The 922,746-nt window shown below is 70.8% G+C and carries 779 protein-coding genes, 1 tRNA gene and 37 pseudogenes (2 of these 817 cut by a window edge); 411 read left to right on the top strand and 406 right to left on the bottom strand.

The features are described from left to right. The 32 genes from OHU34_RS43145 to OHU34_RS42990 all read right to left on the bottom strand — a co-directional run. Positions 1 to 1,383, bottom strand: the 5' portion of a protein-coding gene (locus tag OHU34_RS43145) for an FAD/NAD(P)-binding domain-containing protein (RefSeq protein WP_142270697.1). It extends 567 nt beyond the left edge of the window; only the first 1,383 of its 1,950 coding nucleotides appear in the window; the start codon lies at positions 1,381 to 1,383; its stop codon lies off the left edge, out of view. 289 nt (positions 1,384 to 1,672) lie between these two features. Further along, positions 1,673 to 2,650 (bottom strand): 3-oxoacyl-ACP synthase III family protein, encoded by a 978-nt coding sequence (locus tag OHU34_RS43140; RefSeq protein WP_142270698.1) that lies wholly within the window; start codon positions 2,648 to 2,650, stop codon positions 1,673 to 1,675. A 133-nt stretch (positions 2,651 to 2,783) separates the two neighbouring features. After that, positions 2,784 to 3,959 (bottom strand): hydroxymethylglutaryl-CoA synthase, encoded by a 1,176-nt coding sequence (locus OHU34_RS43135; protein ID WP_142270699.1) that lies wholly within the window; start codon positions 3,957 to 3,959, stop codon positions 2,784 to 2,786. 3 nt (positions 3,960 to 3,962) lie between these two features. Then, a complete protein-coding gene (locus tag OHU34_RS43130; protein WP_142270700.1) occupies positions 3,963 to 5,024 on the bottom strand; it encodes a hydroxymethylglutaryl-CoA reductase in 1,062 nt (353 codons plus the stop codon). Beyond that, positions 5,021 to 6,112: a type 2 isopentenyl-diphosphate Delta-isomerase gene (fni, locus tag OHU34_RS43125; RefSeq protein WP_142270701.1), complete on the bottom strand. Its 1,092-nt coding sequence runs from the start codon at positions 6,110 to 6,112 to the stop codon at positions 5,021 to 5,023. The genes OHU34_RS43130 and fni overlap by 4 nt, the downstream gene beginning before the upstream one ends. Next, entirely contained in the window at positions 6,109 to 7,233 is a 1,125-nt protein-coding gene (locus OHU34_RS43120; RefSeq protein WP_142270702.1) for a phosphomevalonate kinase, read from the bottom strand. The genes fni and OHU34_RS43120 overlap by 4 nt, the downstream gene beginning before the upstream one ends. Continuing rightward, the gene (gene mvaD, locus OHU34_RS43115) at positions 7,230 to 8,285 is read right to left on the bottom strand and encodes a diphosphomevalonate decarboxylase (protein ID WP_142270703.1); all 1,056 of its coding nucleotides are present in this window, start codon (positions 8,283 to 8,285) and stop codon (positions 7,230 to 7,232) included. Before mvaD ends, OHU34_RS43120 begins: the two co-directional genes overlap by 4 nt. After that, positions 8,275 to 9,255, bottom strand: a complete 981-nt coding sequence (gene mvk / locus OHU34_RS43110; RefSeq protein WP_235034842.1) for a mevalonate kinase — start codon at positions 9,253 to 9,255, stop codon at positions 8,275 to 8,277. The genes mvaD and mvk overlap by 11 nt, the downstream gene beginning before the upstream one ends. A 138-nt stretch (positions 9,256 to 9,393) precedes the next feature. Continuing rightward, the gene (locus tag OHU34_RS43105; protein ID WP_142270705.1) at positions 9,394 to 10,596 is read right to left on the bottom strand and encodes an acyltransferase; all 1,203 of its coding nucleotides are present in this window, start codon (positions 10,594 to 10,596) and stop codon (positions 9,394 to 9,396) included. A gap of 720 nt (positions 10,597 to 11,316) precedes the next feature. Continuing rightward, positions 11,317 to 12,840 carry a DHA2 family efflux MFS transporter permease subunit gene (locus OHU34_RS43100; RefSeq protein WP_235034843.1) on the bottom strand — a complete coding sequence of 508 codons (1,524 nt, stop codon included), beginning with the start codon at positions 12,838 to 12,840 and terminating at the stop codon, positions 11,317 to 11,319. A 481-nt stretch (positions 12,841 to 13,321) separates the two neighbouring features. Beyond that, the gene (locus OHU34_RS43095; protein WP_142270707.1) at positions 13,322 to 13,810 is read right to left on the bottom strand and encodes a hypothetical protein; all 489 of its coding nucleotides are present in this window, start codon (positions 13,808 to 13,810) and stop codon (positions 13,322 to 13,324) included. 206 nt (positions 13,811 to 14,016) lie between these two features. Further along, complete coding sequence (locus tag OHU34_RS43090) at positions 14,017 to 14,931, bottom strand: aromatic prenyltransferase (protein WP_142270708.1); 915 nt, start codon at positions 14,929 to 14,931, stop codon at positions 14,017 to 14,019. Between the two features lie 160 nt (positions 14,932 to 15,091). Beyond that, a complete protein-coding gene (metF, locus tag OHU34_RS43085) occupies positions 15,092 to 15,955 on the bottom strand; it encodes a methylenetetrahydrofolate reductase [NAD(P)H] (RefSeq protein ID WP_405764035.1) in 864 nt (287 codons plus the stop codon). A 215-nt stretch (positions 15,956 to 16,170) separates the two neighbouring features. After that, entirely contained in the window at positions 16,171 to 17,151 is a 981-nt protein-coding gene (locus OHU34_RS43080) for a carbohydrate kinase family protein (RefSeq protein WP_142270710.1), read from the bottom strand. A gap of 158 nt (positions 17,152 to 17,309) precedes the next feature. Continuing rightward, positions 17,310 to 18,536: a methionine adenosyltransferase gene (gene metK / locus OHU34_RS43075; protein WP_142270711.1), complete on the bottom strand. Its 1,227-nt coding sequence runs from the start codon at positions 18,534 to 18,536 to the stop codon at positions 17,310 to 17,312. A gap of 72 nt (positions 18,537 to 18,608) precedes the next feature. Continuing rightward, positions 18,609 to 18,857, bottom strand: a complete 249-nt coding sequence (locus OHU34_RS43070; RefSeq protein WP_142270712.1) for an acyl carrier protein — start codon at positions 18,855 to 18,857, stop codon at positions 18,609 to 18,611. Positions 18,858 to 18,888: 31 nt separating this feature from the next. Then, a complete protein-coding gene (locus OHU34_RS43065) occupies positions 18,889 to 19,902 on the bottom strand; it encodes a beta-ketoacyl-ACP synthase III (protein ID WP_142270713.1) in 1,014 nt (337 codons plus the stop codon). Beyond that, positions 19,899 to 20,906 carry an AvrD family protein gene (locus OHU34_RS43060; RefSeq protein ID WP_142270714.1) on the bottom strand — a complete coding sequence of 336 codons (1,008 nt, stop codon included), beginning with the start codon at positions 20,904 to 20,906 and terminating at the stop codon, positions 19,899 to 19,901. Before OHU34_RS43060 ends, OHU34_RS43065 begins: the two co-directional genes overlap by 4 nt. Before the next feature lie 61 nt (positions 20,907 to 20,967). Further along, positions 20,968 to 21,378 carry a nuclear transport factor 2 family protein gene (locus OHU34_RS43055; protein WP_142270715.1) on the bottom strand — a complete coding sequence of 137 codons (411 nt, stop codon included), beginning with the start codon at positions 21,376 to 21,378 and terminating at the stop codon, positions 20,968 to 20,970. Positions 21,379 to 21,401: 23 nt separating this feature from the next. Further along, positions 21,402 to 21,998, bottom strand: coding sequence for a flavodoxin family protein (locus tag OHU34_RS43050; RefSeq protein ID WP_142270716.1), 597 nt, complete (start codon positions 21,996 to 21,998; stop codon positions 21,402 to 21,404). Between the two features lie 25 nt (positions 21,999 to 22,023). Continuing rightward, positions 22,024 to 22,734 carry an AAA family ATPase gene (locus OHU34_RS43045; RefSeq protein ID WP_235034844.1) on the bottom strand — a complete coding sequence of 237 codons (711 nt, stop codon included), beginning with the start codon at positions 22,732 to 22,734 and terminating at the stop codon, positions 22,024 to 22,026. Between the two features lie 92 nt (positions 22,735 to 22,826). Next, positions 22,827 to 23,900, bottom strand: coding sequence for a methyltransferase (locus OHU34_RS43040; RefSeq protein ID WP_235034845.1), 1,074 nt, complete (start codon positions 23,898 to 23,900; stop codon positions 22,827 to 22,829). A 59-nt stretch (positions 23,901 to 23,959) separates the two neighbouring features. Further along, positions 23,960 to 25,546, bottom strand: coding sequence for a class I adenylate-forming enzyme family protein (locus OHU34_RS43035; RefSeq protein WP_142270718.1), 1,587 nt, complete (start codon positions 25,544 to 25,546; stop codon positions 23,960 to 23,962). Positions 25,547 to 26,123: 577 nt separating this feature from the next. Continuing rightward, the gene (gene wrbA / locus OHU34_RS43030) at positions 26,124 to 26,738 is read right to left on the bottom strand and encodes an NAD(P)H:quinone oxidoreductase (RefSeq protein ID WP_200840146.1); all 615 of its coding nucleotides are present in this window, start codon (positions 26,736 to 26,738) and stop codon (positions 26,124 to 26,126) included. A gap of 37 nt (positions 26,739 to 26,775) precedes the next feature. Next, positions 26,776 to 27,678 carry an aromatic prenyltransferase gene (locus tag OHU34_RS43025; protein WP_142270720.1) on the bottom strand — a complete coding sequence of 301 codons (903 nt, stop codon included), beginning with the start codon at positions 27,676 to 27,678 and terminating at the stop codon, positions 26,776 to 26,778. Positions 27,679 to 27,799: 121 nt separating this feature from the next. Further along, positions 27,800 to 28,795, bottom strand: a complete 996-nt coding sequence (locus OHU34_RS43020; protein ID WP_142270721.1) for a class I SAM-dependent methyltransferase — start codon at positions 28,793 to 28,795, stop codon at positions 27,800 to 27,802. After that, positions 28,792 to 29,949 (bottom strand): DegT/DnrJ/EryC1/StrS aminotransferase family protein, encoded by a 1,158-nt coding sequence (locus OHU34_RS43015; RefSeq protein ID WP_142270722.1) that lies wholly within the window; start codon positions 29,947 to 29,949, stop codon positions 28,792 to 28,794. The genes OHU34_RS43020 and OHU34_RS43015 overlap by 4 nt, the downstream gene beginning before the upstream one ends. A 16-nt stretch (positions 29,950 to 29,965) precedes the next feature. Then, on the bottom strand, positions 29,966 to 30,532 hold the full coding sequence (locus tag OHU34_RS43010; protein WP_142270723.1) for a cupin domain-containing protein: 567 nt from the start codon (positions 30,530 to 30,532) through the stop codon (positions 29,966 to 29,968). A gap of 36 nt (positions 30,533 to 30,568) precedes the next feature. Continuing rightward, positions 30,569 to 31,588 carry a type III polyketide synthase gene (locus tag OHU34_RS43005; protein WP_160160091.1) on the bottom strand — a complete coding sequence of 340 codons (1,020 nt, stop codon included), beginning with the start codon at positions 31,586 to 31,588 and terminating at the stop codon, positions 30,569 to 30,571. Positions 31,589 to 32,473: 885 nt separating this feature from the next. After that, positions 32,474 to 33,898 carry a condensation domain-containing protein gene (locus tag OHU34_RS43000; protein WP_142270725.1) on the bottom strand — a complete coding sequence of 475 codons (1,425 nt, stop codon included), beginning with the start codon at positions 33,896 to 33,898 and terminating at the stop codon, positions 32,474 to 32,476. Between the two features lie 402 nt (positions 33,899 to 34,300). Beyond that, positions 34,301 to 35,293 (bottom strand): BTAD domain-containing putative transcriptional regulator, encoded by a 993-nt coding sequence (locus OHU34_RS42995; protein WP_142270726.1) that lies wholly within the window; start codon positions 35,291 to 35,293, stop codon positions 34,301 to 34,303. A gap of 532 nt (positions 35,294 to 35,825) precedes the next feature. Continuing rightward, positions 35,826 to 36,659, bottom strand: a complete 834-nt coding sequence (locus tag OHU34_RS42990; protein WP_142270749.1) for an AfsR/SARP family transcriptional regulator — start codon at positions 36,657 to 36,659, stop codon at positions 35,826 to 35,828. Between the two features lie 681 nt (positions 36,660 to 37,340). Between OHU34_RS42990 and OHU34_RS42985 the strand changes: the two genes are divergently transcribed. Further along, a complete protein-coding gene (locus OHU34_RS42985; protein ID WP_142270727.1) occupies positions 37,341 to 38,819 on the top strand; it encodes an FAD-dependent monooxygenase in 1,479 nt (492 codons plus the stop codon). A gap of 885 nt (positions 38,820 to 39,704) precedes the next feature. On the opposite strand, the gene OHU34_RS42980 is transcribed toward OHU34_RS42985, so the two are convergent. Then, positions 39,705 to 40,175, bottom strand: a complete 471-nt coding sequence (locus OHU34_RS42980) for a carboxymuconolactone decarboxylase family protein (protein WP_327488668.1) — start codon at positions 40,173 to 40,175, stop codon at positions 39,705 to 39,707. Positions 40,176 to 40,700: 525 nt separating this feature from the next. Between OHU34_RS42980 and OHU34_RS42975 the strand changes: the two genes are divergently transcribed. Next, positions 40,701 to 41,699 (top strand): ScbA/BarX family gamma-butyrolactone biosynthesis protein, encoded by a 999-nt coding sequence (locus OHU34_RS42975; RefSeq protein ID WP_142270728.1) that lies wholly within the window; start codon positions 40,701 to 40,703, stop codon positions 41,697 to 41,699. 12 nt (positions 41,700 to 41,711) lie between these two features. Here OHU34_RS42975 and OHU34_RS42970 read toward each other — a convergent pair whose 3' ends face one another. Together OHU34_RS42970 and OHU34_RS42965 are read right to left on the bottom strand one after the other, a co-directional pair. Continuing rightward, the gene (locus OHU34_RS42970) at positions 41,712 to 42,926 is read right to left on the bottom strand and encodes an RNA-guided endonuclease InsQ/TnpB family protein (protein ID WP_405764042.1); all 1,215 of its coding nucleotides are present in this window, start codon (positions 42,924 to 42,926) and stop codon (positions 41,712 to 41,714) included. A gap of 273 nt (positions 42,927 to 43,199) precedes the next feature. Beyond that, the gene (locus OHU34_RS42965; protein ID WP_405764044.1) at positions 43,200 to 44,162 is read right to left on the bottom strand and encodes an NAD(P)H-binding protein; all 963 of its coding nucleotides are present in this window, start codon (positions 44,160 to 44,162) and stop codon (positions 43,200 to 43,202) included. Between the two features lie 225 nt (positions 44,163 to 44,387). Here OHU34_RS42965 and OHU34_RS42960 point away from each other — a divergent pair, with 225 nt between their 5' ends. Next, positions 44,388 to 45,056, top strand: a complete 669-nt coding sequence (locus OHU34_RS42960; protein WP_037736916.1) for a ScbR family autoregulator-binding transcription factor — start codon at positions 44,388 to 44,390, stop codon at positions 45,054 to 45,056. Positions 45,057 to 45,537: 481 nt separating this feature from the next. On the opposite strand, the gene OHU34_RS42955 is transcribed toward OHU34_RS42960, so the two are convergent. Beyond that, on the bottom strand, positions 45,538 to 47,094 hold the full coding sequence (locus OHU34_RS42955; protein ID WP_405772084.1) for an FAD-dependent monooxygenase: 1,557 nt from the start codon (positions 47,092 to 47,094) through the stop codon (positions 45,538 to 45,540). A gap of 41 nt (positions 47,095 to 47,135) precedes the next feature. Then, on the bottom strand, positions 47,136 to 47,663 hold the full coding sequence (locus tag OHU34_RS42950; RefSeq protein ID WP_405772551.1) for an FAD-dependent monooxygenase: 528 nt from the start codon (positions 47,661 to 47,663) through the stop codon (positions 47,136 to 47,138). Between the two features lie 215 nt (positions 47,664 to 47,878). Here OHU34_RS42950 and OHU34_RS42945 point away from each other — a divergent pair, with 215 nt between their 5' ends. Beyond that, entirely contained in the window at positions 47,879 to 48,148 is a 270-nt protein-coding gene (locus OHU34_RS42945; RefSeq protein ID WP_405772082.1) for a hypothetical protein, read from the top strand. A gap of 28 nt (positions 48,149 to 48,176) precedes the next feature. On the opposite strand, the gene OHU34_RS42940 is transcribed toward OHU34_RS42945, so the two are convergent. From OHU34_RS42940 to OHU34_RS42925, 4 genes are all read right to left on the bottom strand, one after another. After that, on the bottom strand, positions 48,177 to 49,187 hold the full coding sequence (locus OHU34_RS42940) for a hypothetical protein (RefSeq protein ID WP_405772079.1): 1,011 nt from the start codon (positions 49,185 to 49,187) through the stop codon (positions 48,177 to 48,179). 43 nt (positions 49,188 to 49,230) lie between these two features. Next, on the bottom strand, positions 49,231 to 49,668 hold the full coding sequence (locus OHU34_RS42935; protein WP_405772077.1) for a hypothetical protein: 438 nt from the start codon (positions 49,666 to 49,668) through the stop codon (positions 49,231 to 49,233). A gap of 799 nt (positions 49,669 to 50,467) precedes the next feature. Then, a complete protein-coding gene (locus tag OHU34_RS42930; RefSeq protein WP_405772074.1) occupies positions 50,468 to 51,142 on the bottom strand; it encodes a hypothetical protein in 675 nt (224 codons plus the stop codon). Between the two features lie 45 nt (positions 51,143 to 51,187). Next, on the bottom strand, positions 51,188 to 51,973 hold the full coding sequence (locus tag OHU34_RS42925; RefSeq protein ID WP_405772072.1) for a DUF2637 domain-containing protein: 786 nt from the start codon (positions 51,971 to 51,973) through the stop codon (positions 51,188 to 51,190). A 723-nt stretch (positions 51,974 to 52,696) separates the two neighbouring features. On the opposite strand from OHU34_RS42925, the pseudogene OHU34_RS42920 reads away from it, so the two are divergent. Together OHU34_RS42920 and OHU34_RS42915 are read left to right on the top strand one after the other, a co-directional pair. Beyond that, positions 52,697 to 53,236: pseudogene (locus tag OHU34_RS42920) on the top strand (transposase); the annotation flags it as partial. Between the two features lie 192 nt (positions 53,237 to 53,428). Next, positions 53,429 to 54,307: a hypothetical protein gene (locus OHU34_RS42915; protein WP_405772070.1), complete on the top strand. Its 879-nt coding sequence runs from the start codon at positions 53,429 to 53,431 to the stop codon at positions 54,305 to 54,307. A gap of 522 nt (positions 54,308 to 54,829) precedes the next feature. Here OHU34_RS42915 and OHU34_RS42910 read toward each other — a convergent pair. Beyond that, positions 54,830 to 55,234 (bottom strand): type II toxin-antitoxin system PemK/MazF family toxin, encoded by a 405-nt coding sequence (locus tag OHU34_RS42910; RefSeq protein ID WP_405772068.1) that lies wholly within the window; start codon positions 55,232 to 55,234, stop codon positions 54,830 to 54,832. 166 nt (positions 55,235 to 55,400) lie between these two features. On the opposite strand from OHU34_RS42910, the pseudogene OHU34_RS42905 reads away from it, so the two are divergent. Continuing rightward, a pseudogene (locus tag OHU34_RS42905) lies at positions 55,401 to 55,853 on the top strand (IS701 family transposase); the annotation flags it as partial. Positions 55,854 to 55,899: 46 nt separating this feature from the next. On the opposite strand, the gene OHU34_RS42900 reads toward OHU34_RS42905, so the two are convergent. From OHU34_RS42900 to OHU34_RS42875, 6 genes are all read right to left on the bottom strand, one after another. Beyond that, on the bottom strand, positions 55,900 to 56,145 hold the full coding sequence (locus tag OHU34_RS42900; protein ID WP_405772066.1) for a DUF2283 domain-containing protein: 246 nt from the start codon (positions 56,143 to 56,145) through the stop codon (positions 55,900 to 55,902). A gap of 69 nt (positions 56,146 to 56,214) precedes the next feature. Next, positions 56,215 to 56,979: a transposase family protein gene (locus OHU34_RS42895; RefSeq protein ID WP_405772063.1), complete on the bottom strand. Its 765-nt coding sequence runs from the start codon at positions 56,977 to 56,979 to the stop codon at positions 56,215 to 56,217. A gap of 127 nt (positions 56,980 to 57,106) precedes the next feature. Then, a protein-coding gene (locus OHU34_RS42890) for an IS5 family transposase (RefSeq protein WP_405772060.1) occupies positions 57,107 to 57,924 on the bottom strand; the annotation gives its coding sequence in 2 pieces (ribosomal slippage) (positions 57,107 to 57,573 and positions 57,573 to 57,924; 819 coding nt in all). Positions 57,925 to 58,043: 119 nt separating this feature from the next. Further along, entirely contained in the window at positions 58,044 to 58,859 is an 816-nt protein-coding gene (locus tag OHU34_RS42885; RefSeq protein ID WP_405772058.1) for an IS5 family transposase, read from the bottom strand. 59 nt (positions 58,860 to 58,918) lie between these two features. Further along, positions 58,919 to 59,392, bottom strand: coding sequence for a hypothetical protein (locus OHU34_RS42880; RefSeq protein WP_405772056.1), 474 nt, complete (start codon positions 59,390 to 59,392; stop codon positions 58,919 to 58,921). A 479-nt stretch (positions 59,393 to 59,871) separates the two neighbouring features. Beyond that, a complete protein-coding gene (locus OHU34_RS42875; RefSeq protein WP_405772054.1) occupies positions 59,872 to 60,732 on the bottom strand; it encodes an SDR family oxidoreductase in 861 nt (286 codons plus the stop codon). A 90-nt stretch (positions 60,733 to 60,822) separates the two neighbouring features. On the opposite strand from OHU34_RS42875, the gene OHU34_RS42870 reads away from it, so the two are divergent. The 3 genes from OHU34_RS42870 to tpg all read left to right on the top strand — a co-directional run bounded on the left by OHU34_RS42870 (position 60,823) and on the right by tpg (position 64,493). Continuing rightward, positions 60,823 to 61,551, top strand: a complete 729-nt coding sequence (locus OHU34_RS42870) for a TetR/AcrR family transcriptional regulator (RefSeq protein WP_054238266.1) — start codon at positions 60,823 to 60,825, stop codon at positions 61,549 to 61,551. Positions 61,552 to 61,726: 175 nt separating this feature from the next. Further along, complete coding sequence (gene tap / locus OHU34_RS42865; RefSeq protein ID WP_405772051.1) at positions 61,727 to 63,844, top strand: telomere-associated protein Tap; 2,118 nt, start codon at positions 61,727 to 61,729, stop codon at positions 63,842 to 63,844. A gap of 91 nt (positions 63,845 to 63,935) precedes the next feature. Continuing rightward, on the top strand, positions 63,936 to 64,493 hold the full coding sequence (gene tpg / locus OHU34_RS42860) for a telomere-protecting terminal protein Tpg (protein ID WP_405772048.1): 558 nt from the start codon (positions 63,936 to 63,938) through the stop codon (positions 64,491 to 64,493). A 192-nt stretch (positions 64,494 to 64,685) separates the two neighbouring features. Here the strand turns inward: tpg and OHU34_RS42855 are convergent, their stop codons facing one another. Both OHU34_RS42855 and OHU34_RS42850 read right to left on the bottom strand, forming a co-directional pair. Continuing rightward, positions 64,686 to 64,970 (bottom strand): hypothetical protein, encoded by a 285-nt coding sequence (locus OHU34_RS42855; protein WP_405772046.1) that lies wholly within the window; start codon positions 64,968 to 64,970, stop codon positions 64,686 to 64,688. Positions 64,971 to 65,294: 324 nt separating this feature from the next. Then, the gene (locus OHU34_RS42850) at positions 65,295 to 65,501 is read right to left on the bottom strand and encodes a hypothetical protein (protein WP_405772043.1); all 207 of its coding nucleotides are present in this window, start codon (positions 65,499 to 65,501) and stop codon (positions 65,295 to 65,297) included. A gap of 128 nt (positions 65,502 to 65,629) precedes the next feature. Here OHU34_RS42850 and OHU34_RS42845 point away from each other — a divergent pair, with 128 nt between their 5' ends. After that, positions 65,630 to 66,880, top strand: a complete 1,251-nt coding sequence (locus OHU34_RS42845) for an IS701 family transposase (RefSeq protein ID WP_405772108.1) — start codon at positions 65,630 to 65,632, stop codon at positions 66,878 to 66,880. 126 nt (positions 66,881 to 67,006) lie between these two features. On the opposite strand, the gene OHU34_RS42840 is transcribed toward OHU34_RS42845, so the two are convergent. The 3 genes from OHU34_RS42840 to OHU34_RS42830 form a co-directional block, all read right to left on the bottom strand. Further along, positions 67,007 to 67,645: an IS630 family transposase gene (locus OHU34_RS42840; protein ID WP_142270182.1), complete on the bottom strand. Its 639-nt coding sequence runs from the start codon at positions 67,643 to 67,645 to the stop codon at positions 67,007 to 67,009. After that, positions 67,531 to 68,085: a helix-turn-helix domain-containing protein gene (locus OHU34_RS42835; protein ID WP_235034776.1), complete on the bottom strand. Its 555-nt coding sequence runs from the start codon at positions 68,083 to 68,085 to the stop codon at positions 67,531 to 67,533. Before OHU34_RS42835 ends, OHU34_RS42840 begins: the two co-directional genes overlap by 115 nt. A 361-nt stretch (positions 68,086 to 68,446) precedes the next feature. Continuing rightward, positions 68,447 to 68,977, bottom strand: a complete 531-nt coding sequence (locus OHU34_RS42830; protein ID WP_405772041.1) for a hypothetical protein — start codon at positions 68,975 to 68,977, stop codon at positions 68,447 to 68,449. A 292-nt stretch (positions 68,978 to 69,269) separates the two neighbouring features. On the opposite strand from OHU34_RS42830, the gene OHU34_RS42825 reads away from it, so the two are divergent. The 3 genes and pseudogenes from OHU34_RS42825 to OHU34_RS42815 form a co-directional block, all read left to right on the top strand. Beyond that, positions 69,270 to 69,818, top strand: coding sequence for a DUF4262 domain-containing protein (locus tag OHU34_RS42825; protein ID WP_405772038.1), 549 nt, complete (start codon positions 69,270 to 69,272; stop codon positions 69,816 to 69,818). Between the two features lie 237 nt (positions 69,819 to 70,055). Next, positions 70,056 to 70,454 carry a hypothetical protein gene (locus OHU34_RS42820; RefSeq protein ID WP_142270817.1) on the top strand — a complete coding sequence of 133 codons (399 nt, stop codon included), beginning with the start codon at positions 70,056 to 70,058 and terminating at the stop codon, positions 70,452 to 70,454. Positions 70,455 to 70,926: 472 nt separating this feature from the next. After that, positions 70,927 to 71,223: pseudogene (locus tag OHU34_RS42815) on the top strand (replication-relaxation family protein); the annotation flags it as partial. On the opposite strand, the gene OHU34_RS42810 reads toward OHU34_RS42815, so the two are convergent. Further along, entirely contained in the window at positions 71,160 to 71,330 is a 171-nt protein-coding gene (locus tag OHU34_RS42810; protein ID WP_405772549.1) for a hypothetical protein, read from the bottom strand. The pseudogene OHU34_RS42815 and the gene OHU34_RS42810 sit on opposite strands and share 64 nt — an antisense overlap. Positions 71,331 to 72,508: 1,178 nt before the next feature. On the opposite strand from OHU34_RS42810, the gene OHU34_RS42805 reads away from it, so the two are divergent. The 7 genes from OHU34_RS42805 (at position 72,509) to OHU34_RS42775 (ending at position 78,859) form a co-directional block, all read left to right on the top strand. After that, positions 72,509 to 73,744, top strand: a complete 1,236-nt coding sequence (locus OHU34_RS42805; RefSeq protein ID WP_142270818.1) for a sodium:proton antiporter — start codon at positions 72,509 to 72,511, stop codon at positions 73,742 to 73,744. Continuing rightward, complete coding sequence (locus OHU34_RS42800; RefSeq protein ID WP_142270819.1) at positions 73,731 to 74,192, top strand: CBS domain-containing protein; 462 nt, start codon at positions 73,731 to 73,733, stop codon at positions 74,190 to 74,192. The genes OHU34_RS42805 and OHU34_RS42800 overlap by 14 nt, the downstream gene beginning before the upstream one ends. Further along, positions 74,189 to 75,487 carry an SLC13 family permease gene (locus OHU34_RS42795; protein WP_142270820.1) on the top strand — a complete coding sequence of 433 codons (1,299 nt, stop codon included), beginning with the start codon at positions 74,189 to 74,191 and terminating at the stop codon, positions 75,485 to 75,487. Before OHU34_RS42800 ends, OHU34_RS42795 begins: the two co-directional genes overlap by 4 nt. Positions 75,488 to 75,643: 156 nt before the next feature. Then, positions 75,644 to 76,159: a hypothetical protein gene (locus tag OHU34_RS42790; RefSeq protein ID WP_405772034.1), complete on the top strand. Its 516-nt coding sequence runs from the start codon at positions 75,644 to 75,646 to the stop codon at positions 76,157 to 76,159. A 78-nt stretch (positions 76,160 to 76,237) separates the two neighbouring features. Then, positions 76,238 to 77,671, top strand: coding sequence for a flotillin family protein (locus OHU34_RS42785; protein WP_405772031.1), 1,434 nt, complete (start codon positions 76,238 to 76,240; stop codon positions 77,669 to 77,671). Between the two features lie 257 nt (positions 77,672 to 77,928). Beyond that, positions 77,929 to 78,165: a hypothetical protein gene (locus OHU34_RS42780; protein ID WP_142270823.1), complete on the top strand. Its 237-nt coding sequence runs from the start codon at positions 77,929 to 77,931 to the stop codon at positions 78,163 to 78,165. Between the two features lie 193 nt (positions 78,166 to 78,358). Continuing rightward, positions 78,359 to 78,859 carry a CBS domain-containing protein gene (locus OHU34_RS42775; protein WP_142270824.1) on the top strand — a complete coding sequence of 167 codons (501 nt, stop codon included), beginning with the start codon at positions 78,359 to 78,361 and terminating at the stop codon, positions 78,857 to 78,859. Between the two features lie 87 nt (positions 78,860 to 78,946). Here the strand turns inward: OHU34_RS42775 and OHU34_RS42770 are convergent. Then, a pseudogene (locus OHU34_RS42770) lies at positions 78,947 to 79,815 on the bottom strand (IS5 family transposase). Between the two features lie 323 nt (positions 79,816 to 80,138). On the opposite strand from OHU34_RS42770, the gene OHU34_RS42765 reads away from it, so the two are divergent. After that, the gene (locus OHU34_RS42765) at positions 80,139 to 80,549 is read left to right on the top strand and encodes a RidA family protein (protein ID WP_230195861.1); all 411 of its coding nucleotides are present in this window, start codon (positions 80,139 to 80,141) and stop codon (positions 80,547 to 80,549) included. A gap of 576 nt (positions 80,550 to 81,125) precedes the next feature. Here the strand turns inward: OHU34_RS42765 and OHU34_RS42760 are convergent. Together OHU34_RS42760 and OHU34_RS42755 are read right to left on the bottom strand one after the other, a co-directional pair. After that, the gene (locus OHU34_RS42760) at positions 81,126 to 81,440 is read right to left on the bottom strand and encodes a hypothetical protein (RefSeq protein ID WP_405772027.1); all 315 of its coding nucleotides are present in this window, start codon (positions 81,438 to 81,440) and stop codon (positions 81,126 to 81,128) included. 138 nt (positions 81,441 to 81,578) lie between these two features. Continuing rightward, complete coding sequence (locus OHU34_RS42755) at positions 81,579 to 82,142, bottom strand: SRPBCC domain-containing protein (RefSeq protein ID WP_405772024.1); 564 nt, start codon at positions 82,140 to 82,142, stop codon at positions 81,579 to 81,581. Positions 82,143 to 82,146: 4 nt separating this feature from the next. On the opposite strand from OHU34_RS42755, the gene OHU34_RS42750 reads away from it, so the two are divergent. After that, positions 82,147 to 83,082: a LysR family transcriptional regulator gene (locus tag OHU34_RS42750; RefSeq protein ID WP_405772021.1), complete on the top strand. Its 936-nt coding sequence runs from the start codon at positions 82,147 to 82,149 to the stop codon at positions 83,080 to 83,082. Positions 83,083 to 83,839: 757 nt separating this feature from the next. Next, entirely contained in the window at positions 83,840 to 83,962 is a 123-nt protein-coding gene (locus tag OHU34_RS42745; RefSeq protein ID WP_405772018.1) for a hypothetical protein, read from the top strand. 220 nt (positions 83,963 to 84,182) lie between these two features. Here the strand turns inward: OHU34_RS42745 and OHU34_RS42740 are convergent, their stop codons facing one another. From OHU34_RS42740 to OHU34_RS42725, 4 genes are all read right to left on the bottom strand, one after another. After that, a complete protein-coding gene (locus OHU34_RS42740) occupies positions 84,183 to 85,577 on the bottom strand; it encodes an MDR family MFS transporter (protein ID WP_405772015.1) in 1,395 nt (464 codons plus the stop codon). A 74-nt stretch (positions 85,578 to 85,651) separates the two neighbouring features. Continuing rightward, entirely contained in the window at positions 85,652 to 86,584 is a 933-nt protein-coding gene (locus OHU34_RS42735) for an aldo/keto reductase (protein WP_405772012.1), read from the bottom strand. 63 nt (positions 86,585 to 86,647) lie between these two features. Beyond that, the gene (locus OHU34_RS42730) at positions 86,648 to 87,220 is read right to left on the bottom strand and encodes a carboxymuconolactone decarboxylase family protein (protein WP_405772009.1); all 573 of its coding nucleotides are present in this window, start codon (positions 87,218 to 87,220) and stop codon (positions 86,648 to 86,650) included. A gap of 321 nt (positions 87,221 to 87,541) precedes the next feature. Beyond that, complete coding sequence (locus tag OHU34_RS42725) at positions 87,542 to 88,366, bottom strand: alpha/beta hydrolase (protein ID WP_405772006.1); 825 nt, start codon at positions 88,364 to 88,366, stop codon at positions 87,542 to 87,544. Positions 88,367 to 88,568: 202 nt separating this feature from the next. On the opposite strand from OHU34_RS42725, the gene OHU34_RS42720 reads away from it, so the two are divergent. The 7 genes from OHU34_RS42720 (at position 88,569) to OHU34_RS42690 (ending at position 97,550) form a co-directional block, all read left to right on the top strand. Continuing rightward, positions 88,569 to 89,372: an IclR family transcriptional regulator gene (locus OHU34_RS42720; protein ID WP_405772003.1), complete on the top strand. Its 804-nt coding sequence runs from the start codon at positions 88,569 to 88,571 to the stop codon at positions 89,370 to 89,372. A gap of 677 nt (positions 89,373 to 90,049) precedes the next feature. Next, complete coding sequence (locus OHU34_RS42715; protein ID WP_405772000.1) at positions 90,050 to 91,669, top strand: ABC transporter substrate-binding protein; 1,620 nt, start codon at positions 90,050 to 90,052, stop codon at positions 91,667 to 91,669. Between the two features lie 66 nt (positions 91,670 to 91,735). Then, positions 91,736 to 92,674, top strand: a complete 939-nt coding sequence (locus OHU34_RS42710; protein ID WP_405771997.1) for an ABC transporter permease — start codon at positions 91,736 to 91,738, stop codon at positions 92,672 to 92,674. After that, positions 92,671 to 94,662, top strand: coding sequence for a dipeptide/oligopeptide/nickel ABC transporter permease/ATP-binding protein (locus tag OHU34_RS42705; protein WP_405771995.1), 1,992 nt, complete (start codon positions 92,671 to 92,673; stop codon positions 94,660 to 94,662). The genes OHU34_RS42710 and OHU34_RS42705 overlap by 4 nt, the downstream gene beginning before the upstream one ends. Then, positions 94,655 to 95,710: an oligopeptide/dipeptide ABC transporter ATP-binding protein gene (locus OHU34_RS42700; RefSeq protein WP_405771992.1), complete on the top strand. Its 1,056-nt coding sequence runs from the start codon at positions 94,655 to 94,657 to the stop codon at positions 95,708 to 95,710. Before OHU34_RS42705 ends, OHU34_RS42700 begins: the two co-directional genes overlap by 8 nt. Positions 95,711 to 95,763: 53 nt before the next feature. Continuing rightward, a complete protein-coding gene (locus OHU34_RS42695; protein ID WP_405771991.1) occupies positions 95,764 to 97,242 on the top strand; it encodes an aldehyde dehydrogenase family protein in 1,479 nt (492 codons plus the stop codon). Next, the gene (locus OHU34_RS42690) at positions 97,218 to 97,550 is read left to right on the top strand and encodes a beta-propeller fold lactonase family protein (protein WP_405771988.1); all 333 of its coding nucleotides are present in this window, start codon (positions 97,218 to 97,220) and stop codon (positions 97,548 to 97,550) included. Before OHU34_RS42695 ends, OHU34_RS42690 begins: the two co-directional genes overlap by 25 nt. Here the strand turns inward: OHU34_RS42690 and OHU34_RS42685 are convergent. Next, complete coding sequence (locus tag OHU34_RS42685; RefSeq protein ID WP_405771985.1) at positions 97,538 to 97,852, bottom strand: hypothetical protein; 315 nt, start codon at positions 97,850 to 97,852, stop codon at positions 97,538 to 97,540. The two genes, OHU34_RS42690 and OHU34_RS42685, sit on opposite strands and share 13 nt — an antisense overlap. A gap of 21 nt (positions 97,853 to 97,873) precedes the next feature. Here OHU34_RS42685 and OHU34_RS42680 point away from each other — a divergent pair, with 21 nt between their 5' ends. Continuing rightward, positions 97,874 to 98,581, top strand: coding sequence for a dienelactone hydrolase family protein (locus OHU34_RS42680; protein WP_405771984.1), 708 nt, complete (start codon positions 97,874 to 97,876; stop codon positions 98,579 to 98,581). Positions 98,582 to 98,654: 73 nt separating this feature from the next. Here the strand turns inward: OHU34_RS42680 and OHU34_RS42675 are convergent, their stop codons facing one another. The 7 genes from OHU34_RS42675 to OHU34_RS42645 all read right to left on the bottom strand — a co-directional run bounded on the left by OHU34_RS42675 (position 98,655) and on the right by OHU34_RS42645 (position 105,850). Further along, positions 98,655 to 99,290, bottom strand: coding sequence for an MBL fold metallo-hydrolase (locus OHU34_RS42675; protein ID WP_405771982.1), 636 nt, complete (start codon positions 99,288 to 99,290; stop codon positions 98,655 to 98,657). A 143-nt stretch (positions 99,291 to 99,433) separates the two neighbouring features. Beyond that, a complete protein-coding gene (locus OHU34_RS42670) occupies positions 99,434 to 99,826 on the bottom strand; it encodes a nuclear transport factor 2 family protein (RefSeq protein ID WP_405771978.1) in 393 nt (130 codons plus the stop codon). Positions 99,827 to 99,839: 13 nt separating this feature from the next. Next, positions 99,840 to 100,820, bottom strand: a complete 981-nt coding sequence (locus OHU34_RS42665) for a hypothetical protein (protein WP_405771976.1) — start codon at positions 100,818 to 100,820, stop codon at positions 99,840 to 99,842. A gap of 44 nt (positions 100,821 to 100,864) precedes the next feature. Then, positions 100,865 to 102,334 carry an aldehyde dehydrogenase family protein gene (locus OHU34_RS42660; protein WP_405771973.1) on the bottom strand — a complete coding sequence of 490 codons (1,470 nt, stop codon included), beginning with the start codon at positions 102,332 to 102,334 and terminating at the stop codon, positions 100,865 to 100,867. A gap of 118 nt (positions 102,335 to 102,452) precedes the next feature. Beyond that, positions 102,453 to 103,415: a helix-turn-helix domain-containing protein gene (locus OHU34_RS42655; RefSeq protein WP_405771970.1), complete on the bottom strand. Its 963-nt coding sequence runs from the start codon at positions 103,413 to 103,415 to the stop codon at positions 102,453 to 102,455. A gap of 778 nt (positions 103,416 to 104,193) precedes the next feature. Continuing rightward, complete coding sequence (locus OHU34_RS42650) at positions 104,194 to 104,313, bottom strand: hypothetical protein (protein ID WP_405772547.1); 120 nt, start codon at positions 104,311 to 104,313, stop codon at positions 104,194 to 104,196. Between the two features lie 241 nt (positions 104,314 to 104,554). After that, positions 104,555 to 105,850: a DUF1479 domain-containing protein gene (locus OHU34_RS42645; protein WP_405771967.1), complete on the bottom strand. Its 1,296-nt coding sequence runs from the start codon at positions 105,848 to 105,850 to the stop codon at positions 104,555 to 104,557. An 85-nt stretch (positions 105,851 to 105,935) separates the two neighbouring features. Here OHU34_RS42645 and OHU34_RS42640 point away from each other — a divergent pair, with 85 nt between their 5' ends. Together OHU34_RS42640 and OHU34_RS42635 are read left to right on the top strand one after the other, a co-directional pair. Continuing rightward, positions 105,936 to 107,078 (top strand): ROK family protein, encoded by a 1,143-nt coding sequence (locus OHU34_RS42640; RefSeq protein WP_405771964.1) that lies wholly within the window; start codon positions 105,936 to 105,938, stop codon positions 107,076 to 107,078. Between the two features lie 40 nt (positions 107,079 to 107,118). Beyond that, positions 107,119 to 107,956, top strand: a pseudogene (locus OHU34_RS42635) (Cof-type HAD-IIB family hydrolase). On the opposite strand, the gene OHU34_RS42630 reads toward OHU34_RS42635, so the two are convergent. Further along, the gene (locus tag OHU34_RS42630) at positions 107,890 to 108,525 is read right to left on the bottom strand and encodes an ROK family protein (protein WP_405771960.1); all 636 of its coding nucleotides are present in this window, start codon (positions 108,523 to 108,525) and stop codon (positions 107,890 to 107,892) included. The pseudogene OHU34_RS42635 and the gene OHU34_RS42630 overlap by 67 nt on opposite strands. 141 nt (positions 108,526 to 108,666) lie before the next feature. Beyond that, complete coding sequence (locus tag OHU34_RS42625; protein WP_405771958.1) at positions 108,667 to 110,280, bottom strand: subtype B tannase; 1,614 nt, start codon at positions 110,278 to 110,280, stop codon at positions 108,667 to 108,669. Positions 110,281 to 110,855: 575 nt separating this feature from the next. On the opposite strand from OHU34_RS42625, the gene OHU34_RS42620 reads away from it, so the two are divergent. Continuing rightward, positions 110,856 to 112,568 carry a DUF4157 domain-containing protein gene (locus OHU34_RS42620; protein ID WP_405771955.1) on the top strand — a complete coding sequence of 571 codons (1,713 nt, stop codon included), beginning with the start codon at positions 110,856 to 110,858 and terminating at the stop codon, positions 112,566 to 112,568. Positions 112,569 to 113,751: 1,183 nt separating this feature from the next. On the opposite strand, the gene OHU34_RS42615 is transcribed toward OHU34_RS42620, so the two are convergent. Together OHU34_RS42615 and OHU34_RS42610 are read right to left on the bottom strand one after the other, a co-directional pair. Beyond that, the gene (locus OHU34_RS42615; RefSeq protein ID WP_405771952.1) at positions 113,752 to 114,543 is read right to left on the bottom strand and encodes an alpha/beta fold hydrolase; all 792 of its coding nucleotides are present in this window, start codon (positions 114,541 to 114,543) and stop codon (positions 113,752 to 113,754) included. Positions 114,544 to 114,696: 153 nt separating this feature from the next. After that, positions 114,697 to 116,871: an MMPL family transporter gene (locus OHU34_RS42610; protein ID WP_405771949.1), complete on the bottom strand. Its 2,175-nt coding sequence runs from the start codon at positions 116,869 to 116,871 to the stop codon at positions 114,697 to 114,699. A gap of 408 nt (positions 116,872 to 117,279) precedes the next feature. Between OHU34_RS42610 and OHU34_RS42605 the strand changes: the two genes are divergently transcribed. Both OHU34_RS42605 and OHU34_RS42600 read left to right on the top strand, forming a co-directional pair. Further along, complete coding sequence (locus OHU34_RS42605) at positions 117,280 to 118,647, top strand: DUF1254 domain-containing protein (RefSeq protein WP_405771946.1); 1,368 nt, start codon at positions 117,280 to 117,282, stop codon at positions 118,645 to 118,647. A 77-nt stretch (positions 118,648 to 118,724) separates the two neighbouring features. After that, the gene (locus OHU34_RS42600; protein ID WP_405771943.1) at positions 118,725 to 119,834 is read left to right on the top strand and encodes an MBL fold metallo-hydrolase; all 1,110 of its coding nucleotides are present in this window, start codon (positions 118,725 to 118,727) and stop codon (positions 119,832 to 119,834) included. A gap of 18 nt (positions 119,835 to 119,852) precedes the next feature. Here OHU34_RS42600 and OHU34_RS42595 read toward each other — a convergent pair whose 3' ends face one another. Continuing rightward, positions 119,853 to 120,578, bottom strand: coding sequence for a GntR family transcriptional regulator (locus tag OHU34_RS42595; protein ID WP_405771940.1), 726 nt, complete (start codon positions 120,576 to 120,578; stop codon positions 119,853 to 119,855). Positions 120,579 to 120,697: 119 nt separating this feature from the next. Between OHU34_RS42595 and OHU34_RS42590 the strand changes: the two genes are divergently transcribed. The 5 genes and pseudogenes from OHU34_RS42590 (at position 120,698) to OHU34_RS42570 (ending at position 127,567) form a co-directional block, all read left to right on the top strand. Next, on the top strand, positions 120,698 to 121,555 hold the full coding sequence (locus tag OHU34_RS42590; protein ID WP_405771937.1) for a fumarylacetoacetate hydrolase family protein: 858 nt from the start codon (positions 120,698 to 120,700) through the stop codon (positions 121,553 to 121,555). A gap of 46 nt (positions 121,556 to 121,601) precedes the next feature. Next, positions 121,602 to 122,561, top strand: a complete 960-nt coding sequence (locus OHU34_RS42585) for a VOC family protein (RefSeq protein WP_405771935.1) — start codon at positions 121,602 to 121,604, stop codon at positions 122,559 to 122,561. A gap of 9 nt (positions 122,562 to 122,570) precedes the next feature. After that, on the top strand, positions 122,571 to 124,217 hold the full coding sequence (locus OHU34_RS42580; RefSeq protein ID WP_405771932.1) for a bifunctional 3-(3-hydroxy-phenyl)propionate/3-hydroxycinnamic acid hydroxylase: 1,647 nt from the start codon (positions 122,571 to 122,573) through the stop codon (positions 124,215 to 124,217). Then, positions 124,214 to 126,196, top strand: a complete 1,983-nt coding sequence (locus OHU34_RS42575) for an acetoacetate--CoA ligase (protein WP_405771929.1) — start codon at positions 124,214 to 124,216, stop codon at positions 126,194 to 126,196. Before OHU34_RS42580 ends, OHU34_RS42575 begins: the two co-directional genes overlap by 4 nt. Positions 126,197 to 126,493: 297 nt before the next feature. Continuing rightward, a pseudogene (locus OHU34_RS42570) lies at positions 126,494 to 127,567 on the top strand (IS256 family transposase). A gap of 140 nt (positions 127,568 to 127,707) precedes the next feature. On the opposite strand, the gene OHU34_RS42565 reads toward OHU34_RS42570, so the two are convergent. Next, complete coding sequence (locus OHU34_RS42565; protein WP_405771926.1) at positions 127,708 to 128,391, bottom strand: TetR/AcrR family transcriptional regulator; 684 nt, start codon at positions 128,389 to 128,391, stop codon at positions 127,708 to 127,710. A 160-nt stretch (positions 128,392 to 128,551) separates the two neighbouring features. Here OHU34_RS42565 and OHU34_RS42560 point away from each other — a divergent pair, with 160 nt between their 5' ends. Further along, the gene (locus OHU34_RS42560) at positions 128,552 to 129,907 is read left to right on the top strand and encodes a serine hydrolase domain-containing protein (protein ID WP_405771924.1); all 1,356 of its coding nucleotides are present in this window, start codon (positions 128,552 to 128,554) and stop codon (positions 129,905 to 129,907) included. A 487-nt stretch (positions 129,908 to 130,394) separates the two neighbouring features. On the opposite strand, the gene OHU34_RS42555 is transcribed toward OHU34_RS42560, so the two are convergent. From OHU34_RS42555 to OHU34_RS42540, 4 genes and pseudogenes are all read right to left on the bottom strand, one after another. Next, entirely contained in the window at positions 130,395 to 132,005 is a 1,611-nt protein-coding gene (locus tag OHU34_RS42555) for a carboxylesterase/lipase family protein (RefSeq protein ID WP_405771922.1), read from the bottom strand. Between the two features lie 194 nt (positions 132,006 to 132,199). Further along, complete coding sequence (locus tag OHU34_RS42550; protein ID WP_405771919.1) at positions 132,200 to 133,444, bottom strand: MFS transporter; 1,245 nt, start codon at positions 133,442 to 133,444, stop codon at positions 132,200 to 132,202. A 978-nt stretch (positions 133,445 to 134,422) separates the two neighbouring features. Then, positions 134,423 to 134,638, bottom strand: a pseudogene (locus OHU34_RS42545) (zinc ribbon domain-containing protein); the annotation flags it as partial. A gap of 502 nt (positions 134,639 to 135,140) precedes the next feature. Then, on the bottom strand, positions 135,141 to 135,890 hold the full coding sequence (locus OHU34_RS42540) for an LmeA family phospholipid-binding protein (protein ID WP_405771916.1): 750 nt from the start codon (positions 135,888 to 135,890) through the stop codon (positions 135,141 to 135,143). A 458-nt stretch (positions 135,891 to 136,348) separates the two neighbouring features. On the opposite strand from OHU34_RS42540, the gene OHU34_RS42535 reads away from it, so the two are divergent. Beyond that, positions 136,349 to 136,816, top strand: coding sequence for a hypothetical protein (locus OHU34_RS42535; RefSeq protein WP_405771913.1), 468 nt, complete (start codon positions 136,349 to 136,351; stop codon positions 136,814 to 136,816). 501 nt (positions 136,817 to 137,317) lie between these two features. On the opposite strand, the pseudogene OHU34_RS42530 reads toward OHU34_RS42535, so the two are convergent. Both OHU34_RS42530 and OHU34_RS42525 read right to left on the bottom strand, forming a co-directional pair. Next, positions 137,318 to 137,608 (bottom strand): annotated as a pseudogene (locus tag OHU34_RS42530) (ATP-binding protein); the annotation flags it as partial. 234 nt (positions 137,609 to 137,842) lie between these two features. Then, a complete protein-coding gene (locus tag OHU34_RS42525) occupies positions 137,843 to 139,303 on the bottom strand; it encodes an amidohydrolase family protein (RefSeq protein WP_405771910.1) in 1,461 nt (486 codons plus the stop codon). A gap of 161 nt (positions 139,304 to 139,464) precedes the next feature. Between OHU34_RS42525 and OHU34_RS42520 the strand changes: the two genes are divergently transcribed. Then, positions 139,465 to 140,280, top strand: a complete 816-nt coding sequence (locus OHU34_RS42520) for an IclR family transcriptional regulator (RefSeq protein WP_405771907.1) — start codon at positions 139,465 to 139,467, stop codon at positions 140,278 to 140,280. Between the two features lie 164 nt (positions 140,281 to 140,444). On the opposite strand, the gene OHU34_RS42515 is transcribed toward OHU34_RS42520, so the two are convergent. The 5 genes from OHU34_RS42515 to OHU34_RS42495 all read right to left on the bottom strand — a co-directional run bounded on the left by OHU34_RS42515 (position 140,445) and on the right by OHU34_RS42495 (position 144,876). After that, positions 140,445 to 140,975: a GNAT family N-acetyltransferase gene (locus OHU34_RS42515; RefSeq protein WP_405771905.1), complete on the bottom strand. Its 531-nt coding sequence runs from the start codon at positions 140,973 to 140,975 to the stop codon at positions 140,445 to 140,447. Positions 140,976 to 141,219: 244 nt separating this feature from the next. Then, on the bottom strand, positions 141,220 to 141,834 hold the full coding sequence (locus OHU34_RS42510) for a TetR/AcrR family transcriptional regulator (RefSeq protein WP_405771902.1): 615 nt from the start codon (positions 141,832 to 141,834) through the stop codon (positions 141,220 to 141,222). Between the two features lie 308 nt (positions 141,835 to 142,142). Continuing rightward, a complete protein-coding gene (locus OHU34_RS42505; protein ID WP_405771899.1) occupies positions 142,143 to 142,850 on the bottom strand; it encodes an alpha/beta hydrolase fold domain-containing protein in 708 nt (235 codons plus the stop codon). 209 nt (positions 142,851 to 143,059) lie between these two features. Beyond that, entirely contained in the window at positions 143,060 to 144,127 is a 1,068-nt protein-coding gene (locus OHU34_RS42500; RefSeq protein WP_405771897.1) for an alpha/beta hydrolase, read from the bottom strand. A gap of 101 nt (positions 144,128 to 144,228) precedes the next feature. Then, positions 144,229 to 144,876, bottom strand: coding sequence for a TetR/AcrR family transcriptional regulator (locus OHU34_RS42495; RefSeq protein ID WP_405771894.1), 648 nt, complete (start codon positions 144,874 to 144,876; stop codon positions 144,229 to 144,231). A 224-nt stretch (positions 144,877 to 145,100) separates the two neighbouring features. Here OHU34_RS42495 and OHU34_RS42490 point away from each other — a divergent pair, with 224 nt between their 5' ends. From OHU34_RS42490 to OHU34_RS42475, 4 genes are all read left to right on the top strand, one after another. Next, positions 145,101 to 145,766 carry a class II aldolase/adducin family protein gene (locus OHU34_RS42490; RefSeq protein WP_405771891.1) on the top strand — a complete coding sequence of 222 codons (666 nt, stop codon included), beginning with the start codon at positions 145,101 to 145,103 and terminating at the stop codon, positions 145,764 to 145,766. After that, positions 145,763 to 146,716 carry a carbohydrate kinase family protein gene (locus OHU34_RS42485; protein ID WP_405771889.1) on the top strand — a complete coding sequence of 318 codons (954 nt, stop codon included), beginning with the start codon at positions 145,763 to 145,765 and terminating at the stop codon, positions 146,714 to 146,716. Before OHU34_RS42490 ends, OHU34_RS42485 begins: the two co-directional genes overlap by 4 nt. Before the next feature lie 81 nt (positions 146,717 to 146,797). After that, a complete protein-coding gene (locus tag OHU34_RS42480; protein ID WP_405771886.1) occupies positions 146,798 to 148,144 on the top strand; it encodes a flavin monoamine oxidase family protein in 1,347 nt (448 codons plus the stop codon). A gap of 1 nt (position 148,145) precedes the next feature. Beyond that, a complete protein-coding gene (locus tag OHU34_RS42475; protein WP_405771884.1) occupies positions 148,146 to 148,640 on the top strand; it encodes an SRPBCC family protein in 495 nt (164 codons plus the stop codon). Between the two features lie 30 nt (positions 148,641 to 148,670). Here OHU34_RS42475 and OHU34_RS42470 read toward each other — a convergent pair whose 3' ends face one another. From OHU34_RS42470 to OHU34_RS42455, 4 genes are all read right to left on the bottom strand, one after another. Then, entirely contained in the window at positions 148,671 to 149,876 is a 1,206-nt protein-coding gene (locus tag OHU34_RS42470; RefSeq protein ID WP_405771881.1) for an acyl-CoA dehydrogenase family protein, read from the bottom strand. A gap of 210 nt (positions 149,877 to 150,086) precedes the next feature. Continuing rightward, entirely contained in the window at positions 150,087 to 150,305 is a 219-nt protein-coding gene (locus tag OHU34_RS42465) for a hypothetical protein (protein WP_405771879.1), read from the bottom strand. Positions 150,306 to 150,882: 577 nt separating this feature from the next. Then, positions 150,883 to 151,446 carry a flavin reductase family protein gene (locus tag OHU34_RS42460; RefSeq protein WP_405771876.1) on the bottom strand — a complete coding sequence of 188 codons (564 nt, stop codon included), beginning with the start codon at positions 151,444 to 151,446 and terminating at the stop codon, positions 150,883 to 150,885. 183 nt (positions 151,447 to 151,629) lie between these two features. Then, positions 151,630 to 153,117: a PucR family transcriptional regulator gene (locus tag OHU34_RS42455; protein WP_405771873.1), complete on the bottom strand. Its 1,488-nt coding sequence runs from the start codon at positions 153,115 to 153,117 to the stop codon at positions 151,630 to 151,632. Positions 153,118 to 153,764: 647 nt separating this feature from the next. Here OHU34_RS42455 and OHU34_RS42450 point away from each other — a divergent pair. After that, complete coding sequence (locus tag OHU34_RS42450; protein WP_405771870.1) at positions 153,765 to 154,721, top strand: amidohydrolase family protein; 957 nt, start codon at positions 153,765 to 153,767, stop codon at positions 154,719 to 154,721. Between the two features lie 56 nt (positions 154,722 to 154,777). Here the strand turns inward: OHU34_RS42450 and OHU34_RS42445 are convergent. Next, positions 154,778 to 155,404, bottom strand: a pseudogene (locus OHU34_RS42445) (IS5 family transposase); the annotation flags it as partial. Between OHU34_RS42445 and OHU34_RS42440 the strand changes: the two are divergent. Then, positions 155,398 to 156,021 (top strand): barstar family protein, encoded by a 624-nt coding sequence (locus OHU34_RS42440; RefSeq protein ID WP_405771867.1) that lies wholly within the window; start codon positions 155,398 to 155,400, stop codon positions 156,019 to 156,021. The pseudogene OHU34_RS42445 and the gene OHU34_RS42440 overlap by 7 nt on opposite strands. Positions 156,022 to 156,086: 65 nt before the next feature. Here the strand turns inward: OHU34_RS42440 and OHU34_RS42435 are convergent, their stop codons facing one another. Beyond that, the gene (locus OHU34_RS42435; protein ID WP_405771865.1) at positions 156,087 to 156,971 is read right to left on the bottom strand and encodes a 3-hydroxybutyryl-CoA dehydrogenase; all 885 of its coding nucleotides are present in this window, start codon (positions 156,969 to 156,971) and stop codon (positions 156,087 to 156,089) included. Continuing rightward, positions 156,968 to 158,140, bottom strand: coding sequence for an acyl-CoA dehydrogenase family protein (locus OHU34_RS42430; protein WP_405771862.1), 1,173 nt, complete (start codon positions 158,138 to 158,140; stop codon positions 156,968 to 156,970). The genes OHU34_RS42435 and OHU34_RS42430 overlap by 4 nt, the downstream gene beginning before the upstream one ends. 79 nt (positions 158,141 to 158,219) lie before the next feature. On the opposite strand from OHU34_RS42430, the gene OHU34_RS42425 reads away from it, so the two are divergent. From OHU34_RS42425 to OHU34_RS42415, 3 genes are all read left to right on the top strand, one after another. Beyond that, entirely contained in the window at positions 158,220 to 158,939 is a 720-nt protein-coding gene (locus OHU34_RS42425) for a TetR family transcriptional regulator (RefSeq protein WP_405772545.1), read from the top strand. Positions 158,940 to 159,056: 117 nt separating this feature from the next. Then, positions 159,057 to 160,280 carry an MBL fold metallo-hydrolase gene (locus tag OHU34_RS42420; protein WP_405771859.1) on the top strand — a complete coding sequence of 408 codons (1,224 nt, stop codon included), beginning with the start codon at positions 159,057 to 159,059 and terminating at the stop codon, positions 160,278 to 160,280. Positions 160,281 to 160,646: 366 nt separating this feature from the next. Further along, positions 160,647 to 161,294 (top strand): alpha/beta hydrolase, encoded by a 648-nt coding sequence (locus OHU34_RS42415; RefSeq protein ID WP_405771856.1) that lies wholly within the window; start codon positions 160,647 to 160,649, stop codon positions 161,292 to 161,294. A gap of 17 nt (positions 161,295 to 161,311) precedes the next feature. Here the strand turns inward: OHU34_RS42415 and OHU34_RS42410 are convergent, their stop codons facing one another. Then, positions 161,312 to 161,953: a nuclear transport factor 2 family protein gene (locus tag OHU34_RS42410; RefSeq protein WP_405771853.1), complete on the bottom strand. Its 642-nt coding sequence runs from the start codon at positions 161,951 to 161,953 to the stop codon at positions 161,312 to 161,314. A gap of 463 nt (positions 161,954 to 162,416) precedes the next feature. Further along, a complete protein-coding gene (locus tag OHU34_RS42405; RefSeq protein ID WP_405771850.1) occupies positions 162,417 to 162,854 on the bottom strand; it encodes an Lrp/AsnC family transcriptional regulator in 438 nt (145 codons plus the stop codon). Between the two features lie 377 nt (positions 162,855 to 163,231). On the opposite strand from OHU34_RS42405, the pseudogene OHU34_RS42400 reads away from it, so the two are divergent. Then, positions 163,232 to 163,805 (top strand): annotated as a pseudogene (locus OHU34_RS42400) (leucine zipper domain-containing protein); the annotation flags it as partial. 54 nt (positions 163,806 to 163,859) lie between these two features. On the opposite strand, the gene OHU34_RS42395 reads toward OHU34_RS42400, so the two are convergent. The 3 genes and pseudogenes from OHU34_RS42395 to OHU34_RS42385 all read right to left on the bottom strand — a co-directional run bounded on the left by OHU34_RS42395 (position 163,860) and on the right by OHU34_RS42385 (position 166,883). Then, on the bottom strand, positions 163,860 to 164,558 hold the full coding sequence (locus tag OHU34_RS42395; protein WP_405771847.1) for a hypothetical protein: 699 nt from the start codon (positions 164,556 to 164,558) through the stop codon (positions 163,860 to 163,862). Between the two features lie 521 nt (positions 164,559 to 165,079). Next, positions 165,080 to 165,834: pseudogene (locus OHU34_RS42390) on the bottom strand (IS5 family transposase). Between the two features lie 305 nt (positions 165,835 to 166,139). Continuing rightward, positions 166,140 to 166,883, bottom strand: coding sequence for a nuclear transport factor 2 family protein (locus OHU34_RS42385; RefSeq protein ID WP_405771844.1), 744 nt, complete (start codon positions 166,881 to 166,883; stop codon positions 166,140 to 166,142). A gap of 313 nt (positions 166,884 to 167,196) precedes the next feature. Here OHU34_RS42385 and OHU34_RS42380 point away from each other — a divergent pair. Continuing rightward, positions 167,197 to 167,322 (top strand): annotated as a pseudogene (locus OHU34_RS42380) (fic family toxin-antitoxin system, toxin component); the annotation flags it as partial. Positions 167,323 to 167,391: 69 nt separating this feature from the next. Here OHU34_RS42380 and OHU34_RS42375 read toward each other — a convergent pair. From OHU34_RS42375 to OHU34_RS42360, 4 genes are all read right to left on the bottom strand, one after another. After that, on the bottom strand, positions 167,392 to 167,844 hold the full coding sequence (locus OHU34_RS42375) for a hypothetical protein (RefSeq protein ID WP_405771841.1): 453 nt from the start codon (positions 167,842 to 167,844) through the stop codon (positions 167,392 to 167,394). Between the two features lie 139 nt (positions 167,845 to 167,983). After that, a complete protein-coding gene (locus OHU34_RS42370; protein ID WP_405771838.1) occupies positions 167,984 to 168,187 on the bottom strand; it encodes a hypothetical protein in 204 nt (67 codons plus the stop codon). A 107-nt stretch (positions 168,188 to 168,294) separates the two neighbouring features. Beyond that, entirely contained in the window at positions 168,295 to 168,987 is a 693-nt protein-coding gene (locus OHU34_RS42365) for a GntR family transcriptional regulator (RefSeq protein WP_405771835.1), read from the bottom strand. 351 nt (positions 168,988 to 169,338) lie between these two features. Then, positions 169,339 to 170,511, bottom strand: coding sequence for a lactonase family protein (locus OHU34_RS42360; RefSeq protein ID WP_405771832.1), 1,173 nt, complete (start codon positions 170,509 to 170,511; stop codon positions 169,339 to 169,341). An 887-nt stretch (positions 170,512 to 171,398) separates the two neighbouring features. On the opposite strand from OHU34_RS42360, the gene OHU34_RS42355 reads away from it, so the two are divergent. From OHU34_RS42355 to OHU34_RS42235, 25 genes and pseudogenes are all read left to right on the top strand, one after another. Continuing rightward, positions 171,399 to 172,193, top strand: a complete 795-nt coding sequence (locus tag OHU34_RS42355; RefSeq protein WP_054244507.1) for an ABC transporter ATP-binding protein — start codon at positions 171,399 to 171,401, stop codon at positions 172,191 to 172,193. Between the two features lie 175 nt (positions 172,194 to 172,368). Further along, positions 172,369 to 173,007: an SRPBCC domain-containing protein gene (locus tag OHU34_RS42350; RefSeq protein WP_405771828.1), complete on the top strand. Its 639-nt coding sequence runs from the start codon at positions 172,369 to 172,371 to the stop codon at positions 173,005 to 173,007. Beyond that, complete coding sequence (locus tag OHU34_RS42345; protein WP_405771825.1) at positions 173,004 to 173,864, top strand: HpcH/HpaI aldolase/citrate lyase family protein; 861 nt, start codon at positions 173,004 to 173,006, stop codon at positions 173,862 to 173,864. The genes OHU34_RS42350 and OHU34_RS42345 overlap by 4 nt, the downstream gene beginning before the upstream one ends. A 62-nt stretch (positions 173,865 to 173,926) precedes the next feature. Next, on the top strand, positions 173,927 to 174,997 hold the full coding sequence (locus tag OHU34_RS42340; protein WP_405771822.1) for an amidohydrolase family protein: 1,071 nt from the start codon (positions 173,927 to 173,929) through the stop codon (positions 174,995 to 174,997). Next, entirely contained in the window at positions 174,994 to 176,646 is a 1,653-nt protein-coding gene (locus tag OHU34_RS42335) for a thiamine pyrophosphate-binding protein (RefSeq protein WP_405771819.1), read from the top strand. The genes OHU34_RS42340 and OHU34_RS42335 overlap by 4 nt, the downstream gene beginning before the upstream one ends. Before the next feature lie 5 nt (positions 176,647 to 176,651). Beyond that, entirely contained in the window at positions 176,652 to 177,563 is a 912-nt protein-coding gene (locus OHU34_RS42330; protein WP_405771816.1) for a hypothetical protein, read from the top strand. Positions 177,564 to 177,630: 67 nt separating this feature from the next. Further along, the gene (locus OHU34_RS42325) at positions 177,631 to 178,809 is read left to right on the top strand and encodes a DUF3500 domain-containing protein (protein ID WP_405771813.1); all 1,179 of its coding nucleotides are present in this window, start codon (positions 177,631 to 177,633) and stop codon (positions 178,807 to 178,809) included. Positions 178,810 to 178,842: 33 nt separating this feature from the next. Then, on the top strand, positions 178,843 to 179,721 hold the full coding sequence (locus OHU34_RS42320) for a hypothetical protein (protein ID WP_405771810.1): 879 nt from the start codon (positions 178,843 to 178,845) through the stop codon (positions 179,719 to 179,721). Between the two features lie 50 nt (positions 179,722 to 179,771). Further along, complete coding sequence (locus tag OHU34_RS42315; RefSeq protein ID WP_405771807.1) at positions 179,772 to 180,755, top strand: 4,5-dihydroxyphthalate decarboxylase; 984 nt, start codon at positions 179,772 to 179,774, stop codon at positions 180,753 to 180,755. Positions 180,756 to 180,838: 83 nt separating this feature from the next. Continuing rightward, positions 180,839 to 181,693 carry an amidohydrolase family protein gene (locus OHU34_RS42310; RefSeq protein ID WP_405771804.1) on the top strand — a complete coding sequence of 285 codons (855 nt, stop codon included), beginning with the start codon at positions 180,839 to 180,841 and terminating at the stop codon, positions 181,691 to 181,693. A 97-nt stretch (positions 181,694 to 181,790) separates the two neighbouring features. Then, the gene (locus OHU34_RS42305) at positions 181,791 to 182,495 is read left to right on the top strand and encodes a GntR family transcriptional regulator (RefSeq protein ID WP_405771801.1); all 705 of its coding nucleotides are present in this window, start codon (positions 181,791 to 181,793) and stop codon (positions 182,493 to 182,495) included. A gap of 49 nt (positions 182,496 to 182,544) precedes the next feature. Then, entirely contained in the window at positions 182,545 to 184,137 is a 1,593-nt protein-coding gene (locus OHU34_RS42300) for a carboxylesterase/lipase family protein (RefSeq protein ID WP_405771798.1), read from the top strand. A 13-nt stretch (positions 184,138 to 184,150) separates the two neighbouring features. Continuing rightward, positions 184,151 to 185,245: an ABC transporter substrate-binding protein gene (locus OHU34_RS42295; protein ID WP_405771795.1), complete on the top strand. Its 1,095-nt coding sequence runs from the start codon at positions 184,151 to 184,153 to the stop codon at positions 185,243 to 185,245. A gap of 44 nt (positions 185,246 to 185,289) precedes the next feature. Then, on the top strand, positions 185,290 to 186,153 hold the full coding sequence (locus OHU34_RS42290; protein WP_405771792.1) for an ABC transporter permease: 864 nt from the start codon (positions 185,290 to 185,292) through the stop codon (positions 186,151 to 186,153). Between the two features lie 209 nt (positions 186,154 to 186,362). Next, complete coding sequence (locus OHU34_RS42285) at positions 186,363 to 187,637, top strand: MFS transporter (protein ID WP_405771789.1); 1,275 nt, start codon at positions 186,363 to 186,365, stop codon at positions 187,635 to 187,637. A 258-nt stretch (positions 187,638 to 187,895) separates the two neighbouring features. Then, positions 187,896 to 189,260, top strand: coding sequence for an alpha/beta hydrolase-fold protein (locus OHU34_RS42280; protein WP_405771786.1), 1,365 nt, complete (start codon positions 187,896 to 187,898; stop codon positions 189,258 to 189,260). A gap of 64 nt (positions 189,261 to 189,324) precedes the next feature. Continuing rightward, on the top strand, positions 189,325 to 191,040 hold the full coding sequence (locus OHU34_RS42275) for a carboxylesterase/lipase family protein (protein WP_405771783.1): 1,716 nt from the start codon (positions 189,325 to 189,327) through the stop codon (positions 191,038 to 191,040). 495 nt (positions 191,041 to 191,535) lie between these two features. Next, positions 191,536 to 191,880: pseudogene (locus OHU34_RS42270) on the top strand (DEAD/DEAH box helicase family protein); the annotation flags it as partial. A 207-nt stretch (positions 191,881 to 192,087) separates the two neighbouring features. Beyond that, a complete protein-coding gene (locus OHU34_RS42265) occupies positions 192,088 to 193,599 on the top strand; it encodes a pyridoxal phosphate-dependent decarboxylase family protein (protein WP_405771780.1) in 1,512 nt (503 codons plus the stop codon). Positions 193,600 to 194,561: 962 nt separating this feature from the next. Then, positions 194,562 to 195,614: a 3-keto-5-aminohexanoate cleavage protein gene (locus OHU34_RS42260; protein WP_405771777.1), complete on the top strand. Its 1,053-nt coding sequence runs from the start codon at positions 194,562 to 194,564 to the stop codon at positions 195,612 to 195,614. 194 nt (positions 195,615 to 195,808) lie between these two features. Continuing rightward, positions 195,809 to 196,783: a quinone oxidoreductase gene (locus OHU34_RS42255; protein WP_230195856.1), complete on the top strand. Its 975-nt coding sequence runs from the start codon at positions 195,809 to 195,811 to the stop codon at positions 196,781 to 196,783. A 60-nt stretch (positions 196,784 to 196,843) separates the two neighbouring features. Next, a complete protein-coding gene (locus OHU34_RS42250) occupies positions 196,844 to 197,758 on the top strand; it encodes a TauD/TfdA dioxygenase family protein (protein ID WP_405771773.1) in 915 nt (304 codons plus the stop codon). A gap of 32 nt (positions 197,759 to 197,790) precedes the next feature. Continuing rightward, positions 197,791 to 199,209 carry an MFS transporter gene (locus tag OHU34_RS42245; RefSeq protein WP_405771770.1) on the top strand — a complete coding sequence of 473 codons (1,419 nt, stop codon included), beginning with the start codon at positions 197,791 to 197,793 and terminating at the stop codon, positions 199,207 to 199,209. Beyond that, complete coding sequence (locus tag OHU34_RS42240; protein ID WP_405771767.1) at positions 199,206 to 199,790, top strand: RBBP9/YdeN family alpha/beta hydrolase; 585 nt, start codon at positions 199,206 to 199,208, stop codon at positions 199,788 to 199,790. The genes OHU34_RS42245 and OHU34_RS42240 overlap by 4 nt, the downstream gene beginning before the upstream one ends. Positions 199,791 to 199,827: 37 nt before the next feature. Then, complete coding sequence (locus tag OHU34_RS42235; protein ID WP_405771764.1) at positions 199,828 to 201,828, top strand: acetoacetate--CoA ligase; 2,001 nt, start codon at positions 199,828 to 199,830, stop codon at positions 201,826 to 201,828. A 940-nt stretch (positions 201,829 to 202,768) separates the two neighbouring features. On the opposite strand, the gene OHU34_RS42230 is transcribed toward OHU34_RS42235, so the two are convergent. The 3 genes and pseudogenes from OHU34_RS42230 to OHU34_RS42220 all read right to left on the bottom strand — a co-directional run. Next, positions 202,769 to 203,863 (bottom strand): YeiH family protein, encoded by a 1,095-nt coding sequence (locus OHU34_RS42230; protein ID WP_405771762.1) that lies wholly within the window; start codon positions 203,861 to 203,863, stop codon positions 202,769 to 202,771. Further along, a complete protein-coding gene (locus OHU34_RS42225; RefSeq protein WP_405772543.1) occupies positions 203,860 to 205,389 on the bottom strand; it encodes a long-chain-fatty-acid--CoA ligase in 1,530 nt (509 codons plus the stop codon). Before OHU34_RS42225 ends, OHU34_RS42230 begins: the two co-directional genes overlap by 4 nt. A gap of 198 nt (positions 205,390 to 205,587) precedes the next feature. Next, positions 205,588 to 206,337: pseudogene (locus OHU34_RS42220) on the bottom strand (TauD/TfdA family dioxygenase); the annotation flags it as partial. 381 nt (positions 206,338 to 206,718) lie between these two features. Here OHU34_RS42220 and OHU34_RS42215 point away from each other — a divergent pair. From OHU34_RS42215 to OHU34_RS42160, 12 genes are all read left to right on the top strand, one after another. Continuing rightward, entirely contained in the window at positions 206,719 to 207,840 is a 1,122-nt protein-coding gene (locus OHU34_RS42215) for an AraC family transcriptional regulator (protein ID WP_230195848.1), read from the top strand. Positions 207,841 to 208,386: 546 nt separating this feature from the next. Beyond that, entirely contained in the window at positions 208,387 to 209,238 is an 852-nt protein-coding gene (locus OHU34_RS42210) for a slipin family protein (RefSeq protein ID WP_142268246.1), read from the top strand. Positions 209,239 to 209,723: 485 nt separating this feature from the next. After that, positions 209,724 to 210,980 (top strand): ATP-grasp domain-containing protein, encoded by a 1,257-nt coding sequence (locus tag OHU34_RS42205; RefSeq protein WP_405771758.1) that lies wholly within the window; start codon positions 209,724 to 209,726, stop codon positions 210,978 to 210,980. Beyond that, on the top strand, positions 210,977 to 211,849 hold the full coding sequence (locus tag OHU34_RS42200) for a Rossmann-like domain-containing protein (protein ID WP_405771755.1): 873 nt from the start codon (positions 210,977 to 210,979) through the stop codon (positions 211,847 to 211,849). The genes OHU34_RS42205 and OHU34_RS42200 overlap by 4 nt, the downstream gene beginning before the upstream one ends. After that, positions 211,846 to 212,934, top strand: a complete 1,089-nt coding sequence (locus OHU34_RS42195) for a PLP-dependent cysteine synthase family protein (RefSeq protein ID WP_230195846.1) — start codon at positions 211,846 to 211,848, stop codon at positions 212,932 to 212,934. The genes OHU34_RS42200 and OHU34_RS42195 overlap by 4 nt, the downstream gene beginning before the upstream one ends. Continuing rightward, positions 212,931 to 213,989 carry a dipeptide epimerase gene (locus OHU34_RS42190; protein WP_405771752.1) on the top strand — a complete coding sequence of 353 codons (1,059 nt, stop codon included), beginning with the start codon at positions 212,931 to 212,933 and terminating at the stop codon, positions 213,987 to 213,989. Before OHU34_RS42195 ends, OHU34_RS42190 begins: the two co-directional genes overlap by 4 nt. Continuing rightward, on the top strand, positions 213,973 to 215,235 hold the full coding sequence (locus OHU34_RS42185; RefSeq protein WP_405771749.1) for an MFS transporter: 1,263 nt from the start codon (positions 213,973 to 213,975) through the stop codon (positions 215,233 to 215,235). The genes OHU34_RS42190 and OHU34_RS42185 overlap by 17 nt, the downstream gene beginning before the upstream one ends. Positions 215,236 to 215,248: 13 nt before the next feature. Next, positions 215,249 to 216,052 (top strand): bifunctional 2-polyprenyl-6-hydroxyphenol methylase/3-demethylubiquinol 3-O-methyltransferase UbiG, encoded by an 804-nt coding sequence (locus OHU34_RS42180; protein ID WP_142268252.1) that lies wholly within the window; start codon positions 215,249 to 215,251, stop codon positions 216,050 to 216,052. A 35-nt stretch (positions 216,053 to 216,087) separates the two neighbouring features. Further along, positions 216,088 to 217,674: an ABC transporter substrate-binding protein gene (locus OHU34_RS42175; protein ID WP_142268253.1), complete on the top strand. Its 1,587-nt coding sequence runs from the start codon at positions 216,088 to 216,090 to the stop codon at positions 217,672 to 217,674. Further along, positions 217,671 to 218,624: an ABC transporter permease gene (locus tag OHU34_RS42170; RefSeq protein ID WP_405771745.1), complete on the top strand. Its 954-nt coding sequence runs from the start codon at positions 217,671 to 217,673 to the stop codon at positions 218,622 to 218,624. Before OHU34_RS42175 ends, OHU34_RS42170 begins: the two co-directional genes overlap by 4 nt. A gap of 32 nt (positions 218,625 to 218,656) precedes the next feature. Next, positions 218,657 to 219,499: an ABC transporter permease gene (locus tag OHU34_RS42165; RefSeq protein ID WP_405771742.1), complete on the top strand. Its 843-nt coding sequence runs from the start codon at positions 218,657 to 218,659 to the stop codon at positions 219,497 to 219,499. Beyond that, positions 219,496 to 221,106 (top strand): ABC transporter ATP-binding protein, encoded by a 1,611-nt coding sequence (locus OHU34_RS42160; RefSeq protein WP_405771739.1) that lies wholly within the window; start codon positions 219,496 to 219,498, stop codon positions 221,104 to 221,106. Before OHU34_RS42165 ends, OHU34_RS42160 begins: the two co-directional genes overlap by 4 nt. 12 nt (positions 221,107 to 221,118) lie before the next feature. Here OHU34_RS42160 and OHU34_RS42155 read toward each other — a convergent pair whose 3' ends face one another. Next, positions 221,119 to 224,481, bottom strand: a complete 3,363-nt coding sequence (locus OHU34_RS42155) for a discoidin domain-containing protein (RefSeq protein WP_405771736.1) — start codon at positions 224,479 to 224,481, stop codon at positions 221,119 to 221,121. 566 nt (positions 224,482 to 225,047) lie between these two features. After that, entirely contained in the window at positions 225,048 to 225,488 is a 441-nt protein-coding gene (locus OHU34_RS42150) for a VOC family protein (RefSeq protein ID WP_142268256.1), read from the bottom strand. Between the two features lie 599 nt (positions 225,489 to 226,087). Between OHU34_RS42150 and OHU34_RS42145 the strand changes: the two genes are divergently transcribed. Both OHU34_RS42145 and OHU34_RS42140 read left to right on the top strand, forming a co-directional pair. Then, entirely contained in the window at positions 226,088 to 226,579 is a 492-nt protein-coding gene (locus OHU34_RS42145; RefSeq protein ID WP_142268257.1) for a DUF2975 domain-containing protein, read from the top strand. Next, positions 226,579 to 226,800 (top strand): helix-turn-helix transcriptional regulator, encoded by a 222-nt coding sequence (locus OHU34_RS42140; protein ID WP_142268258.1) that lies wholly within the window; start codon positions 226,579 to 226,581, stop codon positions 226,798 to 226,800. The genes OHU34_RS42145 and OHU34_RS42140 overlap by 1 nt, the downstream gene beginning before the upstream one ends. Positions 226,801 to 227,025: 225 nt before the next feature. Here OHU34_RS42140 and OHU34_RS42135 read toward each other — a convergent pair whose 3' ends face one another. Beyond that, positions 227,026 to 227,646 (bottom strand): hypothetical protein, encoded by a 621-nt coding sequence (locus OHU34_RS42135; RefSeq protein WP_142268259.1) that lies wholly within the window; start codon positions 227,644 to 227,646, stop codon positions 227,026 to 227,028. Between the two features lie 655 nt (positions 227,647 to 228,301). Between OHU34_RS42135 and OHU34_RS42130 the strand changes: the two genes are divergently transcribed. Beyond that, entirely contained in the window at positions 228,302 to 228,787 is a 486-nt protein-coding gene (locus OHU34_RS42130) for a hypothetical protein (RefSeq protein ID WP_142268261.1), read from the top strand. 179 nt (positions 228,788 to 228,966) lie between these two features. On the opposite strand, the gene OHU34_RS42125 is transcribed toward OHU34_RS42130, so the two are convergent. The 3 genes from OHU34_RS42125 to OHU34_RS42115 all read right to left on the bottom strand — a co-directional run bounded on the left by OHU34_RS42125 (position 228,967) and on the right by OHU34_RS42115 (position 231,975). Continuing rightward, on the bottom strand, positions 228,967 to 229,305 hold the full coding sequence (locus OHU34_RS42125; protein WP_405771731.1) for a YciI family protein: 339 nt from the start codon (positions 229,303 to 229,305) through the stop codon (positions 228,967 to 228,969). Positions 229,306 to 229,559: 254 nt separating this feature from the next. Next, positions 229,560 to 229,952, bottom strand: a complete 393-nt coding sequence (locus OHU34_RS42120) for a hypothetical protein (RefSeq protein ID WP_230195838.1) — start codon at positions 229,950 to 229,952, stop codon at positions 229,560 to 229,562. Positions 229,953 to 230,055: 103 nt separating this feature from the next. Further along, positions 230,056 to 231,975 (bottom strand): ABC transporter ATP-binding protein, encoded by a 1,920-nt coding sequence (locus tag OHU34_RS42115; RefSeq protein WP_405771727.1) that lies wholly within the window; start codon positions 231,973 to 231,975, stop codon positions 230,056 to 230,058. A gap of 171 nt (positions 231,976 to 232,146) precedes the next feature. On the opposite strand from OHU34_RS42115, the pseudogene OHU34_RS42110 reads away from it, so the two are divergent. After that, a pseudogene (locus OHU34_RS42110) lies at positions 232,147 to 232,943 on the top strand (histidine phosphatase family protein). A 75-nt stretch (positions 232,944 to 233,018) separates the two neighbouring features. On the opposite strand, the gene OHU34_RS42105 reads toward OHU34_RS42110, so the two are convergent. Together OHU34_RS42105 and OHU34_RS42100 are read right to left on the bottom strand one after the other, a co-directional pair. Next, complete coding sequence (locus OHU34_RS42105) at positions 233,019 to 233,321, bottom strand: putative quinol monooxygenase (protein ID WP_142268266.1); 303 nt, start codon at positions 233,319 to 233,321, stop codon at positions 233,019 to 233,021. Between the two features lie 169 nt (positions 233,322 to 233,490). Next, on the bottom strand, positions 233,491 to 234,453 hold the full coding sequence (locus tag OHU34_RS42100) for a carbohydrate kinase (RefSeq protein ID WP_405771724.1): 963 nt from the start codon (positions 234,451 to 234,453) through the stop codon (positions 233,491 to 233,493). Between the two features lie 245 nt (positions 234,454 to 234,698). On the opposite strand from OHU34_RS42100, the gene OHU34_RS42095 reads away from it, so the two are divergent. The 5 genes and pseudogenes from OHU34_RS42095 to OHU34_RS42075 all read left to right on the top strand — a co-directional run. Then, positions 234,699 to 235,709 carry a sugar ABC transporter substrate-binding protein gene (locus OHU34_RS42095; RefSeq protein WP_020130864.1) on the top strand — a complete coding sequence of 337 codons (1,011 nt, stop codon included), beginning with the start codon at positions 234,699 to 234,701 and terminating at the stop codon, positions 235,707 to 235,709. 154 nt (positions 235,710 to 235,863) lie between these two features. Further along, entirely contained in the window at positions 235,864 to 236,859 is a 996-nt protein-coding gene (locus OHU34_RS42090; RefSeq protein WP_142268268.1) for an ABC transporter permease, read from the top strand. Next, positions 236,856 to 237,692 carry an ATP-binding cassette domain-containing protein gene (locus tag OHU34_RS42085; RefSeq protein WP_142268269.1) on the top strand — a complete coding sequence of 279 codons (837 nt, stop codon included), beginning with the start codon at positions 236,856 to 236,858 and terminating at the stop codon, positions 237,690 to 237,692. The genes OHU34_RS42090 and OHU34_RS42085 overlap by 4 nt, the downstream gene beginning before the upstream one ends. Before the next feature lie 76 nt (positions 237,693 to 237,768). Further along, positions 237,769 to 238,800 carry a LacI family DNA-binding transcriptional regulator gene (locus OHU34_RS42080; RefSeq protein WP_142268270.1) on the top strand — a complete coding sequence of 344 codons (1,032 nt, stop codon included), beginning with the start codon at positions 237,769 to 237,771 and terminating at the stop codon, positions 238,798 to 238,800. 254 nt (positions 238,801 to 239,054) lie between these two features. Beyond that, a pseudogene (locus OHU34_RS42075) lies at positions 239,055 to 239,297 on the top strand (IS5/IS1182 family transposase); the annotation flags it as partial. A gap of 30 nt (positions 239,298 to 239,327) precedes the next feature. Here OHU34_RS42075 and OHU34_RS42070 read toward each other — a convergent pair. The 5 genes and pseudogenes from OHU34_RS42070 to OHU34_RS42050 all read right to left on the bottom strand — a co-directional run bounded on the left by OHU34_RS42070 (position 239,328) and on the right by OHU34_RS42050 (position 241,925). After that, entirely contained in the window at positions 239,328 to 239,459 is a 132-nt protein-coding gene (locus tag OHU34_RS42070) for a hypothetical protein (protein ID WP_405771718.1), read from the bottom strand. A gap of 29 nt (positions 239,460 to 239,488) precedes the next feature. After that, positions 239,489 to 239,806, bottom strand: a complete 318-nt coding sequence (locus tag OHU34_RS42065; RefSeq protein ID WP_230195836.1) for a tyrosinase family protein — start codon at positions 239,804 to 239,806, stop codon at positions 239,489 to 239,491. A gap of 470 nt (positions 239,807 to 240,276) precedes the next feature. Continuing rightward, the gene (locus tag OHU34_RS42060; RefSeq protein ID WP_230195835.1) at positions 240,277 to 241,236 is read right to left on the bottom strand and encodes a 5'-nucleotidase; all 960 of its coding nucleotides are present in this window, start codon (positions 241,234 to 241,236) and stop codon (positions 240,277 to 240,279) included. Positions 241,237 to 241,293: 57 nt separating this feature from the next. Next, positions 241,294 to 241,425 (bottom strand): annotated as a pseudogene (locus OHU34_RS42055) (transcriptional regulator); the annotation flags it as partial. Beyond that, on the bottom strand, positions 241,368 to 241,925 hold the full coding sequence (locus OHU34_RS42050) for an aldo/keto reductase (RefSeq protein ID WP_405771713.1): 558 nt from the start codon (positions 241,923 to 241,925) through the stop codon (positions 241,368 to 241,370). The gene OHU34_RS42050 and the pseudogene OHU34_RS42055, both read right to left, overlap by 58 nt. Before the next feature lie 308 nt (positions 241,926 to 242,233). On the opposite strand from OHU34_RS42050, the gene OHU34_RS42045 reads away from it, so the two are divergent. The 3 genes from OHU34_RS42045 to OHU34_RS42035 all read left to right on the top strand — a co-directional run bounded on the left by OHU34_RS42045 (position 242,234) and on the right by OHU34_RS42035 (position 245,914). Continuing rightward, on the top strand, positions 242,234 to 243,415 hold the full coding sequence (locus OHU34_RS42045; RefSeq protein ID WP_142268273.1) for an FAD-dependent monooxygenase: 1,182 nt from the start codon (positions 242,234 to 242,236) through the stop codon (positions 243,413 to 243,415). Beyond that, positions 243,415 to 245,016 (top strand): hypothetical protein, encoded by a 1,602-nt coding sequence (locus OHU34_RS42040; protein WP_200839989.1) that lies wholly within the window; start codon positions 243,415 to 243,417, stop codon positions 245,014 to 245,016. Before OHU34_RS42045 ends, OHU34_RS42040 begins: the two co-directional genes overlap by 1 nt. A gap of 61 nt (positions 245,017 to 245,077) precedes the next feature. Continuing rightward, positions 245,078 to 245,914: a hypothetical protein gene (locus tag OHU34_RS42035; RefSeq protein ID WP_405771709.1), complete on the top strand. Its 837-nt coding sequence runs from the start codon at positions 245,078 to 245,080 to the stop codon at positions 245,912 to 245,914. 99 nt (positions 245,915 to 246,013) lie between these two features. On the opposite strand, the gene OHU34_RS42030 is transcribed toward OHU34_RS42035, so the two are convergent. Further along, on the bottom strand, positions 246,014 to 246,811 hold the full coding sequence (locus OHU34_RS42030) for a class I SAM-dependent methyltransferase (protein WP_405771706.1): 798 nt from the start codon (positions 246,809 to 246,811) through the stop codon (positions 246,014 to 246,016). Positions 246,812 to 247,065: 254 nt separating this feature from the next. On the opposite strand from OHU34_RS42030, the gene OHU34_RS42025 reads away from it, so the two are divergent. Further along, positions 247,066 to 248,064, top strand: coding sequence for an RNA polymerase subunit sigma-70 (locus tag OHU34_RS42025; RefSeq protein ID WP_405771703.1), 999 nt, complete (start codon positions 247,066 to 247,068; stop codon positions 248,062 to 248,064). 279 nt (positions 248,065 to 248,343) lie between these two features. On the opposite strand, the gene OHU34_RS42020 is transcribed toward OHU34_RS42025, so the two are convergent. From OHU34_RS42020 to OHU34_RS41990, 7 genes and pseudogenes are all read right to left on the bottom strand, one after another. Then, positions 248,344 to 248,529 carry a hypothetical protein gene (locus OHU34_RS42020; protein WP_235034661.1) on the bottom strand — a complete coding sequence of 62 codons (186 nt, stop codon included), beginning with the start codon at positions 248,527 to 248,529 and terminating at the stop codon, positions 248,344 to 248,346. Between the two features lie 418 nt (positions 248,530 to 248,947). Beyond that, entirely contained in the window at positions 248,948 to 249,070 is a 123-nt protein-coding gene (gene ykgO / locus OHU34_RS42015) for a type B 50S ribosomal protein L36 (protein WP_020132570.1), read from the bottom strand. 35 nt (positions 249,071 to 249,105) lie between these two features. Continuing rightward, positions 249,106 to 249,366 carry a type B 50S ribosomal protein L31 gene (locus OHU34_RS42010; protein ID WP_142268278.1) on the bottom strand — a complete coding sequence of 87 codons (261 nt, stop codon included), beginning with the start codon at positions 249,364 to 249,366 and terminating at the stop codon, positions 249,106 to 249,108. Positions 249,367 to 249,419: 53 nt separating this feature from the next. Continuing rightward, positions 249,420 to 249,585: pseudogene (gene rpmG, locus OHU34_RS42005) on the bottom strand (50S ribosomal protein L33). A 424-nt stretch (positions 249,586 to 250,009) separates the two neighbouring features. Then, the gene (locus OHU34_RS42000; protein WP_405771698.1) at positions 250,010 to 250,276 is read right to left on the bottom strand and encodes a hypothetical protein; all 267 of its coding nucleotides are present in this window, start codon (positions 250,274 to 250,276) and stop codon (positions 250,010 to 250,012) included. A 353-nt stretch (positions 250,277 to 250,629) separates the two neighbouring features. After that, on the bottom strand, positions 250,630 to 251,463 hold the full coding sequence (locus OHU34_RS41995) for a PIG-L family deacetylase (protein ID WP_230195829.1): 834 nt from the start codon (positions 251,461 to 251,463) through the stop codon (positions 250,630 to 250,632). A 487-nt stretch (positions 251,464 to 251,950) separates the two neighbouring features. Beyond that, positions 251,951 to 252,514, bottom strand: a complete 564-nt coding sequence (locus OHU34_RS41990) for a hypothetical protein (protein WP_405771695.1) — start codon at positions 252,512 to 252,514, stop codon at positions 251,951 to 251,953. Positions 252,515 to 253,015: 501 nt separating this feature from the next. On the opposite strand from OHU34_RS41990, the gene OHU34_RS41985 reads away from it, so the two are divergent. Then, positions 253,016 to 254,071 carry a GDSL-type esterase/lipase family protein gene (locus OHU34_RS41985; RefSeq protein ID WP_405771692.1) on the top strand — a complete coding sequence of 352 codons (1,056 nt, stop codon included), beginning with the start codon at positions 253,016 to 253,018 and terminating at the stop codon, positions 254,069 to 254,071. A gap of 109 nt (positions 254,072 to 254,180) precedes the next feature. Here the strand turns inward: OHU34_RS41985 and OHU34_RS41980 are convergent, their stop codons facing one another. Together OHU34_RS41980 and OHU34_RS41975 are read right to left on the bottom strand one after the other, a co-directional pair. After that, positions 254,181 to 254,411, bottom strand: coding sequence for a hypothetical protein (locus tag OHU34_RS41980; protein WP_142268283.1), 231 nt, complete (start codon positions 254,409 to 254,411; stop codon positions 254,181 to 254,183). A gap of 216 nt (positions 254,412 to 254,627) precedes the next feature. Further along, positions 254,628 to 255,329: an AraC family transcriptional regulator gene (locus tag OHU34_RS41975; protein WP_405771689.1), complete on the bottom strand. Its 702-nt coding sequence runs from the start codon at positions 255,327 to 255,329 to the stop codon at positions 254,628 to 254,630. A gap of 298 nt (positions 255,330 to 255,627) precedes the next feature. Here OHU34_RS41975 and OHU34_RS41970 point away from each other — a divergent pair, with 298 nt between their 5' ends. Beyond that, entirely contained in the window at positions 255,628 to 256,311 is a 684-nt protein-coding gene (locus OHU34_RS41970; RefSeq protein WP_142268284.1) for an alpha/beta fold hydrolase, read from the top strand. Between the two features lie 24 nt (positions 256,312 to 256,335). On the opposite strand, the gene OHU34_RS41965 is transcribed toward OHU34_RS41970, so the two are convergent. From OHU34_RS41965 to OHU34_RS41955, 3 genes are all read right to left on the bottom strand, one after another. Then, positions 256,336 to 257,271, bottom strand: a complete 936-nt coding sequence (locus OHU34_RS41965) for an SDR family oxidoreductase (RefSeq protein ID WP_142268285.1) — start codon at positions 257,269 to 257,271, stop codon at positions 256,336 to 256,338. A gap of 386 nt (positions 257,272 to 257,657) precedes the next feature. Continuing rightward, entirely contained in the window at positions 257,658 to 257,783 is a 126-nt protein-coding gene (locus tag OHU34_RS41960; protein WP_405771684.1) for a hypothetical protein, read from the bottom strand. After that, positions 257,780 to 258,832: a ThiF family adenylyltransferase gene (locus tag OHU34_RS41955; protein WP_405771681.1), complete on the bottom strand. Its 1,053-nt coding sequence runs from the start codon at positions 258,830 to 258,832 to the stop codon at positions 257,780 to 257,782. Before OHU34_RS41955 ends, OHU34_RS41960 begins: the two co-directional genes overlap by 4 nt. Positions 258,833 to 259,224: 392 nt before the next feature. Between OHU34_RS41955 and OHU34_RS41950 the strand changes: the two genes are divergently transcribed. Continuing rightward, a complete protein-coding gene (locus tag OHU34_RS41950) occupies positions 259,225 to 259,974 on the top strand; it encodes an SDR family NAD(P)-dependent oxidoreductase (RefSeq protein ID WP_405771678.1) in 750 nt (249 codons plus the stop codon). 110 nt (positions 259,975 to 260,084) lie between these two features. Here the strand turns inward: OHU34_RS41950 and OHU34_RS41945 are convergent, their stop codons facing one another. Continuing rightward, positions 260,085 to 261,290, bottom strand: coding sequence for an FAD-dependent oxidoreductase (locus OHU34_RS41945; protein WP_405771675.1), 1,206 nt, complete (start codon positions 261,288 to 261,290; stop codon positions 260,085 to 260,087). Between the two features lie 1,127 nt (positions 261,291 to 262,417). On the opposite strand from OHU34_RS41945, the gene OHU34_RS41940 reads away from it, so the two are divergent. Beyond that, positions 262,418 to 266,158, top strand: a complete 3,741-nt coding sequence (locus tag OHU34_RS41940; RefSeq protein WP_405771672.1) for a family 78 glycoside hydrolase catalytic domain — start codon at positions 262,418 to 262,420, stop codon at positions 266,156 to 266,158. 65 nt (positions 266,159 to 266,223) lie between these two features. Here the strand turns inward: OHU34_RS41940 and OHU34_RS41935 are convergent, their stop codons facing one another. The 3 genes from OHU34_RS41935 to OHU34_RS41925 all read right to left on the bottom strand — a co-directional run bounded on the left by OHU34_RS41935 (position 266,224) and on the right by OHU34_RS41925 (position 267,346). Further along, on the bottom strand, positions 266,224 to 266,898 hold the full coding sequence (locus OHU34_RS41935; RefSeq protein ID WP_405771669.1) for a DUF4232 domain-containing protein: 675 nt from the start codon (positions 266,896 to 266,898) through the stop codon (positions 266,224 to 266,226). Between the two features lie 89 nt (positions 266,899 to 266,987). Next, on the bottom strand, positions 266,988 to 267,158 hold the full coding sequence (locus OHU34_RS41930) for a hypothetical protein (RefSeq protein WP_160160033.1): 171 nt from the start codon (positions 267,156 to 267,158) through the stop codon (positions 266,988 to 266,990). After that, positions 267,155 to 267,346 (bottom strand): hypothetical protein, encoded by a 192-nt coding sequence (locus tag OHU34_RS41925; RefSeq protein WP_142268290.1) that lies wholly within the window; start codon positions 267,344 to 267,346, stop codon positions 267,155 to 267,157. The genes OHU34_RS41930 and OHU34_RS41925 overlap by 4 nt, the downstream gene beginning before the upstream one ends. Positions 267,347 to 267,543: 197 nt before the next feature. Here OHU34_RS41925 and OHU34_RS41920 point away from each other — a divergent pair, with 197 nt between their 5' ends. After that, positions 267,544 to 269,841 (top strand): ATP-binding protein, encoded by a 2,298-nt coding sequence (locus OHU34_RS41920; RefSeq protein WP_405771665.1) that lies wholly within the window; start codon positions 267,544 to 267,546, stop codon positions 269,839 to 269,841. A gap of 135 nt (positions 269,842 to 269,976) precedes the next feature. On the opposite strand, the gene OHU34_RS41915 is transcribed toward OHU34_RS41920, so the two are convergent. From OHU34_RS41915 to OHU34_RS41880, 8 genes and pseudogenes are all read right to left on the bottom strand, one after another. Then, entirely contained in the window at positions 269,977 to 271,080 is a 1,104-nt protein-coding gene (locus OHU34_RS41915) for a HAMP domain-containing sensor histidine kinase (protein ID WP_142268292.1), read from the bottom strand. After that, complete coding sequence (locus OHU34_RS41910; protein WP_142268293.1) at positions 271,073 to 271,807, bottom strand: response regulator transcription factor; 735 nt, start codon at positions 271,805 to 271,807, stop codon at positions 271,073 to 271,075. The genes OHU34_RS41915 and OHU34_RS41910 overlap by 8 nt, the downstream gene beginning before the upstream one ends. Positions 271,808 to 271,875: 68 nt before the next feature. Beyond that, positions 271,876 to 272,580 carry a VanZ family protein gene (locus OHU34_RS41905; RefSeq protein WP_230195820.1) on the bottom strand — a complete coding sequence of 235 codons (705 nt, stop codon included), beginning with the start codon at positions 272,578 to 272,580 and terminating at the stop codon, positions 271,876 to 271,878. Positions 272,581 to 272,823: 243 nt separating this feature from the next. Next, positions 272,824 to 273,075 (bottom strand): annotated as a pseudogene (locus OHU34_RS41900) (MFS transporter); the annotation flags it as partial. A gap of 59 nt (positions 273,076 to 273,134) precedes the next feature. Next, positions 273,135 to 276,380: a family 78 glycoside hydrolase catalytic domain gene (locus OHU34_RS41895; RefSeq protein WP_405771660.1), complete on the bottom strand. Its 3,246-nt coding sequence runs from the start codon at positions 276,378 to 276,380 to the stop codon at positions 273,135 to 273,137. A gap of 56 nt (positions 276,381 to 276,436) precedes the next feature. Further along, positions 276,437 to 279,862: a glycosylhydrolase-like jelly roll fold domain-containing protein gene (locus OHU34_RS41890; protein ID WP_405771657.1), complete on the bottom strand. Its 3,426-nt coding sequence runs from the start codon at positions 279,860 to 279,862 to the stop codon at positions 276,437 to 276,439. 105 nt (positions 279,863 to 279,967) lie between these two features. Then, positions 279,968 to 282,541, bottom strand: a complete 2,574-nt coding sequence (locus tag OHU34_RS41885; protein WP_405771654.1) for a beta-L-arabinofuranosidase domain-containing protein — start codon at positions 282,539 to 282,541, stop codon at positions 279,968 to 279,970. Between the two features lie 430 nt (positions 282,542 to 282,971). Then, a complete protein-coding gene (locus tag OHU34_RS41880; protein WP_230195915.1) occupies positions 282,972 to 283,748 on the bottom strand; it encodes a DUF4097 family beta strand repeat-containing protein in 777 nt (258 codons plus the stop codon). Between the two features lie 111 nt (positions 283,749 to 283,859). On the opposite strand from OHU34_RS41880, the gene OHU34_RS41875 reads away from it, so the two are divergent. Further along, a complete protein-coding gene (locus OHU34_RS41875; protein WP_405771652.1) occupies positions 283,860 to 284,237 on the top strand; it encodes a nuclear transport factor 2 family protein in 378 nt (125 codons plus the stop codon). Positions 284,238 to 284,438: 201 nt separating this feature from the next. Here the strand turns inward: OHU34_RS41875 and OHU34_RS41870 are convergent, their stop codons facing one another. Further along, positions 284,439 to 286,991 carry a discoidin domain-containing protein gene (locus tag OHU34_RS41870; protein WP_405771650.1) on the bottom strand — a complete coding sequence of 851 codons (2,553 nt, stop codon included), beginning with the start codon at positions 286,989 to 286,991 and terminating at the stop codon, positions 284,439 to 284,441. Positions 286,992 to 287,394: 403 nt separating this feature from the next. On the opposite strand from OHU34_RS41870, the gene OHU34_RS41865 reads away from it, so the two are divergent. From OHU34_RS41865 to OHU34_RS41840, 6 genes are all read left to right on the top strand, one after another. Further along, entirely contained in the window at positions 287,395 to 288,138 is a 744-nt protein-coding gene (locus tag OHU34_RS41865) for a VOC family protein (RefSeq protein WP_142268300.1), read from the top strand. Between the two features lie 343 nt (positions 288,139 to 288,481). Then, positions 288,482 to 290,200, top strand: a complete 1,719-nt coding sequence (locus OHU34_RS41860; RefSeq protein WP_405771647.1) for a PHP domain-containing protein — start codon at positions 288,482 to 288,484, stop codon at positions 290,198 to 290,200. After that, positions 290,182 to 290,739, top strand: coding sequence for a hypothetical protein (locus OHU34_RS41855; protein ID WP_405771644.1), 558 nt, complete (start codon positions 290,182 to 290,184; stop codon positions 290,737 to 290,739). The genes OHU34_RS41860 and OHU34_RS41855 overlap by 19 nt, the downstream gene beginning before the upstream one ends. Before the next feature lie 456 nt (positions 290,740 to 291,195). After that, the gene (locus OHU34_RS41850) at positions 291,196 to 292,710 is read left to right on the top strand and encodes an FAD-dependent monooxygenase (RefSeq protein WP_405771641.1); all 1,515 of its coding nucleotides are present in this window, start codon (positions 291,196 to 291,198) and stop codon (positions 292,708 to 292,710) included. Between the two features lie 126 nt (positions 292,711 to 292,836). Beyond that, complete coding sequence (locus OHU34_RS41845; protein WP_405771638.1) at positions 292,837 to 294,015, top strand: alpha/beta hydrolase; 1,179 nt, start codon at positions 292,837 to 292,839, stop codon at positions 294,013 to 294,015. Between the two features lie 11 nt (positions 294,016 to 294,026). Continuing rightward, on the top strand, positions 294,027 to 294,833 hold the full coding sequence (locus OHU34_RS41840; RefSeq protein WP_405771635.1) for an amidohydrolase family protein: 807 nt from the start codon (positions 294,027 to 294,029) through the stop codon (positions 294,831 to 294,833). Positions 294,834 to 294,857: 24 nt separating this feature from the next. Here the strand turns inward: OHU34_RS41840 and OHU34_RS41835 are convergent, their stop codons facing one another. Together OHU34_RS41835 and OHU34_RS41830 are read right to left on the bottom strand one after the other, a co-directional pair. Next, positions 294,858 to 295,502 (bottom strand): TetR/AcrR family transcriptional regulator, encoded by a 645-nt coding sequence (locus OHU34_RS41835; RefSeq protein ID WP_200839991.1) that lies wholly within the window; start codon positions 295,500 to 295,502, stop codon positions 294,858 to 294,860. Positions 295,503 to 295,720: 218 nt separating this feature from the next. After that, positions 295,721 to 296,146, bottom strand: coding sequence for a MarR family winged helix-turn-helix transcriptional regulator (locus tag OHU34_RS41830; RefSeq protein WP_142268306.1), 426 nt, complete (start codon positions 296,144 to 296,146; stop codon positions 295,721 to 295,723). A gap of 147 nt (positions 296,147 to 296,293) precedes the next feature. Between OHU34_RS41830 and OHU34_RS41825 the strand changes: the two genes are divergently transcribed. Next, positions 296,294 to 296,938: an MBL fold metallo-hydrolase gene (locus OHU34_RS41825; protein WP_230196417.1), complete on the top strand. Its 645-nt coding sequence runs from the start codon at positions 296,294 to 296,296 to the stop codon at positions 296,936 to 296,938. A 98-nt stretch (positions 296,939 to 297,036) separates the two neighbouring features. On the opposite strand, the gene OHU34_RS41820 is transcribed toward OHU34_RS41825, so the two are convergent. From OHU34_RS41820 to OHU34_RS41810, 3 genes are all read right to left on the bottom strand, one after another. Then, positions 297,037 to 298,026 carry an aldo/keto reductase gene (locus OHU34_RS41820; protein WP_405771630.1) on the bottom strand — a complete coding sequence of 330 codons (990 nt, stop codon included), beginning with the start codon at positions 298,024 to 298,026 and terminating at the stop codon, positions 297,037 to 297,039. Between the two features lie 282 nt (positions 298,027 to 298,308). After that, complete coding sequence (locus OHU34_RS41815; RefSeq protein WP_405771627.1) at positions 298,309 to 301,278, bottom strand: glycoside hydrolase family 2 TIM barrel-domain containing protein; 2,970 nt, start codon at positions 301,276 to 301,278, stop codon at positions 298,309 to 298,311. A 279-nt stretch (positions 301,279 to 301,557) separates the two neighbouring features. Next, positions 301,558 to 302,562: a LacI family DNA-binding transcriptional regulator gene (locus OHU34_RS41810; protein WP_142268310.1), complete on the bottom strand. Its 1,005-nt coding sequence runs from the start codon at positions 302,560 to 302,562 to the stop codon at positions 301,558 to 301,560. A gap of 55 nt (positions 302,563 to 302,617) precedes the next feature. Here OHU34_RS41810 and OHU34_RS41805 point away from each other — a divergent pair, with 55 nt between their 5' ends. Beyond that, positions 302,618 to 302,944: a hypothetical protein gene (locus OHU34_RS41805; RefSeq protein WP_142268311.1), complete on the top strand. Its 327-nt coding sequence runs from the start codon at positions 302,618 to 302,620 to the stop codon at positions 302,942 to 302,944. A 45-nt stretch (positions 302,945 to 302,989) separates the two neighbouring features. Here OHU34_RS41805 and OHU34_RS41800 read toward each other — a convergent pair whose 3' ends face one another. Together OHU34_RS41800 and OHU34_RS41795 are read right to left on the bottom strand one after the other, a co-directional pair. After that, positions 302,990 to 306,886 (bottom strand): WD40 repeat domain-containing protein, encoded by a 3,897-nt coding sequence (locus OHU34_RS41800; RefSeq protein WP_405771624.1) that lies wholly within the window; start codon positions 306,884 to 306,886, stop codon positions 302,990 to 302,992. Between the two features lie 288 nt (positions 306,887 to 307,174). Next, positions 307,175 to 307,543: a hypothetical protein gene (locus tag OHU34_RS41795; RefSeq protein ID WP_020132033.1), complete on the bottom strand. Its 369-nt coding sequence runs from the start codon at positions 307,541 to 307,543 to the stop codon at positions 307,175 to 307,177. Positions 307,544 to 308,141: 598 nt separating this feature from the next. Here OHU34_RS41795 and OHU34_RS41790 point away from each other — a divergent pair. Further along, the gene (locus tag OHU34_RS41790) at positions 308,142 to 308,297 is read left to right on the top strand and encodes a hypothetical protein (RefSeq protein WP_160160036.1); all 156 of its coding nucleotides are present in this window, start codon (positions 308,142 to 308,144) and stop codon (positions 308,295 to 308,297) included. Between the two features lie 8 nt (positions 308,298 to 308,305). Here OHU34_RS41790 and OHU34_RS41785 read toward each other — a convergent pair whose 3' ends face one another. Further along, positions 308,306 to 309,607, bottom strand: a complete 1,302-nt coding sequence (locus OHU34_RS41785) for an oxygenase MpaB family protein (RefSeq protein WP_230196129.1) — start codon at positions 309,605 to 309,607, stop codon at positions 308,306 to 308,308. A 140-nt stretch (positions 309,608 to 309,747) separates the two neighbouring features. Between OHU34_RS41785 and OHU34_RS41780 the strand changes: the two genes are divergently transcribed. Further along, positions 309,748 to 310,311, top strand: coding sequence for a TetR/AcrR family transcriptional regulator (locus OHU34_RS41780; RefSeq protein ID WP_142268314.1), 564 nt, complete (start codon positions 309,748 to 309,750; stop codon positions 310,309 to 310,311). Between the two features lie 243 nt (positions 310,312 to 310,554). Next, the gene (locus OHU34_RS41775; protein WP_142268315.1) at positions 310,555 to 311,034 is read left to right on the top strand and encodes a hypothetical protein; all 480 of its coding nucleotides are present in this window, start codon (positions 310,555 to 310,557) and stop codon (positions 311,032 to 311,034) included. A 78-nt stretch (positions 311,035 to 311,112) separates the two neighbouring features. On the opposite strand, the gene OHU34_RS41770 is transcribed toward OHU34_RS41775, so the two are convergent. From OHU34_RS41770 to OHU34_RS41755, 4 genes are all read right to left on the bottom strand, one after another. Continuing rightward, positions 311,113 to 311,445, bottom strand: coding sequence for a putative quinol monooxygenase (locus tag OHU34_RS41770; RefSeq protein ID WP_142269829.1), 333 nt, complete (start codon positions 311,443 to 311,445; stop codon positions 311,113 to 311,115). A 260-nt stretch (positions 311,446 to 311,705) separates the two neighbouring features. Next, entirely contained in the window at positions 311,706 to 313,226 is a 1,521-nt protein-coding gene (locus OHU34_RS41765; RefSeq protein WP_142268316.1) for a catalase, read from the bottom strand. A 277-nt stretch (positions 313,227 to 313,503) separates the two neighbouring features. Further along, positions 313,504 to 313,665, bottom strand: a complete 162-nt coding sequence (locus OHU34_RS41760) for a hypothetical protein (protein WP_020132040.1) — start codon at positions 313,663 to 313,665, stop codon at positions 313,504 to 313,506. Positions 313,666 to 314,356: 691 nt separating this feature from the next. Next, positions 314,357 to 315,124: a hypothetical protein gene (locus tag OHU34_RS41755; RefSeq protein WP_230196127.1), complete on the bottom strand. Its 768-nt coding sequence runs from the start codon at positions 315,122 to 315,124 to the stop codon at positions 314,357 to 314,359. A 181-nt stretch (positions 315,125 to 315,305) separates the two neighbouring features. Here OHU34_RS41755 and OHU34_RS41750 point away from each other — a divergent pair, with 181 nt between their 5' ends. The 4 genes from OHU34_RS41750 (at position 315,306) to OHU34_RS41735 (ending at position 316,609) form a co-directional block, all read left to right on the top strand. Continuing rightward, positions 315,306 to 315,512 carry a hypothetical protein gene (locus tag OHU34_RS41750; protein WP_142268318.1) on the top strand — a complete coding sequence of 69 codons (207 nt, stop codon included), beginning with the start codon at positions 315,306 to 315,308 and terminating at the stop codon, positions 315,510 to 315,512. Then, a complete protein-coding gene (locus OHU34_RS41745) occupies positions 315,509 to 315,892 on the top strand; it encodes a hypothetical protein (protein ID WP_142268319.1) in 384 nt (127 codons plus the stop codon). The genes OHU34_RS41750 and OHU34_RS41745 overlap by 4 nt, the downstream gene beginning before the upstream one ends. A 205-nt stretch (positions 315,893 to 316,097) precedes the next feature. Further along, positions 316,098 to 316,262: a CsbD family protein gene (locus OHU34_RS41740; protein WP_405771618.1), complete on the top strand. Its 165-nt coding sequence runs from the start codon at positions 316,098 to 316,100 to the stop codon at positions 316,260 to 316,262. After that, positions 316,262 to 316,609 carry a hypothetical protein gene (locus tag OHU34_RS41735; RefSeq protein ID WP_142268320.1) on the top strand — a complete coding sequence of 116 codons (348 nt, stop codon included), beginning with the start codon at positions 316,262 to 316,264 and terminating at the stop codon, positions 316,607 to 316,609. Before OHU34_RS41740 ends, OHU34_RS41735 begins: the two co-directional genes overlap by 1 nt. 122 nt (positions 316,610 to 316,731) lie before the next feature. Here OHU34_RS41735 and OHU34_RS41730 read toward each other — a convergent pair whose 3' ends face one another. Continuing rightward, entirely contained in the window at positions 316,732 to 317,430 is a 699-nt protein-coding gene (locus tag OHU34_RS41730) for a tectonin domain-containing protein (protein WP_142268321.1), read from the bottom strand. Positions 317,431 to 317,793: 363 nt separating this feature from the next. On the opposite strand from OHU34_RS41730, the gene OHU34_RS41725 reads away from it, so the two are divergent. After that, on the top strand, positions 317,794 to 318,114 hold the full coding sequence (locus OHU34_RS41725; protein ID WP_230196125.1) for a WhiB family transcriptional regulator: 321 nt from the start codon (positions 317,794 to 317,796) through the stop codon (positions 318,112 to 318,114). Positions 318,115 to 318,120: 6 nt separating this feature from the next. Here the strand turns inward: OHU34_RS41725 and OHU34_RS41720 are convergent. Next, positions 318,121 to 318,410, bottom strand: a pseudogene (locus OHU34_RS41720) (hypothetical protein); the annotation flags it as partial. A gap of 460 nt (positions 318,411 to 318,870) precedes the next feature. On the opposite strand from OHU34_RS41720, the gene OHU34_RS41715 reads away from it, so the two are divergent. From OHU34_RS41715 to OHU34_RS41705, 3 genes are all read left to right on the top strand, one after another. Beyond that, complete coding sequence (locus tag OHU34_RS41715; protein ID WP_405771615.1) at positions 318,871 to 319,557, top strand: hypothetical protein; 687 nt, start codon at positions 318,871 to 318,873, stop codon at positions 319,555 to 319,557. Between the two features lie 206 nt (positions 319,558 to 319,763). Continuing rightward, positions 319,764 to 319,994: a hypothetical protein gene (locus OHU34_RS41710; protein WP_142268324.1), complete on the top strand. Its 231-nt coding sequence runs from the start codon at positions 319,764 to 319,766 to the stop codon at positions 319,992 to 319,994. A gap of 106 nt (positions 319,995 to 320,100) precedes the next feature. After that, positions 320,101 to 320,697 (top strand): HDIG domain-containing metalloprotein, encoded by a 597-nt coding sequence (locus tag OHU34_RS41705; RefSeq protein ID WP_142268325.1) that lies wholly within the window; start codon positions 320,101 to 320,103, stop codon positions 320,695 to 320,697. A gap of 102 nt (positions 320,698 to 320,799) precedes the next feature. Here the strand turns inward: OHU34_RS41705 and OHU34_RS41700 are convergent, their stop codons facing one another. Continuing rightward, positions 320,800 to 321,348 (bottom strand): DUF1062 domain-containing protein, encoded by a 549-nt coding sequence (locus OHU34_RS41700; protein ID WP_405771611.1) that lies wholly within the window; start codon positions 321,346 to 321,348, stop codon positions 320,800 to 320,802. 319 nt (positions 321,349 to 321,667) lie between these two features. On the opposite strand from OHU34_RS41700, the gene OHU34_RS41695 reads away from it, so the two are divergent. Continuing rightward, positions 321,668 to 322,579 (top strand): phosphotransferase family protein, encoded by a 912-nt coding sequence (locus OHU34_RS41695; protein ID WP_405772541.1) that lies wholly within the window; start codon positions 321,668 to 321,670, stop codon positions 322,577 to 322,579. 313 nt (positions 322,580 to 322,892) lie between these two features. After that, positions 322,893 to 323,357 carry an ATP-binding protein gene (locus OHU34_RS41690; protein WP_142268328.1) on the top strand — a complete coding sequence of 155 codons (465 nt, stop codon included), beginning with the start codon at positions 322,893 to 322,895 and terminating at the stop codon, positions 323,355 to 323,357. Between the two features lie 51 nt (positions 323,358 to 323,408). Here the strand turns inward: OHU34_RS41690 and OHU34_RS41685 are convergent, their stop codons facing one another. Continuing rightward, entirely contained in the window at positions 323,409 to 324,254 is an 846-nt protein-coding gene (locus OHU34_RS41685) for an RNA polymerase sigma factor SigF (protein ID WP_405771608.1), read from the bottom strand. 192 nt (positions 324,255 to 324,446) lie between these two features. Here OHU34_RS41685 and OHU34_RS41680 point away from each other — a divergent pair, with 192 nt between their 5' ends. Beyond that, positions 324,447 to 326,165 carry a SpoIIE family protein phosphatase gene (locus OHU34_RS41680; RefSeq protein ID WP_405771606.1) on the top strand — a complete coding sequence of 573 codons (1,719 nt, stop codon included), beginning with the start codon at positions 324,447 to 324,449 and terminating at the stop codon, positions 326,163 to 326,165. An 89-nt stretch (positions 326,166 to 326,254) separates the two neighbouring features. Here the strand turns inward: OHU34_RS41680 and OHU34_RS41675 are convergent, their stop codons facing one another. Continuing rightward, complete coding sequence (locus OHU34_RS41675) at positions 326,255 to 327,328, bottom strand: alkene reductase (RefSeq protein ID WP_405771603.1); 1,074 nt, start codon at positions 327,326 to 327,328, stop codon at positions 326,255 to 326,257. A gap of 116 nt (positions 327,329 to 327,444) precedes the next feature. Between OHU34_RS41675 and OHU34_RS41670 the strand changes: the two genes are divergently transcribed. Next, positions 327,445 to 327,822 (top strand): MerR family transcriptional regulator, encoded by a 378-nt coding sequence (locus OHU34_RS41670; protein WP_142269831.1) that lies wholly within the window; start codon positions 327,445 to 327,447, stop codon positions 327,820 to 327,822. Between the two features lie 44 nt (positions 327,823 to 327,866). Here the strand turns inward: OHU34_RS41670 and OHU34_RS41665 are convergent, their stop codons facing one another. Then, on the bottom strand, positions 327,867 to 329,060 hold the full coding sequence (locus OHU34_RS41665; protein WP_405771600.1) for a PP2C family protein-serine/threonine phosphatase: 1,194 nt from the start codon (positions 329,058 to 329,060) through the stop codon (positions 327,867 to 327,869). Between the two features lie 140 nt (positions 329,061 to 329,200). Continuing rightward, positions 329,201 to 329,800, bottom strand: coding sequence for a TetR/AcrR family transcriptional regulator (locus OHU34_RS41660; RefSeq protein WP_230196121.1), 600 nt, complete (start codon positions 329,798 to 329,800; stop codon positions 329,201 to 329,203). Between the two features lie 248 nt (positions 329,801 to 330,048). On the opposite strand from OHU34_RS41660, the gene OHU34_RS41655 reads away from it, so the two are divergent. The 4 genes from OHU34_RS41655 to OHU34_RS41640 are packed head-to-tail and all read left to right on the top strand — an operon-like array spanning position 330,049 to position 334,853. Then, positions 330,049 to 330,627 (top strand): (2Fe-2S)-binding protein, encoded by a 579-nt coding sequence (locus OHU34_RS41655; protein ID WP_142268334.1) that lies wholly within the window; start codon positions 330,049 to 330,051, stop codon positions 330,625 to 330,627. Continuing rightward, positions 330,624 to 331,616 carry an FAD binding domain-containing protein gene (locus OHU34_RS41650; protein WP_405771597.1) on the top strand — a complete coding sequence of 331 codons (993 nt, stop codon included), beginning with the start codon at positions 330,624 to 330,626 and terminating at the stop codon, positions 331,614 to 331,616. Before OHU34_RS41655 ends, OHU34_RS41650 begins: the two co-directional genes overlap by 4 nt. Beyond that, a complete protein-coding gene (locus OHU34_RS41645) occupies positions 331,613 to 333,739 on the top strand; it encodes a xanthine dehydrogenase family protein molybdopterin-binding subunit (protein WP_405771594.1) in 2,127 nt (708 codons plus the stop codon). The genes OHU34_RS41650 and OHU34_RS41645 overlap by 4 nt, the downstream gene beginning before the upstream one ends. Further along, the gene (locus tag OHU34_RS41640) at positions 333,732 to 334,853 is read left to right on the top strand and encodes an XdhC/CoxI family protein (protein WP_142268337.1); all 1,122 of its coding nucleotides are present in this window, start codon (positions 333,732 to 333,734) and stop codon (positions 334,851 to 334,853) included. Before OHU34_RS41645 ends, OHU34_RS41640 begins: the two co-directional genes overlap by 8 nt. Positions 334,854 to 334,957: 104 nt before the next feature. Here OHU34_RS41640 and OHU34_RS41635 read toward each other — a convergent pair whose 3' ends face one another. Beyond that, positions 334,958 to 335,308 (bottom strand): helix-turn-helix domain-containing protein, encoded by a 351-nt coding sequence (locus OHU34_RS41635; RefSeq protein WP_142268338.1) that lies wholly within the window; start codon positions 335,306 to 335,308, stop codon positions 334,958 to 334,960. A 96-nt stretch (positions 335,309 to 335,404) separates the two neighbouring features. Between OHU34_RS41635 and OHU34_RS41630 the strand changes: the two genes are divergently transcribed. Then, a complete protein-coding gene (locus OHU34_RS41630; RefSeq protein ID WP_230196118.1) occupies positions 335,405 to 336,286 on the top strand; it encodes an NAD(P)-dependent oxidoreductase in 882 nt (293 codons plus the stop codon). A gap of 136 nt (positions 336,287 to 336,422) precedes the next feature. Here OHU34_RS41630 and OHU34_RS41625 read toward each other — a convergent pair whose 3' ends face one another. Continuing rightward, on the bottom strand, positions 336,423 to 337,373 hold the full coding sequence (locus tag OHU34_RS41625) for an NADP-dependent oxidoreductase (protein WP_142268340.1): 951 nt from the start codon (positions 337,371 to 337,373) through the stop codon (positions 336,423 to 336,425). Between the two features lie 132 nt (positions 337,374 to 337,505). On the opposite strand from OHU34_RS41625, the gene OHU34_RS41620 reads away from it, so the two are divergent. Then, a complete protein-coding gene (locus OHU34_RS41620; RefSeq protein ID WP_405771589.1) occupies positions 337,506 to 338,369 on the top strand; it encodes a helix-turn-helix transcriptional regulator in 864 nt (287 codons plus the stop codon). Between the two features lie 45 nt (positions 338,370 to 338,414). Here OHU34_RS41620 and OHU34_RS41615 read toward each other — a convergent pair whose 3' ends face one another. Genes OHU34_RS41615 through OHU34_RS41605 form a run of 3 tightly spaced genes read right to left on the bottom strand, consistent with a single transcriptional unit; the run spans position 338,415 to position 341,503 of the window. After that, complete coding sequence (locus OHU34_RS41615) at positions 338,415 to 339,407, bottom strand: TAXI family TRAP transporter solute-binding subunit (RefSeq protein ID WP_405771586.1); 993 nt, start codon at positions 339,405 to 339,407, stop codon at positions 338,415 to 338,417. Continuing rightward, the gene (locus OHU34_RS41610) at positions 339,404 to 340,816 is read right to left on the bottom strand and encodes a sensor histidine kinase (protein WP_405771585.1); all 1,413 of its coding nucleotides are present in this window, start codon (positions 340,814 to 340,816) and stop codon (positions 339,404 to 339,406) included. Before OHU34_RS41610 ends, OHU34_RS41615 begins: the two co-directional genes overlap by 4 nt. Positions 340,817 to 340,828: 12 nt before the next feature. Further along, the gene (locus OHU34_RS41605; RefSeq protein WP_142268343.1) at positions 340,829 to 341,503 is read right to left on the bottom strand and encodes a response regulator transcription factor; all 675 of its coding nucleotides are present in this window, start codon (positions 341,501 to 341,503) and stop codon (positions 340,829 to 340,831) included. 177 nt (positions 341,504 to 341,680) lie between these two features. Between OHU34_RS41605 and OHU34_RS41600 the strand changes: the two genes are divergently transcribed. From OHU34_RS41600 to OHU34_RS41590, 3 genes are read left to right on the top strand one after another with little or no spacing between them, the layout of a single operon-like run. Then, the gene (locus OHU34_RS41600; protein WP_230196116.1) at positions 341,681 to 342,709 is read left to right on the top strand and encodes an amidohydrolase family protein; all 1,029 of its coding nucleotides are present in this window, start codon (positions 341,681 to 341,683) and stop codon (positions 342,707 to 342,709) included. Positions 342,710 to 342,714: 5 nt separating this feature from the next. Then, entirely contained in the window at positions 342,715 to 343,635 is a 921-nt protein-coding gene (locus OHU34_RS41595) for an amidohydrolase family protein (RefSeq protein WP_142268345.1), read from the top strand. Positions 343,636 to 343,694: 59 nt separating this feature from the next. Next, a complete protein-coding gene (locus tag OHU34_RS41590; protein WP_142268346.1) occupies positions 343,695 to 345,053 on the top strand; it encodes an MFS transporter in 1,359 nt (452 codons plus the stop codon). Between the two features lie 54 nt (positions 345,054 to 345,107). Here OHU34_RS41590 and OHU34_RS41585 read toward each other — a convergent pair whose 3' ends face one another. The 3 genes from OHU34_RS41585 to OHU34_RS41575 form a co-directional block, all read right to left on the bottom strand. Further along, positions 345,108 to 345,476: a low affinity iron permease family protein gene (locus tag OHU34_RS41585; protein WP_142268347.1), complete on the bottom strand. Its 369-nt coding sequence runs from the start codon at positions 345,474 to 345,476 to the stop codon at positions 345,108 to 345,110. 17 nt (positions 345,477 to 345,493) lie between these two features. Beyond that, positions 345,494 to 345,916: a hypothetical protein gene (locus OHU34_RS41580; protein ID WP_020132075.1), complete on the bottom strand. Its 423-nt coding sequence runs from the start codon at positions 345,914 to 345,916 to the stop codon at positions 345,494 to 345,496. A 121-nt stretch (positions 345,917 to 346,037) separates the two neighbouring features. After that, the gene (locus OHU34_RS41575) at positions 346,038 to 346,889 is read right to left on the bottom strand and encodes an RNA polymerase sigma factor SigF (protein ID WP_142268348.1); all 852 of its coding nucleotides are present in this window, start codon (positions 346,887 to 346,889) and stop codon (positions 346,038 to 346,040) included. A 198-nt stretch (positions 346,890 to 347,087) separates the two neighbouring features. Between OHU34_RS41575 and OHU34_RS41570 the strand changes: the two are divergent. Then, positions 347,088 to 347,201: pseudogene (locus OHU34_RS41570) on the top strand (dihydrofolate reductase); the annotation flags it as partial. A 311-nt stretch (positions 347,202 to 347,512) separates the two neighbouring features. Here the strand turns inward: OHU34_RS41570 and OHU34_RS41565 are convergent. From OHU34_RS41565 to OHU34_RS41550, 4 genes are all read right to left on the bottom strand, one after another. After that, positions 347,513 to 347,914, bottom strand: coding sequence for a gas vesicle structural protein GvpA (locus OHU34_RS41565; protein WP_142268349.1), 402 nt, complete (start codon positions 347,912 to 347,914; stop codon positions 347,513 to 347,515). 148 nt (positions 347,915 to 348,062) lie between these two features. Further along, positions 348,063 to 348,533: a hypothetical protein gene (locus OHU34_RS41560; RefSeq protein WP_230196113.1), complete on the bottom strand. Its 471-nt coding sequence runs from the start codon at positions 348,531 to 348,533 to the stop codon at positions 348,063 to 348,065. Positions 348,534 to 348,736: 203 nt separating this feature from the next. After that, positions 348,737 to 349,570, bottom strand: a complete 834-nt coding sequence (locus OHU34_RS41555) for a DUF4436 family protein (protein WP_142269834.1) — start codon at positions 349,568 to 349,570, stop codon at positions 348,737 to 348,739. Positions 349,571 to 349,632: 62 nt separating this feature from the next. Beyond that, entirely contained in the window at positions 349,633 to 349,875 is a 243-nt protein-coding gene (locus tag OHU34_RS41550) for a hypothetical protein (RefSeq protein ID WP_405771578.1), read from the bottom strand. Between the two features lie 539 nt (positions 349,876 to 350,414). On the opposite strand from OHU34_RS41550, the gene OHU34_RS41545 reads away from it, so the two are divergent. Both OHU34_RS41545 and OHU34_RS41540 read left to right on the top strand, forming a co-directional pair. After that, entirely contained in the window at positions 350,415 to 352,046 is a 1,632-nt protein-coding gene (locus tag OHU34_RS41545) for an alpha/beta hydrolase (protein ID WP_230196111.1), read from the top strand. Positions 352,047 to 352,060: 14 nt separating this feature from the next. After that, positions 352,061 to 353,686, top strand: coding sequence for an alpha/beta fold hydrolase (locus OHU34_RS41540; RefSeq protein ID WP_405771575.1), 1,626 nt, complete (start codon positions 352,061 to 352,063; stop codon positions 353,684 to 353,686). A gap of 361 nt (positions 353,687 to 354,047) precedes the next feature. Here OHU34_RS41540 and OHU34_RS41535 read toward each other — a convergent pair whose 3' ends face one another. Then, positions 354,048 to 354,824 carry an alpha/beta fold hydrolase gene (locus OHU34_RS41535; RefSeq protein ID WP_230196109.1) on the bottom strand — a complete coding sequence of 259 codons (777 nt, stop codon included), beginning with the start codon at positions 354,822 to 354,824 and terminating at the stop codon, positions 354,048 to 354,050. A gap of 111 nt (positions 354,825 to 354,935) precedes the next feature. Between OHU34_RS41535 and OHU34_RS41530 the strand changes: the two genes are divergently transcribed. Next, complete coding sequence (locus OHU34_RS41530; protein ID WP_405772538.1) at positions 354,936 to 355,763, top strand: helix-turn-helix domain-containing protein; 828 nt, start codon at positions 354,936 to 354,938, stop codon at positions 355,761 to 355,763. Between the two features lie 249 nt (positions 355,764 to 356,012). Here the strand turns inward: OHU34_RS41530 and OHU34_RS41525 are convergent, their stop codons facing one another. The 10 genes and pseudogenes from OHU34_RS41525 to OHU34_RS41480 form a co-directional block, all read right to left on the bottom strand. After that, entirely contained in the window at positions 356,013 to 356,660 is a 648-nt protein-coding gene (locus OHU34_RS41525; protein ID WP_142268354.1) for a dihydrofolate reductase family protein, read from the bottom strand. A 743-nt stretch (positions 356,661 to 357,403) separates the two neighbouring features. Beyond that, entirely contained in the window at positions 357,404 to 357,751 is a 348-nt protein-coding gene (locus OHU34_RS41520; protein ID WP_142268355.1) for an alpha-amylase, read from the bottom strand. A gap of 401 nt (positions 357,752 to 358,152) precedes the next feature. After that, the gene (gene pulA, locus OHU34_RS41515) at positions 358,153 to 363,459 is read right to left on the bottom strand and encodes a pullulanase-type alpha-1,6-glucosidase (protein WP_405771570.1); all 5,307 of its coding nucleotides are present in this window, start codon (positions 363,457 to 363,459) and stop codon (positions 358,153 to 358,155) included. 203 nt (positions 363,460 to 363,662) lie between these two features. Continuing rightward, positions 363,663 to 366,767: pseudogene (locus OHU34_RS41510) on the bottom strand (alpha-amylase family glycosyl hydrolase); the annotation flags it as partial. Between the two features lie 166 nt (positions 366,768 to 366,933). Then, on the bottom strand, positions 366,934 to 368,643 hold the full coding sequence (locus tag OHU34_RS41505; RefSeq protein ID WP_405771568.1) for a carbohydrate-binding module family 20 domain-containing protein: 1,710 nt from the start codon (positions 368,641 to 368,643) through the stop codon (positions 366,934 to 366,936). Positions 368,644 to 369,049: 406 nt separating this feature from the next. Continuing rightward, on the bottom strand, positions 369,050 to 370,108 hold the full coding sequence (locus OHU34_RS41500) for a LacI family DNA-binding transcriptional regulator (protein ID WP_142268359.1): 1,059 nt from the start codon (positions 370,106 to 370,108) through the stop codon (positions 369,050 to 369,052). After that, positions 370,096 to 371,781, bottom strand: coding sequence for a glycoside hydrolase family 13 protein (locus OHU34_RS41495; protein ID WP_405771565.1), 1,686 nt, complete (start codon positions 371,779 to 371,781; stop codon positions 370,096 to 370,098). The genes OHU34_RS41500 and OHU34_RS41495 overlap by 13 nt, the downstream gene beginning before the upstream one ends. A 28-nt stretch (positions 371,782 to 371,809) precedes the next feature. After that, positions 371,810 to 372,649 (bottom strand): sugar ABC transporter permease, encoded by an 840-nt coding sequence (locus tag OHU34_RS41490; protein WP_230196141.1) that lies wholly within the window; start codon positions 372,647 to 372,649, stop codon positions 371,810 to 371,812. A 47-nt stretch (positions 372,650 to 372,696) separates the two neighbouring features. Continuing rightward, positions 372,697 to 373,713 (bottom strand): carbohydrate ABC transporter permease, encoded by a 1,017-nt coding sequence (locus tag OHU34_RS41485; protein ID WP_230196105.1) that lies wholly within the window; start codon positions 373,711 to 373,713, stop codon positions 372,697 to 372,699. 23 nt (positions 373,714 to 373,736) lie between these two features. Beyond that, the gene (locus tag OHU34_RS41480) at positions 373,737 to 375,008 is read right to left on the bottom strand and encodes an extracellular solute-binding protein (protein ID WP_142268362.1); all 1,272 of its coding nucleotides are present in this window, start codon (positions 375,006 to 375,008) and stop codon (positions 373,737 to 373,739) included. A 276-nt stretch (positions 375,009 to 375,284) separates the two neighbouring features. Here OHU34_RS41480 and OHU34_RS41475 point away from each other — a divergent pair, with 276 nt between their 5' ends. Beyond that, positions 375,285 to 376,322, top strand: coding sequence for a LacI family DNA-binding transcriptional regulator (locus OHU34_RS41475; protein ID WP_405771560.1), 1,038 nt, complete (start codon positions 375,285 to 375,287; stop codon positions 376,320 to 376,322). An 81-nt stretch (positions 376,323 to 376,403) separates the two neighbouring features. Here the strand turns inward: OHU34_RS41475 and rfbB are convergent, their stop codons facing one another. Both rfbB and OHU34_RS41465 read right to left on the bottom strand, forming a co-directional pair. Then, positions 376,404 to 377,381: a dTDP-glucose 4,6-dehydratase gene (gene rfbB, locus OHU34_RS41470; RefSeq protein WP_405771558.1), complete on the bottom strand. Its 978-nt coding sequence runs from the start codon at positions 377,379 to 377,381 to the stop codon at positions 376,404 to 376,406. Next, complete coding sequence (locus OHU34_RS41465; RefSeq protein WP_405771556.1) at positions 377,378 to 378,445, bottom strand: glucose-1-phosphate thymidylyltransferase; 1,068 nt, start codon at positions 378,443 to 378,445, stop codon at positions 377,378 to 377,380. The genes rfbB and OHU34_RS41465 overlap by 4 nt, the downstream gene beginning before the upstream one ends. A 262-nt stretch (positions 378,446 to 378,707) precedes the next feature. On the opposite strand from OHU34_RS41465, the gene OHU34_RS41460 reads away from it, so the two are divergent. The 17 genes from OHU34_RS41460 (at position 378,708) to OHU34_RS41380 (ending at position 400,413) form a co-directional block, all read left to right on the top strand. Then, entirely contained in the window at positions 378,708 to 380,000 is a 1,293-nt protein-coding gene (locus OHU34_RS41460; protein WP_142268366.1) for an aspartate aminotransferase family protein, read from the top strand. Continuing rightward, positions 379,997 to 381,028: an ATP-binding cassette domain-containing protein gene (locus tag OHU34_RS41455; protein ID WP_142268367.1), complete on the top strand. Its 1,032-nt coding sequence runs from the start codon at positions 379,997 to 379,999 to the stop codon at positions 381,026 to 381,028. Before OHU34_RS41460 ends, OHU34_RS41455 begins: the two co-directional genes overlap by 4 nt. Then, positions 381,025 to 381,834 carry an ABC-2 family transporter protein gene (locus OHU34_RS41450; protein ID WP_230196102.1) on the top strand — a complete coding sequence of 270 codons (810 nt, stop codon included), beginning with the start codon at positions 381,025 to 381,027 and terminating at the stop codon, positions 381,832 to 381,834. The genes OHU34_RS41455 and OHU34_RS41450 overlap by 4 nt, the downstream gene beginning before the upstream one ends. After that, on the top strand, positions 381,831 to 382,631 hold the full coding sequence (locus OHU34_RS41445) for an ABC transporter permease (RefSeq protein ID WP_142268368.1): 801 nt from the start codon (positions 381,831 to 381,833) through the stop codon (positions 382,629 to 382,631). Before OHU34_RS41450 ends, OHU34_RS41445 begins: the two co-directional genes overlap by 4 nt. A 9-nt stretch (positions 382,632 to 382,640) precedes the next feature. Then, the gene (locus tag OHU34_RS41440; RefSeq protein WP_405771550.1) at positions 382,641 to 384,104 is read left to right on the top strand and encodes a phosphotransferase; all 1,464 of its coding nucleotides are present in this window, start codon (positions 382,641 to 382,643) and stop codon (positions 384,102 to 384,104) included. Between the two features lie 2 nt (positions 384,105 to 384,106). Then, on the top strand, positions 384,107 to 386,200 hold the full coding sequence (locus OHU34_RS41435) for a glycosyltransferase (RefSeq protein ID WP_405771547.1): 2,094 nt from the start codon (positions 384,107 to 384,109) through the stop codon (positions 386,198 to 386,200). Further along, positions 386,193 to 387,326, top strand: a complete 1,134-nt coding sequence (locus tag OHU34_RS41430; RefSeq protein ID WP_405771544.1) for a sugar phosphate nucleotidyltransferase — start codon at positions 386,193 to 386,195, stop codon at positions 387,324 to 387,326. The genes OHU34_RS41435 and OHU34_RS41430 overlap by 8 nt, the downstream gene beginning before the upstream one ends. Beyond that, the gene (locus OHU34_RS41425; RefSeq protein ID WP_405771541.1) at positions 387,323 to 388,252 is read left to right on the top strand and encodes a PfkB family carbohydrate kinase; all 930 of its coding nucleotides are present in this window, start codon (positions 387,323 to 387,325) and stop codon (positions 388,250 to 388,252) included. Before OHU34_RS41430 ends, OHU34_RS41425 begins: the two co-directional genes overlap by 4 nt. Next, positions 388,249 to 391,542: an HAD-IIB family hydrolase gene (locus OHU34_RS41420; RefSeq protein ID WP_405771538.1), complete on the top strand. Its 3,294-nt coding sequence runs from the start codon at positions 388,249 to 388,251 to the stop codon at positions 391,540 to 391,542. Before OHU34_RS41425 ends, OHU34_RS41420 begins: the two co-directional genes overlap by 4 nt. Then, positions 391,539 to 393,641, top strand: a complete 2,103-nt coding sequence (gene malQ / locus OHU34_RS41415; protein WP_142268373.1) for a 4-alpha-glucanotransferase — start codon at positions 391,539 to 391,541, stop codon at positions 393,639 to 393,641. The genes OHU34_RS41420 and malQ overlap by 4 nt, the downstream gene beginning before the upstream one ends. Positions 393,642 to 393,645: 4 nt before the next feature. Next, positions 393,646 to 394,779 (top strand): sedoheptulose 7-phosphate cyclase, encoded by a 1,134-nt coding sequence (locus OHU34_RS41410; RefSeq protein ID WP_230196098.1) that lies wholly within the window; start codon positions 393,646 to 393,648, stop codon positions 394,777 to 394,779. Further along, positions 394,776 to 395,150 carry a cupin domain-containing protein gene (locus tag OHU34_RS41405; RefSeq protein WP_142268375.1) on the top strand — a complete coding sequence of 125 codons (375 nt, stop codon included), beginning with the start codon at positions 394,776 to 394,778 and terminating at the stop codon, positions 395,148 to 395,150. The genes OHU34_RS41410 and OHU34_RS41405 overlap by 4 nt, the downstream gene beginning before the upstream one ends. Continuing rightward, positions 395,131 to 396,249 (top strand): ROK family protein, encoded by a 1,119-nt coding sequence (locus OHU34_RS41400; protein WP_230196097.1) that lies wholly within the window; start codon positions 395,131 to 395,133, stop codon positions 396,247 to 396,249. Before OHU34_RS41405 ends, OHU34_RS41400 begins: the two co-directional genes overlap by 20 nt. Beyond that, positions 396,246 to 397,172: an SDR family oxidoreductase gene (locus tag OHU34_RS41395; protein ID WP_405771533.1), complete on the top strand. Its 927-nt coding sequence runs from the start codon at positions 396,246 to 396,248 to the stop codon at positions 397,170 to 397,172. Before OHU34_RS41400 ends, OHU34_RS41395 begins: the two co-directional genes overlap by 4 nt. A gap of 158 nt (positions 397,173 to 397,330) precedes the next feature. Further along, the gene (locus OHU34_RS41390) at positions 397,331 to 398,833 is read left to right on the top strand and encodes a GMC family oxidoreductase (RefSeq protein ID WP_405771530.1); all 1,503 of its coding nucleotides are present in this window, start codon (positions 397,331 to 397,333) and stop codon (positions 398,831 to 398,833) included. An 82-nt stretch (positions 398,834 to 398,915) separates the two neighbouring features. Then, entirely contained in the window at positions 398,916 to 399,860 is a 945-nt protein-coding gene (locus tag OHU34_RS41385) for an aldo/keto reductase family oxidoreductase (RefSeq protein WP_405771527.1), read from the top strand. Positions 399,861 to 400,188: 328 nt separating this feature from the next. Further along, entirely contained in the window at positions 400,189 to 400,413 is a 225-nt protein-coding gene (locus OHU34_RS41380) for a hypothetical protein (protein ID WP_405771524.1), read from the top strand. Between the two features lie 229 nt (positions 400,414 to 400,642). Here OHU34_RS41380 and OHU34_RS41375 read toward each other — a convergent pair whose 3' ends face one another. Together OHU34_RS41375 and OHU34_RS41370 are read right to left on the bottom strand one after the other, a co-directional pair. Next, positions 400,643 to 400,924, bottom strand: coding sequence for a hypothetical protein (locus tag OHU34_RS41375; RefSeq protein ID WP_230196093.1), 282 nt, complete (start codon positions 400,922 to 400,924; stop codon positions 400,643 to 400,645). A 14-nt stretch (positions 400,925 to 400,938) separates the two neighbouring features. After that, complete coding sequence (locus tag OHU34_RS41370) at positions 400,939 to 401,541, bottom strand: ABATE domain-containing protein (RefSeq protein WP_200839993.1); 603 nt, start codon at positions 401,539 to 401,541, stop codon at positions 400,939 to 400,941. Positions 401,542 to 401,623: 82 nt separating this feature from the next. On the opposite strand from OHU34_RS41370, the gene OHU34_RS41365 reads away from it, so the two are divergent. Continuing rightward, positions 401,624 to 402,418: an MBL fold metallo-hydrolase gene (locus tag OHU34_RS41365; RefSeq protein ID WP_405771520.1), complete on the top strand. Its 795-nt coding sequence runs from the start codon at positions 401,624 to 401,626 to the stop codon at positions 402,416 to 402,418. Positions 402,419 to 402,542: 124 nt separating this feature from the next. Next, positions 402,543 to 402,872 (top strand): STAS domain-containing protein, encoded by a 330-nt coding sequence (locus OHU34_RS41360; RefSeq protein WP_405771517.1) that lies wholly within the window; start codon positions 402,543 to 402,545, stop codon positions 402,870 to 402,872. Between the two features lie 5 nt (positions 402,873 to 402,877). Here OHU34_RS41360 and OHU34_RS41355 read toward each other — a convergent pair whose 3' ends face one another. Both OHU34_RS41355 and OHU34_RS41350 read right to left on the bottom strand, forming a co-directional pair. Then, positions 402,878 to 403,114 (bottom strand): ANTAR domain-containing protein, encoded by a 237-nt coding sequence (locus OHU34_RS41355; RefSeq protein WP_230196090.1) that lies wholly within the window; start codon positions 403,112 to 403,114, stop codon positions 402,878 to 402,880. 313 nt (positions 403,115 to 403,427) lie between these two features. Continuing rightward, on the bottom strand, positions 403,428 to 403,670 hold the full coding sequence (locus OHU34_RS41350) for a DUF6411 family protein (protein ID WP_405771513.1): 243 nt from the start codon (positions 403,668 to 403,670) through the stop codon (positions 403,428 to 403,430). 367 nt (positions 403,671 to 404,037) lie between these two features. Between OHU34_RS41350 and OHU34_RS41345 the strand changes: the two genes are divergently transcribed. After that, positions 404,038 to 404,769, top strand: coding sequence for a transposase family protein (locus OHU34_RS41345; protein ID WP_405771510.1), 732 nt, complete (start codon positions 404,038 to 404,040; stop codon positions 404,767 to 404,769). Between the two features lie 77 nt (positions 404,770 to 404,846). On the opposite strand, the gene OHU34_RS41340 is transcribed toward OHU34_RS41345, so the two are convergent. Further along, positions 404,847 to 405,215 carry a VOC family protein gene (locus tag OHU34_RS41340; protein ID WP_142268382.1) on the bottom strand — a complete coding sequence of 123 codons (369 nt, stop codon included), beginning with the start codon at positions 405,213 to 405,215 and terminating at the stop codon, positions 404,847 to 404,849. Positions 405,216 to 406,215: 1,000 nt separating this feature from the next. Here OHU34_RS41340 and OHU34_RS41335 point away from each other — a divergent pair. The 8 genes from OHU34_RS41335 to OHU34_RS41300 all read left to right on the top strand — a co-directional run bounded on the left by OHU34_RS41335 (position 406,216) and on the right by OHU34_RS41300 (position 414,046). Beyond that, on the top strand, positions 406,216 to 406,419 hold the full coding sequence (locus OHU34_RS41335) for a cold-shock protein (protein WP_023586116.1): 204 nt from the start codon (positions 406,216 to 406,218) through the stop codon (positions 406,417 to 406,419). Positions 406,420 to 406,763: 344 nt separating this feature from the next. Beyond that, complete coding sequence (locus OHU34_RS41330) at positions 406,764 to 408,248, top strand: DEAD/DEAH box helicase (RefSeq protein ID WP_405771507.1); 1,485 nt, start codon at positions 406,764 to 406,766, stop codon at positions 408,246 to 408,248. A 46-nt stretch (positions 408,249 to 408,294) separates the two neighbouring features. Beyond that, a complete protein-coding gene (locus tag OHU34_RS41325; RefSeq protein ID WP_142268385.1) occupies positions 408,295 to 408,699 on the top strand; it encodes a CBS domain-containing protein in 405 nt (134 codons plus the stop codon). A 53-nt stretch (positions 408,700 to 408,752) separates the two neighbouring features. Then, on the top strand, positions 408,753 to 409,061 hold the full coding sequence (locus tag OHU34_RS41320) for an SCO5918 family protein (protein ID WP_142268386.1): 309 nt from the start codon (positions 408,753 to 408,755) through the stop codon (positions 409,059 to 409,061). A 1,450-nt stretch (positions 409,062 to 410,511) separates the two neighbouring features. Continuing rightward, on the top strand, positions 410,512 to 410,832 hold the full coding sequence (locus OHU34_RS41315; protein WP_405771503.1) for a hypothetical protein: 321 nt from the start codon (positions 410,512 to 410,514) through the stop codon (positions 410,830 to 410,832). 23 nt (positions 410,833 to 410,855) lie between these two features. Further along, complete coding sequence (locus OHU34_RS41310; protein ID WP_405771500.1) at positions 410,856 to 412,199, top strand: NAD(P)/FAD-dependent oxidoreductase; 1,344 nt, start codon at positions 410,856 to 410,858, stop codon at positions 412,197 to 412,199. Positions 412,200 to 412,358: 159 nt separating this feature from the next. Continuing rightward, the gene (locus OHU34_RS41305; protein ID WP_142268389.1) at positions 412,359 to 413,711 is read left to right on the top strand and encodes a cation:proton antiporter; all 1,353 of its coding nucleotides are present in this window, start codon (positions 412,359 to 412,361) and stop codon (positions 413,709 to 413,711) included. A 212-nt stretch (positions 413,712 to 413,923) separates the two neighbouring features. Next, positions 413,924 to 414,046, top strand: a complete 123-nt coding sequence (locus OHU34_RS41300) for a hypothetical protein (RefSeq protein WP_268827202.1) — start codon at positions 413,924 to 413,926, stop codon at positions 414,044 to 414,046. A gap of 275 nt (positions 414,047 to 414,321) precedes the next feature. Here the strand turns inward: OHU34_RS41300 and OHU34_RS41295 are convergent, their stop codons facing one another. The 4 genes from OHU34_RS41295 to OHU34_RS41280 form a co-directional block, all read right to left on the bottom strand. After that, complete coding sequence (locus OHU34_RS41295; protein WP_405771496.1) at positions 414,322 to 415,062, bottom strand: SDR family NAD(P)-dependent oxidoreductase; 741 nt, start codon at positions 415,060 to 415,062, stop codon at positions 414,322 to 414,324. A gap of 224 nt (positions 415,063 to 415,286) precedes the next feature. Further along, the gene (locus OHU34_RS41290; RefSeq protein WP_142268391.1) at positions 415,287 to 415,991 is read right to left on the bottom strand and encodes a Clp protease N-terminal domain-containing protein; all 705 of its coding nucleotides are present in this window, start codon (positions 415,989 to 415,991) and stop codon (positions 415,287 to 415,289) included. A 187-nt stretch (positions 415,992 to 416,178) separates the two neighbouring features. After that, positions 416,179 to 417,381 carry a cytochrome P450 gene (locus OHU34_RS41285; protein WP_405771492.1) on the bottom strand — a complete coding sequence of 401 codons (1,203 nt, stop codon included), beginning with the start codon at positions 417,379 to 417,381 and terminating at the stop codon, positions 416,179 to 416,181. Beyond that, complete coding sequence (locus OHU34_RS41280; RefSeq protein ID WP_405771489.1) at positions 417,378 to 418,055, bottom strand: TcmI family type II polyketide cyclase; 678 nt, start codon at positions 418,053 to 418,055, stop codon at positions 417,378 to 417,380. The genes OHU34_RS41285 and OHU34_RS41280 overlap by 4 nt, the downstream gene beginning before the upstream one ends. 254 nt (positions 418,056 to 418,309) lie before the next feature. Here OHU34_RS41280 and OHU34_RS41275 point away from each other — a divergent pair, with 254 nt between their 5' ends. Both OHU34_RS41275 and OHU34_RS41270 read left to right on the top strand, forming a co-directional pair. Further along, complete coding sequence (locus OHU34_RS41275; protein WP_142268394.1) at positions 418,310 to 419,257, top strand: aromatase/cyclase; 948 nt, start codon at positions 418,310 to 418,312, stop codon at positions 419,255 to 419,257. 51 nt (positions 419,258 to 419,308) lie between these two features. After that, positions 419,309 to 420,313 (top strand): methyltransferase, encoded by a 1,005-nt coding sequence (locus tag OHU34_RS41270; RefSeq protein ID WP_142268395.1) that lies wholly within the window; start codon positions 419,309 to 419,311, stop codon positions 420,311 to 420,313. A 42-nt stretch (positions 420,314 to 420,355) separates the two neighbouring features. Here OHU34_RS41270 and OHU34_RS41265 read toward each other — a convergent pair whose 3' ends face one another. Beyond that, positions 420,356 to 421,003 carry a TetR/AcrR family transcriptional regulator gene (locus OHU34_RS41265; protein WP_142268396.1) on the bottom strand — a complete coding sequence of 216 codons (648 nt, stop codon included), beginning with the start codon at positions 421,001 to 421,003 and terminating at the stop codon, positions 420,356 to 420,358. Positions 421,004 to 421,164: 161 nt separating this feature from the next. On the opposite strand from OHU34_RS41265, the gene OHU34_RS41260 reads away from it, so the two are divergent. From OHU34_RS41260 to OHU34_RS41240, 5 genes are all read left to right on the top strand, one after another. Further along, positions 421,165 to 421,323 carry a hypothetical protein gene (locus tag OHU34_RS41260; RefSeq protein ID WP_405771484.1) on the top strand — a complete coding sequence of 53 codons (159 nt, stop codon included), beginning with the start codon at positions 421,165 to 421,167 and terminating at the stop codon, positions 421,321 to 421,323. 64 nt (positions 421,324 to 421,387) lie between these two features. After that, positions 421,388 to 422,833 carry an FAD-dependent monooxygenase gene (locus tag OHU34_RS41255; RefSeq protein WP_405771481.1) on the top strand — a complete coding sequence of 482 codons (1,446 nt, stop codon included), beginning with the start codon at positions 421,388 to 421,390 and terminating at the stop codon, positions 422,831 to 422,833. Positions 422,834 to 423,020: 187 nt separating this feature from the next. Continuing rightward, positions 423,021 to 424,241 (top strand): cytochrome P450, encoded by a 1,221-nt coding sequence (locus OHU34_RS41250; RefSeq protein ID WP_200839994.1) that lies wholly within the window; start codon positions 423,021 to 423,023, stop codon positions 424,239 to 424,241. Between the two features lie 51 nt (positions 424,242 to 424,292). Then, positions 424,293 to 425,552: a beta-ketoacyl synthase gene (locus OHU34_RS41245; RefSeq protein ID WP_142268398.1), complete on the top strand. Its 1,260-nt coding sequence runs from the start codon at positions 424,293 to 424,295 to the stop codon at positions 425,550 to 425,552. Positions 425,553 to 425,584: 32 nt separating this feature from the next. Continuing rightward, positions 425,585 to 426,802, top strand: a complete 1,218-nt coding sequence (locus tag OHU34_RS41240) for a ketosynthase chain-length factor (protein ID WP_142269842.1) — start codon at positions 425,585 to 425,587, stop codon at positions 426,800 to 426,802. A gap of 690 nt (positions 426,803 to 427,492) precedes the next feature. Here the strand turns inward: OHU34_RS41240 and OHU34_RS41235 are convergent. Then, positions 427,493 to 428,500, bottom strand: a complete 1,008-nt coding sequence (locus OHU34_RS41235) for a ketoacyl-ACP synthase III family protein (protein WP_142268399.1) — start codon at positions 428,498 to 428,500, stop codon at positions 427,493 to 427,495. Between the two features lie 175 nt (positions 428,501 to 428,675). On the opposite strand from OHU34_RS41235, the gene OHU34_RS41230 reads away from it, so the two are divergent. The 4 genes from OHU34_RS41230 (at position 428,676) to OHU34_RS41215 (ending at position 432,016) form a co-directional block, all read left to right on the top strand. After that, on the top strand, positions 428,676 to 428,939 hold the full coding sequence (locus tag OHU34_RS41230; protein ID WP_142268400.1) for a phosphopantetheine-binding protein: 264 nt from the start codon (positions 428,676 to 428,678) through the stop codon (positions 428,937 to 428,939). A gap of 69 nt (positions 428,940 to 429,008) precedes the next feature. Further along, on the top strand, positions 429,009 to 429,818 hold the full coding sequence (locus OHU34_RS41225) for a class I SAM-dependent methyltransferase (protein ID WP_142268401.1): 810 nt from the start codon (positions 429,009 to 429,011) through the stop codon (positions 429,816 to 429,818). Positions 429,819 to 430,529: 711 nt separating this feature from the next. Next, positions 430,530 to 431,153: a response regulator transcription factor gene (locus OHU34_RS41220; protein ID WP_235034670.1), complete on the top strand. Its 624-nt coding sequence runs from the start codon at positions 430,530 to 430,532 to the stop codon at positions 431,151 to 431,153. Between the two features lie 107 nt (positions 431,154 to 431,260). Next, on the top strand, positions 431,261 to 432,016 hold the full coding sequence (locus OHU34_RS41215; protein WP_142268402.1) for an SDR family oxidoreductase: 756 nt from the start codon (positions 431,261 to 431,263) through the stop codon (positions 432,014 to 432,016). A gap of 68 nt (positions 432,017 to 432,084) precedes the next feature. On the opposite strand, the gene OHU34_RS41210 is transcribed toward OHU34_RS41215, so the two are convergent. Continuing rightward, positions 432,085 to 432,879 (bottom strand): AfsR/SARP family transcriptional regulator, encoded by a 795-nt coding sequence (locus OHU34_RS41210; protein WP_142268403.1) that lies wholly within the window; start codon positions 432,877 to 432,879, stop codon positions 432,085 to 432,087. A gap of 214 nt (positions 432,880 to 433,093) precedes the next feature. On the opposite strand from OHU34_RS41210, the gene OHU34_RS41205 reads away from it, so the two are divergent. Beyond that, complete coding sequence (locus tag OHU34_RS41205) at positions 433,094 to 446,890, top strand: SDR family NAD(P)-dependent oxidoreductase (protein ID WP_405771474.1); 13,797 nt, start codon at positions 433,094 to 433,096, stop codon at positions 446,888 to 446,890. A gap of 80 nt (positions 446,891 to 446,970) precedes the next feature. Beyond that, positions 446,971 to 448,167, top strand: a complete 1,197-nt coding sequence (gene fabV / locus OHU34_RS41200; RefSeq protein WP_142268404.1) for an enoyl-[acyl-carrier-protein] reductase FabV — start codon at positions 446,971 to 446,973, stop codon at positions 448,165 to 448,167. A gap of 89 nt (positions 448,168 to 448,256) precedes the next feature. On the opposite strand, the gene OHU34_RS41195 is transcribed toward fabV, so the two are convergent. The 3 genes from OHU34_RS41195 to OHU34_RS41185 are packed head-to-tail and all read right to left on the bottom strand — an operon-like array spanning position 448,257 to position 452,427. Next, a complete protein-coding gene (locus tag OHU34_RS41195) occupies positions 448,257 to 450,176 on the bottom strand; it encodes an ABC transporter ATP-binding protein (protein ID WP_405771470.1) in 1,920 nt (639 codons plus the stop codon). Then, positions 450,173 to 451,966, bottom strand: coding sequence for an ABC transporter ATP-binding protein (locus OHU34_RS41190; RefSeq protein ID WP_142268405.1), 1,794 nt, complete (start codon positions 451,964 to 451,966; stop codon positions 450,173 to 450,175). Before OHU34_RS41190 ends, OHU34_RS41195 begins: the two co-directional genes overlap by 4 nt. Then, positions 451,963 to 452,427 (bottom strand): MarR family winged helix-turn-helix transcriptional regulator, encoded by a 465-nt coding sequence (locus OHU34_RS41185; RefSeq protein WP_142268406.1) that lies wholly within the window; start codon positions 452,425 to 452,427, stop codon positions 451,963 to 451,965. Before OHU34_RS41185 ends, OHU34_RS41190 begins: the two co-directional genes overlap by 4 nt. A 359-nt stretch (positions 452,428 to 452,786) precedes the next feature. On the opposite strand from OHU34_RS41185, the gene OHU34_RS41180 reads away from it, so the two are divergent. After that, the gene (locus OHU34_RS41180) at positions 452,787 to 453,269 is read left to right on the top strand and encodes an enolase C-terminal domain-like protein (protein WP_405771466.1); all 483 of its coding nucleotides are present in this window, start codon (positions 452,787 to 452,789) and stop codon (positions 453,267 to 453,269) included. Here OHU34_RS41180 and OHU34_RS41175 read toward each other — a convergent pair. From OHU34_RS41175 to OHU34_RS41155, 5 genes are all read right to left on the bottom strand, one after another. Beyond that, entirely contained in the window at positions 453,247 to 454,092 is an 846-nt protein-coding gene (locus OHU34_RS41175; protein ID WP_142268407.1) for a carbohydrate ABC transporter permease, read from the bottom strand. The genes OHU34_RS41180 and OHU34_RS41175 overlap by 23 nt on opposite strands. Beyond that, on the bottom strand, positions 454,089 to 455,447 hold the full coding sequence (locus OHU34_RS41170) for an ABC transporter permease subunit (protein WP_142268408.1): 1,359 nt from the start codon (positions 455,445 to 455,447) through the stop codon (positions 454,089 to 454,091). The genes OHU34_RS41175 and OHU34_RS41170 overlap by 4 nt, the downstream gene beginning before the upstream one ends. A gap of 6 nt (positions 455,448 to 455,453) precedes the next feature. Continuing rightward, complete coding sequence (locus tag OHU34_RS41165) at positions 455,454 to 456,782, bottom strand: ABC transporter substrate-binding protein (protein ID WP_142268409.1); 1,329 nt, start codon at positions 456,780 to 456,782, stop codon at positions 455,454 to 455,456. A 55-nt stretch (positions 456,783 to 456,837) separates the two neighbouring features. Then, on the bottom strand, positions 456,838 to 458,532 hold the full coding sequence (locus OHU34_RS41160; protein ID WP_405771461.1) for a glycoside hydrolase family 13 protein: 1,695 nt from the start codon (positions 458,530 to 458,532) through the stop codon (positions 456,838 to 456,840). A 167-nt stretch (positions 458,533 to 458,699) separates the two neighbouring features. Then, entirely contained in the window at positions 458,700 to 459,968 is a 1,269-nt protein-coding gene (locus tag OHU34_RS41155) for an ABC transporter substrate-binding protein (RefSeq protein WP_405771458.1), read from the bottom strand. A 124-nt stretch (positions 459,969 to 460,092) separates the two neighbouring features. Here OHU34_RS41155 and OHU34_RS41150 point away from each other — a divergent pair, with 124 nt between their 5' ends. Beyond that, positions 460,093 to 460,608: a PadR family transcriptional regulator gene (locus OHU34_RS41150; protein WP_054237748.1), complete on the top strand. Its 516-nt coding sequence runs from the start codon at positions 460,093 to 460,095 to the stop codon at positions 460,606 to 460,608. Positions 460,609 to 460,657: 49 nt separating this feature from the next. Here the strand turns inward: OHU34_RS41150 and OHU34_RS41145 are convergent, their stop codons facing one another. Continuing rightward, positions 460,658 to 461,860 (bottom strand): RNA-guided endonuclease InsQ/TnpB family protein, encoded by a 1,203-nt coding sequence (locus tag OHU34_RS41145; RefSeq protein WP_405771455.1) that lies wholly within the window; start codon positions 461,858 to 461,860, stop codon positions 460,658 to 460,660. A gap of 29 nt (positions 461,861 to 461,889) precedes the next feature. Here OHU34_RS41145 and OHU34_RS41140 point away from each other — a divergent pair, with 29 nt between their 5' ends. The 3 genes from OHU34_RS41140 to OHU34_RS41130 all read left to right on the top strand — a co-directional run bounded on the left by OHU34_RS41140 (position 461,890) and on the right by OHU34_RS41130 (position 465,192). Next, positions 461,890 to 462,051, top strand: a complete 162-nt coding sequence (locus tag OHU34_RS41140; protein WP_142268412.1) for an Arc family DNA-binding protein — start codon at positions 461,890 to 461,892, stop codon at positions 462,049 to 462,051. Positions 462,052 to 462,144: 93 nt separating this feature from the next. Next, a complete protein-coding gene (locus OHU34_RS41135) occupies positions 462,145 to 462,894 on the top strand; it encodes an ABC transporter ATP-binding protein (protein WP_142268413.1) in 750 nt (249 codons plus the stop codon). Positions 462,895 to 462,897: 3 nt separating this feature from the next. Further along, complete coding sequence (locus OHU34_RS41130; protein WP_405771451.1) at positions 462,898 to 465,192, top strand: ABC transporter permease; 2,295 nt, start codon at positions 462,898 to 462,900, stop codon at positions 465,190 to 465,192. Positions 465,193 to 465,311: 119 nt separating this feature from the next. Here the strand turns inward: OHU34_RS41130 and OHU34_RS41125 are convergent, their stop codons facing one another. Together OHU34_RS41125 and OHU34_RS41120 are read right to left on the bottom strand one after the other, a co-directional pair. Next, positions 465,312 to 466,082 carry a class I SAM-dependent methyltransferase gene (locus OHU34_RS41125; RefSeq protein WP_405771448.1) on the bottom strand — a complete coding sequence of 257 codons (771 nt, stop codon included), beginning with the start codon at positions 466,080 to 466,082 and terminating at the stop codon, positions 465,312 to 465,314. Between the two features lie 107 nt (positions 466,083 to 466,189). Beyond that, positions 466,190 to 467,050 (bottom strand): alpha/beta fold hydrolase, encoded by an 861-nt coding sequence (locus OHU34_RS41120; RefSeq protein WP_142268416.1) that lies wholly within the window; start codon positions 467,048 to 467,050, stop codon positions 466,190 to 466,192. Positions 467,051 to 467,360: 310 nt separating this feature from the next. Here OHU34_RS41120 and OHU34_RS41115 point away from each other — a divergent pair, with 310 nt between their 5' ends. Both OHU34_RS41115 and OHU34_RS41110 read left to right on the top strand, forming a co-directional pair. Further along, positions 467,361 to 467,681: a hypothetical protein gene (locus OHU34_RS41115; RefSeq protein WP_142269847.1), complete on the top strand. Its 321-nt coding sequence runs from the start codon at positions 467,361 to 467,363 to the stop codon at positions 467,679 to 467,681. Between the two features lie 181 nt (positions 467,682 to 467,862). Beyond that, positions 467,863 to 468,372, top strand: a complete 510-nt coding sequence (locus OHU34_RS41110) for an SRPBCC family protein (protein ID WP_142268417.1) — start codon at positions 467,863 to 467,865, stop codon at positions 468,370 to 468,372. A 53-nt stretch (positions 468,373 to 468,425) separates the two neighbouring features. Here OHU34_RS41110 and OHU34_RS41105 read toward each other — a convergent pair whose 3' ends face one another. Together OHU34_RS41105 and OHU34_RS41100 are read right to left on the bottom strand one after the other, a co-directional pair. After that, complete coding sequence (locus OHU34_RS41105; RefSeq protein ID WP_405771444.1) at positions 468,426 to 469,319, bottom strand: oxygenase MpaB family protein; 894 nt, start codon at positions 469,317 to 469,319, stop codon at positions 468,426 to 468,428. A 1-nt stretch (position 469,320) separates the two neighbouring features. Beyond that, positions 469,321 to 470,178, bottom strand: coding sequence for an oxygenase MpaB family protein (locus OHU34_RS41100; protein ID WP_405772535.1), 858 nt, complete (start codon positions 470,176 to 470,178; stop codon positions 469,321 to 469,323). Positions 470,179 to 470,454: 276 nt separating this feature from the next. On the opposite strand from OHU34_RS41100, the gene OHU34_RS41095 reads away from it, so the two are divergent. Beyond that, positions 470,455 to 471,045, top strand: coding sequence for a DUF6230 family protein (locus OHU34_RS41095; RefSeq protein ID WP_405771441.1), 591 nt, complete (start codon positions 470,455 to 470,457; stop codon positions 471,043 to 471,045). A 44-nt stretch (positions 471,046 to 471,089) separates the two neighbouring features. Continuing rightward, positions 471,090 to 471,983: an oxygenase MpaB family protein gene (locus OHU34_RS41090; protein ID WP_405771439.1), complete on the top strand. Its 894-nt coding sequence runs from the start codon at positions 471,090 to 471,092 to the stop codon at positions 471,981 to 471,983. 192 nt (positions 471,984 to 472,175) lie between these two features. Here the strand turns inward: OHU34_RS41090 and OHU34_RS41085 are convergent. Continuing rightward, a pseudogene (locus OHU34_RS41085) lies at positions 472,176 to 472,475 on the bottom strand (helix-turn-helix domain-containing protein); the annotation flags it as partial. Between the two features lie 151 nt (positions 472,476 to 472,626). On the opposite strand from OHU34_RS41085, the gene OHU34_RS41080 reads away from it, so the two are divergent. Next, positions 472,627 to 474,312: an aldehyde dehydrogenase family protein gene (locus tag OHU34_RS41080; protein WP_405771436.1), complete on the top strand. Its 1,686-nt coding sequence runs from the start codon at positions 472,627 to 472,629 to the stop codon at positions 474,310 to 474,312. Between the two features lie 11 nt (positions 474,313 to 474,323). Here the strand turns inward: OHU34_RS41080 and OHU34_RS41075 are convergent, their stop codons facing one another. After that, positions 474,324 to 474,950: a TetR/AcrR family transcriptional regulator gene (locus tag OHU34_RS41075; RefSeq protein ID WP_020127353.1), complete on the bottom strand. Its 627-nt coding sequence runs from the start codon at positions 474,948 to 474,950 to the stop codon at positions 474,324 to 474,326. A 130-nt stretch (positions 474,951 to 475,080) separates the two neighbouring features. On the opposite strand from OHU34_RS41075, the gene OHU34_RS41070 reads away from it, so the two are divergent. Next, on the top strand, positions 475,081 to 476,220 hold the full coding sequence (locus OHU34_RS41070; RefSeq protein WP_230196074.1) for an acyl-CoA dehydrogenase family protein: 1,140 nt from the start codon (positions 475,081 to 475,083) through the stop codon (positions 476,218 to 476,220). A 377-nt stretch (positions 476,221 to 476,597) separates the two neighbouring features. Further along, complete coding sequence (locus OHU34_RS41065; protein ID WP_405771434.1) at positions 476,598 to 476,936, top strand: hypothetical protein; 339 nt, start codon at positions 476,598 to 476,600, stop codon at positions 476,934 to 476,936. On the opposite strand, the gene OHU34_RS41060 is transcribed toward OHU34_RS41065, so the two are convergent. Next, on the bottom strand, positions 476,905 to 477,123 hold the full coding sequence (locus OHU34_RS41060; protein WP_405771431.1) for a hypothetical protein: 219 nt from the start codon (positions 477,121 to 477,123) through the stop codon (positions 476,905 to 476,907). The genes OHU34_RS41065 and OHU34_RS41060 overlap by 32 nt on opposite strands. Positions 477,124 to 477,187: 64 nt before the next feature. Then, a complete protein-coding gene (locus OHU34_RS41055) occupies positions 477,188 to 477,514 on the bottom strand; it encodes a zinc-binding dehydrogenase (RefSeq protein ID WP_405771428.1) in 327 nt (108 codons plus the stop codon). 302 nt (positions 477,515 to 477,816) lie between these two features. On the opposite strand from OHU34_RS41055, the gene OHU34_RS41050 reads away from it, so the two are divergent. Continuing rightward, on the top strand, positions 477,817 to 477,948 hold the full coding sequence (locus tag OHU34_RS41050) for a hypothetical protein (RefSeq protein WP_268827203.1): 132 nt from the start codon (positions 477,817 to 477,819) through the stop codon (positions 477,946 to 477,948). 507 nt (positions 477,949 to 478,455) lie between these two features. Here OHU34_RS41050 and OHU34_RS41045 read toward each other — a convergent pair. Beyond that, entirely contained in the window at positions 478,456 to 481,362 is a 2,907-nt protein-coding gene (locus OHU34_RS41045) for a BTAD domain-containing putative transcriptional regulator (protein ID WP_142268421.1), read from the bottom strand. A 90-nt stretch (positions 481,363 to 481,452) separates the two neighbouring features. Continuing rightward, positions 481,453 to 482,322 (bottom strand): hypothetical protein, encoded by an 870-nt coding sequence (locus tag OHU34_RS41040; protein WP_405771423.1) that lies wholly within the window; start codon positions 482,320 to 482,322, stop codon positions 481,453 to 481,455. Between the two features lie 469 nt (positions 482,323 to 482,791). Here OHU34_RS41040 and OHU34_RS41035 point away from each other — a divergent pair, with 469 nt between their 5' ends. Then, entirely contained in the window at positions 482,792 to 483,715 is a 924-nt protein-coding gene (locus tag OHU34_RS41035; protein WP_142268423.1) for a hypothetical protein, read from the top strand. Positions 483,716 to 483,847: 132 nt separating this feature from the next. On the opposite strand, the gene OHU34_RS41030 is transcribed toward OHU34_RS41035, so the two are convergent. The 9 genes from OHU34_RS41030 to OHU34_RS40990 all read right to left on the bottom strand — a co-directional run bounded on the left by OHU34_RS41030 (position 483,848) and on the right by OHU34_RS40990 (position 492,699). Continuing rightward, a complete protein-coding gene (locus tag OHU34_RS41030; protein WP_142268424.1) occupies positions 483,848 to 484,420 on the bottom strand; it encodes a DUF4913 domain-containing protein in 573 nt (190 codons plus the stop codon). Beyond that, complete coding sequence (locus tag OHU34_RS41025; RefSeq protein ID WP_142268425.1) at positions 484,404 to 486,170, bottom strand: type IV secretory system conjugative DNA transfer family protein; 1,767 nt, start codon at positions 486,168 to 486,170, stop codon at positions 484,404 to 484,406. The genes OHU34_RS41030 and OHU34_RS41025 overlap by 17 nt, the downstream gene beginning before the upstream one ends. Then, the gene (locus tag OHU34_RS41020; protein ID WP_405771418.1) at positions 486,167 to 487,681 is read right to left on the bottom strand and encodes an ATP/GTP-binding protein; all 1,515 of its coding nucleotides are present in this window, start codon (positions 487,679 to 487,681) and stop codon (positions 486,167 to 486,169) included. Before OHU34_RS41020 ends, OHU34_RS41025 begins: the two co-directional genes overlap by 4 nt. Next, a complete protein-coding gene (locus OHU34_RS41015; protein ID WP_142268426.1) occupies positions 487,678 to 489,171 on the bottom strand; it encodes an SCO6880 family protein in 1,494 nt (497 codons plus the stop codon). Before OHU34_RS41015 ends, OHU34_RS41020 begins: the two co-directional genes overlap by 4 nt. Positions 489,172 to 489,347: 176 nt before the next feature. Then, positions 489,348 to 490,439: a hypothetical protein gene (locus OHU34_RS41010; RefSeq protein ID WP_405771415.1), complete on the bottom strand. Its 1,092-nt coding sequence runs from the start codon at positions 490,437 to 490,439 to the stop codon at positions 489,348 to 489,350. A gap of 1 nt (position 490,440) precedes the next feature. Then, a complete protein-coding gene (locus tag OHU34_RS41005; RefSeq protein WP_235034677.1) occupies positions 490,441 to 491,382 on the bottom strand; it encodes a hypothetical protein in 942 nt (313 codons plus the stop codon). Positions 491,383 to 491,401: 19 nt separating this feature from the next. Beyond that, positions 491,402 to 491,668, bottom strand: coding sequence for a hypothetical protein (locus tag OHU34_RS41000; protein WP_142268428.1), 267 nt, complete (start codon positions 491,666 to 491,668; stop codon positions 491,402 to 491,404). A gap of 65 nt (positions 491,669 to 491,733) precedes the next feature. Continuing rightward, positions 491,734 to 492,009, bottom strand: a complete 276-nt coding sequence (locus OHU34_RS40995) for a hypothetical protein (protein WP_142268429.1) — start codon at positions 492,007 to 492,009, stop codon at positions 491,734 to 491,736. A 75-nt stretch (positions 492,010 to 492,084) separates the two neighbouring features. Continuing rightward, on the bottom strand, positions 492,085 to 492,699 hold the full coding sequence (locus OHU34_RS40990; RefSeq protein WP_405771411.1) for a DUF6668 family protein: 615 nt from the start codon (positions 492,697 to 492,699) through the stop codon (positions 492,085 to 492,087). A 630-nt stretch (positions 492,700 to 493,329) separates the two neighbouring features. Here OHU34_RS40990 and OHU34_RS40985 point away from each other — a divergent pair. From OHU34_RS40985 to OHU34_RS40950, 8 genes are all read left to right on the top strand, one after another. After that, positions 493,330 to 494,067 carry a lytic transglycosylase domain-containing protein gene (locus OHU34_RS40985; RefSeq protein ID WP_142268430.1) on the top strand — a complete coding sequence of 246 codons (738 nt, stop codon included), beginning with the start codon at positions 493,330 to 493,332 and terminating at the stop codon, positions 494,065 to 494,067. Positions 494,068 to 494,072: 5 nt separating this feature from the next. After that, the gene (locus OHU34_RS40980; protein ID WP_405771408.1) at positions 494,073 to 495,215 is read left to right on the top strand and encodes a hypothetical protein; all 1,143 of its coding nucleotides are present in this window, start codon (positions 494,073 to 494,075) and stop codon (positions 495,213 to 495,215) included. Positions 495,216 to 495,318: 103 nt separating this feature from the next. Then, a complete protein-coding gene (locus tag OHU34_RS40975) occupies positions 495,319 to 496,098 on the top strand; it encodes a hypothetical protein (protein WP_142268432.1) in 780 nt (259 codons plus the stop codon). A 22-nt stretch (positions 496,099 to 496,120) separates the two neighbouring features. After that, positions 496,121 to 497,173, top strand: coding sequence for a M23 family metallopeptidase (locus OHU34_RS40970; RefSeq protein ID WP_235034678.1), 1,053 nt, complete (start codon positions 496,121 to 496,123; stop codon positions 497,171 to 497,173). A gap of 245 nt (positions 497,174 to 497,418) precedes the next feature. After that, positions 497,419 to 498,414, top strand: coding sequence for a hypothetical protein (locus tag OHU34_RS40965; RefSeq protein WP_405771405.1), 996 nt, complete (start codon positions 497,419 to 497,421; stop codon positions 498,412 to 498,414). Between the two features lie 205 nt (positions 498,415 to 498,619). Beyond that, complete coding sequence (locus OHU34_RS40960; RefSeq protein ID WP_405771402.1) at positions 498,620 to 499,639, top strand: trypsin-like serine peptidase; 1,020 nt, start codon at positions 498,620 to 498,622, stop codon at positions 499,637 to 499,639. A 99-nt stretch (positions 499,640 to 499,738) separates the two neighbouring features. After that, the gene (locus tag OHU34_RS40955; protein WP_405771399.1) at positions 499,739 to 499,987 is read left to right on the top strand and encodes a BTAD domain-containing putative transcriptional regulator; all 249 of its coding nucleotides are present in this window, start codon (positions 499,739 to 499,741) and stop codon (positions 499,985 to 499,987) included. Between the two features lie 421 nt (positions 499,988 to 500,408). Then, a complete protein-coding gene (locus OHU34_RS40950; protein WP_142268435.1) occupies positions 500,409 to 501,755 on the top strand; it encodes a hypothetical protein in 1,347 nt (448 codons plus the stop codon). Positions 501,756 to 501,872: 117 nt separating this feature from the next. Here OHU34_RS40950 and OHU34_RS40945 read toward each other — a convergent pair whose 3' ends face one another. Then, positions 501,873 to 502,445: a hypothetical protein gene (locus OHU34_RS40945; protein WP_405771396.1), complete on the bottom strand. Its 573-nt coding sequence runs from the start codon at positions 502,443 to 502,445 to the stop codon at positions 501,873 to 501,875. A gap of 1,518 nt (positions 502,446 to 503,963) precedes the next feature. Here OHU34_RS40945 and OHU34_RS40940 point away from each other — a divergent pair. Further along, positions 503,964 to 504,479 carry a hypothetical protein gene (locus tag OHU34_RS40940; RefSeq protein WP_405771394.1) on the top strand — a complete coding sequence of 172 codons (516 nt, stop codon included), beginning with the start codon at positions 503,964 to 503,966 and terminating at the stop codon, positions 504,477 to 504,479. 94 nt (positions 504,480 to 504,573) lie between these two features. On the opposite strand, the pseudogene OHU34_RS40935 reads toward OHU34_RS40940, so the two are convergent. Beyond that, positions 504,574 to 504,729: pseudogene (locus OHU34_RS40935) on the bottom strand (peptidase E); the annotation flags it as partial. Between the two features lie 1,376 nt (positions 504,730 to 506,105). Between OHU34_RS40935 and OHU34_RS40930 the strand changes: the two are divergent. Both OHU34_RS40930 and OHU34_RS40925 read left to right on the top strand, forming a co-directional pair. Beyond that, entirely contained in the window at positions 506,106 to 506,714 is a 609-nt protein-coding gene (locus OHU34_RS40930; RefSeq protein WP_405771392.1) for a sigma-70 family RNA polymerase sigma factor, read from the top strand. Between the two features lie 41 nt (positions 506,715 to 506,755). Beyond that, positions 506,756 to 507,049 carry a hypothetical protein gene (locus tag OHU34_RS40925; RefSeq protein WP_142268437.1) on the top strand — a complete coding sequence of 98 codons (294 nt, stop codon included), beginning with the start codon at positions 506,756 to 506,758 and terminating at the stop codon, positions 507,047 to 507,049. A 94-nt stretch (positions 507,050 to 507,143) separates the two neighbouring features. On the opposite strand, the gene OHU34_RS40920 is transcribed toward OHU34_RS40925, so the two are convergent. Beyond that, positions 507,144 to 507,845: an anti-sigma factor gene (locus OHU34_RS40920; protein WP_142268438.1), complete on the bottom strand. Its 702-nt coding sequence runs from the start codon at positions 507,843 to 507,845 to the stop codon at positions 507,144 to 507,146. Continuing rightward, positions 507,842 to 508,402 (bottom strand): sigma-70 family RNA polymerase sigma factor, encoded by a 561-nt coding sequence (locus OHU34_RS40915; protein ID WP_142268439.1) that lies wholly within the window; start codon positions 508,400 to 508,402, stop codon positions 507,842 to 507,844. The genes OHU34_RS40920 and OHU34_RS40915 overlap by 4 nt, the downstream gene beginning before the upstream one ends. A gap of 595 nt (positions 508,403 to 508,997) precedes the next feature. Between OHU34_RS40915 and OHU34_RS40910 the strand changes: the two genes are divergently transcribed. Further along, positions 508,998 to 510,212, top strand: coding sequence for a peptidoglycan recognition family protein (locus OHU34_RS40910; RefSeq protein ID WP_405771387.1), 1,215 nt, complete (start codon positions 508,998 to 509,000; stop codon positions 510,210 to 510,212). A 411-nt stretch (positions 510,213 to 510,623) separates the two neighbouring features. Then, the gene (locus OHU34_RS40905; protein ID WP_235034681.1) at positions 510,624 to 511,202 is read left to right on the top strand and encodes a sigma-70 family RNA polymerase sigma factor; all 579 of its coding nucleotides are present in this window, start codon (positions 510,624 to 510,626) and stop codon (positions 511,200 to 511,202) included. On the opposite strand, the gene OHU34_RS40900 is transcribed toward OHU34_RS40905, so the two are convergent. Next, complete coding sequence (locus OHU34_RS40900; RefSeq protein ID WP_142268441.1) at positions 511,147 to 512,352, bottom strand: DUF418 domain-containing protein; 1,206 nt, start codon at positions 512,350 to 512,352, stop codon at positions 511,147 to 511,149. The genes OHU34_RS40905 and OHU34_RS40900 overlap by 56 nt on opposite strands. A 251-nt stretch (positions 512,353 to 512,603) precedes the next feature. Then, positions 512,604 to 515,540, bottom strand: a complete 2,937-nt coding sequence (locus tag OHU34_RS40895; RefSeq protein ID WP_405771382.1) for an AfsR/SARP family transcriptional regulator — start codon at positions 515,538 to 515,540, stop codon at positions 512,604 to 512,606. 518 nt (positions 515,541 to 516,058) lie between these two features. On the opposite strand from OHU34_RS40895, the gene OHU34_RS40890 reads away from it, so the two are divergent. Both OHU34_RS40890 and OHU34_RS40885 read left to right on the top strand, forming a co-directional pair. Continuing rightward, complete coding sequence (locus OHU34_RS40890) at positions 516,059 to 517,132, top strand: dihydrodipicolinate reductase (RefSeq protein WP_142268443.1); 1,074 nt, start codon at positions 516,059 to 516,061, stop codon at positions 517,130 to 517,132. A 91-nt stretch (positions 517,133 to 517,223) separates the two neighbouring features. Next, positions 517,224 to 517,703: a carboxymuconolactone decarboxylase family protein gene (locus tag OHU34_RS40885; protein WP_142268444.1), complete on the top strand. Its 480-nt coding sequence runs from the start codon at positions 517,224 to 517,226 to the stop codon at positions 517,701 to 517,703. An 82-nt stretch (positions 517,704 to 517,785) separates the two neighbouring features. Here the strand turns inward: OHU34_RS40885 and OHU34_RS40880 are convergent, their stop codons facing one another. Beyond that, the gene (locus OHU34_RS40880; RefSeq protein WP_405771379.1) at positions 517,786 to 519,429 is read right to left on the bottom strand and encodes a GMC oxidoreductase; all 1,644 of its coding nucleotides are present in this window, start codon (positions 519,427 to 519,429) and stop codon (positions 517,786 to 517,788) included. Positions 519,430 to 520,042: 613 nt separating this feature from the next. On the opposite strand from OHU34_RS40880, the pseudogene OHU34_RS40875 reads away from it, so the two are divergent. Then, a pseudogene (locus tag OHU34_RS40875) lies at positions 520,043 to 520,228 on the top strand (hypothetical protein); the annotation flags it as partial. A 181-nt stretch (positions 520,229 to 520,409) separates the two neighbouring features. Here the strand turns inward: OHU34_RS40875 and OHU34_RS40870 are convergent. The 4 genes from OHU34_RS40870 to OHU34_RS40855 all read right to left on the bottom strand — a co-directional run bounded on the left by OHU34_RS40870 (position 520,410) and on the right by OHU34_RS40855 (position 523,740). Then, a complete protein-coding gene (locus OHU34_RS40870) occupies positions 520,410 to 520,994 on the bottom strand; it encodes a DinB family protein (protein WP_405771377.1) in 585 nt (194 codons plus the stop codon). A gap of 431 nt (positions 520,995 to 521,425) precedes the next feature. After that, on the bottom strand, positions 521,426 to 522,094 hold the full coding sequence (locus OHU34_RS40865; protein WP_142268447.1) for a Type 1 glutamine amidotransferase-like domain-containing protein: 669 nt from the start codon (positions 522,092 to 522,094) through the stop codon (positions 521,426 to 521,428). Positions 522,095 to 522,229: 135 nt separating this feature from the next. Continuing rightward, the gene (locus OHU34_RS40860; protein ID WP_142268448.1) at positions 522,230 to 522,913 is read right to left on the bottom strand and encodes a S1 family peptidase; all 684 of its coding nucleotides are present in this window, start codon (positions 522,911 to 522,913) and stop codon (positions 522,230 to 522,232) included. Positions 522,914 to 523,203: 290 nt separating this feature from the next. Then, positions 523,204 to 523,740, bottom strand: coding sequence for a DUF4241 domain-containing protein (locus tag OHU34_RS40855; protein WP_405771372.1), 537 nt, complete (start codon positions 523,738 to 523,740; stop codon positions 523,204 to 523,206). Positions 523,741 to 524,888: 1,148 nt separating this feature from the next. Here OHU34_RS40855 and OHU34_RS40850 point away from each other — a divergent pair. Continuing rightward, positions 524,889 to 525,722, top strand: a complete 834-nt coding sequence (locus OHU34_RS40850; protein ID WP_405771370.1) for an SAM-dependent methyltransferase — start codon at positions 524,889 to 524,891, stop codon at positions 525,720 to 525,722. 255 nt (positions 525,723 to 525,977) lie between these two features. Here the strand turns inward: OHU34_RS40850 and OHU34_RS40845 are convergent, their stop codons facing one another. Beyond that, positions 525,978 to 526,295, bottom strand: a complete 318-nt coding sequence (locus tag OHU34_RS40845; protein WP_142268451.1) for a UBP-type zinc finger domain-containing protein — start codon at positions 526,293 to 526,295, stop codon at positions 525,978 to 525,980. A gap of 294 nt (positions 526,296 to 526,589) precedes the next feature. Further along, positions 526,590 to 526,766 (bottom strand): annotated as a pseudogene (locus tag OHU34_RS40840) (alpha/beta hydrolase); the annotation flags it as partial. Positions 526,767 to 526,773: 7 nt separating this feature from the next. Here OHU34_RS40840 and OHU34_RS40835 point away from each other — a divergent pair. Further along, a pseudogene (locus OHU34_RS40835) lies at positions 526,774 to 526,974 on the top strand (BTAD domain-containing putative transcriptional regulator); the annotation flags it as partial. A 122-nt stretch (positions 526,975 to 527,096) separates the two neighbouring features. Continuing rightward, a complete protein-coding gene (locus tag OHU34_RS40830) occupies positions 527,097 to 527,525 on the top strand; it encodes a hypothetical protein (RefSeq protein ID WP_230196065.1) in 429 nt (142 codons plus the stop codon). Here the strand turns inward: OHU34_RS40830 and OHU34_RS40825 are convergent. The 5 genes and pseudogenes from OHU34_RS40825 to OHU34_RS40805 form a co-directional block, all read right to left on the bottom strand. Next, positions 527,513 to 529,345, bottom strand: a complete 1,833-nt coding sequence (locus tag OHU34_RS40825; RefSeq protein ID WP_405771366.1) for an AMP-dependent synthetase/ligase — start codon at positions 529,343 to 529,345, stop codon at positions 527,513 to 527,515. The genes OHU34_RS40830 and OHU34_RS40825 overlap by 13 nt on opposite strands. 116 nt (positions 529,346 to 529,461) lie before the next feature. Then, positions 529,462 to 530,415: pseudogene (locus OHU34_RS40820) on the bottom strand (acetyl-CoA C-acyltransferase); the annotation flags it as partial. Positions 530,416 to 530,503: 88 nt separating this feature from the next. Further along, positions 530,504 to 531,646, bottom strand: a complete 1,143-nt coding sequence (locus OHU34_RS40815; protein ID WP_142268453.1) for an acyl-CoA dehydrogenase family protein — start codon at positions 531,644 to 531,646, stop codon at positions 530,504 to 530,506. A gap of 28 nt (positions 531,647 to 531,674) precedes the next feature. Then, entirely contained in the window at positions 531,675 to 532,700 is a 1,026-nt protein-coding gene (locus OHU34_RS40810) for an LLM class F420-dependent oxidoreductase (RefSeq protein ID WP_405771362.1), read from the bottom strand. Next, positions 532,700 to 533,908, bottom strand: coding sequence for a CaiB/BaiF CoA transferase family protein (locus OHU34_RS40805; RefSeq protein ID WP_405772534.1), 1,209 nt, complete (start codon positions 533,906 to 533,908; stop codon positions 532,700 to 532,702). Before OHU34_RS40805 ends, OHU34_RS40810 begins: the two co-directional genes overlap by 1 nt. Before the next feature lie 284 nt (positions 533,909 to 534,192). Here OHU34_RS40805 and OHU34_RS40800 point away from each other — a divergent pair, with 284 nt between their 5' ends. Then, positions 534,193 to 534,861 carry a TetR/AcrR family transcriptional regulator gene (locus OHU34_RS40800; RefSeq protein WP_142268455.1) on the top strand — a complete coding sequence of 223 codons (669 nt, stop codon included), beginning with the start codon at positions 534,193 to 534,195 and terminating at the stop codon, positions 534,859 to 534,861. Here the strand turns inward: OHU34_RS40800 and OHU34_RS40795 are convergent. The 5 genes from OHU34_RS40795 to OHU34_RS40775 all read right to left on the bottom strand — a co-directional run bounded on the left by OHU34_RS40795 (position 534,848) and on the right by OHU34_RS40775 (position 540,671). Next, positions 534,848 to 535,837, bottom strand: a complete 990-nt coding sequence (locus OHU34_RS40795) for an NAD(P)-dependent alcohol dehydrogenase (RefSeq protein ID WP_230196061.1) — start codon at positions 535,835 to 535,837, stop codon at positions 534,848 to 534,850. The two genes, OHU34_RS40800 and OHU34_RS40795, sit on opposite strands and share 14 nt — an antisense overlap. A 160-nt stretch (positions 535,838 to 535,997) precedes the next feature. After that, on the bottom strand, positions 535,998 to 536,702 hold the full coding sequence (locus OHU34_RS40790) for a TetR/AcrR family transcriptional regulator C-terminal domain-containing protein (RefSeq protein WP_142268457.1): 705 nt from the start codon (positions 536,700 to 536,702) through the stop codon (positions 535,998 to 536,000). Between the two features lie 24 nt (positions 536,703 to 536,726). Further along, complete coding sequence (locus OHU34_RS40785) at positions 536,727 to 537,542, bottom strand: DUF427 domain-containing protein (protein ID WP_142268458.1); 816 nt, start codon at positions 537,540 to 537,542, stop codon at positions 536,727 to 536,729. A 75-nt stretch (positions 537,543 to 537,617) separates the two neighbouring features. Continuing rightward, the gene (locus OHU34_RS40780) at positions 537,618 to 539,123 is read right to left on the bottom strand and encodes a glycoside hydrolase family 43 protein (protein ID WP_405771358.1); all 1,506 of its coding nucleotides are present in this window, start codon (positions 539,121 to 539,123) and stop codon (positions 537,618 to 537,620) included. A gap of 69 nt (positions 539,124 to 539,192) precedes the next feature. Continuing rightward, complete coding sequence (locus OHU34_RS40775; RefSeq protein WP_142268460.1) at positions 539,193 to 540,671, bottom strand: MFS transporter; 1,479 nt, start codon at positions 540,669 to 540,671, stop codon at positions 539,193 to 539,195. A 247-nt stretch (positions 540,672 to 540,918) separates the two neighbouring features. Between OHU34_RS40775 and OHU34_RS40770 the strand changes: the two genes are divergently transcribed. The 5 genes from OHU34_RS40770 (at position 540,919) to OHU34_RS40750 (ending at position 546,849) form a co-directional block, all read left to right on the top strand. After that, on the top strand, positions 540,919 to 541,542 hold the full coding sequence (locus OHU34_RS40770) for a TetR/AcrR family transcriptional regulator (RefSeq protein ID WP_142268461.1): 624 nt from the start codon (positions 540,919 to 540,921) through the stop codon (positions 541,540 to 541,542). A gap of 201 nt (positions 541,543 to 541,743) precedes the next feature. After that, entirely contained in the window at positions 541,744 to 544,059 is a 2,316-nt protein-coding gene (locus OHU34_RS40765) for a family 78 glycoside hydrolase catalytic domain (RefSeq protein ID WP_405771354.1), read from the top strand. Further along, positions 544,056 to 545,939 (top strand): glycoside hydrolase family 3 protein, encoded by a 1,884-nt coding sequence (locus OHU34_RS40760; protein WP_235034685.1) that lies wholly within the window; start codon positions 544,056 to 544,058, stop codon positions 545,937 to 545,939. Before OHU34_RS40765 ends, OHU34_RS40760 begins: the two co-directional genes overlap by 4 nt. A 179-nt stretch (positions 545,940 to 546,118) precedes the next feature. After that, positions 546,119 to 546,556, top strand: coding sequence for an ATP-binding protein (locus tag OHU34_RS40755; RefSeq protein ID WP_142268463.1), 438 nt, complete (start codon positions 546,119 to 546,121; stop codon positions 546,554 to 546,556). A gap of 29 nt (positions 546,557 to 546,585) precedes the next feature. Beyond that, positions 546,586 to 546,849 (top strand): DUF3253 domain-containing protein, encoded by a 264-nt coding sequence (locus OHU34_RS40750; RefSeq protein WP_142268464.1) that lies wholly within the window; start codon positions 546,586 to 546,588, stop codon positions 546,847 to 546,849. A 60-nt stretch (positions 546,850 to 546,909) separates the two neighbouring features. On the opposite strand, the gene OHU34_RS40745 is transcribed toward OHU34_RS40750, so the two are convergent. Continuing rightward, positions 546,910 to 548,478, bottom strand: coding sequence for an acyl-CoA carboxylase subunit beta (locus tag OHU34_RS40745; protein WP_142268465.1), 1,569 nt, complete (start codon positions 548,476 to 548,478; stop codon positions 546,910 to 546,912). A gap of 395 nt (positions 548,479 to 548,873) precedes the next feature. On the opposite strand from OHU34_RS40745, the gene OHU34_RS40740 reads away from it, so the two are divergent. After that, positions 548,874 to 549,401, top strand: coding sequence for a SigE family RNA polymerase sigma factor (locus OHU34_RS40740; protein ID WP_142268466.1), 528 nt, complete (start codon positions 548,874 to 548,876; stop codon positions 549,399 to 549,401). A 123-nt stretch (positions 549,402 to 549,524) separates the two neighbouring features. Further along, positions 549,525 to 550,724, top strand: coding sequence for a hypothetical protein (locus tag OHU34_RS40735; protein ID WP_405771349.1), 1,200 nt, complete (start codon positions 549,525 to 549,527; stop codon positions 550,722 to 550,724). Between the two features lie 61 nt (positions 550,725 to 550,785). On the opposite strand, the gene OHU34_RS40730 is transcribed toward OHU34_RS40735, so the two are convergent. Continuing rightward, positions 550,786 to 551,238 (bottom strand): nuclear transport factor 2 family protein, encoded by a 453-nt coding sequence (locus OHU34_RS40730; RefSeq protein ID WP_142268468.1) that lies wholly within the window; start codon positions 551,236 to 551,238, stop codon positions 550,786 to 550,788. 90 nt (positions 551,239 to 551,328) lie between these two features. Between OHU34_RS40730 and OHU34_RS40725 the strand changes: the two genes are divergently transcribed. Continuing rightward, positions 551,329 to 551,769 (top strand): MarR family winged helix-turn-helix transcriptional regulator, encoded by a 441-nt coding sequence (locus OHU34_RS40725; RefSeq protein ID WP_142268469.1) that lies wholly within the window; start codon positions 551,329 to 551,331, stop codon positions 551,767 to 551,769. A gap of 26 nt (positions 551,770 to 551,795) precedes the next feature. Here the strand turns inward: OHU34_RS40725 and OHU34_RS40720 are convergent, their stop codons facing one another. Both OHU34_RS40720 and OHU34_RS40715 read right to left on the bottom strand, forming a co-directional pair. Beyond that, on the bottom strand, positions 551,796 to 552,200 hold the full coding sequence (locus OHU34_RS40720) for an amphi-Trp domain-containing protein (RefSeq protein ID WP_405771344.1): 405 nt from the start codon (positions 552,198 to 552,200) through the stop codon (positions 551,796 to 551,798). A 93-nt stretch (positions 552,201 to 552,293) separates the two neighbouring features. Beyond that, positions 552,294 to 552,785 carry a flavin reductase family protein gene (locus tag OHU34_RS40715; RefSeq protein WP_142268471.1) on the bottom strand — a complete coding sequence of 164 codons (492 nt, stop codon included), beginning with the start codon at positions 552,783 to 552,785 and terminating at the stop codon, positions 552,294 to 552,296. Positions 552,786 to 553,124: 339 nt separating this feature from the next. On the opposite strand from OHU34_RS40715, the gene OHU34_RS40710 reads away from it, so the two are divergent. After that, entirely contained in the window at positions 553,125 to 554,648 is a 1,524-nt protein-coding gene (locus OHU34_RS40710) for a hypothetical protein (protein WP_405771341.1), read from the top strand. Between the two features lie 150 nt (positions 554,649 to 554,798). Further along, positions 554,799 to 555,593 (top strand): maleylpyruvate isomerase family mycothiol-dependent enzyme, encoded by a 795-nt coding sequence (locus OHU34_RS40705; RefSeq protein ID WP_405771339.1) that lies wholly within the window; start codon positions 554,799 to 554,801, stop codon positions 555,591 to 555,593. Between the two features lie 46 nt (positions 555,594 to 555,639). Here OHU34_RS40705 and OHU34_RS40700 read toward each other — a convergent pair whose 3' ends face one another. Next, the gene (locus OHU34_RS40700; protein ID WP_405771336.1) at positions 555,640 to 556,779 is read right to left on the bottom strand and encodes a hypothetical protein; all 1,140 of its coding nucleotides are present in this window, start codon (positions 556,777 to 556,779) and stop codon (positions 555,640 to 555,642) included. 133 nt (positions 556,780 to 556,912) lie between these two features. Further along, complete coding sequence (locus tag OHU34_RS40695) at positions 556,913 to 558,403, bottom strand: SulP family inorganic anion transporter (protein ID WP_142269857.1); 1,491 nt, start codon at positions 558,401 to 558,403, stop codon at positions 556,913 to 556,915. Positions 558,404 to 558,921: 518 nt separating this feature from the next. Here OHU34_RS40695 and OHU34_RS40690 point away from each other — a divergent pair. The 4 genes from OHU34_RS40690 (at position 558,922) to OHU34_RS40675 (ending at position 562,655) form a co-directional block, all read left to right on the top strand. Continuing rightward, the gene (locus OHU34_RS40690; RefSeq protein ID WP_200840071.1) at positions 558,922 to 559,341 is read left to right on the top strand and encodes a MerR family transcriptional regulator; all 420 of its coding nucleotides are present in this window, start codon (positions 558,922 to 558,924) and stop codon (positions 559,339 to 559,341) included. Between the two features lie 208 nt (positions 559,342 to 559,549). Continuing rightward, positions 559,550 to 561,172 (top strand): PP2C family protein-serine/threonine phosphatase, encoded by a 1,623-nt coding sequence (locus OHU34_RS40685; RefSeq protein WP_405771333.1) that lies wholly within the window; start codon positions 559,550 to 559,552, stop codon positions 561,170 to 561,172. After that, positions 561,172 to 562,266: a B12-binding domain-containing protein gene (locus OHU34_RS40680; protein ID WP_405771330.1), complete on the top strand. Its 1,095-nt coding sequence runs from the start codon at positions 561,172 to 561,174 to the stop codon at positions 562,264 to 562,266. The genes OHU34_RS40685 and OHU34_RS40680 overlap by 1 nt, the downstream gene beginning before the upstream one ends. Beyond that, on the top strand, positions 562,263 to 562,655 hold the full coding sequence (locus tag OHU34_RS40675) for an STAS domain-containing protein (RefSeq protein WP_142268478.1): 393 nt from the start codon (positions 562,263 to 562,265) through the stop codon (positions 562,653 to 562,655). The genes OHU34_RS40680 and OHU34_RS40675 overlap by 4 nt, the downstream gene beginning before the upstream one ends. 44 nt (positions 562,656 to 562,699) lie before the next feature. Here the strand turns inward: OHU34_RS40675 and OHU34_RS40670 are convergent, their stop codons facing one another. From OHU34_RS40670 to OHU34_RS40660, 3 genes are all read right to left on the bottom strand, one after another. After that, positions 562,700 to 563,047, bottom strand: a complete 348-nt coding sequence (locus OHU34_RS40670; RefSeq protein ID WP_230196047.1) for a PRC-barrel domain containing protein — start codon at positions 563,045 to 563,047, stop codon at positions 562,700 to 562,702. 87 nt (positions 563,048 to 563,134) lie between these two features. Beyond that, complete coding sequence (locus OHU34_RS40665) at positions 563,135 to 564,202, bottom strand: dipeptidase (protein ID WP_142268479.1); 1,068 nt, start codon at positions 564,200 to 564,202, stop codon at positions 563,135 to 563,137. After that, a complete protein-coding gene (locus OHU34_RS40660; protein ID WP_405772532.1) occupies positions 564,199 to 565,530 on the bottom strand; it encodes an amidohydrolase family protein in 1,332 nt (443 codons plus the stop codon). The genes OHU34_RS40665 and OHU34_RS40660 overlap by 4 nt, the downstream gene beginning before the upstream one ends. Before the next feature lie 129 nt (positions 565,531 to 565,659). Between OHU34_RS40660 and OHU34_RS40655 the strand changes: the two genes are divergently transcribed. The 6 genes from OHU34_RS40655 to OHU34_RS40630 all read left to right on the top strand — a co-directional run bounded on the left by OHU34_RS40655 (position 565,660) and on the right by OHU34_RS40630 (position 571,329). Further along, positions 565,660 to 566,430, top strand: a complete 771-nt coding sequence (locus OHU34_RS40655) for an IclR family transcriptional regulator (RefSeq protein ID WP_235034686.1) — start codon at positions 565,660 to 565,662, stop codon at positions 566,428 to 566,430. Then, complete coding sequence (locus OHU34_RS40650; protein WP_142268480.1) at positions 566,427 to 567,368, top strand: ornithine cyclodeaminase family protein; 942 nt, start codon at positions 566,427 to 566,429, stop codon at positions 567,366 to 567,368. The genes OHU34_RS40655 and OHU34_RS40650 overlap by 4 nt, the downstream gene beginning before the upstream one ends. A gap of 290 nt (positions 567,369 to 567,658) precedes the next feature. Beyond that, positions 567,659 to 568,129 carry a DUF485 domain-containing protein gene (locus OHU34_RS40645; RefSeq protein ID WP_405771324.1) on the top strand — a complete coding sequence of 157 codons (471 nt, stop codon included), beginning with the start codon at positions 567,659 to 567,661 and terminating at the stop codon, positions 568,127 to 568,129. Next, a complete protein-coding gene (locus OHU34_RS40640; RefSeq protein WP_142268482.1) occupies positions 568,126 to 569,736 on the top strand; it encodes a cation acetate symporter in 1,611 nt (536 codons plus the stop codon). The genes OHU34_RS40645 and OHU34_RS40640 overlap by 4 nt, the downstream gene beginning before the upstream one ends. A gap of 597 nt (positions 569,737 to 570,333) precedes the next feature. Further along, positions 570,334 to 570,480, top strand: a complete 147-nt coding sequence (locus OHU34_RS40635; protein WP_405771322.1) for a hypothetical protein — start codon at positions 570,334 to 570,336, stop codon at positions 570,478 to 570,480. Positions 570,481 to 570,567: 87 nt separating this feature from the next. Further along, positions 570,568 to 571,329: a DUF4239 domain-containing protein gene (locus tag OHU34_RS40630; RefSeq protein WP_142268484.1), complete on the top strand. Its 762-nt coding sequence runs from the start codon at positions 570,568 to 570,570 to the stop codon at positions 571,327 to 571,329. A gap of 18 nt (positions 571,330 to 571,347) precedes the next feature. On the opposite strand, the gene OHU34_RS40625 is transcribed toward OHU34_RS40630, so the two are convergent. Together OHU34_RS40625 and OHU34_RS40620 are read right to left on the bottom strand one after the other, a co-directional pair. Further along, a complete protein-coding gene (locus OHU34_RS40625) occupies positions 571,348 to 571,662 on the bottom strand; it encodes a hypothetical protein (RefSeq protein WP_405771318.1) in 315 nt (104 codons plus the stop codon). Between the two features lie 69 nt (positions 571,663 to 571,731). Beyond that, on the bottom strand, positions 571,732 to 572,373 hold the full coding sequence (locus OHU34_RS40620; protein WP_230196041.1) for a nucleotidyltransferase domain-containing protein: 642 nt from the start codon (positions 572,371 to 572,373) through the stop codon (positions 571,732 to 571,734). Positions 572,374 to 572,480: 107 nt separating this feature from the next. On the opposite strand from OHU34_RS40620, the gene OHU34_RS40615 reads away from it, so the two are divergent. After that, entirely contained in the window at positions 572,481 to 573,005 is a 525-nt protein-coding gene (locus OHU34_RS40615; protein ID WP_405771315.1) for a cupin domain-containing protein, read from the top strand. A 4-nt stretch (positions 573,006 to 573,009) separates the two neighbouring features. Further along, the gene (locus OHU34_RS40610) at positions 573,010 to 573,351 is read left to right on the top strand and encodes a hypothetical protein (protein ID WP_405771312.1); all 342 of its coding nucleotides are present in this window, start codon (positions 573,010 to 573,012) and stop codon (positions 573,349 to 573,351) included. A gap of 66 nt (positions 573,352 to 573,417) precedes the next feature. Here OHU34_RS40610 and OHU34_RS40605 read toward each other — a convergent pair. Then, positions 573,418 to 573,491, bottom strand: a tRNA-Met gene (locus OHU34_RS40605). 53 nt (positions 573,492 to 573,544) lie between these two features. Further along, positions 573,545 to 573,748 carry a cold-shock protein gene (locus OHU34_RS40600; RefSeq protein ID WP_009192932.1) on the bottom strand — a complete coding sequence of 68 codons (204 nt, stop codon included), beginning with the start codon at positions 573,746 to 573,748 and terminating at the stop codon, positions 573,545 to 573,547. A 312-nt stretch (positions 573,749 to 574,060) separates the two neighbouring features. Here OHU34_RS40600 and OHU34_RS40595 point away from each other — a divergent pair, with 312 nt between their 5' ends. The 6 genes and pseudogenes from OHU34_RS40595 to OHU34_RS40570 all read left to right on the top strand — a co-directional run bounded on the left by OHU34_RS40595 (position 574,061) and on the right by OHU34_RS40570 (position 579,610). Beyond that, the gene (locus OHU34_RS40595; RefSeq protein ID WP_230196039.1) at positions 574,061 to 574,357 is read left to right on the top strand and encodes a hypothetical protein; all 297 of its coding nucleotides are present in this window, start codon (positions 574,061 to 574,063) and stop codon (positions 574,355 to 574,357) included. A 210-nt stretch (positions 574,358 to 574,567) separates the two neighbouring features. Continuing rightward, entirely contained in the window at positions 574,568 to 576,151 is a 1,584-nt protein-coding gene (locus tag OHU34_RS40590; RefSeq protein WP_405771309.1) for an FMN-binding glutamate synthase family protein, read from the top strand. 12 nt (positions 576,152 to 576,163) lie between these two features. Then, positions 576,164 to 577,927 (top strand): thiamine pyrophosphate-dependent enzyme, encoded by a 1,764-nt coding sequence (locus OHU34_RS40585; protein WP_405771306.1) that lies wholly within the window; start codon positions 576,164 to 576,166, stop codon positions 577,925 to 577,927. 144 nt (positions 577,928 to 578,071) lie between these two features. Beyond that, positions 578,072 to 578,584 carry a carboxymuconolactone decarboxylase family protein gene (locus OHU34_RS40580; RefSeq protein ID WP_142268490.1) on the top strand — a complete coding sequence of 171 codons (513 nt, stop codon included), beginning with the start codon at positions 578,072 to 578,074 and terminating at the stop codon, positions 578,582 to 578,584. Positions 578,585 to 578,783: 199 nt separating this feature from the next. Next, positions 578,784 to 578,975: pseudogene (locus OHU34_RS40575) on the top strand (FMN reductase (NADPH)); the annotation flags it as partial. Between the two features lie 182 nt (positions 578,976 to 579,157). Continuing rightward, the gene (locus OHU34_RS40570; RefSeq protein WP_405771302.1) at positions 579,158 to 579,610 is read left to right on the top strand and encodes an iron chaperone; all 453 of its coding nucleotides are present in this window, start codon (positions 579,158 to 579,160) and stop codon (positions 579,608 to 579,610) included. A gap of 28 nt (positions 579,611 to 579,638) precedes the next feature. Here the strand turns inward: OHU34_RS40570 and OHU34_RS40565 are convergent, their stop codons facing one another. Next, positions 579,639 to 582,431 carry an ATP-binding protein gene (locus OHU34_RS40565; protein ID WP_405771299.1) on the bottom strand — a complete coding sequence of 931 codons (2,793 nt, stop codon included), beginning with the start codon at positions 582,429 to 582,431 and terminating at the stop codon, positions 579,639 to 579,641. A 172-nt stretch (positions 582,432 to 582,603) separates the two neighbouring features. On the opposite strand from OHU34_RS40565, the gene OHU34_RS40560 reads away from it, so the two are divergent. Together OHU34_RS40560 and OHU34_RS40555 are read left to right on the top strand one after the other, a co-directional pair. Further along, a complete protein-coding gene (locus OHU34_RS40560) occupies positions 582,604 to 583,056 on the top strand; it encodes a pyridoxamine 5'-phosphate oxidase family protein (protein ID WP_142268493.1) in 453 nt (150 codons plus the stop codon). Between the two features lie 156 nt (positions 583,057 to 583,212). Next, on the top strand, positions 583,213 to 584,469 hold the full coding sequence (locus tag OHU34_RS40555; RefSeq protein ID WP_405772530.1) for an NAD(P)/FAD-dependent oxidoreductase: 1,257 nt from the start codon (positions 583,213 to 583,215) through the stop codon (positions 584,467 to 584,469). Positions 584,470 to 584,497: 28 nt separating this feature from the next. Here the strand turns inward: OHU34_RS40555 and OHU34_RS40550 are convergent, their stop codons facing one another. Further along, positions 584,498 to 585,400, bottom strand: a complete 903-nt coding sequence (locus OHU34_RS40550; RefSeq protein ID WP_142268494.1) for an NAD-dependent protein deacetylase — start codon at positions 585,398 to 585,400, stop codon at positions 584,498 to 584,500. A gap of 316 nt (positions 585,401 to 585,716) precedes the next feature. On the opposite strand from OHU34_RS40550, the gene proP reads away from it, so the two are divergent. The 3 genes from proP to OHU34_RS40535 all read left to right on the top strand — a co-directional run bounded on the left by proP (position 585,717) and on the right by OHU34_RS40535 (position 588,991). Next, positions 585,717 to 587,093, top strand: coding sequence for a glycine betaine/L-proline transporter ProP (gene proP, locus OHU34_RS40545; protein ID WP_142268495.1), 1,377 nt, complete (start codon positions 585,717 to 585,719; stop codon positions 587,091 to 587,093). A 273-nt stretch (positions 587,094 to 587,366) separates the two neighbouring features. Next, positions 587,367 to 587,645, top strand: coding sequence for a GlsB/YeaQ/YmgE family stress response membrane protein (locus OHU34_RS40540; RefSeq protein WP_405771295.1), 279 nt, complete (start codon positions 587,367 to 587,369; stop codon positions 587,643 to 587,645). Positions 587,646 to 587,890: 245 nt separating this feature from the next. Beyond that, positions 587,891 to 588,991 (top strand): AI-2E family transporter, encoded by a 1,101-nt coding sequence (locus tag OHU34_RS40535; protein WP_405771292.1) that lies wholly within the window; start codon positions 587,891 to 587,893, stop codon positions 588,989 to 588,991. 137 nt (positions 588,992 to 589,128) lie between these two features. Here the strand turns inward: OHU34_RS40535 and OHU34_RS40530 are convergent, their stop codons facing one another. From OHU34_RS40530 to OHU34_RS40515, 4 genes are all read right to left on the bottom strand, one after another. Next, complete coding sequence (locus OHU34_RS40530) at positions 589,129 to 589,629, bottom strand: hemerythrin domain-containing protein (protein ID WP_142268497.1); 501 nt, start codon at positions 589,627 to 589,629, stop codon at positions 589,129 to 589,131. Between the two features lie 121 nt (positions 589,630 to 589,750). Next, entirely contained in the window at positions 589,751 to 590,944 is a 1,194-nt protein-coding gene (locus tag OHU34_RS40525; RefSeq protein WP_142268498.1) for an acyl-CoA dehydrogenase family protein, read from the bottom strand. A gap of 72 nt (positions 590,945 to 591,016) precedes the next feature. Next, complete coding sequence (locus OHU34_RS40520; RefSeq protein ID WP_230196034.1) at positions 591,017 to 591,634, bottom strand: hypothetical protein; 618 nt, start codon at positions 591,632 to 591,634, stop codon at positions 591,017 to 591,019. A 251-nt stretch (positions 591,635 to 591,885) separates the two neighbouring features. Next, entirely contained in the window at positions 591,886 to 592,674 is a 789-nt protein-coding gene (locus OHU34_RS40515; RefSeq protein WP_142268500.1) for an alpha/beta fold hydrolase, read from the bottom strand. Positions 592,675 to 592,801: 127 nt separating this feature from the next. Here OHU34_RS40515 and OHU34_RS40510 point away from each other — a divergent pair, with 127 nt between their 5' ends. The 4 genes and pseudogenes from OHU34_RS40510 to OHU34_RS40495 form a co-directional block, all read left to right on the top strand. After that, positions 592,802 to 594,046 carry an LmeA family phospholipid-binding protein gene (locus tag OHU34_RS40510; protein WP_405771287.1) on the top strand — a complete coding sequence of 415 codons (1,245 nt, stop codon included), beginning with the start codon at positions 592,802 to 592,804 and terminating at the stop codon, positions 594,044 to 594,046. Between the two features lie 341 nt (positions 594,047 to 594,387). Continuing rightward, positions 594,388 to 595,854, top strand: coding sequence for an MFS transporter (locus OHU34_RS40505; RefSeq protein ID WP_230196135.1), 1,467 nt, complete (start codon positions 594,388 to 594,390; stop codon positions 595,852 to 595,854). Positions 595,855 to 595,923: 69 nt separating this feature from the next. Further along, positions 595,924 to 596,237: pseudogene (locus tag OHU34_RS40500) on the top strand (transposase family protein); the annotation flags it as partial. A 183-nt stretch (positions 596,238 to 596,420) separates the two neighbouring features. Then, a pseudogene (locus OHU34_RS40495) lies at positions 596,421 to 596,936 on the top strand (ATP-binding cassette domain-containing protein); the annotation flags it as partial. Between the two features lie 212 nt (positions 596,937 to 597,148). Here the strand turns inward: OHU34_RS40495 and OHU34_RS40490 are convergent. The 6 genes and pseudogenes from OHU34_RS40490 to OHU34_RS40465 form a co-directional block, all read right to left on the bottom strand. Further along, positions 597,149 to 597,541 (bottom strand): hypothetical protein, encoded by a 393-nt coding sequence (locus OHU34_RS40490; RefSeq protein ID WP_142268502.1) that lies wholly within the window; start codon positions 597,539 to 597,541, stop codon positions 597,149 to 597,151. A gap of 14 nt (positions 597,542 to 597,555) precedes the next feature. Beyond that, positions 597,556 to 598,503 (bottom strand): FHA domain-containing protein, encoded by a 948-nt coding sequence (locus tag OHU34_RS40485; RefSeq protein WP_405771283.1) that lies wholly within the window; start codon positions 598,501 to 598,503, stop codon positions 597,556 to 597,558. A gap of 71 nt (positions 598,504 to 598,574) precedes the next feature. Further along, complete coding sequence (locus OHU34_RS40480) at positions 598,575 to 599,114, bottom strand: DUF6308 family protein (RefSeq protein WP_405772528.1); 540 nt, start codon at positions 599,112 to 599,114, stop codon at positions 598,575 to 598,577. A 163-nt stretch (positions 599,115 to 599,277) separates the two neighbouring features. Further along, a pseudogene (locus tag OHU34_RS40475) lies at positions 599,278 to 600,452 on the bottom strand (lipase). Between the two features lie 211 nt (positions 600,453 to 600,663). Beyond that, on the bottom strand, positions 600,664 to 601,524 hold the full coding sequence (locus tag OHU34_RS40470; protein WP_142268505.1) for an oxygenase MpaB family protein: 861 nt from the start codon (positions 601,522 to 601,524) through the stop codon (positions 600,664 to 600,666). An 84-nt stretch (positions 601,525 to 601,608) separates the two neighbouring features. Next, complete coding sequence (locus OHU34_RS40465) at positions 601,609 to 602,178, bottom strand: hypothetical protein (protein WP_405771280.1); 570 nt, start codon at positions 602,176 to 602,178, stop codon at positions 601,609 to 601,611. A 62-nt stretch (positions 602,179 to 602,240) separates the two neighbouring features. Here OHU34_RS40465 and OHU34_RS40460 point away from each other — a divergent pair, with 62 nt between their 5' ends. The 3 genes from OHU34_RS40460 (at position 602,241) to OHU34_RS40450 (ending at position 606,113) form a co-directional block, all read left to right on the top strand. Then, positions 602,241 to 602,768, top strand: coding sequence for an AAA family ATPase (locus OHU34_RS40460; protein WP_230196030.1), 528 nt, complete (start codon positions 602,241 to 602,243; stop codon positions 602,766 to 602,768). A 160-nt stretch (positions 602,769 to 602,928) separates the two neighbouring features. Continuing rightward, positions 602,929 to 605,091, top strand: a complete 2,163-nt coding sequence (locus OHU34_RS40455; protein ID WP_405771277.1) for an FG-GAP-like repeat-containing protein — start codon at positions 602,929 to 602,931, stop codon at positions 605,089 to 605,091. 341 nt (positions 605,092 to 605,432) lie between these two features. After that, the gene (locus OHU34_RS40450) at positions 605,433 to 606,113 is read left to right on the top strand and encodes a pyridoxamine 5'-phosphate oxidase family protein (protein ID WP_142268509.1); all 681 of its coding nucleotides are present in this window, start codon (positions 605,433 to 605,435) and stop codon (positions 606,111 to 606,113) included. Between the two features lie 89 nt (positions 606,114 to 606,202). Here OHU34_RS40450 and OHU34_RS40445 read toward each other — a convergent pair whose 3' ends face one another. Then, entirely contained in the window at positions 606,203 to 606,649 is a 447-nt protein-coding gene (locus OHU34_RS40445) for a hypothetical protein (protein WP_405771273.1), read from the bottom strand. A 483-nt stretch (positions 606,650 to 607,132) separates the two neighbouring features. Here OHU34_RS40445 and OHU34_RS40440 point away from each other — a divergent pair, with 483 nt between their 5' ends. Then, positions 607,133 to 607,957 carry a class I SAM-dependent methyltransferase gene (locus OHU34_RS40440; RefSeq protein WP_142268511.1) on the top strand — a complete coding sequence of 275 codons (825 nt, stop codon included), beginning with the start codon at positions 607,133 to 607,135 and terminating at the stop codon, positions 607,955 to 607,957. Positions 607,958 to 608,046: 89 nt separating this feature from the next. On the opposite strand, the gene OHU34_RS40435 is transcribed toward OHU34_RS40440, so the two are convergent. Continuing rightward, on the bottom strand, positions 608,047 to 608,211 hold the full coding sequence (locus OHU34_RS40435; protein ID WP_230196027.1) for a hypothetical protein: 165 nt from the start codon (positions 608,209 to 608,211) through the stop codon (positions 608,047 to 608,049). Between the two features lie 156 nt (positions 608,212 to 608,367). After that, positions 608,368 to 608,721, bottom strand: a complete 354-nt coding sequence (locus OHU34_RS40430) for a VOC family protein (RefSeq protein ID WP_405771269.1) — start codon at positions 608,719 to 608,721, stop codon at positions 608,368 to 608,370. 406 nt (positions 608,722 to 609,127) lie between these two features. Between OHU34_RS40430 and OHU34_RS40425 the strand changes: the two genes are divergently transcribed. The 3 genes from OHU34_RS40425 to def all read left to right on the top strand — a co-directional run bounded on the left by OHU34_RS40425 (position 609,128) and on the right by def (position 614,442). Then, a complete protein-coding gene (locus OHU34_RS40425) occupies positions 609,128 to 610,012 on the top strand; it encodes a 5'-methylthioadenosine/S-adenosylhomocysteine nucleosidase (protein ID WP_405771267.1) in 885 nt (294 codons plus the stop codon). A 350-nt stretch (positions 610,013 to 610,362) separates the two neighbouring features. Then, positions 610,363 to 613,635, top strand: a complete 3,273-nt coding sequence (locus OHU34_RS40420; RefSeq protein ID WP_405771264.1) for an NACHT domain-containing protein — start codon at positions 610,363 to 610,365, stop codon at positions 613,633 to 613,635. A 6-nt stretch (positions 613,636 to 613,641) separates the two neighbouring features. After that, complete coding sequence (gene def / locus OHU34_RS40415; protein WP_405771261.1) at positions 613,642 to 614,442, top strand: peptide deformylase; 801 nt, start codon at positions 613,642 to 613,644, stop codon at positions 614,440 to 614,442. 65 nt (positions 614,443 to 614,507) lie between these two features. Here the strand turns inward: def and OHU34_RS40410 are convergent, their stop codons facing one another. Then, positions 614,508 to 615,173, bottom strand: a complete 666-nt coding sequence (locus tag OHU34_RS40410; RefSeq protein ID WP_142268516.1) for a DUF4097 family beta strand repeat-containing protein — start codon at positions 615,171 to 615,173, stop codon at positions 614,508 to 614,510. Between the two features lie 222 nt (positions 615,174 to 615,395). Here OHU34_RS40410 and OHU34_RS40405 point away from each other — a divergent pair, with 222 nt between their 5' ends. Beyond that, positions 615,396 to 616,112 carry a helix-turn-helix domain-containing protein gene (locus tag OHU34_RS40405; RefSeq protein ID WP_142268517.1) on the top strand — a complete coding sequence of 239 codons (717 nt, stop codon included), beginning with the start codon at positions 615,396 to 615,398 and terminating at the stop codon, positions 616,110 to 616,112. Positions 616,113 to 616,130: 18 nt separating this feature from the next. Here OHU34_RS40405 and OHU34_RS40400 read toward each other — a convergent pair whose 3' ends face one another. From OHU34_RS40400 to OHU34_RS40390, 3 genes are all read right to left on the bottom strand, one after another. After that, on the bottom strand, positions 616,131 to 618,323 hold the full coding sequence (locus OHU34_RS40400; RefSeq protein ID WP_230194961.1) for a prolyl oligopeptidase family serine peptidase: 2,193 nt from the start codon (positions 618,321 to 618,323) through the stop codon (positions 616,131 to 616,133). Continuing rightward, on the bottom strand, positions 618,296 to 620,080 hold the full coding sequence (locus OHU34_RS40395; RefSeq protein WP_405771256.1) for an N-acetylglutaminylglutamine amidotransferase: 1,785 nt from the start codon (positions 620,078 to 620,080) through the stop codon (positions 618,296 to 618,298). Before OHU34_RS40395 ends, OHU34_RS40400 begins: the two co-directional genes overlap by 28 nt. Before the next feature lie 98 nt (positions 620,081 to 620,178). Further along, a complete protein-coding gene (locus OHU34_RS40390) occupies positions 620,179 to 621,366 on the bottom strand; it encodes a glutamate--cysteine ligase (RefSeq protein WP_405771253.1) in 1,188 nt (395 codons plus the stop codon). Between the two features lie 280 nt (positions 621,367 to 621,646). Between OHU34_RS40390 and OHU34_RS40385 the strand changes: the two genes are divergently transcribed. From OHU34_RS40385 to OHU34_RS40375, 3 genes are all read left to right on the top strand, one after another. Next, positions 621,647 to 623,407, top strand: a complete 1,761-nt coding sequence (locus OHU34_RS40385) for an ABC-F family ATP-binding cassette domain-containing protein (protein WP_142268520.1) — start codon at positions 621,647 to 621,649, stop codon at positions 623,405 to 623,407. A gap of 206 nt (positions 623,408 to 623,613) precedes the next feature. Continuing rightward, positions 623,614 to 625,764 (top strand): DUF4139 domain-containing protein, encoded by a 2,151-nt coding sequence (locus tag OHU34_RS40380; protein ID WP_405771250.1) that lies wholly within the window; start codon positions 623,614 to 623,616, stop codon positions 625,762 to 625,764. 8 nt (positions 625,765 to 625,772) lie between these two features. Beyond that, positions 625,773 to 627,332 carry a mucoidy inhibitor MuiA family protein gene (locus tag OHU34_RS40375; RefSeq protein WP_405771247.1) on the top strand — a complete coding sequence of 520 codons (1,560 nt, stop codon included), beginning with the start codon at positions 625,773 to 625,775 and terminating at the stop codon, positions 627,330 to 627,332. A 318-nt stretch (positions 627,333 to 627,650) separates the two neighbouring features. Here OHU34_RS40375 and lexA read toward each other — a convergent pair whose 3' ends face one another. The 3 genes from lexA to OHU34_RS40360 form a co-directional block, all read right to left on the bottom strand. Further along, entirely contained in the window at positions 627,651 to 628,322 is a 672-nt protein-coding gene (gene lexA / locus OHU34_RS40370; RefSeq protein ID WP_142268523.1) for a transcriptional repressor LexA, read from the bottom strand. A 176-nt stretch (positions 628,323 to 628,498) separates the two neighbouring features. Beyond that, positions 628,499 to 628,669: a hypothetical protein gene (locus tag OHU34_RS40365; RefSeq protein ID WP_405771244.1), complete on the bottom strand. Its 171-nt coding sequence runs from the start codon at positions 628,667 to 628,669 to the stop codon at positions 628,499 to 628,501. A 48-nt stretch (positions 628,670 to 628,717) separates the two neighbouring features. Then, the gene (locus tag OHU34_RS40360) at positions 628,718 to 629,071 is read right to left on the bottom strand and encodes a helix-turn-helix transcriptional regulator (protein WP_020127220.1); all 354 of its coding nucleotides are present in this window, start codon (positions 629,069 to 629,071) and stop codon (positions 628,718 to 628,720) included. A gap of 138 nt (positions 629,072 to 629,209) precedes the next feature. Between OHU34_RS40360 and OHU34_RS40355 the strand changes: the two genes are divergently transcribed. Next, positions 629,210 to 630,187 carry a zinc-binding dehydrogenase gene (locus tag OHU34_RS40355; protein ID WP_142268524.1) on the top strand — a complete coding sequence of 326 codons (978 nt, stop codon included), beginning with the start codon at positions 629,210 to 629,212 and terminating at the stop codon, positions 630,185 to 630,187. A 336-nt stretch (positions 630,188 to 630,523) separates the two neighbouring features. Further along, on the top strand, positions 630,524 to 632,344 hold the full coding sequence (locus OHU34_RS40350) for a serine/threonine-protein kinase (RefSeq protein WP_405771241.1): 1,821 nt from the start codon (positions 630,524 to 630,526) through the stop codon (positions 632,342 to 632,344). Between the two features lie 72 nt (positions 632,345 to 632,416). On the opposite strand, the gene OHU34_RS40345 is transcribed toward OHU34_RS40350, so the two are convergent. Then, entirely contained in the window at positions 632,417 to 632,839 is a 423-nt protein-coding gene (locus OHU34_RS40345; protein WP_142268526.1) for a VOC family protein, read from the bottom strand. A 91-nt stretch (positions 632,840 to 632,930) separates the two neighbouring features. Between OHU34_RS40345 and OHU34_RS40340 the strand changes: the two genes are divergently transcribed. Together OHU34_RS40340 and OHU34_RS40335 are read left to right on the top strand one after the other, a co-directional pair. Continuing rightward, positions 632,931 to 633,929 carry a YafY family protein gene (locus OHU34_RS40340; RefSeq protein ID WP_142268527.1) on the top strand — a complete coding sequence of 333 codons (999 nt, stop codon included), beginning with the start codon at positions 632,931 to 632,933 and terminating at the stop codon, positions 633,927 to 633,929. 76 nt (positions 633,930 to 634,005) lie between these two features. Continuing rightward, complete coding sequence (locus OHU34_RS40335; RefSeq protein WP_142268528.1) at positions 634,006 to 635,181, top strand: spore photoproduct lyase family protein; 1,176 nt, start codon at positions 634,006 to 634,008, stop codon at positions 635,179 to 635,181. A gap of 112 nt (positions 635,182 to 635,293) precedes the next feature. On the opposite strand, the gene OHU34_RS40330 is transcribed toward OHU34_RS40335, so the two are convergent. Beyond that, entirely contained in the window at positions 635,294 to 636,001 is a 708-nt protein-coding gene (locus OHU34_RS40330; protein ID WP_142268529.1) for a TetR/AcrR family transcriptional regulator, read from the bottom strand. Between the two features lie 152 nt (positions 636,002 to 636,153). On the opposite strand from OHU34_RS40330, the gene OHU34_RS40325 reads away from it, so the two are divergent. Then, a complete protein-coding gene (locus OHU34_RS40325; protein WP_235034688.1) occupies positions 636,154 to 637,695 on the top strand; it encodes an APC family permease in 1,542 nt (513 codons plus the stop codon). Positions 637,696 to 637,766: 71 nt separating this feature from the next. Further along, on the top strand, positions 637,767 to 639,434 hold the full coding sequence (locus OHU34_RS40320; protein WP_405771235.1) for an amidohydrolase: 1,668 nt from the start codon (positions 637,767 to 637,769) through the stop codon (positions 639,432 to 639,434). A 32-nt stretch (positions 639,435 to 639,466) separates the two neighbouring features. Here OHU34_RS40320 and OHU34_RS40315 read toward each other — a convergent pair whose 3' ends face one another. The 9 genes from OHU34_RS40315 to OHU34_RS40275 form a co-directional block, all read right to left on the bottom strand. Next, positions 639,467 to 640,069 carry a sarcosine oxidase subunit gamma gene (locus tag OHU34_RS40315; protein ID WP_142268531.1) on the bottom strand — a complete coding sequence of 201 codons (603 nt, stop codon included), beginning with the start codon at positions 640,067 to 640,069 and terminating at the stop codon, positions 639,467 to 639,469. Continuing rightward, positions 640,062 to 643,430 carry a sarcosine oxidase subunit delta family protein gene (locus tag OHU34_RS40310; protein ID WP_405771232.1) on the bottom strand — a complete coding sequence of 1,123 codons (3,369 nt, stop codon included), beginning with the start codon at positions 643,428 to 643,430 and terminating at the stop codon, positions 640,062 to 640,064. Before OHU34_RS40310 ends, OHU34_RS40315 begins: the two co-directional genes overlap by 8 nt. Before the next feature lie 11 nt (positions 643,431 to 643,441). Next, on the bottom strand, positions 643,442 to 644,674 hold the full coding sequence (locus OHU34_RS40305; RefSeq protein ID WP_142268533.1) for a sarcosine oxidase subunit beta family protein: 1,233 nt from the start codon (positions 644,672 to 644,674) through the stop codon (positions 643,442 to 643,444). Continuing rightward, the gene (locus OHU34_RS40300) at positions 644,671 to 644,853 is read right to left on the bottom strand and encodes a hypothetical protein (RefSeq protein WP_142268534.1); all 183 of its coding nucleotides are present in this window, start codon (positions 644,851 to 644,853) and stop codon (positions 644,671 to 644,673) included. The genes OHU34_RS40305 and OHU34_RS40300 overlap by 4 nt, the downstream gene beginning before the upstream one ends. A 122-nt stretch (positions 644,854 to 644,975) precedes the next feature. After that, complete coding sequence (locus tag OHU34_RS40295) at positions 644,976 to 647,414, bottom strand: FAD-dependent oxidoreductase (protein ID WP_230194022.1); 2,439 nt, start codon at positions 647,412 to 647,414, stop codon at positions 644,976 to 644,978. A gap of 207 nt (positions 647,415 to 647,621) precedes the next feature. Next, the gene (locus OHU34_RS40290) at positions 647,622 to 648,599 is read right to left on the bottom strand and encodes an ABC transporter substrate-binding protein (RefSeq protein ID WP_142268536.1); all 978 of its coding nucleotides are present in this window, start codon (positions 648,597 to 648,599) and stop codon (positions 647,622 to 647,624) included. A gap of 11 nt (positions 648,600 to 648,610) precedes the next feature. Beyond that, a complete protein-coding gene (locus tag OHU34_RS40285) occupies positions 648,611 to 650,584 on the bottom strand; it encodes a proline/glycine betaine ABC transporter permease (protein ID WP_142268537.1) in 1,974 nt (657 codons plus the stop codon). Then, on the bottom strand, positions 650,584 to 651,672 hold the full coding sequence (locus OHU34_RS40280; protein WP_142268538.1) for a glycine betaine/L-proline ABC transporter ATP-binding protein: 1,089 nt from the start codon (positions 651,670 to 651,672) through the stop codon (positions 650,584 to 650,586). Before OHU34_RS40280 ends, OHU34_RS40285 begins: the two co-directional genes overlap by 1 nt. 20 nt (positions 651,673 to 651,692) lie before the next feature. Then, positions 651,693 to 653,162: an aldehyde dehydrogenase family protein gene (locus OHU34_RS40275; protein WP_142268539.1), complete on the bottom strand. Its 1,470-nt coding sequence runs from the start codon at positions 653,160 to 653,162 to the stop codon at positions 651,693 to 651,695. Between the two features lie 219 nt (positions 653,163 to 653,381). Here OHU34_RS40275 and purU point away from each other — a divergent pair, with 219 nt between their 5' ends. Beyond that, positions 653,382 to 654,263, top strand: coding sequence for a formyltetrahydrofolate deformylase (gene purU / locus OHU34_RS40270; protein ID WP_230194024.1), 882 nt, complete (start codon positions 653,382 to 653,384; stop codon positions 654,261 to 654,263). Positions 654,264 to 654,348: 85 nt separating this feature from the next. Here purU and OHU34_RS40265 read toward each other — a convergent pair whose 3' ends face one another. Next, positions 654,349 to 655,185 carry a 5,10-methylenetetrahydrofolate reductase gene (locus OHU34_RS40265; RefSeq protein ID WP_405771223.1) on the bottom strand — a complete coding sequence of 279 codons (837 nt, stop codon included), beginning with the start codon at positions 655,183 to 655,185 and terminating at the stop codon, positions 654,349 to 654,351. Positions 655,186 to 655,188: 3 nt separating this feature from the next. Further along, the gene (gene betA, locus OHU34_RS40260) at positions 655,189 to 656,856 is read right to left on the bottom strand and encodes a choline dehydrogenase (RefSeq protein WP_405771220.1); all 1,668 of its coding nucleotides are present in this window, start codon (positions 656,854 to 656,856) and stop codon (positions 655,189 to 655,191) included. Positions 656,857 to 657,058: 202 nt separating this feature from the next. Here betA and OHU34_RS40255 point away from each other — a divergent pair, with 202 nt between their 5' ends. After that, positions 657,059 to 657,805, top strand: coding sequence for an IclR family transcriptional regulator (locus OHU34_RS40255; RefSeq protein ID WP_142269866.1), 747 nt, complete (start codon positions 657,059 to 657,061; stop codon positions 657,803 to 657,805). Here the strand turns inward: OHU34_RS40255 and OHU34_RS40250 are convergent. From OHU34_RS40250 to OHU34_RS40230, 5 genes are all read right to left on the bottom strand, one after another. Further along, the gene (locus OHU34_RS40250; RefSeq protein ID WP_142268543.1) at positions 657,793 to 658,944 is read right to left on the bottom strand and encodes an aromatic ring-hydroxylating dioxygenase subunit alpha; all 1,152 of its coding nucleotides are present in this window, start codon (positions 658,942 to 658,944) and stop codon (positions 657,793 to 657,795) included. The genes OHU34_RS40255 and OHU34_RS40250 overlap by 13 nt on opposite strands. A gap of 130 nt (positions 658,945 to 659,074) precedes the next feature. Continuing rightward, the gene (locus OHU34_RS40245) at positions 659,075 to 660,238 is read right to left on the bottom strand and encodes an NAD(P)/FAD-dependent oxidoreductase (protein ID WP_142268544.1); all 1,164 of its coding nucleotides are present in this window, start codon (positions 660,236 to 660,238) and stop codon (positions 659,075 to 659,077) included. Continuing rightward, the gene (locus tag OHU34_RS40240; protein WP_405771217.1) at positions 660,235 to 660,597 is read right to left on the bottom strand and encodes a bifunctional 3-phenylpropionate/cinnamic acid dioxygenase ferredoxin subunit; all 363 of its coding nucleotides are present in this window, start codon (positions 660,595 to 660,597) and stop codon (positions 660,235 to 660,237) included. Before OHU34_RS40240 ends, OHU34_RS40245 begins: the two co-directional genes overlap by 4 nt. 251 nt (positions 660,598 to 660,848) lie before the next feature. Further along, a complete protein-coding gene (locus OHU34_RS40235) occupies positions 660,849 to 661,481 on the bottom strand; it encodes an MBL fold metallo-hydrolase (protein ID WP_142268546.1) in 633 nt (210 codons plus the stop codon). Beyond that, positions 661,481 to 662,569, bottom strand: a complete 1,089-nt coding sequence (locus tag OHU34_RS40230) for an S-(hydroxymethyl)mycothiol dehydrogenase (protein WP_230194026.1) — start codon at positions 662,567 to 662,569, stop codon at positions 661,481 to 661,483. The genes OHU34_RS40235 and OHU34_RS40230 overlap by 1 nt, the downstream gene beginning before the upstream one ends. Before the next feature lie 1,028 nt (positions 662,570 to 663,597). Between OHU34_RS40230 and OHU34_RS40225 the strand changes: the two genes are divergently transcribed. Beyond that, a complete protein-coding gene (locus OHU34_RS40225; protein WP_142269867.1) occupies positions 663,598 to 664,029 on the top strand; it encodes a BlaI/MecI/CopY family transcriptional regulator in 432 nt (143 codons plus the stop codon). 163 nt (positions 664,030 to 664,192) lie between these two features. Here OHU34_RS40225 and OHU34_RS40220 read toward each other — a convergent pair whose 3' ends face one another. Beyond that, the gene (locus OHU34_RS40220; protein WP_142268548.1) at positions 664,193 to 664,828 is read right to left on the bottom strand and encodes a ScbR family autoregulator-binding transcription factor; all 636 of its coding nucleotides are present in this window, start codon (positions 664,826 to 664,828) and stop codon (positions 664,193 to 664,195) included. Between the two features lie 182 nt (positions 664,829 to 665,010). Further along, positions 665,011 to 665,397 (bottom strand): annotated as a pseudogene (locus tag OHU34_RS40215) (SDR family oxidoreductase); the annotation flags it as partial. 180 nt (positions 665,398 to 665,577) lie between these two features. Here OHU34_RS40215 and OHU34_RS40210 point away from each other — a divergent pair. Next, positions 665,578 to 666,498, top strand: a complete 921-nt coding sequence (locus OHU34_RS40210) for an SGNH/GDSL hydrolase family protein (RefSeq protein WP_200840001.1) — start codon at positions 665,578 to 665,580, stop codon at positions 666,496 to 666,498. Positions 666,499 to 666,601: 103 nt separating this feature from the next. Here OHU34_RS40210 and OHU34_RS40205 read toward each other — a convergent pair whose 3' ends face one another. After that, entirely contained in the window at positions 666,602 to 666,919 is a 318-nt protein-coding gene (locus OHU34_RS40205; protein ID WP_142268549.1) for a hypothetical protein, read from the bottom strand. Positions 666,920 to 667,152: 233 nt separating this feature from the next. On the opposite strand from OHU34_RS40205, the gene OHU34_RS40200 reads away from it, so the two are divergent. Next, positions 667,153 to 669,267, top strand: coding sequence for an FUSC family protein (locus OHU34_RS40200; RefSeq protein ID WP_405771211.1), 2,115 nt, complete (start codon positions 667,153 to 667,155; stop codon positions 669,265 to 669,267). Here the strand turns inward: OHU34_RS40200 and OHU34_RS40195 are convergent. Then, a complete protein-coding gene (locus OHU34_RS40195) occupies positions 669,264 to 670,586 on the bottom strand; it encodes a cytochrome P450 (protein ID WP_405771209.1) in 1,323 nt (440 codons plus the stop codon). The two genes, OHU34_RS40200 and OHU34_RS40195, sit on opposite strands and share 4 nt — an antisense overlap. Before the next feature lie 200 nt (positions 670,587 to 670,786). Here OHU34_RS40195 and OHU34_RS40190 point away from each other — a divergent pair, with 200 nt between their 5' ends. The 3 genes from OHU34_RS40190 (at position 670,787) to OHU34_RS40180 (ending at position 672,620) form a co-directional block, all read left to right on the top strand. Next, entirely contained in the window at positions 670,787 to 671,203 is a 417-nt protein-coding gene (locus OHU34_RS40190) for a DUF6153 family protein (RefSeq protein ID WP_405771206.1), read from the top strand. A gap of 91 nt (positions 671,204 to 671,294) precedes the next feature. Continuing rightward, positions 671,295 to 671,945 (top strand): DUF305 domain-containing protein, encoded by a 651-nt coding sequence (locus tag OHU34_RS40185; protein WP_142268553.1) that lies wholly within the window; start codon positions 671,295 to 671,297, stop codon positions 671,943 to 671,945. Positions 671,946 to 672,083: 138 nt separating this feature from the next. Beyond that, the gene (locus tag OHU34_RS40180; protein ID WP_405771202.1) at positions 672,084 to 672,620 is read left to right on the top strand and encodes a GNAT family N-acetyltransferase; all 537 of its coding nucleotides are present in this window, start codon (positions 672,084 to 672,086) and stop codon (positions 672,618 to 672,620) included. Positions 672,621 to 672,624: 4 nt separating this feature from the next. On the opposite strand, the gene OHU34_RS40175 is transcribed toward OHU34_RS40180, so the two are convergent. Together OHU34_RS40175 and OHU34_RS40170 are read right to left on the bottom strand one after the other, a co-directional pair. Then, positions 672,625 to 673,419 (bottom strand): class I SAM-dependent methyltransferase, encoded by a 795-nt coding sequence (locus OHU34_RS40175; protein ID WP_405772525.1) that lies wholly within the window; start codon positions 673,417 to 673,419, stop codon positions 672,625 to 672,627. Between the two features lie 89 nt (positions 673,420 to 673,508). After that, a complete protein-coding gene (locus OHU34_RS40170; protein WP_230194032.1) occupies positions 673,509 to 674,207 on the bottom strand; it encodes an SDR family NAD(P)-dependent oxidoreductase in 699 nt (232 codons plus the stop codon). Positions 674,208 to 674,304: 97 nt separating this feature from the next. Between OHU34_RS40170 and OHU34_RS40165 the strand changes: the two genes are divergently transcribed. Further along, entirely contained in the window at positions 674,305 to 675,186 is an 882-nt protein-coding gene (locus tag OHU34_RS40165) for a helix-turn-helix transcriptional regulator (protein ID WP_405771199.1), read from the top strand. Between the two features lie 153 nt (positions 675,187 to 675,339). On the opposite strand, the gene gap is transcribed toward OHU34_RS40165, so the two are convergent. The 3 genes from gap to OHU34_RS40150 all read right to left on the bottom strand — a co-directional run bounded on the left by gap (position 675,340) and on the right by OHU34_RS40150 (position 677,959). Next, a complete protein-coding gene (gene gap, locus OHU34_RS40160; protein WP_405771196.1) occupies positions 675,340 to 676,338 on the bottom strand; it encodes a type I glyceraldehyde-3-phosphate dehydrogenase in 999 nt (332 codons plus the stop codon). 150 nt (positions 676,339 to 676,488) lie between these two features. Next, positions 676,489 to 677,448: a GlxA family transcriptional regulator gene (locus tag OHU34_RS40155; protein WP_054245230.1), complete on the bottom strand. Its 960-nt coding sequence runs from the start codon at positions 677,446 to 677,448 to the stop codon at positions 676,489 to 676,491. Positions 677,449 to 677,566: 118 nt separating this feature from the next. Further along, entirely contained in the window at positions 677,567 to 677,959 is a 393-nt protein-coding gene (locus OHU34_RS40150; protein WP_142268557.1) for a hypothetical protein, read from the bottom strand. A 253-nt stretch (positions 677,960 to 678,212) separates the two neighbouring features. Between OHU34_RS40150 and OHU34_RS40145 the strand changes: the two genes are divergently transcribed. Beyond that, positions 678,213 to 680,036: a glycoside hydrolase family 15 protein gene (locus OHU34_RS40145; protein ID WP_142268558.1), complete on the top strand. Its 1,824-nt coding sequence runs from the start codon at positions 678,213 to 678,215 to the stop codon at positions 680,034 to 680,036. Positions 680,037 to 680,159: 123 nt separating this feature from the next. On the opposite strand, the gene OHU34_RS40140 is transcribed toward OHU34_RS40145, so the two are convergent. Beyond that, on the bottom strand, positions 680,160 to 680,471 hold the full coding sequence (locus OHU34_RS40140; protein ID WP_405771192.1) for a hypothetical protein: 312 nt from the start codon (positions 680,469 to 680,471) through the stop codon (positions 680,160 to 680,162). Between the two features lie 19 nt (positions 680,472 to 680,490). Further along, positions 680,491 to 680,802 (bottom strand): hypothetical protein, encoded by a 312-nt coding sequence (locus tag OHU34_RS40135; RefSeq protein WP_230193565.1) that lies wholly within the window; start codon positions 680,800 to 680,802, stop codon positions 680,491 to 680,493. Positions 680,803 to 680,914: 112 nt separating this feature from the next. On the opposite strand from OHU34_RS40135, the gene OHU34_RS40130 reads away from it, so the two are divergent. Together OHU34_RS40130 and OHU34_RS40125 are read left to right on the top strand one after the other, a co-directional pair. Beyond that, positions 680,915 to 682,096, top strand: a complete 1,182-nt coding sequence (locus OHU34_RS40130) for a S1 family peptidase (RefSeq protein WP_230193566.1) — start codon at positions 680,915 to 680,917, stop codon at positions 682,094 to 682,096. 219 nt (positions 682,097 to 682,315) lie between these two features. Continuing rightward, complete coding sequence (locus OHU34_RS40125; RefSeq protein WP_405771189.1) at positions 682,316 to 687,520, top strand: hypothetical protein; 5,205 nt, start codon at positions 682,316 to 682,318, stop codon at positions 687,518 to 687,520. Between the two features lie 21 nt (positions 687,521 to 687,541). Here the strand turns inward: OHU34_RS40125 and OHU34_RS40120 are convergent, their stop codons facing one another. After that, positions 687,542 to 689,188 (bottom strand): sigma-70 family RNA polymerase sigma factor, encoded by a 1,647-nt coding sequence (locus OHU34_RS40120; RefSeq protein ID WP_142268561.1) that lies wholly within the window; start codon positions 689,186 to 689,188, stop codon positions 687,542 to 687,544. Positions 689,189 to 689,504: 316 nt separating this feature from the next. Here OHU34_RS40120 and OHU34_RS40115 point away from each other — a divergent pair, with 316 nt between their 5' ends. Continuing rightward, entirely contained in the window at positions 689,505 to 689,909 is a 405-nt protein-coding gene (locus tag OHU34_RS40115) for a hypothetical protein (RefSeq protein WP_142268562.1), read from the top strand. Positions 689,910 to 690,532: 623 nt separating this feature from the next. After that, entirely contained in the window at positions 690,533 to 691,732 is a 1,200-nt protein-coding gene (locus OHU34_RS40110) for an MFS transporter (protein ID WP_142268563.1), read from the top strand. Positions 691,733 to 692,120: 388 nt separating this feature from the next. Here OHU34_RS40110 and OHU34_RS40105 read toward each other — a convergent pair whose 3' ends face one another. Together OHU34_RS40105 and OHU34_RS40100 are read right to left on the bottom strand one after the other, a co-directional pair. Further along, positions 692,121 to 693,740, bottom strand: a complete 1,620-nt coding sequence (locus tag OHU34_RS40105) for an MFS transporter (protein WP_405772523.1) — start codon at positions 693,738 to 693,740, stop codon at positions 692,121 to 692,123. A gap of 167 nt (positions 693,741 to 693,907) precedes the next feature. Then, positions 693,908 to 694,324: a hypothetical protein gene (locus tag OHU34_RS40100; RefSeq protein ID WP_230193569.1), complete on the bottom strand. Its 417-nt coding sequence runs from the start codon at positions 694,322 to 694,324 to the stop codon at positions 693,908 to 693,910. A 167-nt stretch (positions 694,325 to 694,491) separates the two neighbouring features. Between OHU34_RS40100 and OHU34_RS40095 the strand changes: the two genes are divergently transcribed. From OHU34_RS40095 to OHU34_RS40085, 3 genes are all read left to right on the top strand, one after another. After that, a complete protein-coding gene (locus OHU34_RS40095; RefSeq protein WP_405771184.1) occupies positions 694,492 to 695,430 on the top strand; it encodes a hypothetical protein in 939 nt (312 codons plus the stop codon). 125 nt (positions 695,431 to 695,555) lie between these two features. Beyond that, the gene (locus OHU34_RS40090) at positions 695,556 to 697,034 is read left to right on the top strand and encodes a glutamate-cysteine ligase family protein (protein WP_142268564.1); all 1,479 of its coding nucleotides are present in this window, start codon (positions 695,556 to 695,558) and stop codon (positions 697,032 to 697,034) included. A 95-nt stretch (positions 697,035 to 697,129) separates the two neighbouring features. Continuing rightward, on the top strand, positions 697,130 to 697,627 hold the full coding sequence (locus OHU34_RS40085; RefSeq protein ID WP_142268565.1) for a peptidylprolyl isomerase: 498 nt from the start codon (positions 697,130 to 697,132) through the stop codon (positions 697,625 to 697,627). Between the two features lie 100 nt (positions 697,628 to 697,727). On the opposite strand, the gene OHU34_RS40080 is transcribed toward OHU34_RS40085, so the two are convergent. Together OHU34_RS40080 and OHU34_RS40075 are read right to left on the bottom strand one after the other, a co-directional pair. Further along, on the bottom strand, positions 697,728 to 699,026 hold the full coding sequence (locus OHU34_RS40080; RefSeq protein ID WP_230193621.1) for a cytochrome P450: 1,299 nt from the start codon (positions 699,024 to 699,026) through the stop codon (positions 697,728 to 697,730). Between the two features lie 20 nt (positions 699,027 to 699,046). Beyond that, positions 699,047 to 700,411 carry a glutamine synthetase family protein gene (locus tag OHU34_RS40075; protein ID WP_142268567.1) on the bottom strand — a complete coding sequence of 455 codons (1,365 nt, stop codon included), beginning with the start codon at positions 700,409 to 700,411 and terminating at the stop codon, positions 699,047 to 699,049. 233 nt (positions 700,412 to 700,644) lie between these two features. Between OHU34_RS40075 and OHU34_RS40070 the strand changes: the two genes are divergently transcribed. The 8 genes from OHU34_RS40070 (at position 700,645) to OHU34_RS40035 (ending at position 708,684) form a co-directional block, all read left to right on the top strand. Beyond that, the gene (locus OHU34_RS40070; RefSeq protein ID WP_020127162.1) at positions 700,645 to 700,839 is read left to right on the top strand and encodes a ferredoxin; all 195 of its coding nucleotides are present in this window, start codon (positions 700,645 to 700,647) and stop codon (positions 700,837 to 700,839) included. Beyond that, positions 700,836 to 702,053 carry an NAD(P)/FAD-dependent oxidoreductase gene (locus tag OHU34_RS40065; RefSeq protein ID WP_405771178.1) on the top strand — a complete coding sequence of 406 codons (1,218 nt, stop codon included), beginning with the start codon at positions 700,836 to 700,838 and terminating at the stop codon, positions 702,051 to 702,053. Before OHU34_RS40070 ends, OHU34_RS40065 begins: the two co-directional genes overlap by 4 nt. Before the next feature lie 13 nt (positions 702,054 to 702,066). Next, positions 702,067 to 702,879, top strand: coding sequence for an acetoacetate decarboxylase family protein (locus OHU34_RS40060; RefSeq protein WP_405771176.1), 813 nt, complete (start codon positions 702,067 to 702,069; stop codon positions 702,877 to 702,879). Between the two features lie 120 nt (positions 702,880 to 702,999). Continuing rightward, on the top strand, positions 703,000 to 704,460 hold the full coding sequence (locus OHU34_RS40055) for an aldehyde dehydrogenase (RefSeq protein WP_142268570.1): 1,461 nt from the start codon (positions 703,000 to 703,002) through the stop codon (positions 704,458 to 704,460). Further along, on the top strand, positions 704,453 to 705,388 hold the full coding sequence (locus tag OHU34_RS40050; RefSeq protein WP_230193625.1) for a 3,4-dihydroxyphenylacetate 2,3-dioxygenase: 936 nt from the start codon (positions 704,453 to 704,455) through the stop codon (positions 705,386 to 705,388). The genes OHU34_RS40055 and OHU34_RS40050 overlap by 8 nt, the downstream gene beginning before the upstream one ends. A gap of 11 nt (positions 705,389 to 705,399) precedes the next feature. Then, positions 705,400 to 706,254, top strand: a complete 855-nt coding sequence (locus OHU34_RS40045) for a fumarylacetoacetate hydrolase family protein (protein ID WP_142268572.1) — start codon at positions 705,400 to 705,402, stop codon at positions 706,252 to 706,254. A 68-nt stretch (positions 706,255 to 706,322) separates the two neighbouring features. Then, on the top strand, positions 706,323 to 706,973 hold the full coding sequence (locus OHU34_RS40040; RefSeq protein ID WP_230193626.1) for a TetR/AcrR family transcriptional regulator: 651 nt from the start codon (positions 706,323 to 706,325) through the stop codon (positions 706,971 to 706,973). A 253-nt stretch (positions 706,974 to 707,226) separates the two neighbouring features. Then, positions 707,227 to 708,684 carry an APC family permease gene (locus tag OHU34_RS40035; protein ID WP_405771171.1) on the top strand — a complete coding sequence of 486 codons (1,458 nt, stop codon included), beginning with the start codon at positions 707,227 to 707,229 and terminating at the stop codon, positions 708,682 to 708,684. 209 nt (positions 708,685 to 708,893) lie between these two features. Here OHU34_RS40035 and OHU34_RS40030 read toward each other — a convergent pair whose 3' ends face one another. Next, positions 708,894 to 709,625, bottom strand: a complete 732-nt coding sequence (locus tag OHU34_RS40030; RefSeq protein ID WP_405771169.1) for a flavodoxin family protein — start codon at positions 709,623 to 709,625, stop codon at positions 708,894 to 708,896. A 145-nt stretch (positions 709,626 to 709,770) separates the two neighbouring features. Between OHU34_RS40030 and OHU34_RS40025 the strand changes: the two genes are divergently transcribed. Beyond that, positions 709,771 to 710,772 carry an NAD(P)-dependent oxidoreductase gene (locus tag OHU34_RS40025; RefSeq protein ID WP_142268575.1) on the top strand — a complete coding sequence of 334 codons (1,002 nt, stop codon included), beginning with the start codon at positions 709,771 to 709,773 and terminating at the stop codon, positions 710,770 to 710,772. 54 nt (positions 710,773 to 710,826) lie between these two features. Here OHU34_RS40025 and OHU34_RS40020 read toward each other — a convergent pair whose 3' ends face one another. After that, positions 710,827 to 711,936 (bottom strand): sensor histidine kinase KdpD, encoded by a 1,110-nt coding sequence (locus OHU34_RS40020; RefSeq protein WP_230193627.1) that lies wholly within the window; start codon positions 711,934 to 711,936, stop codon positions 710,827 to 710,829. A gap of 2 nt (positions 711,937 to 711,938) precedes the next feature. Next, complete coding sequence (locus OHU34_RS40015; protein WP_405771166.1) at positions 711,939 to 712,742, bottom strand: response regulator; 804 nt, start codon at positions 712,740 to 712,742, stop codon at positions 711,939 to 711,941. 122 nt (positions 712,743 to 712,864) lie between these two features. Between OHU34_RS40015 and OHU34_RS40010 the strand changes: the two genes are divergently transcribed. The 3 genes from OHU34_RS40010 to OHU34_RS40000 are packed head-to-tail and all read left to right on the top strand — an operon-like array spanning position 712,865 to position 714,983. Continuing rightward, the gene (locus tag OHU34_RS40010; RefSeq protein ID WP_142268578.1) at positions 712,865 to 713,554 is read left to right on the top strand and encodes a glycosyltransferase family 2 protein; all 690 of its coding nucleotides are present in this window, start codon (positions 712,865 to 712,867) and stop codon (positions 713,552 to 713,554) included. Next, on the top strand, positions 713,551 to 714,168 hold the full coding sequence (locus tag OHU34_RS40005; RefSeq protein ID WP_142268579.1) for a DUF2064 domain-containing protein: 618 nt from the start codon (positions 713,551 to 713,553) through the stop codon (positions 714,166 to 714,168). The genes OHU34_RS40010 and OHU34_RS40005 overlap by 4 nt, the downstream gene beginning before the upstream one ends. Beyond that, positions 714,165 to 714,983: a bifunctional 2-polyprenyl-6-hydroxyphenol methylase/3-demethylubiquinol 3-O-methyltransferase UbiG gene (locus tag OHU34_RS40000; RefSeq protein WP_230193629.1), complete on the top strand. Its 819-nt coding sequence runs from the start codon at positions 714,165 to 714,167 to the stop codon at positions 714,981 to 714,983. The genes OHU34_RS40005 and OHU34_RS40000 overlap by 4 nt, the downstream gene beginning before the upstream one ends. A gap of 319 nt (positions 714,984 to 715,302) precedes the next feature. On the opposite strand, the gene OHU34_RS39995 is transcribed toward OHU34_RS40000, so the two are convergent. Beyond that, positions 715,303 to 716,571 (bottom strand): molybdopterin-dependent oxidoreductase, encoded by a 1,269-nt coding sequence (locus OHU34_RS39995; RefSeq protein WP_230193630.1) that lies wholly within the window; start codon positions 716,569 to 716,571, stop codon positions 715,303 to 715,305. Positions 716,572 to 716,735: 164 nt separating this feature from the next. Between OHU34_RS39995 and OHU34_RS39990 the strand changes: the two genes are divergently transcribed. Next, positions 716,736 to 718,112, top strand: a complete 1,377-nt coding sequence (locus OHU34_RS39990; protein WP_405772522.1) for a hypothetical protein — start codon at positions 716,736 to 716,738, stop codon at positions 718,110 to 718,112. A gap of 68 nt (positions 718,113 to 718,180) precedes the next feature. On the opposite strand, the pseudogene OHU34_RS39985 reads toward OHU34_RS39990, so the two are convergent. Continuing rightward, a pseudogene (locus OHU34_RS39985) lies at positions 718,181 to 718,460 on the bottom strand (LLM class flavin-dependent oxidoreductase); the annotation flags it as partial. Positions 718,461 to 718,732: 272 nt separating this feature from the next. On the opposite strand from OHU34_RS39985, the gene OHU34_RS39980 reads away from it, so the two are divergent. The 3 genes from OHU34_RS39980 (at position 718,733) to OHU34_RS39970 (ending at position 722,370) form a co-directional block, all read left to right on the top strand. Then, positions 718,733 to 719,305, top strand: coding sequence for a hypothetical protein (locus OHU34_RS39980; protein WP_142268581.1), 573 nt, complete (start codon positions 718,733 to 718,735; stop codon positions 719,303 to 719,305). A 174-nt stretch (positions 719,306 to 719,479) separates the two neighbouring features. Next, positions 719,480 to 721,405 (top strand): glycoside hydrolase family 5 protein, encoded by a 1,926-nt coding sequence (locus tag OHU34_RS39975; RefSeq protein ID WP_405771161.1) that lies wholly within the window; start codon positions 719,480 to 719,482, stop codon positions 721,403 to 721,405. A 188-nt stretch (positions 721,406 to 721,593) separates the two neighbouring features. Further along, positions 721,594 to 722,370: a polysaccharide deacetylase family protein gene (locus OHU34_RS39970; RefSeq protein ID WP_142268583.1), complete on the top strand. Its 777-nt coding sequence runs from the start codon at positions 721,594 to 721,596 to the stop codon at positions 722,368 to 722,370. Between the two features lie 8 nt (positions 722,371 to 722,378). Here the strand turns inward: OHU34_RS39970 and OHU34_RS39965 are convergent, their stop codons facing one another. The 3 genes from OHU34_RS39965 to OHU34_RS39955 all read right to left on the bottom strand — a co-directional run bounded on the left by OHU34_RS39965 (position 722,379) and on the right by OHU34_RS39955 (position 727,847). Continuing rightward, positions 722,379 to 723,419: a YihY/virulence factor BrkB family protein gene (locus OHU34_RS39965; RefSeq protein WP_142268584.1), complete on the bottom strand. Its 1,041-nt coding sequence runs from the start codon at positions 723,417 to 723,419 to the stop codon at positions 722,379 to 722,381. A 107-nt stretch (positions 723,420 to 723,526) separates the two neighbouring features. Then, positions 723,527 to 724,651 (bottom strand): abortive phage infection protein, encoded by a 1,125-nt coding sequence (locus OHU34_RS39960; protein WP_405771158.1) that lies wholly within the window; start codon positions 724,649 to 724,651, stop codon positions 723,527 to 723,529. A gap of 154 nt (positions 724,652 to 724,805) precedes the next feature. Next, positions 724,806 to 727,847, bottom strand: coding sequence for a glycosyl hydrolase (locus OHU34_RS39955; RefSeq protein ID WP_405771155.1), 3,042 nt, complete (start codon positions 727,845 to 727,847; stop codon positions 724,806 to 724,808). Between the two features lie 731 nt (positions 727,848 to 728,578). On the opposite strand from OHU34_RS39955, the gene OHU34_RS39950 reads away from it, so the two are divergent. The 5 genes from OHU34_RS39950 to OHU34_RS39930 are packed head-to-tail and all read left to right on the top strand — an operon-like array spanning position 728,579 to position 732,750. Then, entirely contained in the window at positions 728,579 to 729,139 is a 561-nt protein-coding gene (locus tag OHU34_RS39950) for an RNA polymerase sigma factor (RefSeq protein WP_142268587.1), read from the top strand. Continuing rightward, complete coding sequence (locus OHU34_RS39945; RefSeq protein WP_230193634.1) at positions 729,136 to 729,954, top strand: zf-HC2 domain-containing protein; 819 nt, start codon at positions 729,136 to 729,138, stop codon at positions 729,952 to 729,954. The genes OHU34_RS39950 and OHU34_RS39945 overlap by 4 nt, the downstream gene beginning before the upstream one ends. Next, complete coding sequence (locus OHU34_RS39940) at positions 729,951 to 730,784, top strand: ABC transporter ATP-binding protein (RefSeq protein ID WP_142268589.1); 834 nt, start codon at positions 729,951 to 729,953, stop codon at positions 730,782 to 730,784. The genes OHU34_RS39945 and OHU34_RS39940 overlap by 4 nt, the downstream gene beginning before the upstream one ends. Next, complete coding sequence (locus tag OHU34_RS39935; RefSeq protein ID WP_405771152.1) at positions 730,781 to 732,178, top strand: hypothetical protein; 1,398 nt, start codon at positions 730,781 to 730,783, stop codon at positions 732,176 to 732,178. Before OHU34_RS39940 ends, OHU34_RS39935 begins: the two co-directional genes overlap by 4 nt. Beyond that, the gene (locus tag OHU34_RS39930) at positions 732,175 to 732,750 is read left to right on the top strand and encodes a hypothetical protein (protein ID WP_405771149.1); all 576 of its coding nucleotides are present in this window, start codon (positions 732,175 to 732,177) and stop codon (positions 732,748 to 732,750) included. Before OHU34_RS39935 ends, OHU34_RS39930 begins: the two co-directional genes overlap by 4 nt. A gap of 263 nt (positions 732,751 to 733,013) precedes the next feature. Here the strand turns inward: OHU34_RS39930 and OHU34_RS39925 are convergent, their stop codons facing one another. From OHU34_RS39925 to OHU34_RS39900, 6 genes are all read right to left on the bottom strand, one after another. Continuing rightward, positions 733,014 to 733,706 (bottom strand): 2-phosphosulfolactate phosphatase, encoded by a 693-nt coding sequence (locus OHU34_RS39925; RefSeq protein ID WP_308285798.1) that lies wholly within the window; start codon positions 733,704 to 733,706, stop codon positions 733,014 to 733,016. 224 nt (positions 733,707 to 733,930) lie between these two features. Then, positions 733,931 to 734,377, bottom strand: a complete 447-nt coding sequence (locus tag OHU34_RS39920) for a hypothetical protein (RefSeq protein ID WP_142268593.1) — start codon at positions 734,375 to 734,377, stop codon at positions 733,931 to 733,933. A gap of 11 nt (positions 734,378 to 734,388) precedes the next feature. Beyond that, positions 734,389 to 735,279 carry a DUF1932 domain-containing protein gene (locus OHU34_RS39915; protein WP_405771145.1) on the bottom strand — a complete coding sequence of 297 codons (891 nt, stop codon included), beginning with the start codon at positions 735,277 to 735,279 and terminating at the stop codon, positions 734,389 to 734,391. A 76-nt stretch (positions 735,280 to 735,355) separates the two neighbouring features. Further along, positions 735,356 to 736,906, bottom strand: coding sequence for an MFS transporter (locus OHU34_RS39910; protein WP_372481663.1), 1,551 nt, complete (start codon positions 736,904 to 736,906; stop codon positions 735,356 to 735,358). A 368-nt stretch (positions 736,907 to 737,274) separates the two neighbouring features. After that, complete coding sequence (locus OHU34_RS39905; protein ID WP_405772520.1) at positions 737,275 to 738,279, bottom strand: helix-turn-helix domain-containing protein; 1,005 nt, start codon at positions 738,277 to 738,279, stop codon at positions 737,275 to 737,277. A 49-nt stretch (positions 738,280 to 738,328) separates the two neighbouring features. Then, a complete protein-coding gene (locus tag OHU34_RS39900) occupies positions 738,329 to 738,976 on the bottom strand; it encodes a hypothetical protein (protein WP_142268595.1) in 648 nt (215 codons plus the stop codon). Positions 738,977 to 739,318: 342 nt separating this feature from the next. Between OHU34_RS39900 and OHU34_RS39895 the strand changes: the two genes are divergently transcribed. Beyond that, on the top strand, positions 739,319 to 740,644 hold the full coding sequence (locus tag OHU34_RS39895; protein ID WP_230193638.1) for an alpha/beta fold hydrolase: 1,326 nt from the start codon (positions 739,319 to 739,321) through the stop codon (positions 740,642 to 740,644). Positions 740,645 to 740,825: 181 nt separating this feature from the next. Here OHU34_RS39895 and OHU34_RS39890 read toward each other — a convergent pair whose 3' ends face one another. Then, positions 740,826 to 741,269 carry an ATP-binding protein gene (locus tag OHU34_RS39890; RefSeq protein ID WP_405771141.1) on the bottom strand — a complete coding sequence of 148 codons (444 nt, stop codon included), beginning with the start codon at positions 741,267 to 741,269 and terminating at the stop codon, positions 740,826 to 740,828. A gap of 421 nt (positions 741,270 to 741,690) precedes the next feature. Between OHU34_RS39890 and OHU34_RS39885 the strand changes: the two genes are divergently transcribed. From OHU34_RS39885 to OHU34_RS39875, 3 genes are all read left to right on the top strand, one after another. Continuing rightward, positions 741,691 to 742,338 carry an RNA polymerase sigma factor gene (locus OHU34_RS39885; protein ID WP_142268597.1) on the top strand — a complete coding sequence of 216 codons (648 nt, stop codon included), beginning with the start codon at positions 741,691 to 741,693 and terminating at the stop codon, positions 742,336 to 742,338. Continuing rightward, positions 742,335 to 742,952 (top strand): hypothetical protein, encoded by a 618-nt coding sequence (locus OHU34_RS39880; RefSeq protein WP_142268598.1) that lies wholly within the window; start codon positions 742,335 to 742,337, stop codon positions 742,950 to 742,952. Before OHU34_RS39885 ends, OHU34_RS39880 begins: the two co-directional genes overlap by 4 nt. A gap of 150 nt (positions 742,953 to 743,102) precedes the next feature. Continuing rightward, positions 743,103 to 744,290: an acyltransferase family protein gene (locus OHU34_RS39875; protein WP_405772518.1), complete on the top strand. Its 1,188-nt coding sequence runs from the start codon at positions 743,103 to 743,105 to the stop codon at positions 744,288 to 744,290. Here OHU34_RS39875 and OHU34_RS39870 read toward each other — a convergent pair. Next, a complete protein-coding gene (locus OHU34_RS39870) occupies positions 744,275 to 745,111 on the bottom strand; it encodes a chitosanase (protein ID WP_142268599.1) in 837 nt (278 codons plus the stop codon). The two genes, OHU34_RS39875 and OHU34_RS39870, sit on opposite strands and share 16 nt — an antisense overlap. A gap of 166 nt (positions 745,112 to 745,277) precedes the next feature. Further along, entirely contained in the window at positions 745,278 to 745,610 is a 333-nt protein-coding gene (locus OHU34_RS39865; RefSeq protein ID WP_142268600.1) for a hypothetical protein, read from the bottom strand. 203 nt (positions 745,611 to 745,813) lie between these two features. On the opposite strand from OHU34_RS39865, the gene OHU34_RS39860 reads away from it, so the two are divergent. Beyond that, positions 745,814 to 748,801: a carbohydrate binding domain-containing protein gene (locus OHU34_RS39860; protein WP_405771136.1), complete on the top strand. Its 2,988-nt coding sequence runs from the start codon at positions 745,814 to 745,816 to the stop codon at positions 748,799 to 748,801. Positions 748,802 to 748,825: 24 nt separating this feature from the next. Here the strand turns inward: OHU34_RS39860 and OHU34_RS39855 are convergent, their stop codons facing one another. Further along, positions 748,826 to 749,098, bottom strand: a complete 273-nt coding sequence (locus OHU34_RS39855) for a hypothetical protein (protein ID WP_200840006.1) — start codon at positions 749,096 to 749,098, stop codon at positions 748,826 to 748,828. Between the two features lie 154 nt (positions 749,099 to 749,252). Between OHU34_RS39855 and OHU34_RS39850 the strand changes: the two genes are divergently transcribed. Further along, complete coding sequence (locus OHU34_RS39850) at positions 749,253 to 749,993, top strand: hypothetical protein (RefSeq protein ID WP_405771133.1); 741 nt, start codon at positions 749,253 to 749,255, stop codon at positions 749,991 to 749,993. A gap of 14 nt (positions 749,994 to 750,007) precedes the next feature. Here the strand turns inward: OHU34_RS39850 and OHU34_RS39845 are convergent, their stop codons facing one another. The 5 genes from OHU34_RS39845 to OHU34_RS39825 all read right to left on the bottom strand — a co-directional run bounded on the left by OHU34_RS39845 (position 750,008) and on the right by OHU34_RS39825 (position 756,080). Then, the gene (locus OHU34_RS39845) at positions 750,008 to 751,267 is read right to left on the bottom strand and encodes a cation:proton antiporter (RefSeq protein WP_405771131.1); all 1,260 of its coding nucleotides are present in this window, start codon (positions 751,265 to 751,267) and stop codon (positions 750,008 to 750,010) included. A gap of 253 nt (positions 751,268 to 751,520) precedes the next feature. Continuing rightward, positions 751,521 to 751,892 (bottom strand): hypothetical protein, encoded by a 372-nt coding sequence (locus OHU34_RS39840; RefSeq protein ID WP_405771129.1) that lies wholly within the window; start codon positions 751,890 to 751,892, stop codon positions 751,521 to 751,523. A gap of 188 nt (positions 751,893 to 752,080) precedes the next feature. Beyond that, complete coding sequence (locus OHU34_RS39835; protein ID WP_405771126.1) at positions 752,081 to 753,691, bottom strand: cation acetate symporter; 1,611 nt, start codon at positions 753,689 to 753,691, stop codon at positions 752,081 to 752,083. Positions 753,692 to 754,056: 365 nt separating this feature from the next. Further along, a complete protein-coding gene (locus tag OHU34_RS39830; protein WP_142268604.1) occupies positions 754,057 to 754,290 on the bottom strand; it encodes a hypothetical protein in 234 nt (77 codons plus the stop codon). Between the two features lie 266 nt (positions 754,291 to 754,556). Beyond that, positions 754,557 to 756,080: an alpha/beta hydrolase domain-containing protein gene (locus OHU34_RS39825; RefSeq protein ID WP_405771123.1), complete on the bottom strand. Its 1,524-nt coding sequence runs from the start codon at positions 756,078 to 756,080 to the stop codon at positions 754,557 to 754,559. 644 nt (positions 756,081 to 756,724) lie between these two features. Between OHU34_RS39825 and OHU34_RS39820 the strand changes: the two genes are divergently transcribed. Beyond that, positions 756,725 to 757,219, top strand: coding sequence for a potassium channel family protein (locus tag OHU34_RS39820; RefSeq protein ID WP_405771120.1), 495 nt, complete (start codon positions 756,725 to 756,727; stop codon positions 757,217 to 757,219). 172 nt (positions 757,220 to 757,391) lie between these two features. Beyond that, positions 757,392 to 758,741: a chloride channel protein gene (locus OHU34_RS39815; protein WP_142268607.1), complete on the top strand. Its 1,350-nt coding sequence runs from the start codon at positions 757,392 to 757,394 to the stop codon at positions 758,739 to 758,741. Positions 758,742 to 759,097: 356 nt separating this feature from the next. Here OHU34_RS39815 and OHU34_RS39810 read toward each other — a convergent pair whose 3' ends face one another. Continuing rightward, positions 759,098 to 759,517, bottom strand: coding sequence for an SHOCT domain-containing protein (locus tag OHU34_RS39810; RefSeq protein WP_142268608.1), 420 nt, complete (start codon positions 759,515 to 759,517; stop codon positions 759,098 to 759,100). Positions 759,518 to 759,628: 111 nt separating this feature from the next. Further along, the gene (locus tag OHU34_RS39805) at positions 759,629 to 759,757 is read right to left on the bottom strand and encodes a hypothetical protein (protein WP_268267453.1); all 129 of its coding nucleotides are present in this window, start codon (positions 759,755 to 759,757) and stop codon (positions 759,629 to 759,631) included. An 809-nt stretch (positions 759,758 to 760,566) separates the two neighbouring features. Between OHU34_RS39805 and OHU34_RS39800 the strand changes: the two genes are divergently transcribed. Both OHU34_RS39800 and OHU34_RS39795 read left to right on the top strand, forming a co-directional pair. Further along, positions 760,567 to 761,850 carry a cation:proton antiporter gene (locus OHU34_RS39800; RefSeq protein WP_405771115.1) on the top strand — a complete coding sequence of 428 codons (1,284 nt, stop codon included), beginning with the start codon at positions 760,567 to 760,569 and terminating at the stop codon, positions 761,848 to 761,850. Positions 761,851 to 761,998: 148 nt separating this feature from the next. Further along, positions 761,999 to 763,237 (top strand): PP2C family protein-serine/threonine phosphatase, encoded by a 1,239-nt coding sequence (locus OHU34_RS39795; RefSeq protein WP_405771112.1) that lies wholly within the window; start codon positions 761,999 to 762,001, stop codon positions 763,235 to 763,237. A gap of 258 nt (positions 763,238 to 763,495) precedes the next feature. On the opposite strand, the gene OHU34_RS39790 is transcribed toward OHU34_RS39795, so the two are convergent. From OHU34_RS39790 to OHU34_RS39765, 6 genes and pseudogenes are all read right to left on the bottom strand, one after another. Continuing rightward, positions 763,496 to 763,969, bottom strand: coding sequence for a DUF5994 family protein (locus OHU34_RS39790; protein ID WP_230193651.1), 474 nt, complete (start codon positions 763,967 to 763,969; stop codon positions 763,496 to 763,498). 880 nt (positions 763,970 to 764,849) lie between these two features. Then, complete coding sequence (locus OHU34_RS39785) at positions 764,850 to 766,289, bottom strand: protein kinase domain-containing protein (RefSeq protein WP_405771108.1); 1,440 nt, start codon at positions 766,287 to 766,289, stop codon at positions 764,850 to 764,852. Between the two features lie 300 nt (positions 766,290 to 766,589). Continuing rightward, positions 766,590 to 766,833 (bottom strand): annotated as a pseudogene (locus OHU34_RS39780) (DUF4235 domain-containing protein). 118 nt (positions 766,834 to 766,951) lie between these two features. Next, on the bottom strand, positions 766,952 to 767,095 hold the full coding sequence (locus OHU34_RS39775; protein WP_230193653.1) for a hypothetical protein: 144 nt from the start codon (positions 767,093 to 767,095) through the stop codon (positions 766,952 to 766,954). Positions 767,096 to 767,351: 256 nt separating this feature from the next. Then, a pseudogene (locus tag OHU34_RS39770) lies at positions 767,352 to 767,813 on the bottom strand (DUF6766 family protein); the annotation flags it as partial. Between the two features lie 53 nt (positions 767,814 to 767,866). Continuing rightward, positions 767,867 to 768,289: a hypothetical protein gene (locus OHU34_RS39765; protein ID WP_405771098.1), complete on the bottom strand. Its 423-nt coding sequence runs from the start codon at positions 768,287 to 768,289 to the stop codon at positions 767,867 to 767,869. A gap of 325 nt (positions 768,290 to 768,614) precedes the next feature. On the opposite strand from OHU34_RS39765, the gene OHU34_RS39760 reads away from it, so the two are divergent. Both OHU34_RS39760 and OHU34_RS39755 read left to right on the top strand, forming a co-directional pair. Beyond that, on the top strand, positions 768,615 to 768,941 hold the full coding sequence (locus tag OHU34_RS39760) for a plasmid stabilization protein (protein ID WP_142268611.1): 327 nt from the start codon (positions 768,615 to 768,617) through the stop codon (positions 768,939 to 768,941). Between the two features lie 55 nt (positions 768,942 to 768,996). Next, on the top strand, positions 768,997 to 769,953 hold the full coding sequence (locus tag OHU34_RS39755) for an LLM class F420-dependent oxidoreductase (RefSeq protein WP_142268612.1): 957 nt from the start codon (positions 768,997 to 768,999) through the stop codon (positions 769,951 to 769,953). A gap of 116 nt (positions 769,954 to 770,069) precedes the next feature. Here the strand turns inward: OHU34_RS39755 and OHU34_RS39750 are convergent, their stop codons facing one another. The 4 genes from OHU34_RS39750 to OHU34_RS39735 form a co-directional block, all read right to left on the bottom strand. Continuing rightward, positions 770,070 to 770,285 carry a hypothetical protein gene (locus OHU34_RS39750; protein WP_405771095.1) on the bottom strand — a complete coding sequence of 72 codons (216 nt, stop codon included), beginning with the start codon at positions 770,283 to 770,285 and terminating at the stop codon, positions 770,070 to 770,072. 53 nt (positions 770,286 to 770,338) lie between these two features. Next, positions 770,339 to 770,794 (bottom strand): hypothetical protein, encoded by a 456-nt coding sequence (locus tag OHU34_RS39745; RefSeq protein ID WP_405771093.1) that lies wholly within the window; start codon positions 770,792 to 770,794, stop codon positions 770,339 to 770,341. Next, complete coding sequence (locus tag OHU34_RS39740; RefSeq protein WP_405771091.1) at positions 770,791 to 773,262, bottom strand: molybdopterin oxidoreductase family protein; 2,472 nt, start codon at positions 773,260 to 773,262, stop codon at positions 770,791 to 770,793. Before OHU34_RS39740 ends, OHU34_RS39745 begins: the two co-directional genes overlap by 4 nt. 212 nt (positions 773,263 to 773,474) lie before the next feature. Next, on the bottom strand, positions 773,475 to 773,597 hold the full coding sequence (locus OHU34_RS39735; protein WP_268267455.1) for a hypothetical protein: 123 nt from the start codon (positions 773,595 to 773,597) through the stop codon (positions 773,475 to 773,477). Positions 773,598 to 773,885: 288 nt separating this feature from the next. Between OHU34_RS39735 and OHU34_RS39730 the strand changes: the two genes are divergently transcribed. Beyond that, positions 773,886 to 774,647 (top strand): ZIP family metal transporter, encoded by a 762-nt coding sequence (locus OHU34_RS39730; RefSeq protein WP_142268615.1) that lies wholly within the window; start codon positions 773,886 to 773,888, stop codon positions 774,645 to 774,647. Between the two features lie 149 nt (positions 774,648 to 774,796). On the opposite strand, the gene OHU34_RS39725 is transcribed toward OHU34_RS39730, so the two are convergent. Next, entirely contained in the window at positions 774,797 to 775,636 is an 840-nt protein-coding gene (locus OHU34_RS39725; protein ID WP_142269884.1) for an endonuclease/exonuclease/phosphatase family protein, read from the bottom strand. 134 nt (positions 775,637 to 775,770) lie between these two features. On the opposite strand from OHU34_RS39725, the gene OHU34_RS39720 reads away from it, so the two are divergent. Both OHU34_RS39720 and OHU34_RS39715 read left to right on the top strand, forming a co-directional pair. Continuing rightward, positions 775,771 to 776,451 carry a class I SAM-dependent methyltransferase gene (locus tag OHU34_RS39720; protein WP_405771088.1) on the top strand — a complete coding sequence of 227 codons (681 nt, stop codon included), beginning with the start codon at positions 775,771 to 775,773 and terminating at the stop codon, positions 776,449 to 776,451. 220 nt (positions 776,452 to 776,671) lie between these two features. Then, the gene (locus OHU34_RS39715) at positions 776,672 to 777,121 is read left to right on the top strand and encodes a hypothetical protein (RefSeq protein ID WP_020127108.1); all 450 of its coding nucleotides are present in this window, start codon (positions 776,672 to 776,674) and stop codon (positions 777,119 to 777,121) included. Positions 777,122 to 777,379: 258 nt separating this feature from the next. Here OHU34_RS39715 and OHU34_RS39710 read toward each other — a convergent pair whose 3' ends face one another. After that, positions 777,380 to 777,973 carry an MBL fold metallo-hydrolase gene (locus OHU34_RS39710; RefSeq protein WP_142268617.1) on the bottom strand — a complete coding sequence of 198 codons (594 nt, stop codon included), beginning with the start codon at positions 777,971 to 777,973 and terminating at the stop codon, positions 777,380 to 777,382. Positions 777,974 to 778,103: 130 nt separating this feature from the next. Here OHU34_RS39710 and OHU34_RS39705 point away from each other — a divergent pair, with 130 nt between their 5' ends. Together OHU34_RS39705 and OHU34_RS39700 are read left to right on the top strand one after the other, a co-directional pair. Then, positions 778,104 to 779,012 (top strand): GlxA family transcriptional regulator, encoded by a 909-nt coding sequence (locus tag OHU34_RS39705; protein ID WP_405772516.1) that lies wholly within the window; start codon positions 778,104 to 778,106, stop codon positions 779,010 to 779,012. Positions 779,013 to 779,410: 398 nt separating this feature from the next. Further along, positions 779,411 to 779,935, top strand: coding sequence for a hypothetical protein (locus tag OHU34_RS39700; protein ID WP_405771085.1), 525 nt, complete (start codon positions 779,411 to 779,413; stop codon positions 779,933 to 779,935). Between the two features lie 182 nt (positions 779,936 to 780,117). Here the strand turns inward: OHU34_RS39700 and OHU34_RS39695 are convergent, their stop codons facing one another. Further along, the gene (locus OHU34_RS39695) at positions 780,118 to 782,388 is read right to left on the bottom strand and encodes a M4 family metallopeptidase (protein WP_230193659.1); all 2,271 of its coding nucleotides are present in this window, start codon (positions 782,386 to 782,388) and stop codon (positions 780,118 to 780,120) included. 437 nt (positions 782,389 to 782,825) lie between these two features. On the opposite strand from OHU34_RS39695, the gene OHU34_RS39690 reads away from it, so the two are divergent. The 3 genes from OHU34_RS39690 to OHU34_RS39680 all read left to right on the top strand — a co-directional run bounded on the left by OHU34_RS39690 (position 782,826) and on the right by OHU34_RS39680 (position 786,009). Next, on the top strand, positions 782,826 to 784,766 hold the full coding sequence (locus OHU34_RS39690) for a CASTOR/POLLUX-related putative ion channel (RefSeq protein WP_142268621.1): 1,941 nt from the start codon (positions 782,826 to 782,828) through the stop codon (positions 784,764 to 784,766). 142 nt (positions 784,767 to 784,908) lie between these two features. Next, positions 784,909 to 785,376 (top strand): hypothetical protein, encoded by a 468-nt coding sequence (locus tag OHU34_RS39685; protein WP_142268622.1) that lies wholly within the window; start codon positions 784,909 to 784,911, stop codon positions 785,374 to 785,376. A 75-nt stretch (positions 785,377 to 785,451) separates the two neighbouring features. Then, complete coding sequence (locus tag OHU34_RS39680; RefSeq protein WP_142268623.1) at positions 785,452 to 786,009, top strand: precorrin-3B C(17)-methyltransferase; 558 nt, start codon at positions 785,452 to 785,454, stop codon at positions 786,007 to 786,009. 21 nt (positions 786,010 to 786,030) lie between these two features. On the opposite strand, the gene OHU34_RS39675 is transcribed toward OHU34_RS39680, so the two are convergent. From OHU34_RS39675 to OHU34_RS39650, 6 genes are all read right to left on the bottom strand, one after another. Next, positions 786,031 to 786,483, bottom strand: a complete 453-nt coding sequence (locus OHU34_RS39675) for a flavodoxin family protein (protein ID WP_142268624.1) — start codon at positions 786,481 to 786,483, stop codon at positions 786,031 to 786,033. 103 nt (positions 786,484 to 786,586) lie between these two features. Beyond that, on the bottom strand, positions 786,587 to 788,509 hold the full coding sequence (locus OHU34_RS39670; protein ID WP_230193661.1) for a DUF2264 domain-containing protein: 1,923 nt from the start codon (positions 788,507 to 788,509) through the stop codon (positions 786,587 to 786,589). 14 nt (positions 788,510 to 788,523) lie between these two features. Next, entirely contained in the window at positions 788,524 to 789,588 is a 1,065-nt protein-coding gene (locus OHU34_RS39665; protein WP_142268626.1) for a LacI family DNA-binding transcriptional regulator, read from the bottom strand. 49 nt (positions 789,589 to 789,637) lie between these two features. Further along, a complete protein-coding gene (locus OHU34_RS39660; protein WP_405771079.1) occupies positions 789,638 to 791,011 on the bottom strand; it encodes an extracellular solute-binding protein in 1,374 nt (457 codons plus the stop codon). 373 nt (positions 791,012 to 791,384) lie between these two features. Continuing rightward, positions 791,385 to 792,272, bottom strand: a complete 888-nt coding sequence (locus tag OHU34_RS39655) for a carbohydrate ABC transporter permease (protein ID WP_142268628.1) — start codon at positions 792,270 to 792,272, stop codon at positions 791,385 to 791,387. Beyond that, the gene (locus OHU34_RS39650; RefSeq protein ID WP_142268629.1) at positions 792,269 to 793,123 is read right to left on the bottom strand and encodes a sugar ABC transporter permease; all 855 of its coding nucleotides are present in this window, start codon (positions 793,121 to 793,123) and stop codon (positions 792,269 to 792,271) included. The genes OHU34_RS39655 and OHU34_RS39650 overlap by 4 nt, the downstream gene beginning before the upstream one ends. Before the next feature lie 324 nt (positions 793,124 to 793,447). On the opposite strand from OHU34_RS39650, the gene OHU34_RS39645 reads away from it, so the two are divergent. The 11 genes from OHU34_RS39645 to OHU34_RS39595 all read left to right on the top strand — a co-directional run bounded on the left by OHU34_RS39645 (position 793,448) and on the right by OHU34_RS39595 (position 803,262). Further along, positions 793,448 to 794,023: a hypothetical protein gene (locus OHU34_RS39645; RefSeq protein ID WP_405771074.1), complete on the top strand. Its 576-nt coding sequence runs from the start codon at positions 793,448 to 793,450 to the stop codon at positions 794,021 to 794,023. 258 nt (positions 794,024 to 794,281) lie between these two features. Then, positions 794,282 to 794,656: a hypothetical protein gene (locus OHU34_RS39640; RefSeq protein WP_142268630.1), complete on the top strand. Its 375-nt coding sequence runs from the start codon at positions 794,282 to 794,284 to the stop codon at positions 794,654 to 794,656. A 207-nt stretch (positions 794,657 to 794,863) separates the two neighbouring features. Beyond that, positions 794,864 to 795,232, top strand: coding sequence for a helix-turn-helix transcriptional regulator (locus OHU34_RS39635; protein WP_020127091.1), 369 nt, complete (start codon positions 794,864 to 794,866; stop codon positions 795,230 to 795,232). A gap of 146 nt (positions 795,233 to 795,378) precedes the next feature. Then, positions 795,379 to 796,692: a DUF3500 domain-containing protein gene (locus OHU34_RS39630; RefSeq protein ID WP_405771072.1), complete on the top strand. Its 1,314-nt coding sequence runs from the start codon at positions 795,379 to 795,381 to the stop codon at positions 796,690 to 796,692. Between the two features lie 160 nt (positions 796,693 to 796,852). After that, the gene (locus OHU34_RS39625; protein WP_142268631.1) at positions 796,853 to 797,320 is read left to right on the top strand and encodes a hypothetical protein; all 468 of its coding nucleotides are present in this window, start codon (positions 796,853 to 796,855) and stop codon (positions 797,318 to 797,320) included. 674 nt (positions 797,321 to 797,994) lie between these two features. Then, entirely contained in the window at positions 797,995 to 799,425 is a 1,431-nt protein-coding gene (locus OHU34_RS39620; protein ID WP_405771068.1) for an ATP-binding protein, read from the top strand. After that, positions 799,422 to 799,844 (top strand): roadblock/LC7 domain-containing protein, encoded by a 423-nt coding sequence (locus tag OHU34_RS39615; protein ID WP_142268632.1) that lies wholly within the window; start codon positions 799,422 to 799,424, stop codon positions 799,842 to 799,844. The genes OHU34_RS39620 and OHU34_RS39615 overlap by 4 nt, the downstream gene beginning before the upstream one ends. Beyond that, a complete protein-coding gene (locus OHU34_RS39610) occupies positions 799,841 to 800,206 on the top strand; it encodes a DUF742 domain-containing protein (protein ID WP_020127084.1) in 366 nt (121 codons plus the stop codon). The genes OHU34_RS39615 and OHU34_RS39610 overlap by 4 nt, the downstream gene beginning before the upstream one ends. After that, complete coding sequence (locus tag OHU34_RS39605; protein WP_142268633.1) at positions 800,175 to 800,801, top strand: ATP/GTP-binding protein; 627 nt, start codon at positions 800,175 to 800,177, stop codon at positions 800,799 to 800,801. The genes OHU34_RS39610 and OHU34_RS39605 overlap by 32 nt, the downstream gene beginning before the upstream one ends. Further along, positions 800,798 to 802,042, top strand: coding sequence for a cytochrome P450 (locus OHU34_RS39600; RefSeq protein ID WP_020127082.1), 1,245 nt, complete (start codon positions 800,798 to 800,800; stop codon positions 802,040 to 802,042). The genes OHU34_RS39605 and OHU34_RS39600 overlap by 4 nt, the downstream gene beginning before the upstream one ends. Next, positions 802,039 to 803,262 (top strand): cytochrome P450, encoded by a 1,224-nt coding sequence (locus tag OHU34_RS39595; protein WP_142268634.1) that lies wholly within the window; start codon positions 802,039 to 802,041, stop codon positions 803,260 to 803,262. The genes OHU34_RS39600 and OHU34_RS39595 overlap by 4 nt, the downstream gene beginning before the upstream one ends. A 115-nt stretch (positions 803,263 to 803,377) precedes the next feature. Here OHU34_RS39595 and OHU34_RS39590 read toward each other — a convergent pair whose 3' ends face one another. Next, positions 803,378 to 804,913: a CdaR family transcriptional regulator gene (locus OHU34_RS39590; protein ID WP_142269888.1), complete on the bottom strand. Its 1,536-nt coding sequence runs from the start codon at positions 804,911 to 804,913 to the stop codon at positions 803,378 to 803,380. 183 nt (positions 804,914 to 805,096) lie between these two features. On the opposite strand from OHU34_RS39590, the gene OHU34_RS39585 reads away from it, so the two are divergent. The 3 genes from OHU34_RS39585 to OHU34_RS39575 all read left to right on the top strand — a co-directional run bounded on the left by OHU34_RS39585 (position 805,097) and on the right by OHU34_RS39575 (position 807,990). After that, on the top strand, positions 805,097 to 805,717 hold the full coding sequence (locus OHU34_RS39585) for an L-threonylcarbamoyladenylate synthase (RefSeq protein WP_200840008.1): 621 nt from the start codon (positions 805,097 to 805,099) through the stop codon (positions 805,715 to 805,717). A gap of 135 nt (positions 805,718 to 805,852) precedes the next feature. Further along, on the top strand, positions 805,853 to 806,608 hold the full coding sequence (locus OHU34_RS39580; protein ID WP_405771062.1) for a dienelactone hydrolase family protein: 756 nt from the start codon (positions 805,853 to 805,855) through the stop codon (positions 806,606 to 806,608). Positions 806,609 to 806,799: 191 nt separating this feature from the next. Continuing rightward, positions 806,800 to 807,990 (top strand): glycoside hydrolase family 64 protein, encoded by a 1,191-nt coding sequence (locus tag OHU34_RS39575; RefSeq protein WP_142268636.1) that lies wholly within the window; start codon positions 806,800 to 806,802, stop codon positions 807,988 to 807,990. Between the two features lie 99 nt (positions 807,991 to 808,089). Here the strand turns inward: OHU34_RS39575 and OHU34_RS39570 are convergent, their stop codons facing one another. Beyond that, on the bottom strand, positions 808,090 to 810,492 hold the full coding sequence (locus OHU34_RS39570) for a M4 family metallopeptidase (RefSeq protein ID WP_230193670.1): 2,403 nt from the start codon (positions 810,490 to 810,492) through the stop codon (positions 808,090 to 808,092). Positions 810,493 to 810,854: 362 nt separating this feature from the next. On the opposite strand from OHU34_RS39570, the gene OHU34_RS39565 reads away from it, so the two are divergent. From OHU34_RS39565 to OHU34_RS39550, 4 genes are all read left to right on the top strand, one after another. Next, positions 810,855 to 811,703 carry a class I SAM-dependent methyltransferase gene (locus OHU34_RS39565; RefSeq protein WP_405772513.1) on the top strand — a complete coding sequence of 283 codons (849 nt, stop codon included), beginning with the start codon at positions 810,855 to 810,857 and terminating at the stop codon, positions 811,701 to 811,703. A 138-nt stretch (positions 811,704 to 811,841) separates the two neighbouring features. Beyond that, on the top strand, positions 811,842 to 812,669 hold the full coding sequence (locus OHU34_RS39560; protein WP_142268638.1) for an MHYT domain-containing protein: 828 nt from the start codon (positions 811,842 to 811,844) through the stop codon (positions 812,667 to 812,669). A 513-nt stretch (positions 812,670 to 813,182) separates the two neighbouring features. Continuing rightward, positions 813,183 to 814,688, top strand: coding sequence for a metallophosphoesterase (locus OHU34_RS39555; RefSeq protein WP_142268639.1), 1,506 nt, complete (start codon positions 813,183 to 813,185; stop codon positions 814,686 to 814,688). A 92-nt stretch (positions 814,689 to 814,780) separates the two neighbouring features. After that, positions 814,781 to 815,815, top strand: a complete 1,035-nt coding sequence (locus OHU34_RS39550) for an LLM class flavin-dependent oxidoreductase (protein WP_405771057.1) — start codon at positions 814,781 to 814,783, stop codon at positions 815,813 to 815,815. A 6-nt stretch (positions 815,816 to 815,821) separates the two neighbouring features. On the opposite strand, the gene OHU34_RS39545 is transcribed toward OHU34_RS39550, so the two are convergent. After that, positions 815,822 to 816,817, bottom strand: a complete 996-nt coding sequence (locus OHU34_RS39545) for a TauD/TfdA family dioxygenase (RefSeq protein WP_142268641.1) — start codon at positions 816,815 to 816,817, stop codon at positions 815,822 to 815,824. A gap of 203 nt (positions 816,818 to 817,020) precedes the next feature. Between OHU34_RS39545 and OHU34_RS39540 the strand changes: the two genes are divergently transcribed. Further along, complete coding sequence (locus tag OHU34_RS39540; RefSeq protein ID WP_142268642.1) at positions 817,021 to 817,851, top strand: aldo/keto reductase; 831 nt, start codon at positions 817,021 to 817,023, stop codon at positions 817,849 to 817,851. Between the two features lie 25 nt (positions 817,852 to 817,876). Here OHU34_RS39540 and OHU34_RS39535 read toward each other — a convergent pair whose 3' ends face one another. The 3 genes from OHU34_RS39535 to OHU34_RS39525 all read right to left on the bottom strand — a co-directional run bounded on the left by OHU34_RS39535 (position 817,877) and on the right by OHU34_RS39525 (position 821,196). Continuing rightward, on the bottom strand, positions 817,877 to 820,222 hold the full coding sequence (locus OHU34_RS39535) for a SpoIIE family protein phosphatase (RefSeq protein ID WP_405771053.1): 2,346 nt from the start codon (positions 820,220 to 820,222) through the stop codon (positions 817,877 to 817,879). A 117-nt stretch (positions 820,223 to 820,339) separates the two neighbouring features. Then, a complete protein-coding gene (locus OHU34_RS39530) occupies positions 820,340 to 820,807 on the bottom strand; it encodes a peroxiredoxin (RefSeq protein ID WP_405771050.1) in 468 nt (155 codons plus the stop codon). Continuing rightward, positions 820,804 to 821,196: a hypothetical protein gene (locus OHU34_RS39525; RefSeq protein WP_142268645.1), complete on the bottom strand. Its 393-nt coding sequence runs from the start codon at positions 821,194 to 821,196 to the stop codon at positions 820,804 to 820,806. The genes OHU34_RS39530 and OHU34_RS39525 overlap by 4 nt, the downstream gene beginning before the upstream one ends. A gap of 150 nt (positions 821,197 to 821,346) precedes the next feature. Between OHU34_RS39525 and OHU34_RS39520 the strand changes: the two genes are divergently transcribed. Next, positions 821,347 to 821,619 carry a hypothetical protein gene (locus tag OHU34_RS39520; protein WP_405771047.1) on the top strand — a complete coding sequence of 91 codons (273 nt, stop codon included), beginning with the start codon at positions 821,347 to 821,349 and terminating at the stop codon, positions 821,617 to 821,619. Here the strand turns inward: OHU34_RS39520 and OHU34_RS39515 are convergent. Continuing rightward, entirely contained in the window at positions 821,616 to 822,374 is a 759-nt protein-coding gene (locus tag OHU34_RS39515; protein ID WP_405771045.1) for an AraC family transcriptional regulator, read from the bottom strand. The genes OHU34_RS39520 and OHU34_RS39515 overlap by 4 nt on opposite strands. Before the next feature lie 81 nt (positions 822,375 to 822,455). Between OHU34_RS39515 and OHU34_RS39510 the strand changes: the two genes are divergently transcribed. Beyond that, positions 822,456 to 823,628 (top strand): MFS transporter, encoded by a 1,173-nt coding sequence (locus tag OHU34_RS39510; RefSeq protein ID WP_405772511.1) that lies wholly within the window; start codon positions 822,456 to 822,458, stop codon positions 823,626 to 823,628. A 3-nt stretch (positions 823,629 to 823,631) separates the two neighbouring features. Here the strand turns inward: OHU34_RS39510 and OHU34_RS39505 are convergent, their stop codons facing one another. Further along, positions 823,632 to 824,150, bottom strand: a complete 519-nt coding sequence (locus OHU34_RS39505; RefSeq protein ID WP_142268647.1) for a MarR family winged helix-turn-helix transcriptional regulator — start codon at positions 824,148 to 824,150, stop codon at positions 823,632 to 823,634. An 880-nt stretch (positions 824,151 to 825,030) separates the two neighbouring features. Here OHU34_RS39505 and OHU34_RS39500 point away from each other — a divergent pair. The 8 genes and pseudogenes from OHU34_RS39500 (at position 825,031) to hemC (ending at position 832,190) form a co-directional block, all read left to right on the top strand. Continuing rightward, positions 825,031 to 826,071: a zinc-binding dehydrogenase gene (locus tag OHU34_RS39500; RefSeq protein ID WP_142268648.1), complete on the top strand. Its 1,041-nt coding sequence runs from the start codon at positions 825,031 to 825,033 to the stop codon at positions 826,069 to 826,071. Between the two features lie 134 nt (positions 826,072 to 826,205). Further along, on the top strand, positions 826,206 to 827,357 hold the full coding sequence (locus OHU34_RS39495; protein WP_405771041.1) for a histidine kinase: 1,152 nt from the start codon (positions 826,206 to 826,208) through the stop codon (positions 827,355 to 827,357). Between the two features lie 277 nt (positions 827,358 to 827,634). Further along, a pseudogene (locus OHU34_RS39490) lies at positions 827,635 to 828,068 on the top strand (LuxR C-terminal-related transcriptional regulator); the annotation flags it as partial. A gap of 85 nt (positions 828,069 to 828,153) precedes the next feature. Further along, positions 828,154 to 829,134: an ATP-dependent DNA ligase gene (locus tag OHU34_RS39485; RefSeq protein ID WP_405771038.1), complete on the top strand. Its 981-nt coding sequence runs from the start codon at positions 828,154 to 828,156 to the stop codon at positions 829,132 to 829,134. Between the two features lie 153 nt (positions 829,135 to 829,287). Then, a complete protein-coding gene (locus OHU34_RS39480) occupies positions 829,288 to 830,064 on the top strand; it encodes an NPP1 family protein (protein ID WP_142268651.1) in 777 nt (258 codons plus the stop codon). An 80-nt stretch (positions 830,065 to 830,144) separates the two neighbouring features. Then, positions 830,145 to 830,663 (top strand): hypothetical protein, encoded by a 519-nt coding sequence (locus tag OHU34_RS39475; RefSeq protein WP_230193678.1) that lies wholly within the window; start codon positions 830,145 to 830,147, stop codon positions 830,661 to 830,663. Further along, positions 830,660 to 831,127 (top strand): GNAT family N-acetyltransferase, encoded by a 468-nt coding sequence (locus OHU34_RS39470; protein WP_142268653.1) that lies wholly within the window; start codon positions 830,660 to 830,662, stop codon positions 831,125 to 831,127. Before OHU34_RS39475 ends, OHU34_RS39470 begins: the two co-directional genes overlap by 4 nt. Positions 831,128 to 831,254: 127 nt before the next feature. Next, positions 831,255 to 832,190 (top strand): hydroxymethylbilane synthase, encoded by a 936-nt coding sequence (hemC, locus tag OHU34_RS39465; RefSeq protein WP_142268654.1) that lies wholly within the window; start codon positions 831,255 to 831,257, stop codon positions 832,188 to 832,190. A 34-nt stretch (positions 832,191 to 832,224) separates the two neighbouring features. On the opposite strand, the gene OHU34_RS39460 is transcribed toward hemC, so the two are convergent. The 4 genes from OHU34_RS39460 to OHU34_RS39445 all read right to left on the bottom strand — a co-directional run bounded on the left by OHU34_RS39460 (position 832,225) and on the right by OHU34_RS39445 (position 835,076). Next, positions 832,225 to 832,746 (bottom strand): hypothetical protein, encoded by a 522-nt coding sequence (locus OHU34_RS39460; protein WP_142268655.1) that lies wholly within the window; start codon positions 832,744 to 832,746, stop codon positions 832,225 to 832,227. Between the two features lie 191 nt (positions 832,747 to 832,937). Next, complete coding sequence (locus OHU34_RS39455) at positions 832,938 to 833,798, bottom strand: ABC transporter permease (protein WP_142268656.1); 861 nt, start codon at positions 833,796 to 833,798, stop codon at positions 832,938 to 832,940. Continuing rightward, positions 833,758 to 834,609, bottom strand: a complete 852-nt coding sequence (locus tag OHU34_RS39450) for an ABC transporter ATP-binding protein (RefSeq protein WP_405771033.1) — start codon at positions 834,607 to 834,609, stop codon at positions 833,758 to 833,760. The genes OHU34_RS39455 and OHU34_RS39450 overlap by 41 nt, the downstream gene beginning before the upstream one ends. After that, complete coding sequence (locus OHU34_RS39445; RefSeq protein WP_405771030.1) at positions 834,606 to 835,076, bottom strand: MarR family winged helix-turn-helix transcriptional regulator; 471 nt, start codon at positions 835,074 to 835,076, stop codon at positions 834,606 to 834,608. The genes OHU34_RS39450 and OHU34_RS39445 overlap by 4 nt, the downstream gene beginning before the upstream one ends. A gap of 289 nt (positions 835,077 to 835,365) precedes the next feature. Here OHU34_RS39445 and OHU34_RS39440 point away from each other — a divergent pair, with 289 nt between their 5' ends. Together OHU34_RS39440 and OHU34_RS39435 are read left to right on the top strand one after the other, a co-directional pair. Further along, positions 835,366 to 836,157 (top strand): SigB/SigF/SigG family RNA polymerase sigma factor, encoded by a 792-nt coding sequence (locus OHU34_RS39440; RefSeq protein WP_142268659.1) that lies wholly within the window; start codon positions 835,366 to 835,368, stop codon positions 836,155 to 836,157. 256 nt (positions 836,158 to 836,413) lie between these two features. Next, positions 836,414 to 837,217, top strand: a complete 804-nt coding sequence (locus tag OHU34_RS39435; protein WP_028806373.1) for a VOC family protein — start codon at positions 836,414 to 836,416, stop codon at positions 837,215 to 837,217. Between the two features lie 11 nt (positions 837,218 to 837,228). On the opposite strand, the gene glgX is transcribed toward OHU34_RS39435, so the two are convergent. Both glgX and OHU34_RS39425 read right to left on the bottom strand, forming a co-directional pair. Continuing rightward, entirely contained in the window at positions 837,229 to 839,364 is a 2,136-nt protein-coding gene (glgX, locus tag OHU34_RS39430; protein ID WP_405772509.1) for a glycogen debranching protein GlgX, read from the bottom strand. A gap of 53 nt (positions 839,365 to 839,417) precedes the next feature. Further along, a complete protein-coding gene (locus OHU34_RS39425; protein WP_142268660.1) occupies positions 839,418 to 839,936 on the bottom strand; it encodes a pep a2 in 519 nt (172 codons plus the stop codon). Between the two features lie 298 nt (positions 839,937 to 840,234). Between OHU34_RS39425 and OHU34_RS39420 the strand changes: the two genes are divergently transcribed. The 8 genes from OHU34_RS39420 (at position 840,235) to OHU34_RS39385 (ending at position 851,895) form a co-directional block, all read left to right on the top strand. Beyond that, positions 840,235 to 840,534 (top strand): DUF5133 domain-containing protein, encoded by a 300-nt coding sequence (locus OHU34_RS39420; protein WP_142268661.1) that lies wholly within the window; start codon positions 840,235 to 840,237, stop codon positions 840,532 to 840,534. 75 nt (positions 840,535 to 840,609) lie between these two features. Beyond that, positions 840,610 to 842,565, top strand: a complete 1,956-nt coding sequence (locus OHU34_RS39415; protein WP_405771026.1) for an alpha-1,4-glucan--maltose-1-phosphate maltosyltransferase — start codon at positions 840,610 to 840,612, stop codon at positions 842,563 to 842,565. A 32-nt stretch (positions 842,566 to 842,597) separates the two neighbouring features. Next, on the top strand, positions 842,598 to 844,334 hold the full coding sequence (gene treS / locus OHU34_RS39410) for a maltose alpha-D-glucosyltransferase (RefSeq protein ID WP_142268663.1): 1,737 nt from the start codon (positions 842,598 to 842,600) through the stop codon (positions 844,332 to 844,334). 28 nt (positions 844,335 to 844,362) lie between these two features. Next, a complete protein-coding gene (locus OHU34_RS39405) occupies positions 844,363 to 845,724 on the top strand; it encodes a maltokinase N-terminal cap-like domain-containing protein (RefSeq protein WP_142268664.1) in 1,362 nt (453 codons plus the stop codon). Positions 845,725 to 845,729: 5 nt separating this feature from the next. Beyond that, positions 845,730 to 847,934 (top strand): 1,4-alpha-glucan branching enzyme, encoded by a 2,205-nt coding sequence (gene glgB / locus OHU34_RS39400; protein ID WP_230193692.1) that lies wholly within the window; start codon positions 845,730 to 845,732, stop codon positions 847,932 to 847,934. Between the two features lie 57 nt (positions 847,935 to 847,991). Then, positions 847,992 to 849,080 carry a glutamate--cysteine ligase gene (locus OHU34_RS39395; RefSeq protein WP_142268666.1) on the top strand — a complete coding sequence of 363 codons (1,089 nt, stop codon included), beginning with the start codon at positions 847,992 to 847,994 and terminating at the stop codon, positions 849,078 to 849,080. Between the two features lie 269 nt (positions 849,081 to 849,349). Then, entirely contained in the window at positions 849,350 to 851,254 is a 1,905-nt protein-coding gene (locus OHU34_RS39390) for a long-chain fatty acid--CoA ligase (protein WP_142268667.1), read from the top strand. Positions 851,255 to 851,448: 194 nt separating this feature from the next. Continuing rightward, positions 851,449 to 851,895, top strand: a complete 447-nt coding sequence (locus OHU34_RS39385; RefSeq protein WP_405771022.1) for an ATP-binding protein — start codon at positions 851,449 to 851,451, stop codon at positions 851,893 to 851,895. 93 nt (positions 851,896 to 851,988) lie between these two features. Here OHU34_RS39385 and OHU34_RS39380 read toward each other — a convergent pair whose 3' ends face one another. Both OHU34_RS39380 and OHU34_RS39375 read right to left on the bottom strand, forming a co-directional pair. Then, entirely contained in the window at positions 851,989 to 852,447 is a 459-nt protein-coding gene (locus tag OHU34_RS39380; protein ID WP_230193694.1) for an ATP-binding protein, read from the bottom strand. Continuing rightward, the gene (locus OHU34_RS39375) at positions 852,444 to 852,815 is read right to left on the bottom strand and encodes a PRC-barrel domain containing protein (RefSeq protein ID WP_405771020.1); all 372 of its coding nucleotides are present in this window, start codon (positions 852,813 to 852,815) and stop codon (positions 852,444 to 852,446) included. Before OHU34_RS39375 ends, OHU34_RS39380 begins: the two co-directional genes overlap by 4 nt. Positions 852,816 to 853,015: 200 nt before the next feature. Here OHU34_RS39375 and OHU34_RS39370 point away from each other — a divergent pair, with 200 nt between their 5' ends. The 4 genes from OHU34_RS39370 to OHU34_RS39355 all read left to right on the top strand — a co-directional run bounded on the left by OHU34_RS39370 (position 853,016) and on the right by OHU34_RS39355 (position 861,593). Next, entirely contained in the window at positions 853,016 to 853,897 is an 882-nt protein-coding gene (locus OHU34_RS39370; protein WP_372481665.1) for an RNA polymerase sigma factor SigF, read from the top strand. A gap of 300 nt (positions 853,898 to 854,197) precedes the next feature. Beyond that, positions 854,198 to 858,472, top strand: a complete 4,275-nt coding sequence (locus OHU34_RS39365) for a HAMP domain-containing protein (RefSeq protein ID WP_142268670.1) — start codon at positions 854,198 to 854,200, stop codon at positions 858,470 to 858,472. Between the two features lie 54 nt (positions 858,473 to 858,526). After that, positions 858,527 to 860,977, top strand: coding sequence for a SpoIIE family protein phosphatase (locus tag OHU34_RS39360; protein ID WP_142268671.1), 2,451 nt, complete (start codon positions 858,527 to 858,529; stop codon positions 860,975 to 860,977). 226 nt (positions 860,978 to 861,203) lie between these two features. Next, the gene (locus OHU34_RS39355) at positions 861,204 to 861,593 is read left to right on the top strand and encodes an STAS domain-containing protein (RefSeq protein WP_142268672.1); all 390 of its coding nucleotides are present in this window, start codon (positions 861,204 to 861,206) and stop codon (positions 861,591 to 861,593) included. A 176-nt stretch (positions 861,594 to 861,769) separates the two neighbouring features. Here the strand turns inward: OHU34_RS39355 and OHU34_RS39350 are convergent, their stop codons facing one another. After that, a complete protein-coding gene (locus OHU34_RS39350; RefSeq protein WP_200840009.1) occupies positions 861,770 to 862,243 on the bottom strand; it encodes a MarR family winged helix-turn-helix transcriptional regulator in 474 nt (157 codons plus the stop codon). Between the two features lie 96 nt (positions 862,244 to 862,339). Here OHU34_RS39350 and OHU34_RS39345 point away from each other — a divergent pair, with 96 nt between their 5' ends. From OHU34_RS39345 to OHU34_RS39320, 6 genes are all read left to right on the top strand, one after another. After that, positions 862,340 to 863,518 (top strand): PP2C family protein-serine/threonine phosphatase, encoded by a 1,179-nt coding sequence (locus OHU34_RS39345; RefSeq protein WP_405771014.1) that lies wholly within the window; start codon positions 862,340 to 862,342, stop codon positions 863,516 to 863,518. Positions 863,519 to 863,596: 78 nt separating this feature from the next. Further along, entirely contained in the window at positions 863,597 to 864,496 is a 900-nt protein-coding gene (locus tag OHU34_RS39340; protein WP_142268674.1) for an STAS domain-containing protein, read from the top strand. Beyond that, a complete protein-coding gene (locus OHU34_RS39335; RefSeq protein ID WP_142268675.1) occupies positions 864,493 to 864,900 on the top strand; it encodes an STAS domain-containing protein in 408 nt (135 codons plus the stop codon). Before OHU34_RS39340 ends, OHU34_RS39335 begins: the two co-directional genes overlap by 4 nt. Further along, positions 864,897 to 865,343, top strand: a complete 447-nt coding sequence (locus OHU34_RS39330; protein ID WP_142268676.1) for an anti-sigma regulatory factor — start codon at positions 864,897 to 864,899, stop codon at positions 865,341 to 865,343. The genes OHU34_RS39335 and OHU34_RS39330 overlap by 4 nt, the downstream gene beginning before the upstream one ends. Beyond that, positions 865,340 to 866,446: an ATP-binding SpoIIE family protein phosphatase gene (locus OHU34_RS39325; RefSeq protein ID WP_142268677.1), complete on the top strand. Its 1,107-nt coding sequence runs from the start codon at positions 865,340 to 865,342 to the stop codon at positions 866,444 to 866,446. Before OHU34_RS39330 ends, OHU34_RS39325 begins: the two co-directional genes overlap by 4 nt. After that, the gene (locus OHU34_RS39320) at positions 866,443 to 868,176 is read left to right on the top strand and encodes a PP2C family protein-serine/threonine phosphatase (RefSeq protein WP_405771010.1); all 1,734 of its coding nucleotides are present in this window, start codon (positions 866,443 to 866,445) and stop codon (positions 868,174 to 868,176) included. Before OHU34_RS39325 ends, OHU34_RS39320 begins: the two co-directional genes overlap by 4 nt. Positions 868,177 to 868,183: 7 nt before the next feature. Here OHU34_RS39320 and OHU34_RS39315 read toward each other — a convergent pair whose 3' ends face one another. Further along, positions 868,184 to 868,675, bottom strand: coding sequence for a MarR family winged helix-turn-helix transcriptional regulator (locus OHU34_RS39315; protein ID WP_142268679.1), 492 nt, complete (start codon positions 868,673 to 868,675; stop codon positions 868,184 to 868,186). 234 nt (positions 868,676 to 868,909) lie between these two features. On the opposite strand from OHU34_RS39315, the gene OHU34_RS39310 reads away from it, so the two are divergent. Both OHU34_RS39310 and OHU34_RS39305 read left to right on the top strand, forming a co-directional pair. Next, positions 868,910 to 870,286 (top strand): NAD(P)/FAD-dependent oxidoreductase, encoded by a 1,377-nt coding sequence (locus tag OHU34_RS39310; RefSeq protein WP_142268680.1) that lies wholly within the window; start codon positions 868,910 to 868,912, stop codon positions 870,284 to 870,286. A gap of 29 nt (positions 870,287 to 870,315) precedes the next feature. Then, positions 870,316 to 872,562: an FUSC family protein gene (locus OHU34_RS39305; RefSeq protein ID WP_230193701.1), complete on the top strand. Its 2,247-nt coding sequence runs from the start codon at positions 870,316 to 870,318 to the stop codon at positions 872,560 to 872,562. A gap of 18 nt (positions 872,563 to 872,580) precedes the next feature. Here the strand turns inward: OHU34_RS39305 and OHU34_RS39300 are convergent, their stop codons facing one another. The 5 genes from OHU34_RS39300 to OHU34_RS39280 form a co-directional block, all read right to left on the bottom strand. Then, positions 872,581 to 873,012, bottom strand: a complete 432-nt coding sequence (locus tag OHU34_RS39300; protein WP_020126252.1) for a hypothetical protein — start codon at positions 873,010 to 873,012, stop codon at positions 872,581 to 872,583. Positions 873,013 to 873,040: 28 nt separating this feature from the next. Next, on the bottom strand, positions 873,041 to 873,877 hold the full coding sequence (locus tag OHU34_RS39295; protein ID WP_142268682.1) for a DUF1206 domain-containing protein: 837 nt from the start codon (positions 873,875 to 873,877) through the stop codon (positions 873,041 to 873,043). Positions 873,878 to 874,021: 144 nt separating this feature from the next. Further along, positions 874,022 to 874,276 (bottom strand): DUF5133 domain-containing protein, encoded by a 255-nt coding sequence (locus tag OHU34_RS39290; protein ID WP_020126250.1) that lies wholly within the window; start codon positions 874,274 to 874,276, stop codon positions 874,022 to 874,024. A gap of 43 nt (positions 874,277 to 874,319) precedes the next feature. Next, positions 874,320 to 875,138: a SigB/SigF/SigG family RNA polymerase sigma factor gene (locus OHU34_RS39285; protein ID WP_142268683.1), complete on the bottom strand. Its 819-nt coding sequence runs from the start codon at positions 875,136 to 875,138 to the stop codon at positions 874,320 to 874,322. A gap of 211 nt (positions 875,139 to 875,349) precedes the next feature. Further along, a complete protein-coding gene (locus tag OHU34_RS39280) occupies positions 875,350 to 875,793 on the bottom strand; it encodes an ATP-binding protein (RefSeq protein WP_405771003.1) in 444 nt (147 codons plus the stop codon). Positions 875,794 to 875,985: 192 nt separating this feature from the next. On the opposite strand from OHU34_RS39280, the gene OHU34_RS39275 reads away from it, so the two are divergent. The 3 genes from OHU34_RS39275 to OHU34_RS39265 all read left to right on the top strand — a co-directional run bounded on the left by OHU34_RS39275 (position 875,986) and on the right by OHU34_RS39265 (position 878,479). Then, positions 875,986 to 876,216: a hypothetical protein gene (locus tag OHU34_RS39275; RefSeq protein ID WP_142268685.1), complete on the top strand. Its 231-nt coding sequence runs from the start codon at positions 875,986 to 875,988 to the stop codon at positions 876,214 to 876,216. A 51-nt stretch (positions 876,217 to 876,267) separates the two neighbouring features. Further along, positions 876,268 to 877,767, top strand: coding sequence for an aminotransferase class I/II-fold pyridoxal phosphate-dependent enzyme (locus OHU34_RS39270; protein ID WP_405771000.1), 1,500 nt, complete (start codon positions 876,268 to 876,270; stop codon positions 877,765 to 877,767). 256 nt (positions 877,768 to 878,023) lie between these two features. Further along, a complete protein-coding gene (locus OHU34_RS39265) occupies positions 878,024 to 878,479 on the top strand; it encodes a cyclic nucleotide-binding domain-containing protein (RefSeq protein ID WP_230193703.1) in 456 nt (151 codons plus the stop codon). Between the two features lie 14 nt (positions 878,480 to 878,493). On the opposite strand, the gene OHU34_RS39260 is transcribed toward OHU34_RS39265, so the two are convergent. Both OHU34_RS39260 and OHU34_RS39255 read right to left on the bottom strand, forming a co-directional pair. After that, positions 878,494 to 879,798, bottom strand: a complete 1,305-nt coding sequence (locus tag OHU34_RS39260; protein WP_230193704.1) for an MFS transporter — start codon at positions 879,796 to 879,798, stop codon at positions 878,494 to 878,496. A gap of 125 nt (positions 879,799 to 879,923) precedes the next feature. Further along, positions 879,924 to 880,538: a LysE/ArgO family amino acid transporter gene (locus tag OHU34_RS39255; protein ID WP_405770996.1), complete on the bottom strand. Its 615-nt coding sequence runs from the start codon at positions 880,536 to 880,538 to the stop codon at positions 879,924 to 879,926. Between the two features lie 77 nt (positions 880,539 to 880,615). Between OHU34_RS39255 and OHU34_RS39250 the strand changes: the two genes are divergently transcribed. Then, on the top strand, positions 880,616 to 881,518 hold the full coding sequence (locus OHU34_RS39250; protein WP_230193705.1) for a LysR family transcriptional regulator ArgP: 903 nt from the start codon (positions 880,616 to 880,618) through the stop codon (positions 881,516 to 881,518). On the opposite strand, the gene OHU34_RS39245 is transcribed toward OHU34_RS39250, so the two are convergent. Continuing rightward, positions 881,508 to 882,215: a TetR/AcrR family transcriptional regulator gene (locus tag OHU34_RS39245; protein WP_142268691.1), complete on the bottom strand. Its 708-nt coding sequence runs from the start codon at positions 882,213 to 882,215 to the stop codon at positions 881,508 to 881,510. The genes OHU34_RS39250 and OHU34_RS39245 overlap by 11 nt on opposite strands. A 207-nt stretch (positions 882,216 to 882,422) precedes the next feature. Between OHU34_RS39245 and OHU34_RS39240 the strand changes: the two genes are divergently transcribed. Beyond that, positions 882,423 to 883,640, top strand: coding sequence for a saccharopine dehydrogenase family protein (locus OHU34_RS39240; RefSeq protein WP_142268692.1), 1,218 nt, complete (start codon positions 882,423 to 882,425; stop codon positions 883,638 to 883,640). 35 nt (positions 883,641 to 883,675) lie between these two features. Here the strand turns inward: OHU34_RS39240 and OHU34_RS39235 are convergent, their stop codons facing one another. After that, complete coding sequence (locus OHU34_RS39235; protein ID WP_405770991.1) at positions 883,676 to 884,638, bottom strand: RNA-guided endonuclease InsQ/TnpB family protein; 963 nt, start codon at positions 884,636 to 884,638, stop codon at positions 883,676 to 883,678. 269 nt (positions 884,639 to 884,907) lie between these two features. Between OHU34_RS39235 and OHU34_RS39230 the strand changes: the two genes are divergently transcribed. Then, positions 884,908 to 885,159, top strand: coding sequence for a WhiB family transcriptional regulator (locus OHU34_RS39230; protein WP_142268694.1), 252 nt, complete (start codon positions 884,908 to 884,910; stop codon positions 885,157 to 885,159). 175 nt (positions 885,160 to 885,334) lie between these two features. Here OHU34_RS39230 and OHU34_RS39225 read toward each other — a convergent pair whose 3' ends face one another. Genes OHU34_RS39225 through OHU34_RS39210 form a run of 4 tightly spaced genes read right to left on the bottom strand, consistent with a single transcriptional unit; the run spans position 885,335 to position 890,165 of the window. Beyond that, positions 885,335 to 887,224 (bottom strand): cell wall metabolism sensor histidine kinase WalK, encoded by a 1,890-nt coding sequence (locus OHU34_RS39225; RefSeq protein WP_230193708.1) that lies wholly within the window; start codon positions 887,222 to 887,224, stop codon positions 885,335 to 885,337. Continuing rightward, a complete protein-coding gene (locus OHU34_RS39220) occupies positions 887,221 to 887,919 on the bottom strand; it encodes a response regulator transcription factor (RefSeq protein ID WP_020126238.1) in 699 nt (232 codons plus the stop codon). The genes OHU34_RS39225 and OHU34_RS39220 overlap by 4 nt, the downstream gene beginning before the upstream one ends. A 17-nt stretch (positions 887,920 to 887,936) precedes the next feature. Further along, the gene (locus OHU34_RS39215; protein ID WP_405770986.1) at positions 887,937 to 888,689 is read right to left on the bottom strand and encodes a hypothetical protein; all 753 of its coding nucleotides are present in this window, start codon (positions 888,687 to 888,689) and stop codon (positions 887,937 to 887,939) included. Positions 888,690 to 888,746: 57 nt separating this feature from the next. Continuing rightward, positions 888,747 to 890,165, bottom strand: a complete 1,419-nt coding sequence (locus OHU34_RS39210; RefSeq protein ID WP_142268697.1) for a M1 family metallopeptidase — start codon at positions 890,163 to 890,165, stop codon at positions 888,747 to 888,749. Positions 890,166 to 890,326: 161 nt separating this feature from the next. Here OHU34_RS39210 and OHU34_RS39205 point away from each other — a divergent pair, with 161 nt between their 5' ends. Beyond that, positions 890,327 to 890,686, top strand: coding sequence for a DUF488 domain-containing protein (locus tag OHU34_RS39205; RefSeq protein WP_142268698.1), 360 nt, complete (start codon positions 890,327 to 890,329; stop codon positions 890,684 to 890,686). A 118-nt stretch (positions 890,687 to 890,804) separates the two neighbouring features. Here OHU34_RS39205 and OHU34_RS39200 read toward each other — a convergent pair whose 3' ends face one another. Continuing rightward, on the bottom strand, positions 890,805 to 892,478 hold the full coding sequence (locus OHU34_RS39200; RefSeq protein ID WP_230193711.1) for an FAD-binding dehydrogenase: 1,674 nt from the start codon (positions 892,476 to 892,478) through the stop codon (positions 890,805 to 890,807). 28 nt (positions 892,479 to 892,506) lie between these two features. Continuing rightward, positions 892,507 to 893,160, bottom strand: a complete 654-nt coding sequence (locus OHU34_RS39195; RefSeq protein ID WP_405770982.1) for a TetR/AcrR family transcriptional regulator — start codon at positions 893,158 to 893,160, stop codon at positions 892,507 to 892,509. Positions 893,161 to 893,300: 140 nt separating this feature from the next. On the opposite strand from OHU34_RS39195, the gene OHU34_RS39190 reads away from it, so the two are divergent. Beyond that, complete coding sequence (locus OHU34_RS39190; protein WP_405770979.1) at positions 893,301 to 893,930, top strand: alpha-ketoglutarate-dependent dioxygenase AlkB; 630 nt, start codon at positions 893,301 to 893,303, stop codon at positions 893,928 to 893,930. Positions 893,931 to 893,954: 24 nt separating this feature from the next. Here OHU34_RS39190 and OHU34_RS39185 read toward each other — a convergent pair whose 3' ends face one another. After that, complete coding sequence (locus OHU34_RS39185; RefSeq protein ID WP_405770976.1) at positions 893,955 to 894,356, bottom strand: hypothetical protein; 402 nt, start codon at positions 894,354 to 894,356, stop codon at positions 893,955 to 893,957. A gap of 84 nt (positions 894,357 to 894,440) precedes the next feature. Between OHU34_RS39185 and OHU34_RS39180 the strand changes: the two genes are divergently transcribed. Beyond that, the gene (locus tag OHU34_RS39180; protein WP_142268702.1) at positions 894,441 to 895,190 is read left to right on the top strand and encodes an MBL fold metallo-hydrolase; all 750 of its coding nucleotides are present in this window, start codon (positions 894,441 to 894,443) and stop codon (positions 895,188 to 895,190) included. Between the two features lie 9 nt (positions 895,191 to 895,199). Then, positions 895,200 to 896,435 carry a DUF4032 domain-containing protein gene (locus OHU34_RS39175; protein WP_142268703.1) on the top strand — a complete coding sequence of 412 codons (1,236 nt, stop codon included), beginning with the start codon at positions 895,200 to 895,202 and terminating at the stop codon, positions 896,433 to 896,435. 29 nt (positions 896,436 to 896,464) lie between these two features. Here OHU34_RS39175 and OHU34_RS39170 read toward each other — a convergent pair whose 3' ends face one another. Beyond that, positions 896,465 to 897,337, bottom strand: a complete 873-nt coding sequence (locus OHU34_RS39170; RefSeq protein WP_405770974.1) for a universal stress protein — start codon at positions 897,335 to 897,337, stop codon at positions 896,465 to 896,467. A gap of 61 nt (positions 897,338 to 897,398) precedes the next feature. Here OHU34_RS39170 and OHU34_RS39165 point away from each other — a divergent pair, with 61 nt between their 5' ends. The 9 genes from OHU34_RS39165 (at position 897,399) to OHU34_RS39125 (ending at position 910,537) form a co-directional block, all read left to right on the top strand. After that, a complete protein-coding gene (locus OHU34_RS39165) occupies positions 897,399 to 897,755 on the top strand; it encodes a VOC family protein (protein WP_142268705.1) in 357 nt (118 codons plus the stop codon). Positions 897,756 to 897,901: 146 nt separating this feature from the next. Next, on the top strand, positions 897,902 to 899,578 hold the full coding sequence (locus OHU34_RS39160) for an FAD-dependent oxidoreductase (protein ID WP_142268706.1): 1,677 nt from the start codon (positions 897,902 to 897,904) through the stop codon (positions 899,576 to 899,578). After that, positions 899,575 to 901,050 carry an ATP-binding protein gene (locus OHU34_RS39155; protein ID WP_142268707.1) on the top strand — a complete coding sequence of 492 codons (1,476 nt, stop codon included), beginning with the start codon at positions 899,575 to 899,577 and terminating at the stop codon, positions 901,048 to 901,050. Before OHU34_RS39160 ends, OHU34_RS39155 begins: the two co-directional genes overlap by 4 nt. Then, positions 901,047 to 901,400, top strand: a complete 354-nt coding sequence (locus OHU34_RS39150; RefSeq protein ID WP_230193717.1) for a UBP-type zinc finger domain-containing protein — start codon at positions 901,047 to 901,049, stop codon at positions 901,398 to 901,400. Before OHU34_RS39155 ends, OHU34_RS39150 begins: the two co-directional genes overlap by 4 nt. Before the next feature lie 134 nt (positions 901,401 to 901,534). After that, positions 901,535 to 904,522, top strand: a complete 2,988-nt coding sequence (locus OHU34_RS39145) for an ATP-binding protein (RefSeq protein ID WP_405770971.1) — start codon at positions 901,535 to 901,537, stop codon at positions 904,520 to 904,522. Between the two features lie 140 nt (positions 904,523 to 904,662). After that, on the top strand, positions 904,663 to 906,129 hold the full coding sequence (locus tag OHU34_RS39140) for a CAP domain-containing protein (RefSeq protein ID WP_405770968.1): 1,467 nt from the start codon (positions 904,663 to 904,665) through the stop codon (positions 906,127 to 906,129). 148 nt (positions 906,130 to 906,277) lie between these two features. Next, positions 906,278 to 907,483 (top strand): tetratricopeptide repeat protein, encoded by a 1,206-nt coding sequence (locus tag OHU34_RS39135; RefSeq protein ID WP_405770966.1) that lies wholly within the window; start codon positions 906,278 to 906,280, stop codon positions 907,481 to 907,483. Then, a complete protein-coding gene (locus tag OHU34_RS39130) occupies positions 907,480 to 908,535 on the top strand; it encodes a polyprenyl synthetase family protein (RefSeq protein ID WP_142268712.1) in 1,056 nt (351 codons plus the stop codon). The genes OHU34_RS39135 and OHU34_RS39130 overlap by 4 nt, the downstream gene beginning before the upstream one ends. Before the next feature lie 364 nt (positions 908,536 to 908,899). Continuing rightward, a complete protein-coding gene (locus OHU34_RS39125; protein ID WP_142268713.1) occupies positions 908,900 to 910,537 on the top strand; it encodes a protein kinase domain-containing protein in 1,638 nt (545 codons plus the stop codon). Here OHU34_RS39125 and OHU34_RS39120 read toward each other — a convergent pair. Beyond that, positions 910,526 to 911,992: a serine hydrolase domain-containing protein gene (locus OHU34_RS39120; RefSeq protein ID WP_405770962.1), complete on the bottom strand. Its 1,467-nt coding sequence runs from the start codon at positions 911,990 to 911,992 to the stop codon at positions 910,526 to 910,528. The genes OHU34_RS39125 and OHU34_RS39120 overlap by 12 nt on opposite strands. Before the next feature lie 94 nt (positions 911,993 to 912,086). Here OHU34_RS39120 and OHU34_RS39115 point away from each other — a divergent pair, with 94 nt between their 5' ends. Together OHU34_RS39115 and OHU34_RS39110 are read left to right on the top strand one after the other, a co-directional pair. Next, positions 912,087 to 913,058 (top strand): LLM class F420-dependent oxidoreductase, encoded by a 972-nt coding sequence (locus tag OHU34_RS39115; protein WP_142268715.1) that lies wholly within the window; start codon positions 912,087 to 912,089, stop codon positions 913,056 to 913,058. Between the two features lie 120 nt (positions 913,059 to 913,178). Then, the gene (locus OHU34_RS39110; RefSeq protein ID WP_142268716.1) at positions 913,179 to 914,231 is read left to right on the top strand and encodes a hypothetical protein; all 1,053 of its coding nucleotides are present in this window, start codon (positions 913,179 to 913,181) and stop codon (positions 914,229 to 914,231) included. A gap of 24 nt (positions 914,232 to 914,255) precedes the next feature. Here the strand turns inward: OHU34_RS39110 and OHU34_RS39105 are convergent, their stop codons facing one another. The 3 genes from OHU34_RS39105 to OHU34_RS39095 form a co-directional block, all read right to left on the bottom strand. Next, positions 914,256 to 914,681, bottom strand: a complete 426-nt coding sequence (locus tag OHU34_RS39105; protein WP_142269895.1) for a DUF6328 family protein — start codon at positions 914,679 to 914,681, stop codon at positions 914,256 to 914,258. A 165-nt stretch (positions 914,682 to 914,846) separates the two neighbouring features. After that, positions 914,847 to 915,830: an aldo/keto reductase gene (locus OHU34_RS39100; protein WP_230193725.1), complete on the bottom strand. Its 984-nt coding sequence runs from the start codon at positions 915,828 to 915,830 to the stop codon at positions 914,847 to 914,849. A 94-nt stretch (positions 915,831 to 915,924) separates the two neighbouring features. Further along, positions 915,925 to 917,160: a PP2C family protein-serine/threonine phosphatase gene (locus OHU34_RS39095; RefSeq protein ID WP_142268718.1), complete on the bottom strand. Its 1,236-nt coding sequence runs from the start codon at positions 917,158 to 917,160 to the stop codon at positions 915,925 to 915,927. An 889-nt stretch (positions 917,161 to 918,049) separates the two neighbouring features. Here OHU34_RS39095 and OHU34_RS39090 point away from each other — a divergent pair. Continuing rightward, entirely contained in the window at positions 918,050 to 918,418 is a 369-nt protein-coding gene (locus OHU34_RS39090; RefSeq protein ID WP_142268719.1) for an STAS domain-containing protein, read from the top strand. 139 nt (positions 918,419 to 918,557) lie between these two features. Here OHU34_RS39090 and OHU34_RS39085 read toward each other — a convergent pair whose 3' ends face one another. From OHU34_RS39085 to OHU34_RS39075, 3 genes are all read right to left on the bottom strand, one after another. Then, positions 918,558 to 919,163, bottom strand: coding sequence for a TetR family transcriptional regulator (locus OHU34_RS39085; protein ID WP_405770957.1), 606 nt, complete (start codon positions 919,161 to 919,163; stop codon positions 918,558 to 918,560). Beyond that, complete coding sequence (locus OHU34_RS39080; RefSeq protein ID WP_405770954.1) at positions 919,160 to 920,644, bottom strand: MFS transporter; 1,485 nt, start codon at positions 920,642 to 920,644, stop codon at positions 919,160 to 919,162. Before OHU34_RS39080 ends, OHU34_RS39085 begins: the two co-directional genes overlap by 4 nt. Positions 920,645 to 920,753: 109 nt before the next feature. After that, positions 920,754 to 921,971, bottom strand: coding sequence for an FAD-dependent monooxygenase (locus OHU34_RS39075; protein ID WP_405770952.1), 1,218 nt, complete (start codon positions 921,969 to 921,971; stop codon positions 920,754 to 920,756). 350 nt (positions 921,972 to 922,321) lie between these two features. Between OHU34_RS39075 and OHU34_RS39070 the strand changes: the two genes are divergently transcribed. Both OHU34_RS39070 and OHU34_RS39065 read left to right on the top strand, forming a co-directional pair. Beyond that, positions 922,322 to 922,690: an apotyrosinase chaperone MelC1 gene (locus OHU34_RS39070; protein WP_142268723.1), complete on the top strand. Its 369-nt coding sequence runs from the start codon at positions 922,322 to 922,324 to the stop codon at positions 922,688 to 922,690. A gap of 42 nt (positions 922,691 to 922,732) precedes the next feature. Then, positions 922,733 to 922,746: the 5' end (the start) of a tyrosinase MelC2 gene (locus tag OHU34_RS39065; protein ID WP_142268724.1), read on the top strand. It continues 811 nt past the right edge of the window; 14 of the gene's 825 nt are visible here — the first part of the coding sequence; it begins with the start codon at positions 922,733 to 922,735; its stop codon lies beyond the right edge, outside the window.

Below are 922,746 nucleotides of genomic sequence, written 5' to 3'. Positions count from 1 at the left end.
CAGGTCGGTGCGGTAGGAGTCGCCGTGCAGGCCGCCGTGGTCGACGGCCAGGCGGATCTCGTTGCGCAGGTCCCGCAGGACGTCGAGGGCCGCCTTGCGCGGGCCGCTGACGTTGCCGGACTTAGCTTCCGCGGCGTCCTGGCGCAGGTAGTCCAGGAGCCAGCCGGTGAAGTCCCGCGGGCCGGTGAACTCCCGGTTGCGGTAGGGCTTGGCGAGCAGTTCCCAGTCCCAGCGGTCCTTGTCGCCGATGCCGTACGCGTCGAGGACGGCGTCGGTGTGCCGCTGTCCCCAGCCGGCTCCCAGGTAGTCGGCCTGGAACCGCTGCGCGTGGGAGGTGTCTCCGCGTGACCTGAGCAGCGTTGCGTAGTAGACGGCTTCGACCTCGCGGGAGATCAGCGGCCACAGGTCGGCCTTGAAGTCGGCTCCGGAGCCGGCGTGGGTACGGCGCAGCCGGGTGATGCGTTCGACGGTGAGCAGGAGCGGCTCGTGGCGGCCGTGGGGGCCCTTCTCGTTCTCACCCCGGGCCTGGTAGGGGATGCCGCGCCGGGAGCCGGCGTGGATCAGGGGTTCCTGTCCGGAGGCGTGGTAGGTGAGCCGGCCGCCGACCTGGGTGAAGGAGCCGCCGCGGCCGACGGTGAGCTGGGCGAGGTAGTCGAAGAAGTTCAGTCCGAGTCCGCGCAGCAGCACCTTCGTGCCGGGGGCCAGGACGTCCAGGTCGACGTCGGCGGGGTTGGCCGGGGGGATGTGGCGCAGTCCTTGCCGGCGTACCTGGGAGAGCAGTTCCTGTTCGGCGGTGTCCGGGCGGGCCGGCAGATGTCCCTGGCACAGGATCACGGCGTCGAGATCCTCCAGGAGGGTTCCGTCGGCGAGCGTTACCCGCTGGTGCGGGCCGCCGGGGACGTCGTCCAGGGCCACGGCGCGGCAGCGGTGGGCGGTGACGCTGAGGCCGGCGGGCGCACCGTCGACGATGCGCCGGTAGGCCCAGCGCAGGTAGTGGCCGTAGAAGGCGCGGGTGGGGTAGGTGTCGGGGCCTAGGGCGCGGGCTTCTTGGAGGACGTGTGCCGGGTGGCCGTCGCCCGTCGTGTTCTCGGTGAGTGCCACGGCCCATTCGTGCAGGCTCGGTCCGGGTTCCAGCGGGCCGCGCAGGTCGACGCTGGCGTCGGTGAACACCGATATCTGTCCGGCGACGGTGTTCATGAGCAGGTGAGGGGACTGGTCCGTGCGCCATACCCGGCCGGGTCCCGGCGGGTAGGGGTCGACCACGTGGACGTGGACGGTGCTGTCCGGGGGCGCCGAACGGGCGTTGGCGGCCAGCCGCTCGAGCACGCAGAGCCCGCGCGGTCCGGCACCTATCACGCACACCGTTCGATGTTCCGCTGTCATGTCTACCGTTTCTGCCGATGTCGGGCAACAGAGCCAGGGCCGTACCCGGCGGGCCGCCGCGTGCGCGCCGCTGTCGCGGTGCGGGGCGGCGGTGCCGCCCCTTGTTCTGCCCGGGTCACGGGGGGGGCGGTGTGGTGAGGAGCGTGCGGGCGGTGCTGCTCGCTCCCGCGCCCGGCGGTCCTGCAAGGCCCTCGGCCGGGCGGACGCCCGGGCCTGTTCTGTCACGACGCGCGCGCGGGCGCGCCCCCCGCGCACAGTGCGGGGGGTGTGGCGGAGGTCAGGGCTCCTCTCACCACTCGACCAGTGCGAACCCCGCCGCCATGCCGCCGCCGAAGCCGGCCAGGAGGATCAGATCGCCCTGGCGGAAGGCGCCCGCGCGGGCGGCCTCGTCCAGGGTGATCGGGATGGAGGCGGCTCCCGTGTTGCCGTAGCGGTCCAGGGTCAGGTGCATGGTGGCGTTGGGAAGGGCGAGGCCGGCGAAGACTGTGCCGAGCATGACGCCGTTGGCCTGGTGCGGGATGAAGTGGCTGATGTCGTCGGGGACGACACCGGCCTCGTGCAGGAACTGTTTGGTCAGCTGCGGCACGCGGTCCTCGACGAAGCGGCGCACCGCGCGGCCGTCCATCGTGAAGTAGTGCAGGCCCGCTTCGAGGGCGGCCGGGTCGCAGGGCAGCCGGCTGCCGCCCGCGGGCACCTGGATCAGATCCGCCAGTTCGCCGTAGGTGTGCAGCTGGAGGTGGCGGATGCAGGCGCCTTGGCCGTCCGCGCCCAGGACCATGGCGCCGGCGCCGTCGCCGAACAGCACGACAGTCCTGCGGTCGAGCGGGTTGAGGATGCGCGAGTACAGGTCCGCGCCGATGACCAGTGCGTAGCCGCCCCGGCGGGCGAGCACGCTCTCGACCGCGGAGAGCGCGAACACCTCGCCGGAGCACACGGCGTTGACGTCGAACGCCGCCGCGCCGGCCGCGCCGAGGCTGTGCTGGACGTAGGCGGCTGTGGGCGGCTGCGGCCGGTCCGGGGTGGAGGTGGCGACCACGATCGCCGACAGCTGGTCGGCGGTGATGCCGGCCGATGCCAGCGCGGCCCGTCCCGCGGCCGTGGCCAGGTCCGAGGTGGCCTGGCCGGGGGCGGCCCAGCGGCGCTGGCGGATCTCGGTCTTGCGGATGATCCAGGGGTCGTCGACCCCTGCTGCCGCACTGACTTCGTCGTTGGAGACGACTCGGTCCGGCACATAGGCGCCCGTTCCCAGGATCCCGATGTCGGTCATGCTCCTGTCCTCTTTTCAAAGGGGACTTCCGTTGGCTGGGGAAAAGGGCCGTCAGGTGGGCGGCCGCGGCTCGTCCGCGGGAGGGGGACGGCCGTGGCCGGCTGCCCGGCCGCGGGCGGGAGTGACGGCGGTGCTAGCGCCGTTCGTAGATGCGCTTGTGGCCGCGCAGCGCCGCCAGCCGGAAGGGGCCGGCGGTCTGTGCCGGGGTGGGGTGGTCGCCGCCGTCGGTGGGGAAGGACCACTCGTGCAGTTCGCGGTAGGCGGCGTAGTCGAGCGGCCGGCGTGCCTCGATCGCCTCGCGGTGCGCCTCGGTGCGCAGGTGTGCGCGGTAGCCGGGCACGACGGTGCCGGCAAAGAACTCGGCGACGCTGCCGGAGCCGTAGCTGAGGAAGCCGACGGGCCGGCCGCTCAGGTCGTCCGCGTGGTCGAGCAGCGCGGTGAGTGCGAGGTAGACCGATGCGGTGTAGCTGTTGCCGACGACCCTGTTGCAGGCTGTGGTCTGGCCGATGGCGCGTTTGATGTCGCTGTCGTCGGTGTCGTAGCCGCAGGTGTTCAGCAGGTGGCGGTGTGCCTTGTGGGCCATCTTCGTGAACGGCTGGTGGTAGCAGAACGCGCTGAACTCCTCGAGTGCGCGGCCGCCCTGTTCCTGGTAGTCCTTCCAGGTCCCTTCGACCGCCTGGAGATAGGCGGTGATGGACTCCTGTCCGTCGACGAGTGCGGCATCGCGGTAGTTGGGCCGCCAGAAGTCCATGACGTCGGCGGTGAACAGGCCCGAGGGTTCCTCGATGCGCACCAGCGCGGGGTCGGCGGTGACGAGCATGGCCACGGCGGCGGCGCCCTGGGTGGCCTCGCCGGGGCTGTCGAGTTCGTACTTGGAGATGTCGCTGGCGATGACCAGGACGCGTTGTGCGGGGTCGCGGTGGACGAGGCCGATGGCGAACTGGAGGGCCGCCGTCGCTCCGTAGCAGGCCTGCTTCAGTTCGACGACCCTAGTGGCCGACGGCAGCCCGAGCAGGGAGTGCACGTACACGCCCGCCGACTTCGCCTGGTCGATCGAGGACTCCGTCGCGAAGACGAGTGTGCGGATCTGGTCGGCGCCGTGCCGGGAGATGATGGGCGCGGCGGCGGCGGCGCCCATGGTCACGATGTCCTCGTCGGCGCCGGCCACGCTCATCGACTGCTGGCCGATGCCCGCATGGTATTTGCCGATGTCGGTGCCGTTGTGTTCGGCGAGCGCGGTGTGCGGCAGGACGAACCCGGTGGTCGCGAACGACAGATCGTGAATGCCTATGGCGGAATCGCTGGCCATGCCCTAAACACCAACCTTTGCGGTCTTGTTGTCGCGTTCCAGCTGGACGTGTGCGCGCATGAGTTCGCCCGGGTTCGTCTGGGCCGCGAGGAGGGAGAGTTCGCCGCACAGCACGGTCGCCGCGGCGATGACGGCGAGGCGGCGGGCGTTCTCCCCGGGGGCGCGGTCGGCCCGGCAGCCGAGCCGGGCGAGGTTGGTGTCCACGAAGGCGAGGCCCTTGCCGTTGCCGACGGTGCCGACGATCAGGTTGGGCAGGGTGCAGGCGAAGTAGAGGTCGCCGTCGCGGTCCTCGGCCAGGACGACGCCCTGGGATCCTTCGACGATGTTGGCGGCGTCCTGGCCGGTCGCCAGGTAGAACCCGAGGAGCATGTTGGCGAAGTGGGCGTTGGCCGAGCGGATTCCGCCGGCGAGGAGGGTGCCGAGCAGGTTCTTGCGGATGTTCAGCTCGGTGATCCTGGCGGCCGTGGTGTGCAGGACGCGTTCGACCACGTCGCGCGGCACGAGCAGTTCGGTGACGACGTTCTTGCCGCGGCCGAGGATGCCGTTGATCGCGGTCGCTTTCTTGTCCGTGCAGTAGTTCCCGGAGATCGATCCGTAGGAGATGCCCGGGATCGTCTCGAGCAGGTGGCCGAGCAGGAGGTCGGAGGCGAGGGTGGCCATGTTGTGGCCGGAGGCGTCGCCGGTGGAGAACTCGAAGCGGATGAACAGCAGGTTGGCGTTGATCTCGTGGCGGATGCCGATCAGTTCGGCGAACCTGCTGGAGGTACGCACCAGTTCGCGCAGTTCGCCGAAGCGGGCGTCGATGGTGCGTGCGGCGGTGAGGGCGGTCTGTGCGTCGGTGGCTTCGACGAGGACCGAGCGGGTCATCCGCTCGTCGACGAGGGTGGCGACGATGCCCTGTTCGGCCAGCATGGAGACCTTCGCGCCGCGGCCCACGGAGGGCCACAGCGGCGATTCGTAGGTGGCCAGCGGGACCTGGGTCTCGGTGGTGGCGACGTTTCCTGAGATGCGTACGGGTCCCACCCAGCGCATAGGGACTCCGGCGATCGCGTGCGCCTCGGTCATCGTGTGCTTCCCGTCATCTCGTGGAGGGCGGCCGGGCTGCTGGAGCGCCGGGCCAGCGGCCGGGTGTCGATGCCCCGGTCGGCGCAGAAGGCTCGCAGGTCGCCGTGGAGGAGCAGGTCGCAGCGCGTGAGGTCGGCCGGGGTGCGTGCGCCGAGCATCGTCTGGAGCGCGGCAAGTTGGTCGAGCCAGGTGGCGAGCTGCGCGATCAGCGCGGACACGCCGCCGTCAAGGAGGGTACGCAGGAATCCGCCGGAGGCTCCGACGCCGCTGGCGCCGAGCGCCAGGGCGCGGGCGACGTCGAGCGGGTTGCGCACGCCGCCGGAGGCGAGGACGGGCAGGCCGCAGTCCTGGGCGTCCAGGAGGCAGGCGGCGGTGGACTGGCCCCAGCCGTGGAGGTAGGCGTAGTCGGCGAGTTCGCGCCGGCCGTTCTCGATGCGGGCGAAGTCCGTGCCGCCGCGGCCGCCGAGGTCGGCCACCCGCACGCCGAGGTCCTTCAACGTGGCCACCGTCTCCCGGCTCAGCCCGAATCCGACCTCCTTGACGATCACGGGAACCTCGACGGCGGCGGCGATCTTCTCGATCTGCCCGGGCCAGGAGGCGAAGGAGCGGTCGCCTTCGGGCATCACCGTCTCCTGCACGGTGTTGACGTGGATCTGGAGGGCGTCGGCCCGCAGCAGGTCGACGGCACGCTGGGCGTTGTCGGTGGAGGCCGTGGCGTTGATGTTGGCGATGACGAACCCGTCGGGGTTCTGTTCGCGCAGCACGCTGAAGGTGCCGGCGCAGGAGGGGTCCTTGAAGTAGGCGCTCATGGATCCCGACGCGATGGGCACGCCGGTCTCGCGGGCGGCGGTGGCCAGGTCCCGGTTGATGAGGCCGGTGTTCTCGCTGCCGCCGGTCATCGCGTTGATGTAGAGCGGCACCGGCCAGGAGACACCGGCGAAGGTCGTGGCCAGGGAGACGTCCGGCCGGTCGGTGCCGGCCAGGGCGTGGTGGACGAACGACACCTCGTCGAACTGGTTGTGTCCGCTGTGCTCGCGCTGCTGGTCGGCGGCGAGCCGGACGTGGTCGTCCTTGCGTTGTGCGATCATTCCTCGTTCCCTTCCACGGCGGGACGGACCGGCAGGGGCAGCACCCCGGCCGTGGCCCACCGTTCCCGCACTTGATCGATGTCCCGCGGGGTCTCGGCGTCCAGCAGTGCGATGCCGCAGTCGCCGCCGCCGGCCCCGGAGGGCTTGGCCGCGCCGCCGGCGGCTTCGGCGGCGTCGCACAGCGCTGTCAGGGGGGGCGTGAAGATGCCCAGGCCGACCTCGTCGTCCAGGCGGGCCAGCTCGCGGCGGGCCCGCCGGATCTGTTCCAGCAGGCTTTGACGGTCTCCTTGTTCGAGTGCGGCGGCGCAGGCGTGCACGCAGTCGGTGGTGGTCTCGACGAACGTGCGGTGGGAGGCGCTGCCGCGCCAGGTCCGCCGGTCCAGGTCGCGGACGAGAGCGGCGGTGGAGGCGGGGGTCCCGGTCCAGCCGACCTCCAGCGACAGGCCCGCGGGCGCCGGCAGCCGGCGCGCCGCGAAGTGCGGCCAGGGTGCGCGCAGGGCCTCCTGGACGCCGTGGCGGCGGGCCAGGTCGCGTACGGCGGCCCGGTCGGGTGCCTGGTAGGCGATCCAGCCGCCCCAGGTGCTGGCGGCGAGGTCGCCTCCGGAGGCGCGGGGGTCGATCTCGGCGGTGGCGAGCAGGGCCAGCTTGAAGCGGTCCTCGGGCGGGAGTCGCAGGCCGCAGAAGGCCGCGACGGCCGCGACGGCCGCGACGGTCACCGCGCCGCTGGAGCCCAGCCCGTATTTGGTGCCGTTGTCGTGCAGGGCGCTGTCGACGCGGAGGCTGAATCCCGGTACGGGCAGGCCGTGTTCGGCCAGCAGCCGGGCCACCGTCTCGGTCGCCGCGACCACGTGGGCCAGGCCGGCGGGCGCGCCGGGCCCGTCGTGCGTGCCGAGCCGGGCGCCGTGCCATCTCAGGCGTACCGCTCGCGGGCCGAGGTCGGAGGTGAACTCGACGCCGGTGCCAGGAAGTTCGCTGACGGTGACGGTGACGTAGCGGTCGACCGCGACCAGGATCGCCGGGTTGCCGGGGTCGACGACCGCGTACTCGCCCGCGACGAACAGCTTGCCCGGCGCGCGCCGGACGACCGTCCCCCCGGCTCCCCGGGTCCCTCCCGGGGTCATGGTGTGTCCTCGGGCAGCAGGCGGGCGCCCGGGCCCGGCCCGGCGACGAGGACCGGGCCGCCCGGGGCGGCGCCGCGCAGTGTGTCGGCCACCCGGTCGGCGTCCGCGCGGTGGCAGAGCACCTTGACGTTGGGTCCGGCGTCCATGGTCGCGTAGGCGCTGACGCCGTCGCGCCGCAGCTGGAGCACGCTGTCCAGGACGGTGAGCGTGGCCGGCGCCAGGTAGCGCACCGCCGGGCGCGCGGCCAGCATCGTCGCGTGCATGCCGAGCGCGTTGCGTTCCGCGATCTCCCCCACCGCGTCGAGGTCGGCCCGTGCCAGCGCCGCGCGCATCTCGCTCAGGTCGTCCCTGCTGGAGAGCGCCCACGGTTCGTACAGCGGGGAGGTGTCGACGGTGCGCCGCATGGCCTCACGGCTGGAGACGGCCTTGGGGCCCGCGTTGACGACGGCGATGACCAGGGCGGGGTCGAGGCCGGCGGCGGGCACCGGTTCGGCGTAGGAGTCGAGGTCGGCCTGGGCCGGGGTGGCGGCGGGCGGGCCGGCGTGCCACAGCGCGAAGCCCGCGAAGACCGACCGGGAGGCCGAGCCCGATCCGCGCCGGGCCAGCCGCGAGTGCGCGGTGGCGTCCAGGTCCAGGCCGTACGCGGCGGCGGCGGCGACGGCCAGGGCGGCGAAGCCGCTCGCGGAGGATGCAAGGCCCGCCCCGGTGGGGACGGTGTTGTGGCTGTCCACGACGGCCCGCAGCGGGCGGCCGGCCCGGGCCCGTACCAGGTCGAGGAAGGCGACTACGCGGCGCAGTGCCTCGCCTTCGGCGGGTGCCCCGCCGAGTGTGACGCGGTCGTGGTCCGCGTTGGGGGCGAGGCGGACGCGGGTGGTCGTGGGAAGGATGTCCAGGGTCATCGACAGGCTGTCGACCCGGGGCAGGACCAGCTGCTCGTCGCGTTTGCCCCAGTACTTGACGAGGGCGATGTTGGGATGCGCGACGGCGGTGGCGTCTTCCCGGCCGGCCCTGCGGGGCGGCGGGACGGTCGGGGTGCGGTGTTCAGCGCGCATGGTCGGCAAGCCCTCTCAGCGGTACGGCCCAGGTCTGTACGGCGCCGGCTTCGTGCAGGTGCCGGGTGACCTCTCTTGCCTGTACCGGCTGGGTCAGGGCGATCACGCAGCCGCCCAGGCCACCTCCGGTGATCTTGGCTCCGAGGCTGCCCGCCGTGAGCGCGGCCTCGACCAGGGCGTCGATCCTGTTGGTGCTGAGGCCGGCCGCGCGCAGCATGTCGTGGTAGTCGGTCAGCCGGGCGCCCAGTCGCTCGGGCCGGCCGTCGGCGAGGGCGTGTCTGGCCTCGTCGGTCAGCTGCGAGGCGCGGCGTACGAAACGCTCCTGCGCGCCGGGGTGCTGCTGGAATCCCTCGCGCAGCAGCTCGACGGCGTCCTTGGTCCTGCCCACGTCGCCGCTGTCGGCGATGATGAACAAGCCGTCGCAGCCGATGCTGAGTTCTTCGCTCCGGCCCGCCTGGAACAGCAGCGGGGCCAGCGCGCCGACGGCGCGCGCGTCGACGCCGCTGGAGCGGCCGTGGGCCACGTTCTCGGCCGTCTGCACCAGGTCGTAGGCGGCGGCCTCGCTCAGTTCGCGGCCGAAGAGGTCGGCGAGGGCGAAGACGACCGCGCGGGCGCAGGCCGCGCTGGAGCCCAGGCCCCGGCCGTGCGGGATAGCGCCGTCGACGATCACGTCGAGGTGGGGGCTGCCGGCCACGTCCATGGCCGCCTTGAACTCGGTGGTCAGCCGGCGCAGGCTGTCGGAGGCCTGGGTCATCATCGGCCGCGAAGGGGAGCCGGTCATCGTGAAGGAGACATCGCCGGAATCGTCGCCGGTGTGGGAGGACCAGCCGGCGGTCGCCGTGACGGTGAGCTGCGGTACCGGCAGCGCGAGCGCCGGGGCTCCGTACACGACCGCGTGTTCTCCCAGCAGAATGGCCTTGGCGTGGGCGCGGCCGATGCCGACCGAGCGAGCCCGGTGGTCTTCTGACACCCCCTCCGCTGAGGTCGGTAGGGTCAACGCGCTCAGCTCCCCTGGTCGGTTCTGCATGGAGATCGCGGTATCCAGTTCTGGGAAGGAGGGCGCCGCGGTGTGCCGGTGCCCGGGGTGCGCCGGCGCGCCGGGCGCGGTTCAGACGGATCCGCCGGCCGGCACGGATTCGGTGCTGCGGGGTGCGACCGGCGCGGGCCGCTTCCTGCTGCGGCTCCAGCGGCGCATCACCGGCTGTTCCACCAGGCTGAACAGCAGCCATGCGGCCAGCAGGTTCGCCGCGAACAGCACGCTCAGCATGCCCAGGGCCGGCAGGGTGTCGTAGGTGCGGGCGCCGAACACCTCGGGCCGGCCGTAGAAGATCACCAGGCCCTGGACGAGGTAGAAGGCGAAGGAGACGCTGCCCAACCAGACCATGGTCCGGCTGCTGAGCCAGCCTCTGCTGCCCCGCAGGTCCGAGGTGGCCGCGGCGCAGATGATCATGCCGACCGGGACGATCGTGGCGAGGCTGAAGTTGTAGGGGCTCGGGACGGCGAGCGCGACCCAGTATCCGCCGGCGAAGAGGGCCGCCGAGGGCAGCAGGCCGATCCGCGGCCACAGGTCCGCGGCGACGATGCGCGCCAGGATCATTCCCAGCACGAACTCGAACAGGCGCGGTGGCGGGAACCCGTAGCTGAACCACAGCTGGTTCGTCGTCAGGCCGTATCCCGGCACCGGGACACCGCCGGGGATGAACCGCGTCACCAGCGTCACGCCCGCCACGCCGGCGACCATCGCGGCGGCCCACAGCCACAGCCTGCGCTGCGCGATGCGCCGCACCAGGACGATGAACAGGGGGAACAGCGCGTAGAAGAGCACTTCCGAACACAGCGACCAGGCCGGGAGGTTGACGCTGGACACGGTCTCGGGCCGGTTGCTGAAGTTGTGCACCAGCAGGAGGTTCGGCAGCCAGGCGTGCACCGGGCTGGAGGAGGCGAACAGCCACATCGCCAGCGCCCAGGTGACGATGTGGTTGGGGTAGATCTTCAGTACCCGGCGCCGCCAGAACCCCGTGACCGGGTCTCCCTGGGTCGCCGACCAGGTCAGGACGAAGCCGCTGAGGACGAAGAAGAAGGACACCCCGATGGGGCCGGCGAACTGGAAGAAGTCGGCCAGCGCCTTGGCGATGTCCTGGTCGTTGAAGAAGCTGATCGGGGCGGTCGGCCGCAGGGGGCCCGCGAGCAGCGTGGCGTGGGTGAGGAACACGAGCATGGCGGCCAGGAACCTGAGGCCGGTGAGCGAGGGGAGTGATTGCCTGCGCTGTGGTGGGCCGCTGACGGTCGATGCGGCTGTTCGGTCTGCCATCGGCGTACTGCCTTTCGGTGGAAGAGGCGCCTGCTGAGCGGTCGGCGTGCGGCGCGTTCGCGGGGAGGGCGCCGCACGGCCGGTGGTGTCGGGCGGGCAGGCGCCGGGCGGGGACGTGCGCGGTGCGGCCTGGGCACGGGTGCGCGCCCGCCGCGGTGAACTCCGCCTCCGCGCATGCCTGTCGCACGCGCGAAGGGGGGCGGGGGCATGGCATGACGGGCGGGCGGTGCCCGATGGGGGCCGGGTGACCTAATACGGGTGCGGGTGCGGCGGCCGCGGGTCGCGCGGCGGGGGCGCGGCACGAGCCGGGCCGGCCCCGCACGGCTGCTCAGAGTGCCACGGCACTCCCCCGGGGCCCGCAGCACGAAAACGCGCAGCACGGCGTGCGGGAAAGGGAGGGGAGGACATCCGGTGCGGTACGGGCAGGGACTCGGTCTCGCCTGCGGCAACCGGCCGGTACGGCGCTCAGCCCACCGGTGTGGGGCGTTCTCCAGGCAGGGCTGACGTACCGGAATAGTGACACGGGCCGTAGCTCCGCGCCAAGGGCCCCTGAAAGTGACGCGGGTCACTGCCCCGCGGTGGTGCGGCGGGCGGGTGCGGCGCGGACGCGGGGCCACGCCGCCCGGCGTGGCCCCGCGTCCGCGGCGCGGCGGTGCGAGGGGTGCTGCGCGCACCGCCGCGGCGGTGCGGCGGGGTGGTGCGCCCCGGCCCGCGCGCGGTTCACCTGCCGGCTCCGGTGGCGGTGGGCTCCTCGGCCTGCGCCTGGCCGGTGGCCGCTTCGGCGGCTTCGGCGATCGGGTCGCGCATCTCGGTGTTCACCTTCTCCAGCAGCGCGAGGATGAACAGGGCTCCGGCGGCCAAGACGCCGGAGCCGATGCGGAACGCCAGCGCGTATCCGTCGGTCTGCGCGACCTGCGGGAGTGTTCCGTCCTCGATGTGGTCGCTGGCGTAGCGGAAGGCGAAGGGGACCAGGGTGGCCAGGCCGAGCGCCGCGCCGACCTGCTGCATGGCGGTCTGGACGCCGGAGGCCAGACCGGAGTCCTGGCCGGTGACCTCGTGCAGTGCTCCGTTGATCAGGGCCGGGTAGGCGAGGCCGTTGCAGAAGCCGAACAGGAGCAGCCCGGGCATGAACCCGCCGACGAAGGAGGCGTCGGGGGCGAGGCCGGCGGCGGCGACGAACAGGGCCACGGCGCCGCCGAGGAACGCGGTGGCCATCACCGCCTTCACTCCGACGCGGGGCATCAGCACGGTGGCCACGCCCGCGCCGGCGAGCGCCGTGACGGTCAGCGGGATGTAGGCCAGGCCGGTCTTCATCGGGGAGTAGTCGTGCACCTGCTGGACGTACAGGGTGAACAGGAACATGTAGGTGAAGAACGCGGCGAAGATGGCTACGGTCACGACGTTGGTCGTCACCCGGGTGCGGTTGCCGAAGAACCGCAGAGGGATCATCGGGTCCTCAGTGCGTGCCTCCCACACGACCATGAGGACCAGCAGGGCGATCCCGCCCAGCAGCGGCAGCAGCACGCGTGCGGAGCCCCACGGATGGTCGGCGGCCTGCAACAGCCCGTACACCACCGCGGCCAGGCCGGTGGTGGCGGTGACGGCCCCGACCGTGTCGAGCCGGCGGCCGTCGCGGGCCACCGGCTTCTCCGACATCACGCGGCCCACCATGATCAGCGCGGCCACTGCGATGGGGACGTTGATGAAGAAGATCCACCGCCAGCTCACCAGGTCGGTCACGGCTCCGCCGACGACCGAGCCGACCGATCCGGCCACCGCCGACAGGCCGCCCCAGATGCCCAGGGCCCGCATCCGTTCCTTGCGTTCGGTGAACAGCACGGGGATCAGGCCGAGTGCCGCCGGGCCGGCCAGCGCCTCGCCCAGGCCCTGCACGAAGCGGCTGGTGACCAGCATCCAGGATTCGGTGGCGGCGCCGCAGACGGCCGACGACACGCCGAACACCAGCACGCCGACCATGAACATCCGCCGGCGGCCGAACATGTCGGCCAGCCGCCCGCCCAGCAGCAGGAACCCGCCGGCCACCAGCACGTAGGCGTTGACCACCCAGGCCAGTCCCTTGTGGGAGAAGCCCAGGTCGCTCTGGATGTCGGGGAGGGCGACGTTCACCACGGTGATGTCCATGACGAGCATGAACTGCATGGCCGCCAGCACGGTCAGCGCCAGCCAACGCCGGGGGTCGGCACTGGCGGGAGCGACGGCCCCGCCATGCGATTCTTTGCCCACGGTAGTCACTGCCTTGCGTCTCCTCGGATGATCAGCGGCCGCGAATACAGGGGGCCGCCGGGTGGACGTTGCCGACCGCCGTGCCGGTGCGCGCGCCGTACGGGGTCTGTACTACGACGACGCGGCACCCCGGAATGTGAGGCCCGCACCGCTCTCATGGCCGCGGCGCCGCCCGGGACGGCCGCCCGGGATCCGTTCGCGAGGGCCTTTTCGCGCTGCGCGCGGGCGGCGCGGGGCGGGGCGGGGTCCGGGACCGGCAGGCCGGGCCGGCGGTCCACCCCGCCGGCCCGGCACCTGAGACGTGCTGCGAAAGGGCCCGTGCCGGGAGCATCCGCGGTGCACGGCCGGGGTGTTGCGGGTCGGGCGGGTGAGGGGGAGGGCGTTCTCCGGGCTGCGGGCCGGGCCGTCCGGGCGGCTGCCGCGGACGGGCGGGCGGTGGACGCGGGGGCGGGGAGAGGGGCGCCGGGCCCGGTGCCGCCTCCTAGCCGACCAGGTAGCGCTGGATCGTGGGGGCGAAGACGTCGACGATGTCGTCCGCCGTCGCCGACGCGACCGGCTCGAGTTCCACGAGGTAGCGCAGGACGACCAGGCCCCACACCTGGGCCTGGGCCGCGTTGATGTTCAGCGCCGGCACCTTGAGGAGTTCCGCGACCTGGTTGATGTCCAGCGCCTGCGGCACCCCAAGCGCCTTGCCCAGCTGGCTGAAGATCGGGGAGGACGGGGAGGCCATGAAGTCGCGCATCCGGGCCGCACCCGCCTCGCTGGTCAGCGCGGCGAGCAGGCCCTCGAGCAGCCGCGGCCTGACCTGGGGGTCCTCCCACTGCGCCAGGGAGGCCCGCAGGAGTTCCTCGGCCATCCGCTCGCGCTGCCCGGTCAGTGACGCCGCCCCGGCCTGCGCGAGTGCGCCCCCCAGGGCGCTCAGGGCGGTCGACTCCGCGTCGGTCGCGGTGGTTTCGGTGGTTTCGGACACTGTTCCCTCCGGTGTCATGGCGACAGGGGCTCGCGTGCACAGACCGATGTCCGGGCGGGCGGCCGCCGGTCGGGTCGGGATGTAGAACATCAGCCTCGCCCCCCCGCTCGCCGCCTGCCCGACCCTCGCTCGACCGGCACTCCTGCGCCGGTGGCGGCGGCCGGGCGTGCGGGACGGGCCCGCGGGAGTTCAACCGCGGCCGGTGCTCACACCGGCTGCCCGGTGAGCTGTTGCAGCAGCCGGCGCATCAGGGGCGAGAGCCGACAGTACGGCCCCAGGTTCAGGTACTGGCCCTCGGCGGTCCATTTGACGGCCGCGATGACGATGGGCGGACCGGCGTACGTGCGCCGGGAGCCGTTCACGAACTTGTCGACCTCCGGCTCGACGGGGACCGGGAGGTGTGAGGGGTCCCAGCCGCGCACCGGCGCAGGGGCGTAGCAGATCCGCTCGATCCGGGAGGAGTCCCAGCCGAGGGTGACATAGACGCGGAAGGACTTCTGGGCGAACTCCAGCATCTTGCCGCTCGGTTCCGGCAGGCCGAGCTCGCGGTGCAGTTCCAGGATGTTGCGCGCGGTGCGGAATTCCTCGGGAAGGTGGGCGAAGTAGAGGTTGACCGTCTTGCGCTGGTAGTCGATCCCCGTCATCGCCACCTCGGTGAGGTGGTGGCGGGCGAAGAGGCCGGTGTTGTCGGCCAGCGCCGGCGGCATGGAGGGCAGGTCCGCGAGCTGCGCCAGCCCCAGCAGGTCGAAGGGGAAGTGCGCGTAGATCTTGCTGAAGCCGCTGACGACTCCGCAGTCGATGAGGTGCTCGGTGACCGGGACCTTGGCCTGGATGTCCGCGAGCAGGGTGCCGACGGGGTGGTCGGTGTCGGTGACGAAGCCGTTCGCCACGGCGACGGCGTAGGGGTCGACGGTCCCGGAAGGCACCGTGATGGTGTAGTCGAGGTCGGCGGGCGGGTGCTCGACGGTCGACACGCTGAGCACGATCCCGGCCTGCGGGAGAGCCTTCTCGTACGCGCTCAGGACCGGCCAGACCGTCTCGCGCGAGCAGGTGATGCCCGCCAGCCGGGACGATTCCTCGATGGCCGCGTACACGTCTTCGGCCACAGTGGCTTCGGACATTTCATCCTCCAAGTGCCCAGGGTTGCTGTCTTGCAGCGGAAACTCCCGCGGATGGCGGGGTCTGTCGAGGGGGTGCGGTGCCGGCGGGAGGGGTCCTTGCCGGCCTTGTCGTGCGCGACGCCCCTGGCGGAGCGGGGCGGTGGCGTCGCCGGTGTCGGGCTCAGCAGGACTGGAGGATCCTCGCGCTCGTCGAACGCAGCACGTCGCGGTGGATGTCCAGGGCCGCCGTGGACTTGTTGAGGGTGATGTAGTGCAGGCCGGGGGCGCCTTCGGCGAGCAGGCGTTCGGCCATGGCGGTGGCGTACTCGACGCCGATGCGGTGGCCGTCCGCCGGGTTCTCGCGGGCCGCGTGCAGGCGGGCGGCGAGGGCCTCGGGGAAGGAGGCGTCGCAGAGTTCGGCGAAGCGGGCGATCTGGCGGTGGTCGGTGGCCGGCATGATCTCCGGGATGATCGGGATGTCACAGCCGGCCGCCGCGACCCGGTCGCGCAGCCGCAGATAGTCCTCCACGTGGAAGAACATCTGGGTGATGGCGTAGTCGGCGCCCGCCCTGCACTTGGCGACGAAGTGTCGGATGTCGGAGTCCCAGTCGCGCGAGCGGGGGTGGCGCTCGGGGAACGCGGCCACACCGATCCTGAAGTCGCCCAGCGAGCGGACCAGTTCGACCAGCTCACTGGCGTAGGCGAAGCCCTGCGGGTGTGCCGTCCAGGCGCCCTTGGGATCGCCGGGCGGGTCGCCGCGCAGGACCAGGACGTCGCGGATGCCGGCGTCGGCGTACCGGCCGATGATGTGGCGCAGTTCGGCGACCGGGTGGCCGACGGCGGTCAGATGGGCGACGGGGCGCAGGGTCGTCTCGGCGGCGATGCGCCGGGTGACGGCGACCGTGCGATCCCGGGAGGAGCCGCCGGCGCCGTAGGTCACGGACACGAAGTCCGGGCGCAGCGGCTCGATCCGGCGGATCGCCTTCCACAGCGTGCCCTCCCCGGCACCCGTCTTCGGCGGGAAGAACTCGAAGGAGAACGTCACCGCGGGCCGCCCTGCGCCGCCGGAACGGCCCGCCGGCGGGACCGCCGGACGCGGGGCTGACAGCCGAGGACCCAGCGGATGCGGGACTGCCGGATGCGGCACGTGCCGTGGGGCGGGGGCCGGTTCCCGCACCCCGGTGCCCGCCGTGCCCGTGGTGCCTGCCGCGGCTGTGGTGGCTGCCGGGCCGGCGGCGGGGCGGCGGGGCTGGCCGGGGGTCATGACACGTCTGCCAGGCGGGGTTCGGCGGCGCGGGCCGCGTCATCGCCGTAGGTCCGGCCGATGCGGTCGGTCAGGTCGGCGGCGAGGAGTTTGTACTCCTGGGTGCCGACCGATTCCAGCACGGTGGTGGCCAGGGCGCATCCGAGCCGGGCGGCCTGCTCGTGCGGCCACTGCCAGGCCAGTGCGGCGAGGAAGCCGGCCCGGAAGGCGTCGCCCGCTCCGGTGGGGTCGGCGATCTTCTGCGCGGGCACGGCCGGTATGTGCAGGCGGGGGGCGCCGGCGCGGGCCAGGCTCACCCCGTCGGCGCCCAGCGTGGTGATCCAGGTACCGGCCCGCTGGAGGATGTCCTCCTCGCTCCAGCCGGTGCGCTCCTTCAGCAGGGCGGCCTCGTAGGCGTTGGTGAACAGCCAGGTCGCTCCCTCGACCAGCCGGCGGGCCTGTGCGCGGTCCAGGCGGGCCAGTTGCTGGGAGGGGTCGGCGGCGACGGGGATGCCGAGGCGGTGGGCGGTGGCGGTGTGCCGCAGCATGGCCGCGGGGTCGTCGGCGCCGACCAGGACGAGCTCCAGACCGGTGCGGCGGGCGGTGTCGGCAAGGTCGATGTCCGCGGCCTCGGCCATGGCGCCGGCGTAGAAGGTGGCGATCTGGTTCTGGTCGGCGTCGGTGGTGCACACGAAGCGCGCGGTGTGCAGGGTGTCGCTGACCCGGACCGCGGAGGTGTCGACTCCGGCGGCCCGCAGCCAGGCGCCGTACTCGGCGAAGTCCGTGCCCGCCGCGCCGACCAGGAGCGGGCCGCAGCCCAGCAGGCCGAGGCCGAAGGCGATGTTGGCGGCGACACCGCCGCGGCGCACCTCCAGCCGGTCGGCGAGAAAGGACAGGGAGACCCGCTCGAGCTGTCCTTCTATCAGCTGTTCGGTGAAGCGTCCGGGGAACACCATCAGATGGTCGGTCGCGATCGATCCAGTCACGGCGATACGCACGGCAGGTGCTCCTTGGGCCTGTGGGCGGGACGTTTCCGGCCGGCGTCCGGGGCGGCGAGCAGGCCGGCGGGCGAGGAAAGCGGAGAGCGGTGGGACGGGGTGCCACCGCTCCCCGCCGGTCCGGGCGCCGGGGTGTTCCCGGGGCGCCGGTCCTGCGGTCAGCTCGCGGCGACCGCCGCGCGCAGGGCGTCGGCGCGGTCGGTGCGCTCCCAGGTGAAGTCGGCCAGTTCGCGGCCGAAGTGGCCGTAGGCGGCGGTCTGGGCGTAGACCGGGCGCAGCAGGTCGAGGTCGCGGATGATCGCGGCGGGGCGCAGGTCGAAGACGGCGACGATGGCGTCCTCGATCTTCTCGGCGGCGACCGTGCTGGTGCCGAAGGTCTCCACGAACAGGCCGACCGGTTCGGCCTTGCCGATCGCGTAGGCGACCTGGACCTCGCAGCGGGCGGCGAGGCCGGCAGCGACGACGTTCTTGGCGACCCAGCGCATCGCGTAGGCGGCGCTGCGGTCGACCTTGGAGGGGTCCTTGCCGGAGAAGGCGCCGCCGCCGTGGCGGGCCATGCCGCCGTAGGTGTCGATGATGATCTTGCGGCCAGTGAGGCCGGCGTCGCCCATGGGGCCGCCGATCTCGAAGCGGCCGGTGGGGTTGACCAGGAGGCGGTGGCCGTCGGTGTCGAGTTTGATGCCGTCGTCGGCGAGCCCGGCCAGGACGGGTTCGACGACGTGGGTGCGGATGTCGGGGGTGAGGAGGGCGTCGAGGTCGATGTCGGCGGCGTGCTGGGAGGAGACCACGACGGTGTCCAGGCGGACCGGGCGGCTGCCGTCGTACTCGACGGTGACCTGGGTCTTGCCGTCCGGACGCAGGTAGGGGACGGTGCCGTCCTTGCGGACCTGGGTCAGGCGGCGGGCGAGGCGGTGGGCCAGCTCGATCGGCAGCGGCATCAGGGTGGGGGTCTCGTCGCTGGCGTAGCCGAACATCAGGCCCTGGTCGCCGGCGCCCTGCCGGTCCAGGTCGTCCTCGTCGTGTCCGGTGCGGCCGGTGTCCTGGCGTACTTCGTAGGCGGTGTCGACGCCCTGGGCGATGTCGGGCGACTGGGCGCCGATGGACACCGAGACGCCGCAGGAGGCGCCGTCGAAGCCCTTGGCGGAGGAGTCGTAGCCGATGTCGAGGATCTTCTGGCGGACCAGGGTGGCGATGTCGGCGTAGGCGGAGGTCGTCACCTCGCCGGCGATGTGCACCTGGCCGGTGGTGATCAGGGTTTCGACCGCGACGCGGGAGGCGGGGTCCTGGCGCAGCAGTGCGTCCAGGACGGTGTCGCTGATCTGGTCGGCGATCTTGTCGGGGTGTCCCTCGGTCACGGATTCCGAGGTGAACAGGCGGCGGGACATGACGACTCCAGGAGACGGGGGGTGGTGGACTCACGCCGGTGGCGGGCATGAGCGGCCGTGCGGGGCGCCGGATCAGGTGTGCGCGCCTTTGGCCGACAGCAGGCCGGCCACGCCGGCCGCCGTGCCGGCGGTGGCCAGTTCGTCCGCGGCCACGTCGATGTCGTACTGCTTCGCCAGGATGACCGCGAATTCGATCAGGACCAGGGAATCCAGGTCGAGACTCTCGAAATGGGTGTCGGCCGTCGTTTCGGCGGGGACGTCGAAGTGTGTCTTCAGAACGTCGAGTACGGGCTCGGGCTGGATGCCGGTCCGTATCGTCATGGGATGTCCTTTCCAGGCGTCGTGGGGGGTGTCAGGCGGGGGTGAGCGGTGGCCAGGTCAGGGCGATGGAGCCCCAGGCCAGGCCGGCGCCGAAGGCGGTCAGCAGCAGCCGGTCGTGGGGCCGGAACCGGTCGCGGGCGGCGGCGTCGGCCAGGGCGAGCGGGATGGAGGCGGCCGCGGTGTTGCCCGCTTCTTCGATGTGGGAGACCACGCGCTGTCGGTCCACGCCCAGTTGCTGCGCCAGGCTGTGCAGGATGCGCAGGTTCGCCTGGTGGCCGACCACATGGTCGATCTGGCCGATGTCCCAGCCCGCTTTGTCCAGGACCGCGGCCGAGGAGCGTTCCATCCCGTGGACGGCCCGGACGAAGATCTCCTTGCCGCGCATGTGGATGTAGTGGCCGTCCGGCTGCGGTTCGCGGCCGGTGGCGCGCTGGCGGGAGCCGCCGTCCGGGATGGTGGCCAGGTCCCTGCCGGTGCCGTCGGCGCCCAGGTCGACGGCCAGGACGGCGCCGGCCTCGTCGGTGGTTCCGGCGCGCAGGAGGACGGAGCCGGCGCCGTCGCCGAAGATGACCGCGGTGCCGCGGTCGGCGGGGTTGAGGACGGTGGAGAAGACCTCGGCTCCGATGACGAGGACACGTTCGGCGTGCCCGGCGACGAGCGCGGCGCTCGCGGTGGCGAGGGCGTAGACGAAGCCCGAGCATCCGGCCGCGATGTCGAAGGCGGCGGCGGGGCCGAGGCCGAGGCGGGCCGCAACGTCCGGTGCGGTGGCGGGCAGCGGGTGGTCGGGGGTCGAGGTGGCCACGATCACCATGTCGACGGTGTCCGCCGCGCCCAGGCGGGCCGACTTCAGTGCCCGGTGGCCGGCCTCGACGGCGAGGTCGCCGGTGCTCACTCCGGGGTCGGCGACGTGCCGCCGGCGGATGCCGGTCCGTCTGCGGATCCATTCGTCGCTGGTGTCGATCCGGGCGGAGAGTTCTTCGTTGGTGAGCGTGCGGGGCGGCAGATAGCCGCCCAGTCCCGTCAGTACGGCGGCGCGGGCGGTCATCGGCCGCTCCTTCCCGGGGAGGCGGCGGACAGGGAGGGCTGGGGCAGCAGGTGGCCGACGCCGGCCCGGGCCTGGACGCCGTGCAGGCTGCCGACCACCTCGGCCGTGCGCCAGGTGCCGACCGGGGAGGGCAGCAGCATGGTCTGCTCCAGGGCGGCGCTCACCTCGTCGGCGGGTCGCGGCAGGGCGGGGCCGGCGGTGACGCGGGTGCGCCGCATCCACAGGTTGTTGCTGTGGGCGCGGTCGATGCCGTCCAGCGTGTACAGCAGGACCTGGCCGAGCTGGAGGGCGGCGACGAAGGCGTCGATCATGGTGGCCGGGGCGTCCGGCGGGACGGCGTGTGCGGGGTCGCGGGCCAGTGTGACGCGGGCGGTGGCCCGCAGGTCGTCCTGGTCGTCCGTGCTGACGCGGACCCCGGTGAGCAGTTGCCGGCGGGCGTGGTGGGAGATGCCGTACGGCGTGTGGTTCCAGGGGCCGGCCAGTTCCCGTGCGCCGGCGTAGACGCGGTCGGTGCGGGCCAGGGTGCGGCCGGGGCTGTGCCGGGCGTGCACCCTGGCCGTCAGTGAGCCGATCCGGCAGTCGAGGGTGGTCGCCCATTCCTCGCCGGCGCGCTGCGCGGCCACGAGGCGGCCGCTGACCGGGACCGCCTCCAGGTGGTCCTCGTCGGGGCGGGCGCCGGCTTTCAGGTCGACGCGCTGCACGGTGAAGCGGGCGTCGGGGGTGAGCCCGAGGGTGTGGGCCGCGTACAGGCCGGTGAGCTGGGCGCCGAAGAGCATGGCGTCGATGGTGCTCAGATGGGGTTGGGGGCTCTGTTCTCCTTTGCGCGACCACAGGCCCGGTATGGCGATGCGGGCGGTGGCTTGGATCCCTCCGACGCCTTCGTCTCCCGGCGATACGGTGAGATCGTTCAGGGAGCGCTCGACCCGCTTGAAACCCTCGCCGAGGAACCGGCTGTCTCGCGGGCCGAGGAAGTCGTCTATGGAGGCTAGTTCCAGGGATGGCACAGGCGCTCCTTGTCTCGACGAAGAGCCGCTGTCCGCCCCGCCGTTCAGTGCGGGGGGGTGGTCATCGGGCGAAGGCTTCGGCGATGGCGTAGCTGTCTTCGTACATGTGGTACCGGGTGATCCGTTCGTTCTCGACGCGCAGGTGCAGGGCGTAGCTGTTGGTGAAGCTCTTGCGGGTGGCCAGGACCTCGAAGACGGACTCGGCCGTCACCACTGCGTCGGGGCCGTCGACGAGGCGCGCGGTGAGGGTGAAGCTCTGTGGTCCGGTCAGCACCTTGGGGAAGATCTGGAAGAAGTCGGAGATCTCCGCCTTGGTGGTGCGGGTGCCGGTCCACGGCACGTGGGGGCTTCCCTGGACGCGGAAGTCCACGTGGTCGGCGAACAGTTCCAGCAGGCCCGGCAGGTCGCCGGCCCCGAACTTCTCGAAGAACGCGTCCAGGACCGCTCCGGTGGACCGCTGCGGTGTCGTCATGTCGCCCTCTCGGTGCTTGTCCGCTATCGGTGGGTCAGTGCCGCGCGTCCGGCGAGGAATGCCGCGGTCTGCTCGGCGACGCGCCGGCCCAGGTGTTCGGCCGTGGCGATGTCCGCTTTGTGCACGGCGTCGGGGGGCAGGTCTCCGGGCAGGGTCCCGGCGGCGCCGTTGAAGTACCCGAGCCGGTTCAGGTCGTTCTCGCTCTCGTGGCTGAGGTGCCAGCCCGGGAGTAGGCCGAGGCTGACCCAGATCATTCCGTGCTGGGCGCCCAGGGTCGCGAAGTAGCCGAGGCTGGAGTCCTTGTCGCCCGCCTTGCAGGCGCTGAGGGTGAAGCCCGAGCCGAGTTTGTCCTTCCAGGCCTGGCGTGCCCAGCGCTTGTTGGTCGATTCGGCGAAGGCGTGGAACTTGCCCGACGCCGACCCCATGTAAGTGGGTGCGCCGAACACGATCGCGTCGGCCGTGTCGAGGCTCTCCCATTTGGCGTCGTCCATGGCGTCGACGCTCACCATGGTCATCTCGGCGCCCGCGGCCTGCGCGCCGGCCCGTACGGCCTGCGCCAGCACCTCGGTGTGGCCTCTGCCGGAGTGGTAGGCGACGGCGATTTGGGGTGGCTGGTGCATCGGTGTTCTCCTCGGGGCAGGGGGTTCACGCCCGGCCGGAAATCCGCTCGGTCTCCATGCGGAAGTCCTGCCGGCCGTACTCCTGGCGGGCCAGTTCGATGGCTTCGGCGGTGCTCATGACCGGCGTCAGGCCGAAGATCCCCGCGGTGGTCTCCAAGCGCTGCGCCATGGTGCCGCCGACCACGTGGTAGGGGATCCGCAGTTCCTCCAGCGTGGCCAGCAGCATCGTGTCGATGGTCGCGCGGAACTGGTTGTTCATCGGCCGGTGGCCGTCCGCGGCGATCGGCAGTTCGTGGCGCAGGTGGACGTAGGCGTCGTAGGTGCTTTTGACGTGCTGTTTGAACGCCTGTCCGTACTGCTCGACGACCTGCGCGAAGAAGGCCATCTCCTGGGGGTCCTGTGCCGCGGGGGGTTCCTGGCCGTCCGCGGTGGCGTTCGGGTTCATGCCGTATTTGACCCGGGCCGCCCCGTACAGCCATTCCTGGAGGGAGGAGCCGTCGGAGATGAAGTTGTCCCCCAGCAGTGCTTCCTGCACGGCGCGGCCGGTGTGCCGGCGCAGGGTGAGCTGGAGGAACTGGGGCGGTGTCACCTCCGCGAGTTTCAGGCCGGGCAGGGCCTCGGGCATGATGCCCCGGATCGTCCGGGCCAGGCTGCGCGGGACGCCGGTGTAGTGCGACAAGGCCATCACCGTGGAGGTCTTGCCCGAGGAGTAGGTGCCGGATACGGATATCTTCACGAGTGCTCCAGTGGTGACGGGTCCTCGGGCGGCGGTCCGGACCGGGTCCGGGCCGCCGTGCTCGCCGGGCGAGGGGGTGGCGGTCCGGCCGGTCAGGCGACCTTCGTCGCGGACAGGATGGCCTGGACGGGGATGACGTCCGGCGGGATCTCGGAGGCGTCCTTGGTGACGGCCTTGGTCACCTTGAACCCGCATTCCTCCAGCCAGCTCTGGTAGACCGACAGTTGCTGCGGGCCGCCCTGGCCCATGGCGCAGCCGATGAAGAAGGCCGGGAAGAAGTCGACGTTGTAGTTGTCGGTGTCGGTGATGTCCTCCGGGTACACCGGCACCATGATGTTGACCTGGCCGCCGACCTCCAGGGACGCGTTGACCCCCTTGAGGATCCTGAAGACGTCGTCCTTGTCGAACATGTCCAGGAAGTGCTTGATCAGGACGATGTCGAAGCCCTCGGGGACTCCGTCGAAGACGTCGCCGCCGATGAACGAGCAGTGCTCGGCCACCTGGTGGGTCCTGAAGTTCTCCAGGGCCTCGTTCTCCTTCTCCGGCAGGTCGAAGGTGGTGACGTGCAGGCCGGGCGAGGCCTTGTGCCGGTAGGTGTGGATCGCGCCGAGCCCGGTGTTGCCGGCGAGGTCGAGTACCTTCGACCCGGCCGGGATGTCGACGTTGGCGAAGAACCAGGGGTCGATGTGGGCGGTGACGGTGTTCATCAGGTTCGCCCAGGCGTCCCGCAGGTCTGTGTGGTCGGCGACCGCGCCGTACAGGGTGCCCTCGTCCACCCCGTAGAGCTCCTTGAGTCCGACGATGGTGCCGGAGCGGGTGCTCTCGGTGAGGTAGAACAGCTGGCGCAGCGCCACCACTTTGATCATGTTCATGTAGGCGAGGGCGCGTCGCAGGTCGTTCTCGGCGACGCCGGCGAGGGCGTCGAGGCGGTAGGTGCCCCGGTCCTCGTCGAGGGCGACGAAGCCCTCCTTGACCAGCAGGTGCAGGAGCTGCTGCACGGCGTCGGGCTTGGCGCCGACGGTGTCGCCCAGTTCGGCGGCGGTCAGGCCGGGCGTGTCCCGCAGCGCGCCGACGATCCCCAGCTCGAAGCAGGACAGCACGGTCATGAACCGCGAGGGGCCCACCATGTATTCACGCAGTCGTGCGAGGGTGGCTTCCGGTGTCATTGCACTCGTCTCTTTCGCGTTGGTTGTCTGCACCGCGGGGGCGGTCTGCCGGGCGGGGGTCATGTCAGGTTCTCGAGCCGGTCCTGGAGCCGGCTGGCCAGTGCGAGCCGCTGCACCTTCAGCGTGGCGGTGCGCGGCAGTTCGTCCTGCGGGATCTGGATCGGGTCGGCCAGCTGGGGGAAGGCGGCGACGGCCGCGCGCCAGCGGTCGCGGTCCAGGGGCCGGTCGTCATGGGTGCAGATCACCGGGACCGGCTCGGCGTTGGGGCCCTGGATCACGACGAGTTCGCTCAGTTCGTCGAGCCGGCCCAGGACGAGGTCCTCGACCTCGAGGGAGCTGCGCACCCCGGCGATCATGTCGACCTCGCGGTCGAGCATGTGCAGGCAGCCGAACCTGGTGCGGTAGCCGACGTCGCCGGTGCGCCACCAGTCGCCGTCGCGGTTGGTGTCATAGCGCTCCTGCTCGGCGAAGTAGGTCTTGGCCAGGCCGGGCCAAGCGACCTCGATGAAGCCGGGGTTCTTCTCGGAGGGCGCTGCGCCGTCCCGGCTGACGACCCGCACCTTCGCCGCGCCCCACGGCATCTGCCAGCCGACGCAGCGCCCGTCGACCTTGTGGGCGGAGCCGCGGAAGTAGGCGCGGCCGACGGCGGGCCCGACCTCGCTCTGCCCGTAGATCTGGAAGAACAGGGCACCGCGCCGCTCGGAGGACTTCAGCAGCCGGCTCATCGTGCGGGGGTGGATGGCGTCGAAGGTGCTGCTGAAGTACTTCACCGAGGCGAAGGGCCTGCGGGTGTCCTCGGTCAGGCCCTCCCAGTCCATCAGCGAGTTGGGCAGTGCCTCGATGAGTCCGGGCCGGTGGGTGAGGAACAGGTCGGCGACGGTGGCGGGGTCCGACTCGTTCATGAGCAGCACCGGCATCTCCCGCAGGAGGGCCAGGGCCATCGCCGCGACCATCCGGGAGTGCACGAAGGAGATGTGGATCGCGGCCGTCTCCTTCTTGCGCATCAGGGACAGCAGCTGCCACTGCGGTTTGAGGCGGATGCCCTGGGTGCGGGGGGTGTGCACGACCAGCTTGGGCAGTCCGGTGGTGCCGGAGGTGTGGGTGATCACGGCAGCCTCGTCGATCGGCCGCACCACCGGCTTGACCCGCGGCGCTCCGGCGAACTCGCCCAGCGACCGCGCCCCGGGCCGCGCGCCGCCGACGGTGAGCACCCGCCGGGTCAGCTCCGCCAGCGGGATCTCGGCCAGCGCGTCCAGCTTGTGCCCGTCGGTGAGCAGGCTGGGCCGCTCGACCCGCTCGATCAGGGCCCCGACCGTCGCAGGGTCCAGGCCGGGCGACAGCATCACGGGCACCGCGCCGATCCGGGACGCGGCACAGGCCAGCATCCACACATCGGCGTTGGCCCGCTTGTGGAGCACGATGTGCTCGTCGGGGCGCACCCCGGCCGCCCACAGACGGGCCGCCAGGTCGTCCACCAGGTCGGCGAGCCGGGAGACCGTCAGGTGGCGGCCCGCCTCGGGCAGGACGTCCAGATCATGGTCGAGGGTGATCGGTGTCGACCCGTTGACGGCCGCGGCCAACGCCGGCAGCAGGCCGATGTGAAGGCCGCGCTTCTGTATCGATTGATAGGCCACAGAGCCCTTCATCGGGACTGTCTCCTTTGCGGTGGGCGATGGACATGCGGACTGCCCCCGGCTCGGCGCGCGCGGCACCGGCCCGTATGGCAACGCCCGTACGGCGGGCGCGGCACGGCCGGGGTGCCCGGCGGCCCGGCGCGGCGGGTCGCCGGGTCCGCGGCAGCGGCGATGACGCGGGCCCGGGAGCCGGGGGTGGCGGATCCGGGAACCGGCAGGGGTGAAGCGGGACCGGGCCCTCGGGCGGTGACGGCGGGCGGCCGGCGTTCACCGCGCTCGCCCGCGCTCTCGTGACGGCACCCGGGGAGGGACCGGTGACCGGCACCGCCACGCCCGCGGGGGCCCGGGTGCGGGCCGGGTGTCGAGTGCTGCGGGTGGGGCCGGTCCCGGCCTGGCAGGGGTTTTCGGGGGTGCCGGCGGCCCTCGCGGTGCCGGCCCAGCCGCGGGCGGTCCGTTCGCGCCGGGGCCGGGGCCCTTGTCGCGGTGCCGGGGTGCGGCGCGGCCCGGGGCGCCGGGCCGGGCCCGTTCCCGGAAGGCCCGGGCGCGGGCGGCCGGGCCTGCTGCGGGCCGGTGCTGCGGTGGCCGCGGGTCAGGAGGCCGCGCGGCCGGCCTTGAGCGCCGCCGCGGTGTCAACGACGCGCCGGGCCTGGTGACGGGCGGCCTGAAGCACCTCGTCGCCGGGCGCGCCGGCCCCGGCCACATGGGAGGTGCCGTAGGGGTTGCCCGTGCGGAACTGGACCGGGTCGGTGTAGCCGGGCGGCACGATGATGCCTCCCCAGTGGTAGAAGGTGTTGCTCAGCGCCAGCAGGGTGGATTCCTGGCCGCCGTGGGCGGTGCCGCTGGCGGTGAAGGCCGAGCACACCTTGCCGGCGAGCCTGCCCTGCTGCCACAGGGGGCCGGCGGTGTCGATGAACGCCTTGAGCTGGCTGGCCGCGTTGCCGAAGCGGGTGGGGGTGCCGAACAGCACCGCGTCCGCCCAGCCCAGGTCGTCGAGGGTGGCCTCGGCGACGTCGGCGCTGTCGCGCAGGTGCTGGGCCCAGGCGGGGTTGGCCTCGACCGCCTGCGGCGGGGCCAGTTCGCGGACCTTGCGCAGGCGCACGTCGGCGCCGGCCTTCTGCGCGCCCTCGGCGACGGCCTGCGCCAGGGCGTGCACGGTTCCGGTGGAGCTGTAGTAGATGACGGCGACGTTGACGGGTTCCACAATCGTTTCCTTCTCTCGGCTGTCCGCCGGGCGGGGGCCGTCAGCGGTGGTCGGACACCAGCAGGATGTTCTCGACCCGGGGCTGCCACCGGTAGTACGACTGGAGCTTGTGGTACTCACCCTTGGGCGACGATGTGATCGCGTAGACGAACTGGCGGTCGTCGGTGCTGTAGGGCGCGTTCTTCACGAAGTGCTCAATCTTCGGCTCGATGCGCACCGGCAGGGTCGTGGGGTCCGGTGTCATGGCCGCGATGGTGATCCGCTCGACCTTCGGCGATTCCCAGCTCAGGGTGGCGTAGATGCCGAAGGCCCGCGTGCCGAGCCGCAGGAGCCGCTCGCTGGGTTCGGCCAGGCCCGCGTCGCGCAGGATGGAGGTGATTCCCTCGGCCCGGAAGACGTCGGCGGGTGCCGCGCCGAAGTACAGGTTCAGTGACCGGTTGGGGTAGTCGATGCCGACCAGGCTCACCCGGTCGGCCAGTGCGTAGCGGGTGAAGAAGTCGAGGTTGGCGGCCACGCTGTCGGGCAGCGAGGGCAGTTCGGCCAGCCGGGACAGCGATTGCAGGTCGTCGGTCGGGAAGAACGACCAGGTCTTCTTGAAGCCGCCGACGACGCCGAAGTCGATGCCGCTGCTCTGGACGGGGAACGCGCGGTGCAGTTCTTCCAGCAGGTTCCCGACGGGGTGGGCCGTCTTGGGGGTCAGGCCGTTCGACAGGGCGGCCGCGTAGGGGTCGAGGTCCTTGGGGAGCATGGTGAAGCGGCAGTCGAAGTCTCCTGCGTTGCGCTCCCCCGTCGCCACTCTGAAGGCCACGACGGCCTGGGCGAGGGTGTCTCCGTACGCGGTCAGGATCGGCCAGACCGTCTCTCGCGAGCAGGTGACGCCCGCCAGCCGGGACGATTCCTCGATGACGGCGTAGAGACCTTCCAGCTCGGTGTTTTCCGACATACATCCCCACATTCGGTTACGGGCACGGTGTGCATCGGGGCGCGCGGTGAGGCGTTCAGGATCTGAGCGCGTGGCTCGCGGGCCGTGGCGGTCCTGGCGGGTGGGCAGAGCCGGCTCGCTGTTACCGGGCGACGACCAGGGTGGCGGGCGGCGCGGAGTGGAACGAGACGTCCGTGAAGCCGGCCTTGATGAGCCAGTCGCGGTAGTCGGCCTGCCGCCAGGTGCCTCCCTGCTTGCTCTTGAGGAGCATCTCCGAGGCGAAGATCAGCGGGAAGGCGGGGCCGCCGCGGTCGTCGTCGACGACGTAGTCGCAGACCACCAGGGCGCCGCCGGGCCGCAGGGCCTGCCGCAGCCGGGCGAAGACCGCGATGTTGTCCTCGGGGCTTTCCTGGTGGGCGATGTGGGAGTAGAGCGCGATGTCGTAGGCGGCGGTGCCGAAGTCGGTGGTGTGGAAGTCGCCGTCGATGCAGGTGAACCGGTCGGCCACGCCGCGTTCGGCCAGCAGCCGGCGGGCGATGGCGTTGATCGGTTCCCAGTCGAGCTGGGTCGAGCGGGCGGCCGGGTTGGCCTGGAGCCAGACGCCCGAGTAGATGCCCGATCCTCCGCCCACGTCGAGGATGGAGATCTCGCCGGCCCCGGCGAGCCCGAGCACCTCGGCGGCGACGGTGGCGGCGGGCACCGACTGGGCGGCGATGGCCGGGACGACCTCTTCCCAGTGCGGGTTGTCGGCCACCTCGGTGGCCGGGTCGCTGACCGGTCCCCCGGCGCGGACCACGTCGGCCAGGTGGACCAGGCTGCCCATGTGCTTCAGCTTGAGCTGGGCGAAGCTGCTCAGCGAGGCGGGTTTGCCCTCGACGAGGTAGGCGGACGCCTCGGGGGTGTTGCGGTAGCGGCCCGCGTGCAGTTCGACCAGGCCCACACCGACGAGCCCGTCGAGGAGGGTCTGCGCGCCCCGTTCGGAGATGTCGGCGCGGGCGGCCAGCAGGGCGGCCGTGTCAGCGCCGTCGTCGAGGTGGGTGAAGAGCGAGTGGGCGGCCGCGGCGCCCAGGACGCCGGTGGCCCAGTATCCGTTGATGAGCCGCAGGACGCTGTCCGGTGTCGGCTGGTTGTCGGTCATGCTGCCCCTCCTGGAGCCCGGGTGGCCGTCGCGTGGGTGCGCACGGCGCTGCGCAGGGCGCGGACGACCTGTTCAACCTGGTCCGCGCCGAGTTCCGCGTGCATGGGTATGGCGAGGTTGCGGCGGAAGAGGTCCGCCGAGACGGGGCAGGTCTGCTTCGACTCGAAGACGGGCTGCACGTGGGTGGCCCAGGTGCCGTGTCCGCAGCCGATGCCCTGGGCGCGCAGTTCGGCGGCGACCGCCGCGCGGTCCACGCGCGCGTCCAGGGTGACCATGTAGGACTGCCAGGCATGGGTACGGTCCTCGGGCACGTGGGGCACCGTCAGCAGGTCTTCGCCGACGAGGAGTTCGCCGTAGCGGGCGGCGACGGCGGCGCGGCGGTCGAGGAGTTCGCCGATCCGGCCCAGCTGGACCTGGAGGATCGCGGCGGCGATGTCGGAGAGTTTGAAGTTGTAGCCGATCTCGGTGAATTCGGGGATGGGCAGGCCGACGACGTTCGCGATGTCGAAGATGCTGCCGATGCCGAAGGAGGAGCGCAGCCGGGCGTCGGCGGCGATCTTCGGGTCGGCGGCGAGCAGGGCGCCGCCCTCGCCGCTGGTGGCGCCCTTGCGGCCGTGGAAGGACAGGCAGCCCACCTCGGCGAGGGCGCCGGCCTCGCGGCCCTGGTAGGTGGCACCGACCGCGCAGGCGGCGTCCTCGACGAGGAACAGGCCGTGGCGGTCGGCGATCTGCTGGAGCGGCGCGTAGTCGGCGGGCAGGCCGACGGTGTCGACGGCGATCACGCCGACGGTGCGGGCGGTGACCAGGTCGGCGACCGCCTGCGGGTCGACGGTGCCGGTGTCGGGGCGGACGTCGGCGAAGACGGGGACCGCGTCGAGGTAGCGCACGGCGTGGGCGGGGGCGGGGAAGGTGTAGTCGGCGACGATCACCTCGTCGCCGGGCTTGACGCCGAGGGCGAGCAGCGACAGGTGCAGTGCGGCGCCGCAGTTGCTGACCGCGACGGCGTCGGCGACGCCGTACTTGTCGGCGAGCTGGGCTTCCAGGGCCTTGCCCCGGGGGCCCTGGCCGGCCGGCCAGCCGGAGGCGAACACCTCGGCGACGGCGGCCAGTTCCTGTTCTCCCAGGCTGGCGTGGACCAGGGGGATCGATTCCATCGTCTGTCGTCTCCCGTCAGGCGCCGGGCCCGGCGGCCGGCAGCGTGGAAGGTGCGGGTGCGGCTGCGGGGGGTGTGTAGCGCAGCGGGGTGATCTGGCTGACGTCGTAGCGTTTGCGCATCTCCTCGACGGCGGCGGGGTCCACCGAGGTGCCGCGGGACCAGATCTCGGCGATCTCCTCGAAGTAGAGCTCGTGGTCGGGTGAGGGGTAGCTCTGGAAGAGCATCCGGGCGGGTTTGTCCGTGGCGTTACGGAAGGCGTGCGGGGTGCCGGGGGGCACGAACATGCAGGCGCCCTCACCGGCGCGCACGACGCGGTCGCCGCCGGGGGACTCCCAGTCGTGCCAGGTGTCCTGGCTGCGCCGGGCCGGTTCGAAGGCCAGCAGGTCCAGTTCGCCCTCCAGGACGTAGAAGAACTCCTGGGAGTGGCTGTGCACGTGCGCCCCGACGTCGAATCCGGGCGGCACGACCACCTCGAAGATCGATATGGAGGAGCCCTGGGCCTCGGTGGCCTTGAAGGTGACTTCCTGCGCCGGGGTGATCAGCTTGCGCCCCGTGCCCGGGGGGAGGATGAGGTCGGTCATACGCTTCGCTTCCTTCAACGGTGCGTGCCGGGGAGGTCAGCCGATGCTGCGCGGGCTGTCGCCGTCGGCCCAGGTGCCCAGTGCCATCTCGGCGGTGATGCCGGGGCCGAATCCCGCGATCAGACCGGTCGCGCCGGGAGCGGGGGTGTCCTCCTCGAACAGCCGGCGGGCGGCTTCGAGTACGACGGCGCTGGCGATGTTGCCGTACTCGCTCAGGGTCGACCAGCTGTGGCGGAACACGTCGCGGTCGACTTCGAGGAACTTGGCGAGGTCGTCGAGGATGCGCGGTCCGCCGGCGTGGATGATGTAGAAGTCGAGCTTGCCGGCGTCCCAGCTGTGGTCCTTGGCCAGCTCGCGCAGGACCGGGGCGAGGGGTTCCATCGTGCCGGGCACTCGGCGGTCCAGCTGGAAGTGGAAGCCGGTGTCGCGCACCGCGTAGGAGATCCAGTCCTCGGTGTTGGGGATGAGGTAGGAGGCGTTGCGTTCCAGTTCGATGCCTGTGCCGCCCAGGCCCCGTACGACGGCGGCGGCGACCGCGTCGCCGAACAGGCCGTCGGACAGCAGGGATCCGATGTCGTCGGCGGTGGGCTGGTAGCACAGCGAGCACAGTTCGCAGGAGACGATCAGGACGTTGCTGCCGGGGTGGGCCAGGCAGAAGTCGTGGGCGCGGTTGATGGCCGCTCCGCCGGCCGCGCAGCCGAGCTGGGAGATGGGGATCTGCCGGGTGTCGAAACGCAGGCCCATCTTGTTGATCAGCCAGGCCGTCAGCGACGGCATCAGGAAGCCGGTGCACGAGACGTAGATGATGGCGTCGATGTCACGGGCGGTCAGTTCGGCGTTGGCCAGGGCCTGTTCGATGACCTCGGGGCAGCGCTTCTTCGACTCGAGCTCGTAGATGCGGTTGCGTTCTTCGAAGCCGGGGTGGTGCAGGGTCTGCTCGATGGGCTGGACGATGTGCCGCTTCTTCACGCCCGTGTTGCGGATCAGGCGCAGTGCCAAGGGCAGCTGCGGCTTGCCGACATGCGCCTTTTCGGCAAACTCCAGAGTCTCTTCCATTGTGATGACATGTTCCGGCGCGCTCATCGCCGGTTTGCATAGCCTCGGCATATCTGGAATCCACTTCTTTCGGAGTCTCGGCAGCAGGGGCAGGAGGACGTTGAGCTGGGCCCCGGCCCGTCAGCCGGCGGGTGGCCGCCGACGGGTCGGGCGGTACGCCCGCGGTGTCCCCTCCGGTCGAGGGGGGCGGGCCGTCGCGTCACGCCGCGGGTGCGCCGGGCCCACGGGGCCCAGCGACAAGGACGCTCCTTCCAGGGCCCCGTCAGGGCGGACAGCAGGCGGCCGCTGCCGCGGGCCGGCCGGGCACACGGCAGGCGGGCGGGCCGCAGACGGCAGGCAGCGGCGGACCGGTGTGCCGTGCGCGGCTCGCCGCCGGGGCCGTCCGCGGATGCGGGATGAGCAGTCGGCCGCCGGACAGGTGTGGGGGCGTTGTTGGAGGGCGTGCGCGGCAGGGGGCGGCCGGCGGACGGTGTCCGCACCGGCGGGGGCGGACACCCGGCCGCGGGAGGCTACCGCCCCGCACGGCCCGGTCGTGCGGAAGGAGGCGCCGCCCGCCGGGGATGCCGCCGGCGGCCGCGGGCCGGGAAGAAGTTCGCCCCGCATGTACGGGCGGGGCGGAGAGGACGCCCGACTCCCGGCCGTGCGACTGTTTTCGGGCAGGAAAGGCGTGCGGAAATCGTGACACGGGGTGAAGCCCCCACGCCAGGAACATCGCCAGTGACGCGGGTCACATGTCAGAGGGACTTTCCGCCGCCGGACACGGCGAAACGCCCCGCCCGGTGCCCGGGGACGCAGCGCCCCGGGCAGGAGCACGGCGTCCCCGGCCCGGGTGCGGTGACTCCCGCCGGGGCGGGTGCGCGGGCGGTGGTCCGTACGCGGGGTCCGTCAGTGCCCGGCGCCAGGGCGGTCCGGGGCGGCCCGGGGCAGTTCGTCCCCGCCGAGCAGTTCCAGCACCTCGGCGACGGTCTCGGCGCCGTCGAAGGCGGACAGACGGCGCAGCAGCCGGGCGCACTGGCCGGCCAGCAGGGCCGCGTCGGCGTCGCGGATACGGGCCCGGTCGTGGACGACGGTGAGAAGCCGTGAGCCGTCGGCGCCGTCCCGCACGAGCAGGGCGAGGGGCAGCAGGGAGTGCGAGCCGCGGGCGTGGCAGTGCCCGTAGCGGATGCCGGCGTCGGCGAGCCGGGCTTGCAGGGCGGGCAGCGGGCGCGGGGCGGGTTCCAGGCAGACCAGGCTCTCCAGGGGGCGGTCCGGGCGGCCGGTCCACTCCTGGATCTGCCCGGCGCACACCCATTCGTAGGCCGCCATGTCCAGCGCCCGGTCGCGCAGGGCCGCCAGCAGCGCGCCGACCGGCTGGCCGGCCTCGACCTGGACGGTCATCGGCAGGCAGCCGCGCATCGGTCCCACCAGCCGCTCGGCGCAGTCCAGGGGGATGCCGCGCCCGGAGACGGTGACGCCGAAGCCCACCGGGACGGGTCCGCTCGCCTGCGCCGCGCGGTACAGCAGCAGTGCCCACGCGGCGTGCAGCACGCTGGAGTCCGGCAGGCCCCGGCCGGCCGCCCACCGGTGCAGCCGGGCCGCCTCGGCGGTGGACAGCCGGGCCTCGGCGCGGCCGTGGCCGTGCTGGCGGGTGGGCGGGCCGGGCAGCGCGGGCAGCACGGCGGGCGGGTCCGCGGGCAGGGCCCGGCGGAAGAAGTCCCGTGCCGCGGTGGCGTCCTGGCACTCCAGCCAGTGCGTCCAGTCGCGGACGTCGGGGCGGCGTTCACCGCCGGGCAGCACGCCGCCTCCGAGGTAGGCGCGACTGAACTCGTTCCGCAGGACGGACACGCTCAGGGCGTCCAGCAGCCCGTCGTGGAAGGTGAGCAGGACCCGGGTGACGCCGGGGGCGCCGGTGTCGACGAGGGTGACGCGCAGGGGGCCGGGGCGGCTCAGGTCGAAGCCGTGCAGCCGGTCCTGCTCCAGCAGTTCGTTCCAGTCGACGGTGCCCGCGCGGTGGCGTACGACCTCGGCGCGTGCGTGCAGGTGGAAGACGAGGCGGGGCTGGGGGGCGCATTCGAAGGCGGCACGGAGAATCGTTTCTCTGTCCATGACGGACTGCCAGGCAGCCGTGAACCGCTCGGTGTCCAGCGGCCCGTACCAGCGCCACCAGGCCTGTTCCACGTGCCGGCCGGTGTGCCGGTTCACGACGGAGTCCAGCAGCGCCTCGCAGCGGTGCCGGGCCGCGGGCACGGGCGGCCGTGCCGTGCGGGCGGGCGCTGTGGGGCGGCGGTCGGTACGGATCCACGCACGGCGCCGGCGGCTCGACCTCGCCATGTCTCGTTCTCCTCGCAGTCACTGCCGCGCCCGGGCCGGGACCGCAGGTCACAGGATTCCCGGAAAGCGGCATACCCGGGTGTGGCACTCCCGGGCGCATCATGCAGGACTCCCCCGTCACCGCCCTGACGGAACGGCGACACGGCTCGAGAACCCCTCGCGAACGCCTGGGGGACGGCTGGAGCCGGACGGCTCCCGCCAGGGCGAGGGGAGGGCGTCCGGCGGGCGGACAGGCGGGGTGCAGGGAGGCGCGGCGTGGGACGGGCCCGGATCCGGGAGGGGCGCGGAGGCAGGACGGGCCCGGAGGCGGCGGCGCGGGGTAGGGGCGCGGGACGGGCGCGGGGGGAGGCCTGCCCGCAGCGCCGCGCGTCCGGCCGGCCGGGCCGGTGCCGTGGTGAAGGGTCAGGGCAGGCCGGACGTCTCGCGCTGCGTGAGGCGTTCGAGGCGGCCGAGCAGGTCCTGCTGCTCCCGGGCGAGCCGCTCGACGCGCCGGCGCAGCCAGGCGACCTCCTCCCGCAGCAGCGTCATGTCGCTGTCGTCGTCCGGGGCGCGGCCCGGCACGCCGTCGGCGGGGCCGGTCGCCGGCTCCGGCCGCACCGGCAGGTCGGCGCCGGTGCTGCCGGCGGTGTCGGGGCCGGGATGGTGCAGGATGGCCTGCATCCGGTGGTGCAGTGCGGGTCCCGGCTGGATGCCCAGGTCGTGGACGAGCGTGCGGCGCGCCCGTTCGTAGGTGAGCAGTGCCTCCGCCTGTCGGCCGCACCCTTGCAGCGCACTCATCAGCAGCTCGTAGAACCGCTCGCGCAGCGGGTGGGCGATCGTCAGTTCCTCCAGCTCGCCGGTGATCTCGCGTCCGCGCCCCGTGCGCAGGCACGCGTCGTACAGGGCTTCCAGGGCGACGAGTCTGCTCTCCTCCAGCAGGGCGGCTTCCGCCGAGCAGATGGCGCCGCGGCCGCTGCCCTGCAGGGCCGGGCCCCGCCACAGGACGAGGGCCTCGCGCAGCAGGCGGGCCGAGCGGGCGGGGTCGGCGGCGAGCAGCACACGGCCTTCGGCGGCCAGGCGGGTGAAGCGGCGCGCGTCGGTGTCGGTGCCGCCCAGCCGCAGGACGTATCCGGTGGGGCGGGTCACCAGCCCCTCCTGGCCCCGCGTGTCCGGGCCGGGCGCGGGGGCCGGCAGCAGCCGGCGCAGCCGGGCCACATGGGCGTGCAGGGCGTTGGCCGCGTTCGCCGGCGGGTGCTCGCCCCACAGCTCGTCGACGAGGCGGTCACAGGGCACGACCTGGCCGGCCTTGGCCACCAGCGCGCCGAGCAGGGCGCGTTGCTTGGCGCCCACGGGCACGACCCTCTGGCCGGTGCGGTCGTCGCAGACCTGCACGGAACCCAGAATCCCAAACTCCATGCCGTCCTCGCACCGCAACGTCCGACGAGATTCCCGGCAGGGTAGTCGGCGCGCCGGGCGAATACAGGAGCGGACGGCGGACGGCGGGCCCCGCGTGGACCGTTCCTCCAGGAAGCCTCGACTCCGGCTGCCCGTCGGCCGGTTGGGCCAGCCCCCCAGCCGCGCCGGGCGGGGTGTGGCGGGGCTTCATCGCCGTAACGCGTGGCGCATGGCACGTGCGTGGCGTGTGCACGGCGTGTGGCACATGGCCGGGGCGTGCGTGACGCGTGGCCGGGGGCGTGCCGGTGCCGCCGCGGCGGGCGGCCGCGTTCCCGCGCGCGCCGGGCTCGTGCGGGGTGTTCCCGGCAGCGGCGCCACGCGCCGGGTGCCGGACTGCCGCCCGCACGGTCCGGGCCGGCGCCCGGCAGCCGCGCCACGCGGTGTACGGGAGGCGGTGCCGTGTGCGGCGGGTGTGCGGTGCCGGGCGTGCGGCCGCGGGTGGGTCCCGGTGCCCGGCCGGGCCGGGCGGGGCCCGGGCCGGCCGTGGCGCGGGTCAGTGGGAGCGGGTGACCAGCCAGCGCTCCGGGGTCTCCGCCGCCCCCGCCGGCGCGGGGTTCTCGGCCCGTGCCATGAGGATCGAACGTTGCAGACGGCTGAGTGCCGCCGACGGCTCCAGGCCCAGTTCGGACACCAGCGTCGCCCGCAGCCGCTGATAGACGTCCAGCGCCTCGCTGCGCCGGCCCGAGCGGTGCAGCGCCAGCATGAACTGGCCGTGCACGCTCTCGTGCATCCGGTACTGATTGACCATCACCGTCAGTTCCGGCAGCAGTTCACGATGGCGGCCCAGCCGCAGATCCGCCTCGATCCGCTGGTCCAGCGCGCACAGCCGCGCCTCCTCCAGCCGCCGCCCCTCCATCTCGGTGCGCGCGCCGGCCTGCACGTCCGCCAGCGCGGACCCGCGGAACAGCGACAGCGCCTCCGCCAGCAACCGCGCCCCGGCCCGGTAGTCCTCACCGTCCATCGCCCGGTACCCTGCACCCGCGCGCCGTTCGAACTCCCGGAAGTCCACCCGGCCCGACCGGGTCACCAGCCGGTACCCGCCGGGCACCGTCACCAGAACGTCCTTGGCGGAACACCGTTCGTCCCCGCCGCGGGCCAGCGCCGCCCCGATCAGCTCGCGCAGCTGCAAGACATACGTTTGCAGCGTCGTGCGCGCGCTGCGCGGCGGAAGCACACCCCACAACTCCTCGACCAGGGCCGACACCGGGACCACCTGATCGGCGTTCAGAGCCAGTAGCGCCAGGACCTGTCTCGGTTTGGGCGCCGTCGGCACGACCGACACCCCGTTCTCCTGCACCGACAATGCACCCAGTACTTCGATGTCCACGGTCTCCCCCATGAGTCCAGGCCCGCACCGCCGTCCGCGGCCGGCTCACAACCCGCCACCCGAAGACCCGGTGCTCTGCATGCCACTCGAACCCCCAGATAAGAAAACAGCACAGTCGGTTTGTCAATGCGATATGACTGCCGCCCCCCTGTGGCGACGCTATCCAGCCAGCCGCATATCAAACGGGCGTTCGCCCCACCTTGCCCCCGCCAGGAGAAACCGCAGGGTGAGGCTCTAGTTCCGCTTGTGCGGTGCACTCAGCAGCGAAAACAAGGCGCCACCGGAAGTCCAAAACGGTGCGGCTGGAAACATGCGTTTTCCATCCCGCCCGGGATCCGCTGCGCAGGCCTGCCGTGCGCGCCGGCAGGTCGGATCCGGCTCGCACGCGCCAGGGCACGGCCCCGCCCCAGGCGCGATATACGGGGCCGTGCCCGCCGCGCCCGTCTCCAGGGGGACTGGAGCCCTTTTCGAGCCCCGGGGCGGATCATGGGGCAGGGTGTGGCGGGACCGCGGCCGCCGCAGGCCTTCTTCCCCGGCCCGGTCCCGGGCGCCCGTGTCCGCCACACCGCGGCCCGCCCCGTCTCCCGGGGGGAGACAACCCCCGCTGCCGGCCATCCGAAGACGACATCCGACCAACTGACGTGACAACGCCGTGCCGCTGCGCACGAGGAGAGGACTCACATGGACAGGAAGCTCGACGCGGACGTCATCGTCGTCGGAGGCGGTCCCACCGGTCTGATGCTGGCCGGGGAACTGCGCCTGGGCGGGGCGGGCGTCATCGTCGCCGAGGCCCTGGAGCAGCCCACCGGCCAGTCACGGGCCCTGGGCTTCACCACCCGGGCGCTGGAGTCGTTCGACCAGCGCGGTCTCGTGCCGCGCTTCGGCGGCCTGGAGACCAGCCCGATGGGGCACTTCGGCGGGATCCCCTTCGACTACACCGTCCTTGAGGACGCCGACTTCGGGGCCCGCGGCATCCCGCAGTCCCAGACCGAGGCGGTGCTGGAGGAGTGGGCCCGCGAGCTGGGCGCCGACATCCGCCGTGGCCTGGAGTTCCTCGCCCTGGAACAGGACGCGGACGGTGTCACCGTCACCGTGGCCACCCCCTCCGGCGAACAGCACCGGCTGCGCGGGGCGTTCCTGGTGGGCGCCGACGGCGCCCGCAGCGCGGTGCGCGGGGCCGCCGGGATCGACTTCCCCGGCACCACGGGCAGCCAGCTGATGCACCTGGCCGACGTGGCCGGCTCCGGGGTGCGCCCGCGCCCGTTCGGCGAGCGGCTGCCGGGCGGCCTGGTGCAGGTCTTCCCGATGGCCGAGGGGGTGGCCCGCATCATCCTGTCCGAGTACGGCGCGCAGCTGGACGCCCACGGCGGGGCCCCCGGGTTCCCCGAGGTCGCCGCCGCGTGGCAGCGGGTGACCGGCGAGGACATCTCGGGCGGCGAAGCCCTGTGGGTCAGCTCCTTCACCGACGCCACCCGCCAGGCCGCCCGCTACCGGCAGGGACGGGTCCTGCTCGCCGGGGACGCCGCACACATCCACCTGCCGGTGGGCGGCCAGGGCATGAGCACCGGCGTGCAGGACGCGGTCAACCTGGGCTGGAAACTCGCCGCCACCGTCCGCGGCACCGCGCCCGGCGACCTGCTGGACACCTACCACGGCGAACGCCACGCGGTGGGCGCCCGGCTGCTGGCCAACACCCGCGCCCAGGGAATGGCCATCTTCGGCGGCGAGGAGTCCCAGGCCCTGCGCGACCTGTATGCCGAACTCCTCGCCCTGGAAGAGGTCCAGCGGCATCTGGCGGGCGCGGTCAGCCACATCGACATCCGCTACGACCTCGGCGAGGACGCCCACCCCCTCGCCGGCCGCCGGCTCGCGCCGCGCACCCTGGACACCGCGGACGGCCCCGTACGCACCCCCGAACTGCTGCACCCCGCACTCGGTGTCCTGCTCGACCTGGGCGACACACCCGCCCTGCGGGCGGCCGCGGCCGGCTGGAAGGACCGGGTCGCCTCCGTCACCGGCACCCCGGCCGCCCCCGAGACCTTCGGCGGGACCGCGGCACTGCTGGTGCGCCCCGACGGCTACATCGCCTGGGCCGGCGACGACCCGGACACCCTCACCGCGGCCCTGCACCGCTGGTTCGGCTCCCCCGACCCCGCCTGACCCAGCCCCGCCACCCCGGCCGGCCCGGCACCCGCACCCCTCTCCCCCGGCACCCGCACCACCACCGCACCCGCCACCGGGCCCCGGCCCGGCCGACGAGTCCCGGCCCGGCGGCCGTCACCGCCAGCGCCGGGACCCTCCCGCCCGGCCCTCGGCCCCCCGGCTCCCGGCTCCCGGCCGCGGCCGGGCATCCGCCGCCGGTGACGGCCGCCCGCCACCGGACGCGCCGCGCACACGGGCACCCCGCACCCCCCGGAGCGCCGCGACCGCCGGGGGGCCGCGACCGCCGGGGGGGGCCGCCTGCCTGCCCGGAGCGCACGGCACAGGCGCGGTTGCGCGCTGCATGCCGGCCAGGGGCAGCGGGCGCCGGCCGGGACGGCGTCCGCCCACCAGAGCCCGGCGGGCGGGCTGCACCAGGCTGCCGGAAGCGGGACCTCTCCGGGGTGCCCCGCGCCCGGGAGGGATCGCCTGCCCGCCCGCAACGCACGTCGCAACAAGCCCAGTTGAGCACCGCGTGCCGCCCCGGGACGGCGCGTGCCGAACGGAGCCCGGAACGAGCGGGCTGCGCCCGGGTGCCGGGGACGGGAGCTCTCGCCCTCCCCCGGCACCCGGAGCGGCGAAGTACGCGCCGCGGGCCCTGCGGACAAAGTGCCCGGCCCCGGGACGCCCCCACGCCGCCGGTGCGCGCAGCGCGCCGCACCGGCCCCGGCGCGGGCCGGGTGGCACCCCTGCCCCCTGCCCGGGCGCAGGACGCCGTCCAGGGCGCAGACTGCCGTCCAGAGCCAGGGCGCCGCCCGGGGTTCAGGGCGCCGTCCAGGGGCGCCGTCCAGGGCGGGGCACCGTCCGGGGCCGGGCCGGGCCGGGGGAGGGGCGGGCAGGCGGGTCTCAGGTCCACTGTTCGTCCGGTTCCACGCCAGGTACCGGTTTGCCGACGAGGGCGAACGCCCCCCAAAAACCGGCCTGTCCGATGACGAGGACCAGGGTGGCGATCGCCTTGTCGTCGTAGTGCCGGGCGACTTCCGTGTACAGCTCGTCCGAGACGCGCTCGCCCCAGGTGCTCGGCTGGAGCACGGCCTCCGCCAGTTCCAGCGCGGCCCGCTCGGCGTCGGTGTAATAAGGGGCGTCCCACCAGGTGGCCACGGCCGCGATCCGCTCGGGCGACTCCCCCGCCTCGCGCAGCGCGGCCGCGTCGCGCAGCGCCGTACAGGTGTTGCCGATGAGCTGGCCGGTACGCAGGCGGACCAGGCCGATCGTGGCCTGCGGCACCGAGCCGTTCGCACCGGCCCGGCGCAACGCGCCTGCCACCTCGGCCAGTTCGGGGACGAGGGTGACAGGGTTGGGCATCCGTGATCCCACGGTTTCCTCCTCGGGGCGGAGCGTGATCCGCTCATCGGTGTGTCCTTGAGCTGTCCTCACCTCCCTGACGAATCACGGCCCCCTTTGTGACCACCCGGGGCGAAATACCTCACCCGGAATACGGAATCCTGAACTCCCCGCCACGGGCGGGAGAGTTCGGGACGCGGGCCGGTGTCCAACGTCCCCTCCCTTTTCCTTCCCCCCCGGGCCGGCCCGGGTGCGAGACTCGAGAACGGCTTAGGAGTCGCTCGAGTTGCCGGACACAGCAGCCCGCCCGGCCGTCGGCGGCCGGGCCGCGCGGGCAGGGGAACACAGCTTGCAAGACCCGCAGCTGACAGACTCTCGCGGCCAGGCAGATGATCACTTGAAAATCCGGGAACACGCCACTCCATTTATCGTGCGAGCGGAGCTGCGCCTTCCCGGTGGAAAGTAAACCGGCTGGTATGTATCTTCGGGTTTCCGAGGGGGATGCCCCCTGGGACATTTCACGGCCGAGGCGGCTCAGGGGGAGCTATGTCTGCGAGCGTGTTCCGCATACACCGCGCCATATCCGGCGCAGCACACACACAGGTCGGCGTGGCCGTGCCGGCCGGGGCCGGTGAGGGGCTTGCGCCGCCGTCCCTGACCACCACCGTGCCCAAGGAGTTCGTCCACCGCGCCAGTGTCGCCGAGGTCCTGCTCACCGACTGGGCGCGGGTGGAGGAGTCCCGCTTCACCGTCGCCGCCCAGTGGCCCCGCGGGCACAGCTTCTTCGTCGCCGTGGACGGCTGCCACGATCCGCTGATCGCCGCCGAGACGATCCGGCAGACCGGGATCCTGCTGGCACACGCCGAGTTCGGCGTGCCGCTGGGCCATCACCTGCTGGTGGAGGACCTGGACGTACAGGTGCGGCCCGCGCACGTCCAGGTCGGCCTGGCCCCGGCCTCGCTCGACATCGACGTGCGCTGCTCGCAGATCAGACGGCGCCGCGGCGGCGCCCTGAACGGCTGCCGCATCGAAGTGGACATCTACCGCGAGGGCCGCCTCGCCGCGACCGGCGGCGGCTCGTTCACCTGCGTCGCCCCGGCCGTCTACGCGCGGCTGCGCGCCGGCCGGACGGCGGACGGCCGCCACCGCACCCCCGCCCTGAACGCCGCACTGCCCCCGCACCGCGTCGGCCGGACATCACCGGCGGACGTCGTCCTGTCCCCCTCCCCCGCCGGCCCGCCCGGCCACTGGCAGCTGCGGGCCGACACCCGCCACCCCGTGCTCTTCGACCACCCCGTCGACCACGTGCCCGGCATGGTCCTCCTCGAAGCCGCCCGCCAGGCCACCGCCGCCACCCTGGGACGCGCCTGCCTGCCGCTCGCCCTCACCAGCGAGTTCCTGCGCTACGTCGAACTCGACACACCCTGCACCATCGAGGCGCACCGCACCGCACCCCCGCGCCCCGACCGCGAGGAGAGCGTCCAGGTCAGCGCCCACCAGGACGGAACAACCGTGTTCCGCTCCACCGTGACCGTGACTCCTCCCCCTCGTGAATGAGGGGGCTTCTCGCTATGCCGGGTTGGCGTGGTGACGGGCCAGCCCGGCCCGTAGAACGTTGGTGGCTGCCACGGTGTCGGCGTGTGCGGTGTGGCCGCAGGCGACGCAGTGGAACTCTTCCCGGGTGGGCCGGTTCTCCGCTGCGATGTGCCCGCATTGGGGGCAGGTGCGGGAGGTGTTGCGGGGGTTAACGGCGATCACTTCCCGTCCGGCGCTTTCAGCCTTGGCGTGCAGGATCGTCAGGAACACCCCCCGACCGGCATCGTTGATCGACTGGTTCAGCCCGGCCTTCGCCGCTGCCCCGTCGGGCAGGAAGCCGCCCGGCATCTCGGGGTCCGGCTTCGATGCGGGGGCCCGGCTCATGTCGCGGATCTTGAGGTCTTCGTGCGCGATGACGTCGTGTGCGCGGACCAGGCCCAGGGCGGTCTTGTGGGCGTGGTCGAGACGCTGGCGCCGTACCTTGCCGTGGAGCCGGGCAACCTTGTCCACGGCCCGCTGGTGGTTGGCGGTGCGGTCCCTGGCCCTGCGGCGCGGAAACCGGGCGAGGCCCTGCTGCGCAGCTTTCAGCCTCGCGGCGGCCTTGCGGTCGTGGCGCGGGTCGGGTACGAAGGTGCCGTCCGAGTCGGCGAGGAAGCTGGCGATGCCCAGATCGATGCCGACCACGCTGCCCGTCTCGGGCAGCGGCTCGGGCCGGCCCTGTTCGACGGTGAGCACGACGAACCACCGCCGGCCCTCCCGCTTGACGGACACCGTCTTGACCCGGCCGGCCACCGGCCGGTGCCGGTTGACCCTGACGTGCCCGACGCCCTGGAAGCGGACACGGGCGACCGGGTGGTGCGGGGTGGAGTCCCAGCGGCAGCCGTCCCCGTCCCTGGGGAAGTCCACCGTGTCGAACCAGTTCACCCCCCGAAAACGCGGACAGCCGGGCACCTCACCGGCCTTGGCCCGGCGGAAGAACGCGGCGAACGCCTTGTCCAGACGGCGCAGCGTGGCCTGCTGCGAGGAGAACGACCAGCGGCCCTGACGCTCCGGGTCGAAGGCCCGGATGTCCTTGAGCTGCGCCGACTGGCCGCCGTACTTGACGCTGGTCTTCGACGTGTGCCGCCAGGCGTCGCGGCGTTCCTGCAACGCGCCGTTGCAGAGCGGGCAGTGATCGGCCAGCATCGCCGCGAGCGCACCTTGCTGGCCCGTGGTGGGCCGCATGAGGAACTTGTACGCACGGATCATCCAGCCCACCCCCCTTCACTCAATGTGTGATCAACCTAGCGGTGGCCACTGACACCGCAGTGAACTCCGGCGCTTCGCGCCTCCGGGCCGACCATGCGTTTCCCTCCCCGGCTGAAGCCGGAGATACCCACGCAAGATCACGGATGGCGCCCCCCCTGAAACACCCCCGCCGGCCCCGGCCGCGCACGGCGTGCCGGACACGCCGGCGCCATGCCGCGCCCCGCCCGCCCCGGCCGCCGCCGGCACCGTGCCACACCCCGCCGGCGGCGGCCGTCACCGCCCCTGAGACCGCACGGGACCACCCTCCCCCGGCACCGCAGGTCCAGCGGGCGCGGCAGGCCCACCGGGCGGGGCGGGTGCCGCAGCCGCGGCAGGCCCCGCGGGCGGGGCGGGCGGGGCGAAGGCCTCGAGATGGTCCGCGGCCCACTGCGCGAAGGAACGCGCCCGGCGGCCCGTCACCTCACGGACGGTGTCCTCCACCCGGGCCTTGGCACCCGCCCGCTGACGCCCGGCACTCTCCAGCAGCGCCTCGGCGACCGGCTGCGGATAACGTCGCGCCCAGGCGGCACGGGCCTGATCCGGACTCAGTTCCACAAACCGCAAAGGAACCCCCAGCAGCCGCCCGAGCACCTCGCTCTGCCCGACCGCGGTGACCGCCTGCGGCCCGGTCAGGGTGTAGGCGCGCCCGGCGTGCCCCTCCTCGGTCAGGACCCGCACCGCCACCTCCGCCACGTCACGGGGATCCACACAGGCATGGGGCGAGGTCCCGTAAAGCGCGCGCACGGTGCGCTCGCCGCGCACGGAGGCCGCCCAGGCCAGGGAGTTCGACATGAACGCGCGCGGACGCAGCAACGTCCACTCCAGGCCGCAGCCGCGCACCTCCTCCTCCGCCGCCCGCTGCCAGCAGGTGATCACATCGCCCGCCCCCGGATCCAGGACCGCCGCCGCGGACAGTTTCACCACCCGCCGCACCCCGGCCCGCCGCGCCGCGGCCACGAACGCCGCATCGTCACCGCCCCCGACCCGGGTCGTCACCAGGAACGCGGTCCCCACCCCCGCCAGCGCCCGGGCCAGCGAACCGGGATCCTCATGGTCACCCGCCACCGTCTGCGCCCCCGCCGGCGCACCCGTGACCCTCCCCGGATCCCTCGCCATGATCCGCACCCGCACACCCGCCGGAAGCCGGCGCACCACTTCCCCGCCCACCGTCCCGGTGGCACCCGTCACCAGAATCACCCCCGCCACCTTGCCCCCGCAGCCCGGACCGCCCCCGCAGCCCGCCGCGCCTGTGCCCCGTCGTCGTGCACGCCCGTCCCTCCCCGCTCCCGCCGCGCCCTGCGCACGGTTCCATTGAATCCAGTACATCCAGGGGTGCTGTGCGAAACACACCCCCTGTAATGTACGAACTGGACGGTTTTTTTACTGGGTCTCCGGGCTCACCGACGACAAGGAGGCCGGGCATTGGTGAAGCAGGACCGGGCGATCCGCACCCGGCAGACGATCCTCACGGCAGCGGCCAAGGTCTTCGAGGAACGCGGCTACCAGGCCGCCACGATCAGCGAGATCCTCCTCACCGCCGGCGTCACCAAAGGCGCCCTGTACTTCCACTTCCCCTCCAAGGAAGACCTCGCCGAAGGCGTGATCCACGAACAGGACCACGACCTGCCCATCCCGCTGCGCGCCTGCAAGGTCCAGCAACTCGTCGACACCGTCGTCCTGCACGCCTACCGCCTGCGCACCGACCCCCTGGTCAGAGCCGGCGTCCGCCTCGCACTCGACCAGCAGGCCCAGGGACTGGACCGCAGCGGCCCCTTCCTGCGCTGGAGCGACGTCGGCATCGCCCTGCTCCAACAAGCCCAGGCCCAGGGCGAACTGATGCCCCACATCATCCCCGCCGAGACCGCCGACGTCCTGGTAGGAGCATTCGCCGGCGTCCAGGCCATGTCCCAGGCCATGTCCGCCTACCAAGACCTCCCCCACCGCGTCACCGCCCTGCTCCGCCACGTCCTGCCCAGCGTCGTCGTACCCTCCGTACTCGCCGCCGTCGACATCACCGAAGCCCGCGGAGCCCTCGTCCACACCGAACTCGAAAACCTCCGCACCCACCCCCACCCCACCCCCGTCAGCTGACCCCACCCACACCCCGCCCCACCACAAACCCACCCACCCAACACCACGCCGGCCACCCTCGCGTTCCCGGACCGCCCGCCGGACACCCATACCCCCGGACACCACACCTCCCGACTGCGCGCCGGCCACCACCGCGTTCCCCGACGCCGTCTCTGCACACTGCCCCCCCACACACACATCCCCGGCCCCCACGCCGACTGCCACGCCCCCGGACCGCCCACCGGCCGCCATACCCCCGGACACCACGCTGGCCCGCCCGCCAGCCGCCGCGCCCCCGGACGCCATGCCCCGGGATGCCCCACCTCCGGGCCGCACACCAGCCGCCGTGTCCCCGGACACCATGCCCCCGGACCGCACGCCGGCCGCCATACCCCCGGGCTGCACGCCAGCCACGTGCCCCCGGACACCATGCTCCTGACCGCGCGCCAGCCGCCGCGCCCCCGGACACCTTGCCCCCGGATGCCGGGTCTCCGGGCTGCGCTCAGTGCCCCGCGGCATCCCCGGACGCCGTGTCCCCGGACTGTGCACCGGACGCCACGTCCCCCGAGGCCACACCTCCGGCCCCCGCCCCGGACGCCACGTCCCCGGCCTGCGGCCCGACCACCACGCCTCCCGCCCCCACGCCCGACGCCGTACCCCCGGCCCGCCCGCCGGACACCACGCCCCCCGAGGACACGTCCCCCGAGATCACCCCGCCGGGCCGCACACCGGCCACCGTGTCCCCGGCTGCCGCATCCACCGACGCCGCATCCACTGACGCCGCATCACCGGACACCGCACCGGACACCAGATCCCCGGACTGCGCGGACACCAGATCCCCGGACTGCGCGGGCGCCGCGTCCCCGGACTGCGGCCAGGGCGCCCGGGCGCCGGGACCGAAGTACGCCCGCAGAGCGTCCTCCAGCTCACCGCCCCCCGCCGCCCACCCCGCATACCCGTCCGGACGCACCAGCAGCGCCTCACAGTCCACCTCCGCCACCGCAGCCGCCCGCACCACCCGCACCAGCCCCGCCCACGGCCGCGCCTGCCGCGCGAAACGCCCGGCCCCCTCACCGAACAGCAGCAGCAACGGCCGCCCCGCACCCAGCAGCCGCGTCAACTCCACCCGCCCCTCCCCCGTACACAGCACCACATTGGGCACGAAACGCCCCTCCCACGGCGACGCACCCGCCCCACGCGCCGGCAGCACCGTGTCCTGACCACTGACCATCGCCGCCAGCACCGAACCCTCCGACCCCCCACCCGCCAACAACTCACCGAACAGCGCACGCAACGGATCAAGCCCCGGATCCGGCCGCATCAACACCAACTGAGCCCGCGTGTGATCGATCACCCGCTGCGCAGCAGGCCGCCGCTCCGCACCATAAGTGTCCAGCAGACCCACACCCGCCCTGCCACGCACCTCCAACGCCAGCTTCCACCCCAGCCCCAGCGCATCCAGCAGCCCCGTACTCAACCCCTGCCCCCCGATCGGGAAATGCACATGCGCCGCATCCCCCGCCAACACGATCCGCCCCCGCCGATACGACGACACCAACCGCGAGAAATCACTGAACCGGCTCAGCCACCGCCCCCCGCCCACCGCCACATCACGCCCCACGATGAACGACACCTCCCGCCGCAACTCCTCCACACCCAACGGCGCATGCCGGTCCGCCACCACACCCGAACAATTCAACGTCCGCACCCGCATCACACCCCCACCCACATCCCGCACCAAAATCCAGCCCCGCTCCGTACGATGCCACCCCTCCCCCAGCACATCCCCCCGCTCCAACCACACATCCCCCGCCATCGCCGACACCGACGCCGGATACACCCGCGAACCAAAACCCCCCAACCCACGCACCACACTGCGCGCACCATCCGCCCCCACCACAAACCCCCCCTCGAAAACCACCTCCCCACACGGCCCCACCGCCTCCACCCGCACCCCACCAGCCCCCTGCGACACCCCACACACCCGAAACCCCCGCCACACCCGCACCCCCAAACCCCTCGCCCGCTCCTCCAACAACCCCTCCAACTCCCCCTGCACACACTTCACCACCGCCCCCGGCTCCCCCACCGGCACCCCAATCACCAACCCCCCCAACCCCCCAAAATGAAAAACACTCCCCCCACACCCACACCCCCACCCGAACCCCCACCCAACCCCGACCCCGAACCCCCACCCAACCCCGACCCCGAACCCCCACCCGGACCCGACCCCGAACCCCCACCCGGACCCGACCCCGAACCCCCACCCGGACCCGACCCCGAACCCACACCCACACCCGGACCCCCAGCCGGACCCCCAACCCCAACCGGACCTACACCCACACCCGACCCCGGACCCGACCCCACACCCGGCCCCGACCCCGCACGCACACCCGGACCCGACCCCGCACGCACACCCGGACCCGACCCCGCACGCACACCCGGACCCGCACCCTCCACCACACCGAGATACCCACGCCGCGCCAACACCTGCACCGTCCGCGCATGCAACGTCGTCGCCTTCGGCCGCCCACTCACCCCACCCCGCACCTCCACCACCACCACATCCACCCCGAACCCCGCCAACTCACACGCCACCAACAACCCCACCGGCCCCCCACCCACCACCACCACCTCAGCACCCACCACCCCCACCACCAACCCCCCCACCACACCGGAAAACCCGGAAGCCCACACCAACAACCCAAAAATATACCGGCCAGACGGTTCCCCACCACACCCCACCACCAACCACCCCCAACCCAACAACACCCCACCCCCACAGCCCGAACCGCCCTATGGGGGTCTGAGCAGTCTGAGCATCGCCGAAAGCGATGTCGTCCATGGACGGCGCTACGCGCCCTGGTGCTGGCTCGGCGGACGTGGGCGCCGGTGCTCGTGAAGCGGGCACTGCCAATTCCGATTTGGGATTCCTCAGCGAGGAGCTGATCGCGTCCACGCTGCGGATGGAGGAACAACTCCACGTCGACGCCTGGTTGGTGAGAAACCCGATCACGCTCCTTGTCCTCTTCTCCCCATTCGCCACCGCCGCGGCCACCCTGGTCCCCATCGGCGGCCGACAAAGGCGGGTGTACGCGTATGCCGCCGGATGAGAGACCCGCCGTCCTGTGGCCTGGTCGGTCATTCCCGCTGGGGTTCCGAGCCTCCGAAGTCCGGGCTGGTGTAGTCCGGGCTGGTGAAGCTCGGACGCGAGCCTCCCGGGAGGCCGTCGTCGGGGCTACTGAAGCCGGGACGGTCATAGCCGATGTGGGGGATGCGGCCGGTCCGGTCCGGCCGGGCGGATTCGGAGCGCAGTGCCGCAGCCGCGCCGGGCTCGGCGAGCGCCTCCCGCAGGAACGGCAGGATGCCGCGCTCCAGCAGCGCCTCACGCCACGCATCCTTGGCCCGTGCCACCTCCTCGATCAGCGGGTCACCGGGGTCGGTGCCCGATGAGGTGGACGCCTCGCGCAGGGCGGTGGCGATCAGTCGGATCACTCCGCCAAGGCTCACCAGGATCATGGTCACGCCCAGGACGAGCCCTGGGAGGATCAGCCGGTCGGCCGCGACGGGTGCCGCGCCGAGCCACTTCAGTCCGTATCCCGTCACCAGCAGGAGCAGGCCGAGCGTGCCGAGGAAGAGGGACGTCGTGATGGCGAGGACGGCAGCTCTGCCCGGCTCCCGTGCGCTCCTCGCCGGGGCCGGCCCGCGGCTGCGCGCAGGGGGACGCGGGCGCGAGCCCAAGACAACGGCGGCCAGCCGCAGCCGGAGAGGCAGTCGGCGGAATCCGGTCCTGTCCGGCTGCCTGCCCGCCCGGTGCTCGACGCCCAGGACGCCGGCAAGCACACGCCGACCGAATCCCGCGGTGCGGCGTGGCGGGCCAGCGGCGACATGTCGGCGCGGGATCGCCACCGGGGCGGCGGGATCGCGCAGTTCGTTGCGGACTTTCACGTAGTGCTGGTACTCGGCCGCGGCGGACGCCGTGATGAGTGCGGTGGCGTTGAGCGCCATGGTGCGCAGTTGTTCGGGGTTGAGCCGCTGTCCGACTGCGGCCAGTTCCGGGTGGTGTGGGGCCAAGCGCAGCGCCTCGTCGAGGATCCGCTCGTACTCCTGGCGATCCTCGCTGTTCAGGTGCTGCGGAACGCTGTTCACCATGGTTCCACCACCAGCCGGCATGGGGGCTGCAAGGGGGGCCGGGTCACGACGCCTCCTCGATCCGGGGGTCGGTGGCCGAGGGTTGCCCGGGCAGCGGGAGCGTCTCTGTCGTCCGGTTGCCAGGCGATTGCGCGGCGCCCAGAACAGCATCGCTCACCGACTGCGCCTGGCCCAGCTGGGTGAGCAGCAGCGGCGCCGACATCCCGACGACCAGAGCGGCGTACGCCCCGCTGATCTGGCCGGTCGTGCCGAAGAGGACAGCGGCGCCGGCCCCCAGGGCGCTGTGTACGACGGCCGCCACGGAGTCGGCGACGGGATCCACGTAGTCCTGGAAGACTGGCACCTCGGCGTCCGGGCCAACGGCCCCCTGCCGGTGCTCGCGGCGGGCCGCGTGCCACTGCGAGAACCCGACGTAGGCGTCCAGGAGCCCGCGTAAGAGACCGCCGGACGCCCCCAGCAAGATCAGCGTTCCAACGTCCATGGTCCCCCCCCCGGCTTCCGGACACCGCACGAGCGTAGGGCCCGGCGCATTCCTGGGGGAAGGAGGGGGCGCGGACGCTTGCGAGACCGCCAACGGTCGAGGATCGCTCGTCTTTCTCCCGACGCACGAACCCGCAGACCGGGGAGATGAGGGCGGCTCACGCGCCGACGACGGCTGATGTGCTGGTGCAGGTCGACGAGCGGCTGAGGGGGCCTCGCGGTCAGCATGTTCGTGCCACACCCCCGAGGCGCATTGCGCCTGGGCGTCCGTGGAGCCTCGCCGGGCCCGCAGTCGCCGACTGGATCGATGAGTAGCGCGCCATCGCGATCGGAGGAGGACGGGCGTGAGCACTCCCAACACCCGCACAGACGTCGTGATCCGGCACCTACGATCCCGGCCAGGTCTCACCGCTGGTGGACACTCGTGCCGCGTCGTACGGTCACGGGTTTCACAAGAATTCGTCAATCCAGCCAATTCGTTCGAAATTCATGGCCGATGCGGGACGTCTGTTGGCCGATGGGTCGACGCACGGCCGCGACTCCCAAAGGGCTTCAACCGCACACTCACCCTCTCGGTGCGCACGGTCGACAACCACCTCCACCGCGCCCACATCAAGCCCGGCGTCACGAACCGCCGCGAACTGGCCCGGACGCTGAGGCAGGAGCCCCTCTCCGCGCGTCCGCAGAGCTGAGTAACGGCTACTCAAGCTGTGCGCCGCCGCAGGCGGCACTCTCGTTCGTGGACACAGCGACCACGACTTTCGGGAGACACGGGGATGGAAAAGCGAATGACCGACCAGTCAAGACCGGAAGAGAAGGGAACGAAGGACGCGGAGAGGGCGGACCGCGGCCGTCGCGGGCGAAGGATCGTGGGAGGTGCCGCACTGGCGTCGGCTCTTGCCGCCACCGCGCCACTGGCTTCGCCCGGCGTTGCCCAGGCCGCGCCCGCTGCCGCGCCGACGATCGTCGCCCAGCGCGTCGTCGCCGTCGCCCAGGCCGACACAAAATTGGGTGAGGCCGGTGTCGGCGTTGTCGGGGGCGTTGAGGAAGCCGCGATTGTCGAGCCAGCCGGCGGTGGTGCCGCGGGTTCCGCCGTAGGGGGTGAACTGGCGGCAGGTGAGTGTCTGGGCGGTGTTGTCCAGGTACAGGCTGCTGGTGCCGTGGGGGTCGCTGATCTGGAACCTGTAGTTGGTGCCGGTTCCGATGCGTACGACGGTGCCGCCACCGGCCAGGGGGAGGTGGCGGACGCCGGTGGTGGTGCCGGTGAGGATGAGCTGTTCGCCGGGCAGGTTGAGGGTTGCGCTGGTGGGGTCAGTTCGGAGCCGGACGCTGCCGACAGCGTCGTAGATGTAGCCGGGGGTTCCGCTCCGGCCTTGTCGGCATGGTCGCGGGCGGTCACATCTGTCCGGCCTGCACGGCGGCCGACTGGGCCGATAACGGACCCGCCCGGGTGAGCGGCGTGGCCAGTGCGCCAAGCGTTCAGCTGCCGTACGACCGTCGCCTCACTCCCGTCGCCGCGGCTACGGCCGGTGGCGGCGCGTGGCCTGTCGTGGTGGCAGGGTCAGCGTGATTTGCCGGACAAGCTGCTGGAAGCATGCGAGGGATGCCACGGCAGGCAAGGCAGCTCCAGCGATTCCGGTGATGCTCATATCCGCCTGTGCCACACACAGCATTACCGCGACGGAGGAAAAGGACAGAACGATGAACCATGAGTGCACAGCTCGGCGTTGATGCAGGGCAGCGCGCAGGATCGAGAGCGAGGCCGCCATCCAAGGGCCGTATACGAGAAGAGGCCACGACGGGGCCTTGCCGACGCCCGTTCCGGAAGTGATGCTCTGCAACGGCCTGTAGGCCACCACGCCTCCGAAGACGCTGACCATCGCCACGATGACGGTGACGAGGGCGACGAGGGCGAAGCTGCCGGCCTGCAACCACTTGAGCCGGGCTTTTCGGACCTGCATCTTGCGATGCCCAGACGGGGGGCGTCGGGCGGGCGGGGGCTGAGCCAGACCCTCCAGCGGGCCGGTGAAGTCGACGCCGACTGGGTGCTCGCTGCGAGGTGGCGGCACCCTGGCGGGCTGCTCCGCAGGAACAGCTTCCTGCAGGAGATAGGCAAGTTCCTCGACCGGGTCCCAGCCCGTGTCGGCCGCAGCCGGCGGAACCCCTGTGTGGACGCCGTCGTGAGGAGCCCCGTTCCAGTCGGCTCCCGTCCCGTGGGAATGCGCGTCGAAGTAGTACTCCCGATACTCACGCTGCACAAACGAAGGATTCACAGAGTCGCGATTCATGTCATTCTTCACCGTCACACACCGTTCTCGTGACGGCCAGAGCACTCCTCACTGGCCACCGAGAATTGAGTTCCTCCTGAATTGCCTCCAGCAGCCCGCGGAAATCGCGCAGCAGCGGCTCGGTAATCCGATGTTCGACCCACATGCCGTCTCCGACAGCAGTACCGGGCGCCGCAAGCAATGCGCATCTCTCACCAGACGGCCGGGCAGGGGTCACAGGTAGATTTTCCGTCCCCGCGTTGCGCCTCCCATTGCGTTGAGGGAGGCCAGGGGGCGTCGTATTCGTCACATCTCGCTAACGCCGCTCCTTCTCCTCCAGAAGCGCGGCAAAGCGAGTGATCGCGACCCCGGTATGGGTGAACCTTCCTTGATCAAGTCACTTTATTAGCCCAGCGGTTTCCCCTCGGACTCGCCAGAGCGGAAAGGATTCTCCGGCATCAATCCCAAGGTCAGACCGGATGCGACAGTCCACCGACCTGACCATCATGAGCGCCGTTTCGGAAGCCACCGATCCCTGCCCCCTGGGCAGCGCCTCCAGGATCCGTACGTCGGTCCTGCGCCGGTCTCGAAGTCTTCCCGCCGCTGCTGCGCCATGACCTCCTGAATCTCAGGGGGCCGCTCCCGTAGCCGCTGCCGGTACCCCTCGGGAAGGTGAGGGAAATGCTTCAAGAACAGGTTCGGAAAGGCTGGTGATATCCGACATCTCACCCTTGTTGCCGGGGTACTGAACTCTTCGAGGACGAAGCTGGTCGATCGATGACGCCGCCGCGCGCGAGGAGCTGGGGACGCAGGGGCTCGACGCCGGTGGTCCGCGGCCGGGGCTCGGGCCGGGTGTCCATAGCCGGGATGACCTGCTACAAGCCGGGGAAGCGGTCCCGGATGTTCTACTCGGTCCGCAAGTACCGGGGCCGCAAAGGCGAGCCGAAGGGCATCGGCTGGCGCGACATGCGCGACCTGCTGGTCAGAGCGCACATCCAGCTCGGCGGCCCGATTGTGCTGGTCTGGGACAACCTACGCATGCACTTGGTCGAAACGATGCGCCGATTCATCGCCGACCACGCGGACTGGCTCACTGTCTTCCAACTTCCGAGTTACTCGCCGGACTTGAACCCGCAAGAGGGCATCTGGTCGCTGGTCAAGCGCGACATCGGCCGCAACCTCGCCGCAGCCGACCTCGGCCAGATCACCCGCGCCGTCAAGCGCAGACCCAAGCAGATCCAGTACCGTCCGGACATGGTCGACGGCTGCCTGACCGGCACCGGCCTGAGCATGGACGACTGACCAACATCACGCATTCGGAGTCAGCACCGCCCACCGCATAGCCGTGGGAACATGATCACTGCACCACTCCGAGGGGCATGGCCACGACCCCGACCCCCGGCCTGTCGGCACGCCTCCACTCTCTGGACACCGGAGCCTCGAAGCCGCCGAAAACGGATGGCCGACGGCCTCACGCCCGGTCATCCTGACCCAATGGGAGACAGAGCCAACGTCATCGTGGTCCGCGAGAACGGCACACATGAGCTGTACCGGACCGGCTGGGCGGTCGAAATCGACCTCGACCTGCTGGAAGGGCCGACACCGGTTCTCGCCATGCTTCCCGGACTCCGCCAGGACGGCTGGTGGTTGGACGACACCATGGCCCAGGGCGGGATACTGCTCGACCTCGGCCGGAAGGTGCTCCTGTTCTTCGCCTGGGAAGGGCCCAGCACTGAGCTCCGTCACCGCGCGGCCATGTTCGAGCTGATCCGAGCCGCGTGGCCGGGCTGGAAGGTCCGCTGGCTGTACGACGGCTCGGCCGAATTGCGTGAGTACGTCGGGCTGAACCCGGAGTACGTCCGCTGCCGCAATTCGGACCCCTCTTTGGCCCCGCTCCTCGGCCCCGGCGACGAGGACTTGGCCGGGCCCGACCCAGGCGGTGTGGTGATCACGGTCAGCACCGGCCGCTGCCACGTCGCCTCTGACGCCTTCGACCACCCTGTCCGCGAGGGCGCCGCCCTGCTCGACCGCCTGGCAAACGCCCCCGGGCACGGAGCCTGCCACTTGCACGTCAACGCCGGCATCCACCTCGACCCGGAACGCCGCCGTCTGGGCTGGTGGTCCCTCTACTCCTCGCCACAGGCATACCAGGTACCAGAGTTGTGGCCAGGCTGGGCGGTGGAGTTCTGGCAGGACGACTGGGAACGGCACGCCAGAGCCAGCGACCGCTTCTCTCCAGCGGCGTTCGACGCCGGAGAGGAAGCCAGAGCCGCGGTGCTCGCCGAGGCCGGGGAGCGCCGGGCTATCCGGGCCCGCAACCGCGCCCAGGTCACCCGTCTACGGACCGCACCGGCTCGATCCCAGGCGGGATGACGGCAACCGGGCTGATCATGGACGACTGGCCGACATCACGCATTCAAGCTCAGTAGTTGGCCAGTCGATGCCTCGCGCCTGTGCGCCTGCCACCGGGTCGCTGACAGATCGCCCCGCCTCGCCCATCCCTGCGGCCCCCCGACCGAGCTCTCCCCGACCGAAGGCGACCCGGGACGAGGGTGCAGCCGAATCGCAGGTCGTGCCGACGGCGCCAGCTCGGGAAGGACCGCGGTCACGTCCACGGGCCTCGGCGGAGTAGTACGTACGACCATGCCGGTGATCCTGTCACCAGCCACCGACAACCCCTGGCCGCCTCAACCAGCCTCGGTGGCATCGGTGTTCAGCTGGTCAAGTCCAACGCATGCAGCCTCGGCCACAGCGACAGCAAGCCTGCCCAGTACTCCAGCTGTAGATCGTGATCTCGATGGTGAGGGGCGCCGAGGAGACAGATGGTCAGTGTCGATCATCAGGACGAGATCGACCACGCCACCGAGGGTGTCCGTTCCTTCTCCGCCTACCCGACTACTCAAGTCCACCGAGACGGAGGGCGTCCCTTAATGCGCTGAGCTTCTCAGTCGTCGCCGGGGTCCGCTCGTTCGCCTGTCCAGCGAGTCGGAGGGCATCCTCAATCTCGTTGAGTTTCGCGTAGGGCAGGGCGCCCGCCCGCTCGATCAGGTCGTCCCGGGACACGGTGGTCAGCCACGTGCAAGGGGTAAAGCCCGGACATGGGAACGCGAACCGCAGCACGCCTTCAAAGGGCAGTCCTTCCATGGCGCCTACTGCCACTTCGACGCCCAGACCGCTCATGTCGACGCCCGCCGGAGCCACGACCTGCATCACCCGGATCCCGGACGCGTCGCCTTCCGACAGCAGTACGACCGGCCGCCGCTCGTCGAACTCGACCCACCAGACTTCGCCACGTTGCACATGTCCTCCTGACACAGGACCGCATGCGGACGCTGCGCGACCCTGACGCGCTGTGGAAACGGGTGCGGCCACGTTGATCATCGGTGTGTGAAGACAAACGATCACGCGGTGGTCGCAGATCACAGCGTAGACCCTGCCCCGCTGGCAGGAGGCGTTCGATGGCCTGATGAGCCGGATAGCCGGGCGGTTCGCGCGGGTCGAACCCCGCCTCCGGGCCAAGCGCTTGGTGTTGGGCCTGCTGTCGGATCTGCCGCGCAAGAACTGCTGGACGATCGCAGAGTGGGCCGGGGAGGCCACCCCGCACGGCATGCAGCATCTGCTGTGCAGGGCCGCCTGGGATGCCGAGGCCGTCCGCGACGACGTACGCGAATACGTCGTCGAGCACCTCCACGACGAGGCCGCAGTGCTGGTCGTCGACGAGACCGGCGACGTGAAGAAGGCACACGCACCGTCGGGGTCCAGCGCCAATACACCGGCACCGCCGGGCGGATCGAGAACTCCCAGGTCGCCGTCTACCTCGTCTACGCCGGCGAGCGAAGGCACGCGGCGGTGGACCGAGAGCTTGTACATCCCGCGCTCTTGGACCTGCGATCCGGACCGCTGCCAGGCCGCGGGGCTTACTGAGCCTTTTCCACCTGTTCGCCGCGAGCGTGGTGCTCGGCTGGTCATGCACCTTCGGTGTCAAGTCGCTCCGCGGACTGGAGCAGGTACTCGGGCAGTATCGAACTGGCCGCCAATACCTCGATGCCGATGAGGCGGCCCTGCTCGTCGAAGTCGAGGTTGATCATGCCGTCGACGTCCACTGGATCGCAGGGATACATGCGCGCGGACGTCACGCGGGCCTGCGGGTCGGTGAGGTATACGTACGCTGCGTTGACGGTCTTGTCGTAGGTGACTCTGACGTCTGTCACGGTGAGCGGTCTCCCTTGCTGTCGTTGATGGTGGCGCTGTACTTGTCCATGCATCCGGCCGCAGCGATCTCAGGCTGCCGTGGTGAGGTGCAAGGCCAGGACGGCCTTGACGATGTCGGTGATGCGGGTGGTGCTGCAACGGAGTTTGCGCAGGAGCCGCCAGCTCTTCAGGGTGGCGTTGGCCTGTTCTCTGACGGCTCGGATCCTGGCGTGGGAGGAGTTCACCGCTTGCTTCCCGGCTGGGAGCATGCTCCAGCGGCCCCGGTAAGGCACCCGGACCGTCCCCCGGGCTCCCTGATATCCCTTGTCGGCCCACGTCCGGATGCCGGCTTGGGTGAGCGCTTCGATGATGCCGTGGATGCGTGCGGCCTTGATGTCATGGACGGCACCTGGCAGGGCAGGTGATGCCCAGAGCAGGCGTCCAAACGCGTCGGCGATGACCTGGACGTTCATGCCGTGGCGCTTGTGCTTGCCGGAGTAGTAGGGGCGGTCGGCGGCAATGCGGTCGATGTGCAGCAGGGTGCCGTCCAGAATCACAAATGCCTTGTTGGCGGCGACAGTCATTGCCTGCTGGAGGGTGGGGGCGAGGGCGGCCAGGACCTCAACCGCCTCGACGATGTACCGGTAGACGGTGGCCAGCCCGATCCCGAATCCGGCCGCGAGCTGGGCGTATGTGTGCCCGCAGCGCAGATCGGCCAGCGCGAGCAGAGCCTGTCGGTCCGCGGTCAGGCGGCGCCAGCGCGTGCCGCGCTCACGACGCCGGGCTCTCAGCAGGTCGGCCAGGTACCGCAGGGTCGAGTTGGACAGATCGATCCCCGATGGATAGACAAGCACATGAAGCTCCGGGCGGACAGGTTGATCTTGGTTGACAACCCATCTACCAGGAGCTTCACCTTTTCCTCAACGCTTCCCTCAGCCAACCGACGTGCTATGCAACCAGGTTGGAAAAGCCTCACTGTCCCTAACAAAGCCGTTGGACGTGGCGGTGGGTGATCAGGCAGACGGCGAGTCCGAGGAAGGCTTCGTGGATGTCGTCGCGTCGTTCCCAGCGGATGCGCAGGCGGCGGAAGCCGTGGAGCCAGGCGATCGTGCGCTCGACGACGTAGCGGAAGATGCCCAGGCCGGTGCCGTGAGGCTCGCCTCTCTTCGCGATCACGAGGCGGATCCCTCGCTGCCAGAGCAGGCGACGGTACTTGTCGTGGTCGTAACCGCGGTTGGCCAGCAGCGCGTCGGGGCGTCGGCGCGGTCTGCCGGCCCGGCCCGCGACGGCCGGAATCTTGTCCAGCAGCGGCTCGAGTTGGGTGACGTCGTTGCGGTTTCCGCCGGTCAGCGACACCGCGAGCGGGATGCCCTGCCCGTCGACGATGAGGTGGTGCTTGCTGCCCGGACGTGCGCGGTCGACCGGGCTGGGTCCGCTTTTGGGCCCCGCCGGGCCGCGCGGACATGCGAGGAGTCGATCACCGCCCTCGACCAATCCAGCCGGTCCTTCGACCGCAAATTCTCCAGCAGCAGCACATGCAGCTGATCCCAGACGCCGGCCTCGTTCCAGGCAGCCAGGCGCCGCCAACAGGTCATCCCCGAGCCGAAGCCCAGCTCCTGGGGCAGGTACTCCCACTGGATGCCGGTATGCAGGACGAACAGGATCCCGCACAGCGCCTGGCGGTCCGGCACCCGAGGTCTGCCCTCGACCAGCTTCCGCGCCGGCTCGGGCAGCAACGGCTCGATGAGTGACCAGAGTTCATCCGACACGATCCACGGTCGCGACTGGCGTTTCCCCACGACCAGACCAACGAGCAGACAAGCCAACAGTCACATGATCAACAGCTTTTGTTAGAGCCAGTTAGAGAGCATCTGATCAGTGTTCACGCTGATGTGTGTGGGATGTCCGTTTCGATTCGTCAGGTTGGTACGGATTCTCCGGTCAGTTCGCGGGACATTTTGTTAGCCATCGCCCAGTGGATCATCGCTCTCGACCTCTGCGGGAGGGCTTCGTAGTCACGCGCCAGGCGGCGGTGCTGCATCAGCCAGCCGAAGGTCCGCTCGATCACCCACCGTTTCGGCAGCGGCTCGAACCCCTTGGTCCGCGGTCGCTGCATCACCTCGACGTCGATGCCCAACCGTGCGCCGTGGTTGAAGGTGCTGTTCTGGTAACCGCCGTCGGCCCAGAGCTTGCTGACGCTGGGATGTGCCGCGGCCAGGTCGTCGAGCAGGAGCTTGCCGCCGGCGGTGTCGTGCACGTTCGCAGCGGTGACCAGGACGGCCAGCACCAGACCCAGCGTGTCCGTGATCAGGTGCCGCTTGCGCCCTTTGATCTTCTTGCCGGCGTCGATGCCCTGACTGGTCTCGGCGACGTTTGCCGAGGTCTTCACGCTCTGCGCGTCGACCACGGCTGCCGTGGGCTCCGCCCGGCGGCCATGTAATCGGCGGGTCTTGTCGCGCAACAGGTCGTGGACCTGCTGGGTGGTGCCGTCGGCTTCCCACTTCGCGTAGTAGTCATAGACGGACTTGTACGGCGGGAAGTCGCGCGGCAGGTACTCCCACGGGATGCCGGTGCGGTTGACGTAGAGGATCGCGTTGACGATCTCCCGCAGGTCGTGCACCCGGGCTGCCGTTCCGGGTCCGGTCCGTCTCCCCCGCCAAGCGGTGAAGACCGGTTCGATCAAGGCCCAGCGGGCGTCGGACACGTCACTGCGGTACGGACGACGAACACTCACGCTTCATCCAACGACCACTAACGCCGCTAGTCACAAAACCATCCCAGAACACCAACTACCTAGATCAGATGCCCTCTTAGTGGCGCCCCTGCTGTTTGCCTGCGGCGAGGAAGCAGGTTCAGACTGGCGAGCCGGTCTTGCGGGATGCGTGCGGACGTTGCGAATTCGTCGGCTGCAGCACCTTCGGAGATGAGGGTCTGTCGATCGGCGGCCAGTGCCCGGAGGCTATCGCGTAGCCGATCGCACTCCCGTCGGAGGTGTGCCATGCGTTGCTCGTATCCAGTGTCGCCGGGCTGCAGTTCTGATGGGGATGTCACTGCGGCGGCCAGTGCCTCCAGCATGGCGTCGCAATCCGGTGGCGCTTCGGCGGGGACGAATCCCAGAGTGTGTGCTTCCCGCCAGAGCGCTTCGGTGGTTGCTTCCGCTACGCCGGTTACGGCGAGTGCCTTGTCGTAGTTGGCTTCGGCATCTACGAGCTGCAATTTGGCGGTGGCCAGCTGGGTAGATTTCCATGTCCGTGCGGCCAGCGGCACCGGTTCGTACCGGAGACCCCATTCAGCTGGAACGGGATCTGGCAGCGGGCGCACATGAGCGATGACGGCATGCCGAACCCACACTGGCCTGCGGGATAGCCACTCGGATGCGGCTCGGCGAACGTGGGCTACGGCCCCTGCTCGGTCTCGATCTTCGACACGGAGAAGGTCTCCTACGATGCGCAGAAGCTGGACGAGGCCGCGGAGGAACTCGCCTCGACGACCGTGGCGTGACCGCCATCGACTCGCCAGACTGATCGTGCTTTGCGAGAGGGCGCCTGCCGTGCATGGCCAGGCGCCCTCCCGGCTTCAAGGAGTGTGTGTGCCCGTCACCGTAACCTTCCGTTGCCTGCAACCTTGGGCACTGCCTCCGCACGAGTACCAGGTCGACCGGTCTGCCGCTCAAGCGTCCGGCAAGGTGTACCGCGCGACGCTTCGTGCCCGGATCCCGCCGCGGCGGCGGGTGCGCGCCGCCATGTCTATGCGGCCCAGGTGTGCTCCAGCACGGTGCGGAAGGTGGCGGGCTCCCGTCCGATCAGCTCGGCCAGGGTCGGGTCGACGGCGGTGAACTCGCCGTTGCGTGCCGCCGCGAAGATGCTCAGCATCAGGTCGGCGATCGGGGCGGGGGCGCCGTGCGCCAGGGCCTGTTCGCGGAAGGCGTCGTCGGGGAGGACGGTGCGGGTGAAGGGCCGCCCAGTGGCCTTGGCCGCTGTCTCGGCGACGGCGTCGAAGTCCAGCGCCGCCGGGCCGGTGAGCGGCGGGGTGGGCCCCTCGAAGCGGCCCTCGTCGGTGAGGATCGCCGCGGTGGCCTCGGCGAGATCGTCGTGGCCGGTCCAGGCGACGGGGCCGTCGGCGGGCAAGGCGATGTCGCCGGTGCGGCGGGCGGACTCCAGGAACTGCAGGGCGCTGGCGGCGTAGAAGCCGTTGCGCAACGCGGTCCAGGGCAGGCCGGTGGCGCGCAGCAGGTCCTCGGTCCGGGCGTGGTCACGGCATGCCTGGAAGCGGGAGTCATGGGCGGCGCCCATCTGGCTGGTGTACAGGATGCGGCCGGCTCCGGCCTTCACGGCGGCGTCGATCGCGGCACGGTGGCCGGTGACGCACTCCTCGCCCGTGCGGTCGAGGGAGACGAGCAGCAGCTGTTCGGCGCCCTCGAAGGCGTGGAGGAGCGAGGCGGGGTCGTCGAAGTTGCCGCGCCGGACGCGGACGCCGCGCTCGGCGAGGTCCCGGGCCTTGCGCGGGTCGCGGACACTGACGCCGACGCGGTCGGCGGGAAGACGCTCCAGGAGGCGGTCGACGGTGCGGCGGCCAAGCTTTCCGGTGGCTCCGGTCACGATGATCATGAGGATCTCCCAGCAAATGGTTCCAGTGGAATCAGTTGCACGATAACACTGGAACTAACGGTGGAAGCAAACCCCGGATATCATCGATACATGCCGATCCGCGACACCCCCGACAGCCCCCGCCACCGCATCATCGAGGCGGCCGTCGAGCTGCTGGAGAACGGCGGCCCCGACGCGCTGAGCACCCGCGCGGTGGCCGCCGCGGCCGGGATGCAGCCACCGGCCATCTACCGCCATTTCGGCGACAAGGAAGGGCTGCTGCAGGCAGTCGCCGAGCACGGCTACGCGCAGTTCCTGGAGAGCAAGCACGCGCAGCTCGACCTCACGCCCGAGGATCCGGTGGAAGAGCTGCGCCGCGGCTGGGACATGGTGGTGGAGTTCGGAGTCTCGCGCCCCGAACTGTTCGCCCTGATGAACCGGGCCACCGGCTCGGGGACGGACGCGGCACACCGCGCGGGCCTGGAGATCCTCCGCGGCCGGGTGCGCCGGCTGGCGGCCTCGGGATGGCTGCGCGTCGACGAGGACCTGGCCGCCCAGATCATCCAGGCCACCGGCCAGGGCGGGGTCACCACATGGCACGCCACCCCCGCGGAACGCCGCAACCCGGCGCTGCTGACCATCCTTCGCGAGTCCATGGTCGCCGCCGTCACCCGTGCCGAACCGACGGTCCCCGCCGCGGAGTCCGGCCCCGCGCCGGCGGCCCGCGCGCTGCGCGCCGCCCTTCCCGACGACGCCGACGTGCTGAGCGAGGCCGAACAGCGCCTGCTGCGCGAGTGGCTCACCCGCCTGGCGGCAGACTACGGCACGCCGCAGGCCTGAACCTCCGCGCCACCACCGGAGCGACACGCGACAGCGGCATGACATCCATCCAATTTCGGGGACTGCCACGAAGGCAAGAAATCGCAACACTCGGACTGGAAGAAGCGCGCAAGGGCTAAACAATGGGATAAGTTTCTAGTTAATCTAGATTCCGGTCTTGAGTGAAGGTGCGGCCATGGCATCTGAGGAAGAGCTGTTCGCGTCCGTCGACGCTCTGCTGAACGAGGAGCCGCACCTGCCGCCTCCGGCGGAGCGTGCCCGGTTGCGTGAGGCCGCCGGCATCACCCAGGCCCGCCTGGCCACCGCGCTGAAGACGACGACCCAGTCGGTGAAGAACTGGGAGAACGGCCGCAGCGAGCCGAAGTCGCCGCGTCTGGATGCCTACCAGCGGCTGCTGAACGGATGGGCGGCGAAGTACCCCGCCGCCGGTGCAGCCCCGGCAGCCCCGGCGGTCTCGGTTGCCGCAACGGCGCCGGCGCCGGTTGAAGCGGCCGCGTCCGGGGTGGACCCCGCAAACGCCCCGCAGGCTCCCGCCGTTCCAGCCGCGGCGCCGTCGCGCCCCGCCACCACCCGGCCGGCCCCGGCATCGCGGCGTCCGGCGGCGAAGAAGGCGGCGCAGCCCGCTGCCGACCCGCGCTTCCCGCACGGCCCCCTCGCGGTCCTGGACGGTGACGGCAGCGCGTACGGCGTCGACGGGATCGTGCTGGACTGCCCGGCGGCCAGCGTGGTGGAGTTGGTGGAGTGGACGCTGCACAAGTCCGGCCTCGGCGCGGCGCGCCTGCACCGCAACGGCAAGGACTCCGATCCGCTGATCGTCCTCACCGCTGCGGCCGCCGTGAAACTCGGCCTCCCCGAGCGCCTGCAGGGCCACGAGCAGCGCCGTTCTCTGCGGCTGCCGGAGGATCATCCGGTGGTCAAGCAGGTGGTGAAGGCGAAGTGGCGGCTCACCCAGCGCGGGTTCGGGCCGTGGGCACGGATCTACCGCAAGGCGCACGGCACCCAGCGGCAGTGTGTGCAGTTGGCGATCTTGTCCTGGGACGCCCTCGACGAGCGGTCCTGGCCCGGCGTTGCGGAGATGGAGCCGGGCGACATCGCCCGCGTCCTCGGCATCTATGCCCAGCGGGTCATCACCCCGCGAGGGTCCACGGCCGTCTCTGGGCTGGAGCTGATGACGGCGCTGCGCCCGCCCACGCGGGCCATGCGGGACGAAGCGAGCGGGAACTGGGTGCCCGGCCACAATCCCGGCTCGCTGGGGACAGAGCCGATGGACCCGGCGCCGCCGGAGGCCACCCCCGAGCACCCCGTCGTCGTCGACAGCGGCTGGAGTGGTGGGTTCCTGAACGAGGAGGCGTACCAGTGGGTGCGCGACGTCAGCCTGCTGACGGATGAGGAGTGCACTCTGCCGTATGCGGTCGGCCTGGACCTGAACACGGCGTTCCTCGCGGCCGCGGCCCGCCTGGTCGTCGGTCTGTCCGGCCCCGACCACTTTCGCGCCCCTGCGTTCAACCCGAAGATTCCCGGTTCCTGGCTGGTCGATCTGTCGCACGTCGAGGTGGACCCGCGTCTGCCGTCGCCGTTCACGCCGGACGGCACGCGGCCGACGGGTCCGGCCTGGTATCAGACGCACACCGTCGCCTACGCCCAGGAAGTCGGCTACAACGTCGCTCCGCTGGAGGCGTACCTGCGCCGTGAGACCGGCGCGTACCTGGACCCGTGGCACGACCGGCTCAAGGAGGCGTACGTCGATACCCTCGCCGACCTCGGCGTCACCAAGGAGCTGGACGACCACCACTTCCTCGCCGCGATGGAGCGGCACAAGGACGCCGACCCGGCGATGGCGGCCGTCCTGGCCGCGATCAAGGCCACCGTCAAGGGCGGCATCGGCAAGCTCCGCGAACGCCCGCAGGGCAAGAAGTACAAGGAGGGCGAGCGGTGGCCGGCCCTCCAGCGACCGACCTGGCGCCCCGACATCCGCGCCGCCGTCATTTCCAAGGCCCGCATCAACATGCACCGCAAGCTCACCAACATGGCCAGGATGACGGGCCTGTACCCGCTCGCCGTGCTGTCCGACTGCGTCGTCTACCCCTCCCCCGGCGCGAGCCCGCTCGACTTTCTGCCGTACGCCGCGTCCGGCAAGCCCCAGCCCGGCGGCTTCCGCCTCGGACCCACCCCGGGCCTGGCCAAGCTCGAGGGCGTCCAGCCGATGCTGTGGGCGGTCGACCTCATGGAACAGGGCTACAACCCCGCCCGCCACATCAAGGGCGGCGACGCCGTCCTCGACGAAGGCGAGTAGGCCAGTGCCCGACACCGGCCCGACGCACAAGACCTGGACCCCGCTGGCCGACACGGGCGGCCAGGACCCCACCGTCGAGAAGGGCTGAGCCGTGGCAGAGGTCGAGGACGCCATCGAGCGGGCCGACCGGGAGAGCTTCACCCGCCAGCCGCCCAAGACACTCCAGGCGCGCATCAACTTCCTGATGAAGCAGCTCAAGACGACCAAAGCCGTTGCCCAGGAGATCGGCGTCAGCCAGCGGTCGGTGGAGCGCTACCGCAAGGGCGAACGCAGGCACCCGCCCCGGGCCATCGCCGAACGGATCGACGCGGCCGTACGGCAGCGCTGGCAGCCCCAGGTCCGCAGACGCCGCCGGAAGCAGGCCGCCACCAGCACGGGCATTACGGTGGAGACGAAGGCCAGGTTCGGCTACACCGCACCCGTCGGTACGACCGACGACGGGCGCTTCCGACGGCTCACCGTCCACCTCCCCCCGGCCTACGCACAGCGCCTGTTCAACGCCCGTGACGCCGGAGCCAGCGACCAGCAGATGCGCCAGATCATCGCCGAAGGCTTCAAGGAGATCTACTTCCAAGACGGCGGAACCCGCGCCACAGGACTCTCCGACGTCGAGATCAACGACATCGACTACCTCGACCTCGACTACTGACCCCCGCCCAGCCGGGTCGCGGCGCCCAGCGACTGAGCGCGTGAGTTGGCGAGTGGAGCGGGCGGCGTCGACGGCTCTGGGGGAGCTGGAATGACTCAGCCGCGCCCTGGACTGGACACACCCCACCGGCGACCTCAAAGCAAGCTCTGGAGGGCAGGGGCTTCCTGCGCCGCCCGCATCCGGCGACGGCGCCTACGCGGTGCGAGGCTCCAGCCAGGCCGCCTGTGTGCAGTCTCCGAAGGGCGTCGGTGACTCGATGACCGAGCCCGCGATCTGCGACACCGGCCGGGCCGCCGTCCACCGACAACCCATCGGCGGGAGCAGCGACATCGCGGCGGGATACCGGACGGAATTCCCTCCCACCTCGCCCAGCAGCGCCCACACCGTACGCTCGGAGACACCCACCGTCTCGGCGACCGCACGCACATGCCGCGTGGCCAGCTCCCCCGCCTGCTGCCGCTCCAGCAGACGACGCACCACCAACCCCCTGGGCAGCACAGGCCCACGGCCGGCCCTTACCTCTTGGTCCACCCCCCGATCACACCGACCGGGCCCACCTCACCGCAAGAACTCTCGAACCTGAGACAGCATCAGCTGCCATGCGATAAAGCCCCACGACAGCGATCCCACCCATCGATCTCTCATCTCATGACAGCGGACCACCCACCCGCAAACACCCACTGACTAGCCCCGTAACACCAACCCTGGACCAGCAGGACCGACTCTCACCAACACCGACGCGAAGCCGAGAGATCGCAGCCGGCCGGGCGGGCCTTCTGCCCGGCCCACAGTTGTGTGGTCTCAGCGGCGGGTCGTGTAGATGTGCAGGATGTCGCCTATGGGCTCTTCCGTGCCGTCGGGATTCTTCCGGATGCCGGGGGCCGTGTTGAAGCGCAGCGTGGGCCCGCGCTTGGTGAGCTGAACCCTGTCGAGTGCTGTGGGCCGGTCCGGGTGGCCGACGACGACCTGTTCGCAGGTGTCCGCGAGGTTCTGGTTGCAGCTGATCACTCAGCTGAGCTTGACCTCTTCGGCGGATGTTCCTTGGCCGGGCATTAGTAGGGCTTGGTCAGCTTCACTCGTGGGTGGCGTGTCCGCTGGTCCGTGAGGGTCGTTGAGGTGGTGTGACACCTGAGGAGATGGCCGGGGTCCGGGAGGACCTGGAGGCGTTCGCGGCGGAGTTGTTCGACGGGTTCTTCCGTGCGGATCAGCGGCGGTGGGGGCAGGCGTATGTGCGCGGATTGCTTTTGGACGGGCGGCGCAAGTCGGTGGAGCCGATGGCGGCCCGACTGGGTGAGGACGGTAACCGTCAGGCGCTGGCGCACTTCATCACCTCCAGCCCGTGGGATCCGGCGCATGTGCGGGCCCGGCTGGCCTGGCGGATGCACGAGGCGATCGGGGCGGAGGCATTGATCGTCGACGACACCGGCTTCTTGAAGGACGGGGACGCCTCGGCGTGTGTGTCGCGGCAGTACACCGGCACCGCGGGCAAGGTCACCAAATGCCAGGTGGGGGTGTCGCTGCACCTGGCCCGGGATCATGCCTCGGCGGCGGTGAACTGGCGGCTGTTCATGCCCGCGTCCTGGGATCCGGTCTCTGCGGAAGCGGATGCGGACAAGGTCGCCCGCCGCAGTCGCTGCGGCATCCCCGACCGGGTGGGCCACGTCGAGAAGTGGCAGCTGGCCCTGGACATGATCGACGAGACCCGCTCGTGGGGCATCGACATCCCCCTGGTCGTCGCGGACGCCGGATACGGGGACGCCGCCGCCTTCCGCCACGGTCTGGAAGAACGCGACCTGCCCTATGCGGTGGGCATTTCCTCCCGCCACACCGCCCATCCGGCCGACGCCCGGCCGGTCCAGCCCGCCTATGCGGGCACCGGCCGGCCACCGCGAATGCAGTATCCCGAGCCTGCACAGACCGTGAAAGACCTGGTCGTCGCGGCCGGGAGGACGGCCGCGAGGCCGGTGTCCTGGCGAGAAGGCTCCCGCCCGGGCAGAGGAATCAGCGGCGTCAAACGCATGCACTCGCGGTTCGTGGCTCTGCGCATCCGCCCGGCCGGACGCGGCGTCCGCCAGGCCGCCGACGGTCCTGAACTGCCCGAACGCTGGCTGCTGGCCGAATGGCCGGCCACCGAACCCGAACCCGTGCAGTTCTGGCTCTCCAGCCTGCCCTCCGGCATGCCGCTGGCGACCCTGGTCCGGCTGGTCAAGCTCCGCTGGCGCATCGAACACGACTACCGCGAGATGAAACAGGCCCTGGGCCTGGCCCACTTCGAAGGCCGCACCTGGGGCGGCTGGCACCACCACGTCACCCTCGTCTCGGCCGCCCACGCCTTCTGCACCCTGCAACGACTGGCACGAGACCCAAAAGACGCGGCGCAGGTCTGAGCCTCTACCAAGTCGTCCGAGAACTCCAGACACTTCTCGCCGCCTGGGCTGGCGCCTGCCCCACCTGCCACCGCGACATACCCACACCGATACGGACCTGACCAAGCCCTACTAGTGCTGGATTCCTCATTGGATGTACACATACCGGCGCCGAAATAGGCGAGTGGGTGGTGCCGGTCTGCCCCATACCCAGGGCTGGGCTCGGGTGTTGAGCTGGGATGTTGCGAGGAGGGTGGCGTGTTCGATCTCGGCTGGTCTCGCGAAGGACTGGCCTGCGAGGGCGGCCTTGCGGAAGATGCGCCACCAGCCCTCCTGGAGGTTGAGCCAGCAGGCGCCGACGGGGATGAAGACGTGCCGGATTCTGGGGTGGTCCTCCAGCCAGGTCCGAGTGGAAAGGCTGTTGTGCGAGGACAGGTTGTCGGTGACGACGTAGATGTCCCCGGTGGGATTGGCTGCCTCGACCATCTGAAGAAACTGCTGGTAGTAGGCACTGTTGCGGGATGGTGCGGTCATGGTGATCTCGTGTCCGTCCCGTACTCGCAGTGCGCCGTAGACCCAGGTCTTCTCTGGTCCGCGACCGTAATCGACTTCGGACTTGATGCGGTGGCCGTCCGGCGACCAGCCCGGCGCCGGGGGGAACGTGCGGGGGATCACCGGTCCAAGCTCGTCGGCGCAGACGACCGTCGCGCCCTCGGGCGGGCAGGTGTAGAGCTCGATGATCCTGGTCCTTTTCCCTCGAAGTCCGCGTCTCTCGAGCGGGTCCATGACCGGGTGCGGCGCCAGCGCACCCCCTCGGCCAGCAGGATCCGTCGGACCTGACTGCGGCCGACCCCAATGCCCAGCCTCCTGGCCTCGGCGGCCAGCGCGTCCAGGGTCCACTCCGGCGGTCCGGACTCATCCTCCGCAGCCAGCTCGCCGTCGGCCTGCACAGTCAGCCGGCCCGGCGCCGGCTGCTTGACCAGGCCGATGATCCTGGAGCGTTCCGACTCGGTGATCCGCCGCTTGCGGCCCTGCCCGCCCAGATCCTCCAGCCCGTCCAGACCCAAGCGGTTGAAGCGGTGCAACCAGCGGCGGACCGTCTTGGGACTGCACCCCAACTCGTCCGCGATGGCCGGCACCCGCGGCCCGGCCCAGCTCAACTCGACCATCCGCGCCCGCAGCACCAGATCACGCGGCGCCTTACGCGCTCGCGACAGCCGACGCACGGCCCGTTGCTCGTTCTCGTCACGGCTCGGCCGTGCCCGTAACACCACCGTCCAGCACCCGCCCCGAGTACTCGACTTACCCCGCCACCAGGACTTGTACCCAGGGAATGAGGAATCCAGCACTAGTCCCGTACGAAATCACGCGGTGCGGTCGGCTGGTGAACAGCACGTTGAGCACACGCTCGATCTACGGCGACACACAAGTACCGGCCGCCGTTCCCACGGCTCCTCCCGCCCGGCGATACGGTCCTGGACCTCGAGGGCCTGTGGCTGGTGGGATCCCTGGTACTCCAGGCGTAGATGGTGATCTCGCAGTGTCAGCCACTACCGCGGTCGTGCCGCCGCTCCCAGTGCTCGATCCTCAGGGCCCATAGACGAGATCCGTACCGCCGCTGGCCTCAATCGGCCAGGACAGCGAACCGCTGCCGAACGGCCAGCCCGTGGTAGCCACCTGCACCCAGCCACCCGACTCATCGGTTCCCGCGTGCCACCACCACCAGCTGCGATCGTCACCCATCCCTTCCTCGGTCGGGTCGAAGTAGTACAGCCATCCCGAGAGCGTCCACGGCCCCTGATCGACAGCCGCCCTCTGCTCCGGCGTCATCGCCCGCCACTGCCGCAGCCATGCCTCGGCGTCGAAGGCCTCACCAGGCTCCGGCTCCGGGTGTTCGGGCGCGCACCGCTGGATGAACCACGCCGGCAGCAGCTGCGGCCAGCGCTCAAAAGCAGGCCAGTCAGCCACCCGCTCGACCACGCCCGCCAACACCGCACGCGCATGGGAGATGACCCCAGCCGGATCCTCGGCGGTGAACCGGACACGCACGAGGAACGGACGCAGCTGATCGTCCTCAGCTCCCGGCTCGGATCGAAGGCGCTGCAGCTCGCCCATCATGATTCCCACGGTGCCGAAGTGTGCACCAGTACCGGCCTGACCGCACCTCAATACAACCAGAACCCAGGGACCACGATCGGTACGGCTGGGCACCTGCTTTTCGTCGGTAGTGGAAGGCGCGGACGCAGGGTTGATGCCGTCGTCGCCAGCGCAGCGCGCAGAGCAGCAAGCCGCTGCTGGCTGATCACCGAGGTGGGGCCGTTCGCTGGTGCCGGCCCTCCAGCTCCAGCCAAGGTTGCCAAAGGCGAACCCCGGCTGCCCGACTCAAACGCTCACCTCGTAGCCTCCGCGCATGACTGATGATCCGTTCCAGTGCCGCTGCGTCCTCTGCCATGACTACGGTGACCGAGACGAAGCGGACCGCATGGATCTGACGATCATCGAGAATGTGCAGCAGCACGGATGGCACGTCGTGATGGTTCCCGAGGACGAGAGCGGTCCTGGGTTCGCCTACACGATCGGTCTGTCGCACACTCACGGCGCACCTGAACTCGCCATGTTCGGGCTCGATGTCCACGCCATGCACCGCATGCTCAACAGGCTCGGAGCGAAGTCCGCCGCGGGTGCTGTACTGGCTGGCGGCCAGAAGCATACTGACGTTGGCGACGGTCACCAAGTCGCGCTCAGACAGGTCGATCTCCGCTGGTACCGGACCTTCTTCGGGCGTGCCATCGGGTTCTACCGACGGCCTCCTTTTCCTGTGTTGCAAGTTGCGTGGCCCGACGTGGGTGACCGCTTTCACTGGGAACAGCAGGCTGAAGCGAAGCATCGGGAGTCGCAGCCTCAGCTATGGCTGCCACCGAGTGAGCACCCTGTCGGGGTCTGGACGACCGAGCTCTGACGTAGGACGTACCGACCAGCGACGGACCAAGACCGTCGCAAGGAGCTACTTGGTTCTGTTCACGGCCTCGCGCTCGCCTGTCGGACCGGGGCCCGCATGGTGAGAGTCTTTGGCTTCACGGAAAGTGAGCCAGAACCCGAGAACGGGAGGTATCTCGTGGTCACTCTGTGGGCCGTGCAGAGGTAGGTGTCGGCCGGACCACGAGCCGGCTTCGGCGCGCCCCATAGGGTGGTCTTGATGTTCGACCATTTGGAGATACGGGTGTTGCCGCCGGGACCCCGGTTCGCTGCCCAGTTGCGGTTCTGGGTCAACGGCGAGGACGTGATCGAGGGGGCGCTCTACGAGGGCGGCCGTGGGCCGTTCGCGGCAGACGTGCTACCTGCTGCCCGGCCCAGCCTCCTGCGGGCGACCAGCGAGGCACGCCGTCTGGAACTGGGGGAACCGGAGTGCACGGGCGGTTGCTGCGGTTTCCTGTCCGTCGTAGTGCAACGGTTCGGGGACATCGTGCAGTGGTCGGACTGGGACGTCCCGCCCACCCCCGCCTCCCCGCCGCCGGAGTTCCACTTCGACGCCAGCCAGTACGACGCCGAAGTGGCTCGCACTGAGGCAGACCGGTGGTGGCAGGTCCACACGTAGCCCAGCACGGCGCCACTGCCCTGGCTGCGGGCTCTCACCGTCGCCGAGTCCTTGGCCAAGGGGGAACGCCCCCAGCCGACCCGGTGCTGTCGAAACTCGTGACCATTCGGACCAAGCCGCAGTGGCCAACCGTCTCCCGAACCGACGCCGAAGTGCTGTGCGTTCTCGTGCACAGTGCCAGATACTGAAGCAAGATCCTCGCAATCGAACATCGAGGTAACCGTCCGCGACCGCTCCCCAATATCTGTGCCAGAACCCGGAACTCGTGAACAGATCCACGCGCGGGAGTGCCGACGGGCGGGTACTGCTGTGGGTGGGGTGTCGGCCCGGACGGGGGCGGTGTTGTCGCACCGTGACCGTGGTCGGGCTCGGGTGGTTGGAGGTGTGGTCGGGGCCGGCTGGTGCGCTCGGTCGTACACGCGGTGCCGCATCAGGGCGCTACCACACCGTGTGGGTGCGGGAGTTGCAGACGATGACGATGGCAAGAACGCGGGCGGATGTGGATGCCGGCGGCGGGGACCGGCTGGCGTTGGCGGTGCTGGTGCGGTACCGGATGGCGACCACCGAGCAGATGCATCTGATCACCGCCCCGCGGATGCGGGTCGAGCAGACCAGACGGCAGCTGGCCAAGATCCGCGCCGAGGGCCTGGTCGACCGGATCGCCCTGCCGCCGACGGGGCGTAGCCGGGTGTGGTTCGCCACCGGCTACGGGGGGCGGGTGGCTGCGGAGTGGCCGGAGCTGCGCGGCCGGCGCCCGCCGAAGCTTGTGTCGGATCCGGTCGCCGCGCGGCTGCGGGTGAGCCACACGCTGACCGTCACGGATACGAGGCCCTCGTCCAGCGTCAGCAGGCGCAACCGCTCGGTGTCGTGCTCCATGGGCGCGAAGTCGATCTCATCGAGGTCAAGGTGTTCGCAGCCGTCCGTGATCAGGGCAACGTCACAGACCGTCGGCAGCACGGCAGGACAACGCCTGCGGCCCGAGCCGGCCGTGGGTATGGCCCACCCATTCCCGGGCTGTGTCCTCGGCCTCCATTGGTGGGCCTGGTTCAGCGCCCAGATCGCCCAGACGAACACGGCCAGCGACAGCACAACGGCCGTCGTGCCGAGTGCGACTCCCGCCCTCGCCCGAGAGGGAGTCGCCTCCTCCTGGTCCCGCGCCCTGCGCAGCGCGTCGCCATCGGAGGCGGCATGCTGGGCGTCGGACCGGTCATGGCCGGACGGGCCCTTCCGCCCGGCCGGCTACGGCGGGCGTGTTCCGGGTGGCTCCACCCGAAGGACGGCACCGACGACCGGGGCCATCGCGTCCGTGAACATCCACGGCAGGTGCTACACCTCCTGCCCCTGCCGGGTCACGTGTGTACCCCGATCCGCAGGAGCTGCGCCAACAAGTCGGCGCGGCGCAGCAGCGGTTCGACCACTTCTTGCGTGACGTGTACGCGTTCCCCCTCGGGCCGCAGGCTCCCGGGAGGGTACTCACCGTGCCTGTGGGAGCGCGCTGGGAAGCTGTCTGAATCGTCACGGCGTGCAGCCATCCCACGTGCCTCCTCGCAGAACGGACCTGTGGAACTCACCCGCCGGCCACGTCGCGGAGCTGAGCGCCTGTCCTGCGGTTGCTGTCCTCTACTGCTGGGACATCTGATGCCCGTAGAGAAGACAGCTGATCCTTCCCGGGGGTTGCGCTGTCCCGCCGATGCGTCTCCGGTGACGACCCCGCCAAGCTGCTGCTCGTGTTCCTCGGGCTGACCGGGGTCAGCGCCGGGCTCGCCCAGAAGCTGAACGTGTCCACTGGGCCGCGCTGCACCATCCCGAACGACCGGGCACGGCCGGTCCTGCGTCAGACGGCATCGCCCGCGAGCTGCGGTCGGAGCGGAGCATGGCACATGGGCGGGCCGAGACGGTTTCCTTTCCGGAACCCGGCAGTTACCGGCAGGTCAGAGTGCGTACCGGCGACCTGTCAGTGCCGTGTAAAGAACGTGTAGGGTTCCCAGCGGTGTGCCGGGAAGCCTGGTCGGCGATGTGAGGACAACTCTCTTCGTTGATCGGGGGTTCAGGTCATGGTGCTCGTCGTGGTCTTCGGGCTGGCATTGCTCATCGCGGTGCTGCTGTCAGGTCTGGCCGCCCGGACCGTACTGTCCACCTCGTTTCTCTTCCTGGTCGGCGGCGCGCTGGTCAGCGACGGTTTCCTGGGGCTGATCCACATCACGCCGGACAGCGAGATCGTGTCCGTGACCGCTGATCTGGCTCTGTTCGCGGTGCTGTTCACCGATGGCATGCACGTCTCCTTTCCCAAGCTGCGCGCCCACTGGCGCAACCCAGCGCGCGCCCTCGGGCTCGGCATGCCGCTCGCCTTCGTCGGTATGGCGCTGATCACGCATTACCTGGTGGGCCTGGATTGGACGACCTCGTTCCTCGTCGGTGCCGTGCTGGCGCCGACCGACCCGGTGTTCGCCTCGGCGATCGTGGGGCGCAAGGAGGTCCCGGCAAAGCTGCGGCAGTTGCTGAACGTGGAGAGCGGCATCAACGACGGGCTCGCTCTGCCGGTCGTGCTCATCTTGATCGCCGCGGCCGGGCCCACCTCCGGGCACGCAGAGGCGTCGCTGGGGAAGATCGCGCTCGAGCTGGTCCTCGGGCTGGCGTTCGGTGTCGTCCTGCCGTTCGTGGTGATCGAGCTCGTCCGGTTCCGGCTGCTGGGCGCCGAGCCCAAACTGCAGCCGCTGCTGCCGCTGGCGATCGGCGTGATCCTGTACGCGGCCTGCCACCTGACGCACGCCAACCCCTACCTCGCCGCATTTTCGGCGGGTGCGGTGCTCACCGCGCGGTCCCTGGAGGCGAAGGAGTCGTTCGAGCCGCTTGGCGAGGCGCTGGCGGAGCTGGCCAAATTCGCGGCGCTGCTGGTGTTCGGTGCGCTGCTGACGCCTCAGTTGTTCGGGGACCTGTCCTTGGGCGGCTACGTCGCTGTGGTCCTGGCCATCGTGCTGATCCGCCCGGCCTCTCTGCTGCTCTCCCTGCTCGGCACCCGGTTCGACCGGCGGGAGAAGCTCGTCGCCGCGTGGTTCGGGCCGAAGGGCTTCGCGTCGGTGGTGTACGGGCTGCTGGTGCTGCAGGCCGGGATCCCGCAGGGCGAGGAGGCGTTCACCCTCATCGCCGTGTGCATCGCCTTCTCGATCATCGCGCACAGCTCGACCGACGTACCGATCGCCCGCATGTTCGACGTGGAGGACCTCGTCGGTGTGCCCGACGGCGACGAAGCACCCCGTCCCGCCAAGGAGGCCGGCCGTGTGGGCGCATGAACTCGCCGAGCCCTACCCGTACGTCTCCACCGACGCCCTCGCCAGCGACGCGGCCCGGCTGCCGGCCGAGCACAAGCTGCCCGCGCGGCTGGTCGTCGACCGGGACGACCAGCCGTACGCCGTCGTGTGCGGATCGCAGCCCGTCGGGCGGCACGTGCCCGGGTACGCCCTGCAGGATCCGCTGCCCGCGGCCGGCTGCGACGACGACCGCGACCTGGTCTACGTGCGGGACACGCTTGCCGGTCTCACGGTCGCGGAATGGCTGCCGTGCCGCAATTTCCGGCCGCCGACGGTCGGTCCCGACGCCAGCGGCATGCACATCGCGGCTCTCATGGTTCGCACGCACACCCCGCTGGTCACTGTCGTCGAGCGCGATGGCGACCAGGCCTGGCTGGTCGGCGCGGTGACGGCCGCCCGGCTGATGGAACGACTCATCGGAGGAACGTGAACGGCTGGCAGAGTTGGGCGGCGATCGTCGTCTTCGTCGCGACGTACGGCCTGATCATCAGCGAGAAGATCCACCGCGTGGGCGCCGCCCTCGGCGGCGCCGCGCTGATGCTCGCGATCGGCGCGACCGACGACAAATCCGCCTTCTTCTCCGAGCACTCCGGCGTCGACTGGAACGTCATCTTCCTGCTCATGGGCATGATGATGATCGTCGGCGTACTGAAGAAGACCGGCCTGTTCGAGTACCTGGCCATCTGGGCGGTCAAGCGGGCACAGGCCAGACCCTTCCGCGTGATGGTCATGCTCATCGTGATCACGGCGATGGCCTCGGCGCTGCTCGACAACGTCACCACGGTTCTGCTCATCGCCCCGGTCACCCTGCTGGTCTGCGAGCGTCTGGCCCTGCCCGCCGCCCCGTTCCTGATCGCCGAGGTGTTCGCATCCAACATCGGCGGCATCGCGACCCTGGTCGGCGACCCTCCCAACATCATCATCGCCAGCCGGGCCGGCCTGACCTTCAACGACTTCCTCGTCCACCTTGCCCCGCTGGCCGCAGTCCTCGTCGTCGTGCTCATCGCCCTGTGCCGCTTCCTGTTCCGTAGGTCCTTCGTCTACGACGAGGCGCACGCCGAGGAGGTCATGGCCCTTCAGGAGGGTGAGGCCATCAAGGACCCCCGGCTGCTCGTCCAGGGGCTCGTGGTGCTCGCCTTGGTCGTCGTCGGCTTCGTGCTCCACCCGGTGCTGCACTACGAGCCCAGCGTCGTCGCCCTGCTGGGCGCGGGCCTGCTCATCGCGGTGTCCGCAGTGGAGACCGGTGAGGTGCTGGGCGAGGTCGAATGGCCCACCCTCGCGTTCTTCGCCGGGCTGTTCATCATGATCGGCGGTCTGATCGAGACCGGCGTCATCGGCGAGGTCTCCAAGGCGCTCGCGGACGCCATCGGGGACAACGAACTCGGCGGCTCGATGCTGCTGCTCGGCGCGTCGGCCGTGCTGTCGGGCATCGTGGACAACATCCCCTACGTCGCGACAATGGCGCCGATCACCAGCGACCTGGTGCAGTCGATGGGCGGTTCGGGCGATCACGTCATGTGGTGGGCCCTGGCCATCGGTGCGGACCTGGGCGGCAACGCCACCGCAATCGGCGCGAGCGCCAACGTGGTCGTGCTCGGCATCGCCGAACGCAACCGGCAGCCCATTTCCTTCTGGCAGTTCACCAAGTACGGCCTGGTCGTCACCGCCGTCACCGTGGCGCTGTCGGCGGGGTACGTGTGGCTGCGCTACTTCGCCCTCGCCTGACTTTGGAGGGAGACGCACGGCATGCTCCTGCGCGGACGTGCACGGCAGGCATTAAGAGCCTGTAAAGACTGCCGGAGCCCGGCAATGACCGCAGCCGTCGGCGCGTGGGACCATCCTCGTGGCGTGGCGCGAACGACCAGGGGGAGATGAGGTTCCGTGGCTTTCTTTCTGGGTCTCGGCATTGCGGGTCTGGTCCTGCTGGTGCTCGCGCTCGTCTTCGACGGTCTCCTCGAGGGGCTCTTCGACGGCATCGGGGTGCTCGAGGGGCTGTTCGACGGGCTGCTGTCACTTCCGGTGATCGCCGGGTTCGTCTCGATGCTCGGTTTCGGCGGGGCGATCGTGCTCGGCGCCACGGACCTCGGAGCGGGAGCCGCGGCCGTGGTGGGGGCGGGCGCGGGAGTCGGGGCGGGCTGGCTGACCTGGCGCCTGAGCCGGGCTCTGATGCGGGACGAGCCCAGCACGAGCCCGCGCGGCACGGACCTGGTGGGCACCTCCGGCTCCGTGGTCACACCGATCCCGGTCGGCGGCTACGGCGAGGTGCTGGTGTATCTGGCGGGCCAGCCGGTGAAGTACGCCGCGAGAAGCGCCGGCCCCGTCGAGCTCGGTACCGAGGTGTGGGTCGAGGAAGCCCTGTCGGCCACCTCCCTGGCAGTACGCCCGGTCGGCTGCTGAGTCTTCGTCCGTTGATTGTTGTTGTTCATTCGTTCCGCCCCGCATACAGGGGACGGGATTTCCAAGAGGGGCATTGTCATGAGTCCTGTTCTCGTCGCGATCGTTGGAGTCGTCGTACTCCTCGTCCTGCTGGCTCTGGTCGTGGTCACGCGCTACAAGGTGGCCGGACCGAGTGAGGCGTTCATCGTCACGGGGCGGCGCGGCAAGAAGGCGACCGATCCGGAAACCGGCCGGGTCTTCACCGACAACAGCGGGCAGAAGGTCGTGGTCGGCGGCGGTGTGTTCGTCGTGCCGTTCGTGCAGCAGAAGTTCACCCTCGACCTGTCCTCTCGGCACATCCCGGTGGCGGTGCGCGGCGCGGTCACCCTGCGTGGCGTCAAGGCGCACCTCGAAGGCGTCGCCATCGTCAAGGTCGGCGGCAGCGAGGACTCCATCCGGGCCGCTGCCCAGCGATTCCTGATGCAGCAGGACGGCATCGTCGGGTTCACCCAGGAGGTGCTCTCAGGCGCGCTGCGTGCCATCGTCGGCCGGATGTCGGTGGAGGACATCATCCGCGACCGGGCCGCATTCGCGGGTCAGGTCGCCGAGGAGGCCGAGGCGAGTCTGTCCGGGCAGGGCCTGGTGCTGGACGCCTTCCAGATCCAGGACATCAGCACCGAAGGCTCCTACCTGGAGGACCTCGGCCGCCCGGAGGCCGCGCGTGCCAAGCAGGAGGCGGACATCGCCGAGGCCGTCGCCCGGCGCGCGGCCGAACAGGCCCGCCTGAAGGCCGAGGAGGAAATCGCGATCGCGCAGCGGACGTTCGCGCTGAAGCAGGCCGAGATCAAGGCCGAGACGGACGAGGCCGCCGCCCGGGCCGCCGCCGCGGGACCACTGGCCGAGGCCGCCCGCCGCCAGGAGGTGCTCGCCGAGCAGGAGAAGGTCGCCGAACGGCAGGCCGCGCTGACCGACCGCGAACTGGACACCAAGGTCCGCAAGCCCGCTGACGCCGCCCGCTACCAGGCCGAGCAGGAAGCCGAGGCCCGCCGGATCGCCCTGGTCAAGCAGGCCGAGGCAGATGCCCAGCGGTCGAGGCTAACCGGTGAGGGCGAGAAGGCACACCGCGCGGCCCTCGCCGACGCCGTCCGTATCGAGGGCGAGGCCGAAGCCGCCGCGATCGGCGCGAAGGGCGCCGCCGAGGCCGAGGCGATGCAGAAGAAGGCGGATGCGTTCGCCCAGTACGGCGACGCGGCCATACTCCAGATGCTCGTCGAGGTCCTGCCCCAGGTCGTCGCCAAGGCATCCGAGCCGCTCAGCGCCATCGACAAGATGACGGTGATATCGACGGACGGCGCGAGCCAGCTGTCGCGGACCGTCGCCGACAACGTCGCCCAGGGGATGGAACTCCTCAGCTCCACCACTGGAGTCGACCTTTCCGAGCTGCTCAAGAACATCACCCAGCGGGCGGGCAGTGCGCAGCCTGCGACCACGGCTCCCGCCGACGCCAACGGAAGGATCGAGGTCACCGGCTGACGTCGGCGCCCGGTGGGGCAATGCGCCCGGACGGTTCTCGAAACCGTCCGGGCGCCCCCTGCGAGTCGGCACTCGTTGTGGGCAGCGGCGCATGTCGTGCGGCCGCTGGGCGGCTTCCCGAATTTGGAGTGTGAGTCGTGTTTCCGTGGCTTTGGCTGATCGGTTGGTCGGCATTCGCTCTCCCTCTGGCGATCGCCTCGTTGCGGGGCTGGGCGCCCGCGCGAGTCCGGCGTCGTACGAGCCCGTGGAGCATCCGCGTGCGAGGAGTGGCCCTGCTGGTGATCTGGATCGGCGGGCTGGTGGGCCCTCTGCTGCGGTGGAGCGGCCTGGACACCGAAGACGCCACATTCTTCGGCGCGATGACGGAGGTCGGCGTGCTGATGTTCGCCGCCGGACTCATCGGCGGATCACAACTCAGCGAACAGTTCTACCGGCGGGCCGTGCGCGCGCAGGCAGACGGGCAGGCGTCTGGCAGCGGCAAGCGCCCGTGGTGACCCGGTTCCGCCCGGCAGTGGGGACCAGAGCCTCGGCAGCCCGCAACCACTCGGACCACGGTCGGTCACCGAGGTGGCGTGATGCGCGATCAAACCGGGCCGCTGCGTACGTGCCGCGTCGATGGCCTGGCCCGCGCTGCGAAACCGTACGACGCTGAGCACAGGAACATTTCCAGTGGAAGAGGAGCCCGCCGTGCGCGCTCGTGACCTGGCGGTCGAATACGAAACAGTGAGCGTCGACAGCGACGCCATGGACGCAGCCCGGCTGATGGCCGAGCACAAACTGCCGGGCCTGCTGGTACTGGACGAGCGGGGTGAGCCGAAGGCGATCCTTCCCGCCTCCCAGATGATCAAAGTGCTGGTGCCCGCCTACGTCATCGAGGACCCGAACCTCGCCGCCGTCGTCGACGAGAAGCACGCCGACCGGCTCTGCCAGGCACTGGCCGGCCGCCGTGTCGGGGACTGCCTGTCCGATAAGGCGGCACCGCCGCCGATCGCCGACCCCGACGACACCGCGCTGGAGGTGGCCGCACTGATGGCACAGGTACACAGCCCGCTGGTAGCGGTCACCGAAAAGGTCAAAGCCGGGCCGGGCGGCCGAGAACACGGCGGTACTCGACTCCTGGGCGTGATCACGGCCTCGCACCTCCTGCACGAACTGCTGGGCGCCGCAGGGACGATGCGCAGTAGGTGACCGCGCCGCGAGACTCGCGCGCGCCAGCCACTGAAAAATGGGACGGAGGTTAAAGAACAAGCTGAGAGGCTGTTTTCTCCCGTTGTTTCATCCCGTGATGCGGGCTTGGTCCGGTGTTGTCGGGTCGCGCCGGGAGATGCTGCTCTCACCTGTGAGACGGCGGGCCATGAGGTCGGTCATGGCGAGGTGGATCATGGCTTCCGGGCGTTCGGGGAGGGTTTCGTGGTCGCGGGCGAGCCGGCGGTGGAGCATGAGCCAGCCGTAGGTTCGCTCGACCGTCCAGCGTTTTGGGATCGGTGTGAAACCCCTAGCCCCAGGGGTGCGTTGGACGATTTCGCGGTCGATGCCGTGGGTGGCTGCGTGCTCGAGGAAGTGTTTGCGGTAGCCGCCGTCGACCCGGATCCTTCGGACGGTGGGATGGGCGGCCGCTGCCTGGTCGAGGAGGGTCTGGCCTGCGGCGGAGTCCTGGACGCTGGCCGCGGCGACCAGGACGGCAAGCAGAAGGCCAAGGGTGTCGGTGATGATGCTCCGCTTCCGCCCGACGATCTTCTTTCCGGCGTCGATGCCCTGGCTTGAGACGTGCACGCTCGTGGAGGTCTTGAGGCTCTGCGCATCGATCACACAGGCCGATGGCTCGGCCTCCCGGCCTTCCTGTTGCCGTAGAGCCGTCTGAGCAGGCCGTTGAGCTGCGCGAATACCCCTTCCTGCTGCCACTTGGCGAAGTAGCTGCATACCGTGTTCCAGTGCGGAAAATCGTGCGGCAGGTAGCGCCACTGCACGCCCGTGCGGTCCACATGGAGGATCGCGTTCATGATCTCGCGCAAGTCATGCTCAGGCGGCCGGCCGAAGTCCAGGGCCCGGCCGCGGCGCTCGAAGCGCCAGGCAGCCAGGACCGGCTCAATCAGCTCCCACCGGGCATCGGACAGATCACTCGGATACGCACGTCGTTCCGTCATGACCTGGGCATACCGCCGACGGGGGCGTGCGTCCAGGCGTGCGTATGCCCTGTCGAAGCACGGAACAGACCCGGGCATCGTGGAGCGAGACAGGCGCAAGCAAACCACCGCCCCATCCGTCACACCCCCAGCCCCACCATGCAGAACCGTCGCCCCTGCCTCACCCGCCGCACAGTGACAGGCAGAAGAAGCCAATCCTGAACACCACACTCAAGATGAAAACGACCTCTGAGCTTGTTCTTTACCCCTCGCGCCGCGTCGGACGGCCGCGCGGTGGGGCAAAATTCGGTGCGTGTCGGGGGCAGACTGGTCAGACTCGCGTCATGACAGCGAAGATCAGCCGCATCAACCCCGATCAGTTGCATGGGACGCCGGGGTACCACCACATCACCGTGGTGGAGACCGGCCGAACGGCATATCTGGCGGGGCAGTGCCCCCTTGACCAGGGCGGCTCTCTCGTCGGCCCGGGCTCCCTCGAGGTGCAAGTCGATCAGGTCGTCGTGAACGCACTTGCTGCCCTTGCGGCGGTCAATGCTCAACCACAGCACGTGGTGCGTTCGGTGATCTACGTCCGAAGCGATGACAGGGAGGACCTGGGCCTCGTCTGGCACCGGCTTGCCGCTTCCGCTCTTGGACCGGCCTTCACGTCCGCCAGCACGCTCTTGGGGGTTGCGCAGTTGGGCTTCGCAGGACAGTTGGTCGAGGTGGACCTCACCGTCGCGCTGCCCGACTGAGCGGCCCCCACGCCTCGAACGGCGTCTCGAACTGCTTCGCCGTCGATGCGCTGCTGGATACGGCGGGGTCCCGGCTTATCCCGCCCTGCGGGCCTCCCTCGAACAGGGCACGGCAGGGGCCGCCTGACCCCGGCGTAGGCGAGCAGGTCGTGCCCGATCGCTGAAAAGCGGACCGCCCAGCGCACCGGACGGCCTTCCCACGCCGACAGTTCCGCACGCGTCTCCCGGCCGGCCGTCTCCACCAGCCCCTCCCCCGCCAGAGCACGCGCACTGCGCTGCGGCGACGGGGCCGCCGTGTCCAGTACCCAGCCGTGTTCGGCCTCTTTCGCGGCCGCCCAGACTGCCCTGAGCGCCTCGAGCGTCCGGTCACTTCTGATGGTGAGGTAGCTCGGGGAGAAGGCTCTCTGCCGTCCAGTTACCGCTGCTGGTCACAGCCCGAGGCTATAGCCCAGAGCCAGCCGGTCCCAGCACCGGCATTCACGTGCGCTCTCGTCCCGGTCATCGACGGCAACCCCCGTACGCACACGGTGCGGCGCCGCCGGCGACTCCGAACGCTGCAGATTGGCTCTGCCCGGCTCACCGCTGCCGGTGACTCCTGCTGCTGGCCGGGTACCTGTTGGCGTACCACCAGCTTTCGATGTCCCCCAGGCCGGACAAGTCCGGCTCCAGCAGGCCATGGTCCACCACCACCTTGGCCCCCTCGGGCAGCAGCCCCACCTCGATGCTCCCCGCGTCCGATCCACAGCGGAACCCTTTCAGGACTTCCAGCGCTTCTGCCTGGCTGCGGCAGATCGGGAGGTGAACCGCGAAGACGCGAGGACTGCCCCCGTGGTGTGCCCCGGCGCGGATCAACAGGCAGATCGCCTCCTCGAAGCACTCCAGGCCACCCACTGTGATCCGGTAACAGGGGCCGACCTCCCCTGTGTGATCGCCGTTGCACGCGGATTCGCTGACGTGAGGGCGGCAGGTTTCGCACTGGTAGCGGCCCCATGATCCCTGTGCCCAGGACACCGACGATTCGCGTGCTGGTCATCGAGCCGCCTTCCCGGACGCGGCACTCACGAGGCCGTCCAGCCATGCCTGGTGGCCGTTGAGCATCGGGTTCGGCCGCTCCCCGGCAAGCGCCGCGGCGGGCCGGCCGATCTGCGTCTCCTGGGTCAGAATCCGCACCCGGCCGCCCGACAGGTCCTCCACGAGCCAGGCGTGGAGCACATCCAGGCGCTCCTCGGGCGCGCCGTCCTGCTTCGCGGTCCACGACAGACGTCCGGGCGCGCCCTGGGCGGGGTCCTGGAACTCGACGACGCGGGCGTCCAGAGGCGGAAAGCCGAAGGTGCCGAAGCTGAAGGCGATGTCCTTCTTCAGCTCGGGGCCGTCGACATGAGGGAAGGAGATGTCGGCGACGTTGTCGTAGTACGACTCCCAGGTCGAGGTGTCCACAAGGTAGCGCCACACCTGGGCGGCGGTCAGACCCTGGACGATCACCTCGTTGGAGACGAAGTTGTCACCGGTGCCGGGCAGGTAGCCCAACGAGCCGTCGTCCGGGACCGAGAAGCCCATCTCGGCCGCGGCACCCATTCCTGCGACCACCCCCACAGGGGTGAGGATCGCCCCGCACGCGGACCTCAACCTGCTCCGTACCTTTCTGGCCGTCTACCGTGCCGGTTCGTTCACCGCGGCGGCTCCCCTGCTCGGCCTGTCCCAGCCAACCGTCACCGCCCAGATCCGCACACTGGAGCAGCAGAGCGGGTACCAGCTGTTCACCCGGCTCCCGCGCGGGGTCGAACCCACTCCCCGCGCCCACGAACTCGCCGCCCGGTCCGCGGCGCCCCTCGACTCCCTGACCTCCCTGGAGAGCGGCCCCCTCACCGGCCGAGCCTCCCCCGTCCACCTCGCCGGCCCCTCCGAGCTGCTGTGCACCCGCGTATTGCCCGCACTCGCCCCGCTGGTTGCCGAGGGGTTGCAGCTCCGCGTCAGCACCGGTCTGACCGAACCGCTCGTGGAAGAGCTCCGGGCCGGCCGGCACGACCTGGTGATCGCCACCCGGCGACCCAGGGGCCGTGCCCTGTCATCCGTGCCCCTCACCGACGAGGAGTACGTCCTCGTGGCAGCCCCCCGCTGGCAGGCACAGGTCGAAGCCGCCCCGGCCGCCGACGACCTCTGCGGAGCACTCAAGGACATCCCGCTGGTCACCTACGCGGAGGACCTGCCCATCGTCCGCCGGTACTGGCGGCTCGTCCTCGGCAGACAGCTCACCGCGCAGGCCGCCGTCACCGTGCCCAACCTGTACGCCGTCGTCTCCGCGGTCGCCGCCGGCTCCGGCTACAGCGTCCTGCCCCGCTCCCTGTGCCAGGACCACCTCGCCGCCGGCACCCTGACCCTCCTCCACGACCCGGACGAGCGCGGGCCGACGGGAACGGGCTCGCGAGGAGACGGTGACGGGCAGCACGGGGCACTGATCAGCAACGATGAGGTGGCCGGGTTCGTCGCCGAGTCGGCTGGTCGGCTGCGTGGGCGGTGGCCGACGCCGATCTGACCCGGCCGGTACAGGCGGTGCGGGAGCTGCGGCGCGCGTCGAGGAGCTAGCATTCGTCGCGCTTCGGGTGGTGCCGTGGCTGTGGGGGCTGCCTCCGACGGAGCTGCTGTACTACCCGCTGTACGCGGCCGCGTGGAACTGGGTGTGCCCTTCTGCCCCCAGGTCGGACACACCGGCCTGCTCCAGCCCTCGGAGACCGGAACCCCATCCCCTACATCGACCAAGCGGCGCTGGACTTCCCCGAACCGACCATCGTCTGCAGGCACCGGCTATCCGTGGACGACGGAGATGATCGTGGTCGCGGACCAACACGAGAACGTCCACATCGACGCCAGCGCGTACACCACCCGCCGCTACCCGGCGGAACTCGTGCAGTAGCTGCGCGGCCGAGGCACCGCAGCCGCAGGAGTTGCAGCATCGCCTGGAGGCAGCGGTGCCGGCATGGCGCACCCCCGCATGGACAGCGGTCGTCGGGGTAGACGGGCGCGTGTTGTGGGAGGGGCCGCCAACGCCTGGGGAGGTCGACGCGGCCCTTTCCCGCTCCTCTGATCGTGGCTCTGGCTGCAGAGGCATCCGGCGAGCCGGTTCTCGGCATCAGCTCGGTCGCGGATCGCCTGTTTGGGCCGATGCCGGGCTTCGCGTGGCTGACACGGGCGTCACTCGCGGCGAATTCACGGCACGAATACACCCTCCTCCTCTCAGCCCCGGGGTGAGGGCGCGCTGCGCTCATCCTTCGACGCCGGTGGAGGTGTGGGGGGTGCCGACAGACGGCGACTGGCTCTACGACAAGAACGGCAAGAAGATCACGGAGAACTTCGGCAAGCTCCTGACCCAGCACGGGATTACGCACACAAGGTCCTGCCCGGCGTCGACCACATGATCACCGAGGCGATCGCCGCCGGAACCCTCGCCTATCCGTCGGACTTCTGGGAGGAGGCCTTGGCGAAGTTCAGGTAGAAGCGCCTCAGGAGACCGTCAGCGATGCGTTTCCGCTCACGGCCTCCGCCGCGTGGCGCAGAGGTCGGTTGACGCGCTCCTTGCGACCTGGCCACATCGACTCCGCCCCCGACCATCGGCGCGAGGTACACGCGCGGAAGGCTTCACAAGCCCGCTGCCCGGCCCGGCGCGGTGGGCTCTGCATGGCGGGAGGGCAAGTCGGAGGCGTCGTACGCCTCCCGGATTCGCCGGTCGCTGACGCGGAGGGCGAAGAGGGAGGCGCACAGGCACAGGGTGGCCAGGGTGATAAAGGCGATGAGGTAGGCGTAGATGCCGTCGCCACCGAGGGATGCAGCCAGGGTCCCTGCCAGGGCTACTCCGCAGGCGCCGGCGGTCTGCCGCTGCATGTTGAGGAGGGTGGTGGCGTCGGCCGTACGAGAGGCCGGAATCGTGACGAAGGCTGCGTTCTGGGCGCTGGCGAAGAGCAGCCCGACCGATGTCCCGAGCAGGTACATCGACGGGTAGAGCGCCAGTGGCCGAGGAGCGACTGTGAGGATCGCCAGGAGGACAATGATCAGTGCCGCTCCGGCGCCGCCCACGACCATCAGGCACCGGGGCCCGACCCGATCGTGGAGACGGGGCACGATCTGGGAGGCGGTGAGCATTCCGAGTGCTTCCGGGAAGGTGGCCAGGCCCGAGTGGAGGGCGTCGTAGCCGAGGCTGCTCTGCAGGAACTGCGGGTACAGGTACAGGACACCCATGAAGGCTGCCCCGGTCGGCAGCAGGACCAGCTGGGTGGTGCGGAAGAGCTGGTCCTTGACCACCCGCAGAGCGATCATGGGATGCCTGGCGTGCAGTTCCCACGGAATCAGCGCGGTGAGGAACACGCTGCCGCCCACCAGCGGCCCCAGGGTCCCCATGCTTGCCCAGCCCCGGCCCGGGGCCCCCGTGAGGGCGTACAGGACCGCGGCGAGCCCCGCGCCGGCGAGGACGAACCCGGGCAGGTCGAAACGGGGCGTACGTGGGCCTGGGAAGTCGGGCAGCGCGCCCAGCCCGAAGAGCAGGGCGAGAGCGCCGACGGGCAGGTTGACCAGGAATACCCAGTGCCAGGAGGCGGTGTCCACCAGCCAGCCGCCCATGACCGGTCCGAGGGCGGGGGCCACGGCGGTCGGCAGCATGGCGTACTGCTGCGCGCGCAGCCGCTCGGCCACAGGGAAGGCTCGTAGCATCATCGTCATCCCGACCGGGGTGAGCAGACCACCGCCGACGCCCTGCAGGACGCGGTACGCGGTGAGCGCTTCGAGCGAGTCGGCGGTGGCGCACAGCCCTGAGGCCACGGTGAACAGCAGCAGGGCGGTCAGTGCGGTGCGCCGGGTGCCGAAGCGGTTGCCGAGCCAGCCGGAGACGGGGATGAAGACCGCGAGGGCCACCAGGTAGCCGACGTTGACGGAGCTCAGGCCAGAAGGGTTTACGCCGAAGTCGCGGCCGATGGCCGGCAGGGCCACGTTGACGATCGTGGTGTCCATGATCGCCATGAAGTTCGCTGCGACGAACACCACGCAGACGGCGACCTTCGCGGAGACCCGGGGGCCGAATCGCGGGGAGGAGCTGGGGCCTGGGGGGTTCTCGGAATTCACCGGCCGTCCCGGAGCCAGCGGACCTGCTCCTCGGTCAGCGTGAGGCGGCGGGCCTGGAGCGAGCTGTCGATCTGGGCGGTCGTCCTCGGTCCGATGGACGGCCACACGCCGGGGTGGTGCAGGGTCCAGGCCAGGGCCACGGTTTCGGGCCGGGCGCCGAGTTGCCTTGCGAGTTCCACGCAGCGAAGCCGTCGGGTGCGGTTGTCCTCGGTGTCGTAGGGATCGGGTTTCCCGTTGTGTGCTTTCGGTTCGGTGCGTGCGAAGTGGCCGCGGGCCTGCGAGGACCATCCGATCAGGGCCAGCCGGTGGCGGCGGACGACATCGAGTACGGCGCTGTCGGCGTGCAGGCTGCCTTCCAGCAGCGCCGGGTCGGGTTCGGCGAGGCTGAACTGGTAGCTGGCGACGGGGGTGTGGCCGCTGTCGCCGAGTCGGGCGGCGAGCGCCGCCAGCCGCTCGGCGCGCCAGTTGGAGACGCCGACTCGGCGGGCGTGTCCGGCCTCGACGAGGCTCAGGAGGGTGTCCGCGAGTTCGGCGACGGACCGGCTGGGATCGTCGCAGTGGTAGAGGAGGATGTCGATGGCCTCGACGCCGAGGTTGTCCAGCGCGGACCGCACGTGCGCGAACACGGTGTCCCGGCTCAATTGGATGTTCCCGCCGGTCGTGTCATGGCCGACCTTGGTGGCAACTCCGAGTGTGCCGGGGTTCTTGCGCAGCCAGTCGCCGACCGCCGACTCGGCCTTTCCACCGGCGTAGCTGTGCGACGTCTCGACGAGGAGCCCGCCGGCGCCGGCGAAGTGAGCGAGCCGTTCGGCGGTGGTCTCGGCGGGCTCCGCTCCGAAGGGGCCTCCGAGGACGAATCGGTGCGCGGCGGTCTCCAAGCCGTTCTCGTCGAGGAGTCCGTCGAGCAGTTGCAGGGGGGAATGCGGCATCGGGCCACACCCTTTCGATGTCGTACGAGCGTCGTGACGTCCGGGTCATTTGCGGGGGCGGTATCAGTCGTCCGCGGGAACCCGTCGGAAGCCGTCGACGTCGGCGAAGGGCCGGGGCAGGTGCGGCCGGAGCGGGATGTGGAAGGTGTTGAGCATCATCGCGGACATGCTGAAGCTGCCGATGCAGCCGATCAGATCCAGCACGCCTTCTTCGCCGAACAGCTCGATGGCCTTGGCGTAGGTGGCGTCCGTGACGAAGTGGTCGTAGAGCATCTCGTGGGCGAACGCATGGAAGACGCGCTCGTCCTCAGCCTTGAAGTCGGGGTCCTCGCCGCGGGCGAGGCGCTCCAGGCACTCGGCGGGGACGCCCTCCTCGACCGCTTGCTGGATATGGGCGTTCCAGGCGGCCTGGCTGTCGAAGTGGCGGCCGCAGATCAGCACGCTCAACTCGCGCAGCCGCTGCGGGAACCGGGACTCGTTCCGGCAGTACCGGCCGAGGTTCTCGACCCAGTGGGCAAGTTCCATGTTGCGCGCCCAGGCGAGGAAGGGCGGAGGCGGTTCGACCCCGGGGCCGACGATGGTTTCGAGGAGCTCGGTCTGTTCGGGGCTCAGGCTGTTGATCGGGTCCAAGCGCATGGTTGCGCTGCCTTTCGGGAGTGGTGGGATCACCGAGTCGATGTCTGCTCCTGCGAGGGACGGCGGAGTCCGTCTGAGAGGCCCGCGCCCGGGGCAGGCCGTCCTTGGCCACCGGCCGCGCGGCACGGGCGGGCGGCCCCGCGGTCGGGGACGGACCAAAGGGGAGGCGCCTCTGGGCGCGGGCGGTCGGCGACGGTGGGCCGAGGGCAGTGGCCCGTCGGCCGGCCGGGGGGCGGGGCGGCATGGTGACTCAGGTGCGGGGAACATCCCGTACGAGGTGTTCAACCCGCTGGAGTGGGGGAAGGGCGTGGCCGCGGTGCGTCAGGCGGTGCGCCACCAGGCGTAGTACTTGTCGCCGTAACCGTCCATGATGTCCGGGTACTCGTGGTCGGCGTCCGGGAACTCGAAGAAGTCGTGGTCGACTTCGAGGTCGGTGAAGCGGGCGTCCAGGTCACGGATGGTCGGCGCCAAGCGTGTGTCGAGCCGGCCGGACAGCAGGCGGACCTGGCTGGTGCGGCGCAGTTCCGGGGCGTTGGCCAGGACGAGGCTCCAGGGGTGGCAGAGGTCGTAGTACTCCTGGTCGCCGAAATAGGTGTTGTTGACCCGGTCCTCGGGCTCGTCCTTGAGGTCGCGCAGGATCGCGGGCGCGACCGCCGACACCTTCCCGAAGATCTTCGGGTACTTCAGGCCGAGGTGCAGGGCTCCGAAGCCACCCATCGAGAAGCCCTCCACGGTGCGGGAGGCGGCTTCGGGAATCGTCCGGTAGGTGTCGTCCATGTACTGGACCAGGTCGAAGGCGGTGATCTGGGCCAGTGGCCGGGCGCCGTCCCTGGAGTCGACGTACCAGCCGATCGGCAGGATCTGCGGGACGACGACGATGGTGGGCGGCATCGCCTCGCCGCGGATGGCCTTGTCGATCCGCGCAACCATTTCGGAACCCTGACGGGCATTGCCGAACCCGCCGTGCAACCAGTAAATGACAGGGAACCGCCGTTCCGGGTCGGTCTCGTACTGGGGCGGAAGGTAGAGCTGGTAGCTGCCCTGGGCTTCCGTGCTGCCGCGCGAGGGCTGTGGGTAGAGACCGAAGGTGGTGAGCTCCTGGTCCTCGCGGACCTCGTCGATCCACTGCTGTTCGATCTCTGCCATCTGCTCGAGCGTTGTGCGTACCTTGTGAACCTTCTCGGCCACGGGGGTTTTCCTCTCAAGGTGGGTTGTCGTGGTACTGACCGGGGTTTCTCCGAGGCAGGTGCGGCAGCCCTCCGACCCACCACCCGGTGTTCCATTACGTAGAATGATGTATTCTCTAGTGGAACGCTCATCAGTGAAACGCTGCGATGGGAGCCTGTCAATGGCCGGGATCGAAACTTCCGAGGACTCACAGACTGGCGACCGCAGAGGACGCAGTTCGCTCGCCGGCAACGCCACCGACAAGGCCCTCAACCTGTTGGAGGCCGCCGCAGCGCCCGGATACCCGCATCGGCTGGGCGATGTCGCGGCGAGCGCCGGGGTGCCGAAGGCCAGCGCGCACCGCATCCTCCAGAACCTGGTCGCGACCGGATTCCTGGCCTCCGACGGCTCCGGCAGCTACGGCCCCGGCCCGCGGATCCGCGCGCTCGCTGCCCGGATCACCCAGGGCTGCGAGGAGGACCAGGTGATGCGCGCCGAGCTGGAGGTACTTGGCCGGCGCATCGGGCACACGGTGCAGGTCGGTGTGCGCACCGGCGACGCGATCACCCTGCTGGTCAAGGTGTCGGGCCCGAACCCGGTGCAGGACTCCTCCCGGGTGGGCATGCAACTGCCCCTGCACACCACCGCGATCGGCAAGTGCGTCCTCGCCGGCCTCGACGACGAACAACTCGACTCCTTGGTGGGACGATTGGGCCTGCCGCCCCGCACGGAGAACTCCCTCACCGACCTCACCGAACTGCGTGCGGCACTCGCCACCGTGCGGGAGCAGGGTTTCGCACTGGATGACGAGGAGAACGAACTCGGCGTACGCTGCCTCGCCGTGCCGATCCGCGATACCAAAGGCTCGGTCATCGGCGCGGTCAACGTCTCGACGATCGCCTTCCTGGAAACACGCGAGGCCCTCCTGAACTGGGTCGGCTTCGCACGTACAACAGCGGATGCACTGCACGGCCTGCTGGGCTGAGCCCCGATGGACCCAGCTCGCACGAGCCTCGTCACTCGCCGGAAAGATCCAACCCCGTCTCCTGCTCGCATGGAACGGCTGAGGCCCCGCCGACCGGTCTGTCACTCCCGATTCAGGCGGGCGCGCCGATGACGCCCGCATATACGCGAGCCGCCCCATGCACAACATCATGATCTGCACGCTTATCTTGCGTGTCCGTCGCCCAATTTGCCCTGCACGGATGCTGGACAGCAGGGCACCGTTTCAGCAGGGTTACACCACTGGGCCGATCGCGTCTCGTCCGTTCTGCCGGAAGAGACGCCCACGCCCCGGTTCACCGGCCAGCCCCCGGTAGACCGGCACCATCTCAGAGCCTGATCCTCGCGAGCTGCGGGAGCACCTCCGGTTCGTCGCCGCTCATCCCTGAAGACCGTCGGTCTCGCACGGCCCGTCTTCGGCCGTCACCGCACCGCGGTCCCCCCGGCGACGTACCCGACCTCTCACCTTCTGGCCTTCCGCCGGCCGGCTCGCACCCCTTCCGTGAACACGCGCAGGTGGCTCCCCTTCCGGGCACCACCCGAGCCCTGCGATCACCATCGCCAGCGCCCGACGCGTGCAGATGCTCCTCATCACCCTCAGCTGCCCGCCCTTACGGTCTCCGCCACTGCGGCGGACCTCCCGTGGCGCAAGGAGAAGACATGCACCCTCTCGACTCCGCTTCCCGCCTGCCCAGTCCGAGAGCACAGGCCGTCCGCTTCACCCGCGGTGGACTCGTGGGCCTGTCCGCCGGGCTCGCTCTCACGCTGACCGCCTGCGGCGGCGGCACGAATACGGCCAGCGGTGCCCAGGCCACCGGCAAGGCCGTGCCGGGCGACACCCTGACAGTCGCCGAGCAGCAGGCTCCGCCGTCGATGAACCCCGGCAGTCTCGACCTCGGCTTCGTCGATTTCACGATGCTGTCGTACGAGTCGCTGTTCTACCTCTCCCCCGAGGGCACGGTGGAGCCTGCGCTGGCGAAGTCCTGGAAGTACGTCGGCACGGGCAATACAGAACTGTCTGTCACTCTGCGCTCCGGGGTGAAGTTCGCCGACGGCAGCGCGGTGACCGCCGAGTCGGTCAAGGCCTCGCTGGAATACGCGAAGAAGGCTCAGGGCAACCAGGCGCACTACCTGACGGACGCCACGATCACGGCCACCGGCCCTCTGGCCCTGACCATCAAGCTCGCCAAGGCCAATCCAATCCTGCCCACCCTGCTGACCCAGTCCTACGGCATCGGCCAGATCATCAGCCCCAAGGGCCTGGCCGCCGCGTCGAACCTGACGCCGACCAAGACCAGCCAGGGCGCCGGCCCCTACACCTATGAGCCCTCGGGCAGCGTGGCCGGCGACCACTACACGTACACCGCCAACCCGAACTACTACGACAAGTCCAAGCAGCACTACAAGAAGATCGTGATCCGGATCGTGCAGAACGGCCAGACCGCGGTCAACGCCATGAAGACCGGCCAGATCGACGTCTACAAGGGCGACTACACCTCCGCGGCCTCGGCCGAGAGCGCCGGCATGTCGACCGTCGGTCTACCGGTGATCCTCCAGGGGCTGAGCCTCATCGACCGCGCGGGCGAGGTGTCCAAGCCGCTCGGTGACGTCCGGGTCCGGCAGGCGATCAACTACGCCATCGACCGGGAGGCGGTCACCAAAGCGCTCCTCGGCGATCAGGGCACGCCCACCGTGCAGACCGTGATCAAGGGCGGGGACGGCTACTCGGAAGAACTCGCGGACTACTACACCTACAACCCGACGAAGGCCAAGGAGCTGCTCAAGGAGGCCGGGTACGCCAACGGCTTCGAGCTTCCCGTCCTCGCGGCCACGTTCGTCGGTTTCGACACCATGGCCCAGGCGATCGCCGGCCAGCTGTCCAAGGTCGGCATCAAAGTGAAGGTCAACGCGGTCACCAGCATCACCTCCTTCGTCGACAACCAGACCAACAAGAAGTACCCGGCCGTCTCGGGAGGCTTCACCGAGGAGCCGATGTACCTGGAGGGCCTGGACCTGTTCATGCCCGGCTCCAAGGTCTTCAACGGCTTCGGCAGCACCTCGCCGGAACTGACCAAGCTCTTCGACGAGGCGGCCGCCGCCGACACGGCCGAGCGGGCCGAGCTCGACCAGCAGATGCAGGAGTACCTGGTGAAGAACGCCTGGTTCGCCCCGGTCGCCTTCACCCCGGTCAACTACTACGTCCGTCCCGGCATCGGCGGGGTCAAGGTCAGCGCGGGCGCGCCCTTCGCGAGCCCGCTGGCCTTCTACGCCACCAAGTAAGCGCTCCGGGCGGCCCCCGTACCTGAACGACGGGGGCCGCCCGGCCCAAGAAAGGAGTGAGGTGAGATGCACAGGATCCTCTTCCGCTGGCTGCTCGGTGCGATCCCGGTGGTGTTCGGCGTCAGCGTCCTCACGTTCGTCCTGACCAGCCTGGTGCCGGGCGATCCGGGTCGCACCATCCTGGGCGCGAACGCCAGTCCCGCCCAGGTCGCGGCGCTCGACAAGCAGCTCGGCCTCGACCACTCGCTGCCGGTCCGCTACTGGGACTGGCTGATCGGTGCCCTGCACGGCAACCTCGGTGACTCGATCACCTCGGGGGTACCGGTGAGCGACCAGCTCACCTCCCGCCTCAGCGTCACGCTCTCGTTGATCGGCGGCGCCATCCTGGTGGCCGCCGTGACGGGTGTGGTCCTCGGCGTCCTCAGCGCTCTGAAGGGCGGCTGGCTCGGGCGTGCGGTGGACGGCGTCTCACTGGTCGGGCTCGCCGTGCCGAACTTCTGGTTCGGCCTGGTGCTGATGACCGCCTTCGCGGTACAGCTGCCGGTCTTCCCCGTCTCGGGGTACGTACCGTTCACCGAGTCGCCCGTTCAGTGGTTCCAGTCGCTGGTGCTGCCGGTGCTAACCCTGGGGGTTCCGGCCACGGCACCAGTGGCAAAGCAGACCCGCGACGGCGTACTCACCCAGCTCGACCGCGAGTACGTCCGTGTGCTGCGGGCGCGCGGCATCCCGGAGCGGTCGGTGATCTTCCGGCACGTGCTGCGCAACGCGGCCGCCCCGATCGTTACCGTGCTGGGCGTGGTCGTGGTGACCCTGTTCGGCGGCACCGTGCTCGCCGAAACCCTCTTCGTCATGCCCGGCCTCGGCGGGCTCGCCGTCACCGCCGCGCAGACCCAGGACATCCCGATGGTCCAGGGCGTCGCCCTCGTCTTCACAGTCACCGTGATGCTGATCAACCTGCTGATCGAAGTGGTGTACACGATGCTCAACCCGAAGGTGCGGACATGAAGACCCCGACTATCGCCCGCGGGACGGCGCCCGAGAGCGGACGGGAAGGCCAGCGGCGAGGAGCCGGGCAGCCCGGCTTTTCCGCCCGTCTGCTGCGCAAGCCGGCCGCGGCCGTCTCCGCTGGCTACCTCCTCCTCATCGTCCTGGTCACCGTCCTCGCGGGCCCGCTCGCTCCCTACGACCCCGACGAGCAGGACCTCGCCGCCGCACTCCAAGGCCCCAGCGGCGCCCACCTGCTGGGCACCGGCGAACTGGGCCGGGACGTGCTCAGCCGGTTGATGCACGGCGGCCAGCTCACCCTCCTCGGCGTACTGATCACCCTGGCGGTCTATCTCGCGCTCGGCGTGCCGGCCGGAATGATCGCCGGTTACATGGGCGGCTGGTTCGACCGGGTCGTCCTCAAGACCGCCGACCTGATCTCCGCCGTCCCCGTCATCATCGTCCTGCTGGTGGTCCTCACGGTCTTCACGAACAACGAGAGCGCCGCCATGGCCGCCAACGGCCTGCTCGGGGCGCCCCTGCTCGCCCGGGTGGTCCGCTCGGCCACGCTCGGTGTCAAGGAAGAGCTGTACGTCCGGGCAGCCGTCGCGGGCGGCATCCGCGACCGGGTCATCATCCGCCGGCACGTCCTGCCCCGCGTGACCGGTGCCGTCCTGGTCCAGGCGTCCGTGTTCGGCGCCTACGCCGTCCTCCTGGAGACCGGACTCGGCTTCCTCGGCCTGGGCACCACCGAGGCCAGCTGGGGCAGCATGATCGCCGAGGCATCCAAGAACATCGGCACCGATCCGTGGCTCCTCGTACCGTCCGGCTTCATGATCATCAGCTTCATTCTGGCGCTCGGCCTGCTCAGCGACGGCCTGCGCGACACGCTCGCCGAACGGGGCTCGCCCCCGGCCGGCAAGCCGCCGTCCCGCCGCATGGGGCGGCCCCGGGGAGCCTCGCCCGAGACGGTGCGCGCCAAGGAGCCGGCCACACCGCGGGTGACCGAGGAACCCGACGCCGACGCTCTGCTGTCGGTACGCGGTCTGACGGTGTCCCTGCGCATCGAGGGCACGCCCACCGAGGTCATCCGGGACGTGTCGTTCGACCTGCGCGCCGGCGAAGTGCTGGGCATCGTCGGCGAGACCGGCTGCGGCAAGACCATCACCGCCACCTCCCTCCTCGGCATGCTGCCCGCAGGCGGCAAGGTCACCTCCGGCACCATCCACTTCGAGGGCGCCGACCTCGCCCAGGCGGACGCGGCAACGCTGCGCACGGTGCGCGGACGCCGTATCGGCTGGATATCCCAGGACCCCATCTCCAGCCTCGACCCGTCGTTCACCGCGGGCGCCCAGGTCTCGGAGGCCGTGCGCCTGCACACCGGCTGCTCCCGCAGGCAGGCCCGGGAGCGCGCGCTGGAGCTCTTTGAGAAGGTACGGCTGCCCGACCCCGCCCGGGTGGCCGGCAGCTACCCCCACCAGTTGTCCGGCGGTATGGCCCAACGCGTCGGTATCGCGGCCGCGCTGGCGGGCGACCCTGCTCTGGTGATCGCCGACGAGCCCACCACCGCGCTCGACGTGACCGTGCAGGCCGAGATCCTCGACCTGTTGCGCGAACTCCAGGCGGTCGGCACCGCCGTCGTCCTCATCACCCACGACTGGGGCGTGCTGGCCGACCTGTGCGACCGCGCCGTGGTGATGTACGCCGGCGAGGTCGTCGAGGAGGCGGAGGTCACCGCGCTGGTGACTACTCCGGCCCACCCCTACACGGCCGGACTGCTCGGCTCCGACCCGCACCACGCCCTGCCGGGCGAGCCGCTGCCCGCCGTCGAGGGCGCGGTACCGCCCCCGACCCAGTGGCCCGTCGGCTGCCACTTCCAGAACCGCTGCCCGCGGGTGACCGACGCCTGCAAGGAGAAACCCGTCGTGATCTCTCATCTGGTCGAACTGGAACGGTCGATGCGGTGCATCCGCCCGCTCGAGCGGATCGGAGGAGGAGTCCATGACTGAACAGGGGCGGAACACCGCGTTGCGGCCGGACACGGACACCGCGCTCCTCCGGGTGCGTGGACTCGACGTCACCTACCGCCGTTCCCGGCTGCGCGGCGGTGACGTCAACGCCGTACGCGGCGTGGACCTGAGTGTCGGGCGCGGCGAGACCGTCGGCCTGGTCGGCGAATCCGGCTCCGGCAAATCGACCATCGGCTCCGCGGTGCTGGGGCTGGTGCCGGCGACCGGCGGCTCCGTCGAGTTCGACGGGGCCGACATCACGCACAGCTCCCGCACGGACCGCCGGCTGCTGGCCCGCCGTATACAGGTGGTCTTCCAGGACCCGTACGGCTCCATGAACCCCGCCCACACGGTGGGCGACACGCTCGCCGAGGCCCTGCGGTACAACCTGGGCCTGCCCGCGGACGAGATCAGGGAGCGAGTCCTGCGTGCCCTGGACGACGTCGGACTGCCGCCCGGCGCCGCCCACCGCTACCCGGCGGCCTTCTCCGGCGGACAGCGCCAACGCATCGCCATCGCACGAGCGCTGGTGATGGATCCCGACTTCATCGTGTGCGACGAAGCGGTCAGCGCCCTCGACCTGTCGGTCCAGGCTCAGGTGCTGAACCTGCTGGCGCGGCTCAAGAGCACACGCGGACTGAGCTACCTGTTCATCTCCCACGATCTGGCCGTGGTGCGCTACCTCAGCGACACGATCGTCGTCCTCTACGCCGGCCGCGTCGTCGAGCGAGGCCCGGCGTCACTGGTCGCCGGCAGCCCCGCCCACCCCTACACCCGCGCGCTGCTCGCCGCGGCACCGGTCCCCGACCCCGTCGCCCAGCGCCGCCGCCAGGCCGAGCGACGCCTGGCGGGCACGGCCGCCACCGCTGCGCGACGAATCAGTGAGGGCTGCGCCTTCGCTCCCCGCTGCCCGTTCGCCCAGGAGACCTGCTGGTCCGCCCAGCCGGAACTCGTGGAGCACGACGGGGTCGCCGTCGCCTGCCACCGCCGGGACGACATCGCGGCGGGCACAGCCCTGCCCGACCAGGCCACGGCCAAAACCGCCTGACCAACCGGCAGGCCTCGCCCCGCCAGTCCCCTGCCCCACGCACAAGGAGCACGATGACCACCACCGCCCCCGCCCCGCCCAACATCACCGCACTGCTGCCCGACGCCACCCACCTGATCTCTGGTGAGTGGGTGCCCGCCCGGTCCAAGGCAACGATCGGCGTCGTCAATCCCGCCACGGGCGCCCTGCTGGCCCGTGTCCCGCGCGGCACCGCCGAGGACATCGACGACGCCGTGCGGTCGGCCGAGGAGGCCCTGCCCGCCTGGCGCGACACCAGCCCCGCAGTGCGCGGTGAACTCCTCTACCGTTGGGCCGGGTTGGTACGCGAGCACGACGACGACATCAACCGACTGGAGGCGATGGAGGTCGGCCGCCCTGTCGGCCCCTCCCCTATCGCCGCACGCCTCACCTACCTCGCCGGCAAGGCCGACAAGCTCTTCGGCGACACCCTGCCCACCCGCTCCCCGGACGTCCTCGGCCTGACCCTGCGCGAGCCCTACGGCGTCATCGGCGCGATCATCCCCTGGAACGCGCCCGGCCCCATGACCGTGTTCAACACCGCGGCCCCGATCGCCGCCGGCAACACCGTCGTCCTCAAGCCCGCCGAGGACGCCCCGCTCACCGCCCTGTACCTGGCCCGGCTCGCGTTGGAGGCGGGCATACCGCCTGGCGTCCTCAACGTCGTCACCGGATATGGATCCGAGGCCGGCGCCGCCCTGCCCGCGCACCCCGGCATCCGCAAGATGAGCTTCACCGGATCGCCCGCCACCGGCACCGCCGTGATGGAGGCCTGCGCCCGCAACCTGATCCCGCTCCAGCTCGAACTCGGCGGCAAGTCCCCGCAGATCGTGCTGCCGGACGCCGACCTCACCAAGGCCGTACCGGCGATCGTACGCAGCATCGTGATGAACAGCGGCCAGGTGTGCGCCGCGGGCTCCCGGGTCCTGGTCCACTCCTCCCTCCATGACCGACTCGTCTCCGAAATCGCCGACGCCTTCCGTGCCGTTCGGGTCGGCCTGTGGGACCAGCCCGTCGACATGGGCCCGCTCATCAACGCCCGGCAGGAGAAGCGGGTGCTGGAATACCTGACCATCGGCCGGGAAGAGGGCGCCGAATTGGTCGTCGGCGGCAGGAAGTTGACCGGTGCGCCCTACGACGACGGGTACTTCGTCGAGCCGACCCTCTTCGACCGCGTCACCCCCGGCATGCGCATCGCACAGGAGGAGATCTTCGGCCCGGTGCTGTCGGTGCTGACCTTCGAGGACGAGAAGGAGGCCATGGCCATCGCCAACGGCACCCGCTACGGCCTCACCGCCACCGTATGGACGCAGGATGTCGGCCGCGCGGTGCGGCTGGCCCGCCGGATCCAAGCCGGACAGGTGGCCGTCAACACCCTCGGCGACGGCGGGCCCGCCGGGGCGATCGGGGCGCCCTTCGGCGGCTACAAGCACAGCGGATTCGGCCGCTCCATGGGACCGGACTACCTGGAGGACTGGACCCAGGTGAAGTGCGTCGTCATCAACGCCGCCTGAGCCCCGGACCGCCGGTCGGCCCGCGCCCGTCTGCGACGCGGCGCGGGCCCCGGCTCCTGGCCGACGCCGTCTTCCCTCACACAGCCGAACAGCGCACCGGCAAGCTCCGCACCGTCCAGTCGCTGTCGCTTGAGTGCAAGTGGCCCCGAGACTGCGCGATCTCGCCCGACGGGCGGTGGCTGGTCGTGTCCTGCCTCTACAGCGACGAGCTCATCACCCTCGAGATCGGCCACGACGGCCGACTCCGCGACACGGGCATCCGCACCCCGCAGACCACCGCGGCCAACGTCACCTTCTACCAAGGCTGAGTGATGATCATGTCGAGTTTCTCGCGGCGCGGGCCGCTCACCAGATTGTCGGCGGCGCTGGTGCTGGCGGCCAGCTTACTCGTGGGCGAGACCGCCGTGACCGGCGGGCAGAGCTTCGCGGCCACGCAGACTGCCGCCGCTGCCACCGCCGATGCCACCTCCTGTCCGTCGGTCACCGGCACCGTGTCGTCCACTCCGACTGCGGCTTGGCTGGCACAGCAGGCTTCCCAGTCCTTCGCCACCGAGAGGCTGGCCGCGTCACCGCGCGCGTCCCGCTGCGCTGGGTACGCCTGCGCTTCCACGGCCAGACCATGAGAGCGTGGGTGGACTATCCCGTCGGCAGGAAGAACGCGCCGGTGGTACTCGTCCTGCACGAGGTGTTCAAACTGACCGACTCCACGCGGAACACCGCCGACCAGATCGCCGCGATGGGCTACAGAGCCATCACGCCGGACATGATCTCGGGCCTCGGCCCCCAAGGCGACGGCGACTCCCGCACCCTGACGGGCAGTGGCGGGCAGGCTTCCGACCTGGTCACAGCCGTCCCGGACAACGAGGTCAGCGCTCGTATCGGCGCGTGGGTGAAGTATGCCCAGCACCTGCCCCGATCCACCGGGCAGACCGACATCGTCGGCCTCTCCTGGGGCGGAGGCGCGGCGTTCCGCTACGCCGCGACCGGCACCAGGACGGTCGACTCGGTATTCGCGTTCTACGACATCGGCCCGCCCGCGGTGACGCAGGGCTGCCACCGCACTGAAGGGCTGACCGACTACCCGGTCGACAGGATCACTGTTCCGGTCCACGGCTTCTACGGCGAGACCGACACCCGGGTGATCACGAGTCTGCCGGCCACCACGGGGGCGATGTCTGCCGCCGACAAGTACTACGAACCGGTCGTCTACGCCGGCGCGGATCACGCCTTCATGCGGCTGGGGGCGAACCCTGCCGACACGAACCCCGCGAACGCCGCCGCGGAACAGGCCAGTCTGAAGCGCCTGAAGAAGCAGATCCGGCAGTCCTTCGCCCGGTGAGACCTGGCCGTGAAGCGGGAGTGCGTGTGGTCCCGGCTGCACGCCTCCCCCACCTACCGAGCGGCACTGAGACTCACAGAACCGTGCACTCCCCCACTGCGAGCCGGAGGTGCTCCGCGCCGACGAGGGCGGCGAGCGTGCTGTCGTAGATCGGGCGGGCGAGGTCGGTGACGAGGGCGTCGTGGATGTCGAAGGCGCGCCCGGGCCCGACTTCGCGGATGTAGCCGATGACCTCGGAGATCTTGCTCCAGGGGGGCATGACGGGGAGCATCAGCGTCTCGACGGCGCGGTCGGGGACGGTGAGGGCATCACCGGGGTGGAAGACCTTGCCGCCGTCGATGAGGTAGCCGACGTTGGTCATGGGCGGGATGTCGGGGTGGATCTGCTCGTGCCACTCGCCGTGGACCTCGACGTCGAAGCCGGCTGCGGTGAAGGTGTCGCCGTGGCCGACGGTGTGCACCCGGCCCGGGAAGGCCGCGGAGACCTGCTCGGCGACCGACTTGAGGGTCCAGATCTCGGCGGCCGGGTTGGCCTCCAGGGCAGCCCGCAGCCGCTCCTCGTCGAAGTGGTCCGGGTGTTCGTGCGTGACAAGGATCGCGTCTGCGCCGCTTGCGGCGTCCGCCTCGCTGAAGACCCCGGGGTCTAGGACGAGGCTCTGCCCGTCCTTCTCCAGGTGGACACAGGCGTGCGACTTCTTCATGACCTTCATTGGGTGACCTTCACGAGCTCGTTCTGCCTCCGGGGGAGGCAGGGGTTCATTTCGAGGTCCGGCTGCGGGCGGGCAGGCGCAACGGCGGTTGCACTCGCGCGCAGGGCATGGTTTTCGAGGGCAGGAGGCCGGGCGTACGGCGGTCAGGTGGGCGGTGCGGGCGGCCACCAGGCGAGCCGGAAGGCCGCGATGCGGTCACTACGCAGGTCATAGGAGGCGAAGAAGCGCACAGTGACCTCCTGACCGGCGACGAGCGGGGTGAGGAAGTGGTCCGGGACGCCCCGCTCGGCGCGCAGCACGATGTCCAGCTCGGCGAGGATGTGCTCCTCGGACTGCAGCACCATCCGCGGCTTGAGCTCCTCGGGGATCCCTGCGTGCCCGCGGCTGAGGAAGCCGACTACCTCGTCCCGGCCGTTCAGCGTGCCGAGCGGCATGGTGATCGTGATGTCCCTGGTGTAGTACTGCTGCGCGGTGGCCGCGTCGTCGCCCTGGTTGTACGTCTTGATGTAGCCGTCGTAGTCCATCGGGTCTCCCACTCGGCTGTGGTGGTCAGGATGCTGTGCGGTCGGTGTGCGGGACGGGGCACAGCCCGCCGCCCGAGGTGCCCTCTTCGCTCAGCTCCGCGGCGGCTACGCCGTGCGCCGCCAGTCGTTCGGCCTTGCGCTTCTCCATCAGCGCCGCCCGCTCTCGGAAGTACTTCTCCGACGCCCCCTCGCGCGGGTCGGGCAGGAACTTCTGCAGCCGCATCTGTGTCTTCAGCAGCAAACGGGCCGACGCGGCGAGGCTGCGGTTGGGGTCGGGCAGATGGTGCAGCCGGCGGATGGGCTCCGGCACGGTGGTGAGGACCATCGCCCGGCCGAAGGGCCACAGCCGCTTGGGGAAGTTGCGCTCGACGAAGCCCTGGATGATGCCCTCGGAGACGATCAGGCCGTTCTCGCTGTGCTCGTAGGGCTGCGACTCATAGTCCTCGACGAACGCGAGCATGGCGTCGAAGTCCTCGGGGAAGCCGGTCACCGGGCCGTGCTCGCCGACGAAGAGCGCGGACATGTCCCGCATCCAGTGGTGGAACGCGATCTTCAGGTGGTCGGGCATGCCGGGCAGGCCCAGCAGCTTCTGCAGTCGGTGGTTGAACACCCCGAGCTGGCAAAGGGTGAAGACGAAGTCCTCGTTGTAGGAGAAGTTGCCCGGCAGCTGGCGGGCGATGCCCAGATGCATCCGGTTCAGCCGGGCGACGGACTCCTTCACCACGTCGCTCGACGGGCCGTTGGCGAACCAGGTCCAGAAGAACTCGTAACCGTCCTCGGCGCGTTTGTCCCGCCGGGAGACGATCTTTCCGGTGTGGGCGAGGGTCTCCGACCCGCGGGGATGGACGATGTTGTGGATGGTGCTGGCCGAAACGACCAGGTCGAGGACGGTGGCGTTGAGCTGGTAGTCGCCCATCAGCCGGATGATCTGCTCGTACTCGGTCTCCGGGTCCAGCTCGCGCATGGCCCGGTCGACCCACTTGTATCCGCGCTTCGTCTTTGGCACGAGGACTCCTTTGTCGTGAGGTGAACCGGATCGAGGGGAGGCGGTCAGAACGGGTAGTCCGGCAGATCCCCGCGCACGGTGACCCACTGCTGCTCGGTGAAGGCGTCGAGGTTGGCCGCTGCGCCACCGTGCCGGGAACCGGTCCCGGAGTCGCCGACCCCGCCGAACGGGGCGGTGGCCTCGTCGTTCACGGTCTGGTCGTTGATGTGCACCAGCCCGGACGGGATGCGTCCGGCGACTTCGAGACCCTGCATGACGTCGCGGGTCAGGATGCCGAGCGAGAGCCCGTACGCGGAGTCCGCGGCCAGCCGGACGGCCTCGTCGAGATCGGCGAAGGGCACCACGGGCGCGACGGGGCCGAAGATCTCCTCGGCGCAGGCCCGGGAGGTCACCGGGACGTCGGCAAGCACGGTCGGGCGGTAGAAGAGTCCCTCGTAGGTTCCGCCGGCCGCGATGCGCGCGCCCGCGTCGACGGTGTCCCGCACGATGGCGTCGATTCCGGCGAGCTGGTGCCGGTCGATGATCGGGCCGACCGCGACGTCTCCGCCTGCGGGGTCGCCGACCGTCAGCGCGTCCGCGTGCCGGGCCAGCGCGGCGGCGTACTCGTCCGCGATCCGGGCGTCGACCAGGTGCCGGCCGCTGGCCATGCAGATCTGCCCGGCGTGGTTGAACGAGCCGTACGCGCCGACCGCGGCGGCCTTCTCGATGTCGACGCCGGCACACACGATCAGCGCCGAGTTGCCGCCGAGTTCCAGGTGCACTCTCTTGAGCCGGGTGGCCGCCGCGACGGCGACGGCCCGGCCGGCCCGGGTGGAGCCGGTGAACGCGATGACCGGGACCTGTGGATCGTCGACCAGGGCGGCCCCGACCTCGGCGCCTCCGGGCAGCACGTGCAGCAGCCCGTCGGGCAGCCCGGCCTCTTCGAAGATCCGGGCGAACACGACGCCGCCGGACACGGCGGTCCGCGGATCCGGCTTGAGGAGCACCGCGTTGCCCAGCGCGAGCGCCGGAGCGACGGCGCGCATCGCCAGGATGAGCGGGGCGTTGAAGGGGGCGATGACCCCAACGACGCCGACCGGCACGCGGCGGGCAAAGGACAGCCGCTGCTGTGCGGAGCGCAGCAGCTCACCGTAAGGCGCCGAGGCGAGGGCGGCGGCCTCGTGGCACTCATCGGCACCACCGACGAGGGTCTGGAAGGTGGCGAAAAGACGGATGGCGCCGGACTCGCGAACGAGCCAGGTCTCGATCTCCTCCTGGTGCCGCTCGAACAGGGCCGCGGCGCGGCGCAGGACCGCGGCGCGGTCGGTGTGCGGTCGGGCGGCCCACTCCCGTTGGGCCTGCGCCGCGTGCTCCGCGGCCTTCGCGACGTCCGCGGGCGTCGCCGATCCGACCCGGTCCAGGAGGGTGCCGGTGGCGGGTTCGGTCACGGCGATGTCCTCGCCGCTCCCGCGCACCCAGCCGCCCGAGAAAATCCGTCCGGACCACTGCGGGTCCGCCAGCAGCTCAGTCTGCACGCGCGTGCCTCCTCGTCGAGGGTGCGCGCTGGTGGCGCGCGACCTGCCGACAAGTGTCCGAACTGCGGCGACGAAGGTCTTGTCCGCACGCGACGCGCGGCTTGTCGGTCAGCGACAGTCAGCTCGCGTCGGCGTTCGAAGAAGCGCCCAGGCTCTGTCGGCGGTATTCGCGGGGTGCGACGCCGAACGCGGCATGGAAGCGCCTGCTGAATCCGGCGGGGTCGGTCATCCCGTACCGGCCGGCGATGTCGGTGATCGTCTCCCCGGCGCGCGCGGGATCGGCGAGCGCCGCCCGGGCGGCGGCCAGCCTGCGCGAGCGGATCACGGCGGTCAGCGTCTGGCCGGACTCCTCGAAAGCGCGCTGCAACTGCCGGACGGACACATGGAGGGCGCCGGCGACGGTGACCGGTCCGAGGTCCGGGTCGCCGAGATGGCGCTCGACGTAGTGCAGGGCGCTGTGACGCAGCCCGGTCACCCGGTCCGGCTGCGGAAGCTGCTCCACCAGAGCCGTCAGCGACGCACCGAGCAGATGGACCAGCGCGTCGGCGACCCGCTCCTCCTGCCGCCGGGTGAGCACGTCCAGCCCGTCGACCAACGGCTCCAGCATGCCCACGGTCGCCGCCGCCGCCGGATCGGACGCGGCGATACGGGTGGCCGACACGGCGGAGACACGCTCGGGGCTCAGGCCGAGCAGACCGGCCGGCAGGGACACCGTGGTCGTCCGGGTGTCCTCGGAGAACAGGGCCGTGCATGCACAGGCAGGGTCGATCAGGGCTAGGTCACCGGGCATCAGGTGCGCCTCCCGACCGCTCTGGCGCAGCGTCGTGGTCCCGGCGAGGGCGACGATCACGGTCACCGGCTCGGCCGCGCGGCCGCGCAAGGGCTGGGAGCGCAACACGGAGGCAGCCATGGCCGCGCGCGCGACCCGGAGCCGGTCGAGTTCACCGACCGTGATCCGACCGCACACGTCCGGCCGCAACGGGGTGAACCGGAGGGGGGCGTAAAGATCACAGAGGACGTCCTGCCAACGCGCCGACCGGTCGGCCGTGGGCCACTCCTCCGCATCGATCACAGTGACCATTCCGACCTCCTCTGCGGCGACGTCGCCGGACAGCACCGATCCTGCCAGGCGACAGGCTCGTCGCGCTGCGCCGGGTGCTCGGATGTGAACTCCGGCTTCCCGAGGCAGGAGGCCGCGTGCGGGGACCGTCGGCCCTCAGCAAGCCGCTCCGGCATGGTGAGGCCGGAGCGTCCTCGTCCGGCGCAATTTTCCGGTACGCCTCCGGCAGCAGTCCGAACGACATCACGGGGTGCCAGCCCGGAAAATGCTCGGATCGCTTAACTGGCTCTAACATCAAGGAGCCCGGCAGGGTAGGGGGATGGACGTGCCATCACTCGATCCTCTCAGGGAATCGAGCCCCCATCAGACCCGGAGCGGTTCGTTGCCACGGAACTTGGGGTGTTGATCATGCGCCTTGCCGTCTTGTTCGTCGGCGGCCAAAGCGGCCCGTGACCCTGTCACTTGCTTTACACCTGGAGGGATCGAAAACGGGCACAGGCGGTACGCAGCAGGCGATTACGCACCGCGTTGTGGTCTGCGCGATGCCCCGACCACAGGCCTGACCACCGCAGGTCACAGCGTTATGCAGAGCCAAGAGGCCAGCTCACCGAAACCCGCCTCGGAACCTGACGAGGAGCTGATGCGTGCTCTGTATCGGGAGCATGCCGGACAGACCCAGACCCAGCTCCCCCTCGCAAAGCTTCAGCTGCGCCCGTCGCGGACCAGTGCCCCGCGCTCCTCCAGGTTCGCCAGGTGACAGGCCACCGACGCCGGGTTGCGCAGTCCGATCTCCCGGTCCTCAAGGTTGGCCAGGTATATAGACCACCGACGCGGGGCTGCGCAGGCCGAGCTCCCGCGCCAGCTCGCGCACCGAGAGCGCCTCACCCCGGTCCCGGATGGAGTGGGGGATCGCGCGCAGGATCTCTTCCTCATTTGGAAAGGCTCAACGCGTCCTGTGAGTCCCTCTCGGGCGTGAACTGGAGCATGAGATATGTCTGGCGCGGCTCCCTGGCATCGGAGCCAGGGAGTCGCTTGGCCCTGATACCCACCCTCGGTGGACGGATCGGATCAGTGGCGAATAGGGGGCACGCCTACACCGTGCGCTGGGTGCCCCCGCGTCGTCGCTACTGAGCATGCTGCCAATCGGCCTCCTCGGAGGCTCAGTTCAGGTCGAGGCCCCGTCGGCCGGTCTCGTTGAGCTGGTCGGGGGTGAATCGGCCGTTCCAGGAGCGCTCGTAGTGTTCTTCGGGGAAGTCGCTGGGGCTGCAGCCGGTGGTGAACGCCTCCCGGACGTTGGCCGCGTACTTCTCGTTGCGGGGGCACCACGGGGCGGCCGGGATGTACATGACGTTGCCCCAGCCCTGCTGGTTCTCGACGGGTGCGACGCTGTGGATCATGTCGCAGTGCCACCAGACGGAGTCGCCGGCCTTGACGTCGGGGATCGGGGTCAGGGCGCGGTAGAGGGTCGGGTGCCAGCGCTTGGTGACGGGGAAGACCTGGTTGGGCCGTACGCCGCACATGGAGTCCTCGGGCACGTCCGACAGGAGGGGGCGCAGCAGGAGGTACGCCATGACCTCTGGGATCGGAATGGTGTGCAGGACTCCCTGGTCGGCGTCCATGTCGGACAGGGCGGTCCAGCCCTGGAAGGTGCGGAAGGCGGAGCACATGGTGGAGCCGGGGTACTGCGGTCCGTCGGTACGGTGCGCGGCGTCCCAGGGGTCGTACTGCTCGACGTTGCCGCTGAAGAGGTGGCGGAAAGCCTTCTGGTACTCCTGGGTCATCCAGAGGTCCAGAGTGCCGGGATCGCAGTGGGTTCCCAGGCCGGAGGAGTCGGTGCCCGGCGGGCGGCGCCTGATGCGGTCGGGGTAGAGGGCGTCGCGGTCGGGGTCGAACCACTGGGTGCCGTCGTCGTCGGTGTGCTTCCAGAATGAGTTGAGGAAGGATTGGACGGTGGCCATCCGGTCGGACTGGCGGGCCTGCATCTGGGCTTGTGACCAGTAGATGGGGTAGATCTCGGGCTTGGAGCCGACGCTGCCGAAGAAGTCGTCGCCGGGTCCGGTGTAGGTCTCGAAGAACTTGTTGCGCTCGACGTAGTCGACGATGTCCTGGTCCCAGGCGCGGGCCTGCTCGTGCGGGAAAAGCCCTCGCACGACGAGGCAGCCGCGCTTCTTGAGCTTGGCCATCTGGGCCGGCGTGACGGTGCCGGCGGCGATGGCGTCGTAGTCCAGGACGGGCCAGACCTCCTCGCCGCGCTCGCGGTCGGCCTCGATCTCCGCGATGCGTGCCTCGATGCGCTGCTCGGCGGCGGCGAATACCTGCTCCACGGTGCGGCCGCTGGCTTCGATGCGGGCACGCAGGGCGGGCTTGATCTCACGGATGGCCGCGGCGAGGTCTTCGGGTGTCTCGCCCCAGTGCGGCAGTGAGGGCACGGGACGCTGCTCGGCGGTGAGCGTCATCTCAGCTCCTTTAGTGAGGACTCCTAACTTGAACGCGGTAGGCACGCACGCATATTTAGGCAAGAGTCCTTACTAGAATGCTCGTATGAACGCGCCAAAACCGTCCCTGGAGCTGCTGCGGGGCCTGACGGACGAGAACGTGCTGCGCGCCCTGATGGCCCACGACCGTCTCACCCGGGCGGAGATCGCCACCAGGACCGGCATCTCCAAGCCCACCATCTCCGAAAGCGTCCAACGCCTTGAGCAGGCAGAACTCGTCGTCGACACCGGCGAGCGCACCACCGGGCGCGGCCGGGTCGGCTCCTACTACGCCCTGGCCCCTCACCTGGGGACCGCCCTGGTCGCGAGCATCACCCCGCACGGCGTCATCGCCGAGGCCGTGGATGCTCGCGGGCGCACCCATGGGCAGGTGCGCACGGCGCTGGAGGCCGACGCGGGACAGGAAGTGGCCGCCGAAGCCCTGGCCGCGGCGGCCGTACAGCTGTGCGGCAAGGCCGGCGGCCGGTTGCGTCTCGCGGTCGTGAGCGCCGCCGACCCCGTCGATAGGGCGACCGGCCGGCTGGTGCACCTGCCGGACGCTCCGTTCCTGGTGGGTGAGCTCGATCCACCCGCCGTCCTGGCGGAGATGGTGACCGGTCCGGTACTGGTGGACAACGACGTCAACTGGGCCGCCCGCGCGGAGTACGAGCACGGCTGCGCACAAGGGGTGGACGACCTCGTCTACCTCCACCTCGGCGAAGGACTGGGCTGCGCCGTGGTCAGCGACGGCATCGTGCGCCGCGGCCATCGCGGGCTCGTCGGGGAGATCGCACACCTGTACACGGCGGGGCCGGACGGACAGGTCATGGCGTTCACCGAAGTGTTCGCCGCGCTCGACCTGCGCCGGGCCTCCTCCACCGCCATCGACGTGCCGAAACTGCTGGAGATCCTGGAAGACACCGACGCTGACGCCACGCGGGTCCACGCCGCGCTCGCACGCGCCATCGGCGGTGTCCTGTCCGCCGCCCTCTCCCTCGCGGACCCCCAGACAGTTGTCGTCGGCGGAACCTGGGGCGCCCACCCCCGCATGATCACTGCGATCGAGGAGCACTTCACACGCTCACCACGGTCCGTTCCCGTCAGTGCAGCCTTCCTGCCGCTGCCCGAGCTGACCGGGGCGCGCGCACGCGCCGTCGACGAACTCGGTTCCCTGATCGTCCGCGCCGCCCACCCCACCACGACGTGGTGACTGCCCTCAGCCCGTTTCCGCACCGGACACCAGGAATGTGATGAGCACGCGACCCACCCCCGCTTCTCTCCCCGGCCCTCCCGACATCCGGCTCGTCGTCAGCGACATGGACGGCACCCTGCTGGAGGCCGAGGGACGTGTCCCGCAGGGACTGTGGCCGCTGCTGGCCGATCTGCGCCGCCGGGGAATCGTCTTCAGCCCTGCCAGCGGACGTCAGTACGCCGCGCTGGCCCACCTGTTCGCGGGCGCGGACGACGGCATGGTCCACATCGCGGAGAACGGCGCATTCGTCGTCCGCGACCGCATCGAGGTCTCCTCGGATCCACTGGACCCCGTTGTCTCCGCCCGCCTGGTCAAGTCCATCCGGCAGCTGGCCGACAAGGGCGTGGACGCGGGTGTCGTCGTGTGCGGCAAGCGCGCGGCCTACACGGAGCGCGGAGACCAGGCCTTCCTCGCCGAAGTCGCCCGGTACTACAACACGCACCCTGGTCGACGATGCCACCGCGGTGAACGACGAGATCATCAAGGTCGCGGTGTTCGACTTCGGGCCGGCCGAGCGCACCACGGCGCCCGCCCTGGCATCCTTCGCCGACACCCACCGGGTGGTCGTCTCCAGCGAACACTGGATCGACGTGATGAACCGCAGCGCGGACAAAGGGGCAGCCGTCCGCCGCCTTCAGGAGCACCTGGGCATCAGTGCGGCCCAGACGATGGTGTTCGGGGACTACCTGAACGACCTCGGCATGCTCGACGCAGCCCAGTGGTCGTACGCGACGGCCAACGCCCATCCCGACGTGATCCGCCGCGCGCGTCACCTGGCGCCGACGAACAGCGACGACGGCGTCGTCCGCACTGTCAGGAGCATCCTGGACATCTGACTGAGATAGCCGATCTCACCGGCTACACCGCGTGCCCCCTGGATGAGTTGATCGCCGAGGATCAGGCCCATGCCCATGCCGGCCCCGATGAAGACGTAGGCGAAGCTGTCGGCCTCGCGTGCGGCTCCGTGCCAGCGCTCGGCCACGGCGGCGAGGTTGACGTCGTTCTCGACCAGCAGCGGGGCGCCGGTCAGGCCGGCCAGTGCCTCCTGGGGCTGGAAGACACCTTGCGGGTAGGGGGTGTCTTCCAGTGGGATCACCGCGGAGGTCCTGGGATCGACGGGATGCGCGACGGAGACGCCGATGGCCAGTAGCTCGCCCTGGCCGACGGTGCCCTCGCCGATCGTCTTGGTGATCAGGGCGCGCAACTGCCGGGCGATGTGGTCCGGGTCGCGTGGCCGGTTGGGCTGATGGGTGCCCTCCAGGAACGGGCGGCCGAACAGGTCGGTGGCGCACAGCCTGATCTCGCTGGGGTGCAGGTCGACGGTGATCACGAAACCCGCGTCGGCTGCCACCTGGTAATAGGTGCCCACCCTGCCTTGCCTTCCGCGCTGTTCCCCGGCGGGCATGGAGCAGCTTCATCCCTTCGAGCCGGCGTACCGACTCCGAGACCGTGGTCTTGACCCGTGGCCCTGGTGACCCGACCACCAGGAATGACGGACTGCCCCGGCCGCCCCGGCCCGCCTGGACGGGGCGGTCGGGCGGTCGGCCTATCCCTTGTGCCGGGAGGCGAGGGGGTTGCCGGCTTCGTTGACGATGTCAGCGATCCAGGCCATGGCCTCGGGTACGTCGTAGTTGCCGGCGTGCGGCTGGTTCCAGGCGAGCTGATAGTCCAGGTCCTTCACCTGCTTGTCCGCAGCGAGCGCCCGGTCGAGGTTGAGCGATACGGTGAACGCGGTATCCCGGTCACGGGTCCCGTTGCGGACGTACCAGTTCGGGGCGGTGTCGGCGCTGGTGCCGACGAAGTCCATCGGATTGATCAGGTGGACCTGGTCGTCGACGGTGGTGGTCTTCTTCGCGGTGTACTGCTTCCAGGTCAGCCCGGTGTCGTCCAGGCCGCTGCCGTCACCTGCGACGTCGTTGTGGTTCCAGCTGTACTCGGTGTAGTTCATGTACTTCTGAGTCGGCGGGCCGAAGAGGTCGGTCTCGGTTCCACTGGTGGTGTTCCCGTTGACGCCCACGGCGTCGAAGGCGGGGGTCGTCTTGAGCGTGGCCTGGGTGGCGACGAAGACGAGGTAGTTCGCCATGTCGACCGAGCGCACCTCGTGGGTGGCGGTGTCGACGTCGATCCAGTTGTTGACGTAGGACTTGGTACTGGGCGGGCCCCCGGGGCCGCCGGAGGTGATCTCGAAAGTGCCGCCCAGCGGCGGGATCGCGTGGGCGGGGTCGGCCTTCAGGTAGATCTCTGCGGAGCGGACGACCTCCTTCTTGACGGTGTCGAGCAGGGTGGCCGCGGTGAGCCGGGAGCCGTCGGGGTTGCGCAGCCCGAGGCTGTTCTCGTAGGCCGCGAACTGTGCTGCGATCGCGGCGGCGTCCTCGGGCGAGGGGTTCGAGCCGATGGCGTTGCGCGTGCCGAGGGCGTTGTACAGCCACTCGTAGGCCGCATCGGCGTTGCCGAGATCGGTGATCGGGCAGTACGCGTTGACGGCGAAGACGTCGTCGCGCAGGGTGCTGCGGCCTCTGGCGTCGATGCCGGCGGCACCGATCGCGGCGAGGTACGGCGTGTACTCGGCGCTGTTGCCGGAGGCGCCCAGGATCGACACCAGTGCGCCGCCGCCACTGGTGCCGTTGATGACGATCCGCTCCGCGCTGCCGGGCATCGCGGCGTCGTTGAGACGCAGGTAGCGCACCGCGGCCTTGGCGTCGACCACCGCTGCGGGGGCCTTGCCGGGCGCCGTACCGTCGGCGCCGACCAGGCCTCGGCTGCGGTTGGCTACGTCGACGAAGACGTAGCCCGCCTTCAGGGCTGCCCCGACGTTGCTTGTCGAGCTGTTGTAAGAAGTACCGGAGGTGACACTCGCCCGTATGTAACTAGCTTTCCAGCCACTGTTGTTGACAGCGAAGTAGACCGGCGTCTGCTGGTTGCCGAAGGCGCTCTCAGGGACGAACACGTTCATGCTCTGGTAGCCGCAGACGGTGTTGGGAATCGTGGTGCTGCCACTGCCGGGGCCGCCGGGCTGCTGGGCTGCCGCGGCGACGGGGTTGGCGACGTAGCAGATCTCCTTGTACCAGCGCACATTCATCGGCTGGCCATCGACCTGGACGGTGATCGTTGTGTAGGCGGCCGAGTCGAAGTCCAGCGCGGCGTCCTGGACGTCCGCCATGTGAGCGTGGCTGACGGAAGGGCCCGCCACCGCGACGGAGGTCGGCACCGCAACCGCCGCGAGAGCGAGGGAACCCGCGAGCGCCACACCTCTCAGGAGGCGGCCGCGGTTCACGGAGCGTCCCGCGGCCGCACCCGCGGGGTGAGTGATTGCGTCACGTCCGAAAGACACAGAGAGCCTCCGCATGGGTCTCCCCCTTCATCGAGCACCGAGTGCTTCATAAAGGCCCCGGGGTCGAGGCGTGACGCACGCTACAAGATTGTTAACAATATGCCCAGCAATCTCGCGGACATTTTTCGGACCCCGCCAGGAACTACGGGGTGCGCAGCTCTCCGCTCAACCGAGATGAACCTGACTCATGGACAGCGCGGCAAAGATTATGGCTGCGCTGCCAAACGTCACGGCTGCCAAATTCTGCTATGTTCTGTCAGTCCTGCCACTTAAGTGGCAGGACTGACACAGAGGGCCGGGTTCAAGCCCCGCGCGATATCCGATCGCGCGGCCGAGTCCGCCCCGTCGCCCCAAGCGCACTGCTCGCGGAGGGCCCCAAAGCCGCGCATCAGGAAGGCGTCACCGTGCACAGCAGAGACAACGTCAAGGCGGGGACCGAAGCCGGGCGCCCTGCACGCCCCGCCACCCCGCAGCGGACCGTACCGGGCATCCTTGCTCTGCAACGCGCTGCGGGCAACGCCGCTGTGCTGCGAGCCCTCCAGCAGGCCGGGCACCCCTGGACCCGGCACCAGCACACCGTCGGCTGCGGCCACAGCGCAGCCGAGTCGGCCGTCGGACCCGCTCCGATGCAGCGCTCGACCGTGCACGACGTGCTCCGCACCCCGGGCGAGCCCCTGGACCAGGCGACGCGTACGGACATGGAGTCCCGGCTCGGCGCCGACTTCTCCGACGTCCGCGTGCACAGCGATGACGCCGCTCGCACGTCCGCCGCCGAAGTCGGTGCCCGCGCCTACACCTCGGCCCACCACGTTGTGCTCGGCGAGGGCGGGGGTGACAAGCACACCCTCGCCCACGAACTCACCCACGTCATCCAGCAGCGCAAGGGCCCGGTCTCCGGCACCGACAACGGCGGCGGGCTGTCGGTCTCGGACCCCTCCGACCGATACGAACGCGAGGCTGAGGCGAACGCCACTCGCGCCATGCAGCGGTCGGTCGGCACGACGGCACAGTCCCCCGCGCACACCTCCGTGCCGGACGCCGCCGGACATACCAGGTCCCCCGCACAGACGCCCGTCCAGCGCTACGAAGTGGTGCAACCGGGCAGCGAGAGCTACCCCAAGATGCGCATCAAGCCCAAGGGCAGCAAGAACGCCACCGACGGGACCGGGGACGCGGACTTCTTCGTCAGCCAGGAGGCCGAAAACGGCAGCTACTTCGCCGACCCTGCCACGAGTACCAAGGATCTCCAGGCGAAGGTCGTCTACAACGGAAGCGTGCCGCTGCGCGTCTCGGACCGGGCGGATCTGGCGATCGAGGACACGGCTGAGCCGAAGTGCTTCTTCGCCACCGACGCGCACATCGAGGCGGCCAACAAGAGGTTGAAGGGGCGGGTCCGCCTCGTTGCCACCAGTCGCTACCTGAAGATCGCCAGGGCCGGCAAGTCCGAGGTCACCCTCCACCAGGTCATCCCCTCGGTGCCGGACAAGAAGCAGCAGGGCACGGACGTCAGGACGCCCCAGCGGTGCAACGAGATGGCCGAGTTCGTCAGCGGGGCCAAGGGGGCGAGCATCCAGGGCATCCAGGAGTGGGAGGACACCCTGGTGGCGATCCTCGATCGGGTAGAGAAGTCGAGCCGGCACGCCAAGGCGCAGAAGGACGCGAAGAAGAAGGCGGGCAAGGGCGACGTCGCCGCCTTCACGAAATGGTCCCATGAGCTGAGCGGCACCTACCAGCAGTACCTAGCGGAGTATCCAAACGAGATCAAGAAGGCACTGAAGAAGCTCGACGTCAACGAATACCTGACGCCGAAGCTCGGCATCCCGATCACGACCGTCGCCTACGGAACCGCCGAGCAGGAGGAGCACCGCAAGGCCTACGGCGACGACTATTTCTCTTACCACTTCGCGACGCCCGTCGCTGTCAGTGGCAGCGACTACATCACTATGGAGAACTACGCCCGGCGTGACGGGAGCGTCGGCAACCGGACCGCCTCCAGCGGCGACCCGCTCTACTTCTTCTGCATGTACGGGACCCAGCGCAGGAGTCAGACTTGGCATTCCCAGCAGGCCGGCACCGGGAACTTCCTCGGGGCGATCCTCTCGGTCCGTATCGGCTGAGCGCTCGGGGCCGGGCGCGAAGCCGCCAGGACCGTTGGCGTCTCCCCGGTCGGCAACGGGCTGGCTCCGAGCAGGCAGTCGTCGCGATGGGCCACAGCTACGCCAGCGGCTATGCCTGTACACGTCGGTGCCGCTGTCCCAGGTCACGCCGTCGACCCCGACCTTGCGCTGGGCTGGGCGCCTGCCGGAGATTACGCAGACCGCCTACAGCTCGCTCACCATCGGCCTGGGCCTGAAGCCCCGTCAGTCTGTGTTGATCCGCGGCGGTAACTCCTCGGTGGGCAACCGCTGCTCTGGCCGCAGAGCGCGGCGCCACGGTGCTGTCCACCATCCGGCGGGCCGACCGCCTTGTTCTGTTGAAGGATTTCGGTGCTGACCGCTCACTGCTCGACACGGGTGAGGTCCCGTCCGCGGTGCGCGGGCCCTACACGGGCGGCGTCGCCGCCACCTTCGATCTCGTCGGTACCCTGCCCGACACCCTGCGCCCTGTGCGCGTGCACGGCACGGCCTGCTACGGCGGCAGTCTCTCCAACCAGTGGTCGCTGCGGGGCTCCTCCCCGAACGAGTACTTGCCGGAGGGTTTTGCGCCTGATGGGTTGATTCGGCGCCGCCGCCGACCTGCCACAGAAAGCCTTCCAGGAGACCCGGGACGCGGTCGCGGCGGGCCAGCTCGCCTGTCCCGTGAACCGCGTCTGCGACGGTCTGGAGTAGATACCGCAGGCCCATGACGATATGGACCACGACGGCGCCACCGGCAAGCTCGTCGTCCGCGTCCGGCACTTAAGGGTCTTAAGCGTGTTGAAGGTAGTCCCAGCCACGTGACACCGCCCACCTCCCGGCCATCGGGCCGGACGCGTCAGCGCGCGCAACCCTGCAGGTCGTCGCTCCATGAGCACTCCGCAGCCGGTGCCCGCGTCCTCTCGCGAGCGGTGCTGCGCAGTCCGTTGGCCAGCCATGGCGTAACCGCGTAGACGGGAGGCGGATTTGATCAGAGGGCTGCTCGCTGCCCGACAACTTATTCGTGGTGCGGAATTGCGCTTCCGTCCCGGCCGATCTACCCGGTGCGGGCAGTTCCGACGGTTGCACCGATGACGGCGGCCCTGTCGACGTCACCGTCGCCAAGGTCGTCGAGTGGCTCAGCGGCCGTGTGTTCGCCGCCGTGGGCTCGCCCGCTGCGGACGCGTCAGCGGTCGGCGAGGAACCGTGTCACGGCGGGCAGGGCTGTGGGGTCCTGTAGGAAGAAGAGGTGCCCTCCCTCGAAGACGCGGAAGACGGTGTCGGGTATCTGCTCGGCTATGGCTGCGCCCCTGGCCGCCGGTGCGATGACGTCCTGTGCGCCTGAGGCGACGAGTGTGGGGCAGGTGACGCGCGGGAGACGGTCGAAGACGTCGTGTCCGGCGCGTGCCCTCAGTTGCCAGGCGGCGCCCGTCGTCTGCTCGGGTCGCCGGAACGGCATCAGTTGCGGCGGCACTTCGCCGGGCCCGGGTTTCGTGCGGTTCGCGGCCTGTGCGCGCGGGACGGGCAACTCGTCCAGGGGTGTGGGCGATCCGTGGCGCTGGCCCTCCCCCGGGTCGGCCGAGGCATGCAGGGGAAAGGAAGACCCGCCGGCGCCGCCCGACGAGGTGCACAGCAGCGCGAGCCGTTCGACCCGCCGGGGCGCCGTCACGGCCAGTTCCTGGGCGACCATCCCCCCGAAGCTCACTCCCAGCAGCCGGAAGCGCTGCCAGCCGAGGTGGTCGGTCACCGCCAGGGCATCCGAGGCGAGTTCGGCCATGGCGTAGGGCTCCCGGGGCATGCTCGTGAGGCCGATTCCGCGCTGGTCGAACGCGGCCACCTCGAAGTCCTCGACGAGCCGCTCGATCAGAGGTCGCGCGTCGTCAAGGGTGACTCCTGAACCGTTGAGGAACAGTAGCGCCGGTCCCGAACCGATCCGCACGTAGCGGAAGTCCAGTTCCTTCAGGCGCACGGTTGGCATGATCAGGGTCCCTGTCGTCTCGTGAAGGGGAAGCGTCGCTGAATGTGATCCTCAGCGCCCACGGGCTCTCTGGAAGGCGAGGCGAGCTGCCCAGTGCCGGGGCTCGCGGGGTGCGCGTCCGCAGGTCCGGCCCGGTGACGGCCCGACCGCGGTTCACACGGAGAAGTGGGGCAGGCGGCGCTCCAGCCAGGCAGGGAGCCACCAGTTGGAGCGGCCGAACAGGAACATGAGGGACGGTACGAGTACGAGGCGGACGACGGTGGCGTCGAGGATGACACTGACGGCCAGGCCCAGGGCGAGCATCTTGACGACGACGGTCGGCGATCCGGTGAAGGAGAGGAACACGGCCGTCATGATGAGCGCCGCGCAGGTGATGACGCGGCCGGTGAGCGACAGCCCCCTGCCGACGGCCTGTTCATTGTCGTGGCCGGCGTGCCATTCCTCGGAGATACGGGAGAGCAGGAAGATCTCGTAGTCCATGCTGAGGCCAAAGACGATGGCGAACATCATCATCGGCACATAGGACTCGATCGGCACCGGCTCGCTCATCCCGAGCAGGTGCTCGCCCCAGCCCCACTGGAAGACGGCCACGAGGATTCCGTACGAGGCGCCCGTGGTCAGCAGGTTGAGGACGACCGCCTTGAGGGGGATGACCAGGCTCCGGAAGACAGCCATGAGCAGCAGGAACGCGCAGACCAGCACGATGCCGATGATGACGGGGAGGCGTTCGGTGACCGTGTCGCGGAATTCGAGCTGGCCGGCGGTACTGCCGGTCAGATAGGCGGTCGCCCCGGTGTTCTTCAGAGCGTCGGCCAGGGTGTGGTCGGTGAGCGTCTCGAACAGGGCGCCTGTCTCGGCTGCCTGGGGGCCGGTCGTGGGCGTGACCGTGGTGATGAGCAGCTTGCCGTCCTTGGTCGGCTGAGGCGGGGTGACCCTGGCGATGCCGTCGGTCTTCTCCACGGTGCCGGTCAGCTCGTCCGCGATCTTGTCGGCAGGCTGCGTCGCGCCGTCGAGGTCGACGACGACGGTGAAGGGGCCGTTGGCGCCGGGACCGAACCCGTTGCCTTGGGCGTCCGAGATCCAGTCGTAGGCACGGCGCGTGGTACTGCCCAGTTGGTCGGCGCCGTCGTCGATGTGGCCCAGGCGCATGGAGAACAGCGGGATCGCGCACATCACGATCAGGGCCAGACCCGCCGTCAGGAAAATCCGCGGACGGCGGGCGACCAGACGTGCGTAGCGGTGCCAGCCGTCGTCGTCGCCGGCCGTCTCGGCGACGGGACGGCGGCGGATCTTGAGGCGGTCGATGCGGCGCCCGACGAGCCCGAGCGCGGCCGGGACAAGTGTCAGGGCCGCCAGCGCTGTGATCAGCACCGCAGTGGTGGCGGCCAGGCCGAGGCGTCCGATCATGCTCAGGCCGCAGGCGTACAGGCTCAGCAGAGCGACGGCGACGGTGACGGCTGCCACGATGACGGCTTTGCCGCTTCCGGCGATGGTGCGCCCGACGGCGTCGTCGGTGTCATGTCCGTCGATGAGGTCCTGGCGGAAGCGGGTGGTCAGGAACAGGGCGTAGTCGATGCCCACGCCGAGGCCGATCATGATGGCCAAGGTGGGCGCCGACGTCGCGAACGTGAGGGCGCCGGCCACGATTCCGACGACGCCCATGCCGACGCCTACGCTGATCAGCGCGGTGACCAGGGGCATCAGGGCGGCGGCGACACTGCCGAAGGCCAGCAGCAGTACCACCAGCGCCGTGACGATGCCGATCGCCTCACTGGCCGCGTCATTGGCGGGCTGGCGGGCGATGTCGTGCAAGTCGCCGCCGTAGCCGATCTGGATGTCGGCGTCCCGGGCGGGGGCGGTCGCCTCATCGAGTCGGTCGACGTAGCCGTGGCCGAGCGTCTTGATGTCCTCGTCGAAGGACACCGTGGCATAGGCGGTGGTGCCTTCGGTGCTGGTCACGGGCTTCGAGACAGCAGTGATATGGGGCAGGTCCGCGAGCCGGGCCAGCGCCTTGTCGAGCCCGTCGGAGTGGCCCGCCACCGTGCCGGAGCCGACGTGGAAGACGACCTTGCCGTTCGGGTCGGCCAGCGCCGGATCGGATGCATTCAGCAGGTCGGCGCCGGTCTGTGTCTGACTGCCGGGCAGGCTGACCTCATCGCTGTACGTGGCCCCGACCGCCTTGTTCCCCAGCAGGGCGGCGGCCACCACGAGCAGCCAGACGGCGATCACCCATCCGGGATGCCGGGCGCAGAAGGCACCGCTGCGATGCAGCAGAGTCGGGCGGGTACCGGGCGGCGAAGGAGCCGGAGCGGTGGCGGGAGAGTGCACGTCGTCTCCAGGAGCGAGGTCGGACCCCGCAGAAGTGGCAGGGATGACACAACATAACCTAGAATCTGTCACCACTGCCATTTGGCACAGGTGCCAGTAGGTGTCGCTCGCCGAGCCGCCTGCCCGGACGGGACACGAGGCTCGGCCGAGCCGCCCGTCGTCGACCGACCGCTACGCAGGAAAGAGGGCCATTTGCATGGACGACGGAGCACGAACGGAGCGCCACGCCGCAGCCCCATCTCACCCAGGGGAACAAGCCGCGGCCGAAACCGATTCGCCGTCCTCGCTTCGACGCCAGCGCCGGCCGCGGTCCCGGCGCCCTTCGCCTTCCCCGAGCCGCGGACGCACTCGCGTGGGCGACCTGTCCATCAGCACGAAAACGCCACGCCCCTTCGCCCAGGAGACACGATGCAGCCCACGAACTCCGGCCCCCTGCCCGCCGATCCCGCGCTGGACAGAGTCGGCAGGATCATCGACATCGCATTGCAGGCATATGTGTACGGCTATCCGCTCGTGGCGCTGCGGCGGACCCGCAGCCTACTCACCTCGAAGGATGTCGCCATCGGAGCCCCGGTCAACACGTTCCTGCACGTCGAACGCCTGATGACGCCGCGCAGCCGGGAGGTTGTCAAGCCCAACAACGACACGCTCTACTCCTCCGCGTTCCTCGATCTGCGTGAGGGCCCGCTCCTGCTCACAGTGCCCGACACACAAGAGCGCTACTACAGCCTCACGCTCTTCGACGCGTACACCAACGCCTTCGCCTACGTGGGACGGCGCACCACCGGCACCCAGGCCGGCCAGTACGTCATCACGGGCCCCCACCACCACGGTCCGCTTCCCGAGCTGCCGCTCCTGGCCAGCCCCAACGACTCGGTGTGGCTCCTCGGCCGCACGCTCGTCGACGGCCCCCACGACCTCAAGGCCGCCTGCGACACGATCCGCCGCTACACGCTCACCACCGTCCACGGCGCGCCCCCGCCCTCCGCCCACCACCACGGGCCGGTGTTCTCCCCGCAGCACCTCGGAGGCAGCGGCATCGAATTCTTCGACGAGATGTGTGCCGCGCTCGAGCTCGATCCTCCGCCGGCCGCCGACCGGTCCATCCTCGACCTCATCGCGCAAGTGGGAGTCGGACCGGGGCGGTCACCATCTCGGGAGGTGGCCGATCCCGTGGTGCGCGCGGCCCTCGACACGGTAGGGGTGAGCGGTGACGCGCTGCTGAACACGCCGCCGGGCGCGGCCACCCGCGACCGAAAGGGCATATCGCAGCACGACGGCTGGTCCTACTACCTCAGTACCGGCAGTTACGACCGGCGCTACCTGGTCCGCGCCGGGGTCGCCCTGCAGGGCATCGGAGCCGTCCACCCCAACGAGGCTCTGTACATCGGCGCTCGCGCGGACGCACAGGGCCGCCCGCTCGACGGCAGGCGGCGCTACCTGCTGCGCTTCGAGCCGGGCCGGCTGCCGCCCGTCGACGCCTTCTGGTCGGTGACCGCCTACGACCAGGAGCAGTACCTCATGGACAACCCGCTGGAGCGCTACTCCGTCGGCGACCGAACACCTCAGTTGGCGTACGGCGATGACGGTTCCCTGGAGCTGTACATCCAGCACGACGAACCAGTGCAGGGCCCGTCGAACTGGCTGCCTGTCGGGCCGGACCGTTTCGAACTCACCGTCCGCTGCTACCAGCCCCGCTCCCCGCTCCTGGACGGCCGTTACACCTTGCCGCCGCTCGTAGCCGGCGACGAATGTCCTCCCCCGTTGGTCGCATAAAGATCGTCATCGGGACACGAATTCCCACGTCCTGTGCCTTGTCTCAGGATCGCCTCCCTCCCCCGCAAGGAGTCTGCATGCCGAACAGCCGTCGCCATCTTCTGAAGTCCGCTACCGCACTGGCCGGAGCGGGCACTCTCTCCCCGATCCTTACGCCCATCGCGTCCGCCTCCGCGCAGACGTACGCGAAGGCGGGCGCCGTCCCGCCCCACGGCGCGCACCTCGTCCTCCTGGGCACCGCTGCGGGTCCCGTTCCCATGGCCGGCCGCCGTGGCATCGCCAGCGCCCTGGTCGTGGACGGCCGCGTCTATCTGGTGGACATGGGGCACGGGGCGTTCGATCAGTTCCAGTCGGCCGGGCTGGACATCGGCGCCGTCGAGACGGTCTTCGTCACGCATATGCACTCCGACCACCTGGCCGACCTGTACACCTTGCTGTGGCTGCGGTTCGGCGGTATCGATCCGCTCGCCCGCCCTCTGACGATGTACGGCCCTGGGCCTGCGGGGGCTCTTCCCGAGCCGTCCTCCGGCCAATCGGTCGCCACTGTGGCACCCGATAGGCCCACCCCCGGCCTGTCGGACTACATCGACAGCTCCATAGCCGCCACCGCCTACGACATCAACCTGCGGATGCGCGACGAGGGCTGGCCGGACATCCGCACTTTCGTGGACGTGCGCGAGATCACCGTGCCCGATGTCGGCGCCTCGCCCACCGGGGCCATGGCGCCTGCCATGTCTCCCTTCCAGGTCTGGTCCGACGATCACGTGCGGGTCACCGCGATCCTGGTGGATCACCCGCCGGTGTTCCCCTCTTTCGCCTTCCGGTTCGACACCGACTACGGTTCGGTCGTCTTCAGCGGCGACACGACGATCACCGCCAACATGGTGACCCTGGCCCGGGACGCCGACATCCTGGTGCACGAGGCCATCGACATGCAGGCGGTGCAGCAAGCCGGGAACCTCACGCCGGAGCAGCTGCAGCACCACGAGAACAGCCATGCGGATGTCACCCGGATCGGCAGCGAGGTCGCCCAGCCGGCGAACGTGCGCACTCTGGTGCTGTCCCACCTGGCTCCGGGAACGAAGGCCGTTCCCGACGCGAGCTGGAAGGCGAAGGCCGGCAAGGGCTTCAAGGGCAGGGTGGTGGTAGGCAACGACCTTCAGGTGCTGCCCGTCACCCGACGCTGACGCGCACGGCCCGGCAGCCTACGCCGGGATCCCTGGGGCCCCGGACTCCGTCGGATCGGAGTCGAATCGCCCGGCCTCGGAATCGCTTCCCTCGGCGACGGCGCGCAGCCCTTCGGCGGTGCGGTCGATGTGCCGTGCCAGGAGATCGGCGCCGCGGTCGGAGTCCCGGTCGACCGCGGCCCTCAGGAGAGCCTCGTGCTCGCGGACCACGTCCCGCCCATAGTCGTGCCCTACGGGGTGGGCCCAGTGCCGGTAGATGGCGGCCGCGTCCCTGAGGCCCATCGCCACGGAGAGGAGCTGGTCGTTTCCGCAGCCGTCGAGCAAAGCCTGATGAAACTGCTCGTGCACGTCGAACCACTCGCCGTTGAGGCGGCCATCGACCGTAATCGGGGTGGCGGCCAGGTGGTGGTGCGCTGCGACCGCTTGCGCCTCCCACCTGATGGTGCCCCGGCGTACAGACAGGCGGAACACCGCCGGTTCGATCTCGGTCCGGGCCTCTGTCAGCTCGTTTAGATGTTTCAAGGAGAGGGTCATGACGCTGAAGCCCTGCTGGGGTGTGGCGACGACCAGCCCCTGCCCGGACAGCCGGGTGAGCGCTTCGCGGACCACGGACTGACTCACCGAGAACCGTCGCGCCAGTTCCACCAGCCTCAGCCGCTGCCCCGGTAGCAGGGCTCCCTGGAAGATCTCTTCCCGCAGCTGCACGTAGACCGCGCCTGCTCGTGTCACCTTCTCCACCGTCATAGTGGCAGAGCGTAGCAGCGCTGACGCCATACGACTTAAATATCGTTAATCTATTGCCTTCTCGCTAACGCGCGTGAACACTGGGTTTCAAGTGCCGATAACGATCCAAGGAGATGTGCATGCGCTTGGCGAACATCAACGGTCGCCTGGCCCTCCGCGCAGGCGACGGCTTCATCGACGTCGCCTCGGCGAGTGGCGGGCGGTTCGGTCCCGACCCCCAGTCCGTGTACCCCCGCTGGCCGGAGTTCTCGGCCTGGGCGCGGGACGAGGCGCAGGTCCAGGACGGGCTGGAGGTCACCGAGCCGAGCTCCGACGCCGTGTGGGGACCGCCCGTGCCCAGCCCCCGGCAGATCTTCGCCATCGGCCTGAACTACCGCGACCATGCGCGGGAGTCCGGCATAGACGTGCCCGAAGAACCCCCCGTCTTCACCAAGTTCCCGACCTCGCTGACCGGGCATCAGCAGGACGTCGTGCTCCCTGAGGGGTCTGTGGACTGGGAGGCGGAACTGGTGGTGGTGATAGGCCGTACCTGCCACCGCGCAACCCGGGAGACCGCCTGGCAGCACGTGGCCGGGCTGACCGTGGGCCAGGACCTCTCCGAACGACGGCTCCAGCTGACCGGCCCGGTCCCCCAGTTCTCCCTCGGCAAGTCCTACCCGGGATTCGCGCCGGTCGGCCCCGAGCTCGTCACGCTCGAGGAGTTCGACGACCCCGACGACCTGGAGCTTGGCTGCAAGCTGCTGGACGGCGAGGTACTGCAGAAGGGCCGCACGTCGAACATGGTCTTCGACGTGCCCGAACTGATCGTCCGCCTCTCGGCCGTCTGCCCCCTCCTTCCCGGTGACCTGATCTTCACCGGCACTCCGGCCGGGGTCGGCGCCGGGCGCACTCCTCAGCGCTTCCTGGCGCCGGGCGACGTCCTGGTCAGCTGGATCGAGGGGATAGGCACTCTGACCAACCGGATGGTGTCCGCCTGAACAGCCTCGCTCCTGACCGACCCTTCACACGAGGAGACCTGGTTCCATGCCGCTGCATCGCCTGACCCACATCGTCATGGGCGTCCCGAACGTCACGCAGACCGCCCAGTACTACACGGAGTTCGGTCTGACACCAACGGCCGAGTCGACGGACCGCTACCCCGCCGCCGCGCATCACGGCTTCGCCACCGTCGACGGGGGCGAGCAGCTGCGCATCGTGCAGACGCCGCGGCGCAGGCTGGTCGAACTCGGCATCGGGGTCGACGACCCGGACGACCTGGACCGTGTCGCCTCCACGCTCGCCGCTTTGGACGTCCCCGTGGAACGGACGCCGTCCGGACTGACCGCCGTCGACCGCGGCACAGAGGTACTGGTCCGCGTCGAAGTCGCTCCGCGCTACCAGCAGACCCCCCTGCCGGAGATCGCTTACAACGCGCCGGGAACCACCCCTCGCCTGCAGGAGCGCGCTCCGGGAATCCTGCGCCCGGGCCCCGTCCGGCCACGCAAGCTCGGTCACGTCGTACTCGGGTCCACGGACCAGGAATCCTCGCAGCGCTTCTTCCAGCAGGGCATCGGCTTCAAGATCAGTGACACCGTTGCCGGCCTCGCCTCCTTCATGCGCTGCTCCACGGACCACCACAACGTCCTGGTGCAGCAGGCTCCGGTGGCCTTCCTCCACCACACCTCGTGGCAGGTGGACGACGTGGACGAGATCGGGCGCGGTGCCACAGCCATGCTGGAGGCCGACCCCGATCGGCACACCTGGGGACTGGGCCGTCACTTCATCGGATCCAACTTCTTCTGGTACCTCAAGGATCCGGCCGGCAACTTCTCGGAGTACTACTCCGACATCGACTGCATCGTCGACGACGCCCTGTGGAAGCCCGGCGTCTGGGAGGGCGCCAAGTCCCTCTACGCCTGGGGCCCGCCGCCGCCCCCGTCCTTCCTCGCCCCCGAAGACCTCGCCGGACTCATGACCGGGGCCCACGCCCCTGGTGCACAGTAGGAGCACAGCATGCCTCTCGACAATGACGCCGAGGCCAGTGACGTCCTGGTCGTCGGGGCCGGTCCCGTGGGACTGGCCTGCGCGCTCTATCTCGCCCGCCGTGGATGGACGGTCACCGTCCTCGAACGGTGGCCCGCCCCGTACAGCAGGCCCCGGGCCGTCCACTTCGACGACGAGGTCGCGCGGCTGCTCGCGGACGCCGGCATCGGCGAGGACATCGCGCGCCTGACGGAACCGGCCGACACCTACGAGTGGCGCAACGCCGCCGGTCAGACACTGCTGGCCTTCGACTGGTCGGGCCTCGGGCCATCGGGCTGGCCCGTCGCGTCGATGATGTACCAGCCCGATCTTGAAGAGACCCTCGCCGCTGCGGCGGAGAACCTCCCGGGCGTCGCGCTGGTGCGAGGACACACGGCGGTGGCGCTGGAGGAGCACACCGAGGCCGTCGTCGTGACGGCACACGACCAGCACGGTCTCGAACGTCGCTTCCAGGCCTCCTATGTGATCGGCTGCGACGGGGCCAACAGCTTCGTCCGCGAACGCATGGGGACCGACACCACAGATCTCGGATTCTTCTACGACTGGCTCATCATCGACGTGCTCCCGCACGGGGAACACGAGTGGAACCCGGTCAATCTCCAGATCTGCGACCCGCTCCGCCCTACGACCGTCGTCTCCGGCGGCCCGGGACGACGCCGCTGGGAGTTCATGCGCATGCCCGGCGAGACCGTCGAGGAGCTCAACACCGAAGAACGGGCCTGGGAGTTCCTGCGGCCCTGGGGCCTGACCGCCGACAACTCGACTCTGGAACGGCACGCCGTCTACACCTTCCAGGCCCAGTGGGCCGACGTGTGGCGTTCCGGCCGGCTGATCATCGCCGGGGACGCGGCCCACCTGATGCCCCCGTTCGCCGGGCAGGGCATGTGCTCCGGCATCCGCGACGCGGCCAACCTGAGCTGGAAGCTCGACCTGGTCCTCCGCTCGGCCGCCAGTCCCGCCCTGCTCGACTCCTATGGCCTGGAGCGCGCCGCGCACGTCCAGCACGCGATCGGGATGTCGGTCGAGCTGGGCAAGGTCATCTGCGTCACGGACCAGGATGCGGCTGCGCTCCGCGACGCCTCGATGATCGAGAAGGGCGCCGACCCCGAGCGCATTCTGCCTCCCCTTCCCCCGCCGACCCTGATCGACGGTGTCATCGCGCGCGGTACCCACAGGCTTCAGCAGCGCTCCGCGGGCCGGCTCAGCATGCAGGGCAGGGTCAGCCGTCGCACTGTCACGGGGCTGCTCGACGACGTCGTGGGCCGGGGCTTCCTCGTCGCGTCGACGACCGATCCCAGGGAGGCGCTGACCGCGGAGCATCTGGCCTTCCTCGATCGCATCGGCGCCCATCTCGTGCGCATCGTCCCGGCCGGGCAGGAGAAGGAAGCGATCGACGTCACCGACGTCGATGACGTCTATCTGCCGCATTTTGCGTCGGCGGGACACATCGGTGCCGTCGTGCGCCCGGACCACTATGTGTTCGGTACGGCGTCCACGCCTGGAGATCTGGCGCACCTCGTCGACGAACTCGCCCGCATGCTGGGCACGGACGACTGCGCCCCTTACAAAAGCCGGAAGCCGGGTCTCGCGGCAGCCGCTGCGGACGGTGACGCATGAGGCGGACCGACGCGCCGAGCGCTCCGTCCCCCACCTGGACGCCGGACCCCGCCCGGACCGCAGCCTCGAGGATCGCGGACTTCGCCGGCTTCGTGACAAAGCGCACGGGCGTGGACCACTCCGACTACGCGGCTCTGTGGCAGTGGTCGGTCACCGATGTGCCGGGCTTCTGGTCCGCGGTGTGGGACTACTTCCGCATCAGCTCGGACGCTCCGTACGAGGAGGTCCTGGACGACACGCCGATGCCCGGGACCCGCTGGTTCCCTGGGGCCCGGGTCAACTACGCCGAGCACGCCCTGCGCGCTGATCTCCCGGGCGAGGCGATCATCTCCGTGAACGAGGACGGAAGCGAGACCCGCACCAGCTGGAGCGAACTGCGCCGTCAGGTCGGCTCGGTGGCGAACTGGCTGCGCGAGCGGGGCGTCACCGCGGGCGATCGCGTCGTCGGCTACTTGCCCAACACCACACATGCAGTGGTCGCCTTCCTGGCGACCGTGAGCATCGGCGCGGTCTGGTCGGCCTGCGGCCAGGACTATGCCGCCTCTGGCGCCGCTGCGCGCTTCACCCAGCTCGAGCCCGTGGTGCTGTTCGCAGCCGACGGCTACCGGTGGAATGGCAAGCTACACGATCGTCAAGACGAGACGGACCGGCTGCGTGCGGCCCTGCCCTCGCTACGGCACGTCGTCACCGTCCCCCTGCTGGGCCTCGCGCAGAAGACGGACGAGGCGGTCGCCTGGGCGGATGTGAGCGGAAGCGACAGTGAACTGGAGTTCGAGCGCATGCCGTTCGATTCCCCGCTGTGGGTCTTGTTCTCCTCGGGAACGACCGGGGTACCCAAGGGCATCGTCCACGGGCACGGCGGTGTCCTGCTCGAACATCACAAACTGCTGGGGCTGCACCTGGACCTACGGCCGGGCGAGCGGTTCTTTTGGTACACGACCACCAACTGGATGATGTGGAACATCGTCGTCTCCGCGTTGCTGATGGGCGGCACGGTCGTGCTGTACGACGGAAGCCCCACGTACCCGGATCCGGGCCGACTGTGGAAGCTGGCCGCCGAGCACCGGGCGGTCCTGCTGGGTGTGAGCCCTGGGTATCTGCACGGCTCCGCTCGCGCGGGGCTCGAGCCCGGACGGGACCATGACCTGTCGTCGCTGAAGGTGCTCGGCTCGACGGGAGCACCGCTGACGGCACAGCCCTACGAATGGGTGCGTGAGAACGTGGGCTCCCACGTCCAGGTTGCCTCCGTCACGGGCGGCACCGATGTGGTGAGCGCGTTCGCCGGCAGCGCGCCGACGACGCCGGTGTGGGCGGGAGAGATCTCCGCGCCCGCGCTGGGCGCGGCCGTGGACTCCTGGGACGCCGAGGGACGCTCCGTCGTGGGCGAGGTCGGCGAGCTCGTCGTCACCCGCCCCATGCCGTCCATGCCCCTGTACTTCTGGAACGACCCGGACGGGGCGCGTTACCGCGAGGCCTACTTCGACATGTATCCCGGCGTGTGGCGGCACGGTGACTGGGTGACCCGCACGCCCCACGGCAGCATGATCGTCTCAGGCCGTTCGGACGCGACGTTGAACCGTCATGGTGTACGGCTGGGCAGCTCCGACGTCTACGCTGCCATCGATTCGCTGCCCGGCATCCAGGAGGCCCTGGTCGTGGGCGCGGAGCTGCCCGACGGCGACTACTGGATGCCCTTGTTCATCGTCCTCGAGGAGGGCGCCGAACTGGACGACGCCCTGAAGAGGCTGATCACGGAAGCGGTGAAGACCCGGGCGTCGCCCCGGCACGTACCCGACACGGTGATCGCCGTGCCGTCTCTCCCCCACACTCGGACGGGCAAGAAGATGGAAGTGCCGGTCAAACGCGTCCTGCAAGGGGCTGCTGCCGAGGATGTCGCCAACCGACAGGCTGTGGACGACTTCGACGCCCTCGCCTACTTCAGCCGCTTCAGCCCCTACCGGCAAAGCGCCGAGGGATGAGCGGGATCACGGCCCGGCCGCCGACTGAAGTCGCCTCCTCACTTCGCGAGTCCAGGTAGGACGTCGCGCTAGGAACGACGGGGCTCCGGTGCGGAACGGCCCCCGCAGCCAGTTGCGGGGGCCGTTCCGCACCGCTTCGTCTTGCCTCGGTGTACCGGTGCGGAGCGCCTGTCGAGCAATGCTCAAGACCTGTGGATCAGCCCCGGGAGGGCATGCGGAGGGCGTACCTTCCCGAGTGATCCTGTGATGGTCACCGAGTAGGCCCACGTTCGCAGCGTGGGTTGGGAAGGCACGCCCGTGCTCAGCGTAGTGAGTGCCGACGGTTCCACCGAGTCCGGCTCCCTGATCGGCGAGATCGTGCGCGAGGGCGCCCGGCGGATGCTCGCCGCCGCGCTGAAGGCCGAAGTCAACCAGTACATAGCCGAGTTGGCCGCCGAGCGCGACGAGCGCGGACACCGCCTCGTGGTCCGCAACGGCCGCCACCGGCCCCGCACCATGACCACCGCCGCCGGCCCCATCGAGGTCGCCGCGCCCCGGGCGAACGACCGCCGCGCCGACGAGGCCACCGTCGAGCGCAAGCGGTTCTCCTCCAAGATCCTCGCCCCGTGGTGCCGCAAGTCCCCGAAGGTGAGCGAGGTGCTGCCGCTGCTCTACCTGCACGGACTGCCCTCGGGGGACTTCGTGCCCGCGCTGGAGCAGTTCCTCGGCTCGGCGGCCGGGCTGTCGCCGGCGACCGTGACCCGGCTGACGAAGCAGTGGCAAGACGACCACGCTGCCTTCCAGCAGCGCGACCTCGCCGAGTCCGACTACGTGTACGTGTGGGCCGACGGCGTCCACCCGAAGGTCCGGCTCGGCCAGGCCCACTCCTGCGTGCTGGTACTGCTCGGGGTCCGCCTCGACGGCACCAAGGAGCTGATCGCCCTCGCGGAAGGGCTGCGGGAGTCCACCGAGTCGTGGGCCGACCTGCTGCGCGACTGCCGCCGCCGCGGCATGCGCGACCCCGAACTCGTCGTCGGCGACGGTGCGATGGGCCTGTGGAAGGCGCTGCGGGAGGTGTTCCCGGCAGCCCGCCACCAGCGGTGCTGGGTCCACAAGGCCAGAAACGTCACGAATGCGCTGCCGAAGTCCACCCGGCGCGACGAAGGCGATGCAGGAGATCTACAACGCCGAGGACCGCGCCCACGCCGCGAAGGCCATCGAGGCGTTCGCGCGCACCTTCGGCGCGCAGTGGCCCAAGGGCGTCGCGAACTGGTCGAGTCCGCCCAGGCCCGCTGGCGCGCGATCACCGGGGCCCAGCTCGTCGCCCTCGTCCGCGCGGGAGCGAGGTTCGAGAACGGCGTCCTGATCGAGCATCAGAACCAAGCCGCATGAGACCCTACGACGCCCGCAGGAAGAGCCGGCGCCCAGTCCGCTGTGCTGCGGCACCCGGGCCATAGGGCCACTGCCCTCTGCCGCGGCCTCGCCGTTGAACCCGTGGGCCGAGCGCCCCTTGCTCGAAAATCGCGTGATGGTCACCGAGTAGGCCCGCGTTGCAGCGCCTCCAGCCCATCGAGGATGGCCTGAAGGCCGATTTGGAAAGTGTTGTCGGGCGCCGCGCCGTAGTCGGCGCTGTGGGTGTCGAGGCGGGCGCGCAGCCGAGGGAATTGTGCGGCGATCTCGCGAGCCTCGGCCTGGGCTTCGCCGATGGCCTGTTCGGCGTCGCCGCTGCCTTCGCGCCGCAGTTTACGGGTGAGTGAGGCTGTCGCGGCTGGGCCGAGGGCGTTGCCGAGGACGAAGTTGAAAACGGCGGCCGCGGCCTGGTCGGCTGCGGGGCCGGCGAATCCCGCGGCTTCGTAGATGGCGAGGAGGTGGTCGTCGTGGCGGGCCTTGCCGGGGCCGAACATGAGGAGGGAACCGAAGGACTGCAGCAGCCACGGGTGGCAGGTGAGCATTGCGTACAGGTCGCTGGCCATGATGGTGGCCGCCGCGCGCCAGCCGACCCCGTCAGGGTCGGGCAGCGCGATTTCGTGCCACAGCTGGTCGCCGGCGAGAGCGATGAGGTTGTCCTTGCTGCCCACGTGCCAGTAGACCGCAGTGGCCGCCGAGCCCAGCCGCTGGCCCAGTGCCCGCATGCTCAGGCCCTCCAGCCCTTCGGTGTCCAGCAGGGTGATGGCGGCAGTGAGGATCTGTTCGCGGGTCAGTGTGTTGCGGGGCATGGATTCACGATAGCCCTCGGCTTGCACACCGTTCAAGAAACCACTTGTACAGTGTTCAAGTCGTTCGCTAGCCTCCCCTTGAACACAGTGCAAGTCGCCACGACGCCCGATGGGCAGTTTGGCGCCGTGCGTGAACCACACCGATCGAGGGGGAATCGAGATGTCACACGATGCGCTGGCGGAGTTCGTCGAGGAGAAGGCCAAGGAGCTTGGCATCCCGGGTGCAGCGGTGGGAGTCCGGGTGGACGGACGGGAGCTGACCGTCTGCCACGGCGTGACGAGCATCGACAACCCGCTGCCCGTCGACCGGGACACACTCTTCCTGCTGGGCTCGGTCACCAAGACGTACACGGCGACCGCGATCATGTGCCTGGTCGAACAGGGGCGGGTCGAACTGGAGGCGCCAGTGCGCCGCTACGTTCCCGAACTCCGGCTCCCCGATGAGGACGCGGCCGCGCAGATCACCATCCTGAACCTGCTCAACCACACCGCCGGGCTGGACACCCGGATGGTCTTCGACAGCGGAGACGGAGACGACGCACTGGCCCGCGAGGTGACCAACATGGCCGAGATGGCGATGATCGGCCCAGTCGGCGGCCGCGCCTCCTACAGCCAGCTCGGCTACAACCTGCTCGGCCGGGTCGTCGAGAACATCACCGGCGAGACCTACGAGGCCGCTGTCGCCTCACTCGTCCTGGAACAGGCCGGCATGACCGACAGCGTCTTCACCGCCGGACAGGCCATCACCCGCCGGTTCGCCGTGGGCCACAACCTCAGCGAAGGGGCGCTCAAGGCCGCCCGGACTTGGAAGGACACGCGCGGCAACAACCCGGGCGGCGGCCTGGCGTCCTCGGTCTCCGACCAGTTGCGCTGGGCCCGGTTCCACCTCGGCGGCGGTGACCTGGCGCGACGAATGCAGGAGCCGACGGTAGAGCTGCACGGCTCCACGCTCGGCGACGCCATCGGCCTCGGCTGGTTCCTGCGCGACGTGGACGGCGTACGCACCGTCGGGCACGGCGGATCGACCAACGGCCAGTTCGCCAACCTGCTGCTGGTCCCGGAGCGGGACTTCGCCGTCGTGGCGGCATCCAACGCCGGGCCCGACAACGGCCTGGAGTTCAACCAGGCCGTGCTCCGCTGGGCGCTCGAACACTACCTCGGCGTAGTCGAGCGCGACCCCGACCCGCTCCCGTACGACCCGCAGCGCGCCCAGGAGATCACCGGGCACTACGAGAACGAATTCATGACGCTGATTATCGACACCGACGGCGACACGATGACGGTCGAATGCCGGATCAAGCCGGAGATCCGCACGGCGGCCGACAGGGAACTGCCGGCGGATCTGCCGCCGGCCAGCCTCGGACTGCTCCCCGGGAGCGGCGACGAGTACATCGTCACCGGCGGCGGCCTGATCGGCCAGCGCGGTTTCCTCACCCGCGATGCCGACGGCGCCATCATCGGGGCCGACATGGCCGGACGATTCTTCAACCGGGTCTCCTCGACACCCTCCGAGTGACACCTTGGGAACCCCCGGAGACCACCGCAGGCGAGGCTGGCACAGCTTCGCCCAGGTCCACAACATTTGACAATTACTCCCTGTCCCGAGGGGGCCAACCGCGCTCAACGAGAGCGCGCTCGCCACGATGAGGTTCGTACGGCAGACGGCCAGGACCACACGATGCGTGCCGGCCCCGGAGCTGCGCGTTCGTAACGGGCGGGGGCGGCAGAACCGCTGCTCAGTCCACAGGGTTCGGCTCCGAACTCGTGCTGGCAGTGACGTTGTTGGCCGACTATCCGACTCCGACGAAGAACGCGGCGGCGCGCTCACCGCTGGTGAAGCCTTCCCCTGCGAACTTCGTGGAGTCAACGACGCGGAAGGCGTGCCTGCCGGCCGCCTCATCCCCCACCGAGCGTTCGCTGCCGCCTGTTATTCACACATGATTTTGCGGGATGGGGGCCGCGCCCCGTGGGTTTCCGCCCATGGGATGCGGCCCGAGCCGCTATCAGAAGTACGCGCGCCAGGTGTCCGGGAACCTGCCGTCCTTGCGGAAGGAGGCCAGGAACTGGAGGCGGTACGCATCAGGATCGGCGACCGAGGTGGGCGTGCCCGCGAGCTCCTGCAGCCGTGAACCCGGACCCTGATAACGCGACCAAGCGGGAAGCCCCATGGTCGAGGGGTTCCCGGTTCGGGCGAACGCCGTCCAGTAGCCCATGACCGTATCGGAGAACGCGCGGTCGGTGTCACTGGGTTGCGGGGACAGTGGGGTGGACGGCTGGGAGTCGAGGTTGCCGAACACGAAGGGCAGATCGGCTGTGTGCCCCGCGTGCGGGGAGTAGGGCGAGGTGTAGGTGAACTTGTAGCCGTACACCGGTTGTCCGCTGGTCCTCTGGTGCAGGCACAGCAACTCCCAGGTCTGCTCGGTGATCATCATGTCGCCGGCGAGTTGCTTCGCGGAAGTGTTCGTCCGGCTGATGGTTCCCGAGGGGTATCGCTGTTTGAACGCGTCCATGCCAGCGGGGCCGAAGACCTGAGCGGCTGAAGCATCGAATACGGGCGGCGGGATGTGCGGCAGGGTGTTGCCGTCGAACACGGGATAGTCCTCCTCGGCCATGTAACCGGCGAGCAGGGGGACGTGTTGCTGGCGCCCTTCGGCGAACAACCGCGCTGGTGCGTCAGGGAGTACCGAACCGTCAATGCTGGGCTGGAACGCGCCGCTGTCGGGATGTGTGGTGGCCGCGTTCACCACGCTGGCCGGAACGGCTCGCAAGGCGGCCAGGTTCGGCGCGAACAGCGTGGCGGACAGGGCATCTCCCCTTTCCATCGCCATGGCGTGGGTGTCGATGGACCCGTAGACGCTGTCCCAGAAGGCGCCGCTCTGCGCGATCGCCCGGTGGAAGAGGCCGCTCGTGCTGGGTGAGGCCATCAGCATGCCGACGGCGTGGGCGCCTGCGGACTCGCCGAAGACAGTCACGCGGTCCGGGTCACCGCCGAATGCGCCGATGTTCGACTTGACCCAGCGCAGCGCGGCGATCTGGTCCTGAAGCCCCAGGTCGCCCGACGGTCCGGACTCGGCGTCGAGATCGTGGCGGGCCAGGAAACCGAACGCGCCGAGGCGGTAGTTGAGCGTGACGACGACGACCCCGTGGGAAGCCAGGCGCGAGCCGTCGTACAGCGGCTCTGAGCCCGACCCGAACTGGAATCCTCCACCGTGCAGCCACACCATCACGGCCTTGGGCCGCACGTCGCCGGTCGGCGCCCAGACGTTGAGGGTCAAGCAATCCTCGCTCATCCCGGACAGCGGCGTGCTGGGGGTGGCGATTCCGAAGCAGGTGTGCCCGGGTTCGGTGGCGTCGCGCACGCCGGTCCAGGTCGTCGTCGGCTGGGGCGGGCGCCAGCGCAACAACCCCACCGGCGGAGCGGCGTACGGGATTCCCTTGTAGGAGGCGACGCCGGAGTTGTCGGGAGCGTTGCCCCGGACGGCTCCGGAGGTGGTGGTGACGATCTCGGGCAGCGCGGCCTCAGCCACCGCTGGCGGCAAGAAGCCGATCAGTGAGGCCAGCACTGCCGCAAGGGCGCATACTGTGCGGCGCAAGGCTGTGCGGGTGTGGGGCATGAGCCGGAACTCCTCCGTGCTGACTGTTGGTGGTGGGGACCGCGTTGGAGTTGGAAGGCGGCTGCCGGCATGACTCGGGGAACTCCTGAGGGAATGGGCTTCCGCGCACCGGGCTCGAGCGAGCGGTGCGCGGAAGTGACCGACAGGGGTGCCGCCGGCGCGTCGGATGCCTTCCGGCAGGTGGAGGCCGAGGCTCAGGCCGCGGCGGTTACCTTTGTGTCTGCCGCGTCGGGGTCGCTGACTTGATTGGGGGTGAAGAGGGCTGTGATCACTGCCCCCAGGGCGGCGAAGGCGGCGAAGGTGGCGAAGCTGACGAAGGCGGGCCGTCCGATGAGGAAGCCCCCGATCAGCGGCCCGCTGATCCCGGCGATGCGTCCGATGCCGCTGACCAGGCCCACGGCGCCTGCGCGTTGGGCGGAGGGGAAACAGGTCGCTGTGAATCCGTAGATGACGGGCTGGACACCCACGCCGGCCCCGGCAACGAAAAGGAACACGTACAGCGCGTAAAGCGGGGGGTGCGCCGCCAGGCCGAGAATGGCGGCGGCGGTGATCAGGAGGCCGGACACGGCCGCCCTGCGAGGGCCAACGCGATCGGCGGTCCATGCGCCGCCGGAGGCCCCCGCCAGGCCTCCGAAAGAATAGACCAGCATGAACAGCAGGGCCGAGCCCAGCGAGTAGCCGCTCGTGCGCATGATCTCCGGCAGCCATGTCAGCAGTCCGAGGGCGACGATCTGGCAGCAGGCCGTGATGAGAGTGAACACCGCCAGCAGACGCCATCCTCCCTGGCTCATCAACTGGACGAGTTGAGGCCGGGCGTCACTGTTGACCGGTGCGGCCGGAGGTGATGCGGGCGCCCATCTGCCGAGCCTCGCAGCCGCCACGGGCAGGACGGTAACCAGTGGAATGACGCCGCCCAGGAAGAAGACGCCTCTCCATCCCCAGTTGTCGAGGAACGCCAAGGCACTCAGCGTCGCGAGGATCCCGCCCACGGGCAATCCCGACAGCGCCACACCGTTCAGAAAGTGTCGGCGAGCGTGCGGCGCGGCTGACACCGTCAGCGTCACTGCCGTGGGCACCACTCCTCCCAGGCCCAGGCCCGCGATGAACCGGGCGACGCCCAGCACGGTGGGGGACGGTGCGAACGCACACGCGATCATGGCGAGAGAGAACCAGGTGACGCTGACCATGAACATGCGGCGTACGCCGAGACGGTCGGCCAGCACTCCGGCCGTGACCGCTCCGAAGCACATGCCGAGCACCGTCGCGCTGGCGATCGCACCGACCTGGGACGGTGTCAGGGCCCAGTCTGAGTAGTGCAGGAGAGCAGGTGCCGCGGCGCCGTAGATGGCGAGGTCGTATCCGTCGGAAGCAATCGCGGCGCAAGCCAGAGCCGCCACGCCGACGTGACCGGGCATGCGTCTTTTGAAGATCATGGACATCCTTGCTGAGGTTGGTCGCACACAGATATTCCGGTTCCTGCGGGTGCCGCCGAATCCGCCTGAGCTCGGCGGTGAACGGCCTCGGAGGAGGCATGAACAGTCGCGCCGTCCGAACACCCGTCTCCTACGCCGGGTTGTCAGGGGCGGACCGGAGTGGTCACGAGCGTGCTGTGGTGGCACATCGGTGCCGCCGTGGTCCCGCACGCGGGGTTCGCGGCCGCGGGCCTCAGATACAGAAGGGTCCGAGACCTTCTTCTCGTTCGCTCGCACGCGGCATGCGGGGTGGTCATGGGTGTGAGCGCGCTTGTCGTTCACCGGCCGGGGCCGGGTGGGTCGGCCCTCCTGGGCGCTCGTGGATCCGTGGCCAGCCCGTCCTGTTCAGACGGGAAGGGTTGATTTCGAGCCAGTTAAAGGGACGTCACCAGCTGGTTGCCATGGGTTGTACAACCAGCGCCCGTGCCTCGTGTTGGGCTCCGGGGGCATGGACGCGGCCCCGTCGGAACGCATGCCCGCTGACGGATCACGACGTACGACGCGAGTGGGATCAAGCCGGAACGGGCGTCGCTGCGCTCCTCGCCGGACGTCTGCGATGTCTTGGGAACGGGGCCCTGCACGCCGTAGTGCAGCTCGGACCGCAGGGTGAGGGGGGGCGATCCAGCCGGCCGAAGACCACGGGCTGGCGCGGTCGTCATGGCACCGGGCAGGAGCGCCGGCCCGCTGCGGGGGGCCTCGCACGGATCCATCAGCCGCGCAGAACGCATCAGCCGAGCCACAGCAGCAGCAGGAACATCTGGATCGGCAGGATGTGGGGAGCACCGGCAGTCCAGCCTCATGACAACTTCGCTTCGTGCGCAGTGCACCATGATGGATGACGGTTTGGCTGCTCCAGCCTGCGGGCAATCGGGTCGCCCCTGCGGCAGACGGCGTGTCAGGACGAGGTGAATGTGTTGACTCCCCCCTCCTGAAGGATGGGGATTCCTAGCTCACTTCGCCTGGCACCCAGCAGGTGGCAGGGCTTGCAGGATCAGCACCAGCCGGGTCGAGACCAGCCCGGACGAGCATCACACGGGCGGAGTTCTTGTCCCTGGAGGACACCGCTCCGCATGCGGTGCACGTATACGTTCGTTCGGAAAGGGGCAGTGCGTGCTTGGCTCTCGCTCCGCAGTGCGCGCAGTCCATGGTGGTGACGGGCGGCCGCCTCGGTGAGGTCCTCACCCACCGTTCCGCGGACCTGGATGCTCCAGGAAGGATCGGGCATGTGGGGGGGGGCGGCGGCTTCCGCCAACGCCGAGACGCGGTCCACGCGGCGGTCGCGCCGGCGTCGAGCAGGCGGTTGAGCGACGCCAGGGCCGTGCCGGTCACGGACAGCACCGTGTCGCCGCCGCCTGGCCGTCAGTGGCCTCCCGGGACGGCGTCGGCAATGTCATGGCGGTGAGCCAGTTGCGAGCGGCGGCGTGGATTCCTCCTGCGTCAGCGGTATTGGCCATGCGAGGCGCCCTGTTCGTCGCTCGTCGCGAGCCCGTGCGACGGGCGGCGCGATGTGCGCCGTGCGTTCTCGGACGGCGCTGAGGGCATCGCGTGGGCCCTCTCCGAGTGTGCGGCGTTCTCCGTCCCCTGGGAACGCCGTCCGCCTCGTGGGGTCGCCGGGCCGGCCGGATGGGCCGACGTGCGGCCCACCCTCTTCGAGGGCGCACGCTCAGGCCGTCTCGCTGTCGGACGCGCACGACGCGGCGTCACCCGCCCCGCCGTCCGCCGCGGCCAAGTCCTTGGGCGACAGGCTGAATTCAAGGGTGAGTCCGTCAGCGGCTGGATGGGCGCCCGTGAGTCGCGCTCCTGCGGGCAGCTTGTCGATGTTGATCGTCCGTGGCTCGAGTTTGTCCTTGATCGCGGAGCCGCCGGGGAGCGAAGACAACGCGCTGACGGGCAACTCTCGCCCGAGGAGAGTGACGACCGTGGGAGTCGTGGTCACCGCGTGCGAGGTGGTCGACAAGTCCACCAGGACCGTGAAGGGCATTCCCAGGTCACCGGCAGTTCCGGTGAGGGTGAGGTGAGTTCCGTCAGACCCCAGCCGCATTGTGCCCGCGTCACCGTCGAGCCGCTTGCCGAGCTGCGTATAGGAAACGGTCGCCGAGGCCGTGCCGCTGGTGATCCCGCCGCTGGCGGACACCCCGTACAAGGAGGCGCGCACCGCCATGTCGAAGTCATCGCGATGCACGCGTCCCGCGCTGATGTGCACGGTGCCGATGCCGCCCGTGGCGGCTTTGAGTCCGGCGAAGGCATCGCCCAGCTCGGCGCTGATGTCGGAGGCGTCGCCGAGGCGACATGCGGCCACTTCTGCGATCTTGTCTTCGACCCTGCGTTCGACGTAGAGATCGACGCCGGTCAGCGCCAGCACCAGGGAAGCCGCAGCAGACACAGCGATGAGGGCTCGGCGGCGTTTGTTCATGGTGTGTCGACTCCGATGGGGGCGAGATGTCGAAGGCCTGCGGCAGCGGACCTTCCGGTGCGAACGGCGTCCTTGCCCTCCGGCGGGCTCAGGTCCGGTTCCCAGGAATGGCGGGCCCCGTCACCGTGGTCACAGCCTCACCCCTATCTGTCTGAACTGTCAATTGTCATAACTGCCACTAGATGACATACGGTGTCCGGGCGGCCGACACCGCAACGGCGAGCGTGCCCGCGCCGTCTGGGCTGTCGGCCCATACCGCGTCGTCGACTCTGGGCTGGAGGCTCCTGGTGTGCGCCGCCCTACGAGCTTTACTCAGACAAACGACAACTTCTGTTCCAGACGGCAGAGATCCGGTGCACCGCAGGAGGGCGCGGGCCGGGGCGACCAGCTCGGCGAGGACGCCTGTACGTCGCGCCGCCCTGCTCTGCCCTTTCCCCTCCCCGATGATCGGACAGCCAATGCGCAAAGCCATCGAGCCGCACACCGCCGCAGTCGCTCTTCCCCCGGCGTCCGCGTCTTCCAGCAGCCGGCCGCGGCAGGTCGTCGTGCCCTATGCAGTTCTCGGCGTGCTCATGGGCGGGCTCTGGGCCGTCAACCACGGGGCCTCCCTGTGGGAGCACACCGAACGTCTCCTGTTGGTCGCCCTCATCGTCCCGCCGCTGCTGGAGCGGTTGCGCATGCGCAGGCGACGCCGCCTCGGGCTGGAAGGCGAGCCTCGGGTCTCTCTGCTGCGCCTGACTCTGCTGAAGGTGGGCGTCGTCGCCCTAGCCCTGGCGGCGACGTGGCTGCTGCGGGGCCACGTGGCGGGAGCCGACTACTGGACGGCTGCGGGCATGGCCGTCCTCGTCGCGGTGGTGGGACCTGTACTGCACCCGAGCATGATCGTCAGGGAGAGTCGGTCGCCACGCCACGCCACCCCCGGGTGATCAAGGGCGGCGCATCACCCGGTTGAGGGCGCCGACGCGCCCGCTCTCTGAGCGGCGGGTGTCAGTGCGCTGCGCCCAGGTAGCGTGCGATGGTTCGGGCCGCGGTGCGTACGGCCGCAATATAAAGGCCGGAGCGGAGTCGGCACTGAACACGACGACGGAGTGGCTTCGTAGGTGAAGGTTGACGCCACCTGTAGGTCAGTTCCGACTCCCCCGGTGCCTGAGGGACCCGATTTTGTAGGTGCGAACTGACTCCACCTGGCGGGCCCGCTGCGACGGATTGAGCCCGTGCCGGGGCAGAGCCTGTTTCTGCCGCACGGCCCACATATGCGGACACCTCGATGAAGGGGGCCTCCGAGACAGCTGACCCAGCCTGACGGGGAACGATCACACACCTCACGGGAAACGACCTGCAAAGCTCCGGGACGTCCCTGATCAGAGGCACTCGTGAACACCCGGGCGTGCGCGTCAACGCCTCGCCCGCCGGGCAAAAGGGCGCCGACGGGCGATGGTCTTGGCCAGCAGCCTCTCGTCGGCCGCCTCCACCAGCTCGTTGACGAGCTTGGTGGCCAGCACGTATGTCACCCGGTACTCGTGCATCGCCGCCCCGGTGCCCAGCGCGATGAGCAGGTGCGACTTGCCGGTTCCGCTGTCGCCGATCAGGCACAGCGGCAAGCCCTTCTTGACCCAGTCGCACTTGGCGAGGGTGTGGATGGCGGCCGGGTCGATAATCGGGTCGGCGTCGAAGTCGAACTGCCGGATCGATTTCTCGCGCGGAAAGCCTGCCGCTCTGCTGAGCACCCCGTCCCCCGCCACGACTCGCTCGGGGCCGGTGGGGCGGCCGCCAGGTGCGTCCACGGACTTCGCTTTGCTGAAGTGACCCGGAGGACGGAGGGGCAGAAATTCTGCCGGCCGCATCGGGAACGGATCACCTTAACTGTCCGTTCGACGGGACCGGACGCCGCGATCGAGGGGACCGTCGGCACGAAGGATGTGGCAGGAGCGGGGCAGTGGCAGTGCGTGCCGTCAGGCCTCCGTCGCCGCACGTTCCTTCAGTGCGGTCAGGTCGGCCGAGGAGTAGTGCCGACCGGCCCGGACCACCCCGGCGATGCGGTGCAAGTTCTGCACACTCTCCAGCGGATCGGCGTCGAGGAGCACCAGGTCCGCATTCCTCCCCGGCGCGACCGTTCCCATGGTGGCGGTCCTCCCCAGGAATTCGGCGGCGCGCAAGGTGGCCATCTGCAGAACTCGCAGGGGAGATACCCCCGCGCTGCCCAACTCGTCGAACTCTTGGTGCAGAGACCGCCCCGGCACCACCCACGCGGCACCCGAACAGTCGCTGCCTGCGAGCATGGGCACGCCGGCCTCGTCGAAAATCCCGGTGAGGCGCAGCTGCTGCTCGTACAGGGTCCTGAACGTCGCCCGCGTCTCCGCAGGGAACTCACTGAACTTGGCAGCCGCCTTCTTCCAGCCCTTGACCGTGCCGGGGTCCATGAGGCGCAGGGCGGGATCCTCGGCGAAGTCCGGGTCGTCGCAGAGCTGCTGCGTCTTCACCCGGATCAGCGTCGGGACCTGCCAGGTGCCGTCCGCGACGAACCGCTCGGCCAGCTTCCGGGCCAGGTCTTCGTCGAAGCTGTCAGCTGCACGACGCAGGCGCTTGACCTCGTCGGGGTTGCTGCGGTTGATGGGGTTGACGACCAGCTTCTTCACCACACGGCCCATGATCTGTTCCATGAACGGCAGTTTGAAGGGCGGCACCTTGATCGCCGCGCGTCCGCCGGCGCCCTGCTCGACATGAGTCCTTTCCGTGGAACAGCATGCAAACAAGCCCACGCCCGGGCCGAGATGCTCGATGGACTTCATTCCGAGGCGCGAAGCCTTGAGAACATCGATACCCGCCGGCAGGTGTCCCACGATGGGCAGTCCGAGCCTCAGCGCTTCCGCCTGTGCCGCGAAGAACACGTCGGGCGTCACCATCGCGACCTTGATGAAGTCGGCGCCGGCGTCATACTGCTCGCGGACCGTGGCCACCGCCTGTTCCTCGGTGGCCGCGTTCAGGGGAGTGATCAGCAACGGCCCTGGGGTGGCGAGCAGGGCCGGGCCGCTCTCGGGAAGGCCGAGTGCACCGTCAGCCCGATCGCGCAGCAGCTTGATCGATCCCGACATCTGCCGGAACCCGGTGACGCCATGGGCCAGCAGGAGCTTGAGGTCACGCGTCTGATGCCGCAGGGACTGGCCGAGCGGGTGGCCGTGCATGTCGTTGTATCCGGGTACGGCGTACAGGCCGCGCGCGTCGATGGTTTGCAGCCCTTGGATGCCTTTGACGTCGATGTTGAGGCCGACCTCGGTGATGTTGCCGCCGCGCACGAGTACGTCGGTTTCTCGGGTCAGCGTGCCGTCGCGTGTGTCCACGACTGTGGCCGAACGCAGCAGCACCGGCTGGTGGTGCTGCGTCTGTCGACTGGAAGCCTGAGAAGGCGTGGTCATGGGTAATCGCTCCTGCCTCAGTGGTCGGCGCGCCGGCCACGGCCATGGCTCGCTGCTGGGGCCAGGCCCTGTAGGGCTTGTGTTGCGCTTCTTCTCGCCACACGCTAGAGAAGGACCCATAGACTGGCATCCTTCGTACCGCTGAATGGAACGGTGATCGTGTGACGCTGCCAGGCCGCGAAGCGGCTGCTGGGCAGACCGCGCCGGGGCATGGGGGCAAGCCGGCAGTGGGCGAGGCAGTGATCGACCGGGCCTTCCGACTGCTGAACTCGTTCGACTCGGAACACCGCGTGTTGTCCCTGGCAGACCTCGCCAGGCGCACGGGTATCCCGCGCAGCAGCACGCTCCGCCTGGCTCGCAAACTCACCGAGGCCGGGGCCCTCGAGCGCCTGGATGACGGCGACTTCGTCATCGGCCTCAGACTGTTGGAAGTCGCTTCGCTCGCACCACGCGGCCACGGTTTGCGCGCGGTGGCGATGCCGTACATGGAGGACCTCTTCCACGTCACCCAGCAGCATGTGCTGCTGGCGGTGCGCGATGGCGACGACGCCCTGCTGGTAGAACGTCTGTCCGCCCATGGCGCGACACCGGTCCGCTTTCGGGTGGGCGGTCGCATGCCTCTCTCGGCGACCGGCGTAGGCCTGGTGCTGCTCGCGCACGCGCCGGCGGAGGCTCAGGAAAGGGCGCTGCGCGGCTTCGCGCCCAAGGATGAGATGAACCTGATGGAGTGGGACTCGGCGGCCGAACTACGTCGCACGCTGGCGGAGGTGCGCAGGGGCGGATTCGCCGTGGAGAGGGAGACCGGCGGGACGCTGAGTACCGTGGCGGCCCCCGTGCGCAACGCGGATGGTGTGGTGGCGGCGTTGTCCGTGGTCATGCCCAGCTCTGAGCTGGCTCCCGGCACCTATGTGACCGCTGTGCGTACCAGTGCCCGGGCCATCTCCCGGCAGCTCGGGGCGGGCACCCGGACGTCGTGATCCACGGGTTTCGCGGCGCTGAGGGGAGGGCGGCGGGCAAGCGGCGCAGCGTCTCTCATGGCGAGGTTCCGGTCCCAGCCACGCCGATCACAGGGATCTGAGAATGCGCTGCGGTCAAAGGCGTAGACACCGGCGGACGTCGCCTGGGCCCGTATCCCTGCCGCTCATCGTTCGTCGTTGGCCGTGTCGGCGGCCGCGAGGTCCGCGGGCAGTAGCCCGGCCAGCCACGCGTCGCGGTGGAAGCCCCGCTGATCGATCCGGCTGCGCAGCACGCCCTCGAAGCGGAAGCCCAGCCGTGTCGCGAGCTTCGTCGAGTCGTCGTTTCCGGTGATCGCCAACCATTCGACGCGGCTTGCCACCAGGTAGCCGAAGGCCCAGCGCAACGCGGCGCGGAGGGCTTCCGCGGCATAGCCGTTCCCCCGGTGCTCCGCCGCCACCCAGCACCCAATCTCGCAAACGCCCACTCCCCTCACCGACAGTCCGACCGCACCCACCAGGTGTGCGCCCTGCCGGGTGAAGGCGCCAAACATGTACATCCGGTCTTCCCGCCAGCCGTCCGGGTACGCCGCCTCCACGAAGAACACAGCATGCTCCCGATGGAACGGCACAGGTGTCAGCGTCCAGCGCGCAATCTCGTCGTCCTGGAGGGCGGCCGTCAGCGCGTCGACGTCCGCGATGGCGAAAGGGCGCAGCACGAGACGGGAAGTAGACAGAGTTCGAGCCCGCATGACGGCCTCCCGACCGGTTGCTGAGCAGGTGTCAATTGTGTGCCGGTGATCCTGTCCGGAGTGGCAACGGACCCTCAACCCGCATGGGGTAGCGACCGGCACATGCCCGCAGCGGGCGGGCATGGGAACCTGCGCAGAGCGAGCCCGGCTGTCGCCCACAAGGCCGCTCGAGCGCGCCATGCAGCCCGGGCAGCGGGCCGGTCACGCTTGTTCAGAGTGAGTTGAAGTCGCCCAGAATGCCGAAGGCTTTGGGCAGCAAACTCTCCGGCTCGACCGCCAAGCCCGCCTCGCGGCGGTTGCGCAGCGTGCGCAGCACCGCTCGAGCGGCCGAGAGGGCGCAGTTGGCGATCACCGCCGCCCGCAGGTCAGCGTCTGGGGTGTCCGGTGGGAGACGTTCCTGGACGAGTTCGGTCAGCCGCTCCTCGAACTCGGCGACCTGGCGGGACAGGCCCGCGCGAGCCTGCTCGCGCACCTCGCCGAGAGGGTGGGCCAGCGCGGTCAGGCTGCTCACAGCGAAGTAGGACACCGCGTCACCGAGCGCGGCACAGGTCGCCTCAAGAGGGCCCTCGGTCGTGGGCCGTGCCCGGAAAGCGTCTTCGATCTGGGCGAACAGTTCGATGCTGTCCGGCAGGAGCAGCGCTTCCTTGCTGTCGAAGTACCGGAAGAAAGTGCGTTGGGACACGTTGGCGGCGGCCGCGATGTCGGCCACCGTCGTCTGTGTGAAGCCGCGGTCAGCGAAGAGCCCGGCCGCAGACTCCCGTAGAGCACGTCGCGTCTGGTCCTTCTTGCGTTCCCGCAGTCCGGGCTCGGCCGGCTTCGTCACCATTTTGCCACCTTCATTTGCACGACCTGGCTGCCAATTGTCATGACTGCCATTATGACCCAGTTTCTCTTCTCCGGGTGCCGGGTCCGGTGGCGTGGACGCCCGGCATGACGCCGACGGCGGCCTGCGCTCGTCCTCACCTGCGTCGGCTGCGAGCGGAAGATGTGTTTCCTGCCGGGAGCGCGGTAACGCAGTTCCGCCGTACTCATGGCGGAGCTGCGCATGCCTCCTCGCCCGAAGCCGGCAGTGGACAGCCCTGGCCGCCTTGCCGGCTCGGGCCTGCGCACGTGACGGCGAACGCCTGTGCGGCGTCAGGCGCTGCTCACGATGCGCTTGGTGAGCAGACGGCGCGCGACGCGGGACTCGGGAAGGAAGGTTCCCGCGACGAACACGTGGAATGCCCCGGGGAACTCGTACAGCGCCACGTCCGTCCCCTTCGCCCGCGCCTTGACCGCGAACGCCCGGCAGTCCGGCAGGAGGAGGTCGTGGGTGCCCACGAACACGGTGGTCGGGCAGAGGTTCGCGGGGTCCGCATAGAGAGGGCTGACCGCCGGATCCCTCGGGTCGCATCCGTTCGCCCAGAGCAGGCCGCCATGGCGCAGGCCGGGCAGTGAGAGCGTCGGGTCGAACCTTTGGATCGCCGCGATCGCGGGGTTGGAGAGGGTGATGTCGAGCCACGGCGCGAAGAGCACGAGGTGGCGTGGCCCTGGAAGTCGCTCGTCGCGTAGGCGCTGGGCGAGGGCCAGGGCGAGGCCTCCTCCGGCCGAGTCGCCGCCCAGCACGGGAGCGGCTGGCGCATTGCGTGCGACGGCCTGGTGCACGGCGGTCAGGCGGGTAAGGGCGTCGGTCGCGTCGCTCTCCGGGGCCAGGGCATACATGGGGACGGTGACGGTCCATGAATTCTCGTGGGCCAGAGCCGCGATGAGCCGCCAGTGGTGTGTGATGATCGGATTCGTGTATCCACCGCCGTGAAGGTAGATGAACGGCGTGGTAGCGCTCTTCGCGCGCTTCGGCGACACGACCGCTACGAGTAGTCCTGCGATCGTTGTCCAGGTGATGTGGCATGACGCTCGCACGGACCGGGGTGGGGCGGCTGGCCCTTTCGCTCGGGCGCGCTGCCGGTGCCGTTCGGTGAGAACGACGTCGCTCAGCGTCCGTTTTAGCCCGTTTCTGCGGAGCAGGGCGCTGACCATCCGCATGGCCGTCGATGGCCTTGAGGGAGGGGTATTCATGAGCGGCCGGCCAGTGCGGTGAGCCCGCTGCGGAGTGCGTCGGCTGCTTCAAGCAGGGCTCCACGACCGGTATGGCCAACCCCTGTGGCGTTGATGATGCCGTGGACGAGTCCGCTGTGTCGGCGCAGGGTGACGGGGATCCCGGCCTCCTCGAGCTGTCGTGCGTACGCTTCGCCCTCGTCGCGCAGCGGGTCGAAGCCGGCGACAGCAATATAGGCCGGCGGCAGTCCGGCGAGGGTGTCGGCGAGCAGGGGGGAGGCACGGGGATCGAGTGCGTCGGTGGGGTCGGGCAGGTAGTGGCCGCGGTACCAGTCCATCTGTGCCTCTGTCAGGAAGAAGCCGTGGGAGAACAGCCGGTAGGAAGGGCGCTTGGCGGACAGGTCGGTCACCGGGAAGAACATCAGCTGGAACGCGGGTGAGGGGCCCGGTTCGGCGTGGGTGACCTGCGCAACGACTGCGGCCAGGTTGCCGCCGGCGCTTTCTCCGCCGACACCGATCGCGTGGGCATCGACGCCCAGGGACTCGGCGTTGCGAGCGGCGTGACGGAAGGCTGCCACGGCGTCCTCGACGCTGGCGGGGAACGGGTTCTCGGGAGCGAGCCGGTAGTCGATCGAAAGGACGGACAGTCCGGCGTGGACGGCGAGGAAGCGGCAGGCGGAGTCGGCGGATTCCAGATCGCCGAGGACCCAGCCGCCCCCGTGGTAGTAGACCAGCAGGGCCGAAGGCCCGTCGAGGCCGGAGGGGCGGTAGAGCCGGGCGGCCAGCGGTCCGGCCGGTCCCGGCACGCTCAGGTCGCGCACCCTGGCGACCGGGAGCCGGTCACCGAAGATCCAGGCTTCGGCACTGATCTGGGCGCGCCCCTGGGACAGGGGAAGCTGTTCGAAGGTCCGGGCTGTCGTCAGGCGCAGCAGTCTGAGTGCGACCTGGATCTCGGGGTGCAGTTCCTGCCCGTCGATACGGGTGGGCCGTCCGCCCAGGGCCCGCTGCACCCGGGGCGGCAGCGCACCGACCGCCCGCATCACGCCTCGTGCCACCTTGTCCTGGAGCGGTCTGTGTGTAGCCATGGGGGCTCCCAGCCAGCCGTGGAGCACCTGCCGGCCTCATGAAGGGTCGGCAGGTCGGACAGGGCAGGACACTACAAATAGTCTGTACATGCGTCCAGACTTTAGGGATGCGATTTCCGAGAAGGGGTCTGGGACAACTCAGCACCGGCGGCATCCATCACGGTGAACGCGCGATGGAGGGCCCGGAGCGCCTCCCTCAGGGAACGGCGGTCGGCCTCACCGCGGGGCCAGGCACGCCGATGCAGGGCGAACCCGTCCAGCATCGCAACCACCATCGGAGCCCGTTCGGCGGCGAGGGGCGTGCCGACCGCACGGAGCGCAGCCTCGGCGCCTCGCTCGACGGCCGCCATGATCTGGTGCGCCGGGGCCTGGAGCTGCGGCCGGCGAGCACACTCGAGGTAGATCTCGAACTGAGCCGCCACATCCGTCTGCGGTCCGCTCAGCATCAGCTCGACGAAGCGGTCGATGGACGCTTCCGGGCCTACGTCGGCCTCAGCGATCTCCCTGATCAGCGCGTCCACGCGAGTCGTGAAGCGATCGGCGACGATCCGCAGAGCCTCCTCGATCAGCTCGTCCAGGGACGAAAAAAAGTAGCTGGTGGTCGACGGGGGCATTCCGGCCCGCGCGGCGATCGACCGGTGCGTGGCGCCCTTCACGCCACTCTCGGCGATGACCTCGATGGCAGCCTCCAGCAGTTCGGCGCGGCGGGCGGCGCCACTGGCCCGGTGTGTCGCAGGTCGAATCGGCATGCGGGAAATTCTACCGAAGTAAGTCTGGACATGCGTCCAGACTTGTAGGAGCCTCTGGACAAACGCCCAGACATCTGTTTCACCCGCTCTGAGAGGGCAATACCGGCCGGGCCCGGCACGACGAACCCCGTCCCCGTCCTCAGATCCCACGGACAACAGCAGGAGCGCCTCAGCATGATCGCGATCAGCCACGCCGAAATCGGCGCAGCCGCCGGGACACCTCGGTGAACGACCACAGGGACATACGGGAGCGGGTCGCACACGCCTGCCGCGAGCTGGCGGCCCGTGGGCTGGTCATCGCGGAGGCCGGGAACGTCAGTGTCCGGGTGCGCTCGGATGTGGTGGTCACCGCGACCGGCGCCCGGTTCGGCGGGTTGAGCGCCGAACAGGTGGTCGTCGTCGACCTCGAAGGCAACCGGATCTACGGCGGCCTTGAGCCGACCTCGGAGCTGAGCCTTCATCTGGGGATCTACCGGCGCTTCGGCACCTCCGCGGTCGTGCACACGCACGCTCCGATGGCGACGGCGGTCGGTCTCGTCGTCGACGAACTGCCCTGCGTGCACTACTACATGCTCAAGCTGGGAGGCGCCCTGCGCGTAGCCCCGTACTCCACCTGGGGCACACGCGAACTGGCCGCCGACGTGCTCACCGCCCTGGACGGCAAGTCGGCCGCGCTGATGGCCAACCACGGCGCGGTCACCCACGCGCACTCCCTGGACGTGGCCGTCGAACAGGCGCTGCTCCTGGAGTGGGCGTGCACCCTCTACCGGTGCGCGGCATCGATGGGTACACCACGCACCCTCGACAGCGGGCAGCAGCGTGCCGTCATCGAGGCCGCGCTGGCGCGTATGAACCCAGACCCGACTGACGCCTTTGGAGAGACGTCATGACCACGGCCCCCGAGATGACCGTGATCGCACTGGGCGCGTGCGTCCTGGACACCCTCGTCAGTCCGGTCGAGCACATCCCCGAGGGCCAGGGCGGACAGCTCGTCGACCGCATCAAGGTGACAGCGGCCGGCCCCGCAGGTGGAACCGCCCTCGTTCTCGCCGAGCTCGGTGCCACCGTGCGTGGCGCGGGAGCGATCGGCGCCGACCCGCTCGGCGACCACCTACTGGCGCTGCTCGCCCGCGACGGCGTGGACACCTCTCTGCTGCTGCGCCGCAACGACGCGCAGACTTCGGCCAGCGTGGTGCCGGTCAGACCGGACGGCTCCCATCCGGCCTTCCACGTCATCGGGACGAACGCGGGCTACGGTCCGGACGACGCTCCGTGGGAGGCGATCGCCGCCGCGACCCATTTGCACTTCGGTGCACCGGAGCTCATGGGCGGCTCCGCTGCCGCGAAGATTCTCTCCTTCGCACGCGATCACGGAGTAACGACCTCCGTGGACTGTCTCGTTCCCGGCGAGCCGTCATGGCTGGACTGGATCGCGAACTGTCTGCCGTTCATCGACCACCTGCTGCCCAACGACGATCAGGTCCTCGGCTGGACGGGTGCCAGCAACCTGGTGGCCGGGTGCCGCGCGCTCCTCGACCGCGGCGCCGGATGTGTCGCCGCGACCGCCGGGGCGGCCGGCGCGGTTGTCGTCGCCACTGACGGTGAGCACTCCGTCCCCGCCTTCGCTGCCGACGTCGTCGACACCACCGGCTGCGGCGACTCCTTCTCTGCTGGCTTCCTGCGCGGTCTGTCCCTCGGGCAGGAACCGGCCGAGGCAGCTGTGCTGGGCTGTGCCACCGCGGCCCGGGTCGTCGCCGGACTGGGTACGGACCACGGCGACTTCGACCTCGCCTCCGTGCAGGCCTTCGCCGCCGCTGCGCCGACTCTGAGCGAGGGATGAACGATGCCGTCCTCGACTGAGGCTCCTTTTCCCGAGACATCCCCTTCCCCGGCGTCTTCCTGTCACCGCACCGACGTAGTCGTGGTCGGCGCGGGGCTGGCCGGGCTGACCGCCGCACGCAGGCTGGTCGCCGCCGGGCACAGCGTCGTCGTCCTCGAAGCGCGTGACCGCGTCGGCGGGCGCACCCTCAACCACGACCTCGGCGACGGGCAGGTCGTCGAGGCGGGGGGCCAGTTCGTCGGACCGACGCAGGACCATGTGCTCGCTCTCGCAGACGAACTCGGCATCGACACGTTCCCCGCTTACGACGAGGGCGCCTCCGTGTACGTGCACGCGGGGCGCGCGACGCGCTATTCGGGCGACATTCCCCCGGACCTGCTCGCCCTGCCGGACATCGGCGTCACCACCGCCCGGCTCGCCCGCATGTCCCGGCAGATCCCGCTGCACGCACCGTGGGAAGCCAAGCACGCCCGCCGCTGGGACTCGCTCACCCTCGACAGTTGGATCCGCAGCACCACACTGGGCCGGGGCGGGCTCGACCTGCTGAACGCCTTCCTCGGCTCCGCATACGGCGCCACCGCCGCCGAAGCCTCCCTCCTGTTCAGCCTCCACTACATAGCCGGCATGGGCTCCGAGGGACATCCCGGCACACTCGACCGCGGTATCGGTACCAGGAACGGCGCCCAGGAACGCCGGTTCGTGGGAGGCTCGCAGCGCCTGTCTACCACGATGGCGGAACAACTCGACGGTCGTGTCGTTCTCGGCTGCCCCGTGCGCGCTGTCGAGCAGGAGGCCCGCACCGTCACCGTACGGACCGACACCGCGGCGTGGACGTGCCGCCGGGTCGTCGTCGCGCTGCCTCCCGCGCTCGCCGCCCGGATCCGCTGGTCCCCGCTGCTGCCGCCGGAGCAGGATGCGCTGTTCGGCCGACTGGCCTTCGGGCAGTTGATGAAGTGCGAGGCCGTGTACGACGAACCGTTCTGGCGTGCCGACGGTCTGTCCGGCCAGGGTGTCTTCCGTGCCGGTTCGACGGTGTGCTCCACGTTCGACAACTCGCCGCCCAGTGGCAGCCCCGGCGTCCTGATGGGTTTCCTGGGCGGCAGGCAGTGGCGTGCCTGGGCGCACCGGCCCGCGCACGAGCGGCGCGGCGCTGTGCTGCGCGCCTTCGCCCAGGTGGTGGGCGCCGGCGCACTGCGCCCTCGCAGCTACTTCGAGCAGGACTGGACCGCTGAGGAGTGGACCCGCGGGGGTCCTACCGCGGTCGCCGCCCCCGGTGTGCTCACCGAGTTGGGCGTCTGGCGGGACAGGCCGTTCGGCCGTGTCCACTGGGCCGGCGCCGAACGTGCCGACTACTGGAACGGCTACATGGACGGGGCCGTGCGTTCCGGCCAGGACACCGCAGAAGCCGTCATCGAACAGGAAGACTGACATGGCCACCGACATGACCGAGATCACCGAACGCGCCGTACTCGCCGTACCCCTCGCACGGGTCTGGGACGTCGTTTCCGCCACGAGTCGCTACGGTGAGTGGGTCGACGGCGTGCTGGAGGTCACCGCCCATCACGGCACCGCGGAGGTGGGCCGGACCTACTGCGAACGCAACCGCACCCTCGGGCCGCTGACCACTCGTTCCACTTGGACGGTCAGGGCGATAGACCCTCTGCGGCGGCGCGTCGACACCGCGACCGGATTCGACCCGATGCGCGATCTGACCAACATTTTCGAATTTCGGCAGCTGACCTTCGACGACGGTGCCGAAGGCGTCGAGATGACCTACACGGTCCGCTATCGGGCCGGCCTCGGCATCGTCGGGCTCCTCGTCGACCGGCTCCGGCAGCCCGGTCTGCGACGGGCCTTCCAGACATCGATGCGCAATCTGGAGGAGCTCATCGTGGCCGAAGGAACACCCGCCGACGCCGGGTAACCAGCGGCGGCGGGCAGAGCAGCGCGTCCGTCAGATCAGCGGTGTGACCTGCTCTTCGATGCCCAGCAGGGCTCGCCCGTACAGTTCGTTGGCGATCGCCGGATTGATCACGGCGTGCCGGCTGCCCGTCTCCTGGTCGCGCCAGATGCGCTGGAGCGGGGACGCCTCCGCGAAGCTGCCGGCCCCCTGGATGTTCAGCAGCAGGTCCAGTGCCTCGCGCGACCTGCGTGCCACATAGCCGGTGTCCATGCGTACCCGGGCCCGGATCGCGAAGGGCATGTACTCGCTCTTCGCGGCCCAGGTGTCGATGTCGTCCGCAGCCCGCAGCATGTGCAGTCGCGCGGTGTCGATCAGCTGTGCGGCCTCGGCGAACTGGATCTGTGTCGACGGTGCCTCGACGGCCCGCTCGTAGAAGGTGTAGGAGATGCCCTTGCCCTTGGCCAGAGAGACGCCGACGACGTCCTTGCCGGCCTGGGCGAGGCCTGTCTGCGGGCCGGCCAGCACCAGGCTGAGCACCGGCACGAACGCCGACCTGTACAGCGTCTCGTCCTCGTGCTCGGTTCCGTAGGCGCCCTGCACGGCCTGGGTAACCGACATGATCCGGTGCGACGGCACGAAGATCTCGTCGGCCACCAGCGTGTTGCTGCCGGTGCCGCGCATCCCGGCCACGTACCAGGTGTCCTCGATGCTCAGGTCGCTCATCGGGACGAGTGCCATGCCTTGGTCGGTCTGGTTTCCCGAGTCGTCCATGAGCGGCACTCCCACTGTCGCCCACTGCGAGTGCAGGCTGCCGGAGGCGAAGCCCCAGCGGCCGCTCACCATGTGACCGCCCACCACTGGGCGGCTCGTCGCGCTGGGAGCCAGAACGCCGCACACACGCGCGTGCGGATCGTCGCCCCAGACCTCCTGCTGGGCCTGCTCCGGATAGAGCCCGACGAGCCAGTTGCACACGTTGATCAGCGTGACGACCCACGCGGTCGACCCGCAGCCGCGTGCCAGTTCCGAGGTGACTTCGAGAAAGGTGCGGAAGTCGGTCTCCAGACCGCCCAGACGCCGCGGAACGGTCAGGCGGAACAGCCCGGCGTCGGTGAGGGCTTGGATGTTCTCCTCCGCCACCTTCCGGTCCGTCTCGGTGCGCGCCGCGTTCGACTGGAGCAGCGGAACCAGCGCTGAGGCACTCTGCTGCGGGGTCTGGGCGAGCGTTTCCGCCGTTGAAGTGGCACTTGCGGTCGTCATGGCAATCTCCTGCGGCTCATGGGGAGCGCACCTCGTCTTAGAAGGCGCCGTTGCCGTGGATTTCACGCTTCCGCGGCCTCGGTTGTCTTGGTCCGGGAACGCAACGTCGGAGCGTGGTCTTGGGCTTTCGCAAAGCTTCTCGACGCAATTGATGTGCTCGCAGCCCAAATCCCGCGATCTCCCTCGCACCAACCGTCAGTCGGCTGCGGGCTACCACAAAGCCGGCGTGCGCAGGATCGTGGTCGAGGAGTGCGCCGCGATCTCGGCTCCGCGGCGGTGACGCACAGCGTCCTCGCTGACGGCGTCGGCGGTGGCCGCGCGGACCGCTGCCGAGGGCACGGGGCAGCTGTCCAGCGGATAGGTGAAGTAGTGGATTCCCTCTCCGCCGTGCGGTGAGGTGAACGGGACCGCGATTTCCCAATAGGCCATGGTCAGGACCTCCTCAGGGCAGATACGTCGGTGAGTTCGCGAACGGTTCGCCGCGGCGCTGTTCGCGCTCCGGGACGGTGCCTCCTGCGACGGGCAGACGGTGGATTCGGCCGGGCAGCCGACCGGTCGTCGTCCTTCGTGTGTCTGACGCTATGCGGATGTGTCATCTACTGGCACCTGGCATGCCAGTCAGCGGCATGGAGAGATATCCATGAGGACCGTAGCTGCCGGCAGGCGACAGGTTGCCTGCTCGGCGAGCGCGAGGCGTGGGACGACGCCGCTCCGCTTCACCCCGTTCCCGTACTCGGGGAAGGGTTTCCGCTGCGCTGGGCGGGGCGCCGAGAGCCGACGCGGTGCGGCGCGGCGAAGTCTGTCCGCCGCCCCGGCAATTCCGACGAGATCGCCTGCCCATCCCACCGGCTGCGGCCAGCGGGGCGCGCACGTACTCACCGCGGCGCGATCGGTAGATGTGGGGCGGCAAGCGCACTGTTCCGACGACGACCAAATTCATAAGCCCACGTCCTTCGGTCTGCCGGGTTCGGCAGCTATCCGACCCGGGCCACCGGCCCTGGTGTGGTCAGCCGGTCCACCAGTCGAAGGGAAGAACGGAGGCGTCGCGGGTACGAGTCTGTTCCAGACGCAGCAGCCGGCCGCGGCAGAACACGAGGGGCCCGCTGCAGTCATCCGCGGCAAGACGGTGCACCCGGCCCATGACGGCAATGTGGTCTCCCGCCGGGAAACTCGCTTCCACCGTGCATTCGATCCAGGCGAGCGCCCCGTCAAGGCGCGGCGGTCCGTCGGCGGCAGAGTCCCACGACCCCGACGCGAACCTGTCGGCCGTGCGGCCGGCGAACGCCGCGCACACATGGCCCTGATCCTGGGCCAGGACGTTCACGCAGAACTCGCCGGCGCTCACGATGGCCGCGGCGCTTGCGGAGTGCTGCCCGCTGTAGAAGACCACCAGCGGCGGTTCCAGGGATACGGAAGCAAGACTTCCGACAGTGACTCCCACCGGGCCCTCGGGAGTCGTTGCAGTCACGACGCTCACGGCTGTCGGCACATGGCCCAGCACGTGACGGAACCGTTGGGCTTCGACGGGCGGCAGCTGCCGGTGGGGTGACGTGGTCAGGGATACGGGCACAGCGGGCTCCTGGTGCGGTGGTACCGGATCATCCATGCGGACACCGACCCTGCGGGACGGGTGCGCGTGGTCTGCAAGTGGAACAGCACTCGAGCTCGGGTGACTTGCGCCGGCCGCGCAAGCGCCGGGCTTTCGCTTGAGCCGCGAGCCCAGCAGTTTGGTGAAGGAGCCGAGGTGGCGCTGTCAGGGGCGGGCGACCGTGCGTTGCCCCGGACTGTCGGTGTGCTCCAGCACCGCGGCTCCCAGTACATGGGCCGCCTCCAGTGCCGTCATGACCTGCAACAGTCGACTGGATAGATCATGTCCGATCAGTTCCTGGGCACGCTTGACGCGGTAGGTGACTGTGTTGCGGGCAACGTGCAGGCGCGCGGCGGCCGTGGCGAGGCTTCTCTCGCAGCACAGGTACTGCCGCAAGGTACTTCGCAGTTGCTCGCCATGAGGACTGTGCACGGCGAGTGCTCCCAGCTCGTCCTGGACGAAACGCCGTGCCGCGTTCAGATCGCTGCACAGCAAAGCCGTCACATCGATGTCCCGGTAGTGGACCGCTGCCCCGTCCTCCGGTGGGTTCATCCGCAGGAGACGTGCGACGTGCTCGGCCTCCCGATGCGTTTGGCGGAAACCCTCGAGCCCGTCCCGAGCAGATCCGCACGCGATGTGTATCCCCGCCGGAGGCACCCACCGGGCGTCCTCGGCGGGGCGAGGGCACTCGGCGGTGGTGATTCCCCATCCCCACAGACCCGTTCGTCCGACCGGTATGAGCAGATGCGGATGACAGCCGTGGCCGGCGAGGAAGTCCGAGGCGGCCTGCTGGAGATCGGTCGCGGGCAGTCCGAGGTGGGAGTCGCACCAGGCGACGATCCCGAGATGACGCGCTGCCAGCCGGTAGCCGAGAACCCGGGTGACGGCCTCCTCCTGGACCGGGTCACCTTTGATGATCACGCGCACGGCCTCCTCCCGCGCCGCCGCGCCGCTGGTGACCCAGCGGTCGTGTTCAGCGAGGTACTCGTCGGTCATGCGCGAGGAGAACTCGTCGATGAAGGCGAACAGCACGTCCGAAATGCGCCGGACCTCTTCGGCCTGCTCGTCGGCAGGGATGAGTTCTCGGCTCGCCTCCATCACCGAGCGTGCCAGAAGCGCGTGTCCCATGCGGATCCCCCGCAGGACACTGCCCAACCCGACCCTCCGGCGGGCGAACTCCCTGCCTCCGAGGAGCGCCTCGTCGGAGATCGCCACGCTCGGACTCGCCTGCGCCAGCATCATCAGGGCATGCAGCACCGCGGACTCGGTACCCATCCGGAGCGTCTCGAAGGGATCGGGGCCGCCGCCGAGTTCGGGAACCTCGGCGGTGATGGTGCGAGCCAGTTCCCGGCCCAGGTCGATGGCCCATGCGACCGTCCGTGAACCCAGCCTTTCGGTCGCCACTGCAAGAGTCCGCTCCGAACTGGCGGGCGCACAAACCGACCCGGCGTCGGGCGGGGAGAGCTGGTAGAGCCACTGGGCCTGATTGCTGTCGCTCGGAGTCCTCATACCGGAGTCCCTAGACCTATTGCTGTGCGCGTGCGTCGACCGCTCACGGCAGTCCGACGTGTTCCAGAGAGCCCAGCATAAACGCCACAGACCTAGAATATCGATATTGGATTGAAATTGCGTTTTCAGTGGGGCAGACTCCATCCAAGGCCCGGCCCTCACGGCGACGCACACGGAGCCGCACACTCCGTGGCGGGCACTGAGGGGTGCCCCGCGTTCGCCACGGCCATCGCACCGGGCCCCGGCGGTGTGCGGCGCTCCTCGCTGCGGGGCGCCGCACACCGCTCTCGAGGGCGAGCCCCTCCCGCCGGGCGGGAGGGGCACTGCCGCCTCCGAATTGGGCGAGCCTCGCGCCGGCGGGTGAGCGACACACAGGTCGACCAGCACTGGGTCCCGACCGCTCCGTGAACTGGCCGTGCCTCGAGACCACCGTCAGCAGCCGCCATCCCCGTCAATGGGACTGCCCACGCAGGCGTCATTGTCGTCGCGTCCGCCGTTCACCATGAGCCGGTTGCCCCTGGTGGCCGCCCCTCGCTCACCCTGCCGGAACCCGTCGGTGTCCCGCATGCCGCGCAGACGTGCCTCGCCCGGCCCCACGAAAAAGTGAGGGGCTCGTCGAGGATCCACAGCAGGAGGGCTACACGGGCGTGTCAGCTTTGGCCGCAGCCTCAAGCGCATCGTCCTCCGAACGAGCGACCTCCTGTGTGCCACTCATTGGAACGAATGGCACAGAAGAGTGGAACGGTCACTAGGGTCCTGGGCGACGCGTACCCAAAGCATGATGAGGATGAATGACGGCCTTGATCGATGTCCACGCCCACTTCGTCACCGACAGGTACATCGCAGAGGCCCAGGCAGCCGGACACGTACGACCCGACGGGATGCCCAGCTGGCCCAAGTGGAGCCCTGAAGCGCATCTGATGCTCATGGACCGGTGTCGCATCGGCAGATCGATGCTCTCGGTCTCCTCTCCCGGCACCCACTTCGGCGACACCGACGCCGCGCGGACTCTGACGCGAGCGGTAAACGAGTACGCCACCGAAGTCCGTCTGCAATATCCCGAGCGCTTCGGCCACTTCGCCTCCCTGCCCCTGCCTGACGTCCAAGGGGCCGTGGAGGAAGCCGCTTACGCACTGGACGAACTCGGTGCGGACGGTCTGACTGTGGAGACCAACGCGCACGGTGTCTACCTGGGCGACCCCCTCTTCGATCCCGTGTGGAAGGTTCTCGACGCCCGCCAGGCCGTGGTGTTCGTCCACCCCACGTCGCCGCCGCACGCCGTGGACGTGGCACTCGGCCGCCCCCGGCCGTTGATGGAATTCCTCTTCGACTCCGCGCGGGGCGCCTGCGACCTGGTGCTGAACGGCGTCCTGACCCGGTTTCCCGGAATCCGATGGATCTTCAGCCACTCCGGCGGCGTGCTGCCCCTGCTCGCCGATCGGATTCAGCTTTTCACCGACCTGCTCCCCCAGATGGTTCGATCAGGCGACGGCACACCGTCCGTTTCGGTGCGCGACCAACTGGCCGGTCTCTGGTTCGACATCGCGGGAACCCCGTTTCCGCGCCAGGTACCGGCGCTGGTCGAGATGGTGGGGAACCGGCAGCTGCTGTACGGAAGCGACTTCTGCTTCACCCCGCATCAGGCCGTGGTCTCCCAGGTGGCTTCGATCGATGCGGCGGTGCAGCCGGCCGGGGAGACCTGGCGTGCGCTGACAACACGCAACGCCGAACGCTTGCTGGGACATTGAGGCCCAGTCAGCCGCTCGTCCTCCGGCCATTTACCTTCTCACGCCGTCCCACTGCTAGGCATGACGGCCCGGCTCCCTCTTCTGCGCAGATGCTCGCGGATCGCACGCAAAGAGTAGGCCTTGTCGGCCAAGACCGCGGCGGGCCGAACTCGAGGCCGGCCACGTGGTCTCGGAACACGGATCGCGGCCATGATCTGCTCGAAGGCAGGTGCGTCCCCCCGCCTGTCCGGCGGAGAGTACGAAGGCCGGCGGTCGGCAGTTGCCGTCGGCAGCCAAGTGAACCTTGGTGGTGAGTCCTCCGCGGGAACGCCCCAGAGCATGGTCAGCAGGCTCCCTGACCTGCGCCCCATTGCTGCGGGCTCCGGCGGCGTGCTGATGTGCCCGAACGATGGTGGAGTCGACGGCAACGACCCATTCCAGGTTCTTCTCGGCGTCCGCCTGGGCCAGCAGAGCCATGAACACCCGCTCCCAGGTGCCGTCGATCGCCCACTTCCGCAGACGGTTGCACGCGCCCTTCCATGAGCCGAACTCGCTGGGGAGGGCTTCCCAGGGCGAGCCTGTGCGGTACTTCCAGGCGATTGCATTGATCACTTCTCGGTGATCACGCCATCGGCCGCCTCTCCGCGGCGTCCGGTCCGGCAAGAGTGATTCGAGCTGGCCCACTGCGCGTCAGTCAATGACACAGCAGAGCAGCGAGCAGGGAATATCCACGATCCGGCTTCGGGAAGTGCGTGCGAAGATCTCTGGCGTGACCACCCCAAGCCTTTCGCAGCCCACATCGCCCTGGGTCGTCTTCACGGCCGAGACGGACCCGTGGGTATCCGCCGAAGCGGCTGCGCTCCTGGAACGGGGCGGCCTCGTCTTCCGGCTGAATGCCCGAGACCTGATCGAACCTGCCTCGCTGTTTCGTACCTTCGCGCGAGAGCTCTCGTTTCCTGGGGACTTCGGCTACAACTGGGACGCCCTCGTCGACTGCCTGCACGACTGGCACGGTCCCGGGCACGGAAGGAACGACGTCGCGATCTTGATCGACGACGCCGACGCACTACTCAGGGCTGACTTCCTTGGGTTGTTCGTCTCGGTGCTCTGCCAGGCGGCTTGGAAGGCGAACCTCCAGCTCGACGGTGACGGCGTTCCCCACGGGGACTGGCCGCCGTTCGCCCTGCACTTCGTACTCCTGCTGGAGCACACCCCACCGGCCGACTTCACAGAAGCCATTTCGAAGGGCAGGTGGGTGGATGTCAAGCTCACAGACGAACGGCTGACCGCCACTCTGAACAGTGCCTACTGGACCGGCTAGCCGGTCATCGCATCCCCGGACCGGCACCCGGACCATGGCCAGCAACATGATCCCAAAGAGACGGCCTAGCGGTCGCCGTACGTGTAGAACCCCCGGCCGCTTTTGCGGCCCAGCTGCCCGGCCTGGACCATGCGGGACAGCAGGGGTGGCGGCGCGTACAGCGGTTCCTTGAACTCGGCATACAGAGACTCGGCGACGGACAAGGTGGTGTCGAGCCCGATGTGGTCGGCCAGGGCTAGGGGCCCCATCGGATGACCGCACCCCCGTACCATGCCCTGATCAATGTCCTGGGCCCGAGCGAAGCCAGATTCGAACATGCGCACGGCAGCGAGCAGGTACGGGATGAGAAGTGAGTTGACGACGAAGCCGGCTCGGTCCTGAGAAACGATCACGTGTCGGCCGAGCGTCGTCTCGGCGAAGGAGCGGACACGCTCCCAGGCCGCATCCGTGGTGGCCAGCGAGGGAATCAGCTCCACCAAGTCGAGCATGGGCACCGGGTTGAAGAAGTGCAGGCCGACCACCTGGCCAGGACGGGTAGTGGCTGCGCCCAGCTGCATGACAGGTATGGAGGAGGTGTTAGAAGCGAACAGCGCATCGGGACGCCGCATCACCTGGTCCAGCTCGGCGAAGAGACGGGTCTTGAGTTCCTCGTCCTCGGGCACGGCCTCGATCGCAAGGTGGCAATCGGCGAAGTCCTCCAGATCGGTGGAGAATCGGAGGCTCCGCAGTGCCGCATCCCGCTCCTGCGACGACACCTTGCCACGTACCACGCCGCGCTCCAGAGAGCGCTCGATCCTGGTCCGGCCGGCTTCCAGTGCCGCATCGCTCACCTCGAACACCACCGTGTCGAGGCCTTTGCGGGCACAGATCTCGGCAATGCCCGATCCCATAAGTCCGCACCCCACCACACCGACCTTCTCGACGGCCGGAGCCGCGGTCACCGCCGTCATCGCACCCCACCCCGGGACGCGAGCACACTGCGTGCCATGACGATGCGCTGGACCTGGTTCGTGCCCTCGTAGATCTGGGTGATCTTCGCGTCGCGCATCATCCGCTCCACCGGGTAGTCCCGGGTGTAGCCGTAGCCGCCGAGGAGCTGGACCGCGTCCGTGGTGACCTCCATCGCCACGTCCGAGGCGAAGCACTTCGCGGCCGCGCCCTGGAAGGTGAGGTCGGCGTCCAGCCGCTCGGACTTGGCCGCCGCCGCGTACGTCAGCTGACGTGCGGCCTCGATCTTCATGGCCATGTCGGCGAGCATGAACTGGATGCCCTGGAAGTCGGCGATCGCCTTGCCGAACTGCTTGCGCTCCTGGACGTAGCCCTTGGCGTAGTCGAAGGCGCCCTGGGCGACGCCCAGCGCCTGCGCGGCGATCGTGATGCGGGTGTGGTCCAGGGTCTTCATCGCGGTCAGGAAGCCCGTGCCCTCCTCGCCGATCATGCGGTCGGCCGGGATCCGGACGTTGTCGAAATAGACCTCGCGGGTCGGGGAGCCCTTGATGCCCAGCTTCTTCTCCGGGGCGCCGAAGGAGACACCCGGGTCGGACTTCTCCACGACGAAGGCCGAAATGCCCTTCGAGCGCTTCGTGGGGTCCGTCACGGCCATCACCGTGTAGTACTCGGAGACGCCGGCGTTGGTGATCCAGCGCTTCACGCCGTTCAGGATCCAGTGGTCGCCGTCCCGGACCGCCTTGGTCTTCATACCGGCCGCGTCCGAGCCCGCGTCCGGCTCGGAGAGGGCGTACGAGAACATCGCGTCGCCCTTGGCGAGCGGCGTCAGGTACTTCTTCTTCAGGTCCTCGGAGCCCGAGAGGATGACCGGCAGCGAGCCCAGCTTGTTCACCGCGGGGATGAGGGAGGAGGACACGCAGGCCCGTGCCACCTCCTCGATCACGATCACCGTGGCGAGGGCGTCCGCGCCCGCGCCGCCGTACGACTCGGGGACATGCACCGCGTGCAGGTCGCTCGCCACCAGCGCGTCCAGCGCCTCCTGCGGGAAGCGGGCCTCCTCGTCCACCGCGGCGGCGTACGGCGCGATCTTCGCCTCGGACAGCGAGCGGATGGCGTCGCGGAGCATGTCGTGCTCCTCGGACGGGCGGTACAGGTCGAAGTCAGCCCTCATACGTCCTCCATGGATGGCACTCAGTACCCTCATTATGCACACCGAGTGCCATGCGATCGAAGGCCTGTACGTTCGGCTCATGAGCGAAAAGCGCGAGGACGCACCTACGGACGGCGATGCCGAGACCGAAGAAGCGAAGGATGCGGAGAAGTCATCCATCAGGGATCTCCTGGTGTCGGCCGCGTTCGACCTGTTCACCGAGTCCGGCTACGAGAACACGACCGTGGACGACATCGTCCGCCGCGCAGGCGTGGGAAGGCGGTCATTCTTCCGGTACTTCCCCACCAAGGAGGCGGTCGTCTTCCCGGATCACGACCGCGCCCTCGACGAACTGGTTGCGTACATGGAGGAAGGACCACGCGACGCCGACCCGGTGGGCCGCGCGTGCGACGCCGCCCTGCTCGTCATGCGCATGTATGCGGAGAACGCGGACTTCTCCGCGCGGCGCTACGCACTGACCCGCAGCGTCCCGGCCCTGAGACGGCACGAGACCACCGTGGTGCGCAGCTACGAACGAGCGCTCGCGGCCTATCTGGAACGCCGGTTCGCCACCCTGCCAGACGGCGGCCTGCGCGCGCACGTGATCGCCGCCGGCATCGTAGCCGCGCACAATTACGGACTGCGAGCCTGGCTGCGCTCCGGAGCGCAAGGGGACGCCACACCCAGCGTCGGGCAGGCCCTGGACCTGGTGCGTCGCAACTGGGCCGACTCCGGGGAGTCCGTCGTCGTGGTGGCGCGGTCCAGTGCTCCGATGTGGCAGGTCATGCAGCGACTCGAGACGGCGCTGAAAGACAGGTAGGGACAGAGATGGCACTCAGACTCGAATATTAGGGTACTGAGTGCCATTTCCTCGGAACCCGGGGTCGCGAGATCCGGACTCTGCTCCTGCTGCTGTTTCACTCAGCGGAACACCCCTATGCCCGAGGTTCGGTCTCCCTCTTTGCTGGTGACGGCCTTCCGCGAACGCCCAGCCGTCGGGGACAACCTGTACGGATCGGCCGGCGTGCGGGAGTGCCGTCCCCATCGCGCTCCGGCTTCCGACACCTCGTCAGAGAGGCGGCGGACCGGTGGCCGATCACCGTACGAGGAAAGGGCACCACCCGTGACAGAAGAGACTGCAGGGGACGCCGGCACCCGCTCGGCCCTCGGTCGCCGGGCGATGCTGGCCGGAGCCGTGGGAACCACACTCGCGGCTGTCGCCACGAGCGCCGTTCGCTCGTCCAGCGCTGCCGCCAGCACCCCCACCCAGCCGGCATCGGCGACGGCCGCGTCCCGGCGTCGCAAGTACGCCATGACTTGGGCGACGCTCGGCACCCAAGCAGGCCCCGTAAGCGGAGGCGCACACCGAGCCCAGCCCGCCAACCTCTTGCACGGTTCGGGTCAGGCACTTCTGGTGGACGCCGGTGACGGCACCGTCGACCAACTCGCCAAAGCCGGCGTCGACCTGGGCACCGTGGGCACGGTCATCCTCTCCCACCTGCACATCGACCACACGGGAGGCCTCTGGGGCCTCATCGGCCGCCGCTATCAGGCCCAGGTTCCCGGTGAACTCGTCGTCTACGGCCCGCCCGGCACCAAAGAAACCGTGGACGGCATTCTGGCGGGGCAGGGGCCGCTGCACAACATCGTGCAGCGGCCGACAGCTCAGGCTTTCGGGGTCAGGGCCGTCGACATCGTCGACGGTTCCGTCGTCACCGTGGGGGACGTGCAGGTCACTGCCGCGCAGAACAGTCACTACAAGCTCGAGAGCGACACGCACAGCCAGTCGCTGTCCTACCGGTTCGAGACCCCGGACCGCGCCATCGTGTATACGGGTGACACCGGGCCGAGCGCCAACGTGGAGAAGCTAGCGGCGGGCGCCGACCTGCTGGTGAGCGAGATCACGGACCCCGACGACCCGTCGGTCACAGCCCTGCTCGCGCAGTTCCCGGAAGAGGTGCGCCAGCGGCTCCTGCGGCACTTCACCGAGGAGCATCTGACAGCTGAGAACGTGGGCCTGCTGGCCAGCAGGGCCGCCGTGAAGGCGCTCACGCTCACCCATATCGGCGTCAGCGACAACCGTATCGGCAAGGCTCGATCCGCCATCGCCAAAAACTACGATGGGCCGACGAAGTTCTCCGTCGATCTGGACACCTTCTGAGACCCGCGCCGGCCCTGCGGCCGGCGCGGTGCCGCCCGCGGCGGAAGCCCGCCGGTCTCCCGGCCAAGAGGCTTCGGCCGTACCTGTGGACTGAACGACCGCTGTGGATCATCGAGGGCCAACGGAGCCCAGGCCTCATGTGATCCCCGCGTTCCGCCTCGGCGGAACCGGTTGCGGCCAAGGGCCACGAACGCATCACCTGCGACTCGGCCACAGGAACGGTGGACGAAAGGAAACATTTTGATCAACCGCCGTCAGTTCTCCGCACTGAGTGCGTTCGCCACGGCAGCCTCACTCATGACCGTTCCCGCCGCCCGGGCCGCGACGCGAAAGAGTACCGCGACCGGGGCGAGCAACGTAGTTCTCGTGCACGGTGCTTACGCCGACGGCTCGTCCTGGTCGAAGGTCGTGCCGCTGCTACAGGAGGCCAGATTGCGGGTGACCTCGGTGCAGAACCCGCTCACGTCGCTCGCAGACGACGCCGAGGCGGTCCGCTTCGCACTGTCCCGGCAGGACGGCCCCACGGTCTTGGTCGCCCACTCCTACGGAGGGGCGGTCATCTCCGAGGTCGGGCTCGCGGAGAACGTGACCGGTCTCGTGTACGTCGCCGCGCGAGCTCCCGAGGCCGGGGAGGACTACGCCGCGCTCTCCGCCGCTTACCCCACGCCGCCCGTCACATCCGGCGTCGTCAGCTCAGGAGGATTCAAGTGGCTGAGCCAGGACGCCTTCTTACAGGACTTCGCCAATGGAGTGCCCCGTAAGGAGGTACTCACCCTGTATGCCGCACAGGGTCTGCTGTCGACCGCCGCACCGACCACGACCACGGCCGCCTGGCGGGAGAAGCCCTCCTGGTACGCCGTCTCCCGAAGCGACCGCACCATCGACCCCGGCCTGCAACGGTTCATGGCCCAGCGCATGAAAGCTACGACCGTCGAAGTCGAGGCCGGCCGCCTGTCCCTGGTCACGCACCCCCGCCAGATAGCCCGGATCGTCCTCGCGGCCACTGCTGCCTGAGGCGTCACGCCGGTCGGTCACTGATCGCAGGTTGCCCCGGCCTGTTCTTCTTGCACCTCGTGGTAATTAGGGCGGGACAAACGCAGCCAGCCGCGGGCGTCCCGGTAGAGCTGGGCAACCTCGTCCGGGCGGTCGTCGCCGTAGAGGTCGTCCGCGATGCCGTAGCCCCGGTGCTGCAGCACATAGGTCAGAAAACGATAGGGAGTTCGGTACTTCCTGACCTCATTCGTATCCAGGCGGATCTCCGTGCCGGGAACTGCCGGGGTGAGGGAGTCCCGTTCGTACACGGGGTCGACGGAGACTATCTTCCAGTCGCCGTCGATCTTCGCCGCGCGGTAGAGGACCCGGGTGCAGGACGCGAGGACGACCTCCACGCCGTCCAGCTCCGTGGCCACCTCGATCACTGCGGGCAGTTCCACGATCGCACGCTCGCCGTAGACGTCGACGACCGGCGGCCCGAGGCGGTGGACGGCGCGGTCTCCGCGGTCTGCCATGCGCTCCGACTGGTTCACGAACTCGGGGCCGCTGCCCCGGAACCAGCTGATCCGCACCACGGAGTCCGGTGTGTAGCACTGCCGCATCGCGTCCCACCATCCACGGTCGCGCCCCTGCCGCTCGTGCAGCACGAGCTGGGCCACGGCTGTCACATCCTGCGTCATCGAATAATCACTCACCTGATAGTCGGTAGGTCGTCCGGAACTCCCGCGGGCGCATCTGGTGCCCCGGCAGGCCCGGCCGGGCGCAGAGACTGCCGACAGGTGGCCACGAGACGCCTCAACGGCGCGCCGAAGCCAGCTGTTTGAGGTCGGACAGGTAGTCCTGGAGCAGCACCGGCCACCGTGGGCCTCCGGCGACATAGCGCTTTCACGCCCGTCTGGTGTGGCCGGGCGGGCCCCCGTCACGCTAGGTCTGGTCACAGGTCGGTGTCACGTCCCGTACCGCTGATTGGAATGCCCCGATCGCACCGGCACCGGTCATGCGCGAAATGGCCTTCGGTGGCTGACGGCATCCGTGAGTTGTCCGTTGTTCGCGTCAACGGTCTCGCAGCAGGATTCCGTCGCGAGGAGGAGGCCTGGGCCGGGTGCGTTCGCCGAGGACGATCGACGAACTCCTGCACAGCGCTCAGCGGGGGCGGACGGCCCAGTAGCGCTTCAGGACATCGAGTTGGACGGAACACTCGACCGCGGCAACGTCACGGATCTCTCCCAGATCATCCACCAGGAAGAGCCCAAGTTGCTGCTCGTCGCGGAACACTCCTCCGTACGTGATGATGGCCTCGCCTCCGGTGAGCGCGAGGAAGCGTGTGGCCGGGTGGTCGACCAGGACACTTGTGAGCTGGCCCACGGCATGCGGGGGACAGCGAATGCTGAGCACCACCTCGACGTCATAGCCGAGCCGCTGAGGCTCCACCTCGACCCGCGGGCGCAGCAGCCCGGAGGCGAACATTGCGGTGGCGGTACGGCGAGCCCGGGATTCGGTGATGTCCAGCGCACGCGCGATAGCCGCGAAGGCAAGGCGTGCATCAGTGCGCAGCAGGCTTGCGATGTCCCGCCCAAGCACAGGGCGAGGGATGGGTTCGCAGCGATGTTGAACGCGGCTTCCACCTTGAGCACTGGGTGTACGACCGCGAGCGCATTGACGGATTCGACTACGACATCGGAGCGGTCCTCATCCGGACCGCTGACGCTACGGACGAGTCTGAGCTGATCAGTGTGCTCAACGCGTGGGACCCTGGCCCGGCTGCAGCTCTAACCGACGGCCCTAAGGGGCGGGCCGTTAGGTTAACCGGCCCCAAGGTCCGCCACATCAACAGCGGGACACGCTGTCCACCTCTCGCCAACACGGCCTGGACGGCAGGACTGGCGGCGCGGATCGCCCCGCCCCTGGCCTCGGTCTCGGTCTCCGTCTCCGTCAGAATTCCGCAGAGGTACAAGCAGGTGTCCCACCCCGATGCGCGGTTGACCGTCCATGGCAGACGCCTCCTCGTCGAACGAGTCCGCGCGGGCAGGCCCGTCGCGCACGTCGCCGACGAAATGGGCATCTCCCGCACCACCGACCACAAATGGGTTCGCCGCCGGCGAGCCGAAGGCGGCGCGGGGTTGTATGACCGCTCCAGCCGGCCTCTGACCACACCGCACCGCACCTCTGCCGAGGTCGAGAGCCGCATCTGCGAGCTGCGGCGCGACGCAAGCTCGGCCCCGCACGCATCGAACCGATCCTGGCCATGCCCGCCTCCATCGTGTCCTGACCCGCCGCCAGCTGAACCGGCTGCGCTGGATGGACCGGCCGACGGGCCAGCTCATTCGTCGCTGCGAACGCGAGCATCCCGGCGAACTGGTCCACGTCGACATCAAGAGGCTTGGCAACATCCCCGACGGAGGCGGCCATCGGATCATGCCCCGCCAGCGAGCCGCAAACAATCGGCAGGCAACAACCGACGCCCGCAAGGACGGCAGTCCCGTGATCGGATACTGCTTCGCCCACACCGCAGTCGACGATCACTCCCGACCGTAGAGCGAGGTCCTGACCGACGAACGCTATGGAAGCCAAGCGCCGCGGCTGCTGTCAGGGATTCAGCTTGCCCCCCGGGGCGTCCAGCACGAGGTGCAGTCCGTTCCGCGCGACCGCTACTGCCTGAATCCGCAGACCGAGAGTCGCTGCGGGACCGTCGCCCTCGCCGCTCATCAGCTTGCCCAGGCCGAGCAGATTGCCAGCGCCGGCCTGCACGCCGTCCGCCGGCTTGAAGACCACCTGCCCGGAGGTGCGGTCCAGTTGCGGCTCCAGCGTCACCATTTTCGTGCCCCCGCCTACCGCTAGCGTGATGGTCCCCTCGAAGCTGTTCATCTTCACGGACGTCACCCCCATGCCCGGCGCTTCTTTGCTGAGGGCTTCGACGAGATCGTCTGCGCCCACGACGGCCAGGCCGTGGACACGATCGAAGCTCGGCGACGTTCCCATTCGAAGTCCGAATATCTCCATTTGAAGCGGCACGTCGGCAAAAGGCCCCAGCGTCGCATGGTCTGTCAGAATGTCCACTCTTGGCACCTCATGTCCTGCCAGAGCGGTCAGGCCCCAGCCGCCACGCAGATAGACCGTGGAACCAGAGCCCGCCACGACCGACTCACTTCGGATCTGGTCCTTGACGATCTTGCGCGCTGCCAGCTCGGCCGCTGCGGTCAGCAGTGCCAGCAGCACTACGACGACCATCAGGGTCAGTACCGGATGGGCAACGACGGCTGTTCTCATCTTGTCGCGTCTGCTCACGAAAAATCTCCTCGGGTTTTGCCGGCGGCGCGTGACAAGCCCTGCCGGCGATGATGACGACGGGAGCGCGCCGCGCCGGAACGAGCCCGTTACTCCGCCAACGCGGCCCGGATGGGTCGCGTCAGTGGCGACCGCTCAGCTGAAGTTGCCGTTCGCCGCCGGTTCACAGCCAGATGTCGGCGAGGTCCCGGCGGCTGCTCATGGACGAGCACGGCGGTCTCACGGAGTGAACAGGGTGATGCACTGCGTGGCGATGGGCCGAGGGTCCACTGATCGCGGCGCCGTTTGGTCTACGGGCTCAAATGCGGCCCTGTCCCGCCGTTCGGCTGTTCTCACCTGCCGCCCTGACGCGATGCGACACGTGGATACTTCAGCAGGTCCGTCCCAGAGCAACGGCTGGCAGGCGGGTCCGCCATCATCACGAACACAACTCACCGGTCCCGCGCGTATGCCCTGATCGCATCACCGCTCGCGACGCACTAACTGTCCCTGACAAAGCCGTCGGACGTGGCGGTGGGTGATCAGGCAGACGCGAGTCCGAGGAAGGCCTCGTGGATGTCGTCGCGTCGTTCCCAGCGGATGCGCAGGCGGCGGAAGCCGTGCAGCCAGGCGATCGTGCGCTCGACGACGTAGCGGAAGACGCCCAGGCCAGTGCCGTGCGGCTCGCCTCGCTTCGCGATCACGGGACGGATCCCGCGCTGCCAGAGCAGGCGGCGGTACTTGTCGTGGTCGTAGCCGCGGTCGGCCAGCAGCGCGTCCGGCCGCCGGCGCGGTCTGCCGGCCCGGCCCGCGACGGCCGGGATCTTGTCGAGCAGCGGCTCGAGTTGGGTGACGTCGTTGCGGTTTCCGCCGGTCAGCGGCACCGCGAGGGGGATGCCCTGGGCGTCGACGATGAGGTGGTGTTTGCTGCCCGGACGTGCGTGGTCGACCGGGCTGGGTCCGCTTTTGGGCCCCGCCGGGCCGCGCGGACATGCGAGGAGTCGATCACCGCCCTCGACCAGTCCAGCTGGTCCTTCGACCGCAGCTTCTCCAGCAGCAGCACATGCAGCTGGTCCCAGACGCCGGCCTCGTTCCAGGCAGCCAGGCGCCGCCAGCAGGTCATTCCCGAGCCGAAGCCCAGCTCCTGGGGCAGGTACTCCCACTGGATGCCGGTATGCAGGACGAAGAGGATCCCGCACAGGGCCTGGCGGTCCGGTACTCGGGGTCTGCCCTCGACCTGCTTCGGCGCCGGCTCGGGCAGCAACGGCTCAATGAGTGACCAGAGTTCATCCGACACGATCCACGGTCGCGACTGGCGTTTCCCCACGACCAGACCAACGAGCAGACAAGCCGACAGTCACGTGATCAACAGCTTTTGTTGGAGCCAGTAAGACAGGAAGTGCAGGACATGCTGGGCTCTGGATGATCCGCCCCTCCCCCGCCCAGCCGATCACCGAGCTGATGTGGTCGGCGAGACGGGATGGGCAGAGCGGACTTTCGAAAGCTCACGACATCGCTGGGTCTGCAACCGTCCCGCCTGTACTTGGCGCGGGTGAACTACCAAGGCACTCTGCGGCACTGGCGCCCTGCGGGGTGCTGCGGTCAGCGGCCCTCGGCGAGCCAGGCATTGTTTGCTTCGTACAGGTCCTTCATCGTCTCGGGCCGGTCGACACCGGGAAGGTCGTTGCGCACTGCGGCAGCGCCACGTGTGTCCTCGACCCAGTAGGACAGTGCCGAGTAGGACGGCCGATAGCCGGCCAGCCGGTCGGGTTCGAGACGGAAAGTGTCGCCGGGATTCACCGGTGCCAGAGAGTCGAATTGGTAGATCGTCCTCAGCTCGCTGATGCGCCAGCCTGCGCTGCGCTTCTCCAGCCGTTCCACTATGCGGCTGTAGGCCGTCAGGCACACAATCTGCCCGGCCACTTCGACCCGTCCGGCGATGATCATTCCGGTGTCTGCGGTGGCGCGCCTGCCGTTGACATGAACCAATACGGGGCTGAGGACGTGACAGCTACGTGCGCCAGCCTCGAAGCTCTGCCGGGAGAGGCGAGCGAACTCGGGTCCGGTCGTCCGAATCCAGGAGATGTCGACGAGCGAGTCGGGATGGAACTGGTCGGCCATGACATCCCACTTCGCCATGTCGCGTGCCCACCGTTCGGTGAGCACGACGGTCTCGACCTCCTTCTGAACGGCCAAGTCCTGCAAGTGGAGCCCCGAGCTGGAAGGGGGCGTCGCGGCGGAGGCAGGGGCGGCGGCCAGAAGGCCGGTGCCTGCTATGCCGACACCTCCCGCAATGACTGCTCGGCGCATGAGGTCGGGAGTGATCTTGTCGTTGTTGTCCGACACAATGTCTCCTATGGGTGATGGTCCAAGTGACGTCGGCGAGAGCTATTGATGTCATTCTTTCGACATCACCGCATTGGGTCGGGAGCCCAAGCTCTTTGGGCGATACTGAGTTTCCGGCCAAAACGGCGAATATGTTGAGCCGAGGCAAGTTCCAGCTCGGCCCGGGCTCCGTCGACAAGCTCGGTGCGCGACCGATCCCAGTGCCGAACAGCGCGGCTCGGTCTTGAGAGGCAGCAGGAGCGGGCCACGCCACGTGACGCAGAGCGAACCGCTCCAGCCTCTTGAGGTGCCATTCCTTCTGTAAGCCGCACAACTGTTGCCCAATGATCCGCAGGTTGACGACTACGGCCCGCTTCACGCGGCCGTCGCCCGGGTCAACGCTCGGGCTATGGGTCGTGACGTCTACGGCTCTGCGCATCTTCGAGGTGCCGCGCCACTGATTGCTCCCTCGGCACTCCTGCGGTTCTTGGCGAATGGTCGAGCTGCCATCCGTTCAGAGCCAGGGCTGCTAGGGGAGAGCCTGGAGGAAGCCGACCGGGAGAATTTCCTGGCCGAACATCAGCAGATCTTCGACGAGGCAGAGCGGGCAAGGTGACATCACACCACCGAAGGGGGCGGGCAGGAACAGGGTGTATTGGCGGGCGACCCGGCAAGCCGCCCACCGCGTGCAGCTCGTCGGGGCCGGCGCCCCGGCAGATCTGCTTGTGTACGGATGGTGCGGGCACCCTTCCAGGAGCGGCCTTCTCGGCCGCTCGCCGACCGGCTTCGGGTGCCGCCGGCCGACGGGCTGGCGGAACGGGTCCGCACGGCCCGACGCGACCCCGCGGCGAACCGGCATGTCCTGCACCTCTCGCCGGAGCAGATGGAGTGCGTGGCGGGCGAAGCTGTTGGCGTCAAGTGCGGAGCGCGACATCCGGTGCAGCCAGAACGCGTGCGCTACGGCCAGGCGCAACTCCGTCATCTGCGATGGGTTCAGCTCGACCCGCTGAAGACCGGGGGCCGCAAGCGTCCTCGGCGGGCTGGGGACGCATGCGGCTGTAGAGGATGAGGTCATGTCCGGCTGCCGTCAGCCGGGCCGCCCAGCGGACGGCCCGGCCTTCTCACGCCGACAGCGCTGCGCGGTCTTCACGGTCTGCGAACTCGGTCAGACCGCGTTCGGCGAGGTTGAACACACGCTGCTTGACGGGACGCAGATCCCAGTCCAGCGCCCAGCCGTGCTCGGCCGCCCGCTCCCGGTCGGTCACACCAACGCACCATCCCCCCAGCCACGTCCAGGCCACCTTCTTCATCGACGTCCTGTCCATCGCGTTCATCTTCATCGGCCGTTACGCGCTCGACCTTTGCAGTCCATCGCCACGGCCCGACACCACACCGTCGGTGCGGCGGCGCGCGCTGCTGAATATCGCACTGCTCAGTCGGCGCCCTCCCGAGTCGATCGCAGCAGTAGAGCCCTTCGGGCGGCGCCGACGTGGTGGCGCATCGCGGCGACGGCCGCGTCGGGGTTGCGGGTGAGTACGGCCAGGAAGATGGCTTGGTGTTCCTCAAGCGATCCGGTCCGCGGATGCGGCGCGCTGAGGTCGCGGTACTGCCTCATGACGAGGGGATAGAGCAGTGTGTCGTAGGCACGGGCCAGGGTCTGCTGGTGAGCGGCGCGTTTGACCTGTTGGTGGAACGTCCGGTTGCCCTGGGAATAGCCCGCTTGGTCACCGCTCGCCTGGCAGTCCGCCATGAACTGCAGCGTACGGCGCAGTTCCTCGATCTCCTCGTCCGTCGCACGTTCGGCGGCCTTGCCTGCCAGGGCGGATTCGAGTGTCTCTCGCGCCTCCAGGATGTCCAGGGCTTCCTCGACCGTGAAATCCCTGGTGCGCACACCCCGATTGACTTCGCTGGTGACGTAACCCTCCTGGGTCAGCTGCACCAGTACGGACCGCATCGTGCTGCGCGAGACGCCGAACCTCTGGGTCAGGTCCGCTTCGGTGAGCCGGGTGCCCGGCGCGAAGCTTCCCGACTGCAGGAGTGAACGCAGGCCCTCGTAAGCCTGACTGTGCCGCGTCGACGGACCCTTCTCGGCGTCGGCCGTGTCGTCGTGCTGCTCCGAGTTCACATGATCACCTGTGGCTAGGGGGAATGGCTGCCGTGTATCGAGCAGTATGGCTGGCAACCGAGGCGTCGCCTTGCTCAGGACGCCTCACACACGACGCGACGGGTGAGAGGTGTACCGATTCGACGCCGATCACGCGAGGGGGGCGCCCCCGATCCCACGATGGTCGCCCGGCGACGGCGGCGCGACGCAGGCACTCAGGGACGATTCCACCGACACCGGTCTTCCGAGCTGATCGTCCGCCGCGCGTGGGGTCAGGCAAGCAGCGTGCGCGTCGTCGCCCTCACCAGTAGGGCGACGGCCGTGTTCGCGGGTCAGGACGGTCGGCACCGCCGCCCGGCGGTGACCCGGCCGTCACGAAGGGACGGCGCCGTGTCCTTCCTGTCGGGTACGGAAGGCGATGCAGTCGGGATAGGGCACGGCAACGGAGGCACCGGTATCCGTCAGACGCCCGGAAGCCCGATCGACCGAGAAGAGGCTCACGCTTCCGCTCGCCTCGTTCGCGACGAACAGCCACCGTCCTCCAGGGTGCAGAGCGAAACTCCATGGCGTGACACCGGCGCAGGGGATGCGCTGGGTCTCGGTGAGCAGACCGGTCGCGGGGTCCGCGGAGAAGACGACCAGGGCGTTCTCGCCGCGGTTGGACGTGTACAGATACCGGCCGTCGCGGCTAACGGCAAGCTCGGCGGCGCTCGTGGTCCCAGTGTGGTCAGCGGCGTTGGTCGACAGGACCTGACGTGGCGTCAACTCACCCTGTCCCGCGTCCCACCGCAACACCTGTAGGTCTGCGGTGAGTTCGTTCAGCAGGTAGAGCGTCCGTCCGTTCGGATGGAAAGCCAGCCGCCGCGGGCCCGAGCCAGGTGCGGTCGCGTAGGAACCGGGCCCGTCGGGTGCGCCGGCCGACATCCGTTGGGTGGCCGGGTCGTAGTCGTAGACGAACACCCGGTCCGCGCCGAAGTCCGCGACCAACGCGTGCCTGCGGCTCGGGTCGACGACCACGCAGTGGGGGTGCGGACCCGTCTGGCGCGGGCTGGGGCCGGACCCGACGTCCTGGACGACCGAGGCGACAGTACGCAGGCCGCCGTTCGGGCCGAGCGGAACAGTCGCCGCCGAGCCGGCCGCGAAGTCGGCGACCAGCAATGCGTCCGCATTCCTGGTCAATCCGATGTACGAGAGCCCGCCGCTGCCTGTCGGGACCGTCTCGACCGTGATCTCGTCGAGTTGCCGCAGCGCCCCCGACGCATCGTCGATCCGGAAGACGCGGATGTATCCGCCCTGTTCGCCGCCTGCGACGTAGAGGATCGGGCGGGTGGGATGCGTGGCGACCCAGTTCGAGCTGACACGGGCCACGGATCCCAGTGAGGTCATGGTCCCGCGGCCGGGGTCGAACCGCACCGCATACACGTGACCCTGCCCCCAGGTGCCGATGTAGAGCAGGTCGCTCGGCCGATCCGGTACTGCGACGGCCGGGGTGCCGGCGAGCAGGGGGGTGGCCGCCGCGGCCGACATCGTCACGGCTGTCAGCACGGTTCTCCGGGAGGGCCGCGAGGGAGTGGGTCCGCCGTCCCGCGCGGTACGCGGTTGCGGCTGGGGCCGGGGAGAATCGTTCATCGAGCGACGCCTTCCTCATGAGCGGGATGCGGGCGTTCCAGCCCTTGCATCGTGCCGACTACGCGGAGCCGAGGTTCTCAAGTTGTCCGACAATGCTTCCCCGGAACGTAACCTGCGGCGCCCGTCGCGACAAGAAGTGCGCACGAGAAACCTGCTTCAAAGGGTCCAGACACCCAGGCACACGCAGAGGTTGCCTGACAATCCTCACCTCTAGCGCGTACCTACGGTTTGTTCGCCCCGGCTGTTCCGAGTGTGCCGCCGCTCCGATCGGCCATCCGGCCCGACGGAATCCGCCCGGAGACCCCCGGCGGAAAGGTCTGGGCCGGCGGCCCGTTCCGGCAGCCCGGCCCGGCGACGCGAAGCCCCGCCGTCCCGCGCCACCACGGCGTCGATCCACGCCCGGCGGCGTGACCAAGGTGACGGACCGGGCGAGGCCAGGTAGACGGTGGCGCGTGGGCTTCGGGCCACCCTCAGCACCGGTCACGGTGAGGCGTCGGCGCTTCAGTTGTCCAACAATGGTGAAGTAGGAGCGCCGCCGTCGATGAGAAAGGGATGTTCTTCTGCAGGATTCTTGTCCGTCTGGGTCGGTGGTGTTACGTTCGCATCAAAGCTTGTCGGACAATCTCGTAGATTCACGGTGTCGCCGAGACTGCCTCGCCGCAAGGATCCGGCCGACCCCGGCGCTCCTTCCGAGGCATCGCGCACCCCACTGTCACCAGTCCACGTCACACCAACGCCCCTACCGGCACGAGCGCGCGGCCCCCGCTTCGTCTCTTCGCGGTGAGGGAGCCGAGGAGACAGCCATGTCGACCAGCCAGCGCACCTTCCACACGGAGGCACTCCGTCTCGACGACGTCACCCTGCAGTTCCCCGGCACTCATCGACCGGCGATCGAAGACGTGTCCTTCAAGGTCGACCGCGGCAAGGTCGTCGCCGTGATCGGGCCCAGCGGGTGCGGAAAGAGCACCATCCTCAACCTGGCCGCCGGACTGCTCACCCCGACCCGGGGCGAGGTCCACTACGCCGGCGAGCGCGTCACCACCGTCAACTCCGATGCCGCGTACGTCACTCAGCACTCGCACCTGCTTCCCTGGCTGAGCGTCAAGGCCAACATCGGCCTGGCGCTCAAGTTCCGCAAGGTCGCCAAGGACGAACGCGAGGAGCGCGTCGCCCACTGGGTCAGGCTCGTCGGCCTGACCGGCTTCGAGAACCACTATCCGCGGGAGTTGTCCGGCGGTATGCAAAAGCGCTGCGCCATCGCGCGCGCGCTGATCTACGACCCGTCCATCGTGCTGATGGACGAGCCGTTCGGACCGCTGGACGCCATCACGCGGCTTGAGCTCCAGCAGGAACTGCTCAACATCTGGCGCGAGCAGAACGGGACCCTCATCTTCGTCACGCATGATCTCAACGAGGCCATCTACCTGGCCGACGAGGTCGTGGTCATGTCGAAGGGCCCCGGTACGGTCCGCCGTGTCATCCCGGTCCCCTTCGAGCGTCCGCGCCAGATCGGCGCGCTCGTCGAGTCCCCCGAGTTCTCGGAGCTCTACAACGACCTCTGGGGTCTCTTCGCCGCCGAACGCAAGCCCGCCGCGTAGCGCGGCCGAGCGACCGCCGTGGAGGCTCCCCGTCGCTCATGTGGGCCGGTGCCGTAACACCAACGGTCGTTCCGCTCCAGCCGCCGAAACGTCAAACCGTCATGCCGTCATGCCGTCATGCCGTCCCACAGGTTCCCCGTGACGTCGTGTCCGCCGCCCAGTAAGGTTCACAGTTTTGATATCGATCAAGGAAGAGATCCTCGTACCCAGTCCGCCCCGACGTGTCTGGGAGGTCATCTCGGACCCCTCGGCCGTCGTGTCGTGCATCGGCGGCGCAGAGCTCGGGGCGTCGCACGACGACGGGTCCTTCGACGGAACCCTGGCCGTCAGATTCGGCGGTCTGCGGGTCAAGTTCGCCGCCAGGATCGCCCTGGACCTGGACGAACCCGCATGTGAGGGCCGTCTGACGGCGCGGGGCGCGGACGGGCAGGGCGCCACCCGCTTCAGCGCCGGCGCCACCTTCCGGGTCGCCGAGGGGGAGACCCCCGGCAGCTCACGGGTCTCCTGCGACGGCGAGATCAAACTCAACGGCAAGCTCGCCAAGTTGATCGAGTCGGGCGCGGGGATGGTGGTCTCCCGGATGACGAAGGAATTCACCGACGAACTGGTCAAAGCGTGCGCGGCGCCCGCCGAGCCCACCACGGCGGCACCCGCCGGTACGGACACGGCCGCACCCCGCCCCACCGGCCTGCTCGCCCGCCTGCGCGCGTGGTGGGCGGGGCGGTGGCCCGGGCGCCGGGGACAGTCGCCGCGAACGGCGTCGCCCTCGGTGAACAAGTCCGATGAAGCACTCGGTCAGGGGGGCCGGCGATGACAACGTCCAGGTTGAACAAGGTCATCGGCGCCCTGGACGCGGGCCACCACGTCTTCGCGACCTTCTCGGCGGCCGATCCCGCGTCCGCGACCGAGCTGAGCAACTCGGCCTACGACGCCGTGGTGTTCGAGATGGAGCACAAGCCCTGGGACATCAACGCCCTCAAGGACAGCTTCCAGTACCTGCTGAGCCGACGTCAGATCTTCGAATCGGACAGCCTCGCCCCGGCCGTCACCCCACTGGTCCGCATCCCCGCCAACGGAGCGGAGAAGGCGCAGTGGCACGCCAAGCAGGCACTCGACCTCGGCGCGTTCGGGATCATCTGGCCACACATCTCCACGGTGGAGGAGGCCCGTAACGCAGTCGCCGCCTGCCGATACCCGCGGCTGCCCGACGCACCGCGCTACGAGCCCGCCGGTCTGCGGGGGGACGGCCCGCACGCGGCGACGCGCTATTGGGGCATCTCGAACATCGAGTACTACGCGAGGGCCGATGTGTGGCCGCTCGCGCCGGACGGGGAGATCCTCGTCGGCTTGATGATCGAGGACCAGCTCGGCATCAGGAACCTGCCCGACATCCTCGACCAGGTCCCGGGGATTGGGCTGATCCTCATCGGCGAGGGCGACATGAGCCAGGAACTGGGCTTCCCTCGCCAATACGAGCATCCACGGGTGCTGGAGTGCAAGCGCCGGATCCTCGACGTCTGCGGGGAGCGCGGGGTCGCCGTCGGCCACCCCCATGTCACGGCCGGAAACGTCAAGCAGGTGCTCGACGACGGATACCGCTTCCTGATGTCGGCGCCGGTGCGCACCTACCCAGGCCTGGACAAGGCCCGCGAGCTGACCGGCCGCGACTGACCGCACACAGCTGACCCGCGCGCACCCCACGACACCACGTCTACGCAAGTCTCGGAGTATTCATGATCATCGACTGCCATGGTCACTTCACCACGGCGCCCCCGGCGCTGGGCAAGTGGCGGGAGAAGCAGATCCAGGCGTTCGAGGAGTCGGGCGCCCGCATCTCGCCCGACGAACTGCACATCAGCGACGACGAGATCCGCAGCGCCATCGACAACGGGCAGCTGAAGCTGCAGATCGAGCGGGGCACCGACCTCACGGTCTTCTCCCCGGGTGCGGGCAAGATGGCCCACCACTACGGCGACGAGCACACCAGCCTCGACTGGTCTCGCGTCAGCAACGACCTGATCGCTCGGGTGTGCGGCCTCTTCCCCGAGCGGTTCGTGGGCGTGTGCCAGCTCCCGCAATCGCCGGGCGTCGCCCTCGCCGCCTCGGTAGCCAACTCGGTGGCCGAACTGGAGCGCTGCGTCGAGGAGTTGGGGTTCGTCGGCTGTCTGCTGAACCCGGACCCGTCGGACGGGTACTACCAGGCTCCGCCGCTCACCGACCGGGTCTACTACCCGCTGTACGAGAAGATGGTCGAGCTCGACGTCCCCGCGATGGTCCATGTCGCGATGTCGAGGAACCCGGCGTTGCAGGGGACCTGCGCCCACTACCTCGCCGGAGACACCGCGGCATTCATGCAGCTGTGCGAGTCGGACCTGTTCAAGGACTTCCCGACGCTGCGGCTGATCCTGCCGCACGGCGGCGGCGCCGTCCCGTACCACTGGGGCCGCTACCGCGGCATGATGCAGGACCGCGGCCGGCCGCCGCTGGAGGAGTCGGTCCTGCGCAACGTCTACTTCGACACCTGCGTGTACCACAAGCGCGGCATGGAACTGCTGCTGGACATCATCCCCGCCCGCAACGTGCTGTTCGCCTCGGAGATGATCGGCGCCGTCCGCAGCGTGGACCCGGAGACCGGACGTCGGTTCGACGACACCAAGTACACCCTCGACTCCATCGACAGCCTGAGCGACGCCGACCGGCAGGCGGTCTACGGCGACAACGCGCTGCGGGTCTTCTCCCGGCTCGACGGTGTCCTCAAGGCACGGACGACGACCGTGGCGAACGCGAAGGAGTACCAGCGGTGAAGGTCTACGAAGCACTCGCCGAGGCGTTCGTCCGGGAGGGCACCAGCGATGTCTTCGGCATGATGGGCGACGCCAACATGCACTGGATGGCCGCCCTCGCCGACCGCGGGGTGCACCTGTACGAGGTGCGGCACGAGGGCTCGGGTCTCGGGATGGCGGACGGCTGGGCCCGTGGTGCCGGGCGGCCCGGCGTGATCACCACGACCAGCGGTCCCGGTGTCTCGCAGCTGGCCACCTCGATGATCGTGGCGAGCCGGGCGGGTACTCCCCTGGTCGCCTTCTGCGGTGAGACCCCGCTCGGTGACGAGGGTGCTACCCAGTACCTGGACCAGCGCCGCTTCGCCGCGGCGATCGAGTGCGAGTTCATCCACGTCACCCGGCCCGAGAACGCCCAGGAGGCCGTACGGCAGGCGTTCTACCTAGCCCGCACCGAGTCCAAACCGGTCATGATCAGCGCACCCTTCGACGTGCAGGTGGCCGAACTCGACGACTACGAGGAATACCTCCCCTCCACGACCCTGATCCGCACATCACGGCTGCTCCCGGACCCGGTCGATGTCGAGGCGGCGTGCGACCTGGTCCAGAACGCCAAGCGCGTGGTGATCATCGCGGGGCGCGGCGCACGCAAGGCAGACTCGGGCGAGCAGATCCTGGCCCTCCAGGAACAGACCGGCGCCCTGCTCGCCACCACGCTCCAGGCGAAGAACTGGCTGTGCAACCGTAGCGACTTCCACGTCGGTCTCTCGGGCCTGTTCGGCGACAAGACGTCGATGGAACTGCTCCAGGAGGCCGACTGTGTCATCGCGGTGGGCGCCAGCCTGAACCACTACACCATCGAGAGCGGCTACCTCTATCCCGAGGCCAAGTACATCCAGATCGACACCGCCCCGCACCTGGTGATGGGCAACGGCAGGACAGCGGACAGCTACCTGCAGGCCGACGCGGTCAGCGCCGTCACCGAACTGACCCGGGCCCTCAAAGAGCGGCCCGTCCGGCTGGAGGGCTATCACACCGACGCCGTCCGGCAGCACCTGACGGCCCGGTTCCAGCCGCCGGCGCAGTACATGCGCGAGCCCGGACGGCTCGACCCGCGCGAGGCGATCTGGATCCTCGACCACGAACTCCCGGGCGAGATGGGGCTGGTGCTGGGCAGCGGACACCAGACCGACTTCGGCACCATGCTCTTCCAACGCTCCCGTGACGTGCTCTCCAACTACGGCATGTTCGGCGCCATCGGCCAGGCCCCGCTGATCGCCCTCGGCCAGCTGATCGCGCAGGGCAACCGGCCCGGTTTCGTGGTGGAGGGCGACGCCAGCTTCCTCATGCACCTGTCCGAGTTCGAGACAGCGTGCCGCTACGACGTCCCGCTGCTGGTCGTCGTGATGAACGACCAGGGCCTGGGCGCCGAGTACCACAAGGCGAAGGCGAAGGGCCTCGACCCGGAGCTGGCAACCATCTCCACGCCCGAACTGGGCACGGTAGCCAAGGCGTTGGGCGGCGGCGGCGCCACAGTCCGCACCCCGCAGGAACTGCGGGACGCCCTGGCGGAGTACGTGCGCGCCCCTCGTCCGACCGTCATCGACGTCCGCATCACCCGTGAGGTGCTGAGCACCCCGTACCGGCGCATCCAGTACGGCGAGGACGTGTGAGCCGCATGAGCGAGAACCGAACCGCGTCACCGCTGACCGTCCTGCTGGGCAACTACCCGCACACCCGGCCGCTGAAGGACGGAACGGTTCCGGCGGCCGGTGTGGACTGCCGCTACCCGGAATCCTCCCCGCTGCCCCCTGCTTTCGCCCGCATGGTCCGTGACCTGGCCTACGACATCTGCGAGATGCCGATGGCCACCTACCTCCAGGCCCGCGACGCCGGCATCCCGCTGACACTGCTGCCGGTGGTGCTGGTGGGAAGCACCCACCACCGCTCCCTGACCCGGCTGCCCGAGGGCCCGGAGCTCGGTCCCGAGGACCTCGTGGGCCGACGCGTGGGGGTCCGCGCGTACGGACAGACCACCGGTCTGTGGGTGCGCGGCTGGCTGCGGGAGGAGTACGGGGTCAAGTCCTCCGACATCACCTGGGTGACCACCGAGGACGTCCATGTCGCCCAGTACGTCAACCCCCCGTATGTGCAGCGTTCGGCGGCCGAGAGGGTCGTGGACCTGCTGCGCTCCCGCGATGTCAGTGCTGCGGCGCTCGGCCCGAAGGCGATCGGCGGCCAGGGAGCGGGACTGGTCCCGCTCGTGACGGACGCGGAGGACGCCGGGAAGGCGTGGATCGAGCGGCACGGCACGATCCCGGCGAACCACCTGCTGGTGGTGCGCGACGACGTCCTGCGCGACCGCCCCGACGCCGTGCTCGCGGTCTACCTGGCCCTGAAGCAGGCGATCGCCGACAGCGCGGACCGGCGCGACGACTCACCCGCGGGCCGCGCGGTCGCGGCGGGGTGGAGCACCTCGCTGACCGCCTGCCTGGAGATCGCCGGACGGTACGCCCTGGAGCAGGACCTCATCAGGGAGCCGGTGGACGTCGCGGCGATCGAGCACGAGACGGCCTTCCTCGGCACATGAGGAGGCCGGCGGCAACGGTGCGCCGCCCGGCGGCGCACCCGACCAGGGCATCGAGAGAGGAGCAGCGGTGAAAGAGCCGGTAGGGCTGCGCAAACGGGGCAACCCGCCCACGCGCAAACCGGAGACATGGACACCCGACCTGCTCGACAAGGTCGCCTGGCGGGTGAAGGCGGCGAACGAGCCCTTCCAGGGAGTGGCCACGTCCGAGGGCATCCGGCCGGGACTGTTCCCGCTGCGCGCCACCGGCGCGGATGTCCTCAGGGTGTACCGGGCGGCGGAGGACTACCTGGCTGGCCTGACGGAGAAGCAGCTCGCCGAGGGCCGGTTCCCGATGGACGACGTGAGCTGGCGCCACTGGAACAACGGCGCCCGGTACTTCCTGCGCCACGGCATGCTGCTGGAGGACTTCGACGACGCTGGGCGCGAGCGGGCCCTGGCCGTCGTCCGGGAAAGCCTCAGCGCGGACGGCTACCGCCAGATGGTTGACCTGATGCGCTTGAACCTCACCATCGGCGAGCTGAGCGACAACACAGACGGCCTCAATGAGTGGTTGTACTGGTTCTCCCTCTACGGCGAGCCGGAGAACGGCGGCCCGTGGGGCTGGCAGCTCGACGGCCACCACGTCAACATCAACTGCGTCTTCGTCGGGGACCAGATGGTCCTCACCCCCTCCTTCCTCGGCGCCGAGCCGGTGATCGCCGGGTCCGGAAAGTACGCCGGGACCGTGGCCTTCCGGGGCGAGGAGGCCCTCGGACACGAACTGTTCACCCAGCTCGACCGCCGGCAGCGGGAACAGGCCGTCATCGCGGACGTGATGCCGGCGGAGCTGTTCGTCGGGGCCTTCCGGGACAACTACCAACTGGACTACTGGGGACTGCGGCTGAGCGAGCTGGGGCCCGGCCAACGGAACACGGCACTGCGCCTGCTGGGGCTCTACGTGAACCGGGCCAGCGACCAGCACGCCCGGGTGCGCATGGAGGAGGTGCGCGCCCACGAGGGCGACACCCACTTCGCCTGGATCGGCGACCCCGACGGCACCTTCTACTACCGCTTCCACAGCCCGGTGATCCTCGTCGAGTTCGAGCACATGCCCGGTGTGCTCTTCGACAACGACTACCACTCGCGCCGGCACATCCACACCGTCGTCCGTACCGCCAACGGCAACGACTTCGGTGTCGACCTGCTGCGTCAGCACCACGAACGACACCACCGACCCCGTCAGGCGCACCCCGACCGGCAGGCCTGACACGCCCCGGTTCCCAGACAAGAGGAGAGAGACATGAAGTTGGTGCTCGGCCGTGACGACCTCGCGGCAGCCGCGCTGTCGGCGGCCCGCCAAGCGGGTGCGGAGCCGGAACGGGCCGACATCAAGCCGGTGCACAAGGCATCACGCGGTTTCGTGAACACGTCGGACGTGGACCTGTGCGAACTGGCCATCGTGACCGTGCTGCAGGCCGTCGCCCACGGCAAACCGGTGTTGCTGCTGCCCCTCACCACCCTCGGACGCCACCAGCACCAGACCCTGGTGACCCTCGGCCGGCTGTCGGTCGCCGACGTGGAGGGACGCAGCGTCGGGGTCCGCGCCTGGAGCCAGACCACCGGCGTGTGGGTCCGCGGCTTCCTCACCGAGCAGTACGGCATCGACCTGCGCAAGGCGGACTGGACGACCTACGAGGGCCATCACGTCGAGGGCGCCGAGGACCCGTCCTGGGTGAAGCGGGCACCGGAGGGCACCAAACTGCCGGCCGACTTCCTGGCCGGCCGCGTCGACTTCGGGATCATGGGCAACGAACTGCCCTCCGACGACCGTATCCGCACCGCCATCGACGACGCCCACGACGTCGCCGAACAGTGGTCGAAGGACCAGGGGTTCATCCCGGTCAACCACGTCGTCGGCGTGTCCGAGGCAGCCGCTGCGGAGCACGGCGCCGCCATCCTCGCCGCGTACGACGCGATGCGGTCGGTGCTCACCGCCAAGGAGGAAGGCGGCCCGGTCTGCCTGCACCCCGTGGGCTTCGCAGGCCTGCGCGCCGCGTTCACCAAGGCCGCCGCCTACGCGTTGGAGCAGGACGTGATCCCACGGGCGGTGCACTACGACGAACTCGTCGAGCGGACCTGCGCGGCACTCGGCGTGGCGCCGTCCCGGCTCGGCGGCTGAAGTCCGCGGCAGGGACACACACCCTCACCACACAAGTAAGAGGACAAAGCATGGACAAGCTCACCGTGGTTCTCGGCGACTACCCGCATGCGCAGCCACTGCTGGACGGCGACGTGGCCATCGACGGGTATCTGGTCGAACCGGTCGAGGTCACACCGGTCATCGGCGCCTACCGGAGGATGATCCGCGACTTGGAGTTCGACGTCTGCGAACTGGCGCCGGTGTCCTATCTGATGGCACGCCAGGAAGGCATCGCGCTGACCGCGGTCCCGGTGTTCCTCAACCGGCGCTTCCACCATGGCGACGTGCAGTGCGCCGCCCACTCGGACATCCGCGTGCCGCGGGACCTGGAAGGACGCCGGGTCGGCGTGCGCGCCTACTCGGTGAGCACCGGCGTGTGGGTGCGCGGTGTGCTGCGTGAGGAGTACGGCGTCGACGTCGACAGGATCACCTGGGTGGTCGACGACGACGACCACGTCGCGGGCCGTGTCCCCGCCAACGTCGAACGGGTCACCGACGGCCGCTCGCTGGGCGACCTGCTGCGCGCCGGGGAGATCGACGCCGCCCTCACCGGCAACGCCGGGACCGGACGGGCGGGCGCGCCCCGGGCCGGCTGGACGGCGGCGGCCGAAGCGGAGGCGGGGAGCGACGACAGCCCATATCCGCTCTTCCCCGAGGCCGGAACGCTCGCCGTGGACCACTACCTGCGCACCGGCGTCTATCCGCTGCACTCGCTGGTCGCAGTGCGCTCCGAACTCGTGGAACGCGACCCGCACCTGGCGACCAGGCTGTACGCGGCGTTCGCCGACGGCAAACGCCGACACCTCGCCGCCCGGCCCGCCTGGTCGGCGGTGCCCCGGCTGGCCCGCCAGGGACAGCAGATCGGCGGCGACCCGGTCCCCTACGGCATCGAGGCCAACGCACCCAGCCTGAACGCGATGGTGCGGTTCGCCAAGGAGCAGGGACTGCTCGACCCGGAGTCCCCCGCCGAACTGCCCTCGCTGTTCGCCGCGGGCGACTACCCGGACGCCTGAGCCGGCCCGAACGGCCCACACCGAGGACGACGCCTGAAGCGGCCCGGACCGCACACACCGAAGAACAAGGGAGCACACCCGACGTGGACATCGTCGACGCACACTGCCACATCATCTCCGAGGACCTGACCCGCTACCCCAAGGCGCCGATCGGCGGGAAGCAGTCGGAGTGGGCCGCCACCCGGCCCGTGACCGCCGAGGGCCTGGTCAGCCGCATGGACGACACCGGCATAGCCCAGGCCGTCCTGGTACAGGCCACCACGAACTACGGTTACGACAACTCCTACGTCCTCGACAGCAGCCGGCGCCGGCCGGAGCGCTTCGTCGCCGTCGGCACCGTCGATCCGCTTCGCCCGGACGCCGCCGCCTCCCTCAAGGCCGCGGTCGGCGACGGCGGCCTGGCAGGCGTCCGGCTGTTCACCAGCGGCAGCACCGTCCCCACCCAGGGCGAGTGGTTCGTCGCCCCGGAGACCTTCCCCTTCTGGGAGCAGGCCGCGGAACTGGACCTGCCGGTCTGCCTCCAGATGCGCCTGGGACCGGCCACCGGGCGACTGGTGGAGCTGCTGGAGCGGTTCCCGGACGTGACGGTGCTGCTCGACCACATCGGCTACCCCGACATCGCCGCCTCGCCTGCACGGGCTGGCGCCGAGGTCGCGGAGCTCGGCGTGCACCCGGGCCTGCACCTCAAGCTGACACACCGCAACCTGGAGCGGCTGCGGGACGCCGGGGACCGGGCGGGTGACTTCCTCGGGCCGGTGATCGAGGCGTTCGGCGCGCGGCGGATCTCCTGGGGGTCGAACCTGCCGGCGGCCGAGCAGTCCCTGCCCGAACTCCGCGCCCTGGCAGAGGACGTCCTCGCCGGGCTGCCGGAGCAGGACCGTCAGGAGATCTTCGCGGGTACTGCCCGGCGACTGTATCCGGGGCTCGCCCGCGCCTGACCGTCCGAACGCAGTTCCCCGCCGTTGTCAGGGCCCGGCCGCACCGGCCGTCCTCCCGCCGGCGGTTGTCCTCTCCGAGCAGAGCTACAGGGTGATCATGGTGGATTCCAACGGCTTCGACGACGACGCGGGCCGGGCGTTGCTGACCCGTCAGAGCCAGGCCTACGAAGGGCTGCGCGCGCTGCTGCTCTCGGGCAGCGTCGAACCGGGCACTCGGCTCACCGAGGCCGACCTGACCCGGATGTTCAACGTGTCGCGCAGCACCATGCGGGCGGTCCTGGTCCGGCTGACCCAGGAGGGCTACGTCACCAGTGAGGTCAACCGCGGGGTGCGCACCCGCAGCTTCTCGGTCCAGGAGGCCGCGGACATCCTGGAGGCCCGCGAGACGCTGGAATCCGCCCTGGCGGGCAAGGCCGCCGAGCGGGCCACCGAGGAGGAGATCCGCGAACTGCGCACCACGCTGGACGTGATGGAGGACTGCAAGTCCCGCGGGGACGCCACGGGGTACTCCCGGGGCAACCGGCGCTTCCACCAGCAGGTGAAGGAGGCCGCGCACCAGCAGACCCTGGCGCGGGCGTACGACACCCTGCTGTACCCCCTGGTGATGCGCCAGTACCGCAACCTGACCGCCCCGCATCCGCGCACCGGATCGCTGGAGGAGCACCAGGCCATCCTGCTGGCCATCGTCACCCGCAACCCCCCGGCGGCCGTCGCGGCCATGCTCCACCACGTTGCCTCCGCCCGCCGTGCGCTGCTGCTGCAGGCACACCGGGAGCACATCGCCTCGGCAGTGGACGCCTGAGCATGCCGTCCGCCTCCCCGTGCTCCGGCGAAGACCAGGAAGAGAGACCATGCACCAGCCAGTGAAGACCGAAGCGGGACTGGTCGGTGGCATACCGGGACGGGACCGGTCGGTGACCGTCTTCCGTGGCATCCCCTACGCGGCGCCTCCGGTCGGCAGCCTCCGCTGGAGGCCGCCGCAGCCCCCGGTGCCCAGGAGCGGGGTGCACGAGGCCGTCAGGTTCGGGCCCATGTGCCCCCAGGTGCCGGGGCCCGAACTGAACGGCGACGACCTGCCGATGAGCGAGGACTGTCTGCGCCTCAACGTCTGGACCGGAACGAGCCCCTCGGACGGACACCTGCGTCCGGTGCTCGTGTGGATCCACGGCGGCGGCTTCCGGGTCGGTACGGGCGCCAGTCCCCGCTACGACGGTGAGGCCATGGCCCGCAAGGGCGTGGTGGTGGTCACCTTCAACTACCGCCTGGGCGCCTTCGGTTTCCTGGCGACACCCGAGCTGAGCGCGGAGTCCGGCCACCACGCCTCCGGCAACTACGGTCTGCTCGACCAGATCGCGGTGCTGAGGTGGGTCCGGCGCAACATCGTCCACTTCGGCGGCGATCCCGGCCGGATCACGATCGCGGGGCAGTCGGCCGGTGCCGGATCGGTGAATTTCCTCAGCATGTCCCCGCTGGCCGAGGGGCTCTTCCACCGGGCGGTCGCGCAGAGCCACGCTCGCCACTCCCGCGACCCCGACCTGCGGTATCTGGGTACGTCCTACCGCACCCTGGCCGACGCCGAGGCCGCCGGCGCCCGTTACGCAACGGAGCGCGGGGCACGGACCCTGGCCCAGTTGAGGTCGCTGCCCTGGCAGAAACTGGTGGAGGGGGACGCCACCGCGGTCGACAGCGCCGTCGAGACGGGCGGCCCGGCCAAGCCACCGTCGTTCCGTCCGGTGGTCGACGGATGGGTGCTGCCGGCGGGCTACGACGAGACGTACGCCAAGGGACTGCAGAACGACGTCTGGTACCTGGCCGGGAACAACCTCGACGAGAGCGGCGCGGTGCCCTCGAGCGCCTTCGCGGAGTACCGGGCGCTCGGAAGGAAGTCATGGAGACCGGGTGCGCCCCCGGTCCACCTGACAAGGAAGGGCTATGTCGACGCCGCCCGGCTCAAGTTCGGGGCGATGGCCGACGAATTCCTCCGGCTTTACCCAGCCGGTACGGACGACGAAGCGGCGCACTCCCACTGCGCCGCGGTGCGCGACAACGCCAGGATCTCCACCTGGCTGTGGGCGAAGGACTGGGCCGCGCACGCGGACCGGCCGGTGTACACGTACTTCTGGACCTACGCCGCCTCGGCCGGGCAGAGCGCCCGTCGTGCCGCGCACGGTTCCGAGATCGACTTCGTTTGGGGCAACCTCCACCCCGATCACCCCGAGTGGACCGACGAGGACCGCGACGTCGCGAAGACGATGGGCGGCTACTGGGCCAACTTCGCGGCCACCGGCAACCCCAACGGACCGGGCCTGCCGCACTGGCCTGCGTGGACACCCGACACCCCGGCCGTCATGGAGGTAGGGGCGGGCTTCGGCCCGATCCCGCTGGCGGATCCGCCCCGGCTCGACTTCTGGAAACGCTTCTTCCCTACTCAGCACCCTTGGTGACAGGAGAACGCTCATGACCCACGACAACCCGACCACACCCGCGGCCGGCAGAGGAATCCGACTGCGGCCCGGCGGGAGCCGCCGCCTTCTTGCCGGCGCCTCGGCCGCGGTCCTCGCCCCAGCACTACTCACCGCCTGCGGCGGCGACTCCGGCACCACCACGACCTCGGACGGCCTGATCCAGGTCACGGTCGGTGGCGGCGGCAGCATCTTCGACACCCCGCTGCAGGTGGCCGACGCCAACGGCTACTTCCGCAAGCAGGGCCTGAAGATCAAGTTCGTGACACTGACCGCGGCCACCGGACCCTCGGCACTCCAGTCGGGTTCGGTGCAGTTCTACGACAGCAGCCCCACCGCGTTCGTGTCCGCCCTCGCCAAGGGCCTTCCGCAGCTCGCGGTCTCCACCGACGGTCTGGGCAACCCGCTCGGTCTCGTCGTCAGCAAGAAATTCGCAAGTGCCCACAACCTGACCGCGAAGAGTCCCGCCGAGCAGGTGGCCAAGGCGCTGTCGGGGTCGACCGGCGGTGCCAGCTCGGCCAACACCAAGGCCGAGGCCGGCATCTTCCTCGACAAGTACGGCGTCGACCCCGACAAGAAGGTGAGGTGGGTGTCGCTGCCGAGTCCGGCCGCGGACAAGGCCGCCATCAACAGCGGCCAGATCGACTGGTTCGTCACCTCGGAACCGATCCCGCTGCAGATCCAGGACGACGGCGACGGTGTCGTGGTCGCCGACCCGTTCAAGGTTCCCGAGTGGGCTGCCGAAGACGCCGGCTACGGACAGCTCGTGGTCACACAGAAGAGCTACGCCACCGCCCACCCCGACGTCGTCAAGAAGTTCGCCGCGGCGATTCAGCAGGCGACGGCCTACATGGACACGCACCTCAAGGACAGCAACGACCAGACGGTGCTGAAGGCGGCGCAGAAGTCGCTCGAGGGCGTACCCGACGGTGTCGTGCAAGCCAGCCTCCAGCAGGTCGACTGGCCCACCAGCGGCTCGATGAACGCCGCTGGCTGGAAGAAGACCATGGCCTTCCTCGGCGGCCTGGGAACGCTTCCCGCGGGCGCCGAGGTCACCACCGACAACTGGACAAACAAGTACCTGCCGTGAGGCGACCGGGCATGCCGCACCGGCGAAACTGAAAGGAGCAGACGATGGCGACTGCTACCAGCAGTGCAGAAAGCAAGACCGAGGTGAAAACGACCCGGACCGCGAGCGTCGGGAACAGTGCGTGGCGGGGTACCGCGCTGGTGGTGGTCCTACGCATCGCGGTCATCGCCCTGGCTCTCGTCCTGTGGCAGCTGATGAGTGGGCCAGTGCTGCCGGAGTACGCCGTCAGCAAGCCGACCGACGTGTCGCACGCCCTGTGGAGGCTGCTCGGCTCGTCGACCGGCTGGACCGACATCAGGACGACGGCCTTCGAGATCGTGGCCGGTTTCGGAATCGGTGTGGCGATCGGCACCGTCATGGGCCTGGTGCTGGGCTCGGTACCACTCGCCGGCCGCGTGTTCGAGCCGCTCATCGCGGCCGTCAACGGCATTCCCAAGATCGCTCTCGCGCCGCTCTTCCTGCTGTTCTTCGGCATCGGCCCCATGTCGAAGATCACTATCGCGGCCGCGGGTGTGTCCTTCGTGGTCTTCTACAACATCTATCTGGGCCTACGGCTGAGGGAACGCGAACTCGTGGAGATCGTCCAGGTGATGGGCGGACGCCGGCACCACGTGCTCAGTTACGTCACGCTTCCCACGCTGGCCGCACCGTTCTTCGCGGCGCTGAAGACGGGCGGGCCGCTGGCGATCCTCGGCGTCATCGGCGGTGAGTTCATCGCCTCCACCGACGGCATCGGCCACGAACTGTTCACGGCGGCCACGAACCTCGACGCACCGACCGAGTTCGCGGGCCTGATCATCCTGGTGGCGATGACGCTCATCCTCAACGGGATTCTCACCGGGCTGGACACCCTGGCCCTCAAGCGTCTCGGCCTGGGGGACCGGCGGACGAGGGGCAGGGGCAACTGAGCCGAGCGGTGGCGTGCCACGACCTGGCCGGAACCGGGACCGACGAGTTCCCGGTCCTGGCGGTCGCCGGACTGCCCAGCCGGCCCCGAACCCCGTACTGACCGCACCTACAGACCGGAACGCCCAGCCGGTTCGAGACGGATCCTCATGACACAGTCGCGGCCGACCGGCGCCCTGCCTCCCATGCCCGCAGTGGGGCGGGTGCGCCGATGACCGCCCGCCGTAACGGGCCGTGCCTCGGGGAACGCCACACGTCCCCGCACGATGGCACCGCTCACCTCAGCAGCTTCGCGTCGCTGCGGATACGCAACTACCGGCTGTTCACGCTCGGACAGGCCACGTCCGTGGTCGGCAACTGGATGCAGAACATCGCCGTCGGCTGGCTGACCCTGCAACTGACACACAGCGGGACGATGCTCGGCATCGTGACCGGGGCCCGGTACCTGCCCGTCCTGCTGCTCGGTGTCTGGGGCGGACTGGTCGTGGACCGCCACGACACCCGTACGCTCCTTACGGTCACTCAGGTCTGTTTCGCCCTCCAGGCCGCACTGCTCACCATCCTGAGCTGGGCTCACCTGACGACCTTGCCGTTGGTCGTCCTGCTCATGCTCATGATCGGTTTCACCAACGTATTCGACAACCCCGCCCGGCAGAGCCTGATCAGCGAACTCGTCGACCGCGATCACCTGGCCAACGCGATCGCCATCAACTCCACCTTCATCAACACCGCCAAGCTCGTCGGACCAGGCCTTGCGGGCATCGTCATCGCGGCACTCGGCGTGACCCCCTGTTTCGCGCTGGACACCGTCTCGTTCCTGGCGGTCATCGTCAGCCTGCTCATGCTGCGGACGGAGGAGATGCATCCGGCGGAGCGCGAGGTGCGCGCCAAGGGCCAGATCCGCGCCGCCGTCGCCTACGTCTGCCGCACACCCGAGCTGCGGTACCCCATGGTCATGGTGTACGTGACCGGCATCCTCACCTGGGAGTTCCCCGTCAGTCTGCCGCTGCTGACCACGTCGGCCTTCCACCTCGGCCCCACCGGCTACGGTGCAGCGATGGCCGTGATGAGCGCCGGCGCGGTCCTGGGCGGCTTCGTCGCGCTACGCCGCCGTCGGCTCAGCACACGCTCCCTGTCGGTGTCGGCGGTGATCTGGGGAGCACTGACCTCCGCCGCTGCCCTGGCGCCGACGCGGGCGGTGGCGCTGTCCGCCCTGGTGTTCGTCGGCTCGGCCTCCATCACGTTCAACTCCTCGGCCAAGACCCTGATGCAGCTGGGAGCGGCACCGCAGATGCGTGGACGGGTGCTGTCGATCTGGTCGATCGGCTGGCTGGGTGGCACGGTCGTCGGCGCGCCCGCCGTGGGAGCCGTCGGCGCGTCCTGGGGAGCGCGCGGCGCACTCCTCGTCGGCGGTCTCGCCGCCACGAGCATCGGCTTGATCGTCCTGGCGTTGTCGACGGCCGACCGGTCCGTTCCGCGCCGATGAGACCGCCTAGCGACTCCGACGCGGCATGAAAATTGTCTGACAGAAACTTCCAGAAGGAGGTGGCGTCACGCTATGCACACAAGAAACTTGCCAGGAAGAACCGCAGTTGATGGAAGTTCGGAGGCCCAACCTCCCCAGATTGTTGGGCAATGCAGGTCAATTGATCTTGAGGGTTTTTGTCGCGCATATTGCCCGCAATCTTGTCGCGCGTTACGTTCTCGGCGCCCGCGTCCCGTCAGCCCCCGGGAGCTCACCGTCATGTTCCGCCATGCCCAGCACCGGAAGGCACCGGCGCTCCGTACCGCGATCACCGTGGCCCTCGCCCTCCTCCTCACCGCGGGTGGCAGTGCCGCCCAGGCGGACAGGGGATCAGGCAGCGCCCCTTCCCTCGCCCCGCAAGTGCTCCGCACCGGCTCCGGTTCCACCGGATTCCGGGTCACCTTCCGCTTTCGGGACACCGACGCCACCCACGTGCAGATCAAGGGCGAGTGGTCCTTCGGCAACCCCTACGATCTCACCGCCCTCACCACCGACGACGGCAGCGCGCTGGAAACCCCCGGAACGCCGCCCACAAGCTGGCGTGCGGGAGACATCCCGCTGCCGTACCCCAACTCCCCGGCCGCAAACTGGCCCGTCGCCGACATGAAGAAGGGCCGCGACGGGGTGTGGAGCTACACCACTGCACTGCCGGCCGGTCTCTTCACCTACTCCTTCTACGTCGACTGCGCCGACCCCACCCAAGCCACCTGCACCCCGGTGTCCGACCCGGCGAACCCGCCCTGGAACGAGACGAACGGCAAGGTCTCCGGCACCGTCGAACGCACCAGCCAGGTGTACGTACCCTCCGATCCGTCGTCCGGGACCGTCGACTACGCCTGGCAGGGACCGAGCCGCAGGGGGCAACAGGGCAGGCTGGCCCACGTCACCTATCCGGCCACGACCTCCCTCACTCCGCCCGGCGAGAACTACCTCTCGGTCTACACTCCGCCGGACTACGACCCCGGTCGCGCGAAGCCCTACCCCACGCTCTACCTCTTCAGCGGCGACGCCACCGAAATGGACTGGAGTACCCAGGGCGGCGCGGGCCACATCCTCGACAACCTTATCGCCACCGGTCAGATCCCCCCGATGGTCGTCGTCATGCCCAACACAGGCGGCTTCCCCGACGCCACCGGCTACGCCTCCTTCGACGAGAACCTCACCGACACGCTCATCCCGTACGTGGAGTCTCACTACCACGTCTCGGCCGCGGCCTTCAGCCGTGCCACCGCCGGTCTCGGCTACGGTGCCTCCCTCACCAACTCGCTCCTCTTCGGACACACCGCCGAGTTCGGCTCCTACGGCGTCTTCAGCCCCGGACGGCGTGGCGCCTACACGCTGCCCGCCGCCTCGGCCCTCACGGACGCCCAGATCGATGCGCTCGGCCAGGCGCGCGTCTACGTCGGCGGCGGATGGCAGGACCCCAGCCACGACTATCACGCCGGTGAGGTCGCCCTCCTGACCGGCGTCGGCGTCCCGGCCACACCGGGTTTCGTCAACGGCGGCCACAACTGGTTCACGTGGCGGCTCAACCTCAGAGACTTCCTCACGCATACCGCGTTCTTTCCGCCCGTGGCGGGCTGAGACCGAGCCGCCGCCCGCCCCCGCGGCACCGCACAACCCTTCACCGAGTGATCCGGAGTTTCGTATGAACGTGCCAGAGAACAGCCGACCCCCCGTGCCGCAGCCGGAGTTGCGCCGCCGTGACTTCCTTGGCCGCACCGCGGGCGTCGCCGCGGGAGCGGTGCTCCTGGACACCCTGGGGGCGCCGGCCTCGTCCGCGGCCCAGCCGCTCGCGAGCCGGCCGGTTCGGACCGAGTCCGGGCTGGTCTCCGGTGTGCCCGCCGCGGTGTCCGGCGTCACCGTCTTCAAGGGGATCCCCTACGCGGCGAGCACCGCCGGGAAGAACCGGTGGCGCCCGCCGCAGCCGGTGCCGTCATGGAAAGGCGTCCGCAAGGCCGACACGTTCGGTGACGCACCCCCGCAGGCGTCGACCACGCTCACCATGAGCGAGGACTGCCTCAACCTCAACATCTGGACCTCCGCCAGGAGCGCCGGGGACCGGCGCCCGGTCTACGTATGGCTCTACGGCGGCGGGTTCTCCGCCGGAACCGGCTCCGACCCGAGCTTCGACGGTTCCGTCCTGGCGGGCAAGGGCATCGTCGTGGTCACCATCAACTACCGCCTCGGCGCCCTGGGGTTCCTCGCCACACCCGAACTGAGCGCCGAGTCCCAGCACGGCGTGTCCGGCAACTACGGGCTGCTCGACCAGATCGCGGCCCTGAAGTGGGTACGCCACAACATCGCCGCGTTCGGAGGCGATCCGGGCGAGGTCACCGTGGGCGGCCAGTCCGCGGGCGCCGGCTCGACGGACATGCTCTCGATGTCCCCGCTGGCCACCGGCCTGTTCAAGCGCTCCGTCGCCGAGAGCCAGGTGCGCTACCCGAGCGACCCGGAGCTGCGCTACCTCGGAGTCTCGCTCCGAGAGATGGACACCGCCCTCCAGCAGGGTCCCGCGTACGGCGCGACGAAGGGCGCGGCCACCCTGGCTGAACTGCGTGCCCTGACCTGGCAGGACTTCACCGACGGGGCCTCCCTCAAGGACGAGACCGTCGACACCAAGTCCGTCGCCAAGCCGCCGCTGTTCCGGCCCGTTGTCGACGGCTGGGTACTGCCCGCCGGCTACATGACCACCTACGAGGACCGCACGCAGAACGACGTCTGGTACTTGGCCGGCAACAACCTCGACGAAAGCGGCGCCGTACCCGAGACCGCCTTCGACTACTGGCGTGCCACGCCCTACCCGGACCGTCCCGGCGCGCCGCCCGTCCACGTCACCCTGGACGACTACGTCAGCGCCGCGCGGCAGAAGTTCGGCACGATGGCCGATGAGTTCCTCGCCCTCTACCCCGCCACCACGGACGGCGAGGCGGCCCTCGCCAGCAACGACGCGATCCGCGACAATTCGCGCGTCTCGACGTACCTGTGGGGCAAGGTGTGGGCCAAGGGCGCCGACAGGCCGGTGTACACCTACTTCTGGACACACCGCCCGCCCGGCCCCGACCACGACATCCGGGGCGCCTACCACGGCTCCGAGATCGTCTACTTCTTCGGCAACCTCAACCCGGCCACTCAGGGCTGGACCGACCAGGACCACGAGATCGCCGACACCATGTCCTCGTACCTCGCGAACTACATCACCACCGGCGACCCGAACGGGCACGGTCTGCCCAGGTGGCCCGCTTACAGCCCGTCCTCGCCCACGGTGATGGAAGTCGGCGAGAGTTACGGACCGATGCGCGTGGCACCCCCCGCGAAGGTCGACTTCTGGAAGCGGTACTTCGCCACACAGGACTCCTGGTAGCCAACGGAAGCGGCCCGCCCCCGGCGCCTGGCACCGGGGGCACCAGGCACCGCGGGCCCCCGGGCAAGGGATGCCGACGAGATCGACGACCGACGAAGTGGATGTCACGCGCGGCGCGCGGCCGACGGCCGGTCGGTGAAAGTCGGCGGGGCGCGGTTCCGGCCTTTCACCAGCGAGGCCCAGGGCAAGAGGATCAACGAGCCTCTGGAGGAGACGGGGTTCTGTACGAGCTGACCTGTCCGATATGCCAGTCCCTCACCCAGTGCAGGAAATCGCCCCCGACTGATCGGGCGGGCGGTCGGCATGGGGTGCGGCGCAGCCATGTCTGCCGGACCACTGCACCCAGCGGGTTAAAGGACAAGCGCAGACGCGGCCGAACGCGACGCCCAAGCCGGTGTGGCTGGACGGGGTCCGGGGCCGGGAGGTTCACGAGGGGACCGCACTGGCGCGGCTGAACGACGCCTGGCCGTACGACACGCGAGACGAGGACGAGCGGTGACCGGGATCCAGCTGCGCGACCACCAGGTCGAGGTCGTGGCCGCCGTCGTGCGGGGCCTGGACATCCTGTCCGGAGGGATCCCGGCGAACGGACTGCGCGGGCAGGTGCACGCCGCGTGCGGGACGGGAAAGACCGTCATCGCCGCGGCGGCGGCCAAGCGGATCGCGCCCAAGGGACGCGTCCTGGTGCTGGTGCTGGTGCCGACGCTGGAGCTGCTGACCCAGGCCGTGCGGGCGTGGCGTGCGGCCGGCCACAACGGCCCGGCGGTGGCGGTGTGCTCGTTCCATGACGACTCGAAACTGTGGACCCTGAAGGTCCGGTGCACCACCGACCCCATCCAGCCCATCAGGTGACAGTGCGTGATCGGCGTCGGGCTCGCCCGGGCGCTGGGTCGCGGAACTTCGAGCCTCTCGGTCGGCCTCCGGTTCGGCGGGCGCCGGAATCGGGGCGGCGGGTAGGGCTGAGCTGAGACCGTTACCGGTGCGGGTGGCAGTCGTTCTGGATCATGGCCGTCCGGCCGACTTCCTGAGCGAAAGTGCGACCATCCGATGTCGACACCGTCGAAGACCAGCCGCCCGCCTCGTCTGCCCTCAGACCAGTTGGAGTCCGGTGGCGGCGTCGGCCCGCTGGCCGTGCACCCGAAGGTGTTCCGTGACGAGCTGGCGGCCGCCGCCGAGTGGGTCGCCGGCTACCTCGGGCAGGTCACGGAGCGTCCGGTGGCCCGGCCCATCCCGTCGGCGCACCGGCAGGACCTGGCGGCCGGAGTGCTGCCGCAGGGGGGCCAGGACCTCGGAGCCCTGCTGGAGTTCGTTGACCGGGCGATCGCCCCGTACCCGACCGGCAACGGCCATCCCGCCTTCTTCGCCTGGATCAACTCACCGCCGGCCCCGGCCGGGGTGATCGCCGAACTGCTGGCCACCGCGATCAACGCGACCTGTGGCATGGGCGAGCACGCCCTGATGGATCTCGAACGAGGAGTGGTGCGCGAGCTGGCCTCGCTGGCGGGCATGGCAGCGACCACCGGCGGGGTGCTGACCAGCGGCGGCTCGATGGCCAACCTGCTCTGCCTGGGCGCCGCCCGCACCTGGTTCCTGCGCTGCCACGACGCCACCGACGGCCCCGCCTACGACCAGGCCCACGCCCGCCTGACCGCCTACCACAGCGACCAGGCCCACATGTCGGTCGCCAAGGCCGCCGCCGTGATCGGCCTGCCGCCATGGCGGCTGCGCACGGTGCCCACCACCTCGGACCAGCGCATGGATGTCGGGGCCCTGCAGGCGATGGTCGAAGCCGACCGTGCCCGTGGCCTGCTGCCGTTCTGCGTCGTGTCCAACCTCGGCAGCACCGCCGGCGGAGCCGTCGACCCGATCGAGGCGATCACCCGGGTGTGCCGCGGCCAGGGCATGTGGCACCACGGCGACGGCGCCTGGGGCGGGCTCGGCGCCCTCGTGCCCGAACTGGCCCCGCTCTACCGGGGTGTGGCCGACCTCGACTCGCTGACGGTCGACCCGCACAAGACCCTGTCGGTACCGGTCGGCTGCGGCGCGGCCCTGGTCACCGACCCCGCCCGGTTGCGCGACGCGTTCGCTTTCCGCGCCTCCTACCTCGACGGCGACCAGGACTGGCCCTGGATGTCCGACTACACCATCGAGCTCACCCGCCCCGGCACCCGCGCCCTGACCCTGTGGGCCACCCTGCGCCAGCTCGGCCGTTCCGGAGTGACCGATCTCCTCCAGCACTACCAGGACCTCGCCGAATACCTGCGCCGTCGCGTCCAGCAGCACCCCGCCATGGAGCTGTGCAACGAGGGCCCGCTGCCCGTGGTGTGCTTCCGTCTGGCTCACGGCCCCGGCACAGGCCTCCCGGACGCGCGAGCGGACCTCCACACGGCGGTGGCCGCACGCGTCCAGGCTCGTGGCCACGCCTATCTCGCCACCGTCTGCCACGACGGTGAAGCCGTCCTGCGCGCCTGCGTCTGCAACTACCTCACCACCACCGCCGACGTGGACACCCTCCTCCAAGAGGTCCAGTCAGCCATCGACCACCTCCGGACCACCTGACCCGCCGGCACCCCCTCGAAGCCCAGCGACACTCGGCGGGCAAAGCGGCCTGCCCGGTCCGTTCGACATCTGGACCGAGCAGGACGAACTTGCCGAGCACTACCAGCGCCCTCGCCAGGAATTCCGCTGGTCGCAGACCTACGATCCGGCCGACGTCGAGGCGGTGTTCGGGGCCCGGTAGTACCGCTGGCTACCACGCACGGGCCATGGGGGCCCGACGACCGGCCGCATCCAGCGCAGTCGCCGGCCGGAGCCACCTCCACGTCGATGCTCAGGCCGGGGCGCACGCCGACGGCGAGAGCCCCGTCCACTACCGCCGCCGCGACGAGCACGGCGACCGGGACGCCGCCGCCCAGCGCAACCTCTTCAACCGCACGGTCGGAAACATGTTCCACCGCCTCCATCGACGCGATCTGTCCGATGAGAACACCGCCTCTCCCACCACCCTGGCCGCTACGGCTCGACGGCTTGGGATCGTGAGGTGTCTTCCTCGACCTCGCCGCCTGCCTGGTCACCCACCGCCACGCGCGGAGGCTTCGTCAGGACCACTAACACGTCGGTACGACGCGGCCGGCTCCGCCGAGGTGAACCGACTCGTCCGGTGGAAACTCTCTTCCCGCCATGCCCGGGCCGCCTCCCGCACGCCGGTCGCCACCGAAAGGGGTCCGCTGTCCGGTGACCCCTGTCCGGTGTCCCCAAATGACAAGTCCCGCGTCTCCTTCAGTCAAGCAGTGCAGGCCTGTCCAGCTCTACCGTGACACCACCGCAGAGACGCGGGCGGCCACCGGAAGGGGCACACCACTCCCCCGTGCACATCCCCTTCGCACGGGCCGGTCACAACCGGCTCACCAGGCCCGCGTCCTCGGCCCCGCATCGACCCCTCGCCCCGGTTCGCTGCCCGCGCGCACCTCGCGCAGGTCGCCCGCGACGTGGGTGACCACCGATCCGACAGGAGACGGACCGTGCACTTCCACGACGACTCACTCTTCCCCGAGAACCAGGAAAAGCTGGTGATCCAGGCCGCTCCCTACGGGCCGGAATGGCTGCCCGGTGACGCCGACGACCTTCCTCTCACGATGGACGAGCACGTACAGGCGGCCGTCGACTGCTACAACGCCGGCGCGACCGTACTGCACATCCACGTGCGCGAGCTCGACGGCAAGGGCTCCAAGCGGATGTCCATGTTCAACGAGCTGCTGGGACGGCTGCGCGAAGCCGTGCCGGACATGGTCCTCCAGATCGGCGGTTCGATCTCGTTCGCCCCCGAGGACGAGGGCAGCGAGGCCAAGTGGCTCAGCTACGACACCCGTCACCTGCTGGCTGACCTCACACCGGCGCCGGACCAGGTGACGATCGCGATCAACACCAGCCAGATGAACATCGTCGAGATCATGACCGACGACGACCTCGAGGGCACCTCGATCGCCAAGCCGGAGTACTACAAGGCCTATCGCGACATGGTCGTCGAGGCCGGCCCGGACTTCTACCTGGAGCACCTGAAGCGCCTGCACGCCGGCCGCATCCAGCCGCACTTCCAGCTCGCCACGCCGGCCCAGTTGGAGACCGTGGAGCGGCTGATCCGGTCCGGCGTCTACACCGGTCCGCTCATCCTCAACTACGTGGCCATCGGCGGCGGCTTCGCAGGCCGCCACCCCGCGGACCTGATCGAGTTCGTCCGCCGCACTCCGGACGGCGCCGTCCTCACCATCGAGAGCTCCATGCGGGCCGTCGCGCCGATGAACGCGATCGGCATCGCGCTCGGCGTCCATGTGCGCGTGGGCAACGAGGACAACCTGTGGCGACGCAAGGGCGAGCGCATGACCACCGTCGAGCAGGTCGAGCAGATGGTCCAGATCTCCGAGGCACTGGGCCGTGACATCGCCACCGGCGCCGAGGCCAAGAAGATCTACCGGCTCGGGGAGTGCTACGCGGACGCCGATGAGACCCTGGCCCGGCTCGGCATGGTGCCGAACCGCCGTCCCGGACAGCGCGGTTTCATGCTCCGCGACGTCTGATCTCGTCCGTTCGCCTCCGGGCACGCCACCACCGCGCTGGACCACCGCGCGGCGCTCCGCTCGGCGCGCGCGGCCCGAGGGGCCGCCGGAGCAATCCACTGACTCCGGCGGCTCCCTCCTCCCATTCCACTCCCCGCGGCCGCCGTGCCCCCGCACACCCGGCAGGCGTCCGCGACGAACAACGGAGCACTCCCGTGGCACACGCCGTTCGCTTTCAGGAAACCGGCGGTCCCGACGTCCTGAACTGGGAAGAGGTCGTCGTCGGCGACCCCGGCCCGGGCGAGGTGCGGATCCGGCACGCGGCGGTCGGACTCAACTTCGCCGACACCTACTTCCGTACCGGCCTGTACCCGGCGCCGCTGCCCGCCGGGCTGGGCGTCGAGGCCGCCGGTGTGGTGGAGGCCGTGGGCGAGGGGGTGACCCACGTCGCCGAGGGCGACCGGGTGACGTACACCGGCAGCCCGCTGGGCGCGTACAGCACGGAGCGGGTGATGCCTGCCGACTCCCTGATCAGGCTGCCGGACGCGATCGGCTTCGAGACGGCCGCCGCGATGACCATGCGCGGCCTCACCTCCGCCTACCTGCTGCGCAGGATCCACCCCCTGAAGGCCGGCGATACGATCCTGCTGACCGCGGCGGCGGGCGGTGTCGGTCTCATCCTCTGCCAGTGGGCGAAGCTGCTGGGGCTGACCGTGATCGGCACGGTCTCCACCGAGGCCAAGGGCGAGCTGGCCCGCGCCCACGGCTGCGACCACGTCGTCCACTACCGGCGCGAGGACGTCGCCGCGCGGGTGCGCGAGCTGACCGGCGGGGCCGGGGTGCCGGTGGTCTTCGACAGCGTCGGCGCCACGACGTTCGCCGGCTCCCTCGCCTCGCTGCGGCGGCGCGGCCTGCTGGTGTGCTTCGGCACGGCCTCCGGGCCGGTGCCGCCGATCGACGCCATGCAACTGGCGCTCAAGGGATCGCTGTTCGTGACCCGGCCCGCGCTCGCCGACTACATCGCGGACCCCGCCGAACGGGCCGAGCTGGCAGGCGAGCTCTTCGGCCACGTCGCCTCCGGACGGATCACCGTCGAGGTCAACCAGCGCTTCGCGCTGGAGGACGCCGCCTGGGCGCACCGCGACCTGGAGGCGGGGCGGACCACGGGGTCGTCCGTCTTCGTCCTCTGAACACGCCTTTCCGGCAGATCGCCTGACTGCCGTTCACGTTCCTGACCAGGAGGAAGCCCCGTGGAAAAGACCCTCGCCCCGGTGGAGAACGCACCCGCGACGGTGCGCGCCCACTCCCTCGGCTCGATCAAGGTCGAGCCGCTGACCTGCACCATCGGCGCCGAACTCGGCGGCGTGCGCCTCGGCGACGCCGCACGCGACGAGGACCTGTTCGCCGAGATCAAGGCCCTGCTCCTCCAGTACAAGGTCCTGTTCCTGCGCAACCAGGACATCACCCGCGCCGAACACGTCGCGTTCGCCGAGCGGTTCGGCGCGCTCGAGGACCACCCGGTGGCCGGCAGCGACCCCGACCACCCCGGCCTGGTCCGCATCTACAAGGACCTCGACTCCCCCGCCGAGCACTACGAGAACGCCCTCCACACCGACGGGACCTGGCGTGAGGCGCCCGCCATGGGGGCCGTGCTGCGCTGCGTGGAGTCGCCCCTGGTCGGCGGGGACACCATCTGGGTCAACATGGTCGAGGCGTACCGCCGGCTGCCGGACCACGTCAAGACCCAGATCCAGGGCCTGCGCGCCCGGCACAGCATCGAGGCATCCTTCGGCGCCGTCATGCCGCAGGAGAAGCGCCACGAGCTGAAGGCCCGCTTCCCGGACGCGGAGCACCCGGTGGTGCGCACCCACCCCGAGACCGGGGAGCAGATCCTCTTCGTCAACAGCTTCACCACGCACTTCGTCAACTTCCACACGCCCGGGAACGTCCGCTTCGGGCAGGACTACGCCCCCGGCGCGCACCTGCTGCTCAACTACCTGCTCAGCCAGGCGGCGGTCCCGGAGTACCAGGTGCGCTGGCGCTGGCAGCCGAACAGCGTGGCCATCTGGGACAACCGCTCCACCCAGCACTACGCCGTCCAGGACTACTGGCCCGCCGTCCGCAAGATGGAGCGCGCCGGGATCACGGGCGACAGACCGTTCTGACCTTTTCTTCAGAAGCTCTCGAGGTGATGACAATGGCGTTCCCCACCACTGAGCAGTCCCCGCCGGAGACGGCGTCCCCGTCCGTCTGGCCGGTGTCCCGGCGTTATGCCTGGGTCGTTTTCGCACTGAGTTTCGGCCTGCTGCTGTCCGACTACATGTCACGGCAGGTCCTCAACGCCGTCTTTCCCATGCTGAAGGCCGAATGGCTGCTGTCCGACGCCGAGCTGGGCTCGCTCAGCGGGGTCGTGGCGCTGGCGGTCGGCGTGCTGGCCTTCCCGTTGTCCCTACTGGCGGACCGCTGGGGCAGGGTGCGGAGCCTGCTGATCGCCGCCGCCGTGTGGAGCCTGGCGACGCTGGGGTGCGCGGTGTCCGCGGGCTATGGCGAGATGATGACCGGCCGGATCTTCGTCGGCATCGGTGAGGCGGCCTACGGCAGCGTCGGGATCGCGGTGGTCCTGAGCGTCTTCCCGCCCGTGCTGAGGGCCACGCTCTCCGGCGCCTTCATCGCGGGCGGCGCCTTCGGCTCCGTCCTCGGCGTCGCGATCGGCGGCGCGGTGGCCGAGGCGTTCGGCTGGCGCTGGGCGTTCGGTGTGATGGGCGTCTTCGGGCTGGTGCTCGCCGCGTGCTACGGCGTCGTGGTCACCGAGAAGCGGCTGCGGCCGCGGGCGGAGGCGGACGCGGACGCGGACACGAGGAACGCGGCGGGCGCCGGTGCGGCCACCGGTGCCCGGCCGGAGGCGGGCACCGTCGAGGACGCGGCCACCGCCCCGCGCGAGCATCTGCGAGCCCTCCTGCCGCGGTTGTTCTCCTCCGCCTCGGTGATCGGCGCGTACGTCGGCAGCGGGCTCCAGCTGTTCATCGCGGGCTCCCTCATCGCCTGGCTGCCCAGCTACTTCGACCGCTACTACCACCTGCCCACGGCTCAGGCCGGCGCCGCCGCCGGGGTTTTCGCCCTGGTCATCGGTGTGGGGATGATCGGCGGCGGGATCGTCTCGGACCGGATCAGCAAAGCGCGGCCGGTCAGGAAGTGGTCTGTCGCGATCGTCTGCAGCCTCGGCTCGCTGGTCCTGCTGCTGACCGCCTTCCGCCTCCCCACCGGCTCGCTCCAGATCATGACGCTGGCGGCGGGAGCGGTGCTGTCGGCCGGCACGGCCGGCCCGGCCGCCGCCATGGTGGCGAACCTGACCCCGGCGTCTATCGCCGCCACGGCGTTCGCCACCCTCACCCTGGCGAACAGCCTGCTCGGCCTGGCTCCTGGCCCCGCGGTCACGGGCATGCTCGCCGACCGGACGAGCCTGCTCGACGCACTCCGGCTCGTCCCGCTCGTCGCGCTCGGCGCCACCGTGGCCTTCGTGGTCGGCCGGCACCACTACGAGCGGGATCTGCTCCGCATCACCGAACTGTCCGGGCCTGCCGGGCCGGAGAGGACGCGAACGGAGGTGTCCTCATGACCCGCACCGCAACCCCGGCGATCGTGATCGTCCCGGGCCTGCGCGACCACGTGGACGGGCACTGGCAGACCCTGCTCGCCGGCCGGCTGGCCGAGGCGGGCCGCACCGTCCGCACGGTGCCGCCGCTGACACATGACGGACTCAGCCGCAAGGCCCGCGTGGCCGTGCTGGACGAGGTGGTCTCGCGGCTCGCGGGGCCCGTCGTCCTGGTCGCCCACAGCGCCGGCGTGATCACCACCGTGCACTGGGCCCAGGAGTATCGGGCCGACGTCCGGGGTGCGCTGCTGGTCACCCCGCCGGACTTCGACGCTCCGCTGCCGGAGGGCTACCCCGCTCCCGACGTGCTGGCCGGGAACGGCTGGACGCCGGTCCCCCGGTCGGCGCTGCCCTTCCCCAGCATCGTCGCGGCCAGTTCCGACGACCCGCTGGGCGGCCTGGACCGCGTCCGTGCGCTGGCCCTGGCCTGGAAGAGCGGGTTCGTGGAGCTGGGAGCCGTGGGGCACCTCAACCCCGCCTCCGGCTACGGCCCGTGGCCGGAGGCGGAGGAACTGCTCCGCGAACTCGACCCCGATCACGGCTGAGACACCGCCCCGGCCGGCGGCTCCCGGAAAGGCATCGATGAGCACCGACACCAACACCGACACCGATCTCCTCTGGTCGCCCGGTCGCCGTGAGACGCGGGACTCCAACGTCGCGTCCTTCCTGCGGTGGCTCGGCACCCACCGGGAGTTGCACTTCCGCGACTACGCCGAGCTCTGGCGGTGGAGTTCCACCGACCTGCCCGGCTTCTGGTCCGCCGTATGGGAGTTCTACGGCCTGGACGCCGTGTCCGGCTATGACGAGGTGTTGGCGGACGCCTCCATGCCGGGCGCCAGGTGGTTCACCGGCGCCCGGCTGAACTTCGCCGAACGGTGCTTCGCGCACGCCACCCCCGACCGCCCGGCCTTGGTCTTCGTGGACGAGGACGGGACCCCGGTGGAGACCTCCTGGGAGGAGTTGCGCCGACAGGTCGCGGACGTCGCCGCCGCGCTGCGCCGGATGGGCGTGGGGCCCGGCGACTGCGTGGCGGGCTGGCTTCCCGACCTGCCGCAGACCGTCGTCGCGCTGCTGGCCACGGCCTCCCTCGGCGCGGTGTGGACGGTGTGCTCCCCTGACTTCGGCACGCCCAGCGTCCTCGCCCGGCTGCGGCAGGCACGTCCGGCCGTCCTGGTGGCGGCGGACGGCTACCGCTACGGCGGCAAGCGGTACGACAAACGCCCGGTGGTCGCCGAGCTCGTCGAGGGGCTGCCCTCCCTACGACACGTACTCGCGGTCGGCCACCTCTTCCCCGCGCCGGACGAGCCGTGGGCGCCGCGGACCGACGTACGGCAGCATTCCTGGTCCGCGCTGCCGGCTGCGGAGGAGCCGCTGGAGTTCGCCGACGTGCCCTTCGACCACCCCCTGTGGATCCTGTGGTCGTCGGGGACCACCGGGGTGCCCAAGGGGATCGTTCAGGGCCACGGCGGCATCGTCGTGGAACTGCTGAAGGCCCTCGGCCTGGGCGCCGACCTGCGCGCCGAGGACCGCTATCTGTTCGTCACGTCCACCAGCTGGATGGTGTGGAACTTCCTGGTCGGCGGGCTGCTGCACGGCAGCACCGTCGTCCTCTACGACGGCAGCCCCACGTTCCCCGATGTCCACGGCGCCTGGCGGGTCGCCGAGCGGACCGGAGCCACGATGGTCGGGGTGGGGGCCGCCTACCTCGCCGCCGGGGAAAAGGCGGGCGGGAACCCAGCGGCCGGACTCGGTCTCGGGGCACTGCGCTCGATCCTCCAGACCGGCTCGTCGCTGCCGCCGGGCACCTGGCGCTGGGTCCACGACCGGCTCGCGCCCGGTGTCTGGCTCCAGTCGGTCTGCGGCGGGACCGACGTGTGCTCCGTCCTGGCGGGCGGCTCCCCGCTGCTGCCCGTGCGGGTGGGCCGTATCCAGTGCCCCGCGCTCGGCGTCGCGCTGGCCGCCTGGGATCCCGAGGGGCGGCCGCTGACCGGGGAGCAGGGCGAACTGGTGCTGACCTCGCCCCTGCCGTCCATGCCGCTCCACTTCGTCGGCGACCCCGACGGGGCTCGCTATTGGGACAGCTACTTCGACATGTATCCGGGTGTCTGGCGGCACGGCGACTGGGTCACCGTCCATCACGACCTGTCGGTCGTCGTCTCCGGCCGGTCGGACTCCACGCTCAACCGTATGGGCGTGCGCATGGGCTCCGCCGACCTCTACACGGTCGTCGAACAGTTCCCCGAGATCGCGGACAGCCTCGTCGTCGGTGTGGAACTCCCGGACGGCGGCTACTTCATGCCCCTGTTCGTGGTCCCGGCCCAGGGGACCGATCTGGACGACGCGGTGTGCGAGCGCATCGCGGCCGCCGTCCGGCGCCGGCTGTCCCCCCGCCACGTGCCCGACGTCATCCTGCCGATCGCCGCGGTGCCCCGCACCCTGACCGGGAAGAAGCTGGAGGTGCCCGTCAAGCGCATCCTCCAGGGCGCCCGCGTCGACGAGGTGAGCAGCGCGGGCGCCGTCACCCATCCCGAGATGCTGGGCTGGTTCGCGGAGTTCGCGGGCCGTTCCGCGACGGAGAGGTGAGCCGCGCCCTCGCGCGGACAGAGAAGACGCCGCGGCCCATCCCCATGGGCCGCGGCGTCTTCGTGGGCGCCGGGTGGTGACCAGGAGGTGCGCTCGGGCTTGGCACCCGGCGGGACCCGTGGATCCCCGTGGTGCCGACGGAGTCGTCCGTGATGGCGGGGGGACACACGCTCCGGTCCGCGGCGATGCGCATCACATGCTGTTCCGTGGGCATGACGGCGTGCCGGGCGTCCCCATCGGAATCTCCCCAGTCCTGCCGGACTTCTCGCGACCCCACCGGTCCGACACCGAGTTCCCTCTCGACGGCGGCCGGTTCCCCTGGGCGCAGGGGAACGCGCCGGTCATGCCGATGAAGCAGTAGGCGCGGTCAGCTCACCGGAGTCGCCCCCGGCCCAGGCGTGGTGGTCGACGATGCGGTCCGGGCCGAAGTACTGAGGTCCCCGACCCGTGCGGTCGGTGTCCGCTGCCGGGCGGGTAAGTCCGGGCGAGGGGCGTCGGTCTCCTGTGTCAGACGGATCCGGCCGTGGGCGAGGGTCCGGCCCGGGATGGGTCTGGCGACGAACACCCCCTGCCGGTACGCCAGTTCGGTGCCGCTTGCCAGTCCATGCTCCGCCGTTGCCGGAGGCCGAGGGTGTCGGCCGCCTCCTCCGGCCCGGCGTCCCGCGGCGCGAGCGATGACGTCCTGTAACCGAAGGACATGATCCCTCCCGCCGTGATGCCCCGGGGTCGACGCGGGGATCATCGCAGACGGCCCCGACAAGGGCGGCGCACGCCGGTCGTCCTTGATGCCGCCCGGGGGCTGACGCGCGGGCGGCGGGCCGGGGAGGACGGCGTCTCGCGGCCTCCGTCACGACCGGGCCGCCGGCACCCCGAAGACCCGGCCCTCTCGGTGGGGGCGCGGGCCGGGGTGCCGGCGGCCGGATCCGTCTCGGCGGGGGCGTTACGACAGGCCGCCGCCGAAGGCGTACTGGAGGGCCAGGCTGGAGGAGGAGACGACCACCCACAGGCAGGCGCCCAGCAGCAGGGGGCGGGGGCCGGTGCGGCGCAGGGCCGTGAGGTCGGTGGACAGGCCGACGGCGGACAGCGCGACGGTGATGAGGAAGACGGAGAGCTCCTTGAGGCCCGGGTGTGCCGTGGCCGGGACGAGACCGGCGCTGTTCGCCGCGGCCGCCAGCAGGAAGGCCACGAGGAACCAGGGCACCAGCCCGGCCGGCCGCACCGGTGCGGAGGGGGCGGAGCGGGCGCGGCGTCCGGCCAGGAGCGCCAGGCCCAGACAGACCGGGATGATCATCAGGGTGCGGGTCAGCTTGACGACCACCGCGTCGTCGACCGCGCCGGGGCCGTAGGCGGTGGCGACGGCCACCACGGACGACATGTCGTTGACCGCGGTCCCGGCGAACAGGCCGAAGACCTGGGGATCCATGCCGATGAGGTGGCCGACCAGGGGGAAGACGACCACCGCGGCGATGTTGAAGAGGAAGATCGTCGAGATGGCGTAGGCGACCTGTGCGCTCGCGGCGCCGATGACCGGGGTGACCGCGGCGATCGCCGACGCGCCGCAGATACCGGTGCCTGCCCCGATGAGGGTGCGCAGATCGCCGCCGACGCCGAGCCGACGTCCGATGACACGGGCGGCGAGCAGACAGGCGGCCAGGGAGCCGATCATGACCGGGAGGGAGCCGGCGCCCACGTGGAGGACCTGGGTGAGCGACAGTTGTGCGCCGAGCAGGGCGACCCCGGTCTGGAGGACGGGTTTGCCGGCCAGGCGCATCCCGGGCGTGAGGCGGGGGGCCGGACGGCGGACGGCGGCGACCAGGACGCCGAGGACCACGGCGGTCACCGGACCGCCGAGGACGGGGAGCCGTTCGCCCACCGCCATGGCCACCACCGCGAGGACCAGGGCCACGGCCAGCCCCGGTATCCAGGACCCGCGCATCGGCCGGACGGCGGCCGCCGGGGCGGGGGCGGAGTCGCCCGGCCGGGGGCCGCGGTCCGGGGTGGAAAGGGGCTCCCGGGCGTCCGGCTCCTTCCTCATGAGTCCGAGTCCCGTCCGCCGGTGTGCTCCGTGGCCTCCTGTTGCGCGACGACGATCTCGCGCTTGAGGATCTTGCCGGTGGGGCCCTTGGGGAGCGCGTCGGTGAAGGTGACGATCCGCGGATACTTGTAGGCGGCCACCCGTTCCCTGACGAAGTGCCGGATCTCCTCGGCGGTGGCCTCCGCCCCGTCCCGGAGGGCCACCACGGCCGCGATCTCCTCGCCGTGGACTTCGTGCGGCACACCGACCACGGCGGCCTCGACGACGGCCGGGTGCTCGTAGAGGACCTCCTCGATCTCGCGCGGGTAGACGTTGTAACCGCCGCGGATGACGAGGTCCTTCTTGCGGTCGACGATGAAGTAGTAGCCGTCCTCGTCGACGCGGGCGAGGTCGCCGGTGTGGAACCAGCCGTCGCGGACGGCCTCCGCGGTCGCCTCGATGCGGTTGCGGTAGCCCTTCATCACGTTCTCGCCGCGGATCGCGATCTCCCCCACCTCGCCGGGGCCCACGTCGGTGCCGTCGTCCGCGACGAGCCGGGCCGCGACCCCGCGGATGGGCACCCCGATCGAGCCGGCCTTGCGGGGGCGGTCCGGGGGGTTGAACACGGCGACCGGCGCGGTCTCCGAGAGCCCGTAACCCTCCAGCACCGTGACGCCGAATTCCCGTTCGAAGCCGTGCAACACCTCCACCGGCAGGGAGGCGCCGCCGGACACGGCGAGGCTGAGCCGGGACAGGTCGTGGTCCTCCGGCACCCCGGCGTTGAGCAGGGCCGTGTACATCGTGGGGACGCCTAGGAAGACGGTGACCCGGTCCCGGTGCAGGATCCGCAGCGCCGCGGCCGGCTCGAACCGCGGCAGCAGGGTCAGGGTGGCGCCGGCGACGACGGCGGCGTTGAGGGCGCAGGTCTGCCCGAAGGCGTGGAACAGCGGCAGGCCGCCGAACAGAACGTCGTCCGGCCCGATCCGGATCAGCGTCTCCACCGTCGTGACCGCGTTGGTCGACAGGTTGCGGTGGGTGAGCTCGGCGCCCTTCGGGGTGCCCGTCGTCCCGGAGGTGTAGAGGATGACGGCGGTGTCGCCGTCCGCCCGCCCGACGACCTCGGCCATGGGATCGGCCGCCCGGGTCAGGGCGGCGAACTCCACGTCGGTGACCAGGCACTCCACCCCGGTCTCGGCTGCGGCCTTCGCCACCTCCGCCGCGAAGAGGGGGGCCGTCAGCACGATCCGGGAGCCGGAGTCCTCCAGGGCGTGGGCCACTTCACGGCACTTGAGCAGCGGGTTCATCGGGACGACGACACCGCCGGCCCGCAGGATGCCGTAGTAGGCGACCGGGAAGAGGGTGACGTTGGGCATGACCAGCGCGACGCGATCGCCAGGCCGGACACCCCGCTCCCGCAGGAGGGCGGCGACGCGTGCGGCCTCGTCGTCCAGCTGGGCGTAGGTGAGGGCCGTGTCGTCCTGGCGTACGGCGATCCGGTCGCCGTGAGCTCTGGCCGATTCCGCCAGGGCTGCCGCGAGGTTGTTCATTCGTCGTCCGTTCCGTCGGGGCCTGAGGGGTGGTTGTGAGGGCGGCAGGAGCCGCCGGTGTCGCCGGAGCCGGGGATCGTGACCAGGTCGCGGGGGGGCGATCCCGCCGCGGCCGGAGCCGTCCGCGGCGTGCGGGAGGTCACCCCAGAAGTGCGGAGGGAGGTCGCGTCCCTGGCGCTGGGTCAGCCAGAGCCGCAGCAGGTGGCGCTTGCGTTCGGGCTCGGCGAAGTCCTCGTACTGCGTGCGGGAGTGCAGGACCGCGTAGTTGTTGACCAGCAGCAGGTCGCCGGGCTCGAGGTCGAGGTCCAGGCGGTGCCGGGGGGAGCGTGCCGCCTCGTCGACGAGGTCGAACAGTTCCACGTCGGCCCGCTCCAGGCGCGGGACCCCAAGGATGCGCTGGGCTGACTCGAGGCAGCGGCGGTGATAGCGCATGCTGAGCTTTCCCCGGTGCCAGGTGGCGAGGGGGGCCGCGTGGTAGGGGCGCTCGCCGGGGGCGTGTTCACCCCGGCGGTCGAGGTAGTGGGTGCGGTACAGCCGCTTGACGAGGTCGGGGCGGCGCGCCAGGACGGCGTTGTGGACCGCGCCGGCACTTACGAGGGAAGTACGCGCGCCGGCGCGGGGCGGAGCCAGGCACAGGAGCCCGAGCACGTCGGACCCGTCGGTGTGGAAGGGCAGCGCCGCTCTCGTCTGATAGCCGCGCGTGGACGGGTCGGCCAGGGTGCGTCCGGTGTCACGGACGTGACCGAGCATGTGACCGGCCGCGTTCTGCGACACCGGGACGCCCAGGTGCTGCCCCAGCCCCCAGAACAGGGTGCTCGCCGCCGCCCGGCTGTACCGCTCGACGGGGATACGTCTGACCAGGACGAACCCCCGGCCGTTCTCCAGCACGTCGACGACGCGTTCCAGCACGCCGGCCAGGGTCGGCAGCGGGAAGTCGGCGGGGCCCACCTTCAGCAGCGGTACACCGCGCTCGCGGACCGCGCGCAGGGCGGACTCGAGCTCCTCGATCTGCTCGGGCGACAGCCGCAGGACCCACTCCTCAGGGTCGGCCAGGTCCGCCCCGCTCCAGACGGCCGGACCCGTGCAGGGCCGGCGCAGCACCTCGATCGCGTTCGTGTCCACCGCGGACACACCTCTCCCCTTCGAGCGTCTGATGGATTCCGATGGAGCGGTACGGATGTCCTTGCGTCCCCCAGCTGTCTCGGCGCCGGATTCCGGGGGGTTCACTCCATCGCGAGTGGTGCCACAGTAGGGCAGCCCGCGTCGTGTCGCTTGACGTGGCGTGACGTCTGGCTTATCAATCAGGGACACACCCCGGGGAGTGCGCCCATGATGAAGCCCCTCGTCCGCAACGCCGCCCTGAGCGGCTACGTGGAGCTGAGCCAGTCGCTCGGCATCGATCCGCGAGCCCTGATGAAGCGGGTCGGCCTGGACCCCGCCGGCCTTGCTGTCCAGGACCGGTGGATCTCCGGCGTGGCCGTGATCCAGTTGCTCGAGCTGTCGGCGGCGGCCGCTCGCCGGGAGGATTTCGGCCTGCTCCTCGCCGAGCGACGTCGCTTCTCCAGCCTGGGGCCCATCAGCCTGGTCATTCGCGAGGAGCCGGACGTCCGCAGCGCGCTCGAGCTCCTCATCCGGCACGAGCACATGTACAACGAGCTGCTGCACAGCAGGCTGTCCGAGGTGAACGGCCTGGCCACGCTCAAGGTGAGCCTGGAGCCGGGGGAGACGGCGGCGTCCCGCCAGTCCGTGGAGCTGGCCGTGGGCGCCTTCCACCAGGTGCTGCGCACGTTCCTCGGCGCGCGCTGGCAGGCACTGTCCGTGTGCCTTACGCACGGTGCGCCGAAGGATCCCGGGAGCCACCAGCGCGTCTTCGGTCCCGTGGTGGAATTCGACGGCGAGTTCGACGGGATCGTCTTCTACGCCAGCGACCTCCGCGCCCCCAACCCCCTGGGGGATCCGATGCTGCGGACCTACGCACGGCAGTTCTTCGACGCCATCGCGACCTCGCGGGACACGACGGTGCTGGACCGGGTGCGGGACCTGATCGAGGTCCTTCTTCCGACCGGCCGGTGTTCCATCGAGCAGGTCGCCGGCAGTCTGGGGGTCGACCGTCGGACCGTGCACCGGCACCTGGCGGCGTCGGGCGAGACGTTCTCCTCCGTCCTCAACGCGACGCGCACCCACCTGGCGGAACAGCTCGTGCCCAACCCGAAGCGTTCGCTGACGGAGATCTCCGGCCTGCTCGGGTTCTCCGCGCCGAGCGCCTTCTCCCGCTGGTTCCGTGAGCAGTTCGGCTGCAGCGCGCGGGAGTGGCGCACCCGACGTGCCGAACGGAGCCGGAGGAACGGTGACCCCGGAGGAGCGCCGGAAGGGGCACCCGGGTACGGAAATCCGTCCCACCCCGGACAGCCGCGGGGCCCAGAAGCGGACCCGGCCAGACTGGCGCCGTAGGCGCACCTCGTCGTCTCTTTGCCGTTCCACATCGCCTTGCCGGTGCGTCCGTAGCACCCGTCGGGCCGGTCTTCGGCGGGCAGGTCGCCCTTGGACGTCGCCACCGAGGCCACCGTTGCCCGCCTCAGCCTGCGGGTCACCGACGACGGCCGCGGCATCGACCCTGCCCGGACCCGTCGCAGCGGACCGGCCAACCTCCACGCTCGCGCCGCTGAACCCTCGCTCCCAGCCGCCCCGGCGGCACCACCCCGGAGTGGACCGTTCCCCTCCCCGCCGGCAACCGCTGAGCCTCCCCGAACGGCCCGCGGCACACCGGGGCCGTTCGGCCCAAGCGCCGACCGCGCCCGACGAGGGATGCTGGACGTACGGCGGGTCCGCGGCCGCTACCGCAACCCGCGCCCCCGCCCGAAGTGACAGCGCGGCTCTCACGGCGGCCCGAGCACATGGAAAGCGTGCCGGCCCCCCGCGGCTCACGCACCGCCGCTCCACCCCCGTCCCCGGGACCTCGCGCGGCAACGACGTGGTCCTCCTCCTGAGGAGCAGCACATGGGAGTCCTGATCTTCGTTCTGGTCGTCGTCGCGGTTCTTGTCGCCGTGGTGCTCGCGATGGCCGTGAAAATCGTCAAGCAGTACGAGCAGGGAGTGCTGTTCCGATTCGGCCGCCTGGTGGGCACCCGGGATCCAGGGCTGCGGTTCATCATCCCGTTCGTCGACGTCCTGCACCGGGTGTCGCTGCGGATCGTCACCATGCCCATCCAGTCCCAGGGCATCATCACCCGGGACAACGTGAGCGTGGACGTGTCGGCGGTCGCCTATTTCCGGGTGGTCGACGCGGTGAAGTCGGTCATCGCGGTCGAGAACGTGAACGCGGCGATCAACCAGATCGCCCAGACCACCCTGCGCAAGGTCGTCGGGCAGCACACCCTGGACGAGACGCTCTCCGAGACCGACCGCATCAACCTCGACATCCGCGAAATCCTCGACGTCGCCACCGTCGAATGGGGCGTGGAGGTCACCCTGGTCGAGCTCAAGGACATCCAACTGCCCGACAGCATGAAGCGGGCGATGGCCCGCCAGGCCGAGGCCGAGCGGGAGAAGCGAGCGAAGATCATCAACGCGCAGGGCGAGTCCCTGGCCGCCGCCGCGCTCGGCGAAGCCTCCGACACGATGATGGCCCACCCGCTGGCCCTCCAGCTGCGCAACCTGCAGAGCCTGGTGGAGATCGCCGTGGACAAGAACAGCACGGTCGTCTTCCCCGCACCGCTCATGAGCACCATCGGCGAACTCGGCGCCTTCCTGGCCCGGGAGACGGCAGCGGCCGCCCCCCAGGCGCTGCCCACCGACCTCACCAAGACGATCCCCGCCCCCACACCGAACGGCGTGCCCGAGACCGTGTGACCGTCGTAGTCGCAGAGGGCCGCCCGGCCACGCATCACGGCCGGGCGGCCCCTCTGCGACCTTCGGCCCTTGGTCGCACGAACGCGCCGAACGATTGAGAATCGCGTACTCCGCGACCACGGCCATGGCCGTCGAGGCAGAAAACAGGACCCAAGGACGCCCCCACCTGCCAGCAACGCCGTCCCCGTTCCGGACGGCGAGGCGAAGGCGCGTCGCGGCCACGGTCCCGCGTCGCCCGCTCGGCCGGCTCGAGTCCGCGACGGACGAGCGCCCGGACGCCCCTGTGTACACGAAGCGAGCGGCCGCCGAATCGGACACGCCCCTCCCCAGCAAAGCCATGTCTTCCGACGAACCGCATCGACATGGGACTGGTAAATGAAAATGATTATCGCTAGCGTGTTCCTGCGTGGAGCCCGGCCCCCTTTCCGCATGAGGGTTCTCCGGGCTGCCCTGACGTTCGAACTGCTGGCACGTAAAGGGGAGTTGTGGCTCATCTGCTGATGGTCGAAAGCTGGGTCGGGTCGATGAGCAGACTGCTGCCACGGGCGATCCGGGAGGGCGGGCACGAGTTCACGTTCCTCACCCGCGACCTGCACCACTACCTCCGCTCCGCGACCGAGGGGGTGGCACACCCGCTGCTCGGCGCCCGCAACGTGATCACCTCGGACACCAACGACGCCGACGTCCTGCTGCCGGAGATCGAGCGGCTGCACGAGGTGCTGCGCTTCGACGGCGTGATCACCTCCTGCGACTACTACCTGCCGACCGCGGCGCGTCTCGCCGGGCATCTGGGTCTGCCGGGCTCGTCCCCGGAGGCGGTCGAGAGCGCCTGCCGCAAGGACGCCACCCGCCGTGTCCTCGCCGACGCGGGGGTCCCCGGGCCGCGCTTCGCCGTGCACGAGGAATGGGCCGACATCGTGCGCGCGGCACGGGAGATCGGCTACCCGCTGGTCGTCAAGCCGGTCGACCTGTGCGCGGGCATGTACGTGCGGCGGGTGGACGACGAAGAGCAACTCGCCTCAGCCGTACGGGTGCTGTCGGACTTTCCGGTCAACGCCCGCGGGCAGAGGCGGGAGCCCGCCGTCCTGCTGGAGGAGTTGATGGACGGTCCCGAAGTGAGCGTCGAGACGGTATCGCACGCGGGCGCTGTCCACGTGGTGGGCGTGACCGACAAGAGCGTCGCCGGCGCGCCCGCGTTCATCGAGACCGGGCACATGTTCCCGGCCGCCCTGCCGGCGGCCGATGCCCAGGCCGCAGAGCGGACCACCCTAGCCGCGCTCAAGGCGCTCGGGCTGGTGGACGGTGTGGTGGCGCACACCGAGATCAAGCTGACCTCGGCCGGTCCGCGCGTGGTCGAGGTCAACCCGCGGCCCGCCGGAAACCGCATCACCGAGCTGGTCCGCCATGTGACCGGAATCGACCTGTCCGCGGCCTTCGTGGAGGTGTCCCTCGGGCGCGAACCCGACCTGCGGCGCAGCGCCACAGGGCTGTGCAGCGCGGCCATCGGCTTCCTCGTGCCTCAGAGGTCGGGCACGCTCGAGTCGCTGGACGGTGGCGAACTGCGGGGTGCACCAGGTGTGCTGGAGGTGCGGCTCGCCGAGCCCGGTACGCAGGTGGAGGCGGCGGGCAGCAACAACGAGTACCTCGGGCACGTCATGACGGGTGACGCCGAGGGGCTGGGTGCCCGCGACCACGTCGAGGTCCTGCTCGGTGAGCTGCGGTCCGGGTTGGTGGTCCGATGACCGCCACTTCGGGCACAGCCGGCACGGCGACGGTCGAGACGTACGAGACGTGCGACTCGTACAACGAGCTCGTAGCGCGCGTACGCGCCGGTGTGCTGGGTCCGGATCCGGCGACGCAGCGGATCGCCGTGGCCTTCACCACGCGGCAGGCCGTACGGCACGACGGGCGCGGCACCGGCTATCGCAACGAGGTTCTCGGCCTGCGTCTGGGCAGGGCCGTCGGCTCGTGCGCGGTCGAGCCCGGGGCCCTGCCCGACCGCGCGGTCGAGGAGTGTGTGGGCGCGAGTGTGGCCCGGCTGCTGGAGCATCCGCTGCCGGCGGTGCGCGTGGCCGCGCTGGACGCCTATCTGATGCACGTCACTCCCCACACTCCGCGGAACGGGGCGCGGGCCGTCCCGCTGCCCGCCGGGACGTCGCTGGAGAAGTCCCTGGCCCGGGCGAAGACCGTCGTCGCGCTCCTCGACCTACCGGCAGAGGCAACCGTGCTGGTGGTGGGTGTCGTCAACTCCCTTCTGGAGGAGCTGCGTTCACGCGGCCTGAGCTATGTGCCCTGTGACCTCAAGGGCGGGCTGACCGAGTGGGACGAGACGGTCACCACCGACGCCCTCGCCGCGGCCGGGCGCTGCGACGCCCTGCTGGTGTCCGGGATGACGCTGGGCAACGACACATTCGAGCCGCTGCGGCAGCACGCGCTGGCTCATGGCAAGCAGCTGGTGATGTTCGCCCAGACCGGCAGCGCCGTACTGCCCCGATTTCTCGGCCACGGGGTGAGCGCGGTGTGCGCCGAGCCGTACCCCTTCTTCTGGCTCGACGGCGGTCCCGGCACCGTCCACCGGTACGGCGGCCCCCGTCCGGAGGCCGGTCGATGACCACGACGGCAGTGCGTCCCCTCGCCCGACCGGAACTCCTCGCCCTGCTCGGCCGCACGCCCCTGGTCCGCATCACGGCCGACGTGCCCGGCCCGCACCCAGGCTTCTGGGCCAAACTCGAAGGGCTCGCGGCGGGCGGGATGAAGGCGCGGGCAGCAGTGTCGATGCTGCTGGGCGCCCGCGAGCGCGGCGAACTGCGGCCCGGCGCACCGGTGGTGGAGTCCACCTCGGGCACGCTCGGCATCGGGCTGGCCTTCGCGGGCCAGGCACTCGGCCACCCCGTCGTGCTGGTCGGCGACAGCGAACTGGAACCGGCCATGCGGCAGTTGCTGCGTGCCCACGGCGTGCGGCTGGAGATCGTGGACCGCCCGGCGCCCCGGGGCGGCTGGCAGGCGGCGCGGCTGGGCCGGCTGCGGGAACTGCTCGCCGGGCTGCCCGGCGCGTACTGGCCGGACCAGTACAACAACCCGGACAACAGCGTCGGCTACGCCTCCTTGGCCGCCGAACTCGTCGACGGGCTCGACCACCTGGACATCCTGGTGTGCAGTGTGGGCACCGGCGGCCACAGCGCGGGGATCATCGGCCCACTGCGACGGCGCTGGCCCGCGCTGCGGTTGATCGGTGTCGACTCGACCGGCTCCACCATCTTCGGTCAGCCCGCACGACCGAGGCTGATGCGCGGCCTGGGCAGCAGCATCCACCCGCGCAATGTCGCCTACGACGCCTTCGACGAGGTCCACTGGGTCGGCCCGGCCGAGGCCGTGGACAGCTGCCGCCGCCTGGCGCGCGGCAGCTTCGTCAGCGGCGGCTGGAGCACGGGCGCCGTCGCCCGCGTCGCCGCCTGGGCAGCCCGGGTCCACCCGGGCACGGTGGTCGCCACCGTCTTTCCTGACGGCCCGCACCGCTATCTCGGCACCGTCTACGACGACGACTTCGCCGCGGTCCACGGCCTCGATCCCGCCACGGCGGCCACCCGCCCGGTCGAGATCCTGCACCCCCGCGCGGCCGAGGCCACGGGCTGGGTGCGCTGCACCCGTGTCACCGACCCGCTGAAGGCCGTAACCGATCCGGAAGGGACCCCGTGAAGGCCGGCCTGCGCACCCTGCGCCTCGAACTCACCGAACCGCTGCGCATCTCCCGCTCCGTCATGACCGCGCGCGACGCCGTGTGGCTGACCGTCGAACACGACGGCGTCACCGGCCATGGCGAGGCCGTCACCAGCGTCTACTACAGGCTCGACGCTGAAGCGTTGGAACGGTTCCTCACCGCCGTCGGTGCGGATCTCGCCCGCTTCCCCGACCCGGAGAGCGCCCTGGAGGCGCTACGGGTGGGCGAGTTGGCCGGTGAGGACGCTCCCCCGGCCGTGACCGCAGGCGTCGAGGCTGCGCTGCTCGACCTCGTCGGCAAGCGTGCGGGCAGCCCCGTCCACCGGCTGCTCGGTGTCACCGCACCTCCGGTCGCGGCCACCGCCCGCACCATCGGCATCACCTCCCTCGCCCACGCGGCCGCGCAGGCGCGCTGTCTGTCGGCGGGTGGCTTCGAAGTCATCAAGGTCAAAGCGGGAACTCCCGACCCGCAGGACGACGTGGAGCGCGTCCGCGTCATCCGCGACGCGGCGCCGCGGGCCCGGCTCCTGCTCGACCCCAACGGCGCCTGGACGGTGGCGCAGGCCGAGGCGCTGCTGCACCGATTCGCCGACCTCGGCGTCGAGGCCGTTGAGCAGCCCGTCGCGCCCGGCGACCCGGCAGCGCTGGGCGCGCTGGCCGCGCGCTCGCCGCTGCCCGTCATCGCCGACGAGGACGCCGTCGACCTGGAGGACGTGCGCCGCCTGGCGGGCCGCGTCCAGGGCGTCAACGTCAAGCTCGCCAAGTGCGGCGGGGTGCACGCGGCCCTGCGTATCGCCGAGTTGATCGCGGGCAGTGGCACGGAGCTGATGCTGGGCTGCCTGACCGCCAGCAGTCTCGGCCTCGCGCCCGCGGTCCACCTCGCCGACCGGGCCCGCTGGGCCGACCTGGACGGGCACCTGCTGCTCGCCCACGACCCGTGGACCGGGATCGGCGGCGAGGACGGCGTCGTACGCGCAAGTGACCTTCCCGGCCTGGGAGTTCAGGAGGTGTGGCCGAATGAGGGCGTGGCGTGAGATGAGGCGTTTCCCGCTCGCGGTACAGCTCCTGCTGGTCAACCAGCTCGGTGTCAACATCGGCTTCTACCTCCTCATCCCCTACCTCGCCATGCATCTCACCGACCACCTGGGCATGTCGGCGGCCGTGGTGGGCATCGTGCTCGGCGTTCGCAACCTCAGCCAGCAGGGTCTGTTCATCATCGGCGGCTCCGCCTCCGACCGGCTCGGCGCACGCGGCGTGATCATCGCCGGCTGCGCCCTGCGCACCGCCGGGTTCGCCCTGTTCGCGCTCGGCGACGACCTGGCCGTGCTGCTCGCCGCGTCCGTCCTCAGCGGGCTCGCCGGGGCATTGTTCAACCCCGCCGTACGCACCTACATCGCGCAGGAGGCTGCCGAGCGCAAGGCCGAGGCGTTCGCCCTGTTCAACGTGTTCGCCACTACCGGCGCCCTGATCGGCCCCCTGCTGGGCAGCGCGCTGCTGCTCGTGGACTTCCGCACGTCCGCACTCACCGCCGCCGGGATCTTCGCCGCGCTCACCGTCGCGCAAGCCCTCGTGCTGCCCGTCCGGAAAGTCGAGCCGAGCAGGGGCACGGTCCTCGCGGACTGGCGCGAGGTGCTGGGCAACAGGGCCTTCCTCGCCTTCGCGCTCGCCATGGTCGGCATGTTCACCCTGGAGAACCAGCTGTACCTGCTCCTGCCCGACGGAGCCCGGCAGGCCACCGGCTGGGACGGCGCCGCCGGACTCGTCTTCCTCGTGGGCACCGTCGCCAACCTGACACTGCAACTGCGCATCACCCGCGCCCTCAAGGAGCGGGGGGACCGCGCGCGCTGGATCGCGACGGGCCTGGGGCTGATGGCGCTGGCGTTCCTGCCGCCCGCGATGACGGCCGTCGGATCCGGCGGCCCGGACGGCACTGCCGAGGCGGTGCTGCACGCCCTGCCCGTCCTGGTCGGTGCCCTGCTGCTCTACCTCGGGGTGATGGTCGCCCAGCCGTTCGTGATGGAGCTCGTTCCCGGTTTCGGCCGGTCGGAGCTGACCGGCACCTACTTCGGCATCTTCTACGTGTTCTCCGGCATCGCCGCCGCCGTCGGCAACGCCGTCGTCGGCTGGGCCATGGACACCGGGGAGCGGGGCGACGCCGGCTGGCTGCCATGGACGTGCTGTGCCCTGTTCGGGCTCGTCTCCGCGCTGGGCGTGGCCTGGCTGCACCGGCTCGGGTCGCTGCCGAGCCCGTCGAAGCCCGCCGTTCCCGCACCTGCCTGAGGAGGGACTCGGCATGACCTCTACGACGTTTCCGCACAACCTGCTCACCGACAACCCCGAGCTGTACGAGGCCCGCTTCCCCGACCCCGACCGGCTGGCCGGACGCTGGACGCAGGACCGCCTCGGGCGGCATGGGGCAGGACCGCGCGTGCTCGACATGGGCTGCGGCACCGGACGCGACGCCGCCCACCTCCACAGCGCCGGCCGCGACGTGACCGGTGCCGACCTGTCCGAGTCGATGCTCGCCCACGCGCGCACCCACCACCCCGGGCCCGAATACGTCCGTGCCGACCTGTGCGGCTTCGACCTGGGCCGGGGCGCGTTCGACGCCGTCGTGTGCCTGGACAGCGCTCTGCTGTACTGCCACACCAACGAGCAGCTCCACGCCTTCCTCTCCTCCTGCCGCCGCGCCCTGGCTCCCCGCGGTCTCCTGGTGGCGGAGATGCGCAACGGCGCCTACTTTCTCGGCCGTACCGACCTGCTGGACACGCCCACCGTCGATTCCTTCACCTGGCAGGGCATCGTCCACCGGTCCACCACCACACTCACCGTGGACCGTACGGCCCAGCTCCTGCGCCGCAGGCGCGTGTGGACCACCGACGACGGGTCGGCACCGGTCGAGCAGGGTTCCGCGTGGCGGCTGCTGTTCCCACAGGAACTGCGTCACCTGCTGGCCGCACACGGCTTCGAGGTGCTCGAACTCCACGACGGCCCCGGCCCGCGCACCGAGCCGCCGTGGCCGCAAGGCCGGCCGCCCGGCGACACCACGGATGCGGACCGGCTGCATGTCGTCGCGCGCCTCACCGACTCCCACTGACTCCTCTTCGTCCCCACCACACCCAAAGGAATCCCATGCACGACGAGCGCTTCCCCGGCCCGCATCGCCGCGGCTTCCTCGCCGCCGCCACGGGCGCCGCCTCACTCGGCGCGCTCGTTCTCACCGGGTGCGGCTCCGGCTCCGCGAAAGACACCGACCGTGAGGGCGACGGCAAGCCCACGAGGGGCGGACGGCTGCGCGCTGCGTTCGCCGGAGGAGGCGCCGGTGAGACCCTCGACCCGCACCTGGCCAACCTCTTCGCCGACGCCGCCCGCGCCAAGGCGCTGTACGACAAGCTCGCCGACTTCGGCGCCGACCTGTCCGCCCGGCCCCGCCTCGCCGAGAACTGGGAGGCGAACAGGACCCTGGACCGCTGGCAGGTGACCCTGCGCAAGGCGACCTTCCACGACGGAAGGCCGGTCACCGCCGCCGACGTCCTCTACAGCTACCGTCGCATCGCCGACCCCGAGCAGGCGTTCCGCGCCAGGGCGTCTCTGGAGCCCATCGACCTCGACGCCAGCCGAGCGACCGGCGAGCGCGGCATCGAGTTCGTCCTCAAGCGGCCCACCGCCGAATTCCCCAACGTCCTGGCCGCGTTCGGCGCATACGTCGTCCCGGAGAACTCCGGGGAGTCAGGCGGCTTCGACAAGAAGCCGATCGGCTCCGGCCCCTTCCGGTTCGTCTCCTTCACCCCCGGCCGCTCGGCCGTCTTCCGCCGCTACGACGACTATTGGGAGGGCGCCCCGCACCTCGACGAGCTCGAGTTCGTCGTCGCCAACGAGGAGTCCGCCCGCGTCAACGCACTCCTCGGCGGACAGGTCGAATACGCCCACGAACTCAACCCCACCACCGCGCGCGCCCACGAAGGCAAGGGACAGATCGCGATCGTGCGGCTCCCTGGCAGCGCCATGCAGGGCTTCGCGATGAAGACCGACCGGGCTCCCTTCGACGACCAGCGAGTACGCGAGGCGTTCTTCCTCATAGCCGACCGCAAGGAACTCGTCGACGGCGCCCTGTCCGGCGCGGGTGTGATCGGCAACGACCTGTTCGGCAAGGGCTACGAGTACTACGCCGACGGCCTCCCCCAGCGCGGACAGGACCTCGGCAGGGCCCGCGCCCTGCTCAAGCAGGCCGGTGCCGAGAACCTGAAGGTCACCCTGGACACTTCGGCCGTCGCCGCCGGCTTCATCGAAGCCGCCAGCATCTTCCGCGACCAGGCAAAGAAGGCGGGCGTCACCATCGACGTCAAGATGGGCAGCAAGGACTCCTACTGGGCCGACATCCTCGACAACGGCACCCTGTGCTGCTATCGCTCCGGAGCCATGCCCGTCGAGGCCCACATCTCCCAGCGCCTGCTCAGCGCCTCCACCACCAACGCCACCAAGTGGAAGCACAAGGACTTCGACGCCCTCTACCAGCAGGCCCAGTCCACCCGCGACAAGACCGAACGCGCGGCCGTCTACGAGCGGATGCAGCGCCGCCTGTACACCGAGGGCGGGTTCCTCATCTGGGGCTTCGCCGACTGGATCCTCGGCACGGCCCGAAGGGTGAAGGGAGTTTCGGCCAAGGCTCCCGCCAACACGCTCGACTGGGCCCGCTTCGACAAGGTCTGGCTCGCGTGAGCGGATTGCGTTCCTTCGCCGCCCGGCGGCTGCTCCTCGGCGCCCTGCAGACCATGGCCGTAGTGCTGCTGGTCTTCGCGCTCACCGAGGCCCTGCCGGGTGACGCCGCCGTCGCCCTGGCCGGCGACCAGCCCGACCCGGCTCGCATCGCTGCCCTCCGTGAGGCCATGCACCTCGACCGGCCCGCCTACGAGCGGCTCACCGACTGGGTGACGGGCCTGCTCCACGGCGACCTCGGCACCTCCCTGACGTCCGGCCGCCCGGTCGGCCAGTACATCTCCGACGGTTTCGGCCCCACCCTGCTGCTGGCCACGCTCACCGCGGCCCTGCTCGTCCCGACCGGCTTCGGCCTCGGCGTGCTCGCCGCCCGTCGTGAAGGCCGCCTCGCCGACCGGTTGATCAGCTCGGTCACGCTCGCCGTGTACGCGGTGCCCGAGTTCGCCCTCGGGATCCTGCTGGTGAGCGTGTTCGCTCTGCAGCTGCGCTGGCTGCCGCCCACCGCAGTCGGCTACGGCACCGACCTGCCGGGCCATCCGGCCGCGCTCGTCCTGCCCGTGCTCGTCCTGCTGGCCCGCCCGGTCTGCTCCCTGTCCCGCCTGGTGCGGGCCGGCATGATCGATGCGCTCGCCTCCCCCTACGTGGCCCAGGCCCGCCGCTACGGTGTCTCCGGCACCCGTATCCGCTACACCCACGCTCTTCCCGGCGCCCTCGCCCCCGCGGCCCAGCATCTCGCCCGCACCATCGACTGGCTGCTGTGCGGCGTCATCGTCGTGGAGGCGCTCTACGTGATCCCGGGACTCGGCACCGTCCTGCTCAACGCCGTCGCCGAACGCGACGTGCCGGTGGTCCAGGGGCTCGCCGTGGTGTTCGGCATGCTGACCGTCGTACTGAATCTGGGCGCGGATCTCGTCGCCCGCCGTCTGGCCCCTCGGGCGGGTGTGGTCGCGTGAGGAAGTTGCGGACGGCCCGCTTTGCCCTCGGCATGACGATTGTCGCCCTCCCCCTCGCGCTCGCCCTGCTGGGCCCGCTGTTCGCGGGCGGACCAGGGCCGCGGGCGGCGTCCTTCACCCTCGGCGCCGACCACTGGCTCGGCACCGACTTCGTGGGCCGTGACGTATGGCGTCAGGTACTGCGCGGCGGCAGGCCGGTGGTGCTGACCGCCCTCGCCGCCACCGCCCTGTCGTATCTCGTCGCGCTTCCCGTCGGCCTGCTCGCAGCGCTCACCCGTCGCCGCCTGCTGGAGGAGCTGCTGATGCGGCCCCTGGACGTCCTGCTCGCCGTCCCGTCGCTGCTGCTGATCCTGCTGGCCGCCACCGTGCTCTCCCCCGGCCCCGTCGGTCTGGCCCTGCTGGTAGCACTGGTGAACGTGCCGGACGCGGCCAGGCTCGTGCGCGCCGCCGCCGCGGAGGCCGCCGCCCGGCCCGCGGTCGAGGCGCTGCGCATGCAGGGCGAGACCTGGTGGCGCACGGCCGTCGGCTACGTCGGCCGCTCCATGCTGCGCACCCTGGCCGCCGACACCGGAACCCGGCTGACCGGCGTGCTGTACCTCGTGGCCACGGCCGCCTTCCTCGGTGCCGGGGTCGCCCCGGATGCCGCCGACTGGGCGGTCATGGTCGACCGCAACCGCATCGGCCTCTTCGTCCAGCCATGGGCCGTGGTCGTCCCCGCCCTGCTGATCATCGCCCTGACGACGGGCACCAACCTCCTCTTCGACGCCGCGCTCGTGGACGCCCGCCCAAGCGACCGGGGCCGGGGCCGGGGCACGACGCTCCTGGACGCGACCAGGACCACCAACAGCCCGGCAGGGAGTGAAGCACGCCCGTGAACCACGCAGACGACACGACAGAGCAGGTCGACAGTCCCGCCGGCCTCGGTCACACCACGGAGGAGCCCGTGGCCGAGCTCCGGAACCTGCACGTCGAGGTCGGCGGCAGGGCGATCGTCCACGGAGTGAGCCTCAAGGCCCTCCCCGGCAAGGTCACCGCCCTGATCGGCACATCCGGCAGCGGCAAGACCACGACCGGTCTCGCCCTCCTCGGCGAGTACCCACCCGGCGCCCGCGTCACCGGCGACGTACGCCTGGCGGCCGACGGACCGGTCGGCTACATCCCCCAGCACCCGGCCGCCGCCCTCAACCCCGCCCGCCGCGTCACCGCCCTCCTGACGGACATCGCCCGTGCCCAGGTACGCCACCTGCCCCGTGCCAAGCGCCGGTCGGCGGCCCGCGAACGCGTCCTGCGCGCCCTCGCCCAAGCCCAGTTCCCGAACGCCGAAACCTTGGTGCGCCGCTACCCGCACCAGCTCTCCGGTGGCCAGCAACAACGCGTGGTCCTCGCCCAGGCCCTGCTGCTGGGCACCCGGGTCGTCGTCGCCGACGAGCCCACCACCGGTCAGGACGCCCTGACCAAGGCCCGGGTCGTCGAACAGTTGGCGGCCGTCGCGGCACGTGGCATCGCCGTCGTGCTGCTCAGCCACGACCTGGACGTCGTACGGTCACTCGCCGACGAGGTGATCCTCATGCGGGCGGGCCAGGTCGTGGAGTCGGGCCCGGCCCAGCGTCTGCTGCTCGCACCCCGGCACGAATGGACCCGCGAACTGCTGACCAGTCAAACGCAGTTCACGCAATCGGAAGGCTCGACCGGCACCGGCCGCACCGTCCTGAGCGTCCGCGACCTGACCGCCCGTCACCGCGACGGCACCCGTGGCACGACCGAGGTACTGCGGCTGGCCGAACTCGACCTGTGCGCGGGCGAAAGCCTGGCCGTCCTCGGCCGCTCCGGAAGCGGCAAGACCACCCTCGCCCGCTGCCTGGCCGGACTCCACCGCGAACACGACGGAGAGATCCTCCTCGACGGCACACCGCTGCCCCGCAGCCTGCGTGACCGCAGCCGCGCCCAACTGGCGTCCGTGCAGTACGTCTTCCAGGACGCGCGTGCCGCCTTCGACGAACACCGCCCCGTGCTGCACCAGGTCGCCCGCACCGCGATACGGCTGCGCGGCACCGCGTCCGCCCCCGCGACACGGGAGGCCCTGGCCACGCTGAGCGGCCTCGGCCTGCCGGAGGACCTGGTCCGCCGACGCCCCGGACAGCTCTCCGGCGGCGAACTCCAGCGCGCGGCCCTCGCCCGCGCCCTGCTGGCCCGGCCCCGCGTCCTCCTCTGCGACGAGATCACCTCCGGTCTCGACCCGATCACCCGCCGGGACATCCTCGGCATCCTCACCGCCCTGCTCCGCGACCGCGACGACCTGTCCCTGGTCCTGATCACCCATGACCTGAACACCGCGGCCCTGGCCCACCGCATCGCCGTACTGGACGCCGGCGAAATCATCGAACAAGGCCCGGCACAGCGAGTCCTCACCGCGCCGAGCCACCCGTTCACCGTGTCACTCACGGAAACAACGACACGACTGGGGGCGGGAACGCGCATCTGACCGTCGCCCGCCCTACTTGATGCCGATCTCGGCCAGTTGCAGGCGGAACTTGGTGGACTCGTCGGAAGCCGGAGTGCCGAGTCCGGTTGCCGTCACACGCAGGTAGCGGCCGGTGGTGGAGGTGAGGTTGTAGGTCTGGGGGGTTCCGCTCGGATTGGACTGTCCGGTGACGGTGCGGGCGGTGGTGTAGGTGCTGGATCCGTCGGGGCGCGTCTGGATCGTGAAGTCGACGGGGAAGTTCGCCGAGCCGCCGCCGGCTCCGCCGATGTCGGTGCGCGGGTGAAGGGTGACGGAGCCGATGGACCGGTCGGCGCCGAGGTCGACCTCGATCCACACGGGTGTGGCGCTGACGTCGGCGGAGGGGAAGTCGATGCTGGTGAAGCCCTTGGCGCCGGTGACGCTGGTGGTGGTCCCCTCGATGATCCGGGTCTTGCCCCAGTCACTGTTTTCGAGCGTGCAGTTGGCCGTGACAGTCGTCGCGGCGGTCGGGACGGTGAGTTCGGCGAGTTGCAGGCGGAACTTGGTGGACTCGTCGGTCGCCGGGGCACCGAGTTTGGTGGCCTGAAGGCGGACGTGGCGGGCGGTGGTGGTCTTGAAGCCGTACGTCTGGACCTGTCCGCCGGGGTTCGCCTGCCCCGTGACGGTGCGGGCTGTGGTGTAGGTGCTGGATCCGTCGGGGCGCGTCTGGATGGTGAAGTCGACGGGGAACCCCGCGGTCCCGCCTCCGGCCGCCGGTGTGTCGGTGCGGGGGAAGAGCCGTACGGCGTCGAGGTCGGTGTCGGCGCCGAGGTCGATCTCCACCCACACGGGGTTCGCTGCGACGTCGGCGGAGGTGAACTCGTTGCTGGTGTACCCCCGGGCACCGGACACGCCGGTGAGCCTGCCGTCGGTGAGCCGGCTCCGGCCCCAGTTGCTGTTCTCCAGGCTGTTGTTGCTGGTCACCGGTCGGCTCAGGGCCAGGTCGTCGAGGCGGCCGGTGCCCGTCGCCGTAAACGTCCAGGTGCCTGGCTGGACCTTGAAGTAGATGTACGAGGAGTCCTTGCCGTCATGGCTGAGACCGTTGACGCTGCCCGTCGAGGAGCCTCCGGTGAAGACGGTCGTGCCGTTCGCCTTGACGACGGGCTGGAGGCCGCCGTAGGTGGGTACACCCACCCGGGCGGTCGTCCCGTCCGGCGAGGTGAGCGTCAAGGTCACCTGGGTTCCGTCGCGTGTGATGCCCACGCGGATGTCACCCTCGACGGTCGGCGCCACGGCGTTGATCTTCGTGAGGGTGCCGGTCTGGGGTACCACCTCGTAGGTCTCCCATCCCGCCTTGGTGGGGCGGACGCCTGCGGCATAGGCGGACAGGGCGTACAGCGGTCCGCCGTTCCACGCGTGGTTGTCGGTACCTTCCGACTTGACCCAGACCTCCCACAGGGTGTGGCAGGCGGGGTCGGTGACCTGGGCGGCGAAGCGGTTGCGCATCCGCTCCTCGGCGACCGTGGCCGCACCCATGAGGTACAGCGCCTCCAGGACGTAGAACTCCATGTAGGGGCTGGCGTTGAGGTGGGCGCGCAGCACGTCGGTGATCGCCGGGTAGTGGCCGGCGGCGGCCAGGCCCGCGACGACGGCGAGGGCGTTGGCCCGGTCGTCGGTGTCGCCGGTGTAGCCGGGAGAGCGGTACTCGTTCTTCGTGGAGTTCCACAGCAGGGCGTCGAAGTTGGCCTTGATGCTGGTGCGCCGGGCCTGCCATCCGGCGACGTCGTCGGTATTGCCGCTGAGGTCGGCGAGTTTGGCCGCGGTGTCCAGGGCCAAGTAGTACCAGCAGTTGTCCAGGACGCGGGTGTCGATGTTGCTGCCCCAGTCCTGCCAGTCCCAGTCACCGGCGCGGTGGACCACCAGACCGTCGCTGCCCAGGCTCCACAGGTCCAGATACTTCTTCACCGCCGGGTAGGCGCCGGTGACCGTGCTCGTGTCGCCGGTGTAGAGGTGGAACGTCCAGAACGACCACACCGAGGCGAGCATCTGATGGGGCAGCTCGGCGGTCCAGATGGTCGAGGGCATCGGGGAGTAGAGCGCCCCGCTGTCCTTCTGCCAGGCCGCCAGCTGGGAAATGGCCTTCTTGCCGAGGGCGTGGGAGTTGGTGTCGAAGGTGTAGAAGCCTTCCTTCAGCTGGTTGACGACGTCGCCCCACCACTGGGCGCGTTCGCGGGTGGGGCAGTCCATGTAGTTGTCCCGCATGTTGACGTACATGGTGCGGGCGGCCTTGGTCCACACGGTGTCGAAGAAGGGGTCGCTGCTGGTGAACGACCCGGCGAAGTCGGTGTCGTAGCCGCTCTCCCGGTACTTGAGGTCCACGATCGTCACGCCCGCCGGGATGGTGTAGCGCACGGCGGTGCCGCTCATCCAGCCCAGAGCCTCGAACTCCTGGACCCCGCCGGCGCAGACGTAGGTGGCGCGGACGTTGAAGATGGTGGTCTGGTCGATACCGACCAGACCGCGGCCGTCGTCGTAGTGGTCGGTCTGGATACCGATCACCGCGCCTGCCGGAGCGTCGACCTTCAGGTACGGCGTGACCTGGATGTCGGACGGCAGGGTGGCCGAGACCGCCGTGGAGCCCTGGCCGGCGCTCGGGAGCGAGGCGTCGTTGGTGTAGGTCTTGAGGCCGGAGTAGCGGAACTGCGGAATCGGCCGCTCGACGAGGCCGTTCCAGGGGGCGGCTCCGGCCGCGCCGAAGTCCGTGGGGGCGCTCCAGGCGCTGTCGTCGAAGCCGGGTGACTGCCAGTCGGCCATGGCGGCGGCGTTGCGGGCATCGTAGTAGACGTTCGATTCCGGAAGCCGGAAGTTGACCTGGGTGCCACTGGTGTTGTTCGAGTATCCCGGGTGGACCGTGTGCTTCCACCCGGTGTCGCTGACCAGTCGGGTGACCGTGGATCCGGTCGTGATGTCGGACTGGAACAGCAGACCACCCTTGCCGCTGCTGCTGTGCGAGAAGCCCTGCTTGCCGAAGTACCGCACCAGCAGTGCCACCGTGTTGGTGCCACTGGTCAGGTACGGGGCCAGGTCGATCTCGTCGTAGTAGGTGTCCGTACGGTTCGGACCGCGCTTGAGGCCGCCTTCGAAGACCACGAGTGTGCCGTTGACCCACAACCAGTACTTGGAGTCGGCCGCGATCCGGGTGACGGCCGTCGAGGGTGCGGAACCCAAGGTGAACGATCTACGGAAGGCCACCCACTGGTTCGCCGAACTGGACGGCGCCCAGACCCACTTGGCGGTCCACGAGACCGCCGCCGACGCCGTCGGCGCCGACCCGGGCAGGATCAGGGAACCCAGGGTGGGCGCCAGGGCCACAGCTATGGCCGAGCGCAGGGCGGACCGGCGCGTTACGTCGTGCATCGCGGGCTCCAACTGTCGATGTGGGGAGAGGGCGGCAAACGCGCCGGCAAGCCGGAGTCGAGCGGAACGGGATGATCGGTTCCCGAGGTTTGAAACGTTTCATTCACGTGTTTGCAGGCGAGATCTTCGTCCTGTGCGTGGCGCCGTGTCAATGGTCGTGCAGTCGGCGTTCTCACGAACGTCCGGAGCACGGAGGGAAGTCTGCGCAGTTCAGGAGAACGGGGCACAAATGGAGCAGGCGGCGGCGCAGCGCCGTGACGTTGCGGGGCAGAGGTGCGACGAGTGCGGCGAGTGTCGCTTGTTCGATCTTCCTGCCACGCGGATCCGAGTGCTTGCCACGCGGACCCGAGTGCTTGCCACGTGGATCCGAGTGTCCGTCCCGGCCCGTCCCGGCCGTCTGACCGAGCGCCGCAGTCGGCCGGTCCGAGCGTTGCACCGGCCGGCGCGAGCGACCGGACAAGAGGCCGGTTCCCCACGGCGCGTACATGATCACGGTCATTCCGGTCAGGCAGACCGGGGCACCGCCTCGATGATCTCGTTCGGCTGCATGGTTCGGTTCCTGCTTCTCAGCGCAGTTGCTCGGCCAGTCCGACGATGATGCCCTCCGGGCCGCGGAGGTAGCAGAGCAGATAGCTGTCCTCGAACCGGGCGATCTCGCCGACGAGTTCGGCGCCGTGAGGGCGCAGGCGGGCAACGGTGTCCTCGATGTCGTCGACGGCGAACATGACGCGGTGCGTGCCCAGAACGTTGTGCGGCCGGTTGCGCGGACCGTCGCTGATCGCCGCGGGGCTGCGGTACTTCGCCAGCTCGAGCCGGCTGTGACCGTCCGGGGTCCGGACCATCGCGATGTCACAGTGCACCCCGTCGAGTCCGGTGCACCGGTCGGCGACGAGACCCTCGACCTCCGCCCGGCCCTCCAGCTCCATACCGAGTTCCACGAAGAACGCGATGGCGGCATCCAGGTCCTCGACGACGATGCCGACATTGTCCATCCGCTGAATCGCCATGCTGGATTCTCCTTCTTCCTCGTGCGGCCGGTGGTGGCCGCTGATGTCCCTGGGACGGAGCCGGTGGCACGTTCTCGACATCCTCAGACCGCCGAACTCCGAAAAATCCGAATCGCAGCTCAGCACCGGTACAGCAGGCCCGCGCGCCAGGCGCCACCACCCAGGGTGAGCGCAGCGCAGGGGGCGCTCCCATGAAGAGGATCAGCCGCAGCGTGCCCTCCCCGCTGCCCATGCTTCCTCGACGATTCACAGTGCGCACATGTGAACATTGCGCCTCCCCAATTGATCCACGGCACCGGTCACCCCCGCGGGTGGCGTTCCCCGTGCCACTCCCCTCGCCGCACCCGTCCGGGCCGGCGCAAGCCGACCGCGGCGCCGACATGACTGCGTGGCTCCCAGGACCCGGCCGGCGGCCGCGCGGCTGCCCGGCGTCACCGGCCCGGATGGGGGCCGGTGGTGCGGGAGGAAGGCCGGCTCGCTCTCCCGCGCCCTGGCCGAACAGCTCGCCCCGACCCGCGCCGCCCCTCCTCCATCACATCCCTTGCCCGACCTGTCGAATCTCGATAGATTCCCATCGCGATTCGATAGAAGGATGGATCATGGGAATGCTGACCGTGCGTGCACTGCGCGCCCTGCTCGTGGTGGTGCTCGCCGGCACCGTGTTCGTACAGGTGTTGATGGTGTGGACATTGGTCAGCGGGAACGACCAGGAGGACGGGTCGCTCCCGCTGACCGCGCTGCGCGTGATCACGATCCTGGGCATGGTGTCGGCCCAGGTCGCCCTGGTCTGCGTATGGCGGCTGGTGACCATGGTGCGACGCCGAACCGTGTTCTCCGACGCCGCCTTCCGGTACGTGGACGGCGTGATCGGCGCGATCGTGACGGCTGCCCTCGTATGGTTCGCGGTCACGGCAGTCAATGCTCCGGGCCAGCGGGACGACCCGGGCGTCACCGTCATCATGGGCGGGGTCGGCCTGGCCATCCTGGGGGTGGCACTCATCGTGCTCGTGCTACGGATGCTGCTCGCCCAGGCCGTCGCACGCGACGCCGAAGCGGCGCAGATGCAGGCCGAGTTGGACGAGGTGATCTGATGCCGATCGCCGTCGACATCGACGTGATGCTGGCCAAGCGGAAGATGTCCGTGGGCGAGCTGGCGGACCGCGTAGGGATCACTCCCGCGAACCTGGCGGTACTCAAGAACGGCCGCGCCAAGGCGGTGCGCTTCGCGACGCTCGCCGCGCTCTGCGAGGTGCTCGAGTGCCAGCCCGGCGACCTGCTGCGCTGGGAGGCCGAGGACGCCGCAGCCGACTGACGCGCCCTTCCAAAATCATGGAGTTCTCGACGCGCCGTGGTCCTGGTGGAGGACCGCACCTGCTGACGCATCGCCGACCCCGCCTGCCTCGGACAGACTCCGCGGGCATCACGGGGCCGCGCACGCGTAGAGCACAGCCCTGCGCGAGGTGAGGCCCCGCCGCGACGGGGATGGCCCAGCGGGGCCCGGGGGCAGCCTGCTACCGGAACGCGGCAGGCGGACGGATCAGTAGTTGGCGTTGGCGAGGATCTCGCCGTTTCTGTCGTAGACGGTCACCAGCCCGTTGTCGGACTCGTAGCACGACGTGAACGCGGAGGCGATCAGCTTGCCCTCGCCCTGGTGCGGTCCCATCAGCCCGCCGGTGAAGTCGGTGAACACCTCGGGAGCATCCAGGATGTTGTTCCGCTTGTCGGCGCCGGTGACCTTCGTGACGTGCTTGATCGCAGCCTGCTCGGTGGGCGTGCCGGACTTGGCCACGCAGGCCTGGAATTCCTCGGCCTGCGTCTTGGTCGACCCGGCCCGGTCTTCCTCCCCGGCGGGCTCTTCCTTCGCAGCCTCGCCCTTGGCGTCGTCGGTCGTCGACCTGCCGGTGGCCGCCACAGCCTTGTCCTTGTTGCTGTCGTCCGTGGACTCGCCGCCGCTCGTCGCTGCTCCGATGATGCCGATCACGACGAACAGGCCGATGATGCCGGCACAGCCGAGCCCGATGATCTTACCGGCGCTGGGCTTCTTGGGCGGGAGCGGCTGGAAGGGCGGGCCGGCGTATCCCGGAGGAGTCTGGGGGCCACCCCACCCGGGCTGTTGCTGGTTGGGCTGGTGCGGCTGCTGCGGGTATTGCTGGCTCATGTGGCCCCCTGAGATGGATATGACTTACGGGTGTGTTACTAGCGAAAGAGCTGCCTGGTTGCGCCGAACCCGCAAAGATCACCCGATCGTGGCGAACTGGGCTCCCGTCGGGGTGATTTCGGTGGGCCCCCGGGGCCGACCTGCTATATGCGCGTGACAGGGGCGGCGATCGCACATGACTCAGGCGAAGTTCTGTGAACTCCGTTCGTGCTTCCTCCGGGGTCTTCCTGCCGTTGAAGAGATCGTGGACGAGACCGCCCCGCGTGCTGCTCGTCGTCGGCGCCTTCGGTGCGTCGCGCAGGCCACTCACGAGCCGGCTGATCTCGGCGAAGGCTTCGGGGTCGCTCACGGGGGCGTCCCTTCCTCGGCCGGGCAGGAGTGGCAGAACCTCCTGGCCCGCTTCGAGCGGCGGCAGATCGCCCTGGGGGCGTCTGCGCGCGTGGAAGCCGAGGAACAGGCCGGCTCGACGGGGTCGCTGCGACCGAGGCCGGCCTCGCCGTCGCAGCGCAGAAGCTCGCCGTCATGCGCGAACTCACGGCCCGACACTCCGTCGTCCACCTCGACATGCCCGATCCCCGTGACGTCGTCGCGCGCATCGGCTCCGATCGGGGAAACGGGGATGCGAAGCAGCGGCCCTGAGGCCTACAACGAGGGGATGACAATCTTCTTCTGTTCCAAGTGCGGCAGTGCGATCACGCCGGAGCTGGCCGAGCTTGCCGTCGTCCCTGACTTCTCCAACGACGAGCGCGACCGGGACAAGGAGACACGCCGGGCACCTTCCACCGTTCCGCGGGGCCGCTACGCGATCGATCCCGAGCCCTGGGGACCTCCCTACGTCGCGCAGGACGATCAGGAGGACCCGAAGCCGGCTCAGTCGCGGGGACTTGTGGTCTGCAGGCAAGGAGACTACGTCGTCTCGGCGGGCAGCCGACAGACGGTGCTGGTGCACCCCGACGACGCCGAAGGCCTTCAGCCACTACCCAACTGGGAGAACAGCAGCGGGTGTTGCGGACCGACGGGCGACGAGGGGCTCAACCGGGCCTGCCCCTGCGGTGCTCCGGTCGCGACCCTCGCCGCTGATTGCTGGACGCCCTACGAACTCCACCTCGATCCCGTCCGGACCTACGCGTTCTCCCAGTAGGACCGCGAAGCGCACGTCTCGCCACGGACACCCTGGCCGGACCAGTGTCGGTGTCCGTCAGGCCATGCCGCCCCCAGGATCGCCCACAGGCACGCAGGCACGCAGACACGCAGCTTGCCGAACCCGCTAGGCACAAACGACTTCCGGCCCGGGCCCCAGCCGGGCCAGGTCCTCTTCGATCAGACGGCCGAGTCGGGCATGATCTCCCGGACCTCTTGCGCGCAGCGGCACGCGGCAGCGATTTTGGCAGCCCACTCCAGCGCATCCGCACGTGAGGGCACATCGATGATCGAAAACCCGCCGAGGACCGCCTTGGTCTCCGGGTACGGGCCGTCGGCGACGGTCCCGTCGGTGGCCACGACGCTCGCCTGCTGCCTTTCCAGCCCGCCACCGAAGACCCACACACCGGCGACCTGAGCCTCCCGCACCACCTCGTGCGAAGCCTCGGCCACCTCGAGCAACTCCTCCTCGGGAAAGGTCATCGCGCCGTCATCGAACGAGATCAGGTACCGCGTCATGCATGGCTCCCTCGGCCGTCGGCCTCCTTCGGCGGCCTCTCACGATACGGGGAACGCCTCCCTCCAGGACCGACACTCGCCCAGCCTCCGCAGCAGGGCGCGGCGCTGCAAGAGAACCACCCACCGGCCCAGGACGTCGGTCGGGAGCGTCCGGCCGACGCCGGACTGGAGCGTTCGTGACAGGCGTTCCGGGTACGGCGGAGGACATGATCGCCCATACGCTCTCCGCAGCCTCTCCGACACCGAGGAGGCGGTCAGTTGAAGGCATCGGTCATGCAGTCCGCGCGGCAGTCGGCGGCCTCGAAGCGCTGACGGAGGGCGGCAGCCGCCTCGTCGCGCTCCACGAGGACGTGCCCATAGTGTTGGCACGCCACCCGGGTCACGTCCCCGACCGTGACGATGGCCGGTTCGCCGCGTGCCGCCCGGCGGCGCGCTTCGGCGATCGCCATGTCCGCAGAGCGCAGCAGGTTTCTGGAGCGGTCCCGGACTGCGGCCGCCTGGGTCCGTTTCATCGAGAGGGGGCGCAGGACGCGCCCCTTCCAGATGGAGCCGGCGGCGACGAGGACGCAACCGAGCGCGATGAACACGAGGCCGCCGGGGTCATGAGGCATCTGCCCAGTCTTCACCACGCGCGTAGTGGTCGTCATGCCCGCGCGGGCGGCCGGATGACAGCGACCTCGTGATCGACTCAGTCGGGCTTCCCTTCCTCCTGGCAGCGTCGGCGCCCGAGGACGTCCGCGAGCGGATCGGTCACGTGGAACCGGTGCTCGTACGAGCGTGCGACGACGTCCTGGGGTCCCCGTCCGGCGCCGGGTCGGCCGGTCCGGGCAGCCCGCTGGAACCGGCTCCTGGAATCGGACATCCGGGGGCCGAGTCGGTGCTCTCGCCGAGGAACCCGCCCGACTGGTGCTGCCACAGCTTGGCGTAGGCACCGTTCGATGTGAGCAGCTCCTCGTGGGTGCCCTGCTCGACGACGCTTCCCCGATCGAGGACGACGAGACGGTCCATACCGGCGACGGTGCTCAGACGGTGGGCGACCACGAGGGCCGTACGTCCGTCCATCAACCGCCACAGGGCGTCCTGGACGAGGAGTTCGCTCTCCGAGTCCAGCGCGCTGGTGGCCTCGTCGAGCAGCAGGATCGGGGCGTCGCGCAGGATGGCCCTGGCGAGGGCGACGCGCTGACGCTGCCCGCCCGAGAGTTTCACCCCCCGCTCCCCCACCAGAGTGCCGAAGCCGTCGGGGAGTTGGTCGACGAATTCCGTGACGTGCGCGGCCGCGGCCGCGGCGTGGATCTCCTTGTCGGTGGCTCCGGGCCGGGCGAAAGCGATGTTGTCCCGCAGGCTGCGGTGGAACATGGCGGGTTCCTGCGGTACGTAGGCGATGAGCGAGCGCAGGTCGTCCTGACGCAACCCGCTGATGTCCTGACCACCGATCAGGATGCGTCCGTCGCCGATGTCCGACATGCGCAACAGAAGCCGGGTGAGTGTGGTCTTTCCTCCGCCGGACCTGCCGACCAGACCGATCCGTGCGCCTGCGGGCACGTCGAGGTCGAGTGCCCGGAAAATCGGCTTCGCGCCCGTGTGGGCGAAGGTCACCGCCTCGAAGCGGATGCCTGTGTCCCGCGGTGCGAGTGGCTCGGGTTCCGCCGGGTCGAGCACGGTGGGCGGATCCAGCAACAGCTCCGTGAACTGCGCGGCCTCGGTCATCGAGCTTTCCAGACGCCGATAGATCTGGTTGAACTCGAACATGATCTGGGTGGCGTTGGAGTAGTAGGTGAAAGCGACGACGACCTCCTCCACCCCCTGGCCCGGGCCACCGAAGGCGATGGCGACCAACAGGCCCAGCACGTTGGTCAGTACGGACATGGGGGCGATCAGGGTGTCGACGCGCAGATTGCCGTAGTCCCACGACCGCAGCGTCAGGCGTCGGGAATCCGCGACACGGCTGCGGTGTTCGTCGGCCTCCCGCCGCTCGGCCGCGAACGCCCGGATGGTCTCCATGTTCATGAGGCTGTCGGCGACGTGCCCCGAGACCCGGGCGAACGCCGCCTCACGGTCGTTGACGAGCCTCTGCCGACGACGGATCAGAGGGGTCGCGGCCAGCACCGTCAGCGCGATCATCACCAGGAGGCCGGCGACGAGCATCGGTTCGTAGCTCCACAGCACCACGGCACCGAACACCAGGGGGACGAGACTGCCCACGATCCGGTACGTCACCGTGTCCACGAAGTCCTCGAAGCGCTTGCCGAAGCTCAGCACCCGTTTGGTCAGCGAGCCGGCGAAGTTGTCATGGAAGAATGCCGCGTCCTTGGCGAGAAGTTCCTCCATGCCGCTGACGTACAGGTGTTCCATGCCGAGGGCGTCCACGCGGTTCAGGCAGTGCTGCCCCACACGCCACACGGCCTCGGCGAACAGCAGCGTCACGCCGAAGCCCAGCACGTACGGCAGCGCCGAGCTGAGGGTGAGACCGTCGTCGTCGGCGGCCTGGCCTGCCAGTTTGGCGATCAGTAGGGGGGCGACGTAGCGGGTGCCGATGTTGCCCACGGCGGGCAGCAGCAGCGCGGGCAGGGCCAGCCGTCGTAGTCTCAGCAGTTCCCGACCGTAGCGGCGCAGCGCCAGAACGACCGCGCTCCTGCCCGGCGTCGGCCCTTGCGTTTCTGTTGTCCCCATCACACTCCCGGTGGTTCGGAAGTCGGAAGTGTCCCGTTCGGGGCGGTCCTCAGTCCAGGCATTTACCGCGGACCGGCGAGAACCGGACATCACTGTGCGCAGCGGGCGCGTCCTTCGCCCTGGTCGGTGCGGCCGCATGCCGTGACCATGAGGGAGTCGACGGGAGGCCACATGTCTGCACTGCACCGTGATGCTCCGGGTGGACCCGAGTCAGCGCCGCCGGCCGCTGTGCCGGGCCAGGACGACCGGCACAGCGGAGGCCTGCCGCCGCCGTCCGCGGTGGCCGGGCTGTGGGCTGTTCGGCACGGGCAGAGCACGGCCAACGTCGCCTTTGCCGAGGCCGAACGGACCGGCTCGGCCGATCTGCCGGTCGTGGGACGCGACAGCGACGTACCGCTGTCCGCGCTGGGACGGGCCCAGGCCCGCACGCTGGCCGGCTGGCTCGCCGGTCACGCTCCCGGCACCGGGCCGGACCTGGTGGTCTGCTCCCCCTACGCGCGGGCCCGGCAGACCTGGGACGCGATGGCCGGACCGGCGTCGGATGTGCCGGTGCTGGTCGACGAGCGGCTTCGCGACCGCGAGATGGGCGTCTTCGAGCTGCACCCACCCACCGCGCTGGAGGCCCGGGCGCCCGCCGAAGCCGCGCGTCGGGCCCTGCTGGGCGAGTGGTCGTATCGCCCGCCGGGCGGCGAGGCGCTCGCCGACGTCGCCCTGCGCGTACGGGACCTCACGACCGAGCTGGCCGGGGCCGCCGCCGGGCGCCGCGTCCTGCTCGTCGCCACGACGCGGTCGTCATCGCCCTGCGCTACGTACTGGCCGGTCTCGGCGCACCCGTCCCCCACGACCTGCCGCCGGTCCCCAACGCCTCCGTCACCCACTGGCGAGGCGACGGACACCACCTGCGGCTCGCGCACTGGGGCCGGACCGCCCACCTCAGCGATCTCCCCCTTCCGGAAGGCATCGCATGAGCGATCAGCTGCCCCCCGACCGGCCGCGTGCGCAAGGAGATCACGCCCTGGCGGTCAGCCACTGCCGACGGCTCGCTACGGGTTCGTGGTCAGCGGATCGAGGAACGTGAGTACGGAGGCGTCCTCTTCGATCAGTGGGACGAGAGCGGCGTTGAAAGGGCCACCGTACGGGGCGTTCAGGTGTGCTTGGAAGGCGTCCTCGTCCCGGTACACCTCGAAGATCCAGAAGGCGCGCGGGCTGGTTGCCTTGGTGTAGACGTCGAAGGCGATGTTGCCCGCTTCTTGGCGCACCTTCAGAGCGTAGTCCCCGATCATGCGGGCGACCTCGGCCTCAGCTCCCTCGCGGGCGGTGAACTCGGCGAGCAGGGTCTTCTTCATGGTCTCGTGTCCTTGTCTGTCGTGGGCGGAACGGCGGTGTCATGGGTGGAGCCGCGTGCTACCGGAGGTGCTGTTGAAGTCGACGGGGCCGGGAGGCGGTGGGGTACTCGCGCGCACCGGGCCATGGGGGCGTGGGACGGCATCGCCAAGGCTCCAGTTGTTGTACCCGTCAGGCGCCCTCGGCGGGCTCGAGCTGCGCCAGCTCGCTCTGCCAGGGCGGGTTGGGACCGGCGACCGAGCAGGTCAGGGCCGCCACCCGGGTGGCGAACCGGCAGGCTTCGGCGACATCGTCTGGTCGGAGATCGGGCAGTCGGCCACCGAGAAGCCCGCGTGTGCCGAGGTGGTGCAGCAGGCCGGCGGTGAAGGAGTCCCCCGCCCCGACCGTGTCGACGACCCGTGTAGCCACCGCGGGCACCCGTAGCCGTGCGCCGTCGAGCGAGGCGAGAACGCCCTCGGCGCCCAGCGTGATCACGACCAGTCGCACCCCCGCGGCGTGCCAGATGTCGCACGCCTGCTCGGGCGGGGTGCCGGGCAGGAGGAGTTCGAGGTCGTCCTCGCTCAACCGCAGGATGTCGGCAAGAGCGCACCAGTGCGCCAGCCGGGCGCGATAGGCGTCGGGGTGCACCAGCAGCGGCCGAACGTTGGGATCGATGCTGATGGTGGCCCGAAGAGCCGCCGCCGCCAGGAATTCCTCCACCGCCGCGCCACCGGGCTCACGGACCAGCGCCAGCGACCCGGTGTGCACACAGGCCGTTTCGGACAGGTCCACCCTTGCCAGTTCGCCGGTGGTCCACTGCCAGTCGGCCGTGTCCTGTGCGTGGAACGAGAACGCTGCTTGTCCCGTCGCATCCAGCTCCGCCACGGCCAGCGTGCTGGGCTCGGAGGCGGCGACGGCGTACGACAGGTCCACTCCGGACGCCTCCAGGCGGGCCCGGAACAGACGGCCGAACACGTCGCCTGACAACCGCGCGAGGAACGGGACCGGGGTGCCGAGCCGGGCCAGCGAAACCGCCGTATTCGCAGGCCCGCCGCCGGGCAACACCCGCAGGGCGAGTTCGTCCGGGGCGTTTGCGGGTTCTGCGAAGGCGTCCGCGACGCACTCCCCCAGGACGGTGATCTGACGCGGGCTCATGAGCTGCTCTTCTCTTCGAATGCCGGGTCGGAATCGGGCACGTCTCGGGCAGCCGCGGAACAGCTGCGGGCGACCGGTAGGCGCGAGCGTTGCCGATTTGTGACGAGTGGAAGGCATTGACGTTGCCGGGATCCGGAGTCCATCATCCTCGCCAGGCAGTGTCAACGATGACATACGTCAACGATGACACCCCGGGCGGCACGCTCCACAACTCCGTGCCGCCCGCTATCCCACAGGAGTCGATCATGTCTCGCACCACTCGCCTGTCCTCCTCTCTCCTCAGAATCGCCGCGGTCACGGGCGTCGCGGCGCTCACCATGACGGCCTGCGGGTCCGGTTCGGGCTCGTCGAGCTCCGACTCGGGCAGCGTCAAGGTCGGTCTGATCACCAAGACCGACACCAACCCGTTCTTCGTGAAGATGAAGGAGGGCGCGGAGAAGGCCGCCAAGGAGAACGGTGCCCAACTGTCCACCGCAGCGGGCAAGTTCGACGGGGACAACGCCGGGCAGGTCACGGCCATCGAGAACATGGTGGCCGCCGGCGTGAAGGGCATCCTGATCACCCCGAGCGACTCCAAGGCGATCGTGCCCGCGATCCAGAAGGCCCGCGCCAAGGGTGTCCTGGTCATCGCCCTGGACACCCCGACCGAGCCGGAAAGCGCGGTCGACGCCCTCTTCGCCACCGACAACCTCAAAGCCGGCGAGCTGATCGGCGAGTACGCCAAGGCCGCCATGAAGGGCAAGACGGCGAAGATAGCCGCCCTCGACCTGGCGCCGGGCGTCTCCGTCGGCGTCCAGCGGCACGATGGCTTCCTCAAGGGCTTCGGCGCCACCGACAAGGACGTCGTGTGCGCCCAGGACACCGGCGGCGACCAGGCCAAGGGCCAGACCGCGATGGAGAACTGCCTCCAGAAGTCGCCCGACATCAACGTCGTCTACACCATCAACGAACCGGCGGCCCTGGGCGCGTACACCGCGCTGAAGGCCAAGGGCCGGGAGAAGGACGTCCTGATCGTCTCCGTCGACGGCGGCTGCACCGGCACCCAGGCGGTCAAGGACGGCAAGATCGCCGCGACTTCGCAGCAGTACCCCCTGAAGATGGCCGCCGAGGGCGTCAAGGCCGTCGTGACGTACGCCAAGGACGACAAGAAGGCGTCCGGTTACACCGACACCGGCGTCACCCTGATCACCGACAAGGCGCAGGACGGCGTCACGTCGAAGGACACCGGCTACGGCCTGGAGAACTGCTGGGGCTGAGCCCCCACTGGACCGTACGACACCGCCACTCCCCGCAGCGGGGCGGTCGTCCCGCCTCCCCGACCAGGGATGGCCGCCCCCCTCTTGTCCCGACGGCGGGGGCCTGTGCCCCCGTCCTCCTACAAGGACATCTGTCTTCCGACAAGGACTTCGCATGACTGCGACGACAACGCCGTACGCCGAGCTCAAAGCGCCGACCACGGCACGCAGACTGCTCACGGCGCCGACCACCGGCCCGTTGGTCGCCCTCCTCCTGGCCTGCGCCTTCTTCTCCCTTTCGACCGACCAGTTCCTCACCGGCGGGAACTTCTCGCTGATCGTGCAGCAGGTCATGGTCGTCGGCACCCTCGCCATCGGACAGACCCTGATCATCCTCACGGCGGGCATCGACCTGTCGTGCGGGGCCGTGATGGCGTTCGGCAGCATCGTGATCGCCAAGATGGCGGCCGAGGGCTCCGTCCCACCGCTGGTCGCGATCGCGCTGGGCCTGGCCGTCTGCGGCGGCTTCGGGCTGCTCAACGGATTGCTGGTGCAGAAGATCCCGCTGCCGCCGTTCATCGTGACCCTCGGCATGCTCAACGTGGCGTTCGCGCTGACCCACATCTACTCCGAGGAGCAGACGGTCACCAGCCTGCCTGGCTCGCTGACCGCCCTCGGGGAGACCTTCCCCCTGGGCCACACCGACATCACCTACGGCTCTCTGGTCACCATCGCCCTGTTCCTGCTCCTCGCCTACGCGCTGAGCAGCACCGGCTGGGGCCGGCACGTCTACGCCCTGGGCAACAGCGCCGAGGCCGCCCGGCTGAACGGCATTCGCACCTCACGCCTCACCATCGGCATCTACACCGTGGCCGGCCTGCTGTACGGCGTCGCCGCCCTGCTGCTCATCTCCCGCACCGGAGTCGGTGACCCGCAGGCCGGGCAGACCGACAACCTCGACAGCATCACCGCCGTGGTCCTCGGCGGCACCAGCCTCTTCGGTGGCCGCGGTTCAGTCCTGGGCACTTTCATCGGCGTCCTCATCGTCGGTGTGTTCCGCAACGGGCTCCAGCTGATGGGCGTCGCGTCCATCTACCAGACCCTGATCACCGGCGTTCTGGTGATCCTCGCGGTGACCGTCGACCAGATCTCCCGGAGGAAGGCACGATGACTGCCACCCCTGCCCCCACGCCTGTTCTGCAGGCCCGCGGTCTGGTCAAGCGGTACGGCCAGGTCACCGCCATCGACGGCGCCGACTTCGACCTGCTGCCCGGCGAGGTCCTCGCCGTCATCGGCGACAACGGCGCCGGCAAGACCAGCCTCATCAAAGCCCTCACCGGCGCGGTTGTCCCCGACGCGGGCGAGATACGGCTCAACGGCGAGCCCATCACCTTCTCCGGTCCCCAGAGCTCCCGCGCCCACGGCATCGAGACGGTGTACCAGGACCTCGCCGTGGCCGCATCCATGGACATCGCCTCGAACATGTTCCTGGGACGGGAGCTGCGCCGCCCCGGCGTCCTCGGCAGCGTCTTCCGCATGCTGGACAAGAAGCGCATGCGCCAGGAGGCGGCCGAGCACATGGCCGACCTGAAGATCGGCCTGCGTTCGCTGACCCAGTCGGTGGAGACCCTCTCCGGCGGACAGCGGCAGGCCGTCGCGGTCGCCCGGTCCGTCGCCTGGGCCAGCAGCGTCGTCGTCATGGACGAACCCACCGCCGCCCTGGGCGTCAAGGAGTCCGGCCAGGTTCTCGACCTCATCCGCCGAGTCCGGGACAAGGGCATGCCCGTCGTTCTGATCAGTCACAACATGCCCCACGTCTTCGAGATAGCCGACCGGATCCACGTCCACCGCCTCGGCAGGCGCGCCGCCGTGATCAAGCCCTCCGACTACTCCATGGCCGAGGTCGTCGCCATCATGACCGGCGCTCTCACCGTCGACGCGGCCGGGGATACTGTCGTAGCGGATTCGGAGGCCGCGAAGGCCGCCGGAGTCCAGGCCACCTGACAGCACAACCCCGCTCTCACATCTTCCGGCCGAGGCCGCGGCCGGAACCGAGAGCCCTCAGGAGACGGTTTCCTCCATGGCAGCGAACCGCCGCCCTACCCTCGCCGATGTCGCCCGAGAAGTCGGCGTCAGCGCCAAGACGGTCTCCCGAGTCCTCAACGAGGACGGGCCCGCCTCCGCGCAGACCAGGCAACAGGTACTGGCCGCAGTGGCCAAGCTCGGCTTTCAGCCGAACCTCATGGCCCGCAATATCCGCGTCGGCGGACCTGACACCACCATCGGCCTGGTCATTCCCGACCTCGCCAACCCCTTCTTCGGAGCCGTGGCCCGCGCCATCGAAGACACCGTCCGCGAGCGCGGGCTGACCCTGCTCATGGGCTCCTCCGCCGACGACCCCGAGCGCGAACGCGCCCTGACGGACAAGTTCCTCGCCCGCCGCGTCAGCATCCTGATCGTCGTTCCGTCCGTCGGCGCCGAGCACACGCATCTCAAGTCCCACCGCACGGCGGGACTGCCCGTGATCTTCCTCGACCGACCCGGAGTCGGTCTTGCCACGGACAGCATCGTCAGCTCCAACCGGACCGGCGCCCACGACGGCGTCGCGCACCTCGTCGCCCACGGACACCGGCGCATCGGCTTCGTCGGCGACCTGCCCCCGAAGCTGTACACCCGGCGCGAGCGTCTGGCCGGTTACCGCTCGGCGCTGGAGGAGGCCGGCATCCCATACGACCGCTCCCTCGTCGCCAACGCCCACGACCAGCAGGGCGCCGAGGCCGCGACCGCCCAACTCCTCGGCCTGTTCGATCCCCCCACCGCGCTGTTCGCCGGCAACAACATCATGGCGCTGGGCGTAGTGGCCGAACTGGCCCGCAGCAAGCGCAAGCACGTGGCCGTCGTCGCCTTCGACGACGTATCGCTGGCCGAGGCACTCGAACCGGCCCTGACCGTCGTCGCCCAGGACCCGGAGGAGTTGGGCAGGACCGCCGCGACAACCGCCCTGACCCGACTCGACGGCGACCGCTCTCGCGCCCGCACCATCACCGTTCCGACCCGCCTGATCCTCCGGGGCTCAGGCGAGCAACCCGCGTCGGCCGCTCAGGAGGGGTGACCGGCTCGCCTTGGTCAGAGCCCCGGCGGACGGAGGCCTGACAGCCACAGGCCCCCCGTGTGTAGCGCCACCCCATGACCGACGAGATCACGGCCAGGGCAGGCAGAGAGTTCTACACGTTCGACCGGGGGTTTCCCGCAACTGTGGTTGAGGACGCGGCCACAGCCCTGTCAGGGACTCGGGTTCGTCCACAGATGCCGCTCCCTCTCGACTGACCTCCGCCACCGGCGACTTGACGAGGGATGATCCTTGCCGTGGCTGGTGTGATTACGTCGTCTGAGCCTGAGCCGTCTTGGATGGCCCCGTTCACCGGGCTGAGCCCGCGACAGTTCGGCAAGGTGATCATCGCGTTGAGACGCGAGGGTGCGAACCCCGCCCGCAAAGGCCGACCGTGGAGTCTGCCGCTGGAGGACCGGGTTCTGCTGGTTACTGCGAACTGGCGGACCAACCTGACGTTGCCGCAACCGGCACCGCTGTTCGGGGTGTTCAAGTCGGCCCAAGGCCTGCTCCGGCGACCCGCCGCCCGGTCAGGCGGGCAGTACGTCGTAGGTGTAGTACTCGCGCCGGTCCAGCATGGTGCTGATGATGGTCAAGAAGCCGGGGTGGTCCAGCGCGTCGTTGATCCGCTCACCCTTGTAGGGATGGTCCGGGGCCGTCATGTCAGGGGCGTAGACCCGGTTGTAGCGCGTCAGCCAGCTCTCCCGGATGCGGGTCCACGTTGCGGTGGCAGAAAGAACACCGGATCGTTGGGGGAGCTCGCGGGGGACATGTCCCCGCCGACCCACGAGTGGACCTGGTTGTGCAGCCAGGGTCGCGCGTTGCCGGGGTCCGGGTTGGGGGTCCAGCCCTCGAGGCGGCCGCGGAAGCCGTCCGAGCCGATGCTGTAGTCGACGACGTCGTACCTGTCCCCCGGCTTCGGGTCGGGGCCGGGGGGACCGAAGGCGAGGGCGTTCCTTACGTCCGTGCCGGAGGGCAGCAGCTCCCAGCCGGATCCGAACTGCCGCATCAGGCCTCGGCCCTGGCCGTCGTTGGGCTGGGAGGGTTTTCCGTCCCAGGTGCTCTCGATGCGGACGGTGAAGCTGTTCGGCCGCGTCGGCCAGATGGCCCGCGAGGACCTCGGGCAAGGCCGTGTGGGCGAGTTCTTCCGGGATGGCTGATGTCATGGCAGGACTCCCTGATGACGATGGTGCGCAGGGGTCGGGGAAGTGGGGTGAAGGCCGTCGGCGGGAACACGGCGGCACATTGGACGAACTGGCCCGGCTGCGCCGGGCTGCCCGCTCCCGCCTACCACCATCCACGCCACGGCCCCGGCTGTCCGTTCGGCTGGACAGACAGGGAGGCGTCTTGACCTCTGGTTCCTGAACACGGGTCATGCCGCTTCGGCCGGCGAAGTTGATGTGGTTCGGGCATCGGCGAGTCCACGTGTGAACCGCAAGAGCCTGCGCGCCGTTGAGGTGCTGGCCAAGGCCGCAAGGCTCATCCGTGCGCTTCGTCGGGCGCCGAACAGTCCGGTTCGTTCAGCTTCCCGAAAGGGATGTGCACGCTGGGCGTGCTGCGGGCGGTGCCGGTCAGGTGGCCGACCTGATCGTCGAAGAAGATGTGAGGCCTGAGAACCTCCATGATCGTGCTCTTGTCTATGCCACCGAGGAAGAAGGCGTCGTTGACGGTGATGCCCCAGTTCTTCAGGCTGCGCACCGGTCGTTCGTGAGCGGGTGCGTCGCGGGCGGTGACGAGGGAGACGTGGACGCGAATCTTGTAGTCGGCGTCTACTGCTCGTTGTTCTTCCTCGCGCCGCTGGAGCCGGTTGACGCCTGCCAGGAAGTCGCGCAGCGGTCCCGGGTCGTGCGGGGTGGCGGCGTTCGTCGTCTCATGGAAACGGAAGCCCTCGATGCCGCCGACCTGGTAGACCTGTTCCGAGGCGTCGTCGGCGAGGACTCCGTCGAAGTCGAAGGCGATCCGCAGATCCTGGTCATCGTCCTCGTCGGCCACCGCCGGGCCGAGTACACGGCCGGCGGGCAGCCCGAGCGCTACGGCCTCGCGGACATCGTCCTCGTTCGCAGACAGGAACAGGGACATGTTCAGAGCGGGCATGAAGCGGTAGGGCGAGCGACCCTGCATGAAGATGGCCCGGCTGATCGGCAAGCCGTAGGACTGAATGGACCGCATGACCCGCAGTCCGGTGTCGGGATCGTTGCGGGACAGGATGATGACCTCCACCAGAGGGTCATCGGGTGAGAGATCGTTCAGGGACAGCAGTCTGCGGATGAAGGGAAAGGCAACTCCTTTGTCCAGCGTGTCGTCCAGGTGCTCCTCCTGGTAAGCGCGGTAGGTCTCCTCTCCCTGATCGCGGAATACGGCATCTGCCTCCGCCAGGTCGAACAGCGCACTGGAGGCGATACCGACGACCAGGCGGTTCTTGAGTTCGTAGACGGCCACGGCGTCCTTTCCCGCACTGATGCGCACACACGCCTCCATCAGGGTAGGTCACCGCGCGTCGGTGCTGATGGAAGCCAGCTGCGCGACCCCCTCGCGCCGCAGCCCGGGCACTCGGCGTGGTCCGCTGGTGGTCAGTCCGACCTGCTCCGGGGTGATCCTGGCTCGTCGGCTTGCGAGGAAGTCCCGGATGTCAGTGCGGTGTTCGGGGCCGGGGTCCCTGCGATCGGCGCCATGGGCGGATCGCCGCCCGGAAGAACTCGGCGACGCGACAGCAGGGCGGCCCGGGCTGTCGGTCGGCCCGGGGCCGCTTCGCCGGGCATACATACGCCTGCGGGGCTTCCCCTGGCCCCGGACAGATGCGGTTGAGGCGTTCGATGGACTCGCCGTCCAGGTGCACGGACAGTGCGCCGAGGTTGGATCGTAGTCGTTCGCCGGTCGTCGCTCCGGTGACTGTGGTGGAGACGGCAGGGTTGTGCAGTACTGGGGATCAGTCCGATCCCGAGGTGGCGCAGTGCGGGGACGAGTTCGAGTTCCACGGCTCGCACGGCCAGGTTGAACAGGATCTGTTCGGAGGTCGGGCCCATGAAGTGCCCTGCCGTGGCGGCTGATTGAGCCAGGGCAACGCCCCAGCCGACGAAGTTGCTGCTGCCGATGTAACTGATCTTGCCATCGCCTACGAGCTGCTCCATCGTGACGCGACGGTCCTGACGCCGTTCTTCCGCCGCCGAGCGCATAAGGGGATGGACGCACAGGTCGCGGGAGATCAGGATTGCTCGCTGACCGTGGAGCCGGCTCCCGCCGGCCGGCGCCTTACGACGGCGCGGCGGAGGGCATCCGGGCCGCCGACGGCCGGCACATTGACAGGCATCTGTCGGCATGTTGCCATGAGGCGCTGCTCAGGCGGGCCTGCGCCGCGTCGTATGCCGCTCGGGCTCGGGCACCGGACTGACCACCACTTGACCGGGGGCGGCGCCCTCCGAACCCAGAGCGAGGACCAATGCCCCAGCGCGCCGCGACCATCGTCGGCGGCGGGATCGGCGGGCTCGCGGCGGCCGTCGCCCTGCATCGCCGCGGTTGGCGCGTCGAGGTGCTGGAACGTGCCCCGGAGTTCACCGAGATCGGCGCCGGCATCTCCCTGTGGCCGAACGCGCTGCACGCGCTCGATGCACTCGGCCTGGGCGACACCGTCCGGGCACTCGGCGCCGTCGAAGCCGTGGGCGGCGTACGCGACCGCCAGGGCCGCTGGCTGTCCCGCACGAAGAACGCGGAGCTGGTGCGCCGCTTCGGCCACCCCTTGGTGGTCCTGCACCGCGCAGACCTGTTGCGGGCGCTCGCCCACGCGCTGCCCGCCGACAGCCTGCGGCCGGGCGGTGAGGTGTCCGCGGTCCGCGACGGTGGACCCTGCTTGGTCGTCGATCACGGTAGGGGCGAGTCCCGGCCCGACCTCGTGGTCGGCGCCGACGGGCTGCGCAGTGCAGTCCGCCGTGCCCTGTGGCCCGAGGCGGCCGGACCCCGGTACGCCGGTTACACAGGCTGGCGCATGGTCACCGTGCCTCTCGCCGAGCCGCCCTCGCAGGGCGCCGTGACCTGGGGCCGCGGGGCGCGGTTCGGCTACACGGCACTGCTCGGCGGGCGAATGTACTGCTTCGCGACGGCCTCGCTGCCGGCGGGAGCGTCCTCCGGCTCATCCGAGTACGCCGAACTGCTGCGCCGGTTCGGGTCCTGGCCGGACCCCGTCCCCGACCTTCTGGCTGCCACGCCCGTGGACGCGGTGCTCCGGCACGACCTGTACGAGCTGCCGCCGCTGTCCTCCTTCGTCCGCGGCCGAGTCGCGCTGCTGGGCGACGCGGCCCATGCCATGACCCCCAACCTGGGCCAAGGCGCATGCCAGGCGCTGGAGGATGCGCTCACCCTCGCACACTGCCTCGACAGCATCCCGGACGTGGCCGCCGCGCTCCGCTCGTACGACCTGTTGCGCCGCCCGCGGACCCAGGCCATCACGCGCCGTTCCGCCCGGCTGGGCTCGATCGGCCAGCTGTCGTGGCCGCCCGCAGTGGTGCTGCGCGACACGGCCGCCCGGCTGGCACCGACGCGGGCGACGCTGCGTTCCATGACGCCTGTGCTCGGCTGGACCCCGCCCGGTGACCCGGTGCCCACGACGAAGAGCGAGAGCCCCTGATGCCGGACTGGACGTATCACCCGCTGCGCGGCATCGCCGCCGGCGTCCTCGGCCGACGCCGTTCGCAGCGAACCGCGCTGCGCCTGCTGGCCTCGATCGGCTCGCGTCCCGCCGGCGCGCGGATGATCGCCCGGGGATTCGCTCGCCGCCATCCGCCCGAGGGCCTCGCCGGCGAGGTCGCCGGCGTGCCCGTGGACGTCCGCCTCGGCATATCCGTCCCGCCCGCGCTCGCCCTCGACGCGGTACGCGCCCTGCCCCCGCTCGGAGCTGCTGTCGTCGAGGTGGCGCCCGTCTCCGCGGCCGACGCCGAGACGGTGCGCGAGGCGGCTGCCGGCCGCTCGGTCCCACTGGTGGTCGGCACCTGCGACCCGGCGGCCGCGGCCGCCCTCAAGCCTCACGTAGACGGGTTCACCAGCAGCGACGACCCGCACGTGGTCCATGTGTCCGACCCGTCGGTCACCGCCGCAGCCACCGTGCTCCAGGAGCCGGGCGCCGTCGTACTCGCCCGGCCCGGCGTGCTCGTCGCGGCCGGACCCGGCTGGTTCCAACGGGTCACCGAGGCAGCCACGCCCACCACGCCCGCTCCGGTACTGCGGGACGTCGGATGCGATCCCCGCCGATGGCCCGTCTGGTGGTGGGCGCTCCTCGTCGGCCTCGGCATGACGGGCGCCGGACTCGGCGCCGCAGCCATCACGCTCGGACCGGTGCTGCTCTGGTACGACCGCGACTACCTCGCCATGACGCTGCACGACATGCACGGCGCCAACCACCACCTCGTGCACTTCCTCCAGCACGACCGGATCACCATGGCCGGCACGATGGTGGCGATCGGCGCCCTCTACACCGGCCTCGCCGTGGGAGGGATCAGACGCGGCTGGCCCTGGGCCCGGGAGGTGTATCTGCTCTCGGGGGCGATCGGCTTCCCCACCTTGTTCTACTTCTTGGCCACCGGCTTCGTGGAACCCCTGCACACGGCCACCACCCTCGTACTGTTTCCGATGTTCGTGGCCGCCGTCCGTCGGACCCCGCACACACCCCGGTGGCACCTGGCGCCCGAAGGTCCGGAGCCGGAGCGCCGAAGGGCGCTGGCCGGCCAGTTGCTGCTGATCGTCACGGGAGCGGGTCTGTTCGTCGGCGGGGCGGTGATCTCGGTGGTCGGTCTGACCGGCGTCTTCGTACCGACCGACCTGGCCTTCCTGGGCACCAGTACGCAGACGCTGGAGACCGTGAACCCCCGGCTCGTGCCGTTCATCGCCCACGACCGGGCGGGGTTCGGCGGTGCCCTGATGGCCGCCGCAGTGGCCATCACCTTGCTCAGCGCGTGGGGCTGGCGGCGGGGCGAGGCCTGGGTGTTCTGGACCCTGGCCGCCGCGGCGGCCTCCGGTTTCCTGCCGGCTGTCGTGGTGCACGGCGCGATCCACTACACCGACTTCCTGCACCTCGCGCCGGTCTACTTCGGCATCGCCATGACCGGCACCGGTCTGCTGCTCGCGCGTCCGTACCTGTGCGCCAAGGCCAGGCCGGCTGCTCTGGCCTGCTTGAGTCCGCCGGCCCTGTCTGCGCCGAAGACTCGCAGCTGCGCACGCGACGAACTGTCGTAGGAGGGGGCACCGACCATCGAGAGGATGTGCGACAGGGGTGCGACCAGAAAGGCTCGACCGCATGGCTGAACATGCCGCCAGGCACCCGATCGGCGCTGCCGTCCTGTTCCTGATCGCGTTCGGCACGGCGGCAGGGCCGGTGTGGGCACAACCCCAGCAGTCGGTGGAGCTTCTGACCACCTCGCGCGCCGATCCATCCACGGTGCCCGTCAAGAACGGCACCCGGGGGAAGACTGACGGACCACTGCCCACCGGCCACCCGAGCCGAGGGCCTCAACGACCCGACACCACCCGCGTGTCGGCGACCACCGCGGTCCATGGCGCCGACTTGGCGCGGGTCGGCACAGCCCGCACCATCGATGTGTCCCGGTCGACGCCTGCCGACTACATACCCGTCACCGAAACGGTGAGGGGCAGGGTGGGGGACACCGTCGTGGTCCGGCTCGGTGTGACGAACCTGGGCCCCGGTGCCGCAGACGGCGAAGCCGGATCCTTCGCGGTCGTACCGCCGCCCGGAACCACCGTCACGTCCATTCCCTGGGAAGGGGACGACGACGATCGGAGATACGCCTGCCGGCCGCCACAGGACAAGGACAACTACTTCTTCCTGTGCGACTTCTCGCCATCGGCCGGATCCTCGGTCACCATCGGCTTCCACATCCGCATCGACAAGCGGATCCCCGGCGCCGAGGGCTCCATCACCGTGTACGGTCCGAACGACCCCGTGCCCGGCAACGACCGCGACACGATCTCCGTCGACGCCGCATCCGCGCCGCTGTGGCGGTGGCAGAATCCGCTCTGGCACTGGCACCACTGGCCGCCGGCGGCAGCGACGCTGGCCATCGTGACACTGGCGGGCAGATGGTTCGTCAGGCGGCGAAGGCAAGACCAGGCCTGAAGTGTGCAGACAGCGCGGAACGACAATTGGGTCATCTCTTCGATTTTTCTCGCCAAACGGCACGTTCCGGGACCGCGCGCTGTAACCGGAAGGGTGAGGCTACGGAGCTTGGTCGGCCTGAAGGACGAAGAACAGAAAGCACAGGAAGCGCGGCTTGGCCGCGACGACTTCGGGGAACAGCTCACGGGCGGCTGGATCAGGCTCCGGCTCGCTGATGACCGTTATCCGGAAGCCTGCTGCGGTGAAGGCCTCGATCATCGCGTGCAGCGGCCTGTGCCAGAGGCTCATCAGGGCGGTCTGACCGCCCATGGTCCACTCTTCGGTCCAGTTGGTGGTGTCGAAATACTTGTACTCGGCCTCGCGGCCGGCCTGGCGGTGCATGAGGTGGACGGCAAAGGGATGGTCGACGGACGCGATCAGCCGTCCGCCGGGCTTGAGTGTGCGTCGCAGCTCGGCCAGCGCCGGTCCCCAGTCCTCCAGGTAGTGCAGCACCAGGGACGCGACGACGTCGTCGAACGTGTCGTCAGGGTAGGGAAGCGGACTGCCCAGATCGGCCACCTGCAGGTCCGCACCCTCACCGAGCCGCCGCCGGGCCAGCTCCAGCATTCCGGTGCTCGCGTCGAAGCCGCTCACGCTGGCTCCACGGTCGCGCAGCGCCGCGAACAGGGGACCGGAGCCGCAGCCGGCGTCGAGGATCCGCCGGCCGGTCACGTCTCCGGCGAGGGCCAGCATCGCAGGCCGCTCGTAGTAGGCATTGATGAGGTTGGTTTCGTTTTCGGCCGTGTACGCCTCGGCGAAGCCGTTGTAGTCGTTGGTCTTCGGCGGATCGGCGGTCACCGCCGACGGCGAGGTGAGCCGGGTGGAGTTCGCAGGCTCTTGGTGGTCGTCAGAAATCATGGTGCGGGAGACGTGTGCTGCATCAGTTCGGTTCCTGGCCGCTCCCGACCGTCCTCGTCTCCTTGAAGATCCAACGAATTTTCAGTCAAGCGTCACGACCACCGTGGTGTTCTGTCGGCCACGGGAACAGGCACCCAGCCTCTTGGCGAGCGAGGTGCAGGCGGGGCCGCCATGCGATCGACCATGGTGATGAGTTTTCGCGCCCGCGGCCGTCACACCTACGACGGGATACGACGAGGCGGAAGGGTGACGTGATGAATGCGGACACGCGGCTGGAGGAGCTGGGCGTGAGCGGTCTGGGCGAGATCGACGAGTCGGCGTTCTCGGGGCTGGCCGAGCGGCACCGGCGGGAGCTGCACGTGCACTGCTACCGGATGCTCGGGTCGTTCGAGGACGCCGAGGACACCGTGCAGGAAACGTTCCTCCGTGCCTGGCGTCGGCGGGAGACCTTCGAGGGGCGGTCGACGTTCCGGGCCTGGCTGTACCGGATCGCCACCAACGCCTGCCTGGACCTGCTCGCCAAGTGCCGCCCGGAACCCGCGACCGGCGGCGAGGTGCTGTGGCTGCAGCCCTACCCGGACCGGCTGCTCGACGAGCTGCCCGCGGGCGACGCGGACGGGCCGGAGATCGTCGCCGTCGCACGGGAGACGATCGAGCTGGCGTACCTGGTCGCAGTCCAGCACCTCGCGCCGCGCCCGCGGGCCGTGCTGATCCTGCGGGACGTACTCGGCTGGCCGGCGAGGGATGTCGCGGAGTTCCTCGGGGACTCCGTCAACTCCGTGAACAGCGCGTTGCAGCGGGCCCGGGCCGGCCTGCGGGAGCGCCTGCCCGCCGAGCGGCAGGACTGGACCGGCGGCGAACAGGACGCCGGGACCCGCGAGCTGGTGCGCCGCTATACCGACGCCAGCGTGGCCACGGACGTCGGGACGCTCGCCGCGTTGCTGCGGGACGACGTCCGCTGCTCGATGCCGCCCACACCGGGCTTGTACGTCGGCCGCGAGGCGGTGGTGAACGACTGGATCGAGAGCGGCTTCGAGGGCATGAAGGGTTTGCGCACCGTCCTCACCTCCGTGAACAGGCAGCCCGCCGTCGCTTTCTACCTCTGGCGGAAGCGGGAGGGCGCGTACCTGCCGCTGACGATCGACGTCCTGCGTGTCGTCGGCGGGGCGATCACCGAGATCGTCACGTTCCACGACGACCGGTTCCCGCGGCTCGGGCTGCCGGAGCGCCTGCCGGCGGACGGCACGGAGTAGTCGACGGGCGCCACCGCCACCTCGGCCGCCGTCTACTGCTGCAAGAACGCCGGCTCCTCGGCCGGATACTGCGACGACTACACCCTGCTCAAGCTCTCCTGACCACGGCCGGTGGCTCAGGGGAATGGTTCAGCAAAGGTGGGCGGGTCGGTCGAACCGACCCGCCCACCGGGCCCTCGCCCGGCCAGCTCACCGACAACGTCGACATCGTCGACTTCCTGATCGTCACCCTCCTGCGCACCAGCGAGCCCCACGCCTACCAGTTGCCGTCCGCCTCGCTCAGGAAACCGGCTCGGGAACTTCGCCAGGTCTGACCTGCACGATCACCACACGGGTGCAGCCCACGGCTCTCAGTTCGGTGCGGCGGTGTTTGGCGGACCGCTTGTCGTACCTTCCCGCGGACGCCTGCGGGGTGCCGTCCGGGTCGGTCCAAAGGAGACTGTAGTTCTGCATCGCGCTCGTCATAGAGCTCATCGTTTCCCCGCCCCCGGCAGCCGTAAGCACGCGCGAGCCGCCCGCGGACCATCACGCGGCCACCGAGGGATGTGGAGGCACGCCGACAGGCCGGTGGGCAGGCAGGCAGGGCCGTGTTCTGCCCGGCTGAACCCGCGCGGCCGCCGCCGGCCGGCCGCGCGTCGACGGCGGAAACGGGTACGGCTCCGGGCCGGCAGGCGAGCCGGCCCGGAGCCGTAGACGAAAGAGCGTGGTCGTGAAGGGCGGTCGCCTTCGCGGCGAAAGGCTCTGCGGGGCTTCAGCCGGACGATCGTCCCCGCAGGCAATAGGTGAGGCCCGGGGACACTGTCCCCTTCACGACCACGTCCTGCACAACACAGCCGACCGGGCCGGCATTCCCGTCCCCTTCATCGGCCGGGCGGGCGCGCTGTCAGCCTTGGCGGGCCTTGAAGCGGGGGTTCTTCTTGTTGACGACGAAGACCACGCCCCGGCGGCGGACCACCTGGGCCCCCGGTCTCGATTTCAGCGAACGCAGCGACTTACGTACCTTCATGGTCTGCTTCCTCCTGTTCGGACGACGGCCCGCCGTCAGGGCCGGGCCGTGGCTGCGCGGCCGTAGCGGCGCTCGAACCTCTCCACCCGCCCGGCGGTGTCCACGACCCTCGAGGTCCCGGTGTAGAACGGGTGACTCGCCGATGAGACGTCGACATCGATCAGCGGATACGTGTTGCCGTCCTCCCACTCGATCGTCCGGGCCGAGGCCGCTGTGGAGCGGGTGAGGAAGAGGGCGTTCGCGGCGCGGTCACGAAAGGCGACCAGCCGGGATTCGGGATGAATGCGGGACCTCATGGGGTTTCCTTCCTTGTGGCTGTATGGCTGCCTGCCCGAGGCGGAAGCGCGGTTCAGCGTTCCTCGCGGAAGGCGATGCGCTGCCCGGCGAGCGGGGCGTACTTGCGGCAGAGCGAGCCGGCCGGCGGCGTTGCCGCGGTTCTAGCGCGTCACGTAGGTGACGCCGGTCCCGGCCGTCGACTTCGGCGTGACGACGGAACGCATGCTGTTGCGCGCCATGAGGTCCTCCTCTCACCCACACCCCGGATCGACCGGAGCATGTCATGTTCATGTGGTGGAACAACCACTCCGGCCACCTCATTCCCGACCCGCTCGCACCCTCAGGACGCTCACCACGTCGAGCACCGGCAAGCTGCGCTTGTGCATGCGTTGGGATGGGGTCGCCCTCGCGCGGGATGCGGGCGAGGCCGACGAGCTCATGACGGGTGCCGGGCGAGGACGGCGATGGCCGTCAGCAGAAGGATCGATCCGAGGACTCAACGCGCCGATCAGCGCGATCCCGGTGCCGGTGCCGGTGCCGGTGCCGGTGCCGGTGGGCAGTGGATCGCGGAGCAGCGAGGGTGCTATGAGGCTGGGCAGTCCGACCGGTCAGCGCGCCCGGCGCGCCTTCCTTCCGGTAGCCCGCGGTGCGGGTCTACGCCGCTCAGCTTTCGAACACACCCAGCCACTCCCCCACGGTGAGCGCCGCAGAGGCTGCCACCAGCAGGAAGACGCCGATGCCGCCAGGTATATGTGTTGCCCAGGGAATCGCTTGCGGCAAGCCGCCAGACGCCTCACGCCTGCGCGCCATCCGAAAGCGCCAGAGGAGCAGGGCCACGCCCAACAGGCAGAGGATCGCGCCCCCGAGCTGCATCGACTTCAGGCTCCGGTGAAGGAGGGCAAGAAGCGCGGTTGAGATCAGCAGCCCCATGGCCACTCCTTCCCTCGTATCCGATTGCACCTCCCGCGTAGGGCCTCTGACTGTTTCGCCTGGTCAGGGGCCGTTCGGAGGCGGTGGGGGCGGGGTGTGCTCGGGTGCGGCCGCACGCAACCGCCCAGGCCGGCGCCGCAGGCCCGACCACAGCAGGTCGCGGACGCGGATGCTTCGACGGCGGGAGGGCCACCGACCGCCAAGGTCGGCAACCGCCCCGTCGTCCTGAAAAGTGTGCCCTGCTCGCAGCGTGGTCCGATGTCAGCCGCCGCTGCGCAGCCCCGCGCAGCGCGCTGCGTGGCAGCGTCGGCCAAGGTGATTCCTCGGCTTTCCCGGCATGGCGGACAGCCGGATCAGCGCAGTCCGGCGAAGAGATCGTTCTCAGGTACGGCCGCGCCGGTGGCGTCCTGGACACGTACGAAGGTCTCCATGCCCATCAACTCGCCGAACCTCTCCTTGCCCATCTTGAGGAAGAAGATGTTCTCGCCCTGACTGGCGTGCGCGGCCAGCGCGTCGAACTTCTGACCGCTGAACGCGGTGGTGTCCACCCACGTGCTGATCTCGTCGTCGGGCAGTCCGATCTCGGCCATCGCGGCGGCCTCGGCAGGATCCGGCTCCGGCATGTCCTCATGAAACTCGCGCATGATCTCGCCGAACCGCTGCATCCCCGAGCGGGGCATCGTGGTCCAGTACACCTTCGGTGCCAGCGCGGTCATCTCCAGCGCCGCCATCGTGATGCGGTGGGCCTGGATGTGGTCGGGGTGCCCGTAGAAGCCGTTCTCGTCGTAAGTGACGACCACATCAGGTCGGTAGTGCCGCATGAGTTCCGCGAGTCGGGCCGCGCCTTCCTCCACGGGGGTCTGCCAGAAGGAGTCGGGGGCGTCGTTGCTCGGCCAGCCCATCATCCCGGAGTCGGCATAGTCCAGCATCTCCAGATCGCTGACCTTCAGGACGTCACAACTCGCCTCAAGTTCCTGACGGCGCATCAAGGCGACGGCCGCCGAATCGTGCCCGGGATCCCCCGGCTTGACACCTCCCGGTCCGTCACCGCAACCGCCGTCGGTACACGTCACGAGAACCGTGCGGATGCCTTCCGCCGCGTACCGGGCGAGGACCCCACCGGTTCCGGTGGCCTCGTCGTCCGGGTGGGCGTGTACTGCCATGAGCGTCAAAGGCCGGTCAGTCATAAACAGTCCTCCTGCAGAAATACGTCTTGGTCCGGGTGCGCGGCGGGCGTACCGCGATCCCGGGCCCGGATCCTCTGGGGGCGACGGCCTTGCGGATCGCCGTGGCCGGCCCCCGCCCCATCGGCGCCGGTCCCTCGTCGATGCAACCGTGCAGACCGGACCGCCTGTTCCCGCCGCGGCCGAGCGGCTGCCCGGCCCGGTCGGGCTGCAGAGGAGTACCCGTCCGTCCCCGGCCGTGAGGACCGTGGCCTTGACAGCGTTCTGCTTGTTCTTCGCGAACTCGGGTATCGCCCGGTCCAGGTACGTACCCGGCCTCCGCGCTCGCGGCGCGGACGGGCTTGAAGAGACGCGCGATCTCGTCCTGGCGGGCTGCGCTGCGGAAGGGAATTCCGCAGCGGACGGGCCCATTCACCATGAGGTGAACGGGCCCTTTCGCGTGCTGCGCATGCTCATACGCGGGTTGCGTGTTCACGCGGCACCCGCGTGATTACAGGGCCGCCTTCTTTGCGCCGGAGAACGCGGCGAACGCGCCGATGGCGAGGAACAGGAAGGTCATCGCGTCGGCCGTCTCGCTCCAGCCCTCGGTCAGCAGGTCGAAGTGCTCGGTGAACAGCGAGGTCGCGGAGACGTCGAGCTCGTCGGCACCGATCATCGCGATGCCGATGAGCTGGCCGAGGTAGACCGCGCCCAGCGACAGCACGGCGCTCACCACGGGCAGGACCGGGTTGGTGCCACCGATCTTGCCGGCCGCAAAGCCGATGAGGAAGCCGACGCCGACGGCCGCGTAGCCGATCTCGTACTCGGTCGCGCCGACGATCGCGCCGTAGACACCAGCGGTCACCAGAGCCACGACGACGGCGACGACCAGGCCCAGGGCGAGGTTGTTGCGGGTCGGCGCGGCCGCGGGCGTGAACGGGGCCGAGTCCGGAGCAAACGGGGCGGCACCGGGCTGCTGGGCATACGGATTGCCGTCGGTGGGCTGCGGGGTGCCGGCGGCGGGCTGCTGGGCGAACGGGTTGCCGTCGGACGGCGGCGGAGCTGACTGGGTCATGACAGGATCCCCCCATGGGACTGATGCGGCGCGTGGTGTGGTGTGTGCGCACGAGTGTGCGACAGGACGCCGAAGACTAGCAGGCGCGGCGACCCTCTTCACCAGGGATTTCGCGGGGCATTCCGGATGGGGGTCGGCCGGCGTGCCCGCGCCGGAGGGTGCGGGTGGCCGCCATCCGTCAGAGCCGTGAACCGCCCTCCCTGGAGGCCGTGTTCAGGCCTGACGCATCGCCTGCGGCTCCCTCCGGCACTCGGGCCCGGCGGAAGGCATCCGTGCGTTGCCCGTCGACAAGGACCGCAGCCCGCGCCGGGCCGGGGAGGCCCCGGAGGCCGAGGGGTGGCGCGCCCCTCGAACCGCGAGGGCCCCAGTCCGGCCCGTCCGGGATATTGACGTGTCAGCGACAACGGTGGCTTGATGAAGACACGTAGCAATGGGAGCGCTCCCATGCACGCGTACCGCACTCCCGCTCCCACTCCCGCCCCACTTCGGGAAGGACACCCCGTGCGCAGCAGATGCCATCCCCTCTTCGCCACCTTTCTGGCCGCCCTGCTCGTCTTCGCCGCCGGCTTCGGCCTGGCCGGCGCCCCATCCGCCGCGGCCGCGGCCGCGACCCCGGTACGGATCATGCCGCTCGGCGACTCGATCACCGGCTCCCCGGGCTGCTGGCGCTCCCTCCTCTGGAACCAGCTGCAGAACGCCGGCTACACCGACATCGACTTCGTCGGCACACTGAGCGCCCAGAGCTGCGCCCTCACGCACGACGCCGACAACGAAGGCCACGGGGGCTTCCAGGCCACCGCGACAGCCGACCAGAACCTGCTGCCCGGATGGCTGGCGGCCACCCTGCCGGACATCGTTGTCATGCATTTCGGCACAAACGACGTCTGGAGCAGCATCGCGCCGGACACCATCCTCGCCGCGTACACCAAGCTGGTCGGTCAGATGCGGGCCGCCAACCCGGCGATGAAGGTGCTGGTCGCCCAGATCATCCCGATCAATCCGAGCAGCTGCGCCGAGTGTGCCGCCCGTACAGTGGCCTTCAACCAGCGCATTCCGGCCTGGGCCGATGGCATCACCACCGCGCAGTCGCCGGTAACCGTCGTCGACCAGTGGACGGGCTTCGACACGGCCACGGACACCTACGACGGCGTCCACCCCAACGCCTCAGGCGACGCCAAGATGGCGGCCCGCTGGTACCCGGCGCTGTCGGCCCTGCTCACCCCGGGTGACCCTGGGGACCCCGGGGACCCCGGGAGCGGTGGCTGCTCGGTCGCTTTCCGGGCGGTGTCGGTGTGGCAGGGCGGCTACCAGGGTGAAGTGACGGTCACCAACAGCTCGTCCACGGCGGCGATCTCCTCCTGGACGGTGACCCTCGCCCTCCCGACGGGCAGTCAGCTCACCCAGGTCTGGAACGGCACGCTGACCGGGACGACAGTGCGCAACGCCGGGTGGAACGGCACGGTGACGGCGGGGGCGAGCACCACCTTCGGGTTCCTCGCGAGTACGCCGGCTGCGGCGGGCACGCCTTCGGTGACCGCCACGTGTTCGGCGTCCTGAGACCGTCCGGTGGGCAGCGGGATGTTCTCGGCGCATGACCGCAACGGTGGCCACCGCCCTGCCCCGGACCGCCACCCGCGCCCGGTCACGCTGACGAAAGCACCGTGTCTCAGGGGAACACGGGCGTCACCACTGGTTCGCAGTCGGCACCGCAGCCGGAATCAGTCCACAGCGCCAGGCCGACCACCAGGAAGAGCACGGCGAGGACCAACACATAGAGGAGGCGCCAGGGCAGTTCCAGCGCGTCGGGGCCCCAGAGCAGCGATCTGCCGACGATCAGCATGAGGACGGCGACGGGCAGGAGCAGTCCTCCCAGAACACCCAGCAGTGCCGAAACCACAGACAGCCTCCCTCGATGAACGCGGCGAGCGACCGGAACCGAGCACAGCAACACCACTGCGACATCAAAGATGTCGCCTGTGCCGGCAGCGCGGTTCCCGGAACTCACAGCTGGGGCCCGGTGGATCAGCGGAACCTGCCCCCGCAACCACCGGCCCCAGCCACACCGCACTACCTCACACAGCCGGCGTCGTTCGAGTGAGGGTGCGACGACGAGTCATTTCGAGGAGCCAACAACCGTCGGGAGTTGGGATGCGCGGGTGGTGGTCCGGCGACTGGTTCGGTAGCGGCCCGGGGTCGTTCCGATGATGTCGGTGAACGCTGCGATGAAGCTGCTGGGGTTGGCCCAGCCGCAGGCGTAGGCGGTTCGGGTGGTGTCGTGGCCGTCGGCGAGGAGCACGAGGGCGTGGTGGATGCGCAGCTGCGTGCGCCATTCGTAGAAGGTCATGCCGAGTTCGTCGCGAAACAGTCGGCTGAGGGTGCGGGTGCTGGCCCCGATCGTCTTCCCGAGTTCGGTCAGTGTGGCGTTGTCCGCCGGCTTCTCGTACAGCAGCCGGGCAATGGCTTGCAGTCGGTCGTCCCGTGGCTCCGGCAGGTGCAGTGGCTGTTCGTGCGCTTCGCGGAGTTCGTCGACGAGGACTCGAACGAGACGCGAGCGCGCGGAGCGGCTGTGGTCGGGTGCGGCGTCGTCGTAGTTGCGGGGGCCGGTCAGGGCGAGCAGGACCTCGCGGGCGAGGTCGGAGGCCAGGAACACGGCGGGACGGTCCGGTATGAGCCGGGCGAAGGACGGCGCGAGAAAGACGATCCGCATATCGGTGTCGCCGTGAGCACGGTGGTGGTGCGTGAACCCGGCGGGCGTCCAGGCGACCCGGTTGGCGGGAACGATCGACGTGCCGCGCTCGGTGTGAACTGTCAGCACGCCACTGGCCGCGTACACCAGGTGTCCCCGGGCGTGGGACTGTACTGCGCTTGTTTCGCCCGATGGCCAGAGGTGGCGTCCGCCGGACGGCCACACATGTGACGTCACACCGGCGATCCGGGCAGGTTGGCGGCGAACAGGCATCAGTTGGCATTCTATCGGCAGCCGGCCACGCCCTCGTCTGGTGACACTGCTCCAGGCGGAGTGGTCTTGAGTCGCGCAGAGCGCCCGACCGATCCACCTGTCATCGAGGCAGCGTGCCTCGGTATCGCGGCTTGAACAGAAGAGGGAGAAACCCATGGCGACGTTCGTCCTCGTGCCCGGCGGCTGGCACGGCTCCTGGTCGTTCGAGGCGGTGGCTCCGCTGCTGGAGCGTGCCGGTCATGCCGTTCACGCCCTGACCCTGACCGGTCTGCGGCCGGACGACGACCACGTGACGGTCGCGACCGCCAACCTCGACACGCACGCCGACGACGTTCTGCGGCTCCTCGATCGCGCCCACATCACCAGCGCGACGCTGGTCGGCCACAGCTACGGCGGGATGGTGATCGCCGCCGCCGCCGATCGCGCTGACGGCCGGATCCCACGACTGGTGCACCTCGACGCCTACGTACCGCGCGATGGCGAGTCGTGCTGGTCCTCGACGACCGAGCGCTACCGGGAAGCGTTCGCTGCCGGCGCTGCGACCACCGGCTACGCCGTCCGACCGCCGGACGGCGGCGATCCCCGCCGCCGTCCCCATCCCCTCGCCTCGTTCTTGCAGACGATCCGGCTCACCGGCAGGCTCGCCCAGGTCCCCCGTCGGGAGTTCGTCTACTGCTCGGGATGGGAGGACCGGACGCCGTTCGCTGAACTCCGCACCCGACTCCAAGCCGATCCCGAGTGGCTGGTCCACGACCTCCCCACCGGCCACGACGCCATGCGTGAGGCCCCTGAGGCGGTCGCTGCACTCCTGCTCGGCGAGGACATCGCGGATGAGTAGTTGTCGAGCCGACGGGTGGAGTGACTACTCGAACGGAGGGGGGCGGGTGGATGCTCGGTGGGCGTCCCAGTCGGCGCGGCCGCCGACGCCCAGGACGCCGACGTCACCGGCCAGCTCCGTCGGCGACAGCCGCCGCAGCTCACGCCGTGCGAGGTGGGTGACGATCGTCGGGAAGGCGGGTCTCAACGGCTGGCACCAGCGTAGCCACGGGGGTGCGTAGATGTGACGGGCGCGGCGGGTGATGCCGGTGGTCAGCCAGTCGGCCACCTGGTCGGGGCTGTGTACGCGCTGTGCGAAGCGGGGCTGGTTGCGGCGCAGGGCCTGCAGGACGGGGTGGTCGCTGATGCCGGTGACCATGTCGGTTCCGGTCCAGTGAAGGTAGGCGATGCCGACCGCGATGCCGTCGGATTCCACCTCGCCGCGCAGGGCCAACGCGAACGACTCCGCACCCGCTTTGGAGGCGCAGTAGGCGCTCATCATCGGGGCGGAGCCGAAAGCGGCGGTGGAGGCGATCTGGAGGAAGTAGCCGCGGGTGTCGGTGAGATGGGGCAGGAACGACCTGGCGGTGTTGGCGGATCCGGTGAGGTTGACGTCGACGACCCGCTGCCAGAGGTCGGCCGGGGTGTGGGCGAAGGGGCCGCCGGTGGCGATGCCTGCGTTGGCCACGACCACGCTCGCCCGGCCCAGCGTTCCGCTGACCTGCCTGGCCGCCCGGTCCAGGGCTGCGGAATCGGTGACGTCGGCTTCGACGCAGACGCTCCGGGTGGGCAGGGAGGCGGCCGCCCGGCGGAGCGATTCCTCCTCACGCCCGACCAGCGCCACGAGCATCCCGGCGCTGGAAAGTCGTCGCGCGAGGGCTTCACCGACCCCACGAGCGGCACCGGTGACGACCGCGACCCGCCCGCTCAGCGGCGATTCGTGCCTACCGTGGCGCCGACCGGCACCGGGAGTCTCGCGCATCGGCCCTCGTTCCCTCCATGCCACCGAACAGCCACCGAACCTCCGCCTGCCTCCGCCTGCCTCCGACGACGACAGTCCTACCGGTGTACCCGGCGGAACCTCCGGTACGGGTCTACGGGTCTTCTGACCCGTACAGCCTCATTCCTGCACGATGCGGCGACGGCCGCCACACGTGTGTGGCAGCGTGGGCCGAGTTCTCGTTCCGGCCGGGGCGGGCGAGCCCGCCGACTGCGCGAGCGGCTCGCGGGGTCGGAGACCGTCTCGTCCTGCCGGAGCCACGCCCCTCCTGCCACGTCGCGTGCAGAAGGGGCGAGCCGGGTCCCGCCCGGTCGCCACGATGCCGGGGTGGCCGTCCGGCCCTCCGGGCCGTGCTTCGTGGGCGGTCGTCAGGCCGGGAGCAGCGCGTCCCCGTCGAGGATGTGCCGTTCGACGGCGCCGGCCTGCGGAATCCATTTCGCGCGCATCTCCCGCAGCCACAGGTGTTCGCCGTGGAGTTCGGGCAGGTGGGTCACGAAACGGCTCCCATGCCGACCAGGTCCGGGACGGCACCGATCAGCTCTTCGAGGTCGACGTAGTAGCGGCCCGACGCCACCGGGCGGCCCAGCAGGATGCGCCGCGCGGTGTCGGTGACCAGGGCGCCGCCGAGCATCACACCACTGGCCAATTGCGGCCAGCTGGACAGGGTGCGGCCGATCCGGCCGAGCGCATCGGTCATGGCGGGGCTGAGGCGGCTCTCGTCACAGACCTGGAGCAGGTACGCCATGGCGCCCGCCGGGTCGAGACCGCGCACGTCCCGCGCGGTCAGATCCCCACCGCGGCCGTGGAAGAGGGGCCGGTCCGGCTCCTCGTCGAAGCGCTCGACGTCCAGCAGCCCCCGGTCGTTGGCATCCATGAGGACGGGAACACGACGGGCACGGGCATGCTCGCGCGCGGCGACCTTGACCCAAGAGGTGTCGCACTCCTCGATCAGCAGGTCGAGGGGGTGCTCAGCGTCCCCGAAGAAGGCTTCGACACTTTCCTCGGTGATTCCCTCACTCCACAGTTCGACGTCGAGGTAGGGGTCGATCTCGTACATCTGACGTGCGCACAGAACCGTCTTGGGGACCCCAAGATCGTGGACGCCGGCTCGCAGACGGTTCAGGTTGCTCAGCCCGAGCCTGTCGAAGTCCGCGAGGCGGAACGATCCGCCTACGCCTTCCCTGACGCAGGTGAGCGCCGCGCTGTTGCCCACGGGCAGGCCGATCACGCCGATGCGGCAGCCGAGCAGCCGCTCCTGCTCGGCGCTGGTGATCTTGTCGCGGTTCCGGTCGGTGCGCACGCGCCGGAACTCCCGCTCCGCGAGCACCCGGACCAGCCGTCCCGACCAGGGGTACCAGACCCAGGTGCCGAAGTACCGCCGGTCGGCGCCTGCGCACAGTTCGTCGACGGCGGCGGCCGGTTGTCCGTCGGTCAAGGGATCTCCGGGCCTGAGGCAGCGCACCAGTTCGACGAGCTGATCGTCGATGCGGTCGTGCACCTCGCGTACGTCCGCCAGAAGCGAGCAGGTCGAGGAGGCGCGCACGGTCGACTTCCTCCTGCGGTCGATAGAGGACGGGCCGAACTGCGCCCGCGTGGTGGGCTCGTGGCATGAAGTCCGACTGTGTACGGCCTGGGGAGGGAATGTCAGCATTGATCACGATCATGGAAGATAGCAGCCCGCGATCTTGGAAAAGCGGGTGCGCGGGGGCGCGCAAACTCGAATTCATGCACGGCCGTTCACCACCGACACACCGCCGTTCGATTCAAGGCCCCACTCGCGCGATCGATCGGCGCCGATCCCCCGAGCCTGGGCACCGCTGCCCGACGCACCACCTCTTGACGAGTCGTCATGCACTCCGTAGCGTCGCGCGTGCCCGTACACGGACATGACTCCGATTCACATCCGAAGACGATGACGCGGTGGGAAGGACGGCCATGCTGCAGCGCCGTGTTGTGGTGTCAGGAGGCGGTACCGGCATCGGCCTGGCGACCGCGCACAGGTTCGCCGCCGACGGGGACCGTGTCGTCCTGCTCGGCCGGCGCGAGGACGTGCTGCGCAAGGCCGCCGAGGAGTTGAACGACGCCCACGGCGAGTCGACGGCCGGCTGGTACGCGGCCGACCTCTCGGACCCCGAACAGGTAGGCGGGGCAGTCGGGTTCATCACCGAGGACGAGACGCCTCTCGGGGTTCTGGTCGCCAATGCCGGCGGCAACGTCGCTCCTTCGCGCGACGGCTCGCTCGCCGCGATCGCCGACAGCTACCGCCGCAACTTCGACGCCAACGTCCTGACCGCCGTTCTCCTTACCGAAGCTCTGCTCCCCCACATGCGCCGACCCGGGGGTCGCATCATCCAGCTCTCCTCGATCGCCTCCTTGCGCGGTGCCGGCTCCTACGGCGGCTCGAAGGGCTGGATCAACAGCTACACGTACGACCTCGCCCAGCGGCTCGGCCCCGAAGGCATCACCGCGAACGCGGTCGCCCCCGGATTCGTCGCCGACACCGAGTTCTTCGGAGACCGCGCCACACCGGACTTCGTCGCCTCCCGGGTCGCCCAGTCCCTGACGGGCCGCGCCGGCCTGCCGTCGGAGATCGCCGCCGCCGTCCACTACGTGGCGTCGCCCGAGGCCGCGTACATGACGGGGCAACTGCTGCACATCAACGGGGGCGCGGCACTGGGGCGATGAAGCGCGTCCGGCGTCGTACTGCCGAGGCATGTCAGGCAAGTGGCCGGTTTGGCGTGCGGGGGCGGCGAACTCGGACGGTGCCCTTCGGCACCGCCCGAGCAATGCGGTGACTATTCGGGCAGGGGCAGGTGCCCGATCACTTTCTGGCCGACGAACGCGGACATGCGCAGGGCGTGGTAGGCGTAGTCGCGCATGGCCTGCTCGTATCCGGCGACGCCGTCGAGGAGCGGCCTGTCGTCGGCAGCGACGGCGAGCAGTTGATCGCCCAGGGCGTGTGCGTCGCGCAGTGCGGTGTTGGCTCCGATGCCCAGGGCGGGGCTCATGGCGTGAACGGCGTCGCCCATGACGGTGATGTGGGACGGTTCCCAGGCGTCGACGGGCACGCAGCTGCGGCACTTGAGGGCTTGCACGGTGACGGTGTCCCACAGGCGGACGGTGTCGACCAGGGCCGGGTGCCAGCCGGCGACGCGCTGCAGGGCGTGCGCCTTGAGCTCGTCGGGGCCGGTGGTGAACAGTTCGTCGTCGGGGAGCATCAGGTCGGGCAGGGAGTTGAAGATGCTCAGCGCATAATCGGCGGTGGCCTCGCGCCGGAAGCCCGGGTCCTGCTCGGCGATCAGCGGTGATGCGGGGTCGGTGCGCTCCAGCGGGCCGAGGGTCAACCCGGTGAAGTCGGCGTCGTAGGCCAGCGAGAAGGCGTTGAACAGCTCTGCTGGCAGGGTGGCCTTCGCCTCGTCGGTGAGATGGATCTTCGCAGCGATGTGACGGGAGCCTAGGTCGGCCACCTGGACCTGAGGCAGGCGCTGTGCGCGGACCGCCGAGTTGATGCCGTCCGCGGCGATGAGCACGTCGGCCTCGACCGTGGCACCGCCCTCCAGCAGCACGGTGACCGACGAGTCGAGGTGGGTGCGGTAGCCGGTGACCTTGGCACCGAAGTGCACGGCCTTCTCCAGGCCGAGGTAGAGGATGCGGCGCAGAGTCGAGCGGCACACCACCAGGTGCTCGGGGATGTCGGCGGGCACGCCGGTGCCCTCGGTGGCCGACCTGTCCCGGCCGGGGCGGAGGTTGAGCTGCTCGTCGAAGAGGAGCATGTCCTCGCTCGGCATGCCGCAGGTCGCCAGGAACAGCTCCCACAGTCGAGGCTCCAGCGCCGCGTGCAGCGCGGAGGTCCCGGTGGAGTTGATGTGGATCCGGTACCCGGCCTCGCGTGCCGCGATATCGGCGTCGCGTTCGTAGACGGCCACGTCCAGGCCGTTCCGGTTCAGGTAGTGGGCCAGCGTCAGCCCGGCGAGCCCGCCGCCGGCGATGACAATGCGCATTTCAGACACAGTACTCCCAGTGCAGAGTTCTTCTCTTACTCGGAGCACACCAGGACTCCCCCAAAGGGGAGGACGTTGACGCAGAACGGAAAACCGGTGACCTGCGGTCCGGACTACCAACCGGAGAGCAATTTCGTGTGCCGTAAAAGCGTACACCGACGGTCGACCACCAGGGACGGATCAACCACACAATGTGCGGGAGTTCACTTTTCTGCGCCCTTGCGGAAAACTTCGTCCAATTACTCCATAAAGCCTTGACGCATCACGAGACACCTGGTCAGCCAAACATGACTTGCCCAGTGAGAGAATACGTGCTCGCATTCCCACCGGCCGCGCGGCGCCATGGATGGTCACCCTTGTCGGACTTCGGCGCGCTCGCACCGCATGAGCCGAGCTTCTTGCGGTTGCGGATCCGGCCCCTCTCCTCAGGGAGGATGCCGCCGGATGCCGCGTCTGCATATGTAGGCCCGGTTCCGGCCGGGGCCGTACGTCCTGACGGCACGCACCCTGTCCGGCCGATACGCGGGCGGCCAGGACACCGGACATGGCGCGCGGACGGCCGCCGGCACCGGTTCGGGCCACTGCGACGAGTCGGCACACCGACCGACGGCGACGAACGGCGTGAAGAGCCTCCGCTGCTGCTCGACGCCAGGTGCAGCTTGGTGGTCAACCCGCCGGCCGGGCGGCCGAGTCGTGATCGTCGGGGTTCGGCGAAGTCACACCGGAAGTTCCTCCTGAGGCTCCCCCGTCATGCGCGGCGGCAGTATGCCGCCAGGTCCGCGCCACTCGCACCACGGTCCCGGCAGACGCCCCGAGGGCGGCCCCTTCGGGCTTCTGCGGTGCGCTGACGTCCCATCGAAGTCAGGACGCGCCGCCACCCGGTGAGGGTGCGACCGCAAGCGAAGGACTCGGCGGATCTATTGACGTCACTCGTCAACTCTCGTAGTTTTCCATCGCCTTGGCAGTTTGAAACGATTCAATCCCACTGTCGAGGCTCGCTGTGTGCTGCCGTCGAACCGGTCATCGTCCACCCACCACAGGCTGCGCCCGGACCGGGAGCCGCCGTCCGAGCCCACCGCTCAGCCCGGCCGTCCTGCTTCGCCTGACCCGCGTGAAGGAGTACTCCGTTGGCAAGCCAGACCACTCCCCCCACCCCCGACTCGCCCGCGCACCCCGAACAACCCCCGTTCAGCCGACGCCACTTCCTCGGCACGGCGTCGGCGCTCGCCGCGGGTGTCATCGCGACGGGAGCCGCCGGCCGCGCACAGGCGGCCACCGGCACACCGCGCGCCGAGCCCGTCGAGCTGTCCCGGGCCCATTGGATCTGGTACCCGGAAGACAATCCCGGCACCGACGCCCCCACCGGACACCGCTACTTCCGTACCGCTTTCACCGTCGCGGAGGGCGAGGTGACCGACGCACAGCTCGTCGTCACCGGTGACGACACCGTCGATGTGTGGCTCAACGGAACGCCTCTGGCCGGCTCGCCCAGAGTCGCCCGTTCCTGGCGCAACGCGCTGTACGTGGATCTGCGGTCGGCCGTGACCACGGGGAGCAACACCATCGCGCTGGCAAGCCGCAACCAGGGCGGCTCGGCCGGGGTCATCGGACGGCTGCGCGTCGTGACCGCCGGTGGCACCACCGATGTCGTCACCGACGGGAGCTGGGTCGCTGGCAAGGCCGTGTCCTCGGGATGGGAACAGCCCGGCTCCGGTGTCGAAGGCTGGCCGGCCGCCCGCGATCTCGGCGCCTACGGAGCGGCACCCTGGTACGCCGAGGTCGCCGCCCCCGATCTCGCCGCGCCTTCACCGCTGAGCGTGGACGCCTGCACCGTGGAGCGTCGCGCCAGCCCGCTGGGCGTGGACGCAGCGCACCCGCGCTTCGGCTGGGTCCTCGACTCGACGGAGCAGCAGCAGCGCCAGGGCGGCTACCGGATCCAGGTCTCGTCCACGGCCCGGGGCTCCGGCGACCTGTGGGACAGCGGCCGGGTCCCGTCCGACCGGCAGATCGACATCGCCTACGCAGGCAAGCCCCTGAGGAGCCTGACCCGCTACTTCTGGCGGATGCGTGTCTGGGACGTCCAGGGCCGGGCGTCCTCGTGGAGCAAGCCGCAGTGGTTCGAGACCGGGCTGCTGTCGGCCGCGGACGAGTGGTCCGCCGCGTTCATCGGGCGGCCGCCGGGCCCTGATCTGTCCGGGGCCACCTGGATCTGGTACCCGGAGGGCGATCCCGCGGCCGGCGTACCCGCCGCGACTCGTTTCTTCCGGCGCACCTTCGGCTTGACCGATGTCCCCGCCGTCGCGACCCTGATCGTGACCGGGGACGACACCGCGGACGTCTGGGTCAACGGGGCTCCGGTGAGCACCTCAAGACGAGTGACCGACTCGTGGAAGAGCGCCGCACTGGTCGATGTCACCGCGCACCTTCGCAGCGGCGACAACACGATCGCGGTCGCGAGCCGGAACACGAGCCAGTCCCCGGCCGGCGTCATCGCCAAACTCCTGGTGCCCGACGGCCCGACCGTGGTGACAGACGGATCGTGGAAGGCGCACCAGGACGCGCCGTCAGGATGGGAAGACCCCGGATACGACGACGGGGACTGGCCCGCGGCACGCGCGGTCGCCTCGTACGGCGGCGGCCCATGGGGGTCCGGCGTCCGGGTCGTCGGGCCGGCCCCGCTCCTGCGCAAGAGCTTCACCGTGCGTGGGCGAGTCGCCTCGGCACGGCTGCTGACCACCGCGCTCGGTCTGCACGAGACCCGGCTCAACGGTGCGAAGGTCGGCGACGGCGTGCTGGCCCCCGGGTGGACCGACTACACCAAGCGCGTGCAGTACAAGGTGTTCGACGTCACCGCGCACGTCCGGCGGGGAGCGAACGCGCTCGGCGCATGGCTCGGCAACGGCTGGTTCTCCGGCAGTCTGGGCTTCGCCGGCAACCAGCGCTACGGCACTCAGCCGTTCTACGCGGCGCAGCTGCTCATCACCTTCACCGACGGGTCCACGCAACTGGTGACGACGGACAGCAGCTGGAAGACCGGCACAGGCGCCATCACGGCGGACGATCTGTACCACGGCGAAACCTACGACGCGCGTCTGCACACCGAAGGCTGGGACTCGGCCGGTTTCGACGACCGCGACTGGGCGGCCGTGGTCGTGCACGCCGGGCCCACTCCCCCGCTGGTCGCCCAGGTCGACAACGGTGTCACCGTCCAGCACGAGTTCCGCTCCGTGTCGATCACCCAGCCACGGCCAGGGGTGTGGATCTTCGACCTGGGGCAGAACTTCACCGGCTGGAACCGCATCGCGGTCCGTGGCGACGCCGGCACCACGGTCACCGTCCGGCACGGGGAGGTCCTCAACCCCGACGGCACGCTCTACACCACGAACCTGCGCGCCGCGCAGGCCACCGACTGTTTCACCCTCGCCGGCACCGGGAGCGTCGAGACGTACGAGCCCCGGTTCACCGTCCACGGCTACCGTTACGTCGAACTCAGCGGGCTGCCTTCCGATTTCCGGCCAGGCGACACCACCGTCGTCGGCCGCGCGGTATGGACCGACGCCGGGCAGCCGGGCACGTTCAGCACCTCCGACACGCTGATCAACAAGCTGCAGCACAACATCGTGTGGGGCGAGCGCAGCAACATGCTCTCGATCCCGACCGACTGCCCCCAGCGGGACGAACGCCTCGGCTGGACAGGAGACATCGCCGCCTTCTGTGCGACGTCCGCCTTCAATCTCGACACGCACGCTCTCCTGACCAAGTTCGTCGACGACCTGACGGACGCCCAGCAGGCCAACGGCGCCTTCACCGACGTCGCGCCCGCGGTCATCGCCGGTTCCGGCACTGCCGGATGGGGTGACGCGGGAACGATCATTCCCTTCACGCTGTGGCAGCGCTTCGGTGACCTCACCGTCGTCGACAAGCACTTCACGGCCATGACCAAGTGGGTCGACTACCTGCGCGACACCTCCGGCAGCGACCTGATACGCGATCAGCAGACCTTCGGCGACTGGCTGAACGTCGACGACAACACGGCTCAGGACCTCATCTGCACGGCCTACTTCGCCTGGTCGGCACGTCTGGTGTCCCGTATGGCGGCCGCCACCGGCCGCAGCGCGCAGGCCACCGCCTACGGACAGCTCGCCGACCGGGTGGCGGCGGCCTTCCGCACCCGATTCGTCACGGACGACGGCACCGTCCGTGACAACACCCAGACCGGTTACGTGCTGGCGCTGGCCTTCGAGTTGCTGCCCTCCTCGCTGGTCCGGCCGGCCGCGGACAAGCTCGCCGCCAAGGTCGCGGCGACGGACGGTCACCTCAGCGTCGGCTTCCTCGGCGTGGAGAACCTGCTGCCCGTACTGGCCGACCACGGTCATGTCGAGACGGCCTACCGGATACTGCTGCAGCGCGGCTTCCCGGGCTGGGGCTACATGATCGACCAGGGCGCCACCACGATCTGGGAACGCTGGGACGGCATCCGTCCCGACGGCTCGTTCAACGACCCGGGCATGAATTCCTTCAACCACTACGGGCTCGGCTCGGTCGGCGACTTCCTCTATCGCCAGGTCGGCGGACTCGGCCCCGCCGGCCCCGGCTACGCCTCTCTGCGCATCGCGCCGCGGCCCGGCGGCGGCCTGACCTCCGCCGTCAGCACGTACGCCACTCCCTACGGCAGCGCGTCAAGCAGCTGGTCGGTCTCCGGCAACCGGCTGAAACTTCACGTCACCGTCCCCGTCAGCACGTTCGCCACCGTCACCGTGCCCACCCCACGGCCGGAATCGGTCGTCGCCCCGGCCCAGGCCGTCCCGGCAGGCCCGGCGAACTACCACCTGCCGGCCGGGCACTACACCTTCACCGCGGCTGCCTGACCACCGCCGGCATGCGGGGACGGCGGAACAGCGCCGTCCCCGCGCATCCGGCGCGCAACGGACCGTCAGAAGTCGTCCGCGCCGTTGCGGAGTTCGGGTGTCCAGTAGCCGGTGAGCGCCTTGGCGGGGTCGACGGCGACACCACCGCTGCCGGGTGCGGTGACGGCGATGACGGTCGAGTCGCCGTCGAGCACGACGGAGAACGCCGAGACGGGCTCGTTGTCCTCGTCGGTGCCGCCGTCCGACAGCTTCACCAGCGCGTAGGCCGGCTCGCCCGCCCGAAGGACGACCGGTGTGCTCGGCTTGCTCTTGGCCACGGCCGGGACGTCCTGCTTGTGGCTCTCCAGGAACTGGATGTGCGGAAAGCCCGTCAGCCGGCAGGAGTGGCCCGAGGTGTTCTTCGCCGTCAGGACGAGGTGGGTGTAGGGCGGGCCGTCCTGGGTGGCGGCGGTGATGCCGACGTCCCCCGCGGCGCAGACCGGGGTCGTGGCGGAGGCCGTGTCGGAGTCGCCTCCGCCGGCGTTGCCCGTGGATCCCTCGGCGGTGGAGCCGTTCGATTCGGCCGAGCCGGCCGGGGCCGTGGTGCCGGTCGCCTGTCCCTGAGTCGCTTCGGCCGTGGCGGAGGCGGTCTGCGCGGCGGAGTCGGTGTCCGTGCCGTCCTGGCATCCGGTGAGGGAAAGCGCGAGGACGGCCGCGCCCGCGGTGGCGAGCAGGGTGGAGCGGTGACGCAGTGCGTTCATGGAGAGGGTTCCCTGTGAGTGGTGCGGGGCCGCGGCGGGCTGCCGTCGGCCGATGTCGGGGCGATCGGGGCGCGGTGGTCGCGCGGTCGTCAGTTGCCCATGCCCGGGCGGTAGTCCGACGGGAGCGTGTGGACGAACTCGCGGGGGTCGTCGTGCGCGGCCTCCAGCGACTCGGGGACGCTGTGGTAGCCGAGTGCGTACAGGTTCCGGCCGGGGTCCCAGGTGTTGTAGGCGTACGTCGCGTTGCGCTTGGTCTTCATGTCCGACGCGTGCCCAGGCCGATCGCGTCGTCGTCCTGGTGCGGCGAGTAGAAGATGGCCGGCTCGGCGGCGGCCGAGGCCGCCGGAGCCCGCACGGACTGGTGGACGACGGCTGCGGCGGTCAACGCCCCCGCTGCCAGAACGCTCCGCCTGGATACGGCGAAGGTCGGGCCGTCGATGCTGTTCATCAGATGTTCCCCGTTTGACGGTCGGCGGTCCGCGCGACAGCGGACCTCACGGGCGGGAGGAGGTCAGCCCCTCGCCTGCCGCCAGTCGATCACCTCCCCGGCCTGCGGCCCAGGCGGTTTCACCGGCAGAACTGTCATCGGCCATACTTCTGCCGGGGCTCGCATCCGGACGGGTCCGGTGATCGGGGACATCGACTGTGTGGAGTGGCGCACCCGCCACGGGGGACTTCGGGCAGCAGGTGCGCGCACTGCGCGTGCACGCCGGACTCAGCCAGGAGGCACTGGCCCATGCCGGCGGCGTGAGCGTGCGCGCGTTGGCGGACATGGAACGCGGGCGAACCCGTGGACCGCAGCGTCGCACCGTGCAGGCACTGGCCGAAGCGCTGGGACTGGACGATGCCGCCGCCGGGCGACTGGAGCGGGCCGCCGCCCTGGGCCGTCCTCGGACGGCACCCGCGCCGGCCGTGCACACCGCCTTGGCGTTGCCGCGCGACCTCCACGACTTCACGGCCCGCGGTCCGGCCCTTGCCCGCCTGGAGGACCTGGCGGAACGCGCCGACCCCGCCCGTGCGGCGGTGAACCTGGTCACGGGCCAGCCGGGGCTGGGCAAGACCGCGTTCGCGGTACGCGCCGCGCACCGACTCGCACCGCGCTTCCCGGACGGTCGGTACGCCCTCGACCTGCACGGCATGGATCCCGAGCCGACCACACCACGCGACGCACTCGCCCGGTTGCTGCGGGCGCTGGGAGTCTCACCCGCCGCGATACCGGCCGACACGGACGACCGGTCCGGGCTGTGGCGGTCCATGGTCGGCGACCGGCGCGTCCTCCTGCTGCTGGACAACGCGGCCCACGAAGACCAGATCCGCCCCCTGCTGCCCGGCGACGGCCCGTCGTTGACGATCGTCACCAGCAGGAACTCCCTGGCCGGCCTGGAGTCGGTGCACCGCACCGATCTGGCCCTCCTGCGGCGCGAGGAAGCGGTCCAGCTCCTGACCCGCATCATCGGCCCGGAACGGATCCAGGCGGAGACCCAGGCCGCCCGTGACCTGGCCGACCTGTGCGGACACCTGCCTCTGGCCGTCCGGATCGCCGGTCAGCGGCTCCGGAGCAGACCGCACGAGCGCCTCGACAAGCTCGTCGCCCGGCTCGCCGCCGAGGGGCGTCGACTGGATGGTCTCCAGGCCGGGAACCTGCGGATACGCGCCGCCTTCGCCCTGTCGTACCGACAACTGCGCCCGGCGGCACGGACGTTTCTGCGCCGCGCCTCGCTAGCCGCCGGTCCCGACTTCAGCCCCGCGACGGTGGCCCTCCTGGCCGACCTGCCGTACGCCGACGCGGCGGCCTGTGCGGAGGAGTTGACCGACGCCGGCCTGCTGCAGAGCGACCCCGCCGCGGAGCGCTACCGGTTCCACGATCTGCTCAAGCTGTACGCCGCCGAGCAGACGGAAGCCGAGGACGATCCGCGGGAGCGAGAGGCGGCCCTGGACCGGGCGGCCCGGTGGATGCTGCGCCGGGCCACCGCCGCCGCCCTCCGTTTCGACGTCGAACACCACCAGGACGCCCCGCACGGCGATCCCGATCCCAGCGGAGCGCCCCTCGACCGGGAAGAGGCCCGGGCCTGGCTGGAGAACGAACGCCACCAATGGCTCGCCGCACTGCGCCGGGCCCACGACACCGGGCACCACCGGCAGGTCCTGGACACGGCGGAGGCGATGCACTGGTTCTCGGACCTCAACCAGCACTGGGAACTGTGGGCGGAGGTGTTCCGGCGCTCCGCCGACGCGGCCCGCGCCCTGGGCGACACACGGGAAGAGGCCGTCCACCTCAACTACCTCGCCTGGGCCTACAACCTCTGTCTCCACGACCCGCACGCCGCCCTGACGACCGCCGACGCCGCGCTCGTCGCGGCCCGTGCCGGCCAGGACGAACTCCAGGTGGGCTGGGCGCTCGGCTATGGCGCCGGAGCCCTGCACCGGCTGGGCCGGGCGGACGAAGCGCACGCGCGCTTGCGTGAGGCCGCCCGCTGCCTGGGCGCGCAGTGCTCCCCGCAGGCCCGGCTGGCCGAGCTCACCGTCCTGAACACGCTCGGTGCCCACCTGCGTCAGGCCGGCCGGACGGGCGAGGCCCTGGACCTCCACCGCCGCTGCGCGGACATCTGCGACGGCGGGATCCCGGGCATGCCCGACGGACTGATCGCGATGTACCACGCCGTCGCCCACCAGCAGATCGGCAACGACCTGGCCGCCATGGGCCGCCGGCACGAAGCCGAACCTCCGCTCCGCCGCGCCCTCGCATACTTCGAGAACGCGCAGATGCCCGCCTGGGCCGAGCCGGCCCGCCTCGACCTGGGCCGCGTCCTCAGCGCACTGCGTCATCCGGAGGCCCGTCAGACGCTGCTCGCCGCCCGGGACGCCCTCGCCGCGCTGAGGAGCCCGCTGCAGGGCGACGCCGCCACCGCACTGGCCCTCGACGAACTGACCACGGGCTCCTGACGCACGTGGCTTCGCCCGAGGTCGCGTACATGACGGGGCAACTGCTGCACATCAACGGGAGTGCGGCCCCGGGGCGGTGAAGCGCGCTCCACGCCGAGCGGGGCGGCCGTCCGGGGTCCGCTCGGGAACGATCGCCTACGGCGTGCCGGGGAGCCGGACCGTGACGAGGAGACCTCCGGTGGGGAGGGGGACGAGGTCGAGGGTCCCGTCGTGGGCGCGGACGATGCTGTGCACGATGGCCAGGCCGAGGCCGACGCCGGCGTGCTCGTCGGTGCGTACGCGTTCCGTTCCGCGCCGGAAGGGTTCGGTGAGGGTCGATATCCGTTCCGGTGGGAGCCGACGGCCCGTGTTCTCGACCCGCAGCACGCTCGTGTCGCCGTGTGCCCCGGTGCGGACCGTCACGGTGCCGTCGGCGGGGAGGTTGTGGACGATGGCGTTCTGGACGAGGTTCGTCACCATCCGCAGCAGGAGCTCCGCGGAGCCGCTGGTCCGGGCCGCCCCGCCGGTGACGTCGAGGGTGATCCGGCGCTGTTCGGCGAGGGGAAGCAGCGTCTCGGCGGCCTCTTCGGTGAGGAGGGAGAGGTCGACGCTCTCGCGGGTGAAGTTTCCGCGGTCGCCGCGGCCGAGCAGCAGAAGGGCCTCGGTGAGGTCGATCGCCCGCGCATTGACGGCGTACAGGCGTTCGATGAGTTCGCCCCGGTCCCGCGTGGGGTCCTTGCGGGCGACGTCGAGGAGGGTCCGCGAGATGGCCAGCGGGGTGCGCAGTTCGTGGGAGGCGTTCGCGGCGAACCTCTGCTGCTCGGCGACGTGGGACTCGAGTTGGTCGAGCATCGAGTCGAACGCGTCGGAGAGCTCACGGAACTCGTCCTGGCGGCCCTTCATGCGGATCCGGTGGGACAGCGATCCCTTCCCGGCCATCCGTGCCGCGTCGGTGATCCGGGTGAGCGGTGCGAGCATCCGGCCGGCGAGGATCCATCCCCCAAGGAGGCCGAACACGAGGAGGAAGGTCAGCGCCGTGGCCGCCGCGGGGGCGAAGCCGCGCAGGAGGTCGGAGCGGTTGGGCCCGACGATGATCACGGCGCCGAACTTCTCCTGGAGGGATCCGGGGTCGTCGGCCGGTAGCCAGCGCAGCACGAATACCCACATGACGGCCAGCAGGAGAGTGCCGGCGACGAAGAGGAATCCGGCGTAGCTGAGGGTCAGTTTCAGCCGGGCGCTGTGCCCTGGGCGTCTATGCATCAGTGCCGCCGGAGCCGGTGGCGTTCATGCCGGATGCGCCGACCCCGCCGGGGTCGGCGATGTTCGTACCGGTGTCGATCCGGTAGCCGACGCCGGGCACCGTGGCGATGATCCAGGGTTCGCCGAGCCGTTTGCGCAGTGCGGAGACGGTGATGCGCACGGCGTTGGTGAGGGGGTCGGCGTTCTCGTCCCAGGCCCGTTCCAGCAGCTCTTCGGCGCTGACGACCCCGCCCTCGGCGGCCACGAGGACTTCGAGGACGGCGAACTGCTTACGGGTGAGCGCGACGTAGCGTCCGTCGCGGAAGACCTCCCGGCGGAAGGGGTCGAGCCGGAGGCCCGCGATCTCGCGGACCGGGGGCCGGGCATGCGCGCGTCTGCGGTCGAGCGCCCTCAGTCGCAGGACGAGCTCGCGCAACTCGAACGGTTTGGTGAGGTAGTCGTCCGCGCCCAGCCCGAAGCCGGAAGCCTTGTCGTCGATCCGGTCGGCGGCGGTGAGCATGAGGATCGGGATGCCGCTGCCGGAGGCGACGATGCGCCGGGCGACCTCGTCGCCGGAGGGGCCGGGGATGTCGCGGTCGAGGACCGCGAGGTCGTAGGAGTTGACGCTGAGCAGTTCCAGGGCGGAGTCGCCGTCGCCGGCGATGTCGGCGGCGATCGCCTCCAGCCGCAGACCGTCACGGACGGCTTCGGCCAGGTAGGGCTCGTCCTCCACGATCAGTACGCGCATGTCCGCAGCCTAAGCAGCACTGCATATCGCCGACGTATGCGGACACGTGTGTCCACCGGGCACGCGACTCAGCCGGCCGGTGCCGGCGCGGGGCGGGGCCGGTCCGACGGCGCTTCCGCCGTGGTGCGCCACCAGCGGCGCGAGGCCAGGCCGGCCAGCACTGCGCCGGTGGCGTTGACCAGTACGTCGTCCACGGAGGACACCCGGTCGAGCCGCAGGACGTACTGCGCGGTCTCGACCAGGGCCGAGCAGCCCGCCCCGAGGGCCAGGATCCGCGGCAGGGACGCCACCGCCGCGAACCGCATCGGGGCGAAGAACCCCAGCGACGCGAAGACCAGCAGGTTGCCGGCGATTCCGAGGGGCCCCATCGTGGCCAGGTCCCGCAGCGGTACCAGGCTCACCCGGGCGGGGGCGGTGTCGGCCTCGCCGCCCGGCATCATGGTCAGCCACAGGAACGGCACCGTCCCGTGGACCATGCCCACCTCCGCCAACGACGTCCGCCAAGCCCACGTGACGCCCGCGGCACGCCGACGGAGCGCCAGAGCCCAGACCACCAGCACGGCCAGCGGCAGCGCGACCAGCGTCATGAGCACCACGCCGTTGAAGGTGTCGAAGCAGCCGTGCCACCGCCCGGCTCTGCACATCGGAGCGGACATCATGAGCGGCCGCCGCACGACGAACAGGGCGCTCGCCAGGCCGAGGGCCGCCAGGCCGAGAAGCACGATCCGGCGCGTGCGGCGGGGCGATGCTGACAGGGAGGCGTTGTGATTCACGCCCCCCATTGGAGACGGACGCCCGTTGCGGCGGCGTATGCGGTTTTCGATACGCCCGCGATACGCGGAATCACCGACACCTTGCCGGCTCGCGCCCGTTCCTTGATGCGCCGCGTTGAGGAGCAGCGGTGTCAGGTGGTCCGGCCGCCGGTCGCGGGGAGCGTGTGACGGCCTCCAGGGTCAGAGCGCGGTCGTGGGGTTCCCGGGCGAGGGCGCGGTGGCCGAGCCTGATTGCCTGCGCCCTCAGCGCCGCCGAGGCTGCAGCACCCCGGCGAGGAGTACGACGAGCGCCCCGGCCAGGGGGACCACCAGCAGGCCCGCCCGTAGGTCGGCGCTGTCGGCGACCAGCCCGACCACGGGTGGCGAGAGCAGGAAGCCGAGACGCATGAGCCAGGAGACGAACCTCAGGCCCGAGCCGGGCTTCAGGCCGGGCAACGCGTCGGCTTCGTGCATCGCGGCGGGTACCAGGGTCGCGACACCGACACGGCCCACCGCGGCCGAGTGGGGCGCCTGGTCCCGGTGACTCGGCCGCGGTGGGCCTGGCGGGCCGAGGGCTACAGCGTCGAGCCGAAGCGCCAGTGCCCCGAACCGACCGCGTACACGACCTCGGTGGCCGTGACGCGCACCGGGCGCGCGCCTTCGGGGGCGGTGGCGTGGCCGTCACCGGTGGGAATGTGGATCTCCGCCGTGCTGCCGGCCGGCACCTCCACCGTCAGGCGGAAGCGGTCGTCCGTGCGGGCCCAGTCGGTGCGGGCGAGACCGTACGGGGTGCGGTACGAGCCGGACGCCGAGGTCAGGTCGCCCTCGACGGCCGGGTCGATGAGCAGTTCCGCGTAGCCCACCGATCCGGGCGTCTGCGCGATGCCGGCGATCCTGCTGGTGAACCAGGAGTCGATGGCTCCGAGCATGAAGTGGTTCTGCGACTGGCCGGGGCCGCCGTCCCAGGACTCGCCGAGCGTGGTGTTGCCGGCGGCCACCTGGTAGCCGTAGCTGGGGCTGGTGGTCCGGGTCGCGATGCGCTGGACGACGTCGTCGCGGCCGGCCTCGGAGAGGACCCGGAAGGCGGCGGGCAGGGAGATCTCCCCCAGCAGCAGGTGGAATCCCGCGGTCTCGACGGCTGCGGTGAAGTGGGCCAGCAGGCGGTCCTTCTGTCCTTCCGGGTAGGCGCCCATGTCGAGGGCGAGGGCCTCCGCCCCCTGGCCGCCGCCCGCGAAGGTGCCGGTCGCCGCGTCGTAGTACCTGGCCGCCAGGGCCCGGGCGGCGGCGTCGGCCTGCGTCCGGTAGTCCGCCGCCACCGCGTTGTCGCCGAGGACGGTGGAGATCCGGGCGAGGGCGTCCACGACACGCCAGTAGCCGTACGTCCCGGACACGGCGCGCGGGAAGGTGCGGTCCGGGGTGAACCAGTCGCCGAGGCCGTAGTCGAGGATGCCGTCGGCCACCTGGGTCCGGAGGAAGGCCGCGTACTGGCGCATGCGCGGGTAGTAGGTGCGCAGGGTGTCGGTGTCGCCGTACGTGGTGTAGAGCTGCCAGGGCACCAGGACGAAGGCGCCGCCCCAGTTGGAGTCGTTGCGGTACGCGCCCGGCAGACTCGTGTACTCGGGAACGGTGCTCGGGATCAGTCCCTCGGCGGTCTGCGCGTCCGCCATGTCCCGGACGATCTTGCGCAGGTGGGCCTGCATGTCGTAGTTGGCGGCCAGTGCGGGGAAGACCAGCTGGTCCTGTTCGAGCCAGCCCAGCTTCTCCCGGCTCGGGCAGTCGGTGAGGACGCTCATCATGTTGCCCTCGACGGCCCGGCGGATCAGGCCGTGGATGCCGTTGATCAGCGGGTCGGAGCTGGTGAAGGTGCCCGCCGAGGCGTTGTCGGTACGCAGCACCCTGCCGCGCACGGTGACCTTCGCCCCGTCGGGCAGGCCCCTCAACTCCAGGTAGCGGAAGCCGTGGTAGCTGAACCTCGGATGCCAGGTGGCACTGCGCGTGTCGCGGGTGGTGTAGCTGTCCCACAGGGGGCCGCCGACGTTGCTGATGGACTGGAAGGCGTGACCGTCCTTGAGGCTCTCGGCCGGGTGGACGCGGACCTCCGTGCCGGCGGGGGCGCTGACGGTGATCTCCGGCCAGCCGGCGATGTTGCGGCCCAGATCGAAGACACGGCTCCCCGCGGCTCCGGCGACCTCCTTGCCGTTGAGGGTCTGCACGACCCGGATCGGTTCGGTCTCACGGGCGCTGAGCGCGGCGGGCGCGTCCGTGGTGCCCGGGGCGGCGACGGTGACTGCCCGGTCCCAGGAGCGGTGGTCGCCCCGGGGCTCGTCCCAGTGCGGTAGCTCGCGGCGGGCGTCGTAGTCCTCGCCGCCGTACCAGTTGCTGGAAGTGGTGGGGCCGAGCGTGGTGCGCCAGTCGTCGCCGCTCGTCACGGTGCGGACGCTGCCGTCGGCGAGGGTGACCTCCAACTGCGCGACGAGCTTGGGATCGCTGATGTTGCCGTACAGCTTGCGGTAGCGGTCAGCGGTGCTGACGACGTTGGACATGCCGTTGCCCAGCGCCACGCCGAGGGTGTTGGCGCCCGCTCGCAGCCGGTCGGTGACGTCGTAGGTGGCGTACTGGACGCGCTCGCGGTAGTCGGTGTTGGCCGGCTCCAGCACGGCGTCGCCCACCGGCTCGCCGTTGAGGGTGGCGTCGTAGATGCCCAGGCCTGCGATGTACAGGCGGGCGTTGCGCACGCCGCGCGGCAGCGTGAAGTCGTCGGCGAGCAGCGGCAGTCCGGCCGGAAGGTACGGCTTCGGTGGCTGCTGGCCGGTGACCGCGGAGAGCCGGGTGTACGGTCCGGGCGCGGCGTCGGCCGTGGACAGGGCGTAGTCGACGGGGAAGTTCGGGACGCGGCCTTCGGCGGTGAGGACGTCCGCGCGCGGATAGAGCGCCACCTGGTCGAAGGTCTTGGCCGACTTGAGGTCGAGGGTGAGGGTGACGGGGGTGGCCGAGGTGTCGGCGGAGGTGTGGGCCGCGCTGGAGTAGCCGGCGGCGGTCTGCAGGGCGCTGTTGGGCAGGCCGTCCACGGCGAGGGCGGGCTCGTAGGTCTTGCGGATGGTGGTCGTCTCGGAGGCGGTGACCGCGGCGCCCTTGGCGAGCCCCGTCGTGGCGGTCCCCGAGTCCCGTACGTCGATCTCGCCGAGCTGGAGCCGCCAGGTGCGGGCGTCGACGCTCTCCTTGAGAGGCAGGCCGAGGCGGGTCACGTCGAGCCGGAGGTAACGGGCGGTGGTGCGGGGCAGTTCGACGACGACCGGCTCGATCTGCCGTTCGCCGAGCCGCCAGTCGGGATGGGTGATCCAGTCGGCGTTCCAGTCGGACTCCCGGGTCAGCCCGGTCTCGAAGACGGCGGGGTCGCTCCAGCCGGAGTCGCGGCCGGCCCCGGACCAGAGCATGACGCGCCAGTGGACGCGGGTGCGGGAGCCGAGCGCGTGGCCCGCGTAGGCCGTCTCCGGTACGGCGGAGGAGACCTTCCCGGAGTCCCACAGGTCGGCCCGGCCGGACCGCAGGCGCTCGGCCGAGGTGGCCGCCTGGATGCGGTAGGCGCTCTGCAGGACGCTCGCGGTGCGGGCCGTGGTCTGCCAGCTGAGCACCGGCGTGATGTCGTCGATGCCGAGCGCCTCGTCGAGGTACTGAGTGCGCAGGTGCCCCGGGGTGAGGGTGCCGGCGGTCGCGGCGGAGGCCGCGACGGTGCCCGAGACGGCGGTGACGAAGGCGGTCACCGCGGCGGGCAGCAGGAGGGCCAGGCGCCGCCGTCCGGCGCGGGATCTGGATCTGGGCATGAAGGTCCTTCGGGGTGTGGTCCTGCGGGGAGTGGTTCCTTCTGCTGGGGGGCGCGTCACACGCGGTCGAGGACGGCGGTCACGCGGCGCCGGAAGCGCAGGCTCACCGGGCCGAGCAGCCCGGAGGGCAGTGGCTTGTTGCGTTCGTTCGAGAGGGTGTTGGAGACGCGTACGGCGAGGCGGTTGTCTCCGGGGACGAGCAGGCCGGTGACGTCCGTGACGAACGGCGCCCACAGCAGCGGGTCGAGTTCCCGGCCGTTGACCGTCACCCCGGCCACGTCCCGCACGTCGCCGAGGTCGAGCAGCACGCGCCGGCCGTCGAGGACGGCCCGGTCCACGTCGATCCGCGTGGTGTAGGTGCCGCTGCCGGAGAACAGCGGGGCGGTGGCGGTCCAGCTGCCGAGTGGGCCGGTGACCGGGGTGTCGCCGTCGCGATCCAGGGTGAGCGTCCAGTCACCGGTGAGAGGGACGGGGGTGAGCGGGTCGTCGACGCGGACCGTGGCCCGGTAGGTGCGGCCGGAGTCGGTACCGGTGAGCCGATGGATGCCGGGCTCCGACACCTCGACCGTGGCCCGTAGTTCGCGGCCGTGCCGCTCGACGGAGAGGACGTCCGCGGAGGCTTCCGTGAGGTGGGGCGGGGTCGTGGCGTTGCGGCGCACGACGACGATCCGGGTCTCGTACGCCTGGAAGGTCAGCGGTATGTGCAGGCCGCGCCTGCTCGTCCGGTGGACGGGCGCCGGTGTGGTCCCACCGGTCGCCGGGTCCCACAGCTCCGGGACGCCCTCGGCGGCCAGGACCGCGGTGGTCGCGACGGCCGTGGCGCTCTCGTTGTTGAAGAGGAAGGCGGTGTCGTCTCCCCGGGTGACGCGCAGGGCACGGATCGCCTCCCGGGCGGGTTCCAGGACGGCGACCGCCGCGCCGGCGTCCTGCGCGGCCGCGCCCAGGGCGGTCACGTCGGCGACGCGCACCGCGTGTCCCCCTCCGAGGGTGCGGCTGCCGGGGACACCGTCGCCGAACAGGTCGTCGAGGGCGCGGGTCAGGGAGCGGTCGTTGCCGTCGGCCTCGTCGACGGGCAGCGTGCCCACGGCGACGACGGTGCCCCCGGCCCGGACGAAGTCGGTCAGGGCGCGGACGGTGACCGTGTCCAGGGTCGGGACGACCGGCAGCACGACGAGGTCGTAGCGGGCGTCTCCGACGGCGAGGCGGCCGGACCGCACGCGGGCGTGGGCCAGCAGGTCCGGGTCGTCGGTGAGGGCGCCCTCGTGCAGGAGGTCGAAGTCGACCTGGGCGCGCTCCAGCGCGTAGGCGGCGTCGGCGAGGGCGCCGTCGATCGCGCCCTGCCGGTCGGTGCCGGACCACTGTTCGGCGGCCCGCTGCGGCTGGAGGATCGCCGTACGGGCGGCGGACCTGCCGCGGCCGGCCTCCATGACCCGGCCGATCCACTCGGCGAGCGGTCGCATGGACCACCACCAGGGTGCGCGGGGGCCGAAGGGCGGCGGGAAGTAGACGACCGCCTCGTCGGTCCACAGCGCGTGCAGGACGGTGAGGTTGACCCCGCGGGCGGCCTGCGCCCCGACGGTCGCGTGCACGAAGCCGGGCGTGACCTGCCAGCCCATGTTGCCGAACATCTCCATCAGGGCGCGTTCCCGGCCCATCTGGTGGGCGACCGAGACGGGGTTGCGCGGCAGCATGGTCTGCTGCCCGGCCACGTACTCGGCGGTGATGATGTCGCCGCCGGGGACCTGGGCCCACTGGTTGACCTTGTGCAGGTCGCCGGTGGTGGGGATGCGCTTGGTGGGGGCGGCCTCGTCGTAGAGCGGGTTGGTGATCAGAGCGACGTCCCGCTCCTCGCACCAGCGGGCCTGGGCGCGGAAGTACTGGGCGAACCGGTTGGAGACGGCCTGCCAGTAGCGGCCGCGCGCGATCCGGCCGGTGCGGCCGAGGTCGTCGAAGGCGGCGGCGTAGGCGACGCCGGGCTCGACGTCCACCGCGCGCAGCGCCTTGTCGAGCGTCGGCGACCAGGGCAGCCGCTTGAAGTGGGCCTCGGCGGAGGCGAAGAACGGCTCGTCGTCCCAGAAGCCGGGGACGACGGTGCCGAAGTACCGGCGGAAGCGGCGGTGGTACTCGCCGGGGACGATGTCGAGGAAGAGCCGTACGGGCTCGTCGTCGAGCAGGTCCACGTAACTGCGGCTGTAGCCCTGGGTGTCGTCGATCAGCGGCACGCCGCCGAACAGGTCGATCTGCCAACGCCCCTCGGGGACCTGCCAGCTGCCGTCCTTCCCGAGCCGTGCCGTCAGGTCGACCACTTCGGACCCGTCGGTGGAGCCGGCCGGGCGGGCCGCGGCGGCGACGGCCGTGACGCCGAGGGACTCCCGCTCGGGGAAGTCGGCCGCGGCGGCCGCGCCGTCGAACGTCGTCGAGTACAGCGTGGTGCCGTCGTCCGCGGTGACGGCGAGGCTGTCCCACAGGCCGCGTTCGTCACCGACCGCACGCACGCCGACGCTCCCCGAGGGGTGGTGCTCGTCGGTCACGGAGCCCTTGTCGCGGCCGTCGAGGGTGACCGAGACGGTGGCACCGCGGACGGTGACGGCGAGGGTGTGGTACTTGGTCTTGTTGAAGCCGTCGGTCCGGGTGCTGCGCAGCAGTTGCACGGGGTCGGCGTCCCGGGTCAGTCGCTGCACGGTGACGACACCGGTCTGGTCGAAGGCGACCGCGTAGCCGTCCAGCGCGTCGGCGGAGGCCCGTACGACGAGCCCGGCGGCGGTGTGGTCCGCCTTGGCGCTCGCGGTGACGGTCAGGTCGCTCCACCGCTCCCCGCCGCGCAGCACGGTGGCCCCGCCGAGGACCGCTGCGTCGGCGACCAGGTGTCCGGCCTCTACGCCCACGCCGGTGCTGCGCCGCAGGTCGGCGCGGGCCGGGCCCTGGACCACCGTGGTGGAACGCCACAGGGCCTTGAGCCGGAGGTCCGGGCGGGGCCGGTAGGTGCGGGAGCCGACCGTGCCGCCCTTGACGATGTACTCGCCGGCCCGGCCGCTCGGGAAGTGGTCGTCGTTGAAAAGCCACACGCGCATTCCGGTGCGTTCCGCGGTGCGCAGCACGTGCTCGACGATGTCGAACCAGTCCTCGGTGAAGAAGACGGGTCGCATGGCATCGTTGTCGAAGGAGAAGAGGATCACCTCGTACATGCCCTTGTCCCGCAGGTCGGCCAGCTGCCGGTCGACGAGTTCCGCGGTGACGGGGCCGTTCCAGTACCAGTAGACGGTGGGGCGGCTGTCCTTGGGCGGGTCGGTGAAGCGCCGGGTGGTGAAGGCGGCGGGGGCGGTGCCGGGGGCCGTGTCCCGGGGCGCGGCGGAGGCGGCCGGTACGGCGAGGCCGAGACCGGGCAGGCCCGTGGCGACGGCGGTGCCGATGCTCGCGGCCGCGACGAATCCACGTCTGGACAGCGGGACTTCGGGGGTCTGGCCGGGGGTGATGTCGGACATGCGGGAGCTCCTGCGAAGTGCGGCGCGCGGCCGTGAGGGGCCGGAAGAGGAAGGTGTGGGTGCTGCGGGTGCTGCGGGTTCTGCGGGTGCGAAGCGGTGAGGTGCTCAGCCGGTCGCCAGCCGCGCCACTTCGGACGCGGTGAGGGCCCGGTTGTGCACCCGCAGATCGCGCACGGCACCGTGCAGGTACGGGTGGGTGCTGTTCTGTGAGCGCCCGAGAAAGCTGCGGGTCGTCCTGCCGAGCAGCAGCGGGCTCGCGGCCATGGCCGGGTTGCGGCCCGCCTCGGCGCCGTCCAGGTAGAGCACTGCGGTGCCGCCGCCCAGGGTGAGCGCGAGGTGCGCCCAACGGCCCAGGGGCAGGGGGCCGGTGGCGTCGACGAAGTCCTCCCGCTCCATGCCGGCGATCTTCAGCGCGGCCCGGGCGCGCCCCGCACCGGTGGTGGCCGCCAGGAAGAGATAGGTGTCCTTGTGATAGCCGAAGTCGAAGACGCGGGCCGAGGCGGCGAGGGTGTCGACCCGGACCCGGACGCTGATCGTCACCTCGTCCAGTCCGCTCAGCAGGCCCGCGGGCAGGACGACATGACCACCGCTGCCGTTGAGGGACACGGCCGGCCCGGTGCCGTCGTCCTCCCAGATGGCGCCCGGGGACGGCGTCGCGCCGGAAAAGCTGCCGGTGCGGTCGGCGGCGGTGCCCGTCCCCTCGTCGAACGGATAGTGGGCGACGTCCCGGGCGCGGCCCCGGCGCGGGGTCACCGCCCAGTAGACGTTGTAGCGCTGGTGGTGCACCTCGTGGAACGGCCGCAGTGCCACGGTCCGGTCGTCCGTGATCGCGATGAACCGGGTGGAGGTGCCGGTGACGGGGCGCAGCGACTGCGGGCGGATCGTCGGGACCGTGGCGAGTTCGGTGTCGCCGTACTCGCCCGCCAGCACCAGAGGGCCGTACGACAGCGAGGTCACCTGAGGGTTGTCGGGTGCCGGGGTCCACACGACCCGGCGCGGAAGGGTCAGTTCGACCGTGTCCCCGGCGCGCCAGGAGCGTTCCACCGTGGCGTACGAACCGGGGTGGACCCGCGTGGTGAACGGGTGTCCGTTGACCTTCAGCGCGGCGGCGTGTCCGGTGTCTGCCACCCAGGCGGGGATCCGGATCCGCAGCGCGAAGCGCCCCCGCCCCGCGGTGACGGTGAGCAGTGTCTGCCCCTCCGACGGGTACCGCGTCTGCTGACGGATCGTCACTCCACCCTGCCGCCAGCGGACTTCGGAGGGAATGAACAGATTGACGTAGAGCGACGGCGACCGGTGGTCACGGGAGCGGAAGTAGACCGAGTCGGCGAACTTGGTGTGGGTCTCCAGGCCGGTGCCGTGGTCGCAGGAGAAGTTGTCGTAGTCGCCGCTGTAACTGCCCGGGGCCGAGCCGAGTCCACCCTTGGGTTCGCGCCGGGAGCCGGCCCACAGACCGGTGTAGTACGTGACGAACCCGTGCGCCGAGTCGGGGTCCTGCTCCGCCAGCATCTGGTTGTAGAGGGTCCACTCGTAGTGGTCCATGTACTCCGCGCGGTCGGGGCGGTGCAGGAACAGATGTCGCCCCAGTTTCAGCATGTTGTAGCTGTTGCAGTTCTCGCAGGTGACCTCGGAGAGCCTGCTGACGATCTCGTCGGGCGGCCCGAAGAGTTCCTGGTTGGAGTTGCCGCCGATGGCGTACGAGTGGTGGCGTACGACGGTCGTCCAGAAGGTGTCCGCGATGTCCAGGTAGCGGGACTCCCCCGTGGCCTCGTAGGACGGCACCGTTCCGACGATCTTGGCGATCTCGGTGTTGGCGTGGCGGCCCGCGAGCTCGTCACGGCCGGCGGCGAGCGGGGCGTACAGTTCCTCGTGGTCGAACCGCCGGGCGATGCGCAGGTGGGCAGGGTCACCCGTCACCTGGTACAACCGCGTCAGCACGTCGTTCATACCGCCGAACTCGACCTTCAGCAGGTTCTGCATCCGCTCGTAGGACAGCGGCGCGGTGCGGGCCTCGGCCCACGCGGCCATCCCCCGCAGCACCTCCAGGGCTTCGCGGTTGCCGCTCAGCCGGTACTGGTCGAGCAGACCCGCCATGATCTTGTGCAGGGTGTAGTAGGGCGCCCAGGGCTTCCCGCCCGCCTCCAGCCGGTCGAAGACCGACTCGGGGAACGCCGAGAGGTAGCCGGGCGTGAAGCCGGCGGACGGGGCCGCCCACTGGCACTCGGCGAGCGCGGCGACGAGAGCCCTGCCCTTGTCAGCGTACGCGGAGTCACCGGTGGCGGAGTGCGCCTGGGCCAGGCCGCTGAGCAGATGGCCCGTGGTGTGGCCACGGAGCTGGACGTCGGGAGCCTCCCAGCCGCCGCAGGGCTCGGCCGTGGAGGGCAGGCCGACGGTCCTGCGGAAGGTGTGCAGGAGCCGGTCGGCGTCCACGAAGAGCAGGTAGGCGCAGGTGCGACGCATGTTGGCGAGGAAGGGGCTCTCCAGGAGCCGGACCTCGGACAGGTCGAAAGCGGCGAGGGCGGGGTCGGCACCGACCCCGCCCGCGGTTTCGACCGGGCGGGGTGCCGCATCGGCGGCGCGGGCCGCCGTGGTGGGGCCAACCGCCGTGACGGCCACCGCGGTCGTGGCGGTGAGCATCTGACGGCGGGACGGGCCGGCGGTGTCGCGTGGTGCGGGCAACGTGCGGGACTCCCTTCAGCAGGACGCGGAAGCACGAGACAGACAGCCGCGACTCCGCACCGACGGGCGAAGCGCTGCGCTGCGCTGAATTGAATCGTTCTACTGTGCAGGCGCAGACGCTAAGCTCGACCCTGGCAAGCGTCAAGACTTCTCACAGGGATTGCTCGAGGACGCACGTGGGGAGATTCTCAACTCCCAGTTCAAAGCCATGATGTGACGTACAGCGGAAGGTCTCCCCTTCACGCCGCATCACGGGTCCAGCTTGAGTCAGCGTATTGAAACGTTCAATTGGACTGGATCGCGAGCGGATTGAGGAGCGGCATGCGGGACGTGCCCGCGTCGGGCTCACGCGCCCTCGCGGGGCGCGCCACGACATCGGCGTTTGCGTCTGCGTCTGCGTCTGTGAGGGGATCGGCGGAGGCCGCCGGACTCAGTCTCGGCGCACGCCGACGTCACCGTTGACCGTCGTCAGGGTCATCGCCGGACCCTGGCGGTCGTCGCTCGTGGGCACGCCCACCGTGGCCCGGCCGTTGTCCGTACCGGCCGTGACCAGATAGGCGGGGGCGTCGTGCGGAACGGTGACGGCGACCGAGCCGTTGGTGGTGGCGGCGGTGACACCCGACGGCGCGGTGGCGCACGCGAGGATCACGTCACCGTTGGTGGTCGCCGCGTGCAGCCGGCCCGCGTCGAGTGCCGTCGCGCGCACCGAGCCGTTGCGGGTGGCCAGCCGTACCGGTGCGTCGTCCTTCCCGGAACGCGTCACCGTCACATCGCCGTTGACGGTCGTGACGTCGAGCGCCGCGGCGAGTCCCGCCACGTCGACGCCCGCGTTACGGGCACTGACCGTGACACTCACGCCGTCCGGGACCTTCACGTAGGGCGTTCGGGGACACGCTTCCTCGCCCCGCTCCCGCTCTCCCTCCCGGTCCGTGCAGGACAGGTCCAGGGTCCAGGTGTCGTCGTCGTGCGACCATTCGCCGTCTGCGCGATCGTCGACGGTGATACGACGGCCGTCGGCGGGGCGCAGCACCAGCCCGTTCTCGGTGGTGATGACGAGGTGGGTCCCGGATCCCGCGAGGGCGGGCGGTCCCGCCGCGGCCGGTCCACCGGCTCCCTCGTGTTCCTGGTCACCGCATGACACGGCGAAGGGGAGGACCGTCAGTACAACGGTCCCAAGCAGCACGCGCCTTGCCGGCTTCGCCTTCATGCCCGTTCGGGTGCCCCGAGTCGCCGCGGTCATGACCGCGGCACACCGCCCGCCTCGCATGTGCGACCTGTAGGGTCGGCGCACATGGCAGCAGAGTCACCGACACGGACTGTGCAACGTTTGTTCCCGCTGCTGGCGAAGGGGAGGAGTGCGGAGGCGGCGGCGCTGTTCGCCGACTCGGTGTCGTTCTCCATCCCGCATCCGCCGGGCATCCCCTGGGTGCCGGAGGTCGACTCGGCGCAGGGCATGCGGACGTTCTTCGAGCTGCTTCAGACGCATGTGCAGGCCAAGGAGTTCGACCTCCGCCAGATCATCGCCGAGGGCGACGAAGTGGTGCTCGTCGGACGCATGGTCTCCGAGGTCAGGAGGACGGGCCGGGACATCGACACCGCCTTCGCCCTGCACGCCACGGTCCGGGACGGGCTGATCACCCGCTACCACCTCTACGAGGACACCTACGCCGTCGCCAAGGCCTACTTCGACGACTGATCGCCCCCCGGGAGCTCGCTCAGCTTGCTTCGAGAGCCTCCCACCCACCTCGAACGTCTCCTGACGGCGGTCACCCCAGCGCCGGAACCGTCACGCGTTGCTGCGAGCCGACCGCGGCGCCCCGTCAGCCCGCTGCCGGGGCCCCTGACTCATGGCCCCGGCAGCGGGTTCAACGGTGCGACGCGCCGTACCTCCCGTGGATCAGGGGAACGAGGTCACCTTCGACGGCACGGTGTCCGTCCCCGAGGTCGGGGCGCCGGTGTCGTTGATGACATGGGCGTACTGGCCCTTGCCTCCCAGGGAGATCACCTGGAGGTTGTGCATCTTGACGCCCGTCTTGACCGGGACCTGGAAGCCGTGTCGCTGCACGATCGAGGGATCGGAGGTGTAGTTGCAGTAGCTGCCCAGACCCCAGGCCTCGTGCACGGCCACCGTGTCGGCGACCTTGTAGGCCGCCCATCCGACGATGCCGTCGTGCGTGATGGCGGCGGCGTTGGGGGCGTCGTAGGCCTTCTCGTTCTGGAAGAAGATCGTGCGCCCTCTCTCGCCGTTCCATACGACGTCGTACTTGTTGAAGTGCTCCACGAACAGGCCGGTGGCCAGGACGTCGTCGCCGTTGACCCGTAGTCCGTAGTCGGCACGGTTGGTTTCCCAGCCGACGCCTTCGCCGTGGTCGGCACGCCAGATCCAGGTGTGGTCGATGACGACGTCGTCGCTGTTGACCACGACGGAGTCGGTCGCCAGGCCGGGGCCCGCGCCGCCGATGCGGATGAAGACGTCCTGCATGGTGGTCGGGTTGGCGGAGTGGTCCGCGGCGGCTCCGGCCGGGCCGATCTGCAGCAGGGTGTCGGACCGGGTGGCGCCGGCGTCGATGAGGAATCCGGCCAGCCGGACGCCGTCGACGTCCGCGACGTGCAGGGCGTCGACACCCCCGTCGGGCACGATCGTCGCCAGGCCCAGCCCGAGCACCACGGTGTCGGCGCGGGTGACGTTGATCGTCTGGTCGAGGTGGTAGACGCCGGGTGTGAACAGCAGGTTCAGGCCTTGGGCCAGTGCGGTGTTGATGGTGGCGGCCGTCGCGCCGGGTTTGACGACGTAGAACTGGCCGAGCGGGAGCGAGGTGCCGGCGTTCGCGGGCCAGGACACGCCGCGTGCGTTGGTGCGCTTGGCGGGGACGAAGACCTTGTAGTCGTTGCCGTCGAGGTACAGGAACGGCTTCTCGCGGGAGATCGGGGTGGTGTCCAGCGTGGTGTAGGGGCCGGTGTCGAAGTTGGTCGCCGGGGCGCCCTGGACGCCGGTGAACGTCATGTTCCACACGCCGTTGGTCCAGCCGCCCACGGAGCTGTCCCGGGTGTACCACTGCTGCTGGGAGTAGGGGCCGACCGTGCCGTCGATCTTGGAGTCGGCGATGTAGCCGCCGGAGGCCCATCCGTAGCCGTTGGGGGCGAGGTTGAGGCCGCCCTTGACGTGGATGCGGCGGAACGGCGCGGCCTGGGCGACGGCCCAGCGGTCCGTGCCGTTCGACGGTGTGATCGCCAGGTTCTCCGCCGAACGCCAGAAGTTCTGCGTGGCGTTGCCGTTGAACCAGCCCGCGTCCACGGTGATGTCGCCGTTGATCTGGGTGTCGTCGGGGTTCAGCCCGAGGCCTGAGATGGAGGTGTAGAAGCCGAGTTGGGCGTTGATGCCGTTGTAGGTTCCCGGCTTGAGCAGGAACTGGTAGCGGCCGGAGCCGAACTGGGCGGTCTCCTGCTGGGCGAACACCTGGTCGAACCTCTGCTGGAGGTTGGGTGTGGAGGGGTCGACGACGATCACGTTCGGGCCGAGGTCGCCGCCGCCCTGGACCGGGCCCCCGGTGCCGCCGGACGTGGTGCGGACGGCGAACTCCCAGAGCGAGTAGCCGTAGACCGTCCCGCGGACCGTTCCGAGAACGCGGACGTGGCGGCCCGTTCCGCTGACGTCGTAGGAGGCACGACCGCCGGTCGCGCCGGTGACGGTCTTGAGGGTGTTCCAGTTCTGGCCGTCGGCGGAGGTCTGGATCTGGAAGTCCTTGCCGTACGCGGCTTCCCAGTTCAGGTCGATCCCGCAGATGTCCTGGGACGAGCCCAGGTCGACGCTCAGCCACTGCGGGTCCGAGGCCTGGCTGGACCAGCGGGTGGAGTCGTTGCCGTCGAACGCGGCGGACGCGGGGGTGCCGGCGTTCTCCGTCGAGGACGCCGAAGCGGTCTTGCCCTGCGCCGAGTTGACCGTGGAGCAGTCACCGGGCTGAGGCGTTCCACCGGTGGCGCCGAACACCTGGAACTCCCAGACGGAGTAGCCCCATTGTGTCGCCCGGTGGACGCCCTGCAGACGTACGTACTGGCCTTGGCCGGAGACCGCGAGCGTGTCGGTGCCGCCGTCTCCGCCGGTGACCGTGCGCAGGTCGGTCCAGGTGCTGCCGTCGGACGAGGACTGGATCTTGTAGTCCTTGCCGTAGGCCGCCTCCCAGTTGACGACGACCTGGCTGATCGTGGCGCCGGTTCCGAGGTCGACCTGCAGCCACTGGTCGTCGGTGGCCGCCGAGGACCATCGGGTGCCGGTGTCGCCGTCGACCGCGTAGGGCGCGGGCGTGCCCGCGTTCTCGTTCGAGGATGCCGTTGCCGTTCTGCCCTGGGACAGGTTGGCGTCGGCGGCCACAGCCACTGGTGGCTGGATGGTGGGCAGGGTGATCAGCGCTGCCGTGGCGGCGAGCGCGACACCCAGGGATCTGAGTCTCATGAAGGTCCCTGCGGGTGCGTCGGGAAAAGGACACGAGAGCGCGGCAGCAGCCGCGGCGGTACGCCAAGGTCACTGCTGCGACGCTTAGTTCACGTCTTGATTTAACTGATGAGTTCTCAGTCTCGGCAAGCCTTCGAAAGTTGAAATCTTTCCGGACCTTCTTTCGCCGCATCCCTTGACATGTTGACGACATGCCCGCGTGGCGGGACTGTCGGATCGCGGATCGGCCTCCGGGCGACGGCCCGCCTGCCCGTCCGGGTCGAGGTGTTGGTGGCGGGGTCGGCCCGTGGGCGAGGGCGGTCGCCGATCGCGCCAGCGTGGCAGCAGCAGTGGCAGTGGCAGCAGGGGATGGCGACCGTGCCTGCGCAGGTCGTTCGCGGCTCGGGCGCATAGGATCGCGGACATGGCGCTGCGACCTGTTCAGGTGAACATCAAGGCTGTTGACGGCTCGGCGGTCGGCCGGTTCTGGGCGGAGGCGCTCGGCTGGAGCGCCTACAGCCCTGGACTCACCACCTACGTCGGACCCGCCGACGGTCTCGTCTGGCCGGACCCGGTCGCCCTCGGCATCGACGTCGTTCCCGTCCCGGAACCCAAGACGACGACGAAGAACCGTGTGCACCTCGATCTCGCCACCACCTCCCCGGCCCATCAGGCGGAGTTGGTCGCGCGCCTGAAGGAACTCGGTGCGACGCCCGTCCACGTGGGCCAGGGCGACGTGCCGTGGACGGTCCTCGCCGACCCGGAGGGCAACGAGTTCTGCGTGCTGGAGCCCCGGGAGATCTACCGGGACACCGGGCCGATCGCCACCGTGGTGGTCGACTGCGTAGATCCGCGGGCCATGGCCCGGTTCTGGGGCGAGGCGACGGACTGGACCGTGCACGACGTGACCGACGATCATGCGTCGTTGCGCTCCGCCAGCGGTGCCGGCGGCCCGTATCTCGAATTTCTCCGCACTCCCGACGTGAAGACCGTGCCGGACCGCGTCCATCTCGACCTGCTGCCGTACCCCGGTGACGACAAAGCGGCGGAGGTGGACCGGCTGCGGGCCCTCGGAGCCACCGACCTCGACCTCGGCCAGGGCGATGTCCCGTGGACGTGCCTGACCGACCCGGAGGGCCACGAGTTCTGCGTCCTCGCCCCGTCCTGACGCGGAGCCTTGATGCCTTGACGACACCCCGCCGTCGGCCACACCCACCGTCAGCCGTGCCGGAACCACGTGTCGCGGGCTGGGCTGGAAGCCGGTTCCCGGCGGGGCGCACGTACTGGAGTCGCCGCTGCGGCTCGCGCCCGCGCCGGTCTCGTCCTTCGACCAACCGATTCCTGACCCGGCTTTTCGATCACTGCGGGACTGGCCTCAGCCGCCGTGTCCGGGTCGGCCGCCGCTCACCCTGTGGTCGTTCACCGTTCATACTTTGCCCTCATCCTCCTCACGCGGCACACGCGCGCCGCGCAAGGCCGCCGCAGAAGGCAGCGGCAATCGGGAGGGCAGCATGGGACACGCGCACGGCCATCACCACCACGGCCACGAGCACCACCACGACCACGAGGCCGCCCCCGCGCTGCCCGCCGCCTTCGATGCCTCCGTGCCCGACCAGGCACTCAGCCCCGAACAGCGGTCCCGCCGTTCGCTGCTGCGCCGCGCCGGACTGCTCGGCGCCGGGCTGGCCGCCGGAAGCGTGCTCGGCCAGACGACGGGAGCGACTCCGGCCGCCGCCACACCGGCAGCCTCCGCCGGCGGCGGCCGACGCTCCACGGGCTTCCTCTGGCTGGCCGGCGACCACCACATCCACACCCAGTACAGCAGCGACGGCAAGTACCGCGTCGTCGACCAGGTCCGGCAGGGCGCCAGGCACGGTATGGACTGGCTGGTCATCACCGACCACGGCAGCACCACGCACGCCAGGATCGGCGTGGAGAAGGTCAACCCGGACATCAAGGAGGCCCGGACCGCGCACGAGGACACTCTCGTCTTCCAGGGCCTGGAGTGGAACATCCCGGGCGCGGAACACGGCACCGTCTTCGTCCACCCTGGACAGAACGAGGTCTCGGTCCTGAAGCAGTTCGAAACCGACTACGACGGCAGCGTCAAGAACGCCTCCGACTCGACACCCGCCAACGAGGCCCTCGCCGTCGCCGGTCTGGCTTTCCTCGGCGAGCAGGTCCGACGCCGGAAGGTCAAGGACGCGCTGATGCTCGCCAACCACCCGGCGCGGCGCGGTGTCGACTCCCCGCACGAGATCCGCGCCTGGCGCGACGCGACGCCCACGAGCCACCAGATCGCCGTCGGCTTCGAGGGCGCCCCCGGCCACCAGGCCGCGGGCCTGCCGGCCCCGCTCGGCCCGGCCCGCGCTCGGGGTATCTACGACAACAGCCCGAGCGCCAACTCCTTTGCCGGGTACCCCTTGGAGAGCTACCGGACCTGGGGTGGCTTCGACTGGATGACGGCCACCGTCGGCGGCCTGTGGGACAGCCTGATCGCCGAGGGCAAGCCCTGGTGGATCACCGCCAACTCCGACTCCCACCAGGTCTACGCCGACACCGCCGTGCGCGGCCCCGGCGGCGACTTCGACGCCGACGGCCGCTACCAGGACCCGGTCTACGGCGGCCGGATCGACATCTCCCAGGGCGACTACTGGCCCGGCCAGTACAGCCGTACCCACGTCGGCTCGGACGGCTTCTCCTACGCCGCCGTCATGGACGGCATCCGCGCCGGGCGCATCTGGGTCGACCACGGACAGCTGCTCAGCGGGCTCGACGTGCGGGTCGCCGGCGGCAGCCGCTGGGCCACCCTCGGCGGCGCCCTGCACGTGAAGAAGGGCACGAAGGTGACGCTGACGGTCGACGTGGCGCTCGCCGGGGGCGCCAACTGGGCGGGTTTCGAACCCAAGTTGGCACGTGTGGACGTCATCCAGGGCGATGTCACGGGACCGGTTTCCGACAAGGACACGTTCACCGCGCCGACCGCGAAGGTCGTCCGCACCTACGAGGTGAACAAGGCGAGCGGGACGGTACGGCTCACCTACGACCTGGGACGCGTGGACCGACCGGTGTACGTCCGGCTGCGCGGCTCGGACGGCAACCGCAGCGCCGTCGGCGCCATGGGTGCGGCCGTCGACCCGGCCGGCCCGGCGATCGATGTCGTCGGCGACGCCGACCCGTGGGCCGACCTGTGGTTCTACACCAACCCGGTGTGGGTACTGCCGTCGTGACACCGCCCGTCCGCACGCCGTACGGCTTCACCCCGTACGTCCTCACGGTGGACGCCGGTCTGCGCGATCTGCGCGCCGCCGACCACCTGCTCCGCACGTTCGCGGCCGAACTCCCCCTCACCGTAGGGGGGTTCGGCTGCACCCACCTCGTGCGGGGCGAGCGGCCGCGCGTCGTCGTCTCCCTCGCGCCGGAGTCGGGCGAGGAACCGGACGACGTGCGCGCGCGTCTGGTGGCCATGGGGTACGAGGCGACCGAGGGCGCCCCGGACGCCGTGGGCCGCGCGGTGCTGTACCGCGGAGTGGACGTGCTGCGCGGCACGCTGTCGGTCGAGGAGGTGCTGTCCGTGTCCGCGATCGACCGCGTCGCGGTACTGGGGACGACTGGTCAACCCGACCCTGCCACGCGGCTGGTGACGCACAGTCATGTGCGTCCGCTGTGGCAGAGCGGTGAACTGGTGCTCACCGCGATGCCCGCAGCGGGCGGCGCCCTGGTCCCGTTCGAGGTTCCCGACCCGACGCCCTGCTGCGCGGACCACTGAGTTTTCGGCGCCGCCCGCGGCGCGCCGGCACGGCCGGTACAGGGCGTCCAGCCCACCGCCGACGACCGTGCGCGGCGCCGGGCCCGTGGTACCGGACCGTTCCGCAGGCGTGCCTACGGCAGACGCGCTCTCTCTCCGCAGCGGCCGGCCCAAGAGCGGCCGGCCCGGACACCACCCCCCGGCCCGACCTCGGCCCGACCTCGGCCCAGGCCCCGCCTGCGCCTCCGCCAGGCTTGCCGCACATCCCATAAACGGCTACGGTGTAACCAAAATGAATCGGCTACAACGTATCCGATTACTGGGGGACGGCGGGAGGCAACTCGACGCCGGCCGGAAAGCGCTTCGTCCCGTCGGCTGCCACGCGCCGTCGACGCGGACGCGGGTCCAGTCCGCGGACCTCCGCAGCCCGGGGTGGGCGCCGCCCTTCGTGCAGAGAATCGATTGAGGTCGATCACCATGACAGAGATCCACGACATCGACGTCGACATCGACGTCCTCATCGCCGGGGCCGGTCCGACCGGCTCAACCCTGGCGGCCGACCTGTCGCGGCGCGGCCTTCGCGTCCGGGTCGTCGACAAGGCGCCGCACGCCTTCGAGGGCTCCCGCGCCAAGGGGATCCAGCCCCGTACCCAGGAAGTGTTCGAGGACCTCGGCGTGCTGAACGAGGCGTTGGCGGAGGGCGGTCCGTACCCCCTCGCGGGGCTCCACGTCGGGCCGGTCACCGCGCCGTGGAAAATGCAGCAGCGGAGCAAGCCGACCCCGGACGTGCCCTACCCGAACATCCTGCTGCTGCCGCAGCACCGTACCGACGCCATCCTGCACCGCCTGCTCGACCGGCTCGGACTGGCCGTCGAGTACGGCGTCGCGCTGGAGGGCTTCGCACACGACGCCGAAGGCGTCACCTCGACGCTCTCCACCGGCGAGCTGGTGCGTAGCAAGTACCTCGTCGGCGCCGACGGCGGCGCGAGCGCCGTGCGGGCGGCTACCGGTCTCGGCTTCGTCGGAGACACCGACGACTCCGACAAGACCCTCATCATCGACGGCACGATCGACGGCCTGTCCCGCGACAGATGGCACATGTGGCCCCGCGCGTCCGCGGGAGCCTGTCCGCTGCCGCACTCCGACCAGTTCCAGCTGATGATCCGGCTGAAGCCGGGCGACACCCCGAACCTCGACCACGGCGCCCTGGCCGACCGGTTCCACGCGCTCACCGGTCTCAAGCTCCGCGACATCACCTGGGTCTCGGTGTTCCGGCCCAACGTCCGACTCGTCGAGCACTACCGTCAGGGGCGGGTCTTCCTCGCGGGCGACGCCGCCCATGTGCACACCCCGGCCGGCGCACAGGGCCTCAACACCGGTGTGCAGGACGCCTACAACCTGGGTTGGAAGCTCGCTCAAGCGATCGCGGGCGCGCCGGACAGCCTGCTCGACAGCTACGAGGCCGAACGGCTCCCCATCGCCGCGGGCGTCCTCGGCAAGTCCAGCGAGCTCTATCAGAGCCTCGGCAAGCACAGCGTCGCCGGTCTGAAGCGCGGAGACGAAGAGCGCCAGCTCGGGCTCACCTACCGGGGCGGTCCGCTCGCGCCCGCCGACGCTCCGGCCACCGAGACCCTGCACGTGGGCGACCGCGCGCCCGACGCGCCGTGCACCGCACCCGGCACCCGACGCCTCTTCGACCTCTACCGAGGGCCGCACTTCACCCTGCTGGCCTTCGGCCCCGGGGCCACCAAGGCCCTGCCCGACCTGACCTGGCCGACGGAGGGTGCCGCACTGCGCCGCTACGCGGTCCGCAGCGGGCGCGGAATCGACGGCGACCGCATCACCGACGACACCGGTCGGCTGACCAGCATCTACGGCGTCGCCGGAGACGCACTGATCCTCGTCCGGCCTGACGGATACATCGGCAGCATCATCACGACCGACTGGACGGCCTCCTTCGCCACGGCGGCCGAGGCATTCATCCCGAAGTGACCAGGACCGTCGCCCCCCGACACCGCTGAGCGGGGGCAACGCCGGCACACCGCACGCCGCCGCAGCTCGCTTTGCAGCCCCCTGGCGTACCGCTTCGCGCCAGGCCGATCAGGAGGGGTTTCAGGAATGTCAGCACCGCAGGAGGTCATCGAGGGCCGCTCGGCTCCGGTCGTGAACCTCACGTTCGTCGGCAGCCGCGCGGAGACGGAGGAGTCCGTGTCGAGGCTCTCGGCCGAATCGCAGGCGGCGTTGCGCCAGTTCTCCTGGGCGCGCATGACCGGCTACGGCGTCGATCACGCGGATGCCGTCGAGCTGCGTGCCCGTGTGGTCGAGGGGCAGGGCTGGCGCTCGGCCGCGACGGAGCTGGCGGACGCCTGTTCGCGCCGCGTCGAGGACGCCAGGGGGGCCGGTGGAAGACCCACGCGGATCGCGTACCTGCGCCGTGCGTCCGCCCTGCTGCGCATGAGCCAGATGATGATGCTGTCGGACACAGCCGAACGCCGGGCGATCTTCGCGCGAGCCGCGGAACTGTACGCGCGGGCCGTCGAACCGAGCGGTGACCGTGAGCGCGTCACGATCGACACCGACTGCGGTCCCCTGGCGGGATGGCTCGTCCTCGCGGACGGCACCGCGGTCGGATCCGCCGTCGTCATCGGGGGCGTCGAGGGCTGGGCCATGGATTTCGACAGCGTCGGCGAGGCGCTCGCGGCGCGCGGGGTCGACGCGCTGCTGCTCGACGGTCCGGGGCAGGGCGAGACGAGGCTCACGCACGAGCACTACCTCACCGCTCGCTGGCGCGACGCGTACGGACGAGCCGTCGGCTTCCTCGACGAGCGCTCGCCGGGCCGCCCGATCGGCTTCATCGGCAACAGCATGGGCGGCAGTGTCGCCATGGCCGTCGCGGCGCAGGACACCCGGATCCGGGCGTGTGTCGACAACGGAGGGATCCACGCTCCATGGCTCGTGCCGCCGACCATGGGGACCTTCTTCTCGAAGATGGTCGCCGCCTGCGGAACCGAGGACGCGGCCCGCGCGGTGGACGTCTGGAAGACCGTCACCCCGCTCGCCGGCGGGCCCAACGCCGGCTATCCGCTGCTGGTCGTACAGGGCGGCGAGGACCCCATGGTCTCGATGGACCTCGCTCGGATCCTTCTCCGGGGTGCGCCCACGGACGACAAACGGATGGTCGTCTTCTCCGACGGCAACCACTGCGTCTACAACCACAAGCACGACCGTGACGCGCTCATCGCCGACTGGACGGCCGCGCGCCTGAGCGGCCTGCCGAGCCCCGACATCTCGAACTGAGAGGCAGTCCCGTGCGGATCATCGACGCACAGATCCATCTCTGGGCCGGCGACAGCGCGCCCCCGCACCACTGGCGCGCGCCGTACACCGTCGAAGCGGCCTTGCGCGACATGGACCTGGCAGGCGTGGACCGGGCGATCAACTGTCCCGCGACCTGGGACGCGGCCTCGAACGACTATGCGGTGGAGGCGGCCGAACAGCACCCCGACCGGTTCGCGACCCTCGGCTGGTTCCCCCTCGACCGGGACGCCGACGAGTCCCTCGTCGACACCTGGCTGGAGAGGCCCGGCATGCTGGGTCTGCGCTTTCTGCTGGTAGGGCCCGAGCTCGAGAGCCGCCTGGCGTCCGGCGGACTCGACTGGCTCTGGGCGGCCGCCGACCGGCGCGGGATCGCCGTAGGTGTGTGGGTGATGCCCGCGCACCTGTCCTGCGTCGGCGACATCGCCGCGCGGTACCCGAACATGCGCCTGATGATCGACCACCTCGCGACCAACCCCTTCGAGACGCTGCCCGACGCGGCCGCGCACCTCGACGCCCTCCTCGCCCTCGCGCGGCACCCCAACGTCGGGGTCAAGGCGACGGGCGTGCCGGGCCTGGCGACGGACGCGTATCCGTACGCGAGCACCCATGCCGTCCTGCGGCAGGTCTACGACGCGTACGGCGCCGAGCGGATGTTCTGGGGCACCGACATCACGCGTCTGCGCTGCTCCTGGCACGCGGCCGTGACCATGTTCACCGAGGAACTGCCCTGGCTGAGAGGCCGCGACCTTGAGCTGGTCATGGGCCGCGCCGTAGCCGAATGGACCGGCTGGCACTGAACGGCGGGTCGGTCGACGAGGTCGTCAGCCTCGCTCCTGCGACAGGCCGAGTCCGGCCTTCTCCAGCCCGTCGAGCAGCAGGTCCAGCCCGAACCGGAACTCGTCGTGCAGCGCGACGGAGGTCAACTCGTCGGCCGCGGCCGTCGTGGCCGGAAACGTCGCCGGGTCGAGCGAGTGGTAGTAGTCCCGCAGGTGCACCTGGTCCTCGGGGCGTGGCGTCCCGGGGCCGTGCTGCTGGATGGCGAAACCGATCACGTAGTGGCCGATCGCCGTATAGGCACGGGCGGCCAGGTCGACCGGGAACCCGTGACTCAGGAACAGTGCGATGAGCCGTTCCCTGCCCCGCAGGGCGTTGGGGCCGACGGGCACCTGGGCCGCCAGCAGGGACACCGCGTTGGGGTGCCGGCACAGGGTGCCATAGAGAGCGTCCGCCGCAACGGCCACCGCTTGCCGCCAGGACAGGCCGTCGAGCTTCTCGGGCGGGACGCGGACTTCGCCCAGAATTCTGTCGGCGACGAGAGCGAGGAGTTCGTCCTTGCCGTTGAAGTGCCGGTAGAGCGTCGCCGTACCCGAGTTCAGGGTGTCGGCGAGCATGCGCAGGGTCAGCGCCTGGATCCCGACTTCATCGATGAGCCTCAGGGCCGTCTCGACGATCAGCCCGGCGTCCATCGGGGGACGACCTCGCCGATGTTCAGGGGCAGGCGTACGGCTCGCCCACCAGACAGGGCTTCCCGGAACCGGCAGGGCCTCCGACGACATGAAGCGGTCACCTCTCGGCCGGATCGACTGGGGACACGGATCCACCACAGGAATTTCGGACTTAGCGTATCCGTTTTCGATGACGGCACGACGGAAGGCCGGTCCGATCCGCAGGAGCCGGACTTGGCCTACTTGGCTTTCAGGCGTGCGGTCAGGCGTGACAGCAGGGGCACCGCCGCGGCCAGCGTCTCGCGCTCGTCGGAGTTCAGGACGTCGTTGATCGCGGTGCCGAGCCAGTCCGCTCGGCGTCGGCGCTCCTCCGCCAGGCGGTCACGTCCCGCGGGCGTGAGGTGGAGCAAGAGTTTGCGGCCGTCGCTGGGGTGCGCCTCGGCACGCACAAAGCCCTCACCGAGGAGTTCCTTGACCGCTTTGGCGGCCGACTGGTGGGTGACTCCCCGCTGTTGGGCTACGTCGGCGGTGGTCATCGGGCCGCTGCGGTCCAGGTAGCCCAGGACGGCGGCCTCGCCGGGAGGCATGGTGTCGGCGGCGCGCACGGTACGCACGAGCTGTCCGATGGTCTGGCGAAGCTCTTCGGCCAGCTGGTTGTCGTCCATGGCGCCAGCCTACTCACACTGACCAACCAGGCTGTACAGCTCGGGTGCCTTGTTTCACGCCGGATCGAGTCGCTCCCCTCGAACATTATCTACAGCCCAGGTGTACAGTTTAATTGCAGGAAGTCGTTCGTACCGGAAGGACCCGCGGTGAAGCTCACCAAGCACGCCCACGCCTGCGTCACGCTCGAGAAGGACGGCACTCGGCTGGTCATCGACCCCGGCACCTTCACCCCGGACGCGGCAGAGGCCGTCTCCCGGGCGGATGCCGTACTGATCACTCACGAACACTTCGACCACTTCGACGAGAAGCTCGTCGCCGCCGCGCTCGACGCACAGCCCGAGCTACAGGTGTACGGCACCGCCGCCGTGGCGACCGCCCTGGGCGGCCGGAACAGCCGCGTCCACGCCGTCGCCGCGGGCGACACCCTCACCGTCGGCTCCCTCACCGCCACCGTCCACGGCCACCGCCACGCGCTGATCCACGCCGACATCCCGTGCCCCGACAACGTCGGCTACCTCTTCGACGACGGAGCCCTCTACCACCCCGGCGACGCCTACTTCGTACCCGACGCTCCCGTGCGCACCCTCCTGCTGCCGACCAGCGGCCCGTGGACCAAGCTCGGCGAAGCCGCCGAGTTCGTCCGCGCCGTCAAGCCCGAGCGCATCATCCAGATCCACGAACTCATGCTCAGCGACCTCGGCCGGCAGTCCACCGCCCACCTCCTGGGCGAGAACGGCCTGACCGGCACCCCGATCAACCGCCTCGACCCCGGCACCACCGTGCAGTTGTAGAACGCCGGACTCCAGGGAGCGGGCATGCGGTCGGCGGCTTCGACGGTGCCGACAGAACGGTCAGCTGCTGCGGACGCCCGCTCCCCTCCCCCTCCCGGCTAGCGGTCGACGGCTCGCATCCCCGCCTCGTCGTACCGTTCGCCCGCCGCCTCGGGCAGCTCCGCATCGATGCGCGCCAGGTCCTCCTTGGTCAGCGCGATGTCCACCGCGCCGGCGTTCTGCTCCAGGTAGGTACGACGCTTGGTGCCCGGGATCGGCACCAGGTCCTCGCCCTGCGCCAGCACCCAGGCGATGGCCAGCTGGGCCGGGGTCACGTCCTTCTCGGCGGCGATCTCCTTCACCTTTGCCGCCAGCCGCAGGTTCGCCGCCAGGTTGGCGTCCTGGAAGCGCGGGTTCTCCCGACGCCAGTCGTTCGCGTCCAGCTCGTCCGGCGAGGTGAACCGCCCGGCGAGGAAACCGCGGCCGAGCGGCGAGTACGGCACGAAGCCGATGCCCAGCTCACGGCAGGCGGGCAGCACCTCGGCCTCCACGTCCCGTGACCACAGCGAGTACTCGCTCTGCACCGCGGTGATCGGATGCACGGCGTGGGCGCGCCGGATGGTCTCCGCGCTCGCCTCGCTCAGGCCGATGTACCGCACCTTGCCCTCGTCGACCAGCTCGCCCAGCGCGCCGACCGTCTCCTCGATGGGTACGTTCGGGTCGACCCGGTGCTGGTAGTACAGGTCGATGTGGCTGGTCCCCAGCCGCTCCAGGGAGCCGTGGACCGAGCTGCGGACGTGCTCGGCCGAGCCGTCCTGCGGGCCGACCGTGCTGATGTCGCCGGGTACGGCGTTGTCCATCCGGTAGTTGAACTTCGTCGCGATCACGTACTCCTCGCGATGCCCCCGGATCGCCTCGCCGAGGAGCGACTCGTTGGTGAGCGGGCCGTACATCTGCGCGGTGTCGAGGAAGTTCACCCCGAGGTCGAGGGCGTGCCGGATGGTCGCGATCCCCTCCGCCTGATCGGTGGATCCGTAGAAGGCGGACATCCCCATGCATCCCAGGCCGATGGCCGATACCTGGAGGTCCCGCAGACTGCGCTTCTGCATGCCGTGTCCCAGCCTTTCCCTGCGCACTCGTTCGTCGTTCGTCGTCCGGACCGCACGGAGGCCCTCCATCCGTCCAGCGACTCCAGCCGCCCGGCATCCCGTGAGGGGCCCCGGAAGGGACGGGCTTCGTGCTCCGTGCTGTCTGCGACGTTACGACCTGGAGCGCACTCCAGCGCAAGCCGACGTACCAGGCGAACCAGCGGGCGGTCGTTGCACGAGGGGTGACGTGCCAGGGCCTGCGCCGCACGGAGATCCTCGTGCGGCGCAGGCCGTAGTGGCGGATCAGGTGATGCGCAGCCTGATCGTGCGGGATTCCGGGCGGAGGGCGTACTCGGGCCACACGTCCGGGCCACACGCGCGCGAACCGAGCCCGTGTTGGGCGGCGTCGACGATCAGGTGGCTCGTCGTCGAGGTCGGCAGTTCGAACGGATGTGCCGCTCGGGCGATCTCCTGAGGGGTGTGCCGGCTGAGGGTGAACCCGGGTCGGCGACCGCGTGTGTCGGGGAGCGCCTCGATGCGCAGCACTTCGGTCTCGGCGCTCGTCAGCGTCAACCGGCGCAGGGCGGAGCGGTGTCCGGTTTCCTGGGGACGGGCGTAGTCGACGGCCAGGTCGCGGACCGTGGCGGAGAAGCGGCCCGTGCGTGCCGCCCGCAGGCTGTCGGGGTAGGACTCGAGCGGGCCGAGGCCGAACCACTCGGCGCCGTCTACGGGAGCGTCCCCGTCGGGCAGGTCGAAACGGATCCCGATCCTCGGCCACACCGTGTGCCACCCGCGCGACGGCTCGACCTCCACCCGCAGCTCCAACTCGTCGCCCTCCAGCGACCAGACGGACTCGACCATCACCCACGATCCCGAGTTCGCCGCGGAGACCTTGTCGACCGTGCGCAGGGCCCCGGTGGCGCGCTCCAGCGACACCCGGCGCGTGGTCAGCCGGTCGAGGCCGTCGCGCCGCCACAGCTCGGCGTTGGACACCCCGTCGATGTTCGCGTCGCTCTCCGCGACATCGCCCCACGCGCCTTCGTCGTTGTCGGTCGGCGCACGGAACAGTTCCAGCCGCGGGCCCGTCACCTCGCGGCCGCCGAGGCGCGCGAGGGATCCGTCGACGAACTCGGCGCGGCCCAGCGTCAGCGTTCCGTCACCGGGCTTCCAACCGGTCCGGGCGCGCGCGGCCCGCACGGGGCGGTGAAGCGACCGGTCCAGTTGGGCGGTCGCGACCACGTGCCCTGCGGCCGCCCACGCGGTTCCGGCCGCCAGCACCGCCTCGACGGTGAGCCAGGTCTCGGCGTCCGGTGCCACCGGGATCCTCGGCAGCGAGACCCGGCCCGAGTCTCCCGCCACGACGGCCGGGACCTTCAGGTACCCGGAGTCGACGGGCGTGCCGTCGTGCTCGACACGCCAGCGAAAGCGCAGGTCGGACGTGTCCGCGGTGTGCCGCAGATTGGCGATCGTCACCTTGTCGGCGTCGAAGGTGAAGCGGATCGGCTGGACGACGGCCTTGAACTCGTGCAGGCTCGGCGTCGGGACGTCGTCGCTCAGCAGCATGCCGTCCATGACGAAGTTCCCGTCGTGCACGACCTCCCCGAAGTCGCCGCCGTACGCGTGGTACGGCGTCCCGTCCGCGGTGGTGGTCGAGATGCCGTGGTCGCGCCACTCCCAGACGAAGCCGCCGTGCAGCCGCGGGTACCGGTGGACCAGCGCCTCGTACTGGTCGAACGCCCCCGGCCCGTTGCCCATCGCGTGGGCGTACTCGCACAGCAGGAACGGCTTGGTGCGCTGCCGGGCGCCCTGGGCGGGAGTGCAGCCCAGCAGCGGGAAGCGGGATCCGTCGGTGCCGATCTGCTCGGTCTCCGGCACCGAGGCGTACATGCGCGAGTAGACGTCGGTGTACTCGCCGGTGTAGTCGCCCTCGTAGTGCACGGGGCGTTCGGCGTCGCGGGCGTGGACCCACGCCGACATGGCGGCGAGGTTGCTGCCGCTGCCCGCCTCGTTGCCGAGCGACCAGATCACGATGCTGGGGTGGTTCTTGTCGCGTTCGACGGTGCGCTCGATACGGTCGAGGTACGCCGCGCGCCAGGTCGGGTCGTCGCTGGGATTGCCGACCCAGTTCAGTTTCTCGAAGCCGTGCGTCTCGAGGTCGCATTCGAGGACGACCCAGAATCCGAATTCGTCGGCGAGGTCGAGCAGGCGCGGGTGCGGTGGGTAGTGGCTGGTGCGGATGGCGTTCACGTTGAACCGCTTCATGCGGGCGAGATCCTCGCGGGCGTGCTCCTCGTCGAAGACACGGCCGCGCAGCGGATGGGTCTCGTGGCGGTTCACGCCGTGGAACACGACGCGACGGCCGTTGACGAGGAACCGGTCGCCGCGGATCTCGACCGTGCGGAAGCCCGCCCGCAGGGTGACGGTCTCGGCGGCGGTCGACACGGTCACGTCGTACAGGCGCGGCCGCTCGGCCGACCAGGGTTCCACGTCGGCGATGTCGAAGGGGGTCACCTCGGCCGGGTCGGACCAGGTGCGCTCGATGCCGAGTTCGGGGATGCGCAGGGTGACCGGGTAGGCCGTCGGCTCGGCGGTGATCTCCACGTCGACCCGGCCGTGCCCGTCGGCGAACCCGGTCCGCAGCCAGACGTCCTCCAGGCCGCCGACCGGGCGGGCGATCAGGGTGACGTCGCGGAAGATTCCCGGCAGCCACCACTGGTCCTGGTCCTCGACGTAACTGGCCGCCGACCACTGGTACACCCGTACGGCGACGACGTTGTCGCCCGGGCGGACCGCGGACGTCACGTCGAATTCGTGCGCGAGCCTGCTGCCGCTCGCGCTGCCGATCTCCGCCCCGTTCACCCAGACCCGGAAGAGCGACTCGACACCGTCGAACCGCAGCACGACACGCTCGGCGTCCGCCCAGTCGGCGGGCAGGTCGAAGTGGCGGCGGTGGTCGCCGGTGGGGTTCTCGTCCGGGACGTGCGGTGGGTCGATGGGGAACGGGAACTGGACGTTCGTGTAGATCGGACGGCCGTGGGCGCCGTCGCCTTCGAGCACCCAGTGGGAGGGTACGGGCAGGTCTTCCCAGCTCCGGTCGTCGAAGTCCTCGGCCGCGAAGTCCTCCGCCACGGACGCCGTGGGTGACAGCCGGAACCGCCAGGGCCCGTTCAGCGAGCGGGTGGGCGCGTCCGAGTGCAGCCACGAGCGCGCCGGGCGGAGCGCACCACGGCCCGGCACGGTGTCCGAAACACGGGGGGAGAACTCGGAGAGCAAGGGGTCACGACTCCTTCTGGGTGACGAACGGGATCCGGGGCCGGCAGAGATCACCTACGGGCGGGCGACCGGCCTGCCGTGCGGCTTCCCACTCTCCCGTGAGCGCTCCCGTGAACGTTCACGGGAGCGCTCACGGGACCGCCTTCCGGATTCCTGCTGATGAATCTCGATGGGTGGGGGTGGAATGTTCGGAAGTCTGCGCTCGGGCGCGGAGTCATGTCAAGACATTCGGGGCGGACGGCCGTCCGTGACGTCAGGCCATGACGTCAGGCCATGACGTCAGGCCGATCCGCTCAGGTGCAGCTCCGCGTGGACGACCAGGTCGTCTGCCTCCGACGTGCCCAGCCCCGACAGCAGTCGGGCGAGTTGCTCGATGGCGAGCGCTCCGAGCTGTCGCGTGTCGAGGGCGACGCTGGACAGCGGGGGTTCGACGAGTGCTCCGAGCTGGAGGCCGTCGAAGCCGATCACCGCCAGATCCCGCGGGACGCTGCGGCCGAGCCTGCGTGCCTCACGGAGTGCGCCGACGGCGATGATGTCGTTGAAGGTGAAGACCGCGGTGACCTCGGGACGAGCGGCGAGCAGGGTTCTGAGCGCCGCCCCTCCCCCGTCGGCCGTCTGGTCGGCGTCGACCACCAGGTGGGTGTCGATCCCGTGCTCCCGCGCCGCGGCCGTGAACCAGTCGTGCCGGATGCTGGGCTCGGCGCGGGTCCGGTGGTCCAGCATGCCGATCCGGGTGTGTCCCTCCGCGACCAGATGCGCGACCGCGGCACGGACGCCCTGCTCGCCGTCGATCCGGATCGAGCTGAACCGCGTGCTGCGGCCCTCACGGCCGATGAGCACCACCGGCATGCCCCGGGTGTACGACTCCAGCTCGCTCTCGGAGCAGCTGAAGTAGCCGATCACCGCGTCCACCTGCGAGGTGATGACCTGGAGTGTGCCGCGTTCCTCGTCCGCCCGGTCCGCCGTGGCGTATACGACCACGTGCCAGCCCCGGGATCTGGCCGCCTCCAGGGCCCCGGCGGCGACCTCGGTGAAGAACGGGTTGAGCAGGTCGGGGATGACCAGCCCGATGGTCATGGTGTCCTGGCGGACCAGCCCCCGGGCGAATCGGCTCGGGCGGTAGCCGAGCGCGCGCGCCGCGTCGAGCACGCGCTGCTTGGTGTCGCCGTCGATCTCACCCTTGTCGTTGAGCGCCCGAGATACGGTCTGTCGGGACACTCCGGCGGACCTGGCGACGTCGTTGATCGTGATCTTCCGGGGCTCGGCCCCCGGTGTCGACACCATCGCCCACCTCCTTCTTCTCTGCTCGCGAACGCCGGTGCGTGCGCAGAGCCTGAGTATGCACGGGCCGAGGGGCCCCACGAAGCCGGGTCTGCCCGCGCGCGTGCCGTCGTACGCGGGCGCCTCCTTCGCCCTGGAGACGACCCGGCGATCCGCCGTCAACCCCTCGCTGAGCAGGGGGGCTTACACGATCATGCACACCTCGGCGGGCGTGTGGACGTACAACCGCGCCGGTGTGGCCAATGGGCGCTGCCTGCCCCTGGGGCCGCTGCCCGGCGGCGGGGTGCTGCCGGCCGGCACCTACCGTCTCGACCTCCAGAAGCTGGACTCGCCGCTGAGGTCGATCAGCGCCTCCTGGTTCAACGTGGTGGTAGGCGTCTCCTGAGCCGTCGCCTTCTCCTGGCGGGTGCGTCGGCCGCTGTGGTCGCGGTCAGCGGTGCGAGCACGCCGAAGCACCCGCCCCGGACAGCCGCAGCCGGCAGATCGCGGCGAACCGGGCCGGCACGCCCAGGTTCCACAGCCGTACGGTCCCGTCGTTGCTGCTGCTGGCCACCGTCCGCCCATCAGGGGAGAACACGGTGCCCCACACCGCGTTCGTGTGCCCGGTCAGCGCGGCCCAGGGCCGCCGCGCCGCCACGTCCCACAGCCGCACCGTACGGTCACTGCCGCTGCTGGCCAGCAAGCGGCCGTCGGGGGAGAACGCGATACCGCGCACCGACCCGGTGTGCCCCCGCAACACCGCCGTGGGACGGTGCCGGCGGACGTCCCACAGGCGTACGGTCCCGTCGTTGCCGCTGCTCGCCAGTGTCCGGCCGTCCGGGCCGAACGCCACTCCCCGCACCGCACCCGTGTGCCCGGTGAGCGTGGCCCGCGGCCCGCGGCCCGCCACGTCCCACAGCCGTACGGTCAGATCGTCACCCGCGCTCGCGAGGGTGCGGCCGTCGGGGCTGAAGGTGACGTCGTTGACGAAGTCCGTGTGGCCGGTGAGCGTGGCCAGCGGGCGGCGGGTGGCGACGTCCCACAGCCGCACCGTACGGTCGGCACCCGCCGACGCCAGCCGTGCGCCGTCCGGGGCGAACGCCACCGAGAACACGTCCCCGTGATGCCCGGTGAGCGTGCCGAGGAGGCGGCGGGTGGCGACGTCCCACAGCCGGACCGTGCCGTCGGAACCGCCCGAGGCCAGGGTGCGCCCGTCGGGGGCGAACGCCACCGAGAACACGGCCGAGCGATGCCCTCGCAGGGTCGTGACGGGCCGGTGCCGCGCCACGTCCCACAGCCGCACCGTGTGATCGGTGTCGGCGGTCGCCAGCAGTTTCCCGTCGGGGCTGTAGGCGGACTGCCAGATCTCGGTGTACGGGCGGGCCGTCAGTACCGGCCCGCCCAGGTCCCACAGCACCACCGACTGGTCGAACCCGGCAGTGGCGAGCATGGTCCCGTCGGCGTTCACGGCCACGCCCATCGTGTAGTCGGTGTGGCCGGTGAGCGTCAGCGTCTGCATCCCGCTGTGCACGTCCCACAGACGGGTCGTGCCGTCGCCTCCCGCGCTGACGACCGTGGCGCCGTCCGGGGTGTAGGCGACGGCGTTGACGTCGTCGCTGTGCCCGCTCAGGACCGAGATCGTCCGGTGCCGTGCCAGGTCCCACAGCCGTACGGTGCGGTCCGCTCCCCCGCTGGCCAGGCTCCGTCCGTCCGGCGCGAACGCCACGCCGTACACCTCGTCACTGTGCCCTTCCAGCACGCCCGCGGGCCGATCGCGCACCGTGTCCCACAGCCGGACGGTCCGGTCGGCGCCGGCCGACGCGAGCGTCCGGCCGTCCGGGGCGTACGCCAGCGCGTCGACCTGCCCGACATGACCGGTGAAGGACGCGACGCGGCGCCCCCGGTCCGTGTCCCACACCTGGACCGTGCCGTCGCGCGCCGCGACGGCCAGAGTGCGGCCCCGGGGGTCGAAGGCCACGGCCCGGGCGCCCACGGTGCCGGCCGGCAACACCACCTTCGTGCGATGGTCGGCCGCGCCCCACAGCTGCACCGGCGCGTCCGTGGCACCGGCCGCGAGCGTACGTCCGTCGGGGCTGAAGGCGACCGACCGCACCCGCCCGGACATCGTGAACGTGGCGGTCGTGCGGCGGTCCGCGAGTCGTCGCAGGGTCACCGTGCCGTCCGAACTGGCCGTCGCGAGCGTGCGCCCGTCGGGCGCGAACGCCACCGAGTTGACCGGCCCGCGATGCCCACCGAGCCGGGCCGAGAAGGGTTGCGCCTGGGTGCTCAGCAGGGCGCCGCGCGCCTCGGGCGTCTCCTGGGAGCGGTAGGCCTCCCCGGCGAGCCGCATCGAAGCCTCGGGCTGACCGGCGGCCAGCGAGACGGACTGCGCGGCGAGTGCCCGGGAACGGGCGACCCGCTCCTGCTGCAGCGCGTCCGAGCGCTGCCGGTACGCCAGCGCTCCGGCGACCACGGCGAGGGCCAGCAGCACGACCAGCGTTGCCAGCGTGCCCTGCCGGCGCCGGACCTGCCGCCGGGCCTGCCGCTGCCGGTCGGCCTCCTCGGCCCGGCTCGCGCGCAGGAACGCCTCCTCCTGCGCGCTGAGCCGGCTCCGGCCGTCCAGTTCCTCGGCCCACGCCCGGACGGTGTCCAGCCGGGTGCCCCGGTAGAGGGCGGACGGATCGCCGCCCTCGCGCTCCCACTCCTCGGCGGCGTGCGCGAGTTGCTGGTGGATCAGCAGCCCGTGCCGGTCGGCGTCGATCCAGCCGCGCAGCCGGGGCCAGGCGTGCAGCAGCGCCTCGTGGGCGATCTCGACCGTGGCGCGGTCGGCGGTGATCAGACGCGCCCGCACGAAGGCGTCCAGGGCGGCCGTGGCGCCGTCCGTGTCGGCGAGCCGCTCCATCAGCGCGGCCCGGCTCATCCGGCACCGGGCCGGTCCGGTGCCGTCGGCCACATGGACCAGGCGCACCAGGATCCTGCGGATCGTCTGCTGCTCGGCCGGGTACAGGCCCGCGAACACGTCCTCGGCGGTCCGTGCGACCGCCCCCCGGATCCCGCCGGTGCGCTCGTACCCCGCGACGGTCAGGGTGGCGCCCTCGCGCCGCTGCCAGGTGGTCAGCAGCGCGTGGGAGATCAGCGGCAGCGCACCGGAGGGAGTGACGTCCGGCAGGGCGCGCCCGACGTCCGATCCGTCGCCGTGCGCCCCTCCCGACCCGTCGCCGGGCAGCGCACCCCGTTCACTGCCGGGCAGCCCTGCCGGTTCGTCCCGCAGGCCGGCGTCGCGCAGCAACAGGGGGACGAGACCCGGCTCCAGGGCGAGTCCGGCGAGCTCGGCGGGGCGGGTGATCGCCTCCCGCAGCCCGGTGACGGACATCGGGGGCAGCACGAACAGCCCGTCGGTGAACACCGTTGCCAGTTCGGGGAGTTCGACACACCTGCCGGACAGGTCGGCCCGTACGCCCAGGACCACCACGGCCGGGTCACGACCGGGGACGTCCGCCGGATCCGATGGGCGACGGGACGTCGACACGGCGCACAGCACCCGGACGAAAGCGCGTCGTTCGTCCTCGTCGGAGCAGAGCGTGAACAGCTCCTCGAACTGGTCGACGAGGAGTACCGGACGCACCGGCGGTGGCCGTCTGCCCCCGTCGTCGCAGGCGCTGTCGTCCACCGTGCGCCGCACCGCCTCCAGCAGGATCTCGGGCCGGTCCCGCAACTGCCGTACGGTGACGCCGAGATCGCCGTCCAGCGCTTTCGCGAAGCCTGTCAGCAGCTCCTCCAGCGGGTGCGCGGTGGGCGTGAAAGCCACCACCGGCCACCGCTCGGCGCCCGGCATGGGGAAGCCGCCGGGGTTTCGGAAGGCCGGTACGAGACCGGCGTTGAACAGGGACGACTTGCCGGCACCCGAAGGGGCGACGACCATCAGGGGTCCGCCGCCGATCCGTTCGAAGACCCGCTCGACCAGGGCGGCGGTGGCCCGCTCGCGGCCGAAGAACCATCCCGCGTCCTGCGCGGTGAACGCCGACAGTCCCCGGTAGGGACAGACGGCGTCGAAGTCCGTCCGCCCGGGCACGACGCCGTCACCCTGCCCAGCCCGCGCGTCGCCCGCGTTCTGCGCGTTCCCGGAGGTCGCCGGGGCCGCCGGGTTGGCCGGGTTCGCCGTTCCCTCGGATTTCGCCGTGTCGTCAGCTTCCTCGGCGTTCTCCGGGCTCTTCGTCAGCAGTCGCAGCAGCCCGCCCTCGGCCCGCAGGATCTGGTCGCACCGCCGCGCAACGTCGACGGTGGCGCGCTTCGCGCCCGTCTCGATCTTGCTGAGGTAGCCCTTGCTGTAGTGCGTCTGCCGAGCCATGTCGGCCAGCGAGAGCCCGCGCTGTCGGCGGAGTCGTCTCAGCTGCGCGGGAAAGTCCGGAACGGTTCCGTCGGACGGTGGCGGTTCACATCGGTCGCCGGTGTGCTGCTGCTCCCCCACCACATCCCCCGGGTGTCGCGCATGAGCCGTGAAACGGCCGACATCCAGAGTACTGCGGCAATATGACGGCCGATCAAGGCTTTCACCGGCGTGGCGCGAGAGTATGGCGGAAAAACGGACGTCCGGAACCGCGCACGCGATTCCGGACGTTCCCCCGTGCGGAAGGCCTTACGGCCGGTTCAGTTTGATCGAGTTGACCGGCGTGAGGTCGGCCCACACACCCCTCGGCGGATTCCCGATCGTGTAGTTGCAGTTCGTGCCGCCGTAGTTCAGGCACAGTTCCGCCGAGGCGCCACCGGTCTGGTTGTTGAGGACCCAGTGCCAGCCGACCTGGTTGCTCAGGTTGTGGGCGCCGTAGCTCCAGTAGATGTTGCTCGGGCTCTGGGCGGGGTCCTGGTTCTGCGGGTAGATACAGACGGCACCGGACGGGCAGCCGGCCCAGTCGGCCGCGGGCTTGGCCTCGGCCGTGCCGGTCAGCGCCACCAGCGCCGTGGCGGCGGTGGCCAGTGCGACGGCCCCACTGAACAACTTGCGCATGTTTCCCCCTTGCGGTCGTCCTGCCTGGTCGCAGGTCGTGCTCGGTCTCTCGGCATCAGACTGGCCGCAGGGTCCCGGGAGGTCGACGGGTTTCCTGTTTCCCCTCATCACGGCAAGCCGGGAAACCGGCGGTGAGCAGCGCGGTCTCCAGGCAGGAGGCAACCCCGGAAAGCGCAGTCACCGCGATGGCCACCCTCAGGCGAAAATTGAATATCATTCGAAAACGGCCCGCGATGACCGGCCCGTCACAATCTGCTGCGCTCAGAAAACGTTCACCGGCGAATTGCGTCGGCCGATCGGGATGACGACCCGAAGCTCGAGATTTCGAATCCCCATGAGGACGATCCGGTACGGGACACCGCCCGTGTCGCGGATGGGGGGCGGTCGCGGACGGGCTCGAGCCCGATGCCGATCCACCGGGCTCGGGAGCAGGCCCGTGGGGGCAGAGCCCGGCATCGAAGGCAGGTGAAGACTGCCGGAGACAGGCAATGCCACTGCCGCCCCGGACCCGGGTCATGGCACTCATCAGCGCGGTGACGCGGAGAAGAGGCGGTGGGGGCGGACGGGCCGGTTTCTGGGTCTCGGCATCGGGGGCATCGTGCTCCTCGCGCTGTCCCTCGTCCTGGACGGCGTGCTCGAAGGCCTCTCCGACGGCGTCGGCGGGCTGGACGGTCTCGGGAACGGGCTGCTGTCACTGCCGGTCGTTGCCGGACAGTCCTGGAGCCTCGCCGACGGCGTCGGTATCGCTCCGTGAGGTCTCCGTCAGCGCGACGGTCCTGCCGACGGCCCGACCCCGAGTGCCCCCACATCGGGGGCATGTTCACCGAAGTAGCGCCGCAGGTTCCGTCGGATGAACCGGTCTCCGCTGCGCAGCAGGTAGGCGCGGCCCGCCGCAGTGCGACCGAGGACGTGGTAGCGCAGGAGGTTGACGGCCAGCAGGGGCGGCACGGCCCAGGGCAGGACGACAGGCAGGTCCAGGTCCCGCACGCCGCGGCGGCCGAGAAAGTACCGCAGCATGCTCAGCAGCCGCGCTCGGGCGTAGGCGCGGCGCACACGGGCGAAGTGGGCGAAGTGCAAGGCGGTCTGGGCCTCCACGAGCGCGTTGGCGAGGGCCGGGCCGACCGGGCCGCCGTAGCACTGGGTGAGTAACAGGTGGTAGTTGAAACGATGTTGGACCCGTTCGTGATCGCAGAGCCAATCCTCGTTCACGCCCAGCAGATGGCCGACGTACTTCCACAGATGCATGAGTGCGCGAGACTCGGCACGGGTGACGCGTACGCCGAGCAGTCGTACGCCGAGCAGCTGGACGGCGTTGAACAGGCCTAGGGTCGCGGCCAGATCGGACTGGTTGACCGGCAGCCCCCAGCGCTCGGTGTCCCATTGCCCGCTGCGCTCCGCCTGATGGTTGACCAGCGCGTGCATGAGACGGACGTGCACGGTGAGGCGAAAGCCCGGACCGGAGCGGCGCATCGCGTGGTGCCCGGTGACCGCGGTGGCCCAATGCTGGGTCTCGGCGATCCTGCGCAGGGCCGAACCGCCGGTGAGGCCACCGGTCTCGACCAGCAGACGAGGCGGTCCGTCGAACCGGTAGGAGCCGATCAACGCCAACTGGAGCATCACGTCGGCGGAGTTGCGGCCGAACCTGCGGGCCACCCGGCCACCCTCGTCGACCAGATCGAAGTCGACCCAGTCCGGCACCGGGTCCACTGCGGCGAAGAATTCCCGCAGAGCCGCGGGAGGGTTCGCCAACGCGTCGATACCGTCGGCGAGCGCAGTGCGGAACTGCCTCATGGTCACCCGGTCCGGATGCGCCGTGTCGGTGATCCGCAGGGCGCCCGCCAGGGCCGCTCCGAGTTCGTCGCGCGTCGTCAACCGCTCGCCGATGGCCGCCAACAACGCCGGATCGACCTTGCCTCGGCGTCCCAGCAACAGCCGCAGCGGTCTGCCCAGACGACGGTTGAGGCCCTCGGTCGCACGAAAGCGCCGCGGATACGGAGAGGGGGGCGTCGTCACGTCACTCGGCCCGACGGGGGTATCACGCTGCTGCGGCTCGTGTGCGACCATGAGTCGATGCTGACTGCCTGTCGTACTCGCGTTCAATTCGTCTGCTGAAGCGCATGTCATCGCCTCGCCGAAACGCGCGTGGCAGCACTGCCGCTCGCGTTTCACCGCGCAGGAGGCCGAGCCAGGAGCGGTCCCGGGCGATGGTGGAACGCATCCTGGACGCGGGTCGGCAGGTCCTGGCCGAGTACGGCTACGAGGGCGCGTCGACCAGTCGGATCGCGACGACGGCGGGGATCAGCCCCGGCTCGCTGTACCAGTACTTCCCCCACAAGGACGCCATCGTCTCGGCGGTTCTGGAACGCTACAGCGACACACTCGTCTCCAGCGTCACCACCCGCATGTCCGGCCACTTCGAGCAGCCGGCGCCCGTGATCGTCCGGGCTACCCTGGCAGCACTGTTGGAGGGACTCGACGTCGAGCCGCCGTTGCTTCGCGCCGCGGTCGAGCACGGCCCGCGGCTTGACGACGGCCGCGCCCTGAGGGCCTTCGAACAGCGCATCGGCGAGCTGGTCCGCGCCTATCTGACGACACAGCGCGGGGGGCTGCGCCCGGACGCACCCCTCGACACGGCGGTGTGGATGCTGGTGCGCACCGTCGAGCACCTGACCGTTCGTTACCTGCTCGACCGGCCTCTCATACCCAGGGAACAGTTCCTCGAGGAACTCACCCGGCTCGCTCTCAACTACCTCAGGCCGGCACCGTGACGCCGCCCTTGGCCGGAAGGCCGGCCACGCCGTCCAGCAGGGCCGTCCACCACCGTCGCGCCACTGTTCGTCTCTGAAAACACGCGCAACATAAGACAAAATATCTGACAAGATGTTTATTGATGAGATACCACTAATCCACACCGAAAAGGGCATTTCCCGGTACCTTCACGATGAATGCACCTGCCGTTCCGCCCGACGGACATGTCGGGTCCCGGCAGGCCTGCGTACAGGGGAGGAAAAATGTCCATTCAGTGGCAAGACAACGGCTACACCTTCTACGGCAAGGAATCCCTGCCGCACACGGCGCGCATGCAGGACCCGGGCTCCATGGAGTGCTGGGCCTTCTGTCTCGGCGCGGTGGCCGGGCTGCCCTGGAGCACGGTGGCCACCCACACCGCACTTGGCGATCTCACCCACGGCCAGAACACCGCCAACACCAACCTGCTGGTCGAGCGCCTCAACCAACTGCCCGGCGGGCCGACGCTGCGCCTGCCCGCGCGCTGGTACTCCCCCGACTGGGACGGCAACAAGCTCCGTCAGATGTTCCCCGCGGCCGTCGCCATCGACCACCACTTCGTGGTTGCCCTGGCCATCGGGAAAGCGCTTGGCCAGCCCGACGCGGTCCGCTACTGGGACCCCGCGGACGCCCAGATCCACACCGTGACCGTCGACCAGTTCAGGCAGAACTTCAACCCCGAGTTCAGCGTCACCCGGATCTGACCGACCGCGCCGGACGGATCGCCATCACCACATCCGGTCCGGCGCCCCGGTTGTCGCCGGGGCGCCGGACCGGATGCGTCAGCGGTCGTCCTGTACCGCCATCTCCCCGAGCAGGGACCAGCCGTTCTGCGGGACGGTCACGTTCACGATCCTGGGGGTCTCGGCGAGGTACGACGGCAGCTCGGCGCAGGCCGCGGCGAAATGCTCGGAGGAGACGTGCGCCGAACCGGCCTCGTCGTCGCGGAACGCCTCGGTCAGCACGTACTCGGCAGGGTCGTCGACGCTGCGCGACCAGTCGAACCAGAGACACCCGGGCTCGTCGCGCGTCGCGAGGGTGAAACCTCGGGTGATGTCGGGCCAGTCGTCCGCGTGCTGGGGAAGGACGCGGAACCGGGCGGTGATGAAGATCATGAGCTTTCCTGGTGTGTCGTGGACTGCCCTCGGGGTGGCGGCACCCCCCGCCGGGCCGTCGGCGGCCTCGTCGGGAACCGACCATGCCACGTCCGCGCACCCGGCCCTCGCCGACGAGCCGGTGTGCGCACGACGCTCGACGGCGGCGGACTTCGCGTCGGCGGAGGCGTCGCCTTCCCGGCGCGAAGCCTGCGTGCCGCCGAGCGTCGGCGGTGTGCTCGTCCGAGGGCTCGGGCGCGGCCCAGCGGTGCCGAGTGAACTCACGCCTTGTGCTGCATGGCCCGTCGTGCGGGATTGCCCTGTTCGGCGGCCTTGGGATCCTTCTCGTCGGCCTTGGCTCGCACACCGTCCGCGATGCGCTTGCCGATGGATTCGTCGATGTTCGACCAGTACTCGAAGGCACGTTCGAGGACAGGCTCGGTGACACCGTTGAGGAGATGTCCTACGACGTTGTCGACCAGGCGGTCGCGGGCGTCGTCGTCGAGGACCTCGCGCACCATGGTGCCGGGCTGACCCCAGTCGTCGTCCTGCGGGTGGGAGACATAGGCGCTACGGGTGATCTCGCCGTCGGCCTCCCAGCTGGGCGGGCTGCCGTAGTGGGCGGTATCGGCCTCGGGGCCGCCCTTGGAGTTCGGCGCGTAGACCGGATCGGTCGTCTTGCGGTAGGCCATCGCCCCGTCCTTCGAATACGTGTGGACGTCGACGACGGGTGCGTTCACTGGAAGCTGCTGGTAGTTGGCACCGATGCGGTAGCGGTGCGCGTCCGCGTACGAGAACAGGCGGGCCAGGAGCATCCGGTCCGGGCTCGGTCCGATGCCGGGGACCAGGTTGTTGGGCTGGAAGGCCGCCTGCTCGATCTCGGCGTGGTTGTCGGTGGGATTGCGGTCGAGCGTCATGCGGCCGACCGGAATGAGCGGGTAGTCGCCGTGCGGCCACACCTTGGTGAGATCGAAGGGGTTGAATCGATACCCCGCCGCGTCCCCGTACGGCATCACCTGCACATGCAGGGTCCAGCTGGGGAAGTCACCGTCCCGGATGTGCTCGAAGAGATCACGCGTGTGGTAGTCCGTGTCCACCGCGGCCATCTGATCGGCCTCGTGCTGGGTGAAGCACTCGACACCCTGATCGGTCTTGAAGTGGTATTTCACCCAGAACCGCTCGCCCTCGGCGTTGATCCACATATAGGTGTGGGAGGTGTAGCCGTTCATGTGGCGCCAGGTCCGCGGGATGCCGCGGTCTCCCATCAGCCAGGTGACCTGGTGGGCGGACTCCGGGGAGAGGGTCCAGAAGTCCCACTGCATGTCGTGGTCGCGCAGGTTGTTGTCGGCGCGGCGCTTCTGCGAGCGGATGAAGTGCTGGAACTTCATCGGGTCCTTCACGAAGAACACCGGCGTGTTGTTGCCGACCATGTCGTAGTTGCCTTCGCTGGTGTAGAACTTCACCGCGAAGCCGCGCGGGTCGCGCCAGGTGTCCGGGCTGCCGCGCTCGCCGGCCACGGTCGAGAAGCGGGTGACCAGTTCGGTACGGGTACCCGGCTGGAACACGGCTGCCTTGGTGTACGCGCTGACGTCGTGCGTCACCTCGAAGTGACCGAAGGCCCCGCTTCCCTTGGCGTGTGGCTGGCGCTCGGGGATCCGCTCCCGGTTGAACTGCGCCATCTGCTCGATCAGATAGGCGTCCTGCAACAGGATCGGTCCCCCGGGACCCACGGTGAGCGAGTGTTCGTCGCTCTCCGCCGGGGCGCCCGAGTCGGTCGTGGTGGCGGGTCGGATCTCCGTCATGCGTCTGCCTTTCGTCTCGCGGCTGCGACGAGCGGGATGGTCCGGCGCTGACGCCGGATGTCCGCCCAGCGCGGTGGGCGGGGCACTCCCTGCCCCGGCTCGGGCCGCACGGACACGCTCGAATCGTCCTCAGCGGATCCTGGTGGCGCCGTTCGCTCTCCGTCAGCCGCGTGACCCGCAGCGGCCGCGGTAAACGTCCCCGCGGCGAGGAGAGCCGCCGGGGTGCGGTTCCCGGCCCGGCCGCCCGCCGGCAGGGAGTGCCCGGAGAGTGAAGCGATCACTGCCAGATCAGGCACCAGTACTGGCCGTACGTACCGATACCGATGCGGCCGGCTTGCGGCACCAGATTCGGGTCGGGGTCGCCCAGGGCCGACATCGAGCACGCCGGGTCACCCACCGTCCCCGAGGTGGCCATGCGCTGTGCAGCGGCCTGAGCCACGGAAGACGTGTACCAAATCGTCGCTGCCGTCGGGCTGCTTTCGGCCGTCGGTGGCCGGGCGGGCACCGGGGTCGAAGGCGGTACGGACACGGTCGGTGGTGGCGTCGGCGTTGTCGTTGCTGTTGCTGTTGCTGTTGGTCGCGGCTGTGTCATCGCAGTGAGCAATGGCCGTGGTGACCGTGCGGGCGTCTCGGACCGTGCCGGCGCCGATGTGTTCATCGGCACGGCCGAAGACCGCGAGGGGGAAGGGGTGCGGCCGCCTGTCCCCTGGCCGCTGGGACGCGTGGGGTGCCCGGTCGTCGCCGTGGAGGGGGCGGCCCGGGTTTCCGTGGGGCTGGGACGCGCCGTGCTGGAGGTTTGCGGCTCGGCCGTCAGGGACGGCAGTGGGTCGAGCGTGGGCAGGGACAGGTCGCTCGAGACCGACGGCGTCGGCCGAGGGCTACCGCCGTCCGACGCCGTCAGCCCCCAGATCCCCAGGCCACCCGCCACAAGGACGGCTGCCCCACCCACGATCCACGGCGCCCTGCGTGGTGGACTTCGGTGGCGGCTCATGCATCCCACTGTCAGCCAGCCCGCAGGTGTTCTCAAGCGGTGGGCGCCGCGCCGACGGCCCGACGTGCCTTCCTCGGCAGCCGTGCCGTGCGGGCACGTCATGCCGAAGCACGGTCCGTCCCACGGCTACCGCCCCATGTCACCCGGAGGTCGGGGCGCTGTCCGTTACGTCGGTGGTGCGCAGCAGGCGCAGGAACGCCTTCACGCCCGCGATGATGTCCTGATTGTCGGTGAGACGGTTCACCGTGGACTCGAACTCCCGCCCCAGCGCGGCCATTCTGCGGTCCACCTCCTCGGCCCGCTCGTACGTGCTCATGGCCAGCGCGTCCACCGTGCGGCGCAGTTCGGCGAGGGCCTTGTACTGCTCCTCCGCCTTCTCCTCCAGGGCCCGCGTCCCGGCCTCGGCGCGGTCCACCCGGGCCCGCACCTCGACGACGTCGTCCCGCGGGTACGTGACGTCCTTCAGGAGCGTGCCCAGACGCCGCCGGAGCTGGCCGAAGTACGCGCCGGCCGGCCGGAAGAAGGTGCTCAGCAGGAAGAACGCCGCGAACCAGTAGCCCGTGAACTCACCCGTCGCCCAGGTCACGGAGAGGACGACCGCCACCGTCAGGACATGACCCGCGACCGCCGTCCGGAGCATCGTGCGGGCGATCCGAGCGGCCTCGGCATCCCGGGCCTGGGAGACCTCGATGCCCTTCTCGCGGCTCACCAAGATCTCGGCGAGCACCGCGTGCGCACGGAAGTAGAGGTTCCAGGGCAGCGTGAGCAGGAGCATCAGCCACAGCAGGCTCAGCACGCCCGCCCCGACGGCGAGCACCACCGCGGGCGGTGCACCTGCCACGTACGCGAAGACCAACGCCGCAGCCGCCGCGACAACGGCCGCCACCGCCCCCAGGAACCTGCCCATGCCCCGCCTCCCGTTCGTACGTTCCATTCGTACGTTCCGCACAACCAGCCCATCGTCCCCGCCCCGATACGGGTCGGCATGAGTAGCCGTACTCAGTGCGGGGTGCTGCGCGGCCGGTGCCGCCTTGACCTGCTCGCCAGTCGGGTACCGCATGCGGTACCAATGGCGGTACCGTGAAACCATGCCTGCACTCAATGTGGAATTCAGCGAAGAAGAGATGGCACGGCTGCGCGAGCGGGCCGCTCTGACGGGCCGGAGTCTGAAGCAGCACGTACACGATGTGACGGTGGAGGAAGCAGACCGGATCTCTTTCGTCGAAGGCGCCGTCGCCGAAGCCGCCCGGATCCTGCCCGGCGTCGCCGCCCGCTTCCCTGAGGGACAGCGGTGAGCCCGATCATCCGCGTCGACGTCGGCTGGGTCCTGCAGATCCAGTCGGCGATCTCCCCGCTCAACGTGCCCATCGCGGACTGGGGCACTCTGGCGATCATGGCCGACCGGCACAAGTTCGAGCGGGAGCGTGGCGTCCTCTACTACGAGGAGATCGGCTCCCGGGCCGCGACCTTCCTGCACACCGCGCTGCTGTTGCGCCCCTTCACGGACTACAACCTGGTGATCGGCTGGGCCTGCACCAGCCAGTACATGCACGTCTCCGGTCAGCCCCTCCAGGCCAAGGACGACGAACTGTACGAGCTCGCTCGGGCGGTCCGCGCGCAGGAAGCCGACCTGCGCACCATCGCGCAGCGCCTGGAGTCCTGGCGTACCGGGTGAGGCGCTGGGAACGAACGAAGTGGAGGGGCTCCTCGGCTCGGTGCGAAGAGCACGGCCGGGGTCATGCGCTGCGGCCCGGATCGTACGGTCACCACGTTGACACCCGCCCGCGCCGGACGTTGACTGGCAGCACGGCACAGGGTCAGGCCACTACGAAACACAGGTGATGCGTTCCGCCCGGCCGATGAGAGACACGGCGCAGACGATGAAGGACAGGACCATCGAAGGCTTGGGCCAGGTCACCCCCGAACAGCGACTTCGACCGCAGCCGCAGCCGCAGTCGGGCAGGATCCTCCTGGTCGCCGGGAGTCCGAAGCAGGCCGTCGAGAAGACCAAGAGCGCCTTCGGGCGGAACGGAAGCGGCATCTGATGATGTACGACCAAACACGCGCCCAGCAGCCCGCGGGGCAAACCGGGAGCACCGCCGAGCGCCGCACCCCGGGCCCGGAGCCGCTGCTCCCGTTGGGCGATCGGGACAAGATCGCCCTGCGCCTCGGGCACGCCCTCAACACCTTCACCGACACCCCGCGCGAGTCACTGCAGGAGGCGGAGAGCGCCTACGACGAAGCCGCCGCCCAACTCGTCGACGCCCTCGCGGAACGGCGGCGTACCCTGCGTGCCGCCTGGGAGGACCAGGACTCCGCAACCGCGTCCGACGAACTCCGGCACGCGCTGAGGCAGTACCGGGAGATCACCCGACGACTGCTCCAGCTCTAGCACCTGCCCGATGCTCTCGTGCGGTTGCTCGTCCGTGCCCTTGAGCCGGGCGAGCGGTGTGCGGATCGGTGTGCGGGTCCTGGTCACGGTGGACCGGGACCCGCACCCCCTTGCTCACGAGGTCAGCTCGGCTGGTCCCCGGTGTAGCGGTAGATGCCGCCGGCCGAGTTGACGACCCAGACGGTGCCGTCGGCGGCAGCACCGACATCGACCGCGGCGCCGGGGATGCCGGTCCAGGGATTGGCGTCGTGGCCGGTGTAGCGGTAGATCTGGTCGGAGGAGTTCACGCCCCATACGTTGGTCCGGGAGCCGACGGAGATGCGCGACAGGCCTCCCGAGACCGGGACCCAGTCGGTGGAGCCCTGGTCTCCGGTGTAACGGAAGATCCCACCCGCGGAGTTGACGTGCCACACCGTCCCGTCCGCGGCCACACCGATGTCCACCGCACGCCCCGGGATACCGACCCACGGGTTCGCGTCGTGCCCGGTGTACCGATAGATCTGGCCCAGCGAGTTGACGCCCCACACGTGGGTCCGCGACCCCACCGAGATGCGGGCTAACCCGCCGCTGACGCCGACCCAGTCGGTGGAGCCCTGGTCCCCGGTGTAACGGAAGATCCCACCCGCGGAGTTGACGTGCCACACCGTCCCGTCCGCGGCCACACCGATGTCCACCGCACGCCCCGGGATACCGACCCACGGGTTCGCGTCGTGCCCGGTGTACCGATAGATCTGCCCCGAGGAGTTCACCCCCCACACATGGGTCCGCGACCCCACCGAGATCGTCGTCAGACCACCGGAGATCTGCTTCCAGTCAGCCATGCCTGTGCCCCTTTCACGTCGCACGTCGCACGTTGCATCCGGTACATGCGGTGCGACCAGGACACCCAAACGGCGCTATATGCCGTTTGAACGCCTGAAACATCCAGAAATCGATGTTTGGTGTCACCCCACCCCCCGCGAGCACGGCAACCGGAAAGTCCGTGCCGACAACCGAAAGGCCGGAAACGCCGTAACCCACATGGAGGCACCACGTACGTGCCCGGGGTTCGGATCGCCCCGTCGATCCCCTACCGCAAATAAGACATAGAGTTATAAGATTCTCGGAACCTCTGCCGGATCCGCGGCACACTCGTGCGCCGCGGCCGACCAGCCCTGCCCTCAGGCAGCCTTGAGAGGTGCACCATGACCGCCTCATGTTGCGAACACCCGGCAACTTCCGACTGGCGCGATCAAGCTGCGTGCGTCGGGGAGGATCCCGAGATCTTCTTCCCGCTCTCGGACCTCGTGGCCCCTGGCACAGAAGCCTCACTGGCCCGAGCGGTATGCCACCGCTGCGCAGTACTCAACGCCTGCCGCGACTGGGCGATCGAGCACGGCGAAGACGACGGGATCTGGGGCGCCACAACGGCTGCCCAGCGCCGCAGCATACGACGAGCAGCGAGGGAGCCGACTCCCCCACTCGGGTGCCACGTTGACGAGGCGGGGCAGTCGTCGCGTCATTGAGCCTCTTCAGCCTTTCCCGCTCCAGGCGGTGGTGGAGGGGTGGGCGTGCGCGGCTTGAAGGCGGCGTGCGGCGCCTCGGACCGCGGCCGTGCGCGGAGCGAGGACGGGCTGGACCGGAGCGTGCAGCCGGTCGGTGAGGCGGTAGGCGTGTCGGGCCGCAGCGCGCCCCTTCCGGCGAGGAGGGCGCCCCGCCGGAGGGCGTCGAGCGTCTGTGAGGTGCGGTCCTGCTCCGGCATGGCGGTCACCATGCCGGCGACGGCAGCAGTGATCTGCGCAGGTGGGGTGAGGCTGTCCAGCTATTGCCCGCCGATGTGGGGCAGCAGCGGGAGAAACATGAACACCGACCACCCCCGTTTCCAGCGGCGCAGTCACGCTGATATCACCTGCCTCCTGCTGTCCGTGGTACTCAGCGAACGCAACACGATGTCCACACCGCGATCCGGTGGGAGTACCTGCCGCAGGCGCTTGGATCCGGCTCGGGGCGCTTGACGCGACGGCGGCGACTGCGGGGCGGAACCCGGAACCAGGCCGGGCTCCGGCAGGGACTGCACGAGGTCCCGCCGGTCGAAGCGAACGCCGCCACTCAGCCGGACAGGTCCCGCTGAGTGGCCGGTTCCGCCCACGTCAGGACGAGGGCCGTGGGAGACGACATAACAAATTGGCCAGGGCGCAACTGCCGACGGCTGAAACTCGTCCCTTCCTCCCGAGCCGCCTGGGCTCACGAAGATCTCGAACAAGCAAGATGGGGGACGAACCATGAACCACCCGCCGAGGAAGAGCCGTCGCAGACCGGGCGCCGTCCGAGCGGTCGTGCTGGGCGTGTGCGCCGCGGGCGCGCTGAGTCTCACAGGCTGCTCCGGGGACGGCGGCACGGCGGGCGCCGGCAGTGAGGCGAAACCGAGCGCGACGACGGCGATCGGCACCGGCGCCACCAAGACGGGGGCGGACGCCGACACTACGGGCAAGACGCCCGGCACGGCGGCTTCCACGGGCGCAGGCAGCGGGGTCAAGGCCCCCAGTGTCGTTCCGGTTGCCTCCAAGCCCCCGGCTCCCACGGCGACAAAGTCGGCGGGCGCCGAAGGCGATGCCGACGACTGTGACCACAAGATGCCCATCTCCCCCGACGAGATCGCGGTCTACCGCTACACGCCGGAGGGAGGATCTCTCAGCTTGATCGTCAAGTACGGCAACTGGGGGTGCGGTTCACCCGACTCGGACGGCGCACCGTTCGAGACAGTCGGCGAGGAGACCTACATCCCGATGGATCAGGCCGCCTATGTCACCGTGACCAACCCCATCGTGGAGAGCACCGAGAACCAGCCCATCGGCGTCCAGGAGTTCCTCGACTGGCTCGAGGCACACCCGAACTCCGGGCTGGTCTTCACCTACCACCTCGACAGCAGCGGGGCCATCGACCGCCTCGACGAGGTCTTCACCCCCTGACAGGCGTTCGTCAGGTCTGTCTCGATGGCTCGATGGCTCGATGGCTCGATGGCTCGATGGCTCGATGGTGTGGCCGCACAGTACGGACGGCGCACTGGCCGGGCCTCAACTGGCTTCATTGCCGGTCGGGTTGACCTGCGCACTACCCTTCGCCCGTCCACTCCTGTTGACTTGTCCGCCCGCTGGACCACCGCATCGGAGGCCGCGTGCTGATTCTGTTGGTGTTCGTGCTCGGCTGGGTCGTGTTGCTCACGGGAGGCGTCGGCCTGTCGACATTGCAGGGGCCGCCTCGGGCGGCCCTGCGGTGGTGGGTCCTCTACGTGTGCGTGCTCGGCGCGGCCATCGCCGCCCTGGTCCTGGCGTGGCGAGGCCTGGACGCGCACTGCGGGGCCCACCCATCAAGCCGACAATGCCCGCCTTACCCCTTCGGGGAATGACGCGCACTCCCCCGTCACAGAGTGTCCGCCGTCGCGTTGTCGGCGGCCACGACGTCGACGACGACCAACCCGGTCTCCATCGCTCGTAGTTCGGTACGCTGCCGCAGTGATCCTTCCGACGGTCGATGAGGTGCGCGCGCTGCACGAGCGGTACGCGCCCTCGCGCGAGGCCCTGGACCTCGTCTTCACCCACTGTGAAATCGTCAGCGGCATCGCCGAACAGCTTGTGGCACAGACAGACCTCTCCGTCGACGCCGACCTCGTCCGTGTCGGCGCCCTGCTCCACGACATCGGCGTCTACCGGCTGTACGACCGGGCCGGTCGGATCGATCACCGCAACTACATCCGCCATGGTGTCCTCGGTCACGAGATCCTCCACGAGGAGGGATTCCCGGAGCGCCTGCGCCGCTTCTGCTCCTGTCACACGGGAGTTGGCCTCACCCGGCACGACGTCCGCAATCAGGGGCTCGGCATACCCGAGGCCGACTACCTGGCCGAGACCGTCGAAGAGCAACTGGTGATGTACGCGGACAAGTTCCACAGCAAGACGAATCCCCCTACGTTCCTCACCGCCGACACCTACGCCACGCGCGTGGAGAAGTTCGGCGTGGACAAGGTCCAGGCATTCGGCCTGCTGCGGGCCCGGTTCGGCGAACCCGACCTGACCTCGGCCAGGGTGCGATACGGCCACGCGCAGGTCTGACGCCGGCGGCGACCCTGCGACGGCGACCGCGCGGGCGCTCGCGAACGGCAGGCCGGGGGCCTGTCCGGCAGTTCCGCCGGACAGGCCCCCGGTCGAGGGGGCTCAGCGCTTGAGCGTGAAGGTGAAGTCGCCGGAGAGCCTGCCGCTCAGCCGGACTGCCGAAACGAGTCTCCCCTCCGTGATCAGCCTCTCGACCTCGGCCCTCGACAGACCGCAGCCTTCAGCGATGAGTCGCACCGGCCGGACAGGGATCCGAGCCGCGAAGCGGACCGAGACGTCGATCACCTCGCTGTCCAGGTGATCCGATCCGCCGGTGTCGAGACGCCATGCGTCGTCCCAGTCGAGGGCGATGCGATTACGGCGCCGCACGACCGGGTCCTGGAGCAACTCGGCTGCCAGGCCGTGGTCGTTGTCATGCAGCCGGTCCAGCAGCTCAGGACGTACGGAGCGCACGTTCATCCGCTCCAGAACCGTGAGCTTTGCCGTGTCCCCGCAGGCGGTGCAGAGCGCGAGGAGCCAGGCATCGAGGAGTTTGTGGTGTGCGTTGACGCGAAATTTGCCGTTTGCCCGGAAGCGATCGGACGCGCACGCGTGGCAGCGGCGGAGAACGGTCGGCAGGCAGGTGGGCGTGACCACCCAGCTATTGAGCACAGAAGTACACCGGTTTCAGTGAGAAGTCCGCAGCAAGAAGCAGCGCGGCGCACATGCGCGACGCGCGACAAATCAGCACTCGGGAGGTCTCACACGGTGTACAACGGCACGTCCTTGCCTGGGCGACTTGGTTCGGCAGCACGGTAGCGGCGCACAGCGGCGCTGCTCCACCGGTTTTCGAACGGCGCCTCACCACCAGGCCCTGTCCGGCAGATCACCTCCGACAAAGCTTTTGCGTGGGCCGCCGCACGGATGATGGGGTGGCTCGGTGACCAACCGCAGTGAGGCCGGGGCCGTCCGACCGCTGGCCCTGGCTTGGGTGGGCCGACATCTGGACGTCGGCGAACGGATCGTCAGAACCGAGGCGCTGCACGGTGGCATCACCGCAGAGATGCGGCGGCTCACCGTCGGGACGCGGGACGGAGGCACCCGCGATCTGGTGCTGCGGACTTTCGTCGACCCGTTCTTCGTGGAGAACGCCGAGGAACTGCTGAACCGCGAGGCCGACGTCCTCGCCCTGCTCGCGGGGACCGCTCTACCGGCTCCCGAGCCGGTCGCGGTCGATCCGACCGCCGCGCAGTGCGAGTACCCGTCGCTCTTGATGACACATCTGACGGGCCGGACGGTTCTGGACGACGAGGGACTGGAGACGCGCGTCCCCCTGCTGGCGCGTCAGCTCGTGGCGATCCACGCGTTGCGGCCCGCCGAGCGGCCCCAGGTGTACGAGGCATGGACGACGGCCGACGCCATCGTCCCTCCGGAGGGGGCCGACGCGGCGGCATGGGCGGCGGCGACCGACGTGATCCGCCGGCCTGCGCCGCCCTATGAGGGGCGGTTCCTGCACCGGGACTTCCACCCCGGCAATGTGCTGTTCGACGTGGCGCCCCCAAGCCCGGCAGGTCCCCGGATCACCGGGGTCGTCGACTGGGTGCAGACCTCCTGGGGCCCGGCGGACCTCGATGTGGCGCACTGCTCCACCAACCTCGCGCTGCTGCACGGCCCGGCGTGGGGTCTGCGGTTCGCTGCGGCGTACGAGGAGGCCGGCGGGGTGCTGGCCGCGGCCGCGAGCGAGCGGTTGTACTGGCGGCTGCTCGACGGGCTGGCGTTCGCGGCGGGCCTGCAATGGGTGACACGGCCGTGGCGGGAGGCCGGGAGGGCGGAGCTGACGACACGGGCCGCGGAAGAGAGACTGGACGCCTACGTCACCGCCCTGCTGCACACGCTGGGCTGAGCCGAGGCGGAATGAGGCGCGGGCACGGTAGCGAGCGCCGAAGTCGGCCACGACGTCCCGCAGCGAGGTAGGTCACGCACGCAGCCGGCCGAGTGCGGTCCGGCGAGGTCCAGGGCCGCCCGGTCACCCTGCGGGACTGTCCCAGGTCTCCTTCTGCGGCCCGCCCGGGTACTTCACGGGCGCCCGCCCCGTCCCCCGCGTCCGTCACCGAGGGCAGGAATGCCCCTTGAGCGAGGCGACAGTGGGTACCCGGATTTATGCGACAACGACAACCTGTGACGAACGACGAGGAACGACCCACGGAAAGAGTTCTATGGTCACCGCGCTTGAGAACCGGGCATCGGATGAACAGGAACCCGCGGCGCCCCTGCGATACAGCGCCGCCTGGGAGACGGAAGACGTATCGATCGCTGAAGCCCGAGCAGCCGTACGTACCCTGCTGGCCGACGCCGGCCACCATCCTGACGAGCGGCCGAGCCAGGACGCCCAGCTCGTCGTCAGTGAGCTGGTCGCCAATGCGCTGCGCCACGCACCCGGTCCGGGCGACCTGGCGCTGGAGGTGTCGCCCGATGCCGCCCTGCTGCGCATCACCGTGCGTGACAGCTCCCCGCGCCCGCTCGAACTGCGCGCGCACGACGCCCGCCGCGTCGGCGGGCACGGCCTGTATCTGGTCACCCGGCTGTGCGACCAGTTGCACACCATCGCCCTGGAAACCGGCAAGCAGATCGTCGCCCATCTCCGCCTGCGCCCGCCCGTCGGGCAGAGCATGCCCGCCTGAGTGGTCGCGGGCCGAGGCGGGTGGTGTACCCGCCTCGCTCACGGCCCTGTTTCAGTGAGTAGTGAGCATGCCTTCGCGCAGCCGGGCGATAGTGCGTGACAGCAGTCGGGAGACATGCATCTGCGAGACGCCCAGGTGTTCCCCGATCTGGGCCTGGGTGAGTTCCTCCACGAACCGCATGTGGATGATCTGCCGGTCCCGCTCGCCGAGCTCGGCGAGCAGCGGGGCCAGGGCGTGGAAGTCCTCCACCAGCTCCAGGGCCCGGTCCTCATCGCCGATGAAGTCCTGCAGCGCCGCTTCGCCGTCCTCGCTGCCGCTGATGGCGGCATCCAGGGAGGAGGAGTTGTAGCCGTTCGCTGCGAGACGCGCCTCGCACACCTCTTCCTCGGGAAGGCTCATGAGCTCCGACAGCTCCTTCACCGTCGGGGTACGGCCGAGACGGCTGCGCAGCTCCTCCGTGGCGCGGGCGAGCTGGACGCGGGCTTCCTGGAGCCGGCGGGGGACGTGCACGGCCCAGGTGGTGTCGCGGAAGAACCGCTTGATCTCACCCACGATGTAGGGGATGGCGAAGGAGGTGAACTCCGCCTCCCGGGACAGGTCGAAGCGGTCGATCGCCTTGATCAGGCCGATCATGCCGACCTGGACGATGTCCTCCATCTCCTCCGGCCCCCGGCTGCGGAAGCGGCCGGCCGCGAAGCGGACGAGCGACATGTTCATCTCGATCAGCGTGTTGCGCGCGTACTGGTGCTCCGGCGTGCCTTCCTCCAGCACCGCAAGCCGGTCGAAGAACAGCCGGGACAACTCGCGGGCGTCCCTCGGCGCGACGCGAGAGGGTTCGGCGACCTCCGGCAACTCGCGCGCCTGCGTGTCCGTGGCCGTCACCCTCGTGAGTTCCATGACCTGCCCCTCCCGGTATCGAAGCCCGTCGCCTCCGCCGGCTGGACGCAACCGGCACCGCCGCGCGAATACCCCCTCATTGTGCACCTATGCCGGCGCTCACCCGGAGGGTGGGATTCATCGGTACGGGGCAGTCGGAACAAGCGGATACGTCGAACGGACGTGCTGTTCGCCGACTGAGGAGATCAGGGCATGGCAGGACCGGATCACACGCAGAGCCCCGCGAGACGGCTCCTGACTGCGCCTGCCGCCGCGGTCGCCGAGGTGCTGGAAGCCATCGGGACCGGGGCCTACGTCGTCGACGAGCAGGGCCGCATCCTCGCCGTCAACTCCCGCACCGAACGGTTCCTGGACCGGCCCGCCGGGGATCTCCTCGGCCATGACGCGCACGACCTGCTGCACCGGGACGCCCACGGCCAGCCCTTGCCGAGGACCCGGTGCCGTATGCGGCAGGCTTTCCACGCCGGGTGCACCGCTCAGGCCGAGGAGGACTACTTCGCGCACGCAGACGGCACCGTGCGGCCCGTCTCGTGGCTGATCACCCCGTTCGATCTCGGTGAGTGCGAGCGCGCCACGCTCGTCCTCTTCCATGGCGGGCAACCGCACGAGACCGACGCACGGCCGGGGCAGGCGGCCACCCTGCTGCCGGACCTCGAACGGCTCGCGCTCCTGGCCGCGACCACCACCCAGCTCACCTCGACCCTCGATGTCGACGAGGCGCTGCGGCGGCTGGTGACTCTGGTGGTGCCCCGGCTGGCGGACTGGGTCGTCATCGACCTGATCACCGAACGTGACGAGGTGTGGCGCACTGTCGTCGTCGAGGCGGACGGTGATGCCCTGGTGCCGCACGAGGAACTTCAGGGACCGATGCCGCCGGTCCCCGAGGAATCCCCGATGCCCTTGTCCAGGGCCTTGCGCGGAGTCGCCTCGACGCTGGCCGGCCCGCAGACCTACCAGGGGCCGCCGGATTCCGGCATCGCGGTCGAACAGCGCCGCCTGTTCGACGCCACCGGAGTGCACTCCGCGGCCATCGCGCCCATCCGCAGCACCCGCGCCGTCCTCGGCGCCCTGACCCTGGGCCGTGCCGGGCAGGCGGGGGACTTCAAGACCGCAGACCTTCCGCTGATCGAGGACATCGCCCGGCGCGCCGGCCTCGCTCTGGACAACGCGCGCCTCTACCAGCGCCAGCGCAAGGTCGCCGAGACCATGCAGAACCATCTGCTGCCGCAGATGCCGCGCGTGTCCGGGTTGCAGATGGCGGTCCGCTACCTGCCCGCGCCCGACGCCTCGCAGGTGGGGGGCGACTGGTACGACGCCTTCTCCCTGTCCGACGGCGCCACCGCGCTGGCCATCGGCGATGTCGTCGGACACGACCTGGAGGCGGCGGCCGGCATGGCCCAGGTGCGCAACATGCTCCGCGCCTACGCCTGGGCCCTGCCGGAGCCCCCCAGCCGGATCGTCGAACGCCTCGACGAGGCGGTCATGCACATCACCGACGTCACCATGGCCACCATGATCCTCGCCCGGGTCGAACAGGCCGACGAAGGCCGGTGGAAACTGTCCTGGAGCAACGCCGGCCACCCTCCGCCCCTGCTGATCAGCCATGACGGCCTGGCCGACTACCTCACCGGCGGCCACGGCATCCTCCTGGGCACCGGAGCCGGCGAGCCACGCACCGACGGCACCGCGTTGCTGCCGCCGGGATCGACCCTCCTGCTGTACACCGACGGTCTGATCGAGGAACCCGGCCACACCCTCGACGAGGGCCTGCACCGACTGCGCCGGCACGCCGCCGCCCTCGCCCACCGCCCGCTGGACTCCTTCACCGACCGGCTGTTGCGCCGGGTCCGCCCGGCCGCCAACGACGACGACGTCGCCCTGCTCGCCCTGCGGGTGCCCACCCGGCCGTGACCCGCACGCTCCGGTCGCCGGCCTCCCTGCTTGTCCCGCCGACGCCCGTGCCGGTTCCGCTCGTTGCCTGCCGCTCGCGGTCGAGCCGGTCAGGCCGCGTACTGGTGGGCCGGATAGGTCAGGTAGCCGTTGTCGCCGCCCTGGTAGTACGTGCTCTCGTCGACGGGGGCGATCGGGAGCCCGCCGCGCAGCCGCTCGACCAGGTCGGGGTTGGCGATGAAGGCACGGCCGAAGCTGATGAGGTCGGCCCCCAGGGCCAGCCAGTGGTCGGCGTCGTCCCGGCCGGTCTGCTTGGGGCCCATGGGGACCACGGGGTTGATGACGAGGGTTCCCGGCCACGCCCGGCGCAGGGTGAGGAGCACCTCTTCGTCGGTGGTGGCTTCGAGGTGCACGTACGCCACTTCCAGGCGGGCCAGTTCGGCCAGCAGTGCGGTGTACAGCTCGGGTACATCGCTCTCCTCCACGCCCCAGAACGTTCCGCCGGGTGAGAGCCGGATGCCGGTCCTGGCCGCGCCGACGGCCTCGACGGTGGCGGTGGCGGCCTCGACGGCGAACCTGATCCGGTTGGCGATCGAGCCCGCGTAGTGGTCGTTGCGCAGGTTGGCGTTGGACGAGAGGAACTGCGAGATCAGGTAGCCGTTGGCGCCGTGCAGTTCCACGCCGTCGAAACCCGCGTCGATGGCGCGTCGGGCGGCCTGGGCGTAGGACCGGGCGTGTTCGGGCACTTCGGCGGTGGCCAGGGCCCGGGGCATCGGGGCGGTCCGGGGCCCGGTGGGGGTGAACACGTCGCCGACGGCGGGGACGGCCGAGGGCCCGACCGGCTGCATGCCGGTGGTGTCGGGGTGCGAGACCCGGCCCCCGTGCATGAGCTGGGCGAAGATCCGTCCGCCGTTGGTGTGGACCGCCTCGGTCGCGGGCCGCCAAGCGGCGACCTGCTCATCGGTGTGCAGTCCCGGTGTTCCCGGGTTGGACTGCCCGATCGCGCTCGGCTGCACGCCTTCGCTGACGATCAGTCCGGCGGTGGCCCGCTGGGCGTAGTAGGCCGCCATCGACGGCGTGGGCAGTCCGCCGGCGGCGGCCCGGACCCGGGTCATCGGGGCCATGACCACCCGGTTGGGCAGGGTCAGGTCGCCGAGCCGGTAGCCGGTGAAAAGGGTCGTCATGTCAGGCTCCTTGGTGGTCCGCGGCGCCCGGTTGCCGGGCACGACGGCTACGCTAAAACCTCACATTGACGTCAGAGGCAAGCTGTTGTGACGTGAGACACAGCCGGGGGGACTTCATGCGGATCGGGGAGCTCGCGTCACGGGCCGAAGTGAGCGTGCGGTCCGTGCGCTACTACGAGGAGCAGGGGCTGCTCACCAGCACCCGCAGCGCCAGCGGGCAGCGGCACTACACGGAGAACGAGGTCGAGCGGGTCGCGTTCATCCAAGCGCTGTACGCCGCTGGCCTGTCGAGTCGCACCATCGCCGAGTTGCTGCCCTGCGTCGACGCGCCCAGCGAGGCGAACTCCGACTCCGCGCTGGAGCGGATGGCGCTGGAACGCGACCGGCTCTCCGCCCACATCGCCGACCTCGTGCGGACCCGGGACGCACTCGACGGGCTGATGACCTCGGCCCGGGCGCACCGGGAACAGCTGGGGACGGCGGCGGCCGGCTGACCGGTGAACCCCGGGCCGCCGAACCTCACTCGGGCTGCTGCGCCTCATCGCCGCGGGGCGGGTCTGGACTCGTCAGGTCGGCGGCGATTTCCGTGCCAGTCCAGTATGAGGACCGTGGCGTCGTCCTTGAGGTTGCCGCGGCAGGCGTCGAGTACCGCGGCGGTCAGGCTCCGGACCGCTTCACGCGGGTGCAGCGCGCGGGTGTCGTGGATGACCGAAGACAGGTCGACGGCCGCTGCATCGCGGTCCTGCATTCCGTCGGTCAGCAGGACCAGCCGGTCTCCGGGCCGCAGTTGCAGTTCCTGTACGCGGTAGGCGGTGGGCGCCACCACTCCGAAGGGCAGGTTGACGGCCAGCCTGACCTCTTCGACGATGCCGTCGCGCAGCCGCAGCGGCCGGGGGTGGCCGGCGTTGACCAGTTCGCACAGGCCTGTTTCGAGGTCGACGCACAGCAACTGCCCGGTGGCCAGGCCACGGCCGTGGCTGAGCAGGGCCTCGTGGGCGTGGCGGGCCTGCTTGAGGGCGTCGCAGCCGCTGCGGCGGGCCCGGCGCAGTGCGCCGACCAGCAGGGTGGCCAGCAGGGCCGAGTTCGTGTCGTGGCCCATGGCGTCGGTGATGGACAGGTGCAGGGTGTCGCGGTCCAGGGTGTAGTCGTAGGTGTCGCCACCGATGTCGTCGGCCGGGACCAGCCCGGCGGCGAGGGTGAACTCGTCCGCCTCGCAGCAGGGAGCCGAGGGAAGCAGCTGGTGCTGGATCTCCGCGGCCAGGCTGGTCTCGGTGGTGCGCCGGCCCAGGTGGTATAGGTCGGTGAAGCGGCGGTCCGTGACGATGATGTAGGCCAGCGCGTGTGCCGCATCGCGGACCTGCCGCAGCACCGTGTCGTCGGCGGACTGGAGGGTGACCTCCAGGACGCCGATGCAGTCGCCGCGGTTGGTGACCGGCGTGATGACGCGCCGTCCGCCCTGGCCGTCCGGCTCCACATGCTGACGCTGGCTGCGCAGAACGCTGTCGTACACGCTGCCGTGCAGGTCGATCGGCTCGGCATCGTCCGCGACCTCACCGCCGGCCGCGACGAGCCGTACCAGTCGCTGACCGATGAGGTCGACGAACAGGAAGGACACCCGCTCCGCGCCGAACCGCTTCTGCAGGTCGTGCGCCACGACGTCGACGGACTCACCGGGCGCTGCCGCCTCCGCAGCGGCCAGCAATTCGCCCAGTTCCAGATCTCCACCCTCCACGACAACCTCCTATCGGTTGTCGCATCTTCTTCCCCGACTCTCCGCAACATCACCCAATTTCCTCGTCCTGCCTGGTCAGGACGGCGAGTCAAGGCGGAAGTCCCCCTGCCGGACGATCCGTTCTCCCGCCGGCGCCCGGGTCAGGACGGGTGAGCCTGGCCGCCGGCCCCGGGCGCCCCGGCGCGCAGCCCGTCCATGACGAGGTCGAGGAGCCGGGCGGCGCGCGGGCGCCAGTCGTCCGTGGGTGCCAGCTGCCACAGGCCGCCGATGGCGAGGATCAGGTCGTCAGGGGTCATGCCCGGCCGGATGGCGCCCACCGCGTCGTTGGCGCGCAGGAGGAGTTCGGCCGCGTCGGTGACGGGGGTGTGCGTCGGCTTCTCGGGGCCGCCCGGCGTGCTGGTGGCCAGGCGGATCGCGTCGGCGAGGCCGGCCTTGGTCATGGCGAACTCGGCCAGTCGGTCCATCCAGGCGCGCAGAGCCTGTTCCGGCGGCAGCTGTTCGAGCAGCCGGGCCGCGCTGTCGGCGACCTGGCGTATCTCGTGGCGGTAGATCTCCAGGACGAGGGCCTCGCGGTGGGGGAAGTTGCGGTAGAAGGTGCCCTGTCCGACACCCGCCTTCTTGGCGATCGCGCTGAGCGGGGCGTCGGGGCACAGCGTCAGCTCGGCGAGCGCGACCTCGAGAATGCGCTCACGGTTGCGTTGTGCGTCCGAGCGCAGGGGCGCGTCCTTCTTGTGCTGCACTCGACTCTCCTCGGGGGTGCGCGGCCGAACCCCACCCTTGCTAAGCGGACAACTGTCCGTTACGTTTGCCGGTAGCGGACGATTGTCCGGTTGGGTTCAACCATAGCCCCGGCCTGGTCCGCGCGGGAGTCCGCGGCCACCGTCAGCGCCGTCCCGTGCACCCACGCCCGCCCCCGAACGACGTACCTCGGCAGTCGCCAGGCACCGCGGCCGCCGCCTCTGGTTCCGGAAGCGTGAAAGAAGCTCTCATGGCCTTACCGACGTCCAGCGTCATCACCCTGCACATCAACGGCGAGCGGCACACGCTGCCCGTCGACCACCGCACCACCCTGCTCGACGCACTCCGCGAGCGACTCGACCTCACCGGCACCAAGAAGGGCTGCGACCAGGGGCAGTGCGGAGCCTGCACCGTTCTCGTCGACGGCCGCAGGACCGTGGCCTGCCTCCAGCTCGCGGTCGCCGCCGAGGGGCGTGAGGTCACCACCATCGAGGGCGTGGCGGACGGCGACCGGCTGCACCCGGTACAGCAGGCCTTCCTCGATCTCGACGGCTACCAGTGCGGCTACTGCACACCGGGCCAGATCTGTTCGGCGATCGGTGTGCTCGCGGAACACGCCGCCGGATGGCCGAGCGCCGCCTCGGCCGACGTACGGCCCGCGGCCGGACCACCACCCCTGACCCCGGACGAGATCCGTGAGCGCATGAGCGGCAACCTGTGCCGCTGCGCCGCGTACCCCTCGATCGTCGAGGCCGTCACCAGGGCCGCGGAAGCCGGGCCCGCGGCGCGCACGAATGCCGGACCGGAATCGAAGGAGCCTGCGGCATGAGGGAGTTCGGCTATCGGAAGGCCTCCGACGTGGCGGGCGCCGTCGCGCTGCTCGACTCCGATCCGGACGCGCGCTACCTCGCCGGCGGCACCAACCTGGTCGACCTGATGAAGTCCGGGGTCGAACGTCCCGGACGACTGGTCGACGTACGCGGCTTGCCGCTGGACCGCGTCGAGCCGACCCCGGCCGGCGGCCTGCGCATCGGCGCGACCGTCACCAACAGCGACCTCGCCGCCCATCCCCTGGTCCGCACCCGCTACCCCGTACTGGCGCAGGCGGTGCTCGCCGGTGCCTCCGGCCAGCTGCGCAACATGGCCACCGTCGGCGGAAATCTGCTTCAGCGCACCCGCTGCGCCTACTTCGCCGACATCACCGGAGCCTGCAACAAGCGGGCTCCCGGCAGCGGCTGTCCGGCCGTCAGGGGCGAGAACCGCAACCACGCCGTACTCGGCGCTTCCGCGCACTGCGTGGCCGTGCACCCGTCGGACATGGCCGTCGCGCTGGCCGCCCTCGACGGCATGGTGCACTACGAGACCGCCCAGGGACCGGGCGAACTGCCGCTGGGCTGGTTCTATCTCCCGGTCGCCGAAACCCCGCACCGCGAGACGGCCCTGCCGCCGGGCGCGCTGATCACCGGCGTCACCCTGCCACCGGCTCCGGTCGCCGCCCGTTCCCGCTACCGGAAGGTGCGCGAGCGCGCGTCCTACGCGTTCGCCGTCGGCTCGGTCGCCGCCGCGCTCGACGTCCGCGACGGTGTCGTGCGCGAGGTGCGCCTGGCGTTCGGCGCGGTCGCCTCCCGGCCCTGGCGGGCCCGCGCCGCCGAGCGGATCCTGACCGGGGCGCCCGCCGACGCCGAGTCGTTCGCGGCCGCCGCGGACGCCGAACTCGCGGCGGCCCGGCCCCTGTCGCACAACGGATTCAAGGTGACCCTGATACGCAACCTGACCGTGGCCATGCTGAGCGAACTCGCCGAGGAGGCCGCCCGATGACGACGACCGAGGCGCCCCTCGCCCGCCTCCGTGCCGTGGGCACCGGTCACGTCCGTGTGGAGGGGCGGGACAAGGTCACCGGTGCGGCCCGGTACGCGGGCGAGATCCCCTTCACCGAACTCGCCTACGGCTGGCTGGTGTTGTCCACCGTGGCCCGCGGCCGGATCCGGGACGTCGAGGCGGACGCCGTCCTCGCGATGCCCGGCGTCCTCGCCGTGCTGGACCATCGCAACGCCACGCCGCTGAAGACGGACTACGTCGGCCTGCTGGGCACGGTCCCGGACCCGACGTGCGCGGTCTTCCAGAACGACCATGTGCCGCACCTGGGCTGGCCGGTTGCACTGGTGGTCGCCGAGACGTCCGAGCAGGCGCGCGAGGCCGCCGAGGCCCTGGTCGTCCACTACGAACAGACGCCGCACGACGTCGGGTTCACCGGCGACCATCGCGACGCCCACCCGTCCGACGGCCATATGCCCGCCGTGACGGACAAGGGTGACCTGGAGGCCGAACTCACCGCGTCCGCCGTCGTCGTGGACGCCACTTACACCACTCCGGAAGAACACCATCACCCCATGGAGCCCCACGCGGCCACCGCCCGCTGGGAGGCCGACCGGCTCGAGGTGGTGGACTCCAACCAAGGTGCCACCTGGGTCGTCGCGGAACTGGCGAACCTCTTCTCGCTCGATCCCGCGTCGGTGCGGGTGCGTTCGGAGCACGTCGGCGGTGGCTTCGGCAGCAAGGGCGTGCGCGCCCACCAGGTCGCCGCCGTGATGGCGTCCAGGATGATCGGGCGTCCGGTGCGCGTCGTACTGACCCGGCGTCAGATGTTCACGCTGGCCGGCCACCGCAGTCCCACGATCCAGCGGGTCAGGCTCGGGGCGGACGCCGACGGACGGCTGCGCGCCCTGGACCACCGCTCGCTCAGCCGCACCTCCACCGTGCACGAGTTCGTCGAGCCGAGCGCCGGCGTGGCCCGGGTGATGTACGACGCCGACGCCCACCACACGGAGAACCGGGTCGTACCGCTCGACGTCCCGAGCCCCACCTGGATGCGCGCCCCAGGCGAGGCCCCGGGGTCCTTCGCGCTGGAGGCAGCGCTCGACGAACTCGCCCACGAGTGCGGCATCGACCCGATCGAGCTCCGTCTGCGCAACGAACCGGACCGGGGCCCGGTCTCCGGTCTCCCCTTCGCCGGCCGCAATCTGCGCGCCTGTTTCGAGGAAGGCGCCCGCCGCTTCGGCTGGGACCGGCGCGACCCGCGGCCCGGGGTGCGGCGCGAGGGGCGCTGGCTGCTCGGCACCGGCACCGCGGCGGCTTCCTTCGGCGCCGGCGCCGCACCGTCCACGGCCTCGATCACCGCCGAGGCGGACGGCCGTTTCACCGTACGGATCGCGGCGGCGGACATCGGCACCGGCGCACGGACCGCCCTCACCCTGGTCGCCGCGGACGCCCTGGACGTTCCGCCGGACCGCGTGCACGTACGCCTCGGCGACAGCGCGTTCGGGTTCGCGATGATCGCGGGCGGTTCCATGGGCACCCGGTCCTGGTCCTGGGCCGTCATGGCCGCCGCGGGCGAACTGCGCGACCGGCTCGTGCCGGGCGCGGCGATCCCGGCCGAGGGCATCACCGTGCGCTCCGACACCACCGCGGCGATCGGCGCCCTCGCGCAGAAGGAACGGCACTCGTTCGGCGCGCAGTTCGCCGAGGTCGCCGTCGACACCGCCACGGGCGAGGTCCGGGTGCGGCACATGCTGGGCGTGTTCGCGGCGGGGCGCATCGTCAATCCCCTCACCGCGCGTGGCCAGTTCACCGGCGGCATGATCTGGGGCATCTCCATGGCCCTGCACGAGGAAGCCGCACGTGACGCGGCCTCCGGCGGTCCCGTCGGAGCGGATCTCGCGGGCTACCACGTGGCGACACACGCCGACGTCTCGCGGGTCGAGGCACACTGGGTGGCGGACGACGACCCCGACGACCCGGTCGGCATCAAGGGCATCGGTGAGATCGGCATCGTCGGCGCGGCCGCCGCCGTCTCCAACGCCGTGTGGCACGCGACCGGCGTACGCCACCGCAGCCTGCCCATCCGCCCCGACCGGGTCCTGGCGGGCGGCCGCGATGCTTGACCTCGCACCGCAGCTGGGCGACTGGCTGGCCGAGGGCCGCAAGGCCGCCGTCGCGACCGTCGTGTCCGTCGGCGGCAGCGCCCCACGCGGTCCGGGCGCCGCCCTCGCCGTCGACGGGGAGGGCACCGTCATCGGGTCGGTGTCCGGCGGCTGCGTGGAGGCGTCGGTCTACGACCTGTGCGCCCGGGCGCTGGAGACCGGCGACAGCGTGCTCGAACGCTTCGGCTACAGCGACGAGGACGCCTTCGCCGTGGGACTCACGTGCGGCGGGGTCCTTGACATCCTGGTCACCCCGGTCACGACGGAGGGTCCGGTCGGTGCGCTGCTGCGCCGCGCCCTGGACACGTCGGCGCGCGGCGAACCCGTCGCGCTCGTCAGGGTCGTCCGCGGTCCCGGGGCGCTTCTCGGCGCCGCGTTGCTCGTGCGCGCCGACGGCTCCCGCGAGGGCGGGTTCGGCGGGCACGAGGACCTCGACCGCACCGCCACGGCACACGCCCTGGCCGCGCTCGACACGGGCCGCACCGCCACGGTCGAGCTGTCGCAGGACGGATCACACTGCCCCGGCGGGCTCACCCTGCTCGTCGAGACGAGCGTGCCGCCGCCCCGGATGATCGTGTTCGGTGCCGTCGACTTCGCGGCGGCCCTGGTCCGGGCCGGCAAGTTCCTCGGCTATCACGTCACCGTGTGCGACGCCCGGCCCGTCTTCACCACGCCGGAGCGTTTCCCCGAGGCCGACGAGGTCGTCGTGGACTGGCCGCACCGCTATCTGCGGGGCACCCGGACGGACGGGCGCACCGTGGTGTGCGTGCTCACCCACGACGCCAAGTTCGACGTCCCGCTGCTGGAGGTCGCGCTGCGGTTGCCGGTGTCGTTCGTGGGTGCGATGGGTTCCCACCGCACCCACGCCGACCGGGACCGGCGGCTGCGCGACATCGGCCTGCGAGAGCACGAGTTGGCGCGGCTGAGGTCGCCCATCGGCCTGGACCTCGGAGGGCGTACACCGGAGGAGACCGCCCTGTCGATCACGGCGGAGATCGTCGCCGCCCGCCGGGGCGGGACGGGCCTGCCGCTGACCGGTTCGGACAGACCGATCCACCAACGCCACTCCGCCTGAGGCCCGACGGCGCGGTGCGCGCGGCACGCGAGCGGCCCGCCCCCGGACACAACCCCGAGGGCGGGCGCCTGTGTTGTCGGGTCCCACCGCTTCCACCGGAGCGCTCATCCCGACCGCCGAACGGCCGGCCGCTCCCTTCCCCAGGCGGCCAGCGGCCGGAGTGCGTCGTTGAGGCGCGTGCCGTCCTCGGTCAGCGAGTACTCGACCCGGGGCGGCACCTCGTCGTAGGAGACGCGGCGCACGACACCGTCCGCTTCCATCTCGCGCAGGTGGGAGGCCAGCACCTTCTCGGTGATCCCCGGAAGCAGTCGACGCAGCTCGCCGAAGCGTCGGAAGGGGTGCTCGTGGAGCGCCCAGAGGAGCAGCACCTTCCACTTGCCGCCGATCACCTCCATCGCGGTGTCGATCCCGCAGGCGTGTCCGTCCGGTGCGCCCGGCCGGTTCAGCGTCGTCATGCCCCACCCCTCTGACGTGCTCGCTCACCCCAGGGTAACCACCCACTCCCAAGTACGTACTTGATCACGCCAGAGCCTGCGACCAGCCTGATCGGCATGACACGGAACACTGTTGAGAAGAGCGCCGTCACGCTGCTGGGTCTCGGCGCGATGGGGGCCGCACTGGCCCGTACCTGGCTCGCCGCCGGTCTCCCGCTCACCGTCTGGAACCGCAATCCGCACCGCTCCGCGGCGCTCGCCGCCGAGGGTGCGAGGGTCGCGGACAGCGCCGCCGAGGCGGTCGCGGCGAGCACCCTGGTCGTCGTCTGTCTGCTGGACGACGCCTCCGTCGACGAGGTGTTGGCCGGCATTGACCTGGCCGACAGGGACCTGGTCAACCTGACCACCAGCACCCCTGCGCAGGCCCGTGCCCGCGCCGAGTGGGCTCGCGAGCGCGGCGCCCGATACCTGGACGGCGGGATCATGGCCGTCCCACCGATGATCGGTGTCCGGGAAGCCGGGGGCTACGTCTTCTACAGCGGCTCGCGGGAGCTGTTCGAGCGGCACCAGGAGACCTTGGGAGTCCCGGCCGGCACCACCTACGTCGGCGAGGACGCGGGCTTCGCGGCCCTGCACGACGTGGCCCTGCTCAGCGCCATGTACGGGATGTTCGCCGGGTCCGCGCACGCCTTCGCCCTGATCCGCCAGGAGGACATCGATCCGGCGTCGCTCGCCCCGCTGCTCGCCGACTGGCTCGTCGCGATGGCCCCGGCGGTCCACCGGACCGCCGACCGTCTGCGGAGCGGCGACTACACCAAAGATGTCGCCTCCCCGCTCGCCATGCAGGTGGCCGGCACCTCGACCCTGTTGAGCACCGCCGAGCAGCAGGGTGTCAGCCCTGAACTGCTCAGCCCCTACTTCGCCCTGATGCGCCGCCGCCTGGGCGAGGGCAGCGGCGAGGAGGACCTGACGGGCGTGATCGACCTGCTGGTGCGCTGATCGGCAGCACCCCGACACAGCGGCGACCGTGCCGGTGACCGGCTGGTGACCGTTCCTCGACGAGCAGCGCCGGTCCGTGTGTCGGTCCGCCCCGGACGAAGCCAGGCACTCGCGGGCACTCGCGAGGACCACGGAGCTACGCGGACACCGCGATCACGTGCTTGCCCACGGCTCCGCCGCGTTCGAATGCCGTGTGGGCCGCGGCGATGTCCGCGAGTGGGTACACGCTGTCGACCACCGGGCGCAGCGCACCCGAGGCGACATGCCCGGTCAGATCGCGCAGCACGGCGCTGTCGGGATTGGCGCTGAAGGTGCGGATGCGGCGGGAGCCGTGCACGCTCGACGCGGCGATCGCGGCCAGGGCGCCGGCCGACAGTCCGACGGTCACCATCCGGCCGCCCTTGGCCAACCGACCTCGGTAGCAGTGCAGTTCCGAGCCGACGGTGTCGACGATGACGTCGAACGGTCCGATCCGGTCCGAGGTGGTGGAACCGTAGTCGAGGACTTCGTCGGCACCGAGGCCGGTGAGCAGTTGGGCGTGGCGGTCGCGGGCCAGCGCGGTGACGTGGCCGCCCATCGCGTGGGCCAGTTGCACGGCGGCTGTGCCGACACCGCCCGCCGCGCCCCGCACGAGGACCCGTTCGCCGCCCGCGAGGCGCACGCTGTCGCGCAGTGCGATCAGCGCCGTGACACCCGCCACGACGAGGGAGGTCGCGTCGACCGGCGAGAGGCCCGCGGGGGCGGGCGCGATCCGGTCGGCGGGGACCACGACGTACTCGGCCGCCCCCGCGGTGGTGTGCCGCTGCCGGGGATGCACCATGCCCCACACCCGGTCCCCGACCCGGTGGCTCTCGACATCGGCGCCGGTCTCCACGACGACGCCCGCGAAGTCCAGCCCCGCGCCGATCGGGAAGCGGCGCCCCGACACCATCTTCAACTCCCCGGCGCGGACGATCACGTCGTGTCCGTTCACGCTGGACGCCTCGACCGACACCAGGACCTCGCCGGCACCGGGGGCGGGGCGGTCGACGTCGTTGACGCGCAGGACGTCCGGTGCGCCGTAACCAGTGATCTGAGCGGCCTTCATGTCGCTGTTCCTTCCATGGTCGTCCGATGTGGAACCGATACTGGTCCCCGCTCGCGGCATCACGGTCGTCCGCCCTTTCCTGGGACCGGCAGACCCACCCTTGCCGGCGGTGCCCGAGGCATACTGGGCGCCGTGACCGACGACCCCCTGGCGCCGACCGACGAGCCCCGCCGCGAACTCGCCGCGTTCCTGCGGACTCGCCGGACCCGGCTGCGGCCGGAGGACGTCGGCCTCGAACCCGGCCCGAGGCGGCGTGTCGCCGGGCTGCGACGGGAGGAACTGGCCCTGCTGGCGGGGGTGAGTTCGGACTACTACCAGCGGATGGAGCAGGGACGCGACGTGCGCCCCTCCGAACAGGTCCTGGACGCCCTCGCGCGCGCCCTGAACTTCTCCGCCGAGGAGTCCCGGCACCTGCACAGCCTCGCCGCCGCCGCGCGCACCCCGACCCGCGCCCCGCGCCGGTACGAACCGGAGCAAGTACCGGACACCACACGGCGGTTGCTGCGTACGATGCCCTCGCCCGCACTGGTCGTGGGCCGCTACCTGGACGTACTGGCCTGGAGCCGGCCGGCCGGCGTCCTGCTGGGCGAGTTCACCCGACTCCCGGTTGCGGAGCGGAACTTGTTGTCGCTCCTGCTGCACCCGGAAGCCGACCGGACCTGCCCGGAGCGGGCCGCCACCGTCGCCGAGCTGACCGCGATGCTGCGCGCCCAGGTCGCCGCCGATCCGGGGCATCCGCGCGCCGCGGAGCTGGTCGGCGAACTCGCGGTGCGCAGCGACGAGTTCGCGACGCTGTGGGCCCGCCACGACGTGGGGGAGACGACGCGCGGCCGGATGCGCGTGCACCATCCCCTGGTCGGAGAGCTGAACCTGGACTGGGACGCCTACCCGTTGCCGGGCGCTCCCGGCCCGATGCTGATCGTGTACACCGCCGTCGAGGGCGGCCCCGACGCCGAGCGGCTCCAACTGCTCGCCGGCCTGCTCGACCCCCGCTGACCCGAGGCACGTCGGGCGACCGTCACGGGCGGCCTGCGAGGTGGCTCAGCCGTGCAGCGAGCGGTACGCCGCGACCGCGCCGGGGTGCAGTGCGATGCCGCCCGTACCGATCAGGCTGCCGACGTCGAGGAACTGGGTCCCGACGGCGTTGCCGGGCACGAGGGCGCTCGCCCGCAGGGCCAGCAGGCGGGTCAGCGCGTCCGCGACGCCGCGGGGAAGATCGGGGCGGCACACCAGCAGGTTGGACACTCCGATGGTGCCGACCCCGCCCGCCGACCGGTACGCGCCCTGTGGCAGGGACACCTCCTCCAGGCCCGACCCGGCCAGGCCGTCGCGGCCGCCCAGCCGGGGCAGCAGACCGGCCAGCGGCAGGAACCGCAGGCCGACGCGGTCGTCGAGGTCGGACAGGGTGGGCAACGGTACGCCGCCCGCGACGAGCAGCGCGTCGACCGAGCCCGTACGCACCGCGTCCGCCGCGTCGGCCAGCGGGAGATGGCTGACGGGCACGTCGGTGCCGGGGGAAAGCCCCGCGGCGTGCAGGATCCGTTCGCCGAGTACGGCCGCGCCCGATCCGGTGGCGCCGAGCGAGACGGTGTGTCCCGCCAGGTCGGACACCGCGCGTACGGGCGAGTCGGCGCGGACGACGAATTGGAGGTAGGTCTCGTACACCCTGCCGAGCGCGCGCAGGGGCACGGGGTGCGGGAACAGGTCGGTGCCCTGGGCCGCCAGCGCGGTGTCGGTGAGGACGAGTGCGACGTCGGCGCGGTGGTCGCGGAGCAGTTCGATGTTGGTGACGCTGCCCGCGGTGGTACGGACGCGGCAGGTCAGACGGGGATACGCGGCTTCGAGCTCTGCGGCCAGGAGGCGGCCGAAAGCCGCGTAGAACGCGGTGGGCTCGCCGGTCGCGACGCGCAGGACACCGCTCGGGCCGGGCAGCTGCCGGGAGGCGTCGGCCGTGAGCGCGCCGCCGAGGACGGCGACGGCGGCCGTGCCGAGAGCGGCATGGAGAAGGGCGCGGCGGTCGACGGAACGGGTCACGGGGCACCTCCGTCGCCCGGCGCGCGCGGTACGACCGCCCTGGCCCGCAGCCCCCGCGGTCGCGCGGGTTCCAGGTCCAGTCGGCCGCCCCGCCCCGCCAGCAGCTGTTCGGCGATGGCCAGGCCCAGTCCCGTACCCGTCGTGCCGCCGTGCCGTTGCCGGCCCGAACGCCAGAACCGCGTGGTGGCCAGCGCGAGCTCCTCCGCGCCCAGGCCGGGTCCGTCGTCGGTCACCGTGAGGACCGCGAGCGTGCCTTCGGTGGCGCAGCGCAGCGAGATCTCGGCGCCCGGGCCCGCGTACTTGATGGCGTTGTCCACGAGGATGTCGGTGATCTGGGCGAGCTCGCGGTCCGTGCATGCGGCCGTGACCCGGGCCGGAGCGGCCCGGAGCGTGAGGCGGGCTCCGGCGCGGTGGGCGACCGGCTCCCACAGGCGGTGCTGGGCGGCCGCCACGGCCGTGAGGTCGCAGTGGGCGTCCGAGCCGTCGGTCACCGTCAGTTCCCCGGCCCGGTGTTCCGCGGCGGCGAGCGCGAGCATGTCGTCGAGGAGGGTTTCCAGGCGGTCGAGCTCGGTGGTGACCCCGGTGTAGGTGCGGTCCGCCGACGTGGGCAGGTGGGTGTTCAGGGCGTCGACGCGGAGCCGCAGCGCCGCCATGGGGTTGCGCATCTGGTGGGACGTGTCGGCGACGAGCCTGCGCTGCTGTTCCAGGGCCGCCGTGACCGTACGCGCCATGCGGTTGAAGCCGATCGCGAGTCGGCGCAGTTCGGGCGGGCCGCCGGCCCGGGTCTGTTCGGGCGGGAGTCCCGCGGCGAGCCGGCCGACGGCACGGTCGAGGCGGCTCAGCGGGCTGACCACCCAGCTCGTCGCGGCCCGGGCGAGGACCGTGCAGGCGATGGCGACCAGAGCGGCGCCCGCGAGGACGGCGGCCCAGCGCCGGGTGATGTCCTGCGCCGCCGTCCCGACCGAGGCCCGCAGCACGACGGCCCCGGAGACCCTGGTCCCGGTGCCCGCGGGCTCGGCGAACATCCGCGAGCCACGCGACCAGGGGCGCAGCGCCCCCGTGGGGTGCGCGGTCTGGTTGCGCAGCGCCGCGTCGAGCAGCCGCGCGACGTCGGGGTCGGCGGCGTGCATGCCGCCGGTCTGGACGACGGGGTTGCGGCGCGTGTCGGTGACGACGAGCGGTTCGCCGTACAGCTGTGTGTAGCGTCGCGCCTCGGCGGCGACGGCCGAGGTGTCGCCGGTCGAAGCGGCCTGGTCCATGAGGGAGGCGAAGCGGTCGAGGTCGGCGCTGCGGGCGAGGACCAGCTGCTGGGTGCGGTCGGACGCGGTGAACAGCAGCAGCGGTACGGCGAACGCGGCCACCGCGATCACGACGAACAGCAGGAGTGCGGCCTGGACCCGGGTGCGCACGCGTGGTTCCCCTCAGTCCTCGTTCCCGAGGTCCCCGAAGCGGTAGCCGAAGCCCCGGATCGTGGTGAGCAGCTCGGGGCGGCGCAGCTTGGCGCGCAACTGGGTGAGGTGGACGTCGAGGGACCGGGAGACGGCGTGGCGGGCGTCGCCCCACACCTCGTCCAGGAGCTGCTCGCGGCTGACGGCCGTACCCGCACGCCCGGCCAGCACGGCGAGGATGTCGAACTCCTTGGTGGTCAGTTCGATCTCCGCCCCGGCGACCCGGACCCGGCGCGCGTCGAGATCCACCTCGACGTCACCCGCACGGGCCGTCCGTACGAAGGAGGCACTCTTCGCCGCGTTTCGCCTGGTGACGGCGTCGATCCGGGCGAGCAGCTCGGCGAGTCGGACCGGCTTGACGAGGTAGTCGTCGGCTCCGAGCCGCAGTCCGCGCACGACCGAGCGCTCGTCGCCGCGGGCGGTGAGCACCACCACCGACATGTCGCTCACCGCGCGCAGGGCGCGCAACACGTCCAGGCCGTCGGTGTCGGGCAGGCCCAGATCGAGAAGCAGCAGGTCGGAGCTGCGGTGGTAGGTCAGCACCTCCCTGCCGTACCGGACCCGCCGAGTGACATGGCCATGGTCGTACAGGACCTCCACGAGCGCCGCGGCCACGCCGTCGTCGTCCTCGGCCAGCAGGATCTGCACCCTGACCACCTCCTTTCGGCCACTCCCGGCCACTGCCTCCAGCCGAATGTAAACCACACCGACCGCGCACCGGCCGGAGTGTTAAGGGGAGGTTAGTTCTGTGCTCGGTCCTCTCGTCCGCCGGTGCGGGACGGAGCCAGGCTGCACGGCACCCAGCAGCCTGAGAAGGACGCCGTAATGATCATCGACTGTCACGGTCACTACACGACCGCCCCGCCGGCCCTGGAGGTATGGCGCAACCGGCAGATCGCCTCCCTCACCGACCCGTCGGCCGCCGCCCCGGCCCGCGCGGACCTGCGTATCGACGACGACGAGCTGCGCGAGACCATCGAGCCGAACCAGTTGCGGCTGATGGACGAACGCGGCATCGACCTGACGGTCTTCTCGCCCCGCGCGTCGTTCATGGCGCACCACGTCGGCGACTTCGAGACCTCCGCCGCCTGGGCGGCTCTCTGCAACGAACTCTGCTTCCGGGTGAGCCGGTTGTATCCCGAACGCTTCGTGCCCGCCGCGATGCTTCCGCAGTCCCCCGGCGTCGACCCCGCGACCTGCCTCCCGGAACTCACCCGCTGCGTCGAGGAGTACGGCGCCGTCGCACTCAACCTGAACCCCGACCCCTCGGGCGGTCACTGGACCGCGCCGCCCCTCACCGACCGCTCGTGGTACCCCGTCTACGAGAAGATGGTGGAGTACGACATACCGGCGATGGTCCACGTCAGCACGAGCGTCAACCCCGCCTTCCACACCACCGGCGCGCACTATCTGAACGCCGACACCACGGCGTTCATGCAGCTCGTCCAGGGTGACCTGTTCGCCGACTTCCCCACCCTGCGCTTCGTCATCCCCCACGGCGGCGGTGCCGTCCCCTACCACTGGGGCCGCTTCCGGGGCCTGGCGATGGCGCTCGGGAAGCCTCCACTGGAGGAACACGTCCTGGGCAACGTCTACTTCGACACCTGCGTCTACCACCAGCCCGGCTCGGACCTCCTCTACGACGTCGTCCCGGCCCGCAACATCCTCTTCGCCTCGGAGATGATCGGGGCCGTCCGCGACATCGACCCGTGCACCGGCCACCACTTCGACGACACCGGTCGCTACGCGGAGGCGGCCGAGCTGCCCGCGGACGACCTCGCGGCGATCCAGGAGCACAACGCCCGCTCTGTGTACCCGCGCCTGGACGCGCTGCTGAAGCGCCAGGGGCGGTGAGGCACATGAGCACCCCCTCCCCCAAGACCCCCGGCTGGCTGGACTGGTACCGCAACCCGTCCACACCGGCCTTCCGGCTGCCGCCGGGGACCGTCGACACGCACTGTCACGTCTTCGGCCCGCAGGCCGACTTCCCCTTCGCGCCGGAGCGGAAGTACACACCCTGCGACGGCGGCAAGGAGGATCTGTTCGCGCTACGCGACCACCTGGGCGTCGACCGCAACGTCATCGTGCAGGCCACCTGCCACGGCGCGGACAACAGCGCCATGGTCGACGCCGTCCGAGCCGCGGGCGGCAGGGCGCGCGGCATCGCGACGGTCCGCCCGGACATCAGCGAGGGCGAGCTGCTCGAACTCGACGCGGCGGGCGTGCGCGGAGTGCGGTTCAACTTCGTACGGCGACTGGTGGACACCTCGCCCGAGGACGACCTGCACACCATCGCCAAGAAGGTCGCCCCGCTGGGCTGGCACGTCGTCCTCTACTTCGAGAGTGCCGACCTGCCCGAACTGGAGGGCTTCTTCGCGTCGTTGCCCGTCCCGCTGGTGGTGGACCACATGGGACGGCCGGACGTGACCCAGCCCGTGGACGGGCCGCAGTTCACCCGGTTCCTGCGCTTCGTCGACGACAACGACGTCTGGGTGAAGGTGAGTTGTCCCGAACGCCTCAGCGTGACGGGGCCCGCCGCCCTGGACGGCGAACGGCACGCCTACACCGACGTCGTCCCCTTCGGCCGCCGCGTCGTCGAGGAGTTCCCCGATCGGGTGCTGTGGGGCACCGACTGGCCGCACCCCAACCTCACCGGCCACATGCCCGACGACGGACTCCTCGTCGATCACGTGTCGCGGGTGGCGGTCACCGCGGAGCAGCGGCACCAGCTCCTCGTCGCCAACCCGATGGGCCTCTACTGGCCCGGCGAGCACGTCTGACGTCCCCGGACTCCCCTGTATCCCCCGTGCATTTCCACCCACTTCGACAAGGGCCGCTCATGCAACACGCCAACGCGCTGAACCGGCTGGACAGGCTTCCGGTCTCCCGGTTCCACAAAGTCACCCTCCTCGCCGTCGCCTTCGCCTACTTCTTCGAGTTCGCGGACATCAACAGCTTCGCCACCACCGCACCGAAACTGATCAAGCTGTGGGGCCTGACCGTCGACCAGGTCGCCTACGTCACCTCGCTCTCGTTCGTCGGCATGTTCCTCGGGGCGATCGTCGCCGGGTCCATCTCCGACCGCTGGGGCCGCAAACGCGCACTGCTGTGGACGACGCTGTTCTTCGGCATCTCCTCGTTCGCGGCGGTCTTCTCCTGGGACCTCGTGTCCCTGGGTGTGTTCCGCGTCCTGACCTCGGCGGGACTGTCCGCGATGACGGTCGTGGGGGTCGTCTACGTCAACGAGATGTACCCGTCGGCGATCCGCGGCAAGTACCAGGCGTACGCCATCGTCATCGGCATCTGCGGAACACCCGTCACCAACCTCATCGCCAGCGCCGTCGTCCCGCTCAACGACTGGTCGTGGCGGCTGGTCTACCTCTGGGGCTCGCTGGGCATCCTGCTCGTGCTGTTCACCCGGCACCTGAAGGAATCACCCCGCTGGCTGGAGAGCAGGGGAGAGCACGCCAAGGCGGACGCGGTGCTCCGGGAGATCGAGGAGAGCGTCGCGGCGGAGAAGGGCCCCCTTCCCGCGCCCGCGCCGCCGGTCGACGAGACACCGTCGACGAAGGCGCCCCTGCGGCTGCTCCTGCAGAAGAAGTACCTGTTCCCGACGCTCCTGCTCACGGTGCTGTGGACGACGCAGACCATCGGCTTCTTCGGCTACTCCAGCTGGGCGCCCACCCTGCTGGCCAAGGAGGGCTTCAGCGTCGAGAGGTCCGTCTTCTACGTGGCCCTCACCACGGTCGGCGCACCGCTCGGCTGCTATCTGGCCTCCCTGGTCACCGACCGCTTCGAGCGCAAGTGGTGCCTCGTCGCCTTCGGCACGGTGATCGCGGCATGCGGTCTGCTGTACGGGCTCACCTTCAACCCGGTCCTCATCATCGTGTTCGGATTCCTGGTGAACCTCTTCGAGCGCGGCTACACCGCCCTCGCCTACGCCTACTCCCCCGAGCTCTTCGACACCCGCAGCCGCTCCCTGGGAACGAGCGTCTCCTACGGCCTGGGCCGGCTGTCGAACGCCGCCGGTCCGCTGATCGTCGCGGCGCTCTACAACGGCCACGGCTATCAGAGCGTCTTCTACTTCATCGCCGGCACCTGGCTGCTCGGCGCGATAGCCCTGGCCGCCTTCGGCACCCGCACACGATCGGCCCGCATCGCCCAGGCAGAGCGGCAACGCGTGAGCCTCCCCGCCTGAGGCGGCCCGGGGCAGGGCAGCGCGGGGCCGCGCGGCGCGCCCTCGGAACACTGCTCAGGTCTGCTTCTCCATCCTGATGGCCTGGCGGAGTTCCTCGCTCGCCGCTCCCGGTTCCCGCCGCTGGATCTCCAGCAACGCGGCGGCGATGGCGTCGAGCTTGCGCTGGATGGCGTGCTCGGCTCGCCGTTCGGAATTCTTGAGCAGTGCCAGGAGCAGCAGCGAGACGGCGGACATCGTCTCGCCCACCAACAACAGCCACGGCGTGGGCAGCTTCAGCGCGTGCGCGGTGATCGCGGCGGCGACCAGGACGAGGCACACGCCGAAGAAGGCGGGAGAACTGGTGAAGTTCGAGGCGTGTTCGGCCAGGCGCGTGAACCGTCCCGGCCGGTCCCCGTCCCGGTGCGCGGGGTGCCGTGGTGCCATCAGGTCACCGGCGGTCTTCACGAGGCCGGCCGGTCGGCCGGAGCCCCCAGGGCCCAGCCGGAGACATCGCCCAGCCGGCCACGCCACAGCGGAGCGGTGGCGGTCCCGGGCACGGACAGGAACGTGACGTCGACGAGGTGGATGAACCCGTGCAGCCCGTCCCCCGCTCCCGGCTCCGCATCGGCCTCCTTCAGAGCGGACCGGACGGTGTGCGCCAGGTGTGCCATGTGGTCGGCCGCGTCTTCCGCTCCGGTGGCCGTCGACACCACGTGCTCCCACCGGTCGGCCCACGTACGGGACCCCACCAGGTTCCCCGCGACGATTCCACCGGGCGTGGTCAGGCAGATCTTGAGGGCCGCCTCGGGCTGCGCGTCGACCAGCCGCAGCAGGATCTCCAGATGTGCGTCGATCGGCGGGAGCGCGGCACCGCTTTCGCTCACCACAGGTCCTCTCTGGTACATGCCCGGGGCCGGGTGGGTTGCCGCGCCCCGGGCCACGGGTGTCGGGCCAGGGCTCGGGTGTCGGGCGTCGGGCGTCGGGCGTCGGGTCTCGGGCTTCGGTTCAGTGGGTGGTGAGCATGCCCGCGCGCAGGCGCTTCAGGGTGCCGGAGAGCAGGCGCGACACGTGCATCTGCGAGCAGCCGAGCCGTTCGCCGATCTGCGCCTGGGTCAGCTCCTCGACGAAGCGCCAGTGGAGGATGTGCCGTTCACGCTCGTCGAGTTGGGCGAGCAGGGGCGCCAGCGTGTGGAAGTCCTCCACCAGTTCCATGGCCGCGTCGTCGGACCCGATGAAGTCCGCCAGTGCCGTCTCGCCGTCGGGGCCGCCGCCGATGGTGGCGTCAAGGGAGGCGGAGTTGTAGCCGTTGGACGCGAGCCGGGCCTCGATGACCTCCTCCTCGGTCAGGTCCATCAGGTCCGCCAGCTCCCTGACCGTGGGGGTCCGGCCCATACGGCTCTGGAGCTCCTCGGTGGCCTTCGCCAGCTGCACGCGTGCCTCCTGCAGGCGGCGCGGCACGTGCACGGACCAGGAGGTGTCCCGGAAGAAGCGCTTGATCTCACCCACGATGTAAGGGATGGCGAAGGAGGTGAACTCCACCTCACGGGATATCTCGAACCGGTCGATGGCCTTGATCAGCCCGATGACGCCGACCTGGACGATGTCCTCCATCCCGTCCGCGCCGCCCCGGTTGCGGAACCGTCCGGCCGCGAAGCGGACCAGGGACATGTTCATCTCGATCAGGGTGTTGCGCGCGTACTGGTACTCGGGCGTGCCTTCCTCGAGCACCGCCAGCTTCGCGAAGAACAACTTCGACAGGCTGCGGGCGTCCTTGGGCGCCATCTTGCCCGGTTCGGGGACCACAGGCAGTGCCGCTGTCGTCTGCTCCTCGGCCGCTCGCGCGATCGTCGTCGTCATCTGAGATCTCCCCACCCTGCCGGTGCCCTGCGTTCGAGCTGATGTCGCCGCGTCTACCCCCTCATCCGCAGAGCATGCACATGCCCGACAGAAGTGCCCGGTCGAGCGGGCGGGAACTCGCCGTCCGGCCGGGTCCGGGGCGCCGCCGGCCGGTACCTCGGAGACAGGAGATCGCGAGCTCCGGCCGATGCAGGTCCGGTGGTCGACGGTCCGGACGGCTGGAACGACGAGTCCGGCTACGGCGCCGGTGAGGTCGGCAGGCCGGCGCTCGTCGTCGTGACGAGCTCGCCGCCGAAGTCGGTCCGGCTCACCGCGCGAACTGACCGGTCGACACCCGCACTGTGCATCCCGGCCCACCACCCGCTCGGGCCGCAGTCCCGCGGCGATCACCGAGTCCATCGCCCGCCGCGAAGCCCACCCCGCGCGCCGGCATCGGCGATCTGCCGACGCTGTTCCTCACCGGGTTCCCCCGTCACCCGGACGAGCACCTGGAATGGAGTGGGGCCGACTGCCTCACCGACCTCCGACAGCGCACGCCGTGCGGCCGAATCGACGTTCTCCCACAAAGGACAACGCAGCCCCGTGATCGCCGCGATGCTCACCACCGGTTCGCGCGCTGGGCCTCAATCGGTCTGCGTTCTGCGCGCGGACCGTGTCCCCTGGCGCCTCTGGCCCTCGTCACGGGCCTGCTGATAGGCGCTGAAGATCGTCTCCGCGGCGCCGGACAGCGCACCCTTGGTCTTGCCACGGGCGCCGGACTCGGTGATCTTCTCCGTGAGTTCCATGAGCCCGGCCGGCTTGCGTGGTCCCGACTCCAGGTCAAGCCGGTTGCACGCCTCGGCGAAGCGCAGGTAGGTGTCGACGCTGGCGACGACGATGCGTATGTCGATCTTGAGGATTTCGATGCCGACCACCGACACGCGCACGAAGGCGTCGATCACCAGTCCTCGGTCGAGAATGAGCTCGAGGACGTCGTAGAGGCCGCTGGAACCGCCCCCGCCGCCCTGCTGCGTCGCCACGGTCATGACGGCAAACCCCCTTGCCCTGATGCGTCTGCGTGGTCTCGTCGGCGCTGTTCCTCGGTGCGGTGCGGACTACCTGTGCAAGTTGCCGCACATGCCGCGGCCAAACGCATGTACGAGTCCTCGGTGAGACGGGCCTGACGGCGACCGCTCAGGCGCCTGCGGGGGCGACGACGCCGGGCCGGCCGTGGGAGCAGTTCCCTGCCACGGCCGCCCTGGGGATGCGCATCCGGCGCAGCAGATCGCGAGTGAGGCGGGTGTCGAGTGTGGTGCGCCAGGTGACGTCGGGGTGCCGCGAGCGCAGGTGCGACAGTGCCCTGGTGCCCAGCCCGCAGTCGCGGAACGGTTCGTCCAGGACGACACCGGTGATCACGCCCTCGGCGCACTCGTCGCACGCTCGATAGGTGACCCGTCCGACCACCTTGCGGATGTGCACCAGGAGCAGACACTCCTCGCCCGCGCCGCCCTCCGGGGAGGACGAGGGCAGCAGCTCGACGGCACGATAGGCGAGCAGCCTGCGGTGCCACCGACCCCCTCGCCGTCCGGTGCGCCGGTGCCTTCCCTCGGCCCGCCGTGGTGAGGCACCGTCCCGTGTTCCAGGTCGGCCGTGCGCGTCGCTCATGGCATACGTCTGGTTTCCCTGCATTCCATCGCGTGTGCCCGATACCGCGGACCCCATGTCACCACACCGTGAACGCATCGCGGTTGCCGACCGCCCGGGGTGAGGTGTTGTTCGAGTGGTGCGAGGCGCCGCTGTGCTCGGACGGGCCGTTGCGGACGCTCGTCGACCTGGCGCTCGCCGGCCGGCCCCGTGCGGCGGAGCCATTACATGGGCGGCGCGTCCTGGTGGAGGGCCTTGTCGACGCCGGTGATGACCACGGTGATCAGGCAGAGGGCGATGACGGTCTCGGCCCACAGGAAGGCGAACCAGTCCAGCACGCAGCCGATCGGGGGCGTGCCGGGGGCGGTGTTACGGAACGCGGCCAGGGCGAACAGGGTGGCGGCCATCCAGGCGAGGGCGGGCCAGACAAGGCCCTCACTGCGGGTCGTCAGGTACCAGGCCGCGATGAGCACGGACACCGCCAGCGCCCACATCACCACCATCATGAAGACCGCGAAGGCGAGCAGGCTGCCCGATCGCGCCAGCCCCAGCGCCACCACGGCCTCCTGCCGGGAGGGCACCGGCTGCACGGAGATCGAGAAGAGCGTGTCGTTGTTGGAGAACAGCATCCGTACCGGCACCTGCTTGCCGCCCAGCTGTGCCCGGAACGCGATGTCGGTCTCGTAGGTGTCGAACGGGTAGTCACTGATCGATCCGCCGGTGAGCGCAACCTGCACGTCTCGCGTCGAGAGCCGCTCATGCGCCGCGAACTCCAGGTCGCTGAGGGTCGCCCCCGAGGTCTGGATGCTGAGATCGGCCACCGGGGCCGCCCCGTCCGCCTCGCCGAGGCTCCCGCGCGGGGCCACCCAGACCCGCAGGACCAGCTCTCTGCCCGCGGCGTCGACACTCTGGACGACGGCCTCCACGTCCACCCGGTCGGCGGCCGAGGAACCGACGGTGTACACCGTGTCGACCGCCCGCCGCTCGGTGAACTGCAGCCACGAGCCGACGGCCACCGCCACCACGATCAGGAACGCGATGGGGATGAGCACCGGCAGGAGGGACCCTCCGGAGCGTCGTGGGCGAGGCGGGTCGGCAGGTGCCGGACGGCCCTGACGCATCACTTGGTCCGGATGCCCGGCAGTCGGTCTGCCGCACGGAAGTCGTCCGGTGGGTCCGCGTTGCACCCGGCAAGGAGGACTCCGGCCCCGAAGCGCCCTTCTTCGCTGCCACGCGGGCGCAGAACGTCGACTGCCGGGGACACCGTCACGCGCAGATACGGCGGGGCGAAGAACTCCCGCTGGATGAAGGTGCGGAACGGCTTACCGGTCACCCTCTCGACGACATGGGCCAGTACGACCACAGCCGACGCACCCTCAGCGACACACAACGAAGCCATCCGACTCACGGACACCACCCGCTTTCGCCGCCGGGAACGAGATCGGCTCAGTGCCATCGCGGACTGCGGAGGGTTGAGGCCGTCAAGTCCGCTGCGGGTGTGCCGTGATGCGGCGCCGGCCGATACCGGGCGGCCGGGTTGCCAGAAGGATCGGACCCAGTGGCGGACCGCACGTAGGCCACGCTACGGGGTGGTCCGAGTACGTGCATGCGGACGACGTGGCGGCAACGAAGCGCGCGCCGCCTGCCTCGGGCATACGGCCCAGCGACCACCGCCGGAGCAGGGGGGCTCCCCGCCCCCGCCGACCGGGTGACCGGGTGACCAGGTGACCGGGGACAGCCCCCGGTCCGAGGCGGGGCTGCTCCAAGTGGAGGCGACGAGTGGTGCGAGCCCCGGCCCGATCGCAGGCTGACGTAGCGCCCTGCCCGGCCGTGCGGCGGGGCGCAGCCATGCCAACCGTCCCCCGGCCGGAGCGGCCAGGGACGTCAGAGAGACGAGATCACATGGCGGAACACGACATCGGTCCCGGGGCCCTGGCCTCCCTTTCCGGGGCCGGGACACCCGTACGGAGCCGGGCTCGACACACCCGTCCACGACTCGGCCGCAGGACACGTACGAAGGCGGCGCTCCTCGCCGCGTGTCTGGGTGTCCTCGGTGCGGTCGGGACGGCGCCGAGCAGCGCCCGGTCGACGCCTGCCGGCGGGCCGCGGCCCGAACATCCGGCGCGATTCGTACCGGGCCCCTGCCCGCAGACGCCCGACCCGGTTCCCGGGCGGTGCGGCTTCCTGGAGGTCCCCGAGAACCGCGAGCGCCCCACGAGGCGGACCATCCGGCTGGCCGTCGCCATCATCCCGGCAGCGTCGAAGAAGCGGGCCGCCGACCCCGTGGTGTTCATGGAGGGCGGTCCCGGCGGAGACGCGTTCGGAGCCATCCCCTTCCTGATCGACTCCGACGTGAACCGCGACCGCGATCTGATCGTCGTGGCCCAGCGCGGCGCCCTCCACTCACAGCCGAACCTCGCCTGCCCGGAGATGGACCGGTTCAACGCGACCGCCGTCGGCCTGCCCTACGACGCGCCGTCCACCGGACGAGGGCTGGTACGCGCGGCGAAGGCGTGCCGGGACCGTCTGACGGCCGAGGGCAACGACCTCACGGCCTACAACACCACCGAGAACGCCGCGGACTTCGCCGCCCTCCGCAAGGCCCTGGGCATCAAGAAGTGGAACGTCTACGGCTACTCCTACGGCACCGACCTGGGCCTCACCTACCTGCGCCGGCACCCCCAGGGCATCCGCTCGCTGGCGATCGACTCGGTCGTACCGCCACAGATCGTGAGCCTGCCGTGGGCCTGGGACAGCGCCCAGGAGGGGATCAACGCGATCTTCGCGGCGTGTGAGGCCCAGCCCGCCTGCAAGTCCCGCTACCCGCACCTCTCCCGCACGCTCACGCAGCAGGTCCGGCGGCTGGAGGCGAACCCCCTGACGCTGACCGTGCCGCCGCCCGGTGGCGGAACCCCGGTGAAGGTCGTCCTCGACGGGGGCACGCTGGTGAACCTGCTGGTCACCAACGGCCGACTGGTACCGTCCGTCGACGTCCCCGCGGCGCTCTACGAACTCGCCGCCGGCAATCCGGAGCGCCTCGCGCGGGCCCAGGCCGCCGGCGCGACGCCCGCCATCGGCGAGTTCGCCCACGGGCTGACGCACTCGGTGGCCTGTGCCGAGTGGGTCCCGGGCTTCTCGAAGCGCGACGTGCTGAAGGCGGGCCGCCGGGCCTTCCCCGGATGGCCGGACTCGGTGCTGGCCCACGCACCGCAACTGCCCTTCGAACACGACCTGTGCCGTGTCTGGAACGTCCCGGACCGCACCGCGGTCCAGCGCGTGGCCACCCGCAGCAAGGTGCCCGCGCTCATCATCACCGGAACCTTCGACGCGAAGACCGGGGCCAGCTGGGGGCCGTTCACCGGCCGCACGCTCCCCCGCTCGACCGCGGTGGTGATTCCCGGGATCACCCACTGGGTGGTGCCGCAGAACCCCTGCGCCGCGTCGGTGCTGCTCTCCTTCCTGGCGCGGCCGACCGCGCCCGACACCGGCTGCGTGCCGGGAGTCCGACCCAAACCGTTCACCATCGTCCCCTGACCGGAGTACGCACGATGTCCACTGGTACGACCCCCAGCCGGCGTCCCGCTCGGCGGCTCCCGGCAACGCTGGCCGGCGCCACGGCCGGCGCCCTCGTCGTCGGCCTCGCCGCGATGCCCGCACACGCCGGGTCCGGCACAGCCGACCCGATCGGCACGGCCGCCCGTACGGTGGGCGATGCCCACTTCGAACCGGGCCCCTGCCCCAGGACCGCGGACCCGATCCCCGATCTCGCGCGCGCCCGCTGCGGCACCCTCACCGTGCCCGAGAAGCGTTCCCAGGCCAAGGGGCCCAAAGAACCCCAGGGATACGGGGGCCACCACGGACGCACGATCACCCTCGCCGTCGCGATCATGCCCGCGGAGCGCAGCCGTCCGGCGCCCGATCCGATCGTGTGGCTCGCCGGAGGCCCCGGCGACGACGCGGTCTCCGAGATCCCGATGGCGCTCGCCGGCCACCTGAACCGCGATCGCGACGTGATCTTCATGTCCCAGCGTGGCACCTACTCGGCCGACCCGGAACTCACCTGCCCGAACATCGACCGGTTCAACGCCCGCGCCCTCGGCCTCGTGTCCAACGCGCCGTCCACCGGGCGCCTGCACGTCGAGGCGACCCGGGCCTGCCGCGACCGCGTGGACGCCCAGGGCGCCGACAGCAGCGCCTACAACGACATCGAGAGCTCGGCGGACTACGACGCCCTGCGCAAGACGCTGGGTGTCAAGAAATGGAACGTCTTCGGGATCTCCTACGGCACCCACCTGGCGCTCAACTACATGCGCCTGCACCCGAAGGGCATCCGCTCGGTCGGCATCGACGGCGTCCTGCCGCCGTCCATCGCCGGCGGGGCCGTGACCTGGAAGGCCGCCCGAGAGGGTTTCGACGGCCTGTTCAAGGCCTGCGAGAAGCAGCCCGCCTGCAACACCCGCTACCCGCGGCTGAAGGCCACCTTCCTCCGCCTCGTCAGTGAGCTGGAGGCCAAGCCGATCACCACCACCGTCACGGTCCCGGTCCACCCGGAGCCGGTGAAGGTCGTGCTGGACGGGGCCAACCTGGTCGCGTGGCTGACCTCGGCCACCCACGTGGCCGCCGGGGTGCCGCGCTCCATCGACGAACTGGCCCACGGCAACCCACAGCGGATCGCCGAGCAGCTCGCGGGCGGCAAGTACAGCCCGCAGGCCATCGGAAGGGTCGCCCACGGGCTGGTCTACGGCGTCTTCTGCAGCCAGTGGACCCCGTACGAGAGCCGGGCCGACATCATCCGGGGCGGACGCCGCGCGTTCCCGACGTTCCCCCGATCGATGCTGGCGAACGCCCCGCAACTCGCCTGGCTCCACGACGACTGCCGTGCCTGGGACGTACCCCCGGCGCCCCCGTCGGTCCGGGACGTGACCCGCAGCGACATCCCGACCCTCGCCCTGTCCGGCGGGTTCGACGCCCAGACGGCGCCGAGCAATGGGGCGTACGTCGCCCGTACGCTGAGTCGCTCCACCGCCGTCACGGTCCCCTACGTCGCGCACGTGGTGTTCGCCGACTCGCGGTGCGCGCAGACGATCACCACGTCGTTCTTCGCCCGTCCTACCGCGCCGGACACCGGCTGCCTCGCGGGACTCCAGCCACCGCAGTTCGAGATCGCACCGTAAGGCGCTGGCCGGCCACCGCCTCCACGGTGCCGGAACCGACGGGGCCCGCATCCTCCGACGTGGTGGATGCAGGCCCCGGTCGTGCAGGCCTGTAGTCCGACAACACCATGCCGGTGTGACTGCTGCTGTCGGTGAGGGTGCCACGCCCTGACACCGGCTCGCGTCGGGCGGGAGGGGGCAGGTCGGCCCATGCGATGCTCCGGCCGTCACGGCTGGACGGCGGACCGGCCGCTGACGGATCCCGCCGCCGACGCCCTTGAGGATGTGCCGGGTGCGCAGCAACGCGGGAGGGTCGGCCTTGGCCTCGTGGTGTCGGGCGGGTGATCGGGGGCACAGCCCGTCGCCGGGCCTACGGGGACGGTCAGGCTGCCGGCGCGAAGGCCGTGATGGCGTCGACGAGGTCGGCCGGGGCTTCCAGCGGGATCAGGTGACCGGTGTGCGGAACCACCACGAAGTCGACTTGGGAGAGGTAGGGCACCAGATTGTCGCGGAGCACGTCGACGGGCTCGACCTGATCGTTCTCCCCGGCCACCACGAGAGCGGGAACGCTGACCACGCGCGTCTGCTCGGTGATGTCCTGCGCGATGCCGCGCAGCGGCCACTCGGTGCGGGCGGCTTCGTTCACGGTCCGCGAATCGGTCACGATCCGCGCCTTGACCGGAGCGGACAGCTCGGTCGCGGTGAGGATGTGATCCCGTGCCCCGGCTACGGACTCGGCGGAGTCGTAGGCGTGCGACAGGGCTTCCTGGTACTCGGGGGTGATCTGTGCGGCGGGCTTCGCCGGGCCGGAGCCGACGAGGACGATGCCGCGCAGGCCGGCGGGCCGGGTGGCCGCGACCAGCTGTGCGACCTTGCCCCCCATCGAATGGCCCACCAGGACGTAGTCGGTGACCCCTGCATCGGCGAGCACGGCCAGCGTGTCGTCGGCGAGCTGACCGAGCGTGTAGGGGCCGGGCAGAGCGCTCGACCGGCTCCACCCGCGGAAGTCGACCGCGAGCACGTCACGGCCCGCCAGGCGGTCGACGACCAGGTCCCACGTGCGGGCGGAACCACCCCAGTAGTGCAGGAACACCAGGGTCGGCCCGGTACCCGGCCGGTGGTCGTAAACGGGCAGAAGCGTCTGCTGCGTCGTGTTCATGATGGCTCTTCCGGTCGGTGTTCTGAGTGATTGCCCCGTGTATTCATTGAAACTTCCGCTCCCGGACGGGGCATCGGCGTGACTGGTCGCCCGATGGTGAAAACTGGACACATGAGCGTGATCCGGCAGATGACCTACCGACCCGGGGGACACCGCGCCGCCTCGGTCGAGACGATGACGTTCAGCCGCCTTCGCGAGCTGAACGACGGCGGCACGCAGCGCGCCGACTTCCATGTCCTCGCCATCGTCGACGCCGGATATGGCTCGGTCACGGTGGATTTCCTCCACCACCCGCTCAAGAAACGGTCCGCGGTGTGGGTTCCTCCCGGCGCCGTGCACCGGTGGGACGACATCGCCGATGTGGCAGGGCACCTCATGCTGTTCGTGCCGACAGCACCGGTCACGAACGCCACCCGGGAACTCGTCGCATCCCCGGACCCGGCCGCGCACTGGAGCATTCCCGACGCCGACTGGCTGTTCGTCGACACGGCGCGCAACCATCTCCTCCTCGAGACATCCGCCCCACCCGGGCAGTTCCCGACGGAGCTGCCCGAAATCCTGCTTTCCGCGCTCATCGCCCGGCTGCGCCCACCGCACGCCGAAGCACGGTTCACACATCCGGTGTTCCGGTTGTTCCGCTCAAGCGTCGAAGCGCACTTCCGTAACCACCACGACGCCGGCTACTACGCCCGTGCTCTGGGATATGCGCCCCGCACCCTCTCCCGAGCGGTGCAGCAGGCCACAGGCCGCACCGCGAAGGCGTACATCGTCGACAGGATCGTCCTCGAAGCCAAAAGACTCCTCGCGCACGACCGCCTCACCGCGGCCCGCTGCGCCGCCACGCTCGGCTTTCCCGACGCATCCAACTTCTCGGCGTTCTTCCACAAGGCGACGGGCATGCGCCCGGGCGCATGGCAGGCGACGGTAGCCATCGAGTGAGGAGGGGCAGCCACAGGGGACGCGGCCCTACGGCCCGTTCACGTCGGCACGACGGGGCGGCGCCGCCCGCACGGCCACCACAACCTCGCCGCGCGCACACCACGCCGCCCCGTCCTCGCCAGCTGATCCGAACGGCAGGCTTGCCGGCTGCTGGCGTCTCTGAGCGCGCAGGACCCCTCCACCCACGCCGTCAGTCTTCGCCGGGAAAGCCCACGTCGGCCGTATGGAGGGTCCCGGTCACCTCTTGTGTCATCTGCGCCAGAAGAGGTGGTGCGTCACACCGCTCGGGCTCGGCACGACCTCCATGTGGAACCGGTCCAGCAGTTGGTCGGGCGAGTCCCACAGGCGTAGCCCGGATCCGAGTTTCACCGGTGCGACGGCCACATGGAGGGTGTCGACAAGGTCGGCGTCGAGGAACTCCCGGATGGTGCTCACGCCGCCGCCGAGCCGGACGTCCATACCCTGCGCGGCTTTTTGCGCCTGCGCGAGGACGGTGGCGGGGTCGCCGTCCACGAAATGGAATGTGGTGTCGCCGAGCGTGAAGGACGGTCGCTTGTGGTGGGTCAGGACGAACACCGGCGTGTGGAAGGGCGGCTCGTCACCCCACCAGCCGCGCCATTCGTGGTCGTGCCACGGGCCGCGCTGGGGTCCGAACTTGTTGCGGCCCATGATCTCGGCGCCGATGTTGTGGCTGAAGTCCCGGGTGAAATAGTCGTCCAGGCCCCGGCTTCCTCCGGGCTCGGTGCGGTTGGGCCAGCTCGCCGTGGCGCCGGCCCAGGCGAAGAGCTTTCCCGGATCGATGTGGTGGCCGAAAGGCCGCTCCAGGCTCTGGTCCTCGCCGGCGGCGACACCATCGCTGGAGATCGTGAAGTTCTGCACTCGCAGCAGCTGATCCATGAGTTCCCTCATCAGGTCCTGTCGCATCCCCATAGGGCGATGCGTCCTACACCAGGATGTCGAACGGGACGGGGCTGGATCGACAGCGGCACCCACGCATTTTCCACAGTGTGCCCCGCCCGAGCCTTGCCGGGGGTCGTCGGCCCGCTGGTGTCGCGCGTGCGGCCAGTACGGGGATCCGGGAGGCAGTCGCCGCGGCGTCGAGGTCGACGGCGCAGGCCTGAACCGCATCACCCGCATCCGGCACGCCGCCGCCCCTCCCCCCGCCGCCGGACCCCTCGGCGCCGACACACCAGCCGGCCGAACCTCCCACTCCCCCCTCCATGACGCCTGTTCTGTGACACCCGGCAGCCGCCCACCACTCGGTTGGCGGACCCCCGGTGGATCCCCTTGCTGAGCGCTGCTGTCCCACTGCGACGGCGGGGCCCACCGCGCCTCCCGGCTCCCCCCGGGAGAGCACGCGGCTGCCCAGGGGCAACTGGTGCAGGCCTCGGGCGCCCCTCGTAGGCTCGAACTGCTCAGGGCCTGCCACGGAGGTCTGCGATGCCCCGAACCATCTGGTCCGGCACCATCAGCTTCGGCCCGGTCACTTCTCTGAACCAGTCCCACCCGGTGGGCGCCGACGCCCGGAGGACAACGGCCGAGCTGCTGAACGCCCGGCAGGCGCTGCGCAAGGCAGGGCAGTGCGGGCCCCGACCGGCGGAGCGCCCGACGGCGGCGGTGACGCCTCTTGAGCGGTGCCGTCAGACGCCGCCATCGGCCTCGCACAGCGCCGTGCCCAGAACCTCGTTGCCCCGGGTGCCGTAGCCCGGGAAAGTGAGCCTGTCGCCGGGAAACGCCACACGGCAGGGGACCTCGGTCCCGTCGCGGTACACGACCGTCACGGTGTAGGCGCTGGAGCAGCCGTTGGTGACGAAGGTATACCGCCAGTCGGCAGTGAAGCCCACGCACTCGGGTGCGCCGACTTGGCCCTCCACGCCCTCCAGGGACGCGGCGTCGGTCGCCGCTGCCGGCGTTGCCAGGGACAAAACCACCGCGGAGGTCAAGAAAGTTGAACGCAGAAACCGCATCATCGCACTGCTTCCCTTCATTTGATGAACGGACGCCTCCAGCGTACGAGGACCCGAGAGAGCATGAAAGACTTTGCGGCAAGTTTCAGAGTTTTGCGGTTCCTCTTTCAATGACCGGCGACTGACGCCTCACCGCCTGAAAGAGCAGGTCAGGACACGACGTTGACGATCCGTCACCTTCCTGCCGTTCGCCGCTGGGAGAGTGGCCGGCCGACACGAACGCCGCTGCCCGTCGAGAAGATGGCAGGACTTACACCTGTCACCGTGCCCGGAGCCGTCGAAAGACGAACCCGTTCCCTCAGCGAGCGAAGCGGCCGCGACGAGGCCGAAAGGCATCCGTCCCCGGTGTGCCCGGACGCCGTCCCCGCACATGAACGTGCCCGTGCCGGGCGACCGGCACGGGCACGTCGTCCATCGTTCTGTCAGCGCTTGAAGACCGCCACCGAACGCCCCGGCACCTCGAAGACGCCTGTGTTCTTGGTGTAGGTGGCCGTCCTGACCACGCGGTCGGCACCGCGGGCCTGCACCGGATGCAGCCGGTAGTCGCTTCCGGCCGACCCCGGCACTCGTTGGGTCTGGCGCTCGGCGGTGGCGTTGAAGACGACGACCAGGTCGCCGAGTCGCATCGTGATCACCCCTGGTGTCTCGTCACGACCGGACAGCGGGAAGGACAACGCCTCCTGTACCTGCTCGGCCGTGGTCAGTGCGAACGACTTCTCCGTCGTCCGGATCCGCAGCAGGTCGCGATAGGCGGCGGAAGCTCCCTCGATCTCCTTGCACCCCGGTGCAGGTGCCGACCTGAGCAACGGCCTCGCATACGGCCATTTGGCCTCGTTGGCCGCCGCGACCGGCAGACCCCGGCCGAACCCGTTGCCGTCCCGGCAGTCCCAGTGGACGGAGTTGAACCAGTCCCCGCTGTTGAAGGAGTCCCGGTCCAGTGACTTCGAGCGAAGAAGGTCGGAGCCGGCCTGGGAGAGCGCGGGACCCTGCGAGAGCGCCGCGGTCGCCATCGCGAGCACCTGCGTCCGGGCGCGGTCGGACACGGACGTGTCCGACGGCAGTTTGTAGGCGAGCGCGTCGTACAGGGTCTCGTTGTCATGGGCATCGGCGTAGGCGACGGCGTCTCCGGGCGCCTTCGCATAGCCGGCGGGGCTGCCGTTGTAGTCGACTTCGGCGCCGGTGACCTCCTTGCCGCCGGTGTCGGTGAAGCGGTAGCCACCGAGGTTGCCCGACAGACCGACCTTGATGAGGTCCTGGTAGTGCAGCAGCCGGGCCTTCTGCTCGGCCGACGTGCCGTTGGCGTCGGAGGAGTTGGGATCGGTGTACAGACCGCTCGCGAAGCCCTGCACTCCCGGGTCCTCGTCGAACGGCGAGCCGCCGCGCACGGCGTCACGGGCGCGGTCGGAGAAGGTCGCGACACCCGTCCCGGCCATGTTCCGCTGGGTGGCCTGCACGAACCGGGCGTCGTCGGCGACCTCGCCGAAGTTCCAGCCCTCGCCGTACAGGATGATCTTCTTGCCCTCGACACCGTCCTTCTTGAGGGTCAGCGCGTCCAGCGCCTTCCGGACCGCGAGGATGTTGGCCTTCGGGTGGTGGCCCATCAGGTCGAAGCGGAAGCCGTCGACCTTGTACTCCTTCGCCCAGGTGACGACCGAGTCGACGACGAGCTTGCCCATCATGGCGTTCTCGGTCGCGGTGTTCGCGCAGCAGGTCGAGTCGGCGATGCTGCCGTCGGCGAGCAGTCGGTGGTAGTAGCCCGGCACCACCTTGTCGAGGACCGAGGCGTCCGCCTGGCCACCCGCGACGGTGTGGTTGTAGACGACGTCCATGACCACTCGCAGGCCGTCCTCGTTCAGCGCCTTCACCATCTTCCGGAACTCGACGGTGCGCCGTGTCCCGTCCGGGTCACTCGCGTAGGACCCCTCGGGAACGGTGAAGTGGTACGGGTCGTAGCCCCAGTTGTAGGCGTCCTTCGCGGCGCTCTTCGCCACGCACGCCTGCTGCTCGGCGGAGTCCGCCGCGTAGGAGGCAAGGTCGCATCCGGGCGTCGCCCGGTCGGCGGCCTTCTCCGGCACGGTCGAGAAGTCGAAGACCGGCAGCAGGTGCACGTAGGAGGTACCGGCCTCGGCCAGCGCGCGCAAATGCCGGCTTCCCGCCGAGTTCTTCTCGGTGAAGGCGGCGTACGTGCCCCGCTCGGCCGCCGGGACGGTCGAGTCCTCGGCGGAGTAGTCCCGCACGTGCAGTTCCTGTATCTGCGCGTCCTTCAGCGGAACGGCTTCCGGTTTGTCCAGCGTGGACCACCCCTTGGGTGCCAGGGACTTGTCGTCCAGATCGACGACGAGACTGCGGGCGGAGTCGGCGGTCAGCGCCACCGAGTACGGGTCGGTGACCTTGTTGGTGACGACCTTGCGGACCGAGGGGGCCCACACCGTGACGGCGTACCGGTACGGCTTGCCGGTCCAGTCACGGGAACCGGTCACCGACCAGACCCCCGTGTCGTCGTCCCGGCGCATGGGGACGCGCTTGCCGTCCAGGTCGAGGGAGACGTTCCGCGCCGTGGGAGCCCAGACGGACAGAGTGGGCCTGCCCCGGTCGAAGACGGGCCCGAGGTCGGCGTTCCGCGCCGTGCCGTAGAGGTCGTCCAGCACACCGGGGATCTGGACTCCCGTCGCCGCGAGCAGTGCCCCGTTGGCGGCACGTTGGGTGGCGATGACCTGGCCACGCAGCGCGGTGCGGATCCGGTCACGGTCACGCGGGTCGACCGTGAAGGCCGGGTAGTCCTTGAGATGCGGATACGTGCTCTTCTGCGCGTCGCTGAGGGCCGTCGGCGTCAGCCGGAGCCAGTGACCCTCGTGGGACAGGGCGCCGTCCTCGACGGTGATGTCACCGTCGGGCGCGTAGACGAGCTGCTGGCTGGTGGCGTCGGTGGCCTTCACCTTCCACACCACCGTGTCCGAGTCGATCCACTGGGCCTGCGAGGTGCCGAGGTCCAGGTCGGGGGCGGCGCCCACGGTCGGCAGCAGGTAGTCGCTGTCGCCACCGATGAGCCAGACGTCCTTGCCGTAGGTGGCGAAATCCAGGGACCGGTCGCCGGCGATGTCCTTCTCGTCGCCCTTGTGGACGATGTAGCTGAGGGACGTCGCGCCGTCGGCGAGGGGCACCTCGAAGGTCGCTCCGAAGGCGTCCTCGGCGACCGGCCGCAACGGCTTGGACCAGTCCGTCGGGTTCGCGGCGCCGGTCCAGGTGTGCAGGCCCCAGCCGTCGTAGTCACCGTCGGCGCGGTGGTAGTGGATGACGGCCTTCTTCTCGTCCTGCGGTGGATACGCGCCCTCGGGTGCCGTCACCGCCTGCCCGTCCTCGCCCTGCTCGATCCAGACCTCACCCGTCTTCGCCGTCTCGACCGTGCGCTGCGGGCCGTCCGCGGTGCCGTCCTTCTCGACGGTGTACGTCACGTCGGCGGCCCCGTCGTCGAGCTTCACCCAGGCGAAGGCCCCGTAGGCGTCGCGACCGGTGAAGTCCGCAGTACCCGCCGACGACTTGAGCTGCCAGCCGTCGTAGTCGCCGTCCGTCCGCTTGTAGTGCACGACGGCGTAGTCACGGTCCACCGCGCTCGGCTCGGGTTCGGCAGGCGGTTGTCCCGCGGTGGTCGTGGCGGTACTGCTCGCGGTGTGTCCGGCGCTGTCGACCACGACGGCCTTGTAGCGCAGCGCCGTCCCGGCCTGCACCGTGTCGGACAGGTGCTGGGTCACCTTGTAGGGGGCGTGGTCGGCCGAACCCAGCGTCTTCCAGGCCCCGTTGCCGACCTGCGCGGCGAAGACGACCCGGTTCAGCTGTCCGCCGTCCACGTTCGCGGAGATCTCCACGTCACCGGTCGATCCGACGGCCGGCGCCTGCACCGACACCGAGGGCTTGGAGGCCGGGGACGCCAGCGGCTTCGCCGCCTTCAGCACCACCGCGGACAACGCCGGGACCTCCACGGTCACCTTCTTGTCGGCTCCGCTGGTGACACGCGCCGACGATCCGTACAGGCCCCGGAAGTCCATCCCCGCCGAATACGTCGCGACCTCGACCGTGCGGGCCTGGTCGGCGTTGTTCACGGCGACGACGTACTCCACCTTCTGCTTCGGGTCCGTGCGGGAGAACGCGTACACGCCCTGCCCGTCGTCCGCGTACCGCTCCTCCTGCACACCGTCACGCAGCGCCGGATGCCGCATCGTCAGCTTCGACAACGCGGCGATCGCCTTGTACAGCGGGTGCGTCGGGTCGTACGCGTCCGACGCGTGGGTACGGTCCGTGCCGATCTCGTCGTCGTCCAGGTAGTCCGCCACCTTGGAGGCGAACATCGTCTGCCGGGCGCCCTTGTCGCCGCCCGGGCCGGTGAAGCCCTGCTCGTCGCCCGCGTAGATCACCGGGTTGCCGCGGGAAAGGAACATCAGCTCGTGCGCGAGCCGGTCACGGCGCAGCAGCTCGGCGTCGGACGCGTCAGGGTTGTCCTGGCTGATGAAACTCCCGATGCGGCCCATGTCGTGGTTGCCGAGGAAGGTCACCTCCTCGTACGCGTTGGCCTTGTCGGTGGTGTAGCGGTAGTCCTGGGCGAGGACGTCGGAGAGCGCGTCGGCCGGCTTGTCCTGGGAGGCGTAGCCGCGGATCGCGTTCTGCAGCGGGAAGTCGAGCGTGGCGTCCAGTCGGCCCTGGGTCACATAGGGCGCCGTGACCGACGGGTCGGAGGAGAGGGTCTCGCCGAAGACGAAGAAGTCCTCGCGCCCCTTCTTGGCGGCGTAGGCGTCGATCGCCGTGGCCCACCGGGTCCAGAACGCCATGTCGACGTTGCGGACCGTGTCGACGCGGAAGCCGTCCACGTCGAAGTCCCTGACCCACTTCTGGTAGATCTTCTCCAGGCCCTCGACGACCTCGGGCCGTTCCGTCCACAGGTCGTCGAGACCGGTGTGGTCGCCGTAGAGGCCGCTTTCGCCGACGAAGGTCGAGTCGCCCCGGTTGTGGTACATGGTCGGGTCGTTCAGCCAGGCCGGGACCTTGGCCTCGCCCTCGTTCACCACGGGCGTGTACGGGAAGCTGTCCTCGTCGACCTTCCGCATGCCGGTGGTGTCGTCGAAGGGGCGGCCTTCGGTGTCGAGGTAGGGGTAGGCGCCCTTGGTGCGGTAGGCGTATTTCTTCTCGGTGTTGGTGACGGTGTCGGCGGTGTGGTTGGTGATGACGTCGAAGAAGACCTTCATGCCCTTGCCGTGGGCCTTGTCGATCAGCTCCGCGAGCTCGGCGTTGGTGCCGAAGTGCGGGTCGACCTGGGTGAAGTCGGTGATCCAGTATCCGTGGTATCCGGCGGACTCCCCGCCGCCCTGCACCGGCTTGTTCTTGAAGATCGGCGCCATCCAGATGGCGGTGGTGCCGAGCCCCTTGATGTAGTCGAGCTTCTTGATCAGGCCTTTCAGGTCGCCGCCCTGGTAGAAACCCTTGTCCGTCGGGTCGAAGCCCGTCGTGGTCCGGTCTCCGGTGAGGCCTCCGCGATCGTTGGCCGTCGAACCGTTGGCGAACCGGTCGGGCAGCAGGAAGTAGGACTGCTCTCGGGTGAGGTCGTTTCGGGCCGGCTCGGCGGCCAGCCGGGCGTCGGACGGCGGCGCGGGCGGGCGGGAGCCCGCGGACGCCGACTGTGCCGTGGTCAGCGTCGTGGCCAGCAGGGCGACCGCGACAGCCGCGGCGGTACGGCCGGTCATGCGGCGTGCCACGGGGGTTCGACCCGTCAGTGCCGTGCGGTCGCGGTTCACTGCCGCCACGCGGTCGTCGCCCGTCACGGTGTCCGTGCCGGGCGTGAGCCGTGGAACGATTCCGCGGTTCCGGACCTGTCGGCCTCTTCTGCTTCTTCGGTCTGGGGACGAACCGGTCACTGGGTGGATCCTTCCGGTCGGGTGACTTCGATGCGCACGCCGGTGGCGCCCAGCAGAGCGCCGCTGTCCGCCCGTTGGGTGGCGATCAGCCGGCCTTCGAGTGCCTGGCCGACGCGATCGCGGTCCCGCGGGTCGATACGGAACGCCGAGCTACGCGCGTACTGCGGGTACCTGGCCTTCTGGTCCTGGGTCAGCTCGCTCGGTACGAGCCGCAGCCACCGGCCCTCGTCGGACAGTGCGCCGTTCTCGATCGTGAGGTCGCCCTCGGTCACGTACACGAGTTGCTGGCTGGCGACACCGGTACCCTCACCGGCCCATACGACGGTGTCGTCGCCGATCCAGGTGGCCTCCGACCGTCCGAGGTCGAGGCCGAAGGCGCCGCCGGGAGAGGGCGTCAGGTAGGTGGAGTCTCCGGCTACGCGCCAGACCTCGTGCCCGTACAGGGAGAAGTCGAGGGCCTCGTCGACGGGGACGTCCTTCTCCTCCTTCTTGTGCAGGATGTAGCTGAGCGAGACGGCCTTGTCCTTCAGCGGCACTTCGAAGACCAGCCCGTAGGAATCCCTGCGCACCGGCGGGATGGGGTCGTTCCACTCCGGCGGGTTCGCGGAGCCCGTCCAGGTGTGCAGGCCCCAGCCGTCGTAGTCGCCGTCGGGCCGGTGGTAGTGCAGGACGGCCTTGGCCGTGTCCTGGGGCGGATAGGCGTCCTCGGGCCGCGCGTCGCGGACCGCCGCGCTGTTCTGCTCGGTCCACACCTCGCTCGTCGCGGCGAAGTCGAAGGCGCGCTCGGGGCCGTCGGCGGCTCCGTCCTTCTCGACGGTGAAGCCGATGGTGCGGGCGCCGGTGCCGGGTGTGGTCCAGGCGAAAGCTCCGTAGGCGTCGCGGCCCGCGAAGGGGGCCGTCGTGCCGTCGGCGGTCCGCAGCATCAGACCGTCGTAGTCGCCGTCCGCACGCCGATGATGGACGACCGCGTAGTGCCGCTTCGCCGTCGGTTTCCCGGGGGCGGGGCGCTGTCCGGCGGTGGTCGTGGCGGTGGCGCCCGCGGTGCGTCCGGAGCTGTCGACGACGACCGCCTTGTAGCGCAGCGCCGTCCCGGCCTGCACCGTGCCGGGCAGGTGCTGGGTCACCTTGTAGGGGGCGTGGTCGGCCGAACCCAGCGTCTTCCAGGGCCCGTTGCCGACCTGAGCGGCGAACACCACCCGGTTCAACTGCCCGCCCTCCACTGCCGCGGAGATCTCCACGTCACCGGTCGCACCGGCGGCCGGCGGCCGCACCGACACGGACGGCTCGGCGGCGGGGGGCGACAGCGGCTTCGCCGCCTTCAGCACCACCGCGGACAGCGGCGGGACCTCCACCGTCACCTTCCTGTCCCCACCGCTGGTCACCCGCGCCGACGACCCGTACACACCGCGGAAGTCCATGCCCGCCGAATACGTCGGCACCTGTACGCTCCGCGCCTTGTCCGCGTTGTTGACCGCGACGACGTACTCCACCTTCCGCTTCAAGTCCGTGCGCGAGAACGCGTACACGCCCTGCCCGTCGTCCGCGTACCGCTCCTCCTGCACACCGTCACGCAGCGCCGGATGCCGCATCGTCAGCTTCGACAACGCGGCGATCGCCTTGTACAGCGGGTGCGTCGGGTCGTACGCGTCCGACGCGTGGGTACGGTCCGTGCCGATCTCGTCGTCGTCCAGGTAGTCCGCCACCTTGGAGGCGAACATCGTCTGCCGGGCGTCCACATCACCTGACGGACCGGTGAAGCCCTGCTCGTCCCCGGCGTAGATCACCGGGTTGCCCCGGGGCAGGAACATCAGCTCGTGCGCGAACCGGTCACGGCGCAGCAGCTCGGCGTCGGACGCGTCAGGGTTGTCCTGGCTGATGAAACTCCCGATGCGGCCCATGTCATGACTGCCGAGGAAGGTCACCTCGCCGTACGCGTCGGCCTTGTCGGTGGTGTAGCGGTAGTCCTGGGCCAGAACGTGGGCCAGGTCGCTCGTGGGGCCGCCGCGGGAGGCGTAGTTGCGGACCACGGCCTGGAGGGGGAAGTCGAGGGTGGAGTCGAGCCGGCCCTCGGTCAGATAGGGGGCCATGACGACCGGATCGGCGGAGAACGCCTCGGCGAAGATGAAGAAATCGGGTTTCCCCTGCCTGGCCGCGTAGGCGTCCAGCGCCGTCGCCCACTGTGTCCAGAAGGCCATGTTGACGTTCTTCGCCGTGTCGACGCGGAAGCCGTCCACGTCGAAGTCCCTGACCCAGGTCTCGTAGATCCGCTGCATGCCCTCGACGACCTCGGGCCGCTCGGTCCACAGGTCGTCGTTGCCGATGAAGTCGCCGTACAGAGCGCTCTCGCCGGCGAAGGTGGAGTCGCCCCGGTTGTGGTACATGGCCGGGTCATTGAGCCACGCGGGGACCTTGGTGTCGTGCTCGCCGGTGCGGTTCAGCGGTGTGTACGGGGAGCTGTCCCGGTCGGTCTCGCCCATGGCGGTGGAGTCGTCGAAGGGACGGCCCTCGGTGTCGAGGTAGGGATAGGCGCCCTTGGAGCGGTAGCCGTACTCCTTCTCCGCGTAGTCGATCGTGTCGGCGGTGTGGTTGGTGATGACGTCGAAGAAGACCTTCATGCCCTTGGCGTGAGCCTTGTCGATCAGTTCCGCCAGGTCGGCGTTGGTGCCGAAGTGCGGGTCGACCTGGGTGAAGTCGGTGATGGCGTAGCCGTGGTAGCTGGCGGACTCCTTGCCGCCCGTGGTCTGCACCGGTTTGTTCTTGAAGACGGGGGCCATCCAGATCGCGGTGGTGCCCAGGCCCTTGATGTAGTCGAGTTTCCGGGTCAGTCCCCTGAGGTCACCGCCTTGGTAGAAGTACTTGTCGGTCGGGTCGTGGCCGGTCTGCGAGCGGCTGCCGGCGAGTCCGCCCTCGTCGTTGGCGGTGGAGCCGTTGGCGAAACGGTCCGGCAGCAGCAGGTAGAACTGCTCGCGGGACGGTGCGGGCCGCGCCGGTGTGCGGGCGAGCGCTGTGTCGGACGGCGGCCGTGGAGCCGCGGCGTCCGCGGGCGGGGTGGTGGACGGCAGGGCCGACAGCAGCGACAGGAACAGTGCGACGGCCGAAGCCTGGGCGGTTCTGCGCCGGGACGGTAAACCGGTCATGGGGCGTTTCTCCTCACCGGTCGAACGGGACGATCCGCCTTGGGTGCGACAGCGCCGGCGCGGGCAAGGCGGGCCGCCCGGTTCGCCGTCGGACGGCGAACCGGGCGGTCCTTCGGTCGGCGAGACGGAGCGACGGTCCGGCGCGAGCGCGCCGGACGTCTCTGGCTCAGCTGCGCCAGGTGTCGCTCAACGTTGTCTTGCCGCTGGACGGGACGGTGGCGGTGCGGTTGCTTCCGCTCTCCCAGGTGACGTTGCCGGAGGCGTCCTTGCGGAGGTACTTGTACTCGAAGGAGGTGCCGGCCGGGAGGGCGACGTCGAGCTTCCAGGCGGGGTAGGCCGCCGGGTCGAGCTTGAGCGCGTCGGCGGGCTTCCAGCTGCCGAGCGCGGAGTTGTTGCCAGTGACGTAGATGTTCTCGCCCCAGGCCGTGGTGGCGTTGACGCCGAACGAGGCACCGGTGGTGACGTCGGGGTCCTCGCCGGGGTTCTCACCCGAGTCGGTGCAGCTCGTGGCTCCGGTGTGCAGGGCGAGTGCCGTGTTGGCGCCGAGGGTCGCGGTGAACTGCCCGGAGCTGTTCACCGTGACGGACTTGTCGCTCTGGACGTCGCAGTAGGTGCCGTCGGGCAGCGACGTCTGGAAGGTGCTGGACAGTGACGAGGACTCGTGGTTGATCGCCACGTAGGCCTTGTTGCCGCGGCCGAAGGCGATGGCGTTGCTGCCGTTGTCCCACCAGTTGGTCACGGCCGCGCTGCCCGCGGTGTTGCGGAACTTGACCATGCTCGCGATCTCACGCCAGGCGTGCTGGCACTTCCACCCGCCGGTGTAACAGGCGTCGACCTGGCCGTTGTTGGGGCCGCCGGCGTCCTTGTCGCTGAACTCGTAGCCGGAATGGACGTCCGGCGAGCCGTAGGGCCACGCCAGGCTGAAGACTTCGGCGAGCGTGTAGTTCGCGCCGTCCTTGTAGCTCAGCGTCGAGCCGTTGCGCTCGGTGTCGTGGTTGGCGACGAAGGTGGCGGCCTTGCTGCCGGCGACGTACCCCCAGGCCTCGCCGAAGTTCTTCAGGTACGCGAGCTTCTCGCCGGAGAAGATGCGCTTCAGGTCCCTGCCGTAGGCGAACTCCTGGACGTCGCCGACACCGGTGTACTCGCTCGGCTGCACGGCCTCGCCGGAGGCTCCGATGGTCTCCATCTTCATGTAGACGTTCGGGTTGCTGAGGCGGCTCTTGATGTTGGCGAGGTCGTCGGCCGCGATGTGCTTGGCCGCGTCGACGCGGAAACCGTCCGTACCGAGGGACAGCAGGTCGTTCAGGTACCCGGCGATGGTCTTGCGGACGTACTCCTCGCCGGTGTCCAGGTCGGGCAGGCTCGCCAACTCGCAGTGCTGGACGTTCCAGCGGTCCGCGTAGTTGTTGATGTCCGTCTTGCAGTCGTCCATGTCGGACGCCGAGTACGTGCCGGGGTAGTCGTACTTGCTGTAGCTCGAGCCCCCGGTGCCCGTGCCCGCGCTGTTGGCCATGTGGTTGATCACCGTGTCGGCCACGACCTTGACGCCGGCGGCGTGGCAGGTGTCGATCATGTTCTTGTAGGCGGTGCGGTCGCCCAGTTTCGTGGCGATCTTGTAGCTGACGGGCTGATAGGCGGTCCACCACTGGGAGCCCGGGGCGTGCTCGTTCGGCGGGGAGACCTGGACGTACCCATAGCCGTCCGGCCCGAGTTCGTCCGTGCAGGCTTTCGCCACCGAGGCGAAGTTCCACTCGAACATCACGGCGGTGACGTCCTTGTCGCCGGGCGGGTCCGCCTGCGCGGTCGCGGGCGCCGTGACGACCACAGCGGCTCCCGCCACGAGGGCGAGTGCAGCGGTCACGGTCTTCTTGACCATCGTTCCTCCTGATCCACCTGATGCGGATGAGAGGCCTCACGCAGCAACGCGCCGTGCTCGACAGGCCTTTGAGAGTTCTTGCTGAAACGAAGCAGCAAGCACTTGCGGTCGAGACCGTACGAGCCTCTGGTTCATCGGTCAACCCTCCTGTCGAGACGCCCTGGTTTTTCCGTCTCAGACGTCAAACACACTGTCTGGAGCAGTAGTTGAACGACTGGAAGCTCTTTCGTAAGCGTTTCAGAGGTGTTACGTTCAATCACCGTCCGGTCCGGCGGATCGGAGACCCGCACGGGTCCACGCGCCCGGCCCGCCGGACTGGATCTCCAACCGAGGCTCCGCAGCCTTCACGCCGCCCCGCTGCCCCGACCAGGGCCGGCTGCGGAGCCTCTCCCCCGTACCCGGGCGGTCATCCCTGCCGCCGAGCCGTGGAACCGCGGACGACCAGCTCCGGCTGGAAGACGAACTCCGCGCGCTGCACCGGACTTCCTCCGATCTCCTCCAGCAGCGCGCCCACCGCGGCGGTCGCCATCGCCTGTACCGGCTGACGCACGGTGGTGAGCGGGGGATCCGTGAACGCGATCAACGGTGAGTCGTCGAAACCGATGACCGAGACGTCACGCGGGACCTCCAGGCCGCGCTCGCGCACCGCGCGGATCACCCCGAGGGCCATCAGATCACTGCCGCAGACGATGCCCGTACACCCTCTGTCCAGCAGCGCCGCTCCGGCCGCGTGGCCTCCCTCGACCGTGAACAGGGTGCGCTCCACACTCTGCTCGGCCTCGTCCGGCGGTGTCCCGCAGAGCGAGTGCACGGCCGGGGCGAACTCCTCGGTCTTCCGCCGTGACGGCACGAATCGGGTGGGCCCGACGGCGAGCCCGACCCGCTCATGGCCCAGATCGGCCAGATGACGCACCGCCATCCGCACAGCTGACCGGTCGTCGGACGAGACGAAGCACGCCTTGATGTGCTCGTTGTAGCCGTTCACCAGGACGAACGGCACGCGGCGCGAGGCCAGCTTGTGATATCTGGCGGGGTCGGCCGTCGTATCCGCGTGCAGCCCGGACAGGAAGACGATGCCCGTGACGCCACGGTCCTCCAACTGCTCCACCAGTTCGTCCTCGGTGGATCCGCCGGGCATCTGCGTACACAGCACGGGCGTGTACCCGTGCCCGGCCAGCACCTGCTCGATGACCTGGGCGAACGCGGGGAAGATCGGGTTCGTCAGCTCCGGGATGACCAGCCCGACCAGGCCGGCGCTGCGCTGGTTCAGGCGTACGGGCCGGTCGTAGCCGAGCACGTCGAGTGCGGCCACCACCCGCCGCCGGGTGGCGGGGGCCACGCCGGGTTTCCCGTTGAGCACCCGGCTCGCCGTGGCCTCGCTGACCCCGGCCTGGGCGGCGATGTCGGTGAGCCGCGGGGCGCTGCTCTCGGCGCCCCGCGCCAAGAAGAGGGTCACACCGCCCACCAGACGGTGGTCTCCGCGGGAAGCTCGGCCGCCTCGCCCGGGGGCAGCGACCCGCCGCTGCTGAGCAGCGGCCGCCCGGGAACGGTCCACCGCACCGGTGCGCCGGTCAGGTTGACGGCGCAGACCAGTTCACCGTGCGCCCGTCCGTCACCGGGGCCCCGCGCGGTGCGCCGGAAGGCGAGCACACCGTCCGGGGCCTGAAGCCACTCGACACGGTCGCCGGCGCCGAGCGCGGGGTGCTCCCGGCGCAGTGCCAGCGCACTGCGGTAGAGCTCCAGTGTCGACTCGGGATCCCCCGACTGGGCCTCGACCGACAGGTCCCGCCAGCTGTCAGGCTGCGGCAGCCAGCTCGGCCCTCCCGCGACGGGGCCGAAGCCGTACGGCGCCTCGGTGCCCTCCCACGGGATCGGCACCCGGCATCCGTCGCGCAGTCCGTCCTGTCCGTTGTCACGGAAGAACGAGGGGTCCTGTCGCACTTCGTCCGGCAGATCGGTCACCTCCGGCAGGCCGAGCTCCTCGCCCTGGTAGAGGTAGGCGGACCCGGGCAGGGCCAGCATCAGCAGCGCTGCCGCGCGAGCCCGACGCAACCCCTGCTCGGGGCCGTCCGCGGCGAGTCGCGTGGCATGCCGGACGACGTCGTGGTTGGACAGCACCCAGGTGCTGGGCGCGCCGACCGGACGCATGGCGTCGAGACACTCGTCGACGGCCCGGCGCAGCGCGTCGGCGTCCCAGCCGGCGCCCAGGTAGTGGAAGTTGAACGCCTGGTGCAGCTCGTCGGCCCGCAGGTAGTTCGCCGTGCGTTGCGCACTCGGCGTCCACGCCTCGGCGACGCCGATGCGCTCGCCCGGGTACTCGTCGAGGATGCCGCGCCACGAGCGGTAGATCTCGTGCACACCGTCCTGGTCGAAGAAGGGCAGCGCCTGGGTGCCCAGCAGGTGCAGCTGACCGGCTCGGCCCATGTCGGGCAGTCCGGCGGCTTTGACCAGCCCGTGGGCGACATCGATCCGGAAGCCGTCGATGCCCATGTCGAGCCAGTACCGCAGCACGGACCGGAACTCGTCCCGCACGGCGGGGCTCTCCCAGTTGAAGTCGGGCTGCTGGGGCGCGAAGAGGTGGAGATACCACTCCCCCGGTGAGCCGTCCGGGTTCTCGGTGCGCGTCCAGGCGGGGCCGCCGAAGATGGACTCCCAGTCGTTGGGAGGGTCCTGCCCGGCGGGACCGCGTCCCGGCCTGAAGTGGAAGCGGTCGCGCAGCGGGGACCCGGGGCCCTCGCGCAGAGCGCGCTGGAACCAGTCGTGCTGGTCCGAGCAGTGGTTGGGGACCACGTCGACGATCACGCGCAGTCCCAGGCCGTGCGCCTCGCGGATCAGTTCGTCCGCGTCGAGCAGCGTGCCGAACACGGGGTCGACGGCCCGGTAGTCGGCGACGTCGTAGCCGCCGTCGGCCTGGGGTGAGGCGTAGAAGGGGCTGAGCCAGACGGCGTCGACGCCCAGGTCCCGCAGATACGGCAGCCGGGAGCGGATGCCCTGGAGGTCGCCGACGCCGTCGCCGTCGCTGTCGGCGAAGCTGCGCGGGTAGACCTGGTAGATCACGGCGTCCCGCCACCAGCCCGGCCGCTCGGCCGGGCTCGAGGGTTCGGTTTCGGTGCTGGGTTCAGCGAGGTACTGGGTCATGTCTTCCCTGCCTGCAGTGGGGGGACGGTCAGGACTTGGTGGCGCCCGCGGTCAGACCCGAGACGAGGTGTCGCTGGACGAGCCCGAAGACGATCGCGGCGGGGACCGCGATGATCACGGCGGCCGCGGTCAGCGAACCCCAGTCACTCGTGTACTGGTTGACGAACGTCTGGAGGCCACCGGCGAGCGTGAGGTTCTCCTCGCCGGTCATGAAGGCGGAGGCGTAGGCCACTTCGGCCCAGCCGGTGATGAAGGTGTAGAAGGCGGTGACGGCGAGCCCCGGCTTGGCCAGGGGCAGCACCAGGCGCCAGAACGTCCCGAACGGGTTGAGTCCGTCGACGCGGCCGGCTTCGTCGATCTCGACCGGGATGCCGTCGAAGTACCCCTTCATCATCCAGGCGCAGAACGGCACCGCGACGGTGAGATAGGTGACGACGAGTCCGCCCGGCTGGTTGAGCAGCCCGAGGTCGGCGAGCAGGTTGTAGAGCGGCACGATGAGCACCGCGACCGGGAACATCTGGGTGAGCAGGAGCATCCACATGAGGGCGCGCATGCCGGGGAAGCGGAAGCGGCTCACCGCGTATCCGGTGGTGGCGGAGATGAAGACGCCGATCACCGTGGTCAGGCCGACGACGATCAGTGAGTTCTGCAGCCAGGACAGGAAGTCCGTGTCGCTCACCACGTGGCGGTAGTTGCCGAGCGTGAAGTCCTTCACCAGAGAGGTGTCGAACGCGTCCGTCTTGGGCTTGAAGGAGGTGACCAGCAGCCACAGCGGCGGGAAGACGGCGACCACGGAGGCGGTCAGCAGCGTCAGATGCAGTCCGAGGGAGGCCAGCGGGCCGCGGTCGCCACGCTTGCGCGAGGACACCGTGGACCGGGTGCCGGCGGGTTCGGACGGGCGGGTTCTCGTGTCGGTCACCAGGTGTCTCCCTGCGTGCGCAGCGAGCGGCGGTAGGCCGTCGCGAAGAGTGCGAGGAGCAGCAGGATCAGCACGCCCCAGGCGGCGGACGCCGCGTAGTCCCGAGGGCTGATGACGAAGGACATGCGGTAGGCGTACGTCACCAGGATCTCGGTGGCGTCTCCCGGGCCGCCCCGGGTGAGCAGGAAGATGACCGGGAACATGTTGAAGGTCCAGATGGCGCTGAGCAGGACGACCGTGCTCGACACGGACCGCAGGCCGGGCACCGTGATGTGGCGGAAACGCTGCCAGGGGCTCGCCCCGTCCATCTCGGCCGCCTCGTAGAGCTCACCCGGGATGGACTGCAGGCCGCCGAGGAGGGCGATGAGCATGAACGGCACGCCCAGCCAGACGTTCACGGTGATGACGGAGACCTTGGCCCAGGTCGGGTCGTTCAGCCAGGAGATCTGCTCGATACCGCCGTCGGCGAGCAGTTTGTTGAACAGGCCGCTGCGTTCGTTGAACAGCAGGCGCCAGGTGAAGACGGAGATGAACGCCGGCACCGCCCAGGGCAGGATCAGTGCCGTGCGGTACAGGGAGCGGCCTTTGAAGGTGCGGTTGAGCATGACGGCCAGCACCAGGCCGAGGGTGAAGGACAGCGCGACGCAGCTGACGGTCCACACCATCGTCCAGCCCAGCCGGTCCCAGAAGACACCGTCCTGGAGGATCGCCTTGTAGTTGGCGAGACCGACGTAGTCGTAGGTGGCGGGGATGTGGTTGACGCCGATGGTGCGCTCGACGTTCGCCTCGTCGGCGTCCGTGAAGGACAGCCAGACGCCGCGTGCCAGGGGGTATCCGATGATCACGCCGATCACGGCCACCACGGGGGCGACCATGCTCCAGGCGTACCAGTGAGTGGTCAGGGCTCTGCGCAGCCGCCCCGAGGGCCTCTTGTGGTCAGTGCGGCGGCCTCGGTCGCGGGCGCTCGGTGCGCCTGCGGCCCTCGGCGCCGACTGGCTGGTCTCGACAGCCATGGGTCGGTCAGCCCTCCCGCGGCCTACTTGTAGTCCTCGAGCAGCTTGCGGTAGGCGTCGCCGGTGTTCGCGGCCGCCTTGTCCGGGTCGGTCTTGCCGGACAGCACGTTGGCCATCTGGAGGCGGATCGGTTCGAAGAGGGCGTTGCCCTGGGCGATCCACGGGCGTTCGACGGCCTTGTCGACGGCGGGCTTGAAGAACTTCACCATCTGGTTGTCCGCCACCGCCGGGACCTTGTAGACGGAGGCGCGGGTGGGGAGCAGGCTCAGCTTCTCGGTGGTCTGCTGCTGCACCGTGGCGGAGCTCATGTACTTCACGAAGGCGTAGGAGGCGTTGAGGTTCTTCGAGCCCGCGTACACCGAGAGGTTCCATCCGCCCTGGGGCGAACCCTGCCGGGCACTGCCGGCCGGAACGGGTGCGACTCCCAGGTTGTCGGGGTTCTTGAACTGGGCGCCCGCCCGTACGTCCTCGATGGCCCACGGGCCGTTGAGCATCATGGCGACCTTGCCCGACTTGAAGGCGTTCTCCATGTTGTTCCAGCCGTCGGAGGCGTCCGTGATGGCCGCCTTGCTGTCCACCAGGTCCTTGAGGACCTGGTAGGCCTTCGTCCCGGCCTCGTCGTCGACCGTGACGGTCTTGTTCTTCTCGTCGACCAGGTCGCCGCCCTCGCCGTACAGATAGGGCAGGAACCAGTACGGGTCGTCGCCGCGCAGGTAGAGCCCGGTCGCACCGGTCGTCGCGGTGATCTTCGCGGCGGCCTTCTTCAACTCGGCGATGGACGCCGGTGCCGGGACGCCGGCCTTCTTCAGTAACTGCTTGTTGTAGAAGAGCGCCAGGGTGTCGATCACCTGCGGCACCGCGTAGGTCTTCCCCTCGTACCTGGTGCTGGCCGCGGCCTGCGGGAGGTAGTCCGCCTCGTCGTCGAGGGCCGCCGTGCCGTCGAGCGGGGCGAGGTAGCCGATGCTGGCAAAGTCCGCGACCCAGGCCACCTCCGTGCGCATCACGTCCGGGGCGCCGGAGTTGCCGCCGGCCGCGTTCTTGAACTTGGCGTTCGCTTCGCCGAAGGGGACGCTGACGTATTTGACGTCGACCTTCGGGTGTTCCTTCTCGAAGCCTTCGGCGAGGGCCTGGTAGGTCGCCTTCTCGGCCTCGTTGGAGGTGTCCCAGAAGGTGACGGTTCCCGAGAGCTCCTTGTCACCGTCGGCGCCGTTCCCGCCGTCGTCACCCCCTCCGCACGCCGAGGTCGTGAGGGCCAGGGTCGCGATCAGCGCGGTGGCCGCAATGCCACGCCGCATGTGAACTCCTATGAGTGGTCCCGGAATTGGGCGGAGGCGTCGACGCCTCACGCGAACCGCTCCTGTGCGGCGCCGGGGTTGCCAGGAACGTAACAGGATCGAAAAGACACCGAAAGTACTTGCTGGATTTTGCAGCAAGCAGTTTCAGCCATTGTGCGGCGGCCTTCCGAGCCCTCCGTCCGGCGGGCGAGTGCAGACGTCAGGTCGCGGTGGCCGTGCCTCCCCCGCACCGGGCGCCCTGGGCACACCGAAGGCCGGCGGGTACAGTGCACTGCCATGACCGCGCGGCTTGCCCACATCGCAGCCCAGGCGGGCGTCAGCAAGGCCACGGTCAGTCGCGTGCTCAACGGCGCGCGCGGCGTGGCTTCGGGCACCCGGGATTCGGTCCTCGCCGCTCTCGACGCACTCGGCTACGAGCATCCGCTGCGGCAGCGGCGCGCGGAACTGGTCGGCCTGATCACCCCGGAGCTGGACAACCCCATCTTCCCCGCGCTGGCCCAGGTGATGGGCCAGGCATTGACGCGTCAGGGGTACACACCCGTGCTGGCCACGCAGACGCCGGGGGGATCGACCGAGGACGAACTCACGGAGATGCTCGTGAGCCGCGGGGTGGCCGGCATCATCTTCGTCTCCGGACTGCACGCGGACACCACCGCAGACACCGGCCGCTACGACCGGCTGCACGAACGGGGCGTGCCCTTCGTGCTCGTCAACGGGTTCTCCCCCCGGATCGAGGCCACCTTCGTCTCCCCCGACGACCGGGCCGCCATGCGGCTGGCCGTGGCACACCTGGCGGAACTGGGTCACACCCGCATCGGTCTCGCGCTGGGGCCTACGCGGTTCGTGCCGGTGCAGCGCAAGATCGAGGGGTTCCGGGCCGCCCTGCGCGAGCAACTGGGACCGGCGGAGGAGGAGTGCCAGGAACTCGTCCAGCACTCGCTCTTCACCCTGGAGGGCGGTCAGGCCGCGGCGGCCGCGCTGATCGGCAAGGGGTGCACGGCCGTCATCTGCGCCAGTGACATGATGGCGCTGGGGGCCGTGCGGGCGGCGCGGCAGCAGGGGCTGGACGTACCCGGCGACATCTCCGTCATCGGTTTCGACGACTCTCCTCTCATCGCCTTCACCGATCCTCCCCTGACCACCGTCCGGCAGCCCGCCAAGGCGATGGGGCAGGTCGCCGTGGACGCGCTGCTGGAGGAGATCGCCGGTACGCCGCCGCCTCGCGCGGAGTTCGTCTTCATGCCGGAACTGGTGGTCCGGGGCTCTACCTCCGCCGGGCCGCGGAGCGAGCAGCGCTCGCCGGACCTGCGCTGAGCCGCCCGAGCCGTCCGGACCGGGTGACCGGTGGCCCGCCGATCGCCTGGCGCTCTCCCGGCGTCCCTGGGTGAGCTCGCCTCACGTGGACGCGAACAGCGGTCCCCACCAGTCCGCATGACGCTTGTACCACTCCACGGTGTCGGCCAGCGCGGTCGCGAAGTCGGCCCGGGGCCGGTATCCGAGCTCGGCCGTGATCTTGGTGTGGTCCACCGCGTAACGCCGGTCGTGGCCCTTGCGGTTCGGGACGTGCGCGATCCGGTCCGGGCCGGCGCCGCACAACTCGAGCAGCCGGTGCGTCAGTTCGAGGTTGGGCAGCGAGGTGCCGCCCCCGATGTTGTAGATCTCCCCCGGTCTGCCCGACCTGCGGACGAGTTCGACGGCGCGGACGTGGTCGTCGACGTGCAGCCAGTCGCGCACGTGCCGTCCGTCGCCGTAGAGCGGGACGTCGTCGCCGGAGAGGAGACAGGCCAGGAAGCGCGGGATCAGCTTCTCGGGATGCTGGCGGGGGCCGAAGTTGTTCGAGCAGCGGGTCACCCGCACGTCCAGGCCGTGGGTGTGGTGGTGGGCCAGCGCGATGAGGTCGGAGGCCGCTTTCGACGCCGCGTACGGCGAGGTCGGGCGCAGCGGGTCGCCCTCCCTGGCGGCGCCGTGCGACAGGGAGCCGTACACCTCGTCGGTCGAGACATGGACGAAGGTGCGCACGTCGTGGCGGAGGGCCGCGTCGAGCAGCACCTGGGTGCCCAGCACGTTGGTGCGGGTGAAGGCGCCGCCGTCGGCTATGGAGCGGTCGACGTGCGACTCGGCCGCGAAGTGCACGATCTGGTCGTGCTGCGCGGCCAGGGCGTTCACCAGTGACGCGTCGCACACGTCGCCCTGTACGAAGGTGAGGTCGGCGTGGTCGCGCACGGCGTCGATACGGCTGAGACTGCCGGCATAGGTGAGCCTGTCGAGGACGGTCACCGCCGTGCCTCCGGACGCTTCGGGCGCCAGCAGGTGGCGGACATAGGCGGAGCCGATGAAGCCCGCTCCGCCGGTGACGAGGATCCGAGCGTTCATGAGGTGAGATACACCTTGCTGTAGTCGCCGATCACGAGTTGGTGAGCCCGCGGCAGACGGGGTGCCGGGCGCACGACGGCGCTGCGGCCGATGAGGGAGGACTCGATCCGCGACACCCCCTCCACCTGGGCTCCGCGTAACAGGACGGAGTGTTCGATGGCGCTGTCCTCCACCCGGCAGTCCTCCCCTATGGAGGTGTACGGGCCGACGCTGGAGTTGCTGACGACGGCGCCCGCGCCGATGACCACGGGCCCCACGACGCGCGAACCGCGCACGATCGCGCCCTCGGCCACCCTCACCCGGCCGACCAGTGTGCTGTGCGCATCGACCTTGCCCTCGACGAGGCCTTCCACTCCGTCCAGGACGTGGTGGTTCACCTCCAGGAGGTCGTCGACGCTGCCGGTGTCGCGCCAGGGGCGGGTGGTGGTGTCGGCCCGCACGCGCAGCCCGTGCTCGATCATCCACTGCACGGCATGGGTGAGCTCCAGTTCACCGCGCGCGGACGGGGTGATGGCCCGTACCGCCTCGTGCACGGCCGGGCTGAAGGCGTACACGCCGATGAGGGCGAGTGCGCTGCGGGGGCTGTCGGGCTTCTCCTCCAGGCGCAGCACGTTCCCTTCGGCGTCGATCTCGGCGACACCGAAGGCGGACGGATCGGCGACCGGGGTGAGCAGCAGGCGTGCCGCCGCGGGGTCCGCCACCGTACGGCGGACGAAGTCGGTGACCCCCTGCTGGAGGTAGTTGTCCCCCAGATAGAGCAGGAAGTCGTCGTCGCCCAGGAAGTCGCGGGCGACGCGCACCGCGTGCGCGAGACCCAGGGGGCGGTTCTGCCGGAGGTACTCGATGCGTAAACCGAACGCGTCGCCGTCGCCGGTCAGTTCACGGATCTCCCGGCCGTACTCGCCGACCACGACGCCGACCTCGCGGATACCGGCCGCGGCGAGGGACTCCAGGGCGTAGAACAGCACGGGCTTGTTGGCAATGGGAAGGAGCTGCTTGGCGCCGGTGTGGGTGAACGGCCTGAGTCTGCTGCCCGTGCCACCTGCCAGGACCAGGGCTTTCACCGAGACCTCCGGGTGGGCGGGCAGATCTGGGGGCGTGTTCTCACAGGTCCCTCCTCGAGCGAGAGGCGTGGTGTCGCCGTCAGCGCTTCGACTCAACCAGAGCGCGACGACTCACCGCAATAGTTTTCTGAAAGCATCAGCAATGTCTTGCAGGGCTCTGCCTTCAAGTGTTTGACTCAACGCCGAACCGCCAACAGCGGTGCGCCGCACAGCAGTTCCGCGCGGCGGTCTTGTGCGTTCGGCCCGACGAGCAGGGGCAGCGATGACAGGCTTACGGCAGACAGAGCACCTGGCACGAGAGGCACGGCACCTGGCCCCGGGCGCTTCCGAGGAAGCCGTCCACGGGCGACGGGTGTTCACCGAGGGACGCGGCCCCGTCCTCACCGACCTCGACGGCAACCAGTACCTCGACTTCGCCGCCGGCACCCTCACCCAGTCCCTCGGTCACGGGCACCCTGAGGTCGTCGAGGCGCTCACCGCTCAGGCGCGCCGCCTGTGGAACGTGCACGACAGCGCCACGCCGGACCGCGCCGAACTCCTCGAACTGCTGGCCAGACTCCTGCCCGAACAGCTCGACACCTACGCGTTCTTCTCCACCGGTGCCGAGGTCGTCGAGGCCGCCCTGCGGGTCGTGCAGGCGACCGCACCGCCCGGCCGCAACAGGATCGGCGCCCTGCGTCACGGCTTCCACGGGAAGACCATGGGCGCCCGGATGCTCGTGCACTGGGACGTCGGCCACCAGGCCTTCAGCGGCAACAGCGTGCTGGGGTACAGCCCCTACTGCTACCGCTGCCCCCTGGAGCTGGAGTACCCCTCGTGCGACGTTCGCTGCGCGACGCTGGTGCGCAGACACATCGCCGAGAAGCCCAACGTCTCCGCGCTGGTCTTCGAGCCCGTCCTCGGCGCGGCCGGGGTGATCGTGCCGCCGCCGGGCTACTGGGAGCGCGTCGCGGAAGCCTGCCACGACAACGGTGTCCTGCTCGTCGCGGACGAGGTCCTCACCGGCGGCGGCCGCACGGGCGCCTTCCTTGCCAGTGAACTCTTCGGCATAGAGCCGGACTTGGCGATGCTCTCGAAAGGCACCGCGAGCGGATTCCCCTTCGCGGTGCTCGCCGGCCGCGGCGAGCTGCTGCGCCGCCCCGAGGCGGCCACCACAGGCGCGTACGCCTCGACGTACGCGAGCAACCCGCTGGGGATCGCCGCCGCCCGTGCCACGCTCGAAGTCGTCGAACGCGACCGGCTGATCGAACGCGTCCGCGTCCTCGGCGAGATCATGGAGGACCGCCTCGGCGGCCTGCGGTCCCGCTTCCCGCAGCTGGGCCAGGTCCGCGGCATCGGACTGCTGTGGGGTCTGGAGTTCGTCACGGACCCCGCCGACCGCACCCCTGCGCCCGACGTGGCCCGCGCCGTCTACACGACCGCCCTCGACCTCGGGCTGCGCACCTCCCTCGGGGGACACATCCTGCGCCTGGCACCGCCGTTCACCATCGAGGAGGCACTGCTCGACGAGGGCTTACGCCTGCTGGCACAGGCAGTCGAACGGGTGGTCGCGTGATCGTGGCGGAACATCTCGTCAAGGAGTTCCGGCTGGCCGAGCGCAAACCCGGCCTGCTGGGCAGCCTCTCCACCCTCCTCAGCCGCGAGTACCGCGTCGTGCGCGCCGTCGACGACGTCTCCTTCGAGATACCGGCCGGCGCCAAGACCGCCTACATCGGCGCCAACGGCGCCGGGAAGTCGACCACCATCAAGATGCTGACCGGCATCATGACCCCCACCTCCGGCCGCTGCCTGGTGGGCGGGCTGGAGCCGTACCGGCACCGGCAGCGCAACGCCCGCACCATCGGCGTCGTCTTCGGCCAGCGCAGCCAGCTGTGGTGGGATCTGTCGGTCCCCGACTCCTTCCGCATCCTGCGCCGCATCTACGACATCCCCGAACCGGTCTACCGGCGCAATCTCGCGCTCTACGACGACCTCCTCGACATCGGCGCGCTGGGTTCCACGCCGGTGCGCCAACTGAGCCTCGGGCAGCGCATGCGCGCGGAGATCGCGGCCAGCCTGCTGCACGACCCGGCGGTGCTGTTCTGGGACGAGCCGACGATCGGCCTCGACATGGTGCTCAAGGACGCGGTACGCCAACTGGTCAACCGCGCCCACCGGGAACTGGGCACGACGGTGGTGCTCACCAGCCACGACATCGCCGACATCGCCGCGATCTGCGACAGCGCCCTGGTCGTCGACCACGGACGGGTCGTCCACCAGGGGACCTTGCAGGACCTGCTGCGCACCGCCGACCACCGTTCGGTCGTCTTCGACCACCGGGACGGCACCACGGCGGCGACGGCCCGGGAACACATCGAGGTCGGCCTGCCCGGCGTGCGCGTCACACCGGAGGACGGAGGCCGCGTCCGCGTCGACTACCCCACCGGCCGCTACACCTCCCGCGAGGTCCTCGCCTTCCTCCTGGACCGCTTCGACCTCGCCGACTGGTACGCCCCCGAACCCGGCCTCGAGGACGTGCTCCGCGAGATCTACGCCGGATCCCGCGCCGCAGGACCCGCGCTCGCACCCGAGAGCACTCCGTGATCGCCCGCACGCGTCGCTACGTGCCGTTCGCCACCAGCGGCCTGCAGTCGCTGCTCCAGTACCGCTCCATGTTCGTGATGACGGCGATGACCGCGGCCGCCGGCGCCGCCGTGACCGTCTTCCTGTGGCGCGCCGTGTACGCGGGCACCCCCGGCCGCGGACCGGGCGGCTTCACGGTGGCCGACATCACGACCTACCTGCTGGTGGGACAGATCCTCCAGGTGCTGCACACCAACCGGGTGGACGACGAGGTCGCCGCCGAGGTGTACCGCGGCGACGTCGCGGTCATGCTCGTGCGCCCCGTGAGCTATCCCGTGATGCGGTTCTTCGCCTGCCTGCCGGTGGTGGCGGCCAACGCCGTCCTCGTCGGACTGCCTGTCCTCGGCCTGTTCGCGCTGCTCGTCCCGCTCAGCGCGCCCCGCCCGGCCGATCTGCTGCTGTTCACCGTTTCCACCGCGCTCTCGGTGCTGCTGGCGTTCTGCGTGAACCTGCTGACCGGGATGACCGGCTTCCTCACCACCAACACCTGGGGCGTGCGGATGGTCAAGCAGAGCGTCGTCGCCTTCTTCGCCGGACAACTCGTGCCGCTCGCGCTGATGCCGGGCCCGCTGGCGGCGCTGGCGCGGGCGCTCCCCTTCCGCGGAATGGTCGACGGCCCGCTGACCCTGCTCCTGGGCCGGTACGACGGCTGGCCGGGCGCCCTCGGGCTGCTCGCCCAGCAGGCGGCCTGGGCGGCCGGGCTGTCGCTGCTGTGCGCCGCGCTCTGGCGCGCGGCCCTCGGACGTCTGGAGGTGCTCGGCGGATGACACGCACGATGGTGCGGTACCTGCGGCTCTCCTGGTTCCTCGGCGGGGTCGGCCTGCACCGGCTGGCCGCCTACCGCACGGACTTCGTGCTCGGCGCGGGCGCGTTCCTGGTCCGGGTCGGCGTACAGACGGCGGTCGTCGGCCTCGTCTTCCGGCAGGTACCCGTCGTGGGCGGCTGGTCGTACCACGAGGTGCTGTTCCTGCTGGGCTTCTCCCTGCTGCCTCGTGGGCTCGACCACCTCTTCACCGACCAGTTGTGGGAACTGGGTCGCAAACTCGTCCAGCGCGGCGAGTTCTACCGCTACCTCGTCAGGCCGGTCGACCCGCTGTTCTCGCTGCTGTCGGAGCGCTTCTTCCATCCCGACGGGCTCGGCGAACTCATCGTCGGAGCCGTGCTTGTGGGCTACGCGGGACATGAACTCGGTCTGTCCCTGACCGCGTTGCAGTGGGTCCTCGCGCCGCTCCTGGTGCTGTGCGGCGCCCTCGTGCACACCTCGGTGAAACTGCTTTTCGCCTCGCTGTCCTTCTGGACCGTGACGAGCATGCCGGCGATGTACGCGGCCAGTCAGGTGTCGGAGTTCTCCGCCTACCCGCTGGACATCTACCACCCGTCGCTGAAGGCCCTGCTCACCTGGGTGCTGCCCTTCGCCTTCACCGCCTATGTGCCCAGCGTCTACCTGCTGAGCGGCGACCGGGGCCTGCTCGGCTGGCTGCCCGTGGTGACCGCAGGCGCCCTGGCGCTCGCCCTGGCCGTATGGCGCCGCGGCGTCAACCGATACGAGATGACCGGAAGTTGAGTCGCCATGATGCGAGATGACGATCTCGGCCCGCTGCTGCGCGCGGCCCCCTGGATGTCCGAGGACGGCCGGCGGGCCGAGCGCTTCGAGCGTGTCGACCACGCGGAACTCGGCGCCGCACAGCTGCTGGTGGTGGCCGCCGTCGGCGGGCCGGCAGCGGGACAGCGCTGGTTCGTCCCGGTCCGCCGCGGCTCCGAAGGGACCGCTGTCGAAGAGGCGCACGGCAGTGCGGAGTTCGACGCCGCCGCGCTGAACGCCGTCTGCACCGACGGCAGGCTGCGCACGTCCCGCGGCGGTTGGGTGCGTTTCCGCGGCACCGGGCTCACGGCGCGCTCGGTGCGCCCGCTGCCGTTCGAGCGTGGCTGGTCCTCCAACGCCCTGTCCCTGCTCGAGAACGACGGCAGGGCCTACGTCCACAAGACCTACCGGCGGCTGGACGAGGCCGCCCGCGAGCCGGAGCTCCTGCGGCTGATGAACCGCACCGGCCGGACCCCCGGCTGGGCCGGCGACTACGCCTACGTCGATCCCGCCGACGGCGTCCACCGCACGCTGGGCGTGTTCTACGAGTACGCGCCGGGCGACGGCATCGACCTGCCGCTGAGGCAGAGCATGCGGTCGCTGTGGCCGAAGGTGACCGGCGCTCAGGATTCCGGCGACCTCATAGCCGCCGTGGAGGCGCATCTGCGCCCGCTGGCGCGCAACCTGCGCGACGCCGGGCGGTTCCTGGCCGGTTTCCACCGGGACCTGGACGCCAGGCTCGGCGGACATCCCGGACCGCCCTATCCGGTGCGCGAGGTGCTGGCGCGCGGCGTCGACCGGACGGCCGCCCTGGCCTCGGCGCAGATCGCCCTGCCCGAGGCGCCCCGCACCGCCGCCTTCGCGGCCCTGCGGCAGGAGGCCTCCGTGCTGGGCGCCGCCTTCGACGCCGCCCCGGGGGGATTCCCCTCCGGGCCGTGCCACGGCGACCTGCACCTGTCCCACCTGCTGTGCCGGCCGCGGGACGACGGAGGCTGGTCGATGAACGTCATCGACATGTCCACCCCCGCCCTCGGACCGGGCGAAGCGGGCTGGGCCGCGCAGTCACCGGTGCAGGACCTGGTGGCCGTCCAGCGCGCACTGGAGTACTTCACCGCCGACGAAGCGGCGTTCGAGAGCGGGCAGCGCCTGGGCATCGACTCCCTCGAGACGATGCGGGGCGCGCTGGACGGCGCCGAGGACTGGCCCGCCGGGCCGCGCGCCGAGCTGCGGCGGGTGTTCCGCGCCGCCGACATCTGGCGGGCGCAGGTCCTGCGGCTGCTCCTGGGGCGGACCGCGGACGGCCCCCTTCGCCGCCTGCTGTACCTGGGCCGGCTGCTGCACGAACTCGCCTACAACATCGACCACGCCCGCCCGTACCACGCCGCGATCGACCTGCGCCATGCCCTCGCCCTCGGCGCCCGCACCCCGGCCCCGACTCTTCCCGCAAGGACGTGACCGTGACAGAGCCCCGTATGCACATCATCGAGACCTACTTCGAATGCTGCGGCTTCGACCACACCTTCCTGCAGGGCGGCACCTCGGTGTACCTGTGGAACCTGTCCCGGGCGTTCGCCGCCCGCGGCCACCGGGTCTCCATCGTCACTCCCGCGCACGGCAGGCTCGACGACCTGCGGGGCAGGTACGAGGTGGAGGACCTCGACTACGCGGACGAGTACGTCCTGCCCCTGGTGCTCGACCCCGACGTGTGGCAGGGCTTCCCCGCCGAGGTCAGGCTGCCGCTGCGCACCACCGCGCACCGCATCCGCCTCGACGGAGTGGACCTGTACTTCCTCTCCAACGACTACCTCGACCGGCTTCCGGACACCTTCTACCCGCCCTACTCCGCCAAGGGCCAGGACCTCGTCTTCTTCAAGCCGCTGGTCTTCCAGGCGGACAGCGTGCGCTTCCTGCGCCACTGGTTCGGCGAGGAGAAGGCGCTCGTCCACGCCCACGAGCCGTACTACCACTACCTGCTGCCGGCCGCGCTGCGCGCCGACCCGCTGAAACTCGTCGTCAGCACGGTGCAGAGCAACATGCCGATCGCGAAGAAGGTGTACGCGCCCGAGGTACGCCGACTGCTCGATCTGCTGGGCGCCACGGCCGACCTCCCGCCGGACGGTCCGTCTGCCGGGCCGGAACTCGAAGCGGTGCGGCAGTACCAGCAACTCACCCATCTGCACTACGAGTACCCGCCGGACCACGTCGCCCTGTACCAGCTGATCCTCGAGAACGCCGATCTGATCGACTTCCTCTCGCCCGGCCAGCTCGACTTCTACGCCTCGTTCCGGGACACCCCCTTCGAAGCGCTCTTCGCGCACCTGCCCCTGGCCCGCGCCGTGCGGGAGAACGCGCACAAGATGTTCGTCGGCGGCTGCGCCATCTCCGACCAGTGGCTCGCCTGGGATCCGCGGGAGGTCGACCGGGCGAAGGTGCTCGGCGGGCTCGGGCTGGACCCCGCGCTTCCCACCTTCTTCCACAACGCCCGCTACGCCCTGCACCACAAGGGCCAGCTGGAACTGATGCGCGCCGTCGACCGGGTACTGAGCGACGGCCTCGCCGCGAACTTCGTCGTGCGCTGCATCTCCGGCGCCCCGCTGGATGACCCGTACTTCCGCGAGGTCGCCCGACGGCACCCGGGGCGGCTGCACCTGGAGTCGGACCGGGTGGACGAGCGACGGGTGTTCGAGTACGCGGCGTCCGCCGACTTCTGCCTCTTCCCCTCCAAGTTCGAGATGGACACCTTCCTCATCGCCCAGGGCGAGGCGATGGTCTGCGGAGCCGTCCCCATCGCCACGGCGCAGGAGGGCATGGCGCACTTCCTGCACGCCCGGCCCGAGCCGGACAGCACCGGTCTGGCCGTCAACCGCTCCTTCGCCGAGGACGACCCGCTGCTCACCGCCGCCCTCGCCGCACGCATCCATGAGGCGGTGGCCCTGCGGACCGAGGACCCGGTCCGCTACCAGCTGCTGTCGGCGCGCGCGGAGGCCGTCGCCCGGCGGTTCACCTGGGAGCACTGCGCGGAACTGCACCTGGCCGCCTTCAGCCGCCTGTGGCGGGGCGAGCCGGCCGAGCCCGCCGCCGAACGGGCCCTGCGGCACGGCTGGTTCGATCTGTTGAAGGACGACGAGATCACCGCGGAGGCGGCACTCGTCCACGGCGACCTGGCGGCGTACGCGCGGCACGCCCCCGTCGACGCCTCGGTGGCGCGCCGGTTCTTCGGGACCGCGTGGGAACGCGCCGACTTCACGACCTGTGAGCGCGTACTGGACCGCTTCCCCGACGCCGTGACCGCCGAGGAGGCACGCAGGCTCCGTGGACGGTGCTCGGTCACCGACGAGGGCAAGCTGGTGTACCGGCTGCCGCACGCCGAGCGCGTGGAGCTGGTGACCCCCGCCCCGCGCGAGACGGCGGTCCGCGCGCTGCCCGAGGTACGGGAGCTGCGCCGCACCGGACCCGGTGAGTTCGAGGGGCCACCACCGGCGGCGAAGGCCCGCCTGCTGCTCACGCTGGTCTCCGGGCGGGTCACCTGGGACGAGGCCCGTCATGGCTGAACGGGGAGGGGTGCGCGCGGTGCTGCTCGCGGGCGGCGAGGGACGGCGCATGGGCCCGCTGGGCACGGGACGCCTGAAGCCGCTCGTGCCCTACGGCGGCGCCTGCCGACTGATCGACTTCAGCCTCGCCAACGCGCGCGCCTCGGGACTGGAAGAGGTGCTGCTGCTGTCCCAGTACGAGGAACGGCTGCTGATGGACGACCTGCACCAGGTGTGGAACCGCGACCCGGGCTTCCGGGTCCACTTCGGGCCGTACGACGAGGCCTACCGGGGCGCGGGGGACGCGCTTCCGCGCGAGCTGCCCGAACGCACCTGGCCGGCCGAACGGGGCACCGCGGACGCGCTGATCCGCAAGGCGGGGCACGTCTTCGGCGGCGGACCCGAACAGGTGCTCGTCCTGCACGCCGACCACGTCTACCGCTTCGACCACGGCCCGCTGGTCGAGGCCCACCGCGCCTCCGGTGCCGCTCTGACCATCGCCTACCAGCGGATCGAGCGGCGCTGGGTCCATCTGTTCGGCATGGTCCGCTTCGATCGTGCCGGCCGGCTCACGGAGTTCGTGGAAAAGCCCGCCGAGCCGACCAGTGACCTGGTGTTCGCCGCCTTCTGCGTCTTCGACGCGGCGGTGCTGCACCGGTATCTGGAGAAGCTCGACGGCACCGACTGGCAGCACGACATCAGCCGGGACGTCATCCCCGCGATGCTGGCGGCAGGCGAGCACATCCGCGGTCACCGGGTCGACGGGCACTGGGAGGACATCGGCACCGTCGAGCGCTATCACCGCGCGCATCTGCTGCTCGCCTCGGCGGGCCCCCGGGCCGGACTCCCCGTCGAACGGATGCCGAGGACCCTCCGGCCCGAGGTGGACCGCGGCTGGGTGGCCGACTCCCACGGCGTGGTCGCCTCGGTGGTCCCGGCAGACCTCGTCAACCGCGGCCGGGTGGAGCACAGCGTGCTGTTCCCCGGTGCACGCGTCGGGGCGGGCGCCCGGGTCAGGCGCAGCGTGCTGCTGCCCGGCGCGACGGTCGGCCCCGGCCAGGACATCGACTCGGCGGTGGTCCTGGAGAACGGACAGGTGCAGCGGGTCGAGGACGCCGCGGCCGTCATGGAAGGAACCCGTACATGAGCCTGCCCCCCTACGACGTGCTGGTGGTCGGCGGCGCCGGTGTGGACACCGTCGTCCGCGTCGAGAGACTGGAGGTCCCGCCTGGTGATTCGCTGCACGTGCCGCCCGTGTACGACTACGTGGCGCACACCGGCAACGGCGTGGCGCTCGGCTGGCACGCGCTCGGCCTCACCACCAAGTTCATCGACTTCCTCGGCGACGACCCGCAGGGCCACGCGGTGCTCGCCGCGTACGCCGAGCGGGGCCTCGACTTCAGCCACGAGGTGTCCCCGCACGGCACGCCGCGCGGCGTCAACCTGGTCGACGCGCAGGGCCGCCGCTTCTCCTTCTACGACTCCCGGCACCCGGAGGACCTGCGGCTGCCCCGCGCCTTCTACCTGCCGCACCTGGAGCGGGCTCGGCACGTGCACCTCTCCATCGTGGGGCACAACCGCGACCTGTACGAGGACATCCACCGGCTCGGGGTGAGCAGTTCCACCGACCTGCACGACTGGGACGGCGTCAACCCCCACCACCGCGTCTACGCCCTCGCCTCCGACTACGTCTTCATGAGCGCCGTGGCCGTCCGCGAACGGCTGGACCAGGTGCTGCACGGCATCGTCGAGGAGGGCCGGGCCCGTCTCGTCGTGGCCACGGACGGCGCGAACGGCTGTCACCTGCTGCTGCGGGGCGAAGCTGAGGCGCGCCACTTCCCGGCGGTGCGGCCAGAGCGGCCGGTCGTCGACAGCAACGGCGCCGGCGACGCCTTCGTCACCGCCTTCCTCCACGCCCACCTGGCGGGACGGCCGGTGGAGGAGAGCGTCCTGGCCGGTTCGGTCGCCGGGGCGTTCGCCTGCGCGAGCGCCGGCACCCACACCGAGTTCATCGACCTGCCCGGTCTGCGCGCCGCATGCGCCCGCGCGCAGACCGGCGGAGTGAGGGAGTGACCCAGGTGCACATCATCGCCTTCTCCTTCGAGTGCGGCGGCTTCGACAGCCGTCTCATGCGCGGCGGCCTCTCCCCCCTCGTGTGGAACCTCGCTCGCCAGTACGCGTCACGCGGCCACCGCGTCTCCTTGATCACGCCCGCGCACGGTCATCTGGAGCTGCTGCGGGAGCGGTTCGACATACAGGAACTCGACTACCGCGACGAGCACACGGTGCCGCTGGTATTGGACCCCAAGGTGTGGCCGGACCAGCCCGCCGGGACCGGCCTCGTCCTCGACACCCGTGCCCATCTGCTGCGGCTGGAGGGTGTGGACGTGTACCTGCTCTCCGATTCCCACCTGGACCTGCTGCCGGACCGGCTCTATCCGCCGCCGGCCACCGAGGGGCGGGACCTGGCTCACTTCAAGCCACTGGTCTTCCAGGTGGACGGCCTGCGGTTCCTGAAGCGGTATCTGTCGGACGGGCCCGCGGTCGTGCACGGCTTCGAGCCGGCCTACCACTACCTGCTGCCCGCGGTCCTCGCCGACGACGACCGTTACCGGACGGTGAGCACGATCGCCGCGAACGCCCCCATCACCCAGAAGGTGTACCGGCCGCAGGTCGAGAGGCTGCTGGAGCTGTTCGAGGCGAGCGGTCCGGATCTCGACGCCCTGGACGGGCCCCCGCCCGCCGAGGACTCCCCCGCCGCCGCCATGGCCCGAGCGCTGGCCGGCACCCGGATGCACGTCGAGTACGGCCCGGACTACGTGGGCGTGTTCCCGCTGATCGCCGCCGACGCGGACCTGGTCGACTTCGTCTCCCCCGGTCAGCTCGACCACTACGTCACCTGGGAGGGCACACCGCTCGGGGCCCTCTTCGAGTCGCTGCCGGTGGCCCGGGGGCTGCGCGAGCGTCCCGACCGGCTGCTGGCCGGCGGATGCGGCATCGCGGACAGCTGGCTGGCCCGTGACCCGGAGTCGGTGGACCGGGCCGCGGTGCGCCGGTCACTGGGTCTGACGGTGTCCGGCCCGGTCTTCTACCACGCGGCCCGCTACGCGGTGCACCACAAGGGGCAGCTGGAGCTGATGCGGGCCGTGGAGGAGGTGCTGGCCGGCGACCCGGAACTCGGTTTCGTGATCCGCTGCTCGACCGGAGGCGGCGACGGTCCGGCCGCTGTCGCCAACGCCGCGTTCCAGCGGCTCGCCGACCGGCATCCGGGCCAGGTCTGCCTGGACTGGCGGCTCGCCGACGAGGAGGCCCTGTTCGAGGAGGCCGCGAGCGCCGACTTCTGCGTCTTCCCCTCCAAGTTCGAACTGGACGGCTTCCTCATCGCCCAGGCCGAGGCCATGGCCTGCGGTGCGGTACCGGTCGCCACGGCCCAGCGGGTCACCTCCCACTTCGGGCACCAGCGTCCCCTCGACGCCCCGGACGCGACCGGGTTCTCGCTGCCGGGTTCCTTCCGCGACGACGACCCGGAGCTGGCCCGTGCTCTCGCGGAGCGAATACGTCACGCCGTGACGGTCTTCCGTACGGCGCCGGACACCTACGCCCGACTGTCGGACAACGCCCGTCGGTTGAGCCGCTCGTTCACCTGGGGGCACGCCGCCGACCTGCGCCTGGCCGCCTACGAACGGCTCCTGCGCGGCGAGCCCGCACCGACCTCGGTGGGCGAACTGGTGGCGCGGGGCTGGCTGGACGCGCTGCCGCCCACCGCCTTCGCCGAGCACCGTGACCTGATCGTCCGGGCGGCGACGGAACGCGGTGACGCCGACGCCCTCGCCCGCGCTCTCGGGTGCGGCGCCGACGAGTTGGGCGCGGACACCTGGGACCGGCTCTTCGCGTCGGCCTTCGACAGGGCGGACTTCGCCCGCTGCGCCGAACTGGCCCTGCGGGCGGACCGGCCGGACCTGCGGGCCCGGTTGGCGGCCCGGTTCCGGCTCAGCAGCGGTCCGGACGGCGTCTGGCGGGTGCGATACGCCCACCCGGGGGCCTCCCGGGTAGAGCTCGTGGTCGAGGTGACCCCGTCGGCGTCCGGCGCCGGGCAGGCCGAAGCCATGGTGGCCTGCCGCGACGAAGCCACTGTGCCCGGCCCCGGAAGGACCGCTGCGGCCGACCTGGTGGGGGTCGGCCCGGAACGGGCCACGCTTGCCGCACCCAGGTCGGCCGCCCGGTCCGCTGACACCGCGGCCGCCACCGCCGTCGCGAGCGGCGACGCCACGGAGCACGGCACACCGGCTGCGGGCCACCGGCGTCCGGGCACGGTGGACCGGCCGGCCGGCCCGACACCGCGCGCCGCGCTGGAGTCCGTCGCCGAGACCCTCGCCTCGGACGAACCGGCGCCCTCGGCCGGCGGAACCGTCCTGCGGCCGCTGACGCCCGACAGCGAAGACGACGGCGTGTTCGCCGGGACGCTGGACGGGCCGCCCCTCGGCAGCCACGCCGTGGCCATGGTGACCCTGCGCTCCGGCCGGGTGGTCTGGGACGCGGTGCCGGTTCGCATGCCCGCGTTCCGTCTGGTGGCAACCGACCTGGACGGCACCTTGCTGCGCAGCGACCTCACCGTGTCGGCGCGCACCCGGCGGGCTCTGGACCTGGTCGCCGCCTCCGGCGCGCACCACCTGGTGGTCACCGGACGTCCGGCGGTGGCCTGCAAGGACCTTCTGGAGAAACTCGGCTACCGGGGGCTGGCGGTGTGCGGACAGGGCGCGCAGTTGTACGACGCCGGGACCGATCGTCTGCTGTCCTCGCTGTCCCTGGACCGCGACCTCGCCCGCAGTGTCGTCGAGCGGGTCGAGGCGGAGCTCGGCCGGGTCGAACTGGGCGTCGTCACCTCGCCGCCGGAGAGCCGTTTCAAGGTCACCCCGGGCTTCGGGGAGCGGGTCCGACACGGCTGGGACGTGACGACCGACCGGGACCTGCTGTGGGTCTCGCCCATCGACAAGCTGATCCTGCACCACCCGGACGTCGACGAGGACCGGCTGGCCGCGGTCACCCGGCGGCTCACGGGCGGCGAGGTGGCCGTCGTGCACTCCGTCAAGGGAATGGTGGAGGTCCTGCCCGAGGGCACGGACAAGGGCTCCGGCGTGGCCCGTGCCGCCGAACTGCTGGGATTCACCGGCGCCGACGCCGTCGCCTTCGGCGACATGCCCAACGACGTCCCGCTGCTGGCGTGGGCCGCCCATGGCGTGGCGGTGGCGGGCGCTCACCACGAACTGCGGGCCATGGCCGACGAGATCGCCCCCGGCAACGACGAGGACGGGGTCGCCGCCGTCCTCGAACGCCTCTTCGCACCGGTGGAGGTCCACGGATGAGCCGGCGCACCGCACCCGACGCGTCCCTGCGGGAACTTGCGCGCGCACACGGCGTGAGTACCGAGTACGTCACCGACCGGGGGCGCCGCGTCACCGTCGCAGCGGACACCCTGGTCGCGGTTCTGGCCTCGTGCGGCGTGGACGCGAGTACCCCGGGCGCCGCCCGCCGGGCACTCGCCGCCCGGGGCGCGACGGACGCGGACAGGCTGCTGCCGACCTGCGTCGTCGCCCGCGCGGGATCGGCCGTGGGGCTGCGGCTGCCGTCGGGCGCCGAGGCCCGTGTGGAACTGGAGGGCGGCGGCGCGTGCGCACTCTCCACGCCGCTGCCTCCCGGTGCGCACGTCGTGCACGTGAGCGCCGGTGAGCGGCGGGCGTCCGCGGCCCTGTTGTCGGTGCCCGACCGTGTCCCGGCGCCCGAGCGACGCGGCTGGGGCTACCTGATCCAGCTGTACTCGGTCCTCTCCCGCAGGTCCTGGGGCATGGGAGACCTGGCCGACCTCGCGGAACTGGCCTCCTGGTCCGGTCATGAACTCGGCGCCGATTTCGTTCAGTTGGGCCCGTTGCACGCGGTGGAGCCGGGGCCCCTGCCCGATCCCTCTCCGTACCGGCCGAGTTCGCGGCGCTTCGCCGACCCGATGCACGTCCGGGTGGAGGAGGTACCGGAGTACCGCTACCTGGACCGTGAGGCCCGCCGGGCGGTGGACTCCTGCGCCGCACGGGCCCGGGAGCTCAACGAGGGTGTACTGCGCGGCGGGACGCCGATCGACCGGGAGACGGTTCGCGACCTCAAACACGAGGCCCTGCGCCGCCTGTACGAGGTCACGCCCACACCGGGCCGCCGAGCGGCACTGGAGGCGTTCGTCGACCGGGAGGGCGAGGACCTGACGGACTTCGCCACCTGGTGTGCGCTGGCCGCTGTGCACGGCGGCGCCTGGCGGTCCTGGCCCGACGGGCTGCGCGATCCCAGGTCGCCGCGGGTGGCCGCGGCACGCGAGGAACTGGCGGACGCCGTGGCGTTCCACCGCTGGCTGGCGTGGATCACCGACGAGCAGCTCGCCACGGCACAACGGGCGGCGACGGACGCGGGCATGGCCATCGGGCTGGTGCACGATCTCGCGGTGGGCGTAGCCCCCGAGGGCGCCGACGCCTGGGCACTCCAGCACTGCCTGGCCGACCGGATGAGCGTCGGGGCTCCCCCGGACGACTTCAATCCCCTCGGACAGGACTGGGGACAGCCGCCTTGGCGGCCCGACGCGCTGGCCGCCGAGGGCTACCGACCGCTGGCCGCGTTGCTGCGCGCCGGCATGCGGCACGCCGGCGCCCTGCGGGTCGACCACGTCATGGGCCTCTTCCGGCTGTGGTGGGTGCCCGAGGGCCGGCCGCCGTCCGAGGGAACCTACGTCCGCTACGACGCCGAGGCCATGCTCGGCGTGCTGCTGCTGGAGGCACACCGGGCCGGCGTGGCGGTGATCGGCGAGGACCTCGGCACGGTGGAGAGCGGTGTACGCGAGGAGCTGACCGCGCGCGGCGTGCTCGGTACCTCGGTGCAGCGCTTCGAGTACCTGGGCGGTTCCGAGGGAAGGCACGGTCCGCTGCCGGCGGACCGGTGGCGCACCAACTGCCTCGCCACGCTGACCACCCACGATCTGCCGACGACCGCGGCCTGGCTGAGCGGCGAACACGTCGATCTGCGGGCCCGGCTGGGACTGCTGACCCGTCCGGAGCCGGAGGAGAAAGCTCAGGCGGCAGCCGAACGGGACGCCTGGCTGGAGGAGTTGCGTCGGCTGGACCTGCTGCCGGACGCCGGCGGCGAGGTCGTCGCCCTGCACCGGTTCCTGGCTCGCACGCCGTCGACACTGCTCGGCGTGTGGCTGCCGGACGCGACGGGCGACCGCAGACCGCAGAACCTGCCCGGCACCGCGCAGGTGTACCCCAACTGGCGGCTGCCGGTGGCGGACCGGAACGGCCGTCCGGTGCCGCTGGAGGAACTACCAGGCCACCCCGACGTACAGGCCATCGCCCGCGTGTTCCAAAACAGTGAACCGCACGGAACGAAGACCGAGGAGACAGATGTCAGGCCAGGCTCTTGCCCGAGCTGAAGGAGTGCGTGAGGACTCCGGAGGCTTCGACCTGCTGGCACCGGACGGCACGCGGTACCGCGTGGACGTCACCGACGGCGTGTTCGACCCGTACAACCCGCTCCTGGCCGGCTATGTGGACGGACGCCGTGTGGTGGCCTTCATCGGCCCGACGGTGGACCGCATCTACGGTGATCTGCTGCGCTCCTACCTCGACGCCCGCCTGGAGCGGGGCAGTTGGAGCGTGCACACCATCGTCGGCGGTGAACGGAACAAGACACTGGCGTCGGCGGAAGAGGTCTGTGCCGTCGCCAAGGCGGCCGGTCTGGACCGCCACGGGGTGATGCTCGCCGTGGGCGGCGGGATCGTCGCCGACATCGTGGGCTTCGCCGCCTCGATGTACGCCCGCGGAGTCAGCTACATCAAGGTCAACACCACCCTGGTGGGGCAGGTGGACGTGGGGGTCGGGGTCAAGACCGGCGTCAACGCCCTCAACACGAAGAACATGTTCGGGGCCTATCACCCGGCGCACGCCTCGCTCAACGACCCGGGCCTGCTGGCCACTCTGCCGGCCCGGGAGATCCGCTGCGGCCTGGCGGAGATCGTCAAGATGGCCGCGATCCTCGACGCGGATCTCTTCAGGACGCTGGAGAAGCATCCCGACGCGTTCCTGCGCTCCTCGTACGGCGAGGTGGAGACCTATGTCCTGCGCACCTCCATGCGGCTGATGATGGAGGAGCTCTGCCCCAACCTGCGCGAACATGAACTCGCCCGGCTCGTCGACTTCGGACACACCTTCAGCCCGCTGATCGAGACGGCGGGCGGTCACCGTCTCGAACACGGCGAGGCGGTCGCCGTGGACATGGCGCTGTCGGCCCACCTGGCCAGGCTGCTCGGGCTCGTCGACGCGGAGAGCTGCGAGCGCCTCGTGACCTTGCTGCGCCGCATCGGCCTTCCGGTCTTCGACCCCGCCACCTGCACACCGGAGCTGATGACACAGGCGCTCGAAGCGTCCTGGCAGCGGCGGGGACGCAAACTGCACCTCGTGGTGCCGACCGGCATCGGCAAGGCGGACTTCGTGGAGCGGTTGGAGGACGTGCCCGCCGACGTGCTGCGGGACGCTCTGGAGGCACTGGCGCACGCGGGCGGCACGCCGTGAGCGCCGACGACGTGGTGAACCTCGACCGACTGCTGCGGGGCAAGGAGCACGACCACGGCGGGCTGGGCACGATCCTCGCCCACCGGGTGTTCTCCCGCCCCGAGGGCGGCCCGGGAGCGGAGTTCATCGACATCGCCGTGCTGCCGCCCGGTACCTCCATAGGGCGGCACCGGCACGGCCGGGACCGTGAGACGTACATCGTGCTCAGCGGCAGCGGCCTGATGCACCGGGACGGTGCGGAGTTCCGGGTCGCCGCCGGGGACGTCGTCGTCAACCGTCCGCACGGCGAGCACGGCCTCGTCAACGACTCGGCCGCCGATCTGTGGCTTCTGGTCTTCGAGGAGGAGCTCCGTGACCATCCCGCAGTCTGACCGCCTCGCCGCCGTACCCGTCCCGGGCGGCACCCCTGCGGGCGACGCGAACAGCTCCGCGCACCACGGGTACCCGGAAGACCCGGACGGCGTCTTCACCGTGCTCGACGTGGGGGGCACGACGCTGCGGACCGGGAGCTACGACCCGGCCGCGGCGGCCGTGCACCGCGTACGCCGGGTGCCGGTGGAGGGCATGGCCCGCCATCCGCGGGATCCGGTGGCCGTCCTGCAGCGGCGCGTGGTGGACCAGATCGTCCACGAGGTGGCCCGACACACCGCGGGTGCGTCGCCGCGCGCCGTCGGGGTGGCCTTCGCCGGACCGATCTCGGCCGGCGGTCTCGTCCTGGCGGCTCCCACGGTGTGGGGGCGGCGCGGTGACCCCCTGCCGCTGGGACAGCTCCTGACGGAGCGGGTCGGGGCACCGGTCGTGGTCGTCAACGACCTCACCGCCGCGGCCTGGCGCTACGCGGCGACGGAGACCGAGCCGTTCTGCCTGATCACCGTCAGCTCCGGCATAGGCAACAAGGTCTTCCGGGGCGGCGAGGTCCTGCTGGACGCGGACGGGCACGGGGGTGAACTCGGCCACTGGGTGTGCGACCCCTCCCCGGAGGCGGCGCTGTGCGACTGCGGTGCGCGTGGCCATCTCGGCGCCATCGCCTCCGGGCGGGGCGTGCTGGCCGCGGTCCGCCGCGCGGCGGACACCGATCCGGCCGGCTTCGCCGCTTCCCTGCTGGCCGCGTTGTGCGACGGCCGAGCTCCCGGCATCGACAATCCGGCGATCGCGACCGCGGTGCGGCAGGGCGACACGTTCACCACGGAGGTGCTGCGCGGCACCGTCACCCGCCTCGCGCAGGCGATCGGCGCCGTCTTCACCTCGATCGGGGTGTGCCGGTACGTCGTGATGGGCGGCTTCGCCCTGGCGGTCGGTGAACGCTACCGGGAACTGCTGGTCGGCGAGTTGGTGCGACTGGGCTGCTTCGGGCTGGACGCGGACGCGGTCGACGGCATGGTGTCGCTCGGACGGCCGGACGACGACCACGGTCTGATCGGCGTGGGCAGACTGCTCGCCGACCGGATGTCCCGGGCGGGCACGCGATGAGCGCCGGGACCACGCTCGTCGTGGGCAGCGGATTCGTCGGAACGGGCGTCGCACGCCGACTGGCAGCGGCGGGCGAATCCGTCACCGTCGCCTCGCGCCGCCGTCCGGCGGCACATCTCCCGGTCGGCGAAGGCGTTCGGTGGCACGCCCTGGACGCCACCGATCCGGTGGCGTGCAAGCGGCTCGTGACCCGGCTGAGGCCTCAGCGCGTCGTCCTCGTGCACGGACCGTCCGACGTCACCTGGTGCGAGGAACATCCCGAGCAGGCCCTGCGGGCGCACACCGCGGCAGCCGCCAACCTCTCCTCCGCGGCCGGGGCCGCGAGACTGCTGATGATCTCCACCGACAACGTCTTCGACGGGTCCCGCCCCGACAACACGGAGGATTGCCCGGTCGCCCCGGCCAACGCCTACGGCCGCGCGAAGCTGCGCGCGGAGGAGACCGTCCTCGGCGGGGGCGCGGACGCGGTGGTGCTGCGGGTCAGCCTCGTCTATGGCCACGAGCCGACGGACTCCGCCAAGTGGCTCAACTTCTTCGCTGTGTGCGCACACCGCATGCTGCGCGGCGAACCCGTCGCCGTGCCGGAGGACCAGTGGACGACACCGGTGCTGGTGGACGATGTCGCGGAGGTGACGGCGGCCGTTCTGTACGCCGGGACGCCTCTTCCGCCGGTCCTGCATCTGGGCGGCCCCGACCGGGTGAGCCGCGCCGCGTGGGCCTCCGTCGTCGCCGAGACGCTGGGAGCCCCGCCGCACCTGGTCGTTCCGACGTCGCGGGCCGGCACCCGGTACGCCTCCCGCCCGGAGAACACGTGCCTGGCCAGCTCGCTGCTCGGCCGGCTGCCGGCCACCAAGGCGATCGCCGTCCGGGGGGTTCGCGAGGGTGCCCGGAGCCTGGCGGCCGCCTTCACGACCGCGGGCTGAACCATTCGCCGGGTGCCGCGTGCGACCCGCACGCCGGGAGCCCCGCCCGGACCGCGTGTGGCCGCGTGTGGCGCGCCACAGCTTGGCCGCGGGTGCGGCCCCCTAGCCCGGTCCGTCCGACGACCGCCGCTCGGCGGTGAGATCTGTGGAGCGTACGTATGACAGGTACAGGAGCGGTGACCGGCTATGACGTCGTCGTCCTCGGCGGAGGCGTGGCGGGGTGCGTGCTGGCCGCCCGACTGAGTGAGGACCCGGGCCGGTCGGTCTGTCTGGTCGAGGCCGGGCCGGACTACGGACAGCGCGACCACTGGCCGGAGAAGGTGCTGGACTCGCGCAGTCTGCCGCGCGACGACGTGTGGGAGCGGCATGCCGCCGTACATCGCGTCCGGGCCCGGATCCTCGGCGGTTCCTCATGTGTCAACGGCTGCTGGAACACCTGGGGCGCGCTGTCGGACCACGCCGAGTGGGAGCGAGCCGGGGGCGACCGGTGGTCGGCCGAGGCGATGGAGCCGTTCCGCCTGGCCGCGGTCGAGCAGATGGGGCTACGGCCCGTCCCGGAGAACGAGTTCTCCGTCTGGAGCAGCGGAGCGCTCGAGGCGGCGCGCGAGCTCGGCTACCAGGAGGTCGACATGGGAACGTCGGGCGGGCCCGGTTACGGCACTCCCCTCATCAACTCCTTCGACGGCCTGCGCTGGAACGCGGTGTTCGGCTATCTCGACCCGGCGCGGGCGCGCCCCAACCTGACGATCCTCGACCGGGCCCTCGTCGACCGGATGGACGTCGGCGGCGGCCGGGTGCGGGCCGTCGAGATCGACCGGGACGGTGAGCGAATCACCCTGTCCGCCGACGACTACGTCGTCGCGTGCGGGACCTACGGGTCACCCGCCGTGCTCATGCGCAGCGGCATCGGCCCAGCCGTCCACCTGCGGGAACACGGCATCCGGCCGGTGGTCGACCTGCCCGGTGTGGGCGCCAACCTGTCGGACCAACCAGGGGTGTTCGTGCCGCTGACGCCGACCGGGGAACTCGACGAGGCGCTGGCCGGCAAGGAGGCGAAGGGCGACCTGTACGTCAGCCGCATGCTGGTGCGGGCCGCCGGCGACCGCTGCCCGGACGGCTCCTGGGACCTGCACCTCCTGCCCGTCGCGGGTCCCCCGCTCTTCGGCAGCCTGCCGCCGGGCCGGTACGAGGCGGGCATCTCGTCCTTCCTGATGAAACCCGCTTCCCGTGGCCGGGTCGCACTGCGCTCGGCCGATCCCGCCGAACCCCTCGACATCGCCCCCGGCTTCTTCTCGGATCCGGAGGGCCACGACCTCGCCGTCGTCCGGTGGGGGCTGGGCCTCGTCGAGGAGATGGCCTCAACCGCCGCGCTCGGGAAGCTGGTCCAGCCGCTCGGCAGTCGTCCCGCGCACCTCGCGAACGAGGAGATCAAGGCCCGCGCGGGCACCTACTGGCACCCGGTGGGGACCTGCGCCATGGGACCCCCGGACGATCCGTCCGCCGTGGTGGACGGCACGGGCCGGGTCCACGGACTGTGCAACCTGAGGGTTGCCGACGCCTCCGTGCTGCCGACGGTGCCGGCGGCCAACACCCAGCTGCCGGTCCTCGCCGCCGCCGAACTCCTGGCCGACGCGGCGAGGGCCGAGACGGCGCTGAGCTGAGACGGCGGACGGCCGCGAGGAATCCAGAAGATCACCCGCGGCGCCACGGCACGGGTCTGACGGCACGAGAGGAAGCGAGAGCATGACCCCGCACACCGACATCCGTGATGTCCGCCTGCTGTACGGCTGCATGGGACTGGGAGGGGGCTGGGACCGGCAGCCGTGGACGGCCGCGGACGTCACCCACGCGGAAGCCGCCGTCCAGGCCGCGCTCGACGCCGGGTTCACGGCGTTCGATCACGCCGACATCTACCGTCACGGCAAGTCCGAGTCGGTCTTCGGCGAGGTCCTGGCCCGGGCCTCCGGGCTGCGCGATCGCATCGTCCTGCAGACCAAGTGCGGCATCGCGCTGCCGGACGGCGACCGTGCGGGCTCCTACGACCTGCGGGGGCGCACGATCCTGCGGCGGGTCGAGCAGAGCCTGACGCGGCTGCGTACCGACTTCATCGACGTCCTGCTCCTTCACCGGCCCGACCCGCTGGCCCGCCCGCAGGAGATCGCGGAGGCGCTCCGTACGCTGCACGAGCAGGGGCTGGTGCGGCAGTTCGGGGTGTCCAACATGAGCGCCGCGCAGATCGCCCTGCTGCGGAAGAGCGTGGATGTGCCCCTCGTGGTCGACCAGCTGGAGATGAGCCTGGCCCGCCGCGACTGGGTGGAGTCGGGTGTCCTGCTCAACACCCCGGCCTGGGCGGGCGGCGGGTTCCCGCACGGGACCGTCGAGTACTGCGTGGCCCATGACATCCAGGTGCAGGCTTGGGGGCCCCTCGCGCAAGGGCGCTTCACCGGTGGGGCGGACACACCGGCCGCCCGGCTCATCGCGGACCTGGCGGCGCGCAAGGGAACGACACCGGAGACCGTTCTGCTGTGGTGGCTCCAGCGCCATCCCGCGGGGATCGCTCCGGTCGTCGGTACCACGCGGCCCGAGCGCATCCTGGCCTGCCGCGACGCCGTGCACGGCACTCCCGCTCTCACCCATGAGGAGTGGTACGGGCTGTGGACAGCCGCGCGGGGCGCACCCCTTCCCTGAAGACCGTTTCCAGCGCGGCCAGTTGGCCGGTTGCGCCGAGTGTGGGGAGTGGCCGGTGAGGACGAATCGTTCCGGACGGTCTGTGGGAGGTGGCGAGGCCCTTGGTGCCGCCGGCGCGGGTTCGTCCGCGAGGAGATGGGGTGGCGAGCATCGATGATGACGCGGTCTTCGCCGCTCGGGGGCAGGAGCGCCGGCATGAGTCGAGGAGCAGCAGGGCACTCGCGAACAGCGCGCCGGTGATGGCGATCGAGGAGGTCTTGTCGGCGCGGCGCTGTGCGAGTGGCGCGAGTGGCTGGAGAGCCTCGTCGGGTGGTTCGACGCGTACCCGTTGAACCGGGCCGAGGTCGAGGGCCAGCGGATCTTGTGGGAGCGCGCCGCCCGAAACCTGACCCTGCAGGTCGTCGACCGCACCGGCCGTGACGACGGCCGGCACCGACATTGCCGTCAAGCGCTCACCTGGTTCCTCGGCCGCTGGGGCGTCGCTCCCGACCTTGCACAGGAGCTGGTCGACGAGGCGGATCGGCGGGCGGTTCGCGAGCTGGACCGGCCCTGAAGTGGTTGGCGCGTCCCGCGGCTCATCGGCCTGGAAGGTGACGCGACGCAGCAGGCCAACCCCGACCGCCGTAACGCGGAAGCCCACAAGATGTGCTGCCATCATCTCGCTTCTGCGCAGTGCTCGCCGCCGTCAGGACGAGATGGTGCCACGCGCCGTCGGTGACTGTGCTCTGCGGTGCCCGCCGGGGTTGAGGCAGGGAGTTGCACGGTGCCGCCGCCGCTGAGTTTCACGGCCCGGTCGTCGCCCGCAGCGAACACACCGCTCTGGTCGGGCTGCGAGGCGGTGCCGGTGTCCGGGCGGAAGGTGGCGTTCCTGCCGGGGCCGCCGACCTCGCTGCCCAGCACGGTGCCTTCGTCATCTCGCCGAGGCGCCAGTAGGCGGCCGGGGCCTCGGCGAGTGCGACGCCGTCGTACTGGTCGCCGCGCCCGGCGACCCGTCTGCGGCGGGCCTGGATGTGCTGGTTGGGGGCGTCCGTCTGGCCCGCTGCCACCGGGACGTACTTCCCCACGCCCGAGGGCGTCGTCAGTCCGTCGCGGTGCGGCGGGCGTAGGCGCGGGCGGCGCGGGCGCGGTCGCCGCAGCGAGTGGAGCACCACTGGCGGCGGCCGTGCTTGAGCAGGAAGCGGTTGCAGGGCGGGGAGGCGCAGGCGGTCAGGCGGGCGGCGTCGGGAGAGGTGAGCAGGTCGGCGGCGTCGGCGGCGATGACCGCCAGGGCGTGCTCGACGATCGCGGTGGTGGGATGGGGTGTGGCGCGGTAGGGCCCGGTCTTCCCGTCCCACAGCAGCAGGGACATGGTGGGGACGCGGGTCATCGCGTCGTTGACCGCCGTGAGGGCTGCAGGCAGGGCGGGCAGGGCGGCGACGCGAGAGGCCAGGAGCGACCTGACCTGTTCGCGCAATGAGCGCAGCTGCGCCGCGCACATCTCCGCCAGGCCGGCGTCGGCCGGGGCGAGGTCGCGCCGCGCCAGCCACTGCTCGGCCTGCGCCGGGGTGCCCAGGAGGTCGGCCCTGTGCCCGCCGGGCAGTGCGACGGCACTGTTGGCCAGGGCCAGGGCGGGGTGCTCATCCTCGCCTGGTGCCGACGGCAGGGCGGCTTCTTCCATCACGAACTCTTCCATGGTTCTCATGGTACGGGTTGCGTCCATCCGTGAGATGCACCTACAGTCGACTCACGGTTAACACGCAATCTATCCGTGAGGAACTCGTTTCGTGTCTTCCCCTACCCTGCAGACCGCCCCGTTTCCCGTCCGCGTCTTCGGCGGCCCGACCGCCCTCTTCGAATACGGCGGCCTGCGCTTTCTCACCGACCCGACCTTCGACGGCCCCGGCGAACACCAGGCCCCGGCCGCCGTGCTGATCAAGACGGCGGCTGCCGACGGCAACCCGGCCGATCTCGGCCGCGTCGACGTGGTCCTGCTTTCCCACGACGAGCACGCCGACAACCTCGACACCTCCGGCCGGGCCCTGCTCGCCGACGTCCCGCTGACGCTCTCCACCCCCGGCGGTGGAGAGCGTCTCGGGGAGGCGGCCACCGGCCTCGCCGACTGGCAGTCGGTCGAGCTCGAGCGCCGGGACGGCGGGCCCGGCACGGTCACCGTGACCGGCGTGCCCGCCGTCCACGGCCCCGGCCCGCGCGAGGAGGTCGAGCCGATCACCGGCCAGGTCGTCGGGTTCGTCCTGACCGGCGAGGGCCTGCCCACCGTCTACGTCAGCGGCGACAATGCCTCGCTCGACGCGGTCAGGGACATCGCCGAGCGCTTCGCCCCGGTCGACACGGCCCTCCTCTTCGCCGGAGCGCCCCGCTTCACCGAAGTCTTCGACGGCAAGGTGCTCGTCCTGGACAGCGCCCAGGCCGCGCAGGCCGCGCAGATCCTCGACGCCGGCCGCGTGGTCCCCGTCCACTACGACAGCTGGGCCCACTTCACCGAGGGCCGCGACGAGCTCGTCGCCGCCTTCGCCGCCGCCGGTCTCACCGACCGCGTCGACTTCGGCGTACGCGGCTGACCCCACGCACGCTCGGCACATAGACCGGACACGGCTGGGCGCCGACCGACACAGACCCTCCCCGGCTGTCGGCCGGCGCCCGGCGCCTCCCTCACCTCCCGCACCGCCGAAGGACCGCACGACCATGACCAACCCGATCCGCGGCACCCGCCACGGCTCCGCCCCCGCCCCGCTGTCCGTACTGGACTCCGCCATGACCGGAACCGGCCAGACCGCCGCCGAGGCGCTGGCCGGCAGCATCGAACTCGTCCGGCTCGCCGGCCGGCGCGGCTTCACCCTCATGGACTCCAGCGGCATCAACGTCTTCATCCTCGCCCACCAGTCCGTCAGTGCCACCGGGGGCTGGCTGCGTCTCGCCGCCGCGCAGAAACCCGTCCTGCACGTCCTGCAACCGGTCGGCATCGACGCCTTCGTCACCTGCCACCCCACCCTGGAGCAGACCGTCGAACCCTGACCGCTCTACCGGGGCCGGCCCGGTGCACCGTCCTGACCGGGGCGGCGCTGCACGGCCTGGCACAGCTCACGCTCCACCGGCTCCGGCAGTGACTGCCCCAGTGCCCGGTCGACCACCATCTCGGCGACCGCGTGCAGCTTGATGCTGGTGTGCTGGGAGACCTCACGCAGCACCTCGAACCCCGCGGCCGGCGCAGTCCGGTGGAGCGCGATGAGGACCCCGAGGGCCTGGTCGACCGTCACGTGGGGAGCCGACCGCTTGCCGCAGTTGGGCGTTCTCCCGCTCTCGGCAGGCCATCGTGGCGTTGCGCGTGCCGTCGGGCAGGTGCCGCGGGACGCGGGAGGTCGTCATGACTGGTCTTCATACGGGCGCGAACATTTCCGGTACGCCCGCCCCAGACCGCAGCGGCGAGACACGCCCAGCGCGGTAAGAAGATCACACCCCAACGGACGAAGCGGCGCGCCAACCCGAAACGGGTGCGCCGCCGACATGTCATGCCGACAGGTCATCACCGGGCCGTCACCTGCTGCGGTCGGAACACGCAGCCACTGACCGTCAGAACGGCAGGCGTCGACGCGCACGGCGACCGGCGGAACCGCTGCGGCCCACGGCCCGCGAACTGGATTGGAAGGGCTTGCTCAGCAGGCGCCCCAGCAGACCGGGGGCCTTGGAACCTGCCTGGGACCCCAGGCCCAGGGTGCGCTGGGCGCCGTTCTGGGGGTGCCGGCTCAGTCGCGGGACGACGAAAGCGAGTATCGCGAGAACTACACAGAAGGCGATCACACCGACGATCATCATGGGGAAACTCCTGGGCGGTCTAGAAGGTTCACTGCGTGCCACAACACGAACATTGCTTTCTTGATGCCGACCGACTGCCCGTTTCGGCGCGGGACACTCCAGGGGAAGACACAGCCATGGCGCCCCGCGAGCCCGGAGCGCGATGTCGACGGTCCGCGTCCGACTGGTGTCCGACCTGGCCACCGTCGTCGCCGGGGGTCAACGAGTTGCTCCGGCCGCGGTACAGCGCCGCAGAGGTAGCCGGGCACCTGGAAGAGAGGTTCGCCGCGCTCACGGATGCCGGAGGCCCACGTGGTGACATTTGTCTGGCACCCGTAAGGAGGACGACTTACGACCTTTCCCGGCACTGTCACCCTCGTCGCCGACGGTGTGCCGGCACGTCCCGGCCGGTGCCGATTCAAGGGCCAGACGGAGCAGGACCGCTGACAGCGGATCCGCTACCCGGACCCGCGGGATCCGGAGTGGCCGCTGGACCCTGTCTTCGCCGAACAGGCTCGCCGTGCCCTTGCCCTGCCCTTCGAACTGCACCCCCAGTGGCAGGACGCGTGGCTTCCCGGATGACGTCAACGCCTCTCCGGCAGGGTCAGAAGGGCGCCCGACGCGCCCGGCCCGGCGGGGCGGCGAGGTCGTCCTGATCGACGGCACCCTCATCCCCACCCAGCGCCGCACCGGAGAGGCGAACCGCCCGAACCACGCCGGCAGGCATCGCCGCCACGGCTTGCACGTGATCGCGATGACCGACGAGCGGGGCCGTCCGGTGTGGATATCGGCCGCCCGGCCCGGCCGCGCGCACGACATCACCGCCGCCCGCCGCGACCAGATCCTGGCCCACCTGCGTGCTGCCGGCCTCGGCGCGCCGGCTGACCTGGGCTTCCTCGGCCTGGACGACGACGGGGACGATCCCGTGGTTGTCACCGGCTCCAAGAACACCCGCCGCCCGCAGGCTCGCATCCGCCGAGAAGGAGGCCAACCGGGTTCTGGCCGCCGGACGCGTCCCCTCGAACGCGGCTTCGCCCACCTGAAGAACTGGCGGATCCTCACCAAGCTCCGTACTGACCCGCCCGCGCCACCCACCTGTTTCGCGCGCTGCTCGTCCTGACGAACATCGAGGCCACTACCGACAATTGATCTCTACCGCAGGTAGCCCACGATCAGTACAAGCACCGCGGAACAGCGTCACCGGGCCGGGATGGGCTGAGTGAGGTTCAGCGGGTTGCCGTCGGGGTCTCGGATGTGGGCGACGCGCTGTCCCCACGGCATGTCGTTGGGGCCGCTGCTGACCGAGCCGCCCAGCGCCTCCACCCGGCCGAGCGTCTCGGCGACATCGTCGACACCGATGCTGAGCAGGATCCGCGACACCGCTCCGGCCGGCGCACTGTCCTTGGCCACCAGCCCAAGGTCCGTGTCACCGATGCACAAGCCGAGGTAGAAGGCCGGGCCTTCCGCCGGCACCCGAAAGATCTCCTCCGCGCCGAACAATTTCGTGTAGAAGCCGAGCAGAACGTCCTGGTCGGCAGTAATGATCACTGGCTGGATGGTGGACATGGCACTCCTGTCGAGAACGGTCGTGTCGCTGGGCAGACCGTTCGAGGACGGTGAACTCATCGGCAAACCGCCCCGCCAGTCGATCTACAACACAGACTGCCGCCCACGACTGGCACGAGCACCCCGAAACGGCGTCACACCACCCCGCTGACCAGCCACTTCAAGATGGCGCAGCTTCCCTGATCGGACGCCGAGGCGGGGCGGTCGGTGGCGAGGCAGGTGATCGATGCGATCGCCCGGACGTTTCGGACCGGGTCCCAGTGGGTGAACCTGTCGGCAGAGTATGGCTCGTGGATCACAGGCGCTTCGAGGACGCGGGAGGCACACCCGGCTCCGGGTCACCAGACGTGCCGAAGAACTGGGCGCCCCAGACGACCAACTTGTTTCGCAGACGGGCGAACTCGCTGGCCAGGTCCCAGACATCCTCACTGGAAACCATGGCGATCTCAGGACGGCTGAGCCCCTTCGTCTCTTTGACGGTTCACCATCTATCGACCTCGTCGTCGTACACCCATTAGGCGGTTCGGACTACTGGACTGCGCCGCACTGGCCGGCCTGACCAACGCGATGGCCACGACTACCTGTCGGCAGGGTGTCTGCATGGCGAGCACGCCTACTGCCGGTCGATGCCGGGCCGCAGGAGCAGAAGCGCCCCGGGCGGCGTGGACGTGGACGTGGAGAAGATCGGGAACGGAGGCAGTGTCGGGCACGCCGAGGAATAGATATCTGTTCCCGTGAGGTGAGAGTTTCACGGACCCTGCGGTGAGAGTTTTTGCCGCGATAAAACGACTGGCATGATGTAACGTGCGCAGGCTGTTCCGGCATGCTACTGTCGATCTCAGTTGCAGTTGTGGTTCCCAAAACTTCAAGTGCCCTCACTCGGATTCTGCGAGTGGGAGCGCTTTTGTATTTCCGGTCATTTCCGGGCGGGGTAATCATCGCGGCGACACGGTTTTCGCGCAGTGCGGATTCCGATGTACTGCCCCAAAGGAGATATGACATGGCTGCTGGCACCGTGAAGTGGTTCAACGCGGAAAAGGGCTTCGGCTTCATCGAGCAGGACGGTGGCGGCGCTGACGTGTTCGCCCACTACTCGAACATCGCCGCGCAGGGCTTCCGGGAGCTGCTCGAAGGTCAGAAGGTGACCTTCGACATCGCGCAGGGCCAGAAGGGCCCGACGGCCGAGAACATCGTTCCGGCCTGACGCTGACGCATCATCTGTAGCTGGGGCCCGCATCCCTCGGGGTGCGGGCCCCAGCTGCCCGCATTTCCCGCAGCGGTTTCACCTGCGGGACGGCTCGGAGGAATCCGCAGTCTCACCACGCGTTGCTCCTCCTTCAGAGATGCAGGCTCATCCTCAGGAGCTGCACCGCAGCCGACGCCCGGATCATACGTCCCCGTCGCGTCACTCGTTTCAGCACCTCTGCCACCGGATATTCCCGTCGGCCAGATCTGCTTTCTTTTGCCACCGGTTCATACTTGTAATTCTCCATGCCGCTCATCGCTGCGGGAATTCCTTGATATGTGCCACATCGAGGAAGGTTCCGCATGAACCGCACACGCACGAACGACCGCCCCGTCCGCGCCCGTAACGGAAGTGCCGACGCCGGAAGGGGCGACAACCGCTTCAGCTCGCGGGCACCGCGCCGTTCAGGCGGGCCCACCGGTTACGGCCGCCGGCCCGCCGCGGTGCAGGGTGAGTTCGCGCTCCCCGAAACGATCACCCCCGCGCTGCCCCCCGTTGAGAGCTTCGCCGATCTCGCCATGCCTGAACCCCTGCTGGCCGAACTCGGCAAGCAGGGTGTGGCCGCGCCGTTCCCGATCCAGGGAGCGACGCTGCCGAACTCCCTGGCGGGACGTGACGTCCTGGGCCGCGGGCGCACCGGTTCCGGCAAGACCCTCGCCTTCGGCCTCGCTCTGCTCGCCCGCACCGCCGGACAGCGTGCGGAGCCCCGCCAGCCGCTGGGATTGATCCTCGTACCGACGCGTGAGCTGGCGCAGCAGGTGACCGACGCGCTCACGCCGTACGCCCGTTCCGTCAAGCTGCGGGTGGCCACGGTGGTGGGCGGGATGTCGATCGGCCGGCAGGCCGGCGCGCTGCGCGGTGGGGCCGAGGTCGTCGTCGCGACGCCCGGACGGCTCAAGGACCTCATCGACCGTGGCGACTGCCGGCTGAACCACGTGGGCATCACGGTGTTGGACGAGGCCGACCAGATGGCTGACATGGGTTTCATGCCGCAGGTCACCGCGCTACTCGACCAGGTGCGCCCGGAGGGGCAGCGGATGCTGTTCTCCGCCACCCTGGACCGTAACGTCGACCTGCTGGTGCGCCGCTATCTGACCGACCCCGTCGTGCATTCCGTCGACCCGTCGGCCGGCGCGGTCACGACGATGGAGCACCACGTCCTGCACGTTCACGGCGCCGACAAGCACGCCGCCACGACCGAGATCGCCGCCCGAAACGGCCGCGTGATCATGTTCCTGGACACCAAGCACGCCGTCGATCGGCTGACCCAGGACCTGCTCAACAGCGGGGTACGGGCTGCCGCGCTGCACGGTGGCAAGTCGCAGCCGCAGCGCACCCGCACGCTGGGGCAGTTCAAGACGGGTCACATCACCGTGCTGGTGGCGACCAATGTCGCGGCGCGCGGCATCCACGTGGACAACCTCGACCTGGTCGTCAACGTCGATCCGCCGACCGACCACAAGGACTACCTCCACCGCGGTGGCCGTACCGCCCGCGCAGGGGAGTCCGGCAGTGTCGTCACCCTCGTCACACCGAACCAGCGCCGTGGCATGGTCCGGCTCATGTCGGACGCCGGGATCCGGCCGCAGACCACCCAGGTCCGCTCGGGTGACGAGGCCCTGAGCCGGATCACCGGTGCCCAAGCCCCGTCCGGCATCCCGGTCGTCATTACCGCACCGGTGGTCGAGCGCCCCAAGCGCAGCTCCACCTCGCGCGGCCGGCGCCGCCCCGCTTCGGCGAGCCGGCGCGCCCCCGTGCGCCAGTCCGTCCTCGGCGCGGCGGCCTAGAACCTTCGTGATCAGGAAGCTGGCCCATCTCTGCAGGAGGCACCTTTTGACGCTGGTTCAGATGCAGCCCTGCTCGCAGCCGGCCGACCCCGTGCACAGGACGGTGGCGGAGGTCATGGACGCGGCCGGCCCGCAGGTCTGTGACGACATGAGCGTCGAAGTGGCGCTGGCCGTCATGGCCGCCGCCCACACGGGCCGCCTGGTCGTCTGCGACCTGGACGGCCAGTGCACGGGCCTGGTTACCCGGACCGAACTCGCTGCCGTCCGCGACAGCTCGGACTACACGGACCGTGTCCGCCTGCGCGACATCCTCGGCGATCACGGCTCGTTCACCTCACCCGTGACCACAATGGCCGAAGCTGAGCACGCGATGCGCACCCGTCGGCTCGGTGTCCTGCCGGTGGTCGACGAGCAAGGCAGCGCCGTGGGCATCCTCGCCCTCTCCCGCTGAAACGTCTCACCCCTGGTCGGACCGTTCTCCCCTTCATCCCCCTGTGAGGTCACATGCGCTGCGTCATCGCCCGCTTCCCCTTCGAGCTCACCAAGGACGGCGTGCTGGAGTCGATGAAGGGCATCAAGCCCGAATCGGTCACCGGCGAATCCGTGACCATCGGCCGTCGTCACTATCCCGTCAAGCAGGTCGGCCAGGTCATCACCCGCCAGGACCGCCGTGACTTCAGCTCCGCCGAGGTTCTCCGGGCCATGGCTCAGCTCGGCTTCACCTGCCGCGCCCTTCCCAGGGCCGCACCTGTGGGCATCCTCGGCTCGCTGCAGCACGCCTCCGCGATGCTCGGCGCCCCTGTCACCGTCTGACCGGGTAAGCAGGCGCGAGCTGACGCATGACCAGCAGTGTGGGCCCGACCGTTACGCCGGTCGGGCCCACACTGCGTGCACAACGGGTTCCCGTCGCCGTCGCTCAGTGAGCTTCTTCGAGTTGGTCCCCCATCAGGTGACGTTCCACGAGGCGCAACGAGCGATGCATCCGATCAACAGCTCCCGTCCGGAGGCCTGATCGACGGCTGGGGGCACGTGCTGCAACAAAGTTCACCTCTGTGCGCTTCCATGCGCCCGCGCAGATCGGACACGGATGCAAGACAGTGGTGCTGGGCACTCGCAGGGGTGACGCCGATGGCGGCCGGGGGCGACCATGGCGACATGGCCGGCATGCACGTGGGGACTACCAGGGGCCGTGCTAGTGGAGATGCGCGGTCTGTGGATCGCGCTCCATCCGTTTCGGGCCCCGAAACGGCCCTGACGCGATGGCAGAAGCCGCGCTCAGTTGGCGGGCTATGCCATCGCGGTGGCCTGCCGGTTCGGTATGGCGGCCGGGCCCCTCCGGCAGCCCGCACCCCGTGCACGGCGCCGACTGCCGCCCCCTCACAGCCGCCTCCTCCCGCTCACGGCGCCGCGCCACGGCCGCGCCGTTCCTCGACCACGACGGCCGCTCGATCGTGTCGGACCTGGGCTCGGTCTGCTTGCATCACGATGTGCCGACGCAGCCGCTGCTCCGAGACGGCTCACAGCTCGGCACCCTCATTTGCACTGTGCGCGATGTGACGTAAGAGCGGCGTCCTGTACATCAAGGCCCTGGAGCAGCACGTGAGTTCCACACCTCCTCCCACGCAACCGCAGCCGCAGCCGCCGTCGCCGAGTCGGCGCGGTCGGGCCCGATCCTGAGGCAGCGCACCGCCATCATCTTCCTGGAGGCGGGCTTCATCGGAGAGATGATCGGCTCCTTGACATTCCTCAGCAGCGCATCGGCCACCGGCTCTGTGCTCGCCGCACTGCTCAGCGCGGGAGGCAGTGTTCCCGTTCTGCTCACTCTCATCGGCTGACTTCGCCGCGGACTGCGACCGCGTGGCCCCGGCGGGCCGCGCGGGCCGGCCGGAACGCCAAGTGCGCGAGGCTGGCCCCGCGTGACAGACACGCGGGCGGTCCACTGTCTGTACGGCGGATGCTCCGGTTGACGGCGGATGCTCCGGTTGCCGACGGCTGTTCAGGTACTGGCGGAAGCGCAAAGCCGACCACGCCCTGAGTACCAGTCTGGTGGCGTCGCTTTATGTGACCCTCTGCTGTTCAACGCGGTCGACCACTACACGTGGCACCGTGTCGCGATCCGGCTCCGCCGGGAAACACGGCAGCCGGCTCGGAGAAACGGTACGACGCAAACGTCGTCACCGCGTCCCGGGTCGACCGCACAAGGACAGCCGCGCTCGACCCGATCCCGATCGGCTCCCGACGACGGGACCGCAAGGTGAGATCCATGAGCGACACCAGCGCGGACATCCTGCCGAGCCACCCTCTGCGGCGCTCGCGTCCTGATGCGATCCCGGACGACTGTCGGCCGCTTCAGGCGTGGAGCATCGGGCATGGACGTGCAGGTCGGGGACGCCCTGATCCGAGCGGTGACGGCGTGGCGCTCCCGCTGGTGCTCGCGAACCGAGACAGCAGCGTGTGCCCGCACGCTGACGAGATGCGCCTGGTGCGCGACGGCCCGGCACATCGCCATCGGCCGCGGGCCGCTTTTGCGGCTGGCTCACCGCTCATCGCCATGCACCTGGAGATCGTCCACCTGACGCTCTAGGCAGGCTCCCCCTGCGGCTCGCCGTGGACGAGAAGGGCCTTGAGTCACACCACTCGCCGCAGGAAATCGGCTTGGCGGAGCTGTCGCCGTCCATCGAGAAAGGGTTTCGCATGTCCGACATCCGGGATTACGACGTCGTGGTGGTCGGTGGCGGGCCGGCGGGTTCGACCACCGCCGCCCTGCTGGCCAAGAACGGCCGGAACGTCATGCTGCTGGAGCGGGAGAAGTTTCCCCGCTATCACATCGGCGAGTCGATGATCACCGGGGTGATCCCGGCGATGGAGGAGCTCGGCGTGACCGACGAGCTGGACAAGCGCTTCCAGCCGAAGTACGGGATCAGCCTGGTGTGGGGCCTCGACTCGGAGCCGTGGCGTGCCTCGTTCGATCAGACAGGCCGGTACGACCACTCGTGGCACGTGGTCCGCAGCGAGTTCGACGAGTTGTTGCTGAACACCGCGCGAGGATTCGGCGTGCATGTCGAGGAGCAGGCCCACGTCACCGCGGTGCTTTCCGACGAGAACGGCACGGTCACCGGTGTGACGTACCGCCGGGGTGGCGAGACGTATCACGTCACCTCCCGTTTCGTCGTGGACGCGTCTGGTCAGGCCCGGGCCATCTCGCGAAAGCTGACCGAAGTGTCCTGGCAGGAGGACCTGCGTAACGTCGCCATATGGAACTACTTCACGCCGTACGTTCCGCTTTCCGACGGCCGACAGGGCGGCGACATCCTGGTGGAGTCGGTCAAGACCGGAGGTTGGATCTGGGGCATTCCGGTGGCCGGGGACAAGCTGAGTCTGGGCCACGTGCTCCCAGCCACACTGGTGGCAGAGGCCGCAGCCCAGGGCCTTTCGCACCAGGGGCTCTTCGACCGAGCGGTGGAGAACAGCGAGGTCGCCAAGACCATGATCGCCAACGGCGCTCCGGTCGACAAACTGCGCACCGCCCGTGACTGGTCGCACGTGTGCATGAGTTTTCACGGTCCGGGTTGGCTGTCGGTGGGCGACGCTGCCGGATTCATCGACCCACTCTTTTCGCAGGGCGTGTGGCTGGGCACCTCGGGTGCTTGGATGGCCGCCCGCGCCCTGGAGGCCGCGCTGAAGAACCCGGCCGACACCGAGCGTGCACTGGACCGATACGAACTGGTCTACCGCGTGCTGTACGACGAGTTCCTGTCGTTCATCCGGTTCTTCTACGACCCGAACAAGCTTCGCGAGATCTACTTGGAGCGGGCGCAGCAGGACGTCTGGCATCCGGACGGCAACCTGAAGGTCGGCTTCATCACGCTGATCTCCGGCATCAAGGCTCTCCCGAACATCACCGGCTTCGACCCGCTCGGCACCGACCTCCCCAAGACCGTCCGGATGTGAGTCCTCGGCGCTCGGCCACGGGCCGGCCCGGCGACGGCGACCGCCAGGTGCGCCCGCGCGGCCGAGCATGACCGGAGTGATCGGGAACCATCGGGAGATTCCCGCCGTGCAAGGACCGCCGATCGTGCTGCGTCAGCCGATCTGATCGGGAGACACGCCTTGACCACTCAACAGATCTCAGCCATGTTGTTTGCCCTGGCCATCATCTCGCTGTTCTCCTTCGCGGCCGGGGCGCTCGCCCGCCGCTTCGGGCAACCGTCGGTCATCGGCGAGGTGCTCCTCGGGGTCCTGGTCGGCCCTACGCTCTTTCACGGCGTCATCTCGAACGCCATCTTCCCGACGGACATCCTGCCCTTCCTCACCGCCTTGGCGAACGTCGGCGTGGCCCTGTTCATGTTCACCGTCGGGGCGGATCTGGATGCGGGTGTGTTGCGTGGACGCAAGATGGTGGCCGGCACCGTCGCTTCCGGCTCGATCGTTCTTCCGTTCGGGCTGGGCTGCGCGCTGGCCAGCTATCTCGTCGCCGACCACCAGACCGGCAACAAGACGGGGTTCGTCCTCTTCATGGGTGCCGCCATGTCGGTGACAGCCTTCCCTGTCCTGGCCCGCATCCTCACCGATCGGGGCATGAGCCGCACCTGGCTCGGCAACGTCGCACTGGCCTGCGCGGCCATCGATGACGTCCTGGCCTGGAGTCTGCTCGCCGTCGTGGTGGTGATCTGCGGGGCGAGCACCGGATCCCAATGGCTACTGCTGCTCTTCATTCCCTATCTTCTGCTCATGTTCACCGTGGTGCGGCCCGTCCTCCGGCGTCTGATGGCGGAGCGCCGTGTCCTCGGCTCCCCGCCGCCGGCACTGGTCATCACGCTGGTGGGCCTCCTGCTCTCGGCCGCCTTTACGGAATGGATCGGGCTGCACTTCATCTTCGGGGCGTTTCTCTTCGGCGCGGTCATGCCGCGGGGCGCGACGCAGAAGCTGCGGACGACCACCACCGCCGAAGGCGTTACCGAGGGCATCGCAGACAAGATCTCCTACCTGAACGGCATTTTGCTGCTCCCGATCTTCTTCATCGTGGCGGGGCTCAAGGTGGACCTGTCGGGCATGAGTGGCAACGACCTTCTCGATCTCGCCCTTATCCTGGCCGCTGCGGTCGGTGGCAAATTCCTCGGTGCCTTCATCACAGCCCGCCTCAGCGGCATCGCCCGCCGCCCAGCGACCGCGCTGTCTCTCCTCTTGAACACCCGCGGGCTGACCGAACTCATCATCCTGACGGTCGGCCTGCAACTCGGCATCCTGGACGGACAGCTCTACTCGTCCATGGTGGTGATGGCCCTCGTGACGACGGCGATGGCGGGACCACTCCTCCAGTTGCTCTATCCGGTGCACGCCGCGGGGACCGAGGGCGAGATCGGGCAGGACGGTGCACCGGTTGCTCCCGCGTCGCCTGAGCGAGAAAAGACCGAGGACTCGGCTGAGCGCGCTTCCAGAAGTTCCGCGCGCAACAGGAGTTGAGACCGTCTGGGCCGCACCAGTAGCTGGGGCGGCCACAGACCAGTCGCCGCACGCTGTATCGGCGGGTGCGGCTGGTGCCCGTGTGGCGGCGCCCGAAGCCAGTCGCCTCCGGTGATCCGGCCCGGGCTGCGGTGGTGGCCGCGATCGCCGAACGGCTGCGCAGTGCACGGTGACGGTGGTGTTCCGCACGCCGGCTGCTGCCGACCGGGGCGGTGGCATGGGCCGCCGACGAGACCCACCTGCGCCTACTGCCGCACGTCCGCTCCAGTTGGACGCTGCACCTGTGGTACGGCACCCTCTACAGCCCGCACGACAGCCCCATCGAACGCGTCTGAGCCGCACTCCTGCCCAACAGCAGGCACCTCGCCGTGCGGCCTACGCTGCGGGCGAAGGTGCTCGCTGTGACGTCGACCGCGCAGTGCGGCCGACGCCTTGGCGGGCATCGCCCGATGTCAGCGACGCCACGGCCGGTTCAACGGGCCTCGTCGTCGCCAAGAAGTGAAACCCAGGCACCGCAACCCCTCGCGCGCAACCGCGACACCCACTCGCCTCGAGCCCTACGAACGGGGCTCACTTTCAGGTCGAAGCACAATCCATCTCGTCACGAGGGTCACGAGATCGACATCCCGCCGTCGATGCACAGCACCTGCCCGGTCATGTAGTCGGCGTCCAGCAGCAGTTCGATGCCGCGGGCCACCTCGCCGGGCGTGCCCATGCGTCCGAAGGCGGTACGGGCCACGAGCGCTGCGCTGATCTGGGCCGGCACCTGCTCGGTAAGCGTGGAGGCCATGAGCCCGGGTGACAGCGCGTTGACCGTCACCTTGTACCGCCCGCATTCCAGGGCCAGGCTCCTCGTCATCCCCATCACGCCGGCCTTGGCCGCCGAGTACGCCGTCTGGCCCCGGCTGCCGATGAGACCGGCGGGTGAGACGACGTTGATGATGCGCCCCCAGCGGGCCCGCACCATGTCCGGGAGCACCGCGCGGCAGGTGTGGAAGGTGCCGATCAGATTGACGTTGATGGTCTGTGTCCAGTCGTCGACGGACTGGGTGGCCATGAGTCCGTCGCGGCGGATCGCCCCCGCGTTGACGAGCACGCTGATGTCGCCCAGTTCGGCGCGCACCCGGTCCACCATGGACCGGGTGGCAGCCCAGTCGGCGACGTCGGCCTGCACGACGACACTGGACTCGCTGAGTTCGGCCGCGACCTTACGGGCCCGATCCTCACCGGTGGTGCAGTGCAAGGCCAGCCGGTAGCCACGGTGGTCGAGAACGCGTGCCACGGCGGCGCCGAGCGCCCCCGAGGCGCCGGTGACGAGGGCGACGGGGCCGTCGGTGCCCGGCGACGCCATCAGACCCGCGCTCCCGGCGTCTGGCGCCGGTCGTCCGCGTTCCGCTCCGGGGCAACGCACTCGACAGTCATAGCAACTCTCCCAATTTGCGGGGTACGGGAAGGCCGTGACTCGACTCGGTCCGTGAGGCCGGGCCGACATCGAACGGGGGGGCACCGCGAACCTCCTGGCGCGGCGTAGGACTTCACCTCGTCCACCTCGTCAGGAGGTTCTGCGCGGCTCCGCTACCGGCTGACGAGCGGTTCCCCGTCGGCGTCCGTGACGAACCGTTCGGCCGTCTCCGCGTCGACCTCGAGCGAGTGCAGCAGCCCGGCGCCGTTCTCCTCCTCCAGCAGTCCCAGCAGAACGTGGCCGGTGCCGACACCATCGTCTTCGAGCAGCAGAGCCGCCCGGAACGTCAGTTCGAGCGCCTTCTTCGCGCGGGCACCATACGGAATCATCACCGGATTGGCGTCGCTGCGCGCCGGCAGGGCCGCCACTGCCATGTCTCGCGCCCGGTCGAGGTCGACACTCTGTGCCCGCAGCGCGGCGACCGCGGTGGCCTCGGCGCCGAGCAGGCCCAGGACGAGATGCGCGGGCGTGATCTCTGCGTTGCCTGCCTGCTTGGCCTCGTTCATGGCCGCGACGATCGCATTGTGTGCGGGCTGGGTGAGCTTGTCGAAAGCGGGCCTCGGGGCGGCGGTCGGCTTGCCGACGAACCGCTTCTGCACAGCTTGCTTGGTGACGCCCATCCTGCGGCCGATGTCGGTCCAGGACGCCCCGGAGTGACGCGCCCTGTCGACGAAGTGACCGATGAGGTGGTCGGCGACCTCTCCGATGCGGTCGGCCATCGTCACGGCTTCGGTCAGTTGGTCGAGGGCGTCAGTGTTGCTCTCGGTAATCGCCGTGATCAGGTCGTCGAGCCTGACTGGTGGAGTAGTCTGAGTCATATCGTCAACCTTAGGTTGTCGATCCATGGGTCGTCAAGCAAGGGTTGACGGTCCGCCGCCTTCGCCACGCCCGAATCGCTCGATCCTGCCGTCGCGGTCGGCATGAGGCGGCACCGCCCGGTCCACATCGAACACCTGCCCAAGGCTGCCGCGCCCGCCGCCGTGGCGCGGACGACGGCCGGCACACCTACCAGGTAACCGGCATTTCGGCCGGCCCGAACGCCTGGATCGAGTGGTATTTGTAGGTCAGCTCCGTCTCGGGGACGGCCAGCCTGAGCGCGGGAGCCCGCTCGAACAGTGTCGTGTAGACGATCTTCAGTAGTTCCGGTACCAAGCGATCCGCCGGGCATCGGTGCGGCCCATGACCGAACGCCATGTGCCTGGGGGCCTTTTCCCGCTGGAGATTGAGCTCATTGGGAAAAGGGCACGTCGCCGGGTCGCGGTTGACGGGCATCGTCGGCACTGTCATGCCATCACCGGCCTTGACCAACGTGTCACCGATCCGCACGTCTTCCATAGCCAGCCGCATGGGGGTTCCGTCGGTGATGGAGAAGTACCGGAGCATCTCCTCCACCGCGATGGTCAGCCGGTCGGGCTGGGCGAGCAGCACCGCCCGCTCCTCCGGACGGTTCAGCAGAGTGAGCACGCCCAGCGAGATCATCGTGCCCGAGGTGATGTGAGTGCCCTGGGCGTTCGACATCATCAGGGGCGCCAACTTGAACCAGTCGACCTCGCCGTGCTCTTCGCGTTCGTGCAGGATCAGGTGGCTCATGAAGTCGTCGCCGAGGTTATCGGCCTTCTCTTTCAGGACTTCTACTGCGTGGCCGTTCAGAACTGCGGCCGCCGCCTTCTCCTCTTCCTCCTCCTTGGAGAGCATCAGGGCCCAGACGTTGTCACGTATCTTCTGCAATTCGGCCGCAGGAACGCCGATGAACATCTCCTGCAACAGCCAGCCGATCGGGTACGACAGTTCCGTCACCAGGTCGACCGGTTTCTCCGACAGACTCAGCATCGCGTCGATCTGCTCGTTCACGGCGACCTGCAGGCGTGGCAGCAGTCTGGCCAGCGCTGCCGGGGTGAACTCCTGCATGACCAATTTCTTCCGCGCCATGTGTTCCGGGCCGTCCAGGTTGATCATGAACGGGGCGCAGTACTTGATTTTGTCCATCCCGGTCGGTGTCAACCTGGGAAATGCGTCGTTGGTCTTGTCCGAGCTGAACCGCGGGTCGGAGAGTACGAACCGGGCATACTCGGGCCGCACCACCATCCATGCCAACTTGCCGGTGGGTAGTGTCACGCGGCCTATGCCGCGCTCCCGCAGCGTTTCGTACTCGGCCGGCAGCACGCCGGGCTGCTGTCGCCGAATGGGGAAGGTCGGTAGCTCGGTCATGCTGACACCTCTGCAGCCCAGTGATAGAAACGGGTGGCCAGCGAATGGCCGTCCGGGTCGTACGGCGGAATGATTTGTGTCAGGTCGTCGACAAGCTGGAGGAAGCGGGGGTCGCCGTCCGCCCATACCTTGCTGATCGACTTGCTGGGGTCGGCGTCGGCGAAGTCCTGGATGTGCAGGTAGATTCCACGCCAGAGATAGATCTGGCGGCGCAGCGTACCCATGCTCTGCGGGATATCGGTCGCATCCGATTCCGCGAACAGCCGCGACGTCTCGGGGATGTGCTCCTGCCGCTGGGTGTTCACGATCACCGCGCTGTACGTCTGCTCCAGGTTCTCCAGCCGTTCGGCCGGCCACAGGTAGAAACGCTCGGCCGCCGGCTGGTCGATCGGGCCGTCCCAGCCCTCCGCTGCGGTGTACTCGCCGAAGTAGGCCGCGAGGCGTTCGTTCAGATGTATGCACCGGGGGTCGGTGGTCGTCATCCGGTAAGCCTCGGCCGCGTCCGCGACGTCCCAGTCCTGCATGTGCACGTAGAGATCGCTGTAGTTGAAGACCTGCCTGCGGCGCAGCTGGGGTAGCTGGGACGCAGCCTCGCCGTCGAACTCCCGAAGGATCTTCGTGACATCCGCGATGTCAGCACTGTCGAACGTGCCGACGGTGACCGTACTCGGCATATGCCTCTCCTTACGGTTGGCGGTCGGGAACTGTGCCGCGCCACGGACGGAGCTCGCGGGGTTTGGTTCGGGGCCGCACCCCGAGGCTGCGCTCTCCCCTTCGACGTCGGATCGACGACGAATAGATGACCGGCCGACGCCGTGGGCGACCACATGTGGCGGACTCGACGGGTCCTCGAATCGAGGTCGAACGAGGACGGACATGGTCGACTTCGATGGTTCGGAGCACTACGACGCTTGTGAGGTGTCTGGTTGTGTCGAGTACGCAGCAGAAAGTTGATCACAGCGTAGACGTCGACGCCGACTACGAGACGGTGTTCGACCTGGTTGCGGATGTCGCGCGCTGGCCACAGTTCCGCTTGTCCTCCGTGCACGCGGAAGTTCTGCACAGCAACGAGAAAGGCGACCTGGTCCAGCACTGGTCGCTGGTCGGTGACTCTGCCGTCCGCACTTGGCGAACCGTCCGCCGCACCGACCGACCGGGACACCGCATCACCTTCGCGGACCTGGACGTCGATCCGCCGGCCACCAAGATCCGCGCCGAATGGGTGTTCACCGAACTGGCACCTCACCGGACCCGGATCGAGTTGAGCCACGTCATCGAGGCGCCGAGTGACGCCGACGCCGACCTCGGCCCACTACTGGACAGGATCGACCTGGAAAGCAAGGAACAGCTCGACACGCTGCGCGACACGGCGGAACGACGTGCCGAACTGGACGACCTCGTCGTGTCCTTCACCGACTCGCTGTTCGTCGCGGGTTCGATCGAGGACGCCTACGACTATCTCTACCGGGCGGACCTGTGGCCCGAGCGCATACCGCACGTGGTGGGACTCGCCTTGACCGAGGACGTGTCGAACATCCAGTTCTTCGACATGGACACCCAAGGCCCCGACGGCAGTACGCACTCCGTCCGTTCGGTGCGGATCTGCCTGCCGTCCAACCTGATCGTCTACAAGCAGATCTCATTGCCCCCGATGTTGGACGCGCACACCGGCCACTGGCGGTTCACCGAGACGCGGGAAGGCGTCATTGCCGAGTCCCGGCACACCAGCACGATCAAGCGCTCAGCGCTGTCACTGCTCGGCGGCGCGTCAACGATCGATGAGGCGCGCCGGTTTCTGCGGCGTTTGCTGAGTGGTCACAGCATGATCAACCTTCGCCTTGCCAAGACATTCGCGGAGGAGCGCGCCGGCTTCTGAGCCGGGCACGCATCGTCGGGCGAACAGGAAATCGTCGAGTCAGGAGGAGCTATGGCCGAGGTGAAGACCGCCAGGGGCGGGGGAATATGGGCAGCTGCCGATCTGCTGACGCCGATGGCCATTCGAGTGGCTGCGACGTTGCGGTTGGCCGACCACATCGCCGCGGGCACCCGGACGACCGAAGCGCTGGCCGAGGCTGTGCACGCCGACCAGGACGTACTGGGACGGCTGATGGACCATTTGGTGATCGCCGGGGTGTTGTCGAGCACGGGGGCCGCCGAATACGACCTGACGGCCATGGGGCGCTACCTGTGTGACGGGGAGCCCGAAGGAATGCGATCGGTGCTCGACATCGAGGGTGCCATCGGGCACGCCGAGCTGAGCCTCGTCCATCTGTTGCACACGGTTCGCACGGGCGAGTCGGCGTTCCCGCAGCAGTACGGCCTGTCGTTCTGGGACGACCTGTCTGCCAACGACGAGCGTGCCGAGTCGTTCGACGCGTTGATGGGCGCTCGGCTGAAGGCACACGCATCCGCCGTGGCCGAGGCATATCCCTGGGGAAGACTGCGTCACATCGTCGATGTCGGCGGTGGCGACGGCAGCATGCTGATCGCCATCCTCCAGACCCACGACGATCTGCGGGGGACGGTCGTCGACCTGTCCGGCCCTGTGCGTCGCGCCGGAAAGGCGATTGCCGCGGCCGGTCTCGACCACCGGGCCGGCGCCGTGGTCGGCAGCTTCTTCGACGAGCTCCCGGCCGGAGCGGACGCCTATCTGCTGTCGAGCATCCTGCACAACTGGGACGACGCGGCGGCCGCTCGCATCATGCGGCGCTGCGCTGACGCGGCGTCGACGACGGGACGTGTGCTCGTCGTCGACTACTTCACGGACCAGAGCGTCATGACCGAAGGTGACCTCCGCATGCTCTGTTACTTCGGAGGCAGGCAGCACACCCTGGAGCAGCTCGGCGAACTGGCCGGATCCACCGGCTTCGAGGTCACCTCGATCATGCCGGCCGGTCGTCTGTCCGTCGTCGAACTGCGCGCGTCCCACTGAGGGAAGGGCACTCACGTCGAAGGCGATCTGATGTCGGTGCGGCTACTCGACCGGGCGCGGCCCGTCGTTCTCGGTGTTCGCCAGGAACCGGGCCTCGATTCCATCCAGGATGGTCGTCAGGCCGTTCTGGAACCGTTCGTCACCGTCGCCGATCTCGGACGCCCGGATCATCCTGCTCAGATACGGAAACTCACCGGTCGCGAGCATGGACATCAAATACGGCTGCATGTGCCGCCGCCAGGTATCACGATCGACGCCGGACCGCTGAGCCACCGCCCGCTCGGTCAGCTCGGCCTGCACGATACCGCTGACCCAGGAGTGAATCAGGTCGAGTACGGCCAGTGTTTCCTCCATGTCGAGATCGCAGCCGGCAAGCAGGGCGAGATCGCGTTCCATGCCACGCAGGAAGTTGGGGCCCATGACCGGGCGGGTGCTGAGCAGCGGAGCGAGCCAGGGGTGCCGCAGAAAGATCTGCCTGCGGCGGCGTGCCAAGGTCGTCAGGTCGGCGCGGACATCGCCGGTCGGCTCCTGCTGCTCGAAGCCGGTCGCCTGGTCGATCATCACCGCGTACAGGTCTTCCTTGGTGGGCAGGTACCGGTACAGGGTCATCGCGGCGGTGCCCAGTCTCTTGGCGATGTTCCGCACCGACGCGGCTTCGATGCCTTCGGCGTCCGCGATCTCGATCGCCACCTCGGCAATCTCCTCGCGACTGTGCTGCGGAGCCGGACCTCGCGTGGATTTCTCCGCTCGCATCCAGATGATGGGTTTCGGTTTCGGCACGACAACCATCGTACGCGCGTAGACCTTCCGGTCGCGTACGCCGCCCGCAGTGGGATGTGGTGCCGACCGTCATGCAGACCGTGGGCGAACTCGACGCGTCCGGCGCCGTGATCGGCGATATCGATATGCGCGGGCCGAGCCTCGATGACGTCTTCCTGCCGCAGATCGGATCGAACAAGGGAGGACGACGATGGACGGACCAACGATGCTGGACGAACTTGCACAAGTGACGGACCTGAACGGCCACGGTGCACGCGCGACGGGACTGCCGTTCCCGGTTTCGGAGGGACAGTCATGCGGGTGGTGATCACCGGGGGCGGCACCGTCGGGCTGTGCACCGCCGTCTTGCTTGCCCGCCACGGGGTTTCGGTCCAGGTGCTGGAACGCAGGGAGCAGGTCAACGACCACCCGAGGGCGTTCGGCATCACCGACAGGTCGGCGGAGATCCTGCGCGAAGCCGGCATCGAGATCGAGACGGAGGACCGCGCCAGGGGCTTGATGACGGGGTCGAGCTTGGCCGAACTGAGCACCGTCACCTCCAGGTTCGAACCACCGGAGATCGGTCCGGCCAAGCTGGGCAGCTGCCCGCAGGACCGGGTCGACCGGGCCGCGCTGGCACGGCTGCGGGAGCTGGGCGGCAAGGTGGACTTCGACAGTGAGGTGGTCGCGGTCGCTGACGGCATCGTCACGACAGCGGATGGCAGGACCGTTACCGGGGATTACGTGATCGCCGCCGACGGCGGTCGCAGCAGGACCCGGGAACTCCTCGGCATCAGCGTGACCGGCCCGGGACGAATTGGCACCAACCACATGCTCAACGTGTTGTTCCGCGCCGAACTGCCGACCCCGCCCTTGTCCATGACGTTCCTGCGCAACGACCGGGTGTCCGGGACCCTGCTGAAGGTCGACGCGGAGCGCTGGGTCTTCCACATACCGAACGGCGATCCCGACGCACCCACCGAGCAGATCCAGCAGAAGATCAGGGACGCCACCGGGGTCACCGACATCGAGCCGGAGATCATCAGCCTGTTGCCCTGGGCGCCGAGGGCACTGGTGGCCGACAGGTTCAGGCAGGGAAACGTCTTCCTCGTCGGCGACGCGGCACACGTGGTGCCGCCGGTCGGCGGTCAAGGACTGAACATGGGCATCGCTGACGCCCACAACCTGGCGTGGAAACTGGTCACTGGTGGTGACGCCCTGCTCGACACCTACGAGGTTGAGCGCCGGGCGGTCGCGCTGTTCACCATGGAACAGATCGTGATCCGCACCCACAACCGTGAACTGCACTGGGACCACGATCCGAGCCGGGCCGCCGACCGCGCGGCCGTCGGCATGGCGGGCATCATGATCCCCGTGATCGGGTACCGGTACGAATCGCGCGCGGTGGTCGACCCGGAACCGTTGTCGGACATGGAAAATCTCAGGCTGGATGGCGCACCGGGGAGCCGCCTGCCGCATCGGTGGCTTCCGGATGGACGGTCCACCGTAGACCTTGTGGATGGCTTCACGCTGATCACCGGGACCGCGGCCGGCCACTGGCTGGATGCCGCGCGGGAGCTGGGGATCACGGCCCACGCAGTCGAGGGGTGGGCCGAGGCCGCCAACATCAAGGAGGACGGCGCTGTGCTCGTCCGTCCCGACGGCTTCGTCGGCTTCCGTGCGGTCACCACGCAAGATGCCGTGGCGAACAGCGAACAGCGGCTGCGGGACGCTCTCGACCGGATCCTGTGCCGCCGGTAGCAGAGTCGACGGCTGTGGCCGGATAGCGAAAGCGGTCGCCGCGAGCCCCTCGGTCGAACCGGACACGAACTCGCCTCGAACCGGTGGCGCGAAGATCAGCGCAGCGTCTTCGCCCGATACGTCGCGGAGAGAACGAACGTCGCCGCAGCGGCGGGTATCGAGATGCTTACCAAAGCAGAGGAGGCGAATGGTGGACTTCGGCGACGATCCCTATCCCGAGTACGCGTGCCTGCGTGAGCAGGAGCCGGTCCGGCACGTCCTGGAGGGCGAAGGCCTTTACGGAGTGCTGGTGACCCGGTACGAGGACGTGCGTATGTTGCTGTCCGATCCCAGGATGAGCAAGGACCCACGCACCGCACCGGCCGACTGGCAGGAAGCGGGCAAGGGACGGCCGCTGGAGGATCGGACCGGGCTCGGGACGCATCTGCTGACCACCGACGGGCCCGAACACACGCGGCTGCGCCGACTGGTCTCGACCGCCTTCACCGCCCGCCGGATCGAGGGCCTCCGTGGCCAGGTGCAACAGATCACGGACGGACTTCTGGACGAGATCGTGCCGAGGGGCCGTGTCGACCTGGTCACGGAGTTCGCGTTCCCGCTGGCGATCACGGTGATCTGTGAGCTGCTGGGAGTGCCGACGGCGGACCAGGGGGTGTTCCTCCGCTGGACAAAGGATTTCCGTCGGTGGACGAACAAGACTGCTGCCGACCCCACCGGCGGAGAGGACGCGCGGCCGGTCGGACTGCGCGACCTCCTCGGATATCTGACCGAGCTGGTCGCGAAGCGCCGACACGAGCCGGCCGACGGTCTGGTCGACGCCCTGATCGCGGCCCGGGATGCCGACGACAGGCTGAATGAGACAGAACTGCTGTCCATGCTGTCCTTGCTGTTGGTCGGGGGCTTCGAGACGACAGTCAATCTGATCGGGAACGGCATCCTCACCCTGCTGCGCCACCCCGACCAACTCGCGCTGCTGCGGGAGCGACCGGATCTGCTGGACTCGGCTCTGGAGGAGATGATCCGCTACGACGGATCGTTCGAGACGGCGACGTGGCGCTTCCCGCTGGAACCCATCGAGATCGCCGGAACCCGCATCGAAAAGGGTTATCCGGTGCTCCTGTCGCTGGCGTCGGCCAACAGGGATCCGGCGAGGTTCACGGCGCCGGACCAATTCGACGTAGGCCGCGCCGAGAACGGACACGTGGGGTTCGGACGTGGTGCGCACTTCTGCCTCGGTGCTCCGCTGGCCAGGCTGGAGACCCGGATCGCGTTCGAAGCGCTGCTGCGCAGGTTGCCCGGTCTCACCCTGGCCGTACCGATTGAGCAGTTGCGATGGATGCGGAGCCTCACGATCCGCGGCTTGGAAGCACTGCCGGTCACGTTCGATGCGTGCCCTCGACATCAGTGAAGGGAATCACATGCCAAACGCTGTGTTCATGGAGCAAACGGTGAGGTCACGATGAAACGCCGGGTAGTCATCACCGGCATCGGCGTGCGCGCCCCGGGTGGTAGAAACGCCAAGGAGTTCTGGGAGCTGATCTCGTCCGGCACCTCCGCCATCCGCACCATCACGTTGTTCGACGCGTCGGGGTTCCGCTCCCGGATCGCGGGCGAGTGCGACTTCGATCCGGTGGCCGAGGGCCTCTCCGCGCAGGAGATCCGGCGGTTGGACCGGGGTGCGCAGCTCGCCGTCGCGGCGGCCAGAGAAGCGGTCACGGACGCCAACCTCGACGTGGACAAGATCGACCCCCATCGCACCGGGACCAGCGTCGGCAGCGCCATCGGTGGCACGATGAGCGTGGCCCAGGAGTACGGGGTTCTCTCCGACAACGGCCGCAAGTGGCTCCTCGACCACGAGTACGCGGTGCCACACATGTACAACTACCTCATCCCGACGTCCTTGGCTGCCGAGGTGGCCTGGGAGGTCGGTGCGGAAGGGCCCGTGGCGCTGGTGTCCACGGGGTGCACCGCGGGCATCGAGTCGGTTTCCCACGCGGCGCAGCTCATTCGCGAAGGCTCCGCCGACGTCATGCTGGCCGGCGCCTCGGAGGCGCCCATTTCGCCGATCTGCGTCGCTTCCTTCGACGCGGTCAAGGCGACGACGCCTCGCAACGACCAGCCGGCCAGCGCGTCCCGCCCGTTCGACCGCACCCGGAACGGGTTCGTGCTCGCCGAAGGCAGCGCGATGCTGGTGCTGGAGGAGCTGAACCACGCCAGGAAGCGTGGCGCGCACGTCTATGCGGAGATCGGCGGGTGGGACGTGCGCGCGAACGCGTTCCACATGACAGGACTCCGGGCCGAGGGTCCCGAATTGGCGAAGGCCATCGAGGTGGCGTTGCGGATGGCCGAGCGCACGCCCGAGCAGGTGGACTACGTGAACGCGCATGGCTCCAGCACCGACCAGAACGACAGGCACGAGACCGACGCGTTCAAGCGGAGTCTCGGCGAGCACGCGTACCGGACGCCGGTGAGTTCGATCAAGTCCATGATCGGCCACTCGCTGGGCTCGGTCGGCTCGGTCGAGATCGCGGCGTGCGCGCTGGCCATCGAATCCGGGGTGATTCCGCCGACGGCCAACCTGCATGAACCCGACCCCGAGCTGGACCTCGACTACGTGCCGCTGGCAGCGCGGCCCGCGAATCTGCGCACGGTACTCAAAGTCGGCAGCGGGTTCGGCGGTTTCCAGAGCGCCATGGTGCTGACCAAAGGGGAACACTGATGGCTACTGCAGTCGCAGGCCGTGATCACCGTATGCCGTCGAGGCTCCGTCGCGCGGTGATCACCGGCATCGGCGTAGTCGCGCCGAACGGGTTGGACACCGACGAGTATTGGGACGCCGTCCTGCACGGGCGAGGTGGCATCGACCGGATCACCCGGTTCGATCCGGCACAGTATCCGGTCAAGCTGGCGGGTGAGGTGCCCGACTACGACGTCCGCCGGCGCATCCCCGGCCGGCTGGTGCCGCAGACCGATCAGGCCACCCGGTTGGCGTTGATCGCGATGGACGCCGCGGTCAGCGACTCCGAACTCGAACTGGCCGCCATACCAGGTGATCAGGTCGGGGTCGTCACCGGCATGTCCGTCGGCGGGCTCGAGTACAGCCAGCGCGAGTTGGAGAAACTCTGGCGCTTCGGCGGCGATCATGTGAGTGCATACCTGTCGTTTTCCTGGTTCTACGCGGTGAACACGGGGCAGATCTCGATCCGGCACGGGGTGTACGGTCCCGGCGGGGTCCTGACCGGACAGACGAGCGGGCTGGATGCGATCGCGCACGCCCGCAGGTACGTGGCCGAGGGTTTGCCGGTGGTGATGTGCGGTGCCGTGGACAGCGCGATGTGCCCGCTCGGATGGGTGATCGAGTTGGCCGCCGGCCGGATGAGCACCGTGGCCGACCCGACGCGGGCTTACCTGCCGTTCGATACCGCCGCGTCCGGCTACCTGCTCGGTGAGGGCGGCGCGATGCTCACTGTCGAGGACGCCGAACACGCACGCGATCGAGGGGTTCGGCCATACGGCGAGGTCGCCGGGTACGCCACGACCTTCGACCCGCGGCCCGGTTCGAAACGGGAGCCCGGGTTGCGCCGAGCGATCGAGTCCGCACTTTCGGATGCCGGCGTGACGCCGGGCGAAGTGGACGTGGTGTTCGCGGACGCGGCCGGCATCGCCGAGCTTGACCGCGCCGAAGCCGCTGCCATCACCCACGTGTTCGGTCCGCGGGCAGTTCCGGTGACCGCACCCAAAACGATGACCGGCCGGCTTTATGCCGGTGGCCCGGCGCTCGACGTGGCCACCGTGTCGTTGAGCATGCGGCACGGCGTCATCCCACCCACTGTCAACGTGACCGACCCGGTCCGGTCCGATCAGCTTGACCTGGTATGCGGTCAGCCGAGGGAAACAACCGTGTCCACCGCGTTGATGCTGTCTCGCGGCGAAGGCGTCAACTCCGCGATGGTGCTGACGGCGATGTAGTCGGTACCTGGTCGTGTCTGCATGAAGTGACCGCGGATGTCGGTCGGCCCTGCCCGCACCCGGTGCGGTCAGGGTGTTGGTATGCGTGGCCGGTGACCGCAGGGGTTGGGTGCGGTGGGAGGCGAGATCCACGCCGACTCGGGCGGGATCTACGGCTCACCGTCGAGCGCGGAGTGGAGACGATCCTCGCCCTACCACGTGTCCGGAGCCCTTCTTGGTCCTTCGTCTCCACAGGGCCATCTCCATGGAGTCCAAGCGGAGTTCGGTGCGCATGTGATGCGCGACCTGCCAGCCTACGATCATCCGCGACATACGTGCCGCCCCCCTCCCGCAGCCGGCGGGCGGACCTCGGCCGCCTCCTACGGGCGGAGTACGTCGACGGCGACAAGATCCGGCATCCGGCAGGCGGGATCGACCCCGAGACCGCGTTCTCGCAGGTGGTCGATCACCTGCTCGGCCTCGTCCGAGGACGGTCGATCTCCTGGGCCAAAAGCGCCGAGGCGGCTTCGAGGATCTCGTTCGCCCGCCTCAACTCCGTTACTTCCTTGCGGAGTTGTACACGGCCGGATGGTAGGTGGTAATCACGCACTCGATCGGCAAGTGCGGTCACAACTCGCATCCGCGGTCACTTCAGGAAGACAAAGCCTGGTACCTGTACCGCGCGGGCGGTACAGGTACCAGCAGGTGCGTTCACGGCGTGCCGATGATCTCCAAGATGCCGACCGTCCAGGTGAATCCGGCGCCGACGCCGGCCAGTACGCACGTCTGACCGGGCTGCAGGGCGCCTTCGGAGACGAGGTGGGCCAGCCCGCCGAACTGGTCGCCTGCACCAAGGTGCCCGACCTGCCTGCCCCACGACCAGGTGGAGCGCTGCGGGTCGATGCCGAACGGGTCGAAGAACTGTGCCCGCATCCGGGTACGGCCCAGGTTCGGCAACACGTACCAGTCGACGTCGCTGAGTTTCACGTCCGCTTGGGCGCAGGCCCGGTCGAACGCCTCCCGTTGCCCGGCTTCGATGCGGCGGAGCAAGGTCTCCAGGCCCAGGTCGCGCAGGAAGTCGGCGTTCAGGTTCAAGTCGATCGGCGATCCCTCGGCCAGCGGTGCGTCGCTGAACCTGTCACCCCGGCTACCTCGCTCCAATTCCGGAGCGGACACCGTGGCAAGGCCGCGGATCCTGGCGAATCCGGTGCGGGTGGACAACACCACGGCGGTGGCGCCGTCGCCGAAGGGGGAACTGGGGTCGCTACGCCACCGATCGAAGCCGGGTAGGCAGAATCTGTCGGCCGTGGTGACCAACGCGGTCGGCCGATCATGTGCGATCAAGTAGCCTGCCGCGAGCTCCAAGGCCACCATGCCGCCGTTGGACATCTGGCGGACCTCGATGGCTGGACACGCGCCCACGCCGGAGAACCGTTGGATGTACGACGCCGACGGCCATATGTCGTGACCTTGGTGGTACGCGCAGGCATGTAGCAGCAGGTGGAGATCCTCCGGTTTGGTCTTGGAGCGTTCGAGCGCGGAGCGTGCGGCCAGCACCGCCATTTCCGGCGCCGACTTCTCCGCCGAGACACAGACCGACTCTATGCCGGTGTTCCAGACTCGCGCTCGGTCTGCGAGGCCAGCTCGTTCCGCCTCGTCGAGTGTCATGCGCTCGGGCAGCCATGAACTCGCGCCGGCGACGTAGAGTTCGCGGTTCATCGGCGTCTCCCACAGGTTGACTCAGGGGCTCGCATCTGGTCAGCGTCGCCATGTCTGATGGAGGACCGTTCGAGGCTTGGGCCAGGCATTGTCGTCGTCGATTGGGACTCGAACGAATGTTTAGAGGACCCGGCGATGTTGGGCTCCAGGACGAGCGGAAAGGGCGTACCAATCAATGGCGACTTTTACTCTGGCGGACCTGGTGGAATATGTCCGGCGGGCGGCGGGCGAGGACGATGAGTTCGACCTGGACGGTGATATCGGCGAGACCACGTTCGTCAATCTCGGCTACGACTCGATCGCGATGGTGGAGGTAGTGGTCCTGGTCGAGCGGGAGCTCGGGGTCAAGCTGCCGGGGGAAGGAACGGGCAAGGACTCGACACCGAAGGAGTTCGTCGAATTGGTCAACGAGTTGCTACCCGCATCTATCCAACCGTAGGTCCGGCCCGAAGGCTCGGCAGTCGAGAAATGCGGGAATTTCGGCCCGCGCGAACGACAGGAGACGCCCATGTACAACACAGCCCACAAGCAACGCTTCGACAACGAAGCGCCGGCGGCGACCGAGCAACTGAGCCTCCTCGCCCAGATCCTCAACCGGGAGACTTTCAGCACCCTGGCCGAGGAGGTGGGTGTCGGTCACGGCTGGCGCAGCTGGGACGTGGGTACCGGGGACGGCTCGGTCGCTCGCTGGCTGGCCGCCCGGGGAGGGGTGACCGGGCACGTGGTGGCCAGTGACCTCAAGCCGCATCACGTGCCCGACCACCCACGGATCGAGGCAATTCGCCATGACCTCACCAGTGACCCCTGGCCGGAGCCGAAGTTCGACCTGATTCACGCCCGGCTGTTGTTGATGCACCTGGGCGACAGGGACACCATCGCGGTGAAGCTGGCCGCACACCTGCGTCCGGGTGGTGCGCTGGTGATCGCGGACTGGTCCTGCCCCTGCACCTCCGAGAGCCTGATCAAATCGCCGGTGGACGAGTACACGGCGCGCATCTTCGCCGAATACCATCGCGGCGTACACAAACTCGGCGAGCAGACGGGTATGGATCTGGCCTGGGCGTCGCGCACCCCGGATGTGCTGTCCGCCGCCGGCTACCGGGACATCACAACGCGGGACTATCAGGCGCCGGGGCAGGGCGGAGCGCCGACCGCGACGCTCGCTCGGCTGCACACCTTCATGCTGGAGCCCTTCCTCCTGAGTCAAACCAACCTGACCGAGGCAGACCTCGCTGTCATCCGGGAGACGCTTCTCGATCCGGAATTCGAGATGGACACCAACCACCTGTACACGACCGTCGTTCGGATACCGAAGTGAGTTGACCGCAACGCGGACCTCATGCCGCGCTGGTTGCGAGGCGACAGGCCGTGTTCACCGGGGGTGCGGATGCCGTGGTGCAGCATCAGGCCGACACCGGTGTTCTTGGTCGGAACTTTACTTCCCTTTGGTGAGGGCCTGACATTGGCGCGGCATCGCCCGAATTACCCGAATAGAGCCGCCTGGGAAACCTGAGGTTTGGGTGATTTGCGTATTTGCTCGCGCCTCTGGGGTGCTGTAGCCTCGGAAAAGGAGTGGCGCGATCCACATCGCGTACAGCAGAATCCTGGCGACAATACCGTAGGCGAGTGTTCAGCGGGGTTTCTTGGGGGCAAAGTGGAAGGTTCTGCGGCTCGAGAATTAGCAGAAAGGCTTCGGCCGGCGGATACCGTCCGCAAGGACGGGTTAGGTAAACGTCACCGGAGCGTGCGCGACTTCCGGCACGACCCTGCCCAAAAACCCCGGCGGACCTACTTCAATCAGGAGAGTCCCAGGCCGACCACCAATTTCGTGGTAACCGGCGGTATTGCGAGAGGTTGCCCAGCCTCTGCGATGACGAATCGCAACGAATTATCATCCGGCCCGGCGCAAATCCGGCTGCTCTACAGAGAGTTACCCGTGGACGGTTCTGCGAGGATTGCACCGCTGTAGGAATCGTCGTCCACGGGGGAACGGATGATTTCAAAGGGCTGCAACGGTCAGTTGCGCATAGTGCTGATCGACGACCACGCGTTGCTGCGCGAGGTGATGCGCGAGTCGCTTGAGCTGGAACCGGACATGACCGTGGTCGGCGACGCCGCCAGCGGCGCATCCGGCATTGATCCTTGCCAGCACGAACAACCCGATGTCGTGCTGCTCGACTCGGATATTCGCGGCGAGTCGGTCACCGCGACAGTGCAAGCCATCCGCGCCGTATCGCCGAGGGCCAGAATCCTGATCGTCAGCATGGTCGACGATCCGGTGCTGTTGCGCCAGTTACTCGACTGCGGCGTCCGCGGCTACCTGATCAAGTCGGTGAGCCGGACCGACGTGGTGTCCAGCATCCGCGCAGTATGCGCCGACGACAGCCGCATCGTGCTGCACGTGTCCGCCGAGGCGTTGACACATATCGCCGCGGCGGCGGACTACCCGGAGACGCTCACCAAACGCGAGCTGGAAATTCTGACCTTGGTGAGCATGGCGATGAGCAATCGGCAGATCTCCCGACGGCTGGCTATCGCCGAGGGCACCGTGAAACGCCATCTGGGGACCATCTTCAGCAAGCTGGGCGCCCGCACGAGGCTGGACGCGGTGAGCAAGGCCATCGCCAGCGGCATCATTCGCCCCGCCGGGTGAGACCTCCAGTGGGTCCTCGCCGGCCAACGAGCTTTCGGCCACGTCGGCCAGACCATTCTGCCCGCAGACACCGACACATGACGAAACCGCAAAGGGGCCCATAAACCATGGCAAGCTTAGTAGGTAAGACCGCGCTCGTGACCGGCGGCCGGACCGGCATCGGCTTCGGCATCGCCGCTGTGCTGGTCGAGCGGGGCGCGAAGGTGGTGATCACCGCGCGCAGCGAGGACAAGCTGCGCGAGGCCGCCGCCGAACTCGGCGAAGATCAGGTCCTCGCCGTTGCCGGTGACGCCACTGATCCCGAGCATCAGCAGACCGCGGTGGCGGCCGCGGTAGACCGGTTCGGGTCGCTCGATCTGCTGGTGAACAACGTCGGCGGTGCGGTGAGGGCGGGGGCAAGGGGCCGTTTGGTCGAGACCGACTTGGCGGCGTACCGGCGCACCATCGAGCTCAACCTGATGACCGCGTTGACCTGGGCCCAGGCGGCCTGGCGCGGCTGGCTCGGCGAGCATGGCGGCGCCATCGTCAACATCTCCTCGATCGGCAGCAAGCTCGCTGTTCCCGACGGCAGCGCTTATGGGACAGCCAAGGCTGCGCTCAACCACTTCACCCAGCAAATGGCCATGGAGCTCGCGCCCGCGGTACGGGTGAACGGTGTTGCGTCCGGTACCGTGCTCACCGAATTCACCAAGGTGAACATCGAGGGCAGAGAAGACAAGGTAGTCGGCTCCATTCCGCTGAAGCGGCTCGGCGAACCCGCTGATGTCGGTGCCGCCGTCGCGTTCCTGCTCTCGGATGAAGCGTCCTGGATCACCGGGCACACCCTCGTCGTCGACGGCGGCCGGCTACTCAACAACCGATAGGTTCCGGGCGGCCGGACCCCATCTACGGATTCGGCCGCCTCGCCCCAACTGTCGGCTACGGAACTGCTTCAGCTCCCTACACCCGGAGCGAGCCACTCCGACCAGCAATCGCGCCCGGCAAGGACCTCCTGGTGCAACTCCTTCAGCACTTCGGTCGGTTCGAGCCCGAGTTCGGTCGACAGCGTCTTGCGCAGGTTCTGATATGCCTGCAGCGATTCGTGCCGTCGGCCGATGCTGGCCAGCGCCTTGATGAGTTGCGCGTGGTACCACTCGTTGAGCGGGTTGGTCAGCAGCATGGCCTTCAGCTCTCCGACGAGCTCCCGGTGTCTGCCAAGCATCGCGTCGGCTTGTATCCGCAGTTCCAAGGTATGTGCGCGCTGCTCCTGGAGATGGACGACGTGTGCTTCGATGGCCGGGCCGGCCGTCACATCGGCGAGTGCCGGTCCCGACCAGAGGTCGAGTGCCTGCCGAAGCAGTCGCGCCGCCGCAGCCGGATCACCGGCGGCGAGCGCGGTGCGCCCCTGTCTGGCCAACTGATGAAACGCTTCCAGGTCGAGCTGGCCCGGGTTCATCCGGAGTATGTAGCCGGTGCCGCAGGTGGCGAGCATCCGTTCGATGGTGTCGGCGGGCACCCACGGTTCGAACTGACGCCGCAGCTGGTAGATGTAGGTCTGCGCGGTGGGGACGGCGCTCTTCGGCGGCTTGTCACCCCACAGTTCGTCGATGATCGCGTCGAGCGTCACGATGCTGTTCGTGCACAGGAGCAGCTGTCCCAGCACCCGCCGCACCATCGGCGCGGTCGGCGTGCAGTCACCGAGATCGTTGGTGACGCTGAGACAGCCGAGTACCTGGAATCGCAACACGAGTGAATCCCTCCACCTGATGATCGTTGGACCGGGGCCTCGATCGAGACTCTGCCGGTCCCTTTGGCCGGCTTGCAATGCTGCGAGGCGAAGGTCCAACACCGGTGACCATGTCGGGGCGCCTCAACTACAACCTTCGTCTCATTGCCCGTGGCCGAAGTTTGCGTCCGGCGGTGCCGGCCCGTTCCTGAGAGCAGAGTGAGGACCCGCTGCCATGTCGAAGAACTCCGTGATATCGAGTGATGGCGACGACGTCGCGGTGGTCGGTCTGTCGTGCCGCTTTCCCAGCGCGAACTCGCCCGAGGCGTACTGGGACCTGCTCTCGGCCGGTCAGGAGGCCGTCGGCGAGGTTCCTGCCGACCGTGCCGCGCACGTCGGTCGGCGCGTTGGCCGGGCCGGACTGATCGACGGGGTCGAGGACTTCGACGCGGGCTTCTTCGGGGTGTCGCCTCGCGAGGCCGCGGCGATGGATCCGCGACAGCGTCTGTTGCTGGAACTGGCATGGGAAGCCCTGGAACGCGCGGGAATCGAGCCGTCGGCGGTGCGTGGCCACCGCGTTGGAGTCTTCGTCGGCGCGATGGGGGACGACTACGCCACGCTGGTGCACGACCAAGGTGAGGGGGTGGTCGACAGTTTCACCTTGTCCGCGCTTCAGCGCGGCATCCTCGCGAATCGGATCTCGTTCTTTCTGGGGCTGACCGGCCCGAGTGCGGTGGTGGACTCGGCGCAGTCCTCGGCTCTGGTCGCCATGTACCAGGCGTACGAGAGCGTACGTCGCGGTGAGTCGGCGTGGGCGTTGGCGGGTGGGGTGAACCTGATCCTGTCGCCGGAGTCGACGGCGACCGCGAGCGAGTTCGGTGCCTTGTCGCCGGACGGCCGGTGCTACACATTCGACGCACGCGCCAACGGGTACGTGCGCGGCGAGGGCGCCGGCCTGGCGGTCCTCATGCGGCTGGCGGACGCCAGAGCCCACGGCCACGACGTGCTGTGTGTGATCCGCGGCGGCGCCGTGAACAACGACGGCGGAGGCGAGCAGCTGACCCGGCCGAGCCAGTCGGGGCAGGAGCAGGTACTGCGACTGGCCCTGTCCGGCGCCGGGCTGGATCCCGCCGAGGTGGGATATGTGGAGCTGCACGGCACCGGCACACCGGTCGGAGACCGGGCGGAGTCGGCGGCGCTGGGCGCGGTCTTCGCCGACCGGGACCGGCCGCTCGTGGTGGGGTCGGCGAAGACCAACGTGGGGCATTTGGAGGGGGCGGCTGGGGTCGCCGGTTTCATCAAGGCAGCGCTGGCGGTCCATCGTGGTCAGGTGCCCGCGAGTGTGAACTTCGCCGCTCCGCCGGAGGACATCCCCCTGACCGAGCTGGGCATCGAGGTCGCCACCGAGCTGCGCGAGTGGCCGGGCGACGGACCGCGGGTGGCCGGCGTGTCGTCGTTCGGGATGGGCGGGACGAACTGCCATCTGGTGCTTGCGCAGGCCCCGGATCCGTGGCCGGTCGAGGAAAGCCGCCCCGAGCACGGGGGCACGATCCCCTGGCAGGTGTCCGGCGGCACCGCGGCTGCATTGCGCGCCCAGGCCGACCGGCTGGCCGGTCTTGTCGCCGCAGCGGACCACCCGGGTGCGCTCGACATCGGATTCTCGCTGGCAACCACCCGCGCCACGTTCGGGCACCGCGCCGTCGTGATCGGCGCCGATACGGCCGAGTTGCTCGACGGCCTGACTGCGCTCGCGGCGAACCGGCCCGCGTCGAACGTCGTGTCCGGTCTGGTCGCCGAGGGCGGTACGGCGTTCATGTTCACCGGGCAGGGCGCGCAGCGAACGGGAATGGGCCGGGACCTGTATGCCGAGTTCCCGGTGTTCGCCGAGTCCTTCGACGCGGTGTGCGAGGAACTGGATCCGTTGCTGGGCGGCGGGTTGCGGGAGATCATGTGGTCCGATGCGGACCTGCTCGGCCAGACCCGGTACACGCAGGCGTCGTTGTTCGCACTGGAGACGGCGTTGTTCCGGCTGGTGGAGTCATTCGGAGTACGTCCGGATTACCTGATCGGTCATTCGATCGGTGAGGTCACCGCGGCGCATGTCGCCGGGGTGTTGTCGCTACCGGACGCCTGCACGCTCGTCGCGGCCCGCGGACGGCTGATGCAGGCGGCGCCGTCCGGTGGGGCGATGGTGGCGATCAACGCGGACGAGGGCGACGTGCGGGCGCTGCTGCCCGATTCCGGGGTGAGCATCGCCGCCGTCAACGGCCCCGACTCGATCGTGATCTCAGGCGAGACCGACGAGGTACTCGCGCTGGCGGAATCCTTCCGTGCCAGGGGGGTGAAGACCAAGCGGCTGAACGTCAGCCATGCCTTCCACTCCCACCAACTCGACCCGATCCTGGACGAGTTCGCCGACGCCATCGGCGGTCTGGCCTTTCACGCCCCTCGGATTCCGATCGTCTCGAACCTCACGGGGCACCTTGCCGACACCGGCGAGCTGGCCGACCCTGGCTATTGGAGAGCCCACATCCGCGGTACCGTCCGCTTCGCCGACGGCATCCGCACCCTGCGCGACGCAGGCGTTTCCCGATACCTCGAACTCGGCCCCGACCCCGTACTCGCCGGCATGGCCCGGGAGACCCTCGCCGAGCACACGTCGGCGGCGGTGTCCACGCTGCGGAACGGGCAGGCTGAGGTCCGTACGCTGCTGAGGACGCTCGGAATCATGCACGTCACAGGTGCGGTCGTGGACTGGACGCCGTTGCTGAACGGCGGTCGCAGGGCCGCGTTGCCCACGTACGCCTTTCAGCGCCGCCGGCACTGGATCGGCGAAGCGCACGAGGCCGGACTCACTGCGGAGCCGGCACCCGGCCACGACCATGATGGCGTGCTCGACTTGGTGCTCGGGCATCTCGCAGCTGTCCTGGGATACGACGGGGTCGACATCACGACGTCCTTCAAGGACCTCGGGCTGACCTCTTTGACCGCGGTCGAGCTGACCGACGGGCTTTCCCGTGAACTGGGGCTCGTCCTGTCCGGAGCGCTGGTGTTCGACCACCCCACGCCCGACCGGCTCGCGACGTACCTCCATGCGGAACTCACAGGGCGCAGTGCCGGGGCGAGCATCCAGGGACCTGACGACCGGATCGCCGACGAGCCGGTTGCCGTCGTCGGTATGGGTTGCCGGTTTCCCGGTGGTGTCCGGTCGCCGGGTGATCTGTGGGACCTGACCCTGTCGGGGCGTGACGCCATATCGGAACTGCCGCGGGACCGGGGCTGGGATCTGGACAACCTGTTCGACGCGGACCCGTCGACCTCCGGCCGGACATACGCCCGGCATGGGGGGTTCCTCGATGACGTTGCGGGGTTCGATGCCGGGTTCTTCGGGATCTCGCCGCGGGAGGCGTTGGCGATGGATCCCCAGCAGCGGTTGTTGCTGGAAACGGTGTGGGAGTCGTTGGAGGAGGCGGGGATCGAGCCGGGTTCGTTGCGCGGCAGCGACACGGGGGTGTTCATCGGAGCCATGGCCGGTGATTACGGTCCGCGGCTGGACACTCCGCACGGCGGGGTCGACGGATACCTGCTCACCGGTTCCAGCGGAAGCGTGGCGTCGGGTCGGGTGGCGTATTTCCTTGGCCTGGAGGGGCCGGCGGTGACGGTGGACACCGCGTGCTCCTCGTCGCTGGTCGCGTTGCATCAGGCTGCTCATGCGGTGCGCAGTGGTGAATGCTCTCTGGCGCTCGCGGGTGGCGTGACGGTGATGTCCTCGCCGGGGATATTGGTGGAATTCTCCCGGCAGCGCGGGCTGTCCGTCGACGGGCGGTGCAAGGCGTTCGGGGCATCGGCCGACGGCACCGGCTGGGGTGAGGGAGCGGGGGTGGTGGTCCTCGAGCGTTTGTCGGTGGCGCGCGCGAACGGGCATCGGGTGCTGGCATTGCTGCGGGGTTCGGCGGTGAATCAGGACGGTGCGTCGAACGGGTTGACTGCCCCGAACGGTCCGTCGCAGCAGCGGGTGATCCGCCAGGCGCTGGCCAATGCCGGGCTCACGGGTGCGGATGTCGATGTCGTCGAGGGACACGGCACGGGCACCAGGCTCGGGGATCCCATCGAAGCGCAGGCGTTGCTGGCCACGTACGGGAAAGAGCATGCGCCGGATCAGCCGTTGTGGCTGGGATCGCTGAAGTCGAACATCGGTCACACCATGGCCGCGGCCGGCGTCGGTGGAGTCATCAAGATGGTGGAAGCGCTGCGCCACGATGTGCTGCCGCCCACTCTGCATGCCGACGAGCCCACCCCGCACGTGGACTGGAGTGGTGGGGGAATCCGGCTGCTCACCGAGGCGCACGAGTGGCCTTCGATAAACCGGCCGCGTCGGGCGGGGGTCTCCTCGTTCGGTATCAGCGGCACGAATGCTCATGTGATTCTGGAACAGGCACCACAGGCACCACACGCAGAGCAGGTTGGAACACGGCAGTCGCCCTCTCCGGGGTCTCCTGCGGATGGTCCGGTGGGGTGGGTGTTGTCGGCGCGGACCGCGGAGGCGTTGCGGACCTATGCGGGGCGGATCGCCGCGGCTGCTGATTCTGATCTGTCCGTGGTGGATGTTGCCGCGACGCTGGCGGCGCGTACGGCGTTCGAGCATCGCGCTGTTGTGGTCGGCGCCACCCGCGAGCAGTTGTGCGCAGGGTTGACTGCCGTTGCCGAGGGCCTCCCTTCGGATGATGTGGTGACCGGAATCGCCGGGGCGGGTAAAGCGGTCCTGGTGTTTCCCGGGCAAGGATCGCAGTGGGATGCGATGGCCCGTGATCTGTATGCGACGGCTCCGGTGTTCCGCGATCGTCTGGATGAATGCGCCCATGCCATATCCGCCTACGTCGACTGGGATCTGCACCAGGTTCTGCTGACCGATGAGGGTGCGGGACTGCTGGCGCGCGTGGATGTGGTGCAGCCGGCACTGTTCGCGGTGATGGTGTCCCTGGCCGCACTGTGGGAATCCCACGGTCTTCGTCCGGGTGCGGTCGTAGGGCATTCACAAGGGGAGATCGCCGCGGCGTGCGTCGCCGGGGCATTGACGCTGGAGGACGCCGCCCGCGTCGTCACATTACGCAGTCAAGCCATTGCCACCCTGGCCGGACAGGGCGGCATGGTTTCCATCGCACTCCCGGTCGACCAGGTGCGAACCCGACTCGATCAATGGCACGGTGAACTTACCGTCGCCGCGATCAACGGGCCCAGGGCCACCGTGGTCTCCGGAGGTGCGCAAGCTCTCGATGAGTTGCAGGCCGTCTTCGACACCCACAGAATCCGCACGCGGCGCATCCCCGTCGATTACGCATCGCATTCCCCACACGTCGAGGAGATACGCGACCGGATTATGGACCTGCTGGCGCCGATCAACCCCCGGCCCAGCGATATCCACTTCTATTCCACGGTCACCGCGGAACGAATCGACACCACCGCACTCGACGCCGGTTACTGGTTCCGCAATCTTCGCAGCCCCGTCGAGTTCGAGGCCACCACACGGCTGCTGCTGACAGACGGCTACGACACCTTCATCGAATCCAGCCCCCACCCCGTCCTGGTCACCGGCATACAGGAAACACTCGACACCACGGACACGCCCGCCAGGAACTTCGGGACATTGCGCCGGGACAACGGTGACCTGACCGGCTTCCTGCTCGCCACCGCACACGCCTTCACAGCCGGTGCCACCACCGCACACCACCACGACGGCCACCACAACGGCCACCACGTGACACTGCCCGGCTATCCCTTCCAACAAGACCGCTACTGGCTCAAACCCGGCACCAGCCGAAGTGACGTCAGCAGCGCCGGACTCACCACGTCCGACCATCCACTGCTCGGCGCAGTCATCGAGGGCGCAACCAACACGACCTTCACCGGCCGGATCTCCCTGACCACCCATCCATGGCTGGCCGACCACAAAGTCGCCGGCAACACCGTCCTCCCCGGCGCCGCCTTCATCGAACTGGCCCTGTACGCGGCCGACCAGGTCGGCTGCGGCGGCATACGTGAACTGACCGTGCAGTCACCGCTTCTCCTGCCGGAACACGGTGCCCTACGGCTCCGGGTGGAGGTCGGTGAGCCCACCGGTGGTGATGGCGCCCGGCCGATCCGTGTCGACGCCCGCCCGGACACCAACACCGACACAACCTGGACATGCCACGCCACCGGCATCCTCGACACCAACACACCCTCCGCCGACTGGGACCTCACCACCTGGCCCCCCACCGGCGCACAACCCCTCGACCTCTCCTACGACACCCTCGCCACCCACGGATACCACTACGGCCCCACATTCCAAGGCCTCCAGAAAATGTGGCACCACAACGACCACATCTACGCCGAAATCACACTCCCCACCGACCCCGACACCTACAACCTCCACCCCGCACTACTCGACGCCACACTCCACGCCGCCCTGCTGGGTCAGGTCGTACCCGACGACGGCAGGGTGCTGCTGCCCTATACCTGGGAAGGCGTGACGATGCACGCGTCCGCCGCATCCGCGCTACGGGTATCGGTGACACCTGTGGGGAACAACGCGCTGCGGCTGCGAGCGGCGGACGGTGCCGGCTTGCCGGTCGTCGAGGTGGGGTCTCTGGCCATGCTCCCGGCCGAGGTCACCGACCTCGGTGCCCAGACCGTGAACCGCGACTCCCTGCTGCGCCTGGAATGGGTACCCGCGCCATCGGCGCCCACAGTGCCGCCCGCCCGGATCTCGCTGGTCGGCGAAGATTCGTTCGGCCTGCGCTCGGCGACAGGAACCGTTGACTGGCAAGAGTTCACCGAACTGTCCGGGGTACCCGACGACGCGCACGACGTGGTCGCGTGCATCGCGGGTAACCATGCGCAGGAGATTCCCGGAGCCGCCCGCACAGTGCTGTACGGCGCGCTCGATCTGGTCCAGGCGTGGCTGTCCGACGACCGGTTCGCGGACGCACGGTTGGTCGTGGTGACCCGGCACGCGGTGATGTCCGCAGACCGTGAGCCCGCCCCGGATCTCACCACCGCACCCGTCTGGGGGCTGCTCCGCTCCGCGCAGACCGAGAACCCCGGCCGACTCGTCCTGATCGATGTCGACGCCGATGATCGTTCGCTCGCCGCGCTGCCGTCCGTATTGGCCGGCGACGTCGACCAATGTGCGTTGCGTGGTGGGCAAGTCCTGGTGCCGAGACTGTCCAAGGCGAGTTCCAAGAACCGGCTACGGATACCGGAAGGCGTGCCGTGGCGGTTGAACGTGGCGGACAGGGGCCGGCCGGAGTCGCTGTCGCTGGTGCCGTGCGCAGAGGCCGACGTGCCGCTGCGGCCGGAGCAGATTCGGGTCGCGGTGCGCGCGTGCGGGCTGAATCTCCGTGACGTGCAGATCGCGCTCGGCGACACGAACATGGGCGAGGGGGCCGGTGCGGTCCTTGAAGTCGGCTCGGACGTGACCAGGGTACGACCCGGTGACCGGGTGCTGGGAATGCTGTCCGGGGCCTTCGCGCCCACGGCGACGGCCGACCACCGGTGGGTGACGCACATCCCGCCGAACCTGACGTTCGAGCAGGCCGCCGCGATCCCCCTCGACATCGGAAGTGCCTCCGAAGCAGCCGTGGCACTGGACGACCCGGACCGATACCAGTCGATGATCGCCGAGGTCACTTCGCTGTTTGCGTCGGGCGCTCTTCGCCCGGCGCCGATCCGTGCCTGGGACATCCGCGAGGCACCCGAGGCGCTCCGCTTCCTCAGCCGGGGCGGGAACACCGGCCAGAACGTCCTGACCATGCCGCCGTCATGGGACACCAACGGCACCGTGTTGATCACCGGCGGTAGCGGAACACTCGGCAGGCTGATCGCCGCCCACCTGGTCGCGAAGCACGGGGTGCGGAACCTCGTACTGGTCTCCCGGCATGGAGCGGACGCTCCTGGAGTCGGGGACCTGGTCGCCGAGCTGTCCGGGCTGGGCGCCGAGGTGTCGGTCTCCGCATGCGATGTCGCCGACCGGGTCGCGCTTTCCGCGTTGATCGCGCAGATCCCGGCCGGCCGGCCACTCACCGGTGTGGTTCACGCGGCGGGGATCCTGGAGGACGGGCTGATCTCGGGGATGACGCCGGGAAAGCTCGACGCGGTACTGCGGCCGAAGCTGGACGCGGCGTGGAATCTGCACGACCTGACCCGGGACCTCGGGCTTTCCGCGTTCGTGCTGTTCTCCTCGATCATGGGCACGATCGGCAACGCGGGCCAGGGAAACTACGCCGCCGCGAACACCTTCCTCGATGCGCTCGCCCAGCACCGCCGCGCCACCGGATTGCCGGCGACCTCGCTCGCGTGGGGCTTCTGGGGCGAGCGCAGCGAACTGACCGGCGACCTGGACAACGCGGACATCGCTCGGATAGCACGCACTGGGCTGAAACCGCTGCCGTCGAACGAAGGTGTCGCGCTGTTCGACGCGGCGTTCGCCGCCGGTGAGGTCACCGCGGCACCGGCAGCGCTCGATCTGGACCGGCTGCGCGTGCGGGCAAAGGAGACGGGACTGCCCGAGGTGTTCCGTGGGCTGGTCCGGGTCCGACGCGCGGCCACCACGGTCACGGCGCTCGGCTCGACGCTCACCGACCGGCTGGCCGGCCGCCCGGCCGAGGAGGTCGCCCGCGAGCTGCTCGATCTGGTGCGCTCCCACACCGCCACCGTGCTCGGCCATGCCGGTGTCGGCTCCGTGCAACCGGACGTCACGTTCAGGGAACTCGGCGTCGACTCGTTGTCCGGGATGGAGCTCCGGAACCGGCTGAACGACGTCACCGGACTGCGGTTGCCGTCCACCGTGGTGTTCGACCACCCGACCCCGTCCGCACTGGTCATCCTCCTGCGCGAGGAGCTGCTGGGCGAGATCGTCCACGTCGCCACTCCTGCGGCACCCGTCTCGGCGGGGAACGACGACCTGGTCGCGGTCGTCGGTATGGGTTGCCGGTTTCCCGGTGGTGTCCGGTCGCCGGGTGATCTGTGGGACCTGACGCTGTCGGGCCGGGATGTCATTGGCGGGCTGCCGCGGGACCGGGGCTGGGATCTGGACAACCTGTTCGACGCGGACCCAAGGCGCACAGGCAAGAGCTATGTCAACAAGGGCTACTTCCTCGATGACGTTGCGGGGTTCGACGCCGGGTTCTTCGGGATCTCGCCGCGGGAGGCGTTGGCGATGGATCCCCAGCAGCGGTTGTTGCTGGAAACGGTGTGGGAGTCGTTGGAGGAGGCGGGGATCGAGCCGGGTTCGTTGCGCGGCAGCGACACGGGGGTGTTCATCGGAGCCATGGCCGGTGATTACGGTCCGCGGCTGGACACTCCGCACGGCGGGGTCGACGGATACCTGCTCACCGGTTCCAGCGGAAGCGTCGTGTCCGGTCGGGTGGCGTATTTCCTTGGCCTGGAGGGGCCGGCGGTGACGGTGGACACCGCGTGCTCCTCGTCGCTGGTCGCGTTGCATCAGGCTGCTCATGCGGTGCGCAGTGGTGAGTGCACTCTGGCCCTGGCGGGTGGCGTGACGGTGATGTCCTCGCCGGGGATATTGGTGGAATTCTCCCGGCAGCGCGGGCTGTCCGTCGACGGGCGGTGCAAGGCGTTCGGGGCATCGGCCGACGGCACCGGCTGGGGTGAGGGAGCGGGGGTGGTGGTCCTCGAGCGTTTGTCGGTGGCGCGCGCGAACGGGCATCGGGTGCTGGCATTGCTGCGGGGTTCGGCGGTGAATCAGGACGGTGCGTCGAACGGGTTGACTGCCCCGAACGGTCCGTCGCAGCAGCGGGTGATCCGCCAGGCGCTGGCCAATGCCGGGCTCACGGGTGCGGATGTCGATGTCGTCGAGGGACACGGCACGGGCACCAGGCTCGGGGATCCCATCGAAGCGCAGGCGTTGCTGGCCACGTACGGCAAGGAGCATGCGCCGGATCAGCCGTTGTGGCTGGGATCGCTGAAATCGAACATCGGTCACACCATGGCCGCGGCCGGCGTCGGTGGAGTCATCAAGATGGTGGAAGCGCTGCGCCACGATGTGCTGCCGCCCACTCTGCATGCCGACGAGCCCACCCCGCACGTGGACTGGAGTGGTGGGGGAATCCGGCTGCTCACCGAGGTACGCGAGTGGCCTTCGATAAACCGGCCGCGTCGGGCGGGGGTCTCCTCGTTCGGTATCAGCGGCACGAATGCTCATGTGATTCTGGAACAGGCACCACAGGCACCACACGCAGAGCAGGTTGGAACACGGCAGTCGCCCTCTCCGGGGTCTCCTGCGGATGGTCCGGTGGGGTGGGTGTTGTCGGCGCGGACCGCGGAGGCGTTGCGAACCTATGCGGGGCGGATCGCCGCGGCTGCTGATTCTGATCTGTCCGTGGTGGATGTTGCCGCGACGCTGGCGGCGCGTACGGCATTCGAGCATCGCGCGGTCGTGGTCGGCGCCACCCGCGAGCAGTTGTGCGCAGGGTTGACTGCCGTTGCCGAGGGCCTCCCTTCGGATGATGTGGTGACCGGAATCGCCGGGGCGGGTAAAGCGGTCCTGGTGTTTCCCGGGCAAGGATCGCAGTGGGATGCGATGGCCCGTGATCTGTATGCGACGGCTCCGGTGTTCCGCGATCGTCTGGATGAATGCGCCCATGCCATATCCGCCTACGTCGACTGGGATCTGCACCAGGTTCTGCTGACCGATGAGGGTGCGGGACTGCTGGCGCGCGTGGATGTGGTGCAGCCGGCACTGTTCGCGGTGATGGTGTCCCTGGCCGCACTGTGGGAATCCCACGGTCTTCGTCCGGGTGCGGTCGTAGGGCATTCACAAGGGGAGATCGCCGCGGCGTGCGTCGCCGGGGCATTGTCGCTGGAGGACGCCGCCCGCGTCGTCACATTACGCAGTCAAGCCATTGCCGCCCTGGCCGGACAGGGCGGCATGGTTTCCATCGCACTCCCGGTCGACCAGGTGCGAAGCCGTTTGAAGCAGTGGGATGGCGATATCGATATCGCCGTGATCAACGGCCCCGCGTCCACCGTGGTCTCTGGCAGCGCCCAGGCCCTGGACGAACTTCAGGCCGTCTTCGAAACCCACAGCATCCGCACGCGGCGCATCCCCGTCGATTACGCATCGCATTCCCCACACGTCGAGCAGATTCGCGACCGGATTATGGACCTGCTGAAGCCGATCCGCCCTCAATCCAGTCATATTCCTTTCTATTCCACGGTCACCGCGGAACGAATCGACACCACCGCACTCGACGCCGGTTACTGGTTCCGCAATCTTCGCAGCCCCGTCGAGTTCGAGGCCACCACACGGCTGCTACTGACAGACGGCTACGACACCTTCATCGAATCCAGCCCCCACCCCGTCCTGGTCACCGGCATACAGGAAACACTCGACACCACGGACACGCCCGCCAGGAACTTCGGGACATTGCGCCGGGACAACGGTGACCTGACCGGCTTCCTGCTCGCCACCGCACACGCCTTCACAGCCGGTGCCACCACCGCACACCACCACGACGGCCACCACGTGACACTGCCCGGCTATCCCTTCCAACAAGACCGCTACTGGCTCAAACCCGGCACCAGCCGAAGTGACGTCAGCAGCGCCGGACTCACCACGTCCGACCATCCACTGCTCGGCGCAGTCATCGAGGGCGCAACCAACACGACCTTCACCGGCCGGATCTCCCTGACCACCCATCCATGGCTGGCCGACCACAAAGTCGCCGGCAACACCGTCCTCCCCGGCGCCGCCTTCATCGAACTGGCCCTGTACGCGGCCGACCAGGTCGGCTGCGGAACCATCCGCGAACTGACCGTGCACACACCCCTCCTGCTCCCCGAACACGGCGTCTTGCGACTTCGCGTGGAGGTCGGCGAGCCTGCCGGGGTCGAGGATGCCGGTGGTGATGGCGCCCGGCCGATCCGTGTCGACGCCCGCCCGGACACCAACACCGACACAACCTGGACATGCCACGCCACCGGCATCCTCGACACCAACACACCCTCCGCCGACTGGGACCTCACCACCTGGCCCCCCACCGGCGCACAACCCCTCGACCTCTCCTACGACACCCTCGCCACCCACGGATACCACTACGGCCCCACATTCCAAGGCCTCCAGAAAATGTGGCACCACAACGACCACATCTACGCCGAAATCACACTCCCCACCGACCCCGACACCTACAACCTCCACCCCGCACTACTCGACGCCACACTCCACGCCGCTTGCGGCGACGGCCCCGGGCTGGCGACGACCTGGCGCGGCGTCGCCGTACACGGCATCGGCGCGACCGTCCTGCGCGGGCGGATCGGCCCGAACCGCGCCGGGTCGGTGTCGATCTTGCTGGCCGACGACGTGGGCGACCCGGTCGCCGAGGTCAGTGGAGTCAGCGTTACCCCGATCACTGCGCGGCAGTTGCAGGCTGCGAAAGCCGCGCAACTTCACGCGCTGTACCGAGAGGAGTGGGTCGACCACTACGACGGTAAGTCCTTGCCGCGCAAGGCGAACTGGGCAGTCGTAGGCGCGGACACGCTACTCGCCGGGGCGGGATTGACGGCCGCGGGTGTGCACACCAGGACGTACCCGGAACTCGGTGCCTTGGCCGAAGCCGACGAGGCGATGCCGGACTACCTGGTTCTCACCGTGGCGGCGGGCGGGGAGGTTGCCGCCACCGCGCGGGAGACGTTGCACCGGTTGCAGGCCCTCCTGGCGACCGAAGCGCTCGCCTCTGCGACCGCGGTGTTCCTGACCACATCGGCGGTCTCGGCGTTCAGTGATGCCGCCATCGACCTCGCAGGCGCCGCAGTCTCCGGGCTGCTCCGGTCCGCACAGGCGGAGAACCCCGGCAGGTTCGTGCTCGTCGACATGGACGCCCACCAGGAGTCGTGGCGGGTACTGCCGAGGGCCGTGATGCTCGGCGAGCCGCACCTGGCTCTGCGCGAGGGAAAGATCAGGGTACCGCGGCTCGCACCGGTCAAGCCGGCCAGTGACCCGGAGCAGTTCGACAAGTCCGAGGGCACGATACTGGTTACGGGCGGAACCACGGCGATGGGCGAACGACTGGCGCGGTACCTGGCCTCCGGGCCCGGCGCGCACCATGTCGTGCTCACCGGCGCCGAGTCTCCCTCACTGGACGCCACCGTCACCACCACGGAATGCGACCCGGGAAACCCCGCGGCGCTGCGCGAGCTGATCGACGGTCTCTCCGCGGAGCATCCGCTGAGCATGATCGTCCACATACCGGAGGCGCTGCCGAACGACCAGACGGCCTCGCTGACACCGGATTCGCTCGCCGAGGCGGTGCGCGCGAGGGTCACGGCCGCGGAGATTCTCGAACGGGAAGCCGGGGCCGCCACCCTCGTCCTGTGCTCGTCGTTCGCAGGGACCGTGGGCGGCCACGGAACCGCCGTCGACGCCGCGTCGGCGGCCGCACTGGATGCGCTCGCCCGACGACGCCGGGCAAACGGCGCTCCGGCGGTGTCGCTGGCCTGGGGGCCCTGGGCGCTGGGCGACGAACCGTCCAGCACCGGGATCGCGGGAGTCGGCGTACTGGGGACGTCAGAGGCCGTCGCGCTGTTCGATGCTGCCTGTCTCGCAAGCGAGCCCGTGATGATCCCGGCCAGACTGGATCTGGCCGAGCTGGCCAGGCAGGCCAGAACCGGCAAGGCGCTACCGCCGGTGTTCAGATCACTGGTCAAGACCACCGGTAAACGCGCCGTGAGCCGAGGTGCTGTCTCGACGACGTCGCTACGTCAACGGTTCGCGGCGACGGTGGAAGCCGACCAGGACGAAATGCTGTCCGACCTGGTCTGCACGCATATTTCGGCCGTACTCGGGCTCGAGTCGGCGGATGTCGTGCAGCCGAACCAGATCTTCAGCGAGCTCGGGTTCGATTCGCTGTCCATGCTGACCCTGCGAAACCGCCTGAAGTCGGCGACCGGTCTGCACCTGGATTCTTCGTCGGTGTCGCACTACTCGACACCGAGCGCCCTGGCCCAGCACCTCAAGCAGACACTGCTCGAAACCTGATGCGGCGGGAACGTCAACACCCGAGGAGATGAGGATGGGACCCCTGGCAGGTCGTGCTGGACATCTGATCGGAGGTGCCGGTGTCCGAACGAGTCGTTAGCCCGACGGGACATGGATATCTGCTGCTCGAATCGCATCCGGCCGGATGCTTTCGCAGCGTTGCGCGGATGCGGGCCGAGGTGCGGGCGTCCGAGAAGCCTTCGCAGCGACGGCCCACGGCACTGGTGATCGGCTCGAGCGGGGGCTATGGCCTGGCGATCACCATCGCGGGGCTGGTGCGGTACGGCATCGACGGCGTGGGCATCAGCTTCGAGCGGCCGGCCGGGCGCCGCAGCGCGACGGCCGGGTGGTATCGCACCATCGCCACCGAGGCGATCGCCCGCGAGTCCGGGGCGGACTTCTCGTTCCGCAACGCCGACGCGTTCGCAGACACCACCAAGACCGAGACGCTGGACCTGCTGGCCAAACGCTTCGGCGGCGTGGACTACCTGATCTACAGCGTGGCCGCGCCCCGGCGCACCGATCCCCGGAGCGGCATCACCCACCAGTCGGTGATCAAGCCGCTCCGCGCGCCGTACACCGCCTGGAACCTGGAGTTCGCCGACGATGGCGCCGCGTCCCTGCGCGAGGCCGTCCTGGCGCCGGCAACCACGGCCGAGACCGCCGCGACAGTGCGCGTCATGGGCGGCGAGGACTGGTCCCGCTGGATCACCGCGCTCGCCGATCGCGGCTTGCTGCGCGACGGCTTCCGCACGGTCGCCCTCACCTACATCGGCTCGCCCTTGACCTCGGCGATCTATCGCAAGGGCACGATCGGCGCGGCCAAGATGGACCTGGAGACCACCGCGAACGCCCTGAGCAGGCGGTTGGCCGCGGTGGGCGGCCGCGCTTACACCTCGGTGAACGGGGCCGCGATCAGCCAGGCGTTGACCGGCACCCCCGGCATCCCGCTCTATGCCAGCCTGCTCCACGGCGTCCTGGGCGACCGCTTCCCGTCCCCCGTCGAGCAGTCGGTCCGGCTGTGGGACCAGCTCACCGCGGACCGGCCCGACCTGGACGAGTCCGGCCGCATCCGCCTCGACCGCTGGGAACTGTCCGAGCCGGTCCAGGCCGCCGTGACCGAACGCTGGCGGTCGATCACCCCCGAGACGCTCACCGAGCTGGCCGACATCCCGTGGTTCCGCAGCCAGTTCCACGCCCTGTACGGCTTCGGCGTTCCCGGCGTCGGGTACGACACCCCGATCGAGACCGACCTGCCCTGGCCGAACCCGAGTTGATTCCCCCGGACGTTCCTGACCGGTAGGAGTACGGGCCAAGAGGCTCGCGAGTCCCGCTCCACGTCCGGGAGCGGGACTCGCGAGGTTCGTCAGTGGACCTCGGCGGCTTCGCTGGTCCAGGTCGCGTACATCTGGCTGTACTTGCCCTCGGCGGCGACGAGTTGGTCGTGCGAACCGACCTCGACGATCCGGCCCTCGTCGACGACGACGATGCGGTCGGCCTTCATGGCGGTGGAGAGCCGGTGCGCGATCAGGATCGCGGTGCGACCCTCCAGCAGCACGTCCAGGGCATCCTCGATCTTGGCCTCGGACTGGAGGTCCAAATTGGACGTGGCCTCGTCGAGGACCAGCACCCGGGGCTGCGCCAGGAAAGCCCTGGCCAGGGCGATCAGCTGCCGTTCACCGGAGGACAGGGACTGGCCCCGCTCCTGGACGACGGTGTCGAGACCGTCGGGCAGCCGCTCGACCACGTCCACCAGACCGACCGCCCGCAGCGCCTCCCAGACCTGCTCGTCGTTGACGTCCGGCGCGGCGAAGCGGATGTTGTCCCGAAGCGGCCCGGCGAACAGGAAGGGCTCCTGCGGCACGACGCCGATCTGCCTGCGAAGGGACTCGATCCGCACATCCCTCAGGTCGCGCCCGTCGATGAGGATCCGGCCGGAGGACGGGTCGTAGAACCGGGTGACCAGCTTGGCGAGGGTGGACTTGCCGGCACCCGTCGGACCGACGAACGCGACGGTCTCGCCGGCCCGGATGCCCAGCGCCACCTCGGAGATCACCGGCCGGTCGGGAAGATAGCCGAACGTCACGTCGTCGAAGGTGATTTCACCTTCGACCCGAGGCAGGTCGACGGCTCCGGGCTGTTCCTCGACCTCTGGCCGGATACTCAGCAGCTCCTTCAGCTTCACCACCGACGACTGCCCCTGCTGGTACGTGTTGTACAGCTGCACCAGCTGCTGGATCGGCTGGAAGAAGGCGCCCAGGTAGAGCAGGAACGCCACCAGCTCGCCGATCGTCAGGTCCCCGTCGGTGACCATGCCGGCGCCGATGGCCAGCAGCGCGACCTGTCCGGCGACGCCGACAACCTGCGTGCTGGGCGTGTAGATCGAGTTGATCCGGCCGGTCTGCACGCTGGCGTCGTAGTACCTGCCGGTGACCTGCCGGTGGTGTTCGGTGTTGCGCTGCTGCCGGTTGTGCGCGGTGACGATGCGAACACCCTGCAGGCTCTCGGAAAGGTCGGCGACCACGTCGGCGGTGGTGTCCCGCACCCGCAGGTAACCCTTGCCGGACGCCCGACGGAACCACAGGGACAGCCCGGTCAGGATGGGCACCACGAGCACGATGGTGATGAGCGCCAGCCACACGTCGTAGGTGAACAGAATCACCGTGACAATGACCATGGTCAGGCCCTGGACGGCGAACTGCGCCAGGCCCTCCTGCAGCAGTGCCTGAAGGTTCTCGATGTCGCTGGTCATCCGGGTCATGATCACGCCGGCCTTCTCGCCGGTGTAGAAGTTCATCGACAGCCGCTGCAATTGGGTGAAGACCCGGACCCGCAGGTCGTTCATCACCGACGCGGCGATACGCCCAGTCGACTTGACCCGCGCGGCCTGTGCGAGACCGGTGACCACCAGACTGACCAGGTACAGGCCCGCGACCAGCGCCAACGTGCCGTTGTCTTTCCCCATGATGCCGTCGTCGATGCCGATCTGGGTCAGCTTCGGACCCGCCTGCAACATCAGCGCCTCGACGCCCACGAACACGCCGGCCATCAGCGCCATCGGCCAGTACGGGCGGATCAGCCGCCGCAGATTCAGCTTGGCGCCGTCGGGATCGGGCCGGGAGTGCTCGAAGACGACCTCGGACTCGGCATGTTCCAGCTCGGCCTCGAGCAACTTGTCGACGTTCGCCCGCATCTCCGGCGGAACGCCGGCGAACGGGTGAGCCGACGCGGTTGCCCGGCCGCCGCCATTGAACGCCGCGCCGCCACCACCTCCGGGAACGGTCATCGCGCCACACCTCCCAGTTCCTCGCTGCGCTCGTCCGCTTGGGCGAGCACTTCCGCGTACAGCGGAGTGGTTGCCAGCAGTTCCGTGTGTGTGCCGTCGGCGACGATCCGCCCACCGTCCAGCAGCACCACGCGGTCGGCCAGGCTGATCGTGGACGGCCGGTGCGCGATGATCAACGTCGTCCGGCCGGCGAACAGGGTCCGCAGACCCGCGTGGATCTCCTGCTCCACCTGGACGTCGATGGCGCTGGTGGCGTCGTCGAGTACCAGCACGGGCGGATTCACCAGCAGGGTCCGGGCGATCGCGATGCGCTGCCGTTGCCCGCCGGACAGCGTGTAGCCCCGTTCGCCGATGACGGTGTCGTAACCGTCGGACAGCTCGGTGATGAATCCGTGCGCCCCGGCCAGCCGGGCCACGCGCTCGATGTCGGTGATGTCCGCGTCCGGCCGCCCGTAGGCGATGTTGTCGCGGACCGACGCCGAGAACAGGAACGGCTCGTCCAGCACGATGCCGACGGTGTCACGCAGGCTGTGCAGGGTCAGATCCCGCACGTCGTGCCCGTCCACGGTGACGGCACCGTCGCGCACGTCGTAGAACCGCGGCAGCAATCTGGCCACGGTGGACTTTCCGACACCGGTGCGGCCGACCAGCGCCACCGTCTCGCCGCTGCGCACGCTCAGCGAGAACCCGCGCAGCACGTCAGGGCCGTCGCCGTAGCCGAAGGTGACGTCATCGAACTCGACGTCGCCGCGCGCCCCGGTGATCTCCAGCGCCTGGGGGACGTCCACGATCTCCGGCTTCTCGTCGAGAATCTCGTACAGCCGCTTGGCCGCGGCCGACGACCGCTGTCCCAACGTGATCAGGTTGCCGATCACCTGGAACGGCACCTGGAGCATCAGCAGATACGCGTTGAAGGCCAGGATCGCGCCGACGCCCAGACTCCCCTGAATGACGAGGTAGCCGCCGTACAGCAGCACGATCGCCATGCCGACGCGGGGCAGGTTCTGCACCGCGGGCGTATACCGTGCGCGCAGATCCGCGTCCTTCACATTGGCCCAGCGGACGTTTGCCGCGGCCTTCTGAAGCAGAGAAAGCTGACTCCGTTCGGCCGCGAACGACTTGACCACGCGCACGCCGTTGATGTTCTCGTCCACCACTGTCGCGACCTCGGCCAGCCGGGCCTGGATCAGCCACGACACCGGAAACAAGGAGCGCTGCATGCGTCGGCTGGTCACGTACAACAGTGGCATCGGCAGCATGGCCAGGATGGCCAGCGGCACGTCGATCGCCAGCATGTACCCGAACGCCACCAGCGACATGCTGCACTGCACCAGCAGGTACGGCGCGAACGCCAGATACATCTGCACCGCGCGGATGTCGGAGTTGGCGCGGGAGAGCAACTGCCCTGTCTGCACCCGGTCGTAGAACGGGAACGACATGGTGGCCAGGTGCCCGTACGTGATGTTGCGCAGGTCGTACTCGATCTTGGCCGCGGTGCGGAACAGTAACTGCCGGGACAGGAAGCCGACGACCAGCATGCCCACCGTCAGCCCGACCAGCCACCACAGGTAGTGCGACAACGGCACCCTGTTCGACACGATCGAGTTGTCCACCGCGTCCTGGATCAGCGTCGGTACCTGGACGGCCACCAGCAGGCTGATCCCGGACGCCGCCAGCGCCGTGCCGAACATCCACCGATGCGCCCGGACCAGCGGCCAGGCTCGCCATAGCCAGGAACGGCTCGCATCGGGGTCGATGGCCGCGCTCGGCGGCGGATACGCCTCGCTCACCTGGGTTTCCCCCTCTCTGCGCCCTCGTGGGCGATCCACTCGTCTTGCTTTTCGCTCTTCATCGCCTCGTGCCACAGCGACAGCGCGGCCATCGCCCGCTCGGCCTGCTCCTCGTCGAGGGACGAGGCCACCTCGGCCAGCTTCCGGCTGATCTCCTGGTCGGCCGTGGTCAGCAGATGCCGGCCGGAGCTGGTGACCACGAGCGTGGCCTTGCGCCGGTCGTCCGGATCCGGCTCACGCCGCACGTACTTGCCGGCCACCAGGCCGTCCACGACCGTGGTGACGGTCGCCGGCGTCACGGACAACATCCACGCCACTCGCGATGCCGTCGGCGGATCCGCCCTCGTCAGCACGGACAGCATCCGGTACTGCGGCAGCGTCAACTCCACGCGCAGCAAGGCGTGTTCGACGATCTTCGCCAGGGCGGCCACGACCACGCCCGGCTCGACTGTTTCGGGCATCACAAATTTAGGCTATCAAACTTCGTACAGTGTCCGCAGTACCGGTCGGTGAGCGGCAGCAGCCTCGGCTGCCGGACAAAGATCAACGAGCCAGTCAGTCGACGGGTCCTGGTTCAGGAGAGTGCGGCCGTCGCCCTGCCGGCGTGGGGCAAAGATGAGGCCCCCCGAGATGCGTGGCACCGCAGCGACTCACGGAGATCCGCAGGAAGAGGGAACCCCAAGCGTGACGCGGCTGCTTGAACGGACTGCCACGCAGCCGGGGGCCTGACAGGGTCTGTGCCTGCGCGAGGCCGGGTTCCGCGCGATGAAGATCCGCATCGACAGGGAACAGGGGCGACGAAGGGGAAGGGATCGCCGCGGTGCGCGCCGTACGCGAGGAACTGGGCGTACGCATCGCCGCCGGCGGGATGCACCACTCCCCCACCGAACTGCTGCGCCACCTCGAAGGGGACGCCCTCGACATCTGGCAAATGGACGTGGTGCTCGCGATCGGGATGCACCACGCCCGCACCCTCGCCAAACTGGCCCAGCTGAAGCACCGCTTACGCGTCCTGCGTTCGCCGGGCGGCCCGACCGCGCGCCGGGCCGCCATGAGGTGGGAGCGGAGCCACGCGGCGTCCTCCCCGGGAATGAGAAGATCCGTCGCCCGCCGTCGTCGTCCGCCCACGACGACGAACCGTCCGTCGGGGGTGTGCTCCGGTCGCGCGTCAGGGGTCACGGCACGAGTGTGCCGCCGGGCGGCCGCATCGGGGAGCATCTCCGCCCCGTGGCTCCACCCGTCCCCCGTCCGGGTGGAGCCACGGGGCGCCGGCACCGGGCCTACTTCACGGACCCCGCCATGACCCCCTGAACGAAGTGCCGCTGGAAGGCGAAGAACACGGCCACCGGGACGATCAGGGACAGGAACGCGCCCGGCGCCAGCACGTCGATGTTGCTGCCGAACTGCCGTATCTGCGACTGGAGTTCCACGGTCAGCGGCTGGGACGAGCTGTCGGCGAACAGCAACGCCACCAGCATGTCGTTCCACACCCACAGGAACTGGAAGATGGCCAGGCTCGCCAGGGCGGGCCGTCCCACCGGCAGCACGAGCCGGGTGAAGATGCGCCACTCGTTGCCCCCGTCCATGCGGGCCGCCTCCAGCATCTCCCGCGGTATCTCGGCGAAGTAGTTCCGCAGCAGGAAGATCGCGAACGGCAGTCCGTAGGAGACGTGGAAGAGGACGACGCCGGGAATCGTGCCGAACAGGCCCAGCTGGCCGAAGAGTTTGGCCACCGGCAGCAGGCCGATCTGCACGGGCACCACCAGCAGCGCGACCACGAGCAGGAAGAGGGCGTCACGGCCGGGGAACTCCAGCCAGGCGAAGGCGTACCCCGCCAGCGCGGCGATCGCCACCACCAAAAGCGTCGTCGGCACCGAGATCAGTACGGTGTTCCAGAACGCCTGCGTCATCCCGGCGTTGCCCAGCAACGACGTGTAGTTGTCGAAGGACAGCTGGCCCGGACTGGTGATCGCCGTCCACCAACCGCCCTTGGCCGTGTCCTGCGCCGACCGCAGGGACGACACGAGCAGTCCGGCGAGCGGCGTGAGCCAGAGCAGTCCGATGACCACGAGGACGGCCTGCACCAGGCTGTTGCCGAGCCCGCGCCGAAGCGCACTGAGGTTCATCGCTGACTCCCTCGGAAACGACGGACGTTGAAGACCATGGCGGGGATCACCAGCAGCAGGAGCAGCACGCCGAGGGCGCTGCCCAGTCCTTGGTCGTTGCCGCCGCCGAAGGACACCAGCCACATCTGGGTGGCCAGCACGGTGGCGTCCTCCTGCACCGGGCCGGGCGCGATGATGTAGACGAGGTCGAACACCTTCATCACGTTGATGACGAGGGTCACGAAGACCACCGTGAGCACGGGCGCCAGCAGCGGCACGGTGATCCGGCGGAACACCTGCCACTCGTTGGCGCCGTCCATCCGCGCGGCCTCGAGCGAATCACGCGGCAGCGTGGACAGGCCCGCGCCGATCAGCACCATCGCGAAGCCGGTCCAGATCCACAGGTAGGCGCCGATGATCGCCGGGGTGACCAGTGCCGGGCCGAGCCAGGACACGCCGTCGTAGGGCTGGGCGAAGTTCGAGCCGGGGAGGGTGACGGTGTACGAGCCTGTCTCCAGGCCGGGGAAGCGGAAGGAGCCGTCGGCCGCGGTGGTGGTGCTCGCGACGGTCTTGCCGTCGCGCACCGCCTCGACCTCCATCTTCGGCAGCCCGCTCTCCCGGCGGTCCACCGCACCCTGCTTCCCTCCCCCGCCGGGGGTGAAGTCCAGGTAGACCACTCCGCGCAGTTCGTCGGGTCCCGCTGGGCGGGCGGCCGCCCGGTAGGCCGGTTCCGCGCCGGCCGGGAGCTCCTTGGGTGCGACGCCGACCAGGCCGAGCGCGACCGTGTCGCCGGGCGAAACGCTCGTGCCGGTGCGGTACGAGCCGTCGGCGCCCCGGGTCAGGCCCTCGCCGTCACGGGCGCGGGCGGTCGGATAGGAGGCGGTGTCCTGGAAGGCGTCGTGGACGCCGACGGCCGCCGCGTTCAGGACGCCCTTGTCGGGATCCTCGTCGTAGGCGAGCCGGAAGATGATGCCCGCGGCCAGGAAGGAGACGGCCATGGGCATGAAGAGCAGCAGCTTGAAGGCCGTGGCCCAGCGGATCTTCTCTACGAGCACGGCGAGGATCAGGCCCAGGCCGGTCAGCAGGGTCGGCGCCACGACCACCCAGATCGCGGTGTTGCGTACGGCCTTGAGGGTGGCCGGGTCGCGGAACATCTCGGTGTAGTTGTCGCCGCCCACGAACCGGGTCCCGGAAGCGTCGAAGAAGCTTCGGCCGACCGAGAACAGCACGGGGTAGACGACGAGGGCGCCGAGCAGGAGCAGCGCGGGGAGAACGAAGAGCAGGGCGACGGTCCTGCCCCGCCGCCGGGCCCGCCGCTTGCGGGCGACGGTCGCGGCAGCGGGTGGCGCGACCGTCTTCGTGAGCGTGGCGGTCATCGCCGGTCAGCCCTTGTAGGCCTTGGCCGCGGCGGTTTCCAGCTGCGCCGCGGTGGCCTTCGGGTCGGACGGGTCGCGCAGGAAGTCCTGGAGGATCTTCCACTCGCCTGCGCCCTTCGTCCCGCCGAACGCGGCCGGGGCCTGGTCGGACATGTCGAAGCGGACGGAGTCCCCGGCCGCGATGAGCGACCTGGCGGTGGTGCGGGTGACGTCGTCGCCGTAGGAGGCGAGGTCGAGCTTCTTGTTCGGGGAGAGGAAGCCGCCCGTCTCGGCCCAGACCGCGGCTGCCTCCGGGGTGGCCAGGTACTCCAGCAGCGCCATGCCGGCCTTGGTGTTCTTGCCGTCCTTGAGGACGACGGCCGCGTCGCCGCCGCTGACCACGGGTGCCTCGCCCCCGCCGACCGGCGGGAACGCGAAGAAGTTGGCGTCCTCGCCGATCTTCCGGCCGAACTGGTCCTTGGCGACGCCTGCGACGAAGTCGCCCTCGTAGACCATGCCCGCCTCGGGCTCGGGCCCGAAGACCTTCTCGACGGAGCCCGGGAAGTCGGTGTTGAGAGCGCCCTTCTGGCCGCCCGCGAGGAGCTGCTTGTCCTGGAAGAGCTTGCCGAGCGTGGTGAGGGCGTCGACCACGCTCTGGTCGGTCCACTTCAGTTCGTGGGCGGCGAGGGCGTCGTACTTCTCGGGTCCGGCCTGGGAGAGGTAGACGTTCTCGAACCAGTCGGTGAGCGTCCAGCCGTCCTGGCCCGCGACGGAGAAGGCGGCGAGGCCCGAGTCGGAGACGGTCCGCCCGGCCTTCAGCATCTCGTCGTAGGTCTTCGGGGGCTGGACGCCGGCCTGGTCGAGGGCGGCGGGGCTGTACCAGACGGTCGACTTGTGGGCTGCCTTGAAGTAGAGGCCGTAGAGGGTGCCCTTGACGCTGCCGTAGTCCTTCCAGACCTTCGCGTAGTTGGCGGCGACGGACTTCTGGGTGGTCGACGACAGCGGCTTGAGCCAGCCGTTGCCGGCGAACTGCTGGAGCACGCCGACCTGCGGGACCATCACGACGTCGGGGGCGTTGCCGCCTTCGATCTTGCTGCCGACGACGGTGGAGACGTTGTCGCCGGTGGACACGAACTGGGTCTTGGCGCCGGTCTTCTCGGTGAACGCGTCCAGCACCTTCTGGAAGTTCTTCTGCTCGGCACCGGACCAGACGCCGGCCACGGTGACCGTCTGGCCGCCCAGTGCCTTGTCGCCGCCGCCCGCGGAGACGGGGTCGCCGCTTCCGCAGGCGGTCGCGCCGAGTGCCAGGACGAGAGCGGTGCAGCCGCTGAGCAGGGTGGTACGTCGTCGCATCATCGTTGATGTCCGTTCGTGGAAGGGGAGTTGACGGAGGATGGAGCGGTGGTCGTGCTCAGGAGTCGGTGTCGTCACCGATCCACCAGGCGGCTGTGGAGCCGGGGAGCACCCCGGCCCGGCAGGGGCCGCTGGACAGCAGGGGGATGCCGGAAACGGGCGCCGGGGCGGGCGCCGTACCGAAGTTGACGGCGCAGACCAGCCCGTCGCCGCGGGCGAAGGCGAGGACGCCGGGCTGGGTGTCGAGCCAGCGCAGCGTGCCCTCGCCCAGCTGGGGCAAGGTGGCGCGCAGCTGGAGGCCGTCGCGGTAGAGATGCCAGAAGGAGCGGGTGTCGGCGAGGGCGCGATCGGTGGCGTACTCGGCGAAGTAGTCGGGCTGCGGCAGCCAGGGTTTGGTGGCGTCGACGCCGGAGGTGAAGCCGAACGGTGAGGCCTGCCCGGACCACGGCAGCGGTACCCGGCAGCCGTCGCGGATACGGGCCCGACTGCCGGTACGGCGGAAGATCGGGTCGGTGAGCACGTCGTCGGGCAGGTCGACGACCTCGGGCAGGCCCAGCTCCTCGCCCTGGTAGATGTACGCGGCACCGGGCAGCGCCAGCAACAGCAGGGCGGCGGCGCGGGCGCGGGCGGCCCCGAGGCCGCTGCCCTCCACGGCCGGCTCGCCGTAGCGGGTGACCGTGCGGACCTGATCGTGGTTGTTGAGGACCCAGGTGACGGTCGACCCCGTTCCGGCGATGTCCTGCATGGCCTCGGTGATGACCTTGCGGAAGGCGTCGGCGTCCCAGGAGGCGCTCAGCAGGTCGAAGAAGAAGGCCTGGTGCAGTTCGTCGGGGCGGACGTACAGCGCGTGCTCGCGGGCGGTCGGGACCGAGACCTCGCCGACCAGGAGCCGTTCGCGGCCGTCGTGTGCCGTGTACTCCTCGCACACCGCCCGCCAGCGCCGCCACACGTCGTGCACCTCGGGCTGGTTCCAGGCGAGCGGGTTGACGGAGTCGCGGGTGCGGGCGTCGGCCTCGGGATCCGGTGAGTCGGGCAGCTCGGGGTGCTTGAAGAGGCCGGCGGCGACATCGATGCGGAAGCCGTCGACGCCCCGGTCCAGCCAGAACCGCAGTGCCCGGTCGAAGTACGCGCCGACCTCGGGGTCGCGCCAGTTCCAGTCGGGCTGTTCGGGCGTGAACATGTGCAGGTACCACTGGCCCGGGCGGCCGTCCGCCTCGGTCACCCGGCTCCAGGCCGGGCCGCCGAACATGGCGTGCCAGTTGTTGGGCGGCTCGGCGCCGTCCGCTCCCCGCCCGTCGGCGAAGTGGAACCGGGCCCGGGCGGGACCGCCCGGCGCCGAGGCCAGCGCCTCGCGGAACCAGGGGTGCTCGCTGGAGCAGTGGTTGGGGACGATGTCGAGCAGCACCTTGACGCCCAGCCGCCGGGCGGCAGCCACCAGCCGGTCGAACTCGGCGAGGTCGCCGAAGAGCGGGTCGACGTCGCAGTAGTCGGCGACGTCGTAGCCGTGGTCGGCCTGCGGGGAGGGGTAGAAGGGGCTCAGCCAGATCCCGTCGACACCCAGCTTCTTGAGGTACGGCAGTCCGGCACGGACTCCGGCGAGATCGCCGACGCCGTCGCCGGTGCTGTCCAGGAAGCTGCGGACGTACACCTGGTAGATCACTGCCTCACGCCACCAGTGGTGCGTGTCGATGCGCGTGTCGATGTGCTGGGAGCTCACCCGTTGGCCTGTCTGTGCGGGCTGACTGTTATGCATGCATGTTATGTAGGCGTTTCACGGAGGTGTCAACGAACAGGCAGCAGTCATCTCGCGAGCATGGGTGACATAAGCGCCTCTACCTGGGCAAATCGCACCCGGTTGATACGTCGGCGTTACCTAACATGTAAGTAGGGCCAGGAAGGGTCGGTCTCGGCTGAGGGACGTCAGCCGCGGCGGGAGATGTCCGCCAGCTCCCGGGCCAGCCGACGTACCGCCGCCTCGGGCGTCGAGTGCCCGGACATCGCGTCGTGCACGACCGCCTGCACCACCATGCTGACCTGGTCGTAGCGCGGACTCTTGGGCCGCGGCGCGGCCGTCAGGACACTCGCGCGCAGGGTCGGCAGGTACGGGAACCGGCGCACCAGTTCCGGGTCCTTGTACAGATCCGCGCGTACGGGCGGCAGCGCGCCCCGGGTGAGCACCTGCCGCTGGACGCCCTCGCTGGTGAGGTACGCGATCAGGCGCGCGGCGGTGTCGGGGTGCTCGGCGTGGGTGTTGACGGCCAGGTTGGAGCCGCCGAGCACGCTGGTGCCGGGCCCGTCGCGCCCCGGCAACGGGACGGCGCCGACCTTGCCGGCGAGCGCGGAGCCCGCGGCGGAGGCGCTGACGTACGCGTAGGGCCAGTTGCGCAGGAAGAGGAGGTGTCCGTCCTGGAAGGCCTGGCGGGACTCCTCCTCCGTGTAGGTCAGGGCCTCCTTCGGCACCCAACCGTCACGGACCCCGCGGGCGAGGAACCCGATGCCCTCGCGGGCGGCCGAGTCGACGGTGACGCGGTCGCCCTCGTCGCCGAGGATCGTGCCGCCCGCCGAGTACACGGCCTCGGCCGCGTTGACGGTGAGGCCCTCGTAGGGCAGGAACTGCCCCGCGTAGCCGTCGAGTCCGTGCCGGGGCGCGATGGTCTTCGCCGCCCGCTCCAGTTCGGCCCAGGTGCGGGGCGGCGGGACGCCCTCCTCGGCGAGGACGTCCTTGCGGTAGAGGAGCAGCCCGGCGTTGGTGACGTAGGGGACGGCGTACAGCCGGCCGTCGTACGTCGCCGTGTCCACGACCGGCCGGAGGAAGGTGCCCAGCGGGAAACGGTCGCGCGGCAGCGGGCGGATCCAGCCGGCGGCGGCGAACTCCGAGGTCCAGGCGACGTCGATGTTGAGGACGTCGAACCGGCTGCGGGTGCCGCCGCGCAGATCCGTGATCATCTGGGCGCGCGACTCGTCCGCCGAGTCCGGCAGTTCGACGAGGGTGACCTTCTCGCCGGGATGGGCCCGGTTCCAGCCCTGGAGCAGCGGGCCGAGATAGCCGGTGAGGTCGCCGGCGGTGGCGAGGGTGAGCGGTCCGCGACCCTCCGGCCCGCCGGCCGCCCGGGCGCCGGACGCGCCGTAACCGGCCAGGACGACGGCGAGAACGAGGAGGCCCCTACCGGCGGCACGTATCCACCGCATAGGTTCCTCCCAGTACACCGGCGCCGGGCACCCTCGCCCGGAGTCAGAGGCTATGTATACCCGTTAGGTATGGGCGATACTAGGGCCTGGAACACAATACGAGGCTGCGAGGAGGACAGCACGAGTGCGCCTGCCCCTCCTGGCCCTGCTGGCGCGCGGCCCGGCCCACGGCTACGAGCTCAAGCAGGACCTTGAGCGACTGTTGGGCGCCGCGTACCCTCAGCCGAACATCGGCCAGATCTACGTGACTCTGAGCCGCCTCGAGAAGACGGGGCTGATCGAGGGCGAGGAGGTCGAGCAGTCGAGTCGGCCCAACAAGAAGATCTACCACCTCACGGACGCCGGCCAGGAAGCGCTGCGCGTCTGGTACGAGGAGACGGCGGACGAGCCGCGGTTGCGTGACGAGTTCTTCATGAAGCTCGCGCTCGCCCCGCAGACCGGTCTCGCCGACCAGATCGCCCTGATCAACAAGCAACGACGCCACTACCTGAACACCATGCGTACCCTGTCGAAGCTCGTCACGGGCGAGAACCGCGACAACCGGACGGCCCGGCTGCTCATCGAGGGCGCCATGCTGCACCTGCAGGCCGACCTCGACTGGTTGGAGCGCTGCCAGGAAGAACTGGAGGAGCCGGATTGACCCCTCCCCCTCCGGCAGAGGGGGATTCCTAGCTCACTTCGCCTTCCACCTAGCAGGTGGCGGGGCTTACAAGATCAACACTAGCCGGGTTGAGACCAGCCCGGACGATCATCACACGGGCGGAGTTCTTGTCCCTCGGGGAGACGGCTCCGCACGCGGTACACGTATACGTTCGTTCGGAGAGGGGCAGTGCGTGCTTGGTTCTCGCTCCGCAGCGTGCGCAGTCCATGGTGGTGTGAACGGGGTCGACCAGATGCACCGTACGTCCGTGCTTGCGGGCCATCTCGAGCAGCGCGTTCTTGGTGGCGCCGATGGCGGCATCCGCCGCCTTGCGGGCCATAGTGGAACTGGCGAGGAATTTCGGGCGGAAGTCCTCCACTGTCAGGGCGTCGTGGTCACGAACCACGGCCTTGGCCCACTTGCGGCCGGTGTCCTGACGCTGTCGGGCCATCTTCTTGGAGACCTTTGCCGCCGCGCTACGGGCCTTTCGATAGCCACGTGTGTCAGGCCTATTCTTCGGCGTTCGGCGGCGGGCCATCATCTTCTGATAGCGAGCCAGCTTCGCTGCGGCGGTCTTGCCGTGCTGCGGGTGGGGCAGGTCATGGGCGGCGCTGGTGGTGGTAGCGGTCTCCTTCACACCCCAGTCGATGCCAATCGCGCGTCCCGTGGCGGGCAGCGGGTCGGTGCTGATCTCCACGACGAACGAGGCATACCAGTGGCCCAGGCTGTCCCGGTGCACGCGCACCGAAGTCGGGTCGGCGGGCAGGTCGCGGGACCACACTACGGTCAGGGCGATGTTGCCGGCCAAGTGCAGGCGGCCGTCCTTGAGGCGGAAGCCGCGCCGCGTGTAGTTCATCGAGGGCAGCGCCTCGCGCTTGCGCTTGATGCGGGGCATCCCGGCGCGCTGTCGCATCGGCAGTTTGGCCTTGAGGTCTTTGAGTGCCTTAGCGCGGGACCTCGCGAAGTCCCGGATCATCTGCTGCTGCGGCACCGAGCTGCCCTGGCGCAGCCACTCCATCGCGCCACGGGCGTCAGTCAGCAGCTTGTCCAGCCACGCCGGACCGCACGTCACCTTCTCGGCGCCATTCCTGTTCAGGCTGTGAACCTTGCGGGACATTGCCACGCACTCGTTCCACACCCAGCGGCAGCGCGCCCACTCGGCATCCAGGCTGGCAAGCGCGGTGGCCGACACTCGAAGCCGGTAGGTGTACCGGGCGTGCCCGGTCCCTCCCGCACCATCTGGTGTCGCCATGGTGTCACCGTACCACTACGCTGCGTGGCATGGATCGTGAAGAAACCCGGATCACTCTCCGGCTGCCCGCCGACCTCCACGCCTGGCTCACGGCACAGGCCAAAGCCAACCGGCGATCACTCAACTCCGAGATCATCCACCGCGTCGAGGGCGATTACCGCGCCTCCGCAGCGCCCGCCGAAACACCCTGACGGCGATTCGCCCTTCCCTTTCCCTTCCCTGCTCCGCAGGAGTCCGATCACTCCCCGGTCTGAAAGCCCCTGGGGCATCCACGGAGGACTTCGGTGAACGACACCCCCACTCCTGCGCTGCGGGCCGAGGGCCTCGTGAAGACCCACCACGGGGAGGGAGCACCGGCCCATGCCGTACGGGGGGTCGACCTGTGCGTACGGCAGGGCGAGTTCGTGGCCGTCACCGGTCCGTCCGGCGCCGGGAAGTCGACGCTGCTGCATCTGCTCGGTGGCCTCCAGCGGCCGGACAGCGGCAGCATCTGGCTGGACGGCGTGTGTACGGACGGCTACAGCGAGGCCCAGTGGGCCGTGGCCCGCCGGCGCCGGATCGGCGTCGTGTTCCAGTTCTTCAACCTGGTCTCCAACCTGTCCGTCGCCGACAACGTCGAGCTGCCCGCGCTGCTGGCCGGGGTCTCCCCCAAGCGGGCCCGCGCGGAGCGGGACGAGCTGCTGGCCGAGCTCGGTATGAGGGGCAAGGAGCGGAGCATGCCCGGTGAGCTGTCCGGCGGCGAACAGCAGCGGGTGGCGCTGGCCCGGGCCCTGGTGAACCATCCGCCCCTGCTGCTCGCGGACGAGCCCGCGGGCAGCCTGGACAGCAAGGGCACCCGAGAGGTGACCCGGCTGCTGTCCCGGTTCCACCAGCGCGGCCAGACCATCCTCCTGGTCACCCATGACGCGCGCATGGCGAGCACCGCGGACCGGGTGATCAGCTTCTTCGACGGGCGGATCGCCGACGACGCGACGCTCGACGGCACGCCGTCTCCCCGCAAGGGGATATCCGCGGTGCTGGAACTGAAGGACTGAACCATGCGAGCCACGCTGCGCTGGGCGCACTCGGACCTGCGGACGCATCGCGGTGAAGCGCTGTTCCTGGTGCTCGCCACCGTCGGCGTCGTCACCTCCCTGCTGCTGGCGGCGGCGCTCTTCGGGTACGCGACGAACCCCTGGGAACGTGTCTTCACCCAGTCCCGTGGCGCCCACGTGTCGATCCACACCGGTCCCTCGGCCGACACGGCCAGGCTCGCCGGGCTGGCCGGCGTCGAGTCCGTCGCCGGCCCCTACCCCACCGCTTCCACCACGGTCGCCTCCCGCGGCGCCCGCGCCTCGGTCGAGCTGCGTGGCACCACCGAGCGACCCGCGGTCGGACGGCCCCTGCTCGTCTCCGGCCGTTGGCTCGACCCGGGGAGGCCCGACGGTGTGGTGCTGGAGAGCAGTCTCGCCCGGGCGCTGCTGGCCGAGCCAGGAGATGTACTCACCCTGCCGGGCGGTGCCGCGACGCTGACCGTCCTCGGCGTCGCCGACAGCCCCGAACCGCGCTACCGCCAGGGTGAGCAGCCGGGACTGGCCTGGGCGCTGCCGTCCACCGTGCCGCGCACGGGCACCGACCGCGGTCAGGTGATCGGGCTGCGTCTGACGGATCCCGGGGACACCGACTACGCCGTCCAGCGCGCCGTCACCGTGCTCGGCGCCGGCGCCGTGCGCGAGGTCGCCACCTGGCAGCAGGCGCGAGCCGAGGCGCAGGGCGACGACCGGCTGCTCGGCCAGATACTCGGCCTGTTCGGTCTCGGCGCGCTCGTCGCCGCCGGACTCGCCGTGCACGGGGCCATCGGCACCCGCATCCGAGGGCATCTGAGGGACATCTCGATCCTCAAGGCGATCGGTTTCACACCGGGCCAGGTCATGCGGGTGTTCCTGCTCCAGCATCTCGCCTACGCGCTGCTCGGCGCCGTGGCCGCGGCGGGGCTCACCCAGGCGCTGGGCAGCCGGCTGCCGGGGCGGCTGGGGGACGCGGTCGGGGTGTGGCAGGGGCTGCCGGGGCACGCGGCGACCCTGGTCGTGGTGCCGGTGGGAGTGGTGCTCTTCATCGGCGCGACCACCGGACTCGCGGCCTGGCGGGCGGGGCGGGTGCCGCCGGTTCCGGTGCCGCGGACCGCAGGCCCGGCCGGGGGGCGGCTGTCGGGTGTGGCGCGTCGCGCGCTCGGCCTGCGGCTGCCGCCCGCGCTGGTCCTCGGCTGGCACAAGGCGTTCACGCGTCGCCCGCGTTCACTGGCCACGATCGTCCGCCTCGCGCTGCCGCTGACGCTGATCGTGGTGGCGATGAGCGCGTGGACGACCATCGACCGCTTCCACCGCACACCGCAGGAGATGGGACTGGCGGCCGCGCTCACCGTCCGCGCCGACGACGGCCTGAGCGACGCCGCGACCCGGGAGCTGCTGGCCCGGCGTCCCGAGGTCGCCGCCGCCTATCCGGGCGTCGAGGTGGCGGCCCTGGTGCCGGGCCAGACGGCGACGATCGCCCTGCGCGGTCTCGGCACCCGCACGGATCCGTACCCCTACACGCTGGCCGAGGGCCGCCCCGCGCACGGTTCCGACGAGGCGGTGGCCGGGCAGGGGCTGCTGGACCTGCTGGACGTCCGGGTCGGCGACTGGGTGCGCATGACGGTGAGCGGCCGGCCCCAGATCCTGCACATCGTGGGCCGCAGCATCGAGCCGGAGAACGCCGGCCGGGTCATCTCCACGTCGCTCGACACCCTCCGGGAGAACGACGCCGAACTCCGGCCGACGCTGTACCAGGTCCGGCTGCGGGACGGCGCGGATCCGCACCGTGTCGCCGCCGAGCTGAGCACCGCGGCCGGGCGTGGGCAGTTGGACGTGCACACCGTGACGAACCCGGCCGACGGTCTGTCGCCCCTGCGCAGTGTCGTCGTCGGTCTGCTCGGTGTCCTGGCGCTCATCGGGCTCGTCGATCTGCTGACCAGCATCGGCGGTGCGCTGCGCGAGAGCGAACGGGATCTGCTCGCCTTCAAGGCGATCGGCCTGTCCCCGCGGCAGATCACCGCGATCACCGTCACGGCCACGGGGTGCACCGTAGGGGCCGCGGTCGCCGTGGCCATGGCGGTGGGTCTGCCCCTCGCCTCCTGGTTGATCGACGCCCAGGGCCGGTCGAGCGGCATCGGAGCCGGAATCGCACAGGCTCCGTCCCCCGTCGCACTGACCGCGTTCGGTGCGACGGCGTTGCTGGGCGCCGTGGCACTCGCCGCGCTGCCGGCGACCCGCGCCTCCCGGCGCCGCCTCGCGGACACGATGAGCGCGGTGGCGTAGCCCGCGGAGGACACCGGGGAACGCGGGCGGGGACCAAAGCCTGTCCGGCGGATCATGCTCGGACCGGGCCGGCGTTGGCCGTAGGGTCTTCCGCGCCCGTGCGACCGTCCGGGCAGGTGTCAGTGACGGCGGCGAGCCGTGACGATCCAGGCACGCGAGTCGAAGTACACGCCACCGTCGGTGTTGTGGGCGTCGAGGGTGGTGCGTAGCCGGGCGCGTGCTTGCTCGGTCGCCGCGTCGTCGAGGTCGGCCAGCAGGTCTTTGACTTCCCACAGGCGGAGCACGGCATCGAAGGCGGTGGCGTTGTCGGGGCCGTAGTAGACGGGCTCGCGCACGTCGGTGAAGTCGACTTCCGCGAAGCCGGCCGCCGTCAGGATGCCTTCCGTGACGGTCGGGTCGGCGAGTGAGAAGGGGTTGGGTCCACGGGGCGCGGGTGATGCGTGGGTGAGGCTCCGGCGGATCGCGGTGGCCCACTCGTTGCGGTCGCGCTCCTGCCAGACCAGCAGCACCAGGCGCGCCGCGGGGCGCAGAGCCCGCCCGATGTTGGTGAACGCGGTGACCGGGTCGGCGAAGAACATCGTTCCGAACCTGCTGATACAGAGGTCGAAGCGCTCCGGTGGAAAGGGGTGGACCTGCGCGTCCGCCTCCTGGAAGGTGACGTTGGCCAGTCCCTGGTCGTCACTGAGTCGGCGGGCCCGTTCGAGCATGGGCGCGGAGAGATCGACGCCCAGCGCGCTTCCGTCGACGGCGGCGCGGGCGGCCTCGCGCGTGGACTGGCCGGTGCCGCAGCCGATGTCGAGCACACGGTCGTGAGAGCCGACGCGGGCGGCGGCGCGGAAGACTTCGTTGTGCAGGCGCAATTCCGCGTCGTAGTCGAACAGGTCGGACATCACCGTCACCGGATCCTCTCGATACTGATGTCGGCCGGGCCGTCGCGCGGTACGCCTCGCACCTGGTCCGGCGACACCGTTTCCGGCGCGGGCGCAGCGGTTCGACGCTACCGTGGTCGGCCGCCTCCCGTGTGCCGGAGCAGAGTCGGGACGAACACGTCCCACAGCGGCTTCGGCAGGTCGTGCCCGGCGCCTTCCAGGATCAGCAGCGTCGCGCCGGGAATCGCGTCGCGCAGCGCGTGTCCGTGTGGAAGCGGGAAAACCGGGTCGTGGTCGCCGTGCACCACCAGGGTCGGTGCCTTGAGGGCGGCGAAATCGCGGGACGACCCGTCGAAGCTCATCGCGTAGTGGTTGACGAGGGTGGACGCGATGTCGTGTGTGCGGGCCACGTCCCGCTCGACCAGCGCGCGCACGGCCGTCTCGTCGAAATAGGGCGAGCCGCCCGAGCACGCCTTGGCCGAGGCGACGACGAAGTCCACCACCGCGACGGAATCGGCGGGGTCCGGGTCGGCGGGGATGCCGTCGGCGAGTTCGTCCGACGGGGGCGGTAGCCCGTCCTCGCCCGTGGAGGTGGAGACGAACGTCAGTGACTCCACCCGGTCGGGGTGGTCCACCCCGACGATGAGCCCGAGTCCGCCGGACATGGACCGGCAGACGACATGTGCGCGCTCGATGCGCAGGGCGTCCAGGATGCCGAGCGCGTCTCCGGCCAGGTCGGTGAACGTATAGCCCGGCCGCCCCGGCGGGTAGCTGGTGGATCTGCCGGTGTCCCGGTTGTCGTAGCGGATCACGAACCGGTCGCCACGCGCGATCCGTTCGCACAGCTCGGTCTCCCACCACAGCATCGAGGCGGTCGCACCGTCGATGAGCAGGATCGCCGGGTCCGCGGGGTTTCCGAAGGTCTCGAAGCACAGGTCGACATCGTCGATCTCGACGAGCCGCTCGCCGTGCGAGGGGTGATCGGTCATGAACGCCACGCTAGAGCAAGCAGTCCATTGCGTCGGGTGCGCGCAGTCGACGGTGAGCCAGCAGATCGCGGCTTTGGAGAAAGCCGTCGGCGGTGCCGTGTTCGACCTGCCGGGCGGGCCCAGGCCGGTGCGGATCACCCCACTCGGCAGGGGGGTACTGGCACCCGGACGCGATCTGCCGAAGGCGCAGGCGATGGCAGCAGCCGTGGACGGTGCCCTCGCCCATATCGCGTTGTGGCTCCAGGGACCCCGCCATAAGGTCACCGACATGTCTCTACGTCTTCGTATGCGTCAAGCACTGCCGGAAGCGATGCGCGCCCGCGACAAGGCCGCGGTGAGCGCCCTGCGCACGACACTCGCCGCGCTGGACAACGCCGAGGCGGTGCCCCTCGGCGAAGCCGAGCTCCGTGGCTCGGCCCTGGAGCAGTCGCCGGTCGGAGCCGGCGCCACCGAGGCGGCGCGGTGTGAACTGAGCGAGCAGGGTGTGCTGGCCGTGGTGCGCGCCGAAGCCGACGAACGTCTCGCGGCCGCAGCGCAGTTGACGGCTCCCGCGCACGCCGACCGAGCCACGCTGCTCCGCGCGGAGGCCGCCGTGCTGCTCCGCTTCCTGGAGGCTCCCGACCGCGCGTGACTCCCCCGTACGACGCCCCCGTCCGGCGTGGATCGCCGCACCGTCCGTTCCGCTGCGAAGGGTCCTGCTCGATGAAGGGCTCATGCGTGCGGCGAGGGGTGCCGCCCGGCAGCGGCACCGGTGCGTTCCACCCTCTTGCTACTGGCGAGTAAGCTGCGCGTTCCCGGAGATTGGAGTCGTCGTGGCCCGCAGGTTCACCGTGTCCGACAGCATCGTGATACAGGTCCCGCCGGAGGCCGCCTACGAGGCGGTCAGCCGGCCCGCGCAGATGGGGCGGTGGAGTCCGGAGAACCTCGGGGCCACCGTGCCGGCACCGGAGTCGTCGGCCTCGCTGGGGACCACGTTCGAGGGCCGGAACAAGCGGGGGGCGTTCCGCTGGGTCACGCGGTGCACGGTGACGGCGGCGGACTCCGGACGCCGCTTCGCGTTCCGGGTGCACGCGATCGGGCTGAACCGGCCGCGGCTGCGAGGCCCGATCGCCACCTGGGAGTACCGCTTCGAGCCCGAAGGCGGCGCCACCCGCGTCACGGAGACCTGGACGGACGACCGGCGGGCCTGGCCGTCCGTCGTCGCCAATGCCTTCGACCGGGTCGCCACCGGCGGCCGGACGTTCGCCGACTTCCAGACGGACAACATCGCCAGGACGCTGCGCAACCTGAAGCGGGAGCTCGAAGCGCAGTCCCCTTCCTGATCCCGCCGACCCGGCCCGGGCCGTCCCAGGACGGCGCGAAGGGGGCGCCGGGATCAGGCGCGGGCGGCGCGCCGGGCCGCGCGGGCCACGGGCAGGTAGTGCAGGCGTTCCGGCAGCAGCGGGACGACCGTACGGACGACGAAGCCCAGACGGCGCATCCTGCGCTCGTCCCGCGCCGTCCACGTCACCCCCAGACGGTCACGGACGACGGGCGGCAGCAGACCGGTCGTGACGAACACGTGGAGCCGGGCCAGGGGCGGGTGGAACAGGGGCCAGAGTCTGCGCACCAGGGCGCCCGAGCCGTCGGGCGGGGGAACCGGCCGCCGCGGGTCGAGCAGTTCACGTACGACCACCGTGTTCTCCAGCTCGTCCCGGACCATCCGCTCGAAGTACGGCCAGTACTCCTCGGCCGTGGCCGGCATGTCCCGCCGTCCGATGCCGAGGATGTCGCCGAGCCGGAGCAGTTCGTCGTACAGCCGGCGTTCCTCGCCCTCGTCGAGCGGACGGGACAGGTACCGGGCGGACGACAGGAAGGCCGGGTAGGCGGTGGCGTGCACCCAGGCGTAGTGGGCGGGGGTGAGCGCGTGGTACGGGCGGCCGCGGGTGTCGGTTCCGCCGATGCTCTTGTGCACCGAGCGCAGCCTGCGACCCTCCTCGATCGCCCGCTCACCCCCGTAGATCCACAGCTGGAGGGATTCGAGGGAGCGGCGCGCCCGGCCCCAGGGGTCGGTGCGGAACACGGAGTGCTCGTCGACGCCTGCTCCGACCGCCGGGTGGGCGACCTGGAGCACGACGGCGGCCGGCAGGGACAGCAGCAGACGTACGTCACCGGCGATGTCCCAGAGGATCGTTCCCGGGCCGAACGGCTCCGGGCCGAGGCGGGCGCCGGGGTCGCCTCGTCGGGGTCGGGCGGCGGCGGTCGTGGGGTGTTCCGGGCGGGCGTTCACGTCAGCACGCTCCCAGGGGCCGCCGGGTGGCGGGGTCGGTGCCCGGCCGGTGGGTGGCCCAGTAGGCGATGGCGAGGGAGACGGCGATCCTCAACGGCGGCAGCACGAGGGCCATCAGGAGCCGCACGACGCGGGCGAAGCGGCGCAGGGCGCGTTCCTGCCGGGGGCTCCAGGTCAGGTGCAGCCGCTCGCGCAGGACGGGGGGCAGGGTACCCACGGTGACCAGCAGGGCGTAGTGGGCGGCGAGCCGGGCGAAGGGCGACCAGAGCGGACCGGGCAGTCGGCGGAACGGCTTGGCGGGGCGGGCGAGTTCGTCGAGGACGTCCTGGACCGACTGGTTGAACTCCAGCCGGTGGGTGACCATCTCGTCGTAGTAGTCGATGAACGCGGGCCAGTCCGGCGGAAGGTGATGCTCCTTCAGGCCCCATACGCGGCCCACGTCCCGCATCCCGCGGTAGTACTCGTCCAGTTCGCCGTCCGACATGCCCTTGCCGAACAGGCGAAGCGCGTCCACGGGGCCCTTGACCAGGGTCGCGTGCACCCAGTGGTACGCCTCGGGGTTGAGGGCGTGGTAGCGGCGGCCCTGCGCGTCGGTGCCCTTCATCGCGGTGTGTACGTGGAGGAGGCGGCGCGCCTCGGCGGTGGCCGCCTCCTGACCGCCGTAGACGACCGTGGTGAGCGAGAGCAGGGTGCGGATCAGGCGGGGCCAGGGCTCGGCGCGGAAGTTGCTGTGGTCGGCGACACCTGCCCCGACCACGGGGTGCGAGACCTGGAGAAGCAGCAGCTGGGGTGCCATCAACGTGGCGCGGGCGTCGCCGAAGCAGCGCCAGACGACCCCTCCCCTGCGCGGCGCCCGGATCTGCGCGGGTATCGCAACTACCTCTGGGTTCAGTTGAGTTGATCGGTCTGACGTGTGCGGTACGCCGGTCATGACGCCTCCGTTTCTCCGTCGCGTCCGGAGTATTGACGCGCCCCGTGAAACAAGTCAATAGTTTTTGTATCTTCGACTCTCGACGCCACGCCGACGCGAGATCCCGGCATGCGCCCCTAAAGGTAAGGAAAACACCATGAGGGACAGATATGCACATACCGGAACGCGGACGAGGGCCGGACGCACTGGCGGCGCAGCGCCCTGATGTTCGTTCCCTGCACCCTGGCAGTGGGCGCACTGGGCATCGCGCTCGCGGAAGGGGCGATCGCCGCCTCGTTCGCCGTGTCCGGCACGGCGTTCAAGGTGTCCGCCTCGGAGGTCACCGCGCAGGGGGTGTCGCCCTTCCCCTCCTCCATCGGCGGCTCGGCCGACGACGCCAAGCCGGTCCTGCTCGCGGCCGTCAAGGACGGCACCGTCTCCGACGTGTGCGTCTCGCATCTCGGGACGGCGGGCGGCGGGCGGCTCAAGGCGCTGTGGGTACACGCGGACCGGCTCGTCGCGGACGACTACACCTTCCGCCCGGAGACGCCCGGCCAGGTGCAGACGATCGACGTGGACCTCGACATCCCCCAGGTCGACATCTACGTCACCCAGCTCTCCGGCTCCCTCACCATCCCCGTCATCGACGTCGCCACCCCGCGCATCTGCATCGGCGCCGACGTCGTACCGGCCAACCTGCCGATCGCCGTGCAGCTGCCCGAGCTGTCGGTCACCGCCGTGGAGGCCGGCCAGGTACTGGTCGACGCCGAGACCGTCCACTTCTCCGACCTGAGCGCGCACAGCCACACCCGATAGCCCGATAGCCCGATAGCCCGATAGCCCGATAGGAGGCATCACCCATGGGCCGCTACAGCCGGCTCGAACGGATCCGCCGGATGGATCCCCGACGCGACCACGAGGAGATCTTCCGGTGGATCACCCGGTACGAGTTCCCCTGGGACTACATGCAGGGCGTGTCCGTCGCCTTCCTGCGCGACCACGGCGTACCCCGCATATCCCAACTCCTGGACCGCACACAGGAGTTCGAACGCGCGGGACAGAAACGGTACGACGACACGGTACTGGTCGCGTACGAGATGGTCCGCCACGGGATGGACTCGCCGCACGGGCGGGCCACCGCCCGACACCTCAACCGCATCCACGGCCGCTACCGGATAGCGAACGAGGACTACCTCTACGTCCTGGCGACCACCGTGGTCGGTCCGAAGCGGTGGATCGACCGGTACGGCTGGCGACCGCTGTGCCCGCAGGAGACCGAGAGTCTGGCCCTGGTGGGCCGGCGCATGGGCGAGATGATGGGGATCACCGGGCTCCCCGCCGACTACGCCGGCTTCGAACAGCTCCACGACACCTACGAGAAAGAGATGTTCGCGTACGACCCCGCCAACCGGCGCGTCGCCGCGGCCACCCTGCGGATCATCACCGACTGGTACCCCCGGCCGCTGCGACCGCTCGTGGCCCGCCTCGCCCTGGCCGTCCTGGACGAACCGCTGCTGACCGCGCTCGGCTTCCGCCCGCAACCGCCCCCGTTGCGCACGGCGGCCCACCTCCTCCTGCGGGCCCGTGCCCTGCTGACTCGTCTTCTGCCCGCCCGGCCCGGCTGGTGGCCGAGCCGCCCGAAACCCCGCAGCTACCCCTTCGGCTGGACGCTCGACGACCTCGGCCCGCACTGGGCCCACCACAGGCCGCCTGCCCCGCTCGCCGACGAGAACCCACCGATGGAGCACCGTTGACCTCCTCCTCGTGAACGAGGGGGGGTTCCTACGGCTCGCGCCATAGGGATTTCTGCTGCACAGCCGACTGCCCGCCCGGAGGTCTCCGTGAGGTCTTGCACCGGCTCCACAGACAGATACCGCCAGCCCAGCGGTCAGAAGGTTCTTCGCCGCGTTCACATCCCGGTCGTGGGTCACCCCGCAGCCGTCGCAGATCCGGACACGGACCTTGAGCGGCAGCTCCTCTGCGAGGGCGCCACATGCGGAGCACAGTTTGGAGGAGGGAAAGAACCGGTCTACCGCGATCACTTCCCGCCCGAACCACGCGGTCAGCCAGGCCGAGGTCCGGTGGTAGCCGACGCGTTCCTGCCGCGCCCACGCCTCGGAGCGAGCGGCGAGTGCCAGGTTGTAGACCTTCCGCACACACCCGAACGTGCGCGCCAGGTCAGCCGCCTGCGCATCCGTCGGATAGAAGCGGTACTTGAACGCCCGCTTCGCGGGACCTGTGGGCACGCTCACAAATTGGCCGCGCGAAACGCAGGAACCAAAACCACAGGTCACAGCGCCGGATCCTCTCGACGGCGAATTCCAGCCCCCTGCCCTCTTCCGCAGGGGCCCGAATCCTCCCCTGCCTGAAGGCAGGGGTATCTCCGGAGGTTTTCCGATGACACACACAGCTGAGAGCGCCGACCGGCCCGCCGGGCACACCGAACCGGGCTTCACCGACACCGCCGGACAGCCGGATCCCGCCACCACCGGTCCCGCCGGGCACACCGAACCCGCCGCCAACGATGCCTCCGGACCCACAGAACCCGGTTCCACCACCGCGGACGGCGCGCGGGCAGGTTCGGTCGAGCGGTGCACTCCCCCGCCGGACAGCTTCACCTCCCGCTCCCCCGTCACCGGCGAGATCCTTGCCGCGTACCCGGTGCACGGGCCGCTGGACGTCGACCGTGCCGTGCGGCGGGCGCGGGCGGCCGGGGCCCGTTGGGCTGCCCTGTCCGCAGGCGAGCGGCGCGGACATCTGCTGCGCTGGAAGCGGGAGTTGGCGTCGGCCCTGGACACCGTGGCGGGGACCGTCGCGGCGGAGACCGGCAAACCCCGGCAGGACGCCGAACTGGAACTGCTGCTCACCTTGGAGCACCTGTCCTGGGCGGCCCGCAACGCCGGGCGCGTGCTGCGCCGGCGCCGGGTGCGCTCCGGGGCCGTGGCGATGCATCAGGCGGCGACCGTGGCGCGTCGACCGCTCGGCGTCGTCGGGGTGATCGGCCCCTGGAACTACCCCGTGTACACGCCGATGGGGTCCATCGGCTACGCCCTGGCGGCCGGCAACGCCGTGGTCTTCAAGCCCTCCGAGTACACGCCCGGCACGGGAGTGCTGCTCGCCGAGCTGTTCGACGTGGCCGTGCCCGAGTACGCCGGGCTGTTCAGCGTCGTCACCGGGGCCGCGGCGACCGGCGGGGCGCTGGCCCGCTCCGGAGTCGACAAAGTCGCCTTCACCGGCTCCCCGACGACCGCGCGCAAGGTGATGGCGGTGTGCGCCGAGTCGCTCACGCCGTTCCTCGCGGAGTGCGGCGGCAAGGACGCGGTCATCGTGACGGCGGGTGCTGATCTGGATGCCGCGGCCGACGCGATCGTGTGGGGTGCGATGGGCAACGCCGGGCAGACCTGCGCGGGCGTCGAACGCGTCTACGCCGTACGGCAGGTGCACGCGGAGCTGTGCGAGAAGGTGGTGGAGCGGGCCCGGGGTCTGCGGCCGGGTGCCGGTCCGGACGCGGCCTACGGTCCGATGACGATGCCGGACCAGACGGCGGTGGTGCGGCGGCATGTGCGCGATGCGCTGGCGGCGGGGGCGGGCGCGGCGCTCGGCGGCGCGGATTCGGCGCCTGCGGCCGGTGCCTTCGTGGAGCCGGTGGTCCTGGTCGATGTGCCGGAGGACTCGCCTGCCATGACCGAGGAGACCTTCGGGCCGACGGTCGCGGTGAACGCCGTGGCGGACGAGGAGGAGGCGGTTCGGCGCGCGAACGCCTCCCGCTACGCGCTGGGCGCCGCGGTGTTCGGCGGCAGCGGTCGCGCCGGTGCCGCGCTGGCCTCCCGGCTGCGCGCGGGCGCGGTCTCCGTCGACTCGGTGCTGGGCTTCGCCGCCGTCCCGGCCCTGCCGTTCGGCGGGTCCGGAGACTCCGGTTTCGGCCGGATCCACGGCGCGGACGGACTGCGGGCCTTCACCGCCCCGCAGTCGGTGACCGTCCGGCGCTTCGCTCCGCCGGTCGATCTGACGTCGTTCACGACCCCGGCCGCGACGAAGGCCAGGGCCGTCGCGCTCATGCGGTGGCTGCACTCCCGGCGCTGACCGCGCGCACGTCAGGCGTCGAGCAGCGGCGCGAGGTATCTGCGGGCGAAGGCGCGGGCCTGTTCCTCGTCGTCCAGTTCGATGCAGCCGGCCGGGTTGAGGAGGAAGGAGACCGCGACGCGCACCATCAGCTCCGCCACCGGCCGGGGATCGGTCTCCGGGCGGCCCTCGGTGTGCTGGGCGCGTCGCAGATGGGCGGTCAGATAGTCGGTGGTGGCGGCGAGGGAGGCGCCGCCCTGGACGGTGAAGTAAGGGAGAACCACTTCGGGTTCGAGCTTCAGCAGTCCGCCGAAGAGCGGATGGGCCCTGGTGTGCCGCAGGGCGACCACGAAGCCCTCCACCACCCGGTCCTCCATCGTCGGCAGCGAGGCGACGGCGGAGTCCAGCTTCTGGAAGAAGCGGCTGCCCTCGCGCAGCAGGCACGCCTCGACCAGTCCGTCCTTGCTCTGGAAGCGGCGGTACACCGTGACGCGCGAGACGCCGGCCCGTTTGGCGACGTCCTCGACCGAGGAGCGGCGCAGGCCGAAGGTCGTGAACTGCTCCAGGGCGGCGTCGAGGATCTGCCGCGCCAGCTTTTCCTCTGTTTCCGGCCGGGCGATGGCCCGGGCCAGCAGGGAGTCGTTCGCAGATGTCTTCATGGTGCCTTTCACGGTACCCGCACTCCCCTCCATGGAGACACTGAAACACCTGCCATATATTTGTATCTCACCCTGTGCCCCACCACGCCATTTGTCCCACCACACCCTTCCCCTTGTGTTCGGAGGACCCATGGGCAGTCGCCTCACCCCGCAGCAGTCCGACTTCGCCGCCGCCGTACGTGAATTCGCCCAGCGCGAGTGCGGAAGTCCCGTGCAGCGCGACGCGCTCACCCAGGGCGGCAGGGAACCCCACAACCCCAAGATCTACGCCATGCTCGCCGACCTCGGCTGGCTCGGCGTATGCCTGCCCGAGGAGTACGGCGGCGAAGGCGGCGGCCTCGCCGACGCCTGTGTCTTCCTGGAGGAGACCTCCTACGGGCTGGTGCCCGCCGGCGGCTTCGTCACCACCGTGATCACCGCCAAGGTCTACGAGCGTTTCGGCACCGAGGAGCAGCGCCGTACGGTGCTCGGCGGCGCCGCGCGGGGCCGTGTGCTGTCCGTCGCGATGTCGGAGCCCGGCGCCGGTTCCGATGTGGCCGCCCTGCGCTGCCGCGCCGAGCGGCGGCCCGACGGGAGCTGGCTCGTCGAGGGTCAGAAGACCTGGATCTCGAACGCCCATGTCGCCGAGAGCATGCTGCTGGTGGCACGGACGGGTGGGGACCGGCACGAGGGGCTCACGATGTTCCATGTCCCCATGAACACGCCGGGAGTGGAGGTCCGGGGCATCGAGACCATGGGCGGCCGCGAGGTCAACGACGTGTTCCTCACCGGCGTACGGCTGCCCGCGGACGCGGTCGTCGGTGAAGTCGGTTCCGGCTGGCGCCAGTTGATGGCGGGGCTGAACCACGAGCGGCTCTTCCTGGCGGCCAACATGCTGGGCCTGGCCCGCCGCGCCTTCGACGACGCGGTCGCCTACGTGCGCGAGCGCGAGCAGTTCGGCCGGCCCGTCGGCTCCTTCCAGGCGCTGCGGCACCGCGTGGCGGACCTCGCCACGGAGATCGAGTGTGCCCGGCTGCTGGTGCGTGAGGTGGCGTCTGACTGCGACGCCCGGCCGGACCGGCTCTTCCCGCGCGAGGCGTCGATGGCCAAGCTCAAGGCCACCGAGACGGCCAAGCGCGTCGCGCTGGAGTGCATGCAGATGATGGGCGGCTACGGCTATGCCACCGAGTACGGCATGGAACGCCATCTGCGCGCCGCCGTCGTCTCCACCGTCTACGGGGGCACCAGCGAGATCCAGCGCGACATCATCGGCAAGAGCTACGGTCTCTGAGTCCGCCCGGCCCCGGACGCCCAGAGCCCGCCGGCCGCCTCTGCCCTTCCCCGGCCGGGGCGCGTCCTCACCGATGCGTCCCGGGCCGGGCCGAAGTATCGGATGAGCGACTTGCGACTTGCGACTTGCAGGCGATGGTTGGCTGCCTCTGGGCGGCAAGTCCCGCGTCCGTCGACGCCTAAGGTTGTGCGGGCGGGCGATACCGACCGCGAAGCAGCGGTTCACAGGCCGGGCCGGCCCCTTCACCCCCTTGCTCGCACCCCTTGGTCACACGAACGAGAGGTAAGTCCCCTGCACGGAGTGCCGTTGACCGAGAGGTCGTCGAGGCCGTGCTCCGCGATCCTGGAGCAAGCGCGCTGCCACATCTGCTGCCGCACGTGAACGTGCCCTGGGTGGAGGGCGGCGAGGCCAGACCGATGCCTGAGGAGGTACTCGCGAGGGCCGTGTTCCCGTCGGGGCGCCCGTTGCCACCGAGCCTGCGCTCCTTGCTGGCGTACGACACCAGCCTGCTGGAGCGGTACGGGTGGTTCACCCCGGACGGCTGGTTCGCGCCACGGTCGATCGACCAGGTGGTCGGGGACGAGATGGGCGACTTCTGGGCAGAGCCGTTCGCGTGGCTGTCCGGGCGCTTCCCGGAGTGCTTCGTCCTGCCCGGTGGGTCGGACTCACGACGGATCCTGGCCGTCACCGCAGCTGGGTGTAGCGGCCGTGGGTGAGCATCCGCCGTGCGGCGGCGACGTCCTCGGCGCACAGCGGGGGTGCCTGCCCGGCCCAGGCCTGTGTCTGTCCCGCCAGGGCCACGGCAGGGCACTCCCCGCACCCCGCCGGCCCGGAGGGGCGGGTGGTGTCGGCGGACTCGGCCAGTTCCGGCGCGGCGAAGATGCGGGGGGGGGTGGCGGTCATGTAGAGGCGGCGTTCCGCAGCACGGGGCGCCGGCCAACCCGGACTGCGCCGGCTGCGCAACCCGTTACGGGTGCAGGACGATTTTCCCCTGTGCGTGCCCGGTCTCGCTCTGAGCCATGGCCTTGGCAGCGTCTGCCAGCGGAAGGTCGGCCGCGATCACGATCCTCAGCTTGCCGTCGATCGCCGTCCGGGCTGCCTCGGCGAGGATTCGATCGCCATCGGTGGCCATGGCCGTCGACAGCGGGATGGCCAGACTGGTACCGGTCGGGTCGGCGATCGTGATGATGCGCTCGGCGCCGCGCAGCTCGATGGAGTCGGGCAGAGCTCCCTGACCGGCGATGTCGTAGACCGCGTCGACGCCTTGCGGCGCGATTTCACGAACCCGGCTCACCAGGCCGTCGCCGTAAGCAAGGGGGTGGCGCCGAGGGAACGCAGATACTCGTGGTTGGCGGCGGAGGCGGTGCCAATGACTGTCGCTCCCTGGGCGACACCCGCAGCAGGCGCCGCACGATCGTGCAGCAGCAGAGCCGGGGCATCGATGACGCACAGATCTCCGCGGCTCTGGGCATGGCGCCGGACCGGATCCATCGGGACCGGTACGCAGCCGTCAGCGAGTTGCGCAGCGAGCCGGGCACTCATCCGGGATGAGCACCGCACGAAGACACAACGCGCGGAGAAGGGCAGGTGACGGTTGTGCGCCGCTTCACTGAGGGCAGCGGCATCCGCCCGGCACCGGCGCTGCCGGCCGAGCTGCTGACACTCATGGACAAGCTCGCCGGGCCCCCGACGTCTGGGATCGTCCCGACGGCGACCTCGGCCCACTGAGCGACCTGTACGAGCTGGCCATCCGGGCGCGTTGTTCCGGCTCGCTCTGGTCGCGCTTCGCTCCGGTAGAGACTGAAGGACGACGCCTGGATTCTCGTCGCCGAGCCGCTCGACGCGGGCATGGTGACGCCCAGCGGCTTCTCACCGCGTCCGCAGGCCGCGCCGCCCTTCCCCCGCTGCCAGCGCCCCACAGATCGAGGACACTTCGTTCTTCGAAGAGGTGCATCTCCTGCTCGGAGTTGCTCCACACCTTCTCCAGCCGGCCCCACCCGGCACGTCGCCAGCTCCCGGTCAACGGCCCGACAGAACCCGCTCGCCCTGTCGTACGTAGTTGGTTGTTGGATGACCGCGTGCAGGGGTGAGTTGCCTGCCGGGCTACCCCGTCACGGAGGGCAGCAACCACGGGGCATCCTCTCTCTCCGGCCGTGCACGGCCGGGAGGGCCACTGGCCGTGGCCTGGCCGTCGGCATGCGACTGCCGGGCCACGGCACAGTCTGCGTCCGATGTCTATCGCCTCCGCTCCGGGTTCAGTCTGGTGCGCAGGGATGCGGCGTCGGGGTGGCCCAGGTCGTCCATGATGGTCAGGGCCTCGGTCCAGGCGGCGTGGGCCGCGGCCGGAGCTCCGGCGCTCAGGTGGGTGTCACCGAGGTGGGTGAGGGCGCTGGCGACGAACCAGGGAAGGTCGCCCTGCCGCCGGTAGAGGGCGAGGGCCTTGTGGAAGGCGGTGACGGCTTCGTCGTGCTGGCCTAGATGGTGGTGGGCATAGCCGACGCTGTCCCAGGTGTGTGCCGCGTTGATGTCGTCGCCGAGCTCGAGGCAGAGGGCGAGAGCCTGTCGGCAGTGGTCGAGTGCCTGTCGATAGCGGCCGAGCAGGACATGGCCCCAGCCGACGGCGTTGAGTGCGGAAGCGATCGCCGTCCGGCTGCGGCGGTCGTCCGCGCCCCGGCCTTCACTGGCGCGGAAGAGCGCGAGGGACTGTTCCGCGGCGGCGAGCGAGCTCTCCAGGTCCCCGTTCTGCTCGAGCGACCAGGCCAGCGTCCGGTGGCTCTCGGCCGCGGCTCTGATGTCGCCGGCCGCGGTGGAGAGGTCGATCGCCCGCCGGGCCTCGGCCGCGGCCCGGCCGAAGAGTCCCCGGCCCGCCAGGGCCAGGCCGAGACCGCGGTGGGCGTACGCCTCGGCGATCCCGTCGCCCAGGCGGCGCGCGGAGGTCAGGGCAGAACTCTGCATGGCCTCTTCTTCCTGCCAGAGACCGCGCAGGTGCAGATGGTTGGCGAAGGCCCAGGCGAGTTGCCAGGCGTGGGTGTCGAAGCGGTGGGCGGTGGCCTGCTCGACGGCCGCGATCAGTACCGCCTGTTCGGCGGTGCACCAGGCCGTCGCCTTCCCCGCGTCCTCACCGAACTCCTCGGGCCGTACTCCCCGCGCTGTCGGTTCGAGGGGGATGAGTGCGCGGGCCCGGTTGGTGAGCGCGGCTGCCCGGTGGGCGGTGTGGAGGTAGTGGTCGAGGACGCGGTGGCGGGCGGCCCGGGTGCGTTCGGGGGTTTCGAGGGTGCGGGCGAGTTCGCCGGCGTAGGTGCGGAGCAGGTCGTGGGAGGCGTAGCGGCCGGGCGCCGTTTCGTCGAGGAGATGGGTCTGGAGGAGTTCGGTGAGCAGACGCCGGGTGTGAGGGAGGGCGTGGCCGGCGAGGCTGGCGGCGGCGACCGCGGTGGTGTCGGGGCCGGGGTGGACGGCGAGGAGGCGGAACAGCCGTGCGGCGTCGGGGGTGAGGGCACGGTAGGACCAGGAGAAGACGGCGCGTACGTCGGCGGCGCTGTCGCCGTGGCCCTGAAAGGCGTCCAGGTCCGCAGCGCTCTCACGGAGTTCGGCCGCGAGGGCGGTCAGGGTGAGGGCGGGGCGGGTCGCGGCGCGGGCTGCAATGACGGCGAGGGCAAGCGGCAGGCGTGCGCAGTGGGTGACGATCTCGTCGACGGCGTCCGGTTCGGCTTCCACGCGGACTGCTCCTAGGCGTCGGGCGAGCAGGGCGTGGGCTTCGGCGAGGGTGAGTACATCGAGGTTGAGGGGGTGGGCGCCGTCGACGGCGACGAGGCCGGGGAGCCGGTCGCGGCTTGTGACGATGGCCAGGCAGCCGGGTGCTCCGGGCAGCAGCGGCCGGACCTGTGCGGCGTCGCGGGCGTTGTCCAGCAGCACGAGCACCTGCCGTCCGGACAGGAGAGTGCGGTAGGCGGCGGCCAGTGCGTCGAGGTCCTGGGGCAGGCCGCGCAGGTCGGCTCCCAGGGACGCCAGCAGGGTGCGCAGCGCGTGCTCGGGTGCGACGGGAAGGCCGACCGGGTCGAAGCCGCGGAGGTTCAGATAGAGCTGCCCGTCGGGGAATCGGGTGGCGATCCGGCGTGCCCAGTGCACGGCGAAAGCGGTCTTGCCGACGCCCGCCATGCCGGCTATCGCGCTGACCACCACGGTGCCGTTCGCCGACTGCGCCTCCGCCTCGCGGAGTTCCTCAGCCCGTCCCACAAACACGGTTAGTGCGGGCGGGAGTTGGGACGGTACGGGTGGGGAGGAGACGCGTGGTGCCGGAGTGGGGGTGGGCGCGGGCCGGGCCTCGGCCGGGGGTTCTGCCGGAGCGGTAGCGGGGCTTGGGTGGACGGGAGATCGTGGCGTGAGGAGGGCGGAGTCGGCTCGCAGGAGGCGCTGGTACAGGTCCTGCAGGGCCGGGCCGGGGTCCACGCCGAGTTCGTCCGCGAGTAGGCGCTGGGCCTCACGGTAGGTGTCGAGGGCCGCCGCCTGCCGTCCCGAGCGGCAGTAGGCCAGCATCAGCAGGGCGCGGAACCGCTCGTCCAGCGGGTGGCCGTCCACCAGCTCGGTCAGTTCCGCGGTGGCCTCCGCCGTGGCGCCGAGGCCGAGTTCGGCGGTGAGGCGGGTCGCCTGGGCGGTCAGACGTAGTTCGGTCAGGCGACGGCGCTGATGTTGCGCGTACTCGCCCCGGAGGCCGGCCAGCGCGGTGCCGTGCCAGAGGTTCGAAGCCTCTCGCAGGTGTTTCACCGCGCCCGCGCCGTCTCCCTGACCGCGTGCCTTCTCGGCCCGGGCGCACAGGTCCCGGAAGTCGCGCAGGTCCGACGCGACGGGTGCACGCAGGCGGTAGCCGTCTCCGGCGGAGCGGATGATGGAGCTGGCGGCGTCGGCGGTCGGGTGCAACGCCTTTCGGAGGCGGTGGACGTAGGTGCGCAGAACGCCGGGCGCCGACGCCGGTGGCTCGGCTCCCCATACGGCGTCGGCCAGCCTGGTAGCCGGCACCTGTGCACCTTCCGCCAGCAACAACGCGACCAGTACGAGGCGTTGCTGAGGCGGGCCGAGTTCGACTTCTGCCTCGTCGCGCCATGCCCTGACCGGGCCCAGCACCGAGAACCGCCACCGCCGTTCCATCCCGACGTCCTTCCCGCGATCGGTCTGAAGTCTCGCAGAGCGGGGCGGGTGGACGGACCGCCAGGTGGGCCGGGCCGGGGAGGACGGTGGTCAGCGTCTGCCCGACCCGCGTGGGTCGGAGGTCCGCTGATGCGGGTGGGCCGGTCGGGCCGGCGTTGGCGGGCGGAGCGGGGCGGGCGTCGCCGGGGCGGCCGAGGGTGAGGTGCTTCTCACCGCCGCTGCCGCCGCCGTCCTCGCCCGGGGGTCCGTCGCCGCCGGTGGGGTGCGTCGCCGGCTTTCCAGCTGCTGTCCGAGCTGACGCACGCTCATTTTTCCGCCCGTGTAGCGCCGGTCTGCCTCCGCCTTCGATTCGCGCATGGCGTGCAGCGCGCTCTGCAGGTACTGACTCTGCCGCGTCACTTCGGCGGTCAGGGCATGGACGCACGAATTGACGACATCTCTTTGCACCGCCACCTCCAACCAGGCCTCCACTTCCTGGACGTTCTTCAGAACGCCGTCCCGGATCGATTCCAGGGTGTGCGCGCAGGACGCCAGAGAATTCGAGTAGGCGACCTTGTCCTCGCCTCTCCGGTCACCGAAGGAATGACTCACGCTGGGTCTGGAGAGCAGATCGATCCGCTCCCCGGCAGCCGTCTTGATCTCCTCCTTGCATTCCGTGAGAATGTGCCGGAACTCCCTGTGTGCGGCGGCGAACCCCTGGTGTGCCACGTACTTCTCAACGACTTCGCGCGAGGTCGTGTAATGCTGTGACGCCGATTTGTCCGTGCGGGACCATCCCGTCCACCCGGCATGGCTGCTGCTCTTCTCTCGGTTCGTCCGCTCGTACAGCCCCGCGGCCACCTGCCAGAGATCCTCTTGCCGAATGACATATTTCGTCGCGAACAGATCGGGCAGTTCGGGTGTGTGGGCTCTGCGTCGGTACGCGTGGATGGCGTCGACGACTTCTTCGATGGGGTCCATCTCCCCCTCCTTTCCTCCCGGTGAATCTTCCGGGGAAGCGTTCTCCCGCGGGCCGCCGGTGGTCCCCTGCCATCCAGTGCTACGGCTCGGGCGCCCGTCCGGTTCACGGGTTCGCGTCCCCCCGGGATCCGGCCCGAGCCGCTCTGCCCAGATCGAGCCGGAAGAACGTGAACCCGATCGGGCCCTCGGCCGTCGTTGAGATGACAGAACTCGACGTCACGGAATTCGGTGGTGAGCAAGACTCATGCATAGCTCCAGCAGCAGTTCGTACGGTCCCGGATCCCTGGAACGCAACCAGGACCTGCAGGATGTAGCACCATATCCCGAGGGCACGACTGCGGTCGTGGCCCGGATCTACCTCAACGAAAGCACCACCTCGTCCTACCGTTCTCCCGTTTACACCAGCAGCACTTCAGCGGGATCCGACAGCCGGTACGCGTGGGCAGGCCACAACGACCAAGAAATACAGATGTCAAAAAACGACGCAGAGGTGAAAGCCCTGGACTGGGCCTACAAGCAACTCACTCAGAGGGGCGCGACCGGCCTTCCGTACAAGGCCATCGTGACCCTTGTGGGGAACACGGGCACCTGCAACGGATGCAAGGTGAGGCAGCAGGCTCTCGTCAATGATCTGACCACCCTCGGGATCAAGACGTCCGTGCGGCCCAACTATCTCTACTGGGGCCCGGCGAGCCCCGGTCGTGGCGGCCGGACGACGTACGGATACATCGGCGCCGTACCCAGAATCAGCGCTGCCGGTGCGGCGCTTCACCCCGGTTCGCCGACAAACCAGTATCAATCATACGATCACGTAAGCGGTGGGGGTATCGGGTACGCAAGTCCGCAGAACGCCATACGCGCCGCGGCCTTGAGGACGAGCGTCCCCGGCCGTACAGACCCGGATACCCCGCAGGTCACGCCGTCACCGCCGAGCTCCTCTCCCACCCTCGAGCAGGCCCTGAGGCAGGCTGTTCTGGAGAAGCAGCGGGCACAGAATGCGGTAAGCAGTTGTGCAATGAGCAGGGAAAGCGCGGCCAGGGAACTGGAGAGGGCAAAAACAGATCGACTTGAATCCTACAGAAGAATCCATGACAGGCTTTCAAGGACCATCAACCCCATGAACCACCCTCTCTCGCAAGCGCAAAGCAGCGATTTGAAGAGGAGGGCCATGCTGGAGAACGCGACATTCGACCCCCCGGTGACGGCAGCGCAGCAGAAGGTGGAAAATGCCGAAAGCGGCTTGGCCGCGGCTCAGACTGCGCTGACGACGGCGCAGAGGAAGGTGGAGGCGCTGGAGGCGCAGCAGTCGGCAGCCGCGTCGAGGCCGGCCGTCTCACACACCGCCAGTACGAGCACCGGCGTGTCCCGCTCCCTTGGAGGCAACCGCTTCTGAGCGGCCGTGCCGTTCACTGTGAGGATCCGCCGCCGAGCGAATGAGAGGGGACGGAGCCCGAAGAAGGGCTCCGTCCCCTCTCAGCTGCCCGTGACGGCATGCGGTGTGCGGGATCGCCCGGGCCCGGGCGCGTCATCCGGGCGGGATCGCCGTCCGAGGCTCCTCGACCGGGGGCGGTTCCTTCGGCCGGTGCTGGCCCGGCTTGCAGCCCGCGAAGAGGCCCGAGGGATCGCGCAGGTTGTTCATCGTCGGCGTGAGGAAGTCCCGGTGCCACATGGCGGGGCCGGTCAGCGGCGAGCGGCTCCCCGTGAGGTCCTGCCAGGCCATCCAGAGGCCGTAGAGCTGTGCGACGGCCTCCGTGTGCTCGTACCAGCGTGGGCACCAGGGGGCGGTGGAGGAGATCTCACGGCCGTAGACCGGCACCAGCAGTCCGTGCACCCATATCGCTAGGTCAGCGACTGCCCCGACGAAGTCCTCCCCCGCCTTGTAGAGGATGAACGGCGGATCGTCCGAAGAGACGGGATCCGGCGGGCGTTGCGCGGGCTCCCCGGGCGGCGGTTCCGCGGCTGCTGGGGCGGCCGGCTCGGTGGGAGGGGGACCCTCGTCGGCGGCCGCCGCGCCGCGTATCCATCCGTCCACGGCCGGCTTTTCCGTACCCGTCGGATCCGCTCCCGGCAGGGCTGTGCCCTCAGCGCTCGGTGCCATGTCCCTCACCTGTCCACTTCTGTGCGGCACGTCGGGTGATGGCATCCGCCTCGGCCGCGGCGGCGGCGGAGACGGCCGTCGCGCCGGGCTCCTTGAACCAGGGGCGGAGCCGGATCATGGCGGGCTTGACCCCGGTGGCCAACAGCAGCGCGGTGCCCTTGGGCAGGGCGCGGATGCGGTCGGGCGGGAGGATCGGGTCGAGGCGGTACGAGGTGGAGTGGGAGGTGCCGTCCTTGCTGCGGGAGACGCTCACGGTGGCCACCTCGTGCTGGCCCACCAGCTTGGAGACTTTGTCGACGAAGTCGGCGTCGTCCAGGCCCGCGCCGAGAAGTTTGATGGTCGCGGCGCTCCAGAGCGCGTCCATTCCCGCCTCGCCCCAGACACGGCTGCCCTGGCGGTAGCTCTGGAGCAGTGTCACGACGTTGATGCCGCGGGATCCCAGGTGGCTGTAGAGGTCGGGGAGATCGGAGATGCGGCAGACGTTGGCGGCCTCGTCGAGGACGGCGGTCATGGGCGGGTCGAGGCGTCCGCCCATACGTTCGGCGGCCATCACCCCGGCGCGCATGGTGCCGTCGGCGATCCCGGCGACGACTCCGGCCGCTGAGCCTCCGCCGTCCTTGGACAGGAGGTAGAGGGTATCGCGGGTGAGGACGTGGTCGTGGGGGCGGAACTCGGGCAGGTCGGGCTGCGGGGTGACCCAGGCGACGATCTCGGGGTCGAGCAGACACGACACGCACTGGCGGGCGGTCTCGTAGATGCCGTCGCGGGTCTCGACCGCGCCGCGGACCGTGCCCTGGAGCTGTTCGGCGAAGGCGTGCATGCCCATGTCGCGCAGCAGGTCGATCGGGGTGCGGTCGGCCGGGTCGGCGAGCCAGGCGAGCAGGTCGGTGACCTGGCGTTTTCCGCCGGCGGCAGCGTGGAAGAGCGCGGTGAGGGTGTTCTGCGCGGCGGAGATCCAGAAGTCCTTCTTCGAGGAGTCGTCGTTGACGGAGGCCACGAAGTGTCCGGCGAGACGGCGGGCGCCCTCGATGGTGGCGCAGTCGGCAAGCATGTCCCACCACATCTCGCGGGGGACGTGCGCAATACCCTGCGGGTCGAAGGTCCAGACCCGGCCGACCTCGGTACGGGCGGCGCGGGTGACGGCGTAGACGTCGGACTTGTTGGAGGTCAACAGGACGGCCCCGCGGGCCCGCAGGACGCGCGGGATGGCGATGCCGGTGGACTTGCCCGCGCGCGGTGCCATGAGGTCGAGTTCGACGTCCTCGAAGGAGGAGCGCAGTTCGGGGCCGTCGGGCGACAGGTCGCCGAGGAGGTTGCCGGTGTCGTCGGCGTGGAGTTCTCTGATTCCCTTGAGGGAGGGGCGCAGATCGCGGGCGCGGGCGGCGATGCCCTCGGGGGCGAGCGCGGCGAGTTCACGGACACCGGCCAGTCCGGAAGTGGGACGCCGGTGTCCCCGTACGAAGGTGAGCAGTGCGACGGCGACGGCGACGACCGCGGCGAACGCCACCGCGATGCCGCCGTACACGGCAGCCGGCGGGGCACCGGGCCACGCCTTCTCCGGTCCGTGGGCGGCGAGTTCGGCGAAGGTGGACGCGGCGAAGGGCGGCGGGCTCCAGCCCGCGCCGCTCAGCGCCGCCGCCGTCGTAGCGCCGAGCCAGACGGTGGTGGAGAGCAGCAGAACCACAGTCGCGACGGTGACGATCGCCCAGGGGGCGAGTTCGTTGCCCGTGGGCCGGGGGCGGCCGCTCACGCGGTGCGCCCGGGGTCGGCGGGGCGGGGCGGTTCTCCGGCGGCCCAGCGGCTGTTGGTGTCGTGCAGGTCGCGTTCGGTCTGGGTGATGGCGACCTTGATGGGAATGCCGGGCCGGCCGCCGACCTTTATGAGGAACCGGCCGCGCCCGGGAGGTTCCTCGTGGCCGCCGGTGACGGCCCAGCCGGGCGGGGAGGACCAGGAGGAGACAAGGTCGATCTCGCGCTCCGACAGCCCTACGACGCGCCCGAGTTCCTCCATCTCGGTGCGGGGCAGCCCGGCGCAGACGACCATGCCGGCGCGTTCGACGAAGCCGCGTGCCTTGGCCCGGTCGGACTCGCTGCCGAGGGCCTCGGCGTCCTTGAGGGTGTGCGTGATCTTGGCGTCGCCGAGGCCGAGGGAGCGGTTGAGGCGGGTCAGGGCGTCGATGCGGTCGACGATGCCGGAGGCGGCGCGCAGCGGGCGCCAGAGTTCGTCGAGGACGGTGAAGTACCAGCGGCGGGGGGCCAGTCCGGAATCGGCGAGGGCGTGCGCGGCGGCGACCGTGCCGAGGCCGTCGGACCAGGCGGCGAGCATGGCGGCGGCGGTGAGCTGGGTGTCGGACTCGCCGATGCGGGAGATGTCGATGCACACGGCGGGCGCGGCGGGGTCGATGCGGGTGGAGGTCGGCGAGGAGAAGGTGCCGCCGAGCGGGCCGTCGAGGATGCCGAGCAGGGAGCGGTGCAGGGGGTCGACCGCGTCGCGGTATCGGTGGTCGTCGCCACGGTCCAGGGTGACGGCGCGGACCCGGTCGGGTCCCTGCTGGAGGACGGCGAGCAGGTCGGGCAGCAGCGGTGCGCGGCCGGTCGGCGTTCGTTCCCTCAGATGATGCAACGCCGCGGCGAGGACCGACTGTTCGTGGTCGTCCATGGGGCGGCTACGGACGACGGAGATCAGCGCGGCGACCATGTTGAGGACGCGGCCCTGCGCCTCGGCGGCCAGGCTCTGCCCGGCCGTTCCGCCGAGGCGGGCGGCGGCGGCACCCATCGCGCCGGGGTCGAGGATGTTGATGCCGCCGACTCCGCGCCCGATGGAGATGACCTGTCCGCCGAGCGCGCGCACGGTGTCGGCGTAGTCGGGCTTGAGGTCGCCGAGGACCAAGGGCACGACTCCCGTGGCGGCGAGGCCGATCAGCATGCGGTTGACGAGGGTGGACTTGCCCAGGCCCGGCATCCCGAGCATGAACAGGGAGGGGTTTGAGATGTAACGGGCGCGGGTGAACCAGGAGATGGGGTCGCCGCACACGGTGGCGCCGGTGTCCAGGTGCTGGCCGAGGGGCACTCCCGTCATCGGGGAGCCCGATCCGGCGGCGAACGGCCAGAGTCCGCAGGCCTGTACGGTCGTCGCGCGCCACATGGTGGGCGGGTCAAGGTGGCCGATCTCGCCGCCGCCGGGGCCGGGCCAGCCGCGCGCGCCCGGCAGACGCGGCGGCGGCCCCTTGGGGGTTGCGGACCGGGAACCGGTGCTGCTCACAGTGCCTCCTGGAGTGCCTGCGGAACGAGGGTGTGCTCCCAGGGCAGTACGCCGACGGGGAGGGTGCAGGTGAAGGCCGCGGCCTGCATACGGTCGGCCGGGCGCAGCGAGAGCCGGGCGGCGGCCTGGAGGTTGCGCACGGTGACGGCGGCGTCGGCGAGCTGAGCCTGGGTGTCCACCGTGACGGTGACCATGAGGGAGAACTCCACGAGCCCGGCGCCGGCGGCCTCCTCGGCGGCGGTCTGCTCGGCGGCGCGCATCTCGGAGGCGGCGCGGGCCTGGACCATGCCCTTGCCGGAGGTGGCCATGAACTGGGCGGCGCGGCGGTCGGCCTCGACGATCCTGGCCGAGGTCGCCGGGTCGATGGGCCGGTAGAGCAGGGCGACCCGCTTGCGGCGGGTGTTCGGGGCGGCTTCCAGGAGGCCGCGCAGCACGCTGGAGCGCACGGTGCCGCGCGGCGCCAGGGTCAGCAACCAGGTGCGGGAGATCCCGGAGTCGTGCTGGTAGGAGTTGACCGTCTCCACGGCGGCGGCGGGGCCGGCGTCCTCCCAGACCAGTCCGGTCGCGCCGTGGCGGGCACGGGCGTCGAGGACGTCACCGGCGATGTCGGGGTCGTAGGCGACACGGACCACCTCGGAGATGCGCTCGGCCGACAGCGGCGCCGCCGATCCCCCTCCCGCGCCGACGAGCCCGCTGAGCAGACCAGGGATGCGCATGGCCAACTCGGTCACGATCTCTGACTGTTGGCGTTTCTGGCCGGGGAGGACGCCGTAGGTGAGGGCGATGTAGGTGTTCATCTCGGAGGAGGCGGAGGGGTAGCGTTCGACGACCTCGCGCATCACTGCCTGGGCGGCGGCGGGCGCGTCCGCCTTGATCCTGGGCAGCACCTCGTTGGCCAGTCGGGTGCCGGAGTCGGGTGCGGTCTCCACCACCACGCAGGCGCCGCGGAGTTGGGGCTCCTGGGAGAGCCGCGCCAGCCACTGCCCCCAGGCGGCGACCCATACGTCGGTCTGGTCGGGGTCGACGAGCGAGCCGCCGTCGGGTTCGCAGCCGAGCACGATGGTGTACGTGTTGCGCCCCGGGTGGTGCAGGACGCCGAAGGGACGGTCGTAGGCGTCGCGTCCTTCGCTCATGGTCAGGCGGCTGAGCAGTCCGGGCGGGCCGAACCGTCCGCCGGGGCGGGTCGACAGGGGGCCGCTGGCGTAGAGATGGGCGCCCTTGGAACGGCGCCGCAGCCATCCGACGCGCAGGCCGAGCAACTGGTAGAGGTTGCGGCCGTCCTGGGTGCGCACCATGAGCGGCACGATCACTGAGGCGAGCGGGAAGAGGACGAACAGGGCCGCCACGAGGGAGACCAGGGAGACGAGCAGGGTGAGCACCAGCCCGCCGAACACCGCGAACGTGCCGAGCAGCCCGAGCGGGCCGAGTCCGGGGCGTCGGGGGCGGCGCCAGTTCCCGTAGGTGGGATGGACGACCGTATCCGTCGACATGGGGGTTCCTGGGGTGATGAGTTGGTGGGTCGTGAGGGGCTGAAGGAGTGGGCCGCGCATCCCCATGGATCGTGGGGATCGGCGGTGCGGGCAGTGTGGGCCGCGAGAGCGCGACTACGGCGGCGTCGTGGGCCGTGCCTGCGGCAGTGCCCGCGCCCGCGCGCACCCGTGTCCCGTCACCGGTTGTGTCCTCGGTCGCCGTCGGCGCCGTCGACCGCTCCGGCGGCCACCCGGCCCACGAACCGGCCCGCGGTCATCGCGGCTGCTGCTGCGGTGCCCACCGGTCCGGCCGCGGCGGCGGCGCGCGCTTGGCCGGGTCCGGCCGCACCGGACGGTCCCGCGGAACCGGGCATCCCGCCGGACCCGCCGGAGGAACCGGTCCCGCCGCCGATGGACTTGGCGCCCGAGGCGAGCGAGCCGACAGCGGCACCCGTACTGCCCGGGGCGCCGCTGCCGAGCGCGGCCGTGGCCGGCACGATCAGTTTGAGCAGGGCGGGCAGGGCGAGTGCGGAGAGCAGCAGGACCCCGATGCCGGCGATCTTCTCGTGGATGCGGCTGTCGCCCTCACCGTCGTTGGACAGCATCGCGGCTCCGGCGAAGATGACGAGTCCGGCGGCGGGCTTGTAGAGCAGCCAGGCCACCATCCAGCCGATGTGCTTGCGCCACCAGCCGCCGCCCCAGTTCGTCATGGACGCGGCGGCGGCGACCGGCAGGGTGCCGAGCAGGATGATCATGACGCCGAGCCGGACGTAGAGCAGGACGGTCTGCACGATCGCGGCGATCAGCAGGAGGAACGCGAGGACCAGCAGCAGCACGGCGGGGATGCCGTCGCCTCCGCTGCATCCGATGGTGGTGAGCTGCTGCTGGGCGCCGGTGGCGAAGAGGTGGTCGGCGTACCGGTCGGAGAGGCTCGCCAGGGCGGTGACGACGGCGGTCGCGCCGCCGGCCACGAGGATCACGCGGAGCAGCCCCTTGAGTGCCGCCGTCCCCGCCTCGCCGCGCCGCTCCAGCGCCATTCGCGCGGCGGCGAAGAGCAGCGATCCGACGGCGGTGTAGACGACTAGCCACTGGGTCTGCTGGTTGACCTTGTTCGCCGTGCCGTCGGAGACCAGGGTGGGGATGCCGGTGGTGAGGTCGCCGAAGACCGCGATGGCACCGGCGAGGACCTTGTTGGCGATGACCTCAAGGATGGTGCCGATGGGGTCGCCGAGGAAGTCGAAGAAGCCCTTGATGACGTCGCCGGGGCCGCTTCCCGTTTCGCAGGCCATGTCACACCTTCCAGAGGACGAAGCCGTCGGTGCCGCTCGCCGAGGAGAGTTCGGTGTGCAGTCCGCCGTCGTTGGCGGGCCGGATCTTCCAGTCACCACCGCTCCAGAGCAGCCGGACCGAGGTGCTGAAATAGGGCCCGTCCGGGCTCTTGATCAGCACGTCGACCGTGGCGGCGGCGGGGCTGTACTCGGCGAGCAGGAATCCGGCGTAGGTGCCGTTCCTTCGGGTCTTGAGGCGCGCGTCGGAGAAGGACCCTCGCTGCGAGACGAACAGGTCGCGCCCGAACCCGGCCACCACTTGGTCCCGGGTCACTGCACGCCAGTCGGGCGAGGTCATCTGGGCGGGGATGACGTGGGCCGCCAGGACCGCGCCCATCGGGGTGCGGGCGAAGCACCACAGCACAGGACCGGTCTCCTGGGTGGGACCGGCGGCGGCCGAGACGGGTACGCGCGTGCCGCCGACGGTTCGCCAGCGCAGATCGGCGGGCGGCGCCTCGGGGGCGGCGCGGTCGCCGTCGCCGTCGCCGGTGGTGCAGCCCGCGGGGCGGCCCGTGGTGTCCGAGGCTGTCTTGGTCAACGGGCCTGCCGCGGAAGCGGTTTCGAGCAAGGGCGGGGGATCGCCCCGGGTGACGACAGCGAGGAGCGAGAGGGCGAGGGCCGCCGCGAGGAAGCCGGCGGCCAGCAGCCAGCCCCGCTGTCTCCAGAAAGGAAGCGCGAACGGGTCCTCGCCGTGCTGCCGGGAAGGGGCGGGGAGGGAGATGGCGGGGGCGGCCGGGGGGCCGACATCCGTCTCGGCGGTCGAGGGGCCGCCATGCGCTTCGGCGGCCGAGGCTCCGCTGCGGTCCTCCGGCACCTCGCCGGGGACGGCCGGGACCCCGTCGGGGACGGCTGAGGCTCCCCCGTCGTCGGCTGAGGCTCCCCCGTGTTCGGCTGAGGTAGACATGGGGTGTTCTCCCTCCGGTTCAGTTGAAGACGAACTGGACGAGGGGGCCGGCGGTGGCCACCAGGACACAGCCGCCCAGCACCATGCCGAGTCGGCTCATGTGCTCCGAACTCTCGCCGCGCTTCACGGAGATGGCCATCATCGCGCCCGTCACCAGCACGCCGGCCACTCCGGCCGCGGTGCCCGCCCAGGCGGCGATGCCCAGCACGAGGTCGATCTTCTCGGTGAGGGCTTCGGGGGCCTGGCGCTGGGGGTCGGGGACGGCGGCGGCAAGGAACGTGAGCATGACGAATCTCCTGATGGGCGGTGAGAGGTGCCGAATGACGTATGACTTGGGCCTGGGGCCCGTTTTCACAGCCCCAGGGGGCCGAGGAACTGCACGATCGGTCCGGCGGTCGTGGCGAGCACGCACCCGGCGATCACGAAGAACAGGCCCCGCATGTACGAGGCGCCCTCTCCGGGTTCACCGCGGCGCAGCTGGAGGGCCATGAGGATGCCGGTGACGAGGACGCCGGCGACACCGGCGGCGGAGGCGCACCAGGCGAGGACACCGAGGACGAAGTCCGCGTCGGCGCCGGGGTCGAAGGTGGCGGCGAGGAGCTCGTGGGCGGCGGTGGCACGGGGCATGATCCGTCCTTGGGTAAGGGTCGGAGGTGACGGGACCGGGTGTTCGAACCCGGCCGGGGTCGGGTCGCGTCCGCCCTAGCGGCGGGCGGAGGTCTCGGGGATGGCGGCGGCCTCGGGACGAGGCGGGACGAGTGCCGCAAGGTCCACGACGGACCGCGGCGCCTTGGGGGCGGGCTTGCCCACCCGCCACTGGGGGATCCAGGGCACGCTGAAGGTGCGTACGGCGGCGCGCAGAACCCGGACACGACGCCACAGTTCGGGCGGGAGGCGGCCGGGCGCGTCGGCCACCAGGACGAGTGCCACCAGCCGTACGCCGGCGGGGTGCCGGCCCATGCGCAGTGAGTCCAGCGCCTTGGACGCGGCCTGGAGGCCGGCCAGATGGGTCCGGGCCAGCAGCAGGATGTCGCCGGGATCACCCTGATCGACCTCTGGCCAGGCGTGGCCGACGTCCGTCCCGCCGAGCGCCGCCGCGAACGTGGTCGCGCCCGCGCCCCCGTGCGCGCCGACCCAACTGATGCCGACGGCGGGCGCGGGCGGGGCCTTGAATACGGGGGGCGGGGCCTGCCGGAGCGACGGCGGCAGGGCCAGGACGGCGGTGGGCGAGCCCTCCTGCAGCGGGGCGGGCGTGGCCTCCTGGATCGGGTGGGCCGGGGCTTCCAGGATCGAGGCTGCCGGACCGGGCCGTTCCACGGGAACAGCGGTGGGGACGGAGACGGGGCCAAGTGCAGGGCCGGTGATGACGGGATTCGGTGCGGTCCGCTCGAACGGCCTTGACGTGAGATCGAGTTGACGATCCGTCACGGGTCCGCGGACCCAGGAGTCCGCCGGGGGGTTCACGGCCGAGGCGCTCATCGGGTTCCTCTTCCTTCTTCCGCGCGGGGGTGTTTCCGGGCACGCCGGACACCGGGTCGGCGACGGCGGTTCGGGGAGCCCGAGGACCTGTGCAGACGTACCGGCGTCCCGCCCGTGGCGGGCGGGGACGCCGGGATCCGGGTTCCGTCGTCCGGCAGACGTTCGATCCGTGGTGCCGGGCCGCCGAAGGTGTCCGGAGGAGGGTGGTTCGCCTCCGTGTGCTCCCTACGACAGCCACCTACGGACGGAAGCCCGCCGACAGTTCACTCCCGGATCCGATTGATCGAAATTGAACTGCATCGACGGTCCCGGCCGTTGCCGAGCACGAACAGATCCGCACCCCGCCCCCGAGCACGGGAAGCGTGCCGGATCCGGCCGGATGAGGCCACCCAGATACGGCCGTCGGGAGAGGTGGCAGCGGTGAGCGGGAACGCGGGCGATTCCGGAGGGGGGACCGGTTCCGAGGGCATGGGGACAGCCGTGAAGGCCGGTGCGGCGGTGGGCGGCCTGGGGTGTCTGATGTCCCCCGTCGCCATGGCCGTGGCGATCTCCTCCGTGTTCGTGATCGGCGGCTTCGGAGTACTGTTCGCGCCGCTGATCGCGCTGATCCTCTTCTTCACCGGCGGAGGCGACGGGGGCGGCGGTGCCGGCAAGGCGCCCGACCCCGACCGGATCTCCGAGATCGTCCAGGGCGACGGAAGCGGCGAGTTCGACCCGAAGTCGGTGCCTGAGGGCATGGCCGACCCCATCGCCGAGGCGGGCGCGCTCTGCCCCGACATCGGTCCGGTCGTGATCGCCGCCCAGATCGACCAGGAATCCGGCTTCCAGAGCAACAGGACCGGCCCGGGGGGCGAGCAGGGTGTGTCGCAACTGCCGCCCGACGTGTTCACCCGGCTCGGCGAGGACGACGACGACAACGGCGAGACCTCCGCGCTCGACTCGGCCGACTCGATCCTGGCCCAGGGCCGCTTCATGTGTGAACTTGCCGACCAGATAAGGCCGTTGGTGAGTGCGGAACCACTGAGCGACCTGGTGAGCCTGACCCTGGCGGCCTACGACGCCGGGCCGGACGCCGTGCGCGAGGCCGGCCGCGTCCCCCGGACCAACGCCTCCCAGCAGTACGTCCTGGCGATCCGGGCCAAGTTCGCGATCTACGAGGGCGCGGTGCCCGCGTCCCCGCCCGCCCAAGACACCGAAGGACAGTGAGAATCATGTTCCAACTGGAACAGCGTGGCGTGAAGAACGCGCAGACCGAGCTCGGCCCCGCCGCCGGTGCCGGTGCCGAGCGGGGCGACGACTCCGGAGGCAGGCCGTGCCCCGTCTTCATCTCCGCCGACGGCACCGTGGCGGTCAACGGCGAGATCATCGCCTCTGCGGCCTCCGGCGACGCCGCGCAGACCGCCGTACTCGACCATCTGCACCAGCGAGCACTGGCCCTGGCGACACCGGTCGAGGCGTCGGTCCTGGACCAGCAACGGCGCATCGTGCTGCGCATCCGGGTACGGGAGGACGGCGCGAGCGAGCTGCTCGAGGACCCGCTCCCCCTGGACCTGGCCGACCCGTCGCCCGTGCCGGGCCCAGCACCGGCACATCCGGGGCCCACGGCCTCGCCGGTGACTCCGACTCCCCCGGCGGTCTCGGCTCCCCCGGCGGCCCCGGCCCCCTCTGCCGTGCCGTCGGCGCCGGAGGTGCCCGGTTCGGGGGCTGCGCCAAGCGCGGGGGCTGGCGCGGGGGCGAGGGAAGGGGAAGGAAGAGGCTCGAGGAGCGGGCCGTACCGGGATTACGACACCGCCATACTGACCGCGCTCAGAACGCCCACTCACCGTCCTCCGGCCCAGGCCGTTCAGGCGCCGAACCCGTCTCCGCATCCATCACCCGGGCCGGTCGCGGTGCCCGAGGAGCTCGTCGCCGGGGTGACTCTGGTCTGCGAGACCGTCACCAGCGGTGAGCTGGCGCTGGCCAAGATCCAGGCGTCCGCGCTGGAACGGCAGGCGGCCCACCGCTTCGGGCCGGAACACCTCTACACGCTGGAGGCCCGCGCCCTCGAAGCGTATGTGGCCCATCTGACGGGCGATCACGCCGCGGCAACCACGCTCGCGCTCCAGGTGGCCGAGCTACGGCACCGGCAGGGCGACCTCCGGGCCCGCGAGGACATCGACCGTGCCGTCGCCTTCTGGGAGTTGCTGTCCTCCCCGTACACCGCGGTACCGCTCGGCCGGCGGCTGCTGCCGCTCTGGAACCGGATCAGCGGGGCCGACGGCACCGAGCGCTACGCGGCTGCCGGGCGACGCCTGTCGCTGCTGGCCCAGGTGACTCCGCCCGAATTCGCGGCGGCGCTGAGAAACATCTATTGAACCGCCCGTCGACTATTCACGTTGTGAGCGATGAAGCCTTCGCCGATTCATCCGAAGTGACTTCATCCAGGAATTCGAACTCGACATACTTGAGGAAAACAAAATGACCCAGGTCCGATTGGCAGCGTACACGGCGGCCCTCCTGGCGGCTTCCTTCGGCCTCATGGCTTGCGGATCGGAGAATTCCGATCAGGACACCGACAAGTCCTCGGAGAAGTCCGATCTGACGGCGCTCAGCGGCGAGCAGCGCAAGATTTCGGAGCAGCCGATTCCCCTTCCGGTCTTCGATGACAATCCGAACCCGCAGGGCGAGTTCAAGGTCGAGGTCTGCACGCACACCGGCTTCAAGGAATGCGAGAGCAAGTCAATAGGCATCACCGCGCTCGGTTCGGACAACGACAGCATCAGCTCGATCAAGAACCCCAACAACTTCAGCATGACGTTCTACGCCGACGACGACTTCACCGGCGCCTCCATCACGCTCAAGCCGCATGAGTCGATCGACAACCTCAGCACCCCGCAGTCTCCGATCGAGATGAACGACAAGATCAGTTCGTGGCAGCCGCAGGTGGCGGGACGCGCGGCGGAGCGGGCCGTGATCAGCGTCTGCACGGAGCCGGAACTCCGCGGTGAGTGCGAAGACCTTTCCGTCTCCAAGTCGGAGATCAAACTCAACGACAAGATCAGCTCGATCCAGAACCTCAGCGATCTCGACCTCGTGTTCTACGCCGACAAGAACTTCCGGGGCGCGGCCATCAAGATGCCCTCGCGGACGTATCTGCCGAATCTGAACCCGGAAGGTCCGAACAACGGGATCGACGAGAAGATCTCCTCCTGGCAGCCCGAGGCGAGCGACAACGTCGCACCGCAGTATCCGAACTGAGCCGCGGCTTCCGGAGATTCCCGTGGAATACTTCAAACAGCCGATCCGGCCCGATCTCGTCCCCGAAACGGCGTCCGATGCCGCCCTCGGGCACGGCAGCGACGAAGAGCCGGGCCCCGACCCGGACCAGGATTTCCTCGCCGACGCGGAGTTCGGTGAAACGAGCGGCTCACGCTTTCGGGCACGCTTCGGTGTATCACGGGCCACGCGGGCTCCGAGCAGCCCCTTCTCCTCCCATGTGCCGCGACTGTCCCGTCCCCCTCTCCATCGCCGGCTCGGACTCGACAACAAAGCCCTGGCGGTGCTGGCCGTAGCGTTTCTCCTGGTCGCCGGCTCGGTCGCGGCGTTCGCACTGTCGGGCGGGGATCGGGCCGTCGCCGGCGACGTGCCTCCGCCGTCGACCGTCACCACGTTCCCCGCGTTTCCGACCGCGAGTGTGATGCCGCCGGCGGACGCCGAGGAGCAGCCCGACGGAGGAGTGATCCTGGCTCCGGAGCTGACAGGGGACAAGGACACGGGCGAGGACCCGGGCGACGACCCGGACGCGGAGTCGGTCGCGGCACCACCGGAGGAGGAAGAGGGCACGGAGCAGCCGGACGTGGCGACCCCCGGGCCCTTACCGGGCGAGCAGCGGCGCCAGGGCGCGGGTTCGGGGACGGGCCGGGCGGCCGGTACGGCGTCCGCACCGGTCCAGGGGTATGTGATCACCGCCGCCTATGCGCAGGCGGGGACCTGGTCCACGGGTCATCACACCGGTGTCGATCTGGCGGTACCGGTCGGCACTCCGGTGGTGGCGGTGCGGGCGGGGGCGGTGCTGATGTCGGCCACCGACGCCGGCTACGGCCACTACCTACTGATCCGGCACTCCGAGCACGAGTACAGCCTGTACGCCCATCTCTCGCGGCTGGAGGTGGAGCGCGGGACGACCGTCGCCGCCGGGCAGCAGATCGGGCTGTCCGGAGCCACCGGCAATGTGACCGGACCTCATCTCCACTTCGAAGTTCGGACCGAACCGGTCTTCGGCTCCGACGTCGACCCGGTCGCCTATCTGGCGAGCTTCGGCATACACCTCTGACCGTCCCCCACTCGCCACCGCCTCCTCACCCCGTCGCGCCGTGTTCCCCCACTGCCCAGCAGTGGGGTGACACAGCGCGGCGGGGCACACGTGTTTGCCACGCGGACGGAAGCGAATACGGCCGATCACGTTTGCATAACGCACACCGTTTCTTAGAACTCCCCACGAGCCCGCAGCCGTGTTGCGGATGTCAACCGATCTGGAGCGACCAGAACGGCATCACCACCTTCTTACGGGGGTCTCCCATGCATCGCACTCGCATCGCCACTGTCGCGGCTACCGTCATGACCGGTGCTCTTCTTCTCACCGCTTGCGGCGGTGGGGACGAAAAGGACGCGCTGGATTCGGAAACGACGATCCCGGCGGACGAGGTCAGTTTCAAGGACGGCACGGCAGAGCAGAACAAGGCCGATCTGAGCACCGGCGATTTCGCCGCGAACGCGGCCCCCGCCAAGCAGTCCCAGCAGTCCAGCCCGGTCACTCGCAACTGGGTCCAGCTTTCGGCCGCCGCCGCGGGCGATCTGGATCCCGTGGTGACGAACGCCGCCGGTTTCGTGCTCTACCGGTTCGACAAGGACGAGCCGTCGAAGTCCAACTGCTTCGACGCGTGCGAGAAGACCTGGCCGCCGTATCTCGTCAAGCCGGGCGGCAAGGTCTTCATCGACGGCATCAAGAAGGAGGACGTCGGCTTCATCAGGCGGGGCAAGGGCTTCCAGCTGACCCTGGGCAAGGCGCCGCTGTACCTGTTCAGCAAGGACCTGGCGCCCGGTGACACCAACGGCCAGGGCGTGGGCGGCACCTGGTTCGGTGTGACACCCGATGGCCAGCGGGCCGGCGAGGGCGGCGGAGATGTGGCCGAGCCCGAGATCGAGGAGTCGGGGAACGGCGGTGGCACCGGCGGTAGCGGCTCGGCCGGGGGCGGAACGAAGAGCACGGAGCTGGTCGAACGCTCCACGGACGGTCTCTACAAGTTCGTCGACGACCCCAACGACTCCGAGAGCGCCGCCGGCACCGTCTCCGGGCGAGGCTGCAAGAACGTATCCCTGGGCGGCGCCATCTCCGCGATCAGCCCGGACGACGACAAGTCGGTCGGCAAGCCGATCAAGCTGTGGGACGGCCCCGACTGCACCGGCAAGTCCCTCCTGCTGGAGCGTGGCGTGTCCGCGAACCTCGCCGCGCAGAACTTCGACAACAAGACCCGCTCCGTCTTCATCGGTGAGTTCGCCTCCAGCACCCGGTAACCACCCGAAAACCGCCTCCCCGCGGGCGCTTCCCACACAGCAGGCCACCTCTGTCGAGATTCCCTCCCCACGACAGAGGTGGCCGCGCCCGGTCGGGCAGAGGCGGAGATCACCGGCTCATGGCCGATGGGCGGCTTTACGACACACGAAAGGGCTGCGACCAGTGAGGGCGGACGAGATGAATCGGCGGAAAGGCGGAGGACGTATGCCGTGCGGAATCCTGCTGGGTGTGACGGCCGCCCTGCTGCTCACGGTGTCCGGCTGCCAGAGCCCGCCGGATTCGGCGTCGGGGCCGGCATCGGACGTGGTCGGGGAATTCACCGAACCGGAGCCCTGGTCGTCGTCGGACATGTCCGAGGCGGCCCCTTACGACATGGCGATGCCGGACGGGACCGAAATCGACTCGCGCGTCTCCGACCCGGAGCCGAAAGCGGTTCCCGCGCGGCCGGAGAAGGCGCCCTACGTCGAGAACGCGGCCGTACTGGGAAAGGTGTTCTTCGACACCCCCGAAGGCCCCCGCGTCTGTTCCGGGACCGCGGTCTCGGATCCCCAGGACCCCGGCGCGTCGAGCCTGGTGTGGACCGCGGGCCACTGTGTGCACACCGGCCGCACCGGCGTCTGGTACCGCAACATCGTGTTCGTTCCGTCGTACAACAACGAGGCGCTGTCCGGAGTGAGCGCCACCGCCACGGATACCCGGGAGATCTCTCCGCTGGGTGTCTGGTGGGCCGACCGGGCGGGTGTCTCCACCGGATGGGCGCGCGAGGGCGAGGAGGTCGGCGGGGCGGGCGCGGCCTTCGACTACGCGGTCCTGCACGTCCGCCGCTCGGGAGATCCGTCGGCGTCCCTGGAGGAGGCGATCGGGTACGCGATCCCCGTCGCGTTCGACGCGCCGGCCATCACCGGGATACCCGTCCTCAAGATCTGGGGTTACCCGGCGGAGGCGCCCTTCGACGGCAACCTGCTGTTCTCGTGCCAGGACCGGCCCGGCAGACTGTCCATCGCCACCGACGATCCCACCCTCTACCGGATCGGCTGCACGATGAACGGCGGCGCGTCGGGAGGTGGTTGGTTCATGGCACGAGACGACGGTGTGCTGGAGCTGGTCAGCAACACCTCGGTCGGCCCGAACGACGCCCAGTGGCTCGCGGGGCCGCGACTGGGCGCCGAGGGGCGGGAGTTGCTCGGCACCATCGGCGCGGGCGCGGAGGCCGGGGCGGGCTGAACCGCTCTCCCGGGTGTGCGCTCACCGGAACCGTCCCTCACGGCGAGCACCTGCGCGAGGCACTCGGCCTGTGGCAGGGATCCGCCGTGTCGGGGGTCCGTGGCGCCTACGCCGACGCCCGGCGGCACGGCCTGGACGATCAGCCTGTCCGCCGAACTGCTGCTCATGCGAGCCGAGATCGAGCTTGGCTCCCACACCCTGGCGGTCGGCAGGCTCAGCGGCCTGGTGGGCAAGCATCCGCTCGATGAGCGTTTGCGGGAGATGCTGATGCTCGCCCTCTACCGGTCGGGACGTCAGGCCGCCGTCCTCGCCACCTACCGGGATCCGGGAACCGACCCGCCTCGCTGAACTCGGCGACATCTGCCTGCACTTGGGCCGTCGAGAAGACGCGGCACGCGTGTGACGTGAGGCGGTGGGGATCCTCGACACGCTGGGCCATGCAAGGCGGTGCTCATCCGGAGCAAGGTCCAAGAGGTGACCGCGAACAGCTTCTGACCTGCACGGTGTCGCGACGGCAGTGATGAGCGGCCGGCGGGAGCGAGTCCCGTATGCCAGGCGAGACTCGTATGCCGGGCGAGACTCGTCGACTGTGGTGAACGTCGAGGGCCATGCAACCGTCGTACCGGGAAATGGGTAGTCGACGCGAACAGGCCTGCCGACCATGACAACCGCAAGCGAACGAGATGACACCTACGGTTTCCGGAACGGAGACGACGGACGAGCGGTCCGGGAGTTCGTCGCCGCTCCGAAGGAGTTCCTGCGGAGCAACGTGGTGCTGCTGCGCATGGCGGACGGTATGCGCGCCAGGAGTCCCGAGGCGACCAGGAGTGTGGACCATGCGGCCTTTCTGCGCTGGATGGACAAGCAGGACCGGCACTGGTTCACCCTGACACCGCATTCGGCACCCCAATCGGCGCCGGGGAGCAGGCCCGAAAGCACGGCTTACGTACTGACACCGGCGGTGGAGAAGTACGCCGAGGCCTTCCCTTCCGACCCGGCTCTGGTAACCCTGCTCCAGGGGCGTTCCCTGCCCCCGGTCGGCCCCTCCGAGCATTACATCCAGGCGCACTACATCCCCTATCTGCAGGGAAGCTCTGCGAACCCGAAACAGAACGTGGGCCATACCGTCGTACCCATGGTGTCGTCGGCGGATTTCCGCAGCGACTTCGTCTTCACGGCCGCGATGAACGGATGCGCCCTCGCCGTCACCAAGGAGGACGGACGGGACGACTTCACCGCGTGGCATTACCAGTCCCCTTCGTCGAACCGGGCGGCGGCGGAGCGATTCCGGTCGGAGGCGATGCCGGTCGACTGGTTCGGGGACGGCGAGTACCAGAGCCTGGGACTGAATGCGATCCCCGAGTCGACCAACCTGCTCTGGCGTGGAGGACAGGGCTGGGAGTTCATCAGCCAGGAGAACCATGCAGGCTTCGAGAACTACGACGACGTCCGAACCCGTTCGACGACAAGCCGCCCGGTCCGATTCGAACCGGGTGAGGAGTGGCGGTACGTGGCGCGACACTACCTGCGCACGGTGGAGGACCGTCTGGACAAGCTCCGACGAGTGGAGAGGGACTACGTCGGCCGGCTGAGCTCGAGCAGACCCGACCTACTCCGCACGTCCTCTTTCTCCATGCTGAGACTGCAGGCGGAGCTCGATGTGAAATCACTGCAAGGGGTGGGCGACGCGCGGCACTTGGCGAGAACGGCCGCGCGCATCCGGCACGATCACGAAGGCACCCTTCGCGTCATGGCCGACTTCGACGCCCAGCAGGTCGCGGCAGAGAAGAACACGCCCGCGGCTCCCTGGTTCCGAAGGAAGGGCACCACGGAAAGGGAACAATCCCTGCGCGCGAAGATAGGGAACTTCGTGACCGACTTGAGCGATGAAGCGTGGATCGCAGGACTGACTCGCGAGGCGCACACCCTCGCAAGCCGCCCGGCTCCCCCGTCCCGTCCGTCGGCTCGGCCCGCGGCGGCGCAGAGCATCGCCGAAGCGGCCCGCCTCCACGCCCACGGCACCGGACCCGCCCCCACGACACCGCAACCCCAGCTCACGGCCCCCTGGGCAGACAGCGCCGCCGCGACCAGGAAGACCCGAACCGCGGGATCGTAGGCTGCCGACGCGGTAAGGGGCCGCAAGCCACTCGGTCCCGGTGGTGGACGGCTTCTCGCCGCCCACCACCGGGACCGGTCACGCGCACCACGCCTTGTGAGCGCCTGGCAACATCGGCTACCTGGCGCGCCCGCCGGCCTGGGCGGCGGGCGCGACGTAAGCAGAGCCCCCGGCCGCTGCACCCGCGGAACCGGGACCGGGACCGTAACGCCCGTTGCCGTTCAGCGCATGATGCGCGGCAGGTGCCAGGAGCTTCTGGATCTGACTTTGGATTTCTTGGATACTGTTCACCTGAGCCGCCATTTGCTCCTCCCTCAGTCGATTGTTCTGAATCGTCGCCGCAGAGGCATTGATTGCCCGCCCAGTAAACTGCCTGTTGGCATTGGGAATATTCCTCACATTGGCCCCGTTGTTGACCGAGCCGGTGACGGTGTCGAGGGCCGCCATTTCAACCCACCCCTGCTGGTTCAGCTGGGCGGCAATATTTGCCACCTCAGTCGCTCGCTGCGCATTGTTCGGTATGCCCATGTGGGTCGCAAGGCGTTCCGCAAGTACAGCAGAGGGAGCCACGTGAGTCCGATGCGCCTGGACGGCATGAGCCAGACGAACAGCCCAGACATTCAAGGGGTTGTTGGCCTGCTGCTGATTCTGGGCATACTCCTGCTGGATCGCATACAGGTCTCCCTGCAATTCAGCAAGGCTCCTGGGAGGGTTTCCATTTCGATACATGATGTCCTTCTCTCCTGTCCGTGGAACCGTAGGCGATACTCGCGCCGCAAAGAGCTGTGCGGCTATCAGGGCCCGCCTGACTCGACGACGGTTCGGAAACTCCGAACGAAGTCCAATGCCGGGCTTGGCTGCGCCTTGGTTCGATGAGTTCGAATCTTGACCGACGTAAGCAGTAACGCGCACCGCGCTTTCCGGGTTCAACGTTGCGCCGATTTTTTCCAGATCCCCTGCCGCTCCCTCCTCGCATGAACCCCGGGCGCCGGTTCCGCGTAGTAGCAGTGATCGCGACGGCTTCCGCGCCCGCGCGGCAAGGAGAGAGGGGGCTCAGCCCATGTACGGGAATTCCTGGGACTACGGCTACCCCTACGGGGTTCCCGCCCAGCCGGATCCGCGGACCCTAGATCAGATCCAGCAGGATCTGGCGCTGCGCCATCAGGCCGTTGTCCAGCGCCGGCAGGACAGGACCGATGGCGGCCCCGCCGCCGGCCCCCATTCCGCCGAAGGCCCCTGCCGTGCGATACCCGGTGCCCGCTCCCGCCTGGCTCGCCGCCGCGCCCCTCGTCCCCTACGCCGCATCGCATCCGTCTGGAGAGCCTGCAACCGCAGCGCGCGAAGCGGGTGCTGCAGCCCATCGAACCGCAGCGCAGGATGGCGCGGGATGTCCATCCGCCGCTTTCCGCGGACGAGACGAGATTCGCGTCCCATCGCACGGCGGGCGGCGGGCGGCGGGCGGCGGGCGGCGGGCGGCGGGCGGCGGCCGATTCGTCGAGTGGCGCCGGGGTGATCAGTACATATCGATCCGGCCTCCACTTCCTCCCGGCCCCGCTACCGGCTCTGGCGGGCGGAGGCGTGGACGGGTCGGCGGTCGGAGGGAAGAGCCCGAGTGCCGTCCCGGAAAACCTGGTTGAACTGGATCACATGGCGGAACGTAGCCACCCGTGAGGGCGCTCGACAATACCGACCAAGAATCCCTCAATTTCGCCGAAGCCCGCAGCGAAACGCATTCATCGACGGAGGACCGAGATGCCAGATTCCCCTCACCCCGACAGTGACGCCACGAACGGCCGGCGAACTTACGCGGCGCCCTATCCGGAACTGGAGCGGGTTTGGATGAGCGGGTTCCACTACTGGCCCACACCCGAGGAGAAGCGCGCGGTCGTGGACGATCCTGCTCTCCATCGTGTGGACTCTCCGGCCGCGTTGTCGGAAGTACCCCACCTCGAGGCGCCTCCCCAAGCCGGGCCCTCGCCCGTGCCCACGCCCAACGCCGTGTTCCACTCGGGCAGCCGGTTCCACGAGGAATTCGACTCCCCGGCCCGCGCCGCCCCGGCCCCGTCGTACCCGGCACCAGCACCAGCACCAGCACCAGCACCAGCACCAGCACCCACGGTCACGGCCACCGCGCTCCCGCAACCGGCTCGCGGCAGTGCGTCCGCCGCCGCCGGGCGCCTGCTCGATCTGGCGAAGCGCGGATGGCGGATGGCGAAGACCCTCGTGAGCGATGTCGTGCAGTTCACCCGCGAGAATCCGCATGTGGTGGTGGGCGCGTTGATCGGCGCGGTCGCCGGTGCCTCCGTCGGCGGCTTCGCGGGGCTCGTGGTCGGCGCGGGGCTGGGCGCCGCGGCCGGTGCCGGGGCGCGCGTCTACCTGGAGCGGTCCGCGGAAAAACGCGCGGCCCAGAGTCCCGCGCAGAGCCACGCCCAGGCGACGAGGGACCGGGCAAGCGTCACTCCGGCTCCCCTTCGGGACACGAACCCGGTACGGACACAGTCGGTGGTGATGGACCGGGCCCGGTCACAGCAGCTCGACAGTCCCGTCCGTTCCGCGATTTCCCAGGTGGGACCGGCGACGAGCGCGCAGGTGGCGTCCTCCGCCGCACTGCGCGCCAACGGCACGGATCGGGTCGCCCCCTCCGCCGTCGACGCCTCGCGGGACTCGGCCACCCGGCCTGCCACGACCCCGGCCCAAGGCCAGGGGCGCCGTAGAAGCACGTGACCGGGAGCGCCGAGCTCCCCATGTCAGGGCACGGACAGCCCGGGGCTCGTAGCGCGGCTCAGCTGCACGCCGGTCACCAGGGTCACGACCTCGGTCACGGATGGAAGCGCCACCGGCCTTCGGAAAGGACATCCACCTTGCCGTCCCTGACGCGGACGGCCGTCTCGTGGTCGGTGAAGTAGATCGGCAAGTCCGCCCGCGCGGCGATGCGGTCGGCCCGGGCTTCGTCCCGCTCGGGGAAGTCCGGCGCGCAACGAACCCGGGATCCGTCGGACCTGTGATGGCTCTGGATCGTCATCGCCCTCCGCTCGGACGACGACGCGCTCCAGGCAGCGGCCTGATCCGTTCGTCCCGGGCGGAGGGCGTGATGGTTCGCAGGGCTGGAAGCGGGCTACTGGCCCGGGCAGGTTCCATGGCGCTGGTTCGGTGCGGGCGCCCGGTATACGCCGCCGTAGGCCCCGCCCGGTGAGGGAACTCCCGGGTGGGGAAAGTGCGGTTGGGGAACACCCGAGTGCGGGGCACGGCCACCTGCGGGCAGGTGGGCCCCGTACCCATGCCCATGACTCACCGGGGGATGCAAGGCCGCGGTGGCGGGATGCCAGGCGGCGGGTGCGGCAGCGGCGCCCGGGGCACCGTAGGCCGCGTAGGCCACGCCGGAGGGGCGCGGGTGTACCCCCGCCGCATAGGCCACGCTGGAGGGGTGAACCCCCGGAGCCGACCGCGCGGGTACGAAGGCCGGGAGCGAGCCGCCGTAGGGCGCGTAGTGGCTGAGAGGGAGGTAGCCCGGGGGGCACTGCGGATGGACCGGCGCAGCAGGCCGCGCCTGCGGGTGAGCCGGCGCAGCAGGCCGCACCTGCGAATGGACCGGCGGAACAGGCGGGGGTGCCTGGGGCCGTGGGGCGGCCAGTTGCGGAATGTGATCGGCCAACTTGTCGGGCTGGGCGAACTCCGTGTCCCCCAGGGTCAGGTACTGGCTGTACCGCGAATCGTGCAGGCGCTCCAGGTCGACAGCCGTCGGGTACGACGCGGCAGGGCTCTTGACACCGAAACAGACGTCACGCCCACGGTCCAGACCGATGCGATAGTGAGCGGCGTACCGCTTGTAGCCGTCCGCTTCCGCCCTCTCTGCCGGTGACGGTGGATTCTGCGCGTAGTACTCGGCCATCAGGATCCTCTCGCGGTGCACGCCGATGACCGAGTCGAGCGTCTTCTCCGCAAGCTGCTTGGCCTCCCCCAGGAAGCGGGAGGTCGTTGCGAAGTCGATGAGGGCAGCCTCTGAGATAACCGCGGCCACTCTGCTGTCGGGAACGTCCTTACCTCCCTTCTCGACCACATAGTCATAGAATTTGGCGAGGCTCGCCACGATTTTTGCTCTTTCCTCAGAATGCATGAGGGACCGTCTCTCCGAGTTTCATCCAGCCTATTTACCACTCGGTTCTACGGTGGTACTCCGCTCAGGGTTCATCCCGTCACGAATATTTTGGCATCGGCCTCGCCGGGACGCCGGGACCACGTTCTTCCTCGCGCACAGCACGGGGCGTGCACGATCCATAGACACATCGTCAACGGGACGTATACAGGCGGCTGGTTGCCTTGATCGGGCAATGGCACCGGCGAACTCGGCGGGTGCCGACGTTCCGCACCAGAGACCCGATTACGATGAATACGCCTCACACGGCCCTCGAAAACCCCGCCCTCTGCGCCGGCCTGCTGAACGCCCTCATGGCCGAGCACTCCCCCGCCGTCATCGCCTACGCGGAGAGGATTCTCCGGGACCGGCATCTGGCGGAGGACATCGCCCAGGAAGCGTTCATCCGGGCCTGGCCGCACACGGAGCGGCTCTGTTCCACTGCTGGCTCCATCCGCGGCTGGCTGCTGACGGTGACCCGTAACCTGATCATCGACCGGTCACGCAGTTCCATGGCGCGCAACGAGGTGGTCGGGGCGGGCGAAATGCTCGGGGCGGACCATCGGGAGACGACGCTGCCGGATCACGCCGAATCCGTCGCCACCTCCCTGCAGACCCTCGCGCTCCTGCACGGCCTCTCCCCCGAACACCGGGAAGTCGTGCTGCATCTCTATGTCCTTGAGCACAGTGTGCGGGAAACGGCCGATCTGATCGGCATACCGGTCGGTACCGTGAAATCCCGGCACCATTACGCGCTCAATGCCCTCAGATCGAGACTCGCCGACGAGGTGAGTACGGCAGTGCGAAAAAGGTGCGCACCACGATGACTCGAATCGCCTCCGAAACCGTCGGTTCTCATATGTACCGCATGCAATGGACTGAACTTGTGGAACTGCTGCTCCGCCGCCGCGTGGCCGTCTTTCGGGAAAACCGCCTCACCGGCGCCGCCTCGGTGCACGACTGGCGGCGGGCCCGGGCCGCCGCCGAGGCCGCGGTCCGACACGCGGTGCGGAGCCGCGAACGCGTCGTCCTGGTCTCGGATGTGCTGCGACAGGCCGAGGAGCAGTTCATGCTCCGTCGGTCGACGCAGATGGCCTCGCTCGTTCTCAGGGAGCGGATCGCCGCGCACCGCGGGCTGATGACCGACGCCACGGACCGCTGAGCGGCCCCCTCCGACCGGCGAACCGACCGCGGCCTGGCCCCGAAAGCACGGGCCAGGCCGAGCCTGCGTTCCTGAGTCAGAGTCACCCCTGCGCTCAGACCGCCACCTCGACGTACCGTTTCCCCTGGTCGTTCTCCACGGTCACGGATTTCACCTGGTCCATGGGCACGGCCGCGGAGCCGGAGAGGTCCAGGCCGTCGCCCTGCGCCGTCTGTTGCTGGTCTCCGACCACCCAGCTGCCCGCGATCTCGCGCTCGCCCGACGTCGACAGGACGACCAGCCGGCACTTCTCACCGGGCCGGAGTCCGCCGACCGTCGCATCGACCCGGACCCAGCCCGTGGCCGGTGTCAGGCTCACCTTCATCGTCGCCCGGGTCGCCGAGTCCGTCGCGGAACCCGTCCACACCTCGCCCTCGGCGGACCGGGAGGCGAGAGTGTCGGGGGCAGTGTGCGCCTGGCCCGCGACATACCCGCCGCCGAGCAGCACTCCGGCCAGCGCGGCAGCGGCGAGACCGACTACGACGCCCCTGCGCCACCGGCTCACGGCCTCCTCCTCACGCGCCTGCCGCAGCGTGCGCCGGAGCAGCAGCTCGCCGTCCTCCGGCGGGCCTTCGAGGAAGAACTCGGGCGGCACCTCGCCGAGTTCGGCCTCCAGTGCCCTCAGATCAGCCAGCTCCACTCGGCATACCTCGCACGCCTCGATCTGTTCCTCAAGCCGGGATCGCTCGTCGGCGTCGAGGAGGCCCAGCGCGTGGGCGCCGAGGAGTCCGTCATGGGAGTGCTCCTGCGTGGTCACACTGCCACCTTTCGAAGCTGAACGTCACTGCCGGGCCTGCCCACATACACCTTGCGGAGAGCCTTCAGCGCATGATGCGCACGGGACTTGACGGTACCTTCGGGGATACCGAGTCGTACCGCGGCCTCGGCGGCGCTGCGCCCGTGATAGTAGACCTCCATCAACACGTTTCTCTGGTCGGGCTTGAGTTGGGCGAGGGCCTCCATCAGGACGACCGACTCGACGACGTTCTCCGCGTGGTCCTGCTGGACCGGCACCGTCGCCAGGCTCTCCCCCACCTCCGTCGGACGGGCGGCCTTCGCCCGGTAGCGGTCCGCCACGAGGTTGCGCGTCACCGTGATCAGCCAGCCCCGCAGCGACCCCTGGGGATCGGATACCACCTCGGGGTGACGCCACGCACGGATCAGCGTCTCCTGGACCACGTCCTCCGCGATCAGCCGGTCACCCGTCAGGCGTGTCGCGTACGCCAGCAGGGCTTTGCCGTGCTCCGCGTAGAGAGCCCTGATGACCGCTTCGTGACTTGTGGCTTTTGTGGCACGCGGCCGCAGAATCGCCATTCACTGTCTCCCATGTGTCCCCGCTGGTTTGGTAGACACATCGAGCTGTCCGGCCCTCGGGTTCAACGGATGCCCGTGACATGGATCACTCGCCAACTCCCTTATCTGGTAGGGCATTTCCATCCTGCCGTGGCGGACCCGGACGACACACGCGGCCGTCGTCGGCTGCCACGGACCGACTACCGACGCCGACGCCGATGCCGATGCCGAGGGTGAAGACGAGGGCTGACGGCCGTCGCCGACGGCCGGTGACAGCGCCGTGGCCCGCTCCGGTCGGTGAAGAGCGGAGTCGGGCCACGGCCTTCCCGTCCGGGCACGGGGCCGGGACGGGGCCGGATGCCGAGAGGCGCGCGCCACCGTCCGTTGCGGGGGTCCGGGCAGTGGTTCGCCTCGGGGAACCCGGCATCCACGCGTTACTACGGCGACCAGGGCGACGGCAGTTCGACTTCTGACGGAGCTGGCCGGAACCCAATCATCTGGCTCGATCCCGGTCACCGTCGTTCGCCTCGCTCCGCCCTCCGCCGAAAAGGAGTGAACTCACTTTCCGCACTGCGCCGTAGGTGTCGGTACAAGGCAGCCGATCTTGACGGAGCGCATGGTGAACAACACGTATCCCCGACCCAGGACCCAGGCGGAGCGCGGGCTTCCCGCGTCACGCCGGCGCTTCCTCGCGGCCCTGGGGACCGCCACCGCCGGGGTGCCGTTGCTCGCGGCGTGCGGGACGGATGCGGGCGGACCGGCGGCCTCGGACCACCGGGGCTCGATGGGCGACGCGCTGCCCCGGGTCCGCGTTTCGCAGGAGGCGTCTCCGGGGCACGAGGTGAAGCGGACCTCCTTCCCGATCACCGCCGTGGGCCTCACCTGGACGGGCTCCCCGCGCGGGGTACGGCTGCGGCTGTTCGACCGGAGCGGCAAGCCTGGCGCCTGGCAGAACGTCACCGCCGGATGCCCTTGCGGCAAGGACACCGAGACCCTGCGCGCGAAGTCGACGACACCGCCGAACCGGGCGCTCGTACCCGCCCACGGCAGCTACGGCTACCAGCTCGACGTCGACGCCGGGGTGAAGGTCATCGAGGCGATCGCCATCGACGCCGGACACCTCGGGCGCAAGCGGCGGACCGCCCCCTCGGGCACACCGTCGAAGAGCGCCCCGGCCACGACACCCGGCGCTTCCGGGTCCGCCGTCGCCTTCCCGCCGCCCGGTCTGGTGCTCCGCGCGGACTGGGGCGCCGACGAGGCGAAGCGTCTGACCGCGGACGGGCGCGAGTCGTCGCCCACCCGCTTCACCCGGGTTCAGGCGATCACCGTCCACCACACCGCCACGCCCGTGGACGACCCCGATCCCGCCGCCACCGTACGCGCGATCTACGAGCAGCACGCCGTCTCCAACGACTGGGGCGACATCGGCTACAACTTCCTGATCGACCGTCAGGGAGTGATCTACGAGGGCCGGTACAGCGGTACGGACGGGATACCCGCGCACAACGCGGACGGCGAGGTCGTCACCGGGTTCCACACCTTCGGCTTCAACCCCGGGAACATCGGCATCGCCCTGCTGGGGGACTTGGGCAAGCAGAAGCCGTCGTCCCGGATGCGTGACTCCCTGGTCCGGCTGACGGCGTCCCTCGCCGCGCGGCACGAGCTGGACCCGCTGGCCGGTGTCACCTACCTCAGCCCCACCAGCGGCAAGACCACCGACGGCCCCGCCCTCGGCGGCCACCGGGACTGGACGTCCACCGAATGCCCCGGCTCGGCCGCGTATCTGGATCTCCCGGACGTGCGTGAACGGGCGGCCCAGCTCACCCGCTGACCGCACCCCCGCCTGCACGTTCCGGCATCCGTGCCACGCGGGCCGGACCGACCGGACGCGACCCGGTCCGCCCCGGACCCCCGTCCGCACACGGCGTGACGCGGCCTGCGGACCCCGTCGAGCCTCACCACCGCCCGCGCACGCGCCCGCCGCCACGACCCCGCCGCCCCGTCGTACGTCACCGGCGCCACACGGCAGGCGGCCGTCTCCACCCTCTCGCCCGCCCCTTCCCGGACCGGCGCCCCTGCCTTCCCCCTGCCTTCCCCCTGCCTCCCTCTCCCCCTCCCTCCCCCGCCGATGCCCGTGGGTCGCGTCACGCGTCACCCGCCGCACGGGTGCGGGCGCGGGCCGGCGGGGAGCGCCGTCGCGCGCCGAAGCGCCGCCCGATCCGGGACACCCCCAGGAGTGCTCATGAGTTGGACGTTCATGGGGTCCGACGGACCGGTCCGGCCGGACGCCGAGGAGTGCCGTGCCGACCACCGCACCCAGGTCCTCGCCCTGCACGCGTATGTGAGCCGCCTGCTGCGGGGCGATCCCGTCCGGGCCGAGGACATCGTGCAGGAGACGCTGCTGCGCTGCTGGCGCACCTACACCAGCATCGGGGACAGCGCGCTGCGGCCCTGGATGTTCCGGGTGGCGCGCAATCTCGTCATCGACAACTACCGCAGTATGAAGACCCGCCCCCAGGAGGTCGACGGGGAGGGATGGCGGGAGTACGGCGCGGCCGAAGCCGAAGGGAGCCTCGAAGAGGGCGTGTTGACGGCGATGGTGGTACGCGAGGCCCTGGCCACGCTGTCCCCGGCCCACCGGCAGGCCCTGTTCGAGGTGTACTACCGCGGCCGCACCCTGGAAGAGGCAGCCCAAGATCTCGGCATCCCCAAGGGCACCCTCAAATCCCGTCTGCACTACGGCCTTTCGGCTCTGCAGAGGTCCCTCACACACCTGTACGCCGACGGGCCTGCCGGGACGCCGCCGGACGGCCGCCGGTGACACGGCGCAGCAGCGCCTCCGCGGGACCGTGGCGGACGTACGCCAAAGGGCCCGCGCTGAGAGCCAGTTGAGCTACCCACAGGGCCACGCAGCCGCAGGCCAGCGCGGCCGGGCCGACGGTGCCGTAGCGGGCAAGGCCGTAGCCCGTGAAGACGAAGGCCAGGACAGCGGACTGGAGAAGGTAGTGCGACAGGGACATACGGCCGGCTGGTGCCAGCGCCGCGGCGATCCCCGGGCCGGACCTGCCGCGCAGCAGCGACACCAGCGCGGTCGCGTAGGCGGCGCTGAGCACGGGCGCGGTGAGGACGTCGACCGCCTGGCCTAGGTAGTAGTAGCGCGCGTCGAAAGGGGGGTGACCGCACATCGCCGTCAGGACTGCGCCCGGCAGGCCGATCAGAAGGCCGACGGCGAGCAGGCGCCCGCGTGCGGCGGACGCGGCGGCGAGGCGCGCGGGATCCAACCACCCTCGCCGGCCCGCGGCGAGGCCGGTCAGCATCGCGGCGAGGAGATGCGGGCCGTACAGGAGCGCGCCGGTGAACGCCTCTCGGTAGGCGGCGAGGTTGGCGTGCACGACCGTGCGGGGACCACCCCGGTACCACGCGCTCTGGCGCGCCTCCAGCGCCCGTTCGGAGACCTGCCCGGCGTCCTCCAGACCCAGGGCCACCACGCCGACGACGAGGAAGACCGCGGTGAGGAGGACGGCCAGGACCCCGGCCGTCCACAGCAGGACCCGCGGGTCCAGCCCCCGCAGCGCGTAGAGAAGCAGGCCGAGAACGGCGTAGGTCATGAGGATGTCGCCGGGGTAGAGCAGGACGGCGTGGGCGAGACCCAGCAGGAACAGTCCCAAGAGGCGGCGGGCGTGACGGCGGGCGAAGGGCACTTCGTCGCGTGCCGCCGCTGCCTCCTGGAAGACGAAGCTGTAGCCGAACAGGAACGCGAAGAGCAGATAGAACTTGGTCGTGAACAGGGCCGTGACCAGCCAGGCGGCCATGCGGTCCCACGGTGCGGCGGCTCCCGGCGTCAGGGTCCACGCTCCCGCGAGCACCGGGGCATTGACCATGCAGATGCCGAGCAGGGCGAAGCCCCGCAGCGCGTCGATCTGGACGAGCCGGGGCACCCTCGCGAGCGGAACTCCCCTACCGGGCGTCATGGGCATACTTCCTCAGGCACGGGGAGGGGAGGCACCGGTCACCCGGTGGGCGGCGGGCGCGTCGTCGGGGTCGCTCGACGACGGAAGGCCCACTCGCCACCGTGTGCTCCTCACGGCAACCACCTACGGCTGCGGCCCCTCGCCCGGTTCACTCCCGGACCTGGTGTTCGGGCCGCGGAGGAAGGAAGGCGCTCGGGCGGCAGGAGTCAGGCGGTGTCCCCCGCCCGGCCGTTACCGCCCGCGGGCGAACTTCACTCCTCCTGCCCCTTCCCCTCCGGCGAGTTGTTGGCCCACTCACCCGCGGGCGAGTTCCCGTCTTCCCGGCCCGGTTCGTCGAGGCGGCGCAGGGCGGCGCGGACGGACTCGGCGTCGGCGTGTTCGAGCAGGTCGAAGATCTCCAGCGCCTCGGTCCAGGCGTCCCTGGCATCGTCCGGGCGGCCCGCGCTCAGGTAAGTCTGGGCCAGCCGGTCGAGAGTGCCGGCGACGAACCACGGAAGATCCTGGTGACCGCGGTACAGCTTCAGCGCGCTGTGGTAAGCGGCGGCAGCCTCGTCGTATTCGCCGAGCCGGTGGTGGACGTGGCCGACGCTGTCCCAGGTGTGCGCGCCGTGGATGTTCTCCCCGAGGTCCAGCCACATGTCCAGCGCCTGTCGGCACTGGTCGAGCGCCTCGCGGTGCCGGCCGAGGCGTGACAGACACCAGCCGACCGAGTTGAACACCGCGGCCACGGCGGTCCTGGCCCGCACGCTGCCCGGGTCACGGCGCTCCTCGGCCTGGTAGAGCAGCAGCCCCTGCCGCGAGGCGTCGAGGGCCGCTTCCAGGTCCCCCTGCTGATCGGCCACCCAGGCGAGGGTGATGTAGCACTCGGGGCGCCGCTTCCCCCCGTCCACCCGGTCGAACAGCGCGATGGCCCGTTCGATCCGATCCCGCGCCTCGTCGTGGCGTCCCAGCCCGCCGAGGGCGACGCCGAGGCCGTGCAGCGCGTCGGCCTCCGCGGCCCGGTCGCCCAGTCGCCGTGCGGCGCCCAGGGCGGCGCCGCGCAGGGCCCGGAGGTCCTGCCATCGGCCGCGTTCGTGCACATGGTTGGACAGGGACCAGGCGAGCTGCCACGTGTGGAGATCGAAGCTGTGATGGGCGGCGGCCTCAACGGCCGCGGTCAGCACCAGGAACTCGGCGCCGACCCACCCCTTGGCCCGGACGGCGTCGGCGCCGAACTCCTCGACGAGCACGCCCTCGGCCGCGGGCTCCAGGTCGATGAGCCGTCGGGTGGGGGTGACCAGCGCGACGGCCCGGTGGGCGGAGTGCAGATAGTGGTCGAACATCCGCCGGCGAGCCGCGTGCATATCCTCGGGCAACTCCTGGGCGTCGGCCAGCTCGGTGGCGTAGGCGCGAAGGAGGTCGTGGGAGGCATACCGGCCGGGTGCCGTCTCGGTCACGAGGTGCGCCTGGGCGAGTTCGGAGAACAGTTGGCGGGTGTGCGGGAGGCTGAGACCGGCGAGGCCCGCGGCGGCGGGCAGGGCGGCGTCGGGGCCCGGGTGCAGGGCGAGCAGCCGGAAGAGGCGGGCCGCGTCGGGGGTGAGCGCGTGGTAGGACCAGGAGAACACGGCCCGTACGTCGGCTGCCGCGTCGCCGTTACCGAAGGCCGTCAACCCGCCCGCGTGGTCGCGTAGTTCGTCGGCCAGCACGGTCAGCGAGAAGGCGGACCGCAGGGCCGCGCGCGCAGCGGTGACGGCGAGGGCCAGCGGCAGCCGGGCGCACAGGGCGATGATCGCGTCGACCGCTTCCGGCTCCGCCGCGACCCGCGCGGCTCCCAGCCGCCGGGCCAGCAGCGCGCGGGCCTCGGACAGGGAGAGCACGTCGAGGTGGACCGGCAGGGCGCCGTCGACGGCGACCAGCCCGGACAGCTGGTCGCGGCTCGTGACGATGACGAGGGACTCGGGCGCCCCCGGCAGGAGGGGGCGGACCTGGGCGGCGTCGCGGGCGTTGTCCAGCAGCACGAGGACGCGCCGGCCGGCGAGGAGGGTGCGGTAGCGGGCCGCCAGCGCGTCGGCGCCCTGGGGCAGCGCCCGCGGATCGGCGCCCAGGGACTCCATCAGGCTGCGCAGCGCGTGCTCGGGGGTGACGGGCAGGGCAGCGGGGTCGAAGCCGCGCAGGTTCAGATAGAGCTGCCCGTCGGGGAAACGGGGGATCGCCTGCCGTGCCCAGTGCACCGCGAACGCGGTCTTGCCGACGCCCGCCATACCGGCGACGGCGCTGACCACCGCGGTACCACCGCGGGACAGCTCCTCCATCTGCGCCAGTTGCAGTTCCCGCCCGACGAACACCGCAAGTCCGGACGGAAGTTGGGCAGGTGGAGCGAGGCCCGGCTCGGGGACTGCGGGTGCGGGCGCGGCCCGGACCGGGGTGGGGCGGGGCGGCGGCGCGAGGAGTCCGGGGTCGGCGCGCAGGATCCGCTGGTACAGCGTCTGCAGGGCCGGCCCCGGGTCGACGCCCAGGTCCTCCAAGAGCAACTTCTGTGCCTCGCGGTAGCTTTCGAGCGCCGCGGCCTGTCGGCCCGACCGGTACAGGGCCAGCATCAGCAGCTCTCTGAACCGTTCGTCCAGGGGGTGCTCGTCGACCAGCCCGGTGAGGTCCGCCACCGCCTCCGTGTGAGAGCCGAGGTCCAGCCGGGCCGCGACACGGACCGCTTCCGCGGACAGCCGCAGTTCTCCGAGCCGCTGCCGCTGACCGCTCGCGTACTCGCCCCGGATCCCGGCCAGCGCGGTCCCCTGCCACAGCCGCAATGCGTCGTCCGAGTGCCGTACGGTGCCTTTGGCGTCGCCCGCCTGGCGCGCCCGCTCGGCCCGGGCGAGCAGTTCACGGAACGCCGTGAGATCCATGCTTCCTGCGGACGTGGGCAGTTGATAGCCGTCGCCGACGGAGCGGATCACAGGGCCGGTGGTGTCGCCGTCGGGTTCGAGGGCCCTGCGCAGCCGGTGGACGTACGTCCGCATGACGTTGAGCGCGGTGGCCGGGGGCCGGGTCCCCCAGATCGCGTCGACGAGTTCGGCGGTGCGTACCTGCGCGCCCTCGGCGAGGAGAAGGGCGGCGAGCACCGCCCGCTGCTGAGGCGTGCCGAGTTCGGCCTCCTCGGATCCGCGCCAGGCCCTGACGGGGCCCAGCACACTAAATTTCAGCTGACTTTCCAACCGGCTTACTCCTCGGGTACTCCACGTACCGCATCACAGAGGCGGGGGACTGGGGACTGGGGATCTCAGCGATCGGGTTCTGGGGTCTGGGTTCTGGGGCTTGAGGCCTGCTGCATGGATTCTGGTGCCGACGCCTCGGGCAGGAGGCAGGAGGCAGGTGACTGGGAAATGGATTCTCGCGCCTGCCGCCTGATACCTGGTGCCGGGTTCCTGGTCGGGAGCTTCGCGACGTATGGGACCTGTCGCGGCGGTGGACGAGCGCCGCAGCGTTCCAGGAGGCCCGGGCAGGAGGCCAAGGGACAGGAGGCCAGGCGAGGCAGGCGGCCAGGGATCTGGTCGGTACGCCGGAAGCTCAAACAAACCGCGTCCAGCAGCGCCGTCCAGGAGGTGCGGCCGCTCTCCAGTGCGGCCACGACCGAATACGGCCAGCCTGGCTTTCGTTCATGGTCACGAAGCACGCCGTGGAGGTCGGTGCAAGGGTATGGAAACTGACGACTCGTCAGATTACGCTCCTGCGTATGATTTCCACGGTGGTCTGGGGCACCGGCAACGTCGGCCGTGCGGCGATCCGCGCGGTCGAGGCGCATCCGGCGCTCGATCTCGCGGCCGTACTCGTTCACAACCCCGAGAAGGTCGGGCGCGACGCGGGTGACCTCGGCGGCCTCGGTCGAGGCCTGGGCATCTCGGCGACCGACGACATCGACGCCGTGCTGGGCGAGGGCCCCCGGGCGGTGGTGTACGCGGCATCGGGCGACATCCGGCCCGACGAGGCGCTGGCCGACATCGGCGCCGCGATCCGGGCGGGTGCCGTGGTCGTCACGCCGGCGCTGTACCCGCTCTACGACCAGCGCAACGCCCCACCCGAGTTCCGGGACCCGGTGCTCGCCGCCATAGCCGACGGCGGAGGTTCGCTGTTCGTGTCCGGCGTCGACCCGGGCTGGGGCAATGACGTACTGCCCCTGCTGATGAGCGGCCTGGGCACGGTCGTCGACGGAGTCCGCTGCCAGGAGATCTTCGACTACTCCACGTACGAGCAGGAGGAGTCGGTCAGGTATCTGGTCGGGATGGGCCAGCCGATGGACTACGAGCCGCTGATGCTCGCCCCGTCGATCCCGACCATGGTGTGGGGCGGGCAGATTCGGCTGATGGCCAGGGCCCTCGGTGTCGAACTCGACGAGATCCGCGAGACCTTGCAGCGCCGCGCGCTCGACGCGACGGTGAGCACCCGGACCATGGGCGAGTTCGACGCAGGCACCCAGGGCGCCGTGCGGTTCGAGGTGCAGGGCTTCGTGAAGGGGGAACCCCGCCTCGTCATCGAGCACATCACCCGGATCCACCCGTCCTGCGCCCCGGATTGGCCGTCACCGCCCAACGGCGACGGGGCGCACCGAGTGATCATCGAGGGCCGTCCTCGCATCGTGGTCACCGTCGAGGCGACCGACGAGGGCGAGAACCGGTCCGCGGGCGGGAACGCCACCGCGGTCGGCCGACTGGTCGGCGCGATCGACTGGCTCGTGGATGCGGAGCCGGGACTGTACGACGCGCTCGACGTCCCGCTGCGGCCGGCGGCAGGAAGGCTGGGCGGGAAGTGACGCCGACGCCCCCTTCCACATCCCTCCGACACCACCAGGACGCGCCTCCTGTCGCCGGCCGGGACCAGGGGCGTACACGAAGGAGTCCCTGATGAACGTCGACATCCCCGAAGGCAAGAACCCGATCGAGTACGTGTGGGGCGACATGGTCCCCGGCATCGGGCTCGCCGCAGCGAACTTCTCGCTGTCCGTCTACGCCCATACGACCCTGGGACTCCGCGAGTTCGAGGCGGCGCGGCTCCGGATCGCGCAGATCAACGGCTGTCTCTTCTGCCTCGACTGGCGGACCGAGCGGGACGAGCAGAAGGTCGAGGAGGAGTTCGCCGACGCGGTGACCGAGTGGCGCACGACCGACGCCTTCGACGAGCGCACCCGCCTGGCCGCCGAGTACGCGGAGCGGTACGCCCTGGATCACCACGGCCTCGACGACGAGTTCTGGGACCGGATGACCGCGCACTACAGCCAGACCGAGATCGTGGAGCTGACCATGAGCCTCGGCTCGTGGCTGGCGTTCGGGCGGCTCAACCGTGTGCTGGGACTCGACGCCGTGTGTGTACTGCCGGGGCACTGAACTGGGCCGGGGCCGTCCGGCGAGTCCGGGCGGCCCTGGTTTCGTTCCTTTCTGGCTCCCCTCTCACCTGCTCGGGTAACCGCTACAGGTCCGCGGCGGTGATCGCTTCTATGTTTCGTTCGGCGAGTGCCGTGATGGTGACGAACGGATTGACGCTGGTGTTGCCCGGGACGAGGGCGCCGTCGATGACGTACAGGCCCGGATGTCCGTGCAGGCGGCCGTAGTTGTCCGTCGCCTTGTTGAGCACGGCACCGCCGAGGGGGTGGTATGTGAGGTGGTCGCCCCAGATCTTGTAGGCGCCGAAGAGGTCGGTGCGGTAGATCGTCCCTTCCTTGGCGTTGATCTTGTCGAAGATCGTCTTGGCCATGTCGATGGACGGTTGCTTCCAGGCGGTCTGCCAGTTGAGGTCGACCGTTCCCGTCGCCGCGTTCCACGAGAACTGGGCGCGGTTGGGGTTCTTGGTGATCGAGAGGTAGAACGAGGCAAAGGTCTCGATGCCGGTGGGCAGTGGGGCCACCTCGGCGAACGCGCCGCCCGCGGCCCAGTTGTCGATGCCGGAGCACGGGATGGACGACTGCAGGGCGCCGGTGGGGTCCCACAGGTGGTTGGCTCGGCCGCACATCACATTGCCGTTGTCGCCCCAGCCCTTGCCCACCTCGCTGTTGAGGCCCGGCAGCGCGCCGGTCGCCTTGAGCTTGACCAGGAGCTTGCTGGTACCGACGCTGCCGGCCGCGAAGAACACCCGGTCAGCGGTGACGGTCTTGGTCGCGGTGGTGTTGCCGCTGGTGTCGAGGCGGTCGATGACGACCGTGTAGCCGCCTGCCGTTGCCGGGGCGACCGAAGTGACCTTGTGCAGGGGGGAGATGGAGACCCGTCCGGTCGCCTTCGCCAGGGCGAGGTAGGTCTTCTGCAGGGATTTCTTGCCATAGTTGTTGCCATAGAGGATCTCGCCCGCGAGCGCGGACTTGGGTACGGTCCCGGCGGCCTCCTGCTTCATGTAGTCCCAGTCGTACACGTCGGGCACGAAGACGAACGGGAAGCCCGAACGCTGGGCGTGCTTACGGCCGACCCGCGCGTACTGGTAGCAGTCGGCGGTCTCGAACCACGTCGGGTCGACCGTGGCGACGCCGAGACCCGCGTTGGCGCGCGGGTAGTAGACGGAGTACATCTCGTCGGCGTCGACCGACGGCAGGACGGCGCCGAAGTTCTCCCGCTTGGGAGTGACCGCCATACCGCCGTTGACCAGTGAGCCGCCGCCGACGCCCCGGCCCTGGTAGACGATGATGCCGCCCATCTCCTCGGCGTCCAGGATTCCGGTGTAGCGGGGGACGTCCTTGTCGATGGGGAAGCCGAGGAAGTTGCTGAGCGGCTGCTTCGTCCTGGTGCGCAGCCAGAAGGACCGGTAGTCGGGGCTCGTCGTGTTGGCGAAGATCTTGCCGTCCGACCCGGGAGTGTCCCAGGCCATGCCCATCTCGATCATGTGGACGTCGACGCCTGCCTGGGCCAGTCGCAGAGCGGCCACGGAGCCGCCGTAGCCGGTGCCGATCACGAGGGCGGGCACGTGCGCGCCCGGTTCGATCACCGCGGATGCGGCTGCGGTGGCGGCATGGGCCGGGACCACATGCCCGGCGAGTGCGGCCGACCCCAGAAGGGAACCAGTTCCACTGATGAATCTTCGACGGGATACGCCTCTCAGGCGCCTCCCACGTGGGGAATCGTCGTTCATGCGCGGCTCCTCACTCTCCATAGAGTGAAACGGGTTCTACTGGCACCCTCACGAGAAGTCACGCCATACCCTGAGGTAACTTTCAAAAGATCACATATTGGGCATCCCGCGCACGGCCCGTCCCCGGACTTCGCCGCCAGGGCGCGGCTCACACTTGTTCGCGAACTGGCGTGAGACGTCAGCTCCCTCTGCCCGACGCGCCCGGCCGTCGCGGCCGTCGCACAGCACTGCTGTGCCCGTAGGACCCGGTGGACGGCTCGGCTGGTCGACCTAACACATCTGCAGCTCAGCTGCGGCGGCAGCGGGCAGCGACCGCGCGATCCGCTGTCGGGCGACTTCGGGACTGTCGTCAGCGTCGACAGTGCCCTGCGCGAGTCCGTCGACCCCCTCGTGCTCCGTTTCTCCCGTATGCGCCAGCAGCAAATTCCCGGGAGCACCGCGTACAGAGCAGAGGCTCGCGCAGACCCCTCTGCGGCGTCCGCGCCGTGCTTCGGGGCCCCTGCTCGGCCTTCCCATCCGGTGTCTCATCGGGTCCCCTGTGGCCCTGCGCGCTGCGAAGCCGACCGCTCTCATCCGACCGGAACCGCGCCTCTCGACAGCCATGCGACGCATACCGTCGCTCATGCTGCGCGACCTGGAGACGGGCACCGACGAGATCGTCTCGGACCAGCCCGCCACGGCCGGGACCGACGCGGTCAGCGCCGGCGGGCGCGACGTGGTCCTCCATTCCACGGCCGACAACATCGCGCCCGACGACACCAACGGCAAGTCGGACGTCTTCATCCGCCGCTTCCACTGATCGCCCGGCCGCCGGCGCCCTGCGCCCGCTGAGCGACGCGGACGTGCTCGCGCTGGACGAGGACGACGAAGGTGCGGACTCAACGCCCGCACCGGGCGAAGCGGGCATATCAGGTGGCCGGGTGCTCGGAAATCGCAAGCGTCGGTAGGGCAGCTGATGCCAGGCTGCCCGGTATGTCCGGCTAAGCCTTGATTGATGCGGTCGACCTGGCGGCCTGCTCGATCTTCGCGCGGTAGGCCGCACGGGCTTCCTCGTCGATCTGCCGCTCGTTTTCGGCGCGCACCCCGGTCCGGCCGTCGAGGCCCTCGCGCAGGATGTCGGCGTGCCCGGCATGCCGGATGGACTCGCCGAGCACATGGACCATGACAGCGAACAGGTTCGTGTTGGGACAGGGCTCCGGCCACCACGGCACGTGGCCGGGGGCGTCGAGGGGGAGCTCGTCGATCGTCGCGTCCGAGTGCCCCCACGTGCGCCGGTAGAACCCGATGATCTGATCGCGGGTCTCGTCCTCGGTCGCCCACTGATCGCTGCCGTCGTGGTCCTGCCACCGGGACAGCGGTTCCGGGGAAGGGCGGTCGAAGACCTCGCCGAAGTACCTGGCCTCGATGGTGGCCACGTGCTTGACCAGACCGAGAAGGTTGGTCCCGGTCGCTGTCAAAGGTCTGCGCGCGTCGTATTCGGACAGGCCGTCGAGTTTCCAGAGCAGCGCCTCGCGGTCCCGCCGCAGTCTCCCGTGCAGGTTGTCCTTCGCGAACTCATCGATCATGTGGCATGAACCTTCCATGGGCTGTTCATGGTCTCAAGATCCCGTACGTGGTCCGCAACGGCCGGCAGAGCCGAGGCTTGGCGAACCTCCTCGGAGAGCGCGCACGGCACGGGGCTTGACGGGTGAGGTCCGATGCCGTGTCATCATGAAAGGGGACAACGACGGCGGGTGACGCGATGGTGACAGCAGGACACGACGGGCCCGGTGCCGAGTCCGCACGCGACAATGCGAGCCCACAGCCCAGCGCTCCGAAACCCCCGCGCGAGCACGGCAGTTGGGCTGCGGACAACGTACCTTTGATCATCCTGGCTCTCATCGTCCTGGTGCTGGGCATCGCGGGCTTGGCGTCGAACGACAGCGTCACCTGCCCCGGCGGAGCCACTGGCTGCGGCAGTCCCTGAAACGCGCCCCAGCGGTTGCCCAGGACGAGGTCACGGCTGGAATCGCCACCGGCCTTCAGAAACGACATCCACGTTGCCGTCCCTGACGCGAACGGCCGTCTCGTCGTCGATGAAGTAGATCGGGAAGTCCGCCCGCGCAGCGATGCGATCAGCCCAGGCGTCGTCCCGCTCGGGGAAATCCGGCGAGTACAGGTGGGGCTTGAGATACCAGTCGAAGAGGCCGAACGGCGGCTCCACGGTCGTCGCGCCGAGCACGTGGAGGTCCGCGGTGTCCCCGATGACGTCGGCGGACTGTCCGGTGAGGTTACGGCTGAAGATCATCGATCCGGCGCTGACCCCCACGTAGACCCGTCCCTCCAGCGCTTTCAGGAAGCCGTCGGCCAGGCCGTTGCCGGTGATGCTGCGCGCGAGGTGGTAGTGGCTGCCGCCCTCGACATGGATGACGTCGGCGTGGAGCAGCCGGTCGAGCACCATCTGGCGGGGCAGGCCGTTCAGTTCCAGGACGTCGAACTCCCGCCAGCCGAGGCCGTGCAGCCGGTTCATGTCCTCGACGACCCATCCGTGGTCCCCGGGCTCGGCGACCGATGCCGTGGGAACGAACACGACGTTCGCCGATCCGAACGGCTTTCCCAGCATGTCCCGCAGCCCGTCCCGCAGGGTCTCGTTGCGCAGGCCACTCGCCGTCAGCAGAAGGTTCATCGGGCGAGCCAAGCACGGCTGCCGGGCGCGCGCAACGAACCAAGGATCCACCCGAACCGCCATGGCACAGCCGCACCAGGAGCAGGCACTGACGGCTCACCGGATCAGGTCGGTGGGTGGGGAACGGAGGGATCGTCAGTACAGAGTCAGGCCGAAGACCGAGAGGACCTCCGCGACGGGCTGGTAGTAGGTGACGCCACCGGACGCGCAGTTGCCCGAGGAGCCCACCGCGAACCCGAGGGCGATCGACCCCGAGTAGGCCGGCGCCCCGGTGTCGCCCGGTTCCGAGCACGCGGTGGAGCGGAACAGACCGTGGACCGTGCCGTCGGCGTGGTTGACCGTGGCGTTGACCGCGGTCACCCTCCCGCAGTGGACGCCGCTGGTCCGTCCGACGTGGCAGACGGACTGCCCGATCGCCGGGTTCGCGGCCCCGGTCACGTCCTGGTAGACGCCCCCGCCCAGCGCGATGTCACCGGGTAGGACCAGCGCGCTCGTGGTGTAGCGGACCACGCCGTAGTCGTCGATCGGGTAGGAGGCGCCCGCGGTGACGCCGACCGGCAGGGTGTGGGCCGCGTCCGCGTACCAGGTGGTGGTGTAGGTGCCGGAACAGTGGCCGGCCATCACGGCGTAGCGGTTGGTCCCGCTCACCGCGTTGAAGCCGACGACACACTGGGCGCCGGTGGCCGCGTACAGCAGGGTGCCCCCGCGGATCGTGGGCACCTGGACGGCTGTGGCGCCCGTACCGGTGCCGAACAGCAGGGCGACCACCGCTGTCACCACCGTGGTGAACCTCGTCAGGCGGGTGTGCGGACGTCTCACGGCCCCTCCAGGGGAGTCGGTCGTCTCGTACCGGGCAGTGCCTCCATCCTGCGGGAGGCGGCGCCCCGGCGACAGACGCGGTCCGGCCGTACCGCCGTCCGCACCGGCCGCCCGCACCGCCGTCCGGTCCGAACCGACCGCTTTCATCGAGCAGGAGCCGATCAGCACGGGGGCTCACCACCGGGCCGGGCCGCCGAGGACAAGATGCCAAGCGCACCGTTCTCAGTGGAGCGTCGACCTGCTGTTCGGCCACTGCCACACCAATCGGCTCCAGCCGCCGGCCAGTCCCGTCAGTTCCGCCGGCGGCTCCGGAGCTCTTGCTTGAACTCCACGATGTCGGCGATCTGGGCATCGATGAACTCGATGGTGGAACCGGGACTTGTGAAGGGGGCGTCCCGGCGGTCCTCCACGCGAGGGGCGAAGGGTGACAGGCAGGTGGCAGAGCGCTCCGTCGGCGGCAGGGTGTCAGCGTCGTGGAGAACGAGCATGTCGGCGACGAGGCAGGTGACCGCGCCATCGGCGTCGCGGCCGATCCACACGGGGTAGCTTCCGTCCCCGCGCCCGCTTGGGTATGCGATCAGGTTGGCACCGCTCACTGGGTCGGAGACGGTGCACGAGTGCGAGTCGGGCCCCCAGGGCGATCCCTCCATCTGCTGCTGTTCGAAGAGCTTCGGGAGCGTGTCGCGGGCTGAGGCATCCAGGAAACACGCCGTGGCGGTATCGACCCCGAACCCGTAGAACTCCCCGTCGCCCAGGAGCCGGGCGTCCTGCCCGGGCCGTAGTGCGAGCTCCCAGCTGGCGGCCGGCTTGTCGAGGACCCGCAGCATGGCCGCCGGGGTCTCTCCCCCCCCGGTCCTCTCCCTCCCAGCGCATGGTCGAGATCAACACGCTGTAGTCACCGGGCGGCACTGTGACGGTGAAGGGCAGATCGTCGTCGATGGTGCAGGGATCCCCGGCGACGACCGAGCCGGTCGGAAGGTGGAGCATGCCCGCCCGAGCGGGCTCCGCGATCACCGCGACCCTCTCGTCACCGCATGTCAGGCGTGTTCCGGGTAGGAAGAGTTCTTCGAGGTGACCCGGCTGCAGCGGGACGGGCGCGGACCAGGAGACGTCGGCACCGGGAACAGAACCGTCCGCAGGAGGCGGCGCCGGCACCAGAGTGAGCGGGCCGGCCAGCCCCAGCACCCGCGCGTCGGCGTACGCCGTCCATGCGCCGAACTCGGCCTTGGCCACCGCTTGGTGCTCAGCCGGGACCTTCGCGCCGATGTGCAACGATCCGCCGGCGTCGAGAACCCGGAAGGCCCGTCCGTCCGGCCTGAGCGTCAAAGTGAATCGCCAGCCCCGCGCAGGGAACTCGGGCTCGGTGTCGGAGGCGAGGCGCCACTGCTCGTACCGCCGAAGGCGGAGTCGGCCCGCCTCCAACTGGCGGTACTCGTACTCCTGGGTCCGCCGCGCCTGGGCGTCGAAGAGGAACAGTCCGAGGTAGCCGTGGCGCCAGTCGATCTGGAACAGGGCCTTCGGTTCGCCCCGGAACGAGAGCAGGGCCGCGTACGGTTCGGCCGATTCATCACGGCGACGGGCCTCGTCCTCCGCTATGGCAGTGCCGGCCGCCCGCCTGACCGGGTCCCAACCCTCGCAGTACGTCACGTCCACGATGTCCACACTGTCAGCTGCCACGCCCACCCCTACCGCGCCTCACGCGATCTTCCTGATCACTCCGGGCGCCACGGTAGCGACCGGTACCGACAGCGAACGGCGAGGGAACCCGTTTCCTGGGCAGGGGCGGTGCGGCAGCCGCTCCTCATGGTGCGCGGCAGTACCGGAGGAGCGTCGTCACCGGGACTCCTCACCGGCGAGCCCCTCTTGGCGTGAGGGCCCGACGGAGTCGGGATTCTTCGGGTTGAACGCCCTCGCGCCGCTCCAGCCTGCTGGAAGGCCCCAAAACAAGGGTGCGCAGGCGACGTTGCGGGGAAGAATGGTCGCCATGACGTACGAAGGCTCCTCCATCGATCCGGCCAAACCCAGCATCGCCCGCGTCTACGACTATCTGCTCGGCGGCAAGGACAACTACGCCGTGGACCGAGAGATCGGTGACGTGTTCAAGCGCGACCTGCCCGGTTCGGTGGCCATCGCCTTCGCCAATCGCGCGGCCCTGACCCGGGCGGTCAGGGAGATCGCGACGACCACCGGCATCCGGCAGTTCATCGACCTGGGCAGTGGCCTGCCGACCGCGGACAACGTCCACCAGGTCGCCCAGCGGCACGCTCCCGAGTCGCGGGTCGTCTACGTCGACATCGATCTCCAAGCGTTGGCCCACGGCCGCGCACTGCTGGAGAACAACGACCGGACCCGCGTCGTCGCGGCCGATGTGCGCGATCCGGAAGGCATCCGCACTCACCCCGACACCCTCGAGATCATCGACTTCACTCGTCCCGTCGCGGTCATCCTCAGTGCCATCCTCCACCACGTCAACGATGACGAGGACCCGGCCGGCATCGTCCGCTACTGGCGCGACCACGTCCCCGCCGGAAGCCACTTCTTCGTCAGCCACTTCCGCTCCGGCGACAACCCGGAGACCGCGCAGGCCGAGAAGGTCCTCCAGCAGACGTTCGGCCGCGGCCGGTGGCGCACCGACGTGGAGATCGCCTCCCTGCTGGACGGCCTGGAGATCCTCGACCCCGGGATCGTCCCCGCGTCCCTGTGGCGTCCCGACGACACCGCCAGCCCGTGGGACAGCGGCGAACGACGAGAGCTCACGGTCTGGGAACGCCTCATCGCCGCCGGACTGGCACTGAAAGCCCAGACGTGATCCCCGAACGGCGATCGTCGGGCGGTTGTGCCTCTGGCCTCCGGATCGCCGGGGTGGCGAACCGCTTCGGCATCGACGCCGGGGAGTGAGCGGGGCTCCGCGGCCCCGGCCCCGGCCCCACCGGGGAAGGGGGCGGGCACCCGGTGGGTCTCGCACGGCAGTGGCGGTTCGACGCCGTCGCGCCCCGTGCGCCGCTCGCCTTGCCGCGCCCGTCGACCGGGGGCGTTCGTGTTCGGCCACCCAGGCAAGGGATGCTCAGCCGTCGTCACGCGGCTGGAGGTACACCTCATCGACAAAGCACCAGGCCCACTCGTCGCCGTCCTCGGTGGAGCGCATCAGCGGGTGTCCGCTGGACTCGAAGTGAGCGGTGGCATGGCCGTGGCGCGAGCTGTCGCAACAGCCCACGTGGCCGCAGGTGAGACACACCCGCAGGGCGACCCAGTCGTGACCGAGAGCCGCGCACTGCCTGCATGTGTCGCTCTGCGGTGCGTGCTCCGGTTCAGGTGTTTCGATGTGTGCGCATCCGCGCCCCTCAGGCCGGCCACCATCGGGACGCGGGGTCCACCCGACCATCAAGTCTCCTCCTTCGCCGACTTTCGCTCACTGCTGCCACTGGCTGCCGCTGCCAACACTTCGACCGCTCCCCGGCTGTCGGATGCGAGACGCTCGAGAAAGTGTGGGCGACGGGGTGACGACGTCGGCTCGTGGCCCGAGCCCGAGCAGCCGAGGCCGAGGAGGGCGGGCCGGGCGCGCTCGAGGTCGCTGCGGTGGCCTTCGCCGACGGCGGTGACAACATCTCCGCTCCCTGCCTCCCTCCTCCGTCCGGACTCCGGAGGCGGGAGGAGGGGCGGCGTCGGCGGGTCCGGCTCAGCGGTCGGCGAGCGTCCGGATCTCGTCGGCGATCAGCTTGGGGTCTTCCTCTGCCATGAAGTGGCCGCAGGACACCGTGCGGTGCCGCAGATCGCCGGCCCAGGCGCCCCGCAGGCCCTGGGCGTGGTGGCCGAGCGCGGCGCCCCAGTCCTGCTGGAGGACGGTCACCGGGCGTGGGCCGGTGCTGGCCGACTTCCCCGCCGCCGTGTGGGCTGCCGCCGAACAGGCCCGGCTGGAGGCACTCCGCCTCGACGCGGTCGAGCGGCGCGCCGACGCCCTGCTGGCAACGGGTGCCGCCCGCGAGGCCGTCGCCGATCTGCGCGCCCATGCAGCCGCCCACCCCGGCCGGGAGGACGGTTGGGTCCTGCTGGCCACCGCGCTCGACCGTGCCGGACGGCGCGGTGAGGCTCTGGAGACCCTGAGCCGTGCCCGCGCCGCCCTCGGAGCAGGCGGTGAGTACGGTCCCGGTACGCACAGGTCCTGGCGGAGACCGCTGACTGCGGTATGCCCGGCCTCACCCGGGGCGCGGCCGCGCTGGTCGCGCTGGTTCCGGTCATGCGGGGTGACGCCCTGCCCGACCCCGACGACTTCGCCCGTCTGGACACCGGCCCCTACCGGCCGTGGCTCGACCCCCTGCTGCTGGCCGCGTCCGGCGCCGTGGAACGGGCCCGGCAGGCGCTCACGGCCGTACCCCGGCCTCCGCACGACCTCCCGCAGGAGGCGCTGTGGTGCGTACTCGCCCGCACCGTGGCAGCCGTCGGGCACCGGCCGGTCCTGCGCCGGGCCCGCGGCGAACTCTCCGCCGCCGTCGGAGAGTTCGCCGGCGCCGGAAGCGGCCTGGTCTCGTTCGGGCCGGTCGAACACCACGTCAGGGAAGCCGAAAGAGCCCTCGGAGAGTCCCGCGGTCACGGCACTGGCGGTCAGTCGCCGTAGAGGCCGGACAGTTCGGTGGCGTACTTGTCCCGGACGACCCGGCGGCGCAGTTTCAGCGACGGGGTCAGTTCGCCGGTCGCCGGTCCCCATTCCTGAGCCAACAGCCGGTACCGCTTGACCTGTTCGGTGCGGTTGAGGCGGCTGTTGGCGGCGGCCACGGCCCGGTCGACCTCCTCGATGACGGCGGGATGCGCGGCCAGCGCCGCGAGGTCCGCGCCGTTCTCCAGGCCGTGCGAGGCGGCCCAGGCGGGCGCCGCCTCGGGGTCGAGCACCAGCAGCGCGACGAGGTAGGAGCGGTGGTCGCCGTGCACCATCGCCTGGCCGATCAGCGGGTGTTCCTTCAGGGCGTTCTCCACGAGGGCCGGGGAGACGTTCTTGCCCGTCGACGTGATGATCATCTCCTTCTTCCGGTCCGTGACCCAGACGAAGCCGTCCTCGTCCACCCGGCCGATGTCGCCCGTGTGCAGCCACCCCTCCTCGTCGAGCGCGGGGCCGACCGTGCCGTCCGGCCGCAGATAGCCGGCGAAGACGGAGGAGCCGCGCACCTGGAGCTCGCCGTCCGCGGCGGTGCGCACCCGCACGCTCGACACCGGGCGGCCCACCGAGCCCAGCCGGAATCCGGTGCGGGGGCTGTTGGCCGTCGTCACGCCCGCCGTCTCGGTCAGGCCCCACGCGTCCATGACGACGATGCCGAAGCCGGCCCAGAACCGCACCACGTCCAGCGGCATCGGCGCGGACGCGCTGGCGGCCCAGGCGACCCGGTCGAGGCCGCCCGCGGCCAACAGGGGCAACAGCACCGTCTCGCGACACCGTGCGTACGCGTTCGCGAGCGCGGCGGGCGGCTCCTCGCCGCGCTCCTGGAAGCCGACGTGCTCGCGGGCCACCTCCGCGGCCTCCTCCACGGCCTTGCGCCGCTCCTCGGGCAGCGGGGTCAGTCCGGCGCGGACCGCCGCGGCCAGCTTCTCCCAGACCCTCGGCACACCGAAGAACTGCCGGGGCCGCAGCTCGCGCACCGCTTCGGCCACGGTGGCCGGATCGGCGCAGAGATGGACGTGCGAGGCACGGTGGCAGGGCAGGTAGATGCCGAGCATCCGCTCCGCGATATGGGCGAACGGCAGATAGCAGATGTGCTCGACGTGCGGCGGCAGATCCACCACTTCGTCGAGCGCGACGGCGTTGGCGAGCACCTGCTCATGGGTGAGGACCACGCCCTTGGGCTCACCGGTGGTCCCGGAGGTGTAGACGACGGTCAGCGCGTCCCCGGGGCGGGCCGTGTCCAGCGCCTTGCCGAAGCCCTCCGGGACCGGCTCGCGGGTCAGCGCCGTGTAGGGCAGGTGGTGGCCCTCCTCGCCGTCCTCCACCACCACGAGCCGTCCGAGCGGCGTGGCGTCGTCGTCGAGCAGAGGCGCCCATACGGCGGCCTGGGCGGCGCCCTCCACCATCGCCAGCGCCGCCCGGCAGTTGCGCGCGATGTGGGTGATCTGTTCGGGCGCGGCGGTGCCGTAGACGCTGACCGGCACGGCGCCGAGGCGCACCAGCGCGAGGTCGGACAGCCAGTGCTCGGGACGGTTGGCCATCATCAGCAGGACGTGGTCGCCGCGGCCCACGCCGAGCGCCGCGAGACCGGCGGCGAGTTCCGTGGTGCGGTCCCGGACCTCCGCCCAGGTGAGCGTGGACCACGCGGCGCCGTCCGGGGTCCGCCAGGACAGGGCGGGCAGGTCCGGGTGGAGGCGGGCGTTGCGTTCCAGGAGCTGGGGCAGCGTGGACGGCGCCGCCGGTTCTCCTTGTGGGTCCCCGTCGGTGCGCGGGGCAGATGTCATGACGGCCTCCTGGCGTGCTGGACGGATCGGATCGGATCGGAGTCAGATCGAGTCGGGTGTGGTGTGGGGAGTGGGCGGGGGGTGGTCAGCGGTCGGCGAAGGTCTCGCCGCGCTCTCAGGCCGGCCCTGTCGAGTGCCTTGCGGGAGGCCGGGGCGGGCCCGGTCAGCATGATCGTCGGGTCGGCTCCGGAGACGGCGGCGGACACGATCCGGGCTCGCGGGGTCAGTCCGTGCCGTCGGCCGGCCTCGGCGGAGCCGACGACGGTGAGCGCCGCTCCGTCCACGATGCCGGAGGAGTTGCCCGCGTGGTGGACGTGGTCGACGCGTTCGATCCAGTGGTACTTCTGGAGGGCGACCGCGTCGAATCCGCCGAGTCCACCGGCGGCCGCGAAGGACGGCTGGAGCGCGGCGAGGGAGTCCGTGGTCGTGCCTGGCCTGAGGTGTTCGTCCCGGTCGAGGACCAGCAGTCCGTCGCGGTCCCGCACGGGGACGACGGAGCGGGCGAAGCGGCCTTCCTTCCATGCCCGGGCGGCCCGCTCCTGGGACTCGGCCGCGTAGGCGTCGACGTCCCGGCGGCCGAACCCCTCGAGCGTGGCGATCAGGTCGGCGCCGATGCCCTGCGGGACGAACCCCGTGTCGTGGTTGGTCAGGGGGTCGAGTGCCCAGGCGCCGCCGGCGCTGCCCATGGGTGTGCGGGACATGGACTCCACCCCGCCGGCCAGGACCAGGTCCTCCCAGCCGGAACGCACCTTGGCGGCGGCGAGGTTGACGGCTTCCAGACCGGAGGCACAGAAGCGGTTCTCCTGGACGCCGGCGACGGTGTCGGGAAGCCCGGCGGCCATCACCGCGGTCCTGGCGATGTCGGCGCCCTGGTCGCCGACCGGGCTGACGACGCCGAGGACGATGTCGTCGATGCCGTCCGGGTCCAGGCCGGGGAACCGGCGGCGCACCTCGTCGATGAGTCCGACGACCAGGTCGACGGGCTTGGTGCCGTGCAGCGCGCCGCCGGGCTTGCCCCGGCCGCGGGGGGTGCGGATCGCCTCGTACACATACGCTTCGCTGATCGTCACAGGGAACCTTCCGGTCGGGTGGAGGGAGTCGACGGAGGGAGTCGACGGGGACACGGGAGCGCCGGGTGCGAAGGGGAAGGCGGGGCGGTCAGGCCAGCAGCGCGCGGCCGATGATCTCCTTCATGATCTCGGTGGTCCCGCCGTAGATCGTCTGGACCCGGCTGTCGAGGAACGCCCTGGCAACCTGGTACTCCGTCATGTAGCCGTAGCCGCCGTGCAGTTGGAGGCAGCGGTCGACGACCCGCTTCTGGAGTTCGGTCGCCCACCACTTGGCCATCGAAGCGTGTACGGCGTCGAGCCGGCCCGCACCGTGCTCGGTGACGCAGCGGTCGACGAAGGTCCGGGTGACGGCGCACTCGGTGGCCATCTCGGCGATCTCGAAGCGGATGTGCTGGAGCCGGGCCAGAGGGCGGCCGAACGCCTCGCGCTGCTTCACATACGCGCGGGTGAGTTCCAGGACGTGTTCGGCCGCGGCCGCCGCGCCCACGGCGATGGCGAGCCGTTCCTGGGCGAGGTTGGCCATCAGGGCGGCGAAGGCCTGGTTCTCCCCGCCCAGCAGGTTCTCCTTGGGCACCCGCACGTCGTCGAAGAACAACTCGGCGGTGTCCTGGGCCTTCTGGCCGATCTTGTCGAGGTTGCGGCCCCGCTCGAACCCCTTCATGCCGCGTTCGACGACGAGCAGGCTCTGCCCGGAGCTGCCGCCCTCGGGGGTGGTGCGGGCCACGACGACGACCAGGTCGGCGAGGATGCCGTTGGAGATGAACGTCTTGGCGCCGTTGAGAAGGTAGTGGTCACCCCGGTCGGTGGCGGTGGTGCGGATGCTCTGCAGGTCGGAGCCCGCTCCGGGTTCGGTCATGGCGATGGCAGTGACGGTCTCGCCGGAGGTGAATCCGGGCAGCCAACGCCGCTTCTGCTCGTCGGTGGCGAGCCGGGTGAGATAGGGGCCGACGATGTCGTTGTGCAGGCTGAGCGCCACGCCGGACGCTCCCGCCCGCGCGAACTCCTCGATCAGGACGGCGCTGTAGCGGAAGTCGTCGGTTCCTCCGCCGCCGTACTCCTGCGGTACCGCGAGGCCCAGCAGGCCCTGGCGGCCCGCCGCGCGCCAGACGTCACGGCTGACGACTCCGTCCCGCTCCCAACGGTCGTGGTGCGGCAGGACCTCCTTGGCGAGGAAGGTGCGGACGGTTTCGCGGAACGCCTCGTGCTCCGCCGTGTACAGGTCTCGTTCCATGGTCGCCTCCGGGTCGGGGAATCGTCGTTCAGAGCCAGTTCCTGACGAGCTCGACGAGGCGGGCCGGATCGCGTCCGACGGGAGTGACGTTGAGCATCGTGACGCCCGCCTCCCGGAACGCCTCGACCCGTTCGCGCACATAGCCCTCGGGGCCCGCCAGACAGACCAGTTCGCACAGTTCGGCGGGGACCGCGGCCTCCGCCTCGCGCCTGCGGCCCGCCAGGAAGTGCTCCTGGACGGCGGCGGCCTCGGCCAAGTAGCCGTAGGAACAGACCAGGTCGTAGTAGAAGTTGCGGCCCGGAGCGCCCATGCCCCCGACGTACAGGGCGATGACGGGACGCATCAGGTCGCGGACCCCCTCGGCGTCGTCCCCGACCGCCAGCAGCCCGTCGGCGACGACGGACAGCGGGCCGAGTTCCGGGGCGCGCCGCGCCGCGCCCTCGGCCAGCGGGCCGCCCCAGACCTTCGCCGCGTGTTCGGGCACATAGAGGAACGGCAGCCATCCGTCGGCGAGTTCGGCGGTCATCCGGACGTTCGCGGGTCCGAGCGCGGCCACGTACACCGGGATGGTGTCGCGCACCGGGCGGGTCAGCAGCTTCAGCGGTTTGCCGAGCGTGCCGCCCTTCTCGGGCGGCAGGGGCAGGTCGGTGATGCCGTGGTGCTCGATCACCTCGCGCCGCCAGATGCGGCGGGCGAGCCCGATCGTCTCGCGGGTGCGGCCGAGCGGCCGGTCGTAGCGGCGCCCGTGCCATCCCTCCACCACCTGAGGGCCGGAGGCGCCGATGCCGAGCAGGGCGCGGCCACCGGTCAGGGCGTCGAGTCCGGCCGCGGTCTGCGCGATCAGCGCGGGGGTGCGGGAGTACACGTTGAGCACGGCGGAGCCGATGCGCAGGCGATCGGTGCGGGCGGCCAGATATCCCATGATCGTCGGGGAGTCGAAGCCGTAGGCCTCGGCGACCCAGATCGCGTCGAGTCCGGCCGCCTCCAGCGCGGCCGCCTCGTCGGCGGCGGCGCGGGGGTCACCGGCGTACCGCAAGGGGGTGGAGAGTTCCATCAGCGTCCGTCCTCGGATTGGACGGCGGGCCGCGGGGAGCCGGTCAGTTCCGGGACGCGCCAGTCCCGGGCCACCTCGTCGTGGTGTGCTCCGGGGCGGGCCGGCGGCAGCCGCAGCGCGCCGGGGGTCGCGGAGAAACGGGGCGCCAGGCCGGGCTGGACCATGCCGTGTTCCTCGGTGAAGGTGCCGCGGGCCCTGAGGTGCGGGTGGCGGGCGGCCTCCCGCAGGGAGAGCACCGGGGCGACGCAGGCGTCCGTGCCTTCGAAGACGGCGGTCCAGGCAGCGCGTCCGGCGGATCCGAAGCGCGCCGCGAAGGCGGCCCGCAGTTCCGGCCACCGGCGCGGGTCGGCGCGGTCCGGCAGGTCCTCGGCGTCGAGGCCGAGGAGGCGGACGAACTCGGCGTAGAACGCGGGCTCCAGCGCGCCGACCGCCATCCAGCCGCCGTCGGCCGTCTCGTAGACGGCGTAGTAGGGGCACCCGCCGTCCAGCAGGTTGTGGCCCCGGGCGTCCTGCCACGCACCCGACGCGAGCATGCCCTGGACGAGGGCGGTGAGGTGGGCGGTGCCGTCGACGATCGCCGCGTCCACCACCTGCCCCTCCCCCGTCGTCCGGGCGGTCAGCAGGGCGGCGAGCGCTCCGGCGACGAGGTAGAGCGAGCCGCCCGCGTAGTCGCCGAGCAGGTTGCCGGGGATCACGGGCGGGCCTTCGGTGGCGCCGATCATGCCGAGTGCGCCCACCGTGGCGATGTAGCCGATGTCGTGCCCGGCCCGGGGCGCCAGCGGACCGTCCTGGCCCCAGCCCGTCATCCGGCCGTACACCAGGGCCGGGTTGACGGCCAGGCACTCCCGCGGGCCCACTCCCAGCCGCTCGGCCACTCCCGGTCGGAAGCCCTCGATCAGGATGTCGGCGCGCGCCGCCAACGCCCTTACGGCGCCGGGCCCGTCGTCCGACTTCAGGTCGACCAGGACGGATCGCTTGTTGCGGTTGGTGACGTCGAAGGCCGCGTCGACGCCGAGGACCGGCGTGCCCGGCCGGTCGACGCGGACGACGTCGGCGCCCAGATCGCCGAGCAGCATCGCGGCGAACGGCGCGGGCCCGATCCCCGCCAGTTCCACCACCCGTACGCCGGTCAGCGGTCCGGCCCGGCGGCTCGCCGGTGCCGCCTGCCGCACGGTCCTCGCGTCCCCATGCGTCGTGGTGTCCCTCATCGCGCTCATCAGCCCTCCGAACTCCGGTCTACTTAACGCTCGCTAAGAAGGTAGAGAGGGGCGGGCGGCCGGTCAATGGTCGTAACACCAGTTGCCCCGAGGGCAGTTGAGCCCTTGAATTCCACCCATTCAGCCTGAAAGACCACGCGTCATAAAGGCACTCGCCGACGAAACCCGCTGTGGGTCTCGGAGTTACTGAGCGGACATTAAGCGGCACGAGGGGCGCCTTCAGGCGCCCGGGGACGTACGATGTCGCTCGTCGGCACCGCACCGGAGGAGCATCCTTGAGCACGCAGCCCCGCCAGGAGACCGCCGCCGCGCCCCACTGGCGCACCTACGCGCCACTGGACCTGCACCCGATCCTCGTGCACGCCATGGAAGCCTTCAACGAGCACGGCTACCACGGCACTTCGGTACGGGACATCGCCGGCCGGGTCGGAGTCACCGTTCCCGCGCTCTACTACCACTACGCCAACAAGCAGGCACTGCTGGCCACCCTGCTGGAGACGTCCATCAAGGACGTGCTCGACCGCTGCAGGGCCGCCGCCGCGGAGGCCGGCGACGAGCCGCTCCCCCGCTTCCGTGCCATGGTCGAGTCCATCGTGCTGTACATGGCCAACCGCAAGGGACTGGCCTTCCTGGACACCGAGATACGCAGTCTCGAACCGGCGAACCGGGCCCGGTACGTGGCCCTGCGGGACTACCTCGAGCACATGCTGCTCGACACCGTGCGGGCGGGCATCGCCCAGGGGGTGTTCACCACGCCCATCCCGGCCGACGCGGTCCGGGCCGTCCTGATCATGTGTCAGGGGGTGGCCAACTGGTACCGGGCCGACGGCCCTCTCGGCGCGGCGGAGATCGCCGAGCGGCACGTCCTTCTCTGCCTCGGCACGGTGGGCTGCGCGGAGGCCGCCGGACCGCGCCCGTTCCGACTTCCCGTCACGCCACCGTGATCACGGCCTTGCCGTGCGCGTGCCCCCGCTCCACATACCGCATGCCCTCGGCCGCGTCGGCCAGCGGGTAGGTCCGGTCGATCACCGGGGTGAGGCTGCCCGCCTCGATGAGCGCGGTGACGGCGAGCAGGTCCTCCCGGGCCGGTCCGGCCGGGGTCGACGGGAGGATCGTCCGGAGCTGCTGGCGGACGAACCCGTTGACCGCGATCACCCGGAGCATGGAACCCACCGCCCCGAACACCCGGCCTGGCGAGCCGCCGCCGTTGGCCACGAGCGTGCCTGTCGGGGTGAGGACCTGACGCAGCCGGCTCAGCGGGCGGTTGCCGACGTTGTCCAGGATCACGTCGTAGCGCTCACCTCCTTCCGTGAAGTCTTCCCGGGTGTGGTCGACGACGTGCGCGGCGCCGAGCGAGCGCACCAGATCGACATGGGAAGTGCTGCACACCCCGGTGACCTCGGCATCCAGGGCCACCGCGATCTGCACGGCGAACGTCCCGACGCCACCGGCGGCTCCGTTGACCAGCACCCGCTGCCCGGCCCGCACCCGGCCCACGGTCCGGATACCGCGCAGGGCGGTCACCGCCGCCATCGGCACCGCCGCGGCCTGCTCGAAGGTCAGGCCCGCGGGCTTGGGGACCAGGAGATCCGCGGTGGTGCGCGCGTACTCGGCGAAGGAGCCGTGACAGAAGCCCAGTACCTCGTCGCCCGGCCGGAGGCCTCGTACACCGGCGCCGACCGACTCGACCTGTCCGGCGACGTCGATGCCGGCCACCCGGCACTTCGGCCGCGTCAGCCCCACGCCTCCCATCAGCCGCGCCACGTAGGGATCGCCGCGCAGCATGTGCCAGTCGTAGGGGTTCAGCGCGGCGGCTCGCACCCGTACCGACACCTGGCCGGCCGAGACCTCGGGCCGGTCGGTGTCCACCAGCTCAAGGATGTCCGGCGGTCCGAACCTCTCCTGCACGATCGCCTTCATCGAGTTGCCCCCTCTTTCGTGGCGTCGATGGCCGACGAGCCCCCGACAGATGCCTTCCGGCATGACGGGTGTACGCCGTACACCTCTGTCGGGCACGGTAGGTGTACGGCGTACACCCGTCAAGGGGGACAGTAGGTAGGAAGGGAGGGAGGGAGGGAGGTCAGGCCGTGCTCAGGAGCCGTTCGAGGCCGTCCAGTGTCAGGTCCAGAGCGAACTCGAACTCGAACTGGTCGTCGCAGCCCGCGCCGACGACGGACTCCGGGTCGTGGGCGACCGCCATGGCCAGTTCGGTGATGTGCGGGTAGCGCGCGGCCATCTCCTCGGGCGGCATCGCGTCCGGGTCCGGCTCACGGCCGTCGGCACTGTCCTCGAACAGCTCCTGGGAGAAGCCCAGGAGACGACTGCCCATGACGTGCATCGCGTGATGGACCAGGCGGATCGAGAAACCTCCGGCCCGGAAGATCCCGATCATCGAGTCCAGGTACGCCATCACCGCCGGGGTGGGAGTGGCCCGCGCCTTCGTCCGCGACTCGATGACCGCGGGCGCCCACGGGTGGCGCAACAGCATGCGGCGGGCCGACAGCACCCGCCGGCGCACGGTGGTCTTCCAGTCGGTGTCGTCGGCCGGTGGGTCGATCTCGTCCATGAGGACGTCGATCATGCCGTCCAGCAACTCGTTCTTGTTCGCCACGTGCTTGTACAGCGCCATCGGCACGACGCCGAGCGCCTGGGCGATGTTGCGCATGCTGAGCGCGTCGACTCCGCCCTCGTCGGCCAGCGCGACGGCGGCACTCAGCACCCGTCCCCTGCTCAGCGGTGGGCGGGACTGCGCGGCGACGACCGCCTTCGTCGTTATCTCCACCATCTCCTCTGCCGTTCGACGACGCCTTCAGGGCGCCGGGCGGGACAACAGCGTATGCGTGAAGGGAGTGACGGGGCGTTCGAGGCGCTCGCCGTCCACGGTGATGTCGACCGCCTCGTTGTAGAAGGCGAGCAGTTCACCGATGGCGGCCACGGCGGGCACCGGCGTGGGGTAGCTCCACACGATGTCGGGCGGGACGTCCGCCTCGCCGGTCCAGGACCAGTACCTGGCGGTGCCCTTGTAAGGGCAGCCGGTGCGGTGGTCGGTGGGGCTGAACAGGTCGAGGCGGACGTCCTCGCGGGGGATGTAGTAGCGGGTGGGCAGGCCGGTCTCGAAGAGGAGGACCGGGCGGCGGGTGTCGGCGACGACCGTGCCGTCGATCTCGACCCGGACGTGCCGGCTGCCGGGCAGGGCGTCGACACGTTTGTGCGGGTCGCGGGGGTGGATGAAGATCTCCTCCTCTTCCTCGTACCAGTGGTCGAGTCCCCTGCCCGTGCGCCGGAACCACTCGAACGCGACGTGACCGGCCAGGTCCTGTGCGGGGAAGGTCCAGGCCGCGTTCTCCAGCAGCTCGCCGGCCACCTCGAGGTCGTAGAAGACCCGCGATCCCGTGTGCGTGCCGATCGGCGGGTTCTTCGCCGGCCGCAGCAGGTCCTCGCGGACCTCCTCGCGCGGGAAGGCGTACAAGGGCACCGGCACGCCGGGCTCCCACACGAGGACCGGATGCCGGCTGTCGACGACGGTGAACTCGCCCTTGCGGCCCCGGACCCAGCGCGGGCTGGGCTCCCAGAGGAGACCTTCAGGGGTGGTGCGTACGGAGTCGGCGGTGCCGAGCCTGGTCATGTCCGTTTCCTCCCTCGTCGAACCCTCCCCCGAACGCTCCGCTCGTCCTCCGCGTTCCCCGAACGGGCGCCGCTCTCACCGTCCGTCCAGTGCCTCCGGGTCGTCGGCGCCGCTGTAGGTGAACGACCGGAACAGCACCTCGCCCTCGGAGCAGGTGAGACCGACGGTCCGGCCCGTCATGCCCGCGGCGACCTCGGTCGAGAGGTACCGGCCGTCGACGCGGCCGAGTTCCCGGAATCCCTCCGTGCCGTGGAGGCCGGCGACGATTTCGTCGGGACCCATGTCGGTGCCGAAGGGTGTGGCGGCGCTGTGCGGTACGACGCGCAGTTCGAGGGTCGTCCCGCCGGTGGCGGCGGCCCCGGTGACGGCGGCTTCGCCCAGCATCGCGTGCGCCGCGCCGATCCGGGCGACGGCACGCACACGGCCGTCCGTCACTTCGACGCGTACGGCGTGACGGGCGTCGATCCGCAACTCCAGTCCTCCGGATCCGCCGGCTCCCCCGCCCCGCCCGTCGGTGACCACCGTCGCCCGCGCCCGCAGGTAGAGGTGCTCCTGGCGGCGGCCCACGAAGGCAGGTCCGCCCGTCGCGGTCAGTCGTCGGCCGTGGTCCGTCGCCTTGAGCACGTCGGCGGGGAACGCGCCGGGCGCCACCCAGGACTGCGGCAGGTGCTGCCCCGTTTCCGTCAGGTGCTCGGTGAAGGCCGGTGCGGCGTCCGGCTGGATCGGCTCGGCCGGGCCGGGCCAGCCCTCGCTCCAGCGCACCTCGCAGGCGAAGGTCTCCCGGCCGAGTACGTGCCACTCGGGGCTGCTGCCGCGCGGCCGTACACCCAGGTAGACCATCGCCCAGGTACCGTCGGGGCGCCGCACGAGGTCCGCGTGACCGGTGCTCTGGACGGGGGCGTCGCTGCCGCGCGCGGTGAGGATCGGATTCCCGGGGCACGCCTCGAAGGGGCCGGACGGGGAAGGTCCCCGGGCGATGGTGACGGCGTGACCGCGTTCGGTGCCGCCCTCGGCGATGAGCAGGTACCAGAACGCGCCGATGCGGTACAGGTGCGGCCCCTCGGGGAACTTGCCGCCCGTCCCCTGCCACAGCCGCCGTCGCTCGGTGAGCAGGGCGCCGGTCCGCGGATCCAGCACGGCCTGCACGATCCCCTCGCCGAAGCGGGTCCAGGTCAGCAGGCAGGCGCCGTCGTCGTCCCAGGCGAGGTCGGGGTCGATCCCCAGCGCGTCGGGGATCCACACCGGGTCCGACCAGGGGCCGGCCGCGTCTTCGGCGGTGACCAGGAACATCCTCGGCTCGCCCACCAGGAGGGTGCTGATCATCCAGAAGCGGCCGTCATGATGGCGAAGGGTCGGCGCCAGGATGCCTCCCGAGGCCGACACCCCCTCCAGCGGCAACTGCGCCGGCCGGTCGAGCGCGTGGCCGAGGTGTTCCCAGGTGCGCAGGTCGGTCGACCGGTGGATCGGCACGCCCGGCGCGTATTCGAAGCTGGAGTTGGCGAGGTAGTACGTGTCTCCCACCCGGCAGACGCTGGGGTCGGGATGGAATCCGGGGAGGACCGGGCGGACGGGCAGCTGCACGGCGTGACTTTCTGGTGGTCGGGAGCGGGCGGGGGGGAAGGGTGGGGCAGGGGTGGGCGTCCGGCCCGCTCAGACGGCCACCGTGTCCCCCGCGTCCTCGTTCTCGGGATCACGCAGCGGCGGGATGAACAGGGAGAGCGCCAAGGCCAGGAGCGTGACGAGGGCGCCGAGCCAGAAGACCCAGGCGTAGCCGGCGTCCTGGTAGAAGGCGGTGCCGTCGACCACGGTGCTGTGGGCGCTGAGGAGGGCGTACGCGCCGGCGGTGACGATGGCGCCGAACAGGCTGATCAGCATGTTGAGCATGCCGCTGCCCAGTCCCTGTTCGTCACGGGAGACGACGCCGACCACGAGCACCGGCGCTCCCGCCACCACGACACCGGCGCCGATGTTGGCGACGCAGGACGTCAGGGAGAGTTCCAGCTCGTTGCCGTGGAAGAAGCCGACGAGCGCGTAGCCGACGGCCATCACCGTCAGGCCGGCGATCCAGACCTTGCGCGGGTCCAGGCTGCGCAGGAAGCGGCTGACGAGGACGCCGGTCCCGAACATCACCAGGTTCCAGCTCACGCTGACCACGGCGTTGTGCTGCGCCGTCCATCCCAGTCCGGCCGAGACGCCGGGGATGTGCGGGAAGAGGGCGAGCAGAATGGCCAGTCCCGGCATCGTGAACGCGACGGTCTGGGCGAGGCCGCCGGCCGTGAGCGCCAGGGCCACGGGGCGCCGGCGCAGAACCTTCAGGTCGAGGATGGGGTGGGCGCTGGCCCGCTCGACGAACAGGAACGCGATCAGGGCGGCAGCGCCGGCACCGAGCCAGCCGAGCGTGCGGACGTCCGTCCAGCCCCAGCTCTGGCCCTGTCCGACGGCGTAGATCACGGCGGTGAGACCGCCGCCGAGGACCAGTCCGCCCGTCCAGTCGAAACCCGGGTCGAAGGCGTGCCGCGGTGTCTCCGGCACCACCAGGGCGACCAGCAGGAACGCGACGGCGGTGGCCGCGGCGAGGAACCACAGGGCGCCGCGGTAGCCCCAGTGGTCGACGAGCCATCCCGCGAGGAAGGGGGTGCCGAGGGCGACCAGTCCGACGCTGCTGCCGATCATGCCGCTGGCCGACTTGACCAGCCGACGCGGGAAGATGTCGCGCACCGCGGCGAAGGAGAGCGCGCCGAACGGGCCGTAGAAGCCGGCGATCGCGCGGCCGACCAGCACCAGCCAGAAGTCTCCGGCCAGAGCGGCGAGCGCCTCGCCGCCGGCACCCAGCGCCATCATGGCGAGCATGACGCGCTTCCTGCCGTACAGGTCGCCCAGCTTGATGGCGAACGGCGTCAGCAGGGTGGTCACCAGGGTGAGCGTGAGGCCGAACCACGCCACCTGGGTGGTGTGGAAGCTCTGCGCGACGCTCGCGGTGGCGTTGGCGCCGAGGATTCCGCCGGCGGCCAGCAGCTGGGTGGGCCAGGCGAGCGCGATCAGCACCGCGACCAGGCGGAGGTTCCAGCCTCCGCCGGGCTTGGCGGGCGGCGCGATGTCGAGTGAGGGGCTTGGCGACGTCGGTGTCATGCCAGCCCTCCTTTCACGGAGGTGCCGAAGGGAGTGAGAGGAGCTGTGGGGGGCGCGGAGGATCGAACCCGCCGTGACACGTCGCTCACCGGGAGGTGACAGCGTGGCAATCCGTCGTCGCGTGACGTCGATGATGACCCGAACACCTAGTGCTTACTAGGTGTTCGCAGGGTGACCCATGTCACACGCACATCGGGCGCTTCCCGCCCGCCACGGACGCCTCACGGCGCCCCGGTACCGTTCTTCCATGGCGACACCCAGGGGACCGCGCGGCGGCTACACGGCAGGCCGGGCGCGGCGCACCCAGATCCTCGAGGCGGCCCTGCTGCGCTTCGGGCAGGACGGCTACCGCAAGACCTCCCTGGCCCGTATCGCCCGGGACGCCGAGATCACCGACGCCGGGCTGCTCCACCACTTCCGCGACAAGCAGCAGCTGCTGCTGGCCGTGGTCGAGCACTGGCACGACCGCATGGACACCCGGTGGCAGCGCGTGTCGGAGTCCGTGCGGGACGCGTTCCGCTGCCACGTGGAGGACACCGCCGAGACGCTCACCATGCCGGGCATGGTGGAGCTCGCCGTCGTGGTCTCCGCCGAGGCGACCGCGCCGGACCATCCGGCCCACGACTTCTTCGCGCACTGGCAGGAGAAGGGCGTGAAGGAGCTCGCGGAGCGACTGCGCGCGGGAAGCCACAACGGCGAACTCCTGCCCGACCTGGACCACGACGGCATCGCGCGCGAATGCGCCGCCGTCGACGCCGGACTGCGGCAGCAGTGGCTCGCCTCCGGCCGCTCCTTCGACCTCATCCCGGTGATGCACGCCCACCTGGACCGGCTGATGCGTTCCATCTCCGCCGACGGCCAGGGGCTGTAGGCCGACTCGGGCAGGGCGAGCCGGACGGCCTCCACGGCGCCTTGCTTGTCATGCACATGTCGCTTCAGGTCACGTGATTCACGTCATACAGGCCAACACCTAGCGGTCACTAGGTATTGGCGCGCATGATCGAGCCTGCTCATCTCCGTCCCCCGGGACCCCCGCACCCGACACCACCGCCCACGGCGCCGAGGACTCGACATGCCCCACCCCTGGACCGCCCGCGTCATCTCCCCCTCCCGACCGGCACAGCCGCCCGCCACCGCGGCCCGGCCGGCCGCTCTGTTGCGCGGCGAGTTCACCGTGCGGGCAGCGGTCAGAGCGGCCCGGCTCTCCGTCACCGCGCTCGGCGTGTACGAGCTGGAACTCAACGGCACCGTGGTGGGCGACCACGTCCTCGCCCCCGGCTGGACGAGCTACCGGCACCGCCACCGGTACCAGGTCTTCGACGTGACGGACCTGCTGCGCGAGGGGGCCAACGCCTGGGGGGCGCACCTGGCGGACGGCTGGTACCGGGGGCTGCTCGGCTTCAACGGCGGCACCCGGAACATCTATGGCGAGAACACCGGCCTGCTCGCCGAGCTGCGGATCGAGTACGCCGACGGCACCACCCACACCGTCACCACGGGCGGGGACTGGCGCTGGAGCGCCGGGCCCGTGACCGCGGCGGGTCTGTACGAGGGCGAGGAGTACGACGCGCGCCGCGAGCAGGCCGGGTGGAGCGAGCCCGGCTTCGACGCCTCGGACTGGGCGCCGGTGCGACTCCTGCCGTTCGACACCTCCACGCTCTTCGAGGCCGACAGCCCGCCGGTGCGCCGTATCGAGTCCGTTGCCCCTATCGCCGTCACCACCTCCCCCACCGGCCGCACCCTCGTCGACTTCGGCCAGAACCTGGTCGGACGGCTGCGCATCCGCGTCCGGGGCGAGGCGGGCCGAACCGTCACCCTGCGGCACGCGGAGGTCCTGGAGGACGGCGAGCTGTGCACCCGTCCGCTGCGGCACGCCAGTGCCACCGACCGTTACACCCTGCGCGGCGACCCGGACGGCGAGGTGTGGGAACCCCGCTTCACCTTCCACGGCTTCCGCTACGCCGAGATCGACGCCTGGCCCGGGGAGCCCGCCCCGGCCGACGTGAGCGCCGTCGTCCTGCACAGCGACCTGCGCCCCACCGGCTGGTTCTCCTGCTCCGATGCCTCGCTGAACCGGCTGCACGAGAACGTGGTGTGGGGGATGCGCGGCAACTTCCTCGACGTCCCCACCGACTGCCCGCAGCGCGACGAGCGGCTCGGCTGGACCGGTGACGTGCAGGTCTTCGCCCCCACCGCTGCCTTCCTCTACGACGTCCGCGCTTTCCTGCGCTCCTGGCTGTGCGATCTGGCCGCCGACCAGCGCGACGACGAGCGGGGCGTCCCGCCGGTGTTCAGCCCCGCCGTCCCGGTGATCACCCCCGTCCCTATCCCGCCGGGCAATCCGCCGATGGCCGGGTGGTGCGACGCCGCCGTGATCGTCCCCTGGGTGCTGTACGAGCGCTACGGCGACACCGGCGTGCTGCGCGCCCAGTACGCCTCCATGCGCGGCTGGGTCGACGCGGTCGACCGCCTCGCCGGGGACGGCCGGATCTGGGGCGAGGGCTTCCAGTTCGGCGACTGGCTGGACCCGGCCGCACCGGCCGACGACCCCGGACGGTCGACGACCTCCTCAAGCCTCGTCGCCACCGCGTACTTCGCCCACTCGGCCCGGCTGCTGGCCCGTACGGCCCACGTGCTGGCGGAGCGGGACGACGCCGAGCACTACGGCGCCCTGGCCGACTCGGTCCGCGGGGCCTTCCGGCACCGTTTCCATGCCGGGGGCGGGCGGCTGGTGGAGGAGACCCAGACCGCGTACGCCCTCGCCCTGTGCTTCCGACTGCTGGAGAACGACGCCGAACGCACCGAGGCCGGACGCCGGCTGGCGGACCTCGTGGCGTCGGGAGACCACCGCATCGGCACCGGGTTCCTCGGCACCCCGCTGGTGTGCGACGCGCTGACCGACACCGGACACGTGGACACCGCCTTCGGGCTGCTGACGCAGCGCTCCGCCCCCTCCTGGCTGTACCAGGTGGACATGGGCGCCACGACCGTCTGGGAGCGCTGGGACAGCATGCTTCCCGACGGCGGCGTCAATCCCGGCGAGATGACCTCCTTCAACCACTACGCCCTCGGAGCGGTCGCCGACTGGATGCACCGCACCGTCGCCGGTCTGGCGCCCGCCGAACCCGGCTACCGCCGACTCCTGGTCCGTCCCCGCCCGGGCGGCGGCCTCACCTGGGCCCGCGCCGCGCACGAGACTCCGTACGGCCGGGCCGAGACCGCCTGGCGTGTCGAGGGCGACCTGCTTCTGCTCGACCTCCTCGTGCCCCCGGACACCTCCGCCCTCGTCGACCTGCCGGGCGCCGAACCCGTGACCGCGGGACCCGGACGGCACACCTTCCACACCCCGCTTCCGCAGCAACAGCACCGGCTGCAGCCACAGACGTGACGCACGGCCGCACGGGTACGGAGACCGCCGTCCGCGCGGCCGCCCTCGCGCGGCGCCTCGCCGACACTTCGCCGGCCGCCGACCCCGGCCCCGCCCCCTACTCCCCCACCCGCGAACCCCCACCCATGGAGCACGCAGTGACCCACCCGTACCAGGACCCTCAGAACAGCGTCGCCGAGCGCGTGGCCGACCTGCTGGCGCGCATGAAGGTCGAGGAGAAGGCCGGACTGCTCTTCCACCACGTCATCGGCATCGGCGACCGGCCCGCACCCGCCGGGCGCACCGCCGAGGAGATGATGTCCGAGAGCCTGATGTCCCACTTCAACCTGCTCGGAGCCGGCAGTCCGCGCCAGATGGCCGACCTGCACAACCATGTCCAGCAGCTGGCCGCCGACACCCGCCTCGGTATTCCGGTCACCCTCTCCACCGACCCCCGCCATGCCTTCACCGACAACCCGGGCACCGCGATGCTGGCCGGCCCCTTCTCCCAGTGGCCGGAGTCGCTGGGCCTCGCGGCCGTCGGCGACACCGAACTCGTACGGCGGTACGCGGACACCGTGCGCCGCGAGTACCTGGCCGTCGGTCTGCGGGTCGCCCTGCACCCGCAGATCGACCTGGCGACCGAGCCCCGCTGGGCGCGCGGCTCGGGCACGTTCGGCGAGGACGCCGGCCTGACGTCACGACTCGTCGCCGCCTACATCGAGGGACTGAGCGGACCGGGCGACGGCCTCGGCGCCGACAGCGTCGCCGCGATGGTCAAGCACTTCCCCGGCGGCGGACCACAGCAGGACGGCGAGGACCCGCACTTCCCCTACGGCAAGGAGCAGATCTACCCCGGCGGCTTCTTCGACTACCACCTCTTGCCCTTCGAGGCCGCCATCGCCGCGGGCGCCACCCAGGTCATGCCGTACTACGGCATGCCCGTCGGCACCGAGCACGAAGAGGTCGGCTTCGGCTTCAACCGCGGCATCATCACCGGTCTGCTGCGCGAGAAGCTGGGCTTCGACGGCATCGTCTGCACCGACTGGGGCCTGGTCACCGACCAGTTGGTCATGGGCGAGCCGCACCTGGCGCGGGCCTGGGGTGTGGAGGACCTCTCCCCCTCCGAGCGACTGCTGAAGATCCTGCACGCGGGCGCCGACCAGGTCGGCGGCGAGTCCTGCCCCGAACTGATCGTGGACCTGGTCCGCACGGGTCGGCTCGAGGAGTCGCGGCTCGACGCCTCCGTGGTCCGGCTGCTCGGCGAGAAGTTCCGTCTGGGCCTGTTCGACGACCGGCGCTATGTCGATCCCGACGCCGCCGAGGAGATCGTCGGCCACGCCGACTTCCACGCCGCCGGCGAGATCGCCCAGCGCCGCTCGGCCACCCTGCTCAAGAGCGGGCCGCTGCCCCTGTCCGGCAGGCCCCGTCTCTACGTCGAGGGCGTCGATCCGACGACGGCCGCCGAGTACGCCGACCTGGTCGCCGACCCCGCCGACGCCGACCTCGCGGTGCTGCGCCTGACCACGCCGTACGAACCCCGACCCGGACTGTTCGAGTCCTTCTTCCACGCCGGCCGGCTCGACTTCCCCGAGGAGCGCCTCAAGGAGATCCTCCGCCTGCTCGACGCCGTGCCCACCGTCGTGGCGATCCACCTGGAACGCCCGGCCGTCATCCCCGAGATCGCCGACCGCTCGGCGGCACTCCTCGCCGTGTACGGCACCGGCGACCGCGCCCTGTTCGACCTCCTGTTCGGCCGGGCCGTACCGGAGGGCTCGCTGCCCTTCCAACTCCCCCGTTCCATGGCCGAGGTCGAGGCCGGACACCCCGACGTGCCCCAGGAGAGCGCCGACCCGCTCTACCCCTTCGGCCACGGCCTGCGCTACCCGGCCGGGGCCTGACGTCTTCGCCATCGGCCGCCGACGGGATCCGAGCAGCGCTGAACGGATCCGCCGGGTTGCCGGGGCACAACGCCCCGGCATCACGCCCGTGCCCGCCCGTGCCCGGCCCTGCGTCCGGCTTGGACCTGGTGTTTCTGGGCACACGGGACGGACCCGGCTGGTCGGCCCAAGGAGAGAGCATGGCGAAGGACTCACCGTTGAAGGCTGTCGGATGGGCGCGCTCGCTCCCGGTGAGCAGTGGGGTGAAGGTCGCCAGGGAGTGGACGCGCGCGCATGTGGCCACGCTCGGCTGGACGCGGACGGCACCGGATCTGGTGGATTCGATCCTGCTGGCGGTGTCCGAGCTGGTCACCAACGCCCACGTGCATGCCCGTAGCGCGGCGCAGCTGATCCTCACCTGGGACGAGGAGTGCCTGCACGTCACCGTGCATGACGACTCGCCTCGGCTGCCCGAGCCGCGCGATCCGGGCACCAGCGCCCCCGGCGGGCGTGGTCTGCTGCTGATCGATGCCCTCGCCGACAAGTGGGAGGCCTATCCCTGCCCCCGCGGCAAGAGCGTCACCGCCTGCTTTCAAGCACCCCCGTGCGCCGCGCCCGGAGCGCCCGGCTCGGAATGAGAGGCCGTCACCGAGAGGAGGCCCGCCCCATGACATCCGACGAGGGCGAGCGGCTCGAACGCGCCATCCTCGACCTCCTGGGGCGGCGGCGGCCGGACGCGTCGGTCTGCCCGTCCGAGGTCGCCCGGTCGGTGCACCACGGTTCGGGCGACGGGTGGCGGCGGCTGATGGAGCCCACGCGTGCCGCGGCCGGGCGGCTGTCCCGGGCGGGTCTGGTGGAGATCACTCAGGGCGGAGAGCCCGTCGACCCGACGTCGGCCCGTGGTCCGATCAGGATCCGCCGGACACGCTGACGGGGTCCGCGAGCGGCACGGGTGGCCGGCGCGCCGAACCGGTCGCCGCGACCGCGGCCGTCACTGCGGGGGGTTGCCGTGCTTGCGCGAGGGCAGGTCGGCGTGTTTCGTGCGCAGCATCGCCAGCGCGCGGATCAGCGTCTCACGGGTGCCGGCGGGGTCGATCACGTCGTCCACCAGACCGCGTTCGGCCGCGTAGTAGGGGTGCATCAGCTCCGCCCGGTACTCCTTGACCATCCGCTCCCGCATCGCCTCGGGCTCGTCCGCCTCCGCGATCTGCCGCCGGAAGATGACGTTCGCGGCACCCTCGGCGCCCATCACCGCGATCTCGTTCGTCGGCCAGGCATAGGTGACGTCCGCGCCGATGGACTGCGAGTCCATGACGATGTAGGCGCCCCCGTACGCCTTGCGCAGAATCAAGGAAATGCGCGGCACGGTCGCATTGCAGTACGCGTACAGCAGCTTCGCGCCGTGCCGGATGACTCCGCCGTGCTCCTGGTCGACCCCCGGCAGAAACCCCGGAACGTCCACCAACGTCACCAGCGGGATGTTGAAGGCGTCACACATCTGAACGAACCTGGCGCCCTTCTCGCTCGCCTCGATGTCCAGGACACCCGCCAGGACCCGGGGCTGACTCGCCACGATTCCCACGACCTCGCCGTCCAGCCGAGCCAGCGCACACACGAGGTTGCGGGCCCAGCTCTCGTGGATCTCCAGGAACTCCCCGTCGTCCACGAGGTGACCGATCACCTCGGTCATGTCGTAGGGCTGGCTGCCGTCCGCCGGTACAAGACCCACCAGCTCCTCCGACCGCCGCCCCGGTGGATCCGTCACCGGCCACCGCGGCGCGCACTCGCGGTTGTTCTGCGGCAGCAACGACAGCAGATACCGCACCTCCGCGATGCACGTCTCCTCGTCGTCGTAGGCGAAATGGCACACCCCCGACGTCTCCGCGTGCACGTCCGCCCCGCCCAGACCGTCGCGCGTGACCTCCTCGCCCGTCACCGTCCGCACCACGTCCGGCCCCGTCAGGAACATCTGGGACGTCCCCCGCACCATGAAGACGAAATCGGTCAGCGCCGGGCTGTAGGCGGCGCCTCCCGCGCACGGCCCCAGCACCACCGATATCTGTGGGATGACCCCCGACGCCCGCACATTGCGACGGAAGATTCCGCCGTAACCCGCCAGCGCGACCACACCCTCCTGGATACGCGCACCCGCACCGTCGTTCAACGACACCAGCGGCGCCCCCGCCGCCAGAGCCATGTCCATCACCTTGTGGATCTTCTCCGCGTGCGCCTCGCCCAAGGCACCCCCGAACACACGGAAATCATGCGCGTACACGAAGACCTGCCGGCCCTCGACCGTGCCCCACCCCGTCACCACACCATCCGTGTACGGGCGCCGCGCCTCCAACCCGAACCCGCTCGCCCGATGCCGCCGCAACAACCCCACCTCGACGAAGGACCCTTCGTCCAGCAACAGGCCGACCCGGTCCCGCGCCGACGGTCTCCTGCCGCCACCCGCCCCACCGCTCGGCCCGGCCACCGCCTCCGCACGCACCTCCAGCAACTCCGCCACTGCCACACGGCTACCAGGAACGTTGGAAAACTCATCTACACCGCTCACGGCATATCCCTCCGTCGTAACGAACCCAGCACGCCCGAAACCCCCACCACGACGAACCGCCCACGCGGTTCACACGGCAGGGGTGACAACGCCAGGCCTACCGAGGGCTGCGCGGCCGGCGGCAGCCGGAACTCCCGCTCAGGCCGGGCAGGAACGCCATCACCGCATCCCGAGCGACCTCGCTCCCCATGTCCCCACCCCTTACGGCCGTCGGCGCTCGTGCTGTCCCCCACCGTCCAGCACCCCGCTCGAAACCAAACGGGGCCTCGCTCGAAACCCACTCGCCCCTCCCCGCGCGCACCTCGCCGGACGCTCGCCGAACTCATCTGAAACATTTGCCCCGGCCCACCGCGTCGGTGAGGTGTAGGCCAACGGAAAGGCACCGAGGGGTGGGAATGAGAAGGTCCCGGACATCGTCCCGGACAGATGAGTTCATGGAGTTCGCCACCGGACGCGCCGGGCATCTGCTGCGCTCCGCATGCCTGCTCACCAGTGGAGACATTCACCTCGCCGAGGATCTGGTGCAGGAGACGCTCAGCCGGATGTACACCCTTGGCGGTCGGATGTCCCGGATCGACAACCCTGCGGCGTACGCCCAGACGGTTCTCGTCCGTACCTTCCTGACCCACCGTCGGCGGTACTCCGCGGCCGAGCGCCCGCTGGCGGACCTGCCGGACGCCCCGCCGACCCGGAGCACGGACGACCCGGCTCTGCGGCTCGCGCTGCTTCAGGCCTTGCGGGAACTGCCGCCCAAGGACCGGGCGGTGGTGGTGCTGCGCTACTGGGAGGACCGCAGCGTGGAGGACACCGCCGACGCGATGAACGTGAGTGCCGCGGCCGTACGCACCCGCTCGACCCGGGCGCTGGCGAAACTCCGCGAACGGCTCGGGGGCAGCCTCGCCGAACTGATCACCCCGGCCTGACCACCCGGCCCTGCCTCCCGCCGTTCGTTTCCCCACTGCTGCGAACAACCGGGCCCACGGGGGCCCGTCCCGTTCATCGCTCCGCACTCCCGTCCGCACCAACACAGGAACTGGTGGTTCCGTATGCCCTTCGAAGACGAACTCGGGAAGGTACTCCGCGACACCGCGGGCACCTTCACCGCCGACCGGCGGTCCCTGGCGGAAGGCAGCCTCCTGCGCGGCCGCCGCAGGCTGGCCCGCCGCCGCGCCTCCGTCATGGCCGGGAGCGCGCTGGCCGTCGTTCTGTTGGCGACGGCCGGTGTCCGACTGGGCGGCGGGCAGGACGACGACGGCAAGGTCGGCGGCCTGGCCTCGACGCCGCCACCGGGAGGCGGCTACGGACACTTCGCCGTCACCGCCAAGAACATGGAGAACATCCTCCAGAACGCCATGGACGTCTCCGGGATCGCCGTCACGCACCCCAAGCTGCAGGCAACGGGAAGCTCCGGGGCGAGCCGACCCGCGACGGCCTCGATCGACTTCGGGGACGGCTACGGCGCGGCGAGGGTCACGCTCTCGGTGCGCCGGGTCGACCCGGCCGAGGAGGACCTCAAGGAGCTGATCACCTGCCCGCCCGACGGGGATTCTCCGTACGAGGAGTGCACGACACAACCCGACAACCGGGCCGTGAAGGGGTACACCGAGGCGGGCAAGGCGGGCGGGATCAAGAAGTGGGCGGTCACGATGCTCTCGCCCAGCGGGTACCTCATCGAGGTCGCCACCCACAACGTGGCGTCGACGACCGACGCCGACACGGAACCCGTGACCCGCAACCCCCGCATGAACCCGGGCAAGCTGCGCTACCTGGCGATGTTCGTCGACGGCTCCTTCACCCCCGCCGGGGAACCCAACTCCCTGGGGACGCTGGAGCCGGGCACCATGGCCGAGCCGGGCGACTTCCTGCCCCTGCTCAAGGACCTGCTGCCCGAGCGTCTGCACATCTACTCGGAGGGGGGCACCGGGGTGGAGGGCCATGTCGTCGTGTCCGACTCCGAGAGCAGCAACCGGACCTACATCGAGGTCGGCCGGACCGCCGGCGACAAGGAGGCATGGAACGAGACCCTGGCCGACGGCACCAAGGTGGGCACCCGGCAACTGCCCGGCCGGCAGCCGGGAGTCGTCCAGCTCCGGGTCGACGCACTCCGGGTGAACGGGCTGTGGATCTCCGTCTCCGCCTACAACGCTCCGAGTCCGACCTCCAAGAAGAGCGGCGCCGCCCCCTTGATCACGGCCGAAGAACTCAAGACCATCGCCACCAGCCGGTCCTGGCTGCTCGCCCGGTAGTGCCGACGGCGCGGCGAGACGTCGGACCCACCCCGGGACGGGTGAAGTGCTCGGCAGCCGATCACTCGCCGGGATCACCCGTGCCGGGCGCCGGAACGACCCGCGGTGTCCCCTGCGTCCAGGCGAGCGTGATCCGCATTTCGCTGAACCGCCAGCCCGCCGAGGTCAGCACGGCGGTGCAGGCCGATCGCAGGCCGCTTGTCCGGTGGGGCGGTTCGCCGTCCCGGTAGAAGTACACGAGCTGGTTCGCCGTGGCCTTCGCGCGGTCACCGTCGACTTGTACCAGCACGTCACCGTGCACGTGCTGGGTGTGCTCTCCCTCGACCTGGCTCCGCTTCAGCAGGGCGGTCACTTCGTCGAGGCCGCGCAGCTCGCCGTTCGGCCCACGCACCACGATGTCGTCGTGGTAGACGGTCGCGACGTCGTCATGGCGACATTCGTCCAGCAGATTGGCCAGGCGGGCGAAGAGTTCGGCTATCTCGACACGATCGGCGATCCGGGCGGCAGCGGACACCACGTCTCCTTGTGACGGCGACTCCAACATGGGTGTCACCAACACTACCGACGCAGTGTTGGTGACACCAACACTTATAGAGTGGTCGTCATGGACGAGATCCCCGAGCGCTTGACGGTGAAGCCGAGCTGGCTGATCACCCAGCTCGCCGTGCACGCCCGCCGGCTGGTGTTCGACGGCTTCACCGCCGCCGGGGCGCGCGGGTACCACTACCGCATCCTGGCGGCACTGTACGAGTTCGGGCCCGCGAGCCAGGCCGGGCTCGGCCGCCGGTGCCGCGTCGACCGCAGCGATGTCGTGACGGCCGTCAATAAACTGGTCGAACAGGGATTCGTCGACCGGGCGCCGGACCCGGATCACGGACGGCGCAACAAGGTGACCCTCACCCCGGGCGGCGTCCAGCAGCTGCGGCGCATGGATCAGCTGATGGATCAGGTGCAGGACGACCTGCTGGAACCGCTCTCGGCCGAGGACCGCGAGACGTTGACCCGCCTGCTCGGCCGGGTTCTCGCCCACCACGAATCACCGTGACGGTCCACCAGCCGGTTCGGCACGACTCAGGGCGTCTTCGTCGCGGCCGTCTTCGCGGTTCTGCTCCTGCCCGCCCCCGTGCCGCTCCGTCCGGGTTTGGCGGGCGCTCCCTTCCGGCCGGTGGCCTCCTTGGTGGCCGTGGCCTCCTTGGTGGCCGTGGCCTCCTTGGTGGCCGTGGCCGCCCGCGGCGACGCTGCCCGGGTCGGTGCGGTCGGCCACTTGAACTCGAACTCCAGCTCGATCTCCCCGTCGCCGACCTCGACCTCGATCTCGGTGCGCAGGTCGTCGGGAATCCGCAGACTCAGCATCCCGGGACCGAACTCCAGTTCCACCTCCCCGCCCTCCCTCAGCGCAGCCGCGAGGGCCGTGAGCTGGTCGGCCGCCTCCAGACGTGACAGCGAACGCTTCTGCTCAAACTTGAGGTCCCTCATGAACGCCTCCGATCCGGCATGAACAACACATAACGCCAATTCTGGGGTCATGCACGGCATCGGACATCCGGTGCGACCGCAACCGCGCGCAGGTCAGTCCACCGGGTGACCCGGTTCGATGGTGAGGGCGTCCGCGAGCCTCAGCAGCGGACGGCCGTCGGGCTCGCCCTGCGCACCCGACCGCACCGGGTCCAGGACGAAACCGACATGGTCCCCCGCATCGATCCGCTGCTCGATCCTGCCGACGCACCACGCGGCAGCGTCCGGGAGGACGACGGCACCGCCGTGCCCCTCCGTCCAGCGCGCCCGCGCGAACTTGTCCACCCGGTCGCCGGTCTCGCCCCCGAACAGGTCGGCCAGTGCGAACTGTTCGGGCGTCAGCAGATGCACGGCGAGGAACTCGGCGGCGCAGGCCACCTCATAGGTCCGGTTCACTTTCGACAGCCACACCACGAACCGCACCGGCCGCATGGAGCACTGGGAGGCGAAGCCCACGAGGCAGCCCGCCCGCTCGCCACCCGCCCGGGCCGTCACGACGCACATGTCGGGATTCAGCAGGTCGGTGAACGCGTCGAAGTCCGTCATACCCCTGTCCCTCCACCGGCCGTCCGGGATCCCTGGCGTGGCGCGCTCCGGCCTCGCGCCGGGCGAGACTCTGGTTCCCGTCGGCCATCGGTCTACACGACCGACACCGCACGCTGTGGCTACCACCGTTCGTGTCCCCGGACCGTTCCCTCCCCCGTCAGGACCATCGCGGCTGCTCGAAAGGCCACAGGAGTCTTCCCCGTCGGCTGCCCCGCAGCCCTTGAGGCGGGTTGCCCGGCCGGTCCACGCTGATCGGTACGACGCCGACGAGACACCCCGGAACACGGGGACGTGTCACGTGACCGGCACCTGAAGAGGGAAACACACGGACAGACGGACATGGTGCGCAGAGCAGAACAGGACCCGGCGTCCGCCTATGCCGGACAGCAGCCTGCCCGGCGTTCGACGGCGTCCGCGGCGCCCGGCGTGGCAGCTCGTGTCTGGGCCGACCTTTCCGGCCGTGGGCTCGCCACCCGAGCCGGCGCGGACACCATCGCCGCGCTGCAACAGAGCGCGGGCAACGCGGCACTGAGCCGGACGGTCGGCGCCGTGAACAGCACGCGGAGCAGCGGCCCGACCGACTCCGCCCGCCATGTCGTCCAGCGGATCGGCACCGTCCCCGGCGGCAGCTACCCGGCACACCGCGAGGAGGGCGACAGGGGCCCGCACTTCATGGAGCAGGAGCAGGACGCCCGGGTGGTGGCCGGCAGCGGTGCCACCCTGGGCCCTCCTGGCGTCCCCGAGCGCATCCGCTTCCCCGCCCGTGAGGTCAAACCCGCCGAAGCGGGGCTGCGCGTCGCGAACGACGGCACGCTCGCCGTGCTCGACAAGGACGAACCGAAGGAGTTCTACGCCGTCCAGCAGGTCGTCGACAACGCCAACGCCTCCCTGGACGCTGCGGGCAGCATCGTGCGGCTCGCGCTCCAGGGCAGGAGCGTCACCGTCGGCGGTCGGCGGCTCACCCGGGTACAACCGGTGCTCGCGCAGCAGGCGCAGCAGTCCGCGAGCGAGGAGTTCGTCTCGCTGGTGCGCAGCACCTGCATCACGGTGGCCTGCAAACTGATGGGCTCCAGCCGGGACAAGACGAGCCGGGTGGTGCTCGGTGGCGACAACGAAGGCTTCGACATCACCCCCGGCTCCGACAGCGATCCACGGATCAGCAGTCTCGCCGGACAGATCGCCTCCTCACCCGACGGCGGCCTGGACGTGCCCGGGGCGGTCGACGCGGCCGGGGCCAGGGACCGGGCGGCGCCCGACAACGGACGGGTGTACGGCGAAGCCGTCAGGAACGGCGGACGCGACGGGACCGCCGCCCGGCTGGGTGTCAATCAGCACGCGGCGCCCGGCGTCGGCGAGGGGTTCGCGATCTTCAGCATGGCCGCCGAGGACGAGCGCGACCACTCCGTGCAGCCGCCGGCGACCCGGGGCGAGAACGTCTGGGGGTATCACTTCGCGGCCGTGGTCGCCTCCTCTCTGGACGGCAGCTGCCGGGTGACGCTGGAGAACTACGCGCGCAACGACTTCGACAGGGTGGCACGCGAGGAGCTGTACGACACGCTGTACCAGCGGGCGAAGAAGGCCGGCGGCTGGTTCAGCACCGTCAGCGCGCTGAACCAGAACGACGACCAGCAGGCGTTCAAGAAGAAGTTCGACGACGTGATGCGCGTGCTGTGCACGGACCCGGGCATCAAGGACATCCAGGGGCTCCCACGGCGCAGGCTTCAGGAGGACTTCGAGGATCACACCGGTCGTGCCTGGTTCTTCCGCGTCTACGGCGGCGGCCCGGGCGAGAGTTTCCACGAACAGCAGTCCGCCTCCGGCTACTTCAACAACCCGCTCACCGTGCGGGTCGCCAGACCCTGACGGGCCGACGGGCCGACGGGGGCGGGCCGGACAGGGACTTGGCGGACGCGGGCCGGTCGGCGGCGGAACGCGCCGGAGTCAGCGACCGGCACGGTGACCGGATTCGGCACGGACTCCGTACGCGCGTCCTACGGTGTCCGGGTGAATGACGTGAGCTTCGACGCATACTGTTCCGAAATCAGCTCCCGGACCGACGAGTTGCGCGCCGCCGTGCGGTGCGCCGAGGCGGACCCGGCGGGTGCTCCCGTTCCCACCTGTCCCGGTTGGTCCCTCACCCACCTCGCCCGGCACGTCGGCGGTACCCACCGCTGGGCGGCGCGGATCGTCCGCACCCGGGCCACCGGGCCGGTGCCCCACGACCTGGTCGACGACGTCTTCTCGGCCGGCCCCGAGACCCCGGCCGCCCTGGATGCCTGGCTCGCCGACGGCGCCGCGGAGCTGACCGGCGCTCTGCTCGACGCCGGTCCCGACGCCCCGGTGTGGACGGTCGCCCCGAGCGGCACCGCGCGCTTCTGGGCCCGGCGGATGACCCACGAGACGACCCTGCACGCCGCCGACGCCGCCTTCGTCACGGACGCCCCCTTCGCCGTACGCGAGGACCTGGCCCGGGACGCCCTGGACGAGTGGATGGGCTTCGGTTCGCTGCCCCGGGTCCTGGAGGCCGCCGGCCCGGACGCCCCGCCGCTCACCGGCCCGGGCCGCACACTGCACCTGCACGCGACCGACGTCCGTCAGGCCGAATGGCTGGTGGACCTCACGGGTGAGCCGATCACCTGGAGCCACGCCCACGAGAAGTCCGCGGTGGCGGTACGCGGCCCGCTCACCGACCTGGTGCTGCTCCTGTACGGGCGCCGCACCCCCGCCGACCCGTCCGTCGAGGTGTACGGGGACGCCGACCTGCTGACCCTGTGGGTGGAACGATCCGGCTTCTGGCTCCGCAAATAGGTCCCCTTCGTTCCCTTACGTCGCCGGGTTGCTTCACGTGCCTACGTCACCGGCCCACTTCACCGGGGGACTCGTCGGTGTCGCGGCCCCCGGCCAGCCGCAGTGTCACCAGGGCCGCCGGTCCCGCCAGGATGCCGAAGGTGAGGGCGGCCGGGATGCCGGTGCCGAGCTTCGAGAACAGGTACACGGGGCCCCACACGTCGACGGTGTCGTCGATCGCCATGTGCAGTACCTGGCTCGCCAGCAGTCCCCACACCGTTGCGCAGATCGCGCCCACCGCCATCGCGGGGACCGTGGTCCGGGTCAGCAGGCCGGGCAGCAGCCGCAGCGCCCACCACACCACGACCAGCACGAGCGCGTCGGCGGCTCGGTACAGCAGCCAGTCGCCGAGCGGTCCGGTCGCCGGGTCCGTCCACGCGCCGAGCAGCAGCCACTGACGCAGCAGGTCGCCGGGCTCGGACAGCAGGCCTCCGCCGCCGAAGGACGTCTGGATCCAGGCCGCGACCGACTGGTACGAGAGGATCACCACCGACAGCGCGACCACCGCGGTCCCGACACTCGCGGCCAGGCGGGCGGCGCGCGGCGGCACACTCTGCCGGGGCTGCGGCTCCGCGTCCTTGGCGGTGATACGCGCGACGAGCACCGTGGCCAGGGCGGTCAACAGCCCCACGAACACCGTGACCGGCCCGCTCGACGCGATCGCGCCCGCCAGCTGGGGCAGGAACCGGTAGCTGCCGTGGCCACGGGACACGATCAGCCACGGCGCGGAGACCGTCAACGCCAGCGTCGCGGCCACGGGAGCCCAGGCCCACACCGCGAGCAGCGTGGCGGGCGTGCGGCCCTGCGTCGGCGGAATTCTGTGGACCAGGAGCAGCGCGCCGGCCACGAAGAACACGAAGACCGCCACGAACCTGATCTGCAGGGCGGTGCTGTAGAGATCGCTGTACCGGGTGCCTCCGGTCGAGGCCGCGTCCCCGCCCGCGGCGCCGTCCGACAGCGACCCCGTCGGCGGGTCGTACGACCAGGGTGCGAGCCATCGCCGGAGTTCGGTCACGGACTCGACGTCGAAGACGCTGCTGGTGCCGCGCAGGTGGAGTGCCTGCTCGCTCGCCCCCGCCCACCACAGCAACAACGTGATCAGCAGACCGCCGACCAGTGCCGGTATCACCGCGCGCCGATATGTCATGGTGCCTTCCCCCGTCTTGATCCTCTGTCGATGACTGTTTCAACCAGCCGAAGAGTAGGGGGTGATGATCAGTTGCCTACGGCGGCCACCCTGAGTCGGCGCGGGACCGGGGCGGCCGGAGGGGCGAGTCCGGTCAGTGTCCGGCTGACAGTTCGCCGCTGAGCTTTCCGTGGAGGTGAGCGCTGGGTCCGTTCAGGCCGGTGATCTCCACGGTCTTGCCGCGCTGGGCGTACCTGGTCTCGACGGTGTCCAGGGCGGCGACGGAGGAGGCGTCCCAGATGTGGGCGTCGGACAGGTCGATGACGACCCGGTCGGGGTCGGTGGCGTAGTCGAACCGGCCGACGAGGTCGTTGGAGGAGGCGAAGAACAGTTCGCCGGTCACGCGGTAGACGACGGTGGTGCGGTCGGGATCCGTGACGGCGGTGACCTCGGCGAGGTGGGCGACGCGCTTGGCGAAGACGACCATGGCGGTGATCGAGCCGACGACGACGCCGATGGCGAGGTTGTGGGTGGCGACCACGCAGGCGACGGTGATCACCATGACGGCGATCTCCCCGGCGGGCATCCGCTTGAGTGTCTTCGGGGCGACGGAGTGCCAGTCGAACGTCGCGAACGACACCATGACCATCACGGCGACCAGGGCAGCCATCGGGATGTCGGAGACGATCGGCCCGAACGCGATGCACAACACCATCAGGAACGCGCCGGCCAGGAACGTGGACAGGCGGGTCCGGGCGCCGGACACCTTCACGTTGATCATCGTCTGGCCGATCATGGCGCAACCGCCCATGCCGCCGAAGAAGCCGGTGACGATGTTGGCGATGCCCTGGCCGATGGACTCACGGGTCTTCGAGGAGTGGGTTTCGGTGATGTCGTCGACCAGCTTGGCCGTCATCAGCGACTCCATCAGGCCGACCAGCGCCATCGCGAAGGCGTACGGCGCGATCGTCGTCAGCGTGTCCATGGTGAACGGCACATCCGGCAGGCCCGGCACCGGCAGCGAGGACGGCAGTTCGCCCTTGTCGCCCACCGTCGGCACAGCGATCCCGGCGGCCACCGTGACGACGGTCAGGATGGCGATCGACACCAGCGGTGCCGGGACGACGGTGGTGACCTTCGGGAAGAACACCATCAGCGCCAGCCCGGCGGCGATCAGCGGGTAGACCGGCCAGGGCACGTCGCTCATCTCCGGCACCTGCGCCATGAAGATGAGGATGGCGAGGGAGTTGACGAAGCCGACCATCACCGAGCGGGGCACGAACCGCATCAGCTTCGCCACGCCGAGCGCGCCCAGGATCACCTGGAAGACACCGGCCAGGATGACCGCGGCGACGAGGTGGCCGAAGCCGTGCTCGCGGTTGAGGGGCGCGATGACGAGGGCGACGGCGCCGGTGGCGGCGGAGATCATCGCCCGTCGGCCGCCGACGACGGCGATGGTGACGGCCATGGTGAAGGAGGCGAACAGTCCGATCGCGGGGTCGACCCCGGCGATGACCGAGAAGGAGATCGCCTCGGGGATCAGCGCGAGTGCCACGACCAGGCCGCCCAGCACCTCGGTGCGCCAGACCTTCGGGTCACGTATCCAGTCGGGCTTGAGGCCGTTGAGCCGCGCGGCGGGGGACAGTACGGAGGAGGACAACGAAACGGCTACCTGTCGTGCTCGGGCACCTCCCTGGGGGCAGGGCGCGCGGAGGACGGCGCGGAGGCCGGGCGGGCTCCGCGGTCGGCCCGCTGGGGGCCGGAAGCCGAACAGCAGCGCCGACGGGCACGCTCGAGTACGCGTCGGGACTCTGGTCGGGCGGGATTCTGATCAGGGGCGAAGGGTCAGGGGCGAAGGACGACGGGCCAAGGGTGACGGGCGAAGGTCACGGCGGACAGACGACGGCGCCGGACGCCATGGACTCGCGCACGCGTCTCTCCCGCAGGACTCGGATTCTTCGCCGGGGGCGGCATCGGCCCCGACACGGCAGCGGCCGGACGTGGAGATCCGCACCGCACACGAGTGGGGGCGGCGTCAGCCCGACCCTCACCGACGGCAACTCTACCCTAACGTTAGAGTAGGGATCGGCGGGCCGGACGCGACAGGGACACGGCCCCGCCGACGACGAGAAGGGCCGGGTCGAGGACGTGGACGCCAAGCGCATGCAGATCGGCGAGGTCGCCGCGACGACCGAGTTGTCGCTACGCACCATCAGGCACTACGACGAGACCGGCCTCGTCGCCCCCTCTGCCCGCTCCCGGGGCGGCTTCCGCCTCTACACCGAAGCCGACGTCGCCCGCCTGATGGTCATCCGCCGCATGAAGCCGCTCGGCTTCACCCTGGACGAGATGCGCTCGCTGCTGGAGGCCACCGACCGCCTCGACGCCGGCGAGGAGCTGCGGCCCGAAGAGCGGGAGGAACTGCTGCAGCGGGTGCGCGGCTTCGAGGAGGCCGCGCAGCAGCGCGTGCTCACCCTGCGCACCCAGCTGGAGCGCGCCGAGGACTTCGCCGCGACGCTGCGCGGTCGGCTTCACGACGCCGGCCGTCGGGACACCGCCACCGCGAGCCGACACGACGCGTGACCGGCCCGCCGGGCACCCGCGTGAAGGGTGGACGGCATGCGGGTAGGTGGTGACCCTGTGTGGGATGCGGCCGGGCGTTGCATAGGTTTGACGGATGCGAGATGGTTGCCGGACGGCAATCTTTTCCATCGGCAGAGAGGTGGTGGGGCACGCGCGATGCGTTCCCCCGCTTGTGACTTCTTCTCCAGGTACCTCTGGCAGTTCACGCGTGGGCGTCGGCACCGCGTGGAGTGACGCTCCCTACCCCGTGCTCGTCGTCGACCGCGGCGGGGACGTCGTCGAGGCGAACGAGGCCGCGCGCGGCCTGCTCTTCGATCGCGGGAAGAGTGGCGCGGCGCAAGGCCTGCCGCACTGGCTCGCGGAGGCCCATGGCCGCCTGCGGACGACCGGAACACCGTGGGGTGCCGTCTCGGGTGCCGTGGCCGGCCGCACGTTCGTGGCGCACCCCTCGCACACCGAGGGCGGGGACGTGGTGTGGTGGCTGGTGGAGAACACCGATCTCCGCCTGGCCGAGCAGGCGTTGCACAGTGAACGAGAGCGGGCCGCACTGCTCGCGGAGATCTCCGGTGCGCTGTCGTCGTCGCTGAATGTGGACCGGTGCACGGAGGTGACGGCACGGATGGCCGCTGATCATCTCGCCGACGCGGCGGTCATCGTCGCTCCCGCTCAAGGCCGCCGCCATTCGCTGACGTATGCGCAGGTGGGCGGTGAAGTCACCCAGGTCATGGTGCCGATCGACGCGGGGTCGGTTCCCGGACTGGCAGAAGCGCTCCGGGGATTCCCACCGGTTCCCACACGGTGGCTCGACCCGGACGACCTCCCTGGCTGGGTGGTCCCACCGGGCTTCGACCGGCCGATCGGGTCGGTGATCGTCACTCCGCTGCCCGGGCACGGGATGCCGGCCGGGGTGCTGATTCTGCTGCGGTCCAGCACACACCGGGCGTTCACGGACGGCGAGGAGGTCTTCGCCCGGCTGTTCGCCGCGCGGGCGGGAGCCGCCCTGTCAGCTGCGCGCCTGTACGCCGAGCAGGCGTCGATCACGGCCACGCTGCTGCGGGAGTTGCTGCCGCCGCGGCTGGAGCGGGTGCACGGTGTCGAATACGCCGGGGCCTACCGGGCGTCGCAGGACCATGAGCGTGTCGGCGGCGACTTCTACGATGTCCACCCCGGCGCGGACCTCACCGACGAAACGTTCGTCATCCTGGGAGACGTGGCCGGCAAGGGCCTGGAGGCCGCAGTCCTGACCGGGAAGATCCGCAGCGTGCTGCATGCGCTGCTGCCTCTGTCCCGTGACCACCAGCAGGTGCTCAGCCTGCTCAACGGCGCACTGCTCAACTCCCACCACACCCGGTTCGCGACCCTGGTGCTGGCCTCCGTGCGACGGAACTCGGAGCAGGTACGGCTGCGGCTGACCAGCGCCGGGCACCTGCCGCCGCTGATCGTCCGCCGCGACGGCCGGGTGGAGGAGGCCGACACCAGCGGCACGCTCGTGGGCGCGCTTCCCGACGTCCGGATGCGCAGCGCCGACGTGGTGCTGGCACCCGGGGAGACCTGTCTGCTGTACACGGACGGGATCACGGAAGCCCGCGGTGGCCCGCTGGGCGATCAGCTCTACGGCGAGGCGAGGCTGCGGGACGCCCTGCGCGAGTGTGCGCGGATGCCTGCGGAGGCGGTGGTCGAGCGCGTACAGATGCTGGCCGCGCAGTGGTTGGAGAGTGACCGCCATGACGACATGGCCACGCTCGCGATCACCAACCCTGTCGGCGGCCACGGCAGGCCGGAGGTCGCGAACGGGCCCGAGGGCCACTACCCGCACCCGAGGGAGCTGTGATGACGGGCCCCGGAGCCGACACGACCCTGCGGGGACTGTCGGATCGGCTGTGGACCGCGGTGATCGGCCGGGACGAGCCCGCCGCGCTGCGACTGGTGGCTGCCGCGGCCGACGCGGGAGCCGACGCCGAGACGCGTGAGGCACTGCTCTTGGACGTCGTCGCCGGCGTGCAGCACCGCGTCGGCAGGGAGTGGGCGGCCAACCGCATCAGCGTGGCCGAGGAGCACGCGGCCAGCGCGATCACCGACCGGGTCATCGCCACCCTGGCCGAGCACCCGGTGCCCCCGCCCGGCCGGCCCGGACGGGGGCGGGTCACAGTGGCCTGCGTGGACGGCGAATGGCATGCCCTTCCCGCCCGGTTCCTGGCCGAACTCCTCACCCTGCGCGGCTGGCGGGTGGACTTCCTCGGCGCCCGCACACCCACCCCGCAACTGATCGCGCACCTGCACCGGACCAACCCCGCCGCCGTGCTGCTGTCGGCCTCGATCCCCACCCACCTGCCCACCGCGCACCATGCGGTCACCGCCGTGCAGTCCCTCGGCATCCCCGTCATGGTCGGCGGCGCCGCCTTCGCCGCGGACGGCCGCTACGCCCGTCTCATCCAGGCCGACGCCTGGGCCCCCGACGCTCGCGCCGCCGCGGACCTCCTGGCTCAGGGCCTGACCGGGCACCGGGCGCGGCAGCGGCAGCAGATCGACGACCTGCCCCATCTCGCCGATCAGGAATACACCTTCATCAGGCAGAGCCGCACCGGCCTGGTCCGGCAGTCGCTGGCCGCCATGGAGGACCGCTGGCCGGCCATGCGGTCCTACACCCCGGCGCAGCGCGAGCGGACCGCCGAGGACCTCGCCCACATCGTGGACTTCCTGGCCACCGCCCTCTACGTCGACGACGCCGCCCTGTTCACGGCGTTCACCACCTGGACAGCGGACATCCTCACCGCCCGCCGGGTGCCCGTCGGCAGCCTGCGCCTGGGGCTGGCCATCCTGGCCGATCAGCTGCACGACTACCCCCGCGCCCTCGGCTTCCTCAAGACCGCGACCGACACCCTGCCCACGATGCCCACCGACTCCGACCCGGGAATCACCGCATGAACTCCACCCCCTGTCCGTCGGCGGAGTTCACCCTGACCGTCCAGGCCGCCGAGGCGCACACGCTGCGTGTGGCGATCCACGGATACCTCGACCACGACACCAGTGACGAGTTCACTCCCACCCTGGACAAGTTGCTGGACGCGCACGCCGAACAGCACGGCCCGGCCCTGCGCCACCTGCGTCTGGACTGGACGGATCTCACCGCCTTCGACTCCAGCGGCCTGTCCGCCCTGCTCGCCCTGCGCCGCCGCACCCACCCGGCCGGCATCACCCTGCATCTGCACCACCAGCCGACCTGCTTCACCCGCCTGCTCGAAGTCACCGGCGTCATGGGCCACTTGACGCAGCACGCGCACGGAGCGGGCTCTCCCGAGGCTGCGATCCCCTGAACGGCGAGCGGCCCGCACCCATCAGAGGGGGCGGGCCGCTCGTGTCAGTGGCCGGATCCGTGCCGGCCGCCCAGTTGGTCGCGGTGGCGCGGATCGCCCAGGTAGGTGTCGGCGTCGAAGACGGGTGCCGACTTGACCTGTGCCTTCGTCCGGGCCAGCTGCACGATGCGGGCGTCGTGATCGATGCCCAGGACCTCGCCCGACGGGATCACCACGTCCTTGCCGAGGACCCACAGGCCGGTGTGCACCACCAGGAAGCGCGGGCCGAGGTCCCTGGAGTACTTGCTGACCTTGCCGACGTGACCGTCCGTGGCGTCGACCTGGTATCCGGTCAGGTCGTCGTCCGGGGTGTGGCCGGCGGTCGGCACGTGGTGTGCGCGGTATTGGCTCACGATGTCCTCCCTGTCGTCCTGTTCCTGCTAGTGCCCGCTCAGGCGGGTGACAGACGTGCGGGAAACATCACGGCGCCCGTCGCGGGGCTACGCCGTCCACACCCGTTCCGCGTGGTCGACGAAGTTGCGCCCCATGATCTTCTCGATGCGGCCGGAGGAGTAGCCACGCTGTTCCAGCAGCCGTATCAGCTCGCGGAACTGGTCCACGCCCCGCAGGTCGACCACGAAGGGACAGGTGTCCGCCCGTTCGCCGGCCGCGGAGACCCCGGCCTCCTGGCGCTGCGCCACGTGCTCGGCCAGCCGGGCGCGGTAGGCGTCGAGGTCGTCGACCGCGGTGACGGGGCCGTCGGTGCCGATGCCGACGTGGTCCTCGCCGCAGACGTCCACGGCGTGTGCGATGTGCTCGACCACGTCGGCGGCGCGCGCGTGGCCGGTGGGGCTGAGGAACGGCATGAAGTAGATGCCGACGAAGCCGCCGCGGGAGGCCACCAGACGCAGTTCCTCGTCGGTCTTGTTGCGGGGCAGGTCGGTCAGCGCGCGACACCCCGTGTGGTTGATCGAAACGGGGACACGGGAGTGCGTGGCGGCGTCCAGACAGGTCCGCTCACCGCTGTGCGACAGGTCGACCATGACGTGGTGGTCGTTGAGGGCGTCGACCACCTCGCGTCCGAACGCGGTCAGCCCTGTGCCGGACGGTGCCATCGAGCCGCCGCCGAGGTGGTTGGCCTGGTTGTAGGTCAACTGGACGACGCGCACACCGCGTTCGGCGAAGGTGGCGATCCGGGCGGCGTCGTCCCCGACGGCCACCGCGTTCTGGAAGCCGTAGATGACGCCGACGCGTCCGTCGCGGGCGGCCGTGCGGATGTCGGCGACGCCGGTCACCTTCAGCAGGTCGTCCGGGTGACGGTCGATGATGCCGTCCCAGACGTCGATCTCGTGCAGGGTGTGTTCGTAGGGCGGCAGGTCACCCATCACATAGCCGAGGGTGATGTTGACGGCGGTCAGGCCGGAGGCCCTCGCGTCGGCCAGCGTCCGGGTGTCGACGGTGTACTGCTCGCTGGTCGGGTTGAGGTCTCCCGCCGCCTCCATCGACTGCGGGGCGTTGGGGTTGTCGAGCTGTCCCAGCGCGTTGACGATCAGGGGCGTGCCGGTCAACGGGTCTCCCGGGATGGGGCGGTGGCGTAGGCGGCGCGCGGGAAGCGGCGGCCCCGCTTGACGGTGAGGGTGATGGTGCGCAGGTGGTCGATGTCGGTCAGCGGATCCCGCGCGAAGACCGCGAAGTCGGCCAGTTTGCCCGGCTCGACGGTGCCCGTCAGGTGTGCGGTGCCGGCGCTGCGGGCGCCGACGAGGGTCGCGGAGCGGAGCACGTCCGGGGCCGGGATGCCGCATCGCTCGACCAGGAAGGCGAGTTCCTCGTAGAGGGCGGGGAACGGCTCGCCGGGGGCGGTCTCGTAGTCGGTGCCGGTGGCCAGCGCCACGCCCGCCCGGTGCGCCTGCGCCGTGAGCGCGATGGCCAACTCGGTCTGCCGGCGGGCGCGTTCGGCGCTTTCCGGGTCGTCGCCTGTGAGCTCCGCGCTCGCCCACATGCCGGCGGTCGCGTCCAGGACGACGTCGCGTTCCCGCATCCGGGCGAAGAGCGCGTCGAGCCGCGCGTCCTCGCCGGTGACCAGACTCTCGTGATCGACGGCCGGCTTGTTCTTGTAACTGGTCAGCGGCTCCTTGGCGGCCTCGTGGGCCAGCAGGGTCACATGCGAGACGGTGTCCACTCCGGCCGCGACGACCTCGCCGGGCGTGGCGGGGAACACGGCCGCGTGCGCCCACACCGGGATGCCCTGCCGGTGCGCCTCGGCGGTGACGGCGGCGACGAGGCCCGCTTCCAGGTCGGCGTAGACCTTGATGGCCGACGCGTAGGTTCCGCGGGCCAGGGCCACTGCGAGGGGGAGGTCGGTCGTGTCGGTGACGGCCTGCATCCAGGGCACGTGTCCGGGGACGGCGCCCTGGGTCACCTGGTGGGTGCGGGGGTCGTCGAAGAAGCCCGGGCCCGCCATGAGGGCCGCGTAGTGGATGTCCGGGGCGGCGATCTCGCCCACCAGCGCGGCCCGCGCGAGGTCCCCGACCTGACGCAGGTCGTCCGCCATGTCCCGCACGGCCGTGACTCCGCTGTGGATGAGGCGGCACAGGACCGCTTCGGCGGCCGGACGATCGGGCGGAGTGGCGAGGTGCTGGTGCGCGTCGATGAGGCCGGGCGTGACGAAGTGACCGGTGAGGTCGACGACTTCGGCGCCGTCGGCGAGGGCGGCCGCCACGTCCGTCTCGTCCGCGACGGACCGGATCACGGAGCCGTCCACGACGAGCGACACGGCGGGCCGGGGCGCACTGCCGGTCCCGTCGAACAGCGTGAGGCCGCGGTAGACCACCAACTCGCCGGCCGCGGGCGGCGCGAAGGGGTTCGCCGCCCCGGAACTCTCGTTCGTCAAGGTCACCACTCTCGATCTGTTACGCTCTACGTAACAACTTTCTCGCCACTCGAAACACGCGATACCCTACCCCCGAATCCCGGCGCCGGACACACCTCGCCGGGACGGTTCGTCCGGTCACCGGGAAGGGTTTCGATGCCGCAAGCGACGCAAGCACCGCGAACGGCCGTGGACAAGGCGCTGGACCTGGTCGAGGCCGTCGCCCGCGCCCCCCGGCCGCCCCGGCTCACCGACCTCGCCGACGAGGTCGGGCTGCACCGGGCCACCGCCTACCGCGTCCTCGTGGACCTGGTCCGCCGCGGCTGGGTGCTGCGTGTCGACGACCGCTATCTGCCGGGCACCGCCGTCCTGCGCCTGTCGGCGCGGGCAGCGCACAACTCGCTGGCCTCGCTGGCCCGCCCGGTGCTGGAGGACCTCTCCGCGCGCACCGGCATGATGGTCAACCTCCAGGTCCTCGAGAACGACGGCTCCCGGGTGGTGGACGTGATCCGCCCGGACCGGCTGGCGATGATCAGCACACTCCGGGACGAGGCACTGCCCGTCCACCGGTTCGCCGGCCCCCTCGCCCTGGTGGCCGCCCTGCCCCCGCAGGCACGCGGCCCCTACCTCGACGTGGCCCGCAAGGCCGGACACCCCCTGGACGGCGACGCGGGTCTGCTCGCCGACCTCGAGCGGACCGAGGCCGACGGGTTCGCCGTCGAGCACGGCCGCAACGAGCAGTTCGTCGCCTCGCTGAGCCGCGCCGTCGTCCCGGTCCCCGGGGCACCGGTGTGCGCCGTCACCCTGGTCGGCCCGGATGCCGAGATCGACGAACCCCGGATGCGCCGCCTGCGAGAGGAACTCGCCTCGGCGGTGGACACCCTCAGCGGCCTGCTGTCCGGCCCGGGCACGGCGAGCGGCGCGTGAACGACGTCCTCGTCCTCGACCGGGCGGCCACCGCGGCGGCCCTCGACCCGCGCCGCCTGATGGCCGCCGTGTCCGACGCACTCGTCGCCGTGGCCCGGGACGCGGTGTCCGCGCCGCCCCGGACAGCGGCCTTCGCGCCCGGCGGTCTGCTGGGCGCCATGCCCGGATACGTGCCGGGTCTCGGCCTCGCGGCGAAACTCGTGTCGGTGTTCGCCGACCCCGCCCACCCCGGGCGCAGCACCCACCGGGGCATCGTGGCCCTCTTCGACCCCGAGGACGGCCGTCCCCTGGCCCTCATGGACGCCGAACCCGTGACGGCCTGGCGCACCGCGGCGGCAGCCACGCACAGTGCCTGGACCCTGGCCCGGCCCGGACCCGTCGTGGTGGTCGGCACCGGCGCCCAGGCCAGGGCCCAGGTGTGCCTCCTCGCCGCGCTCCGTCCCGCCGAACCCGTCACCGTCGCGGGCCGCGACTCCGAAGCAGCCGGCGCGCTGGCCGCCCTGCACCCGCAGGGCCGTGCGACGGACGGCATCGAGACGGCCGTACGCGAGGCGTCCACCGTGTACTGCTGCACCGGCGCGACCCGCCCCGTCCTGCGCCGCGCATGGCTCGCCCCGGGCACCCACGTGAGCTCGGTCGGCGGTTCCCACGGACCCGAACTCGACGACGACACCGTCCGGGACGCCGCGCTCTTCACGGAGTGGCCCGGTGCCGCCGCCACTCCCCCGCCCTCCGGCGCCCACGAGTTGCAGGGGCTGCCGAGGGACAGCGTCGTCGTCCTCCTGGGCTCCGTCCTGTGCGGCGAGGCGCCCGGCCGGACCTCCCAGGACCAGCTCACCGTCTTCAAGTCCACCGGCCACGCCGCCCTGGACGTGGCCGCCGCACACGTCGTCCACCGTACGGCGACCGGTCGCCGTACGGACGAGCCGTCCCGCTGACGCTTCGGCGCCGGGAGCCGCCGAATCCCCACGGACCTCTTCCGGCACCCGTTCGAACGATTCGACCCGCGCGACCCGGCACAGCACCGTCGTGCCCCCACATCACACCCGCCACTCCCACAACATCCGAGGTCAGAGCGGTGCAGCGGTCCTCATCAGGGAGTTCACGGAAGTCTCTGCGCACGGTCCGACACCCGCATAGCGTGCGGTGACCCGAACACACGAACCCCCTCCCCATGTTCGCGCGGGCCGCACCTCTTGGGGCCCACGACCCAGTAGGAGATCCTGGGATGTCCTCCGACAGCTCGGACTTATACCCGGCGCGGCACCGGCCCGGACGGCACGCCTCCCCCACCGCGATCCCGCGGTGGGCCGCCCCGCCGGACGACACACGCCTGCCGGACGACAAGCGCCTGCCCGCCGACACGCGTCCGCCGGAACGTGCCCAGCAGTGGACCGGCAGGCACCGCGACCTCCGTCGGCTGCGCCGGGCCTGCCGCTGGCAGCGGCGCGTCGCCACGTTCGCCGCGCTCGGCTACTTCGCCGTCTTCCTCACCCTCACCGTCGAAGCCCCGGCCGTCATGACCCGCCTCGCCCCGGGCGGCCTTCCCACCGGACTCTGCCTCGCCCTGGTCCAACTGCCGGTCACCTGGCTGGCCGTACTCCTCTACGAGTACACCGCGCGCCGGTACGTCGACCCGCTGGCCCGGCGCGTACACCGCCGACCCGACCCCGTCCCGCCCGAGGAGCCACGGCCGTGACGGAGTTCGACGGCTCCGCGCAGTCCTGGTCCCTGGTGGCGTTCTCGAGTGTCGTGGCCCTGACGCTCATGCTGTGCGTGCTGACCGGTCCCGACCGCGACGACCTCGACGAGTTCTACACCGGCTACCGCTCCCTGTCGCCCCTGCGCAACGGCCTCGCCATCGCGGGTGACTACATCTCCGCCGCCACCGTGCTCACCATCGGCGGGGTCATCGCGCTGTGCGGATACGACGGTGTGGTACTGGCCCTGAGCACCGTGCTGTCCCTGCTTCTCCTGATGGTCCTGCTGGCCGAACCCCTGCATCACACCGGCCGGTTCACCATGGCCGACGCGCTCGGCAGACGGCTGCCCGGCCGCGCGGTGCGCATCACCGCGTGTGTGGTCACCCTCGCCTCGCTGGTGCCGATGATGGTCGTACAACTGGCCGGGGTGGGCCAGTTGCTGGCGTACGTCCTCGGCTTCTCCGACGGTGCGATGCGGACCGGCTGCATCGTCGGGGCGGGCACCCTGATGATCAGCTACGCGGCCATCGGGGGCATGCGCGGCACCGCCCTGATCCAGATCCTCAAAACGGTGATCCTGCTCGGCTCCGGCCTGGTCGTCGCCGGACTCATCCTGCACACCTTCGGCTGGAGCCCCCGCAACCTGTTCCGGACCGCCGCCCACGGTAGCGGCGCCGAGGAGAACTTCCTGCGCTACGGCCTGCAGTTCGCCGACGGGCCGCACCGCGGCCTCGACATGGTGAGCACCCAGTGCGCCATCGTGCTGGGCGGCGCCTGCCTGCCGCACGTCACCATGCGGATGTACACCGCCGGCAGCGCTCCCCAGGTGCGCCGCGCGATGTCCTGGGCGATCTCGACGGTCACCCTGTTCATCGCCGTGATCACCGTCATCGGCGTGGGCGCCACGGCCCTCATCGGGCGCGTGGGCATCGCCGGAGCCGACCCACGCGGCAACACCGCCTACCTGCTCGGTTCGCGCGCCGCGTTCGGGATGCACCTGTCCCGCCCGGAGAGCCTGTTGTTCGCCACCGTCACGACGGCGATCTTCCTGACCCTGCTGGCCTCCGTGGCCAGCATGACGCTGGCCTGCGCCAACTCCCTGGCCCACGACATCGCCGCGGCCCGCCCGAACGTCTCACCGCTGCGCGAGATGGCCCTGGCGCGACTGGCCGCCCTGGCCGTGGGCCTCCCCGTCATCCTGCTCGCCGTCATCGCCCAGCACCGCAGCCTGCAGCCGCTCGCCACCGTCTCCTTCTGCCTCGGCGCGTCGGCCATCGCCCCCGCCCTCGTCTACAGCCTCTTCTGGCGGCGCTTCACCCGCGCCGGCCTGCTGTGCACGCTGATCGGCGGGTCGGTCAGCGTTCTCGTCCTGATGACCGGCACCAACCTCGTCTCCGGCTCTCCCGGATCGGCTTTCCCGGAAGTCGACTTCAACTGGTTCCCCTTCACGACCACGGCTCTCGTCTCGGTACCGGCGGGCTTCCTCTGCGGCCTGCTCGGCACCGTCCTGTCCGGCAGGAAGGCGACCGCACGCGAACGGGAACGCTACGCCGCCATCGAAGCCGTCCTCCTCGCCGGACCGCCGAGCCCCAGGAGCCGCTGAACCCGCGCGGCCCGAACCGGACGGGCCCGAACCGCAGCCGTGTCCCCGAGCCGAGCATGATCGTTACTCCTGTTGCCGAACGGCCACCGCCCGGTGAGCGCATCGGCATCCACTCATGTACGCCTCCGTCCGAGGCACACGCACCGTCAGCCGAGAGGAACAGCATTGGTGAGCGGCTGGATCACCGTCGGTCTCGGAACCGCCGCCGCGCTCTGCCCGCTGCCGGGCGCCTGCGGACCCGCGGTCGTCGTCGACACCACTCCCACCACCACGCACGTGGTGGTGTGTTCCGCCGACGGCTGGGTCGAGATCGGCGCACCCTCCCGACCTCGGCCCGCCGCCCCATCGTCGCCTCCGCCCGCGACACGGCCGCCGCGCACGCCGGCCCCTTCGCCGCCGACGGAACAGCCGGCACCAGCGGCACACGCACCGCGCCCTGTCGACGCCCCACCGGCTCCGCCCCGTTCGGCAACCCCCCTCCCCCGGCCCGTCGAACGCGCGGTGCCCGCGCCGGAACCGCCGCCCGAGGCCGACACCGCCGACGACGCACCGGCACCGGCTCGCGCGCGGGCGCCCCGCGCCGCACCCTTTCGCTGGGTGCCCCGCTTCCACTACGGCGGCGGCTCGGCACGTCCGGCGCCCGCCGGCCTGTCCACCACGATGACCACCGTCGTGATCACCACCCCGGCCATCCTGGCCGCCGCCGCGCTACGCCCGGGATCCCGTCGCCGCAACGGCGCGTGACCCACCCGCGGGCCGCCCTTCACCTCGTCCCCGGCTCGCCATCTGCCCCTTTCTCATCCGCTCATCTGCTCATCCTGGAGTCCTGCTGTGCCGGAATGGCTGATCTACACCCTGGCCTGCGCGCTGGTCTGCGCCTTCGTGGTCGCCGCCACCGTGATGCGCCACCGCCGTGTGGCGGACGACGAGGACACCTCGCAGACACCCGACGTCCTCGAGTACATGGTGATGATGGTCGGCGTCGTCTACGCCATCGTCCTGGGCCTGGCGATCGCCGGAGTCTGGGAGGCACGCGGCGCCGCCGAGGACACCGTGCAGCGCGAGGCCCAGGCGCTGTACGAGATCAACCAGCGCCTGGACGTCTACCCCGCCGCCTTCCACACCCAGGTCCGGCAGCACATCGACGCCTATGCCCGGCACGCCGTGACCGCCGAGTGGCCGGCCATGGAGGACGACGGTCCGATCGACGCCACCGGGGGCCGTCTGCTGACCCGCATCCGCAGCGACATCGCGCACCACACGCCCACCGACGAACTCCAGGCCCAGGCCTATCAGCCGCTCCTCGACCAGGTCGCCGCCGCCGACGACGCGCGCCACCAGCGCCTCGACAGCGCCGGCAGCACCCTGCCTGGGGTGGTCTGGTTCGGCCTGATCGCCGGCGGGATCGTCACTCTCGGCCTGCTCTACGCCCTCCAGATCCGTCGCTCGGCCCGGGAGTTGATGCTGGCCACCGCGTTCAGCGCCCTGGTGGTCTTCCTGCTCTTCATGGTCTGGAGCTTCGACGCTCCCTTCGGCCACTCCGGCACCGACTCGGCTCAGCCGTTGCAGGAACTGCTCGTCGGCACGACCTGAGACGCACACCTGGATCATTCACCGGACAGGCGAGAGCCCTTGGGCCGGATCGACCCGGGTGAATGCCCGCCGGCTGTGCACGACCGACTCGCGCACAGCCGGGTTATGCGTGCTCTTCCGGATCAGCGCGAGCACCACTGGAGTCTCGATGTCGTCGATGACGCGCACGGTGAGCCGGTCGCCGTAGCTCGCGGCCATCGACTCACTGAGGACTGCGACACCCAGTCCACGGGAAGCCGGATCCGCAGTGGCATCCGCGGCGCCGGCCTGCAGCCCTACGAAGACTTCGAGTCCCTCCTCGCCGACGAGGAACCCCATCACGGTTTCGGCCACGACTCGTCAGCCGGAACTGAGCCCTCGACCTCCGTCACGGCCTCACGGAGGGACGAACGACGCCCCGCATCACCGCCGGGCCAGCTCCGCCAGCCACGGGTGTCCGGGATGCACACGGTCCAGCCACTCGCCGAGGCGATCCCGCCGCGCCCGGCCCAGCAGCGGAAGCACTTCGTCGAAGTCCGCCCGGTCCTTGGGCCGGGTCGCCTTCGCCTTGAACAGCAGCACCAACTCCGGTACCAGGTAGGGAATCCCGTCCGTCGTCCGCTCGATGATCGCGTCGTACGGCAGCCGCAGACCCTCGTCCCGCCGGCAGACCCACGTCATGCCCTCGTGCGGCTCGCGAAAGACATCGAACAGGAACCGGCCGCTCACCGGATCCCGGAGCCAGGTCTGGTGCGTGGCCGCCAGTGCCTCAGCTCCCGCCCCCACCCAGACCCGTCCCGAACCCACCGCGTCCCAGGCGTACTCGGGAAAACGGTCCCGGATCTCGGGAAAACCCGCGGCGGGTACCGCGATCTCCAGGTCACCGTGCCGCCGCGACGGCGCCCCGCGAAACAGATCCAGCGCCCAGCCCGCGGCGATGCACCAGGGCGCGCCCACCCCGCCCAACCGCTCCGCTGCCTGCTCCGGCGCCCAGGCATCCGCCCACCGGGCCTGCAGTTCGTCCGCATCGGGCACAGTGCCGCCGGGCGGCAGGGGTTCGGTCATCGGCACAACCTACTGGGACCGCTGGTTGACGTCGAGAAAATTGACCCACGATCCTGACGTCAGAATGCACCCCTTCACCGGTCGATTGACTCCCTAAAGTCGTAGTCATGACGAAGAACAACGAGACCACGCAGACCGCTCCGACCGCGACGGTCGCCCCGATTCTCACCCGCGCCGCCGACGCCGAGACGACCCGTGATCCCAGCAGTGTCATGACGCTTCTCGCGGACTCGAGCCACACCGGCGGGCGGCTCACCAGCTACCGGTCGTCGTTCGCCGAAGGAGCGGTCGGGGCACCCGCCCACCTGCACACCAAGGCGTCCGAGGTGTTCTTCGTGATCGACGGGGCGCTCCAGGTACTGCTGGGTGAGGAGATCATCGTCCTGGAGGCGGGCGACTTCCTCGTCGTGCCGCCGCACACCCCGCACGCCTTCGCCGCGGCGCCGGGCAGGACCGCCGACGTACTGTTCGTCTTCACCCCGGGTGCCGACCGCTTCGACTACCTGCGGCTCCTCGGCCGGGTGATGCGCGGCGAGGCCGACCCTCAGGAGATCAAGGACTCCTCGGAGCGGTTCGACAACCACTACGTCGACAGCCCGGCGTGGCGCGAGGCGCTCGCCGCCCGCGGCTGAGGCCATGATCGCGCCCTTCGGCGCCGCCTGCGCGGACCTGCGACACGAGGAGATCCCCGACGCCGGCATCATCACCCGCGTCGCCCAGCAGATCGGCGGCTCGGTGGGCATCGCCGTCCTCGCCGTCATCTTCCAGCACTCCGCCGGGGACGCCCACACCCCGGGCGACCTGGCGGACGGCTTCGACGCCGCCTTCTGGTGGTCGGTGGCCTTCACCGCCGTCGCCGTCCCGCTGTGTCTGTTCCTGCCCGGCCGCCCCAAGCCGCCGGTCCCTGCCGACCATGCGGAACAAGGCGCTGCCGCCGAGGTGCAGGAGCAGTCCGGTCGAACATCACCCGGCGCGTGACCGTCGTCGAGACCCTGGGTGCCATCACAGCGAAGGGGCCCGGCGATGCCGGGCCCCTTCTTCTCGTAGCGGGGACAGGATTTGAACCTGCGACCTCTGGGTTATGAGCCCAGCGAGCTACCGAGCTGCTCCACCCCGCGTCGGTGATGCCACCCTACACGTGATCCACGGGGTGCTGCGTCGGGCGGCCGTCTCAGCCGCGGACGATGTTCTCGGCCTGCGGCCCCTTCTGCCCCTGGGTCACGTCGAAGGTGACCGGCTCTCCCTCCACCAGCTCCCGGTAGCCGTTGCCGGAAATGTTGGAGTAGTGGGCGAAAACGTCCGGTCCGCCGCCGTCCTGGGCGATGAACCCGAAGCCCTTTTCGGAGTTGAACCACTTCACGGTGCCGCTGGCCATGCTGCTCGTCCTTCGATCCTTGCCGGGAGGTCCCGGCTGCTCTGTGTGCGGGGCCGTCCACGACCGGAAGGCACCCGGCGTTCGTCCTACCCCGTCGGCGAGGCAGTTATCCGACTTAACTTCCAGACGCAGCACTCGAGTTGCCGGAGCCCGGTGCGGCATCCTTCCCGCGCTTGCCGCGCACGCGGGCCACATGCCCCCGATGTCCCGATCGTCCTCCGTACCCTGTCCGGCCCAAGCCCCCGCGCAGGCCGCTCACCAGGCTGGTCAACTGGCCGGAAGGCTCCGTACCTCATCGCAAGGGAACTCAGCATGGCCATCGTCGTGGTTCTCGAAATGCCGGGGATGACCCAGGCCCAGTACGAACTGAGCGCGGAGAAGGTGTCCGGCCGGCCCGGCCCGGTGAAAAGCCCCGCCGACTGGCCGGTGCCCGGTCTGATCTCGCACACTTCCGCCCCCACCGACGACGGCTGGCTCGTCGTCGACGTCTGGGAGTCCGAGGAGGCGTTCCGGCAGTTCGGCGAGACCCTCGTCCCGATCCTGCGGGAACTCGGTCTCGCGGACGTCCAACCGCGCACCTATCCGGTGTTCAACGTGGTCACCCGATAGCACCGGTCCCGCCCGGCGTACAGGTTCCTCGGCCCCCGAACCCCGCGCTACCCTGCCCCGCTCGATGAGCGAGTGACCGGCGCGCAGGTGCGGCGTCCGGCCCTCGGAAGCGAGGGCGCCGGTCACCTCGTGAAGCTCCGCGCCCCGTTCTTGACGATCTCCTGAAGGAACGGGGGACATGATCGTCGGCTGTCGGGCAACGCGGGGGTAGTGACACGTATCGGACTGGTGGTCCTCGCTCTGGCCGGCGCGCTCGTGGCGGGCGCGGCCGCGGTGGGAAGTTCGCCGTGGTGGTGGTTCGCCGCCGCGCCGCTGCTCGTGCCGGGCCTGCTGGGCGCATGGGACCTGATGCAGCGCCGGCACTCCGTGCTGCGCAACTATCCCGTGATCGGGCACGCTCGCTTCCTCCTGGAGAGGATCCGCCCGGAACTGCAGCAGTACTTCATCGAGCGGAACTTCGACGGCCGTCCCTTCGACCGGGACACACGCACCATCGTCTACGAGCGGGCGAAGGGAACCGACGCCGAGCAGCCGTACGGCACCGAGCGGGACGTCTACCGCCCCGGCTACGAGTTCCTGGTGCCGTCGATGGCGCCGTGTCCGGTGCCGAAGACGGCACCCCGGGTGCGGATCGGCGGACCCGACTGCGGCCGTCCGTACGACATGGCGCTGCTGAACGTGTCGGCGATGAGTTTCGGCTCGCTCTCCGCGAACGCGATCCTCGCCCTCAACGGGGGTGCCGCGGCGGGGGGTTTCGCCCACGACACCGGCGAGGGCGGGCTGTCGGAGTACCACCTGCGGCCGGGCGGTGACCTTGTCTGGGAGATCGGCACCGGTTACTTCGGCTGCCGGACCGACGACGGCGACTTCGACCCGCGGGAGTTCGCCGACAAGGCCGCGCACGAGCACGTGAAGTGCGTGTCGCTCAAGCTCTCGCAGGGCGCGAAGCCCGGCATCGGCGGAGTCCTGCCCGGAGCGAAGGTCAACGCCGAGATCGCGCGGGTGCGGGACGTGCCCCCGGGCCGGACGGTGATCTCACCGCCCTACCACCGGGTGTTCTCCACGCCGCGCGAACTCGTGCGCTTCATCGCCAGGATGCGCGAACTCTCCGGTGGGAAGCCGACCGGTTTCAAACTCTGCGTGGGGTCGCGCCGGCAGTTCCTCGCCGTGTGCAAGGCGATGCTGGCGGAGGGGACCGCCCCGGACTTCATCGTGGTGGACGGGGCGGAGGGCGGCACCAGGGCCGCGCCCCTGGAGTTCGCCGACCACGTCGGCACCCCGCTCACCGAGGGGCTCCTGACCGTGCACAACGCCCTCGTCGGCGCCGGTCTGCGCGACCGGGTCAGGATCGGCGCGAGCGGCAAGATCGCCACCGGTACCGACCTGGTCAAGCGCATGGTGCAGGGCGCCGACTACGGCAACGCCGCACGGGCGATGATGTTCGCCGTCGGCTGCATCCAGGCGCAGCGGTGCCATACGAACACCTGCCCCACCGGTGTCACCACGCAGGACCCCCGGCGGGCCCGCGCGCTCCACGTCGGCGACAAGACGCTCCGCGTCCGGCGTCTGCAGGAGGCGACGGTGGCGAGCGCGTTGCAGATCATGGCGTCCATGGGCGTCACCGATCCCGCGCAGTTGCGTCCCCATATGCTCCGCCGGCGCATCGACCCCCGCACCGAATGTTCCTTCGAGGAACTCTACGAGTGGCTGGCGCCCGGGCAGTTGCTCGCCGAGCCGCCCGTCTCCTGGGCGGCCGACTGGAACGCCGCCGACCCCGACCGTTTCACCGTCTGATCTGGAGGATCCGTGGCCCGAACCGTCGCGCGCGTCATCGTGGACGCGCTGAGCGAACTTGGCGTGCGTCAGGTCTTCGGCGTCGTCGGTGACGCCCTCAACCCGCTGACCGACGCCATCCGCACCACCGAGGGCCTGGAGTGGGTGGGCTGTCGGCACGAGGAGGCCGCGGCCTTCGCCGCGAGCGCCCAGTCGCAGCTCAGCGGCACTCTGGGCGTGTGCATGGGCACCGTCGGCCCCGGCTCGGTGCACCTGCTCAACGGGCTGTACGACGCGGCCAAGAGCCGTACGCCGGTGCTGGCGATCGCCGGACAGGTCCCGCTCGCCGAACTCGGCAGCGACTACTTCCAGGAGGTCGACAACGACGCGCTCTTCAGTGACGTGGCCGTCTTCCGGGCCACGATCACCTCGGGCGACCAGCTGCCGCAGATGCTGGAGACGGCGGTGCGCACCGCGCTGGGCCGCAAGGGCGTCGCGGTTCTGACCGTCCCCGGTGACCTGGGGGAACGGGAGCTGACCGCGGACCGTCCGGCCCGGTTCTCGCTGAACGCCCCGGTGAGCCGACCGGACGGGTCCGCCGTCCGGCGGGCGGCCGAGCTGCTCGACCGGGCGCGGCGGGTCACGCTGCTCGTCGGACGAGGTGCCCGCGCCGCGCGCGAGGACGTACTGGCCCTGGCCGACCGCCTGGCCGCGCCGATGGTGCTCACGCTGAAGGCGAAGGAGGGATTCGAGGGCGACGCCAATCCCTTCCAGGTCGGCCAGACCGGGCTGATCGGCAACCGGGCGGCCGCGTCGGCTCTCCAGGACGCGGACACCCTCCTGCTGCTGGGCACCGACTTCCCCTACCGGGACTGGTATCCGGAGGGCCGAACCGTCATCCAGGTGGACACCGAGGCCGCCCACATCGGGCGCCGGGTGCCCGTAGAGCTCGGGCTCGTCGGAGACACGGGCGCGACCGTCCGGGATCTCCTGTCCCAGCTCGGCGCCGCGCCCGCCGGAAGCGAGGGCGCGCGCGACCGCTCACACCTGGAGGACGCCCGCAAACGCTTCGAGCGGTGGCGCGAGGGTCAGGCGCGGCTCGCCGACCCGGCGCACGACAAGGGGGTGGTGGGCCGCCTACGCTCCGCCCTGGACAACCGCGCCGGTGACATCCGTCCGGAGGCACTGGCCGCCGTGGTGGACCGCCTCGCCGACGACGACGCCGTCCTCACCTCGGACACGGGCATGGCCACCGTGTGGCTCTCGCGTTTCGTCGAGATGCGCGGCGAGCGGCAGCTGATCGGCTCCTACAACCTGGGCTCCATGGCCAACGCCATGCCCCAGGCTCTCGGCGCCCAGTGCCTGGACCGGGACCGCCAGGTGGTGGCCTTCTGCGGCGACGGCGGGCTGAGCATGCTCCTCGGCGACCTCATGACACTCAGGACGAGCCGGCTCCCCGTCAAGCTGGTCGTCTTCGACAACCGCCGCCTCGGCATGGTCAAACTCGAACAGGAACAGGCCGGGCTACCGGAGTTCGGCACCGTGCTGGACAACCCCGACTTCGCCGCCGTCGCCACGGCCATGGGCATCACCGGCATCCGGGTGACCGACCCGGCCGAACTGGAGGAGTCCGTCCGGCGGGCGTTCAGCACGCCCGGGCCCGTCCTGCTCGACGTGCTCACCAACCCCGACGAGATCGCCGTCCCGGCCAAGCCGACGGTCGCGCAGGGCTGGGGCTTCGCGGTGGCCAAGGTGAAGGAGGTCGTGCGCAGCCAGGGGGACACGGACGCGCACTGACCGGTCGGCCGGACGTCGCGGCTCCACGGCCGCGCGCTGCCCCGGGGCGGTTCCTCGCGACGCCCCGGGAACTCGCGGCACAGTGGGACGGCACCGATCCGATCCGGCGGTTCGGCCGAGCCGCCGCTGACGAAGGAGTCCCCCATGGAGTACCCCGACCTGACGACCCTGCCCGCGGAGCTGCGGGACGCGGTCTCGGCGCGCGGCTCGCTCAACGTCTTCCGCATGATCATGCACTCGCCCCGGCTCGCCCCCGAGCTCCTGGAGATGGCGGACGCGATTCTGCGGCGCAACTCGCTCCCGGACGGGTTGCGCGAGCTCGCCATCGTGCGGGTGGGCCGCGTCTACCAGGCGCCGTACGAGGTCCACCACCACGAGCACATCGGCCGACTGGTCGGTCTGGGCCAGGCCGCGATCGGCGCTGCCGCGACCGGTTCCACGGAGGGGCTGTCGGAGGAGGAGGCGGCGGTCCTGCGCTGTACGGACCGGCTGCTCGCCCGGCACACCCTGAGCGACGCCGAGCGCGCGGAGGTACTGGAGTTCCTCACGGTGGGTCAGCTCTCCGACCTCGTCATCACGGTCGGCTTCTACCAGCTCGTCAGCAACTTCCTGAACACCTTCGGCGTGACGACCGAGGGCGAGACCGACCCGTACTGAGCCGCCTCCGCACTCGGTCAGGTGAGGATCCCCGGGTGCGGCGGGGCCCGCTCGACGAGGCCCTGCCGGACCCCTGTTCACCGCCGTCCACGACAGCGATGTCGACGTCCCGGTGCTGCTTCTCGTCGGGGACGCCGACCCTCTCGCGTGATGAGCCAGCTGTTCGCGCGGGCGGACGGGGTGGTGATCGACTACGCCCCTGCGCCCGGTCCTCAGTTCCATGGGCGCGGCGCACAACGTGCCCGGCTGGTTCACGCTCGACCGGGACATCGCGGCGGACGCCGGCGCGCCACTCCTCGCGCCCGCTGCCGCGGTGGCCCCGGAGCAGGTCACGGACCGGTTCTCCGCCGCACTGGGCGGCCGCACGGACCGGCTCGCCGCCACGGGCTGAGGCGCCGCGGCTCATCCGTGCCTCGGGCCCTTGTCCGGGACACCCGGCCCGCTCCGTGGTGGTTTCCGTGGTCAGCACGGAGGCGCCGGGTCGCCGGCCGGGAGAGGCTGTGACCCACAGCGACGGGCCCGGCAGGACCCGCCGGGCCGATCGCGGTCCACGCCTTGACCACGGGAGCAACCATGACGAGCACCGACGGCAGCACGTACGAGGGATTCACGGCCGAGGAGCGGGCCGCGATGAAGGAGCACGCCGAGGGGCAGAAGAAGGCGGCGCGCCGCGGCTCCCGTGCGGACAAGGCGGCGGAGGCGGAGCGGGACGTACTCACGAAGATCGCCGAGATGCAGGACTCCGACCGGACGATGGCCGAGCTCGTCCATGCCGTCGTCACGGCCAACGCCCCGGCCCTCGCGCCGAAGCTCTGGTACGGGATGCCCGCCTACGCACTGGACGGCAAGGTCGTCTGCTTCTTCCAGAGCGCGGCGAAGTTCAAGTCGCGCTACGCGACACTCGGCTTCAACGACCCCGCGAAGCTGGACGAGGGCACGATGTGGGCGACCGCCTTCGCCCTGACCGAGGTGACGGCCGAGGCGGAGGCGCGGATCGCCGCGCTGGTGAAGCAGGCGGTGAGCTGACGGCGCGCCGGCCGCGCGGGTCGATCGCCTACCGGACCGGCATGGGGGCGAGTCCGAGGTCGGCCAGCACGGCCGTACCGACGGCGGCATGCTCGCCCCCGGCGAGCAGCAGGGTGCGCGCCGACTGGTAGGGGCAGCCGGCCGCGTCGAAGGCCGCGGCGGCGGCGAGTTGCCGCGCCGGGTCGCCGTCGAGCAGGGCCTGCGCACGGTCCACCTGGGCGGTGGCGATCGGATTGCCGGCGACCACGGTCCTGGCGGCGTCGATCCGGGCGCGGGCTTCCGGGTGCCCGGCGAGCACCGCGGCCTCCGCCCGGAGTGCCACGTACCAGTGGAGCCAGACCCAGGACACCCACTTCCACACCTGTTCCGGCTCCGGGTCGACCCGCTGCGCCGCCGCATCCGCGTCCCCGTGGTGGAGCAGCACCATGGCGTCGAAGACCGCACCGTAGCCGTGGCGGTGCTCCGGTGCGTTGCCCGCCCGGTCGACGATCGCCCGCCAGGTGTCCCGGCCGTCGTGGTCGCCGCGCAGGCCGTGCACCATGGCGACCGAAGCGGCGGCGGGGCCGAGCGAGAACGACCGCTGACGGCCGCTCTGCTCCCACGCGTCGAGGAACCGCGCACTGCCGGTGAGCACCTGGCGGGCATGACCGGCGAACGCGTCCGTGACCAGCAGCCAGGACGTGGCGTGGTGCCCCACCTCGGCCAGCAGCGGATGGTCGGCGAGCTGTCCGCCCCACCGGCGGGCTTCCGGCAGCCGGCCCACGCCGACGGCGGTTCCGGCGGCCATGGCGAGGGCGTCCATGAGCTCGTGCGCACCGGCCGGGGTACGCGGCGCCGAGTCCAGGACGTCGATCCGGCGCCGGGCGGCAGCCGCGGCGGCGAAGGCCTCACCGGTCCAGCTCCGGGCCCCGGAGAGCGCGTCGAGGGCGGCCGACTCCGCCACCGGGTCGCCCGCGCGCCGGGCGAGGTCGACCGCGCGTTCGGCACGTACGACGGTCTCCTCCACGGTGTTGTCCAGGTCGCCCTGGACGGCGCCGAACGCGTCCGCGACCACCGCCGCCTCGGCCAGCGCGACAGCCGCCCGAGCGGCCGGGGCATCGCCGGCCAGCTCCTGCGCCGCCGCGAGCAGGGCGGTCACCTCTGCCCTGGGGGGAACCCGCGTGAACGTACTGGAGAAGCGGTACGCGTCGGTGGCGGCGGCCGCCAGGTCGCGGCCCGCACCGGCGGTGTTCCCGGCCCGGCGCGCGGCCTCTCCCGCGGCGCGGTGCAGCCGGAACATGTCGTCACCGAGCCTTCGGCACCCGGCCACCGCTGCGGCCTGCCGCAGTGCCGCGGCCCCGTCGGCGTCGTCGGAGAGCCCGGCCGCCTGCTCGTACCGCTGCTGGGACTCGCCGAGCAGGTTGCGGAAGAAGGCCAGCTCGGCCAGGGACAGGGCGAGGCGATGCGCGTCCGCGCGCCGGTCCGGCCGGTCGGCCGCCCAGGTGAGGGCGGCCCGGAGGTCGTCCGCCACGGCCTCGAACCGGGCGCGCCAGTCCGCGCCCGACGCTGCGAGGAGGACACGCGCGCCGGTCGAGCACCAGTCCAGGTGGCGTGATCGGACCTGGTCGAGCTCGTCGGCGTCGGTGAGCCGCTCCGTCCCGTACTGGCGGATGGTCTCCAGCGCGTGGTACCGGGTGCCGGTGGCCGACGAGGTCACGGCCAGGAGGCTCTGCTCGGCGAGTCTGCCGAGCCCGTCGACGACCGCGGCCGGATCCAGCGGAGCGAACCCGGCGACCTCGGCGGCCGCCTCGGCGGTGAACGGCGTCACGAACACCGACACCCGGCGCAGCAATGCCTGGCTCCGCGGCTCCAGCAGGTCATGGCTCCAGTCCAGCACCGCCCGCACAGACCGGTGCCGGTCGTCGGCGCGGGGTCCGCCGGTGAGGATCCGCAGCTGATCGGAGAGGCCCGCCGTGAGGCCGTCCAGTCCGAGGGTGGACCACCGCGCCGCCGCCAGCTCGATCGCCAGCGCCATGCCGCCGAGCCGTTCGCAGATGGTCACGACCTCCTCGTTCGATGCCGGACCGGGCGGCTGGCCGACCGCCGACGCGCGGTCCATGAACAGGGCCACCGCCTCGGACCGGTCACCGCCCGCCCGCGAGAGCGGCGGGACCTGGAAGACCCGCTCGAACGGCACCATCAGCCGGGCCCTGCTGGTCACGAGCACCGTCAACCGCGGACAGGCCGCCAACAGCCGCTCCACGAACGGCGCCACGGCGTCGCTCACCCGCTCGCAGTTGTCCAGCACCAGCAGCGTCCGACGGTCCGTCAGCGCGGCGAGCACCGCGTCGTCGATGCCGCGCCCCGGCTGCTCGCCCACCCCCACGGCCGCCGCGACGGCCGCGCCCACCCGACCCGGTTCGGTGACCGGGACCAGGTCGACGAACCACACCCCGTCGGGGAAGTCGTCGGCCACGTCCGCCGCCACCGCCAGCGCCAGGCGCGTCTTGCCCACTCCACCCGGGCCGACCACGGTCACGAGTTGGTGCGCTGTCACCGCCTCGGACAACTGCCCGCGCTCCGCCGCCCGTCCGACGAACGCCGTCAGCGGTGTCGGCAGGGCGGGTACCGGGCGGGACGGCTCGGTACGGGCGGAATCGGCCGCGTACCGGGCGAGCGCCCGCCGGTCCGGCAGTTGGAGCTTGCGCAACAGCGAGGACACATGCGACTCGACGGTGCGTACGGAGATGACCAACCGCGCGGCGATCTCCGCGTTGCTGAGGTGCTCCCCGAGCAGTGCGAGCACCTGGGCTTCCCGGGCGGATATCTCTGAACTGATCACCGCCTCATTATCCGTTGGTCCGTGGCGGATTCCGTGGTGGGCACGGAGGCGCCCCGCACCCGGGCCGGGGGAGTGTGTGACCCAGGCGATCGGCCCGGCGGGCTTCCCGGGTCGATCGTGACCCACGACCGGACTTCTGCCGATCGTGACCACGACGACTTCCGGAGGACCGATGGACGCCGAACCCCGCTCCCACGCTCAGCGTCGTCACGACACCGAACACCGGCTCACCCACGACGTCGATGTCTGGGTGGCCAGCGCCTCGGCGGACGGCGCGCCGTACCTCGTACCGCTGTCCTTCGACTGGGACGGGGAGGCGCTGTTGCTGGCCACCCCGACGAACAGCCCCACCGGCAGGAACCTGGCCACGACCGGTGTCGTTCGGCTGGCCCTGGGCCGCACCCGCGACGTCACCATGATCGACGGCGAGGTCGAAGTCCTCGAACTCGACGGGCTGCCGCGGGAGCGAGGCGACCGGTTCGCCGAACGCGCCGGTTTCGATCCGCGTGTGCCGACCACGTCGTATCGCTGGTTCCGGATCGTCCCGAGTCGTATCCAGGCCTGGCGCGAGGAGGACGAGCTGTCCGACCGCGAGTTGATGCGCGACGGCCGGTGGCTGACCTGACGCTCCGGCCGGAGGCGAACTCGACGCCGCCACCTGCCACGGCTCCTGCGAGCGGAGCCGAGCTGCATCCGCTCCCCCGGTCGGGGGCGAAGTGGAGTGGACGGCACGAATCCGCATACCGGCACCGGTGCGTTCGTGCCGGCGGGCGACCCGGTGATGGAGGGAAACAACGTGACCGCAACCGAACGATCATCGGACGTCGTGGTGATCGGAGCAGGCGTCGCCGGCCTCGCCTGTGCTCAGGACCTGCTGACCGCCGGAGTCGGCGTGCGGATCCTGGAGGCCTCCGACGGGGTCGGTGGCCGGATGCGCTCCGACCGTGTGCACGGCTTCGTGATCGACCGTGGCTTCCAGGTCTTCAACCCGTCCTACCCACAGATCCGGCGACGCCTGGCAGGGGACGGGCTGGACCTGCGGCCCTTCGACCGGGGCGTCCTCATCCACACCGACACGGGCAGGCGCCGCCTGGCCGACCCCCGCGCTCACCCGTCCACGCTCGTCGACCTCCTGTCGGGGCGTCTCGTGGGACCGCGCGACCTGGCGGCGCTGGGCGCCCTCTCGGCCTCGGACGCGGTGGGCCCGCCGCACCGGCTGAAGCGGCGGCCGGATCGCAGCACGCGCAAGGCTCTTGCCGACGCGGGCTTCACCGACGCGTTCGTCGAGCGCTTCTTCCTGCCCTTCCTGTCCGGGGTGTTCCTGGAGGACCGGCTGGAGACGTCCGCCCGGGTCTTTCATCTCGTGTGGCGCAGCATGCTGCGCGGCACCCTGAGCCTGCCCTCCGCAGGCATCGGTGCCGTACCTCTCGCCCTGGCGGCGTCGCTGCCGAAGGGCACCGTGCGACCGGAGACGCCGGTCGAGCGTCTGACGGACGAAGGCGTGGAGACCGCCACCCGCGAACTCGTCCCGGCGCGCGCCGTGGTGGTGGCCACGGGCCCGGGACCAGCCGGAACCCTGCTGCCCGGCGTCACCGTGCCCACGTACCGCGTGGTGACGACCTACTACCACGTCATGCCGGGCCCGCCACTGCACGAACCCGCTTTGCTGGTGGACACCCGGCGCCGCTTCCTCAACACGTGCGTGCTGAGCAACGTGGCCGCCTCCTACGCGCCCCCCGGCCGGGCGCTCGTGGCCACCTCGGTGCTCGGCGCGGACGCCGACGGCCGCGAACGCGCGCTGCGCGCGGCGCTGAGCGAGGTCTACGACACCGATGCCGACCGCTGGGACCTGCTGACCGTCCGTACGGTGCCCGACGCCCTGCCCGCGATGGCGCCCCCTCAGGAACTCAGCCGCACCACCCGGGTGGCCCGGGGCAGATACGTGTGCGGTGACCACCGGGCCACGGGCTCGGTCCAAGGGGCGATGGCCTCGGGTGCGCGCGCCGCCAGGGAGGTGCTGCGCGACCTCGCCAGGTGACGCAGCTGCACCAAGCGCCGTCACGGTCTCACGCAGGCGCCACCTGGTCGTCGAGCAGGATGCCCAGCCGACCGGCCACGGTGGTGAGGGTCGTTCCCAAGGGGAGCGCGACCCGGGTGAGGGCGTGCCGGTCGCCCCGGGTCGGGTCCCGGTTGACGATCAGCACGGGCTTCCCGGCCTGACCCGCCTGGCGGACGAACCGAAGTCCGGACATCACCGTCAGTGAGGAGCCCAGAACCAGCAGGGCGGTCGCCTCGCGGACCAGCGTGCGGCAGTGCTCCACGCGCGGCGGCGGAACGGTTTCGCCGAAGAACACCACGTCCGGTTTGAGGATGCCGCCGCAGACCGTGCAGGGCACCACCCGAAAGTCCCCGACCTGTGCGTCGGTGAGGTCGGCGTCACCGTCCGGATTGATCGCCGCCGCCACGGGCTCGAAGTCCGCATTGGCCTCCGCCAGCCGCCGGGCGAGCTCGCTACGCGGGCTGAAGACACCGCAGGACAGGCAGACGACCCGGCCCAGGCTCCCGTGGAGTTCCACGACGTCCTCGCTGCCGGCGGCCTGGTGCAAGCCGTCGACGTTCTGGGTGATCAGGCCCGAGAGCAGACCGTGCCGCGCGAACGCGGCCACCGCCCGGTGCCCGGCATTGGGACGGGCGCGACCGAAGGTGCGCCACCCGAGGTGGCTGCGTGCCCAGTACCGGCGCCGGGCCTGGGGATCGGAGGTGAAGTCCTGGTAGGTCATCGGGGTGTGCCGACTCAGGCTCCCGCCCTCGCCCCGGTAGTCGGGAATGCCCGATTCCGTGGAGATACCCGCCCCGCTGAGCACCAGCACGCCGCCGGCGCCCAGCGCGTCGACGACCTGCTCCGGATCGGTCGTGCCCGGCGGCAGGTCCTCGGCGGGGGTCCAGCTCAGAGTGGGGCGCATGCGCATGCCGCCAGGGTACGGAACAGGCCGCCCGCAGTGTCCGAGTCCGCGCCCCAGCCCGAGCCACGGCCGCGAGCGGACTCTGCCCGGCCCCGAGGTCCGGTTGCCTTCGCAGGACGCGAGATGGGTCACAACATGATCCCGTGAAGTGCCCTCCGGAGCGGCACTGCGGGCCTGCCCACACCGCATTTACATGCAGTATGCAGCGAAGTGCGCACAGCCCGTGAGGGGGACATGTCCGCCTATCGTCGCTCTTTGGCCTGCCGCCGGCGCCGTCGAGCAGACCCGTCCCTGCCCCCGACGAAAGTAGGCGAGCGAAGCTTTGCCGAGTGCCACAGTCGCCTCTCCCCCGACATCCCTCCCGACCGTTCCGAAGAACGCCATCGCCCCGAAGAACGCCACCGTCACGGACCCCGCACTGGTGAAACGCGCGGTGCGGGCCGCCGCGCTGGGCAACGCGATGGAATGGTTCGACTTCGGCGTCTACAGCTACATCGCGGTCACCCTGGGCAAGGTCTTCTTCCCGTCCGGGAACCCGACCACCCAGCTGCTCTCCACCTTCGGCGCCTTTGCCGCCGCCTTCCTCGTGCGACCGATCGGCGGCATGGTCTTCGGGCCGCTCGGCGACCGCGTCGGCCGTCAGAAGGTGCTGGCCCTCACCATGATCATGATGGCCGCGGGCACCTTCGCCATCGGCCTCATCCCGTCGTACGCGTCGATCGGCGTCGGAGCCCCGGTGCTCCTGCTGGCAGCCCGCCTGGTGCAGGGCTTCTCCACCGGCGGCGAGTACGCGGGCGCCTCCACCTTCATCGCCGAGTACGCGCCCGACAAGCGGCGCGGCTTCCTCGGCAGCTGGCTGGAGTTCGGCACGCTCGCCGGATACATCGGCGGCGCCGGTCTGGTCACGGTGATGACCGCTCTGCTGTCCACGGAGGACCTGCTGAGCTGGGGCTGGCGGATCCCGTTCCTGATCGCGGGCCCGATGGGCATCGTCGGCCTCTATCTGCGGATGCGGCTGGAGGAGACCCCGGCGTTCGCGGCCGAGATCGAGAAGGCCGAGTCGAGCCGCACGAAGGTGCCGCTGCGCCGGATGATCACGGGCCAGTGGCGGGCGCTGCTGCTCTGTGTCGGCCTGGTGCTGGTCTTCAACGTCACCGACTACATGCTGCTGTCGTACATGCCGAGTTATCTGACCGGTGAGCTCCACTACGACGAGACGCACGGCCTGCTCGTCGTGCTCGGCGTGATGGCCGTCATGATGATCGTCCAGCCCTTCGCGGGAGCCCTGACGGACCGTGTGGGCCGCCGACCGGTGATCGCCGCGGGCTGTGCGGGCTTCCTGTTGCTGTCCGTCCCCGCCCTGCTGCTGATCCGCCAGGGCAGCCTGTTCGCGGTCGCGCTCGGCATGGGCGCGCTCGGCCTGCTGCTGGTCTGCTTCACGGCGGCGATGCCGGCCGCCCTGCCTGCGCTGTTCCCGACGAAGGTCCGCTACGGATCGCTGTCGATCGGCTTCAACGTCTCCGTGTCGCTCTTCGGCGGCACCACCCCGCTGGTGGTGACGGCCCTGATCGGGGCGACCGGGAACATGATGATGCCCGCGTACTACATGATGGCCGCGGCCGTGATCGGCGGCGTGGCGGTGTGGTTCATGGCCGAGTCCGCGGGGCGCCCGCTGCCGGGCTCGGCACCCTCGCTGTAGGGACGCGGACCTGCGAACCGCTCGCCCGGGACACCGGGCGCCGGCCGGCGGGGCCTTGACGGCCCGTCGGCCGGATCGAGGAGGCGACCGCGCGGACCATGCGCCACCACAGGCACCCGCACCGCCCCCGCGCCTCCCGCCCCGCCCTCCCCCGCTTCGAAGCCGGGCGTCGCTCCTCATCCCACCAAGTATTCGCCATAGACGTTTGTTCGAAGGCGATTGGTGCACACGAGAAACTGACACTGTCTTTACACGACGAAGCGGAGAAACACCATGGGCATCATCGCGTGGATCGTGATCGGTCTGCTCGCCGGCATCATCGCCAAGGCCTTGATGCCGGGCAAGGACCCGGGCGGCATCATCATCACCATGCTCATCGGCATAGCCGGCGGTCTGCTCGGCGGCTGGCTCGGCAAGGAGATCTTCGGCGTCGACTCCATCGACGGGTTCTTCGACCTCTCCACCTGGATCGCCGCGATCGTAGGCTCCTTCATCCTGCTCGCCCTCTACCGCCTCGTCACGGGCAACCGGCGTTCGCACCGCCACGCGTGAACCGCCGACGTCGTAGACGGTAAGGCATCCGAACGGCTCCTACCCTGTCCTCGGGGTGGGAGCCGTCGGCGTTGCGCGAAGGGACCCGGGGCGCCATGGTGGGCACGGCGCAGGACCTCGCCCAGGGGCAGTTCGGCAAAGCACCGCGATCCGGCCGCGAGGGGAGGCGACAGCCCTTACCGGCCTTCGGGGGATCTTTGGGGCTCCGCCGCTCCCCGGCGGTCGGCGAGTGGTACGGGCATGAGATGCCCACACCCCCCGATCAGCCCGCCTTGCCGCTCGAACGTCCAAGCAGCGAAGAGCCGCACGTACCGGGTCTGCTGCGGACCGCGGCCGCGTACGCGTGGCGGATCATCGCCGTCGGCGTCGTCGTCCACGTCACCTTCTCGGTGCTCGGGCAGTTTCACCGGATCGCCGTCGCCGTCTTCCTGGGGCTGGTCATCACCGCCGTACTCCGCCCCGTGGCCGGGCTCCTCGCCCGCTTCATGCCTCGGCCGCTCGCGGTCGCCGCCGCGCTCATCGGCGGCATCGTCCTCGTCCTCGGCGCGTTGGCCCTGGTGGGTGAGACCACGGCCGATCAGCGAAGTGGGCTGGAGAAGGAGTTCGTCACGGGGATCGACCGGATCGAACGCCGGCTGGAGGAACCGCCCTTCCGCCTGCCCCCGGACGCGTTCGACGATCTCCAGTCCCGGACCGGCAAGCTCCTGTCGAGCCACCGTTCCACCCTCATCAGTACGGCGCTCAGCGGCGCGAGCCGACTGGTCGAGGTGCTGACCGTGCTCGCGCTGGCCATGTTCTGCGCGGTCTTCTTCACGTACTCCGGCGACCGGCAATGGCAGTGGGTGTGCGACCAGCTCCACGACGGGGCACGGCGGCAGGTCACGGTCGCGGGCCGGGCCGCCTGGCGGACTTTCACCGGTTACACGCACGGCATCCTGCTGGTGGCCGCGACCAACGCGGTCCTCGTGGGTATCGCGCTGTTCGCTCTGGGGGTACCCCTGGCGGTGCCGTTGGCGCTGCTGGAGTTCCTGGCCGCGTTCATTCCGCTGATCGGCTCGCCGATCGCCCTGTCGATCGCGGCGGTCGTCGCACTCGCGTCGAAGGGAGTGGTCATCACCCTGGTCGTCGTGGCCCTGATCGTGGTCATCGGCCAGATCGAGGGCCACCTCCTGCACCCCATCGTGATGAGCTGGGCCGTCCGGTTGCACCCGGTGGTGGTCGCGCTGGCGGTCGTCGGCGGAGCGGTCGCCGCGGGGGTGATCGGCGCCGTGGTCGCCGTACCGCTGGTGGCCGTGGTGTGGTCCGTCCACCAGGCCCTGCGCACTCGCACCGACGGCCCGGAATGAGGCGCGGATCGTGCCGACAGGGCGGGTCGCACAGCCGCGGCTCGCCGGCAGGACGGTTCGTCGCCGCCGGCGAGCCCGGGCGTCGGTGACTCCCGCAAGGGCTCGCCGGCCGGGATTCCGAGGTCACCCGGACGCGGTCAGGAGCGGACGATGCGGCGCACGTTGTCCACAGCGCCGCAGCCGGCCTTCAGCTGACGCTCCCTCTCCTCCAGGAACGCCTCGCCCAGCTCCTCCCGTCGCTCCATGGCGACATTCTCACGGGCACCGTTGAGGATCGTGCGCTCCTCCTCGTCGGTGTGGTGGGCGATGGCCTCCACGAGCTCTTCCAGCTTCTCGTCCCACTCCTCGGAGCCGACCTCGTCGACCTCCAGGAGCCCGAGGAGCGCCTCGTTGCCCTCCTCGTGCTCCTCCTCGCCGTGCTCGACCTCTTCGTCGTCGATCTTCTTGAAGCGCTTGAGGGCGGGGTACACCTTCGCCTCCTCCGCCAGCGCGTGCGCGATCAACAGGTCGGCGAACTCCCGAAGAGCGGCTGCCCGGTCGGCTTCGACGCTGCGCATCAGACGGAAGAGGTCCTCCATCCTTCGGTGATCCTGGAGGATGAGTGCGACGACGTCTCGCGTGTCAGGCGTGTCAGGCATGTCGGCCATGGGAACGGGCTTCACTTTCGTACGAGGGACCTGGGGAGGAACCGAGTACCCCGGCCGGCCGTGTTCATTGATCCCTGCCCCCGTGCGTGCCCGACGCCGCTCCCCCGGCCGATCAGACGAAGGCGCTCTGTCCGGTGATCGCCTTCCCCACGATCAGCGTGTTCATCTCCCGGGTGCCTTCGAACGAGTAGATGGCCTCCGCATCCGCGAAGAAGCGCGCCACGTCGTACTCCAGGACGATGCCGTTGCCCCCGAAGATCTCCCGGGACCAGGCCACGACCTCGCGCATACGGGCGGTGACGTGGGCCTTGGCCAGGGAGGAGTGCTCGTCCCGGAACACCCCCGCGTCCTGCAACCCGGCGAGCCGATGCAGCATGCCCCAGCTCGAAGTGATGTTGCCCAGGCTCTTCACCAGGAGATCCTGCACGAGCTGGAAACCCGCGAGCGGACGGCCGAACTGCTGCCTCTGCGTGGCGTAGCGCAGGGCCAGCTCGTAGGCGCCGATCATGACACCGAGGGCCTGCCAGGCGACCCCACTGCGCGTGGCACGCAGGACCTCCGCGACGTCACGGAAGGAGGACGCGTTCTGGAGCCGATCACTGTCCGGCACCCGGACGTCGGTGAGGGTGACGTCCGCGTTCTCGACGATGCGCAGCGACGTCTTGTGGGCGATCTTCTCCGCCTTGAATCCGGGCGTGTCCTTGTCGACGACGAATCCCTTGACCTGGTCGTCGTCGACATCGCGGGCCCAGACGACGATGTGGTCGGCGAAGGTGGCGTTGCCGATCCAGCGCTTGGCGCCGTTGAGTACCCAGGTGTCGCCGTCCCGCTGGGCGGTGGTGTGCATGCCGGCCGCGATGTCGGAGCCGTCGAGCGGCTCCGTGAGGGCGAACGCCCCGATGGTGTCCATGCTCGCCATGCCGGGCAGCCAGCGGTCGCGCTGGGCCTGGTCGCCGCATGCGTGGATCGCGTACATGGCAAGTCCGTTGTGGACGCCGAAGAAGGTGGCGACCGAAGCGTCGACCCGGCTCATCTCCATCGCCATCATCCCGGTCAGCAGATGGCCGGCGGCGGGGCCGTGGTCGCCATAGCCTTCGTACGACAGTCCGACCAGTCCACTCTCCCGGAAACGACTGATCAGCTCCATGGGGAAGGTGCCGTCGGCCCAGTTCTCGGCCACCAGGGGCTGCACCTCGTCGCGCATGAACGACCTCGTCCTGAGCAGGACCTTGCGCTCCTCCTCCGTGAGAGCGGACTCGAAGTCGTAGAAGTCGGCCACGTTCTGGTGTTCCGTGAGTGAAGTCATGGGGCCCTTCTTCCACGGTTGTGCCGAGCAATGCGCACTGCGGACGTCGTCGCCCGTGAGCGTTTCGTCTGCTCAACCCGGCCGACGAGGGCTCTGCGTGGACGAGTCCGCATCCCTCCGTGCCCGGGCACGGCCGTAGGTCAACGCGCCCGACCCCACCAGCACGGCCGCCCCGAGCCCGTACAGCGGCAGCCACAGGGTCGTGGTGGATGCCAGGCAGTCGGCGACGGCGTCGTGTCTTTGGATGTCCTGCGCCCGGGCCAGGGCCACGGCGTCCCGGCCGGCCAGGTTTCCCGGCGCGGCTTCCGTCCGGAGGCTCTCGTACGCGCCCAGCTCCCGGCAGTCGGCGCGGGTGCCCGGGATCGGGAGGAGCCACGCCGAGCGCCGCAGCAGCGGGGCCAGCGCGATCGCCACGCACAGGCACACGACCAGCGAGTATGCGACCAGGTTCCACGCGTACGCGCAGCGGAGGCCGGGGGCCCACGGAGGCAGGCGGTAGAAGGAGACGATCACCGCGAGAAGGGTCACTCCGAAGTAGGCCGCGAACCACTCCCAGGAGCCCTCCGCGAGTGCGAACGTCAGGACGGCGGCAAGCCCGATGCCGATGACCCCTGCCTGACCGGGGACACCGTGGACGCCTGCACCGACCGACGGGGACGTCCGGGTCTGTCGGGCATCGAGATCGTCCACGGGTGTACCTCCCTCGTCCGAGGCCACCAGTGTTCGCGCACCTGGCTCCACCAGCCCGACGCCAGGCGGTCGCACCGGCCCCGGAGCCGCCCGATTGACGGATCTCGCGGGGGGAGGCTCCTTGGCGAGACCGACACGAGTTCTCCGTCGGTCCGAAGCTGACGGAAGCGCAGGCCCCGGGCTCACGACCGGTCCCAGCCAGTGAGCCCCCTGGTCCGGTCACGGTCACGCGTGCGACTGTCCGTCTCCCGTTACCGGGGCGGCAACGTGGTGAGGAAGTCCAGGACGAGCGGGCTTGCGACGGCTCGGAATTCCTCGAAATAGGCGTGCCGTGCTCCGGGGATCATGTGCAGCCGGGCACCGGGAACGCGGTTCGCGAGCAGAGGCGCGTTGGCGGCGGGATTGAGCAGGTCGTCGCTGCCGTGCACGACCAGAGTGGGTGCGCCGATGCCGGGCAGGAGGTCCCACGCGTCGTGCCGGTTGCTGGCCACCAGGTGGCGTCGTTGGGCGTACGGGGGCATGGCCGGATCGCCGAGCGTCTGGCGGGGGCCGGGGTGGCTGGCCAGCCAGCCCGGGGTGTACATCAGATCGAGCAGGGCCTGTCGGGCCGCACCGGGTTGCGGTTGTACCAACGACCTGCGCACGTCGTTGTCGCGTTCGACGGCATGCGGGCCACCGGGTGACGTGCAGCCGAGCACCAGGGCGCGCACACGCTCGGGATGGCGGGCCGCGAGCTGCTGGCCTACGCGTCCACCCATGGACGTGCCGTAGACGTCGGCGCGGTCGATGCCGAGTTCGTCGAGCACCGCGATCACGTCCTGCGCGAAGATCTCGGTGCTGTAGGGGCTGTCGGGCTTGTCGCTCTCCCCCGTGCCGCGGTAGTCGACCGTGACGGTGCTGCGTTCGGTGTGGAAGTCGTCGCGTACCCCGTCCCACCAGTGGTGGTTGTTCGCCTGACCCGCCAGCAGAACGAGCGGTGTTCCCTCGCCTCGGACCTGGTAGGCGATACGGACCCCGTCAGGCGTTGTCGTGTGCTGCATCGGCCCTTCTTCACTCGTCGTGCAGGTGCTGCGAGGACTGTATGACCGGAGATCATCATCGTGAACTAGGTCGCATACCCGGGGTTCAGCTTGCGGGCAGGGGCGGTGCGCATGTTCGGATGAGTCGATGCGCACCCCCCACCGCATAGATCCGGATCCGCATCCCCGTCCCTACGACCGCTCCGAAGCGCCGCCCGATCCCTACGAGGAACTCGGCGCCCTCGACGACGGTCCTCCGGACGGGTTCCCGGGCGGCACCACCGAGCAATGGGCAGAGCAGGAGCCGGAACGGGAGCCGGAGTGGAGCCCGCCCGTCCACCGCCGCGGCGGCCGGCGCCGGCGGAGCCGTTTCGCCGGTCTGCCGCTCGCGGCGAAGGCGGTGGTGAGTCTCGTCGTCCTCGCCGCCTTCGTCACCCTCGCCGACCGCTGGGCGCTGCTGTACGCCGAGCACAAGGCCGCGGACACCCTCAAGGACCAGCTGGACCTGGCCGCGGCACCCGAGGTGGAGATCGGCGGCTTCCCCTTCCTCACCCAACTCGCCGGCAAGCGGCTGGACTCGGTACGGGTGACCGTGCCGGACGTGTCCGCCGACCGGGTGTCGCTGACGAAGGTGTCGGCCACGGCCCATGACATCCGGCTGGACGCCGACGGGCTCACCTCCGTGCGCGGCGCCCACGTCCCCCGGCTCGACGGTGACGTCCTGCTGTCCTTCGCCGACCTCAACCGCGAACTCGGCGCGTCCCAGGTGATGTTCACCGGCGACGGCCGTGACCGCGTCAAGGCCCATGGCATCCTGCCGGTCGCCGGGCACGACCTGCGACTGCGCGCCGAGGCCACGATCCGGCGACAGGGCGAACGGGGCATCGGCACGCAGATCGGCGGCATACGCCTGGACATCGGGGACCTGGCCACCTACCGCCCCGGCACGCGCGCCTCGGACGGCCTGCACCTCACCGCGAAGGCATCCGCCGACGTCGCGCGGGAGACCCGTAAGGCGAAGGCACTGCTGTCGGTCCCGGCCGTCGTGCAGCGACTGGGGGTGCCCAGGGCGGCCGTGCGCGAGGCCCTGAGCGACGACGGCAAGCTCGCCGAGCTGACCGGCTCCCCGCGCTTCGCCCGTCAGGCCCAGACCCTCAACCTCATCGACCTGGCCCTGGACAACCCCGAGGTGCTCCGCGGTCTGGGCCTCGACCCCGACCTCCTCGACGCCCTGTCCCAGCTCACCCGCCCGGCCCTCGCCGACCGGCTCTCCCTCGCCTTCCGGCTGCCGGAGCCGAAGACGGGGGACATGCGGCTGCGGTACGTGCGCGTGGAGAAGGACGGCATCCGGGTGCGGCTTACGGGCTCGGGGCTGGCCCTGGGCAGTTCATGATCCGCGTGCCGGTGCGACCGTGAAAGCGGGCACCCAAGAGGCAGGTGTGCAGGACGGTTTCGCGGGCAAGCGGGGTGTGGCAGCTGTGATGCCGGGGGGCGGCTCTGCCTGGGGAGGTCTGCGCCGCCCCCTCCCCCTGCCGAACGTGGGAGGTCGGCGTGTCCGTCGTCCTTGCGTGAGCCGTACGAATGAGGGCACAAGCCACTATTGGCACGGCAAACACCTGGTGTCCCACCCAGCCAGGTCACCTCACGCAAGACGAGTAAGGAACTTCAGTGGCCGACCTACTGACCGACGGGCAACCCGACCCAGCGCGGTCCGGGCCGACCGACATCGCCGGCATGCCCGCCCAGGTCCGCCAGGACCTGACACGCAGGCTGAGGCGGAACAAGCGCCCTTTCCGCGACGAGGACGTCCAGGTCGTCGAACCACCGCTGCTCCGACGTGCGGTCAGCGCCTCGGCGCTCGGCAACTGCATGGAATGGTTCGACTTCGGCGTCTACAGCTACCTCGCCGCCACCCTCGGCAAGGTCTTCTTCCCCGGAGCGTCACCCGCCGCCCAGGTCATCTCGTCCTTCGCCACCTTCGCGGCCGCGTTCGTCGTACGCCCGCTCGGCGGCCTCGTCTTCGGTCCGCTCGGGGACCGCCTCGGCCGGCAGAAGGTACTCGCCACCACCATGATCATGATGGCGGCCGGCACGTTCGCCATCGGTCTCATCCCCAGTTACGCCACGATCGGCATCGCCGCCCCGATCCTGCTGTTGCTCGCCCGCATGGTGCAGGGCTTCTCCACCGGCGGCGAGTACGGGGGCGCCACGACCTTCGTCGCCGAGTACTCGCCCGACCGTCGTCGCGGCTTCCTCTCCAGCTGGCTCGACTTCGGCACCTTCGTCGGCTACGCGCTGGGCTCCGCCCTGGTCACCCTGCTCAATCTCGCGCTCAGCGACGCCGAGATGCTCTCGTGGGGCTGGCGGATCCCGTTCCTCATCGCGGGCCCGCTCGGCGCGATCGGCCTCTACATGCGTCTCAAGCTCGAAGAGTCGCCCGCGTTCCAGCAGCAGCTCGACGAGCACGAGGAGAGCCTCGCCAAGGAATCGGCGGGCACCGAGTTCAGGACCATCGTCAAGGACCACTGGCGGGCCCTGCTCATCTGCATGGGACTGGTGCTGCTCTACAACGTCACCAACTACATGGTCACGGGATTCCTGCCCACGTATCAGACGGAGACCCTCGGCCGCTCCAGCAGTTCGGCGGACGTCCTCGTGCTCGTCGGCATGGTGTGGATCGTGCTGCTGATCACCTTCCTCGGCAGGCTCAGCGACCAGGTCGGCCGACGCCCCCTCTACGGCTTCGCGGCGGCGGGAATGATCCTGCTCGCCATTCCCGCCTTCCTGCTGATCAAGATGGACGGAACCTGGCTGCCGGTCTGCGGTGTGCTGATCCTGTCCACGCTGCTGGCGTGCTTCGCCGCGCCGAGCGCCGCGACGCTGCCCGCGCTGTTCCCGACGGCCGTCCGCTACGCGGCCATGGGCATCGGCTTCAACTTCGCGGTGGCCGCGTTCGGCGGTACCACTCCCCTGCTTACGGAGGCGCTGGTGAGCGTCACCGGGAACGACATGGTGCCCGCGTACTACCTCATGGTCGCCGGTGCCATCGGCCTGTTCACGGTCCGCTTCCTGCCCGAGAGCGCCCAGGTGTCCCTCCACGGCTCCCAGCCGATGGTGGGATCGAAGAAGGAGCGCCGGGAACTGATCGTCACCTCGCAGGAGTTGTACCGGTTCGGCCGCGAGACGTCCGACCGCCGCTGACCCCTCACCCGGCACCGCGCACGCCCGGTCTCCTGCGCAGGAGACCGGGCGTGCGCACTGGATCTGCCCGCGAAGGCTGCGGGCACGACGGTGATAGCCGACGGCGCCCACCTGGGCACACGCCTCGTCGTGCCGCATCGAAGACGCGCCGGACGGCCCCTCCTTCCGGTCAGGAGGAGGACAACGCCGGGCACCGGCGCGTCCGAGCCCGCGTCGAGCACACCTTCGCCCGGATGAAGAACTGGAAGATCCTGCGCGACTGCCGCCAGAAAGGCGACGGCCTCCCCGGCAGCGATCACCTCGGATTCCTCCCTGCTCCGGAAGCGGCGGAGAGGCCTGCGGGCGCGACCGGAATCACGGCATACCGTGCGCTGAACGGCTGAGCCCTGGACGACGTTCCGTGCGTCGGGCCAGATCGGCGATGACGACCTCGCCGGTGTACCGCGGTACCAGTGACCGGTGGTGATTGTGGCCTCCGGGTCCACGGGTCGTGCCGTGGCCGCTCCTGGCCTCGAAAGCAGAGACCCGGCCGGATGCCGGGCCGGACAGAAGCGGGGAGCGACGCTGTGATCGAAGTTCGTGGGCTGACCAAGCGGTACGGGGACAGGACGGCGGTGGACGGACTGAGTTTCACCGCTCCGCCGGGGCAGGTGACGGGTTTTCTGGGGCCGAGCGGAGCGGGCAAGTCCACCACCATGCGGATGATCGTGGGCCTGGACGCGCCGACCAGCGGCACAGCTCTGGTCAACGGCAAGTGGTATGCCCAACATCGTTCGCCCTTGCAGGAGTTGGGGGTGCCGCTGGAGGCGAAGGCGGTGCATCCGGGGCGCTCGGCCTTCAACCACCTGATGGCGTCGGCGTAGACCCATGGGGTGCCGAGGCGGCGGGTCGACGAGGTCATCGACCTCGCCGGTCTGCACGCGGTGGCGCACAAGCGGGTCGGGGCGTTCTCGCTCGGGATGGGGCAGCGGCTGGGCATCGCCGCCGCGCTGTTGGGCGATCCCGCGGTGGTGATGCTGGACGAGCCGGTCAACGGGCTGGATCCCGAAGGCGTGCGCTGGGTGAGGGGGTTGCTGCGCGGGTGCCAGCACTGCGCCGGAACGGGCCGGTCCCGGACCATACCCTGGAGACCATGTACAGACAACTGAATCGGTGGGCCACCGGCGGCCTCATCCACAAACTCGGCCCCGGCCTCTACGCCGCAACACCTTGGTCTCCAGCCCCACTTGCATGACCTACGAAAACGCTGACCACCCGGCCTTGGGGCAAGGCCCTCTGCGTCAGCCTCCTCCCATCAGCCTGCGATCGCCCGCAAGATCGGCTGGCCAAGTGCGCCGAGCCAGCCCGCGAGCGCTCCGAGCGGCCCGATCAGCCCGGTACTGGCCGTGGCCAGCGCACCAGCCGAGGACAGCAGCCGGGTGATCCGGCCGAGCCGGCCCGCCACTGCCTCCCGGTCCGGCTCCGGCCGGGCGACCTCCTCGTCCAACGAGTCCAGCTCGGCCCGCACGTCGGGCTCGATTGCCGGCGGCAGCGCCGTCTGCTCGATCGACGCCCTCAGTTCCCGGACCAGGCCGCGCACCTCCTGCCCGCCCGCCGTAAAGACGGCCGACTGGCCACCGTGAACGTTCTGGTTCCCGGCGACGTTGTTGACCACGCCGCCCTGCTGATTGCCGATGTTGAAGGCCATGACTCCCCTTCTCCTCACCGCTGCCGCCAGGACGCCTGCCGCTCGGCATCCTCGAAGCGGCGGCGCCGGGACGTCGTCACGACGTGCAGAACGATCCCGATGACCGTCAGAACCGTCCCGATAGCCGCCATCGCGAACCCGACCGCCCCTACCGGCACCCCGGCCACCTTCGGTCCGAGCAGCTCCGGGGAGGAGTCGAAGTTCGAACTCCCCGACGAAATACCGTCGTTGGTCCTGGCAATGAATCGAATGATCACCCAGCCGTAGATCCCACCCCCGACCAGAAAGAGCAGGAAGCCGAGCATGATCAGGTGTCGCGCCCTGGTACGGGTCGCGGCGATCTCCTTGAAAAAGCTCTCGCGCTGCGCCTGCTGCACGTAGTTGTACTGGTCCCCGGCGACGTTGCTCAGCCGGTCGGCCTGCTGCTGCCCGATGTCGAACCGCCGCTCGCCGGCAGGCGGCGTACGGCCGGCCTCGCGCGGTGCCGGGCGACCCGGCGGGCCAGAGGGTGGTGGCCCTGCGGCGGGAGCGCCGTGAGGCGTGGGCCCGGGCTCGGGGCCCCAGCCCGGCATGGTGTCCGAGGTACCACCCGGGGTGCCGCCGACTCCGGGCTTCGGGGCCTGAACGGTCCGGTCGGCGGGGCGCTGCTCTTCGTAATGCACCTCTAAGGGCCCAAAATCCAGCACGTCGCCCGAGTGCAGCACCTGCTGCCCGAGCACCGGGTGACCGTTCAGCATGGTGCCGTTGGTGGAGGCTAGATCCTCGACGGTGGTCCGGCCCGAGGCCCGCCACACCACCGCGTGCCGTCGGCTGACGTCCGGATCGCCCACCTGGATCTGGCAGTCGGAGTCCCGCCCGACCAGCATCGGCTGGTCGTCGAGGACGAAGACCCGGCCGCGCAGCCGGTCCGGGCGGTCGACCACGAGTTGTGGCAGGTCGCGCTCTCGCAGAGGCGGGTCCATGGCACGACCTCCTGCCTTGGCGAAGCATCCGGCGTCGGACGAAACGATTCGGTCGCCGACTCTGGTGATCCTCACCTTCCAGTAAAGGCCGATCGGCTCCGTCCTGCCACAGCATCCCGGACGGCCGGAACTCGGCAGTGCGTTCGGCCGCCGTCCCCTCGGTCCGCAGCCCTCCGATCCCGACGGGCTGGTCTCCGCGACCCCACCGAGCTCCTCCCGGAGCCCGTCGACGTGTTCGAGAAGGAGATCGAGGGCGCGCTCGCGCTATGGAGTCGATGTCCCGCGACGACCTCGAAGGCGGCGACTTCAAGGACACCTACACCGAGGCCATGGAAAAGATCATCGAAGCCGGGCGGGAGGAGAAGCCTCTCCCCGGGATGCCCGAGCCGGAGAAACCTGGCCGGGTCCTCGACCTGATGGCCGCGCTCGAGGAATCGGTGCTGCTCCGCGACCAGGTCCTCCGCCATGATCCGGTCGGCAACCTCCGGCCGGTCTCCCCCACCCACCAGATGCTCGAACCGACTGCCGGTGAACGGCACCCCGCCGGGCGGCATGCCTATGCCGAAGTAACGCCGCAGGTCACCGACAACACGCTCTGCACTCAGCAGCACGCGCAACCGCTGCCCCAACCGCGACAACAACGTTCCAGTGGAAGAGATCACACGAACCCATCCTTCATAAGGCGAGCAGTGCCCTGCATCCCCCCACCGCCCATCTCCGGCCGGAGGTGCGTGGAAGCTCCACACCCGGTGCAGGGTGTGGAGCCCAGCTCACTCAGCGGAAGGGACCGTCGGTCGCGAAGGCGTGGGCTGCAAAGCACTTGCCCATTCGACGGTATGCGACGGCGGTGGGGTGTAGGCCGTCGGCCAGGTCATCCGCTCGTCCGGGCCGAGCAGCTCGCGTCCGTCGAGATAGTGGAGGTGGGGATCGGACGCCTGTCGTGCCGCAGCGATCCGGGCCATCTCGGCACGGACCACCGCCGGCGACAATGCCCCGCCGGCCACATCGGCCGGGTCGCCCAGGGCAGCGAGCCTGCCGTCCGGGCCGGTCGCGGTCGGGCCGGGGGCCTCCTCCAGGGCCGGACAGCTCACCGGAGAGATCAACAGCAGCGGGGTGTCCGGGTGCCCATCCCGGATCGTGTCCAGGAACCCGTGTACCGCCGGGCCGAACGTCCGCAGCCGGAAGGCGGACAGGCTCACGATGTTGATGCCCACCTTGAGGCTGATCAGGTCGGCGGGCGTATCGCGGATCGTCCGGGCGACATAGGGATCCAGCAGCGCGTTGCCCGCCTGGCTGAGGTTGATCACCTCCACCCCTCCGAGCGCAGCTGCCACCACCGGCCGGGTCCCGGTCGGGCCGTCGGCCTCGATGCAGTGGCTGATGGAACTGCCGTGGTGCACCCAGCGGCGCCGCCCGTCCGGCAGTGGTGCCAGTACGTCGCCGTCAGCGCGCAGTGCCACCAGTTCCGTTGGGGTCTGCTGTGGCAGCCACAACTCGACGCCCTGCATACCGGCGGGCAGCCCGGCGAACCGTACGGTCCCCGGCTCGCCCGGGATGAGCCGCTGTACGGCCCGCGGGCCCGCCATCCGCAGCACGTTGCCCACCGGCGCCTGCTGACGCCCGGCCAAGGCGCCGTCCACCAGCAACTCCAGCATCCCCGTCGGGCGAGGGTGGGCGTGGGGGTGGGGGTGGGGGTGGGGGTGGGGGTCAAACTGGCCGGTGGAAGTGAGTACCTCCAGCTCCAATGCGCGAGCATCAGTGCGGAACACCAGCCGCACCCCCGAAGGCATCACGGTCACCCCGTAGACCGACGGGTCCTGGTACTGCTCCTTGGTCCACGCAGGCAACCGGCGCGGCATCACCCCTGCCTGTGTGGTCTCCAGGTCCAGCGCAGCCCGTATCTCCACCGGCCCACCCACCAGCGGAACCGCCCGCAGCGCCCCCGGCACACCCGACCACGACGCCCTGCGGCTCCTCGCCACCTGGGCGGCCACCGAACAGCCTCACCTCACCGCCACCGCCACCGCCACCGGCGCTGGCACCGGCGCCGGCGCCGGCGCCGGCGAGGATCACTCTCGTCGGCGACAGCTCCGGCTCCGGCTCCAGCGCTGCGCAACCCATCCGTACAGGGGGCCGGCCGAGACACGGGGTGGCGCGCGATCACGTCGGGCGGAACTCGCGCGGTGGGGTCATGACCCAGCGGATGGTCCGGGTCAGGGCCTGCCCGGTGGGGCGTACGGCGAGATCCTCGACGACCGGCACCCGGGGGAGCCACAGCATGCCCCGGGCCCAGGGCGGGAGCAGCACGACGGCGTTGGCAGCCAGCCCGCCGTAGAAGGGCCGTACGGCCAGGGGCAGGGGCGGCCGGAACAGCAGGAAGCGGGCGGCGGCGCGGGCCTCGGGCGTGGTCCGCAGTTCGTGCCGGTAGGCGGTCAGCCGCTCGCACAGCTCGCGTCGGTCGCGCGGTGGGTCGCTCACTCCCAGCGCCTCGGCGACCCGCGCGGTGTCGGCGACGTAGCCGTCGTACCCGGCGGCGTCCAGCGGGTGGGCTCCGAAGCGTTCGTGGGCGCGCAGGAAGCTGTCCGTCTCGGCCGCGTGCACCCAGCCGAGCAGGTGCGGATCGGTCGCGTGGTAGGGCACGCCCTCGGACGTGGTCCCGCGGATCCCCTCATGGATGTGGCGAACGATGTCGACCGCCTGCTGAGCGTCCGGGGCCGTGCCGTAGGTCGTGACGGCCAGGAAGGTGCTGGTGCGTTGCAGTCGGCCCCACGGGTCGCCGCGGTATCCGGAATGCCCGGCCACCGCGGCCATGGCGAGCGGGTGCAGGGACTGCAACAGCAGCGCGCTCAGCCCGCCGATGAACATCGAGGCGTCACCGTGGACCACGCGGATCGGGCGGTCCGGTTCGAACCAGCGCGGGCCGGGAGTCTGGTGGATACGGGCACGTGTCGCCGGTCCGTCGGGTCCGGCGACGCGGCGGAACAGGGCCCGGCCCAGCCGCTCACGGACGAGGGTCAGCACGGTCGGCCTCCCTTCTCCTGCTGTCCAGTGTCCGCTATGCCACCCGGATCCGGGCATGGCGGCGGCTTCGGCGAGGCGCCCTCCTCACTCTGCGGGTTCGACCGGTTGCTGTGCGACGGGTTGCTGTGCGGTGGACTGCCGCGCAGCCATGCGTCGGCAGTGCGCTCGCGCCTGCGCGAGGCCTTGCTGCTCGCCGCCGTCCTGTCCGACCGCAAGCAGCTCCCCGGCGGCAACGAGAGCGGCCCAGTAGACGGAGGGATCGCCGGTGGCCCTGACCTGGTTCCCCCCGGCCAGGGAGAGGTAGGACCGGGTCAGCTCTCCGGTCCGCAGCCACCGGTGCAGACGGTGGCCGAGCCCGCTGCGGACAGCGCCCATGGCGCCGACCGCCGTCCCGAGCAGGTCATGGATCTCCTGCTCGCGCGCGTCGAGTCGGCGGTCGACGACGAAGACATCCGACAGGTCGAGGAACAGGGCGAGCACCTCTTCCTCCTCCGGTCCTAGATCGGCGAAGAGGGGCTCCGCGTCACGCACCCGTCTCTGCGCCTCCGCGGGCGGGATGCCCAAGCCGACGCAGACGGAGACCGCGGCGGCCCGAGGATCCCCGCCCTGCCGCACCAGCTCCTCGAAGGCCTTCGCCTCCGACGACAGCTCCACCCGCGCCCTCCCTCCCCGCCGCGCCCGTTCCTTCGGATCGCACGGCGCTAGCGTGGGGTCCCATGATCGTATGGCTCAACGGCACCCATGGCGCAGGCAAGACGACGACCAGCGCACTCGTGCAGCAACTGATTCCGGATTCCAGGGTGTTGGACGCCGAGAAGGTGGGAGAGACACTCATGGACATCACACCGGGGCTACCCGGGCCCGGGACGGACAACTTCCAGCACTGGCCGCCGTGGCGGCCGCTCGTCGTCGAGACCGCCCGCCGCGTGCTCGACTACACCGGCGGCACTCTGGTGATGCCCATGACCGTCCTGGTCGAGCAGTACTGGCGCGAGATCAGCGCGGGTCTCGCCCAACATGCCATCCCGGTCAGGCACTTCGTCCTCCACGCCGACCAGGAGACCCTCCGTGGGCGCATCGAGGCGGACACTGTTCTCGGCCCCTCCCTGTTCCGGCTCAAGTACCTCGAGCCCTACGCCGAAGCGGCCCGCACATGGCTGCACGGTGAGGCCGAGGTCGTCGACACCACGCGTCTCACGCCCGCTCAGGCCGCCTCGCGGATCGCGGAGGCCGTCAAGGGTTGAGGCCGCCTGCCGGGTCCGGGGTCCACCCGGCGCCGACGGACGCGACGACAATGGGGCTCGGCCGGGCGACCGTCATTCGGTTCCGTACAACCCGCGAGGTGTCCTGAGGGTCATAGCTTCCAAGACGACGGAGGGACTCCTCGTCAACCAGGGGGCTGACATGACCACTCGCGCGATCAGACACACCTCGCTCACGATCGGAACCGCCGTCGCGCTGGCGGTCGGTGGCCTCGGTCTCTCCCCGGCGCCGGCGACGGCTGCGCTGGCGGCCGACGACGAGATAGTGGTCCCGTTCGGCACCAGGGGCGACCTCAAGGCCTATGTCGAGACCCTCGCGCTGGGCGGCGGGAAGCTCAGCGTGTTGGGGACGGCGGACCCCGAGACCGCACGCGGGCTGTGGGAGTTCGACCTCCCGGCCGTCGGCACCCCCCAGCCGGGGCCCCGGCAGCTCGCGGCACCCCAGGTCTGGACGAACTACCCGTGCGAGGGCGTCGACCCCGCGGAGTACACGTGCAGCGGGTTCTACTCCAGGCTGTGGGCGCTCGGCGACGGCCGGGTCGGCTTCATGACGCCGTTCGGGGGCCAGGAAGCCCTGGGCGGCGGGGCACCCCGGAGCGAGCTCGGGCTCGGCACGTTCGACTGGGAGTCACCGGACCATGTGGTGGCGGCCGGCGGTTCGTATGTCGCGGTCAACGACGAGGGTGTGCAACGCATCGGCTCCTTCGCCCCGGGCGTGTCCTACCCGGGGCAGGTCCACACCCGCTCGGTCACCGCGGTGTCCATCTGGGGCACGAAGATCTGGAAGCCGGGCAGCACCGTCGGCACGGTCAATTCGTACGACCTCGTCACCAAGGCAAGCACGGCGAACCTGGCGCTCGGCTCCGGCTGCGTCCCCGACGACCTGCAGGCGGTGGGGCGGTGGCTGTACTGGCGCTGCTCCGCGTCCGACAAGGCCGGGGTGTGGGACAACAGCACCGGCAAGAACATCCCGGTACCCGGTGCGCTGCCCGCCGAGGTCGGCGACGGCTATCTGGTCCAGCAGTCCGAGGACGGGCGGACGGTGACGCTCACCGACTTCCACCTCGGCGGGGGCCACCCTGCCGCCACCTCCCCGTTCTTCACGGCCCCCGAGGGGGCCTGGGTCGGCATGCTCACCGTCGACCGGTACGGCGGCCATGTGGCCTACGTCGACGGCGAGCAGATGATCCACATCCGGCCGGTGACGGTGCCGCGGTCACGGATCAGCCTGTTCGACTGGCGCGCCGACGCCACGGTGGACCTGCGCGCGGCGAGTGACCGGCTGTGGGAGAGCACCTGGCGGTTCACCCGCCCGCCCGCGTCCTGGAAGCTCACGATCAAGGACGCGTACGGCACCACCGTCCGCACCCTCACCGGCAGCTCCCACGAGGGCGCCGCCGTCCGTGCCTCCTGGGACGGCAGGGACGACGCGGGCGCGAAGGCGGTGAGCGGCCGCTACCACTGGACCATGACGGTGGACCCGGGCGACGGCGGCGCCGTCCGCACCCTCCCGGCCGGGAGCTTCCTGCTTTCCGGTGGCCGGTCCGCCTTCCACGACGCCGACACCGACGGCTACGGCGAGCTGTACACGATGACCGGCGGCGGCCTGCTCGAAGCCCACCGGTTCGCCGACGGGAGGCTGACCGACTCCCGCGGCTGGTCGGGCTGGAGCCCGGGCACGCGTTTCGTCCCCGTCGGCGACATGACCGGCGACGGCTGCTCCGACATGCTCAGCAGGACCACCGACGGCAAACTGTATCGGCACTCCGGCGGCTGCACCGGCATCTTCCTGCCCGACGCGGAGCGCACGCTGGTCGGTTCCGGCTGGAACGGCTTCGACGCCGTCGTCGCCGCCGACGACTTCACCGGTGACCACCACCCCGACCTGCTGGCCCGCCAGACCACGACCGGCTACCTCTACCTGTACAGGTCCAACGCCCGCGGCGCTCTGGACCCGGGTGTGCGCGTCGGTACCGGGTGGAAGGGTTACACCGTCGTCGGCGCCGCCGACGTGACCGGCGACGGCATCGGCGACCTCATCGCCCGGGACGCCGGCGGCGAACTGTGGCGCTACGACGGCAACGGCACGGGCGGCTTCAAGCCGCGGACGCTGGTGTTCCGGGACTGGGGCGTCGACCGCAACGCGATCGTCGCCGTCGGCGATGTGACCGGCGACGGTTTCCCCGACCTGGTCTCCCGGACCACCGACGGCAGGCTGCTGCGCAACAAGGGCTGGGGCGACGGCACTTTCAGCGCCACCTACACCCTCGCCTCCGGCTGGCAGAACTACGACGCGCTGTCGTAGGGCAGCAGGCAGCACCGACGGCTGCCGAGCGGGCGCCCCGCTGCCCCTCTCGTGCCCCGTGCGCGCCTCGCGGCGCCCTATGGCGCGCCACGCGACGGACGTGGTCGCCTCGGTCCAGGTCGAGATCGCTCGGCCAGTCGAGATGACGGGCGACTTCGTCCTGCTCGCGGACGGCAGTGATCAACGCTTTCATGCGCGGAACCCCACGCCCACCGACCTCACGTCACCGATGCTTCGATTTCAGTTGCATTCATAGCCCATGAAAGCTGATCCAGTTGATGTCTGGCGATGAAGCGACGATATCGGTAGCTTCTGTCTGCGCACGCAGCGAAAGGACCGACGTGACCCACAGCCCCCTCCCTCCCACCCTGCCGAACACCGACCGCACCCGTCACCGTCGCCTTCGGGAGCAGGGAAGCCTGGACCGTGGCGCACTCGAAGCGATCCTGGACGCGAACTTCGTCTGCCACCTCGGGGTGGTCGTCGACGGGCACCCGATGGTCGTTCCCACCGTCTACGGGAACGACCGACGGAGCCTCTATTTCCACGGATCGGTGGCCGGTCGAAGCCTGATCGCCTCGCCCCGGGCAACGGTGTGCGTCACGGTGACGCACATCGACGGTCTCGTCCTCGCCCGGTCGGTGTTCGAGCACGGCGTGAACTACCGCAGCGCGATGATCTACGGCGTGCCGCGTCCGGTCACGGATCCGGAGGAGAAGCTCGAAGGGCTGCGCTGCCTGACCGAACAGGCCGCACCGGCACAGTGGGACTACGCACGCCGACCGAACCGCAAGGAACTGGCGGCGACGGTCCTGCTCGCCCTCTCGCTCGAGGAAGCGTCGGTCAAGATACGCACGGGCGGGCCCGACGACGGGGACGGACCCGACGCCGCCCTCGGGATCTGGGCCGGTGTCCTTCCCCTGGTCTCGACCTGGGGCGAACCCGAGACCGATCCCCTGCTCCCGGCCGGCAGCGAACCGCCCCACCACATCGGGTCCCGCAGCGGCACTCGTCTCGGGTGATCAGCGGACGGACTCTGCGCAGGGCGAGGCCTTGTCCGGCGGGACTTGCTGTCCCGCTCCGTGCTCCGTGCTCCGTGCTCCGTGCTCCGTCAGCAGGCGTCGTACTTCCAGGCGTCGCCCTCCAACGCCCACGGCTGCTTCGTCTGATCGAACTTGGGCAGGCCCTCCACCTTGTAGGTGGCCCGGCCGAGGTCCCCCGACACGTCGGCCTGCACGTCCGTCACCGCGTGGTCGGGCCCGTAGTCCGTCTTCGCCTGCTGGACGACGCCGGCGTACGCGTCCTTGGTCATCTCCTTCGCGCAGCGCGCGGACAGCATGGCGTACGCGGTATCGGTGTCGGCGGCGAAGTAGGCGGCGGTGTAGACGGCGACGGCGGCCTTGAGGTCGTCGCCCTCGTGGTCCGCGGGAACGCTGACCGTGGGTTCGGTGGCGGGTGTCCCACTGTCGCTCGCGGCCGGTGTTTCCTCGGACGAGGAGCAGGCGGTGAGCGCGGCGAGGAGCAGAGCCGCGGTGGCGATGGTTGCGCTGGTGCGCATGGTGTCCCCCCTGGACGGTGGTGCCAAAAAGGGCATGGTGCCACGGCCAGGAGGGGCGATGGCCGCGCGGGGCCATTTCGGCGGGGCCCTGTGACAGGCCCGCCACGGGGATGTGACAGTCGGGCGTGTCACCGGCTCCGCCCGCGCGGAATGCCTGCGGTACGGGCCCCGCGCGCCGTGGTCCGCCGCGCCGCGCGGAGCGGGGGCGCCGCATCACGGCCGGTCGGTGACATGCCGGCGTTCGGCGTCGTGCGGCGCGCCTTCCCGCGGCCGATTGGCTCAGGCACGGCGCGCCTCGGTTGTGCGGGCTGTCGTCCGGACAAGATCGGTGGGGTGGCGGCCTCGGGACGGGTCGCCCGGCACCCCCACCGTGTGAAGAGGTCCGGCCATGAAACTGCTCGACGACCCGTTGCACCGGCCGCCTGCCGACCGGGCACCGGCACGTGTCCCGGTCCGCGCCCCCGACGTCACGCCGATCGCGCCGTGAGCGGCGCCGCGCGCGGTGACGCGCCGGGCGACGGCCGCTACGGCGAGGCCGTCTTCCGTCCCGAACAGGCGGGCGAGGGCGAGCGCATCGACTTCGGCGCCCTCGCCTACGACGACACCACCATGGCGCGACTGCGGGCCCTCGGGGTCGGCCCGGGGTGGCACTGCCTCGACGTCGGGGCCGGCACGGGCACGGTCTCCCGCCGGCTGCTGGAGGAGGCCGGGGTGGCGAGTGTGCTCGCCGTGGACCGCGACGTCCGATTCCTCACCGCGCGGCCCGTGCCCGGGCTGGACGTGCTGGAGGCCGACATCAGCGCGCCGAACGCCCTCCCCGGCGTCTTCTCGCTCGTCCACGCCCGCTTCGTGCTGATGCACCTGCCCGAACGCGACCGCCTGATCAGCGCGTTGACCGAGCTCGTCGCGCCCGGCGGTGTGCTGGTGCTCAGTGACGCGGTCGACCTCACGAGCGACCGGACGCCCGGCACGCCGTACAGCACTGTCATGCGGGCGATGTGGCAAGGCCTGCGGGCCACCATCGGCACCGATGTCTCCTGGGTGCCGTCGTACCCTCACCTGCTGCGTGGGGCGGGGCTCGATGCCGTCGCCGCCGAGATCCATGTGCCGCCGCTGCAGCCGGGCAGCCCCATCAGCCGCTTCTGGGCGGACACCTGGGAGCGGAGCCGAGCGGCGATGCTCGCCACCGGCCTCGTCGACGACGCGTCAGTCGACGAGGCGGTCCGCTACTTGGACTCCGCCGAATGCGCCGCGCTGTCGGCCGGCATGCTCACCGCCTGGGGGTGGAAACCCGAGGAGGGGCCGTGACAACCCGTCCCCGGACTCGCGCGCACGCGTACTCCTTCAGCCGGCAGGTTCAGGAGGAGCCGTCGGAGTCGGTCGCGCAGCCGGCAGGTTCAGGAGGAGCCGTCGGAGTCGGTCGCGAACGCCTTGCCTGCGGCTCCCGACCGGGTGACGCCGTCGACTGCCGGGCAGACACCGAAGACACGGTCGTAGCCGGTCCAGCCGTTGACGTGGCCGCGGTTGTTGCTGATCTGAACCCGCTTCCCGGCGGGGTCCAAGGCCGACACCAAGTGCAGGTAGGCCGTCCCGGCGACCCGGGCCGGACGATGTCGCCGACGTCCGGCTTCGACGGGTCGACGGGAGCGACGACCGTCTGCCGGCGACTGCGTATCAGCGGGACCCCGGAATCGGCGGCCGGCGTCAGCGTGGCGCGGTCAGGCGGGCTGCCACAGTTCGATCCGGTTGCCCTCGGGATCGGTGACCCAGCCGAAACGACCGACGCCCTCCATGTCCTGCGTTTCCTCGGTCACGTCCGCTCCCCCGGCACGCAATTGCGCGAGCATCGCGTCCAGGTCACGGACCCGGAAGTTGAGCATGGTCTGCTGCGTGCGGGACCCGAAGTAGTCGGTTCCGGCCTCGAACGTCGCGAACACCGTGGGCCCGGATTCCTGACGCCACAGGCCGTTCCCCTCTGCGTCCAGACCCAGGCGGTCGCGATACCAGGCGCTCAGCGCCGCCGGGTCGGCAGCCCGCAGAAAGTAACCACCGATTCCAAGCACACGTTCCATGCCGCCATCCTGCCAGGACGCCGATCAGGCGGTCCGGCACCACACCATCGCCCTCTTCTCACCCTCGTGTCACCGGTGCCGTGACCGGAGGACAGCCGGACGGAACCCTGACGCGTCGTCCCGGTGCGCGTCCGGCCTCACCGATGGCGCTCGTGGAGCACCGCGATGCCGGCTCCGTCGCGGGCCTGCCGGGTCATGCCCCCGCCGACCGCGGCGAATTACACGGTCAGAGCCCGCGTGTCCGACCCATCGGTGAGCGCACCATCGGTAGCACCGGATGTCGAGGCCGGAGTCCGAAAGCAGTGATCGAGCACGATCGCCTCGCCCGATCGCGCCCCATCCGGCACCTACATCCCAGGGACCGGCAATTTCAACCTTAAACGTGCTCAATACCATTTGTACGGTGATGAGTTGGCAGTACCTTGGACGCGCGCCCAAGACCCGCCACACCGCAGTGGTCCTCACAGCCCTCCCGGTGGAGTACGACGCCATGCGCGCCCATCTGGCACGCAACGAGGAACTCGTCCACGACGACGGCACCCGGGTCGAGCGCGGTTGGCTCGAGGGCTCCTCCTGGAGCGTTGCGCTCGCGGAGTTGGGCGAGGGAGCCGTGACCGCCGCTGCACTCACCACCCAGATCGTCGGCTGGCTCCGCCCCGAGGTACTGCTCTTCGTCGGAGTCGCCGGAGGCCTCAAGGACGACATCGAGATCGGCGACGTCGTGGTCGGGACGAAGGTGTACGCCATCCACGGCGGCAAACAGACCCCGCAGGGATTCCACGCCCGGCCCCAGGTCTGGCACTGCTCGCACCGGTTGGCACAGGCAGCGCGTTCCGCACTGCGGGACATGCGGGACGTGCCGGTGCACTTCAAGCCGATCGCATGCGGTGACGTTGTCCTGGCCGACGAAAGGTCCGTGCTTGCGGAGCACATCCGACAGCACTACAACGACGCCTGTGCCATCGAGATGGAGGGCTCCGGCGCGGCCCACGCCGCCCACCTGAACGGTCAGTTGGACACCCTCGTCGTCCGAGGCATCAGTGACCGGGCCGACGCCGACAAACACAAGGCCGACTCCGCAGGATCCCAGCAGCGGGCCGCCGAGCAGGCGGCGACGGTGGCGGTGGCCATCCTGCGCAAGCACCAGCCGCGCGGCGGCTCATCCCACGCCCAGAGCCGCCCCCGCCCCGATCACGAGGCCTCGGCCGCCCACGGCAGGAACCAAGTCGGCTACCGGGACGCCACCTTCCACAATCCCGTCGCCGGAAAAGATGCGGAGTCGGAGCGGTGAGCCGCAGGTCGATGCCGCCGGAGTGGGCGCACGAGCTGCCCGGACCCTCATGACCGCCCACCTGGAAGGACTTCTGCGTGACTGCACGGTCTTGCTGTGCGATGTCCAGGGAGAGCCCATCGGATCGGGCTTCTTCGCGGCGCCCGGACTGGTGCTGACGGCAGCGCATGTGGTCGGCGGTGCAGGCGAGGGGATCAGTGTCCGTTGGAGGGGTTCGCCGGTCGAGGTGCTCGGCGTCGAGTGGCAGAATCCGCAGAACTCCCCAACCGGCGCGCTGTGGGACCTACCCGACCTGGCCCTCTTGAGGCTGAATACGGACACGGTGAACGATCATCCGTGTGTGTTGCTCGGTGACGGCGGCGGAGGTCATCGGTTTCTCCGCCGGGCAGGTTTTCGCGTTCGCTCGCGGCTGGTTCTCCGGCGACACGGCGCGCGGCGAGGAACTCGAGGCCGAACTGCTCGAACGCCCAGAGCTTCGCGACCTGGCCAGGGTCCCCCTTCTGGCGGCGTTCCTGTGCAGCCTGGCCGCCGAGGGCGATCAGGTGCGGGTTCTGCCGACCACACGGGCACAGATCTACCGGTCGGTCATGCTGGGGGCGCTGTCCGGGCGGTGGCGCGCCCTCGGTCAGCAGGCCGTGGATCCGGATAATCCGCCCGAACCGAAGCTGCGGCTGAACATCCTCGCCGACGCCGTCGGACGGCTCGGCCGCCCGTGGCGTTCGAGGGTCGACCGTTTCCCCCGCGCGGAACTCGCCGCTGCCCTGCGCGAGCACCCGCAGTACGCCCTTGCGGAGGACGAGGCTCAAGCTCGATGGTGGGCCTGGCAGACCCTGCGCCCCGCCGCCGGCGACGGAACCAGGCCGGCGGTGAGAGGCACACTGATCTGGGAGTACATGTTCGATGGGCTCCTCGCCCACGATGTCTCCGAGAGCGGCGAACCGGCGCTCCGGTTCGTCCATCCGGTCCTCGGCGAGTTCTGTGCGGCAGCCTATGTGGCGGGCCTGGCCGAGCCTGAGCTGAGGGAGGTCGTGGAGGCCCATCGCTGGTTCGATGCTTCCTGGCAGGAAGTGTGGCCGCTGACCGCCGATCTGATGCCGGAACCGGACACGCTCGTCGGGTTGCTTCTCGACTCCTCGGTGGACGCGTGGTTCGAGCAGACGTTTCTGGCGAGCCGGTGCGTGGCGGCGGCCGGGCGGCGGGTAAGTCCGCAGCTGCGGGAACGCGTCGTGTCGCGCGTACTCACCGCAGCGCGGCGATGGCGGTCGTTCGACCGCGACCGCGCCCTGATCCATCTCGGCGAACTCGTCCGTGCGCGGCTGGTGGAGGCGGTGGAAGCGGCGCATACGCTGCTGGGGGACGATCCGGGCGTGGCGGCCAGGATGAAGATGGCCTCCGCGCTCGCCGAGATCGGTGACGACACCGGCCTCCGGATCGTACGGGCGTCGCTCACGGACTCCGGTATCCCGTCCGCCTACCGGGCGTGGTGCGCGAGATCCGCGGTCGTGGTCGAGGACACCGATGCGCTGGCCGCCCTACTCGACGCCATCAAGGGCGCGCGTACCGTCGGAGAGCTGAAACTGCTCGTCAGCGCGGTGCCCGTCGAGAGCAGAGTGGGTGGTGAGTTGGCGCTGCGGATCCTCCGCGACCAGCGAGTGCACGGCTCCATCCGTGCCGCCGTCGGTTCGGCAGTGGTCCACGCGGGCGGTGAACACCGGATCCGGCTGGCCAAGGAGATGGCCGGGACGCCACTGACGGCCTGGGGGGTGAGGGCAGCGCTGATAGCCGAGTTGCTCTCGGTGGGCGAGGACGATGTACTGCCTCTGGGGCTGGGACTCTTCGACGACCCGAACCTGTCGGCCCCCCAGCGCGTCACCCTCGTGGAGGCGCTCATCCGTCGCGGTCAGATGGCGGTCGTCCCGCGTGCGGTGGCCATGCTGGAACGCGGCGACGTGTACTGGGACCAACGGCGGAGGTTGGCAAGTTCCGTCGCCGAAGTCGGCACCGTAGGCGTCGATGAACTGCTTCGGCAGGTGCGCTCCCCGCTGCCCATCGAGCTGAAGATGCGACCCATCATCGCGCTGGTCGAGGTGGGTGAGTGTCTGGAGCTGGCCGCCGAACTGGTCGCCGACAGCGGGGCGCCCTCATGGATCCGCAGCCGGGTCGCGACAAGTCTGCTGCAACGCGGATACCTTTCGATACCGCACGAGGTACTGGACGCACTCGCCACGGAAGCGGATCCGGAGAACCAGTTCCAGGGTGAACTGATCACCGCCATGCTGGCACGCAAGGTTCCGGGGGCCGGTGACGCGGCCCGTGATCTTCTGGCCCGTAGCGCCGCTTCGCGCGACCACAGCGTGGCGCAGGGCCAGTTCATCGCCGACCTGACGACCGCGGGCTCAGAGGGCCAGGCCGTGCTCGTTCGCATCGCGCAGGACGGGGACCTGACCGAGGAGGACCGGGCGCTGGCCGTGATCGCGCTGGGCAATGTAGCGCCCGACGAGGCAGCACGTCTGGCTCTGGCGCTGTCGGAACAGGTCTCCCGATTCACCGACGCTCGCATGGTCCTCCTCCTTGGGGACAAGGGTGTCGTCGAACTGGCGGACCGGCTGGTGGGGCTCCTGAACGACGAGCCGACGGTCTACGGCACACTGTTCCGGCTGCTCGGCAGCTCCCGTGCCGACCGTGAGCTGGTCGAGCGCCTGCTACCGGCCGGCGACGGGTCGACCAGCGAACCCGCACCCGAGCCGCGCCCCAGAACGAAGATCGGCCCGGACTACCTGGAAGGCGCCGGTCTGGTCTGGTCGTCCAATGCGGAGCGGGACTACTTCATCGAATGGATCATGAAGCAGATCGAGGAGAGGGTCGGCTACAAGATCAGCGTCTTTCTCACACCGGGCCAGCTGAACGAGTTCGGCCAGTTGGAAAGCACGGAGCAGGGTATCGACTTCCTCGCCACCCGGTCCGCCGGATACCCGGAACTGGTACGTGACCAGTTGGCGGCCATGCAGGACGAGATCCGCCGGGATCCCTCGATGATCCCGAATTTCGTGGCGCGCGACATTCCGCCTCTGCGTCGCCTCTCCTTCGTCGCCGACACTCTGAACGAATGGGTTCATGTCACCAAGACTCAAGGGGAGGACGGCAGCGCACGTTTCTTCGGACGCAACGCCCGGACGATCGGCACCGAGGAGGCCCAGGCCCTGCTCACCCTCGCCTGCCGAATGTCGCCGTCGATCAATCCCTATGAGGGCCACTTGTATCTCGTGAAGATGGCCTTGCGGGACGGCACCGAGGCGACGATTCGACGAATGGCCGAGCCTGCCCGCATGTACGACCTGCTGCGGGACTTTCTCAGCGAGGCGAACGGCAGCGAGCTTCTCGACGCCGCGCTGGCGAGGCTCGTCCTCGCACCCAAATCGGAGGTGGCGTTCTTCTACGGCTCACTCGGCGCGGCACTCCTCGATCAACGGCAACTGAGTGTGCGGCTGATGGCCATGAGCGGGCACCATGCCAACAAGGAACAGCGGGCCGAGGGTTTGAAAACCCTGAACGTACAGGCGGCTCGGTTCTGTTGGCCGGAGGACTTCGTACAGCTGTTGCGCGTCGCGCTCGACGGAGAGTGACCGACCGTGCGGTCATGCCCCGTTCGACGCAACGGCCAGGTCTGCGCACCGATCAACGAGGTTCTCGTCAGCGGAGGCGCCGACGCGACCCTGGAGACCTACGCGGCCTGCTCCTGCGGTCGCCGATTCCCCCTGTCGCGAACGGCAGCGCAGCGGCTGGGCAAGGTGATCGCCGGCTACCGCGCCGCGCCGACGGCGACCGCCGATCCGGCCGAAGCACGCAGGCTCGATTCCCTCATCGAACGGACCACCTGTCCGACCGGGCGGGTCAGCCCGCTGTCCAAGCAGGGCATCGTTCCGATCGGCACGCCGGTCCTTCATCGCTCCACCGAGCCGGTGACGGTCATCAGCACAGGGCTCGCGAGATTCGGACTGCACATGGTGTCGGCGATGCGGCGCGCCAAGGGAATCGGGCTGGCCGCCAACCAGGTCGGCGTCCCCGTCCGGGTACTCGCCCACAACCTGGGCCGGGTTCTTCCGCAGATCATGGTCAATCCGAAGGTGACCCGGTCCCAGGGAAGGTGGACCTACGGCGAGGGCTGTTTGTCGCTGCGGATCGAGGGCACCGCGGTGGATGTCGTCCGGCCCAGGATCATCAGCGTCGTCGCCACCTTGCTCGACGGTCGAGTGATCGCCGTTCGGGCCGACGAACTTCTCGCCCGCGTTCTCCAACACGAGCTGGACCACCTCGACGGGATCGAGTACGTACAGCGGCTCGTCGGCGCGGAACGGGCGGCGGTCTACGCGCTGATCGAGCAGAGCGGCGGCGACCTGTCGTTCCTCCCGCCCCGTCCCTACGACCGCTGAACCGTGCTGTCCGCCCATTGGTCGTGTTCGCGGCGGGGGGGCGGGGCGGTCATGACTGAGGCTCCTCAGAGGCTGCGGGCGACGATGTCGCCGTAGGCGGTGGTCGCGTGGATGTTCAGGCCGGCGGCGCCGTCGGTGTTCTTCAGCGCGTTGTCGACCCGGCCGTAGCCGGTGCCGGCGTCCAGGGAGGCGGAGACTCCGCGGGCGGCGCCGACCGACACCTCGCCGGCGTCGGTGCGCAGCACGACCGTGCCGCGCACGGCCTCGGCGATCCGGATGTCGCCCTTCTTGGTGCTGATCTCCGCAGGGCCCTTGAGGCGGCCGACCGCGACGTCACCGGCGAGCAGGGTGAGGCGGGCACTCGCGGCCTCGTCGAGCTTGATCGCTCCGTGCGAACCCTCGATGACGACGTCGCCGAGCCGTCCGACGCCCCGGAACTCGGCGCTGGCCGCCTTCGCCTCGACCCAGGAATCGGCGGGCAGTTGGATGGTCACCTCGATGGCTCCGGAGTTGCCGAGGATCCGGTTCTGCGCCGAGGCCTCGATCCGCAGGACGCCGCCGCCGTATTCGACCCGGGCCTGCTCCGCGGCCTTCACGTCGCGGCTGTTCGAAGCGTCCGCGGGCAGGACCTCGACGGTGGTGTCGGCCCGGTCGGCGGCGATGAACCGGATGCGCCCCGCGGGGATGTCGAGGACGGCGGCGATCGGGGCGGGGGTCTCGAACTTGTACATCGTGCTCTCCTTCGGTCCGTTGTTTCCGACACCGGAAAAGCTACGTTGCATTCACGAATCTATCAACATCTTCGTTGCATCAAATCAGAGTATGTGCAGTTCAGGGCATCCAAATCGTTGCAATGGCTTGGAATTCAATGCAACGGCGGCGGACCCTTTCGTTGCAATGAATGGGGAATGAACGCTATGCTGGCGACACCACGGCGCACGAAGGAGATCGCAATGCCGGGAGGCAGACTCACCCAGCAGGAACGCCAGCAGATCGCGCTGGGACTGGCCGACGGCCTCGCCTACGCGGAGATCGCCAGACGTCTCGATCGTCCGACCTCGACGATCACGCGTGAGGTGATGCGCAACGGCGGCCCCACCGCCTACCGCGCCGACCTGGCCCACCACGCGACCGAACGCCGCACCCACCGGCGCAGGCAGGCCACTCCCCGGGGGGCGGCACCCGCACCGGCCCACGGACGTGATGCCGAAGCCGTGCGCGAGTACGAGGAGATGTTCACCACCCTCCTCATGGGACAGGGCCTGCCCAAGATGATGTCCCGGGTACTGACCTGCCTCTACACCACCGACGCGGGCAGCCTCACCGCGTCCGAGCTCGTCCAGCGCCTGGAGGTCAGCCCGGCGTCCGTGTCCAAGGCGGTCGCGTTCCTCGAGAGCCAGGGCCTCATCGGCCGGGAACGGGGCGAAGGCCGCCGCGAGCGCTACCTCGTCGACGACGACGTCTTCTATCAGTCGACGATCGCCAGTGCCAGGTCCAGCGCCCTGCTCGCCGAGGCCGCTCGGCAGGGCGTCGGGGTCCTCGGCTCCGACACCCCGGCCGCCGCCCGCCTCGAGAACATCGCCCGCTTCGTCGACTTCGTCGCCGAGGGCATAACCCGCGCCGCGGAGCAGGCCCGCGAGGTCCTCCACACGAAAGCCAAAGCACCCTAGGGCTGCCGACCGGGCGGTTCAACCGGTCAGGTGGCGTTCCAGCCAGTCCGCGGCGGCTCGGCGGAACAGTCGGCGGTTGTCCGCGCGCAGGAAGTCGTGCCCCTCGTCCCTCAGGGTGAGCAGTTCGGCCGGGATGCCGCGGTCGCGCGCCGCCCGTACGAACTGCTCGGACTCCGCCGGCGGCACGTTGGTGTCGTGTTCGCCGTGGACGGCGAGCAGGGGGACGCGCAGCGCGTCGACGCGGGTCATCGGCGAGAGCTCCCGCAGCAGTTCGCGGTCGCGCTCGGGGTGGCCGTACTTGTGGGCCGCCGACTCGGCGAGCCAGGGCTCCGTACCGGCGAAGAAGGTCGCGAGGTCCGACATACCGCAGACAGCGACGCCGGTGCGGAACAGATCCGGGTGCCGCACGAGGGAGGCGAACGTCAGGTAGCCGCCGTACGAGCGCCCCATGACCGCCAGTCGGGTCGGGTCGGCGGGGCCCGCCGGCACCGCGTGGGCCGCGCAGTCCGCGACGTCGTCCAGCGCGGCGAAGCGTCCGGCGCCCAGGTCGGCGTCGACGAACGATCTGCCGTGCCCCGAGGAGCCTCGGACGTCGGGGGCGAAGACGTCCAGCCCACGCCCGGTCAACTCGTGGTAGAGCGGGCTGAAGACCGGGCGTTCGTGCTCTTCCGGACCGCCGTGCAGATGGATCACGCAGGGCGCCGGGTCACCGGGTGCCCGGCCCGGCGCCCGGTAGTACCAGCCGCTCAGGGGCAGTCCGTCCCGCGCCGTGAGCCGCAGGAGGACGGGGCGTACGGGCCGGCGGTCCGGCGCGGTGGCGTCCTCGTCACGGGAGGACCAGGGTGTGCGCATCAAAGCAACGCCCTCGGCGGCCCACCACACCCCGGGGCGGCGTTGGGAGCCGGACAGCGCGGGCAGCAGTCCCCGCGGGCCGGCCCTCTCGACACGGGTGACGACCTCGTGCGGCAGGGGGACGGTCGTCGTGGCCAGCGGCCCGTAGGGGGCCCGCCGCGTCGGGAGGGGTTCGACGAGTTCGAGCCGGCTCTCCCCCCGTTCGTTCCAGGACAGGGCGGCGGTGCGGCCGTCGTGCGAGAACGCCAGGAGGTCGAGGTCGCTGTCCTGCCGTTCCGCCATGACGGACGTGCCGTGCGGTAGGCCGTCGGTGCCGAGGGCGACGGCGAGGAGTGCCGCGTACTCGCGTTCGGCGTCGCTGCGCAGCCAGAGCGTCCGCCGGTCGGGGGAGAACCGTCCGATCCACGGATCGCCGTCGGCGACCGGCACGGTGCACGTGGTGGCCGAGTCGGCCGTGCGCCGGACGACGGCCTCCCGCCGTCCTCGCGGCCCCCGACGCAGCAGCACGAGACCGCCGTCACGGCTGATGTCGCACACCCGCAGGGTGGCGGCGTGCGTCTCGGTGGCCAGGAGGACGGGGGACGCCAGACCGTCGGGGTCGATCAGGTAGGCCGACAGCCCGCCGTCGGGACGGACCGACGGTACCGGGGGCTCCGGCACGTCGGCCGCCGTGACGTTCTGCCCCGGTCCGGGTGCGGTGTCGTACGGAGTTCCGCCCAGGAGTGTCGCCCGGCCGTCCCTGTCGGCCCAGTTGGCCGGCAGGGCGGCGTCGGCACGGGTCGGTCCCGCACCGTTCTGTGGCGTGCCGGCGCCCGGCGCGGCGAGCGTGACGGCGACGGCCGAGCCGTCGTGCGCCCAGCAGCCCAGGTGGGCGGTATGGCCCGGGTCGGCCCCGGCCAGCACGCGGCGGCCGGTGCCGTCGGGTCGTACGCACAGCACCCTGGTGTGCTCGCCACCGCCCGGTGCGGTGGTGTAGGCGATCCAGCGGCCGTCCGGTGACCAGGACACCTCCTTCACCGGGTCCGGCAAGGAGTCGAGAAGGTGCGGCACCTCGCCCCCGGCGAGGGGCCCGGCCCACAGCTGGGGGACGCCGCCCCGGTCGCAGATGAAGGCCGCCTCGGTGCCGTCGGGGTTGGCGGAGGGATACCAGCAGCCGTGGGAACGCAGCCGCGTCACGGCGTCCCGCGGACCGCTCGCCTCGGGCAGGGGGACCGGCGCGGGGGCCGGGGCGGCCGCGAAGGCGGTGCCCCTCGCGTCCGCCGCCCGCGTGTCGGGGGGCGTCGGGGCGACCGGGTCGCCGGCCGGGGCCGCCGCCGCGCTCGGCCCGCCACTCACGTGATGCCGTGCGTCTGCAGCCATATCTCCAGCAACGCTATCTGCCACAGGGCGTTCGCTCCCCGTTTGGTGCGGTGCTCGTCGGGCGCCTCCAGGAGCTGGGACACGTACGACTCCTGGAAGAGGCCGCGCCCCCTCGCCTCGGGTGCCTCGAGCGCTTCGCGTACCCGCTTCAGGACGGGGCCCGCCATGTGCCTGATCGCCGGGACCGGGAAGTAGCCCTTGGGGCGGTCGACGATGTCCCGGGGCAGCAGCTGACGGCCGGCTGCCTTCAGCACGCCCTTGCCGCCGTCGGCCAGCTTGTATTCCGGCGGGCAGGCCGCGGCCAGCTCGACCAGTTCGTGGTCGAGGAACGGCACTCGGGCCTCCAGCCCCCAGGCCATGGTCATGTTGTCGACCCGCTTGACCGGGTCGTCGACGAGCATCACGTGCGTGTCCAGACGCAGGGCCGCGTCCAGGGCCGTCTCGGCTCCGGGGACCACCATGTGGTCCCGGACGAAACGGCCCGAGACGTCGTCGCCGGGCAGCATGCCGGGTTCCAGGACCCGGGTGAGGTCGGCGTGCGGCCGGTCGAAGTACGTGTCGGCGTACCGCTCGGCCGCGTCCGCGCGGGCCGCCTCGGCGAGCCGCGGGTACCAGTGGTAACCGGCGAGCACCTCGTCGGCGCCCTGCCCGCTCTGCACGACCTTCACCTCCTTGGACACCTGCTCGGACAGCAGGTAGAAGGCGACCACGTCGTGGCTGGTCATCGGCTCGCTCATGGCCGCGACGGCACCGTCCAGGGCCGTCGACACCCGGTCGGAGGGCACCATCAACCGACGGTGGTCGGTGCCGAACTCCCGGGCCACCAGGTCCGAGTAACGGAACTCGTCGCCCCCTTCCCCGCCCTCCGACTCGAACCCCACGCTGAACGTCATCAGGTCCCGCTGCCCCGCCTGTGCCAGCAGCGCGACGATCAGGCTGGAGTCCAGGCCCCCGGAGAGCAGGACGCCGACCTGGACGTCGGAGACCATCCGTCGGCGTACGGCCGTACGCAGCGCCTCCAGCATCGCGTCGCGCCAGTCGTGCGCGCCCATCGCCGCGTACTCGGCCCGGCGCGTGTACGACGGCTGCCAGTAGCGGTGGTCGTGATGGGTGCCGTCCGGTTCGACGACCCGCACGGTGGCCGGCGGGAGCTTGCGCACACCGCCGAGGACGGTACGCGGGGCGGCGACCGTGGCGTGCCAGCTCAGGTACTGGTGGACGGCGACCGGATCAAGTGAGGTGTCCACATCGCCGGCGGCGAGAAGGGCGGGCAGGGAGGACGCGAACCTCAGCCGTCCCGGCGTCCGGGCCAGGTACAGCGGCTTGATCCCCAGCCGGTCGCGCCCCAGCACCACGCGTCCGGACCGGTGCTCGACGAGGGCGAAGGCGAACATGCCGTAGAAGCGCTCCACGCAGGCGGTGCCCCACTGCAGGTAGGCCTTCAGGACCACCTCGGTGTCGGATGTCGTCGTGAACCGGTGGCCCAGGCCCCGCAGCTCCTCGCGCAGCTCCCGGTAGTTGTACACACAGCCGTTGAAGACTCCGGTGAGCCCGGCGCGGGAGTCGGTCATCGGCTGCGCCGCGAGGTCCGACAGGTCGATGATCTTCAGTCGCCGATGTCCCAGCGCCACCGCGCCTCTCGTCCAGATTCCCCGGCCGTCGGGACCACGGGCGGCGAGCCGCTCGCTCATGCGCTCGACGGCCGCGAGATCGGGTCGGTGACCGTCGAAGCGGATCTCCCCGCTCAGACCGCACATGATGTGGCGCCTCCGTTTCGTTCGGCGTGGGCCGACCGCCGGTACGTGGGTACCGGGCGGCCGGCGCAGGGCAAGGGTTCGTCCGTGACCATGGCGACTCACCTGCGGGTCAGCGGTCGCGCGAACGGTTGGGCGGGGTCCGTCACACCGGGGGCCTGCGGAAGGTTCCCGCGGTGGGTGGCCGCCGCCCTGCCGGGGGCGCGTTCGCCGCGGGTCTCGGCGATCAGCATGTCGACACAGGCCAGCAGATCCTCTTCCTCCGCGACACGGCGCATGCGGCGCGCCGCACTGCCGACGGCGAGGGCTTCCTCCGCCAACGAGCGGACGGTCTCCCAGTCGCCGTCCGCCTCCAGGGCGGGGCGCAGCCTGGTGAGCAGCGTGCGCACGACCTCCCCGGCGGGCGCCTCCTCGTGGGTCCCGGGATCCACCAGGCCGCCTTCGAGCCCGGACCGGGCCGCCCGCCAGGAGGCGCCGCGCAGCCACTCGTGCCGGCCGTCGCAGCGGGGGGCACCGCCCGTCCCGAGCCGCTCGCGGGCCTCGGTGACCAGGGCACGGAACAGTCCGGCGACGAGCACGACGGTCTCCGCGCGCGGACAGGAATCGCCGATGCGCAGTTCCAGCGTCTGGAGATGCGCGGAGGGACGCACGTCGTAATAGATCATCCCCGCGTCGCTGATGATCCCGGACCCGACGAGGTCGCGCACCGTGGCGTCGTACTCGTCCGCGCTCGCGAAGCAGCCGACCGGGCCCGCGGTGGGCCAGCGCTGCCAGAGCATGGTGCGCCAGCTCGCGTACCCGGTGTCGGCCCCCTGCCAGAACGGCGAACTGGCGGAGAGCGCGAGCAGCACGGGCAGCCAACCGGAGACCGCGCACATCACCCGCACCGCGGTGTCGCGGTCGGGGACGTCCACATGGACCTGGGCACCGCAGATGAGCTGCTCGTCGGCGACGGTGCGGTAGTCCTCGACCATGCGGCGGTAGCGCGCTCCGGCGGTGGGGTGCGCGGCTGCCGCCGGAGCGAGTGGCGCCGCGCCGGCGGCCACCGCCGCGAGGCCCAGCGAAGAGGCGGCCGCGTCGAGCTGCCGTCTCGTCGCGGCGAGGTCGGCGTACAGCTCGTCGAGGGACGTGTGCACCTCGCTGTTCGACTCCACGGTGGATTGGTGCAGCTCGGTGGTGAAGGTACGCCTCGGGAGGCGTCGCAGGAGCGAATTGGCGCGCGGCACGAGCAGCCCGCTCTCCACCTCCAGGACGTGGAACTCCTCCTCCACTCCGATACGAACGCTCACGGTCACTCCTCGGGGTGATGCGGAGCGGCTGTTCGCCGCAGGCGAAGGGTCCGTCACCGGCGCGCACTGCGGCAGGTGAGGGGCTCCGAGTCACCAGATCGCCGATTTATAAGCACACATTGCATATGTAACGTTGGCAAATCACGGACGAACAGGCGCGCGACTGGCGGCATCCGGGATCCGGCCGCGCCCGACGCCGCCGACTGTGCCGTCGCGAAGGCTCGGCGGAGTCGAATCCACCGCGACCCCATTGACGAGACGGACCGTCTCGTCTAGCTTCGTGTCCATCGGTCGGCAGCCGATGCTCCCGCTGCTCGCCGCCCGTTCCTGCTCGCCCGGCAAAGGACTGCTCTTGCACCGTGCTCCCGTCGACACCACCGTCACCGCCTCTCCTCTCACCACGTCCCAGATTGCTCTTGCCGAGGTGACCAAGCGCTACGGCGACCGCAGGGTGCTCGACCGCGTGTCTCTCACCGTCCGACCGGGCGAAAGGGCCGGGATCGTCGGGGACAACGGCTCCGGGAAGTCCACGCTCCTGCGGTTGCTGGCAGGACAGGAGCCGGTCGACGACGGCCGTCTGACCGTCGTCGCACCGGGCGGGATCGGCCACCTGCGCCAGACTCTCGATCTGCCCGGTTCGGCACGCGTGGGCGATGCCGTGGATCACGTACTGGGCGAACTGCGCACGCTCGAACACCGTATGCGCGTCGCCGAGGCCACACTGCGCACGGCCGGCCCCGCGCAGCTCGAGCGCTACGCCGCGCTGGTGGCCGAGTTCGACGCGCGGGACGGGTACGGAGCGGATCGCCGGGTCGAGGTGAACCTGCGTCGGCTCGGCGAGCGCGCGCCGCTGGACCGGGAGCGGGTGCTGAGCAGCCTCTCCGGAGGACAGCGCTCCCGGCTCGCGCTCGCCGCGACCCTGGCCTCGGCCCCCGAACTCCTGCTGCTCGACGAGCCGACCAACGACCTGGACGACGAGGCCGTGGCCTGGCTCGAAGGACATCTGCGCCGTCATCGGGGCACGGTCGTCGTGGCCACGCACGATCGGGCGTTCCTGGAAGCCGTCACCGGCACCGTCCTGGAAGTGGACCACGACCGGCGCACGGTACGGCGCTACGGCAACGGATACGGCGGCTTCCTCGCCGCCAAGGCGGCGGCCCGCGCCAGGTGGGCTCGGGATCACGAGCAATGGCGCAACGAGGTCGCCCGACAGGAACACCTCGCCGACTCCGGTATCGGGCTGCTGGCCGGGATCCCCAGCAAGGGGCCGAGGGCGTTCAGCGGTGCCGGCGCCTTTCGGGCGCGCTCGCGGGCACACGGCGCACAGAGCCGCATCCGGAACGCGCGCGAGCGGTTGCAACGGCTCATGGAGCACCCCGTGCCGCCACCTCCGCAGCCCCTGCGGTTCACCGGCCGTCTCGAAGCCACGCCGGCCGCCGAGGACACATCGACGTCAGCGCACCTGGAAGGCGTCCTGGTCGCCGGGCGGTTGTACGTTCCGTCCCTGGAACTCGCCCCCGGTGACCGGCTCCTCGTCACCGGACCCAACGGTGCCGGCAAGAGCACCCTTCTCCAGTTGCTGGCAGGGGAACTGACGCCCGACGCCGGGATCGTGCGGCGACCGCGCCGGGTCGGCTTCCTCCGTCAGCAAAGCGCGCCCGGCGACGCCATCGATGCCCGCACGCTGCTCGCGGCCTTCGCCGCCGACCGGGCCGGCCGGCCCGACGAACACGCCGACGCCCTCCTCGCGCTCGGCCTGTTCCACGCCGCCGATCTCACCGTTCCCGTACGGAACCTGTCCGTCGGACAGCGCCGCAAGCTCGAACTGGCCCGGCTCGTGACGGCCGGCCCGCTCGATCTGCTCCTCCTCGACGAGCCGACGAACCACCTGGCTCCCGCCCTGGTGGAAGAGATCGAAGCCGCCCTGGCGCGCTACACCGGCACGCTGGTCGTGGTGACGCACGACCGGCTCCTGCGCGAACGCTTCCACGGACGCCACCTGGAACTGCCCGTGGCCGCCGAGCAGGAGGGCCGGAACTGACGACCTGCCCGCGCCCACCGTCCCACCTGCCCCCACACCGAACGACCCCTCGGCGGCGGGCCGTTCGGCCGCTCAAGGGCAAGACGTACGCGACCTGCCCGGAGTTCGCCGCGCTGGGGGACGGCGGTATTCCAGCCCGTTCGACCAGGTCCGTCGCCGCTCCGCGTAGGCTTCGCTCAGCACGGACGCGGCGGGGGGCGAGGCACATGACAGCTCGGACGACACAGAGGTGGGGGTCGACCCTCGATTCGGTGGTGGTCTACGCCCAGGGCGCGGTCTGCCGCCGCCTGGCCTCGGGCGGCGTGCCGCCGGACGGCCGGGTGCGGGTGACGGGACTGCCCCGCTCACTGGACCCCGGGTCCCTGCGGGCCCGTGTCACCGGCACCGCCGGCGTACGCGTCACCGAGGCACGGGTGGAGGTCGAGGCCGAGCCGCTCGCCGCGACCGCCCCCGAATCCCTGCGGCGCGAGGTGGAGCGGCTGCTCGACGAGCGCGCGGCGGCACAGGGGCGCCTGGACCGGCAACTGAGGCTGATCGAGGAGGTCAAGGGGCTGCGGCCGGTCCCGCCGGCCCGCAGGCGCGATGACCCGCACCGCCGCACCCCGGTCGACGCGTGGCTGGAGCTCGCCGATTTCGTCGACGAGCGGCTGGCCGGCCTGCACACCCGCCTCGTCGAGCTGGAGGAGGCGCTGGGCCACGCCGATCACGCGCTCTCCGTCGCCGCCGACCGGCTCGCCCGCGCCTCCACCGACGCACCGGCGACGCACACGGAGACCACCGTCTCGGCGGTTCTCACCCTCGACGGCACCGGTGACGCGGAAGTGGAGCTGGAGTACGGCGTGCCCGGCGCGGTCTGGGTGCCGACCTACCGTCTCACCTACCGTCAGGACGACAGCAGCGGCCGTCTGGTGCTGCGCGCCTCGGTCGCCCAGCGCACCGGCGAGGACTGGACCGGTGTGCGCATCGCCCTGGCCACCGCCGACCTACGGCGCCGTACCGACCTGCCCAGGCTCCGCTCCCTGCGGATCGGACGCCGTCAGCCCGCGCCTGTGCCGTCGGGCTGGCGTGAGCCTCCGACGGGCCTGGCCGACCTGTTCGCCGGGTACGACGTGGCGCCCCTTCGGCCGGCCAGGACCGTCGATCCCCTCACTCCCGGGGGCGGCCCCGTGGCCGCGGCGGCCGGCTTCGCGCCCGTTCCGGTTGCGCCGATGCCGCCGGCACCGCAGGGGTACGGCGAGTCGTTCGCCGCGGCCCCGCCTGCCTATGGCGCACCGCCCCCTGTGCCTCCGCCGGGCAGCGCGGGCACCGCATACCCCCAGCCCTTCGGCGGCGGGTCGAACGAGTCCGCGCAGCCGGTCCCGTCGCGACCGGGCGGCAGGCCGCGAGCCCGCAGCATGCCCCTCTCGGCGCCCGCCGCCATGGCTCCCCCGGCTGCCCTCGCTCGGGCGGCGGCACCACCCCCGGCACCCGCGGCACCCGGCGGCGCCCCGACGCCGCAGCCTGTCGCGCCGGCGGCCGGTCCGCCCCGGCCGAGCGGCGCCGAACTCGACTACACCGCCCTCGTGTTGTGCGGCCCGGACGAGCAGGGCGGTCGCCGGGGCCTGCTGTTTCCGCACTCCCCCTTCGACCCGGTGGCGGCCGAGCACCGCCGCCGCGCCGAGGCGGTGACGGCACTGCCGCTCCCCGGACATGCGGTGCGGCCCCGCGAGTCGGCCGGCTCCTTCGACCACCGCTTCGACGCCGTGGCCCGCGCCGACATTCCCTCGGACGGCACCTGGCACACCGTCACCGTCGGCGAGTTCCCGGTCGGTCTGCGCACCGAGTACCTCTGCGTGCCGTCCGTGGAACAGACCGTCTACGCGACGCTGGTGCTCTCCAACTCCACCGACCAGGCGCTGCTGGCCGGCCCGGTGGAGGTCACCGCCGGTGACGACTTCCTGCTCACCACCGCCCTGCCCACGCTCGCCCCGGGCGGTGAGTGCCGGGTGGGGCTCGGTCCGGCCCAGGGCGTCCGGGTCACCCGCCGTACGAACCTGCACGAGTCGACCTCGGGGCTGCGCAGCAGCACCACGGTGCTCGACCACCGCGTCCACGTGGAGCTGGCCAACCAGCTCGGCGAGCTCGTCACGGTCGAGGTCCGTGAGCGGGTCCCGGTCACCTCCGACGCGGACATCCGGATCGAGGAACGGGCCGACTGGACGGCGCCGCGGGACGGCGCGGGCCCGGAGCAGCACGCACCCGGCACCCGCGTCTGGCGGGTGGACCTGCCCGCCGGCACCACCACCGCCCTCGACGGCGGCTACGAGATCCGTATCGCGTCCGCCAAGACGCTGGCCGGCGGCAACCGCAGGAGCTGACACACCCCATGTCCATGGCACCGGAGCCGATCCCCCTCCCCGTCACCGCCGTCACCTGTCAGGAGGACCGCGCCCACGTCGAGCGCACCACCGTGCTCGACCTGGAGGCGGGAGTCCACAGGCTGCGTCTCGGGCCGGTCAGCGCGCTGGCCGTCGACCGTACGCTCCACGCCGAGCTGACCGCCGAACACCCGGCGACCGTGCTCGACGTGCGGATCGTCCGCGAGTGGACGCCGCGCGGGCCGCGGCCCGCCGACGGCGACTCCGCCCTGCGCCACCGCGTGCACACGCTCGAAGAGGAGCTGCTCGCCCTCGGACGTCGGCGCGACCGGCTGCACGCCCGCGTCGACGCGCTGGGCCGTCTCGCCGCCGATCTGCTGCGGGAGATCGGCGAAGGCGCCGGCACCGGAGAGTCCGAGGCGCTCCGCTGGACCCGCGAACTGGACCGGGTGGACGAGGAACGCGACTCCTACGGCGAGCGACTACGCACCGTGGAAGCCCGGCTGGCGGGACTCGGCGCCGAACTCGCCGAGGCGCGGCGGGTCATGGACCTCTCCGAGGAGCAACCCGCCGAGCTGGTCGGGCACATCGAACTGACCCTGGAGGCCACGGCCGCCGGGCCGGCCGACCTGCGCGTCAGCCACCTCACCCCGTGTGCGCTGTGGCGGCCCGCCTACCGGGCGGTACTCGACGGCGAGTCCCTCACGCTGGAGACCGACGCGATGGTCTGGCAGCGCACCGGCGAGGACTGGTCCGACGTACGGCTGACGCTGTCGACGGCACGCTCCGCACAGTCCACCGAGCCACCCCGGCTGGACGAGGACCGCCTGACGCTCCAGGACCGCGCCTCCGCGGAGCGCCGCACCGTCGACGTCGAGCTGCGCGAGGAGGAGATCGCGGACCTCGGTCCGGTACCGGTGCTCGGCCTGCCGGGAGTGGACGACGGCGACGAGGTACGGGTGCTGAACTCCCCCGCGCCGGTCTCCGTGCCCGCGGACGGCCGGGCCCACCGTGTGCCGCTGTCCTCCTTCGCCACGACCGCGAGCATCGAGTACGCCTGCACACCCGAGCTGTCCCCGCTGGTCACGCAGGTGGCGCGGTTCGACAACCGGTCCGGCCACGCGCTGCTCGCCGGACCCGTCGACCTGATCCGCGGCAGCGGATTCACCGGCCGCGGCACCCTGGACTTCACCGCTCCGCACGCCCCCGTCGAACTCGCCTACGGCAGCCGCGACGACCACCGCGTCGTCCGGCACACCGAGGAGACCCGGGACACCGCCACGCTCACCCAGCGGACCGTGGTCACCCGTACCGTCACGCTCCACGTGTCCCGCTTCTCCTCCCCCGGCGAACACGGCGAACGGGTCATCGTCCTGCGCGAACGGATCCCGGTCTCCGAGGTCTCGGCGGTGGAGGTACGGCTGCGCAAAGAGGCCTGCTCTCCCGCCCCCGACACGGTCGACGCCGACGGCATCGCCTGCTGGAGCCTGGCCCTGCCACCCGGCGGCCGACGCACCGTCACCCTGGTCTACGAGCTGTCGGCGAGCGCGAAGGTCGCCGGGCTGTAGGGCGCCGTCCCGCCTGGACACCACGCGCCGGACGGCGTCTGCGGGGACTCGCATGCCCAGCGCCCGCCGATCCGTAAGGAACACGCGTATGAACGCTCACCGTTCCGTATGAACGGCGGCACCCCTCACCTCGATCCGCAGAACGAGCCTTCCGGCGGGCGGAGTTGACACATCCCAGCGGACTCCGCCCGGTGTCCTTCGCTCAGTCGACGCACACACTGCTCATCGTGGGCAGGGACGGCAAGGCCGTGTTCCGGCACGTGCCGCCCGACGGCGCGCAGCCACCCGTGCGGTCCGCGCGCGGGTGGCGCGCCCGCCCTAGAGCACGCGCAGGACGCCGACGACCTTGCCGAGGATCTGCGCCTCGTCGCCGCGGATCGGCGTGTAGGCCGGGTTGCGGGGCATGAGCCACACCTGCCCGTCCTGCCGGCGCAGCACCTTGACGGTGGCCTCGTCGTCCAGGAGCGCGGCGACGACGTCTCCGTGATCGGCGCTGTCCTGGCGCCGTACGGTCACGATGTCGCCGTCGCAGATCGCCGCGTCGATCATGGAATCGCCGGAGACCGTCAGGGCGAACAGGTCGCCGTCGCCCACGACTTGGCGGGGCAGGGCGTAGACGTCCTCGACCATCTCCTCGGCGAGCAGCGGGGCGCCGGCGGCGATCCGCCCGACGAGCGGCACATCCACCCGTGTCTCGCTCCTGCCGCCCAGGTCGGGCGCCCATGAGGGCCGGACCCGGTACGCGCGGGGGCGTTGCGGATCCCGGTAGAGCACGCCCTTGCGTTCGAGGGCCATCAGCTGATGAGCGACCGAGGACGTGCTGGCGAGCTCCACGGCCTGGCCGATCTCCCGCATGGAGGGCGGGTAGCCCTGCCGTTCGACCGACTCCGTGATGTAGCGGACGATGGCCGACTGGCGGTTCGTCAGCTCTCCTTCGGCGGTCCGGGGCCCCGGGGGACGCCCCCGGCGGGCGGACGCGGTGTTCTCCATCCGGGGCACCTCCGTGCAAGATCGTTCGGAATGACCCTAACCTGCCATCCCCCATAAATGGAACACCTTATCGAATCCCGCGGCTCGGAGGCCCGTGATCCGGGTTCCCGGTGGTGATCGACGTCCGAGCAGGCCGACCTCGGGTATCGCTTTCAGACCCTCCTGGAGTCGGACGGTCATGGCACCCGCACGGGTCGCGTTGCGCAGCCACAGGCCGCGGCGAGGCAGGCGTCGAGCCGGGCGGCGTGGAAGCGCATCTCGGACGCGAGCCGACCGGCGCGCTTGGCGCGGAAGGCCAGTTCGGCGGTGAGGGAGCCGTGGAAGACGACGATCGCGTCGGCGGTCATCGCGCCGGGAGGCGGCCCGACGGCGGGCCTCGGCGGGGGGCCCGCCGATCACTCGGCGGCGACGGCCCCGTCGTCACGCAGCAGCAGGGCGAGCAGCCCGGGAAAGCGCTCCTCGAACTCCTCGCGGCGCAGTCGGTTGACCCGCTTCGGGCCCTCGTCGCGCTGTTCGACCAGGCCGGCGCCGCGCAGGACCGAGAAGTGGTGACTGAGCGCGGCCTTGCCGACGGGCACGTCGAAGCTGCCGCAGCTACGCGTCCAGTCGGCGGAGCCCGCCAGGTCGCGGATCAGCTTGATGCGCACCGGGTCGGAGACCGCCGACAGCGCTGTCAGCACGGACACCTCCCGGGGATCCGTGTGCACCGGCGCCGCGCGGTGACCACCGCCCGCAGCCTCGTTCGACATGCCCCTCCCGTCTCAACGCCTGCCCCGACGGGACACCTCGCGGATCGTCCCGGCGGGTTGCCGAGTGTTCGACGGATATCTTACAGTCCCAGTGTTCGATTCTCGTTGAACACTCATCGAAGGGTGCGGTGATCCGTCATGCGCGCAGTCGAGTTCCAGGAGTACGGCGGCCCCGAGGTGCTGCGGGTCGTCCGGGCCGAGACCCCCGAACCCGGGCCGGGCCAGGTCTCCATCGACGCCGCCTACGTCGGCGTGAACTTCGCCGATCTCAAGGCGCGCTCCGAGGGATACCGGGTGCAGTCGCTGCCGTTCCGGCCCGGCCTGGAAGTGTCCGGGCGGGTCCGGGCCGTGGGCGACGGCGTTCAGGGGCTGCGGCCCGGACAGGTGGTGGCCGCGCTGGTCGACGGAGGCGCCTACGCGGAGGTGGTCGTCGCCGACGCCGTCACCGTCTTCCCGCTCCCCGAGGGCCTGGACCTGCGCACCGCCGCCACCTTGCCCACCGTGGTGCCCACCGCGTACGCCCTGCTCCACGAGGTCGGGCGGCTGCGGACCGGGGAGACCGTGCTGGTCCAGGGCGCGGCCGGCGGCATAGGCACGGTGGCCGGCCAGTTGGCCCGGGCGGCGGGCGCCGGCGCGGTGTACGGCGTGGTGTCGTCCGCGGCGAAGGCCGAACACGCGCTCAAGCACGGCTACGACGAGGTGTTCGTCGGTGACACCTTCGCCGACGACGTCCGCCGCGCCACCGGCGGCAGGGGGGTCGACCTGGTGCTCGACCCGGTGGGCGGCGACACCCTGCACCGCGGTCTCGACGCGCTCGCCGTCTTCGGACGGCTGGTGTCCTTCGGCAACGCGAGTGGCGCCGAGCCGTGGCACGTCGGGCAGCCCGAGCTGTACGCGCAGGGCCGTTCGGTCGGCGGCTTCTCCATCCTGGGGCTCGCCCGGTCCGCGCCCGAGGCGCTGCGCGCCCTCACCGAGCGCGCCTTCCGTACGGTCTCCGACGGCACCGTGAGCCTCCCGGTCACCGCGGAGTTCCCGCTGGAGGACGCGGCCGAGGCGCACCGGCTGATGGGCGGGCGCACCTCGACGGGGAAGCTGCTGCTGCGGACGGCCGACTGAGGGCGGTCACGGCGCGCACCCGGCCTGCGGCCCCCGGTCGCGCCGTGCGGCGCGGCGACCGCTCCCCCGTCGGCCAGGATGTCCACGCCCGTGCGGAACGACGCCATGTACGGGCGCGAGGCACGAAGGAAGACGCACAGGAGTCGCACATATGAACTGATAAGTTCCTGATGTCCCTTGAGTGGATTTCGGCCAGTAGGGTGAGCGGGCGGTCGGGCGAAGGACACACCGCCACCGGGGAGTTCCGGATGTGCCGCCCTTTCGTCTGCCGCCGTTCCGGAACTTCGGGCGGCCGTGCTGTTGTCGCGCCGCCCTGTGCCACCAGGGGGGCAGGCCATGCGGGTGCTCGCGGACAGATACGAACTGGTCGAGGCCGTCGGACGCGGCGGAATGGGGGAGGTCTGGCGCGCCACGGACCGGGAGCTCGGCCGCACCGTCGCGGTGAAGGTGTTGCCGCCGGAACTCACCCGGCACGAGGAGTTCCGCGTCCGGTTCCGTCGCGAGGCACGCACCGTGGCCTCGCTCAACCACCGGAACGTCGCCGTGCTGCACGACGTCGGCGAGGACATCACCGACGCCGGGACAACTCCGTTCCTGGTCATGGAGTTCATCGAGGGGCGCACCCTGACCGCCGCCCTGGCCGACGGCGCGTTCACGGTCGTCAGGGCGCTGGCGGTCGCCAGGGACATCGCCGACGCCCTCGCCCACAGCCACTCCCAGGGCCTGATCCACCGCGACATCAAACCGTCCAACGTCATGCTGACGTCCGAAGGCGGCATCAAAGTACTGGACTTCGGGATCGCGAAGGTCGTAGCGGAGACCACCACCCGCCTCACCGCGACGGGCATGACGGTGGGCACCCCCGCCTACCTCTCCCCCGAGCAGCTCACGGGCCGGCCGGTGGACGGCCGCTCCGACCAGTACTCCACGGGCTGCCTGCTCTACGAACTGCTCACCGGGCGCCCCCCGTTCCTCGGCGACTCCCCCTTCGCGGTGATGCACCAGCACATCAGCCAGGAGCCGGTCGCGCCCTCCCGGCTGCGCCCGCAGATCCCGGCCGTGGTGGACGACCTCGTGCTCCGGACCCTGGCGAAGGACCGGGAGCAGCGGCTCGGCAGCGCGGCCGAGCTGCGGGACACGTTGGCGGCGACCCGCACCGCGCTCAGCACCCCGGCGGCCGCGCCGAGGCCGCGGACCGCCGCCCAGGCCCCGGCCACGCCGCCCGCGCCCGCCGTGCCGCCCGCGCGTACGAAGGCCGACACCAAGGCGGGTCCCGGGCACACGGCGCTGGCGCACCAGGAGACCCGCACCGCGCTGACGCCGCCCAGGCCCGCCGTCCCGCCTCCCGGTGGGCCGGTGGACCCGGTCGTGCCCGGCGCCGGGGACGGTGGTGCCCGGACGCCGTACACCGCGCCGACGAGCGGCGGCAGCCCGTCGGCCTCGCCCGGCGGGCGGCGGTTCACCGTCACCACCGGCAGGATCGTCGCCCTGCTGGGCATCGTCGTCTCCGGCGTCGTCGCCATCGGCTGCCAGGACGCGTACGCGGACGCCTCCGACGAGCTCGTCGGCGTGTGGGTGGCCGCCGTCGTACTCGGGCTCGCCCTGTTCCGCTGGCTTCCCGTCACCTCGACGCTGCTGTGGTGGGGGGCCGGGGCCCTGGTCACGGCGAGCGTCGCGGTCGGCGGCGGGGTCGACGACTACGACTACACCTCGGTCACCGAGAGCGACTTCGGCACCCTCTACTACTACGACTCCTCCTACGGGTCGTACTACGAACTGCCGGCCGACTCCTCCGGCTACCGGCTCTTCGAGGACGACTACAGCGGCGGGTACGATCCCGCGCAGGCCGACGTCAGCCACGACTTCACCGCGCACGACAACATCGAGATCCTCGCCGTTCCGGCGCTCGCCCTCGCCACGCTCTGTCTCGTCCGCGCGCTGAGCCGGCGGCGTCCCTCGCCCCTCGCGGCGGCGGCCGGCCTGACCCTGGGCGGCCTGGGAGTCGGCTGGCTCGCCCTCGGTTCGGACGAACAGACGGGGGTGTTCTCGGTGGGCTGGGCCGTGATCGTCGTCGTCGCCGTCGTCCAGGAGATCCGGGCCCGCAGGAACGCCCCGCCTCGTGTCCGCCGCCGACTGCGGTTCGTCACGGCCGAGTAGCGGGCCGCGGCCGCTCGCGGGGCCCGGGGAACCGCGTCCCGCCCGGCGGCCTCCTGCTGCCGAGGCGCCGCCTCAGGAGGCCGGTGCCACCCGGTCGTCCGGGGCGAACTTCGCGATCGCCGCCGGGGTGACCGGGGTGAAGAAGTTGACGAGGTTGCCGTCCGGGTCGCGGAAGAGCAGCGACCGGTTGCCCCAGGGCATGGTGGTGGGCTCGTTGACGAAGTCGGTCACGAAGCCGGTCAGGTTGCCGTGCACGCGGTCCACGTCGTCGACGAGGAACTCGAGGATCACGCTGTGGTTGTCGGCGGGGCGCGACGAGCCCGGCGCGAACAGCGGGACCGTACGGGTGCCGGCCAGGGCGAGGGTGGCGCCGGGCGTCCTGAGTTCGGCGAAGTCCTCGGTGAACCACGTCGCCGGCACCCCGATGGCCTGTTCGTAGAACGCGACGAGGCGCGCGACGTCGCCGGTGATGATCCGGATCGAGACGAAGTCCATGGTGCTCTCCTTGGTTCTGAAGCCGTTGCGCCTCGCACGCTAGAACGAATAGTGGACAGAATCGGTCCACTATGCGCGCTAGGGTCGAAACATGTCCCGACCCACCGGCCGCGTCCTCACCCTCCTGGAACTGCTCCAGTCGGGCGGCACCCGGACCATGCGCGAACTCGCCGAGCGGCTCGGCGTGGACGGACGCACCGTGCGGCGGTACGTGGACCAGCTGATCGACCTCGACGTCCCCGTCGAGTCGGTGCGCGGCCGCTACGGCGGCTACCGCCTCGCCCCCGGCTACCGCCTGCCTCCGCTCATGCTCGGCGACGACGAGGCGATCGCCGTGCTGCTCGGCCTGGTGGCCGGCCGCCGGGCGGGGCTGACGACGGCGACAGCCACCGCGAGCGAGACGGCGGCGGCCAAGATCCGGCGCGTGCTGCCGGAGCGCCTCGCCCGCCGGCTCGACACGGTCCTGGCATCCCTCGCCTTCACGGAACCTCCCGGCGAGTTCGCCACCCCCGACGCCGGGGTGCTGCTCACCCTCGCCGACGCGGTACATCACCACCGACCGGTCTCGGTCAGGTACACCGACCGCGGCGGCCGGCGCAGCGACCGCACGCTGCACCCGTTCGGGGTGGTGGCCCACGAGGGCCGGTGGTACGTCACCGGCACGGACCCCGGGATCGGGGAGGAACGGACCCTCCGACTCGACCGCGTCACCGACGCGAGGACCCTGCCCGGGTCGTTCGAGGCGCCCACCGGACCGGACCCGGCGCAGCGTGTCCTGTCCGGGTTCGCCACGGCGGCCTACCGGCACGAGGTGACCTTGCGGATCCACGGGACGGTCGAGCAGATCCGCGCCCGGCTTCCCGCGAGCGTCGCGCGCGTGGTGGATCCCGCCTCCGCGGCGGGCACGGATCCGGCGACCGAGCGCTGGCTGCTCGTCGAACTGCGGGCCGAGCGACTCGACTGGCTGCCTCCGGTGCTCGCCTCCCTCGACCGGCCGTTCACCATCGAGCGCCCCGACGAACTGCGCGACCTCGTGATCGCGCTCGCGGACCGTCTCGCGGACCGGGCCCGGGGGACGGCGTCGCGCTGACGTGCGCCGTAAGCTGGTCGGTGCGGATTCGTCCGTGTGATCCGTTCAGTCCCGCTCCAGCCGAACCGGAACGTGCATGCACTCCCCGTCCGCGGACCCGGACGACGGCTCCGACGCCCTGTTCGGGCTCGACGCCCTCGCCTCCGAGCCCCCTGCCAGCACCGGCCGGCCGTCCTTCCGTGACTCCGACGCCGCGCGGCGACTGCTGCCCGTACGGGAGATCCACGCCGAGCCCGCGGCCGCCGCCTCCCCGCGTGGCCGGCAGATCATCGCCCGGTTTCCCCGGGCGCGGCTGGTCGTGGTCGAGTCCCACTGGGGCATCCCGGGGCTGCACGGCAACGAGGGCAACGTCGCGCGCTGGGTGCGCGTCAAGGGCGAGACGCTCGTCCTCGGGGAGCGGAAGTCGCCGAGGACGCGTGCCAACGGCCGGTCCGCCGACTGGATCGCGCCGGGCGCCTCCAACGGCTGCGCGATGGCCTGCGCCTACTGCTACGTGCCGCGCCGCAAGGGGTACGCCAACCCGGTCACCGTCTTCACCAACATCGACCGGATCATCGCCCACATCGGCGGGCACATCGCCCGGCAGGGCCGGAAGCCCGAGCCGAACCAGTGCGATCCCGAGGCCTGGGTGTACGACATCGGCGAGAACGGCGACTGCTCGGTGGACGCGCTGATCTGCGACAACACCGCGGATCTCGTACACGCTTTCCGATGGTGGCCGACGGCCAAGGCGTCCTTCGCGACCAAATTCGTCAACCCGGACCTGCTGACGCTGGACCCGCGCGGCCGGACCCGCGTCCGCTTCTCGGTGATGCCCCCGCAGGACTCCCGGCTGCTGGACGTGCGCACCTCACCGGTCGCCGAGCGGATCGCCGCTGCCGCGGACTTCCTGGACGCCGGCTACGAGGTGCACTTCAACCTCTCGCCCGTCGTCGTCCGCCCCGGCTGGGAGGAGGCCTGGACGGAACTCCTGGATCAGCTCGACGACGTCCTGCCCGACCGGGTGAAGCGGCAGGCCGCCGCCGAGGTGATCATGCTGACGCACAACCGGGAGCTGCACGAGGTCAACCTGGGCTGGCACCCCCGGGCCGAGGACGCCCTGTGGCGACCGGACCTGCAAGAGACCAAGCGCTCCGAGAACGGCGCCCTGAACGTCCGCTACGCGAGTCCGGTGAAGGGGCGGGCGGTGGAGCGACTTCGTGGGCTGATCGCCTCCCGGGCCCCCTGGCTGCGGGTGCGCTACGCCTTCTGAGACGACAAGGAGCCGTACGGTCCCGCATGACTTTGGCCCGAAAGCCGCCGCACCGCACCCGCGGCCACCGCTCGACAGCCACCCGGGTGTCGCGCTTCTCGCCCGCCAACGATCAGGATCGGCGCGGCCCGCTCCCCGGGGCACGGGCCCTCAGCGCCTCCAGCAGCAGGTCGATCGCCTCCTCGAAAGAGCTCTCCCCCAAGGCGTGCAGCTCTCGGCGCACCGTGGTCAGCGCGGGATACGACGCGGGGTCCAGCCCTTGGTACACCTCGCTCCACGCCCGCTCGTCACTCTCGCGCTGCTTCCGCGGGAGCGCCTGGCACGCGGCGTCCATGGCCGCGTGGCCGAGCACGGTGTCGATGAACGTCAGATACAGACGCGTCGCTTCGGCCGGTCCGAAACCCGCGGAGAGCAGGAGACCGATCCCGGTCTCCACGGCCCGGATCTCGTTGGGCCGCCGGGTCACCCGGTACGAGGCGAAGGCGGCGGCACGGGGATGGGCGAGGTATCCGGCCCGGACCCGCCGGGCCATCTCGCGCAGTGCGGTCACCCAGTCGTCCCCGGGGACGAAGCCCGCCATGGCGTCGCCGATGATGCGGTCGGCGATGGCGAGCACCAGGTCGTCGGTGCCGCGGAAGTAGCGGTAGAGGGCGCTGGGGTCACAGCCGAGGGCGGTGCCGAGCCTGCGCACACTGAGCGCCTCGGAACCGTGCTCGCCGATCAGCCGCAGCGCGGTCTCCACGATCAGCTCCTCCGACAGCAGCACCCCCGAGCGCGTGGGGCGACGGCGGCTGCGCTCCTGCGGGACACGGGTGGTCATGGCGGGTGCTCCTGTCGGTCGGGGCCGCGTAGCAGCAGTGAAGGGGGCCCGCACCCTTATGTCAACAGGATTGACGCAAGACTCGCGCGAGGTGTTCCATCACAGTCCCGCGCGGCTCTTCCCTCGTCCTCCCTCCCCGCGAGGAGCCCTTCATGCCCTCCCTGTCCCCTCAGCCGTCCACCCCGCCCGCTCCCCCGCCGCCCGCCCCGTCCCATGGACCCGGCACCGGACTGCGCCGCTCCCTCGGCGTCGTCGACGGGGTCGCCATCGCGGCCTCCAGCACCGCCGCCACCACCAGCATCGCCATCGGCATGGGCACGATCGCCACCATCGTGGGCCTCCAGGCCCCGGCGCTGCTGCTCCTCGCCTTCCTGCCCGTGCTCGGTATCGCCACCGCCTACGCCCGTCTCAACCGCTCCGAACCCAACTGCGGCAACGGCTACACCTGGGTCGGCAGGTCCCTCGGCCCCTGGCCGGGATTCCTGACCGGCTGGGTCACCGTCGTCGGCTCGGTGATCTTCTGCGCCTACACCAGCGCGGTGATGGGCTCGGTCGTCCTGATCTTCGCCAACAAGGCGGGCCTGCAGACCTTGGCGGGCATCACCCTCGATCCGGCGTCCACCGGCGTCAGTACGGCCGTCGGGCTGGTGCTGCTGCTCGGCCTGACGGCCCTCGCCGTCACGGGCACGCGCGCCACCACCCGCTTCCAGTTCGTGCTGCTGGTCTTCGAGTACGCCGTGCTGCTGGGGTTCTGCGGCTGGGCCCTGATCACCGGCGGGCAGTCCTTCTCCCTCTCCTGGTTCAACCCCTTCGAGATCGCCGACGGCACCGCCTTCGCCCAGGGCATGGTCCTCGCGGTGTTCTTCTTCTGGGGCTGGGACGCGGCCTTCAGCGTTACCGAGGAGACCAGGAAGCCGGGCGACGCGGCCCGCGGCGGTCTGATCGCCCTGTTCGCGATGCTCGGCCTGTTCCTCTTCGCCTCGGTCGCCTTCCAGCGGGAGATGAGTCTGACCGAACTCATCGAGAACGGTCCGCAGGCCCTGCCGTACCTCGCGCGGAAGCTGGCCGCCGAGCCCTGGGCCACCCTGCCCGTGGTCGCCCTGATGTTCTCCGCGGCGGCCTCCGTGCAGTCGACGCTGATCCCCACGGCGCGCGGACTGCTCGCGATGGGCCGGGACCGCACCATGGGCCCGGTGTGGACCCGGGTGCACCCGCGGTACGGCACGCCCGCCGCCGGAACGGTCGTGGTGCTGGCCATCGCCTCCGCGATCGCCGTGCTGGCCGTCGCCATGCCGCGGCTGAGCGACATGCTGCTGGCCGCCGTCAACGCCATCGGTCTGCTCGTCGCCCTCTACTACGGACTCACCGCGCTCGCGTGCGCCGTCCGCTTCCGCTCCGCCGGACGCGAAGGGCTGCGCACCGCGGTGCTCGCCGTGGGGGTGCCCGCCGTGTCCGGTCTGGTGCTGCTGGGCCTGGGCGGCTACCTCGGACACTCGTACCTGACCATGAGCGACCACTTCGAACTCAGCCCCGACAACGGCTGGTTCATGTTCTCCCTGCCCGCCGTCATCGTCCTCGCCGGCCTCGGCATGGCCGCGGTCGCCAAGTACGTCCGCCGGTCGCCGTACTTCACCACCGGACGCGGTACCGACGCCGAGACCCTCGTCCTGCCCATGGACCGCACGGCCGTCTGAGTCCCGACCCGCTCCCTGCCGCACGCTCCGCTCTCCCTCCGCCCTCATCCCCTTCCATGGAGTCCACACCCATGTCGCAGTCCCAGGTCACGGGCCCCGCCGAACTCGTGTTCACCGGCGGGCCCGTCCACACCGTCGATCCCGCGCGCAGCCGCGCCACCGCCGTGGCCGTGCGCGGCGGGGGGATCACGGCCGTCGGCCACGACGAGGTGCACGCGCTGATCGGCCCGGGTACCGAGGTCGTCGACCTCGCCGGCAAGTTGCTGCTGCCCGGCTTCCAGGACGCCCATGTGCACCCGCAGGGCGCGGGCCTGGAACTCGGCCTGTGTCACCTCGCCGACACCGTCGACCCCGCCGAGTACCTGCGGCGGATCCGGACGTACGCCGACCGGCACCCGGACGCCGCATGGATCACCGGCGGCGGCTGGTCCCTGGAGGCCTTCCCCGGCGGCGCCCCCACCGCCGCGGCCCTCGACGCCGTCGTCCCCGACCGGCCGGTCTTCCTGCCCAACCGCGACCACCACGGCGCCTGGGTCAACACCCGGGCGCTGGAGCGGGCCGGTATCGACGCCCGCACCCCCGACCCCGCCGACGGCCGCATCGAACGCGACGCGGACGGAAACCCGACCGGCATGCTCCAGGAGGGAGCCGTCCACCTGGTGGGCCGGCTGGTGCCCGACCCCACCCCCGAGGAACAGCTGGCCGCCCTGCTGCGCGCCCAGGCCGTGCTGCACTCGCACGGGGTCACCGCCTGGCAGGACGCCATCGTCGGTGCCTACGCCAACATGACCGACCCGGCCCCCTCCTACCGCACGGCCCTGGACCGGGGGCTGCTCACCGCCCGCGTCGTCGGCGCGCTCTGGTGGGACCGCGAGCGCGGGGCCGAGCAGATCCCCGAACTCGTGGCGCGCAGGCGGGAGTTGAGCGCAGACCGGTTCCGCGCGGGCGCGGTGAAGATCATGCAGGACGGCATCGCCGAGAACCACACCGCGGCCATGCTCGACCCGTACCTCACCGGTTGCGGCTGCGCCTCGGCCACCAGCGGCATCAGCTTCGTCGAACCCGGCGAGCTGAAGAAGTACGTCACCGAACTCGACGGACTCGGCTTCCAGGTCCACTTCCACGCCCTCGGCGACCGCGCCGTGCGGGAGGCGCTCGACGCCGTCGAGGCCGCCCGGACCGCCAACGGCGCCCGGGACACCCGCCATCACCTGGCGCATCTCCAGGTCGTCCACCCCGACGACGTACGACGGTTCCGGGCACTGGGCGCCACCGCCAACCTCCAGATGCTGTGGGCCGCCCACGAACCGCAGATGGACGAACTCACGCTGCCGTTCCTGGGCCCCGAACGCGGCGCCCGGCAGTACCCCTTCGGCGACCTGCTGCGTGCGGGCGCGACGCTCGCCGCGGGCAGCGACTGGCCGGTGAGCAGCCCCGACCCGCTCCAGGCCATCCACGTCGCCGTCAACCGCGTCTCCCCGGACGCCCCCGAGGGCACCCCGAGGTTCCTGCCCGGACAGCGCCTCGACCTCGGCGCCGCCCTCGCCGCCTACACGGCGGGCAGCGCCCATGTGAACCACCTCGACGACCTCACCGGCAGCATCACCGTCGGCAAGGCCGCCGACCTGGTCGTGCTCGACCGGGACCCGTTCAGCGGCCCGCCCGAGGAGATCGCGGCCACCCGGGTCCTCCAGACCTTCGTGGCGGGGGAACGCGTCCACGCGGCGCCCGACGCCTGAGGAGGCGTCCGTACGCCTTCACCCGTGTGCGTTCACCTGTACTCCACGGCCGCGTCCAGCAGCCAGTTCGTCAGGTGGTCGGCGAAGGAGGAGCGCACCAGCACCCAGAAGCCCGCCCCGGGCTCGTCGCGGGCCACCAGGACGACCTGGGTGCGGGCCAGCGTCGTCTGGGCACACCGGCCGGGTCCGAAGGCCCGCGGGTGCAGATCCAACCGGCAGCCATGGGACAGCAGGTCGCGGGCCCGCGGTCCGCCGACCAGGACGGTGGTGCGCTGGGCGGACACGTCGGTGACGGAGACGGGCGCGTCCCCCGCCGCCGCGCGGATCCGGCTCTCCAGGTCCCGCCGGGTACCGGGCGGTCCCACCACCAGCCACTCGTCGGGGCCGAGCCACACCGCGCGCAGGTCCCCTCCGCGTACGACGGTGTCGGCCTCCAGGGGCAGTTGCAGCCCCAGGGCGAGTCCGACGGCGTCCGCCGCGGGGCTCTTGGCGTCGAGCCGGACGTTCGACTGGGCCAGGAAGGGGACCTCGGCCAGGCGGACGGCGCCCCCGGACGAGCGCGTCGCGGCGGCGAGACGGTCGGCGGCATGCGCCAGCGGGCTGCGCTGCCGTGCGGTCGAAGCGGTGTCAGCCATCGCGGCGGGCTCCCTCGGGGTCGTAGAGGACGGGGCTTGCGACCGTCACCGGAACCAGTCGGTCGCCCAAGGGCGCGTAGAGACGTTCGCCGATACGATCCCGGCCGCCCTTGACCAGGGCGAGCGCGAAGGTACGGCCGAGGGCGGCGCTGCGGTAGCTGGAGGTGACATGGCCGAGCATCGGGACGGGCGGCGCGGGCAGCACGCTGTCGGCGACCAGGTGGGTGCCCTCGGGAAGGAAGGTCCCCGGGTCCTCGGGGAGCAGGCCCACCAGGTGCTTGCGGTCGCCCCGGACGGTGTCTGCGCGGGCGTACGAACGCTTGCCGATGAAGTCGGGCTTCTTCTTCGACACCGCCCAGCCCATCCCGAGGTCCTGCGGGGTGACGGTCCCGTCGCTGTCCTGGCCGATGATCGGGTAGCCCTTCTCGGCCCGCAGGACGTGCATGGTCTCCGTGCCGTAGGGCGTGATGCCGTACGGGGCGCCCGCCTCGTACAGCGCCTCCCACAGGTCGAGGGCCTCCCACGGCGACACGTTGATCTCGTAGGCGAGTTCACCGGAGAAGCTGATCCGGCACACCCTCGCGTCGATGCCCGCGACCGTCGTGTCCCGCCACGCCATGAACGGGAAGTCGTCGTTGGCGACGGCCAGCCGGGGTGCGAGCGAGCCGAGCACCTCGCGCGAACGCGGGCCGACCAGGGCGACGGTGGCCCACTGCTCGGTGACCGAGGTGCAGTGGACGCGGAGTTCGGGCCACTCGGTCTGGAGCCACTCCTCCATCCAGTCCAGTACGGCGGCAGCGTTGCCCGTGGTGGTGGTGACCAGGAAGCGGTCCTGGGCGAGGCGGATGACCGTTCCGTCGTCGAAGATCATGCCGTCCAGGCGGCACATGACGCCGTAGCGGATCATGCCGACCTTCAGGGTGCTCATCATGTTGGTGTAGAGCCGGTCGAGGAAGACGGCGGCGTCCGGGCCCTGTACGTCGATCTTGCCGAGGGTGGAGGCGTCCATGAAGGCGACGCCCTCCCGGGCGGCCGCGCACTCGCGCAGCACGGCCGCCTGCATGTCCTCGCCGTCCCGCGGGTAGTACCAGGGCCGCTTCCACTGGCCGACGTTCTCGAACAGGGCGCCGTGCGCGACATGCCAGGCGTGGACGGCGGTCGTACGGATCGGGTCGGACAGCGCGCCGCGGTCGCGGCCGGCTAGCGCGGCGAAGGAGACGGGGACGTACGGCGGCCGGAACGTGGGCAGGCCGAGCGCCGAGATGTCCACGCCGAGGAGTTCGGCGACGATACCGCTCGCCAGCGCTCCGCCCGTCTTGCCCTGGTCGTTGGCGGTGCCGGCCGTGGTGTAGCGCTTCGTGTGCTCCACCGAGCGCAGGCCCGCCCCGGTCGCCCGCGCCAGGTCGTCGACCGTGACATCGCGTTGGAGGTCGACGAACCGGGGGGCTCCGGTGGAGGTCGGGACGGCGAACACCCGCATGGGCGGGGTGTGCGGTGCGGCGGCGACGGCCGGGAGGGCCGGCGTCCCGGAGGGGTGCCCCTCCGCCTCGACCGCGCGGGCGCCGGCCGCCGCGCCCTGTGCGAGAGCCGTGGCGAGATCGAAGACCCCGTTCGCACCGCCCACGACCTCCACGGCCTGACGGCAGCTGTCGGGGACGAACGTGCCGAGCTCGTCGTCGTGGCGGAGTTTGCCGCCCGCCTGGCTGAACAGATGCGCGACCGGGTTCCAGCCACCGGACACCAGGAGCAGGTCGACGGCGAACTCCCGCTGCCCCGGCGCGACTTGCTCTCCCTGCGCCGCTTGATGTTCGGGCGTCGTCCGGTGTTGCGCGGACTCGCCGTACGGGGCGACGGTGACGGCGGTGAGACGGGCCCCGCCCCGGGTGTCCGTGACCGCGTGTCCGGCCAGGACGACGAGCCCGGCGGACCGGGCGCGCTCGGCCCACTCCCCCGGTTCGGCCCGGGTGTCGACGATCGCCGCGACGTCCACTCCCGCCGCCGCCAGGTCGAGCGCGGCGGCGTAGGCGCTGTCGTTGGTGGTGAACACCACCGCTTGCCGGCCGGGCAGCACCGCGTACCGGTGGAGGTACGTCCGGGCCGAGGCGGCCAGCATCACGCCGGGGCGGTCGTTGTCGCCGAACGCCAGGGAGCGCTCGTGGGCGCCGGTCGCGAGGACCACGCGCCGGGCACGGATCCGCCAGACACGCTCGCGGGAGACCTGCTCCGGGGCCTCGGCGCCGAGGTGGTTGGTGCGGCGCTCGACGGCGAGGAGGTGGTTGTCGTCGTAGTGGCCGAAGACGGTGGTGCGCGGCAGGACGCGTACCTCGGGGGCGGCTTCGAGCTGTGCGCGCGTCGCCTCCACCCAGTCGAGGTGGTCGCCGGTGCCGAGCAGGCTGCCGCCGGGTTCCGGCTGGTCGTCGGCGAGGATGACGCGGGCGCCGCTCCGTGCTGCCGCCGCCGCGGCCGCGAGGCCGGCCGGGCCCGCGCCGACGACCAGCAGGTCGCAGTGGGCGTGTACGGCGTCGTAGCGGGCGGGGTCCGGTTCGGTGGCCAGGCGGCCCTGGCCGGGGAGGCTCGTCGCGACGAGGCCGTCGTGCAGTTCGACCGTCGTCGCGGGGAGCATCGGCTCGGGGAAGGGTTCCTCGATCTGGATGACGGCGTTGGGTTCCTCCACGCCGGCGGAGAAGATGCCGCGGGGGCGGCCGAGTCTGATGCTGGTCGCTGTCGCGATGACGCCGTTGGCGAGGAGGGCGGAGGCGAGGGTGTCGCCTCGACAGCCCCGGTACTCGGTGCCGTCGAAGGTGAAGGTGAGGGGGTTTTCGCGGTCGATGCGGCCACCGGTGGCCAGGCGGTGCGGTTGGCTCGCCTGCCGTGCCGGGGGCTCCGCCCCCAGGCCCCCGTTCGGCCCTGAAGGGGCCTCGTCCTCGGACGCCGGACGGGCTGGGACGGCCGGACCGGGCCGTGAAGTGGCCGGACGAGCCGAGGGAGCGGGCCCTGGCTTCGTAGCGGCCGGACGGCCTGAGACCACGAGCCCGGGCTTCGTGGTGGCCGGACGCGCTGAGACTGAGACCGTCGGCCCGGGCTTCGTGGTGGCCGGGCGTTCCTCGCCCGGCCGGTACACCGCCAGGACCTCGTTCGTCGAGGTGTCGCGCACCGCGTTGAACCACTTGCGGCAGCCCGCCGCGTGGCTCCACCGCTCGGCGAACGGGCCCTTGGGGTTGTCGCGGAAGAAGAGGTAGCGCGCCCACTCCTCGTCGGTGAGGGCGGCGGAGTCCTCGGGGTAGGGCACGTGCGCCTGGCCGCCGTAGTGGAACTCGGCCTCGTCGCGGGGCCCGCACCACGGGCAGGAAATGAGCAGCATCGTTCGGCTCCCTAGTGGGCCACCGCGGCCGCGCCGTGCTCGTCGACGAGCGCGCCGGTGGTGAAACGGTCGAGCGAGAAGGGGGCGTTGAGGGAGTGGGGGGTGTCATGGGCGATGGTGTGGGCGTAGACCCAGCCGACGCCCGGGGTGGCCTTGAAACCGCCCGTGCCCCACCCGCAGTTGAGGTACAGGTTGTCGACCGGGCTGAGGCCGACGATCGGCGAGGCGTCCGGGCTGACGTCGACGATGCCGCCCCAGGTGCGCAGCACATGGGCGCGGGCGAACACCGGGAAGAGTTCCAGGGCGGCGGACATCTGCTCTTCGATGATGTGGAAGGCGCCGCGCTGGGTGTAGGAGTTGTACGCGTCGATGCCGGCGCCCATCACCAGTTCGCCCTTGTGCGCCTGGCTGACGTACACGTGGACGGCGTTGGACATGACCACCGTGGGATGGACCGGCTCCAGGAGTTCGGAGACCAGGGCCTGCAACGGGTGGCTCTGGAGGGGGAGTTCGATGCCGGCCATGGCGGCGAGGACCGAGGTGTGGCCGGCCGAGCACAGGGCCACCTTGCCCGCGGCGATGGGTCCGCGCGTGGTCCGCACGCCGACCACCCGGCCGCCGACCACGTCCAGGCCGGTGACCTCGCAGTTCTGGATGATGTCGATGCCGGCGGCGTCCGCGGAGCGGGCGAATCCCCAGGCCACGTAGTCGTGTTTGGCGATGCCGGCGCGCGGCTGGTAGGTGCCGCCGAGGACCGGGTAGCGCACGTCGGGTGAGATGTTGACGATCGGGCAGACCTCTTTGACCTGCTCGGCGTCGAGCCACTCGGCGTCGACGCCGTTGAGCCGGTTGGCCTCGACCCGGCGCACGCTGTCGCGGACGTCCTGGAGGCTGTGGGCGAGGTTCAGCACGCCGCGCTGGGAGAAGAGGATCGGGTAGTCGAGCTCTTCCGCCAGCCCCTCCCAGAGTCTGAGGGCGTGTTCGTAGATGCCGGCGCTCTCGTCCCACAGGTAGTTGGAGCGGATGATCGTGGTGTTGCGGGCCATGTTGCCGCCGCCCAGCCAGCCCTTCTCCAGGACCGCGACATTGGTGATGCCGTGGTTCCTCGCCAGGTAGTGGGCGGTGGCCAGGCCGTGGCCGCCGCCACCCACGACGATCACGTCGTACGACCGCCTGGGTTCGGGGTTGCGCCAGAGCCGGTCGGGGTGGTCGGGGAGGTCGGCGCCGGGGGTGCTGGGGCTCATCGGACAGCTCCGTCGTGCGAGAGGTGCAAGGAGAGCGGGTGCTCGGCCGCGAGGGCCCCTGTGCGGGCGCGCGGTGCGGCGATGTCCGGCGCGGGCCGGAGGGCCGGCGCGATGGCGTCGGCGCGTTCGTAGCGGATGCCGGCGGCGGTCGCCCTGCCGTCAAGCACATGTGCAGTCATGGACCGTGCTCCTTCCTACGAGCCTGGGCTGCAACGCCCCGAGGGGCACGGGGAACCGCGCGACCGGCCACGACGCACCCGCAGATGAATGACGCCCCCTCGCGGGGTCCCCGGCGACCCGCTCAGCCACGGAGGCGGGACATCGTCGGGTCGAACAGCGGTTCCTCGGCCACGACCGCCTCCACCCGCTGGTCGAAGTAGCCGATGTGGACCGCCCTCCCGGGGACGGCGAGTTCCGCGGGCAGCCAGGCGTAGGCGATGCCCTTGCCGATCGTGTAGCCGTAGGCGGCGCTGGTGACATAGCCGACCGCGCGGTCGCCGTCGTAGACCGGCTCCTTGCCCAGGACGACCGACCGCGGGTCGTCGATGGTGAGACAGGTCAGCCTGCGCCGGACGTCTTCCTTGCGGCGCTCCAGGGCGGCCTTGCCGAGGAAGTCACCCTTGTCGAGCTTGACGGCGAAACCGACCCCGGCCTCGTAGGGGTCGTGCTCGAAGGTCATGTCCGTCCCGAAGGAGCGGTAACCCTTCTCCAGGCGGAGGCTGTTGAAGGCGCCGCGGCCGGCGATGACGCCGCCGAGCGGCTTCGCCGCCCGCCACAGGGTGTCCCACAGTTTCAGGCCCTGGTCGGCGGTGGTGTAGAGCTCCCAGCCGAGTTCACCCACGTACGACAGCCGCATCGCGGTGACGGGCACCGAGCCGATGTAGGCGCGCTGGGCACGGAAGTACTTCAGGCCGTCATTGGAGAAGTCCTCGTTCGTCAGCGGCTGGAGGACCTTGCGGGCCAGGGGGCCCCACAGGCCGATGCAGCAGGTGCCGGGGGTGATGTCGCGCACCTGGACGGTGCCGTCGGCGGGGAGCCGGCGGGTGAACCAGTCGAGGTCCAGGTTTCCGTTGGCACCGACCTGGAAGAGGTCGGGGGCCAGGCGGGCGACGGTGACATCGCTGCGGATGCCGCCGTCCCGGTCCAGGAGCAGGGTGTACGTCACCGAACCGACCGACTTGGCGACCTTGCCGGTGGTCAGCCCCTCCAGGAAGGCCGCGGCACCCCGGCCGCTGACCTCGAGCCGCTTGAGGGCGGTCATGTCGTACATCGCGACGGTCTCGCGGGTGGCCTGTGCCTCGGCGCCGACCACGGGCGACCAGTACTGCGCGGCCCAGTCGTTGGGCGTGGGGATGTTGCGGCCCTCGGCCAGTCCCGCGTTGGCCTCGTACCACTGCGGACGCTCCCAGCCGTTCGCCTCCAGGAAGAACGCGCCGTGCTCCTGCTGGCGGGTGTGGAAGGGGCTCGTGCGGATCGGCCGCGGGTCGCCCGAGGGCTGGAGGGGGTGGAGGATGTCGTAGACCTCGACGAAGTTGCGGCAGTCGCGGGCCAGGACGTACTCCGGGGACAGCTGGTGCGGCTCGAAACGGTTGACGTCGCACTCGTGCAGGTCGAAGGACGAGCAGAACCCGTCGACCAGCCATTCGGCCATGGCCCGGCCGACGCCCGCCGAGTGCGTGACCCAGACCGCCTCGGCCACCCAGAAGCCCTTGACGTCCGGGGACTCGCCCAGCAGCGGGAAGTTGTCGGTGGTGAAGGAGAACAGGCCGTTGATGCCCTCCTCGATCTTGGCTTCCTGTGTCGCGGGGAGCAGGGACCGGGTCTCGGTCCAGGCGTCGGCGAAGTCGTCCTCGGTGAACTTCAGGACCGACGGCATGTCGTCGGCCTCGTCGACGGAGAGGATGTCGTCGGCCGAGACGGGCATCGGGCGGTGGCCGTAGTAGCCGATCCCGATGCCGTCGAAGCGGTCGCGGTAGTAGAGGTCGGCGTCCTGGTGGCGCAGGATCGGCCGCACCGCCTCCTGTGTCCGGCCCGCGAGCGCCGGGATCGGGCCGGTCCAGGCGAGCTGGTGGGCGAGCGGGGTCAGCGGGAGGTTCATGCCGACCATGCGGGCGATCCTCGGGCCCCAGATGCCGGCGCAGCACACCACGATGTCGGCCGCGATCTCGCCGCGGTCGGTGAGGACGCCGGTCACCCGGCCCTCGCTCCGCCGTACGTCCAGCACCTCGTGGCGGGCCAGGAAGGTGACGCCGCGCTCGGTGGCCCGGCGGATCTGCGCCTCGACGGCGAGGACGGCCTTGGCGATCCCGTCGGTCGGGATGAGGAGGCCGCCGAGGATCCGGTCCGGGTCGACCAGCGGGTGCTGCTCGACACACTCGGCGGCGCTGAGCAGGCGCGCCTCGATGCCCCAGGCGGTGATCCAGCCGAGGCGGCGGTGCAGTTCCGCGAGGCGTTCGGGGGTGGTGGCCACTTCGAGGCCGCCGACCTGGAGGAAGCAGGGCCTGCCGTCGACGTCGAGGGAGCAGAACTTCTCGACGGTGTAGCGGGCCAGCTCGGTCATGGTCTTGGAGGAGTTCGTCTGGAAGACCAGGCCCGGGGCGTGCGACGTGGAACCCCCGGTCGCGGGGAGCGGGCCCTGGTCGACCACGGTCACATCGGTCCAGCCGCGCGCGGAGATCTCGTCCGCGAGTGCCGCTCCCACGACGCCCGCTCCGATGATCACCACTCGGGGTCCCGCCATCGCCGCACCTCCGGATCGAAAACCAGTCGAGTTGCTTGCTGCGCAACATGATTCAGGTTGCGCAACTCAATGTGCCTGTCGCGGACAGGGGGTGTCAAGAGGTCCGGTGACGTCGGGAAACAGCCCGAAACGCGACAATGCCCGGCGGGCGGCGCACACAGGTGCACACCGCCCGCCGGGCATCTCCGACCGTCCTGCCGACGTGGGTTACTCGATCCAGGCGTCGACCTTGTCGCGGTTGGCCTCCACCCACTTCTTGGCCGCCGCGTCCGGCGACAGCTTGTCCACCGCGATGTACTTGGCCACGGTGTTCTGGTCGTCGTTCGTCCAGTTGAACTTCTTCACCAGGTCGTAGGCCGGGCTGCCGGACTTCGCGAACCTGGCGCTGACGATCTTGTCGAGGTCGTAGACGGGATAGTCACAGGCGATCTTCGCCGCATCGGCGTCGCACCCCGTCGTGTACGCCGGCAGATCGACCTTCACCAACGGCACCTCGGAGAGGAACCACTGCGGCTCGTAGAAGTAGCCGATCACCCATTCCTTGTTCTTCTCCGCCTTGCGGAACGACTGGATGAGCGCGGTCTCGCTGCCCGCGTACACCACCTTGAAGTCCAGCTTCAGGTTCTTCACCAGGGCCTCGTCGTTGGTGACGTACGACGGGTCCCCGTCCAGCAGCTGGCCCTTGCCGCCGGACTCGGAGGTCTTGAACTCGGCCGCGTACTTGTTGAGGTTCTTCCAGTCGGTGATGTCCGGGTGCGCCTTGGCCAGCCACGGCGGCACGTACCAGCCGATGATGCCCTTGTTGCCGGTCGAGCCGGCCGCCACGGCGGTCTTCTGGTCGGTGATGTACTTCTTCTTCAGATCGTCGTGGCCCCAGTTCTCCAGGACGGCGTCGACCTCGCCCGTCCCGAAGCCCTGCCAGGCGATCTCCTCCTTGAGGTCCTTCTTGTTGACCGTACAGCCGAGGTCGTGCTGCGCCACATAGGCGACGACCGCCGCGTCCGCCTCGTAGCCCACCCACGGATTGACGGCGAGATTGAAGGTTCCGCACTTGCCCGAGCTGCCCGAATCCGCGGAGTCGGCGCCGACCTTCGCGCCGCCGCAGGCGGTGAGGGTCAGCCCGATGACAGTCACGACGGATACGCCGGCCACGCCGGTTCTCCACTGTCGTACGTGTGTTGCCATGCTGGTGCTCCTTAAGCGCTCGCGCGTCGCGCCGCTGCCTGGGTGATCCGGTCGAACATGACTCCGAGAAGGACGATGGCGAGTCCCGCCGCGAGTCCCTTCCCGTACAGCTGCCCCTGCGAGAAGCCGGCCACGACGTCGTAGCCGAGGGCGCCCGCTCCTACCAGGCCGCCCACAACAACCATCGACAGCACGTAGATCAGGCCCTGGTTGGTCGCGAGCGTCAGGGCACTGCGTGACATCGGCAGTTGAACCTTGGTGATGATCTGCCAGGTGTTGCACCCGGCGGACGTGGCCGCCTCGACGGTGGTCTCGGGCACGGCCCGCACCCCGTCAGCGATGATCTTGATGGCGACCGGGGCCGCGTAGACGATCGCGGCGACGATGGCCGTGAAGCGGGTCGCGCCGAACAGCGCCAGGAACGGCACGAGATAGACGAACGGCGGCATGACCTGCGCCGCGTCCAGCGAGGGCCGCAGCAGCCGGTCGACGAGCGGACTGCGCCCCATCCACACCCCGAGGACCATGCCGAGCAGCATGACCAGCACCGTCGCCACGAGGGTCGACGCCAACGTCGTCATCGCGTCCGACCACAGGCCGGTGCCGACCAGCAGACCCAGACAGACCGCCGTGGTGACCCCGGCCCGCGCGCCGCCGAGCACGGCGCCCAGCGCGATCAGCACCGCCGCGACGAGCCACCACGGGGAGTCGGTGAGCAGCGCCTGGAACGGGTTGAGCAGGCCGTTGGTGATGCCGTCACGGAAGGCGTTGGTGAGGCCCGACAGGTTGTCCTGCGCCCAACCGGTCGCGGTGTCGGCCGCGCTCGCGATGGAGCTGCCGGTGCCGCCGTCGCCGGGGAACTCCGCCGCCCAGAGATAGGTGTGCGACAGATAGACGAGGACGGCCGTGACCGCCGCACCGGCACCCAGCAGCGGCCTGCGCCACCTGAGGAAGCGGTTCTTCGAACGCCGGGCCGTCTCCGCACGTGCGCTGGCCGCGGTGGTGACCCGGTCGAGGACGATCGCCATGACGACGATGGCGAGCCCCGCGTTGAAGGCCGTCCCCACGTCGAGCGACTGGAGAGCCTGCACGACGGTCTTGCCGAGGCCGGGCGCGTCGATCAGCGCCGCGATGGTCACCATGGCCAGGGCGGCCATGATCGACTGGTTGACGCCCATCACCACGGTCCGCTTGGACATGGGCAGCAGCACCTTCAGCAGTGCCTGCCGCCGGGTCGCGCCCAGCGATTCGGCGGCCTCGACGGTGGTCTCCGGCACGGAACGGATGGCGTGCGCCGTGATGCGGATCGCGGGCGGTGCCGCGTAGATCACGGTGGCGATCGTCGCGGAGGCCCCGCCGATCAGGAAGAACAGGGTCAGCGGGGCGAGGTAGACGAAGGTCGGCATCGTCTGCATGAAGTCCAGAAAGGGCGTCACGATCCGGTTGACCCGGTCCGAGAGCCCCGCCCACACGCCCAGCGGGATCGCGAACAGCAGCGCCACGAAGACCGCGGAGAGCGTGAGCGACAGGGTGTCCATGCTCTCCTGCCACAGGCCCTGCAGGCCCAGGAAGGTGAAGCCCGCGACGGCCAGCAGGGCGACCCGCCAGTTGCCCACGGCCCAGGAGACGTAGCCCACGATGCCGACGACGCCGAGCCATCCGATCTGCGGAAGGGGGCGGCCGGCGGAGGGCTGTGAGATCAGGTGCTGGATGAAGGTCACCAGGTTGTCGATGACCAGGCGGATCTCGTTGAAGAAGTAGAGGAACAGCGGGTTGGAGTTGCGGTCCGCGCCGATCGAGTCGTTGACGTCGTTGAACCACCGGTGCAGGTCGGTGAGGTCCGCCGCCGCCAGGGTCAGCGTCTGCTTTCCGCGGAGGAGGACGAAGAGGAGCAGCCAGGCCACCAGGATCGCGGCCACCACCGTGCGCCGGCGGAGTCTGCGCACGCCGGCCAGGGGGGCGGACTTCTCCAGGGCGACGGCCATCACGCCCCGCCTTCGTGCCCGGCGACCACCGCGAGGATCTCCTCGTCACCGACGATGCCGAGCAGCTTGCCGTCCTCCACGACCTTGACCGGCCTGTCCGCCGCCAGCACCGCCCGGGTGGCCTCCTTCACCACGACGTCCGGGCCCAGTTCGGGACCGTCCAGGGCGTCGTCGGGTTCGGCCGGGCGCATGATCCACCGCAGGGTGAGGACATCGCCGCGCGGCACGTCCTTGACGAACTCGCGTACGTAGTCGTCGGCCGGGGCGCCCACCAGCTCGTCGCCGGTGCCGCACTGGACCATCTTGCCGTCCCGCATGATCAGGATGCGGTCGCCCAGCTTGAGCGCCTCGGAGAGGTCGTGGGTGATGAACACCATGGTCTTGCCGACCTCGTGGTGCAGCCGGATGACCTCGTTCTGCATGTCGCGGCGGATCATCGGGTCGAGCGCCGAGAAGGGCTCGTCGAAGAAGAGCACGTCCGGGTTGCCGGCCAGCGCCCGGGCGAGGCCGACGCGCTGCTGCATCCCGCCCGAGAGCTGGTCGGGGTAGGAGTTCTCGTAGCCGGAGAGGCCGACCAGTTCGACGACCTCCAGGGCCCGCTTGTTGCGTTCGGCCCGGCTCATGCCGCGGATCTCCAGGCCGAAGGCCACGTTGTCGACGACCCGGCGGTGCGGCAGCAGCCCGAAGTGCTGGAAGACCATGGAGAACTTGTGGCGCCGCAGGTCGCGCAGGCGTCCGGGGTCCGCTTCGCGGATGTCCTCGCCCTCGAAGACGAGTTCACCGGCGGTGGGTTCGATCAGCCGGGTCAGACATCGCACCAGCGTGGACTTGCCCGAGCCGGACAGGCCCATGACGACGAACACCTCGCCCTTGCGGACGTCGAAGTTCACATCGCGTACGGCGGCGGTGCAGCCGGTACGGTCCATGAGCTCACGGCGGGTGAGGCCGCACAACTCCTCCGAGTCCGGCACCTGGTCGGCCTTGGGCCCGAACACCTTCCACAGCCGGCGCACGGATATGACCGGAGTACCGTCCGAATCCTCGGGCGCGCCGCGCCGCTGCGGCACCTCGGTCTGTGTTGGGGTCATGATCGACCTCTCTTCGGCATTCAGCCGCGGAACCAGTGTTGCGGCCGGGGTTGGATGTTCTGCCAGATGTGTTTGGGCTCTCGGTACTCGTCCAGGCCGGTCGGTCCCAGCTCCCGGCCCACGCCCGAATGCCCGAAGCCACCCCATTCCGCTTGCGGCACATAGGGGTGGTAGTCGTTGATCCACACCGTGCCGTGACGCAGCCGCCGGGCCACCCGCTGGGCCCTGCCCGCGTCCTGCGTCCACACGGCCCCGGCCAGTCCGTACTCGGTGTCGTTGGCGATCCGCACGGCGTCGTCCTCGTCGGTGAAGCGCTCCACGGTGAGCACGGGGCCGAAGGACTCCTCGTGCACGACACGCATGTCCTGCCGGCACTCGTCGAGGACGGTCGGCGGGTAGTAGAAGCCGTCGGCGAGGGCCGGGTCGTCGGGCCGTTCGCCGCCGCAGCGCAGCACGGCCCCCTCGGCGAGGCCCGCCGCGACATACGCCTCGACCTTCTCCCGGTGCTGTGCGGAGATCAGCGCCCCGGTCTCGGCCTCGGGGTCGAAGGGCCCGCCGAGGCGGATCCGCCGGGCGCGGCGGACGACCTCGTCGACGAGCCGGTCGTGCAGCGCGTCCTCCACGATCAGCCGGGCGCCGGCCGAGCAGACCTGCCCGGAATGCAGAAAGACGGCCGTGAGAGCGAAGTCCACGGCCGTCTCGAAGTCGGCGTCGGCGAAGATCACGTTGGGGTTCTTGCCACCGAGTTCCAGCGCCACCTTCTTCACGGTCGCCGCGGCGGTGGCCATGATCCGTTTGCCGGTCTCCAGGCCGCCGGTGAAGGAGACCATGTCGACGGCGGGGTCCTCGGAGAGTGGGGCGCCGACCTCGGGCCCGGCGCCCAGGACGAGGTTGGCGGCGCCGGCCGGGAGCCCGGCCTCCGCCAGCGCCTTCATCAGCAGGATCGAGGTGGAGGGGGTGAGCTCGCTGGGTTTGAGGACGATCGTGTTGCCGGCCAGGAGGGCCGGAGCGACCTTCCAACTCGCTTGCAGCAGCGGGTAGTTCCAGGGGGTGATCAGCCCGCACACGCCGATCGGCTCGTAGACGACGCGACTGACGGCGTCGTCACGGCCGGTGTCGATCACACGGCCGGCGTCGGTACCGCCGATCCCGCCGTAGTAGCGGAAGCAGGAGACCACGTCGGCGATGTCGTACTCGCTCTCCACCAGCCGCTTGCCGGTGTCCAGCGACTCCGCGCGGGCGAACTCCTTGGCATCGCGCTCGACGATGTCCGCGGTGCGCAGCAGCAGCGCGCCGCGCTCCCGCTCGGAGGTGCGTGGCCAGGGTCCCTCGTCGAAGGCGCGGCGGGCTGCGGCGATCGCCGCCTCGGTGTCGGGACGCGTCCCTTCCGAGACGGTCGCGGTGAGGGAGCCGTCGGCGGGGCAGCGGATCTCCCGGCGCCCACCGGCCGACGGGTCCCGCCATTCCCCAGCCACATACAGGTCTGCCACGCGCCAATGCCCTTCAGCCGAAATGCGTTGCGCATCATGCATTCAATTGCTTGTGGTGGAACACCTTGACGAACGCCACAGACCTGCGTCAAGGGGTTGGCGGATGACGATTTCGCCATGCGGGTACTTGTGCGGCCACCCTTGACCGAAAGTGATGCCGAGCCGACCATGTTGCGTATCGCTCACCATGTTGTGCAATACGCACCGACGGAGGTCGCTGTGTCCGCTGAGTACCCTGGTCCGCAGCCCGGTCGTGAGTACGTCCTCACCCTCTCCTGTCCGGACAGCTCCGGGCTGGTCCACGCAGTGAGCGGCTTCCTCGTCAGGAACTCGGGCAACATCCTGGAGAGTCAGCAGTTCGACGATCGGCTGCAGGGCCGTTTCTTCATGAGGGTTCACTTCGACGTTTCCGACCCGGACGCGCAGGTGAAAACACTGCGTTACCGATTCGGTCCCGTCGCCGAGGCGTACGGCATCACCTGGACGCTGAGCGAGGCATCGACGCCGACCCGCACCCTGATCATGGTGTCCCGGTTCGGTCACTGCCTCAACGATCTGCTGTTCCGCCAACGCACCGGCGCGCTCAACATCGAGATCCCGGCGATCGTCTCCAACCACCGGGACTTCGAGGGCCTGGCGCGGACGTACGGCATCCCGTTCCACCACATCCCCGTCACCAGGGACACCAAGGCCGAGGCCGAGGCGCGCCTGCTGGAGCTGGTGAGGGACCTGGACGTCGACCTGGTGGTGCTGGCCCGCTACATGCAGATCCTCTCCGACGACCTGTGCAAGCAACTCGAGGGTCACGCCATCAACATCCACCACTCCTTCCTCCCCAGCTTCAAGGGCGCGCGACCCTACGACCAGGCCTACGACCGCGGCGTGAAGCTCGTCGGCGCGACGGCGCACTATGTGACCCCGGACCTGGACGAGGGGCAGATCATCGAGCAGGACGTGGTCCGGGTGGACCACTCGCTCGGACCCGGGGACCTGGTCACGGTCGGCCGGGACGTGGAGGCCCAGGTGCTCGCGCACGCGGTGAAGTGGCACAGCGAGAGCCGCGTCATGGTGTACGGCAACCGCACGGTGGTCTTCCGTTGAGCGGTACGACACGAGGGGGCGGGGCCGGACTTCCGGCTCCGCCCCCCTTTTTTTCGTATACGAAGGATCCGTATACGAACGGCGTTCAGCTTCCCAGCCGCTCCAGCACGGCGCGGCGCCACCGTTCCGTCTCCGCGATCTGGTTGAACGTGAACAGGTGCAGCCCCGCGACACCCGCCGACGGCGCGGTGAGCGCCTTCTCGGTACGCGCCAGCAGCCTGCCGGGGGAATACCCACCGGGTGCCGCGAACCGCAGGAACCACGAGGCGTGCCCGGTCAGGAAACGGGTCGACTCCCCCACGCCGATCTTCGCCGCCATGGACAGCAGCTTCGCCCGTTGTACCGGCCCCGCGACGCCCAGGTGGACGGGCAGGGTGATGTCCCGGCGCCGGATCCGGACGAGCCAGTCCCCCAGCACCCGTGGGTCGAAGCACAGGTTGCTCACCAGGTAGGTGGCGTGCAAGCGCTTGTCCCACATGGCCTGCACGGTGATGTCGTCGTGGATGAGCGGGTGGCTCTCGGGATAGCCGGCGATGCCGACGCGTGCGAAGGGTTTGCCCAGCTCACTCAGCCGGCGCAGCACCGGCAGCGCCCCGTCGTAGGTCCCGGCCGGTGGGTCGGCGTCGCCCGCCGGGACGAACACGTCGTCCACGCCCACCTCGCGCAGCCGATCGGCGACCTCCTTCAGATGCACCTCGTCGCGCAGCAGCCGCGCGGGCACGTGCGGGACGACGCGGTAACCGTGCGCCGCGAGCCGGGTGGCGAGGTCGAGGGTCGGTTCCAGGCCCTTGACCGGCGACGCGGTCACGGTGACGACGACCTCGCGCGGGACATGGGCGAGGACCTTGTCCTCGGTCGCCTTCGTGGGCAGCACCTCGTAGCGGACGCTCTCCAGCAGCGTCCTCAGCCCTGAACCGGCCAACGTCTACCCGGCCTGCTGGGCATCGCGGTGACGGTAGTACGCGGCCTTCGACGGCGGCTGCGGCTCCTTGCCGAGGATCAGGTCGGCGGCCTTCTCGGCGATCATCATCACCGGCGCGTAGATGTTGCCGTTGGTGACGTACGGCATCACCGAGGCGTCCACCACGCGCAGCCCCTCCGTGCCGTGCACCCGCATGCTGGTGGGGTCGACGACGGACATCTCGTCGGTGCCCATCTTGCACGTACAGGACGGGTGCAGGGCGGTCTCGCCCTCCTTCGCGACCCAGGCGAGGATCTCCTCGTCCGTCGCCACCTTCCGGCCGGGGGAGATCTCGCCGTCGCTGTAGGGGGCGAGCGCGGGCTGGTCGAGGATCTCGCGCGCCACCCGGATCGCCTCGACCCACTCGCGTCGGTCCTGCTCGGTGGAGAGGTAGTTGAAGCGCAGGGCCGGGTGCTCGCGCGGATCCTTGCTCTTGATCTTCACCGAGCCGACGGCGTCGGAGTACATCGGGCCCACGTGCACCTGGTAGCCGTGGCCGCCGGCCGGTGAGGAGCCGTCGTAGCGGACCGCGATCGGCAGGAAGTGGAACATCAGGTTGGGGTAGTCCACGTCCTCGTTGCTGCGCGCGAAGCCGCCGGCCTCGAAGTGGTTGGTCGCGGCGGGCCCCTTGCGGAAGAGCCACTGGAGCCCGATGAGGGGGGCGCGCCACTTGGCCATGTACGGCTGCATGGAGACCGGTTGCCTACAGGCGTACTGGACGTAGACCTCCAGGTGGTCCTGCATGTTCTCGCCGACACCCGGAAGGTCGTGCACGACGTCGATGCCCAGGGCGCTCAGCTCCTGCGCGTTGCCGACGCCGGAGAGCTGGAGCAGCTGCGGGGAGTTGATCGCGCCGCCGCACAGGATGACTTCGGCGGCGCGGACCTGCTGGGGTGCGCCCTTGCCGCGCCGGTACTCGACGCCGACGGCCCGCTTGCCCTCGAAGAGCACCCGCGTGACGAGGGCGCGGGTCCTGACCGTGAGGTTGGGCCGCTTCCTGACGGGTTTGAGGTACGCCTTCGAGGCCGACAGGCGGCGTCCGCGGTGGACGTTGCGGTCGAACTTGGCGAACCCCTCCTGCCGGAAGCCGTTGACGTCGTCGGTGGGTGCGTAGCCGGCTTCCCGGGCGGCCTCGAGGAAGGCGCCGAAGAGCGGGTTGGTCGCGGGACCGCGTTCGAGGACGAGGGGGCCGTCGTGGCCGCGGAACTCGTCGTCCGGGTCGGCTGCGAGACAGTTCTCCATACGCCGGAAGTAGGGCAGACAGTGCGCGTAGTCCCAGGTCTGCATGCCGGGGTCGGCCGCCCAGCGCTCGTAGTCCATCGGGTTGCCGCGCTGGAAGATCATGCCGTTGATGCTGCTGGAACCGCCGAGCACCTTGCCGCGCGCGTGGTAGACGCGCCGGCCCCCCATGTGGGGCTCGGGCTCGCTCTCGTACTTCCAGTCGTAGAACCGGCTGCCGATCGGGTAGGTCAACGCCGCGGGCATATGGATGAAGACGTCCCACGGGTAGTCGGAACGCCCGGCCTCCAGCACCAGCACGCGGTTCGCCGGGTCCGCGGAGAGTCGGTTCGCCAGTGCGCTGCCGGCCGATCCGCCGCCGACGATGACGAAGTCGTATTGCAGGGGAGCCATGGTGCCTCGTCTCGCTCGCGCCGTAGATACGCGAGGCATGCTAATAGAGGTAGCGTCATGCGCACCAGGTTGCGAACGACGCAACTTGCAAGGTCTTTGTTTCGGCTTCGTTGCTTGCGGTCGAGTTGTTTACTGCGCGTATAGTTGTGCTGTGAGCAACCACAGCCAAGACACCGAAACGACAAGTTCACAGGCCGGCGGAGTGCAGTCGGTGGACCGCGCCATCAGCGTCCTCGAAATCCTCGCCCAGCGCGGCGAGGCGGGCGTCAGCGAAGTGGCCGCCGAAATCGACGTGCACAAGTCCACCGCGTTTCGTCTGCTCGGCGCCCTGGAGGCGCGCGGTCTGGTGGAACAGGCGGGTGAGCGCGGCAAGTACCGCCTCGGCTTCGGCATCGTCCGCCTGGCCGGTGCGGTGACCGGACGCATCGACATCACCCAGCAGGGCCGCCCCGTCTGTGAGCGTCTCGCCGAGGAGATCGGCGAGACGGTCAACATCGCCGTCATGCAGGAGCACTACGCGATCAACCTCTACCAGGTGCGCGGCCCCGGGGCCGTCACCGCGCACAACTGGGTCGGCCAGCTGACCCCGTTGCACGCCACCTCCAGCGGCAAGATCCTGCTGGCCCACCTCCCCGCCAAGGAGCGCGCCGCGCTGCTGGCCGAGACCGGGCTGAAGAAGGTCACCCCCCGCACCATCACCGCCAAGACCAAGATCGAGAAGAACCTCGCCGAGGCCCGGGAGCGCGGCTACGCCTGGACCCTGGAGGAGCTGGAGATCGGCCTGCACGCCATGGCCGCGCCGGTCCGCAACCGCGACGGAGAGGTCATCGCGGCGCTCAGCGCCTCGGGTCCCGCGTACCGCTTCACCGAGGAGCGTCTGCACGAGCTCTCCCCGGTGCTGCTCAAGGGCGCCGAGGAGATCAGCCACCGGATGGGCTACCTGGGCTGACCGGCCCGACCACCGGGGCTGCCGCCCAGGCGCTCGTTCACCCAGTCGTGGAACGCGCCGATGTGGTGCTCGCTGGGCACCAGCACCCCGCCCTTGGCGTACATCCGGGAGCCCATCCCGGGCTGCGTGCGCTCGCACGCGTCGAAGTCCTGCCGGTTGACCCGGTCGAAGAGTTCCACGGACCGGCTGACGTCCTTGCCGCTCTCGACGACGTGCGGAAGGTAGAGCCAGTCGCACTCGACGATCGTGCGGTCGACGGCCACCGGGTACATGCGGTGGAAGATGACATGGTCGGGGACGAGGTTGACGAAGACCTGCGGCCTGACGGTGATCGCGTAGTAGCGGCGGTCCTGGTCGTCCGCCACACCGGGGATGCGGTCCAGCCCCTCGGAACCGTCGACCGTGAACCCCTGGACCTCCTCACCGAACTCCGCGCCGTGCCCGACGTAGTACTGCGCGGCGTATCCGTCGGCGAACTCGGGCAGCACCTCGGTGAGTTCGGGGTGGATCGTGGCGCAGTGGTAGCACTCCATGAAGTTCTCGATGATGAGCTTCCAGTTCGCCTTCACGTCGTAGACGATGCGCCGGCCGACCGAGAGGTTGTCGATGTCGTAGCGCTCGATCGACTCCACGTCGCCGAGGCGGGCGACGACATCACCGATGACGGCCTCCTCGAAGGACGGCGGGTCCTCCGCGAGGCACACCCAGACATAGCCGAGCCATTCGCGCACCGCCACGGCGACCAGACCGTACTCGGTGCGCCCGACGTCGGGCATCTTGGTCAGATTGGGCGCCGCGACGAGCTTGCCGTTCAGGTCGTACGTCCAGGCGTGGTACGGGCACTGGAAGGCCCGCTTGACCTCGCCCCTCTCCTCGGTGCAGAGCCTGGCGCCGCGGTGCCGGCACACGTTGAAGTAGGCACGAACGGCGTTGTCACGCGCGCGGGTCACGAGGATGCTCTCGCGGCCCACGTCGACGGTGCGGAAGGCGCCGGGCTTCGCCAGCTCCGAGGCGCGCGCGACGCAGAACCACATGGTCTCGAAGATGCGCTCCTGCTCCTGGGCGAAGACCGCAGGATCCGTGTAGGAGGAGCCGGGGAGGGTGGCGATCAGGCTGTCCGGCAGACCGGTCGAGGTCACAGGGCACTCCTCGGGAAACGTCGTGGAGGGGACATTCACGCGCCGGGAAGAGCGACTCCGGACGGCGTTGTGCATGAAGCAACACTGCGTGCCATATGCAACCGCAGCATGGGATGCCACGGGGGTGGTGTCAAGACGTCGCGGCGGCGAGCTGCTTGCGCCAGCGCGTGAACAGCCGCGGCTGGTTCATGCCGAGCACCGCGACCGGATCTCCGGCACGCCGGTAGACGGCCAGGACGTTGCGATCGTCCACGGCGCCTTCCTCGACGCTCACACTGTCGGCGCCGGCCGCGTGACCGGCGAACTGGATCCTGACGCCGTACTGGTCGGACCAGAAGTACGGCGGCCGGGGCACACCCGGCACCACCGCGCCCCCCGCCAGCAGCGTGGCGACGGCCGCGTCGGGGCGCTCCCGCGCGCCGGTCCAGTGCTCGACGCGGCGGTGGGCGCCGGCGCGGGGGTCGTACCAGTTGGCGCAGTCGCCGACCGCGACCACCCCGGCCAGGGCGGTGCGGCCGTCGGCGCCGCATTTGACGCCGTTGTCGAGCTCGACACCGGATCCCTCGAGCCACTCCACGCACGGGCGAGCGCCCACACCGACGACGACGATGTCGGCCGGGATGCTGCGGCCGTCGTCGAGCAGGACGGCGTCCACACACCGCTCCCCGCTCAGCCCCTTGACACCCACACCGCACAGCAGCCGTACGCCGTGGTCCGCGTGCAGGCCGGAGACGATGCCGCCCATGGTCGCGCCGAGCGGCCCGGCCAGCGGCGTCGGGGCCACCTCGACGACCGTCACGTCGAGCCCCAGGGCGTAGGCGGTGGAGGCAACCTCGGCGCCGATGAATCCGCCGCCGATCACCACCAGCCGTCCGCCTCGGGCCAGTTCGTCGCGCAGGGCGCGGGCGTCGTCCAGGGTCCGCAGGACGTGCACGCCGGCCAGGCCTTCGGAGCCGGGGAGCCTGCGCGCGGCGGCGCCGGTGGCGATGACGAGGCCGTCGACGCGGACCTCCCGTCCGTCGGCCAGCCGCACGGCACGGTCGGCGCGGTCCAGGCCGGTGGCGCGGATACCGAGCAGCCACTCCGCGCCCAGGTCCTCGTCCTGCGCCTCCAGCGCGAGATCGGCCTCGCCGAGGGTGCCGGCCAGGAACTCCTTGGACAGCGGCGGCCGGTCGTACGGGCGATGGAGCTCGTCGCCGATGACGACCAGGCGTCCGTCGTAGCCCTGCTTGCGCAGCGAGCGCGCCGCCGACAATCCGGCGAGCGAGGCGCCCACCACGGCCACGGTCCTCACGCGGTACCCCCGGCGAGCCGGGACGCGACACAGGGCGGCAGGTTGGGGGCGTCCGTCGACACCCGGACGTGGATCATGCCGCCCTCGACGACGACCTCGTGCGTGCGCACCGGGAGCTTGGCCGGCGGGGCGTCGACGGCGCCGGTGCGCAGGTCGAACTTCGAGGCGTGCAAGGGGCATTCCACCTCGCAGCCCTCCAGCCAGCCGTCGGCGAGCGAGGCGTCCTGATGGGTGCAGGTGTCGTCGATGGCGAAGAGCTCGCCGTCGTCGGTATGGAACACCGAGACCGGCGGATCGATGTCGAGCCGGAAGGCCTCACCTCGCGGGAGATCCGCGAGACGGCACGCGGGAATCTTCATGACACCTCGGTGCGTATAACGAAACGGATTGCGGTAAGCGCAACATCAGTCTGAAGTCGGCCAGAATCCTTGTCAAGGCATTCACGAGCCGTACAACTCGACACCTGGCGTTGCCTCTGACGCAATACTGTGCGCCATAGGCAACCCGGCAAGCAGTTGCCCACCCTCGCGCCGGGGACATGAAGGCGGCCCGCCTCCTCGCCCCGTGACGGGTGAGGAAACGGGCGCGCCGCCCTCTGCCTACCGGGGGTTCAGAAACCCCGGTCGAGCCACTCCTGAAGGTGCGGAGCCTCGGCGGCGACGGTGGTCGTCTCTCCGTGCCCGGTGTACACGACGGTGTCCTGGGGCAGCGTGAGCAGCCGGTCCCGGATCGAGTCGACGATGGTGGGGAAGTCGCTGTACGACCTTCCCGTCGCCCCCGGCCCGCCGGCGAAGAGGGTGTCGCCGCCGAAGAGCGCCGTCAGCGCCGGCGCGTGGAGGCAGACCGCGCCGGGGGCGTGGCCGGGGGTGTGCAGCACGGTCAGGGAAACGCCGGCCACCTCGAGGACCTGCCCTTCGGCCAGTTCGCCGTCGGGCGCGCGATCGGGGTGGGTCTGTTTCCACAGCGGCAGGTCGTCGGGATGGAGCAGGACCGGGGCGCCGGTGCGCGCGGCGAGGGCGGGCGCGGCGTCGATGTGGTCGTTGTGGGCGTGGGTGCACACGATGGCCCGCAGGGTGCGTCCGCCGAGCGCCTCGGCGATGGCCCCGGCGTCGTGCGCGGCGTCGACGACGATCACCTCATCGTCGTCCCCGATGATCCACACGTTGTTCTCGACGTCCCAGGTGCCGCCGTCCAGCGAGAACGTCCCGGAGGTGACCAGGTGTTCGACGCGCGCGCCGGGCATCAGAGGAGCACCACCGATCGCAGGACCTCGCCACCGTGCATACGGTCGAAGGCCTTCTCGACCTCGTCCAGCCCGATGGTCTCCGTGACGAAGGCGTCCAGATCCAGCCGCCCCTGTAGATAGAGGTCGATGAGCATGGGGAAGTCGCGGGAGGGCAGGCAGTCCCCGTACCACGACGACTTCAGCGTGCCGCCACGCCCGAAGACGTCCGGCAGCGGCAGCTCGAGCTTCATCTCCGGGGTCGGCACGCCGACCAGGACGACCGTACCGGCGAGGTCGCGGGCGTAGAAGGCCTGCCGGTACGTCTCCGGGCGGCCCACCGCCTCGATGACCACGTCGGCGCCGAAACCGCCGGTCAGCTCGCGGATCGCCTCGACCGGGTCGGACTCCCTGGAGTTGACGGTGTGGGTCGCGCCCAGCCTGCCGGCCGTGGCCAGCTTCCGGTCGTCGATGTCCACCGCGATGATGGTCGCGGCGCCCGCCAGCCGCGACCCGACGACCGCCGCGTCCCCGACGCCGCCACACCCGATGACGGCCACGCTGTCACCGCGTCCGACGTTCCCGGTGTTGATGGCGGCGCCGATGCCCGCCATCACGCCGCAGCCGAGCAGCCCCGCGGCGGCCGCCGAGGCGGCCCGGTCGACCTTGGTGCACTGACCGGCCGCCACCAGCGTCTTCTCCGCGAACGCGCCGATACCGAGCGCCGGGGACAGCTCCTGCCCGGTCGAGGCGAGGGTCATCTTCTGCTCGGCGTTATGGGTGGCGAAGCAGTACCAGGGCCGTCCGCGCCGGCAGGCGCGGCACCGGCCGCACACCGCACGCCAGTTGAGGATGACGAAATCGCCGGGCGACACGTCGGTGACACCCTCCCCCACCGACTCCACGACACCCGCGGCCTCATGCCCCAGCAGGAACGGGAAGTCGTCGTTGATGCCGCCCTCGCGGTAGTGCAGGTCGGTGTGACAGACCCCGCAGGCTTCGACCTTCACCAGCGCCTCGCCCGGCCCGGGATCCGGCACGATGATCGTTTCCAGGCTGACGGGGGCGCCCTTGCCCCGCGCGACGACAGCACGGACCTGGTGCGTCATGGCCACTCCTCGGCTGGTACGAGACCTCGACTGATGTTGCTCATTACGACACGCATCTCGCGTGCCGCAACGAGCATGGTTGAGCGCCCACCGGAGGTCAAGGCCCCCGCGGCCGGACGGCGCTCGCACGACGAGCAGGGATCCAGGCCGCGTCACCCCCCTTCCACGAAAAGGCCGCACCGGGGCTTACCCGGACCAGGAAAAGCAGAGCTCCGCATGACCTGCAGAACCCAGAAAAATGTGATCAACGCCCTTCCCGTGGAATTCTCGTTGCACACGCCACGCGGGAAAGAGCACATCCCAACAGCGCATGTGAACAGGCCTGTTGAGCGGACGTCGACGGAATCGTCAAGGACGACAAGGACCACATCCGCCGAACCGCTTTCCGAGTCCACCAGAAGGGAAACGGGTGTTATGGCCTGGCTCGCACATTCCCACGGATCAGCGGGGCGTTCTCCCCGTCCGGCGCTCTCGGGAATGTATTCACCCACCACTCCCAGGAGTTCTGCCATGCCTTCCGACAGCGCGACCGGCGTCGCTGCGGCCGACGCGGACGCACGTTCCGGCTCCCCCGGCGGACGCCATCTGGGCTCGCCCTGATCGTGATCGCCGCCGCCCAGTTGATGCTGATCCTCGACGCCACCATCACCAACATCGCCCTGCCGAGCATCCAGACCGAACTCGACGTGTCCGACGCGAACCTCGCCCGGATCGTCAACTCCCACGCCCTCGCCTTCGGCGGGCTGCTGCTGCTCGGCGGCCGGGCCGGTGACCTCTACGGGCGGCGGCAGATCGGCGGCGCGCTCGGCCTCGCCGTCCTGTCGACCGTCTCCACCAACGGGGGGCACCCGCCGTCCACCTGGGCTGACTTCAGCCCCGCCCACCGGCGGTGGCCGGCCGGTCACAACGGCCCGGTCGGTCACCGCGGCCCGGTCGGTCACCGCGGCCCGGCCGACTACAGTCCGAGTGACTACAACCGCGTAGACGGTCCACCGCACTGTGGACGATCGAGAGGCGAGGGCCTTCCCATGCCAGAGGGACACGAAGACCGGCCGGTCGCCGGGCGGCCGGACCGTCGTCCCGCGGGTGAACTGGAGGCGAGTGTCCTGGCCGCGCTCTGGGCCTCCGACGGCCCGCTCACCCCGATCGCGGTCCGGCTGGCACTCGGAACGGACCTGGCACGCACCACGGTGACGACGATCCTGACGCGCCTGCACGCCAAGGGGGCGGTCACCCGCACCCACGCCGGCCGGGGCTACGTCTACACCCCCGCGCAGGACCCGCCCGGCCTCACCGCCCGCCGTATGCACGCCGAACTGAACAAGGACGCCGACAGGGACACCGCCCTCGCCCGCTTCGTCGCCGACCTCGGCCCGCAGGACAGGGGACTCCTACGGACCCTGCTCGACGAGGGGCCCGACGGCAGGTGGTCGCGCGACGGGGCGACGCCCCGCACATGAACGAATCACCTGGTCGCCCGGGTGCCGCTCGACCCGCCGGAGGAGGTACTCCGGCCGATGGTCCGGGTGACCCCTCGGAAGGTCACAGGCTTCTCCGTCCGAGGCTGCTCGCCGACGCCTGGCTGCCCGCCGCGCCGGCCACGGTGGGCAACCGCGTACACGGCTATTCGGACAGTTCCTCCAGGGACTCCCCGATCCCCGACAGCAACGGGGCGTGGTCCGGTGAGCCCGCCAGCCAGGGCAGGAGGAAAGCCCACAACTGGGTCACGCGGTCCGCCGAGAGCCAGTCGCGGTCGGTCGCGCCCAACACCTCGAACCCCGCCGTCGCCGCCACTATCACGGTCGTCGCGGCGTCGACCGAGACGTCGGAGGCGAGCTCGCCCTCCCGCTGCGCCTGGACAATGAGATCGTGCACCCACGCCCGCCACCACTGCAGCATCCGCGCCCCGTTCTTCCGGGACGGATCACCGCTGAGCCGGAACCCCGCCCTGATCACGGGATCGGTGACCACGGCCAGGAGCAGGCTGCACGCCGTGTGGACCAGGGACTGCAGCAGCGTGTCCGCCGTGCTGCGACAGCGCTCCGCCAGTTCCTCCACGGAGTCCGCCGCCGCCCTCTCCACCTCCGCGGCGAGGTCGCTCTTGCTCGCGAAATGGAAATGCAGGGCGCCGGTACTGACACCGGCCCGCTCGCTGATGACGGGAAGAGAAGCCCGCGCGTACCCCTCGGCGGCGAACAGCTCGGCAGCCGCCCGGACAAGAGACTGACGTGTGCGCACCGCTCGCGCCTGCATGCCCATCAGGTCTCCCTCCCTCAGCCCGTACAGGACGACGCGGGACCGGACCCCCGACCCGGAACGTGGAGAGCATTCCACCCGGCGATCTACAAGTAAACCGCACGTTTGGTATTTTTATACAGGACGATGCGATCTCGATCACTACTGGGGGGGCAAGGCGGGATTGGGCAGGGCGAGTCGAACCGTCAGGCGATGCCGCCGTTCGCGAAGAGAACCTGCCCGTTGACCCAACGCCCCGGGCCCGCCAGGAAGGCCACGGTCTCGGCGATGTCGTCGGGTGTCCCGAGACGCTCCAGCGGGGACTGCGCGGCGAGGCGGTCGATCGTCTCCTGGTCCTTGCCCTCGAGGAAGAGCGGCGTCGCGGTCGGGCCGGGCGCCACGGCGTTGACGGTGACGTCCCGACCACGCATCTCGCGGGCCAGCACCAGCGTCATGGCCTCGACGGCCCCCTTGCTCGCCGCGTAGGGCGCGTACCCGGGGAAGGCCAGCCGGGTCACCGAGGTGGAGAAGGTGACCACCGCCCCGCCGTCGCGGACACGGCGCGCCGCCTCCCGGGCCACGACGAAGGCCCCGAAGGCTTCGGCCATGGCTCCCGCTCCGGACGGCGTCCCCCCGCTTCTTGCGGCAACGGGTTCGCTCCCGGCTCTGGCCCCGGTGACCTACTGGACGGTATACAAGCCCAGTCGAACGGTACGCCGACCGTACGGGACGGCGTCGTCGACGGGGTGTGGGCTTCAAGGGGGAGGAACTCGATGCAGCGCGACGTTCGCACGGGAGGACCGGCCGGTCACCGCCGAAAGGGCGTCACCTTCCTGGCCGCACTGGGCAGTTGTGCGCTGGTCGCCGCTTCCGCGGCACCGGCCGCGGCGCACGGCGGAGGCGGAGGAGGCAGCGGCAACCGGTACGTGGCGCTCGGCGACTCCTACACCTCCGGCCCACTCATCCCCCGGCAGGTGGACGCCAACTGCGCCCGCTCCGACCACAACTACCCGTCGATCGTGGCCGCGCGGCTTCGTAACGTCACGTTCAAGGACGTCAGTTGCGGCGGGGCGACCACCGAGCAGATGTGGAAGGCGCAGGGCACCAACGGTCCCCAACTCGACGCGGTGGGCCGGAACAGCGACCTCGTGACCGTCCAGATCGGCGGCAACGACATGGGCTTCGGCTCCATCATCGGCACCTGCGCCCAGCTGTCCGCGCAGGACCCGACCGGCAACCCGTGCCAGCGCCACTACGGCGCCTCGGGCGTCGACCAGCTGACCGTGGCGATAGCCAGGACCGGCCCCAAGGTCGCCCGGGTGCTCCAGGCCGTGCACGACCGGGCTCCGCACGCCCGGATCCTCGTCGTGGGGTATCCGGACCTGCTGCCCGACGACGGCAGCGGCTGTGCCCCCTCGGTGCCGTTCGCCACGCAGGACTTCCCCTACCTGCGGGACACCGGCAAGCGGCTCAACCTGATGCTCCGTCTGGTGGCGCGCTGGAACCACGCCGAGTACGTCGACACCTACGGCCCGACCATCGGCCACGACATGTGCAAGCCCCCGGCGGAGCGGTGGATCGAGCCGTTGCAGCCCACGTCCCCCGCGGCTCCCGCGCACCCCAACGCCAAGGGCGAGGCGGCCATGGCGGGGGCCGTGTGGCAGCGCCTGACGCACGGCCGGGGCGGTCACTGAACCCGCGGGCTGCCGACGGCCGACGGCGGGTGTCCGGCGCCGTCCGGCGCCACGTCGGTCCGTTTGGCCGGGGCCCGTCGGTGCCCCGGCTCGCCCGGCCGGCTCACACGTCGGAGTCGATACCGGTGACCACCGCCGGTCCGAGCGGGGCGCTCGTGTCGTCGAGCCCCGCGGCGTGCAGGGCGGAGTCCGCGAGCCTGCGGGCGTCCTCCTCCGCGTGCGGACCGCTGTCCGCTTCGACGGCGAGCCGGATGGTGAACGTGTCGTCCTCGTTCACGGTGAGCGGGTCGAGGTCCTGCGCGTTGCCCATCCGCGTGTGGTGCGGATCGGCCGGACGCAGGGCCTGACTCAACCGCGTTCGCGTCTCGTCCTCGACCTCGGCGGTGAAGGTGCCGGGCACGGTGATCACGTACGTCGTCATGGTGTTTCCGTTCCTTTCCTCGGGTCCTCAGGTCCTCGGGTTCCCTCCCGCATACCCCGGAGCGGGGCGATCGATCTCCGCTTTCCCCCGGTAGGCCCCGCCGACCCACCCCCTGTTCTCCTCGGAACGGGCCGAGCACCACCCGGAGCCCGCGCCCGACTGCGTGACCACCCGACCCGCGCGACACTGAAAGCCGCGGATGATCCTCGGGTGGCGCGCGGAGAGGAGCGCTGATGCCCAAGCGGCCGTCGCTCGCCGATTCCGTCCGGGCCGGCCGGCGTGCGACGCGTGTCACGGTCGCCGCGGCGGCCGGGTTCTATCCGGCCGCGTATCTCCTCGATCAGCCCGTGACCGCGGTCTACGCCCTGTTCACTCCGATCGCGTTCGGCGTTCTCTCGCCGGTGCCGGGGTCCGGTCGCCGACGCGCCCTGACCGTGCTGCGTGCCTTGCCGCCCGCCGCCGTCCTCACCGCCGCCGGCACCGCCCTCGCCGTGCAGACCTGGTCGGCCGTGGCGGGCATGCTGCTCGTCGGGTTCGTGCTGATGTTCGGCTCGATGTGCGGCCCGCGTCTGGCCGGCACCGTCCCCGGGCTTCAGCTGTTCTACATCCTCGCCTGTTTCCCGCCCTTCGCCCCGGAGACGCTGCCCCAGCGGTTGACCGGGGTCGCCGTCGGCGGGGTGTCCCTCGTCCTGTGCGAGGTGGCGGTGCTCCCCGATCCGCCGGATCCCTCGTACGGCGACCGGATCGCCGACACCCTGGACCTCGCGGCCCGCGCCACCCGCTCCCTGATCCATTCCGGAGACCCGGAACCCGGCCTGGCCGGACGGCTGCGGGCAGCCGGCCGGGGCCTGCGCTTCTCGCAGCAGCCTGCCGGTGCCCGCCCGACCGGAGCGGGACGGACGGACCGCGCGCTCGCCCAGGCGGGATCCGCGGCTCGGCGCCTTGTCGACCAGCTGGCCGCCCTCACCGAGATGCACTCCACGCCCTCGGACACGGCCTCGCAGAACCTCCTCCACGGCATCGCGGCGACCTGCGCCGGGACGGCCGGCGCGCTGCGCCGGTCCCGTCCCGCGGAGGGGCCCGAGCTGATCGAGGAGATGACCGCCCAGTTCCTTGCCGCACGCGACGGCGCCTCCGGCGAGCGCGTCTCCCGCCCGCACCAGGTGCTGCTGCGGCAGTCGACGGTGCTGACGATCGCGGTCTCCGCCGTGACCGTGCGCACGGCCGTAGCCCTGGCGCTCGACGGACGTCGGCCGGTGTACGGCTTGCCCCGGGAGCAGTTCTGGTACGCGCGGATGCCGACGGTCCGCCTGTTCGCCATCCGCCTCACCGGCAATCTGACGCGGCGCTCCGTCGTCTTCCAGAACGCGCTGCGCAGCGCGTGCGGTCTCGCACTCGCCCGCCTGGTGGCGGGCTCGCTCGACCTGTCGCACGGCTTCTGGGTGCTGCTGACCGTGCTGACCCTGGGCCGGACCACGGCGGGCGCCACCTGGTCCGCGGTACGCGCGGCCGTCGTGGGCACGCTGGCCGGCGCGCTCGCCGCCGGTCTGCTCCTCATCGGGGCGGGCCAGGCCACCGACGTGTACGCGTACCTGCTCGTACCGATGATGCTGATCGCCTTCGCGGTGGGGCCCCTGGAGGGCCCGGCCTGGGCGCAGGGGCTGTTCACCCTGGTCGTCTCCACGGCGTTCGCGCAGATCGCGCCCGTGACGTGGCGGCTCGCGGAGATGCGTGTCGTGGACGTGCTGACCGGGAGTGCCATCGGGCTGCTGTGCGGTGTGCTCGCCTGGCCGTTCGGGGCCCGCGCCGAGACGCGGCGCAGCATGGCGGCGCTGCTCCGGTCCGCAGCACCCGTGGTGCGGACCACGACCGCCGCCATGACCGGCGACGGCCCGGCGGACGGCGGCGACGCCGGTCACCGGGCCGTCCGGCTGACGCTGCACCGGCTTCGCATCGCGGAGGGCTCGTACGCGCAGTACCGCACCGAGCCCGCCTCCCCTGCCCGCGAGCCCGAACCCGACTACCTCGCCGCCCTCAACTTCGGCTCCCGTGTCCTGGTCGGCGCCTATTGGCTGCCCCGCACGGACCCTTCGCTCGAGCTGCCGCCCGCGGCCCTGCGCTGGGCCCGGCACATCAGCGAGGAGGCGGAGACAGCCATCGTCCGGGCTGCCGACTTCCCCCCGGGCGGCATCCACGTCCGGCTTCCCCCGCCCCCGTCCCTGCCCTCCGAGGTCCCGCCACGGGTCCGGTCCCTCCTGACCGACATCGAGGTATGGCTCGACGCGCTCTCAGCGGACCTCCGAACCAGCACTGCCACTGGTGCACCGGTCGTGGCCCGAGCGCCCTAACCCACCAAGGTCGCGACGGTGGGTCCGTCGGGACGGACGGTGATGCCGTACGCCGCCTTGGTGGGGATGGAGGAGAAGGCCAAGGTGTGGGCGGGCAGCAGGTGTTCGAGCAGGACGGTCGACTCGCGGAGCGCGAACTGCACACCGAGGCAGGCACGGGGGCCGATGCCGAAGGGGAAGTAGGCGCCCGGATGCGCGGGCCGACCGCCCGGCGTGACGAACCGCCAGGGGGCGAAGTGCTCCGGGTCCGGCCACAGTTCGGGATCGCGGTGCGTGAGGTACGGGCAGACGAGGAGGTCGGTGCCCGCCTCGACGGTGTAGCCGGCGAGGATGTCGTCCTCGGCGGCGTGGCGGGGCAGGATCCACGCGGACGGGTAGAGCCGGAGTGTCTCGTGGATCAGGGCCTGGATGGCCTGACGGCGCTCCGGCGAGCCTTCGCCGCCGGCGCCCAGCGTCTGCTCGCGGGCGGCGGGGTGCTGGTCGAGGAGCAGATACAACCAGGTCAGAGTGGTCGCGGTGGTCTCGTGCCCGGCCGCGAGCAGCGTGACCAACTCGTCGCGGATCAACTGGTCTGTGTATTCGGGGTGTTCGGCGCCGGCGTCGGTCAGGACACGCAGCAGGCCCGGCCCCTCGGGTCCGGGCGCCCCGTTTCGGGCGGCCTCGATGGCGTGCCCGGCGACCGCGTCGATCCGGGCGAGGTCGGCGGCGACGGCGTCCCGCGCCTCGGAGGCGTCCGCGGGCAGTGTCGGAAGGGCGGTCGCCACCACGGCCACGGCGTCCAGTTCGCGCTCGGTATCGTCATCGAGGGGGTGGCCGGTGAGGGAGCGCCAGATGGCGTCCAGGGCGAAGCGGCGCATCTCCCGCCCGACGTCGAGGCTCTGCCCGGTACGGGCGTACCCGGCCCAGCGCCCGGCGGTGGTCCGGGCGGCCTCGGTGATCCGCTCTTCGTAGCGGCGCATCCCGGTGCCGGTGAACTGGGACTGCAACAAGCGGCGTTGCCGCTTCCACGCCGTACCGGTGGCGGCGAGGACCCCGTCGCCGATCAGCAGACGGGCGCGGTGGGAGCGCTTGACGTACCGCTCCGGGTACCGGGCGAGGACATGCTGGACCGCCGACGGGTCGGTGACGAGCACGGTGCGGGACGGCCCGAGCCGGAACGCGGCGACACCGCCGCACCGTTCACGCACCTGGGCCAGCAACTCGACCAGCTCGCCTCTCTCCGAGCGCCACCGCTCCACGAGTGCGGGCTCGGCTTCGGGCACCGGCCGCCCCGTTCCGGAATCGAGCGGGAGAGAGCCGTGACCGGCTTCGGATTCCATGATTCTTCTCCTGGTCAACCTCCGTTGCGGGCCGCGACGGAGCACTTGCGCCGAGCGGACTGTACGGGATCGGACACCTTCGGTGACAGCGCACCGAAGCCGCCCCGAGACTACGGCTCGTGGCTGCGCCTCGTGCGCGGCGCACCGCAATGCCGGGATGACGCCGAGGTGTTGGACAGACTCCGCCTAGGATGATCCCGATGAGGAGTCGCGAGCAGCAGCACCCGGCGCGACCGCCCGTGTGGCGGTGGCGGGCGCTGCTCGTGCTCGGACTGCTCGCCGGGCTGCTGGCCATGCACGCCCTGTCCCCCGGCGGCACCGTCCACGAACACGCCGTGCCCCAGCACACGGCGGTCGTCCCGGTCAGCGCCGTCTCGGTCAGCGCTCATGAGGACTGCGCGGGGGACGGCGGGGACTGCGGTGGAGGACACCTCCATCACGCCGACCCGACCTGCCAGGCCGCAGCGGTGAGCGGCGCGCCGGCTCTGCCCGTGCTCGTTCCCGACCCGGTGACCGTCCCCGTACGCGCCGACGCCGTCTGCGCGTACGCGGCCGAGGCCCCGGACGGCGCACGCGCGCCACCCTCCCTGGCGGAACTCCAACTCCTGCGGATCTAGACACCGCTCGGCACCACGTCACCACTAGGGCGACGCGGTGCTCCTCGACAGGTCCGGATCCCTTTTCGCACAGCACAGCAGGAGTTTCAGCATGCGCAATACCCGCACCCTGACCCATCGCGCCGCTCTCACGGCCGCCATGGTCACCGCCGCGCTCGTCCTCGCCGCATGCGGCAACGACAGCGGCAGCGGACACACGGACGGTCACAGCTCCGCGTCGTCGTCGACGAGCGCCGACGCCACGGCCGCAGCGCACAACGCCCAGGACGTGTCCTTCGCGCAGGGCATGATCCCTCACCACCAGCAGGCCCTCGAGATGGCCGAGCTCGCCGCCGACCGGGCCTCGTCCGCCGGGGTCAAGGGCCTCGCCTCGCGCATCGAGGAGGCGCAGGGCCCGGAGATCAGGACCATCGGCGGCTGGCTGACGTCCTGGGGCGAGCACGTCCCGACGTCGTCCGACAGCACGACGGAATCCATGCCCGGCATGGACCACTCGGCCGGGTCCGGGATGCCCGGCATGAGGGACGGCTCCGACATGGACGAACTGGACAAGGCGTCCGGCACGGACTTCGACACCATGTTTCTGACCATGATGATCGACCACCACGAGGGTGCCGTGGCCATGGCCACCACCGAGAAGGGCAAGGGCATGTACGGCCCCGCCATGTCCATGGCCGACGACATCGTCACCGCGCAGACGGCCGAGATCGCCGAGATGAACAAGCTCCTCGGCAAGAGCTGACGAACGGGCAGAGGGGGCCGGATCACCCACCGGCCCCCTCTGCCCCCGTCGCCCGAGCCGCGGGTCGCAGAGGACCGGAGGCCGGCTCGGCCGGGCACCCCCTGGCAGGCCCGTGGACGGAGAGATCATCATGTGAGGATGCTTCAGAACCCGTCCTCCGCGGCTCCGACCGCAGTACGGCTCCTTCGCTACACCAGAGCTGAGCAGGACGAGATCCTCGGCGGTGGCGACGACCCCTTCGGTGTCGCGGCGACCGGTCTGAGCTGGCTGCCCAAGGAAGACCACTTCGGCGTCAGACAGGGCGGCCGGCTGGTGGCACACGCCGGCCTGCTACGGCTGTCCGTCGCGATCGGCGACACCGGGACGGAGGTCGTGGGGGTCGGCGGAGTGGCCGTCGCACCCGACGTGCGAGGCCAGGGGCTGGCCAGGCTGGTGATCGCGGCGGCACTCCAGCACGCTCGCACGATGGGTCCTTCGCACGCGCTCCTGTTCTGCCGGCCTCCGCTCGTGCCGCTGTACCGGCGCCTCGGGTGGCATCCGCTCGACCTGGACGTACGCGTCGAACAACCCGAAGCCCGCGTGGTGACCATGCCGTTGCGCACCATGGTGACGCCCCTGTACGACAACGCACGCTGGCCTTCGGGTCCGGTACGCCTCTTCTCCCTCCCGATGTGAGGCCCTACGGACGTCGGCCCCGGACCGCCCAGGCGCGAGCGGTGAGCGCGATCGATCCGTCCGGCCGCGTGGGCACGGTCGCGCGCAGCACATCACGCAACCGGTCCCGAGCCGCAGGGGTGAGGGCGGTCGCATAGTCGGCTGCGGGTCCCTGACCACCGAGGAAAGGCTCCCACAGATCCGTGAAGTCGGCGAAGACGGTGGGCACCTCGACCGGGGCGACCTTCACCTCGTCGAGTCCCGCCTCCGCCCACAGTGTTCGCAGACGTCCCGGCCGACACAACGGGAACCTGCGCCCCTCGTCCAGTGCGGCGGCGGAGGGGTCCACCGAGATCGCGGCATCCCAGAAACGCCGCAGGAACGTCATTCCCTCGGCGTAGTCCCACACGTACGCCGCGACCAGGCCGCCCGGCCGAACCACCCGGACGGCCTCGGCCACCGCCGCGCCCGGCGTGGGAAGGAAGTTGAGCGCCAGTCCGCTGACGGCCACGTCGCACGCCCGGTCCCGTACCGGCAGCGACAGCGCGTCACCGCGCACGCAGCACACCGGTGCCGGAACGGTGTCACGGGCCGAGTCCACGAACCCCGCAGACCTGTCCATCGCGACCACGGCCGAGGGTCGGCACCGCGCGGCCACGACCGCCGTCAGGGCTCCCGTCCCGCACCCCACGTCCAGCCAGCGCAGACCGCCCCCGCAGCCGAGCCCCACCACGAACCTCTCCGCGACCGCACGGCTCCACCGGCCCATGTACCGCTCGTAGGCATCGCCGACCGCCCACATGTCACGCCGCTCCCGCATGCCCTCACGATCCCCCACCAGGTCCGCGACTGCCACGGACACGCAGGCACCGCGCGGTCGGAGGGCCGTGGTCGGAACGGCCCCCTTCCTCAGGAATGTCCGATCGGGCCGGTGCGGTCGATGAAGCGTCCCGAGCCGGCGCCGGGCCCCTCGGTCGCGAGGCGGACGATCGCGTCGGTGCCCTCGGTGACGGACTGCGGGCCGCTGTGGCCGTTGAGATCGGTGGCGGTGTAGCCGGGATCGGCGGCGTTGACGCGGATGTCCTTCAGCCCCTTGGCGTACTGGGTGGTCAACATGGTGAGGGCCGCCTTCGAAGCGGCGTAGAGCGGGGCGACGGCGGAGGACTCGGCCCGCGAAGGGTCGTGCGTGAGGGCGAGCGACCCCATGCCGCTGCTGACGTTGATGACGACCGGGTCGGACGACCGCCGCAGCAGCGGGAGGAAGGCCGTGGTCGTACGGACCACGCCGAAGACGTTGACATCGAACACGCCCGACGCGTCCGCGCCGGTCAGTTCGCCGGGATCGCCGTGCGGACCGTGCACGCCGGCGTTGTTGATCAGGACGTCGAGTACGCCTTCGTGGGCGGCGACATCGGCCGCCGCGGCGGCGACGGAGGCCTCGTCGGTGACGTCGATACGGACGCATCGCGCGCCCAGCGCGGCCGCGGCCGCGGCACCCCGCTCCGGGTCCCGGGCTCCCAGGATCACGGTGTGACCGAGTGCGATGAGGCGGCGGGCGGTCTCGTGGCCGAGGCCCTTGTTGGCTCCGGTGATGAACGTGGTGGTCATGCGTCGATCGTGCCCACCGCGGCGGGCCCCGGCCAGGGACGCTTCGACCGTAGGAACGGCAGTACCACGATCACGGTCGGGGCGGGAGTGGGGCAGGATGGACGCCATGGCGACGAGAGCGGGAGCTGGACTGGGCGCGACGATCCGCGCCTGGCGAGAGCGGCTGTCCCCGTCGACCGTGGGGCTGCCGTCGGCCCGGTCCCGCCGCGCGGTCGGGCTGCGCCGCGAGGAACTCGCCGAACGCGCCGGCGTGTCGGTCGACTACGTGGTGCGCCTGGAACAGGGGCGGGCCACGGCCCCTTCGGCCCAGGTCGTCGCCTCTCTCGCACGCGCCCTGCGCCTGACCGTCCCCGAGCGGGACCACCTTTACCGGATGGCCGGGCTGGTCCCCCCGCGCGACGACGTGATCCCCGATGACCTCCCGCCGGGCGTGCACCGCGTGCTGAACCGGCTCGGAGACGTCGCGGTCTCCGTGTTCGCCGCGGACTGGCGGATGATCTGGTGGAACCGCGGGTGGGCGGCGCTGCTCGGTGATCCGTCGACCACGCCGCCGGAACTGCGCAACTTCGCCCGTGAGCGGTTCCCGGTCGGTTCCGACGCCGTGCGCATCGCCTCCTGGCCGGTGGTCGTGCGGAACGGCGCCGACTCGGACCTCGCCATCGTGTCCGACCTGCGCCGCGCCACCGGTCGCTTCCCCGACGACGCGGGCCTGGCCGAGCTGATCCGTACCCTCACGGTCGGCAATCCGACGTTCGCGCGGCTGTGGGCGAGCGGCGCGGTGGGGGCACACCGCGAGGACCGCAAGACGATCGAACACCCCCAGGTCGGTCCCGTCGAAGTGGACTGCGACGTCCTGACCGACGGCGAGTCGGACCTCAAGATCGTGATCTTGAGCGCGCCGCCCGGCAGCGCGCACGCGACCAGGTTGCGGCGAGCGTTGGCTGCCGACCTCGACAGCGCACCCACGCGCGGCTGCTGACCGCTCTCGGACGTGCCCGCGCAGATCCGGCACGTCCTGCCCGTCCGGCACGTCCGGCAGCCGCCGGTCGCGCCGGAAAGCCGTCCGGTGACATGCCTCCGGCCGTTCGCGGGGCGATCCGCGAACGGCCGGAGGGGCCGGGAGTGCCTGCCGTCAGCGCGCGGCGAGGAGTTCGAGGGTGTCGATCACACGGTGGGAGAAGCCCCACTCGTTGTCGTACCAGGCGACCACCTTGACGTGGCGGCCTTCGACGCGGGTGAGGGCCGAGTCGAAGATCGAGGAGGCCGGGTTGCCGACGATGTCGGACGACACGAGCGCGTCCTCCGAGTACTCGAGGACGCCGGCGAGCGGGCCCTCGGCCGCGGTGCGGTACGCCGCCAGCACGTCCTCGCGCGTCACGTCGCGGGCGACGGACGTGTTGAGCTCGACGATCGAACCCACCGGGATCGGCACCCGGATCGAGTCCCCCGACAGCTTGCCGTCGAGGTTCGGCAGCACATGGCCGATCGCCTTGGCGGCGCCCGTCGTGGTGGGCACGATGTTGACGCCGGCGGCGCGGGCGCGGCGCGGGTCGCGGTGCGGACCGTCCTGGAGGTTCTGCTCCTGCGTGTAGGCGTGCACCGTCGTCATGAAGCCGTGCTCGATGCCGGCGAGGTCGTCGAGTACGGAGGCCAGCGGGGCGAGCGCATTGGTCGTGCACGAGGCGTTCGAGACGATCGTGTGCAGCTCGGGGTCGTAGGCGTCCGTGTTGACGCCGTACGCGAGCGTGACGTCCGCGCCGTCCGAGGGTGCGCTGACCAGGACCTTCTTCGCGCCCGCGTCGAGGTGGGCGCGGGCGTCCTTGGCGGAGGTGAACCGGCCGGTCGCCTCCAGCACGATGTCGACGCCGAGCTCGGCCCAGGGCAGGCGCGCCGGCTCGCGCTCGGCGAGCACCTTGATGCGACGGCCGTCGACGACAAGGACGTCGCCGTCGACGTCGACCGGGCGACCGAGTCGGCCGGCCGTCGAGTCGAAGGCGAGCAGGCGCGCGAGCGTGACGGGTTCCGTGAGGTCGTTGACGGCGACGATCTCGAGGTCGCTGTCGCGCTGGAGGAGCGCGCGCAGCACGTTGCGTCCGATGCGGCCGAATCCGTTGACGGCGATGCGAGTCATGAAAGTGGTGTCCCTTCGGTCCTTCGGTTCGCCACCAGCCTCGCGTGTGGCGGCCATCGGTGACCTGGGCGTGAGCGCCATGGTTCGAAAGGATCCCGCCACCCACGCCCCCGGCCTGTCCGGCCGTGCCCCGCATGTCCGGCGGAGCGGCTACTCGCCCTTCGCGAAGGTGCGCCGGTATTCGCTCGGTGTGGTGCCGAGGATCTGCTGGAAGTGCGTCCGGAGGTTCGCCCCCGTACCGAGTCCGACGTCGCCGGCGATCTGCTCGACGCCGCGTTCGGAGCGTTCGAGCAGCTCACGGGCCATGTCGATACGGGCGCGCATGACCCACTGCATGGGTGTGTAACCGGTGTCCTCGACGAAGCGCCGCGAGAAGGTGCGTTCCGAGACGGCGGCGTGCCGGGCCATCGTCTCGAGGGTGAGCGGCTCGTCCAGTCGGTGCAGCGCCCACTCGCGGGTCGCGGCGAACCGCTCGCCCAGCGGCTCGGGCACGCTGCGCGGCACGTACTGCGCCTGACCTCCGCTGCGGTACGGCGCGGCGACCAGGCGCCGGGCCGCGTGGTTCGAGGCGGCCACCCCGAGGTCGCGGCGCAGGATGTGCAGGCACAGGTCGATCCCGGAGGCGGCTCCGGCCGACGTCAGCACGCTGCCCTCGTCGACGAACAGGACGTTCTCGTCGACCTGGACGAGCGGATGCTTCGCCGCCAGCGCCCGGGTGTAGTGCCAGTGGGTCGTGGCGCGTCTGCCGTCGAGCAGCCCCGTGGCGGCGAGCGCGAAGGCCCCCGTCGAGATGGCCGCCAGCCGGGCGCCCCGGGCGTGGGCGGCCAGCAGCGCGCGCAGGACGGCCCGGGGCGGGTCGTCGAGGTCCGGAAACCGGTAGCCGGGAAGAAAGACGACGTCGGCCCAGTCAAGCGCGTCCAGGCCGTGGGCCACGTGATACGACAGCCCGTCCCCGCCGGTCACCAGCCCGGGCGCCGCGCCGCACACCCGCACCTCGTACGGCATGCTCGCCCGGGTGGTGAACACCTGTGCGGGAATGCCGACGTCGAGCGGCTTGGCCCCCTCGAGCACAAGGACGGCGACACGTTGCAGACGGGAGGAGGACGACACCCGGAACAGGGTACGGGGGTACGGGGGTACCGGAGGCACCGCGGCCCGTGGCACCGGGTGGTCGCGGGCGGGGGGTCGGGCGGATCCCCGATGCGGCGCCGTCCTGCGGTGCCCGGCGCTAGATGTGCGCCCCGGGCATGTGCCGCGGCTCGGCGATCAGCCCGTAGATGACCAGCGCGGACACGACCATGGTGGCCAGCGACCAGAACGGGTAGACCGGCAGGAAGATCATCTGCCCGACCAGGCAGAACACCGCCAGACAGAGGCCCGTCAGCCGGGCCGCCCTGGAGCCCACGAGCACGCCGATGCCCGCCAGGGCCATCACGATCCCGATGACGACCCAGATCCAGCCCCAGGCCGTGTAGTTGAAGATGAGCAGGCGGTTGCCCTGGGAGTAGACGGTCGAGTAGTAGCCGTGATTGAAGATCGCCACGAATCCGTTGAGCAGGTTGAACAGAGCGCTGACCAGCAGCAGGATCCCGGCGAAGGCCACCCAGTGCGAGCGCTCCATCGGAGGTATGGCGTCGTCTGAGAGAGAGGCTTGTCGCTGCATGGGATCCATCAGACGCAGCACCACGGCAGGTCGCAATCAGTGATGGCCCGTTGGGGTTGCGCGGCCGACGGTGTCTGCGGTCGCCCGGCTCGTGGGTGCCGGCGGCAGCCGGCCACGGGCCGACGGGCCTTGCCGACGGTGGCTCCGACAGGCACCCCCGCATGGCCTACCGGATAGTGGACGGCGACGGCACCCTTGGGATTGGACGCTCATGGACCGCTATCCCCCCATCGCCGACCACGGTCTGGTCGGCGACCTGCAGACCGCCGCCCTGGTGTCCTCCCAGGGCGTGGTGGACTGGTTCTGCTCGCCGAGGTTCGACTCGCCCAGTGTCTTCGCCTCACTGCTCGACCACGATCGTGGCGGGTACTTCCGGCTGGCTCCCGAGCATGCCGACATGACGTGCAAGCAGCTCTACTACCCGGACACCGGCGTGCTGGTCACGAGGTTCATGTCGCCGCAGGGCGTCGGCGAGGTCCTCGACTGGATGCCGGCGAACACCAGCCGTGTCCCCACCGACCGCCACTGCCTGATGCGGGTGATTCGCGTGGTGCGCGGCACCGTACGGTTCCTGCTGGAGTGCAGGCCGCGCTTCGACTACGGCCGGGCCGGGCACGAGCTCGTCCTGCGGAACCAGGAGGCGGTGTTCCGGGGCCCCGGGATCGCCGGTCATCTGCAGGCCGGCTTTCCGCTCGAGCGGGACGGGCAGGACGTACGGGGTGCGGTCACACTCGGCAGCAACGAGTCGGCCGTCGCCGTCTTCACCACGTGCGCGGTCGACGGTGAGGCACCGCCGCCGCCCACGGTCGAGGGCGTGACGTCCGCTTTGTGGCGCGAGGTGGATTTCTGGCAGAAGTGGCTGCGCACGTCCCACTACCGGGGGCGTTGGGGCGAGATGGTGAACCGCTCCGCCATCACGATCAAACTCCTCACCTACCACCCGACCGGTGCGCCGGTCGCCGCCGCCACCATGGGCCTGCCGGAGCAGGTCGGCGGTGAGCGCAACTGGGACTACCGGTACTCGTGGGTGCGGGACGGATCGCTCTCGGTACGGGCCCTGCTCGACCTCGGGTTCACCGAGGAGGCGTCGGCGTTCACCAAGTGGCTGGGCGACCGGATGCACGACCGGGCGGATCTGCCGGGCGAACGCCTCCAGATCATGTACCGGGTCGACGGGGACCCGCACCTGGCCGAGGAGACCCTCGACCACTGGGAGGGCTACCGGGGATCGAGGCCGGTCCGGGCCGGCAACGCGGCAGCCGACCAGTTGCAGCTCGACATCTACGGCGAGTCCCTCTACGCCATGGCCGAGAGCATGGACATCGGCGTGGAGCTGGGCTACCACGGCTGGAAGGGACTGGCCCGGACGCTGGACTGGCTGTGCGACAACTGGGACCGCCCCGACGAGGGCGTCTGGGAGACCCGCGGAGGCCGTAACGACTTCACGTTCAGCCGGGTGATGTCCTGGGTCGCCTTCGACCGGGGCATCCGCATGGCGACCGAGCTGAGCCGCCCCGCCGACATCCCGCGCTGGCGCGACGCCCGCGACACCATCCTCGACCAGGTGATGAACAAGGGCTGGAGCCAGGCCGAGCAGGCCCTGGTGCAGCACTACGGCGGAGACGTCCTCGACGCCTCCCTCCTGCTCATCCCGCGCGTGGGTTTCCTCGCCGCGAAGAGCCCCGGCTGGCTCTCCACCCTGGACGCGATGGAGCGCAAGCTCGTCTCGGACAGCCTCGTGTACCGGTACGACCCGGCCGCTTCCCCGGACGGCCTGCGCGGCTCGGAGGGCACCTTCAGCCTCTGCACGTATCTCTACGTCGACGCCATGGCCCGGGCCGGGCGCGTCCAGCCTGCGCGCTACACCTTCGAGAAGATGCACACCTACGCCAACCATGTCGGCCTGTTCGCCGAGGAGATCGGCCCGAGTGGCGAGCAACTCGGCAACTTCCCGCAGGCGTTCACCCATCTGTCCCTCATCATGGCGGCATCGACCCTGGACGAGGCCCTCGACCGGCAGCGACGGCTCGACTGAGCCGGAGTCGGCGAGTCCGCACCGGCGGGCTTCGAGCCCCACGGGCCTCGGTGACCGGGCCCGCCCGACCGCCCGACCGCCCGACCGCCCGCCGGGAAGGGACGGCAGCGGGCCGGAGAGGTCCTACGGGCCGGGCTCGTCGGGCGGTGCGCCACCGGGGGCAGCGTCCCGGGTGCGCCGTCCCCCGATGCCCTGCGAGTCGGCCGTCCGTGCCTCGGCACGACGGAGGTCGTCTGCGAACTCCCTTTCGACGGCCTCGTCGAGGAGGCGGAGTTCGGCGTGCAGCGCGGGCCCGCACGCGGCCGGCAGGCTCGCGAGGAGACCTTCGAACAGGGCCCGGAGCCGTCGGCAGACCTGGACGGAGGTCGCGCCGTAGTCGCGGATCTCGGTGACCGCGAGCTCCAGGTAGTCCTCCCAGGACCGGCCGGACAGCACGAGGCGCAGCCGGCCACGGTCATCGACTAGCTCGTAGTGGCTGAAACAGGATGTCGTGGTCCGGGGGGACCGGCGTGGATCCGGGCTGCACCCGGAAGCGGGCACCCCGCTCGTAGCGGGCCGCGAGGTGCTGGCGGACGAGTGCGCGGCCGAAGAGGATGTCGCCGCCGGTGTAGGGGGCGACCACGCCGTGGCTGTCCCGCGGCGGCCCCACCCGGTAGACGGGCCCCTGCACGTTGTCCTTGATGACGACCGAGGCGAGGGCGTTGAAATCGTCGTCGGTGAGCAGGACACCGCCGTCACGCTTGCGGGACGGAAACAGGGCTCGCATTGGCCTAGACCTGACAACCGGACCCGGCTAGGCTCTGCCGCGCCACATCTGAGAGCGCTCTCACCCATCCGCTGTTCCACCCCACTTCCTGGAACGACGAAGGGCAACTCCCATGAGACGCACAAGGTTCAAGCACGTCTGCCTGGCCGCGCTCCTCACCCTGGCCGGGCTCGGTGGCGCGGGCACGCTGCCCGCGGCGGCGAGCGGGGGCGGTGCCACGGCCTCCTCCTCCCCGTCGGCCGCCGACGCCGCCCCCGCCTCCGCCGCACTGCTCGACGGCATGCGGAAGGAGTTCGGGCTCACGAAGGAGCAGGCGGTGGCCCGGCTCGAGGCCGAGCGCGACGCCACCGCGCTCGAGCCGAGGGTGCGCCGCACTGCGGGTGCGGCGTACGCCGGGTCCTGGTTCGACGCCGCAGACGGCCGCCTCACGGTGGCCGTCACCTCGAAGAGTTCCCAGGCCACGCGCGCGGCGATCCGCGCCCAGGGAGCCTGGGTCCGGGTCGTCGAGCACAGCGCACGGATGCTGGACGCCGCGAAGTCGCGCATCGACCGGCTCTCCGCCCCCTCGGCGGTGGGTGGTTGGCACGTCGACCCGGCGGCGAACACCGTGGTGGTCACGGTCGTCCGGGGCAAGACCTCCGACAACGATGTCCGGCGGTTCCTGACGCAGGCCCGTGCCGCCGGTCCCGTGACCGTCGAGACGGTCGCCGCGGCCCCGCGCACCTTCGCGGCCGGCACCGTCGGCGGCGACCCCTACTACACGGGCAACGTCCGCTGCTCGATCGGCTTCTCGGTCCACGGCGGGTTCGTCACGGCCGGTCACTGCGGCCAGGCCGGTGCGGGTGTCCGGGGCTGGGACGGCTCGTACATCGGCAACTTCCAGGGCTCCTCGTTCCCCGACAACGACTACGCCTGGGTCAACGTGGGCAGCGGCTGGTGGACGGTGCCGGTCGTGCTCGGCTGGGGCACGGTCTCCGACCAGCTGGTGCGCGGCTCGGCCGAGGCGCCGGTGGGTGCCTCCATCTGCCGGTCCGGGTCGACCACGCACTGGCACTGTGGCGCGGTGCTGGCGAAGAACGAGACCGTCAACTACAGCCAGGGCGCGGTGCACCAGATGACGAAGACGAGCGTCTGTGCCGAAGGCGGCGACTCCGGCGGCTCGTTCATCAGCGGCGACCAGGCACAGGGCGTCACCTCCGGCGGCTGGGGCAACTGCTCCGGCGGCGGCGAGACGTGGTTCCAGCCGGTGAACGAGATCCTCAACCGCTACGGGCTCACCCTCCACACCTACTGACCGCGAAGGAGGACCCGGGGGTTCCGCGCTTCCGCGTACGCACGGTGTGCGTCCGGTGTGCGGAGCCCCTCCCGGGTCGCGCGGACATCGCGGTGGGGCGCCCTGCCCGGGGGCGGTCTTCCCGTCCCGCGTATGGCCACGACGACCTTCCGGCGTACGGCAGTTGAACACTTGACGTGCTGCCTGACCAGCCGTCGGAGCGTCCTTACGCTGACGCGCGTGCGACAACAGCGGCAGGCGGGCGACGACCGTCACGGCAGTGCCCTCGAACGGTCCCCGCGGGTGACCCGGGCGCCCCACACGGCCGGTCGGAGCAGTGGCCCGAACCCTCTCCTGGGGCTTCAGCAGACCGCGGGCAACGCGGCGACCGTCGCCGCGCTGAACGCGGCCGGCCCGTCCACCGCCCGGCGCAGGCCCCCGCAGGTGCCGCCCGCCATCGAGGAGGTCGAGAACGACGCCCTCGAACTCCCCCCGTATCTGCTGGACATGGAGGCGGCGGGACTGTCCACGGCGTACGGCCTCACCGGCCACGAGTTCGTCACCACCACGCTGGCCGATGCCGTCGGGCGGCGCGACGGGGTGGTCGCCGAGATCGCCGCGGAGCTCGCCGGGCGGCCCGAGTCCTTCTTCGGGCGCGGCCGGGCCTTCGCCGTCACCGGAGTGCGGGGTACGGACCGTTACGACGTCACGGTGAGCCTCTCGCCCGCCGACGACGACCGCCCCGGCGTCTTCTCCGCCGCCGGTCCGGACAGCGAGGGCGCGGCCACCAAGGTCGACGTGCAGCACAACACGGCCGCCACCGTGGCACAGAGTACGAGCGGATCCGCGTCGAAGGGCGTGGCGTTCACCGGGTTCGGACTGGCCCCGGTCGCACCCGGCGTCTGGGTCGGCGGGGCGGCCACCCTCAATGCCCAGCCCTTCCAGTCGTCCCGGGACTCCCGCACCCAGCGCAACATGGCGGAGCCGCGGGTGCTGCGCAGCGACAAGGGATCGGTCGAGGTGCCGCGCCGGGTCCGCTACCACGTGCGGATCATGAAGGACGGCGAACGCACGGCCCGCACCGCCGCCGGGTCCGGCGCCCTGACCATGCGGGTGCCGGTGGAGCATCTGGTCCCGACGGCCGCCGGGCCGGTACCCCGGCCGCGTCCGGTGGCGCCCGAGACCGCCCGGGCCGTGTCGCTGGCCGATTCCATGGCCCCGGTCGCCGTCTCGGACCGGGCTGCGCCGCACCAGGGCGGCGGGGGGCTCTTCGACGCCGTCGCCTCCGCGTTGCATCCGTCCCTGACCTGGCCCGGTGCTCCCGGCCGGGCCCGGCTGTACGAGGCCACCGCCACCGCGACCGTGCTGGAGGACCTGCCCCGGCTGCTGCGTGACGGGGTCGTCGGCGAGGATCTGACGAGCAGGGACGGCAGCACCACCGGCACCTACCGGATGCGGGCCGCGTTCACCGAGTTGGCCCCCGGGTGGAGCACCGGCAAGACGCAGTTGCGCACCCACCAGCAGGCGCAGCACGCGGTGACGGACACCGCGGGCAAGGGCCGGGGCGGTGCCTTCGGCGCCGGTCCGGCCGCGGGGTTCGGTGTGCTCGGCAACGCGGCCGCCGTCCGCGGCACCGTCATGCCCGTCGCCGGGGCGCGCAAGGCGCGGTTCAGCGTGGCCGAGCAGACCGTGTCCAGCCGGCAGGGCGCGGAGGTCCGCGGCGAGAAGGTGCTCTATCTGGGCACCGTGCTGTTCACCGTCGAGGGCACCGGTCCGACCTCACCCCTGACCAGGGCACGCGGCGGCGGCCGTACCGCACACCACACGATGCGGGTGTGGGTCTCGTTGCGGGCCGACGAGGCCCAGGAGCTGGGGCTGCCGTTGCCCGAGGGGGTGACGGCGGGCGAGTTCGTCAAGCGTCCGGAGCGTGCCGGGAAGGACGCCAAGGGCAAGGGGAAGGCCACCGCGACCGAGCAGGACCTGGCGGAGAACGGCGAACGGGCGGGCGAGGACGGCGCCGCCGAGCACGACGTGCGGCACCTGCCGTTCGGCGCGATGGGCTCCAGCGTGGCGATCAGCCGGCTGGACACCGCGCCGATGATGCGGGCCGTGACGCGGCTGTTCGCCACCGATGCGCGGCTCGCCGGGTATCTTCCCGCCTTCGGCGAGGAGGAGCAGCCGCGTGATCTCAGCCCGGAGGAGGCCGAGGTCCAGCGGCGCAACTACCGCGAGCTGGTGACCGTATTGTCGGAGACCAACCTGCGGGTCAACAAGGACCAGTTGCTGTCCACCGGCGTCCGGGTGCGGTTGCGCCGCAAGTCCCGCTTCCACGCGCACGACGTGCAGCTGAAGGTCACCGGTTCGCTGCGGGAGACCGGTCATCTGGGTGAGACCAAGGACTGGCTCGTCCGCAGTCACGCGGGAGTCACGAGCAACCTCCAGAGCGGACGGGCGAGTTCACGCACGGTCGGTGGGATGGCGCTCGGCCAGTTCCGGCTGATCCCCGGGGCCCTGACCCTGTCGGCGCGTGCCGAGAAGGGCCGTACGACGACCCGACGCGGCCTGGCCGGGCCGACCCTGCGCACCGATGTCCTCACCAACGGTTCCGAGGACGCGAGCGTGTTCGGCGGGGCCTTGAGTCTCAACGTCGACGTCACCATGACGTCCCGGCAGCGCAAGGCGGCCCGCGCGCTCACCCCCGGCGCGCCGGGCCGGGACGCGCCCGCCGCCGAGCGGGTCGGGACGCTGCCCCTCGACGCGCAGGACGTGCGGCTGCTCACCCCGACCGCGTTCACCCTGGACGGCGATGCCAAACGGCAGCTGGACGAGGCGACCGCCGCCCGCAGGGCGGGCCACCGTGATACGCGGACGGAGTTCGCGGCGGCGGGCATCGGTGACCTGGCCGGTCTGGCGTCGCGCCAGCTGGGCGGCAGGCGGGGTGTGCGGGACTGGACGCTGGTGGAGACCGTGGGCGACGGGCAGCCGGTGCGGGACCTGGCCTTCGAGCTGCTGGCGCGGGCCGCCGCCCGCAACAAGGAGGCGCGGGAGGACCGGGCGCTGGAGACGGAGGGGCTCGCGCCGCGGCTCGCGATCGAGGACCGGTTCAGCCCGCAGGCGGTGACGGCGGCGCTGCGGCAGGCCGTCTCGGCGGGCTGGGTGGTGCAGAACCTGCGGCACGCGCGGCGGCTGGCCGGACTGACCGGCGCGGTAGGCACCCGGTTCGCGCTGACCGGTGGGCGGGTCGTCCACCAGGGCACGGGAGCGGGGACCGAGACCTTCGTGCTGGGCGGGCACCAGGTCACCGGGCAGGAGGGCACGAGTCACCACGTCTCGGTGCAGGGCGGCCTGACGGGCGCGGAGAACGGCGCCGAGTGGCGACTCGCCGAGGGGGTGGCGGCCGGCCGCAGCCTGGGCAGCGGCGACACGACGGCGTCCACGCTGGTCGGCACCGTCGAACGCAACGCGCACACCTCCCGCAAGAGCCCGCTCCATCTGGTGCAGTGCGATCTGGTGGTACGCATGGTCGCCGAGGTCGCGGTGACGGGCGGGGGTCCGTACGTGGCACGCGGTGGCCGTACGGTGCCGGGGGCGGTCGCGGTGTGGCTGACCGAGCGTCAGCTGCGCGCGGCGGGACTGAAGGTACCGGGCGAACAGGGGCGCGAGGACACGGCCTCCGGTTCGGGCACGACGTCGGCCGGGACGTCCGGCCGGTCCGGGACAACAGGGAAAAGCGGGAAACCTGGGAAAACCGGAGAAATCGGGGAAACCGGGAAGTCCGCCCGGTCCGCGCGGCCCGCCGGGACGGTACGGGCCGGTCAGGAGGCGGAGACCCCGGCAGCGGGCACGTCGGCCTCCGGCGTTGCCCCGAAGAGCGCGCCCCTGGTTCCCCCGTCCCCCGTGCCCGCCCTGGCCGAGTCGCTCCCGCTCGGCTTCGGCATGATCGAGGACCTGCCCGACTTCGTGCCGCTGCTGGAGGGGATCCGGGGCCGCCTCGGCGCCTCGCTCGCGGACGAACTCCTGCCGCGTACCCGTCTGACGGACCGCAACGACAATGTGCAGCGGCTGCTGCGGGTCCTCGACCGGGACGGCTCGGCGGGCCTGTTGTCGAGCGCGATGGACGGCGGGGTGGGCGTAGAACTGCTCGACGGGCGCAAACGGCCCTACCGGGCGCTGTTCCGCATCCGCAGGACCGGGCGCGGCAGCTACGTGGAGACCGCGTCCGACGGCCGGGACATGGAGTACATCACCTCCGCCGCCGCCCAGCGGGCCGGTGCGCACGACGAGAGCGACAGCCGGGGCGTCGAGGCGGTCCTGGCCGGTTCGGGGAAGCCCGACGGGGGCGCGGGCCAGTTGAAGAGCGTCGGCGCCGCAGCGGGACTCGGTCTCGGCACGAGCGACTCGCGCCGCTCCGTGGGTGTCGGGCGGGCCCAGCTGGGCGTGAAGACCGTCGCGGAGGCGGCGTCCGCCCCGTCGGCCCGGATGAACGTGCCGATCGAGGCGACTCTGGAGGTGTTCTCCGGCAACCGCCGGGTGGCGCTCGCGCCGTTGAAGGGCCTGAGCCTGACCCACCGGGTGCTCGCCGCGGATCTGCGTGCGCTGTCGCAACTGGCCCCGGTAGCGCCCCAGCAGGTCGGTGTGCAGGCGGTGGACGCGGCGGACGCCGGTGCAGACCGGCTCGGTCCCTGGCGTGACTCCGGGGTCCGGCTGCCGATGGAGGCCCAGGTCAACGGGTTCCGGGGAACGCCCAGGGTGCAGCAGGCGGTCGACGACGCGATCCGGCGGGCGGGGGGCGGCGCGCGGTTCCGCACCGGCGGCGAGGCGGCCTCTCACCTGCTGCGCGAGGCCGTCTCCACGGAGTGGCTGATCGCGGCGCTGCCGCTGCTGACCGCCGCGGGCGTCGACCTCCCTCCGGTGCACGCGACCGGCGCGTCGGGCCAGGACCTGCGCGCCTCGCTGCACGCCCGGCTGCGCGGCGGCCGGGTGCTGGGCGTGGGCGACAAGATGACGTTCGAGACGGTCGCGCAGAGCGGGCTGGACGCGCCGCGTCCGGCGGGTACGGACGGCCAGCAGGCCAACGAGCACGGCCGGTCGGCGCGCGGCCTGCTGGGCGCGGGGGTGCTGAACGCGGACGAGTTCCGGATGAACCAGCTCCTCGGCACCGTGGACGGCTCCGGCGGTGCCACCGCGGCCGCCGCCAACGCCGCCGGTTCGATACCGCTGCACAAGCCCAAGGCCGAGTCGGTGCTGGTGCAGTTCACGCTGGACGTGCGGGCGGTGGCGGAGGTGAGCGACCGGGTGCGTTCGGGGCGCCGCGGGACGGCCGTACAGGAGGTCACGCTGCCGGACCCGGTGGTCGTCCGGATGCCCGCGCCCGCCGTACGGCGCATGCTGGCCGACGCGGCGAACGCCGGCCGTCTGCGGGATCCGGGGGGCCACCTGGCCTGATGTGGCGGTCGCGGCGGTGGGTCAGAGTTTGGCGCCGAAGTTCTGTGTCCACCACGGGCCGCCGGCGCCGTCGTGGATTCCGATGCCGATGTTCTTGAAGGAGCAGTTCAGGATGTTGGCCCGGTGCCCTTCGCTGTTCATCCAGGACGTCATCACCGACGCGGCCGTCTGCTGCCCCTTGGCTATGTTCTCGCCGTAGGTGGACCAGCGGTACCCGGCGGCCGTGATGCGCTGGCCGGGGTCGGCGCCGTCGGGGTTGGTGTGGTCGAAGAAGTCCCGGGCGGCCATGTCGTCGGAGTGGCCCTGCGCGGCGTCACGCAGCAGGCTGTCGTCCGTGAGGGGGCCACAGCCGGCCGTCGCCCGCTCCTTGTTGACCAGGGCTATCACCTGGGTCGCGAGATCGGACGAGCCCGCCTGCGCGGTCGGCGTCCTGGAAACCGTCCTCTTCGGCTCGGCCGACTTCGCCGGAGCCGCCGCGACCACGGTCCTGCTGGGGCGGGGAGACGGCGAGGCGCTCGCACTCGGTGACTTCGACGCGGAGGCCGTCGGGGACGGGGACGGCGACGGCGAGCCGCTGCGGGCGCTGTCCGGCGTGGGGCGGTCCGAGGCGACTACGTCGTCAGCGGGCTGCACGGCGGTGCTCTCTCCCGCCCCGCCGTCCGGCTGCGTGCCGAAGTAGTAGAGGCCGCCGCCCGCCACGCAAGCGGCCACGACCGCGCCGCCGACCGCCCGCCGACGGGTACGCCGCCGTCGACGGGCGTCGGTGCGGGAGGTGGTCCGGTCCTTCGTGCCGCGGCGGTTCACCGGCGGGAGCGATCCGCCCGGTTCCTCGCCCGCGGCGATCGGGGACGCCGAACCGACCACGGCGATGGTGTCGGTGGCGGAGTTCGCCTTCGCCAACAGCGTGGACGACGCCGCGACCAGCGCCAGCCCGGCCAGCAGACCCTCGGCGGGCATCAGGCCGCTCCACAGGCCCGAGCAGCGTGCGCAGCCGCGTGCGTGCCGGGCGGTGCGCTTGCGCCACAACGCCGAGGGCCGGCCGTCCCAGCCCGCGAGCGCGCCGCGCAGTTCCGGGCACTGCGGCCGCGAGTCCAGTGCCCGTACGACGACCCGGGCCGCCTCCAGCTGTGCCTTCATCCGCTGTACGCGGACCGCCGTGTGCTCCGGCGTCAGGTCCAGGGCCGCGGCGATCTCGGCCCGGGTCAGTTCACCGGCGCACTCCAGCCACCACAGGGACAGCAGTCCCCGGTCGTCGGGCTCCAGCCAGCGCGTCGCCCGCGCGGTCTCCTGCCGCTGGCCGGACAGCTGGAGTTGCACGATGGTCAGATCGACGAAGTCGGCCCCCGGATCGGCGACGTCGTCGGCCTCCTCCATGGCGCCCTGGACGGGCTGCTGCCGGTTCCAGTGCGCACGGACCTGGTTCATCGCGATGGCCACCAGCCAGGAGCGGAAGCTCGCGGGATCCCGCAGCGAGCCCAGCGAGTCGAGGGCGCGCAACATGGTGTCCTGCACGACGTCGTCGACGTCCACCGATCCGTTCAACGCCCGGCCCACGATGTTGTAGACGAGCGGCAGGTATGCGCCGACGAGCGCGTCCTGGGCCGCCTGATCACCCGCCCGGGCGGCGGTGACCAGCGCCACCGCCTCCACCGTGTGCCGTGTACTCATTGAGACTTCCCTGTCCTCGACGCCGAACGATGCTGTCCGTCATATGGGGGATCTCTGCGGAAGCAACGGATAACAGTTCCTCGGAAATTCGTGCGAGGAGAGGGTCACCGGTTCGGGGCCATGAGTGCAATGGGACCCGTCACATCGCGCGCGGGACGCCGGCCGCGGTGGCGCGTTCCCGGGGGTGCGCGAGGGCTCGTCGTCGTCCTCGTCGCAGGGGTTTCGGCCTGGTGGCCGCGCCGACTACGGTGGCCCGGCCGGCCCGCCGTGTCCCACGCCCCCGGCGACCGACGTCCGCACGGCACAAGGAACCCCTATGACACGAATGCCTGTTACGGCCAGATATGCCCGCGCGCTGCTCGTCGCCCTGGGCCTGTCGGGCATCGCCGGCTCGGTACGACTGGCGGCGGCCGCGGCCGTCTTCGAGTCCGGCGCGCTGGGCGGGCTGGTCGTCGGGATGCTCCTGCTCGCGGCGACGGGGTGCGCGACGCTCGCCGTGACGTCGCTGGCCATCTCGGCGAGGTTCGCCGACGGTGGTGGCGCGGTGCGCAGGGGCGCGGTCGTCGTCGGCTGGCTGACCGCCCTGGGCAGTCTGGCCGCCGCCCTGACCCAGCACTTCGCCTGGAGCGCCGGCGCCGCCGCGGGTGCGCTGCTGGTGGCCCTCTCCAGCGGTACGGCGACCAGGGAGTGGTTCGGCCGGGCGCGGCTCTCGCACGCGTGAATTCAGCCGCACGGGCGGTCTCGCGACACGCACCCCGCCGGACCCGCCGTTCGTGCGGGGCCCTGCCTCTGGCCCGACCGCGGCGCACCGGGAATCAACTGTGCGGCTGATCAGGGGAATTGACGGACCGATCCACCGCCGCGCGTGACGGCAGTGCTCTGCCGTTGATCACGGCCTGATCCCCCCGTCGATCCCCCGCGCAGAGCGCCCACCCCATGAGCGCGCCGGTGACGTGGAGTGACGCACCGTCACTACAGCCGGCGGGGGTGTCGTTGTTCCCCGAAGACCGGAAGATTGCCACGGTCGTGAGAGGCCCCGGGGCCGCACCGGCGGAACGTCCGGCTCACGGTGCGCGGATCCGTCCGGCGTACCGCTGCTCCAGCTCCAGGTTGCCCTCGAAGCCGCCGGGCACGTTGCCGCGTCGTCGGGGACGAGGGCCTGGGGGTGGCCGGTGCCGAGGGCCTGGACCACGCCGTCCTCGCGGACACAGTCGGCGTTCTGAACGATTCACCACGCCGCTCGCGACTGCCGTCGCCGTCGGATCCCGGGGCGATCCGGCGGCTCAGGGGGTGTCGGGCACGTCGGGCCGCGGCGGGACACCGCGCGGGGTTACTGTCGCCGCCATGGACCGTGATCACCGAGGATGGCTCCCGTGTCTGCTCGGCGGAGCCGTCTTCGCCGTGTGCATGGCCGGAACCACGCTGCCGACCCCCCTCTACCCGCTCTACCAGGAGAAGTTCGGCTTCTCCGAGCTGACGGTCACCGTCGTCTACGCGGTGTACGCCTTCGGGGTCATCGGTGTGCTGCTGCTGGCCGGCAACGCCTCGGACACCGTGGGCAGACGTCCGGTGCTGATGGCGGGCCTGGGCTGCGCGGCGGCGAGCGCCGTGTGCTTCCTGGCCGCCACCGGGCTGGGCTGGCTGTACGCGGGACGGCTGCTGTCGGGGCTGTCCGCCGGGCTGTTCACCGGTGCCGCCACGGCGTACGTGATGGACCTGGCACCGTCCGGCGGCGCCTCCCGGGCCACGTTCGTCGCGACGGCCGCCAACATGGGCGGGCTGGGCTGCGGTCCGCTGCTCGCCGGAGTGCTCGCGCAGTACGCCGACCGGCCGCTGTACCTGCCGTTCGTCGTGCATCTCACCCTGGTGGCCTGTTCGGTCGGCGTCGTGGCGTGGCTCCCGGAGACCGTGCGGCACCGCAGGGCGCTGCGCACCGTACGGCCGCAGCGGCCCGGCCTGCCCGCCGAGGTGCGGGCGGTGTTCGGGCCGGCGGCGATCGCCTCGTTCGCGGGGTTCGCGCTGTTCGGCGTGTTCACCTCGGTCAGTCCGGCGTTCCTCGCCGACTCCCTCGACGTGAGCAACCACGCCGTGAGCGGTCTCATCGTCGCGCTGGCCTTCTTCGCCTCGACCGCCGGACAGCTGATCGTCGGCAGGGTCGGGGTCGGGCGGTCGCTGCCGCTGGGCTGCGCCGCGCTGCTGGCCGGGCTGGCGCTGCTCGCGGTCGCGTTGCGGTGGGAGGTGCTGGCGCTGGTGGTGCTGAGCGCGATCGTCGGCGGGGCCGGCCAGGGGCTGGCGTTTCGTGGGGCGCTGTCCGCGGTGGCCGGGGCGTCTCCCGAGGGCCGGCGCGCGGCGGTGATCTCGACGCTCTTCGTGGTGGCCTACGCGGGCATCTCGGTGCCGGTGATCGGCGTCGGTGTGCTGGTGGGTCCCCTCGGCCTGGAGGGCGCCGGGCTGGTGTTCATCGGCTGCATGGCCGTCCTCGTCTCGACGGCGTGGGTCTATCTTCTCCGGCGGCCGGTACGGGTGGAGGACGTGAACGCCTGAGTCCCCGGACGCGGCGCATCGCGCCCGGACCACGGCACCGGCGTCGCGGGCCGGGGCGGCACGCACACACGCTTGGCCGCAGCCGTACGGGTGGGCTCGGTCCCGGGGCGAAGCGACAGGGGGGCGACCGGCGTTGTGCAGAACCCATCCGTCATCACCGGAAAGGCCCCTCGATGCGACGTACCGCCTTCCTCGCCGTCTGCGCCCTGCTCAGCGCCGCGGCCACGGGATTCTTCACCACCAGCGCCGTTCGCAGCCGCTGAGACCCGGGAGCCGGGGAAGCCTTCCGGCTTTCCCGGCTTCCTGCTACCGGGTACCGGGTACGGGCCCTCGCTCAACGCCCAACGCCCAACGCCCGTTGCCCATCGCCCGTCGCCCGTCGCCGTCGTCAGGAAGCCCGGTCACGGGTGTGCGAGGCGTCGTCCGACGGCACGTCGGTCCGTTCCGCGCTCGTGCCGCCGGGGTGCCGGAGCGCGCACAGGTAACCGACGGCCAGGGCGATCGCCATCCCGTAGAACACCCACTGGTTGGCCTCGGCGAAGTCCATCCGGATCGCCGCCATCGATTCCTGCACCGTCCGCGCGACCGGGCCGCCTCCGCCGAGCTGCCGGTCGTCGGCATTGCCGGTGATCGCCTCGGCTACGTTCCTCGCCGCACTCTCCGCGGCCCCGGACGGCACTCCGCGCGACTGGAGCGTGTCGGTGACGTTGTCGGTCATGCGATGGGTCAGCACGGTGCCGAAGAGTGCCAGGCCGACACTCGCGGCGTAGTTGCGGATCGTCTGGGTGATGCCGGTGACCTCACCGTAGGAGGCGTCGATCGCCCGGTTCACGGCGTCGGTGGAGGCGGGCGCGAGGATGAAGCCGATCCCGGCCCCCGCGAGGGCCGCGTAGGGCCACTGGTCGTGCATGGACAGATCGGTCAGCTTCCCGGCCCAGAGCGCGAAGCCCACCGCGCCGACCACGCAACCGATCTTCATGGTCGGCCGCGCGCCTCGCTTGTCCAGGATCCGCCCGCCCCACTGCGAGGCGAGCGCGAAGCCCACGAAGAAGTACAGCAGGTACAGGGCCGCCTGGTTGGGCGAGGCGCTGAGGGACACCTGCGCGTAGACGGAGGCGAAGAAGAACAGCGGGACGAACGCGAGCATGGCGAAGAACAGCACGAGCCCGTCCGCCACGAAGGCGCGGTCCCGGAAGACCGCGAGCTTGACCAACGGGTTGGCCGTGCGCAGTTCGTAGCGGCAGAACAGCCACAGCACAGCCAGGCCGCCCACGATGCAGACCCAGGTGAGCACGCTGTCCCAGCCCCACGCCGACGCCTGCTGGAAGCCGAGCACGCTGGCGCCCATTCCGACCGCGATCAGCACGGCGCCCCGCACGTCCAGGGACTCGTCACGGCGACGATCGGACACATGGGCGAGCGCGGTCAGGATCAACGCGACGACGGCCACGGGCACGTTGACCCAGAAGATCGCCCGCCAGGTCCAGTCGGTGAGCCAGCCGCCGAGAAGCGGCCCGATGGCGGTCAGGGCCCCGGTGACACCGAAGAACAGGGCCAGGGCTCGGCCGCGTCGCTCCACCGGGAAGACGGCCACGACCACCGCGAGCGCCGCCGGGAAGAGCAGGGCCGCGCCGAGCCCCTGGGTCGACCGGAAGGCGATGAGCCACGCCAGCGCGAAGTCGCCGCTCGGTACACAGCCGCACAGGACCGACGAGACGACGAACACCAGGGTGCCCGCCACGACGACGCGCCGAGGACCGAGCAGGTCCGCCAGCCGTCCGCCGAGGGCGAAGAACGCGGCCAACGCCAGCAGATAGGCGTTGACCACCCACTGCATGCCGGAGGCGGACAGACCGAGTTCGTCGACGATGTCCGGTGCGGCGATCGCCACGATGGTCTGGTCGATGAACGTCATCGCCACCGCGAACATCATGGCCGCGAGCGCCACCGACTGCGAAGGTTTGCGCGGGCCGTCCCGCGCACTCCCCGCCTGCTGTTTGGTGTACATGCCAGTCACGCCCTCAGTCTCAACCCGCTCGGCTGACGACGCATCCGGTGCACATCTCCGTCAGGAAGGGGCGTCGTCACAGAGGTCAGGCGTGCCCGCCATGGACACATGAGCAGTCGTGGCGGCCGCGAGCAGGGCGGGGAGGCAGGGGGAGCCGGTGGGGCTCGTTACTCCGGTTGAGTCACCGTCAGCGACCACCGGACGGCGTCGGCCGAAGCGTCCACTCCCAGCGTGAAGGAGCCCGGCCGCACCACGCCGGCGGCCATGGTCGCCGAGCCCACCCCGGCGCTCCCGGCCGGGCAGTCGACCGAGAACGCGGCGACCTCGGCCTCCTGCGACCACATCGTCACCCGCACGCTGCCACCGCCCTCGCAGGCCACCGTGAGGACGGTCGGCAGGCCGTTCGAGGCGCCTCCCGACGCGACGCCGCCGTCCCCCGTCCACTCCTCCACCCACACCAGGCCGTCCGGACCGGGGTGCGGCAGCAGCGGATCCCCGACCGCGGCGGCGGGCGCCGTACCGGCACCCGTCAGCGCACAGGCGGCCAGCACCGTCATGACCAGGGATTTTCTCGCTCGGCTCATGTTCGCTCCTCCGTAATGTGTCATGAACCCCACACTCTGCCGGGGTGATCGTCCCCGGACCTGAGTACGCGTACTCAGGGGCGATCAGGTTGGCCGGAACCCAGCGCCGCCCCGGCTCTCCCGCCGTCGGGATGCGCGGGGGCCCGGCCGGGTGGACGCTGCTGATCATGGCGCGCAAGGGTGCACGACCCGCTCGACCGGCCGCGGGGCCGTACGCGGAGGGGATGCTCGACGAGCTCTACGCCACACCGCCGTCCGACTTCGTCGCCCGACGGGAGCGACTGGCCGCCGAGGCCGAGCGCGACGGTCGCGCGGACGATGCCCGTCGGGCCCATGCCGCCCGTCGCCCCACGCTCGCGGCCTGGGCGGCGAACCTGCTGCTGCGCTCGCAGCCGCAGGAGAGCGGGCGGTTCCTGGAACTGGGACGGGCGCTGCGCGAGGCGTACCGGTCCCTGGACGCCGACGGGGTCAGGGAGCTGTCCGAGCAGCGCCGGAGCGTCGTCTCCGCCCTGTCCCGGCAGGCCGCCGAGCTGGCTCGTGAGGCCGGGCACCCGTTGTCGGGCGCGGCTCGGCAGGACGTCGAGTCCACTTTGCGCGCGGTGCTCGCCGACGAGGACGCGGCGCAGCGGTGGGCCACCGGGCGCCTGGAGAGTGCCCTCACCCCGCCGGCCGACTTCCCGGCCCGCGGCGCGGCGGCCGCCGGCCCCTCGCACAGGCCGGCCCGACCGGCGCCCGCGGCGCCGGACACGCGGTCCCGGGCGAAGGACGAACTCGCCGAGCGGCGTCGCCTACGGCAGCGGCAGCTCGGCCAGGCCCGGCGGTCGGCGGAAGCCGCCGACCGCCGCCTGCGGGCGCTGAGTGCCGAACGGGCCGACGCCGACGCGTCGCTCCAGCAGGCCCGCGAGCGGCACGACCGGGCCCGTGAGCGCGAGTCCGCGGCGGAGGAGCGGCTGCGTCAGGCGCGCCAGGAGCTCCGGCAGGCCGAGCAGGAGCGGAAGGAGGCCGAGGAACGGCTGCGGACCGCCGCGCAGGCGGTGGACCGGGCCGGGCGGGCCGCCCGGGAGGCCGCGCAGGAAGTGGACCGGCTGGCCGATCCGAGCACGTAGGCCTCCCGGTGTCCGGGCGCCGGGTGGGGTGCGCCTGCGGGCCGCGCTTCCCGCATGGTGGCGGGCGTCCGGTGGTGCGACGCTGGAGGCAAGGGCGTCCGACACAGGGCAAGCCGGGAGGGCCGATGGGACGTGACGTCCCGGCGCTGGTCTTCACCCGCGAGGACCGCCGCCGGTACCGGATCAAGATGCAGGAGTGCCTCGACGTGTTCGCGCAGATGCTGCGCGAGTCGCGGTTCGAGTCCGAGCGGCCCCGGGTGGGTCTCGAGATCGAGCTGAACCTGGTCGACGACGAGGCCGAGCCGACGATGCGCAACAGCGACGTGCTCGACGCGATCGCGGATCCCGCCTGGTCCACCGAGCTCGGCCGCTTCAACCTCGAGATCAATGTGCCGCCGCGGCGTCTGACGCAGGGCGGTCCCGACGCCTGGGAGGCGGAGATCCGTGCCGCGCTCAACCACGCCGAGCAGCGTGCCCGGACGGTCGGCACGCATCTGATCATGATCGGTATCCTCCCGACGCTGCGGCAGGAGGACGTCGGCGAGTCGGCGCTGTCGGAGAACGCCCGCTACCGGCTGCTCAACGACCAGGTGTTCGCCGCGCGGGGGGAGGATCTGCACATCGAGATGGACGGTGTCGACCGGCTGCGGACCTACGCGGACACGATCACCCCGGAGGCCGCGTGCACCAGTACGCAGTTCCATCTCCAGGTCTCCCCCGACGAGTTCGCCGCCTACTGGAACGCGGCGCAGGCGGTCGCCGGCGTCCAGGTGGCGCTGGCGGCCAACTCACCGTTCCTGTTCGGGAAGGAGCTGTGGCACGAGACCCGTATCCCGCTGTTCGAGCAGGCCACCGACACCCGCCCGCAGGAGATCAAGGTGCAGGGCGTACGGCCCAGGGTGTGGTTCGGGGAACGGTGGATCACCAGCGTCTTCGATCTCTTCGAGGAGAACCTGCGCTACTTCCCCGCGCTGCTGCCCCTGTGCGACGAGCAGGATCCGCGCGAGACGCTGTCCGGAGGGGACGTGCCGGAGCTGGGCGAGCTGACCCTGCACAACGGCACCATCTACCGCTGGAACCGGCCGGTCTACGCCGTCGCCAACGACCAGCCCCACGTGCGGGTGGAGAACCGCTGTCTGCCGGCCGGTCCGACCGTCGCCGACACCCTCGCCAACGGCGCCTTCTACTACGGCCTCACCCGGGCCCTGGTGGAGGACGAGCGGCCGGTGTGGTCGCGGATGTCCTTCCGGGCCGCCGAGGACAATCTGCACACGGCGGCGCGGGACGGCATCGACGCCCGGCTGTACTGGCCCGGCATGGGCGAGGCGCCGGTGGCCGAGCTCGTCCTGCGGCGCCTGCTGCCGCTGGCCCACCGGGGGCTGGAACTCTCCGGGATGGACGCGGCCTGGCGGGAGCCACTGCTCGGAATCATCGAACAGCGGTGCGTCACCGGCCGTAACGGCGCCGTCTGGCAGAAGGAGATGTTCCATCGCATCACCGCCTCCGCCCAGGCCGGCCGCCACGAGGCACTGCGGCGGATGACGCAGCTCTACATCGACTACATGCACCTCAACGCCCCCGCCCACACCTGGCCGGTCGACTGAGCGGCGGCCCTCGCCGACCGCCCCGATCGGCGGCTGTGAGGGCCGACACGACCCCTCGATTCGGCAGGGCCCGCTCGACCGTGCAGGATAGAACCATGACGTTCAAGATCTACTTCGACATCACCATCAACGACGAGCCCGCCGGGCGGATCAACTTCAACCTGTTCGACGACGTCGTCCCCAAGACGGCCGAGAACTTCCGCGCGCTGGCCACCGGCGAGAAGGGCTTCGGTTTCGCCGGCTCTTCCTTCCACCGGGTCATCCCCGACTTCATGCTCCAGGGTGGCGACTTCACCCGCGGCAACGGAACGGGCGGCAAGAGCATCTACGGCGAGAAGTTCGCCGACGAGAACTTCAAGCTCAAGCACGACCGGCCCGGCCTGCTCTCCATGGCCAACGCCGGCCCCAACAGCAACGGCTCGCAGTTCTTCATCACCACGGTCGTCACCGACTGGCTCGACGGCAAGCACGTGGTGTTCGGCGAGGTCGCCGACGAGGCCAGCATGGCCCTCGTCAAGAAGATCGAGTCCTACGGTTCGCGCAGCGGTTCGACCTCCGCGAAGATCACCATCGCGGAGTCCGGCCAGCTCTGACCCCGGTCCCGAGCGCCCGCCGGCCGGGGTCACCCCCGGCCGGCGGCGCGAGCGCCGTCGTGTCGTGCGGGGCGCGGGCGCACGGGTGGGCTCGACGTGGTCAGGCCAGGGTCACCTCGACCGGCAGCTTCTTGATGCCGTTGACGAAGTTGGACCGCACGCGCGGGACCTCGCCGGCCAGCCGGATGCCCGCCAGCCGCGGGATCAGCTCCTCGAACATGATGCGGATCTCGGTCCGGGCCAGCAGATTGCCCAGGCACAGGTGCGGGCTGCCCTTGCCGAACGTGACGTGGTCGTTGTTCTGCCGGCTGACGTCGAAGTCGTACGGGTTCGCGAAGACCTCCTCGTCACGGTTGCCGGAGGCGAACCACATGACGACCTTGTCGCCCTCCCTGATCCGCTTGCCGCCCAGTTCCACGTCCCGGGTCGCCGTGCGGCGGAAGTGGTAGACGGGGGACGCCCAGCGCAGGAACTCCTCGACCGCGACCGGGATCAGGGACGGGTCCTGCTGGAGGCGGGCGAGCTGCTCCGGGTGCTGGAGCAGGGCCAGCATCGAGTGCGTGATGGTGTGGCGGGTCGTCTCGTTGCCGGCGACGACCAGCAGCAGGAAGTAGTTGTCGAAGTCCTGCCCGGAGAGCGGGACGCCGTCGCGCGGCGGGGTGTTGACCAGGCGCGAGACCAGGTCTGTGCCGTCCTTGCCGCGCCGCTGCCGGGCCAGCTCCCGGCCGTAGTCGAAGACCTCCAGCGAGGCGGGTGAGCGGAAGGGCAGATCGCGGTACTGCTCGCTCTCGGCGCTGTGCAGCAGGACGTCCGCGTAGTCGGGGTCGGTGTTGCCGATGATGCGGTTGCCCCAGTCGATGAGCCGCTGGTTGTCCTCCGGCGGTACGTCGAGGAGCCGGGCGAGGACGTTGATGGGGAAGTCGGCGGAGACGTCGGCGACGAAGTCGAAGGTGCCCTTCGCGAGAGCCGTGTCCAGGGTCGTGGCGGTGAGGCCGCGCAGGAAGTCGGTGTAGCCGTTGATCACGCCCGCGCCGAACTGCCGCTGGATGAGGCTGCGCAGCGCCCGGTGGCGCACACCGTCGAGTTCCAGGATGGAGGCGCGTTTCTTGATCTGGTCGTCGTCCACCTCCTCCAGGTTGACGAACCGCGTCGAGGTGAAGGTCTCCGCGTCCCGGTCGACGCGGGCGATGTCCGCGTGCCGGGTCAGCGCCCAGAAGCCGTTGTTCGGCGCCTCTTCGGGCTGCCAGTGCACCGGGTCCTGGTGGCGCAGGGTGTGGAACATGCGCCAGGGCGTGACGCCGTCGGTGAAGTTGTCGAGGTCGGCGAGGTTCACCTCGTCCAGCGGCATGGGCGCCGGCACGGCGTCGCGCACGGAGGGGAGCGGGGCGGAAGCGGTCATGGTGTTCGGTCTCCTGGACGTCACAGGTGGTAGGCGTACTCGGTGAACTCCCAGTCGGTGACATGCCGTTGGAAGCGTTCGACCTCGTTGCGCTTGTAGCTGAGGTACGAGGTGGTGAAGTCCTTGCCGAGCACGTCGGTGAGGTCGGTGTCCGCGTCCAGCGCGTCGAGGGCGGCGGACAGGCCCATCGGCAGGACGGCCGCCCGGCCGGCGTCGTAGCCGTAGCCCTCCAGCGGGGCCGGGGGCTCCTCCCCCGCCCGCACACCGAGCAGGGCGGCGGCGATCGTGCCCGCGATCAGCAGGTACGGATTGGCGCCGGCGTCGCCGAGCCGCAGCTCCAGTCGGGCGCCGGAGCCGCGCTCGGGCGGGATGCGGACCATGGCGCTGCGGTTGTCCAGTCCCCAGTCGATCAGCCAGGGCGCGAGGGTGTCCGGGCCGAAGCGCTTGTAGGAGTTGACCGTCGGGTTGGCGAGCGCGGCGAGGGCCGGGGCGTGGGCGAGGAGTCCCGCGACGGCGTGCCGGGCGGTGGCGGACAGGCCGTAGGGGCCCGAGGGGTCGTCGAGGACGTTGTGCCCGCTCTCCTCGTCCGCGGCCTCGAAGGACAGATGGAGGTGGAATCCGGAGCCGCCGGCATCGTTGAACGGCTTGGCCATGAAGGTGGCGAGCCGCCCCTCCTTGCGTGCGAGTTCCTTGACGGCGGACTTGAAGCGGAAGGCGCGGTCGGCGGCCGACAGCGCCTCGGAGTGTGTCAGATTGATCTCGAACTGGCCGCCGTCGAACTCGTGGTTGCCGTTGGTGACGCCGATGTGGAGGTCGCGCAGCAGGCGCAGGGTGCGCAGCAGGTGGTTGTCGGGGTCGGCGCGCAGGCCGGCCGTGTAGACCACACCGGTGGCTCCCGAGTAGCGCGTGTACCCGCTCGGGGACGCCGGGTCCGCGTCGCACAGGAAGTATTCGAGTTCGGGGCCGACCACCGGGCGCAGTCCCTGCTCGGCGCACCGGGCGAGCACCGAGCGCAGCAGGTCACGGGGTGACTCGGCGGCGGGTGCCCCGGTCGCCGGGTCGACCACCTCCCCGAGGCAGGTCGCGACCCCGGGTTCCCAGGGCAGGGCGACCAGGGTGTCGAGGTCCGGGCGCACGGTGACGTCGGGCAGGCCGGCGTCCAGGCCGCCGCTCACCGGGACGACGTCTCCCTGGGGCGATGTGTGGTAGACGGCCCGGCAGAACGCGAGCCCGTGCTCGCAGGCGGCCGGCAGTTGGTCGAGCAGGACGTCGCGGGCGCGCTCGGTGCCGATGAGGTCGGGATAGGTCACCCGGACCACGTCGATGCCCTCGGCGGCGAGCCGCTCCTGGTGCTGACGGGGGTCCGGTGTCTGCGTTGCGCTCACCGTGGTCTCCTCGGCGGCTGGTGCCGGTTGTTTGGTGCCAAACGATATGAACGGCCCCATCGCCCCGCAAGGGGTCGGCAGCAAAAAATTATCCACCTGGACAGGTATTGACCAGGGGGGTGCGGCTTCCTATGTTGTTTGAAGCCAAATGAGTTGGAGGTCCGGTCCTCGGACCTCCTGGCCGGGGCCCGGCCGACAGCGGTCGGGCCCCCACACTCCCAGGAGGACCGGCCATGAAGGTCGTCGTCGACATGAACAAGTGCCAGGACCACGGCCAGTGCGTCTTCGCGGCCCCCGACGTCTTCCAGCTCGACGGGAACGGGCGCCTGGCCTACGTCAGCGACCCCGACGACGCGTTGCTCGACGAGGTCGAGGAAGCCGCCGACGTCTGTCCGCTCCAGGCCATCCGGATCGAGGCCCGATCATGACTTCGCACCGTGCGCGGGTCGTCGTGGCCGGCGCCTCCATGGCCGGACTGCGCACCGCCGAACAGCTGCGTGCGGCCGGCTGGAGGGGGGCTATCACGCTCGTCGGCGACGAGCCGCACATGCCCTACAACCGGCCCCCGCTCTCCAAGGAGGCGCTGGCCGGGAAGGCGACCTTCGAGTCGCTGGCCCTCCGTCCCCGCCCGAGCGTCGCCGACGCGCAGTGGCGCCTCGGCACGAAGGCCGTGGCCGCCCGCCTCGACGAGCGGACCGTCGCCCTCGACGACGGGTCGGAGATCGCGTACGACGCTCTCGTCGTCGCCACCGGCATGCGGCCCCGCCGGCTGGCCTGTCCCGGCCCGCTCGTCGGCCGTCACGCGATCCGCACCGTCGACGACGCCCGGGGGCTGCGTGACGAGCTGACCGGGCCGGGCGTCCGGCTGGTCGTGGTCGGCGCCGGGTTCATCGGCTGCGAGGTGGCCGCCACCGCCGTGAGCCTCGGCGTCGCCGAGGTGACCGTCGTCGACCCGCTGCCCCTGCCCATGGTGGGCCCGCTCGGCGAACTGCTCGGACGCGCGCTGCTGAAGCGGCACCGGGAGCACGGGGTGCGTTTCGTGCTCGGGACGGGCGTCGCCGGGTTCGAGGGCGAGGACCGGGTCACGGGCGTACTGCTCGACGACGGTACCGTCCTGCCCGCCGACGTCGTGGTGGAATCGGTCGGCTCGCTCGCGAACACCGAATGGCTGGACGGCAACGGCCTCGACCTGGCCGACGGCGTGCTCACCGACGAGCAGCTCCGGGTCGGCGGGCGGCCCGACGTGGTCGCGGTCGGCGACGTGGCGCGTTTCCCCAACGCCCGCTACGACGGCGTACCGCGCCGGGTCGAGCACTGGTGCATCCCCACCGACACCGCCAAGCACGCGGCGAAGGTGCTGGCCGCCCGGCTCACCGGCGGGGGTCCCGAGCCTGCGCCCTTCGCGCCCCTGCCCTCCTTCTGGAGCGACCAGCACGGCTTCCGGCTCCAGTCCTTCGGCGCGCCCGCGCTGGGCAGGGGCGATGTGCGGGTCCTGGACGGCGACCCGGCCGCCGACGTCCTGGTCGGCTACCACCACGAGGGCCGGCTGGTCGGCGTCGTGGCCCTGGGCGGCCCCGCCACCGTGTCCGCCGCCGCCCGCCATCGCGCCGAACTGCTCCGGCAGCCCGCTCTCACCGCCTAAGGAACCCCCTGACATGACCACCGTCCGCGGATACTTCCACCCCAGGACGGCGACGGGCTCCTCGTCGCTCGTCCCGTCCCCGCCCTGGCGCTACTCGGGTGACCTGCTCACCGTCGAGTACCGCACCGACCCCGCCCGGGTCCGTGAACTGCTGCCCGCACCACTGGAGTTGGCCGACGAGGACGCGGGCGCGGTCGCGCTGGTCTGGGCCGACTGGCAGTCCTGCTCCTCCTCGGGCGCGGAGCTGCTCGACCCCGTGCGCTCCCAGTACAAGGAGGCCTTCGCGGTCGTCCGCTGCAGCTACCGGGGGCGCACGTACTCGCGGTGCGTGTACATCTGGGTCGACAAGGACTTCGCGATCGCCCGCGGACTGCACCAGGGCTACCCGAAGAAGCTCGGCTCGATCCACCAGACCCGGCCGCACCCGTACGGGCCCGCACCACGCATCGAGGCCGGAGCCCGGTTCGGCGCGACCCTCGCCGCCGCCGACCGGCGGCTGGCCGAGGCCGTGGTGACCCTGCGGGAGCCGTCGGAGACGAACGGCTTCGTCAACGGGCACCCCATGGCGCACCACCGCCTGCTGCCGTCGATCGAGAAGGGCAAGGGGTTCGCCCTGGACGAGCTGATCGAGTCCGGCGCCGCGTCCTTCGAGGCGGGGCCGGCCTGGACCGGCGACGCGGAGCTGGCGCTGTTCGAGGCGCCCACCGAGGAGCTGGCCCGGCTGGAGATCCGCGAGCCGATCGCCGCCTACTACCGGCAGGTGGGGGTCGTCTGGGACGGCGGGCGGCTGCTGGAGTCCGGGACCTCGAAGGCGGACGCCGAATGAGGCCGTCGCCGACGTGCGGGTGGTCCGGGGCCGGTCGCGCCCACGCGGCGGAGCCCCGGACCGACCCGGCCCGCGCCCCTGGCCGTTATCCCGCCCCCTCGCCCCGAAGGAGCCGTTCCCATGGCTGACAAGGTCATCGTCGCCGGTGTTTCCGTCGACACCCGGCACTGGATCGGCGGCCGCCGCGTCGCCTCCGCCGAGACGTTCACCGACACCTCGCCCATCGACGGCAGCACCCTGGGCGAGATCGCCCGTGGCGGGCCCGCCGAGGCCGAGGCCGCCGTCGCCGCCGCCAAGGCCGCCTTCCCCGCCTGGGCCGCCACCTCCCCCGCCGAACGCGCCCGCGTCCTGCACGCCGTCGCCGACGGCGTCGAGAAGCGGCTCGACGAACTCGCGATCGTGGAGACCACCGACAACGGCGCCCTGCTGCGCTCGCACCGGCGGGGCGTGATGCCCCGCGTGGCGCACAACTTCCGCTTCTTCGCCGACTGGCTGCTGCGGCTGGAGCACGAGGACTTCGAGACCCGCGGCCACACCAACCACATCTCGTGGGACCCGGCCGGCCCCAGCGTGCTCATCACACCGTGGAACGCCCCGCTGATGCTGGCCACCTGGAAGGTCGCGCCGGCCCTGGCCGCCGGGAACACGGTCGTGCTGAAGCCCGCCGAATGGTCCCCGCTGACCGCCTCGCTGCTCGCCGACATCGCCGCCGAGGCCGGGCTGCCCGCCGGAGTCCTCAACGTCGTCCAGGGCCACGGCTCGGAGATCGGCGACGCGCTCACCTCGCACCCGGACGTCCGCCGGATCAGCTTCACCGGATCCGTGCCCACGGCCAGGCGCATCGCGGGGTCGGCCGCCGCCCGGCTGACCCCGCTCAGCCTCGAACTCGGCGGCAAGTCACCGCTGCTGGTGTTCGCCGACGCCGATCTGGACCTCGCCGTCGATCTCGCCGTCGAGCAGTACGACAACGCCGGGCAGGTGTGCCTCGCGGCCACCCGGATCCTCGTCGAGGAGACGGTCGCCGAGGAGTTCACGCGCCGGTTCGTCGAGAAGGCGTCCGCGCTCGTGCAGGGCGACCCGCGCGAGGAGACGACCGACGTCGGGCCCACCATCCACCCTCGACAGCTGGAGAAGATCGACGGCTTCGTGCGGCGGGCGATCGCGGCCGGAGCACGTGCGGTCATCGGCGGCCACCGCCGGGACGGGCAGTACTACGCGCCGACGCTCCTCACCGACGTCGCCCAGGACTCGGAGATCGTGCAGGAGGAGGTCTTCGGACCGGTCCTGACCCTTCAGACCTTCGGCACCGAGGAGGAGGCCGTCCGCCTTGCCGACGACACCCGCTTCGGCCTCGCGGCGACGGTCGCCACCGGCGACCACGAGCGTGCCGAGCGCGTCACGGCACAGCTGGTGGCGGGCACGGTCTGGGTCAACTGCTTCTTCGTACGTGACCTCCAGGCACCCTTCGGCGGCTCACGCCACTCCGGCGTCGGCCGCGAGGGCGGAACGTGGAGCTTCGACTTCTACTGCGACGTCAAGAACACCGTCACCGCGCCGAACGGATGGAAGAACCATGGGTGAGATCGTCGGGGCGGGACTCCTCGCCCACGTCCCCACCATCGTGCTGCCCGAGGCCGACCGGCTGGAGCTGAACGAGGGCAAGGAGATCACCCTGGTCACCGGACTCCACCAGCTCCGCGCGGACGTCTTCGCACGGGACGACTACGACACCGTCGTCGTCCTCGACTCCCACTGGGCGACGACGGTCGAGTTCGTCGTCACCGCCCAGCACCGCCGCGCCGGTCTGTTCACCTCCGAGGAACTGCCGCGCGGCATGTGCCGGATGCCGTACGACTTCCCCGGGGACCCCGAACTCGCCCACCGCATCGCGTCGTTCGCGGACCGGCACGGCACCTGGATCACCGCGATCGAGGACGATTACCTGCCGATCTACTACGCCACCACCAACCTCTGGAAGTTCCTCGGCGAAGGGCTGCCGGACAAGCGGTGGGTGACCATCGGGGTCTGCCAGACCGGCGACATGGAGGACCATCTGCGGCTGGGCCGCGCGCTCGCGGACGGCATCGCCGCCACCCCCGGCCGCCGGGTGCTCCTCATCGCCTCGGGCGCCCTCTCCCACACCTTCTGGCCGCTGCGCGAGATCCGTGACCACGAGGCCAGCGACCTGGTCCACATCCGCACCCCGGAGGCCCGCGAGGCGGACCAGGAACGCATCGCCTGGTTCAAGGAGGGCCGCCACGACAAGGTGCTGGACACGATGGACGCGTTCTGGAAGTACAAGCCCGAGGCGAAGTTCTTCCACTATCTGATGCTGGCCGGCGCTCTCGGCGAACAGGCCTGCACCGCCCGGGCCCGCCAGTACGGCGCGTACGAGAACTCCGTCGGCACCGGCCAGGTCCACCTGTGGTTCGACCGGCCCGCCGACGGCTGGACCGGCGCGGGCCTCCCGGCGCCCGCCGCCCCGCACCACCCCCACCGCCGCTCCTAGGAAGGCCCGCCATGGCTGCTTCTCCCGAGTACCGCCGCATCCTCCTGGACGGCGCCGTCGTCCAGGTCACCGTCGACGGGGACGAACTCGCCGCCGCGGACGGCCGCCGCGTCAAGACCGACGAGGCGCGGCACCTGCCCCCGGTGGTCCCCTCCAAGGTGATCGCCGTCCACCTCAACCACCGCAGCCGCGTCGACGAGTTCGGGATCCGACTCCCGGACACCCCGACCTACTTCCACAAGCCGACCTCCTCGCTCAACTCCCACCAGGGCGCCGTCGTCCGCCCCGACGGGTGCAAGTGGCTCAACTACGAGGGCGAGGTCGCCATCGTCATCGGCAGGACGGCACGCAACATCTCCCCGGCCGAGGCGGGCGGGTACATCGCCGGCTACACGATCGCCAACGACTACGGGCTGCACGACTTCCGCGACACGGACGCCGGTTCCATGCTCCGGGTCAAGGGCTCCGACACCCTGTGCCCGCTCGGCCCCGGTCTGGTCACCGACTGGGACTTCCGCGGCAAGAGCCTGCGCACCTACGTCAACGGCAAGGTCGTGCAGGACGGTTCGACCGACGAGATGCAGTGGGACATGCACTACCTCGTCGCCGACATCGCCCGGACGATCACCCTGAACCCCGGTGACGTCCTGCTGTCGGGCACTCCGGCCAACTCGCGCCCCGTCAGGCCCGGCGATGTCGTCGAGGTCGAGGTCGAGGGCCTCGGCCGGCTCACCAACCACATCGTGACCGGCCCGACCCCGGTCCGCGCCGACGTCGGGGCGCAGCCCACCGAGTCCGAGGAGGTGCTTTCCACCGCGCTCGGCGGCGACTGGGAGTTCCGCGGCATCCGTCCGCCCCGGCGCTGATGCCGCCGCGAGAGCGCCGCCGCCGGCTCGGGGCGGCCGTCCGGGCGGGCCCGGGTAGGGTCACCGCCATGGCCGATTCCGCAGACGCCCCCGAGAGCCGACAGCCCCGCAGGCGTCTGCACTACGGCGAGGGACGCGAGGCTCTGCTGACGGCGGCCGTGCGGGTGGTGGCGCGGGGCGGACTGCGCAAGCTCACCTACCGGGCCGTCGCGCAGGAGGCCGGGGTCACCCACGGCCTGGTCGTGCATCACTTCGGTTCGCGTGACGCGTTGATCGAGGAGGCGCTCGCCCACACCATCCGCACCTCGCTGAACATCAGCGCCCTGGAACCCGGCACCGGCAGGGTCGCGGACTTCTCGACCGGCCTGTCCGACATGGTGACGGCGGACCCGGACACCCAGGCCTTCCAGTACGAGCTGCTGCTCGAGGCGCGCCGCAGGCCGGAGCTGCTCCCGCAGATCCGCGCGCTGTACGACGAGTACTTCGACGCCACCCGGCGCGAGCTGAGCCGGATGCTGCCGGCCGGCGCGGACACGGCGCTGACCCGGCTGGTCTTCGCGGCGCTGGAGGGTCTGGTGCTGCACCAGCTGGTCCTGGGCGAGCCCGGCGTCACGGACGCGGCCCTGGAGGAGCTGCGCTCCCTGCTGAGGCTCCTCGACGCCGACGGGGACGGCGTCTGCGATGCCCCCGGGGAAAGCGCCGGGGAAGCCCCCGCCTGATCGTCCGACCTGCACGTTCTCGGGCTCCGGACGTTTCCGCGTCCGGGGCCTTGGCCGTCCCGCGCCCGGTGCCGCCCCGCCGGGCGACCGGCCGCGCCGCACCGGAGTCACGGCCGTGCAAAAGACGCTGGACCGGGCGGAAAAATCCCGTCGCACCCCCTTGCCAAACGGATAGTTCGAACCCACCATGAGGCAACTCGTTTGGCTTCAAATCAAACTCCCCATCCTCCCCGTCCCCCAACAGGTGATCCGAGTGGACAGTCAGACGGCGGTCGCATCGCACACCGCGCACGATTCATCCATGGCAGGAAGGCTCAAACCCGATTCCCTCGGCGTCCTGGGCATCCTCTTCTTCGTCCTTTCCGCCCAGGCGCCGCTGACCGGCATCGCCGGGGCCGTCCCCATCGCCATCGCGATCGGCAACGGCACCGGCGCCCCCGCCGCGTATCTCGCGGCCGGCGTCGTGGTCCTGCTGTTCTCCATCGGCTTCGTCGCCATGGGCCGCCACGTCGTGGACGCCGGCGCCTTCTACACCTACATCGGCAAGGGCCTGGGGCGCTCGGCCGGTTCCGGCAGCGCCGGTGTCGCCCTCTTCGCCTACTGCGCGATCCAGGCCGCCATGTACGGGCTCTACGGCGCGACGGTGAGCGGACTGGTCGAGCACTACACCGACGTCCACATCGCGTGGTGGATCTGGACGCTGGTCACCATGGTGATCGTCCAGGTCCTCGGCGCCGCCGGGATCGAGATGGGCGCCAAGGTGCTGGCCGTGTTCGTCCTCGCCGAGTTCAGCGTCCTGATCGTCTTCGCCCTGGTCACCCTCTTCAAGGGCGGCGGCCCCGAGGGCCTCGGCTTCGGCGACAGCTTCTCGCCGCACGCCGCGCTCCAGGGCGCCCCCGGGGTGGCCCTGATGTTCGCGGTGGCGTCGATGTTCGGCTTCGAGGCCACCGCCATCTACGGCGAGGAGGCCCGCGAACCCAGGAGGACGGTGCCGCGCGCCACCTATCTGTCGGTCGCGGTGATCACCTGCTTCTTCGCCTTCACCTCCTGGATGCTGGTCTCCGCGCACGGCGCGTCCGCGGCGACGGCCGAGGCGGGAAAGGCGCTGGAGTCCGGCGATGCCACGACCTTCGTCTTCGCCCCCATCGCCGCGCAGTTCGGCGCGTGGACCGGTGACGTGCTGCCCGTCCTGCTGGCCACCTCGCTGTTCGCCGGCATCCTGGCGTTCCACAACTCGGCCAACCGCTATCTGTTCTCCCTGGGCCGGGAAGGCCTGCTGCCGCACCGCCTCACCGTGCTCAACCGGCGCCACTCACCCTGGGTGGCCGGCATCGTTCAGACAGCGATCTCGATGGTCCTCGTCATGCCGTTCGCGCTGCTGGGGAAGGACCCGGTGCTGACCCTCTTCTCGTGGTTCAGCGGGGTCGCCGTCCTCGGGATCATGCTCCTCTACTTCCTGACCTCGGTCTCCGTGATCGTCTTCTTCCGCCGCTCACGTGCCGACACCCGGCCCTGGAACACGCTGGTCGCACCGGTGCTGGGCGCGCTCGGCATCGCCGGTGCGATCTGGCTCATCATCGAGAACTTCACCACCCTCATCGGCGGCGACGCGACCACGTCCGTCTGGCTCCAGCTGACCGTCCCGGCGGTCCTGGTCCTGGGCCTCGTCGTGGCGAGGCTGACCCGGAAGAGGCCGCCCTCAACGCACTGACCTCCGGGGTTCCGGTGTCCGGCACCTGGTGGATGCCTGGCACCGGAACCCTCCGTAGTGCTCCCCGCGAGTCATGACGCGCGCCCGGCACGGGTCCGCGCACTGCCGCGTTCCGGCAGTGTTCCGCGGGCTCGTGATGCCGGTGGGCCGCCGGAGTCGAGAGCCCGCGATCGTCGGCGTCCGACGTCGGCGGTTGTCGGGGTCGGACGTCAGCGGTAGTCGGGGTTGGGCGCGTCGAAGCGGCAGCCCGCGTCCCACTCCGAACGCCGGTTGCCGTGGGCGGGGACGCCGCCGTTTCGCTTGAGCAGGGCCGCGAGGTGCATCAGGTTCCACGTCATGAAGGTCGTGTTGCGGTTGGTGAAGTCGTTCTCCGGACCGCCCGAGCCGGGATCCAGGTACGAAGGCCCGGGACCCGCCGGTCCGATCCAGCCGGCGTCCGCCTGCGGCGGGATCGTGTAGCCGAGGTGCTGGAGGCTGTAGAGGAGGTTCATCGCGCAGTGCTTCACGCCGTCCTCGTTGCCGGTGATCAGACAGCCGCCGACCCGGCCGTAGAAGGCGTACTGGCCCTGCGGGTTGAGCAGGCTGGAACAGCTGTAGAGGCGCTCGACGACCTTCTTCGTCACGGAGCTGTTGTCGCCGAGCCAGATCGGTCCGGCCAGCACCAGGATGTCGGCCGCCATCACCCGCTCGTACAGGGCCGGCCAGGCGTCGGTGGCGAAGCCGTGCGCGGTCATGTCCGGGTAGACGCCGGGGGCGATGTCGTGGTCGACGGCCCGGATCTCGTCGGTGGTCACCCCGTGCGCGTCCATGACGGCCCGGCTCTTGTCGACCAGGCCCTGGGTGTGGCTGATCTGCGGAGACGGTTTGAGGGTGCAGTTGACGAACAGGGCGCTGAGGTCGGCGAAACGGTACGTGTCGCCGGAGGAGGGCGAGGCTGCCATGACGGTCTCCCTTGCTGAAGGCCTGGGAAGCGTCTCGCGAAGAGTCCGTTCCGTCCCGTTTCGACGCGCGTGCCGCGTCTTACGGAGTGATGACGTGCCGGGCGGGTCGCGGGGCCCGGCCCGGCCGCGGCCCTAGCGTGGCCGTATGCGTGTACTGGTCACCGGCGGTGCCGGATTCATCGGGTCCCATGTCGTCGACGCCCTGCGTGCGCGCGGGCACGAGGCGCTCGTGTACGACGTCCGGCAGGACCCCGCCGCCGACGTGCGCGATGCCGTCGCCGTCGCCCGCGCCCTCGACGGCATCGACGCCGTCTGTCACCAGGCCGCGATGGTCGGGCTCGGCGACGGTGTCACCGACGCGGCGGAATACGTCTCACGCAACGACCTGGGGACGGCCGTCCTGCTCGCCGCCATGGCCGCGGCCGGAGTCGGGCGGCTCGTGCTCGCCGGGTCGATGGTCGTCTACGGGGAGGGTCGCTACGAGTGCCGGGAGCACGGGGTGGTGCGACCGCGGCCACGGGCCGTCGCCGATCTGGACGCGGGACGGTTCGAGCCGCCGTGCCCGGTGTGCGGCAGGGCTCTCGCCCCCGGGCTCGTCGCCGAGGACGCCCCCGCCGACCCGCGCAACGTGTACGCCACGACCAAGCTCGCCCAGGAGCATCTGGCCGCCGCCTGGGCCAGGTCGACGGGCGGGACCGCGGTGTCGCTGCGCTACCACAACGTGTACGGGCCCCGGATGCCCCGGGACACCCCGTACGCCGGAGTCGCCTCCTTCTTCCGCTCCGCGCTGGCCCGGGGCGAGGCCCCGCGCGTCTTCGAGGACGGGCGGCAGCGGCGGGACTTCGTGCACGTACGGGACGTGGCCGCCGCCAACCTGGCCGCGCTGGACGCCGACACACCGAAGGGCACGCTGACGGCGTACAACACCGGCAGCGGGGAGCCGCACACGGTGGGCGAGATGGCCCGGACCCTGGCCGCCGCGTACGGCGGGCCCCAGCCGGTCGTCACCGGCGAGTACCGGCTGGGCGACGTCCGCCACATCACGGCGGACTCCGCCCGGCTGCGGGCCGAGCTGGGCTGGAAGCCCCGGGTCGGTTTCCAGGAGGGCATGCGGGAGTTCGCGCGGGCCGGACTGCGCGGGGACTGAACCGCGCGTCCGGCGTCCGGCGTCCGGCGTCCGGCGTCCGGCGTCCGCGGAGTCTCAGGGGGCCGTCGGCAGGGTTACCTCGAAGCGGCAGCCGCCGGGGATGTTGCGTACCGTGGCCCACCCCTGGTGGGCCTCCACGATCCCCCGCACGATGGCGAGGCCGAGCCCCGCGCCGGCCGGCGGCGTCCGGGCGTGTGTGCCGCGCCATCCGGTGTCGAAGACACGCGGCAGATCCTCCTCGGGGATGCCTCCGCAGCCGTCGGTGACGGAGACGACGACCCCGGCGGGCGAGCGTTCGGCGGCGACGGCGACCGTGCCGTCGGCGGGCGTGCGCCGGATGGCGTTGACGAGCAGGTTGCCCAGCACCCGGCTCATCTCCTTGCCGTCCACCTCGACCGGAAGGGGCTCGACCCGGCCGCCGACGAGCCGCACGCCGTGTTCGCGGGCGAGCGGGTCGGCGCCGGCGAGGGCGTCGCCGACCAGGTCGTACACGGAGATGCGGGAGGTGGACAGGGCGAGCGCTCCGGCGTGTATGCGGGAGAGCTCGAACAGGTCGCCCACCATGTCGTTGAGCCGCTCCACCTCGGTGCGGATCTGGCGCAGATAGCGGTCGGGGTCGGCCGCGACACCGTCCTCCAGCGCCTCCGACATCGCCCGCAGTCCGGCCAGCGGAGTGCGCAGGTCGTGCGAGATCCAGGCGACGAGTTCGCGTCTGGACGCCTCCAGCGCGCGTTCGCGGGCCCGGGACTCGGCGAGCTTCCCGCTGGTCGCCGCCAGCTCACGGCTCAGCGCGTCCAGTTCGGCGGTGGCCGGGCCGGCGGGGGCGGTGAAGGCACCGCCGTCGCCGAACGAACGGGCGGCACGCGTGAGTTCACGGCTGCGGGCGACCACCCAGCGGCCGAGCAGAAGGGCGGTGGCCAGCGAGACCACCGCGGCCATGGCCACGACCGTCGTCACGACGCTCAGGTCGTGCCCGGACAGGAACATCGCCTGCGCCACGGCCAGTGTGCCCGCCAGCATCGCGGTCACGGCGACGGCGGCCACCACGGTGAGCGACGCGGTGAGCGAACGGCGGCGCAGCAGCCACAGCGCACCCGCGCCGAACAGCCCGGCGAGCAGGGCGCCGAGGAAGGCGAACAGGGCGATGAGCAGGGTGTCGCGCACGGTCACTCCCCCTCTCGGTCGGGTCCGGGCTCCCGGTCCGGTCCGGGCTCCCGGTCGGGTCCGGGTTCCCGGTCCGGTCCGGGCTCCCGGTCGGGTCCGGGTTCGAAGCGGTAGCCCACGCCCCACACCGTCCGGATCAGCCGGGGCCGCGCCGGGTCGTCCTCGACCTTGCCGCGCAGCCGGCGCACATGGACGGTCACGGTGGACAGGTCACCGAACTCCCAGCCCCACACCTCGTGCATCAGGTCCTCCCGGCCGAACGCCCGCCCGGGATGCCGCAGGAAGAACGCGAGCAGGTCGAACTCGCGCAGGGTGAGGGCGAGTTCGACGCCGTCCTTGGTGGCGCGGCGGGCGCCGGGATCGAGGGACAGGCCGGCCGCGCCCAGCGCCCGCGCACCGGTGGCGGGCCGGCTGCGGCGCAGCACCGACTCCACCCGCAGGACGAGTTCGCGGGGGCTGAAGGGCTTGGTGACGTAGTCGTCGGCGCCGACCTCCAGGCCCAGGATGCGGTCGTCCTCGTCGCCGCGCGCGGTCAGCATGATGACCGGCACGGGCCCGTGCCCGCGCATCCGGCGGCACACCTCGAGACCGTCCATGCCGGGCAGCATCAGGTCCAGCACCACCAGGTCGGGCCAGTGCGCGGCGGCCCGGGCCAGCGCGGTCGGGCCGTCGTCGGCCCGGTCGACGACATAGCCGGCCCGGTCCAGGTAACCGGCGACGACCTCCGAGACCGTGGGGTCGTCGTCCACGACCAGGACCCGGGCCGATCCCGGCGGGAGGAGCGGGGACTCGTGCGGCTGGTGCATGCGCCCAGCCTCGCACCGCGCCCGGCTCCGTGCGGCGTCCGGGGCGCCCAGGCGGATCGACGTCCGCGTTTCGTAAGGAGCCAAGGTCCGGTTTGCCCGATTCGCGTTCGTAGGGTGAGACCGTGACCACGGACGCAGAAGTAGATGTCGTACTCCCCTGTCTGAACGAGGCCGAGGCCCTCCCCTGGGTACTCGCCCGCATTCCGAAGAACTGGCGCGCCCTAGTCGTCGACAACGGCTCCACCGACGGCTCGCCGGAGATCGCCCGCGCACTCGGCGCGAGAGTCGTCCACGAGCCCCGCCGGGGCTTCGGTGCCGCCTGCCACGCCGGACTGACCGCGGCCACCGCCGACATCGTCTGCTTCTGCGACTGCGACGCCTCCCTCGACCCCGCGCTGCTCGCGCCGTTCGTCCACGAGGTCCGCGCCGGCACGGCAGATCTGGTGCTCGGCCGCAGGCGGCCCAGCGGCCGGGGCGCGTGGCCCGCGCACGCCCGGGCCGGCAACCTCGCGCTCGCCCGGCTGCTGCGCCGCCGCACCGGGCTGCGGCTGCACGACCTCGGCCCGCTGCGGGCCGCCCGCCGTGAGCCGCTGCTCGCCCTCGGGCTCACCGACCGGCGCAGCGGCTACCCGCTGGAGATGGTGGTGCGCGCGGCCGACGCGGGCTGGCGGATCACCGAGCACGACGTCCCCTACCTGCCCCGTACGGGCGTCTCGAAGGTGACGGGCACCTGGCGGGGCACCTGGCAGGCGGTCCGGGACATGAGCCGCGTCCTCAACGGCGTTCCGGCGCGCGAAGGAGTCGCACGGTGACCACGCTGCTCGTCATCGCCAAGGAGCCGCTGCCGGGCCGGGTGAAGACCCGGCTCACCCCGCCGTTCACCCCACGGGAGGCGGCCGCGCTCGCGGAGGCGGCGCTGTCCGACACCCTGCGGGTGGTGGCGGCCACGCCCGCCTCCCGCCGCGTCCTGGTGCTGGACGGCGCCCCCGGGCCCTGGCTGCCGTCCGGTTTCGACGTCGTACCGCAGTGCGCGGGCGGGCTCGACGAACGGCTCGCGGACGCCTTCGCCCGGTGCGACGGCCCGGCCCTTCTCATCGGGATGGACACTCCGCAGGTGACGCCGGAGCTGCTGACCGCCGACTTCGACGGCTGCGACGCGTACTTCGGCCCGGCGCGGGACGGCGGCTTCTGGGCGCTGGGGCTCGCCGAGCCCGATCCCGCACTGCTGCGGGGCGTGCCCATGTCGACGCCTTCGACGGGGGCCGCGCAGCGGGCGCGGCTCGTCGGCGCGGGGCTGCGGGTGCGCGACCTGCCGTGGCTGCGGGACGTGGACACCGCCGCGGACGCGACGGCCGTGGCCGCGCTGGCCCCGCACAGCCGCTTCGCCGACTGTCTCGCCGGGTGCACGACGTCGGTGAGCCGATGAGCACCGCGTACGACCTCACCGAGGCCGGCCCCGCCGACGCCTGCGTGGCAGAGGCCACGGAGGCGTCGGGGGACGCCGGCGACTGGGCCGCGGCCGACCCGTACAGCGCCGCCCTGCGTACCGGCCGGGGCCCGCTGTTCCTGCGCCGCGCCGACGGCTGGCTGCTGCCGCTGGAGGTGGAACGGTGGTGCGCCCGCGCCGACCCGGCCGATCTGGTGCTCCTGGACCGGTGCGAGGGAGCTGTGCTGGACGTGGGCTGCGGGCCCGGCCGCCTGGTGGCCGAACTCGCCGCCCGGGGACGGCCCGTGCTGGGCATCGACGTCAGCGAGGCCGCTGTCGCCCACACCCTGGCGCTGGGCGGCCAGGCGCTGCGGCGGTCGGTCTTCGACCCGTTGCCGGGCGAGGGGCGCTGGGCGACCGTGCTGCTCATCGACGGCAATGTCGGCATCGGCGGCGACCCGCTCGCCCTGCTGCGCCGGGCGGCCGATCTGCTCGTCCCGGGTGGCCTGCTGATCGCCGAGACCACGCCGGTGGACGTGGACGAGCGGGCCGAGGTCGAGGTCGTCGGCCTGCCCGAGGCGGGAGGCACCGGCCGGGCGTTCCCCTGGGCGCGGCTCGGCACGCCGGCCCTGCTGCGGTACGCACACCGCGAGGGCTGGCGCACGGCCGGTCAGTGGACGGCGGGCGGCCGCTGCTTCCTCGCCCTGCGCAGTCGCAGCGCGAGCAGCAACGCCGAACCGCCGAAGAGCACCGCTGTGATCAGCAGCCAGTGGGCGAGGAACCCGTCCGCCGAGCGGCCGGTGGCCGACCGGTAGCGGGCCTCCACCGTCCCGCTGATCAGCGGGAACCATACGAGCAGCAGCAGTGCGGAGAGCGCGGCCGGTACCCGGACGTACATCGTCAGGCGCCGATGACCGCTCGCGCCGAGCCCCTGTACGACAGCCCGGTCGGCCACGGCGTACAGGGGCAGCAGCACGAGGTCGTGCAGCAGCGCCGCTCCCACCCACCACAGCGCCACGCCGAACCAGTCGTCGGCGAGGAGACGTACGCCCGCGTAGGCGGCGAGCGCGAACGAACAGGCGAGCAGGAGGATCTGGAAGGGGCTGCCGATCACCGGCCGGCGTCGCACGGGCGTCATCGCGTCTCTCCGAAGGTCATCCGGGCCACCCACTTGGTGTTGAGCACGCCGGGCGCGGCGGGCACGATGACGCGCGCCGGGTAGCCGTGGTCGGGGGTCAGGGACTCGCCGTTGACGTACAGGGCGAGCAGGGAGCGCGGGTCGGCGACCTGGTTGGCGCGCAGGGCGGCGTGGCGGAAGGCGCCGCGCCGCTGGAGGGACTCGACGAACACGTCCGGCGGATCGTCGTGGCCGACGAGCGCGGCCAGGTCCCGGAGCCGTACGCCCCGCCACCACTGGTCCGAGGTCGACCAGCCCTCGACGCAGGCGATGGGCAACGCCGCACTGTGCAGCGGGAGTTCGCGGAGCTGGGCGCGGCTGAGGCGCAGGGTGCCGGAGCGCCCCGTGACGACGAGGCGCCAGGCGTCCTCGTCCGTCTCCGGCGCGGTGATCCCGGCGTACGCGGCCGTCTTGTTGATCTGGAAGCCGTTCGGGCCGCTGCCCGGATCGGGTCCACCGTGCGGAGCGAGCAGGGCGGTGCGCCGCAGCGGTCCGTCGAAGCTCTGGCCGGCCGTCGTGGCGAACAGCAGCAGCGAGCCGCCTCCGACGAACCACAGCGCTCCCCGCCGGGAGACGGTCACGGGATCCGGGCGAGGGGAGACGAGCTCCCGCTCGGGCGCGGGCGCGGACTCCTGCGACGAGACCGGCTCCTCGGCCCGCAGGCGGCGCAGATTGCGTACGGCCGCCGGGACCTTCAGCACGGCGTGGGCGACGAAGGCGGCGAAGAAGACCCATGCGCCGTAGAAGTGCAGGGGATAGAAGGAGCCGGGGAAGACGTAGTCGAGCTGGACGTTGAGCACGCCGGTCGTGAACTCGAACAGCGCGCCGCCGACCAGCAACAGCAGGGAGATCCGTTCGAGCGCGTGGGCGAGCGAGCGGGCCGGCGGCAGCGTGAACAGCTTCGGCACGACCGACCACAGCTTGGCCAGCAGGACGGGGATCAGGGTGACGCCGAGCGTGACGTGCACACCCTGGTTGACCCGGTACAGCCAGTGCGGGTCGGTCGGCCAGGAGAAGAGGTAGAAACCGAGGATCCCCTTGTCCGGGGTCTTGTCGTTCACCGGGGAGAGGTCCGGGTTGTAGGCGGCGTACGAGACCAGGCCCGTCACGAACAGCACCGTGATGCCGCCGAGCAGCACGAGGCCGAGCACCGAGGTGAACCAGGGGCCGCGCAGCGGGCTGCGCCAGAAGCCGGGGGAGGTGGGCAGCCGTGTGTCGTCTCGCATGATCCGACCGTAGGCCTCGGGACCGCCGGAAACGGGTGCGCGACCCATGACGAAACGCTGACGTCCGGCCCGGACGGCGGCCCGCGACCCGCCGCCCGGCCTAGCGTGCCGGTGTGAACAGCACCCTGCGCTCCGCCGAGCCGCGCGTCCGACGCTCCGGCGGCATCACCCGCGACCTCCGCCGCGACCTCCGCCGCGACCTGTACGCGGTGGGCGCCGCCGTCCTGCTCGTGACGGCGGCCGTGCTGATCGGCCACCACATCCAGCACGCCCATCACACCTTGCGCGTCAACTGGCCGCCGCTGCTGGGTAGTTGGGGGCCCCATCTGGGGCCGGGCACGCCGGTGGCCGTCTTCGTGGCGGTCGCGACCGCGGGGTACGGTCCCGCCCTGGCCGCCCGCCTGCCCTGGCGGGCCCTGCTCGCGGCGGCCTGGGCCACGGCCACGGCCTGGATCCTCTCGCTCGCCCTGATCGACGGCTGGCAGCGGGGCGTCGCAGGCCGGCTCACCTCCCGCCACGAGTACCTCCAGGCCGTCGGCCGTTTCCACGACGTCCCGGCGGCCCTGCGCGACTTCACCCAGCACATCCTGCTGGAGTCTCCGGACAACTGGCCCGCGCATGTGGCCGGTCATCCCCCGGCGGCCACGCTGACGTTCGTCCTGCTCGACCGGGTCGGGCTGCGGGGCGGGGGCTGGGCCGGAACCTGGTGCGTCGCCGTCGGCGCGACGGCCTGTGTGGCCGTCCTGGTGGCGGTGCGGGCGCTGGCCGACGAGGGGCTCGCGCGGCGGGCGGCACCCTTCCTGGTGCTGGCTCCGGCCGCGGTGTGGATGGGGACCTCGGCGGACGCGTACTTCGCCGCGGTCGCCGCGTGGTCCGTGGCGCTGCTGGCCCTGGCGGTCACGGGACGGCGGGTCAGGGGCGGGGCACTGGGCTCAGGCCTGCTCTTCGGCCTGACCTGCTACCTCTCCTACGGCCTCACGCTCTTCGCGCTCATCGGCGCGGCGGTGCTGCTGCTCGGCCGGGGGCGCGTCCGGGAGCGTCCCGAGCTGCTCGTCCTGCTGCTCGCCGGGGCGGCCGTCGTGCCGACGGCGTTCACCCTCGCCGGATTCGACTGGTGGGAGGCGTACCGGCTGCTGGTCACGCGCTACCGGCAGGGCGCGGGCGGGATCCGCCCCTACGGCTACTGGGTGTGGGCCAACCTCGCCTGCGCGGTCCTGATCACGGGCCTGGCGACGGCGGCCGGCCTCCGGCGGACCGGCGAGACGCTCCGCCACCGTCACGGCGGGAGCCTCGCGCGGCCCGAAGGCCCGCACCGCTGGGGCGCGGACGCCCGCCTCGCCCTCCTCGTGGCCGCCGCCCTGCTCGCCCTGCTCGTCGCCGACCTGTCCGGCATGAGCAAGGCCGAGACGGAACGCATCTGGCTCCCGTTCGCCATGTGGCTCCTCCCGTCCTGCGCGTTCCTCACCCGCCCGCGTGCCTGGCTGGCCGCCCAGGCCGCACTGGCCCTGCTGCTCAACCACCTGTTGCTGACCGGCTGGTGAGCCGGGGCGCGAGGGCGCTCAGCCGGCGAGTTCTCCGAGGATGGCCCAGGTGCGGCAGCGTGCGGCGGCCCGAGATGGTAGCGACCGTGCGTGGCCGCCCGGGCGGTCTGCGCCTGGCTGGAGACCAGCAGCGGGTGACGGCCGAAGACGGGGATCGCGGACGTCCCCAACGTGCGGACCGGGCACTTCGCGCCCGACGATCGCCGCGAGCTGGGGCGAGTCCGCGCCGAACGTCTGCCCTAACCAGGCGGACCGCAGCCCGGCGACCCGGGCCTCCTGTGCGAGCCGCACGGTGGCGTCGATCTGGTTGTCGGCGTCGCTCGCGTCGAGTGCTGCTCCCAAGGTCATGTCGGCGAGAACCAGGGGCGGCCGGCCAGGCATTCCGGTGCCGTGTGACGGCTCTTCGTCAGTCGTGTGAACGAGTTCTCAGTCGTGTGAACGAGCGTGTGACGCGTGTCCGGCGCCCGGCCCGCCGGAACCCGCGCGCCCGTTCGCGACCGCCCGAGGCTGCCGGGCACATTGACGCCACATCGAGACGAAGAACAGTGCAACCTATGGGGCAATCAGGTTGTCTCTGTTTTTAACCGACACATCACCACACACATCCCTCGGGGGAGATCATGGTGCGAAACAGAACACTCTGGGCCACCGCCGCTCTGCTGGCCGCCACCCTGGGTGTGGCCGCGGTCCCGGCCACCGCCGCCCCGGCCACGGCCACCCGGGCCGCCACGGCCTGCCCCACCGGCTGGGGCAGCCTGGACAAGACGTACTTCGCCGGTACGGCGACGGCGCTGACGAACGTCAGGACCGGCCGCCACGACTGCTACGACCGGTTCGTCGTCGACGTGCCGGGCGCGGGCGCCGCCGAACTCGGCTTCTCGGTCGCGTATGTCGACCGGCTCTACCAGGACGGCTCGGGCCGACCCATCACCGTCGGCGGCGGCGCCATCCTGGAGGTGCGGGTCAACGCGCCCTCCTACAACGTCGAGACCGGCACACCCACCTATCCGGGCCGGGTGGCACAGCCGCTGCCGGGCGTGAACCTCACGGGATACAGCACCTTCCGGGACACCCGGTACGCCGGGAGCTTCGAAGGGGTGACGCAGTTCGGGCTCGGCGTTCGCGCACGCCTGCCGTTCCGGGTGCTGCGCCTGGCCGACCACCTCGTGGTGGATGTCGCGCACGCCTGGTGACACCGGCCGCCCGGACCCTCCCCGGCGCCCGGCCTCCTGAGGCCGGGCGCCGGGCGCGGTGAGGGTAGGCCCGTCGTGAGCGCGTGTTCCCGCAGCCCCCGGGACATCCCGGCCGGGATTTCGTAGGCTGTCGGTCGCCGTTCGCCACCCCCACCGCGCCCCGCAGAGGACCGGATGCAGACCTTCAGACTTGTCAAGTACCTGACATCGGCAGCCGTGATTCTCATGCTGCTGGCCCCGGCACCGACCGCGGCCGCCGCGCCCCCGGCGGCCGCCGCCCGGGACTCCGTCGCCGCCTCCGAGGCCGTTCCTCCGACGGCGGAGGACTGGCAGCCGCCCCTGTCCACCCGGGGTCGCTACATCGTCGACGCGCAAGGACGCCGCTTCCGCCTGAAGTCCGCCAACTGGGACGGTGCACAGGGCTCGTGGTCGGGAAGCGGCAGCACCGCCGATCCCGCGAACCACCACGCCGGCCAGAACTCCTCCGGCATACCCCTCGGCCTGGACCGCGCCCCGCTGTCGGAGCTGCTCGCCGACTTCCACCGGCTCGGCATCAACAGCATCCGGCTGCCGTTCTCCAACGAGATGATCCGCACGACGACCCCGGTGCCGGATACCGCGGTCGCGGCCAACCCGCGGCTGCGCGGCAGCACACCCCTGCAGATCTTCGACGCCGTCGTGGCCGCCCTCACCGGCGACGGGTTCGCGGTCATCCTCAACAACCACACCAACACCACCCGCTGGTGCTGCGGCGTGGACGGCAACGAACGCTGGAACAGCGGTCGGACCACCCGGCAGTGGACGGACGACTGGGTCTTCATGGCCCGCCGCTACGCCGCCGACTCCCGTGTCGTGGGCGCGGATCTCTACAACGAAGTGCGCCGTGACGTCCTGGACGACCCCAACTGGGGCCTCGGCGACGACCACGACTGGTACGCGGCGGCCCAACTCGCGGCGGACCGCATCCTCACCGAGGCCGCCCCCGACCTCCTCATCGTCGTCGAAGGCATCAACTGGACCGGGCTGCCCGTGGACGGGCTGCCCCACGAGCGCCCCACCCTCACGCCCGTCCGCGCGCTCTCGCACACGCTCCTGGACGCGCACAAACTGGTCTACTCCGCCCACTTCTACGGCTACACCGGCCCTCGGCACAGTGGTGCCACCGGGATCGGCGAGACCCACGACCCGCGCTACCAGGACCTGACCCGCGACCAGCTGTCCCAGGTCCTCACCGACCAGGCCTTCTTCGTCACCGCGGAGGGACAGCACTACTCCACCCCCGTGTGGATCAGCGAATTCGGCATCGGCGCCCGGGAGACCGGCGCCGCCGCCCGCACCTGGTTCGGCAATCTCACCGACTACTTCGCCGACCACGACGCCGACTTCGCGTACTGGCCCCTGGTCGGCTGGGAGGGCCACGACGACTGGGCCCTGCTGCGCTACGACACGACGGCGCGCCGCTACGGCATCCTCGACCAGGCCGACTGGCGCGGCGCGGCCTGGGATCACCTCATGACGTCCGCGACCCGCACCGGGACCGTCCCGCCGGTGCCGGTCCGGCGCATGCTCGCCACCGATCACGGCGACGCGGTGCAGTCCCGGCGGGTACGGGCCGGCGGGGACTGGGATCCCGGGGCGTCCGAGGCCGCCTGCCCGGACGGACTTCGGCTGATCGGCCTCAGCCACACCGGCGGCCGGGGTCTGTGCACCGACACCACCGGCGGTGACCTCCGCGCCCCGGACGGCGCACAGACGGTCGTCACCGACGAACGCCACGTCCCCGCCGGCGGCGACTGGGCCGGGGGCTACACCAAACTCCAGTGCCCCGCCGGGCAGTTCCTCATCGGCTACAGCCACCGCGGGGAGCGCGTCTCGGCCGCCCTGTGCGTGCCCGCCCGCACCGCGCTGGGCCGGTCCGGACGGACCGTCTGGTTCGACCGGTCCGACAACCGGCCCGCCGACACCGGCGGCGACTTCGCCCAGGGCCGCTACAAGGGCCAGTGCGCCGCCGACGAGTACGCCGCGGGCATCGCCTTCACCACCCGGTTCGGCAGCACACCGGGCCCCGCCGCCCTGCTGTGCGTCCCGCTGGGTCCGTGAACAGTGCGCCCCCAACAGGCCTCGCACGAGAGTCTGTTGGGGGCGCGGACGTCCTTGCGTCCCGGAACCCCTGCGAAATTGTCCGTGATCGGTAACAGGCGGATCCCGCCGCGCCTTTTCACCGTCCTGACAGCTGCACGGGATCACCGGGGCACGGGATCCACCGACACGACACGAACAGGGCAGACATGGCGCGGCATGGCGGGCGGGGATGGTACGGCCGGGTTATCGCGGCGGCAGTCGGTGTGACGGCGATGGCCGCCGTCACCTCGGTATGGACCGCGCAGGCCGGACCGGTGGACGCAGGGCAGGCGGGAGCGGACGCCTCGGCGCGCCCGTCCGCGGGTTCCGCGCCCGCCCGGGTGTCGGTGGACATCGCCCATGCCTCGGACCACGGTGCCCGCGGCGTCAACATCACGATCGACGACGGCCCCGACCCCGACTGGACGCCGCAGGTCCTCGACGTGCTGCGGGAGAACGGTGTGAAGGCGACCTTCTGCATGGTGGGCACGCAGGCCCAGGCCCACCCCGACCTGGTCAAGGCCGTGGTGGCGGACGGCCACCGGCTGTGCAACCACACGGTCTCGCACGACACCACCATGGACACCAAGCCCGACTCCTACCAGTCGCAGCAGATCCTGGACGCCGAACGGATGATCACCGAAGCCTCCGGGGGCGTCCGACCGGTGTACTACCGGGCGCCGGGCGGCGCCTTCACCCCCTACAGCCGCAATCTCGCCGCCTCCCGTGGGATGCGGCCGCTGGGCTGGAACGTCGACACCAAGGACTTCGAACGGCCGGGCGCCGCCGCCATCGTCGCCACCGTGAAGAGCGAGGTGTCCAACGGCCCGACGATCCTCTTCCACGACGCGGGCGGGGACCGCGCACAGACCGTGGCGGCCCTGCGCGAGATCCTGCCGTGGCTGCAGCAGCAGGGGTACTCCTTCGGCTTCCCGGTGCGCTGAACGCGCGGTCACTGCGCGCCGCGCCTGTCGTCCTCGCTCCAGGCACGGGTGTCCCGGGGCCGGACGTACGGTTCCTCGCCCTCGGGCAGCCCGCCGGCCACGGCTCGCTGCCGGGCCAGCTCGGCGTCGAACTCCAGGCCGAGCAGGATCGCGATGTTGCTGATCCACAGCCACACCAGGAAGACGATGACACCGGCGAGCGTGCCGTACGTCTTGTTGTACGAGCCGAAATTGGCCACGTAGAAGGCGAAGCCGGCGGAGGCGATCAGCCAGATCACCAAGGCCAGCACGCTCCCTGGCGTGATCCACCGCAGTCCGCGCCCCCGGACGTTCGGCGTCGCCCAGTACAGCAGGGCGATCATGATCGTGACCAGAAGCACCAGCACCGGCCACTTCGCGATGGACCACACGGTCAGCGCCGTGTCCCCGATGCCCAGCGCTGCGCCGGCCTGCCGGGCCAGACCGCCGGTGAACACCACGATCAGCGCGCTGGCGACCGCGAGCACCAGAAGCACCACCGTCACCCCCACGCGCAGCGGCAGCACCTTCCACACCGGCCGGCCCTCGGGCATGTCGTAGACCGCGTTGGCGCTGCGGATGAAGGCCGCCGTGTAGCCGGAGGCCGACCACACCGCCAGCACCAGACCGACGATGGCCATGACCGAGCCGACGCCTCCCCGGCCCTGCAACTGCTGCACCGCGTCGCTGATGATGTCGCGGGCCGAACCGGGCGCCACCTTGCGGAGGTTGTCCAGTACCTCGTCGGTCGCCGACTTTCCCGCCAGCCCCAGGAGCGACACCAGCACGAGCAGGGCCGGGAACATCGACAGCACCCCGTAGTACGTCAGCGCCGCGGCCCGGTCCGTGAGTTCGTCGTCCTTGAACTCCCGAAGGGTGCCTGTGAGCACGGCCGGCCAGGAGCGCTTCGGCAACTGCCCGGGACCGTCCGGCGTCCGCCGTTCCACCTGCTCGTCCGGCCCCGGCGTGCCCGCCCGACCGGTCGCCGACGGCGTGGTGTCGTCGTGGTCGGATTTCGATGTGCCTGCCATGACAACGGAGTAACCGCGGGCGGCCGTTCCATGCCTCGACCAGGACAGCGGCCGGAACTCATCGGCTTCCCGGACGCGGGACGGCGCGCCGAGCCGTTCGGGTCCGCTCAACGCGGGGCCGTGCGCCGGCCGTAGTGGCGGGCCAGGGCGTGGAAGGCCTGCTTCGGTTCCCAGTGCCAGCCGGCTTCCGGGTGACCGGGGCGCCTCTGCACGGTTCTGGTGACGGCGTAGGACGCCATGTCGAGGTCGTAGCGGGGGTTGTCGGCGCGGTGCGGGGCGTCCGGGGTGACGAACTCGAAGGCCATCGCCGCGTACAGTCCCATCGACTCGAAGACGTCGAGGAGTGTGCTGACGTAGTCGGCCTGGGTGCGTTCGCTGCGGACCGGATGCCCCTTGATCTCCTCGGGGTCCTTGTCGTGGTCGACCACGTCCCATCCCATGCCGCCCTTGTCCGGGGCACCCACATAGGCGCAGGTGCCGAACTCGGTGACGGCCAGCGGCTTCCCCCGACGCATGTGGCGGCGCAGCTCTTTCACATGGTCGGCGGATCGCGGGAAGGAGGAGTAGTAGTCGATGCCGATGACGTCGAACAGGGACCAGTCGACCCGGTCGTCCTGTGCGGCGGCGTAGGACAGCCGGCCGTCGAAGACCGAGCGGCCGGTGCTTGCGGCCCGCTCCGTGAAGGTGTCCAGACGGCGCTGCGTGACCACGGGGTCGTAGGTCCCGTTCATGAGGTTGCGTACGCGCTCCAGCACCGTCTCCCCCGGCACGATGCCGGGCACGAAGAGCCAGAACTCGCAGCCCACGCTGAAGTCGACGCTCGCGCCCTGCCTGCGCAGCCGCTGCGCGACCCGGCCGGTCTCCGCGAGATGTTCGAGGATGTCCCGCGCCGGGACGTCCCCGAGCGTGGGCTGAAGCCATACGTGCAGGCCGTGTTCGGCGGCCTCGGTCGCGGTCGCGGCGAGGCGTTCCACGCCGTCGCCGGTGACGTCGACCGTGTCGGCGTGCAGGTCGTGACGGATGGCGCGCAGGTCCGCCCGCATCCGCTCGGCGTTCCACCCCGTGGCCGGGGTCTCGCCCTCCCCCACGGTGTAGACGACACCCCGGTGCCGCAGCCCGCGCCCTCGTCCCGTGGCGTGCGCCCGTCCCGCCGGTCCGAGCACGGCCGCCGCGCCGACCGCCGCCGTCCCGGCCAGGAATCCCGCCCGACTGATCCGATTGGTTGGCTCCATGCCCCCACGGTGCCGGGGGCACGCGCAGGCCGCAGTCGGCCGATGGTCCGGATCGGCGCGACGAAGGTCGGTGAGGGGGCCGGTCCTGCGGTCGTTCCGGCGGCCGGGACACGTCCGAAAGGCGTCGCCCGGTCGCGCCCCGGCCCCCGTCCCCTCAGCCGATCGTGCCCTGCCCGTACGGAACGAGCCGTACGGGTCCGACGAGACCGAAGTCCTGTCGGGCGACGGTGCCGAAGACCGTGGGCTGGGCGACCCGGAGCCGGTTGACGAGCGGGATCGCCACCTCGACCTCGATCACGTTGCGACCGCGCCGGAGCAGGGGACCCACGTCGACGATCGGGTGGAGACGGTCGAGGGGCGGGGCGCCGGTGCCGTTGACGGTGACACGGGCGGTGTCGGAGACCCGGCCGAGCTCCAGGTGGGCGCCGTGCGCGGAGGTCCACCCGGCCGGCAGGTCGATCGTCGTCCGGTAGCGTCCGATGCCCGCGGAGTCGGCCAGTTCCGGGATCCCCGACCAGGGCAGCAGCGTGTCGAGGGTCAGCGTGCGGTGTACGTGCTCGGTCCGGGTCGGGGAGGATCCGGGGTACCAGTCGTCGACGTCCAGCTGCCAGCGGCCCGGGGTGATGGGGGCGGGTACGGACGGGATGGTCGTGGTGACCGTACGGCCCGAGGACAGCCGGGTCGTACGGGTGCCCGCCTCGGCCGAACGGACCGTCAGCGAGCGCCCGTCGAAGAGGACTTCGGAGGCGTCCGTGTCGACGACGTGCGGCTTGGCCCCGTTGCGGTCTCCGAAGAGTCCCGGTCGTCCCAGTGCGACGATCATCACCTGGCCGGGCTGGAGGGCGACCCGCACGGTGACGTCACCGTCGTCCTCGGTGTACCGGGCGATCCGCGTGGCTTCTCCCGTCCAGGGGTCGAGCAGGTAGGGGATCGTCGTCCCGCCCCGTGTGCGGCGGGTGTGGCGCAGTGTCACCTGGTGGTCGATCGCGGCCACGGGCGGCTTGACCGTCTCCGCGTGCTTGCCGTTGCAGAGGTAGTAGAAGTCGGCGTCCCGGGTGACGCGGTGTGCGTTCAGAAGCGTGGAGGAGGTGGCGTGGCGTACGTCCGGGGTGACTCCGAGCCCGGCGAGGGCGTCGCCCACGGCGGCCTTGTCGGTGACCCGGGTGACGTGGGGCAGGGCGAGCAGCCGGGCCAGGAGCTCCCGCAACCGGTCGGTCTCGCCGTCGTCGGGGACCCCCGGGGTGAGCGGCTGGTCGAAGGCGCCCAGCAGGACGATCGGCAGGCCGGCCTCGGCCAGCGCCAGCAGGCGGCGGGCGTCGGCCGTGGCGAGGGTGGGGGTGGAGGAGTAGAAGAAGTCGCCCTCGACGAACAGGGCTTTGTAGGCGGGCCCGTTCGGGGCGAGCCGGCCGCCCGAGACGGTGGCGTTCGGCAGGTCGAGCAGCGGACCACTGAGGAACTGGTGGCTCCAGCCGAGCGGGATGCCGGTCGCGGTGAACCAGGACGCGCCGATGCCGGTGGCGGCGTAGCCGGTCTGCCGGAACACGGCGACGTCGGCGCGGGCGGTGCCGGACTGGAGCACGCCGTGCACCCGGCCGAGGTAGGCGGCGATGTCCGCCACGTGGTGCCAGCTGGGCTGCCGGGGCCCCCACGACTCGCCGTACCCCGAAGCGCCGTTGTACGGGCTGAAGGCGGCGAAGCCGGGCCAGCTCACGCCGGGCGCGGTGGCGTAGGAGAACCCGTGGACGACGGTCTGGTTGACGCCCGCCGCGTAGGCGCCGCCCATGGTGCGCAGGAAGCGGTCCCAGGTGGTGCTGTACGCGGAGCCGTTGTAGGCGCCCGACTCGCAGGACAGCACCGTGTGGCCCGCCATGTCCCTGCCGCCCGCGAGGCAGCGGAAGTCGTCGAGGTTCTTGAAGCCGAGGGATTCGCCCTCGGGGATGTCGAGGATCGCCGCGGACTCGATCGCGTCGGTCTGGAGTCCGTAGGGCTGGGCACGCAGGGTCATGCCGAGGGAGTGGGCCCAGTCGCGCAGCGCGCGCACGTGGTGCCGGTTGAAGAGTTCCGAGAAGGTCTCCCAGAAGTCGTGTCTGATCTGCCGGGTCAGCTGCGCCTCGAAGGCGAACACCTGGTTGCTGTCGCTCAGGACGAGGGCCGGCAGGTAGGGCAGCAGGGGCCGGCCGGTGTGCTCGGCGAAGGCGTCCGGCAGGGACGGAGTCCAGGTCAGGCCGTCCGTCTCCAGCTCCACGGAGTCCTCGAAGAAGGCGCCGCCGGCCGCCTTCAGCAGGCTCCGCACGGTGGGGGTCAGCAGTTGCTGCTCCCAGAAGCCGGTGACGGCCGCGGTACCCGCCGGGTCGAGGTGGTCGACGACGTGGGCGGCGGGCGCGGAGTGCGGGCCGGACTCGGGCTGCTGACCGCTGCCGCGCGTCCAGTAGGAGATCAGCGTCCACTCCCCCGTGTCGGGAGCCGTCCAGGTCAGGGTGCCGTCCTCGGCGACGGTGGAGGTGAGGTCGCGGACGCTGGAGAGGTCGAGTCCGGTCTCCTTGCGCGTGGAGTACGCGGGTTCGACGCGGGCGGCCTGTACGGCGAGGAGCCGCTGCCGGGTCACGCCGGCGGCGGGCGCGTGCACGGGCGGCGGAACCGGTCCCCGGAAGGTGGCTCCGGCGCTCAACGAGGCCCGGCCGTGGACGAGTTCCTTGGCGGCAGCGTCGTCGTCCGGGGTGACGCCGGGGACCGCGACGGGCCAGCTCGGGCCGAGCGTGAGGTCGATGGTGAGGCCCCGTCTCGCGGCCCGGCGCAGCGCTGCCTCGACGCCGTCGCGCCACGGCCGGCTGCCCCACCCGTGGTGCGCGGTGTCCAGGACCGTCTTGTCCTTGATGCTGTGATGGACGGCGGCGATCTCCGCGCCGCCGAATCCCGCGTCCGCGATCTGGTCGATCTCGCGGGCGATCTCGTCGGTGTTCACCAGACCGTCCGGCCACCACCAGCGGAACTTGGGCCGCACCGAACGGGCGGGAGCGGCGAACCAGTCGGCGGCGGGTCCCGGCGCCCCGGTGACGGACGGCGCCGCCGCGGCCGCCGTCCCGGATCCCACGGCAGCCACGATCCCGGCCGCGATACCCACCGTCGCCCCGGCGGCGAGAACCGCCCGCCGTGACATTCCGCCGCCCTGCTCGACCTGCTCGACCGGTTCCCGCATGAGCGCTCCCAGATGATCGTTCTTGACTTTGAATCGTTTCAATCCGACTCAAACGCGGGAACGCTAAGCCTCGGCTCGGAGCAAGGTCAAGATGTCGGACGGATCGAGTCGGGAAGAGGACGCGGGGATGGGGTGGCGCGGGGGACGGTGGCGGGGCGGCGGGGTGGTGGGCACATCACAGGGGTGGGCGGCGAGCACGACGGACTTCGAGGCTCGATCACGGCGCGGACCGCGGCGAGGTTGACGGCGAGCCCTTCGGGAGCCCTTGGGAAGCTCTTGAGGGACCCCTTGGGTGACGGGCGACGGTGATATCCGGTTTGCTGCTGGGAAGTTGCACATGTGAGAGGCGATACCGCGGGCAGCGGGCCCCGCGCCGCTCGCGCAGTGGGGCGACGCCCCCTGTCCTGAAGACGGAGGAGGCTCCGCCGAGGCCCTCTGAGCATCGGCCCGGGCAAGCGGAGCGGTGAGGGCCCTCCCCGGGCGCCGTCGCCCGCGCCCGCTTCCGAAGCCGGTTGCGGGCACGAGGAGTTCGGGGACGGCAGGTCGGCGCGGACGCGGCACTCCCCCGTCGGGCAGGCCGCGTACGGCGCCGGCGGGACCCTCCGGGCCGGCGCAACGACCGCTGCGTCGACGGGCGAAGCTTCATGAGAGTGGAGTCCACGGGTCTTCCGCATGTGGCGGGGATCACGTCGGAAGGAAAACCCGCGGTCCGGCTCGGGCGTCTAGCCGGTGTGAGATCAATCAGCAAGGCACCGCGCGCACTGGACGAGGAGGGTCTCGTCCGGCTGGTGGCCAGAGGTGACCGTGCCGCGTTCGAGGAGCTGTACCGCCGTACGTCGCCGTGGCTGGCGGTGCGGCTGCGCCGCCGGTGTGTGGACGAACAGATCGTCGCGGAGGTCATGCAGGAGACGTATCTGGCGGTGTGGCGCGCGGCGGGCGCGTTCGCCGGGGCCGCGGTCGGAGGATCGGCCACCGGTTGGCTGTGGACGATCGCGGCGCGCCGACTCGTCGACGCGTTCCGACGCAGGGCTCACCACGCGGAGCCGCCGCCTGCCGCCGCCGTGCTCGACGCGGCGCCCGCCGCCGAGGAGGAAGCCCTCGCGGCGACCGTCGGCGGAGATGTCGGGGACGCGCTGCGGTGCCTCGCGCCGGAGTTGAGACAAGTACTGCAGGCGATGGTGCTCGACGGACTGTCCGTCCGGGAGACCGCGGTCCTGCTCGGATTGCCCGAGGGAACGGTCAAGACCCGTGCCCGCCGGGCCCGGATCGCGATGCGGAGGGCGCTGGCATGAGCAGGGAACACGCGTCGGAGCGGATCATCGACGGTTACGCGCGCGGCGGCGCGGACCTCGCCGCCGACGAGGTGTGGGCCGTGGAGGCCCATCTGGAGACGTGCCGGGGGTGCCGTGACCGGCTGTCCGCCACCGTCGAGGCCGGGGTGCCCGCCGTTGCGGCGCTGGTCGACAGCGTATGGTCCGGCCTCGAACCCCGGTTGGCGGTCACCGCCACGATGCCGCGCGGCCGGCGCTGGTCGGCGCCGCTGTCGAGATGGATGACGCCGACGATGGTGCCGTGGCTGGCCATGGTCGTGGGCGTGACGCTGCTGGCCCCGCTGCTCGACCTGGCCGACACCGGCTACGGCGAGGTGTCGCTGGTGCTCCTGCTCGCGCCGGTTCTGCCCGTGCTCGGCGTCGCGGCGTCCTGGTCGCGCGGTCTGGACCCGGCGTACGAACTGACGGCCTCGGTGCCCAGGGCCGGGCTCTATCTCGTGCTGCGACGCACTGCGTCCGTGCTCGCCGTGGTCGTGCCCGCGCTGTCGGTGGGCGGATGGGTCACGGGGGTGATGGTGGCTCAGTGGCTACTGCCCTGTCTGGCCTTCACGACGACGACGCTGGCGCTCGGCGGTGTCGTCGGTGTGACGCGCGCCGCCGTCGTGCTGGCTGCCGTGTGGGCCGCCGTGGTCGTGGCGCCGACCCTGGCCACCAGCCGTACGAGCTTCGCCCTGCAGACGGGCGGTCTGCCCGCGTGGGGGCTGATCCTCACGCTCGGCATCGGTGTCGTGATCGCCCGCAGAGGCGCCTACTCCGTGCTGGGAGCCCATCGATGACGATCCGGAAGGAACACCACATGACGTCCGCGGTGAGTGCGGCCGACCTCGCGCCGACGACCTACGCATGGGAGATCCGGGCGACCGGGCTGAAGGTCAGGGTCGGCAGGAAACGGATGGCCGTCAACGGCCTCGACCTGTCCTTGGGCACCGGCGTACACGGCCTCCTCGGCCCCAACGGGGCGGGCAAGACCACCCTCATCCGTACGCTGGCCACCGTACTGCGCCCCACCGAGGGCACCCTGGAGATGCTCGGCGAATCCGCGGGCGGCATGGGCGAGCACCGTGCGCTGCGCCGCCGGATCGGTTACCTGCCGCAGGAGTTCGGCTACTACAAGCGCTTCACCGTGCGCGAGTTCGTCGAGTACATGGCCTGGTTGAAGGAGGTGCCCAAGGCGGACATCCCGGCCGCCGTGCAGCGCGCCGTGGAGCGGGTGGGTCTGGCCGACCGTGCCGACGAGAAGATGAAGACCCTGTCGGGCGGCATGGTGCGCAGGGTCGGCATCGCCCAGGCGATCGTCAACGACCCGACGATCCTGCTGCTGGACGAGCCGACGGTGGGCCTGGACCCGGCGCAGCGGCTGCGCTTCCGTGAGCTGCTGCAGGAGTTGGGCACGGACACCTGTGTGGTCGTCTCGACCCATCTGGTGGAGGACGTCGCCGCCGCCTGCACCGGTGTGGTGATCTTCGCCGAGGGCCGGCTGGTCTTCCAGGGCCCTCCGGACGAGTTGGCCTCGGTGGGCGGCCCCGAGCACGTGGGTGACAGTCCACTGGAGCGCGGCTACTCGGCACTGCTGCTCAACCCCGAGCAGGGAAGGGGTACTTGGTGAACACCCGCGTTCTGCGTATCGAGCTGAGGCGCTCCGTCGCCCCGTGGGCCGGTGCCGTGGTCCTGGCGCCGGCGCTGGCGTTCCTGTACCTGATTCCCGGGTCGTGGTGGACGGGGACCACGGCGTGGACGGCCCAGTGGACGTCCATGGCTCTGTGGACCCGCGGTCTGCTGTTCTACCTGTGGCCGCTCGCCGTGGGGCTCGGGGCGCTGCAGGGCCTGCGCGACCACCGCTCGAAGATGTCCGAGCTGCTGGCGAGCACGCCGCGGCCCGCCCGGCACCGCGCGGCCGCGCTGGCGGGCCCGACGGCGGTCACGCTGACCGCGGCCTTTGCCCTCCTCGTCCTCGTGGGCGCGGTCCAGGTGGTCGCCAACACTGAGTACACCCACCTCGGGTGGCTGCCGATCTCGCTGGTGGGGGCGCTCTCCCTCGTCGCGGGGGCCGTGCTGGGAATGGGGGCCGGGCGGGCCCTGCCGTCCGTGCTCACGCCGCCCGCGCTGGCCATGGGCGCCCTCGTGTTCACGGCGCTCATGCAGATGTCGCCCGGCCGGACGGAGACGACCACCGCGGCGGGGGTCCCGACCACGGAGCCGAACCGGGTCTCCCTGCTGTCACCGGCGGTGCAGGAGGCGCGCGACGCACTCGTCACGCTCTCCGCCTCCGTGCACGTCGGGCAGACGATCTGGCTGCTCGCCATGGCCGCGACCGGTTTCGCGCTGCTGGTCGCCGCGACCCCGCGTGCCCGGCTGATCGCCCTGACACCCGTCCTGGCGGGCGCGGCGCTCGCCCTGCTCGTCCTGCCCGCCGACCCGCACCGGATCTACGTCGTCGACGAGGCCGCCGCGGAGCTGGTGTGCGACGGCCCGGTGTGCGTGACGAAGACACAGCAGGGGCGACTCGCCGGCCTCGCGGGCCCGGGTGAGGAGGCGCTGCGCCGGCTGCGTGCCGCCCTGGGCAGCCAGGCGCCGGTCGCGATCCGGGAGAACGCCGCCGTGCTGCCGGAAGGCTCCACGCCGCAGTGGTCCCGCAAGACCGTGCTCTTCGACTTCGACGACGACATCATCGCCGCCGCGAAGGGTGAGGAGCTGACCCGTGCCCTGATCGCCAAGGGCATGGTGCCGGGGTGCGCCCCCGCCGGCTGGAGCAGCTTCGGGAACGATGAATTCGCGCAGGCCGTCGCGGTGGGCTGGGTCCTCGGGGACCTCAGGCCGCTTCCCGGCACCTTGTCGTCGGGGCTGCGCCGCGAGCTCGACGCCGAGACCCGCCCGGTGTGGAGGGAACTCAAGGCGCTGCCGCGGGCCGAACAGCTCTCGCGGATCGACGCGATGCGCACGGCCGCGTTCTCCTGCGAGGGCGACGCGTTCGACGCGCTGAGCGGTGGTGCGTCCCGGTGAGATGGCTGACGCTGTACGCGCGCTCGCGTCAGGTACCCGCGTCGCTCGCCGCGGTGTTGATCGGCGCGGTGGCGGTGTGGCCACTCGCCCGGGACGGCAGCGGGGGGCCGGGTGATCCGCGACTGCCGGTGCTCGTCCTCGCCACGGGGGCGATGGCGGCCTCGATCGGGCTCGGCGGCCAGGACCTCGCGCTGGACCGCACGGCCGCGATCCGCTGGGTGCCCCGCAGAGCGGCACATGTGCTGCTCTGCGGGGCGGTGGTCGGCACGGTGCTGCTGACCGTGCAGGCGATGGGCGAGGACCTGGCCACCACCGCGTTCGTCGTCCGGGACAGCGCGGGCCTGATGGGACTGGTCGCCCTGGGCGCGGCGCTCTCGGGCGGCCGGTACGCCTGGACGCTGCCGTTCGCCTGGCTCTCGTTCGCGTTCTTCGCCCCGCCCCCGACGAGTGCGCCGATGCGGGTGGTGAGTTGGATGCTGCTGCCGCCCGGCACGGCGGAGGGCACCTGGACGGCCCTGGTCCTCGCGGTCGCCGGCACCGCGGCCTACGCCGTCGCGGGACCGAGACGGTGACGACCGCGGCGCGGTCGCGTTCGGCATCCGCACGCATCGGACCACACGCAGGCGCCGCGTGATCGGCGCCCAGGCCGTGCCGTTCGCGGTCCTCTGCCACGCGACCGAGGTCGTCGACTACCACCGGGGCAGGACGGGCCATCGGCAGGGACCGGGCACCGGTGAGCCGCGCAGCGGTGCCCGCGTGAGCCGGCCTCCGCCGGAGTCGCGACCGTGCGCCGCAAGTACGGCATGGTGTTCAAGCTCGCCTTCCGCTCCGGGAACTACGTCACCGTGCACAGGGACGGGTGAGATGGACGCAGGATCATCAGTGCGCCTTCCGAGGTCGCCACCATCGCGAAGGGGAACCGGTCGAGCTCGAGACAGAGCGCGACGTCGTCAGGATGCACTCCTCGGCGCACCCCCTCCGCCAGTTCGACGGCGGCGCGCGACTCGGCGGCGCGACGGAGGAACTCGGCGGCGTCCGTCCCGGTCTCGTCGACCCTGCGCGCGATGTACTGAGCACACGCCAGATCCTCGTCGGCCTGCCCGTCTTCGCCGGTGACCACGAACGTGGCACGGTCACTCCTGCGCGTCCGCAGGAGCTGAGCCGTCGCCTCCGCCACCACGAAGCCGGCGCACAGCACCAGCGACGCATCCTTGACCGCCAGGGCGCCGACCGTCCCTGCCGTGGTCTTCTGCACAACCGTTCGTCCGCCGAGGTCGACCGACCGCAGCAGGCCCGGGGAGTTGACGGCGTCGAACCCGGGCGCGGGCGGGCCGTCTTTGAGTGCCACCCAATCCGGGTGGCGAGCCTTGAGCGCCAGGGCTTCGTCCAGCGACTCGGCAAGAACGATCTTTTCCGCCCCCTGGGCAAATGCCCAGGCAGCCACGGTGAAAGCACGCATGACGTCGACCACGACCGCCACGGACGGAGCTTCGACCAGATCAGCGATGCCAACGAAACGGGCGTCCATTCTCGTCATGATCGCCTGTGACCCACCCGAAGCGCCCGGACAGTGGCGCGCTTCACATCGAAGGGTCTCGCTGGAGCGCCTGGAAGGGCAACGCCTCCCGCTGCGATGTCCCCCTCTCTCCCCCCGCTGCAGATCTGACGACCCGTGGGCGATCGGGCCGGGCACGACCCGGCCCCCGGCGGGAACCCGCCGGGGGCCGATCTCCTGACCGCGACCTGAAAGGGTCAGATCCGACCGCCGGTGAGCCGGGTGAGAGGGCCTTGCGGGTGACGGCCGGAGCGACGGCCCACGGCGTACGAGGCCGCCGTCAGCGCGGAGAGGCCGGCGCCGACACCGGCGGCGATCAGCTTCCGGTGCGCGATGACGGTCCAGGCCGTCTTGGCGGTCGCGGCGACCTGCCCCGACGTAGCGACGATCGCCTGACGGCCCGCCTCGACCCCGCGTGAGGCACTGTGCGCCGCGCTCTGCACGGCACCGGTCGTCGCCTCGGCCGAGCGCTGGACTCCGGACCTGGTGGCCGACGCGGCGTCGTCCGTCTTCGTCGCGGCGCTCTTCGCGGCCCGGGCCGCCGGAGCGGTCGCCTTGTCCGCCGTGCGCCGGGCCTTGGACGCGGTCACCCGCTCGGCTGCGGACTGTTCATTCGTCTTCCTGTTCGGTTCACTCATGGACATCGCGTTGCCGCTCACCGCAACGGCAAACCCGTCCGGTCGCGCGACATGGACGGCGAAGCTCCCTGAACGAGATCGGCGATCAGCCGCTCACCGGTCACGGTCGTGTCGTCCTTGTGCGCTTCCCACCGGGCGAACGTCTCCCCGGCCGCCTCGGCGAAGACCGACGGTACGCCCACTCCCCGGCAGGCCTGCGCGATCTCGCGCATCTCCGGCTCCCAGCGCCATGCCCGCGGCCCGGCGGCGGCCAGGTGTTCCGTGCCGGCCAGCGGGGTGTCCGGCAGCATCTGTCGCGCCAGGTCGAGCAGGTCGTCCAGTACCCCGTGACCGTCGGCCAGCGCACAGGCCTGAGCGGCGAGGGCGTACGAGATCTTGTTGTACGCGGCGAAGGCCAACTTGAGCGCCGACGCCCGCCCGATCGGCCCCGCCAAGGTGACCGGGGTGAGCGCGGAGCCGTCGAACAGGGCCGAGACCCGTGCCACGGCCGTGTCGTCACCCGAGAGATAGAGCCGGGTCCGGCCCGTCTCGCGCGGGGGCGGTCCGGTGATCCCTCCGTCCACCACGGTCACGGCGCTGCCCTCGAACACGCCGGTGATCTCGGCCATCCGCTCGGGACTCACCGCGTTGGCATCCACGTAGACGCCCCGGAAGCCGGCCGCGGCCACCTGCCCGGCGACGTCGAGCGCGGCGGCGGGTGGACAGACGCTCAGCACGACCTCACAGGTCTCGGCCAGTTCCCGGATGCTCGCGGCGGACCTCAGTCCGTACCCGACGGCCCGGTCCCGACTCGCCGCCGACCGCCCTTGCGGCAGCCACCAGACCACGGCTCCCGCCGTCACCGCCTGCGCCGCCACACGGGCGCCCATGGCTCCCGGATGCAGAATTCCCACGTCTCGATGCCCCATGTGCGGACCCTAACCGGCAGGCGGCCCCCTCGAACCACGACGGTCGCCCTCACCGTGCCTGACGGTGAGTCATGTCTCAACCGCCGCCCGGGACCGTGCCGCCCTTGAGGCGTTCCAGGTCCGAGGGGCGGACCTGGATCACGATGATCGCGATCAGAGCGGCGAGGACCGTGAAGATCGCCGCCATGACGAAGGCGGCCGAGACGCCGGCCGTGAGGACCTCGTCGGACCAGGGGGCGGGAAGCCGACCGGTGCGCCGGAAGTTGAGGCGTTCTGCCGGGGTCGCCTGGGCCAGGAAGTCGGGGATCTGCTTCTCCGCCTCGTTGCGGCTCGCGGTGCCGTACATCGTGACCAGGATGGACAGGCCGAGCGAACCGCCCACCTGCTGAGTGGCGTTGAGGAGCCCGGAGGCCGCGCCGGTCTCCAGCGGGGACACGTTCGAGAGCGCCATCAGCGTGAGCGAGACGAACTCCATGCCCATGCCCAGGCTGAAGACGAGCATCGGGCCGAGGACGCTGCCCGCGTACGTGGAGTGGACGTCGGTCAGGGTCAGCCAGGACAGGCCTCCGGCCGCGAGGATCGCGCCCACCACCATGAACGGCTTGGGGCCGTACGTGGGCAGGAACCGCGAGGCGAGGCCGGCGCCGACCGCGATGACCGCGCTGACCGGCAGGAAGGCGAAGCCGGCCGCGAGCGGGCTGAAGCCGAGCACGTTCTGCACGAAGAGCGTGAGGAAGAAGAACATGCCGAAGATCGCGGCGGCGAGGCACAGCATGATGCCGTAGGTGCCCGCCCTGTTGCGGTCGGCGAACATGTGCAGCGGCGTGATCGGCTGCCGGGAGCGCCGCTCGACCAGGATGAACACCGCGAGGACGACGACGGCCGCGACGAACGAGGCGATCGTGAGCGTGTCCCGCCACCCTTCCTGGGCGGCTCGGATGAACCCGTAGACCAGCAACACCATGCCCACGGTGGAGGTCAGCGCGCCGGCGATGTCGAAGTGGCCCGGGTGGCGCTCGGATTCCTTGATGAAGCGGGGTGTGGCGAGGGCGATGAGCAGTCCGATGGGAACGTTCACGAACAGCACCCACCGCCAGTTCAGCCACTCCACGAGGATCCCGCCCGCGAGCAGGCCGATCGCGCCACCGCCCGCCGAGACCGCGGCGAAGACCCCGAACGCCCGGTTGCGCTCGGGTCCTTCCTTGAACGTCGTGCTGACCAGGGACAGGGCGGTCGGGGACGCGATGGCGCCGCCGACGCCCTGCAGGGCGCGCGCGCCGAGGAGTTGGGCCTCGTTCTGGGCGAGTCCGCCGAGCAGGGAGGCGAGGACGAAGAGCAGCACTCCGAAGATGAACACCCGGCGTCTGCCGAGGATGTCGCCGACCCGGCCGCCGAGCAGCAGCAGGCCGCCGAAGGTGAGGGTGTAGGCGTTGACCACCCAGGCCAGGCTGGTGGTGGAGAAGTCCAGGGAGCGCTGGATGTCCGGCAGCGCGATGTTCACGATGGTGATGTCCAGGACCACCATCAGCTGGCACGAGGCGATCACCAGCAGCGCCATCGCATTGCCCCCGCCACCCTGTCGGGCGGTGGTCCGGGGTGCTGAGGTCGGCTGCGGGAGGCTGCTCATGACGTGTCGCCCGCTCGGGAGCGGGCCCTGGGGAGAGGTCAGTGGACGGAGGCGTCCGCTGTCGGGTCCACCGTTAGACGGTACGCCCGTGGCCGGACCGTCACCACTCGATCATCCGTGGCCCATCCGCGGGTCGCCCGTGGGCCGTCCGTACGCCATCCGTGAGCGGTGCGCGCGGGCGGGCGGGCGGGTCCGTGCCGTGCCAGGACTCCCCCGTCGTCCTGGCACGGCCCCCGTTGTCGCGGCGGTGCGCCGCGGTGATCACCAGGATGCGGGAGGGGTGGGTGGTATGTCGTTGGCGGACGGTCCACATCTGCTTGGCGGAGCGTCCACGGATGGACCGGGGGAAGTCGAGAGACAGCCGGGAGTCAGCCGCGGGGAACCCGGAGACCAAGCCGTCCTACGCCCCCGGTCAGCGCCTGTTCGCGCAGTTCGCTGGGCGGAAGCCCGTAGGCGGTGCGGAAGGCCCGGGTGAACTCGGCGGCCCGGGGGTAGCCCCAGCGGGCGGCGACGGCGCGGATGGGCAGGGCGCGCAGCCGGGGGTCGGCGAGGTCGCGGCGGGCGTGCTCCAGCCGCTGGTCGCGGATGTAGGAGGCCACGGTGAGGCCTTCGGCCTGGAAGGCGCGGTACAGAAAGCTGCGGGAGACATGGTGTGCGGCGGCGATCCCGGCGGGGGTCAGGTCCGGGTCGTCCAGGTGCCGGTGGATGAACGTCTTGGCGTGGAGGACGAGGGTGCGGTCACGGGTCTCCGGCGGGAGCCGGAGGTCGGCGTCCACGGTGTGCGCGAAGAGGGCCGTGACCAGGTCGGCGACGACCGTGCCCAGCCGCGGTGCGTCGGCGGGCTGGTACGAGGAGGTGTCCGCGACCAGTTGACGGAGGAACTGCGAGAGCAGCGCGCCGATCCCCTCGCGGCCCGACAGGAGGCTGCCCAGCACCTGGTCCGCCCGGCGACCCGGCACGGCCACCAGGGCACGCGGGACCTCGACGCCGAGGACGGTGACGGGCTCGGAGCCGGTGAACACCTCCCACGACCGCGAGGAGGAGTTGATGTGGAAGTCGTTCATCCGGTAGGCCGCCTGCTGTCTGCCCCAGTCGGCCGCCCCCTCGCCCTTCAGCAGGAGGGAGAGGTGGTAGGTCTCGGGGTCGGACTCGCGGATCAGTTTCGGCGTACGGCGGAAGACCAGGTGGTCGAAGGTGGCCGGCCATACGACGACGTCGCCCAGCGCGATCACGCGTTGGGAGCCGCGGTAGTCCGCGTGGCGATCGCTGCTGAGCCGCATGGGCGCGTGGGTCCGGCCCATGCGCTCCGCCCACGCCTCGAACCGGTCGCTCACCGGCAGGTCCGTGGTGCGGAAGACCGACTCGTGCAGCACGAGCGTAGTCAACCACACCGGCGTCACCGGCCTGTTGGCAGCGGTCGGATCAGCCCAGGTGAGCGGTGTCGACGGTGACGGACTTGGTGTCGGAGGCGGTGAAGGTGAGATAGCCGGGATCGCCGTTGCGGTCGAGATAGCACACCGCGTATCCGATGGAGACGGACGTCTTGCGTACCGGTTCGTCGGTGACGGCCTTGCGGCAGCTCTCCGCCGTGGGCACCCCGGACGAACCCCACGAGGCCAGCCTGCCGTTGGTGGACATCAGAAAGCCGCCCTGGAGATAGAGAGCGTCCGTGCCGGCGTCGGCGACCACGGGCGGTGTGGACGTGAAGTCGTAGCCCGTGGGGGCCTTCTGACCGTCCGACTGCTCCATGACGAAGCCGCGCACCAACGCTGTCGAGGGCGAGGACGTCGCGTCGGGCAGGGCTGCCGTGACCGCGGCGCCTCCTCCCCCGACGACCACCACGGCGGTGAGTCCGGCGATCAGTGGATGGGCGTACGCCATGCCGAGCAGGGGCCCGATCACCGGGATCGAGAACTTCATCTGGGTGTTCTTCTGCGTGATCCTGGCGCTGCCGCTCGCGGTCGCCGTCTGCGTCGAGGAGTGGTGGGTGCCGGGCTGGGGTGGCACGAAGGCGTCGTCACGGGAGGCGTGGTCGCCGAGTTGCGCGCCGCGCGTGCGGTCGGTGTTCATGGCTCGGGACGCTAGCGACAGGCGACCCCGCAGTCTTGTTTTGTCAGAGATTGCCGCCAAGGGGCCACTTTTGGGCGCTCGTTGTGATGCGAGTGACCGGCGGGAGGACGGCTTCGAACTTGCTACTCGGCAGTCATATTACTGAACCGTAACCTACCGACCGCTACCCGAGGTAACTCTGCTCTCGCTACGGTCCTGACAGTTCGTCTAAGAGCGGTACGGGGCAAGGGTGGACGACCGGAGCCCCGTACCGCTCGGTCGTCACGGTCCCGCACCCCACCGGGCCGTCCGCCACCCGAGCCGCAGACGAAGGCTCGGCCTCCCCCTCACCGGAGGTCCGCCATGCCCGCCCCCACCCGCCTGCTCGCCGCAGCCGTCACCGCTGCCGCCTGCCTGGGCGTCACCGCCGTACCCGCCGACGCGGCCACACAGTCGGACGCCGTGGTCTCGCGCGGCGTCACCATCCCCACGTTCTACGACCCGCCCGCCGCCCTTCCGGCGGCCGACGGCACCCTGATCCGCTCCGAACCGCTCCCGCTGGCGCTGAGCCTGCCGGGCATCGACGGACCGCTGCCCGGCACGGCGACCCGCCTGATGTACAAGTCCACGGACTCGGCCGGCCGCCCCATGGCCGTCACCGGCGCCTACATCGAACCGACGGCCCGCTGGACGGGCAGCGGACCACGGCCTCTGGTCGTCGTGGCACCCGGCACGATGGGCCAGGGCGACCAGTGCGCCGCCTCCCTCGGCCTCGAACACCCTCTCGTCGTCAACGGCCAGACGCTGTCGGTCGGTTACGAGGACCTGGCGATCTACCGTCTGCTCGCCCGGGGCATCGCCGTCGTGGTCACGGACTACACCGGGCTGGGCGCGACCGATCGGCTGCACACCTACGTCAACCGGGTCGACGAGGCCCACGCCGTTCTGGACGCCGTCCGCGCCGTCCGTTCCCTCGACGCCACGTCACTGACGTCCGGCTCCCGGGTGGCGCTGTACGGTTACAGCCAGGGCGGCGGGGCCACGGCCGCCGCCGCCGAACTCCAGCCCTCGTACGCCCCCGACGTCACCCTCGCCGGGACCTACACCGGGGCTCCGCCCGCTGACCTGGTCGCCGTCACCAAGGCCATCGACGGCAGCGACCTGGCCGGCGCGCTGGGCTGGTCGGTGAACGGCTTCCTGGAGTCCGATCCGGCTCTCGTACCGATCGCCGAAGCGCACCTGAACGCGGCCGGCCGCGCCGCGCTCAAGGACCTGTCGACGATGTGCGTGGGCGACGCCCTCCTCTCCTACAACTCGGCCAGCAGCACCGACTGGACCACGGACGGGCGCTCGCTCGGCGACATCGTCCAGGCCGAGCCGGCCCTCAAGGCGTTCCTGGCCGACCAGCGCATCGGCACCCTCGAGCCGGCGTCCCCGGTACGGGTGGCGACCGGCACCGCCGACGACCTGGTACCGCACGCACAGGCGCGCGCCCTCGCCGTCGCATGGTGCGCCAAGGGCGCCGACGTCACCTACAAGCCCGTGATCCTGCCCGGTCTCGGCCGGTCCCTGATCAACCACTTCACACCGTTGCTCGTCGACCAGGGCGACGCGATCTCCTGGCTGACCGACCGGCTCAACGCCAAGCCGGTCACGTCCAACTGCGCCACCCTTCCTCTCCAGCCCTGACATTCCCGACCCCTGACACGAGTCACTCGGCGGCGGCCGGTACGCGCAGTCGCGACGTACCGGTCGCCGCCGGGTCACGGATACGGGCCCGACACAGGCGCAGGCACAGACGCAGGCACCGGCGCACGGCCGTCCGTCGGACTCGACCGAGTCGGCCCGTGCCGGACGGCCTCGGCCTGCGTCAGTCCGACAGACCCAGGCGGGCGACGATCCGCTTGCCGACCGGCTCCTGCGCGACGACGAAGTTCTCCACCACCGCCCGCACGATCTCCAGGCCGTGCTGGCCCACCCGCGTCGGATCAGGCGTCTGGGGCACCGGCAGCACCGGATCGCTGTCCCACACGACGATCTCCACCGCGGCCCCGGCGATGCGCAGCTGGAGCAGGACCGGACCGGGCGCGTATCTGAGCGCGTTCGTGACCAGCTCGCTCACCACGAGCTGGGACAGGTCCATGGCCCGGTCCGACACGGCGAGGCCGTCCCGTCTCTGCACGCGACGCAGGAAGTCGCCCGTGAGGCGGCGTGCCCGGGCGATACAACCGTCCTTGCCGTCCAGCGCCACCGTCGTCTCGGCAGGGTCCCCGCCGGGGGCGGAAGAACCCTGGTCGGGCGGGACATGTTCCATCCGGACCGCCTTCACTACCCCGTTCATATCGGCGCGACTACCCGCGAACCCACCCCCTACGCACCAGCCGCACCACTCACTCGCTCATCGTTGCGCTCGTCGTCCGAGGTGTCACCCGGAGGCCCGCCCGGGTCACCGTCCGCGTCCGGCACCGGCCGCGTGCGATCCCGGTCCCGGCGGGCCGCGGCGAACCCGTCCCGGCCGGGCGACGGAGACGAGCTTGACGACCACGGCGATGCACCAGAGCGGGCTCTGGATCGCTTCTGTCATGTACCGAGTGATCGGTTGTGTGCGCAACAGTGCCACGCACCCGCTCGGGCCCTGTGTCTCCGGCCGGGTCCGGGTTCTTTCTGTAACGCTTTTCGCAGCTCGTTCCAAGAACGGGTGTAGCGCCTTTGAAGGACCCGAGGAGGAGACGCCTGTGGACGACGCGGAACGGTTACCGAGCGGGCCCGCCGCGGCGGTACGTGACCCTCGGCTCTTCGAGGAGTTCTACCGCCGCCACGTGGACCCGGTGATGCGGTTCGTTGCCCGGCGCGTCGACGACCCGCACACCGCGGCCGACCTGACGGCCGAGATCTTCCTCGCCGTCCTGCGTTCGGCGCACTCCTACCGGCCGGACCTCGGCAGCGAGACGGCCTGGCTGTTCGGCATCGCCCGCAACGTGGTGTCGTCGGAGCGGCGCCGGGTCGCCCGGGAGACGGAACGCGACCTGCGCTTCTCCGGGCGGCGGCTGCTGGAGGCCGACGACATCGTCCGTATCGAGGACAGACTCGACGCGGAGAGCCCCGGCCGACGTGCCCTGGCCGCGCTGGCGAGGCTTCCCGAGGGCGAGCGGGCCGTCATGGAGTTGATCGCGGTGGACCAGCTCACGGTCACGGAGGCGGCGGCCGCACTGGGGATACGCCAGGTCACGGCCCGCGTACGACTGCACCGCGCGCGCAAGGCACTGCGTCGGGAGGCGGAGGCCCAGACCGCGGAGACGACGTCCCCGGCCACCCGCGCGCGTTCCGCGGAGACCACGGCGCCGGACGTACCGCTGCTGTACATGGCGAGGGGGGAAGCATGAGCACGGGGCGGACGTTCGAGGACCGGCTCCTGGACGAGCTCAAGAGGGAGATCGAGCTGCGCGAGTCAGGAATCCACCGAGCCGGACCGACCACGGCCCAACCCGGTGGCGGCGGGGCGAGGGCGTGCGTGCGCCGGCTGTTCACCCCGCCCCGGATCGCCGTCGTCGCGGCGGCCTGCGCGGTGGCCTGGTTCGGTATGGCGGTGATGCCCGGATCGTCGTCCTACTCGACGGCGTTCGCGGTGGAGCCTCACGGAGACGGCACGGTCACACTCACCGTCAGGGACCAGTCGATCGATGTCGCGGCCCAGCGCGAACTCGCGACGAGGGTGAGCGAGTGGGGCATCGAGGTGACCATCGACGTGCTGGCCCCGGGCTATGTCTGCGAACGCAGCGAGTTCACCCCGCTCCCGGTCCGGGCCGTCGACAGAGGCGGCAACCGTGTCCCCGTCATCCCGATCAAGGCCGGCTGGGACTTGACCCTGCGCCGGGGCAACGTACTGACCTTCGAGAACATGGAGGGCATGTCCCGGCCGCGCGCCGTCGAGTTGTACTCCACCAGGAGCCAGGCCGAGCCCTGCGTTCCGATGAAGGTCGCCCTGCCGGACGACTAGCGCCTGCCTGACGAACCCCTCACCCGCACAGGATCCGGTCCACGTATGCAACCCCCGCCCCTGGTTCCTCCACGCCCGGAGAAGTCACCCTCGGTAATCGAACAGTCACTCACGTCGCTCCCGTCGCCGCGGCTGGACCGGCTCGACGCGCTGCGCGCCCTCGCGGCTCTCGCCGTGGTCTTCGACCATTCGTCGTACGCGTTCCTGCCGCAGTTCCGGCAGGAACTGATGCCGCAGTTCAACATCGGACGGTACGGCGTCCTGCTGTTCTTCCTGGTGAGCGGGTACATCGTCCCCGCGTCACTGGAGCGCCGGGGCTGCGTCCGGTCGTTCTGGATCGGACGGGTGTTCCGCATGTACCCGCTGTGGGCGGCCGCCGTCACCGCGGTGCTCGCGCTCGACCTGCTGGGCGTCGCCGAGTTGCGCACCGGCCCGGGCCGGCAGAGCCTGACCACGGTCGCCGTCGCCCATGTCACCCTGCTCCAGGAGCTGCTGGGGACGCCGAGCGTCCTTCTCGTCCTGTGGACCCTCTCCTACGAGATGGCCTTCTATCTGCTGGTCGTCGCGCTCTTCACGGTCCGTCTGCACCGTCGGTCGGCGGCGATCGCCTGCGCCCTGGCCGCGCTCGCCGCCGTGAGCGCGGCGGTGGGGGGTGCGCTGCCGGTCTCCGCGCTCTCCGGCGCGGTCGGCGTCGGCCCGCTGGTCGCGCTCGCCGCCGTCGCCCTGGTGCTCGCCATCTGCTGCGCGAGCGCCGGGACACCCGTGCTCCGTGTGACCGGAGGCGTGCTGGGCGGGGTGTCGGCGCTCGTCCTGGTCGCTTTCAACGGCACGGTCGCGATGTGGGAGGGGCTGGTGATTCTCGCCGTGATGTTCCTGGGCACCGCGGTCCACCGGGCCGAGAACGGCGGGGCCGGCCGGTGGTGCGTGGCCGGTACGGCCGCCGTGGTGCTCGCCTGCGCCGTGGGCAGCGCCTACGGGCAGGGCGACGGCGCCCACTTCACCCGGCGCGGCTGGATCCTGGCGTTCCTGGCGGCCGCGCTCACCTTCGGCGCCGGACTGGCGGCGCGCCGTCTTCGCGTACCGCGATCGCTGACCGCGCTGGGAACGATCAGCTATTCGGTCTACCTGGTGCATCCGGTGCTGCTGGCGGTGACCGACGGCACGGTCGGCCGGTGGCGGCAGGACGTGCCCGTGCTGGAGGCGGCGTTCTTCGCCGTGCTGCTGCCGCTGTGCGCACTGACCTACCGGTACGTCGAGGTACCGGGGCAGGCGTGGGGCCGCAGACTGGCGCGCCGCGTCCAGCCGGGATCACACGGAGGCGGTCAGCCGATGTGGTAGCTGTCGCCGTAGACCTTCCAGTCCAGGGGCGGGTCGAGGTCGAGGTTGCCGTTGCGCAGGAAGACGCGCTGGGCGGTGTCGACCCGGCTGGTGTCGCTGTGTGCCTCCTCCTGCTTCATGGCCCAGACCCGGGCGTCGAGGAAGGCGTTGAGATACGTCGTCTCGTCGCCGCCCTGGGCCGGCGGCTTGGCCTTCGTCAGCGCCCGCTTTCGGATGTTGCGGAAGCTCGTGGGGTCGGTTCCGTCACCGTGCATGACGATGGCGTCGTAGTAGGCGAACTGACCGAGGACCCGCAGGCCGTCCGTCTTGCCCTGCCGCACGGCGGGGTTGAAGTAGACGCGGTCGCGCTCGTCGTTCTGGGCCTGCCGGAAGGCGGTGTCCTGGGCGGCCTTGCGCCAGTCCTTCGGGTAGTTCGGGTCGAGACCGGAATGCGAGTCGGTGCCGTCGACCTCGCGCAGGGCGGGAAGGTACTTGGCGAGGACGTTGCCGGGCTTGCGGTCGCTGTAGAGCTGTACGAGGTCGAGCATGTCGTGGGTTCCGGAGCAGAATCCGATGATGCCGGCCGTGTAGCCCCGGCCGTCGCCGATGTCCTCGATGTACTGGTACTGGGCCTTCCAGTCGAGCGAGGAGTTCTCCGCGCTCGACACCAGCTTCATGGCGATCTCCTTCTTCGCCGGGTCGTCGAGGCTCTTCGCCGCGGTGGCCGCGCTCGCCCGGCGGGCGTCGAGGAGCGGCGCGGCGGCCAGGGCGCCGGCGAGGGCGAGGAAGAGGCGGCGAGAGGTGGGGGTGGGGCCGTCGACCGGCCGGGATATGTGCACCACAGTGGCTCCAGGTGAGGAGTGGGGGGTGGGGGGTGAGGCTGCACTGCGACTGACAGGAAAGTTTCCTATCAAGTCTGGGCGACAGAAGTAACCCATCGAAGCCATGTTCGTGCGATCGAACAAACGGCCCCAACCGCCACCGACCCACCGTCACGCGGGCCGGGAACTAGAACAGTTGGAGCACCTGGGAGGCCAGGAAGCCGAGCAGGCCGACGTGGAAGACGACCATGCAGATCCACTGCGTGACGGACATGCGCCAGGCCGCCGCCCGGAGGATCTCCCACTCGCTCACCGCGAAGGCGGCCAGCACCAGGGCGAGCACCTCCCACACCACGTGCCACCAGCCCGAAGGGGTCGCCCCCGTCGTGGCGTCCATGGCGGCCGGGACACGCGCGACCCGCCCCAGCAGAAAAAGGCCGATAAGCAGCTTGTGCCAGCCATGGCGGACCGTCGGCGCCGTGGTCGTCACCCGGGAAGCGGGCGTGAATCCTGTGGACATTCGCACATTTGATCACCCTCCCGGAATGGAGGCCATCGTTCCGTTCGCTCCGGCACAGGTGACCCATCCCTTCTCCCGCGCCGCGCGATCCCTTTACGGAGGTGTCATGCCCCTGTAACTTCCGTGCGCAAGTCCTTTCAGGAAGTTGCCGGTTGCTCTTTCATGGCGACTCCCTCCATCCGCTGCCCGTACCGGGAGAGGCCATGAGGCGCGCACCGACAACGCCCCGCAGACACAGGCCACCACGTCCACTCGCCGCCGCCCTGGCGGCCGCCGGACTGTTCGGACTGCTCGCGGGCCCGTCCGAACCCGACCCCGTCCCCTTGCGGACAACTGCCGCCGCCTCCAACACGGCGACCGTCTTCTACTACACGAAGACCAAGAACTGGTCCGCCACCTATCTGCACTACGCCCCCGACGGCGGCACCTGGACCACGGCCCCCGGTGTACTCATGGAGGCCGCCTGCGCCGACTGGGTGAAGCAGACCGTCGACCTCGGCTCGGCCGCGGGGCTCCAGGCCACCTTCAACAACGGCAACGGCACCTGGGACAACAACGGCGGCGGCAACTACACGCTGGGTACCGGCGCCGTGACCGTCAAGGACGGAGTGATCGCGCACAGCGATCCGTGCGCCGGCACGGAGACGGGCAGCGGCAACGAGGCCACCGTCTACTACTCGACCACCACCTCGGGATGGAGCACCGCCAACATCCACTACGCGCCCACCGGCGGTTCCTGGACGACGACCCCCGGCGTCGGCATGGAGGCCGCCTGCACGGGCTGGTGGAAGAAAACCCTGGACATCGGTACGGCGACGTCACTCAAGGCCGCGTTCAACAACGGCAACGGGGTCTGGGACAACAACAACGGCGCGGACTACCCGATCCCGCTCGGCACCACGACCGTGAAGGACCGGACGGTCACCTCCGGCGCGGCGAACCCCTGCGCGACCGAGGCGCCCGACACCGAGCCACCGACCGCCCCGGCCAGGGTCACGGCGAGCGCCACCGACACGTCGGTGGTGGTGAGCTGGGACGCGGCCACCGACAACAAAGGCGTGACGAAGTATCAGGTCACGCGTACCGGGGGCACCTCGGGAACGGTGGTCACCGATGTCGGCTCGACGGTCCTCTCCGACGCGGGGCTCGAGGAGAAGACCGCCTACACGTACACGGTGAAGGCGGTCGACGCGGCCGGCAACACCTCGCCCGCCTCCGCCGCGGCCACCGCGACGACCGGTGAGCGCGCGCCGGCCCCGGCGGCCGGCACTCCGCTGGGCACCGATCCGCGCAAGGACCCCATCTACTTCGTGCTCACCGCCCGCTTCCACGACGGCGACACCGCGAACGACCGCGGCGGCAGCCAGCACGTCAAGTCCGGAAACGCGGCGAACGACGACCCGATGTTCCGCGGGGACTTCAAGGGCCTGGTCGAGAAGCTCGACTACATCAAGGCGCTCGGATTCTCGGCGGTCTGGATCACGCCCGTCGTGCTGAACCGCTCGGACTACGACTACCACGGCTATCACGGCTACGACTTCTACAAGGTCGACCCGCGCCTGGAGTCCGCCGGCGCCTCCTACCAGGACCTGATCAACGCGGCGCACGCCAAGGGCATGAAGATCTACCAGGACGTCGTCTACAACCACAGCTCACGCTGGGGTGCCAAGGGTCTGTTCACGCCGACCGTGTACGGGGTCCGCGACTCCGAGTGGAGCTGGTACTACGACGAGAAGGCCGAAGGCTTCGCGTACGACGGCCTGACGGTGGAGCCCAAGTCGGGTAAGTCGTACTACAACGGCGACCTGTGGTCGACGGCCGAGCCGACCGGCAACACCTGTCTCAACTGGGGCAAGCCCACCGGAGGCAAGAGCGCCGAGGGTTACACCCTCTACAACTGCCAGTGGCCGAGCCCTACTTCGGGCATGTTCCCCAAGGCCTACTACCACCGGTGCTGGATCGGCAACTGGGAGGGCGAGGACTCCCGGTCCTGCTGGCTGCACGAGGACCTGGCCGATTTCGACACCGAGTCGACGCCCGTGCAGAACTACCTCATCGGCGCCTACGACAAGTACATCGACATGGGCGTCGACGGCTTCCGGATCGACACGGCCGTCCACATCCCGCGCGTGACGTGGAACCGTCGTTTCCTGCCCGCCATCTACGACCGGGTCACCCAGAAGTTCGGCACGGAGGCGGCCGGGAACTTCTTCGTCTTCGGTGAGGTCGGCGCCTTCGTCAACGACAAGTGGAACCGCGGCTCCGTGAACCACTCCGCGCAGTTCTTCACCTGGAAGGAGCGCAAGGAGTACAGCGCGGACGACGAGACGGCGGCCATCGAACAGTTCACCTACGAGAACGACCTCGGCACGGCGAACCAGCCGACGTCGGCCAACGCCTTCCTGAGCGGCAACAACTACCACGCGCCCGACCGCAGCCAGTTCTCCGGCATGAACATCATCGACATGCGGATGCACATGAACTTCGGCGACGCGCAGAACGCCTTCAGCAACGGCAAGGACTCCGACGACAGCGTCAACGACGCCACCTACAACGTGGTCTACGTGGACAGCCACGACTACGGGCCGAACAAGTCGAGCACGCGCTACAGCGGCGGTACCGACGCCTGGGCCGAGAACATGGCGCTCATGTGGACCTTCCGCGGCATCCCGACGCTGTACTACGGGTCGGAGATCGAGTTCCAGAAGGGCAAGCAGATCGACTGCGGGCCGAGCTGCCCGCTGGCGTCCACCGGGCGCGCCTACTTCGGCGACCACCTGGCCGGTTCCGTCACCGCCTCGGACTTCGGTACGGTCGCGAGTGCGAGCGGCACGGTCGCCACCACGCTGGCCCAGCCACTGGTCAAGCACCTCCAGCGGCTGAACCAGATCCGCAGGGCGGTCCCGGCCCTGCAGACGGGCCAGTACTCGACCGACGGGATCAGCGGCCAGATGGCCTTCAAACGCCGCTACACCAGCGGCGGCACGGACAGTTTCGCGCTGGTGACGGTCACCGGCGGGGCGAGCTTCACCGGCATCCCGAACGGCACGTACACGGACGCCGTCACGGGTGACGTGCGGAGCGTCTCGAACGGCACCCTGTCGGTGGCCGCCCCGGGCAAGGGCAACCTACGGGTGTACGTACTGAACGGGCCCGGGAAGATCGGTGCCGACGGGCCGTATCTGAAGTAGCACCGCTGCGGGACCAGGGCTGGTTCAGGGGGCGCCCGGCGCGTCGCCCAGCCAGTCGAAACGGCGGTCGTCGCCGGTACGTCGCCCGTACAGGGCGCGGCCGCCGGTCCCGTAGCGGCCTATCTCCGTGATCAGCGCCACCTCGCGCAGCTCGTGCCGGGTCCGGTCCGTGACGTCCAGCAGCAGGCCGTCCAGCGGGCCGCCCACGAGTTGCGCGTAGGTGCGGTCCGGGCGGGGTCCCGCGTCGTCGTGGTCGGCGCCGTAGACCCGGCCCCGCAAGAACTCAACCTCGTCCATGACCAGCAGCTTGTCATCCACCACTGACAACGGCCCGTTGAGCACTCTTCGGCCAAGGCCATGGCGGAAAAGCGGCATCCGGGCGCGATCCCCGACCCGGCCGGGTATCCACCCCCTACGCAACGTTGTGTATGGGGTGGGGGGGCCGGCCCTGATGGCACGCAGGCGGGAGCGGGCGCGGACCGACGATTCGGCACGGACCGGCGATTCGGCGCGGACCGGCGATTCGGCGCGGGCCCGGCGTCGGCGGACCGTGCGCGAACTGCGCGCGTCGGGCCGCTACGGACCAAGGCTGCGCGAGGTACTGCCCGCCCTCACCGCCACGGTCGTCGTCGTGGGCGCCGCCCTCGGGGGGCTCGCGCTGGTCTACCGCGAGTTCGGCGGTCCGGCCTGCGCGCTGCTGCTCGCGCCCCTGGCGGTGGTCGCCGCCGTCCTGCGCCGTCTGTCCAGGCGGCCCGCCCGGCGGCGGGGCGGGTACTACACCGCCCAGGAACTGGCCGAGTTGGACATGCCGGAGCTGGTGCTCGCCGTGGCCCGGATGCTCCGTCGGGACGGCTGGCGGGTGCTGCCGCCCCCTCGGCACGACACCCACCATCTCGCCGCCCGCGACGGCCGCGGACGGCTGCTCGACGTGGCGTTCCGTCCCGTGGCCGAGCCGCTGCCCGACGAGGAGTCGGCCTGTTCCTGCCGGGCGCGGCTGCGGGTACGGGGGCTCGCCGGACCCCCACTGCGGCTCGTCGTGCACCGGGGCACGTTCACCCACCGGGACGAGGTGTGGGCCTCACGCGAGCCCCACACGTATCTGATCGACGGTCCTCGTCTTCAACTGTGGGCATGTGGAACGCCGTTGGCCCAGCTCGCGAGCGGGCTCGTCCCCTCCCCTCGGCGCGCGTGATCCCCGCTCGTCGCTCAGCCCCGCCGGGCGGTCGCCGAGGAGGCCGGTTCGTCGGGCGGGCCCGGCTCGGCGTCGGCGGCGGGCGTGGGACGAGTCGGAGCGGTCGGTGTGCGGCCTCCGGTCACCAGGCGTACGAGGAGGTGCGCGCGCCCCGCGGCCACGGGCCCGAGCACGGCCAGCACGAGGACGTACCCGGCGATGAAGGGGGCGAGCCGATCGTCGAGTCCCGCGCTCGCGGCCATGGCTGCGAGGATCAGCGCGAACTCGCCGCGGGCCAGGAGCGTGGCGGCGATGTTCCCGGCGGGCTCGGGACCGTAGCCGTGGAGACGGGCCACGATCAGTCCCGCCGCCACGTTCATGCAGAGGGTCAGGGTGGCCGCGAGGACGACCGGAGCGAGGACGGCCGCGAAGTCACCCGGGTCGATGGCCAGTCCGAACGCGAAGAAGAAGATCGCGGCGAAGGCGTCCCGCAGCGGGTGCACCAGCCGACGGATCCTGGCGGCCGAGGGGGTCTGGGCGAGGATCAGACCGACCATGAACGCTCCGATGGCGTCCGCGACGCCCAGGAGCTCGGAGACTCCGGCGACGAGTACGGCGGCGCCCAGAAAACTGATGACGAGGAGTTCGTCGTCGCGCACATGGATGAGCCGGCCGATGAGCCGCGTGCCCCAACGGGCTGTGGCGGCCAGGACCAGCAGGAACCCGAACGCCTTCGACACCTGGACCAGTACCTCGGCGACACCGTGCGCGCCACCGATGACGGGCTGGAGAGCGGCGAGGTACAGCGCGAGGAAGACGTCCTCCACCACGATGACGCCGAGGATCAGACGGGTCTCCGGACGCCCGAGACGGCCCAGGTCGATGAGGATCTTGGTGACGATGGCGGAGGAGGATATCCCCAGGACGCCCGCGAGAACGAGCGCCTCCCGGGTGCCCCAGCCCAGTGCGAGGCCGAAGCCGAGTCCGGCGCCGACGTTCAGCAGCAGGTAGCTTCCGCCGGCCAGCGCCAGGCGTCTGCCGCCGGTCTTCAGGTCGTCGAGGTGGAACTCCAGACCCAGGTAGAACAGCAGCAGCACCAGGCCGAGTGCCGACAGCATCTCGAAGTCGTGAGCGTCCTCGACCAGGACGAAGCCCGGGGTGTGCGGGCCGAGCAACATCCCGGCGAGGGTGAACAGGGGGATGGTCGGCAGCCCGATGCGGTTGCCGAGGCGGGCGAGGAAGGCCGCCGCGAGGAAGGCGCCGCCCATGGCCAGCAGTGCGTCAGCGTGTCCCATGCGTCACCTCCCTTCCGGGCAGGCGGAGTCGGGCTCGTTGCACGGCACGGGAGTGGATGGGCGGTTCTCCTTCACGGATGGTGACAGCGGGTGGATGCGCCGACGACCGCGACCGGCCCGCCTCGACGCCGCCCGACGTTCCGGGCGCCTCCTCCACGATCACGCACCGGCGGGGGTCACCACCATCGGGGCCGACACCCATTTGTTCCCGGCGATGCCGCCGCACGCCGGCCCCACGGCAAGCCCTCCAGGCTCAGTGGGCGGCGATCCAGCGCCGGACGGCCTCGTTGACGGTGTCGTCGAGGGCGCTCAGCGCTTCCACGGCGTGCAGGTCTCCTGGCACGGGCGCGACTCCCGCTCGGATGAGTGCCGCGTGCAGGTCCAGGCGGCGCCGGTCGGCCGGGGCCATCGCCAGGGGCAGCCGCCGGCTCGGGGCGGGAGCAGGCCACGGTGCCTCCTCCTCGGCCGCCCGCGCCTGCGGCGGCACACGCCAGTCCTCGTCCCCCCACTGCTCTCCGGAGTCCGCCCCGCTCAGCGTCGTATGCGCGTCGAAACCGCAGCGGTAGGGGTCCAGGATCAGCTCAGGCACCGTCACGGCGGTCGGTGAGTACTGCCACTCCTGCATACAACCTCCAGCATTCGGCGTTCGCTTGGTGTCCAGGAGGCGGCCTGCCCGGTCGACGGTTGCAGGACCGGCGACGAACCACCCGAACGTCCCCAAAGCCATCTCGTCACACCACTGCGCCACCTGGCAGAACCCACTGCGCACGCTGCGCGCCCCGGCACACGGCTGCCGAGCGCCGGCGCACAGGCTCAGGGGCGCCCCGCCGCGTCGGGGCTGCGTGCGTCACGGCGTGCGGTTCCCGTTCCGTGGTGCCAGGGTTCTCGCGGGGACTCGGGGCGGGTGCGGCCGATGAGACCGAGCAGGAAGCCCGCCGGGATGGTGATCAACCCCGGGGTCTGGAGCGGGAACCAGTGGAAGTCGCGGTCGGGGAAGAGCGCGGTGGGCGTGCCCGAGACGGCGGGGGACCCCGCGAGGAGCAGCGCGATCAGCGGCAGGGTCCCGTAGACGGTCCAGCGCGTCCCGGTGGCGGTGTGGCCGGGCAGGAACAGCGCGTACAGCAGGACCGGGGCGAGTACCGAGGCGGCGACGGTGAACGACAGCGAGATCAGCGTCAGTCGGCCGCGGTCCTGGACGATGACGGCCAGCACGACGGCGGCCGCTCCGACCAGGACGATGCCGATCCGCGCCCGGCGGATCTCGCCGCCGGGCGAGCGGCGCGCGGTTCCGTGGACGGGCCGGCCGCCGAAGTCGCGGACGAGGCTGGAGGCGGCCGCCAGGGTGATACCGGCGACGGCCGCGAGCGTGGTCACGAAGACGGCGCAGGCGACGGTGGCGAACACCATGCTGTGCCGCACTCCCCCGGCGACCGGGTCGAGCGCGCCCGTCAGCATCAGCAGCGCGGTCGCGCCCCCGGGGTCGGCGGCCCGCAGCAGGTCCCGGCCGATCAGCGCGCAGGCGCCGAGTCCGGCCACCACCACTGCGGCGCACACCACGGTGACGGGGCCCACGGCCCAGCCGACGGCACGGCGAGCGGTACGGGCGTCGCGCAGCGGGTGCAGCCGCATGGTGAGGTGCGGCAGACAGGCGGCGCCGAGCAGGAGAGTGGTCTCGAAGCTGATCAGGTCGAGGCGCCCGGCGACGGAGTGGCCGAAGTGCAGCCCGGGGTGCGCGTAGTCGGCGCCCGCCTCGGAGCGGTCCTGAGCGGCGTGGAAGAGACCCGCAGGTGACCATCCGAACCGGGCCAGGACGAGCCCGGCGACAAGCAGGACCGCGGTCAGCACGACACCGACCTTGAGGACCTGTACGTAACCGATCCCCCGCATCCCGCCGAACGCGGCGTAGCACACCATCAGCGTCCCGGCGGCGAGGGTGCAGCCGGTGAGCGCGCCGGCGGGGAGACCGAACATGGCCACCATGATGTGACCGGCGGTGGAGAGCTGCACCAGGAGCAGCGGGGTGAGGACGACGAGGGTGGCGACGCCGAGCGCACGGTGTACGGAGAGGTCGCCGAGCCGGTCGGCGAAGAAGTCCCCCAGGGTGAACACACCGCCGCGGCGCAGGGGTTCGGCCAGGATCCGCATGACCAGGTAGAGCGAGACGACGGTGGCGCAGGCGAAGAGCATGCCGTCGGCGCCGTCGAGGGCGACCGAGCCCGTGGTGCTGAGCAGGGTGGCCGCGGAGATGTAGTCGCCTGCGATGGCGAGTCCGCTGCCGACCGGGCCGAAGGCGGCGCTGCCTCCCGCGTAGAAGTGCTCGGGGTCGTCCAGGTCGGCCGCCGCCAGCCCGCACATCAGCAGGGACACCGCGACGAAGACGAGGAAGACCACGACGGCGAGCGAATGTCCGTCGCCGGTGCTCATGCTCGGTCCTCCGGTGCCGTTGCCGGGTACGAAGTCGTGGAAGCGGAGGCGGCGTTCGTCGCGTACAGGCCGTTCGGCGCGCACGGGCTGTTCGGTACGTACGGCCCGTTCGGTACGTCCGGGTCATACGGTTCGTACGGGCCTGGCGGTGGAGGAGATGCGGAGGACATGGCGGTCATGCCATCAGCCGGCCAGGGCCGCGTACAGCGGACGGGGCACGCAGGAGGCGGTGGCACAGCGGGGCCGCGGCGGCGCTGTGCGAGGGCACAGGCTCCCTCGACGTCCCTCCCCGCGTCCGCACGCAGCCTGTTCACGACCGACTTGCGGGCGTGACGGTTCAGTTCATGGCCGTCGTCCCGGCCTGGTCAGAACAGCTCGTCCTGCTCCACGGGGCCGGACCGGCCCCCGGTGCGCCGGACGGGCTGCCGGGCGCGTTGCCGGGCGGGCGGCTCCTTGCCGAAGAGGGGGACGGTGCCGTACTCGTCGGGTTCGGCCGGCACAGGGGTGGGTCCCGTCCCCACGTTCAGACGCAGCGGGACGTCCCGGTCGAAGTCCGCCGGCGTCATCGCCGACCACTCGCAGTCCTGACGTTCACTCATCGATGTTCCTCCGCCCTTGCGTATTCTCCTACCCCTGTCCCTCGGCAGGCACGCCACGGTCATGATCAAGTTACCCGTACGGCCGGACGTCCGGCGAGGTCACCCGGTACGTCGTCCCGCTCTCATCGGCAGCGCCGAGCCGCCGCCCGCACAGCCGCCTCCGGGGCGAGGCGACGGCGGTCCGGTCGGCTCGGCGCTGTGTCATGGCTACCGTGCGCGGCAGTCGGCGAGGAGAGTACGTGCGGCAGAGGGCAGTTGATCGGGTGTCAGCCGCCGATGTCCGACTCCTGGGCGGCGGTGACGACCGTCGTCGCGTCCTCCGGCAGAAGGTACCCGGCGGTCGCGGAGGCCTGCGCGGCCGCCCGCACCTTGCTCACGTACTCCTCGTGCGTCGGGTACAACCGGCTGAGCACCGGTTCCGCTCGGGGCGGGAAAGCCGGGTCGGACGGGTCGGACGCGTCGTGCCGGTCCCACGGATCGGTGTCGCCGTTCCACGGGTCCCGGGCGCCGTAGAGACCGCAGAAGACTCCGCTGCCGCCGGTGTCCCGGGCGCCGGTGAGCGTACGCGTGGGCACCGACACGTCGGGGAGCCGGATGCCGCCGACGGCCAGGCCGGTCGCGGGGTCGCGCAGGTCGGCGTTGAGCTGTGCCCCGCTCGCGGGCCGGGGGCCGCCCTGCGCCCAGCGGGCCAGGTGGTGCAGCGCCGCGTTCATCGCGTAGTGGCCGGGGCCGTCGTTGTACGGGGCCGATCCGGCGGCGCAGTCGGGCTGTGGTGCGGCCGTACCCGCGGACCGGATGACCGTCGGCCGGCCGAGGTCGTAGGCCCACTGGTCGCCGTGGGCGGTGCCGGCCACCTCCCAGCGCGCGAGGCGGGCGGAGTCGGGCTGCCGCGCCGCGGACGCCCCCGGCACATCGGTCTCCGTGAGCACGACGAACGTCGGTACGGACAGGTCGGTACGGATCCGCGACGGGTACGGCATCAGCAGGATGTCGCCCAGGTCGCCGCTGATGGGCGCGGCGAGGGCGCTGTTGCTGTGCACCATGAAGCCGTCGTAGACGCCGGAGACGGGCTGGACGGCGTTGGCGTACGTCGTCATGAGACCGGCCGACTGCGACTCACCGTCGGCGAGCAGGGTCCTGATCGTGAGGCCGCCCAGCGGATCGGGCCCGTCAGGGGTGCGCAGCGCCTGCCCCGCCTGGCTGAAGATGTCGTAGGCGAAGGCGTCACCGGGGTGGACCAGGCTGCCGTACCGGGCCGGATCCCAGCCCTTCAGCCCCTTGATCTCGCCGAGACCGCCGTTGATGCCGACCGACTGAGCCGAGACGCCGACCCAGGCGTATCCCTCGCGCAGCAGCTCGTCCCGCTCGAACCAGTAGTCCGGGGAGAGTTCGAGCTGCCCACTGACGTTGAGCCACTCCACGACGACGGTGCCGTTGAACTTCGCCGCGTCGACGGGCCGACGGACGAGAAGGCGGCTCTTGTACGCGGCGCTGCCGGACGCGCGTACGTGCCAGCGGCCGTCGGAGCCCCACAGCCCCGACTTGGCGTACGAGGTCGCCGTGCCCGCGATGAAGTACTCGCTCTCGGTGTAACCGAACGAGCCGAGGTCCTCCGCCGCCGCCAGGAAGGGGAAGCCGTGGCTGCCGGCCGGCGGGACGCTGACGGTGGGGTTCGCGGCCTCGGCTAGGGAAGGGCCGGCCTGGGCGGGTGACGTGCCGAGGAGCGTGGTGACGAGCACCGCTCCCAGGGCGGTGGCGGTGGCCCACCGCCGGGGTAACCGGAAGGACATGCGCACGGGTTGCCTCCGTGAATTCCGTGTCGAATGGTCAGGTCGACGCACTCTCGTCCCCCCGCGCCCGGCGGCCAACGGCGAATTCACCGGTGTCGCGCAGCGAGGGCCTCTGCCACGGTGGTTCTGGCGCCGGCGGTGTCGCACAGGGTCTCGGAGACCGCTGCGATCGGTGCGGCGGAGGCAGGCTGCTCAGACTGCGCGACCTCTGCCTCGCCGGGTTCCTGACCGGAGGGCCCCCGCCGCTGGGGGCGGAGGGGGCCCTCCGGCAGCTGGGGGCGGAGCGGAAGTGGATGAACAGATGGGGGTTGGCGGTGGCCGGCCAGCGCCGGGGTGCGGTGGTCGAGGTAGGCGGCCAGGCGGTCGCACTCGGAGCTGTGTCTATGCCCGCGCCGTGAAACTTTCCCCCCAAATGGGTAGGAGGAGGCGCGTTGGGCAGCGTCCGGAGCCTTTCCGAAGCCTTCAGCCGTGATAGTAAAGGCGGCTCTGCGGACGCGAAGCACGAGCCCGCCCAACTGGGCCCGAGACCTGCATGAGCATGACCTATATGCGCCCCTGGTGACGTGATGAAAAGACTCCGGCAGGCCGAGCGCTTCCGTGTATCGCGCCGCCGTCGACTGTTCCTCTCGGGGACTCGATCCTCGGTGGCCGTGGTCCTGTCGGTGGCGGTCTGTTACCTGGTGCCGCTGGACCACGGGCTCGACATCGGTACAGCGATCGCGCTGGCCGTAAGTCTCGTGCTTTCCGCCGGTGTGCTCGCCTGGCAGGTCCGGACCGTCACGCGGTCCGACTTTCCCCGGCTGCGCGCCATTGAGACGCTGGCCACTGCCGGGCCGAGCTTCCTGATCATCTTCTCGGCAGCGTATGTGATCCTTTCCCAGAACCAAGCAGACTCCTTCTCGGAGACGTTCGGGCGCACCGATGCCCTGTACTTCACCGTCACCGTGTTCGCCACGGTCGGCTTCGGGGACATCACCCCGGTCACCGGGACGGCACGGGTTCTGACCATGGTGCAGATGCTGGCCGACGTGGTCCTGGTGGGAATGGTCGCTCGGGTCCTTCTCGGCGCTGTCCGGATCGCAGAAGACGCCCGGTCGGCGGGCTCCGGCGAGCCACCGGGCCCGGAAGAATCCGGTTGATCAAGGTCACGCATCGAAGTTGCCCGCATGGTCGACGTTGAAGTGCCTACATGGAAACGGCATGCCAGGCTCGGAACCGCGCCTATCGCTTCAGGTGGCGGGGCGTTTCAGATTCGCTGAAAGCGACCGGTGAGAGCGCCGACAGGGTCCGCGTAACGAGGAGGCAGCGCGCATGCCGGTCGCCAAGGCTGGACCCGAGGCCGCGTCACCCCCAGACCCGGAGACCCTTCTTCGGAGCCGCGAGTACCTGGTGCTCCTGGTGCTGGCCGCGCTGATCGGCGTGCCAGTGTCCGCGGCGGCGTTCGGCTTCCTCGCACTGGTCGGCGAACTCCAGCCGTTGATCTACACGGATCTGCCCAAGTCGCTGGGGTTCGACGGAACGCCGACGTGGTGGCCGCTGCCGCTGCTCGCCGTAGGGGGACTGCTTGCGGGACTGACGATTCAGTACCTGCCGGGACACGGCGGCCATGACCCGACGGCCGGGTTCAAGGCCGCCGGCGCGCCCACCCCCATCGAGTTGCCCGGCATCTTCTTCGCCGCCCTGGCGACGCTCTGCTTCGCGGCCGTCCTCGGGCCCGAGTCTCCTCTCCTGGCGCTCGGCGGCGGACTCGCCGCCGGCGCCGTGCGCATGGTCAAACGGAACCCCCCGGAACAGGTGAGCGCGGTGTTGGGCGCGGCGGGCAGTTTCGCGGCCGTCAGCTCGCTGCTTGGGTCACCCCTGCTGGGGGCGTTCCTCCTGATGGAAGCCTCGGGGTTGGGTGGGCCGATGATGGCGCTGGTGTTGGTGCCCGGCCTGCTGGCCGCGGGCATCGGCGCACTCATCTTCGTCGGACTGGGAAACTGGACCGGGCTGGGCACCTACTCGCTGGCACTGCACGACGTACCCGAGGCCACCCATCCGACAGCGGCGGAATTCGGCTGGGCTCTGGTCATCGGACTGTCAGCCGCAGTCGTGGGCATGGGAATCCGATGGCTCGCCGTCCGGCTCAAGACGCACGTCGAGAGGCGACGGGTGCCGGCCACGGTGCTCATGGGCCTGGTCGTGGCGGGGCTGGCGATCGCCTACGCGGAAGGCACCGGCAAAGAAGCGACTGACGTGTTGTACTCGGGGCAGGGGGCGCTGGACCCACTCCTCACGCACAACGCCGCGTATTCGGTCGGGGCGTTGTTGCTGCTGGTGATGTGCAAGGGCCTGGCCTATTGCGCATCGCTCGGCAGTTTCAGGGGAGGCCCGATCTTTCCCGCGATGTTCGTGGGAGCGGCGGGCGGCATCCTCTGCTCCCACCTGCCAGGGCTGAGCCTGGTCGCGGGGTTCGCGATGGGTATCGGAGCGATGAGCGCCGCGATGCTGAGACTTCCGCTGGTCTCCGTCCTGCTCGCCACACTGCTGATCGGTGCGCAGGGGCTCACCGTCATGCCGCTGGTCATCGTCGCAGTTGTGGTCTCGTACGTCACGACGGCGAAGCTCACACCTCCTCCTGCCCCGGAGGCGGGGCAGGAACCAGGACCCCGTCGGCAGTAGCCCTGGGCTTGCTGCGAGAGCCCAGCCCGTCCGCTCGTTCGGGCGACCGTCCCGGGGGATGCCGGGCACGGGGTCGAAGCCCGACGACGGTCGGGTGGTTCCACAGCGCTAACACCAGCGCGAGGACGCGCAGGACACCGCTGGTGAGCCATCGCCGGTGGGCGTCCACCCAGGTACCCACCTTCCCGGTGTGCACCCCATGAGCGCCGCCCCAGCGCGCCGCGGAGTCGGCCGTACGCTCGGCCGTGCCGCGCACGGCACGCGGCGGGCGGCCTGCACCGGATAGATGGGCGCCGAGCGACACCACGACGCCGAGGACGATCGCGGTGCGCTGACGTGGCTTGCGTTGCGTGCGGTTACGAGTGGAGGACCTTCTCCTTGGCCTGGCGGAACTCCTCGTCGGAGATATCGCCGCGGGCCCGGATCTCCGAGAGCTTGGCAAGTTGGTCCGCCTCGCTGGCCGGGCCGGTGCTACCGACGGTCTCGCGGACGTAGCGGTCCGTCTCCGCCAACTTGGCCCTGGCGTGCTCCTGTTCACGCCTGCCCATGTCCTTGCCCCGGGCGATGAGGTAGACGAACACGCCCAGGAAGGGCAGGACGATGGTGAAGACCAGCCATCCCGTCTTGGCCCATCCGCTCATGGAGTCATCGCGGAATATGTCGACGATGACGCGGAAGAGCAGGAAGATCCAGATGACCCACAGGAAGATCCACATGATCGTCCAGAAAGCCCCGAGGACCGGGAAGTCGTAAGCCAGGTTCACCTTGCTGTCCATTGCTTCTCCTGTCTGGTGCCGTCCGCGTCAAGGGCCGGGCGCGTGGAGGAGGAAGGAGCGCCAGCGCCTGTTGAGCCCCGGGCGGGGCTCGCACCCCGGACGGGCCGGTCGTCACTCCTCTGCTGCGAGGAGTTCCAGCCTGAAGGCGCCGCCGACGGCGCGGGCGGCGGACACGACCCGGGCGCTGCCCACCACGGGGGCGATCGCCACGAGCGTTCTCCGGATCTTCTCCAGCGGCATGCCGGCTTCCGCGGCCGTGCCGATATTGAGCAGGTACGAGGGGCTGAGGCGTCCATGGCCACCGGAGCGGCGATGCGTGCCAGCAGATACGTCTGCTGATCCAGCCCGGACCGCTCGAAGGTGTCGAGCGTCATCTGGACGAGCGTCTCGAACACGGGCGCGTTCGCTTCGGCGAGGGCGGCGACGCCGCCCGCCCCTGTCTGTTCCTCAGCAATCCCCTTTCCGGCGGTGGGCCGACGTACGTCTTCACCACTTCAGGAGACCCCGGCGAGCGCAGCACGGCCTCACCCGGGACGGGTGACTGGCCGGCCGCTCACGTTCAGCAGGCGGGACTTGCCGCACCCCTTCACAGACCGGCGCCCCAAGCTCCTCCAGGTTCGCCAGGTGACAGGGCCACCGACGGCGGGCGGCCCAGCCCGAGCTCCCGCGCCGTCAGATGCTCCGGCCGCCGGTTCAGCCACTGCCGCTCCGTCGTGGTCGGTGACGCTCCCGTCGACGAGTTCTGGCCGGTCTCCCTCTACAACGCCAAGGGCTACGTCGAAGGCAGCAACGAGGGCAGTTGCGTCCTCAACCAGTTCAACGCCCAAAGGGAGCCGGACGACTCGGTCGTTCCCCGGACCTGTCGCCATGCTCAGCGCGCAGGGATCGGCGGGGGCGGTTCTCGTCGGCCTCGTATGCAACCGCCGCGCGTTGGGCCGATCGGGCCGAGCCGGGCGCGTTCGGAGCAGGGTTCCCGCAGGCCTGACCAGCGTCGCCATAGGGTCGGAATTCGCCTCTCTGCGCGAGGCGGGCGTGAGGAGTACGTGCGGATGAACGGCTGGGCCGTCGTGGCCGCCGGGGGCGTGGTCCTCGGCTACGGAGCGCTCTCACGGCGCCTGTCGACCACGGTGCTCTCGGGACCGCTGGTGTTCATGCTCGTCGGTCTGGCCATCGGCCCGCTGGGCCTGGACCTGCTGGACCGGGCGAAGGACCCCGAGGTCACGCGGACGCTGCTGGAAAGCGCGCTGGTTCTCCTGCTGTTCGCAGACGCGGCGAAGATCAGGACCCAGGACCTGCGCCGGGAGGAGTTCTTGCCGCTGCGGCTGCTGGCGGTCGGCCTGCCGGCCACGATGACTCTGGGGTGGCTGGTGGCCTGGCCGCTGCTCCCCGGCCTGGGTGTGTGGGAGCTGGCCCTGGCCGCCGTCATCCTGGCGCCGACCGACGCCGCGCTCGGGCAGCAGGCCTTCTCCAACAAGCAGGTGCCGCCGCTGATCCGCGGCGGCCTGACCGTCGAATCCGGTCTGAACGACGGCCTGGCCCTTCCGTTCTTCGTCCTGGCACTCGCGGCGGCGGGCGAGGGCCACGGCCATCCGGGCGTCGCCGAGACGTTCGTGCGCGCGCTGCTGCTGAGCGGCGCGATCGGAGTCGCGGCCGGCTGGAGCGGGGCTAGCCTGTTGCGCTGGTCACTCGCCCGCGGGTGGAGCAGCTCCGACTGGCGGCAGTTCCTGGTACTCGTCGTCCCGGTCATCGCCTACGTCCTGTGCGCCATGGGCGAGGGCAGCGGTTTCATCGGCGCCTGGGTCGCCGGACTGGCCTTCGGCATCCACCTGCGCCACACCCCCGCCGACCTGGGCATCCCTCCCCCGGACTCGGACCCCGCGCAAAGCACGAGGTTCACCGAACGCCTCGGCCTCCTCCTCGCCTCGCTCAGCTTCCTCGTCTTCGGCGCCGTGATCCTGGGTCCCGCACTCCAGCACCTGACCTGGCGTCCGCTCGTCTACGCGCTTCTCAGCCTCACCGTCATCCGGATGCTGCCCGTCACACTCGCCCTTGCCAACACCGGCCTGCGCCCCGCCTCCATCGCATACATCGGCTGGTTCGGCCCGCGCGGGCTCGCCTCCCTCGTGTTCGGCCTGCTCGCCCTGGAAGAACACCTGCCCGGGGAAACCCTGCTGAGCGAGGTCATCGCCGTGACCGTGGGCCTGAGCATCATCCTCCACGGAGCCTCGGCTCCCGTCCTGGGCGACCGCTACGGCGCATGGTTCACCAGGACACTCCGCACGGAACCGAATCTGCGGGAGAACGCACTCGCGCAGCACGACGGCCCACGCTGATGAGGTCAGCAGCCGTCCGAGGACAGGAACGCCGGCCCGCCGCGAGACCAAACCTCCACCGGGCCCCCGCCACTGGGCCGGAACACCCCGTCCTGCCCATGGCATTGGACTACAAGATCGAAGCGATCTCACACAGGTCAGGTGAACGATGAGCACTACCGGCATCGACTTCGAGGCGGTCTTCCACGCCCTGCCGAGCGCCGTCGCCCTGATGACCCCGGATCTGGTGTTCGCCGAAGCCAACGAGTCCTACCTGTCACTGTCGGGACGCACGCGCGAGCAAGTGGTGGGCCGCTACCTGTTCGACGTCTTCCCCGACAACCCTGGCGACCCCGCCGCGAGCGGCATGCGCAACCTGCACGCCTCCCTGCGCAGGGTCGCCTCCACCGGGGAAAGCGACACCATGGCACTGCAGCGCTACGACGTGGAGGACCCCGACCGGCCGGGGGTGTGGGAGGAGCGGTACTGGAGCCCGGTCAACGTCCCGGTGCCCGGTCCGGACGGCGCCCTGGCGCTGGTGCTGCACCGGGTGGAAGAGGTCACCGAACTCATCCGCGCCCGCGGTACCCGCAGCGGCGGTGACAGTGCCCAGGTCCTGGAAGCAGAGCTCTACAACCGCGCCCGGGAACTCCAGGACCTCAACCAACGCCTGCGCGACGCCCACGCACGCGAACGGGAAATCGCACTCCATCTCCAGCAGGCGATGCTGCCCGCCCCCGGCCCGCTCAGCCACCGCGCAGCAGTGCGCTACCGGCCCGCCACCGGTTCCCTCAACGTCTGCGGTGACTGGTACGACCTGATCGACCTGACCGACCTGCCCCACCGCAACCACACCGCCGTCGCCGTCGGCGATGTCGTCGGCCACGGACTGCACGCCGCCGGCGTCATGGGCCAGCTCCGCAGCGCCCTGTCGGCCGCCTCCCGAGTAGCGGCCGGTCCCGCCCAGGCCCTCGAAGTGCTCGGCCTGTACGCCCGCCACGTCGACGGCGCGGAGTCCGCCACCGCCGTCTCGGTCTTCGTCGACTGGGCCGGCCGCACCCTCACCTACAGCAGCGCTGGCCACCCGCCGCCCCTGCTCTGCCACCCGGACGGCACCGTGACGTTCCTCGACCAGGCGACCGACCCCCCGCTCGGCGCCCGCCCCGAACACGTACCCCGCCCCCAGAGCCAGGCCACCTTCACCGACGGCTCCACACTCGTCCTCTACACCGACGGACTCATCGAGCGCCGCCACGAGGACATCGACACCGGCCTCCAACGGCTCGCCGACTCCCTCACCCGCCACCGCACCGCCGACCCCGACCAGCTCGCCGACGCCCTCCTGACCGACCTGATCCCACCCGCCGGCATCACCGACGACACCGCCCTGGTCATCCTCCGCCTCTGACCACACCACGGCCGACAAGGCCGGACTGGTGCCGTGGACGGGTGCACAGCAGGCGATTGCGCACCCGTTCGTGATCTGCCCAATACCCCGACCACGAAGGCCGGGACCCGACCATCGCAGGTCACCACGTTGCACAGGCATCGCGCAGAGCCAGGACACGAGTACACCGCCGCCCCACCGACTGCGCAGGAGAACCAACCGGGCACGGCCGCCGCCCTCGCAGCCGAAGGGCGATCTGTACGCCGCGATCCGTCAAGATCACGGGTTGGGCATGCCGAAGCGGGCCGTTGCCACAGCCAGGAGTTCGGTGGCAGTGCTGCTGCCGTCGACCGGTACGGGCGTGTTCATCAGCCAGGCTGCGGTGTCGGGCTCCGTCGCGGGAGGAACAATAAGCAGCGTGCGAAACCCGTCACGATACGAGCAGAGCGTGATCTCGTGCTGTTCGTGATCGGCGACGAACCAGCCGGCGGTCACGAAGTGCCCGCCGACGGGGATCTGGTGCGGGATGTCGGGCCACAGCCCGATCCCCAGAATGACCCTGGTGATGCTGCCCACCCCGTCCATCGCTTCCACCAGGGCGGGAAGTTCGTCGGCGAGGTTGCGGGAGTACGGCCACCAGGCTCCGGCGAATCCGCCCCGGACGGCCGGGTACGGCGCCAGCGAAAGCCGGACCGGCAGCCGTGGAGTAGGGCCTACCGTGGTGGGCGCGAAATGATCGGCAGTCGGTTCCATGACGTGAACCTGCCTCCGGGCAGGGTCTGACCGGCCCGGCATTGATGTCCACCGAGAACAGCACCGGCACGGCACCGGAGCAATACTCTCGGTGATGTCAGCCTACTCCCCACGGGCTCGGCCCCGGTCTGGCCCGCACACCACGACCAGGTACGCGGCCACCTTGGACCGGTCGGGAAGAAGCGGACGCTGGAATGTCCCTGGCCAGGGGCCGCGAGCACCGGACCAGGGACACACAGATGCCTGTCTCCCCCAAGAAGGCTCTGCCACCCTGTGCCGTGTCCAGGGCGTCCAACGGGTCGGGTGCTTCAAGAGCGTCCCGCGCTCCTGCGCAGCACCGCTGGGGTTCTCTTCAGGGATACGCCTTCCGCCCTCTCACCGTGAGGGCCGACAGGGCACACCCAGGTACTACCCGGCCTGTTGCCACGGCACCGACGCCAGAGCATCCCAGGGGGCGGCCAGCTCGGATTCCTCCTTCAGCACGGTGGCGGTGATCCGTGGTCAGCCAACTGAGTACGGCCGCCGCCCACCGCCCCAGTCCTGCGTGATCGGCGACCGGGCCGATTGCGCAGCCACCTGACTGCGATGCCTATCGGCTGCGCAGGCCCTCACCCGTGCTCGAGCCGGCAGCCTAACCCCAGCTTCAAACCGGCCGGCCGCGGAGCCTCCATCACCTGCCGCCACGACGTCAAACACGTCTTCACAGCCGCATGACTACAGTCAGTTCCGGGCCGACCGCGACGGCGTGCAGCAGGCTCTGCCGGCAGAGACGACAATGCCGCCTCCAAGCGCCGGCTGCACCCGCGTCGAGATCGTGCCCGTCCAAACAGCTGGTGCGCCTCGGACGCCGAGAGCTCGGCCCTGCTGGGTGTCGGTGCAGCTACTTCTTCTTGATTTTCGTCGCTTTTTCCGCGCTCTGTTCGTCGCCTTGACCTGTGGACGCCTTCTTCTTTCCTTGATCAGACAGCCCGCTCGTGGTCTTCGTCTCGGGGCGCCCTGTGGCGTCGGTTGTGTCCTGCCGAGGGGCGGTGGTGCCTGGTGTCGGCGCCCCGTCGGTGACCGGTAGCTCCTTCGGGTTTCCCGGTGCCGGGCTGACGCTCTGTGCAGGGGCGGAGAAGGTATGGCTGCCGGATGGCTGTGGCGCGGGGGTGTCGTTGCCGTCTTGTGGGGTGCCGGGGGAAGGTGAGGTCACGGCTGGACCGGTGGCGGGGCGGGCCGACTTGTTCTCGGCGCTCCGGTGCGAGGGGCCGTCAGCGACGGCGAGGGTGGCGGCCATGGCCGCGGCCAGTGCGGCAGTTGCCCCGGCCATCAGAACGCGGCTCCGGGGTCGAGCAGGTGTGGAAGCGGCGCGGAAAGCCGCTTGGGAAACGGAGCGCTCCGGGAGGGGCAGCGGTGTCCTGTGGGTACTGGTGCTGTCACCTGTGGGGCGCCGGCCTGCTGTGATGCCCGTGGCAGGGGCTGCGGGCCGGTGGGGGGTCGGGCGCGTGTCGGCGGACAGAGCAGCCAGTGTCAGGACGCATTCGTCTGCCGTGGGGCGTGCCTGCTCGTCCAGTGCGGTCATGTCCCTCAGCAGGGCGGCGAGTTCCGCGGGGAGGTAGTCCGGGAGGCCGGGCTGGCGGTGAAGTCGCGCTATTGCGGCCTCCAAAGGGCCGCCGTCGTACTCGAGCCTGCCGGTGAGGCATTCGAGAAGCACCAGACCCAGGGTGTAGACGTCGGCAGGCCGTCCGACGGGCTGTCCCAGGACCTGTTCGGGCGACAGGTAGGCCGCCGTGCCGATGAGGATGCCGGTGGCGGTGGCGGTGCGTGTGGTGGCATCGAGCAACCGGGATATGCCGAAGTCGGTGAGGTGGGGGTGATCGAATGCGTCGAGGATGACGTTGGACGGCTTGACGTCGCGGTGGACGATCCCCGCGTCGTGCGCGTGGGCCAGGGCGTCGGCGAGGCCGGCACCGAGTGCGGCGGTGGCTTCGGGAGACAGGGGGCCCTCGGCGATGCGCGCCTTGAGGGTGGGGCCTTCGATCAGTTGCATGACCAGGAAGGCGTCACCGTCGTGCCGTCCGGCGTCGTAGGCGGTCACCAGCCGGGGATGCTGCAGGCGGGCCAGGATCATGGCCTCGCTCAGAAAGGCTTCCTCTGTGTCGAAGCCGGTGTTCGGCCGGAATAGTTTGACTGCCACCGGCCGACGCAGCCGCAAGTCAAAACCGCGATGGACGTCCGCGGCACCCCCCGAACCGATGAGCGCGTCCAGACGGTATCGGCCGGCCAGTATCCGGGCGGAGTACCGGGAAGCCAGTGCGAAACCCGACTCGCGGAACCCCATGCTCTCTCCCACTTCCGGCGTACGCCCGCTGACGGCGGGCTCCGCACGCAGGTACCCACAAGGCACCGGACTACCCGCAGCACCTCCCGTACCACGGCCACGCACACCGGCGGACGCCGCTGACCGATCCGGCGTGCGCCTGGCCTGACGCGGTCCTGCGCAGCGCGGGGAAGCTTCGTCGTCGGCGCGGCCTACTGAAGCGACGGACCGGTCGACCTGTGCCGGCGGTACGCGGTGGCTGCCTGTGACCGGCTGTCGTCGCGTGTCCATGATTGCCGGGGCGGGCGATGACGAAGACGATCACAATTCATCGACCCTGGGCGGCCGGTCGACAGCAGCCTTGCCCCCGGCAAAGATCGCACCCTGCACAGTCGCGGCAAGCAACACCTCTTGCCAGGTGCGGTCCTCGTCGGTGGCGTCCGGGGCATCCTCGTCGTGGCCGAGCTTCTTCCACACCTGCTTGAACAGCCCACCGGCGAGGATGCCGCTGAGCGCCTCCGAGCGCCAGGCCGACCGGCTTCCAGGCGACTTTCGATGCCTTCACGGCTACCTCCTGCCCCGTCGGCGCAGCAGCAGCCACGTGGCCACCGCCAGGCTGCCGGCCACGATCAGCGCGGTGCGGTTGCCACGGGCGGCCTGGGCGGCCTGCTGGCCCGGGCACGTCATGCCTGCACCACTGCCGCCAGGTGATCCTGCAACTCCTGCGGCATCGGTGTCCCGGCCGCGGCCGCCGTGACCGCCTCGGCCACCTTTGGCAGTCTGACGTCGGTGTGCTGCGAGACGGCTAGGAGGATGTCCCACCGCATGAACAGCGATCGTCGGGGTAGACGGACGCCTGTTGTGGGAAGGGCCGCCAACGCCTGGGGAGGTCGACGCGGCCCTTCCCCACTCTTCTGATCGTGGCTCTGGCTGCAGAGGCATCAGGCGAGCCGGTCCTCGCTTCGCGCGGCTGACAGGGTGCCGATCCCGGCGATATTCGTGGCACGAATGAATACACGCGCCCTTCCTTCTCAGCCGAATGCCTTGTCCGAGCTCTCTGACGAGGGTGAGGACACGCTGCGCTCATCCCTCCACGCCGGTGGAGGTGTGGGGGGTGCCCACGGGTTTGGACTCCGGGGAACCACGCTGGCGCAGTTAGACGGAGAGGATGGCCATGGACGCGACGGCCGGCAGCTCGGACTGCCAGTTCTGCAGGCTGCGGCTCCAGAAGTCGGCGGACACGACGCACTGCGTCCACCCGAAAGGGGCGTGCGGCTGCCTCAGCTGCTGCTCGTTGCAGGCGGCGACGCCCGCGACGGACTGAGCCAGCCAGGACAGGAGGAACAGCGCGGCCATCACCAGGCCGAGCGACCGGTAGAACACCGCCTGGCGCACTCCGCCCACTGCCGCCCAGCGTGGGGAGTCCGGGCCCGCGTGCTCGCCGACTCGCTGGTCCTCATCCGATTCAGGGCCGGCCTTGTGCATCTCCTTCGACTCCGGTGAGCCGCGTTGCAGCAGCCAGACGGTGGCGAAAATGTAGATGAAGCAGGGCCGCCCAGGACGACGGTCAGGCACAGGGTGAACATGGTGCGCATACGTCAGCCTCCCTTGACCGAGCACTCGTAGGGCTGACCGGGGTGAGGCTTGCGTCCAGCGGCAACGATTTTCCAGCCGTCCGGGAGCTGTGAGAGGAACAACGTGTCCGAAGCCGGCACGGCGCGCCCCTGACGGCCATGGACGTCCACGCCGCGGACCGGGCCCCCGGCGGGGAGTTCCTGTGCGGTGATGGCGTCGACGCATGCCTTCTTCGCTGAATCCTCTACCTCCTTGCGTGTCTGCGGGGCGAGAGCCGCACACAGTTCCGCCCGGTCGCCTTTGCTCAACGCTTCCTCGAAAGCCGTGGCCGCAGTGGAGACTTTCGCGCCGCGCTGCTCGGTGCCGCCGCAGGCGCCCAGGGCCAACAGGAGCGCGCAGAGCGGGATGGTCCAGGCCCTGGTGAGACGTCGGCCTTGTCCGCTCACGCTGGCTCCCCATTCGGCAGATGCACGTCCTCTCTCATCGTGGCGGCCGGCCACCCCCGCCACTGCCGGACGCGCCTTGTCTCCCCGTCCGCTGACACGCGCATGGTCGTTCATCGACCTTGAGAAGACGTCTCACTACGGGCGCGCGGTGACCGTTCCCTCATCCGTTCGGTGGCTGCCTGCTCGCAAACCCCGGCGCCCCCGCATCAGATGGGAATCAACGCGTCCCGGTCCAGGTGAGGAGCGCCGGACGGCGGGTACGCAGGAAGTCAACCGGAGAGCCGGGGCGGCCGAGCGGGCCGCGCCGGCCTGAAAGGAGAGCGTCATGCCGCAGGGTTCCAGCGCGAAGCGTGAGCGTCAGTACGATCACATCAAGGAGAGTGCCGAGAAGCGCGGTGCCTCCAAGGGCCGGGCGAAGGAGCTCGCGGCGCGCACCGTGAACAAGGAAAGGGCCCGCTCCGGCGAGTCGAAGACGGCGAGCAAATCGTCCACCCGGGACGCGAAGTCCGCTCCGCAGCGCGGCGGTGAACGCTCACACCGCGGCGCTCAAGGGCCGACCAGGGACCAGTTGTACGCGGAGGCGAAGAAGCGCGGCATCAACGGCCGTTCGTCAATGAACAAAAAGGAGCTGGCCAGCGCTCTGGGACGCTGACTGAGCCAGGCTGCCCGAAGGTCACCGCGACCACACGCTCCACCTGGGAGAGGCGATGCCCGACTTCGGATACTTTCTTTCGTGCGAGGAGCACAGCCCGGCGGAACTCGTCGATCAGGCCCGGATGGCCGAGCAGGCCGGCTTCGACGCCCTCTGGATCTCGGACCACTACCACCCGTGGAACGACCGTCAGGGCCAGAGTCCGTTCGTGTGGACGGTGATCGGCGCCCTGTCGCAGGCCGTCTCGCTGCCCGTCGAGACGGCGGTGACCTGCCCTCTCGTCCGCACGCATCCGGCCGTGATCGCCCAGGCGGCCGCCACCAGCGCGGCCCAGCTGGGCGGCCGTTTCCGACTGGGGGTCGGCACCGGCGAGGCGCTCAACGAGCACATCCTGGGCACGCCCTGGCCGGAGGCGTCGGTGCGTCTGGAGATGCTGGAGGAGGCGCTCCAGATCATCCGGCAGCTGTTCACCGGCGAGCAGACGAGCCACCACGGCAAGCACTACACGGTGGAGAACGCCCGTCTGTACACCCTGCCCGACGAGCCGGTGCCCATCGACGTTTCCGCCTTCGGCCCGCAGGCCGCCGAGGTCGCGGCACGCATCGGCGACGGCCTGATCACGATGATGCCCGACCCCGCGCTGGTCGAGCGCTTCCGTCGCGGTGGCGGCGCCGCCAAGCCGGTGTACGGCGGCCTGAAGGTGTGTTGGGGCACGGACCGGCAGGAGGCGCTGCGCACGGCGCACCACCTGTGGGCCAACGAGCAACTGCCCGGTGAACTCCCGCAGATTCTGCCCACCCCACGCCATTTCGAGCAGGCGTCCGAATTGGTCACTGAAGACCAGGTGGCGGACTCCGTACCGTGCGGCGACGATCCCGACGCGCACATCGAGGCGCTGTCCGCGTTCGTCGACGCGGGATTCGACACCGTCTACGTCAACCAGATCGGCAAGGACCAGCAGGGCTTCTTCGACTTCTACCGCACGAAGGTCCTGCCGCGGCTGCGCGACTGACCACGCCGGAACCACCCGAACCACCGGAGGCCGCGAGACGGGCGCCGTAGTCGGGCACGGTTCCTGGCAGCTGCCGGCGGGACTCGTCAAGGGTGCGGTGGAGGTCCTCGACCGCCTCACGCAGTTTGCTCCGCCGCACGGCCGTCGGTAGCGCCTGGGGTGACCCGGGTCCGACCGTACAGCTGGACCGCGCGCCGTGTGGCGCAGGAAGTCCGCGTAAGCGTGGGCTCGTACCAGTCGCCGTCGGCCGGACCGTCGGCCACCGCGTTCAGGATCTCCTGCGCCTCACGGGCCGCGTCCTCCAGCGCGGAGCGGGCGTCGCGCAGGTACACCGCGGCCAGATCAGCACGCTGACCATCAACCCGACCACCGCGGGGAAGACCGCCTACCGACTCGTCAGGATCTGCGGGGCGAGATTCTTGATCATGGTGTTGGTCCAGCGCAGTTGGCGCAGGGTGTGCGGGCGGCACTCGGAGACCATGGCGAGCAGTCCTTCGTCCCCGGTGGCCTGGGCGACCTGCGTGAGCATCTCCCAGTTCAGGGAGTTCTCGGTGGCGCTCAGATGCAGGTCGCGTAGGTCACGCAGGAGCAGCAGGCCGGGTTCGGAGCCTTGGGCGGCGGGCTCAGGAGCGTCGGGGGCGACGAGGGTGAGGGCGAGGTCCCGGGCTCGGGCGGCTTCGGCCAGGCGTCGGACGTGTTCGCGGGACCAGTCGGCGAGGTCCGAGGCCACGTGATGCACCTCGTGCTCGGCGCGGTGCCGTCGCGCCACGTGCGTCAGCTGGTCGGCGAGCCGGCTCTCGCCCTGGAGGAGGGTGCCGAGAACGAGGGCGGTGCCGTTCACCGGGCGCCCTCCGTGCGATCGGCCCGGGATGCGGCGAGCGCGGTGGGCCCGCCGGTCGTGGGCGGTACGGCGTCGGCGCGGGCGGGCGCCGAGGCGGTGGTGGTCGGCGCGGGGGCGGGGCGGCCGTCTCCGCGTGCCACGAGGTGCAGTGCGGCCACGGCCGTCTTGAACAGCGGCTGCTTGGAGACGGGGTCCCAGTCGGTGACCGTCGTCTCGTTCGCGGCGCGTCCGGGTGTGTCGCCGTCCGGGCCGTGGCCCGCCTCGGTGTCCCAGTAGCCGTAGTGGAAGGGGACGAACAGCAGCCCCGGACGGATGCCGGTCACCCGTAGTAGTCCGCGCAGGGCGCCACGGGGTGTGGCAACCTCGACCAGGTCGCCTTCCGCGAGTCCGAGCGCGTCGGCGTCGCCGACTGCCACTTCCACCCACACGTCCGGTGCGGCGGCGTTCAGCTGGGGCGCTCGCGCGGTCTTCGTGCGCGTGTGGAAGTGGTAGAGCGTGCGGCCCGTGGTCAGCTGGAACGGGTACCTCTCGTCCGGCTGCTCGTGCGGCGGGAGGTAGTCGGCGGCCTTGATCACGGCCTTGCCGTCCGGGTTGAGAGCGCGGTAGGCGGCCGCGTCGTCCGCCGCGCCGGTCACCAGGTCCTTGCCGTAGCTCTCGCACAGGTCCGGACGGGCCCAGCTGATGCCGTCGGTGTAGAGGCGCTTCGTGCCGTCCGGGGAGTGCGCGGTGCAGGGCCACTGGATTCCGCTGCCCCCGCGCAGCGTGTCGTAGGTGAGGCCGGTGTAGTCGCAGGGCCGGCCGGCGCTGCACGCCTTCCACGCCTCGAAAGCGGACTCCGGGTCGTGCCAGCCGATCAGGGGCCTGCCGTCCTTGTCGCGGAAGTCCATGCGGGCCGCGTAGTCGAGGAAGATGTCCAGGTCCGGCCGGGCCTCGCCGGGCGGCTCCACGGCCTTGTCGCACAGGTGTACCGTGCGGTCGGCGTTGGTCAGTGTCCCGGTCTTCTCCCCCCAGGTCGCGGCGGGCAGGACCACGTCGGCCAGCTGGGCGGTCTCAGTGCGGAACAGGTCCTGCACGACGACGAAGAGCCGGTCCTGCGCCAGGACCGAGCGGATGCGGGACAGCTCGGGCAGGGACACCGCCGGGTTGGTGCCGCTGATCCACAGCATGCGGATCGAGCCCTGCTCCGCGTAGCGGAACATCTGCATCGCGTGGGTGGGCGGGGCGTAGTGCGCGATGGTGCCCGGTTCCACGTTCCACACCCGCGCCAGGTCGGCGACATGGCCGTCGTTCTGCCAGTTACGGAATCCGGGCAGGTCGCCGTCGGCCCCGCACTCACGCGTGTTCTGGGCGGAGGGCTGCCCGTTCATCTGGAGCACCCCGGCCCCCGGTCGCCCGAGCATCCCGCGGATGAGGTGCAGGTTGTTGACCTGTACGGCCGCGGCGGTCGCCTGGTGGGACTGGTAGACGCCCTGGAGGACCGTGGACAGCAGCCGGTCGGCGGTGCCGAGGAGCTCCGCCGCCGCTCCGATCGAGGCGGCCGCTACGTCGCAGATCCGCGCTGCCCACCGCGGGCTGCACTCCTTCACCCGGGCCGCCAATTCGTCGAAACCGACCGTGTGCGCCGCGAGGTAGTCGCGGTCGATGCTGCCGGTGCGGATGATCTCGTGCAGGATTGCGTTGAGCAGGGCCACGTTGGTGCCGGCCCGTGGCGCCAGGTGTACGGCCGCCTTGCGGGCCACCTGGGTGGGGCGCGGGTCGACGCAGATCAGGCGGGGCGGGTCGGCGCCGGCCAGCCGATCGAGGACGCGCATCCACTGCACGGGCTGCGTCTCGGCGAGGTTGTGCCCGAACAACGCGATCACGTCCGCGTGGTCGATGTCGTCGTAGCTGCCCGGCTGCCCGTCGCAGCCGAAGGATTCCTTGAGCGCCTCCGCGGCGGTGGCCGTGCACAGGCGGGTGTTGCCGTCCAGATGATTTGTGCCGATCCCGGCCCGAGCCAGCACCGCGAGCGTGTAGTACTCCTCGAGGTACAGCTGCCCGCTGGTGTAGAACCCGATCGACCCCGGGCCGTGATCCGCCAGCAGGCCCTGCGAACGGTCGACGATCCGCCCCATCGCCGTGTCCCAGTCGCATTCCACCAGGCGTCCGTTCTCGCGGACCAGGGGCCGGGTGAGCCGGTCGCGTGAGGCGTTCGCCTGCCAGCCGAAGAGATCCTTCGGCCCCAGCCGGCCACGGTTCACGCGGTCGACCGCCCGGCCGCGTACGCCGGCCATGCGTCCGTCCGCGACCGCGATGTCCATGGCGTCCCCGTCGGAGTGCAGGACCGACGCGGCCTGCACCCAGCGCACCCGGTCCGGGTCGACGCCCGGCTCAAGGTACGTGTCCACACGCGTGGGCCACCGCTCGTGGCGGCCGTACGGGGTACGGCCGCCCCACGGCTGCGCGATCCGGTCCACCGAAGCATCCATGTCCGCCTCCCGCGCACACCACACCGATTGACGCCCTGTCCCCGGTACCCCCGGTCCCGCTCGCGTAACGATCACGGGTACTGACTGCCTTCAGTCGCCCTGGCGATGTCGTGGGGGCGGGCCGTCTGCGGGTACTCGGGCCGTGAAACACGCGGCCCGGTGTCATCGGTTCCTGGCCGAACTGTCGGGTACCGAGGAAGCCGGCCCGGCTGTCAACTGGGGGCTGACGGAGAGAGCGCGGGCAGCTGGAACAGCCGTGCCGCCATCGCGGCGATGCGGTCGAATGCCTCGTCCGGCCGGGTGTCGAGGATGTCGTAGCGGCGTACCGCCTCCATCCAGGCTGCCTCGTCTGCCGCGCTGGGCCCTGCTCGGGTTCCCCACCGGCCCGTGTGTCCTGCTCACGCTAGGACTGCCCCGCTCCTCGTCGGGCCAGCCGGTGCTCGGCGCCATGCGCCGTCCACCGCAGGCGGCCGCCCGGACAGGGTGGCCGCCCACTTCTCCGGTTACAGGCTGGGGTAGAAGCGCACCGTCGTGCCGTCGTCGCCGGTGTGCATGCGCACCGGATCCGCGCGGCCGCGCCGGTCGCCTGTTGATCCACATCCATCGCGGGTAGGCGGTTCGGCATGGCTGAAGTGGTTGAGGCTGGACTGTGGGGGTTGGTGGCGGGTTCGGCGCTGCTGCTCGGTGCCGGGCTGGGGTTCGGGCTGCGGGTGCCGCAGAAGGTGATCGCGACGGTGATGGCCTTCGGGGCCGGGGTGCTGATCTCGGCGGTGTCCTTCGAACTGGTCGGTGAGGCCTACGAGGAGGCGGGGCTTGCTCCCGCGGTCGTCGGCACGCTCATCGGCGCCTTGGCCTACACCGGGGGCAATGTGTGGCTGGCTCGCCGGGGTGCCCGCCACCGCAAGCGCTCCGGTCACGCCCGAGCGGAGGCACAGCCCTCGGAGGCCGAGCAGGGCGGGTCCGGGGCAGCGCTCGCGCTCGGCGCCCTGCTCGACGGGGTGCCGGAGTCCGCGGTGATCGGCGTCAGCCTGCTGGACGGCGGCGCGGTCAGTCTGGTGACGGTGGCTGCGGTGTTCATCAGCAACGTCCCTGAAGGGCTGTCCAGTTCGGCGGGGATGAAGAAGGCCGGCCGCACTAAGGGATACGTCTTCGGTGTGTGGGCGGCGATCGCGGCGGCCAGCACGGTGTCGGCCGTCCTGGGTTACACGGTGGTCGGTTCCTTCTCCCCCGCCGTGATCGCCGCAGTGACCGCGGTGGCGGCCGGGGCCATCCTCGCCATGGTCGCCGACACGATGATCCCCGAAGCGTTCGACGACGCCCACCTGGCCATCGGACTGATCACCGTCAGCGGCTTCCTCGTCTCCTTCGCCCTCTCCCACGCCTGACCGCTGGGTTGGGAGCGGGTGGACCGTGCAGTGGCATGGAGCGGGAGCCCGGTGCTGTTTGCCATTGCCGATTGCCGTGAAGGTGCCCACAGGGACGCATCTGTCGCTGCTGGTGTGGCACTTGCTGTGCCATTGTGTTGTGTCCAGGCTTATGTTGTGTCCAGGTCAGCGTGCACCAGATCGTGGTCCGAGTACGAGGTCGGGTGCACACCCTGCTTGAGCGGGACGATGCCTCGCAGGAAGATGTAGTCGAACTTGCTCTGCCAGTCGGTGGTCGTCGTGCAGTCGCCGGTCGGCGAGGGACGGCACTGGGCGTCCGCATCCGTGGCCAGTTCCCAGATCGCGGCGAGTTCGGGGGCGTCCGGCACGGCGTTGAAGTCGCCGAGAACGATCGCGCGCTTGTGCCGGGCGACTTCGGCGGCGAGCACGCCGGTCTGGTCTGCTCGGACCGCCTCTTGGCGTCGTTCGGCAAGGTGTGTGTTGAAGACCCGCAAACGCCGGCCGCCCACAGTGGTGGTGACGGCCATGTACCCACGGTCCTCGGATCCGCCGTCGGGATATTCCACGTTGACGAGGTCTGTCATCGGTGCCGCCGAGAGAACCGCCTGGCCGTAGGCCCCCGGATTCCACGGCACTCCCCCGCAACGCCCCCAATTGCGAAGAACCGTCCCGTACTCGACGTGGTAGACCAGCCCGTGGCGTCTCTCCAGTTCGTCCCGGATCCCCTCGACGTCACGCACGCACGCCTCTTGCAGGCCGATGACCTGGGGTGCGTACGTGGCGATCTCCGCCGCCCGGTCGGCGTTGCTCTTCTCGCAGGGGTTGCAGATGTTCCACGTCATGACCCGGTTCGGTACGACATCCCTGACGGCTTCGACGGGCAGTGACCCGGCGGAGGGGGCACCACCCCGCGCGCTGTGACCTACGAGCGCCAGGCAGGCCACGATCAAGGCACCTGTCAGCAGACGCATTCCCCTACCGGGCACCATCGCCTCCTCACACTGGAAGTCCATGGCATCGGACGTCCCCACGTACGAGGTTACGGGGCATCACGTTGGACGTCGTTTTGCCGGACCGGCAACAGCAGTGGCGTGACCGGAGGACGATGGGCGACGGTGGGCCCGTGACCGACAACATCTCAGCAGGACCGCCCGCGCCCGACGCCCCCTCGCCTGCCGACGGATACGTCGGAGACCCCGCGGTGCGGGCGGAGTGGGACAACCGATACGCCGACCGGCAGCAGCTGTGGAGCGGCCGGCCCAACGGTGCGCTCGTGGCCGAGGTCGCCGGGCTCACACCCGGGCGGGTGCTCGACGTCGGCTGCGGGGAGGGCGCGGACGCCGTCTGGCTCGCGCGCACCGGCTGGGACGTGACCGCGCTCGAGGTCTCGGGTGTGGCGCTGGAGCGGGCCGCCGGGCACGCGCGGGACGCCGGCCTCACCGTTCGCTGGGTACACGCCGCGCTGACGGAAGCGGCACTCCCGCCGGCCTCCTTCGACCTCGTCTCCGCGCAGTACCCGGCCCTGCTGCGCACCCCCGACGCTGCGGCCGAGCGAGCGCTGCTCGCGGCGGTCGCGCCCGGCGGCGTGCTGCTGCTCGTACACCACGCGGGGATGGACACCCAGCAGGCGCACGACAGCGGCTTCGACCCGGCCGACTACGTCTGGCCTTCGATGGTCGCCGCTCTGTTCAAGGACGACTGGGAGGTGGAGGTGGACGAGCAGCGGCCACGGGTGACGCCAGACGGCGGCGCGGGCGCGCACCATACCGACGACCTGGTGCTCCGGGCGCGTCGACTGCGCTGAGGGCCCCGCCCAGGGGGGCACCGCGTTGCCAGGTCATCGTGTGCCCAGTACGGCCCGAACCTGGCACGCAGCCCTCACGCGCCTACGGTTGCGTCCCGACTCGGCCAACTACGCCGCCAGTTATGTCTGAAAACACCGGTAACTCCGGCACAACCATCCGAAGGCCCCGCCGGTCACATAAGGCAGGAGCAACCAACTCCTAAGCACTCAAGGGGGAAATATGCGCTTCACTCACTCCATACTGGGCGCCGCCGCACTGGCCGCTCTGTCGGTGGGGGCCACCACCGCCCTGGCGGCACCCGCCTCCGCCGCACCCAACACCACCCCGCAGAAGGTCTGCGGAAGCGGCTACAAGACCGTGAACTCCGCTGCCGTCGGCTCGCTGGGCACCGTCTACCTCGCCTACAACTCCACCAACGGCAACAACTGCGTCGTCACCATCCGCAACAACCCCGGCACCCGCGTGGACATGTCCGCCTGGATCTACGTCCCCGACACCAACGAAGGTGACGACGACTACGGGTCCTACACCTCGTACGCGGGACCCTCCTACGTCATCGGCAAGGGCCACTGCGTCGACTGGGGCGGCGGCATCGGCAACACCTACGTACAGGTGATCGGCTCCAACTGCGCCTCCCTCAAGGAGCACCGGACCACGTACACCCGGTGATCCACCCCTGCCCGACCGCCCGCCGCACCAGGTAGGCCAGAGGTCCCCGCGTTGCGCCTGACGGCCGGAACGACCGCCGACCGTCGGGCCCGACAACGCCGGGGCCGCGGGCTGAGGGCGGCGTGGTGCAGGACAGACAGAAGGCCGTAACCGTCCGGCCCGCCCTGGCGGATCCACCCGGCTCCGCCAGGGCTGTCGACGGCTCTCAGCCACGGCCCCTCCCCCCGGCAATTCCGCAGCCCGCGCCGGACGGCGCGGCTAGCGGGGCGCGTTGCCGTCGGTCTTGAACGGGCCGCCGTGGCCGGGCACGATCAGGTCCGCGGCGGTCAGCACCCGGAGCCGGGAGGCGCGCAACACGTCACGGTCGGGGGCTACCGGGTCGTCCGCCGGGCCCTCCGCGTGCCACCACAGGTCACCGGCGAAGGCGACCACGCCCGACTCCGTGCCCGCCAGCAGCGTGATGTCCTCGGCGCTGTGGCCCGGGGTGCGGATCAGCCGCAGCGACGGCGTGAGTTCGTAGCCCTCGGCATCCCGGTTTCTCCACTGATCGCCTAGGTACTCCACCTTGTGGTCGTGTACCCGGGCCCGTCCGAACAGGCCCACGTTCATCGTGTTGTCCGGGTGGTGATGGCTGAGTACCACGTCGGTGATGTCGTCGGGGCCGAGCCCCAACTCCTTGAGCGGAGCGAGGATTCGGTCGCGATTCGCCACCATGCCCGGGTCGAAGATCACATGCCGGTCGGCGTCGGAGATGTAGGAGACGGTGGCGGCGACTCCGGGGCCGGTGGAGCCGACGTATCCGGTGGTCAGGATCGTGTACACGGCGCTGCGGCCGAGCGGTGCGTCTGTCATGGCCTCAATCCTTCCGGGCAGGAGGGTCGTTCACGAGTGGCACTGTTGCCGGTGATCGCAGGATTAGTGCCACACTGACCGGGTGCCTCGTTTCACGACCGTCGCCGCGTACGCCCCGTCCGGAGTCGGCATGCTCGCCGTCGGCATCGTCACCGAGGTCTTCGGTCCGCACGGGGCGACGCTGCCGGGCTTCGACTTCGCCCTGTGCACGGACCGGCCCGGGCCGGTCCCCACCGACGTCGGCGTGCCGCTCACCATCACGCACGGCCTGGACAAGCTCGCCGCCGCCGATCTGGTGATCGCCCTGCCTTGGGCCGGTTTCCGCACACCGCCCGCACCGGACGTGCTCGACGCGCTGTCGGCCGCACATGAGCGCGGCGCACTGGTCGCGGCCCACTGCGTCGGCGCCTTCGCGCTCGCCGCCGCCGGGCTGCTCGACGGCCGGCGGGCCACCACGCACTGGCGGTTCGCCGAACTGCTCGCCCGCCGCCACCCGAACGTCACCGTCGAACCCGACGCCCTCTACATCGACGAAGGACCCGTCATCACCGGCGCGGGAGCCGCCGCGGGCTTCGATCTCTGCCTGCACCTGCTGAGGCGGGAGTACGGAGCCGCCATGGCCAACGCCGTTGCCCGGGACGTGGTGTTGCCCTCCCATCGCGACGGCGGGCAGGCGCAGTACCTGGCTGCTCCGCTCCCCGAGGACTGCCGCGACGAGCGTCTCACCCAGGTGCTCGCGTGGGCTCGCGAGAACCTCCACGAGCCGCTTCCCGTCGCGGAACTGGCCCGGCGTGCCGTGATGAGCAAACGCTCCTTCGCCCGCCGCTTCACCGCCGCGACCGGCACCACCCCGCACGCCTGGCTGCGGAGCCTGCGGCTGAGCCGCGCCGAGGAGTTCCTGGAGACCACGGACCTGTCGGTCGAGGAGATCGCCCGCCGCGTCGGATACGGAAGCGCGGCCGTCCTGCGCGAACAGTTCGTGCGCCGCCGGGGAGTGCCGCCCCGCTCCTACCGCCGCACCTTCACGAACACGCCGTGACGCGCAACGTCGGCCCGCCGGGCCGACGCCCGCCGGGAGGCCCGAGGGGTGCCGTACGACCGCATCGGGTTCCAGCCACACCGTCTGCCACAACCCGCAGTCGTCCATGCGGGTCGCGACGTCACGGCTCCGACGCGCTTCGGACGCCGGACACCTGCCCGGCATAGCGTTCACTTCCGAATCATTGCAACGAGTGCGAGGTGTTTGTTGCATTAACGCTAAAGCCATTGCAACGATTCCATCGCTATGAGCTGGCACTATGCAGAGTAAGTGCAATTAACTCGTTGCTCGCCAGGTGAATGCAACGTAGCGTTTCCGCAACGAGAAACAGCGCACCGACAGCCTTGCGAGTCGACAGGCGCGCGTTTCGCGAAGGGGCGATTCCAGGGGGACGGATCATGGAGACTGCACAGGGCCTACGGCAGGCGTCACCCGGCGCCATCGGTTCTTTCGCCCGCTTCGTACTCTGTGGCGGTGGAGTAGGGGTCGCTTCCAGCTTCGCCGTGGCGGCCCTGGCCTCCTGGATTCCCTGGATCCTGGCCAACGCCCTGATCACCGTGGCCTCCACGCTCCTCGCCACCGAGCTGCACGCCCGCTTCACCTTCGGTACCGGCGGGCGCGCGACCTGGCGCCAGCATGCGCAGTCGGCCGGATCCGCGGCAGCCGCCTATGCGGTGACCTGCGTGGCGATGCTCATCCTGCAGCAACTGGTGGCGGCGCCCGGCACGGTGCTCGAGCAGGCCGTCTACCTGTCCGCCTCCGCACTCGCCGGTGCCGCACGGTTCGCGGTGCTGCGCCTCGTCGTCTTCGCACGCAACCGCTCGCAGGCCGCGGCCACCGGACGCACCGCCCATCCCCTGCACGCGCCGGTGGTCCGCGCCACGGCCCCCATCGGTCAGGCGGTGCTCTGCCGCACCGCCTGACCGTTCCGCCGGGCGGCATGCCGGGCCGGGCCGGCGTGCTCCGCCGACCCGCACCGACGACACCGCCGCCCGGGTCTGGGAGGACCCGGGCGGCGGTGTCGAGCGGTCTGCGGTCGCAGAGTGAACCGGTCGGAGGGTGAACTCAGGGTGTGGACCGACCGGTCAGGGTGTGGACCGACCGCTCAAGGCGTGAGCTGCCAGCGCTGGATGTAGCCCACGTCGATCGACGCGCGGTCCTGGACCCTCAGCTTCCAGGTGCCGGTGAGCGGCTGGGCCGAGGCGTCGACGGTGAAGGTCTGGTCGACGTTGTCGGCGGAGCCGCCGGTGCGGTTGAGGAGCGAGTAGACGGTGCCGTCGGGGCCGACGAGGTCGACGGTCAGGTCACCACGGTAGGTGTGGACGATGTTGACGTAGACCGAGGTGGTGGCCGAGGCGTTGCCGTCGCGGCCCGCGATGGTGATCGGGGACTCCACCGCGGCACCGTTGTCGGGGATGTCGACGCGGGTGGCCGTGGCGTAGATGTACGCGATCCGCCAGGCGAAGGTGTCCGTGACGGACGCGCCCGTACTGTCGGTGACCGTGAGGGCGACGTCGCTGCTGCCGAGAGTGGTCGGCGTCCCGGAGATCAGGCCGTTCGCGCCGAGGGTCAGGCCGTCGGGCAGGCCGGTGGCCTCATAGGTCAGACCCGCACCGGTGTTGGTGGTGTAGGCGTCCACCTGAAGGCTGACCGCCTGGCCGACGCCGCTGGTCTGGTCGGCGATCGGGGCGACGTTGACGCCGAGGGCTATGCGGCTGCCGACGTTGATGGCGGCCCAGGCGTCGGCGACGGCGAGGTAGGTGGGGCTGTACGCGCCGAACAGGTCGGCCGACGCCTGGAGGGTGGCGGTGCGGGCGCCCGCGTAGTTGGTGGACGAGGTCATGTACGTCGTCAGCGCCCGGTACCAGATGGCGGCGGCGTTCTCGATGCCGATGCCGGTGACGGCCTGACCGTCGTAGGTCGGACTGTCATAGGCGACGCCGTTGACGGTCTTGGCGCCGCTGCCCTCGGAGAGCAGGTAGAAGAAGTGGTTCGCGGGGCCCGACGAGTAGTGGACGTCGACGCTGCCCAGGGTGGAGCTCCAACTGTCGCGGGAGGAACCGTCCTTGGAGGGCTTGTCCATGTAACGCAGCGGGGTGCCGTTGCCGTTGATGTCGATCTTCTCGCCGACGAGGTAGTCGCCGGGGTCGGCGGCCAGGTTCGAGTGGAACTCGACGGCCGCGGCGAAGATGTCGGAGGTCGCCTCGTTGAGACCGCCGGACTCACCCGAGTAGGTCAGGTTGGCGGTGGCGGCGGTGACACCGTGACTCATCTCGTGGGCGGCCACGTCGAGGGAGGTCAGCGGGTGCGTGTTGCCGGAGCCGTCGCCGTAGGTCATGCAGAAGCAGCTGTCCTGCCAGAAGGCGTTGACGTAGTTGCTGCCGTAGTGGGCCCGGCTGTAGGCGGCGACGCCGTCGTTGCGGATGCCGTTGCGGCCGTAGACGTCCTTGTAGTAGTCCCAGGTGGCGGCGGCACCGAAGGCCACGTCGACACCGGCGGTCTGGCGGTTGGACGGCAGGCCGGTGCCCCAGACATCGTTGTCGTCCGTGAAGAGGGTGCCGGTTCCGGAGGTGCCCTGGTTCAGGTCGTACGTCTTGTGCCCGGCGCGGTCGCCGTCGGTGAGCTGATACGTCGATCCCGACAGCGTGCTGCCGACGGGAACCGTGCCGACGTACTGGCCGGTGCCGGTGCCGGTGTGCACCTTCTCGGCGGCGAGGATCTCCTTGCCCGTGGTCGCGTCGGTGACCACCTGGAGTTCGCTGGGCGTGCCGTCCTGCTGGACGCCTTCGACGACCGTCTCCCAGGCCAGGACGGGCTTGGCGGCGCCGGCCCAGACGACGAGACGGGGCGCGCGCTCGGTCGCGGTGCCGGTGACGTCGGCGCTCTTCGCGGCCGCGAGAGCCTTGCCGGTGGCGTTGGTCGCGGAGAGCTTCGGGCTGAGGGACGGCAGCGCGAGCGTGGCTCCGCTCGCCTTGGACACGGTGGTCCGGCCGCTCTTGAGGTGGACGACCAGGTCGCCGCCGAGGACGGGCAGTCCGGCGTAGGTGCGCTCGTAGCGGGTGTGGGTGGTGCCGTCGGCGTCCTGGACGACGTCCCTGACGACGAGCTTCTCCTGCGCGCCGAGGGCGAGCCGCTGGGCCGTGGCGCCGGCCGTGGTCTGCGCGCTCTTGATCAGCGAGGCACGGCGGGCCGGAGACAGGGTGGTCGCCGCCGCACCGGCGCGAGGCGTGGCGGTGATCTCGGCGGGGCCGGGGTCGGCGGGCGCCGCGCCGGCGGCACCGGCGGGGGCTCCCAGGGCCAGCAGGGCCCCGATGGTCGTCAGGGCGAGGGCGGTGGCGCGTCTGCGCCGGAGGGTGGGGTGGTGTCGCCGGGGCAACGGGTTCTCCTTCTGTGCGACGGTCGGCCCGTGGTGGGGGCCGAGGTGGGGCGGACCGACGGGATGGGGCCGGTCCGGAGCGCTGCACGGCAGGCGGGTGGAAGGAGGTGGGGGGGGGTGGGATGCCCCGCATGATGCGGGTGTGAAGGAATGGTGAACTTCGGCAGCAGCGTGGCACTGCGTGCACAGGTTTGTCATGGGAATGCCAAAACAACGGCTGGAAATGACCATGTCCTGCTGGGGATCCGCCCTGCTCGGCGCACATTTTCAGCCGCGAGAGCGACCCCCGTTCCCGAATGGGTGAATGCGGGCACCCCCACGGCGTGTCGCGGCACTCCGGGCAGCACTCTGCGAGTTCAGGCGGCGACGGGAGTCGGCGGGAGACAGGGGGCTCGGTGGAAGGGCAGCGGCGAGAGCCGGTTTCGTTACGGGAGCGGATGCGCTACCGGTTCGACAACACACTGGCCCGCAGCACCGGCAGGCTGGTCGGATGGCTGGCCGTGACCTGCCTGGGCATCGTCGTCCCGGCGAGTGCGCTGCTGGTGTGGACGGACCCGTCCTCGCCCCGGTCGCTGTCGGGCCGGCTGACCGCGGTGTGGCGGGTGAGCGCGGAGACCCTGCGGCTGGGCGCGGTGACCGGCGCACCGCTGCGGATGCTGCTGTCCGTGCTGCTGGGCCTGATGGCCCTGCTGTACGTGTCGACCCTGATCGGCGTGATCACCACCGGCCTCACCGACCGCCTCACCGAACTGCGCCGAGGCCGCTCCACCGTGGTGGAGACCGGCCACTCGGTGGTGCTCGGCTGGTCGGAGCAGGTGTTCACGGTGGTCGGCGAGCTGGTCGCGGCACGCGCCGATCAGCGCTGGAGCGCGGTCGTGGTGCTCGCCGACCGGGACAAGACGGAGATGGAGGAGGCGCTGGCGGCCGTGCTCGGACCCACCGGGACCACACGGCTGATCTGCCGCAGCGGCTCCACGGCCGACCCCGACGCGCTCGGGCTGGTCAGTCCCGGGTCGGCGCACGCGGTGCTCGTGCTGCCCGGCACGGAAGCCGCCGGGGACGCCGAGACGGTACGGACCCTGCTGGCCCTGCGCGCCGTCCTCGGGGAACACGCGGGCCCGCCCGTCGTCGCCTGCGTACGGGACGAGCGGTACCGGACCGCGGCCCGGCTCGCCGCGGGTCCGCGGGGCATCGTGCTGGAGTCCGACCGGACGGCGGCCGGACTGATCGCGCACTCCGCGCTCCACCCGGGTCTGACGCCCGTGCTGCGGGAGCTTCTCGATTTCGCCGGCGACGAGTTCTACCTCGCCGCCGCTCCCGAGCTCGTGGGACGTCGTTTCGGCGATGTCCTGCTCGACTGCGCGACGGCCGCGGTGGCCGGGCTGGTACGGGCCGACGGCACTCCCCTGCTCAGCCCGCCGCCGGAGACCGTCCTCGGGCCGGGAGACCGGCTCGTGGTCGTGGCGCCGGACGAGGACAGCGCGCGGTGGGAGGACGGCCGTGACCTCGTGGAGTCCTCGGTCCTGGCCGGGCACGGTGCCGGCCCGGTCGAACCGTCGCGTCTCCTGCTGCTGGGCTGGAACCGTCGGGCGCCCCACCTGGTCGACCAGCTGCGCCGCTGCGCTCGGCCGGGCTCGGTCCTGCACGTCGTCACCGACCCGACGGAGCAGGCGCCACCGGCACCGCCGCTGCCGGAACCACGCAGGGAAGCCTCGCTCGTCGACGGGCTCACCGTGACCTGCGCAACCGCCGATCCGACCGACCCCTCGTCCCTGCGCGGACTCGACCCGGGCTCCTTCGACCGGATCATCGTGCTCGGGCCGGACACCGGCGACGACGCCGACCGGCGGGATCACCGCACGCTGGTCGTCCTGCTGATCCTGCGATCGCTGGCGCAGGAGACCGGGCACACCGTGCCGGTGATCGCGGAGCTCGCCGACGAACGCAACCGGGCCCTGGCCCCGCTCGGACGGGGCTCCGAGGCGGTCGTCGGCGGACAGCTGACGGGGCTGCTCATGGCACAGGTCTCGCAGAACGGGCACCTGGCCGGGGTGTTCGAGGAACTGTTCGCCGCCGGCGGCAGCGCGCTGCGGCTGCGTCCGGCACCTCACTATGTGCTTGCGGACCGTCCCGCCTCCTTCGCCACGGTCGTGGCCGCGGCGCGCGACCGGGGCGAGTGCGCGATCGGCTACCGCTGTCACGACACCGCCGCCGCACCCGCCGGCCACAGGGTCCGGCTCAATCCCGCCAAGGCCGGCAGACGGGTCTGGAGCCGCACGGACGAGATCGTCGTGGTCGTACGGGACGGCGCCGAGGGTGGCGCCGTTGAGGCCGGTGGGGCGGAAGGAAGCCAGGCGGCGCGAGTGGACGCCTCCTAGCGCGTCCACCCGGGGGCGTCGCCACGCCTCGCGGGTCCGGGCCGTTCGAGTGGTCCCCTTCCGCTCACCGTCGTAGCGTCGGTAGAGAACTTCATCCGGGCGCGGACACAGACGGCTCCCGGTTCGTCGGGCGGGAGCGGACATGCGACACACGACGAGAACAGCGGTCATGCTCTGTGCGGCGCTGGGCCTCACGGCAGCCGTCGGCTCGGCCTCGGCCGTGCCGGGCGCGTCGCCGCCCACGGCGCGCGCGGCCGCGGTCCGGCAGGCCACGCCGCCCGTTTTGGTCGACTGCCTCTGGCACGCCAAGGTACGGCCCGGCGACTTCATCCTCGCGTGCGGCGACGGCAACAGCCGTCTGGTCTCGCTGCACTGGGACAGCTGGGGCTCGAACTCGGCGCGGGCCACCGGGGTCAACGTCGTCAACGACTGCGATCCGTACTGCGCGGCGGGCGCCTTCCACCCGTACGCCGTCGTCGTGAAGCTGGACCGGCCGCAGCCGTGGAAGAAGAACCCGCAGGTGCGGCACTACAGCCGGATCACCCTCACCTACCTCGGGGACAGGCCGGAGCAGTTCGGGCGCGTGGTGACGTACCCGCTCTGGAACTGAGCGCGACGCGCGCCCCTGCGTCCCGACGTCCCGTGTCGACGCCCGTGTGTCCCACCCGCCTGTCATGATCGAGGCATGACACGGATACGGCCACGGCGACGGCTCGGCGCCCCGGTTCTGCTCGCCCTGCTCGTCCTCACCGCCGGATGCGCCGATCCGTCGAGCGACCCCCGGGCGGCCGGCTCGGCCGCTTCCTCGCCCGCCGCCTCGGCGAAGGGCTTCTGCCCGCCGCCCGAGGACACGCTGGCGTCACCGTCTCCGTGCATCAGCTACGGCTGGGACCAGCGGGTCGCCGAGAACCACGCCTACCGCGAGGCCCAGCCCATCACCGCCGGGCAGCGGCAGGAAGCGCAACCCCGGGCGACGGCACTGGCCGCCGCGCTCCAGGAACTCGCGGCCGAGGGGACCACCCTGGACGGGCTGCGGACGGCCGCCGCCGAGGCGCTCGGCCTTCAGGCGCGGCAGATCGAGGTGCAGGGCGACTTCCTGGTCCCCCTGCACGACATGCTCGTAGGGGGCGGCGAGGGGCGGGTGTGCGTCAACGGGACCGTCGACAGCAGCGGTCACGCGACGGCGGAGGTCGTCGGGCGCACCGTCGAGGGAACGTGTCTGCCCGGGCGGGGCGGGCACTGACGCGCGGCGGCCCGGCGCCCGTCAGTCCATCAGGCCCGCCGCGACCGTCGCGCCCAGTTCCCAGCAGGCCGCCACGTCCGCCTTGTCGGGTTCCCCGGTGGCGGTGACCGGCTCGGCCGCGCGTCGCCAGCCCAGGCCCGTGGTGATGGTCTCGATGCCGCGCACCGCGCCGGTGACGTCGTTGCCGCCGTGCACGTAGTAGCCGAAGGGCCGTCCGCGGGTGCCGTCGAGGCAGGGGTAGTAGACCTGGTCGAAGAAGTGCTTGAGCGCACCGGACATGTAGCCGAGGTTGGCCGGCGTGCCCAGCAGGTAGGCGTCGGCGGCCAGGACGTCGGAGGCGGTCGCGGCGAGGGCGGCCCGGCGTTCGACGCGGACGCCCTCGATCTCCGGCGCCGTCGCGCCCGAGACGACCGCTTCGAACAGCGCCTGGCAGTTGGGCGAGGGGGTGTGATGGACGATCAGCAAAGTGGCCACGGTTCGGAACCCTGCCCGCTCCCCCGGCCCGGCCGCAAGCGACGCCACGGCCGGACAGGGGCCGGGGCCCGTACCTGCCGCGCGTCGGCGCTCCCGTCGGCCCTCACCCCGGATCGGGCATCGGAGTGACGGTCTCGGGTGTGCCGTCCGGGAAGCGGACCTCCAGGGTGCCGTCGGAGACGAGGACCGCGCCCGCTCCGGTCCGTACGTCCGCCGCCACGAGCGGGTCGGCGGTGAGGACCACCAGTGTCGCCAGCAGCTGCGCGCCACCCGCGTGCGGTGCGGTGAGGACCGGGACGGCCGAGTGGTCGCCGTAGGCGTTGTGGCCCCGGGCCCGGGTCACCTCGGCGGTGCCGTCGTCCCAGCCGAACAGGCCGACGAGGGCCGAGGTGAGACCGTCGGCGCGGCGGGCCACCGCCCAGCCCTCACCCGTCAGCGCGAGGGGCGGGACGTCGTCGCAGGCCACCGCCCAGCCGCCGACCCGTACGGGCGTGCCGGCGGGGGCCTCGACGCGGTGCACGCGGATCTCCCACGGCCCGCGCACCACGCTCGCGGTGGTGATGCGCAGGCGCTCGTCCCCGGGGCCGAGCGGGGTGTGCCAGGACGCCGCGCGCCGGCCCCGCGCGTACAGCGGGTGGATGCGTCCGCGACGGGACGGGCCCGTGGGGGCCAGCAGGGCGATGCGGTTGTCAGGGCCGGCCGGCCGACCGGGGGGCGGGGTCTCGGGTGCCGTCGCGGTGGAGTAGGCGAAGCCCGTGTAGTGCGGGCTGTCGTCGGACGCGGCGGGAGGCGGCGGGAGCCGGTCGGTGCCGTGGTTGACCAGGCGGACGATCCCGTCGGCGGCCGTGGAGTGCAGCAGCCAGCCCGGCGCGGGCAGGGCCAGTTGCCGGTCGGCGGTGTCGACGGGGCCCGCTTCCTCGGATGCCGTCCACACCGGGTGGTCGGCGGGCAGCAGCAGACCGAGGAAGGCCTTGCTCGCCCAGTACGGGGAGGCCGGGCCCGAGTACGGCTGGGTGACGGGCAGGTGGGGCCGGTACCAGCCGAGGCTCAACAATCCCTTCTCATCGGGCACTTGGCGGTCGGTGAAGTGCTTCAAAGCACCCGAGGCGAGGCGTCGGGTACGGCCGGGGGGCAGTGGGGTGGCGTCGGCGAGGGCACCCGCCCAGAGCGGGGCGGCGGTGGCGTAGCGGTAGATGAGGGAGCGGCCCTGGTGGACGGGGGCCCCGTCGGAGCCGAAGAAGTACTGGTGGCTGTCGAGGAACTCGCGCAGGCGGGCGCGGTGCGTGGCGACGCGGGCGGGATCCGCGCGCTGGCCGGCGACGCGGGCCCACAGGACGGGGTAGAGGTGCAGGGCCCAGGCGTTGTAGTAGTCGAACTTGCGGCCGTCGCCGTCGGTGTACCAGCCGTCGCCCCGGTACCAGTCGTCGAGGCGGTCCAGTCCCCCGTCGATCTCGGCACGGTCGTACGGCCCGCCGACGGAGGCGAGGAACTCCTCGGTGATGACCTGGAACAGCCGCCAGTTGGAGTCGTTGGCGGTGGCGCCGACGAAGCCGCTCAGCCAGGCGACCGCCATCTCCCTCGTCCTGTCGGGCAGTCGGTCCCAGATCCAGGGGCGGGTCTCGTGCAGGGCGAGGGCGACGGAGGCGGCCTCGACCATGGGCTGGCTCCGGTCGGTGATGGGCGGCCAGTGCTCCGGATGGCGGGGGTCGACGCCGGCGGTGAGACCGGTCGCGTAGCGCTCGATCAGTGTGGGGCCGACGTCTCCGCCCGAGCCCGCGATCCGGAAGGCGGCCAGCAGGAACGAACGGGCGTACCCCTCCAGGCCGTCCGACCAGGCACCGGAGTGGCCGGTGCGGCCGGGCAGCCGGTACTGGGCGAGGCCGGGACCCGCGTACGGGCGGAGCGCGGCGAGCAGCCGGTCGGCGGTGGCCTCCCAGTGGGCCCGGGTGTAGCCGGTGTACGGGGACAGAGTGGGGTCGGGGGGCGGCAGACGGCCGGCGTCGGCCGACAGGTGCGGCGCGGTCATACGGGGACGGTTCCTTAGGTCGGTCGGTGGGCGCGCCCGGGTGGAGGCGCGGCGACGCTGTCGCGTACGACGATGTGGGTGCCGAGCAGATGGTGGGTGGCGGCGGCCTGTTCGGGGTCCCGCAGGGCGATGCGCACGGCGGCGCGGCCGAGTTCCTCGGCGGGCGTGCGCACGGTGGTGAGGGGTGGGTGGAAGTCCTCGGCGAGCGGGATGTCGTTGTAGCCGACGACGGAGATGTCGTCGGGGACCCGCAGTCCGGCCTCGGCGATGGCGCGCAGCGCGCCGGCCGCGACCATGTCGTCCCCGGCGAAGACGGCCGTGAACTCGGCTCGCTCCTTGAGGAGTTCGGTCATCGCGCGGAGCCCGGCGGCCCGGCCCAGCCCGCAGTCGACGACCTGGGCGGCCTCCGGCGGGAGGCCGTGCCCGGCGAGGGCCGCGCGGTAGCCGCGCACCCGGGCGTCCAGGGCGGTGTTGCCGGGCAGTCCGCCGAGGAAGACGATCCTGCGGTGGCCGGCCGAGAGCAGGTGCCCGGTGATGGCGCGCGCCCCGGCCTCGTTGTCGAACTCGACGACGAGCGCGGGGATGGCGGGGTCGGGGGCGGGCCGGCCGCACAGCACCAGGCGGGCCCCGGCGGAGGCGAGGGCCTGCGCGTAGTGTGCGACGCGCTCACGGTAGGCGTCGTCCTCGACGACCCCGCCGACCAGGATGACCAGCCGGGCGCCCTCCTCCCGCATGAGCTGCACGAACTCCAGCTCGCGCTGCGGGTCCCCGCCGGTGGTCCCGACGAGGCAGAGCCAGCCGTGGGTGGCGGCCTCCGCCTCGACGCCCTCGGCGACCTGGGCGTAGAACGGGCTGGTGACCTGGCGCAGGACGACGGCGACCGTCTTGCGGCCGCCGCCGACGAGGGCCCGGGCGTGGGCGTTCGCGACGTAGTCGAGGGCGCGGGCGGCGCGCAGCACCCGGGTGCGGGTGGCCTGCGGGACCGGGTAGTTGCCGCTGAGCACGCGGGAGACCGTGGCCACGGACACGCCCGCGCGTTCGGCCACCTCGCGGATGGTCACCCGTCCCTGTGCCGTCATGTCGTACCCCGTTCCCCTCGCCCGTGTCCGTTGCGCCGCTGCCGCCGACTCAGGTGTTGGCGTCGTACTCCTCGGCGTACTCCGCGGCCATTCTGTCGCCGCCCCGGGAGCGCCATGTGCGCACCGCCTCGTCGTACTCCGACATCGGGGCGCGGCCAGCGACGACGGCGGTGACCGTGTCGTCCATCAGGGCCTTGAGCGTGGCGCCCTGGGAGGTGTCGGTCGGGGACTTCAGGCCGAAGGAGGCGTTGCGGATCGCGACCGGTACGACCGTCCGCTGCCAGGTGTGCAGGGCGCGTACGGCGTCGGGCAGGCCCGGCAGGAACAGCACCTGAGGACCCTCGGCCAGGTAGCGGAACGGCAGGTTGGAGACGTTCTCCACCTCGCCGAGCTTCGTCGCCCGCGGGGAGCCGTCTGTGCCCCGGGTGAAGTGGACGCCTTCCAGGCCGTAGTGGACGAGTTCCCATTCCTTCGTGCCGAACGGCGCTGCCAGGTGGTCGAGCAGGCGCAGCAGCATCCGGACGCGTTCCTTCCCGGCCTTCTTGAGGATCGTGTAGCCGAAGGAGCGGCGGGCGGCGACGATGCCGCCCGGGGTGCCGTCGACGCTGTACGGCAGGGCCGGCGCCGGGGTCAGCAGTCCCTCGGCGTCGGGGTAGCGGGTCTGGTAGGCGCCGAAGCCGTCCTGGAGGGCGGCGACGGTGCCGTTGAGGAAGAGGGTGCCGAGGTCCACCTGCGACATCGAGGTGGCGTCGGGATGGTAGGACCCGTTCTTGCGCAGCTGGGCCTGGAAGGCGACGGCGGCCCTGTGACGGTCGTCGCCGTAGTGGGGGCGGAAGGTGCCGTTCCTGTCGACGGCCCAGCCGTTCGGGGCGTGGTGGGCGGCGGCGTGCACGGCGTTGCCGAAGAGGGAGCCCACGGAGGCGCCGAGGGCGTACCGCTTGCCGTGGGTGGCCCTGCGGGCGACGGCGGCGAAGTCCGTGGAGGCCCAGCCGCCTCGCATGCCGGCCTCGGTGAACAGGCCCTGGTTGAGCCAGAGGGTCGAGCCGGGCAGCGGGCGTTCGAGAGGGATGCCGTAGAGCCGTCCGCCGATGCGGCCCATGTCGCGCCAGGCGTGGGTGGGGATGCCCGCCAGGTTGGGGTAGTCCCGGACCGCCGCGCCGGAGAGATACGGCGTGAGGTCCTCGGCCCTGCGCTGTACGAACTGGGCCTCGCGCGGCAGGGTGACGTTGGTGAAGACGTTGATGATGTCGGGCAGTGAGTCGGGGTCGCCGGCCATGACGGTGGCCATCTTCTTCTGGTAGTCGGCCTGCGGGACCACCGTGAACTCGATCGTGACGCCGAGGGCCTTCTCGACGGCCCGCCAGTACTGGTTCTGGTCCGCCGCCTTGGGCGGGGTGCCGAAGGTGACGGTCAGGACCTTCACGGTGGAGCCGTCGCCGGGGGTACGGGCGACCGAGGTGACGAGGGAGGGGGGGGTAGGACGTGAAGCCCGCCTGGACGCCCGCCTCGGTGGGCGCGAGGTCGGGCCGGGGGCCGGCGGGAGCGGCGTAGGCGGGCCAGGGGGCGAGTTCCTTTCCCGCGTTGGAGACGCCCTTGTCGTCCGAGCCCGTGGCGGAACAGGCGGTGAGCAGACCGGGGACGGCGACGGCGGCGCCGCCCGAGGCCACGGATCGCAGCAGCGTGCGTCGGGACATGCCGGACATGACGAATGACCTTTCTGCGGGGCGAGGTGCGGGTCGGCTCTTGAGGTGGGGGGTCGGTTCTGCGGTGGGGGGGTCGGTTCACGAAGAGCGGGGTCAGCTCTTGACGGCGCCGGTGAGCACGCCCTTGGTGAAGTACTTCTGGAGGAAGGGATAGACGAGCAGGATCGGCACGGTGGCGATCACCAGCACGGCCATCTGGATCGTCTGCGGCGCGTTGACCGTGGCCTCGCCGGTGGTGGTGTCGGTGAGGCCGGAGCCGGCCACGACATAGGTGCGCAGCACCTGTTGCACCGGCCAGTGGTCGCTCTCGAGGTACAGCGAGGAGTAGAACCAGGAATTCCAGTACGCCACCGCGTAGAACAGTCCGACCACGGCGAGTGCCGCCTTCGACAGCGGCAGCACGATGGACCACAGGGCTCGCCAGTCCCCGGCGCCGTCGAGGCGGGCCGCCTCGTACAGTTCCTCGGGGATGCCCTGGAAGAACCCGCGCAGCACGACCAGGTTGAACACGTTGACCAGTACCGGCAGGACCAGGGAGCCGTAACTGCCCAGCAGGTCCAGCTCCTTGACCAGCAGGAAGCCCGGGATCATGCCCGGCGGGAAGAGGAAGGTGAAAAGGATCAGCAGCAGGACCGGGCGGCCGCCGAACACACCGGGGCGGGAGAGGGCGTAGGCGAGGGTGACCGTGCAGAGAAGGCTCAGCGCGGTGCCGACGAGCGTGACGCCGGCGCTGACGGCGAGGGCGTGGGTGACGATGCCGCCGTCGAGGATGTCCCGGTACGCCTCCAGGGTGGGGTGCTCGGGCCACAGCACCCAGCCGCCGTTCGCCACGACCTCGCGCGGGGCGGCGAGCGAGGTCGACACGATGACGAGGAAGGGCACGCAGACCAGGAGGACGACCGCGGCGAGGGCGACGGCCTTCGCGGCCTGGGTGACGGGCCGCGGCTTCTCCATCCAGCCGGGGCGGACGTGGGCGCTCACCGGTAGACCCCCTGTTCGCCCAGACGGTGGGCGACCCGGTTGGCCGCGTACACGAGCAGGGCGCCGACCAGGCCCTTGAACAGGCCAGCGGCGGCGGCGAACCCGTAGTCGCCGCCGACGATGCCCCGGTAGTAGACGAAGGTGTCGATGACCTCGGCCGCCTGCGGGCCGACGGCGTCGCGCTGGAGCAGCATCTGCTCGAAGCCGACGGAGAGGATGTCGCCGAGCCGCATGATGAGCAGCAGCACGATCACCGGCCGGATCGCCGGCAGGGTGATGTGCCAGAAGCGCCGCCAGGGCCCGGCGCCGTCGATCGCGGCGGCCTCGTAACTCTGCTCGTCGACCTGGGAGAGCGCGGCGAGGAAGACGATCGTGCCCCAGCCGGCGTCCTTCCAGATCACCTGCGCGACGACGAGCGGGCGGAAGGCGTCGGGGTTGCCGACGATGTCGACGGTGTGCAGGCCCGCGTCGCCGAGGTAGCCGTTCACCATGCCCGTGTCGCCCAGGACCTGTTGGAACAGGGCGACGACGATCACCCATGACACGAAGTGCGGCAGATAGGCCACGGACTGCACGAAACGGCGGACCGTGCTCCAGGTGAGGGTGTGCAGGAGCAGCGCGAGGCCGAGCGGGACGGGGAAGTAGAAGACGAGTTGCAGGACCGCGATCCAGAGGGTGTTGAGTACCGCGTCCCAGAATTCGGCGTCCTCGAACATCCGCCGGAAGTTGCCGAGGCCGACCCATGGGCTGCCCCAGAGCCCGTCGAACGGCACGTACTCCTTGAAGGCGATGACGTTGCCGGCGAGCGCGCCGTAGTGGAACACGAGGAAGTAGGCGAGCCCGGGCAACATGAGCAGGAACAGCGTCCTGCCATGTGCTCTCTGAAAACGTTTCCACTCTTTACGGCGCCGAGACGGGCGACGGGATGCGCTGTTCTCTTCCGACTTACTGGGGTTCTCGCGCAGCAACGTCGCCACGGAGTCTCCTCCCCTCAAGGGTCGAGTGAGGTGAAGTTAAAACGTTTTCAGAGTGCGGTCAACACTTCTGACACAGGCGACCGGCCGCGTCCCGGCGGGTGCGAACCCGGGGCATGGCACCCTGACATGACGGGTACTCAGGGACAGGAGTGCTCGGGGACATGACACACACGGGCGTGACACGCAGGGGAGGGAACGGTGCTCACTCGGAGTTCGGTGATGGTGTGCGCGGCCGCGGCGCTGGCGTTGGCCGGCTGCTCGTCCGGGGACGACGGTAAGGCGGCGGAGCCGACGGACGAGACCGTCGTCACGGCGACCGTCTCCGACGCCCCACCGTCACCCGCCTCGCCCTCCGTCTCCGCTTCCTCCGACGCCTCCGCCTCACCCTCCGTGTCGGTTCCGGCGTCGGCGAGCCCCTCGCCGGTGCCTGTCACCGGCCCGGACCAGAAGCTGGTGACGATGACCGTCAGCGGCGGCTTCGCCGGGGTGAACCGGCAGGTGGTCCTCCGGGGCGACGGCACGGTCCGGACCACCGACCGTGGCGAGTCCGCGGTGCGCCGCACCACCGCGGCGCAGTTCACGACGCTGCGGACGCTGCTCGGAGATCCGGCGCTCGACGAAGTCCCCGCGTTCGCGATCGACATGGGGTCGGCGGACAAGTTCCAGTACACGCTTCAGTTCGACGGCCGGACGGTCATGACGGACCGCTCCACGGACGCACCCGCGCTGGACCGTCTCATCGGCGCCCTGGAGAAGTGGCTGCCCACGAACTGAGAACGACTCCCGGTCGGGCGTCGACCGCCGTACGCACGGGGACAGTCATCAGCGCGATGGGCACACGTTCGCGTGAGCGCCGCCGATCCGCTCAACTCCCGTACACGCACGTTCAAAAAGGTGCACGGATCATGCCGATCCGAAGTTCCTCGGGCCAGTCCCGAAGCGCGTCACTCCGTCGGGGGACATGCTCCGTACGTTCGGGGAACCAGCGGGGCCGGAGGAGCCCGGGCCCGCGCGAGCGGCAGGAGAAACGCCGTGGCGAATCTGGAGATCTCTATGAAGGAGACGATGACCGCGATCGAGGGGGCGGTGGGGGTCGCCGTCGTGGACTACACGAGCGGCATGGCACTCGGCACGCTCGGCGGAGGCAAGGACCTCGATCTGAACGTCGCCGCGGCCGGCAACACCGATGTGATCCGCGCCAAGGTCCGCACCATGGAACACCTGGGGCTGAAGGGTGAGATCGAGGACATCCTGATCACGCTCGCCGGCCAGTACCACCTCATCCGGCTGCTCAAGGGCCGTGGCGGCAGCGGACTGTTCCTCTATCTCGTCCTGGACCGCGCCCGGTCCAACCTGGCCATGGCCCGCCACCAGCTCAAGCGCATCGAGGCCGAGCTCGAGGTGTAGGCGACCGGACGGCCGCGGCTTCGCACACCCTCGAATTGAAGATTTCTTCATCTCGACACATCCAGATCAGCGCATCACACGGGTGTGCGGAGCCCGCAGCCACCAGGATCGTGACGCAGCACGTGGCGCGCGGGGGCGTACGGTCGGCCGGGCCCCCGCGCCATCGCGCACCACGCACCGTACGCGGCAGGGAGCGAGCGATCGATCATGCAGGTTCCCCTCTACCAGGCCAAGGCCGAGTTCTTCCGCATGCTCGGGCACCCGGTCCGCATCAGGGTCCTCGAACTGCTCCAAGGCGGCCCCGTCGCCGTGCGGGACCTGCTCACCGAGATCGAGATCGAACCGTCCAGCCTGTCCCAGCAGTTGGCGGTGTTGCGCCGCGCCGGGATCGTGGTGTCGATCCGGGAGGGCTCGACGGTCAGCTACGCGCTCGCGGGTGGCGACGTGGCCGAGCTGCTGCGGGCCGCCCGCCGCATCCTCACCGAACTCCTCGCGGGACAGAACGAGTTGCTGGCGGAGCTACGCCAGGCCGATCTGCCGCTGCCGGTTCCGCAGGGCGGCACCGGACGGCCGTGACCGGGACGGGGACGGAAACCGAAGCGGAGGCGGAGACCGGAAGAACGGGGTCCGGAGGGGTACGGGAAGAGCGGGGCCGGGACGGGGGCGGGAGCAGCGGGACCGGTTTCAGGTTTCCTTCAGGTACCTCCTGAAGGTTGGGGCCCATGCAAGGACACCGACCACGTACCCCCGCATCCGAACGCAGCCGTCGCTGGTTCATGAACAAGGCGCTGCTCGCCGGCGGTGTCGCCGCGATGGCGACCATGACCGGCTGCTCCTCCGGCTCCTCCGACACCGCGAGCGCCGCCTCGTCCTCCGGCGGCCCGGGCGGGATGCCCTCCGGGGGACCCGACGGCGGCGCCGGCGGAATGGGCCCCGGAGCGAGCGAGGTCAAGTACGCGGACTTCGTCGGTGTCACCACCGACGGCAAGGTCGCGGACGACCTGTACTCGATCCACGCGACGGACGTCTCCACCGACAAGGTCGTCAAGGCCGCCCAGGCGTTCCTGGACGGGCTGACCACCAAGGAGCGCAAGGCCTCGGTCTTCGAGGTGGACGACGACGAGTGGCTGGCCTGGAGCAACGTCGACGGCTACCAGCGTGAGGGCGCCCGGATGGGCGACCTGACCGACGAACAGCGCGACCTCGGCTACGCGCTGCTCGGGGTCGCGCTGTCCGCCGAGGGACTCACCCAGACCCGCAACATCATGAAGCTCAACGCGTTCCTGGGCGACTACAGCGGCGGCAACCGGGACACGCTCACCGAGGGCGCCTACTTCTTCACCTTCATGGGCACCCCGTCGACCACCGCGCCGTGGGGCTTCCAGTACGAGGGCCACCACGTGGCCATCAACTACTTCGTGCTCGGCGACCAGGTGGTCATGACGCCCACCTTCATGGGCTCCGAGCCGACCTCGGCCACCTACGACGGCGAGAAGATCACCCTCTTCAAGAAGGAGACGACGGCCGGCCTCACCCTGCTGCGGTCGCTCACGGACGCCCAGCGCAAGAAGGTGATCTCCTCGGAGACCAAGGCCGGGGACAACCTGAAGGCCGGCGCCGGCCAGGACAACCTCAAGCTCGCCTACCAGGGCCTCGTCGCCTCCGGGTTCACCGCCGCCCAGAAGAGCGCTCTGCTGGATCTGGTGCGCGTCTACGTCGGCAACATGGACGACGGGCACGCCGAGGTGAAGATGAGGGAGGTGGAGGAGCACCTCGACGACACGTACTTCTACTGGATCGGCGAGACCAAGGACTCCTCGGCCTTCTACTACCGCGTGCACAGCCCGGTCGTCCTCGTCGAGTACGACGCCCAGTCGCCGCTCGCCTACGGCAACAAGGACAGCAGCGGTGGCGGCGGCATGGGCGGACCGGGCGGGACGCCGACCCAGCAGCACATCCACACCATCATCCGCACCCCCAACGGGGGCGACTACGGCGTGGACCTGCTCAAGCTGCACCTGGAGAACGACCACTAGGGTCCGGCCGGGCCGCGCGGGTCCGAACAGCGGCTCGGACATCGAACGAAACACACCAAAACGCCACGGTTCGCCACCCCTTCCGCCACGTAGAAATATCTACCAGCATGCATATGCCTGCTCGGCATGCGGCCGGGGGTGGACGTCACACGGAGCCGACATGAGCGATGCGATGTGGACACGCGGCGTGGAATGGCTCGCCGCCGCCGCGACGGACCCGCGGCTGTGCAAGCGGGAATGGGATCAGGGCGACGGGATCGCCCTGCTGGAGGCGGGCCGTTACTGGGATGTCCTCAGCGTGCCCGACCGGCTGGGCCTGCTCACCCTGGATCTGCTGTGGCAGGCGTCCCGCCCCGTCCCGGGACCCACACTCGTGGACACCGCGTCGCACCGGGTCGGGTTCTTCCTCCCGCCGGATCCCGGCACCCGGTGGATCGGGGCGGGGTTGAGACGCGCGGGCCGTGGCTCCTGGGTGGCGGTTCCCCCGCCCTACCGGGCCGCGCAGTTCCTGGAGTGGCTGGTCCCGCCGGACGGCACCGGGATGCTGCACGCGCCGGCCACGCTGGAACTGGCCCTGCGACAGGCCAACGGCACGCTGGCCGTGCTGACCCCGATGTGCGGCCGGTAGCGCGTCACGGGCGGAACGTGCCGTCCTCGTCGCGGCGGAGGCGCCGAACCGAGGGCGAGACCGAAGGCGAGGGCAGCCACTGCAGGTCCGAGCGGGCGGGCACGGTCCGTCCGTCGGCCCGCCACTCCGCGACGAGCCGGGCGTAGATCGGCACCCGACACCGGGGCCGGTCCACCCACAGAGCGGCGCGGAGGAGTCCGGACGGGCAGTCGGCTCGGGGCTGTACGGGCGCAGGTCGGTCCATGCCCGGGCAAACGGGGAGGGGCGCGCCGGTAGTACGCGCGGGCACCGCGCGCTCACCGGCACGGGTGAGCGCGACCCCCGTTCGGAGGCCTGCCCCCGTCCCTTCGGAGGATCACCCCCGTCCGATCGCAGGACCGACCCGACCGGCTCTCCCGCCGCCCGCAGGCACGCCCGAGGACCGGCGTCACCGCAGGGCGCGGCAGACCCGGGCCGCGTCGGCCACCGTCTAACTCCCCTGTCGCGTACGGCAATCCAGACAGTCGACGCAGAAGTGAACAGATACCGGGCACTTTGGGAGGCAAGTCTCGCTCAACCGTGCGGGATCGATCGATGACGGTGTGTACTGTGCTGCGAGTGCCCGGTCCGAGCGCATCGGATCCACCCCTGCCCTGAGCACCGAGACGACGCCCGACCCCCCTGGAACCGAATCGATGATGGAATTCCCGGACCTGGTGGCCGGCGGCCTGGCCGCCGGCACACTGTCCGCGCTCGCCCTCGGCGGCGGATTGCTGCGACTACGGCGGCAACAGACCCGGCAGCGAGCCGAGATCGCCGCGCTGCGCACCCAACTGGAGGGGTCCGTAAAGGCGTTCACGGCAGAGGTCGAGCATCTGGCCGACCGCCGGGTGCCCGCGGCCGCCCGCCAGGTGGCCCATCCGCACGTGGCCGAACCGGGCCCGCTCCAGCCGCTGACCACCGGCACCCCGCTGGGCATCGCCCTGGAGAACGTGGTGCTGGCGCTCCAGTCCGAGGTGGCCGCCCAGCGCACCCGGGTCGACGCGGCCGCCCAGGCCGGCATGCGCGGCGCCACCCGGGAGATCCAGGCGGCCCTGTACCGGCTCCAGGACGCGCTGCGCGGACTCCAACAGCGTTACGACGACCCGGAGTTGGCGCAGACCCTGTTCCGGCTGGACCACGAGAACGAGCAGTCGCTGCGCCGCGCGCAGGTCACCGCCGTGGTGTGTGGCGCGTGGGTCGGGCTGGCGCGCGAGGAGTCGCACCTGGTGGACGCGGTGACCGGCGGTCAGGCCCGGCTCGCGGGTTACCACCGGGTCCAGGTCCACAACCACCTCGAGACCGGTACGGCCCTGGTCTCGCACGCCGTCGAGCCGGTGGCCATCATCGTCGCCGAACTGCTCGACAACGCGCTCCGGCACTCCGCCCCGGACACCGACGTCGTGGTGAGCCTGGAGCACGTCCACCACGGCGTGTGCGTCACCATCGACGACGCGGGTCTCGGCATGACGCGGGACGAACGCGACCGTGCCCAGCGGCTGGTGGCCGGCGACGACCTGATCCTGCTGACCGACCTGGGCGATCCGCCGCGCATGGGGCTGGCCGCGATCGGCCGCCTCACCCGGCAGTTCGACCTGGGCGTCGATGTCTCCTCGGCCTCCCCGTACGGCGGCGTGCGCGCGGTGCTGCGGGTCGACAGCCATCTCCTCAGCCGGCTCGACCCGGCCGACCGGCCGCCGGCCGCGAGCGCGCCGCGCACGACCCGGAAGGCCGCGGCCGACCGGCCCGCGCCCTCCCACGCGTACGGCACGGAGTCCGGCGTCCCCGAGGCGGCACCGGGGCATCACGAGCCCTCGGACACCGACGGCCTGCCGCAGCGCCGTCGCCGCACCCCGGCCGCCGCACCCGAGGAGAGCCCGGCCCAAAGACCCGCGCACAGTCCCGCGCGGAGACCGGAGGAGGCCGCGGCCGCGCTCGGCGCGCTCCAGTCCGGCACGGCGGCGGCCCGCGCCGCCGCCGAGAGCACCGGATCCGACGGCCACGGGGACACCCCGGCCGACCGGACCGGCGATACCGACCACACCGACCACATCGACATCGACATCGAGGGGGAAGCGGCGAGATGACCAGCCGTAATACGGGCGACACGGCATGGGTGCTGGAACCGATCCTGCAGGTGCCGCACGTGCTGGCCGCCGTCATGCTGACCCGGGACGGACTGGTGACGGGCTACACCGACGCCCTGTCGCAGCCGTCGGCCGAGCGGGTGGCCGCCATCACCAGCACCGTGCAGGGGGCCTGCCGGACGGCGGCGGCCGCCTTCGCCGACCAGGAGCGGGCCGAGGTACGCCAGATCGTCATCGAGTCGGACCACGGCTATGTGCTGATCGTGCCGACCGACCACGGCACCTGCGTGGCCGCGTACGGCGACGGCGAGACGCGGCTGGACCTGCTGGCGCACCGGGTCCACTCCCAGGTGGCGCGACTGGGCGAGAAGGCCATGGCGGCCGCGCCCCGAGGAGCCGACGACAACGCGCCGGCATGACCCGGCGCCCGGCCGGCCGTCCCCTCGTCCCCGCGTACCTGTCGACCGGCGGTGTGGCCCGGCCCAGTCGGCCCCACCTGGAGCGGCTGTCGGTGCTCGCCCGCAGCGAGGAGCCGCTGCCGCCCGGCCTGCCGGCCGCCGAACTGGCCCTGTTGGACACGCTGGCGGGCGGCTCGCTCGCGGTGGTGGAGGCGGCTGCGCTGCTCAGACTGCCGGTCTCCGCGGTACGGGTGCTGGCGGCCGACCTCGTCGACCGGGACCTCGTTCTCGCCCGCGCGCCGATCCCGCCCGCCGAACGGTTCGACCCCGACCTGCTGAAGAGAGTGGCCGATGGCCTCCGCGCCCTCAAACACCACCCCTAGCGCCGGCGCGCCCGGCGCCGTCCACCACCCCGACACCGCCCGCGACCTGGTCAAGATCCTGGTCGCCGGGCCGTTCGGGGTGGGCAAGACGACCCTGATCGACTCGGTGTCCGAGATCCGGCCGCTGCACACCGAGGAACACCTCTCCGAGGCGTCCGCCGAGGTGGACGACCTGGCCGGGGTGCGGGAGAAGTCGACGACCACCGTCGCCATCGACTTCGGGCGGATCAGCCTCGCCGGCGATGTCGTGCTGTACCTGTTCGGCACGCCGGGGCAGGAGCGCTTCCGCGCGCTCTGGGACGACATCGCCTATGGGGCGCTGGGCGCGCTCGTCCTCGTCGACAGCCGCCGCCTCGACGCGTCCTTCGACGTGCTGGGCCTGGTGGAGGAGAGCGGGCTGCCGTACGCGGTGGCCTTCAACGACTTCCCCGACGCGCCCCGCCACTACGGTGCGGAGCGGCTGCGCCAGGCGCTGGACCTGGAGCCCGGGACACCCATGGTGACCTGCGACGCGCGGGACCGCGACTCCTCGATCGACGCGCTGCTCGCGCTCGTCGACCATCTGATCGGACGTGACCCCATGGAGGCCCGGTGACCATCCATCCCCCGGACCGGCGCGACTTCGCGCGCTCCGCGCCCGTGCGACTGTGGGACGAGAGCTTCGCGGCCGACCCGCTGCGCCACTACCAGGCACTGCGCAGTCAAGGGCCGGTCGGCTGGGGCGAGTTGGCGCCCGGAGTTCCGGCATACGTGGTCACCGACCGGCGCGCCGCGCTGGACGTGCTGCACGACGAGGAGACGTTCTCGCACGACCCGCGCGCGTGGGAGTCGACCGTCCCCGACGACTCTCCGGTGCTCGGCATGATGCGGTGGCGACCCAACGCCCTGTTCGCCGACGGGGCGGCGCACGTCCGCTACCGCACCACCCTCATCGACGTCTTCGACCTGGTGGAACCGCACGACCTGCGGGGGCGGGTGCACCGGGCGGTGCGGCTGCTGGTGGGCCGGATCGGACCGAGGGGCGAGGCCGACCTGGTCGGCGACTTCGCCGAGCCGCTGATGGCGCTGGTCTTCAACGACCTGTTCGGCCTGCCGGAGAGCCAGGGCGACCGGCTGCACTCGGGCGTGGGCAAGATGATGGAGGGCGGCGACCGGGCGACCGTGGGCGAGGCGGAGTACGCCCAGTACGTACTGGACCTCATCGCCGCAAAGACCGAACGGCGCGGCGACGACCTGCCGAGCCGGTTGCTGGACCACCCGGCGGGGCTGACCCGGGAGGAGGTCACCTGGCAGGTGTTCCTCACGCTCGGCGCCGGATACGGGCCGACCGCCAACCTCCTGTCCAACACGCTGTCGAGGATCCTCGGCAACCCGCTCTACTACTCCACCCTCACCGACGGCGCCCGCCCCGTCATGGACGCGGTGGTCGAGGTGCTGCACCACGAGACGCCGCTCGCGAACTACGGCATCTACTACGTCCGCCGGCCCGTGGCCTTCCACGGGGTGTGGCTGCGCGAGGCGGTGCCGGTGGTGGTGTCGTACGGGGCACTCGGGATCCTCGCCGAGCGGGAGGCCACCGAGGGCCGGCATCCCAACGACGCCTCGCATCTGTCGTGGGGAGCGGGAGCGCACGCCTGTCCGGTGAAGCAGCACACGCTGCTGCTGGTCACCGAGGCGATCGAACGGCTCACCCAGTGGCTGCCCGACCTCGATCCCGTCGTGCCCCGCGACCGGCTGACCTGGCGGCCCGGCCCGTTCCACCGTTCGCTGACTGCGCTGCCCGTCCGCTTCAGCCCCCGCTCCCCCGCTTCCGAACCCTCAGGAGTCCGTTCGTGACCGTGACCGACCGCATCGTCCTCGACCCGTTCGGCACCGACGTGCACGCCGAGAGCGCCCGGCTGCGCGCCCTCGGCCCGATCGTGCCCGTGGAGCTGCCCGGCGGCATTCCGGCCTGGGCGCCCACCGGGTACGACACCCTCAGGGCACTGATCCTGGACCCTCGGGTCAGCAAGGACCCGCGGCGGCACTGGCGGCAGTGGGCGGAACTCGGCGAGCACCCCTCCTGGGGCTGGATCCTGGGCTGGGTCGGGGTGATCAACATGCTCTCCACGTACGGCACCGACCACGCGCGGCTGCGCAAACTGGTGGCGCCCAGCTTCACCCACCGGCGTACCGAGGCGCTGCGCACCCGGGTGGAGGCGATCACCGCTGAGCTGCTGGACGCGCTGGAGAAGGGCGACGACACCGCCGACCTCAAGGCCGGCTTCGCGCATCCGCTGCCGATGCAGATCGTCTGTGAACTGTTCGGGGTGCCGGACGATCTGCGGGAGGCCACCGTCCGGCTGGTCGCGGCCATCATGGACACCACCGACCCGACACCGGAGCACGCCGCGTACGTCCAGGAGCAGATCGGCACGGTGCTGGGCGGACTGATCGCGTACAAGCGCGAGCACCCCGGCGACGACATGACGACCGAGCTGATCCGCGTGCGCGACGAGGAGGGCGACCGGCTCGACGACGAGGAACTGCTGTACACGCTGCTGCTGGTCATCGGTGCCGGTTTCGAGACGACCGTGAACCTCATCGGGAACGCGGCGGTGGCGCTGCTGCGGCGGCCCGAGCAGCTGGCGGCCGTCCGCGCGGGCGAGATCGGCTGGGACGCGGTCGTCGACGAGACGCTGCGGCTGCACCCGCCGATCGCCACGCTGCCGCTGCGGTTCGCCGTCGACGACATCACGGTGGGTGAGGTGACGATACCGGCCGGGGACGCGATCATCACGACGTACGCGGCGGCGAACGTGGATCCGGCGCACTTCGGGGCGGACGCGGACGTGTTCGACGCGGCACGCGCCGCGGACGACCATCTGGCCTTCGGGATCGGTGTGCACCGGTGCATCGGGGCTCCGCTGGCCCGGATGGAGGCGCTGACGGCGCTGCCCGCGCTGTTCGACCGGTTCCCCGGGCTGCGCCTGGACACCGGGGCCGCGGAGCTGCGGCAGGTGCCCTCGTTCATCGCGAGCGGCTGGCAGGAGATCCCGGTCCGTCTGCGGGACTGAAGCGCGGGGGCGCGACCGGTCCCCCGTTCCGGTCGTACCCCCGCCGCTCCTCGAAACTACGTGTCCGGCGAGCGGCTGGGAATCGTGTCGATGCCCGCTCGGGCCGCCGGAGCACTCACCTGTGCACAGGTGAGTCCGGATGGCCCGGTTCCGTCCACGGGGCGGATTCGTGCAGGTCGGGCTGGTCCAGGTCACCCGCCGCCACATGGGCCAGGACGACCTCGTACAGGTCGCTGCCGGCCGCGAGGAGCTGACGTTCGAGGACGGGTTCCGCGCTGCGGACGTGTTCGCGGACGGTCTGCGCGTGCACGCCGAGCAGCTGGGCGGCGCGTTCGGCGTTTCCGCCGGCGGCGATCCAGGCGCGCAGCGTGCCGCGCAGGTCCCGGCCGTCGGAGTCGAGGCGGGCCAGCAGGTCCTGCGCCCAGCCGCGCAGTGCGGGGTCACCGAGGAGCTCGCCGAGCCGGGCGGGGGCCGCCGGGGTCCCCGTCAGGTGCCCGGCGATGACGACCTGGGTGTGCAGCGCGAGGTGGACCGCGGCGCGGACGGTGAGGTCGGAGAAGTCGGCGCGCAGCAGGTTCTCGACGCGTTCCATGCGGGCGCGGACCGTGTTGCGGCTGACGCCGAGCACCTTCGCGGCGTTGACGGCGGTGAACTCCAGGCCGAGCCGGGTGGTGGCGAGGAGTTCGGCGCGGGTGTGGTGCGGCAGGGCGTCGAGGGGGCGCAGCAGCCGGGTGGTCCAGGTGCGCAGGACCTCGGGGTCCATCAGGCGTTCGGGGTGGGTGCGTTCGGCGTAGACGGCCGTCCTGTCGGGGCGGAAGCGGGCCACGGCGAGGGCGCTGACGGCCTGGCCGTAGGCGGTGGCGGTGCGGGCGAGGCTCTGGAGGGCGCTGCCGCCGAGGAACGCGCCGGCGTGCCGGTCGCACAGGGCGCGCAGTGCACGACCCACGGTGTCGTCCGGGACGACGACGATGACGTGGCCGTCCATGGCGGGACAGCGCACCACGAGGGCCTCGTCGTGGGTCGCCGCCACGCAGGCCGCCGCGAGCCGGTCGCGGTCCTCGGGGCTGGTCTCGATCACGTAGACGCAGGCGGTGTCGGTGTCGAGCAGGCCGGGCCACAGACCGGCGGCGACGCGGCGGGCGGCGACGGTGTCCTCGACCATGAGCAGCTGGAGGATGGCGAGGCGCAGGTCGGCGGTGGCGCGGGCCAGCCGGTGTCCGGTCGCGGCGGTCTCCTGTGCGCGCAGCAGGAGTTCGAGGACGCCGACGGTGTGCGTGACGATGGCGGAGGCGCGCCGGTCGAAGGGGCTCGTCCGGCTCACGGCGAGCACGCCCGACGAGGCGGGACGCGGGAGTTCGACCCTGATCAGGCGCACGGACCTGCCCTCGCCCTCCCAGGCGGCGGAGGCGAGCCGGCCGCCGGTGACGGCGGCTACCAGGTTCTCGTCCAGTGGGGTGAGCGGTCCGGCGAGCGCGGCGCCCGTGTCGTCGCGCAGGGAGACGGTCGCGTCGAGCGTGTCCGCCAGCCAGTCGAGGACTCTGCGGAGGTCGCCGCCGGTGGGGCGCAGATGTCCGAGGAGTTCCTGCGCCCACGCCGAGCCGGCGTCGTCCGCCGCGTCGGTGTGGGGGTTCCCGTCGTCCCGGCCGGCCATCTCGGCGCTCTCCTCGTCCCTCACGGCCCGTCCGGGCCGAACCAGTCATATCGGTCGGGGACGTTACCTCACGCGGAGCGGAACGGCCGCCGGCTGCTCGCCTGCAGCCGGCAGTTCCTCCTGGGCGAGCCGCACGGCGGTCCTGCGGGGCGGCCGCCCCCTGGCACGGCATAAGCTCGGCCAATGGCGAAGTACTACGACGTGCACCCCGACAACCCTCAGCCGCGCACCATCACCCAGGTCGCGGCCGCCATCCGGGCGGACGCGCTGATCGCGTACCCGACGGATTCCTGCTACGCGCTGGGCTGCCGGCTGGGCAGCAAGAACGGCATCGACCGGATCAGGGCCATCCGCGACCTGGACGACCGGCACCACTTCACCCTCGTGTGCCAGGACTTCGCGCAACTCGGCCAGTTCGTCCGGGTGGACAAGGACGTGTTCCGCGCGATCAAGGCGTCGACGCCGGGCAGCTACACCTTCATCCTCCCGGCGACCAAGGAGGTGCCGCGCATGCTCCAGCACCCGAAGAAGAAGACGGTGGGCGTGCGCATCCCGGACCATGTGGTCACCCAGGCCCTGCTCGCCGAACTCGGTGAACCGCTGCTGTCCAGCACCCTGTTGCTGCCCGGCGAGGACGAGCCGATGACCCAGGGCTGGGAGATCAAGGACCGGCTCGACCACGTGGTGGACGCCGTGCTGGACTCCGGGGACTGCGGCACCGAGCCGACCACGGTCATCGACTTCTCCGAGGGCGAGGCGGAGATCGTGCGGCACGGGGCGGGTGACACCTCGCGGTTCGAGTAGGGCCTTGCGCGCCCCGGCACCCTGGACCGGGGGTCCCGGAGGGCAGGTGGATGGTGCATGCAACGATGGTCGCTGCCCGGCCCCACCGGGCCGGTCGATCGCTCGCCGCAGTGCACCGCGCAGAGAGGCACCCCCATGACCTCCGTACAGGGAACAGCCGTGGACATCCGGACCGAGGACGGCGTCGCCGACGCCTATGTCGCGCATCCCGGTGACGGGACGCCCCGGCCCGGCGTGCTGCTGTACCAGGACGCCTTCGGGCTGCGTCCGCACCTGCGGGCGATGGCCGACCGGCTCGCCGAGGCCGGTTACACGGTGCTGGTCCCGAACGTGTTCTACCGGCACGGGCGCGCGCCCGTCGTGGAGCTGCCCGAGTTCATCGACCCGGGCGCGCGTCCGGAGATCTTCGCGGCCCTGGGCCCGCTCATCCAGTCCCTCACGGCCGAGGCCGCCGTGCGGGACGCCGGGGCCTATCTGCGGTGGCTGGAGGAGAGCCCGCTGGTCGCGGACGGCCCGGTGGCGCTGACCGGGTACTGCATGGGCGCCCGGCTCGCCCTGTGGACGGCCGGCGGCCATCCGGACCGGGTCGCGGCGGTGGCCGGCTTCCACGGCGGCCGGCTCGCGACCGACGCGCCGGACAGTCCCCATCTGGCGGCCGAGCACATCACGGCCGAGCTGTACTTCGGCCACGCCGACAACGACCACTCCCTGCCGCCCGAGCAGATCGAGCGCTTCGAGGAGGCCCTCACGGCGGCGGGCGTCCGGCACACGTGCGAGGTCTACGCCGGCGCCGAGCACGGCTACACGCAGGCCGACACCGCCGCGTACGACGAGAAGGGCGCCGAGCGGCACTGGGTCGCGCTGCTGGACCTGCTGAAGCGGACCTTCTGACCCTCGCGACCGGGCAACGGGACCGAGCACCGGGACGCCCCTGGCATGAGCCGTGCCGAGGGCGTCCTCTCCTTTTTCTGCCTCCGCCTCTGTCCACATTGTTGACATGGGCACAACCCCGATGCGACTTTGAGAGCGCTCTCAACATGGTACGGACCAACCCCACAGGCCTACCCGCACGGAGGTGGAGAGTGCTCTCGAGCATCACGCACGCACTCAGAATCGCCGGAGCAGCCGCTCTCGCCGGCGCACTGCTCTCTCTCGGTCCCCCGGCCCAGGCGGCCGTCCCCGACACCATCCCGCTGAAGATCACCAACAACTCGGGGCGCGGCGACCGCCTCTACGTCTACAACCTCGGCACCCAGCTGACGACGGGCCGGCAGGGCTGGGCGGACGCGAACGGCACCTTCCACGCCTGGCCCGCCGGCGGCAACCCTCCCACCCCCGCGCCCGACGCCTCGATCGCGGGCCCGGCGGCCGGGCAGTCCGCCACCATCCGGATCCCCAAGTTCTCCGGCCGGGTCTACTTCTCCTACGGACAGAAGCTCGACTTCAGACTGACCACCGGCGGACTGGTGCAGCCGGCCGTGCAGAACCCGACCGACCCGAACCGGAACATCCTGTTCAACTGGTCGGAGTACACGCTCAACGACTCCGGGCTGTGGCTGAACAGCACTCAGGTCGACATGTTCTCCGCGCCGTACGCGGTCGGCGTGCAGCGCGCCGACGGGACCACCGTCAGCACCGGGCACCTCAAGGCGGGCGGCTACAACGGCTTCTTCAACGCCCTGCGCGGACAGCCCGGCGGCTGGGCGAACCTCATCCAGACCCGGTCCGACGGCACCGTGCTGCGGGCCCTCGCCCCGCTGTACGGGGTGGAGACCGGCGCCCTCCCGGCGAACGTCATGGACGACTACGTCAACCGCGTCTGGCAGAAGTACGCGACGAGCACGCTGACCGTCACCCCGTTCGCCGACCAGCCGGGCACCAAGTACTACGGCCGGGTCTCGGGCGGGGTCATGAACTTCACCAACTCCGCCGGAGCGGTCGTGACCAGCTTCCAGAAGCCGGACGCGAACAGCATCTTCGGCTGTCACCGGCTGCTGGACGCGCCGAACGACGCCGTGCGCGGACCGATCTCCCGCACCCTGTGCGCGGGCTTCAACCGCTCCACGCTCCTGGTCAATCCCAACCAGCCGGACACCACGACGGCGAACTTCTACCAGGACACGGTGACCAACCACTACGCCCGCAAGATCCACGCGCAGATGGCCGACGGCAAGGCGTACGCGTTCGCCTTCGACGACGTCGGGCAGCAGGAGTCCCTCGTCCACGACGGCTCTCCGAGCCAGGCGTACCTGACGCTCGACCCGTTGAACTGAGGTGAACTGAACGGAACGGAGCGCGCACGACGACGTCCCGCACGCGGAGGGAGCCCGCGTGCGGGACGTCGTCGGTCCGAGTGGATCAGCCGGTCCTGATCAGCCGGTCGTGACGGCGGTGTCGTCCACGACGAAGCTGGTCTGGAGCGAGGAGTCCTCGACGCCCGAGAACTTCAGCGCCACGGTGGAGCCCGCGAAGGACCCGAGGCTGAAGGACTTCTGGACGTAGCCGCTGGCGGCGTTGAGGTTGGAGTAGGTGGCCAGGGTGGTGGACCCGGCGGTGACCGTCAGCTTGTCGTACTGCGTGCTGGTGGTGGTCTCGGCCGTGTCGACGTGCAGGTAGAAGGTGAACGTGGTGTTGGTGCAGCCGCTCGGGATCGTCACCGACTGCGACAGCGTGTCGGTGTGGGTCGATCCGTAGCCGTCGAGCCAGGCCTTGTAGGAGCCGGTGCGGGCCGCCTGGCTGCTGGAGTTGGTGATCACACCGCTCGTCGCCGTCCAGGTGGTGCTGCCCGACTCGAAGCCCGCGTTGCCCAGCAGCTGGGTGGCGGCGCAGGAGCCGCCGCCGGTGGAGCTGACCGTCCAGGTGAACGACGCGGTGGCGGTCGCGCCGGTGCTGTCGGTCACCGTGACGGTGGTGCCGGAGGAGCCGGCCGTGGTCGGTGTGCCGGAGATCAGGCCGGTCGAGCTGCTGATCGACAGACCGGCGGGCAGCCCGGTCGCGGCGTACGTCAGCGAGCCGCTGTTGGTGCTGCTGGCGGAGATCTGCAGGCTCACCGCGGTGCCGACCGTGGCGGACTGGCTGCCCGGGTTGGTCACCGAGACGCCCGTCGACGGGACCGTGATGTGGCTGCCGACGTTGATGCCTGCGAAGGCGTTGCCGACCCCGGCGTACTGGGTGGAGCTGGAGCCGTACAGCGCGGTGGCCGCGCTGAGGGCGGCGGTGCGGGCGCCCGCGTAGTTGGTGCTGGACGTCATGTACGTCGTCAGCGCCTTGTACCAGATCTGCAGGGCCGCGGCCCGGCCGATGCCCGCGACGGCGACGCCGTCGGAGGTCGGGCTGTTGTAGGTGACGCCGTTGATGGTCTTGCTGCCGCTGCCCTCGGAGAGCAGGTAGAACATGTGGTTCGCCGGGCCCGAGGAGTAGTGGACGTCGAGGTTGCCGACGCCGGAGTACCAGCTGTCGGCGGAGCCGCCGTCCTTGTCGGGCTCGTCCATGTACCGCAGCGGGGTGCCGTCCCCGTTGATGTCGATCTTCTCGCCGATGAGGTAGTCACCGACGTCGGAGGAGTTGTTCGCGTAGAACTCCACGCCCGTGCCGAAGATGTCGGAGGTGGCCTCGTTCAGACCGCCCGACTCACCTGTGTAGTTGAGGTTCGCGGTGTTGGAGGTGACACCGTGGCTCATCTCGTGGCCGGCGACGTCCAGCGAGGTCAGCGCGTGGGTGCTGCTGGTGCCGTCGCCGTAGGTCATGCAGAAGCAGTCGTCGTCCCAGAAGGCGTTGACGTACGCCGTGCTGTAGTGGACGCGGGAGTAGGCGGCGACGCCGTCGTTCTTGATGCCGCTGCGGCCGAAGGTGTTCTTGTAGAAGTCCCAGGTCGTCTGGGCACCGAAGTGCGCGTCGACGCCGGCGGTCTGCGTGTTGGAGCCGGATCCGGTGCCCCAGGTGTCGTCGGCGTCCGTCATCAGGGTGCCGGTGCCGGACGTGCCGTTGTTGAGGCTGTACGTCTTGTGGGTGCCGCGCGTGGTGTCGTTCAGCTGGTACGTCGAGCCGGACAGCGTGGTGCCGATGGTGACGGTTCCGCTGTACTGGCTGTTGCCGGTGCCGGTCTCGATGCCCTCGAACTGGGAGAGCTTCGCGCCGGTGGCGGCGTCGGTGATGACGTGCAGCTTGCTCGGCGTGCCGTCGTCCTGGAGGCCGCTCACCACGGTCTCCCAGGCGAGCTTGGGCGTGCCCTCGCCGGCCCAGATCACCTTGCGCGCGCTCTGGGCGGCGGGGTTCTGCGCGTCGAGGGCCTTGGCCGCCGTCAGGGCCTTGGTCTCGGCGGCCGCCTTGCCGTACGTGGCGGTCGTGGACTTGACCGAGACGGTGCGGCGGTTGTTGTTGAAGGTCGTGCTCACCGTGCCGGCGGCCAGCGAGGCCGGGGGCGTGTGCACGACGAGGTCGCCGCCGAGGACGGGCAGACCGGCGTAGGTCCGCTCGTAACGCGTGTGCAGGGTGCCGTCGTTGTCCTTCACGACGTCCTTGACGACCAGCTTCTCCTGGGCGCCCAGGCCGAGGGACTCGGCCGTGTCCGTCGTCTTCGCCTCGGCGCTCCTGATCAGCGTCGTGCGCTGGGCGGGAGTGAGGTCGGCGGGCAGGCCACCGGCGCGCACGGGGCTGGGGTGGGGAGCTGCGGGCAGCGCGGTTGCCGGAACCGTCTGGACACCGAGGGCCACGAGTGCGGCGGTGGAGAGCAGGGCCGCTCCGACCGTGGTCCGCTTGCGGGGGTTGGGTCTCACTCGTTCTCCTACTGCGGCGGCCGTGGGGAACGGCCGGTGACAGACCGGGCAGACGGGTGTGCTGTCCGGGACGAGCTGAGTTGTGCGGGACCGTGAGCACGGGAAGACAACTTGCCGCTGGTGCGCGGTAGTTGGGTGGGAGAATGACAGGCTTGACAGTGGCATGTCAGCCAAAGCCGGACGCTTCAAGGGTTATCCCTCGGTGCCGGGCGGAGACGGAGCCCCCACCCCCCGACCCCGCTGTGAGAACCCTGTGCGCGGGCTGTCCCGGAGGGCGGGCCGCTCGGGCCGGTGCGCGCCGCACCGGCCGTGAGATCATCGGCAACCGGACAAAGGGGATCTGCGCGAAGGCGGTGGGCGGCGTGGTGGCCGGGTGGGAGTGGGACGAGACCTTGTTCGCGGGCACCGCCGCGCACTACCGGCGCGGACGGCTCCCCTATGCCCCCGGGCTGGCGGACGCGCTCGCCGAGGCGCTGCGTCTCGACGGACGGGGGCGGCTCCTCGACGTGGGATGCGGACCGGGCATCCTCGCGCTGACTTTGGCCCACCTGTTCGGCGAGGTCGTCGGCGTGGACCCGGACCCGGAGATGATCGCCGAGGCGAGGCGCGAGGCGGCCGGAAGCGGAGTGGCCGGGAAGGCTCGGTGGGTGCGGGCCCGGGCCGAGGAACTGCCCGCGGGTCTGGGCCGGTTCACCGTCGCCACCTTCGGCCAGTCCTTCCACTGGATGGACCGCGAGCTGGTCGCCGCGACCACCAGGGACATGCTGTGGCCCGGCGGTGCCCTGGTGCACATCTCGGACCTGAAGACCGAGACGCTCACCGTCGACGGTCTTCCCCGTCCGGCGGTGCCCGGTGCGGCGATCGAGGAACTGATCAGGCACTACCTCGGGCCGGTCCGCCGGGCCGGCCGGGGCGTGCTGCCGCAGGGCACGCCCGGCGGCGAGGCAGCGGTGCTCGCCCGGGCCGGATTCTCCGGCCCGCGGCGCCGTGTGGTGCCCGGCGGACAGCCGCTCGAACGGACGGCCGACGACGTCGTGGCGGGGGTGTTCTCGATGTCGTTCTCGGCTCCGCACCTGTTCGGCGCGCGCCGCGACGCGTTCGAGGCGGACCTGCGTCGACTGCTGCGGGAAGCCTCCGCGTCGGGCCGCTTCTCCGAACGCCGGCCGAGCACCGAGGTCTTCGTCTGGGGCAAGGACAACTCGCCACGGTGACCGGGCTCAGCCCCGGCGGGCGCGCGCCCGCGTTCACACGGACGTGACCGTCGACCCTCAGGAAACGCTTGCTTTCGCCACTCCCTTACCCGTAGACACGTTCTTCACGAACAGTCGTGACTTCGGGGGGAGTTGATGATGGAAGGCACGATAGACGGATTCCGGTACGGGGTGGTGACCCCGGTGGCGGCTTTTGTGATGGCCTGCATGGGAGGAGCGTTAGGACTGCGCTGCATCGTGCGGACGCTGCTCAACGGCGGTTCGTGGAAGCCGGGTTGGCTGGCGCTGGGGGCCGCGTCGATCGGCTGCGGCATCTGGACGATGCACTTCATCGCCATGATCGGCTTCCAGGTGGAGGAGACCCGGATCGGCTACCACGTCGGTCTGACCGTGCTCAGCCTCGCGGTCGCGATCGTGGTGGTCGGCATCGGGGTCTTCATCGTGGGCTACCGGGGCGCCGGCCGGGCGTCGCTGTCGCTCGCGGGGGTCGTCACGGGCATCGGGGTCGCCGCCATGCACTATCTGGGCATGGCGGCCCTGCAGTTCAACGGCGCCATCGCGTACACGCCGAGCACGGTGGCGCTCTCGGTGCTGATCGCCGTGGTGGCCGCGACCGCCGCCCTGTGGGCGGCCGTCACGATCCGGGGGTTCCTGACGAGCCTGGGCGCCAGCCTGGTGATGGGCGTCGCCGTGTCCGGGATGCACTACACGGCGATGGCCGCGGTCAGCGTCCATGTGCACGGCGCGACCTCGTCGTGGGCCGGCGACAGCCCCACCTCGCTGCTGCTGCCGATGCTGATCGGGCCGGTGATCTTCCTGCTGCTGGCCGGGGTGGTGGTGATGTTCGATCCGCTGCTCGTGCTCGGCGACGGCGAGTGGAACCGGCCCGCCCGGGCGGGGCGGGCCGGTTCGGCGGAGGAGGCGGTAAGCCCGCCTGCCGTCCGTCGGTCGTGGAGCGGTGGGTGAGGGGCTCACGCAGGCCCAGGTGGTCACGGAGCGTCCTGCCCGCGTACCGCGTGGGGTAGACGCCGCGCTCCTGGAGTTCCGGGACCAGGAGGTCGACGATGTCGTCGAGGCCGTCCGGAATGAGGTACGGCGTCACGTTGAAGCCGTCGACGGCCCCGTGGCGCACCCAGTGGGCGAACCGGTCGGCGAGTCCGGCGGGGGTGCCGACGTGCCCGCGCTGCGGTCCGAGGGCGATGACGGTCTCGCGCAGCGACCAGCCGTGTGTCTCCGCCTTCTCGCGCCACTCGGCGACCACCGTGCGCGGATCGGTGACGCGCCGGGCGCCGAACGACCCGTCGTTCTCGGCGACGACCGGGTCCTCCTCGGGCAGCGGTCCGTCGGCGTCCCGGTCCGAGTGGTCGGCCCCGGAAAGTGTCAAGGGCATTAGATGCCGGTGCATGAACCCGGCAGGGTGGACTCCTGTCGTGCGGGGCGGACTCCTGTCGTCCTGTGGATCATTGCTACGGTGCACCGGTGTCTGACTCCTCACGCGATACCGCCGAAGGCGCCGGCTGGGTCGGCGCCGACCGAGGCGCGTACCGGCAGCTCATGCCGGACCGGACCGAGAAGATCTCGTGGCTGGACCCCAGGATGCTGTGGGCCGCCCGCAACGGCGTGCTGGCGTCGTGGTTCGGCGACCCGACGGGCCTTACCCGCGACCGCCTGGTGGCGCAGCGGGCTGCGGCCGGCGCACCCGAGGACAAGGTCATCCGACGCACGGACCCGGACAGCTTCTCCTTCATGGTCATCGGCGACACGGGCGAGGGCGACGATCCCCAGTACGCCGTCGTGCCCGGCTTCCTGAGGGCCGGTCAGGGTACGTCCTTCGCCGTGCTCGCCAGTGACGTGATCTATCCGGTGGGCAGCGCCGACGACTACGGCACCAAGTTCTTCCGCCCGTACCGGGATTACCCGGCGCCCATATACGCGATACCGGGCAACCACGACTGGTACGAGGACCTGGGCGCGTTCATGCGGGTCTTCTGCGGCGACGCCCCGCCCCTGCCCGCCGAGCCCGCACCGCGCCTGCTCAGCCGCGCCCGGCTGCGCGCCCTGCTGTGGCACCGGCCACGCACACACGACGGCCAACGTCTCGCCGAGGCACGCACGTTGCGGTCCGCGCCCGGCCAGCAGGCGGTGCAGCCCGGGCCGTACTGGGCGATCGACGCCGGCCCGGTGCGGATCATCGGCATCGACACCGGGCTGCTGGGCACACTGGACGCCGAGCAGGGCGCGTGGCTGCGCGCGGTGTCGCAGGGCCCGCGCCCCAAGATCCTCGTGACCGGCTCGCCCCTCTACGTCGACGGCGAGCATCACCCGTGCCCCATCGAGGGCGGCGGCAGCGTCGACGACATCGTCAGCGCGCCCGAGCACCACTACGTGGCGGCCATAGGCGGCGACATCCACAACTACCAGCGCTACCCGGTGCGGCTGGCCGACGGGCGGACGCTGCAGTACGTGGTCGCGGGCGGCGGGGGCGCGTTCATGCACGCCACGCACACCATCCCCCGGGTGTCCGTGGCCGGCGTCACCGAGCGGGACTTCCGCTGCTATCCGCTGCGCGGCGACTCCCTCGCCTTCTACAGCCGGCTCTACGGGCGCCGGCTGCGGCTGCGCCGGTTCTTCGCCCTCAGCGAGACCGAGGCCCAGGCGGTGGTCGCCGAACGGCTGGGCATCCCGCCGACGCGCACACCGGGCCCCGAGGTCAAGGTGACGCGGCGGATCCGTCTGCTGGCCGGTCTGCTGGGCACCGGGAGCCGCCCGGAGCGCCGCAAGCGGCTCCGGCTGCCGGTGCGCAAGATCTACACCCAGCTCTTCTCCCCGAGTTCGGTGACGTACAGCCCGCCGTTCTTCAAGTGCTTCCTGCGGCTGGACGTCACCCCGGAGTCGGTCCGGCTGCGCTGCTTCGCGGCCACCGGGAACCGCGCCCAGGAGCTGAACCCACCGGTCGAGGACGAGGTCACGATCCCGCTGGTCTGAAACGACCGCTTGCGACCATCCGCGAACAACCGCCGACCACCGCCGACCACCGCCGTACGGCCGCACACACCGTCGAACGATGGAGGAACCCCGTGCCGTCGACCTCACGCCCTTTGCGCAGGCTGGGCTTCCTCACCATCGGGCTGTTCGACGCGGATGATCCGGGCCGGGGGCACGAGACCACACTGGAGATCATCGAGCTGGGTGAACGGCTCGGCTTCGACAGCGCCTGGGTGCGCCACCGGCACCTCCAGTACGGCATTTCCTCCCCCGTCGCCGTCCTCGCGGCCGCCTCGCAGCGCACCCGGCGCATCGAGCTCGGCACCGCCGTCATCCCGCTGGGCTGGGAGAACCCCCTGCGCCTCGCGGAGGACCTGGCCACCGTCGACATCCTCGCCGGAGGCCGGCTCAACCCGGGGGTGAGCGTCGGCCCGCCGATGCACTACGAGCAGGTCAAGGAGGCCCTGTACCCGGACACCGCCGACGCGGAGGACTTCGGCTACGAGCGGGTGCGCCGGCTGCTGGACCTGGTGCGCGGCAGGTCCGCCACCGACTTCAGCGGGGTCGAGGGCTTCGAGGTGTTCTCCGACGTGGTGCAGCCGCACTCCCCCGGTCTCGGCCGCCGCCTGTGGTACGGCGGGGGCAGCCTGGGCTCCGCGCGGTGGGCCGGGGAACACGGCATGAACTTCCTCACCAGCAGCGTGGTCAAGGCCGAAGGCCCGGACGACACCAGGGACTTCGCCGAGATCCAGCTCTCCCACGTCCACGCCTTCCGCGCCGCCCACCCCGACGGCGAGGCGGCCCGTGTCTCGCAGGGTCTCGTGGTCATCCCCACCGACTCCGCCTCACCCGAACAGCGCTCGAGGTACGAGGAGTTCGCGGCGAAGCGGCTCCCCCGTACGACCTCGCCGCAGGGCCCGGCCCGGCTGCTGTTCGCCCCGGACCTGGTCGGCACCTCGAACGAGATCGCCGAACGCCTGTACGCCCACGCCGCGTTCCGTGAGATCGACGAGGTCGCCTTCGCCCTGCCGTTCACCTTCGGGCACGAGGACTACGTACAGATCCTCACCGACATGGCGACGAAGCTGGGTCCGGCGCTGGGATGGCGGCCCGGCGCCGGAGCGTGAGGCCCCTCACCAGCGGCCCGGCTCGGTTCCCGTCACCGGCTCGGACGGCCTGCCGTCCACGCCGACGGGGATGTCGCCGGTGAGCATCACCCGGTGCATCGTGCGGGGGAAGTCCAGATGCGCGTTGTCGCTCGGCGCGAGGTGGATGGTGGCGCGGTTGTCCCAGAACGCCACGCTGCCCGGTTCCCAGCGGAAGCGGACCGTGTACTCGGGGCGGGTCGCCTCCTCCAGCAGCATGTCCAGGATCGCCCGGCTCTCCGCGCGGGAGAGGTCGGTGATCTGCTCGACGTAGTAGCCGTTGACGTACAGCACGCGCTCCCCCGTCTCGGGGTGGACGCGAACCAGGGGGTGCACCGAGGCGACCTGGTGATCGAGCAGGTGGCGGACGTACGCGTCGTCGCCGGGGCGGGGCTGGTAGCCGACGCCGAGCCGGTGCTCGGCGCGCAGCCCCGCCAGGAACTCCCGCAGGGGCGCGGAGAGTCCGGCGTGGGCGGCCGCCAGGTTGGACCAGGTCGTGTCACCGCCGTAGGGCGGCACGGTCTCGGCGCGCAGGATCGTCGCGGCCGGCGGGTCGACGCGGGCGCCGTGGTCGCAGTGCCAGCCGCGCAGGAGGGTGTGCCGGCGGCGCCGCAGCCACTCCTCGTGCTCCATGCCGAACTTCCCGCCCAGTTCGAGCCGGTCGGCGGTCGTCTCGATCTCCGGGAAGTCCGCCGGTGACGCGCCGCCGCGCCTGCGCAGGACGACGGGTTCGCCGAACCGTCGCGCGAACGCCACATGTCCGGCGTGGTCGAGGCGCTGCCCGCGGAAGAACACCACCTTCCAGCGCAGCACCGCCGCCCTGACCACGGCGACCTGGGCGTCGTCGAGTCCCTCGGCCAGGTCGACGCCCTCGATCTCGGCGCCGATGTGTCCGGCGACCGGTTTCACCTCCACTCCGGCCGCCCGCGCGGCCTCCTCGGCCGCCGGGTCGTCGAAGGGGGTGGCCCGGCTGTCCGTCGTCATGCGTGCTCCGCTCGTCTTCACTCGTCGTCCGTCACGGCTCCGGGAAGATCGTGACAGCGAATCGGCGGCCTGGCGACAGGGCGTTCGGACACCCGTACAGGGGACGGGCTCCTGCCCCGGGCGGCCTCCGGTTGATCGATCCCCGTGTGATCGGTGAGGCTGGTGGGACGACACGGACGACACAGCCGAGGAAAGGTCCCCTGGTGAGCAACATCCCGGAGCACACGCTCAACGACGGTACGAAGCTCCCGGCCCTGGGTCTGGGCACCTGGCCGATGGACGACGCGGAGGCGGAGCGGTCGGTGGCCGAGGCGCTCGGTCTGGGCTACCGACTCGTCGACACGGCGGCGAACTATCGCAACGAGAGCGGGGTCGGGCGGGGCGTGGCCCGCGGCGGGGTGCCGCGTGAGGAGATCGTGGTGACCACGAAACTGCCCGGCCGCCACCACGGCTACGAGGAGACCCTCGCCTCCTTCGAGGAGTCCCGGCAGCGGCTCGGACTCGACTACGTCGACCTGTACCTGATCCACTGGCCGCTGCCCCGGGTCGACAGGTTCGTCGACTCCTGGCGCGCCATGATCAAGCTCCGCGAGGACGGCCTGGTCCGGTCCATCGGTGTCTCCAACTTCACCGCCGGGCACATCGAGCGGCTGGAGAAGGAGACCGGCGTACTGCCGTCCGTCAACCAGATCGAGCTGCACCCGCTCTTCCCCCAGGACGAGCTGCGCGCCTTCCACGAGGCCAAGGGCGTCCGCACGGAGAGCTGGAGCCCGCTGGGCCGCGGTTCGACGCTCCTGGAGGACCCGGCCGTCGTCTCCGTCGCCGAGTCGCTGGGCGTGACGCCCGGCCAGGTCGTCCTGCGCTGGCACCTCCAGCTCGGCGCCGTCCCCATCCCGAAGTCGTCCAGTCCCGAGCGGCAGCGCGCCAACCTCGACGTCTTCGGCTTCGAACTCGGACCGGCGCAGCTGGCGGCGATCGCGCAGCGGCCGCACCGGCGCCTGGGCGGCGACCCCGAGGTGCACGAGGAGTTCTGAGCGGGGCAGCACCGTCCAGGAGCGATCACTCGGGCTCCAGCGACTGCTCCGCCCAGATCGTCTTGCCCCGGTCCGTCTGCCGGCTGCCCCAGCGCTGGGTGAGCTGCGCGACCAGCAGCAGGCCGCGCCCGCCCTCGTCGAAGGCGTGGGCGCGGCGCAGGTGCGGGGAGGTGGAACTGCCGTCGGACACCTCGCAGATGAGGCTGCGGTCGCGGATCAGACGGAGCCGGATGGGGGGTGCGCCGTAGCGGATGGCGTTGGTGACGAGTTCGCTGACGACGAGTTCGGTGACGAAGGCGGCCTCCTCCAGGCCCCACGCGGTCAGTTGCTCGGTCGCCGCCTGGCGGGTGGCGGCGACCCGGGCGGGGTCCGGCTCCACGTCCCAGGTGGCGACCCGGTCCGCGCCGAGCGCCCGGGTGCGGGCGAGCAGCAGCGCGACGTCGTCGCCGGGCTCTTCCGGCAGGACCGCCTTGAGCACGGTGTCGCAGAGGGCGTCGAGCGTGGCGGCGGGCGCGGTCAGGGCGCTGCACAGCTCGCCGGTGGCACGGTCGACGTCACGGTCGCGGTCCTCGATCAGGCCGTCGGTGTAGAGGGCGACGACCGCGCCCTCCGGCAGCTCCAGTTCGACCGCCTCGAAGGGCAGCCCGCCGACCCCGAGCGGGGGCCCCGTCGTCATCCGGATCAGCTCCGCGCGGCCGTCGGGCAGCAGGAGGGCCGGCGCGGGATGCCCGGCGGCGGCGAGGGCGAGGCGGCGGCTGACCGGGTCGTAGACGGCGTACAGGCAGGTGGCGCCCAGTTCCGCGACCTCGTCGTCGCCACTCGCCTGGTAGCCCGCGAGGTGGGTGACGAGGTCGTCGAGGTGGGTGAGGAGTTCGTCGGGCGGCAGATCGACGTCGGCGAGGGTGCGTACGGCCGTACAGAGCCGGCCCATGGTCGCCGTCGACGCGATGCCGTGTCCGACGACGTCGCCGACGACGAGGGCGACCCTGCTGCCGGAGAGCGGGATGACGTCGAACCAGTCACCGCCGATGCCGGCCGTCGAGCCGCTGGGCAGGTAGCGGTGGGCGACCTCGACGGCGGCCTGTCCGGGCAGGCCGCGGGGCAGCAGGCTGTGTTGGAGGGCGAGGGCGGTGGTGCGTTCGCGGGCGAAGCGGCGGGCGTTGTCGATGCAGACGGCGGCCCGGCTGGCGAGTTCCTCGGCGAAGACGGCGTCGTCGGCCTCGTAGTCGTCGGGATGGGCGATACGGACGCCGACCAGGACGCCCAGGGTGGTGCCCCGGGCCAGCAGGGGCACCGCGATCACCGAGTGGACGCCGCTGCGGAAGCGACGGCCCTCGGGAGCGCGCGCGTTGCGTTCGGCGAGCCAGCTCACGAAATCGGGCTCGCCCGCCTGGATACGGACGGCACGCCGTTCCCGCAGGGCGCGCGCGGGTGGACTGAACGGCGGATGGACGTCGGTCTCGCCGAGACGGACCGCCGCCTCGGGGGTGCCCTCGTGGGCGGAGCCGTGGGCGACTCGGCGCAGCACCACCTCGCCGTCCGGGACGGGCGGCGGCTCGTCGGCGCCGAGGACCCAGTCCAGCAGGTCGACGCTGACGAAGTCGGCGAAACGGGGAACCAGGAGACCGACGACCTCCTCGGTGGTGCGCACGATGTCGAGGGTCGTACCGATCGAGGCCGCGGCCTCGTTCAGCACGGCCAGTCGCTGGCGGGCCAAGTACTGCTCGGTGCTGTCGAAGGCGGCCAGGGCGACACCGACGACTTCGCCCGACGGCTCCCGCACGGGCCACATCTCGGTGGTCCACGCGTGCTCCCGGTTGAGGGAGGGGGCGCCGGCCCAGCTCTCGTAGCGGATCGGACGGCCCGTCTCGACGACGTGGCGGAGGTGCCAGTCGAAGCCGCGGCTGTGCTCGGCCTCCTGGACGGTGTCCGGGAAGTGGCGGCCGAGCAGGACGTCCTCGGAGACGCCCATCACCTTGCAGGCGACCTCGTTCAGACGCAGATAGCGCTGGTGGGGGTCGAAGACGGACATGGCCATGGACGCCTGCTGGAAGGCCCGCCCCGCGAGGGTCGGTTCCGATTCCGAGGGCCGTTCGGCGGTGAGGGCCCAGCCGGCGGGCTCCTCGTCGGCGCCGAGCACCGGGCAGGCGGTGACGGTCACGGTGATGTGCCGGCCGTCGCGGTGGCGTACGAGAACGGGCCGGATCCACGCCCGCGCCGGGAGCGGCGGGAGCTCCTCGACGAGCAGGTCGGCCGCGGCCCGGCCCACGGCCTCCTCGGCCGCATGGCCCGTCAGCAGACGGGCACCTTCGCTCCAGCCCGTCACGATGCCGTGAGCATCGATGACCGCCGCAGCGACGACATGCTCCATATCGTCAAGAATGGTCCCTTTGTTCCGACGCATCAACCGCGACGGGCCGACCGGGGCGCACAGCGCTCCCCGGTCTCCCCGGTCTCCCCGGTCTCCCCGGCCGTCCCGCTCCGGCGCTCAGCCGCGGTGGGCGCGCAGTGCGTCGAGGGCGCGGTCCGCGTGGGTGTTCATCCGCAGCTCGCTGCGGACGACCTCCAGGACCGTGCGGTCCTGCGCTACGACGAAGGTGACCCGCTTGGTGGGGGCGAGGGAGAAGCCGCGCTTCACGCCGAACCGTTCCCGCACCTCCCCGTCGGCGTCGGAGAGCAGCGGCATGCCGAGCGCGTGCTTGCCGGCGAACTCCTGCTGGCGGTCGACGGAGTCCCCGCTGATCCCGACGGGCCGGGCGCCCACGGCGGCGAACTCGGCCGCCAGGTCACGGAAGTGGCAGGCCTCCGCGGTGCAGCCCGCGGTGAGGGCGGCGGGGTAGAAGAAGAGGACCACCGGCCCGTCGGCGAGCAGGTCGGTCAGGCGGCGCACCGTGCCGGTCTCGTCCGGCAGCGCGAAGTCCTCGACGAGGTCGCCGGTCTCCAGGGCCTTGGTCATGACCGTCCCTCCGTGGTCTTCGCGGCGCCGTCGGCGACAGTGCGGGCCCACAGCACGAGGGGCACCTGGAAGGGAAGCCGGGCCACGGCTGCGGCCTTGAACGGGGTGGGGCGGTGGCGCCAGTCCCACGCCATCTTCACGTTGGCGGGGAAGACGCCGACGAAGAGCCCGGCCGCGGCCAGCGCGGCCGTCCTGCGGGTCCGCGGCAGGGCCACTCCCGCCGCAAGCGCCAGCTCGGCCGCACCGCTGGCGTAGGTCCAGGCCCTGGGCGAGCCCGGGAGCGTGCGCGGAATGATCGCGTCGAACGGGCGCGGGACGGCGAAGTGGGCCACACCCATGCCGGCCAGCAGGCCCGCCAGGAGCAGGGGTGAGCGTTCGGACCGGGACACGGTTCCTCCTCTGATGACCTGGCGCCCGACCTTACTGGAGGGTAATCGGAACTCCGGAGGCGGGGTCGCGAGGCGCGACCCGGGAGCGGGACTCCCCCAACTCGGCCGGGGCGCATCATGGTTGGCGGCGGTCGGCGCTAGCCTTCCGGGATGACCGTCTATCTGCCGTGGCACATCGGGCACCGGAACGAAGCCGGCGAAGGCGGGTCGACCCTGCACCTCGACGGGGAGACGGTGCACGTCGACGAGGAGGACGGCGACGACGCCAAGCTGCTCGGCGTGTACCCCACGGCCGAGAAGGCGGCGGAGCGCAGGCGCCGCGCCCGGCTGCTGCCGGGCTTCGCCGACGAACCGGACTGTTTCGTCATCGACGAGCACACCCTCGACGAGGACGAGTGGACCGGCGGTTTCGTGCGCGTCTAGGACAGGTCCCGGGCCCGTCCGTGGTGCCGGCCGGGGGTGTACCCGTAGGCCCTGCGGAACACGTCGATGAAGGCGCTGGCGGAGGACCAGCCGCAGCGGTGGGCGACCGTGGTGACGGGCGTGCCGTCGGCCAGCAGACGCAGGGCGTGGTAGAGCCGGGACTGGGTGCGCCACTGGGGGAAGGTCATGCCGAACTCGCGGCGGAAGAGGCGGCTCAGGGTGCGTTCGCCGGTGCCGGTGGCGGCGCCTAGGGCGGCGAGGGTGCGCTGGTCGGCGGGGTGGGCGTGGACGAGGGCGCAGACCTCGGCGAGCCGGGGGTCGGTGGGGGTGGGCAGTCGGGCCGGCTGCTGCGGGGAGGCGCGCAGCTGGTCGCGCAGCACGGCGAGCAGGCGGACGCGTTCGGGGCTCGGGGCGTCCGGGGCCCGGGTGTGGGCGAGGATCAGCTCCCGCAGCAGCGGGCTGACGGCGAGCACGGTCGGCGCGTCCAGACCGAGCGGGTTGTCGTCGGCCGGCAGGCCCACCAGGTGCAGGTCGAGCCGGCCGTACGCCCGGTGCGCGTGCGTGGTTCCGGCGGGCACCCACAGCGCGCGGGTGCCGGGTGCGAACCAGGTGCCGGCGTCGGTCGTGACGGCCAGGACACCCGAGCCCGCGTAGACGATCTGGTGGTCGTCGTGCCGGTGCGCGTCGATGCGCCGGCCCGCGGCCAGCGGCTGGACCCGGGTGGGCGCGGTCGGTGTGTGGCGGATGTGCGGCACAAGGCGGCAGATTATCGGAAGCGCGACAGACACCCGGGCCGTGACGATCGCAGCGTGCCGAAAAACCGATCCATCACCCTGATGTCCCTGGGGCACGCCTGCGTGGACGTGTACCAGGGAGCCGTGGCCGCGCTGGTCCCCTTCTTCGTCGCCGAGCGTGCCTACTCCTACGCCGCCGCCTCGGGAATCGTCCTGGCGGCCTCCTTGCTCTCGTCGGTGGCACAGCCGCTGTTCGGCGTGCTGACCGACCGGTTCGCGATGCCGTGGCTGCTGCCGCTCGCGGCGGCGGCCTCCGGTGCGGGGATCGCCGTCAGCGGGATCGGCGGCTCGTACGCGCTCACGCTGGCGGCGGTGGCCGTGTCCGGCCTCGGGGTCGCCGCCTACCACCCCGAGGCCGCGCGGGCGGCGCGGGCCGCCTCGGGCGGCCGCCACACGGCGATGGGCTGGTTCGCGCTCGGCGGCAACGTCGGCTTCGCGCTCGCCCCGCCGCTGGTCGCGGCCGTCGTCGCGACCTGGGGTCTGCGCGCCTCGCCGCTGCTGGGGCTGCCGGCCCTGGCGGGCGTGGCACTGTGCGGGGCCGCGGTGCGCTCGGCGGCCGGCCGGGCCGGGTACGCCCCGGTGACGGACGAGGGGGCGGAGGGGGCGGGCCGGGACGACTGGCCGGCGTTCCTGCGTCTGTCGGGTGCCGTGGTGTGCCGCTCGGTCGTCTTCGTCGGCCTGAGCACGTTCGTCTCGCTCTACGTCCGTTCGCGCACCGGAGGCGGGGCGGCGGCGGGGACGGCCGCACTGTGCGTGCTCTACGCGGGCGGCGCCGTGGGGACGCTGGCCGGGAGCCGGCTCGCCGGGCGCTGGGGACGGCTCCGGGTCGTGCGGCACTCGTACGCCGTGACGGTGCTGGCGGTGGCCGGCGTGGTCCTGGTCCCGGGCCCGCCGCTGTACCTGTTCGTCGCGCTCGCCTCGGCCGGTCTGTACGTGCCGTTCTCGCTGCATGTGACGCTGGGCCAGGACTGCCTGCCCCGCCGGATGGGCACCGCGAGCGGCGTCACCCTGGGACTGACGGTCAGCATCGGGGGTGCGGCCGCGCCGGCCCTGGGCGCGCTCGCGGACGCCACGTCCCTGCGGACGGGCCTGCTTCCCCTGCTGATACCGCCGGTGGTGGCCTGGTTCCTGCTGCGCGGGCTGCGTGAGCCGGTCCCCGCCGCAGCTCCGTCGCCCGTGGCCGGCTCCCGCGCCCGAGGGGCGGGCGTGTCCTGAGGGTCAGGCGCGCGGGGCCGCGGCCGGCTGCTCGGTCTCGTCCTCGATGGAGTGGGAGAGGAAGTCGTCGACCATGCGGTGGAAGAGCGTGGCGAGCTGCCCGAGCTCGTCCGGGGACCAGTCGGCCAGCGCCAGCTGCATCCCCCGGGCGCCCGCGTCCCGGACCCGGCCGACCGCCGCGCGGCCGGCCTCGGTGAGCTGGATCCGCTGGGCCCGGCCGTCGTCGGGGTCGGGGACCCGGGTGACGTAACCGGACTTCTGGAGCTGCTGCACCGTGCGGGTCACATGCGAGGCCTCCACGCCCAGCCGCTGCGCCAGCTCCCCCGGCCGCAGCGGCTCGGAGTCGGCGACCTGCCGCAGCAGCGCCACGGCGGCGCGGTCCAGGGGGACGCCGGCCAGTGTCATCAGCCGGTCGTGCTGGCGGGCGCGGGTGCTCAGGTAGGTGATGCGAGTGAGCGCGCGCTCGATCTCGATCACTTCCGGAGTCGCGGTGGAGGGCAACGGCAGGGGTTCGGTGGACATGCGACCCACTTTACCATCTTGTTGCGTAACTCAAGTAAGTTACTGCGTACGTGTACCGCGCCTGCTGCGGGAGGACGACCCGCGTACGGCACCTCTGCCGGTATCCGGATCGTACGCGGCCGCCCATTCGCGGCGATATGCCCAGGCTCATGTCCGCCCCGCACCACGCTCCCCTCTGAGCAGCCACGCCAGGTAGGCGCCGCCCGCCACGCCCTCCTTCGACGGCCGCCCGGTCGGGCGGCACGCTCGCCATCGCGGTCGGCCGGTCGCGCTGCCGGGCGCGGGCACCCAGGTGGGCGACCCGGGTGAGGGCATGTTGCAGCTCGACCGCCGCAGGCGAGGCGGGCGGCATCACCGGCCGCGCGTGGGGCATGATCTCGACCCCACCCTTCTGATTGCCTAACTCAAGTAATTCGCATCGCTTGCTTGACTCAAGTAATCCAGATGTGCTTGCCTAACTCAAGCAATCCGGGAGTCGCCTTGAGCGGAGGCGACCCCCGGCCGCCGAACCCGTGGGGACGGGGATCGGCGCGGTCCCCGGGCCCGGCAGCCGGCACACCCCGCCCGGCGCCGGGCCCCGGGACGCCTCCGACCCTGCACGCACGCTCGGCCGCTCCGGCCGCTTCTCCCCCGGCCGAGCACAGCTCCACGGCGTGGATCACCCGGGACGACAGACAGGACCCCTGCCATGAAGACCTCCGTACGAGCGGGGCATGGCGGACGCCGTGTTCAAGACCTTCGGCGTCTGAGGTGCGCGGCCTCCCGGCCAAGGCAGGCCCTGCGGGCGGACCGCGGTCCCCCGGATTTCCGTCAGGGCTCCCCCGAGCCCGGCAACACCCGTCTGCAGCGACCGAGTTACTCCAGTGAGAAAGGCTCCCTCATGAGCACGATGAAGTCCGTCCGGACCGGCGGAACCGGCAAGATCGACGTCGTGGACGTCGAGCGCCCGGTGCCCGGCCCCAAGGACGCGCTCGTACGGATCCGCGCCTGCGGGATCTGCGGCACCGACGTCACCTTCCTGCACATGGGCGGCATGCCCGCCCGGGCCCATCTGGGCGGCGAGCTGATCCCCGTGGCGCTCGGCCACGAGCCGGCCGGTGAGGTCGTGGAGGTCGGCGCCGAGGTGGACGGTCTGAAGGCCGGCGACCGGGTGGTCGTCAACCCGCAGGACGCGCCCACCGGCATCATCGGCTGCGGCGGGAAGTTCGGCGGGATGAGCGAGTACCTGCTGATCGAGAACGCCGAGGTCGGAAAGAGCGTCGCGGTCTTCCCCGACACCGTGCCGTTCGACGTGGCCTCGCTCAACGAACCGATGGCCGTGTCCCGGCACGCCGTCAACCGCTCCGGGGCGGGGCCGGGCGACAAGGTCGTCGTGTTCGGCGCGGGGCCGATCGGTCTGGGCGCGGCGATCTGGCTCAAGCTGCGCGGTGTGGAGCACGTGGTGGTCGCCGACGTCGTCCCCTCCCGGCTGGAGAAGGCGCTGGCCGTCGGGGCGGACGCCGTCATCGACTCGGCCGAGGAGGACGTGGCCGCACGGCTGACCGAGCTGCACGGGCAGAGCGCCAACGCCCTCGGCCAGCCCCGGCCGGGCACCGACATCTTCATCGACGCGGCCGGCGCCCCGGTCGTCTTCAACACCGTGGTGCAGTCGGCGAAGTGGCACGCGAAGCTGGTCATGGTGGCCGTGCAGAAGAAGGGCGAGATCGACCTCGGTGGCATGCTCCGCAGCGAGCTCACCCTCATCGCCTCCCAGGGCTACCCGACCGAGATCTTCGAGGTGACACCGGAACTGGTCGAGCACCAGGAGCGGTTCGCCAAGCTGATCAGCCATCGCGTCCCGTTCTCCGAGGCCGCACACGCCTTCGAACTGGCCCTGACGCCGGGCGCGGCGGAGAAGGTCGTCGTCACACTGGACGACTAGGACCTCCGCACACGGGTCCGCCGGTCCGGGGTGTCCCACCGGCCGGCGGCCCGCGCGGTTCGCTCCCCCACGTCCCCTCCCCTCAGGTCCCCCTCCCCCTCCCCCTCTTCTCTTCACGAGAGGAACGGCACTCCATGCGCACGACCCTGCGACAGGCTGCGCGGGCCACGGTCCACCTCTTCCTGGCCGCCGCCATGGCCTTCGGGTCGTACATCTTCATCACCGTCCTGCTGATCGCCGCCACCGGCGCGGTCACGGGGGTCGGGATCTGGCTGCTGCCCGAGACCGTGCTGCTGATCCGCCGGATCGCCGGGGCCAAGCGGCGCTCGACGGCCTCCTGGACCGGCCGGGAGATACCGGAGGCGTACCGAACGGTCTCCGGTCCGCTGCGCGAGCGGCTGCGGACGGCCGTCGGGGATCCCGGCACGCTCACCGATCTGCGCTGGTTGGGGGCGTACTACGCCTACGGCTGGCTGACGGTGCTCATGCTGCCGCTGTGGCCGGCGGGACTCCTCGTCGACGGTGCGCGGCGCGCGCTGCTGGGCCGCGAGGCGCTGGTCCTGCCGTTGCTCGTCCGGCTCGCCGACCTGGAGGCGGGGTGGTCGGCCGCCCTGCTCAGCCCCTCCCCCAAGGCGCTGCTGGCCGGTCGGGTCGAGCAGCTCACCGCGACCCGGGCGGACGCGGTCGCCGCGCACGGCGCCGAACTGCGCCGGATCGAGCGGGACCTGCACGACGGCGCGCAGGCGCGGCTGGTCGCACTGTCGATGCGGATCGGACTGGCCCAACGGGCTTACGGGGCCGATCCCGACACCGCGCGGAAGCTGCTCTTTGACGCGCAGGACCAGGCCGAGGAGGCCCTGACCGAACTGCGACACGTGGTACGCGGCATCCATCCGCCGATCCTCACCGACCGGGGACTCGAAGGGGCCGTAAGGGCGCTGGCGAGCAGCAGCGGACTCGGGGTCACCGTGCGGACCGACGGGCTCCCGAACGGGCCCCGGGCACCGGCCGCGGTGGAGGCGGCCGCCTACTTCGTGATCGCCGAGGCGCTGACCAACGCCGCGAAGCACAGCGGGTCGGACCGGGCCGAGGTCGTGCTGGCCCGCTCCCGGACCGGGCTGAGCGTGCGGGTGCGCGACGAGGGGTGCGGCGGCGTCGACGAGAGCGCCGGCTCGGGGCTGCTGGGCATGCGGCGCCGGGTCGCCGCGCTCGACGGGACCGCGCGGGTGAGCAGCCCGGTGGGCGGGCCGACGGTGATCGAGGTGGAGCTGCCGTGCGTGTGGTGAACGCCGAGAAGGCCGACCCGCCGTACAACCGTCGCGGCGGCCCGTACCACGCCCCGCGGAGGCCCACGGCGGGAGAGCAGGCGTACCGCATCGTCCAGGAGGCGCTGACCAACGTCACCCGGCACACGGGCGCGCGGACGGCCCGGGTGCGGCTGTGCTTCGACCGCGACCGGTTGAAGATCACCGTGACCGACGACGGCACCGCCGGAACCGCCGGAACCGCCGGAACGGCCGGAACCGCCGGAACGGCCGGAACCGGTGGGCCCGCCGGGCCCGTTCCTTCGAGATCGACGAGTGCGTCGCCCGGGCGCTGCGGGCCGGCGCGAGCGGCTTCCTCGGCAAGGACGTCACCGCCGCGCCCTCCTCGACGGGATCCGCACCGTCGCCTCCGGCGAGTCGCTCCTCTCCCCGCTCGCCACCCGCTCCCTGATCGCCCGCTTCCTCGCCTCCCCCGCGGAGAGTGCCCGGCTCGGCTTCCCCGAGCACCTCGCCGGGCTCACCGCACGCGAGCGCGAGGTGACGGCCCGGGTCGCCGAGGGCCGCTCCAACGAGGAGATCGCCGACGAGCTCTTCGTCAGCCCGCTGACGGTCCGCACCCACGTGCACCGCGCCATGACGAAACTCGGCGCCCGGGACCGCGCCCGGCTGGTCGTGATCGCCTGTCAGTCGGGGCTGGTCCGGGCGCCCGAGCCGCTGCCCGGCGACCACTGAGCGCCCGACCGGCACAGCGCCGCCGTTCAGGCGAAACCGCGGCCCGTTCCGCGTGCTTCGGCCCGGCCGCGTCCACAACTCACCCGTGACCCTCCCTCTCATCGCCCCCATGCTCGCCACCCCGGGCCGGCTGCCGCCCGTCGCCCAGGACGCACGCTGGGCCTACGAGACCAAGCAGGACGGGCAGCGGGCCGTGGTGTACCTCGCCGGAGACGGGAGCATCACCCTGCGCGCCCGTTCGGGGGAGGACATCACCGCTGCCTATCCCGAGCTGCGGCCGCTGGCCACGGCGCTCGGCGCCAGGCCGGCCGTGCTGGACGGCGAGGTCCTCGCCCTGGACGGACAGGGCCGGGCCGACTTCCAGTTGCTCCAGTCCCGGATGGGCCTGGTCCAGGCGCCGGGCAAGGCGGCACGGCTGGCGGCGACGGCACCGGTGCACCTCGTGCTGTTCGACGTGCTGCATCTCGGCGGGCAGTCCCTCCTCCCGCTGTCGTACACGCGGCGCAGGGCCAGGCTGGAGGAGCTGGCGCTGGACGGGCCGTTCTGGTCGACGCCGAGCGCTCTGGTCGGACACGGACGGGAGGCCCTGGAGGCGATCCGCGCCCACGGCCTGGAGGGGCTGGTCTGCAAGCGTCTGGACTCGGTGTACGAGCCGGGGGTGCGCTCCCGCGCCTGGATCAAGATCCGGAACATGCGCGTCGCGGACGTCCTGGTCGGCGGCTGGCTGCCGGGCAAGGGACGGCTGACCGGGCTGCCCGGCGCCGTCCTGGTGGGGCAGCGGGCCGCGACGGGACTGCGGTACGTCGGTGGGGTGGGCACCGGCTGGAGCGAGGCCGAGCGGGTCGAACTCGCGGCCCTCCTGCGGGCCGCCGCGACCGAGGAGTGCCCCTTCGACGCCGTACCGCAGGCGCCGGGCGCGCGATGGGTCGTGCCCCGGCTGGTCGGCGAGGTCCGGTACAGCACGCGGACCCGGGCGGGGCTGCTGCGCCAGCCGTCCTGGCTGCGGCTGCGGCCGGACCTGACCCCCGAGGAGTCGGCGGCGGACCTGCCGGACATTTCCGCCTGACCTCACCTCGGCAGCCAAGTATTGGGCTGTGCTTCACCACTGATACCCCTGCGACCTCTTGGCGTGGAAGGGAAAACCGGGGAAGCTGAGCTGCTTTTCAACTCCCTCTCCCCACACAGCCGTTCGGCTGCGCCCGAAACCCAGGAGGACGCGGTGTCGTCATCGAAGTTCAAGGTCCACGGCAGGAGGTGGCTCACCGGGTTCGCCGGTGCCGCCGCACTCGTCGTCGCCCTCCCGTCGGTTGCCTTCGCCGCCCCGCCGACGGCCCTGCCGTCCAACGCCGAAGCCGCCGAACTGACGTATCAGCCCGCGTTCGACTACGACACGGACGGCTGCTACTCGACCCCCGCCATCGGCCCCGACGGCACGATCAACGGCGGGCTGAACCCGACCGGCGCCCTCAACGGCAGCTGCCGGGACGCCTCCGACCTGGACAACACCAACAGCTACTCGCGCTACAAGTGCAACAACGGCTGGTGCGCGTACCTGTACGGCCTCTACTTCGAGAAGGACCAGGCCATAGCGGGCAGCAGCATCGGCGGGCACCGGCACGACTGGGAGCACGTCGTGATCTGGGTGCAGAACGGCCAGGTCCAGTACGTCTCGACGTCCAACCACGGCTCGTTCACCGTGACCGCGGCCTCCGGCGTCCGATTCGACGGCTCGCACGCGAAGATCGTCTACCACAAGGACGGCATCAGCACGCACTGCTTCCGGCTCGCGAACTCCAATGACGAGCCGCCGGAGAACCACAAGGGCACCTGGCAGTACCCGCCGCTGGTCGGCTGGAACGGCTACCCGGCGGGCCTGCGGGACAAGTTGAGCGCGTACGACTTCGGCAGCGCCAACTTCGGTCTGAAGGACGCCAACTTCAACAACCACCTCTCCTCCGCGAAGCCGTCCGGGATCGCCTTCGATCCCGCCGCGTGAGCCCCGGCCGCCGTCCGCGGGTCGGGGTGCGCGCTCCCCGACCGTGGACGGCGGCGCACGCACGCCCCCATGATGTCCGGATGGATCTTCACGACGAACTGCCGCCGGCCGTGCCGGTGAAGGAGCTGCTCGCCCTCGCCGAGGACCATCACGCCCGCACCGCCCGGCCGTTGGGCACCCGAGAGGTCGCCGGGCACCTGGTCAAGGCGTACGCGCTCGAAGCGCCGGGGCGGACGGTGACGGAACCCGCCGCCCGGGAGGCGCTGCGGGTCGCTGCCGGCCACCTGGCACTCGGGGCGCTGCGGGGATCGCTCGGCCTCGCCGTCGTGCTGGTGCACGCGGGCGGTGACGGTGACTACCTCCTGGTGCACACCTGGATCGAGGGCCATATGTCGGACCTCGCGGTGTTCACGGGTCCGGCCGACCGGCCGGATGAACTGCGGCCGGGGCGGGTGGGGTTGGCTCCGTGCGTGTGGGAGGCGGCCGTCCTGGCCCATGAGCGCGACGCCTTCGCACGGCACGTCCTGGACGGCACCGGCCCTCTCGGGGAGCGGCTGGCCGCCTGGGGCGCGGACACGGTCGAGGGGAACGTCAGGTGAGCGCCGCAGCACGGGTCCGGCACGCCGAACGGTCCGATCTGCCGCGCGTCGCCGAACTCGCCGCCCAGCACGCGGAGTACGAGCGCGCCGCCCCGCCCGTGCCCGACCTCGCGAAGCGGCTGGCCGGGCTCCTCTTCGACGCCCCGACGCCCCGGCTGTACTGCCTGGTCGCCGAACTGCCCGAGGGCGAGGTCGTCGGCTACGCGACCTGCGCGCCCGAGCTCTCCACCTGGGAGGGCCGCGAGTACCTCCTCATGGACTGTCTGTTCCTCACCCCCGGCCACCGCGGCCTGGGTCTGGGCGCCCTGTTGGTGGCGGCCGTCGCGGCCCAGGCCCGGAGTCTGGGCATGGGCGAGGTGCAGTGGCAGACCCCGGCCTGGAACGACGGGGCGATCCGCTTCTACGCCCGGCTCGGCGCCCTCGGCACCGACAAGCGGCGCTTCGTTCTCGACGTGACCTCCTGACGGCGGAAAGGCGGTCGCCCGCCACTCGTCCGCGGGCCCGCGGAACCGCCGGCGACGGGCCATCCACCCGCGACCGAAACCGGCCACCGGCACGGGGCACGGTCCGCGAGGGTCTATCGTGTCCCGCATGTCCGTTCCGGAAATGATCCGTATCGTCTCCCGTGACTCACCCATGGCGCTGGCCCAAGTGGAGCGCGTGCGCTCGGAGTTGGCCGCCCTGCATCCCGGTGTGCGCACCGAGGTCGTCCCCGTGAAGACGACCGGCGACAAGTGGATGGGCGACCTGTCGAAGGTCGACGGCAAGGGCGCCTTCACCAAGGAGGTCGACGCGGCACTGCTGGCCGGTGCGGCGGATCTCGCGGTGCACTGCGTCAAGGACGTGCCGGCGGACCGGCCGCTGCCCGCGGGCACGGTGTTCGCCGCGTTCCTGCAGCGCGACGACATCCGTGACGCCCTGGTGCACCCGGGTGGCCGCACTCTGGACCAGCTTCCGGCCGGGACGCGGATCGGCACCTCCTCGGTGCGCCGGGTCGCCCAGCTCGCCGCCACCCATCCCCACCTGGAGTGCGTGCCGTTCCGGGGCAACGCCAACCGGCGGCTGGAGAAGCTGGCGGCGGGCGAGGCGGACGCGCTGCTGCTCGCCGTGTCCGGCCTGGAGCGCATCGGGCGGCAGGACGTGATCAGCGAGGTGCTGTCGCCGGAGACCATGATGCCGCCGATCGGCGCGGGCATCCTCGCCCTGCAGTGCCGCGAGGGCGACACCGACGTCATCGACGTCGTCAGCGGGCTGGGCGATCCGGCCACCCATCGGGAGGCCACGGCGGAACGCATGTTCCTGCATGTGCTCCAGGGCCACTGCAACAGCCCGATCGCCGGCTTCGCGCGCGTGGACCGCAGCGGGGAACTGTCCCTGCGGGCCTGTGTGTTCACCGCGGACGGCAAGACCCGGCTGAACGCCCACGAGTGGGCCGGCCGACTCGATCCGGCGACGCTCGGCACGTCGGTGGCGGTGTCGCTGCTGCGTCAGGGCGCGCGCGAGATCATCGACGGCATCCCGCACTGACCGTCCGCCGACCGGGCGAAGGGCGCGGCACCCCTCAGGCGCTGCCCTCTTCGGCCTGGTCGCGCAGGAAGTTGCTGACCTGACGGGCCAGGCTCTCGCGTCCCGCGCCGGCCGGGGCCCCACCGGATCCCTCGGCCAGGCCGATGCCGCCCGTCCACAGCCGGCGGTCGGCCCAGTCGTCGTCGACCCGCAGCTGGACCTGGACGTCCACCTGGGCGAGCGACGCCTCGGGGCCCGCCGCGTACAGCACCGCGGTGGCCCGGCGCAGCGGATAGACGTCGAAGCCCTCGATGAACTGCGAGTTGCGCCAGTCGATGAACGCGCTCTCCCCGTCGGGCCCGAGCCGTACGTCGATCTGTCCGTCCTCGAGGTGGATGGTGGAGTTCTTGCCGCCCCGGTTCTCGACGGTCACCCGCAGGCAGAAGTACGTCAGCCCCTCTGCGGCGTCGTCGCGTCCCCTGGGCGGCTCACTCTGCTCCAGGCGGTGGACGCAGACCCGCAGACCGGCATGCTCGTCGTACTCCTGCCAGTCCCCGACCACGTTCGGCTCGTACACAGTCCACCTCTCGACTTCTACCGGCTGCTTCCTATCCGTGCGCCGATCGCACTGTCAAATGAGCAGAATGCGCTGTGGCCAGGGAATTCATCCCTTTTGATCGCTGATCAAGCCGTGCGCAGGCAGAATCCGCCGACAGGCCGCGCAAGGGCCTGGCACGGGCGTGCCGCACATCACGTTCCCGGCCGGGATCAGCGGGCCAGCCGGCCCAGCAGCGAGGAGGCCGCGGCGATGCCGAGCCCGGCGGCCACGATCAGCACCCCGAAGTCGAGGGCGAGGTGCGCGGGCGTGCCGAGGAGCAGCCCCCGGAGCGCGTCCACCTCGTAGCTGAGGGGGTTGACCTTGCTGACGGCCTGGAGCCAGCCCGGCATGACGGCGACCGGATAGAGCGCGTTGGAGCCGAAGAACAGCGGCATGGTGATCGCCTGCCCGAAGCCCATCAGGCGGTCGCGGCTGAGGACGATGCCCGCGATGGTCATCGACAGACAGGAGAAGAAGGCCGAGCCGAGGACGACGATCGCGGCGACCCCGAGCAGCTTCAGCGGGTTCCAGGTCAGGGCGACACCGAGCAGGGCGGCGATGACGACCACGACGACCGCCTGGATCACCGACTTCACCCCGGCCGCGAACGCCTTGCCGGTGATGAGCGCGGAGCGCGGGGTCGGCGTGACGAGCAGCTTGTTGAGGACACCGGCGTCCCGCTCCCAGATGATCTGGATGCCGTAGAAGATGGCGATGAACATCGCGGACTGGGCGATGATGCCGGGCGCCAGATAGTCGATGTAGGGGATGCCGTCGGTCGGGATCGCCTTGATGCGGGTGAAGGTCTGCCCGAAGATCAGCAGCCACAGGGCCGGCTGGACCGCCCGGGTGTACAGCTCGGTGCGGTCGTGGCGCAGCTTCTGCAGTTCGACGGCGCACAGGGCGGCGACCCGGGCCGGCAGCAGCAGTCGGCCGACACGGGGCCGGGGCGGCCGCAGCAGCAGGTCGATGTTCTGCGGACGGGCGCGGTCAGCCGACGCGCTGAGCGGTACGGCGGGTGCTTCGGACATCGCGGAAATCTCCTGCCTGCTCGTCGAGGCCGCTGCCGGCGACCTCCCGGAAGACGTCCTCCAGGGTCGGCTGCGGGTCGGTGGCCGGCGCGCCCTCGGCGCGTCGGCGTTCGCCGAGCCCCTGCCGGAGCTCGGCGGGGGTGCCGAGGGCGCGGATCCGGCCGCGGTGCATCAGGCCGACCCGGTCGCAGTACTGGTCGGCCTCGTCCATGTAGTGCGTGGTCACCAGGACGGTCATGCCGGTGGCCTCGCGTACCGCGGTGATGTGCTCCCAGACACCCGTTCGGGCGATCGGGTCGAGGCCGATCGTCGGTTCGTCGAGGATCAGCAGCCGGGGCGCGCTGACCAGGGCTTGGGCGAGTTCGAGACGACGGACCATGCCGCCGGAGTAGGTGCCGGCGAGCCGGTCGGCGGCGTCCGTGAGACCGACGGCACCCAGCGCCTGGTCGACGCGTTCGGCACGCTCGCGCCGGGACACGTCGAAGACGCGGGCGAACAGGGAGACGTTCTCCCGGCCGGTGAGCCCCGAGTCGGCGGACAGCTGCTGCGGGACGTAGCCGAGCAGCCTGCGTACGGCCATGCGGTCGCCGGCGGTGTCCCGACCGAAGACGCGCACCATGCCGGACGGGACCGGCAGCAGGGTCGTGATGCAGCGAATGGCGGTGGTCTTGCCGGCTCCGTTGGGCCCGAGCAGGCCGAAGACCTCGCCCTCCCGGACGGTCAGGTCGAGCCCGTCGACCGCCTTCGTGTCACCGAAGGCGTAGGCGAGCCCGGTGCAGGCGACGGCGTCCGTGGCACTGTCGGTCGTCATGACTCCTCGGCCTCCTCGTGCAGGTTGACGGCGAGCGCGCGCAGGGCGGGGAGCGCCGCGCGCAGGGCTTCCCGGTCGGCGGCGTCGAGGCGGGCGACCTGCCGGCCGACGAGTGCGGCGCGCCGCTCCCGCCACGCCCGCAGCCGGGCCTCGGCCGCCTCGGTGAGCAGCAGCCGGGCGGCGCGCCGGTCGGCGGGGTCGGTCTCGCGGACCAGGTAGCCGTCCTTGACCAGCTGATTGACGAGGGTCGAGACGGAGTTGCCCGCCAGGTACAGCTCCTTGGCGGCGTCCGAGACGCCGATGCCGGGCCGCGCCTCGACCAGGCGCAGCAGCTCGACCTCGGCACCGCGCAGCCGCGGCACGCTGAGGCCCGCCCGCAGCCGCCGTCTGAGCAGCCGCTGGACGCCGACGAGCGCGTCGGCGAACTCTTCCGGGAACGTCTCCTGGTCCCACCGCTCCTGATCCACGCGAACGAGATTACCTCTGTGTCAGAGCTAATCGGCAGGGGTGATCGGCCCAAGGAAGAGTCAAGGGTGCGAGTCGGCGGTGCGAGCCAGGGAGCGACACGGGGCAATTAGGGAGAAAATGGTTCAAGAAGCTCCATGACGGGCATCCGGACAGGAGTGCTTCGGACAGGAGGCACGTCCGTGGGATCCCGCCGCGTGGCCGGTCCCGGGTGTTCTCCCTTTCGGTCCGATCGCGGGTTCCCACGGTGCCCGATTGCCCATCGGCATCCTTCTGAGGAAGGCGCGCGTGATGCGTAGCACCGTCAGAACGAAGCAGCACCCCCACGACGACGCTCCCGACACCGCCGAGTCCTTCGTGCGGCTCACCGGCCTGCCCGACGGGCCGGAGCGCCAGGCGCTCAAGGACGAGCTGGTCCGCCTCTGGCTGCCCATGGCCGAACGGATCGCCGTCCGGTTCCGGGGGCGCGGCGAGAACCTCGAGGACCTGTACCAGGTCGCCGCCCTGGGACTCGTCAAGGCCGTCGACCACTACGACCCGGACCGCGGCCGCGCCTTCGAGGCGTACGCGGTGCCGACGATCACCGGTGAGATCAAGCGGCACTTCCGCGACCACATGTGGACGCTGCACGTACCTCGCCGGGTCCAGGACCTGCGCAACCGGGTACGGAGCGCCGCGAAGGAACTGTCGCAGACGACTCCGGGGCGTCCTCCCACCGTCGCCGAGATCGCCGCGTACGCGCAGCTCACCGAGGACGAGGTGCGCACCGGCGCGGAGGCTCTGGAGTGCTTCTCCGCTCTGTCGCTGGAGGCCGAACTGCCCGGCACCGACGGCTACGCGCTCGAGGACGCCCTCGGCGACCCCGATCCCGGTTACGACGCCGTCGTCGACCGGGTGGCCGTGGCGCCCTGTCTACGGGCCCTGCCGGAGCGCGAACGGACGATCCTGTACATGCGGTTCTTCGCGGGCATGACCCAGAGCCGGATCGCCGAGCAGCTGGGCATCTCCCAGATGCACGTCTCACGCCTGCTCAGCGGCTGCTTCGCCCGGCTGCGCGAGGAGATCGCCGCCGAGGCGGACTGACTCTCACCCCGGGGGACCTCACTCCAAAGGCCCAGGGGGACTTCACTCCGAAGGCCCGGGGGGACTTCACTCCGAAGGCCCGGGGGCGGCAAGATCCGGGCCGTTTCGTCAGCCGTTTCCTGCGGTACTCGTGCCACCGCTCCATCGTGTCACCGGCTTTGCTCGGCAGGCGCCCGGGACGGTTCCGGCCGGACACTGGTGGTAGCCCAGCCCGATAGCCCAGCCCGCCGGCCGAGAGACCAGGAACGCGAGTGCCATGAACCGTCGCCCGACATCCGCCCCCGGTACGCGGGGATCAGTCTCCACGCACTCCGTGTTCGGTGCGCCCTGCTGGGTGAGTCTGACCAGCCGCGATCTGGACGCCACCCAGGGGTTCTACGAGGCCGTCCTGGGCTGGGAGTGGCGCCGGGGGGTGCTCGGCGACCACTTCCGCACGGCACTGGTCGGCAGCGTGCCGGTCGCCGGGGTGGCCGCCGTCGCCTCGATGTGGCAGATGGCGGTCGCCTGGACGCCGTACTTCGCCGTCCCCAGCGCGGACGACGCCGCCTCCCGGACCCGGGAGCGCGGCGGAACCGTGGCCGTGGGCCCGATCTCGCTGCCGCCGGGCCGGGCGGCGCTGCTGGCCGACCGGGACGGCGCGACCTTCGGTATCTGGGAGGGCGAGCTGATCGGCAACTGGGAGGCCTGGCGGCAGGACGCGCCCGCCTTCATCAGGCTGCACACCCGCGACGCCTTCGACTCCGCCATCTTCTACGGTGAGATCCTCGACTGGGCCACGGACCGCCCCGGCTGCGTCGAGGTCCACTACGAGCGCGGCGAGGTCGTGCTGCGCAGCCGGGGCGATGTGGTCGCCCGGATCGAGTCGGGCGCCCTGGAGGCGGCGCCCGACCCCACGATCCGTCCGCACTGGCAGGTCCACTTCGCCGTCGCGGACGTGACGGCCTGTGCCCGGGCGGCCGAGAAGCACGGCGGCAGCGTGCTGATCGAGACCGCCCACGAGGCCGTGCTGCGCGACCCGGACGGCGCCCAGTTCACGGTGACGTCCAGCCGGGGGCGCTGAGCGCCCCGGTCTCAGTCGGAACGGCGCGGGGGCCGGGCCAGCACGATCAGACTGCGGGCCTCCAGCGTCACCTCCGCGCCCGCCTTGTACTCCGTCTCGTCCGGGTCGCCGTCGGGCTCGGTGGTGTCGGCGCACACCGTCCAGCGCTCGCCGTAGGCGGCGTCGGGCAGCCGGAAGACGACGGGTTCCCAGTAGCTGTTGAACAGCAGCAGGAACGAGTCGTCCACGACGGGCCGGCCACGGGGGTCGGGCTCGGCGATGGCGTCGCCGTTGAGGAAGACACCGACGCTGTGCGCGTCGGCGCGCTGCCAGTCGCGGTCCGCCATCTCGCGCGCGTCCGGCAGCAGCCAGACCAGGTCGGGCAGCGGTTGCCCGGCGTGCCTGACGGTCTCTCCCCGGAAGAAACGGCGCCGGCGCAGCACGGGGTGGGCGGCGCGCAGGGCGACGAGGCGCCGGCAGAAGTCCGCCAGCCCCCGCTGCTCGTCGGTCAACCGCCAGTCGACCCAGGAGACTTCGCTGTCCTGGCAGTAGGCGTTGTTGTTGCCGCCCTGGGTGCGGCCGAGTTCGTCGCCGTGGCCGATCATCGGGATGCCCTGCGACAGCAGCAGCGTGGCGAGCAGGTTGCGCTGTTGCCTGGCCCGCAGTTCCAGGACCGCCGGTCGGTCGGTGGGCCCCTCGGTCCCGCAGTTCCAGGAGCGGTTGGTGCTCTCCCCGTCCCGGTTGCCCTCACCGTTGGCCTCGTTGTGCTTGTCGTTGTACGAGACGAGGTCGCGCAGTGTGAAACCGTCGTGCGCGGTGACGAAGTTGACACCGGCGCGCGGACGGCGCCTGCTGTGGGCGTACAGGTCCGAGGAGCCGGTGAGCCGGGAGGCGAACTCGCCCAGCGAGCCGGGTTCCGCGCGCCAGAAGTCGCGTACGGCGTCGCGGTAGGGGCCGTTCCACTCCGACCACAGCGGCGGGAAGTTGCCCACCTGGTAGCCGCCCTCGCCGACGTCCCAGGGTTCGGCGATGAGCTTGACGCGGCTGATCACGGGGTCCTGCTGGATGAGGTCGAAGAACGCGGACAGCCGGTCCACCTCGTGGAACTGGCGGGCGAGGGTGGCCGCGAGGTCGAAGCGGAAGCCGTCGACATGCATCTCCGTCACCCAGTACCGCAGCGAGTCCATGATCAGCTGCAGGACGTACGGGTGCCGCATGAGCAGGCTGTTGCCGGTGCCGGTGGTGTCGTAGTAATGCCCCCAGTCGCCGTCCACGAGCCGGTAGTAGGAGGCGTTGTCGATGCCGCGGAAGGAGAGGGTGGGGCCCTTCTCGTTGCCCTCGGCGGTGTGGTTGTAGACGACGTCGAGGATCACTTCCAGGCCGGCCGCGTGCAGCGCCTTCACCATGGACTTGAACTCGATGACCTGCTCGCCGCGGGTGCCGTGGGCGGCGTAGGCGTTGTGCGGGGCGAAGAAGCCGATGGTGTTGTAACCCCAGTAGTTGGACAGGCCCCGGTCCGTCAGGACACCGTCCTGCACGTACTGATGCACGGGCATCAGCTCGATCGCCGTCACGCCCAGCGAGGTGAGGTGCTCGGTCACCGCCGGGTGCGCGAGACCGGCGTAGGTGCCCCGCAGGGCGGGCGGAACCTCGGGATGGGTGCGGGTCAGGCCGCGTACATGGGCCTCGTAGATCACCGTGTCGGCGTAAGGGCGCCGCAGCGGCTCGTCGTCACCCCAGTCGAAGGCGGCGTCGGTGACCACGCCGAGCAGGGTGTGCCCGGCGCTGTCCGCCGGGTCGGGGCGGTCGCCTGCCCGCTCGAAGAGGGAGGCGTGGTTGTCGATCTGGCCGTCGACGGCGCGCGCGTAGGGGTCGAGGAGCAGCTTCGCCGGGTTGCACCGGTGGCCGGAGCCGGGGTTCCACGGCCCGTGCACGCGGAAGCCGTAGCGCTGCCCGGGGCCGATCCCGGGCAGGTAGCCGTGCCAGACGAAGCCGTCGACCTCGGTCAGCGGGACACCGCGGGTGGCGCCGTCCTCGTCGACCAGGACGAGGTCGACACGCTCGGCGACCTCGCTGAACAGCGCGAAGTTGGTGCCCTGTCCGTCGAAGTCGGCGCCCAGCGGGAAGGGGTGCCCGCTCCAGGCGGGCACCCCGGCACTCCGGTCCATCCGGTCCGTCCGGTTCCTGCGGTCCTTGCGGTCCTTCCGGTTCGGCCGTGAAGTCACCGGGCGGCCTCCAAGGCGCCGTGCGCCTCGTCCGTCGGGGCCGGGGCGGCCAGGGCCGCCACCGGCAGTTCGCGCGGCACTTGACGCACCTCGCGCAGGCTCGGCGCGGGCCCGGTCCGCACCCGCGGGACACGTTCGCCGGAGCGGGCCCGCTGGGAGAACCAGATGACCTGGCTTCCGGTGCCGGTGGCGCAGCACCCCCAGCCGTCGCTCATCACGGCGATGCGCTGCAGACAGGCTCGCAGGTCCTGGTCGGGACGCAGCCGGCGGTCGCGACCCCCGACGGCCGTGATCAGGTGTTGTCCGTTCCACCACATCTCGATCGAGGTGTGCTTGTCCGTGGCGTGCTCGTCGATCGCGGTCAGCAGCATCTCGGCGCCGCGGCAGACGGTCTCGACGTGGGTCTCGAGCTCCCAGTAGGACAGGTGAGCGGCCAGGATGCGCCTGACCTGTCCGACCCGTTCCGGACAGACGTCCACATCGAGGCGGTAGTAGCAGGGGACTGCTGTCTTCATCGTCGTTCGCTCCTCACCGGCGAGGCTCCCACTCCTGCTCGGCCCGACGGGCCAGAGTTCCCCAATACGAAGCGTGAGCGGTAATCGCTCCAGAGTCACAACCACAGTGGGGCTGCTACGCCATCCGTGCAACACGAGCACACCACAACCAAGATCCAACAGGACGTTGGGTGATGCGCCGTGCACCATAAGTGAAGGCCTCACAAGGTCGGACACTTCGCGCCTCCGCGCAACGGGCCGACCCGGCCGCCTCGAGCGACCTCCCCCTTGCTTGAACTCCCGGAAGGTGCACAGCGCGATGCTGCAACCAGCGAAGACAGAAGTCGCCAGGACCTTGCGCAGTTACCGGGCCTGGGAGCGGGACATGCTGGCGCGACCCGAGGACCGCACGGCGCGGGCCGCGTTCGAGGACTGCGGCTACACCCTCTGCGTGCTGATGGGCAAGCGCTGCGCACGGGAGGCCGCGGACGCCGCCGAGCTGTATCTGCGGGCCGGCGTCGACGCCCTCCACCGGGAGCGCTGGAGCCTGAACCGGAGAAGCGGCGTCGCGCGGCTCTCCGCGACGCGGCCGCTCCCCTGCCTGCCCGCGGAGACGTAGCGCTCCGCGCAGGCGCAGTCCGTTCGCCCAACACCGGGCGGACGAAGCCATTTTCGAGCTAGCGGAGGTGCAAGGGTGAAGTCCACCAGGGCGATCGGCCGTATCCCGGTGCGGGACGTCGAACCGCGTGTGGAGTGCGGTAGGCGGTCGGCGAAAGCCGTGACCGGGGAGACGGTGCGGATCTCCGCGACGGTGTTTCGCGAGGGCCACGACGCCATCGGCGCCAACGTGGTCCTCAAGAACCCGGACGGCGGCCGCGGGCCCTGGACCCCGATGCGCGAGCTCGCCCCGGGCAGCGACCGCTGGGGAGCCGATGTGACCCTGGAGGCCATGGGCCGCTGGACCTACACCGTGGAGGCCTGGAGCGACCCGATCACCACCTGGCGCCACCACGCGGAGATCAAGATCCCGGCCGGGATCGATCCGGGTCTGGTTCTGGAGGAGGGCGGTCAGCTCTACGAGCGGGCGGCCGCCCGGGCCCCGCGCGGACCGGAGCGCACCCTGTTGCGGGACGCGGCGAAGAAGCTGCTCGACGACTCGGCTCCGGTGGCCGAACGCTACGCGGCGGCGCTGACACCGGAGGTCGACGCCGTGCTCGGCCGGTATCCGCTGCGGGAGCTGGTCACCGCGTCCGAGCCGCTGCCGCTGCTGGTCGAGCGGGAACGCGCCCTGTACGGAGCCTGGTACGAGTTCTTCCCGCGCTCCGAGGGCACCCCCGAGCGCCCGCACGGCACCTTCCGCACCGCCGCGCGCAGGCTCCCCGCCATCGCCGCCATGGGCTTCGACGTCGTCTACCTCCCGCCGATCCACCCCATCGGCACGACCTTCCGCAAGGGCCGCAACAACACGCTCGACCCCGGCCCCGACGACGTCGGCGTGCCCTGGGCGATCGGCTCGCCGGAGGGCGGTCACGACGCCGTCCATCCGGAGCTGGGCACGTTGGAGGACTTCGCCTGGTTCGTGGAGCGGGCCGGAGAGCTCGGCCTGGAGATCGCTCTCGACTTCGCCCTCCAGTGCTCCCCCGACCACCCCTGGGTGCACAAGCACAGCGAGTGGTTCCACCACCGGCCCGACGGCACCATCGCCTACGCCGAGAACCCGCCGAAGAAATACCAGGACATCTACCCCCTGGCTTTCGACGCCGACATGAAGGGCCTGATCTCCGAGACCGTGCGGGTTCTGCGGCACTGGATGTCGTACGGCGTGCGGATCTTCCGGGTCGACAACCCGCACACCAAGCCGGTCGTGTTCTGGGAGCGGGTCATCGCGGACATCAACCGCACCGACCCCGACGTGATCTTCCTCGCCGAGGCCTTCACCCGTCCCGCGATGATGCACACCCTCGGCCAGATCGGCTTCCAGCAGTCGTACACCTACTTCACCTGGCGCAACACCAAGGACGAGCTCACCGAGTACCTCACCGAGCTCTCGGGGGACGCCGCCTCCTACATGCGGCCCAACTTCTTCGCCAACACCCCCGACATCCTGCCCGCCTGTCTTCAGCACGGCGGCCGCCCCGCCTTCGAGATCCGCGCCGTCCTCGCCGCCACCCTCTCGCCGACCTGGGGCATCTACAGCGGCTACGAACTCTGCGAGAACGCGGCGCTCAAGGAAGGCGGCGAGGAGTACCTCGACTCGGAGAAGTACCAGCTCAAACCCCGTGACTGGGCCGCCGCCGAGCGGGCGGGCCGCAGCCTCGCCCCGCTGCTCTCCCGGCTCAACGAGATCCGGCGGGCGCACCCGGCCCTGCACTGGCTGCGGAACCTCCGTTTCCACGGCACGGACAACCCGTCCGTCATCGCGTACAGCAAGAGCGCGGGTTCGAACACGGTTCTGGTGGTCGTCAACCTCGACCCCCACCACACCCAGGAGGCGACGGTCTCGTTGGACATGCCGCAACTCGGCCTGGACGACGGCGCGTCCCTGACCGTGCACGACGAACTGACCGGCGAGACCTACGCCTGGGGCAGGACGAACTACGTGCGCCTGGAGCCCGGCCGAACACCTGCCCACGTGTTCCACGTCCGGTGACCCGCACCGCCGATCGGAGGCTCCAGCCCGCCATGACCGTCAACTCCCCTGTCCCGGACACCTTCGAGGACACCCCCGCCAAGGACCGCGACCCCGAGTGGTTCAAACGCGCCGTGTTCTACGAGGTCCTCGTCCGCTCCTTCCAGGACAGCAACGGCGACGGCGTCGGCGACCTCAAAGGCATCACCGCCAAACTCGACTACCTGCAATGGCTGGGAGTCGACTGCCTCTGGCTGCCACCCTTCTTCAAATCACCCCTGCGGGACGGCGGATACGACGTATCCGACTACACCGCCGTCCTCCCCGAATTCGGCGACCTCGCCGACTTCGTGGAATTCGTCGACGCCGCCCACCAACGCGGCATGCGCGTCATCATCGACTTCGTGATGAACCACACCAGCGACCAGCACCCGTGGTTCCAGGAATCGAGGAAAGACCCCGACGGCCCCTACGGCGACTACTACATGTGGGCCGACGACGACAAACAGTACGGCGACGCCCGCATCATCTTCGTCGACACCGAAGTCTCCAACTGGACCTTCGACCCCGTCCGCAAGCAGTACTTCTTCCACCGCTTCTTCTCCCACCAGCCGGACCTCAACTACGAGAACCCCGCCGTGCAGGAGGAGATCCTGGCCGCCCTCCGGTTCTGGCTCGACCTCGGGATCGACGGCTTCCGGCTGGACGCGGTGCCCTATCTCTACGCGGCCGAGGGCACGAACTGCGAGAACCTGCCGGCCTCGCACGCGTTCCTCAAGCGGGTCCGCAAGGACATCGACACCCACTACCCGGACACCGTGCTCCTCGCCGAGGCCAACCAGTGGCCCGAGGACGTCGTCGACTACTTCGGCGACTACGCCTCCGGCGGCGACGAATGCCACATGGCGTTCCACTTCCCCGTCATGCCCCGCATCTTCATGGCCGTCCGCAGGGAATCCCGCTACCCGGTCTCGGAAATCCTCGCCAAGACCCCCGCGATCCCCTCCCGCTGCCAATGGGGCATCTTCCTGCGCAACCACGACGAGCTCACCCTCGAAATGGTCACCGACGAGGAACGCGACTACATGTACGCGGAATACGCGAAAGACCCGCGTATGCGCGCCAACATCGGCATCCGCCGCCGGCTCGCACCCCTCCTCGACAACGACCGCAACCAGATCGAGCTCTTCACCGCCCTGCTGCTCTCCCTGCCCGGCTCGCCGATCCTCTACTACGGCGACGAGATCGGCATGGGCGACAACATCTGGCTCGGCGACCGCGACGCCGTCCGCACCCCCATGCAGTGGACACCCGATCGCAACGCAGGCTTTTCCTCCTGCGACCCGGGCCGGCTGTCCCTTCCCGTGATCATGGATCCCGTCTACGGGTACCAGGTCACCAACGTGGAGGCGTCGATGTCGTCGCCCTCCTCGCTGCTGCACTGGACCCGGCGCATGATCGAGATCCGCAAGCAGAACCCCGCCTTCGGCCTCGGGACCTACACCGAACTCCAGTCCTCCAACCCGGCCGTCCTCGCCTTCCTTCGCGAGGCCCCCCTGACGGCCGACGGAGGGGACGACGTGGTGCTGTGCGTGCACAACTTCTCGCGCTCCGCGCAGCCCACCGAACTCGACCTGCGCCGGTTCGACGGCCGCCACCCCGTCGAGCTGTTCGGCGGGGTCCGCTTTCCCGCCATCGGGGAACTGCCCTACCTGCTCACTCTCGCGGGACACGGCTTCTATTGGTTCCGGCTCACCAGAGCCGCGTCCCGGATCGGCCGCCGCCTGTGAGCGAGCGCCGGGGAAAGGATGGGTCACCGTGACGAAGACCGCACCCCTGCGACCGAGCAGCGCGAGCGGCGTCCGCTCCGTCGGGCCGCTCGCCGCGCTGCTGTGCGAATGGCTGCCGCGGCAGCGCTGGTTCGCCGGCAAGGACCGGCCCCTCACCGACCTGCGCATGCTGTCGATGACCGAGCTGTACCCGGGCTGTCTGCATCTGCTCGTGCACGCCGATCAGTCGGGCATGCCGACTCCCGGGGGCACTCCCCCGGCCGGCGACTGCTACCAGCTGCTGCTCGGCGTCCAGGAACACCTGTCGCCGCGGCTGGGACGGGCACTGATCGGCAGGGTCGAGGACGGGCCGATGGCCGGTCTGACGGTCCATGACGCGCTGCAGGACCCCCGGTCGGCGCATCTGCTCCTGGAGCGGATGCGGCACCCCGGCACGCTGGGCCCGCTCTGCTTCGAGTCCGATCCCTCCGTGTCGCTGCCCCCCGGGCTCGCGCCGCGGCTGCTGGAGGCCGAGCAGTCCAACACCTCGCTGGTGTACGGGGACGCGTTCATCCTGAAGATCTTCCGGCGTATCCAGCCCGGGGTGAACCCAGATCTGGAGGTACCGGTCGCGTTGGCCGGGCAGGGGTGCGGGCGGGTGCCCGCGCCCGTGGCCTGGTTCCGCACGACCCACCCGCAGGAGGCGACGCTCGGCGTGCTCCAGCCGTTCCTGCCCGACGCGTCGGACGGCTGGACGCTCGCGCTGCGGGCCCTCGCCCGCGGGGAGGACTTCACGGCGGAGGCCGAGGAACTGGGACGGGCCACGGCGGACGTCCACCTCGCGCTGGCCGCGGCGCTGCCGGCCGGTCCGGACGCCGAGGACGGGCGGACGGCGGCGGCGATGACCGAGCGGCTGGAGGCGGCCGCGCACCATGTGCCGGCGCTGCGCCCGTTCGTGCCGGGCCTCACCACCGCCTTCGGCGCGCTCTCCGTGTGCGACGCCGGCCCCCCCGCCCAGCGCATCCACGGGGACCTGCACCTCGGGCAGGTCCTGCGCGCCGGACGCGACTGGTTCGTCATCGACTTCGAGGGCGAACCGTCCCGTCCGCTGGCCGAGCGCCGCAGTGCACACTCCCCGGTCCGGGACATCGCCGGGATGCTGCGCTCGTTCGACTACGCCGCCCGCCAGCGCCGTCCGTGGCGGCCCGAGTGGGCGCGCCGGTGCCGGGAGGCCTACTGCGCCGGCTACGCGGCCCGCGCGGGCTGGGACCCCCGTAAGAAGCATGCCCTGCTGCGTGCCTACGAGACGGACCGAGCCGTGTACGAAGTGCTGTACGAGGCCCGTAACCGTCCCGACTGGCTGCCCGTACCCATGGCGGCGATCGAACGACTCGCCGTCCGAGGAGGCTGACCCCTGTGGCCCTGCGTGACACCTCTCCGCCCGAGTCGGCCGGTCCCCGCCCACACACGGCGCCCGCGCCGGATCCGGCCGACCGTGGGCGCCTGCTCTCGGGCGCGCACCACGATCCGCACGCCCTGCTGGGCGCGCACCCGGTCCCGGGCGGGATCGTCTTCCGGGCGTTGCGGCCCTTCGCGGACGCGGTGAGTGTCGTGATCGACGGCGATCCCACCCCGCTGGTCTCGGAGGGCGACGGTCTCTTCTCCGTCGTCCTGCCGCTCGACGCCGTTCCCGCGTACACGCTGCTGGTGTCGTACGAGGGCACCGAGCACAAGGTGGAGGACCCTTACCGCTTCCTGCCCGCGCTCGGTGACCTGGACCTGCATCTCATCCGGGAGGGCCGGCACGAGGAACTGTGGAAGGCGCTCGGCGCAGAGCCGATGGCCCACCAGGGTGTGACCGGCACCCGGTTCACGGTGTGGGCGCCGAACGCCCAGGGCGTGCGCGTCGCCGGGGACTTCTGCTTCTGGGACGGGACCGCCTTCCCGATGCGGTCCCTCGGTTCGTCCGGGGTGTGGGAGCTGTTCCTGCCCGGGATCGGCGAGGGCGCCCGGTACAAGTTCGAGATCACCTCGCGTCACGGCCACCGCTTCCTCAAGGCCGACCCGATGGCCCGGCGCGCGGAGGTGCCGCCGGACACCGCGTCGATCGTCCATGCCTCGCACTACGAGTGGGCGGACGAGGAGTGGATGGCGCACCGGGGGGACGTCCCCGTGCATGCGGCGCCGTTCTCCGTGTACGAGGTCCATCTGCCCTCCTGGCGGCCCGGGCTGACGTTCCGCCGGCTTGCCGAGGAGCTCCCGCCGTACGTCGCCGACCTCGGCTTCACGCATGTGGAGTTCATGCCGGTCGCCCAGCATCCGTTCTCGGGTTCCTGGGGCTACCAGGTCACCGGGTTCTACGCGCCGGCCTCGCGCCTGGGCACGCCCGACGACTTCAAGTTCCTGGTGGACGCCCTGCACCGGGCCGGGATCGGCGTGATCGTGGACTGGGTGCCGGCGCACTTCCCCAAGGACGACTGGGCGCTGGGCCGGTTCGACGGGGAACCGCTGTACGAGCCCGGTGACTCCCGGCGGGCCGAGCATCCGGACTGGGGGACGTACGAGTTCGACTTCGGGCGTGTGGAGGTGCGCAACTTCCTCGTGGCGAACGCCACTTACTGGTGCGAGGAGTTCCACGTCGACGGACTGCGGGTGGACGCCGTCGCCTCCATGCTCTACCTCGACTACTCGCGGGACTCCGGACAGTGGTCGCCCAACGTGTTCGGCGGCCGGGAGGACCTGGACGCCATGGCGTTCCTCCAGGAGATGAACGCGACGGTCTACCGCCGCAACCCGGGGGTGGTGACGATCGCGGAGGAGTCCACCGCGTGGGAAGGGGTGACCCGGCCGACCGACAGCGGCGGTCTGGGGTTCGGCCTCAAGTGGAACATGGGCTGGATGCACGACTCGCTGGAGTACATCGCCAAGGAGCCGGTGCACCGCAAGTACCACCACAACGAGATGACCTTCTCGATGGTGTACGCCTACAGCGAGAACTACGTGCTGCCCATCTCCCACGACGAGGTCGTCCACGGCAAGCAGGCGCTGGTCTCCAAGATGCCTGGCGACTGGTGGCAGCGGCGCGCCAACCACCGCGCGTACCTGGGGTTCATGTGGGCCCACCCGGGCAAGCAACTCCTCTTCATGGGCCAGGAGTTCGCCCAGGGCGCGGAGTGGTCCGAGGCCCACGGCCCCGAGTGGTGGCTGCTGGACCCGGGGTACGCGTCGGCAGGCGATCACCGGGGGGTGCGGGACCTGGTGCGTGATCTCAACACGGTCTACCGGGCCACCCCGGCCCTGTGGGAGCGGGACACCGATCCCGCCGGTTTCCGGTGGGTGGTCGGCGACGCCGCGGAGGACAACGTCTTCGCGTTCCTCCGTCTCGACGCCCACGGCGCTCCGCTCCTCGCCGTCAGCAACTTCTCGCCGGTCGTGCGCCACGACTACCGGCTCGCCGTACCCGACGGGGTGCCGGCCTGGCGCGAGCTGCTCAACACCGACGCCGAGTGCTACGGCGGCAGCGGCCTCGTCCACCCCGCCCCCGTCGCGGCGCGGGACGGGGGGATCGCCCTCACCCTGCCGCCTCTGGCCACGGTGTGGCTGGCGCCGTCGTCCGTGTGAACCGCCCCGGGCGGGGCATTCGGGTGCGTACCACCCGCCAGAGAGAGGCCGCATCCCGTGCGCACCGTCGGAGTGGAGGAAGAACTCCTCCTGGTCGACCCGGAGACCGGGGAGCCCCAGGCCCTGTCCGCCGCCGTCCTCGCCCGCGCCTCCCGGCGCGGGGCCGAGGAGGACGTCTTCGAGAAGGAACTGCACAACCAGATGCTCGAGTTCAACACCCACCCGCAGTCGGGCATGGGCGAACTCGGCGCGGAGATCGTCCGTATACGCGGGGAGGCGGCGCGGCACGCGCGGGAGGCCGGGTGCGCGGTCGCCGCGCTCGCCACCTCGCCGTTGCCGGTGCGCCCGTCCGTCAGCATGAACCGGCGCTACCAGTGGATGGCGGAGCAGTACGGCATCGCGACGCGTGAGCAGATGGTGTGCGGCTGCCATGTCCATGTGTCCGTCGAGTCGGACGAGGAGGGTGTCGCGGTCCTCGACCGGATCCGGCCCTGGCTGTCGGTGCTGACGGCGCTGAGCGCAAACTCGCCGTTCTGGCAGGGCCTGGAGACGGACTACAGCAGCTATCGCAGCCGGGTGTGGCAGCGCTGGCCGTCGGCCGGGCCGACCGAGCTGTTCGGGTCGGCGGACCGGTACCACCGGCGGGTGGCGGACATGGTGGCCACCGGCACGATCCTCGACGAGGGCATGGTCTACTTCGACGCCCGGCTGTCGGCGCGCTATCCGACGGTGGAGGTGCGGGTGGCGGACGTCTGTCTGCACGCGGACACCGCCGTGCTGATCGCCACGCTGGTGCGGGGGCTCGTCGAGACCGCCGCCCGGGACCGGGAGGCCGGCCGGGAGCCGCTGGACCACAGCGTGAGCCTGCTCCGGCTGGCCGGCTGGCGGGCCGCCCGCTCGGGTCTCACCGAGGACCTGCTGCACCCCGCGACCATGCGGCCGGTGCCCGCCGAGACGATCGTCCGGGCTCTGCTGGATCATGTCCAGGACGCGCTGGCGGACAGCGGTGACCTGGAGCGGGCCCGCGCCTCCTGTACCGAACTGCTGCGGCACGGCAACGGCTCCCGGATGCAGCGCGAGGTGTGGAAGCGCACCGGCAGTCTGCGCGAGGTGGTCACCACCTGCGTGCAGCAGACCCAGGTCTGAGACCGCCGCCCGGTTGCGGACCCGTGGTGCGTTCGAGGTCGGGATCGGGCTCGGGATCGGCCTGGCTCATGCTCTCCGGGTCCCCCCGGACCGCCGACTTCACCGGTGGCAGGCCGCCGGAAGTGACAGGGGCCCGGCAGGCCGAGATCATCAACGCGGATTACTTATTCGTTCCAGGCCACAACCGGTCCCACCTGGGCTAGATTCGGGCACCGTCGATAACAGTCCCCGTCGGCGGAGTCACAGTCCGTACACCTCAGGAGCAGCGCATGCGCGACTTCGCCCTCGCTCCCCCGCCCACCACGCCGCTGACCGGAGGTCTCGCCGACACCGTCTTCGAGACAGCCGCCCGCACTCCCACACTCCCCGTGCTCTCCCGCCGTCCGGACGGCGTCTCCACCGGCTGGGAGGAGGTGACGGCCGTCGAGCTGCGGGACGAGGTGGTCGACCTGGCGAAGGGGTTCGTGGCGTCCGGTATATCGCCCGGCCACCGCGTCGCGATCATGGCGCGTACCCGGTACGAGTGGACGGTCCTGTGTCACGCGCTGTGGGCCGTGGGCGCCGAGGTCGTCCCGGTCTATCCGACGTCCTCGCGCGAGCAGGTCGAGTGGATCCTGCGGGACGCGAACTGTGTGGGCGTCATCGTCGAGGACGAACAGAGCGTCATGACCGTGGGATCGGTGTGCGCGGCCCTGCCCTCGCTGCGCAACGTCTGGCAGTTGGACGCCGGGGCATTCGAACAACTCACGCAGCGCGGCGAGTTGGTGCCGATCACCACCGTGGACTCGCTGCGCCGGATCGTGCTGCCCGACTCCACCGCCGTGATCGCCTACACCTCCGGGACCTCGGGCCGGCCGCTGGGCTGTGCGCTGAGCCACCGCAGCCTGGCCAGCCCCTGCGACACGCTGCTGGCCGGCTGGGGGCACACGGCCGCGCCCGCCGGACGGCAGCCGAGCGTCCTCGCCTTCCTGCCGTTCTCCCACGTGTACGGGCTGATGATCCAGGGTCTGTGTCTGCGCGGCGGCATCCTGATGGGCCACGAACCCGATATCGGCGCGGAGGCGCTCGCCGAGTCGCTGCGCACCTTCCGTCCGACGTATCTGTACGCGGTGCCGTCGGTGTTCGAGAAGATCTACAAGAACTTCCTGCGGGCGGCCCAGGAGGCCGGCCGTGGCGCCCTGTTCGAGCGGGCCGCGGAGACGGCCCGGGACTTCGCGGCCGCTGTCGAGCGGCAGCGGCTGGGCCGCGGCTCGGGGCCTGGTTTCGACCTGCGGCTCCAGCACGCCCTGTTCGAGCGGACGGTGTACCGCAGACTCCGGGCGGCACTCGGCGGCCGCGTCCACCGCGCCACCTCGGGCGGCTCCCCGCTCCACCGTGATCTGTCCCTCTTCTTCGAGGGCATCGGCATCTACGTGCACGACGGGTACGGCCTGACCGAGACGAGCGGCGGGATCACGATGCAGCCGCTCGGCCGGGAGAAGTCGGGCACCGTCGGACAGGCCCTGCCGGGCATGGACATCCGGGTGGCGGACGACGGGGAGATCCTGGTGCGCGGCCCGTCGGTGTTCCAGGGCTATGTCAACGACGAAGCCGCGACGCGGGCCGCGCTGTGGGGTGGCTGGCTGGCCACGGGTGACCTCGGATTCCTGGACTCCGACGGCTACCTCACGATCACCGGCCGCAAGAAGGACGTCATCATCACCAGCAGCGGCAAGAGTGTGGCGCCGGCCTCGCTGGAGCAGCGGTTGCGGATGCATCCGCTCGTCCACCAGGCCGTGGTCGTGGGTGACAACCGGCCCTGCGTGGGCGCGCTGATCACCTTGGACCCCGACTTCCTGGCGCACTGGCGCGGGAACCTGATGCTGCACGGCGACACCCAGAGCCGGGAGGCGCGCGAGGAGAACGCCCTGCGGGAGGAGGTCGGGCGGGCGGTGGCCGCCGCCAACAGCACGGTGTCCCGCTCGGAGTCGATCCGTGCCTTCCGCATCCTGCCGCAGGCGTTCGACCAGACCAACGGCCTGCTGACGCCCTCGATGAAGCTGCGCCGCGACTCGATCGTGGCGCACTACGCGGCGGAGATCGAAGCGATGTATCAGGCCCGGGCGCGGCTTCCCCGGCAGACCGCCCCGGAGGAGGTGCTGGGTTGGGACGACGCCGACGACGTGTTCCGGTGATCCGCACGACCGGTGGACCCGGGTCCGGACACGCCGCGTGGCCGGAGAGCCGGCGATCGTGTTCCGCCGTGACCATATGCCGTCGGATGACTGACGCGTAGCCTGGCAGCCCTCGGGAACCCTGTAGGGGCGACGCCAGAGAGCCGTACGAGAAAGGACGACGGTCCCGGAGACTCAGGGGCCGCACTGACGACATGGCAACCGAGCCGCGTGGAAACGACGCACTGTCCTCCTGGGTGATTCCCAGCCGTACAGCCCGCTTCGAGGGCGAACCCCAGGACGTGACGGGTGCACGGCTGGCCACGGAGGGGTTCCTCCATGAGCTGGCCGGCACCGTGCCCCCCACGGCACCGGAGTGCTGGCACGACATCGTGCTGATCGTCACGGAGCTGGCGGCGAACGCCGTCCAGTACGCGCCAGGCCCCTTCGAGCTGTGCCTGCGCCCCACCTTCGACGGGGTGCACGTGACGCTGCACGACACCAACAGCACTCCGCCGTCTCCCCGGCCGTTCCATCCGGACAGCGGGGGCGGGGGGATCGGCTGGTATCTGGTGCACACCCTGTGCAGTCAGGTCAGCGTGGTGCCGAGCGAGGCCGGCCAGGGCGAGGGGAAGGACGTGCACGTCTTCCTGCCGTGGTGAGTCCGGCGGCAGGGCGGCAGGGCGGCAGGGCGGCAGGGCGGCAGCCGAGGGGCGGGGGTGCAGAGGCAGGGGCGCAGAATCCGCGCCCGCGTGTCAGGCCGGCCGGTCTGCGCTCCGGATCGGCATGAACACACTGATCGTCTTCCCGCCGCCGTTCTGTTTCTCGATGGCGATGTCCCGGGCCAGGCGGACCACGAGCGGCCAGCCGTAGCCGCCCACCCGGTGGCCGGCCGGGCGGGAGCCCGGTCCGCACACCTCGGCGGGCACCGTGTCGCTGTGGTCGCGTACGGCCAGCCGGACCCCGTCCCGCACCGGCGTCATCCCGAACCCGGCCAGTCCGCCGCCGTGCCGGAGGGCGTTGGTCACCAGCTCCGACACGACCAGCAGCAGGTCGACGACGTCCTCCTCGCGCGCCGGCCCGGTGGACGGGTTCCACCGGGCGTCCACCACCGCGCGGGCGTGGGCCCGGGCCGCCGCCGCGGTCGTCACCGAGGTCCCGGCCGTTCCCCGGACGGGCACCGAGCGGGCGGGCGCGAGCCCCTCTTCCCTCATACCGATGGCGTTCCCCGTGGCGTCAGCCGGCGATAGTGGTCACCGACGGCGGTGAGGTACGCCGGGTCCGTCGTCTCGCTGTCGGTACGGAAGCGAGGCGCGTCCTTGACCTCGTCCCCGGTGCAGCCCAGGGTCACCTTGCGTTCCGTGTGGTCGACGCCCGCCACGACGCCCGCCGGGACGACGGCGCTCCTGCCGAACAGCCACACTCCCGTGTCGACGACCAGGTGCCGCATGCCGAGCGGGTCGGCCTCGCGTTCCACATGACCGAGGGTGCCGTCGGCCGTCATGACGGCGTAGTCGGTCAGGTCCTGTCCTTCGGCGTGTCCACTGTCCGGCGTGTACGACCAGATTCCGTCGATGGTCACACTGCTCCCTTCTCGCGCTCCACAGCTGCCATTACCCGCCCGCGGCGCCCGCATTCGGAGGCATGTCTGTCCGTTCCTGACCGAAGAGAGGGGGTATCAGCACCCGTTGGAAAAGTCTGTGCGGAACAACAGGCATGAGATGCGGAACCCGGGGCAGACGGACTCCGTCATCGACCAGCTCGACGAACGGAGTGAGCGGCATGAATGCCGTGACGGCACACGCAACGACGGCCACGGCAGCGCGGGCGGGCACGGAGAGCCCGCACGGAGGGGTTCCGCTCATCGAGATGCCCACCCAGGTGAGCCCGAAGGACGCGCGCGAGCTCTCGCGCCGATTCTTCGACCGGCTGGCCGTCGTGGAGGAGGGCACCCACGAGTACCAGTACGTACGCAACACCCTGATCGAGATGAACCTGTCCCTGGTGCGGTACGCGGCCTCCCGCTTCCGCGGCCGGGGCGACTCCATGGAGGACATCGTCCAGGTCGGCACGATCGGGCTGATCAAGGCCATCGACCGGTTCGAGCTGACCCGCGAGGTCGAGTTCACCTCGTTCGCCATTCCGTACATCGTCGGCGAGATCAAGCGGTTCTTCCGGGACACGAGCTGGGCCGTGCACGTGCCGCGCAGGCTCCAGGAGGCACGGGTCGAACTGGCCAAGGCCACCGAGGAACTGCAGACGCGGCTCGGCCGGATGCCCACCACCCGTGAGCTCTCGCAGCTGATGTCGCTGTCGGAGGAGGAGGTCATCGAGGCGCGCAAGGCGTCCAACGGCTACACCTCCGCCTCCCTCGACGCGGCCCTGACCTCCGACGGCGGCGCGGACGGCGAGTCCGTGCTGGCCGACTTCCTCGGTGCCGAGGAGCCGGCGCTGGAGCTGGTGGAGGACTTCCACTCGCTGGCGCCGCTGATCGCCGAACTCGGCGAGCGGGAGCGGCGGATCATCCATATGCGGTTCGTCGAGGAGCGGACGCAGGCGGAGATCGGCAGGGAGCTCGGCATCTCCCAGATGCATGTGTCGCGACTGATCAGCCGCATGGTGCAGCGGCTGCGGACCGGCCTGCTGGGGGCCGAGATCGCCTGACCCCGAAACTCCGGTCATGACGCTGCCCGGGACGGCTTCGAGCCGTCCCGGGCAAAGCTGTGCGAGTACCCCGCTTCCGTTCGTGTATGCATGGTGCCCGTCGTCTGGAATTTCTGTGTGCGCAAAGTGAGCGATGCTTTGTTGCGCCGCGCACCGGTGGGTTAGCCTGCGGCGGATTTCTCTCATCGCGCACATCCGTGAACTGCGGAAATCCACGTACGACATGCGGGGCCGTCCACCCGGGCGGCCCGGTTCCGAGTCCCCGCCCGGGGGCTCCTGGGGAGCGGAACGAGGGTAGGCATGACCAGCAACGCGACCGAGTCCTTGGACGCGGTTCCCGGCGACCACGAGCTCAGGCAGCTCCTGGCAGGCCTGACGGCCGTACGGGACGGGGACTTCGGTACCCGGCTGCCCACCGACGGGGACGGTCTGCTGGGTGACATCGCCACCGTTTTCAACGGCATGGTCGACCAGCTGTCCGTCTTCACCTCCGAGGTCACCCGGGTGGCCCGGGAGGTGGGCACCGAGGGAACCCTGGGCGGCCAGGCCGAGGTGCCCGGGGTCTCCGGGACCTGGGCCGACCTGACGGACTCCGTGAACGCCATGGCGGGCAACCTGACGACCCAGGTGCGGGACATCGCCCAGGTGGCGACCGCGGTCGCCAAGGGCGACCTGTCGCAGAAGATCGACGTGCCGGCCCGGGGCGAGATCCTTCAGCTGAAGGAGACCGTCAACACGATGGTCGACCAGCTCTCCGCCTTCGCCGACGAGGTCACCCGCGTCGCCCGCGAGGTCGGCACCGAAGGACGCCTCGGCGGCCAGGCGCAGGTGCCCGGGGTCGCCGGGGTGTGGCGGGACCTCACCGATTCGGTCAACTTCATGGCCGGAAACCTCACCAACCAGGTCCGCAACGTCGCCCAGGTGACGACGGCGGTGGCCAAGGGCGACCTCTCCCAGAAAATCACCGTCGACGCCCGCGGCGAGATCCTCGAACTCAAGAACACCATCAACACGATGGTCGACCAGCTCTCCGCCTTCGCCGACGAGGTCACCCGCGTCGCCCGCGAGGTCGGCACCGAAGGACGCCTCGGCGGCCAGGCCGACGTCAAGGGCGTCAAGGGCACCTGGCGGGACCTCACTGATTCGGTCAACTTCATGGCCGGAAACCTCACCAACCAGGTCCGCAACGTCGCCCAGGTGGCGACCGCGGTGGCCAAGGGCGACCTCTCCCAGAAAATCACCGTCGACGCCCGCGGCGAGATCCTCGAACTCAAGAACACCATCAACACGATGGTCGACCAGCTCTCCGCCTTCGCCGACGAGGTCACCCGCGTCGCCCGCGAGGTCGGCACGGCGGGCAACCTGGGCGGCCAGGCCACGGTCCGCGGGGTGTCGGGCACCTGGAAGGACCTCACCGACAACGTCAACGTCATGGCGTCGAACCTGACGGGCCAGGTGCGCTCCATCGCCCAGGTCGCCACCGCCGTGGCCCGCGGCGACCTCTCGCAGAAGATCACCGTCGAGGCCAAGGGCGAGGTCGCCGCGCTGGCCGACGTCATCAACACGATGGTGGACACCCTGTCCGCGTTCGCCGACGAGGTGACCCGGGTGGCCCGCGAGGTCGGCACCGAGGGCCGGCTCGGCGGCCAGGCGCAGGTGCCGAACGTGGCCGGCACCTGGAAGGACCTCACCGACAACGTCAACTCGATGGCCAACAACCTCACCGGCCAGGTCCGCAACATCGCGCTGGTGACCACGGCGGTGGCCCGCGGCGACCTGTCGAAGAAGATCGACGTGGACGCCCGGGGCGAGATCCTCGAGCTCAAGACGACCATCAACACGATGGTCGACCAGCTCTCCGCCTTCGCCGACGAGGTCACCCGCGTCGCCCGCGAGGTCGGCACCGAAGGACGCCTCGGCGGCCAGGCCGAGGTGGAGGGTGTCTCGGGCACCTGGAAGCGCCTCACGGAGAACGTCAACGAACTGGCCGGGAACCTGACCCGGCAGGTGCGCGCGATCGCCGGGGTCACGAGCGCCGTCGCGGAGGGCGATCTGACCCGGTCGATCACCGTGGTCGCCTCCGGCGAGGTCGCCGAGCTCAAGGACAACATCAACTCGATGGTGGAGTCCCTGCGCGAGACCACCCGGGCCAACCAGGAGCAGGACTGGCTCAAGACCAACCTGGCGCGTATCTCCGGTCTCATGCAGGGCCACCGCGACCTGCCCGTGGTCGCCGAGCTGATCATGGACGAGCTGGTGCCGCTGGTGTCGGCCCAGTTCGGTGCCTTCCACCTCGCCGAGGACGGCGAGCACGGCCCGGAACTGCGGCTCGTGGGGACCTACGGCTACCCCGCCGACGACGACCGTCCCGCCCGCATCCCGTTCGGCCGTTCGCTGGTCGGCCAGGCCGCACGCAGCCGCCGGACGATCATCGTCGACGAGCTGCCGGCCGGCTATGTCACCATCTCCTCCGGGCTCGGACAGGTGGAGCCCAGCGCCCTGGTGCTGCTGCCCATCGTCTTCGAGGGGTCGGTGCTCGGCGTCATCGAACTGGCGTCGGTCGGCGCGTTCACGCAGATCCACCGGGACTTCCTGGAACAGCTGAGGGTGACCATCGGCGTCAACGTCAACACCATCGTGGCGAACGCCCGCACGGACGAGCTGCTCGACGAATCCCAGCGGCTGACCGCCGAACTCCAGGCCCGGTCCGCCGAGTTGCAGTCCCAGCAGGAGGAGCTCCAGCACTCCAACGCCGAGCTGGAGGAGAAGGCCTCCCTGCTGGTGGCGCAGAACCGTGACATCGAGGCGAAGAACCTCCAGATCGAACAGGCCCGGCAGGAGCTGGAGGCGCGGGCGCAGCAGCTGTCCCTGGCGTCGAAGTACAAGTCGGAGTTCCTGGCGAACATGAGCCACGAGCTGCGCACCCCGCTCAACAGCCTGCTCATCCTGGCCCAGTTGCTGGCCCAGAACCCCTCGCGCAACCTCACTCCGAAGCAGGTCGAGTACGCGGGCATCATCCACTCGGCCGGCTCGGACCTGCTCCAGCTGATCAACGACATCCTGGACCTGTCGAAGGTCGAGGCCGGCAAGATGGACGTCTCGCCGGAGCAGGTGTCGCTGCGGCAGCTCATCGAGTACGTCGAGGCGACCTTCCGTCCCATGACGACGCAGAAGAGTCTCGAGTTCTCGGTGAGCACGGCCACCGGCGCCCCCGCCGACCTGCTCACCGACGACTCCCGGCTGCGCCAGGTGCTGCGCAACCTGCTGTCCAACGCCGTGAAGTTCACCGAGCAGGGCAGTGTCGAGCTGCGCATCGAGCCGGCGTCCGACGAGGAGGTGCCGAGCAGCGTGGTCCGCGGCAGCACCGTGGTGGCGTTCCGGGTGAAGGACACCGGCATCGGCATCCCGGAGCAGCAGCTGGAGACCATCTTCGGCGCCTTCCAGCAGGCGGACGGCACCACCAGCCGCAAGTACGGCGGCACGGGCCTGGGGCTGTCGATCACCCGGGAGATCGCGCATCTGCTCGGCGGTGCGGTCACCGTGGACAGCACACCGGGTCGGGGCAGCACCTTCACGCTCTACCTGCCGGTCGCGCGGCGGGACTTCCAGGAGGTCGTCGACGGGGTCCGGCCGGTGGAGCGCGCCCTCGCCGGGCCGCCCGCGGCGATCCCCCTCGGCTCCCCCGGTACGCCCACGGCCATCGGAGCGGCCCGGCGGCCGCGTCGGCTGCTGGTGGTGGAGGAGCGGCCCCGCGGCCTGCTGACCCTGGTCGCCGAGAGCGTCGTGGCGGACATGGCACGCGGCCGTGAGGACGGCACGTCGGCGGCGCCGGTCGACATCGTCACCGCAGTCGGGGCGCACGAGGCCGCGGGCGCGCTGGCCGCCGAGCCCTGCCACTGCGTCGTCCTGGAACTGGGCATGCCCGACGCGGAGGCCTCCCGGTTCCTCGAGGCCCTGCACGACGACTCGGTGCTGACGGGCGTTCCGGTACTCGTGCACAGCGGGCACCGCGCGGACCTCGCCCAGGAGGAGAGCCTGCAGTCCCGGGCGGCCGGCAAGCCGATGGAGTTCCTGTCCAGCCTGGACGAACTGCGCGAGCGCATCACGTTGCACCTCTCCGCCGAACAGCCGGGGGACGTGCTCGCCCTGGTCCGTCCGGACGAGCCCCAGCACGTGGCGCCGCACCTCCCGGACGACGCCGTCGTGGGCCGGACGGTCCTGGTCGTCGACGACGACGCGCGCAATCTGTTCGCGCTCAGCGGGATCCTGGAACTGCACGGCATCCGCGTGCTGCACGCGGAGAACGGGCGCGAGGGGATCGACACACTGCGCAACAACCCGGACATCGCGCTGGTGCTGATGGACGTGATGATGCCCGAGATGGACGGGTACACCGCCACGGCGGAGATCCGCCGCATGTCCGAGTACGCCGACCTGCCCATCGTCGCGGTGACCGCGAAGGCCATGCCCGGGGACCGGGAGAAGAGCCTCGACTCGGGGGCCAGCGACTACGTCACCAAGCCCGTCGACACCCATGACCTCATGTCCTGCGTCCGACGCTGGCTGACCGTCTGAGGACGTTCGCCCCGCCCGAGCCACCAGGCGTCCCAGCCGAGGAGTCCGCACACCGTGAGCACCCCCGCACAGCCCACCGAACCCGGCGAGGGCCGGGCCCTGCCCGTACCGGCCGGAGAGCAGCCCCGGCCCGTGGAGGGTGTGAGCCCGCCGTCGCCGGAGGGCACCGCCACGCCCTCTCCCGTGGGCCGGCTCGCCGCCACCGTGGACCGGCTGCGCCGGGAGGTCCTGGAGGCCCAGGCGGAGGCCGACGGGCGCGCCCTGGTCGAACTGGCCAAGGGCATCCTGGTGGAGCGCCTCGGCTGTGGCCCGAGCGAGGCGGCACAGCAGTTGTCCGTGCTGGCCGAGCAGTCCGGTCTGAGTCCGCTGGAGTTCGCGGTGGACGTCATCAACCAGGCCGCCAAGGACCGCGTGTCGGAGGTGACACAGGCGTTCCTCGCGGCCGTCGGAAAGCCGGAGGATCCCACGGAGCAGTCGGCGGCCGTGCGGTTGCGGGCCGCCGAGAGCGGGGCGCTGGCGGCCGCGCACGACACCCAGGCCGTCGCCGACTCGCTGCTCCAGCACGCGCTGGGCCCGCTGGGCGCGGTCGCCGTGGCGATCTGGGCGGCGGGCTCCGACGGTTCGCTGACCCTCGCCGGCAGCGCGGGGTTCTCCCCCGGCGAGGCCGAGCGCTGGCGGTACGTGCCGCCGGACGTGGCCACGGTGGCACGCAGCGGCCTCACCGAGGGGGCGACCCAGTGGATCGAGTCGCTGGCCCGGACCGGGCTGCCCACCATCGGCCGCCATCTGCACCCGGACGGCGGCCGCGCGGCCGTGCCCGCCGGCAGCGCCGGGCGCGTGGACGGGGTCCTGGAGATCGCCTGGCCGGCCCCGCTGGACCGGCAGCCGCCCCAGGTGGTGCGCCAGGTGGAGGCCCTGGCGGACCTGTGCGCCCACACGCTCCAGGCGTACGCGCATGTCCGGGGCCCCGACCATGAGCCGCTCGTCCTGCCGGACACGGCGGAGCTGATGGACCTGACGGACGGGCTGCACGACCCGGCCCTGGTGCTGGTGCCGCACGTCGACGCGGCGGGAAAGCTCGTGGACTTCCGCATCCAGCACGTCAACGACCGCTTCCTCGATCCCGCGGGCCGGCCCCGGGCAGTGGTCAACGGGGCCCTGCTGCTCGAGGCCTACCCGATGGCCGCCGGCGGCGGTGACCTCTTCCAGCGGATCGAGCGCGTGCACGCCACCGGCGAGCCGTTCCGTGCGCGCCGGATGAGTCTGACCGCGCTGGTCGGCGAGGTGCCGCTGGCCGCGGTCGCGGACCTCAGCATCAGCCGGCACGGCAGCTGCGTGCTGCTGATCTGGCGGATCGAGGACGAGACGGCGCGCCTGGCCAGCCTTTTGCAGAACGCCCAGCGACTCGGCCGCATCGGTGGTTTCGAGGAGGACCTGCTCACCGGCGAGACCACCTGGAACGGACAGCTGTTCACCCTGTACGGGCGGCCCGAGTCGAGCCCGCCGGTGCCGCTGGAGGAGCTGGCCGCGCACACCCATCCCGATGACGCGGTCGTCGTCGGCCGGCTGCTGCGCACCCTGCTGCACGGCCGCCGTCCGGCTTCCGCCGCCTTCCGGCTCCAGCGGCCGGACGGGGTGACCCGGCACATGCGGATCGTCGCCGAGCCGGTGCTCGACACCGACGAACGGCTGGTCGCCGTGCGCGGCGCGTACCAGGACATCTCCTCGCAGCACTGGACGGAGGTGGCGCTCGCCGCCACCCGCGACCAGCTCGCGCAGAGCGAGCAGCACGCCAGCGAGCGCAGCAGGCTGGCCCTCCAGCTCCAGCACGCCATCATGCCGCCCACCCGGGCGCCCCTGGAGGCCCCCGGGCTCCAGGTGGCGGTCCGCTACCGGCCCGCCGAGGAGGAGCACCTGGTGGGCGGTGACTGGTACGACGCCGTCGTACTGCCCTCCGGACTGGTGATGCTGTGCGTGGGCGACGTGGCCGGGCACGGCATCGAGGCGGCGACCAGCATGGTGGTGCTGCGCAACGCGCTGCGCGGACTGGCGGTGACCGGGGCGGGGCCCGGTCAGCTGCTGTCCTGGCTCAACATCGTCGCCCATCATCTGACCGGTTCGATCACGGCCACGGCCGTGTGCGGCCTGTACGACCCCTCCCGGCACACCCTGCGCTGGGCGAGGGCGGGCCATCTGCCGCCGGTGCTGGTGCGGGACGCCCAGGCGGCGCCGCTGCCCCTGCTGAAGGGGATGCTGCTGGGTGCCATACCGGAGACGGTGTACGAGGAGGAGGAGGTCCAGCTGGCGGCCGACGACACCCTCCTGATGTACACCGACGGCCTGATCGAGCGGCGCGACCGGTCCGTGGAGGAGTCGCTGACCCAGTTGCTGGTGCAGGCCCGCACGGTGCCGCCGACGCTGGACCAGCAGCTGGACCGGCTGCTCACCTACAGCAGGTCCGACACGGACGACGACACCTGCATCGTGGGCATCCGGCTGCGCTAGGCAGCCGTCCCCGTGACGGTCTTGCGTCGTGTGTGCATGGTGGGGACGTTCTGGGGTATCCGCATGTGCGCGACACCAGGTCGGGGATCCGCAGACGGAAGGGCAGGACACACGAAAGATGACGACCGTCCCGTGCGGCCTCCCGCGCGTCCTCGCCGGCCGTCGCCGCGCATCGAAGTCGCCCACCGGGGTAGACGCTCCCGACCGTCAGCTTTCGGAGGTACGTGTGTCCATTGCTCAGAACCCCCTGTCCGTCGAGGTCACCCTGCCTCGTGAGGACGTCGCCCTGCTCACGGTCGAAGGCCATCTCGACCTCGACACGGCGACCGATCTGCAGGCCCATCTGGCCAATCAGTTGCACCACGGCCGACGACATTTCCTCCTCGACCTCTCGGCGGTTCCGTTCATGGACTCGTCCGGCATGAACATCATCCTGCGGGTGTACCAGGAGGCCCGGGGGCTGCCGGGGAGCGTGCACGTGATCGCTCCCACACCGGCCGTGCGCCGGGTTCTGGACCTCACCGGGGTCAGCCTCACGGTGCCCATATCGGAGAAGGTCGACGAGGCTCTGGAGCTCGTCGACCGGCAGCAGCTCGCGGACGGCCCGCAGGACTGACCGGGACCTGGCGGCGGCCGTCCGGCGGACAGAAGAAGGCGCGCAGGGACGGCCGACTGCCGTCCAATACTTGTCATTTGACAACTATGCACGTAAGGCAACAGAGTGAGCGGGACAGTGATGCGGGAGGAAAGACGGATGTGCCTGTGGGCGAACCCGATCACCCGGGGACACCGTCAGGCGGTACGGGCGTCACTGGCGTCGGAGTCGTGGATCTGTTCGGCCGCGGCCGCACAGAACGCCTCCAGCCCTCTCAGCAACGCCGCGCGCTGCGCGGCGGACATCTGTTCCAGCACGCTTTCCAGCGCTGCCTCACGACGTGATCTGAGGTCGACGAGGAAGGCACTGCCCCGGCGGCTCAGGAAGAGCTCCAGTTCCCGGCGGCTCTCGGCGGCGACCCTGCGTTCGACGAAGCCGACGGCCTGGAGGCGGTCGCACAGGCGGCTGGTGGACGGCGGTGTGGACCCGAGGAACTCGGCGAGGGTGCGCAGGTTGATGCCCTCGTGGTGCTCCAGGATGAACAGCACGCGCAACTGGGAGGCGGAGACCGGTGCCGTCGAGGCACGGCCCCAGAGGACTTCCAACAGCTCCGCCGCCTCTGAGGTCACACGCGCCACCTGGAGCGGCTGCGGGCGCGAGGAGGGGGACATCACGGTCACACTCTCGCAGGCTTCTCGACGGCTGTCAGCCCACCCCCGCCGCCGGGGGCGCCACGGACACGACGCCACGACGTTCCGGGGCACGCCGTGACCGACCAGGTGAACAGACTCGTCGCCGCCGGGCGCGCCCTGCGCTCCGCGGCCCCGCACCAGCTGCCCGACGCCCTGAGCCAGGTGCTCCGCACCCGGTACGCGGCAACGGCCGTGGAGCTGCGGCTGGCCGACTACGGGCTGACGGTGCTGCTGCCCGTGCCGCCCGCGCCGAGCGGCACGAAGTCGGCGCCGGCGCAGGGCAGTGCGCCGGGGCGGGCCTTCGGGTCGCAGCAGCCGTACGTCGAGGAGCCGGCCGACGGCCGGGTGCGGGCGCATCTGCCCGTGACCGTGCGCGGCGACCGGCTGGGCGTGCTGTCCCTGACGCTGCCCGCGCGCAGCCGGGAGTCGCTCGCCGAACTCACCGAGCTGGCCGAGCTCCTGGGGCACGAGCTGGTGGTCGCCGAACGCGACACCGACCTGTACGCGCGGGCCCGCCGCAGGGAGCGGCTGACGCTGGCGGCGGAGATGCAGTGGCAGCTGCTCCCGGCCCGCTCGTGTGCCCGGGAGGAGTACGCCCTGGGTGCCCAACTCGAGCCCGCCTACGCCATCTTCGGCGACAACTTCGACTGGGAGGCGTCCGCCGACCATCTGCTGGTCTACGTCACCAACGGGATGGGCGAGGGCATCGAGGCCTCCCTGCTGACCAGCCTCGGCGTCAACGCGCTGCGCAACGCGCGCCGCGCCGGCATCCCGATCGAGGACCAGGCGGCCCTGGCCGACCAGGCGCTCTACGCCCACTACCGGGGCGAGGCGCACCTGTCGGTCCTGCTGGTGGACATCGAGCTGTCCACGGGGCGGATGCGGGTCGTCGACGCGGGCTCACCGCAACTGCTGCTCCTGCGCGACCGGGTGCTGTCCCTCGTGGACCTCGACGCGCAGCTGCCGCTGGGCATGTTCGAGGAGACCGACTACGTCGCCCAGGAGCTGACCCTGCTGCCCGGCGACCGGCTGCTCTTCGTCAGCGACGGCGTCCACGGGGTCGCGGCGCCGGGCGGCGAGTCGTACGGCGAGCACGCCCTCGCGCGGGCGCTCGGCAACGCCGCCCTGCTGCCGGCGGCGGACGTCCCTGCCGCGGTGCTGCGCGGGCTGACCGGGCACCGGGGAAGGCCCGAGCCGGACGACGACGCACTGGTCGTGTGTCTCGACTGGTTCGGGAGACGGCCCGCGTCGTAGCCCGCCCTCAGCCGTCCGCCTCCGGCGGGCCCGCGGTGGCGACAGACAAGCCGACCAAGACTCAGAGGAGAGAACCACGTGCCGGAGCACGAAACGGCCGCAGAGCGCACCACGCCGGCGAGCGACGTCGGGAAGTTCCTGCACCGCCGCCGAGAGCAGATCGCCCAGCGCTGGGCCGACGAACCCCTGTTCCGCACGGTGTTCACCGTCTCGCGGGACGAGGCGGTGGAGGCGGGCCGGGTCGTCGTCGACGCGCTCGCCCAGGTCGCCGAGAGCGGCCGGGTGGCCGACACGGACGCGGCCGGATTCACCGCGGTCCGCGAGCAGCTGGCCAGGATGGTGGCCTCCCGGGCCCGCTTCGGGCTCACCTCCGGCCAGGTGTCCACCGAGGTGGACGGCCTCCGTCCACCCGCCGTGAACCTGCTGGTGGCCGATCTGCCCGAGGCGACGCCCGAGCACCTCAGGGAGTGCACGACCCTGCTGACCGTGCTCATGGGCACCCTGCGGCTGGTGGTCCTGGAGACCTCGCTGAGCGAGGGCCAGGCCCTCATCGACCGGCAGCACCTGGAGCTGCTCGAAGCCGCCACTCCCGTCATCCGGCTGTGGGACGGCATCGTCGCCGTACCGCTCATCGGGACGCTCGACAGCGCCCGCAGCCAGGTCGTGATGGAGACCCTGCTGGAGTCGGTCGTCGACCAGCAGGCCCGCTTCGCGATCCTGGACATCACCGGGGTGCCGATGGTCGATTCGCTGGTGGCGCAGCACCTGATGAAGACCGTCGCGGCCGTCCGGCTGATGGGCGCGGAGTGCGTCGTCTCCGGCATCCGGCCCGCCATCGCGCAGACCATCGTGCACCTCGGCCTGGACCTCGGCACGGTGGTGACCAGGTCGAGCCTCGCCGACGCCCTGGGGTACGCCCTGAACCGGCTGGGTGCCGACATCGTGCTCGCGACGCCCGGCGGTGCGGGTCCCCGGTGAACCACGACCTCTCCCTCTCGGGCACGGCCCACGTGCCGGTGCTCCGGCTCGGCGACGTCCTGCTGATCACCCTCCAGGGCGACCTGCACGACGGTACGGCTGAGCAGCTCCAGCAGGACATCGCCGAGCAGATCGTCCGCAACCGGGTGACCGGCGTGGTCATCGACATCTCCGGGGTGGAGATCGTCGACTCGTTCCTGGGGCGTGTCCTGGCCGAGATCGCGGCGAGCTCCCGGCTGCTGGCCGCGCGGACCGTGGTGGCCGGCATGCGCCCCGCGGTGGCGATCACGCTGGTGGAGCTGGGGCTCTCGCTTCCCGGCCTGCGGACCGCGCTCACCACCGAGGCGGCCCTCGAACTGCTCGCCATGACGGCCGCGGGCGGCCCGCGCCGGGAGCCTCGGTGAGCGGGACGGTCGCGGGCGTCGAGGCCCGCCTGCCGATCCGCTCGGACCTGGACCTGGTGTGGGTGCGGCAGCACGTGCGCCAGGCCGCCGCGGTGCTCGGCTTCGGCCTGGTGGACCAGACCAAGCTGGTCACCGCGGCCAGCGAACTGGCCCGCAACACCCTGGTGTACGGCGGTGGCGGTGAGATGGCCGCGGAGCACGTGTGCGACGGGCGGACCCAGGGGCTGCGGCTGACGTTCAGGGACCAGGGGCCGGGCATCGCCGACCCGGAGCGGGCGCTGAGCGACGGCTACACCTCCGGCGGCGGGCTGGGTCTCGGCCTCGGCGGGGCGCGTCGTCTGGTGCACGAGTTCTCCCTCGACAGCACGCCCGGGGTCGGCACCACGGTCGCGGTGACCTCCTGGGCGGCCCGTCCGCCGCGGCAGCGTGAGGAGCCCCGATGACGCACGTGTGGGACGTCCCGGTGCAGGACTCGACGCGGGTGCGCGACGCCCGGGTGGCCGCGGAGGGCGCGGCGGCGCTGGCGGGCCTGGACCGGTCGCGCACCGCCGACGCCGCCCTCGTGGCGACCGAGCTGGCGACGAACCTGCTCAAGCACGCGCGCGGCGGACAGCTCCTCGTGGAGGCGGTCACCCCGCCGGGCGGACGGCCGGGGGGCCTCGTGGTGCAGGTCGCCGCCGTCGACCACGGGCCGGGCATGGCCGACGTCTCCACCGCCCTGGGCGACGGGTTCTCCACGGCGGGCTCGCTGGGAGCCGGCCTGGGCACCTGCCGGCGGCTCGCCGACGACTTCGACCTGCACAGCGTCCCGGGCCGCGGGACGGTCGCGCTGGCCCGCATCGGCGGCCCGGCCCGCACCCGCGGTCGCCGGGAGCCGGCTCCCGGGCTGACCGGGGCCTCCGCGCCGGACGACACCTCCGCCGCGTCCGCCCCGTTCTCCGCGCGGGTCGGTGGCGTCAACATCCCCTTCCGGGGCGCCGCGTGTTCCGGGGACGCCTGGACCTGCGTCCGTGAAGGGGACCGGCTGACCCTGATGCTGGCCGACGGACTGGGCCACGGCCCCGAGGCGGCCCGTGCCTCGACCACGGCGGTCCACGAGGTACAGCGCTCACCCCACCTGCCGCCGGCCGAACTGCTGCGCCTGCTCGACACCGCGCTGCGCGGTACGAGGGGCGCCGCGGTCGCGGTGGCCCAGCTCGATCTGCGGTCCGGACGGCTGCGGTTCGCCGGTGTCGGCAACGTGGGGGCGCGGCTGCGCGAGGGCGGCTCCTGGCGCCATCTGCTGTCCCGGCCCGGGATAGTCGGCGCGCATCGGCCCACCAGCCTGCCCGAGACCGAGGCGGTCTGGGCCCCGGACCGTCTGCTCGTCCTGCACAGCGACGGCTTGCCCAGCCGTTGGGCGCCGCCCGTCGACGCCCGCCTGCTGTCCTGCGACCCCGCCGTCACCGCCGCCGTGACGGTCCGCGACGCCGGCAGTTCCGCCCGCCCGGTGCGTGACGACACCGCCGTGGCCGTCCTGTCCCCGACGCCGCCGGATGGTCCATGAATCTCACCTGGCCGATCAGCACCGTCAGCGACGCGGCCCGCGCGCGGATCACCACCGCGCGGGTGGCCGCCGCGTACGGTGTACCGCCGCTCGAACGCACCCGGATGGCCGCCGCCCTCGGCGCGCGGCTGCGCCAGTGTCTGTCCAAGGGCGGCAGCTGGCGGTTCGTCCTGACGGTGGCGGGGGGCTCGCTGCGGGTCGAGGTGTCCCCCTCCCCCGCCGACGGCGAGCGGCCGTGGTGCGTCTCGGCCTCCTGCCCGGAGCCGGCCGCGGGCCCTGTCTGCGACGCCGCGGCGGGTGACGCTACCGCCCTCGGGGAGGCCCTGCTCGGCGCCGACGAGGACACCGCCCTGGTGCTGGAGCGACTGGCCGAGCAGGAGGAGCTCGTCGCCTTCCACCGGGAGGAGCTGCACCAGACCAACCAGGGTGTGCTCGCGCTGCACGCCGAGCTGGACGCCGCCGGACGGGCGCAGCGCGAGGCCTTCGCGGCGGAGCGCGCGGCGCGCCGGGAGGCGGAGGACGCCCGGCGCAGGCTGACGTTCCTCGCCGACGCCAGCGCGACGCTGACGGCCTCCCTCAATCACGAGGAGATCGCCCGTCTGTTGCCCGCGCTGCTGGTGCCGCAGTACGCCCGCACCGCCGACGTCTGGCTCTTCGACGCCGAGGACGAGCGGGGGTCGTCCGTTCCGCGTGCGGCGGCCGCCGTGATCGCGGCCCGCACCGGGCGGCCGCAGTACGCGGCCGCGCACCCCGGGGGTCTGTCCGGGGTGGACGACCAGCCGCCGTCCGCGCTGCATCCCGGCCGGTCCCTGCTGTGCGTGCCGCTGCCGACCCGCAGCGCGCCGCTGGGCGTCGTGACGCTGACCGCGCCCGGCGAGCGGTGGGACCCGGACGACGCCGTCATGCTCGTGGAACTGACCCGGCGGGCCGGTGGCGCGCTCGACAACGCCCGCCGTTTCGAGCACAACCGGGACATCGCCGAGACCCTCCAGCGCGCCCTGCTGACCGACCTGCCGACCACCCCCGGCCTGCGGCTCGCGGCCCGCTATCTGCCGGCGACCTACGGGCTGAACGTCGGCGGCGACTGGTACGACGCCTTCCGGCAGCCCGACGGCAGCCTGATCACCGTCATCGGCGACGTGACGGGTCACGGGCTGCACGCGGCGGTGATGATGAGCCAGCTGCGGACCGCGCTGCGCGCCTACGCCGTGGACGGCGGCAGTCCGGGCGAGCTGCTCACCCGGCTGCACATGTTCCTGCACCATCTCCAGCCCGACCTGTACGCGACGGCCGTGATCGCCCGCTTCCAGCCCGGTGAGCCGGTGCTGACGTGGGCGGCGGCGGGTCATCCGCCGCCCGTGCTGCGCGGCCCGGACGGGCGGGTGCGCACCCTGGACGCCAAGCCGGGGGCGATGCTCGGCATCCCGCTGCACCAGGAGATCGCCGACCACACGGTGCCGTTGGAGCCGGGGTCCACGCTGGCTCTCTACACCGACGGGCTGGTCGAGCGGCGGGCCCAGGGCATAGACCCGGGCATCGAGCGGCTGGCGGCGGCGCTCGGCTCGTTCCGTGGCGAGGAGCTGGACGCGGACCTGGACGGTTCGGCGGAGCGCATCCTGGACCCGATGCTGAGCGACTCCGAGCGGGACGACGACGTCTGCCTGCTGCTGTGTCACGTGGGCGCTCCCGCGGGCGGCCGGCTCGGCAGCCGCCCGCGGCCCGGGGCCTGAGGAGCGGTCAGCCGTCCGCCGGGTTCTCGGATCCCCGGCTCGTCGTGTGCGCCTGGTGGAAACCGGAGAGGCCGTGTTCCAGTGCGGTGCGCTGGGCCGGGGTCATCGCCTCGAACACGGAGGCGAGGCGCCGTACGCGGCGCTCGGCGACGTCGGTGAGCAGGCGTTGTCCGTAGGCGGTCACCACGAGCTGTACCTCGCGCCGGTCACTGGGCTGCACGGTCCGCTCCAGCAGACCGGCGGCCTCGAGCCGGTCGCAGAGGCGGCTCGCGGTGGGCAGACCGACGCCCAGGTGCTCGGCCAGGGCCGTCATGTTGAGTTCCGGACGGCTCTTCACCGTCCGCAGCGCCAGCAACTGCCGAGCGGGCAGCCGGGGTCTGGTCTCCTCCGCGGCCATGAGCCAGCAGGCCACCAGGCTCTCCACCGCTTCGGCGAGTTGCCCGGCCTGTGTCCGACGACTGTCCCAGCGGCCGTCGTCGGAGCCGTCCGCGCACCACACCGCCACTATCCTCCGGCCTCCGCGATTGTCATGTACGACGGCCTACCCGAAGGCAACGGGCGTACACAGGCCCTGAGGGGGGTACGTCGGTGACCTCAGGAGAAACGTTCGTCTGCATGCCTCGCCCGGCTGGCGGAACCCGTCCGGTCGCGGTGGGATCGATGAGGTGCGAGACGCCCGCGGGCGGGGCACGCGCATGACGTCGGGGCAGACCGCCTGGAGCCGCAGAAAGGGATGGACATCGTGACACGACCCAGGATCCTGGTGGTGGGCGCGGGCTTCGCGGGGGTGGGGTGCGTTCGACGTCTGGAACGCGCGCTCTCCGCCGCGGAGGCCGACGTCACTCTGGTGACGCCGTTCGCCTACCAGCTCTATCTGCCGCTGCTGCCACAGGTCGCCTCAGGTGTGCTGACACCCCAGTCGATCGCCGTTTCGCTGCGCCGCAGCAAGAAGTACCGCACCCGGATCATCCCGGGCGGTGCCATCGGCGTGGACCTCAAGGCGAAGGTCTGCGTCATCCGGACGATCACCGACGAGATCGTCAACGAGCCCTACGACTACATCGTGCTGGCTCCCGGCAGCGTGACCCGCACCTTCGACATCCCGGGGCTGACCGAGCACGCCTTCGGGATGAAGACCCTCGCCGAGGCCGCGTACATCCGCGACCACGTCATCAGCCAGCTCGACCTCGCCGACGCCAGCCACGACCCCGCCGAGCGCACCTCGCGGCTCCAGTTCGTGGTCGTCGGCGGCGGCTATGCCGGCACCGAGACCGCCGCCTGTCTCCAGCTCCTCACCCACAACGCGGTCAAGCGCTATCCGAACCTGGACCCGAGCCTGATCAAGTGGCATCTGATCGACATCGCGCCGAAGCTGATGCCGGAGCTCGGCGACAAGCTCGGGCGCAGCGCCCAGGAGGTGCTGCGCAAGCGGGGCATCGACATCTCGCTGGGCGTGTCGATCGCCAAGGCGGGCCCGGAGGAGGTCACCTTCACCGACGGGCGGGTGATCCCGACCCGGACCCTGATCTGGACGGCGGGCGTCGTCGCGAGCCCGCTCATCGCGACCCTCGGCGCGGAGACGGTCCGCGGGCGGCTCGCCGTCGCCGCGGAGATGAACCTGCCCGGCAACGACGGGGTGTTCGCGCTCGGGGACGCCGCCGCCGTACCCGACGAGGCCAAGGGCGAGCAGGGCGCGATCTGCCCGCCGACGGCGCAGCACGCGATGCGGCAGGGCAAGGTCGTCGCCGACAACGTCATCGCGACGCTGCGGGGCCGGGCGATGCGGCCGTACGTGCACAAGGACCTCGGTCTGGTCGTCGACCTGGGCGGTACCGACGCCGTCTCCAAGCCGCTCGGCATCGAGCTGCGGGGGCTGCCCGCGCAGGCGGTGGCCCGCGGCTACCACTGGGGGGCGCTGCGCACGGGGGTGGCCAAGGCGCGGGTGCTGACGAACTGGACGCTCAACGCGCTCGCGGGTGACGACTTCGTGCGCACCGGCTTCCAGGCGCGCCGGGCGGCGAAGCTGAAGGACTTCGAGTACACGGACAGCTATCTGACGCCCGAGCAGGTGCGGGCGCAGATCGAGGGGCCCGGGTCGGAGACCGCCTGAAGTCGGACGCTGGGAGAGAGTACGGCGGCGTGAGAGCGGCGGCACGGTCGTCGGGTGCACGGTGGCGGGATCGGATCGCGGCATCCGACCCGGGGCTGCTGCGTCTGGCGGCCGGGCTGCGCACGGTCGGTGCGATCTCCCTCACGCTGGCCGTGCTCTCGCCGCTGGGCGCGGACGTCTCGCATCTGGTGGCGGGGGCCATCGCCGCGATGGTCGCCACGTTCGCGATCCGGGAGAAGCAGCGCGACCGGCAGGCCGTCACGCTGGCGCTGGGCCTGCCGGTGGCGTTCGCGTCGATGTCGCTGGCGGCGCTGCTCAGCTCCCGGACGGTGGCCGGTGACCTCTTCTTCGTGGCCCTGATCTTCTGCGCCGTCTACGGCCGCCGGTTCGGTGACCGGGGCACGGCGCTCGGTCTTGTCGGCTTCCAGGTCTACTTCCTGTCCCTGTTCGTCGGGGTCACCACATCGAGCCTGCCGGGGTTCTACGCGGTGCTGGCCGTCGCCTTCGGGTGCAGTGCGCTGGCGCGCTTCGTGCTGGTGCCGCAGACGCCGAGCGGGATCCTCCAGCGGCTGCGCGGCGCCTTCCGGGCGCGGCTCGCGCAGTTGCTGGACGCCCAGCTCGATCTGCTGGACGCCGGTCCGGACGACGTGGAGAAGGCGCTGGCCCATGTGCGCGAGGGCACCGCCCGGCTGCACGAGACGGCGATGCTGATCCAGGGCCGGCTGGACGAGGGCACTCCGGACCAGGCGACGGCCCGGCTGGTGCAGCGCCGGATCGCCGACGCCGAGATCGCCGCCGAGCGGCTCGGCCTGCTGCTGCTGACCGCCCGCAGCGCCGAACGGGCCGACACCCTGACCCTGCACCTGCCGGGTGCGCCGCTGCCGGAGGGCGGCCATCTCCCCGTCCGGGACGAGGCCCTCGCCGCCCTGCGCAGGGATCTGGCGGCCCTGCGGCAGCTGGTGCGGATCTCCGTCGCGGAGGGCGCGGCCACGGCTCACGTCCGCAACCGGCTGCTCGGCTACCGGGACGAGGAGAACCTGCCGAAGGCGTCGCCCGCCGTCCAGGACGTCTTCCGGGGCGTCGGTGAGGCGGCCCGCGCGGTGCTGGGGCTGCGGATCGCGCTCGACGGGCCGCAGGACGAGTCCGAGGACAGTCCCGAGACGGCGCGCTCCCGCGAGGAACTGGACGCGGAGGACGCCGCGATCGGTGCGGGCGAGGAGGACGAGGACTCCGACGCGGCCGGGAAGGAGACGGGGCTGCGGCGGCCGACCACCCGGGCCGCCGTGCAGGTCGCCGTCGGGTCGTCCCTGGCCATCGTCGGCGGCGAGCTGCTCTCCTCGCACCGCTGGTACTGGGCGGTGCTGACCTGCTGGATCGTGTTCATCAACACCGCCTCCACCGGGGAGATCCTGGTCAAGGGCTCCCGGCGGCTGCTGGGCACCGTGCTCGGGGTGGTCGCCGGCATCCTGCTGGCGGGGGTGGTCGGCCACCACACGTGGACGGCGTTCGCGGTGGTACTGCTGTGCGTGTTCGCCATGTTCTACACGGCGCCGCTGTCGTACACGCTGATGTCGTTCTTCGTGACGGCCGCGCTGGGGGTGCTGTACACGCTGCTGCACACCTACAGCATGTCGGTGCTGATCCTGCGGGTGGAGGAGACCGCGCTGGGGGCGGCCTGCGGAATCGTCGCGGCGGCGCTGGTGCTGCCGGTGCACACCGACCGGCGGACGAACGAGCTGCTGACGACCGTGCTGGACCGGCTGACCGATGTCACCGAGGCGGCGGTGGAGCAGCTGAGCGGCGGTCCCCCGGCCGAGCTGCTGGACCGGGCCCGCGATCTGGACCAGGCACTGGCCGATCTGCGGGCGGCCACGCAGCCCCTGACCCACCCGGTCACGCCGTTGCGGACCCGGCGGGACACGGCCCGGTACGTCGTCGCGCTGCTGGAGACCTGTGCGTACCACGCGCGGACCCTGGCGGCCATGGCCGAGCTGCTGCCGACCCAGCGATCGATCGTCGCGGACCCGGGGCTGCGCCGCGCCGGGCGGCGCATCCTGCACAACATCGGGGCGATCTCCGCGCGCGTGGCGGGCGAGCGGAGCGGCGCCGAGGTGCTGACCGGGCCGAGCATCGCCTCGCTGCTGATGCCGGGCGGGCCGGGAACGCCCCGCTACGGCCGGGTGACCGACCGTGTCCTGCGCCACCTTCAGCGCCTGGACGAAGCGGTGGTCGGCCTGGCCCGGCCGCTCGGCGTGCCGGTGACTGCGCCGAAGTGACGGCGGGTTCCGCCACCGTCAGAAGTCCGTGGACATGTCGCTCGCCGCCGCGATACCGCGCAGCTCCTCGGTGTCCTGGTGGCGCTGTCGGATGCAGCCGGCGATCTCGGCGAGGCGGGTGGGGTCGGACGCGGTGCCCGCGTCGGTGACCACCCGGACCGGGCCGGTGCCGTCGACGTCTATCTCCACCAGCTGGTTGTCCAGCCGGCCGGTCACCGCGGTGGCGATGACCAGGGCGGCTTCGTCACGGATCTCCTGGGGCAGTTGCTGGGTGTCCTCCGGATCGAGGGCGAAGTCGAGACTCTCGGGTCGTTGTTCCTCGAGTGCGCGCAGCGCGGGTGCGACGACCTTCAGCAGCAGCTGATAGTCCTCGCTGTCCATGCGGACGCGCAGGAGGTCGAGGTACATGTCCACGGGCCGTCCGTCGCGCGGGAACTCTGATTCGTTCATCTGGTCCGTGTTCCCACACAGCCGGACGTCAGACCTTGCGCCAGCGGGCCATGGCGAACGAGAACAGTCCGAAGAGCACGAGTCCGGCGGCGACGCAGGCCAGGAGGCCTGGCCCCGCGGGCGTACCGGCGAAAGAACGCAGTGTGTCGTCGATCCCCTTGGCCTTGTCCGGCTGGTACTCGACGGCGGCCCGTACGGCGAAGACTCCCGCGGCGGCGAACACCAGGCCACGGGCGGCACCGCCGCCCACCCCGGTGATGTCCACCAGCCGCCGCATGCGCGGGGACATCTCCCCCAGCAGCAGGTGCTTGCGGTAGGACCGCATGACGGCGCGAGCGCCGATCCACACGCCCGCGACGATGATCCCCGCGCCTCCCGCGCCGACTATCCACTGGCCCGCGGGCAGCTCCAGGGCCCGGGCGGTGACGTCCCGGGACTGCTCGTCGCCGGAACCGCCGCCGCTGCCCGATCCGGCGGCGAAGGCCAGCACCGAGTAGGCGACGAAGGAGTAGAAGCCGCATCGGACGAGGGCGAGCAGGCGCTTCTTGGCGCTGCGCCCGTCGGCGCCGGCCGCACCGAAGACGGCTTCCGACAGCCGCCAGAGCGCCATGCCGACGAGCCCGATGCCCAGCGCCCACAGCAGTACGGCGCCGAACGGCTTCTGCGAGATCTCCTCCAGAGCCCCCTGGCGGTCCGCCTCCTGACTGCCGTCGCCGAAGGCGATCTGCAGGGCCAGCAGCCCGACCAGCAGATAGATGACGCCCCGCGCGGCGAGCCCCGCCTTGGCGGCGCCCTTCGTCACCGAGCCCCGTGCGGCTCGTTCCGCTCCGGCCCTGCCGTTGCGCGCCAGTGCACTCGCGTTCATGTCGCCCTCCCCGATGTCTCCCCGATTTCCTGCGGGATCCGCATGCCCCGGCCCTCTCGGTACACACGTGCGGCGCTCCTGGACCGTGTCCCGGCCGAAAGAGCGGCGGGGTGGACGCGGGATCCGGCGCGTCCACCCCGCCCGTCAGGCGTACACGTGGGGATCTCGGTCGGTCGGCGGGCGTATCGCGGCGTCGGAGGCCGACGCCGCCTCGAGCCATTGACGTGCCGTCTCCAGGGCGTGCCTGACGTCGCGCGTGCCGGTGGACACGCACAGCGTGTAGGCGAGGTCGCGCGCCTGCGCCTGTGCCTGTGGCTGTTCCTCGGTGGATCCGGATCGGGTCAGCGCCTCGTACTCGTCGACGAGTCTGCGCAGGACAGCGGGATGCGGCATGAGCATCGGTCTGCTTCTCCTCCGTTCGGAATGGGTGAATGTCGTGCCGTCAGCGCAGAGCTTCCTGGCGCACCCGCTCGCAGCTGCGGCTGATGAGCCGGGACACGTGCATCTGTGAGATGCCCAGCTGGTCGGCGATCCTGCTCTGCGTCATGTCTTCGAAGAACCGCATGTAGAGGATGGCGCGCTCGCGTTCCGGCAGCCGGCGCAGGCCCTCCTTGGCGGACTCGCGGTCGACCACGACGTCGAAGGAGGCGTCGGAGTCGCCCAGGGTGTCGGCGAGGCTGTAGCCGTCGTCACCGGCCGAGGTCTCGGCGTCCAGCGAAAGGGTGCTGAAGCTCTCCAGGGCCTCCAAGCCGGCGTTCACCTCGTCCTCGGTGAGTCCGGTGTGGGTGGCGATGTCGGCCACCGAGGGCTCGGCCGCGCCGGGATTCTGGATGAGTTCGCGGCGGGCGACACGCACCTTGTTGCGCAGCTCCTGTACCCGGCGGGGCACGCGCAGCGCCCACATCCGGTCCCGGAAGTGGCGCTTGATCTCCCCGGTGATGGTGGGCACCGCATAGCTCTCGAAGGCCCCGCGCTCGGGCTCGAAACGGTCGACGGCCTTGACCAGTCCCAGCGCCGCGACCTGCCGCAGGTCCTCGATCGCCTCACCACGGTCGCGGAAGCGGCCGGCGATGCGGTGGGCCATGGGCAGCCAGGCGGTGACGATCTCGTCGCGAACGGCGTCCCGCTCGGGGCCCTCCTCCAGGGTGACCAGCCGGGCGAACCGACTCATGGTGTCGGGCGCGTCGGCATGGGTGCGCCGTAGCTGCGCGGTGGTGGGGGCGGAAGCGGAAGGACTGCTTGTCGACATGTCGATAGGCATGCGGTATCGCTCTCCTGAACGGTGGTTTCAGGGACTGGCGACGAGAACTCCTGCCGTCCGGAACGCGTGCGACGCCCCGGAGCGACAACTCGCTCCCGTCGGCGCGCCTCCGGTCCGAAGCACGAACCTCCGTCTGCCCTACCCGTGGAGGAACAAACTCCGCCTGGGCGAAAGGCGTTCGGGTCACGGCCCGGACCGGTCGGCGCCGGGGTCAGAACACGGGGACGACGGCGGTGATGCGCTTTCCGCCGGAGGGCAGACAGGCCACCCTGACGTTGCGGGCCAGCCGGCAGACGATCGGCCAGCCGCGACCGCCGGTGCGCATCCGGCCCTGTTCGTCGAGCGGGTCGGTGGTGACCGGCAGCCGGTCGCTGCGGTCGCTGACGGAGACACGCACGGCCGGACCGTCCATGTCGACATCGAATCCGGTGATGCCGCCGCCGTGCAGGATGGCGTTGCTCGTCAGCTCCGAGGCGACGAGCAAGGCGTCCGAGAGCCCGTCCTCGTCGTACGGGCAGCCGAAGGTCCCGCAACTCCCGGTCACCGCCCGCCGTACGGCAGTGCGAACGTCGGCCGGCCGGCACTGCTCGTGCCCTCCGCGACCGAAGGCGCGGTCCTGCGCGTCCTCACGGTCGGTCGAGTCGTTCGTACGCATCCCTTCGCTCCCCTGACTGGTCCCGGCTGGTCGGACGGCCGCACCTCCGCGGCGGGTTCGGCGTCTGTCCCGCACCCGGCGCTCTGTTCCACCGGACGGTGCGGTCGTCTCCTATGCGGCTGGCCGCCCCCGCGGCGGCCAAACCTCCCGGACGGGGAGCATTCGTCCCGACGATCCGGGTAGGCGGAAGAGATGACCGATGTGGTGGACTCGGACGAACTGCTACGGCGCATCCAGCGGGCGAGGGCCTGCGCCCACGAGGAACTGCTGACCTGGCGGGCGCGGAGCGCCGACCTCGCCCGGACCGACGCGGAACGCTCGGACGACGCAACTGACGCCCGGATCCGGGGCCTCGCCTACGAAGCGGTGCTCAAGGTGCTGGACGAGATCGTGACGCCCGGCCGGAGCGCCCAGCCGCGCTGACCGGGGCCGTCGGGGCCGATTGTCCCCGCCCGTCGCGGGCACCCGGAACCCATGGCAGCCGATCACACGCGAGCGCCCGTTCTGGAAGCCCTGGTCGACTACCGCCGTCAAGGCCGGTTGTCGTTCACTCCGCCGGGGCACAAGCAGGCCCGCGGCGCCGATCCCGAGGTACGGGCGGTGCTGGGGGACGCGGTCTTCCTCGGTGATGTGCTGGCGTCGGGCGGACTCGACGACCGGCTCACCCGGGGGCGGGTGCTGGAGCGCGCCGAGGAGCTGATGGCGGACGCCGTCCACGCCGAGCACACCTTCTTCTCGACCTGCGGGAGTTCGCTGTCCGTCAAGGCGGCCATGCTGTCGGTGGCCGGGCCGCACGAGAAGCTGCTGATCGGGCGGGACGCGCACAAGTCGGTGGTGTCGGGGCTGATCCTGTCCGGGATCAGCCCCGTGTGGGTCGAGCCGCGCTGGGACGCCGAGCGGCGCCTGGCGCATCCGCCGTCGGCCGAGGAGTTCGAGAAGGCCTTCGAGATCCACCCCGACGCGAAGGGCGCCCTGGTCACCAGCCCCACTCCGTACGGTGCCTGCGCGGATCTGCGGGCGATCGCCGACGTCTGCCATCGACGGTCGGTGCCCCTCGTCGTGGACGAGGCCTGGGGAGCGCATCTGCCCTTCCATCCGGACCTGCCGTCCTGGGCGATGGACGCGGGCGCCGACATCTGCGTGACCAGCATCCACAAGATGGGCAGTGGTCTGGAGCAGGGTTCGGTGTTCCACCTCCAGGGCGGACTCGTCACCCCGGAACTGCTGAACATGCGCGCGGACCTGCTGGGCACGACGAGCCCCTCGGTGCTGCTGTACGCCGGACTGGACGGCTGGCGCCGGCAGATGGCGCTGCACGGCGAGCAGTTGATCGGCGCGGCTCTCGGACTGGCCCGGGAGGTGCGGTCCGCGATCGAGGAGATCGACGGGATGCACGTCGAGGGGCGGGAGGACCTCTGCGGCCCGGGGCTCGCCGACGACTTCGATCCACTGCCCGTGGTGATCGACGTCCAGGGGCTCGGGATCACGGGGTTCCAGGCCGCGGACTGGCTGCGCGAGCACCAGCTCATGGACATGCACCTGTCCGACCACCGGCGGATCGGCGCGCAGCTGACCCACGCCGACGACCGCGGCACGACCGGTGAACTCCTCGCCGCCCTCAAGGATCTCGCCCATGCCGCGCCCGAGCTGGGCCCGGCGCCGCGGGTCGAGGTGCCGGGCCCCACCGAACTGCGCATGACGCAGGGAACGCCGCCCCGGGACGCGTTCTTCGGACCCGCCGAGAACGTGGCACTGAGCGAGGCCGCCGGGCGGATCGCCGCCGAGATGATCACGCCGTATCCGCCGGGGATCCCGGCCGTCCTGCCCGGTGAACGACTCACCGAGCCCGTGCTGCGCTATCTGAGCACCGGCCTGGCGGCGGGCATGAACCTCCCCGATCCGACCGATCCGGAACTGCGGACGATCAGGGTCGTCGCCCAGGACACCGCACATCGAGTGAAACCGGTCACGTGACCGGGTTTCGAGTACGCAAAATCTCCGCGAATGGTTTACGGTTCATTCATACCTGGTGAGCGGGGTCGTAGTCACTCCTCCTCCGTGCACCACCCTTTGCCGCCCTGGCTGGCCTCCCCCGTCCAGCCAGGGCTTTTCCATGTCCTCGTGGCCCGCGCGGCGAAAGTGCGGTCCGTCGAGGTGCCCGGGGCGTCGGCAGCGGCTGAAATGGGAAGGGGAAGCACCCCTACCGATCGTCGGCGAGGAGCTCCGGGCCATGACCAAAGCGACGAAACTGCTCACCGCGCTTCCCCCGCCCCAGCGTCAGCATCTGATGACACTGGCCCGTGAGGTGTCCTTCGCGGAGGACGCCCGGATCTTCGACGCGGGTGGCACCGCCGACCGTTTCTGGGTCATCCGCTCCGGCGCGGTCTCGCTCGTCCAGCAGGTGACCTCCCTGCGGCGGGTCACCGTCGCGAGCCTCGGCGCCGGCGACCTGCTGGGCTGGTCGTGGCTGTTCCCGCCGTACCGGTGGGACTTCGGCGCGGAGGCCTTCAGCCCCGTACGGGCCTACGAGTTCGAGGCACGGCCGGTGCTCGCCCTGTGCGACGAGGATCCGGCGCTCGGGATGTCGCTGATACGGATCGTGGCCGAGATCCTCGCGCACCGGCTGGAGGCGACCCGGGGCAAGCTGATGGAGCAGTACGGGACGCACCGGCGCGGGGAGCTCTAGACCCCGCGCCCGGCTCAGACGCGGTACCGGCGCAGCGCGGGCACGGCGACCGCCAGGCCCAGCATCGAGACGACGACCAGCAGACCGCCGCCCGCGACCGCGACACGGGGCCCGAAGGCGGCGCCCGCCGTGCCGTGCAGGGCGTCGGCAAGCCGGGGGCCGCCCGCGACGACGACCGTGAAGACGCCCTGCATACGGCCGCGCATCTCGTCGGTGGCGGCGGACAGCAGGATCGCCCCGCGGAAGACCATCGAGACCATGTCGGCGACCCCGGCACAGACCAGGAACACCACGGCGAGCCACAGACCGCCGCTCAGTCCGAACCCGGCGATCGCCGCGCCCCAGGCGACGACCGCGCCGATGACCATCCAGCCGTGCCGACGGGCCCGGGAGAACGTGCCGGAGAACAGTCCGCCCAGCACCGCGCCGATGGGGATCGCCGCGAACAGCAGGCCCAGGGCGAGCCCTTCGCCGTAGGAGGCGTACGTCTCGGCGGCGAGCTGCGGGAACAGGGCCCGGGGCATGCCGAAGACCATGGCGATGACATCGGCGAGGAAGGACAGCAACAGGACCTTGTGCCGGGAGATGTAGCGGAAGCCCTCCGCGATCTCGCGCACTCCGGCGCGCCGGGCGGTGGTGCTCGCGAGGGGCGGCAGCGCGGGCAGACGGGCCACCGCCCACAGCGTCACGCACAGCGCGACGGCGTCGAGGAGATACAGCTCGGGCAGGCCGATGACGGGGATCAGGGAGCCGGCGAGCAGCGGCCCGGCGACCAGACCGGTCTGCATGACGGTCGAGCCGAGGGCGTTGGCTGCGGCGAGTTCGCCCGCCGGCACCAGCCGGGCGATGGAGGCGTTGCGGGCGGGCGCGTTGAGACCGAAGAACGCCTGCTGGGTGGCGAGCAGCACCATCAGCACGGCCACCGAGTCGAGTCCCGAGACCGCCTGGAGCCAGAACAGCACCGAGGTGACGGCGATACCGCTGTTGGTGACCAGCAGCAGCTTGCGCCGGTCGACGGTGTCGGCGACCGCGCCGCCCCACAGCGCGAACAGCACCATCGGCACCAGCCCGGCGAGGCTCGCGTAGCCGACCCAGGCGGAGGAGCCGGTGATGTCGTAGATCTGCTTGGGTACCGCGACGGCGGTGAGCTGGCTGCCCACGGCCGTGACGATGGTCGAGGACCACAGTCGCCGGTAGGCCGGGCGGCGGAGCGGTCGGGTGTCCATCGCCCAGCGGCGCCAGCCGCGCCGGGGCCGGTCCTGCGGACTCGGTTCGGCCTCCTCGGCCTCGGGTGCGGTGCTGCTCTCGCTCGTGTCCACGCGATTCCTGGTTGCTCGTTACATCTTTCGGTCCGGAGGTCACTATCCCAGCACCTGCTGTGCTTTCACCGCTCTGTGGACGCGGGATCTCAGATTCCGGACGGCTTATGACGAGCCTTCAGCGGTCAGGCCCCGGCGACGAGCGTCACGCCGAGGACGATCATCGTGGCGGCGACCAGACCGTCCAGGACGCGCCAGGCGGCCGGCCGGGTCAGGAACCGGCCGAGCAGCCGGGCGCCGAAGCCCAGCGCGGCGAACCAGCACAGGCTGGCGAAGGCGGCGCCGAGACCGAAGGTCCAGCGCAGCGGCCCGCGGTCGGCGGCGACGGAGCCGAGCAGGAAGACCGTGTCGAGGTAGACGTGCGGGTTGAGCCAGGTCAGCGCCAGACAGGTCAGCACGGCGCGGCGCAGGGAGCCCGCGCTCTCTCCCTCGGCCGCCAGAGCACCCGCGGGCCGGAACGCCCGTCGGGCCGCCAGCGCCCCGTAGCAGAGCAGGAACAGGCCGCCGATCCAGGCGACCGCGGTCAGCGCCCCGGGCCAGGCCACCACCAACGCGCCCACCCCGCCCACCCCCAGGGCGATGAGCAGTGCGTCGGACAGGGCGCAGATCCCGACGACGGCGAGGACGGCGTCACGGCGGATGCCCTGACGCAGGACGAACGCGTTCTGGGCGCCGACGGCGACGATGAGCGACAGCCCGGTGCCGAATCCGGCGGCCGCGGCGGTGAGGGTGTGGGACATGACGTCCACGCTAGGGAAGCGATCACCGTACGTACAGCTAAAGATTTTTACGTATCATTAGCTCTCGTGATGATCGGATGATGGCGGACCTTCCGCTCGACCAGGTGCGCACCCTGCTCGCGGTGGTGGACGAGGGCACCTTCGACGCTGCGGCCGCCGCCCTGCATGTGACGCCTTCAGCGGTCAGTCAGCGCGTCAAGGCGCTGGAGCAGCGCACGGGCCGGGTGCTGCTGCTGCGCACCAAGCCGGTGCGGCCCACGGAGTCCGGCGAGATCGTGGTCCGGTTCGCCCGCCAGCTGGCCCGGCTCGAGCGCGACACCCGGTCCGAGCTGGGCATGAGCGGCGAGGGCGAGCCGGCCCGGGTGACGGTCGCGGTGAACGCGGACTCGCTCGCCACCTGGTTCCTGCCGGCCCTGACCCGGGTGCCGCGGGAGCCGCAGCTCTGTTTCGAACTGCACCGCGAGGACGAGACCCGCACGGCGGAACTCCTGCGGGAGGGGCTGGTGATGGCCGCGGTGACGTCGTCGCCCGAGGCCGTCACCGGCTGCACCGTGCGGACCCTGGGCACGATGCGCTACCTGGCCGCCGCGACCCAGGACTTCGTCTCCCGCCACCTGGGCGACGGCCCGCTGCACGAAACCCTCGGCCGGGCACCCGTGATGACCTTCGACCGGAGCGACGACCTCCAGGACGCGTTCGTGCGCGGACTGCGCCGGGGCGTCGGCGGCGCGAGTCCGGTACGACAGGCCGTGCCGACCTCGGAGGGATTCGTGACCGCCGTGGTCGCCGGCCTGGGCTGGGGCATGGTGCCCGAGGTGCAGGCCGGCCCGCTGCTGCGGTCGGGCCACCTGGTCTCCCTCGCCCCCGAACACCCGCTGGACGTCCCGCTGTACTGGCAGCAGTGGAAGCTGGACTCCCCGGCGCTGGCGGTGGTGGCGGACGCGGTGACGGCGACGGCGGCCGAGGCCCTCAGGAGCTGAGCCCGGCCAGCGTCGCCTGCGCACTGTCCAGCAGCATCTCCAGCGCCGTCGGATAGGCACTGGTCACCATGCGGGTCGACAGCAGCGGGGCCGCCTCGGCGATCCGGGGGTGGGTCTCGGCGGGCAGCCGCGCGTACGTCGACCGCCAGACCGCGTCGTCCGCGCGCTGCGCGGCCCGGGGCAGGGCCAGGGACGCGGCGTCCAGGGCGGCGAAGGCCAGCGTCTGGTCGATGAAGGCGTGGTAGATCCGCACGGTGTCCGGCAGCGGGAACCCCGCGGTGCGCAGCACGTCCAGGACGGCCTCGTCGGCGGCGAGTTCGTTGGCCCGGCCGGTCACCCGGCTCGCGGTGAGCTGGGCGGCCTGCGGGTGCGCGACATAGGCGGCGTGGATGCGCAGCCCGACGGTGTGCAGATCCGTGCGCCACTCCCCCGTCGGCCGCCAGCCGCGCAGCGCCTCGCCGACGAGCGCGTCGCCGATGGCCAGGGTCAGCTCGTCCATGCCCCGGAAGTACCGGTAGAGGGTGCTGGGGTCGCAGTCGAGGGCGATGCCGAGACGGCGGGCGGACAGCCCGGCGCTGCCGTGCTCGCGCAGCAGGCGCAGCGCCGCCTCGACGATCAGCCGCTCGGACAGCACGGTGCCGCTCCTGGTGGGCCGGCGCCGACGCCGCTTCTCCTCGGGTACGACCTGCTTGGCCACGGTCCCTCGCCCCTCGCCCCTTCTGCGGGCCTGCGCCCTTATGCCAACACCATTGACCTTACGCGGACGCACGGAGTTGTATCTGCCTCAGGGCCCCCAGCACGCTTTCGCATACCTTCGATGAGCTTGATCCGTTTCCTTCCGCTTGTTCACCTTCGTTCCTCTTCGTTCACTTCGTTCGCCTTCTCAGCCGAGGGAGTTCTGTTCATGCGTGTCCTTCTCGTGGGCGCCGGCGGTGTGGGTACCGCCATCACCCGGATCGCAGCCCGCCGTCCGTTCTTCGAGGCGCTGGTGGTCGCCGACTACGACCCCGCCCGCGCCGTCGCCGCCGTCGCCGCGCTCGACGGCGACGACCGCTTCCACGCCGAGCGCGTCGACGCCGGCGACGAGTCGGCGGTGGCCGAGCTGCTCGCCCGCCACCGCTGCGACGTCCTGCTCAACGCCACCGACCCGCGGTTCGTGATGCCGCTGTTCCACGCGGCGCGCACCGCCGGGGCCACCTATGTCGACATGGCGATGTCGCTGTCGCGGCCGCACCCGGACCGGCCGTACGAGGAGTGCGGCGTCCGGCTCGGCGACGCGCAGTTCGCCGAGGCCGACGAGTGGGCCGAGGCGGGCGCCCTGGCCCTGGTCGGCATGGGCGTCGAGCCGGGTCTTTCGGACGTCTTCGCCCGGTACGCCGCCGACGAACTCTTCGACGAGATCGAGGAGATCGGCATCCGCGACGGCGCGAACCTCACCGTCGAGGGCCACGACTTCGCGCCGTCCTTCAACATCTGGACCACCATCGAGGAGTGCCTCAACCCCCCGGTGGTCTACGAGGCCGACCGGGGCTGGTTCACCACCGCGCCGTTCAGCGAGCCCGAGGTGTTCGACTTCCCCGAGGGCATCGGGCCGGTGGAGTGCGTGAACGTCGAACACGAGGAGGTCCTGCTGGTGCCGCGCTGGGTGAAGGCACGCCGGGTCACCTTCAAGTACGGCCTGGGCAACGAGTTCATCGAGACCCTGAAGACGCTCCACCTGCTGGGGCTGGACCGCACCGCGCCGGTGACCGTGCCGAGCGCGTCGGGGCCGGTCTCCGTCTCGCCCCGGGACGTGGTGGCCGCCTGTCTGCCCGACCCGGCGACCCTGGGCGAGCTGATGCACGGCAAGACCTGCGCGGGCACCTGGGTGCGGGGCGTGAAGGACGGCGCCCCGCGCGAGGTGTATCTGTACCACGTGGTCGACAACCAGTGGTCCATGGCCGAGTACGGCAGCCAGGCCGTGGTGTGGCAGACCGCCGTCAATCCGGTGGTCGCCCTCGAACTGCTCGCCACGGGCGCGTGGTCCGGCGCGGGCGTCCTGGGCCCCGAGGCGTTTGCGCCCCGTCCGTTCCTCGACCTGCTCACGGCGTACGGCTCCCCGTGGGGGCAGCGGGAGCATTGAATCCTCCCCTCCCTGGAGGGGAGGGGATTCCTGGCTCAGGCCGCCTCCTGGAGCAGCGCTCCAGGAGGTCTTCCGCCATCAGCACCAGCCGGGTTGAGACCAGCCCGGACAAGCATGACGCGTGCGGAGTTCTTGTCCCGTGGGGACACGTTTCCGCATGCGGTGCAAGTGTAGGTGCGCTCACCCAGCGGCAGTGCGTGCTTGGCTCTCGCATCGCAGCGCGCGCAGTCCATCGTCGTGTGCGCGGGGTGTACAAGGCGGATGTCCCGCCCGTGCTTGCGGCCCATCTCGGTCAGAGCCGCCTTGGTGGCGCCGATGGCGGCGTCAGCGGCCTTGCGGGCCATGGTGGTCCTGGCCAGGAACTTCGGGCGGAAGTCCTCGACAGCGATGGCGTCGTGGTCTCGGACTACCTTCTTGGCCCACTTGCGACGGGTGTCCTCACGCTGCCTCGCGACCTTCTTGTACGCCTTCGCCCGCAGCTTCTTCGCCTCACGGTAGCCCTTCGATCCGGGCCGGCCCTTCTCCGGCTTGCGGCGGGTCATCATCCGGTCGTACCGGGTCAGCTTCCGGTGTGCCTTCCTGCCCTGCTCGGCGTGCGGCAGATCGTGCGCGTCGGACGTGGTGGTCGCCGTCTCCTTCACACCCCAGTCGACGCCGAGCACGCGACCGGTCTGCGGCAGGGGCAGGACCTGGGCGGGGACGACGAACGAGCAATACCAGTGCCCCAAGCTGTCCTGGTACAGGCGCACCGAGGACGGCCCGGCCGGCAGTTCCCGCGACCACACCACCGCCACGACGATGTCCCCGGCCAGGTGCAGCCGGCCGTCCTTCAACCGGAACCCGGGCTTGGTGTAGTTGAGGGTCGGCAGTGCCTCGCGTCTGGTCTTCCACTTCGGCATCCCGGCCCGGCGCGCCATGGACAGGCGCTCTTTGATGTCCTTGTGCGCCTTGGCGCGGGAGCGGCCGAAGTCGCGGATCACCTGCTGCTGGGGAACCACCCCGACCAGCGATCACAGGCACACGCGTTCGCGTCACCTCGGCGATGCGAATAGCGGTACGGGCGCTCCGCGCCCTGAACCGAATGAGGCGACGCTCCGCGTCGCGACACCCGGATGCGATTCCTCCGCGGCGTGAACGCCGGGGCCTCCTCGCAAAAAGCAGGTGAACGCTCTTCCGGGCCATCCTGTTTCACCGCCGCCCCTCCGGTGACCCGATCGGGAGCAACCCATCCGGAAAAGCGCATACGACGAGATCGCAGGTGACTTCGATGGACAACTGGCGAGAGCATGCCGAGTGCCGCAACGAGGATCCCGACCTCTTCTTCCCGATCGGTACCTCCGGTCCGGCACTGCTCCAGACGGAGCAGGCGAAGGCGGTCTGCCGACGCTGCCCCGTGCGGGAGCAGTGTCTGGAGTGGGCCATGGAGACCGATCAGACCCTCGGTGTCTGGGGCGGCACCAGTGAGAACGAACGACGCGCCCTCAAGCGGCGGATACGGGCCGCCCGACGCAGCTCGTGAGCCGGGGCGGGGCCTTGGGGCCGAGCATGAGCCGGGCGAGCCGGGGGCCGGGCGGCCGGACACAGCGGCAGGACCTGGGTCCGTGCCGGGACCGGCCGCTCATCGGCCGGCCCGACGCGACGGCCCTCGCCCGGGAGGGGTGACGCTCCTCCCCCCTCAGCCGGTTCGACCGGCCTCAGCCGTCTCCGGGTGCCGTCGCCGCGGGCAGTCTCAGGGTGAAGACGCTGCCCGCTCCCGGGGTGCTCGTCGCCTGCGCCGTGCCGCCGTGGGCGACCGTCAGGTGGCGGACGATCGGCAGGCCCAGGCCGCTGCCGCCGGTGCGGCGGCTGCGTGACTTCTCCGCCCGCCAGAACCGCTCGAAGACATGCGGCAGGTCCTCGGCGGCGATGCCCGTGCCGGTGTCGGCGACCTCCAGCACGACACGGTGGCCGTCGCCCCGGGCGGTCAGGGTGACCGTGCCGTCGGGCGGGGTGTGACGCACCGCGTTGGTGACGAGGTTGCCGAGCGCCTGCCGCAGCCGCACCGGGTCGGCGTCCAGCCAGGGAGCACCCTCGGTCTCGGTGCGCAGGCGCACACCGGCCGTGTCGGCGGCGACCCGGTGGGCGGCGGCGACCTGGGCGAGCAGGTCGTCGGCGGGCACCGGTTCGCGGTGCAGACGCAGGGTGCCCGCGTCGGCCGCCGCGAGGTCGCGCAGGTCGTCGATGACGCGCTGGAGGATCAGGGCCTCCTCGTGCAGGGCGCCGAGCAGTTCGGTGTCGGGTTCCACGAGGCCGTCGCGGGTGACCTCCAGCCACCCCCGGATGTTGGTGAGCGGGCTGCGCAGTTCGTGGGCCACATCGCTGACGAGGGCCTTGCGCTGGGCCTCCAGCCGCTCCCGGCGTTCGGCCAGGTCGTTGAAGGCCTCCGCGAGGATCCCGGTCTCGTCCTGCGTCGTCACCGGCACGCGGGCGTGCCGGTCCGGGGGCTGCCCCGCGGCCTCGGTCAGCGCGCGCAGGGGCCGGACCAGCCGGGTGGCGACGACGGCGGTGACGGCCACGGTGACGGCCAGCACCAGCCCGGCCGCGCCGGCCACCTTCGCCTTGTTGGCCGGGGACATGACCCAGCGCGGAGCCGCAAGGTCGTCCCCGACGCCCAGGAACAGCTCGGCGACCGGGGCGACGTACGGGTCGAGCTGGGCGCGCCGGGCGGTCTCGAAGCAGGTCTGGGCCGCGCGCAGAGCCGTCTTGCCGGCATCCGCGCCGTCGTCCCCGCCGCCGGCCGCCACCTTGGCCAGCACGGGCGCCAGGGTCGGGGTCCGGCCGGACGCGCCGGGCACTCCGGTGCCGAACACCAGGGGGATGTCGGGGTCTAGGCCCGCCCGGGTCAGACAGCCGCCGGCCCGGCCCTGAAGCGCGGTCAGTGCCTTTTCCTCCGTGGGCGCGGGCGTGTCGAGCCGCCCGTCCCCGCACTCGTCGAAGGCGTATCCGGAGAGGGCGGTGGAGTCCGAGGCGGTGACCACCGGGCGCCCGCTCGGTGTGTGCGTGACGGTCGTGTCGACGCCGTAGCGGGAGAGGCAGCGTTGCCGCGCGCGGGACACGGCGTCGAGCTTCGTGCGTTCGAGCGGGGTGAGCCGGTAGGGGCCCACCACGCGCGGGTCGGTACCGCTCAGCTGCGCGCCCGGCTCGCTGTAGGTGTCGGTGCGCAGCGGGTCGACGGTGGCGGCGGCACTCGGCGGCAGGGAGGTGCCGCGCGGCGCGGAATCGGCGAGGGGCCTGCGGTCGGCGGTGGTCAGGGCGATGCGCCGGCCGGTGCGCGCGGACAGCTCACGGACCGTCGCCTCGACGCCCGTCCAGTCGGGGTGGGTGGCCGCGTAGCCGCTGAGCTGCGCGAGGATGTCCATGTCGTCGGCGAGGGCCTGGCCCTGTTCCTCCCGCAGCGCGCGGGTGGTGGTGGTGACGGCGAGCCAGGCGGTGGCGGCCACCGAGCACACGGCGATCAGGACGGACGCGATCAGCAGGCGGACGAGCAGACGCTTGCGCAGCGGTATGCGGGTCCGGGTGCGCGTCCGGGCGCGGGTGTCGTTCACGCGTGGCCGCCGCTGAGCTTGTAGCCGACGCCGAACACCGTCAGCAGCCGCACGGGTCTGCGCGGGTCGGCCTCGATCTTCCGGCGCAGGTTCATGATGTGCACGTCGATCGCCCGCTCGGTCGAGGCCCGGTCGAACCCCCGGGTGCACTGGAGCAACTGCCCCCGGGAGAAGACCCGTTCCGGCTCGGCGGCCATGGCCAGCAGTATCTGGAACTCGGCCGGTGTGCACTCCACCGGCTCTCCGGCGCAGCGCACCTCGTGCCGCTGGGGATCGACGGCGAGCCCCGCGGCGCGGACGACGGGATCGTCCCGCCGGTCGGCGCCGGCCCGCCCGCTGCGCCGCAGCACGGTACGGATGCGGGCCATCAGCTCGCGCGGGCTGTAGGGCTTGGTCATGTAGTCGTCGGCGCCCAGTTCCAGGCCGAGCAGCACGTCGTCCTCGCCGGCCCGGGCGGTCAGCATCAGCACCGGGATGTCGTCGTCGCGGCGCAGCACCCTGCACACCCCGAAACCGTCGATGACCGGCAGCATGAGGTCGAGGACGACGAGGTCGGGCCGGTTGCGCCGCACCGCGTCCAGCGCGGCCGCGCCGTCGTGCACGACGGTGGCGGTGTGCCCCTCGGCGAGCAGCGAACGGCGGATGAGTTCGGCCTGCATCGCGTCGTCCTCGGCGACCAGTACATGAGCGCACACGCGACAACTCCGTTTGTTCAGCGGGCCAGAGAGGCATGGTCGCCCATGACGACCACGGGGTGCAGGGCGGGGTCCAGGACGAGGAGCAGCTCCTTCATGTGCTCCTCTGCGATGCTCACGCAGCCGTGCGTGGGACCTCCGTGGTCGACGTGCAGCCAGATGCCGCCGCCGCGTTTCGCGCCGAGGGGGCGGGTCCAGTCGAGGGGCGAGGTGCCGGGCTCGCGGTTGTAGTCGATCGCGATCACATAGTCGAAGGAACCCCGCAGCGGTTCGCCCTCGAATCCGGTGCCGGGCGAGGTGAAGCCGACGCCGTGGTCGTAGGAGAGGCGGGTGCCGGGGTCGCGCAGCAGGCCGCCGGCGTCGGTGAGGCCGTAGACGCCGCTGGGCGAGCGCAGGTCCCCGCCCAGGTGGTGGTCGCTCCAGCCGCGCAGCGCGTTGTGCGCGGGCCAGTTCCTTCCCGCCTGCCAGCCCGCCGCGGTCCGCCGGTACAGGACGACCGCGGAGAGCGGGGAGTCGCGGCCCCGGCCGGTCACCACGACCACCTGAGCGGCGTCCTGCGGCACGGCGGCCCAGGTCTTCGTCCCCAGGCCGGGTATCCGCCGCGGTGCCGACTCGGCGGAGATCGCGGGGGCGGGTGTGCCGGAAGTCGCCGATGTGTCGGTGGCGGTGGCGGCGGGCCGGTGCTCCGGTGTGGCCGCGGCGCCGCCGCCGCATCCGGTGAGCAGGAGGGATGCGGCGAGCAGCGCGGCCCGGCGGCGAAGGGTGATCATCGTTCGACCTTCCCCGACGGGTGTTTGGAACTCGTCAGGTTCCGGGGCGTGTTCGACCTACGGCTTGGCGGGCTTGCCCCGGCCGTACAGCCAGCTCCGGAACAGCGCGCCGAGGTCCTGCCCGGTCTCCCGTTCCGCGAGCCGTTCGAACTGGGCGGTGGTGCCGTGGCCGTAGCGGTGCGCGGCGGCCCATGCGCGCAGGACGCGGAAGAAGGCGCGGTCTCCGACGGTGGTGCGCAGGGCGTGCAGGGTCATGGCGCCGCGGGCGTAGACCGGGGTGTCGAAGATGTTCGCGCCGCTGCCAGGGTCGCCGGGCGGGAACGCCCACAGGCCGTCGGTGGCGGGGCGGGCGTACAGGGCGTCGAAGGTCTTCTGGGCGGTGCTGCCGCCGTGCTGTTCGGCGTAGAGCCACTCGGTGTAGGTGGCGAAGCCCTCGTTGAGCCAGATGTCCTTCCAGGAGGTGAGGGAGACGGAGTCGCCGAACCACTGGTGGGCGCTCTCGTGGACGAGGGTGCTCAGGTCGGGAGCCCGGTCGTACACGGGCCGCGACTGGGTCTCCAGGGCGTAGCCGACGTCCGGGGCGTGGTCGACGATGGAGCCGGCGGCGCGGAACGGGTAGGGCCCGAACAGTGCGCTCTCCCACTCCAGTACGGAGGGCAGCCGCTGGACGACGGGCGCGGCGGCCGCGGCCTCGCGCGGGTCGACGGCGTCGTAGACCTTGAGGCCGTCGCGGGTCGTGTACTGGTTGACCTGGAACTTTCCCACGGTGGCGGTGGACAGGTAGGCGGCCATGGGTTCGGTCTGGCGCCAGCGGAAGGTGGTCCTGCCGTGGGCGGTGCGCCGGCCGAGGAGGACGCCGTTGGCGACGGCGGCGCGGTCCTCGGGGACGGTGATCGTGAAGTCGTAGGAGGACTTGTCGAGGGGATGGTTGTTGGCCGGGAACCAGGTCATGGCGCCCTGCGGTTCGCCGGCGACGAACGCCCCGTCGTCGGTGGGGATCCAGCCGTCGAGGGAGCCGTCGGGGTCGGTGACCGGGCCGGGGGTGCCGTCGTAGGTGACGGTGACCTGGAACCGCTCGCCCTTGCGCAGGGCGCGCCGCGGGGTGACGACGAGTTCCTGGCCGTCGCGCCGGTGGGCGGCCTTGACGTGGTCGACGGTGAGGCCGGTGACCTTCAGCCCCTGGAAGTCGAGGTCGAAGCGGGTCAGCCGCCGGGTGGCGCGGGCGGTGAGAACCGCCGTGCCGTCGAGGTGCCGGCTGCCCGGGTCGTAGCGGAGGGTCAGGTCGTAGTGGCTCACGTGGTAGCCGCCGTTGCCGGCGAGCGGGAAGTAGGGGTCGCCGACGCCTGCGGTGCCCGCCGGTCCGGCCGCGGTGGCGGGTCCGGCCGCCGCGAGCAGCGCCGCCAGGGCGACGGGGACGGTGACGGCTACGGTTTCGCGGCGCAGGAGGGTGGTGGCGCGTCTGCGAGGGTGTGTCACGTGCGCTCCTGGGGGGTGGCGTGTGATCAAACGTCCTCAGACTAGGGACCGGGCGCCCCGGGTTTCCCCCTCATTCAGGTCAAGCCGAGCGGTGTCGGCGGGCGTGCGGGGCCTACGCTCGGCAGGACCTGCCCACCCGATGACGGACGGACGGCCCGCCCATGAGTGTCCGCGTACGTCGTGTCTACGACCCGCCCGAGCCCGACGACGGAGTGCGGGTCCTGGTCGACCGGCTGTGGCCGCGTGGGGTGTCCAAGGACGCGGCCCGCGTGGACGAGTGGCCCAAGGGCCTCACCCCGTCCACCGAGCTGCGCCGCTGGTACCACGCGGGCGAGGGGTCGTACGAGGAGTTCGCGCGCCGCTACGAGGCGGAGCTGACCGACCCCGAGGCGGCCGGACTGCTCGACCGGTTGCGTGCGTCGGTCCGTGAGGGGCCGGTGACGCTGCTGACGTCCGCGAAGTCCCCGGAGCAGAGCCATACGGCGGTGCTGGTCCGCCTGCTGGAGGCGGACCGGCACTGACGCTCCGGGACGGGCGGCCCGCCGCCGGCCCGTCCGCCTGCCGCCGGCCCGCTGCCCGCTGCCCGCCGTCAGCCCGTCCGTCCGCGCGTCTTCCTGGCCGTCCCCGTCAGGCCCTCCCTCAGCCCGTCTGCCGGGCCGCGGCCCGGCCTGCGGCCCGTCCGGAGAAGAGGCAGCCACCGAGGAAGGTGCCTTCGAGGGCGTTGTAGCCGTGCACGCCACCGCCGCCGAAGCCGGCCACCTCGCCCGCCGCGTACAGGCCCTCGACCGGCTGTCCGTCGGCGCCCAGGGCGCGGGAGTCGAGGTCGGTCTGGATGCCGCCGAGGGTCTTGCGGGTGAGGACGTGCAGCTTGACGGCGATGAGCGGGCCGGCCTCGGGGTCCAGGACGCGGTGCGGGGTGGCGACCCGGCCGAGCCGGTCGCCGATGTAGCGGCGCGCGTTGCGGATGCCCTGGACCTGGGAGTCCTTGGCGTACGGGTTGGCCATCTGGAGGTCGCGGGCCTGGATCTGGCGGCGCAGGGTGTCCACGTCGAGCAGCGCCTTCTCCGTCAGCCCGTTCATCTTCTCGACGAGCTTGTCGAGGGTGTCGGCGATGACGAAGTCCGCGCCGCGGTCGAGGAACGCCTGCACCGGCGCCGGGGCGCCCTTGCCGAGCAGCCGGTCGCGCAGGACGGCCTTGCGGTCCTTGGCGGTGATGTCGGGGTTCTGCTCGGAGCCCGAGAGCGCGAACTCCTTCTCGACGATCTTGCGGGTGAGGATGAACCAGGAGTGGTCGTGCCCGGCGATGTCCTCGGTCGTCCGCAGGTGCTTGAGCGTGTTGAGGGTGTCGTAGCCCGGCAGGCACGGGTCGGGCAGGCGGCGGCCCAGGGCGTCGAACCACAGGGAGGACGGGCCGGGCAGGATGCGGATGCCGTGGCCGGGCCAGATCGGGTCCCAGTTCTGGATGCCCTCGGTGTAGTGCCACATGCGGTCGCGGTTGACCAGCCGGACGCCGGCCCCGGCACTGATGTCGAGCATCCGGCCGTCGACGTAGGCGGGGACACCGGTGACCATCTCGGCGGGCGGCGTGCCCAGCCGCTCGGGCCAGTAGCGCCGCACGATCTCGTGGTTGGCGCCGATGCCGCCGCTGGTGACGACCACGGCCTGGGCGGTCAGCTCGAAGTCGCCGACGCGGTCGCGGTTGGAGGCGACGCCTCGCGCGCTGTCGTCGGGTGCGAGGACCGTGCCGCGCACCCCGCGGGCGGCGCCGTCGTCCAGGACCAGCTCGTCCACCTGGTGCCGGTGGTGGAAGGTCAGCAGCCCGTCCTTCGCCGCCTGCTTGGCGTACCGCACGAACGGCTCGACGACGCCCGTGCCGGTGCCCCAGGCGACATGGAAGCGGGGCACGGAGTTGCCGTGTCCGTCGGCGCGCAGATCGCCGCGCTCCGCCCAGCCGACGGTCGGCACGAAGGAGATCCCGTGCCCGGCCAGCCAGGACCGCTTCTCCCCCGCCGCGAACTCTACGTAGGCGCGGGCCCAGCGCACCGCCCAGGAGTCCTCGTCGTCGGCGCGGTCGAACTGCGCGCTGCCCTGCCAGTCGTTCCAGGCGAGGTCGAAGGAGTCCTTGATGCCGAGGCGGCGCTGCTCCGGGGAGTCGACCAGGAAGAGCCCGCCGAAGGACCAGAACGCCTGGCCGCCGAGGTTGGCGGCGTTCTCCTGGTCGACCAGGGCGACCCGTCGGCCCCTGCTGGTGAGTTCGTGCGCCGCGACCAGGCCCGCGAGGCCCGCTCCGACGACGATGACGTCCGCGTCCATGGCGTCCGCTGCCTTTCTCCTGAAGATGTCATTCCGGGGTGCCGCTGCCGTCGGTCAACAGCGCGGTGAGCAGTTGCTTCAGCCAGACACGAGCACCCTCGACGTCCTTGTCCAGCAGCAGTTGGGCGGTGACCCCGTCGTAGGCCGCGACCACGGCGTGCGCCGCGCTGTCGACGTCCCCGAGTACGGCCGGCGGTTCGGCGAGGCCCCGGGCCCGGGCGAGCCGGTCGGCGATCGCCCGCCGCAGCCGTGCCCGGTGTTCCAGCAAGGTCTGCGCGACGTCCGGGGCGCGCGCGGCGTGCATCAGGAAGTCCGTCTTGACCAGGAGCCAGTCCAGGTCGAGCAGGAGCACCTCGGTGACGCGGTCGACGGCGGCGGGCACGTCGAGGTCGGGTCCGTCGAGGGCGAGGGCCCCGGACACCTGCTCGGCGATCAGGTCGGCCCGTTGCCGGTAGAGGGCGAAGAACAGCTCGTCCAGGCTGTCGAAGTTGGAGTAGAAGGCGCCCCTGCTGTAGCCGGCGGCCTCGCAGACCTCCTCGATGGAGACCCGCCCGAAGCCCTTGGCCGCGAAGACCTCGAAGGCCGCGTCGAGCAGCCTGGCCCGCGTACGGACCCGGCGCCTGGTGACGCGCCCGGTCGTCCGCCCGGTCTGCTCGGCCTGTTCGACCTGCTCCGCCGCCATCTCGGACCTCCGTTCGATACGCGAATGTATCCGATACACCGATGCATCGAAAGGCCTTGCGAAGCGAGGCGCTCCACCCCCGCCTCCGGCGCGGGACAACCGAAGGGAACATATTTTCGATTAAGGCGTACGCTGGGACCATGACCGCGCACCACCTCCAGGGCTCCCTCTTCGACCAGACCGACGATCTGCGCCTCGGCTCCCTCGACGGGATCCGCCGGACCACGCTCGGGGCGGGCGCCTGGATCGACGTGCTGCCGGGCTGGCTGACCGGATCGGACGCCCTGTTCGAAGAGCTGGCGACCGGGGTTCCCTGGCGTGCCGAGCGCCGGAAGATGTACGACAACGTCATCGACGTCCCGCGCCTGCTGGCCTTCTACGGAGCCGGTGAGGAACTGCCCCACCCGGTGCTGGCCCAGGCGCGTCGGGCGCTGTCCGCGCACTACGCCCAGGAACTGGGCGAGCCCTTCGTCACCGCCGGACTGTGCCACTACCGCGACGGCCGGGACAGCGTCGCCTGGCACGGCGACCGGATCGGCCGCGGCGCCCGGGAGGACACCATGGTCGCGATCCTCTCCGTGGGCTCCCCGCGCGACCTGCTGCTGCGCCCGGCGCGCGGCGGCGAGACGGTACGGCGCCCGCTGGGACACGGCGACCTGATCGTGATGGGCGGCTCCTGCCAGCGGACCTGGGAGCACTGCGTGCCGAAGTCCACCCGCGCCGCCGGGTCGCGCATCAGCGTCCAGTTCCGCCCGGGCGGGGTGCGCTGAAACGCAGCCGACGTACCTGTGTCCCTACCCCTCAGGGGTACGTAGTTCGACCGCATGACCGACCCACCGGAGCCCGCGTCCACCGCCGGGGCACCGGCGAGCGCGCGGCCCCGGCGGACGGAACTGGACGGCCTGCGCGCCCTCGTGGTCGTCGGCCTGGCCTTCTTCCACGCGGCCCTGGTCTTCTCCCCGGACGACGACTTCCACGTCAAGAACCGCGACGACCGAGCTCGTCACCGTCGTCGCGGGGCTCGGGGTGGTGTGGGCGATGCCGACGCTCTTCCTCGTGGCCGGTCTCGGTGCCCACCGGCCGGCGCCGATCGTCGTCAAGTACGCGGTGATCGTGGCAGCTTCGCTGACGGTGGTCCTGCTGGTGTACGAGTACGGGGTGCGCCGGACGCGGGTGACGAGATTCCTGTTCGGCATGCGGGGAACCCCACCCTCCGCATCCGTCCGGTGGTCTGCTTTGCTGTCCCCGTCGACGACGGATCTCCAGGACACGGGACGGCCATGCGGGCAGACGTACGGCAAGTGGCGGACGGCACCTACCTGGTGCACGGCAGCAACACCAACTGGGTGATCCTCACCGAAGGGGACGCCGTCACCCTGATCGACACCGGCTACCCGGGAGACCGGCAGCTGGTCCTGGACTCCCTCGCCTCCGTGGGCAGTTCACCGGAGGCGGTCGCGGCCGTGCTGATCACCCACGCCCACAACGACCACCTGGGCTCCGCCGAGCACCTGCGCTCCGCGTACGGCACCCCGGTGTATCTGCACGAGGCCGAAGTGCCGCACGCCCGACGGGAGTTCCTCCAGCAGGTGAGCGTGGGCGAGGTGCTGAGGAACGCCTGGCGGCCCGGTGTCGTGCCGTGGATGGTGCACGCGCTGCGCTCCGGCGGCACCGAGCAGCACCCGGTCACCGCGCCCGAGGCGTTCCCCGGCGCCGGCGGCCCGCTCGACCTGCCCGGCCGGCCCGTGCCGGTGCACACCCCCGGCCACACCGGCGGCCACGCCGTCTTCCATCTCCCGCAAGCCGGTGTGGTCGTCTCGGGCGACGCTCTGGTCAGTGGTCATCCGACCTCCCGGCTGCAGGGGCCGCAGCTGCTGCCCGACATGTTCCACCACGAGCGCGCCCGCGCGGTGGAGTCCCTGGGCGTGATCGAAGGGCTCCCGGCCGACCTGCTGCTGCCCGGACACGGTCCGCTGCACCAGGGGTCCGTGAAGGCGGCGGCCCAGCAGGCCCGCGAACGCGCCGTCTAAGGTCAGGCCATGGCTTTGCAGATCAGCGCCACCAACCCGGAGCATCCGGCACTCCTGCTGGAGCTGCCCTGGCACCTGCCCCTGGAGGAGTGGCCCGAGGAGGTCCTCGTCCCGCTGCCGCGCGGCATCTCCCGCCACGTGGTGCGCTACGCCCAGGCCGGCGACGAGGTGATCGCCGTCAAGGAGCTCGCCGAGCGCCCCGCGCTGCGCGAGTACGAGCTGCTGCGCGACCTGGACCGGCTCGGCATCCCCGCCGTCGATCCGCTGGCCGTGGTCACCGGCCGCGTCGACGAGGGCGGCGTCCCGCTGGAATCGGTGCTGGTCACCCGGCATCTGGGCGGCTCGATGCCGTACCGCTCGATGTTCGAGACGACCATGCGCCCGGCGACCATGCACCGGCTCATGGACGCCCTCGCCGTGCTGCTGGTACGGCTGCATCTGGCCGGCTTCGCGTGGGGCGACTGCTCGCTGTCCAACACGCTGTTCCGACGGGACGCGGGCGCCTACGCCGCCTACCTCGTCGACGCCGAGACCGGCGACCTGCACCCCCAGCTGAGCCCCGGCCAGCGTGACTACGACCTCGACCTCGCCCGCGTGAACATCAGCGGCGAGCTGCTCGACCTGGAGGCGTCCGGGGCGCTGCACCCCTCGGTGGACCCGATCGAGTTCGGCACGGAGATCTGCGCCCGCTACGGGGCGCTGTGGGAGGAACTGACCCGCACCTCGGTCTACCCGGCGGGCAAGTACCACTACATCGAGCGCCGGATCCGCCGGCTCAACGAGCTCGGTTTCGACGTCGCCGAGATGCAGATCGAGCACTCCTCCAACGGCGACACGGTCACCTTCGTGCCCAAGGTCGTCGACGCGGGCCATCACCAGCGCCAGCTGCTGCGCCTCACCGGCCTGGACACCGAGGAGAACCAGGCCCGGCGGCTGCTGAACGACCTGGAGAGCTGGATGGCCACCCAGGACGACTACGCCCCGGGCGACCCCCTCGCCGCCCGTCCGGAGGTGCTGGCGCACCGCTGGGTGCGGGACGTCTTCCGGCCCACCGTGCGCGCGGTCCCCCTCGAGCTGCGCGGCTCCATGGACGCGGCGGAGATCTACCACGAGCTCCTGGAACACCGCTGGTACCTCTCGGAGCACGCGCAGCACGACATCGGGCTCGACACGGCGGTCGAGGACTACATCAAGAAGATCCTGCCCAAGGCACGGGAGACCCTGGAGCCGACGATCCCGGAGTGAGCCGGTCGGAGTGAGCCGGTCGGAGTGATTCAGCCGTGGGGCACGACGGCGACCGGGCAGTCCGCGTGGTGCAGGACGCCGTGCGCGACCGAGCCGATCCGGGCGCCCACGGCCGTGCGGTGGGCGCGGCGGCCGACCACCATCAGCTGCGCCCGCCCGGACACCGACAGCAGCACCTGCCCGGCGCTGCCCATCTCCACGTGCTCCACCACCGGCACGTCGGGGAACCGCTCCCGCCACGGTTCCAGGGCCGCGGCCAGCGCCTTCTTCTCGTACGGCTCCAGACCGCCGGCGTCGTCGGCGAGCTTGAGCGAGCCGGGGCTGTAGGCGAACACCGGCGGGAGCGTCCAGGCCCGTACCGCACGGACGCCCGCGCCCCGTGCGGCCGCCGTCTCGAACGCGAAGCGCAGCGCGGGGGCGCTGTCCTCGGGCTCGCCCTGCTGGCCGACGACGATCTCGTGGCCGGCCACCTCGGACGACGGATTGTCACCGGCGCGCACCAGCACGACCGGGCGCGCGGCCTCGGCGATCACCTGCTGGCCGACCGAGCCCAGCAGGAAGCCGACCACGGGCCCGTGCCCGCGCGAGCCGAGCACCAGCAGTTCCGCGTCCGCCGCGGCGGCGACGAGCGACTCGACCGGGCTGCCCTCCTGGACGTCGGTGGTGACGGAGAGCGCCGGGTGCCGCTCGGCGACCGTCGCGACGGCCTCCCGCACGGAGTCCCGCACCCACCGCTCCTGGGCGTCCCGGTCCGCCACGTCGGCCGCCGCGTTCGGCTGGAACCGCCAGGCGTGCACCACCCGCAGTCCCAGGTCGCGCCGGACGGCCTCGCGGGCCGCCCAGGCGAGCGCCGCGAGGCTCTCGTCCGTCCCGTCGACCCCTGCCGTGATCGGGACCGTCATCCCGCCGCCTCCTCGTGTCGTGATCACATCCGTCGGGCCCAGTCTTCACTACGCTTCGGCCATGGCACTCGAGTGGGAGCAAGTGGTCGTCGACTCGGCCGACCCGGTGGCGCTGGGGCGCTGGTGGGCCGCGGCCCTCGGCTGGGTGGTGATCAACGACGCGTCCGACGAGTACGAGATCCGACCGGAGCGGGACCGCCTGCCGGGCCTGATCTTCGTGCCCGTACCGGAGAGGAAGACGGTCAAGAACCGGCTCCACATGGACTTCCGCCCCGACGACCAGCACGCCGAGGTGACCCGCCTGCTGTCCCTGGGCGCCCGCCACACCGACATCGGACAGGGCGAGCAGCCGTGGGTGACGCTGGTCGACCCCGAGGGCAACGAGTTCTGCGTACTGGGGGCGCGGCGACCGTCTTGACCGTGTGCGCCCGGCCCTGTCCTCGGAGCGCACGGTCCGCCGGTATCCCGGAGCGGAGCGGCGCGATCGAACATACGATGGGCTGAGCCGGCGCGCGGGCTTCGCCGTGCCGCCGTGAGTGACGACCCTCTCGGGGTGGGAGACGTATGGCACAGGCCGCCGATTCGGCGCGGACCGTCATCCTGACCGTGGACGACGACCCGGGGGTCTCCCGTGCCGTCGCCCGTGACCTGCGGCGCCGTTACGGCGGCACGTGCCGGATCGTGCGCGCCGAGTCCGGGGAGTCCGCGCTGGAGGCGCTGCGCGAGCTGAAACTCCGTGGCGACCTGGTGGCGGTCATCCTCGCCGACTACCGGATGCCCCAGATGAACGGCATCGAGTTCCTCGAGCAGGCCTTGGACGTGTATCCGGGCGCCCGTCGCGTGCTGCTGACCGCGTACGCCGACACGAGCGCGGCGATCGACGCGATCAACGTCGTCGACCTCGACCACTATCTGCTCAAGCCGTGGGACCCGCCGGAGGAGAAGCTCTACCCGGTCCTGGACGACCTGCTGGACGCCTGGCGCGCCAGCGACCACCGGCCCGTGCCGGCGACGAAGGTGGTCGGGCACCGCTGGTCGGCGCGGTCGTCCGAGGTGCGGGAGTTCCTGGCCCGCAACCAGGTGCCGTACCGCTGGTACTCCGCCGACGAGCCCGAGGGGCAGCGGCTGCTGGCCGCGGCCGGGGTCGACGGGCAGCGACTGCCGCTGGTGGTCACCGCGGACGGCACGCCCCTGGTCGAGCCGGACGCGCCGGAACTGGCCGCCCACGTGGGGCTGGCGACGACGCCGACGGCCGACTTCTACGACCTGGTGGTGATCGGCGGCGGCCCGGCCGGGCTCGGCTCGGCGGTGTACGGGGCCTCCGAGGGCCTGCGCACCGTGCTGGTGGAACGGTCCGCGACCGGTGGACAGGCCGGGCAGAGCTCCCGTATCGAGAACTACCTGGGCTTCCCGGACGGCGTGTCCGGCGCCCAGCTCACCGACCGGGCGCGGCGGCAGGCCACCAAGTTCGGCGCCGAGATCCTCACCGCGCGCGAGGTGACCGGGCTCGAGGTCAACGGCTCCGCGCGCGTCGTGCGGTTCTCGGACGGCTCGGCGGTGGCCGCGCACAGCGTGATCCTCGCGACGGGTGTGTCGTACCGGCAGCTGGCGGCGCCGGGCTGCGACGACCTGACCGGCTGCGGGGTGTTCTACGGGTCGGCGCTCACCGAGGCGGCCTCCTGCCAGGGGCAGGACGTCTACATCGTGGGCGGCGCCAACTCGGCCGGCCAGGCGGCCATGTACCTGGCGAGGGGCGCCAAGTCCGTCACGCTGCTGGTACGCGGGGAGTCCCTGGCGGCGTCGATGTCGTACTACCTGATCCAGCAGATCGACGAGTCGCCCAACATCTCCGTGCGCCCCGGCACGGTCGTCGAGGCCGCGCACGGGGACGGCCACCTGGAGCAGCTGACGCTGCGGGACGTGACGACCGGCGAGACCGAACTCGTCGACGCGCAGTGGATGTTCGTGTTCATCGGCGCGGCCCCGCTGACCGGCTGGCTGGACGGCACGGTGCTGCGCGACGAGCGCGGATTCATCCTCGCCGGGCCCGACCTCACGCCGGACGGGCGGCCGCCGGCGGACTGGGCGCTGGACCGGCCGCCGTACCACCTGGAGACCAGTGTTCCCGGCGTGTTCGTGGCGGGCGACGCGCGCGCCGAGTCCGCGAAGCGCGTCGCGTCCGCCGTAGGAGAGGGAGCCATGGCCGTGATGCTCGTCCACCGGTACCTGGAGCAGTCATGAGCGGGCAGTTGATGCCGTGCAACCCGACCGAGATCAGCTCGCTGTTCCTGTTCGAGAAGCTCTCCCCCGAACAGCTCGGACGGCTGTGCAGCGAGGGCCGGGTGGAGAGGTTCGAGCCCGGTCCGGTGTACACCGAGGGCGATCCGGCGACCTGCTTCTACGTGATGGTCGAGGGCTCGGTCGTGCTGTACCGCCGGGTCGGCGGCGACGACATCGAGGTGAGCCGCACCTCCCAGCGCGGGGTGTACGCCGGGGCCATGCAGGCCTACCTGGGGGACCAGGTGCCACAGGTCTACAACAACTCGATGCGGGTGACCGAGCCGACGCGGTTCTTCGTGCTGCCCGCCGAGTCGTTCTCGGCCATCATGCGGGAGTGGTTCCCGATGGCGGCGCACCTGCTGGAGGGGCTGTTCTTCGGTTCGAAGAACACCCAGCGGGCCGTCGGACAGCGGGAACGGCTGCTGGCCCTGGGCTCGTTGTCGGCGGGCCTGACCCATGAGCTCAACAACCCGGCCGCGGCGGCCGTGCGTGCCACCGCGACGCTGCGGGAGCGGGTGGCGAAGATGCGGCACAAGCTCGCCGTCATCGCCTCCGGAGCCTATGACGCGGAGGCGCTGACCCGGCTGATCGAGATCCAGGAGCGGACGGCCGAACTGGTCGCCAAGGCACCGGTGCTGAGCCCGCTGGAGGCTTCCGACCGGGAGGACGACCTCACCGACTGGCTCGACGACCACGGCATCCAGGAGGGGTGGCGGATCGCGCCGACCTTCGTACAGGCCGGGCTGGACGTGGACTGGCTGGAGCAGGTCGCGGCCGCCGTCGACGAGGACACCCTGCCGGGCGCGATGGGGTGGCTCAACTACACGGTCGAGACCGAGCTGTTGATGGACGAGATCGACGACTCCACCAACCGCATCTCGCACCTCGTCGACGCCGCCAAGCAGTACTCGCAGCTCGACCGCGCCCCCTACCGGGTCGTCGACGTGCACGAACTCCTCGACAGCACCCTGCTGATGCTGTCGGGCAAGATCGGGCAGCGCATCGAGGTCGTCAAGGACTACGACCGTGCGCTCCCGGCGATCCCGGCCTACCCGGCGGAGCTCAACCAGGTGTGGACGAACCTCGTCGACAACGCCGTCTTCGCCGTCAACAGCGCAGGCGGCGAGGGCACGTTGACGGTGCGGACGGCACGCGAGGGCGACCGGCTGCTGGTGGAGTTCCGCGACACGGGCCCCGGCATCCCGCCGGACGTCCGAGGCCGCATCTTCGACCCCTTCTTCACCACCAAGCCGGTGGGCGAGGGCACCGGGCTCGGCCTGGACATCTCCTGGCGGATCGTCGTCAACAAGCACCACGGCAACCTCCATGTGGAGTCCGTGCCGGGCGACACCCGCTTCCAGGTGCTGCTGCCGCTGACCGCCCCCGACCCCGAGAGCGCACCGGACCCCGAGACCGCCGAGGAGCCCGTATGACCGACGTAGACGCCATCGACCCGAGCGTTCCACCCAGCAGTGCCGGCTGCGTGGACTGCGACGCGGCGGGCGGCTGGTGGTTCCACCTGCGACGCTGCGCGAGCTGCGGCCATGTCGGTTGCTGCGACTCCTCCCCCGCACAGCACGCCACCGCTCACTACAAGGCGACCGGGCATCCCCTGGTGCGCAGTTTCGAGCCGGGCGAGGAGTGGTTCTGGGACTACTCCACCGACGAGCTGTACGAGTCCGGGCCCGAGCTCGCCGCTCCGGCCGCTCACCCCGCGGACCAGCCCGTGCCGGGCCCGGCCGGGCGGGTTCCGGAGGACTGGGCGCGGTCACTGCACCGCTGAGGACGAGCCGCTGGGAACGAGCCGCCGACAGCGGGCCGCCGAGCACGTCACGGCAGGGCTCCCGGGATCGTCCCGGCAGGGCTCCGTTCCTGGTCGCGGGCCGCGTTGTCGGTGGCGCGTGCCAGGATGGGGTCGTGCCGCAGACCGTGTTCGCCACTCCGTTCATCGGCCGGGAAGAGGAGCTCGCCCGGCTCTCCGGCGTGCTCGAACGCGCCCGGGGCGGTGAGTCGCGCGCGGTGCTGATCGCCGGGGACGCCGGCGTGGGCAAGACCCGGGTACTGGACGAGGTCGCCACGCGGGCGGCCCGCTCCGGCATGACCGTGCTCACCGGGCACTGTGTCGACCTCGGTGACGTGGGGCTGCCGTATCTGCCGTTCACCGAGATCCTCGGCCTGCTCGCCGCCGACGAGCGGTTCGCCGCCGTCCTGGCCGCGCATCCCCTGGTCGACCGGCTGCTCGGCGCGGGCACGGACGCCGACGAATCGGGTCCCGCCCCGCGCTCCGGCAGCGGAGAAGGGCGGCTGAGGCTGTTCGAGGGGATGGCGGCGCTGCTCGCCGACCTGTCGGACGTCACCCCGCTGCTCCTCGTCCTGGAGGATCTGCACTGGGCCGACCAGTCCTCCCGGGACCTGCTGCGCTTCCTGCTGAGCCGGGGCTTCCTCCAGCGGTCCACCGGCAACGGCTCCGGTCACCGGCTGGCGGTCCTGGCCTCCTACCGGGCGGACGACCTGCACCGCCGGCACCCGCTGCGCCCGCTGCTCGCGGAGCTGGTGCGGCTGCCGGCCGTGGACCGGCTGGAGCTGCGGCCGCTGGCGGACGCCGAGGTGACCCGGCTGCTGCGCGCCCTGGAGGGCCGGCCGCTGCCGGACGCCACGGTGCGCCGGATCGTGGAGCGTGCGGAGGGCAACGCCTTCTACGCGGAGGAGTTGCTCGCGGCCACGGACACGGAGGCCGGCGGAATGCCCAGCGGGCTGGCCGACCTCCTCCTCATCCGCGTCGAGCAACTCCCCGACACCGCCCAGCAGGTACTGCGGACCGCCGCCGTCGCCGGCCGGCGGGTGGAACACGACCTGCTGCGGGACGCGGTCGGACTGCCCGAGGACGAGCTGGAGTCGGCACTGCGGGAGGCCATCGGCCACCAGCTCCTGGTCGCGGGCGACGACGGCGCGTACGCCTTCCGGCACGCCCTCGCCCGCGAGGCGGTGTACGCCGATCTGCTGCCGGGCGAACGGTCGCGGCTGCACGGCGCGTTCGCCGCTCTGCTGGCCGGCCGCGGCCACCGGGCCGAGACCGCGGCGGAGCGCGCCCACCACTATCGCGAGAGCCATGACCTGGGCGAGGCCCTCGCCGCCTCGCTGGAGGCCGCGGACCACGCCCGGCGGGTCGGCGCGCCCGCCGAGGAACTGCGCCATCTGGAGGCCCTGCTCGACCTCTGGGAGTCGGTACCCGCGACGGCCCTTCCCTCGGGCGAGGCGGCCGACCGGGTCACGCTGATGCTGCGCGCCTCGGCGGCGGCCGCACACGCCGGAGAAGCGCACCGCGCGGTCTCCCTGACCCGGGCCGCGCTCGCGGGCGTCGGCCAGGACGCCGACTCCGAACTCGCCGCACGGGTGCGGTACACGCTGGCCGGCACGCTCATGGGCGTCGACAGTCTGACGGCCGCGTTCGCCTACAGCAGCGAGGCGTTGGCGATGATCCCCGCCGAGCCGCCGACGCCGACCTGGGTGTGGGCCGCCGCCACGCATGTCCTGGCGGCCCGTCAGGTGGGCGACTCCGAGACCGCCCTGCGGGTCGCGCGCCAGGCGCTGCGCGCCGCAGAGCACCTCGATCTGACGGACGCGCGTGCCGACCTCCTGGTCTCGCTGGCCAATCTCGAGGGCGACGGCCGCCGCTCCGCCGCGGGCCGCGCCCGGCTGACGGAGGCGCGTGAACTGGCCCGGCGCGGCGGCAACGCGCCGGTGGAGATGCGGGCCCTGTTCACCCTGGCCATCGGCGCCTTCGAGGCCGGGGAGCTGGCGGAGTGCCTGCCCTGGCTGGCCGAGGGCCTGGACCGCGCCCGCCGGGCGGGGCTGCTGTCCTCGCCGTATCCGCTGGAGATGCGGTATCTCCAGCTGCTGGTGCTCTACACGCTGGGCCGCTGGGACGAGTGTCTGCGGACGGCGACGACCGACCTGGCGGTGCTGCCGGCGTCGGGGGGATTCGCGGTGGGTCCCGCGCTGTACGTGAGCCTGGCACGCGGCGACAAGGGCGTCGTCGACCGGGCCCGGACCCTGATCGAGGGGCGTTTCGACTGGATGGCGGCGCTCGTCGCGGGCATCGTGCTGACCGACGCGGCGGTACTGATCGGTGACGCCGAGGCGGCGGTGGCCCGGCTGCGGTCCTCGGTCGAGGCTCTCACGGACGAAGCGGGCATGCTCCCGGACGTCACGGTCCGGCTCACCGCGCTCGCCCTCACGGCGGTCGCCGAGGCGGCGGCCACGGCGCGGCGCGGCGGGGACGAGGCGGCGGCCGACCGCTGGTCGGCGATCGCGACGGAACTCCTGGAACCGGCACGGTCGGTGGCCCTGCGGGGCGCGACGGGCGTGCCGCAGGGTCCGGAGGGGCGCGCCTGGCTGGCCCGCGCGGAGGCCGAGTGGGCATGGGCCACCACCGGGCCCGACCCGGCGGTCTGGGAGAGGACGGTGGCGGCGTTCGGCTACGGCGACGCCTACGAGCTCGCCCGCTGCCGGCTGCGGTACGCGCAGGCCCTGCTGGCCGCCGGCCGTCGCGAGGACGCTGCGACCGAGGCCCGTGCCGCCCGGGAGACGGCCGTACGGCTGGGCGCCACACCCCTCCTGGAGCGGGCGGACGACCTGCTCCGGCGTGGACGCCTCACGGACGCCGGGCCCGCCGCCCGGGGCGGTCCGGTCGCCCTGACGGCCCGGGAGCGGGATGTCCTGCGGCTGCTCGCGCTCGGCCGGAGCAACCGGCAGATCGGCGAGGAGCTGTTCATCAGCGGCAAGACGGCGAGCGTCCATGTCTCCAACATCCTCGCCAAGCTGAGCGCGGCGAGCCGTACCGAGGCCGTGGCGATCGCCTACCGCGAGCGGCTGCTCGAACCGGAGCTCGGCGCGTCGGGCTGATCCCGGCGCCCTCGGCCCGGCCACAACCGGCTGGCTGGCCGGGCGAGGCCACACATGAGGGCGAGGAACCCGGGGGGCCTGCCGCCCGTTGTCCGGACAGGCCCGCGGCGGGGCCGGTACGACGACATCGGGGCGGCAGGATGAACGTGTTGGTTCCCGGGGGCAACCTGCCCCTCCCGGGCGGCGCCCTGGCCGCCCGGGTGCCCGGCCCCTTCGACGTCTGCGCCCTCGTCACGGACGACAGCGGCAAGGTCCGGGGGGACGCCGACTTCGTGTTCTACAACCAGCCGAAGGCGCCGGGAGCCATGCTCCGGGGCGACACCCTGACGCTGGAACCCGACAGGCTGCGGGCCGGCGCCACCCGCGTCACGCTGGTCGTCGGCGCGGCCGAGCCGGACACACCCCTGGCCCGGCTGCCCCGGCCCACGCTGCATGTCACCGACGGGCCGGGCCGCGTACTGGCCCGGTTCACGCCACCGCCCACACAGGGCGAGACGGTGCTGTTGCTCGCGGAGTTCTACCGGCGTGGCGGCGGCTGGAAGCTGCGGGCGCTCGGCCAGGGGTACGCGGACGGACTGGCGGGCCTGGCCCGGGACTTCGGGGTGGAGGTCGTGGCGGAGGACAGCCCGCCCACGCGAGGAAGGACCGCCGCCGGACCCCCACGCGGATACGCCGGGCAGAGCGGCACCGCCCCCGCGAGCCGACAGCCGACGACCACACCGCGTCCTTCCGACCCGCAGCCGACGACCGGCCCCCGCCCCGCGGGTCCGGGCACCGCCTTCGCACCGCGCGGCTCGTCCACCCCGCGCAGCTCCCCGGTGTCCGCCTCCGATCCCGACGGCTTCCTCGCCCTCGTCAACCCCTCCCGCGGCACGGCCGGTTCGCCGCCCGTGTCCCTCGACGGCCGCCTCGCCTCCGCGGCCCGCGCGCACGCGGCCGCCCTGGCCGCGGCCGGGCGGCTCGGCACCGAGGGTGCGGACGGCGTCTCGGTGCACCAGCGGGTCACGGCCGCCGGATACCGGTATCTCGCCGTCGGCGAGCACCTGGTCTCCGGGCCCCGCACCACCGCCGAGTTCGTCGCGTACTGCCGGCGCTCCGACCTGGCCCGGCAGACCCTGCACGACCCGGCGTTCCGGCACGCCGCACTGGCACGGGCCACCGACGCACGCACCGGCGACACCTACTGGACCGCCCTGTGGGCGAGCCCGCTCACCCCGGACGGCCTGGCCCGGACCGCGGCCGAGGTCGTCGACCTCACCAACCGTGAGCGGGCGAGGGCCGGGCTGCCCGCCCTGGCCGTCGATCCCCTGCTCACGGCGGCGGCGCAGGCGCACAGCGCGGACATGGTGGCGCGCGCCTTCTACTCGCACACCTCGCCCGAGGGGAGCCGACCCTGGGACCGGGCCACCGCCGCGGGCTCGACCCGGCGGACCATCGGCGAGAACATCGCCTGCGGCCAGCGCTCCCCCGCCGAGGTGATGGACGGCTGGATGAACAGCCCTGGTCATCGGGCCAACATCCACAAGCCCGACTTCACCCACATCGGCGTCGGCTTCGCGGGCGGCGGTCCCTCGGGCACGTACTGGACCCAGCTCTTCGGCGCCTGACACCCCACCAGCCCCGGGGGGTGATCTACGCCTCACAGGCAACCCTCCTCGCCGTGCCCGCGTCTTGACCGGCAGCACACCGCACTATACCCACCGTGTATACACAGAGTGCATACGTGAACACCCGGTGGTCTGCCGAAGGGAACCGATGTACGGCAAGGCATTCGCCCCGGAGTACCAGGGCGCTCTCACCACCCTGTCCGTGAACTCCTCGCTGGACGACGTACTGGCCGTCGGCACCGAGCGGTTGCGGGCGGCGGAGCAGGCCGGGGAACACGGCGAGGCGGCCCGCTCGGGGCTCGCGGTCGCCGAGGCGCACCGGCGTCTGGGACAGGTGCGGGAGGCCGACCGGGCCTGGAAGGCTAGTTACCGGGCGGCTCGGGACGCCGGTGACATCGCCGCGATGGCGTGGGCCCTGTGGAGCGGCGGCACCCTGGCCCGGCAGCGGGGCGCGTTCCCGCTGGCCCGGCGGCTGCTGGGGCTCGCGGCCGAGCTGGGCGAGCAGGGCGGCGACATCGTGGTCCGCGGCTACTCGCTGGCCGGGCTGGCGGAGACCGGGCGCATCCAGGGCGACTACGAGGCCGTGGGCAGGTTGCACGAGCAGTTGCTGGCCGAGGCGCGCAGGCGCGGCGAGGCGCGGCACACGGTGTGGGCCCTGGAGGGCATCGCGCAGATGCACCGCAACTCCGGCGACCACGACACGGCGTACGCCCTCTTCGAGGAGGCGGCCCGGATCGCCGAGGGCGCCGAGGACCGCCGCGGTCACGCCTGGGCGCTGCGCGGGCTGGCCGACATCGTCTCCGCACGGGACGGGGACACCGAACGCGCGCTCGACCTGCTGACGGAGGCCGAGGAGTCCTGCCGCGCGATGAACCTGACCGGCGCGCTGGCCTACAACCACAAGATGCGCGGCAACGTCCTGTACCGGGCGGGGCGTTATCCCGAGGCGCGGCGGCTGTACACGCAGGCGCTCGACGAGTTCCGCGCCATGGGCGAGCCGCGAGGCGAGGCACTCTCCCGGCTCGGCCTGACGAAGGCGCTGGCCCGGCTGGGCCGCGACCGCGGGGAGACGGCGGCCGAACTGGCCGATTTGGCGCGGGAGCTGGAGCGCATCGGGCTGCGACACGCACGGGAGATGGTCGCCCGGGCACAGACCGAGCTGGGGGTCGAGACGTCGGCCCCGGCGACAACGACAACGACAGCGACAGCGACTGCGACTGCGACACAGGGCGAGGTACCGACCCCCACTCCGGCACCGGAGCCGACTCCCGCACCCACACCCACACCGGCACCCGCACCCGCACCCGCACCCGCACCCAGGGTTTCCGACGAGCACGCGGCGGTCGGCCGGTGACGGCGCTCGGCACGACGGTGCGGGAAGCCACCGCGACCCGGTCCCGCGCTCCCCAGATCCTCGCCCGCTGCCGGGCGTTGGTGCGACCCGCGCTCATGGAGGCCGTCGGGCGGACGCACCCCTGGGTGGGCGAGATGGCCGGCTACTCCTTCGGCTGGTGCGGGGTCGGCGGGGTGCCCGCGGCCGACTCAGGAGGCAAGGGCGTACGGCAGGCCCTCGCGGTGCTCGGCGCCGAGGCGGCGGGTGGGCCCGCCCGGGCCGGGGTGCCCGCGGCGGTGGCGGTGGAGCTGGTGCACGCCTTCTCCCTGCTCCACGACGACATCATGGACGGCGACCCGACCCGGCGTGGACGTGCCACGGTGTGGAAGGCGTACGGCACGGGACCGGCGGTCCTGGCGGGTGACGCCCTGTTCGCCCTGGCGGTGGAGACCCTCGCGCTCCAGCCGCCCCCGGCCGGCACCGACGCCGTACGCCTGCTGGCCGGCGCCTTGGGGGACCTCGTCCGCGGGCAGGCCGACGACCTGCTGTTCGCCGCGCGACCCTGGTCGGGTCCCGAGCGGGTGCGACCGGACGCCTATCGGGCGATGGCCGAGGGCAAGACCGGTGCGCTGCTGGGCTGTGCGGCCGCACTGGGGGCCGTGCTGGCCGGCGCGTCCCCGGTCGCGGCGGCCGCGCTGGACCGGGCGGGACGGCATCTCGGAGTCGCGTTCCAGGTGGTCGACGACGTGCTGGGCATCTGGGGCGACCCTTCGGTCACCGGCAAGCCCGTGCACGGCGATCTGCGCGAGCGGAAGAAGACGTTCCCGGTGCTGGCCGCGCTGGACTCACCCGCTCCCGCCGCGCGTCGGCTGGCCCTGCTTCTGGAGCGGGACGGCGACCCGGGTGAGGCGGCAGCGCTGGCCGAGGCGGCGGGCGGCCGGGCCGCGGCACTGGCCGAGGCGGACCGGCAGGTCGCCGCCGCCGAGTCGGCGCTGGCGGATGCCCCGCTGGCCCCCGGCGCCGTACGCGACCTGCGCTCCCTGATCGGTTTCGCGGTGCGCCGGGACCTCTGACCCGGACCGGCCGAGCTCGCGCAATGCGCTGCTGCCGGTTCCCGACCGGGCCGCTGTACCGGGGCGACTCCGCCTGCTGGGGAAAATCGCCGGGAAGGCCGCCGAGCAGGAATGCGGCGCGGTCGGGAAGGCCGTTCCCGAGAACCGGGACGAGTGCCGGAGGGCTTGTTTACCGCTGGTTACACCGCAGGACGGACGCAGGACGGCCCCCGGCAATTCCCTTTCTCGTACATGCACTCGACTCAAAGCGACGCCCTTTTTGAATAAAAGACAGAAATCACACCGGAGTTGCGGTCCAATTGAACGGACCCCCTCGCGCCGGTCGTACCACTGGGAAAGGTGAGTGCCGGCGGTTCAGCGAGGGATGGCCATGGTCAAGACGCACGTCTCCACGCACGAGTGGGTCGCCGGGAGGTACCGGTTGATCGACGTCGTACACCGGGAGACGAACCGCGTCGGCTGGTACGGCGAGTACGTCGAGGACACCGGGACGGCCCGGCCCTGCCTGGTCACCAGGATCGGGCTGCCGGCCGGCCAGGGCGAGGAGAAGGCCCGCCAGGCCGCCGACCGGGTCCTGCGCATGTCGGAGACGATGGCGCGACTGTGTCCCGGCCGGATCGCCACGGTCGTCGACGCCGTGGAGGAGGCGGGTTCCCTGTGGACCGTCACCGAGTGGATCGACGGTCTGCCGCTGGGTCAACTCCTCGATCAGAAGGGGGCGTTCAGTCCGGCCAGGGCTGCGTCGATCGGGCTGCAGCTGCTGGACGTGCTCGAGGTCGCGCACGGCGAGGGCATCACCCACGGCGAGCTGAGCCCCGGTCAGATATTCGTGCGGGCCCGGGGCCCCCTCGTACTCACCGGGTTCGGACTGGCCGGCGCGACCCTCGCCCCCCGGGTGGCGGCCCCGGCGTACGCCTCCCCCGAGCAGGCCCGGGACGACCGGATCGGCCCGGCGGCCGACCTGTGGGCGCTGGGCGCGATCCTGTACACGATGGTCGAGGGGCGGCCGCCGTACCGGGACAGGGACCGGCCCGAGAGCACGCTGAAGGGGGTGGACCGGCTGCCGCTGCGCACCCCGCTGCGGGCCGGTTCACTCACGCCCACCGTGCAGGGGCTGCTGCGCAAGGACTCCCGGGAGCGGCTGACCAGGACGGTCGTACGCCAGTCCCTCACCCGGGTACTGGACGAGGACCCGCACGCCGTCATGCAGGCCCCCCGGCTGAAGCGGGCCTGTGCCGCCGCCCGGTACGTCGGTCCGCGGTGGAGCGGCCGGGCCATGGCGGCCGGGACGGCGCTGGCCGTCGTCACCGTGGCGGCCGCCGCCCTCGCCGTGACCCACCAGGCGCCCGACACCGACGACACCGCGGGGGGCGGCGCGCAGGCCCGGCCGTCCGCGTCCGCCGCGACACCCGGTGAGGACGCCGGCGAAAGAGACTCCGCGGCGCCGACTCCGACGCCGACCGCGTCGGGCACCCCGTCGCCCGGCGAGTCCCCGGAGTCCTCCCCGTCGGCGCCCGCCACCGCCGACGCCCTCCCCGAGGGCTACCGCGTGTACCGCGCGCCCGAGGGCTTCTCGGTCGCGCTCCCCAAGGGCTGGAAGCCGCTGGAGACCACGCGCGGCACCGATGCGGCGTACCGCGTCACCTTCGGGGCGACCGGTGATCCGCGCACCCTCGCGGTGACCTACAGCGAGAGCGCCGGACCGGACCCGGTGGCCGTCTGGCGCGAGGACGTCGAGCCCAACCTGAGGAAGGACGACGGTTTCCGTCGGATCGGCGACATCGAGGCGACGACGTACCAGGGGTACAAGGCAGCCGACATGGAGTGGCTCGTGGACGTCGACGGCGCCCAAGTGCGCACGTTCGGCCGCGGTTTCCTCCTCGGCGGGCAGCGCAGTTTCTCGCTGCGCTGGACGACACCCGCGGCGGACTGGGGCAAGAGCGCCAACCGCGAGGCCCTGGACACGTTCCTGCGGACCTTCCGGCCGGGTTCAGCCGCCTGACCGGGGTGCCCGACGCGGAGCGCGCAGCCTGCGCAGCGGGCTGCCGTGCAGCGGTTTCGTGTCCCAGCGGGCGGTGAACGTGCGGTCGGCGAGGCAGCAGGTCACCCGCAGGCGGTGCGGGGTCTCGAGGAACACGACATGCACCGCGAGGGTGTCGCCGTCGGTCCAGCCGCCGCTCACCGCGGTGGGCGGCTGCTCCTCGCCCGGCTGGCGGCCGCCGGGCCCCAGGGGCAGCGCCAGCCGCCGGTCCCCCGGCTCCTCGACGAGACTCAGCGTCCAGCCGTCGGGGCCCCCGGTGACGACGGCTCCGGTCAGTTCGGGCTGGTCGGCGCAGACTCCGCCGCGGGGGGTGAACTCGGCGCCCGACCACTGCGCGCCGCGCTCGGGCGGCGCGGGCGCGCCGGGGGCCTGGGGCAGCGCGAGGTGCGCCAGGCGCCGTGCGAGGACCGCGTCGGCGTCCTCCCGGCCGGTCAGCGGCTCCGGCCGGAACGCGGGCAGCAGGTGCTCCCAGACCAGGGTGAGCACGGCCTGCATGTCGTCGGTCGCCGCCGTCGTGGCGATCACGGCGTCGTGCTCGGGCAGGACCACACAGAACTGTCCGTAGGCCCCGTCGCCGCGGTAGCCGTGCCGGGAGCGCCAGAACTGGAACCCGTAACCGCGCTCCCAGTCGGCGCGGTCCGCGTCGGCCGTCACACCGGGCGCCGTCGCCGTGTGCTCGCGGGTCGCCTCGGCCACCCACTCCTCGGACAGCAGCCGCTCGCCCTCCCACACGCCTCCGTCCAGGTACAGCTGTCCGAGCCGGGCGATCGCGTCCGTGGTGCCGTGCAGCCCGCTGAAGCCGATCTCGCGGCCGGAGCGGTCGGTCAGCCAGGCGACCTCGCCGATGCCGAGCGGATCCAGCAGCCGCGGTCGCAGATACGCGGTGAGCGACTCTCCGGTGACGCGCTGCACGATCGCGGCGAGCGCGTAGGTGGCGGGCTGGTTGTACGCGAACACGGTTCCCGGGTCGTGGTCCGGCGGCAGCAGCAGGAAGCCCCGGACGAGGTCGTCGGGGTCGAGCGCGTGCGCCCGGTCGTACGTCTCCTCCTCGTGCCCGCTCGCCATCGCCGCCACGTGCCGCACCAGCATCGCGCGGCTGCGCGGGTCGGTGATCTCCGCGTCGAGCTCCGGGAAGTACGAGAGCACGGGGGCGTCGAGTCCGATCAGCCCCTCGGCGACGGCGAACCCGACGGCCGTGGACGTGAAGCTCTTGCTGAGCGAGTACAGCAGATGCGGCCGGTCGGGGGTGTACGGCTGCCACCAGCCGGCGGTGACGAGGCGACCGTGGCGCAGGATCATCAGGCTGTGCGGCTCGATGGCCTCGGTGGACTCGACGGCGTCGAGGAAGGCGAGAACGCCGGTGGCGTCGACGCCCTGGGCGGACGGGGGGCTCGAAGGCAGCGGGCGGGCGCTCATACCCGCATCCTCTCCCGGACGACGACGATGATCGACGGTCGTTTCCGGTCACGGGCGCTTGTTTCCTCCCCGGGCGGCCGGGGACTCGGGCCCCATGGTGCAAATCGGATACACGATGATGACCGAACAGGCCGGCCCTCGTGACCTGGTCGACCACGTGGTGCGGGCCGAGGAGGCGGGCTTCGACTTCTCGGTGACCTCGGACCACTACTTTCCGTGGCTGCGCTCGCAGGGCCACGCGCCGTACGCGTGGAGCGTGCTCGGCGCCGCCGCCCAGGCGACGTCACGCATTCCGCTGATGACGTACGTGACGTGTCCGACCTTCCGCTACCACCCGGCGGTGGTGGCGCAGAAGGCCGCCACGATGCAGCTGCTGTCCGAGGGGCGCTTCCGGCTGGGCCTGGGCTCCGGGGAGAACCTCAACGAACATGTGGTGGGCGGCGGCTGGCCCTCCGTGGACGTGCGGCACGAGATGTTCGAGGAGGCCGTGGAGATCATCCGCGCGCTGTTCGAGGGTGGGCATGTGACCCGGCACGGCACCCACTACGACGTGGACTCGGCCCGGTTGTGGGACCTGCCCGACGAGCCGCCGCCGATCGGCATCGCCGTCTCCGGCGAGCGTTCGTGCGCACTCGCGGGCCGGCTGGCCGACCTCGTGATCGCCACCGAGCCCAAGGCGGACCTGCTGTCCTCGTTCGACCGCCACGGCGGCGCGGGCAAGCCGCGGGTGGGCCAGCTTCCGGTCTGCCACGGCCCGGACCGGGACGCGGCCGTGCAGCGGGCGCACGACCAGTTCCGCTGGTTCGGCAGCGGCTGGAAGGTGAACTCCGAACTGCCGCACCCGGACTCCTTCGACGCGGCGACCCAGTTCGTGACGCCCGACGACGTCGCCGCCTCGATCCCCTGCGGCGACGATCCGGACGACTTCGTCGAGGCCGTACGCCCTTACGCCGAGGCCGGGTTCACGGAGATCGCCCTGGTGCAGATCGGCGGGGACAGCCAGCCCGCTTACCTGGACTGGTCGGAGAGGACCCTGCTGCCCGCGCTGCGGAAGGCCTTCGGCTGACGGGCCGCGCGGCCCGCACGCGGGTCCGGCAAAGCATCGCCAAGAGGTGCATATAGGCTGCCGGTCTGCACTTTCGCAGTGCCGATCCTATGTCCAGCCGCCCGCAGAGGAGAGTCATCCGTGACCCTGGCGATCGACCTGCCCGAGACGTCCCCCGAGACGTCCCCCGCGCCCCTGTCCGACCTCGTGGCGCGGGACGCACGTGAGTTCGGCGTCTACGCGCGGACCGGCGGGTGGGCCTTCGGCCTGATGGTGGCGCGCAGCGTCCGGCCGGGCGGGCAGAGCGCGGACGAGACGCCGAAGGTGTCGGCGAAGGAGTTCGCCGAACTGGCCGGCTGCTCCCCCGAGCGCGTCATGCGGTACTACAAGGCCTGGGACCGGGCGGCGGACGACGGTCTCGTCCCGCACTTCGAGGAGCTCGCGCCGGGCCAGGAGGTCGAGCTGCCGGACGCCGAGGTGTGGCTGACCTACTACGTCTCCCGGTCCAGCGCCGGCTCGGAGCGCGGCACCGCCATCGCGGAGGCCGCCGAGGCCGAGGGCATCCGTCCGACGAAGGCGCTGGAGGTCGCGGAGAACCCCACCGCGCTGCGCGCCGCCATCCTCGCCGACCCGTCGACCGCCCGCGCGGCCCGCGCCGCCCTCCTGGACCGCCTCAAGGAGGACCCCGATCTCCAGATCGAGCTGGCCCGGGACGTCGTACGCACCGACGACCTCAAGAAGGCCGTGGCCACCGAGAGCCGCTCGGCCGACCGCATCGGGTACGTGCGTCAGATCGCCGAGTCCGGCCAGATCAAGACGCCCGCGGGACAGACCCTCGACGCGCCGGCCGAGCTGCGCCAGGAGGCCGAACGCCACCTCTCGCTGCTCGACGAGCTGAACGACGACGAGGACGCGGGCGAGTGGGCGAGCGATGCCTACGACACGATGAAGAGCCTGGTCGTGGAGACCGTCGAGGCCGACCCCGAGCTGCGCGTCCAGGAGCGGCGCACGAAGTTCTACAGCAGCCTCCAGCGGGCGACGAAGGTGTTCGAGGAGCTCACCTTCGACGACGTCGACGCGCAGGAGTTCTACGAGGACGACATGGTCCAGCAGTTGGAGGAGCTCCAGCAGGCGATCGGCAGCTGCATCACCGCGCTGCGTGGTGCCCGGGGCGCCGCGCCCGAAGCCGGTTAGTCCGGCGTCGGCGCGTGTCCGGTGTCAGTCCGTCGTGTAGCGGCGGCGGGTCCACAGCGGCAGCACGAACCAGCACAGCGCGTACCACGTGAACACACCCGCGACGAGATAGGGCACGAACACGTCGTGGGTGGCCACGCGGAGGATGAGCAGCAGCGAGGCGGTCATGGTGGCGAGCAGCAGGAGCAGGCCCACGAAGGTCAGCCGGGACGCCCACCGCACCGCCTGCGGTTTCACCCGCCGCCCGGAGACCAGGCGGTGCAGGGAGACGGGACCTATGAGGGCGCCCGTCGCGCAGGCGCCCAGGACCACGGTCACGATGTAGATGACCTGGTCGACGTGTTGCAGGTCCGCGTAGCGCGGGGTGAACACGACGGTCAGCAGGAAGCCGAAGAGGATCTGCACGCCCGTCTGGGCGACCCTGATCTCCTGGATCAGCTCCCCCCACATACGGTCGGCTCTCTCCTCCTCGGTCTCGTCCCGCCCCTTGCGCTGCTCGGCCTTCGCCGCCGTGTCCGTCACCGGTGCTGTCCTCCCGTTCGAGTGGTCGGTCCCCTCTCTCCCGGCGAGTACCCCGTGAACGGCTGTTCTCTCCGTCCGCCGCCCCGCTTCCGGCTACCAGCGTCCCTCGACCTGCTCCTTCACGCGCCGCTCGTAGAGGTCGCGGACCGCCGCGAGGGTCTCCCCGGTCAGCTCCGGGAGCTTGGCGGCGGCCGCGTTGGCGCGGGCCTGTTCGGGTGAGCGGGCGCCCGGGATGACGGTGGTCACGCCGGGCTGCTGGATGATCCAGCGCAGCGCCAGCTGGGCCGGCGTGTACCCCTCGGGCGCGAGGGCGGCGAACTCGACGGCGGCCTCGACGCCGGTGGCGTAGTCGACGCCGGAGAACGTCTCGCCCTGGTCGAAGGACTCGCCGTGCCGGTTGTAGGCGCGGTGGTCGTTCTCCGGGAAGACGGTGTCCTTGGTGTACTTGCCGGAGAGCAGGCCGGAGGCGAGCGGGACGCGGGCGATGATGCCGACGCCGGCCTCACGGGCCGCCGGGAGCACCTCGTACAGGGGCTTCAGCCGGAACGGGTTGAGGATGATCTGCACGCTCGCCACCCCCGGCCGGGCGATCGCGGTGAGGGCCTCGGCGCAGGTCTCCACGCTGACCCCGTAGTGCGCGATGCGCTCCTCCTCGACGAGGGTGTCGAGGGCGTCGAAGACCTCGTCGCTGGAGTAGACGGGGGTGGGCGGGCAGTGCAGCTGCACCAGGTCGACGCGGTCGACGCCGAGGTTGCGGCGGGAGCGGTCGTTCCAGGCGCGGAAGTTGTCCAGGACGTAGTTCTCGGGGATCTGGTCGACGCGGCGGCCCATCTTGGTGGCGACCAGCACGTGCAGGTCGGGCCGGCCGCTCAGGAACGTGGCGATGGTCTGCTCGCTGCGTCCGTCGCCGTAGACGTCGGCGGTGTCGAAGAAGGTCACCCCCGACTCGGCCGCCGCCTCCAGAACGGTCAGCGCCTCCTTGTCGTCCACGTCCCCCCAGTCGGCGCCCAGTTGCCAGGTGCCGAGACCGACGACGGATGCGTGCTGACCAGACCTACCGAATTCGCGCTCGTCCATGACGACAGTCTGTCATCCGCCGTGACCCGGTGCGGAACGGGCCGCTCCGGGCTGCCGTGCGTATCGACGGGGCTCTCCCTTGCGCCCGCAGTCGTCACCCGGGAGTGGTTCCTTCCGTCCTCGACGGTCGTGAGGCGCCGGTGAGGTCGGCGCCGGTGTCGGCGTCGCGCCGGGAGTGGCCGGTGCCGTGCCAGTCCAGGCACATGACGGTCGCGTCGTCCTGCAGGCGACCGTTGTTGGCGTCGACGATCGCCGCGATGAGGGTGCGGGCGGCCTCGCGGGGATGCAGATCGCGGGTGCGCACGATCAGGCCGGACAGATCGAGGCGGTTGGCGTTGCGCTCCAGCATGCCGTCGGTCAGCATCACCAACCGGTCGCCCGGCCGCAGGTCCAGCGACTGGACCCGGTAGGTGTGCGGGGCGTGGAAACCGAACGGCATGTCGATCTTCGGGGTGATCTCGCTCACCTGTCCGTTGCGCATCCGCAGGGGCCAGGGGTGCCCGGCGTTGATGAACTCGGTCCTGCCGTCGATCAGGCTGATGCGCAGGAGCTGGCCGGTGACGTAGCCCTGGCGGCCGTGCTCGCGCATGGCCTGGTCCGCCTGGCGGGCCTGTTCGGCGAGGTCGCCACCGGCCCGCCGGGCGCGGCGCAGGGCGCCCACCAACAGGGTGGCCAGCAGCGCGGCGTCGACATCGTGCCCCATGGCGTCGGTGACGGAGAGCTGGACGGTGTCCCGGTCGATCACGTAGTCGAAGGTGTCGCCCCCGACGTGGTCGGCCGGTTCCAGCGCCCCGGCCACGGCGAACTGCGCCGCCTCGCACGCCAGCGAGGCCGGGAGCAACCGGTGCTGGATCTCCGCGGCCAGGCTCAGCGGGACGGTGCGGCGGCCCCACTGGTACACGTCGGTGTAGGACCGGTTCGCGATGACGATGTACGCCAGGGCGTGCGCGGTCTCGCCGATCTCCCCCATCACCTCCGCGTCCGGCGCCGCGGGCAGGAACAGTTCGAGGAGCCCGATGGCGTCCCCGCGGTTGGTCACCGGGGCGACGATCCGCACCAGCGCGCCCTCGCCCCTGTCCTCCACGCTCGGCCGCTGGGTGCGGATCACATCGTCGTACAGCGTGCCGCGCAGTGGGATGCGCCGGGCGGGTTCATCGGTGTCGACGCTGCCCGCCGCCCCCAGCCGTACGACCGATCCGCCGGTGAAGTCGGTGATCAGGAACGACACCGCCGCGGCCCCGAGGTGCTCCTTGAGCATGCGCGCGACCACGTCGAGCGACTCCACGGGCGCCGCGGTCTCCGCCGCGGCCAGTGTCCCCGCCAGAGTCATCGCCCCGCCCCGGCGACTCGCGCCCCCGGGAACGCGCGCGGCCCGCCCCGCGTCCGGTCCTCTTGCGGTCACAGCGGCCCCTTCACGGCTCGGTGTACACCCTGTCTTCACGATCATGCGCTCTGGTTCCGAGATCGGCGGGGGAGTGCGGCTCGGCGCGTCGCCGCGGGCCGCGGGTCGGAAGCCGGCCGTCCGCAGATGGCACGACGGTGTTCGCCCCCGGAGCCGCAGCGGGGTGACGAGGCCGGGTGGTCCTCGTCTTCGAGACGGCCGCCGGAGTCGTCCGCCGTCACGTGCCCCTGCCGGTGGAACGCGTAGCGGAGCCCTGGCACCGTACGGCGCCAGGGCCCCAAGGAACCGCCACACCATCCGCCGGCCCTTCTACCGCGCCGGCCTTCTGTTCGCGCGGACCCGGCCGAGGCGCAGTCGGGCGTGCCGGGTTCGCGGTTGCTCGACCGGAGACCACCTCACCACCGATGTCCTGCAACCACCCTCACTTCGGAAGTCCGCCGCCGCTCCGTCCTGCACACGGCGACCGCCGCACCGCCGCCTGGCAGTTCATGCCTGCCGGGTCCCGCGTTCTCTCTGGGGCACGAGAGAAACCATAATCACGCCATCAATTAATGTCTACTCTCGTCAAGGTAGATTTTCATGCTCCAGATCGTGAGGTATGGTCTCGGGCGACAGAAATGAGGGCAGCACGGGAGAGCGCCCTCGGGAGAACGAGGAAAGCCGAGGGGCCGATGGAGACCGAATGGCGGGGAGAGGCGGCGGGGCCGACGGCATCTTGTTCGGCCCGGGCGCCCGAGTGCCCGCGGTCCGAGCGGTGGAGCGGAATCATCCACACCCGCCCCGCCCTCGGGCGGACCCGAGCCCGGTCGAGCCCAAGGTGAGCGACATCGAGCAGACGGCCCGGCCCGACCGGTTCTCCGTCGTACACCGCACGGTCGGCGACGTGCGCGTGGTCGTCGTGCGGGGCGAGATCGACCACGACGTCAAGAACGTCCTCGGCCACGCCCTGCTCCCGGAGGGCGGTGCGGCGGCGCCGTCACGGATCGTGGTGGACCTCGGCGGCGTGACCTTCATGGACTCCAGCGGCATCAACGTCCTGGTCGCCGCCCACCAGGCCGTCAGCGGCACCGAGGGGTGGCTGCGCATCGCCGCCGCACAGAATCCCGTCCTGCACGTCCTGCGACTGGTCGGCATCGACGACCTCATCACCTGCCACCCCACCCTCGAGCAGGCCCTCGCCCCCTGACCTCCCTGCTGCGGCCGGGCCGGGTCGTCCTGCCGCGAGCGACGCCGCACGGCCCGGCTCCTGGTCCACCGGCCCCACCGGTGGCCGTCGCCCCGGCGCCCGGCCGATCCCCCCACCCCGACGCCGTGGCGCCGAACGGTCAGGGAGCGTCCAGATGGGCCTGCACCGTCGGCCCGTACCGCGCGACGATGTCCTCGACCGGCGTCGCCCTGAGCTCGCTCCCGCGGGCGATGCCGAACATCACGCCCAGACCGAGCACGGTGGCCACGGCGAGTTCGGCGCGGATCCCCGGGTCGGGTCCGGTGAGGCGGGCGGCCAGGCGTTCGGTGACCTGGGTGCGGAAGTTGGCGCGCAGGATGTCGCCGTGGTCGCCGTGCAGGGGCGCGAACGCGATGCGCAGCACGGGGTCGGCGCCGCGCTCGCGCTGGCTCGCCACCACTTGCCGGACCATGTGCGCGCCCAGCTCCCCCAGCGGGGCGTCGAGCAGGGCGTCGGCGTCCTCCTCGAAGGACATCACCCGGGCGAACAGGGCGTCCTTGTTGCCGAAGTACTTCAGGACCAGCGGCGCGCTCACCCCGGCGCGTTCCGCGACGGCCTTGAGGGTGATGTCGGCGTGCGCCTGCCGGGCGAGGAAGTACCGGGCCGCGCGCAGGATCGCCGCCTTGGTCGCCTCGGCGTCGCGACGGGCGGGGCCCGGCGGCCGGGTCGCGGCCGAGGCGTCGGATGGAGTGCTCACGGCACTCATGCTCCCTCCAGCGCCCCGTCGCCGACGGAGCGGGTACGGCCGCGGACCCGCCGGGTGTCCTGCGGTCCGGCGTCGCCTGGGATGGTGAGCGCCACCGCGCACGCGGCCAGGGCCACCGCGCCCGCGACGCCGAACGCCAGCAGATAGCCGTGCAGGGTCGGCACCGGTGCCCCGCCGACGAGGCCGGTGTGGTGGACGAGGACGGCGGCGACGGCGGCGCTGGAGGTGGCCTGGCCGATGGTGCGCATCAGCACGTTGAAGCCGTTCGCCGAGGCGGTCTGTCCGGGCGGGACGGCACGCAGGATCAGCGAGGGCAGCGCCGAGTACGCGAGGGTGGTGCCGGTCGCCACGACCGTCGCCCCCACCATGATCATCCACAGGTCGCGGCTGTCGGCGATGCGCAGGGCGTACCCGGAGGCGATGACGGCGGCACCGAGGGCGAGGGTGATCCGCGGCCCGCGTCTTTCGGAGATACGGGCGGAGAGCGGCGAGAACAGCAGCATGGTGATGCCGCCGGGCAGCAGGCACAGGCCCGTCTGGACGATGGACAGCCCGAGCCCGTACCCGCTGGCCTCGGGCGCCTGCACCAACTGGGCGGTCACCAGGGAGTTGGCGTAGAAGGCGAAACCGGTCAGGAGCGCCGCCACGTGGGACAGGCCCACCCTCGGCCGGAACACCAACCGCAGGTCCACCAGGGGCTGTTCGGCGCGCAGCTGCTGCCACCACCACAGGCCGAGGACGATCACGGCGGCGAGGAACAGACCCACGACCCGGGCACTCCCCCAGCCCCACTGGCCGCCCTGGGACACGGCGAGGAGCAGGCTGATCAGCCCGGCCGCCAGCCCGAGCGCACCCGTCACGTCGAACCGGCCGGGCTCGCGCAAGGGCGACTCCGGCACCGCAAAGCGGATCAGCGCGACCCCGGTCGCACCCAGCGCGGCGGTCACCCAGAACATCACGTGCCAGTTGGCGTACTGCACGACCACGGCCGCCGCCGGCAGGCCGAGCGCGGCGCCGACACCCACGGTGGAGCTCATCAGCGCCACGGCGGATCCCCGGCGTTCCGGCGGCAGTTCGTCACGCAGGATGCTGATGGACAGCGGGACGACCGAAGTCGCGGCGCCCTGGAGCGTCCGGGCCGCGATCAGCACGCCGATGTCGGAGGTCAGGGCGCAGATCACCGAGCCGGCGGCCATCAGGCCGAACGAGACGAGCAGCACCCGCCGCTTGCCGTACATGTCCCCGGCGCGGCCGAGGACGGGGGTGAGGACCGCGCCGGACAGCAGCGAGGCGGTCACCATCCAGGAGACCGCGCCCGCCGAGGCGCCGGTCAGCCGGGGCAGATCGGGCAGCAGGGGAACGACGACGGTCTGCATGACCGCCATGAGAATGCCGCAGTACGCCAGGACCCGGATGGTGAGCCGGGCCCGCGGACCGGCTGCTCCCTCTGCCCGGGCGGGTATCGGAGCGGGCGACGCCATGGACACTCCAGCGACCTGAAGGAAGCGAAATAGGGTGAATGGGAATTCCCCGTATCAGTGAATTGCCATTCACCCCATGCCCGTCCGGGTCGCCGTGACGGTCTCCCGGCTACTTTCGCGAAGTCAGCGCCCTGGCGTGCGCGCCGCGCGCCAGCTTCGGCCCCAGCCAGCGCTTGAACCGCCGCAGGGCCCCCAGCTGCCCGGCGGCCCGGTCGAGCCGGTAGTACAGCTGGGGTGGGACGTAGGGCAGCAGGGGTGAGTGGCGCTGGCCGAGCAGGGCGAACATCTGCTCCGGGGGGAGGTGGATGTAGCGGGTGAGGTTCTCGTACCACTGGGCGCTGTAGCGGGCGGCGCTCTGCAGCGACAGCAGGGCGGACTTGCGTTCCTGTTCGTAGCGGGCGAGGGCCGTCGACAGGTCGGCGCTCTCCCGCAGGGCGCCGGCGAGGGCGATGGCGTCCTCCAGGGCGAGGGTGGTCCCGGCGCCGATCGAGTAGTGGGTGGTGTGGGCGGCGTCGCCGAGGAGGACGAGGTTGCCGCGGTACCAGCTGCGGTTGGTGAGGGTACGGAAGGTCAGCCACTGGGTGCTGCCGTCGGCGGCGGCGCGGCCGATCAGGGGCCGGCCGTCGAGGATGTGCGCGAAGAGCTTCTCGAGCCGGGCCAGTCCGTCGCCCTCGCTCGCCCGGTCGAGGCCGAGTCCGGCCAGGGTCTCGGGGGCGCACTCGATGACGCAGGTGCTCTGCTCGGAGCTGAAGGGGTAGCCGTAGCACCAGATCCAGCCGTGCTCGGTCTCCACGAAGGCGAAGGTGAAGGAGTCGAACACCTTGGTGGTGCCGAGCCAGATGTAGGAGTTGCGCCCCGGGGTGAGTTCGGGGCCGAAGTCGTCGGCGTGGTGCGTGCGCAGGACACTGCGGACGCCGTCGCCGGCCACGACGAGATCGGCGTCCGGCAGCTTCTCGGCGGTGATCCCGCTCTCGTACTCCAGCCGCACGCCGAGGGCGCGGGCGCGGGCGGCGAGGATCTCCAGCAGCTTGTGCCGGCCGATGCCGTGCCCCTCGTCGCCCGGCTGACGGGTCGCCAGGTCCCGTACGTGGGCGACGCCCTCGTTCCAGCGGACCGACTCCGCCTCGATCGCGCTCGCCGACTCGGGGTCGCAGACGCGGAGCCGGTCGAGGAGTCCCTGCCAGTACGTGACACCCCAGCCGTAGGTCGAGCCCTCCGGGTTGCGCTCGTGGACGGTGACGTCGTGGGACGGATCCTGGCGCTTGAGCAGGATCGAGAGATACAGGCCGGCGGGCCCGCCGCCGACACAGGCGACCTTCACGCTCACTCCCGGGAGTTACCAGACGTGGTTGATTGACGACGCAGGGTAGCAGGGCGCGATGCCCGCGCCGGGACGCCCCACCTGCCCGATCACGCCACTTTCCCCACGTGGGCCACACCACCGCGGAGGGGTCGGCGCGCGAAAGATCACCGGAACCGGTGCGTTCACGGAAAGGAATTGCCCCTTCCGCCCGGCCCGACCCCCCGCTCGCAACAAGATCATCTTCGTTCAAGATTGCACGACATGTAATTGATTGTCCTGATCACAGCCAACCTCTCTCGGGCGATTTCTCCCTTTCTCCCCCAGGTCGATAGGCATACGGGGTCGTCAACCGAACGCATCCCAGGAGGTCCCGCATGCCGGAACTCAGCCGTCGTCGCGCACTCACCGCGGCGGCCGCCGTCACCGGTGCCGCGCTCGTCGCCGTCCCCGCCGCCCGGGCGGACGACCGTCACCACGACTCGCACGGCTCCCCCGATTCCTTCGACGAGGTCTACAAAGGCCGCCGAATACAGGGCCGGCCCACCGACGGCGGCGGCCATCACCATGGCGGCGGCTACGGCGTGTACGTCGACGGGGTCGAACTGCACGTGATGCGCAACGCCGACGGGACCTGGATCAGCGTGGTCAGCCACTACGACCCGGTGCCCACCCCGCGGGCCGCCGCCCGCGCCGCGGTCGACGAGCTCCAGGGCGCGCGACTCGTCCCGTTCCCCGCCGGCTGACCGGCCGACCGCCCCCTTACGCGCACACTTGGAGCACCGCACATGACCGTCCGCAA

Source organism: Streptomyces sp. NBC_00080, from assembly GCF_045041255.1.
Taxonomy (GTDB): Bacteria; Actinomycetota; Actinomycetes; order Streptomycetales; family Streptomycetaceae; genus Streptomyces; species Streptomyces coriariae.
This window is presented reverse-complemented; position numbering and strand designations above follow the sequence as displayed.

Coding starts and splice junctions, on each gene's coding strand:
- OHU34_RS43140 (WP_142270698.1), bottom strand. CDS start 2,650: ATGACCGACATCGGGATCCTGGGAACGGGCGCCTATGTGCCGGACCGA.
- OHU34_RS43135 (WP_142270699.1), bottom strand. CDS start 3,959: ATGGCCAGCGATTCCGCCATAGGCATTCACGATCTGTCGTTCGCGACC.
- OHU34_RS43130 (WP_142270700.1), bottom strand. CDS start 5,024: ATGACCGAGGCGCACGCGATCGCCGGAGTCCCTATGCGCTGGGTGGGA.
- fni (WP_142270701.1), bottom strand. CDS start 6,112: ATGATCGCACAACGCAAGGACGACCACGTCCGGCTCGCCGCCGACCAG.
- OHU34_RS43120 (WP_142270702.1), bottom strand. CDS start 7,233: ATGACCCCGGGAGGGACCCGGGGAGCCGGGGGGACGGTCGTCCGGCGC.
- mvaD (WP_142270703.1), bottom strand. CDS start 8,285: ATGCGCGCTGAACACCGCACCCCGACCGTCCCGCCGCCCCGCAGGGCC.
- OHU34_RS43105 (WP_142270705.1), bottom strand. CDS start 10,596: ATGGCAGACCGAACAGCCGCATCGACCGTCAGCGGCCCACCACAGCGC.
- OHU34_RS43090 (WP_142270708.1), bottom strand. CDS start 14,931: ATGTCCGAAGCCACTGTGGCCGAAGACGTGTACGCGGCCATCGAGGAA.
- metK (WP_142270711.1), bottom strand. CDS start 18,536: ATGTCCCGCCGCCTGTTCACCTCGGAATCCGTGACCGAGGGACACCCC.
- OHU34_RS43070 (WP_142270712.1), bottom strand. CDS start 18,857: ATGACGATACGGACCGGCATCCAGCCCGAGCCCGTACTCGACGTTCTG.
- OHU34_RS43065 (WP_142270713.1), bottom strand. CDS start 19,902: ATGACCGCCCGCGCCGCCGTACTGACGGGACTGGGCGGCTATCTGCCG.
- OHU34_RS43055 (WP_142270715.1), bottom strand. CDS start 21,378: ATGACGACACCGCAGCGGTCCACCGGAGCGGTCCTGGACGCGTTCTTC.
- OHU34_RS43050 (WP_142270716.1), bottom strand. CDS start 21,998: ATGCACCAGCCACCCCAAATCGCCGTCGCCTACCACTCCGGCAGAGGC.
- OHU34_RS43040 (WP_235034845.1), bottom strand. CDS start 23,900: ATGACACCGGAAGCCACCCTCGCACGACTGCGTGAATACATGGTGGGC.
- OHU34_RS43035 (WP_142270718.1), bottom strand. CDS start 25,546: ATGAAGGGCTCTGTGGCCTATCAATCGATACAGAAGCGCGGCCTTCAC.
- OHU34_RS43025 (WP_142270720.1), bottom strand. CDS start 27,678: ATGTCGGAAAACACCGAGCTGGAAGGTCTCTACGCCGTCATCGAGGAA.
- OHU34_RS43020 (WP_142270721.1), bottom strand. CDS start 28,795: ATGACCGACAACCAGCCGACACCGGACAGCGTCCTGCGGCTCATCAAC.
- OHU34_RS43015 (WP_142270722.1), bottom strand. CDS start 29,949: ATGGAATCGATCCCCCTGGTCCACGCCAGCCTGGGAGAACAGGAACTG.
- OHU34_RS43010 (WP_142270723.1), bottom strand. CDS start 30,532: ATGACCGACCTCATCCTCCCCCCGGGCACGGGGCGCAAGCTGATCACC.
- OHU34_RS43005 (WP_160160091.1), bottom strand. CDS start 31,588: ATGGAAGAGACTCTGGAGTTTGCCGAAAAGGCGCATGTCGGCAAGCCG.
- OHU34_RS43000 (WP_142270725.1), bottom strand. CDS start 33,898: ATGGCGAGGTCGAGCCGCCGGCGCCGTGCGTGGATCCGTACCGACCGC.
- OHU34_RS42995 (WP_142270726.1), bottom strand. CDS start 35,293: ATGGAGTTTGGGATTCTGGGTTCCGTGCAGGTCTGCGACGACCGCACC.
- OHU34_RS42985 (WP_142270727.1), top strand. CDS start 37,341: ATGGACAGGAAGCTCGACGCGGACGTCATCGTCGTCGGAGGCGGTCCC.
- OHU34_RS42970 (WP_405764042.1), bottom strand. CDS start 42,926: ATGATCCGTGCGTACAAGTTCCTCATGCGGCCCACCACGGGCCAGCAA.
- OHU34_RS42945 (WP_405772082.1), top strand. CDS start 47,879: ATGGACGGCGCTACGCGCCCTGGTGCTGGCTCGGCGGACGTGGGCGCC.
- OHU34_RS42940 (WP_405772079.1), bottom strand. CDS start 49,187: ATGGTGAACAGCGTTCCGCAGCACCTGAACAGCGAGGATCGCCAGGAG.
- OHU34_RS42935 (WP_405772077.1), bottom strand. CDS start 49,668: ATGGACGTTGGAACGCTGATCTTGCTGGGGGCGTCCGGCGGTCTCTTA.
- OHU34_RS42915 (WP_405772070.1), top strand. CDS start 53,429: ATGGGAGACAGAGCCAACGTCATCGTGGTCCGCGAGAACGGCACACAT.
- OHU34_RS42875 (WP_405772054.1), bottom strand. CDS start 60,732: ATGATCATCGTGACCGGAGCCACCGGAAAGCTTGGCCGCCGCACCGTC.
- OHU34_RS42870 (WP_054238266.1), top strand. CDS start 60,823: ATGCCGATCCGCGACACCCCCGACAGCCCCCGCCACCGCATCATCGAG.
- tap (WP_405772051.1), top strand. CDS start 61,727: ATGGCATCTGAGGAAGAGCTGTTCGCGTCCGTCGACGCTCTGCTGAAC.
- OHU34_RS42845 (WP_405772108.1), top strand. CDS start 65,630: ATGGCCGGGGTCCGGGAGGACCTGGAGGCGTTCGCGGCGGAGTTGTTC.
- OHU34_RS42840 (WP_142270182.1), bottom strand. CDS start 67,645: ATGGACCCGCTCGAGAGACGCGGACTTCGAGGGAAAAGGACCAGGATC.
- OHU34_RS42830 (WP_405772041.1), bottom strand. CDS start 68,977: ATGATGGGCGAGCTGCAGCGCCTTCGATCCGAGCCGGGAGCTGAGGAC.
- OHU34_RS42825 (WP_405772038.1), top strand. CDS start 69,270: ATGACTGATGATCCGTTCCAGTGCCGCTGCGTCCTCTGCCATGACTAC.
- OHU34_RS42820 (WP_142270817.1), top strand. CDS start 70,056: ATGTTCGACCATTTGGAGATACGGGTGTTGCCGCCGGGACCCCGGTTC.
- OHU34_RS42810 (WP_405772549.1), bottom strand. CDS start 71,330: ATGGAGCACGACACCGAGCGGTTGCGCCTGCTGACGCTGGACGAGGGC.
- OHU34_RS42805 (WP_142270818.1), top strand. CDS start 72,509: ATGGTGCTCGTCGTGGTCTTCGGGCTGGCATTGCTCATCGCGGTGCTG.
- OHU34_RS42785 (WP_405772031.1), top strand. CDS start 76,238: ATGAGTCCTGTTCTCGTCGCGATCGTTGGAGTCGTCGTACTCCTCGTC.
- OHU34_RS42765 (WP_230195861.1), top strand. CDS start 80,139: ATGACAGCGAAGATCAGCCGCATCAACCCCGATCAGTTGCATGGGACG.
- OHU34_RS42735 (WP_405772012.1), bottom strand. CDS start 86,584: ATGCCGCATTCCCCCCTGCAACTGCTCGACGGACTCCTCGACGAGAAC.
- OHU34_RS42730 (WP_405772009.1), bottom strand. CDS start 87,220: ATGCGCTTGGACCCGATCAACAGCCTGAGCCCCGAACAGACCGAGCTC.
- OHU34_RS42725 (WP_405772006.1), bottom strand. CDS start 88,366: ATGGCAGAGATCGAACAGCAGTGGATCGACGAGGTCCGCGAGGACCAG.
- OHU34_RS42720 (WP_405772003.1), top strand. CDS start 88,569: ATGGCCGGGATCGAAACTTCCGAGGACTCACAGACTGGCGACCGCAGA.
- OHU34_RS42715 (WP_405772000.1), top strand. CDS start 90,050: ATGCACCCTCTCGACTCCGCTTCCCGCCTGCCCAGTCCGAGAGCACAG.
- OHU34_RS42710 (WP_405771997.1), top strand. CDS start 91,736: ATGCACAGGATCCTCTTCCGCTGGCTGCTCGGTGCGATCCCGGTGGTG.
- OHU34_RS42705 (WP_405771995.1), top strand. CDS start 92,671: ATGAAGACCCCGACTATCGCCCGCGGGACGGCGCCCGAGAGCGGACGG.
- OHU34_RS42700 (WP_405771992.1), top strand. CDS start 94,655: ATGACTGAACAGGGGCGGAACACCGCGTTGCGGCCGGACACGGACACC.
- OHU34_RS42695 (WP_405771991.1), top strand. CDS start 95,764: ATGACCACCACCGCCCCCGCCCCGCCCAACATCACCGCACTGCTGCCC.
- OHU34_RS42675 (WP_405771982.1), bottom strand. CDS start 99,290: ATGAAGGTCATGAAGAAGTCGCACGCCTGTGTCCACCTGGAGAAGGAC.
- OHU34_RS42655 (WP_405771970.1), bottom strand. CDS start 103,415: ATGGTCACTGTGATCGATGCGGAGGAGTGGCCCACGGCCGACCGGTCG.
- OHU34_RS42645 (WP_405771967.1), bottom strand. CDS start 105,850: ATGACGCTCACCGCCGAGCAGCGTCCCGTGCCCTCACTGCCGCACTGG.
- OHU34_RS42640 (WP_405771964.1), top strand. CDS start 105,936: ATGAACGCGCCAAAACCGTCCCTGGAGCTGCTGCGGGGCCTGACGGAC.
- OHU34_RS42630 (WP_405771960.1), bottom strand. CDS start 108,525: ATGCCCGCCGGGGAACAGCGCGGAAGGCAAGGCAGGGTGGGCACCTAT.
- OHU34_RS42625 (WP_405771958.1), bottom strand. CDS start 110,280: ATGGCGGACGTCCAGGACGCCGCGCTGGACTTCGACTCGGCCGCCTAC.
- OHU34_RS42615 (WP_405771952.1), bottom strand. CDS start 114,543: ATGCCAACCGTGCGCCTGAAGGAACTGGACTTCCGCTACGTGCGGATC.
- OHU34_RS42605 (WP_405771946.1), top strand. CDS start 117,280: ATGCAGCCCACGAACTCCGGCCCCCTGCCCGCCGATCCCGCGCTGGAC.
- OHU34_RS42600 (WP_405771943.1), top strand. CDS start 118,725: ATGCCGAACAGCCGTCGCCATCTTCTGAAGTCCGCTACCGCACTGGCC.
- OHU34_RS42595 (WP_405771940.1), bottom strand. CDS start 120,578: ATGACGGTGGAGAAGGTGACACGAGCAGGCGCGGTCTACGTGCAGCTG.
- OHU34_RS42590 (WP_405771937.1), top strand. CDS start 120,698: ATGCGCTTGGCGAACATCAACGGTCGCCTGGCCCTCCGCGCAGGCGAC.
- OHU34_RS42585 (WP_405771935.1), top strand. CDS start 121,602: ATGCCGCTGCATCGCCTGACCCACATCGTCATGGGCGTCCCGAACGTC.
- OHU34_RS42580 (WP_405771932.1), top strand. CDS start 122,571: ATGCCTCTCGACAATGACGCCGAGGCCAGTGACGTCCTGGTCGTCGGG.
- OHU34_RS42575 (WP_405771929.1), top strand. CDS start 124,214: ATGAGGCGGACCGACGCGCCGAGCGCTCCGTCCCCCACCTGGACGCCG.
- OHU34_RS42565 (WP_405771926.1), bottom strand. CDS start 128,391: ATGCCCCGCAACACACTGACCCGCGAACAGATCCTCACTGCCGCCATC.
- OHU34_RS42560 (WP_405771924.1), top strand. CDS start 128,552: ATGTCACACGATGCGCTGGCGGAGTTCGTCGAGGAGAAGGCCAAGGAG.
- OHU34_RS42555 (WP_405771922.1), bottom strand. CDS start 132,005: ATGCCCCACACCCGCACAGCCTTGCGCCGCACAGTATGCGCCCTTGCG.
- OHU34_RS42550 (WP_405771919.1), bottom strand. CDS start 133,444: ATGTCCATGATCTTCAAAAGACGCATGCCCGGTCACGTCGGCGTGGCG.
- OHU34_RS42540 (WP_405771916.1), bottom strand. CDS start 135,890: ATGAACAAACGCCGCCGAGCCCTCATCGCTGTGTCTGCTGCGGCTTCC.
- OHU34_RS42535 (WP_405771913.1), top strand. CDS start 136,349: ATGCGCAAAGCCATCGAGCCGCACACCGCCGCAGTCGCTCTTCCCCCG.
- OHU34_RS42525 (WP_405771910.1), bottom strand. CDS start 139,303: ATGACCACGCCTTCTCAGGCTTCCAGTCGACAGACGCAGCACCACCAG.
- OHU34_RS42510 (WP_405771902.1), bottom strand. CDS start 141,834: ATGGTGACGAAGCCGGCCGAGCCCGGACTGCGGGAACGCAAGAAGGAC.
- OHU34_RS42500 (WP_405771897.1), bottom strand. CDS start 144,127: ATGGCTACACACAGACCGCTCCAGGACAAGGTGGCACGAGGCGTGATG.
- OHU34_RS42495 (WP_405771894.1), bottom strand. CDS start 144,876: ATGCCGATTCGACCTGCGACACACCGGGCCAGTGGCGCCGCCCGCCGC.
- OHU34_RS42485 (WP_405771889.1), top strand. CDS start 145,763: ATGACCACGGCCCCCGAGATGACCGTGATCGCACTGGGCGCGTGCGTC.
- OHU34_RS42475 (WP_405771884.1), top strand. CDS start 148,146: ATGGCCACCGACATGACCGAGATCACCGAACGCGCCGTACTCGCCGTA.
- OHU34_RS42470 (WP_405771881.1), bottom strand. CDS start 149,876: ATGACGACCGCAAGTGCCACTTCAACGGCGGAAACGCTCGCCCAGACC.
- OHU34_RS42465 (WP_405771879.1), bottom strand. CDS start 150,305: ATGGCCTATTGGGAAATCGCGGTCCCGTTCACCTCACCGCACGGCGGA.
- OHU34_RS42455 (WP_405771873.1), bottom strand. CDS start 153,117: ATGGAGTCTGCCCCACTGAAAACGCAATTTCAATCCAATATCGATATT.
- OHU34_RS42450 (WP_405771870.1), top strand. CDS start 153,765: ATGACGGCCTTGATCGATGTCCACGCCCACTTCGTCACCGACAGGTAC.
- OHU34_RS42440 (WP_405771867.1), top strand. CDS start 155,398: ATGACACAGCAGAGCAGCGAGCAGGGAATATCCACGATCCGGCTTCGG.
- OHU34_RS42435 (WP_405771865.1), bottom strand. CDS start 156,971: ATGACGGCGGTGACCGCGGCTCCGGCCGTCGAGAAGGTCGGTGTGGTG.
- OHU34_RS42430 (WP_405771862.1), bottom strand. CDS start 158,140: ATGAGGGCTGACTTCGACCTGTACCGCCCGTCCGAGGAGCACGACATG.
- OHU34_RS42425 (WP_405772545.1), top strand. CDS start 158,220: ATGAGCGAAAAGCGCGAGGACGCACCTACGGACGGCGATGCCGAGACC.
- OHU34_RS42420 (WP_405771859.1), top strand. CDS start 159,057: ATGCCCGAGGTTCGGTCTCCCTCTTTGCTGGTGACGGCCTTCCGCGAA.
- OHU34_RS42410 (WP_405771853.1), bottom strand. CDS start 161,953: ATGACGCAGGATGTGACAGCCGTGGCCCAGCTCGTGCTGCACGAGCGG.
- OHU34_RS42375 (WP_405771841.1), bottom strand. CDS start 167,844: ATGACGGAGTTGCGCCTGGCCGTAGCGCACGCGTTCTGGCTGCACCGG.
- OHU34_RS42370 (WP_405771838.1), bottom strand. CDS start 168,187: ATGGACAGGACGTCGATGAAGAAGGTGGCCTGGACGTGGCTGGGGGGA.
- OHU34_RS42355 (WP_054244507.1), top strand. CDS start 171,399: ATGTCGACCAGCCAGCGCACCTTCCACACGGAGGCACTCCGTCTCGAC.
- OHU34_RS42345 (WP_405771825.1), top strand. CDS start 173,004: ATGACAACGTCCAGGTTGAACAAGGTCATCGGCGCCCTGGACGCGGGC.
- OHU34_RS42340 (WP_405771822.1), top strand. CDS start 173,927: ATGATCATCGACTGCCATGGTCACTTCACCACGGCGCCCCCGGCGCTG.
- OHU34_RS42330 (WP_405771816.1), top strand. CDS start 176,652: ATGAGCGAGAACCGAACCGCGTCACCGCTGACCGTCCTGCTGGGCAAC.
- OHU34_RS42320 (WP_405771810.1), top strand. CDS start 178,843: ATGAAGTTGGTGCTCGGCCGTGACGACCTCGCGGCAGCCGCGCTGTCG.
- OHU34_RS42315 (WP_405771807.1), top strand. CDS start 179,772: ATGGACAAGCTCACCGTGGTTCTCGGCGACTACCCGCATGCGCAGCCA.
- OHU34_RS42305 (WP_405771801.1), top strand. CDS start 181,791: ATGGTGGATTCCAACGGCTTCGACGACGACGCGGGCCGGGCGTTGCTG.
- OHU34_RS42300 (WP_405771798.1), top strand. CDS start 182,545: ATGCACCAGCCAGTGAAGACCGAAGCGGGACTGGTCGGTGGCATACCG.
- OHU34_RS42295 (WP_405771795.1), top strand. CDS start 184,151: ATGACCCACGACAACCCGACCACACCCGCGGCCGGCAGAGGAATCCGA.
- OHU34_RS42290 (WP_405771792.1), top strand. CDS start 185,290: ATGGCGACTGCTACCAGCAGTGCAGAAAGCAAGACCGAGGTGAAAACG.
- OHU34_RS42285 (WP_405771789.1), top strand. CDS start 186,363: ATGACCGCCCGCCGTAACGGGCCGTGCCTCGGGGAACGCCACACGTCC.
- OHU34_RS42280 (WP_405771786.1), top strand. CDS start 187,896: ATGTTCCGCCATGCCCAGCACCGGAAGGCACCGGCGCTCCGTACCGCG.
- OHU34_RS42275 (WP_405771783.1), top strand. CDS start 189,325: ATGAACGTGCCAGAGAACAGCCGACCCCCCGTGCCGCAGCCGGAGTTG.
- OHU34_RS42265 (WP_405771780.1), top strand. CDS start 192,088: ATGTCGACACCGTCGAAGACCAGCCGCCCGCCTCGTCTGCCCTCAGAC.
- OHU34_RS42245 (WP_405771770.1), top strand. CDS start 197,791: ATGGCGTTCCCCACCACTGAGCAGTCCCCGCCGGAGACGGCGTCCCCG.
- OHU34_RS42240 (WP_405771767.1), top strand. CDS start 199,206: ATGACCCGCACCGCAACCCCGGCGATCGTGATCGTCCCGGGCCTGCGC.
- OHU34_RS42235 (WP_405771764.1), top strand. CDS start 199,828: ATGAGCACCGACACCAACACCGACACCGATCTCCTCTGGTCGCCCGGT.
- OHU34_RS42230 (WP_405771762.1), bottom strand. CDS start 203,863: ATGAGGAAGGAGCCGGACGCCCGGGAGCCCCTTTCCACCCCGGACCGC.
- OHU34_RS42225 (WP_405772543.1), bottom strand. CDS start 205,389: ATGAACAACCTCGCGGCAGCCCTGGCGGAATCGGCCAGAGCTCACGGC.
- OHU34_RS42215 (WP_230195848.1), top strand. CDS start 206,719: ATGATGAAGCCCCTCGTCCGCAACGCCGCCCTGAGCGGCTACGTGGAG.
- OHU34_RS42210 (WP_142268246.1), top strand. CDS start 208,387: ATGGGAGTCCTGATCTTCGTTCTGGTCGTCGTCGCGGTTCTTGTCGCC.
- OHU34_RS42200 (WP_405771755.1), top strand. CDS start 210,977: ATGACCGCCACTTCGGGCACAGCCGGCACGGCGACGGTCGAGACGTAC.
- OHU34_RS42195 (WP_230195846.1), top strand. CDS start 211,846: ATGACCACGACGGCAGTGCGTCCCCTCGCCCGACCGGAACTCCTCGCC.
- OHU34_RS42185 (WP_405771749.1), top strand. CDS start 213,973: ATGAGGGCGTGGCGTGAGATGAGGCGTTTCCCGCTCGCGGTACAGCTC.
- OHU34_RS42180 (WP_142268252.1), top strand. CDS start 215,249: ATGACCTCTACGACGTTTCCGCACAACCTGCTCACCGACAACCCCGAG.
- OHU34_RS42175 (WP_142268253.1), top strand. CDS start 216,088: ATGCACGACGAGCGCTTCCCCGGCCCGCATCGCCGCGGCTTCCTCGCC.
- OHU34_RS42165 (WP_405771742.1), top strand. CDS start 218,657: ATGACGATTGTCGCCCTCCCCCTCGCGCTCGCCCTGCTGGGCCCGCTG.
- OHU34_RS42155 (WP_405771736.1), bottom strand. CDS start 224,481: ATGCACGACGTAACGCGCCGGTCCGCCCTGCGCTCGGCCATAGCTGTG.
- OHU34_RS42150 (WP_142268256.1), bottom strand. CDS start 225,488: ATGGCGATTCAGCGGATGGACAATGTCGGCATCGTCGTCGAGGACCTG.
- OHU34_RS42145 (WP_142268257.1), top strand. CDS start 226,088: ATGGGAATGCTGACCGTGCGTGCACTGCGCGCCCTGCTCGTGGTGGTG.
- OHU34_RS42140 (WP_142268258.1), top strand. CDS start 226,579: ATGCCGATCGCCGTCGACATCGACGTGATGCTGGCCAAGCGGAAGATG.
- OHU34_RS42135 (WP_142268259.1), bottom strand. CDS start 227,646: ATGAGCCAGCAATACCCGCAGCAGCCGCACCAGCCCAACCAGCAACAG.
- OHU34_RS42130 (WP_142268261.1), top strand. CDS start 228,302: ATGACAATCTTCTTCTGTTCCAAGTGCGGCAGTGCGATCACGCCGGAG.
- OHU34_RS42125 (WP_405771731.1), bottom strand. CDS start 229,305: ATGACGCGGTACCTGATCTCGTTCGATGACGGCGCGATGACCTTTCCC.
- OHU34_RS42120 (WP_230195838.1), bottom strand. CDS start 229,952: ATGACGACCACTACGCGCGTGGTGAAGACTGGGCAGATGCCTCATGAC.
- OHU34_RS42115 (WP_405771727.1), bottom strand. CDS start 231,975: ATGGGGACAACAGAAACGCAAGGGCCGACGCCGGGCAGGAGCGCGGTC.
- OHU34_RS42105 (WP_142268266.1), bottom strand. CDS start 233,321: ATGAAGAAGACCCTGCTCGCCGAGTTCACCGCCCGCGAGGGAGCTGAG.
- OHU34_RS42100 (WP_405771724.1), bottom strand. CDS start 234,453: ATGAGCCCGCGTCAGATCACCGTCCTGGGGGAGTGCGTCGCGGACGCC.
- OHU34_RS42095 (WP_020130864.1), top strand. CDS start 234,699: ATGTCTCGCACCACTCGCCTGTCCTCCTCTCTCCTCAGAATCGCCGCG.
- OHU34_RS42090 (WP_142268268.1), top strand. CDS start 235,864: ATGACTGCGACGACAACGCCGTACGCCGAGCTCAAAGCGCCGACCACG.
- OHU34_RS42085 (WP_142268269.1), top strand. CDS start 236,856: ATGACTGCCACCCCTGCCCCCACGCCTGTTCTGCAGGCCCGCGGTCTG.
- OHU34_RS42080 (WP_142268270.1), top strand. CDS start 237,769: ATGGCAGCGAACCGCCGCCCTACCCTCGCCGATGTCGCCCGAGAAGTC.
- OHU34_RS42070 (WP_405771718.1), bottom strand. CDS start 239,459: ATGACGGCCCCGGACCATCCCTACAAGGGTGAGCGGATCAACGACGCG.
- OHU34_RS42065 (WP_230195836.1), bottom strand. CDS start 239,806: ATGCGGCAGTTCGGATCCGGCTGGGAGCTGCTGCCCTCCGGCACGGAC.
- OHU34_RS42050 (WP_405771713.1), bottom strand. CDS start 241,925: ATGGAGCAGCTCGTAGGCGATGGCAAGATCAGTTACATCGGCAGCAGC.
- OHU34_RS42045 (WP_142268273.1), top strand. CDS start 242,234: ATGCCCCAGCGCGCCGCGACCATCGTCGGCGGCGGGATCGGCGGGCTC.
- OHU34_RS42040 (WP_200839989.1), top strand. CDS start 243,415: ATGCCGGACTGGACGTATCACCCGCTGCGCGGCATCGCCGCCGGCGTC.
- OHU34_RS42035 (WP_405771709.1), top strand. CDS start 245,078: ATGGCTGAACATGCCGCCAGGCACCCGATCGGCGCTGCCGTCCTGTTC.
- OHU34_RS42030 (WP_405771706.1), bottom strand. CDS start 246,811: ATGATTTCTGACGACCACCAAGAGCCTGCGAACTCCACCCGGCTCACC.
- OHU34_RS42025 (WP_405771703.1), top strand. CDS start 247,066: ATGAATGCGGACACGCGGCTGGAGGAGCTGGGCGTGAGCGGTCTGGGC.
- OHU34_RS42020 (WP_235034661.1), bottom strand. CDS start 248,529: ATGACGAGCGCGATGCAGAACTACAGTCTCCTTTGGACCGACCCGGAC.
- ykgO (WP_020132570.1), bottom strand. CDS start 249,070: ATGAAGGTACGTAAGTCGCTGCGTTCGCTGAAATCGAGACCGGGGGCC.
- OHU34_RS42010 (WP_142268278.1), bottom strand. CDS start 249,366: ATGAGGTCCCGCATTCATCCCGAATCCCGGCTGGTCGCCTTTCGTGAC.
- OHU34_RS42000 (WP_405771698.1), bottom strand. CDS start 250,276: ATGGGGCTGCTGATCTCAACCGCGCTTCTTGCCCTCCTTCACCGGAGC.
- OHU34_RS41995 (WP_230195829.1), bottom strand. CDS start 251,463: ATGACTGACCGGCCTTTGACGCTCATGGCAGTACACGCCCACCCGGAC.
- OHU34_RS41990 (WP_405771695.1), bottom strand. CDS start 252,514: ATGACCCAGTCAGCTCCGCCGCCGTCCGACGGCAACCCGTTCGCCCAG.
- OHU34_RS41970 (WP_142268284.1), top strand. CDS start 255,628: ATGGCGACGTTCGTCCTCGTGCCCGGCGGCTGGCACGGCTCCTGGTCG.
- OHU34_RS41965 (WP_142268285.1), bottom strand. CDS start 257,271: ATGCGCGAGACTCCCGGTGCCGGTCGGCGCCACGGTAGGCACGAATCG.
- OHU34_RS41950 (WP_405771678.1), top strand. CDS start 259,225: ATGCTGCAGCGCCGTGTTGTGGTGTCAGGAGGCGGTACCGGCATCGGC.
- OHU34_RS41945 (WP_405771675.1), bottom strand. CDS start 261,290: ATGCGCATTGTCATCGCCGGCGGCGGGCTCGCCGGGCTGACGCTGGCC.
- OHU34_RS41935 (WP_405771669.1), bottom strand. CDS start 266,898: ATGAACGCACTGCGTCACCGCTCCACCCTGCTCGCCACCGCGGGCGCG.
- OHU34_RS41930 (WP_160160033.1), bottom strand. CDS start 267,158: ATGAAGACCAAGCGCAACGCGACGTACGCCTACAACACCTGGGACCCC.
- OHU34_RS41925 (WP_142268290.1), bottom strand. CDS start 267,346: ATGAACAGCATCGACGGCCCGACCTTCGCCGTATCCAGGCGGAGCGTT.
- OHU34_RS41915 (WP_142268292.1), bottom strand. CDS start 271,080: ATGCATAGACGCCCAGGGCACAGCGCCCGGCTGAAACTGACCCTCAGC.
- OHU34_RS41910 (WP_142268293.1), bottom strand. CDS start 271,807: ATGCGCGTACTGATCGTGGAGGACGAGCCCTACCTGGCCGAAGCCGTC.
- OHU34_RS41895 (WP_405771660.1), bottom strand. CDS start 276,380: ATGCCCAGATCCAGATCCCGCGCCGGACGGCGGCGCCTGGCCCTCCTG.
- OHU34_RS41890 (WP_405771657.1), bottom strand. CDS start 279,862: ATGTCCGACATCACCCCCGGCCAGACCCCCGAAGTCCCGCTGTCCAGA.
- OHU34_RS41880 (WP_230195915.1), bottom strand. CDS start 283,748: ATGAAGGCGAAGCCGGCAAGGCGCGTGCTGCTTGGGACCGTTGTACTG.
- OHU34_RS41870 (WP_405771650.1), bottom strand. CDS start 286,991: ATGAGACTCAGATCCCTGGGTGTCGCGCTCGCCGCCACGGCAGCGCTG.
- OHU34_RS41865 (WP_142268300.1), top strand. CDS start 287,395: ATGGCGCTGCGACCTGTTCAGGTGAACATCAAGGCTGTTGACGGCTCG.
- OHU34_RS41860 (WP_405771647.1), top strand. CDS start 288,482: ATGGGACACGCGCACGGCCATCACCACCACGGCCACGAGCACCACCAC.
- OHU34_RS41850 (WP_405771641.1), top strand. CDS start 291,196: ATGACAGAGATCCACGACATCGACGTCGACATCGACGTCCTCATCGCC.
- OHU34_RS41845 (WP_405771638.1), top strand. CDS start 292,837: ATGTCAGCACCGCAGGAGGTCATCGAGGGCCGCTCGGCTCCGGTCGTG.
- OHU34_RS41835 (WP_200839991.1), bottom strand. CDS start 295,502: ATGGACGCCGGGCTGATCGTCGAGACGGCCCTGAGGCTCATCGATGAA.
- OHU34_RS41830 (WP_142268306.1), bottom strand. CDS start 296,146: ATGGACGACAACCAGCTGGCCGAAGAGCTTCGCCAGACCATCGGACAG.
- OHU34_RS41820 (WP_405771630.1), bottom strand. CDS start 298,026: ATGCAGAAGCGCAGTCTGCGGGACCTCCAGGTATCGGCCATCGGCCTG.
- OHU34_RS41810 (WP_142268310.1), bottom strand. CDS start 302,562: ATGGTGTCGACACCGGGGGCCGAGCCCCGGAAGATCACGATCAACGAC.
- OHU34_RS41805 (WP_142268311.1), top strand. CDS start 302,618: ATGCACGGGCCGAGGGGCCCCACGAAGCCGGGTCTGCCCGCGCGCGTG.
- OHU34_RS41800 (WP_405771624.1), bottom strand. CDS start 306,886: ATGGCTCGGCAGACGCACTACAGCAAGGGCTACCTCAGCAAGATCGAG.
- OHU34_RS41795 (WP_020132033.1), bottom strand. CDS start 307,543: ATGCGCAAGTTGTTCAGTGGGGCCGTCGCACTGGCCACCGCCGCCACG.
- OHU34_RS41785 (WP_230196129.1), bottom strand. CDS start 309,607: ATGGTCGCACACGAGCCGCAGCAGCGTGATACCCCCGTCGGGCCGAGT.
- OHU34_RS41780 (WP_142268314.1), top strand. CDS start 309,748: ATGGTGGAACGCATCCTGGACGCGGGTCGGCAGGTCCTGGCCGAGTAC.
- OHU34_RS41775 (WP_142268315.1), top strand. CDS start 310,555: ATGTCCATTCAGTGGCAAGACAACGGCTACACCTTCTACGGCAAGGAA.
- OHU34_RS41770 (WP_142269829.1), bottom strand. CDS start 311,445: ATGATCTTCATCACCGCCCGGTTCCGCGTCCTTCCCCAGCACGCGGAC.
- OHU34_RS41765 (WP_142268316.1), bottom strand. CDS start 313,226: ATGACGGAGATCCGACCCGCCACCACGACCGACTCGGGCGCCCCGGCG.
- OHU34_RS41755 (WP_230196127.1), bottom strand. CDS start 315,124: ATGGGCAGGTTCCTGGGGGCGGTGGCGGCCGTTGTCGCGGCGGCTGCG.
- OHU34_RS41750 (WP_142268318.1), top strand. CDS start 315,306: ATGCCTGCACTCAATGTGGAATTCAGCGAAGAAGAGATGGCACGGCTG.
- OHU34_RS41740 (WP_405771618.1), top strand. CDS start 316,098: ATGAAGGACAGGACCATCGAAGGCTTGGGCCAGGTCACCCCCGAACAG.
- OHU34_RS41735 (WP_142268320.1), top strand. CDS start 316,262: ATGATGTACGACCAAACACGCGCCCAGCAGCCCGCGGGGCAAACCGGG.
- OHU34_RS41730 (WP_142268321.1), bottom strand. CDS start 317,430: ATGGCTGACTGGAAGCAGATCTCCGGTGGTCTGACGACGATCTCGGTG.
- OHU34_RS41725 (WP_230196125.1), top strand. CDS start 317,794: ATGACCGCCTCATGTTGCGAACACCCGGCAACTTCCGACTGGCGCGAT.
- OHU34_RS41715 (WP_405771615.1), top strand. CDS start 318,871: ATGAACCACCCGCCGAGGAAGAGCCGTCGCAGACCGGGCGCCGTCCGA.
- OHU34_RS41690 (WP_142268328.1), top strand. CDS start 322,893: ATGGTCACCGCGCTTGAGAACCGGGCATCGGATGAACAGGAACCCGCG.
- OHU34_RS41685 (WP_405771608.1), bottom strand. CDS start 324,254: ATGGAACTCACGAGGGTGACGGCCACGGACACGCAGGCGCGCGAGTTG.
- OHU34_RS41680 (WP_405771606.1), top strand. CDS start 324,447: ATGGCAGGACCGGATCACACGCAGAGCCCCGCGAGACGGCTCCTGACT.
- OHU34_RS41675 (WP_405771603.1), bottom strand. CDS start 327,328: ATGACGACCCTTTTCACCGGCTACCGGCTCGGCGACCTGACCCTGCCC.
- OHU34_RS41670 (WP_142269831.1), top strand. CDS start 327,445: ATGCGGATCGGGGAGCTCGCGTCACGGGCCGAAGTGAGCGTGCGGTCC.
- OHU34_RS41655 (WP_142268334.1), top strand. CDS start 330,049: ATGGCCTTACCGACGTCCAGCGTCATCACCCTGCACATCAACGGCGAG.
- OHU34_RS41650 (WP_405771597.1), top strand. CDS start 330,624: ATGAGGGAGTTCGGCTATCGGAAGGCCTCCGACGTGGCGGGCGCCGTC.
- OHU34_RS41645 (WP_405771594.1), top strand. CDS start 331,613: ATGACGACGACCGAGGCGCCCCTCGCCCGCCTCCGTGCCGTGGGCACC.
- OHU34_RS41640 (WP_142268337.1), top strand. CDS start 333,732: ATGCTTGACCTCGCACCGCAGCTGGGCGACTGGCTGGCCGAGGGCCGC.
- OHU34_RS41635 (WP_142268338.1), bottom strand. CDS start 335,308: ATGACGACGCTGAACCGGCCGGGCGCACCGGACGGACACGCCTGCGGG.
- OHU34_RS41630 (WP_230196118.1), top strand. CDS start 335,405: ATGACACGGAACACTGTTGAGAAGAGCGCCGTCACGCTGCTGGGTCTC.
- OHU34_RS41625 (WP_142268340.1), bottom strand. CDS start 337,373: ATGAAGGCCGCTCAGATCACTGGTTACGGCGCACCGGACGTCCTGCGC.
- OHU34_RS41600 (WP_230196116.1), top strand. CDS start 341,681: ATGATCATCGACTGTCACGGTCACTACACGACCGCCCCGCCGGCCCTG.
- OHU34_RS41595 (WP_142268345.1), top strand. CDS start 342,715: ATGAGCACCCCCTCCCCCAAGACCCCCGGCTGGCTGGACTGGTACCGC.
- OHU34_RS41590 (WP_142268346.1), top strand. CDS start 343,695: ATGCAACACGCCAACGCGCTGAACCGGCTGGACAGGCTTCCGGTCTCC.
- OHU34_RS41585 (WP_142268347.1), bottom strand. CDS start 345,476: ATGGCACCACGGCACCCCGCGCACCGGGACGGGGACCGGCCGGGACGG.
- OHU34_RS41575 (WP_142268348.1), bottom strand. CDS start 346,889: ATGACGACGACGATCGCGCGAGCGGCCGAGGAGCAGACGACAGCGGCA.
- OHU34_RS41565 (WP_142268349.1), bottom strand. CDS start 347,914: ATGACCGTGGCGACGCAGCAGGGCGGCGGGGGCGGTTCCAGCGGCCTC.
- OHU34_RS41560 (WP_230196113.1), bottom strand. CDS start 348,533: ATGAGCGACGCGCACGGCCGACCTGGAACACGGGACGGTGCCTCACCA.
- OHU34_RS41545 (WP_230196111.1), top strand. CDS start 350,415: ATGGCGGAACACGACATCGGTCCCGGGGCCCTGGCCTCCCTTTCCGGG.
- OHU34_RS41540 (WP_405771575.1), top strand. CDS start 352,061: ATGTCCACTGGTACGACCCCCAGCCGGCGTCCCGCTCGGCGGCTCCCG.
- OHU34_RS41535 (WP_230196109.1), bottom strand. CDS start 354,824: ATGAACACGACGCAGCAGACGCTTCTGCCCGTTTACGACCACCGGCCG.
- OHU34_RS41530 (WP_405772538.1), top strand. CDS start 354,936: ATGAGCGTGATCCGGCAGATGACCTACCGACCCGGGGGACACCGCGCC.
- OHU34_RS41525 (WP_142268354.1), bottom strand. CDS start 356,660: ATGGATCAGCTGCTGCGAGTGCAGAACTTCACGATCTCCAGCGATGGT.
- OHU34_RS41520 (WP_142268355.1), bottom strand. CDS start 357,751: ATGAAGGGAAGCAGTGCGATGATGCGGTTTCTGCGTTCAACTTTCTTG.
- pulA (WP_405771570.1), bottom strand. CDS start 363,459: ATGACCGGCCGTACCGCCGCGGCTGTCGCGGTCGCCCTGCTGGCCACG.
- OHU34_RS41505 (WP_405771568.1), bottom strand. CDS start 368,643: ATGGTCAAGAAGACCGTGACCGCTGCACTCGCCCTCGTGGCGGGAGCC.
- OHU34_RS41495 (WP_405771565.1), bottom strand. CDS start 371,781: ATGACCCAGTACCTCGCTGAACCCAGCACCGAAACCGAACCCTCGAGC.
- OHU34_RS41485 (WP_230196105.1), bottom strand. CDS start 373,713: ATGGCTGTCGAGACCAGCCAGTCGGCGCCGAGGGCCGCAGGCGCACCG.
- OHU34_RS41480 (WP_142268362.1), bottom strand. CDS start 375,008: ATGCGGCGTGGCATTGCGGCCACCGCGCTGATCGCGACCCTGGCCCTC.
- OHU34_RS41475 (WP_405771560.1), top strand. CDS start 375,285: ATGACCGCGCGGCTTGCCCACATCGCAGCCCAGGCGGGCGTCAGCAAG.
- rfbB (WP_405771558.1), bottom strand. CDS start 377,381: ATGAACGCTCGGATCCTCGTCACCGGCGGAGCGGGCTTCATCGGCTCC.
- OHU34_RS41460 (WP_142268366.1), top strand. CDS start 378,708: ATGACAGGCTTACGGCAGACAGAGCACCTGGCACGAGAGGCACGGCAC.
- OHU34_RS41445 (WP_142268368.1), top strand. CDS start 381,831: ATGACACGCACGATGGTGCGGTACCTGCGGCTCTCCTGGTTCCTCGGC.
- OHU34_RS41440 (WP_405771550.1), top strand. CDS start 382,641: ATGCGAGATGACGATCTCGGCCCGCTGCTGCGCGCGGCCCCCTGGATG.
- OHU34_RS41430 (WP_405771544.1), top strand. CDS start 386,193: ATGGCTGAACGGGGAGGGGTGCGCGCGGTGCTGCTCGCGGGCGGCGAG.
- OHU34_RS41425 (WP_405771541.1), top strand. CDS start 387,323: ATGAGCCTGCCCCCCTACGACGTGCTGGTGGTCGGCGGCGCCGGTGTG.
- malQ (WP_142268373.1), top strand. CDS start 391,539: ATGAGCCGGCGCACCGCACCCGACGCGTCCCTGCGGGAACTTGCGCGC.
- OHU34_RS41395 (WP_405771533.1), top strand. CDS start 396,246: ATGAGCGCCGGGACCACGCTCGTCGTGGGCAGCGGATTCGTCGGAACG.
- OHU34_RS41390 (WP_405771530.1), top strand. CDS start 397,331: ATGACAGGTACAGGAGCGGTGACCGGCTATGACGTCGTCGTCCTCGGC.
- OHU34_RS41385 (WP_405771527.1), top strand. CDS start 398,916: ATGACCCCGCACACCGACATCCGTGATGTCCGCCTGCTGTACGGCTGC.
- OHU34_RS41370 (WP_200839993.1), bottom strand. CDS start 401,541: ATGAGAACCATGGAAGAGTTCGTGATGGAAGAAGCCGCCCTGCCGTCG.
- OHU34_RS41360 (WP_405771517.1), top strand. CDS start 402,543: ATGACCAACCCGATCCGCGGCACCCGCCACGGCTCCGCCCCCGCCCCG.
- OHU34_RS41350 (WP_405771513.1), bottom strand. CDS start 403,670: ATGATGATCGTCGGTGTGATCGCCTTCTGTGTAGTTCTCGCGATACTC.
- OHU34_RS41340 (WP_142268382.1), bottom strand. CDS start 405,215: ATGTCCACCATCCAGCCAGTGATCATTACTGCCGACCAGGACGTTCTG.
- OHU34_RS41335 (WP_023586116.1), top strand. CDS start 406,216: ATGGCTGCTGGCACCGTGAAGTGGTTCAACGCGGAAAAGGGCTTCGGC.
- OHU34_RS41330 (WP_405771507.1), top strand. CDS start 406,764: ATGAACCGCACACGCACGAACGACCGCCCCGTCCGCGCCCGTAACGGA.
- OHU34_RS41320 (WP_142268386.1), top strand. CDS start 408,753: ATGCGCTGCGTCATCGCCCGCTTCCCCTTCGAGCTCACCAAGGACGGC.
- OHU34_RS41315 (WP_405771503.1), top strand. CDS start 410,512: ATGAGCGACACCAGCGCGGACATCCTGCCGAGCCACCCTCTGCGGCGC.
- OHU34_RS41295 (WP_405771496.1), bottom strand. CDS start 415,062: ATGGCGTCGCCGGGCACCGACGGCCCCGTCGCCCTCGTCACCGGCGCC.
- OHU34_RS41290 (WP_142268391.1), bottom strand. CDS start 415,991: ATGACTCAGACTACTCCACCAGTCAGGCTCGACGACCTGATCACGGCG.
- OHU34_RS41285 (WP_405771492.1), bottom strand. CDS start 417,381: ATGACCGAGCTACCGACCTTCCCCATTCGGCGACAGCAGCCCGGCGTG.
- OHU34_RS41280 (WP_405771489.1), bottom strand. CDS start 418,055: ATGCCGAGTACGGTCACCGTCGGCACGTTCGACAGTGCTGACATCGCG.
- OHU34_RS41270 (WP_142268395.1), top strand. CDS start 419,309: ATGGCCGAGGTGAAGACCGCCAGGGGCGGGGGAATATGGGCAGCTGCC.
- OHU34_RS41260 (WP_405771484.1), top strand. CDS start 421,165: ATGCAGACCGTGGGCGAACTCGACGCGTCCGGCGCCGTGATCGGCGAT.
- OHU34_RS41255 (WP_405771481.1), top strand. CDS start 421,388: ATGCGGGTGGTGATCACCGGGGGCGGCACCGTCGGGCTGTGCACCGCC.
- OHU34_RS41250 (WP_200839994.1), top strand. CDS start 423,021: ATGGTGGACTTCGGCGACGATCCCTATCCCGAGTACGCGTGCCTGCGT.
- OHU34_RS41245 (WP_142268398.1), top strand. CDS start 424,293: ATGAAACGCCGGGTAGTCATCACCGGCATCGGCGTGCGCGCCCCGGGT.
- OHU34_RS41240 (WP_142269842.1), top strand. CDS start 425,585: ATGCCGTCGAGGCTCCGTCGCGCGGTGATCACCGGCATCGGCGTAGTC.
- OHU34_RS41235 (WP_142268399.1), bottom strand. CDS start 428,500: ATGAACCGCGAACTCTACGTCGCCGGCGCGAGTTCATGGCTGCCCGAG.
- OHU34_RS41230 (WP_142268400.1), top strand. CDS start 428,676: ATGGCGACTTTTACTCTGGCGGACCTGGTGGAATATGTCCGGCGGGCG.
- OHU34_RS41225 (WP_142268401.1), top strand. CDS start 429,009: ATGTACAACACAGCCCACAAGCAACGCTTCGACAACGAAGCGCCGGCG.
- OHU34_RS41215 (WP_142268402.1), top strand. CDS start 431,261: ATGGCAAGCTTAGTAGGTAAGACCGCGCTCGTGACCGGCGGCCGGACC.
- OHU34_RS41205 (WP_405771474.1), top strand. CDS start 433,094: ATGTCGAAGAACTCCGTGATATCGAGTGATGGCGACGACGTCGCGGTG.
- OHU34_RS41195 (WP_405771470.1), bottom strand. CDS start 450,176: ATGACCGTTCCCGGAGGTGGTGGCGGCGCGGCGTTCAATGGCGGCGGC.
- OHU34_RS41185 (WP_142268406.1), bottom strand. CDS start 452,427: ATGCCCGAAACAGTCGAGCCGGGCGTGGTCGTGGCCGCCCTGGCGAAG.
- OHU34_RS41175 (WP_142268407.1), bottom strand. CDS start 454,092: ATGAACCTCAGTGCGCTTCGGCGCGGGCTCGGCAACAGCCTGGTGCAG.
- OHU34_RS41170 (WP_142268408.1), bottom strand. CDS start 455,447: ATGACCGCCACGCTCACGAAGACGGTCGCGCCACCCGCTGCCGCGACC.
- OHU34_RS41165 (WP_142268409.1), bottom strand. CDS start 456,782: ATGATGCGACGACGTACCACCCTGCTCAGCGGCTGCACCGCTCTCGTC.
- OHU34_RS41160 (WP_405771461.1), bottom strand. CDS start 458,532: ATGCATAACAGTCAGCCCGCACAGACAGGCCAACGGGTGAGCTCCCAG.
- OHU34_RS41155 (WP_405771458.1), bottom strand. CDS start 459,968: ATGCGGTGGATACGTGCCGCCGGTAGGGGCCTCCTCGTTCTCGCCGTC.
- OHU34_RS41145 (WP_405771455.1), bottom strand. CDS start 461,860: ATGGCGACACCAGATGGTGCGGGAGGGACCGGGCACGCCCGGTACACC.
- OHU34_RS41140 (WP_142268412.1), top strand. CDS start 461,890: ATGGATCGTGAAGAAACCCGGATCACTCTCCGGCTGCCCGCCGACCTC.
- OHU34_RS41130 (WP_405771451.1), top strand. CDS start 462,898: ATGCGAGCCACGCTGCGCTGGGCGCACTCGGACCTGCGGACGCATCGC.
- OHU34_RS41125 (WP_405771448.1), bottom strand. CDS start 466,082: ATGTCCGACCTGTTCGACTACGACGCGGAATTGCGCCTGCACAACGAA.
- OHU34_RS41120 (WP_142268416.1), bottom strand. CDS start 467,050: ATGACCGATCACCCCTCGCACGGCGAGCGGCTCGTCGAGATCGACGAT.
- OHU34_RS41115 (WP_142269847.1), top strand. CDS start 467,361: ATGCGCGCCCGCGACAAGGCCGCGGTGAGCGCCCTGCGCACGACACTC.
- OHU34_RS41095 (WP_405771441.1), top strand. CDS start 470,455: ATGTTCGTTCCCTGCACCCTGGCAGTGGGCGCACTGGGCATCGCGCTC.
- OHU34_RS41090 (WP_405771439.1), top strand. CDS start 471,090: ATGGGCCGCTACAGCCGGCTCGAACGGATCCGCCGGATGGATCCCCGA.
- OHU34_RS41080 (WP_405771436.1), top strand. CDS start 472,627: ATGACACACACAGCTGAGAGCGCCGACCGGCCCGCCGGGCACACCGAA.
- OHU34_RS41075 (WP_020127353.1), bottom strand. CDS start 474,950: ATGAAGACATCTGCGAACGACTCCCTGCTGGCCCGGGCCATCGCCCGG.
- OHU34_RS41070 (WP_230196074.1), top strand. CDS start 475,081: ATGGGCAGTCGCCTCACCCCGCAGCAGTCCGACTTCGCCGCCGCCGTA.
- OHU34_RS41060 (WP_405771431.1), bottom strand. CDS start 477,123: ATGACCGCCACCCCCCCCCGCATCTTCGCCGCGCCGGAACTGGCCGAG.
- OHU34_RS41045 (WP_142268421.1), bottom strand. CDS start 481,362: ATGGAACGGCGGTGGCGGTTCTCGGTGCTGGGCCCGGTCAGGGCATGG.
- OHU34_RS41040 (WP_405771423.1), bottom strand. CDS start 482,322: ATGGACCCCATCGAAGAAGTCGTCGACGCCATCCACGCGTACCGACGC.
- OHU34_RS41035 (WP_142268423.1), top strand. CDS start 482,792: ATGTCAAAAAACGACGCAGAGGTGAAAGCCCTGGACTGGGCCTACAAG.
- OHU34_RS41030 (WP_142268424.1), bottom strand. CDS start 484,420: ATGGCACCGAGCGCTGAGGGCACAGCCCTGCCGGGAGCGGATCCGACG.
- OHU34_RS41015 (WP_142268426.1), bottom strand. CDS start 489,171: ATGTCGACGGATACGGTCGTCCATCCCACCTACGGGAACTGGCGCCGC.
- OHU34_RS41010 (WP_405771415.1), bottom strand. CDS start 490,439: ATGGCCTGCGAAACGGGAAGCGGCCCCGGCGACGTCATCAAGGGCTTC.
- OHU34_RS41005 (WP_235034677.1), bottom strand. CDS start 491,382: ATGTCTACCTCAGCCGAACACGGGGGAGCCTCAGCCGACGACGGGGGA.
- OHU34_RS41000 (WP_142268428.1), bottom strand. CDS start 491,668: ATGCTCACGTTCCTTGCCGCCGCCGTCCCCGACCCCCAGCGCCAGGCC.
- OHU34_RS40995 (WP_142268429.1), bottom strand. CDS start 492,009: ATGCCCCGTGCCACCGCCGCCCACGAGCTCCTCGCCGCCACCTTCGAC.
- OHU34_RS40985 (WP_142268430.1), top strand. CDS start 493,330: ATGGGGACAGCCGTGAAGGCCGGTGCGGCGGTGGGCGGCCTGGGGTGT.
- OHU34_RS40980 (WP_405771408.1), top strand. CDS start 494,073: ATGTTCCAACTGGAACAGCGTGGCGTGAAGAACGCGCAGACCGAGCTC.
- OHU34_RS40975 (WP_142268432.1), top strand. CDS start 495,319: ATGACCCAGGTCCGATTGGCAGCGTACACGGCGGCCCTCCTGGCGGCT.
- OHU34_RS40965 (WP_405771405.1), top strand. CDS start 497,419: ATGCATCGCACTCGCATCGCCACTGTCGCGGCTACCGTCATGACCGGT.
- OHU34_RS40960 (WP_405771402.1), top strand. CDS start 498,620: ATGCCGTGCGGAATCCTGCTGGGTGTGACGGCCGCCCTGCTGCTCACG.
- OHU34_RS40940 (WP_405771394.1), top strand. CDS start 503,964: ATGGCGAAGACCCTCGTGAGCGATGTCGTGCAGTTCACCCGCGAGAAT.
- OHU34_RS40925 (WP_142268437.1), top strand. CDS start 506,756: ATGCAATGGACTGAACTTGTGGAACTGCTGCTCCGCCGCCGCGTGGCC.
- OHU34_RS40915 (WP_142268439.1), bottom strand. CDS start 508,402: ATGGCGATTCTGCGGCCGCGTGCCACAAAAGCCACAAGTCACGAAGCG.
- OHU34_RS40910 (WP_405771387.1), top strand. CDS start 508,998: ATGGTGAACAACACGTATCCCCGACCCAGGACCCAGGCGGAGCGCGGG.
- OHU34_RS40905 (WP_235034681.1), top strand. CDS start 510,624: ATGAGTTGGACGTTCATGGGGTCCGACGGACCGGTCCGGCCGGACGCC.
- OHU34_RS40900 (WP_142268441.1), bottom strand. CDS start 512,352: ATGACGCCCGGTAGGGGAGTTCCGCTCGCGAGGGTGCCCCGGCTCGTC.
- OHU34_RS40890 (WP_142268443.1), top strand. CDS start 516,059: ATGATTTCCACGGTGGTCTGGGGCACCGGCAACGTCGGCCGTGCGGCG.
- OHU34_RS40885 (WP_142268444.1), top strand. CDS start 517,224: ATGAACGTCGACATCCCCGAAGGCAAGAACCCGATCGAGTACGTGTGG.
- OHU34_RS40880 (WP_405771379.1), bottom strand. CDS start 519,429: ATGAACGACGATTCCCCACGTGGGAGGCGCCTGAGAGGCGTATCCCGT.
- OHU34_RS40870 (WP_405771377.1), bottom strand. CDS start 520,994: ATGATCGATGAGTTCGCGAAGGACAACCTGCACGGGAGACTGCGGCGG.
- OHU34_RS40865 (WP_142268447.1), bottom strand. CDS start 522,094: ATGAACCTTCTGCTGACGGCGAGTGGCCTGCGCAACGAGACCCTGCGG.
- OHU34_RS40855 (WP_405771372.1), bottom strand. CDS start 523,740: ATGCTGCGGGTCCTCGACAAGCCGGCCGCCAGCTGGGAGCTCGCACTA.
- OHU34_RS40850 (WP_405771370.1), top strand. CDS start 524,889: ATGGTCGCCATGACGTACGAAGGCTCCTCCATCGATCCGGCCAAACCC.
- OHU34_RS40845 (WP_142268451.1), bottom strand. CDS start 526,295: ATGGTCGGGTGGACCCCGCGTCCCGATGGTGGCCGGCCTGAGGGGCGC.
- OHU34_RS40830 (WP_230196065.1), top strand. CDS start 527,097: ATGCCCGGCCTCACCCGGGGCGCGGCCGCGCTGGTCGCGCTGGTTCCG.
- OHU34_RS40825 (WP_405771366.1), bottom strand. CDS start 529,345: ATGACATCTGCCCCGCGCACCGACGGGGACCCACAAGGAGAACCGGCG.
- OHU34_RS40815 (WP_142268453.1), bottom strand. CDS start 531,646: ATGGAACGAGACCTGTACACGGCGGAGCACGAGGCGTTCCGCGAAACC.
- OHU34_RS40810 (WP_405771362.1), bottom strand. CDS start 532,700: ATGGAACTCTCCACCCCCTTGCGGTACGCCGGTGACCCCCGCGCCGCC.
- OHU34_RS40805 (WP_405772534.1), bottom strand. CDS start 533,908: ATGAGGGACACCACGACGCATGGGGACGCGAGGACCGTGCGGCAGGCG.
- OHU34_RS40795 (WP_230196061.1), bottom strand. CDS start 535,837: ATGAAGGCGATCGTGCAGGAGAGGTTCGGACCGCCGGACATCCTTGAG.
- OHU34_RS40790 (WP_142268457.1), bottom strand. CDS start 536,702: ATGGTGGAGATAACGACGAAGGCGGTCGTCGCCGCGCAGTCCCGCCCA.
- OHU34_RS40785 (WP_142268458.1), bottom strand. CDS start 537,542: ATGACCAGGCTCGGCACCGCCGACTCCGTACGCACCACCCCTGAAGGT.
- OHU34_RS40775 (WP_142268460.1), bottom strand. CDS start 540,671: ATGACACCGACGTCGCCAAGCCCCTCACTCGACATCGCGCCGCCCGCC.
- OHU34_RS40770 (WP_142268461.1), top strand. CDS start 540,919: ATGGCGACACCCAGGGGACCGCGCGGCGGCTACACGGCAGGCCGGGCG.
- OHU34_RS40765 (WP_405771354.1), top strand. CDS start 541,744: ATGCCCCACCCCTGGACCGCCCGCGTCATCTCCCCCTCCCGACCGGCA.
- OHU34_RS40755 (WP_142268463.1), top strand. CDS start 546,119: ATGGCGAAGGACTCACCGTTGAAGGCTGTCGGATGGGCGCGCTCGCTC.
- OHU34_RS40750 (WP_142268464.1), top strand. CDS start 546,586: ATGACATCCGACGAGGGCGAGCGGCTCGAACGCGCCATCCTCGACCTC.
- OHU34_RS40740 (WP_142268466.1), top strand. CDS start 548,874: ATGAGAAGGTCCCGGACATCGTCCCGGACAGATGAGTTCATGGAGTTC.
- OHU34_RS40735 (WP_405771349.1), top strand. CDS start 549,525: ATGCCCTTCGAAGACGAACTCGGGAAGGTACTCCGCGACACCGCGGGC.
- OHU34_RS40725 (WP_142268469.1), top strand. CDS start 551,329: ATGGACGAGATCCCCGAGCGCTTGACGGTGAAGCCGAGCTGGCTGATC.
- OHU34_RS40720 (WP_405771344.1), bottom strand. CDS start 552,200: ATGAGGGACCTCAAGTTTGAGCAGAAGCGTTCGCTGTCACGTCTGGAG.
- OHU34_RS40715 (WP_142268471.1), bottom strand. CDS start 552,785: ATGACGGACTTCGACGCGTTCACCGACCTGCTGAATCCCGACATGTGC.
- OHU34_RS40710 (WP_405771341.1), top strand. CDS start 553,125: ATGGTGCGCAGAGCAGAACAGGACCCGGCGTCCGCCTATGCCGGACAG.
- OHU34_RS40700 (WP_405771336.1), bottom strand. CDS start 556,779: ATGACATATCGGCGCGCGGTGATACCGGCACTGGTCGGCGGTCTGCTG.
- OHU34_RS40690 (WP_200840071.1), top strand. CDS start 558,922: ATGCAGATCGGCGAGGTCGCCGCGACGACCGAGTTGTCGCTACGCACC.
- OHU34_RS40680 (WP_405771330.1), top strand. CDS start 561,172: ATGACGGGCCCCGGAGCCGACACGACCCTGCGGGGACTGTCGGATCGG.
- OHU34_RS40675 (WP_142268478.1), top strand. CDS start 562,263: ATGAACTCCACCCCCTGTCCGTCGGCGGAGTTCACCCTGACCGTCCAG.
- OHU34_RS40655 (WP_235034686.1), top strand. CDS start 565,660: ATGCCGCAAGCGACGCAAGCACCGCGAACGGCCGTGGACAAGGCGCTG.
- OHU34_RS40645 (WP_405771324.1), top strand. CDS start 567,659: ATGTCCTCCGACAGCTCGGACTTATACCCGGCGCGGCACCGGCCCGGA.
- OHU34_RS40620 (WP_230196041.1), bottom strand. CDS start 572,373: ATGACCGAACCCCTGCCGCCCGGCGGCACTGTGCCCGATGCGGACGAA.
- OHU34_RS40615 (WP_405771315.1), top strand. CDS start 572,481: ATGACGAAGAACAACGAGACCACGCAGACCGCTCCGACCGCGACGGTC.
- OHU34_RS40610 (WP_405771312.1), top strand. CDS start 573,010: ATGATCGCGCCCTTCGGCGCCGCCTGCGCGGACCTGCGACACGAGGAG.
- OHU34_RS40600 (WP_009192932.1), bottom strand. CDS start 573,748: ATGGCCAGCGGCACCGTGAAGTGGTTCAACTCCGAAAAGGGCTTCGGG.
- OHU34_RS40595 (WP_230196039.1), top strand. CDS start 574,061: ATGGCCATCGTCGTGGTTCTCGAAATGCCGGGGATGACCCAGGCCCAG.
- OHU34_RS40580 (WP_142268490.1), top strand. CDS start 578,072: ATGGAGTACCCCGACCTGACGACCCTGCCCGCGGAGCTGCGGGACGCG.
- OHU34_RS40570 (WP_405771302.1), top strand. CDS start 579,158: ATGACGAGCACCGACGGCAGCACGTACGAGGGATTCACGGCCGAGGAG.
- OHU34_RS40560 (WP_142268493.1), top strand. CDS start 582,604: ATGGACGCCGAACCCCGCTCCCACGCTCAGCGTCGTCACGACACCGAA.
- OHU34_RS40555 (WP_405772530.1), top strand. CDS start 583,213: ATGGAGGGAAACAACGTGACCGCAACCGAACGATCATCGGACGTCGTG.
- OHU34_RS40550 (WP_142268494.1), bottom strand. CDS start 585,400: ATGCGCATGCGCCCCACTCTGAGCTGGACCCCCGCCGAGGACCTGCCG.
- OHU34_RS40540 (WP_405771295.1), top strand. CDS start 587,367: ATGGGCATCATCGCGTGGATCGTGATCGGTCTGCTCGCCGGCATCATC.
- OHU34_RS40535 (WP_405771292.1), top strand. CDS start 587,891: ATGCCCACACCCCCCGATCAGCCCGCCTTGCCGCTCGAACGTCCAAGC.
- OHU34_RS40530 (WP_142268497.1), bottom strand. CDS start 589,629: ATGCCTGACACGCCTGACACGCGAGACGTCGTCGCACTCATCCTCCAG.
- OHU34_RS40525 (WP_142268498.1), bottom strand. CDS start 590,944: ATGACTTCACTCACGGAACACCAGAACGTGGCCGACTTCTACGACTTC.
- OHU34_RS40515 (WP_142268500.1), bottom strand. CDS start 592,674: ATGCAGCACACGACAACGCCTGACGGGGTCCGTATCGCCTACCAGGTC.
- OHU34_RS40510 (WP_405771287.1), top strand. CDS start 592,802: ATGCGCACCCCCCACCGCATAGATCCGGATCCGCATCCCCGTCCCTAC.
- OHU34_RS40505 (WP_230196135.1), top strand. CDS start 594,388: ATGCCCGCCCAGGTCCGCCAGGACCTGACACGCAGGCTGAGGCGGAAC.
- OHU34_RS40490 (WP_142268502.1), bottom strand. CDS start 597,541: ATGGCCTTCAACATCGGCAATCAGCAGGGCGGCGTGGTCAACAACGTC.
- OHU34_RS40485 (WP_405771283.1), bottom strand. CDS start 598,503: ATGGACCCGCCTCTGCGAGAGCGCGACCTGCCACAACTCGTGGTCGAC.
- OHU34_RS40460 (WP_230196030.1), top strand. CDS start 602,241: ATGATCGTATGGCTCAACGGCACCCATGGCGCAGGCAAGACGACGACC.
- OHU34_RS40455 (WP_405771277.1), top strand. CDS start 602,929: ATGACCACTCGCGCGATCAGACACACCTCGCTCACGATCGGAACCGCC.
- OHU34_RS40445 (WP_405771273.1), bottom strand. CDS start 606,649: ATGCGCACCAGCGCAACCATCGCCACCGCGGCTCTGCTCCTCGCCGCG.
- OHU34_RS40430 (WP_405771269.1), bottom strand. CDS start 608,721: ATGGAACGTGTGCTTGGAATCGGTGGTTACTTTCTGCGGGCTGCCGAC.
- OHU34_RS40425 (WP_405771267.1), top strand. CDS start 609,128: ATGAGTTGGCAGTACCTTGGACGCGCGCCCAAGACCCGCCACACCGCA.
- OHU34_RS40410 (WP_142268516.1), bottom strand. CDS start 615,173: ATGTACAAGTTCGAGACCCCCGCCCCGATCGCCGCCGTCCTCGACATC.
- OHU34_RS40405 (WP_142268517.1), top strand. CDS start 615,396: ATGCCGGGAGGCAGACTCACCCAGCAGGAACGCCAGCAGATCGCGCTG.
- OHU34_RS40400 (WP_230194961.1), bottom strand. CDS start 618,323: ATGGCTGCAGACGCACGGCATCACGTGAGTGGCGGGCCGAGCGCGGCG.
- OHU34_RS40395 (WP_405771256.1), bottom strand. CDS start 620,080: ATGTGCGGTCTGAGCGGGGAGATCCGCTTCGACGGTCACCGACCCGAT.
- OHU34_RS40380 (WP_405771250.1), top strand. CDS start 623,614: ATGACAGCTCGGACGACACAGAGGTGGGGGTCGACCCTCGATTCGGTG.
- OHU34_RS40375 (WP_405771247.1), top strand. CDS start 625,773: ATGTCCATGGCACCGGAGCCGATCCCCCTCCCCGTCACCGCCGTCACC.
- lexA (WP_142268523.1), bottom strand. CDS start 628,322: ATGGAGAACACCGCGTCCGCCCGCCGGGGGCGTCCCCCGGGGCCCCGG.
- OHU34_RS40365 (WP_405771244.1), bottom strand. CDS start 628,669: ATGACCGCCGACGCGATCGTCGTCTTCCACGGCTCCCTCACCGCCGAA.
- OHU34_RS40360 (WP_020127220.1), bottom strand. CDS start 629,071: ATGTCGAACGAGGCTGCGGGCGGTGGTCACCGCGCGGCGCCGGTGCAC.
- OHU34_RS40355 (WP_142268524.1), top strand. CDS start 629,210: ATGCGCGCAGTCGAGTTCCAGGAGTACGGCGGCCCCGAGGTGCTGCGG.
- OHU34_RS40350 (WP_405771241.1), top strand. CDS start 630,524: ATGCGGGTGCTCGCGGACAGATACGAACTGGTCGAGGCCGTCGGACGC.
- OHU34_RS40345 (WP_142268526.1), bottom strand. CDS start 632,839: ATGGACTTCGTCTCGATCCGGATCATCACCGGCGACGTCGCGCGCCTC.
- OHU34_RS40340 (WP_142268527.1), top strand. CDS start 632,931: ATGTCCCGACCCACCGGCCGCGTCCTCACCCTCCTGGAACTGCTCCAG.
- OHU34_RS40335 (WP_142268528.1), top strand. CDS start 634,006: ATGCACTCCCCGTCCGCGGACCCGGACGACGGCTCCGACGCCCTGTTC.
- OHU34_RS40330 (WP_142268529.1), bottom strand. CDS start 636,001: ATGACCACCCGTGTCCCGCAGGAGCGCAGCCGCCGTCGCCCCACGCGC.
- OHU34_RS40325 (WP_235034688.1), top strand. CDS start 636,154: ATGCCCTCCCTGTCCCCTCAGCCGTCCACCCCGCCCGCTCCCCCGCCG.
- OHU34_RS40320 (WP_405771235.1), top strand. CDS start 637,767: ATGTCGCAGTCCCAGGTCACGGGCCCCGCCGAACTCGTGTTCACCGGC.
- OHU34_RS40315 (WP_142268531.1), bottom strand. CDS start 640,069: ATGGCTGACACCGCTTCGACCGCACGGCAGCGCAGCCCGCTGGCGCAT.
- OHU34_RS40310 (WP_405771232.1), bottom strand. CDS start 643,430: ATGCTGCTCATTTCCTGCCCGTGGTGCGGGCCCCGCGACGAGGCCGAG.
- OHU34_RS40305 (WP_142268533.1), bottom strand. CDS start 644,674: ATGAGCCCCAGCACCCCCGGCGCCGACCTCCCCGACCACCCCGACCGG.
- OHU34_RS40300 (WP_142268534.1), bottom strand. CDS start 644,853: ATGACTGCACATGTGCTTGACGGCAGGGCGACCGCCGCCGGCATCCGC.
- OHU34_RS40295 (WP_230194022.1), bottom strand. CDS start 647,414: ATGGCGGGACCCCGAGTGGTGATCATCGGAGCGGGCGTCGTGGGAGCG.
- OHU34_RS40290 (WP_142268536.1), bottom strand. CDS start 648,599: ATGGCAACACACGTACGACAGTGGAGAACCGGCGTGGCCGGCGTATCC.
- OHU34_RS40285 (WP_142268537.1), bottom strand. CDS start 650,584: ATGGCCGTCGCCCTGGAGAAGTCCGCCCCCCTGGCCGGCGTGCGCAGA.
- OHU34_RS40280 (WP_142268538.1), bottom strand. CDS start 651,672: ATGACCCCAACACAGACCGAGGTGCCGCAGCGGCGCGGCGCGCCCGAG.
- betA (WP_405771220.1), bottom strand. CDS start 656,856: ATGGCTCCCCTGCAATACGACTTCGTCATCGTCGGCGGCGGATCGGCC.
- OHU34_RS40240 (WP_405771217.1), bottom strand. CDS start 660,597: ATGAAGATTCCCGCGTGCCGTCTCGCGGATCTCCCGCGAGGTGAGGCC.
- OHU34_RS40235 (WP_142268546.1), bottom strand. CDS start 661,481: ATGCCCGGCGCGCGCGTCGAACACCTGGTCACCTCCGGGACGTTCTCG.
- OHU34_RS40230 (WP_230194026.1), bottom strand. CDS start 662,569: ATGACGCACCAGGTCCGTGCTGTCGTCGCGCGGGGCAAGGGCGCCCCC.
- OHU34_RS40225 (WP_142269867.1), top strand. CDS start 663,598: ATGCCAGAGGGACACGAAGACCGGCCGGTCGCCGGGCGGCCGGACCGT.
- OHU34_RS40220 (WP_142268548.1), bottom strand. CDS start 664,828: ATGGGCATGCAGGCGCGAGCGGTGCGCACACGTCAGTCTCTTGTCCGG.
- OHU34_RS40210 (WP_200840001.1), top strand. CDS start 665,578: ATGCAGCGCGACGTTCGCACGGGAGGACCGGCCGGTCACCGCCGAAAG.
- OHU34_RS40205 (WP_142268549.1), bottom strand. CDS start 666,919: ATGACGACGTACGTGATCACCGTGCCCGGCACCTTCACCGCCGAGGTC.
- OHU34_RS40200 (WP_405771211.1), top strand. CDS start 667,153: ATGCCCAAGCGGCCGTCGCTCGCCGATTCCGTCCGGGCCGGCCGGCGT.
- OHU34_RS40195 (WP_405771209.1), bottom strand. CDS start 670,586: ATGGAATCCGAAGCCGGTCACGGCTCTCTCCCGCTCGATTCCGGAACG.
- OHU34_RS40190 (WP_405771206.1), top strand. CDS start 670,787: ATGAGGAGTCGCGAGCAGCAGCACCCGGCGCGACCGCCCGTGTGGCGG.
- OHU34_RS40185 (WP_142268553.1), top strand. CDS start 671,295: ATGCGCAATACCCGCACCCTGACCCATCGCGCCGCTCTCACGGCCGCC.
- OHU34_RS40180 (WP_405771202.1), top strand. CDS start 672,084: ATGCTTCAGAACCCGTCCTCCGCGGCTCCGACCGCAGTACGGCTCCTT.
- OHU34_RS40175 (WP_405772525.1), bottom strand. CDS start 673,419: ATGCGGGAGCGGCGTGACATGTGGGCGGTCGGCGATGCCTACGAGCGG.
- OHU34_RS40170 (WP_230194032.1), bottom strand. CDS start 674,207: ATGACCACCACGTTCATCACCGGAGCCAACAAGGGCCTCGGCCACGAG.
- OHU34_RS40165 (WP_405771199.1), top strand. CDS start 674,305: ATGGACGCCATGGCGACGAGAGCGGGAGCTGGACTGGGCGCGACGATC.
- gap (WP_405771196.1), bottom strand. CDS start 676,338: ATGACTCGCATCGCCGTCAACGGATTCGGCCGCATCGGACGCAACGTG.
- OHU34_RS40150 (WP_142268557.1), bottom strand. CDS start 677,959: ATGGAGCGCTCGCACTGGGTGGCCTTCGCCGGGATCCTGCTGCTGGTC.
- OHU34_RS40145 (WP_142268558.1), top strand. CDS start 678,213: ATGGACCGCTATCCCCCCATCGCCGACCACGGTCTGGTCGGCGACCTG.
- OHU34_RS40135 (WP_230193565.1), bottom strand. CDS start 680,802: ATGCGAGCCCTGTTTCCGTCCCGCAAGCGTGACGGCGGTGTCCTGCTC.
- OHU34_RS40130 (WP_230193566.1), top strand. CDS start 680,915: ATGAGACGCACAAGGTTCAAGCACGTCTGCCTGGCCGCGCTCCTCACC.
- OHU34_RS40120 (WP_142268561.1), bottom strand. CDS start 689,188: ATGAGTACACGGCACACGGTGGAGGCGGTGGCGCTGGTCACCGCCGCC.
- OHU34_RS40115 (WP_142268562.1), top strand. CDS start 689,505: ATGACACGAATGCCTGTTACGGCCAGATATGCCCGCGCGCTGCTCGTC.
- OHU34_RS40110 (WP_142268563.1), top strand. CDS start 690,533: ATGGACCGTGATCACCGAGGATGGCTCCCGTGTCTGCTCGGCGGAGCC.
- OHU34_RS40105 (WP_405772523.1), bottom strand. CDS start 693,740: ATGTACACCAAACAGCAGGCGGGGAGTGCGCGGGACGGCCCGCGCAAA.
- OHU34_RS40100 (WP_230193569.1), bottom strand. CDS start 694,324: ATGAGCCGAGCGAGAAAATCCCTGGTCATGACGGTGCTGGCCGCCTGT.
- OHU34_RS40095 (WP_405771184.1), top strand. CDS start 694,492: ATGGCGCGCAAGGGTGCACGACCCGCTCGACCGGCCGCGGGGCCGTAC.
- OHU34_RS40090 (WP_142268564.1), top strand. CDS start 695,556: ATGGGACGTGACGTCCCGGCGCTGGTCTTCACCCGCGAGGACCGCCGC.
- OHU34_RS40085 (WP_142268565.1), top strand. CDS start 697,130: ATGACGTTCAAGATCTACTTCGACATCACCATCAACGACGAGCCCGCC.
- OHU34_RS40080 (WP_230193621.1), bottom strand. CDS start 699,026: ATGACCGCTTCCGCCCCGCTCCCCTCCGTGCGCGACGCCGTGCCGGCG.
- OHU34_RS40070 (WP_020127162.1), top strand. CDS start 700,645: ATGAAGGTCGTCGTCGACATGAACAAGTGCCAGGACCACGGCCAGTGC.
- OHU34_RS40065 (WP_405771178.1), top strand. CDS start 700,836: ATGACTTCGCACCGTGCGCGGGTCGTCGTGGCCGGCGCCTCCATGGCC.
- OHU34_RS40060 (WP_405771176.1), top strand. CDS start 702,067: ATGACCACCGTCCGCGGATACTTCCACCCCAGGACGGCGACGGGCTCC.
- OHU34_RS40055 (WP_142268570.1), top strand. CDS start 703,000: ATGGCTGACAAGGTCATCGTCGCCGGTGTTTCCGTCGACACCCGGCAC.
- OHU34_RS40050 (WP_230193625.1), top strand. CDS start 704,453: ATGGGTGAGATCGTCGGGGCGGGACTCCTCGCCCACGTCCCCACCATC.
- OHU34_RS40045 (WP_142268572.1), top strand. CDS start 705,400: ATGGCTGCTTCTCCCGAGTACCGCCGCATCCTCCTGGACGGCGCCGTC.
- OHU34_RS40040 (WP_230193626.1), top strand. CDS start 706,323: ATGGCCGATTCCGCAGACGCCCCCGAGAGCCGACAGCCCCGCAGGCGT.
- OHU34_RS40030 (WP_405771169.1), bottom strand. CDS start 709,625: ATGGCAGCCTCGCCCTCCTCCGGCGACACGTACCGTTTCGCCGACCTC.
- OHU34_RS40025 (WP_142268575.1), top strand. CDS start 709,771: ATGCGTGTACTGGTCACCGGCGGTGCCGGATTCATCGGGTCCCATGTC.
- OHU34_RS40015 (WP_405771166.1), bottom strand. CDS start 712,742: ATGCACCAGCCGCACGAGTCCCCGCTCCTCCCGCCGGGATCGGCCCGG.
- OHU34_RS40000 (WP_230193629.1), top strand. CDS start 714,165: ATGAGCACCGCGTACGACCTCACCGAGGCCGGCCCCGCCGACGCCTGC.
- OHU34_RS39995 (WP_230193630.1), bottom strand. CDS start 716,571: ATGCGAGACGACACACGGCTGCCCACCTCCCCCGGCTTCTGGCGCAGC.
- OHU34_RS39980 (WP_142268581.1), top strand. CDS start 718,733: ATGGTGCGAAACAGAACACTCTGGGCCACCGCCGCTCTGCTGGCCGCC.
- OHU34_RS39975 (WP_405771161.1), top strand. CDS start 719,480: ATGCAGACCTTCAGACTTGTCAAGTACCTGACATCGGCAGCCGTGATT.
- OHU34_RS39970 (WP_142268583.1), top strand. CDS start 721,594: ATGGCGCGGCATGGCGGGCGGGGATGGTACGGCCGGGTTATCGCGGCG.
- OHU34_RS39965 (WP_142268584.1), bottom strand. CDS start 723,419: ATGGCAGGCACATCGAAATCCGACCACGACGACACCACGCCGTCGGCG.
- OHU34_RS39960 (WP_405771158.1), bottom strand. CDS start 724,651: ATGGAGCCAACCAATCGGATCAGTCGGGCGGGATTCCTGGCCGGGACG.
- OHU34_RS39955 (WP_405771155.1), bottom strand. CDS start 727,847: ATGCGGGAACCGGTCGAGCAGGTCGAGCAGGGCGGCGGAATGTCACGG.
- OHU34_RS39945 (WP_230193634.1), top strand. CDS start 729,136: ATGAGCAGGGAACACGCGTCGGAGCGGATCATCGACGGTTACGCGCGC.
- OHU34_RS39940 (WP_142268589.1), top strand. CDS start 729,951: ATGACGATCCGGAAGGAACACCACATGACGTCCGCGGTGAGTGCGGCC.
- OHU34_RS39925 (WP_308285798.1), bottom strand. CDS start 733,706: ATGGACGCCCGTTTCGTTGGCATCGCTGATCTGGTCGAAGCTCCGTCC.
- OHU34_RS39920 (WP_142268593.1), bottom strand. CDS start 734,377: ATGTCCATGAGTGAACCGAACAGGAAGACGAATGAACAGTCCGCAGCC.
- OHU34_RS39915 (WP_405771145.1), bottom strand. CDS start 735,279: ATGGGGCATCGAGACGTGGGAATTCTGCATCCGGGAGCCATGGGCGCC.
- OHU34_RS39910 (WP_372481663.1), bottom strand. CDS start 736,906: ATGAGCAGCCTCCCGCAGCCGACCTCAGCACCCCGGACCACCGCCCGA.
- OHU34_RS39900 (WP_142268595.1), bottom strand. CDS start 738,976: ATGAACACCGACCGCACGCGCGGCGCGCAACTCGGCGACCACGCCTCC.
- OHU34_RS39895 (WP_230193638.1), top strand. CDS start 739,319: ATGCCCGCCCCCACCCGCCTGCTCGCCGCAGCCGTCACCGCTGCCGCC.
- OHU34_RS39890 (WP_405771141.1), bottom strand. CDS start 741,269: ATGGAACATGTCCCGCCCGACCAGGGTTCTTCCGCCCCCGGCGGGGAC.
- OHU34_RS39880 (WP_142268598.1), top strand. CDS start 742,335: ATGAGCACGGGGCGGACGTTCGAGGACCGGCTCCTGGACGAGCTCAAG.
- OHU34_RS39865 (WP_142268600.1), bottom strand. CDS start 745,610: ATGTCCACAGGATTCACGCCCGCTTCCCGGGTGACGACCACGGCGCCG.
- OHU34_RS39860 (WP_405771136.1), top strand. CDS start 745,814: ATGAGGCGCGCACCGACAACGCCCCGCAGACACAGGCCACCACGTCCA.
- OHU34_RS39855 (WP_200840006.1), bottom strand. CDS start 749,098: ATGGACGAGGTTGAGTTCTTGCGGGGCCGGGTCTACGGCGCCGACCAC.
- OHU34_RS39850 (WP_405771133.1), top strand. CDS start 749,253: ATGGCACGCAGGCGGGAGCGGGCGCGGACCGACGATTCGGCACGGACC.
- OHU34_RS39845 (WP_405771131.1), bottom strand. CDS start 751,267: ATGGGACACGCTGACGCACTGCTGGCCATGGGCGGCGCCTTCCTCGCG.
- OHU34_RS39840 (WP_405771129.1), bottom strand. CDS start 751,892: ATGCAGGAGTGGCAGTACTCACCGACCGCCGTGACGGTGCCTGAGCTG.
- OHU34_RS39835 (WP_405771126.1), bottom strand. CDS start 753,691: ATGAGCACCGGCGACGGACATTCGCTCGCCGTCGTGGTCTTCCTCGTC.
- OHU34_RS39830 (WP_142268604.1), bottom strand. CDS start 754,290: ATGAGTGAACGTCAGGACTGCGAGTGGTCGGCGATGACGCCGGCGGAC.
- OHU34_RS39825 (WP_405771123.1), bottom strand. CDS start 756,080: ATGTCCTTCCGGTTACCCCGGCGGTGGGCCACCGCCACCGCCCTGGGA.
- OHU34_RS39815 (WP_142268607.1), top strand. CDS start 757,392: ATGCCGGTCGCCAAGGCTGGACCCGAGGCCGCGTCACCCCCAGACCCG.
- OHU34_RS39810 (WP_142268608.1), bottom strand. CDS start 759,517: ATGGACAGCAAGGTGAACCTGGCTTACGACTTCCCGGTCCTCGGGGCT.
- OHU34_RS39805 (WP_268267453.1), bottom strand. CDS start 759,757: ATGCCGCTGGAGAAGATCCGGAGAACGCTCGTGGCGATCGCCCCCGTG.
- OHU34_RS39800 (WP_405771115.1), top strand. CDS start 760,567: ATGAACGGCTGGGCCGTCGTGGCCGCCGGGGGCGTGGTCCTCGGCTAC.
- OHU34_RS39795 (WP_405771112.1), top strand. CDS start 761,999: ATGAGCACTACCGGCATCGACTTCGAGGCGGTCTTCCACGCCCTGCCG.
- OHU34_RS39790 (WP_230193651.1), bottom strand. CDS start 763,969: ATGGAACCGACTGCCGATCATTTCGCGCCCACCACGGTAGGCCCTACT.
- OHU34_RS39785 (WP_405771108.1), bottom strand. CDS start 766,289: ATGGGGTTCCGCGAGTCGGGTTTCGCACTGGCTTCCCGGTACTCCGCC.
- OHU34_RS39775 (WP_230193653.1), bottom strand. CDS start 767,095: ATGCGGTGGGACATCCTCCTAGCCGTCTCGCAGCACACCGACGTCAGA.
- OHU34_RS39760 (WP_142268611.1), top strand. CDS start 768,615: ATGCCGCAGGGTTCCAGCGCGAAGCGTGAGCGTCAGTACGATCACATC.
- OHU34_RS39755 (WP_142268612.1), top strand. CDS start 768,997: ATGCCCGACTTCGGATACTTTCTTTCGTGCGAGGAGCACAGCCCGGCG.
- OHU34_RS39740 (WP_405771091.1), bottom strand. CDS start 773,262: ATGGATGCTTCGGTGGACCGGATCGCGCAGCCGTGGGGCGGCCGTACC.
- OHU34_RS39735 (WP_268267455.1), bottom strand. CDS start 773,597: ATGGAGGCGGTACGCCGCTACGACATCCTCGACACCCGGCCGGACGAG.
- OHU34_RS39730 (WP_142268615.1), top strand. CDS start 773,886: ATGGCTGAAGTGGTTGAGGCTGGACTGTGGGGGTTGGTGGCGGGTTCG.
- OHU34_RS39725 (WP_142269884.1), bottom strand. CDS start 775,636: ATGGTGCCCGGTAGGGGAATGCGTCTGCTGACAGGTGCCTTGATCGTG.
- OHU34_RS39715 (WP_020127108.1), top strand. CDS start 776,672: ATGCGCTTCACTCACTCCATACTGGGCGCCGCCGCACTGGCCGCTCTG.
- OHU34_RS39710 (WP_142268617.1), bottom strand. CDS start 777,973: ATGACAGACGCACCGCTCGGCCGCAGCGCCGTGTACACGATCCTGACC.
- OHU34_RS39705 (WP_405772516.1), top strand. CDS start 778,104: ATGCTCGCCGTCGGCATCGTCACCGAGGTCTTCGGTCCGCACGGGGCG.
- OHU34_RS39700 (WP_405771085.1), top strand. CDS start 779,411: ATGGAGACTGCACAGGGCCTACGGCAGGCGTCACCCGGCGCCATCGGT.
- OHU34_RS39690 (WP_142268621.1), top strand. CDS start 782,826: ATGCGCTACCGGTTCGACAACACACTGGCCCGCAGCACCGGCAGGCTG.
- OHU34_RS39685 (WP_142268622.1), top strand. CDS start 784,909: ATGCGACACACGACGAGAACAGCGGTCATGCTCTGTGCGGCGCTGGGC.
- OHU34_RS39680 (WP_142268623.1), top strand. CDS start 785,452: ATGACACGGATACGGCCACGGCGACGGCTCGGCGCCCCGGTTCTGCTC.
- OHU34_RS39670 (WP_230193661.1), bottom strand. CDS start 788,509: ATGACCGCGCCGCACCTGTCGGCCGACGCCGGCCGTCTGCCGCCCCCC.
- OHU34_RS39665 (WP_142268626.1), bottom strand. CDS start 789,588: ATGACGGCACAGGGACGGGTGACCATCCGCGAGGTGGCCGAACGCGCG.
- OHU34_RS39650 (WP_142268629.1), bottom strand. CDS start 793,123: ATGTTGCCCGGGCTCGCCTACTTCCTCGTGTTCCACTACGGCGCGCTC.
- OHU34_RS39635 (WP_020127091.1), top strand. CDS start 794,864: ATGCAGGTTCCCCTCTACCAGGCCAAGGCCGAGTTCTTCCGCATGCTC.
- OHU34_RS39630 (WP_405771072.1), top strand. CDS start 795,379: ATGCAAGGACACCGACCACGTACCCCCGCATCCGAACGCAGCCGTCGC.
- OHU34_RS39625 (WP_142268631.1), top strand. CDS start 796,853: ATGAGCGATGCGATGTGGACACGCGGCGTGGAATGGCTCGCCGCCGCC.
- OHU34_RS39620 (WP_405771068.1), top strand. CDS start 797,995: ATGATGGAATTCCCGGACCTGGTGGCCGGCGGCCTGGCCGCCGGCACA.
- OHU34_RS39615 (WP_142268632.1), top strand. CDS start 799,422: ATGACCAGCCGTAATACGGGCGACACGGCATGGGTGCTGGAACCGATC.
- OHU34_RS39610 (WP_020127084.1), top strand. CDS start 799,841: ATGACCCGGCGCCCGGCCGGCCGTCCCCTCGTCCCCGCGTACCTGTCG.
- OHU34_RS39605 (WP_142268633.1), top strand. CDS start 800,175: ATGGCCTCCGCGCCCTCAAACACCACCCCTAGCGCCGGCGCGCCCGGC.
- OHU34_RS39590 (WP_142269888.1), bottom strand. CDS start 804,913: ATGGCCGGCCGGGACGACGGGAACCCCCACACCGACGCGGCGGACGAC.
- OHU34_RS39585 (WP_200840008.1), top strand. CDS start 805,097: ATGGCGAAGTACTACGACGTGCACCCCGACAACCCTCAGCCGCGCACC.
- OHU34_RS39580 (WP_405771062.1), top strand. CDS start 805,853: ATGACCTCCGTACAGGGAACAGCCGTGGACATCCGGACCGAGGACGGC.
- OHU34_RS39560 (WP_142268638.1), top strand. CDS start 811,842: ATGGAAGGCACGATAGACGGATTCCGGTACGGGGTGGTGACCCCGGTG.
- OHU34_RS39545 (WP_142268641.1), bottom strand. CDS start 816,817: ATGACGACGGACAGCCGGGCCACCCCCTTCGACGACCCGGCGGCCGAG.
- OHU34_RS39535 (WP_405771053.1), bottom strand. CDS start 820,222: ATGGAGCATGTCGTCGCTGCGGCGGTCATCGATGCTCACGGCATCGTG.
- OHU34_RS39530 (WP_405771050.1), bottom strand. CDS start 820,807: ATGACCAAGGCCCTGGAGACCGGCGACCTCGTCGAGGACTTCGCGCTG.
- OHU34_RS39520 (WP_405771047.1), top strand. CDS start 821,347: ATGACCGTCTATCTGCCGTGGCACATCGGGCACCGGAACGAAGCCGGC.
- OHU34_RS39510 (WP_405772511.1), top strand. CDS start 822,456: ATGTCCCTGGGGCACGCCTGCGTGGACGTGTACCAGGGAGCCGTGGCC.
- OHU34_RS39505 (WP_142268647.1), bottom strand. CDS start 824,150: ATGTCCACCGAACCCCTGCCGTTGCCCTCCACCGCGACTCCGGAAGTG.
- OHU34_RS39500 (WP_142268648.1), top strand. CDS start 825,031: ATGAGCACGATGAAGTCCGTCCGGACCGGCGGAACCGGCAAGATCGAC.
- OHU34_RS39495 (WP_405771041.1), top strand. CDS start 826,206: ATGCGCACGACCCTGCGACAGGCTGCGCGGGCCACGGTCCACCTCTTC.
- OHU34_RS39475 (WP_230193678.1), top strand. CDS start 830,145: ATGGATCTTCACGACGAACTGCCGCCGGCCGTGCCGGTGAAGGAGCTG.
- hemC (WP_142268654.1), top strand. CDS start 831,255: ATGTCCGTTCCGGAAATGATCCGTATCGTCTCCCGTGACTCACCCATG.
- OHU34_RS39455 (WP_142268656.1), bottom strand. CDS start 833,798: ATGTCCGAAGCACCCGCCGTACCGCTCAGCGCGTCGGCTGACCGCGCC.
- OHU34_RS39450 (WP_405771033.1), bottom strand. CDS start 834,609: ATGACGACCGACAGTGCCACGGACGCCGTCGCCTGCACCGGGCTCGCC.
- OHU34_RS39440 (WP_142268659.1), top strand. CDS start 835,366: ATGCGTAGCACCGTCAGAACGAAGCAGCACCCCCACGACGACGCTCCC.
- OHU34_RS39435 (WP_028806373.1), top strand. CDS start 836,414: ATGAACCGTCGCCCGACATCCGCCCCCGGTACGCGGGGATCAGTCTCC.
- glgX (WP_405772509.1), bottom strand. CDS start 839,364: ATGGACCGGAGTGCCGGGGTGCCCGCCTGGAGCGGGCACCCCTTCCCG.
- OHU34_RS39425 (WP_142268660.1), bottom strand. CDS start 839,936: ATGAAGACAGCAGTCCCCTGCTACTACCGCCTCGATGTGGACGTCTGT.
- OHU34_RS39420 (WP_142268661.1), top strand. CDS start 840,235: ATGCTGCAACCAGCGAAGACAGAAGTCGCCAGGACCTTGCGCAGTTAC.
- treS (WP_142268663.1), top strand. CDS start 842,598: ATGACCGTCAACTCCCCTGTCCCGGACACCTTCGAGGACACCCCCGCC.
- OHU34_RS39390 (WP_142268667.1), top strand. CDS start 849,350: ATGCGCGACTTCGCCCTCGCTCCCCCGCCCACCACGCCGCTGACCGGA.
- OHU34_RS39385 (WP_405771022.1), top strand. CDS start 851,449: ATGGCAACCGAGCCGCGTGGAAACGACGCACTGTCCTCCTGGGTGATT.
- OHU34_RS39380 (WP_230193694.1), bottom strand. CDS start 852,447: ATGAGGGAAGAGGGGCTCGCGCCCGCCCGCTCGGTGCCCGTCCGGGGA.
- OHU34_RS39370 (WP_372481665.1), top strand. CDS start 853,016: ATGAATGCCGTGACGGCACACGCAACGACGGCCACGGCAGCGCGGGCG.
- OHU34_RS39365 (WP_142268670.1), top strand. CDS start 854,198: ATGACCAGCAACGCGACCGAGTCCTTGGACGCGGTTCCCGGCGACCAC.
- OHU34_RS39350 (WP_200840009.1), bottom strand. CDS start 862,243: ATGTCCCCCTCCTCGCGCCCGCAGCCGCTCCAGGTGGCGCGTGTGACC.
- OHU34_RS39325 (WP_142268677.1), top strand. CDS start 865,340: ATGACGCACGTGTGGGACGTCCCGGTGCAGGACTCGACGCGGGTGCGC.
- OHU34_RS39320 (WP_405771010.1), top strand. CDS start 866,443: ATGAATCTCACCTGGCCGATCAGCACCGTCAGCGACGCGGCCCGCGCG.
- OHU34_RS39310 (WP_142268680.1), top strand. CDS start 868,910: ATGGACATCGTGACACGACCCAGGATCCTGGTGGTGGGCGCGGGCTTC.
- OHU34_RS39300 (WP_020126252.1), bottom strand. CDS start 873,012: ATGAACGAATCAGAGTTCCCGCGCGACGGACGGCCCGTGGACATGTAC.
- OHU34_RS39295 (WP_142268682.1), bottom strand. CDS start 873,877: ATGAACGCGAGTGCACTGGCGCGCAACGGCAGGGCCGGAGCGGAACGA.
- OHU34_RS39290 (WP_020126250.1), bottom strand. CDS start 874,276: ATGCTCATGCCGCATCCCGCTGTCCTGCGCAGACTCGTCGACGAGTAC.
- OHU34_RS39285 (WP_142268683.1), bottom strand. CDS start 875,138: ATGCCTATCGACATGTCGACAAGCAGTCCTTCCGCTTCCGCCCCCACC.
- OHU34_RS39280 (WP_405771003.1), bottom strand. CDS start 875,793: ATGCGTACGAACGACTCGACCGACCGTGAGGACGCGCAGGACCGCGCC.
- OHU34_RS39275 (WP_142268685.1), top strand. CDS start 875,986: ATGACCGATGTGGTGGACTCGGACGAACTGCTACGGCGCATCCAGCGG.
- OHU34_RS39270 (WP_405771000.1), top strand. CDS start 876,268: ATGGCAGCCGATCACACGCGAGCGCCCGTTCTGGAAGCCCTGGTCGAC.
- OHU34_RS39265 (WP_230193703.1), top strand. CDS start 878,024: ATGACCAAAGCGACGAAACTGCTCACCGCGCTTCCCCCGCCCCAGCGT.
- OHU34_RS39255 (WP_405770996.1), bottom strand. CDS start 880,538: ATGTCCCACACCCTCACCGCCGCGGCCGCCGGATTCGGCACCGGGCTG.
- OHU34_RS39250 (WP_230193705.1), top strand. CDS start 880,616: ATGATGGCGGACCTTCCGCTCGACCAGGTGCGCACCCTGCTCGCGGTG.
- OHU34_RS39240 (WP_142268692.1), top strand. CDS start 882,423: ATGCGTGTCCTTCTCGTGGGCGCCGGCGGTGTGGGTACCGCCATCACC.
- OHU34_RS39230 (WP_142268694.1), top strand. CDS start 884,908: ATGGACAACTGGCGAGAGCATGCCGAGTGCCGCAACGAGGATCCCGAC.
- OHU34_RS39215 (WP_405770986.1), bottom strand. CDS start 888,689: ATGATCACCCTTCGCCGCCGGGCCGCGCTGCTCGCCGCATCCCTCCTG.
- OHU34_RS39205 (WP_142268698.1), top strand. CDS start 890,327: ATGAGTGTCCGCGTACGTCGTGTCTACGACCCGCCCGAGCCCGACGAC.
- OHU34_RS39200 (WP_230193711.1), bottom strand. CDS start 892,478: ATGGACGCGGACGTCATCGTCGTCGGAGCGGGCCTCGCGGGCCTGGTC.
- OHU34_RS39195 (WP_405770982.1), bottom strand. CDS start 893,160: ATGGCGGCGGAGCAGGTCGAACAGGCCGAGCAGACCGGGCGGACGACC.
- OHU34_RS39190 (WP_405770979.1), top strand. CDS start 893,301: ATGACCGCGCACCACCTCCAGGGCTCCCTCTTCGACCAGACCGACGAT.
- OHU34_RS39185 (WP_405770976.1), bottom strand. CDS start 894,356: ATGCCGAACAGGAATCTCGTCACCCGCGTCCGGCGCACCCCGTACTCG.
- OHU34_RS39180 (WP_142268702.1), top strand. CDS start 894,441: ATGCGGGCAGACGTACGGCAAGTGGCGGACGGCACCTACCTGGTGCAC.
- OHU34_RS39175 (WP_142268703.1), top strand. CDS start 895,200: ATGGCTTTGCAGATCAGCGCCACCAACCCGGAGCATCCGGCACTCCTG.
- OHU34_RS39170 (WP_405770974.1), bottom strand. CDS start 897,337: ATGACGGTCCCGATCACGGCAGGGGTCGACGGGACGGACGAGAGCCTC.
- OHU34_RS39165 (WP_142268705.1), top strand. CDS start 897,399: ATGGCACTCGAGTGGGAGCAAGTGGTCGTCGACTCGGCCGACCCGGTG.
- OHU34_RS39160 (WP_142268706.1), top strand. CDS start 897,902: ATGGCACAGGCCGCCGATTCGGCGCGGACCGTCATCCTGACCGTGGAC.
- OHU34_RS39155 (WP_142268707.1), top strand. CDS start 899,575: ATGAGCGGGCAGTTGATGCCGTGCAACCCGACCGAGATCAGCTCGCTG.
- OHU34_RS39150 (WP_230193717.1), top strand. CDS start 901,047: ATGACCGACGTAGACGCCATCGACCCGAGCGTTCCACCCAGCAGTGCC.
- OHU34_RS39140 (WP_405770968.1), top strand. CDS start 904,663: ATGAACGTGTTGGTTCCCGGGGGCAACCTGCCCCTCCCGGGCGGCGCC.
- OHU34_RS39135 (WP_405770966.1), top strand. CDS start 906,278: ATGTACGGCAAGGCATTCGCCCCGGAGTACCAGGGCGCTCTCACCACC.
- OHU34_RS39125 (WP_142268713.1), top strand. CDS start 908,900: ATGGCCATGGTCAAGACGCACGTCTCCACGCACGAGTGGGTCGCCGGG.
- OHU34_RS39120 (WP_405770962.1), bottom strand. CDS start 911,992: ATGAGCGCCCGCCCGCTGCCTTCGAGCCCCCCGTCCGCCCAGGGCGTC.
- OHU34_RS39115 (WP_142268715.1), top strand. CDS start 912,087: ATGGTGCAAATCGGATACACGATGATGACCGAACAGGCCGGCCCTCGT.
- OHU34_RS39105 (WP_142269895.1), bottom strand. CDS start 914,681: ATGTGGGGGGAGCTGATCCAGGAGATCAGGGTCGCCCAGACGGGCGTG.
- OHU34_RS39100 (WP_230193725.1), bottom strand. CDS start 915,830: ATGGACGAGCGCGAATTCGGTAGGTCTGGTCAGCACGCATCCGTCGTC.
- OHU34_RS39095 (WP_142268718.1), bottom strand. CDS start 917,160: ATGACTCTGGCGGGGACACTGGCCGCGGCGGAGACCGCGGCGCCCGTG.
- OHU34_RS39085 (WP_405770957.1), bottom strand. CDS start 919,163: ATGAGTGCCGTGAGCACTCCATCCGACGCCTCGGCCGCGACCCGGCCG.
- OHU34_RS39080 (WP_405770954.1), bottom strand. CDS start 920,644: ATGGCGTCGCCCGCTCCGATACCCGCCCGGGCAGAGGGAGCAGCCGGT.
- OHU34_RS39070 (WP_142268723.1), top strand. CDS start 922,322: ATGCCGGAACTCAGCCGTCGTCGCGCACTCACCGCGGCGGCCGCCGTC.